This is a genomic window from Micromonospora sp. C28ISP2-4 (assembly GCF_030519385.1).
GTDB classification, from domain to species: Bacteria; Actinomycetota; Actinomycetes; order Mycobacteriales; family Micromonosporaceae; genus Micromonospora; species Micromonospora tulbaghiae.
Genome location: NZ_JAUMKG010000001.1, coordinates 513,301 through 1,408,404, shown reverse-complemented (window position 1 = coordinate 1,408,404; position 895,104 = coordinate 513,301). Strand labels below are relative to the sequence as shown.

The window sequence follows — 895,104 nt, the reverse complement described above, 5'->3', positions numbered from 1 at the left end:
CGCCTGGTAGGAGGCGAGCATCAGGCCGGAGCAGTCGAACCGGTCCGGGCCCTCGGCGGCCCACAGGTAGGGGTCACCGAGCTGGGCGAGGGCGTAGCGCACGGCGGCGAGCGCCCGCGGGTCCGCCACCAGGCCGTCGATGCCCTGGTCGACCACGTACGAGGTGCCGAGCCGCTGCTCGGCGGCGTCCGCCAGGCGCTCGACCTCCAGGAGCTTGGCCGCGTTCTCCTTGCGCAGTGCGATGAGCGCGGTCTCCTGCTTGCGCAGGTCGGTCTCGGCACGGGTGAACGCGGCGGCCTTCTCGGTCGCCCGCCGCTGGGCCGATTCGTGCGCCTCCCGCGCGATCTGCTCGGCGCTCGTGGCACGGAGGAGTTCGCCGGTCACCGACGTGGTGGCGCCCTCGGCCTTGTCGCCCCGGGTGATGCGTTGGAGGTTGGCGAACTCACGCAGGCTCGCGCCGAACTCGCCCGGGGGCAGCGCGGCGTCGGCCTTGACCGCGTCGGCGGCGGCGCTCTTGGCGTTGTCCTGGGCGCGGCGGAGCGCGTCCTGGGCCTCCTTGAGCCGGGCGGCGGACTGGGTCAGCTCGGTCTGGGCGGCGTCCCGCTCGGTCTTGATCCGGAGCAGTTCCTCGCCCAGCAGGGTGACCCGGGCGTCGAGCTGGTTGATCTGGGCGATCAGCGGGCCGTCGGCCGGATTGGTCACGCCGGTGGTGGCACCCGCGCCGGGGAGACCCGGGACGGTGACGCCGGGCACGCCCGGAACGGTGCCGGGTACGCCGGGAACGGTGCCCGGCACGCCGGGAACGGTGCCGGGTACGCCGCGCACGCCGCCGGACGAGCCGGGCAGTTGCAGGGGCCCGGTGGCCTGGGGCCGGGAGCCGGTGTCGGGCACGACGTCGGGCAGCGGGTCGGCCCATGCGGGTGTGGCGAGCGCCGCGGCCGCGACCGCCCCCAGGAGGGCGGACCAGAGCGCCGGGCGCAGGATCGGTGAGATCACCGGCTGCCGTCCTCGTCGCCGTCGGGCCTTGGTGCTGTGAGCCATACCGCTCCCCGTCCGGTCTGGGGTCCGTCACGCGTGCTTGGGGCGTGTCGGGACAGGACGGCCCTGGTGTGTGTTCCGCCCCACCCTGTCTTACCTCACGGTTGCGACAATGTCGATGTGCGGAGCGTGACGAACGGTGAACCGGCGCGACCACGTCGGCGGCCGGTCGGGCCCGCGACGTACGCTCGATCGGGAACCCAGGTGGAAGGACGTGGCTTTCGGATGGACGCCGGACTCAAGCGCGAACTCGAGGCGAAGGTGTACGCGGGGGAGCGGCTGACCCGCGAGGACGGCATCGCCCTCTACGCCAGCGACGACCTGACCTGGCTGGGCCGGCTGGCCCACCACAGGCGTACCGAGCTCAACGGCGACCGGGTGATGTTCAACGTCAACCGGCACCTGAACCTGACGAACGTCTGCTCGGCGTCATGCGCGTACTGCTCGTTCCAGCGCAAGCCGGGCGAGAAGGACGCCTACACGATGCGCATCGACGAGGCGGTCCGCAAGGCCAAGGAGATGGAGGACGAGCAGCTCACCGAGCTGCACATCGTCAACGGCCTGCACCCGACGCTGCCCTGGCGCTACTACCCGAAGGTGCTGCGCGAGCTGAAGGCCGCGCTGCCGAACGTCAACCTCAAGGCGTTCACCGCCACCGAGGTGCAGTGGTTCGAGAAGATCAGCGGGCTCAGCGCCGACGCGATCCTCGACGAGCTGATGGACGCCGGCCTGGAGTCGCTCACCGGCGGTGGCGCGGAGATCTTCGACTGGGAGGTCCGGCAGCACATCGTCGACCACAACTGCCACTGGGAGGACTGGTCGCGCATCCACCGGCTGGCCCACTCGAAGGGCATGAAGACGCCGTCGACCATGCTCTACGGCCACATCGAGGAGCCCCGGCACCGGGTCGACCACGTGCTGCGGCTGCGTGAGCTGCAGGACGAGACCGGCGGCTTCCAGGTCTTCATCCCGCTGCGCTACCAGCACGACTTCGTCGACTCGGCGGACGGCAAGATCCGTAACCGGATCCAGGCCCGGACCACGATGGCCTCGCCGGCCGAGTCGCTGAAGACGTTCGCGGTCTCCCGGCTGCTGTTCGACAACGTGCCGCACGTGAAGTGCTTCTGGGTCATGCACGGGCTGTCGGTCGCGCAGCTCTCGCTGAACTTCGGCGTCGACGACCTGGACGGCTCGGTCGTGGAATACAAGATCACTCACGACGCCGATTCGTACGGCACGCCGAACACCATGCACCGCGACGACCTGCTGCACATGATCTGGGACGCCGGCTTCCGTCCGGTCGAGCGGAACACCCGCTACGAGATCGTCCGCGAGTACGACGGGCCGCCGTCGCTGGCGGAGCGCCGGTCCGAGCCGCAGCAGGTCTGGGCCTGACCTGGCGATGAGCGACGAGGAACAGCAGCGCGGCTTCCCCCGGCGCGACGCCGAGGGGCGCATCCTCACCCTCGGTGACCTGCTCGGGGTGAGCCTCGCCGGCCTGGTCATCGGGGTGCTGGCGCTGCTGGTCTTCGAGTGGGCGTTCGCCACCGTCGGCGACAGCGGTTTCGGGGGCACGAACGGCTGGCTCGCGGTGATCCTGCCGCTCTGGCTGTTCTGGGACGAGTTCCGGGCCTGGGAGTTCGGCGCCGCCCGGGTGGTGGCCGCGCTGGTCGGGCTCGGGCTCGGCGTCGTCGCCGGCCTGCTGGTCGCGGGCCTGGCCTCCGGGCTGCCCGCGCTGTTCACCGGCGCGCTGGCCGCGGCGGTGTTCACAGTGGTCTACGCCGTCATCTGGTTTCATGGCGTGCACTGGCTGGCCCGGCGTACGGGCTGAGGCACGGAGAGAGTGGGAATGCGGGAATGAGCGCGGCGGTCAAGTACACGCTGGGCCGGATCGGGCTGTTCGTCGCCGTGCTGGCAGCCCTCTGGTTCGTCGAGATGAACATGTTCCTGCGGCTGATGGTGGCGTTGATCTCCTCCGCCGCACTGTCGTTCTTCCTGCTGCGCAGCTGGCGGGACGAGATGGCCGGGGAGATGGCGGAGGCGGCCGAGCGCCGTCGCGCCGAGAAGGACCGGCTGCGCTCCGCGCTCGCCGGTGAGGACGAGCCGGATACCGAGCGCCGCGACGGCTGAGCGGACGTACGAGGGGCCCGGCGCCGGGTGTGGCGCCGGGCCCTTCGTCTTCACCGGTCAGCCGAGCCGTTCACCGGTCGGTCGAGCCGTTCACCAGTTGGTCGAGCCCGGGACGACCGGCCACGGCCGGTCGGCCGGCTTGATCAGGTACGCGATGCCGCCGGATCCGGAGGCCACGGTGCCGTTGGCCCGGTAGCGCTTGGTGCGCAGCCAGATCTGCTCGAACTGCTCCCGCTTGTAGACGTTGCGGACCGCGTCGTTCGACGAGGACGCGGGGTCGTTGACGATCACGTCGCCGTCGGCGGTGAAGCCGACGATCACGAACAGGTGCCCGGAGGTGCCGTAGTTGGCCCCGTCCAGCTCGCTGGCGAGGAACGACTGCGAGGTCACCACCGGGATGCCCGCCTTGATGAAGCGTTCCGCCTCGTCCAGCGAGTGCAGCCGGGTGACCCGCGCCTCCAGGCCGGGGAAGCTCGACGCGTACGCGGTGTTGAACGGCCAGTTGCCGGCGCCGGAGTACTCGTAGTCGTAGGTCATCCGGGCGGCGTGGTCGACTGTCGGGTCGGGGTAGGAGGGGTCGACCCAGGAGATGTCCTCGGCCGAGGGCTTGCGGCCCCAGTACTCGACCACCATCTCCGTCGAGGTGGGGGAGCACCACGCCTCACCGCCGCCGTCGTACTCGGGGTACTCGCCGATGTGGATGTTCTGCGAGTAGCGCGGCACGGCCAGCTCGGTGCCCCAGGCGATGCCGCCCCGGCTCGGGGTGACGGTGAACCGGTCCGGCACGTTCGACGCCATCGCGCCGAGCATCCGGACCTGCGGCGCGGCGGCCTGACCGGGCGCGCGGTAGAGCGTCAGCCGCAACTGGTACGAGCGCAGCAGCACACCGGCGCCGGCGTCGTCGATCGAGAACGTGTCGGTCCAGATGCTCGACCACGGGTCACCCTGGCCGTCCAGGGTGGACCGCTTGATGTCCTGGTCGCCGGAGGCCCAGCGGCCCATGACGTACCACGGGGTCTGTGCCCCGGTGTTGTACGTGCCGTGCAGCTCGACCTGGATCCAGGTGCCGGCCGGGGTGGCGGCGTTCCACGACGCGACCATCTCGGTGGCGTCGAAGCCGATCCGCCGCTCCGGCGAGGTCCAGGTGGCGTACTCCCAGGTGCGGGTCGTGCCGGTGTGCTCGTCGGTGAACTCGGTGGTGCCCGCCGGGCGGTCGATGGTCAGCGCCGGGTGGCGGCCCGGTACGGCGCGGGTGCCCTGGTGGGAGCCGGTACGCCAGTCGGGGAAGCGGGAGAACTCCTGAAAGGTGATCTGTTCGTCGTGCGTGACGCCCGGTCGCGCGGCTTGTGCCTGGACCGGTGCGCTCGTGGCGAGGAGGGTGAGCGCGGTGAGGCCGGCGAGGGCGGCCGCGCGCATGGGTCTTCCGAACATGGCAGCTCCACAGGGAGACGGCATCGTTGCCGTTCACTGTCCCGCTTGGCGGGAAGTTTCGCCAGATGTTCAGGCATAGAAAATCATTGCCGAAGTGACGATCAGGCCGGGATGGCTAAAGAGAGAGACAGATATTGATATGACCATGTGTCTCCTGGTGGAGTGTGTGGACAACGGGATCTCCCGTACCCCCAGGAGGTTGTCCATGGCCTTCCGCACCTCTCCGCTCCGCCGCCGGCTGGCGCTCGCCGCCGCCGTCGGCCTGACCATCGTCCTCACCGCGGCCGCCGCGCCCGCCGTCGCCCGGCCCGCGCCGGAAAACTCCGGCGAGCCGGCCACCGTCGCCTACCGGGTGCTCGGCCCGCGTACGGCGGCCGACCGCACCGCCGTCGCCTCCACCGGCGCCGCGATCGACTACTCCGAGCACGGCGTGCTGCACGTCACGGCGACCAAGGCCGAGGCGAACGCGATCACCCGGCTCGGATTCCGGCTCGAGAAGGACGTCGTGCCGGAGCACGACCACGCCGACGGGGGCATGACCGCCAACGCGTTCCCGTCCGCCGACTCGAACTACCACGACTACGCCGAGCTGACCGCCGTGGTGAACAAGGTGGTGGCCGACCACCCGACGATCGCCCGCAAGCTGAGCATCGGCACCTCGTACCAGGGCCGGGACCTGATGGCGGTGAAGATCTCCGACAACGTCGCCACCGACGAGGCCGAGCCGGAGATCCTGTTCAACGCCCAGCAGCACGCCCGTGAGCACCTGACCGTGGAGATGGCGATCTACCTGCTCAACCTCTTCACCGACAACTACGGCAGCGACTCCCGGATCACCGGCATCGTCAACTCCCGGGAGATCTGGATCGTCCCCACCGTCAACCCGGACGGCAGCGAGTACGACATCGCCACCGGCTCGTACCGCTCATGGCGCAAGAACCGGCAGCCCAACAGCGGTTCGACAGCCGTCGGCACCGACCTGAACCGCAACTGGGGCTACCAGTGGGGCTGCTGCGGCGGCTCGTCCGGCACCAAGTCGTCGGACACCTACCGGGGCCCGTCCGCCTTCTCCGCCCCGGAGACCGCGGCGCTGCGCAACTTCGTCAACAGCCGGGTCGTCGGCGGGGTGCAGCAGATCAAGGCGAACATCGACTTCCACACCTACTCGCAACTGGTGCTCTGGCCGTACGGGTACACGTACAACAACACCGCCACCGGGATGAACGCCGACCAGTACAACACCTTCGCCACCATCGGGCGGCAGATGGCGGCGACGAACAACTACACCCCGGAGCAGTCGAGCGACCTCTACATCGCCGACGGCACGAGCATCGACTGGATGTGGGGCGCCCACAAGATCTGGGCGTACACCTTCGAGATGTACCCCGGCTCGGCCTCCGGCGGCGGCTTCTACCCGCCGGACGAGGTGATCCCGGCGCAGACCTCACGCAACCGGGAGGCCGTGCTGATCCTGTCCGAGTACGCCGACTGCCCGTACCGGGCGATCGGGAAGCAGAGCCAGTACTGCTGACCTCACCACCGGGCGGGAACCCCGGTTCCACCCCCGCCGGGGTTCCCGCCCACCCCCTCCCGTCCGGACGATCTCCGCTGGTCGTGCGCTACCGTGGCACCGACCGTGCGACAGCGAAGCCGGTGCGAAACCGGCGCTGTCCCGCAACTGTGATGCCCCGTACGCGCGGCTCCGGCCTTCCGCCGGCGCCGACGGACGTGGGACGAGCCAGGTCGCCTGTGGCCCGGTCGCGACACGCGCTCTCGAGGAAGGGCGCCTCGCGGGCGGGCCTTTCCCCTGTCGGCGAAGCACCACACTCCTCGACCGACAGGAGGTCCCCATGTCCAGACGTACCCCCCGGATCTTCGCCGCCGCCCTCGCGGCCGGCGTGCTGCTTCTCGGCGGCTGCGCCGAGAAGACCTCGACCGACACCCCCGCCGCGGGCGGCTCCGGCGGCGCGTTCCCGGCCACCGTCGGCAAGCTGACGCTGGAGAAGCGGCCCGAGAAGATCGTCTCGCTCTCGCCGACCTCCACCGAGATGCTCTTCGCCATCGGCGCCGGCAAGCAGGTCACCGCCGCCGACGACCAGTCGAACTACCCGCCCGAGGCGCCCCGCAGCGACCTGTCCGGCTACCAGCCGAACGCCGAGGCGATCGCGGCCAAGAACCCCGACCTGGTGGTGATCTCGGACAACCTCAACAAGATCGCCGACCAGCTCGTCGCGCTGAAGATCCCGGTCCTCCAGATCCCGGCTGCGGCCACGCTCGACGACACGTACCGGCAGCTCACCGACCTGGGCACGCTCACCGGCCACCGGTCCGAGGCGGACGCCGTGGTGCAGAAGATGAAGGACGACATCACCGCGCTGACCAAGGACCTCCCGAAGCGTACGGAGAAGCCGACCTACTACCACGAGCTGGGCCCGGAGCTGTACACGGCGACCAGCAAGACGTTCATCGGCACCATCTACGCGCTCGCCGGCCTGGAGAACATCGCCGACCCGTCGGACGCCGACGGGAAGAACGGCGGCTACCCGCAGCTCTCCCAGGAGGTCATCGTCAAGGCGAACCCCGACTTCGTCTTCCTCTCCGACACCAAGTGCTGCAAGCAGAGCGCCGACACGGTGAAGGCGCGCAGCGGCTGGGCCGGCATCACCGCCGTGAAGAACAACCAGATCGTGGAGCTGGACGACGACATCGCCTCCCGCTGGGGCCCGCGCGTGGTCGACCTGCTCAAGGTGATCGTCGACGCCACCGCCAAGGTCCCGGCCTGACCGTGGCCGTACGACAGGCGGACTCCGCCCCTCACCCGGCCGGGACGCCCGACGCGCCCCGGCCGGGTGCCCGGCTGCCCCGGCCCCTGCGGCGCGGCGCGCGCGACGCGGCCGGCGTCCCGATCCGGCCCGCCGGACTGCGTAAGCGCTGGCTGCTCGCCGGTGTCGTGGCGGTGCTCGTCGCGCTGGTGGCGGGCGTCTCCCTCGGCCCGGTCAGCCTGCCGCCCGGCAGCGTCGCGGCCGAACTGCTCAACCTGCTGCCCGGCGTGCACCTGGACAGCGGGCTCACCGAGCGGGAAGTCGCGATCATCACCGAGCTGCGGCTGCCCCGGGTCGTGCTCGGCCTGCTCGTCGGTGCGCTCCTCGCCCTGGCCGGCGGCTGCTACCAGGGCGTCTTCCGCAACCCGCTGGCCGACCCGTACCTGCTCGGCGTGGCCGCCGGAGCCGGGTTCGCGGTCACCGCGGCGATCGTCCTCGGCGCCGGTGCGGGTGGCGCGCTGACCGGGTTGCCGATCACCATTCCGCTCGCCGCGTTCGTCGGGTCGCTCGGCGCGGTCGTGCTGACGTACCTGCTCGGCGCGGCCGGCGGGCGGGACCGGTCCCCGGCCACGCTGATCCTGGCCGGGGTGGCGGTGTCCGCGTTCTTCGCCGCCGGGCAGACGTACCTGCTGCAACAGCACTCCGACAACATCCAGCAGGTCTACTCCTGGCTGCTCGGGCGGCTGGCCACCGCCGGCTGGCACGACGTGTGGCTGGTCCTGCCGTACTTCGTGCTCACCTCCGTGGTGGTGCTGCTGCACCGGCGCGAACTGGACGTGCTCTCCGTCGGCGACGACGAGGCCGCCGGTCTCGGCCTGCACCCGCAGCGCTCCCGCTACCTGCTGATCGCCGCCGCGTCGCTGGGCACCGCCGCCGCCGTCTCCGCGTCCGGGCTGATCGGCTTCGTCGGCATCATCGTGCCGCACACCATGCGGCTGCTCGCCGGTTCCAGCCATCGCGTGATCCTGCCGCTGTCGATGCTGTTCGGCGGCGCGTTCCTGGCCCTGACCGACGTGGTCGCCCGGACCGCCGCCGCACCCGCCGAGATCCCGATCGGCGTGGTCACCGCGCTGCTCGGCGGCCCGTTCTTCGTGCTGGTCCTGCGTACCGCCCGCCGGGTGGCGATGTGAACGCCCCCGCGGTGCGCGTCCACGACCTGCGGGTCTCGCTCGGCGGCACGCCGATCCTGGCCGGCGTCGACCTCACGGTCGCCGCCGGCGAGTGGGTCACAGTGATCGGACCCAACGGCGCCGGCAAGTCCACCCTGTTGCGCGCCGTCGGCGGCCTGCTCACCGGCCCGGGCGAGGTGGCCCTCTTCGGTACGCCGATCGGCGCGCTGCGCCGACGCGACCGCGCCCGTGTCGTGGCCACCGTGGCGCAGTCACCGGTCGTACCGATCGGCATGTCCGTGTTCGACTACGCGCTGCTCGGGCGCACCCCGTACATCCCGCCGCTGGGCCGCGAGTCCGCCGCCGACCTGGCCGCCGTGCACGAGGTGCTGGACCGGCTCGACCTGGGCCCGTTCGCCCACCGCGAGCTGGCCACGCTCTCCGGCGGTGAGCGGCAGCGCGTCTTCCTGGCCCGGGCGCTGGCCCAGGGCGCCACCCTGCTGCTGCTCGACGAGCCGACGAGCGCGCTGGACATCGGGCACCAGCAGGAGGTGCTGGAACTGGTCGACCAGCTCCGGCGCGCGCACGGCCTCACGGTGCTCGCCACCATGCACGACCTCTCCATCGCCGGCGAGTACGCCGACCGCCTGGTCCTGCTCGCCGACGGCCGGGTCGCCGCCGCCGGCCCACCCGAGGAGGTGCTCACCCAGGAGTTGCTGGCCCGCCACTACCGGGCCCACATCCGGTGATCCTCGGCGACCACGGTCCCTTGGTGGTCCCCGTCCGCCCTCATCTTACCCCTTACCCTGCCTTCCTCCGCCGCCCCACCTCCCGCCCCCTCCCCGTCGATCTTGCACTCTGGCCCAGGCAGAAGGTGTGAATGGGGCGTCGGGGGCCGCAACTGCAAGATCGGCGGCGGAACGGGGCCGGGCGCGCGGGGCGGGGGTGGGGGTGGGGGCGGGTCAGCGGAGGGTGGAGATGGAGAAGAGGGCGCCGGCCGGGTCGCGGAGGGCGGCGCTGCGACCGGCCGGGTTGTCGCGGGGCGGGACGAGGATGGTGCCGCCCAGTTCGGCGGCCCGGGCGGCGGTGGCGTCGGCGTCCTCCACCGCGAAGTAGACCGCCCAGTACGCGGGCAGGTCCGCCGGCAGCGGCTCGGCCCGCGGCAGCATGCCGGCGACGATCCGGGCGCCGCAGCGCCACCCGGTGTACGCGACCGGCCCGGCCGGGCGCTCCTCCGGATGCCAGCCGAAGACCAGCGCGTAGAAGTCCTTCGCACCGTCGGGGTCGGGGGTGACCAGCTCGTTCCAGCACATTGCACCGGGTGCGTTGTACAGCTCGGCCCCGCGCATCGCCATCGGCTGCCACACGCTGAACACCGCGCCGGCCGGGTCGGCGAGCACCGCCATCCGGCCCTGCTGGGCGACGTCGAACGGGGAGACGACGACCTGCCCGCCGGCGGCCTCCACCCGGGTCGCCACCAGGTCGGCGTCGTCGGTCGCCACGTACGTGGACCAGACCGGCACCTGGTCCGGCGTACCGGGTGGCCCGGCCCCGGCGACCGCCTTGCCGCCCTTGCGGAAGACGGTGTAGCCGCCTGCCTCCGGCTCGGGGGAGATCTGCCCGGTCCAGCCGAACAGCTCCGGGTAGAACCGGCGTGCGTCGTCCAGACCAGGCGTGGCCAGGTCGGTCCAGCAGGGCGTGCCGGGCTCGACGCCGTTCACGGTGACCCCTCTCGCCGGGGGCGGCTCCGCTCGCCCGCCCTGTCGGCATCGTGGCACCGCCGGGTCGGCCCCCGGGCCGGAACCGGACAAAAGGTCAGCTGAAGCGGCGGCCCTCGTCCCGCCGGTACGCCCAGCCGGCCGCCGCGGCGAGTACGAGCACCCAGACCACGAGCATCACCAGCGCCCGGGTGTCCGGCCGGAAGTCGGTGACCGCCGCCCAGAGCAGCTCCACCGCGCCCCGGGTCGGCAGGTAGGGGGCGATCGCCTTGATGAAGCCGGGCGCGTCTTCCGGCCCGGAGAGCAGGCCGCCGCCGAACGCGAGCGGGAAGAAGATCACCTGTGCCACCACGATCGCGGCCTTGCTCGGCAGCGAGTAGCCGATCGTGAGGCCGAGCAGCGTGAACGGGACCGAGATCACGGCGACCGCGCCGAGCCCGAGCAGGAACTGCACCGCGCCGACCCGCGCCTCGGTGGCGACCGCCGCGATCACCACCACCGGGATCATCGACACGTAGGTCAGCACCAGCCCGGCCAGGATCCGCCCGGCCAGCCGCGGCGCCGGTCCGGCCGGCAGGGTCCGGGTGTACGGGTTCCAGGGCTGGTCGCGGTCCTCGGCGACACCCACGCCGTACTGGAAGATGTTGGCGCTCATCACCGCGAACGTCACCATGGCGGCGGTGGCGTAGGTGGCGCCGGCCGGGTCGTCTCCGGCGAACGGCACCACGAAGAACAGCATCGCGGCGGCGGGGAAGAACGCGCTGCCGACCACCGCCACCGGGATCCGGATGATCTCCAGGAGCTGGTAGCGGGCGTGGACGAGGGCGAGCGGCACGTCGGTCTCCTAGGCAGCGGCGGGCGCGGGCCGGTCGTCGGCCGTGATGGCGAGGAACGCCTCCTCCAGCGAGGTGGGCCGGACCTCCAGGTCGCGGAACGCCACCCCGGCGGTCACCAGGTCGCGGACGAGCTGGTCGGCGTCGGTGGTGAGCAGGTGCACCCGCCCGTCGGCGCGTTCGGTGGCGACCACTCCCGGCAGCGCCGGCAGGTCGTCGGCGACCAGGCTGACCCGGCGTACGCCGACGATCCCGCGGATCGCCGCCACCGAGTCGTCGGCGAGCACCCGCCCGTGGCCGATCACCACCACCCGCTGCGCGAGCGCCTCCACCTCCTCCAGGTAGTGGCTGCTCAGCAGCACGGTGCCGCCGTCGGCGTGGAAGCCGCGGATCGCGTCCCAGAGCGCGTGCCGCGCCTCCACGTCGAGGCCGGTGGTCGGCTCGTCGAGCACCACCAGCCGGGGACGGCCGACGAACGCCAGCGCCACGGCGAGCCGGCGACGCTGCCCGCCGGAGAGACCACCGGTCTGCCGGCGTACCTGGTCGGCGAGGCCGAACCGGTCGAGCAGCTCACCGCGCGGCACCGGATCGGGGAAGTGCGCGGAGACGAAGTCGACCACCTCGCCGACCCGCAGCGTGCCGGGCAGGCCGGTCTCCTGCGGGGTGACGCCGAGCTGCCGCCGGCTCGCCGGGTCGCGCGGGTCGCCGCCGCACAGCTCGACCCGGCCGGCGGTGGGGCGACGCAGCCCGACGACCAGGTTGATCAGCGTGCTCTTGCCGGCGCCGTTCGGGCCGAGCAGGCCGACCAGTTCCCCGGCACGGACGGTCAGGTCGACCCGGTCCAGCGCCAACACCTCGCCGTAGCGGCGGCTGACCTGTTCGGCGCGGGCCAGGATCATCGCGATCTCCTCGGGCGGGGGTCGGTGCATCCCCTGTCTACAGTGCGTGCGCCGGCCGCGGTGTCCCCTGACCGGGTGCTCGTATCCCCTAGTCTGGTGGCGCCGTCGACGACGGTGGAAGTTCCAACCGGACACTGGGGAGGGTCCGTGACCAGTCCGAGCAGGAATCTCGACGTCCAGCCGGAGGCGTTGACGGCGTTCGCCGCCGCCTCCCGGGACCGGGCCGGCCGGTTCCGTGAGCTGCACCGGGCGTTCCGCGACGGGCACGTGGCCCGGCACTCCTTCGGCGTGATGCCCGCGTCGTTCAGCCTCGCCGCCGCGTACGAGCAGCAGTTCGAGGCGTGCCTGGAAGGGCTGGCGGACGGCGCCGAGGTGATGGCCGACATCGCCGAAGGGCTCGACGACACCGCTGACGCCTACACCGGTACGGACGTGGCGAACACCGACATGTTCAAGCCGGGCGTCTGAGGGGGGCGGGATGAGCACCGAGGCGCTGCAGCGCAACAAGACCTACTTCGAGCAGATCGTGTCGGGCACGCCCGACCCGTTCAAGCCGCTGTCGAACGCGGTGCTGTGGCCGTTCGAGCAGCTCCTGGAACTGGTCGCCGGTGAGCCGGACGACCTGATGCGGGCGGCCCAGCTCGCGCTGACCACGGGCGAGGCGGTCCGGCGGATCGCCGGGGACCAGATCGCCGACCGGGCCCGGCTGCGCGGCGCCTGGGACGGCGACGCGGCGGACAAGTTCCACGCCTCGATGGAGTCGGTCGAGGAGGCGATCGAGGAGCTGGCAAAAGGGCTGGACGGCACCAAGGAGGTGCTGGTCGACGCGGCGAACGCCGCTGTGGACGCCTTCAACCTGCTGGTCGAGCTGATTCTGGAGTTCCTGCTCTGGTTCCTGACCGAGGTCATCATCGCCGCGGTGGCGGCCGTGCTGAGCGCCGGCGTGACACTGGCGGCCACCGTGGTGCGCGTGCTGGCCCGGCTGGCCACCACCGTCGGCCGCATGGTCAAGATCGTGGCCCGGTTCGCGGAGATCCTCACCAAGCTGGTCGCCAAGCTGGAGAAGGTCGCCGAGCTGCTCATGCGCTACCGCCGGGTGGTGCTGGAGCTGCGGCAGGCCAAGAAGGCGTACCGGGCGTGGAACAAGTCCGGCTACACCAAGGAGGCGTTCGCGTTCAAGATCAAACGCGCCGCGATCCTCTTCCCCGGCAAGTTCGCCGTCAACCAGGCGTCCCCGGTGAACATCCCCGGTATCGGGGGCGCGCTGCTCGACACCGGGATGGGTCTGCACGACGTCTCCGACGGGCGCAAGGACCGCAACTACCTGGTGGACGGCACGTACCGCGAGGATCTGGGCCCGTACACGAAGGGCGTCCAGAACGTGTTCGACTCGATCGTGAACTGAGAGGCAGCAATGACGTTCCCGGCCCTGGACCGGATCGAGGCGCTGGCCCGCAACCTGGACGGGTGGCAGCGCGAACTCGGCGCGCGAATGGCCGAGCTGGAGCAGAGCAGCGCCGAGGGGGTGAGTGACTCCGGCCTGGTCACCGTCGTGGCCGCCGCCGACGGCAAGATCCTCTCTACGGACATCAACGCCCGCGCCATGCGCTTCGACTCGTACACGCTCGCCGAGGAGATCACCTCGGCGGCGAACCGGGCGCAGGAGGCCGCCGCCGCCCGCGTACGCGAGATCGTCGGCGAGGTGATGGGCAACGCTCCCGCCGCGGAGCGCCGCGCCGACGACGGCTACGGCCACGACCGATACTGAGCCGATGGACGAGACCAGATACCGCGACCCGATCGACCGGCTCGTCGAGCCGGGCGAGCGCGTGCTGGCCCACGCCAAGGCCGACGTCGGCCAGGGGCTCGCTCCGGCGCCGCCGCCCGAACCGGAGTCCACCGCCGAGCCGAGCCGGCGGACGGTCGGCTCGGTGCTGCTCAACGTCCTGCTGCCGCTGGCCACCTGGGACCGTGGTGACCGCCTGGTCGACGCGATCGGCTGGGGGATCGCCGGCCGTGGCGCCCCCGGATCGGCCGCCTCCCGCCTGCACCGCGCGCTCCGCCCGCCCCGGCCCGACCTGCAGGTCCGGGAGACGCTGCTCGCGGTCACCGACCGGCGGCTGCTGGTCTGCCGTACCGGCGGGGTCAAGCTGCTGGCCGGGCGCGAGGCCGAGGAGCGTGCGCTGGCCGAGACCTCGGTGGCGTGGTCGGCGGGGCGGGCGGAGATCGCCTCCGCTCGCGTGGGCTGGCACCGGCTCAACCCGAAGCGGCTGCGGATCGACTTCACCGACGGCTCCTGGCTGTCGTTCACAGTGCCGATCGCCGAGTCCGGCCGGCCGCTGCGCGAGGTCGCCGCCGCGCTGTCCGCCTGACCGGCCCGCCGACGAGCTTCAGCGCGGCCACCGGGCCGGCCCGCCCCGCCGATACCGCAGGCCGGCCCGCCCGCGTCAGGCCGTCAGCGGCGCGGGCAGCGGCTCGCGGTGCAGCACTGCCAGCCGGGAGACCGCCCGGGTGAGCACCACGTAGAGGCGGTGCAGACCACGCGGCTCGGCGGCCACGATCGCGGCCGGCTCGACGACCACCACGTGGTCGTACTCCAGGCCCTTGACCAGCGTCGCCGGGACCACTGTGACGCGCGCCGCGGCCTCGACGTCGTCGGCGGTCGCGGTCTCCACGCCCGCGTCGGCGAGCGCCGCGCGGAGCCGGTCGACCGCGTCGTCCGCGGCGATCACACCGACCGAGCCGTCGTGCGCGAGCGCCGCCCGCACCTCGGCCACCGTCGCGGCCGTCAGGTCCTCGGTGGTACGCACATCGAGCGCGCCGTCGTTGCGCAGCGATCGGGCCGGGGGTACGTCGACGGCGAGCGCCGGCAGCAGCCGGTTCGCGAACGCCACCACTGCGGCCGGCACCCGGAAGCCCACGCTCAGCGGCACCACCACTGCGTCCGGCTTGCCCAGGTGGGCCAGGGACTCCCGCCAGTCGGTCGCCGCCCAGGGCGCGGTGCCCTGGGCCAGGTCGCCGAGCAGCGTGATCGAGCCGTGCTCGCTGCGGCGGGCGATGGCACGGCACTGCATCGGGGAGAGGTCCTGCGCCTCGTCGACCACCACGTGCCCGAAGCCGGCGGGCCGTTCCAGCAGCCCGGCCACCTCGTCGATGAGCACCGCGTCGGCGGCGGTCCACCGGGTCGCCTTCGCGGTGCGGGCGGTCCTGCCGGACCGGAACAACTCCTGCTCCTCGGGCGCGAGCAGGCCGTCCGCGGCGGCGGCGAGCGCCTCGGCGTCGGTACGCAGGCGGTGCAGCAGCCCGTCCGGGGTGAGCGCCGGCCAGACCGCGTCGAGCAGGTCGGTGACCGGCTTGATCCGGCTCATCCGGCGCAGCCAGGCGTCGCTCGGTGACTCCGCCCGGCGCGCCTCGGCCTGGCGTTGCAGCAGCCCCACCACCCGTGCGCGGACCCGCTCCCGGCCGGTGGCGTAGGGCAGCCCCTCCTGGCGCGTCTCGGTGACCAGCCGGTGCAGCGGGTCGAGCCCGATCCGCCACCGGTACGAGCCGTCCGACACCATGATCGGCTCGGTCGGCGTACCGATGTGGGCGTCGACGGCCCGGCGCAGCACCTCGGCCATCCGGATGTCGTGCTTGAGCGCGGCGGCGGCCGGGTCGTCGACCGCACGGACCGGCACGCGTGCGACCAGGTCCTCCACAGTGGCCTGCTCGACCTCGACCTCGCCGAGCGCGGGCAGCACCGCCGCGATGTACGACAGGAACGCCCGGTTCGGCCCGACGATCAGCACACCGGAGCGGCGCAGCCGTTCCCGGTGCAGGTAGAGCAGGTACGCGGCGCGGTGCAGCCCGACCGCCGTCTTGCCGGTGCCGGGAGCGCCCTGTACGCAGATCGAGTCGGCCAGGTCGGCCCGGACCAGTTCGTCCTGCTCCGGCTGGATGGTGGCCACGATGTCGCGCATCGGGCCCACGCGAGGCCGCTCGATCTCGGCGGTGAGGATGCGGCTGGCGGTGCCGAGTTCCTCGCCCCGGTCCAGGTGCTCGTCCTCGAAGCTGGTCAGCGTCCCGGCGCTGAACCCGAACCGGCGGCGTACGGCGACACCCTGCGGGTCGCGCGCGCTGGCCCGGTAGAACGACCGGGAGACCGGCGCACGCCAGTCCAGCACCAGCGGCTCGCCCAGTTCGTCGGTGACGTGCCGCCGCCCGACGTGGTACTCGCGCCCGGCGTGGTCCGGGTCGTCGCCGCCGAAGTCCAGGCGGCCGAAGAACAGCGGCGTGGTCGGGTCGTCCGCCAGCTCCTTGACCCGCCGGGCCATGTGCCGGCCGAGCTGCTCGGCGGTGTACGAGTCACCGGCCACCTTGTCGCCGGTGGCGAAGAGCGCCTGGGCGCGTTCCCGCATCCGGGTCAGCGCGGCGCGGGAGGCGTCGAGGTGGGCTCGCTCGGCGGCCAGTTCGGCGTCGAGGCCGGGTGTAGCGTCAAGATCGGTTGCGGGCACGATGAACTCCGATGGCTCAACTGAGGCTCGCTCGCGTGTCCGGGGCGGTTGGCCTGCTCCCGGCGCGGGTGACGTCCGCTGCGGTGCATGCTCACCGCGGCCGTCGGGCGGCCCTCCACGCTACGGGAGCACCCGGCGCTCGCGCCAACCAATTTCCTCAGGTCGACCGTGGGGGGCGTGTCCGTCGGCCTGGCCTGGCGGCGATCATTGAGGCATGACCGAGGCGCTTCCCGGCAGGAGCCGGGTGACGATCAGTGATCCGCAGGTGATGCGGGCGCTCGCTCACCCGGCCCGCATGGCGATCATGGAACATCTCGGCACGCTGGAGGGCGGTGCGACGGCCACCGAGTGCGCCGAGATCGCCGGGCTGTCGCCGAGCGCGACCAGCTACCACCTGCGCGAGCTGGCGAGGTTCGGGCTGGTCCGGCAGGCGCCGGGCCGGGGCGACGCCCGGGAGCGGGTGTGGCAGGCGGTGAACCCGTCGTATCACGTCGAGGTGGGGCCGGACGCCGACCCGGAGGCGCGTGCCGCCGAGGCGGCCCTGGTCGAGGCGCACATGGTCCGTGACGCCCAGCGGGTCCGGGAGTGGTTGCGCCGCGCGCCGGACGAGTCGCCGGAGTGGTACGCGGCGACCTGGTTCAGCGACAGCGTGCTGCTCATGACGGCCGAGGAGCTGACCGAGCTGAACCAGGCGATCCAGGCGCTGATGGAGCCCTATCGGCGGCGGACCCGGACCGATCCGCCCGACGGGGCGCGTCCGGTGGCGGCGCAGTACCGGGCGATGCCTCTCGACTGACGGGGGTTGCGCGCGGCAGTTGTGAAGGATTACTTTCGAAGTATGTCCTTCACAACTGGCGGGTCGCGCTGGCCGGACGTCTGGCTCGCGGCCACCGCGCGCGGCATCTCCAGCTGCGGGAACTTCCTCGTCACCAGCGCCCTCACGCTCGCGCTCCAGTCCGCCGGAGCCGGGGGGCTCGCCGTCTCCGGGCTGCTGCTCGCCGCGACGCTGCCGCTGGTCGCGCTCGCCCCGCTGACCGGCCGCCTCGCCGACCGGGTGGACAGCCGGGTGCTGCTGATCGCCACCGGCGTCGGCCAGGCCGCGACATGTCTGGCGCTCGCCTACGCACAGGACCCGGTGCTGGTGATCGCGCTGGTGGCGCTGCTGGCCACCGGCCTCGCGATCTCCCAGCCGGTGATCTCCGCGCTGGTACCGGCCATGGTGCGGCCCGAGGACCTGCCCCGGGCCGGCGCGCTCAACCAGACCGCCGGCACGCTCGGCGCGCTCGCCGGTCCGGCGCTGGCCGGCCTGCTCGTCGGCCAGTTCGGCACCCGGGTGCCGCTGCTCCTCGGCGCGATCAGCTATCTCTCGCTGGTCGCGGCCGGGCTGCTCGTCCGTACCCGCAGGGGAGGGCGTCGGACGCCGGCCGGCGTCACCGCGGCGGTCGCGCCACCGTGGCGGCTGCGCCGCGACCCGCTGCTGACGGTGATGGTCGGCAGCGTGGCCGCTGTGGTCGGCGCGGTCGGCGCGGTGAACGTGATCGAGGTCTTCTTCATCCGGGAGACGCTCGGCAGCAGCGCCACCGTGTACGGCCTGGTCACCGGCTCCTGGACGCTCGGCATCGTGCTCGGGGCGTGGCTGTTCGCCCGGGTCGCCCGCCGCCTCGCCGACGACGGCGCGCTGCTCGGCGCCGGGCTGGTGCTGCTCGGCGGCTGCGGTCTGGCGGTGCTGGCCTCGGCGGCGGTGCCCTCGGCGTGGCTGCTCGTGCCCATCTGGCTGCTGGGTGGCGTGGGCAACGGCGGCGACAACGTCTTCAACAACCTGCTGCTGGCCCGGCGGGTACCGGAGGCGGCCCGGGGCCGGGCGTTCGCGTTCTTCGGGGCGGCCGCTCAGGGCGCGGCGATGGGCGGCTACCTGGTCGGGGGCCTGCTGCTGGAGGTGGCCGGCCCGCGCACGCTCGTCGCCGGATGCGGCGTGGCCGGTCTGCTGGTGGTGGTGGCGCTGGCCTGGCCGGTCCGCCGCGCGGTACGCGCCGAGCGCGCCGCCGCCGTCCGCGCGGCCACGCCTGCTGCCGTCGCCGTGACGGCGAAGCCCCGATGACCGCTGGTGTCAACAAGGGGCCCTTCCTCTACCGGAGGCGTTAACAAGGGGCCCTTCCTTACCGCCCGGTGCGGAGTTCACCACTCGATCGACGCCCCCGGCGGCGCGGCGGAAGCCGCGGCGATACGGTCGGGTCATGGCCGACCGCATCGCCCGCCCCCGCGTGGGGCACATCCAGTTCCTCAACTGCCTGCCCATCTACTGGGGGCTGATGCGGTCCGGCGCGCTGATCGACGTCGACCTGCACAAGGATTCGCCGGACCGGCTGAGCGCCGACCTGGTCGCCGGTGACCTGGACATCGGCCCGATCACGCTGGTGGAGTTCCTCAAGCACGCCAACGACCTGCTCCTCCTGCCCGACCTGGCGGTCGGCAGCGACGGGCCGGTGCTCTCGGTGAACGTGGTGTCCACCCGCCCGCTGGGCGAGCTGGACGGCGCCCGGGTGGCGCTCGGCTCCACCTCGCGTACCGGGGTGATGCTGGCCCAGCTGCTGCTCGCCGAGCGGCACGGGGTGCGCCCGGAGTACTTCCGCTGCCCGCCGGACCTGACCCAGATGCTGCTGGAGGCCGACGCCGGGGTGCTCATCGGCGACGTGGCGCTGCGCGCGCTCTACGAGGCGCCGGCCAAGGGCCTCGAAGTGACCGACCTGGGGCAGGCGTGGCACGACTGGACCGGCTTGCCGATGGTGTTCGCCGTCTGGGCGGTACGCCGCGAGTTCGCCGCCGCCCATCCGGGCCTGGTCAAGGAGGTGCACGAGGCGTTCCTGCGCTCGCGCGACCTGTGCCTGGCCGAGCTGGACCAGGTGGCGGAGGCGGCGGCCCGCTGGGAGACGTTCGACGCGGCGACACTCGCCACGTACTTCCGGGCGCTCGACTTCTCGCTGGGCGAGCGGCAGGTGGCCGGGCTGCGCGAGTTCGCCCGCCGGGCGGCCGCGTACGGGGAGGTGCCGGCGCTGCCGGCCGGCGGCCCGGAGTTCTTCCAGGGCTGACCGCGCCCCGCGTGGCTCAGGGTGCCGGGCGCAGCAGCGACTTGGTGATCCGTTCGCAGGCGTCCATGCCGTACTCCCAGCCGCCCTCGACGCCGAACGGCGTGCGCAGCATCACGCCCATCGTCCAGGTGTCGCCGATGGCCAGGCAGTTGACGTGGTACTCCTCTTCCTTGTCCCGGTCGATCCAGCCGTTCTTGATGGCGATGTTCTTCTGCTGGGCCGCCGGGAACGCCTTGCGGATGCCGAAGTCGCCGGGGGCGCGTACCAGGCGCATCTCGTTGAGCAGCCACTTGGTCCACTTCGGCCCGGCCGCGCGGCCGTCGTCGATGCAGAGACCGAGGCGGGCGGTGTCCCGGGGGGACAGCTCGGTGCGGCTCCAGCCACCGTCGGAGGCGACCTCGCTGTCGGTCAGCTTGCAGATCGAGATCAGCCGCTCGATCGAGTCCGAGCCGCCGACGCTCTCGTAGAACTGCTGCGCCCGGGTGTTGTCGCTGTCCCGGATGATCTTCGTGGCGTCGGCCAGCTTCGCGTCGCTCGGCGTCTTGCCGTCCTCGGCGCTCAGGCGCAGGTAGTCGGCCACCACCCAGGACTTGATCAGGGACGCGGTGGTGCTCGTCTCGCCCATGTTCGACGAGCCGATGATCTTCCCGGTGCGCTTGTCCAGCACGGACCAGCCGTACCAGCCCTTGATCTTGAGGCTGTCCAGGTTCTTCGCCTGGAACGGCAGTGGTTCGAGGGACCGTGAGGGGGCGACCCGTGGTTTCGCGTTGCGGTCGACCGTCTGCTGTGCCGACCGCTCGCTCGTCGGTCCGGGATGCGAGTTCGCGGTGGCCTCCAGCGGCGAGCCGGGGAGCACGCGCAGGGAGAGGCCGAGCAGGCCGACGAGGACCGCAGCGAGGGCGCTGAACGCGAGCGGGCGCCGATAGCTGCCGGGCCGACGCCGGGCACCGGCCATCAGAGCTTCCCGACCGGCTGTTGCGGCACCTTGAGCGCGGCGCCGGGCATCGGCGTCACGAGCTGGGTGGCGACGGCGGCGCACATCTTCGCACCGTACGGCAGGCCGGAACGGCCCGGGTACCGCATCATCACGGCGAGACTCCACTTGTCGGTGAACGCCAGGCAGCTGACGTGCCAGTTGCCGTCGTAGGCGAGCTGCGTCCAGCCGTTCTTCATGTGCACCGGACCCTGCGACTTGATCGTCGCCGGCAGGCCGTCGATGATGCCCCACCGGCCGCCGCCGGACCGCTCGCCCTGCTTGCTGACGCTGCCGGCCACCTTTGTCATCTCGCTGAGCAGCCACTCGGTCCACTTGGGGCCGGCGGCGCGGCCGTCGGCGATGCAGTCGCCGAGGCGGGCCGCGTCCCGGGGGGACATCTCGGTGAAGCTCCACCAGCCCTTGTAGTCGGGCACGTCGCCGGGCCGGGTGTCGGTCAGGCCGCAGATCCGGATCGCGCGCGCGATGACCGGGTCGGGCTTGCCGCCGGGCTGGGGCTTGTAGGAGCCGCCCGCCGCCCGGTACACCGCGTTCGCGCCGTCGTCGTTGCTGTCCCGGATCGCCAGGATCGCCGCCTTCTTGAGCCCGGCGCTCGGCTGCTTGTCCCCGAGCTGGCGAAGGTAGTCCGCGACGATCCAGGCCTTGAGCATCGACTCGGTGGAGCTGGTCTGGTTCATGTTCTGCGCGCCGGTGACAGTGCCGGTCTCGCGGTCCAGCAGGGCCCAGGAGAAGAACTCACCCTTGAAGTTCACCGACACCGGGGCGTCGGCGAGCGTCGGGGGCGCCGGCGCGGTCGGCGCCGGTGCCGGGACCTGCTCGCCGCCGCCGAGGCCGCCCGCGCCGTCTCCGTCGGAGAACTTCGCGTACGCGGCCGGCACCAGCATGACGCCGCCGATGAGGACCGCCACGATGGCGAGCACCAAGGTCACGCGAGGTCGCATGAGTGGTGAGCTCCAGATGTCTGGCCGGGGGGACCGGCGCTTCCGCATGGGTTCGGCCGGATCGCCACTAGGCCGGGGGACGATGGCCTGAATGGTGACGATCATGAAGCCGAACGGTTTGCCGGTCGGAAGTCTACTTCCGGACAGCTCTGATGCCAGGTCTCGACACCCGTGACTTTGCCGGGTGGGCGGGATATTGAGCCGCTTTGCCACCCTTGGGGGATTTCTTCTATTCGAAGTGATCGACATCACAACCACCAGGGCCGATGGCGGCACGCGCATGGCCGGTGACGCGAGGTGGCCCTCGAAACCTGTTACACCCTCTGGTGTCATTCGTGGCGAGCTGTAACACTGGCTGCATGTATGGCAATGACTTCGCCCCGCCGGAGGACGCTCCGGGCGGCGGCCTGCTCGGCGAGGTGGAGGCGGCGGAGGCCGCGCTGCGCGAGGCGGCGGCGCGGGCCCGGCGTGGCGGCGCTGCCCCGGACGAGGACGTCGAGGCGTACTTCGCCGACGTCATCAACGCGGACCAGAAGATCGAGCCCCGCGACTGGATGCCCGAGGCGTACCGCAGGACGCTGATCCGGCAGATCGCCCAGCACGCCCACTCCGAGATCATCGGCATGCAGCCGGAGGGCAACTGGATCAGCCGGGCGCCCTCGCTCAAGCGCAAGGCGATCCTGCTCGCGAAGGTGCAGGACGAGGCCGGTCACGGCCTCTACCTCTACGCGGCCGCCGAGACGCTCGGGATCAGCCGCGACGAGCTGGTGGACCTGCTGCTCGACGGGCGGCAGAAGTACAGCTCGATCTTCAACTACCCGACTCTGACCTGGGCCGACGTGGGCGCGATCGGCTGGCTGGTGGACGGCGCGGCGATCGTCAACCAGGTGCCGCTGTGCCGCTGCTCCTACGGCCCGTACGCCCGGGCGATGATCCGGGTCTGCAAGGAGGAGTCGTTCCACCAGCGGCAGGGCTACGAGATCCTGCACACGCTGGCGCACGGCACCCCGGCGCAGAAGGCGATGGCGCAGGACGCGGTGGACCGCTGGTGGTACCCGTCACTGGCGATGTTCGGCCCGCCGGACGGCGACTCGACGCACAGCGCCCAGTCGATGGCCTGGAAGATCAAGCGCTTCTCCAACGACGAGCTGCGTCAGCGCTTCGTCGACATGTGCGTCGGTCAGGCGGAGGTGCTCGGCCTCACCCTCCCCGACCCGGACCTGCGGTGGAACGACGAACGGCAGGCGTACGACTACACCCAGCCCGACTACGACGAGCTGATGCGGGTGATCAAGGGCAACGGGCCGTGCAACCGGGAGCGCATGGCGCACCGGCGCAAGGCGCACGCCGACGGCGCGTGGGTACGGGAGGCCGCCGCGGCGTACGCCGCGAAGCGGGCGGGAAGAAAGGCGGTAGCGGCATGAACAGCGCGTCCTCTCCCCTGTGGGAGGTCTTCGTGCGGGCCCGCCGTGGCCTGTCGCACACCCACGTCGGCAGCCTGCACGCCCCCGACGCCGAGCTGGCCCTGCGCAACGCCCGGGACCTCTACACCCGCCGCCAGGAGGGCGTCTCCATCTGGGTGGTGCCGGCGAGCGCGATCACCGCGTCCAGCCCGGACGAGAAGGACGCGTTCTTCGACCCGGCCGCCGACAAGGTCTACCGCCACCCGACGTTCTACGAGGTCCCCGAAGGGGCGGCCCACCTATGAGTCCGTTCGACTTCACGTTGGCGATCGGCGACGACGCGCTCATCGCCGCGCAGCGCCTCGGTGAGTGGACCTCCCGCGCGCCGGAGATGGAGGAGGACATCGCGCTCGCCAACATCGCCCTCGACCAGCTCGGCGCGGCGCGGCTGCTGCTCACGTACGCGGGCGAACTGGAGGGCGCGGGCCGGGACGAGGACGACCTGGCCTACCTGCGCGACGACCGCGAGTTCCGCAACTGCCTGCTGGTCGAGCTGCCCAACGGTGACTTCGGCGTGACCATGGCGAAGCTGTTCTTCCTGGCCGCGTACCAGTCGCCGCTCTACACGGCGCTGGCCGGCTGCGCGGACGAGCGGCTGGCGGCGGTCGGCGCGAAGGCGCGCAAGGAGTCGGCGTACCACCTGGACCACGCCTCGCTGTGGGTGAAGCGGCTCGGCGACGGCACTGAGGAGTCGCACCGGCGTATGCAGGACGCGGTCGACCAGGTCTGGCCGTACGTCCACGAACTGTTCGCCCCTGATCCGGCGGCGCCGGTCGACCCGTCCACCCTTCGGGCCGACTTCGACGCCACCGTGTCCGCGGTGCTGGACGAGGCCACGCTGACCCGGCCGGAGACCGGCTGGGCGCCCGGCGGCGGCCGGGACGGCCTGCACACCGAGCACCTCTCGTACCTGCTCGCCGAGATGCAGGTGCTGCACCGCGCCCACCCCGGAGCGAGCTGGTGAGCGCGAGGAGTGCAGCGGAGCGGAGCCCCGCAGTCGCGAACGGAGGGTGGCGCCGATGACCGACGCCAGGGCGGCCGCGGCGGCGGTGGTGGACCCGGAGATCCGGGTCGTCACCATCGACGAGCTGGGCATCCTGCGCGCGGTCGACGAGGAACCGGAGACCGGCCGGGTCGTCGTCACCATCACCCCCACCTACACCGGCTGCCCGGCGATGGACGTGATCCGGGAGGACATCCGCCGGGCGCTGGCCGCCGCCGGGCATCCGGACGCCGAGGTCCGCACCGTCTACCACCCGGCGTGGAGCACCGACTGGATCTCCGACAGCGGCCGGGCGAAGCTGCAAGCCGCCGGCATCGCCCCGCCCGCGCCGCGCGGCGACGACACGGTGGTGCCGTTGACCCTGGCCGTACGCTGTCCGCGCTGCGGGTCGCCGGAGACCACACAGATCAGCCGCTTCGGCTCCACCGCGTGCAAGGCGCTGTGGCGCTGCCGCTCCTGTTCCGAACCCTTCGACCACCTGAAGGCGCTGTGACTGTCACCATCACCCGGCCGGTGCGCCGCCGGCCGGTCTTCCACCCGCTGCCCGTCACCGCCGTGGACCGGCTCACCGACGACTCGGTGTCGATCACGTTCGCGGTACCGGAGGAGCTGCGCGAGACGTTTGCGTTCTCCGCCGGGCAGCACCTCACCGTCCGCCGCCCCGCCGGCGCCGACGGCGAGGAGGTGCGGCGGTCGTACTCGATCTGCTCCACCCCCGACGAGCTGGCCCGGCACGGCCGGTTGCGGATCGGGGTGCGTGAGGTGCCGGGCGGGGCGTTCTCCGCGTACGCCTGCGGCGCGCTGCGCGGCGGCGACACCGTCGACGTGCTGCCGCCGCTGGGTCACTTCACCTCCGCGTTCACCCCGGACCGGGTCCGCCGGTACGGCGCTGTGGTCGCCGGTTCCGGCATCACCCCGGTCCTCGGGCTGGCCGCGACCGCGCTGGCGACCGAGCCGCGCAGCACATTCACGCTCGTGTACGGCAACCGCACGGCGAACTCGGTGATGTTCGCCGAGGAGCTGGCCGACCTGAAGGACCGCTACCCGACCCGGCTGCACCTGGTGCACGTGCTGTCCCGGGAGATGGGCGAGTCGGCGCTGCTGTCCGGGCGGATCGACGCCGACCGGCTGACCCGGCTGCTCGACACACTCGTACCGGGTGACGAGATCGAGGAGTGGTTCCTCTGTGGCCCGTACGGCATGGTGGTGGACGCCAAGGCGGTGCTCGCGGGTCGTGGCGTGCCGGACGCGGCGGTGCACACCGAGCTGTTCCACGTCGACGCCCCGCCGGAGCCGGTCCGGCGCGAGACCGACCGGCCCGGAGCCGGCACCGAGGTGACGATCCTGCTGGACGGTCGCTCGTCCAGTTTCACGATGGGCCGGGACGAGCGGGTGCTCGACGCGGCGCTGCGGGTGCGCGGCGAGTTGCCGTACGCCTGCAAGGGCGGCGTGTGCTCGACCTGCCGGGCCAAGGTGACGTCCGGTGAGGTGACGATGGCGCGCAACTACGCGCTGGAGCCCGACGAGGTGGCCGCCGGTTACGTGTTGACCTGCCAGTCCAGCCCGGTCACCGACGAGCTGACTGTCGACTACGACGCGTAGGGACGGCGTCGGTCAGAGCAACACCGGCGGTGCCGTGGCGGCGCGGCCGCGGGCCCGGCTGACGTGGCCGCGCCACCCGCCGACCAGCGCGAACAGGGTCCATCCCGCCGCGCCGAGCACGAGCATGCCCCGCTTCCCGTCCGGGTCCACGTCCCGCGCGTCGGCCAGTTCCACCTCGCCCCGCGGGTCGACGACCACGGTCAGCCGCTGGCCGACCCGGTAGCCGGGGGAGCTGCCCCGGTAGACCAGCGGCTCGTCGAGCCGGCCGGTGTCGCCCTGGAGGACGAACTCGTGCCGCTTGCCGACGGTCTCCACGTCGGCGATGGTCACCTGCTGGGCGACGCCCCGTTCCCGGAGCACCGATTCCGGGGCGAGTTGCACGGCGCCCACCAGCACGAACAGGGCCGGCACCACCGACAGGAGGGTCAGCCACCAGCCCCGGTGCAGCAGGCGCAGGCCGACCGCGAAGGCGAGGCAGCCGGCCAGGCCGACGCTGATCGGCACCGCGATCGGCAGTCCCACGGTGAGGTGACCGACCACCGTGGTCACGGCGATCACGGCGAGCCCGAAGCCGACCAGCACGGCGGTCGCCGTGAGGGACCAGAGGGCGGAGCGGGCGCCGGCCACGCGCACGGGGATGGGCGAGGGCGATACGACTGACACGCCGAGAGCGTAGGCGGGCGACGCCAGCGTTCCGGTTCCCGCAGTGGCGTTTCGAGTCGACCACCATCCGTGACGTGTAGAACGTTGCGTACTACACTTGCCTCATGGAGCAGATCGCCGTCCGGGAGCTGAACCAGCACACCAGCCGGGTGCTGGCGCGGGTGCGCGCCGGTGAGACGGTCGAGGTGACCGATCGGGGTGAGCCGATCGCCCGCCTCGTCCCGGTGCTGGCCGGCGACGCGCTTCTCGGCCGGTTGGTGGCCGAGGGCCGGGCCACTGCCCCGACCACGACCGGCCCGGTCCCGATGCCGCCGGTGCTCGGTGATCCCGAGGTGGACGCGGCCGCCGCGCTGGTCGAGGCGCGCGACGAGGAACGCTGGTGATCTACCTCGACTCGGCGGCGGTCATCAAGATGCTGCGGCGGGAGGCGGAGACGCCGGATCTGCTCGGCTGGCTGAACGAGCGCGCCGGCACCGCCCTGGTGTCGTCGGCGCTCGTCGAGGTGGAGGTGCCGCGGGCGTTGCGTCGTGCCGCTCCACAGGCGCTGGTGGGTGTCCCCTCGGTGCTGGGACGTCTCTACCGGGTCGAGATCGACGCCACGGTCCGGGCAACCGCGGGCGCGTATCCGGAACCGATGCTGCGCAGCCTGGATGCCGTCCACCTCGCCACCGCCGAGGTCCTGGCCCGGCAGGCGGCCGCCGAGTTCGTCGCGTTCGTCACGTACGACAAGCGGCTGCTGGAGGCGGCCGAGGCGATCGGGCTGCCGGTTGCCAGTCCGGGCATGCCCTGACCGGGTGGGTCTCTCGTCACCGGGTGAGGAGTGGCGTTTCCCGCCGTCGGGCCCGCGACGTACGCTCGGGGATGTGACGGCGAACCGGGAGATCGACGACATCCTGCAACGCGGCGCGGACGGCGGGCGCATCACGCCCGAGGAGGCGCTGCTGCTCTACACCGACGCGCCCTTCCACGCGCTGGGCGAGGCGGCCGACGCGGTACGGCGGCGCCGCTACCCGGACAACATCGTCACGTACCTGATCGACCGCAACATCAACTACACGAACGTCTGCGTGACGGCGTGCAAGTTCTGCGCGTTCTACCGGGCCCCCAAGCACAAGGAGGGCTGGACCCACCCGACCGAGGAGATCCTGCGCCGCTGCGGCGAGGCGGTCGAGCTGGGCGCCACCCAGGTCATGCTCCAGGGCGGGCACCACCCGGACTACGGCGTCGAGTACTACGAGGAGCTGTTCTCCTCGGTCAAGAAGGCGTACCCGCAGCTCGCCATCCACTCGATCGGCCCGAGCGAGATCCTGCACATGGCCAAGGTCTCCGGCGTGAGCCTCGACGAGGCCATCGCCCGGATCAAGGCCGCGGGCCTGGACTCGATCGCCGGTGCCGGCGCCGAGATGCTGCCGGACCGTCCGCGCAAGGCGATCGCGCCGCTGAAGGAGTCCGGCGCCCGCTGGCTGGAGGTCATGGAGCTGGCGCACCGGCAGGGCCTGGAGTCGACCGCCACCATGATGATGGGCACCGGCGAGACCAACGCCGAGCGCATCGAGCACCTGCGGATGATCCGCGACGTGCAGGACCGCACCGGCGGCTTCCGGGCCTTCATCCCGTGGACGTACCAGCCGGAGAACAACCACCTCAAGGGCCGCACCCAGGCGACCACGCTGGAATACCTGCGGCTGGTCGCGGTGGCCCGCCTGTTCTTCGAGACGGTGCCGCACCTGCAGGCGTCCTGGCTGACCACCGGCAAGGACGTCGGGCAGCTCGCGTTGCACATGGGCGTGGACGACCTCGGCTCGATCATGCTGGAGGAGAACGTCATCTCCTCGGCCGGCGCCCGGCACCGGTCCAACCTGCACGAGCTGATCGGCATGATCCGGTCGGCGGACCGGATCCCGGCCCAGCGGGACACGCTCTACAACCGGCTCGCGGTGCACCACACGCCCGCCGACGACCCGAGCGACGACCGGGTGGTCTCGCACTTCTCGTCGATCGCGCTGCCCGGCGGCGGGGCCGGGAAGTCACTGCCGCTGGTCGAGGTCAACTGACCCGGTTCCGCCGTTCGGCCGGTCGGGGTTCGTCGTGCGGCCGGAGCTCCGCCCGTTTCCGGTGAAGCTTCGGCCAGGGGTCTTCACCTGCGTGATCACCGGCGGCTAGCCTGCCCGCGCGACACCACCGATCCGGGCCGCGAGCAGGCAGGTAACAGGTCGGCGGCGACCCGGTCGAGCACGGCCCGGTGAGCCGACGACGCCATTACGCTTGCGGCGTCCGTCGGACCGTCGTCCTCCATCGGCCCATGAGGGCCGTTCACATAACGCACCGCGGCAGGGGCGGGATGGGTGACCATCCCGCCCCTGCCGTCTGCCGGGACCGATGACAACAGCGCGGTGTGCAGGTCGCCCTGACCGCGTACCCGGGGACAGGCGGGGGCGGCGCGGCTGGCAGAGTGGAGGGGTGAGCCGTACCCCGCAGGGCCAGCGCGCCAGCCTGGACAAGCAGCCGCACGAGGTCGCCGCGATGTTCGACGGTGTCGCGGCCCGCTACGACCTGACGAACACCGTCCTGTCGTTCGGGCAGGACCGGTCGTGGCGGCGGGCCACCCGGGCGGCGCTCGGGCTGCGGCCGGGCGAGCGGGTGCTGGACGTGGGCGCCGGCACCGGTGTGTCGACCGAGGAACTGGCCCACTCCGGGGCGTACGCGGTCGGCGCGGACCTGTCGCTGGGCATGCTGCACGCCGGCAAGCGCACCCGTCCGTCGGTGCCGCTGCTGGCCGGGGACGCGCTGCGGCTGCCGTTCGCCGACGCCAGCTTCGACGCGGTGACCATCTCCTTCGCGCTGCGCAACGTCAACGACACCGACGCGGCACTGGCCGAGCTGGCCCGGGTGACCCGGCCGGGCGGGCGCCTGGTGGTGTGCGAGTTCAGCACGCCGGTGAACCCGGCGTTCCGGACCGTCTACCTGTCGTACCTGATGCGGTCGTTGCCGGCGGTGGCCCGCGCGGTGTCGAGCAACCCGGACGCCTACGTCTACCTGGCGGAGTCGATCCGGGCCTGGCCGGACCAGGCGGCGCTGGCCGCGCGGATCGGGGCGGCCGGCTGGGGCCGGGTCGCCTGGCGCAACCTCACCGGCGGCGTCGTGGCGCTGCACCGGGCCGTCCGAAACTGACCGTCCGGCCAGCGGAAGCTGGTCATTTCGTGAATATCCGATTCTGGTCTACTTTGTCCCGTAGGCTCGCCCCCATGACGGGACCAGACCAGGCCGCCACCGACGACGACGCCGCCGAGCTGATCGCGCAGCTCCGCGAGCTGGCCGGCGCGGATCCCGCCGACGTACGGCAGGTCGTCGCCGAGGTGCTGGCCGCGCTGGACCGGGCCGCCGGTGGCGCGTTGCGCGACCACCTGCCCGAGGCGATCCGCCTCGACGCCGGGCTCGGACCGGCCGCGCCGGCGCGCCCGTGACCGGTCTCGACGCTCTTACCGGCGCGTTTCCGCGAAGTTAGGCCCCCCTCAGCGCGTACTGGTGTAACGCCGGTCATAGACTCCAACCGGATCGGCTTGTGAAGCATTTCACGAGCATGCGGGAGGAGGCGCGGATGACCGCGGTGGAGAACGACGCCGACGTCATCGTCGTGGGCGCCGGTCCCGGAGGATCGGCCACGGCGTACCACCTGGCGCGGCACGGCGTACGCGTGCTGCTGCTGGAGAAGACGGAATTTCCCCGGGAGAAGGTCTGCGGCGACGGGCTCACGCCCCGCGCCGTGCGGCAGCTGATCCGGATGGGCGTGGACACCTCGCCCGAGGCGGGCTGGCTGCACAACAAGGGCCTGCGGGTGATCGGCGGCGGCATACGCCTGGAGCTGGACTGGCCCGACCTGGCCAGCTTCCCCAACTACGGCCTGGTGCGCACCCGGCTCGACTTCGACGACCTGCTCGCCCAGCGCGCGGTCGCCGCCGGGGCGAAGCTCCAGACCAGCGTCAACGTCCTCGGGCCGGTGCTCGGCGCCGACGACCGGGTCATCGGCGTGCAGGCCGAGGTCGGCCCGGACAAGGAACCCGCCACGTTCCACGCTCCGCTCGTGGTCGCCGCCGACGGTGTCTCCGGCCGCTTCCCGCTCGCCCTCGGGCTGGCCAAGCGGGAGGACCGCCCGATCGGCGTGGCGGTCCGCCGCTACTACCGTTCGCCCGCCAAGCACGACGACGACTACCTGGAGTCCTGGCTGGAGCTGCGGGCCAAGGGCAGCGACGCGCTGCTGCCCGGCTACGGCTGGATCTTCGGCCTCGGCGACGGCCGGGTGAACGTCGGCCTGGGTGTCCTCAACTCCTCCTCGGCGTTCGGCAAGACGAACTACCGCAAGCTGCTCACCGACTGGCTGGCGAACACCCCCGAGGACTGGGGGATGACCGACGAGTCCAACGCGGAGGGTCCGATCCTCGGTGCCGCGCTGCCGATGGGCTTCAACCGGGTCCCGCACTACACCCGCGGCGTGCTGCTCGTCGGCGACTCCGGCGGCATGGTCAACCCCTTCAACGGCGAGGGCATCGCGTACGCGATGGAGTCCGGCGAGATGGCCGCGGAGGTCCTCGTGCAGGCGCTCGCCCGCCCGGCCGGCGCGGAGCGGGAGCGGGCGCTGATGGCGTACCCGCAGGAGCTGAAGGCCCGCTTCGGCGGCTACTACCGGCTCGGCGGCGTCTTCGTGAAGCTCATCGGCCGCCCCGAGATCATGCGGATGGCGACCAAGCACGGCATGCCGCACCCGATGCTCATGCGCTTCGTGCTCAAGCTGCTGGCCAACCTGACCGACCCGCGCGGCGGGGACGCGATGGACCGGGTCATCAACGCGATGACGAAGGTGGCCCCGGCCGTGTAGGAGACGACCGGCCCGAGGCCCGACGCCCACGAGCCGGACAGAGATCGACCCCCGCCGACCGAGGTCGTGAGGGACGTGAATAGTGTGATTTTGGCCAACCACCGAGGTCAGGGAAGGACGAGCAGGGGACAACGATGACGCTCTCTCCTTACGCACCCATCATCGGGCTGTTCGCCCTCGCTGCGGCGTTCGCGCTGTTCTCCGTGGCCGCTGCCCGACTCGCCGGCCCGCGGCGTCTGAACAAGGCCAAGCTCGAGGCGTACGAGTGTGGCATCGAGCCGAGCCCGCAGCCGGTCGGCGGCGGCCGGTTCCCGATCAAGTTCTACCTGACGGCGATGCTCTTCATCGTCTTCGACATCGAGATCATCTTCCTCTACCCCTGGGCGGTCTCCTTCGACGCCCTGCCGATCTTCGGCTTCGTGGAGATGGTCCTGTTCATCGTCGCGGTCTTCGTCGCCTACGCCTACGTCTGGCGTCGCGGCGGCCTGGACTGGGACTGAGGAGGTAGCAGATGGGCATCGAGGAGAAGCTCCCCTCCGGCGTCCTGCTCACCAGCGTCGAGAAGCTGGTCAACTGGACGCGGAAGACCTCGGTCTGGGGCGCCACGTTCGGTCTGGCCTGCTGCGCCATCGAGATGATGGCGGCGGGTGGCCCGCACTACGACATGGGCCGCTGGGGCATGGAGGTCTTCCGGGCCTCGCCCCGTCAGGCGGACCTGATGATCGTGGCCGGCCGGGTGAGCCAGAAGATGGCTCCGGTCCTGCGCCAGATCTACGACCAGATGGCCGAGCCCCGCTGGGTCATCTCGATGGGCGTCTGCGCCAGCAGCGGCGGCATGTTCAACAACTACGCCATCGTGCAGGGCGTCGACCACGTCGTCCCGGTCGACATGTACCTCCCCGGCTGCCCGCCCCGGCCGGAGATGCTCATCGACGCGGTGCTCAAGCTGCGCGAGAAGATCATGCACGAGCCGCTGGGCCCGAACGGCCGCAAGATGGCGGAGGCCCGCCTGGCGCGCGGTGACGTGCCGGTGGTGCCGTACGGCTCGATGCCCTCGTCGTACCGCAGCGACAAGGCCCGGCGTGCCGAGTGGACGAAGGCGGTCCGCGAGGGGCGTGAGGAGCAGCTTCGGATCGAGAACTGGATGAAGGCGCAGAACCACCTTCAGGCGTCGCATAGGGGCCCGAAATGACCGCACCGAACGACAAGAACAACGACGGCGGGGTGCCGGTACCCACCACCCCGGCCGGTGCCAGCTCCACCGCCCCGGCGGAGTACCCGCCGGCCAGCCCCGCCGGCCGGGGCATGTTCGGCAACCAGGGGACCGGCGACGTCTCCGGCTACGGCGGCCTGGTCCGCCAGCGCAAGCCGATCGAGGAGGCGGCCCGGCCGTACGGGAGCTACTTCGACGAGGTGCGGGACGCGCTGGAGGAGGCGTACCCGGACTTCGGCGACGCGATCGAGAAGGTCGTGGTCGACCGGGGCGAGCTGACCCTGCACGTCCGCCCGGAGCGGATCGCGGAGGTCTGCCAGGTGATGCGCGACGACCTCGCGCTGCGCTTCGAGCTGTGCTCCTCGGTGTCCGGCGTGGACTACCTGGGCGCGCAGGAGCGCCGCCTGCACGTGGTCTACCACCTGACCTCGATGACCTACCGCCGCAGCGTCCGGCTGGAGGTGGCGGTCTCCGCCGAGGAGCCGCACGTCCCGAGCGTCACCGCCGTCTACCCGACCGCCGACTGGCAGGAGCGGGAGACGTACGACATGTTCGGCGTCGTCTTCGACGGCCACCCCGCCCTGACCCGGATCCTCATGCCGGACGACTGGGAGGGGCACCCGCAGCGCAAGGACTACCCGCTGGGCGGCGTCCCCGTCGAGTACAAGGGTGCGGAGATCCCCCCGCCGGACCGTAGGAGGTCGTACCAATGACCACGTCGAACTACGCGACCGAGCGCGAGACGACCGAGGGCAAGGTCTTCACCGTCACCGGCGGGGACTGGGACGAGGTCGTCTCCGGCACGGACCCGATCAACGACGAGCGGATCGTCGTCAACATGGGCCCGCAGCACCCGTCCACCCACGGCGTGCTCCGGCTGGTCCTGGAGCTGGAGGGCGAGACGGTCCGCGAGGCCCGCTCGGTCGTCGGCTACCTGCACACCGGCATCGAGAAGAACCTGGAGTACCGCAACTGGGTCCAGGGTTCGACGTTCGTGACCCGGATGGACTACCTCTCGCCGCTGTTCAACGAGACGGCGTACGCGCTCGCGGTGGAGAAGCTGCTCGGCATCACCGACGACATCACCGAGCGGGCCACCACCATCCGCGTGCTGATGATGGAGCTCAACCGCGTCTCGTCGCACCTGGTCTGGCTGGCGACCACCGCCATGGAGCTGGGCGCGATCAACATGATGCTGTACGGCTTCCGCGAGCGGGAGTACGTCCTCGACATCTTCGAGACCATCACCGGCCTGCGGATGAACCACGCGTACGTGCGGCCGGGCGGCGTGGCGCAGGACGTGCCGGACGACGCGATCCGCAAGATCCGCGACTTCCTCAAGCTGATGCCGAAGCGGCTCAAGGAGTACGAGAACCTGCTGTCCGGCCAGCCGATCTGGCTGGAGCGTACGCAGCACGTGGCGGTGCTCGACGTGACCGCCTGCATGGCGCTCGGCGTCACCGGCCCGGTGCTGCGTTCCGCGGGCCTCGCCTGGGACCTGCGCAAGACCATGCCGTACTGCGGTTACGAGACGTACGAGTTCGACGTGCCGACCCACACCGACGGTGACGTGTGGGGCCGCTACCTGGTGCGGGTGGCGGAGATCCGCGAGTCGCTGAAGCTGATCGAGCAGGCGGTGGACCGCCTGAAGCCCGGCCCGGTGATGGTGTCCGACAAGAAGATCGCCTGGCCGGCGCAGCTCGCCATCGGCGTGGACGGCATGGGCAACTCGCTGGAGCACGTCGCCAAGATCATGGGTCAGTCGATGGAGTCGCTGATCCACCACTTCAAGCTCGTCACCGAGGGCTTCCGGGTTCCGCCGGGCCAGGTGTACGTCGGCATCGAGTCGCCCCGCGGCGAGCTGGGCGTGCACGCGGTGTCCGACGGGGGCACCCGGCCCTACCGGGTGCACTACCGGGAGCCGAGCTTCGTCAACCTCCAGGCCCTCCCGGCGATGGCCGAGGGCGGCCTGATCGCCGACGTGATCGCCGGCGGCGCCTCGCTGGACCCCGTGATGGGTGGTTGTGACCGATGAGCTTTTCCGAAACGACTCGCGCCCGGGCGCGGGAGATCATCGCCCGGTACCCGGCGGACCGGTCCCGCTCGGCGCTGCTGCCGCTGCTGCACCTGGTCCAGTCCGAGGAGGGCTACGTCTCCCCGGCCGGTGTCGAGTTCTGCGCCGAGGTGCTCGGGCTCAACAAGGCCCAGGTCGGCGCCGTCGCCACCTTCTACACCATGTACAAGCGCAAGCCCACCGGTGACTACCTGGTGAGCGTCTGCACCAACACGATGTGCGACGTGCTCGGCGGGCAGAAGGTCTACGACGCCCTCGCCGAGCACCTCGGCGTCGGGCACGAGGAGACCACCGCCGACGGGAAGATCACCCTGGAGCACGCCGAGTGCCTGGCGGCGTGCGACTACGGCCCGGTCATGACTGTCAACTACGACTTCTTCGACAACGTGGAGCCGCAGGCCGCGCTCGACGTGGTCGAGGAGCTGCGCGCCGGCGGCCGGCCGATGCCGACCCGTGGCGCGCGGCTCTGCACGCTGAAGGAGATGGCGGTCCAGCTCGCCGGTTTCGCCGACGAGCGCGACGGCGCGGTCGCCGACGGCGGGCCGGGCGAGCCGAGCCTGCGCGGTCTGCGCCTGGCCGAGCAGCACGGCGTCTCGGTGCCGGGCTTCGACCCGAAGACGCCGATCCGCAGCAAGGCCGAGGCCGACCGGGCTGCCGCCGAGGAGAAGGCGAAGGCCGAGGCCGCGAAGCCGGCCCCCGCGCCCGCGCCGGCCAAGGCCGTCGAGCCGGCCAAGCCGGAGGCGGCCACCGGCAGCACCGCGCCGGACGTGAAGGCGCCGGACGCCAAGTCACCGCAGGTGCGTACCGCCGAGACCCGGCAGCCGGACGCGGGCACCGCGGTGCCGGACGCGCCCGGCACGAAGATGCCGGTGGACGGCCCGGCCCCGGCGCCCCGCGACGCGCGGGCGGCGGAGGCGGCCGGCGCGGCGGCGAACCCGCCGGCCGGCGACGGCAAGCCCGCCGGCGACGCGGCCGGCGCGCAGGAGCGCAACCTCAAGGAAGCGGAATCCGGTACGCGCGCGGACGGCGCCGACCCGGCGGACGCGAGCGGAACGGGGGTCCGGAAGTGACCACTCCTCGGCCGGAGACGCTGGCCAAGCTCACGCCGGTGCTCACCAAGCGCTGGCTCTCGCCGGACGCGTGGCGGCTCGGCACCTACGAGAAGCTGGACGGCTACGCCGCCCTGCGCAAGGCGCTCAAGGCGCACCCGGACGACCTGATCCAGCTGATCAAGGACTCCGGACTGCGCGGCCGGGGCGGCGCGGGCTTCCCGACCGGTCTCAAGTGGGGGTTCATCCCGCAGGGCGACGGCAAGCCGCACTACCTCGTGGTGAACGCCGACGAGGGCGAGCCGGGCACCTGCAAGGACCTGCCGCTGATGACCCACGACCCGCACTCGCTGGTCGAGGGCGTCATCATCGCCTCGTACGCGATCCGGGCCAACCGGGCGTACATCTACATCCGCGGTGAGGCGGTGCACGCCGCCCGGCGGCTGCGCAGCGCTGTCGACGAGGCGTACGCCAAGGGTTATCTCGGCCGGAACGTCCTCGGCTCGGGCTTCGACCTGGACCTGGTGGTGCACTCGGGCGCGGGGGCGTACATCTGCGGTGAGGAGACCGCGCTGCTGGACTCGCTGGAGGGCTTCCGCGGCCAGCCCCGGCTGCGCCCGCCGTTCCCGGCGACCCACGGCCTGTACGCCAGCCCGACCGTTGTCAACAACGTCGGCACCATCGCCAGCGTGCCGTACATCGTGCTCGGTGGCGCGGACTGGTGGAAGACGATGGGCACGGAGAAGTCGTCCGGCCCGATGATCTACTCGCTGTCCGGCCGGATCGCCAACCCCGGCCAGTACGAGTGCTCGATGGGCATCACGCTGCGCGAGCTGATCGAGCTGGCGGGCGGCATGAAGCCCGGGCACAACCTGAAGTTCTGGACCCCGGGTGGCTCGTCGACGCCGCTGCTGACCGCCGAGCACCTGGACGTGCCGCTGGACTTCGAGGGGGTGGCGGCGGCCGGCTCGATCCTGGGCACCACGGCCACGCAGATCTTCTCCGACCAGGACTGCCCGGTGTACGCGACCTACCGGTGGCTGGAGTTCTACCACCACGAGTCGTGCGGCAAGTGCACCCCGTGCCGTGAGGGCAACTACTGGATGGTCCGGGTCTACCGGCGCATCCTGGCGGGCCAGGGCACCCACGAGGACCTGGACACCCTGCTCGACACCTGCGACAACATCCTCGGCCGCTCGTTCTGCGGTCTGGGTGACGGCGCGACCAGCTCGGTGACCTCGTCGCTGAAGTACTTCAAGCAGGACTACCTCGACTACATCGAGGGACGTACCGCGCCGAAGCTCTCCGACAAGTCTCTGGTTGGAGCTCACTGATGACCGACGTAGCCAAGCAGACCGAGACCGTCACGCTGACCATCGACGGCGTCGAGGTCACCGCGCCCAAGGGTGCGCTGCTGATCCGCGTCGCCGAGCAGCTCGGCACCGAGATCCCGCGCTTCTGCGACCACCCGCTGCTGGCCCCGGCCGGCGCCTGCCGGCAGTGCCTGGTGGAGGTGGAGGGCCAGCGCAAGCCGGTCGCCTCCTGCACCCAGACCGTCGCCGACGGCATGGTGGTGCGCACGCAGCTCACCTCCCCGGTCGCCAAGAAGGCCCAGGAGGGGGTGATGGAGCTGCTGCTCCTCAACCACCCCCTGGACTGCCCGATGTGCGACAAGGGCGGCGAGTGCCCGCTGCAGAACCAGGCGATGTCCACCGGCCGGACGGACTCGCGGTTCCACGAGCACAAGCGGGAGTACCCGAAGCCGCTGCCGATCAGCACCCAGGTGCTGCTCGACCGCGAGCGCTGCGTGCTCTGCCAGCGGTGCACCCGGTTCTCCGAGGAGATCGCCGGGGACAAGTTCATCGACCTGATGGGACGCTCCTCGCACGAGGAGATCAACATCTACCGGGACGACGCGTACGGCGAGGAGGGCGACGAGGGCGACGTCCCGTTCAACTCGTACTTCTCCGGCAACACCGTGCAGATCTGCCCGGTGGGCGCGCTGACCGGCGCCCAGTACCGGTTCCGGGCCCGCCCGTTCGACCTGGTCTCCACGCCCAGCGTCTGCGAGCACTGCTCGGCCGGCTGCGCCCAGCGCACCGACTGGCGGCGCGGCAAGGTGCTGCGCCGGCTGGCCGGCGACGACCCGGCGGTGAACGAGGAGTGGAACTGCGACAAGGGCCGCTGGGGCTTCCAGTACACCCGCGCGTTCGACCGGATCAGCACGCCGATGGTGCGCGACGAGAAGACCGGTGAGCTGCGCGAGGCGTCCTGGAGCGAGGCGCTCACCCGGGCCGCCGAGGGGCTGCGCGCGGCCCGCGACGGCGCGACCGGCACGGCGGTGCTGACCGGCGGCCGGCTCACCGTCGAGGACGCCTACGCGTACGCGAAGTTCGCCCGGATCGCGCTGCACACGAACGACATCGACTTCCGGGCCCGCCCGGTCTCCCGCGAGGAGGCCGACTTCCTGGCCAGCAGCGTCGCCGGGGTCACCGACGTGACCTACACGGACGTGGAGAACGCGCCCGCCGTGGTGCTGGTCGGCCTGGAGCCGGAGGAGGAGTGCCCGATCCTCTTCCTGCGGCTGCGCAAGGCGTACCTGAAGAAGAAGCTCACCGTGTACGCGATCGCGCCGTTCGCGACCCGCGGCCTGGAGAAGCTCGGGGCGAAGCTCGCCCGGGTGGTGCCCGGCGAGGAAGCAGGCGTGCTGGCCGAGCACGCCACTGTGGCCGAGGCGCTGGGGCAGCCCGGGGCGATCCTGATCGTCGGCGAGCGCCTGGCCGAGGTGCCGGGCGGGCTGTCGGCGGCGGCGGACGTCGCCCGGCGTACCGGTGCCCGTCTGGTCTGGGTGCCGCGGCGCGCGGGTGACCGCGGTGCTGTCGACGCGGGCTGCCTGCCCAACCTGCTCCCCGGCGGCCGGGTCGTCACCGAGCCGGCCGCGCGCGCGGAGCTGGGCGAGGCGTGGGACATCCCGGCCGGGGTGATCCCCAGCCAGGCCGGCCGCGACACCGACGGCATCCTCACCGCCGCCGCGAACGGCCAGATCGGCGCCCTGGTGGTGGCCGGCGTCGACCCGGCCGACCTGGCCGACCCGCGCCTGGCCGAGTCCGCGCTGGACGCGGTGCCGTTCCTGGTCAGCCTGGAACTGCGGATGAGCGCGGTGTCCCGCCGCGCCGACGTGGTCCTGCCGGTCGCGCCGGTGGTCGAGAAGGCCGGCAGCTTCCTGGACTGGGAGGGCCGGCTGCGCACGTTCGAGAAGGTGCTGGACACCGGCGCGATGACCGACGCCCGGATCCTCGACGCGCTCGCCGCGCAGCTCGACGTGCGGCTGGGCACCGGGGACGTGCCGAGCATCCGGCGCGAGCTGGGCGCGCTGCCGCGCACCCGGGTCGAGCGACCGTCGGCGCCCTCGGTCGAGCCGGCCGCCGTGCGGCAGCCCGGACCGGGCGAGGCAGTGCTCGCCACCTGGCACCAGCTGATCGACCTGGGCAGCCTCACCGACGGCGACGAGCACCTCGCGGGCACCGCCCGCACGCCGGTGGTCCGGCTGGGCAAGGGCACCGCCGAGGCGCTGGGCGTCGCCGACGGTGACCCGGTCACTGTCGGCACCGACCGCGGCGCGATCACGCTGCCGGCGGCGATCACCGAGATGCCCGACGGCGTCGTCTGGCTGCCGACCAACTCACCCGGCTCCACCGTGCGGCGTGGCCTCGGCGCGACGTCCGGCGACGTGGTGAGCGTCTCCGCAGTCGGGAACGAAAGGTGGGTGCAGTGAACCCCGTCATCCTCGCGGCGCAGGACCCGACGCTTGCCGACTTCGGCAAGGACCCGTGGTGGCTGGTCCTCGGCAAGATCCTGTTCGCGTTCGTCGTCGCCGTGGCGGCCACGCTGCTCGGCGTCTGGTTCGAGCGCCGGGTAGTGGGCCGCATGGCGGTGCGGCCCGGCCCCAACCAGGCCGGCCCGTTCGGTCTGCTCCAGACGCTCGCCGACGGCGTGAAGCTGGCCTTCAAGGAGGACATCCTCCCGCGCAAGGCCGACAAGGTCGTCTACTTCTTCGCCCCGGTCATCTCGGTGGTCTGCGCGGTCACCGCGCTGTCGGTGATCCCGTTCGGTCCGATGGTGAGCATCTTCGGGCACCGGACGCCGCTGCAGGTCACCGACGTGTCGGTGGCGGTGCTTGTGGTGCTGGCCTTCTCCTCGCTCGCCGTGTACGGCATCGTGCTCGGCGGCTGGGCCAGCGGCTCCACGTACCCGCTGCTCGGCGGCCTGCGCTCGGCGGCCCAGCTGGTCTCGTACGAGGTCACGATGGGCCTGAGCGTGGTCGCGGTGTTCATGACCGCCGGCACCATGTCGACCAGCGGGATCGTCGCCGCGCAGGGTGACGGCACCCGGCTGAGCATCGGCGGCTTCGACCTCGCCGCGCCCGGCTGGTACGCGATCCTGCTGCTGCCCAGCTTCATCATGTTCTTCATCGCCATCGTCGGTGAGACGAACCGGGCGCCGTTCGACCTGCCCGAGGCGGAGTCGGAGCTGGTGGCCGGTTTCCAGACCGAGTACAGCTCGCTGAAGTTCGCGCTGTTCATGCTCAGCGAGTACGTCGCGATGGTGACCATGTCGGCGTTCACAGTGACGCTCTTCCTCGGCGGCTGGCACGCGCCGTGGCCGATCACGATCTGGTCGGGCGCCAACGAGGGCTGGTGGCCGATGCTGTGGTTCTTCGGCAAGGTCATCCTGCTGGTGTTCGTCTTCGTCTGGCTGCGCGGCACGCTGCCCCGGCTCCGGTACGACCAGTTCATGCGCTTCGGCTGGAAGGTGCTGCTGCCGCTGAACCTGGTCTGGATCATGGTGCTCGCCGGGCTGCGCTCGATCGAGGACTGGCAGACCAGGGACCGGCTGCTCGTCACCGCCGTCGGCGCGGGCGTGCTGCTGCTGGCCACGCTCTTCTGGCCGTCGCGGAAGAAGGAGCCGAAGCCGTCGCTCCAGGAGCAGGCGGACACCCGGCCGTACGGCAGCTTCCCGCTGCCGCCGATGGATCTTCAGGTTCCGCCGAGCCCGCGTACGAAGCGCGTGCTCGCCGAGCGGGAGCCGGCCAACGTGGTCGCCGGCCCGGACTCCAGGGAGGTGTGACGTGGGCGCGATCACCGGAACGTTCAAGGGCTTCGGTGTCACCTTCTCGCACATGTTCAAGAAGGTCGTCACCACCGACTACCCGTTCAAGCCGCCGGTCTCGGCGCCGCGCTACCACGGGCGGCACATCCTCAACCGGCACCCGGACGGGCTGGAGAAGTGCATCGGCTGCGAGCTGTGCGCCTGGGCCTGCCCGGCCGACGCGATCTACGTGGAGGGTGGCGACAACACCGAGGAGCAGCGCTTCTCCCCGGGTGAGCGGTACGCCAGCACCTACCAGATCAACTACGCCCGGTGCATCTTCTGCGGGCTCTGCATCGAGGCCTGCCCGACCCGTTCGCTCACCATGAGCAACGAGTACGAGCTGGCCCGGGACAACCGGCAGGACCTGATCTTCACCAAGGAGCAGCTGCTCGCGCCGCTGCTCGAAGGCATGGAGCAGCCGCCGCACCCGATGCGGCTGGGCGACAGCGAGAAGGACTACTACGTCGGCGCGCTCACCAACCCGGGCACCTCGGCCGGCGCCGAGCGCTCGCCGATGGGCCCCGGCCGGTACCAGGTGGAGGAGCACCCCGGTGTGACCTTCCCCGGCGCCGAGCAGGCCGAGCAGCGGTCCGCCGCCGCGGCGGGCAAGGGAGGCAAGGCATGACCTCGGCTACGGTGCTCGCCGCCGCCGGCCAGGTGTCCGGGGGTGAGGAGGTCACCTTCTGGATCCTCGCGCCGCTGGCCCTGCTCGGGGCGATCGGCATGGTGTGGGCCCGCAACGCGGTCCACTCCGCGCTCTGGCTGGTGCTGACCATGCTCTGCCTGGGCGTGTTCTACGTGCTCCAGGCCGGGCCGTTCATCGGCATGGTGCAGATCATCGTCTACACCGGCGCGATCATGATGCTGTTCCTGTTCGTGCTGATGCTGGTCGGCCGGGACGCGTCCGACTCGCTGATCGAGACGCTGCGCGGCCAGCGGGTCGCCGCAGTGGTCCTCGGGCTCGGCTTCGCCGGCCTGGTCGGCACCGGCCTCTACCGGGCGCTCGACGGCGTCCAGGCGGTCGGGCTCGACCAGGCCAACGGCGAGGGCAACGTCCAGGGCATCGCCCGGCTGCTGTTCACCAAGTACGTCTTCGCCTTCGAGCTGACCTCGGCGCTGCTGATCACCGCCGCCGTCGGCGCGATGGTGCTGGCGCACGTGGAGCGGCGCAAGGCGGACCGGATGGACCAGATCGCCACCATGAAGGCGCGGTTCCGCCCCGGCAACTACCCCGGACCGAAGCCCGGCCCGGGTGTCTACGCCACGTCCTCCTCGGTGGCCACCCCGGCCCGTCTGCCCGACGGCCGGCTGACCGACCGCAGCATCCCGGAGATCATGCCGGTGCGTGAGCTGACGGCCGAGGAGACCGCACCGAAGGGGACTGATCGGTGAGCGCGAGGAGTGCAGCGAAGCGGAGCCCCGCAGTCGCGAACGAAAGGCTGGCACGGTGACCCCGGACTACTACCTCATCCTCGCGGCGGTGCTGTTCACCATCGGCGCCGTGGGCGTGCTGGTCCGGCGCAACGCGATCGTGCTGTTCATGTGCATCGAGCTGATGCTCAACGCGGCCAACCTGACCCTGGTCACGTTCAGCCGGATCAACGGCGACCTGAACGGCCAGATCATGGCGTTCTTCGTGATGGTGGTGGCGGCGGCCGAGGTCGTGGTCGGGCTCGCGATCATCATGGCGATCTTCCGGACCCGGCGCTCGGCCAGCGTCGACGACGCCAACCTGCTGAAGTACTGAGGGGCTCGTGGTGGAACAGATTCTGACGATCGCCCAGTCTGAGCCAGCCGAAGCCGTCACCTTCGCCACGGCGGACGGGATGCTGGGCAGTGTCTGGCTGCTGGTGGCGATCCCGCTGGTCAGCGCGGCGATCCTGCTGCTGCTCGGCAAGCGGGCCGACCGCTGGGGCCACTGGCTGGGCGTGGGCGCCATCGGCGCCGCCTTCGTGCTCGGGCTCACCTACTTCTTCCAGCTCCGCGGCCTGGAGAACAAGCAGGTCGAGCTGAGCCTCTGGGACTTCATCGCGGTCGGTGGCCTGCGGGTGGACTTCGGTCTGCTCTTCGACCCGCTGGCCGCGGTCTTCGTCCTGCTGATCACCGGGGTGGGCTTCCTGATCCACCTCTACGCCGTGGAGTACATGGCGCACGACGCGGGCCGGCGGCTGTTCTTCGCGTACTTCAACCTGTTCGTCGCCGCCATGCTGCTGCTGGTGCTCGGCAACAACTACGTGATGCTCTACTTCGGCTGGGAGGGCGTCGGCCTGGCGTCGTACCTGCTGATCTCCTTCTGGTACGGCCGGCCCAGCGCGGCCACCGCCGGTAAGAAGGCGTTCCTGATGAACCGGGTCGGCGACGCCGGCCTGGCCATCGGCATCTTCATCATGTTCGCCATGCTCGGCACCACCCAGTACGACGAGGTGTTCAACGGCGTCGGCTCGCTGACCTCGACCACCGTGCTGGTGCTCGGCCTGCTGCTCCTGCTCGGCGCGGCCGGCAAGTCCGGCCAGTTCCCGCTCCAGGCGTGGTTGCCGGACGCGATGGAGGGCCCGACCCCGGTGTCGGCGCTCATCCACGCGGCCACCATGGTGACCGCGGGCGTCTACCTGATCGCCCGCTCCAACGCGATCTTCTCGGCCAACGAGACGCTCCAGCTCGTGGTGGTCAGCGTCGGCGCGCTCACGCTGCTGATGGGCTGCATCATCGGCGCGGCCAAGGACGACATCAAGCGGGTGCTGGCCTGGTCGACAGTGAGCCAGATCGGCTACATGTTCCTGGGCGTCGGTCTCGGCGGTGCCGCGTACGCGCTGGCCATCGTGCACCTGCTGGCGCACGGCTTCTTCAAGGCCAACATGTTCCTCGGCGCCGGCTCGGTCATGCACGGCATGAACGACCAGGTGGACATCCGCCGCTTCGGCGGGCTGTCGAAGTACATGAAGGTCACCTGGCTGACGTTCATGATGGGCTGGCTCGCCATCATCGGCATGTTCCCGTTCTCCGGCTACTTCTCCAAGGAGCCGATCATCGTGGCCGCGTTCGAGCGGGAGGGCTGGACGGCCTGGCTGTTCGGCATGGCCGCACTGCTCGGCGCCGGGCTCACCGCGTTCTACATGACGCGGCTGTTCGTGCTCACGTTCCACGGCCCGAAGCGCTGGACCGAGGACATCGAGCACCCGCACGAGTCGCCGAAGCTGATGACCGTCCCGCTGATCCTGCTGGCGATCGGCTCGGTCGGCGCGGGCTTCCTGCTCGCCACCTCCGTGCCGGACTGGCTCACCGCCACCAACGGGCTCGGCGCGGAGAGCGGGGAACACGCGCCGGTGCTGGCGCACTGGCTGCTCACCGCGCTGTCGCTGCTGGTCACCGTGCTGGGCGCCGGGCTGGCCTGGTTCCTGTTCCGGGGCGGCACGGCCACCGAGCCGCAGCCGGCCGGCGTGGTGGTCACCGCCGCGCGGCGGAACCTCTACACGGACGCCTTCAACGAGGCGGTCTTCGAGAAGCCGGGCATCTTCCTCACCCGGGCGCTGGTGTTCCTCGACAACCGGGGCGTCGACGGGCTGGTCAACGGCCTGGCCGCCGCCGTGGGCGGGGGCTCGGGCCGGCTCCGGCGGCTCCAGACCGGCTTCGTGCGGTCGTACGCGACCTCGATCCTGACCGGCGCGCTGCTCGTGGTGGCGGCGTTCCTGGCGGTGCAGGCGGGGTGGCTGGCGTGATCGACCTCAACGCGGCCGCCCCCGCCGGCGGGCCACGCAGTCACGACGGAGGTAAGGCCGAATAATGTCCAACTTCCCGTTCCTCTCGGTGCTGACCGTGGCGCCGCTGGTCGGCGCCCTGGTGGTGGCACTGCTGCCCCGCAGCCGCCCGGACCTCGCCAAGCTGGTGGCGTTCGGCTGGTCGCTGCTGGTGCTGGTGCTGTCGGTGGTGATGTGGTTCGCCTTCTCCGCCGGTGGTGACCGGTTCCAGTTCCGCGAGTCGTACCCGTGGATCCCGAACTGGGGCGTGAACTTCACCTTCGAGGTGGACGGCATCGCGCTGGTCATGCTGATGCTGATCGCGATCCTGGTGCCGCTGGTGATCCTGGCGTCCTGGCACGACGCCGAGGCGTCGAAGCGCTCGGTGCCCGCGTACTTCGCGCTGCTGCTCGTCCTCGAATGCACGATGATCGGCGTCTTCGCCGCCGCCGACGTCTTCCTGTTCTACGTGTTCTTCGAGGTCATGCTGGTGCCGATGTACTTCCTGATCGGCAGCTACGGCGGCCACCAGCGGCAGTACGCGGCGGTGAAGTTCTTCCTCTACTCGCTGGTCGGCGGTCTGTTCATGCTGGCCGCGGTCATCGGCCTCTGGGTGGTCGGCGGGAAGACCTTCGACTGGCAGGCGCTGAGCCAGGCGGAGTTCGCCACCGACACGGCCCGCTGGCTGTTCCTCGGCTTCTTCGTCGCCTTCGCGATCAAGGCGCCGTTCTTCCCGTTCCACACCTGGCTGCCGGACGCCGGTGGCGCGGCCCCGGCCGGTGCCGCCGCGCTTCTGGTCGGCGTGCTGGACAAGGTCGGCACGTTCGGCATCCTGCGCTACTGCCTCCCGCTGTTCCCGGAGGCGTCGCGGTGGTTCGCGCCGTGGGCGCTGGCGCTCGGCGTCATCGGCATCATCTACGCCGCGCTGCTGGCGGTCGGCCAGAACGACCTGAAGCGGCTGGTGTCGTACACCTCGATCGCGCACTTCGGGTTCATCGGCGTCGGCATCTTCGCGTTCACCACCCAGGCCGGCACCGGCGCGGTGCTCTACATGCTCAACCACGGCCTGGCCACCGGCCTGCTGTTCCTGGTGGTCGGCATGCTGATCGCCCGGCGCGGCTCGGCGCTGATCAGCGACTTCGGCGGCGCGGGCAAGCTGGTGCCGGTGCTGGCCGGCGTGCTCTTCTTCGCCGGTCTCGCCTCGCTGGCGCTGCCGGGCACCGCGCCGTTCGTCTCCGAGTTCCTGGTGCTGATCGGCACGTTCACCGTCAACAAGCCGGTCGCGGTGATCGCCACGCTCGGCATCATCCTGGCGGCCGCGTACGTGCTGTGGATGGTGCAGCGCACCACGCAGGGCACGCTGAACCCGGCGCTGACCGAGGTCGAGGGCATGCGCCGCGACCTCACCCTGCGCGAGAAGGTGGTCGTCGCGCCGCTGATCGCGCTGATCGTGCTGCTCGGCTTCTATCCCAAGCCGGTCACCGATGTCATCAACCCCGCCGTCCAGGCGACCATGCAGGACGTCGGCAAGTCCGATCCCGCCCCTGAGGTCGGCAGCGTCCAGGAGGCTGCGAAGTGAGTGAACTGAGGCTGCCGTCGATCGACTACGCGGCGCTCGCTCCCATCCTGATCATGCTGGGCGCGGCGCTGCTCGGGGTCCTGGTCGAGGCGTTCGTGCCGCGCCGCCTGCGCAACGCGGTGCAGCTCGGGCTGGCCCTGGTGGCGATGCTCGCCGCGATCGTCATGGTGATCCTGAACTCCGACGACCGGCTGATCACCATCGGCGGCGCCATCGCGATCGACGGCCCGACGCTGTTTCTCCAGGGCGCCATCCTGGTGCTCGCCGTGATGGCGCTGCTGCTCGTCGGCGAGCGCACCGTGGAGCGGGGCGGCGCCTTCGTGGCGCACGCCGCCGTCACCGCCGAGTCGGCGGAGGACCGCCGGCAGGCCGAGGGCGTCGGTGGCGCCACCGAGGTCTACCCGCTGATGTCGTTCGCGATCGGCGGCATGCTGATCTTCGTGGCGGCGAACGATCTGCTGACCATGTTCGTCGCGCTGGAGGTCTTCTCCCTGCCGCTCTACCTGCTCTGCGCGCTGGCCCGCCGCCGGCGTCTGCTGAGCCAGGAGGCGGCGCTGAAGTACTTCATGCTCGGCGCGTACGCCTCGGCGTTCTTCCTGTTCGGTGTCGCCCTGATCTACGGCTTCACCTCCGGGATCCCGGGCCGCGGGGCCGGCGTCGACTTCGCCACCGTGCACGCCGCGGTCACCGAGTCCCCGTCCAGCCCGGTGCTGCTGTTCGCCGGCATGGCGCTGCTCGCCATCGGCCTGCTGTTCAAGGCCGCCGCCGCGCCGTTCCACGTCTGGACGCCGGACGTCTACCAGGGAGCGCCGACCCCGGTCACCGGCTTCATGGCGGCCTGCACCAAGGTCGCCGCGTTCGGTGCGCTGCTGCGCGTCTTCCACGTCGCGTTCGCCGGGGCGTCCTGGGACTTCACCCCGGTGCTCGGCGCGATCGCGGTGCTGACCATGCTGGTCGGCGCGGTGCTGGCGGTCACCCAGACCGACATCAAGCGCCTGCTGGCGTACTCGTCGATCGCGAACGCCGGTTACCTGCTCGTCGGCGTGCTGGCGCCGAGCCGCGAAGGGCTCTCCGGCACCATGTTCTACCTGGCGGCGTACGGCTTCTCGGTGCTCGCCGCGTTCGCCGTGGTGACGCTCGTTCGCGACGCCGACGGGGAGGCCACCCACCTGTCCCGCTGGGCCGGGCTGGGCCGCCGATCGCCGTTCTTCGCGGCGATCTTCACGTTCATCCTGCTGGCCTTCGCCGGTATCCCGCTGACCAGCGGCTTCACCAGCAAGTTCGCGGTCTTCGGCCCGGCCCTGGAGGCGAACCAGGCGTGGCTGGTGATCGCCGGCGTGCTGACCAGCATGGTGCTGGCGTTCCCGTACCTGCGGGTCGTGGTGATGATGTGGCTGTCCGAGCCGGGCGAGTCCACCCCGACGGTGACCGTGCCGGGCGCGCTCACCTCGGCCGCGCTGGTCATCGGCGTGCTCGCCACGCTGGTCCTCGGCGTGGTGCCCGGCCCGCTGCTCGACCTGACCACCGGTGCCGCCGAATTCGTCAGATGACAGAGGTGATCCCACCGGGGGCCGGTACGCCGTGGCGTACCGGCCCCCGGCCCGTATCCCCGTCGACGAGCAGGTCGAACGGGTGTGGCATGGTTGAGGACGTGGCGAACCCGGCTGGCGAGCGTTCAGGTCAGTTCGGCGCGCTCGGCCTGCACCTCGCCGACCCGCGCGTCGAAGCCTCAGTGCTGGGCGTGCTCGACCGGGTCGAGGCGAGCCTGCGGGCGAGCGTGGCGAGCGCCGATCCGCTGGTGACCGAGGCGTCCCGGCACCTGGTCGAGGCCGGCGGCAAGCGGTTCCGTCCGCTGCTGGTGGCGCTCGGCGCCCAGTTCGGCGAGCCGGACGCCCCCCAGGTCGTCCCCGCCGCCGTGGTGATGGAGCTCACCCACCTGGCGACGCTCTACCACGACGACGTGATGGACGAGGCCGCAGTGCGGCGCGGCGCCCCGAGCGCCAACTCCCGCTGGACCAACTCGGTGGCCATCCTGGTCGGCGACTACCTGTTCGCCCGCGCCGCCGACATCGCCGCCGACCTGGGGCCCGAGGCGGTACGCCTCCAGGCGCGCACGTTCGCCCGGCTGGTGCACGGCCAGATCGCCGAGACGGTCGGCCCGCGCGACACCGACCCGGTCGCGCACTACCTGCACGTGATCGCCGAGAAGACCGGCTCGCTCATCGCCACGTCGGCCCGCTTCGGCGGCATGTTCGGCGGTGCGGCGCCCGAGCACGTCGAGGCCCTGGCCGCGTACGGCGAGATCATCGGCGTCGCGTTCCAGCTCTCCGACGACCTGCTGGACATCGCCAGCGAGTCGGTCCAGTCGGGCAAGACGCCCGGCACCGACCTGCGCGAGGGCGTACCGACCCTGCCGGTGCTCTACGCGATGGCCTCCGACGACGCGGACGCGGCGAGCGTGCGGCTGCGCGAGATCCTGGCCACCGGCCCGCTGGTGGACGACGCGCTGCACGCCGAGGCGCTGGGCCTGCTGCGGGAGTCCCCGGCGCTCAAGCGCGCCCGGGAGACGGTGCGCAGCTACGCGGAGGACGCACGGGCCCGGCTGGCTCCGCTCCCCGAAGGCCCGGCCCGCCGCGCGCTGGAGTCCCTCTGCGACTACATCGCCGACCGCACCAGCTGACCCACCCCTCACCGCCCGCTCGGGCCCTCACCGCCCCCTCGGGCCCTCACCGCCCGCTCGGGCCCTCGTCGATCATGAGGTTGACGGTCGCCCGCCCGGCGTGTCGCGCCGCTAACTTCATGATCGTCGCGATGGGGTGCGGAGCGGGCGGGGCGAGCGGGGGCGGGGTGGTCAGGGGAGGGCGGGGGTGGGGGGGCGGAGTAGGAGGCGGGCGCCCAGCAGCAGCAGGAGGGCGGCCAGGAGCATGGCGACGGCAGCCGTCAGCCACATCGCCGAATAGCCCGCCGCGCCGGCCAGCGCGCCCAGGCCGAGCGGCCCCAGGCAGCCGCCCGCGTACACGCCGGTCTGGGTGATCGAGGTCGCGGCGGCCGGTGCCTGCGGGTGCAGCCGGACCACGGCGAAGTTCATCAGCCCCGGCCAGGCCCAGCCGAGGCCGAAGCCGAGCACCACACCCGCGATCAGCGGCGCCGAGCCGGCCACCGCGAGCAGGATCAGGCCGATCGAGCCGGTCAGCAGCATCCCGGCGATCAGTCCGACGTGCCCGCTGGTGCGCCGGTCGGCCAGCCAGCCGAGGCCCACCCGGGCGAGCACGCACACCACGCTGCCCAGGGTCAGCGTCAGCCCGGCCAGGCCGGGGGAGAGCCCGCGCGCCGCCGACGAGTCGACCAGGAACGTGCCGAGGGCGTTCGCCGCCGCCGCCGCGAGCGTCGCGGCCAGCCCGATCACCACGAGCGGGCCGGTGCCTCCGTCACGGCGGCCGGAGGCGGTCCGGGCCCGCCGGTCCCGTCCGGCCCGGGGTACGGCCGGCAGCGCGGCGAGCGCGGCCACCGCGGCCGCCACGAAGGCCCAGCGCCAGCCGGCGGTGAGCGCGACTGTGGGGACCGCCAGACCGGCCAGCAGCGTGGCGGCCGGTACGGCGGCCTGCTTGACGCCGAACGAGAGGCCCTGCCGGTGGGCGGGTACGTGCTCGGCGAGCGCCGCGTTGCTGGCGAGCTGCCCGAGGGCGTTGGCGGCGGCGCTGAGGGCCAGCAGCGCCACCAGGACCGGGTACGACCGGGCCAGCCCGGCCACTGCCAGCAGCGAGGCGGCGGAGAGGAGGATGGCGGCCCGGGCGACCGGGGCCGGGCCGAAGCGCTCGACCAGGGCGCCGGAGGGCACCGAGGCGAGCGCGCTCACGCCGAAGTAGATCGAGACGGCCAGGCCCAGCCCGGCCGGGCTGAAGCGGAGTTCGTCCGCGAGCTGTACGGCGAGCCCGCCGACCAGGAAGACGGGCAGGACGCACACGATCGTGGTGAGGGTGGCGCCGGCGCCCACGGAGACGGCGTGTCGGGCCTTCGGCGGGTCGGTTCGCGAAACAAGTTCGGTCATCGCGAGCACACCTTACGCCGCAACGTTTTGGCTGCTCATCGTGTCCGTCGGCACACGGTCTGTGCCCGGTCTTCTGGCGTCCTCCATCCGAACAGGCATTTCGCACTCGGCCGGTTTTTCATATGGTGTAAGTCCCCGGCGGCGGAGGTGGTTGTGCGCGACCCCTTGGCGGAACCTTCGGACCTGATCCGTAGCGTGTCTCGCGCGCTTCGAGTGCTCGAGTCGGTCGGCCGTGCGCCGAGAGGGCTCACCGTGAAGCAGATCGCCCGGCGCTGCGAGCTGACCGTCGCCACGACCTACCACCTGGTGCGCACGCTCGCGTACGAGGGCTACGTGATCCGGCGCGAGGACGGGACGTACATCGTGGGGTTGGAGGTGGCCGACCGCTACCGCGAGCTGGTCACCGCGTTCCGGGGGCCGCCGGCGGTGGGCGAGGCGCTGCGCCGCGCGGCGACCGACACCGGCTGGAGCCACTACCTCGGCCGTTTCGTCGGCGGGCAGGTGGCGGTTACCGCGTCCGCGGAGGGGCCGCGCTCGCCCTACATGGAAGACCTGGTGCCGGGCTTCGACGAGGGCGCGCACGCCACAGCGCTCGGCAAGAGCCTGCTCGCCACGCTCACCACCGAACAGCGCTTCCGCTATCTGCGCGAGTACGGCATGCGCCCCTTCACCACCGCCACCCTCACCACGGTCGAGGCGTTCGAGGCGGACCTGGCCGCCGGTGACCGGCGCGGCATGCAGCTGGAGCTGGGGCAGTTCCGGCAGGGCGTGGCGTGTGCCGCGGTGCTCGTCAACCCGGACAAGGACATCGAGCGCCGGGTGGTGCTGGCCTGCGCGCTGCCGGCCGGCGAGATGATGACCTCGGCCCGGGTGGTCCGCGCCAAGCTGCTCACCGCCGCACGCGCCATCGCCGACGGCATCGCCTCGGAGAACTGACGAAGGGCCGCCGACCTGGTGGGCCGGCGGCCCCTCGCGGGGCGGTCCAGCGCCGGACCGCCCCCGGGGTGGGTCAGCTGCCGACCGGGCCGCCGTCGAGGCGCCAGGTGACCACCACGCCGGGCTTGGCGAAGTCGCCGTCCGGCCAGGTGGAGGCCGGGTTCTCCACCGACGCGCCGGTGACCTCGCCCGGGTGCTGCACCGCCACGAAGACCGACCGGTTGTCGCCGGTGATGAACGGGCCGCAGGTCTCCGCACCGAGCGGCACGGTGAGGAACTGCTTCAGGTGGCCCCGCTCCGGACCCTCGACGGCAGTGGCGAACAGGCCGTCGTTGCTGCCCAGCGCGTTGCCGTCGGTCGAGATCCACAGGTTGCCGGTGGCGTCGAAGGCGACGTTGTCCGGGCAGGAGATCGGGGAGACCTTGGTCTTGTCGTACCCGGCGAAGTAGGTGGAGGCGTCGGCCGGGTCGCCGCAGACGATCGGCAGCGACCAGGCGAAGGTCTCGGCGGTGTTGTCGCCGCGGTCCTCGACCAGCTCCAGGATCTGCCCGTGCTTGTTGCTGTTGCGCGGGTTCGCCTCGTCGGCAGGCGCCTTGCCGGCCTTGCCGCGGTCGCTGTTGTTCGTCAGCGCCACGTAGACCTTGCCGGTGAGCAGGCTCGGCTCGACGTCCTCCGGCCGGTCCATCTTGGTGGCGCCGACCTTGTCCCCGGCGAGCCGGGTGAACGTGAGCACGTCCGCGGCGGTCATGCCGTCGACGTACGAGCGGTTGCCGCTGACCAGCTTGATCCAGCGGCCGCGTCCGCCGAACCCGCCGTCGGCCGGGAGCTTGCCGGAACCGTCGATCTCGGCGGCCGGGCTGTCGCCCTCGATCTTCGCGACGTAGAGCGTGCCCGACTCCAGCAGTGTCAGGTTGTGCCGCCGCGCCACCGAGGACTTGCCCGGCATGAACTTCTTGTCGGAGACGAACTTGTAGAGGTAGTCGAAGCGCTCGTCGTCGCCCATGTACGCGACCACCCGGCCGTTGCGGGCCACGATGACGTTCGCGCCCTCGTGCTTGAACCGGCCCAGCGCGGTGTGCTTGCGCGGCTCGGCCTGCGGGTCGAACGGGTCGATCTCGACGACCCAGCCGAACCGGTTCGCCTCGTTGGGGTGCTTGGTCAGGTCGAACCGCTCGTCCGCCCGCTCCCACTTGCGGCTGCCGCTCGGGTGGCGCACGTCGGTCGGGATGCCGTACCGGGCCAGCTTCGGCTTCTGCTCCTCCGGTGCGCCGTCGCCGCCGACGAAGTACTGGTTGAAGTTCTCCTCGCCGGAGAGCACCGTGCCCCACGGGGTGACGCCACCGGCGCAGTTGTTGAGCGTGCCGATCACCGTCCGGCCCTTCGGGTCGGCGGCGGTACGCAGCCACGCCGAGCCGGCCGCCGGGCCGGTCAGCTCGAACTTCGTCGCCAGCGCCGTGACCCGGCGGTTGTACTCCCGCCGGCCACGCCGTACCGGCCGCCACTGCCCGGTGTTCTCCACCCGCTCCAGCTCCACCACTGACATGCCGTGCGCGGCCATCGCCACCCGCACCTGCTCGACCGTGAGCGCGTCCTGGCCGGTGAAGCCGGGGAACATCAGGTCCTCGTTGGTGTACTCGTGGTTCACCACGAGCAGCGCGCGCCGCCTGTCGATCGGGAGCACGCCGACGAAGTCGTTGTTGTAGCCGAACTGCTTCGACTGGGCGGCGGCGGTCTGCCGGCCCAGGTCGAACGCGGGTGCGCCGGGCACTACCTCGTCACCCCAGCGGATCACGACGGAGTGGTCGTACCCGTTCGGGACGACGAGGGTGTCGAGCTTGTTCGGCGGGATCGGCTTGAACGTCAGCGCGCCGCTGCCCGGGCGGCCCGCCCCGGCGGGGGGCACCTCGCCGCCGGGCACGGGCGGGGCGGCGGGCGCCGCGGCGGCCGGCGCGGCGCCGGCGAGCGCGCCCGCGGCGGCGCCGCCGAAGCCGAGCACCAGCGCGCCGACCGCGCCGGCCCGGACCACGCCGCGCCGGGAGATCTCGGTGCCGACCACGTCCCCGAAGTACGGGTTGTCGGTCGGGTTCGGCACCGGGTGGTCACACGCGTTACCGCACCGGTACAGACAGGTCATCGCGTCGCGGCTGCCGTGGCGGGTGCCACCCAGCAGTGGAAGCAGGCGAGGCCGGTCGCTCATGTGGTGGAGCCTCCTGATCTCAACGTCGGAAGGCGCGCGGGTGATCGGCTCGCGCGCTCACCCGCCGGACGCTGCCAGGGCACTGTGAGCGGGGATCGGCCCGGACCTGAACCGGACGTGAACAGCTCCGCGCTGAGCTGCGGATGAACCGTTTGGCGTCACGGCACGTATGGAAGGGCGAACGCATCGCCGGTTTCCCCGCCGCCGGAAGCGAGGTACCGCCATCAGTGACCACGACGCCCAACTGCTGCGCGCGCTGCACGACGAGCATGCCGACGCGCTGTACGCGCACGCCCTGCGGCTGGTCAACGGCGATCGGCCCCGGGCCGAGGACCTCGTGCAGGAGACGCTGCTGCGCGCCTGGCGGCACCCCGAGTCGCTGGACCCGCGACGCGGCTCGGTACGCGCCTGGCTGTTCACCACCGCGCGGAACCTCGCCATCGACGCCTGGCGGCGGCGCTCGGCCCGGGTCGGCGAGGTGTACACCGACGAACTGCCCGAGACCGCCGAGACGGTCGACGAGACCGAGCGCGCGGTGGAGGCGTGGACGGTCGCCGAGGCGCTCAACCGGCTCAGCCCGACCCACCGGGAAGTGCTGGTCGAGTGCTTCTACCAGGGGCGTTCGGTGGCGGAGGCGGCCGCGCGGCTGGGCGTACCACCGGGCACGGTGAAGTCGCGTACCCACTACGCGCTGCGCTCACTACGGTTGGCGCTGGCCGAGGTGGGGGTGACCGGGTGACACGCTGCGAGTTCGCGCACGACGACGGGGCGTACGTGCTCGGCGCCCTCGCCCCGGCGGACCGGGTCGCCTACGAGCGGCACCTGGCCGGGTGCGCGCATTGCCGGGAGGCGGTGGCCGAGATCGCCGTGCTCCCCGGCCTGCTGGGCCGGCTCGACCCGGCCGGGCTGGAGCAGTTCCTTGAGGTCGGGCCGGAGACGTCGCGGGTGCCCGCGCTGCTCGACGCCGCGCGCGAGCGCAAGCGCCGCGACCGGTCCCGCTCCCGCCGACGGTACGCGCTGACAGCACTCGCCGCCGCCGCGCTCGCCGTGCTGGCGGGCGTCGGGGTGGGGCTCGTGCAGTCGCCCGCCGAACCGTCCAAGCCGCCTGTGGCGCTGGCCTCCATGCGGCCGGTGGCCGGAACCGTGCCGGTGCACGCCGAGGTGGGGCTGACCGAGACGCCGTGGGGCACCGAGGTCACCATGCACTGCGGGTACGACAGGCGGGCCGGGCACCGGGAGGCGTACACGTTCCGGCTGGTGGCGCACGGTCCGGACGGCGCGACGGAGCAGATCGGCTCCTGGCTCGCCGCCCCCGGCGACGACCTGCGCTTCTCCGGTGTCACCCGCTTCACCAAGGGCGAACTGGTCCGCCTGGAGCTGCTCCGAGGCACAAACGCCCCCGTCCTGGCCTACGACCTACGCTGACCCCGCCCGCCCGCCCGCCCGCCCGCCCCGCCGCCCTCTCCGTCGATCGTGCAGTTTCGGCCCTCGGTTCGGGTCTTTCACCCCTTTCGCCGGGGCGGAAAGTGCAAGATCAGCGCGACGGGGTGGGGGCGGAGGTCGGGGTGGGGGTGCGGGCGGCCAGGCGGGTGCGGTGGGAGTGGCGCAGGGCGTCGGCGGTGAAGACGACCAGGGCGAGCCAGACCAGGGCGAAGCCGGCCAGCCGGGCCGGCGGCATCGGCTCGTGGAAGATCAGCACGCCGCAGCCGAGCTGGAGGATCGGCGCGAGGTACTGCAGCATGCCGACAGTGGACAGCGGCAGCCGGTTCGCCGCCCCGGCGAACAACAGCAGCGGGATCGCGGTGGCGGCGCCGGCGAGCACCAGCAGCGCGGTGTGCCCGGCCGAGACGTGCCCGAACGTCGAGTCGCCGCGCGCCGACAGCCACCCCAGGTACGCCAGCGCCGGCAGCGCCAGCACCGCCGACTCGACGAACAGCCCCTCCGTGGCGGGCAGCGCGAGCTGCTTCTTGACCAGGCCGTACCCGGCGAAGCTGAACGCCAGCGTGAGCGCCAGCCAGGGCAGGCGGCCGTAGTCGACGGTGAGCACCGCGACCGCGAGCGCGCCGACGCCGAGCGCCGCCCACTGTGCCCGGCGCAGCCGTTCCCGCAGCACCAGCACGCCGAACAGCACCGACACCAGCGGGTTGATGAAGTAGCCGAGCGCCGTCTCCACCACCCGGTCGGAGTTGACGCCGTAGATGTACGTGCCCCAGTTGACGGCGATCAGCGCGGCCGCGAGCCCGATACCGGCGAGCGCCCGGGGCCGCCGGGCCAGCTTGCGCAGGAAGCCGGCGTGCCGGGCGGCGGCCAGCAGCAACGCCACGAACGCCACCGACCAGAGGATCCGGTGCGCAAGGATCTCCACCGGCCCGGCCGGGCGCAGCAGCTTCAGGTAGATCGGGAAGAAACCCCAGATCAGGTACGCGCCGACGCCGTACAGGTAGCCGAGCCGGAGCTGGTTCACCGCTCCACCGTAAGTGGTGGCTCGCTCTCCTGGTCCTTATCGGTGACCGGCGTCACCCGCTGATCCAGCTCCATCCACCGATCCGGCGCGACCGGGCGGAAGCCGAGCTTCGCGTAGACGCCGTGCGCGTCGAGCGTCGCCAGCAGGATCCGGCGTACGCCCAGCTCGGCCAAGTGGTCGCGGACCGCGCCGGCCAGCCAGGTGCCCAGCCCGCGACCGCGCTCGGCCGGGTCCACGTAGACGTCGCAGAGCCAGGCGAACGTGGCCCCGTCGGTGACCACCCGGGCGACAGCGACCTGCCGCCCGTCCCCCGGCCGGTAGACGCCGAAGCCGATCGAGCCGGCGAAGGCGCGCGCCACAGTCTCCCGCTCCCGCCCCAGCGCCCAGTACGCGTCGGTGGAGAGCCAGACGTGCACCCGGTCCAGGTCGATCCGGTCCGGGTCGGTGCTGATCTCGTAGCGGTCCGCGCGGGTCAGAGTGAACACCCGCCGACGCTAGCGCCGTCACCCGGGCCGCTCGCCAGCCAATTCCCTACTGCTGGCCTGGTGGCCCCGGGCTGCTGGGGTGGTGACCCCGGCCGGTCGCCACGACGACCGGCCGGGACCCGGCGTCAGTCGCGGTCGAGGACGGCGCCGAGGATCCAGGTGACGATGCCGACGAAGAGCGCGCCCAGCACCGCCTCCGGCCAGAACCCGTCAACGTGGAAGGGCAGCCCGGCCTCACCGGCGATCCAGCTGGTGAGCAGGAAGAGCAGGCCGTTCACCACCAGCGCGATCAGGCCGAGGGTCAGCAGGTAGAAGCCGCACCCCACGGTCTTGATGATCGGCTGGAGCACCGCGTTCACCACGCCGAAGATGACCGCGACGAGCACGAGCGTGATCACCGTCTCGGTGGCCGAGTCGGAATCGAGCGAGATGCCGGGGATGAGCAGGGTGGCGAGCCAGAACGCCACCGCCGTCGAACCCACGCGAATCAGAAGACCCTTCAGGAAATCCATGGCCGGGATCGTGCCACGGGCGTACCACCAGGGGAAGTCGCGTGGCGGCGCGTTCCGTCAGTGCCGGGCCGGACGACCGACCAGTTGCGACTCGACGGGTGTGGGCGAGAGCAGCGCCCAGCGCAGGGCCCGCCGGTTGACCACCGCCACCATGTCGTCGCGGATCCGGGTCAGCCACTCCGCGGAGCCGCCCAGGCCCAGCGCCGCGCCCGCGAGCGCGGCCTCGGCCGGGTCGAGCGGCTGGAGGATCGCCAGGTCGGCGCGGGCCAGCGCGGGGGTGTCGGCCGGGGTCAGCTCGTCGCGGACCACCAGCACCGACTGCCAGGCGGCCGCCGGTCCGGCCTCCGGCGGCACCGGGCCGGCGTCCACCACCACCAGCAGCGGGTGCAGCGGCGAGCCGGGCGCCCCACCGACCGGACGACCCGGCGGAAGCAGCGGTACGCCGCCGCCGACCGTCCCGACACCGCGCACGAACGGTTCCCAGAAGCGGGGACGGCCGGTCTGCACCACCACGCGCGCGTCGAGCGCCAGCGCCCGCAGTACGAGCAGTTGCGCCGCGGGCACGCCGCCGACGAGCAGCACCCGGGTCGTGGCCGGCCGGAACAGGCGGACGGTGAGCGCGGCGCCGTGCCGGTTCGCGCCCACCATCAGGCCGGCGGCGGCGGGTGGCAGGTCCAGCGCGGGCGGGGGCGACCCGGCCGGGGACGCGGCCCCACCGGTCACCGCCAACGGCAGCGTGGCGGCCAACCCGGCCAGGTGCTCACCGTCGAGCCGGCGCAACTCGCCGCCGACGTCACCGGCGACCCGGCGCAACGTGCGTTCCGCGGTCGACAGCTCGGCCGCGCTCCCGGCCGCCACCCGTACCGCAAGCTCGGCCGGGACCGGCGCCGTGCCGGTGCGCGGACCGGCCGTGAGCGCGACCGTGGTGGCCGTGGCCGGCAGCGCGAGCAACCGGCCCACCAGCCCTCGCGCCGCCTCGCCGCGCGGATCCGGCCACCGGCGCAGCCGCCAGGTGGCCTGCGCCAGGCCACCCACGGTGAGCTGGGGCCAGGTCTCCCGCACCGGGGCGCCCGGCTCGTGGTGGGCCAGTTCGGCGATCACCCGCAGCGCCGCGTCGCCACCCAGCGGCCGGGCGGTGAGCGGGCCGAGCCGGCGGACGAGCCGCCGCAGGGTGCCGGACAGCGCCCGCAGCAGGTCCTCGTCCGGCCAGCCGTCGGCGCGCAGCACCTGGACGGCCAGCACCACGCGCGCCCGCCCGGCCACCCGCCCGTCCGTGAGCTGGCGGTACGACGTCCCGGCCGGACCGCCGGCGACAGCGGGCGCGGGTGCGGGCGAGGACGAGAGCACCAGTTGCAACCGGACCGCGGGGGCGTCCGGGCCGGCCGGCGGAAGCAGGTCGAACGGCGTGGGCAGCTCGTGCGTGTGGTCGCCGAGCAGGTCGTCCGGGTCGCCCAGCTCCAGCAGCGCGGTCAGTCCGGCGGCGTCGTGGAGCACGGCCGCCCCGCCGGACGCCTCGCTCGCGCCGACCACCGCGCCCGGCCGGAGCAGCTCCAGCAGCGCCGCCGGATCGGCCGCCGGTGGCAGGGCGCGCCGCCGGGTCAGGTACGCGGCGGCGGTGACGAGCCACTCGTGCAGCCAGCGGCCGCCCACCCGCACCCACGCTGCGGGCAGCAGCAGGGCCGCCGCCAGCAGCGCGACGGCCGTCGGCACGACACCCCGCCCGGCGGCCGCGATCAGCACTGCCGCCGCGACCTGGGTCGCCACTATCTGACCGGCGCGCAGCCGAGCCGCCGGGCGGCTCGTCCACTGTGGCGAACGGACCGGGACGGACACGGGCCGCTCGGACGTGCTCGCGGTCACCGCACCTCCTCGCCGGGCCCTCGCGTGACGCTGCCGTGGCTCATCGTAATGGCCGGGTTGTCCACAGGGGAGCCCGAAGGGGTAGCAGAACCGAAGTCGGACGGCTACCGTCAGCGACGAAATCGTCGAGTCGCGTGTCCGCCGCCGCCGGGCTTCCCCCTCCACCGGCCCCGGACTCCTGTCGACGAGTCCACGGTGGTCACACAATGGCCAGCCACGACCGAGGAGACGAGGTGACGTCCGGGATGTCCCAGACCCAGGCAGAAGCCGCGGTGATGCAGCAGACCGCCGCGAAGTTCGAGCAGGCCGACCAGTCGCTGCAGACCATGCTCAGCGGCCTGATGGCCGAACTGGAGGTGTTGCAGCAGGCCTGGCGGGGCGCCGGTGGGCGCTCGTTCGCGCAGGTCAAGCAGCAGTGGGCACAGGACCAGGCCGCCCTTCACCGAGCGCTGCGCGAGACCGCCAACGCGATCCGCACCGCCGGCCGGCAGTACGACGTCTCCGACACCGAGGCCGCCGGCCGGGTGGCGGGCACCAACCGCGGCATCCAGCTGCCGCTCTGACAACCGGAAGGATCGAATCCATGGAGCACGGTGTGCTGGTCGTCAACTTCGCCGCCCTGCAACAAGCGGGCGCCGACATCCAACGGGCGCTGTCCACGCTGGAGAGTCAGCTCGGTCAGCTCGAACGCGACGCCGCCCCGCTGGTGGCGAGCTGGAACGGCGAGGCCCGCGAGGCGTACGAGGTGCGGCAGTCCCGGTGGCGGGCCGCCTCCCAGGATCTCCAGGCGATGCTGCGTGACATCAAGCTCGCGGTGGAGGACTCCGCGACCGACTACCTCGACACCGAGAAGCGCAACGCCAACCTGTTCCAGTGAACCGACGCCGCGCGGCCCGGGCAGGTGACCCGGGCCGCGCGGCTTCGCGCGTGATCGGCGGTCATCTCGGAGCCGCCGGGCCGGCCGCGCGCCAGCTCCTGCGCGCGCCGCGCGGCAGCACCAGGGCGAGTGCCGCCACCAGCGCCACCGCCCCGCCCGCGACGGCGGCGGCCAGCAGCGCCCGGTCCCGGGCCGTGTCCCGGCGGGACTGGCGAGCCAGCGCGGCCGGATCCAGCCGGTCGGCGGGAAGCGCCGCGCCAGGCCGGGTATGCGGCTCCGTCGCGCCGGCCGACTCGGTCACCGCCCGGTACGGGTTCAGCACCCCCGCGCCGTAGCCCGCGTCCCGCCCCGACGCCGGGTCGGCGGCGGCCACGACCCGACCGGCCACCTCGTCCGCGCTCAGCCGGGGCCGGTACTGGCGCAGCAACGCCGCCGTACCGGCCACGAACGGAGTGGCGTAGCTGGTCCCCTCCGCCCGCTGGTGTCCCGACCGGGGCGCCGCCATCAGCACCTCGCTGCCCGGGGCGACCACGTCCACGTACGAGCCGGTCTGGGAGAACGCCGAGCGTGTCCCGTCCCGCCCGATCGCGCCGACGCCGAGCACCCCGTCGTACGCCGCCGGGTAGGGCCGGGGATCACCGTTGTCGTGCAGGTTCCCGGCAGCGGCCACCACGACCACGTCCCGCCGTACCGCGTAGGCGACGGCGGCGCGTACGGCCGGGTCGTCCGCGTACAGCACGACCGAGAGGTTCAGGACGTCGGCGTCGTGGTCCACGGCCCAGCGGATGGCCTGGGCGAACCCGGCCGCGTCGACAGTACGCCCCGACTCCCGGCCCTCGACCACCTGCTGCTCGCTCACCCGTACCGGCAGAATGCGCGCATCCGGCGCGAGGCCGCGGAACGCGACGCCGGGCTGCGGTGCGGCGGCGATGATGCTCGCCACCCCGGTGCCGTGGCCGGCGCAGTCCCTGGTGCCGTCCCCGCCCCGGTCGAGGAAGTCGGCGCCGTCGAGAACCCGGCCGGCCAGCTGCGGGTGGGACCTGTCCACTCCCGAGTCGACCACAGCGACCACGATCCCGGCGCCCGTCGCGAGCGGGGTGAGCCGATCCGGGGCGTACCGCTGCTGCGGCCACGGCTGGTCCGCCACCGGGCGGGCCGGCGCGGGCGGCGAGGCGCAGCCGGCGGGCGCGCGAGCCGCCGCCGGAGCGGCCGGAACCGCTGTGACGAGGAGCGTCGCCAGGGCGGCCACGGCGGGGTACGCGACTGGCCGAGACATCGACGACCTCCGTAACGTGTCGGCTCCGGAACGCGATGTTAGCGGCTCGCTGACGTCGGAGCCGACCGTCGATGGCCAGAAGTCCTGATCTTGCTGCCACCTTGTAGGTTGTAGGCGATGCCTGTGGCCTGTTCGCGGAAGGAGAGGTGGCCGTGACCGGATGGGAGCCGGCCACCGAGGCCGAGGTGGCGATGCGGGATGCGCTGCGCGCGCAGGACCAGCAGCAGTACTTCCGGGTGCTGACCCGCGTCGATCTCCTGCTGCCGGTCGCGAGCGGGCCGACCGCCGGATGGGGCACCTGGACCTCCGGGGGCCGCACCCACGTGCTGGCCTTCACCTCGATCGCCGCGCTGCGCGCCAGCCTGGGCGAGAAGGCGGGGCCCACCCGCCGCGTCCCCTACCCGGATCTGGCGGCCGGCTGGCCCAACCCCGAGTGGTGGCTGGCGGTCAATCCCGGCCTGCCGATCGAGGGCTACCTGCCGGCCTGGTACGTGGCTCAGCTCTCCCGGGGCGACGTCCGGCTGCCCGGCCGCACCATGGGCGCCCGCGCCCGGCTGGAACGGGTGGAAAACGCCACCCGGGGAGCCCGGAACACGGTGCCCGAGGCCGCGCCCCGCCCGCCGGCCGTGCCCGTACCGGCGGCCACTGTCACGCCTGCCCCGGTGCCTCCCGCCGCCGTCCCGCCGGCCGCTGTTCCGCCTCCCGTCGTGCCACCTCCCGCGGTGCCACCTCCGGCTGTTCCGCCTCCGGTCGTGCCGCCGGTTGTCGGCGCGCCCGCCCGGGACGAGCGGCTGAAGAAGACCGACGAGCCGCCCACCGTGCCGATGCGGGCCGCCTCGGTCCTGGGGCGGCGGCTGCCCACCGTGCCGCCCCGCCGCCGGGCGTCGGACAGCGACGCCCCGAGCCGGACCGCCCCCGGCGACGAGTCGGATACCGACGCCCTCGACGGCTGGCTCACCGATCTGCGCCGCCGCCCGGACGAGCCGGACCCGTTCGCCGCAGCCCCGGCGGCACCTGCCGACGAGCCACCGGCGGCACCCGTCCCGCCGCCGTCCCGCTCCTTCTTCGAACCCTCGTCCGGTGGCCGCTCGGCCCGGCGCCCGTCGCCGCTGGACCCGTCGCGCCGGGCCGGCGACCGGGCCACCCCGCCGACCCGGTTCGCCGGCGGGCAGCAGTTTCCGCGCCGACGGCCGCTGAACGAGCCGGTACGCGAGGGCCCGACCCACGCGTTCGCGTCGCGGCCGCACGAGCCGTCGCCAGTGCCCCGGTCGGACGAGGCGACCCAGGCGTTCCGGCCGACCCGCCCGCCCGAGGACGCCACCGAGGCGCTGCCCCGGCGGCAAGCCGGACCGGCCAACGCGGCGGACGCCGGATCCGCTACCGCCGCCGGGCCGGCCCCTGCCGCCGCGTGGGGAGCCACACCGGGCAGCACCGAGGGCGGGACCAGCCGGTGGGAGACGATCGACGAGCCGGTGGAGGAACTGCCTCCGTCGATCGCCGAACCGGTCTCCGCGCCGCCCGCCGCACGCCGCGACTTCACACCCATCGTCATCGAGGGCACCGTCATCGAGGCCCGCGACCTGACCGAGCCCGCGCCGCTCCGGCCGGCGCAGCAGACCGGTCCGGTGGACGCGGACGAGGGCGCGGCCACACCGTGGGCCGGCGCCGACCCGACCATGCCGCTCTCCGTGGACCCGCCGGTCGCCGACGACACGGTGAACCTCGCCGAGCCGACGCCGTCTCACACCCGGGCCGCCGGCGCGACGGACCGGAGTACGCCGCGCGACGAGCCGGCCGTGCCGCTCGCGTCGTCGTCCGAGCCCACGACGTCGCTGTTCGAGTCGCCGGCCCCGGCAGGCGAGGCGACCGCGCCGCTGTTCACGTCGTCGGCGTCGGCCGAGCCGGCTGCCTCGTTGTTCGACCGGGTGTCGACCGAGCCGACCGGGTCCCTCTCCGGCCCGGCCGAGGCCGAGCCGACGGTCTCGCTCTTCGATCCGGCGCCGGCTGAGCCGACGGTCTCGCTGTTTGACCCGGCGCCCGCTGAGCCGACGGTCTCGCTGTTTGACCCGGCGCCCGCTGAGCCGACGGTCTCGCTGTTTGACCCGGCGCCCGCTGAGCCGACGGTCTCGCTGTTTGACCCGGCGCCCGCTGAGCCGACCGTTTCGTTGTTCGATCCGGTGCCGCCCGAGTCGACGACGTCGCTGTCGAACTCCGCACCGGACGACCCGACCGCGCCGCTGACCGGTCCGGCACCGTCCGAGCCGGCCGCGCCGCTGCCCGACGCCGAACCGGTGGAGCAGCCGACCGTGTCCCTGTTCGCGCCGGCGACCGGCGACGAACCGGTCACCACGTCGCTGTTCGCGCCCGGCGAGCCGACCGTGGCGCTGTCCGCACCGGCACCGGAGACCGCGACCCCCGCCACGACAGCCGGTCCGCAGGCCGGTCGCGGATCGACCACCGCGAGCGCGACCGCCGAGTTCGTACCGGCGAACGACGTCGAGGAGGACCTGCTGGCCGCCGCTGGCAGCGGCAGCACCGACGGCTTCCTCACCACGCTGCTGCTGGCCCGGGTGCTGCTGCCGGTCGCGCCCGATTCGGCAGCCGGCAGCCGGCCGGGTGACAGCGGCTTCGTCTGGCACGCCGATCAGGTCGACGGCGAGAGGTGCGTCTCGGTCTACACCTCACCGGAACGCCTGGCCGAGCACACCGAGGGCCAGGTCGAGACGGTACGGGTAAAGTTCGTCCAGCTCATTCGCAGGTGGCCGGACGTGACGTGGTCGTTCCGGGTCAATCCGGGCAGCCCGGTCGGCGCGACGTACCCGGGGGAGCAGGTCCTCGCGCTCGCCAACTGGGCGGCCGAGGTGGGCCTCGGCGACGACCCGGAGCCGGCCGCCGCGCCGCAGCCGGCGGAACGACAGCGCCCGGAGACGCCCACGATCGCCGCGAACCGGCCGGTGACCATGCAGAAGGCGATCGCGGCGAGCCAGCTCGCGTACTACCTGGAGCGTGGCTACGACCGGGTCTCCGGCTTCGTGCACCGGGCCGGGGAACTGGCGCATCTGCGTACCCCGGCGGAGCTGTTCCGGGCGCTCGGCCTCGGCCACCCCGGTTCGCCGTTCTCCCCCGACGACGAGGAGATCTACCTGCTGCGCTGGCCCGCCTACCGGCCGAGCCTCTACCGGATCCCCTACGGCGGCCCGAACGAGGCGGCGATGCGGGCGATGGAGGGCTGGGTGATCGAGCGGCCCCCGTTCCGCGGCAACGGCTTCGCGCCGGGGGAGAGCAGCGACGTGATCGCCGAGTTCAAGGTGGACAGTGCCCGCCTGCCGCACGGCGCCGAGCTGTGGCGGGTCGGCGCGGACGGTGACAGCAAGCTGGTCGCGGTCCTGGACACCGACGAGCTGCTGTGGCGGAAGGCGGGCGAGGCGTGAGCCGCGACGGCTACGTGGCCCGCTGGCGGGGCCGGGAGTACCAGGCCAGCCCAGACGGGGACGACATCCGCCTCTACCAGCCCGGACCCGGCGAGGGTTTCACCGAGGTACGCCCCGGCCGGTACGTCCGGGTGGTGCCGGCCGGCGAGGTCGACGATCTGGCGTACGTGCGGACCACCTGCACCTGGCAGGGACAGCCGTTCATCGTGCTGGCCGAGCACGAGGGCTGGCTGCGGGTCGAGTACACCGGTGGGCGCTGGCCGGTGGCCGAGGCGATGGGGCTGGAGGCGTTCGACTTCGGCGTCTACCAGGGCTGGGCGCCCGCCGCCGAGGTGGCCGACCTGGGCGAGCAGCGGGTCTGAGTCAGGACTTCGCCCAGCGCAGGATCTCGCCGAGCACCACGTCCCGGGCCTCGACGTGCGGGAAGTGGCCCACGTCGTCGAGCAGCCGCCACTCGTACGGGGCGGTGACGTAGCGGCCGGAGCCCTGGGCGGTACGGGGGAGCGAGGCCCGGTCGAGCGCGCCGTGCAGTTGCAGAGTCGGCGTGACCAGTGGCTTCTGCATCAGCTTCACGAAGCGGTAGCCGTGCAGCCGCAGCACCGAGCGGAACGCCCAGCGGTAGCCCTCCATCGCGCAGAACGCCGCCTGCGGGATCTGCATCGCGACCCGGCAACAGTGGGCGTAGTCGGCGAAGTCGGGGCCGTTCACCCAGCGCGGGCCACCCCACCGGCGCAGGATCTCCTCCACCTCGCCGGCGCCGTCCCGGGTCAGGACGTGCTCGTAGCGGGGCAGCTGGAACTTCAGCGTCGCGGTGGCCGAGGCGAACTGGCCGCGCGGGTCGGCGAAGATGGCCGCCCGCAGCCGCAGCGGGTGCGGCGCGCCGAGCACCACGAGCCGGCGGACCAGGGTCGGGTGGAAGGAGGCGGCGGTCCAGCCGATCAGCCCGCCCGCGCCGGTGCCGACGACAGTGGCCGACCGCTCGCCCAGTGCGCGGATCAGACCGGCGACGTCGGCGGCGAGCGTGTAGCCGTCGTACCCCCGGGGTGGTTTGTCGCTCGCGCCGTAACCGCGCAGGTCGACGGCGACCGCCCGGAAGCCCGCGTCCGCGACGGCCGGGAGCATCTCGTGCCAGGCGTACCAGTATTCGGGGAAGCCGTGCAGGAAGAGCACCATCGGACCGGTGCCCGCCTCGACGACGTGGAACCGGCTGCCGTTGGCGCCGACGAACCGGTGCGTCCACGGCCCTTCGGGCAGGACGCAGGACTCGTCGACGGGTCCGCCGCGCTGGTCGGTCATGGGGCACAGCCTAGGGCCGCCGGTCACCCACCGGCCCCGCAGGTGACCAGGATCAGGGATTTCTCCGGGGCCGTGACGGGCGACGCGGGCCGGCGAGGGATCTCGCCGGCCCACGTGCCTGCCGTCAGCGTAGGTAGTTGCCGAACACCCGGTTCGCGACCGCGTCGCCGGTGGCGAGACCGGCGTCCGCGTCCCACCGGTAGTGCACGCCGAGCCAGAGCCGGCTGAGCGCGTTCTCGTTGGCGGCGGCGGAGAAGGAGGTGAAGGTGCGCTGCACTCCCACCGCCTTCGGGTCCTCGGTGGTGGCCGTGAAGGTGACCGCGTCGGTGCCGTAGTACCGCTTCATGATGCCCGCCCAGGCGCCGGCGAAGGTGGCGTGCCCGGAGATGTACGCCGGGAAGTTCGGCGAGAAGTGCGTTCCGTCGGCGGCGGTGGAGAGTGGCTCCCAGGCCGGCTGCGGAACGGTGTCGGGGTTGCCGTCGTTCTGCGGTTCCGCGATGGCGGTGTCCGGACGCCACAGGTCGATGTCGGTCTCGTACTTGGCGTCCCAGGCGGCGATCGAGGCGTCGGCCATGGCCATGGCGACCAGTGCGAAGAGCTTGCTCGTATTGGCCGTCCCCTTCGCCTTGGCGATGATCTGAGTGTGGGCGAAGAGCTGACCCGGGGGCTTGTACGTGCCGTCCAGGTCGTTGGCCCAGAAGAAGGCCGCCTGGGTCTGGTCGGCGGTGCGGGTGGACCCGGTCGCCGCGCCGAGCCGCCGGACGTCGTTGACCTGGGTTGCGTAGTCGGTGCTGGTGAGCATGGCGGTGATGTTCGGGAAGCCACCCGGCAGCGAGGGCCGGAACTGCGACGACGAGGTCAGCGCGAACGGCTTCACCCGACCCCAGTTCGGGCCGGCCGCGCTGGTGCCCGCCTCGGTCGGACGCCACTGCCCAGCGGCGTTGATCAGGGTGTACGGCGTGTTGACCGTCGAATTGTCGTTCGCCCGCGCGTTGATCATGTTCTGCGCGGTGCCCTCGCCGACGCTGGTGCTCCAGCCCTCGGGGCCGGGTTCGCCGATCGGCGGGTAGGTCCGCGCGCCCTGCCAGTCGGCGGTGAAGTCACGACCCGGGAAGACCGACTGCAGCACCTTGAAGGCGGCCATGTCGACGTTCATGTCGAGGTCGTAGCTCCAGTTGGGGAGTCGGGCCACCTTGCCCAGGTAGGGGGTGCCGACGCTGCCGGACAGCGACGCGGTGGCGTCGTACATGGCCAGGTGCATCATCGCCCCGGCCCGGGCCAGGACGGTCGGCGGGCCACCCACCGCGCGGTAGGTCTTGAGCAGGACGTTGTTCCAGTAGATCGTGTGGTCGAACCCGGCCGGCACCGCGGCGGCCGGGGCCTGGACGGCCACCAGCCCGCCGACGAGTGTGACGGCGCTGAGCGCGAGTGCGGCCAGCCGCCGCAGAGGTGTCCTTCGCAAGGTGATCCTTCCCCGATGGTCGATGGAAGTTCCATCGACATGCATCGATCATCGGGTTTCGGCGTGCTCCGGCGGCAGGGCAGAGCTGACCCTGTCCGCAAGCTGCAAGATCAGATCCAGCCACGCCGGACTGCCGCGATGCCGAGGGTCATCCGGTTCGTCGCGCCGAGCTGTTCCTCCAGCAACTCGAAGTGCCGCCGCACCCAACGGGTGCTCCGGCCCAGGCTCCGGGCGATCGAGTCGTCCTTGGCTCCGACCGCCGCCAGGCGCAGGATCTGAAGCTGGACTTCCTGCGGGCGGTCGTCGCCGGTGGGCTCCCGGACTGCCATCGGAAGGCCGGCCGCCCAGGCCGAGTCGAAGAACTGGGTCGCGAGTCGCACCAGCTCCGGATGGCGGAGCAGCAACCCCGACGGTCCGTCCGCTTGGGGCAGGGAGAGCAGGGCGACCTCGTCGGCGAGCTGTAGCGTGACGGTCAGGTGGGGCAGTACCCGGTGCTGGTGGGTCGAGCGCCCGATCTCCTCGATCGCCTCGCGGAAGGCCGGCTGCTCCAGCCGCGTACGGGCGAGCACGCTGCGGTGGGCGGTGTCGCCTGGCTGAGGCACAGGGTGCTCGTGCGCCGGCGAGGCTGTCGTCCCGCCGTGCAGGAGGCGGCAGCCCGTCCCGTCCCGGGCGCACAGCCGGGCCGAGAGCCGGTGGAACTCCGTGCCGTCCGGCACGGTCTCCACCGGGATGCCGGCATCGGCCTCCCGGACCAGCCGGCGGGTCCACCACTCCAGGTCGGCGTGGGCTTCGGTGAGCTGGCGCTGGGCCCGCCGCAGGTCCTGCTGGCTGGCCGCGATGGATCGGCGCAACTCGTCGAGAAGCGGGCGCGTGGTTGCGGCCTCAGCTTCCGAGGCACGCCCGTTCGTTGGATAGTCGGTGTCGTCGGCCAGCACTGTCGTGGACATCGTCGCCACCCCCGTGGACGGCGGGGGCGGACCGCCGGGCGCATGACGCGCGTCGGCCGTCTGTTACCCCCGTACCAGACATCCACGATGATGGTTGTCTGGCCAGAGGTGGTCAATCAGCCGTTCCGCCCTTGCCGCCCGGCTGCGCGTGTGCTCTTGGTACGCGTGCCGCTACCTCAGGTGACGCTCAGTCGGTGATCCGCATCGGCACGCCGGGTCCGCAGTCGACGGAGCGGTCCCGCGAGGTGAGCCGCAGCGTGACGAACTCGCCCTTGCGCAGCTCACCGGCACCGGGGCCGTACACGGCGTACTCCGTGCCGTTCTCGTCCATCAACCCGTAGCACGGCCCGGGCCCACCACGGGTGATCCACCCGCCGACGACGCCGTTGGGTCGATTGTCGGTCGGCTTCTTGGGCGGACCGACGGGACGCCGCAGCGTCGGCAGTTCGGTGGCGGACAGCGGCGTGGGACGGTCGGCCGGCGTGCCCGCGCCGCTCGCGGCCGGCACGTCGGCTCCCGGCGCCGGTGGTGTGGTGGGACCGGTTGGGACAGGCGGGATGGGCGGATGGCGGTCGTCGGGCACGGATCCTCCGTCTCCGGCGCAGCCCGCGGCGGCGAGCAGCGCCATGGCGAGCGCAGCCGGCAGTGCGGTACGGGGTCTCACTCGGATGGGACGCGGGCGCGAGCCCACAGGTTCCCGGATAGGGCGATGCCCGGGCGGTTCGACCGCCCGGGCATCGCTGTGGTGCGACGATCCGTGGATCAGGAGATGCGGATCTTCATCGAGGTGCCGTTCTGCTCCACCACGCGGATCTTCACCCCGTTGTTCGGGACCTTGACGCCGTGGTTCGGCAGCTCCGGGAACCAGTACTGCTTGCTGTCGTCGAACACCGGAGCGGCGGCCTGACCGCGGATGTACTGCGGCTGGCTGTTGATGTGCAGGGTGAACGAGTCCGCCTTCTTCAGGCTGAACGGCGCGTCGTAGACCTGGACGCGGGCCCGCCAGGGCTGGCCGGTCAGGTTGTAGATCGGCCGCGGGTGCGCGTCGATGTACAGGTTCCGGCCCTCACCCGGGTGACCACCCGGGTTGGCCTCGGAGGCCGGAGCGGTGTTGTTGTCCGCCCAGCGCAGGTTCCAGTACGAGATCAGCAGACCCTCCTGGTACGCGTAGTGGTCCACCCAGTCCGGGCGGGTGTTCGCGTAGCCGAAGAAGTACGGGCCGGTCTTGAGGTACTTGTCGTACGAGACGTACGACCGGTTGCCAGCGATGTAGTAGTTGTCGAACTTGCGGGTGTAGGTCTCCTCGGCGATGGTCCAGCCGTTGAGAGCCCAGCCGCTGGCGCCGGCCTCGGCACCGTCGGTGAGCACCGTCTGGCCGTCGGCGGTCACGGTGATCGCGTCACCGTAGAAGCCGCCGTCGGAGACACCGCCGTCCGTCTGGTAGCGGAGCCGGAACTGCACGACCTGGCCGGCGACCGCGTCCATCGGGATGTTGACGTCGACCCACTGGTCGTTGCTGGAGCCGTCCAGTGCGTAGCGCCCGGGGGAGATCTCCTTCAGCGGGTCACCGTTGGCCGTACCGGGAAGCGAGACCCAGGTCTGGCCGCCGTCGGTGGACGCCTCGAAGAACAGGTAGTCGTAGTCCGCCTCGATGTTGTAACGACCCTTCATCGACAGCGCGGCGCTGGTCTTCCCGGTGAGGTCGACGGTGCGCGTCATCGTGTTGTTCAGGTCGTCCGCGTTGCCCGAGAAGAACTGCTTCGTGCCCTCGAACGGCTTGCCGTTCTGGAACGTGTACTCCCGCTGCGGCAGCACGACCACGACGCCCTGGGGCTTCTTGGAGTTGTACTCCTGCGGGCCGATCTCCATGGTGCGCTTCTGGCCGGCGACGACCACCTCGTAGTCGAGCCAGCCGAGCTGGAGCTTGTTCCACGCGCCCAGGTCGCCACCGCGCTCACCGATGCCACCGTCGTTCTTCGCGCCGAGCCGGCTCTGGGCCATCAGGGTCCAGTGCTCGTTGTTGTTGTCGACGCTGGCGCCGGTGTTGTAGTCGTCCGGCAGACCGAGGTCGTGGCCGTACTCGTGGTAGAAGACGCTGCGGCCACCGTTCTCCGGCTGGATGGTGTAGTCACCGATCCAGACGCCGGTGTTGCCGATCTGGGTGCCGCCGGCCGGGAAGTTCTCCGGGCCGGTGTTGCCCTGGTCGCTGGCGAAGGCGTACCACCGGTGGCTCCAGATGGCGTCCTCACCCTGGTACGGGTCACCGTCGGCCTCGTCGCCGCCGGCGTGGACGATCTGGAAGTGGTCGATGTAGCCGTCCGGCTCGTTGAAGTCGCCGTCGCCGTCGAAGTCGTACCGGTCCCACTCGTCCATCGCCTTGACGTCCGCGGCGATCTCCGCGTCGGAGCGGCCCTGTGCCTTCTGGTCGGCAACCCACTGGTTGGCGGCGTCGCGAACCAGCGCCCAGGTGTTGTTGCAGACGTTGCTGTTGCAGACCGCCGGGTCGTCGCCGTTGGCGTCGTTGGGATCGTCGCCGGAACGGCCGTAGCGAGCCTCGTTGTACCGCACCTTCACCCAGTTGGTGACCTCGCCGTCGACGCTGTACCGACCCGAGGACTGGGCCTCGTAGTACTGCTTCAGCGACTCGTCACCGGGAGCGGTGCCGAAGTACAGCTTCCGGTAGTGGTCGGCGCTGTAGTCCGCCTGCCACACCGTGGAGTTGTCCACCGCCCGGTTGGGCTGGGGGATCTGGTTGCGGAGCGGACCGTCGAACCGGGCCGGGCCCGGGGTGTCCGGGTCGGTGTCCTGGTCCGGGTAGTTCGGGTGCCGCTCGTCGCCGAACTCCGCGAGGATGACGAAGATCTTGTCGGTCCGTTCGCGGGAGAGTTCGACGTACTGGTCCTTGGTCGGGCCCTTGCCGGCCTTGGTGCTCTTGGCTGCCTTGCCCGCCGCGGGACCGGCGACAGCCTGCTCGCCGACCTTGACGACCTTGCTGCCGTTGATCTTCTGGGCCTTCGCCCTGCCGGACAGGACCTCGCTGAGGCCCTCCTGGCGCAGCGCGCGCCGCTTCTCCTCGAGCGGGTTGGGCAGGTCGTGCTCAGCCTGCGCAGGCTCGGCCACCGACGGGGCGGCGGCCGGCAACTTCGGCGTCGGCGCGGCGCTGGCGGACGTGCCTGCCACCAGCCCCGTCGCGGTCAGCGAAAGCCCGAGCAGACCCACTGCGACTTTGCGCACGTGGTACCTCCGGTGTGAGGGAACCGGCCCAACTGGGGGTACGGGCCGGTGGATCGTCCCACTAGTGGGACCAAGGGTGAACATAGACACTGCTGCGACTGGTGGGAAGATGTGTGCGTCGATTTGTAGCAACTTTTTGTTGGGGATGCTTTTCGCCGTCACACGTCGGCCCACCACGGAGTCGTTGACCAGCAGCGATGCCTGGATCATGAAGTGCAGTGACAGGCATGGATCGATCGCCCACGCAGAAGGGCCGGGAGCGCTCGCGCTCCCGGCCCTTCCCTCATCGAGCCCGTTCAGCTCATTTTCCGGTCATTCCGGTTCCGGTTTGAACGTACGGTTCAGCTCCGCGGCGGGACCACGTACACCTGGGCGTACGAGTTGTCCTTGGCGGCGCGCTTGATGATGATCGAGACGCCGTACTGGACACCCGCGTCACCCGGGTTGCCGGTGCCGAGCACGATCGCCCCGCCACCCAGCGTCGAACCGTAGTACTCCGTCGCCGGGGTACCGTCCGGGTTCACCACACGGGTCGTGTACTGCTGGTTCCCCCGGGACGGGATGACCACCGAGGCGTCGTTGTCCCGCGCGTACGCGGCGCCGTCGCGGATCTCGATGCCCGGGTACCAGCCCTTGGCGTCGGTGAAGCCGCGCACCGGAGCCTGCGGGCCGAACTTCGTGCAGTACTCGCTGTACGGCTCGTCCGGAGCCTCCAGGCACTCCTTGAACGGGTACGTCGGCTTCAGGCCGAACGCGGCGTTGGAGGACTGCGGCCGGCTGGGCAGGTTCTTCAGCACCGACGGGTCCTTCTCGGCCGCGACGCCCTTGCGACGCAGCGGGTCGTTGTGCGAGTCGACGATCAGCAGACCGCCCTTGGCGCCGTAGCTGGGCAGCGCGGTCATCTGCGCGGTGACGTGGTTGACGTCGCCGAGCTGGGTGTCCCGGTACCAGACCAGCATGCCCGGCGCGTTGTACGCGATCCGGTCGACCTTCCACGCCTCGTGCGAGTAGACGGTGTCGTAGGTGTACTTCAGGCCCTTGTCGAAGCCGTCGAAGTTACGCCACTCGGCCAGGTAGTAGTGCGACTTCACTTGGGTGCCCGAGTCGATGTACCAACCCGCGCCGCTGGTGTCGGTGAAGGTGCCACCGGTCTGGGTCCAGCCCGCCGCGCCGCTCTCCACGTCGTCGCTCCACGTGGTGGCGCCGCCGCCGGTCACCGAGAAGTCGTCGGCGAACCAGCCCCGCTCCACGAACGCCTCGTCGGTGGCGTAACGCAGCCGCACCTGCACGGTCTGCCCGGCGTACGACGACAGGTCGACGTAGTCGTGGCGCCAGCCGTTCGTGCTGCCGGTCAGGCCGTACTTCTTGTTGCCGAAGTCGACCATGCGGCCGTTCGGGTCGGCGTAGCCGTCGTTCGTGGAGACCAGCGCGCCGCCCTCGGCGTACACCTTCTGCTCGCTCCAGGTGGCGCCACCGTCGGTGGAGACCTCGACGAAGCCGTAGTCCCAGTCCGCCTCGATGACGTAGTTGTTCCACATCCAGAACTTCGCGTCCGCGGCGTTCGGGACGGTCACGGTGCGGCTGAGCTTGACGTCGGCCCAGTTCTGGTCGGCGCCGGAGTACCACATGTTCGAGCCGCTGTGCGGCGTGGCCAGCGAGATCACCTTGTCCGGCAGGTCGATCTTGATGCCGTCCTCGGTGCCGACCGGCGTACGCGAGGTCTGCCCGAGCTTGACCAGCTTGGCCCGGTCACCCGGCCCGAACGTCTTCGGCTCGGCCCAGCCCAGCACCCACTTGTCCCAGAGGCCCATGTGGGTGGGCAGCGCCTGGAAGATCTCGCCGGAGTGCGAGCCGGACGCCATCAGGTCCCAGAAGTCCACGTCCGAGTCGGCGTTGCCGGAGGTGTCGTAGAGGTCCGGCAGGCCCAGGTCGTGCCCGAACTCGTGGGCGAAGACGCCGACGCCGGCGTCCTCCGGCTGCACGATGTAGTTCGACACCTTCAGGTTGGTGCCCGGGATCGTGTAGCCACCGGCCACCGTCGAGGAGTGCGCCCAGACCGAGTAGATGCCGACGTCGCCGCCGCCGCGGGACTTGCCCTGGTTGGCGTGCACCAGCACCAGGTGGTCGATCACGCCGTCCGGCTCGTGGTAGTTGCCGTCGCCGTCGCGGTCGCTCTGGTCCTCGATGTCGTAGTCGGCCCACGGGAAGTCCGGGTCGGTCGCGGCCAGCGCGTCGATCGCGTCGGTGGCGAGCCGGCCCGCGCCCTGCGGGTTGTCCGGGTGGCCGTTCATCGACTGCTCACGCCCGGCGACCCAGTTGCCGTTCTCGTCCTGGAAGCAGCGCGAGGCGGCGTACCAGCCCTCCGAGTGCGGCACCGTGATCCACGGGCTGGCCTGCCCGTCCACGGTGTACGCGCCCTTGGACATCTCCAGGTACATGTTGTGCATGGTCCGCCCGGCGAGGCTGATGCCCGGCTTGCCGTCCGGCCCCTTGAGGTCCTTGCGGACCCGCTCGGTGATGCCCTTCTTGCTGTACAGCATCTTGTCGTAGTGGGCCGGCGAGAAGTCCGGCACCCACATCGAGTTGTTGTCCTTGTGCGGCAGCGTGGCCGGGTTCGGGATCGTGTTGTGCCGCGGCCCGTTCTGCACGGTGCCGGGAACGCAGGTGCGGTCCTCGAACACCGTCTTCGGGACCATCACGTTCGTGAAGTCGTCGTTGGCCTTGTCGTTGAACTCGACGAGCAGCGTCAGCAGCTTGGCGGTCTGCGTGCTCTTGGCCTTCTTGATCTTCCGAGGGCTGTGGCCGGTCCGGATCGACTTGGCCTCCAGCTTGGCCAGCTCGCGAGCCGCGATCGGGTTGCCCCCGGCGTACTTGCGGTCGTAGGCGCGGGCCTCGTCCGCGGGCGAGGACAGGATTCCGTCCCGGCCCTTGACCTCCTTGCCGCCGGTGTCCGGCTGCACCTCGGGCTCGGCGTAGTTGATGTAGTGCTCGTCCGCCCCGATCGTGACCGGTGCGGACCGGGACGGCTGGGCCGCCGCGCTGCCCGTCACGGTCAGCGACGTGGCCGCGAGCGCGATGGCGGGCAGCGCGACGAGTAAGCGTCGCCGTGCCCTGTGCTGCGACATGGGGAGCATGCCACTCCGTTCGTAGGGAATGGTGGGGACCGGCCGTGAGACTGACACTCGTCGAAATTCGCCGGTGCGGCTGAACGTAACCGACAAGCAGCGACATCGACAGTGGTGGAAAGGCCCTCTGGCCGATCAGGTCAGACCGGGTCCACCGATCGACCGGCATGGACCCCGGATGCGACGAAGGGGCGGACCGCCGCGCGGCCCGCCCCTGGTCGGCTGTCGTCAGTCCTCGTCGGACTTGCCGCCGCCCATCCCCGACGAGATCAACTCCATCACCGAGGAGTCCTGGAGCGTGGTCACGTCACCGAGCGACCGGTTCTCCGCCACGTCCCGCAGCAGCCGGCGCATGATCTTCCCGGAGCGGGTCTTCGGCAGCTCCGGCACCAGCATGATCTGCCGCGGCTTGGCGATCGGGCCGAGCGTCTTCGCCACGTGGTTGCGCAGCTCGGCGATGAGCTGCTCGCCCGCGTCGCCGGAGATCTCCGCGCTGCCGCGTGGGATGGCGAACGCGACGATCGCCTGGCCGGTGGTCGGGTCGGTCGCGCCGACCACAGCCGCCTCCGCCACCGACGGGTGGCTCACCAGCGCCGACTCCACCTCGGTGGTGGAGATGTTGTGGCCGGACACCAGCATCACGTCGTCCACCCGGCCGAGCAGCCAGATGTGCCCGTCGTCGTCCTTCTTCGCGCCGTCACCGGCGAAGTAGACCCACTCGTCGCCGGTGTTCGCACCCGCGCCGAACCGGGACCAGTACGTCTCCAGGAACCGGTTGTCGTCGCCCCAGATGGTCCGCAGCATCGACGGCCACGGCTCCTTCAGCACCAGGTACCCGCCGCCCCCGTTGGGCACCGACTGACCCTGGTCGTCGACCACGTCGGCGACGATGCCGGGCAGCGGGCTCATGGCCGAGCCGGGCTTCGCCTCGGTCACGCCGGGCAGCGGCGAGATCATGATGGCGCCGGTCTCGGTCTGCCACCAGGTGTCCACCACCGGCAGCTCGCCGCGGCCGACGTGCTGCCGGTACCAGATCCACGCCTCCGGGTTGATCGGCTCACCGACGCTGCCGAGCAGGCGCAGCGACGACAGGTCGTACCCGGCCGGGATGTCCTCGCCCCACTTCATCATGGTGCGGATCAGCGTCGGCGCGGTGTACAGGATGGTCACCTTGTACTTGTCGACGACCTCCCAGAACCGGCCCTTGTGCGGGGTGTCCGGCGTGCCCTCGTACATGACCTGGGTGGCGCCGTTGGAGAGCGGGCCGTACACGATGTAGGAGTGCCCGGTCACCCAGCCGATGTCGGCGGTGCACCAGTAGACGTCCGTCTCCGGCTTCAGGTCGAACACCGCGTGCGTGGTGTACGACGTCTGGGTCAGGTAGCCGCCGGTGGTGTGCAGGATGCCCTTCGGCCGGGCGGTCGTGCCGCTGGTGTAGAGGATGAACAGCGGGTGCTCGGCGTCGAACGGCTGCGCCTCGTGCTCCGGCGACGCCGTCTCCACCTTCTCGTGCCACCAGTGGTCCTTGCCCGACCAGGCGACCTCCTCACCGGTACGCCGGACCACCAGCACGTGCTCCACCGACGGGCACTTCGCCACCGCCTCGTCCACAGTCGGCTTGAGCGCCGACGGCTTGCCCCGGCGGAAGCCACCGTCCGCGGTGATCACCACCTTGGCGCTGGCGTCCTGGATCCGGTTGGTCAGCGCGTCGGCGGAGAAGCCGCCGAACACCACGCTGTGCGTGGCGCCGATGCGGGCGCAGGCGAGCATCGCCACCGCCGCCTCCGGGATCATCGGCAGGTAGATCGCCACCCGGTCACCGGCGGTCACGCCCAGGTCGGTCAGCGCGTTCGCCGCCTGGCAGGTGAGCTTGTGCAGGTCGGCGTAGGTGACGGTACGGGTGTCGCCCGGCTCGCCCTCCCAGTGGATCGCCACCTTGTCGCCGTGACCCGCCTCGACGTGGCGGTCCAGGCAGTTGTACGCCACGTTGAGCTTGCCACCGGTGAACCACTTCGCGAACGGGGCGTTCGACCAGTCGAGCACCTGCTCCCACGGCTGGGCCCAGGCCAGCCGGCCGGCCTGGCGCTCCCAGAAGGCCAGCCGGTCACCGGCCGCCTCCTCGTACGCCTCGGCGGTCACGTTTGCGTTCGCGGCGAGTTCAGCCGGCGGCGGGAACTGGCGCGTCTCGTTCAGCAAGTTGGCCAATGCCTCGCTCATGCGGTGACTCCTTCGTCGCGTGACCTGCGTCTCCTACTCCGGGGAAGGTTAGTCCCGCCGTACCCCGGTCGCGACCGCCCGGCCCCTCATCGCGCGCCGAGCGGCCCCGTCCCCGCGCCGAGGTGTAAGGAAGGGCCCCCTGTTAACGCCTCCGGTAGAGGAAGGGCCCCTTATTAACAACCCCGGGCTTGGGAGGAGCCCGGCGGTCGCTAGCGTGACGGGGTGACCACCGATCCGCTCGCCCCGCTGCTCGCGCTCGCCGACGTCGCCCCCGCCGTCGAGCAGGCCCGCGAGCGGGTCGACCAGGCACACCGGCACCGGGCGCTGCGCCGCCAGGGCGGCCAGCTCGCCGCCGAGGTCAGCCTCCGCTCGGCAGTCGCCAGTGCCGCGCTGGAAGGCCGCGTCCACGACCGCGAGGAGGTACGCGCCGGCACCGTCACCGACCCGGTGCTCCAGGGCGCGCTGCGGGTCGCCGGGGCGCTGCCCGGACTGAGTGACCTCTGGCCCAAGGCCCCCCGGCAGGTGATGGCCCGGCTGCACGTGCTCGCCGCCCGCGACGTGGTGACCGAGGAGGAACTGGGTCGGCCGGTCGCCGACCCGGTCGTCGCGGCCCGCCTCGACGGTCTGGCCGCCCTGGTCGCCGGCGGCACCAAGGTGCCACCGCTGGTGCTGGCCGCCGTCGTACACGGCGAGCTGCTGAACCTGCGCCCGTTCCCGGGCCCTTCGGGGGTGGTGGCCCGGGCCGCCGCCCGGCTGGTCCTGATCTCCACCGGGTTCGACCCCCGCGGGCTGGTCGCGGTGGACGTCGGTCACCGCGAGCGCGAACCGGAGTACGTGGGCGCGGCCGGCGCGTTCGCCACCGGCACGCCTGACGGCCTGCGCTCCTGGCTGCGGCACTACATGAGCGCGGTGGAGGTCGGCGCCGACCAGATCACGCTGATCGGCGACGAGATCCTCGCTGCGTCCTGACGGGCGTGGGTCCCGTCAGGCGGTGGGTGCGGCGGTGCGGGTGCGCCGGTGCCGGCCGTACCAGGCGATGCCGATGGCCACGCCGACGCCCACACTGAGCGCCGCCGCCGCGACCGGCACCGCGGGCCGCTCGCGCAGCCGGCGGCCCAGCGGAATCGGGTGCCGGAACTCCAGCACCGGCCACGCGTTCTCCACCGCCAGCTTGCGCAGCGCCCGGTCCGGGTTGACCACCGTCGGATGCCCCACGCACTCCAGCAGCGGCCGATCGGAGTACGAGTCGGAGTACGCGTACGAGTCGGCCAGGTCGTAGTCCCGCTCGAGAGCCAGTTCGCTGACCGCCTCGACCTTGCTCGGACCGGCCGCGTAGAACTCGACCTCGCCGCTGTAGCGGCCGTCGACCACGCCCATCCGGGTGGCGATCACGTCGGTGATCCCGAGCAGCTCACCGATCGGCCGGACCATCTCGTCGCCGGATGCGGAGACCAGTACGACGTCCCGGCCGGCGGCCTGGTGCTCCTCGATCAGAGCGGCCGCCTCGGCGTACACATAGGGGTTGATCAGCTCGTGCAGCGTCTCCGCGACGATCTGGCGGACCTGTTCCACCGGCCAGCCCTTGCAGAGTGTGGCCAGGTAGTCCCGGGTGCGGGCCATGGTCTGCTCGTCGGTGCCGCCCAGCCGGAACATCAACTGCGCGTACGCCGACTTGACCACGTCACGCCGGGTGATCAGCCCGTCCCGGTAGAACGGCCGACCGAACGCCAGGGCGCTCGACTTGGCGATGACGGTCTTGTCGAGATCGAAGAAAGCGGCGCTGCGGCCCACGGCGCGAAAGTCTAGCCCGACGGGAGGCGCGGAGGCGTCCGCCCGGGTCGCGAAAGCCGATGAGCACCCGGTGGAGTGACGTCGGTCACAGGTATCTATCGACGAATTTAGCTTTGCGTGGAGTGAACAACACTCGACGTATAAGGGTCGACTGCGGCATGCTTGTCCTCGCGACGGGAGTTCGCATACCCGGCGTCGATGGGCCTCGGCGGTTGCACCCCCCGTAACCGCTGAGTCGGTTCGGCTCGACCCCCCCGGAGCCGAACCACAAGACGACCCCCGTCTCCCCCCGACGGGGGTCGTCCCTTTGCGCCGTGAGCACTCCGCCGCAGATCACAGGTCATCTCCGTCGCCGTCGAGCAGGCTCCCCGAGGGCGTTTCTCCGGTCGGAGGCAGCAGAGAGGCAGCAGAGCCGTTGAACGCCTCCAGGACGCGGGCGGCGTAGTCGTCCGGGGTGTGGGTGTAGCGGTTGAGCGTCGTCGACGCCTGTTCGTGGCCCATGACCCGCTGCACCAGATTGATCGGAACGCCGTCGGTGACCAGCCAGGTGGCGTAGGCGTGCCGCAGATCGTGGAAGCGCATCCCGCCGGAAGCCTTGGCCGCCACGCAGGCGACGGCCTCCCGCTCGGTGGTGAACTCGGCCGACCAGTCGATGCCCTCCCGGTCCGGCCAGGTCGCGCGGTACCGGTGCGGGCCGGTGTTGACGACCTGGCCGAGCAGTCCGGCGCGGACCAGCGACGGCAGCCACACCCGGCGCCGGAAGTTCGAGCGTCGGAGTGGCCGGCCGACCCGGTCGCGGAAGACCAGGGCTCGCGGGTCCGGATCGTCGGCGGCGGCGTGCAGCTCGCGGAGCGCGGCCAGGAGGAAGGACGGTAGCGGCACGGTCCGGACCCCGGCGCGACTCTTCGGGTACGGGCGCAGCACGATCCCGCCGTGCGTCTCCTCGGCCACCTGGACGACGCGCAGCGATGCCCGGTCGAGGTCCACCGACGACCACGTCAGCCCGGCGCACTCACCCCAGCGAAGACCGGCCCCAGCGGCAGCGGAGACGATCCCCCGATGCCGAGGCGGGACCGCCGGAAGCAGCCGACCAAAGAAGTCCTCCCGACTGATCGTCACCGGTCTGACGTCGCGGGACCGATCACGCGGCAGCTTCACCCCCTCGGCGGGGTTGGTGGCGATCAGCCGTGCCTGTACCGCCGTCTTGAGGACCATCGACAGCAGTTGGTAGCACTTGGCCACGGTGGCGGGCGCGAGATCCCGACCGAGACCGGTCACCCACTCCTGCACCGACATGAAGTCAACCTTTCCGAGCGGCCAGTCACCCCACTTCGGCAGGACGTGCGTGCGGAGCATGGAGACGGTCCGCTCAGTCGTACGCGCCTCGACTGCCCGGGTGGCGAGCCACTGCGAAGCGAAGTCACCGAAACGGGTACGACCGGCGTGCGGGTTCACATAGGTGCCCCGATTGAGGCTTCCCTCGATCTCGGCGAGGAAGGCATTGGCCTCCCGCTTCGTGCGGAAGCTCTTGGACTTCTGCCCACCGGCAGGATCACGCCAGCAGGCGCGGAAGGTGCCGGCCGGAGTCTTGCGGACGAAGCCCATCAGCGCCTCCGGCCATGCTCGGTGCCGGTGGCGGCGGGTTGCTCAGTGACGCCGTCGAGCCAGGCGTGGAACCGGGCACGCGGGATCAGCCAGCGACCCCCGAGGCGGGTCGCCGGGATGGTGCCGTCGCGGACGAGGGCGTAGGTGCTGCCCAGCGAGAGGCCGAGGAGCTTGGCGACCTCGCGGACGGTGTAGGTGACCGGCTCGACGACGACGGTCCCGGTACGAGGGACGAGTCGGACGACCGGATTGGGGCGGGCGGTGGTGCTCATGACGGGTGACCTCCTCGGTCTGTCGGGATCAAGCGGCGACCGGCGCGATACCGGCCGAGGTAGTGGCGAGTTCGTGGGCGAGTTCTTCGCGGCCGGTGGATCGTCGTTCGCGGGCGAGGGCAGCGGCGGTGTTGGCGAGCAGTGCGTCACCCGAGGTGTGCCAGCCGACTCCGGCGAAGGTGAGGGTGCCGACGGTGAGCGTGGTGTCCTCGTCGACGTGGTCGACGGGTGGGCCGCTGGCGGCGGGGTGTTCGTGGTCCTGGTGCTCGTGACGGCGGTAGGCGATGCGGGTGTCGCGTAGGAGCCGGAAGGTCACCGAGTAGCGGCGGGCTTTGGTGAGGAAGTGGCCGCCGTAGCCGAGCATGTGCGCCCATCGGCGCAGCCGGGCATAAGGGTTGGCCGTCGCTGGTTTCGTCGGTTCGGTGTCAAGGGCGGCTTGACACGCGGCGGTGCAGACGGGGCAGGCGGCGTATCGGGTGTGGGTGCCGCAGTCGGGGCATTCCCAGCGGTGGACGAAGCCGGGCCGTGGCCGGGGCTGGCGGGGTCGCTGGGACAGCGGTAGCGGGGCGCTAGTGGGTCGGCCGATGCGCCAGCAGGCGTCGATGAGGCGGGCGGTGTGGTCGCCGTCGGGGTCGGCGTAGTCCCCGATCGTGTCGGCGGTCAGGCGGGTGGAGGTATGCCCGGAGGCCTCGGTGCTCTTGGTGGCGTACTTGGCAAGGTAGCCCGCGACCATCCCATCGGTGACCTCCCCCGAGCCGTCGGTGGCGATCGGTTCCAGGTCGACCTGCTCGCCCCAGGCGATGGGCCATCCGTCGGGCCGGTCGGGGTGGGGCGGGGTGTGGAAGGCGATCTGCCGGGCGGCGTGGCGGAGCGCGTCGATGAGGTCGTCGACGGTGAACCCGGCTGGCGGGGGCACGACGTTGTCGGGATCGGTGGCGTCGACGCCGTCGAGGCGGGCGATGGCGTGGAAGTGCACCGCTCCCCGGGCTTGAAGCTCGGCGACCTTCCCGGGCGACAGCCGTACCGGGGCGACCTTGCGCGTTTTGCCGGAGGCGGTGACCACCTCGACGCGGGGGACGCCGCGGCGTTGGGCGAGTTTCGCGAGCCATCGTTCGGCGGCTTGTTTGGTGCGGTGCCAGAGTTCGCCGGAGAAGATGTTCCAAACGACCTGGTGGTCGTGGTCGTAGCAGTCCAGGCACAGCGGATGCCCGAGCGTGGTGTCGCCGGTTTCGTGGCGGGCCCAGCAGACGGCGGGTCGGCCGTGGGGGCACAGTCTGGTGTCGCGGCGGGCGTGGCAGGGTTCGGCGCGGCAGTCGCAGCGGCGTCGGTTGCGGCAGGTGTGCCGCTTCACCTTCCGGGCGTGGACGGTGCCGAACGACGGCGCGGTGAAGGTGGCGAACACCGCCGGATGCGACGCCACCGACTCCGGGACGCCCTTGCCGCCGACCAGGCCGGCGCGCAGGAGTTGGAAGGCGTCGCGTTGGTAGGTCTGGGCGCAGGCGGGGCAGACCGTGGCGCGTCGGTTGCCGCAGGCGGTGTAGATCGCGGCGTCGGGCATGGCGTCGGTGTGCCGCGTGTCCAGGATCCGGCCGGTGGAATGTTCGAGGGTGAGGATTTGTCCGGCGAGGCGGATGGGGCGGGTGCAGCCGGCGGCGGCGCGGACGTGTTCGAGCCAGCCGTAGTAGTCGGGTCGGGTGGCGCGTTCGAACGCGGCTCCGGCAGCCGTGTAGTCGTAGACGATGGTGTCGGCGTTCGAGCCCACCCCCCGGGCCGAAGCGCGGGGGGTGAGGTCCAGCGTCGAGGCCATCAACCGGCCACCCCAACGGTGGGGTGCAGGTTGGTGATGGTGCGTTCGATGACGATGACCCGGCAGGCGCCGCACTGGCGCTTGACCGGCTCGTGCCGACGGCACGCGATCTGCGTGACGATGTCGCCGCAGCGGATGGTGACCGGGTTACGGCAGGGTCCGCCGTCGATGACGTCGATGACGGTCCGGCGGATGTCGTAGGGGTGGGGCTCCGGCTCGGCCGGGCAGGTGTGCAGGAGCTGCACGACATCAACGGTGTGGATGCTCATCGGGCACCACCACCGAGGGCGGCCAGGAGTTGCCCGGCGACGGGTGGGGTGACGTCGAGGCGGTCGGCCAGCTCGACCGGGGTGATGGGCTGGCCGGTGGCCTGTTCATGCTGCACCGCTGCGAAACGCGCCATCGGCAGCAGGTGAGAAGGGGCAGGGACGTCGACCGGCTCGGCCGGTGCGGAGACGGGTTCCGGCTCGGCGGCCGGGGTGATGGCGGCCGGTGGTACCGGTTCGGTGGTGACCTGCTCGGCCACCTGGACCCGGATGGGTTCGGCCGGAGCAGCCGCCGGAGTGGTGGGTTGGTTCGGTGTGGGTGCCGGGGCGAGGACGAGTTTGACCAGGGCCATGAAGGCCAGGGCGGGGACGGCGGACAGGAGCCAGCCGGAGATGCCGGGTTTGGCGACCGCCAACTGTGCGGCGAGGGAGAGGCTGGCGGCGGCGATAAGTAGGAACAGCGGGTAGCCGATGGGTGCGGCGGTGCGGCGGCGTCGGCGGATGGTCAGCAGGCAGGCGATGGGGACGAGTTCGCTGATGACGGCGTTGGCCCAGCCGAACCACGCGCCGGTGCCGGTGGGGCTGTTGGCGAGGGTCCAGTCTTTGACGTGGGTGAAGGAGGCGGCGCCGGCGAATCCGGCGACGGCGATGAGGATGAGCACCAGGACCAGGCCCTCGATACGGGGGCCGGTGGTGCGGTCAGTGCTCGGCATCGGTGGTCACCTCCCCGGAGGTGACGGCACGTTGTTCGGCGAGCAGGCCGGTCATGCCGACGCGGATGCTGTTGCAGGTGGCGCAGTGGTCGCCGGGGCCGGTGGTGCATTCGGTGAGGTGGGCTTCCTGGATGAGGCGGATGGCTTCGGCGTAGTAGCCGGACAGGAACCGCTCGAAGCGCAGGGGGCCGTGGCCGGCGAAGAAGCCGGCGAGAGCGGTGACGGCGTAGTCGTCGTCCGGGGTCATCCGCTCCAGGGCGGCGAAATTGGTGGCGGTCGTGGTCATCAGTGGCCTCCGTGGCAGTCGAGGCAGCAGCCGTAGCGGCGGGGGATGTAGTAGGGCTTGACCTGGCCGCAGTCGCGGCAGGTGCGCCGAGCCCTGAGGGCTTTGGCGATGGCCTCCCGCTGGGCGGGGGTGGCAACGCGCTTCGGCGCGGCGAGGTCGAGGCGGTAGAGGTAGGCGACGCGCTTACCGCGACGCCAGAGGATTTGCGCGACCGCGTCATGTCCCCCAGGGCGGAGACCGGCGGCGCGGAGCTGTCGGCGGGTGGCCAGGCCGTCGGGGGCGAGCCGGTAGGGGTAGGTGGGGAATTCGCCGGCGGGGTTGGCCGGGTCGTAGGTGTAGGTGGTCATGGCCGGTCTCCCCAGCGCTGCTGGGCGGCCTGTCGGGAGATGCCGAGGCGCTGGCCGATCTCGGCCCAGGAGTAGCCGAACTGGCGCAGGCCGACGACGGCGTCGGTGATGGCGCGGTCGAGGTCGGCGGAGAGGGCGACGAGGTCGCGGAGGGCTTCGACGTCGCCGTCAGCGACGCGGCGGCCGTGGGCGCGGATGATGCGTCGGGCGAAGGCGGCGAAGGCGTCGTTCTCGACGACGTCCCGGCGACGCTGCCGGGGCAGATGCGGCGTCAAGGGCTTCTTGACGGTGTTCATCGCGTCTGGCCTCCCTGGGTGTGGAGGCGGTCCCATTCCTTTGCCGCGCCTTCGAGAGCGGCGATGACGTGCTCGGCGGTGCAGGCCGGGTCGTCGTTCCAGGAGTAGGGGGAGGTGTGCTCATCGAGCCAGTAGCCGTCGTCGTCGACGAGGTGGATGGGGTAGTGCTGGTCGAGGTAGTCGGTCAGGGCCGCGATCGCGTCGAGGTAGGTGGGCCGGTCATCGGTGCGCAGGTCGGAGAAGTGCTTGACCGGGTGTCCGGCGCAGGCCATGCCGATGGCCCCGACGGCGCAGGCCGGCGGGGTCGGGGTGTCGGTGGTGGGTGCGTAGTAGGTGCCCTGGTGCCAGCCGTGCCGGCGTAGGTAGAGGGCAGCCATCCGCAGCAGGTCAGCGGGTGTGACCGATGCTGCGGTGGTGGGGTTGTGGGTAGCCTTCATGGCAGCCACGTCCTTTCGGGGCTGTTGGTGGAGGTCGGCGGAACCGGACTGCTTTCCACGGCTGAGGCCGGTTCCGTCGGCCGATTTATCGGGTGCGCAGCCGCAGGTAGCGGCGCTGTCGGGTGTCGTCGCCGCCCACCGCGTGGGGCGGGCTGAGGTAGACGAGTCGGCCGCTGGCCGAGGCGACCTGGACCATCGAGGCGATCTCGCCGGGTTGGGCGACGATCCAGATCTCGACGTACTGGGCGGCCCTCTGCTGGTTGGCCTTGGCGTAGGTGTGCTGACGGGTGGTCATGCGGCCACCTCGAAATCCACCCGGGTCAGGTCCGGGATCAGGGCCGGTAACGGGCGGGGGCGGCGGATCCAGGCGGCGTAGTCGGCGATGCCCGCGATCTGGGTGTCGGTGAGGTAGGCGACTTTGATGCGTTGGGGGGTGCCGCCTTCGGCGATGAGGTAGGCGGCGCCCTGGTTGGTGGGGGCGATGTCGGTGGCCGTGTAGCCCTGCTCGGCCCAGCCGTGTCCGAGCACGATGTTGGAGGTGTTCGGTGTGGTGCAGCGGAACGCGGCCCGGTAGCCGAACAGGTCCCGCAGCGAGGTGGGGATGATGTCGAACGACGGCCGCTGCGTCGCGGCAACCACCGGGATACCGGCGGCACGGCCACGGGCGACCAGGTCGCGGAGCAGGGCGACGAACTCTTCCTGTTCCTGCTTCGAACCGACCGTCGCGCTGTAGTAGGCGATCTCGTCGACGAGGACGGTGATGACGGACAGGCCGTCGTCGGCGGTGAGCTTGCGGCGGCCGTGGGCGCGCAGCCAGGCGTAGCGGTTGTTCATCACCAGTTGCAGGCGGCGGAGGATGTCGAGGGCGGCGGTGATGTCGGGGCCGATGAACGCGTCGGCGCAGTCCTCCCACTGGCCGAGTTCGACGAGTTTGCCGTCCAGCAGCACCAGGCGGCTGTCGACGGACAGGGCGGCGTGGGCGGCGATCGTGTTGAGGAGGCCGGATTTGCCTCCGCCGGGTTCGCCTCCGGCGAGCAGGTTGCGGTAGGCGAGGGTGATGTAGACGGGGTGACCGAACTCGTCGATGCCGACGAAGATGGGGTCGAACATCGACAGGCCAGGCCCCACCGGGATCCCCGACGTCGGGGCGGGTGTGGTGGTCATGGGTGCCCTCCTTGGGCAGTTGCGGGCGCGGAGAGCCACACGAACGAACCCCGTAGGGCTCTCCGCGACCGGTTGGGTGAAGGTCAGATCCAGTCGGAGACGTCGTCGACGTCGCTGGTGGTGGAAGCCGCGGGCTTGCTGCCGTTGGCGGTGGTGGCCGGCTTCTTGGCGGCCGGTTTGCCCTGGGTGGGCAGGGTGACGGTCGGGGCGTCGATGTCGGGCAGGTCCAGGGCGGTGGGCACGGTGGCCGGGATCCGCTCGGTTGCCGGGGTGTCGGGGTCGATGACGTCGACGAGCGGGGAACCGACCTGAGCGGTCAGCACCTCGCGGCGTTTGATGTCGAACCGCAGGTAGGCGGCGTTACGGTCGGAGGCCCGCTCGATCAGGGCGGTGGAGGCGTGGCAGGCGACCGCGATGCGGTCGAGGCGGCCTTCCAGGTCAGCGAGGGAGAGGCCGGGGCGCAGGTAGACCCAGACCCGTTCGCCGACGGGGGTGGGCTTGGCCCAGAGGATGAGCGGCAGGCTGCCGGACTGGTTGGCGATGATGAACTGCGCGAAGCACACGCGCAGCCGGTGCCGCACCACGAGGCACCAGGTCCAGGCCACCAGGAACCGGCGGGACACCGGCACAGCGGCCGGGACACCCACGACCAGGGCGACCACCAGCAGGGTGACCAGGGTCGAGGTGTGATTGACCAGCTGCACCCAGGCGGCACCAAGGCCGGTGGTGATCCCGATTTCGGGGGTCCACCACCACAGCAGCCGCAGCACCGGCCAGATGCGCACGAGCAGCCAGGCCAGGCCACCGAGGGGAACCCCGATCAGAGCGCCGGTGAGCAGGGCGAGGATGGGGTGAATGGAGGAAGCGGCCACCACGGCCGACAGAAGGCCGACGATGACCGCCGTGAGGATGAACGCCAACCGGGCGTTGCGCGCCGAGGACCGGTGAACCCTGGCCTCGATCACGGTGATGGTGCCGCTGGACTTCCGTCCGAAGGAGCGGCGGGGGCTAGACTTGGACACGACGAATCCCTCCCAATCGCGAGTTGGGTCGGATGAGTTGGAGGGCACGGGGTCGGCAGGTTTGGACGCCGGTACCGACCCCGCGCCATTTCTCGCGGGATGTGACCACCGGTCGTGGTCACCAGGCCGAGAACGTTGGACGCCGGAGCCGTCCTCGGACTGCTTGTTCACTTGACTCGATCAGCGGACCTCAGGCCGCTGGAGGTCAGACACCACCAGGCTTCACACAGCACGCTGCGCGAAGGACTACTTGGCCGCCGAACCAGCCTTCGGCTTCAGCGAGATCGCACGGAACGCGACGCCGTTACGCCCGTTGGTCGCCCACGGAATGGCCTCCAACTGCTCGACCTCGATGAGCTGCCCCACCATCACACCCGGCTTCTCTCCCGCCGTCGTGATGCTGATGACCTCACCGCCGGTCTCGTCGAGCACGATGACCTGGGTCGCCCACATGAGCCGGCCCGTTCCCTTCTCCGACCGCTGGTTGCCGTTCTGGTCGTTCTTCGGCTCCGGGTCCTTCGACACCGTCACCTGCTTGCCCTTGGTGTCCACGTACAGCTTCAAGGCCGTCTCCTGTCTGCTGGGGCACCGCTCGTCGGTGCACTCCGTCATCTTCATGTCTTCATGAAGACGTGCAGACAACGTACGACCGGTCGTCTGATCGCGTCAAGACTTCATGAAGACCTAAACTGGAGCCAGGCGTGAAGGAGTGTGAAGAATGGCCAAGTGGGAGCGAATCGCCGCAGAGTGGCGCGAAAAGATTCATTCGGGTGAGGTCACGCCTGGAACGAAGCTGCCGAACGAGCAGCAGATGAAAGCCGACTACGAAGTGAGCTTGCCCGTCGTCCGACAGGCGCTCGACACGCTCGAAGCAGAAGGTCTGGTCGATCGACGTCACGGCCGAGGAACCTTCGTCCGCGCGCCTCGACAGCGAGTACGGCGATCCCCCGAGCGGTATCAGTGGGAGAAGGATCGAGCCCGACTGCCCGAGTCTCAGCGACGCCGCACAGGCGCAACCGAGCGAGACACCGGACTGACCATGCAAGACCTTGACTTCTCGGCTGAGTACCGGACGGTTCCGGCGAGCGCTGAACTGGCTCGGATCTTCGGAGTTCCGGTCGGCGCAAAGATGCTTGAGCGCGTCTACCGAACCAGTTCCCGTAAGGAGCGGGTGCCGCTCAGCCTGAACACGTCCTACATGGTCTATGACGTGGTCGCCGAGAATCCGGCGCTGCTCGACGACAACAACGAGCCCTGGCCGGGCGGTACTCAGAACCAGCTGTTCACCATCGGAATCGAGCTAGACCGGATCGTTGACGAGATCACGGCCCGGCCGCCCTCGGCAGACGAAGCCGAAGCCTTGAAGCTGCCCCCAGGCGTCTCAGTGCTCGTTCTTCGCAAGGTCTCCGTGGACACCAAGGACTGCGTCGTGGAGGTCTCGAACGTCGTACTCCCTGGCGACCGGACCGAGTTCGTTTACACAACGAAGCTTGCGCGGTGGTCGGAGTGAAGATCTCCCTGATCACGCCAGTCCACGCCCCGAGCATTCCCTATCTGGCAGACGCCTACGAGTCACTCCGCTCGCAAGAGTTGCCGGATGGGTGGGCGTGGGAGTGGTTGGTCCAGGAGGACGGACGGACCGGCAAAGTTGCTGCCGCCCTTCCCGATGACCCACGCATCCTCAGCGGAACAGGGAAGCCCGGTGGTCCTGGGACCGCCCGCAACATGGCTATGGCACGCAGCGGCGGAGATCTGCTGCGAGTCCTGGACGCAGACGACCAGCTCGCTCCCGGCGCCCTTGCGCGTGAGATCGACATACTCAGCAAAAGGCCTGACGTGGGCTGGACGACGTGCAGCGTGCTCGACCTGATGCCTGACGGATCGACGGTCGGCTGGCAACACGCCGACCCGCCGGGCGGCATCCTGCACCAGGGCGAGGTACTGAACTACTTCCGCAGTAAGGGATACCGGCTTCCGGTCCACCCAGCGACGCTGTGTATCCGGCGTGATCTCGCCCTCGCCCTTGGCGGCTGGATGGCACTGCCGGGTGGGGAAGACACAGGGTTGTTGATCGCCGCGTCAGTCGTAACCGACGGCTACTTCATTGCGGAGCCAGGGCTGTTGTACCGAAAGCACCCGGACCAGATCACGGCCCAGAGCGACTGGAGCGCGAACGAAGAGTGGCAGCTCCGCATGCAGCTCATCGAGTCCCGAGCCACCGCCTTGCAATCATCCTTCCCTACCGCTCGCGCCTGACCCCGAAAGCCGGGGCTGGCTGGGCGGTAAAGCAGGACGCCGGCTGCCGGCGAGTTGGTTCAAACTTTCTGTACGTCTTCAAGGCGGCCCTTGACGGGCCGCACGCGCCGCCGCCTGGGCACGCGTCCGTCGCTCCGCTGGCGCTCCGACTCCGGCCACGCAACACGCCCGGCGGCTGGCGCGGAAGCGGGAAGCCCAAGGGGCCGCCGCAGCACGACAGCTGGGTTGACCGGGTGAGGGTGGCCGGCAGCCGGCCGGGCCGCGCGGCCACGAGCCGCGCGGCGTAGGGGAGCGCACGCCGGCCGCGTCGGCGAGCTGGCGACGGTCGCGGGGTTACGGCTAGAGCGCCTCCGGCGGGGGCGCTCCGGCTCCAGGATGGCCGGGACGCCGCCGGCGCGTCGCGGTCCGCGGGTGGTTGCGGAAGGGGAGCCATCCCGTCTGCCATCGACCCGGGCAAGCCGAGCAGACCACCGCCCGACCCGCCAGCGTCCGAACGTGTGTCAAGGTCCGCTTGACGTGGCGGGCCGGACGGCGGCCCGCTCCCCGGAAGGGCGGGTCGACGGCAGACGGGAGGGCAAGTTGCCACGTGTTGTAAGCATTCGTCGGTAGTGCCTATGCACCAATCCACTTCTGGGGCAACGCGCCCTTCCCGACTTTGCTAGCCTTCACGATCTTCCGGCATAGACGAGGACGGTATAAGTGAAGAACGAGGTCGCGCGCGCCCTGGAGCAGGGTGTCACCAAGCGTCGGACCCTGCTACGGAGCCTCTCCCGGGGTCAACAGCAAAAACTTCTGGAGGACCTCTTCATCGATTTCTTCGCAAACCAGCACACGACCCTCCAGAAGTGGGCTGCCCTGACCGGCCAATCGGCACAGGTGGACACCGGATACATCGCTCAATTTGTTGCATCAATCGTGCTGAAAGAGCCCGGCCAAGGGTTTCGTGGAAAAGGCGATGATCTAGCGGATGGCAGCGAGGTCAAAAGCGCCGCCAACATCTCGGGAGTCGATCGCCCCCGATGGAACCACAACCTAGGCAAGCCCTCTGATGATGCGAAGAGGGCAGCCAAGGGCGAGCTGCCGGTATGGCAAGAGTACCTAAATGCGCCCGCCTTCTTTTACTTGCTTGTTGATCGAGTTGTGGGTAAAGAATTGCCTCGACCCATCCGAGTTCGAGCGTGGGCCCTTGATGCCCAGAAGGACCAAGCTTGGCGACAACTGGTCAAGACCTTCGTACAGCAGCGCATATCCGACCGGTACAACCTGCAGCTTCACCCACCTGTCGGCTACGACGACAGCATCGTCGTGAACACTCTCGGCAATCTCGATCTGGCTAACGTGCTAGTTTTCGACGCCCGAATCGTTGCGCAACCCGGTGGCAGGCACGCAGTCCGATGGGAAAAGCCACTGCCCGACGAAGTCCTCCCAGTGACGGGAAGAAGCCGGGCGGTTCCTTATGGGGGGCGGACTGCAAGGCCTAGCCGCCTGACCGATGCTGCTGATCTGGTCGCCGATATCGCAGTAATCCCCAACCTCTTCCCGGGCGTCTTCGACGAGAAGGAAGAATCTATTCTGGAAGAAGTCTCCCGGGAGGAGGCGGAGGCTTAAGAAAGGCTTCTATATACTCGAAAATTCTCCGTAGAGCGTCTGCCGACCCGTGGCGACCATCTCGATAGCGGCCTCCACTCGGCGTCCCAGCTTTAACAGGTCGTCCTCTTGAAGGTTTGGCACGATCAGGGACAGTACGTCCTCAGCATCGATCCGTCGACGTGAGCTTGACGTACCACGCCCCAACGGCTTCAGCTGATTCTTGACACGCTCGCTGTAAAGCAGCCCAAGTGCGGCATAGGGATTGCATGAGGCGCGGAAGATGCCGAACTCTGCCGAGACCTGAACCTCGCCGACGTCGGGAGGGATAACGCCCGCGCGCAGCTTCGATGGATTAAGAAGGGAAACGATAAGGTCGCCGCCAGTAGCCACAAAGCCGGGCGTTGTCGGCCGGTGGGTGTTCGCCTCGTGCCAGGCGATGTTTCCGAGGTCGTCGACATGCAACACGGATACGAACACTTCGTTCGTCTCCTTTGCCTTGCCGCGCCTGACCCGTTTGGCGGCCAGGAAGGCTCTCATCTCGACGCCGCCCTGCTGCAAAAGAGACCGGCGAGCATCCATCGCAACCGGGTCCAACCGCGATGGATCGTATGATTGGATCGCGTCAGCCTCGGCAAGCGCAACCAAGGGCTGCTCTCTCATAACAACCAGAGTTTCAGCGTCCGTCTTGGAGAATCCTTCGCGGATGAGCTTCGAAATCGTGGGGAGGTCGTTGCCCTCCGGATCCGCAGCAGCCTTACCCGCTTGACGGATGTAACCCACGTGATCCGCCCGAGCAATCGCAACCCTGCTAGGACGAGACTCTCGCCTGAGGAAGATGGCACTCGTCTTCGCTACGGTGCCACTAAGAGAGAAGGTGGCGGTAGGTAGGCTCACGTTTGCAGCTATCGCGATCTTGCCGCCCAGGTCACCGAAATCGTTGGCGAGCAGGTCCTCGAATGCACGCGACTCCGTTAGTCCGTCTGGGAGAACAATCCCAACTACACCGCCAGGCTGAAGCAGTCGGATGGACTTTACAAGTCCGGCCATCGCCGGATCAATGCGCGCCTTTCCTGCGAGTTTTGGAATCGCAGCACCTGTCGCCGCAATGCCGATCGGATCGTCGTACTTGCCCTCACCGAACGGGGGGTTCGTCAGAATGAGTGGGATTTGGCCATGAAGAGCGGCGAGGTCGCTGTCGGTCACTGAATCCTTTACCGTCCAAACCAGCGGCCGGTTGTCGCCGTACAGCAACATGTTGATACGGGCCTTGGCTACGGCAGACGGAGACTGATCGGCACCGAAGGCGCCCGCCGAGAGGAGCGACTTGGCAACGGAACGGTCAGAATCCCGTAGTGCTTCAATCGCTGCCACGAGGAACCGGCCAGTACCGCAATACGGGTCACCAAATCCCGGAGCTTGTTTCTCGGCTTCTGTGACATCTAGAAGTTCGATTGCTACTTCCGCCATCAGGCGAGCGACACTACTTGGAGTCAAGTAGGTTCCAAGCCCGCCGCTGTGATCGTATTTGCCGCTCAATAGAGCGTCAAACGCTGTGCCTAGTGGATCGGAGACCGAAGGTGTTCCCGTAGTAACGATTTCGTCAATCAAGTTCACCGCGGCCGCGAGTGCAGCCGGATCCTGAAGACGGAACGGCTCATCAAGGGGCCAGATCGGTTCCAGGCGGCCGCTTGGGCTGGCCGCAACCAAATCCGTCGAACTAAGGGCGGTTGTAAATGCCTGCTTGAAGAGTCCAACGAGATCATCACGCTGGTCTGGATTTGTAAACAGATCTGCCGCGCTGACGGAAGCGCCTACGTAAGAGTTCGGGCTTTTCAGACCCCACAGGCGTAGGAAGATGAGCTTGGCAACTTCCTCCACAGCTGCGTTGGTTGGACGCACTCCACCGCGCATGTACAGGAGCTGGTGGAGGTCGTCGAATCGGCGGGCGACTTCGATCTCGGTGGAGCCCCAGTGCCCGGCTACGCCGAGCAGCGGGGCTGATGCAGACTGTGGGGTGCTTGTCACGTCGTTCCTTCCGGCGGGTTCGAGGCAGAGCGTAACTAGAGGTACTGCGGGCACCTCACTTTGCCTGCCGGCGTGCCGGGCTAATCACAGCATGTCGACGCGGTGAGGCGCTACGCCTACCACTGGCTGAGTACAGGGCCCGAGGAGGTGCGCGATGGTAGGCAGCAGCAGCACTCGAAAGTCTCGATCCATGCACGCGCTCCTGCTGCTGGCTCGATCAAGCGAAGGACGCCAGAGCGTCCGAAATGGACTGACCGGAACTAGGCTGTAACCGACTTCGATGCAGGCCCTAGATCGCCGTCGCCTGCAGCAGTGAGGAGTCGAGGGTAAGTCGAGAGAGACTCGGCTGGCGACTTCAAGAGGGGGGCCAGCTTCTGGTCAAGGAGCAGGGTGTCGGGTGTCGGCAACGTCAGCAGTGGCCGCCGGAGGTAAAGGTTCCAGGCATCTGGTTTAGGGAAGGCTTTCATTTGATGAGCCAGAGGTGCTAGCTCGACGCCACCCGGAAATGGAACGACTCCCGAGATCTCGAGAGCGCAGCCGCTTGGGAAGATTTGGCTGCCGAAGTTTAAGGGCACATCCAGCGGGAGAACCCGACTCTTAACTATGGCATGCCCGATGATCCGCCCACGATCACGAGCTGGGTTACCCCAAGCTGTGCGAGTCGAGTAGATATAGAGCCCATCTCCCGGGGCCAGGGCGGCAACTTCCTTCCTGGGGGTTGGGGGGAAGGCCATTCTCTGCTCTCGTAGAACCCAAGCGATGGCATCACGATCTCCGAGTATGAGGAGAAAGGTCCGTCGCATAGGGCGAGGGTACCTCCAAGGGCAGACATCGTTCCCGGTTTTGGGACTCTGTTGCTCGTGCAGGCTGGGCGACCTGCACGGCAATCGCTAGCAGCCGGTTGACGCGGAGCGACGGATTCTGGGCTGGCTTACCTGTCCAGTCTGGGGCAGCGACGAGACAGCGACCTCCAGTCAGCGGAGCCTCCAGGGATGATGGCGGAGGCGAGCCGTTCGACCCGGTCGGCAAGTTCGACGTAGGCGGCTTCGAACGCTTCGTCGGTGTCCACACGGACCGGGTCCGGGACAGACCAGTGCAGTCGTGCGGGCATTGGTCCGGTCAGTTCCTCATGGGCGCTATCGCACACAGCAACGACAAGATCATCAGCGCGGACAACGTCGGCGACGCCGGCTGTACCGGTCGGGTCAAGGTCCAGGTGGTAGCGGTGAGCCACCGCCATCGCGCGGGGGTGGACCCGGGCCGCCGGCCTCGTGCCAGCCGACGCGACGGCGCCGTTGGTGCGGCGCTTCCACAGCGCAGCGGCCAGCTGTGAGCGGGCGGAGTTGTAGGTGCAGATGAATACCACCCGACCGACCTCGACGAGGCGCGGGGCGGCGAGGGTGGCAAGGGCTTCCGGACGGAGCCGGAGGTAGGTGCGGCGAGGGCTGCCCTCGGAGCGGCTCTTCGACACGAGGCCAGCATCAACGAGAACCTTGAGGTGGTAGGCGGCCAAATTTGCCGGCATGTCGAGGGCGCTGGCGATCTCCCCCACCGAAGCGTCGCCCAAGGCGAGCGCGTCAGCCATGGCCAGGCGGGCTGGCTCGCCAAGGGCGGCGTAGACCCGGGCCCGCTCGGCCAACGACGAGCGCCCAACGTTCATCGGCTTAACCTTCGCTGGGCCGTCGTGAAGTGTCAACCTCAAGCAAGATCGAGGCGAGCAGCCAGTTTCCTTGGACGCCTCTCTTGGAGGAGACCCTTGACATGACTCCTAGAAGGACTACCTTGGCTACATGACGAACCTCGATCTCCCCCGACTGATCCCAACGGGCACGTGCTGGTGTGGATGCGGCAACGAGACAGGGATCGGCTCGTTCTTCGCGCAGGGTCACGACAAGATTGCCGAAGCGGCCCTTGTGGCTGCCGAATATGGCGGCCAGGTGGCCCAACTCCTACACAAGCATGGCTATAGCCCCGGGCGGTCAGTCATCCACGAGGCCGTGAGCCGTAACAAGTGGGTGTCTTGCCCTAAGGCCGGCTGCTGGTACAAGGGCGCTGAGGCAAGCGTCAACGGCCACCGGCGAAAGTACTCCCACTAACCCGTCTCACGGCTTTCCGCGCAAACGATCGGGGAAGCTGATCTTCCGATCCGCTAAGTGACCAACAGCGTGGTCGTTGTGCAGCCCTAGCAGAGCAAGACCGACACCATCAGAGCTCCGACGGGCCGACCGGCCCTCTGACCCGGCCCACCAAGGCGGCCAGCAATCGCCTCGCCGGCAATCCATAGCTGGGCTCCAAGCTGTCCGCTCGGCGCAATGCCCCCGCGGCTTCGCCGGCAGTGAAGCTCTAGCCCCTAGCCTCTTACAACCCTCACCGTACGATGGGAAAACGATCATGGCGAAGGCATCCGAGAACGGCCGATACGTGGAACTCACGGTCCGGGTCTGGTACGACCTAGGCACAAAGCGCGTTCACCTCACGTCCAACGACCCCGACTTGCCCAAGGCTGGCATCCACACCAACCTCAAGCCGGAGTCGCAGGCGGACAAGAGCGCCCGGGCGCTATTGGCGAAATTCGGCAAGCTCCCGGAGGGTGTGGAGTAGGGCGTGACGCGAGAGCAGCCAAGCCGGAGAGCATTCGCGAACGATCACGGACGGGGACACCACGCTGGCCGCGAGGAGCACGCTGTGGACCAGCACTCGGGGATCGTGATGCGCAGGTCGGCGGTTGCACGCCGCGAGCTCCGCGTAGCGGCAGCCCACCCTTCAAAGTCCTCGAAGTAAGGTGCGTCTGTGCGCCAGTTCACCCCTGGATACGCCGCCGACCTTCGCTCTGAGCGGAAGCGCCTCCGAGACTGGTCGAGCTATGAAGGCGACTTCGAGGGCGCCGCCGCCCGAGTGGTAGCCCGGCTCACGGGTGAGTACGTGGTGCTTCAAGATGACGGCAGCGCCGACGGTATGCCGGATCTCCGGATCGAGTACCTGGACGGTCGGACCGCGTACGTTGAGATCACTCAGGACCTAGACGAGGCCTACGCCGCTCTCGGCAGCGAAGTGCTCAAGCGCCAGTTCCAGATGGCCGCCCCAACTCTGGGAAGGGTCTGGTGGGTCACTCTGGCAGCAACGGCGCGAGTCGGCAGGTTGGAGCGATCATTACCGCTGATCCTCGAAAAGCTCGATGCAAGCGGCGACACGTTCGAGATCGCCGTGTTCGACCAACGCCTCGAACAACACCACAGCGCCGATGTTCGCCTGCTCGCCGCGGCGGGGGTGGTACGGCTGGCGTCGAGGACGATTAGGGCAGCGGAGACGCCGGTGATCCACATTGCCGCCGAGGGGATCGGTGGTCCGGCGGAGTTGGACTGGGCCCTTTTTGGCGACTACCTTGCCTCGTTCGTCCGCGATGAGCGACGGCTCGATGTCCGGCGCAAGCTGGCGACTACGGGATCCGATGAGCGGCACGCCTTCATAGGCTTCTCGTTCAGCACGCCATGGCTCGCCTGGCATGCACTGGACAAGGACTACAGCGAGCTGCCGACGGAGCCTCCGCACCTACCGACAGAGATCACCCACCTTTGGGTGTGGGCCTACCCGCTCGGGCGATGCATCGCGTGGTTCCCCGACCTTGGATGGTTCGACCCACGCAGCCGCTGGGCTACAGGGTAATCGCGGCTGATTCCCCCAGCGGTGCTGACCGCGAGCGCCCCCACCAGATGGCAGCGACCGATAGTTCACGTCCGCACCCTGAACCGGCCTGGGGCGCTGACGGAACGGCTGCTGGCAGCAACGCCACCAGACTGACGAGCACTGGCACGGACAGAAATCCGAGAGAACAGCCGTTGCCGGACGTGTACGGACGCGATGCACAGAGCTTGTAAGCGAGGCGTCAGGCAGCGAGGCAGCGAGAAGGCAGCACGAGCGTCGGCAGGGGTCGACCCTGAACGCGAACCACCGGCGTCTTGCACCTGCTCGCCGACGCGGGCTGCCACCATCTGGCACCGGCCGACAGCTTGAGACCGCATCCCCCCGACGGGGGTCGTCCCTTTGCGCGGTGAGCGTTCCGCGTCCAGCTCAGGGCGCGTATCCGGGGTCGGCGACCGCCTTGGCGATCCGGGTGAGCCAGTGCAGATCATTGGCCCGGGACTCCGCACTGACCCCGGGACTGAGGATGCCGCCCAGAAACACGGCCACGTCGTCGAGGTGCCGCTCGCCGCGGTAGTAACTCAGCAGGACCGGATCCGGCTCCAGCGCCCCATAACCTTCCCGGAAGAGTTCGGCCCGGTGCGGGTTGATCGGGTGGTCGCCGAAGTCGGCGCTGTAGACGAACATCAGGTCCCGCTCGCGCGGCGCGAGGATCGGCGCGTCCCAGTCCACGACGTGCAGCGGACCGTCGCCGTCGGCGATCAGATTGCCCGGATGGATGTCGGCGTGGCAGATGACGTGCCGCCCTCGCGTCACGCGCGACGCCAGCTCGTCGACAGTCTCCGCCAATCGATTCAGCGCGGCGCCGTACCGGTCCCAGAAGGTGCCCAGAACCTCGCTCGTCGCGGCCTGCGAGCCGAGGGCCCGCAGCCGCTCGCCCGCGCTCGACCGGTACGTCTCAGCCGGCAGGGCGGCGGCGACCTCCGCGCTCGGCGTGAGCCGGTGCAGCCGGCCCAGGAACTCGCCGTACTCGATCCACTGGCGGTCGGTGAGGCCGCGGCCCCACAGGCTGCCGCCGTCGTGGAACGGGTAGAGCAGTAGTCGATAGTCCCGGAATCCGCGCCCGGTCCCGCCCTCGGGGAGGTCCAGCGGCGCGACCACCTGCCGAAGACCCTGCGCGCGCAGAAGAGAGGGCAACAGGACGGCGGCCGGGGTGAACTCGCCGCGACGCACCTTGAGGAAGTAGCGCCTGCCGTCGGACGTCTCCACCCGGTACGCCCATGCGTGCCCGTCGAGACCGACCGGCATGAACGCCAGCTCGGTGACGTCCACCGACCATGCGTCGGCGACCTCGGCTGCCAGCACCCGCTCGTCGATGTCCGGCTTGTCGATCACCGGACGGAGCGTCGCAGCCGCCGGTCGGGCGCGGCAAGGGAGTTACCGGATGACCGTGCGCAGCGTCTGCCGGGCCGGCTCGAAGCACACCAGCCCTCGACCCCCGTTCGTCGGTCACGACCCACGGATGACCGACGTACGTCTGCTGCCGGTAGGACTGCCCGGGCCGGAGCACCGCGTACTGCTGTCGCCGGCCCTCCGGCACATAGCAGATCAACCGGGTCACCGAGGTCTGTCCACAAGGCCCTCGGTTGTCCACAGGGCACCGGTCTCGCATCCCTCGGCCGGGCAGGCTCACCCCCGGCACGTCCGAGTCCGACCGATGGAGGCCGCCATGCCGCCCCGTACCCCGCTCCCGCCGTACCGTCGCCTGCCCCTGCTCGTCACCTCCGACGGCGACCTCCTCGACGAGCTGTTGCGACTCGCGGCGGCCGGCGGCACCGAGGTCGAGCTGGCGGCCGATCCGGCCGCCGCCCGGGCCCGCTGGGCGCCGGCGCCGCTGGTCCTCATCGGCGCCGACCAGGCGGCGGCCTGCCTGCGGGCACGCCTTCCCCGCCGCGCCCGCGCGGTCCTGGTCGCTCGCTCCGGAGAGCTCGACCCGGGTACGGAGTTGGCCGAACTCATCGGCGCGGAGCACGTCGCGACGTTGCCGGCGGCCGAGCCCTGGCTGGTCGACCGCTTCGCCGAGTGCGTGGCCGGTCCGGCCGGCCCGGGTCAGGGCCGGGTGGTGGCGGTGCTCGGCGGCCGGGGCGGTGCCGGAGCCAGTGTGCTGGCCGGTGGGCTCGCCGTCAGCGCGGCCCGGTCCCGGCTGCGGACGCTGCTGGTCGACGCGGACCCGCTCGGTGGCGGTCTCGACCTGGTGCTCGGGTGGGAGCAGCTCGACGGGTTGCGCTGGCCGGAACTGGCCGGCACGGACGGGCGCGTCGACCCGCCGTCGCTGATCCGTGCGCTGCCCAGCCGAGGCGACCTGGTGGTGCTCTCCTGGGACCGGGGCGACCTGCGGCACCTGCCGGCCGAGGCGATGGCCGCCACGGTGGACGCGGGGCGGCGAGGGCGGGACCTGGTCGTGCTCGATCTGCCCCGGCACCTCGACGACGCCGCGGTGGTCGCACTCCAGGCCGCCGACCGCGCGCTGCTCGTCGTACCGGCCGAGCTGAGGGCGGCAGCCGCGGCGGCCCGGGTCGCCGCCGTGGCCGCGCCGCACTGCGTCGACCTGTCGGTCGTCGTGCGCGGCCCGGCACCCGGTCGGCTGCGTGCGGCCGAGGTGTCCCGGGCACTGGGGCTTCCGCTCGCCGGCACGCTGCGACCCGAGCCGGGACTGTGCCGTGGGCTGGAGCGGGGCGAGGCGCCGGGCGCGAGCGGGAAGGGGCCGCTCGCCGCGCTGTGCCAGCGGATCGTGGACGAGCTGGTCGGGTCGTCCGCAGCGGGTGCGGCGTGACCGCGTCGGCCGACCCGGCAGAGCTGGCCGCCCGGGTCCGGCACCGGTTCGCCGCCGAGGCCACCCCGGTCACGCCCGCGGCGATCGTCTCCGCGGTACGCGCCGAACCGGCGACCGCGGTGCTCGGTGACACCACGCTGCTGCGGATCGCCGACCGGGTCCACGACGACCTGGTCGGCGCGGGTCCTCTGGCTCCGCTGCTCGCCGACCCGCAGGTCACCGACGTACTGGTGAACGGGGTGCGGGTCTGGGTCGACAGGGGACGGGGACTGCGTCAGGTCGCCGTGCCGCTGGGCACGCTCGACGACGTACGCCGGTTGGCGCAACGCCTCACCGCGGCCGCCGGTCGCCGGCTCGACGACGCCTCCCCGTACGCCGACGCGCGGTTGCCCGACGGCACCCGGCTGCACGCGGTGCTGCCTCCGGTGGCTACCGACGGGCCCTACCTGTCGCTGCGTACCTTCCGGCAGCGGCCCTTCACCCTCGACGAACTCGTCGACCGGGGCACAGTTCCCCGGCCGATCGCCCCGCTGCTCGCCGCTTTCGTGACAGCCCGCCTCGCGTATCTGGTCAGCGGCGGCACCGGCTCCGGCAAGACGACGCTGCTCAACACGCTGCTCGGGCTGGTGCCGGGCACCGAGCGGATCGTGCTGGTGGAGGACGCCGCCGAGCTGCGCCCGGTGCACCCGCACGTGATCGGCTTGCAGGCGCGGACGGCGAACGTCGAGGGCGCCGGTGCGGTCGGGCTCGGCGACCTGGTCCGGCAGGCGCTGCGGATGCGGCCGGACCGCCTGGTCGTGGGCGAGTGCCGGGGCGCCGAGGTGGTCGACCTGCTCGCCGCCTTGAACACCGGTCACGACGGTGGGGCGGGAACGCTGCACGCGAACGCCCCGGCCGACGTTCCGGCCCGGCTGGAGGCGCTCGGCATGCTCGGCGGCCTGCCCCGGCTCGCGCTGCACGCTCAGGTCGCCGCCGCGTTGCAGGTCGTCCTCCAACTCCGCCGCACCGGCGAGGGGCGCGTACTGGACTCCATCGGGCTGCTGCTGCCCGACGGACCCGACCGGGTGGTCACAGTGGTTCCGGCCTGGACGCGCGGCCGAGGGCTTGCCCCGGCGGCCCAGCTGCTCGCCGGCCTGCTGCGGGAGCGGGGAACGCCGGTGCCGCCGATCCTCCGGGCGACCTGGCCCAGCCCGGCGGAGCCGTCGTGACCGGCCACCTCTGGCCGGCGGTGCTGCTCCTGGCCGCCGCGGCGGTCGCCGTCGCCTGGCCGGTCCGGGCCGGTCGTGCCCGGCGGCTGGCGGTCCTGGGCACTGCGGGGACCTCGACCGAGCCGGCGAAGGGTGCCGGTTCCCCGGAACCGCCACGACGTCCGCTCGACTCCGGGCCAAGGGCGTCCGCCAGGCCGCCCGGCCGCGGCCGGGAAGGGAGCCGACCGGGTGCCGGGCATCCGACACGACGATGGAGACACCTCGTGCCGGTGACACCGTCTCCGGCGTCGGCTCCTGCGCCGGCGCTCTCCGCGGGGCGCGCGCTGCCGGTGGCGGCACTGGGTGGCGCCGTGACGGGGGCGCTGCTCGGTGGCCCGGTGGCCGCCTTGGTGCTTGCCATCTACGCCGTGCTCGCGGCCCGGGCGGTGCTGCGCCGGCGTACCCACCGGGTGGCCACCCTGGCGCACCGCGGCGATCTCGACCGCCTCGCCGCCGTCGCCGCCGACCTGCGGGCCGGGCTGCCCGCCGGCAACGGTGCCGACGACGGCCCGGGACGCGTCGCGCGGCTGGCCCGGGCTGCCGGAAGGCTGGCCGACCGGACGGGTGCGCCGCTGGCCGATCTGCTGGAACGGATCGAAGCCGACGCCCGCGCCGCCGACCGGGGACTCGCCGCTGCCGCCGCCCAGGCCGCCGGGGCGCGGGCGACCGCCTGGCTGCTCGCCGCGCTGCCGCTCGGCGGGATCGGACTCGGCTACAGCATCGGGGTGGACCCGGTGGCGGTGCTCCTGCACACGCCGGTGGGTGCCGGCAGCGCGGTGGCGGCAGTCGTGTTGCAGGTCGGCGGGTTGCTGTGGGCCGAGCGGCTCGGTGCCACGCCGGGGCGGGCCGCCTGATGTCACGGCAGGTGCTGGCCGCCGTCTGCCTCGGCGGCGCCGCGTCCCTCCTGGTCGTCGCCGGTCCGGTCGTCCGCCCGGCCCGGCGGCTGCGGCGGCTCGCCCCGGCGCCGCGGCCGGACCGCCCGGCGTGGTGGCCGGATCGGGTACGCCTCTGCGCGGCGCTGGCCGGGATCGCGGTGGCGGTGATCGTCAGCGGTGTGACGGGCGTGTTCCTCGGGCTGCTGTGCGGTGTCGCGGCCGACCGTCTGCTGCGCCGGATCGAGCCGCGCGCAGCCCGGGAACGGCGGCTGCGGGAGACCGCCGACCTGCCGCTGGCCGCAGATCTGCTGGCCGCCGCGCTGCGGGCGGGCGCGCCGGTCGACCGCTCGGTGCTCGCCGTCGCCGAGGCGCTCGGCGGGCCACTCGCGGACCGGCTCGGTCGGGTCGGCCGGACGCTACGGCTCGGCGGCGGCCCCGGCGAGGCGTGGGCGCACCTGGACGGCGTCACCGGGGCCGAACCCGTGGTCGCGGCGGCGGTCCGCTCGTCGAACAGCGGCGCCGCACTGGCTCGCGCGCTGACCCGGCTCGCCGACGATCTGCGTGCCGAACGGTCGACCGCTGCCGAGGCGGCGGCCCGCCGCGCGGGCGTGCTCATCGTGCTGCCGCTCGGGCTGTGCTTCCTGCCCGCCTTCATTCTCGCCGGTCTGGTGCCGGTGATCGTCGCCGTCCTCGGCGACGTGCTGTGAACAATCGAGAAGGGACGTACGAATGCGCAAGCTCCTCACCCGCCTGCGGGGTGACGCCGGCATGAACACCGCCGAGTACGCCGTTGGCACCCTCGCCGCTGTCGCCTTCGCCGGGATCCTGCTGAAGGTGCTCACCTCCGGCAACGTGCAGTCCGCGCTGACCGCCGTCATCGACCGGGCCCTGAAGTGATCGCGCGCCGGCGGGCCGGCCGTCGCGGTCGGTGGCTCCACGCACCAGCGGTCCCGCTCGGCGCGTCGACCGAGCCCGGTCTGATCCTGGGTGCGGCCGGCCTCCGGGCCGGCTCGGTGTGGCGCCGGTGGCGTTCGCGCGTCGCGTGCGAGCGGGGCTCCTTCACCGCCGAGTTGGCGGCCGGCCTGCCGGCGCTCATGCTGCTCCTCGTCGCCGGTCTGACCGCGGTGAACGCGGTGGGTACCCGGGTCGCGTGTGTCGACGCGGCCCGGGAGGCGGCTCTCGCCGCGGCCCGGGGCGAGCCCGGCACCGTCGCCGGAACCCGGTACGCCCCGGACGGCGCCGAGGTGGCTGTGACGGTGACAGGCGATCGGGTGACGGCGACGGTGCGGGCGCCGGTACGGACGTTCGGCACGCGGCTGCCTCGCCTGGTCGTGTCGGGGGAGGCGGTGGCCGCAGTGGAGCCGGGCGCGCCCGGCCCGGTGCCGTGAGAGCCGGCGTGCTCGTGGAGAGCCGGGAGCGCAGGACGTCAGCCGGCGGTACGCCTCAGGCCGACCGGGGCGGCGCGACCGTGTGCCTGCTCGCGATCGGGCTGGTATTCGTGCTGGTCGGAGTGTTCGGCGCCGCGCTCGGGGCCGCCCGGTGCGCGCGGCATCAGGCCCGAAACGCGGCGGACTTCGGGGCGCTTGCCGGTGCCGGACAGGTGCTCGACGGAGCCGACGCCGCCTGCGCTCGCGCCGCCGACCTGGTCTCCGCCAACGGCGGCCGGATGACCGGGTGCCGGGTCGACGGACTGGACCTGATCGTCACGGCGCGGGTACGTGTCGCACCGCTGCCGGGCCTGACCCGGGACGCCGCCGCGACGTCCCGGGCCGGCCCGGCCCGGTCCTGACGGGCGGAAGCCGGGCCGAGACCGGAAGCGGGCCGAGATCGGAAGCCGGGCCGGAACCCGAAGCCGAGCCGGGACCGGGAGCAGGGACCTAGTCAGGACGAGGCCGGAGCCCGGCTCAGCATTGCGAGCCGACGAGCAGGGTCAGCGGGACTGGAGAGCGTCCAGTCCGACCGCCATGGCGATCACCAGCCGACGGTCGATCTGCGGGTGATGGATCTCCACCGAGTACCGGTCCCGCAGGCCCCACTTCCGGTCGACCGAGAACACCGGCTGGCCGCCGGCCATGAAGTCGAAGTGGTACGGCAGCCAGGAGAGCGAGTCGACGAACCGGCGCAGCAGCGCGACCGGCAGGCTGCGCTCCTGCCCGGTGGCGGGCGGCAGACCGGGCTGCTCGACGTGCCAGGTCGAGCGCAGCAGCGACTGGGCGAAGTCCTTGCGGAACAGCCCGATGGGGTTGCCCGCGTGATCGGTCACGTCATAGGTGGCGCCGAGGTCGAGCCGCTGGCGGGCCTTGAAGCCGAGGAGGGGGTACTGCTTGGAGTCGTCGGTGTAGATGGTCACCTGCTCCTTGAAGGCGAGCCGCTTCTGCTGCGCGAACGCGAGCAGCCCACCTTCGGAGCCGTCGGGCGCCACCGAGTGCACCTCGTACTGGTTGACCATCATCCGGATCCGCTGACGGATGATGAACCGGTGCTGGGCCTGCAGGTTGTCGGGCGACATCTGATCTCCTTCGAGGGGTCGCCGGAGTCTTGCACAGCAGGCCGACCACCGCTCGCCCGCTCGCACCCGGACGCCGCTACGCCGGCACACCGGGCGAGGCGCAAGGTCAGCACGGTCAGCGGCCGCCGTCGACCGTGGCCTTCATCGCCCAGCTGTTCAGCACCTGATGGATGCCGCGCAGACGTTCGTTGATCTGTTCGAGCCGTTCCGCCTGGGCAAGCGTGGCCATTGCGGTGCCCAGCGCTATCTGCTGGTCGGGGGTGAGGTTTTCCTGGTCGATGGTGTAGAGCAGCTCGACGGTCTCGGCGATCGTGTCGGCCACGGCGGCACCTCCGGCGGGACGGGTCTCGGGTCACCTCTGCGCTACCGGAAATGATGCATGGAAGCGCTCCCATACATCAATGCCCCGACCACCCCACGCTCATGCACCCGTCCCACCAACCAGACACCCCTGGCACCGGAAAGGTCAGGAACCACCCGCGGCCGGGGCCGGGCGGGCCACCCGGTCGCCCTGCCGGGGCAGCGCCCCACCCCGCCCCGCCTCGGGTTCCTGGCCGGCGTCCGGGGACGGGACTCCGCCCGCGTACCCGGCCGTGGCGAGGTTGGTCAGCACCACGTCGAGGACCTTCACCGCCTCCGCCTTGGCCAGCGGGTTGTTGCCGTTGCCGCACTTCGGGGACTGGACGCAGGACGGGCACCCGGTCTCGCACCCGCACTCGGCGATCGCGTCCCGGGTGGCGCGCAGCCACGCGGCGGCGGTGCCGTACGCCCGCTCGGCGAAACCCGCGCCGCCGGGGTGGCCGTCGTAGACGAAGACGGTGGGCGCCTCGGTGTCCGGGTGCAGCGCGGTGGACAGCCCGCCGATGTCCCACCTGTCGCAGGTCGCCATCAGCGGCAGCAGGCCGATGGCGGCGTGCTCGGCGGCGTGCAGCGCGCCCGGTACGTCCGCCGCCTCGACACCGGCGGCGGTCAGCGACTCGGGGGAGAGCGTGAACCACACCGCGACGGTGCGCAGTTCCCGCGCCGGTAGGTTCAGCGGACGGGTGTCGATGACCTCACCGGTGGCGATGCGCCGCCGCTGGTACGACACCACCTGGCTGGTCACGTCCACCTCGCCGAGGAACAACCCGACCGGTCCGGCGTCCACGTACGAGCGGACCGACACCACCGACAGCGAGGTGACGTCGCGGGCGTGGGTGGACCAGTCCGGCTCCTCGGCGTGCACGAGCGCGCACCCGTCGGCCAGGTCGAGCGAGTCGACCACGTACGAGACGCCCTGGTGCAGGTAGACCGCGCCGGTGTGCAGCAGGAAGTGCGCCGACCCGCCGTCGACGGTGCCGAGCAGCCGGCCGGTGGACTCCTCCACCACGCACACCGGTGCGCCGCCCTCGCCGCGCAGGTCGACCTCGGGGCGTTCCCGGTGCCGCCAGTACCAGCCGGTGGGCCGCTGCCGCAGCGCCCCCGCCTCGACCAGCGAGTCCACCGCCTCCTTCGCGCCCTCCCCGAACAGGTCCAGGTCGGCCGGGGTGAGCGGGGACTCGTGGGCGGCGCAGGCGAGCTGCGGCGCGAGCACGTACGGGTTGGCCGGGTCGAGCACCGTCGCCTCGACCGGCCGCCCGAACAGCGCCTCCGGGTGGTGCACCAGGTAGGTGTCGAGCGGGTCGTCCCGGGCCACCAGCACGGCGAGCGCCTCGTCGCCGGAGCGCCCGGCCCGCCCGGCCTGCTGCCACAGCGACGCGCGGGTGCCGGGCCAGCCGCAGATCAGCACCGCGTCCAGCCCGACCAGGTCGACGCCGAGTTCGAGCGCGTTGGTGGAGGCGAGGCCGAGCAGGTCGCCGTGCAGCAGCGCCCGTTCCAGCTCGCGGCGTTCCTCGCGCAGGTAGCCGGCCCGGTAGGCGGCCACCCGGTCGCCCAGCCCGGGCACCGCCTCGTCCAGTGCCCGGCGGGCGTTCGCCGCCACCACCTCGGCGCCCCGGCGGGACCGCACGAACGCTAGCGTGCGTACCCCCTCGACGACGCTGTCGGCGAGCAGGTCGGCGGTCTCCCGCAGCGCGGAGCGCCGGACCTGGACGAGATCGGCGTCGACGGACGAGTCGGTGGAGGGCAGCAGCGGCGGCTCCCAGAGTGCGAACGTCACCCCGCCGCGCGGCGAGGTGTCCTCGGTGACGGCCGTGACGGGCAGGCCGGTGAGCCGCCCGGCCGCCGTCGCCGGGTCACCCGAGGTGGCGGACGCCAGTAGAAAGACGGGGGTACGCCCGAAGCGCGCGCACTGCCGCCGCAACCGCCGCAGCACGTGCGCGACGTGTGAGCCGAAGACGCCCCGGTAGGTGTGGCACTCGTCGACCACCACGTACGCGAGCCGGCGCAGGAACCCGGACCAGTGGGCGTGCCCGGGCAGGATGCCGTGGTGCAGCATGTCCGGGTTGGTCAGCACGAACCGGGAGTGCCGGCGGATCCACTCCCGCTCGGCGCGCGGTGTGTCTCCGTCGTAGGTGGCGGGGCGTACCCCGTCGAGTTCGAGACCGGCGACGGCGCGGAGCTGGTCGGCGGCGAGCGCCTTGGTCGGCGCCAGGTAGAGCACGGTGGCGCGCGGGTCGGCGAGCAGCGTGCTCAGCGCGGGAAGCTGGTACGCCAGGGACTTGCCGGACGCCGTGCCGGTGGCGACCACCACGTGCCGGCCCGCGTACGCCAGCTCGGCGGCCTCGGCCTGGTGCCGCCACGGGGCGACGACGCCGCGTCGCGCGAACGCCGCCCGCAGTTCCTCCGGCGCCCAGCCGGGCCACCCGACCGGCTCGCCGGCGCGGGCCGGGACGCGTTCGACGTGGGTGACCGGGTCGGTGGCGTGACGCAGCTGCAGCCGGCGCAGCAGCTCGCCCGGAGCACGTCGCGGGCCGGGGCTGTGGTCGGTCACGTCCTGCACTCTCGCACTGGTGTTCGGAATTGGGAACCGCAGGGTGGGGGTATGGGGAGGGCGTGGCCGGTGACCGAGGGGGCCGCACGGGGAGATGGTTAGATGCCCAGGAGAGTTTACCGAGGAGGGGCCGATGGAGCTGTCGCTGGCGACCCGCGCCGTGGGGGAGCACACGGTGCTCGAGGTCGGCGGTGAGGTGGATGTCTACACCGCCCCCCGCCTGCGGGAACGGCTCCTGGAGCTGATCGACGGCGGGGCCCGGCACGTGGTTGTCGACCTCGGCCGGGTGGACTTCCTCGACTCGACCGGTCTGGGTGTGCTGGTCGGCGCGCTCAAGCGGCTGCGCTCGGCCGGTGGTTCCTTCGCGCTGGTCTGCGACAAGGAGCCGCTGCTCAAGATCTTCCGGATCACCGCCCTGGACCAGGTCTTCCCGCTGCATCCGACGGTCGACGCGGCCATCGCCGCCGACTCCACCGGCGCGTGATGGCCACCGTCAAGCTGTCCTTCTCGCCGGCCCCGGTGCACGTGCGCACCGCCCGTCTGGTCGGTGTCGCGGTGGCCCGGCGGGCCGGCGTACGCGAGGACCTGCTGGACGAGGTGCGCCTGGCCATCGGTGAGGCGTGCACCCGGGCGGTCGCGCTGCACCGGCAGTACGGCCTGGCCGACCCGGTGTACGTGGAGATGTCCGACGGCGGCGGCTACACGGTCCGGGTGGTGGACCGGGCCCCGATCGAGGCGGGCCTCGGCCTGGCCGCGCTCGGCCCGGACGAGCTGGCCAAGGAGTCGCTCAGCGAGGACGCGCTCACCACCGGGGTGGGCTTCGCGCTGCTCGCCGGTTTCGTGGAGGATCTCCAGGTCCGCCCGGTCGACGAGGGCGTCGGAACCGAGGTGCGGATGTCCTGGCCGGCCGGCCGCGCCTGACCCGATTCGCACACGCAGGCCGCGTTCCCCGAAGGGGGAGCGCGGCCTCGTCGTATTGGCCGCGCCATATATCAGATTTCTTCGCATAACACAGTTACGAAGATCATCGAGACACGGTGCCCCCTCGGTGTGACCCTCGCCACGCCGGAGGGCTACAGTACCCGGGTTGTCAGCAAGTGATCCCATCCCGTAGCCAGCGGGAACGGGAGTTCATCGCTGGTCCGCCGGGGTGGGTTGGCGCGCGCTTGCGAGTCCGCATCCAGGCGTCGGCCCGTGCGTCTCCACGAGCCGGCGCGAGTTGTTCGGTACAGGAGGACATAGATGTCCGGGACCTTGGCCGCCGACGGCGGCGCACTGTCCCTTACCGGAGCCAACGTGACGTACGTCGTCATCGCCGCGGTCATCGCGCTGGTGGCGCTCGTCTTCGCGGCCGCCCTCACCAGGGCGGTCCTGGCGGCCGGTAAGGGAACCACCAACATGCAGGAGATCTCCGGCGCGGTGCAGGAGGGCGCGTCGGCGTACCTGCTGCGACAGTTCCGCACGCTGGCGATCTTCGTGGTGATCGCCGTCGTGCTGCTCTTCCTGCTGCCGGTGCACGACACCGACGGCAACGAAACGCTCGTGAAGGCCGGCCGCTCGGCGTTCTTCGTGGTGGGTGCGCTGTTCAGCGCGTTCATCGGCGGCGCCGGCATGTGGCTGGCCACCCGCGCCAACCTGCGGGTGGCGGCGGCCGCACGGGAGCGAGAAGGCGGCCGCGAGGGCGCCATGAAGATCGCCTTCCGTACGGGCGGCGTGGTCGGCTTCCTCACCGTCGGCCTCGGCCTGTTCGGTGCGGCGCTGGTCGTGCTGATCTTCCGGGGCGACGCCCCGACAGTGCTGGAGGGCTTCGGCTTCGGCGCCGCGCTGCTCGCCATGTTCATGCGGGTCGGCGGCGGCATCTTCACCAAGGCCGCCGACGTCGGCGCCGACCTGGTCGGCAAGGTCGAGCAGGGCATCCCGGAGGACGACCCGCGCAACGCCGCCACCATCGCCGACAACGTGGGCGACAACGTCGGCGACTGCGCCGGCATGGCCGCCGACCTGTTCGAGTCGTACGCGGTCACGCTGGTCGCGGCGCTGATCCTCGGCCGGGCCGCGTTCGGCGAGACCGGCCTGGTCTTCCCGCTGATCATCTCCACCATCGGCGTGCTGGTCGCGATCGTCGGCGTCTTCATCACCCGGCTGCGCGCCAGCGACCGCAACGGCCTGACCGCGATCAACCGGGCCTTCTACCTGTCCGCGCTGATCGCCGCCGTGCTCGTCGCGATCGCTGCGTTCGCGTACCTGCCAGCCACGTTCGCCGAGCTGGAGGGCGGACTGACCGACGTCGACCGCAACCCGCGGCTGGTGGCCATCGGCGCGGTGGTGATCGGTATCGTGCTGGCCGCCGCGATCCAGGCGCTGACCGGCTACTTCACCGAGACCAACAGGCGCCCGGTGCAGGACATCGGCAAGAGCTCGCAGACCGGCGCGGCCACCGTCATCCTCGCCGGCATCAGCGTCGGCCTGGAGTCGGCCGTCTACTCGGCGCTGCTGATCGGCGCCGGCGTCTTCGGCGCGTTCCTGCTCGGCGGCAGCTCGATCACGCTGTCGCTGTTCGCCGTCGCGCTGGCCGGCACCGGCCTGCTGACCACCGTCGGCGTCATCGTCGCGATGGACACGTTCGGCCCGATCTCCGACAACGCCCAGGGCGTGGCCGAGATGTCCGGCGACATCGACGAGCACGGCGCGCGGACGCTCACCGAGCTGGACGCCGTCGGCAACACCACCAAGGCGATCACCAAGGGCATCGCGATCGCCACGGCGGTGCTGGCCGCGACCGCGCTGTTCGGCTCGTACACCGACACGCTGCGGTCGGCGTACGAGGACGCGGGCGTGGGCGACGTCGGCACCGAGATCCTCAACTCGCTCAACGTGTCCAACCCCCGCAACCTGGTCGGCCTGATCATCGGCGCGGCTGTGGTCTTCCTCTTCTCCGGCCTGGCCATCAACGCGGTCTCCCGCTCGGCCGGCGCCGTGGTGATGGAGGTACGCCGCCAGTTCCGCGAGCTGCCCGGCATCATGGACCGCACCCAGCGGCCCGAGTACGGCAAGGTCGTGGACATCTGCACCCGGGACGCGCAGCGCGAGCTGATGACGCCCGGTCTGCTGGCCATCCTGGCCCCGATCGCTGTGGGCTTCGGCCTCGGCCCGGGCGCGCTCGCCGCGTACCTGGCCGGCGCGATCGGCGCGGGCACGCTGATGGCGGTGTTCCTGGCGAACTCCGGTGGTGCCTGGGACAACGCCAAGAAGCTGGTGGAGGACGGCGCGTACGGCGGCAAGGGCTCCGACGCGCACGCCGCCACAGTCATCGGTGACACAGTCGGCGACCCGTTCAAGGACACCGCCGGCCCGGCGATCAACCCGCTGATCAAGGTGATGAACCTGGTCTCGCTGCTGATCGCCCCGGCCGTGGTGGCCTGGAGCGTGGGCGACGACAAGAACCCGGCGCTGCGCATCACGATCGCCGTGGTGGCCGCGCTGATCATCGCGGGGGCCGTGGTGTTCAGCAAGCGCAAGGGTGTGGCGATGACCGACTCGGACAGCGGTGCCGGCACCCCGGACCAGCGTCCGGAGACGGTGAACGCCTGATCGCACGCGACGGTTCCCGGCCGGCCCCGGCCGGCCGGGATCCCCGTGCCCGGCAAACCTGACCGGTGGCGGTTCGGCCCGGAGGTCGTACGCTGCTTCGCATGCGTACGCGCCGGGCGGCAACCGCCGGAAAGCTCACGGTGGTCCTGGCCACGCTGGTCCTCGTGGTCACCGGGTGCGGCGGCGGTCCCAGCCCCCGGGTCTGGGCCGCGTCGGTGTGCCAGGCGCTGACCCCGTGGCGCGCGGAGATCTCGAAGCTGACCAGCAGCACCCAGCAGCAGATGACCGCGCAGACGACCCCACCGCAGGCCAAGGAGAACCTGGTCCGGCTCTTCGCCGGCGCCGAGCAGGCCAGCGAGACGGCCCGGCGCAAGGTCGAGGAGGCGGGCGTACCCGAGGCCGAGCGCGGCGAAGAGGTGTCCGCCGGGTTCCTGGGGTCGCTGAGCAAGATGCGCGACGCGTACGGCCGGGCCCGGGACACCGTCGACCGGCTCGACACCGCCCAGGCCGGTCCGTTCTACGACGGCGTGCGCGCCGCCGTGGACACGCTCAACAAGGAGTACGACGCGAGCGCGCTGGACACCAGCAAGCTCAACTCGACCGAGCTGAAAGAGGCCTTCGACGAGGTCCCGGAGTGTCGCTGACCCCTCCTGCCCCGAAACCGGCCCGCCAGCCCTCGCTGTTCTCCACCGAGGCGGCCGATCCCGCGCTGGCGGATCTCGCCGGCCTGCTCGCCGGGCCGGGTGAGGTGGGGCGGATGGGCGGCACGGCCCGGGTCTCCGTGGTGGTCGACGCCGCCTGGCGGGTGCACGTGCTGGTGGCCGAGCTGGGCGCCCGGGGCGTGCCGGCGAGCTGGGAGCCGACCGAGGACGGGCGGCACCGGGTGCGCACCGCGTACACGAGCATGCTGGCGCCGCTCGCGCGGGCCTGGCTGCGGGGCGGGGTGAAGCGGCCACCGGCCCGCTTCCACCTGGACGGGCGGCGGCTGCGGCTCTGGGCGGCGGCCGCCGGCACGGCCGAGCCGGCCGGGTTCCGGCTGCGCCTCGGACCGGCCGACGAGCCGTCCTGGCCGGTGGTCCGCGCGGCGCTGGCGGCGGTGGGCCTGCCGGCCGCGTTCGTCGAGCCGGACGAGGGTGGGCCCGCGTTCCGGATCGGCGGACGGCGGATGTCGCGGCTCGCGGAGCTGGTGGGCGAGCGGCCGGCGACGGCGCCGGTGGCGGACTGGCCGGGGCCTCGGAGCTGACCGCCGCTGTCCGAAGCCGGACACCCGGCGAGGGCTCCGCCGGGGGTACGCGATCGTCACAGTGACCCGCCTGCCGCCCTACCCACGGTGTACCGTGACGCCGTCCGGCAGGGTGCGGCCGGCGGTCGCCGGGGAGGGCGGCCCGTTTGCCGCCCACGAAACCCGGAACGCGGACGGCGCGTTACGTTGGACATCCGGACCGCCTGCGGTCCGGGTGGCGCAACACGGCCCGAAGCGGGCATGGCGTAGGAGTGAGGTCGGGGAGAGACGTGCCGAGCAACGCTGGAACCACCCGTCTGGTCATCGTCGAGTCACCGGCGAAGGCCAAGACGATCTCGGGCTACCTCGGCCCGGGGTACGTCGTGGAGGCCAGCTTCGGCCACGTCCGGGACCTGCCCCGCAACGCCGCCGACGTGCCGGCGAAGTACAAGGGTGAGCCGTGGGCGCGCCTCGGCGTCGATGTCGACAACGGCTTCCACGCGCTCTACGTGGTCTCGCCGGACCGGAAGCAGCAGATCAGCAAGCTGGTGAAGCTGGCCAAGGAGGTCGACGAGATCTTCCTGGCCACTGATGAGGACCGCGAGGGCGAGGCCATCGCCTGGCACCTGGTGGAGACGCTCAAGCCCAAGGTGCCGGTCAAGCGGATGGTCTTCCACGAGATCACCAAGCCGGCCATCCAGGCCGCGGTGGCGAACCCCCGGGAGATCGACCGCGACCTGGTCGACGCCCAGGAGGCGCGGCGCATCCTCGACCGTCTCTACGGCTACGAGGTCTCGCCGGTGCTGTGGAAGAAGGTCATGCCGAAGCTGTCGGCGGGCCGGGTGCAGTCGGTGGCGACGCGGATCGTGGTCGAGCGGGAGCGCCAGCGGATGGCGTTCCGCACCGCTGAATACTGGGACATCCTGGCCACGCTCGCGGTGGCGAAGCCGGGCGAGGGCCCGCGCACGTTCAACGCCACGCTCGTCGCGCTCAACGGTGACCGGATCGCCACCGGCAAGGACTTCGAGCCGACCACGGGTCGCGTTCGCGCCGGTGCGGGTGTCGTCCACCTGGACGAGGGCGGTGCCCGTGGGCTGGCCGCACGCCTGGCCGACCGGCCGTTCACAGTCACCCGGGTCGAGGAGAAGCCCTACCGCCGCCGCCCGTACGCGCCGTTCATCACCTCCACGCTCCAGCAGGAGGCGGCCCGCAAGCTGCGTTTCTCGTCGCAGCAGACGATGCGCACCGCGCAGCGCCTGTACGAGAACGGCTACATCACCTACATGCGTACCGACTCGGTGAACCTGTCCGAGACGGCCATCGCGGCCGCCCGCCGGCAGATCGTCGAGCTGTACGGCGAGCGCAGCGTGCCGCCGGAGCCGCGCCGCTACACCGGCAAGGTGAAGAACGCGCAGGAGGCGCACGAGGCGATCCGCCCCGCCGGCGACAACTTCCGTACCCCGGGCGAGGTGGCCAAGGAGCTGTCCGCCGAGGAGTTCAAGCTCTACGAGCTGATCTGGCGGCGCACCATCGCCTCGCAGATGACCGACGCGGTCGGCTCCAGCGTGTCGGTGCGCATCCGCGCCGTCTCCTCCGCCCAGGAGGAGGCCGACTTCGGCGCGACCGGCAAGACCATCACCGACCCGGGCTTCCTGCGCGCGTACGTCGAGTCCAGCGACGACGAGAACGCCGAGGCCGAAGACGCCGAGCGGCGGCTGCCCACGCTGGTCAAGGACCAGCCGCTCACCGCCGACGAGCTGGCCGCGCAGGGCCACCACACCCAGCCGCCCTCCCGCTACACGGAGGCGTCGCTGGTCAAGGCGCTGGAGGAGCTGGGCATCGGCCGGCCCTCCACGTACGCGTCGATCATGCAGACGATCCAGGACCGCGGGTACGTGGTGAAGCGCGGCCAGGCCATGATCCCGTCGTTCCTGGCGTTCGCGGTGATCGGCCTGATGGAGCGGCACTACCCGCGCCTGATCGACTACGACTTCACCGCCAGCATGGAGAACGAGCTGGACGAGATCGCCGGTGGTGACCACGCCGCCGTCGACTTCCTCACCTCCTTCTACTTCGGCAGCACCAACGGCACGGGCGACCAGGCCATCGCGCACGCTGGTGGCCTGAAGAAGCTGGTCACCGAGAACCTCAGCGAGATCGACGCGCGCAGCGTCAACTCCATCCCGCTGTTCACCGACGACGAGGGCCGCGAGGTCGTCGTCCGGGTCGGCCGGTACGGGCCGTACCTGCAGCGCGAACTGCCGGGCGGTGAGCAGGCCACGCCCTCCGGTGAGGGCGAGGAGGGCGGCTCGCAGGGTGACCGGGCGCCGATCCCGGAGGGCCTGGCGCCGGACGAACTGACCCCGGAGAAGGTGCACGAGCTGTTCCTCGGCGGCGGCGGTGAGCGCAAGCTCGGCGACGACCCGTCGACCGGCGAGCCGATCCTGCTCAAGTCCGGCCGGTTCGGCCCGTACGTGGCCAGCGGCGAGCGCAAGTCCTCGCTGCTGCGCTCGCAGTCGCCGGACAGCCTCACCCTGGAGCAGGCGTTGCAGCTGCTGCGCCTGCCCCGGCTGATCGGCGTGGCCCCGGACGGCGCCGAGGTGTTCGCCAACAACGGCCGCTACGGCCCGTACGTCAAGCGCGGTGACGAGTTCCGCTCGCTGGACTCGGAAGACAAGATGTTCACAGTCACGCTCGACGAGGCGCTGGCGTTGCTGGCCGCCCCGAAGACGCGTCAGCGCCGGGCCGCCGCGCCGCCGCTGCGGGAGATGGGCAACGACCCGCTCACCGAGAAGCCGCTGGTGATCAAGGACGGGCGCTTCGGACCGTACGTGACCGACGGCGAGTTCAACGCGTCGCTGCGGCGCGGGCAGACGCCGGAGGAGCTGACGCTGGAGCAGGCGTCGGAGATGCTGGCCGAGAAGCGCGCGAAGGGTCCGGCGCCGAAGAAGAAGGCCGCGAAGAAGGCCGCCCCGGCCAAGAAGACGGCGGCGAGGAAGACGACGGCAGCGGCGAAGAAGACGACGGCTGCCAAGGCCACGGCCGCGAAGAAGGCCCCCGCGAAGAAGGCCGCTCCCAAGAAGGCGACCTCAACCCCGAAGGAGTGATCTTGGTACGGGAGCGCCCCTGGAAGGGCGGATCCCTACCAAGATCTCAACCGGGCCAGCCCGCGTACCGCAGGGCGGTGCGTAACTGAGTGACCACGCGGGTGGGGTCGTTGCGGACGGCCCAGGCGGGAAAGCGCAGGACCCGGTCACCGGTGGCCCAGACGTCGTTCTGCCGCTGCATGTCCGCCCAGGCGGTCCTCGGGTCGAGGTGCTGCCCGCCGTCGATCTCGACGTGCACCCGCCACCGCTCGAACCAGACGTCCAGGTAGCGCCGCCGCCCGGTGGCGTCCCGGCGGACGACCTGAAGGGACGGTTCGGGTAGCCCGGCCCGCCGGACGAGATCGAGGAAGTCTAGTTCGGCGAGGGAATGGGCGCCGCCCGCCGCGTCCGAGGCGGTCGTCAGAATCAGGCGACGGCGACGCGCCCGGGGGAGCCGTTCCAGCACGCGGTGCAGGTCGTCGCCCCAGACCAGGCGTTGCTGGAAGCCTGCCGCGATGACGGCCCTCGCCTCCTCGTCGGTCGCCGCCCACTGTGCCGCGTCGACGAGCGAGCGGGCCGGCATGGTCCGGCGGGGTTGGCCGACGGTGAGCACATCCTCCGGCGGCAGCACCGTGGTGCGGTGGATCCGTACACCAGGTGGCAGGGTTCTCGTCTGATGCCGGGACGGCAGCAGCAGATGGATCAGAGGGCTCTCGTAGCGTCTGAGTCCCCAGCACTGGGCTGCGGTGAGCCCGCCCAGCATCGCCGCTGGCCCGGCCGCCAGCACCGCGACCCAGCGCCACTCCTTCGGGCCGACCGGGCCGTCGTGTGTGACATAGACCCTCTGGTGCACCTGCTGCCAGCGTCCCCTGGCGACCCGATGCCGGATCGTCTTCTCCGACAGGAACCGCCGAGCCTGCGCCGCCCCGAGCACCCGCCCCTGACGAAACAGCAACCAGCTCAGTTCGCCCGCGTCGTCCCCCGGCATCTCCACACCGGCAACCCCACCCGACAGCACCCGTCGTCGCTGTCCCTGTGGACAGCTGTCGAGATCTTGGTACGGAAACGCCCCTCCAAGGGCGCCCCCGTACCAAGATCTTCAGGCGCCTAGGACCTGGGTCAAGTAGGGGTTCTGGAAGAGGTTGTGGGGGTCGAGGCTGGCGCGGACGGACTGGAAGTCGGCGAATTTCGGGTAGGCCGTTGCCAGGGACTCCGCGTTGCGCCAGTGCAGCTTGCCCCAGTGCGGGCGGCCACCCAGCTCGGTCGCCACCTGCTCGAACGCGCGGAAGTACGGCTCGTACGGCATGCCCACGTACTGGTGCACGGCGATGTACGCCGAGTCGCGGCCGTACGAGTGGGACAGCCAGATGTCGTCGGCGGCGGTGAACCGCACCTCGACCGGGAACAGCACCTTGAACGGCAGCCGGTCCACGATCCGGCGCAGCTCGGCCAGCGCGGTGGGCAGCGCCTCGCGTGGCAGCCCGTACTCCATCTCCACGAAGCGGACCCGGCGCGGGGTGCAGAACACCCGGTCGGAGCGGCCGGTGTAGGTGCGTTCGGTGAGCGCGCGGGCGGAGACGGCGCTGATCGTGGGCGCGAGGGCTGGTACGGCGCGGCCGAGGCGGCAGGCGCCGGCGAAGACGGTGTTGGAGAGGAACTCGTCGTCGAGCCAGCCGCGCCAGCCGGGCAGTGGCTGGTCGTCGGCGGGTACCCGGTCGTTGGTCTTGACCTGCACCCGGTCGGTGTACGGGAACCAGTAGAACTCGGCGTGGTCGTGCGCCTCGTACAGGCCGGGCAGGTCGTCGAGCACCTCGGCGAGCGGGGCCGGGCGTTCGTGCGCGCGCAGCACGAAGGCGTCCACGCAGCGCAGCGTGACCTCGACCAGCACGCCCACCGCGCCGAGCCCGACCCGGGCGGCGTCGAAGACGTCGCGGTTCTCCTCGGCCGAGCAGCGCAGCACCTCGCCGCTGCCGGTGACCAGCGTCAGCCCGGCCACGAAGGTGGACAGGCAGCCCAGCTTGGCTCCGGTGCCGTGGGTGCCGGTGGAGAGCGCACCGGCGATGGTCTGGGCGTCGATGTCGCCGAGGTTCGGCATCGCGAGGCCGTGCCCGGCGAGCAGATCGTTGAGCGTGTGCAACGTCATCCCGGCCGGTACGGTGACCAAGCGGCGCGCCACGTCGACTGTGACGTCCGTCTCCAGCGCGGCGAGGTCGATCCGGTGCCCGTCGGCGACGGCGGTGGCGGTGAACGAGTGGCCGCTGCCGGTGGCCCGGACGGTCCGGCCCGCCGCGGCGGCCTGTCGGACCGCCTCGACGACGTCGGAGACGCTACGCGGGCGCACGGTGAGGAGCGCGGTGCTGTGCTGGTTGCCGGCCCAGTTGGACCAGGTGGCGGTGGTACCGGTCATCGCGGCCACTCCTCGACATGAATATGAACTGAATTCATATCAGGAACGTTGTGCCTGGTAAATACCGCAATCGAGCCCGGCTCGTTGTACCGGTAGTCACAGACTCGTGACGTGCAGATATGTTCATCCGTCGAAGGGGGGTGGCGCCGAGTGTCCACACCAGCCGCCACGACCGGGCCGCTGCGTCGAGTGCCGGTGCAGGGTCGAAGTGTCGCGCGGGTCCAGCGGATGCTGGACGCCTGCGCCGAGCTCGTCGACGAGGTGGGGTACGAAGGGCTGACCACGACCCTGCTCGCCGAGCGCGCCGAGGTGGCGATCGGGTCGGTCTACCAGTTCTTTCCGGACAAGCGGGCGATCGTGCAGGCACTGACCCTGCGCACCATGGAGTCCTACCTCCAGCGGCTCGACGAGCGGTTCTCCTCGGACGACCTGACCCACTGGTGGGACGGGGTCGACGCGGCGATCGACGAGTACATCTCGATGCACCGCACCGTTCCCGGCTTCCGTACCCTGCACTTCGGCGACGTGGTCGACCTGCACCTGCTGGACGACCAGCGGGACAACAACGGGGTGATCGCGGAGCAGCTCGCCCGCGTACTCACCGAGCGTTTCGGCCTGGCCGGCGTGCCCGACCTGCGGTTCCACCTGGAGGTCGCGGTGGAGGCCGCCGATGCCCTGATCAAGCTGGCCTTCCGCCGCCGCACCGACGGCGACGAGCGGGTCCTGGCCGAGGCGAAGGCGCTCATCCGGGAGTACCTGCACCGGCAGGTGAACGCCCCCACGGAGGCCGTCCACCAGCATTGAGCGGCACGTTGAACGGCGGGTTCCCGAGAGTGCGCGGGACCCGCCGTCGTCACGCCCGGGGGCAGAGCCGCCGGGCGGATCAGAGGAAGGCGTGCCCCTCGCCCCGGTAGGTCGGCACGGTGGCGACCACCGCGTCCCCCTCGACCAGGTGCACCTCGTTGACGTGCTCGCACAGCTCACCCGCCTTGGCGTGGCGGAACCACACCCGGTCGCCGACGCGCAGCGTGTCCGCGGCCTTCCCGGCCAGCGGGGTCTGCACCTCGCCCGCGCCCTCCGCGCCGAGCAGCTTCAGCCCTTCCGGCAGCCACGGCCGGGGCAGCCGGCTGTCTGCCGCCGGGCCGGAGGCGATCCAGCCGCCGCCGAGCACCGTCGCCAGCCCGGGCGCCGGGCGCCGGACCACCGCGCAGGCGAAGAACGCCGCCGGGGCCGGCTGCCAGGCACGGTACGCGTCGAACAGCGTCGGCCCGTACAGGCCGGAGCCCGCGGTGACCTCGGTGACCGCGGGGTCCGCGCTGGTGGCGGCCACGCTGCCGGTGCCGCCGCCGTTGACGAACTCCAGGTCGGCGTGTTCCCGGACCGCGCCGACCGCGGCCGAGCGGCGGGCCAGCAGTTCCCGGTACGACCCGCGCTGCGCGACCCGGATCGCCGAGCCGAGCACCGCCTGTCCGGGCGGCGCGTCGCCAAGGCCGGCGATCTGAGCCTCGTACGACATCAGGCCGACCAGCCGAAAGCCCGGCCGCCCGGCGACGGCGGCGGCGAGCGTGCCGGCCGCCGTGGCGCTGTGCACCGGGGAGCGGCGCACGCCGACGTGCACCCGGCCCCCCAGCGGGCGCCAGGAGGCGTCCAGGTCGAGGCAGATCCGCAGCGCGGGCCGGCGCGCGGGCGGGCACACCGCGTCGATCAGGTCGAGCTGCCCGGTGTCGTCGATCATCAGCGTCACCGCGTCGGCGAGCGCCGGATCGGCGGCCAGGTCGGCGAGGCCGCCCCGGTGGGCCGTGGGGTACGCCACGAGCACGTCGTCGCTGACCCCGGACCGGACCAGCCACAGCGCCTCGGGGAGGGTGAAGGCCATCACGCCGTGCCAGCCGGGACGCTTGAGTGCCCGGGTCAGCAGCTCGCGGACGCGTACCGACTTGCTCGCCACGCGCAGCGGCTTGCCGCCGGACCGGCCGGCGAGCGCCTCGGCGTTGGCGTCGAACGCGGTGAGGTCGACGACGGCGTACGGCGGGTCGAGGTGAGCGGTCGCCCGGTCGAGACGATCGCGAAGTTTGTCACGGTCGATGGCCACGTCTGCACGCTAACTGTCTGGACGGCAATGCGAAATACCCTCGCGTCTGTCCGGGCTGCGGGCGGTGGTCCCGGCGGCCTAGGCTCGGCGAGCAGGTGAATGTCGCGGGGGACGACCCTTCCTGCGCGACTAGAGTGTTCCACCGGGGATGCCCAGACCTGGGCCGGCACGTGGAGGTACGGCCATCGAAAGCCAGAACAACGGCGAGTCGCCCGGCGTGTCGTCGTCCGGGACAGCCGCCGACCACTCCGGTGTCGCCGCCATCCGGTCGGTGCTGCGCATCCGGCCGTTCCGCAGGCTGTGGATCGTGCTCAGCGCGGCCTCCTTCGGCGACTGGCTCGGCCTGCTCGCCACCGCGCTGTTCGCCGCCTCCCAGGTCTCGGGCAGCACCGCACAGGGCGCCGCGTTCGGTGGCGTGACCGCGATCCGGCTGCTCCCGGCGCTGGTGCTCGGCCCGGTGGCGGGTGTGTTCGCCGACCGGTTCGACCGCCGGTGGACGATGGTCATCTGCGACGTGCTGCGCTTCGTGCTGTTCGCCTCGATCCCGCTGTACGCGCTCACCGGCGCCGCGGGCGGGCTGGTGGTCGGCTGGGCGCTGATCGCCACGTTCCTGATCGAGTCGATCACCCTGCTGTGGATCCCGGCCAAGGAGGCGGCGGTCCCCAACCTCATCCCGCGTACCCGGCTGGAGGCGGCGAACCAGCTCACGCTGATCACCACGTACGGCCTCACGCCGGTCGCGGCGGCCATCGCCCTGGCCGTGCTGGACCGAGGCGTCCGCGGCGCGGTCGGCGGCGACCTGCCCGACTGGGCCGAGCCGGCCCAGCTCGCGCTCTGGTTCAACGCCTTCTCCCGGCTGGCCACCGCGCTCGTGGTGGCGTTCGGGATCAAGGAGATCAGCCACGCCCAGCGCGGCGAGGCCGAGCGCTCCGAGCAGAGCATGTTCCGGCAGTTCTCCGAGGGCTGGAAATACATCGGCCAGACCCCGCTGGTGCGCGGCCTGGTGCTGGGCATCTTCGGCGCGTTCGCGGGCGGCGGCATCGTGGTCGGCACGGCCAAGTTCTTCGCCAACTCGCTCGGCGCCGGTGACGCCGCGTTCTCGCTGCTGTTCGGCGCGATCTTCGTCGGCCTGGCGCTCGGCATCGGCCTCGGGCCGATGATCGTGCGGGACATGTCCCGCCGCCGCTGGTTCGGCATGAGCATCGTGCTCGCCAGCGCCTCGGTGCTGGTGCTCGCCTTCGCCATCCACCTGTCCATGGCCATCCTCGGCGCGATCCTGGTCGGCGCGGGCGCCGGCATGGCGTTCCTGGCCGGCACCACGCTGCTCGGCGGCGAGGTGGCCGACGAGGTGCGCGGCCGGGTGTTCGCGGTGGTGCAGATCGGCACCCGGCTGGTGCTGATCCTGGCCATCGCGCTCAGCAGCCTCCTGGTCGGCGTCGGCGGCTCCCGCCAGCTCACCATCGCCGACCTGGGCATCTCCATCTCCTCCACCCGGCTGCTGCTGCTCGCCGCCGGCGCGGCCGGCATCATCGCCGGGATCAGCGCGTTCGGCCAGATGGACGACAAGAAGGGCGTACCGGTCCTCGCCGACCTGTGGGGCTCGATCCGGGGCCGTCCGCTGATGCCGGCCGAGCCGTTCGTCTCCAGCGGCCTGTTCGTGGTCTTCGAGGGCGGCGAGGGCGCCGGCAAGTCCACCCAGCTCGCCGCGCTCGCCGAGCGGCTGCGCGCGCAGGGCCGCGACGTGGTGGTCACCCGCGAGCCGGGCGCCACGCCGGTCGGCGAGCGGATCCGCTCCCTGGTGCTCGGCACCGCCCCGGACGAGGCGCCGTCGCCGCGCGCCGAGGCGCTGCTCTACGCCGCCGACCGGGCGCACCACGTGGCCACGGTCGTCCGTCCGGCGCTGGTGCGCGGCGCGGTGGTGATCAGCGACCGGTACGTCGACTCGTCGCTCGCCTACCAGGGCGCCGGCCGGACGCTGCCGGTGGACGAGGTCTCCTGGCTCTCGTCCTGGGCCACCGGCGGCCTCAAGCCCGACCTGGTGGTGCTGCTCGACGTCGAGCCGCGTACCGGCCTGAGCCGGGTCGAGGACCGCGCCGAGGGCGCCGACCGGCTGGAGGCCGAGTCGCTGACGTTCCACGAGCGGGTCCGGTACGCCTTCCTCGACCTCGCCGCCGGTGACCCGAAGCGCTACCTGGTGCTCGACGCGTCCCGCCCGATCGACGAGACCGCCGACGCGGTCGCCCGCCGGGTGGGCGAGCTGCTCACCGATCCGGCCGGCATCGTGCACCCCCGTCCGGCGCAGGGTCCGGACACCTCGGTCCAGCCCGAGTTATCCGACGCGGAGCTGGTGACGATGGAGCAACCCCGACGATGACCGACGTCTTCGGCGATCTGGTCGGGCAGGACGAGGCGGTGGCCGTGCTGCGGCGGGCCGCCGCCTCGGCCGCCGCCCTGCTGCGCGCGCCGGTGGCGTCCCCCGTCGGCGGGTACGACGACAGCGACGCGCTCGCCGAGGAGCACGACGGCGACCCGGGTCGGGCAGCGGCCGATCCGGGCGCCGGCATGACCCACGCCTGGATCTTCACCGGCCCGCCCGGATCGGGCCGCTCGGTGGCCGCCCGCGCCTTCGCCGCCGCCCTGGAGTGCGTGCACGGCACCGGGTGCGGCACCTGCCCCGGCTGCCACACCACGCTCACCGGCACCCACGCGGACGTACGCCTCGTGGTGCCCGAGGGCCTGTCCATCGGCGTCAACGAGATGCGCGCGCTGGTGCTGCGGGCGGCCAGCGCGCCGTCGGGCGGCCGGTGGCAGGTCGTGATCATCGAGGACGCCGACCGGCTCACCGAGGCCGCCGGCAACGCGCTGCTCAAGGCGATCGAGGAGCCGCCGCCGCGTACCGTCTTCCTGCTCTGCGCCCCGTCCACCCACCCGGACGACATCTCCGTGACCATCCGGTCGCGGTGCCGGGTCGTACCGCTGCGGCAGCCGCCGCCGGCCGCGGTGGCCGAGGTGCTGGTTCGCCGCGACGGCATCGCGCCGGACGTGGCCGAGTGGGCCGCCGCTGCGGCGCAGGGGCACGTGGGCCGGGCCCGGCGGCTGGCCCGCGACCCGGAGGCCCGGCAGCGGCGCGACGCCGTGCTCGCCGTACCGCGCCGGCTGATCGGGGTGGGCGCGGCGTTCGACGCGGCCTCGGCGCTGATCGAGGCAGCCGAGGCGGAGGCCGCCGCCTCCGTCGCGGAGATCGACGAGGCGGAGCGTACGGCGTTGCAGACAGCACTCGGCGCGGGCGGCACCGGCCGGGGCGCGGCCGGCGCCATGCGCGGTGCGGCGGGCCAGCTCAAGGACCTGGAGAAGCGGCAGAAGTCGCGGGCCACCCGTGCCCAGCGGGACGCGCTGGACCGCGCCCTGGTCGACCTGGCCGGGTTCTACCGGGACGCGCTCATCATGGCGCTGCGGGCGCCGGTCGCCCCGGTGCACACCGACACCGCGTCGCTCGCCGCGGCGGGCGCGCAGAAGTGGGACGCCGAGGGCTCGCTGCGCCGCCTGGAGGCGGTGCTGGAGTGCCGCGCGGCGATCGAGGCCAACGTCAAGCCGCGGATCGCTGTGGAGGCGATGATGCTGGCCCTCTGGCGCGGCTGAGCGGGCCCTCTCCCGCACTGTCCACAGGGCATCGACACGCGCGATTGGCGTGCGGTACGGTCCGGTGATGCCGCGGTGACCGAGGCGGCACGCTCAGTGAGGGCCGGACCGGCCGGGAGGAGTCCGCCGATGCCGCGGGGCGAGATCGACGAGGCCTGGATCGAGGAGGCGGTGCGGCGCTACCGCCGGATCGAGAACCTGCAGGCCGAGTTCGACCAGGCGGTCGCGACGGTCGAGGTCACCGTCCGCTCACCCGACGGGCTCGTCGAGGTGGTGGTGACGGCCGGCGGGCGGATCACCGACGTGCGTTTCCTCGGCCCGCTGCACCACCGCAGCCCGCGCGACGTGGCCGGTTCGGTGCAGGCCGCGGTCACCGCCGCCGCCGACGCGGCACAGTGGGCGCGGGAGAAGCTGCACAACGAGACGTTCGCGGCCTACCGGCCGCTGGCGGGGGCCTGACATGGAGACGCTGCGTGCCCTGGCCGCCCGTCTCGACGAGGCGGGCGCGACCCTCGCCACGCTCGCCCGCACGGTGACCGCCACCGACCCGCCGCATCCCGCGTTCGGCGCGGACGCCACCGGCCGCCCCGGCGAGGTGGGCCGCGCGCTGCACCGCCAGTGGACGCTTGCCACCGCCGACCGGGCGCGCGAGGCGCAGGCCGCCGCCGTCCGTATGGCCCCCGCCGCGGCGGCGCAGCGCAGCGCCGCCGACCGCTACGCCGCCGCCGACGAGGCGGTCGCCCGGCGGCTGGCCCGGGAGGCCTGATGGACGCGCTCGACCGCCTCGCCGAGCCGGGGCTCGACCTGCTCGCCCGCGTCGACACGCTGCTGGCCGCCGGCGCGCCCGAGGGGCACCGGCTCTGGCCGCTGCTGCGCCGCATGCAGGTGCTTCCCGGCGCGGCCGTGCGTGAGTTCCTCGACCTGCATCCGGCGCCGCTGACCGGCGCCGGCCACGCCGTGCGCCGGCTCGTCCGGGGGTACGACGACACCTGCGCCCTGTTGGCCGACCAGGTCGCGTGGTCCGGCGCTGCCGCGTCGGCGTACGACGAGGCACGTGCCGCCCTGCTGCGGCACCTGGACGAGGGGCCGGACAGCCTGGTCGGGCGGCTGGAGTCGACGGCGGGCTACGCCGACGCGCTGGCCGGCTGGGTGGAGGGCAGCCGGGCCGCGCTTGCCCGGGCGCTGGCCGAGGTGCTGGGCTCGGCCGAGGCGGTCGCGGTGCACGCGGCGACCCGGCCCGGCGCCGAGACCGGACGGGCCGGGGCGGCGGCCGCGGCGGAGATCGCCACGAGGATCCTGGGTGTGCTCGGGGTGGCCTACGACGGCGCCGAGACGCTGCTGCGCCAGTGGGGGCCGAGCCTGGCCGAGACGCAGTGGCGGGATCGCGCCACCATCGCCCCGCGCTACGGCGGCACCACCCGGATCGGCTACTGACGGTCCACGGCGCCGCGCGCCGATCCGGCCGTGGCCGGGTGACGGCGCGCGGCGCCGTGGCCTTCCCCTGCACCCCCCGCAGGTATGCCTTCACTCAACGCGCCCGGGCGGTGTTTGTCAGGGGCCCCCGGGAGATTCAGCCGTCCGGGCGAGGCGATGGGGCCGGTTCGGCCGGGTCGACGACGATGATCGCTGCGGTGGGTGAGCGGGCGGCGACAGGTGCGCCGTGCGGCGGGCGTCGATCCGCGTAGGGTGGGGCGTATGGGCATGCTCTGCGCGGTCAGCTTCAACCGGTACGGGCGCCTCTACTACCTCGACCCGGGCGAGCTGCGCCCGCAGGTGGGCGACCGGGTGCTGGTGCCCACCGACGAGGGGCCCGAGGTGGCCGAGTGCGTGTGGGCCGCGCAGTGGGTCAGCGAGGACACCGACAGCTTCCCGAAACTCGCCGGGATCGCCGGTGACGACGACCTGCGCCGCGACGAGATGCTGCGCCGGCGCAAGGCCGAGGCGAAGGTGGCGGCCAAGCGGCTGATCCGCGAACACGGCCTGCCGATGAAGGTGGTGGCCGTCGACCACGTCCTCGCCACGCCGGAGAACGGCAGCGACCGCACCACCGTCTACTTCACCGCGCCGCACCGAGTCGACTTCCGTTCGCTGGTCCGCGACCTGGGTGCCACGCTGCACTGCCGGGTCGAGCTGCGGCAGCTCTCCGCCCGGGACTCCGCCCGCGTGCAGGGCGGCATCGGCTCCTGCGGGCGTGACCTGTGCTGCGCCACGTTCCTGACCGACTTCGAGCCGGTGACCATCCGGATGGCGAAGGACCAGGACCTGCCGCTCAACCCGCTGCGCATCTCCGGTGCGTGCGGGCGGCTGATGTGCTGCCTCAAGTACGAGCACCCGCTGTACCAGAAGTTCCAGGAGACGGCCCCGGCGGTCGGCAGCCGGGTGTCCACGCCGCAGGGCGAGGGCAAGGTGGTCGGCCACAGTGTCCCGCGCGACGCGGTCACGGTCCGGCTGGACGCCGACGGCTCCCGCTCGATGTGCTCCCGGGCGTCGGTCTGCGGCCCCAGGCAGGCCCACGACCAGACCTACCCCCAGCCCTGACCTCCTTCCTGCCCCCAGCGCGGGTCAGCGGATGACGATCGGGGGTTCGGCCAGGCGGGGCGTCAGTGGGGTCTTCGGGGTCAGCCAGGGGGCGGTGGGGGACTGGTCGGGGTTCAGCTGCCAGTCGTGCGACACCTTGTCCACCGCGATCGGGTAGATCGTCAGCGTGCCGTCCGGGTCGATCCGGAACCGCAGGAACGCCTTCGAGTCCTCGATGCCCTGCCCCGCGAACAACTCGTTCAGGTTCACCCCGAACGCGCCCGCCACCAGCAGATAGAGCGCCACGAGCTGGCTGGCGACCAGCCCGCTCACCGGCCCGTAGAGCACCACGGCGGCGACCGCCGGCAGTGGCCACGGCCAGTCATAGAACGGGAGCTGCAACCAGACCCACGTCCCCCCGGCGGCGAGCGCCACCTGGGCCAGCCCGTGCGCCACCCCGAGGATCCAGTGCCGCGCGTGCCGTTTCCCGCCCGCCGTGGGTGGCTTGGCGAAGAACACCGCCCCCGTCATCGCCACCACCAGCATGATCGCCAGCGGCACGCTGAACAGCCGCTGCTCGGTGGTGCCCACCCGCTGCACCGCCACCCCGGCCATGGCCAGCATCAGCAGCGTGTGCAGCGTGCCGAGCAGCGTGGTGAAGCCCGGATTGCGGAACGGCAGCCGGGCGAAGATCCCCCAGCCGTACCGGCGGGAGCGCGCCTTGTCCGGATAGCGCGCCGCCAGGTCGTACTCCCGGGTGTTGCTGGCCCGCCGGGTCAGCGTGTCACGCGGCGGCACCTCCAGCCTCTCCGGCAGCCGGTGCGTGGGGTACAGGTAGGCGCCGCCACCGCCGCACGTGATGAGCTGCCGGTCCGGCCCGGCGTAACGGGCGTAGTGGTGCAGGTCGCCGGAGACCAGCACCCGTACCTGCGCCCCGGTCGGTGCGACGAGGGTACGGATGAAGTAGTCGATCGAGTCGTACGCGTTGGGGTGGTCGACGGCCTTGACCCACGTCGGCGCCGGCACCGCCAGGATCACCTTGGATTCCGGGGTGAGCTTGCGGGCCACCTCGTCGAAGTAGGTGAGCTGCGGGTCGTCCAGGTACGACCCGGACTGGTCGTCGAGGCCGAGCAGCCACCACCCGGCCGGCAGTTCGACAGCGAAGTACGAGCGGGACTGGCCGGTGCCCCAGCCGGCGAAGTGCCGGTCCCGGGTGCGCACGAACAGGCGCAGGAACGCGGTCAGCCCGTCGTACCAGTCATGGTTACCAGGCACCGCGAACAGCGTCGGCCGCTCCGGCGGCGCGACCGGCAGCGCCGCCTGGTACGGCCCCTTGCACCGGTCCTCGTACGCCTCGTAGCCCGCCGCCGGGTAGACCTGGTCGCCGCCCATCACCAGCGTCTGCGCGCGGGGGAGCCGGTGCCCGTCCACTGTCAGCTCCGGTTGGGCGAGCAGGTACGCCACCGAGTATGTGGCGTCGAAGCCGTCACCCAGGTCGGCCACGTAGTCGAGCCAGAGCCCGCCGTCCGGCCCGACCTGCCGGAACGTGCCATCGTTGAACGCGTTCTGCAACTCGCGCTTGTCCAGGTACGCCCCGAACAGCATGGCCAGCAACGTACGCAGGCCGGTGCTGATCAGCAGCAGTGGCGCGAGCCAGGGCACGGGCCGGCGCGGCCTGAAACCCAGCTCCCGGGGGTCGATGCTGCGGGGGCGGCGGGTGGCCCGCTCGCCGGGATGCGCCTCGGGAGCCGGTGGTCGCGGCGGTTCGTCGGTCACCCGCCGCAGGGTAGTCCGGACCGGCCGCGAAGTCTCTCCCGTGGCGGGGCGGATGTGGCTCGGTGTCCGGGTTCGGGGGCGGGGGGATCCGGTTCGGCTTCCGGCGGGGCGTGCCGTACACTTGACGATCGTTGCCGCCTTAGCTCAGTCGGCTAGAGCGACGCACTCGTAATGCGTAGGTCGACGGTTCGATTCCGTCAGGCGGCTCGGTACAGAAGCCCAGGTCATCGACCTGGGCTTCGCCGTTTCCCGAGGTCCACGACACCGCCGCCGGCCGCGCCAGTCCGCAAATGGTCCGCATCCCGCGCGGCGACCGCCTCGTCCAGGCGGTTGGCGACCGCGTCCAGGTCGTCACCGAACGGGCCCGCGTACACGTCCAAGGTCATCGACGCCGAGGCGTGCCCGAGCATCCGCTGCACCGCCTTGACGTTGGCGCCGGTCTGTCCGGCACCACCTCCCGCTGCTCGCACGGCGTCGCCTGGTACGCCCGCCGGCTCGGGGGCGCGCTGCTCGCCGGCCTCGCTGACGACAGCGACCAGGAACTGCCCGCCATCCTCGCCGAGGCGATCAGGCAGACAGCCGCCATGCATAGGACACCTGCCACCTCGACGAGCCCGGCACGCCGTCCGCGACGGTCGTCATGCTCCGGCGCAACCGCGACCATTGGAGTACCTGGTGCTCGCGGACTCCGTACTCGTGCTCGACCAAGCCAACGACGCGCCGCTCGTCATCAGGGACGACCGCGAGGCACACATCGGGCAGCACTACCGCGCCGCGATGGAGAACCTGCCCAATGGCACACCCGAGCACGACCAGGCCCGCCGTGACTACGTTCAGGCCCTCCGAGCCCACCGCAACAAGCCCGGCGGATTCTGGGTCGCCGCCGCCGATCCACGCGCCGCCCACGAGGCGATTGTGGGAAGCCGACCGATCAAGGACGTGACAGCCGCAGCACTGCTCAGCGACGGAGCAAGCCGCCTTGCCGACCGCTTCGGATTCACCGACTGGACCGGCATCCTGGCGATCCTGCACGACCACGGCCCAGCCGAGCTGATCCGCCGCGTCCGTGACGCAGAAGACTCCGACCCGCAAGGCGACCGCTGGCCCCGTGGCAAGACCCACGACGACGCAACCGCCGCCTACTGCACTCAACTGCTCGACGCATAGCGTCGCGTCGCTGTCTAGTCCCACCACATGCTTGACAGATCCGTCCCAGCACATGCGCGACGGTCGGTCTTGGTTGCTCAGTTGCCCTGGTTACAGTCAGTGCCATCACGCGATAGTCGTGCACCTACGCTTCTGGCCAGTCAGCCACGATGACCAAAGGGACTGAGTCCGGCGACCGGTAGTCGTCACCAGGAAAGTACTCGATGTGCAGATGCCGGTGGACTGCGCGGTCATCGGCGGCCTCGGCTTGCTCAGCCACACCATCGAGCGCGTCCCAAATGATGCCGAGGTACTCACGCCCGCCGGAGAAATGCAGCGTGGTCCCGCCTTGCAGACCGACAAGCAGTGGGCCTGCGGTCGCCTCTTGACCGACGACTCCGTCGGTGACCGCCACCTCAATGGGCTCAGTTTGTTGGCGTAGCAGCCGGCTGAGGGCGCGGAGCGCAGTCGGCGGACCGGCAAGCTCCAGCTCGTCGTCGCTGACGGAGAGACGGCAGCGTCGGTGATCATCCACCGGCGCATTGTCCCTCACCGCGCGACCCCTTGCGTCGCCCAGCGTGAAGGCCTCCGCGAGCGCCTTGAGGATCATGTCGGGCATCAGGTGGGACGCCAGTGTCAAGCATGTCCCGAGACCGGACAATCGCTTCGCGTCGCAGATTGCCGAATTGCGCTCTATCAGATCAAGGCGGCCCGCAAAGCGGGCCGCGCCGGCCCGGCCCCGGCCTGCTGGCGACCTTCGGCCGGCATCGGCCGGGCCGGCCGGCCACGCTGACGGACGACAAGACCTTGAAGACCTCGGGGCTCTGCCCCGAACCCCGGCCCTCCTCAGAGATCAGCCGCGGATCCCCTCGCCGGGCACCACAAGGGCTACCAGCTTCTCGGCACGGGGCCAAGGTCGTTCGTCCGGTCGGGCGCTCCACCTTGTCCCCGTCCCGAGAGGCTGGACGGTATACGACTGCCCGACGAGGAGATCCGCCACAGGCGGCGACCAGCAGCAGCTGGAGTTGCACACCAGGTGGCAACCTCGGTACCCGAAGATCCTGCCGCCTTACGCCCCTCGTTTCACGGCCTTCCCAACAATGCGGATTCAAGCTCGTTCGAAGCCATCACCGCCGGCAGACCCCAAGGGCTCCTCGGAACAGTCAGCGCTGGGTCCACAAAGCAAGGATCAGGGGTCACAATAAGGGGAACCAGTTCCTGTGCGGCGGACAAGTCGTAGTTCCGACCCTTTGGTGTGGACCGCAATTCACTCACCTTGGCCACCCAGTCGGAGTAGTCCTCGCCGAGCACGTCGCGCACGTTTCTAACCTCTGATGCGGTCGCCCTACCCAGTGCGTCTAGGCGGTAATTCTTGCAGTTGATGATCAGTGCTACGCCTTCTCTAAACGCAATCGCATCAATATCGGTAATGGCCGACCGATCGGCTCGTTTAAGGACTCGGCCGACAAGCATCCGAAGCTTCGTCGGTGGAGCCCAGGGCGATGCATCTATCAGCCTTTGGGTCTCGGTTTCGAAGTGGCGCGCTCGTGCGTTCTGAACCTCGCCGGTTGCCGTCATATTGAGACCTTGCAGGAGGACCCTTGTTATTGCCCAGAAGTCGATCATGACTGCCTCGGACCCGGCAGATACGACCGCAGGACCCGGCGTAGCGCTTGCTATATCGGCCGGCTGTGTCAGTGCGCTCAAAATGCTTTCAGTCGTGAAGGAGTCGCGTTCACGGGGAAATTGGTCTAGGTAGACTTCAGCCAAGGGTGACTGGAGCGCTCTTTCCAGAAGAGTGACGACCTCCTTGCGAGGAAACGTGGCTGCTCCAAATTTCCGAACCCACAGGTCGGGCAGCACATCGCCTTGAAGTGATCCAAGGAAGGCCGTCGATGCAAAGGCTAGGCGTGGCAGAGTGGGGGGATACCAGTCCAAGCCGCGCATGAGGGCCGGGATCCGGCTCTGCATCTTGATGTACTGAAAGAACGCGAACCTCACTCCTCGTCCATTGCTCCGGTCTGTGTAGAGCTCCTTGTACAATTCGGAACCGGAAGGCGGCGCGTCCGCTCGTCCGACACCCACTGGACTGATCCCGGCCACCGCAAGATGCTCACCTTCCCACCATCGGGACGTGGGGGGAACCTTGGCCAGCAAGGATGTCCATCTCCCTTGCACGGCTGCCCGGCGATTGTCGAGTGCCTGGACCGCCGCCCACATGGGGTCAGACTTATCGATCGCCGGGAAACCGCCGCTCTTGAAGATGATCCCAACACCCTTTGCGGCACAGCGAGCAGACACGTGGACCGAGGCAAACGTATTCGTGATGGCTACGAATCGGAGCAGCTGAGGAATCTCTCGTTCGCGTAAGGTCAGCAACTGCGCCATGTCCATCGGTATCCAGCGAGCCGGAGGAGCGCAGTTTCCCGACGCAAGGAGCTCAGCAAGATCTCTTCTTTCAACGTAAGATCCGGGGTTGGTGAATCCCCAGGCCTCATAAATCCATGGGGGCAGGAGACGCAAGTTCTGCAGCAATCGGTGGTACGTATGCTTCCTGGTGTATTCGACGGCGTGACTCGCGAGAACCGTGGAAAGGTCTTCGAGGATCTTTAGAGCCTCCGGACCCGGGATTACAGCATCTCGTTCGACTCCCCAACCGGTGAGGGCATCATCAACCAGTTCTCGTGATCGATCCTCCTCAAGCACGTCGGCCCAGAGAGTTGTGGCATGTAGCGCCAAGTCCTCGCCCTGATGATCAATCACCGGAGGGCTGTCGCCTTTCCTGCCATGCGTCCCACGCTTGCTTGACCGCATCTTGCCCATAACGGCAGTCTATTTTGGTCGCTGGGCCGCCGACCAGCCACATTGGATGGCCTGGGGCGGATTGCCTGATAAGTCGGGGACGTCTCCATGCCTGTGGCGGGCGAGCGGCCTTGGCGAGTCCTCCACGGAAAGGAGTGGGTAGGAGTAGTGGATGTGCCAGAAGGTTCGGCGCTGGAGCCAACCAGCCTGAGAAGCGTGATGCGCTGACCCCAGCCTGACCCCAGCCTGACCCCAGCCTGACCCCAGCCTGACCCCAGCACGACGCCAGCAGCCGCCAACGAATGAACGTCGGCCACGAGCCGGCGGGGAGGCGAGGCGGGTGACGGCGTCTGCCGGATGCTTCTACGGATCAGGAGGTCGGGCGCGCGACCGGCGGCAGTCCTCATTTAGTCCTCAAGAGGTCGGACCGCGACCACCGACGCTGAGAGATGCCGAGAGGCATTTCCGCATGTCAGGCCAGTCAGGGCCAGGTAGGCACAGGTAGCCAACTTGATCTCGTAATGCGTAGGTCGACGGTTCGATTCCGTCAGGCGGCTCCATAGGAAGGCCCAGGTCACCGGCTTGATCGCCGATCATGACCTGGGCCTTTCGCTTACCCGTCGCAGGGCCGGGCAGCCAACATGTTCTCCCGGCCACGGCGTCCCCTCCAGCCGTGACGCGGCCTGCCCCGCGGCTTCGGGAGCCGCGTGGGCGTGGATGTTGGGGCCGGCACAAGACCATCACGGACAGGTCGTACGCCACCTCGATGGATCCAGCCCTGGGGTTCGATGCATAACAGTTATATGGATCAATATCGACGGCGGCTCCAACTCTCCTTAATGGACAGATGTTGCCTCTTGACGGGGGGCCTCTCTCGCAGTCTAATCTGGTGATCAATTAGGGGAGGCCCACTTGTGGGGGAGTTCCAGTTCGCCGTTCCGACGTGGCAGGGGTTCCTCCTGATAGCGACTGCTGCCGCAAGGGCGCGCGCACGGTGCCGGTTTGCAATTGCCGTTTCCGATGCCGGCTTACGCCGTTTCCCGATGTCGAAGTCGTCCTCGGCGCCGGCCGCAGTGGGGATCCCGAACAGAGTCATCGGAATTTGCCGCCCGGTAAAGGCGGGAGGACGGCACATCACTTTGCCTCGACCAAGTGGTGCGGACCCTTGCAGGACCCTGGGCGCACCCGGCCGCCCCGGCCCGTTGGAGATATCGACTCCCGGAAGGAATCGTAGATGACTATGAGGTTCGTGAGTCGGCGGCAGTTCCTGCGTCGCCTGGGAGGTGCCTTTGCCGCCGGAGCCGGCATCGCATTGTTTCCGGCCGGGTTCGCCTCGGCGTCACCGGCGTCCGCCCTTGGGCGTACGGGCGACGGGCCGACGTATCCGGGAGACCCCGGTTTTGTCGCCAGGACGCCAGGGGAACTGGATGCCGCCAAAGCCAGCTGGGAAACGCCGGAATATGGTTACTACACCGGCCGCAATCCTTCCAATCCTGGCACAGCGATCGATTCCCCATGGCAGCTCGTCGCGGTGAACGCGTCCACCGCCTACGCCCTTGGCTACCGCGGGCAGGGCGTCGCGCTGGGCATGATGGACTCGGGCTACCGGCCCACCCACGAAGGATTTCAGACCGGGCTGATCGTTCCGGTGAGAGCGGAGGGTTTCTACGGCACGTCCGGCTTCGGGTACCGGAACTCCGCAACCCCGGCGAACCCGTTCACCGCGGGCCAGCGGTTCACCGTGGCCGGTGATCAGGCGAGAACAAGCGACTACAGTCACGGGACCGGCATGCTCGGTGTCACCTCCGGCGTTCGCGACGGCAAAGAGCAGCACGGCATCGCCTTCGGCTCGACGATGTACGTCGCCATGACCGGCGGCTCCGACACCCAGTCCCACGGCCCTTTCCACGATTACGTGTACTGGCGTACAGCAAATAAGGCCCTGGTGGATGCGGGCGCCCGGGTCATCAACAGCAGTTGGGGCTCTTATGTCCAGACTCTTGACAGAAGCCGCTTCAACGGCCTGGGAAACGACCTCGGGGTCGGTGGCAACCTCGCCAACGCCTACCAACTGCGCGGCAAGGACAGCGCCAGCGCCACGGCGATGGCGACCATCATCCCCAACGAGTACCTGAAGGATCTGGAGTACCAGTTCTTCCTCTTCAAGAAGAGCTATTCGGAAGGCGGCATCCAGTACAATCCGGACTACCCCGGGCGCTCCTTCATGGATGCCATCTGGGACGCTATCAAGGATAGCGGCACCGTCAACGTGAGGTCGGCCGGCAACAACGACTGGAGCAACCCGTACTTCCGCCCGGCGTACCCCCTCTTCAATCCCGCGGCGGAAAAGCAGTGGGTGTGCGTCGGCGGCGTGCAGCCTCCCACCGCGACCAACCCCGAATATACGAAGCAGTTCGGGTACAACGAGGCGGGGCTCGCCAAATGGTGGACCGTCTCCACCCCGTCGAACAGTGTTCGGACCACTAACAGCGGTGGCGACACCAACTATTCGAACTCGAACGGAACGTCTCCGGCGACGCCCGTTGCGACAGCGGCGATGGGCGTTCTGCTCTCTCGCTATCCGAACATGGACGCCAAGCAGGTCCGCGATCTGATGTTCACCACGGCGAACAACAAGATGTCCGACGGTGTGCGATTCCTCGGCACCGGGCAGACCTCCCCCACCGGGGCATCCATCGCCTGGACCGCTCCCGACGGGGTTCCGGACGAGCGCTGGGGTTGGGGTATCCCAGACCTCGCCAAGGGCATGTACGGCCCCGGCCAGTTCCTGGGCCCCATGACCTACAACATGGACAAGGCGCCCTTGGACGTCTGGTCGAACGACATCAGCCAGATCGCGATCAAGGCACGGGAGAGGGAGGATCGGGAGTGGCTGGCGGCCTACAGGAAGCAGGGTATTGCCTTCGCGGGTGAATTCAGCCCCAACGTGCTGAGCCCGGACGGCAGGCTCAGCGAAAACGCCTTCATGCTTCAGGGCATTTTGGCTGATCCTTACGTCCAGGCCATCACCAACGGCCACCCGGAACTGTACGACAAGATCAGCTATGAGGATGCCGCCCAGTGGCGCAAGGAATGGATGGACGCGCGCGCGGCCCACATTCAGAACAACATCGACAACAACCTCTACACCGCGTCTCTGACCAAGCAGGGCTCGGGGATGCTGATCATGTCGGGCCGCGCCACCTACGAGGGCGGCACGACGGTTGAAGGCGGCAAGCTTTCGATCGCCGGATCGCACGCAAGCTCGGTCGCCGTCAAGGGGGGCACGCTCGGCGGCAGCGGTTACGTGGGAGGCAGCATCCACGTCGGCAGCGGCGTGTTGCAGCCCGGCCTCTCGGCCGCGGAAGCGGCGTCCGCAGTGTCCATCGCTCTCACCGACGTCGCGCAGGGCAACCTCTTGCGGGTCGGCGGCGGCGTGACCATCAGCCGAGCGGGTCGCCTCGCCATCACCATTTCCGGCGACCACGACTACACGAGCGTGCGGGCCGAGGGTGCCCTGGTGCTGGACGGCGAACTCACCCTGGACGTTCGTGCGCCCATCAGTCCGGGCACGGTACTGACGATCATGAGCGGAGCCTCGATCAAGGGCACCTTCCATTCGATGCCGGAACGGCGGGTCCTGAACGTGGGCCACCACATGTTCCGGGTGTCCTACCGGGGCGCCGAGATGACGCTGACCGCCCTGCGGACGCTGCCCGGGGCACGGTCCGGCAACGCCTAGCCACACATGGCCTGGCGCGTCGACGACCGCGTCGAGGTCGTCGCCGAAGAGGCGGGCTTACACGTCCAGTGTCATCGACGCCGAGGCGTGCCCGAGCATCCGCTGCACCGCCTCGCGGTCGGCGGCGATGTAACAGCGACGGGCGAGTCGATCTGTGCGCCGTATTCGGTCGGCCGCGAAGTCAGTGTCCGGCCAGACGAAAGGCGGGGAAGATGCGTCGATGGCTCCGTCGGCTGTGCTGAACCGCGTCCAGGACCTCTGGGTCGACCTCGCGGGTGTCGCCACCAGTTTCCCGGCACACGGCGTGCGGGTGGTTGTCGCTGCCGAGTCGCGGCTGTGCCCACCGGCGTGGGCCGGCATCGTGGTGTTGGGCAGCTCAGGCATCGCCAGTGCGCCGGACGTTGCTACCGCCCGGTTCTTGCGCGAATCGATCATCGGCAGGCCGCTCCGGTCGGCCGTCGAGGCCGGGCGGTGGAGCGCCGAGTACGGCGTCGTGGACGTGCTCGGTCCCGCCTCGTTGGCATACCTCGACGAGCAGGAGTTTCGGCCAGTGGCGGGCGTCGTTGACATGGCCCGGTTGCCGCCAGGACACCCAGAACTTGATCGGCTGGTCGCAGACGTCTCCGAGGACGACGTTGCGGAGAGCGGGATCGACGAGATCACGTCACCTGTGTTCGTCGTTCGGGACCGCGGGCGAGTGGCAGCGGCGGCGGGTTACCGCCATTGGCCCCACTCGGTCGCTCACCTCTGCGTGCTGACCGGCCCCCACTTCCGAGGTCGCGGACTGGCCCGTACGGTGGCTTCCGCTGCGGTGGCGGAGGCGCTTCAGAACCGACTACTGCCCCAATGGCGCGCACGCCCCGAGCCCTCACGACGGCTCGCCCGCCGGCTCGGCTTCCGTGAACTGGGAGACCAGTTGAGCATCAGGATCGCGACCCACGAAGTCGACAGCAACTGTGACAGCAACCGGCCGGATCGTGGGTGGCCGTAGGCGGCGGCCTGCGGACAGGTGCCCGAGGTCGGCACACGCGGACGGACACCACCGGACGAAGCGCTCCAGAGGCGTCGGCACTCCGCAGAGCCTTGCAGGCAATTGATCGCTTCACTTAAGATCTTCGCTATCATGAATTAGGCTCATCTATGCCCGAAGGAGCGCGTTGGAAGTCGGGCACTCGCCGCCGCCGCGTATCGACCGCCGCCACCTGCTCGGAGTGATCACGGCCGCGCTCGCCGGCGGCATCCTCCCGGAGGCATGGCTCGCGGAAGCGGCGTACGGCGCCACACCACGATGGAACCGACCGTTCGACAAGTGGGTTCCGATCACTTCCTCGTTCGGGTCGCGGACGGACCCGATCACCGGCCAGACCAAGTATCACGCCGGCACCGACTACAGCTATTCCGGCATTCTCGGCTATCCGGTCCGCTCGATCGCTGCTGGCACGGTCACGAGCGTCGGTTACAACGCGAGCGGTTACGGCAACTACGCCGTCGTCACCCATGCCGATGGCTGGGAGAGCCTCTACGGGCACATGGGCCGCACCTGCACCTTGAGGTATTCCGGCCCAACGGCGAACTGGTCGACCCGGAGTCGATCCTCGCGGGCGCACCCTACGCCGGGGCACCCGGACCTCCCCCAGAAGTTCTCACCAAGGACGGACTGATGTATCTCATCTGGAGCACCGGCGGCACCGGCTACCTGGTCACCCCCAACCGCGTCATCGGGTTCCGGACGGTGGCCCACTACAACCTGTTCAAGCGCATCATCAACTCCAACCAGGCCGCAGCCCAGCCGGACACCTTCAACCAGGCAGAGATCGACATCATCAACGCGTACCTGAACGGGACTGTGCCGGCCTGACCCTCGGCAGCGAATCAGGGACTGTGCCGGTGCGGCCCAGGCCCTGATCGGTTCCAGCCCGGCTTCGGGCCGGAGGATGACGCTTCCCGGCAGCGACGGCGGCGACGGCAGCGACGGCTGCGCCGTAACCGCCGCTGCCGCAAGGGCTGCTACCGCTGCTTCGCCCGCTGCCGGGCGGCCTCGTACAGCGCCACCGTCCCGGCCGCCGCCGCGTTCAGCGAACTCGCCGCCCCCACGATCGGGATGCGCACCATCCGGTCGCTCGCCTCCTGCCAGCCCTTGCTGAGCCCGTGCGTCTCGTTGCCGACGAGCAGGAGTGTGGGGCCGGTCAGGTCGTGCTCCGCGATGTCGACGTCGCCGTGCTCGTCCGTACCGATGATCTGGATCTGCGGAAGTCCGTCCGCATGCACCGCGGCGACCCAGTCGAGGACGTCGCGGTGGCCGGCGACGCGCACCACGGGTACGGCGAACAGCGACCCGGTGGTGGCCCGGACCGCCTTCGGGTCGTACGGGTCGGCGGCGTGGCCCGTGATGATCACGCCGGAGGCGCCGAAGGCGTCGGCGGAGCGGACCAGCGTGCCGATGTTCCCAGGGGTCTTGGGGCGGTCGAAGACCACCACGAGCATCGCCGGCCCGACCGGGATGCGGGCCAGGTCGTCATCGGGTTGCGCCACGACTGCGAGCAGCTCGGGTGACTCCTCCTCCTTGCCGCTCAGTTCCCGCATCAGCTCCGGCGCGAGCGCGACCCGCCGGGCGTCGGCGCGGTCGAGCAGGTCGCGGCACCAGCGGGACAGGGGCTGCCGGTCCGGGTAGAGGAGGGCGCGGATCTCCCAGCCCTGCTCCAGAGCCACCGTGATCGGGCGTACCCCCTGGACCAGGAACTCCCCGGAACGCTGCCGCTTGGTGCGGTTGGTCAGCAGCGCCTGCCACTGCTGGAAGCTCGCGTTGCGAGTGGTGATCGTCAGGGTCTTCGCCACCCGCCGATTCAACCCCATCGCCCGTCGGCGTCGCCTGCCGTATCCACCCGGCCCCCTACGCCGCCGGGCGACGGTCTAGGGTCGGAGCGCCTGCTCGTCGCACCGGAGCCCCCCGCCCGCCGCGGCACCCGCTCGACGAGGCGGTGCGGCGTGATTGTCCCGCACCTGACCAGCCGCTATCGTTCCCTCGCCCCCAGCCCGCAGAGTTTGAGGATCGCGATGACTTCCCCGCCGTTGACGAAAGTTGCCGATCGGGAAGGTTCACCCGTCGAGGAGCCGGCCGGTACGACGGCCGGACGCGAGCCGGGCAGGGAGGCGACGCCGAGCCGGTTCCGGGCCGACGTCGCCGGGCTCCGGGCCGTCGCCGTGGGGCTGGTGCTGCTCTACCACGCCGGGCTGCCGTTCATCCCCGGTGGCTTCGTCGGCGTCGACGTCTTCTTCGTGATCTCCGGCTTCCTCATCACCGGGCAGCTCATCTCCGAGATCGAGCGCAGCGGGCGCGTCTCGCTCACCGGTTTCTACGCGCGCCGGGCCAAGCGGATCCTGCCCGCGGCAACGGTGGTGCTGGCGGCCACCGCAGTGGCGGTGCGGCTGTTCGTACCCCGGGGTGAGTGGCAGGTCATCGGCGGCGACATCGCCGCGGCCGCGACCTACGTCGTCAACTGGCGGTTCGCCGACCGAGCGGTCGACTACCTGGCCGAGGACGTCGCGCCGTCGCCGGTGCAGCACTTCTGGTCGCTCGCCGTGGAGGAGCAGTTCTACCTGCTCTGGCCGCTGCTGATCGTGCTGGCCATCCTCGCCGCGCGAAAGCTCCGGCGGGCGAACGTACGGCCGGTCCTGTGGATCGGTCTCGCGGTGCTGGCGGTGCCGTCGTTCGTCTGGTCGATCGTCGAGACGGCGAACTCGCCGGAACGGGCGTTCTTCGTCTCCACCACGCGGCTGTGGGAGCTCGCGGTCGGCGCGGCGGTCGCGCTGCTGGCGGTCCGCGCCGCGCGGATGCCCCGATCGGTGGCGGTCGTCCTCGGGTGGCTCGGCCTCGCCGCGATCGTGGCGGCGGCGCTGCTGGTCAGCGGGAAGACCGCATGGCCGGGGTACGCGGCGGCGCTGCCGACGCTCGGCGCGGCGGCGGTGATCGCGGCCGGCGCCGCGGCCGGCTCCCGCGGGCCGGTGATGGTGCTCGGCCTGCGCCCGTTCCAGTGGATCGGTGACCTGTCGTACTCGCTGTACCTGTGGCACTGGCCGATGCTCGTGGTGGCCGCCGCGCACTTCGGCGACCTGTCGGTGACCGAGGGCCTGGTCGTGGCGCTCGCCTCGGTGGTCCCGGCCTGGCTCACGTTCCGGCTGGTCGAGAACCCGCTGCGCTACTCGCGGAAGATCTCCACGTCGCCGCGTCTGGCGTTGAGCCTGGGCGGCAACTTCACGCTCGCCGGCATCTGCGCCGGGCTGGTCCTGGTGCTGATGGGCGCGTGGGCCGCCGCCGCGACCACTACCAAGAGCCGGTACGCCCCGGGTGCCGCGCTGCTGTCCACAGCGCCCGGCACGGCGCCGATCGGTCCGGTCCCGGAGCGGTTCGACGCGATCACGCCGGACCCGCTGCAGATCCGGCAGGGCTTCATGGACGTGCCCGACACCAACCGGGACAAGTGCTTCCAGCAGGTCGAGGGTGCCGAGGTGCTGTCCTGCACGTACGGCGTCCCGAACGGGTCCACCACCGTCGCGCTCGTCGGCGACTCGAAGATGGACCAGTGGCTGCCCGCGTTCCAGGTGCTCGCCGCGCAGAACGACTGGAAGCTGCTGATCATGGCGAAGGCGGGATGCGCCTTCACCAGCGCGCAGGTGCTCAAGGGCGACGGGTCCGGCAAGCCGTACACCGACTGCATCGACTGGAACCGCGCGCTGCTGGACCGCCTGGTGCAGGAACGCCCCGACTACGTGGTCACCTCGCAGTCGGCGTCGACGGCCCTCGACAGCGGGGGCAAGCGCGCGACTGTCGCCGCGATGGTGTCCGGCGTACGGGCCTCGTGGAAGAAGCTCGACTCGGTGGGGACCAAGGTCGTCGTCCTCGCCAACAACCCGCACCCGGGCGCGGCGGTGGCCTGCGCGGACAAGAACCGCAAGCGCCTGTCCGCCTGCGCGTTCGACCGGGAACGGCACGACCAGGACCCGGCCTACCGGATGCAGCGGCAGGCGGTCGCGGGCGCGCCGAAGGTCAAGATGATCGACCTGTTCGACGCCGTCTGCCCGACCGACAGGTGCCCTGTGGTGTTCGGCAACGTGCTCATCTACCGGGGCGGCTCGCACATCGGCGCGGCGTACGTGAAGACGACCGCGCCGCACCTCGCCCGCGCACTGTCCGACGTGGGCGTACCCGCGCGTTTCACCCCGGCTAAGTAGCGGGGTCAGCGGTAGAGCGTCTCCAGGTACGCCGGGCCGTAGTGGCGCTCCAGGTCGGCCAGGCTCTCCGCCGGGGCCTCCACCTCCTTGATCAGCCGGGCCCGGGTCGGCAGCACGTCCGGCTGCCACGTCTCCGGCCGCCACAGCTCGGAGCGCAGGAACGCCTTCGCGCAGTGGTAGAAGATCTGCTCGATCGCGACCTCGACGGCGAGCAGCGGCCGGTGGCCCTTGACCTCCATGTCGGCGAACCACGGTGCGTCGGCGATCAGCCGGGCCCGGCCGTTGATCCGCAGCGTGTCGGTGCGGCCCGGGATCAGGAAGATCAACCCGACGTGCGGGTTGGCCAGGATGTTGCGGTAGCCGTCGGCCCGCCGGTTTCCGGGCCGCTCGGGAATCGCGATCGTGGTGTCGTCGAGCACCAGCGCGAAACCGGGCGGGTCACCCTTGGGGGAGACGTCGCAGGTGCCGTCCGCGCCGGCGGTGGCGATCAGGCAGAACGGCGAGGCGGCGAGCCACTCCCGGTCGCGTTCGTGCAGCGTACGGCGGTCCTTGGCGGCAGCCCTCGGCATCGGTGTGCCGATCAGTTCGCGTAGGTCGGCCTCGCTGGTGATCTCCCGGGTCGTCACGTCTTCCTCCCCCGTCCGTTGACCTTGACGGCGGTTCCGCCCCGCGACGGGCCGTGATCCGCCAAGGTCAGCCTAGAAGAGCGTGTCGAGCGCCGGGTTTGGCCCCGGAGGCGGCGGGTAGGGACCGGTTCGCAGCGTGCGTCCGGACGCGACGGATGGAGGCCGAGATGGAGAGCCGACTGAAGGTGCTCGGCCATCCCGTGCATCCGATGCTCGTGATGTTCCCGGTGGCGCTCTTCGTGACCGCGGTGATCTTCGATCTGGTGGACACCGTGGGCGGGCCCGGCTTCCTAGCCGAGGTCGCGTACTGGAACATCACTGTCGGTCTGATCGTCGGCCTGCTGGCCGCGGCGGCCGGGGCGTTCGACCTGCTCGCCCTGCCGGCCGGCACCCGCGCCAAGCGGGTCGGGCTCACCCACGCCGCCGCCAACGTGGCGGTCATCCTGCTGTTCGCCGCGGTCTGGGCGGTCCGGCTCAACGCCGACTCGCGGGCGGCCGGCGGCTCGCTCGTCGCCATCGAGGTGGTCGCCCTGGCGATCCTCGGCGTCAGCGCCTGGCTCGGCGGCGAACTGGTGGACCGGCTCGGTGTCGGCGTCGACCCGGATCACGATCTCAACGCGCCCAGCTCGCTGCGACCCCACTCGGCGACACAGCGGATCGGAGACGCACGATGACGGAACAGAGCGGCGGACGGGGCTGGCGTGGCCGTCAGCAGGGCTGGGATCCGATGGGTGAACTCCAGTCGCTGCGCTCCGAGTTGAGCCGGCTGGTCGGCGGACGCTCCGGCAGCCCGGACGTGGATCTGGCCGAGACGGACGACGGCTGGGAGGTGGTCGTCCGCCTCCCCGGCGTGGCACCCGAGGAGGTGGCCGTCGAGCTGGACGATCGGGAGCTGTGCGTACGCGCCCGGTCGGAGGCCGAGGTGAACGCCGACCACGGCATCCCGGGCGGGTTCACCACCCGGGGCTTCGAGTACCGCGTGGACCTGCCGTCCCGCGTGGACCCGGACCGGATCGACGCGGTGATGGACCACGGCCTGCTCCGGGTGCGCCTGCCCCGGGCGTCCCGGCCCGCGCCGCGCACCATCACCGTCGGCCGCACCGGCCCGCGGCCGGGCGCCGACCGTACGCCGATGCCCGCCGACCCGGCCGCGGACCGGGAGCTGCACCACCCGGACACCGCGCTCGACGAGATCGACAGGCCGTAGGGGCCGCGTGACAAGCACAGCGGTGCTCGGCCCGGTCGGCGAGCGCGTCCCGGACGTCGAACGGATCGCCGTGCTGCGTGCCAACGCGCTCGGTGACTTCATCTTCGTGCTGCCGGCGCTGGAGGCGCTGCGGTCCGCGTACCCGTCGGCCGAGATCGTGCTGCTCGGCGCGCCGTGGCACGCGGCGCTCTGGCGCGACCGGCCCGGCCCGGTGGACCGGGTGCTGGTGGTGCCGGCGGCGCCCGGCCTCCGCGACCCGGGGCCCGGCGAGTCGCCCGGTGACGTCCCGGAGTTCCTGGCCGCCGCCCGCGCCGAACGGTTCGACCTGGCGTTGCAGGTGCACGGCGGCGGCGCCAACTCGAACCCGTTCGTGGCCGGGCTGGGCGCCCGGGTCACCGCCGGCCTGCGGGCCGAGGGCGCGCCGCCGCTGGACCGGTGGCTGCGCTACGTCTACTACCAGCACGAGGTGATCCGCTACCTGGAGGTGGCCGCCCTGGTCGGGGCGCCCGCCACCACGATCACCCCGGCGCTCGCGGTCACCGCGGCCGACCGGGCGGAGGCCGCCGCCGTGCTCGGCGAACCCACCCGGCCCCGGGTCGCGTTGCACCCGGGCGCCACCGACACGCGGCGTCGCTGGCCGCCGGAACGCTTCGCCGAGGTCGCCCGCGAGCTGACCGGAGACGGGTACGAGGTGCTGGTCACCGGCACCCCCGCCGAGCAGGAGACGGTCGACGCGGTGGTGGCGGCGGCCGGGGTGCCGGTGAGCCCGCAGGTCGGCACGCTCAGCCTGGGCGCGCTCGCCGCCGCCTACGCGGACTGCGCGCTCGTGGTCTCCAACGACACCGGCCCGCTGCACCTGGCTGCCGCGGTGGGCGCGCCGACGGTCGGTGTCTTCTGGGTCGGCAACCTGATCAACGGGGCGTCGCCGCTGCGCGGGCGGCACCGCCCGATCGCCGCCTGGACCACCCACTGCCCGGTCTGCGGCGTCGACTGCACGCCCGGGATCTATCCGCACCGGCCGGGCGACGGCGAGTGCCCGCACCGGGTGTCGTTCGTGGCCGACGTGCCCGCCGCCGAGGTGGTCGAGGCGGCCCGCGAGCTGCTCACACCTCCGCGGGCGACTCGCTGAGCACCACTTCCCACGCCTCCACGTCGCGTTCGGTCACTGTGGTCGGCGACTCCAGGTGGTACGCCCCGCTGGGCAGGACACCCGCGCCGCCGTGGCGCTCCAGCACGGCGAGCTGCGCGGCGACGTCCTCGCCCTGGTGCCGCTCGGGCAGCCGCTCCCAGAAGTCGAAGCCGCCGGAGTCGACGAGCTTGGCCCGGTCGTAGAGCACGCACCCGCCGATCCAGGAGACCTTGTACGCCCGCCACTCGCCCGCCGCCAGGTTCAGCTTCTCGGTGACGTGCAGCAGGTTCGCCGCCGGGTGGATGGACGCCCGGTGCCATTCGGGCGTGCCGGGCTGGATGCGTTCCGGCACCGGCGGCCCGGTCCACTCCTCGTAGTGCTTGTGCGTCTCCGGGCGGACGTCGTCGGCGTAGGAGAGCCCGTGCACCGCGTTGCCGACGAACCCGCAGCCCAACTCGTCCAGCCCGGTGACCAGCCGGGACAGCGCGCCCGGCTCCAGCCACACGTCGTCGTCGAGGCAGAGCACGGCGTCGGCCGCCGACTGGGCCAGCAGGTAGGACCGGTGCTCGGCCAGGCCGCGCCGGGGCAGCCGCCGGGTCAGCAGCACCGGGTGCCCCCGGTGCCGCAGCGCCCGGACCATCGTGGCGGCCGCCGGGTGGGCGTACGCGGGCTCGCCGTCGGACTGGTCGCTGACCACCACCCCGAATCCGGGTACGTCCTCCTGGGCGGCCAGCCCGGACAGCGTGACAGCCAGTTCGGCGGGCCGGTTACGGGTCGGGATCAGCACGTCGAGGCGCCGGTTCTGCCGGAACCGTTCGGGCGTGCCCGGGTCGAGCGGACGGGTCACGCCGGCCTGCCCTCGCCGACCGGGTGGGCGCGGATCCGGTCGATGATCGCCGAGGTGGAGCGGTCCGGCACGTACCCGAGTGTGCGCACCTGCCCGCCCAGCCGCCGTACCAGCGGCGCCTCCGGCACCATCTCCGGCGGGTAGTCGCCGCCCTTGACGTAGACGTCGGGGCGCACCGCCTCGATCAGCCGGGCCGGGGAGTCCTCCTCGAAGACCACCACGTGGTCGACGCAGGCCAGCGCCGCCAGCAGGGCGATCCGGTCCTCGACCGGGTTGACCGGCCGGTCCGGGCCCTTGAGCCGCCGTACGCTGCCGTCCGAGTTGACCGCCACGATCAGCAGGTCGCCGAGCGCGCGGGCCTGGGTCAGGTAGCGGACGTGCCCCGGGTGCAGCACGTCGAAGCATCCGTTTGTGAACACCACCGACCGCCCTGCCTGCCGGTGCTCGTCCACCAGCGCGGCCAGTTCGTCGGCGCCGACCAGGGCCGGATGGCCGCCCTCGTCCGCACCGGTGCCGAGCGCGGCCAGCAGATCCTGGTGCCGGCACACGCAGGTGCCGGTGTCGGCGACAGTGATGGTGGCGGCGAGCTGGGCGAGCTGGGCGGCGGTGGGCAGGCCCGCGTCGGCGGCGAGCGCCAGCGTCATGGCCGCCAGGTACGCGTCCCCGGCGCCCACCGCGTGGCTGGCCGGGACCGGCGTGCTGTGGCTGCGCCGCGGCTCGCCCTCCGCACCGCCGACCACAGCGCCCTCGGTGTCCAGTGTCACCGCCACCACGTCGGCGCCGGTGTGCTCGCGCAGCTCGGGCAGGCGCGACTCGGCCAGCACCGCCCGGTCCACCCCGGTGCCGGCCGCCGCGCTCACCGTCACGCCGGTCCCGGTGACGCTCAGCCCGTCGCCGGTCAGTGCCACCCGCTCCTCGCCGGGCGTCGGCTCGCCGGTCGGGCCGGCGGGCGCCTCGGCGGCGGGCGTGCCGGAGGTCGGGTGCGGGCTGCCCGGTACGCGCTCACCGGACCCGCCGGGCGCGGCGCCCACCATCAGCTCCGACGGGCCGTCGGCCTCCGCCGGATGGTTCAGATGCAGGTCGTCGCCGGCGGGCACGGCACCCCGCTCGGCGTGCGCGAACCCGGCGGCGGCGCGGGCCAGCAGCCGGGTCGCCTCGGCGAAGCTCGGCGTCACCACAGTCGGGTTCAGTCCGCGCCAGTCGGCCAGGTCGTGCGCGTCGAGCGCCACAGTGCCGTACCGGTCGCGGTTGGCGACCAGCCAGGCGCGTACCGCCGAGGGCAGCGCGCCCAGGCCGTAGTCGCAGACCACGAGCGTGAGCGGCTGACCGGCGGCCACCGCCCGCAGCTCCTCGGTGGCGCAGTGCAGCGCGGTCAGCAGGCGGGCCACCCCGTCGGCGTCCAGCCCGTCCTCCGGGCCGCCGGAGTCCTCGCGGAGCAGGATCTGGTTGCCGGCGAGCATCCGCCGCTTGACCGGCGTGGGCCGGCCCGGCTGGCTCACCGTACGGTCCCAGACCGCCGCCCGGTCCAGGCAGTCGTGCAGTTCGTCGCCGGCCACGTCGGCGCCGACCGGGGCGACGAGCGCGGCCCGGCCCCCCAGCGCTGCGACGTTCACCGCCGTGTTGGCGGCGCCCCCGGCCGCGGAGATCCGCCGCCGCAGGGTGAGGACCGGCGCGGGCGCCTCGCGGCACAGCCGCTCCGACTCGGCGAACCGCCACTCGTCCAGCATGGCGTCCCCGACGACCAGCACGGGACGCTGCTGCCAGCTCGCCACGACGGTGGCCAGCCGGCGCTCTTCCGCTGCTGCTCCTGCCATGCCTCTGCGGATCCCCCCGGGCCGTCGGGCCAAACATGGTGCGACGCGGGCCACCCGATGCGTCCGGTTTCGCGGCATCGGGCGGGGGAACCGTGCAGACGTACCCCGGAGAGGAGAAGCAGCATGGCAGCGACACTTCAGGGCAAGCGCATCGCCTTCCTGGCCGCCGACGGCGTCGAGGAGGTCGAGTACACCAAGCCCCGGGAGGCGGTGGAGAACGCCGGCGCCCAGGTCGAGCTGGTCTCCATCGAGTCCGGCACGATCCAGGCCTTCAACCACCTCGACCACGGCAAGCAGTACCAGGTCGACGTCACCACCAAGGAGGCGGACGCCGGGGCGTACGACGGCCTGGTCCTGCCCGGTGGCGTGGCGAACCCCGACTTCCTGCGTACGGACCCCGAGGCGGTCCGGTTCGTCAAGGCGTTCTTCGACGCCGGCAAGCCGGTCGGCGTGATCTGCCACGGCCCGTGGACGCTCGTCGAGGCGGACGTGGTGCGGGGCCGCACCATCACCTCCTGGCCGAGCCTGCGCACCGACCTCACGAACGCCGGCGCGAACTGGGTCGACCAGGAGGTAGTCACCGACAACGGGCTGGTCAGCAGCCGCAAGCCGGACGACCTGCCGGCGTTCTGCGCCAAGATCGTCGAGGAGTTCGCCGAGGGGCGGCACACCGCTCGCTGAAAACTCACAGTCCCACCGGGGGCATGATCCGCCCCCGGTGGGATAGGAAGCGGGATGACCGCCCAGGCCGCCCGTCCCTCGTTGCCCGCCCGCCAGATCCGCCTGCTGATGTTCGGTCTGATGACCGGCATGCTGCTGGCGGCGCTGGACCAGACCATCGTCGGGACCGCGTTGCCGACCATCGTCGGCGAGCTGGGCGGCATCAACCACTACTCGTGGGTGGTCACCGCGTACCTGCTGGCCTCGACCGCCTCGACGCCGCTGTACGGCAAGATGGCCGACCTGTACGGACGCCGGCCGGTCTTCCTGTTCTCCATCGGGATGTTCCTGCTCGGCTCGCTGCTGGCCGGCCTGTCGCAGGACATGACCCAGCTGATCGTCACGCGGGGCGTGCAGGGCCTGGGCGCCGGTGGCCTGATGACGCTGGCGTTCACCATCATCTCGGACGTGGTGTCGCCCCGGGAACGTGGCCGCTACCAGGGGTTGTTCGGCGCGGTCTTCGGCGTCTCGTCGGTGGCCGGACCGCTCGTCGGCGGCTACTTCGCGGAGAACAACTGGCGGTGGATCTTCTACATCAACGTGCCGCTGGCGATCCTCGCCATCGTGGTCTGCTGGCACGTGATGCGGCTCGTGCCGTTCGAGCGCCGGGAGCACACAGTCGACTGGATCGGCGCGGCGCTGCTGGTCGCCGGCGTGAGCTGCCTGCTGCTGGCGCTGAGCTGGGGCGGCGCCGAGTACCCCTGGGGCTCCGGCGTGATCGTCGGGCTGTTCGCCGCGGGCGCGGTGCTGGGCGTGCTGTTCGTCGTCCAGGAGGCCCGGACCAAGGAGCCGATCCTGCCGCTGCGGCTGTTCCGCAGCGCCACGTTCGCGCTCGCCAACGGGGCGGGTTTCGTGCTCGGTCTGGTGATGTTCGGGTCGATCATCTTCATCCCGCTCTACCTCCAGATCGTCAAGGGCGCCTCGCCGACCCGCAGCGGTCTGCTGATGCTGCCGATGATGGCCGGCGTCATCGTCACCTCGGTGCTCACCGGCCGGGCGATGAGCCGGATCGGCAGGTACAAGTGGTTCCCGGTGGCCGGCGCGGCCGTGCTGGTGGTCGGCATGCTGCTGTTCCAGCAGCTCCAGGTGGCCACCTCGCTCTGGGCCGCGTTCGGCTACATGGTGGTGATCGGCGTCGGGCTGGGCCTGTGCATGCAGTCGCTGATCCTGGCCGTGCAGAACGCGGTGAGCGTCCGCGACCTGGGCGCGGGCACCTCGTCGGCGACGTTCTTCCGGTCGCTCGGCGGCTCGTTCGGCGTGGCCATCCTCGGCGCGGTGCTGTCGTCCCGGCTCACCGCCGAGATGTCCGCGCGGCTGCCGGGTGCGCTGGCGCAGCTGCCGCCCGAGCAGCGGGCCGCGGTGACGGCCGGCGGGGACTTCTCGATCAACGACCCGGCGGCGATCCTCGCGCTGCCCGCCCCGGTACGCGCCGCCGTCCAGGCCGCGTTCGTCGAGTCGCTGCACCTGGTCTTCCTGACCACCGGGCTGATCGCCGTGATCGCCGTGCTGGTCACGCTGGCCATGCCGAACCTTCAGTTGCGCGGCACCGGCCCGCAGGGCGCCACCGGAGGCGCCGACCCGCTCGGCGGGAAGGCGCCCGCGCCCGGCGGCAAGCCGCTGACCAAGGAGTCGAAGGACGAGGCCGCCGCCGACATGGAGGCGAAGTCGCAGACGATGCTGTGACAGGCGGCTACTTGAGGATCAGCCGGTTGGTCTGCTCGAACACGTCCAGGTCGGCGAGCGTCTCGTGCACGCTCGACGACAGCGGGTGCGGGAAGTCCGCCGGGCGGAAGAACCCGGCGTCCGTGGTCTCGTCGGTGAACCGGTCCAGCTCGCCGTCCCACTCGTCGACCCGGAACGCCGTGGTGAAGACCTGGTACGTGTGCCCGTACATGTTGGTCTGCGTGCGGTCCGGGCCGGTGTAGAGCGCGAACGCGCTGACCCGCAGCGCGCGCAGCCCGGTCTCCTCGCGGACCTCCCGGACCGCGCAGTCGGCGATCGACTCGCCGAGTTCCATGGCACCGGCCGGCAGGGCCCACTGGCCGTTGTCGGAACGCTGGATCAGCAGCACCCGGGCGGCGTTGTCGCGCACCACGGCCCGGGCGCCGACGAACATCAGGGTGCGGTCACCGGCAAGGGCGCGGAGTTGCCCCACGTACGAGTCGGCCCACGAGATACTCACCCGGACAATCTACGCATCATCCGTGATCACCTCGGCGAATCCGGGGGGTTCCGCAGATGTGACCGCCGCCACTACTTTGTTACCCATGCGTAGCACGATGATGGATGCCCCTCTCCAGGTCGCCCGGATCCTCGAACACGGCTCCACCGTGCACGGCGCGGCGGAGGTGGTCACCTGGACCGGTGCCGAACCCCGCCGGATGACGTACGCGGAGGTCGGCCGCACCGCGGCCCGGCTGGCCCACGCGCTGCGCGACGAGTGCGGGGTGACCGGCGACGAGCGGGTCGGCACGTTCATGTGGAACAACAACGAGCACCTGGTGGCGTACTTCGCCGTGCCGAGCATGGGCGCGGTGCTGCACACGCTCAACATCCGGCTCTTCCCCGACCAGGTCGCCTACATCGCCAACCACGCGCAGGACCGGGTGGTCCTCGTCGACACCACGCTCATCCCGCTGCTCGCCCGGGTGATCGGCGAGATGACAAGCGTGGCGCACGTGGTGGTGGTCGGCGGTGGCGACCCGGCCCCGCTGCTGGCCGCGGCCGGCGACCGGATCACCGTGCACCACTGGGACGCGCTGCTGGCCGACCGTCCGGACCACTTCGACTGGCCGGAGGTGGACGAGCGCGACGCCGCCGCCCTCTGCTACACCTCCGGGACCACCGGCAACCCCAAGGGCGTCGCCTACTCGCACCGTTCGATCTACCTGCACTCGCTCCAGGTCTGCATGCCGGAGGGCTTCGGGCTCGGCCCGAACGATCGCGAGCTGGCCATCGTGCCGATGTTCCACGCGATGTCGTGGGGCCTGCCGTACGCGGCGTTCCTCTCCGGCGCCTCGCTGATCATGCCGGACCGGTTCCTCCAGGCCGAGCCGATCGCCGCGATGATCGCCGCCGAGCGCCCCACGCTCGCCGGCGCGGTGCCGACCATCTGGACCGACCTGCTGGCCTACCTGGACGCGCACGAGGTGGACCTCTCCTCGCTGCGGGAGGTGATCGTCGGCGGGTCGGCCTGCCCGCCGGCGCTCATGCACGCGTTCCACGACCGCTACGGCATCGACGTCATCCACGCCTGGGGCATGACCGAGATGTCGCCGCTGGGCTCGGTCTCCCGGGCGCCGGCCGGTGCCACCGGCGACGACGCCTGGCGCTACCGCTACACGCAGGGCCGCGTACCGGCGGGCGTGACCGCGCGGATCGTCGGCCCCGCGGGCGAGCCGCTGCCCGCCGACGGGACGTCGGTGGGCGAGCTGGAGGTACGCGGGCCGTGGGTGACCGCCCGGTACATCGGCGACGACGCCCCGGAGGAGGAGAAGTTCCGGGACGGCTGGCTGCGTACCGGTGACGTCGGCACGCTCTCCCCGGACGGCTACATCACGCTCACCGACCGCGCCAAGGACGTGATCAAGTCGGGCGGGGAGTGGATCTCCTCGGTCGAGCTGGAGAACGCCCTGATGGCCCACCCGGCGGTGCTGGAGGCGTGCGTGGTGGGCGTACCGGACGAGCGCTGGGACGAGCGGCCGCTGGCCACTGTGGTGGTTCGCGAGGGCGCCTCGGTGACCGCCGAGGAGCTGCGCGACTTCCTCGCCGGCTCCGTGGCCCGCTGGCAGTTGCCGGAGCGCTGGGCGTTCATCGACGCGGTGCCGAAGACCAGCGTCGGCAAGTTCGACAAGAAGGTGGTGCGCTCGCGGTACGCCGACGGCGGGCTCGACGTGCGGGAACTGACCGCGTCGTAACGTTTCGCGGCGTACCGTCGCCTACACGGGCAGGAACACGTTTCCAACGGGCATTCCTCCCAGAGGGCGGCCCCGGCGTTCGCACCGCGCCGGGGCCGCCCGTCCGTTACGGGGTGACCCGCACCGTCATTGTTGCGAAAGTTGTTCGCGTCTGTCCGGCTGTCGGGGAAATCCGGTCGCCTACTCGTCGGCGGTGCTCACCAGCACCTTGCCCACCACGCTGTCCTGCACCGCCTGCTGCGCGGCGGCGGCCTCCGCCAGCGGATACCGGTGCAGCGGCAGGCCGGCCTCCGCACCGACCCGGATCGCGCCCTGCGCCACCGCCGCCGCGATGTCGGTGACCGCCTGCGCCTTCGCCACCTTCGGCGCGGTGTAGATCAGCACGAACTGCCAGCGCGCGTTCGGGCCCATCAGCGGCCGGATCGGCAACGTCACCTCGTCGCCGCCGTCGTCGGCGTACACACAGACCGCCCCGCCGGTGCGCAGCATCCGTACGTCGGCGGCGGCGTTGCGGGCGGCGGACACCTCGACGATCGTGTGCACCCCGTCGGGCGCGACCTTGCGGACCTCCTCGACCACGTCCTGCTCGCGATAGTTGATCACGAAGCTGGCCCCGGCCGCCGCCGCGAGCTGCGCCTTCTCCGGGCTGCTCACCGTGGTGATCACGCAGGCGTCGGCCCAGCGGGCGAGCTGGATCGCGGCGTTGCCCACCGCGCCCGCGCCGCCCTGCACCAGCACCACGTGGTCGCTCAACGCGCCCGCGTGCAGCTTGTCCGGCATGAACTCGCCGGCGGTCAGGCAGCGGTGCGCGGTCATGAACGGGATACCCAGCGCCGCACCCAGGTCGAACGACGCCGCACCGAGCGGCACCGCGTGCCGGACCGGGACCAGCGTGTACTCGGCGGCGGTGCCCCAGGGGCGTTGCCACGCCGCCTCCCACACCCAGACCCGCTCACCGATGAGCGTCCGGTCCACGCCCTCGCCGACCGCCTCGACCACCCCGGCGCCGTCCTGGTGCGGGATCTGCCAGCCGGCCGGCAGCGGCCACGCCTGGCGGGCCTTCCAGTCGGTCGGGTTCACCCCCGACACGGCCATCCGGACCAGCACCTCGCCCGGCCCGGGTTCCGGCACCGGCCGCTCGACCACCTGGAGCACCGAGGCGTCCCCGCTGCGCTCGTACACGATCGCCTTCATGCGTCCTCCCCTTCCCACCTGCGCTACCCCGCCGCCCGCTGATCATTCGAAGGAAGGGCCCCCTATTAACGCCTCAGGTAGCGGAAGGGCCCCTTCTTAACACCGCTCGACCACAGCGGGCGTGAGCGCGCCGATCGAGGGGAGCAACACGGCGGCGAGCGCCTCGGCGTCCGGATCGAGCGGGTACGACCCGTGCGGCACCGCCACCACACGGCACCCGGCGGCGGCCGCCGAGCGGACCCCGTTCGACGAGTCCTCCACCGCCACGCACCGGGCCGGATCGACGCCCAGCCGCTGCGCCACCGCGAGCCACACGTCGGGCGCGGGCTTGCCCCGGGCGGTCTCCTCGGTCGAGAGTGTCGCGCCGAACGCGCCGGCCAGGCCCGTCGCGTCGAGCGCCGCCGCGATCAGCCGGGTCGGCGAGGAACTGGCCAGCCCCAGCGGCCACCGCGCGGCCATGCGGCGCACGACCGCGTCGGCGCCGTCGATCAGCGGTACGCGCTGCGCGTACCGCCGGGCCATCTCGGTCACCACCTCGGTGGCGACCTGCTCGGCCGACCTGTCGACGCCCAGCTCACCGCTCAGGTACTCGGCCCACTCGCCAGTGCTCATGCCCATCAGCCGACGCTGGGTGTCCGGCTGCCAGGTGCCACCGTGCTCGGCCACGTACGCCCGCCGGACCTCCTCCCAGACCGGCTCGGAGTCCACGATCACGCCGTCCAGGTCGAAGAGCACCGCGTCCACCATGCCGTCATCCTGCCCCACGGAGGGCGCTGTTCAGTGCGGCTGTGCCGCCTTCGCCGAACGCTGCGCCGGAAGGCCGATCGGAGCCTTGGCCGGGATGATCGTGCGGCAGCGCGTAGCGATCGGTTCCAGCAGCTCCCGCAGCCGGGCGGTACGTTCCACGCCCAGCGCGCGCCACGGGCCCGACGCGGCCCGGTCGGTGGCCTCCTCGACCACGCGGAACGTCTCCGTGGCGTACGGCGTGGGGCTCAGGTCGGCGGTCAGCCAGCCCTTGTCCACCAGGCGCTGCTCGGCGGCGGTCCACTGCTCGTCGGTCCAGCCCCGGGCCGGCTGGTGGAACTCGCGGGACTGGTCGACCCGGCACCGCCAGGCCACCACCTCGACGGGTTCCAGCCCGGTCGTGACCAGTGCGGCCACGTGCCCGTCGCCGCGGTGCTCGCGCAGCGTGGTGGCGGCCTGCCAGAGCCGGGCCAGCGGGTACTCGCCCCGGGGCAGCGCGGCGTTCACCGCGCCGAGCACCCGGCCCGCGACATCCACCCGGCCGGCCGCCTCCACCAGCAGGTCGGCGGCCTCGACCAGGTGCGACTCGGGCAGCTCGTAGGTGAACTCGGCGAGCGCCTGCACGCCCCCGGTGAGCCGGGCCCGCAGCGCCTCCTCCGGGGTGGCCAGGCGCCACACCGACGGCAGCGCGCGGGCCACCATGGCTGGCGCGAAACTGAAGAAGGAGGCCGTGACCGCAGGCGCGTCGACCGGCCCGAGCGGCGCGGCCCGGCCGGCGAAGTAGCCGCGCCAGTAGCCGCGCAACCCGACCGCCTCGAACGCGGCCCGGGCACGGGGGTGGAAGTAGGTCACCGCGTGGACCGGCTCGTAGAGCGTCCACATCTGCCGGGTCACCCCGGCCTCGTCCAGCGCCGCCACGTGCACCTCCGCGTCGGTGGGCAGATCACCACGGGCGGACGTGCCGCCCGTGGTGACCATGAACCTACTGCCGCAGGGTGACCGGGCGGAAGCCCGGAGTGATCTACTGCGCAGCCAGCACGTCGACGACGAAGCGCAGCGGCCCGGCCGGACGACCGCCGGCGGCGTCGTTGCCGTACGCCAGGTCGGCCGGAAGGTCCAGCTGGACCCGGCTGCCCACCGGCACGCCGACCAGGCCCTGGTCCCAGCCCTTGATGACCTGGCCCACGCCGATCTGGAAGGTGGCCGGCTGGCCGGTGTCCCAGGACGCGTCGAACTGCTTGCCGTCCTTGTAGAACACGCCCACGTAGTTGGTGGTGATGTTCTGCCCGGCCTTCACCGCCGGGCCGGTGCCCTTCACCAGTGTGGTGACCGTGAGCTTCTTCAGCTCACCGGTGCCGGCCTGCACGGTCGGCTTGGTCTTCAGCGCCGGGTCCATGCCGGCGGGCAGCTCCGGAGCGGGCACCCCGGTGGGCTCGGCGGGCGCGGTGGGGCTGGCCGAGGAGCCGGCGGTGGACGCCTTGTCGTCGTCCCCGCTGTTCAGCCAGACCAGGCCGCCGACCAGGGCCACCACCGCCAGCACGCCCACCGCCGCGCCGAGGATCGACTGCCGGCGGCGACGTGCCTCGGCTGCCTTCTTCTCGGCCAGCTGGGCGGCCAGCCGCCGCTGTGCCTTGGTGGCCGGGGCCTGGCCCGCCGACCGGTTCTCCACACGCTCGCTCACGTCGACTCCCTGCAGGGTGGGTGGGTGCGCCCCCGGCGGGCCGCCGCCGAGGCCAGCGCACACGGTACCCGCCCGGAGCCCCAGCGTGCCCATACGGCAGCCACGATCCGGACACGAAGCCCGATACGAGGGCACCGCGCAGGGTACGTTTCCGACCATGGCGATCCTCAGCGAAGAAGACCTGGCCCTGCTCGGCGAGCCGCAGCTCGCGCACGTGGCGACGGTCGAGGCCGACGGCACCCCGCACGTCACCCCGGTCTGGGTGGACACCGACGGCGAGCACGTCGTGTTCAACACGGCCAAGGGCCGGCAGAAGTACCTGAACATGTCCCGCAACCCGGTTGTCGCGGTGTCGGTGGCGGACAAGGCCGACGACTACCGCACCCTGTGGATCAAGGGCACCGTCGAGTTCGTCACCGAAGGCGCCGACGAGCACATCGACCGGCTGGCGAAGAAATACCTGGGCCAGGACACCTACCCCTGGCGCCGCCCCGGCGAGGAGCGCGTCATCGTCCGCGTCACCCCGACCGAGAAGCTCGGCCGCGGCTGAGCGGCGCGGCCCCGCCCTCCACCGAGGGCGGGGCGCATGGCGTACGCGTCAGGCGCTCTTCTTCGCTGCCGTCTTCTTCGCCGGGGCCTTCTTCGCGGCGGTCTTCTTGGCCGGCTCGGCCTTCTTTTCCGCCGCCTTCTTCGCGGGCGTCTTCTTGGCCGCGGTCTTCTTCGCCGGTTCGGCCTTCTTCTCCGCCGCCTTCCTGGCCGGCGCCTTCTTCGCGGCCTTCTTCGCGGACCGTGCCGACGAGATCGGGGTCGGCTCGGCGCCGCCACCGGACGGCGCCTCGCCCCGGGCCGCCCGGGCCCGCTCGACCGACGCCTTCAGCGCCGCCATCAGGTCCACCGCGGCGGCCGGCGCTGCCTCTTCCTCCTCCGGCTGCACCACCTCGCGGCCCTCGACCTTCGCGTCGATGACCTCCTGCAACGCCGCCCGGTAGTCGTCGGTGAACGCGTCCGGCTCGAACTCACCGGCCATCGAGTCGATCAGCGAACTGGCCATCGCCAGCTCCGGCGGGCGTACCTTCAGGTCCTCGTCCAGGAAGCCGAAGTCCGGCCGGCGGATCTCGTCCGGCCACAGCATGGTGTTGAGCAGCAGCACGCCCTCGCGGACCCGCAGCGTGGCCAGCTGCTCGCGCTGGCGCAGCGCCACCTTGACGATCGCCACCCGCTCCGAGTCGGACAGCGCGTCGCGCAGCAGCACGTACGGCTTCGTCGCCGAGCCCTCCGGCTCCAGGAAGTACGCCTTGTTGTAGAGGATCGGATCGACCTGCTCGGCCGGTACGAACTCCAGCACGTCGATCGCGTGCGACGTGCTCAACGGCAGGTCGGCGAAGTCGGAGTCGGTGAGGATCACCATCTCGCCGCCGCCGATGTCGTACCCCTTGGCGATGTCGTCGTAGGTGACCTCCTCGCCGCAGACCGAGCAGGTGCGCTTGTAGCGGATCCGGCCGCCGTCCTCACGGTGCACCTGGTGGAAACGGATGTCCTTCTCCTCGGTGGCCGAGTAGACCTTCACCCCGATCGACACCAGGCCGAACGACACCGCTCCTTTCCAGATCGCCCGCATAGCCGCGCTCCTCTCCCCGGTTGACCACCAGAATCGCAAACGATCGAACGGGACGCACGCGCTTCCGTGCGCAACTACAGTCAGGAGGTGCCCGGCGCGCCGTTGAAGCCGATGCTCGCGACGACCGGGCAGCTCCCGGCCGGCGCCGCCTGGTCGTACGAGTTCAAGTGGGACGGCGTACGCGCGCTCGCCGACATCTCCCACGGCGACCGGCACTTCTACGCCCGCTCCGGCGTCGAGATCACCACCGCGTACCCGGAACTGCTCAACCTGGCCGAGCAGGTCGACGACGCGCTGCTCGACGGCGAGGTGGTCCTCTTCACCGACGGGCAGCCCTCGTTCACCGCGCTCGCCGAGCGGATGCACGTCCGCAACCCGGCCAAGGCGGCGCGGCTGGCGGCGACAGTACCCGTCACGTACATGATCTTCGACGTGTTGCGGCTCGACGGCGTCGACCTGACCGCCCGGCCGTGGCGCGAGCGGCGGGCGGCGCTGGAGTCACTCGGGCTCGGCGCCGCCCGGTGGGCGGTGCCGCCGGTCTTCGGCGACGGCCCGGCCACCTACGCGGCGGCCGGCGAGCACGGGCTGGAGGGGGTGATGGCCAAGCGGGTCGACTCGCTCTACCGGCCCGGCGTGCGCTCGCCGGACTGGGTGAAGGTCAAGCTGGAGGTCACCGCCGACTTCGTGGTCGGCGGCTGGCGGCCCGGCGCGCGACGCGTCGGCGGCCTGCTGGTCGGCGTGCCGGGCCCGGACGGACGGCTGATCTACCGGGGGCGGGTCGGCGGCGGGATCGGCGCGGCGATCGAACGGGAACTGCTGCGCGAGCTGGAACCGCTGCGCGCCGCCGACTCGCCGTTCGCCGCCGGGGTGCCGCGCGAGGATGCCCGGGGCGCGATCTGGGTAACTCCCCGGATCGTGGTGGAGGTCAAGTACGGCCAGCGCACGCCGGACGGCCGGCTGCGCTTCCCGCGCATCCTGCGCCTGCGCCCGGACAAGCCGCCCGAGGAGGTCGACGATGCCGTCTGACCGGTTCAAGGTCGAGGTCGAGGGGCGCTCGCTGGAGCTGTCCAACCTGGACAAGGTGCTGTTCCCGAAGGCCGGCTTCACCAAGGGCGAGGTGATCGACTACTACACCCGGATCGCCCCCGTACTGCTGCCGCACCTGCGCGACCGCGCGCTGACCCGGATCCGGTTCCCCAACGGCGTCGACGGCGGCTCGTTCTTCGAGAAGAACGCACCCGCCGCGACCCCCGGTTGGGTACGCACCGAGAACCTGCCCGCCCCCGGGTCGACGAAGGGGCGGGAGACCATCGACTACGTGGTCTGCGACGGACTGCCCACGCTCGTGTGGCTGGCCAACCTGGCCGCGCTGGAGCTGCACACTCCCCAGTGGAAGATCGGCGCGCACCCGGACATGATGGTCGTCGACCTGGACCCGGGCGCCCCGGCCGCGCTCAAGCAGTGCTGCCAGGTGGCGCTGCTGATGCGCGACCGGCTGGCCGACGACGGGATTTCCTCGTTCCCGAAGACGTCGGGCAAGAAGGGCATGCAGCTCTGCTGCCCGATCGCCGGTACGCAGGACGCCGAGATCGTCTCCGACTACGCCAAACGGATCGCGCAGGAGCTGGAGCAGGCACACCCGAAGCTGATCGTGTCGAAGATGGCGAAGAACCTGCGCCCCGGCAAGGTCTTCATCGACTGGAGTCAGAACAACGCGGCGAAGACGACTGTGGCGCCGTACTCGTTGCGGGCCCAGTCGGTGCCCTCGGTGTCCACGCCGCTGACCTGGGACGAGGTGGAAGCCGGGGCGGCGGGGAAGCGGCCGTCGACGCGGCCGTACACGGCGACCGAGGTGCTCAAGCGGGTGGAGAAGCAGGGTGACCTGCTGGCCCCGCTGCTCGACGGCGGTCCCGAACTGCCCGCGCGCTGACCGGAGCCGCTCGGCTGCTCCGGGCGGACGGCCCGGACGGTTAGGGTGAGCGGACCGGTAGACAGGAGTCCGCGCATGGCCCACCAGGCAACCGTCGCCGTCACGCCCGACGCGGTCGGATACCCGCTGCTCAGCTACCACGACGACGCGACCGGGGAACGCACCGATCTCACCGCCGCGCAGCTCGGCGAGTGGACCGCCCGCAGCGCCGGACTGCTGCGCGACGGGTGCGGACTGCGCCCCGGCGACCGGGTGGCGGTGCTGCTGCCGCCGCACTGGCGTACCGCCGCGGTGCTGCTCGGGGCCTGGTCGGTCGGGTTGACGGTCTCGTTCCGGCCTCGCGCGCTGGCCGGGCTGCCGGTGCTGGAACCCGGAGCGGACCGGCCGTACGACGCGGTCTTCGTGACCCCGGAACGCCTCGACGACTGGCTGGAGGACGTACCCGAGGGGACGCACCGCTACCTGGTGGGGACCGGGCCGGGCTCGCTCGACGAGGGGCCGCCGGGCTGGCTGGACTGGTCGGCCGAGGTGCTGCGGCACCCCGCCGACCCGCCGGACTACACAGCCGTCGACCCGTCCGGCCCGGCCACGCCGGACGGCACCAGCTTCGGTGCGTGGCGCCGCCTGGCCGCCGAGATCGCCACCCAGCTCGACCTGCACCCCGGCGATCGCCTGGTGATCGACCCGGCCGAGGACGAGCAGCCCCTGAAGTGGCTGCTGGCCCCCTTGTCCGCCGGAGCCACAGTCCTGATCCACGCCAACCCCACCCCCACCCCCTCGCCGTCTCGCTGATCTTGCAGTTGCGGCCCTCGCGGGTGCCGGATTTGCGGCTCTTGTCGGGGCGGCAACTGCAAGATCAACGGGATGGGGGGCGGGGTGTGGGGCGAGTTGCGGCGTTCAGGCGTGCCCCTGGGGTAGCCCCGTACCCGTTCGCCTGGCCGTCGTCGGCTGCATGTCCCGCCGATCGCAGGAGATCTTGGAGCCAAGCGGCCCTCATGGGGGCACTTTCCTTCCAGGATCTCCACGGGTCTCATGGGATGAAACGACCGTCTCGCGAGGTGAACCTCTTTGGAGCGGCGAGGCTGGGCCTCGCGGGGCTCTCGTCCGGGCTGCCCCCGCACCTCGTCGATCTTGGAGTTGTGGCACCTCCCTCAAGCCGCTGAGCGGGCATCTGAGGCGCCCTAACTCCAAGATCGACGAGGGCTGGGCGGGGCGGCAAGGTGGGGAATGTGGTTGACCGCGGGGAAAGGGGTGGGGCCTACTGCCTCGGGGAGCTGGACCGTGGGGTCGGGCTCGGTGGTGGCGGGAGTGGGCGTGAGCGGGATCGACGGGCTGGTCTGGCGGGAGTTCGGCGAGGACGACCTGGCCGCGTTGACCGGGCTGGCGCAGGCGTGCCTCGCCGCCGACGGCGGGTTGCCGCTGTTCGGGCGTACCCCGTTGGCGCGGGCGCGGCTGCTGCAGACGCGTACCCACGGCGCCTGGTCGGACGACGGCCTGGTCGCGGCCGTCGGGGTCGGCACCGGACGGACGCCGGCCACCGCTACCGGCCTGGTGCACCCGGCGTGGCGCGGGCGCGGGCTCGGCGGCGCGCTGCTGGACCGGGCGGAGAAGCAGGCGGGCGACGCGGGCCTGCTGGTCACCACGGAGACGTGGAGCCCCGGCGCAGAGGAGTTGTTCGCGGCACGCGGCTACACGCGGACGTTCCTGGAGTGGGTGCTGCGCCACCACCTCGACGCGCTGCCCGAGGTCGCCGCGCCGGCTGGGGTGACTGTGGAGCCGGCCACGCTGGGCCCGGAGCTGTTCGCCACGTACCGCGCCTCGTTCGCCGACCGGCCCGGCTTCGTGGAGCCGGAGGCCGACGAGTGGCTGGGTGACCTGCGTGACGACGAGGACTTCCGCCCGGAACTGACGCTGCTGGCGCGCGACCCGGACGGCGCGGCGGCCGGCTTCGTCACGGTGCTCGACGACTGGATCGACCAGGTCGGCGTGGTGCCCGGGTGGCGCGGGCGGAGGGTCGGCGCGTACCTGGTGGCGCGCGTGCTGCGCGGCCTCGCCGACGCGGGCGCGGACGCGGCGTGGCTCTGCGTCAACGACGACAACCCGGCCGCCGGACTGTACCGGCGGCTCGGCTTCCGCGACTTCGGCCGCCGCGCCCGCTACCTGCGTGGCTGATCCGACGCGCGAGGCGGTCCTGCGGGCCCTCGCCGAACTGTGGGCGAACGGCTGCCCGGTACCCGCCCCCGAACTCCGCGAACGGCTCGCCGATGTCGGCCTGCGTCGATGGCGCAGCGTCGCGCGCCGGCACCGGGGACGGCGGCTCAGTCCGGACCAGCGCGTCCAAGATCTGGTACGCGGCCTGGTCGCGGCGTTCGAGCCGGACCGCGCGCTGGTCGGGCGACTGGTACGCGACTACGAGTGCGTGGCACGCGCGATCGCCGACGTAGTGACATCGACCGAGGGGTGACTGACGCCTTCGGGGAGCCGGTCGGCGCCGACCGGTTTAATGGTACCGCTTGCGGTACCACGTGTTGTGCCCTCCATTGCCAGGATCGTCGAAGCGATGCGGAAGACCCAGCAGAACGTGGCGTATAACGATCTTTATCGGGTCTGTGAGCACTACTTCGGCAAGCCCAGGCAGTCGGGGACATCCCATGCGGTGTTCAAGACGCCCTGGGCCGGCGATCCGCGGGTCAACATCCAGGACGACAAGGGCAAAGCCAAGGCGTATCAGGTGCGGCAGGTGCTCAAGGCGATCGACAAGAAGGAGGCCATGTGATATCCGAGTTCCGTCCTGAGATCTCGCACTACACCTACCGCGTCACGTGGTCCGCCGACGATCAGGAGTTCGTCGCCACCTGCGCGGAGTTTCCGTCCCTGTCGTGGCTCGCGACCTCACAGATCGAGGCGCTGCAAGGGCTCCAAGAGATGCTGCGTGAGGTGATCGCCGACATGGCGGAACAGGGCGAGCAGATCCCCGAGCCGCTGTCCGAGCGCACTTACTCGGGCAAGTTCAACCTTCGGGTCGGCGAGAGCCTGCACCGCGAGCTGGCGATCCATGCCGCTGAGGAAGGCATGAGCCTCAACCAGTACGTGCTGCGGAAGCTCAGCGCCGCCTGACCTGTCCCAAGGCGGCGTCCCCCGCTGGGGACTGTTGCGGATCCCCGGTGACGTGTTCTTATGGCGGGACGACGACGTCATCGACCCGCAGCTTTGACAACCCCGCGTCGGTACTCCTTTCATGCCTCTCGAAAGGTGCAGCGATGCACAGGAAACCGACGATCCACCTGGCAGTGCTCGTCGCTGCCGCCGCCACCTTCCTGACCGCCGGAGGTCCGGTGGCGGCCACGGCCGCACCCGTGACCGCCGCCGCCGAGTGCGAGCCGGGCGCCGGCGACCACAGCGCCGCCCGGGTACGCGAGGGCGCCACGGCCAAGGAACCGGCGCTCTACTCGACGAACGAGGCCAAGGCGTACGGCGTCATCAAGGACGCGCCGCGCCTGGCGAACGGCAGCGTCACAGTGCCGACGATCTTCCACATGATCTCGGACCACGAGCTGAGCGCGGCCGAGAAGGCCCGCTGGAACACGCTCATCGCGGCGCAGATGACGGTGCTCAACGACTCGTTCGCGGGTCGTACCGCGGCCGACGCGTCGGACACGCCGTTCCGCTTCTCGCTCGTCGACACCACCTGGACCGTGAACAGTGCCTGGTACACGGTGGTGCCGGGCAAGAACGAGCGGGACATGAAGAAGGCGCTCTACACCGGCGACTCCCGCACGCTGAACGTCTACGCGGCGAACATCGGGGACGGGCTGCTCGGCTGGGCGTACTTCCCGAAGGGCTACAACAACGGCCGCGACTACATCGACGGCGTGGTGATGCTCGACGAGTCGATGCCGGGCGGCACGGCCGGCAAGTACGCGCTCGGCGACACGCTCACGCACGAGGTCGGGCACTGGCTGATGCTGGAGCACACGTTCGCCCACGGCTGCTCCGCGTCCGGCGATTTCGTGGCGGACACGCCGCGTGAGGCGGCACCGCAGTTCAACTGCCCGATCGGGGCGGACACCTGCACCGCGCCCGGGCTCGACCCGATCCACAACTTCATGGACTACACGCAGGACTCCTGCATGAACATGTTCACCCCGGGTCAGGCCGACCGGATGAGCGACGCCTGGGTGGCGTTCCGCGCCGGCGGCGCCGGGTAGCCCACTGGAAGTCGGTGCCGGCGGGTCGCTCTACGGCGACCCGCCGGCCCGTCTCGGTGAGCCCGCGCGGGTCGGCCCGACAATCCGTGCGCGGGCCAGCCGGCGAACGGCAGGTGGCATCCCGCTCCCGCACCGGTCACGCCACCACCGACCGGCACTCAGGGGCGGACTCGGTTGCTGGTGGTAGCCGCGCAGCGCCCTGTGCCGCTGGAAGACGTGCTTGAGTGCCCGGCCGCAGGCGGTGTGCACGCCGAGAAACCTGTCGGCCGTGACCGGCCCGTCGATGAAGCTGAACCTCGGGCTGTCGGCGTTGGCCGCGCGGCGCAGCTTGTCGAGAATCCGCTCCTACCGCCCGAGGTCCCGGATGCCGAGTTCGAGTCCGTAGTGGTCCGGCTTGTATGGAAGCGGAGCGATCAGGGCCGGGAGCATACCTTCGGAGCTACCGCTCCTACCTCGGCGTTTCCCGCCGGCCGAGCGTCAGCCGGTCGTACCGGATCGGATGGTCGTGCGCGCACGGTCGCCGCGCGTTCCGCCAAGCCGATCCGCCCGGGAAGCCCGGCACGGTCCCGGCCGGGCGCGGGTAGCCGGCGCAGCCGCGTGCTGACCTCACGGCACCGCGTGGTCGGGCGCCGGAGCGGCCGTGGTCGGCATACCGCCTGCGGACCGGCTGTCGGTTCTGGCGGCTCAAGGGGTGAGCAGGTCGGCAGCCGCCGGTTCGTACGCCGGCGGGGCGTCCAGGCCATCCTCGTCGACCAAGAACGGGGCCGCGGCCCTGCCGAGGGTCTGACGCAGCGTGCAGAAGCGATGCCCAGGTGGAGAAACCCTCTCGGGCGGTTCATACGTATTTGGGCTTAAAACTACGTTTGCCCGGTATTGGGTGCACTCGCCGATATTGTGACTCCTGCGCGTCCTGGGAAGGATCGCGATGCGCCGACCCGTTCCGGTGGAGGGGACATGAGGGAAAAAACGGAACGTAAGCCGCTGGCGAGTCTCAGGCACGTCAAGGCCGCGTCGGGCTTCAGCTCCGTGATGATCATTGCCGGGATGACCACCGGCGTCACCCCCGCTCAGGCGGCCGAGGCGGTTCACAAGGCCCGCGCCGAGCGCAGCTACCAGGGCACGCCCGGGCCGGTCGGACAGGCGCGGGTGTGGCAGCCCGGCGCCACCCTCGTGCGGGACGGCGGCCCCGACGGATGGTCCGATCCGCAGGGTTGGCAGTGGCAGGACCAGGAGCCGGGTCGGCGCCGCCATGATGGCAGCAAGGTGGGTCCGCAGGGTCCGCAAGGTCCGCAGGGCGCCCAGGGCGAACGCGGGCGGCGTGGCCCACGTGGCTTCCAGGGTGCTGCCGGCCCGCAGGGTTTCCAGGGTGAGCAGGGCCCGCAGGGTGTGACGGGCGCGCAGGGTCCGCAGGGTGTGGCCGGCTCGCCCGGTGCGCAGGGTTCACCGGGCCCGCAGGGTCCGCAGGGTTCGCCGGGTCCGCAGGGTTTTCAGGGTGAGCAGGGTCCACAGGGTGCGACCGGCGCGCCTGGTCCGCAGGGCGAGCAGGGGCCGCAGGGCGTGGCCGGCTCGCCGGGTCCGCAGGGTTCACCGGGTCCGCAGGGTTTTCAGGGTGAGCAGGGTCCACAGGGTGCGACCGGCGCGCCTGGTCCGCAGGGCGAGCAGGGGCCGCAGGGCGTGGCCGGCTCGCCCGGTGCGCAGGGCTCGCCGGGTGCGCAGGGCTCGCCGGGTGCGCAGGGCCCGCAGGGTGTGACGGGCGCGCAGGGTCCGCAAGGCTCGTCCGGTCCGCAGGGCCCGCAGGGTTTCCAGGGTGAGCAAGGCCCGCAGGGTGTGACCGGCGCGCCCGGTCCGCAGGGCGAGCAGGGGCCGCAGGGTGCGCAGGGTCCGCAGGGCTTTCAGGGTGACCAGGGCCCACAAGGGTTTCCAGGGTGAGCAAGGCCCGCAGGGGTGTGACCAACGCGCCCGGTCCGCAGGGCGAGCAGGGGCCGCAGGGTGCGCAGGGTGTGACGGGCGCGCCGGTCCGCAAGGCTCGTCCGGTCCGCAGGGCCCGCAGGGTTTCCAGGGTGAGCAAGGCCCGCAGGGTGTGACCGGCGCGCCCGGTCCGCAGGGCGCGACTGGCGCGCAGGGTCCGCAGGGCGCGACTGGCGCGCAGGGTCCGCAGGGTTTCCAGGGTGAGCAAGGCCCACAGGGTGTGACCGGCGCGCAGGGTGCGCAGGGTCCGCAGGGCTTTCAGGGTGACCAGGGCCCACAAGGTGTGACCGGCTCGCCTGGTTCGCAGGGTCCACAGGGTGTGGCCGGCGCGCAGGGTCCGCAGGGCTTTCAGGGTGAGCAGGGTCCGCAGGGTGTGACCGGCGCACAGGGTCCGCAGGGTCCGCAGGGTGCGCAGGGTCCCCAAGGTTTTCAGGGTGAGCAAGGGCCACAGGGTGTGACCGGCGCGCAGGGCCCGAGCGGCCCGCAGGGTGCACAGGGTGCACAGGGTGCACAGGGCGCCCAGGGTGCCCTGTCGGGCGTTCATGTCGTGTCTTCTGATGAGCCTGCCACCGGCTTCCAAACCGTCAGCTGCCCCACCGGCGAAGTGGCGACGGGCGGCGGCTACATCACCAACGGGGCCGTGAACGTGGATGCCCCGCTCGTAGTCGGAGATACGCCGGTCGGATGGCAGGCCCAGTTCCTGGCGCCAGAACCCGGCCTCGTCTACGTCGTCTGCGCGCCCGCCACATCGTGATCGGGGCAAGCACGCCCAGAATGATCGACAGGAAGAGGAAGACAGTGAGAATGCGACAGGTGTTCGGCACACTTGCCTGCGGCTCCGTGCTACTGGCCGGGGTGGGTGCGTGCAGTGACGACAAGACACCCGCAACGAAGGGATCCGGCGGGACCGTCGCTCCAGGGGCCGCCCAGGGGGACCCGAAGGCCCTGCTCCAGGAAGGTATCGAGCAGGGTCAGGCCGGCAAGTCCGACGAGGCGAAGGCAACCTTCGAGAAGGTGGTCGCGCTTCAGGGGGACAACAAGTTCGCCTGGTTCAACCTCGGCTACCTCGCCCAGTCGCGTGACGCAGCCGACGAAGCGGTGGCGGCCTACGACAAGGCGCTGCAGATCGACGGCTCCTACCGGCCCGCCCTCTACAACAAGGCGATCCTGCTGGAGGAGGCGAAGCCGGACGAGGCGGTCGCGCTGTATCGCAAGATCGTCGATGCGGATGAGGGTGCTTCCACGGCGTACCTCCGGCTGGGGTTGATGCTCGTCAGGCAGCACGATCGGACGGGCGCCCGGGAGGCGTTCGCGTCGGCGATCGATGCGGATCCGAAGCTGGCGCCGGCGGTCCCCGAGGAGTTCCGCCCGCAGAAGACAAAGAGGTGATCGCGTGGTGAAGGCGCCACACGTCACGGTCTTCACGGGTAGCAACCGAACCCGCTTCCTGGACGATTGCCTGCAGTCCCTGCTGGCGCAGACGTACGCGGACTGGGAATGGGTGGTCGTTCTCAACCAGGGCACCCGGTGGCGTCCCGAGGCGAACGATCCACGGATCCGCCTCCTGGTGCGGGACGGGCTGTCCGGTGTCGGTGCGGTGAAGCGACAGGCCTGCGCCGAGGCGTACGGGGACATCCTCGTCGAACTCGACGACGACGACCTGCTCAGCAGCGACTGCCTGGCGGAGGTCGTGGCCGCCTTCGACGCGAACCCCGGGGTGGGCTTCGTCTACAGCGACACGGCCCAGATCAGAGAGGACGGCGGCCGGGACGACTCGCGGTTCGCTGCGGCGCACGGGTGGCGCTACCGCGACGAGCGGGTCGACGGGCGTGAGGTGTCGGCCTGCTACTCGCTGGAGCCGACGCCGCACAACGTCAGCTACATCTGGTACGCCCCGAACCACGTCCGGGCGTTCCGACGGGATCTGTACGAGAAGGTGGGCGGCTACAACGAGGAACTCGACGTGGCCGACGACCTCGACCTGATGTGCCGGCTGTACCAGGCGGCCGAGTTCCACCAGATCCCCAAGTGCCTTTACCTGCAACGGATGCACACCCGGAACACCCAGCGCGACCCGGAGGTCAACGCGCGGATCCAGCGGCGGTCCGTGGAGATCTACGATCGCAACATCCAGTTCAACGCGTTGGCCTGGGCGAAACGGCGGGACCTGCTGGCCGTGGACATGGGAGCGGCACACAACAAGCCGGAGGGGTTCCTCGGGCTGGATCGCCGCGCCGGGGACGGCGTGGACATCGTCTGTGACGTCACCAAGGGGATCGACCTGCCGGACGACAGCGTCGGGGTGATCCGGGCGGTCGACTTCCTGGAGCACATCCCGGACAAGATCGGACTCTTCAACGAGTTGTACCGGGTCCTCGCCCCGAACGGGTTGCTGCTGTCCCTGACGCCCAGTACGGACGGACGGGGTGCGTACCAGGACCCGACGCACGTGGCGTTCTACAACGAGAACTCGTTCTGGTATTTCACAAACGACCAGTACGCACGCTTCGTGCCGGAGATCCGCTGCCGATTCCAGGTGTCTCGCCTGGGCACGTACTTCCCGAGCGAGTTCCACCAGGCGAACAACATCCCGTACGTCGTCGCGAACCTGATCGCGGTGAAGGACGAGACCCGCAACGGAGGTCTGCTGACGATCTGAGTCGACCAGGACCCGAGCGGCGCGGTCTCAGTCGACTGTCGGCAGCTTCGGGCCGAGGACGTCGTCGGCGTCGACGATCGTGTACGCGTACCCCTGCTCGGCCAGGAACCGCTGCCGGTGCGCGGCGTACTCGGTGTCGATGGTGTCCCGGGAGACCACCGTGTAGAAGTGCGCCTGCCGACCGTCGGCCTTCGGGCGCAGCACCCGGCCCAGCCGCTGCGCCTCCTCCTGCCGCGAGCCGAACGTGCCGGAGACCTGGATCGCCACCGCCGCCTCCGGCAGGTCGATGGAGAAGTTGCCCACCTTGGAGATGACCAGGGTGCGGATCTCGCCGGAGCGGAACGCGTCGAACAGCCGCTCGCGTTCCTTGTTCGTGGTGGAGCCCTGCACGATCGGCGCGTCCAGGTATTCGCCGAGCTGGTGCAGCTGGTCGAGGAACCCGCCGATGACGAGGACCTGCTCGGACGGGTGCCGGTCCACCAGAGCCCGCACCACGGGCAGCTTCGTGCGGGCGGTGGCCGCCATCCGGTAGCGCTCCTCGGCCTCCGCCGTCGCGTACGCCAGCCGCTCGGCGTCGGTCAGCGTGACCCGTACCTCGGTGCACTCCGCCGGGGCGATCCAGCCCTGCTGCTCGATGTCCTTCCACGGCGCGTCGTACCGCTTCGGGCCGATCAGGCTGAACACGTCGCCCTCGCGGCCGTCCTCGCGTACCAGAGTCGCGGTGAGGCCGAGCCGGCGGCGGGCCTGGAGGTCCGCCGTGAAGCGGAAGATCGGCGCGGGCAGCAGGTGCACCTCGTCGTAGACGACCAGGCCCCAGTCGCGGGCGCCGAACAGGTCCAGGTGGGTGAACGCGCCGCCGCGCCGCGCGGTGAGCACCTGGTACGTGGCGATGGTGACCGGGCGGATCTCCTTGCGCTCGCCCGAGTACTCGCCGATCTCCTCCTCGGTCAGCGACGTGCGGGCGATCAGCTCCCGCTTCCACTGCCGTCCCGCCACCGTGTTGGTGACCAGGATCAGCGTGGTCGCCTTCGCCTCGGCCATGGCCGCCGCGCCGACGAGCGTCTTGCCGGCGCCGCAGGGCAGCACTACCACGCCGGACCCGCCGGCCCAGAACGCCTCGACGGCTTCCCGCTGGTACGACCGCAGCGTCCACGGCTTTCCGCCGTCCTTGCCGGACTCGGCCAGCTCGATCGGGTGCGCCTCGCCGTCCACGTACCCGGCCAGGTCCTCGGCCGGCCAGCCCAGCTTGAGCAGCGCCTGCTTGAGTCGCCCCCGCTCGGACGGGTGCACGGCGATGGTGTCGTCGTCGAGCTTCGCGCCGAGCATGCCGGCGAGCTTCTTGCTCTTTGCGACCTCGATCAGCACCACCCGGTCCAGGGCGCGCAGCACCAGGCCGTGCACCGGGTCGTTGGCGAGCTGGAGGCGGCCGTACCGGTCCATCGTCTCGGCCACGTCGACGAGCAGCCCGTGCGGCACCGGGTAGCGCGAGTACTTGATCAATGAGTCGACCACGCCCTCGGCGTCGTGGCCGGCGGCCCGGGCGTTCCACAGGCCCAGCGGCGTGAGCCGGTAGGTGTGCACGTGCTCGGGGGAGCGTTCCAACTCGGCGAACGGCGCGATCGCCATCCGGCACGCCTGCGCGTCGGGGTGATCCACCTCCAGCAGCAGCGTCTTGTCCGACTGCACGATCAGTGGTCCACCGCTCACGCCAGCGTCCTCTCGCATCGCCCGGAACCCCGGAGCCTCGCGGCCCGGCACCCGTCGCCACCTCGGCTGATCTGCCGCGGGCCGACCATCCAGTGTTGCACGCCGGAGGGTGCCGCAAAAAAGTCTCGCTGGACAGGCAACGTCATACTCGTCCCACACGTCTAGCTAGCGGGACGACTGTCCAGGGAGGGCCCATGCAGCGTGTCCGGTTTCTCGCCCGGGCCACCGCCCTGGCGTTGGTCGTGCTGGTCGGTGTCGGCGCCTGTGCGCTCGATCCGCAGGCGGAAGGCGCCGGGGGGAGCACCCCCGGCCCGGTCGGGCTGACGGAGGGAGCATCGGGGGCGAGCGCGTCGCCCACGCCGGAACAGCCGGTCACGTCCCCGTCGGCGCAGCCGAGCCGGACGGCCTCGCCGAAACCCTCCCGGTCGCCCGAGGCGACCAGGACGACGAAGCCCAAGCCGAAGCCGAGCGCGTCCGCCGGTTGCCCGCAGGGGGAGCACCAGCGGGCCGTGGAGACCTACCTGACCCGGCTGGGCGGCTTCGGGACGCTGACCGTGGACGGCGAGCAGTCCGCCGCCGACTGCGCCGCGATCAAGAAGTTCCAGATCCGGTACGGGATCAGCCCGTCCTCCGGTCGCGCCGGCCCCACCACGTACGACGTGGCGAAGCGGCTCGCCGCCACCGACACCGCGCGCTGCAAGGCCGGTTCCCGGCTCACCTTCTGCGTCGACCTGACCCGGCAGACGGTCTGGGCGATGCGCGGCGGCAAGGTGGTGATGGGCCCGACGGTCACCCGTACCGGCATGTCCGGCTACGCCACCCCGGCCGGCACGTACTCGGTGGGCCGGAAGAACCCGCGCGAGTGGTCCAACCCGTACGAGGTGTGGCTGCCGTACTGGCAGCAGTTCAACGGCGGGATCGGCTTCCACGAGACCACCACCTACCTGCACAACGGCGCGATCGGTTCGCACGGCTGCGTCAACCTGCTGCACCGTGACGCGGTGCGCCTGTGGGAGCTGGGCTCGGTCGGCACCCGCGTGGTCGTGATCGGCCGCCGCCCCGGCACCTGAACCGGCCGGCACGGCAGCCGAGCCCGCCCCTACCCGTGACCGGACCGCCCGGATCAGGGTTTTATCCCCTGTCCGCGTGCTCCGGTTGGTGCAACCCTGGAAGCCGGGTCCATGCCGGGACGGGGAGGGACTGTCATGACCGTTGACCAGGACGTGCTTCCCGAGGACGAGCGGACGCGGCAGCAGGAGGTGCCCACGGCGGTCCTGCTCGCCTACGCGGCCGCCGCCGCGGGGGTGTTCGGCTGGTTCCTGTTCGGGCTGCTGGTGCAGCAGCAGGGCTTCGTCGACTCGGTGGGCGAGTCGGCCGGTGCCGCGTTCGCGTTGCTGCTGGCCGTGTCGGTGATCGGCACGCTGCGCCGCAACGGGGAGTAGCTCACTCCTCCAGCACCGCCGCCGTGATCCGGTGCAGCGCGAAGGTGTGCAGCATCTCCGTCCGGTCGTCCTCGGCGCGCAGGTAGCCGGCGCCGATGGACACCGGCCGGACCAGCCGCGACGCGGTCGCCCCGTGCGCGTCGACGTAGCCCACCCAGACCAGCGCCTTGTCCCGTACCGCCTGCTGGAGCACCGCCAGCGCGTCGCCGTGCCCCGACGCGGACGCGGGCGCGGGACCGGTGGCCGCCGCGCCGCGGACCACCGCCGGGGCGCGCCGTGCCGCCCGCGCCGCCGCCTCGCCCCGGCGGATCTGCTCCACCACGCCGAGCAGGCGGGGCATCGGCAGCTTCGGTGTGGCGAGCGGGTCCACCGCACGGCCGATCGCGGTACGGGCCGGCGCACGCCGGGTCTTCGGCCGTGCCAGCACCGTCGTTCCGCTGGCGTCCTCCGGCACCGGGGCGTACCCGGCGTCGCGCAGCGCGGCGAGCATCCGGTTGACCTGGTACGGGGTGACCAGCACCGTGGGCGCGAGCCGGCGGAACGCCAGCGGTTCCAGTCGCCGGTCCGCCTGCACCTCGGTGAGCAGCGCCTCGTCGTCGCTGCGCACGTACGCGCCGGCCGACCCGACGCGCAGGCCACCGTGCTTGCGGGCCACGTCGTCGACCAGATAGGTCAGGCCCTGCGGGACCGGGGTACGCGACCGGCGGCGGAACAGCGCGTGCAGGTCGTCCGCGGTGTACCCGGCGTCGAGCGCCCGCCGGATGCTCGCCGTGGTGACCCGGTGCACGCTGGCTCCGCCCGCCGACTCGTGCTCGGCCACCACGTCCAGCTCGGCGGCGAGCGCCGGGTCGGGCGGGCCGGGCACCACCACCGACAGGTCGGCCTGCACCAGCACGTGGTCGACCGGTGCGGGCAGCAGCCCGTCCAGCGCCCGTACGGTCGTCGACGCGTCGCCCGACTCGGCGTCGTCGGAGCGCAGCCCGAGCGGGTCGTCACCGCGCTCGTCGGCCTCGGTCAGCTCGGCGAGCAGCAGCCGCCCGTACGAGGTGAGCGCGCCGAGCCCGGTCACGCCCAGCGTGGCGGCCTCGGCCAGCACCTCCCGGTGTGCCGTCTCCCGCCCCCGGGCCCGCCGGGGCACGCGCCAGTCCAGCAGCTCCAGCACCTCGTCGATGGTCGGCGCGGTACCGGGCGGCAGGTCGGCCAGCACGGCCAGCACCGCACGCCGGGCGGCCGGCGCGCCGGCCCGTTCCGCCTCGGCGGAGAGCACCGAGATGGGCCGGTCCCGGTCGTCGCGCTGCCCGATCAGGCCGGCCTGGCGGGGCATCGACATCCAGGCGCGGGCGAGCTGCTCCCAGCGCTGGGCCAGCGACACCGCGCGCCACACCTCGTACCCGCCGGTGGGCAGGATCTGCTGGTCGCCGCCGTACCGGGTGGTGGCCGCGCCGGTCAGCTCCATCTCGCCGGTCAGCCCGGCCGCGTACGCCACCTCGAACAGCAGCGCTGTGGTCGGCTCGTCCAGCCCGAGGCCACGGGCGAGCCGCCGCAGGTCGCGTACGCCGACGCCGCCGGAGCGCAGGACCGGTGCCGGTTCCGCGGTCAGCGCCTCCAGCATCGCCTCGGTGTGCCGGACCACCTCCATGCTCTGCCCGGCCCCGGCCGAGTCGACGGACTTGACCTCGCGCGGCGGCCCGGACACCACCGGCGGGCTGGTGCGCAGCGGGCCGAGCGGACCGGCGTCGCGGCGCAGCACCAGCCCCACCTCCCGGGGCAGCTCGACCGTGCCGTTGCGGCCGCCGGACATCCGCACCAGCAGGCGGTGCTCGACCAGCCAGCGGATCGGGGAGCCGGTCGGCGCGCCGCCGTTCACCAGGTCGGGCGGGAGCACGTCCTCGGCGCCGGTGGCGGGGGCCTCCAGCGCACCGGGGGCCACGGTCCCGACCGGCGGTCCGGCGGCGAGCCGGTCCAGGACCGCCCGGGCCGAGGGCGGCGCGGACAGCAGCGTCCGCCGCAGCTTCGCCGGGTCCGCGCAGAGCGCCGCCGCGCGCGGGTCCAGCTCCGCCGCCGGCCGGCCGAGCCCCGCCGGGTACGGGGACACCTCGTCGATGCCGCCGGCCACGCACAGGTCGTGTTCGGGGCCGTACAGCAGGAACCGGGCCCGGAGCCGGTCGACGGCGGCGCGGACCGCTGTGGGTGCGGGCGGCTGGGGACCGGCGATGGCCATGGCCAGGATCTGGTCGATGGAGGTGGTGCCCTCGGGACCGCGGGTGAGCCGGGCGGCGTCGAGGATCTGGAGGGTGAACTGGTCCAGCCCGTCGAGCGCCCGGGCCACGGAGACCCGGGACTGGGCGCGCAGGGCGAGGGCGGACACGTCGGCCGGCACCGGCACGACGAGGTCCGGCCGCAGCTGGAGCAGGGCGGCAAGCGACTCGTCGGGGAGGGCCCGCAGGTGGTCGGCGAGTGAGGTGGTCATCGTCGTACCACGCTAGCCCGCTGGGTAGGTTCTCGGCATGTCTCCGCTGATGGTCGGCTTCGACCTCGACATGACCCTGGTCGACTCCCGCCCCGGGATCGCCGCCGCGTTCCGGGCGCTCACCGCGCGCACGGGCGTGCACGTGGACGGGGAATTGGCCGTCTCCCGGCTGGGCCCGCCGCTGCGTACCGAGCTGGCGCACTGGTTCCCGCCGGAGCGCCTGGAGGAGGCGGTGACGCTCTACCGGGAGCTGTATCCGGCGTACGCGATCACCCCGACGGTGCCGATGCCGGGTGCGGAGGCCGCGTTGCGCGCGGTGCATGCGCGCGGCGGCCGCACGATGGTGGTGACCGCGAAGATGGGCCGGCTGGCGAAGCTGCACCTGGACCACCTCGGGCTGCCGGTGGACGAGTTGGCCGGGGACGTGTTCGCCGAGCAGAAGGCGGTCGCGTTGCGCGAGCACGGCGCGACGCTGTACGTGGGCGACCACGTGGCCGACATGGCCGCCGCGCGGGCCGCGGGAATCCCGGGCGTGGCAGTGGCGACCGGCCCGTGTTCCGCCGCCGAACTGGCCGAGGCCGGTGCCCGTGTGGTGCTCGATGATCTCGTCGAATTCCCGAGGGCGCTGGACCGGATCATCGGGCTAGCCTTGGAGGGGTAGACGGTTCGAGTGGAGCGGGGTTCAACAGGTGCCGACGGGTCGAGTGAAGTGGTACGACGCCGCCAAGGGGTACGGGTTCGTCACCAGTGACGAGGGTGGCGACGTGTTCCTGCCGAAGGGCGCGCTACCGGCGGGTGTCGCCGACCTGAAGGGTGGCCAGCGGGTCGATTTCAGCGTGGTCGACAGCCGTCGGGGCGCCCAGGCGATGGGGGTCAAGCTGCTGGAGGCGCCGCCGTCCGTGGCGGAGCTGCGCCGCCGGCCGGCCGAGGAACTCCACGGCCTGGTCGAAGACATGATCAAGGTGCTGGAGGCGAAGGTCCAGCCGGACCTGCGCCGCGGTCGCTTCCCGGATCGGAAGACCGCCCAGAAGATCGCTCAGCTGGTCCACGCGGTGGCGCGCGAGCTGGAGGTCTGAGGGACGAGCCCGGCGTCGGCGGCCCGGCCCAGCAGCGCCTCCACGGCGGCGAAGCCGGCCTCTCCCAGGTCGGCGGTGAACTCGTTGACGTAGAGGCCGATGTGCCGGTCCACCACGTCGGGCTCCATCTCCTGCGCGTGCGCGAGGACGTACTCCCGGCTGGCCTCCGGGTCGGCCCACGCCTGGCGTACCGACTCGCGGATCCAGGCGGCGGCCTCGACCGGGTCGACTGCGCCCCGGCGGGCCAGGATCGCGCCGAGCGGGATCGGCAGCCCGGTGTCGCCCTCCCACCACTCGCCCAGGTCGACCAGGGCGGTCAGCCCGTGCCGCGGGTAGGTGAAGCGCGCCTCGTGGATGACCAGGCCCGCGTCGTACCGGCCGGCGGCCACACCCGGCATGATCTCGTGGAACGGCACCACCTCGATGCGCGCCGGGGCCTGGTCGGCCGCCCAGAGGCGGAACAGCAGGTACGCGGTGGTCCGCTCGCCGGGCACCGCCACCGTCGCGCCGGACAGGTCGGTCCGGTCTCCACGCGTCAGCACCAGCGGGCCGCAGCCCCGGCCGAGGGCACCGCCGCAGGGCAGCAGGTGGTAGTCGTCGAGCAGCCAGGGCAGCGCGGCGTAGCTGACCTTCACCAGGTCGAACGCCCCCCGCTCGGCTGCGGTGTTCGTGACGTCGACGTCCGCGTAGGTCACCTCGACCGGCGGCGCGCCCGGCACCCGGCCGTGCACCAGGGCGTCGAAGACGAACGTGTCGTTGGGGCAGGGGGAGATCGCCAGGGAGAGCGCCACGGTCCCACCGTAACCCCGGCGCCCGGGCGGCCCGTCACCCCGTCCGGTGTGACGTCCAGCCGTTCCGGTGCAGCCGCTCGATGCCGTCGAGCAGCAGGTCCAGCGCGAACTCGAACTCGAACTGGTCGTCGCAGCCGGGCCCGACGACGGAGTCGCCGTCGTGGGACGCCGCAGTGGCGATGGCCGCGAGGTGGGAAAACCGGGCGGCCGTCTCCGGCGGCAGGTCGGCCGGCGCCTCGGGCACCGTCGCGCCGGACCGGCCGGCCTGCCGGGAGGCGTCGAACAGTTCCTGGCTGAAGCCCAGCACGCGGCTGCCCAGCGCGTGCATGACGTGGTGGGCCAGGTCGGTGGAGAATCCGCTCGCCCGCAGGGCGCCCACGGTCGAGTCGAGGTACGCGAGGACGGCCGGCGTGGGCGTGGTCCGGGACTCGATCGCCAGCGAGGCCCAGGGGTGGCGGAGCAGCATCTGCCGCGCGGACAGGACGCGCCGGCGGATCGCCTGCTTCCAGTCGCCGGCGGCCGGCGGGTCGATCTCCGCGACGACCATGTCGATCATGCCGTCGAGCAGTTCGTCCTTGTTGGCGACGTGCTTGTAGAGGGCCATCGGCACGACGCCCAGCTCCTGGGCGAGGTTGCGCATGCTGAGCGACTCGATCCCGGTCCGGTCGGCGAGCGCGACGGCCGTACGCAGGACGCGGTCCCTGGTCAGGGGCGCCCGGCGCGCCGTCTCCACCTGCTCAGGCATGTCGTCCCCAGTCCTTCCGGCGGCCGTTGACACAGTAACCGCCTTGACCGGTGTACGGCGTACACCTAGCCTGTCCCCATCAAGGTGTACGCCGTACACCTGGGAGGGAGTGGGTCATGAAGGCGATCGTCCAGGACCGGTACGGCCCCCCGGAGACACTCACGCTCGCCGACGTCGGTACGCCCGAGCCCGGCCCCGGCGACGTCCTCGTGCGGGTCGAGGCCGCCGCAGTGAACGCGTACGACTGGCACGTCATGCGCGGCGACCCCCGGCTGTCGCGGCTGGCGCTCGGCCTCGGGCGGCCCCGGGCCCGCGTCCGTGGCCGCGACTTCGCCGGCCGGGTCGAGGCCGTCGGCTCCCGGGTGCGGCAGGTACGCCCCGGCGACGCCGTCTTCGGCGACCTCGGCGAGGCCGACGGCGCGTTCGCCGAGTACGTGCGCGTGCCCGAGCACCTGGTCGCGCCTCGGCCGGCGAACCTGAGCCCGGCGCAGGCGGCGGCACTGCCGCTCGCCGGTGTCACAGCGCTCCAGGGGCTGCGCGACGCCGGGCAGATCCGGCCCGGTCACCGCATCCTGATCAACGGTGCGTCGGGCGGCGTCGGCACGCTCGCCGTCCAGCTCGCGAAGGCGTTCGGCGCGACGGTGACCGGCGTGTGCAGCACCCGCAACGTCGCGCTGGTCCGCTCACTCGGCGCGGACGAGGTGGTCGACTACACCCGCGACGACTTCACCCGCGCGGGAGACCGCCACGACGTGGTGTTCGACCTGGTCGGCAACCGCTCCCTGGGCGCACTGCGGCGAGCGCTGACGCCTTCCGGGACGCTCGTGCTCTCCGGTGGCGGCGTCTACCGCGGTGGCAGCCTGCTCGGCCCGATCGGGCTGCTGGCGCGGGGACGGCTGACGGCGCCCTTTCTCCGGCAGCGCGTCGTCGTCCTCGCCACGTCACCCGGCCGGGCGCACCTCGACGCGCTCCGCGAGCACGCCGAGGCCGGTCGCCTCACGCCTGTGGTCGACCGCACCTATCCGCTCCACGAGGTGCCCGACGCCATCCGCTACCTCGAAGGCGAGCACGCGCGGGCGAAGGTCGTCATCACGATCTGAGACCGTCCGTCCCCAGGCCGGCGAGTTGTCCACAGGGTTGTCCACAAGTGGACAAGATCAGTGGAGGGCGGCAGCGGCGGCGGTGAGCGCGGCGAACGCCTCGCGCATGCGCCACGCGCTCCGGTCGCGCGGGCCGATCGGGTTGGAGACCGTCCGCAGCTCGGCGAAGGGCACACCGGCCTGCGCGGCGGCGACCCCCACGCCGTACCCCTCCATCGCCTCGGCCACCGCGTCCGGGTGCCGTTGCGCGAGGGCGGCCGTGCTGGCGGCGGTGCCGGTCACCGTGCTGACCGTGAGCACCGTGCCGACCGTGGCCCCCGGCAGCGCGGCGCGCAGACGGGCCAGCAGGCCCGGATCGGCGGGCACGGTCCGGCCGCCGCCCAGCAGCTCGGGAGGCATGCCCAGGTCCTCGACCGGGATGAAACCGGCCGGCGACTCGGCGCCGAGGTCGGCGGCGACGCTGCGGTCGGCGAGCACCGTGCCACCCACCGCGACCCGGCCGGCGAAACCTCCGGCGATGCCGGCGCTGACCACCGCCCGGTACGGCCGTCCGGCCGCCTCGGCCAGCGCCAGCAGCCGCGCCGTGGCGGCACCGGCGACGGCCGGACCGACGCCGACCGGCAGCACCGTGACGTCCGGCGACGCCGTGCCGTCCGGTGCGGCGGGTGCGGTGAGGCCGGCACGGATCGCCTCGGCCTCGGCGGGCACCGCCGTGACCACGAGCAGACCGGTCACGCCACCGGCCCCCGGGGGTCGCGCCGCTCGGTGTCCTCGACGCCGCCGGGACCGCCCACCGAGGAGGACGGCCGGTAGATGTGGAAGCCGGGCGGCGCCAGTCCGTCGTCGTCCGGCGGCCCGGAACGCTGGGGCGCCGGTGACGTGGGCGCCGGATCGTCGAACGAGGTGGCGGCCGGTTCCTCGGCCCGGGTGACCTGCTCCGCCGCCAGCTCCTCGTCGCCGAGCGGCCGGCCGAGCAGGTGCTCACCGCGCAGCTTGCCGGCCACGAGCACCCCGCGTACGGCCACCAGCGCGGCCACCGCGGCGGCGACCGTCACGCCGATCAGGCCGGTGAACGGCACCAGTCCGAGGCCGCCCCCGGCCACGAACGCCAGCATCAGCGCGGTCTCCGAGTGGGCGAACGAGCTGGCGCGCAGCCGCTCCGGGATGCGTTCCTGGATCGAGGCGTCCACCGCGAGCTTGGCGATCCCGCTCATCATCGCGGCCACCAGGCAGAGCAGCGCCACCATGGGCAGCGAGAACTTCAGCGCGGCGAGCACCGCCACACCGGCGACCACTATCGTGCCGCTGGACTGGAGCGCTGTCGGCCGGTGGATGCGCAGGCGGGTGCCGATCGCGGTGGCCAAGAACGTGCCGACCGCCAGCGCGCCGCCGACCAGGCCCAGCGCGCCCTGGGCGCCGAGGTCGCGGCCGAAGAAGTCGGTGGTCAGGTCACCGGCCTTGATCGCGAAGGCCAGGAACAGCAGCAGAAAGCCGTAGAGCCCGCGCAGCGCCGCCGCGCCGATCAGCGTGGCGATCACCAGCCGGCCGCTGGGACGGCCCCGGCCCAGCGGGCGTTCGCCGTCGCGGCGGCGCATCGCGCGCAGCGGGTGCGGCATCCGCTCCGGCGGCTCGGAGTCGGCCTTCGGCGGCAGCCGGAGCGAGATCACCATGCCGATCAGGAAGATCACCGAGGCGACCCGCAGCGGCCACTGCGGCCCGAACCAGAACGCGGCCAGCCCGATCGGCGCGACGAGCGCGCCGGCCACCGTGCCGTAGACGCTCGCGCGCGCCCCGACCTGGGACAGCCCCAACCCTTCGGGGAGCAGCCGGGGGACCGCCGCCGAGCGGGCCACCCCGTACGCCCGGGAGAGCGCGAGCACGCCGAACGCCGCCGGGTAGAGCCCGAAGCCGCCCATGTAGTCGGAGATCAGCCAGGCCAGGAACGCCCGGCCCAGCATGGTGGTGGCCAGCGCGTACCGCCGGCCGTGGCGGAAGTGGTCGAGCAGCGGGCCGACCACGGGGGCGAGCATGGCGAACGGGACCATGGTCACCAGCAGGTAGAGGGCCACCTTGTTGCGCGCCTCGCCCAGCGGCACGTCGAAGAAGATCGTCCCGGCCAGGCCGATCGCGATGAGCGTGTCACCGGCGCAGGAGAGCGCGTGCAGGTCGAACAGGCGGACCATGCCCACCTCGTTGCCGGCACTGCGGGCCCGGGCCGTGCCGGCGCGCCGGGTCATCCAGCGTCCGCCGTGCAGTGAGCCCCGCATCAGCAGCCGAGTGGCGCGGATGCCGGTGCCGACGGTCCGCCCCAGGAAGGAGCGGCCGGAGCGGGAGGACAGCGCCATGCGTCCCATCCTCGCCCATCCGCTCCGCGTGTGCCGCATCACCCGCAGAGAATGACTCCGGGGAGTGCCTGTCGCCCGTGGACGGGCATGGGGAACAATGGTCCGGTGACCAGGCCCGCCTCCGCCCGCGCTCCCCGGCTCGACCAGGTCTGCGCCGCCGCCGTCGAAGTGGCCCGCGACGCGATCACCGAGGTGGAGCCCACCGACATCGGCGATCATCTCCAGGCCGTCGCCGAGGGCGACCGGGTCGTCACCCACTACTTCGAATGCCGGATGGCCGGTTACCGAGGCTGGCGCTGGGCCGTCACGGTGACCCGGGTGCCGCGCAGCCGGCACGTCACCATCTGCGAGACGGTGCTGCTGCCCGGCCCGGACGCGCTGCTCGCCCCGGGCTGGCTGCCCTGGCAGGAGCGGCTCAAGCCGGGCGATCTGGGCCCGGGCGACCTGCTGCCCACCCCGGCCGACGACGAGCGGCTCGCCCCCGGCTACCTGCTCTCCGACGACCCGGCCGTGGAGGAGACCGCCTGGGAGCTGGGCCTGGGCCGGGCCCGGGTGCTGTCCCGGGAGGGCCGCGCCGAGGCCGCTCAGCGCTGGTACGACGGCGACCACGGGCCGGACGCTGCGATCTCGGTCGCCGCGCCGGCCGCCGCCCGCTGCGGCACCTGCGGCTTCTACCTGCCGCTGGCCGGCGCGCTGCGCCTGGCGTTCGGCGCCTGCGGCAACTTCTACGCCCCGGACGACGGCCGGGTGGTGAGCGCCGACCACGGGTGCGGCGCCCACTCGGAGACGATGATCGAAGCGGCCGAGACGTCCGTCGACGAGCTGCCCACCGTCTACGACGACAGCGCGGTCGAGGCGATGACTGTCAGCCGGGCACCGGGTTCGGTGGAGGCGGCCGAGCCGGCGGAGCCGTACGGCCACCCCTGACGGGTCAGCGCTGTCGCTGCGCGGCAGCCGCGCGCCGGCGACGCCGGTTGGCGTCGTGCCGCATCATCACCGCGAGGCCGGGAAAGCCCCACAGGAAACCGGCCAGGCAGGTCCAGAGCCAGTTCTGACGCCCGGATTCGGTGAGCCAGTCCCGGAAGAAGACCAGTAGCACCAGGCCGGCCACCCCCCAGGCGATCAGCCCGGCGACGGCGAACGGCACCATCGGCGGGTCGAGCGGCTCCGGCCGCGGCTGTTGCTCCTGTGACACCGGCCCAGCGTACGTGATCGTCCTTCCCTGCCTGCCAGGTGATCTGGGACGATGCGCGCGACAAAACCCGGCCGATGACCTAGATGAGGAACCGATGTCCATTGCTCCGCCGCCGGATCACGGCACGCCGCCCGATCCCGCGCATCCACGAAACGCCTTCGACCGCTTCTTCCTGATCTCGGCGCGCGGGTCGACGCTGAGCCGGGAGCTGCGCGGCGGCTTCGCCACGTTCTTCACGATGGCGTACATCGTGGTGTTGAACCCGCTGATCCTGGGCAGCGGGAAGGACGGCGACGGCCGTTCGCTGGCCATTCCGGCGCTCGCCGCGGCGACCGCGCTCGTCGCCGGCCTGATGACCATCCTGATGGGCGTGGTGGCCCGGTTCCCGATCGCGCTCGCGGCCGGCCTGGGCGTGAACGCGCTCGTCGCGTACGAGATCGCGCCGCAGATGACCTGGGCGGACGCGATGGGCCTGGTGGTCATCGAGGGTGTGCTGATCGGCATCCTGGTGCTCACCGGACTGCGTACCGCTGTGTTCCGCTCGGTGCCGACGCAGCTCAAGACCGCGATCGGCGTCGGCATCGGTCTGTTCCTGACCATCATCGGCCTGGTCGACGCCGGTTTCGTGCGGCGGATCCCGGACGCCGCGAACTCCACTGTGCCGGTCGGGCTGGGCATCAACGGCAAGATCGTCAGCTGGCCGATGCTCGTCTTCGTGGTGGGCCTGCTGATCACGCTGGTCCTGGTGGTACGCCGGGTCCGGGGCGCGATCCTGATCGGCATCCTGGCCTCCACCGTGCTTGCCATCGTGGTCGAGGCGGTCGCCAACGTCGGCCCGTCCTTCGTCGACGGCAAGCCGAACCCGAAGGGCTGGGCGCTGAACGTGCCCGAGCTGCCCAAACAGATCGTGGACCTGCCCGACCTGTCGTTGCTGGGCCAGTTCAACGTGCTGAACTCCTGGAGCCGGGTCGGCTGGCTGGTGCCGCTGATGTTCATCTTCACGCTGCTGATCACGGACTTCTTCGACACCATGGGCACGATGGTCGCGATCGGCCAGGAAGGGGACATGCTCGACGAGACGGGCACCCCGCCGAAGGCTAAGGAGATCCTGCTCGTCGACTCGATCGCCGCCGCCGCGGGCGGCGCCGCCTCGGTGTCCAGCAACACGTCGTACATCGAGAGCGCCGCAGGCGTCGCGGAGGGTGCCCGGACCGGCGTGGCCAACCTGGTCACCGGCGCGTTGTTCCTGCTCGCCATGTTCCTGGCGCCGCTGTCGCTGATCGTGCCGTTCGAGGCCGCCTCGACGGCGCTGGTGGTGGTCGGCTTCCTGATGATGACGGCGGTCCGCACGATCGACTGGACCGACTACGAGATCGCCATCCCGGCGTTCCTCACCATCGCGCTGATGCCGTTCACCTACTCGATCTCGAACGGCATCGGGGCCGGCGTGATCAGCTTCGTGCTGCTCAAGGTGGCGAAGGGTAAGGCCCGCGAGGTCCACCCGCTGCTGTACGGCGTCGCCGTGCTGTTCATCCTGTACTTCCTGCGCGGGCCGATCGAGTCCGTGTTGCTCTGACGCTGGTGAGCCTGGTCATAACGCATGTCGTTAGCCAGGCTCATTAGTTAAGCTAACTAGTGTGACGGAGCGGACGGTGACGGCGAAACGCGTGCCACCGGCGCAGCTGGCCCCTCAGCTGCGAAATGCGATCACCCGGCTCAACCGGCGGGTCCGACAGGCCCGGCCGGTCGGCGACCTCACGGTCACCCAGCTGTCGGCGCTCACCAGCCTCAATCTGGCGGGCGCCCTCACGCCGCGGGAACTGGCTGATGTCGAACGGGTGCAGCCGCCCACGATGACGAAGATCGTCGCGAAGTTGGAGGAACGCGGCCTCGTGCAGCGTACCCCCCACCCGACCGACGGACGGCAGGTCATCCTGGCGGCGACCGAAGGGGGAAGGGCCGTGCTCGAACAGTTCGATCAGGCCCGTGACGAGTGGCTGGCCACCCGGCTGGCCGCGCTGAGCGAGGACGAACGCGACACGCTACGGCGGGCCGCGGACATCCTCCAGGGCATCGCTCGCGCCTGACACCGCCGCCCGCGGTTCGCTTCGTCAGCTGTGGATGAAGCGTACCGACGCAAGGAGGCGCACCTAGAGTGCAGGCCAAGCTGAGCACGATGTTCCAGTCCCTACGAGTCCGAAACTATCGACTCTTCGCCACCGGACAGCTGATCAAACTGATCGGCGTCTGGATGATGTTCATCGCCCAGGACTGGCTCGTCCTCGAGCTCAGCGACAACTCCGCGACCGCGCTCGGCGTGGTCACCGCGTTGCAGTTCACCCCCGTCCTCCTGCTCACGCTGCTGTCCGGGCGGCTCGCCGACCGCTACGACAAGCGGATGCTGCTCTTCGTCGCCAACGCGTTCTGGACCGTGCTGGCGCTGGCCATGAGCGTCCTGGTCCTCACCGGCCTGGTGCAGCTCTGGCACGTCTTCACGTTCGCCGCCCTGCTCGGCGTGTCCAACGCGGTCGAGACGCCGGTCCGCCAGGCGTTCGTCTCCGAGCTGGTCGGCATGCCGCTGCTGCCGAACGCGCTCTCGCTCAACGCGGCAGTGTTCAACTCCGCCCGGATCGTCGGCCCGGCCGTCGCCGGCCTGGCCATCGCCGTCGTCGACGTCGGCCCGGTCTTCCTGGTCACCGCGCTCAGCTCGATCGCCCCGCTGGTGAACGTGGTCCGGATGCGTACCGACGAACTGCACCGCAAGGACCTGCTGCCGGCCGGCGAGCGGGACCAGGCCCGGGTGGTCGACGGCCTCCGGTACGTGGCGCGACGTCCCGACATCCTGCTGCCGATGGTCCTCATGTCGGTGATCGGGATGAGCCTGTTCAACTTCCAGCTCACCCTCGCCGCGCTCGCGAAGACCGTGTTCAACACCGGCGCCGCCTCGTTCGGCCTGTTCAGCACCGCGCTCGCCGTCGGCGCGCTGGTCGGCGCGCTGGCCGGCACCGGCCGACGCAGCCGTCCCTCGGTCTGGCTGGTGCTCGGCGCCGCGATCGGCTGCGCCGTCTTCGGCACGCTGGTCGGGCTCGCCCCGGCCTACTGGGCGGTGGTGGCGCTGCTGCTGCCCGCCGGGTTCTTCATGGTCTACTTCGCCCAGGCGGCCAACCAGCGGGTGCAGCTCGGTGTCGACGCGTCCTTCCGGGGACGGGTGATGGCCCTGTGGGTGCTGGTGTTCCTGGGCACCAACCCGGTCGGCGCGCCGCTGATCGGCTGGGTCGCCGAGACGTACGGCGCGGGCGCGAGCATCTGGGCCGGCGGCCTGATCTCGCTGACCGCCGCGCTGCTGGCGCTCACCTGGCAGCTGCGCCGCTCCGGCGCCCGGCTGCGGATGCGGGTGCTGCCGATGCCCCGCTTCTACGTGGTGTCGCCCGGCGCCAAGTAGCCCCGATGGCCGGTCGTACCGGCCCGATTACCCAAACGGGTGGCGGGCCGGTGCGGCAGGGCTTAGCGTCGATGTGTGGAAGTGGGGCAGGGACTGCTGCTGGCGCTGGCGATCCTCGCCGTCTGCTGCCTGCCTGCCCTGTTCGCGCTGCTGTTCTGCGCCGACGAGATCATCGACCGGGTCGCATGCGGATGGGCCGATTGGCGGGAGCAGCGCCGGGAACGCCGTACCATCGCGCGGCTCGACCGGGCCATCGAGGCCGAGGCGCTGACCCGCGACATCGACCTCACCGAGTTCGACAAGGACGGCCGCCGTCCGCTGGAACAACTTGCCACCGACCTGCGCCGGCTCGGCGGCCACCGGCTCGCCGCCGCCGACCGCAGCGTGGTGTGGCACGGCGCGGTCATCGAGGCGTACGACGAACGGCTGCGCGCCGCCTGCCACGCGCTCGGCATCGCCGAGCACCTGGCCGAGCTGGACGGCGTCGACCGGGAGATCGAACGGGTACGCGTCGAAGGGCTGCTGCACGCCGCCGGGCTGACCCTGCCGGCCGCCCGCGCCGCGCACCACCAGCGGCACCGCTGACCGGGTGCGTCTCTTCGCGGCGATCTACCCGCCTCCCGTGGCGGTCGCGGACCTGACCGCGCGGATCAAGGGCCTGCGGGTCGCGTCCGCCCGCCACGCCCGCCTCGCCGACCCGGCGAACCTGCACCTCACGCTCGCCTTCCTCGGCGAGGTGCCGGACGTCCGGCTGCCCGATGTGGAGTCCGCACTCGCCTCGGCCGCCCGGTCGGCTCGTTCCCCGCGGCTACGCCTCGCCGGCGGCGGCAGTTTCGGTCAGGGCCGGTCCACAGTGCTCTGGGTGGACGTGCGCGGCGAGGTCGAGGCGCTCGACGCGCTCGCCCGGTCGATCCGTGGCGGGCTGGGCGGGGCCGGGCTGCCCTGCGACGACAAGCCGTTCCGGGCGCACCTGACCATCGCCCGCCCCGGCGACCGGATGCCCGAGGCCGACCTCCGCTCGGACGTGCACACGCTGCACGACTACGCCGGGCCGCAGTGGGCGGCCGGCGAGTTGCTCCTGATCCGCAGTCACCTGGGCCGTACGCCGCGCTACACCCGCGTCGCCGGGTGGGCGCTCGCGGCTGGGGGTTGAGCGCGTGGGCGCTCGCAGCTGGGCGTTAAGAAGGGGCCCCTCCTCTACCTGAGGCGTTAAGAAGGGGCCCTTCCTTACACAGCTACCAGGCCCAGGCCTCGGGGCCGGGGCCGCCGTTGCCCACCGGCGGGAACAGCTCGTCGAGGCGAGTGAGGGTGGGCTCGTCGAGCTGGACGTCGAGGGCGCCCAGGTTGCGGTCGAGCTGGTCCATGGTGCGGGGGCCGACGATCGGGGCGGTCACGCCCGGCCGGGAGAGCAGCCACGCCAGCGCCACGTCGGCCGGGTCGTGGCCCAGGTCGGCGCAGAGCTTCTCGTACGCCTCGATGGTGTTGCGGTGCTCGGCCAGCGCGTCCGCCGAGCGCCCGGTGGTGCCACGCGCCGCGCTGCCCTCGGCCATCTTGCGGATGATGCCGGAGAGCAACCCGCCGTGCAGCGGCGACCAGGGGATGATGCCCAGCCCGTAGTGCTGCGCGGCCGGGACGACCTCCAGTTCGACGTACCGGGTCAGCAGGTTGTAGATGCACTGCTCGGAGACGAGGCCGAGGAAGTTGCGCTTGCCGGCCGCGGCCTGCGCCTGCGCGATGTGCCAGCCGGCGAAGTTGGACGAGCCGACGTAGAGCACCTTGCCCTGGGCGACGAGCGTCTCCATCGCCTGCCAGATCTCCTCCCACGGCGTGGTCCGGGAGATGTGGTGCATCTGGTAGAGGTCGATCGTGTCGGTCTGGAGCCGGCGCAACGAGTCCTCGCAGGCCCGGATGATGTGCCGGGCGCTCAGGCCCTGCTCGTTGGGCCACTCGCCCATCTTGCCGTACACCTTGGTGGCGAGGACGACCTTGTCGCGGCGCCCGCCGCCCTGCGCGAACCAGCGGCCCACGATCTGCTCGGTGACGCCCTCACCGAGCTTCCAGCCGTAGACGTTCGCGGTGTCGAAGAAGTTGATCCCGTGTTCGAGCGCCCGGTCCATGATGGCGAAGCTGTCCGGCTCGTCGGTCTGCGGACCGAAGTTCATCGTGCCGAGGCAGAGTCGGCTCACGGACAGACCGGTGCGTCCCAGGTTCGTGTACTCCATGCCTCCACCCTGGCACGCCGGCACTTCGAGTGCCTCGTCGACGAGCCAGGGTGGAGCGATGGATCAGGATGATTCGCGGGCCGCCGGGCCGGTGCCGAACAGCACGTCGTCCCAGCTCGGCAGCCGCTTGCGCGGCTTGCCGCCGGCGTCGGCGGCCTCGGCGGCCGCACCGCCGGTCGCCGCCGCGGGGCCGGTGCGGCGTGGCCGCAGCACGGCGAGCGAGGGTACGGCGGGGATCTCCTTCGGCGCGTCCGAGTCGTCGTCGAAGGCCGAACCCTGGCCACCACCGAGCAGCGCGGCGGCACCGCCGGCGACCGCCCGCTGACGGGGCGCCTCCTGCCCGGCCAGCGCGGCCGGGGAACGAGTGTCGAGCCCGCGCCCGGACGTGCCGCCGAGCGGCCGGTCCAGCGAGGCGAGCAGCGCGTCCCGGCCGGCACGGATCGGGTCACGCCCCGGACGGGCGTGCTCGGCCGCGGCCGGCAGCCCGTGCCCACCCCGGCTCGGCTCGCCGCGTGACGGGCCGGGCAGCGCGTGGCCGCCCCGCTCCGGCGCCGGCTCCTGACCGAGGATCGGCGTGGGCCGCTCGGCGCACAGGTATTGCGCCATGTCGTCGTGCGGGGCGACGTTCTGCCGGGTCTTGTCCAGATCCCACACCGCCTGCGCGGTGGCCTTGCCGGACGGCCAGGTCGCGATGATCCGCCAGGTGCCGTCGTCGCGGCGGTAGGCGTCCCACGAGATCTTCTCGGTGTCGATGCCGTGCTGGGCCAGCCGGCCGTTGACGACCTCGGCCAGCGGGGTCGGCTTCTCCGCGCCCTTGAGCCGGGTGCGGCGGGCGTGCTGGGCGAGCATGGCCCGCTCCTGGAGCACCGGGCCGGCGTAGCGCAGCACCCGGTCGACCGGCACACCGGCGATGCGGGCGACGTCCTCCGCGGACTCACCGGACCGGATGCGGGCCTGGATGTCGCGTGGGGACAGCGACGGCGTCGGGTCGGTGGCGCTCGGCACCACGGCGAGCGGCGGGGCGCCCGGCTCGGCGTGCAGCGCCGACGCGATCCGCTCGTCGATGGGCAGCGCCAGCAGGCGCCCCACCTCGTCGGCGAGCACCAGGGCCTGGCCGTCCTCGGAGAGGGCGACGAAGCGTACTGGGCGCATGGGCTTGCCTCCGTCCCGCTTCGCTGGCCGTCACGCCACGGGAGCCGGCCACCCGGGCGTCTCGCACCACCGTACGCTCATCTACCCGCCGATGGGGACTGCGACACCCCGGCATGTCGTGACTGAGCTGCGGTAATGATCACGGTGGGTGGCCGTCGGAGCCCCGACGGCCACGCACCGTGATCAAGTGATCAGAGTCGCTCGACCACGTAGTCGATGGACGCGGTGAGCGCCTCGACGTCGGCCGGCTCGACGGCCGGGAACAGCGCCACCCGCAGCTGGTTGCGGCCCAGCTTGCGGTACGGCTCGGTGTCGACGATGCCGTTTGCGCGCAGCGCCTTGGCGATCGCCGTGGCGTCCACCTCGTCGGCGAAGTCGATGGTGGCGACCACGTTGGACCGCAGCGCCGGGTCCGACACGAACGGCGTGGCGAACGACGAGCGCTCGGCCCAGCCGTACACGATGCCGGCGCTCTCGGCGGTGCGCTTGGCCGCCCAGGCCAGCCCGCCCTGGGAGTTCATCCAGTCGGTCTGCTCCGCGGCCAGGAAGATGGTCGCCAGCGCCGGGGTGTTGTACGTCTGCTCCAGCCGCGAGTTGTCGATCGCGGTGACCAGGTCGAGGAAGGCGGGGATGTAGCGGCCCGACTCCTTGACCTCGGTGGCCCGGGCCAGCGCGGCCGGCGACATCAGGGCCAGCCAGAGCCCGCCGTCGGAGCCGAAGCACTTCTGCGGGGCGAAGTAGTAGACGTCGGTCTGGGCGACGTCCACGTCCAGCCCGCCCGCGCCGGAGGTGGCGTCGACGAGCAGCAGCGAGCCCTCGTCGGCGCCCGCGACCCGGCTGATCGGCACCGCGACGCCGGTGGAGGTCTCGTTGTGCGGGGTGGCGTAGACGTCCACGCCGGCCTCGGCCACCAGCGTCGGGGCGCTGCCCGCGTCGGACTTGCGCACGGTCGGCTCGCCGAGGAACGGCGCGTCGGAGACCGACTTGGCGAACTTGGCGCCGAACTCGCCGAAGCTGGCGAACTGGGCCCGGTCGCGGATCAGGCCGAACGTGGCGACCTCCCAGAACGCGGTGGTGCCGCCGTTGCCGAGCACCACCTCGTACCCCTCGGGCAGGGAGAAGAACTCGGCCAGGCCGCGGCGCAGCCGGGCCACCTGGTCGCGGACCGTCTTCTGCCGGTGCGACGTGCCGAGGTAGCTGGTGGCGACGTCGGAGAGGGCGGAGACCGCGGCCGGACGGACCTTGGACGGGCCGCAGCCGAATCGTCCGTCGGCGGGCCTGATCTCGTCGGGAATCCGGATGGTCGGTGCGTCAGCCACGGTTTTCTTGATCCTTCCGCGTGGGCGAGGGCGGGCCCTTCGTGCGGGCGCGGACCGGAGGCCGGGCGTGCGCCGGGCGCACGAGGTGGCCGGGGTCCGAACCCGGCCGGCAGCGCTGCCGGCCTTCATCCTCCCACCCGGGCGGTCCGGACCGACGGCTGGTCCCACGGTCGGCGCTGAGTCGTGCGCCACAGCGGGCGCAGCGCCCAGCGGGCGCGGAGGTGGGCGTCAAGAAGGGGCCCCGCCTCTACCGGAGGCGTTGAGCGGGGCCCCTTCCTTACATCTCAGACGCCGTGCGGGATGGCGTCCCAGCCCTCGACCTGCTGCGGCTTGCGCGGGCCGTGGCCGACGTACGTGGCCGACGGCCGGACCAGCCGCTGGAGCTTCTTCTGCTCCAGGATGTGCGCCGACCAGCCGCCCATCCGGGCGCAGGTGAACATCGAGGTGAACATGTGCGCCGGCACCTCCGCGAAGTCCAGCACCACCGCCGACCAGAACTCGACGTTGGTGGCGAGGACGCGGTCCGGGCGGCGGGCCTGCAGTTCGGCCAGCGCGGCCTTCTCCAGCGCCTCGGCGACCTCGAAGCGCGGCGCGCCGAGCTCCTTGGCGGTACGCCGCAGCACGCGGGCGCGCGGGTCCTCGGCCCGGTAGACCCGGTGGCCGAAGCCCATCAGGCGCTCGCCCCGGTCCAGGACGCCCTTGACGTACCCGTCGGCGTCGCCGCTGCGCTCGACCGCCTCCAGCATGCTGAGCACCCGGGACGGGGCGCCGCCGTGCAGCGGGCCGGAGAGCGCGCCGATGCCGGAGGAGATGCAGGCCGCGGCGTCGGCGCCGGTGGAGGCGACGATCCGGGCGGTGAAGGTGGAGGCGTTCAGGCCGTGCTCGGCGGCCGAGATGAAGTACGCGTCGACTGCCTTGACGTGCCGCGGGTCGGGCTCACCCCGCCAGCGCTTCATGAACCGCTCGACGATGGTCTCCGCCTTGTCGATCTCCTTCTGCGGCACGGCCGGCAGGCCCAGGCCGCGCGCCGACTGGGCGACGAAGGACAGCGCGGTGACCGACACCCGGGCCAGGTCCTCGCGGGCCTGCTCGTCGGAGATGTCGAGAAGCTGGTTGAGCCCCCAGTACGGGGCCAGCATGGCGACCGCGGACTGCACGTCGACGCGGATGTCACCGGAGTGCACCGGCACCGGGAACGGCTCGGCCGGCGGCAGGCCCGGGCCGAAGCGGCCGTCCACCAGCAGCGCCCAGACGTTGCCGAACGAGACCTGGCCGATCAGGTCCTCGATGTCCACGCCCCGGTAGCGCAGTGATCCTCCCGCGCGGTCGGGCTCGGCGATCTCGGTCTCGAAGGCTACGACGCCCTCCAGGCCCGGTTTGAAATCGGACATGTCGTCTCCTGGCTTCGGCTCGGCGCGCCCGGGCGGGCTGATCGAGCCCCGCAGCTCAGGCGACCCTTCAGGGATGTGGTTCGGAACATCTTGCCCGGTGGGTAACAGGCTGCGCGACCCACAGCCACTGTGCGCCACACGACATCCCCGCCGCTGGCCGTCGGTGAGAGAAGGAGAAGACTGGGTACCGGGGCCTGGCCAGCGTCGGGGGACGCCGGCACGCCCGGGAGAGGGACGACCACAGTGACAGGCGACACACCCGCCCCGGCCGGTATGCGTAACGAGTACGCCGCCGACCTGGGCCTGACCGAGACGGACCTGGCACCGGACTGGCACACCCAGTTCGCCCGCTGGTTCGCCGACGCGGTGGCCCACCCGCTGCCAGAGCCGAACGCGATGGTGCTCGGCACGGCCGACGCCGCGGGCCGGCCCAGTGGGCGCACCGTGCTGCTCAAGGGGTACGACCCGGAGGGCTTCGTCTTCTACACCAACCACGGCTCGCGCAAGGGCACCGAGGTGACCGGGAACCCGTGGGCCAGCCTGGTGTTCCCCTGGTTCCCGATGCAGCGGCAGGTGACAGTGACCGGCCGGGTCGAGCAGGTGGACCGCGTCGAGACCGAGGCGTACTTCGCCGGCCGGCCGCGCGGCTCGCAGCTCGGGGCGTGGGCCAGCGCCCAGTCGACGGTGGTGCCGGACCGGACCGCGCTCGACGCGGCGTACCGGGCGGCTGCCGAGCGGTTCGCCGACGTGGACCCGATCCCCGCGCCGCCGTACTGGGGCGGGTTCCGGGTCCGTCCGGAGACTGTCGAGTTCTGGCAGGGCCGGGCCAGCCGGCTGCACGACCGGCTGCGCTTCCGGCGTACCGCAGACGGGGTCTTCGTCGTCGAGCGGCTCGCGCCGTGACCGACGTCACGTCGGCCCGGCGGCGGGGCGCGAGCCGCTGGGCGATCGACCTGCGCCCGCTGCGGGTGCCCGCGTACCGGCGGGTCTGGACCGGCAACGCGATCGCCATGTTCGGCTTCCAGTTCACCGCCGTGGCGGTGCCGGTGGAGATGTTCGACCTGACCGGCGGCTCGCTCTGGGTCGGCCTGCTCGGCATCGCCGGCTTCGTACCGCTGCTGGTCTTCGGGCTCTGGGGCGGCGCGGTCGCCGACGCCCGGGACCGCCGACGCGTGCTGCTCGCCGGCGGCTGCGTGCTCTGGGCCTCGACGCTCGGGCTGCTGGTGCAGTCGCTGGCCGGCGTCCGCAGCCCGCTGCTGCTCCTGCTGCTCGTCGCCCTCCAGTCGACCGCCTTCGCGATCACCTCGCCGGCCCGCAGCGCGATCCTGCCCCGGCTGGTGCCCGCCGAGCTGGTTCCGGCCGCCACCACGCTGAACTTCACCACGTTCACCGCCGCCGCCGTCTTCGGCCCGCTCGCCGCCGGGCTGATCTTCGCCGCCTGGCAGGTCGGGGTGGCGCTGCCCATCGCGTACGCGGCGGACGCGCTGCTGTTCACCGCGTCGCTCTGGGCCACGCTGCGGCTGCCCGCGATGCCGCCCGCGCCGGACCCGGACGGCGGCGTCCGCAAGGCCGGGTTCGCCAGCATCGTCGACGGCTTCCGCTACCTGGCCACCACACGGGTGCTGCTGCTCTCCTTCGCCATCGACCTGATCGCGATGATCCTGGCCATGCCGCGGGCGCTGTTCCCGGAGCTGGCGCAGGAACGCTTCGGCGGCGCCTCGGCGGTGGGCTGGCTCTACAGCTCCATCGCCATCGGCGCGATGCTCGGCGGCCTGACCTCGGGCTGGATCGGCCGGGTGCGCCGGCAGGGCCTCGCGCTCACCGTGGCGGTGGTCGGCTGGGGCGTGGCGATCGCGCTCGCCGGGCTGGCCGGCCAGCTGTGGGTCGCGGTGGTGCTGCTGGGCGTCGCCGGCGCCGCCGACCTGGTCAGCGCCACGCTGCGCCAGTCGATGCTGCTGGTCTACGCGCCGGACCGGATGCGTGGGCGTCTCCAGGGTGTGAACACCGTCGTGGTGGCCGGCGGTCCGCGCCTGGGCGACCTGCGCGCCGGTGCGATGGCCGCCGGTTTCGGCACCGGCTTCGCCATGGTCGGTGGCGGTCTGGCCGCCGCCGTACTCGCGGTGTTGCTGGTGGTGGCGTTCCCGGCGCTGCTGCGCTATCGCTCCACCACCCCCGCCGAGGAGCGCAGCTGACGGTAGGGTCGCCGACATGGGGATCGACGTGCAGCCACCGTCCGGTACACAGTGGACCATCGCGGCCGACGGCCACGAGGCCGTCGTGGTCGAGGTGGGCGGCGGGCTGCGGGCCTACCGCTACGACGGCGTGGACCACCTCGACGGGTACGCCGAGGACGAGGTCTGCCCCGGCTCGGCCGGGCAGGTGCTGGCGCCCTGGCCGAACCGCATCCGGGACGGCGTCTACACGGTCGGGGAGCGGTCGCTGCAGCTCGACCTCACCGAGCCGGAGCGGCACAACGCCCTGCACGGCCTGGTGAACTGGGTGCGGTGGCAGCCGATCGAGCAGTCGGCGGACAGCGTGACCATCGGCTACGACCTGCCGCCGAGCCCCGGCTACCCGTGGGCGCTGCGGCTGCGGGCCCGGTGGAGCGTCGGCCCGGACGGCCTGCGGGCCGAGCACGAGGCGACGAACCTCTCCGACGAGGCGGCGCCGTTCGGCTTCTCCGTGCACCCTTACCTGCAACTGCCGAAGGTCGGCGTGGACGAGCTTCGGCTGCATCTACCGGCCCGGCGCCGGGTGCTGGTGGACAGCCGCCTGCTGCCGGTCGCCGCCGCTGACGTGACCGGCTCCGAGTTCGACTTCACCAGCCCGCGCCCGATCGGCGACCTGGTGCTCGACACCGCGTTCGGTGACGTCGAGCGGGACGCCGACGGCGGCTCGGCGGTGGTGCTGAGCGCGCCGGACGGCTCGTCCGGGCTGCGGATCTGGGCGGACCGCGAGTTCGGCTGGTGGCAGGTGTTCACCGGCGACACCCTCGGCGGGGAACGCCACCGCCGGTCCGTGGCGGTGGAGCCGATGACCTGCCCGCCCGACGCGTTCCGTTCCGGCAAGGACCTGATCATGCTGGAGCCGGGGCAGACCTGGCGGGGCGCCTGGGGCGTCCGCCCGGAGGTCTGAGCGTGGAGTTCGCCGAGGTCGTCCGGCGTCGCCGGATGGTGCGCAACTACGACCCCGACCGGCCGGTGCCGCCGGATGTGGTGGACCGGCTGCTCGACCACGCCGTCCGGGCCCCGTCGGCCGGGTTCTCGCAGGGCTGGGGCTTCCTGGTGCTGGAGGAGCCCGAGGACCGGGAACGGTTCTGGGCCGCGACCACGCCCGGCGGCGGCGGCCGGGAGCGCTGGCTGGCCGGGATGCGCCGGGCTCCCCTGATCGTGGTGCCGCACGCCAACCGCGACGCCTACCTGGACCGTTACGCCGAGGCGGACAAGGGCTGGTCGGACCGCGCCGAGGATCGCTGGCCGGTGCCCTACTGGTACGTGGACACCGGTTTCGCGGCGCTGCTGATGCTGCTCACCGTCGTCGACGAAGGGCTGGGCGCCTGCTTCTTCGGCATTCCGCCGCAACGCATCGGGGCGTACCGGGAGGCGTTCGGGGTACCGCCGGAACTGCACCCGATCGGCGCGATCACAGTAGGTTACCGAGCCGTCGACCACCGGTCACCGTCGCTGCGCCGGGGGCGGCGTCCGGTGCAGGATGTGGTGCGGCGGGGACGGTGGACCTGAGCGGTTAGGCTGACATCCACATTGTCAGCCTGGCCTGGGGAGGAGAGCACGCCGTGATCTTCAGGGCGGTCCGGGACGGGCGTCCCTACCCGGAGCACAACCTCACGCTGAAGCAGTGGGCCGAGATTCCGCCGCGCCCGCTGCGGCTTGACCAGCTCATCACCACCAAGCGCGAACTCGCGCTGGACAAGCTGCTCGCTGAGGACTCCACCTTCTACGGCGACCTCTTTCCGCACGTCGTCCAGTGGAACGGCGGCCTCTACCTGGAGGACGGCCTGCACCGGGCGCTGCGCGCGGCGCTCCAGCAGCGCAACCAGATCCACGCGCGGGTGCTCGTGCTCGGTGACCAGGGCGAGTGACGCCTCTCTGAGTCTTGGTTAAGGTGACGCCATGACTCCTCTGGACCTGCTCGACATCGATGCGTCGCTCAGCGAGGAGGAGCGGCAGATCCGCGCCGTCGTGCGCCGGCTCGTGACGGACCGGGTACGCCCGCACGTCGCCGGCTGGTACGAGGACGGCCAGGTGCCGGCCCGCGAACTGGCTCGCGAGTTCGGCAAGCTCGGCCTGCTCGGGATGCACCTGACCGGGTACGGCTGCGCCGGCTCCTCGGCCGTCGCGTACGGGCTGGCCTGCCTGGAACTGGAGGCCGGCGACTCCGGCGTCCGGTCCCTGGTCTCGGTGCAGGGATCGCTGGCCATGTACGCCATCTGGCGCTACGGCAGCGAGGAGCAGAAGCAGCGCTGGCTGCCCGCGATGGCGGCGGGCGAGGCGATCGGCTGCTTCGGGCTCACCGAACCGGACCACGGCTCCGACCCGGGGTCGATGGCCACCCGGGCCCGCCGCGACGGCGACGACTGGATCCTCAACGGCAGCAAACTGTGGATCACCAACGCGCCGATCGCCGACGTGGGCGTGATCTGGGCGCGTACCGACGAAGGGGTGCGCGGCTTCGCCGTACCCATGGACACGCCGGGGGTGACGGCGCGCGAGATCCGGCACAAGATGTCGCTGCGCGCGTCCCTGACCGGCGAGATCGTGCTCGACGACGTCCGGCTGCCGGCTGACGCGCGACTGCCCGAGGCGATCGGCCTCAAGGCGCCGCTGGGGTGCCTGACCGAGGCCCGGCACGGCATCGTCTGGGGCGCGCTCGGCGCGGCCCGCGACTGCCTGGAGACGGCCCTGGAGTACGCGACCACGCGCACCCAGTTCGGCCGCCCGCTCGCCGGTTTCCAGCTCACCCAGGCCAAGCTCGCCGACATGGCGGTGGAGTGGAACAAGGGGATGCTGCTCGCGCTGCACCTGGGCCGCCTCGCCGACGCGGGCTCGCTGCGGCCCCACCAGGTGAGCGTGGGCAAGCTGAACAACGTCCGCGAGGCGCTCGCCATCGCCCGGCAGTGCCGCACGATCCTCGGCGCGAACGGCGTCTCGGGGGAGTACCCGGTGATGCGGCACGCCAACAACCTGGAGAGCGTGCTCACCTACGAGGGCACCTCCGAGATCCACCAGCTCGTCATCGGCCAGCGGCTGACCGGCGTGTCCGCGTTCGCCTGACCTGCGGTTTCACCCGATCGGGTCGCTCGGCGCGCGACTGTCGCACGGTGGCCGTACCGTCATTGTCAGTCGATGTTTCAGTCGATGTGTCGGACGAGGACGGTGAGGGCGATGGCCCGCGACGGTGACATCAACGAGCCCACCCGGGAGTTCCCGGACTACCCCACCAGCGAGTCCCTTCGCGACCGGGCGGAGGGCTCGCCCGGCCACGACCGCGAGTACGCCCCGGGCGCCCCGGCGTCCGGCGGGGGCCCGGTGCGGGGCCTGCTCTGGGTGCTCGGCGCGGCGGCGCTGGCGGTCGTGGTGCTGCTCGGCGTGCAGGCCACCGGTCTGCTGCCCGACTTCCGCAACCCGTTCGCCAAGGAGCAGACCGACCGCAGCCAGCCGCCGCTGCTCAAGTCGATCCGTGACCTGAGCCGCTACGTCGCCGCCGAGGGCAACTTCCAGGTGGTGGTCGACGTGCAGAACGACAGGCGCAACGTGCCCGACTTCCTGCTCAACGAGCGCACGCTGTTCGTCGGGGCGGGCCGGGTCGAGGCGTACGTCGACTTCGCGAAGATCGCCGACGGTGCCGTCGTGGTCTCCGAGGACGGCAAGTCCGCCGAGATCAAGCTGCCCGCGCCGCAGCTCGGCGAGACCGACCTGGACATGGACAAGAGCTACGTGTTCGCCGAGCAGCGCGGCCTGATCAACCGGCTCAACGACCTGGTGGCCGGCGATCCCAACCGGCAGCAGCAGATCTACAAGCTCGCCGAGGACCGGATCACCACCGCGGCCCGGGACAGCGGGCTCACCGCCCGGGCCCAGGAGAACACCCGCAAGATGCTCGAAGGGCTGCTGCGCTCCCTCGGGTACGAGAAGGTGACAGTCACCTACACCGCGCCCTGACCTTTCCTTACGCCGCGCGCCCGCCCCGATGGTCCGGGGCGGGCGCGTCGCGTGTGTGCCGGCGTCCCGGCTCGTGTCGCGTCAGCGGGTGGCGAGGTAGCGGTCCTCGTTCGGCATCAGGACCCACAGGATCAGGTAGACGATCACCTGCGTGCCGGGCAGGAGCAGCGACAGCAGGAACAGCAGCCGGACCATCCCGGCCGACATGCCGAACCGCTGTCCCAGGCCGGCGCAGACACCGGCGATCATGCGCCCCTGGCGGGGCCGGACCAGTTTGCGACTCATCGTCGTCTCCCACTTCTGCGGCGATCCGCCGCGCTGATTCCACGGTAGAAAGGGGTACGCGCCGCGCCCTCAGCCCGGAGGAGGATCGGCGACCCGGGCACCCGTAGGTGCTTACCCCGGACCCTCCCCACCAACGCCCCCGCCCCGCCCCGCTCATGCTCCCCGCGATCTTGCACTTGCGGCCCCCGTTACGCCCGATTCACGCAGTTGTTTAGCCGCAACTGCAAGATCGCCGGGAATGTTGGGCTGCGTGGGGCGGGAGTCCTGCTCGGCGGGGCTGCGCGTGGAGCGCCTCCCGTCTAGCGAGACAGGTGTTCCGTGCAGTGGGACTGGTAGAGATCTTGGTACCAAAGTGCCCCTATGAGGGCCGTTTGGTGCCAAGATCTCGCCGGGGCGCCGGGCGGGAGGGGGCGCCTGAGGCGGGCATGTGGCGGAGTGGGGGCGGGTATTCACGGGGCGAGGTAGGCTCGCCGGTCGGACGCCCCCACCCCGGGCGCCGGCCGTCTACCCGCCCGGCGGGCGCGGCACCCACGCACCGGCTCGGAACCGCACAACGGGGACGACGGCGAGGAAAGCAGCCAATGATCAGTGTTTTCGATCTTTTCAGCGTCGGTATCGGGCCGTCCAGCTCGCACACAGTCGGGCCGATGCGGGCCGCCCGTACGTTCGTGGCGGGTCTGAAGGCCGACGGGCAGCTCGCCGACGTGGCGCGGGTACGGGCGGAGCTGTTCGGCTCGCTCGGCGCGACCGGTCACGGGCACGGCAGTGACCGGGCGGTGCTGCTGGGGCTGGAGGGCGAGGTCCCGGAGACCGTCGACACCGACTCGGTCGGGCCACGCGTGGAGCGGATCCGCACGCAGCGGCGGCTCGACCTGTTCGGCAGCCAGGGGATCGACTTCGACCCGGACACCGATCTGGTGCTGCACCGCCGGCGCTCGCTGCCGTACCACCCGAACGGGATGACGTTCGCGGCGTACGACGCGGCGGGGAACGAGGTGCGGGCGCGCACGTACTACTCGGTCGGCGGCGGGTTCGTGGTGGACGAGGCGGCGGCCGGAGCGGACCGGATCAAGGCGGACAGCACCCGGGTACGGCATCCGTTTCTCACCGGCGCGGAACTGCTCACCGTCACCTCCGAGACCGGCCTGTCGATCAGCGAGGTCATGCTCGCCAACGAGCTGTCCTGGCGTAGCGAGGCGGACGTACGGGCGGGGCTGCTGGAGATCTGGCGGGTGATGCGTGAGTGCGTGGAGAACGGCTGCACCCGTGACGGCGTACTCCCGGGTGGGTTGAAGGTCCGGCGGCGCGCGGCCGAGATGCGGCGCAGCCTGGAGGCGGAGACCGGCAGCCAGGATCCGCTGCGCGCGATGGACTGGGTGACGCTGTTCGCGCTGGCGGTCAACGAGGAGAACGCGGCCGGCGGGCGGGTGGTCACCGCGCCGACGAACGGCGCCGCCGGCATCATCCCGGCCGTGCTGCACTACTACACCCGGTTCGTGCCCGGCGCCTCCGAGGAGGGCGTGGTGCGGTTCCTGCTCGCGGCCGGGGCGATCGGCGTGCTGTTCAAGGAGAACGCGTCGATCTCCGGGGCCGAGGTCGGCTGCCAGGGCGAGGTGGGTTCGGCGTGCTCGATGGCGGCGGCCGGGCTGGCCGAGGCGCTCGGCGGTACGCCGGAGCAGGTGGAGAACGCCGCCGAGATCGGCATGGAGCACAACCTGGGGCTGACCTGCGACCCGGTGGGTGGCCTGGTGCAGATCCCGTGCATCGAGCGCAACGCCGTGGCGAGCATCAAGGCGATCACCGCGGCCCGGCTGGCGTTGCGCGGCGACGGGGTGCACCACGTGTCGCTGGACAAGGTCATCAAGACCATGCGGGAGACCGGCGCGGACATGAAGGTCAAGTACAAGGAGACCGCGCGGGGCGGGCTCGCCGTCAACGTCATCGAGTGCTGACCCCGTTGGGGTGACCCGGCGCGTGCCCGGGCCGGGGCCGCGACGGACCGAGCGACGATGGCACCGTGACGTCAGGCGTCGCGGCGCTCTGGTCCGCCCGCACCTCGCTGCGCATCCTGGTCCGCCGGGATCTCGCGGTGAAGTACCAGCAGTCGGTGCTGGGCTACTTCTGGTCGCTGATCGAGCCGCTCGGCATGGGCCTGATCTACTGGTTCGTCTTCGGCGTGCTCTACTCCGGCGCGACCCGGCGGCACCTGGGCGAGGCGGCCGGCTCGTACCCGCTGTTCCTGATCACCGGGATCTTCGCCTGGATGTGGGCGAGTTCGGCGCTGACCGAGGCGGCGAACGCGCTCACCGGGCAGTCCCGGCTGATCACCACGATGAACCTGCCCCGGCCGATCTTCCCGATCGGGCGGGTCACCGGCCGGTTCGCCGAGTACCTGGCCGGGCTGCCGATCCTGGTCGCCGTCGCGGCGATCTACGCGAGCCAGGGGAAGATCCGTCCCGGCTGGAGCCTGCTCGCGCTGCCGCTCGCCGTCATGGTGCAGTTCGTGCTGCTTGTCGGCCTGGCGCTGCTGCTGTCGGCGGGCAACGTGCTGATGCGCGACATCGAGCGCACCATGCGGCTGGTCATCCGGCTGCTGTTCTACGCGACGCCGATCATCTACCCGCTCGACCTGGTCCGGGAGTCGGGCATGCCCGGCTGGCTGAAGATCGGGTACGAGCTGAACCCACTGGTCGGGATCTTCCAGCTTCACCACGCGGTCTGGTATCCGGACGAGTTCCCCGATGCCCGGCTGCTCACGATCACGGTGTCCGGCAGCGTGCTGGTGCTGGCGCTCGGCTGGTGGGCGTTCCACCGCCTCGAACCGGCAGTGCTGAAGGAACTCTGAATGGCACCGATCATCGAGGCGGACGGGCTCGGCATCCGGTTCGTCCGCAACCGGCGCCGTCAGCTGCGGCTGCGGGAGCTGATCGTGCACCGGGGCGCACGCGACCCGGACGCGGGCCGGTTCTGGCCGTTGCGCGACCTGTCGTTCCGGATCGAGCCGGGCGAGACGGTGGGCGTGGTGGGGCGTAACGGCACCGGCAAGAGCACGCTGCTGCGGCTGATCGCCGGTGTGCTCATCCCGGACGAGGGCTCGATCCGGGTGCACGGCCGGGTGGCGCCGCTGCTGGAACTGTCCGCCGGGTTCTCCGGCGACCTGACCGGCCGGGAGAACCTGTACCTGGTGGGCGGCCTGCACGGACTCTCGTCGGCGTACCTGCGGGAACACTTCGACGAGATCGTCTCGTTCGCCGGTGAGCAGGTGGAACGCGCCATCGACACGTCGGTGCGGCACTACTCGTCGGGGATGAAGGTGCGGCTGGGCTTCGCTGTGATCGCGCACCTGCCGCACCCGGTGCTGCTTGTGGACGAGGTGACAGCGGTCGGGGACGCGGAGTTCCGCGCGAAGTGCTATGCGACCATCGAGCGACTTCTCGCGGAAGGGCGCACGCTGGTGCTGGTGTCACACAACGACAAGGACCTCACCCGGTTCTGCCGTCGGGGGCTCTACCTCGACGCCGGACGGCTGATCGTCGACGGGACCATCGACGAGGCGCTGACCGCCTACGCCGACGCGGCGAAGCGGTGACGCTCGCGATCGTGCTCGCCGCCGACCCGGCGGCGGGCCACCTCACCGACCGGCTGGCCGGGCAGTGGCGCCGGGCCGGGGCGGACGACGTGCGCATCGCCGCCGGCCTGGCCGAGCTGGCCGACCTGGTGGCCGCCGCGACCGGCCCGGTGCTGGTGAGTGGCGCTGATCTGGTGGCGCACACGGCCGTACTCAAGCACCTCGCGACCAGCCCGGTGGGGCCGACGGTGGCGCTGGTGCTCACCGATCCGCCCGCTCCCGGGCAGGCCACTGTGCGCGAGGAGCGCGGGCAGGTGGTCGAGGTCGGCGCGGCCGACCCGAGCGGCGTGTTCGGCGGCGCGCTGCGGGTGGGCGCGGCCGACCTGCCCGCGCTGGTCGACGCCGCCCGCCGCGCCGCGGGCGGCGGGCCTCTGGGCGCGGTGGACCGGCTCGTGGCCGACCTCACCGCCCGCGGCACGCTGATCTTCGCCCATCGGGTACGTCTGCTCGTGGCGCACCGGGTCGGCGACGAGGCGCAGCGGGAGGCGGCCGAGGCGGCGGTGGCCGCCGTCGACGAGGACCGGGCCGAGCTGAAACTGTCGGTGAAGGAGCGGGACGACTTCTTCACCACGTTCTTCGTCAGCACCTGGTCGCCGTACGTCACGAAGGCGGCGGCCCGGATCGGGATCGGCCCGACCGGGGTCACCATGGTCTCGGTGGCGTTCGCGGTGGCCGCGGCGGTGCTGTTCGGGACCGGTGGGCGGCTCGCGCTGGTGGCCGGCGCGGTCCTGCTCTACCTGGGGTTCGTGCTGGACTGCGTGGACGGGCAGCTCGCCCGCTACACGCGGCACTTCAGCGCCTGGGGCGGCTGGCTGGACACGATGGCCGACCGGTTCAAGGAGTACGTGGTCTACGCCGGTCTCGGCTTCGGCGCCACGCACGCCGGGTTCCGGTACGGCTGGGCGCTGGCGCTCGCCGCGATGACGTTGCAGACCGTGCGGCACATGACCGACACCTGGTACGGCGCGCTGCACGACGAGGCGGCCCGGCGGCCGAAGGTGGTGAGCGCCGACGCGGGCGGAATCGGCGGGAAGCTGAACGCCGCGTCGACGCGGGTGCAGGCGGACACCGGCTCGGTGTCGTACTGGCTGAAGCGCACAGTGGTGTTCCCGATCGGTGAGCGGTGGGCGCTGATCGCGATCGCCGCCGCGCTGTTCGGGCCGCTGGTGGCGCTGGTCGCGGTGCTGGTCTGGGGGACGCTGGCGTTCGCGTACACCGGGGGGTTGCGGACCTTGCGGGCGCGGTGGATGCGGGTGCCGGTGCTGACCACCGTGGACGCGGGTCTGCACCGCGACGACGGCCTGCTGGTGCGGACGCTGCCGACCGCGCGACGGCCGCTGCTGCTGGCGATGCTGGGGGCGCTCGGCGCGGCGGGGACGCTGGTGTGGGCGCTGCTCGCGGTGCACGGCGGCGGCGACCTACCGGTCTTCGTGCCGGTGCTCGCGCTGGTGCTGCTGCTGGGGGCCGCCCAGGGCTCGCGGGCGCCGCACGACGGGTCGCTGGACTGGCTGGTGCCGGCCGCGTTGCGGGCCGCCGAGTACCTGTTCGCCATCGCGGTCGGGGTGGCGGGCCGCGCGCCGGCCTGGCTGATCTTCGGGTACGTCCTGGTGCTCACGCTGCTGCACTACGACCTGACCGCCCGGCTGGAGAAGCGGCAGTCGGCACCGCCGCTGCACGCCGCCACGCTGGGCTGGGTGGCGCGTTCGGTGCTGCTGGCAATCGGGCTGATCGCCGGGTATGCGAGTATCGCCCTGGCTACACTCGGTGCGTACCTTCTCGTGGTTTTTGTCGCGAGCGTGGTCCTCGCCTGGGTGGTCCTGCCGGCCCGCGCCCGTGGGGGTGTGCGCTCGCCGGGCTGACGGAGGGCGGGCCGGGGTGACCTTGATCAGCTTCGTCGTGCCGGCCTTCAAGGTGCAGGGCTACCTGCGGGAATGTCTCGACTCGATACTCGACCAGCCGGTGCGCGACATCGAGGTGATCGGTGTCGACGACGCCTCCCCGGACGGCAGCGGCGAGATCCTGGCCGAGTACGCGCTGCGCGACCCGCGGGTCCGCCCGGTGCGCCTCGCCGAGAACGTCGGGCTCGGTCCGGCCCGCAACATCGGGCTGGACCGGGCCGTCGGCGAGTACGTGTGGTTCGTCGACGGGGACGACTGGCTGGTGCCCGGCTGCCTGCCGCACGTCGCCGACCGGCTCCGCGACACCGCACCGGACGTGCTGATCGTGGACCACGTCCGGGCGCACTGGAACAACATCGGCACCCGCAGCGCGATGCGCGACGTGTTCCCCGTCCCGCCCGGTGCGGCGACGTTCGCGCTGCCGGACCGGCCGGAGACGCTGAAGCTGCTGCACACCGCGTGGAACCGGGTGGTACGCCGGGAGTTCCTGCTCGAACGAGGGCTGCGCTTCGAGCCGGGCTGGTACGAGGACGTCTCGTTCAGCTATCCGGCGCTGATGGCGGCCGGGCGGATCGGCGTACTCGACCGGATCTGCCTGAACTACCGGCAACGCCGCACCGGCGCGATCACGAAGACCCGGGGGGACCGGCACTTCGAGGTCTTCGCGCAGTGGCACCGCGTGTTCGGGCTGATGGACCGCTGGGGGCCGGAGGTGGCCGGGCTGCGGCCGGCGGTCTTCGAGCGGATGATCTGGCACTACCTCACGGTGCTCGGCAACGGCGACCGGATCGCGCCCGAGCTGCGGGCGCCGTTCTTCGCCCAGATGCACGCCGACTACGTGCGGTTCCTGCCGCCCGAGGGTTACCCGGTCCCGCCCGGACCGGAAGGGCTCAAGCACCGGCTGGTGGCGGCCGGCCGCTGGCGGACGTTCAGCGCGTTGCGCGAGGCGCACCAGGCGGGGGAGACGGCCCGCCGGACCGCGCGGCGGGCACGGCGGCGGGTGACGCCGGTGGTGCGGCGTACCGCCCGGCGGGCGCGTGACCTGGCGCTGGGCGAGTACTACCGGGCCGAGCTGCACCGGCCGATCGACCCGACGCTCGCCGTGTACGCGGCCTACTGGTACCGGGGCTACTCGTGCAACCCGGCGGCGATCTACGAAGCGGCCCGCAGGCTCGCGCCGCAGGTGCGCGGCGTGTGGATCGTCAGGCGGGACCGGGTGGCCGCGTTGCCGCCCGGTGTCGAGTACGTGGTGGCCGGCACCCGCGAGTACCACCGCGTGCTGGCCCGCGCCCGCTGGCTGGTCAACAACGTCAACTTCCCGGACTTCGTCCGCAAGCGGCCCGGCTCGGTGCACGTGCAGACCCACCACGGCACGCCGGTGAAGGTGATGGGCCTGGACCAGCAGCGCTACCCGGTGGGCGCGATGGGGATGAACTTCGCCGGCCTGCTGCGCCGGGTCGACCGCTGGGACTACAGCATCACCTCGAACAGCTTCTCCACGCAGATGTGGGAGCGGGCGTACCCGGCGGACTACACCACGCTGGAGGTCGGCTACCCGCGCAACGACCGGCTGGCGCTGGCCACCGCCGAGGACCGCGGCCAGGTCCGCGCCGCGCTGGGCATCGCACCCGACGAGTACGTGGTGCTGTACGCGCCGACGCACCGGGAGCATCTGCCCGGGTGGCGGCCACCGTTCGACCCGGACCGGATGCTCGACGTCCTCGGCCCCCGGGGCCGGCTGCTGATGCGCAGTCACTACTTCCACGACCGGGAGCGGCATCCCCGGGGACCGGCGGCGGACGGCGTGCTGGACGTGAGCGCGTACGACCGGGTGGAGGACCTCTACCTGGCGGCGGACGTGTTGATCAGCGACTATTCGTCGGCGATGTTCGACTACGCGGTGCTGGACCGGCCGATGGTGGTCTACGCGCCGGACTGGGACGCCTACCGGGTGGCCCGGGGCGTCTACTTCGACCTGCTGGCCGAGCCGCCCGGCGCGGTGGCGCGGGACTTCCCCGGGCTGCTCGACGTGTTCCGTTCCGGCGCTGTCGACGACGAGGTCGCCGAGCGGGCCCGGACGGCCTTCCGGTCGCGGTTCTGCGCGCTCGACGACGGGCACGCCGCCGAGCGCGTGGTGCGCCGCGTGTTCCTCGGCGAAACGCCGTAAAGCGGTTACTGGCTGGTCACTTAACCGTGGAGACCGGCGAATACCGCTTAATAGGACTGTCACGAGCCGAACATGGCACGTTTACCCGATGTGCGAATCGGATGATCCTGGTCACAGTCATTCCCGGGTTTGGGGCGAGGAACTGGGGAGGTGGCGGTGGCGACCGTCGCGCTCAAGGATGTCACCAAGGTGTTCCCGGACGGGACAGTTGCGGTCGACACCATCAATCTGGACGTCAACGACGGCGAGTTCATGGTGCTGCTCGGCCCGTCGGGCTGCGGCAAATCGACTGTGCTGCGCATGGTCGCGGGGCTGGAGGACCCGTCCTCCGGCGCGATCCTGCTCGGCGGTGAGCTGGCGAACGACCTGCCACCACGCGACCGGAAGATCGCCATGGTCTTCCAGGACTTCGCGCTCTATCCGCACATGACGGTCGGCGACAACATCGGCTTCCCGCTGCGCCTGAGCGGCGTCGAGCCCGTACCGCGCGGCGAGCGGATCCAGGACGTGGCGAGCGCGCTCGGCATCGGCGACGTGCTCGGGCGCAAGCCCAGCCAGCTCTCCGGCGGCCAGCGGCAGCGGGTCGCGATGGGGCGGGCGATAGTGCGCCGGCCCGGCCTGTTCCTGATGGACGAGCCACTGTCGAACCTGGACAGCGGGTTGCGCGCCGAGCTGCGGGCGGAGATCTCCGGCCTCACCCGCGAGCTGGGCGTCACCACCATCTACGTGACCCACGACCAGGCCGAGGCGCTGACCATGGCCGACCGGGTCGCCATCATGCGCAAGGGCGTGCTCCAGGACGTGGGCACCCCCACCCAGGTGTACGGCCGGCCCGCCACGCTCTACGTCGCCGCGTTCCTGGGCAGCCCGCGGATGAACCTGCTGGAGGCGTCGGTCTACGTCCACCTCGACCGGTACGTCGCGCTGAACCTCGGTGAGCAGGCGCTCTACCTACCCTGGGACGACATCCGCAGCCGGGCGGTGGCGCACTACCACGGTGAGCGGATCGTGGTCGGCATGCGCGCCGAGGCGCTCACCCCGGTCGCCCCGGACACCGCCGGTGACGTGCTGCACGGGCGCATCCGCTACCTGGAGCACCACGGCCACGAGTCCCTCGCGTTCCTCGACATCGGCGCCACCGCGATCGTCGTGGACGAGATGGGCACCCCGGTCGAGCAGGCGGCACCGGGTCAGCGCGGCCTGCGCCGGTTCAACCAGGTGATGCAGCGGCTCACCGGGCGCGCGACGGAGTCGTCGGCTCCGGCTCCGGAGGCGGGCGGGGGCGGTGGCAACCGTACGAGCGTGCTGCCCGACCCGGGCCGCCACCACCGTCGCCCGGCGGAACTGGCGGTGCGGCTCGCGCCGTACCCGCAGGTGTCGCCCGGGCACCCGCTCGCCGTGCAGGTGCGGATGGACGCGCTGCACTTCTTCGACGAGCGAGGCGACCGCATCGACGTCGGCTGGCGGTGAAAGGAAGGGCACCCTGTTAACGCCTCCGGTAGAGGAAGGGCCCCTTATTAACAACCGCCCGCCTGAACGGTGCCGGTCGGACGAGGATGGCGCAGTGAGTGATGTTCCGGATCTCGGTCCCCCACCACGGCGGATCACGGTCGACGTGGAACAGGTGAGTCGTCTCGTCGCCGACCAGTTCCCGCACCTCGCCGACCTGCCGATCGAGCCGGTAGCCGACGGCGGCTGGGACAACTGGACCTTCCACCTCGGTTCGGAGATGCTGGTGCGGCTGCCCAGCGCCGCCGAGTACGCCTTGGCTGTCGACAAGGAACACCTGTGGCTTCCGGCCCTCGCCGCTCAACTGCCGCTGCCCGTTCCCGCCCCGCTGGCGAAAGGCGGGCCGGCTACCGGCTACCCCTATCCGTGGTCGATCTACCGCTGGATCGACGGCGAGCCTGCCGCCGTGGACCGCATCGCCGACCCGGTGCGCTTCGCGCTCGACCTGGCTGAGTTCCTAGCGGCCCTGCAAGGCGTGGACACCGTCGGCGGCCCGCAGCCGGGCGTCCACAACTGGTTCCGCGGCGGCACTCTGCGCACGTACGACGAGAAGGTCGAGCGTGCGCTCGCGACGCTGGGCAGCCACGTCGATGCCGAGCTGGTCCGCGAGATCTGGGCGCGGGCACTCGGGTCCCGCTGGGACGGCACGGACCGCTGGTTCCACGGCGACATCGCTCCGGGAAACCTTCTGCTCGCTCATGGCCGGCTGGCGGCCGTCATCGATTTCGGGACCTGCGGCGTCGGTGACCCGGCCTGCGATCTGGCGGTCGCTTGGACGTTGCTGACCGCCGAGGGCCGGGAGGCGTTTCGTGAGCGGCTGTCGGTGGATGACGGGACGTGGGCGCGCGGACGTGGCTGGGCCCTCTGGAAGACCCTTTCCACCTACTCCCGCTCCTTTGACGACCCCGAGGACATGGAAGGGTCCGCGAACGCGCAACGCGTCCTCGGGGAGATCTTCTCCGAATACGCGGCCGGTGCCGTCGATGTGGCGAACGTCAGCAGGAGCTCATCCGGTCGATCGGAACCGTCAGGCTCGCGCTCAAGACCATCGTGAGCACGGAGGCCGCGAGCCACGGCCAGGGATTCCGGACCCGGCTCCACCGGCCTCCCCAGGCGAGGGCGATGGACAGGCCCGCCGTCAGCAGCATCACCACGCTCAGCAGGAAGAGGACCAGCCTCGCCTGTTGGAAGGAGTCGACCGTGTCGTTCGGACACGGCGCCGTGGGCGCGAGGAACGGCAGGCAACTGAGACAGCCGAGAACGGTGAGCAGCCCCGACAACACGGTGACCACGGTCGCCGCCGCCCTGGCCGCACTTGATCGCATCCTCAGGAGGGTAGGGATCGAAGGTCTCGCGGGCGACACGACCAGGCAACGGCGCCGGCGTCACCCGGCGCCGGCGGTCCGCTTCTCCGGCGCGAACGGCCACTCCTCGAACGACAGGCACCGGCCGTCCTCGGCGAAGCGCATGATCCAGAGGTCGCGCCACTCCTGGTGGACGGGGTCGCCGTACCGGACCTGCACCCGCGCCACAGCGGTGTCGCCGTCGACCGCGACGACCTCCGCTGTCATCTCGAAGACCTCGTCGGGTCCGTCGCGCTCGCTGTCCCACATGCGGGTGATGGCGGGCAGTCCGACGACCGGATCCCGGTACGGCCCCTGCCGGTAGGTCGCGTCGGGGGTGAACATCGTGCCGAGCGCCGCCGTTCCCGGTGTGCGCCACGCCTGCTCGTACGCCGCGATCCAGGCGGCCACCCGAGTCCTGTCCATGGTTCACAGCCTGCCATCCGCGCGTGCCCGGGTCTCCCAGATCGGCCGCGCGGGGTCGTCGTTGTGCACGACGACATGGGCGCGCTCGGCCGGGCGGGCCGTGGCGAAGTAGAGCCGCTGGGCGGGGAGGTAACGCTCCCGCCAGCGCCGTTCGACGTCCGCCCGGGACGACACCCGGCGTTCGCGGGCCACGGCACGATCCACGGTACGGTCCGGCGCGGTCGACACGAAGACGCGCAGCTCCCAGCGGTCGATCAGTTCGGGGCGCAGGAGGAAGACACCGTCGACGATCAGCACGGCGTCCGGCGGGGCGGCCGTGACCGGCGGAGACAGCACCGTATCCGTGGTGTGGTCGTAGACCGCCTGCTGGAAGCGTCGATCTCCGTCCGGGCCGAGCGGATCGAGCAGCACCCGCTTCAGCGACCCGTGGTCGTGGGTGTCGAGGTAGCAGCCCTCGGCCGAGTACTCGCCGCGCCGGTAGCGCCGCGCCCGGGGGAAGAGGAAGTCGTCGACAGTCGCCCGGATGACGCTGCGGCCCCGCGTACGCAAGAGGGAGGCCAGCTCGTCGGCGAGCGTGGTCTTGCCGGCGGCGGGCGGCCCGTCGACGGCGACCCGCGTCGGGTGCGGCACGGTGACGGACCCGACAGCCTCGGCCAGGTGGGCGAGCAACTGATCGCGGCGGGGATAAATGGATTGCCCCGGCGTCGGGCCGGAAGCTTGACTGCCGTCCATGCCGCCTCCCTCACCGGTCTTCGTCGCGGGCACGGGCCGTTCGGGCACGTCGCGGATCGCCGACATCATCGGCCAGCATCCGCTGATCCACCGGATCCCGATGGAGACCAAGTTCATCGTCGAACCCGGTGGCCTGCGGGATCTGGCCGACGCGCTCACCGGCCGGTACGACCCCGTCGTCGGCGAGGACGCCCTGCAGCGGCTGAGCGACTTCCTCACCGTACGCGTGCCCGGGCGGCGTGACGACCGTGGCAAGACCGTGCCCGAGCTGGTCGGCGAGCGGCGCTACCGGGACGCCGTACACCAGCTCTGGCCGCAGGTGATCGCGCACGCCTTCGAGGAGCCCGCGCCCGCGGAGGGGTTCGGCGACGGCGACCGGCCGGCCGGACCGTTCGGGCCGGCCAGTCGCCGGCGGGTCGTTCCGAGGTACTTCCGCGACCGGGGCGAACTGCTCGGCATCCTGCGGGGCCTGGTCGACACCCTGTTCGGCGGGGCGGCGGCCGACGCGGGCAAGCCCACCTGGTGCGAGAAGACGCCGTTCAACCTCTTCTCCATGGACTTCCTCTGGGAACTGGTTCCCGAGGCGACGATCGTGCACATCAAGCGTCACCCGGTCTCGGTGCTCGGCTCCCACATGGCCCAGCCGTGGGCGCCGTCCACTGTCGACGGGGTGCTGGCCTACCTGCTGCCCATCTACCAGCGATGGTTGGCCTGGAAGGACGCGGCCGACCTGACGAGCAGGCGATACGTCGAGGTGAGGGCGGAAGACCTGGCGGCCGACTGGGCCGGGCAGCGGCGCGCCCTGTTCGAACGGCTCGGCGTCGAGGACGCCGTCACTGCGTCGACGTTCCAGGCGGGCAAGCTGGCGCACCGCGACGACCAGTTCGACGCCGACACCCGCGCGTACGTCGAGGAAGCGCTCGGCGGGATCATCCCGGCCATGGGGTACGAGTGACGGCCGAGCGACGTCAGCAGGAGCCGACGCGATCGATCGGGACCATCAGGCCGGCGCTCACCGCGATTCCCAGTACGGCGACCGCCAACCACGGCCAGGGATTCCGGACGTGGGGCCGCGTGCCTACCCGGGCCACGACGACGGAGAGGACCGCCGTCGCCGTCATCGCCAGGACCAGCAGGGCGTACGCATCCCTCGCCGCCTGCGCCGAAGCGTAGGTGTCACCGTCGCACGGCGCCGAGGGCGCCAGGAGCGGGATGCAACTGAGGCAGCTCGCGACGACGAGCAGTGTGCCCAGCACGGTCGCCAGAGTCGCTGCCGCCTTCGCCGCACGGGATCGCAACGACTGGACAGTAGGGCCCGAAGATCTCAAAGGTGACACGGCCGGACAACCGCAGATCAGGTGTCACGCCTTGTGGCGCAGTTCGCGGAGCACGCCGTGGCGGCGGAGCGCCCACCCCAGCCGCCGTGCGCTGGGGTGCCTGATGAACAGCACCGCCGCCCGGCGGATCAGTCCGAACCGGTTGTCGCGCACTTGGTCGTCGACCGCCCGCCAGATCAGCTCGCGTACGCCGGCGCTGTCCAGCATCGCCCGTACCTCGTGGCGTACCCGGGGATCTTCGGCCGCGGACGTGACGGCGGTGACCAGGCCGGGGCGATCGGCGATCGGCTCCACCGCCGCGGCGACGAGCGGCTGGCGTACGGTGTCCCGCTCCAGCAGCAGCAACACCGCTTCCCGGACCTCGGTGCTGTCGAGCCCGGACCGCAGCAGGCCCAGCGCGCTCCGCTCGACCTCGCGGTCGCGGTCCGGAAGGGACAGCGCGGCCAGCAGCACCGTCACCTCGTCGAGGTCGACGAGCTGACGCAGCCCGTCGCGGAACTCCGGCAGCGCCCACGCCACCGTCAGCCCGCGCGCGAGATCGCGGTTCATGGGTCACCCGCTACCCGAAGTCAGCAGCCGTCGAAACGCCGCCGGGCTGATCAACCGGACCAGACAGCGCCGTGACATGGACCGTGGTTACAACCGCTCACCTGAGCCGGTCGAAGCGGCAGCCTCGGTCGCGAGAACGACGGGCATGGCCGGATAGGGGTCGCTGATCGGCTTGCGCTGAGCAAGGACCCGTTCCCGCACCGCCACCAGGGTGGGGCCCGCGACGTAATGCCTTCCCCGCCGCTCACCGCGCGCCTCCAGCAGACCCTGCTCGGCGAGGCTGGCCAGATCCCGGGAGGCGGTCCTGTCCTCGACGTCGGCGAGTTTGACGTACCCGGATCGGCGGATGCGATATCCGAGAACGGCCTCGTAGAGCAGATCGGTCACCCGTTCGGGGAGCCTTCTCTCAGCGATGATCGCGTCCAACTCGGACCAGATGCCGGACGCCTCTTCGAAGCGGCGAGCGACAGTCTGTGCCTGCATGTGATGGGCTCGCAGGTTGAACGACACCCATAGGTGTGCCGAGCCTTCAGGATTCCAGTGGCCACGACCGGTGACCGCCAGCACGCGGTAGTAGTCCTCGGTGTTGCTGCCCAGCCATTCCTCGATGCTGGAGAAGGCAGGCTCGACGATCGCGCGTCGCGAGAGCACCAACGTCTGAAGCGCGCGTGCCATCCGGCCGTTGCCGTCGCGGAACGGATGGATCATCACCAGATTCAGATGCGCCATGGCCGCCTTGACGAGCGGGGAGGCGGTGATGTCCGACCGTAGGTCTTCGGTCAGTTCCTCCATGAGGTGAGGAACGTGGTCGGCGTCCGCGCCCTCGTACACGCGCTTGTCGGTCCGCTCGTCGTGCACATAGATGGGGCCCTTGCGGTACTGTCCCGGACTCTTTCCCAGATCGTGCGAGAGCATCATGTAGTGCATGCTGCGGATCACCGAGGTGTCAGGGCGGAAATACGGATCTCCCGCCGTTTGAAGCACGTATCCCAGAGCCTGTCGGTAGCCTCGAATCTCGGCGAAGGTCCGGTTGTCGGCGCTCAGCGGCTCCTCGCCGTCGAGAGCGGCGGCTGCGTCGTCCTCGGCGACCACGTAGCCCTCGATGCTGTTGGAACCGAGAATCGCGCGCGCCAGCATCGTGCGCCGAAGGCCACCAGTCCATCGGCGAGGAGTGCGCAGGAAGTCGGCGAGGGTGCGGCGCATGTCATGGACGTCGGCCAGCACCGTTTCGTCATGATCGCTGAGTTCGGGCGTTGCATAGATCATCTGGTGTCCTAATGTCTCTTAATAAGAGCCAAAGCTAGCGTCCTGGTGCCTCGATGTCACTTATTTAGCGACATTGGGCCAGAGCCGCCGACCTCCTTGCCGCCTTGGTTACTGGCGAGTAGCGTTCGGGCATGACCATCGACTCTCGCCAGGTGGCGGCCGGTCTCCTCGACGCCGTGCCGTTCGCCCGCACGCTCGGGATCGAGTTCGTCGAGGTGGCGCCCGAGGCCGAGGGCGGGGTCCGCGTCGTGGCCCGGCTCCCCGACATCGCGGAGCACCACAACCACCTCGGCGGACCGCACGCCGGGGCCATGTTCACGCTGGGGGAGAGCGCCTCGGGCGCTGCCGTCCTGGCCGCCTTCGGGCAGGTGCTCGATCGATGCGTACCCCTGCCGGTGACCGCTTCCGTCCACTTCCGCAAGATCGCGATGGGGCCGGTGCTGGCGACCGCGCGGCTCGGCGGCGTCCCCGCCGAGGTGCTGGCCGAGCTGGACGCCGGGCGGCGGCCGGAGTTCCCGGTCGAGGTGGAGGTCCGCACCGAGGACGGCACGCTCACCTCCTCGCTCACCGTGATCTGGACGCTGCGCCCGAACCGCTGAGCCCGGAACGGTGTTTGCCCGGCGCGGGGTCTGGTTAGATTCAAGCGATGCTGGGCCTCCCCGCGCACGTGAGCGCTTGTCTCTTCGATCTGGACGGTGTGCTGACGCAGACCGCCAAGGTGCACAACGCCGCCTGGGCGGAGACGTTCGACGCGTACCTGCGGCGACGGTCCGCCGAAACCGGCGAGCCGTTCCAACCGTTCGACCCCGGACCGGACTACAACCGGTACGTGGACGGCAGACCGCGCGCCGACGGGGTGCGCACATTCCTGGCCTCGCGCGGCATCACGCTGCCCGAGGGATCGCCGGACGACCCGCCCGACGCGGACACCGTCAACGGCCTCGGCAACAGTAAGAACGTCGTCCTGCTCCAGCGGATCGAGCAGCACGGCGTCGAGGTGTACGAGGGTTCGGTGCGCTACCTGGAGGCAGCCACCACAGCCGGACTGCGCCGCGCTGTCGTCTCGGCCAGCGCCAACTGTGCCGCCGTGGTGCACGCCGCCGGGCTGGACCGCTGGCTGGAGGCGCGGGTGGACGGCGTGGTCGCCCGCGCGAGCGGGCTGCGCGGCAAACCGGCCCCGGACACGTTCCTGGAAGGCGCCCGGCTGCTCGGTGTGGAACCGGCGCGGGCCGCCGTCTTCGAGGACGCCCTCGCCGGGGTGGCCGCCGGGCGGGCCGGCGGATTCGGGTACGTGGTGGGCGTCGACCGGGTCGGCCAGGCCGACGAGCTGCTGGCGCACGGCGCCGACGTGGTGGTCACCGACCTCGCCGACCTGCTCGCCCCGGAGCCGGCCGCGTGATCCGGGAACGGGCGTACCCGGTCGAGCCCTGGCACGTCCGGGAGATGCAGCTCGACATGGACGTGCTGGCCCAGTCCGAGTCGGTGTTCGCGCTGTCGAACGGCCACATCGGGTTGCGTGGCAACCTCGACGAGGGTGAGCCGCACGGCCTGCCCGGCACCTACCTGAACTCGTTCTACGAGCTGCGCCCGCTGCCGTACGCGGAGGCCGGCTTCGGTTTCCCCGAGTCGGGGCAGACCGTCGTCAACGTCACGAACGGCAAGCTGATCCGGCTGCTCGTGGACGACGAGCCGCTGGACGTTCGCTACGGCGAGCTGCTCGCCCACGAGCGGGTCCTCGACATGCGCGCCGGCACGCTCCAGCGGGACCTGCACTGGCGTTCCCCGGCCGGCCGCGAGGTGAAGGTCCGCACCACCCGGCTGGTGTCGTTCACCCAGCGCTCGGTGGCCGCCATCCACTACGAGGTGGAGCCGGTCGACGGGCCGCTGCGCCTGATCCTCCAGTCCGAGCTGGTCGCCAACGAGTCGCTGCCGCCGCAGAGCCGCGACCCCCGGGTGGCCGCCGTGCTGGAGTCGCCGTTGCAGGCCGAGGAGGAGCTGACCACCGACGACGGTGGCCAGCTCATCCACCGGACCAAGGTCAGCGGCCTGCGGGTCGCCACCGCGATGGGCCACGACGTCGACGGGCCCGAACGCACCACGATCGAGAGCGAGGGGTACGAGGACTGGGTCCGCACCACCATCGGCTGCGTGCTCAAGCCCGGCCAGAAGCTCCGGGTGGTCAAGTACCTCACGTACGGCTGGTCCAGCCGGCGGTCGCTCCCGGCGCTGCGCGACCAGGTCGGCGCGGCGCTCGCAGCGGCCCGGCTCGACGGCTGGGACGGACTGCGCCGGGCCCAGCGCGAATACCTTGACGCGTTCTGGGACGCCGCGGACGTGCGCGTCGAGGGCGACCCCGAGGTGCAGCAGGCCGTCCGGTTCGGCCTCTTCCACGTCCTCCAGGCCGGCGCCCGCGCGGAACGGCGGCCGATCGCCGCCAAGGGCCTCACCGGCCCGGGGTACGACGGCCACGCGTTCTGGGACACCGAGATGTTCGTGCTGCCGGTGCTCACGTACACGCAGCCCGGAGCGGTACGGGACGCGTTGCAGTGGCGGTACGACACGCTGGCCCAGGCGCAGGAACGCGCCCGCACGCTGAACCTCGAAGGCGCCGCCTTCCCGTGGCGCACCATCGAAGGGCCGGAGTCGTCGGCGTACTGGCCGGCCGGGACCGCCGCGTTCCACATCGCCGCCGACGTCGCCGACGCGCTGCGCCGCTACGTGCTGGTCACCGGCGACGAGACGCTGGAACGGGAGATCGGCCTGGAACTGCTGGTCGAGACCGCCCGGTTGTGGCGTTCGCTCGGCCACCACGACCGGGCCGGACGGTTCCACATCGACGGCGTGACCGGCCCGGACGAGTACACGGCGGTGAAGAACGACAACGTCTACACCAACCTGATGGCCCAGCGGAACCTGCGTACCGCGGCGGACTGCGCGATGCGCTACCGGGACCAGGCGCTCGACCTCGGCGTCACCGAGGAGGAGGCCGCCGCGTGGCGGGACGCCGCGAACGACATGCACGTCCCGTACGACGCGGAGACCGAGGTGCACGAGCAGGTGGAGGGGTTCACCCGCTTCCAGGAGTGGGACTTCGAGCACACGCCGCCGGAGAAGTACCCGCTGCTGCTGCACTACCCGTACTTCGACCTCTACCGCAAGCAGGTCGTCAAGCAGTCCGACCTGGTGCTGGCCATGCACTGGCGGGGCGACGCGTTCAGCGCCGCCGAGAAGCTGCGCAACTTCGTCTACTACGAGCGGCGCACCGTACGCGACTCGTCGCTGAGCGCCTGCACCCAGGCGGTGCTGGCGGCCGAGGTGGGCTACCTCGAACTGGCCCACCGCTACCTGCGCGAGGCCGCGCTGATGGACCTGCACGACCTCAACGAGAACACCCGCGACGGCGTGCACATGGCGTCCCTGGCCGGCGCCTGGATCGCGCTCGTCGCCGGGTTCGGCGGGCTGCGGGACCACGACGGGACGCTCTCCTTCGCGCCCCGGCTCTCCAGCCGCCTCAGCCGCCTGGAGTTCTCGCTCCAGTGGCGCGGGATGCGGCTGCGGGTAGACGTGCGACCGCACCAGACGACGTACTCGCTGCGCAACGGCGGCCCGGACACGGTCGTGGAGCTGCGGCATCACGGTGAGCCGCTGCGGGTCACCTCCGCGCAGCCGGTCACCGTGGCGGTGCCACCGGCACACCCGAGCGGGGCGCAGCCGGAGCAACCGCAGGGCCGCGCGCCGCTTATGCACCTGCCGGAGCGGACGAACTGAACGGTCCCGCCACGAGGGGCGGGACCGCTCGGTACGCGTACCTCAGAACTGGCGGCCGTTGGACGGACGCCCGCCGGCGTCGCGCGGCGCCGCAGCCCGCGGGTCGTCGGCGGTACGCGCCGTGGCGGCGCGGTCGGCCCAGTCCGGCGAGTCCTTCAGCTCCTGCTTACGGCGTTCCTGGTCGGTCAGTTCCTGTTCCCGGGACCTGTCCTGTTTCGCCATGACGATCCTCGCGATCGGTCGGGGTCCGTGGTCACCCGGCGCGTTCCCGCCCGGCGGCGGCTCAACCGTCCACGTGCTGGGCGAAGCTGCGCCGCAGGTGGTCCTTCGGGCGGGAGCCGACGATCGAGCCGACCACCTCGCCGCCCCGGAACACCAGCATGGTCGGCGCGGACATGATCCGGTGGGCGCGCGCGGTGGCCGGGTTCTCGTCGGTGTTGAGTGTGACGAAGCGCAGCGCGTCGCCGAACTCCTCGGCCAGCTCGGCCAGGTGCTTCGACACCACCCGGCACGGCGGGCACCATTCGGCCCAGAAGTCCACCACCACCGGGCGGTCGGCGGCCAGCACCGTCGCCGCGAATGTGTCGTCGGTGACCGGGGTCAGCCGGTCGGTCCCCGTGTCCTGAGGCATGTTTCCTCCCGTTGGGCGATCGCGTGGGCGAGCTGGTCGTGCAGCCGGCGGCGGACGTCGCCGAGCCGGCCGAGGTAGTCGTCCACCTCGGCGAGCTTGCGCCGCAGCACCGCCACCGAATCGGGGCAGACGTCGCCGGAGTCGTTTCCGGCACGCAGGCAGGCGACGAACGGGCGGATGTCGTCCAGGCCGAAGCCGATCGCCAGCAGGGACCGGATCTCGCGGACGACGCGCAGTTCCGCCTCGTCGTAGACCCGGTATCCGTTTGCGGACCGGTTGGGCCGGACCAGCCCGTGGGCCTCGTAGTAGCGCAGAGTGCGGGTGCTCGTACCGGCCCGCTGCGCCAGCTCCCCGATCCGCATCCGCCGCCCTCCCCGTCCCTCTCTGCCGGTTGACGCTAAACCTTGCCGCCGACGTCAACGCAACCCCGCGTTTCCCCGTCGACCATGAAGTTGGCGGCGTTGTGGATCTCGGAAACTGCCGCCAACTTCATGATCGACGCGGTGGGGGCGTGGGTGAGGGGGTATGCGCGGGGGAGAGCGGGGGAGAGCCGGGAGCGGGAGGCGGTGAGGTGGATGCGTGAGGTCTCGGTGCCGGTGGTGGACGGCGGGCTCGTGGGGGACGTGGTGGTGCCTGCCGAGGCGCAGGGGGTGGTGCTGTTCGCGCACGGGAGCGGCAGCTCGCGGCACAGCCCGCGCAACATGGCGGTCGGCCGTGCGCTGAACGGGTGCGGGCTCGGCACGATGCTCGTCGACCTGCTGACGGCCGACGAGGAGGCCCGCGACGAGGTCACCGCCGAACTGCGCTTCGACATCGGCATGCTGGCCGAGCGCCTGGCCGCGATCGTCGACTGGATGGGCGCCGACCCGGAGCTGGGGCGGCTCCCGATCGGGCTGTTCGGCGCCAGCACCGGCGCCGCCGCCGCACTCGTGGCCGCCGCCGCGCGGCCGGACCAGGTGGGCGCTGTGGTCTCCCGAGGCGGCCGGCCCGATCTGGCCGGCAGCTCACTGACTGCGGTACGCGCACCGACGCTGTTGCTCGTCGGCGGCCTCGACGAGCAGGTGATCGTGCTCAACGAGCAGGCCCGGGACGCGCTGGGCGAGGTGGCGGAGCTGCGGATCGTGCCCGGCGCCACGCACCTGTTCGAGGAGCCCGGCACGCTGGAGCAGGTGGCCGACCAGGCAGGTACGTGGTTCACCACGCACCTGCGCCAGCCGCATCCCGCCTGAACGGCGGCGGAGTCAGCCCGCGGCCTCGGCGGCGCGGCCCGGGTCGGTGGTCGGCACGGGTACGTCGGTGCCGCTGCGGTCTGCCGCTCGGTGCCGCTGCACGGTGTCCAGCACCCGCCACAGCACCGCCGCGATCGGCACCGACACGAACGCCCCGGCGACGCCGGCGACCAGCGTGCCGGCGGTGACCACCACCAGGATGACCGCCGGGTGCAGCTGCACCTGCCTCCGCATCACGAGCGGTTCCAGCAGGTTGCCCTCGATCTGCTGGACGGCGATCACGGCGGCCAGGGTCAGCAGCGCTGTGGTGGGACCGTTCGCGGCCAGCGCGACGAGTACCGCCACCGCACCGGCCACCGTGGCGCCGATGATCGGCACGAACCCGCCGAGGAACGTGATCAGGGCGAGCGGCAGGGCCAGCGGGACACGCAGGACGACCAGGGCCAGCCCGATGCCGATGGCGTCGATGGCCGCGATGATCATCGTGCCCCGGCTGTACGCGCCGAGCGTCCGCCACCCCGCCCGTCCCGCCTCGGCGGTCAGCTCCCGGCGCGGGCCGGTCAGCCGGCGCAGCACCCAGCGCCACATCGAGCGGCCGTCCTTGAGCAGGAAGAACAGCAACACCAGGGCGAGCAGCAGGGCGCCCGCGACCTCGGCGACCTTGCGCGCTCCGGCGACCGGATCGGGCGCGCCGCTGCTCAGGCCCTGCCGGACCTGCTCCACGAGCCGGTCGAGCTGCTGGTCGGTGACCGGCAGGCTGGACGTGACGAAGTCGCGGGTACGCTGCAACCCCTCGTCGAGCTGCTGGCTCAGCTCCCCGAACTGGCTCGCGGTGAGGTTCCAGACCAGGACGCCGGCGCCGCCCAGGATGCCGAGCAGCAGCAGGATGCTCAGCAGCGCGGCGAGCCCGGCCGGCACCCGCAGCCGGCGCAGGCGTACCAGCACCGGGTCGAGCAGCGCGGCCAGGAAGAGTGTGCCGGCCAACGCCACCGCCAGCGGCGCGAGCAGCACGGCGATCTGCCCCAGCAGCCACAACCCGGCCGTCACCACCAGCAGGCAGGCGCTCCAGGTGACCGCCGTCCGTACCGGCCAGGGCAGTCCGGCCCAGGTCTGCCGCGGTCCGGCGGCCGGTGCGCGCCCGGGTATTCCAGCGTCGTCGTCCACGTCGCCCTCCTCGATCGTGGCCGTTGGTACCCGACGCGGGTCGATCCGACACCAGGGCAGAGATCGCCCACCCGGTGTTTGTGCCCCCGGCCCCAGGGAAGGCATTCAACGTATCGAAGGGAGATGCGACATGGGTGACTTCATGGACAAGGCCAAGGACTTCGCGGACAAGCACGACAAGCAGGTCGACCAGGGCATCGAGAAGGCGGGTGACGCGGCCGACAAGCGCACCGGCGGCAAGTACGACAACCAGATCGACAAGGGTGTCGACACAGCGCAGCAGCGCACCGGCGAAGGCGACACCGGGCGCTGACGTACACCCGCTCCGGCGCTGGACACGACGGCGGCCCCGCCTCCGGGGAGCGTGGCGCCGCGGCGTCGGGTCAGGACTTCTCGCGCAGCTCCTGCATCGTGGTGGGACGGCCGGAGAGCGCGTCGCGCATCCGGTCCACCAGCCCGGTGCCGGGGGCGAGCAGCCGGTTCGCCGGCGGGCGATCCGGCGCCGCCGGGTGCGGCCGGGTCGGCGCGGACTTCTTCGCCGCCTCCACCTTGCCGGCCAGCTCGACCAGCTCCTCCCGGGCGCAGGCCGCGCGCAGCCGAGGGAACAGGTCGTTCTCCTCATCCTGTACGTGGTGCCGGATGGTCGAGGTGAGGTGTGCCAGCAGTTCGTCGAAGCGCGCCTCCGACGGGTCGAGCGACTCCAGCTCCTTCATGGTCCGCTCGGCGTCGGCGTGCTCGGAGATCTCGTGCTCGGCGATCTGGTCACCGTCGGGCAGCGCCTTGCGGGCGGCCGGGTAGACGTACTGCTCCTCGGCGATGGCGTGGCGCACCAGCTCGGCGATCACCACGTCGGCCAGCTGCCGGCGGTGTTCCGGCGTGCCCTGCCGGCTCTCCAGCTCGACGAAGATCGCCTCGAACTCGTGGTGGTCGGCGGTCAGGACGTCTACCACGTCCTGCTTCACATCGGTCATGTCAGCCCCCAAGCGGTGGGTTGCGGAACGGCTTGTCTGCGCCACTACCCCAGCTCGGAGGGCCGAACCCACCGGACGACGACGGGCCGGTCTCCGCGAAGGAGACCGGCCCGTCGCTGTGGGTCAGGAGCTGTAACCGCGGCCCGCGATCCAGTTGGCCAGCTCGGTCACGTCCATCCAGTACGTCGGCTCGTCCGGCCGGGCCGGGTCGGCGATCAGCACCCGGTCGCCGTCGCCCTCGTACCGCACGACAGTCACGTAGTGGCCGGGGTAGCTGTGCTCCACCCCGTCGATGTCCCGCGCGCCGCCCAGGATGTTCGCCACCACCGGCCGGTCGTCGTCCACTGCGGCACGGATGTCCGCGCGCAGGCGTTCGACCTGCTCCCGGGTGGCCACGTCGTCGCGGATCTCGGTGGTCCGGTACTTGCCTCCGGTGTACTCGTTGAGCACCCGGGTGATGTCGATGGCCGAGTCGGTGCCGTTCTCGGTGGTGCCGAGCTTCGCGGCCAGCTCGTCCTGGCTCACGTCCTTGCCCTCGGCCGACAGCGCGATCCGGGTCGAGGCGGGACCGCAGTAGAAGAAGTTCGGCTGCGCCTGGTACTCGTAGTCGGCGGTGCGGTCACCCTTGCCCTTGACCGGGGCGGCGTGGGCGGCGGCGGCCGGACCGGCGACGGCACCGCCGGCCGCGGCCAGACCGGCGACGGACAGCACACACTTACGGATGATCGGGTTCATGGTCGAGGCTCCATTCGGGGGTCGACGGCTCCGTGCGGGAGACGCGGCACCAGGAGTGGCGCTCGGCGTACGGAGAGTTCAACCGCCCTGCCGCGGCAGCCCATTTCCGGGCGTGACCGGGGCCACCGTGGAACCGGACAGACGCCTCAGCCGGGCAGGCTTCCGAGGAGCCCGGTCACCGCGATCTCGATGACCACCCGCTCCGGATTCGGACGGGGCGTGCGATACCGCTCGGCGTACCGGCGCTCGGCCTCGGCCACCGACTCCGGGTCGCGGCGCAGCACCGCCCGGCCCTCCACGGTCAGCCACCAGCGGCCGTCGACCTGGCACACCGCCACCGGGACGCCGTCCGGCCCGGCCGCCGCCACGTGCCGGGCCTTTGCCGACCCGGCCGAGGTGATCACCCGGGCCAGCCGGGCCGCGGGGTCGAAGGTCACCCCCACGGGTACGACGTGCGGAGTGCCGTCGGCACGCGGTGTGGTGAGCGTGGCGAGGTGCCGGCCCGCGAAGAAACGGGCCACCCGCTCGTCGTGCGGATCCAACCGGTGCCGTGCCGCCATGCCGTCTCCTCGTTCCGTGCCGGTGACGCCTCAGCGGCGGGGTGCCCCGCCGGGCGGCAACGTCGCCACCGGGGACTCCCCGGCGGCCCGCTGTTCGGCGCGGTGCTTGGCGACCAGCCGGCCCAGGTAGAACAGCGCGCCGGCCAGCACGCCCATGTCGTCCAGGTAGATCGGGTCGGGCAGCAGGTCCACCGGCAGGATCGTGTAGATCAGCGCGCCGTAGAACGCGACCTTGCCGCCGGCGCCGAGCGCGCCGAGCATACGGCGGGTGCGCACCACCCGGACGGCGAGCAGCACCGCCCCGGCCAGCATGGCCGCCGCGAGGACGGCGGCGAGGACGACCAGCACCCAGGCTTCACGGGACACGCCACCACGCTAGCGGAGCCGGGCCCGGGCCGCCCGCAACAGTGGCCCCGCGCAGTCGCCGCGGAATTCAGGCCGCCACGGCCGCCCGGCCCCGGGCCACCGGGGTCAGCTCGCGAGTGGTCTCCACGCCCGCACCGGTCGGCAGTTCCCGGGTGGACTCGGGGCCGGCGAACCCGACGATGGACAGTTCCGTCTGCGGCTCGGCGACCGGGTGCAGTGCCGCGAACGCCTCGTCGCGCAGGCTCTGCGCCGCCGCCGCGGCCCGCTCGGCTGCCTGCCAGGCGGCCTGCTCCCGCTGCGTGGCGGCCCGGTGCCGTGCCGCCATGTTGTCCCGGACCAGCCGGCGCAGCAGCAGTTCCTGCTCCACCGGGTGCCGGCTCGGATCCCAGCCGTTGCCGCCGAGGATGTCGCTGAGCTGCCGCACCGTGATCTCGTCGCGCCACTGGGCGTCCATCGCGGCCCGGTGCAGCCAGCGCTCCCGGTCGGCGTACTCGGCCGGGGTCTTGGCGGTCCGGGGCAGCGGCAGCGCCGCGGCGGCGGTCAGGCGCCGGACGTCCTCCTCGGCCGCCTGATAGGCCTGCCAGGCGGCCTCGGCCTCCTCCTGGGCGGTCAGCCACTCGGCGCGGCTCCGCTCGGCGGTCGCCGTCGCCCGGGAGGCTGCCACGGCCACCTCGTCGGCGTAGCGGATCCGCTCCTGGTCCCGTACGCGCGCCCGCTCGGCGCGTTCGATGCTGCTCGGCCGGGCGGCGTCACTGATCCGGTCGACCAGTTCCGAACGGAACCGGGACGGGCGGACGATCAGCGCGGCGACCACTGTCGCGGCCACGGCGAGCAGGACCAGCCAGATCACGGCGGCCGCGGGCATGTCGGGCAGGACGGTGGAGAAGACGGTCTGCATCACCAGCACCTCGGGGTGGAACGAAGGACGATCAACGGTTGTGGCCCGGACATCCGGGCGGGTGCGCGTCGTGACTTCAGACGCGACGGGACGCGCGCGGGGCGCGAGGCGTGCGGCCCGTGGGACCGCGCCGGGGAGGGCGCCCGGTCAGGCGCGCGGCGGACCGCGACGGGCGATGTCCGCCCGGCCGGGGTCGGCGGCGGCGACGACCTCGACGCCGGGAACGCGCCCGGCGGAGTCGGCGGAAGGAGCTTCGGTGACGGCCGGGCCGGTGCCGGGACCGGTGGTCCGCAGCGCGGCGGCCGGGGCGTCGCCCGCCGTCAGTTCGGCGGAACGCGCGGCGCCGGTCGTGACCGTCTGCCGCGTCGCGGCGTGCTCGATCGCCGCGACGTGCTCGGTGGCGACGGCGTGCGAGGCGGTGGCGGCGTGCGGGGCCGCGTCGGCGTGGGCGGGCGCGGCGGCGATGCCCTGGAGACCGACGATCAGCACCAGGCCGGCCACGGCCGTGCGGGCGATCCGGCGCAGCGTCGCCGTCCAGGTGGACGGGGCGAACGCTACGGGCAGCACCGTTTCAACCTATCGGTCGGCGCAGGATCTCGCAGCTCAAGGATCTTGCGGTTTACGTGAGCCACCCCACGGGTCGGTGTGGACGGAGGCCCACGCAGGGCCCGACGCGAGACGGCGCGGCGCCCCAGCCGGGGTGCCGCGCCGTCTCGTGTGCGCCGGGGTCAGTTGCCGCCGAGCACCGGCGGCGGGGCGGCGTCTCCGTCGCCCCAGACCATCTCGTCCTCGGTGAGCCAGGTCAGCCGGCCGTCGGACTCGTCGTCGCCGTGGCCACCGCGCCCGCCCAGCACACCGCCGCGGCCGGCCATCGCGGGCCGCCCGGTGGCGCCGCCGGTGCGCTCGGCGGACTTGCTCCCGCCGTCGACCACGAGGCCACGACCGGAGGTGAGCCGGCCCGTGCCGGCCGCCGAGCGGGTGTCCGCGCCGGGCATGCCGCCGAGGCGGGCCGCCGACGCCGAGTTGGCGCCGGTGCCCGCGAGCGAGCCGGTGCTCAGCACGCCGGGGGCGCCGTAGAGGCTGCCACCGCCTCCGCCGGCACTCATCGTCGTCGGGCCGGAGCCGCCGGGACCGAAGCCCGGGCCGCCCCCGATCGTCGGACCGCCGGCGGTGCTGGTCAGCGGGGCGGCGCCGGCGAGCGAGGTGCCGGTCGGGTCGACGGTGCCGCCGGCCGGCACCGAACCCGGAGCACCGGCGCCCGGCTGGCCGCCCGGGGTGCCCGCACCCGGCGTGCCCTCGCCCGGCGTGCCGGCGGTCGGGGCCGTGTGGTGCACGCCGGACGTGGTGGCGGTGGCGCTCGCGCCCGGGCCGAAGCTGCCCAGGCTCGGGCCGGACGACGGCGTCTTCACCGACGGGCCGTTCTGCAGCGTCGGGTCACCGTTGCCGGTGTGGCCGGGCAGTTCGGTCTCCGGCGGGTCCGGTACGACGATCCGGCCGTACGCCGAGAAGTCGTAGCCCTCGGCGAGCTTCGCCACGACCTGCACCATCCGCTGGTGCGCCTTCTCCTGCTCGGCCTTGTCCTGCTGGTGGCCGACGATCCCGCCGATCACCGCGCCCGGGGCGCCGCCGATCAGGAAGCCCTTGCCGGCACCGGAGAGCAGCTTGTCGTTGTCGTCGGTCTTCTCCGGGCTCTCCGCCTTGGACTGGGCGGCCCGTAGCTCGCTGGACATCATGTCGAGGCCCTGTCGGATACCCGTCATGCCCTCGGCGAGGTTGCCGGAGTAGCGGACGACCATGTCCAGCCGGCGGTGGAACTCCCGTGCGGCGTCGCCGGTCCAGGTCTTCGCCAGCGCCTCCAGGTCGGCGGTCAGGTCGCGGCCGAGATCGTCGAGCGTGCCCTTCAGGGAGGTCCACTGGGCGCTGAGCGCCTCGATCTGCTTCGGGTCGCCGGCGTTGACGCCCTGGTAGAGCTCCTCGTGACTGACGTGTTCGTAGCGACGGGTGTACTCAGACACGCGGGTCCTCCTTCGGCTGCTTCATCGCCTCGTTCAGCCCGGAGAGGGCGGCGGCGATGTCGGCCGCGGCGGCGGCGTTGCGGGCCTCGGCGGTCTTGTAGTTCGTCATGATCTTCTGGGTCGCCTCGCGGGCGGCCAGGATCGCCCGGCGCAGCCGGTCGACGTGGTTGACGTAGCTCTGGTGGGTCTCGGAGTAGCGACGTGCGTTGTCGGTCGCGTCGGTGAACGTGCCGAGGGCCGGCGGGCGGCACTGCATCTGGGTGTTGAGCTTGCGCAACACCGACTCCGCCTCGTGCAGGCGACGCTCGAGCCGCTGGTGAAAGTCCTCCAAGGACAGTACGTCTACTGTCGTGCGCCCCGTCATGGCTGCATCCCCGTAGTCATCGTCGATACCCGTTCGCCGTACTCAGGTTAGTCGAAGCGAGCCACCCCGGGCGACCCGTGACGGAGATCCTCCACTTCGGATCGGCCGGGACCCGCTCAACCGCCCTGGACCTGCGCCGCCGCGCCACCGGCAGTGGGTGTCGCGGTGACCCCCGTGGGCGCCGACGCATCGAAGTAGGTCATCGCATCCTCGCGGGACAGCGTCGGGCCGGTCGGCACCAGCGCCAGCAGCGAGGCGGGTACGGCGAGCGGCGTCACGTCGCCGTACCCGAGCGCGCTCTTCGCGTCACCCCCGGCGGTGCCGAGCGGATGGCGGATGCCCTGGGCGGTGATCAGGTAGACGGTCGAACCGGCCGCCGCCTTGCCGCTCTCCCCGGCCGTGGCCTGCACCAGCACGCCCTTGCCGCCCGGTAGCAGCACGCTCTCGGCGGTGCGTACCGCGTCCCGGGCGCCCTGCCGCGTCGGCATCGCGGTCGCCGAGGTCAGCTCGGCCGGCGGGGAGTCGAAGACCTCAAGCGTGGTGGTCGGCGGCTGACCGGCCGGGCCCTGCCGGTAGGTGGCGCAGAGCACCGTCCGCCCCGGGCGGACCTCGTGCAACGTCGGCAGCCGGGCCGGCAGGCCGTCCGCGTCCAGGCGCTGGTCGGTGAGGAGCCGGCCCGCCTCGTCCGGAGTGATCTGCGTCACCTCGCCGCCGCCGCCGAGCAGCAGCAGCGCGGTGACCTCGCGGACGGTCGCCAGGCCCTGCCGGGTGAGCACGTAGTACTGGCCGGCGGCCTGGTAGACCTGCCCGATCCGGGCCGGCCGGTCGGCCACCGTGAGCCCGCTCGCGCTGCCGTCACCGGCGATCGTCGGCTTGCGCAGCACCGGCCCGACCGGCACCGCGTTCAGCAGTTGCTGCCCGACGGTCAGGTTCGTCGCGCCGGCCATCTTCAACGCCACCAGCGCCTGCTCGTCACCGGCGACCCGCAGCCGGGAACCGCCGGTGAGCAGGTAGCGGGCGTCGCTGGTCCGCACCACCACGGCCCGGTCGGTCAGTGGGGTGCCGCCGGGCAGCGCGCGGTCGATCACCAGGTGCGTGGTGGAGCGCTGCGGGTCGTTCGGATCCGGCACGTCGCACACCGACCAGGGGAGCCCGACCAGCGACTTGCGATCGGGCAGGTCGTCCGGGGCGCCCACGATGCCGACCAGCCGCCCGCGTGGACGGTCCTTGATCGACGCCTGGGACATGGTGCGCGGCTGTGCCGCGGCGTCGTTGACGATCAGCCGCGCCGAGGCGTAGTTGAGCGTCGGGCGCAGCACCCTGTCCTCGCCGAAGTAGTACGTCGCGCCGGTCTCCCGCTCGATCACCAGCGTGTTCGGCTCCAGCGGCGCGGAGTTGCTGGTGAGCTGCCCGTACGCGCCCACGCCGCCGAGCACCACGGCGGCCGCGATGACGCTGCCGAACACCGCCATGCCGAGGCGGCGCATCGGCAGGTCGTTCGTCTCCGGATCACCGGAGAGCAGCGCCGAGACGATGCGGCGGGTGACGAAGCGGTACGCCTGCACCTGATCGCGGCGGGTCCGCATGACTAACCTCCGGCGGGGGTGGGTCCACGGCGACAGGTCCGAACAGCGCCGCGGGCTTCCCTACGATAAGGGGCCGTCGGGGGTGCGCCGGACCCCGTCCGCCGCCCGAACGACCGCACCCGCCCGGCGGATGCCCAGGATGTCCAGAAGGGACGCACACCGATGACGCAGCTCCAGGCGCCACCCGGTCGTACCGCCACCGCTCCCGCCGTGCCGCCGGACCGGCCGGTCACCCCCGCCGACAAGCGCCGCCGGGGCCGGCTCGGCCCGGTCGTGGTCGGGCAGCTCGTGGTGGTGGAGTGCGCGGCGCTCGCGGTCTGGTTCGCCACCGCCGGACCGGCGTGGCTGCTCGGGGTGGTCGCCGTCCTGGCGCTGCTGGCGGTGGTCGCGGCGTTCGCGCGCCGGGGCGGCCGCTGGTGGTACGAGGATCTGATGCTCCGCCGCCGGCTGCGCCGGCGCCGCGACCGGGCCCGGGGCGCGGCGCCCGGTGGTGACCCGAGGCTGGCCGCGCTGGCCCCGGAGCTGACCGTGGTGGAGCTGACCGAGCGCGGCACCCGCCTCGGCATCGGGCAGGACGACCGGGGCTGGTTCGCCGCGCTGGCGCTGACCGGCCGTCCCGGCGCGCCCGCCGGCTCGATCGAGGCGGCGGTGGTGGACCGCGCACTCGCGGTGCTCGCCGACTTCTCCGGCCCGGTCACCCAGACCCAGGTCGTCTCGCACACCCTGGTCTGGTACCCGGCGCCCGGCGCGCCGCCGTCGGCGTACCGGACCGTGTGGGTGGCGCTGCGCCTGTCCGTGTCCGACGCGCGGGCCGAGGCGGTGAGCCGGGGCGGCGGCGTGCGCGGCGTGCACCGCACGGTGGCGGCCGGGGTGGGCCGGCTCGGCAAGGCGCTCAACGCCGCCGGCCTCGCCCACCGGGTGCTCGACCGCAACGAGCTGCACGCCGCGGTGGTGTCCGGAGCCGGGCTCGACCTGGCACCGGAGTCCCCGGTGGAGACGTGGACCAGCCTGCGCGGGGGCGGCTGGACGCAGCGCTGCCTGGCCCTGCGGGTACGCCCCAACGGCTCGCTCGGCGCGCTGGTGGACGCGGTCACCGCCACCTCCGCGCCCTCGCACACGGTCGCCGCGGTGGTGCTCCCCGGCGGCCGGCGGGTGCCGCCGCTGCTGCGGGTGGCAGCCATGGACGGGCACGCCGAGGCGCTGGTGAAGGCGGTCCGGGAGATGGCGCGGCGCGCGGGCGTGCCGGCCCGCCCGCTCGACGGCCAGCACGGCCCCGGCGTCTACGCCACCGCGCCGGTCGGCACCGCGATGGGGACCGTCACGGTCGAAGGTTGACGATCCAGCCGTACGCGCCGCACACCCAGACGGCCAGCGGCACCAGCGCGATGATCAGCAGGATCTCGACGATGTCCAGGGTCCGGCCCCAGACCGGGGAGATCCGCTTGCCGGCCACGGTCAGGCCGTAGACCAGGCTGATCACGGCCAGCACGGCCAGGCCGCCCAGGATCAGCCCGAGGCGTACCGCCAGCGAGCCGGCCGCGAACGTCGCGGCGGCGACCAGCCCCAGGCCGACGGTGCCGGACAGCAGCACCGGCGTGCGCTGGGCGCGGCTGAGGAACGGTCGTGCCCGCAGCAGCGACAGCAGCGCCAGCACCAGGCAGAGCAGGACCGCCGGGAGCCGGCCGTTCCCGGCCAGCACCACCTCGCCGCCGAGCACCAGCAGCGAGACCGTCCAGAGCAGACCGGTGAGGAACGCGTCGGCGCGCTCGCTGTTGCGCAGCACCGACGGCCCGTCCACCGACTCGGTGTCGGTCTTGAGGTCGTCCGGGCCGGTGGGGATGGACGGCACCGGCAGCCGGGCCAGGCGGTAGGCGAGCATCGGCAGCGCGGGCAGCGCGCCGAACGCGACAGTCGCGACCACCGCCGCCGACGCCGCCGCGCCGATGCCGAAGGCCAGGCTGAGCACCGCGCCGAGGCCGACCGCCACGCCCACGCCCACCGCGCCGAGGAACAGCGGCAGGCGGTCGCCGACGGCGAGCGCGGCGACCGCGCCGAAGACCACCACTGCGGTGCCGGCGAGCAGGACGTGCGGACTGGCCAGCTCGCCGAGCGTCCGGTCCCCGGCGAGCACCAGCAGGCCGCCGACGCCCGCGTACCCGATCCCCACCAGGGCCAGCACCGCGCCGGTGCGGCTGTCGCCCGCGGCGCGGGACAGCACCGCGGCGCCGACCAGCAGCGCCACCGCGACCACGAACGCGGCTGCCGCGCCGGGTAGCTGCGGCGGACCGGTGAGCAGCGTCGCCACCGCGCCCGCGGCGAGCGCCGAGGCGGCCAGCAGGACCGCGAACGTCCGCGTGGTGCCGACCTGCCAGGCGCCCGCCCGCTGGGTGGTGGAGGTGGCGACCGCGTCCACCACGTCGTCGAAGACGATCTCGGGGGCGGTCGCGGCACGCGGGTTGAAGTAGAGCACCTCGCCGTCGCGGACGCCGAGCTGCGCGGCGGTCCGGCCGCCGTCGAGCGGCTGACCGCCGAGCCGGGACAGGGCCCAGCCGCCGTGCCGCACGCCCTCGTCGGCCAGGTCCTCGCCCGCGTACCGCAGCAGCGTGGGGAGCAGGTCGGCGAGCGGCACGTCGGACGGCAGCGCCAGATCCATCCTGGTACGCGGCGCCACGATGGTGATCCGGCTCAGCCCACCGGTCGCCGTCTTCGTCGCCACAGTGGCCTCCTCGTGCTCGCATACGATCCGCTGGGCCGTCGGCGTCGCCCACACGGGTCCACGACGCCACCGGGAGATTACCTACGATGGCGGTCGCACAGGTTGCCCACCCGACGCTCACCGGCGGTGGCAGACCACGATCAGGGCCGCTTCTGGGGAGGGGAGAGCCGTGAGTACGGTGGTGTTCCGCCGACTTCCGCGTCAACCGGGGCCCGCGCTGCCGCGCGGCGAGGTGCTGCTGGAATCCCCGCCCGAGCTGCCGGAGCCGCAGGCCAAGGGCATGGGCCAGGTGCTGATGATCCTGCCGATGCTCTGCGGCGTCGGCGCGATGGCGTTCCTCTACGCCGGCCGGGGCGGCGGCATGATGACGTACGTCGCCGGTGGCCTGTTCGGCGTGTCCATGCTGGGCATGGCGATCGGCACGCTCGGCAACGGCGGCAAGGACAAGGCCGAGCTGAACGCCCAGCGGCGCGACTACATGCGTTATCTCGCGCAGATGCGCAAGCGCACCCGGCGCGCGGCCGAGCAGCAGCGCGCGGCGATGACCTGGCGGCACCCGGAGCCGGACGCGCTCTGGTCGATCGCCGCCTCGCGCCGGCTCTGGGAGCGGCGGATCACCGAGGACGACTTCGGCGAGGTGCGGATCGCGCTCGGCCCGCAGCGGCTGGCCGTGGAGATCGTGCCGCCGGAGACCAAGCCGGTGGAGGACCTGGAACCGATGAGCGCGATCGCCCTGCGCCGGTTCGTCCGGGCCCACTCCAGCGTGCCGGACCTGCCGACCGCGCTGTCGCTGCGCGCGTTCAGCCGGATCGCGTTGCGCGGCGACCGGGAGCCGGTGCTCGACCTGACCCGGGCCGCGCTGGGCCAGCTGGTCACGTTCCACGCCCCGGAGGACCTCCTGGTGGTCGTGGTGGCCGCGCCGGACCGGCAGGCGGCCTGGGACTGGGTGAAGTGGCTGCCGCACGCCCAGCACCCGGGGCGTACGGACGCGGCGGGCGCGCGCCGGATGGTGTTCGCCGCGCTGGACGAGGCGGAGACCGCACTGGCCCAGGACCTGGGCGGGCGGCCCCGGTTCGCGCCGGAGGCGAAGCCGCTGACCACCGCGCCGCACGTGGTGGTGGTGCTCGACGGCGGCGAGGTCTCGGCGACGTGTGCGCTGACCGGGCCGGGCCTGCTCGGCACGACCGTGTTCGACCTGTCCGGCGCGGTCCCGCGCGACGCCGGGCGCTGGCTGCTCTGCCTGGACACCGGGGACGGCACCGGGCTCGACCTGGTCCGCGGCACCGCCACCTCGCGGCTCGGCCGGCCGGACCGGCTGTCCCTGAGCGCGGCCGAGGGGCTGGCCCGGCAGATCGCCCCGTTCCGGCTCTCCCAGCAGCAGGGTGCCAGCACCGAGGAGCCGCTGGCCCGCAGCATGGAGCTGCCCGACCTGCTCGGCGTCGGCGACGCCGCCACCGTGGACACCCGGCAGACCTGGCGTCCGCGCAGCCACCGCGACCGGCTGCGCATCCCGCTCGGCCTGGGACCGGACGGCAACGTGGTGGAGCTGGACTTCAAGGAGTCCGCGCACGAGGGCATGGGCCCGCACGGCCTGGTGATCGGCGCGACCGGTTCCGGCAAGAGCGAGCTGCTGCGTACGGTCGTCGCGGCGCTCGCGGTGACGCACTCGTCGGAGGAGCTGAACTTCGTCCTCGTCGACTTCAAGGGCGGCGCCACCTTCGCCTCGCTGGACGCGTTGCCGCACACCAGCGCGGTGATCACCAACCTCTCCGACGAGCTGCCGCTGGTCGACCGCATGCGGGACGCGCTGGCCGGTGAGATGAACCGCCGGCAGGAGGTGCTGCGGGCGGCGGGCAACTACGTCTCCCGGTACGACTACGAGAAGGCGCGGGCCGCGGGTGAGCCGTTGGAGCCGATGCCCAGCCTGCTGATCATCTGTGACGAGTTCTCCGAGCTGCTGGCCGCCAAGCCGGACTTCATCGACCTGTTCGTGATGATCGGCCGGCTCGGCCGGTCGCTCGGCGTGCACCTGCTGCTCGCCTCGCAGCGGCTGGAGGAGGGCAAGCTGCGCGGCCTGGACACGCACCTGTCGTACCGGATCGGTCTGCGCACGTTCTCGGCGGTGGAGAGCCGGATCGTGCTTGGCGTGCCGGACGCGTACGAGCTGCCCAGCGCGCCCGGCCACGGCTACCTGAAGACCGACACGGCGACCATGCTGCGGTTCCGCGCCGCGTACGTGTCCGGCCCGTACCGGGCGCCGGGGCAGGTGCAGCGCTCCACCCGGGCGCAGGTGCAGCGCCGGATCGTCCCGTACGGCATCGACTACGTGCCGGTGCCGGTCCAGCCGAGCCCCGCCGAGGCCGCCCCGGAGCCGGAGCAGAGCGGCGACGGCAAGGCCGTGGCGATGCTCGACGTGCTGATCGACCAGCTCAAGGGCCGGGGACGGCCGGCGCACCAGGTGTGGCTGCCGCCGCTGGCCGAGCCGTCCGGGCTGGCCGAGCTGCTGCCGAAGCTGAGCGTGCATCCGACGTACGGCCTGACCACCGCCGACTGGCCGGGCCGCGGCCGGCTCGCGGTGCCGGTCGGCATCGTGGACCGCCCGTACGAGCAGCGTCGTGACCCGATGATGGTGGACCTGGCCGGGGCCGGCGGCAACGTGGTGATCGTCGGGGCGTCGCTGAGCGGCAAGAGCACCATGCTGCGTTCGATGCTGGCCTCGCTGGCGCTCACCCACACGCCGCGCGAGGTGCAGTTCTTCTGCCTGGACTTCGGCGGCGGCGCGCTGCGCAGCCTGGACGGGCTGCCGCACACCTCGGGTGTCGCGGGCCGGCGGGACGTCGAGGCGGTCCGGCGGACGGTGGCCGAGGTGGTCGCCGTGATCGACGAGCGGGAGAACCGGTTCACCCAGCACGGCATCGACTCGGTGGCGAGCTACCGGCGCCGCCGGGCGGCGGGTGAGTTCGCCGACGACCCGTTCGGTGACGTCTTCCTCGTGGTGGACGGCTGGAACACGCTGCGCCAGGAGTACGAGGAGCTGGAGCAGACGATCACGAACCTGGCGAACCGGGGCCTCGGCTTCGGCGTCCACGTGGTGATCACGGCGGTGCGCTGGGCGGAGATCCGGATCAACATGCGGGATCTGCTCGGCACCAAGCTGGAGCTGCGGCTGGGTGACCCGTCGGAGTCGGAGATCGACCGGCGGGCCGCGCAGAACGTGCCGGTGGGCGCGCCCGGTCGCGGCCTGACGCGGGACAAGCTGCACTTCCTGACCGCGATCTCGCGGATCGACGGCAAGCGCGACATCGAGGACCTGACCGAGGCGTCGGTGGCGCTCGCCGGTCACGTCGCGGCGAACTGGCCGGGGCAGCCGGCGCCGAAGGTCCGGCTGCTGCCGCGCAAGCTGGCGGTCACCGAGCTGGCGAAGGTGGTCGACCGGTCCGCACCGGGCATTCCGATCGGCGTGAACGAGTCGGCGCTGGCCCCGGTCTACCTGGACCTGGCCGGCGAGCCGCACCTGACCGTGTTCGGCGACGCCGAGTGCGGCAAGACCAACCTGCTGCGGCTGATCGCCCGGGGGATCGCCGAGCGGTACACCCCGGCCCAGGCGCGGCTGGTCATCGCCGACTACCGGCGTGGTCTGCTGGGCGCGGTCGAGGGGGATCACCTGCTCGACTACGCGCCGTCGAACCAGGTGTTCAGCCAGGGGCTCGGCTCGATCCGCAGCGCGTTGCAGAACCGGCTGCCCGGCCCGGACGTGACCACCGCTCAGCTGCGCGACCGGAGCTGGTGGAAGGGCCCGGACCTGTACATCCTGGTGGACGACTACGACCTGGTCGCCTCCGGTGGCAGCAACCCGCTGAGCGCGCTGCACGAGCTGCTGCCGCAGGCGCGGGACATCGGCCTGCACCTGATCATCACGCGGCGGGTCGGCGGTGTGGCCCGGGCGCTGTACGAGCCGGTGCTGCAACGCCTGCGCGAGCTGGACTCGCCGGGCCTGCTGATGTCCGGCAGCCGGGAGGAGGGCGCGGTCTTCGGCAACCTGCGGCCGACTCCGCAGCCGCCGGGCCGGGGCACGCTCGTCCGTCGCCGCGACGGCCAGCAGCTGATCCAGACCGCGTGGACGGAACCGGCCTGACGGGACGGACGCCGGGCCGCCGGTCCGGTAGCGTCGGCCCGATCGATCGTCGCGAGTGGAGAGGGGCGCGTCCGTGAGCAGCCCGTCGGGTTTCGGTGCGGCCATGGAGGGCCTGCTGCGGCAGGCGCAGGAACAGCAGCGCCGGCTGGCCGATCTCCAGCGGCAGCGCGCCGAGCTGCGGGTCGCCGGGGAGAGCCCGGACGGGCTGGTGCGGGTGACGGTGGACGGCGACATGAAGGTCGGCGACATCGAGCTGAACGCGCGGGCGATGCGGCTGGACAGCTTCTCGCTGGCCGAGGCGATGCAGGCGGCGATCGACGCGGCCTACGCGGCCTTCGAGGAGCGGCAGCGCGAGATGCTGAGCGAGATGCTCGGCGACTCCGAGATGGTCCGCCGGGCGCAGGACGGCACGCTGACCCCGGAGGACTGGTTCCGCCAGTTCGGGGTGGACCTGTCCGACCCGACCCGCAATCTGCGGCGCTGAGCGAGAGGAAGGCCGAGGATGCCGAACACGGTCGACGTCGACGCGATCCGGAAGGCGGGCCAGCGGCTCGACGCCCCGGACGGCCCGATCCAGTACCTCCGCAACGTCGAGACGTTGCTGGCCGAGGTCAAGCTGCCCGGGGGCGCGCTGAGCTGGTTCGGCACCGGCGCGGTGGAGCGGCACAACGCGGCGGTGGACGGGCACCTGGACAACGTCCGGACGGGCGTGGAGCATCTGCGCAGGGCGGCCGCGCAGCTCGAACAGAGCGCGAAGAACTGGGAGAAGTCGGATCAGCCCTGGGTGGTCAAGTGACCGGCCGGGTCCGTCACGGGAGGGGCGCCTGATGCCACCGGAGATCCTCATCGCCAACGCGTCCGGGACGGTGACCGGCTCGGTGTCGGTCGCGCAGACCACGGCGCCGGTCCGGTCGGCGGCGGCCATCGCCAAGGGCAACCTGGTCTGGATCGCCGCCTCGGCGGCGCTGATCGGCACGATCCTCTACCTGGAGTCGTTCGACAACCAGGAGGTCAACGAGTCGATCAAGAAGTGGGACGAGGCGGCCCGCCTGCTCGGCGCGGACCAGTTCGGCGCGGCCATGGCGGCGGTCCCGCCGGACGCGGCGGAGTGGGACTTCGACGACCGGGACGCGTTCGACCTGTTCCTGCGCAAGCTCGGGGCGGAGATCAACTCGCTGGCCGAGGCGTTCGCCGCCAACCGGGACACGCTCACCGCCGCCCGGGACGCGTACAACGACGCGGTCTCCGGCCTGGCCCAGGCGCTCATGCCGATCCTGGTGGCGGTGATCGCCTCGATCGCGCTCCAGTTCTTCCCCGCGACCACCGCGCTGGCCCAGGCCATCGGCATCGCCGGCCTGGCCGCCACCGCCGCCATCCTGGTCCTGGTCTTCGGCGAGATCAGCGCGTTGTTGCACGCGCTGCTGGCCGCCTTCCACACCGACAACCGGTTCACGTTCACCGCCGACTCCCGGCCCGGTTGGGCGCCGACCGGTTCCGACCCGGACATCAAGGACATCAAGATCGACTGGGTGCGGGACTCGAAGTTCTACGGCTGACGGGAGCGACCCGTGGACACCCTGCTCTTCTCGCTGCTGCTGTACGTCCTGCTGACGATCCCGGTCTTCGTGGTGTTGATGTTGTTCGCCGGGCTGACCCGGTCGGCGCGGCTGCGGCGGGCCGCCGAGGTGGTGTCGCTGAGCACCTGTGCGGCGCTGCTGGTGCTGGCGTTCCAGCGCGCGTTCGAGAAACCGGTGCTGTGGGTCGTGGTGGTGCTGCTGGTCGCGGTGCTGGCCTTCGGGGTGTCGACGATCGTCAAATCGTCACGCGAACGGTCCTGACCTCGGGTTCGACCGTCCAACCCGTACGGAGGGTGCGAGCGGCCGTCTGTCGACAGTGGGATGTCGGAATACGACGATGGCCCAGCAGGGCTGCGCGGGTTGGACATCGTCCGCTACGGTTCGGATGAAGTGTCCGTCGGTGGGGTGTGTACGCCTTGCCGCGGGGGAGGGCGCGGCGGAACCGCCGCCACAAGATGACGGAAGGGTGTGAAGCATGGCGTTCGAGGTCAGTGCAGCGACTCTGCACACCGCCGCGAGTGACGTGCGGTCCACGCGCAGCGACGTCGACGGCGAGCTCAAGAAGCTGTGGAACGTGGTCGACGACCTGGCGATGGCCTGGAAGGGCCAGGCGTCCACGGGCTTCCAGAGCCTGATGACTCGCTGGAACGAGGACACGAACAAGCTGCTGACCGCGATGGACAACATCGCGGACCTGCTCGACAAGTCGGGCACCACGCACCAGGTCAACGACGAAGAGCAGCAGCAGATGCTGGACAAGTTCCACGCTGCTCTCAACCCGTGATCCGCGAAGACAGGCAGAGGAGGAATCGATGAGCATCAAGGTTGATTACGCTGTTCTGGAGAGCAGCAACCAGCAGATGCAGGCCATCTCGCGGACCATCGACGAGAAGCTGGACACGCTGCGGGCGATGCTGACCAAGCTCGAGTGGGAGGGCCAGGACCGGGCCGCCTACCAGCAGCACCAGGCCCAGTGGGACGCCGCCGTGCGGGACATCAACAAGGTCCTGAACGAGATCGGCGGCGCCGTGGGCATCGCGCGCGAGAACTACATGACCACGGAGATGAGCAACTCCAAGGTCTGGGGCAACTGACCCCCGACCGGTCCACGACGGGGCGCAGCGTCAGCAGGACGCCGGCCAGCAGCGCGCCGACGACGGCGACCCAGATCGCGACGGTGCGCTGCCAGGCCAGCGGGTCGACGGGCGGCGCCGGTGGCGGCATAGCGCCCAGCGGCGGGTCCTCCCGGGTGCCCAGCAGGCTGGTGACCGCCCGGTACGGGTTGACCATCCCGAAGCCGACCTCGGCGTTGTGCCCGTCGGGCGGGTTGTCGGCGGTACGGGTCAGCCGGTAGGCGACCTCGTCGGCGCTGATGTCCGGGTGTGCGGCCCGCACCAGCGCGGCCACCCCGGAGACGTACGCGGTGGCGAAGCTCGTCCCGCCCTGCGGCTCGGCGCGGTATCCCGACCCCTGCGGCGCCGGCCCGACGATGTTCAGGCCGGGCCCGGCGATGTCCACATAGTCCCCGCTGACCGAGCTGCCGACGTGCCCGCCCTGCTCGTCGATCCCGGCGACGGCCACGACACCGTCGTACGCCGCCGGGTAGGCCGGCCGGTCCTCCCGGTTCTCCTGCCGGTTGCCGGCGGAGGCGACGACCACCACGTCCTTGCCGAGCGCGTACTGCACAGCGGACTTCAGCGCCGGGTCGTCGAGCGTGACCAGGGACAGGTTGACCACGTCGGCGTCGTGGTCGACCGCCCAGCGGATCGCCTTGCCGATCTCGGCCGGCACGTCCGGGTCGAAGTTCTCCTTGTTCTCGGCCAGCACCCGCAGCGGCAGGATCTTCGCCTCCGGCGCGATGCCGGTGTACGGCGAGCCGGTGCCCTCCCGGCCGGCGATGATGCCCGCGACCATGGTGCCGTGGCCGACCAGGTCGCACTGCCCCTTCAGGCGGACGAGCTGGTTGAAGTCCTCACCCGGCAGCACCCGCCCGCGCAGCAGGGGATGGGCCGGCGACACCCCGGAGTCGATCACCGCGACGGTGATCCCCGCGCCCTTGCCGATCCGCCACGCGGCGGCCGGGTCGAGGCGGCTCAGCGCCCACGGCATCTCCGTCGGCGCGGGACCGCCGGCCGGGCCGCACTTCGGGGCGGCCTGCGCGGGCGCGGGTACCGCCAGCGCGCCGCCGAGGAGGACGGTCGCCGCCGCTCCGGAGAGGACGGACCTGATCCGGTGTCCGGCCCGGACGCGTCCCGTGGTCGCGCCCGGCCGCAAGCTGTCGCGCACGCGGTGAGATTACCCGCCGCGCCCGCCCGCGCGGGCACACGCGGTGCCCGCCCGGTTCACCTGTCGGCGGTGGCGTCCCCGGCCGGCTCGGCGGCGAACAGGGCCAGCAGGGCGCCGACCTGCTGGTCGGCCTCGGCCGGGTGCCGGAAGCGGCCCTTCGGGTTGATCGTGTACTCGTTGCGCCGTCCCACCCGCGTACGCCGCAGGTAGCCCCCGGCCTCCAGGTCGGCGACGATGGCCTGGGCCGCCCGTTCGGTCACGCCCACCTCGTCGGCCACGTCGCGCAGCCGGGCGGTGGGGTTGCGCGCGATCGCGAGCAGTACGTGGCCGTGGTTGGTGAGGAAGGTCCAGTTACGGCGGCTCCCGTCCTCACCTGGTGTGGTCGCCATGGTGGTCATGCTAGGCCCCCTGCGCGGTAGCCCCGACCCGGCGCGGGCCGGCTCGGGAAAGTATGAAATGCGTATCACGAATCTTGACGGGCCCCGAGGTGCGTGTGACCGTGGGTCGCGAGGCCGTTCGGCCTGGTAGTTCCCAGGTAGACGAGGTGAGGGACATGACGCCGAGCACCCCGGAGCAGGCACTGATCGAACTGCGTGCCGGTAACCACCGGTTCGTCACCGGCGCCCCGCAGCATCCGAATCAGGACGCCGGGCACCGGGCGGCGGTCGCCGACGGCCAGCATCCCTTCGCGGTGATCGTCGGCTGTTCCGACTCGCGGCTCGCCGCCGAGATCATCTTCGATCGCGGTCTCGGCGACCTCTTCGTGGTGCGCACGGCCGGGCACACCGCCGGGCCGGAGGTGCTCGGCAGCGTCGAGTACGCCGTCACAGTGCTCGGCACCCCGCTCGTGGTGGTGCTCGGGCACGACTCGTGCGGCGCGGTCCAGGCCGCCCGGGAGGGGTTCCGGACCGGCGCCGCCCAGCTCGGGCACCTGGGCGCGGTGGTGGACGCGGTCTCGCCCAGCCTGCTGCGCGCCGCCCGCCAGGGCGTCGAGGACCTCGACGGCATCGTCGACGTGCACATCGCGCAGACCGTCGAGACGCTGCTGGCCCGGTCCGCCGTCCTGGCCGAGCGGGTGGCTGCGGGGCAGTGCACGGTGGTGGGCATGTCGTACCGGCTCGCCGGCGGCGAGGTGCGGACGGTGGCGCAGGCCCCGGCCCCGCTGCCCGCTCCGGCGGCGCCCGCCGACCCGGCGCTGGCCGGCTGACCCGCAGGGAAGACGGAAAAGGGGCCGCCCGAGGGCGGCCCCTTTCACTGTGTCCGGGTCAGAGCAGCGACATGTGGACGTGGTCGGTGTGGTTCGACGGTCCGCTGTACGAACTCCAGCCGGTGGCCGGGAACCAGATCTGCCGGTTCCAGATGACGTAGTAGATGCCCAGCCGGTCGGCGTTGCGGATGAGGAAGGCGGCGACCTCGTTGCCGTACCGGCGGGTGTCGTTGTTGTGCCAGGGCGCGAAGCCGCTGTTCTGCAACGACCAGTCGCACGCCTTGCCCTTGGGGTGCTCCCACGGCCCGCCGGGCCGGTAGCAGCCCACGAAGCGCTTGAAGCCCGCGCGGCGGACCTCCTTGTACGCGTGCAGCGTGCGCGGGGTGACGCAGCCCGAGGTGGTCGGGTCGTCCTCGCTGCACGACTCGGCCTTCCATCCGCCGTCGGCGGTGCGGCCGGGGGCGATCTTGGCGACCGGTGAGGTGGCGGAGACCAGGCCGCCGGTGAAGCCGAGACCGCCGACGAGCTTCAGCGCGCGCTCGGCCTGCACCTTCTCGCGCTCCATCGCGTTCTTCTGCTTCTCCTGCTCGCGCACCTCGGCGTCGAGCGCGATCTTGGCCTGCTCGGCGCGCGTCTTGACCGCGTTGATGGCGGCCAGGCGCTGCGCGTTGAGGAGGTTCAGCTCGTCCAGGGCGTTGACCCGGCGGACGAACGAGTCGGGCGAGTTGCTCTCCAGCAGCATCGCCATCGCGCCCATCCGGCCGGTCCGGTAGGACTGGGCGGCGAGCTGGTTGACCTGCGGGCTGAGCGCGTCGAGCTCGGCCTGTGCCGTCTTCACCTCGGCCGCCAGCCGCCGCTGGCGGTCCTGCGACTTGGCGAGCTTCGCCTTGGCCTGGAGGAAGTTCCGGTTGGCCGCGTCGATCGCCTCGGTGATCAGCGGCGGTTCGCCGTCCTCCTCGTGGCCCGAGGGGGTGCCGGGGGCCGCCGCGGTGGGTGCCGCGGTCGCCGGGGTCGGCCCGGCCAGCACTGCTAGCGAGGCCAGCACGGCCACCACGGGTGTCAGCCAGCGGCGCAGGGGTGCCGTCACAGTGTTCCCTTCCGTCGGCCGCCGACCGGGTTAGCTGACGGGTTCGGGACGGAAGTGGCCCCTACCGCTGTCGCGGATTCACCCCATGTACCTGGTTCCCCGGCTCGCCCGCGGGCGATTGGGCGGCGGCACCGCTGGCGCCGGTGCGCGCCTTCGGCGGTGACCGGCAGCGAGGTTACCCGACAGCACTCCTGAGGATCTACGTCCGGAAGCCGACCAATAGCGAGATTTCGCCGTGGCGCACCGTGACCAGCGTCGCGTTTGAAATCGATGGTCACGCTGCGGAGTGTCACCATGCGGCCTCCGTGCTCTTCCCGCCGCCGAGCGCCTCCAGCGCGTCGTCCCGTCCGGTCGGCGGCCGGGGCGCGGGCGGCGCCGGCTCCGCGCCGCGCGAGCGCCGTCCGGCGGTGGTCACGACCGCGGCCAGTCCGGTCGTCAGCGGTACGGCGGCGATCAGGCCGAGCGTGGCGACCGCGCTGCGGACGATCTCCTGGGCGAGGAACTCGCTCGTCAGGATCTCGCTCACCGGGCGGGAGTCGGCGACCAGCAGGAGCAGCAGCGGCAGCGAGGCGCCCGCGTACGCCAGCACGATCGTGTTGACGGTGGACGCGATGTGGGCCCGGCCCACCCGGGTCGCCGCCCGGTAGAGCTGCCGGCGGGACAGGCCGGGGTTGGCGTGCGCCAGCTCGGTGACGGTGGCCGCCTGGGTGACCGTGACGTCGTCCAGTACGCCCAGCGAGCCGATGATGATGCCGGCCAGCAGCAGCCCGTGCAGGTCCACGTCGCCCTGGAACATGGACAGCGTGGTGGCGTCCTCGCTGCCGAAGCCGGTCAGGTGGGTGGCGGACGTGGCGAGCAGGCCGAGCACGCCGGTGACCACCAGACTGCCGAGCGTGCCGAGCACCGCCACCGACGTCTGCGCGGTGATCCCGTGGGTCAGGTACAGCACCACGAACATGATCAACGCGGCGCCCACGATCGCCACCAGAAGCGGGGGCTGGCCGGCGCCGATGCCCGGCAGCACGAAGCCGAGCAGGATGGCGAAGCTGGCCACCAGGCCGCCGAGCGCGGCGAGCCCGCGCCAGCGGCCGAACGCCACGATCGCGGCGGCGAAGAGCACCATCAGCCAGATCAGCGGCGTACCGCGCTGGTGCTCGGCGATGTTGTAGGACTTCACCGCCGGGTCGGCCGGGTCGGTCAGTTCGACCAGGACGACCTCGTCGCCGACCGCGACCCGGGGCGCGCCCGGCCCGGCCGGGATCGGCGTCTCGACCTGCCGGCCCGCGTCCGGGCCCTGCTCGGCGGTCACCGTCACGGTGCCGCAGGGGCCACCGCCGCCGTCCGGGGCCTCCGGGGTGGGCGGGCAGGGCTCGGTGACCAGCCGGGTCACGGTGCCGTGGTAGCGGGGGACGTCCGCGCCGCCGACCGGTTCCCGGTCCTGCCGCGGCCAGAGCACCAGCGCCGCGATCACGGTGAGCGCGAACAGCGGCACCACCACGGCGACGAGCAGCCGTCGTACCCCCGGCGGCGCGGCGGGCGCGGGGTGGGTGTGGTCGGCACCCATGGCGTCTCTCCCAACGGTCGCGGCGACGCCTGGTCCGCCGGACCGGTCCGGTCACCGGGCCGGGGCGGACGTGTCGTCCACGTCCGGGGCGTCGCCCGGCCATGGTAGGCAGCCCGGCGGGGCGCTCCCGGACGCCGTGGCCGGTGACACGCGCGGCGCGGGTCAGACCGGCCCGGCCGGTGTCGCCGGTAGGCCGGAGGTCCCCGCTCAGCCGCGCTTCATCAGGCGGCCGACGGCGGCCATCATCTCGGTCGCCATCTCGTCGGCCCGGCCCTCGGCGGCGCCCTCGTGCATGCAGTGCCGGGCGTGCCCGTCGAGCAGGCCCAGCCCGACCTTGTCCAGCGCCGCCTGGATGGCCGAGATCTGCGTCAGCACGTCGATGCAGTAGCGGTCGTCCTCGACCATCTTCTCGATGCCACGGACCTGGCCCTCGATCCGGCGGAGCCGGGCGAGGAGTTGGTCCTTGCTGGCGGTGTAGCCCCGGGTCGGGCTGGACGGCGCGGTCATGAAACCGAGGATAGCGTACCCCTCGGGGGTATGCTAACGTTCCGAACGTACCCCTGGGGGGTATCAGATCGGAGGGCGAGATGGAGACCACCTACCAGGTGAGCGGCATGACCTGCGGGCACTGCGTCAACTCGGTGAGCACCGAGCTGAGCGCGCTGCCGGGCGTCACCGACGTCCAGGTCGACCTGGCCAGCGGCCGGGTCACAGTCACCAGTCAGAACCCGCTGGACGCGGACGCGGTCCGCGCGGCGGTCGACGAGGCCGGCTACGACCTCGTCGGTGCGTGACGGGTCCGACGGACCCGCGACAACCGAGGAGACACCATGAACACGGCGACGAAGCTCAGCGGCTTCGCCCTCGGCCTCGTGGCGGTGTTCGGCGCGGCGTACGGGATCGGCAACCTTGCCGATCCCGTCGCCCCGGCCGCCGAGACCCGCCACGACGACAGCGACAACGACCACGGGGCCGGCGACACCGGCCACGGTGACGAGAGCGGCGCCTCCGCGCACCTGCCCGGCGGGCTGCTCGTCTCCGAACGCGGCTACACCTTCCAGCCCGCCGCCGCCCCGGCCGGGCAGTTCGCCTTCCGGATCACCGGCCCGGACGGCGCACCGGTCACCCGGTTCGAGGTGGCCCACGACAAGCGAATGCACCTGATCGTCGCCCGCCGGGACCTGTCCGGGTTCCGGCACGTCCACCCGGAGATGACCGGCGACGGCACCTGGCGGGTCGCCTCGCCGCTCGGCGGCCCCGGCGTCTGGCGGGCCTTCGCCGACTTCACCCCGGAGGGCGGGGAACCGCTGACCCTCGGCCTGGACGTCACGGTCCCCGGCGACCTGACCGCCCGGCCGCTGCCGGCGCCGGTGACGAGCACCACGGTCGACGGCTACACGGTCACGCTGACCGGAACGCCGGAGCCGGGCCGCACCAGCCGGCTCACGCTCTCCGTCAGTCGCGACGGGCGGCCGGTCACCGACCTTCAGCCCTACCTCGGCGCGTACGGGCACCTGGTGGCGCTGCGGCAGGGCGACCTGGCGTACCTGCACGTGCACCCGGAGGGGACGCCCGGCGACGGCCGCACACCGGCCGGTCCGGCGATCACATTCGCGGCCGAGGTGCCCTCGGCCGGCGCGTACCGTCTCTACCTGGACTTCCGGCACGGCGACGCGGTGCACACCGCCGAGTTCACCGTCCTGGCCGGCGACCAGACCGCGCCGGCGCCCGCCGCGCCGGCATCCACCACCGCACCGACCCCGGACGCCGGACACGGCACCCCGGGGCACGGGCACAGTTGAGCGCCGGAGGTGCCGCGATGACTGCCACGGGAAAGGCGCTGCCCACCGCGCCGAACCTGATCGAACTGGCGATCGGCGGGATGACCTGCGCGTCCTGTGCCGCCCGGATCGAGAAGAAGCTGAACCGGATGGACGGCGTCGAGGCGACTGTGAACTACGCCACCGAGAAGGCCACCGTCCGGTACGCCGACGACATCGCGCCGGCCGACCTGATCGCCACCGTCGAGAAGACCGGCTACACCGCAGTGGTGCCGCCGCCGCCCGAGCAGGCGGAGGCCGCCACGGCCGGGCAGCCGGTGGACGAACTGCGCACCGCGCGTACCCGGCTCTGGGTCTCCGCCGTGCTGACCCTGCCGGTGATCGTGCTCGCCATGGTTCCGGCCTGGCAGTTCGACTACTGGCAGTGGGCCTCGCTCACGCTGGCCGCGCCGGTGGTGGTCTGGGGTGGGCTGCCGTTCCACCGCGCCGCGCTGATGAACCTTCGGCACGGCGCGGCGACGATGGACACGCTCGTCTCGCTCGGCACGCTCGCCGCGTTCGGCTGGTCGCTCTGGGCCCTGTTCCTCGGCGACGCCGGCATGCCCGGGATGAAGCACCCGTTCAGCTTCGACATCACCCGCGGCGACGGCGCCGGCAACATCTACCTGGAGGCAGCCGCCGGGGTGACCGTGTTCATCCTGGCCGGGCGGTACTTCGAGGCCCGGTCCAAGCGCACCGCCGGGTCGGCGCTGCGCGCCCTGCTCGAACTCGGCGCCAAGGACGTGGCGGTGCTGCGCGGCGGGCAGGAGATCCGGATCCCGGTCGGCCGGCTCGCGGTCGGCGACCGGTTCGTGGTCCGGCCCGGCGAGAAGGTCGCCACCGACGGCGTGGTCGAGGAGGGCACGTCGGCTGTCGACGCCAGCATGCTCACCGGCGAGTCGGTGCCGGTCGAGGTGGGGCCCGGCGACGCCGTGGTCGGCGCGACTGTGAACGCCGGCGGCCGGCTGGTGGTCCGTGCCACCCGGGTCGGCGGGGACACCCAGCTCGCCCAGATGGCGCGGCTGGTGGAGCAGGCGCAGACCGGCAAGGCGGCGGTACAGCGGCTCGCCGACCGGATCTCCGGCGTCTTCGTGCCGATCGTGATCGCGCTGGCCGCCGGCACGCTCGGCTGGTGGCTCGGCACCGGCTCCGGGCCGACCGCCGCGTTCACCGCGGCGGTGGCCGTACTGATCATCGCCTGCCCGTGCGCGCTCGGCCTGGCCACGCCGACCGCGCTGCTGGTCGGCACCGGGCGCGGCGCGCAGCTGGGTGTGCTGATCAAGGGACCGGAGGTGCTGGAGTCCACCCGCCGGGTCGACACAGTGGTGCTGGACAAGACCGGCACCGTCACCACCGGCCGGATGGCGCTGGCCGAGGTGCTGCCCGCCGACGGCGAGGACGCCACCGAACTGCTCCGGGTGGCCGGCGCGCTGGAGGCCGCGTCCGAGCACCCGATCGCGCGGGCCGTCGCCGAGGCCGCGGCCGAGGCCGGGACGCTGCCGCCGGTCGGCGAGTTCGCCAACGCCGAAGGGCTGGGCGTGACCGGCACCGTCGACGGCCGGACCGTGGTGGTCGGCCGGGCCCGGCTGCTGCGGGAGCGGGGTCTCGACGTACCCGAGGAGGTCGAGCGGGCGGCGACCGGCGCGGAGGCCGCCGGGCGGACGGCGATCCTGGCCGGCTGGGACGGGCGGGCGCGGGGCGTGCTCGCGGTGGCCGACGCGGTGAAGCCGACCAGCCGGGCGGCCGTCGCCCGGCTGCGTGAGCTGGGCCTCAAGCCGGTGCTGCTCACCGGCGACAACACCACAGTGGCGAAGGCGGTGGCGGCCGAGGTCGGCATCGACGAGGTGATCGCGGAGGTGCTGCCCGCCGACAAGGTCGACGTGGTCGAGCGGCTCCAGCGCGAGGGCCGGGTGGTCGCCATGGTCGGCGACGGGGTGAACGACGCCGCCGCGCTGGCCCGGGCCGACCTCGGGCTGGCCATGGGCACCGGCACCGACGCGGCCATCGAGGCCGCCGACCTGACGCTGGTCCGGGGCGACCTGATGGCCGCGGTGGACGCCATCCGGCTCTCCCGGCGCATGCTGGCGATCATCAAGGGCAACCTGTTCTGGGCGTTCGCCTACAACGTCGCGGCGCTGCCGCTGGCGGCGGCCGGGCTGCTCAACCCGATGCTCGCCGGGGCGGCGATGGCCTTCTCGTCGGTCTTCGTGGTGGGCAACAGCCTGCGGCTGCGGCGCTTCCGCCCGATCGGGTGAGGGGATTGAGCGGACGGCCGGCTGGGTAACCGGTTGTTGTCAGGCAACCGCATCAGTGGAGGTCATCATGGGTCTCGACGACAAGATCGACAACACGTCGCAGGACGCCGCGGGCAAGGTCAAGGAGGGCGTCGGCCGGGCCACGGACAACGAGCGCCTGGAGGCCGAGGGCCGCAACGACCAGGCCGGCGCCAAGCTCAAGCAGGCCGGCGAGAAGATCAAGGACGCCTTCAAGAGCTGAGTACGCGACGCACACACCCACCGGGTCGGCCTTCGGGCCGGCCCGGAGTGCTGTGTACGGACGGTGACGATCCCGAGTGGCGGATCCCACCGTCCACATGGATCCGACGGGACCACCGGGATCGGCGCCGGTACATAGGATGCGAGGCGACCTCGAATGCGGAGGGGCTCCTCGATGGCCGATCCTGCCGACCCGTCCGGCTTCGGCCGGGTGCTGTCCGAAACCAGAGGACTTCCGTTGGCGTTCATCAGTTTCTCCGTCGACGAGTACCGGCTCCCGCTGTTCAACGTGACCGATCAGCGCTACCGGGCTCTCGGCACGTGGCTGATCACAGACGTCTCCGTCTCCTACTCGGCATGCCTTGACGCCCTGCAGATGATCGACGACGTGGCGAACGGCCGTCCGCTCGACGAGGGGTGGGACAGCGACAAGTACGAGGTCGATTTCTCCCCCGCCGGCGTCGAGTTCGTCAACGAGTGGGTCGCGGACGAGCGGGGCCGCTACTCGCTGGACGAGACCCGGGAGGCGGTCGAGTCCTACTGGCGGTTCCTGGCCGGCCGCCCGGAGAACCGCGAACTGATCCGCGAGTACTGGCCCGACCTGCCGCGATGGCAGGCGGAACTGCTCCAGTGGGAGGAGCGGTGGGGCCGGCCGCACCCGTACCGGGGACGGTTGTTCTGACCCGAGGCGGCCCGCGCGGGACTCACCGATCTGCCAGGCGCGCCGCGCGTACCTCCAGGTAACGCCGTTCCGGCAGGCTCGTGGTGGCCCGCGCGGCGGCCAGGTACGCGGCCCGCGCCTCCGCACGGTCACCGGCCATGTCGAGCAGGTGCGCGCGGACGGCGACGAGCCGGTGGTGCCCAGCGGTTCGCTCGTCGGCGTCGAGCGTGGTCAGCAGCGCCAGCCCGGCCCGCGGGCCGTCCACCATGGCCACCGCGACGGCCTGGTTGAGCGTGACCATCGGGTTCGGCGCGACCCGCGCCAGCACCCGGTAGAGCGCGACGATCTGCCGCCAGTCGGTTTCCTCGGCGGTGGGTGCCTCCGCGTGCACAGCGGCGATCGCCGCCTGCACCTGGTACGGCCCCGGCGCCGACCAGGTGAGTGCCTCGGTCACCAGCGCCACCCCTTCGGCGACGGCGTCCCGGTCCCACCGGCTGCGGTCCTGCTCGGCCAGCGGCACCAGCTCGCCGTCCGGCCCGGTACGGGCGGCCCGGTGCGCGTCGGTGAGCAGCATCAGCGCCAGCAACCCGGCCACCTCGCCGTCGTCCGGAAGCAGCCGCCGCAGCTGCCGGGTCAGCCGGACCGCCTCCCCGGTCAGCTCGGCCCGGTGCAGCGCCTCGCCGCTGGACGCGGTGTAGCCCTCGTTGAAGATCAGATAGAGCACGCGCAGCACCGCGCCCAGCCGCTCGTCCCGGTCGGCCGGCGAGGGCAGCGTGAACCGCGCGCCGGCCGCTTCGATTCGCTGCTTCGCCCTGCGGATCCGCTGGCTCATCGTCGCCTCCGGCACCAGGTACGCGCGGGCGATCTCGGCCGTGCTCAACCCGCCCACGGCGCGCAGCGTGAGCGCCACCTGCCCGCTCACCGGCAACGCCGGATGGCAGCAGAGGAACAGCAGCTTCAACGTGTCGTCCCCGCTGGGCGGCTCCTCGTCGGCGGGCGGGGCGACCGCCGCGTACGCGGGCTGCCGGACCGCCACCGCCACCTCGCGTTCCCGGCGGGCGTGCTCGCTGCGCCACTCGTCGGTGAGCCGGCGCGTGGCGACGGTGACCAGCCAGGCGCGGGGGTGGTCGGGCAGGCCCTGTTCCGGCCACTGCACGGCGGCGGCGAGCAGTGCCTCCTGGACGGCGTCCTCGCAGGCGTAGAACTGGCCGTGGCGGCGGACCAGCACGCCGAGGACCTGCGGCGCGAGCGTGCGCAGCAGGTCCTCGACCACAGATGCGGTCACATCTCCGTCCCGGCCTGCTCCATCACCGCGCGCACCTCCAGCACGCCGAAACCGTGCCGTACGTCCGGCCAGCGCGCGGCGATCTCGGCGGCCCGCTCCGGGGTCTCGCAGTCGACAGTCAGGTAGCCGGCGAACTGCTCCTTGCTCTCCATGAACGGCCCGTCGGTGATCTCGACGCCGCCGGCCGCCGGACGGGCCGTGCGGGTCTGCGAGGGGTGGGCGAGCGCCTCGCCGCCGACCAGCTCGCCGGACTCGGTCAGCTCCTTCATGATCTCGTCGGCCTCGCCGAAGATCGCGTTGCGTTCCGCCTCGGACAGTTCCTCCACGAAGCCGGGGCGGTTCCAGATCAGCAGCATGTACTTCACGGTGCACTCCTCGGGTGCGGGCCACCGGCGGTGGCGCCTCGCAGACGGGTCGGAGCCGGTCCGCCCGATCCGACATCATCCCCCGGGAAGTTCAGCGACCACCGCGAAGCGGACGGCGTGCCGGGCGGCCCGGGTCGAGCGAGGCCCGGTCGGCCGCGCTGGTGCCGGAGACCCAGCCCTGCTCGTCGCGCACCTGTAGCCGGTGCCGGGTGGTGCCCGGAAAGAGCTGGTCGACGCGCTCCCGGACGGCGTCGGAGCGGGCCGCGAGCACCGGCAGCAGCCGGTCGTCGTCGAGTTCCTCGGCCGCCGCCGCGCTCGCCTCCCGCAGCCGGTCGCCGATGCGCAGCGCGAACGCGTTGAGGAACGACTCGTCGTAGCCCTTGGTGCGCCGCCCACCGGCCCTGCCTCGCTCACCCCGGCCGCGCAGCATCGCGGCGGTGGCCTGCACGAGCAGCGAGGTGTGCAACAGCTCGACCGCCGCCAGGTCGGCCGGGAAGCCGAGCACCGTGGCGAAACCCAGGTCGTCGGACCACACCGACTCGCACCGGTTCGCCGCCGCCACCTCCTGGATCAGCAGCGCCTTCGCGGCCGCGTACGGGGCGTCGACGCCGATCCGCACGCCGCCCGGGCCGCCCGAGCGTTCGGCTCCGGCGTCGAGCAGCGCCGCGTCGATGCTGTGCCGGGCCATCAGCTCCTGCGCCTTCGCGGTGAACGCCTCCGCCTCGGCCGGGTAGCCGGTCGACTCGGCCTTGGCGAGCAGCGCGCGTACCCGGTCGAGCATCCGGGAACCGCTCGGCGTCGCGGCGGCAAGTGCGGTGCCGGCCGAGCCGGGTGGCGGCCGGAGCGCCGCGATCGGCGGCAGCCCCGCCACCAGGACGACCGCGTCGACCGCGTCCCGCAGCGCGGTGATCCGGTCGCCGTCGGCGCGCCGGTCCAGCCAGCCCGCGTCGTCGTCCCAACGGGCGCCCGTCTCGGTGAGCTGCTCGTCGAACCAGGCGGGAACCGGCCCCGGCAGGGTGCCCCGCTGCGCGGCCATGACGTCGCGCAGCAGCCGGGCGCCGCGCGGGGTGAGCCGCCGGGTGGCGAGCCGGTCCAGGTCGGCGGGCTGCCAGCCACGCGGCCAGAGCCGGCCCACGTCCCGGGTCAGCCGGGCGAGCAGCGCCGCGTCCACGGCCGCGCCGTCGGCCACCACGAGCCCGTCGAGGGCTCGCTCGGCAGCGCGTACGTCGGTGCCGCGTGCGGTCGCGACGGCGGCGTCGAGCAGTCGCTCGGCTGGTGACACGGGTGGCTCTCCCTGGACTCCGACAGGCGGCAGGTCGCCCACCCCGGCACCGACGGTACCCGGCCCGCCCGTTCAACCGTCCGGGCCCGGCGTCCGTACTCCTGCCCGGAGCGGGGCGGGGCGACGGACGGAGATCGACGTGGGCGGGCATGACCGGGGGCTGCACCGGCGACGGCGGAGGTCGCGAACACCGCGGTTCCTGGCGGTGGTCCTGGTCGGCGCCGCGCTCGCCGCCGGCGGGTACGCCGCGCGCCATCCGGACCTGCTGGACCGCATCGAGGTCCGGCGGACCGTGCCGGCGGCGGCATCGAGCGCGCCCGCGCCGGGCGCCCGCCCCACGCCGACTGCCGCGCCGACGCCGGTCCCGGCGGCCGGCCGGGTGGCCCCCGGCATCCGCTACCCGGCCCGGGGCGCCGGCACCTTCCGGACCGCCGACACGGTCGGCGCGGTCGCCGGTAGCTCCGGTGAGCTGCTGCGCTACCGGGTCGCGGTGGAGGACGGCATCCGCAACGTGGACGTGGAACGCTTCGCCCGGGACGTGGCCGCCACTCTCGCCGACCGGCGCGGCTGGACCGGCGACGGCCGGTGGCGGCTGCAACGGGTGGGCCGCGACGACCGGGCCGACTTCACGGTGCTGCTCACCACGCCGGTGACGCGGGGACGGCTCTGCGGCGACCCGGGCGACCGCTACACGTCCTGCCGCAACGGCGACCGGGTCGTGATCAACGTGGCCCGCTGGGTGTACGGGGTGCCGCACGTCAGCGACCTCGACCGGTACCGGCAGTACCTGCTCAACCACGAGGTCGGCCACCGGCTGGGCCGCGGCCACGAGCGCTGCCCCCGCGCCGGCGGCCCGGCGCCGGTGATGGTGCAGCAGACGCTCGGGCTGCACGGCTGCACGCCGAACCCGTGGCCGCTCGTGGGCGGCGAACCGCTGGCCGGCCCGCCCGGCCAGTACGACGACCCGATCCCGGCCGGGGACCGCTGAGGCGGCCCGCCGGGCGGGCCGACGGGTGGCCCGGCCGGGCCGTCAGCGGGAGAAGGCGGACCAGATGTTCTTGGTCTCCTCGGTGGCGTACCAGCCGACGTCGAGCGAGACCGACTGGGCCAGGAACAGACCCCGCCCACCCGAGTCCGTGGGACTGATGTCGGTCAGCTCCGGCACCGAACTCACGTCGTGGTCGGCCACGTCGAGCAGGAACCGGTCGTCGGTGGCGAGCAGCGTGATGATGGTGGGCGGGCGGCCGTGCCGCAGCGCGTTGCTCGCCAGTTCGGTGGCGACCAGCACCACCAGGTGCGGCACCTCGTCGAGGTCCTCACCCTGCACCAGGCCGTGCCGGTTCAGCGCGTCGCGCAGCGAGGCGCGCAGACCGCGCAGATCCTCGGGACTGTCAAGCACCCACCGCTCCAGCTCCGAGGCCTGTGGCGGCGGCGGCGAGGTGCGCAACTGTCCCATGATCTGGCTTTACCCTGCGTAGCCGTTCGCTAAGCAGGTCAGCGCCGCAGCAGCGCGAAGACGCCCCACCCCAGGTACTCGCGCTGGAAGCGGACGAACCGCAGTGGATCCTCGGTGAGTTCCCGGCGCAGTTCCGGGGCCAGTTCGTCGTCCGGGTTGGCGTCCAGCCAGCGGCGCAGGTTCAGCCAGTGCGCCGCGGCGTACCGGTCCCAGCTGTCCTGGTCGGCGAGGACCATCTCGACCAGATCCCAGCCACAGTCGCCGAACGACTCGACCAGGCCGGGCAGATCCTTGAACTCGTCGCGGGACCGGGCGTGCGAGCCGGCGACGGCCTCGTCGTCCGGCGGGTCGCGCCGCCAGTAGGGTTCGCCGACGAGCGCCATGCCGCCCGGCCGCAACGCCCGGTCGAGCAGTTCCAGCGTGCCGGGCACGCCGCCGCCGATCCAGGTCGCGCCGACGCAGGCGGCCACGTCGACCGGCCGCTCCGGGGTGTACGCCGCGGCGTCGCCGTGCACGAACCGGACCCGGTCGGTGACGCCCAGTTCGGCGGCGCGCTCCCGGGCGGCGGCGGTGAAGACGGTGCTGATGTCGACTCCGGTGCCGGTGATCCCGTGGTCGCGGGCCCAGGTGCAGAGCAGTTCCCCCTTGCCGCTGCACAGGTCCAGCAGCTCGTCGTCGGGGCGCAACCGGATCGCGCGGCCCAGCGTGGCCAGCTTGGCCTCGTCGAACGCGTTGAGGATCCGCAGGTCGCCCTCGCGAATGGTGAAGCTGCGTGGCAGGTCCGGTGAGGTCATCCGGAGAGCGTGACGCCGGACGGCCGCCAGTGGCAACCAATTTGCGTCTGTGCTCCTCCGGGCCTGCTGAGGTACCGTCACGGCATGGTGGTCGAGGAACACTGGTGGAACGGCGTCAACAACCCCCGCGGACGGCGTGACGTCTACATCCGCACCGACGGGAGCCAGTGGCAGGTCCAGGCTCAGATCGGCGGGGCATCCGGCCGATCCAAGATCCAGCAGTGCCCGAGCCGCGGCTCGGCGAGCATCCTCGCCGGGGCGTGGCGCGCGAGTGGCTCCGGCTGGCGGGCGATGCCGCGCTGACCGCACGCTCAGTCACGAGGGCCGTGCACCGCGCGGTCGACGAGTGACTCGGCGACCTCGCGCAACTTGCGGTTGGAGTCCTGCGACACCCGGGCCAGGATGGCGAACGCCTCGTCGGCCGAGCAGCGCCGCTGCCCCATGATGATGCCCTTCGCCTGCTCGATCACGGCCCGGTTCTGCATCGCCTCGTGCATCTGCTGCGCCAGCGTGGCCGTGCTCTCGTAGAGGTGGACGTTGGCGAGGGCGATGGCCGCGTACCCGGCCAGTGTCTGCGCCAGCTCGACCTGCTGATCCAGGACGCCTGGTGCGGCGCCGTAGATGTTCAGCGCGCCGACCATCGCCTCCTGGATGGGCAGCCCGATCGACAGCGAACTGGCGGCACCCGCCTCGTGCGCCCGGGCCGCCCACTCCGGCCAGCGGCTCTCCGCCGCCATGTCCGGCACCAGCATGGCGGTGCCGGTGGTGGCCGCGTCCAGGCACGGGCCGCGGCCCTGCGCGTACTGCCACTCGTCGAGGGTCAGCGCCAGCTCACCGGTGTACGCGGCGGTGTACGCCTGCGCGCCCTGGACCAGGGTGACCGACACCTCGGCAGTGCCGGACAGGGTGTCCTTGGCGACCTGGGCGATGGTCGACAGCACCACGTCGAGGTCGACCTCGTCGTACTTGATCCGACCCAGTCTGATCAAGGCTGCGGCGAGATCGGGGTGGGCCTGCGGCATGAGTTGTGACGTCCTCGGGGAAGCGGCGCCGTCGCCCCGGAGGGGCGGACGGCTGGTGTCGGGGTCGGCCCGTGGTGAACGGACCAGCGTCCCGATCCGGACGGATCGGGGCCGGGCGCGCCGCTTCTTGACGCTCGTTCGTGACGCCCGGGACGGGGCGTCGACTACCGGGACAACTCTACGACCCGGCGTGGGTCGGCACGACGGGACGTGCCCAACCGTCGTCGACGGCCGGTGGCGCCGGAGAATCGACAACCTCGAACGCGGTGAGCGTGCCGGTGACGCCGAGGACGCGCCGGACCACCGGGGAGGGCCGGTGCAGGATCAACCGCCGGCCGTGCCGGGTGAGCATCCGCTGCGCCAGCACCAGCGCGTTCGTCCCGTACGCGCCGAAGAAACTGACCGCCGACAGCTCGATCACCACGAGCGGGGCGGACGCCGCGACGGCGGTCTCCACGAGTTCGGTGAGCAGGTGCGCGTTGCTCAGGTCCACCTCGCCGGCCACCGAGATCCGGGTCACGTCGATGCCCGTGTCGCAGCTCAACCACATGATCGGCTCGTCGGGCCGGAACGCGCCCGATGCCGTTGGAACGTGATGACAGCCGAAGACCGGCTGCATGTCGGACATGGCACCCCCACCTCACTGTCCGAGGAGGCTCCCGGCGGGACTCGCCGTGAGCAGGAGGGCACATGTCTTGACCCGTACCCGAAGATACGCCGACCGGGTGGACTTCGCGAGGCGGGACGCGTTCGGACCCGTCCGTCCCGGGTACCGTCATCGGAACGACCACTGCCGATGACCTATGCCAGGACAGGACAAGACAAGACATGGAAGCCCCCCGCATCGACCCCGGCGAAGCCCTCGCGGAGCTGAGCCGGATCCGGCTCGACGAGGTGGCGCTCGACGACGTCCTGGGACGCGTAGCCGAACTGGCGAACCGGGCGGTTCCGGGCAGCGTGGAGGTGTCGGTCTCCCTGGTGCAGGCGGGTGCCAACCGGGCCATCGCCTACACCAGTGACCGGGCGCGCAGGCTCGACGAGTGGCAGTACGAGCACGACGACGGCCCGTGCCTGGACGCCTCGGTCAGCGCGGTGAGCGTCTCGCTGCCCGACCTGAGCGACGAGCCGCGCTGGCCGGAATGGGCCGCGCAGGCCCGGGCGGCGGGCGTGGGGAGTTCCCTGTCGATCGGACTGCCGATCCAGGAGGCGGTGACCGGGGCCCTGAACGTCCACGGCGGCACGCCCCACGCCTTCGACAAGGCGTCCATCGACCTGGCGGAGGAGTTCGCCGCGTACGCCGCGGTGGCGCTCGCGAACGCGCACCTCTACGAGAGCACCGCCACGCTGGCCCGGCAGATGCGCGAGGCGATGCGCAGCCGGGCCGTGATCGAGCAGGCCAAGGGCATCATCATGGGGCAGCGGCGCTGCTCGGCCGACGAGGCGTTCACGCAGCTCGCCAAGCTCTCCCAGGACTCCAACCGCAAGCTGCGCGAGGTGGCCGAGGCGCTCGTCTCGAAGGCCGCCGCCCGCTGACCCGCCCACGTCGTCACGGGGCGTGAAACCGCCGTGAAACCGCGCTGATCCCACCGGCCGTCACGGTTGCGGGTATGACGACGACGAACTCTCCCGGCGCGATGGTCGAGGTGTCCGGGTTGCGCAAGGCGTACCGGAGACAGGTGGTGCTCGACGGTGTCGACCTGCGCGTACCCGAGGCCACTGTCTTCGCCCTGCTCGGCCCGAACGGCGCCGGCAAGACCACCACCGTGCAGATCCTCTCCACGCTGATCCGCCCCGACGCCGGCACCGTCCGGGTCGCCGGCCACGACCTGACCACCGAACCGGACCGGGTACGCGCCGCGATCGGCGTGACCGGTCAGTTCTCCGCCGTGGACGCGCTTCTCACCGGCGCGGAGAACCTGCGGCTGATGACCGACCTGCGGCACCTGGGCCGGGCCGAGGGACGGCGGGTGGTGGACGACCTGCTGGTCCGCTTCGACCTGACCGAGGCGGCGGGCAAGCCGGTGGCGGCGTACTCGGGCGGGATGAAACGGCGGTTGGACCTGGCGATGACGCTCGTCGGCCGCCCCCGGCTGATCTTCCTGGACGAGCCGACGGCCGGCCTGGACCCGCGCAGCCGCCGGGCCATGTGGCAGATCGTCCGGGAGCTGGTGGCCGAGGGCGCCACAGTCTTCCTCACCACGCAGTACCTGGAGGAGGCCGACCACCTGGCCGACCGGGTCGCGCTGCTCGACGGCGGTCGCCTCGTCGCCGAGGGCAGCCCGGCCGAGCTGAAGCGGCTGGTGCCCGGCGGCCACGTACGCCTGCACTTCACCGACGCGGCGCACCTGGCCGCGGCGGCCGGGCTGTTCCCGGCGGCCAGCCGGCACGACGACGACCTCACCCTGCGGGTGCCGGGCGACGGGAGCGTCAGCGGGGTACGGGCGCTGCTCGACCGGCTCGACGACGCCGGTGTCCCCGTCGATTCGCTGAGCCTGCACACCCCCGACCTGGACGACGTCTTCCTGGCCCTCACCGGCCACCCCACCGAGGAGAAGGTGACCGCATGAGCACGCTCGCCCACACCGTCGGGGACTCGGCGACCATGCTGCGCCGCAACCTGAAGCACGCGGTGCGCTACCCGTCGTTGACAGTCATGGTGATCGCCCTGCCGGTGATCTTCCTGCTGCTGTTCGTCTACGTCTTCGGCGGCACGCTCGGCAACGGACTCGGCGGTGTGGCCGGGGGCCGGTCCGCGTACGCCGACTACGTGACACCCGGCATCCTGCTGCTCGCCATGGCCGGTGCGGCACAGGGCACCGCGATCGCGGTGGCCATGGACATGACCGAGGGCATCGTGGCCCGGTTCCGCACCATGTCCATCGCCCGCGCGGCGGTGCTCACCGGCCACGTGGTCGGCGCGGTGGCACAGACGCTGCTGGGGCTGGCGGTGGTGGTCGCCGTGGCGCTGCTGGTCGGCTTCCGGCCGGACGCCGGCCCGGCGCAGTGGCTCGCCGCCACCGGGCTGCTGACCCTGACCGCGTTCGCGATCACCTGGCTGTCGGTCGCGCTGGGCATGGTGCCCAAGAGCGTGGAGAGCGCCAGCAACCTGCCCATGCCGCTGCTGCTGCTGCCGTTCCTGGGCAGCGGGTTCGTGCCGACCGACTCGATGCCCGCGTGGCTCGGCTGGTTCGCCGAGCACCAGCCGTTCACCCCGATCATGGAGACGCTGCGCGGACTGCTCCTGGCCGGCCCGGTCGACGGCGGTGACGCGGTCGCGGCGGTGGCCTGGTGCGCCGGGATCAGCCTGCTCGGCTACCTGTGGGCGCGCCGGCTGTACGACCGGGATCCGTCCCGCTGAGTTCCGCCACGGCGGCGAGCCGCAACTCGTCGTGGTCGAGGGCGGCATACGACGCGCGGGCCGCGTCGTACGCCGCCCCGTCCGCGTCGCGTGCCGCCCGGCGGGCCGCCGCCGAGGACATGGTGGGCTGGAAGTTCCGCAGGTAGCCGAAGCGTTCGGCGAGCGCGACCAGCCGGGCACCGGCGGCCTTGTCGCCGGTGCCGCCCGACCTGTCCAGCTCGACCAGGGCGAGGGCGAGCAGCAGTGCCCCGTGGATCGGCAGCTGCACGAGAAAGCCGGGCGGTTCGGCGATCGGGTCGGCAAGCAGCGTCACGCTGCGGCGGCGCAGCGAGTCGGCGAGCCCCGGCACCAGGTCCAGCCGGCCGTGCCGGGCGTGTGCCGCCAGCGCTGCCGCCCGGATCTCCAGATGCCACGGCGCGTCGCCGGGCGGGCCGGACCAGATGAGCGGGTTCGACGGTTGCCGCAACCCGTCCAGCGCCTCCCGCCAGCCGGCCAGTCCGGCCTCGACATCGCCCCGGGCCAGCGCGAACTCGGCCCGTATGCCGCGTTCGTACGCCCGCATGCCGTACTGGTCGTCCGGCACCGGCGGGGCGTCGTACCGGCTGTCGCAGGCGTCGGTGGTGGCCAGCCGCAGCCAGCGTTCCGCCTCGTCGACGTCGCCCAGCGCCAGGTTGACCAGCACCAGACTCCAGCGGATCTGGAGGCGGTCCCACCACGGGCCGGAGTCGGCCAGCAGGTCCAGCGCGGCGGTGAGGTTGTCCCGGGCCTCCGCCGAGCGCTCGGCCTGCATGCAGAGTTCGCCGACCCGGGAGTGGGCGAGCACCAGCAGCCACCGCAGCGGCCGGTGCGCCACCGCGTCGAGCATCCGCCGGGCCGCGTCGAGCGCGTCGTCAGGCCGCCCGGCCTGCTCCGACAGATAGCTGGCCAGGGCGTCCGCCATCGCGGCGACCAGCGGTTCGCGGTGCGCGCGCAGCGCGGTGAGCACGGCCGGGTCGGCGTCGATCTCGGGGAGCGCGCCCAGCACCACCGCCATCGCACCGGTGACGGTGTCCGGCGGGGGCGGCGGCAGGCGGCGCAGCACCAACAGCGAGCGGGTCGAGCGGCGTCCGGCGATCATCAGGGTGTGCGCCACGCCGAGCACGGCGACGGTACGGACCGGTGCCACGAACTCCGGCGCCGGACGGTAGTGGGAGAGCAGGAAGTCGGTGTCGGCGACCAGCGCGAGCATCCTGGTGTAGCTGGTGTCGAGCGTCCACACCGCCGCCAGCGCGGCGGCGACACCCGCCACTGTCGGCGCGTCGGACCGGGCCAGGGCCAGGCGCAGGGCGGCGACCAGGTTGTCCTGCTCGGCGCGGACCGTCGCGACGGCGGTGAACGGCTCGGCGCCGAGCAGCGCCTCGTGGTGCCCGAGGCCGAACTCGCGGGCCCAGGCGAGGAACGCCGCCAGGACCTGCTCGTCCTCGCCGGCCTCGGTGCGGCGGGCGGCGCCGAATTTCCGCACCGTCTCCAGCATCCGGAACCGGACCGCGTCCGGCGTCTCCTCCACCCGCAGCAGTGACTGGTCGACCAGGTGTTCCAGCACCGGCAGCGCGTCCTCGCCGAGCACCCGGTCCGCCGCCGCCGCGCTGAACCCGTCCGGGAACACCGACAGCGCCCGCAGCGCCGCCCGCCCCTCCGGCCGCAGCAGGTTCCAGCTCCAGTCGACCACCGCGTGCAGCGTGTGGTGGCGCGGCGGCGCGTCCCGGGGGCCGCCGCGCAGCAGCCCGAACCGGTCGCCGAGGCGGCGGGCCAGCTCGGGCACGCTCATCGCCCGCACCCGGGCGGCGGCCAGCTCGATCGCCAGGGGCATCCCGTCCAGGTGCCGGCACACCTCGGCCACCTGGTCGGCGGGCAGCACCACGCCCGGCCGGGCGGCGCGGGCCCGCTGCGTGAACAGCTGCACCGCCGTGTCCAGCGGCAGTTCGGGCAGCGCGTGCACCGCCTCCGAGGTCAACCCCAGCGGGGTACGGCTGGTGGTCAGCACCCGCAGCTCCCTGGTCGCCGCCAGCAGTGCCGCCACCAGCTCGGCGACGCCCCGGACCACCTGCTCGCAGTTGTCCAGCACCAGCAGCACCGGCCCCGTTCCGAGCGCCGCCACGATCGCGGCGACCGGGTCGGCGGGCACCGGTAGCGCGCCGACCGGCCCGGCGACCGGCTCCCCGACACCCAGCGCCGCCGCGACCGCCTCCGGCACGTCGCCGTCGGCGGTGACCGCGCCGAGTGCCACCAGGCGTACGCTGCGCTGCGGCGCGCGCCGGGCCACCGCGTACGCGAGCCGGGTCTTGCCCAGCCCGCCCGGGCCGACGACGGAGACCACACGGGAGCCGGCCAGCAGGGACTCCACCGAGGCCAGGTCGGCGTCGCGGCCCAGCAGCGGGTTCGGCTCGTACGGGATGCCGGGCCGGGCCAGCCGGCTCTCGCCGTCGAGCAGTTCCCGGTGCAGCTCGCGCAACGCCGCTCCCGGCTCGGCGCCCAGCTCGTCGCGGAGCGAGCGGCGGTAGTCCTCGTACCGGGTCAGCGCCGCCGACCGGCTCGTCACAGCTGCCTCGCAGCGGAGCAGTTCGGCCAGCAGCTCCTCGTCCTGCGGACCCCCGGCGGCCAGCGCGGCGAGACCGGGCAGCGCCTCCGCGGGCCGGCCGAGCCGGGACAACGCGAGCGCCCGCGCCCGGGACAGTTCCCGGTACGTGGCGGCCCGGTCCGCGCGCAACGCGGTGAGCGGATCGCCCTCGCCCGGGTCGTCGCCGGGCGGACCGGCCCAGTACGCGAGTCCCGACTCCGCCTCGGCCAGCGCGGCGGCGTGCTCACCCGCGCGGGCGTGCCGCGCCGCCGCCGCGGCACGTAGCAGCACCGCCGCCGCGTCCACCTGCGCGTCGGTGAGCGCCAGCCGGTAACCGGTGGCGGTCCGGACGATCAGGTCGGCACCCAGCTCGGCGCGGGCCCGGGACACCAGGATCTGCAACGCCTTCACCGGATGCCGGGGCGGATCGTCAGGCCAGAGCGCGTCGACGAGCGCGCCGGTGCCGCAGCCCGGCCCGAGCCGGCCGGCCAGGAGCGCCAGCAACCCGCGCAGCCGGGCGCCGCCCACCGGCACACCTCGGCAGACCACGTCCGACAGCAGGGTCAGTTCGGTGGTCACCGCGCCAGCGTAGGCGGCGGACCGGCCCGTCACGGTCCCCGCGCCGACGAGCCGGCGTCTGAGAAGCGGCGGTGCGTGGCGTGACCCGGATCACCGGCCACGGAGGCGGCGTGAAAAGCGCGTCAAGAAACCGCGGCCGCGCGTGATGGTCGCGTCAAAGCCCCTGTCGGCCCGCCGGATACGGCGCTGTGATTGCCCGGCGCGGCCGGGAGGCGGTCGCGAGGACATCTTCCGCTAGGAGAGATCAGCCGTGTCTGACGTGCTGTTCGTGTTGCTGACGGTGGGGCTGTTCGCGGCTCTCGCCCTCGTGGTGAGGGGCGTGGAGAAGCTGTGAGCGCCGTCAACGCCGTCGGCCTGGTGCTGGCGATCGGCCTGGGCGTGTTCCTTGTCGTCGCCCTGCTGTTCCCGGAGCGCTTCTGATGAGCATGACGACAGCCGGCGTGCTCTTCGTCCTGTCGCTGGTGGCGGCGCTCGTCGCCGTGCACCGGCCGTTCGGCGACCACATGTACCGGGTGGTCGCCGGAACCCGGTCGTCCCGGGTCGAGCGGGGGATCTACCGGCTGGTCGGGGTCAACCCGGCGGCCGAGCAGACCTGGGGCGTGTACGCCCGCTCGGTGCTGGCCTTCTCGGCCGTCTCCCTGCTGTTCCTGTACGCGTTCCAGCGCCTGCAGAACCACCTGTGGCTCTCGCTCGGGTTCGACCCGGTGGTGCCGCACGGCGCCTGGAACACCGCCGTGTCGTTCGTGACCAACACGAACTGGCAGTGGTACTCGGGTGAGTCGACGATGGGCCACCTGGTGCAGATGGCCGGCCTGGCGGTGCAGAACTTCGTCTCGGCGGCTGTCGGCATCGCCGTTGCGGTGGCGCTGGTCCGGGGCTTCGCCCGCAGCCGCACCGGCGAGCTGGGCAACTTCTGGGTCGACCTGACCCGGGTCACGCTGCGGATCCTGCTGCCGATCGCGGTGCTCGGCGCAACCGCGCTGATGCTCGGCGGCGTGGTGCAGAACCTCTCCGGCGGCACCGACGTGACCACGCTGACCGGCGGCACCCAGACGATCACCGGCGGGCCGGTGGCGAGCCAGGAGGTCATCAAGGAGCTGGGCACCAACGGTGGCGGCTTCTACAACGCCAACAGCGCCCACCCGTTCGAGAACCCGACCACGTGGACGAACTGGCTGGAGATCTTCCTGATCCTGGTGATCCCGTTCAGCCTGCCCCGGGTCTTCGGCCGGATGGTGGGGCAGAAGCGGCAGGGCTACGCGATCGTCGCCGTGATGGCGGTCCTGGCGCTGGCGAGCATCACCCTCACCAACGTCTTCGAGCTGGCCGGCAACGGCACGGTGCCGCAGGCGGTCGGCGCGGCGCTGGAGGGCAAGGAGGTGCGCTTCGACGTGTCGAACTCGGCCACGTTCGCGGCGGCCACCACGCTCACCTCGACCGGCGCCGTCAACTCGTTCCACGACTCGTACACAGCGCTGGGCGGCATGATGACGCTCGGCAACATGATGCTCGGCGAGGTCGCCCCCGGCGGTGTCGGCGCCGGCCTGTACGGGCTGCTGATCCTCGCGGTGATCACGGTGTTCGTGGCCGGCCTGATGGTCGGGCGCACCCCGGAGTACCTGGGCAAGAAGATCGGCTCGCGCGAGATCAAGTTCGCCTCGATGTACTTCCTGATCACCCCGGCGCTGGTGCTCACCGGCACCGCCGCCGCGTTCGCCACCGGCAACGACTCGACAGCGCTCAACGTCGGGCCGCACGGGCTGTCCGAAGTGCTCTACGCGTTCACCTCGGCCAGCAACAACAACGGCTCCGCGTTCGCCGGCATCACGGTGAGCACGCAGTGGTGGAACACCGCGCTCGGGCTCTGCATGCTGCTCGGCCGGTTCCTGCCGATCATCTTCGTGCTCGCGCTGGCCGGCTCACTGGCCCGCCAGCAACCCGCACCCGCCTCCGAGGGCACCCTGCCGACCCACCGGCCGCTGTTCGTCGGCATGGTCGTCGGCGTCACGGTGGTCCTCGTCGCGCTCACCTTCCTTCCCGCACTCGCGCTCGGCCCGCTGGCCGAAGGGCTGTGACCACCATGAGAGACAAGGACATGACAGCACCTGTGCAGACCGCCGAGGCGCCGGTCACCGGCGACACCGCGGCTCCCGGCACGCCCGACCGCCGGGACGACCGGGTCGGCGGCGGACTGCTCGACCCTCGCCAGCTGATCGCGTCGTTGCCGGACGCGCTGCGCAAGCTCGACCCGCGCACGCTGTGGCGCAACCCGGTGATGCTGATCGTGGAGATCGGCGCGCTGTTCACCACCGTGCTCGCGGTGGCCGACCCGTCGGTCTTCGCGATCGCGATCACCGTCTGGCTCTGGCTCACCGTGATCTTCGCGAACCTGGCCGAGGCGGTCGCCGAGGGGCGCGGCAAGGCACAGGCCGACACGCTGCGACGGGCCAAGCAGGACACCGTCGCCACCCGCCTGGTCGGCTGGACGCCGGGTGCCGCCGCGAACGCGTACCGGGACGAGGCGGTGCCCGCGCCGCAGCTGCGCCAGGGCGACGTCGTCCTGGTCGAGGCCGGGCAGGTCATCCCGGGCGACGGCGACGTGGTCGAGGGCATCGCCAGCGTCGACGAGTCGGCGATCACCGGCGAGTCGGCCCCGGTGATCCGGGAGTCCGGCGGCGACCGCAGCGCGGTCACCGGTGGCACCCGGGTGCTCTCCGACCGGATCGTCGTCCGGATCACGCAGAAGCCCGGCGAGAGCTTCATCGACCGGATGATCGCGCTGGTCGAAGGCGCCAACCGGCAGAAGACGCCGAACGAGATCGCCCTGAACATCCTGCTGGCCGCGCTGACGATCATCTTCCTGCTCGCGGTCGTCACGCTCCAGCCCATGGCGATCTTCGCCAAGGGCTACCAGGCTGCCGCGCCCGACACCGCGGCGATCACCGACTCCGGCGTCACCGGAGTCGTCCTGGTGTCCCTGCTGGTCTGCCTCATCCCGACCACCATCGGCGCGCTGCTGTCCGCGATCGGCATCGCCGGCATGGACCGGCTCGTGCAGCGCAACGTGCTGGCGATGAGCGGCCGGGCGGTCGAGGCGGCGGGCGACGTCAACACGCTGCTGCTGGACAAGACCGGCACGATCACGCTCGGCAACCGGCAGGCCGCCGAGTTCCTGCCGGTGACCGGCGTGGACGCGGCCACCCTCGCCGACGCGGCGCAACTGTCCAGCCTGGCCGACGAGACCCCGGAGGGCCGCTCGGTGGTGGTGCTCGCCAAGAACGAGTACGGGCTGCGCGAGCGCGAGCCCGGCCTCATCCCGCACGCCACGTTCGTACCGTTCACCGCGCAGACCCGGATGAGCGGCGTCGATCTGAACGCCGACGGCGGCGTCCGGCACGTCCGCAAGGGCGCCGCCGCCGCGGTGATGAAGTGGGTACGCGACAACGGCGGCCACCCGACCGAACAGGTCGGTGAACTGGTCGACGCGATCAGCGGCACCGGCGGTACGCCGCTCGTGGTGGCCGAGCACGTGGCCGGGGAACCGGCCCGGGCGCTCGGCGTCATCCACCTCAAGGACGTGGTGAAGGCCGGGATGCGGGAGCGCTTCGACGAGATGCGCCGGATGGGCATCCGCACCGTGATGATCACCGGTGACAACCCGCGTACCGCGAAGGCGATCGCCGACGAGGCGGGAGTGGACGACTTCCTCGCCGAGGCCACGCCGGAGGACAAGCTCGCGCTGATCAAGAAGGAGCAGGAGGGCGGCCGGCTCGTCGCGATGACCGGCGACGGCACCAACGACGCGCCCGCGCTGGCCCAGGCGGACGTGGGCGTCGCCATGAACACCGGCACGTCGGCCGCGAAGGAGGCCGGCAACATGGTCGACCTCGACTCCGACCCGACCAAGCTGATCGAGATCGTGGAGATCGGCAAGCAGCTGCTGATCACCCGTGGCGCGCTGACGACGTTCAGCATCGCCAACGACATCGCGAAGTACTTCGCGATCATCCCGGCCATGTTCGCCGGCATCTACCCGTCGCTGGACCGGCTCAACATCATGCGCCTGGCCAGTCCGGAGTCGGCGATCCTCTCCGCCGTCGTCTTCAACGCGATAGTCATCGTGGCGCTGATCCCGCTGGCCCTGAGCGGCGTGCGTTACCGCCCGGCCAGCGCCTCGACGCTGCTGCGCCGCAACCTGTGGCTCTACGGTCTCGGCGGCATCGTGGTGCCGTTCGCCGGCATCAAGCTCATCGACCTGCTCGTCCAGTTCGTCCCGGGGATCTCGTGATGCGCCTTCCCAGTTGGCTCTCCCAGCACCTGGCCGCCCTGCGCGCGGTGCTCGTCTTCACAGTGCTGCTCGGCCTGGTCTACCCGCTCGCCCTGGTCGCCGTGGGCCGGCTGCCCGGCCTCGACGGCAGGGCGGACGGCTCACTGCTCACCGTCGGCGGCCGTACCGTCGGCAGTTCGCTGATCGGCCAGGCGTTCACCGACGCGGACGGCAATCCCGTCCCGCGCTACTTCCAGTCCCGCCCGTCGGCCGCCGGGGACGGCTACGACCCGACCGCCACAGCGGCCGGCAACCTCGGCCCGGAGAGCGTGGTGGACACGCTCACCGGCGACGAGGAGACCTCGGCGCAGAGCCTGCTAACCCAGGTCTGCGCCCGCAGCAAGGCGGTCGGGGAACTGGACGGCGTGGACGGGCGGCGCCCGTACTGCACCCCGGACGGGGTGGGCGCGGTGCTCGCCGTGTTCCGCGCCTACGGGCTCACCGGTCCGATCACCCGCGTGGTGAGCGTCAACCAGGCCGCGCCTGCGACGCCGTTCGTCACCAGCTGGCAGGGCGTACCGGTGGAGGCGGCGCAGCCCGGCCACGACTACGTGGCCGAGGGCGGCATCGTCACCCCGGTACGCGGCGACGCCCCGGCGCGCCCCGCCGTGCCGGCCGACGCGGTCACCGCCAGCGGCAGCGGCCTCGACCCGCACATCTCCCCGGCGTACGCGGAGATTCAGGTGGCCCGGGTGGCGCGGGAGCGCGGCGCCGACCCGGCGGCGGTGCGGCGGCTGGTCGCCGAGCACACCACCGGCCGGGCGCTCGGCTTCCTGGGCGAGCCGGGCGTGAACGTGCTGGAACTCAACCTTGCGCTGGACGAGGCGTTTCCGGCGCGCTGACGGAAGTGTTAAGAAGGGCCCCCTGCACCTCGCGAGGCGTTAACAGGGGGCCCTTCCTTCCACTCGGAGAGGATGGGGGTTGTGGGCAGGGGTGAACTGCGGATCTATCTCGGGGCCGCCCCGGGCGTCGGGAAGACGTACGCGATGCTCGAGGAGGCCCGGCGCCGGGCCGAGCGCGGCACCGACGTGGTCATCGGCCTGGTCGAGACGCACGGCCGCCGGCACACCGCCGAGATGATCGGCGACCTGGAGGTGGTGCCGCGCCGGGCGATGACCTACCGGGGTGCCGAGTTCACCGAGATGGACCTGGACGCGGTGCTGGCCCGGCGGCCCGAGGTGGCAGTGGTGGACGAACTGGCCCACACGAACGTGCCCGGCTCCCGCCACGACAAGCGCTGGCAGGACGTGCAGGAGCTGCTCGACGCCGGGATCAGCGTGCTCTCCACCGTCAACGTGCAGCACCTGGAGTCGCTGAACGACGTGGTCGCGCAGATCACCGGCACCACCCAGCGGGAGACCGTGCCGGACCAGGTGGTCCGGGCCGCCGAGCAGGTCGAGCTGGTGGACATGACGCCGGAGGCGCTGCGCCGCCGGATGGCGCACGGCAACATCTACCGGCCCGACAAGATCGACGCCGCGCTCGGCAACTACTTCCGGGTCGGCAACCTCACCGCGCTGCGCGAACTGGCGCTGCTCTGGCTGGCCGGCAAGGTCGACGAGCAGCTCGACGCGTACCGCGCCCAGCAGGGCATCTCCGACACCTGGGAGGCGCGGGAACGGGTCGTCGTGGCGCTGACCGGCGGCCCGGAGGGCGAGACGCTGATCCGCCGGGCCGCCCGGATCGCCGCCCGCAGCAAGGGCGCCGACCTGCTCGCCGTGCACGTGGCCCGCAGCGACGGGCTGGCCGGCGCCGACCCGGCCCAGCTGGCGCGGCAGCGGGTGCTGGTGGAGAGCCTCGGCGGCACGTACCACCAGGTGCTCGGCACCGACATCCCGGCGTCGCTGCTCGACTTCGCCCGGGGCGTCAACGCCACCCAGCTCGTGCTCGGCGCGAGCCGCCGGGGCCGGTTCGCGCAGGTGTTCGCCCGCGGCGTCGGGGTGACCACCACCGCGCTGTCCGGCCCGATCGACGTGCACCTGGTCACCCACCCGGAGGCGGGGCGCGGGCGCCGGGCCACGGCGGTGCCCGCCGCGCTGTCCCGGCGGCGACGGCTGATCGGGTACGCGCTCGCGGTGCTCGGCATGCCGCTGCTCACGCTCGTGCTGCGGACGCTGCCCGACCTCACCCTGACCAACGACATCCTGCTGTTCCTCGCCGGTGTGGTGGGCGTGGCGCTGGTCGGGGGGCTGTGGCCGGCGCTGGTCGCCGCGCTCGGCGGCTCGCTGCTGCTCAACTGGTTCTTCACCCCGCCCTACCGGACGCTCACCATCGCCGAGGCGGACAACCTGCTCGCCCTGGGCGTGTTCGTCGGCGTCGCCATCGCGGTGAGCTGGGTGGTCGACGTGGCGGCCCGGCGTACCCGGGAGGCGGCCCGGGCCTCCGCGGACGCGCAGACCCTGGCCACCGTGGCGGGCAGCGTGCTGCGCGGCGAACGGCCGCTGCCCGCGCTGCTGGACCGGCTGCGGGAGACGTTCGGGCTGCGCGCGGTGAGCGTGCTGGAGCCGGCCGACGAGGCCGGCGGACGACCGGCCCGCGCCCGGGAGACGGATGCCTGGCGGGTGGCGGCGAGCGTCGGCGAGCGGCCTCCGGGCAGCCCGAGCGCCGGCGAGACCGTGGTACCGGTCGACGACCGGCTCAGCGTGGTGCTCGCCGGCCGGCGGCTGGAGGCGGCCGACCGCCGGGTCGTCGAGGCGTTCGCCGCGCAGGCCGCCGTCGCGCTGCGCCAGGAACGGCTGGCCGAGGAGGCCGCCACCGCCCGCCCGCTCGCCGCCGCCGACCGGATGCGGACCGCGCTGCTCGCGGCGGTCAGCCACGACCTGCGTACGCCGCTGGCGTCGGCCAAGGCGGCGGTGAGCAGCCTGCGCAGTCACGACGTCGAGTTCGACGCGGACGACCGGGAGGAGCTGCTCGCCACCGCCGACGAGTCGCTGGACCGGCTGGGCCGGCTGGTGGCGAACCTGCTCGACATGAGCCGGTTGCAGGCCGGCGCGCTGGGCGTGAGCACCGCCGCGATCGGGCTGGAGGACGCCGTACCCCGGGCCCTTGACGAACTTGGTGCGGTGGCGGCCGAGGTGACCACCGACATCCCGGCCGACCTGCCGGCGGCGCTGGCCGACCCGGGTCTGCTGGAGCGGGTGCTGGTCAACATCGTTGCGAACGCGCTGCGGCACAGCCCACCGGGCCGGCCGCCGACGATCACCGGCAGCGCGCACGCCGGGCAGGTCGAACTGCGGGTGATCGACACCGGGCCGGGCATCCCGGAGGACCAGTGGGAGCACGTCTTCCTGCCGTTCCAGCGCCTCGGCGACCGGGACAACCAGACCGGCGTCGGCCTGGGACTCGCGCTGTCCCGTGGGCTCGCCGAGGCGATGGGTGGCAGCATCACCCCGGAGACCACGCCCGGTGGCGGTCTCACCATGGTGCTGCGGCTGCCGGCCGCCACCGCGCCGGAGGGGCCGCAGGAATGACCCGGATCCTGGTCGTCGACGACGAGCCGCAGATCCTGCGCGCCCTGCGGATCAACCTGCGGGCGCGGGGCTACGACGTCGAGGTCGCCGACAGCGGCGCCGCCGCGCTCAAGGCCGCCGCCGGGCACCCGCCGGACCTGGTGGTGCTCGACCTCGGCCTGCCCGACCTGGACGGCACCGAGGTCATCCGGGGACTGCGCGGCTGGACCGCCGTGCCGATCATCGTGCTCTCCGGGCGGGCCGGCAGCGAGGACAAGGTCGCCGCGCTCGACGCGGGCGCCGACGACTACGTGACCAAGCCGTTCGGGGTGGACGAGCTGCTCGCCCGCATCCGGGCGGTGACCCGGCGGCTCGCCCCCGCCTCGCCCGCCGTGCCGGCGCTGCGGATCGGCCGCAACACCGTGGACCTGGCCGACCGGACCGTCACCCGGGACGACGGCGTCGAGGTCAAGCTCACCCCCACCCAGTGGGCCGTGCTGGAGAAGCTGCTGCGCAACCCCGGCAAGCTGGTCAGCCAGCGCCAGTTGCTGCACGACGTGTGGGGGCCGGAGTACCACCAGGAGACCAACTACCTGCGGCAGTACATGGCCCAGCTGCGGCGCAAACTGGAGGACGACCCGGCCCGGCCCCGGCACCTGATCACCGAGCCGGGAATGGGCTACCGCTACCGCCCCTGACGTTTGCGGCCGCGTCCGCGGGGGACTCGGCGAGCCGGTCGGGCAGCGGGGGAGGGGCATGGCTGACAACCGGTCCTCGGAGGGGTTCGGCCGGCGCCTGGACGAGCACGCCATCGACGCCGGCGCGGCCGAGCCGGAGCGACCCGACGGGCTGGTCGACAGCGGCGTCTACGTCGGCGGCGTACGCCGGGCGTCGCCGGTGAGCCTCGCCGACACGTACCGCTGCCTGCAACAGCTCGACGACGCGATGGCCTGGATCGGGCTGCGCCGGCCGGGACGCGAGCAGATCGCCTCGCTCGCCGCCGAGTTCCAGCTCCCCGACCTGGCCGTCGAGGACGCGATCAACGCCCACCAGCGCCCCAAGCTGGAGCGGTACGGCGACACCCTGTTCGTGGTGCTGCGCGCCGCCCGCTACCTGGACGAGCGGGACGCGGTCGAGTTCGCCGAGCTGCACCTGTTCCTCGGCCCCGGTTTCGTGATCACCGTCCGGCACGGCGGCACACCGGACCTGGCCGGGGTCCGGCGGCGGCTGGAGGCCGAACCCGAGGTGCTGGCGCTCGGCCCGGAAGCCGTGCTCTACGCCGTGCTCGACCGGGTGGTGGACGGCTACGCGCCGGTGGTCGCCGGGCTGGAGAACGACATCGACGAGATCGAAACCGAGGTGTTCGGCGGCGACCCGAACGCCAGCCGCCGCATCTACGAGCTGAGCCGTGAGGTGATCCAGTTCCAGCGGGCCGCCCGGCCGCTGCTGAAGGTGGTCGACGCGCTCACAGGCGGCTTCGACAGGTACGGAACGGACGAGGAACTGCGCCGCCGGCTGCGCGACGTGGCCGACCACCTGACCCAGGTGGTCGAGCGGGTGGACGGGTTCCGGCATCTGCTCCAGAACATCCTCACCGTCAACGCCACACTGGTCTCGCAGGCGCAGAACGAGGAGATGCGCAGCCTGACCGCAGCGAGCTTCGAGCAGAACGAGGAGATCAAACGGGTCTCCGCGTGGGCGGCGATCCTGTTCGCGCCGACCCTGATCGGCACCGTCTACGGGATGAACTTCAGCCACATGCCGGAGCTGGACTGGCGGTTCGGCTACCTGTTCGCGGTCGCGCTGATGCTGGCCGTCTGCGGCGCGCTCTACCTGCTGTTCAAGCGCCGCGGCTGGCTGTGAGCCGGGCCGGGCACGGCTCGGCCGGAACAGGTCGCCGTCGGTGATCCACTAGAGTGTCCGGGTGGCTACCCCCTGTCGTCCGCGCGTCGTCCGGCTCTCGCGTGCCGGAGGGGAACGCTGATCGGGGACACGGTTCCGGCACCGCGTGGCGGGCGCCGGACCGCCACCGGAAAGCGTGGGCTGGCCGGCCACTGTGCACGGCTCGTCGCGTCCCGGCCGTTCGAGGTGGCCATCGTGGTGCTCATCATGGCCAACGGGGTCGTGCTGGGCATCGAGACGTACCGGGACCTCGGCGCCGCCGGGCCGGTGCTGCGGTGGACGGAGTGGATGTTCCGGGCGGTCTTCGTCGTGGAGATCACCATCCGGGTGCTCGCGTACGGCCGCCGCCCGCAGGACTTCTTCCGGCACGGCTGGAACGTCTTCGACCTGCTGGTCACCGCCGCCATATTCATCCCGGGCCTGCACGGCGACTCCGCGGTGCTGCGGTTCATCCGGGTCGCCCGGGTGCTGCGCCTGGTCCGCTTCTCGCCCGGCCTGCGGACCATCGTCGCGGCGCTGTGGCGCAGCCTGCCCGGCGTCGCCGGTTTCCTCGCGCTCGCCGCCGTCACGCTCTACGTCTACGGCATGGCCGGCTGGCTGATCTTCGGCGACCGCTACCCCGAGCAGTACGGCGACATCGGCCGCTCGCTCGTCACGCTGTTCGTGCTGCTGTCCCTGGAGACGCTGCCGGATCTGCTGGAACAGGGCCTGGCCGTGTCGCCGTGGACGCTGCTCTACTACGTCAGCTTCGTGATGATCGCGGTCAACCTGCTGCTGAACATCCTCATCGCCGTCATCGTCAACTCCATGGAGGAGGCACGCCGGCTGGAGATGACCGAAGGGCTGGCCCCGGACTACGACTCCGACGGCGACGGGATACCGGACGAGGTGGACCGGATCGCGATCAGCCAGCGTCTGGACGACCTCCGCATGGTGATCGCCGAGCTGGAGCGGGAACTGCGCATCGACCGGGAGGAGGCGCCGGGCGGACCTCGCCGCCGCCAGCCCTCGGACCACTGATCAGGGACGGTCATGACAGTTCCATGACGAAAAAAGCTTTCGGGTTTGCCCGAGTGGTTGATCGGGGCAACCAGCGAGGCGTCAACACATCCGACGGAAGGGACGCCTCTCGTGGAGATCACGGGCTTCTTCACCGCGCTCATCATCGGCCTCGTCATCGGCGCGCTCGGGCGCCTGGTGGTGCCGGGCAAGCAGAACATCCCGATCTGGCTGACCCTGCTCATCGGTGTGGTCGCCGCGTTCGTCGGCACCCTGGTGGCCGGCGCGTTCGGCGTCGACGACACCCCCGGCATCGACTGGATCGAGCTGCTGCTCCAGGTCGGCTTCGCCGCTGTCGGTGTCGCCATCTTCGCCGGCGTCTACGGTCGCCGTCGCGTCTGAGACCGAAGGAAGGGCCCCTTCTTATCGCATTCTGCATAAGAAGGGGCCCTTCCTAACACGTGCGCTACTCCCGCCATCCGGTCAGCTCGACGCCCTTGGCCAGCTCCACCCGGAAGCCCAGCGCGATCTCGCCGCTCTCACCCGGCGCCAGCGACAGCCGCCAGGTCAGCTCGCCCAGCTCCGTACGCTCGGCCGGCGGCGGCGTCAGCGCGGTCTCGCGTACCACCACCGCCTCGTCCCGGGACACGGGCAGCTGGTCCCGCACCTCGACGGTGGCCGGTCGGGGCCTGTGGTTCGCCACAGTGATCCGGTACTCCACCTCCCGCCGCCGCGTCGACCCGAGCGTGGCCTTGCTCTCGGTGCGCCGGGACAGCTTCCGCTCCACCCGCACCCGGTCGTCGATCCCGAGCGCCAGCTCCGTCTCCTCGCCCGGCGCCCACGTCGTCAGCCGTGTCGCCGCCACGAAGTCCGCGCCGTGGAAGACCGACGCCGGTCCGGGCAGCAGTGTGTGGTCCGACGCGTTGCGAACCGTGGCCCGCAGGTGCGCCTCGGCGGCGCGCACCGGCACGCTCACGTGGTCGAGCCGGGCCGGCAGCTCCAGCACCGCGATGGTGACCCGGTGCGCGCTGCCGTCGGCCGGCACCGCCACCGGCCGGGCGGGCCGGTAGGTCGCCGCCGTCACGCCCTGCTCGACCTCGGCGACGCTCTCCCGCACCGCCGGCGCCGCGGACCGGGCCGCGCGGGGACGGCCCGCCGGCGCCGCGCCGGGCGCCGGCGGCGGCACCATGCCGCCGAACGACGCGGCCGAGACCGCCATCGGCGGCTCCGGCCGGAGCCGGTCGAGATACCAGGGCGACAATTCGGGTACGCCGCTCGCCGCCGCCGGGCGGGCGGTGGAGAGCTGGAGTTCGCACTCCGGCCAGTCCTCCCCGGTGCCCTGGCTGACCAGCCCGAACCAGGTGACGGTCATGGTGTCCTCGACCAGCCGCAGATCGTAGGAGGGCGTCCAGCGGGCACCGTCCACCAGGTACGTCAGCTCCAGCTCCACCTCGGCGTCGTCGGCGTCGACCGAGACGGACACCTCGGCGGCCAGCCGGTCCGGCTCCCGCTTGCCGCGCGCCGCGTCCAGCTCCCGGTCGACGGCGGCCAGCTCCTCGGCCAGCTCGGTGCGCCGCCGGGCCAGCCCGCGCCGCCGGGCCCGGGAATCGGCGAGCTGACCGGACACCGAATCGGTGAAGGCCGCGACGTCGGCCGGGGCCGCGTCGCCGGCGGCCAGCGCCCGGGCGTACGTGCCACCCGCGCGCTCGGCCAGCCGGGTGAGGAACTCGCCGCGCTGGTCCTCGATGGCGTCGGTGTCACCGACCTCGGCCAGCTCGTCGGCCAGTTCCCGGCGCCGCCGTTCCAGCTCGACCACCTGGGCGTCGGTGCTGCGGGCGTGCCGCCACGCGGCCACGTCCACCCCGAGCACCGTCACCGCGCCCCGGCCGCCCACCCGGATCGAGTCCCGGCGCAGGCCCAGCGGGAGCGGGGCGACGCGTACCCGGTGGTCGCCGGCGGCCAGCCGGACGCCGCCGCGGCGGGTCACCCGGGCGCGGTCCGGGTAGACGGTCACGCCGACGACAGGCGCGTCGATCTCCACTGTGTCCACGGCGGCGAGGGTAGTTCAGGCGCGCCCGCGGCGGGGCTACCGAAGGTGCAGCCGCTCGTCGACGGCGACAGTCGCCAGCTCGCGTGCGGTGAACGGTAGCGGTGACGCGGGCGCCTGCCTGTCGTACGCGCCCTGCGCCACGAAGACCACCACGCCGTCGGGGTGCCGGTAGGCGGCCCACTGGTCGAACCGGTCGTCGGCGCCGGGCCGGACCACCACACCCACAGTCGCTTCGCCGACTGTCATCGGCTGGCATTCGCCCCCCATGCCCCAGAACTCGCGTGCCAGGGCGCACGGTTCGGTCGGCAGCAGGTTCCCCGGTGTGTGCACCTCGGTGAGCAGGCGTCCCTTCCACGTTCCCTTCGCCACGTCGACCGAGGCCATGTAGCTCCACAGCTCGACGCCGTCTGCCCGTCCGCTGAAGTTCGCCTCGTGCGTCCCCAGCGTCTCCTTCCCGGTCTCGGTGGAGACGGTCTTCTCGGCGGTGTACCCGGCGGGCACCACTGTGACGAGCCGGTCGAGCAGCAGGGCGGCCTGGTCGTACCGGGTGCCCGCCCGGGCGGTGCGGTCCTCCTGCGGCTGGCCGTCGGGCCCGGTCGGCATCGGCTCGGCACTGCCGTCCGGCGACGGCGGCGGGGCGGCCTGCGGCAGCGCGGCGGGCGGGCGCCGGTCGCCGCCGTCCGGGGTGGCGAGGGCCACGACACCCACGACCGCGAGAACCGCAGTCGCCGATCCGGCGCACGCCCGGACGGCGCGGCGCTTGTTGCGTGCCCGCCGGGCCGAACGCAGCATGCCTTCGGTGCTGAGTTGCGCCGGCGCGGTGACGCCGAGCATCTCGTCGCGAAGCGCCTCGCGCAGCTGGTCTCCGTTCATCGTTGCCCCTTCTCGCTCGATGAGTGCATGGGTGACAGCAGGCCGCGCAACGTGTCCAGACCGCGGGCGGACTGGCTCTTCACCGTTCCCGGCGAGCAGTTCAGCAGTGCCGCCACCTCGTCGATCGGCAGGTCCTCCCAGTAGCGCAGGACCAGGACGGCCCGTTGCCGGGGCGGTACGGCGGCGAGTGCCTGGAGCACCACGAGTCGGTCCTCGGGCGGACTCGCCGGCACCGGTGAGTCGGTGTCGGGCGTGCCCACCCGCTCCCGCCGCCACCAGCCCCGCCGCCGTTCGTCGAGGAAGGACCGGACGATGATCTGGCGCAGGTAGGAGTCGAGCGCGTCGTGCCGGGCGACCCGGTTCCAGACCAGGTAGAGCTTGGTGAACCCGGTCTGGACCAGGTCCTCCGCCCGGTGCCAGTCACCGCAGAGCAGATACGCGGTGGCGCGCATGGCGTGGTGCCTCGCCGAGAAGTACTCCGCGAACGCCGTGTCGCGATCACTCATTCGGACCTCCGATCGGATACGGGATAGTCACGCCAGGTGTGGCTCCCGGGGTTGCTCGGAGGGGGACGTGAATTCGCGGCGCCGCCGGTCAGCCGCGGAAGCTGCGCGCGAGCAACCGGAGCCCCTCCGGTACGTCGGCGGTGGCGATGGCGCCGTAGCCGAGCACCAGGCCGGCCGGGCCGGCCGGGCCGGGCGGGCCGGCGTGGTAGCCGGCGATCTCGCGTACCGTGACGCCGGCTTCGGCCGCCCGCGCGACGACCGCCGGCAGGTCGACGCCGGCCTCCGGGCGCAGTCGTGCGCACAGGTGCAGGCCCGCCGTGGACGGCACCGGGTGGAGCCATTCGGCGAGGTCGGATCGGAACGCGGCGTCGATCAGCTCGCGTCGCTCGGCGTAGACCCGGGTCGCCTTGCGGATGTGCCGGGGCAGCTCGCCGGAGTCGATGAACCGGGCCAGCGCCGCCTGCGTGGTGTGGTCACCGTGCCAGTCGGTGAGCTGGCGGGCGGCCAGCAGCGCCGGGCGCAGCGACGCCGGGGCGACCAGGAACCCGAGGCGCAGCATGGGCAGCAGGGTCTTGGAGAACGTGCCGACGTAGACCACCTTCCCGGCCCGGTCCAGCGTCTGCAACGGGTCCAGCGGCCGTGCCGAGAAGCGGAACTCGGTGTCGTAGTCGTCCTCGACGACCACCGCGTCCCGAGCCGCCGCCCAGTCCAGCAGCGCCGCCCGGCGCGCCGGCGACATCCGGACGCCCAGCGGGAACTGGTGGGACGGGGTGACGTAGACCAGCCGCGCGTCGCCTGGTAGCGCGCCTACGTCGATGCCCTGGTCGTCGACGGGCACCGGCACGACCCGTGCGCCGTGAGCGGCGAACAGCCGCCGGGCGGGCGGATAGCCGGGATCCTCGACGGCCACCCGGTCGCCCGGTTCGAGCACGACCCGGGCGATCAGGTCCAGCGCCTGCTGCGCGCCCTGGGTGACGACGACGTCGTCGGGCGCGGCCCGTACCGCCCGGGCGAGTCCCACGTACCGGGCGACGGCGGTACGCAGGCCGGGGTGCCCGGCCGGGTCGGCGTAGCCGCTCCGGATCGTCGTGGTGCGCAGCTCACCGGCGACCAGCCGGCGCCAGGTGGCCAGCGGGAACAACCCGGTGTCGGGGGTACCGGCCCGGAAGTCGTGGCCCGGCCGGGGCGCGGCGGTGGGGGCCGGCGCGGCGGACGCCCAGAACGCGCGGGGGCGTACGCCACCGGCCGGTGCCGGACGGGGCCGGGCGCGGGCGACCGGCTCGTCGGCGACGAACGTTCCCGCGCCGACCCGGGCGGTCAGCAGGCCCTCGGCGGTCAGCCGCTCGTAGGCGACGGCAACCGTGTTGCGGGAGACGTCGAGCCGCCGGGCCAGTTCGCGGGTCGGTGGCAGCCGTTCGCCGGGCCGCAGCCGGCCGTCCAGGATCGCCTCCAGCAACTGCCTGTGGATCCGGGTGGCACGGTCGCCGGGCCCGGCCAGGCTGACGTGTACGTCCACGGCGCCGACCCTACATTGGCCCAATCAGATTGCCCGGAATCGGCGCTTCTCCACGCCAATCCCCAGGTCTTGGATGGAGGACGGAGCACGGCGAACGGGGGACGAGCAATGGCCGATGTCGACACCGGCCGCCGGGTCCGGGTGCTGGCCCTGGCCCAGCTCGCGAACTCGGTGGGCGACGGCGCCTTCTACGCCTGCTCGGCGCTGTTCTTCATCCGGGTGGTCGGGTTGTCCCCGGCGCAGGTCGGGATCGCCCTCACCGTGGGCTGGTCGACGGGCATCCTCGCCGGGGTGCCCGCCGGCCAGCTGGCCGACCGGTACGGCGCACGACGGATGACTGGCGTCTTCGCCGTCGCCACCGCCGCCGCGCTCAGCGGCTTCCTCGTGATCCGCTCCTTCCCGCTGTTCGTACTGCTCGCCTGTTGCTACGCCGCCTGCCAGGCCGGGCTCACCGCCAGCCGGCAGGCGCTGCTGGTCGGGCTGATCGGGCCCGCGCGGCGCACCGCCGTACGGGCGCGGTTGCAGTCGGTCTCGAACGCCGGCCTGGCCGCCGGGGCCGGCCTGGGCGCGCTCGTGCTCTGGGCGGACACCCGTCCGGCGTACCTGTCGGCCTTCGCGCTGGACGCGGCGAGCTTCCTGGTCGCCGCCCTGCTGGTGCGCCGGCTGCCCGAGGCGGCGGCGCCGGTTCCGTCCGGACCCGAGCCGGGACGGCTGACCGTGCTGCGCGACCGCCCGTACGCGCTGATCACGCTGCTGAACGCGGTCATGTGCCTGAACATGCCGCTACTCAGCCTGGCGCTGCCACTGTGGATCGCGGAGCGGACCGACGCCCCGGCGCCGATGGGCGCGGTGGTGCTCACCGTCAACATGCTGTGCGTGGTGCTGTGGCAGGTCCGGGTGGCCCGCCGGGTGACCGATCCGGGCACGGCGGCGCGGGCCAGCGGGCACGCCGGCTGGGTGCTGCTGGTCGCCTGCGGCGCGTACGCGGTGTCCGGGATGGTGGGCGGCGCTTGGGTGGCCTCGGCGGTGCTGCTGGGCGCGGCCCTGGTACAGGTGTTCGGCGAGATGGTGCAGGCGGCCAGCGGCTGGGAGGTCGGCTTCACCCTGGCCCGCCCCGACCGGCAGGGGCAGTACCAGGGCTTCTTCGGCATGGCGCCGCAGCTCGCCCGGATGCTCGGTCCGGCGCTGCTGACCTCGCTGCTGCTCGGCTGGGGCACGCCGGGCTGGCTGGTGCTCGGCGGGCTGTTCGTGGTCGCGGGGCTGGCCATGCGGCCGGCGGTACGCCTCGCCGAGCGCCGACGGGCCGCCGCCGAGGTGCGGATCCCCGCTCCGGTGCGGCGGACCGGCACCGAGACGACGGCGTGACCGGCCCGGCGTCAGTCCCCGGTCGAGGGCGCGGTGCCGGCGTCGGTTCCGGCGAGCCGGGACCAGAAGCTGGCGAGGGTGGCGGCGCCGGCGAGCAGCACGTCCACGGCGACGCTCTCGTCGCTGTCGTGCCAGTGGTCCTCGGGCAGCCCGGTGCCGAAGAAGAGCACCGGCGCGTCCAGCTTGCGGGTCAGCAGTTCGGCCGGGCCGCCGCCGGCGTTCGCCATCCGCCCGACGGGAGCGCCGAAGCCGTCGCTCATGGCCGCGTCGAGCACCGCGACGGCGGGATGGTCGGGTGGGGTGCGGTACGGCTCCTGGGCGGTCTCCTCCGAGACCGTCAGCTGGTAGTCGACCCGGTCGCTGATGGTGTCGGCGACCCACCGCCGCAGCTGTTCCGCGACGTCGGCGATGCGCTGGTCCGGCACGGTACGGATGCTCAGGCTGGCGGTGGCGACAGCGGGCACCGCCGCGCGGGAGGCTCCGGTGATGTCACCGGCGGCGACGGTGAGAACCTCGGCGGCGGGCCGGGTCCAGAGCCGTTCCAGCACCGTGTAGCCCTCCTCCCCGCCGATGCTGCGGGTCTCCGATCGGGCCAGCCAGTCCTCGTCGCGGTACGGCAGCGCGGCGAGTGCGGCCCGGAAGCTCTCCGGCGGGTCGACCACGTGGTCGTAGAAGCCGGGCAGGGTGATCCGCCCCTTGTCGTCGTGCAGGGCGGCGAGGAGCTTGCTCAGCTCGACCACGGGGTTCGGGGCCGGCCCGGAGACGGCGCCGCTGTGCACGTCGCGCAGCGGCCCGTACACCTCGATCTGGGCGCTGATCATGCCGCGCAGCCCCATGCAGAGCGCCGGATGCTCCCGGTGCCACAGCAGGGTGTCGGAGAACACCACCAGGTCGGCGGTCGGGCGGTGGGCGTCGAGCAGGTCCGACAGTCCTGCCGAGCCGGTCTCCTCCTCGCCCTCGACGAGCAGTTTGATGTTGACCGAGGGCGCGGTGCGCCCGGTGGCGGCCAGGTGCGCCCGCAGAGCCCACAGGTGCGCGAGAACCTGCCCCTTGGCGTCGGAGGTGCCCCGGCCGTAGACGCGCCCGTCGCGTTCCGCCGGCTCGAACGGCGGCGTCTCCTCCCACTGTTCGTCCTTGGCCGCCCGGACGTCGTGGTGGCTGTAGATCAGCACGGTGGGCGCGCCCGGCGCCTCGCACCATTCCGCGTAGACGGCGGGCGCGCTGTCGCGGTTCCAGACCTGCACCACCGGGAACCCCAGGTCGCGCAGCGTGCCCGCCAGCCAGTTCGCCGACCGCAGGACCTCGACCTCGCGCTCCGGTAGCCCGGCGACCGACCGGATCCGGACCCAGCCGATCAGCTCGGCGACCAGGTCGCGGCGGTGGGCGTCGAGGTAGGCATGAATGTCGGATGTCATCGATACCTCAGCTGGTGTCGTCATCGGGTCAGCCGGACACTGTGCGTTCGGCGAGTTCGTGCAGGAGCGCCGGCAGGCTCCCGGTGCGGCGCAGGGTGCGCCGTTGGCGGGTGGCACCGTTGCCGACCCGGCGCAGCCGGGACAGCTCGGCGCGTACGAAGCCGAGGTCGCCGTGCCGCCGGAGGGTGTCCTCGACTGTGGAGAAGAGGTCTCCGACGAGTTCCCAGGCCGGCCGCGTCGCGCCTCGCCGCAGGTCGGTCAGCGTGCCGTCGAGCCCGCTGTGGGCGGCGTGCCAGTGGGCCGCGGCCACCACGGAGTCCGGGGTCCGGGGGACCGGCACCCCGGCGTACGCCTCGGTGACGGCGGTCGCCACCAGCGCGCGGACCAGCGCGGCCACCAGGACGGTGTCGTCGACGTCGGTGCAGACGTCGCTGACCCGCACCTCGACAGTCGGGTATGTCGTCGAGGGACGGGCATACCAGTAGACCATCGCCTCGTCGAGCATCACCTGTGACCTGACCAGCGCGGCGACCGTCCGGTCGTAGTCGAGGCGCGAGTCGAAGTGGGGTGTCGGCCCGACGCCGGGCCAGCGTTGCAACTGCACCGACCGCCAGCTCGCCTGCCCGGTGTCCCGCCCCGCGTACACGGGCGAGTTGGCAGTCAGGGCCTGCACCACCGGTAGCCACACCCGCAGCCGGTTGCAGACCTCGATCGCCAGGTCCGGGTCCGGTACGCCGACGTGGATGTGGCAGCCGCACACACCGGCATCGGTGGCGACGGGACCGTAGTGTTCGGCCATCGCGTGGTAACGCTGCTGCTCCGGTACGGCCCGGTGCGGATCCCCGACCGGCGTGGCGCCGACCGCCACCAGCCGCGCCCCCGCCGCCGAGGCGGCCTCGCCGGCCGCTCGGCGGTGACGCAGCAGATGGGCGCGGAGCGTGGGCAGGTCGGTGCAGACCGGGGTGACCATCTCCATCATGCTGCGCCGCAGCTCATGCCGGGCCTGGCCGCGCAGCGCCGCCGGGAGCGCGCCGATCACCTCGTCGCCCACCGGCAGGTTGACGCCGTCGACCGGATCGACGAGGAGGAACTCCTCCTCCACGCCCAGTGTCAGGGGGAGATTGCCGGCGGACGTCACGGCGGCTTCACGGGCTAGCGGTGTGGTGACCATGTGGGCAACCCGTCCTCGTGGTGCGCGGCACCGGCGTGACCGGGTCGGTCAGCGATGGCTGGGAAGATCGCCAGGGCGCGGGCCGTGGCGGGGGTGCCGGTGACGCACGGCAGGGCGAGGTGACGGTCACCGGGACGTACCCGGCGTCGCTCCTGGTCCGACATGGCGCCTCCACGGCTCGTCGGCGGCTTGCCCGTGCCGGAAGGAACAGGGCAGCCACCGCGATGGCGGGCGCATGTCTTGACCCGTGAAAGGCCCTACCCCCAGAAACCCGTCGCACACCTGCCGCGGCGATGTGCTTCGGACGGTGACGGGAACAGCACCGATTGTCACCCCCCCCCCCGCCTCGCCGGAGCGACGGTGGCGTGGGCCCCTACGGGAGGCGGATTCGCCGGTGTTCTGGCACGGTGGTACGAGTGGTCCGATCGGTGCGCACGCGGGCCTGTATGCGGTTGAGGGGGAGTGGTGGAGTTCTCGGTGACGACCAGGCAGGGGCGGGTCGGCCCGGTGATCGAGGTCGCGGGTGATCTCGACATGGCCAGCGCACCGCAGTTGCGCGACCGGTTGCTCGAGATGGTGAATTCCGGTGCGGGGACGGTGGTGGTCGACCTGACCCAGGTCGGGTTCGTGGACTCCAGCGGGTTGGGCGCGCTCGTGTTCGCCTACAAGAGCCTGCGGGGGCGCGACGGCTGGATGGGCGTGGCCGGCGTCCGCCAGCCGGTACGCAACGTCTTCTCGATCACCTCGGTGGACCGCGTCATCCCGCTCTTCGACACGGTGCGGGACGCCGAGGACGGCTCGGAGGCGGCGGTGCGCTGAGCGCTACTCGTCGCTGCTGACGCGGCTGCGGTCCGCGCCGGCGGTGCTGTTCCGCGGCCCGTGACTGTTGTACCAGTCGATGACGAGCAAGGTGGCGTCGTCGTCCAGGACCGGCCCGGCGGCTGCCAGTACCGCGTCGGAGAGCGCTCGTACCGCCTCGCGGGGGTGCAGGTGGGCGAGGCGGAGCAGGGCCGCGGGCAGGTCGATGTCGGCGGCGTTGCGTTCCCGCATGCCGTCGGTGACCAGCACCAGCCGGTCGCCGGCCAGCAGGGGCAGTTCCCCGCTGCGGTAGCTCTCGCCGGGGAACATGCCGAGCGGGAAGTTGCCCGGCAACTCCACGGGTGCGACCCGGCCGTCCCGGACCAGCATCGGCGGGACGTGCCCGGCGTTGACCAGCTCGCAGCGTCCGGTGGTCAGGTCGATGCGGCCCAGCACGGCTGTGACGTACGCGCCACGTACGTTCGCGTGCTCCGCGACGGCCCGGTTGGACTCCTCGGCCTGGGCGACGAGGCTGGCGCCGCGCCGACGCGTGTTGCGCAGACTGCCCACTCCGAGGGTGGCGGTGAGCGCGCTCGCCACGCCGTGCCCCATGGCGTCGGTGATGCTGAAGTGCAGCACGTCTCGCGCCAGGCTGTAGTCGAAGGTGTCCCCGCCGACGTTGGCGGCCGGCTCCAGCCAGCCGGAGAGCGTGAAGGCGCCGGCCTCGCAGGTGAACGAGGCGGGCAGCAGCCGGCGTTGGATCTCGGCGGAGAGGCTGAACGGAGTGGTCCGCTGCCCCCACTCGAACAGGTCCGTGTGCCGGCGGTTGGCGATGACGATGAACGCCAGCGCGTGCGCCGTACGGGCGATCCGGGCCACCACGTCGTCGTCCGGCTCGTCGGGCAGATCTATCTCCAGCAGGCCGATCGCTTCTCCCCGCTCGGTGACCGGCGCGAGCACCGTCCATCGGTCGTCACCGGGGATCACCCGGGCGGTCTGCTGGCGTAGGGCCTGCTCGTAGGGCCCGCCGTCGAAGGGGAGGACCTCGGCGACCTCCTCGTCCTGCCGCCGGCCCGCCCCGTCGCCCGCCGGCTGATGGGTCAGCCGGACCAGCGCGCGGCCGCTGAGGTCGGCGATCAGCAGCGAGACGCCGAGCGCGTTCAGGGCAGTGGCGACGGCGCCGGTGACGGCCTCGACCGCCTCCACCGGGGCGCCGCGCTCGGCCGACTGCAGTATGCCCATCAGAGCGGCCCGCTCACTGTCCTTCACCGCCTGAGCATATTCGGCGCGCCCCCCGGCTGCCGCACGAGCGACCCCGGGGCCAGGACCGTCGATGCGCTCCTATTGCATATAGTTGGCAACTACAGAATAGTGGCGGCAATGGGCGGGCGCTCGGCACGCGATGATCAGTCCCAGCCGGAGCGCCCGTCCGGCCGCCACCGGAACGAGTGTTCGAGGAGTTGCCGGTGGCGATCAGGCCCAAGCCCGTACGCGTGGCCGCGGTGCTCGCCGCCGCCCTGCTCGCCGTCGCCGGGTGTTCGTCGCCCACGGCGTCGACCGGGGGCACGACCAACGCCGGCACGGTCGTGGTCGCCACCGCGGGCGAGCCGGACACGCTCAACCCGGTGCTCAACTACGGCGTCGACGGCGCGTCGCTGATCTTCGACGGGCTGGTCGCCCGGGACGCCCGCAACGAGCTGGTGCCCGCCCTGGCCCGCGAGTTGCCTGCCGTCTCGGCGGACGGCAGGACCGTCACGGCCAAGCTGCGCGAGGGCGTGCTGTTCCACGACGGCAGCCCGCTGACCGCGCAGGACGTGGTGTTCACCTACCAGGCGGTACTCGATCCGGCCGTCGACTCGACGCTGCGCTCCGATCTGGACATGCTCGTCTCCGTCACCGCGCCCGACCCCGCGACAGTGGTGTTCACCCTCAAGTACGCGTACCCGCCGTTCCTGCAACGGCTGGCGCTGGGGATCGTCCCGGCGCGGGCGTTCGCCGGGCAGGACGTCAACAAGGCCGGCTTCAACCGCAAGCCGGTCGGCACCGGCCCGTACCGGTTCACGTCCTGGACACCCGGTGACCGGCTCGTGCTCGCGGCGAACGAGACGTACTGGGGCGGCAAGCCGGCGAACCCGGGCGTGGTGGTGGCGTTCGTCGCGGACGACAACGTACGGGCCCAGCGGATGCGGGCCGGCGAGTTCGACGCGGCGGAGCTGGCGCCCAAGCTCGCGTCCGGCTTCGAGAGCCGGGACGGCTACCGGGTGCACAAGGTGCCGACCGCCGACTACCGGGGCGTCATGCTGCCGATGGGCAACCCGGTCACCGCCGACCCCGCGATCCGGAAGGCGCTGAACGTCGCGGTCGACCGGCAGGCCATGGTGACGGGCGTGCTCGGCGGCGCGGGCGAGCCCGCGTTCGGGCCGGTGCCGCCGACGTCGGAGTACGCCGAGCCGTCGATCGCCGGCAAGCCGGCCGCCGACGCCGCCGCGGCGACCGCCGTGCTGGACGCCGGCGGGTGGAAGCCCGGCCCGGACGGCATCCGGGTCAAGGACGGGCGTACGGCCGCGTTCGCGCTCCTGTACCCGGCCACGGACAGCCTGCGCAAGGAACTGGCCCTGGCCGTCGTCGCCGATGCGAAGAAGGTCGGCATCACTGTCACGCCGGAGGGTCTGACCTGGGACGCGATCACCCCGCGGATGGGCCGCGACGCGCTCGTGATGGGCTACGGCACGCCGTACGACCCGGACTTCGTCTCCTACAAGCTGTTCAACTCGGCCTTCGCCGGGCAGGGCTTCTTCAACCCCGGCTCGTACCGCTCGGCGGCCACCGACGCCGCGCTGCAGGCCGGCCGGGACAACGCCGACCCGGCCGCCCGCAAGGCCGCGTACGCCACGTTCCAGAAGCAGCTCGCCGCCGACGTGCCGTGGGTGTTCCTCACCTACCTCCAGCACACCTACGTGCTGAAGGACGCCGTGACCGGGGTGACGCCGCGGGTCGAGCCGCACGAGCACGACGTCGCCAACAGCATCTGGTGGAACGTGCACACGTGGACGAAGACGTCGTGACGGCGTCCGTGACCGGCCGGCGGCGGCTGGCCGGGGCGGGAATGGTGGTCCGGCGGCGGCTGCTGGTCGCCGTACCGGTGCTGGCCGCGACCAGCATGGGCATGTTCGCCCTCGGCGCCGCCTCACCGATCGATCCGGCCCAGCAGTACGCGGGCGCGGCGGCGTTCACCACCAGCGAGGAGAACCTCGCGCAGATCCGCGCCAACTGGGGCGTCGACGATCCGCTGCCGGTGCAGTACGCCCGCTGGATCGGCAACCTGCTGCGCGGCGACCTGGGCTGGTCGACGAGCCGGCACGAGCCGGTCACCTCGGTGCTCGCGGCCCGGGCCGGCTGGACGCTGCTGCTCGTCGGCACCGCGCTCGCCCTGGTGCTGGTGGCGAGCGTGCTGCTCGGCACGCTGGCCGCGTACCGCCGTGGTGGCTGGTTCGACAGGGCGCTGCGCGCCGTCGCGTACGCCGTGCAGTCCATGCCGGTCTTCTGGATCGGCCTCGCGGCGATCGCCGTGTTCGCCCTCAGCCTCGGCTGGCTGCCCGCCGGCGGGCTCACCGACATCACCGCCACCGGCACCGACCCGGGCGACGTGGCGCGGCACCTGGTGCTTCCGGTGACAGTGCTCGCGATCTCGCAGGCGCCGTGGTTCGTCCTGTTCGTCCGGGACGCGGTCGCCGAGAGCCTGCGCGACGACCACGTCCTGGCGGCCCGTGCCCGGGGGCTGCCCGGACGGGTCATCCTGTTCGGGCACGCGCTGCGTACCGCGCTGCTGCCGTTCCTCACCCTGGTCGGCACGCACCTGCCCGAACTCGTCGGCGGCGCGGTCCTGGTGGAGACCGTGTTCTCCCTGCCCGGCCTCGGCGCGGTCACCGTCGCGGCAGCGCTCGGCGCCGACTTCCCGCTGCTCGCGGCCACGACCCTGGCCACCACCGTCGTGGTGCTGACCGCGAACCTGCTCACCGACCTCGCCTACGCCGCCGCCGACCCCCGGGTACGCCTCGATGACTGACCTCGCCCTCCCCGCGCGCGTCCGGCGCCTGCGCCGTCCCAGCAGCGCCGGCACTGTCGCCGCCGTCGTCGTGCTCGCCGGTGTCGTCGCCGCCGCGCTGCTCGCCCCGGTCCTGTGGCCGCTGGACCAGAGCGCCGTCGACCTCTCCCGTACCCGGCTCGCGCCCTCGACCGACCACCTGGCCGGCACCGACGACCTCGGCCGCGACGTGGCCGTGCGCAGCCTCTACGCCCTGCGCGTCTCGCTGCTCGTCGGCGCGGTCGCCGCGCTCGTCGCGGCGGTCATCGGCGGGCTGGTGGGCGCCGTCGCCGGGAGCGTCGGCGGCTGGGTCGACCGGGCCCTCATGCGCGTCGTGGACACCGTCGCGGCGCTGCCGCACCTGCTGCTGGGCATCTTCATCGTGGCGATGCTGCGCCCCAGCCTGGGCGCGGTGATCGCCTCCATCGCGTTGACGCACTGGCTGTCCACCGCCCGGATCGTCCGCTCCGAGCTGCTCAGCCTGCGCAACCGGCCGTTCGTCGACGCCGCGGTCTCCGGCGGCGCCGGGCGCGTCCGGGTGCTCACCCGGCACCTGCTGCCGCACGTGCTGCCGCGCCTGGCGCTGGCGACCACGCTCATGGTGCCGCACGCCGTCTGGCACGAGACCGCGCTGTCGTTCCTCGGTCTCGGCCTGCCGCCGCACCTGGCCTCGATCGGCAACATGATCAACGACGGGCAGCGGTCCCTGCTGACCGGCGCCTGGTGGGCCAGCATCGTCCCCGGCCTCCTGCTCGTGGCGGCCACGCTGGCGCTCGCCGTGCTCACCGGCCGGTGGCGCGACCGCCTCGATCCCCGCGTACGAGCGGAGCTGCACCTGTGACCGCCCCGCCGCTGCTGACAGTCGACGGGCTGACCGTCCGCTTCCGGCTGCGTGACGCCGTCGTGCACGCCGTCACCGACCTGAGCCTCACGCTGCGGCCCGGCGAGCTGCTGGCGGTGGTCGGCGAGTCCGGGTGCGGCAAGTCGGTCCTCGCGCACGCCCTGCTCGGCCTGCTGCCGCGCAACGCCACAGTCACCGGGCGCGCCCGCCTGCACGCGCCGGGACGCGACGAGGCCGACCTGATCGGCGCGGGGGAGCGGCACCTGGCCCGGCACGTACGCGGCCGGGGCGTCGGCCTGGTTCCGCAGAGTCCCGCCACCGCGCTCACCCCGGTGCGTACCGGGCGGAAGCTGCTGGAGGAGACGCTGCGCGCCCACGGGCACAGCCGCCGCGACGCGCCGGCCGCCGCCGACCGGATCGCCGCCGACGTCGGCCTCGACCCGGCCGACCTGAACCGGTACCCGCACGAGTTGTCCGGCGGCATGGCCCAGCGGCTCGCCACAGCGCTCGCGCTCGCGCCCGACCCGCCGGTGCTGCTCGCCGACGAACCCACCACCGGCCTCGACCGGCCGCTCGTCGACCACACGCTGGACCTGCTGCGCCGCCGCTGCGACACCGGTGCCGGCGTCCTGCTCATCACGCACGACCTGGCCGCCGCGCGCCGCGTCGCGGACACCGTCGCCGTGATGTACGCCAGCCGCATCGTCGAGCACCGCCCGGCCGAGGCGCTGTTCGACGGCCCGGCCCACCCGTACACCGCCGGTCTGCTCGACGCGTTGCCCGACCGCGCCTTCGTTCCGGTACCGGGGCACCCGCCCACGCTCACCGACCTGCCCGGCGGCTGCGCCTTCGCCCCGCGCTGCGCCCGCGCCACAGACACCTGCGACACGCTGCCCCGCCTCGCCGCCGACGGAGCGGGCCGGGTCGCCTGCCACCACCCGCTGCGCGAGGAGGTACCGGCATGACGGTCACGGTTCCCGGTGCCACCGACGCCGCCGCCCCGGGCGACGCCCCGGCCGCCGGGCTCGCCGCGCACCAGGTCTGCGTCGCGTACGGCAGGCAGCGCGTCCTCGACCGGGTCGACCTGCACATCGCCCCCGGCGAGACGGTCGGGCTGCGTGGACCCTCGGGCAGCGGCAAGTCCACTCTCGCCCGCGTCCTCGCCCTGCTGCACGCCCCGGACAGCGGTCACGTTGCGATCGACGGGCGACCGCTCGGCGGCGTCCGCCACCGCCTGCCGGCGGAACTGCGCACCCGCGTCGCGATCCTGTTCCAGAGCCCGCGTGCCGCCACCGACCCGCGGCTCAGCCTCGCGGACATCATCGCCGAGCCGCTACGCGCCACCGGCACACCGCGAGAGCAGGCGGCGGCCCGTGCGGCGGAGCTGGCCGACCTGGCCGGACTGACCCCCGACCTGCTCACCCGCCGCCCGCACGCGGTGAGCGACGGGCAACTGCAACGCGCCTGCCTGGCCCGCGCCCTGGTCCACCGGCCCGACTACCTGCTCTGCGACGAGGCCACCGCGATGCTCGACGCCTCCACCCAGGCGCACGTCGCCACCGTCGTCAGCGACTACCAGCGCCGGCAGGGAGCCGGGGTCCTGGTCATCACCCACGACCCGGCGCTGATGGCCCGCTGGGCCACCCGGGTGGTGGACCTGCCGGCGCCGTGACGTCGCGTCACTCCGCGGCCGGACGGCGTACGGCGCCCAGCGCCCCGGCGACGACCGCCCCGAAGCCGACCGCCATGAGCGGCATCCCCATCTCGAACGGCAGCTCACCGACCCAGTTGATGCTGTCGCGCTCCGGCAGCGCGCCCAGGCTCACCGCGACCACCGCACTGGCGAGGAACATCCCGGCCACCGCGGCGCCGACCGCGAGCCTGGCGCACGCCACGCTCCGCCCGGCCCAGAGGCCGGCGAGGACGGCGACCACCAGGGACACCACGACCAGCCAGGTCCAGCCACCCTCGGTCTCCAGGTAGGCCCAGCCCGAGTACGACCACTGGTGCAGGCGGCTGGCGCGGAACCACGGGATCAGGTAACCGAGCAGCGCGGTGGCGCTGCCGACCGTGAGCAGCACGTCGGGGGCCGGGCGGTACCAGCGAGGGGAGTCGTTCATGCGTCCGGAAGCTAGCAGTCGCCGTCACTCGCGCGCACTTCGTGAGCCGGGGTCAGCACCAGCCGTTGATCGGCCCGTTGACGCCGGTGGAGAGGTAGGCGTCGGACACCCAGCTGCCGTCGCTGAGCCGGTCCCACAACGCTGTGGTGCCGTACCGGCCGGTGTGCGAGGTGCCGTTGGCGGAGCAGGAGACGGTGACAGTAGCGCCGTCCGCGACTGATCCGACGGCGCCGTACCCCGTGCCGGGGCCGGAGCGCCGGGTCAACGTGCCGCCGCCGTTGGCGTCGACGACTCCCTGGTTGAAGCCGAGCGCGCCGTAGTTGTAGACGGCGCCGCCCACGCCCGCGAAGGCGGATCCGTGCCGGGCGCCACCCTGGTACTCGCCGGCGCCGCTGACGAAGTCCCACTTGCCGATGCCGTGCCCGGCGATCGGGACGTAGGCGGAGTTCTGCCGCAGCCCGAAGTGGACGTGCCGGCCGGTGGCGGAGCCGCCGCAGGTGACGTCGGTGCCGGTGTAGCCCAGGTACGCGCCCTGGCCGACGGCGGCGCCGTTGACGGAGATGCTGCTCCACAGGTGGTAGTAGTCGGTCGAGTAACCCCGGTCGTGGATGACCCGGATCCATCCGGTGCACATCGTGTACGCCGTGCCGGCCCGCGCGGCCCGGACCACCTGGTCGCCGCCGGCGAGGTCGACGGAACTCCACGGCGCGCCGCCGCCCCAGCCGTGCGGCCCGCCGGTGAGGGTCCACGTCTGCCCGACCGCGAACGGCAGCGCCATGCCGGTGCGGAAGTCGCTCCCCGCGTACATCGGTGTGACGGGAGTGGTGAAGACGGCCTTCTCGTCCTGGTTCACCAGCGGTGACGTGGCTGCGAGGTCGGCGAACGACGCCTCGCCGTCGAAGGCGACGGTCCAGCCCTTGGCGTCGGCGCGGGCCAGGAAGACCGACCCGGTGGGATGCGCGTCCTCGGACCGGTCGGCCAGCAGCACCGCGGTGCCGAAGGCCCACCCGCCGTTGGACCGGGTGACGGTGACCCTGGTGCGTTCCGCGCCGCCGGCCCGCATGGTGGCGGCGTCGGCCTGGCTGAGGAGTTTCGCGGTCACCGCGTCGGTGACGGGTGCCGGTGCCGGGCGGGGTGCGGCCGAGGCGGGTGCCGGCACCACGGCCCAGACGCCGATCGCCGCCAACGTGAAGGAGAGCACGAGCCGTCGCATGGAGCCTCCTATCGACAAGCATCACTGAATGGCGAGGCTATCGAAGGGGATGAAAATTGTCTACGAGTTCTGCATCCTTCGGTGAAGGATCTGTGCGCCAGGGTCTTCCGGTGTCCCGGGTTTATTCGGCGCCGGACGGGTAGCTCACCTGGCATGCGAGTACCGACCCTGGTCAAGACCGCGGCAGCAGTCGCCGCGACCGCCGCCGCGGGCGCCGCCGCCACCTCCACCGGCACCTCGTCGCGCTGGTACCGCCGCCTGCGCAAGCCCACCTGGCAGCCACCGTCGGCCGCGTTCCCACTGGTCTGGACGCCGCTGTACGGGCTCATCGCGGTGGCCGGTGCCCGGGCGCTGGACCGCTCCGAGGGGGCCGAGCGCGCCGCCTTCGCGCGCGGCTACGCGCTCAATCTGGCGCTCAACGCCGGCTGGAGCGCCCTGTTCTTCGGCGCCCGCAAGCCCGGCGCCGCGCTGGCCGGGATCGCCGCGCTCAACGTGTCCAACCTCGTGCTGCTGGGCCGCGCGGCCCGCACCGACCGTCCCGCCGGGGCGGCACTCGCCCCGTATGTCGCGTGGACCCTCTTCGCCACCGCCCTCAACGGCACGATCGTCCGCCTCAACCGGGGACGGTGACCGGCGTCCGCCTGATCAGGCGGACGCCGGGCGGGTCGCCCGCCACGACGCCAGGAGTCGTAGCCGGTCCGCGTCCGGGCTGCCCGGCTCGGCGGTGAAGACGAGCACGACCGGGCCGGGACTGCCCGGCAGCGGATACGTGTCCCAGTCCAGGACGATGTCCCCCAGTCCGGGCACCCGGAACGTCTTGGTGCCGCTCACCGAGGCGCGGACGTCGTGCCGTGCCCACAGCCGCCGGAACTCCGCGCTGCGGATGCTCAGCTCGCCGACGATCGCCGTGGCGCGGGGATGCGCCGGGTCGTCGGCGACGGCGGCGCGCAGCATCCCGATGTAGTCAAGCGCCTGCCGCTCCCAGTCCGGGCAGCTCCGTCCCCCGGTCAGCGCGTCGTCGAACAGCAGCAGGAGCATGTTGAGCCGGCCGGGCGGATGGTCCGCCGGGTCACCGAGCAGCGCCTGCGCCATCGGATTCCAGTCGAGCAGGTCCAGATGCCGGCCGAGGACGACCGCCGGAGTGTCCATCACCCGCAGCAGTCGCCGGGTGCTGTCCGGCACCCGCTCCGGCCCGGGGTCGACGCGGACGGGCATCGGTCGCCGGGCGGCCCGGGCCAGCGTGAACAGGTGCCGGCGTTCGGTGTCGTCCAGGCCGAGGGCGCCGGCGATCGCGTCCAGGACGTCGTCGGAGGGGCGTACCTCCCGGCCCTGTTCCATCCGCTGGTAGTAGTCGGTGCTGAGCCCGGCCAGCAGCGCCAGTTCCTCCCGCCGCAGGCCGGTCACCTTGCGCCGGCCGCCCGGCTCAAGGCCGACGTCGCGCGGGCGCAACCGGCCGCGCCGGGCGCGCAGGAACGCGCCCAGCTCGCGTGCGTACGGATGAGGGCTGCTCATGCCGCCAGTCTGCCGCGACGCCGCCCGCCCAGGGTAGGTCCCGCGGACCTAGGCAACCGCGAACGACCGAGACCCGCCGGAGCGCTCCTAGCGTCAACGCTGAACGCGAAACCGCACCCGAGGAGCAGCAGATGACCGGATGGACCGCCGACCGCATCCCCGACCAGCGCGGCCGGGTCGTCGTCGTGACCGGCGCGAACTCGGGCCTCGGCCTGGTCACCGCCACCGAGCTGGCCCGCCACGGCGCACACGTGGTGCTGGCCGTGCGGAACACCGCCGCCGGCCGGGAGGCCGCCCGCCGCATGGGCGGCGACACCGAGGTACGCGAGCTGGACCTGGCCCGCCTCGATTCGGTACGCGCGTTCGCCGCGAAGCTGACCGCCGACCACCCGACGATCGACCTGCTGGTGAACAACGCCGGTGTGGTGCTGCTCGGCCCGCGCCGTACCTCCGCCGACGGCTTCGAGTTGCAGTTCGCCACGAACATGCTGGGCCCGTACGCGCTCACCGGCCTGCTGCTGGACGCCCTCGCCCGGGCACGTGCGGCGCGGGTGGTGAACCTCAGCTCCCTGACCCACCGCAACGCGCGGCTCGACTTCGGCGACCTGATGTCCGAGCGCGGCTACCGGGCCGCTGCGGCGTACGGCCGCTCGAAGCTCGCCACCACCGTCTTCGGCGTCGAACTGGACCGCCGCCTGCGCGCGGCCGGACTGCCGGTCGTCAGCGCGCTGGCGCATCCCGGTCTCACCCGCAGCAACCTCACGCCGCGTGCCTGGGAACACCGCGGCCGGCTCGGGCGGGTGATCGGGCGGCTCGGCCTGCTCGCCACCCAGCGGGTCGAGCAGGGCGCCCTGCCGCAGTTGCGGGCCGCGACCGACCCCGAGGTACGCGGCGGCCAGTTCTTCGGCCCCTCCCGGTTGTTCGAGACCTGGGGCCCGGTGACGGAGGCGCGGCTGAGCCGGCAGGCCGCCGACCCGGCCGTCGGGGATCGCCTCTGGGCTGCCGCGGCGGAGCTGACGGGGGTCAGATACCTCTGAGCCGGCGGCGCGCAACGCTGCCGCAGAGTGGGATTTTGCACTCCCAGTGCACTTGTCTGGAGTTTCGCGGCTGCCTAGCGTCAGGCCATGGCTGACTCGTGGACGTTCGCTGTGGCCCGTGACGACCTCGCTCGCACCACACTCGTCGACGGCGCCGCGCCCGGCCTCGCCGACGGGGAGGCGCTGCTGCGCGTGGACCGCGTCGGCCTGACCGCCAACAACGTCACCTACGCGGTGCTCGGCGACGCGATGCGCTACTGGGAGTTCTTCCCGCCGGAGCCCCGTGGGCTCGACGGTGGGTGGGGTCTCCCGCCACTGTGGGGATTCGCCGAGGTCGTGGCATCCACAGTGGCCGGCGTCGAGCCGGGGCAGCGGGTCTACGGTTACCTGCCGCCGGCCGGCCACCTGGTGGTACGCCCAAACCGGGTGGACGCCTCCGGCTTCCGCGACGCCAGCGCGCACCGGGTCGGCCTGCCCTCGCCGTACAACGCCTACCGGTCGACCGACGGTGATCCCGCCTACCGGGCGGAGCAGGAGGACCTGCTGATCCTGTTCCGGCCGCTGTTCTTCACCTCGTTCATGCTCGCCGACCAGGTCGTCGACGAGGACGGCTACGGGGCACGGTCGCTGGTGCTGTCGTCGGCGTCGAGCAAGACGGCGTACGCCGCCGCGTTCGAGCTGCACGGCCGGGGCCCGCGCCTGATCGGGCTCACCTCGCGGGGCAACCTCGCCTTCACCCGGTCGCTGGGCTGCTACGACGAGGTCCTCTCCTACGACGACATCGGCGCGCTCGACGCCGTTCCGACCGTCTACCTCGACCTGTCCGGCTCACCCGCGACCCGCGCCGCCCTGCGGGCGCACCTCGGCGACCTGCTCGTCCGGGACATCGCCGTCGGCCTGACCCAGCAGACACCCAATGCCGGCGCCGCCGGGGAGGTCTTCTTCGCACCGGTGCGCATCCGCAAGCGGAGCCAGGACTGGGGCCGGGCCGGTCTCGACGAACGGTTCGCCGACGCCTGGCAGCGGTTTTCCCAGGTGGTGAGCGGCTGGCTCGACGTGCGGGTCGGCACCGGCCCGGAGGCGCTGCGCGACGCGTGGCTCGACGTGCTCGCGGGCCGTACGCCGCCCCGGGTGGGCCACGTCGTGCAGCTCTGAGACGTCGCCGATTCCGGCCGCGACGCGCCCGCCCGGCCGATACGCGCTAGGCTGACGACGCGGGGTACCGATGACTGATCGCCACCCCCTGCTTCTCCCACGGTTTCCCAGCCGCGATGACTGAGTCGAGCGCTGCCGTGCAGATTTCCTTGGAGCACCACGTGCCCGACAACATGTTCGCCCTGAACCCCTTCCGCGTGGACGGGCTCGGGGCCACCGACGACGAGCGCAGTCCGATCGCGGACATCAGCGCCGAATCAATGACCCGCCTGCGGAGCCCGTTCACCGCGGCGCGCCCGGCTCGCGAGTCGGCCGGCGCGCCCGCCCGGCGCTAGGCCCGCAACCGGGCGTGCCCCGGTGGTCAGCGGTTGACGTAGGCGGCGAGGCCGCCGAGTTCCTCGTTGGCGATGAAGACCGAACGGACGTTGATGATCGCCTCCTCGACGTGGACCGGGCAGCCCCACGCCGAGTCGCCCCACGAGTCGGCGATCTTGATCTCGGCGGGTGCCGTGCAGCCGTCGCTGCCGCCGAGCTGACACCGCTCGGGGCGGGGAGTGGCGGCCTGCGCGGCGGCCGCGGTGCGCAGCCGGGCGGTGAGTTCCGCGGCGGCGGCGGCGCGCTGTTCCGCCTCGGCCCGCAGCTCCCGTTCCGCCCGCACCACCCGGGCCAGCTCGTCGTGGGCCGCTCGCGCGCGGGCGTCCGCGGCGGCCTTCTCCTCCTCGATGTGGTGGCGTTCGATGGCCAGGGCGGCGGTGCCGGTGAAGACCCGGGCGAGGGCCAGGTCGGTGTCGCGCGGGACGCGCGGGGTGCGGTGGTACATGGCGAAGGTGCCGAGCAGGCTGCCGTCACGGGCCAGGATCGGCGTGGACCAGCAGGCGGCTAGCCCCGCCCGCTCGGCCAGATCGCGGAAGTCGGCCCAGAACGGGTCGGTGGCGATGTCGGTGACGATCACCGGCTCCCGCCGGTGCGCGGCGGTGCCGCACGATCCGACACCTTCCCCGGTGGCGATCCCGTCGATGGCCTCGTTGTAGAAGTCGGGCAGGCTCGGCGCGGCGCCATGGCGCAGGTGCCGGCCGTCGGCGTCGGCGAGCAGGACGGAGACGAGCACCTCCTGCGGCGCGAGGTTCTCGATGCAGCGCGCCATCCCGTCGAGCACCTCGGCCAGGGGCGCCCGGCGGGCGATCTGCTCCAGCATCGCGCGGTGTTCGGCCATCAGCCGTTGCGCCTGCTTGACCTGTGTGGTCTCCACCCCGATCACCCGGATCCCGGTCACCGTGCCGGCGCCGTCGCGGCGTGCCTCGTAGGTGAAGTCGAAGAACGCCTCCCGCGCCTGCGATCCGGTGCCCAGCATGATCCGGGCGTCATGGCCGGTGTAGGGCTCGCCCGTGCGGTAGACCTCGTCCAGCAGGGCGATGAAGCCCTGGCCGTCCAGTTCCGGCATCAACTCGGCGAGCGGAACTCCGGTACGTGCGCGCTCCTCACCGATGGCGGCGAAGAACGCCGGGTTCGCCGCCTCCACCACGTGCGTCGGCCCGGCGAGCGCCGCGAAGACGGCGATGGACTGCCCGAACAGTGTCCGCAGGTCCTCGTCGGCAGCCCGCCCGGCCGCCGGCGAATCCACAGCGGTCGGACGCTGGCCTGGTAGCGCCGTCATTCCTGGTCTTCCTCCCACGCCGGCTCGTCGGTCGCCTGGCGGGCCTTCGCCCGGTGATCGCCCCAGATTACGGGGCAGTGGCCGGCGTTCACATCTTGGCATCGACGCCCGCCTCCGTTACCGTCGTGGGAACGCTCCCATGAACTTAGATACGTCTATGTGATCAGGAGGAAACACGACGTGGCTATCCTCTCGTCCCGCCGCAGTTCAGCGGCCATCAGCGTGGCCGCGGTCGCGGGGCTCGCCGCGGCCGGCGTCGGTCTCGCCGTCGGCGGCGCGTCCGCCGGCACCGTGTCCGGATCGCTCTACCGCGATCCGTCCTCGGCGGTCGTCCGCTGGGTCGCCGCCAACCCCGGCGACTCGCGTGCCGCAGTCATCCGCGACAAGATCGCGAGTCAGCCGCAGGCCCGCTGGTTCGCCAATTTCAACCCGTCGACCATCGAGTCCGAGGTCTCCGGGTTCATCAGCGCCGCCAACGCGGCACAGCAGATCCCGGTGTTGTCGGTGTACGAGATCACCAACCGGGACTGCGGCGGCGCCAGCGCCGGTGGGGCACCGGACCTCAACCAGTACCAGACCTGGGTGTCCAACTTCTCCAGAGGACTCGGCAACCAGACCGTCCTTATCATCCTGGAGACCGACTCGCTCGCGCTCCAGACGTGCCTGAGCACCAGCGAGCTCAACGCCCGCAACCAGGCGCTCACCACGGCGACCCAGACCATCAAGTCGGCCAACCCCAACGCCAAGGTGTACCTCGACGGCGGCCACTCGACCTGGAACAGCGCCAACGACACGGCCAACCGGCTCCGGGCGGCCGGCGTGCAGTACGCCGACGGCTTCTTCACCAACGTGTCGAACTTCAACCCCACCTCCAGCGAGGCGAACTTCGGCCGGGCGGTCATCTCCGCGCTCAACGGCATGGGCATCTCCGGCAAGCGCCAGGTCATCGACACCAGCCGCAACGGCGGAGCCGCCGGGGACTGGTGCGCCGACGACAACACCGACCGGCGCATCGGGCAGTACCCGACGACGAACACCGGCGACGCCAATATCGACGCGTACCTCTGGGTGAAGCCGCCGGGTGAGGCGGACGGCTGCCGCTACACGGCCGGTTCGTTCCAGCCGGACCTGGCCTTCAGCCTGGCCAACGGCGCGCCGAACCCGCCCACCACCGCGCCGCCGACGACCAACCCGCCGACGACCGCGCCGCCGACCACCGCGCCGCCGACGACCGCTCCGCCCACCACGGCGCCTCCGACCACGCCGCCGCCGACCGGTAACGGCTGCTCCGCGTCGGTCGCGATCAACCAGTGGAACGGCGGCTTCACCGCCAGCGTGAACGTCACCGCCGGCTCCGCGGCCATCAACGGCTGGACCGTGACCGTCGCGCTGCCCGGCGGCGCCGCGATCACCGGCACCTGGAACGCCCAGGCCAGCGGCACCAGCGGCACCGTCCGGTTCACGAACGTGGGCTACAACGGGCAGGTCGGCGCCGGCCAGACGACCAACTTCGGCTTCCAGGGCAGCGGCACCGGCCAGGGCGCGACCGCGACCTGCGCAGCCTGACCGGACCCGACGCCAGGGCCCGGCGCGGAGGATCGCTCTCCGCGCCGGGCCTCTCACTTCCCCGCTGCTGTCCGCGACGGAGTGACGAACCGCCGCGCCCTCCTCAGGTTGAGCGCCAGCTCCTCGCGGTTCTGGTGTGCGTGGCGGATCCACGCCGGCTGGCCCGGGCCGGTGCGCCAGGACTCGCTCAGCGGACTGTTGTCCACGGTGTCGAAGCCGAACCGGTCGTACAGCCGCGTGACCAGTTCGACCGCCTCCGGGTGGTCACTGGAGACGGACAGCGCCAGCCGGTCCGGCGCGCCGGCGGGCCGGGCCGAGGTGAGCAACCGGGGCGCCTGGATGTGGGTGAACGCCTTGGCGACCTTCGACGTGGGGAGCTGTTCCTGGCGCAGCTCGTGGACCGTCTTCTCACCCGAGTCGAGGACCGGGATGTTCCCGTCCCGCCAGACCATGTAGTTGTTCGTGTCCAGCACGACCTTGCCGGCCAGCTCCTCGACCGGCATGTCGTTCACGACCTTGAGCGGTACGGCGACGATCGCGAAGTCGCCCGCTGCCGCCGCCTCCGGCGCGTACGCCGCCCGCGCCGACGGCCTGAGTTCGGCCACCAGATCCGTCAGCGTGTGCGGCCCTCGCGAGTTGGCGATCACGACCGTGTACCCGGCCGCTACTGCCGCGCGGGCGAGCTGGCTGCCGACCTCACCCGCGCCGATGATGCCGATGGTGGTCATCGTCGGTGTCCCTCAGCGGGCGGCGGTGAGCTGCCGGAGCATCTCGGCCGAGTCGTGCAGGGCGGTCATCTGCACGAACCGCCCGTCGCTGACCTTGTAGATGGCGTACTCGACGATCTCGAACGAGGCGCCGGAGGGCGGTACGCCCAGCCACTCCTTGACGGGGGTGCCGTAGTTGATCGCACGTACGGCGATCCGGTCGCGGTCGAACAGCAGTTCCTCGACCTCCCAGCGGAGGTCCGGAACGGCGTCCACGTCGTGCTTCTGCACCGCGATGACGTCGTCCCGGGTGCCGGGCTCGCCGTTCAGCATCACCGTGTCGTTGATGAACTCGTCCATGCCGTCGAACTCGTGGGCGTTGAGCGCGGCGACGTAGCGCAGGTACCAGTCGCGAAGATCGTGCTGAGTCATGTCACTATTCCTCTGATGTGCGGATGAGGTGCGGACCCGGCCGGGTCCGCGGTCGGTGCGGGCGGCTACCAGCTCAGGAGCCCGGAGTCGTCCTGGAGGGTTCCGGTCGGGCCGTCGGGGGGAAGCGTCGCCAGGCGTACGACGGTCCGGGCGCTCTCCGCCGGGGTCCTGCCGCCGCCGATCGTGGCGGTCAGGTCGGTGGCGGTGTAGCCCGGCTCGACCGCGTTGAACCTGATCCCCGGCTGGGACTTGGCGTACTGGAGGGTGATCATCGTGGCGGCGGACTTCGACGCCGAGTAGAGCGGTGACGTCAGGTGGTACTCCGGCCGGTCGGGGTTGGTGACCGCCCAGAAGGAGCCGGCGCTGCTCGACACCGTGACCACGGTGGGGTTGGACGACCGGCGCAGCAACGGCAGTGCCGCCTCCGTGACGCGGACGATCCCGACCACGTTGGTGTCGAAGACGCGCAGGGCGGTCGGCCCGTCGACGACACCGTTCTCGGCGATCCCGGCGTTGTGGACGAGGACGTCCAGCCGCCCTTCGTCGGCGTCGATGGTCGCGAGCGCCTTGGTCACCGAGTCGTCGTCGGTTACGTCGAGCGGTACGAATCGTGCCCCCAGGGCCGAGGCGGCCTCCTCGCCTCGCCCGGTGTCGCGCGCTCCGACGTAGACGACGTGCCCCAGATCGAGAAGCTGTCTGGCGGTCGCGAAACCGATGCCCTTGTTCGCGCCGGTGATCAACGTGACGGTCATGCTCTTCCCTCGTGTTCCCAGTTTTGTACTGATCGGTTCACGGATCACCGTAGCAGCTTTCTGTACCGATCGGTTCGTGGCTTGGGTCACTTCTGTACCGAGCGGTATATTCGAGGTATGGGCACTGAGACTCCGACCCCGGGACGGCCGCGGGCCTTCGACGAGCAGACGGTCCTCGACCGGGCCGCCGAGGTCTTCTGGCAGCAGGGCTACGAGGGCGCGTCGCTGAGCTCACTCACCAGGGCGATGGGCATCAACCGTCCGAGCCTGTACGCCGCGTTCGGCAGCAAGGAGGAGCTGTTCAAGCGGGCCTTCGACCGCTACCAGGAAACCAACCTCGCGAACGTGCGCGCCGCCCTCGAACAACCGACCGCGTACACCGCGATCGAAGCCTTCCTGCGTGCCAGCGCCGACAACCTGACCGCGGGCGGCCACCCCGCCGGCTGCCTCTCCATCCAGGGCGGCCTGGCCTGCTCCCCGGAGAACGCCCGCATCTCCGAGATCCTCGCCGCCGGCCGAGGGGCCACCGAGGCCGCGCTCGAAGAGCGGCTGGCCCGCGCGGCGAAGGAGGGGGACCTCCCGGACGGCCTGGACAGCCGGGCGCTCGCGCGTTTCGTGATGGCGCTCAGCGAGGGTCACGCCGTCCACGCCGCGGCCGGCGCGAGCCGCGAGGAGCTGCAAGCCTCCGTCGACGTCGCCATGCGAGCCGTCGCGGCACTCCACCCCGGTTCCGGAGAGTAGCGTGCGGGCTTCACCAGCTGCTTCTCAGGCGGCGTTGGTGGCTTCCCCGCTCGATGGCTTCCATCATGGACGCCGTTGATCCCGTGGCGGCCGGGAGATCCCTCCGGATCGCCGGGCGTCGGCTCCGACCGGTGTGATTGGTTTCGGACGCTTCCGGGCAAGGGCTCGTCGGACCTGTGTCAGCGGCCCGCCGGGGCGCTGGCACACTGACCACCCAAACCGTGGCGTACGACGAGGGGAAACAGCCGATGGCGGCGGAGGGCAGCACCAAGGCCGTGGTGACGGCGCTGGTCGCGAACCTGGGTATCGCGGTGAGCAAGTTCGTGGCCGCCGGCATCACCGGTTCGGCGTCGATGCTCGCCGAGGGGGTGCACTCGGTAGCGGACTCCACGAACCAGGCCCTGCTGCTGGTCGGCGGCAAGCGCGCCCGCCGCGCCCCGACCGCGCTGCACCCCTTCGGGTACGCCCGCGAGCGCTACGTCTACTCGTTCATCGTCGCGATCATCCTGTTCACCCTCGGTGGTCTGTACGCCCTCTACGAGGGCTACCACAAGATCAGCGACCCGCACGAGCTGTCCTCACCGCTGATCGCCGTCGCCGTCCTGGTGATCGCGATCGCCCTGGAGGGCTTCGCCCTGCGGACCGCGGTGAAGGAGGCGAACAAGGTACGCGGCAAGCGGAGCTGGGTCTCCTTCGTCCGCCACGCCCGCGCCCCGGAACTGCCGGTGATCCTCCTGGAGGACGCCGGCGCCCTGCTCGGCCTGCTGTTCGCCCTGTCCGGCGTGGGCCTGAGCGTGCTCACCGGGAACGCCCTGTTCGACGGCATCGGCACCCTGTGCATCGGCGTCCTGCTGGTCGTCATCGCCGTCGTCCTCGCCGTCGAGACCAAGAGCCTGCTCATCGGCGAGGCCGCGCTGCCCGAAGAGGTCACCGCGATCCACACCGAACTGGTCTCCACCCCCGGCGTCGACCGGGTCATCCACCTGCGCACCCTGCACCTGGGGCCGGAGGAACTCCTGGTCGCGGCGAAGATCGCCATCAGCACGTCCGACCGGGGAGCCGACGTCGCCGCCACCATCGACGACGCCGAGGCGCGGATCCGCCGAGCGCTGCCCATCGCCACGGCGATCTACCTCGAACCAGACATCGACCGGCAGCCCGCCCGCACCAGCGCCACCTGACCCGGAGGTTCGGGCCCGTGCCGCGGGCCGCCGACGTCCGTGTAGCGGCGGGGACTGCACTGCCTTTGCGCGCTGACGGCGGAGCGGGTCAGTCGGCCCGGGCCGGCGTGTCCGGCGTGGACCCGGGGCGGCGCTTGCGTGGTGCGGCCGAGCGGGGCGGCAGCGCGCGCATGTGGTCGCGTACCCGGGTCATGATGTCGCCGAGGTGGCGCACGTCGTCGTCGGAGAGCGGGTTGAACAGCAGCAGCCGCGACACCTCGATGTGGCCGGGCAGGATCCGGCGGAACAGGGCGGCGCCCGCGTCGGTCAGGGCGACGAGGGTGGCTCGTTCGTCGCCGGGAGAGCTGCTGCGAGTGATCAGGCCGGCCTTCTCCAGCAGGCCGGCCTGATATGTCAGCCCGCTGCGGCTGTAGACGACGCCGTCGGCGAGCTGGGTCATGGTCAGCGGCGTCTCGGACCGCGCGAGGTTGGCCAGCAGTTGGAACTGCACGTAGCTGATGCCGCCCTCGATGCGTAGCTGCTGCTCGACGTGGTGTTGCAGCAGGCTGACGGCCTCCAGGAGCGCGAAGTAGGTCTGCAGCTGTTCGGGGTGCAGCGGCGGCACCCCGTCGTCGCTGCCGTCCCCCGCCGTGCGGGTGGATGTCATGTGCGCACCTTACCTGCTTCGAACTCGCAGCATTGTGAGTGGTGTCACGCCTCGTTCGGCTTTGCTTCGAACTCGAAGCGACCTAAGGTCGAGTCATGCTTCGAGTTCGAAGCGATCACCCGAGGAGGACATCATGAAGGCAGTGCGCTACCACTCCCACGGCGGCAGCGACGTGCTCACCTACGAGGACGCCGAACGGCCGGTGGCGGGAGCCGGAGAGGTGGTCGTCCAGGTGGCCGGCACCTCGTTCAACCCGGTGGACGTGGCGATCCGCGCCGGCTACCTGCGGGACGTCTTCCCGCTGACCTTCCCCCACACGCCGAACTTCGACGTCGCCGGAACCATCACCGAGGTAGGCGAGGGCGCCGGCAACTGGAACGTCGGTGACGCGGTCCTGGCGTTTCTGCCGATGGCCGCTCCGGGAGCGGCCGCCGAGTACGCGGTCGTCCCCGCCGATGCGCTTGCCGCCGCGCCGCGTACCGGCGAACTGGCCGACGCCGCGGCCCTGCCCTCCGCCGGCCTGACGGCCTGGCAGTCGCTGTTCGAGCACGCCGGCCTGACCAGCGGGCAGCGCATCGTCGTCAACGGTGCGGGTGGCGCGGTCGGCGGATACGCCGTCCAGTTGGCCAAGCAGGCCGGTGCCGAGGTGACCGCAACCGCCAGCGCGCGCAGCCGCGACCGGCTGCTCTCCTACCGTGCCGACCGGATCGTCGACCACACCACCACCGCGCTCACCGACGTCGTGGCGGGCGAACGGTTCGACGTGGTGCTGAACCTGGCGCCCATCACTCCCGAACAGTGCGTCGAGCTCGTCAACCTGGTCGCCGACGGCGGCACCTTCGTGAGCACCACCGCTCCGGGCCCGGAGCAGCCCGGACGCGGCATCCGCACGGTACGGGTGTTCGTCCGCAGCGACGCCGCCCAACTCGCCCAGCTGGTGGCCCGCGTCGATGCCGGTGACCTGCACATCGACGTCGGCCAGCGGCGGGCCCTGCGCGAGTTGGCCGCCGTGCACGACGAGTCCGAGGCCGGTCGGCTGGCCGGCAAGACCGTCCTCATTCCCTGAGTCACCCGCCCCTTCGCGGGGCGTCTGCCACAACCCACCCCCGCACGGAGGACAGATCACGATGACGACCGCATTCGAACCCGTCAGCCTCGCCGGCACCGAGCTGAGCAACCGGATCGCGATGGCGCCGATGACCCGCAGCCGCGCCTACGGCCCGGGCGCCACGCCGACCGCCGGCACCGCCACCTACTACGCCCAGCGCGCCTCCGCCGGTCTGATCATCACCGAGGGCATCCAGCCCTCGGTGATCGGCCAGGGCTACCCGAGTACGCCAGGCCTGCACAGTGCCGAACAGGTCGCGGCGTGGCGTCAGGTCACCGGTGCCGTCCACGCCCAGGGCGGGGTCATCTTCGCCCAGCTCATGCACACCGGCCGGATCGGTCACCCCAGCCTGCTGCCCGAGGGCCTCGTCCCGGTCGGTGCGTCACCGGTCGCCGCCGCCGGAAAGGTGTTCACCGCGCAGGGTCCACAGGACTTCGTCACCCCTCGCGAGCTGACCGACGCGGAGATCCTCACGACCATCGGCGATTTCGCCGCCGCTGCCCGCAACGCCGTTGCCGCCGGGTTCGACGGCGTGGAGGTGCACGGCGCCAACGGCTACCTGCTGCACCAGTTCCTCTCCACCAACGCCAACCAGCGCAGCGACCGCTGGGGCGGCACGGCCACCGGCCGAATGCGGCTGACCGTCGAAGTCGTCCGCGCGGTCGCCGACGCGATCGGCGCCCACCGGACCGCACTGAGGATCTCTCCCGCCAACCCGTTCAACGACATCATCGAGGACGAACACCAGCACACCTACACCGCGCTGGCCGACACTCTCAACCCGCTCGGCCTGGCCTACCTGCACATCGCCGAGGCCGACGACCGCGACCTCACCCGTGAGCTGCGCCGCCGGTGGGACGGCATGCTGATCCTCAATCCGTTCACGCCCGGAACGGTCACCGGCCCCGAGCAGCTCGCGCTGATCGAGGACGGCGCCGCCGACCTGATCAGCTTCGGCGGCCTGTTCCTCGCCAACCCCGACCTGCCCGCGCGGCTCGCCGCCGGCGGGCCCTACAACACACCCGATCCGGCCACCTTCTACGGCGGCGACACCCGCGGCTACATCGACTATCCCACGCTCGACGGCAGCCCGAGCGCGGTGAGCTGACCACCGCCGCCCGCAAGGCCTGCCCCGCCGGACGATGCGGGCAGGCCTTGCCCGCAGCGACATCGGCCGGCTACCGCACCAGCGGACCGACCTGCTGTGCGGTGAACCGAACGAAGCCCTCGAGGTCGGGTTCGTCAGCGGTGGGCTGCAGGATCACGGCGTCGGCTCCGGCGTCCCGATAGCGGTTCACGACAGCGGCAATGGCGGCTGCGTCGCCGGTCGCTGTGGCGTCCCAGCCGTCCGACTCGTCCCAGGACTCCAGCTCGCGTGCCATGCGTGCCTCAGCGTCGGGGCCGGTCGCCGCATGGACGTACACGGTGACGGCCCTGGCCGTCGACCTGACGGCGGCCACCTCCTGCGGAGGCGTGCCGGCGGTCAGCAGGATCCCGTCGGCGACCTCGCAGGCGAGAGCACGCGTCTTCGGCCCGGTCGCGCCGGCGTAGATCCGGGCCGGGCCCACCGGCGGATAGTCCAGCTTGACCTTGTCGAGCTTGACGTACCGACCGGACGTCGTGACCGTCTCGCCGGCCAACAGGGCCTTCAACGCCTCCACGTGCTCGCGCAGCAGCGTCAGCGGCGAACCCACCCGGGCGCCGACCTGCTCCATCCAGTCCTGGACGCCGTGGCCCACGGTGAGCAGCACCCGGTCGGGGAAGAGCCGGTGCAGCGTGGCGGCCTCCATGGCGAGTGCCGCGACGTTGCGGAACGGCACCGGCAGCAGCCCGATGCCCACCGCCAGCCGGTCGGTCCAGGCCAGGGCCGCGGCGGCGGTGGCGATGCCGCTTTCGAGGAAACAGTCCTCCCAGAGCCACAACTGGTCGAGGCCGGCTTCGTCGGCGGCGCGTGCGACGGAGCGGAGGCGTTCGGGTGGATTCTGGGGCCGGAACACCACACCGAGAGTCGTCATGACAGCCAAGCCTAGCCGCGGAGTGGCCCCGCCACCGATGCTCTGTCCGTCCGGGCGACCCGCTCAGCGTGGGCCGCCCGGCCCGACCAGGCCCGTTTCGTAGGCGACGATGACAAGTTGAGCCCGGTCACGTACCGCCAGCTTGGTCAGCAACCGCCCGACGTGCGTCTTCACGGTAGCCAGGCTGAGACCGAGGTGCCCGGCCAACTCCACATTGGACAGGCCCCGGCCGATCAGCGTGAGCACTTCCCGTTCCCGCTCGGTCACCCCGTCCAGCCGTCGCGGCAGCGGCCGGGCCGGCTCGGGCCGACGTGCGAACTCGTCGATCAGCCGGCGGGTCACCGTCGGCGCGAGCAGCCCTTCGCCCGCGGCCACCACCCGGATGCCGGCCAGCAGGTCCGCCGGCGGGGTGTCCTTGAGCAGGAACCCGCTGGCTCCGGCGCGCAGCGCCCCGTAGACGTACTCGTCCAGGTCGAACGTGGTCAGGATGACGACCCGGGTGCCGGCGGTGGCGGGGTCGCCGCAGATCCGCCGGGTCGCCTCGATGCCGTCCATCTCCGGCATCCGCACGTCCATCAGCACCACGTCCGGCCGGTGCTCGGCGGTCAGCGCCACAGCCTCCACGCCGGTGCCCGCCTCACCGACAGTGGTGAAGTCCGGGGTCGAATCGACCAACAGCCGGAAGCTGCCACGCAGCAGCGCCTGGTCGTCGGCGATCAGCACCCGGATCACGCGGCCCCCCGGTAGGGCAGCGTGGCCGTCACCATGTAGCCGCCGCCGGAGCGCGGCCCGGCGTGGAACTCGCCCCCGTGCAACGTCACCCGTTCCCGCATGCCGATCAGCCCGTGCCCCGTCCCGTTGCTCAGGACCGGCCGGCGGCCGTCGTCGGTCACTTCGACCCTGACCTCGCAAGGCGTGACGGTCACCGTCGCCCGGCACGCGGCCGGCCCCGCGTGTTTCACCACGTTGGTCACCGCCTCCTGCACGATCCGGTAAACCGTCAGTCCCACCGACTCCGGCACCGCGCCGGACGGTTCCTCCCGCCGTACGTCGAGCCGTACGTCGACCCCGCCGATCGCCGCCTGCCGGGCGAGCGCGGGCAGTTCGTCGAGCCCGGGCGCCGGGGCGTACGGGGCGTCCTCGCGCAGTGCGCCGAGCACCCGGCGTACGTCGGTCAGCGCGTTGCGGCCGGTCTCCTCGATCATCCGCAACGCGGCCCCCGCCTCGCGGGGGTCGGTCTCGGCGACGTGGTTGGCGACGGCCGCCTTCACCACGATGAGGCTCAGGGTGTGGGCGACCACGTCGTGCAGCTCTCGCGTCACCCGCAACCGCTCCTCGGCGGCGGCTTGACGGACCAGGTGCTCGCCCTGCCGGGCGGCGAGGGCGCGTCGCTCGCGGACCAGCCAGCCGATCGCCCAGGCGGGCGCGATCATGACGGCGCCGTAGACGACGGCACCCGTCCGCGACCACAGGTCACCCCCGGTCAGCGCCAGCGCGACGCTCACCAGAGCGAGACAACCGGCGGCACTGGGCAGCGACCGGCGGGTGGTCGTCGACACGGCCACCGTGTAGAAGGACAGACCGACGGCGAGTCCCGGCGCGGCGGCGGCGTAGTTGGGGATCACGCCGGTGATCAGGGCGACTGTGGCGACGGAGCTGATCACGGCGGCGACGGTGATCGGCCACCGGCGCCGGACGGCCAGCGGCAGCCCGAGGGCGAACCCGACCAGCACCGACACCCAGAGCGGCTCGCGTACGCCACCGTGCAGCGGCGACTCCAGCGCCGCATACGGGCCGAGCAGCCCGCCGACCGCCACGGCGAGCACGGCGTCCACGATGTACAGCTCCACCGGCCGCAGTCGCCGGGTCAGCAGGGGAGCGGTCACCTGCACGACGGTATCGGCTGGCCGGGCCGGACGCGTCCACCCGCGGGTCGTCATCCCGGAGGACGACGTACCGGCGATCACGGGCCTTCGCCTCCGACCGGGGAAGGGCCGGAAAGTGTCCGCGCCGGCACGACGCGCGGCACCCCCCACGCCGGGCACCGTGGCAGTCATGACCACACAGACGGTGACTCTGACGGGGCTGCGCGCGGTGTACGGCACCGGGACCCGGCGGGTGACGGCGCTCGACGGCGTGACGACCGGCTTCGCGAGCGGCACGTTCACTGCGGTGATGGGTCCTTCGGGCTCGGGCAAGTCCACCCTGCTGCACTGCGCGGCGGGACTGGACCGCCCGACCGAGGGGACCGTCACGATCGACGGCACCCGCCTCGACGACCTGGGTGAGGACGAACTGACCCGGCTGCGTCGGGATCGGATCGGGTTCGTGTTCCAGGCGTTCAACCTGGTGTCCACGCTGACCGCGGCGCAGAACGTCGAGTTGCCGCTGCGGCTGGCCGACCGCCGCCCACCGGCTCGGGACGTCGCCGCCGCGCTCGACGCGGTGGGGTTGGCCGACCGGGCCGAGCACCGGCCGAGTGAGCTGTCCGGTGGCGAGCAGCAGCGCGTCGCCGTCGCCCGAGCGTTGATCACCCGCCCGGCGGTGGTCTTCGCCGACGAGCCGACCGGCGCGCTGGACAGCGCGGCCTCCCGGCAGGTGCTCCGACTGCTGCGCGCACTCGTCGACGACCACGGGCAGACCGTCGTGCTGGTGACCCACGATCCCGCCGCCGCCGCGTACGCCGATCGGGTCCTGCTGCTCGCCGACGGCCGCGTCGTCGACGAGTTCGACGGCGGGATCACCGCAGCGGTGGTCGCCGCCCGGATCGCCGAGCGCGAGGCCGTCCCGTCCCAGCACGCGGTGACGCCTGCGGGGCCGTCGTGCTGAGCATCCGGCGGTCGCTGAGCGCGTTCGTGGCCGTGGCCATCGGGGTCACGCTGGTAGCGGCGGCCACGCTGCTTCTCGCCTCCGGGCGCCCCCAGGTGCCGGATCGGCTCGCGCGGGCGGCGGTCGTGGTGCAGAGCCCAGAAGCGGGCGCTTCGGCCGACTCGTTCGTGCCGACGCGGCCCTGGTCCGCGACCACGACGGCGGAGCTCGTCCGCCGCCTGGCCGCCCTGCCCGGTGTCGCGGCGGCCGTGCCGGACCGGACCTTCTACGCGCAGCCGCTCGTCGACGGCCGCCCCGCGGGCACCGATGGCCGGCGGGAGGACGCCCACCAGGGGCACGGCTGGTCCAGCGCCCGGCTCGGTGGACTGCGCCTCACCGACGGCGAGTCGCCCCGCAGGCCCGGCGAGGTGGTCGTGGACCGTGCACTCGGGCTGCGCGCCGGCGTGCCGGTGACCCTGCTGACGGCGGCCGGCCCGCAGCCGTACACCGTCACCGGTCTGGTCGACGGGCCTGGCGTCCATGTCGCCGACGACGTGGCCGCCACCCTCGCGCCCGGCGTCCGGGCCATCGGGCTGCTGCTCGCGACGGGCGCCCACCCCGAGCAGGTCGCCACGGCGGCTCGCGGAATCGTCGGCGCGGACGGATCGGTTCTGACCGGCGACGCGCGTGGCGCGCTGGAGCCCCGCAACGACGCCCGCACCCGCTGGATCGGCATGCAGGTGCTCACCGCCACGGCGGCCCTCGCCGGCTTCGTCACGGTGTTCGTCGTGGCCTCCACCTTCGCGTTCACCGTCGCGCAGCGCCGCCGTGAGCTGGGCCTGCTGCGCGCCGTCGGCGCCACCGGCCGCCAGGTCCGCCGCATGGTGTACGGCGAGGCGCTCGTCGTCGGCACCGCGGGCGGGATCGCCGGCCTCCTGGTGGGCGGAGGACTCGCGCCGCTGCTGGGCCGGCTTCTCGTCGACGCCGGATTCGAACCGTCGACCTTCCGGGTCGGGTACGAACACTGGCCGGTCGCGCTCTCGCTCGTCGCCGGCCCGGTGATCTCGCTGCTGGCCGTCTGGTCGGCCTCGCGCCGGGCGGCACGGATCCGACCGTTGGAGGCGTTACGCGAAGCGGCGGTCGAGCAGCGACCGATCGGACGGCTGCGCATCGCCACCGGTGCGCTGCTCGTCGCGGTGGGGGTCGCGCTCAGCGTCGGGACGGCGACCGCCGACGAGGCCCGCGTCGCGGCGCAGTACGCCCTGTACGCGGTGATGGCGCTGGTGGCCGGTGCCACAGTGCTGGCCCCTGCGGCCGTCGGCCCGCTGGTGCGGATGCTGCGGTGGCCGGTGCGTCGGCCGGGTGGCGCGATCGGGATGCTGGTCCGGGCCGGAGCGTCGACCGCGACCCGGCGGACGGCTTCGATCGCCGCCCCGGTGCTGCTCACTGTCGCGTTCGCGGTGCTGGTCGCCGGAATGGTGCGCACCACCACGGCTGCCTACGCGGCGGGCCGGGCCGACAACGTCAACGCCGGCTGGATCGTCGTGCCCGACCGCGCACCGGGCCTGTCGGACCAGGCCGTCGCGGCGACCGGGGGAACGGCCCTCCTCCCGACGACGGTCTTCGAGAACGACCCGAACTCGTCGCCGGCGAACCGGCCACTGACCGCGCTCGGCGTGGACCCGGCGGGCTTCGCCGCCGCGAACCGGGCGCTCACCGTCGTCGCCGGCTCACTGGACGACCTGAGCGGCGATGACACGGTGGTCCTTCCCGCCTCGGCGAACCGGCGGCCGACCGAGCCGTACGCGCTGGTCTTCGCCGACGGGGAGGTGGTGTCCCTGCGCGTCGTCGCGGTCGTCACCGACGACTCGATCCCCGGCGACCTGCTCCTACCCCGATCCGTGGTGCGGGCGCACGACCCCTCGGCGCTCACCTCCGCGGTGTACGTCCAGGACCGGATCGACCCCCCGCTCGGCGGGAGGATCGTCGACGTGGCCGGGTGGGCGGCCGAGGCGGACCGTGCCGAGGATCGCCTCGTCTGGCTCTTCACGCTGCTACTGATCGGTGTCTCGGCCGGCTACGGGGCTGTCGCGGTGGCGAACACGTTGCTGATGGCCGCCGCCGGCCGGGTGGCCGACCTGCGGCTGATCCGGTTGGCCGGTGCCACCCGGAGGCAGGTCGTCTGGCTGGTCACGGCCGAGTCCGCCCTGGTGGTGCTGATCGGCGCGCTGCTCGGCGGAGCTGTCGCCTTCGTCGGTCTGCTGAGCATCCGCGCCGGCCTCGCCGAGCAGGCCGGCGTACCGGTCGACCTGGTGGTGCCGTGGTGGGTGGTCGGCGGGGTGGTGGGGCTCTGCCTGCTGCTGGCGGTGCCGGCGAGCGTGCTGCCGACCTGGCGGGCGCTGCGCCACGGCACAGCGCGGTCTGCCGGCCCGGGGTGAACCCGTACCGCCCCCGGGCGGCCAACTGGGCCGGCCGCCCGGGGTTCGACGGCGACGACGCCCCACCTGCTGCGGACGCGGGATCCGCGCAGCGACACGCGACGGTGGCGCGGGACGTCACCAGGGCGCACGCCAGCAACCGGTGGGCCGTGCCGACGTCGCCGGCGTCGACGATCCAAGCCCGGACATCGCGCCCGGATACCGACTGTCGTTGATCGCCGGGATCCGGGGGCGCGCCGGGAAGTCTGGTCGGCAGTCGTGCGGACCCCCGTCGGGAGGGGCACCCGTGCTGCTGTGGCGCGGATGTCGTCCCGGATCGGGCGGGACGTCGCCGCAGCCCATGGTGACGATTACGTCGGAGGACTCGGCGGCGTACGCGAGGATCAGATCTCGGCCGAGAGGTTGATTGAGGCGGCAGCGGTGCTCAGCCTGCAGGGCGGTGGTCGAGTTTGTTCCGTAGCGTGGCGGCGAAGCCCTCGGCCGTCGCGAGTTGGTCACGGAGGGCGGTGACGCGAGTGGTGGCGGCGGCATGGAACATGCCGAGCCGGTCGAGCAATTCGGCGCGGTCGGCGCCGGTGGCGGTGTCGAGTGCGTCGAGGACGGCCAGCAGGTCGCGCATCTCGTCGAGGGTGAACCCGAGGGGTTTCATGCGTTTGACGACGGCGAGGCGGTCGAGGTCGGGCCCGGTGTAGAGGCGGAACCCGCCCTCGCTGCGCGCGGACGGGACGATCAGGCCGGCTTCCTCGTAGTGGCGGATGGTGCGAATGCTGAGACCGACCCGTTCGGCGGCTTCGCCGATCTGCATGAGACGGCCGGTGGCCGGGCCGCAGCCGTGTTGCTCCGGCCCGGCGTCCCGGCTGGTGGCGGCCATCAGTGGCCGACGCCGAGCCGGCCGGCGAGCGTGTCGTGGATGCGGGCGCTTGGCTTGTTCAGCTCGATGATCTCGACGGTCTTGCCGCGGGCGGCGTACTTGGTGGTGACGGCGTCGAGGGCGGCGACGGAGGAGGCGTCCCAGACGTGGGCGTGGGTCATGTCGATGACCACCGTGTCGGGGTCGCGCGCGTAGTCGAACTGGCCGACGAGGTCGTTGCTGGAGGCGAAGAACAGCTCACCGTGCACGGAGTAGATCCGGGTGGTGCTGTCCGGGTCGAGCACGCTGGTGACCTCGACCAGGTGGGCCACCCGGCGCGCGAAGATCACCATGGCGGTGAGCACACCGACGACGACGCCGATGGCCAGGTTGTGGGTGGCCAGGGTGGTCGCGACGGTGGCCAGCATGACGATCGTCTCGCCGTACGGCATCCGCTTGAGGGTGGCCGGGGCGATGGAGTGCCAGTCGAACGTCGACACCGCGACGATGATCATCACGGCGACCAGGGCAGCCATCGGGATCACCGCGACCACGTCACCGAGCGTCACGACCAGGACCAGCAGGAACACACCGGCCAGGAACGTCGAGAGCCGGGTACGGGCGCCGGACGCCTTCACGTTGATCATCGTCTGGCCGATCATGGCGCAGCCGCCCATCCCGCCGAAGAACCCGGTGACGATGTTGGCCACGCCCTGGCCCCAGGATTCGCGGGTCTTGCTGGAGGGGGTGTCGGTGATGTCGTCGACCAGCTTGGCGGTCATCAGCGACTCCATCAGCCCGACCAGCGCGATCCCCAGGGCGTACGGGGCGATCAGGGTGAGGGTGTCCGTCGTCCAGGGGATCTGTGGCAGGCCGAGGGTGGGCAGGCTGTCCGGCAGGGCGCCTTGGTCGCCGACGGTCGGTACCCCCACGCCGGCGAGGACGGTGACCAGGGTCAGCATCACGATCGCCACCAGCGGCGCCGGGACGGCGCGGGTGAGCCGGGGCAGCCCGACCATGATCGCCAGAGCGACGGCGACGAGGGGGTAGACCAGCCACGGCACCCCGAGCAGGTGCGGCACCTGCGCGGCGAAGATGAGAATCGCCAGGGCGTTGACGAAGCCGACCATGACGCTGCGCGGGATGAACCGCATCAGCTTCGCCACCCCGAGCACCGCGAGCAGCACCTGGATCGCGCCACCGAGGATCACCGCCGCGATCAGGTAGTCGAGCCCGTGCTCCTACGCCAGTGGCGCCACCACGAGGGCGATCGCTCCGGTGGCGGCGGAGATCATGGCCGGCCGGCCCCCGCAGATCGCGATCGTGACCGCCATCGTGAACGAGGCGAACAAGCCCACCCGGGGGTCGACTCCGGCCAGGATCGAGAACGAGATCGCCTCCGGGATCAACGCCAGGGCGACGACCAGGCCGGCGAGGACCTCGGTGCGGAACACCTTCGGGGACAGCCAGGACGGACGGGACAGGCGGGGCCGGACGACTGCGGACAGCTCAGAAGGCATGTATTCATTTCCACTCAGGCGTCCCGTGGACGCGCACAGTTTCCGGCGCCGAATCAGAGGCGCAGCCTCGACGGCAGCCACCGAACCTACTCTCTCGTCAGAGGAGGGTTGGTCGGACGTGGTGATCATCACCGCGCTGCTTCGGGTTCCGCTCCCCGGGGCGCGGTGAGGTCGACGCGGGCGGCGTCAGGCGTGTCAGGTGGTGGGGCGTAGCTCGGTGAGGAGCTTCTCCACCCGGGTACGGATCTCGTCGCGGATCGGGCGGACGGCGTCGACGCCCTTGCCGGCGGGGTCGTCGAGCTTCCAGTCCTCGTAGCGCTTACCCGGGAAGACGGGGCACGCGTCACCGCAGCCCATGGTGACGATCACGTCGGACGACTCTGCCGTCTCGTACTCGAGGAGCTTGGGGGTCTGGTCGGTGATGTCGATGCCGACCTCGCGCATGGCCTCGACGGCGGCGGGGTTGACGGTCCCGGCGGGCGCGGAGCCGGCGGAGCGAACCTCCACCGTGTCGCCGGCGAGGTGGCGCAGCCAGCCGGCGGCCATCTGGGAACGGCCGGCGTTGTGCACGCAGACGAAGAGGACGCTGGGCTTGTCGCTCACGATGGTCTCCAGGATTCAGATGGTTGCCGCGCGGTCGCGCCGCAGTCGAGGCACCTCATGCTCTTGACGCCGGGATGGGGAACAGTCGGCGGCGGGCCCACAGCGAGACATAGACCAGGCCGACGAGGACGGGCACCTCGATCAGGGGGCCGACGACTCCCGCGAGGGCCTGGCCGGAGGTGACGCCGAACGTGCCGATCGCGACCGCGATGGCCAACTCGAAGTTGTTGCCCGCCGCGGTGAAGGCCAGAGTGGTGGTGCGTTCGTAGTTCAGGCCGATGGCCCGGCCCAGCAGGTAGGACCCGGCCCACATGAGGGCGAAGTAGGCCAGCAGCGGCAGGGCGATGCGGGCGACGTCCACCGGCCGGTCGGTGATGGCTTCGCCCTGCAGGGCGAAGAGGACGACGATGGTGAACAGCAGCCCGTACAGGGCGACCGGTCCGACCTTGGGCAGGAACCGCTGCTCGTACCAGTCGCGGCCCTTGGTCCGCTCGCCGAGGCGGCGGGAGAGATAGCCGGCGAGCAGGGGGATGCCGAGGAAGACGAGTACGTTGCCGGCGATGGCCCAGCCGGACACCTGCAGCGCGGCGCCGTCGAGTCCCAGCCAGCCGGGCAGCACCGACAGGTAGAACCAGCCGAGCAGGCCGAAGGCCACTACCTGGAACACGGAGTTGAGGGCGACGAGGACTGCGGCGGCCTCCCGGTCGCCGCAGGCGAGGTCGTTCCAGATGATCACCATGGCGATGCAGCGGGCCAGGCCGACGATGATCAGGCCGGTGCGGTACTCCGGCTGGTCGGCCAGGAACGTCCAGGCCAGGGCGAACATGAGGGCGGGGCCGAGGATCCAGTTGAGGATCAGCGACGAGATCAGTAGGCGCCGGTCGCCGGTGACGGTGTCGAGGCGGTCGTAGCGGACCTTGGCCAGCACCGGATACATCATGATCAGTAGGCCGAGGGCGATGGGGAGGGAGATGCCGCCGATCTTGACGGCGTCGAGGGCGGCGTCCAGCCCGGGAACGATCCGGCCGAGCAGCAGGCCGGCGGCCATGGCCAGGCCGATCCAGACCGGCAGGAAGCGGTCGAGGCGTGACAGGCGTGCCCCCACCGGCGCGGCGTGATCGGCCCTGGTGGCGGTGCTCATGGACATTCTCGTGGGTTGTCGGTGCTGGCCTGTGCGCGCCGAGCGAGGTCGCTCAGGTGGTGGGCGGCTTCGTCGAGCGCTCGCGGATCGAGGCGGTAGTAGGTGTAGCGGCCGCGAGGCTCGGCGGTGACCAGCCCGGCTTCCCGCAGGGCGCGCAGGTGGTTGGAGATGTTGGACTGGCGGGCCCCCGTGTCCTCGACCAGGTGACAGGTGCAGGCGGGCCCGTCCGCGAGCAGATCGACGATGCGGGCCCGGAGCGGATCGGCCAGCAACCTGATCACATCAGTTGCGCGTGATATCAGCACACGATGATGTTAATCCATGACGGGGCTGCGACCGCCGCCTGTGTGCCGGGATGCCTCGTCGGCCCAGAGCGTCCTCGCCGCCGTTGTTGCTACGGCGCGGTGGGGTCGACGGCGAGCAGGGACGCCAGTTGGCGAAGAATCCCCGGCCGGGCGCGGTAGTAGACCCAGGTGCCCCGCCGCTCGGCGTCCACCAGGCCGGCCTCGCGCAAAGTCCGGAGATGGTGGGAGATCGTCGGGCCGGTCAGCTCGAACGCCGGCGTGAGGTCGCAGACGCAGATCTCGCCGCCCTCGGCGGAGGCGATCATCGACATCAGCTGCAGGCGGACCGGGTCTCCGAGCGCCTTGAACGCCGCCGCGAAGGCCCCGGCCGCCTGCGCGGGCACCGGCCGCTGGGTCAACGGCGTGCAGCAGGGGGTCGCCGCGTTCAGGTCGATGGTGACGAGCGGCGCCGACTGCTTAGACATGCCTCTAGGTTGACATCCTTCTAATCACCGTGCAACTCTCTGATTTGATGGACGTCGAGACAGGTGTGGCGGGGGTGGAGGATCACGTGTCCCGCCTGAGCCCGCCGTCACCTGGCCCCTCTCGGTCTCGCTCGCCGAGGCCCTCGCCCGCCCACCTGATTCGACAGTTGTCAATGCATAGGAGTTGCCTGATGAGCGCCCTGGACGCCCTTCCGGTCGTGGTGATCGGCGCCGGCCCAGTCGGCCTGGCCGCCGCCGCCCACCTGCACGAGCGCGCCCTGCCGTTCCTCGTCCTCGAGGCCGGCGACACCGCGGGCGCGGCGGTGCGCCAATGGGGCCACGTGCGGGTGTTCTCCCCGTGGCGCTACAACATCGACCCCGCCGCGCGGCGGCTGCTCGACGACGCCGGCTGGGTCACCCCCGACCCCGACGCCCTGCCCACCGGCGCCGAACTGGCCGCCGACTACCTTCAACCCCTCGCCGAACTGCCGGCGCTCAAGCCGCACCTGCGCTACGGCGCCCGGGTTGAGGCGATCGGCCGGCTGGGCCTGGACCGGCTCCGCACCGCCGGCCGCGACACCACCCCCTTCCTGGTCCGCCTCGCCGATGGTCAGGAGGTGCTCGCCCGCGCGGTGATCGACGCGTCCGGCACCTGGCGCACCCCGAACGTCCTCGGCGCCTCCGGTTTGCCCGCCCTCGGCGAGGCCGACGTCACCGCGTACATCGAGCACGCGCTGCCCGACGTGCTCGGCGCCGACCGCGACCGCTTCGCCGGCCGCCACACCCTCGTCGTCGGCGCCGGCCACTCCGCCGCCAACACCCTGCTCTCCCTGGCCGACCTCGCCGCCCAGGCGCCGGGCACAGAAGTCACCTGGGCGATCCGCACCACCTCACCGGCGCGCACCTACGGCGGCGGCGACGCCGACGCCCTGCCCGCCCGCGGGGCGCTGGGCTCCCGGCTGCGCGCCCACGTCGACGCCGGCCGGATCCGGCTGCTCACCGGCTTCTCCGTGCACGCCCTCGCCGCGACCGGTGACGACCGGGTGAGCGTCGTGGTGCGGCACGGCAACGGCACCGACGAATCCATCACCGTCGACCGCATCGTCGCCGCCACCGGCTTCCGGCCCGACCACAGCATCGCCGCCGAACTGCGCCTGGACCTCGACCCGGTCATGGGCGCCACCCGCGCCCTCGCCCCGCTCATCGACCCCAACGAGCACTCCTGCGGCACCGTCCCCCCGCACGGCGTCGACGAACTCGCCCACCCCGAGGTCGGCTACTACGCCGTCGGCATGAAGAGCTACGGCCGCGCCCCGACGTTCCTCATGGCCACCGGCTACGAGCAGGTCCGCTCCGTTGTCGCCGCCCTCGCCGGTGACTGGACCGCCGCCCGCGACGTCCAGCTCGACCTCCCGGAGACCGGGGTGTGCAACAGCAACCCCGCCGACTCCGCAGCCGCCGACACCTGCTGCGGCCCCGCACCGGTAACCGAACCGGCGGGACGCGGGCTGGCCACGGGCGTCACCGGTGGACTGCTCGCCGCGCCGCTGACCCTCGTCACGCTCGACGCCGCAACCACCGACAGCCAGGTTGGCGGCTGCTGCGGCAGCTGATGCCCAGCGCCACGACAGTGCCCGCCGACCCCGCCGTCGGCGGGCACTGCCGTCGGCACATCGTCGCGCCGTCACGACAGCCGGTGACGACGTCGCCGTCCGCGCCTCCGCCTTCTGCCGGCCGCACCGTACGCGCACCGGACCGGATGGAGTCGGACGCCGACGCGAAACGCCACCCGGGCCGGTTGCGTGGTGACCGGGTGGCGGCGTGGTTCGAAAGATCAGCCGTGGCGCGCGGCGCGACTTCGGCCTCGGCCGGGCCGCGATCACCGGGTGACCGATGGCGAGCACGACCACATGGGGCCAGGCGGGCGTGCCTGGGACCAGGTCCGTGCGCTGGGCAGGTCTACAGTGCGTCCTTGCTGTGGCGGGCTTCGTCGCTGAGGTGCCGAGCAGCTTGGCTGCCCTGGTCGCGTACTTCGGCCACGCCGCTGGTGGCGGTGTTCTTGATGGCGTCGGTGGCCTGGTGCGCGGGCCCGCGCAGGTTGTCCTGCGCCTGGTGGGCGATGTCCGCAGCCTGTTCCTTGATTGGCCCGGAGTGTGCTTGGGCTTGTTGTTTGAGGCGTCCGGCTACCTGCTGTTCGGTGTTGCTGGACGGTAGTAGGGACGAGGCGAGCAGTCCCGCTCCGAAGGCGATCAGGCCGGCGGCGAGAGGGTTGCCTTGGGTGTGTTGCCTCGATGTCTGGGGCAGGGCCCGGGCGTGTTGTCCGGCGGCGGACAGCGCGTCGGCGGTGTGGTGAGCCGCTTCCGAGGCCTGTTGGGTGCCCGTTTCGCGGGCGTGCCGTGTGGTTCCCATGATGGTGTCGAGGGCGCGGCCCAGGCGTCCGCGGGCCTTGCTCATCGGCGCGGTCACCGCCCTCTTCGGGTTGGCCTTGTGGGCCAGGGCGTCGACGTTGCTGCTCAAGTCACCTCTGGTGGCATCGATCTCGGCGCGGATCTGGTCGGGATCGCTGGTCATGCCGGTCCACCTCCTGCTTTCTCAGCGGCCCCGCAGGGCGTCAGGAATCTCGTGGGCGGTCTGCTTCGTCTTCGGCAGGGTGCGAATCGCGCTGAGCTGCTTGCGCGCCCGGAGGGCGAGAAAGATGCCGACGGCGGCCCACAGCACGGCGACGATCAGTGCCGCCCAGCCCTGGTCCATGACGTTGGACAGGCCCCACCACAGAGCGTGGGACAGGAACAGCAAGGTCAGTAGCGCAGCGACTGCGGCGGCGAGGGCCATGCCCCCGACGGTGCCCGCGGTTCGGGCCTCCTGCCGTAGCTCGGCCTTGGCCAGCTGCACCTCTTGGCGTAGGAGGCTGGACAGATCCCGGCTGGCGTCGGCGAGAAGTTGGCCGATGGAGTGCTGGGTCTTGTCGTCGCCGTCACCCCGGGGCGGCGGTGGTGTGGTCATGGTCCCACCTCATGGCCCGTCGGCCCTTGCCGGACGTAGGGCCTTGCGCCGGCAGAAGGTGGAGCGTGCAGTGCGTCGTCGGGATGCTCCTGCGGTGGGCCGGGCTGCTGGCTGGAGGAACCGTTCTGCCCGCCGGAGAGCGCGCGGGTCAAGCGGCCAGCGAGCAGTCCGGCGACTGCGGCGCCGGCGAGGAAGGTTCCTGGATGGCTGCGGCCGTAGTTGCGAATCTCGTCGAGCAGGTCGCCGGGCTGGCGGTTGTCGAGCCATCCGGCCGCCTGCTGGGCGGCGTCGGCGCCGCGGCGAACCAGGTCGGCCGCGATGCCCTCCTGGTGACCGTCGTCGGCCATCGACCGCAACTGCCCGCCGAGGGCCCGGAGACCGTCGGCCGCCCGGCGCTGCTGTTGTTCGGCCTGCTGCCGGGCCTGAGCGGCGGCTTCCTCGACGAGGTTGCGCGCCTGCCGGCTGGTTTCGGCAACCACCTCACGGCCCTGGTCCAGCGCCTGGTGCGACAGTTGGGCACCGGCTTGCTTCGCGTCGCGGCCGACGCCGACGGCAGCATCGCGGGCCTGCCCGGCCTTGTCGCCCGGTGGATGTGATGATCCGCTGGTCATCCGGTCCCCCTCGTCGATCGGGCGCCATGAACTCTGTGAGGGCGTCTACCCGGGTCAACCGGCCTCACACCTCGCCCGCCCTGTTCCTGTCCCTGCAGGCCAGCAGCTCGTTACGGTCACTGATCAGCAGGTGCGTTTGCTGTACGGCCAGGAGGTCCAGGACCGGTCGGGTGCCACGTCGGGCGGGTCGGCCAGGTGTGGATCGACAACGATGCAGACCGCCACCCGACCGGCCGCCCCTCATCTCCCTCAGGGCGAGACGGCCACGGCGTCGGACGACCACGCCGACGCCTCGTGCCGACTGTCAGCCGTGCGTGGCCGCCGCCATACTTGACGACGAGCCCGAAGGGGCGTTGATTTTCCCGCCGAGGGGCGGGGCAACGGCCTCGCCCAGCGGCCCGACGACATGCTCCCGGAAGGGGCCGCGAACGTCCTCCTCGAACGTGCCCGCGTCGCCGCCGCGGCGGCGCAGGGTCAGCATGCTCACCGCGCCGGTCACCGCCCCTGCCGAGAAGGCAAGGGCCAGCGCCCGCCGACCGACGGAGCTTCTCTTGCGTGCCATGGTGACTCCCTGAATCCGACCTGTCTTCATAGCCCTGATTGTCGGACTCAAACAGCGCATGTCGTATCTAAATCGGCGGAAATCACCGGAGCAAGCGTTCGATCCGGAGGCGCTCGGCGCCTCGTCTGCGGAGGCTGGCGTGGCGGAGTCCGTTCGTGGTTCGCGGGATCCGACGTCGTGCAGATGGCGTAGCGCCTCCGCCCAGGAGCCGCCCAGGCTGGGTGCGTGATAGTCGAGTCGTGCTCGGCGCAGAACCGCCGGATCAGCGGTCGGGCGCGGCGCAGGTTGGGGCGCCCTGCCTCGCCGCCTTCAATCTGACCCGACCGCTGGGCCGGCCGAGGCCGAACGCGGCGATTGCGTGCCGGTGCGACCGAGGCACGCTCGACGGGGGATGGAACCCCCATGGGGCATTCGCGCCGGCCACTTCTTCCGCGTCGACCGTGCCTGGCTCTACCTCACACGAGGATGGGTCCGACTGGTCTATTCCCGCCGCGTCGCCAACGACGAAGCCACCCTGCTTGCAGTCATGGCCGAGGTGGCGACACTCGGCCGTCCGGTCTGCCGGGCGGTCGACGTCGCCACCGGCCTGTCCGCCCTGCTGCTATCCCTGCTCTGGCGGCGGCAGGTCGAGGTCCACTACGTCTCCGGCACCGTCTCGTTCCACGCCGAAGGAGAGAACCATCGCCAAGCCATACTCGCCCTCGCCCGACGACGCACCCGGAGTCACATGGAGACTCCGGGTGTGGTCCTGCGCTGGGACAACGGCGGTTCGGGGAACGTGGCTGAGGGTGAGCCAGTCCCTGCCACCCCAGGTGAACCCCCGGTCGCTAGACTGGGCCCTCGCGCCCTCGTAGCTCAGGGGATAGAGCATCGGTTTCCTAAACCGTGTGTCGCAGGTTCGAATCCTGCCGGGGGCACCTCGATACGCAGCAGAAACGCTATCTGAGCTGGCAATACACACGCCGCTCAATTAGAACAGGTGTGCAGCCGTAGGTCACCGGAAGTCGCCGTTTGTCGTAGGTCGCGGAACAGACGCGGAATGACCTTGAAGTCATCTACCCAGGTCAGCCGACACGATCGGGGCAAGATCCGGAACGGCGACCATCATACGGGCCATGCCACCCCGGTCAGAGCCTCAGAGATCCGGTCGTTGACGGTGGCCTCCGCGCCGTCGATGCACTTGGCGTAGACCTTCAGCAATACGTCAACGGAGTGTCCGGCCCGGTCGGCTACCTCGGTCGCCGGCACACCGGCGTTGAGCCACAGCGACACGGCGGCGTGCCGCAGGTCGTACGGGCGACCAGCCAGCGGAGAGTCAACCTGGCGCGGCGCCAACGCCAGTCGACGCGCCTCATCCCAGATGCGCGAGTACGTCGAGGCCGCTACGACGTTGCCCCGCTCGCTCTGGAACAGCCGGCCGTCCTTGGCGACCCCGAACCGCTCGATGTGTGCGCGCAGGATCGCCACGAGCGCGGGCGGGATCGGCACGCTGCGCGGCTCATCCTCGGCTCGATGCTTCAGCCCTCGATCGTCGTGAACCTCGCCGCTGTCGGTCCACCGCTTGCCCGCCTGGGGTCGACTCTTGGCCAGCGTCAGCCGCCCCCATCCCTTCTCGGGTAGGTCGCAGTCCTGCTCACGTAGCGCCAACGCCTCTGCCGGACGGAGCGCGGCGAAGTACAGGCAGGCGAAGAACGCGACCAGGCGCTCACCACGCTTGGCCCTCCGACCTCGCTGGCCGACGTAGGTGACAGCGATCAGCAGTTCCAACGCCTGCCGCTGGTTGACGACCACCCGGCGATCGACGACCTCGGCAATCTTCTTCCGCTGCGACCGCACCCGAAGCTTGTCGATCGGGTTGAACTCCAACTCTTCCAGCTCGACCGCGTACTGAAGCGCGTTGTAGAACACCGACCGCTTTCGACGCGCGGTGGTCGCGGCGGCCGGCTTGCCGTCGAGCTTCACCACCAGGACGTCGAGAGCACTCCGAACGATCCCCGCCTCCCGGAGATCAGGCAGCGGCAGGGAAGCGTGGCGTAGCCAGCGCACCGCGTCGGCGATGTCCGGCGGCATGTCCAGGCCACGAACTGGCGGCGGCAGCACGTGATTGCGCAGCGCTTGGCGAAGCAGCTCGACCGGCGGCCGGCCGGCGGCGTCCTTGACGAGTGCCGCTGTGACGGCGGCGAGCGCTTCGGTCATGCTGTCGCGGGACTTGGCCGCCGCGCCCGCCCACTTCATGTCGACGTACTTCTTGGCGAAGTCCAGCCAGGTCGTAGCCGCCGGGGTTTCCGTCAGCGAGTCCGGTAGTCCGGTGTCCGTGTCGAAGCCCTCGCCCTGGTTGGCCGCCTGCATCAGGTCCGAGCGGAAACTGTCGGCCAGGGCCCGGGTGACGAACGTGCGGGACTTCTCGCGGCCAGCCACCACCCACCGGACGGTGTATGACCGCTTGGCCTTCTTCGACCCACCAGGCGCGGCAGTGTTGGCTTTGATCGCCCAGATACGGACGCGATGGGACTTCACGCCGCCACCTCGCGCCGCTGCTCCAGCCAGATCCGGAGGTCTTTCCTCGAAATCCGAAGCTCTCCGTTGGGAAGCCGGATGCAGGCCGGGGCGATGCCGAGTTCACGCCACCGGTAGAACGTCCGGCGGGACACGTTGTTGAGCGCGGCGAGCACCTCCGGAACGGTCATCAGGTCGTCATCCACGGTCGGGGTCCTTCCTCCTGTCGAGTCAAGCGGCGACCGGCGTGGAGCCGGCCGGGGTGGTGCCGAGTTCGTGGGCGATTTCCTCGCGGCCGGTGGCGTGCCGCTCGCGGGCAAGAGCGGCGGCGGTGTTGGCGAGCAGGGCGTCACCGGTGGTGTGCCAGCCGACGCCGGCGAAGGTGAGGGTGCCGACGATGAGGGTGGTGTCGTCGAGGTGTTCGACGGCCTGGATGGGTTTGCCGGCGCCCTGGTCGTGGTCCTCGCTGCGGCGGTAGGTGACGCGGGTGTCGCGCAGGAGTTGGAAGGTCACCGAGTAGCGGCGGGCTTTGGTGAGGAAGTGGCCGCCGAAGCCGAGCATGTGCGCCCACCGCCGTAGGCGGGTGTACGGGTTGCCGCTGGCCGGTTTCGACGGTTCGGCGTCAAGGGCGGCTTGACGGTCGGCGACGCAAACAGGACAGGCCGAGTAGCGGCTGTGGGTGCCGCAATCGGGGCACTCCCAGGGGTCGACAAAGCCGGGGCGTGGCCGTGGGTCGCGGGGCCGCTCGGACATGGGCACGGGGGTGCCGGTGGGACGGCCGATGCGCCAACAGGCGTCGATGAGGCGGGCAATGTGGTCGCCGTCGGGGTCGGCGTAGTCGCCGATGGTGTCGACGGTCAGACGGGTGGAGCGGTGCCCGGTGGCCTCGGTGCTCTTGGTGGCGTACTTGGCAAGGTAGCCGGCGACCATGCTGTCAGTGACTTCACCACGTCCGCTCAGCGTGATGGCGCGAATGTCGAGCTGGGTGCCCCAGACGATGCGCCAGCCGGCAGGCCGATCGGGATGCTCAGGGGTGGTGTAGTCGACGCGGGTTGCGGCGTGGCGAATCGCGTCGTCAAGGTCGACGGTAGTGAACCCGGCCGGTGGCGGCACGACGGCGGTGAGGTCGTGCGGGTCGACGCCGTCCAGGCGCACGAGGGCGTGAAAGTGGACCGCGCCGCGTGCTTGGAACTCAGCGGCTTTGCCGTGCGACAACCGGACCGGCGGGACCTTGCGGACCTTCCCCGAGGGAGTGACCACCTCCACCAGAGGGACGCCGCGGCGTCGGGCGAGTTGGGCAAGGTAGCGCTCCGCGGCTTGCTTGGTGCGGTGCCACAGCTTCCCGGCGAACAGATTCCACACGACCTGGTGGTCATGGTCGTAGCAGTCCAGGCAGAGCGGTTGACCGAGGGCGGTGTCGTCGGGTTCGTGGCGTGCCCAGCAGACGGCAGGCCGGCCGTGGGCGCAGACGCCGACGTCGCGGCGAGCATGGCAAGGGTCGGGCCGGCAGTCGCAGCGTTTGCGGTTGGCGCAGGTGTGTCTCTTGACCGACCGGTTGTGCACGGGGCCGAAGGACGGCGCGGTGAAGGTCGGAAACACGGCCGGGTGCCGCGACACCGTCTCGGGTACGCCTTTGCCGCCGACGAGGCCGGCGCGCAGGAGTTGGAAGGCGTCGCGCTGGTAGGTCTGGGCGCAGGCGGGGCAGACGGTGGCACGGCGGTTGCCGCACGCCTTGTAGATGGCGGCGTCGGGCATGGCGTCGGTGTGCCGGGAGTCGAGGATCCGGCCGGTGGCGGGTTCGACGGTGTAGAGGCTGCCCGCGAGCCGGATGGGGCGGGTGCAGCCGGCGGCGGCGCGGACGTGTTCGATCCAGCCGAAGTAGTCCGGCTGGGTCGCGCGTTGGAAGGCGGAGCCGGCGGCGGTGTAGCCGTAGATGGTGGCGGTGGGGTCGGCGTTCGAGCCCACCCCCCGGGCCGAAGCGCGGGGGGTGAGGTCCAGCGTCGACGCCATCAGGCGGCGTCCTTGCGGGGACGAGTGTTGTCGGGGCCGTAGTGGCCCATGAAGACCTCGGTGATGCGTCGGGTGGTGACGATGAGCCGGCAGGCGCCGCACTGGCGGTCGGCCGGCTCGTGTCGGTGGCACGCAATGGTGGTGGTCACCTGGCCGCAGCGGATGGTGACCGGGGTCCGGCAGGGTCCGCCGGGGGTGATGTCGACGATGGTGCGTCGGGTGTCGTAGGGATGCGGCTCGTCCGGCCAGGCCGGGCAGGTGTGAGTGAAGTGCTGGATGTCGACGACGTAGATGGTCATCGGGCACCACCGGCGACGGGGGTGCCGTTCACGGCCGTGTTGTGGCCGTTGATGGAGTGCAGCAGTTCCCGGGCGATACCGGGGGTGACGGTGAGCAGGGCGGCGAGTTCGTCGGCGGTGATGGGTCGGCCGTTGGTCTGCTCGTGCTGGCGGATGGCGAAGCGGGCGGTGGGCACCAGGTGCGCGGGGATCTCCGGCCGGGCGGCCGGGATCGGGGTGAGCGCGGGTGCCTCGATGACGGCCGGCGGGGTGTCGACGACGGCGGTGGTGTCGACGGCCGGCGCGGTGGTGTCCGGCGGTTCGGTTGGCTGCTCGGGGGTGGCCGTCAGGTTGCGGGCGGCGGTGAGCAGGGCGGCGGCTTCGGCTTCGATGGCGGCGAAGTCGGGGCGGATGCGTCCGGCGACGAGTTCCACACCGATGACGAGGACGACGACCAGGGCGAAGACCAGGCGTAGGCCGAGGCTGCCGGGGGAAGCGAAGTTGATGGTTGCCGACAGCAGCGCGGCGCAGGCGAACACGACGAGTGCTCCGCGCTTGGCGTCCTTGGCGATGCCGGAGGTGCGGACGACGGTCAGCATCGACACCATGGCGGCGTCGAAGATCAGCGGGACGAGGTAGGCGAAGTAGCCGGCGTTCTGGGTCCAGAGGTAGTGGGCTTGGTGCAGGTAGCTGGTCAGCAGTGCACCGAGCAGAACGAAGCGGTTGTAGCGCTTGATGGAGCCGATCGCCTTGAGCATGGCGGGTACGGCGTTGCGGGCGTACTCGGCGGCGAACTCCTGGGTGAAGGTGTTCGGGTCAGTGCTCGACATGGGGAGTCACCTCCGGTGCCGGGATGCTGTCGAGGGGGATGAGGTCGACCACGCCGGAGCAGTGGGCGCACATGATCGGGGCCAGGCCCTGGGCGGCGAGCTGCTGCCGGAAGCAGGGCAGGCAGGTGAAGTCGGCGGGGAACAGTCCGTCGCCCTCGCACAGGGCGCAGACCCCGAGGCAGACGGGGCAGGGCTTGTAGGCCGGGCCGAGGATGTCGTGGATGCCGGCGGGGCTGCTGCCCTCGATGCACCACAGGCACGGGTCAGAAAGCTGGAAACTCATCGCACGCCTCCCATGTAGGCCATGGCGATGCCGATGAGCAGGACGACGGCGAACGTGATCAGGACAGCCATCAGTGGCCTCCGGTGCAGTCGAGGCAGGAGCCGGTACGGCGGGGGATGTAGTAGGGCTGCACGACGCCGCAGTGACGGCAGGTGCGACGGGCGCGAAGCGCCTTGGCGATAGCGGTTCGCTGGGCGGGGGTGGCGGTGCGCTTGGGCGCGGCCAGGTCGAGGCGGTAGAGGTAGGCGACCCGGCGCTGTTTGCGGTGCCGCCAGTAGATCTGCGCGATCGGGTTCTGCCCGTTGGGGCGAAGGCCGGCGGCGCGGAGCTGCCGCACGGTGGCCAGGCCGTCCGGGGCGGCGTGGTAAGGGAAGGTGGGGAACCCGTAGCGGGTGCCGTCCGGGTCGTAGAACTCGACCCGGATGCCAGTGCGCTCGGCCAGGGCGTCGAGGTCGCTGCTGCGCACGTCGGTCACGGCTTCTCACCGCCCCATCGCTGTTGGGCGGCTTGCTTGGAGATGCCGAGCCGGGTGCCGATCTCGGACCAGGAGTAGCCGAAGGCGCGAAGGCCGACCACGGCCTCTCCGATGGCTTCGTCGATGTTGGCCGACAGGGCGGCCAGGTCGCGGAGTGCTTCGACGTCGCCGGCGGCGACGCGGCGGCCGTGGGCGCGGATGATGCGCCGGGCGAACGCGGCGAACTCGTCGTTCTCGACGACGTCCCGGCGACGCTGCGACGGGATGCGCGGCGTCAAGGGCTTCTTGACGGTGGTCATCGGTTCCCGCCTTCCTGGGTGTGGAGGCGGTCCCACTCGTCGGCAGCCGCGTTGAGGGCGGTGATGACCTGCTCGGCGGTGCGGGCCGGGTCGTCGTTCCAGGAGTAGGGGGAGGTGTGTTCGTCGAGGAGGTAGCCGTCTTCGTCGATGTGGAAGACCGGCGCGAAGTTGTCGAGGTAGTCGACGAACGTGGCCATGGCGGCGAGGTAGTCGGCGAGGGTGTCGGGGTCGAGCTGGGAGAAGTGCTCGACGCGGTGGCCGGCGCTGGCGATGCCGATGGCCCCGGCGGCGCAGGCCGGCGGGGTGAGGAAGTCGGCGGGGAACAGGTTGTTGTAGTAGGTGCCCTGGTGCCAGCCGTGCCGGCGCAGGTAGAGGGCAGCCATCCGGAGCAGGTCAGCGGGTGTGACCTGGACTCCGGTGGTCGGGTGTTGGGTAGCCTTCATGGCAGCCACGTCCTTTCAGATGGGCTTGGTGGGTGGCCGGCAGGACCGGTGTGCTTGCGAGGCCGATCCGGTCCTGTCGGCCGATTCAGGTGGTGCGCAGCCGCAGGTAGCGGCGCTGGCGGGTGTCGTCGCCGCCCATCGAGCGCGGGGCGGACAGGTAGACGAGTCGGCCGCTGGCCGAGGCGACCTGGACCATGGCGGCGATGTCCTCGGGACGCCCGACGATCCACAGTTCGGTGAACTGGGCGGCCCGCTGGTTGTTGGCACGCGCGTAGGCGTGCTCGCGGGTGGTCACGCCGCCTCCCTCAGGTCGACCCGGCTCAGGTCGGGGATCACGGTGGGAAGGGGCTGCCGGCGGCGGGTCCAGGCGGCGTAGTCGGCGATGTTGTAGATGTCGGTGTCGGTGAGGTAGGCCGCCTTGATGCGGCGGGGAACGCCGCCCTCGGCCAGGAGGTAGGCCGCGCCCTGGTTGGTGGGGGCGATGTCGGAGGCGGTGTAGCCCTGCTCGGCCCAGCCCTGGCCGAGGATGATGTTCGAGCTGTTCAGCGAGGTGCACCGGAACGCGGCCCGGTAGCCGAACAGGTCCCGCAGGCTGGCGGGGATGATGTCCCACGACGGTCGCTGCGTCGCGGCGACCACCGGCATGCCGCAGGCGCGGCCCAACGAGACGAGGCCGCGCAGCAGGGTGGAGAACTCTTCCTGCTGGGCTTTGGTGCCGAGCACCGTGGAGAACATGGCGAGTTCGTCGATGACGGTGAGGATGACCGACATGCCGTCGCCCTCGGCGAGCTTGCGGCGCCGGTTGGCGAGCAGCCAGGTGTAGCGGTTGGTGGCCACGACCAGCAGGCGGCGCAGCACGTCGATGCCCTGATCGATGTCGGGACCGATGAACGCGTCGGCCAGGTCGCGCCAGGGGCCGAGTTCGACGAGCTTGGCGTCGAACAGCACGAGGCGGGTGTTGTCGCACAGGACGCCGTGGCCGCAGATGTTGTTGACCAGGCCGGACTTCCCGCCGCCGGGCTCACCGGCAGCAAGGAGGTTGTGATAGACGACGTCGAGGTAGACGGGCTGACCGAACTCGTCGATCCCGATGAACACCGGGTCGAACATCGACAGGCCAGCACCCACCGGCACCGCAGCAGCGGGAGCGGGGGTCGAGGTGGTCATGAGAGTGCCCTCCCGGGGCGATGTGGGCGCGGGAAGCCACACGAGCGAGCCGGTAATGGCTCCCCGCGTCCGAGGTGGGTTGGAGTCAGATCCAGTCGGCGGTGTCGTCGTCCGGCAGGGACGACGCGGAGGAAGCCGCGGGCTTGCTGCCGTTGGCGGTCGTGGCCGGCTTGCGCGCCGGCTTGCCCTGGGTCGGAAGGGTGATCGTCGGGGTGTCGACGTCCGGCAGGTCCAGGGCGGTGGGCACCGTCAGCGGCGACGCCGACACGGGCGCGTTGCGGTCGATGGCGTCGACCAGCGGGGAGCCCACCCGGGCGTTGAGCACCTCGCGGCGCTTGATGTCGAACCGCAGGTACGCGGCGTTGCTCTCCCCGGCCCGCTCGATGAGCACGGTGGAGGCGTGGCAGGTCACGGCGATCTTGTCGAGCCGCGATTCCAGGTCCTTGGCCGACAGGCCCGGGCGCAGGTACACCCAGACCCGCTCACCGACCGGCGTGGGACGAGCCCACAGGATCAGCGGCAGCGAGCCGGACTGGTTGGCGATGATGAACTGCGCGAAGCACACGCGCAGCCGGTGGCGCACCACCAGGCACCATCCCCACGCCTTGACCTGGCGGCGGACCGGGCCGATGGCGGCCGGAACGCCGACGACCAGGGCGACCACGATCAGGGTCACCACGGTCGAGGTGTGGTTGGCCAGCTGCACCCAGCCGGTCAGCAGCCCGGCACTCAGCAGGGTTTCCGGGGTCCACCACCACAGCAGCCGGATCACCGGCCACACCCGCACGAGCAGCCACACGAGGCCGCCGGCCGGAACGCCGATCAGGGCACCGACGAACAGGGCCACGATCGGGTGCCAGTAGGCGGCGGCCACCACGGCCGACAGGACGCCGACGATGACGGCGGTGAGGATGAACGCCATGCGGGCGTTACGCGCGGAGGAACGGTGAACCTTGGCCTCGATGACCGTCACCGTTCCGGTTGACTTGCCGCCAAAGCGGCGAGGGCTAGACTTGGACACGACGAGTCCTCCCAATGCCAGTTGGGTCGGATGAGTGGCGGCACCGGGGTCGGCAGATGTAGGAGTCAGTACCGACCCCGGGCCATTTCCTTGGGGTTGTCACCACTGCCAGGTGGTGACCGGACCGGGAATGTAGGAGTCAGGAACACTCCCGGAACCGTCTTCGAGATGGGTTCAGCGGACCATCAGGCCGCTTGCGCGGTGGCCACGGACACCAGTGGCACACACAGCACGTCGTGCGAAGTGACCTACTTGGCCGCGGAACCGTTCTTCGGCTTCAGGGACACCGCCCGGAACGCGACGCCGTTACGCCCGTTGGTCGCCCACGGGATGGCCTCCAACTGCTCGACCGCCAGGAAGTCGCCCACCTTCACGTTCGGCTTCTCACCCGCCGTGGTGATGGTGATGACCTCCCCGCCCGTCTCGTCGAGCACGAAGACCTGGGTGGACCACATCAGCCGGCCCGTGTTCTTCTCGGACTTCTGGTTGCCGTTCTGGTCGTTCTTCGGCTCCGGGTCCTTCGACGCCGTCACCTGCTTGCTCGTGGTGTCCACGTACAGCTTCACAACAGACCTCCTGTAGTTGAGCGCGTCCCCAGTGGACGACTGCTCTTGTGCGGCTTTGCTCGCACCTCAAGGAGACATCGAAGGAGGTGACGTCGGAACGGCTTTACGGGGACGCTTGGGACGTTTACAGTGATAGAAACGTCCCCGCCGTGAGGAGCGACGATGGCAAACGAGCGATTGCGAGACGCTCTTGAGCGCTCCCGGATATCTCTCGCCGAGCTGGCACTGTTCACAGAGTGCGACGTCAAAACCGTCAGTCGCTGGCTCGGCGGCAGAGTCCCGCACCCTCGTACTCGCTTCAAAATCGCGAAGCGGCTGAAGGAAGACGAAGAGTTCCTGTGGCCAGGAGCCCGAAGAGCCGCTGACGACACATCGAACTCGGCGGGGATGGTGCAGTTCTACCCGACTCGCGGAGCGGTCCCCCCCAACCTCTGGGACAGACTCTTGGATGAGGCAACGGAGGACGTCGGCATTCTTGTTTACGTCGGGATGTTCCTCACGGAGAAGCCTGATCTGTTGGACCGCCTTCGTGGGAAGGCAAACGCCGGCGCAAGGATCCGAATCCTGCTAGGTGACCGAGACAGTAGCGCCGTAAAACAACGAAGCATCGAGGAGGGAATCGGACGCGAGACGATCTCGGCGAAGATCGACCACGCCAACGCCTTCTTCCGACCGCTGCGCGGCGTGGCAGGGGTCGAGGTGAGAAGGCACTCAACTGTCCTCTACAACTCGATCTACCGTTTCGATAGGGAAATGATCGTCAACCCGCATGTCTACGGCAAGACAGCGCCCATGGCGCCGGCGATGCACCTACGGAAGACTGCAACCTACGGCCTCTTCGATACCTACGCCGCTAGCTTCGAGGCAGTCTGGGAGTCGTCGATGCCACCAGAAGGCGGGCTCTAGCAAATGCCAAAGACCGACTACCTCAACGATCCGCGAGCGCCGCGAGCCAACTCACTGGTGGTAGCTGTGACTGTCTTCGTACAAGATGACGTCGGCCGCGTACTCCTCATCCGGCGCTCTGACAACCGCCTCTGGGCTCTGCCAGGAGGAGCGCAAGATCTGGGAGAGTCGACGGCACAAGCAGCCAGACGAGAAGTCGAGGAAGAAACAGGGCTGCGCGTCGAGCTAACCGGCGTTTCCGGTATCTACTCCGACCCGGGGCATGTCATCGCATACGACAACGGCGAGGTGCGGCAGGAGTTTGCGATCTGCTTTCGTGCCCGGCCAATCGGCGGCGCGCTACGAACCAGTGACGAATCGCCAGAGGTGAAGTGGGTCGAGCCGGAGGCCATCGAGATGCTTCCTATCCACCCGTCCATGCTCCTTCGAATCCGACACGGCTTGAAGGACGCCGCGCCGTACCTTGGCTAGCCGGCCACGGCTTGGAGCCGGCTGCTTGTTCTTGATATCGCGTCGGCTAGGTCCTGCTGGGCGCTGTCGATGAAGGCCGTAACCAGGTCGCCGGGACCATACCGCTTCTTAATCTCGGCAACTCTGCTCGCAAAGTCCGTAGGCTCTCCGTCGGGGGTCGTGGTGAGGTCGCACATCCAAAGCGCATCTCTCACCGGACCTTCTTCGTCGTGGAAGGCAGCTAGCTCTCTGTCAAGCCCACGTAGACGAGCCTCCCTAACAGCACAGGAGTGATGCGCTACCAGGTGGACCAGGCGATCGGGTGCGTCCAAGTCTCGAAGATAGATCGCACCATCCAGCGGATGAAAGCCTGTCGTAGCTAGGTGAGGCGCGTAGCCGACATCGTGAAGAATCGCGGCTGCCTCCAACAAAGGTCCGTCGTCACCGACAGCCGCAGTAAGAGTCCGGGCCTTTAGGGCAACACCCTGAACGTGAGCCCACCGGCGAGGCAGCGTGCCTGAAAGGTTCTGGCGAGAGACCTCGTAGGCCCACGAGACGAGCGACATGTACAGACGATAGCGCCGGCCACGGCTCACCAAAACCGCCTGTCCGGCCAGCTGCCGGCGATGTGGTGCAAAGTTTCTGTACGTCTTCAAGGCGGCCCGACAAGCGGGCCGCACGCGCCGCCGCCAGGGCGCGTGGCCCGGCCCCTCTGCGTTGCGCCAGGGCCGGACCACGCCGAACGCCCGGCGGCTGACGCGGAAAGCGGGAAGCCCGAGCGGGCCGCAGCGGAACGACAGACCGTTGACCGGTGAGGGGTGGGCCGGCAGCCGGCCGGGCCGCGCGGCCACAAGCCCGCCCGGCGTAGGGGAGCGCACGCCGGCCGCGTCGGCGAGCTGACGGCGGTCGCGGGGTTGCGGTTACTGCGCCTCCGGCGGGGGCACTCCGGCTCCAGGATGGCCGGGCTCCGCCGGCGTGTCACTGTCCGTGGGGGTGGCGGTAGGCCATCCCGCCTGCCATCGACCCGGGCGAGCCAAGCAGGCCACCGCCCGACCCGCCAACGTCCGAACCTGTGTCAATGTCCGCTTTACATGGCGGGCCGGGCGGCGGCCCGCTCCCCAGGAGGGCGGGTCGACGGCAGACGGGATGGTGGGACCGGAGTCCCAGTGAGCTAATTACCTACGCGTATTCCCGGGGGAAGCTTGTGGGACGGGAGCAATCCTGTGAGCCATCATCGCGGACGGCGCAGACGGTGACTCGTACCCGCATCACTGCCTTCAACCCGTCTGGGTCGCCGATGCTGAAGTTGTAGTCAAGCCGCGCACTGTTGTTCTGGCCGGACGCGGTCCGGGTAGTCGAGGTCATCTTGACGCTCTTTCCGTCATAGACCTCGAAGTACACCGTAGTGTGGTTGACATTGTCGTCGGGAATCAGAGTCGATGTCTGGACATATCCCTGGATGCCAACGGATCGGTTATACCAGGTGACGGTGCCGCCGGCGTCATCTTGGTAGGCGGTGGGGGCGAGAACGTAGTAGGGGGTAGTGGGGTAGGCCGCCTGGGCTGGCGCTGCGAAGGTTAGGGAAGCCGCTGCGGCCGCTAGAGCTGAAGCACCAACCTTCGCCAACTTGCTGTGGCGAAGTATCGTCATGGTCACGTGGTTCCTCCCGTTGATCGTTGTCGCTATAGCCCGCGCCCAATCCAAGGGATCGAGTACCGCTACTAGCTTCCGGGGAGAGTCTACTTGACCTTGTACGCACCCACTGCCTCTCGGTCGAGACTGGACTCAGCGGCTAGGGCTGAGTGCAGAACGGGAAGTTCTATACCAAACCCGGCTTGCCGGGCCGGACCCGATGGCCCCGAAGGCCTCTGGTACGGAGTGGAAGAACCAGACGCTGGACCGGTTCCTCGACGCGCTGTCCGCGTGGATCGCCGCCGCGCCAGGCTGGTACCGCAACTTCGGGCAGGAGCTTCCTGCCCAGGGTGACTGAGTGTTCCTTGCCCAGGCGCTCGCGGCGGCGGTCGTGTACGAATAAGACACAGACGGCAAGATCCGGAACATGCGCGGAATGATCAACCGTAAGGCCGGGGAGCAGCGTGTGTCTGCCCTGCTAGGAAGCCCGAGCGCCCGGCAGGCGCAATTGCCTTCCTAAACCGTGTGTCGCAGGTTCGAATCCTGCCGGGGGCACCTCGAAGATCAGCCAAAACGTCATCTGAGCAGCGGATACGCTCCCGCGTCGATCGGTCGACCTGTGCAGTCGAATGCCACCCGGAGCCGCCGTTTGCAGCCCTCCGTACAAGATTCGTGCAATGATCTTGGACGCTTGAGCGGCCTTGTTTCCCCAGCTCAGGATCGCTACAACGCGGAGGGGCCGCAGCGTCGCCACGGCCCCTCGCATCCCAGCGGTGATCATCATCGGCTCAACGCCGCCTCGATCCGCTCGTTCATCCTGCTGCTGTCCCCGTCGAGGCACTTCGCGTACACCTTGAGCAGCACGTCGACCGAGTGCCCGGCCCGCTGTGCGACCTCGGGCGCCGGCAGCCCGGCGTTCAGCCAGAGCGACACCCCGGCGTGCCGCAGGTGGTAGGGACGCCCGGCCAGGGGAGACGCGACCCGGTCCGGGGCCAGGCTCAGCGTCCGCGCCTCTTCCCAGACGCGGGAGTGCGTCGACGACGACACCACGTTGCCCCGCTCGCTGCGGAACAGGCGCCCGTCGGCGCCGACGCCGAAGCGGTCGATGTGCGCCCGAAGGATCGCCACCAGTTCCGGCGGGATCGGCACCTCCCGCGCCTCCGTGTCGCCCCGGTGCCAATCGACGAGGACTTCCGGCCTCTCGGTGACTGAAGACTGCTGTAGCTGCTGTAGCTGCACGATTGCCGAAACCCTCTCTTGTAAATCAAGGCGCCGCGCAAGCGCGGCGCACCGCAGCCAGCCGCGCCCGCCTGCTGGCGGCCTCCGGCCGGCATCGGCCGGCGGGGCTGGCTGCGGCACGGGTCGATCTCGGGGCTCGACTACTCCTAGATGCAGGCAGCCCGAAGGATGTCTGCTACCAGCGACCAGGTGGGCTGCTCAGGCAGCTCTCGGCCCTGGTTGCGTGCCCAGCCATCCATGCTGCCGATCCAGCGGGACGCGGCTTCGAGGTACCGGGGCAGGTCGAGGTTCTCCCAGTAGTCCGGAGGCGTAGCCGACTCCTCGGCGAGCGCCCGAACGTAGGCCGCCAGATCCTCGCGGCTCTTCACCGCGCCGGTGTCGTTGAGATCCATCAGCGGATGATTGCTTACCTGTCAAAAGGCCCGCAGTGGCCCTCCGAGGCACTCTCGCAAGGCTGTGACGATCGCGGGATCCCCGAGCACCGCCGAGGGCGGAGCGGTGATCCGTATGCCGCCGGACGACCGCCCGCCAATGCGCAGCCGTGCCAGCTGCATGCCAGCAGCCGGCGTCCCAGACGATCTGCCGAAAGACGACTGCATACATGTCAACCCGTCAGCGGCCCGGGAGAGAATCGTCCGGTGACGATCGTCGAGCCGCCGCAGGTAGTTACAGAGCAGGCCGTCTTGCAGCTCCTGCACCTGGCCTTCCTGGAGATCCGGTTCTACACGGCTCCGGTAGACGACGACCAGTCGCTGGAGACCGTGCTGAAGCGGCGTAAGCAGATCAACGAACTCGCCGACTTGTGCCATGGGTTACCCGGTTGTGTCGCTCCGGAGCGGCGGCATTTGGTGAGCGACAGCTTGAGGTACCTGTGGCGTACCTCCTCTGCCCGGAAGCAGGGCTGGATGCGTTCTCGCTGGGATCACCTCGGCTACGACCATCGCTGGCTTACGGACCCGAGTACGGCAGGTCGGGCGGACGCAGCAGTCGAAGACGCCGGTTCGGGGGCCGTGCAGAGTACGTGCAATGATCTTGATTCGTCCGGCACGTGACCGAAGCGGACGTCCAGGTCAAGGGCACACACGAGCCTGCCTCAGTTGCCTTCCTAAACCGTGTGTCGCAGGTTCGAATCCTGCCGGGGGCACCAGATCCCGCCTACGGGCTGACCGTTCCCGACATGTTGCTGACCCGGCCCATCGGGTCGAAGTCGACGCGCAGCACCGAGCCGCCCCGATCCTGCGCGGTCACCGACATCGGCGCCCGATCCAACCGCCATCCCTGCTGGTGCAGGAACGCTTCGACGGCGACGCGGTGTTCCACCGGGAAGGACTGAAGCACCTGCGTCAGGACGGTGAGCGCCCGCTCGGGCTGGACCGGCGCGGTGATCTGCGGCGGTGCGTCGTCGAGGTGGAAGAAGACGGCACCGCCGTCGTACGGCCCGCGGTAGTAGCAGCGGCCGGTCAGACCGGATGCGAGCAGGGCGAGGCGGTGGCCGTCGGCGCGCTGGAGCGGGAACGTGGGCTCGGTGAGTTCGGCGACCCCTTGGCGGTGCCCGTATTCGCGCAGCCAGCCGGCCAGGTGCAGCACCGCCGGTGGCAGGTTGCTGGCCGCGTTGGCCCATGCCCACAGCCAGGTGCCGTCGTCGTGGCTCTCGGTGCCGAGGAGCTGGACGCGGTACCGCAGGTCGGTTCCGAACGTCACGATGCCGTCGCGCACGTCGAGCTGCCAGTCCCGTTCGCCGAGCAGGTCGGCCAGCGCCAGCTGACGGGCCAGGGCGGTGCCGACATGTTCGGCGAAAAGTCGATCAAACGTCGGCATCGCCGCAGTGTGCCAGACCTTTCCGGACGGGACGGCCCCGCGTCCGGCCGGAGCCGGAGCGCGGGGCCGGCGGGTCAGCGGACCAGCGCTGCCACCAGCGTCCCGATGCAGGCGACGACGGCGGCGATGATCGGACTGAGCGTCTTGATGTACGCCAGGATGAGCCGGTGCCGGTCGGTCGGCTCGGCAACGGTTTCGTCCTCGTCCTCTGGTGTCTCGAAGTCTGACCCGTGAGGGATTACAGTCAACGTGACTCCTTCCGTTGCAGCGGTGGAGTCGAATGCGGCGTCCGGTGGCAGCCGGGCGCCGCCCTCTGTGTGAGGCGACGCAGTGCCGTTCGACGGTTCGAGCATCCTCCCGGCGGACAGCTAGCACAAGAGTGGGCAATTCACTGTCGGGTACCTGACAAGCAGATGCATCGCATCGAGAAAATTTCGGTGCCATCTCTTGCCAAATGCAATTTTCCGTGAAGCAGTTCAACCGAGCGTGACCACCCAAGAGCACATGGTGAGCAGGCGTGTGGTCAGGCCCGGTGGAGCCGGCGGACTACGAGACGAGGAAGCCGGTGGACGGGCGGGTCAGGACGCCGGTCATCGGAAAGCGGCTGGAGCCGTTCCACCAGTGCCACACCACGCGCTCGCTGCCGTCGGCGGTGGCGAAGACGTCCATCCCGCCGGGGCCCTGGTGGTTGCCGGGCAGGCCGCTGATCGGGTTGAGTCCGGCGCTGCCGGTGTAGCCGAAGAAGGGGCGCGACACGCCTTCGCGAATGGGGGTGCAGCGGGAGCCGGGCAGGGGACTGGCGCCGCAGCGGGCGATGCCGGTGGCGTAGCGCGCGCTGTCCCAGTTGTTGCCCGAGTACATGAGATACCAGTCCCCGTCGGCGGCCTTCCACATCGACGGGTTCTCGACCACGTGCGTACCGCCGCTGGTCTTGGCGGTGTCCCAGGTGATGTCGGTGCTCTTGAGCATGTCCCGGCGGGTGTCCCAGATCGCGCGGCCCTCGGCGTCGGTGCGGACGGTGGAGATGCCGGTCTCGGCGCCGGAGGCGATGGCGTCGTCCCGGTAGGTCACGTACAGGTTCCCGCCCGCCACGAAGGGGTTGGCGTCTAGCGCCCACCGGCCGGCGTCCGGGCAGGCCCATTCGCCCTGGTTCTGGAAGGGGCCGCGGGCGCTGTCGGAGACGGCGCGTCCGATGCACTTCTGGCCGGTGCCCTTGCGGGAGGCGGTGTAGAACATGAAGAACCGGCTGCCGAAGCGGGCGACGCCCGGTGCCCAGACCGCGCCGCCGGGCTCGGCCCAGGCGCCCGGACCGGACGGCAGGGCGTCGTGCGAGGCGCAGTTCGCCATGCCCACGCTGTTGCCGGAGCCGTGGACGAGCACCGGTACGTACAGCCTGCCGGTCGCGCCGCAGCGCGCGCCGGTCCCGGCGCCGACCGTGGTGCCGTATGTGACGTAGGAGCCGTCCTTCGCCAGCAGGGTGTCCGGGTCGGCCAGCGGGAAGGTCGACGAGCTCGCCAGCGCGGAAATGTCCTCGGCGGGCTCGGCGGCGGCGGGCGCCGACGCTGCCGTGGTGGCTACCAGGGCGGTCGCGACGAGGGTGACGAGCCCTCCGCGCGTTCGAAGGAATCTCACCGGCACTCCTCCATTGATGAAAGTAATTATCGGCCGAACGCTATCGACGGTCGGCGATCCCGTCAACGGGGGAGCGCTGACGCCGCGAGCGGGAAGCGGGGCCGCCCGGAGGCCTGGCCGCGTTACCCTCCGTCGAGGGGGCGTGTCACCCGCCGGGCCCTCAGGCCGGTGCCAGGACCCGTCGGTACCCTGGCAGATCCTGGCCTGTCCGCGACGACATGAGGTATTCGTGAACGATCTTCGAGTGGTGGCGTTCGATCTCGACGACACCCTGGCGATTTCCAAGTCCCAGATCGATCGTCGGATGGCGGAGTTGCTCGGCCACCTGCTCACCGAGGTGGACGTACTGGTCATCTCCGGTGGCCGGTTCGAGCAGTTCCAGTCGCAGGTGCTCGCCCACCTCGACCTCACCGAGGAGCAGCGCGACCGGCTGCACCTGATGCCGACCTGCGGCACCCGCTACTACCGCTGGTCCGACGGGGACTGGCGGCAGGTCTACGCGGAGGACCTGAGCGAGGCCGACAAGGCCCGCGTCGTCACCGCGCTCACCGAGTCGGCGCAGGCGCTGGGCCTCTGGGAGGCGAAGACCTGGGGCGACATCATCGAGGACCGGGGCAGTCAGATCACGTTCTCCGCGCTGGGCCAGTCCGCCCCGCCGGCCGAGAAGTACGGCTGGGATCCGGACGGCGACAAGAAACGGCGGCTGCGGGACGCGGTCGCGGCGAAGCTGCCCGACCTGGAGGTCCGCGGCGGCGGCTCGACCTCGATCGACGTGACCCGCAAGGGCGTGGACAAGGCGTACGGCATGCGGAAGCTGCTGGAACACCTGGACCTCAAGATCGACAACGTGCTCTTCGTGGGTGACCGCCTGGACGTGGGCGGCAACGACTACCCGGTCAAGGCGATGGGCATCCGCTGCGTCGCGGTCACCCGCTGGGAGGAGACCGCCGACTACGTCGAGAAGCTCGTCGACGACCTGGTGAAGCAGCGCGCCGAGCGCGCCTGAGCAGAGCCCGACCCAGAGCCCGCCGGTTCCGGAACCGGCGGGCTCTGGCGGTATCGACGGTGATGAGGTAGGAACAGCCGAGAGAGCGCTCTCCCGTCCCATCACCGAACAGGCAGGCAGATGCGATCACCCGACCCCTCCCGCCGCCGTTTCCTCACGCTCACCGCCTCCGCGGCCTCGCTCACCGCCCTCGGTCTCCCGGCCGGCGCAGCAGCCGCGTCCCCGGCCGCGCGCCCCGCCCGCGAGCCCGACTTCGGCCCCAACGTCTTCGTGTACGACCCCAGCACGCCGGTCGAGGAGATCCAGTCCACGCTGGACCGGCTGTTCACCGCCCAGGAACGCAACGAGATGGGCTTCGACAGGTACGCCGTGCTGTTCAAGCCCGGCCGCTACGAGGTGGACGCCCGGCTCGGCTACTACACGACAGTCGCCGGTCTCGGCGCGCACCCGGACGACGTGGAGATCCACGGCGCGGTACGGGTGGTCGGGCAGCCGGACCCGAACTCGCCCGCCGGCATCTCCGCGCTCACCAACTTCTGGCGCTCGGCGGAGAACCTCGCGATCACCCCGACCGACTGGTCGAACCAATGGGCCGTCTCCCAGGCGTCACCGATGCGGCGCGTGCACGTCAAGGGCGTGCTGTGGCTGGAACCCGGCAACGGCGGCTACTCCAGCGGCGGCTACATCGCCGACTCCAAGGTGGACGGCATCACCATCAACGGCTCCCAGCAGCAGTGGCTCACCCGGGACAGCGAACTCGGCGGCGAGTGGACAAACGGCGTGTGGAACCAGGTCTTCTCCGGCGTGATCGGCGCACCCGCGCAGGGCTTCCCCGACCCGCCGTACACCACGCTGCCCACCAGCCCGGTGACCCGGGAGAAGCCGTACCTGTTCGTCGACGCCCGGGGCGCCTGGCGGGTGGCGGTACCGCGCCTGCGTCGCGACACCGCCGGCACCACCTGGGCCACCGGCGGCGCGCCGGTGCCGTCGCTGCCGCTGTCCGCGTTCTACCTCGCCCGGCCCACCGACTCGGCCAAGCGGATCAACGCCGAACTGGCCCGGGGCCGGCACCTGCTGCTCACCCCCGGCGTCTACCACCTCGACCGGGCCCTGCGGGTACGCCGTCCGGACACCGTCGTGCTCGGTCTCGGCATGCCGAGCCTGGTGCCGGACCGCGGGGACGCGGCGCTGCGGATCGAGGACGTGGACGGGGTCCGCATCGCCGGGGTGCTCGTGGACGCCGGGCCGGTCGAGTCGCCGGTGCTGGTCGAGGTCGGTACGCGGCACTGCCACCGGTCGCACGCCACGAACCCGATCTCGCTCCAGGACGTCTTCTTCCGCATCGGCGGCCCGTACGCCGGGCGGGCGGTGACCAGCCTGGTGGTCAACAGCCGGCACACGCTCATCGACAACATCTGGGCCTGGCGCGGCGACCACGGCCGGGCCGGCACGATCGGCTGGACCGTGAACACGGCCGCCACCGGCGTGGTCGTCAACGGCGACGACGTGACCGCGTACGGGCTGTTCGTCGAGCACTACCAGCGCTGGCAGACGATCTGGAACGGCGATCGCGGCCGGACCGTGTTCTACCAGAGCGAGCTGCCCTACGACCCGCCGAGCCAGGCGGCCTGGCGCAGCCCGACCGGCAACGGCTGGGCCTCGTACAAGGTGGCCGACCACGTCCGCACGCACGAGGCGTGGGGACTGGGCGTGTACTCGTACTTCAACCAGGGCGTGGACATCCGCTGCGACCGGGGGATCGAGGCGCCGCGCCGGGCCGGGGTGCGGTTCCACGACGCGATCACCGTGTTCCTGGACGGCAGCGGCGGTATCGAGCGCACGATCAACGAGATTGGCACGCCTGTCGTCGGGTCGTACGGCACCAGCACGGTGATCAGCTACCCCTGACGCGAGGGCGGCCCGGCCGGTGCGGGACCGGCCGGGCCGCGCCCGCTCACGCCGCGAGCTGGTCGACGCGGGTGAGCACCTGGTCGACGAGGCCGTACTCGCGGGCCTGCTCGGCGGTGAACCAGCGGTCGCGGTCCCAGTCGCGCTGGATCTCCTCCAGCGTCCGCCCGCTGTGCCGGGCGATCAGCTCCTGCATGGTGCGCTTCACGTGCAGCATGTTCTCGGCCTGGATGGTGATGTCCGCTGCGGTGCCGCCCATCCCGCCGGACGGCTGGTGCATCATGATCCGCGAGTGCGGCAACGCGAACCGCTTGCCGGCCGCGCCGGCGCAGAGCAGGAACTGCCCCATCGACCCGGCCATCCCGAGCGCCAGCGTCGCCACGTCGTTCTTGACGTACCGCATGGTGTCGTAGACGGCCATGCCGGCGCTGACCGAGCCGCCGGGCGAGTTGATGTAGAGGAAGATGTCGCGCTCGGCGTCCTCGGCCGCGAGGAGCAGGATCTGCGCGCAGATCTGGTTTGCCGACGCGTCGGTGACCTCGGTGCCGAGGAAGATGATCCGTTCCTTCAGCAGCCGTTCGAAGACCCGGTCGCCGAACGCCGGCTGCCCCTCGTCGAGCATCCAGATGCCACTCATCGCCGCCCACCTCCGTGCCGCCGGTGGGCGGGGGACCGCCCGGGAACCCGGCGGTCTCCAGCGTCCGCCGGGGGCACCCGCGCGGCCCAGGCTTTCTGCCCGGGGCAGATTCGCCCTGGGCAGAAGCTACGCGGCGACCGCCCGCCGCCGGCCGGTGCGGGCCCGCCGCCGGGCGACGGTGACTGAGGTACGCGGACGGGGGCGGGCGGCCGGGGCGGAGGGGGTCGGCCAGATCCGGATGCCGCCGGCGAACCCGATCGGCGTGGCGGCGTCGAGGGCCGGCCCGAGCGGCGCGGGTCCGAGGTCCACGGGCCGCAGCACGCCGCCCAGTAGCGGCATGGCGGTGACCGGGCGACGGGCGACATGCGGCCGGAGCGAGACGGCGGGCCGGCGGGTCACCGGCGGCCGGGGTGACACGGCCGGGCGGCGCGTGACGGACAGCCGGGGCGGGCCGACCCGCAGGTGTGGCCCGGTGCGGGCGGACGGGACCCGCTCGAACCGGGCCGCCGAGATGCCGGGGCCGACCGGGGTCGGGCGCTCCCGGCGCAGCTCGTCGCGGGCCTCTTCGAGCAGGTCGGCGAGGTGGATCCCGAGCGCGCGGCAGATCGCGGCCAGCACCTCGGAGGAGGCCTCCTTGCGCCCGCGTTCGACCTCGGAGAGGTAGGGCAGGGACACGCCGGCGGCCTGGGCCACCTCGCGCAGCGTGCGGCCCTGGCGCAGGCGGATGCGCCGGAGCACCCCGCCGATCACGCGTCGCAGCAACGACATGCCGGCCTCCTCGCGGTCGCCGTCCCGACGTCCCCATCATGCCCTGTCCACGTCGCCGGCAGCGGCCCCGGCGGGTTCCGATCGTCACCCGGCGGGCCGGATCCCGGCGTACCCGTTATCTTGTGGGCGTGCAGGTGGCGGAGCAGGACCGACGGTGATCCATTTTCCCGCGCAACGGCGGGGGCCGCTGAGCGCGCTGAGTCTGCGCCTGCTCGCCGCCCTCGGCCTGGTCTTCGCCACCGTGGCGGTGGTCTGGCTGGACCGCGACGGCTACCGCGACGTGGACGAGAGCGGCCTGACCCTGCTCGACTGCTTCTACTACGTGGTGGTCTCGCTCTCCACCACCGGGTACGGCGACATCACCCCGGTCAGTTCGTCGGCGCGCCTGGCGAACGTCCTGTTCATCACCCCCGCCCGGGTGCTGTTCCTGATCATCCTGGTCGGCACCACCCTGGAAGTCCTGACCGAGCAGTACCGCACCGGCCGTCGCCTGTCGCGGTGGAGGAGAACCGTGAAGGACCACGTCATCATCTGCGGCTACGGCACCAAGGGCCGCAGTGCGGTCTCCGCCCTGCTGGAGAACGGCACGGACAAGTCCAAGATCGTGGTGGTCGAGCGGAGCGGGCCGGCGCTGCGGCAGGCCACGTCCAACGGGCTGGTGACGATCGAGGGGTCGGCGACCCGCTCGTCGGTGCTGGAGCAGGCGCACGTGCGTACCGCCAAGGCGGTCATCATCGCGACCGACAGCGACGACGCCTCGGTGCTGGTGGCGCTCACGGTCCGGCAGCTCACCGCCGGTCAGGTACGCATCATCGCGGCGGTCCGGGAGGCGGAGAACGCGCCGCTGCTCAAGCAGAGCGGGGCGCACCACGTGATCGTCTCGTCGGCCACGGCCGGGCGGCTGCTCGGCCTGTCCACCTCGGCCCCGCCCCTGATCGACGTGGTGGAGGACCTGCTCACCCCGGGCCAGGGCATGGCGCTGGCCATGCGGTCGGCCGAGCGCGACGAGGTGGGCCGCTCGCCGCGTGAGCTGGAGTCGCTCGTCATCGCGCTGGTCCGCCGGGGCAAGGTGGTCACGCTCAACGACCGTGCGGGCGCGGTGATCGAGACCGGCGACATGCTCGTCCACGTGCGGGACGACCGGCCGCAGGCCACCACAGCGATCTGACCCGGCCCGGCCGGGCCGCACGCGGTCAGCAGGCGTCCGGGTCGCCCTCGGCGATCACTTCGCCGCAGGTCGACGACCGGCCCTGGGTGGCCCGTCGCAGCAGGTCGTAGAGCAGGTCCCGCTCGCCCGGCGCCAGCGCGCCGAGGACCTCCTCCTCCGCGCCGGCGAGCGCGCACTCGGCCTCGCGCAGGCGCTTCGTGCCCGCCTCGGTGAGGCGTACCTCGTGCCGGCGGCGGTCCTCCGGGGAGCGGCGGCGCTCGGCCAGGCCGTCCGCCTCCAGGTCGTTCAGCAGCCCGACCACGTTCGTGCTGTCGATCTGGAGCGTGCCGGCCAGCGCCTGCTGGCTGATACCGCCGGCGTCGCGCAGCACTGTGAGCGCCACCAGGTGGCGGGGGCGCAGCCCCAGCGGGGCCAGCACGGACTCCGAGCGCAGCCGCATCCGCCGGGCCAGGTGGTCGAGCAGGGGCCCGGAGCGGCGCTCGGACTCCTCGACCGGGGTGGCGGACATGTGACCCAGTTTACGCGCTCCGAGGAACATCGACCTGCTATAAATAGTTGGTTCTACACGAACGATCATCGGAGGAGGAATTACCAATGGCACACCTACTGCACATCGACTCCAGCATCACCGGGGAGCGGTCGATCAGCCGGCGGCTCACCGCCCGCGCCGCCGCCGCCTGGCGCGCCGCCCACCCGGACGGCACCGTCACCTACCGCGACCTGGGTCAGAACCCGCTGCCGCACCTGAACACCGCGAGCGGCCTCGCGCGCATGGTGCCGCCGGATCAGCACACCCCCGAGCAGCAGGCGTCATGGCAGCTGACCCAGGAGGTGGTGGCCGAGGTGAAGCAGGCCGACACGGTCCTGCTCGGGCTCCCGCTCTACAACTACGGCCCGCCCAGCAGCGTGAAGTCCTGGGTCGACCACCTGATCGCCCCCGGCGTCGCGTACGACCCGGTCACGAACGCCGGGCTGCTCGGTGACCGCCAGTTCGTCGTCCTGGTCAGCCGCGGCGGCGGGTACGGCCCGGGCACCCCGCGGGAGGGCTGGGACCACGCCGAGCCGTGGCTGCCGCACGGCCTCTCCCTGACCGGGCTGGAGCCGCGGTTCATCTGTGCCGAGCTGACCCTGGCCCCGGTCAACCCGGCGATGGCCGAGCTGATCCCGCTGTTCGAGCAGAGCCTCGCCGCGGCCGAGCGAGCCGTCGACGAGCTGTGGGTGCCCGCCCCGGCGGCCGCCTGACCGGGCCGGATCACACGCGAAGGGCGGGCCGTTCCGCGGGGGAACGGCCCGCCCTTCGGCGTACGGGTCAGCGGCGGATCAGAGGATCGTCCAGGTGTCGCCGCTGCCGAGCAGCGCCGCGAGCTGCTGCTCCGGGGTCTGGTCGACAGTGGCCCGGGCCGCCGCGACCTGCTCCTGCACCACGCTGTCGTACGAGGGGCGGTCCACCGACCGGAACACCCCGATCGGGGTGTTGCTCAGGTCCAGCCCGGGCAGCCGGGACAGCGCGAACGCGTACGCCGGGTCGGCCACGCCCGCGTCGTGCACGACGATCTCCTCGGCCGGCGTGTTCGCGGTCTCCCGAACCTCCAGCCCGAAGCCACCAGGCGGGTGGACGACGCAGAACTGCCCGTCCTTGCCGAACGTGATCGGCTGCCCGTGCTCCAGCCGGATCAGGAAGTCGTCCCGGGTGGCCGGCTCCTTCAGCGGGTCGAACGCGCCGTCGTTGAAGATGTTGCAGTTCTGGTAGATCTCCACGAACGCGGAACCCTCGTGCTGGGCGGCGGCCCGCAGCACCGACTGGAGGTGCTTGCGGTCCGAGTCGATCGTCCGGGCCACGAACGTGGCCTCGGCGCCGAGCGCCAGCGACAGCGGGTTGAAGGGGGCGTCCGCCGAGCCGACCGGAGTCGACTTGGTGATCTTGCCGACCTCGGAGGTCGGCGAGTACTGGCCCTTGGTCAGCCCGTAGATCCGGTTGTTGAACAGCAGGATCTTCAGGTTCACGTTGCGGCGCAGCGCGTGGATCAGGTGGTTGCCGCCGATGGAGAGCGCGTCGCCGTCACCGGTGACCACCCAGACCGACAGGTCCGGCCGGGACACCGACAGGCCGGTGGCGATCGCCGGGGCGCGGCCGTGGATCGAGTGCATGCCGTACGTGTTCATGTAGTACGGGAAGCGCGACGAGCAGCCGATGCCCGAGACGAAGACGATGTTCTCCCGGGGGATGTTCAGCTCCGGCATGAAGCCCTGCACGGCCGCCAGGATGGCGTAGTCGCCGCAACCGGGGCACCAGCGCACCTCCTGGTCGGACTTGAAGTCCTTGGCGGTGAGCTTGAGGGCGACGGGCTCAGACATTCTTCAGGACCTCTTCCAGCATCGTCTCCAGCTCCGCGGCGGTGAACGGCAGGCCGCGGACCTGGTTGTAGCCGATCGCGTCGACCAGGTACTTCGCCCGGATCACGTGGGCGAGCTGGCCGAGGTTCATCTCCGGCACGACCACCTTGTCGTAGCGGCCCAGCACCTCGCCGAGGTTCGCCGGCATCGGGGCCAGGTGCCGCAGGTGCGCCTGGGCCACCGAGAGCCCGCGCTGGCGCAGGCCACGGCAGGCAGCCCCGATCGGCCCGTACGTCGAGCCCCAGCCGAGCACCAGCACCCGGGCGTCGCCGTCCGGGTCCTCCACCTCGACGGCCGGCACCGGGATGGTCTCGATGCGGGCCGCCCGGGTCCGCACCATGAAGTCGTGGTTGGCCGGGTCGTACGAGATGTCGCCCGTCTTGTCGGCCTTCTCCAGGCCGCCGATCCGGTGCTCCAGGCCCGGCGTGCCGGGCACCGCCCACGGGCGGGCCAGCGTCTGCGGATCCCGCAGGTACGGCAGGAACGTGGTGCCGTCCTCGCCGTTGGGCTGCGTGGCGAACTCGACCCGCAGGTCGGGCAGCGACTCCACGTCCGGCAGCAGCCACGGCTCGGAGCCGTTGGCGACGTAGTTGTCCGACAGCAGGATCACCGGAGTGCGGTAGGTGAGCGCGATCCGGGCCGCCTCCAGCGCCGCGTGGAAGCAGTCCGACGGCGACTTCGGTGCGATCACCGCGACCGGCGCCTCGCCGTGCCGGCCGTACAGCGCCATGTTCAGGTCGGCCTGCTCGGTCTTGGTGGGCATACCTGTCGAGGGCCCGGCCCGCTGCACGTCGACGATGACCAGCGGCAGCTCCAGCGCCACCGCCAGGGAGATCGTCTCGCTCTTGAGCGCCACGCCCGGGCCGCTGGTGGTGGTGATGCCGAGCGCGCCGCCGTACGAGGCGCCCAGCGCCGCGCCGACCGCGGCGATCTCGTCCTCGGCCTGCATGGTGACCACGCCGAACTTCTTGTGCTTGCTCAGCTCGTGCAGGATGTCCGAGGCCGGCGTGATCGGATACGCGCCGAGGAACACCGGCAGCCCGGAACGCACCCCGGCGGCCACCAGGCCCAGCGACAGCGCCGCGTTGCCGGTGATGTTCCGGTAGGTGCCTGGCAGCATCTTGGCGGGCTTGACCTCGTACCGGACGGAGAAGTCCTCGGTGGTCTCGCCGAAGTTCCAGCCGGCCCGGAACGCGGCCACGTTCGCCGCCACCAGCTCGGGACGGGCCGCGAACTTGCGCTCCAGGAAGCGCAGCGTGGACTCGTAGGGGCGGGAGTACATCCAGCTCAGCAGCCCGAGCGCGAACATGTTCTTGGCCCGCTCGGCGTCCTTCTTGGACACGTCGAGCTCGGCCAGCGCGCCGATGGTCATCGAGGTGAGCGCCACCGGGTGCACCGCGTACCCGGCGAGCGAGTCGTCGTCGAGCGGGCTGGCCGCGTAGCCGACCTTGGCCAGGTTGCGCCGGGTGAACTCGTCGGTGTTGACGATGATGTCCGCCCCACGCGGCAGGTCGGCAAGGTTGGCCTTCAGCGCGGCCGGGTTCATCGCCACCAGCACGTTCGGCGCGTCACCCGGCGTCAGGATGTCGTAGTCGGCGAAGTGCACCTGGAAGCTCGACACGCCGGGCAGGGTGCCGGCGGGAGCGCGGATCTCGGCGGGGAAGTTGGGCAACGTCGAGATGTCGTTGCCCAGTTGCGCCGTCTCCGAGGTGAACCGGTCGCCGGTGAGCTGCATGCCGTCGCCGGAGTCACCGGCGAACCGGATGACCACCCGGTCCAGCTGACGGATCTGCTTGGTCACGCCCGCACCTCGCTTAACTGAGCGCCGTCGCCCTCGCCGGCCCGGCCCGCTCCGATTCTCACGTCAGAGCCTACGTCGCCACGTTAGGGCTGCCTTGGTCGAGGTCCGACGTATGGGACTGGATCGGGCCGCTGTATGCCCTGCTTTGCAGCGTTTAGTACCTGCGCCCGTAACCCAGATCACCACATATCCATGATCACCGGTCGGTGATCGGGCGCTCCGGCACCGTGATGTCGCTGCGGCGGCGCAGCGAACGGGTGGCCAGCGTCAGCGCGAGAACGACCAGGAGACCGGACACGGCGATCAACGCGATGGCCGTCCCCCGGACCGAGGTGCCGTCGCTGTCCCGTTCGCCGGCGGCCACGAGCACGCCCTGCGAGCCGGTCGGGGCCGGCGCCCCGCCGGGCGGGACGGTGTCCGCCGCCGCCGCGCTGATCCGGAAGCTCATCTGCACCTGCCGGTCCCGCCCGCTACGCGGATCCAGCCGGCCGATCACCGCGCCGGACAGGGGCGCCCGCCGCTGGGCCTCCGCCGAGGCGGCGAGCGTCAGCCGTACGGTCGCGGTCCGCCCGGCCGCCAGCGTGCCCAGTTCGCAGCGGGTCCGGTCGGGGGAGGCCGGGGCGCAGCCGCTCTCGGTGCCGGCCACGGTCACCCCTTCGGGCAGGAGCACCTCGATCCGGCCCGCGGCGTCGACCTTGCCGGTGTTGCCGAGCCGGACGGTGAGCGTGCTGGGCGCGCCGCTGATGTCGAACAGCACCTCGTCCGCGCGCAGCGAGATGCCGGGGACCGGCGGCCCGGGCGGGAACAGCACCGCGAAGCCCTCGTCGTCGTACGCCGCGCCCGTCACACCGGGCGCGACGGCGGTGACCTGGACCGATCCGGCCAGCGGCATGGTCCGCCAGGCGTCGCCGTCGACCCGGACCCGGATGGTCGCGCTGAACCGGGCGCCCGGCTCCGCGTCCCACCCGACGCAGCTGTGGTTGCCGCCGCCGGCCGGCTCGCAGCCCGGGGTGCCCGCGTCGGTCAGCCCGGGCGGCAGCGTGTAGCCCAGGCTGATCCGCTCCGCCCGCCCGCCGGTGTTCGTCACAGTCACCCGCAGCGTGGCCACCGTGGCGTCGGCGTTCCAGTAGGCCGGCGTGAGGACCACGTCCTCGGTGTTGACGCGTACCCCCAGGGGCCCGCCGGCCGGCTGCGCCGGCGGTGGCGGCGGGGTCTTGACCGGCGGCACGACCGGCGGGGGCGCCGGTGCCGTGGTGGCCGGCGCGGCGGTGGTCGGCGCGGGTTCGGCGGGCGCGCTCGTGGGCGGCGGGGCCGGCGGGGTGGTGACCGGTGCCGGGGGTTCGGTCGGGGGCGGCGGCGGCTCGGTGGGCGGCGGGGCCGTCGCCGTGGTCGTGGGCTCGCCGGTGGGCGCGGGCTCGGTCGGCTCGCCGCCGGGGTCGCCGCCCGGCTCCACCGGCTCGATCACCCGGAGTGCGGCGGCCGGCCCCGGGTGTGCGACGGCCCCGGCCGGCGCCACCGCCACCAGCGCCGCGACGAGCGCGGGCGCCAGCAGCGCGAGGGTACGGCGGAGCGCGACCCGCCGAACGGGCGCAACGCGGGGGCGGGCCATCTGTCCTCCGGACGATCAACGAGATCCCATTATTCGGTGATACTTGCCATCAAGCACTAGTCCTGCGAGGAAACAAATTCGTAACGTGTCCGGGACGTCTGGACGGGACCGGTACGCTCCGGTCGTGACCGGATATCTCGGCTCGTACGCCACGCTCGGTCTGCTGCTTCTCGCCGCCGTGCTCTTCTTCGTGACGGCGTTCTCCGCGAACCGGGTGTTACGTCCGAGTCGGCCGGCCGAGCCGTGGGGCAAGCGGGCCACCTACGAGTGCGGTCTCGACCCGGTCGGCGGCGACTGGGCCCAGATGCAGATCCGTTACTACGTCTACGCGTATCTCTACGTGCTCTTCGCGGTCGAGGCGGTCTTCCTGTTCCCCTGGGCGCTGGTCTTCGACCGGCCCGGCTTCGGCGCCACCACAGTCGTGGAGATGGGCGTCTTCGTGGCGATCGTCGCGCTCGGCATCCTCTACGCCTGGCGGCGCGGCGTCCTGCGCTGGACCTGACCGGCGGCCCGGCCGCTCGGGCCTCGGCCCGCTAGGCCAGCCCGCGCCGGGTCGCCGCGGGCGGCCGGTCGCCCCGGATCGACGCCACCATGTCCAGTACCCGTCGGGTCTCGCGGACCTGGTGGGCGCGGAACACCCGGGCGCCCAGCCAGGCCGAGACCGCTGTGGCGGCGAGCGTCCCCTCCAGGCGCTCGGGCACCGGCAGGTCGAGCGTCTCGCCGATGAAGTCCTTGTTCGACAGCGCCACCAGCAGCGGCCAGCCGGTGCCGGTCAGCTCCGCCAGCCGCCGGGTGATCTCCAGCGAGTGCCGGGTGTTCTTGCCGAAGTCGTGCGCCGGGTCGATCAGGATGCCGTCCCGGCGCACACCCAGCTCGACCGCGCGTTCGGCCAGCCCGGTGACGGTGCCGAGCACGTCGGCCACCACGTCGTCGAAGGCGGCCCGGTGCGGCCGGGTACGCGGGGCGAGCCCGCCCGCGTGCGAGCAGACCAGCCCGGCGCCGGTCGCCGCGGCGACCCGGGCCAGCGCCGGGTCCGCCCCCGACCAGGTGTCGTTGAGCAGGTCCGCGCCGGCCGCGACCGCTTCCACGGCCACCTCGGCACGCCAGGTGTCGATGGAGACCACCACGTCGGGGAAGGCGGACCGGACCGCCGCGATGGTGTCCACCGTCCGCCGGATCTCCTCGGCCACGTCCACCTCGTCGCCCGGCCCGGCCTTCACCCCGCCGATGTCGATGATCTCGGCGCCCTCGTTCACCGCGCGTTCCACCGCGCGCAACGCGCTGTCCTGGGCGAAGGTGGCGCCCCGGTCGAAGAACGAATCCGGCGTGCGGTTCACGATGGCCATCACCACCAGCTCACCGGGGCCGAACGTCCGTCCGCCCAGCCGCAACGCCCCGGTCATGCCCGCCTCCTCGCCGCCGGACCGCACCGGCCGGTCCGACGCTATCCGGTCCCGCCCGCGCCGCCCGTGCCGGTCCCGTGCGCCGGACGCATTTACCGACCGGACGTCGTGGAGGGCTCGCCCGATCCCGGCCCGCATGCCACGATCTGTGCATGGGTGAGGTTCTGCTCCTCTTGGTCGTCGCGCTGACCGTCGCGGCTGTGGTGTTCGGCGTGACGGTGCTCGTCTCCGGCAAGGATCCGGGCCTCACGCCGGCCGAGCCGGACGGACGGGCCGTGCCGCTGCCCGGCAGCCGTCCGCTCGACGAGTCGGACGTGTCCGACGTCCGCTTCGACACGGCACTGCGCGGCTACCGGATGAGCCAGGTCGACGCGGCGCTGCGCCGGGCGGCGTACGACATCGGCTACAAGACCGAGCTGATCGGCGTCCTGGAGGCGGAGAACGCGGCCCTGCGGGACGGGCGTACCGAGGACGCCGACGCGCTGCGCCGGGCGCGCGAGGAGGCCGCCGCGACCCGCCCCGAGACCGAGCAGGCGTCCGAGCCGTCCGCCCCGGAGCCGGCAGTGATCGACCTGTCCGCGCCGGAGCAGCCGGCCCGGACCGACAGCGACCGGCAGCCGGCCCGGACCGACAGCGACCGGCAGCCGGCCCGGACCGACAGCGACCGGCAGCCGGGGCGCGCGCCGGCCGAGGCGGGCGTGGCGGAGGCCCCCGCCGCCGCGGCGACCGAGGACACCGTCGACCCGGCGAACGGGATCGCGGCCGGGCCGGCCGACGACGACCGCGAGCGCGGTTCGGTGGTCCGCTCGGAGTCGGCGTGACCGGCGCCGACCGGCCGGCCGACGACTTCACCGAGGCGTCCCGGCGCGGCGCCGCCGAGGTCACCGCCACGGTGATCGTCGAGGCCCCGGCCGACCGGGTGTTCGCCGCGCTCACCGCGTGGGAGCGGCAGTCGGACTGGATCCCGCTGACCCGGGTCCGGGTGGTCGAGGGCGACGGCGGCGAGGGCAGCCTGGTCGAGGCGGTCACCGCGCTCGGTCCGGCCGTGCTCCGCGACGAGATGCGTGTGGTCCGGGTCGACGCGCCGTACGAGGTCGGCGTGGTGCACTGCGGCAAGCTGCTGCGCGGCCCCGGCGTGCTGCGCTGCACCCCGATGGACCGCGACCGCACGCAGGTGGTCTGGCACGAGTGGTTCCACCTGCCGGGCGGAAAGGCCGGCCGGGTGGCCTGGCCGGTCCTCTGGCCCGGCTCGAAGTTCAGCCTCACCCAGGCGTTGAAGAAGTTCGCCCGGCTGGTCGAGCAGGGCCGCCTGCCCTGACCGGGGTTGTCGGTGGGTCGGCCTACCGTGGACACCGTGACTGACCTGGTGACCGGCGCCGACGGGCTGCCGCGCTGCGCGTGGGGAGCGAGCACCCCCGACTATGCCGTCTACCACGACGAGGAGTGGGGCCGGCCGCTGCGCGGCGACGACGCGCTCTACGAGCGGCTGACGCTGGAGGCGTTCCAGTCCGGCCTGTCCTGGCTGACCATCCTGCGCAAGCGGCAGGCGTTCCGGGACGCCTTCGCCGGCTTCCGGATCGACGCGGTGTCCCGCTACGGCGAGGCCGACGTGACCCGGCTGATGGCCGACGCCGGGATCGTCCGCAACCGGGCCAAGATCGAGGCGGCGATCGCGAACGCCCGGGCCGCGTCGGAGCTGCCCGAGGGCCTCTCCGCGCTGCTCTGGTCCTTCGCGCCGCCGCCCCGGGCCGCGCGTCCCCGGTCCTTCGCCGAGGTGCCGGCCACCAGCCCGGAGTCGGTGGCGATGGCCAAGGCGCTCAAGAAGCGGGGCTTCCGGTTCGTCGGCCCCACGACCGCCTACGCCCTGATGCAGGCCACCGGCATGGTCGACGACCACCTCGCGGACTGCCACGTGAGCGGTGACCGGGCCGGGGTGTGACGGAGCGCTCCACCTCCGGCGTGATGGGATTGGGGCATGACCGACACCGAGCCGCGCACGAGCGGGACGACAGACGGTGCGACCACGACCGGAGCCTGGGCGGTGCTGCTGCCCGCCGAGCGCTTCGAGGCCGAGCGGCTGGTGCACCACGACGCGCTGGATCTGACCGGGCTGCCCGAGGCGGTCCGCCCCCGGCCCGGTGACCGGGTGGCAGTGCTCGTCGACGAGCCGCTGCGCCTGGTCGCCCTGGGCCGGGTCGCGCTCGCGTCGTCCGAGACCCGGGAGGACCCGGACGATCCGCAGTCCGACGCGGTGGCGGGGTCGCTCGTGGTCGCGTACACCCGGCGGGTGCTCGACGAGCCGGTGCCGGTCGACGGCCCGGCGCCGGACGGCCCGGTCGTGGCGCTCGACCCGGCCCGCTGGCGGTCGCTGGCCGACCGGCTCGGCCCGCCGCCCGCCCGCAGCACCTGGCTGGTCAGCCTGGACCTGCCGATCGAGGCCGCGTCGCGCGCCGAGGCGGTACGGATCTTCTGGTCCTACGTGCAGGAGCTGGGCCCGCGGGAGCTGCCTGCGTTCGTCTCGCCCTACGGCGACGAGCTGGCCATGCAGGCGTTCGTGCTCGGCGTCGAGGCCAACCAGGATCCGGAAGAGGACGACTGACCGGGGCGGTCAGCGGCCCTCGAAGACCGGCTTCTGCTTGTCGACGAACGCCTTCGTGGCGGCCCGGTGGTCGGCGGTGGCGCCGCAGATAGCCTGGGCCTGCGCCTCGGCGGCCAGCGCGTCGGCGAGCGTGCCCGCGTCGGCGATGGAGAGCTGGCGCTTGATCGCCCCGTACGCGACGGTCGGGCCGGCGGCGAGCCGGGCGGCCAGTTCCTGCGCGGTGGGGAGCACCTGCTCGTCGTCGTCCACCAGCCTGGTCAGCAGGCCCAGCCGGCAGGCCTCCTCGGCGCCGACCGGCTCGGCGAGCATCAGCAGCTCGACGGCCTTGGCGTGACCGACCAGCCGGGGCAGCGTCCAGGAGGCGCCGGTGTCAGCGGCGAGGCCCACCCCGGCGAACGCCATCAGGAACCGGGTCTTCGGGCCGCCGATGCGGAAGTCGGCCAGGAACGCCAGCGAGGCGCCCGCCCCGGCGGCCATCCCGCGCACCGCGGCGACCACCGGCTTGGGCAGGTTGGCCAGCCGGGCGGCGATCGGGTTGTAGTGCGCCCGCACCGTGCCCAGCGGGTCGGCGTCCGAGGTCTCCAGCGTCCGCACGTGCTCGCGCAGGTCCTGCCCGGCGCTGAACGAGCCGCCCGCGCCCGCGAGCACGACCGCCCGGCAGGACCGGTCGGTCTCCAGCTCGGCCAGCGTGTCCCGGAGCGCCTCCTTGAGCGCCACGTCGAGCGAGTTCATCGCCGTCGGGCGGTTCAGCGTCAGGGTGACGACGGCGTCGGTGCGGTCGACGAGCAGCGGCTCGGTCACGTTCTAACGACCCTTCTGTCGGGCGAGGCGGTTGCCGGCGTCGAGGCACTGCTCGACGTACCGGTCGGCGGCCGGACGGAGCCGGGCCGCGTGCCGGTCGAAGAAACTGGCCGCGCTGGTGCCCGGCCAGCGCTCGGGCAGCAGCGCCGGGGGCAGTTGCGGATCCCGGAACAGGAACGTACGCCATGCGTGCACGAGCCGGAACCGGGCCGCGTACGCGTCCTCGTCGCTGCTGCGCACCGTGACGCCGGAGAGCAGTGGCTTCTGCTCGGCGACGAAACGCTCGTACGCCCGGCCGATCTCGGCCAGGTCCCAGGCGCGGCGGACCACACCCATCGCACCGGGGGTGCCGGCCGCGTGCGCCGCGGTGAACCGCTCGTAGCGCACGCCCGCCTCGTCGAGCAGCAGGTCGACGTCCTCACCCGGGCGGGTGGCCACCCAGGTGCAGTCGTCGAGCGTGCCGTAGCCGAGGAAGGCGAGGTTCGCGGCGAGCCGCTGCCGGTCCCGGCGGGAGGAGGGCGCGGTGAGCACCAGGAGATCGAACCGCCCGTCCCAGCTGTGCCGCCCGGTCCGGTAGATCCGGGACGCCGCCTCGTCGAGTCGACGGGCCGCCTTCGGGGTGATCGAATATCCCGGTCCGGACGCGAGCCGGAGTGGTTCCAGCCAGCCCTGGCGGACCATCCGGGAGACCGCGGTGCGTACCGCCGGAGGGGCGATCCCGAGCGGGGCGAGCAGCTTGACCAGGGCGGCGACCGGTGCGCGGCCACCCCGGGCCCGGAGGTGGTCGCCGTACAGGTCGAAGAGTGCCGACCGTGCCTGCATGACCGCACATTGTGACAGGCCTATCCAAGATAAGCTAGATGCTGTTACATCAATGCTGCTTCGGTTTGGGTCCGGCGGTGTTCATCAGGGAAAATCGTTGGTCGAGCCTTCCGCGACGGTTGCGGATGGCGATGGCGAAGTGGCTGTGGGGCAACTCACCGACCCTGGTGTAGGTCTGAGGGGAGACAACATGGCGGCGATGAAGCCGCGGACGGGCGACGGTCCGCTGGAAGTCACCAAGGAGGGCCGGGGCATCGTCATGCGAGTCCCGCTGGAGGGTGGTGGCCGGCTCGTCGTCGAGATGACTCCCGACGAGGCCACCGCGCTCGGTGACGCGCTGAAGGCGGCCGCGGGCTGATTCGAGGAGTGTCCCGCGCGGCGTCCGCCGCGCGGGCGGTTCGTCCTACCCTGAGCCACCGGGATCCCCGGTGGCTCAGGGTCTTTCCTCGACGGCCGAGTCGGGAAATGTGCCCGTTCAACCCATTTCGGAGGTACGGTCCAGCGTGCTGGTCATTCGCCTGGTGAGTGGGCCCACGGGGCCCGACGCTCTCGTCCTGCCCGTCCGTCCCGGAGGACCGGACTCACCGGACTTCCTGGCGTCGCCGGACTCCTCGGCTTCCACGGGCTCCTCGGCCGAACTGGTCCCCACCGCCGTGCCGACCGGCGACGAAATCCGGGCCGAGGCTGCCGCCGTGCTGCCGGCCACCCGGCTCACCGGCGCGACCGGTGAGGTGCGCGAGCACCTGCGTCCCGGTGGAACCCCGGCGCGACTGTGGCTGCTGGGCGTCGGCGAGGGCGGCGAGCACGACTGGCGCTCCGCCGGAGCGGCGCTGGCGCGCGCGGCGAAGGATGAGACGCAGATCACCATCGCGCTTCCCGCCGAGGCGACGGCGGCGCTGCGTGGCCTCGCCGAGGGGCTGCTGCTCGGTTCGTACCGCTTCCGCCTCACCGAGGCCGGCAAGCGGTCCGCCCTGGCCGAGGTGGCGGTGCTCGTCGACGACCCGGACGCTCTCGCCGGCACGCTCGACGCCGCCCGGGCCACCGCCGAGGCGACCCGGCTCGCCCGGGACCTGACCAACATGCCCTCGTCCACCAAGAACCCGGAGTGGTTCGCCGCGCAGGTGGCGCAGGCCGCGTCCGGGCACCCCGACCTGCACCTGCGGGTACGCGGCCCGGAGGAGCTGACGGCCGAGGGCTTCGGCGGTCTGCTGGCCGTCGGCGGCGGCTCCGCGACCGGCCCCCGCCTGGTGGAGCTGGACTGGCGGCCGGAGGGCGCGCGCACCCACGTGGTGCTCGTCGGCAAGGGCATCACGTTCGACACCGGCGGCATCTCGATCAAGCCGGTGCCGGCCATGAAGCTGATGCGCAAGGACATGGGCGGTGCCGCCGCGGTGATCGCCGCGACGCTCGGCGCCGCCGAACTGCGCCTGCCGGTACGCGTCACCACGCTCGCGCCGCTCGCCGAGAACATGGTCAGCGGCTCGGCGTTCCGCCCCGGCGACGTGATCCGGCACTACGGCGGGCTGACGAGCGAGAGCACCAACTCCGACGCCGAGGGCCGGCTCGTGCTCGCCGACGCGCTGGCGTACGCGGCCCGCGAGCTGAAGCCCGACCTGCTGATCGACCTGGCGACGCTCACCGGCGCGAACGCCGTCGCCCTGGGCAAACGGCACGCCGCGCTCTACAGCGAGAACGACACGCTCGCGACCGGCCTGCTCGACGCGATCACCGCGGCCGGCGAGCGGGCCTGGCGGATGCCGCTCGCCGACGACTACGTCGAATACCTGGCCAGCGAGATCGCCGACCTGCACAGCTCCCCGGCGCAGGGCGCCGGCTCGGTGGTCGCCGCGCTGTTCCTGCGGGAGTTCACCGGCGACCTGCGGGGCCGGTGGGCACACCTGGACATGTCCGCACCGTCGTGGTCCGACGACACCCACGGCGAGCTGGTCAAGGGCGCGACCGGCTGGGGTGTGCGCGGGCTGCTGCGCTGGCTGGCGACGCTGGGCTGATCTCAGGCGTGCAGCGGCACGCTGGGCTGACCTCAGGCCTTCACGGCGGCCAGCAGGCCGTGGCCGACCGGCAGCAGCGCGGGCACCCAGTGCTCCGACTCGCGGATCGCCTTGATCGTCTCCCGCACGGTGACCGTCTCGACGTCCCGCGCGGCCGGGTCACCGATCCGGCCGGCCGCCAGCGCGCCGTTGAGCGCGAGCACGCCGCCGGGGCGCAGCAGCCGAAGCGCCGCGTCCACGTACGCGGCGAAGCCGGTCGACACCGCGTCCACGAAGACCAGGTCGTAGGCGCCGTCCGCGAGCCTCGGCAGCACGTCGAGGGCCCGGCCGGTGATGATCCGGGTACGCCCCGACGGAAAGCCCGCCTCCTGGAACAGCCGCCGGGCGATGCGCTGGTATTCGACCTCGACGTCGATCGTGGTGAGCACACCGTCGGGGCGCATGCCGCGCAGCAGCCACACGCCGCTCACCCCGGTGCCGGTGCCGATCTCCACCACCGCCCGGGCGTTGCCTGCGGCGGCGAGCAGCCGCAGCGCGGCACCCGACCCGGGCGTGACCGCCTCCACCCCCACCTCGTGGGCGAGGGCGCGGGCCGTGCGCAGCACGAGATCCTCGGTGACGAAAGACTCGGCGAAGTGGAGCGCCTGGGCCGTCGAACTGCCGTGACCGGCGACCGTGGCGATGGGACACCTCCGAGGGGCGGACTGGTGCGAGGGGCGGTATGCACTGTGAGCGTAGAGGCGGGCCGGTACCGGCGCAGCCGCGAGTCCGCCGTCGAGTGCTCACGGAGGGCAACCCCTGACCCCGTTCGCGCCATCCGTGTAATCCTGGATGTGTCCCGCGCGTCACTGTCGTCCGGCTCCGCCGGCCGCCGGCGCGGGGCCAGCGGGACTAAGTGGGAGGCACCGACGTGACCGACGGCTGGGACTGGCGGCGGCCCGGCGGATCGCCGGCACCGGGTGGGCCGGCGTCCGGACGACCGCCGCAGGACGCCCCCGGTCAGGCGACGTCGCCGTGGTGGTCCGACGCTCTGGCCGACCCGTGGCGCGACCCGTACGCGCCCGCTGCCGTGGTGGTCCCGGCGGCGCCGGCACCGGGGGCGGGGGAGCCGGAGCCGGTCACCGACCCGGACCTGCCGACCCGGCCGGGGCTGCGCCAGGTGGTGCTGATCTCCCTGGTCACGGCGTTGCTGGCCGGTTCCCTGGGCAGTGCCCTGACGTACGCCTTCCTGCGCGGCGGTGACGTGCCGACGATCGGCGCGCAGACCGGTCAGGCCCCGGCGCTGGCCCAGCGCAAGCCCGAGTCGCTGGCCGGGGTGGCCGAGCGGGTCCTGCCCAGCGTGGTCACGATCCGGGTGGTCGGCCTCGGCGGCACCAGCGAGGGCTCCGGCTTCGTGGTGACCGGCGAGGGCCACATCGTCACCAACGACCACGTGGTCGCCGACGGCCCCGGCAAGGCCACTGTCGTGTTCAACGACGGCAGCACCGCCGCCGGCACCGTGGTGGGGCAGGACCCGGAGTCGGACCTCGCCGTGATCAAGGTCTCGCGCAGCGGACTGACCCCGGTGCAGTTCGGCGACTCCGACGCGCTCGCCGTCGGTGACCCGGTGCTCGCCATCGGGTCGCCGTTGTCGCTCGCCAACACGGTCACCGCCGGCATCGTGAGCGCGCTGGACCGGACCATGCAGGCCGGCGAGCCGGGCGGGCCGACCCGCTACTACGCGGCGATCCAGACCGACGCCGCCGTCAACCACGGCAACTCGGGCGGCCCGCTGGTGGACGGCGCCGGGCGGGTGGTCGGAGTGAACTCGACGATCAAGTCGCTGGTGGCCGACGGGCAGGAGGCCGGCAACATCGGCCTCGCGTTCGCCATCCCGATCAACCAGGCGAAGCGGATCACCGAGGACATCATCGGCACCGGCAAGGCCCGGCGTACGGTGATCGGCGCCCAGGTGGGCGGCACCGGCGCCACCGGCGGCGGGGTACGCCTCAACGCGGTCGAGCCGGCCGGCCCGGCGGCGGCGGCCGGACTGCGTACCGGGGACGTGGTGCTGCGGCTGGACGGCCGTCCGATGACCGATCCGACCGACCTGGTGGCCCTGGTGCGCAAGTACGCGCCCGGCTCGGTGGTGACGGTCGAGTACCGGCGCGGGTCGTCGCGGCAGAACGCGTCGGTGACGCTCGCCGCGGATGCGAAGTGAGGACCCGTCACCCCCTCCCCGACGGTCACCTGACGTGCGTAGTCTTGCCCTGACACGGACGAGGAGGCCGCGGTGTTCGAGAACCTGAACTGGTGGGAGATCGGCGTCCTGCTGCTCCTGGCGCTGTTGATCTTCGGCGATCGGCTGCCGAACGTGATCAGCGACGGCCTCCGGATGGTCCGCAACCTGCGCAACATGGCGCGCAACGCGACCGGCGACCTGAGTCGCGAGCTGGGCACAGACATCCAGCTGGAGGATCTGCACCCCAAGGCGTTCATCCGCAAGCACCTGCTGAGCGAGGACGACGAGCAGGCGATCCGCAAGCCGCTCCAGAGCATGTACGACAACCTGCGCTCGGACGTCACAGGCGTGCACGACGAGCTGAAGGACGTGGCCAAGGCCGCCGATCTGCGTACCCCGAGCGTCGCGACGAGCACCCCCACCCCCACGCCGCCGGCCCCCCGCCCGTCCTACGACGACGCCACCTGACGGCACGCCCTCTCCTGCGCCGACGCCTGGAAAGGAACCGCCCCCTCCTGCGCGCGGTGCGGCGGGAAGGGGCGGTGGGGAGCGGCGGGAGCGGGTGAGGGTCAGCGGCCTGCCGGCTTGAGGCCCAGGGGCTTGCCGAGGAGGGACTCGCGGCGGACCGCGAGGCGGTCGGCGACCTGGAACAGTGCCTTCGCGGCCGGGGCGTCCGGCTGCGCCAGCACGATCGGCTGACCGGCGTCGCCGCCCTCGCGTACCCGGGTGTCCAGCGGGATCTGCCCCAGCACCGGCACCTGCGCGCCGATCGTACGGGTCAGCGACTCGGCCACCGCCGCGCCGCCGCCGGCCCCGAAGACCTCCATCCGGGAGCCGTCCGGCATCTCCAGCCAGGACATGTTCTCGATCACGCCGACGACCCGCTGGTGGGTCTGCAGCGAGATCGCGCCGGCCCGCTCGGCCACCTCGGCGGCGGCCGCCTGCGGCGTGGTGACGACCAGGATCTCCGCGTTCGGCAGCAACTGGGCCACCGAGATCGCGATGTCGCCGGTGCCCGGCGGCAGGTCGAGCAGGAGGACGTCCAGGTCACCCCAGTAGACGTCGGCGAGGAACTGCTGAAGCGCCCGGTGCAGCATCGGCCCGCGCCAGACCACGGCGGCGTTGCCGGGGGTGAACATGCCGATCGAGATGACCTTCACGCCGTGCGACTGCGGCGGCATGATCATGTCCTCGACGCGGGTCGGCGCGCCGTCGGCGCCGAGCATCCGGGGCACCGAGTGGCCGTAGATGTCCGCGTCCACCACACCCACCGACAGACCACGGGACGCGAGCGCGGCGGCCAGGTTGACGGTGACGCTGGACTTGCCGACGCCGCCCTTGCCGCTGGCGACCGCGTAGACCCGGGTCCGCGAGCCCGGCTGGGCGAACGGGATCACCGGCTCGGCGGTGGCGCCGCCACCGCGCAGCTTCGACTGCAGCTCCTGGCGCTGCTCCGGGCTCATCACACCGAAGACGATCTCGACACCGCTCACGCCGGGTACCGCGCCCACGGCGGCGGTGATGTCACTGCGCAGCTTGTCCTTCAGCGGGCAGCCGGCCACGGTGAGCAGCAGCTCCACCCGGACCACGCCGTCCTCGCCGCGCTCGGCGGACTGGACCATGCCGAGTTCGGTGATCGGCCGGCGGATCTCCGGGTCGTTGACGGTGGCCAGGGCGGCCTGGATCGCGTCGGAGACGGTGCTGACGGGTGCTGACATGCCCGCAATGCTACGTCGCGGGTCATCGGCCACCGCCGCTGGCGGGGGCGGTGTGAGCGATTCGATGGCCGGGGTCAGCCCTCGTAGCGGCCGTCCCGCACGTAGTCGCCGTCCAGCTCGTCCCGGGGCTCGTCCAGCCGCTCTCCGCCGCCCGTCCGGCGGCCCTCGCGCTCCTGCTGCCGCCGCTCCAGCTTGCGCCGCCGCTCGGCCGCCTCGTCCAGCTCCTCACCCAGCCGGGTCAGCTCCGAGCGCAGGAAGTCCCGGGTCGCCACGTCGCCCATCGCGATCCGCAGCGCGGCGATCTCCCGCGCCAGGTACTCCGTGTCGGCCTTCTGGAGCGTGGCCCGCCGCCGGTCCTCGTCCAGCGCGATCCGGTCCCGGTCCGCCTGCCGGTTCTGCGCGAGCAGGATCAGCGGCGCCGCGTACGACGCCTGCAACGACAGGACCAAGGTCAAGAACGTGAAGGTGTACGGGTCGAAGCGCAGATTCGCCGGCGCCAGCGTGTTCCACAGGAACCAGGCCACCAGGATCAGCGTCATGTAGACGAGGAAGTTCGCCGTACCCATGCCCCGGGCGATGCCCTCGGCCCAGCGGCCGAACGTCTCCGCGTCGACCCGGCGCAGGCGCAGGCTCCGCGGGGTGCGTGGCTGGTCCAGCCGCTCGCCCCGTCGCTGATCACTCATCGTCGCCGTCCAGGATGCCGTCGTGGGTGGCGGACGAGGGGGATGCCGCGTCCCGGTCCCGCCAGTCCCGCGGCAGGGAGTGGTCGAGCACGTCGTCCACTGTCACCGCGCCGACCAGGCGGTTGTTCCGGTCCACCACCGGCATGCTGACCATGTCGTACGTCGCCATCCGGCGGGTGATCTCGGGCAGCGGCGTCGACGTGCGCAACGGGTCGATGTCGTTGACCACGATGCCGCCGAGCAGATCGGCCGGAGGTTCCCGGAGCAACCGCTGGAAGTGCACCATACCCAGGTAGCGGCCGGTGGGCGTGGTCAGTGGGGCACGGGTCACGAAGACCTGGGCGGCCACCGCGGGCGAGAGCTGCGGTTCCCGGATCCGGGCCAGCGCCTCGGCCACCGTGGCGTCCGGCGGCAGGATCACCGGCTCCGAGGTCATCACGCTGCCGGCGGTGCCGGAGGCGTAGCGCAGCAACTGGCGTACCGGGTCGGCCTCGTCCGGCTCCATCAGGTCGAGCAGCACGTCCTGCTCCGGCGGGGGCAGCTCGTTGAGCAGGTCGGCGGCGTCGTCCGGCTCCATCTCCTCCAGCACGTCGGCGGCCCGCTGGCGGTCCAGCGCGGCCAGGATCTCCACCTGGTCGTGCTCGGGCAACTCGCCGAGCACGTCGGCCAGGCGTTCGTCGTCGAGGGCGGCGGCCACCTCGTTGCGCCGGGCGTCGGGCAGGTCCTGGAGGGCGTTTGCGAGGTCGGCCGGGCGCATGTCCTCGAGGACGGCGAGCAGGTTCGCCGTACCCCTGTTGTCGCCGACCGCGCCGAGGCCCTGCACCCGGTCCCAGTCCACCTGGTGGAGGTGGCCGCGCCGGGTGAGCCGGCCGGTGTGCTCGCGGACGGCGACCCGGCCCAGCGTCCACTCGCCGCCGCGGCTGCACTCCATCGCCACGTCGACCACGGAGCCGGCCTGCCCGCCCTCGATCTGCACGCGGCGGTCGAGCAGCTCCTGGAGCACCAGCAGCTCGTTCGGGCGCTTCTCGAAGCGGCGCAGGTTGAGCGTGCCGCTGCCGAGCACCACCGCGTCCGGATCGATGGAGGTGATCCGGTTGATGGACAGGAAGATGCGCCGCCGCATCGGCATCTCGGCGACCAGGCCGACCACCTCCGGCGGCCGCTGGGTCGCGCGCATCCGGGCCACCGCGTCCCGGACGCGGCCGACCTGATCGCCGTTCGGGTCGAAAACGGCGACTCCGGCGAGTCGAGCGAGGTAGACCCGGTTCGGCGTGCTCACAGCCACCAGCCTAAGGGCCTACTCTCTAACAACATGTCGACCTTGGGCTACGAGATCGTGGACGTCTTCACCGACCGCCCGTTCGCCGGCAACCCGCTGGCCGTGGTGTTCGGCGCGGAAGGGCTGGCCACCGAGCAGATGCAGGCGCTCGCGCTGGAGTTCAACCTGTCCGAGACGGTCTTCGTGCTGCCGCCGACCCAGGTGGGCGCCACCTACCGGGCCCGGATCTTCACCCCGGCCGACGAGCTGCCCTTCGCCGGGCACCCGAGCGTCGGCGCCGCGGTGACCGCGAGCCGGCGCGGCGTCTTCGGCGCGGGCCGGGTCACCCAGGAGTGCGGCGCCGGCGTCCTGCCGATCGAGGTGACCGCCACCGGCGCGACGCTCACCGGCGGCACGCCCACGCTCGGCCCGGAACTCGACCCGGAGCCGCTGCTGGAGATGGTCGGCCTCACCGGCCCCGACCACGTCGGCCCGCCACCGCGGGTCGCCGGGTGCGGCCTCGAATTCCCCTATCTTCCGGTACGCCCGGACGCGGTGGCCCGGGCACGGTTGAACACGACGGCGGCGCAGCGGTACGGAGTGGAGCACGTCAGCCTCTTCTCCTGGGAGCCCGGTTCGCAAACCGCGCACGCCCGGGTCTTCGTGCCGGGACTCGGCGTACCGGAGGACCCGGCGACCGGCTCGGCCGCCCTGGGACTGGGCGTGTGGCTGGTCGCCAGCGGCCTGCTCCCCGGTGACGGACGCTCCACGTACACGGTCCGGCAGGGCATCGAGATCAACCGGCCGTCGACGCTCGACTGCACGGTGACCGCGTCCGGCGGCCTGGCGGTGGGCGCGACCGTGTCCGGCCAGGTCATGCCGGTGGCCCGGGGCGAGATCACCGTCCCCCCGTTCATCGGCTGACCCGGCCGGCCCTCGACGGCCTGGCGCGGGGTGGGGCGGGCCGGGGTGGGGATGGGGGAGGATGGCGGGGTGAGTGACGAGGTGGACGAGCGGGTGACGCCGCCCCTGGTGGACGAGGCGGTGAAGAAGGCCGCCGTGTGCTGGGTCAGCACCGGCGGCGGTCCGGCGTACGCGCTGTGGTGCCTGCCGCTGGAGGGCACCCTGCTCGTGGTCACCGGCCCCGGCGAGCAGACCGCACCCGGGCTGGCCGACAGCGACACGGCCGACGTGACGCTGCGCGGCGACCACGGCGGGCGGATCGTCACCTGGCCGGCGCGGGTGACCCGGCTGCGACCGGGCACCGAGGAGTGGGACACCGTCGCGCCGCTGGTAGCGGCGAAGCGGCTCAACGCCTCCGGCTCCGCGGGCGAGCTGGTGGAGCGGTGGGCGGCGCAGGGGTGCGCGCTCAACCGGCTCGCGCCCGGCGACGCCGCCGTGACCGGCGCCGACCTGCCGGACGGCTCGCTGAGCGAGCAGCCCCGGCCGGCCCCCGTGGTACGGGCCGTCCGCAAGCCGTTCCGCCTGCACCGCGTCCGCCGCCGCTGACTGCGAACCCGCCGACGGGCCGGGTCAGGCCACGGGGACCGGGTCGAGCAGGTCGAGCACGCCCGTCAACGAGGTGAGCGACGGCCCGTCGAAGCCGTGGTCGGCGTTGAGGACCATGTGGTCGGCCAGATCCGGCGCGGCCAGCCGGACCGCGCTCAGCCCCGCCCGCTCCGCGCCGGTGAGTTCCTGGCTGTCGCCGTCCCCGACGTAGAGGCAGTCGGCCGGTGCCTGGCCGAGCCGGTAGCACGCGGCCAGGTAGAGCGCCGGGTCCGGCTTGCAGCGGCCGAGGCGTATCGAGAAGACATGGGCGTCGAGCAGCGGCGCGACGGCGAGCTGCGGCAGGAACGCGGGTAGTTCGTGCGTGCAGTCGCTGACCAGCCCGGTGCGCACGCCCCGGTGGCGCAACGCGGCCATCACCGGCACCGCCTCGGCACGTAGGCGGATGTCGGCGCGTACGGCCCGGTGCCGGGTGGCGACGGCGGCGCGTACCGCCGCGTCGGACGGGTGGACGCCGAGCCGGGCGCACACCCAGCGCATCGTCGACTCGGCGTTGCCGAAGGTGCCGCTCGCCCGTTCGTAGAAGCTGCTGTTCAGCACCTCCACCAGCGCCTCGGCGGAACAGCCGAGCATGTCGGCGGTGGCGCGGTGGGCGGCGCCGCGCCGCACACAGTGGGTGAGGGTGCCGAAGAAGTCGAACAGCACCGCCTGGAACCTGGGCATGAGGGAACGCCTCCGGACGTCGAGGGGAGGATCGCCGGGACGCGCATGATCGTAACGGAGTGCTGACTTTCCGTGTCGATCGGGTGCCCGTGTGAGGATTACCGTTCGTGCCGACCGTTTCGCATCGCCCGCCGCTCGACGCGTTGACGGTGGGCGCGCTCGCCCTGGCCGTCGCCTCGGTCTCGTCCTCGGCGCCGCTCGTGGCGTTCGCCGCCGCGTCGGCGCTGGCGGTGGCGTTCTGGCGTACCGCGTTGTCGGTGGCGGTCCTCGGCCCGGTCGCGTTGACCAGGCGGCGCGCCGAACTCCGCGCGCTGACCGTCGGGCCCGGCCGGCGCGAGGGGCTCTACTGCGTACTCTCCGGTGTCGCCCTGGCCGCCCACTTCGCGACCTGGATGCCGAGCGCGCAGCTCACCTCGGTGGCGGCCGCGACCGCGCTGGGCGCGACGCAGCCGGTGTGGCAGGGGCTGATCGCCCGCGGGCAGGGACGGCGGCTGCCGGCGGCGGTGTGGGCCGGCATCGCGGTGGCGGTGGCCGGCGCGGTGCTCGCCACCGGCGCCGACTTCGGCGTCTCCGGCCGCGCGTTCGCCGGTGACCTCCTCGCGGTGGTCGGTGGCCTGTTCGCGGCCGTCTACACCGCGTTCGGCGAGCGGGCCCGGGCCAGCATCAGCACCACCACCTACACCACCGTCTGCTACGGCGTCTGCGCGGCGATCCTGCTCGTGGTGTGCCTGGTCGGCGGCGTACGCCTGCACGGCTTCGAAGGCGCGACCTGGCTGGCGATCCTCGGCCTGGTGGCGGGCGCCCAGCTGCTCGGCCACTCGATGTTCAACTACGCGCTGCACCGGGTCTCCGCGACCACCGTCAGCGTGCTGATCCTGCTGGAGGCGCCGGGCGCGGCGCTGATCGGCTGGGTGTGGCTGGGGCAGTTGCCCCGGCCGTTGGCGCTGCCGGGCCTGGCGCTGCTGCTGGCCGGCGTGGCAGTGGTGGTGCTCGGCGGGGCACGCGCCGGTCGTCGCGCCGCGCCGGTCGCGGCACCGGCCGACCCGACGCCGCTCGGCGACTGAACGGCGCGGCCCTCGCGTGTGAGCGCGGCCCTCGCGTGTGAGCGCGGCCGTCGAGCACGAGCGGGCCGCCGCGCCGGTCGGGGCGAAGTCGCGCCGTTCCGGCCACCGGGCCGTCCGGTTTGCACGAAAGTGCTCAGGGTGGGGTCGGACCGGGACGAAGCGGCGGAGGCGGGCACCGTCGTCACGCCCTCGGCCGAGTTCCCGCCGCTCGGCGACGAGGAACGGGCCGCGCTCGGCCGGATCGGTGAGCGCTGGCGCGGCCCGCGCCGCGCCGACGACCTGCCGGTCGACCCGACGCTCGGGCGGCGCGACCACCAACCGGCGCCCACCCGGTTCGGGCGGCTGGCGCCGATCGACATGTTCACAGTGGCGCAGCCGGACGAACTGGTCGCCACCGGTGCGGCAGACCTGCCCGCCGGCCGGGCCGGCCGGGCCGCCACCCGGCTGCGCCGGGCGCTGGTCGGGCCGCCGCTGTCCAGCGCGTCGATGCTGTACGAGCGGATGCGCAAGCTGGTCGCGCTGCCGGTGCTCTCCTCGGACCTGCTCAGTTCCGTGGCGTACGGGCCGGAGGCGATGCTCGTGGTGCTGGTGCTGGCCGGGAGCGCCGCGCTCGGGCTGGCCCTGCCGCTCGCCGCCGTGCTGGTGGTGTTGATGGTCGCGGTCGGCCTCTCCTACCGGCAGACCATCCCGGCCTACCCGCACGGCGCCGGCTCCTACATCGTCGCGGGGGACAACCTCGGGCGTACGCCGGGACTCGCCGCCGCGGCCGGGCTGATGCTCGACTACGTGCTGACCGTGTCCGTGTCGGTGGCGGCCGGGGTGCACGCGGTCACCTCGGCGCTGCCCGGGCTCAGCGCGTGGGCGGTGCCGCTCGGGGTGCTGGTGATCGTCGTGCTGCTCGCCGGAAACCTGCGCGGCGTACGCACCGCCGGGAACATCTTCGTGCTGCCCACGTACGCCTTCGTGGTGGTGCTGGTCGCGGTGCTGGTCGTCGGGTACGCGAAGGCCGCGGCGCGGGGTTTCGCGCCCGTGCCGCCGCCCTCGGTGCCCGCCGCCGAGGGCCTGGGCCTGCTGCTGGTGCTGCGGGCGTTCTCCTCCGGCGCGGTGTCGATGACCGGCATCGAGGCGGTCTCGAACGCGGTGCCCGCGTTCCGCCCGACCGAGTGGCGCAACGCCCGCACCACGCTCGGCTGGATGGTCGCCATGCTGGTGGCGCTGTTCACCGGCCTGGTCGGGCTGATCCACCTCGACGGTCTGGTGCCCCGGGCGGACGAGACGCTGCTGTCCCAGCTCGGCCGGGTGACGTTCCCGAGCGGGCCCTGGTACGCGATCCTGCAGGCCACCACCGCGCTGATCCTGCTGCTGGCCGCGAACACGGCGTTCAACGGCTTCCCCCGGCTGCTGTTCTTCATGGCCCGGGACGGGCACGCGCCGCGCCGGTTCCTGCACATGGGCGACCGGCTGGCGTTCAGCAACGGGCTGGTGGCGCTGGCGCTGACCGCCGCGGTGGTGTTCGTGGCGTTCGGCGGACACACCGAGCGGCTGATCCCGCTCTACGCGGTGGGTGTGTTCCTCGCCTTCACGCTGTCCCAGACCGGGATGGTGGTGCACTGGCGGCGCCGCCGGGGGCCGGGATGGCGTCGCCGGCTCGCCGTCAACGCGGTCGGTGCGGCGCTGTCCGGGCTGGTGCTGCTGACCGCGGCGGTCGCCAAGTTCACCGAGGGCGCCTGGGTGGTGGTGCTCGCCGTACCGCTGCTGGTGCTGCTGTTCCGCCGGATCCACAGCCACTACGACCGGCTGCACCGCGCGCTGGCGCTGCACCCGCCGCCACCCGCGCACCCGCCGCCGCCCGCCGAGGGCGACGAACTGCCCCAACAGGTACGCCACCTGGTGGTCGTGCCGGTGGCGCGGCTGAACCGGGCGTCGCTGCGTGCGCTGGCGTACGCGACGTCACTCGGCCGGCCGACGCTCGCCGTGCACCTCGCTCCCGAGGAGGCCGAGGCGGACCGGTTCCGGGACCAGTGGCGGGCCTGGGGCGACCACCTGCGGCTGGAGACGATCGTGTCGCCGTACCGGTCGGTGATCGGGCCGCTGGCGCACTACCTGGAGGCGCTGCACGCCGCGAGCCCGGACCTGACGCTCACCGTGATCGTGCCGGAGGTGGTGCTGCGCCGGCGGCGGTACCGGCTGCTGCACAGCCGCGCCGAGCAGCGGCTGCGGGCCGCGTTGCGCGCGCTGCCGGGCGTGGTGGTCACGAGCGTCCCGGTGCACGTGTCGTGACCTCAGACGTCGTGGACCTCCAGCACCCGGGTGGTCGGGGCGGCGTCACCCAGCCCTTCCCGCAGCGCGGCGCGCTCCGGGTCGGCGAGGAACGCGTCCAGCCCGGCGCGGGCGGCGAACCGGATCACGTGCACCTCGGTCTGCCCGTCGCCGGTCCGCAGCCGCCGTTGCAACTCGCCGCCGTGCCGGCCGAGCAGCGCGAGCACCGCGTCCTCGTACCGCCGCCCGGCGTCCGCGTCGGCGCTCAGGTCGACCAGCGCGACCAGCACGACCTCGTTCCCCGTCGTCATGGCGTCGAGTGTCCCAGCGGCCCGGCGATCGCGGTGACCCTCAGGCGTCGATGCCGACCGCCTTAGCGCTGGCCGTCCAGAGCCGGGCGGCCAGCGCCGGGTCGGCCGCCTTGGGGCGGGGCCGGTGCGGCTTGCGGTCGGCGTAGTAGCCGCCGTCGGTCAACCGGGACGGGTCCTGACAGGCGAGCCAGACCAGCGTCTCCGCGCCCTTCTCCGGGCTGCGGAACGGCAGCAGCCGCATGCCGAGCGCCACGATCCGGCTCTCGTTGCCGAAGCGGGTGCGCACCACGCCGGGGTGGAACGCGTGCGCCGGCACCTCCGGCCAGCGCCGCGCCGCCTCGGCGGTGAACAGGATGTTCGCCTGCTTGCTGGTGCCGTACGCGCGGAACGGCCGGTACGAGCGCAGCGCGGCGTTGAGGTCGTCCGGGTCGAGCACGCCGCTGCGGTGGGCGTCCGAGGCGGTGACCACCATCCGCCGGATCCGGTCGGCCAGCAGGTTGCTGAGCAGGAACGGGGCGAGGTGGTTGGCCTGCATGCTCAGCTCGAAACCGTCGACGGTGGTGATCGGTTCCAGCACGATCGCGCCCGCGTTGTTGGCGAGTACGTCGATCCGGTCGTACCGCTCGCGGAGCCGTTCGGCGAGCCCGCGTACGTCGTCGAGCACCGCGAAGTCGGCGCGGAACAGCTCCGGCTGCTCGCCGCAGCACTCGCGGATCCGCTCGCCCGCCGCGCGCAGCCGGGCCGGGTCGCGGCCGACCAGCACCACCTGGTCACCGCGGCGCGCCAGCTCCTCCGCGGCGGCCAGGCCGATGCCGGAGCTGGCGCCGGTCAGCACGACGATCCGACGCTCAGTGAGATCTTCCACAGGTCCATTCACCCCGGTCACGGGACGAGGTTACCGTGGCGTCACCACGGCCTTTGGGATCGTTAAGTTCTCGAAATCCACCGCTGCGCCGGCACCCGCGCCGGACGCTGGAAGGAGCGCATCCATGACCGCTGTCGGTCGTCCCCGCCGATCGTGCCTGGCGGTACCCGGCTCCAGCGTCAAAATGCTCGGCAAGGCCCAGGGCCTCCCCGCCGACCAGGTCTTCCTGGACCTGGAGGACGCGGTCGCGCCACTTGCCAAGCCGGACGCGCGCAAGAACATCGTGGCGACGCTGAACGAGGGCGACTGGGCCGGCAAGACCCGCGTGGTCCGGGTGAACGACCTGACCACGCCGTGGACCTACCGGGACGTCATCGAGGTGGTCGAGGGCGCCGGGGCGAACCTGGACTGCATCATGCTGCCGAAGGTGCAGAACGCCGAGCAGGTGCACTGGCTGGACCTGCTGCTCACCCAGATCGAGAAGACGCTCGGCCTGGAGGTCGGTCGGATCGGCATCGAGGCGCAGATCGAGAACGCGGCCGGGCTGGTGAACGTGGACGCCATCGCGGGCGCCTCGCCCCGGGTCGAGACGATCATCTTCGGCCCGGCCGACTTCATGGCCTCGATCAACATGAAGTCGCTAGTGGTCGGCGCGCTGATCCCGGACTACCCGGGCGACCCGTACCACTACATCCTGATGCGCATCCTGATGGCCGCGCGGATGCACGACAAGCAGGCCATCGACGGCCCGTTCCTGCAGATCCGGGACGTGGACGGGTTCCGCGAGGTGGCGAAGCGCTCGGCGGCGCTGGGCTTCGACGGCAAGTGGGTGCTGCACCCCGGCCAGATCGACGCCGCGAACGAGGTCTACTCGCCGGCGCAGGCCGACTACGACCACGCCGAGCTGATTCTCGACGCGTACGACTACTACACCTCTGAGGCGGGCGGGAAGCTCGGCGCGGTGATGCTCGGCGACGAGATGATCGACGAGGCGTCCCGCAAGATGGCGCTCGTGATCGCCGCGAAGGGCCGGGCCGCCGGCATGTCCCGTACCTCCTCGTTCACGCCGCCCTCGCAGTGACCGGCCCGGGCCGCCCCGAGTTCGCGGGGCGGCCCACTGGGTTCAGTAGGTGGTGCTGTCGTAGCCGGACGAGTCCTGGTTGGCCGCCCACACGATGAAGATCACGATGGCGGCGGTGGCCAGCACGGCCACAACGGTGGAGATCCAGCCGACGATGACGCCTGCGGTGGCGAAGCCCTCGCCGCCCTCGCCGCGTTCCCTGATCTGCTTACGGGACACGTGGCCGAGGATCGCGCCCACCACGCCGACGTAGCCGCCGAGGCCGTAAGCGCAGAGGCCGAGCGCGCCGATGATCGAAACGATCATCGCGGCGATGGCCAGGCCGTTCTGCTTCGGTGCGGCGGGATACCCGTATCCGGGATAACCAGCCGGAGGCGGGTACGCGCCCTGCTGCGGATAGGCGCCCGGCGGGTAACCGGCCGCCGCGTACGGGTCGGCGGACTTCATGCCGGCGTACGGGTCGGCGGACGCGTACGGGTCCGCCGATGTGGGCTGGGCCGGGATGGGACTGCCGGCGGCCGGCTGCATCGGGTCGGCCGGTGGGCTCGACTGCGGCCCGGCCGCGAAGGGGTCCTGCCAGCCACCGGACGGTGGGGGATAGGTCATCTGATCATCTCCAGGTACGTGGTCGCGCTCAGGGTAGCCATCTCGTGCGCGACACGTACGTCCCCTTTCCGGCCAGCGCGTTGCCCGTGCGGTCGGCACCGGGCAGGATCCTCGGCATGGCACTTGACGCGCGTGGGGGTCGGTCGCGACGGGACATGAGCCGGCCGGGGTCGGTGCGGCGCCCGCGCGGCGGCGAACCGGTGGGCGCCGCCGACTCCGAACGGCCGGCGCCGCTGCCGGAACCGGCCACCATGCGCCTGGACGGCCGGGTCGCGCTGGTGACCGGCGCGGGCAGTCCGGACGGCATCGGGTACGCGACCGCGCGCCGGCTGTCCGACCTGGGCGCCCGGGTGGCGATCGTATCCACCACCCGGCGCATCCACGACCGCGCGGGCGAGCTGGGTGTCACCGGTTTCGTCGCCGACCTCACCGACGAGTCGGAGGTGGGCGCGCTCGCCGACGCGGTGTCCGAGCAGCTCGGCGACGTCGAGGTGCTGGTGAACAACGCGGGCCTGGCCAGCCGCGCCAGCCCGGAGGTGCTGCGGCCGGTGGCGCAGCTGACGTACGACGAGTGGCGCGGCGAGATCGACCGCAACCTGACCACCGCGTTCCTGTGCAGCCGCGCGTTCATCGGCGGCATGGCCGAGCGGGGCTGGGGCCGGATCGTCAACCTGGCCGCCACCGCCGGGCCGGTCAACGCGCTGCCCACCGAGGCCGCCTACGCGGCGGCCAAGGCCGGCGTGGTGGGGCTGACCCGGGCGCTGGCGATGGAGATGATCGCCGACGGGGTCACCGTGAACGCGGTGGCGCCGGGCATCATCCACACCGCGGCGTCCACCATGGCCGAGATCAAGCAAGGGCTGGGTACGCCGGTCGGGCGGCCCGGCACGCCGGACGAGGTGGCGGCGGCGATCGCGTTCCTCTGTTCGCCCGCCGCGTCGTACATCACCGGGCAGATGCTCGTGGTCGACGGCGGCAACAGCGTCCGGGAGGCGCAGTTCCGCTGACCGTCAGTACGTGCTGTTGTCGGAGTTGGCCCAGATCGTCAGTCCGATCCAGCCGCAGCAGACCAGCACACCGACCGCGGTGAAGATGTAGCTGAGGATCAGCCCCCAGTTGGCGAGCTGGTCGCCGTCCTCGCCGGTCTGACGGATCTGCCGCTTGGCCAGGTGGCCGCAGACGATGCCGGCGGGCGGGAAGACGAACGCGAAGACGAGCGACAGGATGGCGAGCACGTTCGTGGCACGGGGGCCTGGTCCCTGGCCGGGTGGGCCGTACTGGCCGTAGGGCGGCTGCGGTGCGTACGGCGGCTGCTGGCCCCACTGGGGGTGCTGCTGGCCGTACTGCGGTTGCCCGTACGGCTGGCCGTGCGGCGGCGGCTCGTACGGCGACGGCGGCTGCTCGTCGGTCACGGACGCCCCTTCCCCCAGGTCAACGGCCCTCTCTCTTGCGGACGCTACCCGCAGCGGTGAACCTTTTCACAGCGGTTGTATGGACTGGTCACCTTGGCGCGGCCGGTCCCGGGACCGATACTGACCGAGCGTTCAGTTACCCATGAGTAAGGCGCCGACCCCGGAGGCTGAGATGGCCCGACTCGCCCAGACACCCGGACTGACCGACGTGCAGCGGTCGATCCTGGAAACCGTCCGGGAGTTCGCCGACAAGGAGATCATCCCGCACGCGCAGCGGCTGGAGCACGCCGACGAGTACCCGAGCGACATCCTCGACGGCATGCGCGAGATGGGGCTGTTCGGCCTCACCATCGACGAGGAGTACGGCGGCCTGGGCGAGTCCCTGCTGACCTACGCCCTGGTGGTCGAGGAGCTGTCCCGGGGCTGGATGTCGATCTCCGGCATCGTCAACACGCACTTCATCGTGGCGTACCTGATCTCGCAGCACGGTTCCGCCGACCAGAAGGCCCGGCTGCTGCCCCGGATGGCCACCGGCGAGGTGCGCGGCGCGTTCTCGATGTCGGAGCCGGAGTGCGGCTCGGACGTCTCGGCGATCAAGTCGAAGGCCGTCCGCGACGGCGACAACTACGTCCTCAACGGCCAGAAGATGTGGCTGACCAACGGGGCGTACTCCTCGGTGGTGGCCACCCTGGTCAAGACCGACACCGGGGCCGACTCGGTCTACGGCAACATGAGCACCTTCCTGCTGGAGAAGGAGCCCGGCTTCGGCGAGACCGCGCCCGGCCTCACCATCCCCGGCAAGATCGACAAGATGGGCTACAAGGGCGTCGAGACCACCGAGATGGTGCTCGACGGCGTCACAGTGCCCGCCTCCGCCGTCCTCGGCGGCGAGGAGAGGGTCGGCCGCGGCTTCTACCAGATGATGGACGGCATCGAGGTCGGCCGGGTCAACGTCGCCGCGCGCGCCTGCGGCATCTCGATCCGGGCGTTCGAGCTGGCCGTCGCGTACGCCCAGCAGCGCCACACCTTCGGCCAGCCGCTCGCCAAGCACCAGGCCGTCGCGTTCAAGCTCGCCGAGATGGGTACGAAGATCGAGGCGGCGCACGCGCTCATGGTCAACGCGGCCCGGCTCAAGGACGCCGGCCAGCGCAACGACGTCGAGGCGGGCATGGCGAAGCTGCTGGCGTCCGAGTACTGCGCCGAGGTGGTCCAGGAGGCGTTCCGGATCCACGGCGGCTACGGCTACTCCAAGGAGTACGAGATCGAGCGCCTGATGCGCGAGGCGCCGTTCCTGCTGATCGGCGAGGGCACCTCGGAGATCCAGAAGACGATCATCTCGCGTGGCCTGCTCAAGCAGTACAAGCAGTAAGGGCCCTGCTCACCGCTCGGGCCGGCGCGCGGCCTGCTCGGCGGCGGGCAGGTGCCGCCGCGCGTGCTCGACCAGCGCCGTCGGGTCGTCGGCATACAGCCGGATCTCCCGCACCGGCTCGCTCGGCCCCTTCGGCAGCCGCACCGACAACGGCTCGCGCAGCACCACGTCGACCGCCGTCTGGCTGCCGACGCCGAGGTTGAGCACCGCCGGGTCGTCCGCGTCGTACTGGACGGCCCGGCTGGACGGTAGCGACCGGTGGCGGACCGCCACCCGGGCGACCGTGTCCCACGGGACCATGACGTCGACCGAGGTGCCGTTGCGCACCCGCAGGCCGGCGTCGTCGACTACGTGCGGATGGATCCGGAGGCTGGCCAGCAGCCCGATCATCCATAGCACACCCCAGATCCCGAGCGCGATCGCCGTGTGCCGCACCGTCGGCTGGTCGACGGTGTGCCGCAGGATCACGTCGAGGACCGGGATCTCGATCGTGGACAGCGCGATGAAGGCCAGCAGGATCGGCTGCACGCCGCCGACATAGGCGTACGTCTCCGCGCCGGCGGCGACCGGATACGGGCGGCGCAGGATCCACCGGGTGAGGCTGCGCCACATGCCCCACTCGTATGCCACAGCACGCCGCGCCAGCCGGATGGCCCGTCCCATCGCGCACCCCCTTTTTCCAATACAACTGCAATGTAAAGTGCGCGCCGGCAACATGTCAATGCAGTCGTATTGTGAAACCATGGGGGCATGCCGAAGCGGGTCGACCACCGGGAGCGTCGCGCGCTGATCGCCGACGCGCTGATGCGGGTCGCGGCCGAGCAGGGGCTGGAGGCGGTCAGCCTGCGCCACGTGGCCGCGGCGGCCGAGGTCAGCCCCGGGATGGTGCAGCACTACTTCCGTACCCGGGACGAGATGATGGTCTTCGCGCTGGCCGTGGTGCGCGAGCGCAACGAGACCCGGGTCCGGAAGGCGATCGAGCCGCTCGGCGCGACGCCGGCGCCCCGCGCGCTGCTGCGGGCCATGCTGGCCGAGCTGCTGCCGCTGGACGAGGACCGGCAGGCGGACGGACGGGTGGCCCTGGCCTTCCTCGCGTACACCGCCGTCCGGCCGGCCGTGGCCGCCGCGCTGCACGACGAGACGGCCGCGCTGCTGGCGTTCGTGGCCGGGCAGATCGCCGCCGGCTCACCGCTGGTGGCGGACGGCCGGGTGGACCCGGAACGGGCGGCGGTCGGACTGCTCGCCGTGATGGAGGGTCTCGGCATCTACGTGCTCGGGGGCCACTATCCCCCGGAGACCGCGCTGGCGGCGCTCGACGCCCAGCTCGACCTGATCTTCGGGCCGGAACCGGTGCCCGGCGTGGTCAGCCGCGACGAGTCAGGCCGGCGGCGGCCCGCTCGACGATGAGGCACTTGTCCTCGACGTAGTCGAGGCCGGCCTCCTCGGCGATCCGGCGCGCCTCGTCCGAGAAGATCCCGAGCTGCAACCACACCGCCGGGGCGCCGATCGCCACCGCCTGCCGGACCACGTCGACCGCGTCGCGGGCCGGCCGGAACACGTCGACCAGGTCGACCGGGTGCGGGATGTCGGCGAGCGTCGGGTACGCCTTCTCGCCGAACAACTCGTCCACGGTCGGGTTGACCGGGATGATCCGCCAGCCGTGCCGCTGCATCTCCAGCGGTACGCGGTGCGCGGCCTTGCCCGGATCACGGGAGGCGCCCACGACGGCGATCACGGCGGAGTCGGCGAGGATCTGCTGAGCGGAACGCATCCCCCGAGACTAGCCCCGCCGGCGCGGGTTCCCGGTTCGCTAGAGCAGGGAGAGCTGTTCGGCGGCCGGGGCGGGCGGCGGGGTCTGCGGCAGCCGCCTGTTGTCGCCGGTCTCGCCGCGGTGCAGCCCGTGCCGGCGTGCCGCCATCCGAACCCGCGCGGTCACCTCCCGCTGGTACGCCTGCGGCGCGTACGAGCCGGCCTGGTAGAGCTGCCGGTAGCGGGGCACCAGGTGGGGGAACTCCCGGGCCAGCCAGCGGGCGTACCACTCACGGGCACCGGGCCGCAGGTGCAGCGGCAGCGGCGTCACGCTCGCCGCGCCGGAGGCGGCAATGGCCGCGACCGTGGCGTCTATCGACTCCTCGTCGTCGCTGAGGCCGGGCAGGATCGGCGCCATCAGGACGCCGACGGAGAAACCGGCGTCGGTGAGCCGGCGCACCGCGTCCAGTCGGCGGCGCGGGCTCGGCGTACCGGGCTCGGCCGCCCGCCAGAGCGCCTCGTCCACGAATCCCACCGAGTACGACAACCCGACCCGGGTCACCTCGGCGGCCTGCCGCAACAGGGGCAGGTCGCGCAGCAGCAGCGTGCCCTTGGTCAGGATGGAGAACGGGTTCGCGAAGTCGCGCAGCGCCTCGATGATCGGCGGCATCAGGCGGTAGCGGCCCTCGGCCCGCTGGTAACAGTCCACGTTGGTGCCCATGGCGACGTGCGCGCCGCGCCAGCGTGGGGCGGCCAGCTCGCGCCGGACCAGCTCGCCCGCGTTGACCTTGACGATCACCTTGCGGTCGAAGTCGGCGCCCGCGTCCAGGTCGAGGTAGGTGTGGGTGTTGCGGGCGAAGCAGTTGTGGCTGACCACGCCGTTGGCGATGAAGTCGCCCGTGCCGGTGGTGATGTCCCACAGTGGAAGCTCCAGCCCGAGGTCCTCGACGGCTGTCACCTGGAGTCGCGCCGCGCACTTGAGCGCCATGCCCTCGATCGAGCGCCGGGCGGTGACGGCCGGGTCGGTGAGGTGGAAGAAGCGCAGCCGCTCCGGCAGCCCGCCGGTCAGCCGGAGCTGACTCGCCGCACCCGGGGCGCCCGGCACGTCGAGCGCCCACCGGAAGTCGAAACGGTCCAGCGCGCCGGCCGCGCGGGCCCGGCTCCCGTCGTCGGCGACGCTGATCCGGAACACGCCCCGGTGACAGGTGCCGGCGGCGTCGAACATGCCGGCCAGGTAGCCCAGCGTCCAGTCGTCGGTCGTCTCGTCGGGTGGCTCGAACAGCCCGGTGACGGCCTCGGCCGGGCCGGCCGTGCGTACCACTGTGGTCGTCGTCCGGCGGCCGACCCGGGCGACTGTGGCCCGCTCGATGGTGACGCCCGCATCGGTCAGGTAGCGCTCGGCCCGGTCCAGCGCCTCGGCCTCGGCGGTGGCCAGCCGGAACCGGGTGCCGCGACGGTCGCCTGCGGGGCCGTCGTCGCGGAGCAGGGCGTGCAGGTAGCCACGGCGGTAGTCGGCCGAGCGCTTCGGCGCCACCGCGAACCGGCCGGTGCCCAGCAGGCGGTTGCGGGTGGTCAGGTGGGGACGGCGCCCGCCGCCGCGCATGGCCCCGGTGACGTGCTTCCAGCCGCGTTCGGTAAGGAACCGGTGGTCGCCGCTGGCGACGAGCGTGGTGCCGTCGGCCAGGGTGACCCGGTAGGCCCGCTTCACGGTGGACCACTTGTCGAGCACAGTGGTGACGACGTAGTGGCGGTAGGCGCCGCGCCGCCGGGTGCCGTAGATGCGGTCGCCGGGCTCCAGCTCGCTGATCGCCTTGGTGCGGCCGTCGGCCATCAGGATCGGTGTGTCGCCGCCCAGGCAGTAGACGCAGGCGTGCGAGCAGCCCCGGTAGGGGTTGATCGTCCACTCGAACGGCACACGCGACTGGCCGGGCACCCGGTTGATGATCGACTTGGCCTGGACCTCGTAGAAGGTCATGCCGGCGAAGTCCGGGGTGTCGAACGTGCGGGCGACGGCGCCGGGCAGCGCCAGCGGCAGGGGTGGAGCCGCCGGCGCCGCCCGATCGGGAGTCCCCTCGTCCGGGGGAGCGGAGAGGTTGTCCCAGCGCATGGAGTTCATTCGAACACGTGTACGAACAAAGCGCAAGTGAGCCGCGCCGGTACGGCAAACGCCGCCGGCCGGTGCCCCCTCGGGCACCGGCCGGCGGCGTGTGGAACGTCAGTGGTTGTGCTCGGCCAGCTTCTTGCGGACGTCGTCCATGTCCAGCGCCTGGACCTGCTCGATGAGGTTCTCCAGCGCCGACTCCGGCAGCGCGCCCGGCTGGGCGAAGACGATCACGCCGTCACGGATCGCCATGATCGTCGGAATGGAGCTGATGTTGAACTTCACCGCCAGCTCCTGCTGCGCCTCGGTGTCGACCTTGCCGAAGGCGATGTCCGGGTGCTTCTCCGAGGAGCGCTCGTAGACCGGGGCGAAGCGCTTGCACGGGCCGCACCAGTCCGCCCAGAAGTCGAGCAGGACGATCCCGTCGCGCCCGGTCACCTCGTCAAAGTTGGCCGTGGTCAGCTCAACCGTTGCCATTGCTCTCTCCGATCACCGCGGATTGTCGTACGTCCGGTGGAACCAGGGTCAGTCCGTCCGAATTCCCGCCGCGCGGGTGACGAAACGCTGAGCGCCCGGACGGTGACCCTGGGCACATCGAACACCATCTGTTCGGCCCGGTCGTGCTGAACGCAAATGCACGTCGCACTTGCGTGACGGCACGTGATGGGAGCGTTTCCAAGGAGATCACGCTCAGTTGCGGCTACGTATCGGTAACTTTGGGCTTGACGAGCATCTATCCGGCCTGCGGAGATCGCTTACCGACCGCCTGTCGGTTACTTTTAGTAGTGTTACGAAAAGATAAATGTGATCTCCGTCTCTGTTGGCGGCGGGTGTTCGTACGGCAGAATTCTTCGCATCAGAGCGTGGGCGGCGGGTGCCGGGGAGGGCCCCGCCGCTCATTGCGTCCGGACCTCGGTGGCCCCGGTGTGACATTTCCGCCGGCCGAGCGCCCCGCTCCTCGCCTTAACAAGCGGTAAGGCATGCTGTGCCGAACTCCATCGCCGCCCGTGAAGGGGACAAGGATGCAGTTCGGCCGCTACTACGAGGAGTTCGAGGTCGGCGCGGTCTACCGGCACTGGCCGGGCAAGACGGTCACCGAGTACGACGACCACCTCTTCTGCCTGCTCACCATGAACCACCACCCGCTGCACATGGACGCGCACTACGCCGAGTCCGCCTCGCAGTTCAAGCGCAACGTGGTGGTCGGCAACTACATCTACTCGCTGCTGCTGGGCATGTCCGTACCGGACGTCAGCGGCAAGGCGATCGCCAACCTGGAGATCGAGTCGCTGCGGCACGTCGCGCCGACGTTCCACGGCGACACCATCTACGGCGAGACGACGGTGCTGGACAAGCGGGAGTCGGCCTCGAAGCCCGACCGCGGCGTGGTCGCGGTCGAGACCCGCGGCTACAACCAGGACGGCACGCTCGTCTGCGTGTTCCGCCGCAAGGTCATGGTCCCCAAGAAGGAGTACGCGGCCGCCGCCGTCCCGGACGGCGTCGACCCGGAGCGTCCCAGCTTCCCCGAGCCGCGCTGACCTGAACATCTCGGGCCACCGGGCCTCGTTCTCCGTTCGGCGGGGACGGGGCCCGGACCTCGTCCGGGGGCATATGCTCGGGCTGGAGGTGCCCATGAGCCACTCCGTAGCCGGAGAGCCGCCTTCCGCCGGTCGCCGCGCCGCACCGCTCACCACCGCCGCCTACTCGGCGGCGGAGTGGGACCTGCTGACCGACCTGCCGGGCCGCGTCCTCGTCGCCGCGGCCTCACCCGGGCCCGGGCACCCGCCGCGCGGCGTCGCCGCCGGCCTGGCCGGCCTGGACGCGGTGGCCGCCGGCCGGGCCTTCGACAGCGATCTCGTCCGCGCCGTGGTGGCCGCGATCTACGCCCGCCACGACGGGGCCACCGAGCGGGACGAGCGCCTGACGGACCTGGTCGACCTGCTGGCGGCCGCCCGGGCCGCGGTACGGGTGCTGCACCGCCGGGCCGACCCGGCCGACTCGGCGGCGTACCGGCAGTGGGTGGAGTCGGTCGCCGCCCGGGTGTGCCGGGCCGGGCAGACCACGCCGAGCCCCGCCGACACGCGTTTCCTCGACCGGCTGGGCGGCGCGCTCGACCTGCGCTGACCGGGGACGCCGCCGGGCCGTACCCTCTGCAGACCGTGACCGACGACCAGTTCGACGTGGGTGTGGGGCCGTGGCCCGGTGACCCGCCGGACGACCCGCGCTACGACCCGGAGCTGCTCGCGACCGGGGACCGGCGCAACGTGGTGGACCGCTACCGCTACTGGCGGCGCGAGGCGGTGGTGGCCGACCTGGACCGGCGCCGGCACGACTTCCACGTGGCGATCGAGAACTGGCAGCACGACTTCAACATCGGCACCGTGGTCCGCAACGCCAACGCCTTCCTCGCCGCCGAGGTGCACATCGTCGGACGGCGGCGGTGGAACCGGCGGGGCGCCATGGTGACCGACCGCTACCAGCACGTCCGGCACCACCCGACGATCGAGGAGTTCGTCGCGTGGGCGCGCGACGAGCGGCTGCCGGTGGTCGGCATCGACAACCTGCCCGGCTCCCGGCCGATGGAGACGGCGGTGCTGCCGCGCCGCTGCGTGCTCCTGTTCGGCCAGGAGGGGCCGGGGCTGTCGGCGGTGGCCCGGTCGGCCTGCGACGCGTTGTTCTCCATCGCCCAGTACGGCTCGACCCGGTCCATCAACGCGGGTGTGGCCAGCGGCATCGCCATGCACGCCTGGATCCGGTCGTACGCCGGGCCGCCGCCGGACTGAAACGCCGCGTGGGTCCACCACCGGACGGAAATCCCACGCTCGTCCGCCCGCCCCGCTTGACGCCTCGCGGGTCCGGGGCGACGGTGAGAGTGTGACTGTCGCGGTGAGTTGTCCGAGATGTGCGGGCCCGGTACGCGAGCCGGACCTGATGCACGCCGAGCACCGGTGCGTACGCTGCGGCCCGGTCGCGCCGCTGCACGTGCCGGAGCACATCAGCGCCGAGATCATGGCCAGCGTGGTGGACCGGATGGCCGCCGACCCCGACCCGGCCGACCGGCTCCGGATGCCGTTGTGGTGCCCGTGGCCGCTCCCGCCGGGTTGGACGCTCACCGGCGTGGCGTGGGCGGGTGACGACCGCTCGGGCGTACGGGCCACGCTGGTCGCCTGCGCCGGACCGGCCCCCCTGGACGGTGGACCGGCCGACCTGATCTTCGTCGCCGAGGAACCCGGCGTCGGTCTCGGATCCCGCTTCGCGGGACTGCCCGGACCCGACCCCGGACCGCAGGTGGAGGAGGCGCTCACCGATCCCGGCCCTGGTCATCCCGAACGGCTGCCGCACGCGAAGATCCGGGTGGGCGGTCACCCGACTCCACTGTGGCTCGTCCGCTCCGAAACGGATCGAAGCGCGTACGCCGGCGAGGCTCGGGGAATGTGGCTCCATGCGATAGCCTGGCCGGCGAGTGCGGGTCACCTCCTCGCGGAAGAAGTCGTGCTGCACGACCTCACCGAGTGGACACCGCCCGAACTCGTGTACGGCGCACCATCTCCGTACCTGCACGGGCGGGCCTGACCGGCTCGCCACGGCGAGTCGGGGAGCGGACGCAGATATTCACGGTAAGACACCATGCTGATACTCTGGGTGCCGCTGCGGTAAACGGACCCGGCGCCGCGCGAGAGGATGGCCCGCTATGGTCAAGAAGGTCCTCACCTGGGCCGGCATCGCATTCTTGATCTTCTTCGTTGCGTACCGGCCCAACTCCGCCGCCGACGTCTTCAAGTCTCTCGGCGGCGGCATCATGGACATCGCGCAGGGCTTCGGCGACTTCTTCACCAACCTCGTCGCCTAGCCGCCCATGGGAAGCCCCTCCGGTCCACCCTTCGACCCGGACGACCCCGACCGGGCACGCCGGGAGCGCGACACCGAGCCGATCCCCCGGATCGACCCGGACGACCCGGCGGGTTATGGCCCCGGCCCGTACGCGGACGCGGACGACGCCGGCTACGGCGGCGCGTACGCCGGTGAGGGCCGGTCCGGCCGGGCCTGGGCGCGGGACCCGGACGGTTTCCCGGACCAGCCGATCTCCGAGGACGAACTGGCCGGGCTGCGGTCCGACGCCTCCGGCATGGCACCCCGCCGGGTGCTGCCGCTGGAGGACGAGCCCAGCTCGCTCGTGGCGCGCTACCTCTTCCCCACCGAGCGCTACCGGGGCGAGTGGAAGCGGCACTGGATCCACCTCACCACCCCGATCATCGTCGGCGTGGCGGCCACGTTCGTGCTCGGCTACCTCTCCGGCTTCCTCGCCGGGCGGGACGTCGGCGCGTTGACCACAGTCGCCGTGCTGCTCTGGTTCGCCGTGATGGGCTGGGTCGCCTGGAAGGTCGCCGACTGGTGGTACGACCGGTTCATCCTGACCAACAAGCGGGTGATGGTGGTCAACGGGATCATCACCCGGCAGGTCGCGATGATGCCGCTCACCCGGGTCACCGACATGAAGTACGAGCAGAGCCCGACCGGCCGCGCCCTCAACTACGGCACGTTCGTGCTGGAGTCCGCCGGCCAGGAACAGGCGCTCCGGGTGATCAAGAACCTGCCCAACCCGAACGAGCTCTACCTGCGTGTGGTCGAGGAGATGTACGAGCCGCAGGCGGTCGAGGCGCGGCTGGGCAAGGAGGCCGACGAGGCCAAGGCCGACGACGGAGCCTGAAACTTTTCGTCCGAACATCGGATGAACTGCACACCTTCCGCCATCGACCCGACCGGCCCGGCCGTGGCATTCTGCCAGGCAGGACGGGGGGAGATGAGCGTGGTGAGCAGAGATCCGCTGGAGGAGGAGTTCCGCGAATTCGTCGCGGCCCGGTCCGGCGCGCTGCTGCGCACCGCGTACCTGCTCGCCGGTGACTGGGCCACCGCCGAGGACCTGCTCCAGACCGCGCTGACGAAGACCTACCTCGCCTGGAAGCGGCTCGGCGGGATCGACGCCATCGAGCCGTACGCCCGCCGCGTCATGGTCAACACGTCCACCAGCTGGTGGCGGCGCCGCTGGCACGGCGAGCGCCCCACCGAGGTGCTGCCGGAGCGCGCCGGCGTCGACGAGATCGAGCAGCAACTCGACCGGGACGCGCTCTGGCGGCACCTCCAGGCGCTGCCGGCCCGGCAGCGGGCGGTGCTGGTGCTGCGCTTCTACGAGGACATGTCCGAGGCGCAGACCGCCGCGCTGCTGGAGATCTCCCCGGGCACGGTCAAGAGCCAGACCTCCCGGGCGCTGAACACGCTGCGCCGCCGGCTCGGCTCCGAGGCGGCCCTGAGCCTGCCCACGCTGGCCGACGCGCCCGCGGCGAACCCGTCCGCCCCGACCGCGCCCGCCGCGGGCGGCCGGTCCGTCCCGCCGGCCCGGGGCACCGAGCCGGCCCGTACCCCGGCGCGGCGGTCCGCCGCCCGGGTGCCGCGACCGGCCCCACCCGCGGCTCCGGTACGCCCCGCGGTCCCGATCCCGGCGAAGAGCCGATGAGCGGCACCCGGCAGCACGGTGACAACCGGACGGGCAGCCCGGAGCGTCCATTCCCCGTGAGCGACGACGAGCTGGAGCGGGCGCTGCGGGAGACGCTGACCCGCCGCGTCGCGACGTCCCGCCCGCTGCCCGCCGACCCGGCCGGGGAGATCCTGCGCCGGGCGCGGCGCACGGGCCGGCGGCGTACGCTCACCGGCCTGGCCCTGGCCGGGGTCGCCACCGTGTTCATCACGACCGGGGTGGCGCAGTTCAGCGCGTCGGGCGGCAACGGCGGCACGCCCACTGTGGTGCTCGGCGACCCGCCCGTCCTCTTTCCGTCCCCGGAGCCCTCCGGGCCGTCCTCGATCACCCGTTTCGGGCCGGTCCGCGCCGAGCTCGACCTGCTCGTCGGTGACCGGCTGGACACCAGCGGCGGCGAACGGCGGCGGCTGCCCGGTGTGAGCGGCGTCGAACGGGCGCAGCGGATCCACGACCAGGAGGGCTGGCTGCTCACCTCGGCGGCCACCGTCGCCGGCCGTACCCTCTGGTGGGTGCCGGTCGGTGGCACCGCGCCGCAGGTCATGCTCGCCGCCGCGGACGCGGTGGCGGTCTCCGCGGACGGCCGCCAGGTGGCCTGGCGGGACGGCACGGACGTGATTGCCGCCGGTGTGGTCGCCGGCCAGCTCATCGCGCCGGTCCGGACCACCGCGCCGGACGGTGCCGTGCCGGTCGGCTTCGCCGGTGACTCCGTGCTGATCCAGCAGCCCGCCGACGGCGGGATGCGCGTCTGGGACCGCGCGCTGGGCGGGCAGCCGGGCCCGGTGAACCCGGACGTACGCGCGGTCTACGGCACCCGGCCCGACGGCCGGGTGGTGGCCCTGGTCGCCGCCGGCCGGGATCAGCAGCGCTGTCTGGCCCTGCTCGACCCGGCCCGTGACCTCGCCCCGGTGCGTACCGGATGCGGCCTGAAGCTGGCCGCCGACGGACTCGGCGCCGTCTCCTCCGACGGCCGGTGGCTGCTCGCGAACGGCACCTCGCGCACCGCCCTCCTGGTGGACCTGGCCGACCCGGCCCGCCCGGTCACCCACCCGGCCGGCCCGGTGCTGGCCGCCGGCGTGGCCTGGACCCGGGGCGGCGTGGCGCTGCACGTGGACGCGAGCGGCGGGCTGGTCCGGGTCAAGCCCGAGCGGGTGCTGGCCGGTGACCGGCCCACGGCCTCGAAGGTCGAAGGGCTGGCGCCGGAGGACCACCCGGTGGTGGTGGCCGACGTCCCGACGGTGCCCGACGGGGCGTAGCGTCGGGCGGGTGAGCGTCCCCGCCCGCATCGACCTGCACACCCACTCCACCGCCAGCGACGGCACCCTGACCCCCGCCGAACTGGTCCGGGCCGCCGCCGACGCCGGGCTCGACGTGGTGGCACTCACCGACCACGACACCACGGCGGGCTGGGCGCCCGCCGTCGCCGCCCTGCCGCCCGGCCTCACCCTGATCCGCGGCGCGGAGATCTCCTGCCGCTGGTTCGGCGCCGAACCGGCGATCCCGCTGCACCTCCTCGCCTACCTGTTCGACCCGGCCGAGCCGCACCTGGCCGCGGAGCTGGCCCGGGTCCGGCAGGCCCGCGAGGTTCGCGGCGAGCGCATCGTCCGGCTGCTCCAGGCCGACGGCGTCCCGGTGAGCTGGACGGAGATCCTGGCCGGCGCGGGCGGCGGAACCGTCGGCCGCCCGCACATAGCGCAGGCGCTGATCCGGGCCGGTCTGGTCGCCACCACCACCGAGGCGTTCGGTCCGGACTGGCTCGGCGAGCGCTACCGGCTGCCGAAGGACGACATCGAGGTGTTCCAGGCGGTAGCGCTGGTGCGGGCGGCCGGCGGCGTGCCCGTCTTCGCCCACCCGAAGGCCAGCCGGCGCGGCCGGATCGTGCCGGACGAGCTGATCGCGGACCTGGCGGCGGCCGGCCTGGCCGGGCTGGAGGCCGACCACGAGGACCACGACCCGGCCGAGCGGGAGCACGTCCGCGGGCTCGCCGCCGACCTGGGACTGCTGGTCACCGGCTCGTCCGACTTCCACGGCACCCACAAGACCGTCCGGCTCGGCGCGCACACCACCGGACCCGAGGCGTACGAGCGGATCGTCGCGCTGGCCCGCGGGGTGACCCCTGTCGCTTCGAGCTGAAGCGATCCGACGGCACGGCTACCGTGTCCGCGTGGATCTCAAGCTCTTCGGCGAGGTCTTCGTGACCCTGCTGGTGATCGTCGACCCGCCCGGAATGATGCCCATCTTCCTCGCGCTGACCGGGCCGCTGCCCGCGCGCGACCGGAACCGGGCCGCCTGGCAGGCCGTGGCGCTGGCGCTCGGGGTCATCGTGATCTTCGCGGTGGCGGGGCAGACGATCCTGGCGTACCTGCACGTCGACCTGCCCGCGCTCCAGGCGGCGGGCGGCCTACTGCTGATCCTGGTCGCGCTGGAGCTGCTGACCGGCAAGTCGGACGACCCGAGCCAGCAGGTCACCTCCAACATCGCGTTGGTGCCGCTCGGCACCCCGCTGCTGGCCGGGCCGGGCGCCATCGTGGCGACCATGCTGTTCGTGCAGCAGGCCGGCGGCCCGGTCGACTACCTCGCCATCGGGCTCGCCATCATCGCGGTGATGGTCACCGTCTGGGTGGTGCTGCGGTTCTCCGGCGGGATCGTCAAGGTGCTGCGGCCCGGCGGCATCGAGGTGCTGACCCGGATCGCCGGCCTGCTGCTGGCCGCCATCGCCGTGCAGCTCATCGCCGACGCGATCGCCGCGTTCGTGACCCAGTACCTCAACAACGCCTGAGCGGGTTCGCCCGCTGTCGTACCGGGATGGCAGGATTCTCGGGGTGCGACGACCGTCAGCAGCCGGCCCCACCGGCTCCCGGGCTCCCCGACCCCGCACCGAGCAGTCCGAGCAGCTCGGCTTCGAGGGCATGCCGGAACGCCTGTTCGTCTGCACCCCCAGCAAGCTCGGCGCGTACGCGGACTGTCCCCGCCGCTACCGCTACGCCTACGTGGACCGGCCCGCGCCGCCGAAGGGCCCGCCGTGGGCGCACAACTCGCTGGGCGCGAGCGTCCACACCGCGCTGAAGAACTGGTACGCGCTGGCCGCCGACCGCCGCCGTCCCGAGGTGCTCGGCACGCTGCTCAAGGGCACCTGGGTCCGCGAGGGCTACCGCGACGACGAGCAGGAACGCGACGCCTTCCGGCGGGCACTGACCTGGCTGGAGAGCTACGTGGCGGGCCTCGACCCGGCCGACGAGCCGGTCGGTGTGGAACGGGTCGTCGCGGTGAAGACCGCTGTGCTCGCGTTCAACGGCCGCACCGACCGGATCGACTCGCGTCCCGGCCCGGACGGGCGGACCGAGCTGGTCATCGTCGACTACAAGACCGGCCGCACCGGGCTCGACGCCGACGACGCGCGCGGCTCCCAGGCGCTCGCGCTCTACGCGTACGCGGCCGAGCGGGTGTTCCGCAAGCCGTGCCGCCGGGTCGAGCTGCACCACCTGCCCACCGGCACCGTCGCCGCCCACGAGCACACGCCGGAGTCCCTGCACCGGCAGCTCACCCGCGCGGAGGACACCGCCCGCGACATCATGGCCGCCGAGCGCGCGGTGGCCGACGGCGCCGACCCCGACGCGGCGTTCCCCACCGAGCCGGGTCCGCGGTGCGGCTGGTGCGACTACCGGCGCACCTGCCCGACCGGCGCGCAGACCCCGGGCAAGGAGCCCTGGTCCGCGGTCGAGCGGTTCGCCGACCCGGAGTGAGTGCGCGGCGCCGTCAGGCCGCGGCCAGGCGGGCGGCGCGTTCCTTCGCGGCCTGCTGCAACGGGCCCTCCCGGTAGCGCCGGGGCACCGCCGCCAGCGCCAGTCGCAGCGCCCGCGCGCTCAGGTCCGCCGACAGGGCGGTGGTGGGCAGGCCCAGCCCGCCGTAGAGCCGCAACGCCCACGGCGGCAGCATCCCCAGCGCGGTGGCGGCGATCCCGAAGTACGCCCAGCGCGGCGGCCCCAGGTTCAGGCCGACCCGCGCCGGCAGGCTGACCTTCCACGGAATCGGCGGCGCGGTCAGGAACAACGCGGTCTCGGCCGCCTCCCGGGTCATCCGCAACTGCGGGCGTACGTCCCGGTAGTAGTCGGCCACCTCGGCGGCGGTCCCCGGTACGTCGTCCGGGTCCAGCCCGACCAGTGCCGCCGACCGGCGCTGCTCGGTGTAGTAGCCGTCCACCTCGTCGTCGGTGAGCGCCAGACCGGCCCGCCGGGCGGTGCTCACGAACGACTCCACCTCGGTGACGTGCACCCAGCGCAGCAGCTCCGGATCGTCGACGCGGAACTCCTCACCGGTGAACGGGTCGGTAGCGCGCATCCGGGCGTGCCGCGTACGCAGCCGTCGCCCGGCCGCCTCCGCCTCGGCCGTCGTGCCGTAGATCGTCGTCGCCACGTAGGTCGCCGTGCGGACCAGCCGCCCCCAGGCGTCGGTGCGGTAGTTGCTGTTCTGCGCGACGCCGGCCATCGCGCGCGGGTGCAGCGCCTGGAGGTAGAGCGAGCGCAGGCCGGCGACGATCAGGATCGGTTCCTCGTGCACCTTCCACGTGACCGATCCCGGACCGAAGAGGCCGAGATCCTCGGTGTCCACCGATCAAGAGTGCCACGCGCCGTCGCCGGGCGTCCCCGGTGCGGGACGTCAGTCGTCGGCGGAGCGGCGGGACTGGCAGGACGGGCAGAGGCCCCAGAAGGTCACTTCCGCCTCGTCCAGCTCGAAGCCGTGCGCCACGTTCGGGTCCAGGCAGGGGGCGCTGCCGACCGCGCAGTCCACGTCGGCGATCTCACCGCAGCCCCGGCACACCACGTGGTGGTGGTTGTCGCCGACCCGGGCCTCGTACCGCGCGGGACTGCCGGCCGGCTCGATCCGGCGGGACAGCCCGGCCCGGGACAGGGCGCCGAGCACGTCGTAGACGGCCTGGGTGGAGACCGAGTCGATCCGCTGGCGGACCCGCCGGGTGATCTCGTCGACCTCCAGGTGACCGCCGGCGGAGAGCACGTCCAGCACGGCGAGACGCGGCCGGGTGACCCGTAGGCCCCTCGACCGGAGCAGCTCCTCACCTGTGGACATGGATCCATGACAGCACGGGGCAGGCGGGTCGACAAGCGAGCGTTGTTCACCCGTGGCCGGGGCCACAGGTGAACCGGCGTCGCCGCGCTCGCGTGTATCGAGGCAGACGGCGCCACGCCGTACGCTGAGCGCGCCAAACCACCCACTCGCCGGAGGTGTCGGTGTTCAGGGAAATCAACGGTCTGCCGGTCCATGTGCTCGTCATCCACGCGGCGGTGGTGCTGGTGCCGCTGCTGGCACTGCTCGCCGTCGGGTACGGGGTGCTGCCCCGCTGGCGGCACCGCCTCGACTGGGCGGTCGCGGCGCTCGCCGTGGTCACCCCGATCGTCGCCTGGGTGGCGACCGAGTCCGGCGAGGAACTGGAGGAGGCCCTGCGCGCGAAGGGCTACCCGCCGGACCGGCTCCAGCAGATCAGCGAGCACGCCGAGTACGGCGACACGCTGTTCTGGTTCGCGCTCGGGCTCGGCGTCGCGGCCCTGCTGCTCGTGCTGTCGACGAGCCGTCTCGTCGCGGGCCGGAACCTGCCCCGCTGGCTTCCCGTGGTGCTCACCGTCGTGGTGGCGGTGCTCGCTGTCTTCGCGCTCGTGTACGTCTACTGGACCGGGGACAGCGGCGCCAAGATGGTCTGGGACGGCGTCGTCTGACTCAGAACAGCACCCGCGAGCACAGCAGGCAGGTGAGCAGCACCAGCACCACGGCGACGGCTGCCCCGATGCCGTAGGTGAGCCGCTGGGCGCGCTGCTCCGCCTGGTCCATCGCGGCCATGTCCTGCGGCGGGAGCCGGCGGGGCGGTGGCGGCTGCACGTGTACCGGTGGGCGCCATCCGGGCGGTGGAGGCGTGCTCGGCGGCGGTCCCGCGTACCCGGAGGGAGGCGGGCCACCGGGCGTGCCCGGCCACGCGCCGCCGGCCACCGTCCAGCCGCCCGCCGCCTCCGGCCGGGCCCACGGGCTCTCGGTGGCCGCCTCACGTGACCACGGGCTGGCGTCCCCGGCGGCCTCCGGCGTGTCCGGTCCTCCGGCGGTGCCGGGGGCTGCCCCGGCGGTGTCGATCCCGGCCGCGGCCGGGTCTGCTGCGGGGGTGCTCGGCTCGGGCTGCCCGGCGGTCCCGGCCGGTTCGTCGATGCGGTCCGGGTCGTCAGGCCCGTCCCCGGCTGTGGCCGGTTGCTCCGGGCGTCGCCAGGTCTCGTCGTCGGGGCTGCCACCGCTCGGCGTCGTCACGCCGTCCGACGCTACCAACGCACCGGCCGGTCGGCCGCCCGACGCGTCGATCACCGCCACCCCGGCCCGCACGCCCGGTGGGTGGCGTTCCGGCGGCTTCCGGACCGGTAGCGCCGGGCTCGGGCCGGTCCGGCCGGTCCCGCGGATCGAGCCGGCGGGCCGTTCGGCGGTATCGTTGCTGCTCGTGACCGACCCCGCCATCCGGGCACCGCGCGACGACGACCGCGTGGTCGACCTCAGCGACGACTTCGTGGTGCTGCCCGAACAGACCAGCGACGACACCGACCGCGGCTGGGGTGAGCGCCCCGGCGGCAACGACGACTGGCTGCTCGCCGAGCGGCCCCCGCACTGGGGCTGATCGGCGCGGCCCCGCGCCGATCCCGCCGCGCCGGGGCTGAGCCGGGCTCACGTCAGCCGCGTACCACCACGGCGAAGCGACTGCCCTCCGGCAACCCGACCGCCCGCCGGGCCTGCTCCGGCGGCAGCGCCAGGTAGAGCGCCGAGGAACCGTCGACAGCGCCGGTGGCGCCGACCACGTCGAGCACCAGCGCGCGCGGAGCCAGCAGCGTCGGGTCGGGCGAACCGCCGGCCGGCACGACGAGCAGGTCGACCCGGGCACCCGGGCGCAGCACCGCGAGGGCGGCCGGCTCGGCCAGCCGGATCGGCACGCCCACCGCACCGGCCGGCAGGGCGCGGATGCCGCCGGACGGCGACGTGGTCGCCGGGGCGGACGGCAACGCGCGAGGTGGTGGGCAGGACGGCGGCGTCTGGAGCACCGCCGCGGCCAGGCCCAGCAGCACCGCGACGAGCGTCACCCGCAGCAGCGTCCGGCGCCGGGGCAGCCCGCGCCAGCGGACCGGCCGCAACGTCGCCTCGCCATCCGTCATCGCTGCCTCCCGCCGCCGGCCGAGCATCCGACCCGCAGGCTAGGACCGGGTTCGCGGCTCCCGCCGCCCCACCGCTCGTCCCTGTGGATAACCCGCCGGCTTGTGGAAACCGCTCCCCGGGAGGCCCGTCGTCACCAGCGCGGAGGTCCGGTGCGGCCGGGACGCCAGCTCGGGGAGGTTGCTGCTTCGGGACCGGCTGATTCAGCAACCTCGCCGAGCCGGCGAGCATCCACCGCGAACGGAACGTGGCCGCCCCCGAACGGGGACGGCCACGTGACGCGCGAGAAGCGCGAGGCTGAATCAGGACGAGCTGGACGCCGCCGGTGCCTTGCTCGCCGTCGATCCCGACCCGGAACCGGACGAGGAGGACGATCCGGACGAGGAGGACGACGAGGACGAGGAGTCCGACGACGACGCGGACGACTCGGTCTTGGCCGGCTTGCTCGTGGTCGAGGCGGCGTTGTCCGAGCCGGACGAGCGGGAGTCCGTGCGGTAGAAGCCGGAGCCCTTGAACACGATGCCCACCGAGTTGAAGAGCTTTCGCAGCCGCCCCTCACACGCCGGGCACTCGGTCAGCGGGTCGTCCGAGAAGGACTGCACCGCCTCGAGCTGGTGGCCGCACGCGGTGCAGGCGTACTGGTACGTGGGCACGTTCTCCTCCGGATCTTCGGCACGGCCGGTTGGCACTCCTGGTCTTCGAGTGCCAATGGTGCGTCATGACCCCCGGGTTCGTCCAGCGGAAGCGCCCGGGCCCACACCCGGGACCGCCACCAGCCCGTCCGCCGGAGTGATCACGCAGTGCACCGGGCGGTCGTGCGGCAGGGCGGGCACCGCCTCGACCAGCTCGCCGTCGTGCAGCAGCGCCACTGTCGGTACCGTGGCGGGCACCCGGGCCAGCGCGCGGTCGTACGAGCCGCCGCCCCGGCCCAGCCGCACGCCCCGGCGGTCCACCGCGACCGCCGGCACCACGACCAGGGCGGCTCCGGCCACCGCGGCACGCCCCCGGGGCGGCGCTGTCGGCTCGCGCAGACCCCGGCCGGCGGCACGCAACGACTCCGGGCCGGTGTACGGGGCCCAGTCCAGGTCCAAGTCGTCCCGGAGCACCGGCAGCAGCAGTTCGGCGTCGGGCGGCAGCGCGGCGCGCAGCACGTCCGGCAGGTCGTCCCCACCGGGCTCGGAGGCGACCGGCATGTACGCGCTCATCCTGGCCGGCCGCAGCCGGCGTACCAACGTCACCAGCTCGGCCTGGACGGCGGCCGCAGCCACCGCGCGGTCGGCCGCGGACAGCGACCGGCGCGCGGCGAGTAGCGCGATGCGCATCTCCCGCTTCGCATCGTGCGCTTCATCCGAAAATTCCGGCACGCAACACTCCTGACGCAACGCTTGCCTAATGGTCGCTCTGTGTCAGCATCGCACCAAGGGAGCGGAACTTCCGGGGGGAAGATTGACGCTACGCGGGCGGTTGACGGCGGCTTTCCTCGCGGTGGTGCTCGGCCCCGTCCTGCTCGGTGCGTTCTTCGTCGGGGCCACCCTCAGCGCCGTCGACCACAGCCGCGCCACCGAGCGGCTGGGCCTGGCCGCAGCCGGTGTCCGTACCTCGATCGACGCGCTCTGCCAGCAACTACGCGCGGCGGCCGACGCGGTCGCGCTGGTCGGCGACCCGGCCGCCCGGTCGCGCGCGGCCGAGCAGGTGGTCACCCGGGGCCTGGCCGCCGCCGTGCGGATCGCCGACGCCGCCGGCCGCACCACCTACGCCACTGCGGGCGGGCCGGCCGGGCGCTGGCAGGACTGCGCCGGCGCGTCCGCCACCCCCGCCGGGGCGCTGTCCGCCCGGGTCGGGCTCCGCGACCCGGCCGGCACCGACCTGGGCGCGGTCGCCGCCGCCCAGCCCGTCGACAGGGCCTTCGTGGCGCGACTCGCCGCCGTGACGGGCGTCGGGGTCACCCTCCTCGACGACCCCGGCGGCATCACCCACACGACCGAGGACCAGGGGGTACGCGCAGCGGTGCTGGCCGCCGCCGGCAAGGCGGGCGGGAACCGGGTGACCGGCACCGGCGACGGCCGGTACGTGCGGCGCGTCGGTCCGTCTCCCGGTCAGCCGCTGCCGCTGGTGCTGTCGGTGCCGGGGGAACGCGCGCCCGGCCTGTACGGAGCGTTGATCGCCGCCGTCGCGCTCGCCGCCCTGCTGGCGGTGCTCGCGGCCTGGCGGCTGGCCCGGGTGACCACCCGGCCGCTCGGTGAACTGGCCGGCGCGGTGGACCGGGTGGCGCGCGGCGACCTGAGCGCCCGGGTGCCGGTACGCAGCCGCGACGAGATCGGGCGGCTGGCCAGCGCGTTCAACCGGATGACCCGGGAGACCGGCAGCTACGTGACGGCGCTGACCAGCAGCCGCGACCAGCTTCGCAACCACCTCGCGGTGCTCGGCGACACGCTCGCCAGCACGCACGACCTGCAACGCATCCTGCGGGTGATCCTGGACAGCGCGATCGCCGCCACCGGCGCCCGGGCCGGCGCGGTGCTGCTGGTCGACGGCGACGGCGTCCTCGTCGGCCGGTGCGTGGAGGGGCTGACCGGCCGCCGGCCGACGGGCGACCCGGCCGACCCGGCGACGCTGCGGGTGCCGGTCGGCGCCGGGGTGCTCGGCGCGGTGGCCGCCACCGGCGAACCGCTGCGCGGACGGTGGACGCCACCGGACACGCCGACCGGGGAGCCGTCCTGCGAGACGTACGTGGCGGTGCCGTTCGCCACCCCCGGTGCCGCCGAGCCGCGCGGCCCGGACCGGCCCGGCCACCCGCCCGCCGACGGCGACCCGCCCGGCTCGGCCTGCGCGGCGCTCGGCGTGCTCGTGCTCTACGACCGGCTCGGCGGGCACGAGTTCCACGACGACGACGTGGTCACGCTGCGGACGTTCGCCGGGCACGCGGCGGTCGCCGTGGAGAACGTCCGGGTGCACGAGGAGGCGCAGCGGCTCTCCCTGACCGACCCCCTGACCGGGCTGTGGAACTACCGCTACCTGCGCGAGTCGATCCGCCGCGAGGTGGAACGGGCGAACCGGTTCGGCCGGATGCTCAGCGTCCTCGCGCTCGACCTGGACCGGTTCAAGAACGTCAACGACACCTGGGGGCACGCCGCCGGGGACGCCGTGCTGGTCGAGTTCGCGCGCCGGGTACGCGGCGTGATCCGCGAGGTGGACCTGGCGTTCCGGCAGGGCGGCGAGGAGTTCGTGGTGCTGCTGCCGGAGACCGACGCCCGGGGCGCCACGATCGTCGCCGAGCGGCTCGGCGCGGTGGTACGCGACCAGCCGGTGGTGGTCGAGGGGAGCGGCGACGAGCCGGTCCGGGTGCCGGTGAGCGTCTCCATCGGCATCGCCGTCTACCCGGATCACGCCGCCGACGGCCAGCAGGTGCTCGACGCCGCCGACGACGCGTTGTACGCGGCGAAGGCCGCCGGACGCGACGGCTACCGGCTCGCCCCGGCGCCCGATCCGGTGCCCACCCAGGAGATCCCGGTGGTGGCCGCCGGTGTCAGCCCGCCGGACGGGCTGCCCCGGGCCGGCGCGGCGGACCCGGCGGGCACCGTCCAGGGCGGCGCGTCTTCCGGTCCTCACCCGCCGCGGCAGAGCCGTGGCCGATAGTCTCGCGACATGTCGGAGCACTCAGCGAACCCCTCAGCGGCCCCCGGTCGCTCCCGTGCGGTCAAGGCCGTGATCCCGGCCGCCGGCCTGGCCACCCGGTTCCTGCCGGCCACCAAGGCGGTTCCCAAGGAACTGCTGCCGGTCGTCGACCGGCCGGTGCTGCAGTACATCGTCGAGGAGGCCGCGCAGGCCGGCATCGACGACATCCTGCTGATCACCGGTCGCGGCAAGACCTCGATGGTGGACCACTTCGACCGCCGGCCGGACCTGGAGGAACGGCTCGCCAAGAAGCCGGAGCTGCTGGCCGAGGTCAAGCGCACCGAGGAGCTGGCCGCGATCTACACGGTCCGCCAGCCGGAACAGCTCGGCCTCGGCCATGCCGTCGGGTACGCCGAATCGCACGTCGGCGACGCGCCCTTCGCGGTGCTGCTCGGCGACGAGTTCGTCAAGCCGTCCGAGCCGCTGCTGCCGGCCATGCTGGAACTCCAGGCCCGCACCGGCGGCGTGGTGCTCGCGTTCTTCGAGGTCGACCCGGCCGAGACCAGCCGCTACGGCATCGCGTCGGTCGAGCCCGCCGAGTCGGAATACGCCGACATCGCCGAGGTCGTCAAGGTCACCGGCATGGTGGAGAAGCCCAGCCCCGAGGACGCCCCCAGCAACCTCGCCGTCCTCGGCCGGTACGTGCTTCCCGGGAAGATCTTCGACGCGATCCGGCGTACCGAGCCGGGCAGCGGCGGCGAGATCCAGCTGACCGACGCGATGGAGCTGCTGCGTACCGAGGGGGTGCCCGTGCACGCCATCGTCTACCGGGGCACCCGCTACGACACCGGCATGCCGCTGGGCTACCTCCAGACCGTGGTGCAGATCGCCGCCGAGCGGGAGGACCTGGGCGCCGAGTTCCGCAAGTGGCTGGCCGAGTTCGTCAACAACGGCGACGAGACGGTCACCGCCGCGGTCCTCAACGGCATCCGCGACGCGTCCGGCGGTGCCGATACATGACCGCGACGGCCGACGCCGAGGCGGCCGCGAACGAGTTGACGCCGCTCGCCGACTACCTGGGCAGTGTGCTGCGCAGGTTACGCGCGCTGCCTCCACTCGACCTCGACCTGACCCAGGCGTACGGCAACGTGCTCGCCGAGGACGTGGTCGCCCCGCACTCGTACCCCGCCTTCGACCAGGCGGCGGTGGACGGGTACGCCGCGCGCTGGGAGGACATCTCCGGTGGGAGTCGGGGGCCGGGCTACGTCCCGGCCCCCTCCGGTATGCCCGGCGGCCGCAGTATCCGCCTCAACGTGGTGGGTGACCTGGGCGCGGCGAGCTGGCGGCCGGTGCGGCTCACCCCCGGCGCCTGCTTCTCGGTGGCGGCGGGCGCGCCGCTGCCGATCGGCGCGGACGTGGTCGTCCCGGTGGAGTGGACCGACCAGGGCATGGCCGCCGTCGAGATCTTCCGCGCCCCCAAACGGGGGTACGGCCTGCGCCGCGCGGGGGAGGAACTCGTCGCGGGCACGCTGCTCGCCCGCGCCGGCGCGTACGTCTCACCGGCCCTGGTCGCGGTGTTCGCCGCCACCGGCATCGGGCACGTAGTGGTGCGGCCCAGCCCGCGCGTGGTCATCGTGGCCACCGGCGACGAGCTGGTGGACGTGGGCCGGGGCAGCCAGCCCGGTCAGGTGGTGGACACCAACTCGCACGCGCTGACCGCGGCGGCGGCCGAGGCGGGCGCGCTCGCGTACCGGGTGGGGATCTGCGACGACGACCCGGAGGCGCTGCGCGGCCTGCTGGAGGACCAGACCCTGCGCGCCGACCTGATCATCACCACCGGCGGCACCGGCACCGGCCCGGGTGACATGGTCCGCCGCATCCTGTCCCGCCGCGACGGCGGCCGGGCCGGGCCGGTCACCTTCACAGAGGTGGCCCTCTATCCCGGAACGGCCCTCGGGTTCGGTACGGTCGGCGCCGAGGAGGTGCCGGTGGTGTGTCTTCCCGGTGAGCCCGGCGCGGCGCTGATCGGCTTCGAGGTGCTGGCCCGCCCGGCCATCCAGCTGCTGGCCGGGGCCGAGCCGGTGTTCCGGCCGAGCGTCCGCGCGCACCTGCTGGAGACGGTCTCGTCCCCGGTGGGGCTGCGCGAGTTCCGGCCCGCGCACGTGGCCGAGCGGCGCGGTGGCGGGTACACGGTGCAGCCGCTGGCCGGTGGCCCGTACACGCTCTCCGGCCTGGCCGAGGCCAACGGCCTGCTGGTGCTCGGCGAGCGGGTCACCACCGCCGCTGCGGGGTCTACCGTGGACGTGTTGTTGCTGGACCGGCGCCGGTGAGCGCGAGGAGTGAGCTTGCGAGCCCCGCAGTCGCGAGCGAAAGGCTGACTCCGTGAGGTTCCGGCGGGCGCCGGGGTGGCCGGCGGTGCTGGTGGACGGTCCGGTGGTGCTGCGGCCGTACCGGCGTTCGGACGCCGTCGCCTGGTCGGAGATCCGGCGCGCCAACCGGGATTGGCTGGCGCCGTGGGAGTCCCATGTGCCCGGCGGCTGGTACGAGACGAACTCGCCCGCCGCGTTCCGCCTGGTGCACGCCGACCAGCGCAAGTCCGCGCGTACCGGTGAGGGCATGCCGTTCGCGGTCTGCCTGCGCGAGAACGGGCAGGAGCGGCTGGTCGGTCACGTCAACATCGGCAGCATCGTGCGGCGGGCGTTCTGTTCCGGGTACGTGGGCTACTGGGTGGACTCCAGGGTGGCCGGTCGCGGTGTGATCCCGACAGCTGTGGCGCTCGCCGTGGACCACGCGTTCGGGCCGGGCGGCCTGCACCGGATCGAGGTGAACATCCGGCCGGAGAACACGCCGTCCCGGCGGGTGGTGGAGAAGCTCGGCTTCCGCGAGGAGGCCTATCACGTGCGCTACATGCACATCGACGGCGCGTGGCGCGACCACATCGGATACGCGATGACCGGCGAGGAAGTAGTAGCCGAGGGCGGACTACTGGCGCGGTGGCACCGCGTACGTGACAACCGCCGCTGAGGCGGACGCCCGGCGCGGCGCACTGTGAACCGGGTCGGCGGCCCGTAACCTCAAGTAACTGCAAGCTGTGGCAAGCGCTGCCCGCCCGCACGAAGTGCGCCGTAAACGACGGTCGACGGAAGAAGTTGCGGCGGTGTGACGCTCGCCCCGAACTTTGGTGACGGGAGGGGTGAGGGTGCCCACGTCGGTGCTCCTCGCCGTCCTCGCCGCCGCCGGTCTGCTCGCCCTCGCTCCGGCGCTGGTCCGCCGGTACGACGCCACCGAGCGGCTGGTGGCGGAGCGGGCGCAGTCGACGGCGCGGGTGCTCCAGCGCCAGCGTCGGCGGCGCACCGTGCCCGGGCGGCGACCGCTGCACCCGCCGCGCTCCCTCGTCGTGACCCTCAGTGAAGACTCGGACACTGGCAGTCTCGCCCGCCCGGTCTCCGCGCCACCGCTGCGTCGTCGCTCCGGGCGGCTCCGGCCCGTCTCCGCGGTCCCGGCCCAGTCCCGCCGACGGCACCCGCCCCGGCGACGGCACACCCCGGCGATCTACCGCCGGCGTCGAGTGCTGGCCGCGCTGCTGCTGCTCAACCTGGTCGAGCTGGGCGGCGTGGTGCTCGTCGGGCCCGGGTTCTGGATCAGCGTCTCGGTCACCGGCGCACTGCTCGTGGCGTACGTCGTACACCTGCGGCAGCGCGCCCTGGCCGAGCGCCGGCGGCGGCGCGCGGACGCCCGCGAGGCGGCCTGGCTGGCCGCCCGCCAGGCCGAGGTGCGCCGCGAGCAGGCCCGGCGCGCGGCGGCCCGGCGGGAGGCGCAGCGCCGGCTGGCCGCCCAGCGCGAGGCGGTCCGGCGTACGGCGATGGGGCTGGACCGCCCGGCGGACCTGCCACCGGCGGCGAGCGGCGGCTCGGTGTCCTACCGGCGGGCCGGCGGCTTGCGCGGCCGCCCCTACCAGTCCGGCCGAGGCGCCTGAGGCTCCCGTTCCGTGCTCGCCGGGGCGCTTCCGCCCTTGTCCGCGTGATCCCACTCATGCGGTTCGCGTCGCCCGTGGGAGCGATCTTGGAAGAACTGGGCCCTCCAGGGGCGGCTTTCTTCCAAGATCTACGTGGGCGGTGGGGCGGTTCGCGTCGTGGGGGCGCGACCTGTTAGCCTTGTCGCCGGCCCACCCGGTGAAAGCTGGGTGGGACCGACGCTGGTTCGCCAGCGGAGGGGCTGTGGCGCAGACCGGTAGCGCACCTCGTTCGCATCGAGGGGGTCAGGGGTTCAAATCCCCTCAGCTCCACCCAGATCAAAGGCCGTCTCCCTTCGAGGGGGACGGCCTTTTTCGATCTTGTACAGCAGCTACAGGGACTGCTCGCGCAACCCGTCCGGCGTCAGTCGAAAAGCCGGTCCAGCGCTTCCTGTTCGAGGTCGCGCCAGCGCTGGGCGTCCTTCAGCGCCTTGGCGATCTCCTTTTCGTCGAGGTGGTGCGCACCCTCCTCGCGGATGCACGCGACGCTGAACGGCCCGCCGACCGACGGTGAGGTCCGCTCCAGCGCCTCCAGCACCCGTACCACGCCCACCACGCCGTACTCGACGGTCCGCGTGGTCATCCGGAAGTGGGACAGCAGCGCGCCGGCCTGCTGGGCCATGGGTGCGCCGGAGCCGATGGCGTGGAAGCCCACGTCCTCGTAGCGGCCGATGAGCCCGTTGGGGTTGATCTCCACGATCCACGGGCCGCCTTGGCTGTAACCGGCCGCGAGCAGGTACGCCGACACCCCGCCGCCGCTGCCCTCGCCGGGCACGTCCGGAATGTAGTTCTCGTAGTGCTTCTTGAAGACCGGCAGAACGCGCTCCTGCAACTCGTCGCCGATGTCCGGTGCTTCGAGGATGGCGGTGGCCGAGTCCTGGAGGAGGGGACGCAGGTCGTTGAGAACTCCCCGCGCGCCACTGCCGCCCCAAGCCGCGCAGTCCCCCAGCGGGTGCAGCTTCTGGGCGGGAAAGCTCAGACCGCGGTCGCTCTCGGTGATCTGGGAGTCCGCGCCGATCACCACCCCGTCGCTGCAGACAACGGCGAGTACGACAGTCATAGGGGCCTCCTGAGCAGGGGTAAGGGGTAGGGCGCGAGGTACCCGACCTGCCGCCTGCCTACACCCCGACACGTGCCAGCTCACTCACTGCCCGGACGGCCGTGTCACGAAGTGCAGTAAGGAGCGTGGGCTCGTCCGTGGAGTCGGTTCATTGTCTTCGAGGTATCGGGGCGGTACCGCACACGTACGTCGCCGACTCGAGAAGCTCTGGAGTCAGTCGGACCCCGGTGAGGTGCTCAGCAAGGGCAAACGCCGCCTCGGTGTTGACCGAGTAGTCGGCGTCGTCATCCTCGCTGAGGTCGAAACCGACCTGCCGCATCGCCTCCACCAGGCCGTCGGGGTCGCTGCCGTCCCGGTGCGCAGGGAACAGCGGCTCGAAATGCAGTCGAAGGACTCCGTCGTCGAGCCAGAAGAAGTGATCGACCGCGTTGACGTTGCGGAAGTGGGACACCAGGCGAGTGCCTCGGGAGAGCGGGACGATCACCTCGTCGAGGGTGCCGAGGTAGCCGTTGGGTTCGACGGCGAGTGCCCAGTCACCGACAGCGGTCACGCCGACGAACCCCCGCTCACCGTCGTGGTCGTCCCAGGCGTCGTACGCGGGGTCCAGCAGCTCTGTAGTGCCTCGCACACGGGACTCCTGCCGCGCGCCCAGTCTGTCCAGCAGCCCGTCCGGCGTCAGTCCCTCGACCAGCGTCAAGCAGTAGGCCTCCATCAGGCCCGGGAAGCGGTCAGTCAACCAGGCGTAGTCCGACGCGGTAGCGCTCACGTCCGAATCATCGCAGGCGCCACCGACACCCCCCGAGGACCGCGGCCCAGCGGGTTGGCCGGCGTCCGTCTCAGGTGACGGTGGCCGCGGTGAGGAAGAACGTGACCGCGTAGGTGAAGCGGCCCGCGTCGACGGCCTGGTCGAACTGGCCTTCGAACGCGCGAGCTTCGGCGGGTTCGAGTACGCCGCGCTGAGCCGCTGTGGCAGCCCAGCTGCGCAGGCCCAGAACGTTGTCGGCGGCGGCCGGGTCGCGAACCAGCAGCGTTCGGGTCTCGACGGTGACCTCGGCCAGGCCGAGCGTGGCCAGAATGCCGGCATGCTGGTGGGCCAGGGTGCCGTTGCGGAGGAGGACGTCCGCCCGGAACCGCAGCACACGTCGCGCCAGATCCTGGTCGGCGACGTCGAGCACCTGCGTGTCGTAGTCGGGGTCCGCGAGGACGATGCGGCCACCCGGCCGGACGACCCTGACGAGTTCCCCGATCGCGGCGTGGGGGTCGGCGAGGTGTTGCACGGTGCGGTCGGCCCAGGCGCCGTCGAAGGAGTCGTCGCCGAACGGCAGCCGATGGGCGTCGGCGACGGCGCACTCGGTCAAGCCACGCGCCCGCATGGCCGTAGCCATGGTCACGGCACGGTCCACTGTCACCACGCCGGCGTCGTGTTCGTCTCTGAGGCGGAGCGCGCTCGCCCCGGTGCCCGCACCGACCTCGACGTAGCGCCGGCCGGGCACCGGACGGAGCAGCTCGCGGACCCGATGCTGATACGCCTGGTAGAAGGGCTCGTCGATGAGGCGGTCGAGCACGCCGACCCACGAGGCCGGGTCTGACTGCCGGTCGACGTCGGTGAACCCGTGCACGATCCGGAGCCTAGTGCGCTGTCGCCGGCTGATCCGGCAACGGCGTGGGGTGCATCGTGAGGTGGATCAGCCCGTGCTCCTCATGCACCGTGCAGCTCAGTTCGTAGGGATCGGGGGCGCCGACGTGGAAGACGAGCGTGACTCGATCCCGTACGAATCTCTCCGTGTCGGTGGGCTCGCCGAAGACGCCGATGATGTCCTGTTGATCCAGCCCTGCCCGGAGGGGGAGTCCGAGCGCGTTGATCATTTTCTGAGCCGCCGGCTCCGGCAGGGCCGCTAGGTCGATCGCTACCGAACGCGTCACCCCGGGAGCCGACTCAAGACGAAGCCACTCGGTGAAGCCCGACGCCTCCCCGACCCAGCGACGCCCCAGGTACTCCCAGTCGCGGAGCTCCTCCAGGTCTTCCATCGCCAGGAAGTGGGCGAGGCGAAGCTCGCCGAAGGCGTCATGCGAGATCCTCAACTGGTCCACCCCGGCGCTCCGAACCGATCAAAGTTTCGTGAACAAGTGTGCCGAGGGCCGCCAAGACTCAGCGCTATCTGGCCTCGTCGAACAGGCCGGCGTAGCGGTCCAGGTACAGCGGCCAGCCCTGGTCGTTGCCGACGCCGTCACGCACCGACTCCCAGCCCGGACCGTGCCGGTCCAGGTTGCGGTGCTCCAACTCGACCCGGGTCCGCTGCGGTGTCTCGGCGACGAACCGGACCTCGACCTCGCTGGCGTTGTCCAGATCCTGTTCGAGCTGCCATGCCGGGCTGATGTCCCAGCTGAAGACGAGCCGGTCCGGCGGCTCGAAGACGAGGATTCGCGCCCAGGCGCACGCACTGCCGTCCTCGGCGCGGTCGTAGATGTGTCCGCCGACCTTCGGCTCGAACACCGTCTCCGCGATCGGCGACGACAGCAGGTTGTGCTCCTTCGGCTTGAAGTCGCCGAACCGCTCCGTGAACACCGCGAAGGCACGCTCGACCGGTGCGTCGACCACGATCTGCCGCCGCACCACCGCATCCGTTCCACTCATGATTCCTCCTCGTCAGGGTGCTCGGCGACGTCCTTGAAGCCGTCCAACGCGCGGCTCCAGTAGGTGTCGAGCTGATCTCGTAGGGCGGCCACGCCGGCGGGATTGAGCCGGTAGACACGCTTCGTACCCGCCGTGCGGTCCGTCACGAGGCCGGCGTCCTTCAGCACCCGCAGATGCTGCGACACCGCCGGCCGGCTGACCGGCAGCACCGCGGCCAGCTCGCCGACCGCCCGCGGCTGCTCCGCGAGACACGCGATGATCGCCCGCCGCGTCGGGTCGCCCAGGGCGTCCCACCCGTCCTCAGTTCGGTAAGTGCCCACGAACGGTAAGCTACGACTTACGATTGACGTTCGTCAAGCCCTGAAGAGCAGGTCACTGTTGCCACAGGACCGCCGCCGTCGAGCATGGCCGGCGGCGACGATCATCTCCCCCGACTCGCCGAAGCCGCGCTCCGCAGCTACCAGACGACCGGACCCTGAACGCCCTCGGGCGATCGGCGGCGGCTCACCGCGTCGCGCTACCGAACCACCTGAGCAGCGCATCCTCCAGTGTCTGCTGATCCTCGCCGACCCAGGCCACGTGCCCGTCCGGCCGCAACAGCACCGCCGGCACGTCCAGCTCGTCGCCGGTGCCGGCGACGAGCTCGACCCGGTCGGCCCAGCCGTCCACCGACAGCTTCCCGGTCCCGTCGAGCAACAACCCGCCGCCGGTACGCATCAGCTCGTACAGGCGTCCCTGCGGCAGTGGTACGTCGCGCAGCCGCCGCCCGAGCAGGGCGTGCCCCTCGCCGACGTCGTACCGGACGCCGATCGCGGTGACCTTCTCGATCAGGAAGCGGTTGACCTCGTCGAAGTCCATGAGTTGCGTCAGCACCTCCCGCACGGCCTGCGGGCCGGGGTCGTTGCTGGTCAGCAGCATCTGGGCGCGGGTGTTGGTCAGCACGTCGGCGGCGACCGGGCGCCGCTCGGACGCGTAGGTGTCCAGCAGCCCGTCCGGAGCCCACCCGTTGACGGCCGCCGCCAGCTTCCAGCCCAGGTTGAACGCGTCCTGGATGCCGAGGTTGAGTCCCTGCCCGCCCAGCGGCGGGTGGATGTGCGCGGCGTCGCCGGCCAGGAGCACCCGCCCGACCCGGTAGCGCTCGGCCAGCCGGGTCGCGTCGCCGAACCGGGACAGCCAGCGGGGGGAGTGCACGCCGAAGTCGGTGCCCGCGTACGCGGTCAGTTGCCGCTTGAAGTCGTCGAGCGTCGGCGGCACCGAAGTCACGTCAGCCGCCGGTACTACCACCCGGAACACACCGGGCCTGCCGGACGGGCCGAGCCCGAACCGCTTCTCGGTCCGGCGTACCTCGGTCATGATCGTGGTGATCTCGTCGGGGGAGGCGGTCACCTCCATCTCGCCCAGCAGCGTGTCGACCGTGGACGGCTCGCCGGGGAATCCGACGCCGAGCAGCTTGCGGACGGTGCTGCGCCCACCGTCGCAGCCGACCACGAACCGCGCCCGCAGCGGCGGCGCGCTCTCGTCGTCCAGGTGGACAGTCACGCCGTCGTCGTCCTGTTCCAGCCCGGTCACCGCACGGCCGCGCCGGATCTCGGCACCGACCTCGGCGGCGTGCTCGGCGAGCAGCCGGTCGGTGAGCGTCTGCGGGATGCCGAGGACGTACGGGTGTGCGGTGTCCAGGTCGGCGGGCGCGGGCTTGTCGATGCCGGCGAAGAATCCCCGGATCGGGTGCGTGCCACCGTGTTCCAGGAACCGCTCCAACAGCCCGCGCTGGTCCATCACCTCGATGCTGCGGACGTGCAGGCCGAGTGACCGCACGTACGGCGGCGGCTCGGCGTCCCGCTCCAGCACGAGCACGCCGACGCCGTGAAGGCGCAGTTCGCTCGCCAGCATCATCCCGGTCGGCCCGCCGCCGACGACGATCACGTCAAACACACATGCCCCCGTGCCTCAGGTCAGGTGATCGTCGACTTGTCCGGTACGACGCCCCCGGACAGCGACCGGATGCGCGCCACCAGCCCAGGGACGATCGGCCGTTGGTCGAACCGACCATATCCGCCGCCGTGACGGAAGGCCCGTGCCTCGAAGAACAGGCAGGCGCGCAACTCGTCGACGTCGTCGCCGAGTTCGCCGGTCCGCTCCCAGCGCTCGCGTACGGCCCGCGCGGTGGCGGCGAGCGCATCGAAGCTGCCCCGCAACTCGTAGCCGTTGTACGTGTGCGCGAAGCTGAAGAATTCGCTGCCGGCGCCGTCGTCCGGCACACGTACCTGCTCCGCCATGGTCTGCTCCGGTGGTCCGAGGGGCGAGTCGGAGGCCGAGGCTACAACCGCCGGGCAAGGTCAGGTCGCGCGGCGCCCGGCGAGCTTTGTCAGCAGTACGAGGGCGCCACCGCCGACGACGAGACCGACGACGGCGAAGGCGAGCGTTTGGAGCAGCCAGTGGGCACCACTGAGCAGCGACGTCGCCAGCCACACGCAGAGCAGGCCGGTCGGCATCGAGAGGGCCAGGGCCACCACGACGGCTGTCGTCCACTGCCCGGTCGTGGCCTCCGGGTAGGTGTTCCACCAGCGCTGCTTCGACCCCGTGCTCGGATCCATGGTGGACTTTCTACCCGGGCCGGTGCGCGGGCAATCGGGTCAGCCTCGGCGGAACGTCCGGCGGTAGGTGTCCGGGGGCACGCCCACTGTGCGTTGGAAGTGGCGGCGCAGCGTCGTCGCCGTACCCATGCCTGACGCCTCGGCGACGGCGTCGATGCTGTCGTCGGTGTTCTCCAGCAGTTCCTGCGCCCGGCGGATGCGCTGCGTGGCCAGCCACTGCGACGGCGTGGCGCCGGTCGCGGCGGTGAAGTGGCGGACCAGGTTGCGGGTGCTCATGTTCGCCTGGCGCGCGAGGCCGGCGACTGTGAGCGGGCGGTCCAGCCGCGCCATCGCCCAGGGGAGCAGCGCGGCGAGCGGGTGGTCCTCGCGGGCAGGGACCGGGGTGGTGACGTACTGGGCCTGGCCGCCCGCGCGGTGCGGCGGCACGACCAGGCGGCGGGCGACGGCGTTGGCGACTGTGGAGCCGTGGTCGCGGCGGATCAGGTGCAGGCACAGGTCGATCGCGGCGGCCTTGCCGGCGGAGGCGAGCACGTCGCCGTTGTCCACGTAGAGCACGTCCGGGTCGACCTGGACGCGCGGGTAGCGGGCGGCGAGCGCGTCGGTGTGCGCCCAGTGGGTGGTGGCGCGCAGCCCGTCGAGGATGCCGGCGGCGGCGAGCACGAACGCGCCGGTGCAGAACGAGACCATACGGGCGCCCGCCTCGTGCGCGGCGCGGACCGCGTCGACCAGATCGGGCGGCGGCTCGGCGTCGGTGTCCTCGATCGCCGGGACGATCACCGTGTCGGCGCGGGCGAGGTGGTCCAGCCCGTGGTCGGGCGTGACGGCGAAGCGGCCGACGCCGACCGGGCCGGGACCGCAGACCACCAGGTCGTACCAGGGGTCGGCCAGGCCGGTCGGGTCGCGGACGAAGATCTCGCAGGCCGCTGCCAGCTCGAAGTGCAGCATCCCGTCGGTGGCGGCGAGCGCGATCAGGGTCATGTCCGAAACTGTACGGGCGTTGGCGTTTGCGACACTGGCCCGGCCCCCGGATCCCGGCGAGGATCATTCCAGTCGATCTTCGAGGGGGAGCATCATGCAGGTGGCGGTGTTCGGGGCGTACGGGCACACCGGGCGGTTCGTGGTGGCGGAGCTGCGGGAGCGGGGTTACGAGCCGCTGCCGATCGGGCGCGACGCGGGCAAGCTGTCGGCCGCGTTCCCGGGGGCGGAGCACCGGGTGGCGTCGGTGGACGACCCGGCCTCGCTGGGTCGGGCGCTTGCCGGGGCGGCGGCGGTGGTCAACTGCGCCGGTCCGTTCGCCTCGACCGCCGGACCGCTGATCGAGGCGGCGTTGCGGGCCGGGATCCCCTACGTCGACGTGGCGGCCGAGATCGAGGCGAACCGGGACACGTTCGCCCACTACGCCGCGCGCGCCGAGGCCGCGGGTGTGGCGGTCGTGCCGGCCATGGCGTTCTTCGGCGGGCTCGGTGACCTGCTGGTCACCACCGCGATGGGGGACTGGACGGCGGCCGACGAGGCGCACGTGGCGTACGGGCTGAGCAGCTGGCACCCGACGGCCGGGACGGTCGCCTCCGGCGTCGTCTCGCGCGAGCGCCGCGACGGCCGGCGGGTCCGCTTCACCGACGGGCGTCTGGTGTACGCCGACGGCGACCTGCCCCGGCTGGACTGGGAGTTCCTGGCGCCGCTCGGTGTCCGGCCGGTGCTGGGCGAGTTCACCATGGCCGACGTGGTGACGGTGCCGAGCCACCTGGACATCCCCGAGGTGTGCACGTACATGACCGTGAACGCGGCAGGGGACCTGGCCGCGGGGGACGCCCCGGCGGCTGTGGACGAGCGCGGCCGGTCGGCGCAGACGTTCACGGTCGACGTGGTGGTGCGCGCGGGTGACGTGCGGCGGCGGGTGGTGGCCCACGGGCGGGACATCTACGCGATCAGCGCGCCGCTGGCGGTCGAGGCGGTGCACCGCCTGCTGACCGGGCGGACGCGGGCGACCGGTGTCGCCTCGGCCGGCCGGATCTTCGACGCGCCGGACTTCCTGCGCGCGTTGTCGGCGCACCTCACGGTCGAGCCGCTGCCGGCCGTCTGATGCGCCCGCCGACCTTCCACATCCACGACTGCCGATTGACAATGTTTGGAATCCAAACTTACTCTCGCGCTGGGCGGGTGCGCGCCCCGCCTTCCCCGTCCACGCGCCCCACCCACCACGAAGGAACCACCATGTTCCGCTCTCCCCGTACCGCCCGATTGCGGGTCGGCCTGGTCGCGGCGACCGCCGCCACGCTCGTGACCGGCACCGCCGTGATGGCGACGAACGCCCAGGCGGCGGCCGGCTGCCGCGTCACCTACACGACCGCGAGCCAGTGGCCCGGCGGTTTCACCGCGAACGTCGACGTGACCAACCTCGGTGACCCGATAAACGGCTGGAACCTGCGCTGGACGTTCCCGTCCGGCCAGCGGGTCACCCAGGCCTGGAGCGCCACGGTCACCTCCTCCGGCGCCGACGTCACCGCCACGAACGTCGGCTACAACGGCGCCATCGCCACGAACGGCACCGTCTCGTTCGGCTTCAACGGCTCCTGGACCGGCACCAACACCGCGCCCACGGCGTTCTCGCTGAACGGGGTCGCCTGCACCGGCGGTGTCGTCGGGACCACCGCGCCGGCCACCACGCCCCCGGTGACCACGCCGCCGCCCACGACTCCGCCGCCCACCACCCCGCCGCCCACGACCCCGCCGCCCGCAGGCAACGCCATGGCCGCTGTCGCCGCCATGCAGCCCGGCTGGAACCTGGGCAACTCCTTCGACGCGGTCGGCGCGGACGAGACCGCCTGGGGCAACCCGCGGGTCACCGAGGCACTGCTCGACAACGTCCGGGCGCAGGGCTTCAACAGCATCCGCATCCCGGTGACCTGGAGCAACCACCACGGCGCCGCGCCGAACTACACGATCGACGCGGCGTGGCTGAACCGGGTACGCGAGGTGGTCGGCTGGGCGCTCGCCGACGGCTTCTACGTGGTGCTCAACATCCACCACGACTCGTGGCAGTGGATCAACACGATGCCCACCGACCGCACAAACGTGCTGAACCGCTACAACGCGCTCTGGACGCAGATCGCCGCCGCGTTCAAGGACTCCTCGCCGAAGCTGACCTTCGAGAGCGTCAACGAGCCGCAGTTCACCGGCAGCTCCGGTGACGCGCAGAACGCCACGCTGCTCAACGAGCTGAACACCTCGTTCCACCGCATCGTCCGTCAGTCCGGCGGGAACAACGCCAGCCGGCTGCTCGTCCTGCCGACCCTGCACACCTCCGCCGAGCAGGCCCGGGTCGACGAGCTGGTCAGCACGTTCAACGCGCTCAACGACCCGAACCTGATCGCCACCGTGCACTTCTACGGGTACTGGCCGTTCAGCGTGAACGTCGCCGGGGGCACCCGGTTCGACGCGACCGTGCAGCAGGACCTGACCGACCAGTTCGACCGCGTCTACAACGCCTTCGTCACCCGCAACATCCCGGTGATCATCGGGGAGTACGGGCTGCTCGGCTTCGACCGCCACACCGGCACCATCGAGCAGGGCGAGAAGCTCAAGTTCTTCGAGTTCCTCGGGCACTACGCGCGCAGCCGCAAGCTGACCACCCAGCTCTGGGACAACGGCCAGCACTTCGACCGGACGTCCTTCGTCTGGAAGGACCCCGAGCTGTTCGCGCAGATCAAGTCGAGCTGGACCACCCGCTCCGGCACCGCGTCCAGCGACCAGGTGTACGTGCCGCGTACCGGCTCGATCACCGCCAAGAGCCTGACGCTCAACCTGAACGGCACCACGTTCCAGGGGCTGCGCCAGGGCACCACCGACCTCGTGAACGGCACCGACTACACGGTCTCCGGCAGCACCCTGACGCTCACCGCGTCGGCGCTGACCCGGCTGGTCGGCTCCCGCGCGTACGGGGTGAACGCCAACCTCCAGGCCCGCTTCTCCGCGGGCGTGCCGTGGCGGATCAGCATCATCACGTACGACCCGCCGGTGCTCTCCAACGCGACGGGCACCACCGCCGCGTTCACGCTCCCGGCGCAGTTCCGCGGCGACCAGCTCGCCACGATGGAGGCGAAGTACGCCGACGGCAGCAACGCCGGGCCGCACAACTGGACCTCGTACAAGGAGTTCGACGTGACGTTCGCGCCGGACTACACCGGCAACACGATCGCGTTGAAGCCGGAGTTCTTCGCCGAGGTCAACGACGGCCAGCGGGTCACGCTGACGTTCCACTTCTGGAGCGGCACGAAGCTGACCTACTACGTCACCAAGTCCGGCAGCACCGTCACCGGCACGGTGAGCTGACCGCGACGGCACGAGTTTCCGCCGGACCGATGATTTTCCCGGCCGGCGCCGGTCGACACAGGCATGAAGACGCTCACTCTCCAGACGCCCGAGGTCGACCTGGTCTACGACGTCCACGCCCCCACGGCGGCCGAGACCGGGCACCGCCCCTTGTTCATGATCGGCCAGCCCATGTGCGCCGACGGCTTCACCACGCTCGCGTCGTACTTCCCGGACCGCACTGTCATCACGTACGACCCGCGCGGGCTCGGCCGGAGCGTCCGCAAGGACGGCCGGAACGACTCGCTGCCCGAGGTCCAGGCCCGGGACGTACGCGACATCGTCGACGCCCTCGGCGTGGGCCCGGTCGACATGTTCGCCAGCAGCGGCGGCGCGGTGACAGCGCTCGCCCTGGTGGCCGCGTACCCGGACGTGGTGACCACGCTGGTGGCGCACGAGCCGCCACTGACCACGCTGCTCCCGGACGCCGAGGCGGCCGGCCGGGCCATGGCCGCCTGCCAGGAGGCGTACCGGAAGAACGGCTGGGGCGCCGGCATGGCGGCGTTCATCGTCATGACGTCGTGGCGGGGCGAGTTCACCGACGACTACTTCGCCCAGCCCGCGCCGGACCCGGCCGCGTTCGGGATGCCGGCCGAGGACGACGGCACCCGGGACGATCCGCTGCTCTCCGACCGGTCCGCGGCGGTCACCGTCTACCGGCCCGACGCCGACGCACTGCGCGCCGCGCAGACCCGCGTGGTGATCGGCGTGGGCGAGGAGTCGGCGGACACGCTCACCGCGCGCACGTCGGTGGCCACCGCCGAGCTGCTCGGCGGGCAGCCCGCGGTCTTCCCGAGCCACCACGGCGGCTTCCTCGGCGAGGAGATGGGCCACGCCGGGCAGCCGGAGGCTTTCGCCCGCCGGCTGCGGGAGATCCTCGACGCCTGACCGCAGCGGCGAGGCATGTCGCCGCTGCCCGCGACGGCTCAGGCGCGGCGCAGGTCGGTGACCATTGCGGGGTAGGGCCCGGCCGGGGTGCCGGGCCCGGCCTGGTCCGCGGGGACGACGTTCTCCATCCGCAGCCGCAGAAGGGCCGGGTCGGCGGTGTCGAGGACGATCCGCCACCCCCAGCCGCCGCCGTACTCGGCGCTGAGTTCGACAGCCGACGCCCCGCCCGCCGCACCGGTGAGCGTCATCGGGGTCGGCTGCTGGTGCCACGAATCGCCCCACCAGGCGACGAGCGAGCCCGGCCGGTCGCCCGCGGCGATCACGAGCAGGCCGTCCTGCGGGCCGTCGTCGGGGTGGTCCCACGAGTACGACACGGTGGTCAGGTGCCCGCCGGCCGCGGTGGCGACTGTGAGCGCGGCCGGCGACTCGGCGAGCGGGTCGGCGGGCATCAGCCGGAAGCCGTTGATGCCTACCCAGGACCCGGTGACGTCGGTGAGAACCATCGCCAAAGGATAGGAACCACCCCCGACAGTCACGCTCGCCGATCGTGCGGCCCGACCGGCCTCAGATCTCCGGCGGCACAGGGTCAGGCGGAGAAGTTGTCGTCGGCGTCGCGGGCGTCCGCCTGGATGTGCTCACCGGGGCGCTTGCCCCGGATTTCGTCCTGTTCGCGTACCCGGTCCGCTTCGGCGTGTTCGTCCTGGTTCAGGTCACCGAGCCGCGCCCGGGCCGGGCCGGCCAGGTCCTCCAGGTCGTTCTTCGCGCGCTCGACGCTCATGCCGCCTCCCCGGATCGTCGCGTGGCGGCCCTCGCCGCCTACCGCGCCGCGTCCCCGCTGACCCAGCCGGCAAACCGCCGCCACCGGCCCGGCTCCGCCGCGCGGCTACGCGGGCGGGATGCTCGCGGTCAGGTCTTCGGCGTGCCGCAGCGTGTCGGCCAGCGCATCGCGCGAACTGTCGTCCAGCGGGATCGAGCGGGCCCGCCGCACCAGTTCCCGCGCGGACTCCGGCTCGCCGAGTCGCAGCGCCAGTTCCGCCCGGTAGACCAGCGCCTCCACCTGGACGGCCGGGTCGTCGGCGGCCTCCGGGCGGGCCAGCGCGCCGTCGAGGATCCGCGCGGCCTGGGCGGGGTTGTCGCGCGAGTCGGCCTGCACCACCGCGTTGCCCAGCGTGCGGGCCAGGCCGCCCCGGTCGTCGGCCTCCGGCGGCTCGGCCCGGCCGACGAACCGGATCCAGTTGCCGCCGGGGTCGACGATGCTGAACCCGAAATGGCCCTCCTGGTTGCGGCGGGGCCGGGGCCGCGTCATCCGGGGCACGCCGGAGACGAGCACCCTGCCGTACGTGGCGCGCATGCCGTCGGCGAAGGCGCGGTGGATGGCGACCAGGTCGTCCACCACCACCAGGCAGGAGCCGTACGAGTCGGCGGGATCGAACTCCGGCATCCCGAAGAAGTGCAGATGCAGGTCCTCCCGCCGCAGCGTCAGGTACGGGTTCGGGCGCTCCTGCCGGTACGTGACCTCGAAGCCGAGGGCCTGGTAGAAGGGCGCCACGTCGTCCAGGGAGCGGCACGGAAGCAGCGGGATCGTGGTCTCGTTCGCCATGCTCCGAGCCTGGCGACCGGGGGCCGGCACGCGCACATGGAAATGCCCGATCGGCTGCCGGCGTCACCCGAACGGACACGGGGGCCGGTCCCCAGTGGACCGGCCCCCGTACGGGGTTCGCGTGGGTCAGGGCTTCCAGGACCCGGCGGAACGGAAGCGGTGCTTGTATTCGACGACGCCGTTCTGGTCCTTCACGTCGAAGATGAGCTGCCCGCTGCGCTTGGAACCCTCGGGCAGGTTGTTGCCCGAGGTCATCAGCTTGCCGCAACCGGAGAAGGCGCCGCCGATGCCGCTCTCCTCGGTGCCGTCCGCGGCCACCCAGGTGAAGTAGAACGGATTGATCGAGCCGGTGCCCTTGGTGATCTCGGCGGTCACGTCGGCGATCAGGAACATGCCGTTCTTGGGGCCGGGCATGATCTCGTTGCAGGCGTCGTTCCGGGTCCGGAAGTTGCCGACAGTGATCTCGATGGTGCCGCTGTCGTCGTTGATGACCAGCTTGTCGCCGGCCGGCATGTTGAACGTCTTGTCGTCGGTGTTGCCCGGCCGCGGCGTGCCGGTGGGAGCGCCCGTCGGGGTGTCACCTGTGGGCTGACCGTAGGTGACGCCCGGGGTGGGCAGCGAGTCGATCGCCTCCTGGGTCTTCTTCGCGCCGCTGTAGATGGCGAGGATGCCGCCACCGCAGCACAGCAGCAGCAGGACCACCGCGACGATGCCGACCGTGATCCAGACGTTCTTGTTCGACTTCTTCGCCGGCGGCCCGAACGGCGCTCCGGGCGGCGGCGGGTACGCGCCACCACCCGGCGGCGGGTAACCGCCCGGGGGCGGATAGGCGCCCGGCGGCTGGTACGCCCCACCCGCCTGCGGGTACTCGCCGCCCGGCGGCTGATACGCGGCACCCGGCGGCTGGTACTCCGACCCCGGCGGCTGGTACGCGGCACCCGGGGGCTGGTACTCGAACCCCGGCGGCTGGTACGCCCCGGCCGAGGGCTGGTATTCGCTGCCCGGCGGCGGATAGGGCGCGCCCGAGGTGGGCGGCGCCGGCGGGAACGCCGTGGTGGGAGCGGGCGCGGGCGGGTACTGCTCACCCGGATCCGGCTGCGGTGGGTAGGGCGCCCCGGAAGTCGGCGGCTGCGGCGGACCGGAGACGGGCGGCGCACCCGAGACGGGCGGCTGCGGCGCGTCCGAAGGCGGCGGGGAGGGCGCACCCGAGGTCGGAGCGGGCGGCGGCGCGTACGGGCTGCCCGGCGCCAGCGGCATCGGGGCGGTGGGGAACGCCTGCGTCGGCGGTTCCTGCGGCTGCTGGTTCGGGTCCGGTGACCCGGACGGAGGCTGAGGGTGGCTCACCGTACTCCTTGGGCGCCTTCGGGATTTTCAGTCGGAACGACGGTACAAGCCGGGCACAACCCGCCCGGCAGTGCCTCATCGACAGGGCAGGACGGCCGCGGTGCGGACCAGGTCGTCGTCCACCGCAAACCGTCCGGTCACCGCCGACGGTGGATCGGGCACCGGGGCGGCGGCGAGCCGGGCCGGCGCGATCTCCGCGTGGAAGGTGCCCGCCTCCGGGTCGAGCACGACGCGCGCGTCGGCGAAGCCCAGCCACGTTCCGACCAGCGGGTGCCAGACCTTGTAGACGGTCTCCTTCGCACTGAACAGCACTGTGGGCCAGGGCGCGCCGGCCGGCAGCCGGGCCAGGTCCGCCTCCTCGTCGGGGCGGCACACCTTTCGGCGTACCCCCGGGGACAGCGGCCGGTAGCGTTCGGCGTCGATGCCGACGGCGCGCACGTCGGTGGCGCGGGCGGCGGCTGCCGCGCAGTAGTCGCGGGTGTGGGTGATCGCGCCGACCACGCCGGGCGGCCAGATCGGGGCCCGGTCGGCGCCGGCCGGTACCGGCGTGGCGGGCAGGCCGAGCGCGCCGAGCGCCCGGCGGGCGCAGACGCGCCCGGCGGTGAAGTCGCGGCGACGGCCGGGCACCGCACGCTCATCGAGGGCGGCCAGTTCGGCCGGGAGCAGGTCACCGGCCCAGTCGGCCGGGCCGGCCACCGCCACGGCGACCTCGGCCGGAAGCAGATCACGCACGAGAGGTGGATGACGGGGACACGCGGTGAACGTACCGTAACGCTTGGGCGTGCCGTGGCGCTGAAGGATCGTTGCGGGGAGGCAAACCGGTGCATCACCACCCATTCCTGGCTCGGAAGGAGCGGCCGATGACGCCTGGCGCGGAGGTTTCCGGGAGCACCGGCGGCGAGCACGTGCCGGTGACCCCCCACTGGACCTGCGGCTCGTGCGGTGACGACTGGCCCTGCGCCACGAAACGTCATCACCTGCTGCACGAGTACCAGGTGGACCGGGCGTCGTTGAGCGTCTACCTCGGCTCCTGCCTCGCCGCGGCGACGCAGGATCTGCGCTCCGTGCCGGTCACCGCGCTCCAGGACCGGTTCATCGGCTGGGTGCCGCGCGGCCCGCGTACCGCCGAGGCTTGAGCGCGTCCGGTGGCCGCCGCGTCGGGTTCGCGGCGGCCACCGGCTGCGGTCCTCAGGGGCGGCGGGGCCGCCGGGTGAGCCCGAAGCCGACCACGCCGGCCACTGCGGCGAGCACGCCGCCCACTGTGGTCCACACCCAGCGCGATCCGGCCTCGGGGAGCCACCCGGTCAGGTCGACGTCCTCGTCGGCCACCGGCTCGGGCGTCGGCTCGGCGGTGAGCACCGTGCCGGCCCTGGTGTTAGGCACCAGCGGCGCGGCCAGTTCGCCGTCGTCGCCGGACGCGCCGCCCTCGTCGGTCGCGCCGACGAGCATCTCCACGTCGATCGGCAGACCGAGGTCGGGCTCGGGCAGGTCGGTGACGGAGAGCCGGATGTAGTAGGTGCCGGGCAGCGGGTCGCCCGACCAGGGCTCGGCCCACGGCCGTACCCGGCGCAGCGTGCAGCCCAGCGCGACGCTCGTCGCCGACGCGTCAGCGGTCGAGGTCTGCGCGCCCGCGGTGCACGCCTGCCGGCGGCGCAGCCCGTCGAAGACGTCGACGGTCCAGGTGGACGCGCCGCTGCGTGACTTCGGGAACGTGACGGTGGCGGTCACCTCGTGCACCTGCCCGGCGTCGGCGCGGAACGACCAGTACAGGTGGTCGCCGGTCGACGCGCCCACCTGCACCGGCTGACCGGCGGTGACCGTCGTGGCGGTGAGGAACGAGGTGCCGGCCTTGGTCACAGTGGTCGCGCCCGGTGACGGGCTGGGCGCGGCCAGGGCCGCCGCCGGGGTGAGGGAGATTCCGGCGGCGATCGTCGCCGCCGCGGCGCGGATCAGCGTACGCATGCTCAGTTCGTCCTCCACGTGTGCACCCACCAGCGGGTGAGCAGTCCGGCGAGCAGCCCGGTGAGCAGTCCGGCGAGCGTGAGCAGGAGCAGCAGCACCCAGCCGCGGCCGAGGTCCGGCCCGTCCGGGGCGGGGGAGGCGGCCACCACGTCGACGGTCAGCTCGACCGGCATGCCGGGACGGGCCTGGGTGCCGGGCTTGGCCGCGAACGAGTTGCTGACCACCAGGCAGACGGTCCGTACCGCCTGCTCGGCGCCCGGCGTCGGCTCGGCGCTCGGGCCGTCCTCCTCCTCGTCGGCCGCCGACCAGCGCAGCCCGGCGGAGACCACGTCGGTACGCCCGCTGCCGGCGTCGACGCCCCGGACCAGTTCCCGCCCGTCCGGCGCGGTGGCGCGCAGCAGCACGCCGTAGTCCGGGTTGACCGGCCGGTCCAGCGCGACGCTCACCGAGGCGCGCAGCTCCTGCCCGGGACGCACCGGCACCCGGTACCAGCGGTGCTCGGAGAACGCCTCGCGGTCGCTGTAGACGCCGGGGGCGAGCAGCGGCGCGCCCTCGCAGGCCGTGCCGCCGCCGACCACCGCGGGGGCGGCCGTGTACGTGTCCCGGGCGCGGTCGACCAGTTGCTTGATCCGGCCGGTCAGCTCATCGGCGCTCTGCGCTGCGGTGTAGGTGCCACCGGTCGCGCCCGCGATGCACAGCAACTGCTTGCGTACCTTCTCGTCCGGCGCCAGGCCGAGCGTGTCGACCACGAGCCGGGTGCCCTGGGCGGCCAGCTCGCGGGCCACCTCGCACGGGTCGGGCGGTGCGCAGGTGTCCTCACCGTCGGTGATCAGCACGATCCGGCGGGCGGTGCTGCCGGTGCCCAGATCCTGCGCGGCGGAGCGCAGCGCCAGCCCGACCGGTGTGAAACCGGTCGGGCGCAGCCCGGCGACGGCGGCCTTGGCCTGGGTGCGGTCCACCGGGCCGACCGGCACGATCTGCTGGGTGTCCAGGCAGCCCTGCTTCTTGTCCTTGCCCCGGTAGGTGGCCCCCAGCACCCGGATGCCGAGCTGTGTCTCGTCCGGCAGGGCGTCGACCACCTCGTTGAACGCCTGCTGGGCGACGGAGATCCGGCTGCGCCCGTCGATGTCGCGGGCCCGCATCGACCCGCTGACGTCGAGGACCAGCTCGACCTTCGGTGGTTCGGCGACGGGTTCGGTGGTCTCGTCGTCGGCCCCGGCGGGGCTCGGCCCGATCATCGCGGCCGCCGCCAGCAGTCCGATGAGGACGGCCGTCGATCGTCTCTTGTTGATCACCGGGCGAAGTGTAGTGAGATCCACTTTGGAAGATCATCCGGGTCGGAGGTGCCCGGCGGGGGATCTTTCCGGTGCCTGCCGGACCCGTCACGATCGCGCGCCGCGACCCACCGTCAGCTGCACCATGTAAACCTTTCGGCCGGTGGTGCACTCGTCGGAAATCTGACCGCCCCGCACCCGTTGTGCGGTTGCCGGAGTGTGGTTAAGCTCTGTCTTGCGCGCCCCAATCGCCCGCTTCCCCCGTGGCAGGCGATCGGGGCGCGCTTCTCTGTGCCCGGCGCCGCGCAGTGCCGGCGCCCGCCTCAGATCCAGCGGCCGTCCAGCCACATCCGCGCCGACCAGTCCGCGTACGGCAGCACCCGGCCCACGAAGATCGGGTAGAAGTACGCGAAACAGAGCGCCACGAGCAACACGTACGCCCCCGCGATGATCCCGCCCACCAGTCGGCGGTCGTGCACCTGTTGCGGGTCCGGTGGCGCGGCCGTGTTCGTCACCGGCGCCGGGGTGGCGATCGCGCCGAGCACGTAGACCACCGCGAGCACCAGGAACGGCACCGCCGGCGCGGCGTAGAAGGAGAACATCGTCCGGCCGTCGAGGGCGAACCAGAACCAGGGCAGCAGGCCGGCGGCGACACTGAGCAGGATCGCGCCCGCCCGCCAGTCACGCCGGGCCAGGCCGAGCCAGGCGGTCGCGACGATCGCCGGCAGGAACGACCACCACAGCAGCGGCGTGCCCAGCAGCAGCACCTCCGAGGCGCAGCTCGGCGCGCCGCAACTGCCGTCCCCGGACCAGTGGAACGCCACCGGGCGGCCGAGAAGCAGCCACTGCCAGGGCCAGGACTGGTACTTGTGCGGGTCGTCGAGCTGGGTGTGGAAGCCGTACGCGGCCTTGTGGTACTCCCACAGGTTGATCAGCGCCCCGACGAACGGGGTGTCGCTCAGCTCCGGGTTGTTCGGGTAGCGCTCCGCCAGGCGGTAGTAGCCGTCCTCCCCGAGCAGCCAGCCGGACCAGGTCGCGACGTAGGTCACGAGCATCAGCACACCGGCGGCGAGCAGCCACGGCAGCTCGTCGAGCACGGCGTCGCGCCACGGCCGGCGTACGCCCGACGAGCGGCGGACGCCCACCTCCCAGAGCAGCACCAGCAACGCGAACGCCGGCACGAAGTAGAGCGCGCTCCACTTCACCGAGCAGGCGCAGCCGAGCAGCACCCCGGCCGCCAGCCGCCACCACGGCCAGTCCCGCCAGCCCGACGACGGCCGCCCGGCCCTGCCTGGCTGGGTCGGGTCGAGCCCGCCCTCCAGCGCCCGGGCCCAGCGCCGCCGCCGGGCGTCCCGGTCGAGCACCAGCGCGCCGAACGCGGCGAGCACGAACAGCAGCAGGAAGATGTCGAGGATGGCCGTGCGGGACAGCACCAGGTGGTAGCCGTCGAGCGCGAGCAGCAGGCCCGCCGCGCAGCCGAGCACCGTGGAGCGGAACATCCGCCGCCCGATCCGGATCAGCAGCAGCACCGACAGCGTGCCGGCCACCGCCGCGCCGAACCGCCAGCCGAACTCCGGCGAGGTGGTCATCAGGTGGCCCGGCACCGAGACGCCGCTGTCCGCGTCCTGGTAGCCGAAGGCCCACTCGCCGATCCCGATCATCCACTTGCCCAGCGGTGGATGCACCACGTACGAGGGGCCGTTGTCCTTGTAGTTCCACTCGACGCCGCGGTCGATCAGCCCGTACGCGTCCTTGGCGTAGTAGGTCTCGTCGAAGATCTTCCCGGGCGGGAAACCGAGCCCGACGAAACGCAGGATGGCGGCGATGGCCACCACCACGGCTGTCGCCAGCCACGCCTGCCCCCGGCCGATGCGGTCGTCGACGGTGGCGAGCCGGCGCCGCACGGCGGCGGGCAGCCCGCCCCCGTCGCCGTCGCCCCGCTCGGCGGTGGAAGGGTCCGGGTTCGCGCTCTGTGCTGTCGACGCACTCGTCACCCGGCGATCGTAGGCTGCGAGGGTGCCCGGTGGCGTCCATCGTCTCCGAAATTGGTACGACCGTCGATGAAGGAGCGCACGCCGTGGGGGAAATGTCCGAGGTAGGACGGCTGGTGTTGCTCGGCGCGCCGCTGGGCAACCCGGCCGACGCGTCCGCCCGGTTCCGGGAGGTGCTGGCCGCCGCCGACGTGGTCGCCGCCGAGGACACCCGGCGGCTCACCCGGCTCGCCCGCGACCTGGACGTGACTGTGCCCGGCCGGATCGTCTCGTACTTCGAGGGCAACGAGGAGCGGCGCACCCCGGAACTGGCCGAGGTGCTCGTCGCCGGCTACACGGTCGCGCTGGTCACCGACGGCGGCATGCCGAGCGTCTCCGACCCCGGATACCGGCTGGTCCGGGCCGCGCTGGACGCCGGGGTGCCGGTCACCGCGGCCCCCGGGCCGAGCGCGGTCACCACCGCGCTGGCGCTGTCGGGGCTGCCCTGCGACAGGTTCTGCTTCGAGGGCTTCCTGCCCCGTACCCCCGGCGCCCGCCGCTCCCGGCTGCGCGCGCTCGCCGCCGAGGAGCGCACGCTGGTGTTCTTCGAGGCGCCGCACCGCATCGCCGGGGCACTGGCCGACCTGGCCGAGGCGTTCGGCCCGGAGCGGCCCGCCGCGCTCTGCCGCGAGCTGACCAAGACCTACGAGGAGGTCGTCCGCCGGCCGCTCGGCGAGCTGGCCGAGTGGGCCGCCGAGGGCGACCCCCGGGGCGAGATCACGCTCGTCGTGGCCGGCGCACCGGCCACGCCGGCGGTCCGGCCGGACGACGAGACGTTGCGCGCCGCGGTGGCCGAACGCGAGGCGGGCGGGCTGTCTCGCCGGGACGCGATCACCGAGGTCGCCACCGCGTACGGGCTGCGGCGGCGCGAGGTGTACGCGGTGGTGCACAGCTGAAAGGAAGGGCCCCCTCTTAACGCCTCCGGTAGAGGAAGGGCCCCCGCTTAACACCTCACCAGGCGGCGGCGAGGAAGCCGATCGTGATCAACGCCGGCCCGGCCAGCGCCAGGCCGACCGCCCAGCGCCGTTGCCGTTCGTCAGCGAGCCGGGTCGCCCCGGTCCACCTGGCGATCCCGGCGGCGCAGCCGACCACCAGGGCCAGCCCCAGCAGCCAGCGCAGGTGCCGTCCCGCGCCGGTGTCCGCGTAGGCGGTGGACCCGTCCGGCCCGGTCATCCGCGCGCGCAGCGAACTGCCGGTGTCGGTGCGTCCGGCTGGTACGCCGCTGACCCGTACCCCGTGGGCCTGGAACCGGTCGCCGTCGGCGGAGAAGATGCCCCGGCAGCGCTGGGTGAGCCCGGTGCCCGCGCACTCGGTGATCATCACGGTCCCGCCGGTCGAGTGTCCGACCGCCAGCCAGAACGGCCCGGCGCTCACCCAGGCGAAGAACGCGGCGAGCAGGCTCAGCGTCAGCAGCACGGCCAGCCCGGCGGGCGGACTCGGCGGCGCGACCGGGCGGGCACGTTCCCGCCGCGCCGGGGGCCGGCCGGGACCCGGGCGTGGCTCGTCGCGCAGCGGCGTGCCGTCCCAGTGCACCTCCTCGATCGGCGCCCAGCCGCCGGACGTGGCGGCCTCGCGCTGCCAGCGCGGCTGGCGTACCGGCACCCGGTTCGGCACCGCGTCCACCGGCGCGCCGGTGGTCGGCTCCACCTCCACCGGCGGGTCCGCCGGGTCGAGCCGGGGCTGCGGGGCGACTGGCCCGCCGGGCGGCGTGGGCCGCGCCGCCCGCCGGGTGGCGGCCGCCGACGGCTCGGGCGCCGCTGGTCTGCTGGTCACGATGTTCATTTCACACCGGTACGTCCGGCTTGTCGGGCAGCTCACGCCGCGTGTCGGCGACAAATCGGACGTACGGTCGGAGCGCGCACCCCATTGGTTCGCGGCCCACCCACGGCAATCACTAGGCTTGCTGCTCATGAGTCACGTTCTCGCCGCGGTCGCCTGGCCCTACGCCAACGGCCCGCGCCACATCGGCCACGTATCCGGATTCGGCGTTCCCTCCGACGTCTTCTCCCGGTACATGCGGATGGCCGGTCACGACGTGCTCATGGTCTCCGGCACCGACGAACACGGCACCCCGATCCAGGTGCAGGCCGACGCCGAGGGGGTCACCCCGCGCGAGCTGGCCGACCGCTACAACCGGGTGATCGCCGAGGACCTACGGGCGCTGGGCCTGTCGTACGACCTGTTCACCCGCACCACCACGCGCAACCACTACGCGGTGGTGCAGGAACTGTTCACCGGCCTGCACCGCAACGGCTACATCGTCCCCAAGGTCACCACCGGGGCGATCTCCCCGTCCACCGGCCGGACGCTGCCCGACCGCTACATCGAGGGCACCTGCCCGATCTGCGGCTACGACAGCGCGCGCGGCGACCAGTGCGACAACTGCGGCAACCAGCTCGACCCGATCGACCTGATCGACCCCAAGTCGAAGATCAACGGGGAGACGCCGGAGTTCGTCGAGACCGAGCACTTCTTCCTCGACCTGCCCGCCCTGGCCGACGCGCTGCGGCAGTGGCTGGACACCCGCGAGGGCTGGCGCCCCAACGTGCTGCGGTTCTCCCGCAACCTGCTCGACGACCTCCAGCCCCGGGCCATCACCCGCGACCTGGAGTGGGGCGTGCCGATCCCGCTCGACGACTGGCGTGACCGCCCGGACAAGCGGATCTACGTCTGGTTCGACGCGGTCATCGGCTACCTGTCCGCGTCCATCGAGTGGGCCCGCCGCACCGGGGACCCGGAGGCGTGGCGCAAGTGGTGGTCCGCCGACGCCGAAGGGAAGGACTCCCGCTCCTACTACTTCATGGGCAAGGACAACATCGTCTTCCACTCGGTGATCTGGCCGGCGCTGCTCGGCGGCTACTCCGGTGCGGGCGCCCGCGACGGCGAGCCGGGCGAGCTGGGCCGGCTCAACCTGCCCACCGAGGTCGTCTCCAGCGAATACCTGACCATGGAGGGGCGGAAGTTCTCCTCCTCCCGCAAGGTGGTCATCTACGTCCGGGACTTCCTGGAGCGCTACGACGCCGACGCGCTGCGCTACTTCATCGCGGTGGCCGGGCCGGAGAGCAACGACACCGACTTCACCTGGGCCGAGTTCCTGCGCCGCAACAACGACGAGCTGGTCGCCGGCTGGGGCAACCTGGTCAACCGGTCCGTGTCGATGGCGGCGAAGAACTTCGGCGCGATTCCGCCGGTCGACCCGGCCGGGCTCACCGAGGCCGACCAGGCGCTGCTGGACACCGCGAAGGCCGGCTTCGCCACCGTCGGCGACCTGATCGCCCGGCACCGGCAGAAGCAGGCCATCGGCGAGGCCATGAAGGTCGTCGCCGAGGCCAACAAGTACCTCTCCGAGCAGGCGCCGTGGAAGCTCAAGGGCGAGGACGACAAGCCCCGCATGGGCACCATCCTGCACGTCGCGCTCCAGGTGGTCAGCGACGCCAACACGCTGCTGACCCCGTTCCTGCCGCACTCCGCGCAGAAGATCCACGAGCTGCTCGGCGGCACCGGCGTGCACGCGCCCATGCCGGTGATCGAGGAGGTCGACGACCTCGACGGCGGGCCGTCGTACCCGGTGCTGACCGGTGACTACACGGTCGGGGCGCGCTGGGAGTCCGTACCCCTGGAGGTGGGCCGGCCGCTCGCGGCGCCGAAGCCGGTGTTCCGCAAGCTCGACCCGTCCGTCGTCGAGGAGGAGCTGGCCCGCCTGGCCGGCTGACCACGCACGCGTGACCGCGGCCCCGGGGATCTCCCCGGGGCCGCGGTCGTCCGCCAGGTCAGGCGGTCGCCATGCTCGGCTTGCCGATGAACTCCATGATGGCCTTGTTGACCTCGGTGGGATGGGTCCACGGCGTGCCGTGCGGCGGCCCTTCAGCGTGACCAGCTTGGCGTCGGACAGCATGTTCACCAGCCGCTGGCCCGTCACCGGGTACGGCAGCACGTTGTCCTTGTCGCCCTGGATGATCAGCACCGGCACGTCGATGTTCGGCAGGTCACCGCGGAAGTCGGTCTGCCAGGCGTCCACCGAGTCGTGGGTGCCCTTGGCCGACGCCTGCGCGCCGATCTGCCAGTGCGCGTGGTACGCCTCGTCGCTGACCAGCGTCCCCCGGTTCTCGCTGGCGTTGAAGAACGCGTCGCAGAACTGGGTCAGGTAGGCAAACCGGTCCTGGATGATCGCCTTCTGGAACCCCTCAAACATGCCCTTGTCGACGCCCTCCGGGTCGTCGGGCGCCTTCAGCAAGTACGGCGCCAACGGGGCCATCAGGACCGCCCGATCCACCCGGTCCGACCCGTACGCGCCCAGATAGCGGGTCACCTCACCAGTGCCCATGGAGTGCCCGACCAGGATCGCGTTGCGCAGGTCCAGCTCGGTCATCAGCACGTCCAGGTCCGCGGCGAACGTGTCGTAGTCGTAGCCGCTGGCCGGCTGCGCGGAGTTGCCGAACCCACGCCGGTCGTACGTGATCACCCGGTACCCGGCGTTCAGCAGCGGACCGCTCATCTTCTCCCAGGTCGCCCCGTTGAACGGGAAACCGTGGATCAGCACGATCGGCTGACCGGAACCGTGATCCTCGTAGTACAGGTCGATGGGTGCGGAGTTCTCCGTACCGACGGTGACGAAAGGCATGTCGGGATTCCCCCTCGCGCGGGCTTCTCGGACCCCCCACGCCTTCCCGACCTGCCCCCGTCTATTCGTGGCGGGCCGGGTAGGGCAGGTCCACCACCCGGTCGTCGGTCAGCTCGCCGCATGTGGGGCACGTGAACAGCCGGTGGCGGTCCGGGAACGCCGCACCGGGCCGGTGTGTGATGCTGGCCGACGATGACCGAGCAGACCGAGACCCGCAAGCAGCGCGCCGCCCGCCGGGCCGGGGAGTTCCCGCCCGCCCCCGAGCCGCTGCCCGTACCCGTGCTGGACAGCCACACCCACCTCGACATCACCGTCGGCGAGTTCGGCACGCCCGCGGGCGGCGCCCCCGGCGACGACCCGGTGGCCGCCGCCATCGACGTCGCCGCCCGGGCCGGCGTGGACCGGCTCGTCCAGGTCGGGGTGGACGTCGACTCGTCCCGGTGGGGCGCCGACGTCGCCGACCGGTACGCCCCGGTGCTCGCCACAGTCGCGCTGCACCCGAACGAGGCGCCCCGGCTGGCCGACCTGGACGAGGCGCTGCGCGAGATCGAGACGCTCGCCGGCCGGGACCGCGTCCGGGGCGTCGGCGAAACCGGCATGGACTTCTTCCGTACCGGCGACGAGGGGCGGGCCGCGCAGGAGGAGAGCTTCCGGGCGCACATCGCCATCGCCAAGCGGCACGGCAAGGCGCTCGTCATCCACGACCGGGACGCGCACGCCGACGTGCTGCGCATCGTCGACGACGAGGGCGCCCCGGAGACGGTGGTCATGCACTGCTTCTCCGGCGACGCCGACTTCGCCCGCGAGTGCGTCCGGCGCGGCTTCCTGCTCAGCTTCGCCGGCACCGTCACGTTCGGCAGCGCCGCCGCGTTGCGCGAGGCCGCCGCCGTCACCCCGCCCGCGCAGATGCTCGTCGAGACCGACGCGCCCTACCTCACCCCGATGCCGTACCGGGGACGGCCCAACGCGTCGTACCTGATCCCGCTGACGGTCCGCTTCCTCGCCGAGACCACCGGCACCGACCTGGACGCCCTCTGCGCCGCCATCTCCACGAACGGTGAGCGCGCGTTCGGGCCGTGGCGTTAGGAAGGGGCCCTTCCATATCGCGAGGCGTTAAGAAGGGGCCCTTCCTTCCCCTCGGGCGAGGGCGCTTACGCTACTGGGCGTGACCGGACTCCTCGGCCCGGCGGAGATCCGGGAACTCGCCGCGCGCCTCGGCGTCACGCCGACCAAGAAGCTCGGCCAGAACTTCGTGCACGACCCGAACACGGTGCGCCGGATCGTCACCACCGCCGGGCTCACCCCGGACGACGTGGCGCTGGAGGTCGGCCCCGGGCTCGGCTCGCTCACGCTCGCCCTGCTGCCGGTCGCCGCGCACGTGCACGCCGTGGAACTCGACCCGGCGCTCGCCGCAGCGCTGCCCGAGACCGCCGCCCGCTTCGCCGGGACGGCCGCCGAGCGGCTCACCGTCCACCCGGCCGACGCGCTGCGGATCACCGCCGCCGACCTGGCCGGCCCGGCGCCCACAGCGCTGGTGGCGAACCTGCCCTACAACGTCGCCGTGCCGGTCGTGCTGCACCTGCTCGCCGAACTGCCCACACTGCGCCACGGCCTGGTGATGGTGCAGAAGGAGGTCGCCGACCGGCTCGTCGCCGGTCCCGGCTCCAAGGTGTACGGCATCCCGTCGGTCAAACTCGCCTGGTACGCCCGCTCCCGCGCCGCCGGCAAGGTCCCGCCGAACGTGTTCTGGCCGGTGCCCAACGTCGACTCGGGGCTGGTCGCGTTCACCCGGCGCGAACCGCCCCGGCCGGACGTACCCCGGCGGGCCGTCTTCGCGGTCGTCGACGCCGCGTTCGCGCAGCGCCGCAAGACGCTGCGCGCCGCCCTGGCCGGCTGGGCCGGCGGTGCCGACCGGGCCGCCGCCGCGCTCACCGCCGCCGGCGTGGATCCGGGCGCGCGGGGCGAATCGCTCACCGTCGAGCAGTTCGCCGCCATCGCCGCGTCGGCCCCGGACGCCCCCGGCGGCGAGCAGTAGGCTGGCGCCGTTGCCCGACCCCTCGCCGAGGAGCTGACAGTGCCGAAGCCGCTCGACATCCGCCCACGTCCGGTGGAGTCCACCCGGTGACCGAGGCATGGCGACCGGGGGACGAGGACGGGCAGCGGCGCGGGTCCAGCGGCCCGGTCAAGGTGCGGGTGCCCGCCAAGGTCAACCTGCATCTCGGGGTCGGACCACTGCGGCGTGACGGCTACCACGAGCTGAACACCGTCTACCACGCGATCTCCATCTACGACGAGCTGACCGCCCGCCGCGGCGACACGCTGACCCTCACCATGGAGGGCGAGGGCGCCGGCGAGCTGGCGCTGGACGACACCAACCTGGCGCTGCGCGCCGCGCACGCGCTGGCCGGCTACGCGGGCGTCGCCCCGCACGCCCGGCTGCACCTGCGCAAGCAGATCCCGCTCGCCGGCGGGCTCGCCGGCGGCAGCGCCGACGCCGCCGCCGCGCTGGTCGCCTGCGACACGCTCTGGGGCACCGGGCTGTCCCGCGACGAACTCGCCGGCATCGCCGCCGACCTCGGCTCCGACGTGCCGTTCCTGATCCACGGCGGCACCGCGCTCGGCACCGGCCGGGGCGAGGCGGTCAGCCCGGTGCTGGCCCGTCCCACCTCCTGGCACTGGGTGGTGGCGATCGCCGACGGCGGCCTGTCCACCCCGGCCGCCTACCGGGAACTGGACCGGCTGCGCGACGCCGGAGCCGCCGGAACGCCGCTGGGCAGCACCGACGCGCTGCTCGCCGCGCTGCGCCAGCGCGACCCGCGGGTGCTCGCCGCCACACTCGGCAACGACCTCCAGGACGCCGCGCTGACCATGCGCCCCTCACTGGCCGAGACGCTCAAGGCGGGCGAGGCGGCCGGCGCGCTCGCCGGCATCGTCTCCGGCTCCGGACCAACCTGCGTCTTCCTCGCCGCAGGCGAGGCCGACGCGCTCCGGATCGCCGCCGAGATCACCGCCGCCGGGGTGTGCCGGGAGGCCCGCGTCGCGCACGGTCCGGTCGCCGGCGCCCGCGTCGTCTGACGCCCCGTACCCTTGACTCAGGCGTCCCGGGCCCCCGGGACGCCTGAGTCGTGAAGGGTGGGTCAGTGGCCAACATCGTCAACCTGGACCGGGTGTCCAAGGGGTACGGCGCCGCCGGGCCGCTGCTCACCGACGTCTCGCTCGGCCTCAACGACGCCGACCGGGTCGGTGTGGTCGGCCTCAACGGCGCCGGGAAGTCGACGCTGCTGCGGCTGCTCACCCGCACCGAGGAGCCCGACGACGGCCGCGTCACCCACCGCCGCGACCTGCGGGTGGCCTGGTTGCCGCAGCGCCTGGACCTGGCCCCCGAGCTGACCGTGCGGGACGTCGTGCTCGGCACCGCCTGGCTCGGCGAGAGCATGGGCGCCGAGCACGAGTGGGCCGGCGACGCGGGGGTGCGCGCCATCCTCGACGGCCTCGGCATGCCCCACCTCGGCCTGGACACGCCGATCGGCCCGATGTCCGGCGGGGAACGCCGCCGCGTCGCGCTCGCCGCGCTGCTGGTCCGCGACGTCGACCTGCTCGTCCTCGACGAGCCCACCAACCACCTCGACGTCGGCGGCGTCGACTGGCTCGCCCGGCACCTCGTCACCCGCAAGGGCGCGCTCGTCGTGGTCACCCACGACCGCTGGTTCCTGGACGCCGTCTGCACCACCACCTGGGAGGTCGCCGACCAGACCGTCCGGGCGTACGAGGGCGGCTTCGCCGCGTGGACGCTCGCCCGCGTCGAGCGGCAACGCGTCGCCGCCGCCACCGAGGCCCGCCGCCAGAACCTGCTCCGCAAGGAGATCGCCTGGCTGCGCCGGGGCGCACCGGCACGCACCTCCAAGCCCAAGTTCCGCATCGACGCGGCGAACGCGCTCATCGCCGACGTGCCGGAACCCCGCGACACCATGTCGCTGCAACGGCTCGCCACCGCCCGCCTCGGCAAGCAGGTGTACGACCTCGAACACGTCCGGCTGAACGCCGGCCCGAAGGAGATCCTGCACGACACCACCTGGCAGGTCGGCCCCGGCGACCGGGTCGCGATCCTCGGCCGCAACGGCGCCGGCAAGACCACCCTGCTGCGGATGCTCGCCGGGGTGACGAACCCCGACGGCGGGCGCTTCGCCGCCGGGCAGACCGTCCGGCCGGCGTTCCTGTCCCAGGAACTCGCCGAACTCCCCGGGCACCTGCGCGTGCTGGAAGCCGTCGAGGAGGTGGCCCGTCGGGTGCAGTTCGGCGACCGGGAGATCAGCGCCGCCCAGCTCGCCGAGATCTTCGGCTTCGACGACAAGCGGCTCTGGACCCCGGTGAGCGACCTGTCGGGTGGCGAGCGCCGCCGCCTGCAGATGCTGCGGCTGCTCGCCGGGGAGCCGAACGTGCTGCTCCTCGACGAGCCCACCAACGACCTGGACACCGATACGCTCGCCGCACTGGAGGACCTGCTCGACTCGTGGCCCGGCACGATCGTCGTGGCCAGCCACGACCGTTACCTGATCGAGCGGGTCACCGACGTCGCGTACGGCATGTTCGGTGACGGCCGGCTGGTGCACCTGCCCGGCGGCGTCGACGAGTACCTGGCGCGCGCCGCCGCGGCCGGCGGCCCGGCGCCCGCCGACCTCACCCCGGCCACGGCGGCGCCGCCGCGCGAGGGCATGTCAGCAGCAGAGGTACGCGTCGCGAAGAAGGAACTCAACCGGCTGGAACGGCAGATCGCCAAGCTCGAACAGAAGGAGGCGGGCCTGCACGAGCAACTCGCCGCGAACGCCACCGACTACGCCCGGGTCGCCGAGCTGGACGCCCAGCTCAAGGAGGTACGGGCCGAGCGGGACCGCACCGAGGAGACCTGGCTGGCTCTCGCCGAGGAGCTTCCGGCCGGCTGACCTGCCGCCGGGGTGGGGGGTGTGCGGCGTCACTGACCGGCGTACGGGACAATCACCGGTGGAACCCTCGTCCGAACGGTCTTTTGGAGACGCAGAGATGGCCCACACCCCCGTCAACCACCCCGCGCGGCCGATCTACCGGGCGATCGGCGGGCTCGTTGGTCTGTACTTCGTCGTCTTCGGCGGCCTCGGCATCATCGCCAGCGCCGGCAACGACTTCCTCGCCCAGGACGACACCAAGGTCCTCGGCCAGGGCACCAACATGGCGTTCTCGCTGCTGTCGGTGCTGTTCGGCGTCGTGATCCTGGTCGGCACCGCGATCGGCCGCAACCTGGACGTGGCGATCAACCAGTGGCTGGCGTACACGCTGATGGTGATCGGCCTGGCCGCGCTGGCGTTCCTCCAGACCGACGCCAACATCTTCAACTTCTCGATCATGACCGACGTCGTGGTCCTGACCCTGTCGCTGGTGCTCCTGATGGTCGGCATGTACGGCAAGGTCGGCTCCGACGACGAGCACGAGGCCTGGCAGAAGGCCCGCCTGGTGCTCTGATCCCGCCTGACACCGAAGGCCCGGCGCGCTGCGCCGGGCCTTCGGTGTTTTCCGGACGTGAGCGGACACCCCGCGCGACAATTGCCCCGAATCAGTCAGACGACTGGAGGGCATCATGGCGCACTTCCCGGTGAACCACCCCGCGCGGCCGCTCTACCGGGTGCTGTCCGGGCTGATCGGCCTCTACATCCTGGTCTTCGGCGTCTTCGGCGTCTTCCAGACCTGGGGCGAGGGACTGTTCGGCAGGGACAGCGACTGGGCGCTCGGCCTGCGCACCAACCTGGCCTTCTCGCTGGTCTCAGTGGTCTTCGGCGCGGTCCTGCTGGTCGGCGCGTCCCGCCGGGACAACCTCGGCCACTACATGAACCTCACCGCCGGGGTGGTCTTCCTGGTCACCGGCATCCTGATGATGTCGGTGCTCCAGACCTCGGCGAACTTCCTGAACTTCTCGATGTCGACAGTCATCGTGTCGCTGCTGTTCGGGCTGATCCTGCTCGCCACCGGCCTCTACGACACGGTCGGCACACCGGAGCGCGCCGAGGAGGAGCGGCAGCGCCGCTACCACCCGGTCTCCGACAACCACCGCTGACGGGTCAGCCCCGGGGGATCGGGCCCGGCTTCGACTCCAGGTGCGACAACCCGTTCCACGCCAGGTTCACCAGGTGCGCCGCCACCGTCTCCTTGCGCGGCTTGCGCACCTCCAGCCACCAGCGGCCGGTCAGCGCCACCATGCCCACCAGCGCCTGGGAGTAGAGCTCCGCCAGCTTCGGGTCGTACCCCCGGATGGAGAACTCGCCCGCCAGGATGTGCTCCACCTGGTGCGCGACGTCGTTCATCACGCTGCTGAAGTTGCCGGTCGCCGACATCAGCGGCGACTCGCGCACCAGCACCCGGAACCCGCTGGTCTCCTCCTCGATGTAGGTCAGCAGCGTCAGCGCGGCCTGCTCCAGCAGCTCCCGCGGATTGCCCGCGGTCAGCGCCGTGGTGATCCGGTCCAGCAGGGCGCGGACCTCCCGGTCCACCACCACCGCGTAGAGGCCCTCCTTGCCGCCAAAGTGCTCGTAGACCACCGGCTTGGAGACCTTGGCGCGCGCCGCCACCTCCTCGATCGAGGTCGCGTCGAAGCCGCGCTCGGCGAAGATCTGCCGGGCGATCGAGATCAGCTGCTCGCGCCGCTGGGTCGCGGACATCCGCACCCGGGAGGGCTTCGCCGCCGGCGCGGGCCGCCGACTGGCGCGTTCGCTGCCGGAAACGTCGGTCACCCGTCCATCCTGCCAGGCGCGACGCCCGCGGTCAGACCGGTCGCTGTCGTACGCAGGTTCTAATCTGCGCCGGTGACCGACCCCCTCGCCGCCGAGGCGCGGCGCCTGCGCGTGGACGAGCAGCTCTCCGTCGCCGCGATCCGGGCCCGCCTGGGCATCGGCCGCGACCGGGTGTACGCGCTGCTGCGCGGCATCCCGCCACCGGAGTGGACCCGCCGGCCACGTGCCCGGGACGACACCCGTGGCGAGGCCCTGCGGCTGCGGGCGGCGGGCCGGTCGGTCAACCAGATCGCGGCGCAGCTCGGGGTGGCGAAGTCGACCGCATACCAGTGGGTGCGGCACCTGCCGCTGGACCCGGACGACGCGACCGCGCAGCGGCGCCGCGAGCACTCGAAGGCGATGACAGAGGCGCGCTGGAGTGCGTACCGGGAGGCGCGGGACGCCGCCCGGGCCGCGGAGCAGGCCCGCGCCGCCGATGTGGTCGGCGGTCTCGGCGAGCGGGATCTGCTGATGCTGGGCGCGGCGATCTACTGGTGCGAGGGAGCCAAGTCCAAGCCCTGGCGTCGGGCGGTGACGATCCAGTTCGTCAACACCGATCCGGGGTTGCTGGCGGTGTTCCTCCGATTCCTGGAGGTCTGCGGCGTGGACCGGACGGTGCCGACCTATCGCGTGAGCATCCACGAGTCGGCGGACGCCGAGGCCGCGGCGCGCTGGTGGGTGCGGCGACTGCGATTGCCCGCGGAGAGGTTTCGCCGCACGGTGCTCAAGCGGCACAACCCGACGACGGTGCGGCGGAACACCGGCGACACCTATCACGGCTGCCTCGTGATCACCGTGCCCCGCAGCCGCGAGCTCTACTGGCGGATCGAAGGTATGATCGCCGAGCTGTTCCGGATCGCGGACGAGGCGCAGGAGAAAGATGTCAGTCCGTAGGTCTTGACATGGCGATGGGGTGTGGGGTAACGGCAACCCGCAGGCCTTTGGAGCCTTGAGCTCCTGGTTCGAATCCAGGCACCCCAGCTCATTCGTCGGATCGCTCGCGGGCGAACGGCGTTTGTGTGGCCGGATGCGAATTGTGGCGAGCCGCGTGGTTAGCATGACCGCGAGACTGTCGCCGTCCCGACGGGAGCCACGTCGTGTCCCAGCCCCACCTCCGCACCGTTGTCGTGCTCGCCGCCGGTGAGGGCAAGCGGATGAAGTCGTCCCTGCCCAAGGTGCTGCACCCGCTGCTCGGCCGTACCCTGCTCGGTCACGTCCTCGCCGCGGCCGGTCCGCTGGGCGCGGACCGCACGGTGGTCGTGGTCGGCCACGGTGCCGACCAGGTCCGGGAGCACCTGTCCGAGGTCGCCCCCGGTGCCACGCCGGTGCTCCAGGAGCGTCAGCTCGGCACCGGCCACGCGGTCCGCATCGCGCTGGACGCGGTGCCGGACGCGACCGGCACCGTCGTGGTGATCAACGGGGACGTGCCACTGCTGCGGCCGGAGACGGTCCAGGCGCTCGTCGAGGCGCACGAGGACGCCGCCGCGGCGGCGACCGTGCTGGCGGCCGAGGTGCCGGACCCGACCGGGCTGGGCCGGATCGTGCGGGACGTGCAGGGGCAGCTGGAGCAGATCGTCGAGGAGCGCGACGCCACCCCCCAGCAGCGCGCGCTGCGGGAGATCAACGCGGGCATCTACGCGTTCGACGCGGCCCGGCTGCGGGAGGCGCTGGGCAAGCTCTCCACCGACAACGACCAGGGCGAGGAGTACCTGACCGACGTCTTCGCGCTGCTGCGCGACGCCGGCGAGCCGGTGGCTGTGCACTGCGCCGCCGACCACGTGGAGACGCTCGGCTGCAACGACCGGGTCGAGCTGGCCGCACTGCGCCGGCTGCTGCGGGACCGGGTCAACGAGGGCTGGATGCGTACCGGGGTCAGCATCCTCGACCCCCACACCACCTGGATCGACGTGACGGTGACCGTCGAGCGGGACGCGGTGATCGACCAGAACACGCAGCTCCAGGGCGCCACGACGGTCGGCGAGGGCGCGCTCGTCGGCCCGGACACCACGCTCGTCGACACGGTGGTGGGCGCGGGCGCGAGCATCGTGCGCAGCCACGCGCTCGGCGCCGAGGTGGGCCCGCAGGCGAGTGTCGGCCCGTACGCGTACCTGCGGCCGGAGTCGCGGCTGGGCCGCAAGGCGAAGGTCGGCACGTTCGTGGAGACCAAGAAGGCGTCGATCGGTGACGGGTCGAAGGTGCCGCACCTGTCGTACGTGGGCGACGCGACGATCGGCGAGCACAGCAACATCGGCGCGGCGACCGTCTTCGTCAACTACGACGGGGTACGCAAGCACCACACGACCATCGGCAGTCACGCCCGTACCGGAGCGGACAACATGTTCGTGGCGCCGGTGCGGGTGGGCGACGGCGCGTACACCGCCGCGGGTTCGGTGATCACCGGGGACGTGCCGCCGGGCGCGATGGCGGTGGCGCGCGGTCAGCAGCGCAACGTGGAGGGCTGGGTGCTGCGCAAGCGGGCCGGCACGGACGCCGCGGAGGCGGCGCGGCGGGCCGGTGAGGGTGCGTCGGACACGGGCGGCGCCGCAAGCGAAGGTGACTGACTCCACGGCGATCGCCGGGCCGTGGGTGGATCGCTGAACCGGGGGCATACTGCAACCGAACAGTCCCCGGCCCACCGCCGCCGGGTACCACCGACATACGGGAGCAGACGGGCCCATGGGCAGCATCGTCGCCGAAAACCGCAAGAGCCTGATGCTCTTCTCCGGGAGGGGTTTTCCGGAGCTGGCCAAGGAGATCGGTGAGGTGCTCGGCGTCGCGCCGACGCCGGCCGACGCGTACGACTTCGCAAACGGCGAGATCTTCGTACGGTACAAGGATTCGGTCCGTGGTTCGGACGCCTTCGTGGTGCAGTCCGTGACGCACGGCGTGAACACCTGGGTCATGGAGACCCTGATCATGGTCGACGCGTTGAAGCGTGGCTCGGCCAAGCGGATCACAGTGGTGCTGCCGTTCTACCCGTACTCGCGGCAGGACAAGAAGCACCGCGGCCGGGAGCCGATCTCGGCGCGGCTGATCGCCGATCTGCTGAAGACCGCCGGTGCGAACCGGATCCTGACCGTGGACCTGCACACCGCGCAGATCCAGGGCTTCTTCGACGGCCCGGTGGACCACCTGTTCGCGATGGACGTGCTGGCCGAGTACGTGGAGCACAAGTACGCGGGCCGGCCGATGACAGTGGTCGCGCCGGACTCGGGCCGGGTGCGCGTGGCCGAGCGGTGGACCGACCGGCTGGGCGGCTGCCCGCTGGCCTTCATCCACAAGACCCGCGATCCGCTCAAGCCGAACCAGGTGGTGGCGAACCGGGTGGTCGGTGAGGTCGAGGGCCGGGTGTGCCTGATCGTGGACGACATGATCGACACCGGTGGCACGATCACCAAGGCGGCGGACATCCTCAAGGAACAGGGCGCGGCGGAGATCGTGGTCGCCTCGACCCACGCGCTGCTGTCCGACCCGGCGACGGAGCGTCTGAAGAACAGCCCGATCAGCGAGGTCGTGGTGACCAACACGCTGCCGCTGCCGTCGGAGAAGCAGCTGGACAAGCTGACCGTGCTGTCGATCGCCCCGCTGCTGGCCCGGGCGATCCGGGAGGTCTTCGACGACGGTTCGGTGACCACCCTGTTCGGTGGCCTGAGCTGAGCACGCCGGTCCGGTCGCCGGGGAGTCTCCGGCGACCGGGCCGATGCCCTGCGGAGCCGGCCGGGCGGTGATATGGGGGACTGCCGGAGAGCCGGGAATTCCCTCGGGTAGACTGGTGCGGTTGCCACGGCGAGGGTGCCCGGCGGGCTGCTGACAAGCACCGCACGGAGGCGCCGTCATCGACGCGGTGCTCCGGGCGGTCGTTCATGACCCTAGCCCCAGCGAGCCCCTCGCCCCAGCACCGCCAGACGACAAGCCGCCGCAGCGAAGCATCAGGAGTTTCCCCGTGTCCGAGGTAAAGATCAGCGCCGAGCCCCGTACCGAGTTCGGCAAGGGTGGTGCCCGTCGTACCCGCCGGGCCGGCAAGGTGCCCGCCGTGCTGTACGGCCACGGCGAGAAGCCCAAGCACATCGCGCTTCCGTCGCGGGAGTTCGCCGCCGCGATCCGCAAGGGTGGCGCGAACCAGCTGTTCGCGATCGAGGTCAGCGACGGCACCCAGGTGCTGGCGCTGCCGAAGGCGATCCAGCGTGACCCGATCAAGGACACCTTCGAGCACGTGGACCTGCTGCTGGTCCGCCGGGGCGAGAAGGTCACCGTCGAGGTGCCGATCCAGCTGACCGGCGAGGCCGCGAAGGACACCCTGATCGTGCACGACAACGACACGCTGTCGGTGACCGCGGACGCCACCAAGGTGCCGGACCACCTGGAGGCGTCGATCGAGGGCGCCGAGGCCGGCACCCAGATCACCGCCGCCGACGTCCAGCTGCCGGCCGGTGTCGAGCTGGCCGCGGACGCGGACATGCAGGTCGCCTCCGTGACCGCCGCTCCGACCGCCGAGGAGCTCGAGGCCACCCTCCCCGAGGTCGAGGAGGCCACCGAGGAGGCCGAGGCCGAGGCCGGCGAGGAGACCGCCGAGGGTGCCGAGGGCGCTCCGGCCGCCGAGGGCGAGGAGGCTCCGGCCGAGGCGAAGACCGAGGCCTGACCGGTCCGCAAGGCTGTGCGACAGGCGTCCCCGGTTCCCGGGGGCGCCTGTCGGCGTATCGGGACGGCTGGTCGGGCAGGCGAGCGGGAAGGGGCGTCGGGTGACGGACGAGGCGGGACCGTGGCTGGTGGTCGGCCTGGGCAACCCCGGCCGGGAGTACGCGAACAACCGGCACAACGTCGGGTTCATGGTGGCGGACCTGCTGGCGGCCCGGGTGGGCGCGAAGTTCGGGCGGCACAAGCGCGCCATTGCCGAGGCCGCCGAGGGGCGGCTGGGCTTCGGCGGTCCGAAGCTGGTGCTGTTGAAGCCGTTGACCTACATGAACCTCTCCGGTGGTCCGGTGGCGGGGCTGGCGCAGTTCCACAAGATTCCGCCGGCGCACGTGATCGCGGTGCACGACGAGCTGGACATCCCGTACGGGCAGGTGCGGGTGAAGTGCGGCGGCGGCGAGGGCGGGCACAACGGCCTGCGGTCGATGTCGAAGTCGCTCGGCACCAAGGACTACGTGCGGGTGCGGTTCGGCATCGGCCGGCCGCCGGGCCGGCAGGACCCGGCTGACTACGTACTCTCGGATTTCTCCTCGGCGGAGCGCAAGGAGCTGGAGTTCCTGGTGGACCGCGCGGCGGACGTGGTGGAGTCGGTGGTTCTCAAGGGCGTGGAGCCGACGCAGAACCTGTACCACGGGGGTTGACCGGCGGGGCGGAGCCCGGCCGGTAGCCTCGGGGCGGCGGGAGCGAAGGCGGGTGACGGGAGCATCATGGGCAGTCCTCCGATGATCGACGGCGGGTTCGCCCGGTGGCTGGCGTCGCGGGCCGGTCAGGCGCTGACGGCCCTGCGCGCGGAGATGGGCTTCGCCGACGCGGGCGCGCTCCGGTCGGCCGGCGACAAGGTCTCGCACGACCTGATCCGGACCGAGCTGGCGAAGTGGCGGCCGGCGGACGCGGTGCTGTCGGAGGAGGACGAGGGTTCGCGGCTGGGCTGGACGGCGGAGGTGACAGACGCGGCGCTGTCCCGCCTGACCGCGGACCGGGTCTGGATCGTCGACCCGCTCGACGGCACCCGGGAGTACGCGGAGGAGGGGCGCGCGGACTGGGCGGTGCACGTGGCGCTCTGGTCGCGTAACGCGTCGACGCCGCACGGTCTGGTGGCGGGCGCGGTGGCCCTGCCCGCCCAGCACCGGGTGCTCGGCACCGACCATCCGCCGGCGTACCCGCCGATGACTGTGGAGGCGGCCACCGGGGGCGGCGCGCGGGTCATCCGGTTGGCGGCCAGCCGTAGCCGTCCGCCGGTTTTCCTGACCGACCTGGCAGAGGACGTCGGCGCTCATCTGGTTCCGATGGGCTCGGCGGGCGCGAAGATCGCCGCCGTGGTCACCGGTGAGGTCGACGCGTACATCCACGCGGGCGGTCAGTACGAGTGGGATTCGGCCGCTCCGGTCGCTGTGGCGACGGCCACCGGTCTGCATGCTTCCCGGATCGACGGTTCTGCGCTGAAATACAACGGGGCCGACCCGCGTCTACCGGATCTGCTGGTCTGCCGCAAGGATCTCGCGAGTCGGTTGCTTGCAGCGTTGCAGCGGCATTCCGGGTAACCTGAGCGTTCTTCTTCACGAGTCCGACCTGAAAGGTCTGGAATCCGATGTACGGATCCGTGCGAATCGAGTTCGTGTCATGACGTCCCCCGCCGCGTACCAGGTGTCGCACCTCGACGCGCTCGAGGCGGAGAGCATCTTCGTGATGCGCGAGGTCGTCGCCGAGATGGAACGGCCGGTGCTGCTGTTCTCCGGCGGCAAGGACTCGATCGTGATGCTCCGGTTGGCCCAGAAGGCGTTCGCGCCGGCCAACATCCCCTTCCCGGTGATGCACGTGGACACCGGGCACAACTTCCCCGAGGTGCTCGACTACCGCGACCAGCGGGTGGCCGACCTGGGCCTGCAGCTCATCGTGGCGAGCGTGCCGGAGGCGCTGAACAAGGGCCTGGTCCGCGAGTCGGCCGACGGCATGCGCAACCGGATCCAGACCCCGGTGCTGCTGGAGGCGGTGGAGAAGCACCGCTTCGACGCGCTGTTCGGCGGCGCCCGGCGCGACGAGGAGAAGGCGCGGGCCAAGGAGCGGGTGTTCAGCTTCCGCGACGAGTTCGGCCAGTGGGATCCGAAGAACCAGCGTCCGGAGCTGTGGGCGCTCTACAACGGCCGGCACCACCCGGGCGAGTCGATCCGGGTGTTCCCGCTGTCGAACTGGACCGAGCTGGACGTCTGGCACTACATCGCGCGGGAGCAGATCCCGCTGCCGTCGATCTACTACGCGCACGAGCGTGAGGTGATCGAGCGCGACGGCATGCTCTACGCGGTGAACGAGTTCTTCCGGGCCCGCGCCGGTGAGCAGCCGTTCAAGGCCCAGGTGCGGTACCGGACCGTCGGTGACGCCTCCTGCACCGCGGCGGTCCGCTCGGACGCCGACACGGTGGAGAAGGTGATCGAGGAGGTGGCCGCCACGCGGATCACCGAGCGCGGCGCGACCCGCGGTGACGACCGGGTCAGCGAGGCCGCCATGGAGGACCGCAAGCGAGAGGGCTACTTCTGATGAGCGTCGAGACCCTGGCGCCGGCCGAGAGCGAGACCGCACGGCCGATGGACCTGCTGCGGTTCGCCACCGCGGGCAGCGTCGACGACGGCAAGTCGACGTTGATCGGCCGTCTGCTCTACGACACGAAGTCGCTGTTCAGCGACCAGCTCGCCGCCGTCGAGGCGGTCAGCGCCGCCCGGGGTGACGAGTACACGAACCTGGCGCTGCTCACCGACGGCCTGCGCGCCGAGCGGGAGCAGGGCATCACCATCGACGTGGCGTACCGCTACTTCGCCACGCCGCGGCGGAAGTTCATCATCGCCGACACCCCGGGGCACATCCAGTACACCCGGAACATGGTCACCGGCGCCTCCACCGCCGACCTGGCGCTGATCCTGGTGGACGCGCGCAAGGGCCTGGTGGAGCAGTCCCGCCGGCACGCGTTCCTCTGCTCGCTGCTGCGGGTGCCGCACCTGGTCCTGTGTGTGAACAAGATGGACCTGGTGGACTGGTCGCAGGAGGTCTACGAGCGGATCGCGGACGAGTTCACCGCGTTCGCCGCGAAGCTCGACGTGCCGGACCTGACAGTGGTGCCGGTCTCCGCGCTGCAGGGCGACAACATCGTCACCCGCTCGGAGAACATGCCCTGGTACGAAGGCCCGTCGCTGCTGCACCACCTGGAGCGGGTGCACATCGCGTCGGACCGCAACCTGGTCGACGTCCGGTTCCCGGTGCAGTACGTGATCCGGCCGCAGTCCACCACCGTCACCGACTACCGGGGGTACGCCGGTCAGGTGGCGTCGGGCGTGCTCAAGCCGGGCGACGAGGTGATGGTGCTGCCGTCGGGCTTCACCAGCCGGATCGCCGCGGTGGAGACCGCCGACGGCCCGGTGGACGAGGCGTTCCCGCCGATGTCGGTGACGGTCCGGCTGACCGACGAGCTGGACATCTCCCGCGGCGACATGATCTGCCGGCCGAACAACGCCCCGATGGCCGTGCAGGACATCGAGGCGATGGTCTGCTGGATGGACGAGACCAGCCCGTTGCGGGTCGGCGGCAAGTACGCGATCAAGCACACGACCCGTTCGGCGCGGGCGATCGTGCGCGGGCTGCACTACCGGCTGGACATCAACTCGCTGCACCGCGACGAGACGGCCGCCGAGCTGAAGCTCAACGAGATCGGCCGGGTCCGGCTGCGGACCACGGTTCCGCTGCTCGCCGACGAGTACCGCCGTAACCGCACCACCGGCGGTTTCGTGATCATCGACGAGTCGACGAACCGTACGGTCGGCGCCGGCATGATCGTCGAGGCCGGCTGACCCCTGCGTGTAAGGAAGGGCCCCTTGTTAACAGTGAGTTGTTAACAAGGGGCCCTTCCTCTACCGCAGGCGTTAATAAGGGGCCCTTCCTTACACCCTCACCCCAGGCGGGTGACGCCGCCGGCCGGGAGCACCGTGAGCGTGCCGGGGGCGGTGAGGCCGTCCCGGGCGTACGCCTCGGTGACGGCGTCGGCCACCGCGTCGGCGGCGCCGGCGTCGACCAGGGCGAGCACGCAGCCGCCGAAGCCGCCACCGGTCATCCGCGCGCCGTACGCCCCGGCGGACAGCGCCGCCTCCACCGCGGTGTCGATCTCCGGCACGGTGATCTCGAAGTCGTCGCGCATGGAGGCGTGCGAGGCGGTCAGCAGCGGGCCGGTGTCGCGGACCCGCCCGGCGCGCAGCAGCGCGACGGTGTCGAGCACCCGCTGGTTCTCGGTCACCACGTGCCGTACCCGGCGGCGGGTCTCGTCGTCGTCGAGGCGGGCCAGCGCGGCGTCCAGGTCGGCGACGTCGACGTCGCGCAGCGCGGTCACCCCGAGCGTCGCGGCGGCCCGCTCACAGCTGCGGCGGCGGGCTGCGTACTCGCCGTCCGCGTGCCGGTGCGGTGCCCGGCTGTCGATCACCAGCACGGCCAGCCCGGCGCCGTCGAGGTCGAACGGGATCTGCTCGACCTCCTCGGTGCGGCAGTCGAGGAACAGCGCGTGCCCGGCCCGGCCGCGGATGACCGCGGACTGGTCCATGATCCCGGTGGGCGCGCCGACGTAGTCGTTCTCGGCCCGCTGGGCGAGCCGCGGCCACCGTCCGGCGGGCAGGCCGAGGCCGCCGAGGTCGACCAGTGCGGCCAGCACCGCCGATTCGATGGCGGCCGACGAGGAGAGCCCGGAGCCGACGGGCACGTCGGAGGCGACGGCGAGCCGCGCGCCGGGGACGTCGTGGCCGTCGGCGCGCAGCGCCCACACCACCCCGGCCACGTAGGCGGCCCAGCCGTCGACCCGGCCGGGTTCGTCGGCCTCCGCCGGGCCGAACTCGACCGGCTCGTCGTCCAGCTCCGACCAGACGGTCCAGCGTCCGTCGGGGGCGGGCGCGGCGGCGACCACGGTACGCAGCGGCAGCGCGAAGGGCAGCACGAAGCCGTCGTTGTAGTCGGTGTGCTCGCCGATCAGGTTGACCCGGCCGGGAGCCGCCCAGCGGCCCGCGGGCTCGGCACCGTACCGCTGCCGGAAGCCGGCCGTGGCGCGGTCGGCGACGTTCATGAGTGCTGTCCCCCGGCGACGTGTTCGCGGTAGAACGCCCAGGCGTCGCCGACCATGTCGTGCAGGGTCGGCTTGGCCGGCGTCCAGCCCAGCTCGTCGCGGGCCAGCGCGGAGGACGCGACCAGCTCGGCCGGGTCGCCCTCGCGGCGGGCGGCCACCTCGACCGGCACCGGGTGCCCGGTGACCTCGCGGACCACGTCGACGACCTGCCGGTTGGTGAAGCCGTTGCCGTTGCCCAGGTTGTAGATCCGGTGCCGGCCGGGCGTGGCCGCGTCCAGCGCGAGCAGGTGGGCGCGGGCCAGGTCCTCGACGTGGATGTAGTCGCGGACGCAGGTGCCGTCGACGGTGGGGTAGTCGTCGCCGAAGAGCTGCAGCTTGTCCCGCCGCCCGGCGGCCACGTCGAGCGCGATCGGGATGAGGTGGGTCTCCGGGTCGTGCCGCTCGCCGATGGCCAGCCCGTCGCGCAGGTACGCCCCGGCGACGTTGAAGTAGCGCAGCGAGACGGCGGCCAGGTCGTGCGCGATCGCCTCGGAGGTGAGCACCATGTCGACGGCCAGCTTGGTGGCGCCGTAGGTGCTGGTGGGGGCCTTGACGGCGGTCTCCGGGATGGGCAGCTCGGTGGGGTTGCCGTAGACGGCGGCGGTGGAGGAGAAGACCATCCGCGGCACCCGGGCGGCGCGGACCGCGTCGATGAGCGCGATCGAGCCGACCGTGTTCGTGTGCCAGTACAGCTCGGGGCGGATCATCGACTCGCCGGCGGCGATCAGGGCGGCGAAGTGCAGCACACCGTCGAACCCGGCGTCGGGGGTGAGCACCCGGGCGGCCTCGTGCACGGGCAACTCGACGTGGGTGGCGTCGGGGGCGAGGGCTTCCCGGTGACCGGTGCGCAGGTCGTCCAGCACGGTCACCTGGTGGCCGTGGTCGAGCAGCATCCGGGTCACCACGCTGCCGATGTAGCCGGCGCCGCCGGTGACGAGCAGTTTCACGTCGGTCCTCCTGCCTGGGCCGCGTCCCGCGGCGGCCGTCCCGCGATCACCCTACGGCCGAGGGCCGGGTCGCGGCTGTCGAGTTGAGCCCGCCTCCATTCCATCATAATCCTTCACGATTGAACAGATCCGAACATCGGCCCGAGTGCGGGGTAGTCGCTGTCTACCATCGCCTCATGCGGGAGGGTGGTGGTCCCGGGCCCCGGCGGCGACCGTCGGGGCGGCCCCGACGCGAACCCGGCCCGCTGGCCCGCACCGTGGCCCGTCTCGTGGTGCGCGGCGCCGACGGCGCCACCCGCCTGGTCACCGCGCTGCTCGGGGCCAGCCCCACCGCCGGGCGGGAACGGATCAGCGAGGCCGAACTGCGTGACCTGGTCGCCGCGAACACGCTGCTCGACCCGGACGAACGGCGGATCATCGACGAGGTGCTGGTCGCCGGTGCCCGGCTCGTCCGCGAGGTGATGGTGCCCCGCACCGAGGTGGTCTTCCTCAGCGCGGCGCTCCCGCTGGCCAAGGCCCAGCGGCTGGTCCGGGCCGACCCGCACACCCGCTACCCCGTGGTCGACGGCACCCACGACGACGTGGTCGGCATGGTGCACCTGCGGGACGTGCTGCTGCGCCCGGAAGCGGACCGGCCGCTGCTCGTCGGCGACCTGATCCGGGAGGTGAAGCGCCTGCCGGACAGCAAACGCGTGCTGGCGGCGCTCACCGAGATGCGCCGGGAGGGCCACCACCTGGCCGTCGTCGTCGACGAGTACGGCGGCACCGCCGGCATCGTCACCTGCGAGGACCTGGTCGAGGAACTGGTCGGTGAGATCCGGGACGACGAGCACGGCCCGCTCGAACCGGAACCCGCCGGCCTGCCCGCAGTCGTCGACGGCCGGCTCAACCTGACCGACTTCGCCGAGCGCACCGGGGTGCCGCTGCCCGCCGGGCCGTACGAGACGGTGGGCGGGTTCGTGATGGCCGCCCTGGGCCGGCTGCCGGTGGCCGGCGACGAGGTGCCGGTGGCTGTCGACCCGGCCACCGGATCGGTCCCCGCCGATCCGGCCGGCTGGCTGCTGCGGGTGCTCACACTCGACGGCCGGCGGGTGTCCCGCCTGGCGGTCTCCGCGGCACGGCTGCCCGAGCCCCGACGTGAGGTGAACGGTCCGCTTCCGCCCGTACCCGCCCGATCCACCGGCCCGTCATGACGGACGCCGGGGCTTGCTGACAGAATTGCCGCCATGTCCGACGTACCCGCCCGCCCGCGCGTCTTCTCCGGCATCCAGCCGACGGCCGACTCGTTCCACCTCGGCAACTACCTGGGCGCGCTGCGGCACTGGGTGGCGTTGCAGGACAGCCATGACGCCTACTACTGCGTGGTCGACCTGCACGCGATCACCGCGGGGCACGACCCGAAGGTGCTCAAGCGCCGTAGCCGGGTGGCCGCCGCGCAGTTGTTCGCGCTCGGCCTGGACCCGGAGCGCAGCACGCTGTTCGTGCAGTCGCAGGTGCCCGAGCACTCGCAACTGGCATGGGTGCTCGGCTGCATCACCGGTTTCGGCGAGGCCGGCCGGATGACCCAGTTCAAGGACAAGTCGCAGAAGCAGGGCAGCGAGCGGGCCAGCGTCGGCCTGTTCACGTACCCGATCCTCCAGGCCGCCGACATCCTGCTCTACCAGGCGAACGCGGTGCCGGTCGGCGAGGACCAGCGGCAGCACCTCGAACTCTCCCGCGACCTCGCGCAGCGGTTCAACTCGCTGTTCGGCCGCACCTTCACCGTGCCCTCCCCGCACATCGTGAAGGACACCGCGAAGATCACCGACCTCCAGGATCCGACGGCCAAGATGTCGAAGTCGTCGTCCTCCCCGGCCGGCATCATCGACCTGCTGGAGGATCCCGCCCGCTCGGCCAAGAAGATCCGCTCGGCGGTCACCGACACCGGCCGCGAGATCGTCTTCGACGCCGAGGGCAAGCCGGGCATCACCAACCTGCTCACGATCTACTCCGCGCTCTCCGGCCGGAGCATCGACGACCTGGTCGCCGCGTACGACGGCAAGGGCTACGGCGACCTGAAGAAGGACCTCGCCGAGGTGGTGCGGGAGTTCGTCACGCCGATCCAGGAACGCACCAACGCCTACCTGAACGACCCGGCCCAGCTCGACAAGCTGCTCGTGCGGGGCGCCGAGAAGGCCCGGGCGGTGGCCGCCCGGACGCTGCGGGACGCGTACGAGCGGGTCGGCTTCTTCCCGCCGGTGCGGTTCGAGTAACGGCCCGGACGGGCGGGAACGGGTGACGCAGCCGGTGGCCGGAGGGATGGCGCGACGTGGCGGGCAGTGACACGGCGCCGGGCGGCGCGGACACGATCCAGATCGGGATCGCGGTCGACGTCCCCGAGCCCTGGGGCGGGATGCTCACCCGCCGCCGGGTCGAGGCCGGCGACCCGCTCGCCGTCCCCGCGCACGTCACCCTCCTCGGGCCCACCGAGATCCCGGTACGCGCGCTGCCCGCCGTCGAGGAGCACCTCGCCCGGGTCGCCGCCGCGCACCTGCCGTTCACGCTGCACCTGCGCGGCACCGGCACGTTCCGCCCGGTCACCCAGGTGGTGTTCGTGGCGGTGGCGGCCGGGATCAGCGAGTGCGAACTGCTGGCCGCCGCGATCAACTCGGCCCCCGAGCTGCGGCGCGAGCTCCGCTTCCCGTACCACCCGCACGTCACCGTGGCGCAGGACGTGCCGCCCGAGGTGCTCGACAAGGCGTACGAGGACCTGGCCGACTTCTCCGCGTTGTTCCAGGTGGAGGCGTTCACGCTGTTCTCGCACAGCGGGGCGACCCGGTGGCAGCCCCGCCGCGACTTCCGGCTCGGCGGCCGGAGCTGAACATCCGACCGGCCGGGCCACCTCCACCACGGGCGGAGATCGGCGAGGATGACGGGGTGAACGTCTTCGGCCGGATCGAGGCGGCGGTGGGGCGCCGCATCGACGCGGCCCGGGGCCGCTCGTCGGCCTTCGACCACGTATGGCTGGCCGGGACGCTCTACGCCGACCTGCTCGCCGGGCGGCTCGCCGCCGCCATCGCGTACTACGGCTTCTTCGCCGTGTTCGCGCTCGCGCTCGTCGCGTACTGGGTCTTCGGCGCGGTGCTGCGCGACAACGAGGAGGTCAGCCGCGCGGCGGCCGACTTCCTGGAGGAGAACCTGCCCTTCCTCGACCCGGCGCTGATCGCCGAGAGCAGTGGCACAGTCGGCGTGATCGGCCTGGTCATCCTGGTCTTCACCGGCATCGCCTGGGTGGAGGCGATCCGCTCCTCGCAACGGCTGATGTACGGCTTCAACCAGCAGCCGGGCAACCTGGTGGTGCGGCGCCTGGTCGACCTGGGCGTGCTGGTCGCGGTCTTCGTGCTGCTGTTCGTCTCGGTCGCCGCCGTGGACGCGCTGGAGTCGCTGCTGCGCTTCCTGCTGCGCAGCACCGGCTCGGTGGGCCTGACCACCGTCAGCGCGGTGCTGAGCGTGCTCGTCAACGCCGTGCTCGCCTCCGCGCTGCTGCTCGCAGTGCCGCGGCTGCGGATGAGCCGGCGCCGGCTGCGCCCGGCGGTGCTGACCGTCGCCGTCGGGATCACCCTGCTCAACACCGTCGGGCGCTACTACGTGGTACGCACCGAGCGGAACCCCGCGTACACGGTGGTCGCCACCGCCGTGGGCCTGCTGCTCTACCTCTACCTGCTCAACCAGCTGGTGCTCTTCGGCGCCGCGCTGGCCGCCACCAGCCGGTACGGCCGGGTGGTGGACCTGGCCGAGGGCGGTGCCCGGGAGGTGGACGTGGAGGCGGACGTGCTCGACGAGGAGACCGAACCGGGAACACCGGGGGGAGCGGGATGAACGCGCGGATCCGGATCGACGCGGAGTCGGCGGTGCCGCCGTACGAGCAGGTGCGGGCGCAGTTCGCCGCACGTATCGGTGACGGGCGGCTGCCGGTGGGCACCCGGCTTCCGGCGGTGCGGCAGCTCGCCGCCGACCTGGGGCTGGCGGTGAACACGGTGGCGCGGGCGTACCGGGAGCTGGAGGGCGCCGGGCTGGTGGAGACGCGCGGCCGGCACGGCACAGTGGTGGCCCCCGGCCGGGACGACGCCACCGACCGGCTGCAGCGGGCCGCGGCCGAGTACGCCGCCGAGGCGCGTCGCCTGGGCGTCCCGGCGGAGCGGGCGGTCGCGCTGGTCCGTGCGGCGCTGGACGCCGGTACGCGTGGCTGAGCGTGGTCCCCGAAGCGGGGAGAGTCCGATGTTTGCGTTCCCCGGGCCGGCGCGCGACGACAATGATGTGCCTGTGGGCGCACTCGTGACTCTGGACCTGCCGGACGACTCCCCGATCCGGGGCCTGCCGTGGATCATCACGTTCGGCCCGCTCGGCGCCGAGGACGACTGGGAGCCGGTGGTCTGCGGCCCGTACGAGCGACCGCACGCGCTGGCGCTGGCCGAAGCGGTGGTGGCCGACGAGCACCTGATGGCGGTGGTGGAGCCGCTGCTGCCGGCGCTCACGCCCGAGGAGATCCGCAGCGAGATCGCCGCCGCGCAGATCGCCGCCGAGGACGAGGCGGCGCAGGCCGACCAGGCGGATCTCTACGGCGACTTCGAGGACGTCATCGACGAGGAGCTGGAACTGGCCGCCGAGCGCGAGCCGGAGCCCGAGCCGGCGAAGGCGCCCGACCGGGAGGAGATCCGGGCCGGGTTCGCCCGGATCGCCGCGCTGCTCACCGCCAAGGGCGGCTGAGGACGCTCAGCGCGGCGGCCCGTCGAGCACGCAGAACTCGTTGTCCTCCGGGTCGACGAGCACCACGAAGCCCTCCGCGCCGGTCTGCCCGACGTCGGCGCGTCGCGCCCCGAGTCCGAGCAGCCGGTCGACCTCGGCGGCCTGGCCGCCGTCGGCGACCAGATCCAGGTGTAGCCGGTTCTTGCCGGGCTTCGGTGTGCCGCAGCCCTGCAACCAGACGGTCGGTCCGGGCCGGTCCGGCGGTGGATAGAGCTTCGCGTTGCCGTCGTCGCCCTGGGAGACGGTGTAGCCGAGGGCGGCCGACCAGAACCGCGCCATCAGGTCCAGGTCGGTGACGTCGAGGGTGTATTGCGCCACGTGTGCGGTCATCCCCCGGTGGTACCCCGTGCTCCCCGATGGACACCGGCCCCCCGGGAGCGCAGTCCCGAGGGGCCGGGGCACCTCACCCCCCACCACAAGGGGTCGGCAGCCCAGCCGCCCGTCGGCGCGGGGCACAACGGACGGCCAGGTCGTTGGCGGGTTACCCGGCTCAGCGCCGTTCGAACCACGCAGCCGCGTCCACCGGCAGGACGTACCCGTCGCCCCGCTCGGTGAGGTCGGCGCTGGCGACGAGCGGGCGGCCGTAGCCGCTCACCGTCACGTCGGCGCCGCTGATGTTCACCACGCAGGTCACCTGGGCGTCGCCGGCGGTGCGGCGGAACGCCAGGACGCCGGGCTCGGTCTCCAGCCAGGTGATGCCGTCCAGGCCGGCCAGCGCCGGGTGCTCGTGCCGGATGCGCAGCGCCGTCCGGTACAGCTCCAGCGTCGACCCGGCCGCACCGGTCTGGGCGGCCACCGACAACGACCGCCAGGTCGCCGGCGCCGGCAGCCAGCTCAGCTCGCTGCCGTCCGGCCCGAAGCCGTACGGGGGCAGCTCGCCGCCCCACGGGATCGGCACGCGGCAGCCGTCCCGGCTCTCCCCGGTACGCCGGAACGCGGGGTCCTGACGCAGCTCGTCGGGGAGGTCCAGCACCTCCGGCAGGCCCAGTTCCTCGCCCTGGTAGACGTACGCGCAGCCGGGCAGCGCGAACATCAGCAGCGCGGCGGCGCGGGCGCGGCGCAGACCGACCTCGCCGTCGCCGTACCGGGTGACGTGCCGCTGCCGGTCGTGGTTGGAGAGCACCCAGGTGGTCGGCGCGCCCACGATCGTGGACTCGGCCAGCGCGGTGTCGATCACCTTGCGGAACGAGTCGGCCGACCAGGTGGCGTCGAGGAAGTCGAAGCTGAACGCCTGGTGCAGCTCGTCCGGGCCGATGTAGCGGGCGAGCCGCTGCGGGGTCTCGGCCCACGCCTCGGCGACCGCCATCCGGCCACCGGGGTAGCTGTCCAGGATCGGCCGCCAGGCGCGGTAGATGTCGTGCACCTCGTCCTGGTCGAAGTACGGCAGCCGGCCCTTGCCCAGCAGCTCGGACTGGCGCTGGCCGGTGGTCATCGAGTTGAAGCCGACGTCCGGCAGGCCCTCGGCCTTGATCATCCCGTGCGCCACGTCGATCCGGAAGCCGTCCACGCCCCGGTCCAGCCAGAAGCGCAGCACGTCCTCGAACTCGGCCCGCACCTCCGGGTGGCGCCAGTTCAGGTCGGGCTGGGCCGGGTCGAACAGGTGCAGGTACCACTGGCCGTCGACCACGCGCGTCCATGCCGGGCCGCCGAAGATGCTCTCCCAGTCGTTCGGCGGCAGCTCGCCCTGCTCGCCCTTGCCGTCGGCGAACAGGTAGCGCTCACGCTCCGGCGAACCGGGTCCGGCGGCGAGCGCCGCGGTGAACCACGGGTGCGCGCTGGAGGTGTGGTTCGGCACCATGTCGACGATGATGCGCAGGCCGAGCGCGTGCGCGTCGGTGATCATCTCGTCGAAGTCGGTCAGGTTGCCGAACAGCGGGTCGACATCGCGGTAGTCAGCCACGTCGTAGCCGGCGTCGACCTGCGGCGAGGTGTAGAACGGCGTCAGCCAGAGCGCGTCCACGCCGAGGTCGCGCAGGTACGGCAGGCGCTGCCGGATGCCCTGGAGGTCACCCACACCGTCGGCGTTCGCGTCGGCGAAGCTGCGGACGTACACCTGGTAGACGACAGCGGACCGCCACCAGTCGTCGTCGGTGGTGCGTGGGGTGGTGCTGGGGGCGGAGGTCATCGCTGTCGATCCCGTTCTGTGGCGGCTTCTGGTGCGGCGCAGGGTGTCTGAGCAGAATGCCGCCCTTGCACTGCAAGAGTCAAGCATTCCTTGCGCAAGAAATGACAGCCATCACCCGCCGCCACCCGGCACTCTCCTCCCGAATCCCGGGAAACCCCACCCGCGCCGCGTCGAGGGCCGGCCTGACCCGGGGCGGTGATCAAGGGGTTTGTGTCCGGGAGGGAGATCGACTTGGACGCGAACTCCTTGATCAACCCGGGTAGGGGCCGGAGGGGGCCGGGAAGGGCCAGGGAGAAGGGAGGGCGCCGGGGGGTCAGGCGGGGATGGGGAGGGACGGGGTGGGGGTGGCGGGGCGCTGGCGGGTGGGGGGAGCCGCGGGCTTCGCCACCGCTGTCGAGCCGCGTACCACCAGCTCCGGGCGGAACAGGTACTCGGAGTTCGGGGAGGGGTGGCCGTTGATCTCGTCGACCAGGGCCCGGACCGCGGCCACGGCCATGGCGGCGACCGGCTGGCGCACCGTGGTCAGCGGCGGATCGGTGAACGCCATCAGCGGGGAGTCGTCGTACCCGACCACGGAGATGTCGCCGGGGACCGACAGCCCGCGTTGGCGGGCGGCCCGGATCGCGCCGAGCGCCATCAGGTCGGAGCCGCAGACCAGTCCGGTGACGCCACGCTCGATGAGCCGGCCGGCGGCGGCCTCGCCGCCCTCCACGCCGAACAGGGACAGCTCGGTCAGGTCGGCCAGCTCGGCGGAGGTGATGTCGGTCAGGCGCCCCATCGCCGCCTTGTATCCGGCGACCTTGCGCTGCACCGGCACGAACCGGTCCGGGCCGGTGATCAGGCCGATCCGGCGGTGTCCGAGCGCGACCAGGTGGGCGACCGCGAGTTCGGCGGACTCCCTGTCGTCGCAGGAGACGAACGGCGCGGGGATGCCGGGCGCGTACCCGTTGATCATGACGATCGGCAGCGGCCGGGCCAGCAGCGTGCGGTAGCGGTCGTGGTCCGCGGCGGTGTCGGCGTGCAGGCCGGAGACGAAGACGATGCCGGAGACCTGCCGGTCCAGCAGCATCTCCACGTACTCGTCCTCGCGTACGCCACCAGGGGTCTGCGTGCAGAGCACCGGTGTGTAGCCGGTGGGGGCGAGCGCGGACTCGATGATCTGGGCGAACGCCGGGAAGATCGGGTTGTCCAGCTCCGGCACGACCAGGCCGACCAGTCCGGCGCTGCGCTTGCGCAGCCGGGCGGGGCGCTCGTAGCCGAGCACATCGAGGGCGGTGAGGACGGCCTGGCGGGTTTCGGGGGCCACACCGGGGCGGTCGTTGAGCACCCGCGACACCGTGGCCTCGCTGACTTCAGCCTGTTGGGCGATGTCGGACAGTCGAGCGCGCATGTGCGGCACTTTAGCCCAACGGCAAAGTCTTGCGTACACTTCTGCAAGCCCTTCCATTCTCTGCAACCTCTTGCTAACGTCCCCGCAACATGCGAGAGCAGCGGCGCAGCATCTCGGCGCCGGTCAGCAAGAACTTTCAGAGGTTCCCACTGGCGGGCCGCCCTTCCCCCGGCGGGCCGCCATGACGACAGGAGTACCGATGCGCATCCGTACCGCGGGTGTGGTCGCCGTCCTCGGCCTGGCGCTCGCCGCCTCCGGCTGTGGTGACAGCGGCAGCGACAAGCCGGCCGCCGACGAGTCCGCCAAGGCGACCGGCGGCAAGCTGGTGATCTGGGCCGACGACAAGCGCACGGCCGCCCTCAAGCCGTTCGCCGAGGAGTTCGGCAAGGAGAACGGCGTGACCGTCGAGGTCCAGGCCGTCTCCAAGGACCTGCAGACCAACTTCGTCACCGCCTCGCAGCAGGGCAGCGGCCCGGACGTCGTGGTTGGCGCGCACGACTGGATCGGCAACCTGGTCCAGAACGGCGCCATCGACCCGGTGCAGCTCCCGGCCGAGCAGAAGGCCGGCTTCAACGAGACCGCCATCAAGGCCGTCACGTTCAACGGCCAGCTCTACGGCGTGCCCTACGCCACCGAGAACGTCGCGCTGATCCGCAACACCGAGCTGGCCCCCGAGGCGCCGAAGACGATCGAGGACCTGGTCGCCACCGGCAAGAAGCTCAAGGCCGAGAAGAAGGCCAGCGAGATCCTGTGCCTGCAGTCCGGCCAGAACGGCGACGCGTACCACATCTACCCGCTCTACACCTCCGGCGGCGGCTACCTGTTCGGCACCACTGCGAACGGCGACTACGACCCGAAGGACCTGGGCGTGGGCAAGCCGGAGTCGATCGCTGCCTTCCAGAAGATCGCCAAGCTGGGTGAGAAGGGCGAGGGTGCGCTGAAGCGCTCCATCACCGGCGAGAACTCGATCGCCACCTTCACCGGCAAGAAGTGCGCGTTCCTGGTCTCCGGCCCGTGGGCCGTGGCCGACGCCAAGAAGGCCAACATCTCCTACGACATCTCCCCGGTCCCCGGCTTCGCCGGCGGCCAGGAGGCCCAGCCGTTCGTGGGCGTCCAGGCGTTCTACGTGGCCGCCAAGGGCAAGAACAAGGCCCTGGCCCAGGAGTTCGTCACCAACTACGTGACCAAGCCCGAGCTGGCCGTCGCGCTGTACAAGGCCGAGCCGCGCCCGCCGGCGCTGACCGCCGCCTTCGACCAGGTCAAGGGCGAGGACGCGGACCTGGCCAAGTTCTCCGAGGCCGGCAAGAACGGCCAGGTGCTCCCGGCGATCCCGGCCATGGCCGCGATCTGGGACCCGTTCGGCAAGGCCGAGGCCGCCATCATCGGCGGCGCCGACCCGGCCAAGACGATCACGGCCGCCGGCAAGACCATCCAGGGTCAGATCAAGTAATGAGCGCGCCGCTGTCCGGCCCGGGGTCTGCACCGCAGGCCCCGGGCCGGGAGCCCGTACGCCGTGGGCTCCCGCGCACGTCCCGTACCGCGCGGCAACACGCGCCGATCACCGCGACCGGCCTCGTCGTCAAGGTGGTCCTGCTCGGCCTGGTGGCCGGGATCGCGATCTGGGCGGCCTTCCCGCTCATCGAGGCCGAACACTGGATCGCGCTGGGCGTCCTGGCGGTCACCACCGCCGGCCTGTTCTACCTCTACCTGAGCCGCCGGCACATCCCGGCCAAGTACCTGGTCCCCGGCACGCTCTTCCTGATCGCGTTCCAGGTCTTCCCGGTGCTCTACACCGCGAGCACCGCGTTCACGAACTTCGGCGACGGCCACCGTGGCAGCAAGGACGACGCGATCGTCGCCGTGCAGACCTCCTCGGTGAAGCAGGTGCCCGGCTCGACCGAGTACAACCTCACCATCGCCACCACCGGCGACCCGGCGACCGGCTCCCTGACCTTCCTGCTCAGCGACCCGAAGACCAAGGAGGTCTTCGCCGGGGACGCGGACGGGCTGCGCAAGCTCGACCCCGCCGACGTCACGGTCAGCAGCCTCAGCGGCAAGATCACCGACGCCGACGGCTACACAGTGCTGAACATCGGGCAGGCCAGCGGCAGAAGCGACGCGGTCACCGCGCTCATCGTGCCCACCGACGACGGCGCCATCCGCTCCAACGGCCTGACCCGCGCGTACGAGGGCAAGGCGATCCGGGCGTACGACGCGGGGTGCGACTGCGTCAAGGACAGCGAGACCGGCAAGACGTGGACCGCCGACGAGGAGTCCGGCTCCTTCGTCGCCGCCGACGGCGAGCGCCTCGCCCAGGGCTGGAAGGTAAACGTCGGGCTGAAGAACTTCGCCACGGTGCTCACCGACCCGAACATCTCCGGCCCGTTCTTCGGCACGCTGGCCTGGAACTTCGCGTTCGCGATCGGCTCCACCGGGCTGACGTTCCTGCTCGGCATGGCCATCGCGCTCGCGCTGCACTCACCCCGGATGCGCGGCACGAACCTCTACCGGGTGCTGCTGATCCTGCCGTACGCCATGCCGTCGTTCGCCATGCTGCTGATCTGGCGGGACATGTTCAACACCGACTTCGGCCTGCTCAACAACCTGTTCGGGCTGGACGTCGACTGGTTCGGGGGTAACTGGTCGGCCCGCATCGCGGTGATCCTGGTGCAGCTCTGGCTCGGCTACCCGTACATGTTCCTGGTCGCCACCGGCGCGTTGCAGGCCATCCCGCGGGAGCTGACCGAGGCCACCTCGGTCGACGGCGCGTCGCCCTGGCAGTCGTTCCGTGCGGTCACCCTGCCGCTGCTGCTGGTGGCGCTGTCGCCGCTGCTGATCGCGTCGTTCGCGTTCAACTTCAACAACGTCAACGCGATCCTGTTCACCACCGAGGGCGGCCCCTTCGCGCCGGACAACCCGACGAACGGTGCCACGGACCTGCTGATCACCTACACGTACCGGCTCGCGTTCGGCGCGCAGGGCGCCGAGTTCGGCCTGGCCGCCACCGTCTCGATCTTCATCTTCGCGATCGTGGCGACGGTGTCGGCGATCAGCTTCCGCCGGACCCGCAAGCAGGAGGAGGTGTACTCGTGACCACCCTCGCGGAGACGCCCACGCCCACGGCCACCCGCAAGCCGGCCCGCCGCTCGCGCGGCCGCTGGTTCGCGCAGGTGGGCTGGCGGCACGTGGTGGGAGTGCTGGCGGTGGCGTTCAGCCTCTTCCCGATCCTGTTCGTGATCTCGGCGGCGTTCAACCCGCTCGGCACGCTCTCCTCCACCGAGCTGCTGCCGACCGGGATGTCGCTGGAGAACTTCACCAACCTGTTCGACAAGACCGCGTTCGGCCACTGGTTCCTCAACTCGCTGCTGCTCGCCGGCGTGGCCAGCTTCGCGTCGATCTTCCTGTCGTCGCTGGCGGCGTACGCGTTCTCCCGGATGCGCTTCGCCGGACGCCGGGTCGGCCTGCTCGCGCTGCTACTGATCCAGATGTTCCCGCAGTTCCTGGCGATCGTGGCGATCTTCCTGATCTTCACCACGCTCACCGACCTCTACCCGGCGATCGGGTTCAACACCCCGTGGGGCCTGTTCCTGCTCTACATGGGTGGCGCGCTGGGCGCGAACACCTGGCTGATGAAGGGCTTCTTCGACACGCTGCCGAAGGAGCTGGACGAGTCGGCGACCATGGACGGCGCGTCGCACGTACAGGTCTTCTTCCGGATCATGTTGCCGCTGGTGGCGCCGATCCTGGCGGTGACCGGCCTGCTCGCGTTCATCGGGTCGATCAACGAGTTCATCATCGCCAACGTGTTCCTCACCGAACCCGAGGCGAAGACGCTCGCGGTCGGCATGTACGGCCTGGTAGCGGGCGAGCGCAACAACAACTTCGGGATGTTCGCGGCGGGCACGCTGCTCACCGCGATCCCGACGGTGCTGGTGTTCCAACTGCTCCAGCGCTACATCGTCTCCGGACTCACCTCCGGAGCGGTAAAGGGCTGAGCCTCCTCGGCTCACGCTGCGGCAAGGGCGTCGTGTCGGCGTACACCGGAGCGGTTTCCGGGCGGACCGCCGCGGTCGGGTGAACCGGCCGCGGCGGGTGCCCGCCCCCTCTCCCTGTCGGTACGACGCGAAAGGCAGCACCATGTCTCTTCAGCCGCACCACGACGGCTCCGCCACCTATGTCCCGGAGCAGGAGCCCGCGCTCGGGCAGACCGTCCCCGTCTTCGTCCGGGTGCCGGCCGGATCCGGCGTCTCCCAGGTGCACGTGCGCACCACCGGCGACGGCGAGCCGCGCTTCGCCGAGGCGCGGATCGACCGCACCGACGGCGGCGACGTGTGGTGGCGGGCCGACGTCGAGGTCCGCAACCCGGTCAGCAACTACCGCTTCCTGCTCGACGGCGAACGCGGCACCAGCTGGCTCAACGCGGCCGGGCTGTCCGGCCACGACGTGCCGGACAACGGCGACTTCAAGCTGGTCGGCTACGCCCCGCCGCCGGCCTGGGCGCGCGACGCCGTGATCTATCAGATCTTCCCGGACCGGTTCGCCCGCTCGGCCGCCGCGGACGGCCGGACCGCGCCGGACTGGGCGATCCCGTGCGACTGGGACACCCCGGTCATCGGGCGCGGCCCGGAGACGCCCCGCCAGTTCTACGGCGGCGACCTCGACGGCGTCACCGAGCGCCTGGACCACCTGGACCGGCTCGGCGTCAACACCGTCTACCTCACGCCGGTCTTCCCGGCGCGCTCCAACCACAGGTATGACGCGTCGAGCTTCGACACAGTCGATCCGCTGCTCGGCGGCGACGCGGCGCTGGCCCGGCTCGCCGACGCGGTGCACGCCCGCGGCTGGCGGCTGCTCGGCGACATCACCAGCAACCACACCGGCGACGCCCACCACTGGTTCACCGCCGCCGTCTCGGACGTGAACGCGCCGGAACGCGAGCTGTACTACTTCGACCTGCCCGGCTCGGACTACGAGTCGTGGAACGGGGTGAAGTCGCTGCCGAAGCTGAACTGGGGCAGCGCGGAGCTGCGCCGCCGGTTCGCCACCGCCGAGGACTCGCTGCTGCGCCGCTGGCTGCGCCCGCCGTACGGGCTGGACGGCTGGCGGGTCGACGTGGCGAACATGACCGGACGGCGCGGTGCGGACGCGTACACCCACGAGGTGGCGCGGCTGCTGCGCGAGGTGGTCGCCGAAACCCGCCCGGACGGGCTGCTGCTCGCCGAGCACGGCCACGACCACACCGGTGACCTGGACCGCGACGGCTGGCACGGGACGATGAACTACGTCGGCTTCACCGACCCGGTCTGGTCCTGGCTGCGTCACGGCGACGACCCGGTGCCGAACTTCCTCGGCACCCCGGGCGGGGTACGGCGGCGCGACGCGGCCGCGGTGCTCGCCACCATGAACGCGTACCGGTCGTTGGTGTCCTGGCGGTCGTACACGCACTCGTGGCAGCTGCTCGGCTCGCACGACTCGGCCCGGATCCGCACGGTGGTCGGCGACGCGGCCCGGCAGGAGGTGGCGGCCGGACTGCTCGCCACCATGCCCGGCACGCCGGTGGTCTTCGCCGGGGACGAGCTGGGCCTGACCGGTACGAACGGGGAGGGCTCGCGTACGCCGATGCCGTGGCACCGGCCGGAGAGCTGGGACCGGCGCACGTTCGACGCGTACCGGTCGTTGCTGACGTTGCGCCGCGACGAGCCCGCGTTGCGGCACGGCGGCCTGCGGTGGGTGCACGCGGACGCGGACACGCTGGTCTTCCTGCGCGAGGCGCCCACCTCGACGGTGCTGGTGCTGGCGCGACGCGCCCCCGGCTCCCCGGTCCGCCTGACCGGCGTGGGCGCCGGAGACAACGTCTACGGCGACGCCCCCGCCCTCCGCCCAGACGCCGACGGCACGGTCATCCTCCCCGCGGACGGCCCCACGTTCCAGGTCTGGCACCTGCGCTGACCTCGCCCTCCCCGCGATCTTGCGGTTCCGGCCCGTGTCGCGCGGCATTCGTCGCGGATGCCGGGGCGGTAACTGCAAGATCGCGGGGGAGGGGGCGGAAGGGCGGGTCACGGTATGACGGCAGGTCGGCGGGGTGACTACTACGTTGCGTCGTTGATGGGGGAGGATGGGGCGCGTGGAAGCTCTTCGACTGATCCTTCTCTACGTCCATCTGATCGGCTTCGCGCTGCTGCTCGGTGGTGCGATCGCCCAGTACGTCACCGGCCGGCTGCGGATCAACGCGGCCATGCTCTGGGGCGCGATCATCCAGATCCTCACCGGCATCGGGCTGTCCGCTCCGCTGCGGGACGGGGACGAGCCGGCCCCGGCGAAACTTGTTACCAAGTTGGTGCTCGCGCTGCTCATCTTCGTCATGGTCTTCTTCTCCCGGAAGCGGGAGACCGTCAACCGTGGCCACTTCCTCGCGATCGTCGGGTTGACGCTGGTCAACGCGGCCGTCGCGGTGTTCTGGCGTTAGTTCGCCGGAAGTCGGGGAAGCTCGGGAAAACGGACGTTCGCGACACTGCCGCGCACGCCTACCGGCCGGATAAGTGACGTGCCCCACGCAAGGGTTACACCGGGGTAACGGACGCTCAACAGTCGTGCACGATTGTCGGCCGGTGGGTGGGCGCGGGCGTACGCTCCCGTCCGTAACGTGGGACGCCGGCCGCACATCGCAGGCCGGCGAAGGGCTGCACGCCGCGCACGACGCGGTGTGCAAGGGGAAGGAGACGTCTTGCGCTCTGTGCGTGGGATGCGGATCGCCTCCGTCATTGCGGCGGGTGGACTCGTGCTGGGCGCTGCCGCATGTGGTGAGGCTCCGGACGATGACAACAACGCCGGCGGCGACGGCGGCAAGAAGTTCAGCGCCTGCATGGTGACCGACGTCGGCGGCGTCGACGACAAGTCCTTCAACGCCTCGGCCTGGAAGGGCCTGCAGGAGGCGAAGAAGGAGAACGACAAGATCGACATCAAGTACGTCCAGTCGAAGGCCGAGGCGGACTACGAGGTCAACCTGACCGGGTTCGTCAACCAGAAGTGCGACTTCATCCTGGCCGTCGGTGGCCTGATGTCGGACGCCACCAAGGCGGCGGCTGAGAAGAACCCGAACCAGCAGTTCGCCATCGTCGACGCCAACCCGGGTGTGTCGAACGTCTACCCGATGCAGTTCGACACCGCGCAGGCGGGGTTCCAGGCCGGCTACCTGGCCGCCGGGATGAGCAAGGCCGGCAAGGTCGGCACCTACGGCGGCCTGCCGATCCCGCCGGTCACCATCTTCATGGACGGCTTCGCCGACGGCGTGGCGTACTACAACAAGGCCAAGAGCAAGAACGTCCAGGTCCTGGGCTGGGACAAGGCCGCCCAGAAGGGCTCCTTCGCCAACTCGTTCGAGAAGCAGGACGAGGGCAAGAAGGTCTCCGACGCGCTCGTCGCGCAGGGCGCCGACATCGTGATGCCGGTCGCCGGTGGCGCCGGTCTCGGCACCACCTCCGCGGCCAAGGCCTCGGGTGGCAAGTACTCGGTCGTCTGGGTGGACATCGACGGCTGCGAGAGCACCCCGGACTGCTCGGCGATCCTGACCACCGTGGTCAAGAACATCCCGGACGCCGTCAAGGAGGCCGCGCTGAAGGCCGCCGGTGGCGAGAAGCTCGAGGCCACCCCGGGCTTCGTGGGCACGCTGGCCAACGACGGCGTCTCGATCGCCCCGTACCACGACTTCGACAGCAAGGTCCCGGCGGACCTGAAGGCCGAGGTCGACAAGATCAAGGCGGACATCGCCGCCGGCACCATCACCGTCACCTCGAAGGCCCAGCCGACCAAGTGACGGTTCCGCCGGCCGCCGCGGTGTCATCATCGGCAGCGGGGGCCGGCGGGCACCAGGTTTGACGATCCGGCCGTCCCGGCGCAACGGGGAAGGTACCCCCGGCGCCGGGGCGGCCGATCACCTTGAATCCCCCGAAACATCCCCACCCGGCGTGGTGGCGGCGCGGCAGGTCGCTACGCTGCACCATCGCTCGCACTCCAGGAGGTTGCGCTGAGACTCGAACTGCGCGGCATCACCAAACGGTTCGGTGATCTGGTCGCCAACGACCACATCGACCTGACGGTGGAGCCTGGAGAGATCCACGCCCTGCTCGGCGAGAACGGCGCCGGCAAGTCGACCCTGATGAACGTGCTCTACGGCCTCTACCAGCCGGACGAGGGCGAGATCCTGGTCGACGGCAAGCCGCTGAAGCTGAAGGGCCCGTCGGACGCGATCGCCGCCGGGATCGGGATGGTGCACCAGCACTTCATGCTGGTGCCGGTCTTCACCGTGGCCGAGAACGTGATGCTCGGCGCCGAGCAGGTCAAGGGGCCCTTCGCCGGCATCCTCGACCGGCGGCGTGCCCGGCGCGAGGTCGCGGAGGTCTCCGAGCGGTACAACCTGCGGGTCGACCCGGACGCGGTGATCGAGGACCTGCCGGTCGGCATCCAGCAGCGGGTGGAGATCGTCAAGGCCCTCACCCGCGACGTCGACCTGCTGATCCTCGACGAGCCCACGGCCGTGCTCACGCCGCAGGAGACCGAGGAACTACTCACCGTCATGCGGTCGCTCAAGGCCGCCGGCAAGTCGATCGTGTTCATCACCCACAAGCTGGGCGAGGTGAAGGCCATCGCCGACCGGATCACCGTGATCCGGCGTGGCCGGACGGTCGGCACCGCCGAGCCGAGCGCCAGCCGGGACGAGCTGGCCGCGCTGATGGTGGGTCGCAGCGTCCGGCTGACCGTGGACAAGAAGCCGGCCACCCCCGGCAAGCCGATCCTTGAGGTCTCCGGCCTGGTCGTGGACGACGACCGGCAGGTACGCGCGGTCGACGGCGTCGACCTGACCGTGCACGCCGGCGAGGTGCTCGGCGTGGCGGGCGTGCAGGGCAACGGCCAGACGGAGCTGATCGAGGCGATCATGGGCCTGCGCCCGGTGCTCGCCGGCACGATCAACCTCGACGGCGAGCCGACGCACGGCTGGTCGACCAAGAAGGTGCTCCGCGCCGGTGTCGGCTACGTGCCGGAGGACCGCAGCGTGGACGGCCTGGTCAAGGAGTTCTCCGTGGCGGAGAACCTGGTGCTGGACATCTACGACCGGCCGCCCTTCGGCAAGGGCCTGTCGCTCAAGCCCGACGCCATCGCCAAGTCGGCGCGGGAGCGGATCGAGCAGTTCGACGTCCGTACCTCCTCGGCCGACGCGGCGGTCGGCACGCTCTCCGGCGGCAACCAGCAGAAGGTGATCGTGGCCCGGGAGCTGTCCCGGCCGCTGAAGCTCTTCATCGCCGCCCAGCCCACCCGGGGTGTGGACGTCGGCTCGATCGAGTTCATCCACAGCCGGGTCATCCGCGAGCGGGACATCGGCACCGCGGTCATGGTGGTCTCCAGCGAACTGGACGAGGTGATCGGCCTGGCCGACCGGATCGCGGTCATGTACCGCGGCCGGATCATCGGCATCGTCGGCCCGGACACCCCGCGCGAGGAGATCGGCCTGCTGATGGCCGGCATCACCCCGGACGCCGCCACCCCGGACGCCGCCACCGCGACCGAGGACGGCCCTGGCAACGAGGACGAGGCATGACCAACCCGAACCCCGTCTCGGGCTCGCCGGACAAGGAGCCGGCGACCGAGGCGCAGGAGTCGCTGAGCGAGGCCCGGGAGACGCCGACGCAGCCGGCCGGTGACACCGAGCAGACGGTGCCAGCCACCGCGACCGCGAAGAAGCCGGCTCCGGGCACGGACAACCGCCCCGGCATGGGCCGGCTCTTCCTGGACAACCTCTGGGCGGCGAACACGTTCACCGTGACAGTGCTCGCGGTGCTGCTGGCGATGGTGGTCGGCGCGGTGCTGATCATCGTGTCCGACCCGGAGGTGCTCGCCACCTACGGCTACATCACCGCCCGGCCCGCCGACGCGCTGAACGCCAGCTGGACGGTGGTCAGCGAGGCGTACGCGAACCTGTTCAAGGGCGCGATCTTCGACCCGGACGCGGTCGGCTTCACCGCCGCCCTGAGCCCGATCTCGGAGACGCTCACCTACGCCGCGCCGCTCGTCTTCACCGGCCTGTCGGTGGCGCTCGCCTTCCGCGGTGGCCTGTTCAACATCGGCGCCCAGGGCCAGGCGACGATTGCCGTCATCCTGGCCGCCGTGGCCGGCTTCGCGCTGCCGCTGCCGCCCGTCGTGCACCTGCTGGTGGCGCTGATCGCCGGCGCGCTCGGCGGCGCGCTCTGGGGCTTCATCCCCGGCATCCTGAAGGCACGGGCCGGCGCGCACGAGGTGATCAACACGATCATGCTCAACTACGTGGCGGTCTACTTCCTGTCCTGGATCATCGTCCAGAACGGGGTGCAGAACCCGAACCGGTCGGACGCGATCAGCAAGCCGGTCGAGTCCTCCGCGCAGCTGCCCCGCCTGCTCGGCGACGACCTGCGGGTGCACGCCGGCATCCTGCTCGCGGTGGCGGCGACCTGGTTCATCGCCTGGCTGCTCAACCGCTCCACGCTCGGCTTCGAGCTGCGGGCCGTGGGCGCGAACCCGGACGCGGCCCGCACCGCCGGCATCAGCGTGACCAAGACCTACGTGCTGGTGATGGTGCTCGCGGGCATGCTGGCCGGCCTCGGCGGCTCGACCATGGTGCTCGGCACCACGGCGACCGCGCTGACCCCGCTGGTGATCGCGCAGATCGGCTTCGACGGCATCCTGGTCGCGCTGCTCGGCCGCGTGAAGCCGTGGGGCGTGCTGCTGGCCGCGCTGCTGTTCGGCGCGCTCCAAGCCGGCGGCAACCGGATGCAGTCGTACTCCGGCATCTCGCTGGAACTGGTCACCGTGCTCCAGGCGCTCATCGTCATCTTCATCGCCGCGCCTGCCCTGGTGAAGACGATCTTCCAGCTCCGGGCGGCCCGCGCCGCCCGGTTGCAGACGAGCCTCGCGAAGGGCTGGTGAGCATGTCCACCACCGCTGTCCCCGAGGTCGCCGTCACCGCGGTCGACGAGGGTTTCTGGACCCGTAACCGGAAGATCGGCGTGGTCCTGCTGGCGCTCGGCGTGCTCGCGGCGGTGCTGTTCGGCGCGCTCGCGACCGACCAGCACGCGCGGTTCACGCTCAGCGAGACCGAGGGCGGGGCCGCCCTGGAGATCAACGGCACGGTCGGCGCGATCCTGTTCGGGCTGATCACCGCCGCGGCCGGAGGCGCCCTGCTGGCCGGTGTGCCGAAGCGCTGGTTCACGCTGCTGCTCGGCGCCGGGCTGGTCGCCTTCGTGCTGAGCTTCCTGTGCTGGCAGGTCTCCGCCGCGCCCGAGGGCCGCAACTTCATGCCGCTGGTGAACGTCGTCCGCGGCACGTTCATCCTGGCCCTGCCGCTGATCTTCGGTGCGCTCGCCGGTGTGCTCTGCGAGCGTTCCGGCGTGGTGAACGTGGCGATCGAGGGCCAGCTCCTGATGGGCGCCTTCTCCGGCGCGCTGTTCGGCAGCATGTCCGGCAGCGTCTGGGTCGGCCTGGTGGCCGCCGCGATCGGCGGCGCGTTCATCTCGCTGCTGCTGGCCGTGTTCTCCATCCGCTACCTGGTCGACCAGGTGGTCATGGGCATCGTGCTCAACCTGCTCGCGGTCGGCATCACCGGCTTCCTCTACGAGCGGCTGATGCAGACCGATGCGGCGAAGTACAACAGCGCGCCCCGGTTCAGCAACTGGGAGATCCCGCTGCTGTCCGACATCCCGCTGATCGGCCCGGCGCTGTTCCGGGGCAACATCTTCCTCTACGTCGGCCTGCTGCTGGTGCTCGTCATCCACCTGGCGCTGTTCCGTACCCGGTGGGGCCTGCGGACCCGTTCGGTCGGCGAGCACCCGACCGCCGCGGACACGCTGGGCGTGAAGGTGCTGCGGCTGCGCTACCGCAACGTGATCCTGGCCGGTCTGGTGGCCGGTGTCGGCGGCGCCTCGTACACGCTGGCGCTCTACTCGTTCACCAAGAACATGATCGGCGGTAAGGGCTTCATCGCCCTGGCCGCGCTGATCTTCGGCCGGTGGAGCCCGACCGGCGCGCTGCTCGCGGCGCTGTTCTTCGGCTTCGCCGACCAGCTCGCCACCTACCTGGGCGCGATCGGCAGCAGCATCCCGAGCCAGTTCCTGGCGATGCTGCCGTACCTGGCGACGATCCTGGCCGTGGCCGGGCTGGTCGGCAAGGTCCGGGCGCCGGCCGCCGACGGCAAGCCGTACATCAAGGGCTGACCGCCCGCTGCGACACAGTGCCCGGCGGGGCGACCCGCCGGGCATCGTCGTCTCCGGCCGTGCCCGCGACCGATCGGCGTTAATTGGGCAGAATGGGAGTCGTGATGGAGATCGACTGGGAGCGGTTGCGTACCGCCGCCACCGAGGTCATGCGGCACGCCTACGTGCCGTACTCGAAGTTCCCGGTGGGTGCCGCCGCGCTCGTCGACGACGGCCGGGTCGTGGTCGGCTGCAACGTGGAGAACGCCGGCTACGGCGTCACGCTCTGCGCCGAGTGCGGCGTGGTCTCGCAGCTGCACGCGACCGGCGGCGGACGGATCGTGGCGCTGTCCTGCGTCGACGCCACAGGTGAGCCGCTGATGCCGTGCGGCCGCTGCCGGCAGCTGCTCTGGGAGCAGGGCGGGCCGGAGTGCCTGGTCGAGGCGAAGGGCGGGCCGCTGCGGATGGCCGAGCTGCTGCCGCACGCCTTCGACGTGGCCGACATCGAGGCGGTGACCGGCGAGCATCCGGTGCCTGTGGTGCCGGACCGGCTGGCCGCCTGGCGGGGCCGGGGCACCGTGTTCGTGCACCCCGACCTGTCCGCCGGGCAGCAGGTCTGGACGGCGTACTGGGAGCGGTCGTCCGGTCGGACCACCGATGCCGAGACCGGCGTGCTGGAGGAGGGCTCGACCTGGGACGACCCGGCCGAGGCGATCGAGTGGGGGCTGGCGCGGACGCCGCGCGTGGTCGTGGTGGACGCCTCGGGGACGATCTTCTGGGCTGGTGAGGGTGAGCCTCCGTCGGAGATTCCGGTTCGCTGGGGTTGAGTCGGTTGACGTGGGGTTGAGCTGGGGGAATCGGGCCGACCGTGCCCGGCTCCGGGCGGTCAGGCTTGATCCCTCCGCCGGTCACGGTCGGCCCGATTCCTCGACAGTCACCGTTCGCGGTCGGTGCGGCCACGCGCGATCAAATTGATTGGATCTTGAGAAGTGAGTGCTTTTACGGCGGTTGACGTCATCCGGGCCAAGCGGGACGGGGGTGTGCTGAGCGACGGGCAGATCGACTGGGTGGTCGACGCGTACACCAAGGGTGTGGTCGCCGACGAGCAGATGTCGGCGTTGGCCATGGCGATCCTGCTGCGCGGCATGACCGCGCCGGAGATCGCCCGGTGGACCGCCGCCATGATCGCCAGCGGCGAGCGGCTCGACCTGTCGCCGGTGTCCCGGCCGACTGTGGACAAGCACTCCACCGGCGGCGTCGGCGACAAGATCACCCTGCCGCTGACCCCGCTGGTGGCCGCGTGCGGCGCGGCCGTGCCGCAGTTGTCCGGCCGGGGTCTGGGCCACACCGGCGGCACGCTGGACAAGCTGGAGTCGATCCCGGGCTGGCGGGCCGCGCTCACCAACGACGAGTTCATCGCCCAGCTCCGCGACGTGGGCGCGGTGATCTGCGCGGCCGGCGACGGGCTCGCCCCGGCCGACCGCAAGCTGTACGCGCTGCGCGACGTCACCGGCACGGTCGAGGCGATCCCGCTGATCGCCAGCTCGATCATGAGTAAGAAGATCGCCGAGGGGACCGGCGCGCTGGTGCTCGACGTGAAGGTCGGCTCCGGCGCGTTCATGAAGAACGTCGACGACGCCCGCGAGCTGGCCCGCACCATGGTCGAGCTGGGCGGCGCGCACGGCGTACGGACGGTCGCCCTGCTCACCGACATGTCCACCCCGCTCGGCCTGGCGGTGGGCAACGCGGTCGAGGTGACCGAGTCGGTGGAGGTGCTCGCCGGTGGTGGTCCGGCCGACGTGGTGGAGCTGACGCTGGCGCTGGCCCGGGAGATGCTCGACGCGGCCGGCCTGCCGGACGCCGACCCGGCAGCGGCGCTGCGGGACGGCCGGGCGATGGACTCCTGGCGCACGATGATCCGGGCGCAGGGCGGTGACCCGGACGCCCCGATGCCGGTCGCGAACGAGGTCGAGGTGGTCACCGCGACCGAGGACGGCTGGGTCGCCGAGGTCGACGCGTACGCGATCGGGGTGGCCGCCTGGCGGCTGGGCGCGGGCCGGGCCCGCAAGGAGGACCCGGTGAGCATCCCGGCCGGCGTGGTGCTGCACCGGCGTCCGGGCGACCGGGTGCGCGCCGGTGACCCGCTGTTCGAGCTGCGCGCCGAGCACGCCGAGCGGATCCCGGCCGCGCTGGACGAGGCGCGCCGGGCGGTTCGGATCGCGCCGGACGCGCCGGACGCGACGCCGCTGGTCGTCGAGCGGATCGGCTGACCGGGACCGGCCATGGTGCCGGCCCGGCCGGAGCCGCTATCCTCCCAGGCCAGGGGGGATCGGCCGGCGACGAGCCGAGGTGAGCAGACAGGGGCTTGACCGTGCGCGTACCCGCTCCCGATCCCCGGGCCGTCCGGGAGGCGAGCCTGGACGAGTTGTCCCGGCTGGGTCTTCCGCTGCCGCCGCCGCAGTTCCCGCTGGTGTGGGAGCCGGGCGACGAGATCGAACTGCGTCCCACCCCGGAGATCGAGGCGCGGATCGCGGTGCTGCACGTGATCCTGGCCCGCTGCTTCGGGATGCCCGCGCAGGCGGCGATGGGCTGGCTGCTGGAGTCGCACCTGGTCGACTCGGTGACGCCGCCGGAGTGGCAGTTCGTGATGGGCGGCCGGGGCGACCACAGGTCGTTCGTGCTGCATCACGACGCGCTGTTCGCACTGGCCTGGGTGCTCGGACTCGCAAAGGAGCTGGACCCGACGGTGCCGGTGGACGAGCGGCTGGTCGAGCGGATGCCGAATCTGGTCGCGGGGGAGACGTTCGGTCAGTGGCGGGCCCGGATCCTGGCCGCGCCGCAACATCCCGGTGACGCCGCGGCCCTGCTCGACCTGCACTACTGCCTCGACTGGGCGTACCTGGAGACCGAGAAGGCCGGCCGCGCGCTGCCGGGGCTGGTGGACGCGAACGCGATCGGGCAGCGCCGGTGGGCGCTGGAGTGGGCGGTGGTGCTGCGCGGGCCGTACCACGACGAGCCGCCGGGCTGGGAAGAGGTCGACCTCTCCACCTGAGCCGGGTCAGCGCGGGCGGTGCACGCCGAGCCGGACCGAGAGCGTGACCGCGACCGGCTCGGGCAGCGCGGCGATGCGCGCGGCGAGCCGTTGCGGGTCGGCGTGCCAGGCGCTCGGTCCCATCCCGACGAGCGTGGTGACCTCGGCGCGGGTCAGCACGAGCCGGGCCCGGTGCCCGGTCGCGGACTCCTCGGTGAAGTGGGCGCCGAGGCTGCCGGCGACGCGGTCGGCCTTGTCCGGGTCCACCCGCAGCAGGTCCAGCGCGTCGACGAGTTCGGTGAGGTGGTCGGCGGCGGGGGTGACCACCAGCAGTGCGCCGCCCGGGTCGAGCACCCGGTGGAACTCCGGGCCGTTGCGCGGCGCGAACACGTTCAGCAGCACGGCGGTGGACCGGTCGGCCAGCGGCAGCCGCTGCCAGGTGTCGGCCAGCGCGGCGGCGGCCCGCGGGTGGGCCCGGGCCGCGCGGCGCAGCGCCGGCTTGGAGACGTCCAGGGCCAGGCCGGCGGCGTCCGGCAGCGCCGCCAGCACCGCCGCGAGGTAGTGCCCGGTCCCGGCGCCGGCATCGACCACCAGGGGGTACGGGCCGGAGCCCGCGACGCGTACCGCTGTGGTCGCCAGCGCGGCGGCGACGGCGTCGTAGTGGCCGGCGGCGAGGAAGCCGGCGCGGGCGGCGACCATCTCGGCGCTGTCCCCGGTGTGCGGGGCGCGGCCGGCGAGCAGGTTGACGTATCCCTGGCGGGCGATGTCGAAGCTGTGCCCGCGCGGGCAGCGCAGGGCGCGTGCGGTGCCGGCGGTGGTCTCGGCGAGCGGTTCGGCGCAGACCGGGCAGCGCAGCCGGGACAGGACGTGGTCGTCCACGGCTCAGCCCTCCGTTTCCGGGCGGCCGGTGGGGCGGCCGGTAAGGTGGCCGACCACCCGCTGGCTGAGCGTGCCGAGCACGGCCACCTCGGCCGGGGTGAGCAGGTCGATCAGGTGCCGGCGGACGGCCGCCACGTGGCCCGGCGCGGCGGCCTCGATGGCCTGGCGCCCGGCCGGGGTGAGGACGACGACCGAGCCGCGGCCGTCGGTGGCGCACTCCTCCCGGGTGACCAGGCCGCGTTGCTGCATCCGGGAGATGTGGTGGGACAGGCGGCTGCGGGACCAGAGCATCCGGTCGGCGAGTTCGCTGAGCCGTAGTCGTTGTTCAGGCGTCTCGGACAGGTCGCTCAGGACGTCGTAGTCGGGCTCGGACAGACCGGCGTCCTGCATCAGCTCCCGGGCCAGCTCCAGGTCGAGCAGGCGGCGCATGCGGCGGTAGCCGCGCCACGCGCGGTTCTCCTGCTCGTCCAGCCAGCGCGGTTCGTCCATGTGCCGATCCTACCGGTGTTGTTGACATGTCACCAAGTTGCGGCCTAGGTTGATGACATGTCAACCAAACTGCCGTCCCGGCTGGTGCGACTGTTCACCGGCCTGGCTCTCTTCGGCGTCAGCGTCGCGCTGATGGTCCGCGCCGACCTCGGGCTCGCGTCCTGGGACGTGCTGCACCAGGGCCTCGCCGACCGCACCGGCCTGCCGATGGGCCTGCTGGTCAACGGCGTGGCGCTGCTGGTGCTGCTGCTGTGGATCCCGCTGCGGCAGCGCCCGGGCGTCGGCACCGTGGCGAACGTCGCGCTCGTCGGCCTGGCCCTCGACGCGACGCTGGCAGTGCTGCCGCCAGTCGGTCCGCTCGCCGGCCGGATCGGCCTGCTGGTCGCGGGCGTCCTGCTCAACGGCCTCGCCACCGCGCTCTACCTCGGTGCCCGGCTCGGCCCCGGCCCGCGGGACGGGCTGATGACCGGTCTGGCCGCCCGCGGCCTGCCGCTCGGCCCCGCCCGCACCGGGATCGAGGTGACGGTGCTGGCGGCCGGCTGGCTGCTCGGCGGCGCCGTCGGCCCCGGCACCCTGCTCTACGCAATCGGCATCGGGCCGATCGTCGCCTGGTTCGTTCCCCGACTCACCACGCCGGCCCCGGCCGCCGCCCCGACAGGAGTGACCTCACCATGCCCCGCCTGAACGTCGTCGTCGCCAGCACCCGCCCCGGCCGGGTCGGCCGTCGCATCGGTGACTGGTTCACCGCGGCCGCCGTCCGGCACGCCGGCTTCGACGAGGTACGCCTCCTCGACCTGGCCGAGATCGGGTTGCCCTTCCACGACGAGCCGCACCACCCGTCCGAGCGGGTCTACCTGCACGAGCACACCCGCGCCTGGAGCGCCGAGATCGACGCCGCGGACGCCTTCGTCCTGGTGATGCCGGAGTACAACTACGGCTTCAGCGCGCCGCTGAAGAACGCGATCGACTACCTCTACCACGAGTGGCAGCACAAGCCGGTGGGCTTCGTCAGCTACGGCATGACCTCCGGCGGTCTGCGCGCCGTGCAGATGATCAAGCAGGTGGTCACCACGCTGAACATGACCCCGGTCAACGACCAGGTCGTGGTCTTCCTGCGGCAGGCGCTGGACGAGTCCGGCGAACTGCGACCCGACCCGGGCCGGGAGGAGGCCGCCGCGCTCATGCTGGATCAGCTCGCCCGGCTGGCCGCCGCGCTCGCGCCGCTGCGGGTGAACGCATGAACGCGCGGCTCTGGGAGCTGTTCGGCGAGCGCGGGCGCGGGGTGCTCGTCACGCTGCGCCGAGACGGCCGGCCCCAGCTGTCCAACCTCGACTACCTGGCCGAGCCGGGCCTGATCCGCTGCTCCACCACAGGTGACCGGGCCAAGGTGCGCAACCTGCGCCGCGACCCGCGGGCCAGCTTCCACGTGACCACCGCCGACGGCGGGGCGTACGCGGTCGCCGAGGGCACTGTGACGCTCACCCCACCGGCCGCCGCCACCGACGACGCGACCGTCGACGAGCTGGTCGAGGTGTACCGGCGGATCCGCGGCGAGCACCCGGACTGGGCCGCCTACCGGGCCGCCATGGTGGCCGACGGACGGGTGGTCCTGCGGCTCGCGGTGGAGCGGGTGTACGGCTGGCGGCCCTGACCGGCCCGGTCCACCGCCGCGGCCGTACCGGGGGTGACTAGGGTCTGAGCATGGTCGCAATCTCGTACGAGGACATCGTCAAGGTCCCGAAGGCGCTGCTGCACGATCACCTCGACGGCGGCCTGCGGCCCGCGACGATCGTCGAGCTGGCCGCCGAGATCGGCCACGAACTGCCCACCACCGATCCGGCGGCGCTCGGCGTCTGGTTCACCGAGGCGGCGAACTCCGGCTCGCTGGAGCGCTACCTGGAGACGTTCGCGCACACGGTGGCGGTCATGCAGACCGCCACCGCGTTGCGCCGGGTCGCCCGCGAGTGCGCGCTGGACCTGGCCGCCGACGGTGTGGTCTACGCCGAGGTGCGGTTCGCGCCGGAGCAGCACCTGGAGCAGAACCTGACCCTGGACCAGGTGGTCGACGCGGTGGTCACCGGGTTCCGGGAGGGCAGCGCGCTGGCCGCCGAGGCGGGCACCCCGATCCGGATCGGCACGCTGCTGACCGCGATGCGGCACGCGGCCCGCTCGCAGGAGATCGCCGAGCTGGCCGTACGGCACCGGGACACCGGGGTGGTCGGCTTCGACATCGCCGGCGCCGAGGCGGGCTTCCCGCCCACCCGGCACCTGGACGCGTTCGAGTACCTCCAGCGGGAGAACTTCCACTTCACCATCCACGCCGGTGAGGCGTTCGGCCTGCCGTCCATCTGGCAGGCGATCCAGTGGTGCGGCGCCGACCGGCTCGGCCACGGCGTACGCATCGTCGACGACATCACCCCGGGCAACCCGCCGGTGCTGGGCCGGCTGGCCGCGTACGTGCGGGACAAGCGCATCCCGCTGGAGCTGTGCCCGTCGTCGAACGTGCAGACCGGTGCGGCGGCCTCGATCGCCGACCACCCGATCGGGCTGCTGCGGGACCTGCGGTTCCGGGTGACGGTGAACACCGACAACCGGCTGATGAGCGGCACCTCGATGTCGCGGGAGATGGCGCTGCTGGTGGAGGCCTTCGGCTACGGCTGGAAGGAACTCCAGTGGTTCACCATCAACGCGATGAAGAGCGCGTTCATCCCGTTCGACGAGCGGCTGCGGATCATCGACGAGGTGATCAAGCCGGCGTACGCCGAGATGATCGGCTGATCACGACTGGCGGGGGTGGCCGGAGAGCAGCGCGGCCACCCCGCGCAGCACCTGCCCGGCGCGGGCCGCCTCGGCGCCCAGCCCGGTCTGCCGGCGCAGCACGGCCGGCTCGGCGCGCAGCAGCGCGACCCCGCGCCGGAGCAGCACCCGGGGCGCCTTGCGCTGCTCGGCGAGATCCCGGGCGAGGCGGCGCAGGAACGTCGCGCCGCGCGGGCGGCGCAGCGCGTACGCCCCGGCGAGCAGCCCGAGCCGCCGGCACTCGGCCACGATCTCGGCCGCGAAGATCCCCTCGGCTACGAAGATTGGCGATCCGTCGACATCGAATGGCCGGGTGGCTACCCGACGGTCTGCGCCGATCGCATAAACCGGCACTTCGGCCTTGCCCTCTCGGGCCAGTCGGGCGATTGTTTGCACCGCCGTGTCCGCATCCCAGGACAAGGGGGACTCCCAATCCACCTGTCCGTTTCGGCGCGGGCACGTAGGGTCATCGCCGTCCTTGTAGAAGTCGTCCAGGCAGAGCACCGGAAGTCCGGTTCGCTGGGCTATGTATGACTTTCCCGACCCGGAGGGGCCGGCGAGCAAGACGACGCGGTGCGGGTGTTCCATTACCTTCAGTGACTCCGGCCAGACGGATTGCTATCAAATTGCATCAACATCTCATCACACCTCCGGTGAGGGACAACCTGGTCTTTCTCTTTGCGGAGCGGCGTGATGGAATCTCGGAGGTCCGACCCGCCGGGTCGGACGCTCGGCGTTGCCCTCAGGGTGGCGCGGAGCGCGGTAATGCGAGGGCGGTGACGTGAGCAAACGGCCAACGACGGCGGGCTCCTTCCTGTCGCGGCTGCGCCGGCCGATGAGTCGGCTGCGCGACATGCCGATCTGGTCCAAGCTCGGTCTGATCATGATCGTGCCGACCATCGCCACGGTCGTGGTGGGCACCAGTGGTCTGGTCGACCACCTGGAGACGCTCAACAATGCCAACCGGGCGGGGGATCTGGCCAACCTGATCGGCTACTCGGGTGACCTGGTCGACACCGTGCAGGACGAGCGGGTCGGCGCCGTGCTCTTCCTCGGCGCGAAGGAGTTCCAGACCCGGGCGCAGTACCAGGAGGGCTACAACCGCGCCAACCAGCGGGTGGACCAGGCGAAGTCGCCCTACCTGCGGCAGCGTGGCGAGATCGACGACCTGCCCCGCAACTTCGTCGGGCTGCTGGACACGATCGACACCCAGCTCAAGGACCTGCCGGCGACCCGCAGCCAGGTGCTGAACGGCAAGCTCAAGATCAATGACGCCGACCAGGCGTACCGGCAGCTCATCGAGGACCTGCTCGCCATCCGCGACTCGGCCACCCAGCTCGCCGGCAACAACGACCTGAGCGACCGGATGCGCGCGGCGGCCGCCGTGGCCCGGCAGAAGGAATACCTGACCCAGCGCCGGGTCGTCGTCCACCAGGCGCTCACCCAGAACCAGTACACCGCCGCGCTGCGCGAGCAGTTCATCGCCAGTGGCACCGGGCAGTCGCAGTCGCTGGCGACCTTCCAGGCCGTCGCCACCGAGCCCGACAAGCTGTTCTACGAGCAGACCGTCTCCGGGCCCGACCTGCGCAAGGCCGACCGCTTCACCAGCTTCATCTCGGGCAACAACAACGGCTCGATGGAGAACGCCCCGTTCGGGTCGGACCAGTGGGACCAGACGATGGTCGCCAACGCCAAGCTGATCCGGACCGTGGAGGGCCGGCTCGACGGCAACGTGGTCCGGCAGGCCGACGCGCTGCGTTCGGACACCCAGCGCCAGGTGTTCCTGGAGACCGGTCTCCTGCTCACCATGCTGCTGCTGGCCATCCTGTTCGCGTACCTGGTGGCCCGCTCGATGGCCCGCTCGCTGCGCGACCTGCGCCAGGGCGCCCTGGCGGTGGCCCAGTACGGGCTGCCACAGGCGGTCGCCCGGCTGCGCGACCCGCAGGTGACCGGCCAGCTCTCCCCGGTGCAACTGGCGAACCAGATCGCCGAGCCGCTGCCGGTGCGCAGCAAGGACGAGTTCGGCCAGGTGACCGAGGCGTTCAACGCCGTCCACCTGGAGGCCGTCCGGACCGCCGCCGAGCAGGCCGCCCTGCGGGCGTCGGTCGCGACCATGTTCGTCAACCTGGCCCGCCGCTCGCAGATCCTGGTCGACCGGCTGATCGGCCACCTCGACCGGCTGGAGCGCGGCGAGGAGGACCCGGACCGCCTGGCCGAGCTGTTCCAGCTCGACCACCTGGCCACCCGGATGCGCCGCAACGACGAGAACCTGCTGGTCCTCGCCGGCGCGGACTCCACCCGTGTGCAGCGCGAGCCCGCCGCCCTGATCGACGTGCTCCGCGCCGCCCAGTCCGAGGTCGAGCACTACACCCGGATCGAGTTCGGCGTCATCGACCGGGACATCGAGGTCGCCGCCCACGCGGTCAACGACCTGGTGCACCTGGTCGCCGAGCTGTTCGACAACGCCACCGCCTTCTCCCCGCCGGACTCGCAGGTCATGGTGGAGGCCCGGCGGGTCGGCGACCGCGCCTCCCTCTACGTGGAGGACCGCGGCATCGGCATCAGCCCGGAGCAGCTCCGTGACCTCAACGAGCGGCTGGCCACGCCGCCGCAGGTGGACGTCGCTGTCTCCCGGATGATGGGCCTGGTCGTGGTCGCCCGGCTGGCCGCCCGGCACGGTGTCCGGGTCGAGCTGCGACCGGGCGCCGACCGGGGCACCGTCGCCGACGTGACGCTGCCGACCTCGGTCCTGGTCCCGCGTGCCCTGGCCGGCCGTGGTCCGGGCGCGCCGGCCCTGCCGCCCGCCGCCCCGCAGCAGAGCGGACCGACGCCCGCCTTCGGCGCCCTGGCGGCCTTCGGCAACAACAACCCGCCGGGCCTGCCGCCGGCGCCGCACCCGGGCTCCTCGGGCAACCAGGTCACGCTCGGCGGACGTGCCTTCGACCCGGCGCCGCGCAACGGCTCGGGCACCCCGGCGAACGCCGGTGGCGGCCGGGCCATGCCGGCCTGGTCCGACCTCACCGGCGCCAACCCGTCCGGTGGGGACGGCGGATTCGGCTCCCGGCCGTCGAACGGCCAGGGATTCGAGCCGCTGCCGCAGCGGCGCAACCCGGGCGAGGGTGACCCGGGCACCAGCGGCCAGCAGCCGGCGATCCCGCGCCAGCTGCCGAGCAGCCCGGAGGCGCGGCCCTACAGCCCGCCGCCGGTCTCCGCGCCACCGGTCCCGCCGGTGTCCGCGCCGCCGCTGCCCCCGGTCTCCGGCGCACCGGCCTCCGGCAACCCGCTGCCGTACCGCCCGGTCTCGGCCGCGCCGGTCTCCGGCGACCCGTTCTCGGGCCGTCCGGTCTCCGCTGCGCCGGTCTCCGGCGACCCGCTGCCGTACCGTCCGGTCTCGGCCGCGCCGGTCTCCGGGCACCCCGTGTCGGCCGCTCCGGTCTCCGGACAGCCCGCCGCCGGTCACCCGGCCTCCGCGCCGCCGGCGAACCAGCCGCAGGCGCGCCCGATGCCCGCTCCGGGTGTCAGCGCGCCGCCGGTCTGGCCTCCGGTCGCGCCGACGCCCGCCCCGGCGCCGGAACGGCCGGCGAGCGGCATGGACATGACCACCGAGCTGCCCCGGGTGCCGCGCACGGAAATGCCGGCCACCCCGCAGCCGACGGCCGGCCAGCCGTCCGCCGCCCCGGCCGCGAGCCGGCCGTCCGAGGCCCGGCCCGCCACCCCGGCGGCGCCGGTGTCGCGGCCGGCCACCCCGCAGCAGGCGGGCAACCGCCAGCGGTACGCGGACGAGACGATGGAGCTGCCGATCTTCCGGGAGCTGGAGTCGGCGTGGTTCCGCACCCGCCGGCCCGGGCCCAACGAGGAGTCGGCGGCACCGGCCGCGACGACGAACGGTGGTGCCGCCACCCAGCAGTTCGCCAAGGTGGACACGGCCGGCCGGCCCGTGCCGCAGACGACACCCGCAACGACAGGTAACACACCGATGGCACACACTCCGACGGCCGGCGGAGCACCGCGTGACAACGGCGCGGCGAACGGGAACACCCGTCCCGCGTACACCGGCGGGTTGCCCACCCGGCAGCCGGCCGCGTCGCCGCAGTCCTCCTCCCCGTGGCAGACGGCGGCCGACGACGGCTGGCGCGCCGCCTCGGCGGCCACCGAGGTCCCGGTTGCGGAGACCACCCGGAAGGGCCTGCCGAAGCGGACGCCGATGGCGCAGCTCGTGCCGGGCAGCATCGACAAGCCTTCTGCGTCGGTGCAGCGGCGTACACCGGAGGGGGTCCGGGGCCTGCTCTCGGCCTACCATCGGGGCGTGCAGCGCGGGCGTAACACCGACAGCAACACGACCGGCCCGGAGGGCACTCCGGGCGGGCAGCAGTCCTCGCAGTCTGACTCAGGCCCGGTGGCCGGGAGCGGGCAGAAGGAGCAACAAGGATGACTACTACGCAGGATCTCGGATGGCTGCTCGCCAACTTCGCCGACCGGGTGCCCGGTGTGGCGCACGCGGTCGCGGTCTCGGCCGACGGCCTGCTTCTCGCCTCGTCCCGTGACCTTCCGCGGGACCGCGCCGACCAGCTCGCCGCGATCGCGTCCGGTCTGGTCAGCCTCACCCAGGGCGCGGCCCGCTGCTTCGAGGGCGGAGCGGTGTTGCAGACAGTCGTCGAGATGGACAACGGCTTCCTGTTCCTGATGTCCATCTCGGACGGTTCGTCGTTCGCGGTGCTGGCGGCGCGGAGCTGCGACGTGGGTCAGGTCGGGTACGAGATGGCCCTGCTCGTGGACCGGGTGGGCGATGCCCTGACACCGCAGCCGCGCACGGCTGTGGGGATGATGGGCTGAATGACGCGCTGGCCGGTGGGTCAGGTGCGGGAACAACTACGACAGCGACGAATGTCACCGGGGCGAGCCGGTGCCGGGTACGAGGGAGGTGAGCGGCGACATGGTGGATCGTGACGAGCCGACCGGCGCGTTGGTCCGGCCGTACGCCGTCACCCGCGGTCGTACCCGTCCCCGGCTCGACATCGCCCTGGAGGCACTCGTCGAGACGACGGTGCGCGGCCGAGCGGTTGCCACTGGCAATGGTGGCCACGGTCGTGAACACCAGTACATCGCCGCGTTGTGTGACGGACGTGTGCAGTCGCTCGCCGAGATCGCGGCGCGGATGCAGCTTCCGCTCGGCGTGGCCCGGGTGCTCATCGCCGACATGGCGACGGACGGCCTGGTCGCGGTCCACGAGCCGACCATTTTGGACGACTCCGACGACGCGGTGGGCACTGAACTGCTGGAGAGGGTGCTGAGTGGACTTCGCAGGCTCTGACATGTCGCACCGGCCGCCGGCCCCGAGCGGCCGAGTGACGTCGGCGAAGATCGTTATCGCCGGTGGGTTCGGCGTCGGCAAGACGACGCTGGTCGGCTCGGTCTCCGAGATCACGCCGCTTACCACGGAGGCGATCATGACCTCCGCCGGTGTCGGCGTCGACGACACCCGGCAGGTGCCGGGTAAGACGACGACCACGGTGGCGATGGACTTCGGTCGTATTTCGATCGACCGGGATCTGATCCTGTACCTGTTCGGTACGCCGGGTCAGACGCGGTTCTGGTTCATGTGGGACGAGTTGGTCCGGGGTGCGATCGGCGCGGTGGTGCTCGTCGACACCCGGCGGCTCGCCGACTGCTTCGCCGCCATCGACTTCTTCGAGCACCGGCGGCTGCCGTACCTGGTGGCCATCAACTGCTTCGACGGCATGCAGTACCACGATCCGCAGGACGTCCGGGACGCGCTGGCGATCTCCCGCGACGTGCCGGTGGTGCCGTGCGACGCCCGTAACCGGGAGTCCACGAAGCACGTGCTGATCTCGCTGGTCGAGTACGTGCTCACCATGCGGCGCTCGCGGGCCGTCGCGCCCGCCTGACCGACGCGCGGAAGCGCCCGGCGGCCTCAGGGCCACCGGGCGCTTCCTGCCGTCCGGGGTCGGACACGGTACGCGACCACCCGGTGACCGTCCAGCGGGACGGTCACCGGGTGATGTTGGAAATCAGGCGTAGCGGGTCCAGGTGCCCCGGAACACCTGGTACACGGAGAGCGAGTCGGGTTCCATGCCGCCGTGCCGGTCGGCGCGGAACGCGTACCCGCCGGCGATGCCCTCGACCGTCTGCGCCTGGAGGAGGGCCCGCAGCCGGCCCCGGTCGAGGCTCGTCGCCATCCGCGCCGACGTGGCGACGAGCTGGAGCGCGTCCGAGGCGTACGGGGCGAAGTCCGGGCTGACGCCGTGCCGCTGCGTGTAGCGGTTGACGAAGTCCCGGCGGGCCAGCTGCGCCGTCGTGGTGGCGGTGGCCGCGGAGATGTCCAGGCAGGCCGGGTGGACCGCGTACGCGCCCTCCACGGCGGCGGCGTTCGCCCCCTGGACGGTGTCGTCGGCGACCGCGCCGGCGTCGAAGAAGATCGGGCCGCGGTGGCCGGCGGCGCGTAGCTCCCGCGCCGCCACACCGGAGTCGGGTGCGGTACCCCACACCACCACGCCGTCCCGCTGGCTACCGGCGACGCGCTCGGCGGCGGCACGGAAGCGGCGGCCGGTCGCCGGCAGGCGTACCGTGCGGTCCAGGTCGGTGGTGCTGTCGGCGAGTGCCTCCCGCATCGCCCGCACACCCGAGTCGCCGTGCAGGCCGTCGGCGGCGAGCACCGACACCCGCCGGATCCGCTTGGACTCGAACAGCTCCACCAGGCGGCTCGCCATGTCGACGGCGTCCGGGGTGAGCTTGTAGGTGAACGTGCGCTCGTCCAGCGGCAGCGCGATGCGGTCGCCGTAGCCGAGCGACAGGAAGGGCGTCTTGACCCGCTGGGCGGCCGCCGCGAGGGCCATCGAGGTCTCGCCGAGTACGCCGCCGATGAGCGCCTGCGCGCCGGCCCGGGTGAGGTCGGCGGCGTGGCGGGCGGCAACCGCGGGATTGCTGCCGTTGTCCAGGATCTGGAGCCGGACCGACCGGACCAGGTTCCCGACCGGTACGCCGGTGCGGTTCAGCGAGTCGGCGGTGAGCTGGAGGGCCTGCCGCTGGGCGACGCCGAGCAGCGACCCGGAGCCGGTCAGCTCCAGACTCGCGCCGACGATCAGATCCTGGTCGCTCGGCGCGCTGCTGGACGGGCCGTCGTCCGGCCGCTGGCCCTGCGGCGCGCAACCGGCGAGCAGCAGGCTCCCGGCAGCGGCGGCGAGGACGCCCCGCCGGGTGAGCACAGTGGAGTCGAACGCCGGTGTCGCCAATGGAATCGCCTTCCCACCCCGGCGAACAGGCGCCGCCGCTGGTCCGCCGGGTATGTTCCCGGCCGGTCCAGCCCAGCGTCAAATCGTCCCGGTGTGGGATGTAACACCCCGGGCGGGCCGGTCAGGAACGGTAGCCCGCCGAGCGGTACTCGTACTCCCGGTCGTCGTCGCGGTCACCGGTGTCGCGGGTGAAGTCCCAGCCGCCGGCCGCTTCACGGCCCGGACGGCCGCCCACGGCGAAGCCGCCGATCTCCTGGCCGCGCCGCCAGCCCCGGAAGTATCCGGTGGTGTTCTCGGCGAGGCTCGCCGCGTTCCGGACGATCCGCAGCGGACGCTCCTCGCGCAGCGGGGAGCCCGGCACCAGGTTGGCCTGCGGCACGCGCTTCGGCAGCCCGGCCTTGGTCTCCGCGCCGACGGCCGGGCGGGCCGCCTGCTCGGCCGCCTGCCAGCCGGTGTCGGCGGTGGTCGACCAGTCCAGGTCGGCCTCGTCGCCGTGCCCGACGAACCAGGCGGACTTGGCCTGCGCGAAGATCAGCAGGTCGCCGTCACCCTCGTCGGAGACCGGCGGCGGCCGGTGCTCCTTCGGGGCGGGACGCCGCTCGGGCGCGGCGGGCAGCGGGACGCGGCCAGGGTCGCCCTGGTCGACCAGACGCAGCGGGGGCGTCTCCAAGCCGGGGTCGGCCGGCCGGCCCATCTCGTCGCGCAGCGCGCGGTCGGCGAGCGGCGGCGGCTCCACCAGCCGCAGCATCGGCGGCTCCTGCGGCAGGTCGTCGGCGAGCCACGGCGGCGTGACCCGGCCGGGGTCACTCGGTGCGTCCACGCCCCGCCCGTACGAGTAGGTGGTGCCCTCCCGCTCCCGCGCGGTGTCGTCCTCGTTGTTCACCAGCGGCCAGTTCGCCCGGGAGCCCGGCGGCGCCTCCGGCGCGGGCGGACGCGGGGCCGGCACCGGGATGCTCAGGTCGGTGGCGCTGAACCCACCGGTCGGCGGTTCCGGGCTCTGGTTCGTCTTGGGCCGGGGCGGGATGACTGTGCGCTGGCGCTCGGCCCGCGCCTTGTTGATCGCCGCGGTGGTGAGCGTCGGGCGGAACGGCTCGCCGGCCTCGGCCGGCGGCACGGCGCCGCGCGGTGACGGGGCGATAGGCGTGATCCCGGGTGGCGGCGGGGGCGGCGCGGAGATCGGCCGGTTGGTGGGGCCGTCCACCCGCGACGGCAGCGGCGCGCCGGTCGGCTCGGGCCGCGCCGGGGGAGCCGAGGGCGGCCGGCCCAGTGCGGCCGCCGGGGCGACAGGCGTGACCGGGGCCGGGGCGACCGGCGGCGGCGTCACCGGCGGGGGTGCGACCGGTGGCGGGCCGAGCGGCCGGGGCGACGTCGTGGCGGCCGCACCGGACACCGGTTCCGGACGGCTGCGCCGCCCACCGGGGACCGGCTCGGGACGACCGCGACGGCCGGCCGGCTCGGGTGCGCCGGCCGGTTCGGGGCGTCCGCGGTGGGGCTCGGCGATCGGCTCCGGCTGGATCGAGCGCACCGGACGCAGGTCGGCCGCCGACGTCGAGGCCAGCTCGTCGACCTGCTCCCCCCGTCGGGCGGCGGCCCGGCGGCCGGTCGCGGGGGCGGGAGCGGTGCGTTCGGCGAGCGCGCCGACGAGCGCGTCGCAGCCGGCGTCGCAGGTCCGGACCGAGGCGACGGCCTGGCGTACGGTCTCGGCGACGGCCGCGGTGAGCGTGCGGTTGACTGTGGCCCGCCGGGGCGTCTCGGAGATGGCGACGCGCAGCGCGGTCACCGCGTCGGAGACGGCGTCGGCGTCGGCCACGCCCTCGCCGGCCAGTTGGGCGACGACCGCGTCGGCGGCCAGCGCGCCGTCCCGGCCACCACGGCCCGCGTGGCCGGTGAGCATCCCCGGCTCGGGCAGCGCGTCGAGGACGGCCAGGGCGACCCGGTCGGCAGGATCCGGGTAGGCCCGCAGCGCGGCCGGGTAGAGCTCGCGGAGCACCTCGCGCAGCGTCACCGCGGCGGAGTGCCGGCCGCTCGCCAGTGCCGCGTGCGCGGCCAGGACCTGCGTGTATCCGGCAAGTTCACGCGGCGCCGGGAGGGTCACCGCGGAGAGCGCGCCGGCCTGGAGCGCGCGGGCCAGCCCGACCGCGCGACGCTCGGCGGGCGGGGAGTTCATCTCCTCCAGGGAGTCGTCGTCGGCGAAGCGCTCGGCGAAGTCGTCCACCGAGTCGTCGTCCGCGATCGCCAGCGGCCGGCCGGCGGCGCTGAGCAGCGAGGTGACGATGTGGTCGTCGCTGTCCGCGGCGATGGCCGCGCCGCTCGGACCGCCGGACCGTTCCACCAGCAGCGCGACCAGCCGGGCGTAACCGGCGGGATCGTCACCGATCTCGCAGACGTGCAGCAGACGGCCTGCGTCGTCGACCACAGCGGACGTCAGCGTCGTTCCGGCCGAAGCCGTTCGGTCGGCCGGATCTGCCGAGGCCAGACCGCAGTACACGCGCACGAGCGCCACGGCGTCGTCCTCCTCCCGGGACACAGGTCTTGCTCTGCCAGAGACTGATGCTCCCCGCTCCGGGTCAGTCGCGCCAGTCCACAACCGCAGAGATCTTGCCGACAATGGTGCGCCAACCCAAACTTGCGGTTTGTGCCCCGATTTTCTTCAGCCGGCGCCGACCCAGGAAACCGCCGACGCCACCGTTTACCGAAGCGCGCAGCGCCTCGTCCAGGTCGTCCAGGCTGGAGCCGGCGGAGAGCATGTCCAGCACGGCGGGTAGCCGCAGGGCGTACGCCAGGTCACGGGCGATCTCGCCGGCTTCGATGAGCAGCTCGTGGTCCCACGCGTCGTGGCCGCCGCGCAGGTTCTCCACCACCAGGTCGAGCTCGTACGTGTCCTCGTCCAGCGGGGCGATGTCGGCCGGCTCCAGCCGTTCGGACAGTTCATTCCAACTGTCCAGCTGGGACAGGTCGTTGGGCGCACCGGAACGGATGAAAGTGACCAATGACTCCGGGGTCTTGAACAGCAGGAGCCGGCCCTTGTGGGTGAGGAAGACCGGCACCTCCTCGTCGCCCGCCTCGTCCTCGTCCTCGTCGTCCTCGGCCTCGTCGTCGGCCTCGGCCTCGGCCTTCTCGTCCTCCGAGGCGCCGGCCTTGCCCTTGCGGCGGGACTTGGCGTCCTTCTCCTCGTCCTCGTCGTCCTCCTCGGCGGAGAGGGCAGCGAACTCCTCGTCGAGGATCACCACCTCCTCGTCGTCCTCGGTCTCGACGACCTGGCGGCGGGCCAGGAACGGGTCGTCCTGGTCGCGCTCGGCGACGTCGGTCGGAGTCAGCTCGCGCGCCTGCCGGTACGCCCGCAGCGTGAAGCCGGTGCCGGCGGGCAGGGCGATCTCCACCGGGTCGATCCGCACCTCGTCCCAGAGCGCGCGGTCGGCCGGCGGGCGGTCCTCCTCGACCTCGTCGGCCGCGGCGGCGGCGTCGGTGTCGTCGAGCTCGGGCTCGTCGGCGTCGGGCCGTTGGGGCGACTGGCGGGCCACGCTGACCTCCGTGTGCGTTCGGGTTGCCCACCCGACGGCGTCGCGCCGCCGAGTGACTCTGCGCACATACCCTAGTGGGCGACGGTTCCGACCGGGAGTCGCACCCCTTGGCGTCGCGGTGACGCGACAAGTAGCGTTGCTACGCATGAAGGCGCAGGCGCTGCACGGACACCTGGACGCGCTGCTGCTCGCCGTGCTGGAACGGGGCGCGCTGCACGGCTACGCGATCATCGAGGCGTTGCGTGCCCGCAGCGGCGGCACGCTGGATCTGCCCACCGGCACCATCTATCCGGCGCTGCGCCGGCTGGAGCGGGCCGGGCTGGTGGCGAGCACCTGGAGCACTGTGAACGGCCGGGAGCGCCGCACCTACGAGCTGACCGATGCCGGCGGTCGCGCGCTCGCCGGGGAGCGGGCCGGCTGGCACGAGTTCAGCGCCACCGTCGGGCGGTTCCTCGGCGCGGACGAGCCACCCACCGCGCCGGCCTGACGGGCTCGCCTCGGCAGCCGAGGCGAGCCGCTCAGGCGGCCAGTCGGCGGTCGGCGAGCACCCAGCAGCGGGCCGCCCGGGCCAGGGCGAACCAGGCAGCCGAGACCACCACCATCCCGATGATCAGGGGAGGCCAGGTGAGCGCCGCGTCCCACAGCCCGATCGACCAGCCGAACAGCGCGCCCCCGGCGACCGCGCCGAGCAGCAGGCTGCCGGTCAGACCGAAACCGATCAGCCGCGCCGAGCGGACGAGCCGCGGTGATCTCCACCGGCCGGCGAGCGGGCCGACCAGCAGCGCGACCAGCGCCAACGCGGCGACCACGCCCCAGATGCCGTTCAGCGAGGCGGAGAGCAGCAGGTAGCTCTGCGGTGGCGGCGGACCGCCGCTCCAGCTCGAACCCTGCCAGGTCAGGTCACCGGCGGCGATGAGCACCACCGCCACCACGAGCGTGCGCAGCGCCAGCCCGCGCAGCGCGCCGACGGCCAGCTCGGCCTGGAAACCCGGCACGAGCTGGGCGTCGCTGCCGAACTCGGCGACCGCCCGCCGCTGCGCCTCCGCCCGCGGCAGGCCCCCTTCCCGGTACGCCTCGACGGCGTCCTCCAGCGCGTGCCGCGCCTCGGTCAGCAGGTCGGCCTTGAGCCGGTTCGGCCCGTGCAACCGCGCGGACAGTTCGTGCAGCCGGCGGTCGACCACTGCCTCCTCATGCACCAACATGCGGCCAAGCCTGCCACCGACGGGCGACACCCGCGTCAGGGAAAACCCCGATCGGCCGGGCCTCAGGGCGTGATCGCCAGGTAGCCGCGCTCGGCCGCCTCCTGGCGCAGCCACTGCTCCCGGTACCAGCCGGGGCGTGCGACCAGCTCGTCGTGCCGGCCGCGCTGCACGACCCGGCCGCCTTCGAGCACCACGATCTCGCCCAGCCCGGCGAGACCGCTGAGCCGGTGGCTGATCAGCAGCACCGAGTGCCCGGCCGGGGTGGCGGCGAGCGTCGAGTTCAGCACCGCGTCGGCGGCGGCCGGGTCGAGCCCTTCGGTCGGTTCGTCGAGCACCAGCACCGGCGGGGCGGCCAGCAGCGCGCGGGCCAGCGCGAGGCGCTGCCGTTGCCCGCCGGAGAGCTGCCCGCCCTGCTCGCCGACCACCGTGTCCCAGCCGTCGGGCTGCTCGCGCACCCAGTCGAGCAGGCCGGCCGCCCGGGTGGCGGCGACCAGGTCCGCCTCGGTGGCGTCCGGACGGCCGAGGAGCAGGTTCTCCTTGACCGTGGCGTGGAAGACGTACGCCTCGGCGAGCAGGCCGCCGACCACCCGGGGCAGGTGCTCGGCCGGGATCTCGGACACCGGCACGCCGCCGGCGCTGACCCGGCCGGTGTCGGGGCGTACCGCGCCGGTGAGCACCGCGGCGAGTGTGCTCTTGCCGGCGCCGCTCGGCCCCACCACCGCCACCCGGCGGCCGGCGGGCAGGTCGAGGTCGAAGCCGGCCAGGGCGGGGGCGGCACCGGCCCGGTAGCGGACCGTGACGTCGGCGAACCGGACGTCGTGGCCGTCGATCACGGGCTCCGGCGCGCCCGTCGGCGTCGCCGTGGCGGGCTCGGTGAGCACGTCGGCGACGCGGGCCAGCCCGGCCCGCAACTGGGTGCGCTGGCGGGCCGCCGCGACGAGTGCGAGCGCCACCTCCACGGCGGCGAGCGAGCCGACCGCGAGGACGCCGACCAGCACGCCGCCGACCTCGGCGCGCAACGCCACGACCACGACTGCGGCGGCGGTGAGGCCACCGACGAGGACGCCGAGCGCGTCCACCGCGAAGCCGGTCGCGGCGAGCCGGCGTTCCAGCCGGGCCAACCGTCCGGCCCGCTCGTCGGCGGCGGCGAGCGCGGTGCCGGTCGCCCCGAACGCGGCCAGGTCGGCGGCGCCGTGGGTGAGGTCGACCGCGTCCACGGCGAGCGCGCCCCGCAGCGGCGCCACCTCGTCGGCGGCGCGGCGGGTGATCCGGGTGGCGAGCGCTGGGAGCACCACGCCGGCCACGAGCAGGCCGATGGCGAGCACCCCGGCGGCCGGCGGTGAGATCAGCGCGGCGACGCCGACCGCGAGCACGCTGACCAGTGCCGCCGCCGCTCCCGGCACGAGGACGCGCAGGAGCAGGTCCTGCGCCGCCTCCACGTCGGAGACCAGGCGGCTCAGCGCGTCCCCGGTACGCCGGCCGGTCTCGCGCCGGGCGGCGAGCGTGGCGAAGACGCGGGCCCGCACGTCGGTGATCATGCGCAGCACGGCGTCGTGCCCGGCGAGCCGTTCGGTGTACCGGAACACGCCGCGGCTGACCGCCAGCGCCCGGACCGCGACGATCGCCACCGTCAGCCGGTCCAGCGGAGGCCGGCCGGCGGCGCTCATCAGCAGCCAGGTGGCGGTGGCCATCAGCGCGAGGCCGGCGAACTCGGTCGCGGCGGCGAGCAGTCCGGCGCCGAGCAGCCGGTTCAGGTACGGCCGGGCCAGGCGCAGCACCGCGCGTTCCGCACCGGGGCGGGCGGGCACGGGCGGCTCCGGTGAGCCGGAGGGCGTCACGGGAACCCCTGTGGGTCCGGCCGGTTCGCGGCCCACCGGCGTCACGCCGTCGGCGGCGGTCACCGGGCCACCACCGGGCAGGCGGGGGACACGGGGCTCATCGGGGCACTCCCGGTCCGGCGGCGGTGGGGTGCAGCTCGGTGACCCGGCCGTCCTCGACGCGCAGGATCCGGTCGGCGTCGGCGAGCAGTGCGGGCCGGTGCGCGACGAGCAGCGCGGTACGTCCGGCGACCAGCCGCCGGGTCGCGTCCAGCACCACCGCCTCGCTGGCGCTGTCCAGCCGCGCGGTCGGCTCGTCGAGGAGCACGATCGGGGCGTCCCGGAGGAACGCGCGAGCCAGCGCGACGCGCTGCCGCTGCCCGCTGGACAGGCCGTGGCCGCGCTCGCCGAGGCGGGTGTCCAGCCCGTCGGGCAGGGCGTCGATCACCTCGTCCAGCGCGGCGCCGGTGACCGCCGCGGCGAGCGCGGCATCCGGCGTGTCCGGTGCGCCGAGGCGGATGTTGTCGGCGAGCGACCCGGCGAACAGGTGCGCCCGCTGCGGCACCCAGGCCAGCTCGCGCCGCCACGCGTCGAGGTCGACCCCGGCCAGGTCCGCCCCGTCGACTGTGACCCGGCCGGAGGTCGGTGCGACGAAGCCGAGCAGCAGGTTGAGCAGCGTGCTCTTGCCCGCGCCGCTGGGCCCGATGATCGCCACGCGGTCGCCGGGCCGGATGGTCAGCGTGACGTCGCGCAGCGCCGTGGTCCGGTCGTACGCGACTGTGACGCCCTCGAAGCGGATCTCACCCCGGCCGCCCGGCGCCGGACGGCGGGGCCCGGCTGTCGTTGCGGACGCGTCGGGGGCGGAGAGCGTGAGCGCCTCGTCCAGCGCGGTGAGCCCTTCCATGCTGGCGTGGAACCGGCTGCCCGCGGCGCGCAGCGGCAGGTACGCCTCCGGGGTGAGCAGCAGCACCAGCAGCGCGGTGGAGAGCGTGAGGCCGCCGCCGAGCAGCCGGATGCCGACCGGCACCGCGACCAGCGCGACCGACAGCGTGGCGACCAGTTCCAGCACCAGCGCGGACAGGAACGCGATCCGCAGCGTCTTCATGGTGGCCTGGCGGTGGCCGTCGGCCATCCGGCGTACCACGTCGACCTGCCCCCGGGACCGGCCGAACGCGCGCAGCGTGGGCAGCCCGGCCACCATGTCGAGGAAGTGCCCGCCGAGCAGCGACAGCCGCCGCCACTGCCGTTCGGTGGCGGCCTGTGCCTGCCAGCCGAGCAGCGCGCCGAAGATCGGGATGAGCGGGATGGTGAGCGCGATGATCAGCGCCGAGCTCCAGTCGGCGAACACGATCCGGGCGAGCACCGCGACCGGCACGGTGACGCTGAGCACGAGCTGCGGCAGGTAGCCGGTGAAGTAGGGGTCCAGCGCGTCCAGGCCCCGCCCGGCCAGGGTGGCGAGCTGCCCGGCCCGCTGCCCGGCGACCCAGGTGGGGCCGTGCCGGCCGACCGCGCCGAGCAGGTCGGCGCGCAGCGCCGCCTTTACCGTCGCGGCGGCCCGCGCCGCGACGGTGCCCTGCGCCCAGCTCACCAGCGCCCGCCCGGCCACGGCGGCCACGAAACCGGCCAGCGCCGGGCGGTGCAGCCGCCCGTCGAACGCCGTGGCCAGCAGCGTCGCCAGCGCGGTGGCCTGGGCGATCACCAGCAGTGCGGTGAGCCCGCCCAGCACCGCGAGCACGGCGAGGTCGCGCCGGGCCGCGGGGACCCGACGCAGCAGACGCGGGTCGAACGGGCGGCGGTTCACCAGTACACCGGTGCCCTGCCGTCGATCCGTCCCCGGAAAACCCACCAGCACATCGCCTGAAAGCCTAGTAGGGCCGGCAGGAGCGGTAACGCGAGCCATCCCAACAGGGCCAGCGTCGGGCGGCTCGCGGCCGCCTCGGCCACCGTCAACGACGCCGCCGGGTCCGCCGTGGAGACCAGGATCCGGGGCCAGAGCGCGGCCCCGATCAGCGGCGCCGGAAGCGCCAGCGCCGTCGCGGTCGCCGCGAAGGCCACACCGGCCCGGCCCCGCCGCAGCGCCGCGCGGGCCGCCAGCAGCGCCGCCACGAGCGCCAACGGCAGGAGTACGGCCACCGCCGGGCGCGCCACCGCGGCGCGTACCCGATCGGAGAGCACGCCCAGGACGGTGGCCGCGGCGACGGCGACGAGCGCGGCGGGCACCAGGCCGCTCGCCAGCCGGGCGAGCGCCGGGGCCTCGGCGGCGGGCAGCCGGAGCGTGAGGAACGTCGCACCGTGCACGGCGACCAGCGCGAGCAGCGCCAGCCCGGCGGCGGCGACGAACGGGGTGGCGAGATGACCGACACCGACCACGTGGCCGTCCGCGCCGAGCGGCACGCCCTGGAGCAGCCCGGCGAGCAGCGCGCCCCAGCCCAGCGCGGCGAGCACGCAGCCGGTCACCACCACCCGGTCCCAGCGGGCGCGAGCGGTGGCGGCGGCCGGGCGGCTGCGCAACTGCACCCCGGCGGTCACCAGCACCACCCCGGCCAGCGCGGCGAGCACGGCCGGGTAGAAGCCGGAGAGCAGCTCGCCCTCCAGCCGGGGGAACGCGCCGAACAGGATGCCGACGGCGGCGACCAGCCAGACCTCGTTGCCGAGGAAGAACGGCCCGAGCGCGGTGAGCGTGGCCCGGCTGCCCGGTGCCGGGCCGCGCCGGGCCAGCAGCAGGCCGACACCGTAGTCGTAGCCGCCGAGCACGAGGTAGGTGGCGAAGAAGAGGCCGAGCAGGGCGTACCAGGCGAGTTCCACGGCGGCTCCCTCAGACGAACACGGGCTGGTGGTGGGCGTCGGTGTCGGGCGCTGGCGGACGGCCGAGCGCGGGGTCGTGCGCGCCCCGGGCGGCGTGCCGGGCCATCAGCGTCCAGTTGGTCACCGCGAGCGCGCCGAGCAGCAGGCTGAACCCGATCAGCGAGGTGAGCATCAGCCCGGGAGAGACCGGCGAGACGGCCTGCGCGGTGGGCAGCAGCCCGTACGCGGCCCAGGGCTGGCGGCCGACCTCGCGGGCGAGCCAGCCGAGCAGCATCGCCACGAAGGGCAGCGGCAGGCCGAGCAGGATCAGCCAGAGTGGCACCTTCAGCCGGATGATCCAGTCCCGCCAGAGCAGCGGCAGCAGGAGCCAGAGGGCGCCGAGCGTGAAGCCGATCAGGATCATGAAGCCGAGGCCCACGTCGGAGAGCACCGGTGGTTCCCAGTCGCCGGGGCCGAACCGCGCGGTCCAGTCGGCGACGAGCGCGTCGCGGTCGGGGCCGCCGCCGAACTTGGTGGGCTGCAGCTGGGCGACCGGGCCGAACTGGGCGAAGCCGAAACCCTGGAGCATGCTGACCGCTAGGGCCGCGGTGACCAGGCCGAGCCGCAGCGAGGTGCGGAAGAGCGCGTAGTCGCTGGTGCGCCGCAGCAGGTGCCAGGCGCTCACCGCGGCCATCAGCAGGCCGCCGGTGACCAGGCTCGCCGAGACGACGTGGCCGAACGCCATGCCGAACGTGGGATTGGTGAGCAGGGCGCCGAAGTCGGTGAGGTGGGCGACGCCGTCGCGGACCTCGTACCCGACCGGGTTCTGGAGCCAGGCGTTCGCCACCATGATCCAGAACGCCGAGGCGTACGCGGTGATCGCCACGCCCCAGAGCAGCGCCAGGTGCACGCCGCGCCGCAGCCGGTGCCACCCGAAGATCCACATGCCGAGGAACGTGGACTCCAGGAAGAACGCCACGAGCGTCTCGATGGCCAGCGGCGCGCCGAACACGTTTCCCACGTAGCGCGACAGACCGCTCCAGTTCAGCCCGAACTGGAACTCCATGACGATGCCGGTGGCGATGCCGAGCACGTAGTTGATCACGTAGAGCTGGCCCCAGAACCGGGTCAGCCGCTCGTACACCGGCTTGCCGGTCAGGTAGCCGGCCGTCTGCAACCCGACCAGCAGCGTGACCAGGCCGAGCGTGACCGCCACGAAGAGGAAGTGGATCGAGGTGGTGGTGGCGAACTGGAGGCGGGCGAGGAGCAGCGGGTCCACTGTCGTCCTCCCATGGGTTGGCTCTCTTGTCGTAGCCAACCTACACGTAGCCTCACTACCTATACGGGTGCGCGAACCCGGAGAAGTCCCGTAGGGGACGAGGTCAGCTCAGGAACAGGGCGAACGGCAGGGAGACGAGCGTGCCGGCGACGGCCAGCGCCATCGCGCCGAGCACCCGCGGCGGGCGGTCCGCGACGAGCAGCCGCTGCACGCGTACGTCGAGGTCGCGGTCGCCGAGTCCGAGCGTGCCGGCCGGCTGCACCCGGTGCTCGGCGGCGGCGAACCGGCGCAGCGCACCGGCCAGCGGCGCGTCCGCGTGCAACTCCCGGGCCTTGTCGTCGGCGCGCATCTCGACCAGCAGCGCCACCCGCGCGTGCGCGTCCCGCACCCACCGGAACCAGGGCAGCGCCCGGCACAACGCGGTGAACGGCAGCAGCACCAGGTCGTGCCGCTCCTGGGCGTGCGCGCGCTCGTGGGTGAGCACCGCCGCCAGTTCGGCCGGGTCGAGCAGGTCGAGCGTGCCGGCGCTCACCACCACGCGAGGACGCACGCCGGGCAGGCAGTACGCCGCGGCGCTCGGGTGGTCGAGCACCAGCGCTCCGGGCACCGTGGGGTCACGCCGGGCCACCAGGTGCAGCAGCTCCCGGTGCCGGCGCTGCGCCCGGACCGCGCCGTGCAGGCTGCGTACCGTCGTGGTGAGCAGCACCGCGCCGATGCCGAGACCGACCCCGACCAGGCTGAGGTGCACCGCGCCCAGCCCGGCGGGCAGCGTGCCGTGGGCCAGGTCGTCGGCCAGGGCCACCAGCGCGTGCCCCGTCGCCCGGTCGTACGCGTCGAGCCCCAGCGCCATCGGCAGCCCCATGGCGGACAGGCCGAGCGCCAGCCCGACCGCCTGCCAGCAGACGATCGCCACTCGGGGCGCCCGCCAGGTCCAGCGCGCGGCGGCGAGGACCTGCGCGGTCAGCCAGCAGGCCAGGATGATCGCGGCGAAGTGCAGGGCGTACGCCACGGCAGCCGCCCTACCGGTCCGTCGCCTCGTCGAGCGCCGGTCGGCCGGATCGGGGGTTCTCGACCCGGCCGGCCGGTCCGTCCTCGACCGTCGCCCCGGCCTCGGCGCCGAGCGCGGCGCGGAGCACGTCCGCCTCCGTGCCGGTCACCGAGCGGGCGAAGCGCACGAGTGCGGCGTCCCGGCTGCCGCCGAGATCGAGGGCTTCGAGCATGAGCTGGGCGATGTGCGCCTCGCGGGTGGCGGCCGGGCGGTAACGCCAGGCGCGCCCCTCCCGCTCGCGCTGCACCATGCCCTTGCCGGCGAGCCGGTCGAGCACTGTCATGACCGTGGTGTAGGCGAGTTCGCGGCCGTCCAGGGCGTCGGCGACCTCGCGCACAGTCACGCCACCCGACGAGGCGGGAGCCGCGTCCCACAGCACGTCCATCACGGCACGCTCAAGGTCCCCCAGCCGAGTCACCCGTCAATCCTACCCCCGGTAGTAGATCCCTTCCGACCCCCGGGGAGCCGCCGGGGTCAGACGCCCTTCGGGTGCCAGACCGTCTTGGTCTCCAGCAGCGTGGTCATCCGGGTGATGCCGGGATCGGCGTACCAGTCGTGGTCGGCCGGGGCCGGCCGCAGCACCCGCTTGAGGTTCTCCGCGGCCTTGATCTCCAGGTCCGCCGCCAGCTCGGCGTCGGCGACGCCGGTCAGGTCGATCGCGTTGACGTCCATGTGCGCGGCGAGCGTCGGCACGGTCTCGGTCAGCCGGCCGGTGAGGATGTTGACCACCCCGCCGGGCAGGTCGGAGGTCGCGAGCACCTCGGCCAGCGTCACCGCCGCCAGCGGCGCCGCCGGGGAGGCGGCCACCACCACCGTGTTGCCGGTGACGATCGCCGGGGCGATCACGCTCACCAGGCCGAGCAGCGCGGGCTCCTCGGGGGCCACCACCGCGACCACGCCCGTGGGCTCCGGCGCGGACAGGTTGAAGTACGGGCCGGCCACCGGGTTCGCGCCGCCGTACACCTGGGGCAGCTTGTCGGACCATCCGGCGTACCAGACCCAGCGGTCGATCGCCGCGTCCACCTCGTCGGCCGGGACGCCCAGGGCGACGAACTGCTCGCGCCGGCCCTCCAGCATCTCGGCGACCCGGTAGAGGATCTGACCCCTGTTGTACGCGGTCGCCCCGGCCCAGCCCTTCACCGCGGCGCGGGCGGCCACTACCGCGTCCCGCGCGTCCTTCCGGGAGGCAAGAGACACGTTCGCGGATTGCACGAGATACGACCGTCCCGACTCGCTGCGCGGGAACTTCCCGCCGATGAAGAGCTTGTACGTCTTGCGTACCGCGACCCGCTCAGACATTGAGGTACCCCTCCAGCCCGTGCCGGCCGCCCTCGCGACCGTAGCCCGACTCCTTGTAGCCGCCGAACGGCGAGGTCGGGTCGAACTTGTTGAACGTGTTGGCCCACACCACGCCCGCGCGCAGCCGGTCGGCCAGCCACAGGATCCGGGAACCCTTGTCGGTCCAGATCCCGGCCGACAGCCCGTACGGCGTGTTGTTGGCCTTCTCGACCGCCTCCGCCGGGGTGCGGAACGTCAGCACGGACAGCACCGGGCCGAAGATCTCCTCGCGGGCGATCCGATGAGCCTGGGTGACGCCGGTGAAGATGGTCGGCGCGAACCAGAAGCCGCGCTCGGGCAGCTCGCACGGCGGCGACCAGCGCTCCGCGCCCTCGGCGGACCCGGCGTCGGACAGCTCCCGGATGCGGGCCAGCTGCTCGGCCGAGTTGATCGCACCGATGTCGGTGTTCTTGTCCAGCGGGTCACCGACGCGGAGCTGGGCCATCCGGCGCTTGAGCGACTCCAGCACCCGGTCCGCCACCGACTCCTGGACCAGCAGCCGCGAGCCGGCGCAGCAGACGTGCCCCTGGTTGAAGAAGATGCCGTTGACGATGCCCTCGACGGCCTGGTCGATCGGGGCGTCGTCGAAGACGATGTTCGCGGCCTTGCCGCCCAGCTCCAGCGTCAGCTTCTTGCGGGTGCCCGCGACCGCGCGGGCGATGGCCCGGCCGACCTCGGTGGAGCCGGTGAACGCGACCTTGTCCACGCCCGGGTGCTCGACCAGCGCCCGGCCGGTGTCGCCCGCGCCGGTGACGATGTTCACCACGCCGGCCGGCAGGTCGGCCTGCTGGCAGATCTCGGCGAACAGCAGCGCGGTGAGGGGAGTGGTCTCGGCCGGCTTGAGCACCACAGTGTTGCCGGCCGCCAGCGCCGGGGCGATCTTCCACGCCAGCATGAGCAGCGGGAAGTTCCACGGGATGACCTGCGCGGCCACACCGAGCGGCTTCGGGTCGGGGCCGAAGCCCGCGTGGGGGAGCTTGTCCGCCCAGCCCGCGTAGTAGAAGAAGTGCGCGGCGACCAGCGGCAGGTCGACGTCGCGCGACTCCTTGATCGGCTTGCCGTTGTCCAGCGACTCCAGCACCGCCAGCTCGCGCGAGCGCTCCTGGATGAGCCGGGCGATCCGGAACAGGTACTTGGCCCGGTCCCGGCCCGGCATCGGACCCCAGACCTTCTCGTACGCGTTGCGGGCGGCGCGGACCGCACGGTCCACGTCGTCGGCGCCCGCCTCGGCGATCTCGGCCAGCACCTCCTCGGAGGCCGGGTTCACCGACTTGAAGCTGCCGCCGGAGGCCGGGTCGACGAACGCGCCGTCGACGAAGAGCCCGTACGAGGGCTTGATGCCCACCACCGAGCGGGACTCGGGGGCGGGAGCGTATTCGAACATCGCGTTCAGTCCAGGGTGAAGTAGTCGGGGCCGGCGTAGACGCCGGTCGTCAGCTTGGTGCGCTGCATGAGCAGGTCGTTGAGCAGGCTCGACGCGCCGAACCGGAACCAGTCCGGGCTCAGCCAGTCGGCGCCGACCGTCTCGTTGACCATGACCAGGTACTTGATCGCGTCCTTGGTGGTCTTGATGCCGCCGGCCGGCTTCACGCCGACCTGACGCCCGGTGGCGGCACGGAAGTCGCGCACCGCCTCCAGCATCACCAGAGTCACCGGCAGGGTGGCCGCGACCGGGACCTTGCCGGTGGAGGTCTTGATGAAGTCGCCGCCGGCCAGCATGGCGAGCCAGGACGCGCGGCGCACGTTGTCGTACGTGGCCAGCTCACCGGTCTCCAGGATCACCTTGAGGTGGGCGTCCCCGCACGCCTCCTTGGTGGCCACGATCTCGTCGTAGACCTCCTGGTAGCGCCCGGCCAGGAACGCACCCCGGTTGATCACCATGTCGATCTCGTCGGCGCCCGCCTCGACCGCCGCGCGCACGTCGGCGAGCTTGATCTCCAGCGGCGCCTGACCGGACGGGAACGCGGTCGCCACGCTGGCCAGGTGCACGCCGCTGCCGCGCAGCACCTCGGCCACGTACGGAACCATCGACGGGTAGACGCAGACGGCGCCGACGTGCGGGCAGCTCGGGTCGGCCGGGTCGGGGCGCAGCGCCTTGGCCGCCAGCGCCCGCACCTTGCCCGGCGTGTCCGCCCCTTCCAGGGTGGTCAGGTCGACCATCCGGATCGCCAGGTCGATCGCCTCGGCCTTCGCGGTGGTCTTGATGGAGCGGGTGCCGAGTTGTGCCGCCCGCTGCTCCGCGCCGACCTGGTCCACGCCGGGCAGGCCGTGCAGGAAGGTCCGCAGAGCGGTCTCGGATCGTCCCAGCTCGGTGAGGTCCGACCGGGCCGACGTCGTTGTCGCCGTCATGCCCCGAATAGTACGCACCCGCGAGTCGAGTGATCTTGCTCACGAACGACCGGTAGTGAGCGTCATACGTGAGCGGAGTCGCTGGTCGTACCGCACCCGCCCGGTGCCGCGCCGGCAAACGGTAGGTTGAGCGATCGTGGACGTACACGTCATTGACCATCCGCTCGCCCAGACGCGGCTGACCGCCATGCGGGACGCCCGGACCGACTCGTCGTCGTTCCGGGCGGCGCTGCGCGAACTCACCACCATGCTGGTGTACGAGGCCGCGCGCTCCTTCCCGGTCGAGAAGTACTCGATCCAGACCCCGGTCACCGCCACCGAGGGCAGCCGGCTGGCGAACCCGCCGCTGCTGGTGCCGGTGCTGCGGGCCGGTCTCGGCATGGCCGACGCCGCGCTCGGCCTGCTGCCCGAGTCGTCGATGGGCTTCGTCGGCCTGGCCCGCGACGAGGAGACGTACGAGCCCCGCGCGTACATGGAGTCGCTGCCGCGCGACCTCGCCGGCCTGCCGGTGCTGGTGCTCGACCCGATGCTCGCCACCGGCGGCTCGCTGGAGCACTGCTGCCGGCTGCTCGCCGACCGCGGGTGCACCGACATCACGGTGCTGTGCGTGCTGGCCGCCCCGGTCGGCATCGAGCGGCTGGAGCGCTCCGGCCTGCCGCTGCGCCTGGTCACCGCCTCGATCGACGAGGGACTGAACGACTCGAAGTTCATCGTCCCCGGCCTGGGTGACGCCGGCGACCGCCAGTTCGGCGGCATGCCCCGCTTCTGATCCGGCCGTCCGGGGGTGCCGGTTCCGACCCCGGCGACCCTTCGGCGATCCCGGCGATGCCGATGATCGGGGCGATCCGGCTATTCGGTGAAGAGGGCCCTTTCCCGCTGGGAAAGGGCCCTCTCGGTGTGAATCGGGCGGCCCCGGCGAGTCGATGCGCGGGGGTGCGGGGAGGCGCTAGCGTTCCGGGCCATGACTGGTGTTGCGCTCGCCGAGGAGCTGCTGCTCCTCGCGTATGACGACGAAACCGGCAAGGCCACCATGCCGCGGATCAGCCTGGACCTGGGCATGGCCGCCGCCGTACTGGTCGAGCTGGCCCTGGCCGGACGGGTCGCGTACGCGGACGGGAACCTGGCGGTGGTCGACCCGGCCCCGACCGGCGAGCCGATCGCGGACGCCGTACTCGCCAAGATCGCCGCGGACACCCCGCACACGCCGTCCTCGTGGGTGCAGCGACTGCGGCACGGGCTGCGCGACCGGATCCTCTCCGACCTCTGCGGCCGGGGCGTGGTGCGGGACGTGGACGAGACCGAGCTGGGCTTCATCCACGTGCACCGCTACCCGGTGGCCGACGCCTCGGTCGAGGCGGACATCCGGCGGCGGCTGGCGGACGCGCTGACCAGCGGGCAGATCCCGGACGAGCGGACCGCCGCGCTGGCCACGCTCGTCGCGGTGCTGCGGATGGAACCGGCGCTGGGGCTGACCGGCCCGGCCGCCGAGGACGCCGGCCGGCGCCTGGAGGAGATCGCCGCCGGGGCCGGGTTCTCCGGCACTGTCAGCCTGGACGACAGCGTGGTGCGCCCGTCGATCAGCCTGGTCATCGCCGCGCTGGGCCAGGCCGTCGACGCCGCCCTGGGCAAGCGGTAAGGAAGGGCCCCCTCTTAACGCCTCCGGTAGAGGAAGGGCCCCTTCTTAACGCCAGGCGTTAAGAAGGGGCCCTTCCTTACATCCATGGCTAGAGGCCGAGGGCGGCGGCGATCTCGTTGCGCAGCTCGGTGACCGCTGCACGCGCGCGCTGCCGGGCCGCCGGCACGTCGCCGCCGCTCACCGGCTCCACCACCTCCAGGTACGCCTTGAGCTTCGGCTCGGTGCCGGACGGCCGGATCACCACCCGGGCCGCGCCGGTACGCAGGATCACCACGTCCGCGTCGGGGAGCAGGTCGGACGCCTCGGTCACCGGCTGCCCGAGCAGCGTGGTCGGGGTGGCCGCCCGGATCCGCGCCATCGAGTCCGCGATCACCCGCAGGTCCTCCACCCGGACCGAGAGCTGCTCGGTGTGGTGCACGCCGAACTCGGCGGCCAGCTCGTCCAGCCGGTCCAGGAGCGTACGGCCCTCGGCCTTGAGACCGGCGGCCAGCTCGGCGACCGTCAGCGCGGCGGTGATGCCGTCCTTGTCGCGGACGTGACCCGGCGCGACGCAGTAGCCCAGCGCCTCCTCGTAGCCGTACACCAGCGGCTCCCGGCCGCCGCCGGCCCGGACGATCCACTTGAACCCGGTCAGCGTCTCGTCGTAGGGCAGGCCCCGGGCCGCCGCCATCGCCCGCAGCAGCGCCGACGACACGATCGTGGTGGCGTACAGGCCGGTCACCCCGCGCCGCATCAGGTGGTCGGCGAGCAGGGCGCCCACCTCGTCGCCGCGCAGCATCCGCCAGGACCCGGCGTCGCGTACCGCCACCGCGCAGCGGTCCGCGTCCGGGTCGTTGGCGATGGCGAGGTCCGCGCCGGTGCGGTCGGCGAGCGCGACCAGCAGGTCCACCGCGCCCGGCTCCTCCGGGTTGGGGAAGCTGACGGTCGGGAACGCCGGGTCCGGCTCGGCCTGTTCGGGCACCACGCCGGGAACGCCGAAACCGGCGCGCGCGAACGCGGCGGTCAGCACCGCGGCGCCCACCCCGTGCAGCGGCGTGTACGCCACCTTCAGGTCCCGTGGTCCGGCCGGGTCCACCACGGCGGCGGCCTGCTCGACGTACGCGGTCACCAGGTCGTCGCCGAGCACCTGACCGGCCGGGCCGAGCGGCACCGCCGCGAGCGGACCGACCGCCCGGATGGCCGCCTCGATGCCGGCGTCGGCGGGCGGCACGATCTGCGCGCCGGCGCCCAGCTCACCGCCGAGCTGCGCGCCCAGGTAGACCTTGTAGCCGTTGTCCTGCGGCGGGTTGTGACTGGCGGTGACCATCACCCCGGCGACCGCGCCGAGCTGCCGGACCGCGAACGCCAGCACGGGCGTGGGCAGCGGCCGGGGCAGCAGCAGCGCCGGGCGGCCCGCACCGGTGGCCACCTGCGCGGTGCGCTCGGCGAACGCACGGGAGCCGCGCCGGGCGTCGTACCCGATCACCAGCGGGCCCTCGCCGCCCTGGGCGGCGAGCCAGCCGACCAGCCCGGCGGCGGCCTGGGTGACCACGGCGAGGTTCATGCCGTTCGGCCCGGCCCGCAGCGGGCCGCGCAGCCCGGCGGTGCCGAAGGTCAGCGGACCGGCGAACCGGTCGGCCAGGTCGGCCGCCGTGCCGGGCAGCCCGTCGAGGACCGCGCGCAGCTCGACGCGGCCCTCCGGGTCCGGGTCGTCGGCGAGCCAGCGCTCGGCGCGTACGCGAAGGTCGTCAAGGTCAGTGGTATCCGCCGCCATTGCCTCATGAAAGCACGGCGGCGGATCACCACTGGCCGTCGGCCTCGACTCAGTTGGCCGCCGTGAGCTGGAACGAGTCGACCATCGCGTCGAAGATCGGCTTGCTCTCGGCGAATCGTGCGTCGGTCGTGGAGAGGTAGAACGAGTAGACCTTGCCGTCCTTGACCAGGCCCCGCCAGATGCCGTGCCGCATGGCCTCGCCCTCGCCGCAGGTGTATTCGAGCTGGCCCGCGGTCTGGCCGGCGAGTGGCTGCTCGGAGACTGACAACTCGGTGTAGGGGGCCGGGCAGGTCTTGCTGTTCGCGGTCTTGCTCTTCAGGTTCCGCGAGGCGAACTCGGCCCAGCTGATCGAGGTGCCGCCCCACTTCTCGGCGATGACCCGCACCTTGCGGCCCTCGTCGTTCGGGTCGACGTAGTCGACGAAGAGGCCGCCGGTCTGCCGTTGCCAGCCCTTCGGCACCTGGATGGTCACGCCCTTGACGGTCTGCTCCTGCATCTCCGGCGCGGCGGCGGCCGAGTTCGACGGCAGCGCGCCCACGATCGGCGGGGGAGCGTCGTCGCCGCCGCTGGTCAGCGCGATCACGCTCACCAGCAGCACCACGGCGAGGCCGCCGGCGGCAGCGAGCTGGACCTTGCGCGGCCACGCCTTCACCCGGCCGAGCAGGCCCTTGGCGCTGCCGAGCGCGCCGCCACCACCACCGGCGGCGGCCGGCGCGGTGGCCGGTGTGGTCCACGCCTGGCCGGTGCCGGGCACCGACCACTGGTTGCCGCCGCCGTACACCGGCTGCGTGGCGTCGGCGGTGCGGCCGTAAGCGGTGGGCACCGCCTGGGTCGCGTCCGCTCCGGCGCCCTGGCCGAGCCGGACCGTGGCGTCGGGCGAGATGCGCTGGGTGGCCTCCGGCGTGCCCGGCCCGGACATCGCGCCGGTCGGCGTGTGCAGCGGGCCGGCCAGCGCGTCGGCGCTGGTCTCGTCGAGCGCCGCGGCACCCGCAGCGGTCTTCTCGGCCTGGGGCCGCTCGCCGCGGCGCAGCGCGGCGAGCCGGTCGGTGAGCGACTCGTCCTTGCCGATCATCGCGCGACCGCCGATCTGCCCGCTCGGCTTCGGCTCCGCCACGATGGCCGGCGGCGTCGTCGGGCGCGGCACCGGCACCACCGCGTACGGGTCGGTGACCGAGTTGACGGCGGTGGCGGTGCTGGTCAGCGGACCGGCGAGCAGTTCGCGCAGGTTGGCCCGGGCCCGGTGCACGTCCATCCGGCGGGCCGGGTCCTTCTCCAGCAGCCCCATCAGCACGCCGGTCAGCGGGCCGCTGCGCTGCGGGGTGGCGGGCGGGTCCTCGACCACCGCGTGCATGGTCTCGATCGGGTCGCCCTTGTCGAACGGTGGCCGGCCCTCGACCGCGGTGTAGAGCGTCACGCCGAGCGAGAACAGGTCGCTCGGCGGCCCGAACTCCTGGCCCATGGCCCGCTCGGGCGAGATGAAGTGCGGCGAGCCGAGCACCATGCCGGGCGTGGTGAGCTGCACGTCGGTGGGCATCCGGGCGACGCCGAAGTCGGTCAGCACGCAGCGGCCGTCGGTGCAGATCAGCACGTTCGCCGGCTTGACGTCGCGGTGCAGCACGCCGATGGCGTGCGCCACCTCCAGCGCGCCGAGCAGCGCAATTCCGATCTTGGCGACGGCGCGCGGTGCGACCGGCCCGTCCTCGATCACCATGTCCGCGAGGCTGCGGGCGTCCAGCAGCTCCATCACGATCCACGGGCGACCACCCTCGGTGACCACGTCGTAGACCTGCACCACCGCCGGGTGCTGGATCGCGGCGGCGGCGCGGGCCTCCCGCAGCGTCCGTTCGTAGAGCGCATCCCGGTCGCTCGGGGCGAGCCCCGGCGGGAGGACGACCTCCTTGACCGCCACATCGCGGCGCAGCAACGTGTCTGTGGCCCGCCAGACCGTGCCCATGCCTCCGTTGCCCACCGGGGAGCGCAGCGAGTAGCGACCACCGATGGTGGTGCCGGGCGCCGCGCGTCCAGTGGGGGGACTGGCCGGTCCGCCGCTCCACGTCGGAATCTGAGTCACAGAAAAGCCACCGGGGGATATCGAGGGGGCTGGGACACAACCCCTCTATCTTGCTGGTTCCGACGCCCGATGCGAAACCCGACGCGGCGGGCGTTTACCTACTCGACGGTATGTGGTCGGCCGCTCACCTCCGGTGGGTCGCCGCCGTGAGGTGTGCGGTATCCCTCACCCACCTGGCGGTCTGCGCGTCCTACCATCCGGTAATGAGCGATGCGCGGTCAAGCGAGTCGGGTTTCCCGATCCAGGGCGTCTACACGGCGGCAGACCTTCCGGCGGACCTGGACGCCCGGCTGGGCGAGCCGGGCGAGTTCCCGTACACCCGCGGGGTCTACCCGACGATGTACACGTCCCGGCCCTGGACCATGCGACAGTACGCCGGGTTCGGCACGGCGACCGAGAGCAACGCGCGCTACCACCAGCTGCTGCGCGCCGGCACCATGGGCCTGTCCGTCGCGTTCGACCTGCCCACCCAGATGGGGTACGACTCGGACGACCCGATCGCGCACGGCGAGGTGGGCAAGGTCGGTGTCGCCATCGACTCCATCGAGGACATGCGCACGCTGTTCGGCGGCATCCCGCTGGACAAGGTCTCCACCTCGATGACCATCAATGCGCCCGGCTCGGTGCTGCTGCTGCTCTACCAGCTCGTGGCCGAGGAGAACGGCGTGCCCGGCGCGGCGCTCAACGGCACGATCCAGAACGACATCCTCAAGGAGTACATCGCCCGGGGGACGTACATCTTCCCGCCGAAGCCCTCGCTGCGGCTGGTCGCCGACACCTTCGCCTACTGCCGGGCCGAGGTGCCGAAGTGGAACACCATCTCCATCTCCGGCTACCACATGGCCGAGGCCGGCGCGTCGCCCGCGCAGGAGGTCGCGTTCACGCTCGCCAACGGCGTGGAGTACGTCCGCGCGGCGCTCGCCGCCGGGCTGGCCGTCGACGACTTCGCGCCCCGCCTGTCGTTCTTCTTCGTGGCCCGCACCACGCTGCTGGAGGAGGTCGCCAAGTTCCGGGCGGCCCGGCGGATCTGGGCCCGGCTGATGCGCGACGAGTTCGGCGCGAAGAACCCGAAGTCGATGATGCTGCGGTTCCACACCCAGACCGCGGGCGTGCAGCTCACCGCCCAGCAGCCGGAGGTGAACCTGGTCCGGGTCGCGGTGCAGGGTCTCGGCGCGGTGCTCGGCGGCACCCAGTCGCTGCACACCAACAGCTTCGACGAGGCCATCGCGCTGCCCACCGAGAAGGCGGCCCGGCTGGCGCTGCGGACCCAGCAGGTGCTGGCGTACGAGACGGACCTGACCGCCACCGTCGACCCGTTCGCCGGGTCGTACGTGGTGGAGGCGATGACCGCCGAGGTGGAGGCGGCCGCCACCGAGCTGATGGACCGGGTCTTCGACCACGGTTCGGCGGTGGACGCGATCGAGGCCGGGTTCCAGAAGCGGGAGATCGAGCAGTCCGCGTACCGGATCGCCCAGGAGATCGACTCGGGCGAGCGCGTGGTGGTCGGGCTCAACCGGTTCCAGATCGACGAGGAGGAGCCGTACGAGCCGCTGCGGGTGGACCCGGCGATCGAGGCGGCACAGGGGGAGCGGCTGGCCCGGCTGCGCGCCGAGCGGGACTCGGGCGCGGTCGAGCGGGCCCTGGCCGAGCTGCGTGCCGCCGCCGAGGGGGACGCCAACGTGCTCTACCCGATGAAGGAGGCGCTGCGCGCCCGCGCCACGGTCGGCGAGGTCTGCGGGACGCTGCGCGAGGTGTGGGGGATCTACCGGCCCAGCGACCGGTTCTGACCTGTCCGGAGGCGGCCCCGCCGTGCACCCTCGGTGTGCGGCGCGGGCCGCCTTCGCGTGTGCGATTCGGCGTTTCGGGTAACCCGATCGGGTGAACGGGACGGACAGCGTGTGCGGTCGGGGGTCGGGCGCCCGTGTCACCGTCGGGAGTCTTCCGGCAGCCGACAGTTGTCGTGCAATTGTCGGAGCGGCAGTTAATTGCCGCGACTAATGCGACAATTCGGAACGACGGGCCGGTATTTGTGGCCGTTGAAACGGTTACGCGTTGTAGGAGGTGGGAGGCGGATGACGGCGTTCGACCGCGATCTACCTGCTGTCCCGCAGATATTCGAGCCCTCTCACCAGGGCATTCGTGACGCTGCGCGGTCCGACCGCTACGCGAAAGATGTTGCGCAGCGTCACCGTCGGAGGTCTAGGCTGTCTGCTGTCCGCCCCGAAGATCCATCCACTTCTAGTGATCGAGAATTCGACGTGACGAGTGCGTTGACGCTGCCTTCCGGCGGCCTGCTGTCGTCGTCCCGGCCCGAGGCGCCGACCGGTTACCAGCCCCTGCCCTTCGAGCTCGACCATCTGCTCGCGCTGCGCGTACCCGGCCTCATCGCCACCCGCCGTCACATCCACTCCCACCCGGAGCTGTCCGGCGAGGAGTTCGAGACGGCCGCCCTGGTACACCGAGAGCTTTCCCTCGCCGGTCTCAAGCCGCGCCTGCTGCCGAAGGGCAACGGCGTCATCTGCGACATCGACGGCCGCCCGGACGGGCCGGTGATCGCGCTCCGCGCCGACATCGACGCGCTGCCGCTGAGCGACCCGAAGGACGTGCCGTACCGCTCGACGGTGGAGGGCGTCTGCCACGCCTGCGGCCACGACGTGCACACGTCGGTGATGCTCGGCGTCGGCATGCTGCTCGCCCAGCTCGCCGACACGGGCCGACTCGACGGCCGGGTCCGGCTGATCTTCCAGCCCGCCGAGGAGATCCTGCCCTGCGGCTCGCTGGAGGTCATCGAGGCCGGCGGCCTGGACGACGTGGTGCAGATCTTCGCGCTGCACTGCGACCCGAACCTGCCGGTGGGCAAGGTCGGCCTGCGGGTCGGCCCGATCACCGCCGCCGCCGACAACGTCACCGTCCGGCTCACCGGGCCGGGCGGGCACACCGCCCGCCCGCACCTGACCGTCGACCTGGTGGACGCGCTCGGCCGCCTGGTCACCGAGGTGCCGACGCTGATCAGCCGCCGGGTGCCGGCCAACAGCGGACTGCTGCTGGTGTTCGGCCACGCCTCGGCCGGCACCCGTTACAACGTCATCCCGTCCGAGGCGTGCGCGGCCGGCACGCTGCGGGTGATGGACCGCGACACCTGGGACCAGGCGCCCAAGATCGTGGCTCAGGTGGTACGGGACGTGCTCGCCCCCACCGGCGCCACGGTCGACCTGGAATACCTGCGTGGCCGGCCCCCGGTGACGAACGACGCCGGAGCCATCGGTGTGCTCACCGCGGCCACCGCAGCGGCGCTCGGCCCCGACGGCATCGCCGAGACGCCGCAGAGCATGGGCGGTGAGGACTTCTCCTGGTACCTGGAGCACGTGCCGGGCGCGCTCGCCCGCCTCGGCGTCGGCCGCAGCGGGCCCAACGTGGACCTGCACCGGGCGTCGTTCGACGTGGACGAGCGCGCCATCGAGGCCGGCGTACGCCTCATGGTCCAGACCGCGCTGCGGGCAGTGGCGGCGGCGCGCTGACCGGACCGCCGGCCGGTCCGGTCGGCATCGGCGCCGCCGGGTCCGGGTCGGGCGGCGGCGTCCGCCGGGCCCGCACCCGGCGTCGCCACAGGAGCAGCAACCACAGCGGTACGCCGATCACCACCGCGAACGGCAGCACCGCGCCGAGCACTGTGAGCAGGACCCGGGCCGACGCCAGGAACGCCGACCAGCCGCCACCCAGCCCGGCCAGGAAGCCGAGGTCGGCCTCCTCCTCGGCGGTGCTGGCGTCCTGACCGAGGAACGTCACGGTGATGGTGGAGAGCGAGGTGAGGTCCGCCAGCCGCCGCTTGCGGGCCTCCAGCGCGGCCAGGTCCGCCTGCCGGGTGCCCACCTCGTTCTCCAGCCGCACCAACTCGTCCACCGAGGTGGCCCGGGCGAGCAACTTGCGGGAACTCTCCACCCGCGCCCGCTGGGTGGCGATCCGGGCGTCCAGGTCGACCACCTGCTCGGTGACGTCCTCGGTGCGGATCTCCCGGCGCTCCTGCCGGCCGAGTCCGGCGAGCCGGTCGATCACCGCTGTGAACCGGTCCGCCGGCACGCGCAGCGTCAGCGCCGCCCGCGCCTCGGCGGCCCGGCTCGACCGGCGGTCCGCGCCGACGAATCCGCCGGCCGCTGTCACAGCCGTGGTCGCCTCCCGCGCGGCGGCCTCCACATCGTCCACCCGGACCTGCATGGTCCCGGTGTAGATGATGGACCTCTGGTCGACCCGCAGGTCCGCGCCGCCGGTGCCGCCGGGAGCGGCCTGCCCGCCGTCCGCGCCGCCCTCGGCGTCCTGGTCGCGTCCCGCGCCTCCGTCGGCCGCCGGCGCGGCCGAGTCGCTGCCGCCGTCACCGACCGCGCCACAGGCACCCACACTCAGCGCCGCTATCAGACTCACAGCCACCAGGGCCACGCCCCGGAATCGTCGTCCGCCCATTCCCCGTACTCCGATCGTCGACGGCCCCGCACCGGGACCGATACCTCGGACGTGACGCGTCATTGCGCCGGTTCCGGCAGACTGCGCTGAGGACATCACGATTCGGTATTCGAGGAGTCACGATGCAGGTGACCAAATACGCCCACTCCTGTCTCCGGCTGGAGCACGACGGTGCGGTGCTCGTCGTCGACCCGGGTGTCTTCAGCGATCCGGCGGCGCTCGACGGGGCGGACGCGGTGCTGATCACCCACGAACACCCGGACCATGTGGACGTCGGCACGCTGACCCGGGCGCTGGAGCGGCGGCCGGTGCCGGTGCACGGCCCCGCCTCGCTGGCCGGGGTGCTCGGCGACGCCGCCGAGGCGCTGGTGACCGTCGAGCCGGGACAGTCGTTCACAGTCGCCGGGGTGCCGGTGCGGGCGTACGGCGGGCAGCACGCGGTCATCCACCCGGACATCCCGGTGATCCAGAACATCGGCTACCTCTTCGCCGACGTGGTCTACCACCCGGGCGACGCGTTGTTCGTGCCCGACGACGTGCAGGTGGACACGCTGTTCGCCCCGATCCACGCGCCCTGGTCGAAGTTCTCCGAGGTGGTCGACTTCATCCGCGCGGTCGCACCGCGCCGGGCGTACGCGCTGCACGACGGGCTGCTGAACGACAACGGCCTCGGCGTGCTGAACCGGCAGTACACGGCGCTGTCCAAGACCGACTACCGCCGTCTGGAGCCGGGCACCCGGATCGACGCCTGAACATGGCCGAGGTGCCCGCGGAGGTGATCCGGCAGCTCTACGCCACGCCGCCGGACCGGTTCGTCGCGGCCCGGGACGCCGCCGTCGCGCAGGCACGGCAGTCCGGCGACCCGCGTACCGCCCGGGAGATCGGCAGGCTGCGCCGCCCCACAGTGGCGGCCTGGCTGGTCAACCTGCTGGCGATCCGTCGGCCCGAGCTGGTCGCCGACCTGACCCAGCTCGCCGAGTCGCTGCGCGCCGCACAGCGCGACCTGCGCGGTGGCAAGCTGCGGGAACTCTCCGCGCAGCGGCGCGCCGTCGTGAGCGCGCTGGTGGCGGAGGTACGCCGGCTCGCCGCCGCCGAACCCGCCGCGCCCCCGGCCGGGAAGCTGCCGCTGGGCGAGGTGGAGGCGACGCTCAACGCCGCGCTGTCCGACACCGAGGTGGCCGAGCAGGTACGCGCCGGACGCCTGCTGCGGGCCAGCCACTACGCGGGGTTCGGCGAGGTGCCCCGCCCCCAGCTGCGGCTCGTGACAGGGGGCGAGGAGAAGCCGGTCGTACCGGACCGGGCGGCCGAGCGGGCCGACGCGCGCCGGGCCCGCGACGAGCGGGCGGCGCGGGCCGAACGGGCCGGGCGGCGGCGGACCGCGACCCGGGAGCTGACCCGGGCCCGCGCGGACCTGGACCGGGCCGAGAAGGAGCTGGCGACCGCCGACGCGGCCGAGCGGGACGGCGCCGCGACGCTCGACCGGATCGAGACCGAACTGGCCGAGTTGGAGCGTCGCCGGGCCGTGGCCGAGCAGGACCTGAGCCGGGCCCGGCTGGCCCGCCGGGGCGCGGAACGGGCGGTCACCGCGGCCCGGCGTCGGGCCGGAGAGGTGGAGGCCGTGTTGGAGGCGCTCGACGCCGAAGAGGGGGATGCCGACACCGGTGACCACGCGGCAGACTGAGCGTGATGAATGGCTTCGGTGGAGTGACGGCGACGGGCGGCCGATGACTCCGGAACAGCTCGCCGCCGCCTGCAAACCGCTGGTGCTCGAACTCGGGGAGGCGTTCGCCCGCTGCCCGTCCACGCTGCGCCGGGCGCGGCTGCTGGGCATCTCCGGGTGGGCCTTCTACATCACCGGGCGGGCCGGTGCGCTCGGTGACGTCCGCGCCGAGACCGTGGCCGCGGCGCTCGGCTTCATCGCACCGGAGGCGGTCACCGACGGCTGGGACGCCGCCGCGCGGACCGTCCCGCCGCTGGAGGTGGCCGCCGCCAACCTGGCCGAGTGCTGCCGGTGGGGCACCGCCCGGCTGGGCGACGGCGCCGAGTCGTCACGGCTCGCCGCGCTGCTGGGCCGGGCGGTCGACGCGGCGGACGGCAGCGGCATGCCGCTGTTCGCCGCCTGGCGCGCCATGCCGGTGCCCGATCCGTCGCCCGGTGCACGGGCGGCTGTGGGCATGCTGCTGCTGCGTGAGCACTTCGCCGGGGCGTACCTGCTGGCGGTGCGCGCGGCCGGGCTGACGCCGCTGGAGGCGGTGCTGGCCGGGCCGGAGGGCGAGACGGGCGCGGCCGCGTGCGGCTGGGTGCCCCCGTACCCGCCGGTCGGGCCGCTCGTGCGGCGCCGGTTGTGGGCCGAGGCGGTGACCGACCGGCTGGCGTCGGCGGCGTTCCGCGCGTTGAGCACCGCCGAGGGCGCCGAGCTGCTGACTCTGCTCGGCGCCGCGCGGCAGCGCGCCCGCGGCGGATAAATGGGAGGCGAGGCGGCCGGTCCGGCTGCCACGATCTGGCCCGTGACGCTCCCCGCCGGCTGGTCGGCCCGCCGCCCGACCCTCGACGACGTGCCCGCGATCCTGGCGGTGGTGCATGCCTCCGACACGTTCGCCGTGGGCTACCCCGACTTCGACGAAGAGGACGTGCGGTCCGCGCTGACCGCGCCGTTCGTCGACCCGGCCCGGGACTCCTGGCTGGTCACCGACCCGGACGGCACGGCGGTGGCCTGGTCGATCCTGGCCAACCCGAGCGGTGTGGGCCGGGAGTGGGTGGACGTCCTCGTCGACCCCGACCGCGGCGCCGACCTGCGCGCGCCACTGCTGGCGCGGCTGCTGGAACGCGTCGCCGAACGGGCCGCCGAGCGCGGCCTGCCCGCGCTGACCGCCCGCACCGGCGTGTACGCGCCGGAGACCCGCTGGGCCGGTGAGCTGACCGAGGCCGGGTTCACCCGGGTCAAGCGCTACATCCGGATGAGCCGCTCGCTCGCCGACCTGCCCGCCGAGCCGCCGCCCCCGCCCGGGGTGACAGTCCGGCCCCTGCGCGCCGACGACGAGAGCGACCTGCGGCTGTTCCACCGGATCTACGACACCGCGTTCCGGGACACCCCCGACCACGACCCGCTCGACTTCGAGCGGTGGCGGGACCTGCTGCCGTCGTACGGCAAGGTCTGGGACGAGTGGTTCCTGGCCGAGGTCGACGGCGAGCCGGCCGGCGCGCTCCAGTCCTCCGACCAGGCACTCGACCAGGACCTGGGGTGGGTGCGGACGCTGTCGGTGCTGCCCGCGTACCGGCGTCGGGGGGTGGGTGCTGCGCTGCTGCGCCGGGCCTTCGCGGTCTACGCGGCGAAGGGCCGCGCCGGGGCCGGGCTGGGCGTCGACCTGGCCAACCCGACCGCGCCGGTCACGCTCTACCGCTCCGTCGGGCTGGTGGAGGAACGCTGGACCGACATGTACGAGCGGAGCGTGCCCGCCTCGCGGGTGTGACCCGGCACCCGCGGACCGGGGTCGCCGAGCGGCCGGACGGCTGTCCGGCGCACACTGTTCGCTGTGGGAGACGCGCTACGCGGACGCGGTGCCGGTGGGGCGGGACCGCAGCTCGGTGACGTAGTCGTCCGGCGCGCCCGCCTTCTCCGCGGCGTTCGCGATCTCCGAGAGGTACCAGGCTGTGGGCAGCCCGCCCTCGTACCCGTCGAACACGTAGACCCACGCGGTCACGTCGCCGTCGAGCGTCGAGACGCGGACGGTCAGCCTGCGGTACGTCTCGGCGGTCACGCCCTCGATCTCGTCGAGCTGCGCGGCGTCGTACGGGTGGATGTCGTAGAGCGCCACGAACACCCGGTCGCCGGGGGACTCGACGACGGTGCTGACCGAGCCCTCCCACCCGATGACGTCCTCGCCGGCGAAGGTGAGCCGCCACCCCTCAAGCCAGCCGGTGCCCACCATCGGCGAGTGCGGGCAGTAGGCGCGCATGCGGGCGGGGTCCAGGTTCGAGCCGTAAGCAGCGTAGAGACGCACGGCGACGACGATAGCCCGGCTGGCGGGTGGGGGAGAATACGACAGTGCGTGTCGAACCCGACGGGGAGAAGAAAGTCACTGTGAGCACAGACGAGGGGCAATTGCTGTGAGCGCGAGGAGTGCAGCGGAGCGGAGCCCCGCAGTCGCGAACGAAGGGACGGCTCTGTGAGCCAGATCGTGATCATCGGCGGCGGGCCGGCCGGGTACGAGGCGGCTCTGGTCGCCGCGCAGTTGGACGCCGATGTCACAGTGGTCGAGGCGGAGGGCGCCGGTGGCGCCTGCGTGCTCTCCGACTGCGTGCCCTCCAAGACGTTCATCGCCAGCTCCGAGGTGGTCACCGGCTACCGGGACACCGAGGAGTTCGGGGTGCACTCCGACGGCCTGGAGGCGGTCACCGTCGACGCCCCGGCGGTGCACGAGCGGGTCAAGCGGCTCGCGCTGGCCCAGTCCGCCGACATCCACACCAAGCTGGTGAAGGCCGGCGTCGAGTTCGTCGCCGGCACCGCCCGGCTGGGCGAGGACACGCTCGGCCACACCCACCGGGTGATCGTCACCCCGGCCGGCGGCGGCGAGGAGTACTCCATCGCCGCGTCGACCGTGCTCGTCGCGACCGGCGCGACCCCCCGCCAGTTGCCCACCGCCGTACCGGACGGCGAGCGCATCCTGACCTGGCGCCAGGTGTACGACCTGCCCGAGCTGCCCGAGCACCTGATCGTGGTCGGCTCCGGCGTCACCGGGGCCGAGTTCGCCAGCGCGTACCTGGCCATGGGCGTCAAGGTCACGCTCGTGTCCAGCCGCGACCGGGTCATGCCGCACGAGGACGCCGACGCCGCGATGGCGATCGAGCGGGTGTTCCGCAACCGGGGCATGAGCATCCTGAACAACTCCCGCGCCGAGGCGGTCCGCCGCGTCGGCGACGGCGTGGAGGTGGTGCTCTCCGACGGCCGGCAGGTCACCGGCTCGCACGCGCTGATCGCGGTCGGCTCGATCCCGAACACCGCCGACCTGGGCCTGGCCGAGTACGGCGTGGAACTGGCCCGGGGCGGTTACGTGACGGTGGACCGGGTCTCCCGTACCAATGTGCCGGGCATCTACGCGGCGGGTGACTGCACCGGCGTGCTGCCGCTCGCGAGCGTCGCGGCCATGCAGGGCCGGATCGCCATGTGGCACGCGCTGGGCGAGGCCGTCCGGCCGCTGCGGCTGCGTACCGTCGCGGCGAACGTCTTCACCGACCCGGAGCTGGCCACCGTCGGCGTCTCCCAGGACGAGGTGGACGCGGGCAAGACTCCGGCCCGCCAGGTGATGCTGCCGCTGTCCGGCAACGCGCGGGCGAAGATGGACGACCTGGCCGACGGCTTCGTCAAGCTGTTCTGCCGGCCGGCGAGCGGCCAGGTGATCGGCGGCGTGGTGGTGGCGCCGAAGGCGAGCGAGCTGATCCTGCCGATCACGATGGCGGTGGAGAACAACCTCACCGTGAACGAGCTGGCCCACACCATCACCATCTACCCGAGCCTGTCCGGCTCCATCACCGAGGCCGCCCGCCAGCTCATGCTCCACGAGCTGGAGTAACCCGGCCCCCCTTGTTCTGCTCGGGTCAGGGGGCGGAGGGTGAGGTGCAGTGCCAGGGTGGCCAGCAGGGCTGTCTCGGTGAGGATGAGCGCGCGTTCGATCAGGCCCAGCAGGGCTCGGTCGCCGGGGTAGGCGGACCAGATCATCGTGGCCGCCAGCACCAGGCTGGCCAGGGTCAGCCCGCGCAGCCAGGCGGCCGCGCCGGCGACCGGGTGACGGGCCAGCAGCCAGCCGGCCACCGGCAGGGCCAGGAACGACAGCACCGAGGCGTACCTGTGCACGTACGCGGCGGTGTCCATGGGCGTACCCGGCTCGTTCGTGGGCACCAAGGCCGCGGCCAGCAACCCGGCCGACCAGGCGGTCAGCAGCGCGAGCGGCACGCGGCCCGCACCTGCCCGGCGCAGCGCCGGCAGCAGCACCAGGCTGGCCGCCGCCAGCACCGCCATCGCGGTGTCGATGACGCCGCCCCGGTCGGAGACGGCGAAGTCGCTGACGGTCAGCGACCAGGGATCCAGGTCGTCGCTCACCTCGAGGTGACCGATCAGCGCGAGCACCGCCGCCAGGACGATCCCGCCGAGGGCCAGCAGGCCGCTTCTCCGCGTTCCAGGCATACGGCCAGCCTGTCGCCGGAACCGCCCCAGACGGATCGGGGACCACCACCCACTTCGCTACCCGGGTCGTCCCCTACCGGACCCCCGAGAACGCATCAGTTGCCGGCTGAGTCGGCGGTGGCCTTGGGGCGGGTCTGCCGGGTGCTGCTGATCCAGGTCATCGCCCAACCGGCCAGCGCGAACCCGGCCGCCGCCACCCCGCCGATCAACAGCAGCCGCCACGCCGAGTGGGTCAGCGCCGTACCGCCCAGGTGGCCGACGAGAGTGCCGTAGCCGGCCCAGGCGAGCGCCGCCGCCGCCTCGTAGGGCAGGAACAGGCGGTACGGGTAGCGGCTGCGCCCGGCCGAGAAGCAGGCCGCCATCCGGCCGCCTGGTACGAAACGGCAGAGCAGGATCACCAGCGGCCCCGGTTCGCGCAGCCCACGGGTGACCCGGGTGACCGCCCGGCGTGCCCGTCCGGGTGGCGTGGCGCGTGCCGCGCGGCGGGTCGGCGTGCTGCGTCCGATCAGGTAGCAGGCCAGGTCGCCGATGAACACACCGGCCGCGCCGACCGCGATGGTCAGCGGCAGGTTGAGCCCCCCGTACACGGTCAGCGCCCCGCTGGTGATCATGACGAGCTGGGTCGGCACCACCGGGACGAAGGCGTCGGCGATCAGCAGGATCAGCAGCAGCGCGTACGCCCACATGGGCGACGCGACGTCAGAGATGAGTTCGGCCACGACCGCCACCTCGCCGGGGTTCTCCGTTCGACCGGATCGAGCCTGACGCCGTGTCCGGCGTCACCACCACCGGCCCCACCGCGCGTTGACAGCCGACACCGGCAGGCCGTAGATGTGAAACGAGGCGGCCCGCCCGCGAGTGACGGGTCACCGGGGCACACGAGCCGGGGCGGGGCGGCGCTTCGTCGATTCCCGGCGTACCGTTGGTCGGACGCGGCACCGGAGTCGTCGGGTCCCCCGTTCCTGACGACCGGGCCGCCGCGGGTCGCCGGCAGGTCCCGTGCCGGCGACCCGCACCCGCTCTCCGAAACTCAGGTGCGCCGTCGATGTCCGCGCGCCTACCGTCAGGGCATGCGCAGCGCGGTAGTGACCACGACGCCGGGTGTTCCCGGCGCGCCGCACTGACGTTTCCGTCGACGAGGCCCCGGGGCGATCCGCTCCGGGGCCTCGCGGCATTCCGGGCCTGCTCGCCTCCGGGTCGTACCCGATCAAGGAGAGCGACATGATCGACCACCGCAGGCTCGGCCGGGACCTGGAGCTGTTCGTCTCCGACCCGCTCGCGGGCGCCGGGCTGCCGATCTGGCTGCCGGCCGGCGCCGCCGCCCGGCACACCGTCGAGGAGTACGTCCGGGAGCTGGAGCGCCGGGCCGGCTACCGGCACGTCTACTCCCCGCCGCTGGGGAAGCGGGAGCTGTTCGAGCTGTCCGGGCACCTGGGCTACTTCGCCGACGACATGTTCCCGCCGATGCGGCTGAGCGCCGACGACGAGTTCGTGCTGCGCCCGGCGCTCTGCCCGCACCACGCGCTGGTGTTCCGCGCCCGCGGCCGCTCCTACCGGGAGCTGCCGCTGCGGGTCGCCGAGCTGGGCGGGATGTACCGGGCGGAGCGTTCCGGGGTGCTCGGCGGGCTGTCCCGCGTGCGGGCCATCTCGCTCAACGACGCGCACAACTTCTGCGCGCTGGAGCAGGTCGGCGACGAGGTCCGCGAGATCCTGCGGCTGATCGGCGAGGCGCACGCCGCGCTCGGCGTCCGTCCCGCCGGGTTCCGGTTGTCGCTGCGCGGGGCGGGCCATCGGTACGTGGGCGACGACGCCGGCTGGGCGCGGGCCGAGGAACTGCTCCGCGCCGCGCTCGACGGGGTGGACGTCGTCGAGGCGCCGGGCGAGGCCGCGTTCTACGGACCGAAGATCGACATCCAGATCGTGGACGCGGCCGGCCGGGAGTCGACCATCTCCACCGTCCAGCTCGACTTCGACAAGCCGGAGCGGTTCGACCTGTCGTACACCGACTCGGACGGCCGCCGGAAACGGCCGGTGATGGTGCACCGCAGCCTGGTCGGCAGCATGGAGCGGCTGTTCGCGTACCTGATCGAGGTGCACGAGGGCGCGTTCCCCGCCTGGTACGCCCCGGTGCAGCTGCTGCTGCTCCCGGTGGACGCGGCGTCTGCCGACGCGGCCGTCGGGCTGGCCCGCCGGGCCGAGGCGGCCGGGCTGCGGGCCGAGGTGGACCACGCCGGTTCCCTGGGTGCCCGGATCCGGGACGCGTCCCGCCGCCGCGTCCCGTACACCGGGGTGGTCGGCCCCCGGGAGGCGGCCGACGGTTCGGTGTCGCTGCGCCTGCGCGACGGCCGGGTGCTCGACCCGATGCCCGCCGAGCAGGCGCTGGGCCTGGTCGGCGCGGTGGTCGCGAGCCGGTCGGCGGGGCTGCTCCCGCCTGCTTGACTCCGGCCCGTCCGGGTGCCGGGAAGGCACCCGGACGGGGGCCGGTGTCGGACCTGTGGCCGGGTCCATGTCAGTTCCCGACCGGCGTGCCGGTGCCGGCACGCATTCCCGGCGGACCGGCCGGGGCGGGCGCCGGCACCTCGTCGGAGATCACCGCGCCGCTGAACTGCGCCCGGTAGAGCCGGGCGTACGCGCCACCGGCGGCGACGAGCTGCTCGTGCGTGCCCTGCTCGACGATCCGGCCGCGCTCCATCATCAGGATCAGGTCGGCGTCGCGGATGGTGGAGAGCCGGTGCGCGATGACGAAGCTCGTCCGGTCCGAGCGCAGCGCCGCCATGGCGCGCTGGAGCAGCACCTCGGTCCGGGTGTCCACCGAGCTGGTCGCCTCGTCGAGGATCAGCAGCGACGGCTCGGCCAGGAACGCCCGGGCGATGGTGATGAGCTGCTTCTCCCCGGCGCTGACGTTGCTGCCCTCCTCGTCGATCACCGTGTCGTAGCCGTCCGGCAGGCTGCGGACGAACCGGTCCACGAACGTCGCCCGGGCCGCGGCGAGGATCTCCTCCTCGGTGGCGTCCGGCCGGCCGTAGGCGATGTTGTCGCGGATGGTGCCGCCGAACAGCCAGGTGTCCTGGAGCACCATGCCGATCCGGCCGCGCAGGTCGTCGCGGCGCATCGTGGAGATGTCCACCCCGTCCAGCGTGATCCGCCCGGCGTCCAGCTCGTAGAACCGCATGACCAGGTTGACCAGCGTGGTCTTGCCGGCGCCGGTGGGACCGACGATGGCGACCGTGTGACCCGGCTCGGCGACCAGCGACAGGTCGTCGATGAGCGGCTTCTCCGGGTCGTACCGGAAGGAGACGTGCTCGAACTCGACGCGCCCGTGCGGGTCGGCGACCCGGGCCGGCTCGGCCGGGTCGGGGCTCTGCTCGTCGGCGTCGAGCACGGCGAAGACACGCTCGGCCGAGGCCACCCCGGACTGCAGCAGGTTGGCCATCGACGCGACCTGGGTGAGCGGCTGGGTGAACTGCCGCGAGTACTGGATGAACGCCTGCACGTCACCGAGACTCATCGAGCCCGACGCCACCCGCAGGCCGCCGACCACGGCGATCGCGACGTAGCTGAGGTTCCCGATGAAGAACATCGCCGGCATGATCAGGCCGGAGACGAACTGCGCGCCGAAACCGGCCCGGAACAGTTCCTCGTTCTTGGCGTGGAAGGCGGCCTCGACCTCCTTCTGCCGGCCGAAGACCTTCACCAGCTCGTGCCCGGTGTACGCCTCCTCGATCTGGCCGTTCAGCTCGCCGGTGTGCTTCCACTGGGCGATGAACTTGCCCTGCGACCGCTTGGCGATCTGGCCGGTGACCACCACCGACAGCGGCACCGCGACGAGCGCGACGACAGCCAGCAGCGGCGAGATCCAGAACATCATCGCGAGTACGCCGACGACTGTGAGCAGCGACGTGAGCAACTGGCTCAGCGTCTGCTGGAGGGTCTGCGACACGTTGTCGATGTCGTTCGTGACCCGGCTCAGCAGCTCACCGCGCGGCTGCTTGTCGAAGTAGGGCAGCGGCAGCCGGTTGAGCTTGTCCTCCACGTCGGCGCGCAGCCTCAGCACTGTGCGCTGCACCACCCCGTTGAGCACCCAGCCCTGCGCCCACTGGAGCATGCTCGCGCCGACGTAGAGCACGACCGCGAACGCCAGCACCCGGCCCAGCGCGTCGAAGTCGATGCCGGCGCCCGGAATCACGTCCATCCGGGCCAGCATGTCGGCGAAGTTGCCGTTGCCCTCGGCGCGGGCCGCCTCCGCCGCCGCCTCGGTGGTGGTGCCGGGTGGGAGCTGCCGCCCGATCACACCGCTGAAGATGATGTCGGTGGCGTGGCCGAGCACCTTCGGCCCGATGACGCTGAGCCCGACGCTGGCCAGGGCCAGCGCGAGCACGCCGGTGAGCTGGAGCCGGTACGGCCGCAGCCGCCCCAGCAGCCGCCGTGCCGACGGCCCGAAGTTCATCGCCTTCTCGGCCGGCATGCCCATGCTCATGTGCGGCGGGCCACCGCCGGGACGCCGCCCGGCCGGAGGCAGCCGCGTCGGCTCGTTCTTCTGCTGCGGTACCGACGGCGTCCCGCCGTTCCTCTCGCTCACGCTGTGCCCCCGTTCGTTCGCGACTGCGGGGCTCGCAACCCCGGCTCACTCCTCGCGCTCACGCTGTGCCCCCGTTCGTTCGCGACTGCGGGGCTCGCAACCCCGGCTCACTCCTCGCGCTCACGCTGTGCCCCCGTTCGTTCGCGACTGCGGGGCTCGCAACCCCGGCTCACTCCTCGCGCTCACGCTGTGCCCCCGTTCGTTCGCGACTGCGGGGCTCGCAACCCCGGCTCACTCCTCGCGCTCACGCTGTGCCCCCGTTCGTTCGCGACTGCGGGGCTCGCAACCCCGGCTCACTCCTCGCGCTCACGCTGTGCCCCCGTTCGTTCGCGACTGCGGGGCTCGCAACCCCGGCTCACTCCTCGCGCTCACGCCGCAACCTCCGCCGTCTGCTGCGACGCGACGATCTCGGCGTACGTGGGGCAGCTCTCCAGCAGTTCCTCATGTCGTCCCATCCCGACGACACCCCCGTCCTCGAGCACGATGATCTGGTCGGCGTCGACGATCGTGGAGACCCGCTGGGCCACGATCACCACCGCCGCGTCCGCGGTGACCGGCTTGAGAGCGGCCCGCAGCCGGGCGTCCGTGCCGAGGTCGAGCGCGGAGAAGGAGTCGTCGAAGAGGTAGATCTCCGGTTTGCGGACGAGCGCGCGGGCGATGGCCAGGCGTTGCCGCTGGCCGCCGGAGACGTTCGTGCCGCCCTGCGCGATCGGCGCCTCCAGGCCGCCGGGCATCTCGGCGACGAAGTCGCGCGCCTGGGCGATCTCCAGCGCGGCCCACAGGTCGGCGTCGGTCGCGTCCGGGTTGCCGTAGCGCAGGTTGCTGGCGACGGTGCCGGTGAACAGGTACGGCCGCTGGGGCACCAGCCCGATCCGCCGCCACAGTTCGTCCGGGGCCAGGTCCCGTACGCCCACGCCGTCCACCAGGACCGCGCCGGCGGTCGGGTCGACCAGCCGGGGGATGAGCGTCAGCAGCGTGGTCTTGCCGGCGCCTGTGGAACCGATGATCGCCGTGGTCCGGCCCGGCTCGGCGCGGAACGAGATGTCGTGCAGCACCGGTGCGCTCGCGCCCGGGTACTGGAATCCGGCGCCGCGCAGTTCCAGCTCGCCCCGGCCGGTGACCTCGGTGACCGGGTCGGGCGACGGCACCACCGACGAGTCGGTGTCCAGCACCTCCTCGATGCGCTCGGCGCAGACGGCGGCCCGGGGCACCATCATCAGCATGAAGGTGGCCATCATGACCGCCATCAGGATCTGCATCAGGTACTGCAGGAACGCGGTGAGCGCGCCGACCTGGATCTGACCGGCGTCGACCCGCGCGGCGCCGAACCAGAGGACCGCGACGCTGGAGACGTTCAGCACCAGCATCACGATCGGGAAGATCAGCGCCTGGAGCCGCCCGATCCGCAGCGCGGTGGTGGTCAGGTCGGTGTTGGCGACCCGGAACCGGTCGGTCTCGTACGGCTCGCGGACGAACGCCCGGACCACCCGGATGCCGGTGATCTGCTCGCGCAGCACCCGGTTGACCGTGTCGATCCGGGTCTGCATGAGCCGGAAGCCCGGCACCATCCGGCGGATGATCAGGCCCAGCGCGACTGCGAGCACCGGTACGCAGACCAGCATCAGCCAGGAGAGCCCGACGTCCTCGCGCAGCGCCATCACCACGCCGCCGACGCTCATGATCGGCGCGGCCACCAGCATGGTGCAGCTCAGCAGCACCAGCATCTGCACCTGCTGGACGTCGTTGGTGTTACGGGTGATCAGGGACGGCGCCCCAAACCGGGCGACCTCGCGGGCGGAGAAGGTGTTGACGCGCCGGAAGATCGAGCCGCGTACGTCGCGGCCGAACGCCATCGCGGTCTTCGCACCGAAGTAGACCGCGGCGATCGAGCAGGCGATCTGGAGCAGGCTGACCACCAGCATCCATCCGCCCGTACGCAGGATCTGGTCGGTGTCGCCGACGGCGACGCCCCGGTCGATGATGTCGGCGTTGAGGCTCGGCAGGTAGAGCGAGGCGATGGTGCCGACGAACTGGAACGCCACCACGGCGGCCAGCCATCGTCGGTACGGGCGCAGATGGGTGCGGAGCAGGCGGATCAACACGGATGGCTCCCCGTTGGCGGCTCGGTGTCGGACTCGCTGTCCCGGTTCAACCGACGGAGGTCCCCGTCGGACATGCCGGTGATGATTTCGATCAGGAACTCGCGGATCACCGCCCGCTTGGCCGGGTCGGCGTCGACCGACGTCAACGGCCGGTCGCTGTGGATCATGTCGATGATGGCGCGGGCGTGCTCGCCGCCCTTGTCGGTCAGGGTGAGCCGGACCGTGCGCCGGTCCTCCGGGGCGCGACGGCGGCTGACGAAGCCGTCGCGTTCCAGCGTGTCGACGATGCCGGTGAGCGTGGCGGGCCGGACGAAGCACAGCTCCGCCATTTCCCGGTGGCTCACGTCGCCGGAGCGGAGGAGGATCATCAGGACCCGCATGCCCGCGGACGTGAGTCCGTGGTGTTCGGCGAGGTATCGCCCCCAGTGCTGCTCGACGACGTGACCGGCGATCGAGATCAGCCGGCCGAGTGGCGCGTGGTGCAACGCGTCGGGGAAGCGGACGAGCGGGCCCATGTTCACGAGCGTCAGATTAGCTCCCGAATCATCAGGGCCCAAACTATTTCTGAGAATCTCCTCAGCCGCGGTCGGCGCGTGCCCGGGACGGCTCGTCCGGGGCGGTGGCGACGTACTCCCGCATCACCTCGGTGACCTCGCGCAGGAACGCCGAGGTGGCCTCGGCCTGCTCGGGAGTGAGCCGGGCGACCGCCCGGTCGATGCCGACGAGCATCGGGCGCAGCGCCTCCAGCACCTCGCCGACGGCGCTCTCGGTCACCTGGAGGCTGAGCCGCCGCCTGTCGTACGGGTGCGGAGTCCGGGCGACGTGACCGGCCTGCACGAGCCGGTCCACGAGCGTGGTCGCCGAGGCGGACCGGATGCCGAGCCGGTTGCCCAGCTCGACCGGGCCCAGCGGCTCCGGGCTGGAGACGAGGTGGTCGATCGCCGCGGCGTCGGTCGCGTTCAGGCCCAGGCGGCGGGCCAGCGCGGCCCGGGTGTCGCCGGCGATCCGCAGCACGTCGCGCAGCGCACGGGCGGCCTCGCTGCTCGGCGGCGGCCCCGGCTCGGGCCCTCCGGTTGACGGCACCCCCTGCATGGGATAAAGCTAGCATCTCGGGTAGCTAGAAAATCTAGCTAAAGGGAGGACGCCATGCGCGGCGACGGGCGCGGACGCTGGTTCGGGCTGCTGGCCATCAGCCTCGGCGTAGCGATGATCATCGTGGACGCCACGATCGTGAACGTCGCGGTGCCGCAGATCATCCGGGACCTCGACATCACCTCCACCGACGCGCAGTGGGTGCAGGAGGCGTACACCCTGGTCTTCGCCGCGTTGCTGCTGGTCGCCGGCCGCTTCGCCGACCGGTCCGGGCGGCGGCGGATGTTCCTCGTCGGCGTCACCGTGTTCGTGGTCGCCAGCGTGCTCGCGGCGCTCGCCGGCTCCGGCGAGACGCTCATCGCCTCCCGGGTGCTCCAGGGCGTCGGCGGGGCGATGATGCTGCCCACCTCGCTCTCCCTGCTCAACGCCAACTTCACCGGCCGGGAGAAGGGCATCGCGTTCGCCGTCTGGGGCTCCACGATCGGCGGCGCGGCGGCGCTCGGGCCGCTGCTCGGCGGCTGGCTCACCACCACGTACTCCTGGCGGTGGGCCTTCGGCATCAACGTCCCGGTCAGCCTGGCCGTGATCGTGGCGACGCTCGTGCTCGTGGCCGAGTCCCGCGACGAGCGGGCCGAGCGCGGCCTGGACCTGCTCGGCGCGCTGCTCTCGGTGATCGGCATGACCGGCGTGGTCTTCGCGCTGATCGAGGGCCGCACGTACGGCTGGTGGGAGCGGGAGCGGCCGTTCAGCCTGTTCGGGCTGGACTGGACCGCGTCGATCTCGCCGGTGCCGGTGGCCGCCCTGGTCGGCCTCGTCGCGCTCGGGATCTTCCTGGCCCAGCAGGTACGCCGCAACCGGGCCGGCCGACCGGCGCTGCTCGACCTGTCGCTGTTCGGCATCGGCTCGTTCCGCAACGGCATCCTGGCCGCCGCGATCGTCAGCCTGGGCGAGTTCGGCCTGCTGTTCGCGCTGCCGCTGTGGTTCCAGAACGTGCTCGGCTACAGCGCGTTCCGGACCGGCCTTGCGCTGCTGCCGCTGGCCGTCGGCAGCTTCCTGGCCAGCGGCATCGGCGCGCCGCTCACCCAGCGCTGGGGCGCGGCCCGGGTGGTCCAGCTCGGCGTCGCGGCCGAACTGGTCGGCGTGGCCGGGCTCGGGTTCGTGGTCGCGCCGGACACCAGCTGGTGGGCGCCGCTGGGCTTCCTGTTCGTGTACGGCGTCGGCGTCGGGCTCGCCACCGCGCAGCTCACCGGCGTCTCGCTGTCGCAGGTGCCGGTACGCCGCAGCGGCCAGGGTTCGGGCCTGCAGAGCACCGCCCGGCAGGTCGGCTCCGCGCTCGGCATCGCGGTGCTCGGCACCGTGCTCTTCGCCGGCCTCGGCGGAATCCTCGCCGACCGGCTGGCCGACCAGCCCGGACTCACCCCCGCCCAGCGGGACCAGGTGGTGAGCGCGGTCAAGGAGAGCGCCGGCGCGGCGATCGGCGGGCTGGAGGCGGACCCGCGTACCGCACCGATCGCCGCGGAGGCGAAGGCGGCGTTCTCCGACGCCACCCGGTACGCGGCCTTCGCGGGCGCCGGGTTCCTGCTGATCGGCCTGGTCGCCTGCCTGCGCCTGCCGACGGTACGCGCCGACGAGACCGGCGACGGCCCGCCGGCCGAGGCGGAGCCGGCCCGCGCTTGAGCGGACGCCCGTCCCGGTCGGCCCGCCGGTCCTCGTTCCGGCGGACCGGGCCGGGCAGGCCCGCCGGGTCGGCCGCTCATCCGCCGAGGGCCACCGCCAGCGCCGCGCCCACGAAGACGACCTGGAGCGCCGTACGCACGCCGAGTGGCGTGACCGGGCGGCCGGCGAGCGTGAGGCGCCGCCGCGCGGCCGACACGTTCGCCGGAAACATGGCGAGCATCAGCAGCACCAGCCCGGCCGCCGCCCAGCGCGCGGTGGCCGGGAACAGCAGCGCGAGCGCGCCGGCCAGTTCCAGCACGCCGGTGACGGTGACCAGCAGGTCGGGCCGGGGCAGCGACGGCGGGACCATCGCGATCAGGTCGGCCCGGCGGGACGCGAAGTGGGCCATGCCGGTGAGCACGAACATCAGCGCCAGCCCGACCCGCAGCGCCGGGTGCCACCCGTCCAGGGCGTCCACGCCGAGCAGGCCGGCGATCCGGGCCAGCGCGGTCCCGGCGAGAAGTGCGATCAGGGGTGCCATGGTCAGTCCCTCCGACTCCAGTCATCTTGTCGATGACAAGATTGCGTCCACGGATGCCATCTTGTCAATGACAAGTTAGGGTGACGGCATGGCCTCGTATCACCACGGCGACCTCCGCCGCGTCCTGCTGAGCGCCGCGGCCGAGGCGATCGCTGAGTCCGGGCCGGCCGCGCTGAGCCTGCGTGAGCTGGCCCGGCGCGCCGGGGTATCGCACGCCGCGCCCGCGCACCACTTCGGCGACAAGGCCGGACTGCTCACCGCGCTCGCCACCCAGGGCTTCGACCTGCTCGCCGACGCCCTGCGGCAGGCCGGGGACGACCTGCTCGACTCCGGAGTGGCCTACGTCGGGTTCGCGGTGCGACACCGGGCGCACTTCGACGTCATGTTCCGGCCCGAGCTGTACCGGGCCGACGACCCGGAACTGGTCGCCGCCCGCGCGCGGTCGGGGGAACTGCTGCGCGGCGGCGTCGCCCGGCACACCGGGCGGGAACCGGACGTCGACGCGCTGGCCGCCTGGTCGATAGTGCACGGCTTCGCCACGCTCTGGCTCTCCGGCGCGCTGCCGCCCCGGGTGGGCGACGACCCGGAGGCCGCCGCCCGTACCGTGATCAAGCGGTTGTTCAACTGAGCCGGTGGCGCGTCACCAGCTGGTGGGCAGCGGCATCCCCTCGGTGTACCCGGCGGCGCTCTGCACGCCGACGAGCGCCCGCTCGTGGAACTCCTCCAGGCTGCGCGCCCCCGCGTACGTGAACGCGCTGCGCACCCCCGAGATGATCTCGTCGATCAGGTCCTCGACGCCGGGCCGGTTCGGGTCCAGATACATCCGGGCCGAGGAGATGCCCTCCTCGAAGATCGCCTTCCGGGCCCTGTCGAACGCGCTGTCCTCGGCCGTACGGGCGCTCACCGCGCGCGACGACGCCATGCCGAAGCTCTCCTTGTAGCGCCGCCCGTCGGCGTCGGTGTAGAGATCGCCGGGGGACTCGTAGGTACCGGCGAACCAGGAGCCGATCATCACGTTCGAGGCGCCCGCGGCCAGCGCCAGCGCCACGTCGCGCGGGTGGCGTACGCCGCCGTCGGCCCAGACGTGCCGCCCCAGCGAACGGGCCGCCGCGGCGCAGTCGAGCACCGCTGAGAACTGCGGGCGGCCCACGCCGGTCATCATCCGGGTGGTGCACATCGCGCCCGGACCGACGCCCACCTTCACGATGTCCGCGCCCGCGTCGACCAGGTCGCGTACACCCTCAGCCGTCACCACGTTCCCGGCCGCCACCGGGACCGGCGGGTCCAGCCGGCGGACCGCCCGCAGCGCCTGGAGCATCCGCTCCTGGTGCCCGTGCGCGGTGTCCACGACGAGCGTGTCCACCCCCGCCTCCAGCAGCGCGGCGGCCTTGCCGGTAACGTCGCCGTTGATGCCCACGGCGGCCGCGATCCGCAGCCGTCCCCGGTCGTCCACGGCCGGGCTGTAGAGCGTGGCGCGCAGCGCGCCCTGCCGGGTCAGCACCCCGACCAGGCGGCCTTCGCCGTCCACCACCGGCGCGAGCCGCCGCCGGCCCGCCGACAGCCGGTCGAATCCGGTACGCGGGTCCGCGTCCGCCGGAACGGTGTGCAGCTCGGTCGACATCACGTGCCGGAGCTGGGCGAAGCGGTCCACCCCGACGGTGTCCGCCTCGGTCACCACGCCCATCGGGCGCCCGTCCGCGTCGACCACGACCACCGCGCCGTGCGAACGCTTCGGCAGCAGGTGGATGGCGTCGCCGACGGTGTCGGTCGGGCCGAGCGTGATCGCCGTGTCGTGCACCAGGTGCCGCTGCTTGACCCAGCCGACCACGTTGGCGACGACCTCGATCGGGATGTCCTGCGGGATCACCGCCACCGCGCCGCGCCGGGCCACGGTCTCGGCCATCCGCCGGCCCGCGACCGCTGTCATGTTCGCCACCACAAGCGGGATCGTGGTGCCGGTCCCGTCGGTGGTGGACAGGTCGACGTCGAGCCGGGAGCCCACCTCGGAACGGTTGGGCGCCATGAAGACGTCGTTGTAGGTCAGGTCGTGCGCGGGGACCGCGCCGTGAAGGAACCGCACCCGGCCATCATTCCCGCCCGGCGGCGCCCTCGCCCCCGGTGGTGGCTCAGACCACCCGGCCCCGCGCTGTTAAGAAGGGGCCCCTTCTCTACCGCACGCGTTAACAAGGGGCCCTTCCTTACACCTCAGGCGATGGTGCAGATCGCGGCACCGGCGGTGATCACCGCGCCGACCTCGGCGGCGAGCCCGCTCACCTTGCCGGCCTTGTGCGCGTGCAGCGGCTGCTCCATCTTCATCGCCTCCAGCACCACGACCAGGTCGCCCTCGGCCACCTCGTCGCCGTCGGCGACGGCGATCTTCACGATCGTGCCCTGCATGGGGGAGGTGAGCGTGTCACCGCTGACCGCGGCGCCCGCCTTGCCGCCGCCACCCCGGCGGGCCGGCTTCTTCGCGGCGGGCGCGGCTGCCGCCGTACCCGCGCCGAGCCCGGCGGGGAGGACGACCTCCAGCCGCTTGCCGCCCACCTCGACCACGACGGTCTCGCGCTCGGCCGGCTCGTCAGCCGCGCCCGGGACGGCGGTGAAGGCCGGTACGGTGTTGTCCCACTCGGTCTCGATCCAGCGCGTGTGCACTGTGAACGGCTCGGCGGTGAACGCCTCGTCGCGGATCACCAGGCGGTGGAAGGGCAGCGCGGTGGCCATGCCGTCGACCACCATCTCGTCGAGCGCGCGGCGGGCCCGCTCCAGCGCCTCGGTACGCGTCTCGCCGACGATGATCACCTTGGCCAGCAGCGAGTCGAAGTTGCCGCCGATCACGTCGCCGGCCGAGATGCCGGTGTCCACCCGCACGCCCGGTCCGGAGGGCAGGCGCAGGGCGGTGACGGTGCCCGGTGCGGGCAGGAAGTTGCGGCCCGGGTCCTCGCCGTTGATCCGGAACTCGATGGCGTGCCCGCGCGGCGTCGGGTCCTCGGTGAAGCGCAGCTTCTCCCCGTCGGCGATGCGGAACTGCTCGCGCACCAGGTCGATGCCGGCGGTCTCCTCGGTCACCGGGTGCTCGACCTGGAGCCGGGTGTTGACCTCCAGGAACGAGATCGTGCCGTCCGCGCCGACCAGGTATTCGACGGTGCCGGCGCCGTGGTAGCCGGCCTCCCGGCAGATGGCCTTGGCGCTGTCGTGGATCTGGGCGCGCTGGGCGTCGGTGAGGAACGGCGCGGGCGCCTCCTCGACCAGCTTCTGGTGCCGGCGCTGCAACGAGCAGTCCCGGGTGCCCACCACGATCACGTTGCCGTGCTGGTCGGCCAGCACCTGCGCCTCGACGTGGCGCGGCTTGTCCAGGTAACGCTCGACGAAGCACTCGCCCCGGCCGAACGCGGCGACCGCCTCGCGGGTGGCCGACTCGAACAGGTGCGGGATCTCCTCCATGGTGCGGGCGACCTTGAGGCCGCGCCCGCCACCGCCGAAGGCGGCCTTGATGGCGACCGGCAGGCCGTGGTCGACGGCGAACGCCATCACCTCGTCCGCGTTGCCCACCGGGTCCGGGGTGCCGGGCACCAGCGGCGCGCCGGCGCGCTGCGCGATGTGCCGGGCGGTCACCTTGTCGCCGAGGTCGCGGATCGCCTGCGGGGTGGGGCCGACCCAGGTCAGCCCGGCGTCGATGACGGCCTGGGCGAAGTCGGCGTTCTCGGAGAGGAAGCCGTAGCCGGGGTGCACCGCGTCCGCGCCGGAGCGGGCCGCCACGTCGATCAGCTTGTCGATGCGCAGGTAGCTGTCGGCGGCGGTGTCGCCGCCGAGGGCGTACGCCTCGTCGGCGAGCGTGGCGTGCAGGGCGTCCCGGTCGGAGTCCGCGTAGACGGCGACGCTGGCCAGCCCGGCGTCGCGGCAGGCGCGGATGACGCGGACGGCGATCTCGCCGCGGTTGGCGATGAGAACCTTGCGCACCTTGTGGCTCCTCCCGGGAGGTCGTTGCCGGGAGTTTAGCGGCCGAGCTGCGGGGCCTAACGATCGCTCAGTGTGGGATGCCGCACTGTAGTCAAACTTGGTTATTACGCTTGTCCCGTGTCGGCAACGCGGATGATGATCCTTGGTCTGGTCAGGTGGATGCAGCCGGTGCACGGCTACGACGTGCGCCGTGAGCTGCTGAGCTGGAGTGCGGACAAGTGGGCCAACGTGCAGCCCGGTTCGATCTACCACGCGCTGCGCAAACTCACCGACGAGGGCCTGCTCCGGACCGTCTCGGTCGAGCAGGTGGGCGCCCGTCCGGCGCGCACCACGTACGAGGTGACAGCGAAGGGGGAGGACGAGTTCGAGACGTTGCTGCGGGCGCAGTGGTGGCAGCTCCACGAGCCGCCGGACCCCTTCGTGGCGGCGTTCTCGTTCCTGCCGGCGATGCCGCGCGAGGAGGCCGCCGCGGCGCTGCGCAACCGGGCGAACCTGCTCCGGGCCGGGGTCGAGTCGATGCGCGCCTCGCTGGACTCGGACTGGGTGCGCACCCGCAAGCCGGTGCACGTCGGGTGGATGTTCGAGCTGTGGCTGGCCCGCGCCGAGGCGGAGTCGGCCTGGTGCGAGCGGATCGCGGAGCGGATCGAGTCGGGAGTGTCGTACCTGCCCGATGGGATGGAGCGGGCCGAGGGCTGGTCGGGGTGGTCCGACGGATCGCGGTGACACGACATAATCAACGTTGACCAAAAGAGCTATATCGCGTTAGCCTCGACGGGAATCGCGGGGGATTCGTGCGTCCTCGCGGACGATCGGCGGCCGCTCAGGCCCGCCCGGACGACCAGGAGCAGAAATGATCGAGACCAGGGGGTTGCGGAAGTCGTACCGCTCCCGCGCGGGTCGCGAGACGAAGACAGTGGACGCGGTCCGCGGCGTCGACCTCGACGTCGCGGCGGGGGAGATCTTCGGCTTCCTCGGGCCCAACGGCGCCGGCAAGACCACCACGCTGCGGATGCTCGCCACGCTCATCGAGCCGGACGGCGGCGAGGCCACTGTGGCCGGCGCCGACCTGCGCAAGGATCCGGCCGAGGTGCGCCGCCGGATCGGGTACGTGGCCCAGGGCGGCAGCACCTGGGACGAGTCGAGCGCCCGCGAGGAGCTGGTGCTCCAGGCCCGCCTCTACGGCATCGGCAAGGCCGACGCGCACCGCCGTGCCGAGCGCGCGCTCGAAGCGTTCCAGCTCACCGAGTACGCCGACCGCAAGTGCAAGACCTACTCCGGCGGCCAGCGCCGGCGCGTCGAGATCGCGCTCGGCATCATCCACGAGCCGAAGATCGTCTTCCTGGACGAGCCGACCACCGGTCTCGACCCGCAGAGCCGCGCGCACATGTGGGACGAGATCCGCCGGCTGCGTACCGAGGGGATGACCGTCTTCATCACCACGCACTACCTGGACGAGGCGGACGCGCTCTGCGACCGCATCGCGATCATGGATCACGGCGAGGTGGTCGCCGAGGGCACACCGGCCGAACTGAAGCGGGAGATCTCCGGCGAGGTCGTGATCGTCGGCCTGGACGCCCCGACCACCCCGCGCGCCGCCGAGCTGCTCGACACCGAGGCCTACGTGAGCAAGCTGGAGACCGTCGACGAGGGCGGCCTGCGCCTCTACGTCGACGAGGGCGCCACAGCCATCCCGCAGGTGCTGCGCCGCCTCGACCACGCCGGGCTGGACCTGCGCTCGATCGAGCTGCACCGTCCCAGCCTCGACGACGTCTTCCTCACCAAGACCGGCCGCTCGCTGCGCGAGTCCTGACCCCCGGAGAAGCTGTCATGAAACTCGCCCGCGACACCTGGCTGATCTTCCAGCGCCAGACGCAACTGCTGCTGCGCAACCCGGTATGGATCTTCGTCGGCGTCTTCCAGCCGGTGATGTACCTGCTCCTGTTCGCCCCGCTGCTCAAGCCGGCGCTGAACGCGCCCACCCAGGCCGAGGCGTACAAGATCTTCGTGCCCGGCCTGCTCGTGCTGCTCGCCATCTTCGGCGGCCTGTTCCAGGGCTTCGGCCTGATCGCCGAGCTGCGCGCCGGCGTGATCGAGCGCTCCCGCGTCACCCCGGTCAGCCGGCTCGCACTGCTGCTCGGCCGTTCGCTGCGCGACGTGGTCTCGCTGATCGCGCAGGCGATCATCATCACGCTGCTGGCGCTCGCGTTCGACCTGCGCGTGTTCATCGGCAACCTGCTGCTGGCGTACCTGATGCTCGCCCTCATCGCACTGATGACCTCGGCCGTCTCCTACGGCATCGCGCTCAAGGTCAAGAGCGAGGACGCGCTCGCCCCGCTGATGAACACAGTCGCTCAGCCGGTGCTGCTGCTCTCCGGCATCCTGCTGCCGCTCACCTTCGCCCCCGGCTGGCTCCAGGGCGTGGCCAAGTGGAACCCGTTCTCCTGGGCGGTCGAGGGCACCCGCGCGCTGTTCAACGGCGACCTCGGCAACGACCGCGTCTGGCAGGGCCTCGGCATCATCGCGGTGCTCGCCGCCGCGGGCGTGTTCTGGGCCGCCCGCCAGTTCGCCCGGAGCGTGCGCTGAGCAGGGGAGACCTACCTCTCAGCAAGGGCGGGGCACCGGCCGCGCGCGCGTAGCGTAAGGCCGGTGCCCCGCCTCACCCGTGACCGGATCACCTGGCTGACCTACGCCCAGCTCGGCTTGTGGGGCTTCTTCCTCTACGGGTTCGGCCCGGTCGTACCCCTGCTCCGCGACGAACAGGGCACCAGCGCCGCAGTCGCCGGCCTGCACAGCACCGGCATCGCCGTGGGCGCGCTCGCCGGCGGCGCGTTGTTCGCCCCGGTCGCCCGCCGCCTCGGCCGCGGCCCGGCCATCTGGCTCGGCCTCGCCGGCGTCGCCGCCGGCGTCACCGCGCTCGGCCTGCTCCACCCGCTACCCGCCACGCTCGCCGCCGTAGCGGTCATCGCCACCTTCGGCATGATGGTCGTCAGCGGCGTCAGCGTGGTGCTGACCGCACGGCACGGACCCGCCGCCCCCGCCGCGCTCACCGAGGCGAACGCGGCCTGCGCCGGCATGGGCATCCTGGCGCCGTTGACCATCGGCGCCACAGTCGACGCCGGTCTCGGCTGGCGACCGCTGATGGCCGTCGAGGTCGGGCTGATCGCGCTGGTCGCGCTCGCCGCCCTGACTTTCCGGGTACGCGTGCCGCAACGCGCCCCCGCTGTCGCGGCTGCCGGCGCCCCGGTCCCCGTCGCCGCCCCCACCCGGGTGCCCGCCGTCCCCGCTTCCGGGGCGGCCGAGGCCGCTGTGTCCTCTTCGGCCGTCGCGGCATTGGCGGTCCCTGCCTCCGGGGCGTCCGAGGCCGCAGTGTCCGCACCCCCGGTCTCCGCTTCGGCGCTCCCTGCTTCGGGTGTCCCTGCTTCGGGTGGCTCCGCTTCGGGCATTTCCGCTTCGGGCGGCTCCGTCTCCGCCTCCGGTTCGGCGGGGCGGCTGCCGCGTGCGTACTGGATCGCCTGGGTCCCGATGTCCGTCACCGGGTCGATCGAGGTGTGCCTGTCGTTGTGGACCGCCGACGTGCTGCGGACCCACGCGGGGCTGAGCGCGGGCGGGGCGTCGGCCGCGGTGGCCGCGATCGTCTGCGGCATGTTCGCCGGCCGGCTCGCCGGTGGCCGGGCCGCGTTGCGCTGGGCGCCGGTGCCGCTGCTGCTCGGCGCGCTCACCGTCTCGCTGGCCGGGTTCGTGCTGTTCTGGGGCAGTACGGTCGGCTGGCTCGCGGTCACCGGGCTGGTCGTGCTCGGGCTCGGCAACGCGCTGCACTACCCGTTGGCGATCTCGATCGCGCTGGCCGTGGCCGGTCCGGCCGCGGACAAGGCGGCGGGCTGGTCCGCGTACTCGATGGGTGTGGGTTTCGGGATCGCGCCGGTGGCGCTCGGGTGGGTGGCCGACGGCGTCGGCCCGCACCCGGCGTTCCTGCTGCTGCCCGCGTTCATCGCGGTCGCGGTGCTGCTGACGGTGCGGCTGGGCCGCGCCCTGCCCGCGCCGGTCCGCGCGGCTTGATCGACTCCACTTCGGCGAGGTGGCGGCATCCGGCGCTCGGGCATACCGCCACCACGGCGAGGTTGTGTTCGGCCGGCTCAGAGCACCCGGGCGAGCGTGACCCCGTCGGCGATCGGCAGCATGACCGCCTCCACGCGGACATCCGCGATCACCGCGTCGTTGAACGCGGCGATGGCCCGGTCGTCGGCGTTGCGCGGGGCGAGCACGCGGCCGTCGCGCAGCGTGTTGTCGACGGCGATCACCGCGCCGGGACGCATGCGGGGCACCAGCTCGTCCCAGTAGATCGGGTAGCCGACCTTGTCCGCGTCGATGAACGCGAAGTCCAGGTAACGCTCGCGGGGCAGTTCGCGCAGCTTCTGGGCGGCCGGGCCGATGCGCAGCTCGATGCGGTCCTGCACACCGGCGCGCTGCCAGTAGCGCCGGGCCACGCCCGTGTACTCCTCGGAGATGTCGAAGCAGGTCAGCCGCCCGCCCTCGGCCAGCCCTCGGGCGATCGCCAGCGAGGAGAGACCGGTGAACGTGCCGACCTCGACCGCCTGCCGTACGCCGAGCAGCCGGGTGAGGAACGTCAGGAACGCGGCCTGTTCCGGCGCCACCTGCATGACCGCCTCGGAGGGCAGGGCCGCCCGGGTCTCCTCGGCCAGCTCCCGGACGATCTCGTCCGGGGCGGACCCGTGGGCCACCAGGTAGGCGTGCAGTTCCGGGGTGAGCGGCAGCGGCTTCGTGGTCATGTCCGGACGTTAGCCGAGATGTTCGATCTCCTGGCCCCCGGGCGCGACCTTCGTCCACAGGTCGACGATGCTCAGGTCCACCTCGGCGAGCAGCCGGCGCAGCAACGGCAGGGACAATCCCACCACTGTGCCCGGGTCGCCCTCGATCCCGGTCAGGAACGCACCGCCCAACCCGTCGATGGTGAAGGCGCCGGCCACGGCCAGCGGCTCGCCGGTCGCCACGTACGCGGCGATCTCGTCGTCGCTGATGTCGGCGAAGTGCACGGTGGTCGAGGCGACCGCTTCGGCCCGCGACTCGTGGGTCACGTCGATCAGGCAGTGCCCGGTGTGCAGGACGCCGCTGCGCCCACGCATCCGCTGCCACCGCCGGGTCGCGTCCGCCGCGTCGTCAGGCTTGCCGAGGATCTCGCCGTCGAAGGCGAGCACCGAGTCGCAGCCGAGCACCAGCGTGCGCTCGTCCGGCGACGGCCGCAGCCGATCGCGTACGGCCTGCGCCTTCAGCCGGGCCAGTTCCAGGCACAGATCCTCGGCCCGATCGGTCACCACCTGCGACTCGTCCACGCCACTGACCAGCACGTCGGGCTCGATCCCGGCGGCCTGGAGCAGCTTGCGGCGGGCGGGGGACTGCGAGGCGAGCACGAGGCGCACAGGTACGGAGGTCGACACCCCGCCGACGCTACCGGCTGATCCTCGGCGGCGGGTCGTCGGCACGTCGGCGGCGCCGCCAGAACAGGTACCCGCCACCCGCCGCCACCAGCACACCCAGGGTGGCGAGCCCGCGTACCGTGCCGGCGCTGTCACCCTTCTCGGGTGCTGCCTCGGCCGATGCCGGTGGCGTGACGTTGGAGGACTCGAAGCCGAGCGGGGGTACGTCGGCGGTGAGCGCGGCGACCAGATCGATGACCCCGTAGCCGTACTGGTCGTCGCGACCGGGTGGCCCCTTGTCGACGGCGGTGGCGGTCAGCCGGTGGGCGACTTCCTGGGCGGGGAGGTTGGGGTACTTGGAGCGGATGAGAGCAGCAGCCCCGGCAACGATCGCAGTCGCGCTGGAAGTCCCGGTGCCCTTCGAGTACTTGCCGTCGTAGCTGGTGCTGTAGATATCGACAGCAGGAGCAACCACATCGATCTCAGGACCAGTGGCTGAGATTGGGGCGTGGAGCCCGGACTTGTCAATGCCACCCACACCGATAACGCCGGGCTCAGACGCGGGGTAGCCGACAGTCGGATCCTCTGGTTGATTGCCGGCCGCAGCAACTACGACGATCTCCGCTTCTAGCGCTGATCGAATAGCGCCCTGCAGGCGGCTGGTTGCCCCTGCTGCTGCCGAGATGCTGATTACGTCAGCGTGGTTGGCAACCGCCCATTCCACGCTCGCCGCCAGATCATCTGGGCTTCCTCTGCCGTTGACGAGTCGGGTGCGGATTGGCAGCAGCTCAGCCCTTGGCGCCACGCCGAGGGCACCACTGTTGTCAGGCCGCCCGTGCGCCGCAATTAGACCAGCCATAGAGGTGCCGTGTCCGTCTTGGTCTTGCCGACCATCCCCTTCGTTCGAAAGGTCGGTACCGGCAAGCAGGTTTTCCCTCAAGTCCGGATGCGGGTCGATCCCCGTGTCCGGGACTGCAACGGTTACTCCCTCACCCTGATTAATTGCGTGAGCTGCCGCTGCATTGAGGAATTTAAGGTGCCACTGGTCCTGACGAACATTTGGAGCCGTTGCTGCCGTTGGTGCGGCCAAGACGGAGCTGGCTAGGCAGGCGGATGCTAAGCGAACTATCAGGGAACGGCTCATTATCGATCGAGGCCGATTGCGGGTCCTGGATCTGAGGGGCGGTCATCAGGTGGGCGCATGACAGGATCGACGCCCTCGGTGACTTGCCAAGGATTGTCGGGATCCCACGTCCTCTCATCATCGGTTGCGGCATGAGGTTTGGCCCTCGTCGTGGGCGTATTGAAGCTCGCCGGGCCAAAAGCTGCCGAACCAGGGCCTCCTCCCAGAGGCATGGCGCCCGGAGTGCCGGAAGACGGCAATCTCCCCGTGCCCGGTCGAGAACCGGCACCTCCAGTTGGGGCAGTTCCCGCCCCTCCTCCACCAATCACGCCACCCACCGGATTGACTCGTCGTCCACCCGTGCCGCCATTCGCAGGTGGAAGCCCAGCTGCTGCGCTTCCGCCGATGACGCCACCGATGGGCGCTGACTTGGGCGGAGGGGGTGGCGATCCACCCGAGACTCGTCCCGGCGGGATGCCCCCGGGTGTGGTGGGCGTTGGCGGTTTCAGGGTCGAACCGGTGATCGGAGCGATTGGCGGGGTGAAGGCTCCGCCGCCGGTAGGCCCAACGGAACTCGGGTGCGGCGGTAGGCCGGGTACGGCGCTAGGTGTTTGAGGGGCGACGCCGGTGCCGGTGCCGCCGAGGAGAGGTCCCCTGTTCCCTTCGGTTGAAATGGCTGTAGGACGAGTCGCGGGCTTGGTGCGGTGTTGAGGATTAACGGAGAAGGATGTCGGCACCGGAACTACAGGGGGAATTATTGGTGCCGGAGCAGCGTAAGTGTCTGGGTCCTCAGTCTGGCGCGGAAGCTTTGGCCTAGGTGGCGGCTGGCGCAGCATGACCTGGGCCTGCTGGAGTTCGCCGCTCAACCCCGTCATCAACCCGCGCGCCCGTACGTTCAACTGCTCCAGGTCGTCGTCGGTCACCGGGGGCCGGTCCGGCAACCGGCTGCCCGCCACCGCCTTCGGGTCGGCAATCGTCGCCTCGTACGCCTGCTTCTGCCGCAGCTTCTTCGCGTACTCCTCGTGCAACGGTTGCAGCTCGGCCCGCGCGCTGCCGATGGCGCGGGCGGCGGCTGCCAGCGCGTCGTAGTTCGCGGCGGCGGCGTCGTGCGTGCGCTGCACGCGGTCGATGAGCTGGTCGAGTTCGGCGATGTACGCCCGCGCGGCGGTGTTGGTCTCGGGTGGCCACGCCTCGGCCAGGCCGCGCCGGTATTCGCGCAGGCGGCTCATGTGGGCCAAGGCGAGGTCGCACACCTTGCGCCAGCCGGCGACCTGCTTCCACTGGCCGGCGGTGTCCTGGTCCTGCACGCACGCCCACATGCTGAGGACGTCCATCAGCCGCCAGTCGGTCAGCCCGGAGGTGCGTCCGCTGCCCCGTTCGATCACGGCAGGATCACCCGGCTCTGTTCGGGGGCGGTGGGGTCGGCCAGTGGCGGCATCGGGCGGGCGACTGTGGCGGAGGGGCCGGCGAGCGCCCGTTCGACGTCGGCCACTCGGGCGGAGGAGAACGCGTCGGCGTCGCCGTAGCGTGCGGCGATCCGCCCGGCGGCGTCGGCGAGGCGGCCGGTCGCCGGTGCCAGATCCCACACCGCGCTCACCGCCGCCGTCTGGGTGTCGTGGTGTGCCTGGAGGAACTGGACCAGCTCGATGAAGGCGTCGGCCGGGTTGGGCACCGGCGCCTTCATGTCGTCGGCGATGTAGGACAGGTGCGGCGCGTAGTTGCGCGTCACCTCGTCCTGGAGGCGGTCGGCGAACTCACGCATCTGCCGGATGTCGGCCTCGATGCCGCCGTAGCCGCGCAGCCAGCCGGCTGGCTGGTTGTCCTCCGGGATCATCGGAGCCTCCTGCCCGTCACCACACGGTTTCCCTGAGTGAGGTTAATGGCTCGACGTGGATCCCGGCAGCCCCGCCCGGCGGCGCGGGCGGGAGGAGACGTCAGCGGGGCAGGCCGGAGGCCCGCCACGCGCCGGGGCCGGCGATCGGCCCGACCGGGGCGGGACGCGCGCTGCGCGCCCACTGCGACACGGGGGCCGGCGCGGCGGCCTGGGCCGGGCGGGTGCGCACCATGATCGCGCCGACCAGAGCGGCCAGCTCCTCGGCGGTGGGCACGCCACGGACGATCCGGAACAGCGGCTCCTCGGCAGACATGACCCAAGGGTACGCGTCGCGAATTCGACCTTCGCCGTACAGTGGCGTGCCGACGGTGTGAGCGTCGCAGCGGCCGGGTACGGTTCTCTGCGATGTCGAACGCGCTCCCCCAACTCGTCGCCGACCGGTACCGGCTTCTCACGCCGCTCGGTCAAGGCGGCATGGGCCGCGTCTGGAAGGCGCGGGACGAGGTGCTGCACCGGGACGTGGCCATCAAGGAACTGGTCCCGCCCCCCGGCCTCACGCCGGAGGAGCGCCGCGAGATGCGCGAGCGCTCGCTGCGTGAGGCGCGGGCGATCGCCCGGCTCAACAACGTCAACGTGGTCCGCATCTTCGACGTGCTGCGCACCGACGGCGATCCGTGGATCGTCATGGAGTACGTGGCGTCGAAGTCGTTGCAGGACACCATCGCCGAGGACGGCCCGGTCTCCCCGGGCAAGGCGGTCGAGATCGGCCTCGGCGTGCTGAACGCGTTGAAGGCCGCGCACAAGGCCGGCATCATGCATCGCGACGTCAAGCCGGGCAACGTGCTGCTCGGCGAGGACGGCCGCGTGGTGCTCACCGACTTCGGCCTGGCCACCATCCCCGGCGACCCCAACGTGACGCGCACCGGCATGGTGCTGGGCTCGCCCGCGTACATCTCGCCGGAGCGCGCCCGCGACGGCACGGCCGGCCCGGAGGCGGACCTCTGGTCGCTCGGCGCCACGCTCTACGCGGCCGTCGAGGGCAAGTCGCCGTACGCGCGCCCGTCGGCGATCGCCACACTCGCCGCGCTCGCCACCGAGCCGATGCCGCCGCCGCGCAACGCCGGGCCGCTCAAGCCGGTGCTCCAGGGCCTGCTGCGCAAGGACCCGGACGAGCGGATCACCGCCGAGGTGGCGGAGCGCATGCTGCGCAAGGCCGCCGGCCGGCGGGCCAAGAGCATCTCGCTGCTGGACGGCGTACGACGGCCGGGGCCGAACGGTCCGCGCGTGCCGCGACCGCCGCTGGTGCCCGCGCCGCGCCCGGCCGACCAGGCCGAACGCGCCGCGAGCGCGGCGTCCGGGGTCGCCGCAACCGGGGGTACGGCGGCCGCCGCCGACCCGGCGGCGAAGGTGCCGGCGCCCACCTCGGACGCCGGTCCCACAGCGAAGGTGCCCCCGCCGCCCGCCGATCCGACGGCGAAGCTCGACCCGGCGCCCTCGGCCGACGAGACCCTTGTGGACGACGAGGCCCGGGTGGACGGCGTCGACCCGGCGCTGGACGAGACGCGGCTCGACGGCGAGCCCGTCACCGACACCCCGGCACCGGTCAGCCCGGCCGTGACCGGCTCCGCGCCGGTCAGCCCGGCTCCGGCGCAGGAGGCGCCGTCGACCGGCCGGGCCACGGTGCTGCCGGTCGAGAAGTCCGCGCCCAACCGGCGCAACCTGCTGATCGGCGCGCTGGTCCTGCTGCTGCTCGTCGGCCTGGTGGTGGCCGTGCCGCTGCTGAACAACGGTGACGAGGGCGACGGCGGTGAGCCGACAGCCGGCACCTCGGCGTCGGCGGCGCCGCCGCCCCCGCCGAGCGAGAGCACGTCGCCGAGTGCCCCGGCCACGAGTGCGTCGGCCAGCCCCACGCCGTCGGCCAGCCCGTCGGCCTCGGGGTTCACGCTGCCGGCCGGATGGCGTCTCTACACCGGCCCGAACGGCTTCAAGGTGCCGATCCCGGAGAACTTCCGGGCCCGGGTCGGCAAGGACGACGTCGTTCTCTACGAGGTCGGCGGCAGCCGGCGGGTGCTCTACGTCCAGTGGACGTCGGACCCGAAGGACGACGCGTACGCCGACTGGAAGGGCCAGGAGCCGTACCGCGCTTCCCGCGTCGGGAACTACAAGCTGGTCGGCATCACCAAGTGCGACCCCTACTTCCGCACCTGTGCCGACTGGGACTGGCTGGAGACGCGCGACGACGGCACCCGCTTCCACGTGCGTAACCGGGGTGTGGCGACGGCCAGCAACCGGGGCTTCGCGCTGCGCTGGGAGGTCCCGGCGAAGGACTGGGACGCCAACCTGGCGAACTGGGAGATCATCACCAAGGGCTTCGTGCCGGACCGTAAGAACTGAGCGGGAATCCCGCCGGTCACGAAACTCGCTCGCATGGCTTCCCGCCCTCGGGGGTATGAATCCCTTCGACGACGGAAGGAGGCGCGACATGGGTTACCGACGGAGGGACACCGGCCCGCGGCTGGCACTGTGGATGCTCGTTGCGCTCGGCGACGTCGTACTGCTCCTGATCAGCGCCGGCCTGTCCGCGCCGGTCGCGGTCCTCGGCGTGCTGACGCTCACGGTCCTGGGCGTCGCAGCGTGGCGGCTGACGCGCCGCACGCCGGTGCCCGTCCCGGCCACCGCGCGCCGCAGAGCCTGATTCCGGTACGACGACAGCGGGACCGCCTCGTGAGGAGGCGGTCCCACTCGTGTCACACGTACGTCAGGTGTTGTTCGCCAGCGCGATCAGCCGGCTGCGGTCACCGTTCCAGTAGTTGCGGTCGACGTTGCCGCTGATCCCGGAGACGGCGCCGGTGCTGGTGTACTGCCAGAAGCTCCAGAACGGAGCGCCGGCCGGCAGCGTGCCGGGCGCGCTGGCCCAGCGGGCGAGCCACAGCGGGTGGTTGGCCCACGGGCCGGTCCAGCTGCCCGTGCACTGGTTCCACCAGCTCGTGGTGGTGTAGATGACCGCGTACCGGCCGGTGCGGGAGCGGTAGGTGTTCAGGAAGTCCTGGATCCAGTTGCGCATGCCGGTCGTGCTCAGGCCGTAGCAGTAGCCGCCGCTGTACGGGTTGCCCTCGATGTCCAGCGCGGCGGGAAGCGTACGGCTGTCCGCCGACCAGGCGCCACCGTTGCTGGCCAGGTAGTTGGCCTGGGTGGAGCCGGCGGAGATGTTCGGCCGGGCGAAGTGGTACGCCCCGCGGATCACCCCGGCGTTGTACGCGTTGACGTAGTTCGCGTTGAAGTTCGGGTCCTTGTAGCTCGTACCCTCGGTGGCCTTGATGAAGGCGAACTGGATGCCCGCGTTGCGCACGCTCGTCCAGTTGATGCTGCCCTGGTAGCGGGAGACGTCGATCCCGGGCGTGGTCGCGGCGGCGGCCGGTCCGGCGGTCGCCACGAGGGCCGCGGCCGCGGTGGCGGCGGCGGCCAGGCCGGCGGCGAGAAGCCGGCGTACGGAGAGTCTGGTGCTGGGCATGGTTGCCTCCAGAGGGACGTCCGTTTATTGACGCCCATCTTTGGAGCTTAGTGCCCTAGATCGCAATAGGAAGAAAGGAAATTTTCATCGACGGCTGTCGTTCGCCCAGGTGGCGCGACACTTGCGGATCAGCGCAGGTCGCTCGGGTCCATCGCCCAGCGGAACGGCTCGGTGACGCTGAGCGTCTCACCCGCCTTGGCGATGGCATCCTCGACGTAGTGCGCGCCGTCGAGCCGGTGCAGCCGTAGCGAGTGGCTGTCACCGTCCTGCTCGACGAGCAGATACCACGGAATCCGGGCGATCGCGTAGAGCTGCATCTTGACCAGCCGGTCGGCAGCGGCATTGCCGGGCGAGACGATCTCGCCGACAAGCGCCACGCGATCGGCGTCGAGGATCACGCCGTCGTCGTCGGCGTCAGTGACGACGAGGTCCGGGATCACGATTCGGTCCACGCCCAGCCGCACATTGATGGCGTCGTAGACGAACAGGCCGGACGGCTCGGCCGCCAGCTCCACGGAGTTCGCCAGTCGTCGCGCCACCCGCTGGTGCCGTCGGCTCGGGGCAGGGCTCCCGATCAGGCTCCCGTCGAGCAGTTCGATGCGGTCGTGGCTGTCGCCCAACGCGAGGTAGTCGGCCTCGGTCCACGGACCGACGTGCGAGCTGTAGGGCTCCAAGGGAGCTGCGCTCACCGACCTCACCTCCGCTCCTGCACCTCGTCCGATCAGTCTCACACTCTATGAGACTCGGCCGGTCGAACGACACGGCTCGGGGCGGTAGGCTCCCCGCCCATGCCCCTGATCGACGGTCTCACCACGCTCTGGGACACGCTGACCAGCGCCCAGCCGGACCCGCCGCCGCTGCTCGTGGTGGTCACCGCCGTGGTCGCGCTCGCGGTGGTCGTGGCCCGGCTGCCCTGGCGGATCGCCCGTAACGCGGTGACCATCGCGCACGAGGGCGGCCACGCGCTCGTCGCGCTGCTCACCGGCCGGCGGCTGCACGGCATCCGGCTGCACTCGGACACCTCCGGGCTGACGCTGTCCGCCGGCCGTCCCACCGGGCCCGGCATGATCCTCACGCTGCTCGCCGGGTACGTCGCGCCGTCGCTGCTCGGCCTCGGCGGCGCGTGGCTGCTGGCCGGGAACCGGATCACGCTGCTGCTCTGGCTCGCGGTGGCGCTGCTGCTGGGCATGCTGGTGATGATCCGCAACCTGTTCGGCGTACTGTCGCTGCTGGTCACCGGCGGTGTGGTGCTCGCCGTCTCCTGGTACACCTCGCCGGAGGTGCAGGCCGCGTTCGCCTGGACGTCGGTGTGGTTCCTGCTGATCGGCGGCGTACGGCCGGTGTTCGAGCTGCACCGGCAACGCGCCCGGGGCCGGATGCCGCAGTCCGACGCCGACCAGCTCGCCCGGATCACGCCGTTCCCGGCACTGTTCTGGGTGGGCGTGTTCCTGCTGGTGTGCGTGGGCGCGCTGGCCGCCGGCGCGCTGCTGCTGGCCGGTCCGATCCTGGCCGACGCGGGGCTCACCGGCTGATCGCGCCGAGCCGCGCAGCCGCGCCGAGCCGGCCCGCAGCGCGCCGCATCGCGTCGCGGAGCGGGCCGCCTCGCGGCAGGGCAGAATCGGACCGTGCGATACGTGATCATCGGAGCGGGCGCGGTCGGCGGCACCATCGGCGTACTCCTGGCCGACGCGGGCCACGACGTGACGCTCGTGGCCCGTGGCGCGCACCTGGACGCGCTGCGGGAGCGGGGTCTGACGCTGCGCACGCCGGACCGCGACGTGACCGGCCGGCTCCCCGCCGTGGCCGGGCCGGACGGGCCGCCGCTGCCGGCGGACACCGTGCTGGTCCTCACCGTGAAGTCGCAGGACACCGTGGCGGCGCTCGACACCTGGGCGGACGCCCCGGTCGAGGGCGGCGGGACGGCGGGCGAACGGCTGCCGGTCGTGCTGGCCCAGAACGGCGTGGCGAACGAGCCGGCCGCGCTGCGCCGCTTCGCCCGCGTACACCCGGTGTGCGTGTGGCTGCCCGCCACCCACCTGGAGCCGGGCGTGGTGGTCGCCAACGGCCATCCGCATCCGGGCATGCTGCACATCGGCCGGTACCCGAGCGGCGCCGACGACACCAGCCGTGCGGTCGCCGCCGACCTGACCGCCGCCGGGTTCGTCGCGCCGGTCCGCGACGACGTGATGCGCTGGAAGTACGGCAAGCTGCTCGCCAACCTCGGCAACGGCCTTCAGGCACTGCTCGGCCGGGACGTGCCGGAGTCGCTGTCGAAGCGGGTACGCGCCGAGGGGGAGGCGGCGCTCGCGGCGGCCGGCATCGCCCACACCACAGTCGAGGAGGAGGCCGCCGAACGGGGTGACCTGGTGTCGCACCGGCCGGTCGGCGGCGAGGAGCGCTCCGGCGGCTCCACCTGGCAGAGCCTGGCCCGTGGTGCGGGCTCGGTCGAGACCGACCACCTCAACGGCGAGATCGTGCTGCTCGGGCGCCTGCACGGCGTGCCGACGCCGGCCAACGCGGCGGTGCAGACCGCGGTACGCCGGGCGGTCCGCGACCGGATCCCGGCCGGTGGCTTCCCGCTCGGCGAACTGGAGAAATTGATCGGCTGAGCGGGCAACCGCGCCGGGTACGCCAGGCGTCTCTCCTGCGACCGTCACTCGGGAGGTAGCAGGTGCCGGACGTCGACGGGTTCGACGAGTTCTACCGGGGCAGCCGACAGCGGCTGCTCGGCTTCGTCTTCGTGCTCACCGGTGACCTCGCCGAGGCTCAGGACGCCGTGCAGGAGGCGTACATCCGGGCCTGGCAGCGGTGGTCCACAGTGCGGGGGTACGACGATCCGGAGGCATGGGTGCGGGTGGTGGCCAGCCGGATCGCGGTGAGCCGCTGGCGCAGCCTGCGCAGCCGGGCCCGCGCCTACCTGCGACACGGCGCCGAGGAGAGCATGCCGGCGCCGAGCACCGACACGGTCGAGGTGGTGGCGGCGTTGCGGCGGCTGCCCGAGGAACAACGTGTCGCCCTCGCGCTGTACTACCTGCTCGGCATGCCGGTCGCCGAGGTCGCCCGGGAGACCGACGCGCCGGTCGGCACGGTCAAGGCACGGCTGTCCCGGGGCCGTGCCGCCCTGGCCGAACTGCTCGCGGTCGTGGATCTGGAGGAGCCCGCCGATGCGTGACGACGACCTGGCGTTCATCGACTCCATGCAGCGGGACCTGCGCAACGTCCGCTGGGCGGAACCGGCCGAGCTGCGGGCACGCGCCCGGCGACGCAGCCGCCGCACCGTGGCCGCCGCGGCGGTGGCGGTGCTCGCGCTCACCTCCGGCGCGTTCGTGGCGGCCGGCCGCGCCGCCTCACCGGCGCCGGTCGCCGCCAGCCCGTCGCCGACCGCGTGGAGCGCCACCGACGTGCCCGCCGAGGCGCTGCTGCAACCGTCGGACCTGCGGCCGGCCGTCACAGAGGCCTGGAACGACGCCGGGATCGACGAGACGATCGAGCTGGACCGGATGCTGGAGTACTGCCGACAGAATCAGGGCCTGCGGACGGAGTGGGTGAAGTCCCGCTATTCACGGTCGGTGACCCTCCTTCGGGAGCGGCCGGGTGCCCGCGACCAGTCGGACCAGCAGCCGGTGGTCCTGCAGGATCTGCACCGGCTCGCGCCGCAGGACGGCGAGCGGCTCTTCGACGAGATGCCCGCGCTGCTGGCACCCTGTCGCGCATGGCGGTCCACCGGCCCGATCGAGCTGCGGGGCAAGCGGATCCAGGCGGAGGTCGTCCACTCCTGGCAGACGGTCGACAGCGGCTTCGCCGGCGACGAGTCGGTCCTCGTGCGGCACACCGTCGGAAAGGCCCGACGCCTGGACACCGGAGCCCCGATCAGCGACGGGAGCGCGCCGGTGGACCAGGCGGTGGTACGGGTCGGGGACCTCGTCACGGTGCTGCGCGCAGGCCCCGGTGACGAGGTGGCACTGCGGGGTCTGGCCCGTGTCGCGGCCGAGCGGATGTGCCGCGCCGCGAACCCGGGCTGCTGACGCCGGTGCCCCCGCCGCTTCCCGGCGAGGGCACCCGACGCACTACAGCGGGATGTTGCCGTGCTTCTTCGGCGGCAGCGTCTCGCGCTTGGTCCGCAGCACCCGCAGCGCCCGCACGATCTGGGTACGCGTCTCGTGCGGCGGGATCACCCCGTCGACGTAGCCGCGCTCGGCAGCGATGTACGGGTTGGCGAGCGTGTCCTCGTACTCGGCGATCTTCTCGGCGCGGACGGCGGCCGGGTCCTCGGCGTTCGCCAGCTCCGAGCGGTAGAGGATGTTCACCGCGCCCTGCGCGCCCATCACCGCGATCTGCGCGGTCGGCCAGGCGAAGTTCAGGTCCGCGCCGAGGTGCTTGGAGCCCATCACGTCGTACGCGCCGCCGTACGCCTTGCGGGTGATGACCGTGACCTTCGGGACGGTGGCCTCGGCGTACGCGTAGATGAGCTTCGCACCACGGCGGATGATGCCGTCCCACTCCTGGCCGGTGCCGGGCAGGAAACCGGGCACGTCCACGAACGTGAGCACCGGGATGTTGAACGCGTCGCAGGTGCGCACGAACCGGGCCGCCTTCTCCGACGCGGCGATGTCGAGCGTGCCCGCGAACTGCATCGGCTGGTTCGCCACCACTCCGACCGGGCGTCCCTCGACGCGGCCGAAGCCGACCACCATGTTCTGCGCGTACAGCGGCTGCACCTCGAGGAACTCGCCGTCGTCGAGCACGTGCTCGATGACCCGGTGCATGTCGTACGGCTGGTTCGCCGAGTCCGGGATCAGCGTGTCCAGCTCCCGGTCCTCGTCGGTCACGTCGAGGATCGCGGGCGCGTCGAAGACCGGCGGCTCGTCCAGGTTGTTCGACGGCAGGTACGACAGCAGCGCCTTGACGTACTCGATCGCGTCCTCCTCGTCGGTGCCGAGGTAGTGCGCGTTGCCGCTGCGGGCGTTGTGGGTGCGGGCGCCGCCCAACTCCTCCATGCCGACGTCCTCGCCGGTGACCGTCTTGATCACGTCGGGACCGGTGATGAACATGTGCGAGGTCTGGTCGACCATGACGGTGAAGTCGGTGACCGCCGGCGAGTAGACCGCGCCGCCCGCGCACGGGCCCATGATGAGCGAGATCTGCGGGATGACGCCGCTGGCCCGTACGTTGCGGAAGAAGATCTCGCCGTAGAGGCCGAGGGACGCGACGCCCTCCTGGATCCGCGCGCCGCCGGAGTCGTTGATGCCGACGACCGGGCAGCCGATCTTCATGGCCAGGTCCATCAGCTTGACGATCTTCTCGCCGAAGACCTCCCCGAGGGAGCCGCCGAAGACTGTGAAGTCCTGCGCGAAGACGCAGATCTGCCGGCCGTCCACGGTGCCGTAGCCGGTCACCACGCCGTCGCCGTACGGGCGGGTCTTCTCCAGCCCGAAGTTGGTCGAGCGGTGCCGGGCGAACTCGTCCAGCTCGACGAACGAGCCCTCGTCGAGGAGCATCTCGATCCGCTCGCGGGCGGTCTTCTTGCCCCGTGCGTGCTGCTTCTCGACCGCGCGTGCCGACCCGGCGTGCACCGCCTCGTCGAGCCGTCGCTCCAGGTCCGCCAGCTTGCCGGCGGTCGTGTGGATGTTGAACCCGGTCTCGGTAGTCACCCGTGGAATATAACGATGGTTCAGGTGTCTGAGGCTGTGCAGTGCGCCTCACCGCTTCGCGGCGACCGGCGGGCCGGGTGGCCGTAGGCTGGCGGGATGCCCGGCTCGCCGTACACCGATCTGGACCGACCGCCGCTGTCGGCGGCCCGGCTGCGGCGCGCGCTGATCGCGCCGAACGGGCCCTGGCGCCGGTTGGAGCTGCTGGCCGAGACCGGCTCGACGAACGCGGACGCGGTGGCCGCGGCGCGGGCCGGCGAGCCGGAGGGCCTGGTGGTGGTGGCCGAGCGGCAGACCGCCGGCCGGGGGCGGCGGGGCCGGGTCTGGCAGTCGCCGCCGCGCGCCGGTCTCGCCACGAGCGTGCTGCTGCGACCCGGCGAGGCGGACGCCGAGCGCGGCTGGTCGCCCGTGCCGGTCACCGGGTACGGCTGGCTGCCGCTGCTCGCCGGTGTCGCGCTGGTCGAGGCGGTACGCCTGCTGGCCGAGCTGGACGCGCGGCTGAAATGGCCCAACGACCTGCTGGTGGACGGCGCGAAGTGCGCCGGGGTGCTGGCCGAGGCGGTGCCGGGGGAGACGGACCGGCCGCCCGCGATCGTGGTCGGCGTCGGGCTGAACGTGACGCTGCGCGCCGACGAGCTGCCGGAGAACCCGACCGGGCTGCCAGCCACCTCGCTCCAGCTCGCCGGTGCCACCGCCACCGACCGCGATCCGCTGTTGCGGGCGCTGCTGCGCTCGCTCGCCGACTGGTACGAGCGCTGGCGTGACGCCGGAGGCGACGCGGAGGCCAGTGGGTTGCGTGCGGCGTACCTGGCGGGGTGCGCCACCGTCGGCCGCCGGGTGCGGGTGCTGCTGCCCGACGGGCGCGAGGCGCAGGGCACCGCCACCGGCGTGGACGCCGACGGCCAGCTCCTGGTCGAGACGGACGCGCAGACGCTGCGGCTCGCGGCGGGCGACGTGCTGCACCTGCGGTGAAAGGAAGGGCCCCTTGTTAACGCCTCCGGTAGAGGAAGGGCCCCCTCTTAACAACCACAGCAGCCGCCCGCGCGGCCGATGCCGGGCGGACGCGCCGACCGGTTACGGTCAGCGCGTCCGGTTCTGCGAGGAGGTTCCGCCGTGGCGTTCCCCGAAGACGTGCTCACCGAGGACGAGCACGTCGTGTTGCACCTGCACCCGCACTGGAAGGCCCTGATCCGGCCGGTCCTGGTGCTCGTGCTCGCCGTCGCGGCTGTGGTCGCCGGCTGGCTCCTGCTGCCCGACGGCAGCGGCGGCACGATCGCGCTCTACGCGATTGCGGTGGTCGCGCTGGTGCTGGTGCTGTGGCTGGGTCTGTGGCCGTTTCTGGTCTGGCGCACCACGCACTACCTGTTCACGAACGAGCGGGTGCTGCTCCAGCAGGGGGTGCTGTCGCGCAACCGGCGGGACCTGCCGCTGACCCGGATCAACGACCACGCCATGCACCAGCGTTTCGTGGAGCGGTTGCTCGGCTGCGGCACGCTGACCATCGAGTCGGCGGGTGAGCGCGGCCAGTCGGTGTTGCACGACGTGCCGGGCGTGGACAGGGTGCAGACGAAGCTCTACGAGCTGGTCGAGGCGCACCACGACAAGCACAGCCTGGGTGACGGCGAGATGCGCGAGATCCTGGCCGACATGACCGAGGGCAAGTCCCTGCGCGACCAGCCCTGACCCGCCGACGGAGAAGGCCGGCACCCCGTGTCAGGGGTGCCGGCCTTCTCGTCGTTCAGCGGCGGGCGCGGCGGGGCTGGAGTTCCGCGGCGAGTTCGGCGTCCAGGTCGGCGTCGAGCGCGGCACCGAGTCCGGCGTCCGCCGACGCGGGGCGGCCCCGAGGTGGCGGGAAGTCGGCCGCCCGCCCGGCGCCCGGAGGCGGTTCCTCCTCCTCCAGCTCGCTGACCGATTCGGCCAGCTCGGCCACCGGGTCCATCTCGGCGACGTTGTCCCACTCGTCACGCGGCACCGAGTGCCAGGTCTCCTCGGCGTGCTTGGGGACGGGCTGGAAGACGAACGTCCGGTAGGACCAGAAGCGGAACAGCGTGGCCAGCAGGACACCGATGGTCTTGGCGACGTTCAGCGCCAGCAGGCCGTGTACGCCGAGGCCGTACTTGGCCAGGGCCAGGACGCCGAGTTCGATGACCAGCCCCGCGCCGTTGAAGAGGAAGAACAGGACGTATTCGCGCCGCAGTGCCGATTTCGGTCGATCGCGGTACGTCCAGTGACGATTCATCAGATACGACGTGATCGTGGCGACAATCGTCGCGATGACCGTCGCCTTCAGCTGGCCGTCACGGAAAACCGTGAGTGCCAGAGCATTGAACACCGCGTAATTGATGACGGTGTTGATGCCGCCGACGATGCCGAATTTGAGCGCCTCGTGGATGAACTTCTGCCAGCGCTCGGGCAGCAGACGGACTCCAGGCATGCGGAACACCTTAGGCAGTTGGCTGGGCCGGCTGGGCCCGGCGGGTCGGGATGGGCGGTTCGTCACGCCCCGGACTCTCGGTCGGGGCTCGTTGCCGCAACGGGAGGTGTTCCCGCCTCGACGAAGACGAACCGTCGGTACGACCAGAACCGGAAGAGCGTGCCCAGGCCGGTGCCGACGATGAAGCTCGCGATGTTGTCGGCCAGGGGGATCTGGAACACCGCGGGCCAGATCGCGCCCAGCCCGTAGTGGCTGATCGCCAGGCAGGCCACAGCGATGCCGAGGCCGACCGCGTTGAAGAAGAAGAACAGCGCGTACTCGCGGGCCGGGTTCGACCGCTGCCGGTGCCGCCATGTCCAGAACCGGTTGCCGAGGAAGGCGACGGTCGCGGCGATCACCGTGGAGATGGTCTTCGCGGCCAGCGGGGGCATGTCCCGGCCGCTGGACAGGTAGTTGAAGAGGACGAAGTCCACGATGAAGGCCAGGCCGCCGACGGTGGCGAACTTGCTCAGCTCGTGGATGAGGTGACCGAAACGGTCGAGCAGTGCTCCGATCGGACCCCGGCGGGTCTGCGGAGCCCCCGGTTGGTCTCCGGTCATCGTCGCGGCCACCCGCCGAGAGTACCGGTTGTGCGGTAACCGGGCGGACTGCAACGGCGAGTCGGCGACGACGGCTTCGTCGCGCCAGTCGCGCCCGGGCCGCAGAGGCGTCGCCCGTTCTCGATGTCCGTGAGCAGAGCGTAACGCGCTGTGCGAATCTGTGGAGCACATCACGGAATCGTCTTTCGCGACATGTTCGTACGCTTCCCCTCGATCGGGCGTCGCTGTCACTCCGGCGCCGGACCCGGCCGTCGAAGGTTCACCGCAGGATTTGCGTGAAACTGCGCGCGAAAGCGGGTATCAGATCGTGATGCCGCAGCGTGGCCGTACCTTGTGCAGTTCTTCACAACCAGTCCCACTGACTGACGAGGCAGTCCGGTTTACGCTGAGCCCAATCCCAGGTTTCCACGAGGCGGCGTACCAGCCCGCCGGAACTCGTGCACCCCATAGATCGGTCAGCGTCGACCACAAGGAGAAGTGACATGGTTGCTCCGGCTGCTGTTCGGGGTATCGATCAGGCCCCGACGTCCCACCCCAAGCTGCTCGCCTGGGTACGTGAGGTCGCGGAACTGACCACCCCGGACCGCGTGGTCTGGGTGGACGGGTCTGATGAGGAGTGGCGCCGCCTCACCGACGAACTCGTCTCCAACGGCACCCTGATCCGCCTGAATCCCGAGAAGAAGCCCAACTCGTTCTACGCGCGTACCGACCCCACGGACGTCGCCCGGGTGGAGGAGCGCACCTTCATCTGCTCCGTCGACGAGGCGGACGCCGGCCCCACCAACAACTGGATGGCGCCGGCCGAGATGAAGCGGACGATGACGGAGCTGTACCGCGGCAGCATGCGCGGGCGCACCATGTACGTCATCCCGTTCTGCATGGGCCCGGTCGAGGCCGAGAACCCCATGTTCGGCGTGGAGATCACCGACAGCCCGTACGTGGTCGCCTCGATGCGGATCATGACCCGGATGGGGTCGTCGATCCTGGAGGCGATGGGCGACGACGCCGACTTCGTGCACGCGCTGCACTCGATCGGCGCGCCGCTCGACCCGGGCCAGCAGGACGTGGCGTGGCCGTGCAACGAGACCAAGTACATCTCGCACTTCCCGGAGACCCGGGAGATCTGGTCCTACGGCTCCGGCTACGGCGGCAACTCGCTGCTCGGCAAGAAGTGCTACTCGCTGCGTATCGCGAGCGTGATGGGGCGCGACGAGGGCTGGCTGGCCGAGCACATGCTGATCCTCAAGATCACCTCGCCGGAGGGCAAGGTCTACCACATCGCCGGCGCCTTCCCGTCTGCGTGCGGCAAGACCAACCTCGCCATGCTGGAGCCGACCATCCCGGGCTGGAAGGTCGAGACCATCGGTGACGACATCGCCTGGATGCGGTTCGGCGCGGACGGCCGCCTCTACGCGATCAACCCCGAGTACGGCCTGTTCGGCGTCGCTCCCGGCACCGACTGGAAGACCAACGCCAACGCCATGCGGACGCTGGACCGGGGCAACTCCATCTTCACCAACGTGGCGCTCACCGACGACGGCGACATCTGGTGGGAGGGCATGGGTGAGCCGCCGGCGCACCTGATCGACTGGAAGGGCAACGACTGGACGCCGGAGAGCGAGAACCTCTCCTCGCACGCGAACAGCCGTTTCTGCACGCCGATCACGCAGTGCCCGATCCTGGCCGACGACTACTACGACCCGAACGGCGTGCCGATCGACGCGATCCTGTTCGGTGGCCGTCGCCGCGACACCATCCCGCTGGTCACCGAGGCCCGCGACTGGGTGCACGGCGTCTACATGGGCGCCACGCTCTCCTCGGAGACGACCGCCGCCGCCTCCGGCGCGGTCGGCGTGGTCCGCCGCGACCCGATGGCCATGCTGCCGTTCATCGGCTACAACGCCGGCGACTACTTCCGGCACTGGATCGAGATGGGCAAGGGCGCGGACGGCGACGAGTCCAAGCTGCCGAAGATCTACTACGTGAACTGGTTCCGCAAGGACGCCGAGGGCAACTTCCTCTGGCCGGGCTTCGGCGAGAACTCCCGCGTGCTCAAGTGGGTCATCGAGCGGCTGGAGGGCCGGGCCGAGGCCGTGGAGACGCCGATCGGCATGGTCCCGGCGCAGGACGCGCTCGACGTCGAGGGTCTGGACATGACCCCGGAGGACGTCCGGATCGCGCTGAAGGTCGACGCGGACGAGTGGCGCAACGAGCTGCCGCTGGTCACCGAGTGGTTCGAGAAGTTCGGGGACAAGCTCCCCGGCGTGCTCTGGGCCGAGCTGGACGCGCTGCGCGCCCGGCTGGACGCGGAGCCGCAGAAGTAACAGGTGTGCCCGTTGCCCCTGCCGGGCAACATCGGATGCCATGAGGACGGCCGCTGAACCTGTCGAGGTCCGGCGGCCGTCCGCCGTCCGGGCGCTCACCACGCTGCTCGCCGTGACCGCGGCGGCCACCGTCGTGGTCGAGCTGCTCAACTACTGGTACGCCCCGGAGCAGGAGTTCGGCCTGGCCGTACGCACCGGCTGGGCGATGCTCCGGTCGCTCGGCTTCCTGCTGCTGATCGGGCACGTGAACAAGGGCCGCGTGGGTGCCCGGCCGTTCGGGCTGATCCTGGCGGTGACCACGATCTTCGCGGTAGGGCGGCTGATCGTGCCCCGGCAGGGGGTGCCCGCGCTGCCCGGCCTGGTCGGGTTCGCCGTGCTCACCGCGCTCTGCGTCGCCGTGGTGGTGCTGCTCTACCGCTCCGAAGCGATCCGCGCGCACCTGGTCCGGCACCGTAAGGGCCTGGTCGTCGAGGGCGGGACGATCGCCTGGCGGGAGATGGCGCCGAAGCGCCCGCAGGCGAACGGCTGGCTGCTCACCGCCCGGGTCGCGGCGTTCACCTACAGCCCGCTGATGCTGGTGCCGGCGCTCGTCGCGACGGGTGCCGTGCTGGACGGGCGGCTGGCCGCCGTACCGGCAGTGATCCTCTGGTTCGGCGCGGGCATAGCGGCCAGCTACGCCGTGCTGTTCTGCACCGCGTTCCTGCTGCGCGACAAGGCGTGGGCGCGGAAGGCCCTGGTGGCCGTCACCCTCGGCGTACTCGCGATCGACCTGCCGCTGTGCTGGTGGCTGCTCGGCACCGACGGCCTGATCCGAGACGGCGCCCCCTTGGTCACCGCCGCCGCCCTGACTCTCTGGTCCCTGCACCGCGCCACCCGAACCCCCACCCTCACCCCACCTCGTCGATCATGAAGTTGGCGGCGATTTCGATCTCCGTTGATGCCGTCAAGCTCATGATCGTCGCCCGTGGCGGGGCGCGGCGGGGCAGGATGAGGGGGTGTGGGACGTCGTTGTGGTGGGGGCGGGGCCGGCCGGAGCGGCCGCCGCGCTCGGCGCGCGGCGTGCCGGGGCAGCGCGGGTGCTGCTGCTCGACCGCTCCGACTTCCCCCGCGACAAGGCGTGCGGGGACGGCATCGCCGCGCACGCGCTGGACGTGCTCGCCGAGCTGGGCGTGACCGGAGCCGTCGACGGCTATGCGCCGTTGCCCGCGCTGCGCCTGGTCGGCCCCGGCGGCGGCACCGTCGCGAGGACGCTGCCCCGGCCCGCGTACACGGTGCCCCGCGAGGTGTTCGACGCACGCCTGGTCGCGGCGGCGGTGGCCGCGGGCGCGGAGTTGCGGCGGCACACCGTACGCCGGGTGGAGATCGCCGCCGACCGGGTGCTGCTCGACGGAGAGCTGGCCGCGCGGGCGGTGGTCGGCGCGGACGGCGCCGGATCGGTGGTACGGCGTGCGCTCGGCCACCCGGTCAACCCGGACCGGCACCTGGCGCTGGCCATCCGGGGCTACGCGCCCGCGCCGGCCGGGCCGCCCGAACAACTCATCGTCACCTCGGCGGCGCGCTGGCCCGCGTACGCCTGGGCCTTCCCGATCGGTGACGGGCGCGCGAACGTCGGGTACGGGGAGGTGCTGCGCGGCGAACCGCTGACCCGCGCGCACCTGCTGGACCGGATGGCCGCGCTGCTCCCGGACGTCGACCCGGCGACTGTGACCGGCCTGCGGGCGCACCACCTGCCGCTGTCCACCCACCGCCCGGCACCCGGCCGGGGGAGGGTGCTGCTGGCCGGGGACGCGCTGTCGCTGATCAACCCGTTCACCGGCGAGGGCATCTTCTACGCGCTGCGCTCCGGCGCGCTGGCCGGCGCTGCGGCGGCCGGCTCTCCCGCCGAGGCAGCCCGGGCGTACGCCGCCGCGCTGCGCGCCCGGCTCGGCACCCACCTGCGGCACAGCTCGGTGGCGGCGTGGCTGGCCCGGCGGCGCCGGGTGGTCGACGCGGCAGTGGGCGCGGCCGGGCGGGACGAGCGTGTCTACCGCACAGTGGTGGAGCTGGGCCTCGGCGACGGCCGGCTGGACGCGCGCACCCTGATGGCGATCGGGGCGGACCTGCCGCGACCGCGCCGGACCGGTTCACCGTCAGGTGATATGCCACCGAGACACTGATCTCTCTCGCGGGTCGCTACCCTGCAAGGTGATGACTCTGCGGAAACTCCTCTACTCCGTGTACGAGCGCCGGCTGACGGCGAAGCTCGCGGGCAAGCCCGTACCCGCCCACGTCGGCGTGATGTGCGACGGCAACCGCAGATGGGCCCGGGAGATGGGCTTCGTCGACCCGAACGACGGCCACCGGATGGGCGCCGAACGGATCAAGGAGCTGCTCCGCTGGTGCGACGCGGCCGGCGTCGGGCACGTCACGCTCTGGCTGCTCTCCACCGACAACCTCTCCCGCCCGGCCGCCGAACTGGACCCGCTGCTCCAGATCATCGAGGACCTCACCACCGAGCTGGCCGAGGAGGGCAACCCCTGGCGGCTGCGGATGGTCGGCGCGCTCGACGTGCTGCCGGCGCAGCACGCCGCCGCGCTCAAGGCCGCCGAGGAACGCACCCGCGACCGCGACGGCGGGGCTCAGGTCAACATCGCGGTCGGGTACGGCGGGCGGCGCGAGATCGCCGACGCGGTTCGCTCGCTGCTGCTGGAGCACGCGGCCAACGGCGGCACGATCGAGGAACTGGCCACCTCGCTCGACGTCGACCACATCTCCGAGCACCTCTACACGAAGGGGCTGCCGGACCCGGATCTGATCATCCGGACCAGCGGCGAGCAGCGGCTCTCCGGCTTCATGCTCTGGCAGAGCGCGCACTCGGAGTTCTACTTCTGCGAGCTGAACTGGCCCGACTTCCGCAAGGTCGACTTCTTGCGGGCCCTGCGCTCCTACGCCACCCGCCAGCGCCGCTTCGGCACCTGACCGCCCGCCACCCCTGACCCCCGCCCCGCGATCTTGCAGTTTCGGCCCCTGCGGCGTGCCTTTTGCCGCTCTTGTCGGGGCAGTAAGTGCAAGATCGACGAGGAGGGCGCGGCGGCGGGCGCGGCGGGGAGGTCAGCGGAGGTGGGGGAGGGCGGCGGTGAGGAAGTCGGCCAGGGCCGCCGGGGAGTCCAGGGTCAGGTCGGCGGCGTCGGCTACCTCGTGACCGGTCTCCGGGTTGGCGACCGCGACGCAGACACCGAGGAAGTCGGGATCGGCGGCGGCGCGGGCGCGCAGCGCGGCGAACGCCTTGATGTCGGAGACGTCGTCGCCGAAGTACCAGGCGCCACCGGCGTCCCGGACCGTCTCGCCGATCACCATGCCCTTGTCCCGGTCGACGGGGGGCTTGAGTTCCAGCACCATCCGGCCCGGCTGGGCGCGCAGGCCAAGCCGCTGGGCCTGGGTACGACCCCACTCCTGCACCAGGTCGCCGAGTTGCGGGGCGGTACGCCAGTGCAGCGCGACGGAGAGCCGCTTGAACTCGACGAGCGCCCCGGGCGGCAACTCGGCGCGGGCCTGCTCGGCCAGCTCGGACATGGTCGGCACCCACGGCAGGGCGGCCGGCTCGGTGACCGTCTCGCCGCCGGAGTGGCTGTGCTCCAGGCCGTAGAGCCCGTACAGGTCGATGCCGGCGAGGCCGCCGAGGTGGTCGCGGAGGAAGTCCACCGGGCGGGCGGAGACGATGGCGATCCGGCGCACGTGCGGGGCGAGCGCCTCCAGCGCGCCGAGCACGTTTGGCGCCGGCCGTACGGCCGTGGGATCGTCGTCGACGGGCGCCAGGGTGCCGTCGAAGTCGAAGAAGAGGACGACGTCACCCGCGCGGGCGGCGGTCGCACGCCAGGCGTGCTCCGCGTTCAACGGGGTCTTCGGCTGCTGGTTGCCCAGATTCAACGGCGGCACGCGCGTCAGCGTACCCCGCGCCGGGCGGCGTATTCGTGGCCGAGATATGACGTCGGAACGACGTGGGATCAGCGTTCGGCGGCTCCTCGTCCCCGGCGACCGAACGGCACCACAGCGGCGTCCTGCCCGTGGCTGAGCAGGTAGCCCTCCACGAAGCCGGTGTTGCGGTCGCCGGTGTGCGCCTCGATCTCGTTGAGCCGCGCCACCAGGAACTCGGTGAGCGCGCTGACCCGGTCGTTGAGCCGATCGTGCAGCTCGGCGACGACGGCGAGGATCACCGCGGTGCCGGCTGTGGTGAGCGCGAAGAGGTTGACGACCAGGGGAAGCTGCCCGCCGTCCAGTACGCCGACCACCACGTTGCCGGTCACGCACGATGTCAGCGACACCACCGCGACCACGACTGCCAACCATTTCAGGGTCATGGACAGACCCCTCCTTCTGTCCCGCAGGGCTGGGTTCGGCTGTGTCCCGTCCCCCCGCCGATGACGAGCCCCTAGCAGTACAAACGTGGACGCTAGCGGGTCCGTTCCGTCCCCGCGGCGAAACGATCGGGTCCGACCTTCCGTTCTTTCGCCATCTGAGGAACTACCCGGCTTGTTTACCCCTATTTCGGACAGCACCCGGCAGAGTCGGGCGATATGCGAGGTACCGAATGGTTTCCCGAATGTGGAACTTCTCCGCGTCGGACACGTTCGGGTCGACCAGCCGGCGCAGCAGCGCCTCCACGTCCGGGTCCATCGGGGGCGGGGCCGGCGCGGTACGCGGCCCGGCGGTCCGGTCCCAGCCGAGCGCTGTGAACGCGGCGGCCGGATCGAGCCCCAGTCCTTCGCAGAAGGCGACCACCCGCTCCGCCTCCGGGTCGCTGGCCCAGTCGCCGCGTACCCATCGGTTGATGGTCTGGCGGGAGACGCCGGTGCGCCGGGAGACCTCGGTGCCGCTCCAGGCCCTTAGCGCGCGGGCGTCGTCGAGCGCGCGCCGGACGAAGGTGGCGAACGCGATCTTCCGTGCGTTGGTCGTCTCGGTCACCCCGTGACGGTACGGCCAGTCGGTCCCGAGGGGGCGGCTCGGCACGCTGCTGTCACGCCGACGTGACGACGATCGGGGATTTCCGGTAAACGATTCAGTGCTGCTCCTGAGGGGTGTCACCCGGGCAGAATAGATGGACGCCAGTACGGCGGCAAAGGGCTGAAAAGCTGATACTGTCACGCTCATGAGACAACTTACGGTGTGTCACGTGCTTGAGACGACGAGTGCTCACATGCGTCACTCCGCGGGTGCCGAGGGGGTCTCGTGACCGAGCTCGCGACCCGCGCCCAGGCCTTCGGGCTGATCGCGGACGGAGTGTCAGCCGGGCTGAGCGCCCCCTGGCGTCTCTATCTCGCCCGCGGGTGCCGGTACCTCTCACTCAGCGTCGGTGACCGGGGGGAGTGGGACGCCTGGCGGACCCACCTCGGCTGCCCCGAGCTGAGCGTGCGGGTCTACGACTCCGGTGGGGAGATCCGCCGGGCGTCGGTGGCCGAGGTGATCCTCGACGGATGCCGGATCAGCGTCGAGCTGGTCGAGGAGGTCAGCACCGACGACCTGGAGCGGCTGCTGGTCGTCGACCCGCTGCCCGGGACGGACGAGCGATGACCCCCTTTCTCGCCGTGGTGCTCGTCCTCGTGCTCGGCTCCACCTGCTACGCGGCCGGCCGCCTGCACGGCCAGCTCAGCTACCGCATCGGTTACCGGTTCGGTTACCGCCAGGGCTACTTCGACGGCGACCGGGGCGCCTGGAACCGCCGTCGGCGCGACGCCCAGGCGGCCATCGCCTCGGCGCTGTCCGGTCCCGGCCCGACTGTGGTGACCTCCGCCGGGCGCTCGACCGCACCGTTCGCCGGCACCTCGGTACCCGCGGCGGTCGCCGCCCGGCCCGGCTCGGCCCCGGCCGTACGCGTCACCGCCACCGCCCAGCTCGGCGCCGTCGGCCGGGTGGGCACCACGTACACCGGGTCGTCGTTCGGCGCGGCCGGCGCCGGACCGCGGGCCGGCACGCTGGTGCGCCGCCAGGGCTGAGGCCCGCGCCGCGTCGCGGCGCGCAGTGGACGACCGGCCGGGGTGCGCGCAGGGGGCATGCATCCCGGCCGGTTCCGGTCCGCCCGTCACCCGAACAGGTGTACGTCCCGCGAAGACCACGCGATGATCCACGCGCACCTCTAGCCCAGCGGCCCCGCGGCGATTAGCGTCTAGGCATGGCACGGGGTTTTCCCGGGCCAGCCGGACAGCCCGGACCTGCGTCCTCGCGCACGGGGCCCGCATCCGACCCCGTGTCCTCCGGGCACCGGAAGAGGCGGAACTCGGGTGGCCGGGTGCCCATCCGCGGAGCAGGCCTGTGACCACTCGCCGTACCCCCGCCGGAGCCGAGCAGACCCCGGCCTCGACCGCCCCGACCCGCCGGACCACCCGCAGCCGCCGCGCCGCCGCCGCGGAGGCCGAGGAGCCCCGACCAGCAGGCCCGGCCTTCGTCCTGGACACCTCGGTCCTGCTGTCCGACCCGGCGGCGTTCCACCGCTTCGCCGAGCACGAGGTCGTGCTGCCGCTGGTGGTGATCTCCGAGCTGGAGGGCAAGCGCCACCATCCCGAGCTGGGCTGGTTCGCCCGCCAGTCGCTGCGCATGCTGGACGAGCTGCGCGTGCGGCACGGCCGGCTGGATCGTCCGGTGCCCGCCAACGACCAGGGCGGCACGCTGCGGGTGGAGCTGAACCACACCGACGACGGGGTGCTGCCACCCGGCTTCCGCAACGAGTCGAACGACGCCCGCATCCTGTCCGTGGCGCTCAACCTGGCCGCCGAGGGGCGTGAGGTCACGCTCGTCAGCAAGGACATGCCGCTGCGGGTGAAGGCGGCCTCGGTGGGTCTGCGCGCCGACGAGTACCGGCACGGTCAGGCCAGCGACCCGACCTGGACCGGGATGGCCGAGCTGGACCTGGCCGAGGAGGAGATCGGCCGGCTGTACGCGGGCGAGACGCTCGACGTCGACGCCGCGGCGGGTCTGCCCTGCCACACCGGCCTGGTGCTGCACTCGGGGCGGGGCTCGGCGCTGGGCCGGGTGCTGCCGGACAAGACGGTCCGGCTGGTCCGGGGCGACCGGGAGGCGTTCGGCGTGCACGGGCGCTCGGCGGAGCAGCGGGTCGCGCTCGACCTGCTGCTGGACGAGTCCATCGGCATCGTGTCGCTGGGCGGGCGGGCCGGCACCGGCAAGTCCGCGCTGGCGCTCTGCGCCGGTCTGGAGGCGGTGATGGAGCGGCGCCGGCACAAGAAGGTGATCGTGTTCCGTCCCCTGTACGCGGTCGGCGGCCAGGAACTCGGCTACCTGCCCGGGTCGGAGTCGGAGAAGATGTCGCCCTGGGCGCAGGCCGTCTTCGACACGCTCGGCTCGGTGGTGCACGAGAACGTGCTGGAGGAGGTCACCTCGCGCGGGCTGCTGGAGGTACTGCCACTGACCCACATCCGCGGCCGGAGCCTGCACGACGCGTTCGTCATCGTGGACGAGGCGCAGTCGCTGGAGCGGGGCGTACTCCTCACCGTGCTGTCGCGCATCGGCCAGGGGTCGCGGGTGGTGCTCACCCACGACGTGGCCCAGCGGGACAATCTGCGGGTCGGCCGGCACGACGGGGTGACGGCGGTGATCGAGGCGCTGAAGGGGCATCCCCTCTTCGCGCACGTCACGCTCAGCCGATCGGAGCGATCTCCGATCGCCGCCATGGTCACCGATCTGCTGGAAGACATCCCCGGCTGACCGCGCCTTTCGTCCTACTTTGTCCGAATTTTCGGGGTGACGCAGATCACTTTTGGGCCCGGCCATTTCCCACCGGCCTCACTGTGCGCAATGGTGTCCATCGAGCGTCACCTACCACTCGGGAGCCGGACACGGCCCGGAGTCACACCGGTACCGGTGCGCTCACGGCACCGGCGTGACCCGACCCGGACATGCGCGTGCCGTGTCCCTGCCCCCGACGAAGGGAAACTTCGTGAGTCGGCTGTGGAGCCGGTTCGGCGCCCGTACGGCCGCTGTCGCGCTGCTCTCCGTGGGCGCCGCCGGCGGCTTCTATCTGGGTGAGGATCGACAGACCCAGCAGCAGGGCCTGACCGCGCAGGTCGGTCTGGAGGTCGACCAGGCGGAGCACGCGTACCAGCGCGACCGGCTGTCCGACCACCGCGTGGACTCGTCCCGGCAGCGTGCCGCCGAGTACCAGGCGAAGCTGCGTGCCGCCGCGGCGGCGAAGGAGGCCGCCGAGCGGGCCAAGAAGGCCGAGGCGGCCGCCGCCACCCGCAAGAAGGAGCGGGCCGCCGCCGAGGAGGCGGAGAAGGAGGCGAAGGTCAAGCCGTACGACGGCCCGATCCCGTCCTCCTGCGCCGAGTACAGCGGCAACCGGAAGATCGGTTGCGCCATCATGCTCGACGAGGGCTTCGGCATCGACCAGTTCCCGTGTCTGGACAAGCTCTGGACCAAGGAGAGCGGCTGGAACGCGAAGGCGGAGAACAAGTCCTCCGGGGCATACGGGATCCCGCAGGCCCTGCCCGGCAGCAAGATGGCCTCGGTCGCCGACGACTGGAAGACCAACCCGGCGACCCAGATCAAGTGGGGTCTCGGCTACATCGAGGGCCGGTACGACAACCCCTGCGGCGCGTGGCAGAAGTCGCAGAGTTCGGGCTGGTACTGACATCACCACGACGGCGGGACACGCGGACAGAGCCGGGTGTCCCGCCGCCGTCGTGCCGCCGCCCGACTGGCGGCCCGCCGCTTTTGCTGATAGCTCTTGGTAGGTGACCTGGCACGGCGGCCCCAGCGGCGACCCCTACCGGTTCGGCACCGACGCGTTCTACGCGGCGCTGGGCCGGGCCTTCGTCGCCATGTGTGCGGTCGTGCCGGTGCTGTTCCTCATCGAGGCGCTCGACGTCGGGCTGCGACTCGGGCTGGACTACACCGCCGGGATCATCCCGCAGCGGCTGCAGGGCCTGGACGGCGTCTTCTTCTCGCCGTTCCTGCACGCCGGCTGGAACCACCTCTACAGCAACAGCATCCCGCTGATCCTGCTCGGCACGTTCGTGCTCGCCGCGGGCACCCGCCGGTTCCTCTGGTCCACCGCCGTGATCATCCTGGTCAGCGGCCTGGGTGTCTGGTTCACCGGCTCACCCAACTCGGTCGTGGTCGGCGCCAGCGGCGTGATCTTCGGCTATCTCGGCATCCTGCTCACCCGGGGCGTGGTGGAGCGGAGCTGGTGGAACTTCGCCGTCGGCCTGCTGGTCGGGTTGCTCTACGGCTGGCAACTGCTCGGCATCCTGCCGACCGACGAGCGCATCTCCTGGCAGGGCCACCTGTTCGGGCTGCTCGGCGGCGTGATCGCGGCGATCCTGTTCCGCCGCCGCAACGACACCGGCGAGTCCGACCGCCTCGGCTCACCGAGGATGACGCTGCCCTGACGGCGCGTTGATCGAACCGCGGGACGTGCTTGCCCGCGACCACCCACCCGCCTACCGTTTCCGCATCAGCACGGGTTCATCCCGAAGCGGAAAGTGACGGTACGCCATGCGCGAGGTCGATGTCGCCGTGATCGGGGCCGGTCCCGCCGGGCTCTTCGCCGCCTACTACGCCGGTTTCCGTGGACTCTCCGTGTCGGTGATCGACGCGCTGCCCGAGCCGGGTGGCCAGGTCACCGCCATGTACCCGGAGAAGCTGATCCTCGACGTCGCCGGCTTCCCCGCGATCAAGGGCCGCGAGCTGGTCACGAACCTGGTCGCCCAGGCCGCGCCGTTCCACCCCGACTACCGGCTCGGCGTACGCGCGGAGAAGCTGTCCTACCTCGACGGCCGGCCGGTGCTCGGCCTCGCCGGCGGTGAGCAGCTCAGCTGCGGCGCGGTGCTGGTCACCGGCGGGCTCGGCAGCTTCACGCCCCGGCCGCTGCCGGTCGCGGAGAGCTTCACCGGCGGCGGGATCGTCTACTTCGTGCCGCAGCCGGCCGAGCTGACCGACCGGCACGTGCTCATCGTCGGCGGCGGCGACTCGGCGTTCGACTGGGCGGCCACGCTCGCGCCGCTGGCCCGGTCGGTGACGCTGGTGCACCGGCGGGACCGCTTCCGGGCGCACGCCGCCACCATCGAGCGCGTCCGCGCGCTGCCGGTGCGGATCGTGGTCAACGCCGAGGTGAGCCGGCTGTACGGCGAGGAGACGGTCACCGGCGCCGAGCTGACCGTACGCGGCGGCGAGGTGGAGACACTGCCGGTGGACACGGTGGTGGCCGCGCTCGGCTTCACCGCCGACCTCGGCCCGCTCGCCGAGTGGGGGCTGAACCTCGACCGGCGGCACATCCTGGTGGACAGCGCGATGGCCACCAACCTGCCCCGGGTGTTCGCGGCCGGGGACATCACCGAGTACCCGGGCAAGGTCCGCCTGATCGCCACCGGCTTCGGTGAGGCCGCCACCGCCGTCAACAACGCGGCTGTCGTCATCGACCCGACCGCGCACCTGTTCCCCGGTCACTCATCCGACGGCACCTGACGCCGATCGGCGTCAGGGCAGGCCGACCAGGTCCGCCATCAGGCCGATCTGGTGGTCGAAGTACTCGTCGCGGTGCGGCAGCGCCCGGTTGATCCGGCCGAACAGCTCGAAGCTGATCAGCCCGAACAGCTGGGTCCAGCCGGCCATGCCGCGCGCCAGCAGCGCGGGCGGCACGTCCATACCGAGCAGCCCGACCAGTTCGGCCACGTCGCCGCGCAGCGGCTCGGGCAACTCCTCGTCGGGTGGGGCGAGCCGGCCGGAGGCCAGCCCGTCGCGCAGGATGCCGACCAGGGTCACCGGGGGGCGCTGGGCCGGCGCGACCGTGTCGTCAGGTGCCGCGTACCCGGGCACCGGGCTGCCGTAGAGCAGCGCGTACTCGGCGGGGTGGGCCAGCGCCCACGTGCGCGCGGCCCGGCAGGCGGCGAGCCAGCGCCCGCGCAGGTCGGCCTGGTCGGCGGCGGCGTCGGCCGCCTCCACCGCGTCGCCGAGCGCGTCGTACGCCTCCAGGATCAGCGCGGTGAGCAGGTCGTCGCGGCTGGGGAAGTAGCGGTAGATCGCCGAGGAGACCATGCCGAGGTCCCGGGCCACCGCGCGCAGCGAGAGGTTCGCGCCGTCGGTGTCCAGGTGGCGGCGGGCGACCGTCTTGATCTCTTCGATCATCCCGGCGCGGACCCGGGCGCGGAGCGAGGGAGCGACCATGTCCCCACTCTGCCACGGATGAGAGCAGCAATCAAAAGAGAGAGCACTGCTCTTGACGCGGCCCACTAGCATGAGTCATGCTCCATTGCGAGAGCGCTGCTCTCGATTCGGACGACTGCTTCTGTGAAGGTGGACCTGTCATGGCACTGCACGTGATCGTCGGCGCCGGCCCCGTCGGCACCGCCACCGCCCGCCTCCTCGCCGAACGCGGCGAGCGGGTGCGGGTGGTCACCCGGCGTGGCACCGGCCCCGAGCACCAGGCGATCGAGCGGGTGGCCGCCGACGCCGCCGACGCGGACCGGCTCGCCGCCCTCAGCGAGGGTGCGGCCGCGCTCTACAACTGCGCCAACCCCGAGTACCACACCTGGCAGAGGGACTGGCCGCCGCTCGCAGCCGCCCTGCTCACCGCCGCCGAGCGCAGCGGCGCCGTGCTCGCCACGGTCGGCAACCTCTACGGGTACGGCCCGGTAGACGCCCCGATGACCGAGGCGACCCCGCTCGCCGCCACCGGCGTCAAGGGCCGGGTCCGCAACCGGATGTGGGCCGACGCCCTGGCCGCCCACCGCGCCGGCCGGGCCCGGATCACCGAGGTGCGCGGCTCCGACTACATCGGCCTCGGTGGCAAGTCGCTGCCCATGATGGTGCTGCCCAAGGTGCTCGCCGGGCAGCGGGTCTTCCTGCCGGTCGCCTGGGACGCGCCGCACACCTGGACGTACCTGGGAGACGTCGCCCGTACCCTCGCCGCCGCCGCCACCGATCCGCGGGCCTGGGGACGGGCCTGGCACGTGCCCAGCGCGCCCCCGGTGTCCATGCGGACGGTCGCCGAACGGGCGGCGGAGCGGGCCGGGGCGCCGACGCCCCGGCTGACCCGGATGCCCTACCCGGTGCTCTGGCTCGGTGGCCTGGCCGACCCGTTCGCCCGGGAGATGCGGGAGACCGCGCACCAGTTCGCCGGCCCGTTCGTGATGGACTCCTCCGCCGCGAGCGAGACGTTCGGGATCGAGGGGACGCCGCTGGACCGGGTCCTCGACGAGATGGTCACCGGCCTGCGCGCCGCCGCGCCCGCCGCCGCCCGTTAGGCGCGGCGGGTCGGGCCGAAGGCGGCGACGAGCACGGCAACCATGGTCAGCGCCGCTCCGAGCAGCGTGTCCAGCCCCGGATGCGAGGCGGCGGTCGGCAGCACCAGGTCCAGCAGCACCGCGCCGACGATCTGCCCGGCGATCGTGGCCAGGCCGAGCAGCAGCACCCCGGTGAACCGGACGAGGGCGGCGGCCAGCGCGATGAACACGATCCCGAGCGGGCCGCCGAGGTAGAGCCACGGCTCGTCCGGGAACGCCCCGGCCGGTCGCCCGCGTACCGCCAGGTCCGCCGCGAAGGTCACGAGCAGCGCCGCCGTGCCGACTGTGAAGTTCACGAGCGTGGCGGTCATGGCGCTGCCCGCCGCCGCCCGGACCCGCCCGTTGACCGCCTGCTGCCAGGCGATGCCCACCCCCGCCGCCAGCGGCAGCAGGGCCAGCGCCAGCGCCTGCGGGTCGCCGAGGCGGTCGCCCACCGCCAGCAGGACGGCGAGCACTGTGAGCACTGCGCCGATCAGCCGGTTCGGGGTGACCGGCTGCCGGCCGCTCGGGCCGATGCCGGCCCGGTCGACGAGCAGGCTGCTGCCGGACTGCCCGGCCACCACCGCGACGGTGAAGACCGCCACGCCGAGCGCGCCGATGGTCAGCCCCTGCGTCGCCACCAGGAACGCGCCGCACACGCCGCCCAGGCACTGCCACGGTCGCAGCGTGCCGGCGCGCAGCGCACCGCGCAGGGCGGCCAGTCCCCGCCGGCCACCGGGGGTGGCGGGGACCAGCACCAGCAGGATCAGCAGACCAACGCCGAACGAGACCACCGCGGCGGCGATCCCGTCGGCCAGGCGTACGCCCAGCTCCCCGTTGATCCGGGACTGGACGGCGACCATCACGCCCGAGGCGGTGGCCAACCCGACACCGGCGACACGTCGCCCGGTCGACAGCGTCGGCGGTGCCGGTGGTGCCGCCGTCCCGGCTCTGCTCACTCCTGCTCGGCCAGCGGACGACCGTCGAAGTCGACGGCCGAGTAGAGGGCGAGCTTCTCCAGCCGGTGGTACGAGTCGATCACCCGGATCGTGCCGCTCTTGGAACGCATCACGATCGACTGGGTGTACGCGCCGCCGGAGCGGTACCGCACGCCGCGCAGCAGGTCGCCGGAGGTGACGCCGGTGGCCACGAAGAAGCAGTTGTCGCCGGTGACCAGGTCGTCGGTGAAGAGCACCCGGTCCAGGTCGTGCCCGGCGTCCAGCGCCTTGCGGCGCTCGTCGGAGTCCTTCGGCCAGAGCTTGGCCTGCATCATGCCGCCCATGCACTTGAGCGCGCAGGCGGCGGTGATGCCCTCCGGGGTGCCGCCGATGCCCATCAGCACGTCCACGTCCGACTCGCCGCGAGCCGCCGCGATGGCGCCCGCGATGTCGCCGTCGGAGATGAACCGGATCCCGGCGCCGGTACGCCGGATCTGCTTGACCAGGTCGTCGTGGCGCGACCGGTCCAGCACGCACACCGTCACCTCGGCGGCGTCGGTGCCCTTGACCTTGGCGATCCGGTTGATGTTCTCGGCCACCCCGGCGTTGATGTCCACCACGTCGGCGTACATCGGGCCGACCGCCAGCTTCTCCATGTAGAAGACCGCGCTCGGGTCGAACATCGCGCCGCGCTCGGCCACCGCGAGCACCGCCAGCGCGTTCGGCATGCCCTTGCTCATCAGCGTGGTGCCGTCGATCGGGTCGACCGCCACGTCCACCTCGGGGCCGGTCCCGTCGCCGACCTCCTCGCCGTTGAACAGCATCGGGGCGTTGTCCTTCTCGCCCTCGCCGATCACCACGACACCGCGCATGGGGATCGAGTTGATCAGCTTTCGCATGGCGTCGACCGCTGCGCCGTCGCCGCCTTCCTTGTCGCCCCGGCCGACCCAGCGGCCGGCGGCCATCGCCGCGGCCTCGGTGACCCGGACCAGATCGAGGGCGAGGTTGCGGTCGAGATCCTGGGGCGTCCGCGTCCTGGTGGTTGTCATGGCGGCCTCCTCGCGACGTTGCGGGGTGGGACCGGCGGCCACCGCCGCCGGTTTTGTCGCTGATCCTCACACGATCTCAGGTTCGCCGTCCCGGCGGGGCGGAGGAGGCCAGGATCACGTCCCCCGGTGGGCTGCGACAATGGCCCTGTGGAAGCCGCACAGCCTGCCGACCGCACACCGACCGACGCCACCCCGCCGGAGGGCCAGCCGCCGGTCCGACCGGACGGCGGCCCGGCCCCGACCGAGGGTCAGCCCGCGCTCGTCGCGGACCGGGGTGAGCCGGCCGCCGTAGCGGACACCCCCGCGCCGCCCGCCGGCAAGGAGAAGGCCCGGTCCGAGCGGTCACCGAAGGACATGGCGCTGTCCCTGCTGATCCTGCTGGTCCCGATCGCGCTGCTGCTCGCCTTCTACCGCGGCTTCCTCGGCGGCGACTCGCCGGTCACCGTCGACCCGGCGCCCGCGCTGGAGCAGGCCCGCTCCGCGAACGTCTTCCCGGTCAGCGAGCCGACCGGGCTGGGCGACGACTGGCGTACGGTCAACGCCCGCTTCCGGACCGAGGCGGACGGCTCGACGCTGCGGATCGGGTACGTGACCCCGGAGGGCCGGGGCGCGCAGCTCGTGGAGAGCAACGTCCCGGCGGAGAAGCTGCTGCCGGCCGAGCTGACCGAGGGGCAGCCGCAGGGCGCTGCCGACCTGCCCGGCGGGCTGAGCTGGCAGCGCTACACCGCACGCGGCAACGAGCATGCGCTCGTCCTGCTGGAGCCGAACCGCACGGTGATCGTCGTGGGTGACGCGGGCGAGACGGAGCTGCGCAAGCTCGCCACGTCGCTGCGCTGACGTCCTCCCTCCGGGTGACGCGGGATTGCGGAACCCCGCTTCCGGGAACAGAAGGGACATCGAGCCCGGACGACCCACCTGGAGAGGTTGACGTGAAGATACGACGCTTCAGCGCCACCGCGTTCGCCGCGGCGCTGCTCATTCCCGGCCTGGCGGCCTGCAACGGCAACGGGACGACGTCCGACGCCTCCGCGACCCCGAGCGCCTCCGGCAGCGTCGCACCGAGCGCCACGGCGTCCAGCAGCGCTGCCAAGCAGGCTCTGCTCGACTCCACGAACGCGATCCGCGAGGGGAACTTCAAGTTCTCCATGACCGGCGCTGGCTCCACCGCCGAGGGGCAGGTGCACGAGCCGAGCCAGAGCGCCGACATGCGGATGACCATCGGCGACCCGTCGTCGGACCTGATGATGAAGCTGGACCTCATCCACGCCAAGCCGGACAGCTGGGTGAAGCTGGAACTCGGCGGCACCGCTGCGGCGCAGATCCCCGGCGTGAAGAACCTCAACACCGGCAAGTACCACCACCTCGACCAGAACCGGATCAAGGGCAACCGGGCGCTGGGCTTCGACTTCGAGAAGCTCGACCCGGCCGGCAGCGCCGTGCTCACCCAGGGCATCACCGAGGTACGGCAGACCGGCGAGGGTGCGTACGAGGGCACAGTCGACGTGTCGAAGGCCGCCGAGGCGGGTTCGCTCGACCCGGCCGTGATCACCGCGCTCGGGGCGCAGGCCCAGTCGGTGCCGTTCACCGCCAAGGTGGACACGCAGGGCCGGCTCAGCGAGATGGTGCTCAAGATCCCGGCCGCCGGCCAGAGCGCCGCCCAGGATCTGAAGATCACCTACACCGACTACGGCAACGCGTCGGCGGCCCAGAAGCCCCCGGCCGACCAGGTCGTCGAGGCCCCCGCCGAGCTGTACAACCTGTTCAACTGAGGTCTGCGGTGGGGTTCGGCGATCGCGCCGAACCCCACCGTCAGTCCTCGCTACGCTGCCGGGCGGCGTCGATGCGGGCGCGGGCACCGTCCAGCCAGCGCTGGCACACCCCGGCGAGCTGCTCGCCGCGCTCCCAGAGGGCCAGCGACTCCTCCAGCGAGGTGCCGCCCGCCTCCAGCTTCTCCACCACCGAGGCCAGCTCGGCGCGGGCCTGCTCGTAGCTGAGCTGTTCGTCCTGCTTCGTCCCGGTCATCGTCTCTCTTCCCTCAGCCGTCGACGGTGGCGGTCAGCTCGCCCTCGGCGAGGCGTACCCGCAGTGGATCGCCCTTTGCCACCTCGGAGGCCGCGCGGACGACGTGGCCGTCGCCGCGCTGCACGATCGCGTAGCCGCGCTCCAGCGTGGCCGCCGGGGACAGCGCGCGCAGCCGGGCCAGCGTGTGCCGCAGGTCGTCGGTGGCGCCGCGCAGCCGATGCTCCAGGGACCGGCCGGCGCGGTCGCGCAGCGCGGACACCTCCACGGACCGCTGCTCGACCATCACCTGCGGGCGGGCCAGCACCGGGCGGGAGCGCAGCAGGTCGATCCGGTGCTGCTCCCGGTCGACCAGGTGACGAACGGCCCGTTCGAGCCGGGACCGGGCCTGGCCGATCAGCCGGACCTCCTCGGTCAGGTCCGGCACGATGCGCTTCGCCGCGTCGGTCGGGGTCGAGGCGCGCACGTCGGCCACGTAGTCGAGCAGCGGCGCGTCCGTCTCGTGGCCGATCGCGCTGACCACAGGTGTGCGGCAGGCGAAGACCGCCCGGCACAGCGCCTCGTCGGAGAAGGGCAGCAGATCCTCGATGCCGCCGCCGCCCCGGGCGACGACGATCACGTCGACGGCCGGGTCGGCGTCGAGCACCTTGAGCGCGCCGACGAGGTCGGGCACCGCGCTCGGCCCCTGCACCGCCACGTTGATCGTGCGGAAGTCGACAGCGGGCCATCGGCGGCGGGCGTTGGTCAGCACGTCCCGCTCGGCCGCCGAGGCGCGGCCGGTGATCAGGCCGACCCGGCCCGGCAGGAACGGCAGCCGACGCTTGCGGGCCCTGTCGAACAGGCCCTCGGCGGCGAGCAGCTTCTTGAGCTTCTCCAGCCGGGCCAGCAGCTCACCGAGGCCGACCTGGCGGATCTCGTCGGCCCGCAGGCTGAGCGTGCCCCGCGCGGCGTAGAACTCGGGCTTGGCGTGCAGCACCACCCGGGCGCCCTCGCGCAACTCCGGCGCGCCCGCGTCCAGCACGTCGCGGTTGGTGGTGACGGTGAGGCTGAGGTCGGCCGACGGGTCGCGCAGCGTGAGGAAGACGGTGCTCGCGCCGGGCCGGCGGCTGATCTGCGCCACCTGGCCGTCGACCCAGACCCAGCCCAGGCGGGCGATCCAGGCGCCGACCTTCTGGCTGACCACCCGGACCGGCCACGGCTCGTCCGGCGTGCTCCGGCCGTCCGCCATGCTCTGCCCGTTCGGCCTGCTCTGCCCGTCCGGCCTGCTCTGCCCGTCCTCTCCCGCGCTCACCCGCCCACCCTACGGCCCGGGGCCGACAGCGCCCGCGTGCGCCTCGCGGCCGCTGCCGCTCGGGAGAGCGGCACGTACGATGGGCGGGTGACTGACGCTGAGACGACTCCCCGGACCGGCAAGCGCGTGCTCCTGGCCAACCCCCGCGGCTACTGCGCGGGCGTCGACCGGGCGGTGCAGACCGTCGAGGAGGCGCTGAAGCTCTACGGCGCGCCGATCTACGTGCGCAAGCAGATCGTGCACAACAAGCACGTGGTGCGCACGCTGGAGGCCCAGGGCGCGGTCTTCGTGGAGGAGAACGAGGAGGTGCCGGAGGGCGCCACGGTCATCTTCTCCGCCCACGGCGTCGCCCCCGAGGTCTACGAGCAGGCCAAGCAGCGTTCGCTGCGGGCGATCGACGCCACCTGCCCGCTGGTCACGAAGGTGCACCACGAGGCCCGGCGGTTCGCCGCGCAGGACTACGACATCCTGCTCATCGGCCACGAGGGGCACGAGGAGGTCATCGGCACCGCCGGTGAGGCGCCCGCCCACATCCAGCTCGTCGACGGCCCGGACGGCGTCGACAAGGTCACCGTGCGCGACCCGGAGAAGGTGGTCTGGCTGTCCCAGACCACGCTGTCGGTGGACGAGACGCTGGAGACGGTGGCCCGGCTCAAGAAGCGGCTGCCGCTGCTCCAGTCGCCGCCCAGCGACGACATCTGCTACGCCACCTCCAACCGCCAGCACGTGGTCAAGGAGATCGCCCCCGAGTGCGACGTGGTGATCGTGGTCGGCTCGCGCAACTCCTCGAACTCGGTCCGGCTGGTCGAGGTGGCGCTCGACGCCGGGGCCCGCGCCGGCTACCTGGTCGACTTCGCGCACGAGATCGAGGACGACTGGCTGACCGGGGCCCGGACCGTGGGTGTGACCTCCGGCGCGAGCGTGCCCGACGAACTGGTCCAGCAGGTGCTCGCGCACCTGGCCGAGCGCGGCTTCGGCGACGTCGAGGAGATCACCACAGCCGACGAGCGGCTGACGTTCTCGCTGCCGCAGGAACTCAAGCGCGACATGAAGGCCGCCGCCGCGGCCCGCGCCTGACCGGGAACGGATCCGCCGGCCGCCGCGTCCAACCGACCATGAAGACTCCTCGTACGGTGTTCGTCGCACTGCTCGCCGGCCTCGCGCTGACCGCCTGCGCCGCACCCGGCGACGGGTCCGCCGATTCCAGCCCGAGCCCGAGCCCGAGTACGACGGGAGCCGCCCCCGTGACCAGCCAGCCCGACCCCGGCACCAGCCCGAGCCGTCCGAACCCCTCCTGGAAGGGTGGCCCGTCGACCCCGCCGGGTGTCCGCGGCACCGTCATCAGCGGCACCGTGCAGGCCGGCGTCGAGCCGAACTGCCTCCTGCTCGACGGCCACCTGCTCGTCGGCGGCCCGCGTGACGTGCTCAAGGCCGGCGCCCGGGTCGAGGTCACCGGCCGCCCCGAGCCGGGCATGATGACCACCTGCCAGCAGGGCACCCCGTTCGTGGTCGAGTCCGCCCGCCCTGCCTGACGACACGAAGGAGCCCCGCCCCCTGCGAGAGGGGACGGGGCTCCGTCGTGTCAGCGGATCAGTTGACCGAGACGACCTCGACCGAACCGCGGCCGACGACCGCGCCCTCGGTGGTGGTCACGGCCAGGTCGCCGTACAGCTCCCGGCCGGCGGCCGGGGTGGACAGGGCGGTCACCGCACCGGTGAGGGTGGCGGTGGCGCCGTTGGCCAGGGACAGCGGCGTGGACGGCGCGGAGAGCGTGCCCAGCGCCGGGGACGCGAACGAGTCCCGGTAGTCGTACGCGGTGCTCGGGTCGCTCATCGAGTAACCGTCGACCACGACCCGGTAGGTGCCGGGCGCCGGGTTGGTCAGCGTGACCGCCTCCTCCGAGTCACCGTCGGCCGACTGCCCCACCTGGGTGGTGCCGCGGAAGACCGTCAGGTCCAGGTCGGCGCTCAGGTCGGACGGGTTGCCGATCCGGGCGGTGAACGAGGTGGCGCCCGCGGGCACCTCCACCACGTACTCCTGGCTGGCACCCTCGGTGATGCTCGGCCGCTCGGTCCGGACGCTGGCCAGCGGGCCGCCGACGCCGGTGACCTGGACCGGGCCGAACGTGTTGGTCAGGCTCCAGCTCACCGGGGCCGGGGTGCCCGCGGTGACCGACGGGAGCTGGACCACGGCCGGCTCCACCTTGACGCCCTGCACGCGGGCCTGGAGCCGGAACGGGTTGTCCAGCGCCGGCGAGGTGCGACGCGCCTCCACCTCGATCTCCCAGACGCCCGGCAGCGGGTTCTGGTAGTCCCGCTCCTGCGGCTTGCAGACCGCGGCGTCGGAGAAGTTGGTGTAGCAGGCGGTGCTGGCGGTGCTCTCGACCGGCACGCCGTACGGGTTGATGGCGATGAACCGGGTCTGCGAGCCGGTGGCGATGCCGGACAGGTTGACCTGGAGCGCGCCCGCACCCGGCGGCACCGTCACGAAGTACGACCGGAAGCCGTTGCGCTCCACCGAGCCGTCGGCCGAGAAGGAGTACGCCGGAGCGGCGACCGGGTTCGAGGCGATCACGACGGTGGCGACCTCGAAGTCGACGACGTTGGTGGCCGGGTCGTCGACGGTCATGATGGCGCCGTGCGCGCCGGCCGTCATCGGCTTGGCCTTCACCTTGACCGTGACGGTCTTGTTCAGCGGCAGCCACACCACCTTGGGGGCGCTGTAGGTGCCGTCGTTGCCGCGGAAGGCGACCTCGTGCTTGATGCCCTTGTTCGGGCCGCTGGTACGGGTCAGCTTCACCTCGTAGTGGCGGCTCTCCTTGACCTTCTGGCCACCACGGTCGGCGGCGCAGCGGTTGTAGAGGCCGGTGCCGACGTTCGGGTTCGGCACGAACGTGCCGGAGGCCCGGTCGTAGCGGGTCAGGTTCGGCGACAGCTCGGTGCAGACCGGCGCCTCGGAGGTGTAGGTGCGGGTCGGCACGCCCTTGGCGAGCAGGCTCCACGCGCCGGGGACGTCGAACATGCCGTAGCCCTGCGCGTACGTCGGGACGCCGGTGATCGGCTTGGCCGCGGTGTAGACGGCCCGGCGCAGCGCGGCCGGGGTGACGCCCTTGCCGGTCGCCTTGGCGGCCGACAGCAGCAGCGCGGCGGCGCCGGTGGCCTGCGGGGCGGCCATCGAGGTGCCGTTCAGCATCTGGTAGCCCGGGGGCAGCGGGTAGCCCGCCTCCGGCACCGGGTTGCCCGGCTGCCAGGTCGGCGCGGTGGAGATGGCCGAGCCGGGAGCGGTGATGTTCGGCTTGAAGCCGCCGTCCTCACGCGGGCCGCGCGAGGAGAAGTTGAACAGCGCGTTGTCCTTGCGGACCACCGAGCCGTAGTTGGCCAGCCAGGTGTCCTTGCTGATGCTCGCCGCGACGCTCACCACGTCGGTGGCGACCGACGGGTCGCCGACCGTGTTCACGCCCGGACCGGAGTTGCCGGCCGAGATGAACAGCTGCACGCCGTACGTGTTGATCAGGTCGTTGTAGAGGACCGCGCGGGCGTTCGAGCCGTCGTTGAGCGCGGGCAGGCCGCCGATCGACATGTTCACCACGTCGACCTTGCGGTTGATCACCAGGTCGGCCATGCCGGTGGTGAGCGCCGCCGCGGTGCAGCCGCCGCCCCACGAGCAGGCGCGGGCGGAGACCAGCTTGGCGCCCGGGGCGGCGCCGTCGAAGGCGCTGTTGCCCAGCATGTCGTTGGCGGCGGTGATGCCGGCGACGTGGGTGCCGTGGGTGCTCTCGATGATGCCGATGTTGACGTAGTCGACCAGGCCGGGGCCGCCGACCGGGGCGGTGTCCACGTTGCGCCGGTACTCGACCACGAACGGGATCTGCTCGCGTACGTCGGTGGCCGGGTTGTCAGTGCCGAAGTGGCCGACCTGGAACTTCTCCTTGTACGGCCGCATCACCTCGTCGTCGGTGAAGTCGTTGTTCTGGTTCGCGTCGACGCGGACGTCACCGGTGGTGGGGTTGTAGAGCACGCCCCAGAAGTCGGTGGTGTCGCCGTCGCGGTTGAGGTCACCCCGAGCGTCGCTGTTCGCGGTGATGTTCTCGCGGAAGACGTTGAACCGGTAGTTGCCGGCCGGAGCCGTCCAGGTGCCCAGCGAGGTGGTGAACGACGGACCGCTGACGTCGGTCAGCATCGGCCGCCAGGAGGCGTCCTCCAGCGGGTCGGTGGCGGTGACCCAGTCGACGATCTTGCGCTCGCCGGTGGTGGTCGTCTGGAGCGCCGGCTGGTCGAGGTCCACACCGGAGTCCATGATGCCGATGGTGACGCCGCGGCCGTCCCACTGCGGGTTCGCGGCCTTGAAGGCCTCCGCGCCGGTCTCGTTCGTCGGCATGTACGGGTTCACCGCGCCGGTGTCACCGCCCGGACCGGCCAGCGCCTGGGCCTGGGTGGCGGTCTTCGCGCCCTTCGGTGCCGCCTCGGGCGCCGGGTCGGGGAGCTTGATGGTCTCGTCCAGGTCGACGGCGGCGACACCGGGCAGGGTGGCGGCCTTGAGCGCCTTCGCGGTGGGGACCTTCGCCAGCACGTAGCCGATCTGGTCGTACCGCTGGCTGACGGTGGCGCCCAGGCCGGTCAGGCCGTCCACGACCTTCTTGGCCGAGCCCTTCTTCGCCGCGATGATCATCGTGACGGTGGGCGCGTTCTTCGCCTCGGCCTCGTCGAGCAGCTTGGCGTCGTGTGCGCCCAGTGCCTTCGCGGCGGTCGGCTGCGAGGGTGGGGTGGCGGGGGCGGCGCTCGCGGTGCCGGCGCCACCTCCGACGGTCAGGGCGCCGGCCGCGAGGACCGAGGCCAGAAGCGCGGCGGACGGTCGCCGGCTGCGCGTGCGGGGTTTACTCAACGTTCTCTTCCTCCAGAGAACAGGGCCCTCAAGGGGCAGGGCACGTGTGACGGTGATCCTGCGTGTCACGACGAGATGTGTCACTACCCGGCCCGGGTTTGTGATCAGTCCGTGACAAGAATCGGCCTACGTCATCACGTGCGGCGTGTTAGACGTCGACGTCCGTCGACCTCTCCGCCGATGTGGACGGCGCGCCCAGCAGCTCCGGTGCCTGCGGCTGCCTCGGCGCCAGCTCGACCTGCGCCGGCGCGGCCAGCTCGTCGTCGGAGACGCCCAGCTCGGCCAGCTTGCGGGCGCTCACGAGCACCCGCGCCTCCAGCGAGCCCACCGCCCGGTTGTACGCAGTCACCGCCCCGCTCAGCGAACTGCCGAGCTTGCCGACGTGATCGCCCAGCGTGGACAGGCGCCCGTACAGCTCGCGGGCCAGCGAGTGGACTGTCGCCGCGTTGCGCGCCAGCGCCTCCTGCCGCCACGAGTAGGCCACCGTGCGCAGCAGCGCCACCAGCGTGGCCGGCGTGGCGAGCACCACGTTGCGGGCGAACGCGTGCTCCAACAGAGACGGGTCGCGTTGCAACGCCACGTCGAGGAACGGGTCGGCCGGCACGAACAGCACCACGAACTCGGGCGTCTGGTCGAACGCCGACCAGTAGGACTTGGCGGCCAGGCCGTCCACGTGCGCGCGCAGGTGCCGGGCGTGCGCGTCCAGGTGGGTGTCGCGCCCCCGCTCGTCGCGCGCCTCCATCGCGGTCAGGTACGCGTCGAACGGGGCCTTCGCGTCCACCACCACCGTCCGGCCGCCGTGCAGGCGCACCACCAGGTCGGGGCGTACCCCCTGGTGGTCGGTCGCGGCCGTGACCTGCTCGCTGAAGTCGCAGTGCTCCAGCATGCCGGCGGCCTCGACGATCCGGCGGAGCTGGTGCTCGCCCCAGCGGCCGCGCACCTGCGGCGCGCGCAGCGCGGCGACCAGCTGCTTGGTCTCGGTGCGCAGCTCGCCCGAGACGGTGCTCATCGCGCGGACCTGCTCGCGCAGCTCGGCGTACGCGTCGACGCGGTCCCGCTCCAGCTCCGCCACCCGCTGCTCGTAGCGGCGCAGCGTGTCGTGCAGCGGCGCGACCGCGCGGGCCACCGCCTCCTGGGACTGCGCGGTGGCCTCGTAGCTGAGCGCCCGCATGGACTGCTCCAGCCGGCCCTCGCCGGCCTGGGTGGCGGCGAGCGTCGCCTCCAGGCGGGCGATGTCGGCCGCCGCGCGCGCCCGCGCGGCCAACCAGCCCACCGCGCCGCCCGCGGCGAGGCAGAGCACCACCACGGCCAGCGTCGCAAAGCTCATGGCCAAGAGCTTGCCAAACGGGTACGACTCGCGCCCGGTGGGTACGTTCGAGTCATGGAGTTCGCGTTGTGGCTGGTCCTGATCCTGCTGCTCGGAGGTGCGTTCGTGTTCTGGCGGTGGGGGAGCAGATCGCGTCGGTCCAACGAGCTGGCCGACGCCCGCGCCGAGGCACAGCGGTGGTACGAGCGGCTCGGCGGCCAGCTGATGAACCTGCACGGCGACGCCCCGGCGGTCCGGCAGGCGCTCGCCGACGCCGGTGAGCGGTACAACGCGGCCGGTTCACAGCTGGAACAGGCGACCACGCCGCGCCAGTTCGGGCTGGCCCGGGAGACCGCGCTGGAAGGGCTGGCGTACATCCGGGCGGCGCGGACCGCGATGGGCATCGACCCGGGTCCGGAGCTGCCGCCGCTCGCCGCCGCCCAGGGCGCCGGCGCGCTCACCAAGGAGCGCCAGGTCGACGTGCAGGGGCAGACGTTCCGCGCCGGCCCGCAGCCGGGCAACGCGACGCCCTATTACTACCCGGGTGGGCGGTTCCAGGGGCGGCCGGTGCCGGCCGGCTGGTACTCCACGCCGTGGTGGAAGACCGCCCTCGGCGCGGGCGTCGGTGTGGTCGGCGGTCTCCTGATCGCGGACGCGCTGTTCTCGCCCGCGTTCGCCGACCCCGGGTACGGCTACGACGCCGGCTACCAGGAGGGCTTCGGCGACGGCCAGGACTTCGGCGACCAGGGCGGCGACATGGGCGGCGACCAGGGTGGCGGCGACTACGCGGGCGGCGACTTCGGCGGCGGGGACTACGGCGGCGGCGACTTCGGTGGCTTCGGCGGCGGGGACTTCGGTGGTGACTTCGGCGGCGGCGACTGGTAGCCGGCGCCGCGCGTCGGGCGCCGCTCGCGGCGCGCCGGGCGCACGCGTTAAGAAGGGCCCCCTCTTATGCACGAGGCGTTAAGAGGGGGCCCTTCCTTACACCTCAGCCGGTGTTGCGCATGCCGGCGGCGATGCCGTTGACCGTGGTCAGCAGCGCCCGCTCCAGCGCCGTACCGTCGTTCGGGGCACGTCGCCCGCCCGGTGCGGTCGCCACCGCCCGCCCGGCCGCGCCGGATTCGCGGTACTGCCGCAGCAACGCCACCTGGAGATGGTGCAGCGGCTCCAGGTAGGTGTCCCGCACGGCGAGCGTGCGCTGGAGCACCGGGGAGTTCTCCAGCAGCGCCGGTGCGGCGGTGACCGCCAGCACCTCCTGCTTGGTCAGCTCGTACTCCTGCTCGATCTTGTCGAAGATCGGGTGCAGCTTCTTCGGCACCAGCGTCTCGACGTACCGCCGGGCGATTGTCAGGTCGGTCTTGGTCAGCATCATCTCGACGTTCGACAGGAACGTGCGGAAGAAGTGCCAGTTCCGGTTCATCTCGGCGAGCACGTCCGCCAGCCCGGCCGCCCGCGCGGCGGCCAGCCCGGAGCCGACGCCGAACCAGCCCGGCACGATCTGCCGGGTCTGCGTCCAGCCGAACACCCACGGGATGGCGCGCAGGCCGGACAGGCCGGCGCCGGTGTTCGGGCGCTTCGCCGGCCGGGAGCCGATGTTCAGCGCGCCGAGCAGCTCGGTCGGGGTGGAGGCCCAGAAGTACGCGGGCAGGTCCGGGTCCTCGACCAGCGACCGGTACGACCGGAACGCCGACTCCGACACCACGTCCATGGCCGCGTCCCAGCGCTCCAGCATCTCGGCCGGCTGCCGGGGCGCGGTGTGCAGCAGCGTGGCCTGGAGCACCGCCGCGACTGTCAGTTCCAGGTTCTCCCGGGCCAGCGCCGGCAGCGTGTACTTGTCGGAGATGACCTCACCCTGCTCGGTCACCTTGATCGCGCCGTCGAGCGTGCCGTACGGCTGGGCCAGGATCGCGTCGTGGGTGGGGCCGCCGCCGCGGCCGACGGTGCCGCCCCGGCCGTGGAACAACCGCAGGTGTACGCCGTGCCGCGCGGCCACGTCCCGCAGCGCGCGCTGCGCCCGGTGGATGGACCACTGGCTGGTGGTGATGCCCGCCTCCTTGTTGGAGTCGGAGTAGCCGAGCATCACCTCCTGCACGTCGCCCCGCGCCGCCACGAGCGCCCGGTACGCGGGCAGCGACAGCAGCTCGTCCAGCAGCTCACCACCGGCGTTCAGCTCGGCCGGCGTCTCCAGCAGGGGCACGATGCCGATGCGGGCACGCCCCGAGTGCACGTCCACCAGGCCGGCCTCGCGGGCCAGCACCACGGCGGCGAGCACGTCGTCCACGCCGAGCGTCATCGAGATGATGTACGACTCGATCACCTCGGGGCCGAACCGGTCCTGCGCCTCCCGGATGGCCGCGAACACGTCGAACGTCTTGTGGGCCGACTCGGTGAGCGGACTGTCCTGGGTGGAGAGCGGCCGGCGGCCGGTCAGCTCGTCGGCGAGCAGCTTGGTGCGCTCCAGCCGGGACAGCGCCGGGTAGTCGGACACCTCGCCGACCGCCTCGTAGAGCTGCGCCAGCACCTCGTGGTGCTTCTCCGCGTGCTCCCGGATGTCCATGGTGGCCAGGTGCAGGCCGAACGCGGACACCGTACGGATGGCCGAGGCCAGCCGCCCGACGGCGGTGAGCTGGCCGGAGTTGCGGGCCAGCGACGCGCGCAGCAGTTCCAGGTCGGCGATCAGCTCGGACGAACCCCGGTAGTCGCGTCCCGGCACGTGCGGGGTGCCGGCGCGCAGCCGCTCCCGGGTGTTGGCGAGCTTCGCCTTCACGCACCGCGCCTTGAGCCGGTACGGCTCCTCCGCGTTGACCCGCCGGAACCGGGGCGCCACCTCGGGCAGCGCGTCCAGGTCCTTGGCCAGGCTGGCGGACAGGTCGAGCGACACCGCGCGCAGCCGCCGGGACACGCTGACCTCGGTGATCAGCTCGTCCATCGCCTTCTCGGTGGCGGCGATGCCGTGCTCGTGCTGGATGCGCAGCACCTCGCGGGTGACCACCGGCGTGACGAACGGGTTGCCGTCGCGGTCGCCGCCGATCCAGGTGCCGAAGCTCAGCGGGCGGGACGTCGGCGACGTCTCCACGCCGAGCGTGCGCAGCGTGTCGGCGAGGTCGTCGAGGACCTGGGGCGCGGCCTCGGCGTACAGGTCCCGCAGGTAGTAGATGGCGTTGCGCGCCTCGTCGGTCGGGTCCGGCCGGTCCAGCCGCAGCTCGTCGGTCTGCCACATGAGATCGAGCAGCTCGGCGAGGCGGCGGTTCGCCGGGCCCTCGTCGCTGGCGCCGTAGAGGATCGCGTTGGCGGTCTCGGTGTCCAGCTCGTCGGCCACGGCGCGCAGCTTGGACAGGATGGACCGGCGCGCCGCCTCGGTGGGGTGGGCGGTGAAGACCGGGCGTACGGCCAGCCGGCGGGCCGCGGCGGCGATCTCCTCGGCCGGTACGCCCCGCTCGGCGATCATCTTGGCCGCCTGGTCCAGCCAGCCGCCGTGGGTGGCGCGGCGGCGGCGCAGGTCCCGGGCGCGGTGCACCTGCTCGGTGATGTTCGCCAGGTGGAAGTAGGTGGAGAAGGCGCGGGCCAGCTTCGTGCCGGTGGTGACGTCGAGCCCGGCGAGGCGCTGGGCGGCGGCCGGCGCGTCGGAGCGGACCTGGGCGCGGATCTCCTCGACCAGGTCGAGCAGCGGCCGGCCCTCCTGACGGGCCAGGGTCTGCCCGAGCAGCGTGCCGAGGCGGCGGATGTCGGCCCGGAGAGCGGCGTCGGGGCCGTCGTGGTCGTGCTGGTCGGTCACGGTTGCGCTCCTTACGCGAGGACGAAGGACAGCGCTGTCCGACTCCTCTGGATGGTATCCGCGCGGCCCCGGCGGGCAGGAGGGGGACGGCGTGATGATCTGCACTCTGGGACGGCCCGCGGGTCAGCCCCGCTCGCCGGCGTGCCGATCCGGCTCCGGTCGCCGGCGTGCGCGGAACATGGTCGCGGTGAGCAGACCGGCCAGGCCGGCGACCACCCAGACCAGCAGTCCGGTCAGCGCCCAGCCGCCGCCGCGCCGGTCGAAGTAGATCGCCGACTTGAACAGGTCGGTGGCGAGGCCGGGCACGTTCCAGCGGTGCATCCCGCGCAGGAACGGCGGCAGGAACTCGGGCGCGTAGATGCCGCCGGAGCCGGGGTTGCCGAGCACCACGAGCAGCAGGATCACGATGCCGGTGCCGAGCAGCCCGAGCCAGCCCTGCACGGCGGCGGCGACCATCCCGGCCGCGAACGCGGCGAGCGCGCCGACCACCGCCACCGTCGCCACGCGGTCTTCGAACACGCCGAGGACCGGTCCGACCAGGATCGCCCCGATGACGCCGAGCAGGATCGCGTGCACCGCGAGCGTGGCGATCCGCAGTCCGGCCCGGCGCAGGTCGCGCGGGCTGGTGCCGAGCGAGATGCCGAGCGCCGTGGACGCCAGGTAGCCGCCGAGCACCACGCCGACGGCCAGGTAGAACGGGACCAGGCCGCGCGGGTCGTCGGCGGAGACCGGCACGTCGTCGGTGACCTCCAGTGGCACACCGGCCTGCCGGGCCGCCTCGGTGAACACGTCGGTGACGAGTTCGGTGGCGGCGGGCGCGCCCGCGCTGGCGGTGGCGAGCGTCAGGCCGCCCTCCGGGGCGGAGCTGAGCACCGCGTACACCGAACGGTCGTTGAGGCCGTCGGAGGCGGCGCCGCGGCTGTCGTACCCGACGGGTTTGACGGTGTCGGTGCGGGCGCGGACGGCGGACATCACGGCCTGGGCCTGCTGGTCGCTCGTGACGACGGCGACCGGCACGTCGCGCGGGTCCGGCTTGTGCAGCGCGCCGACGTAGGCGGCGATGAACGCGCTGGCCAGCGCGAGGGTGCCGAGGATCAGCGCCGCCGTGCGGGGCAGCCAGTCCCGGGTACGCAGCTCCGGCTCGTCGTCCACGGCCTCAGCCTATTGCGGGCATACGCCCGGCTCGCGGGGTTTCGTCGGGCGAAAACCGCTGGTCCCGGCCGATAGCGTCGGACCATGACGGTGCCTGCCTATCCCGCCAAACCGCAGCCCGGCGACCGGGTCGCGGTCGTCTCACCCTCCGCCGGCCTGCCGGGTCTCTTCCCCCACGTGTACGAGCTGGGCCTGCGCCGGCTCCGCGACGAGCTGGGGCTGGAACCGGTGGAGTATCCGACCACCCGGGTCATGGGCGCCGACCCGCGCGACCGGGCACGTGACCTGACCGCCGCGTTCGCCGACCCGACGATCACCGCAGTGCTGGCCACGGTCGGCGGGGACGACCTGATCACCGTCACGCCGTACCTGGACGACGACGTGCTGCGGGCCAACCCGAAGCCGTACTTCGGCTACTCGGACAACACGAACGTGCTCAACCACCTGTACCGGCTGGGTGTCGTCGGCTACCACGGCGGCTCGGTGCTCGTGCACCTCGGGCGCTCCGGCAAACCGCACCCGCTCACGCTCGACTCGCTGCGCGCCGCGCTGTTCACCACCGGCTGGTACGAGCTGACCGCCGCGCCCGAGTGGGGCGACGAGCCGTGCGACTGGCGTGACCCGGCCGCGCTGGCCGAGGAGCCGCCGATGTACCCGTCCGAGGGCTGGCGCTGGCACGGCCCGGCCGAGGTGGTGCGGGGCCGGACGTGGGGCGGCTGTCTGGAGATCGTGCACTGGCTGATGGCGACCGACCGGGTTCCGTCGGCGGCCGAGCTGGCCGGGTCGGTGCTGGTGCTGGAGACGTCGAACGAGCTGCCGCCCGCGCAGGAGGTCTTCCGGATCGTGCGCGACATGGGCGAGCGGGGGCTGCTCGCCGCCGTACCGGCGATCGTGGTGGGCCGCGCCAAGGCGTGGGACTTCGACCGGCCGCACACGGTCGCGGAGCGGCTGGCCTGGGCCGCCGACCAGCGGGAGGCGATCCTGTCGGCACTCGCCCCCTACGCGGACGACCCGGTGGTGGTCTTCGACGTCGACCTGGGTCACACCGACCCGCAGGTGATCATCCCGTACGGCGGCGAGATCCGTGTCGACGCGGTGGAGCGCCGCATCGCCGTCCGCTACTGACCCCGCACGAAGTCACCTGCGCCGGAGGCGTCGAACTCGGCGCAGAGCTGGGTGCCGGAGGGCAGCTTCACGCCGGGCGGGTGCTCGCCGGATTCGATGCGCTCGGTCAACGTGTCGCGCCTCCAGCGCCTGCTCCACCGCCTCGACCCGGCAGCCTCCCTCCTGGCAGCCGCGCCGCTACTCACTCGCCGCTCCATCGGCTGGGTGGAACGTCATGGGTGTCTCCGGCCTGCTTTGGCGCCCATGACGTTCCACCCACCGCCGCTTCACCGGCTGAGTGGAACGTCGTGGGTGCCTCTGGCGTGGTGTGGCACCCGTGGCGTTCCACCCACCACCTTGGGCGGGCCGACACGCTGGCGAAGTGGGTGGGTGAGTGGGTGGGCGGGCGGCGTGCGCGAGACAGGCAAGATCCACTCCGCTTTGCCGGGGTGGCGGCATCGGCGGGCGCTGGACCCCGCCACTTCGGCGCACCGGAGGGATCTTGCGGGACGGGTGCGGGATCACACGACGGCGAAGGCGCGGACGGGGAACGTGCCCATGCCGGCGACCCGCGGCGGGGCGGCGGTGAACCGGAAGCCGGTCGGCGGCAGCGCGTCCAGGCCGGTCAGGTGCTCCACGATCGGCACACCGGCGGCCAGCAGACCGGTGTGGGCCGGGCGCTGACCCGCTGCCGCCGCTGTCATGTCGTCGATGTTGATCGAGTCGATGCCGACGAGCGCCGCGCCGGACTCGGCCAGCCACTGCGCGCCGTCGCCGGTCAGGTAGGGCGCTTCCGGTGCGGCGTACCCGTCGGTGCCGAAGTGCGCGTCCCAGCCGGTGTGCAGCAGCACCGCGCACCCGGCCACGTCGTACGGGGCGAGCATCAGCCGGTCCACCGCCCGCGTACCGGCCGGCACGCGTACCACCAGGCCGGGCAGGTCGGCGAGGCGGTCCAGCGGCATCCCGGTCAGGTCCGGGCCGTCGGCGAAGCGGTGCGACGGCGTGTCCACGTACGTGCCGGTGTTGGCGATCATGTCGATCCGCGCGACGTGGAACTCGACACCGGGCGCGTACCGCTCCCGGGACGCCTCCCGGGTCAGCCAGTCGGTGATCGCCGGGCCGGGCCAGCCGGGCAGCGTGACCATGCCGTCGGTGATCACGTGACTCAGCTCGACCAGGCGCCGCCCGCCGCCGGTGGCCGGGGCGGTCACCCCGCGCCCGCCCTTGTGCGGCTCCTCGACGACGCTCCGGTTGGTGATCCGCACCTCGCCGACCATGAGCAGCCCGAGGTGCCGGACCAGCAGCGCGGCCACCTCGTCGTCGGTGACGTCCGGGTGCGGCACGTCCAGCCGGAACCCGTCGGTGCGCAGACCGCCACCGTTGGAGAAAACCACCTCGGCGTCGAAGACCGTCCGATACTCGACCATCCGTCCACCGCACCATGCCCGGTCACGGCCGGTCAAGATCCAACATCGGGCGGCCTCGGATCGTCGGTGGAGGGGGATAGGCTCGAACGGTGCACCCCCCGTCCGGCTGGACGCGGGGTCCTCGTCGTGTGTCGATCCGCTGGAAGTGATCATTGATGCTCACCGGACTCTTCTCCGCCGCCCTGGCCGACCCGGGGCTGGCCCGGGCGCGTGACCTGGCGCGCTCCGGTGCCGCGCAGGTCGACGGGCTCGACCTGACCGCCCCCGCCGCGCTGCGTCCGTTCGCGGTGGCAGCGGTCGCCGCCGACGAGCCGGCCGGCGGCGCGGGCCGTCCCGTCCTCGCGGTCACCGCCACCACCCGTGAGGCCGACGACCTGGCCTCCGCGCTGGGCAGCCTGCTGCCGCCGGAGCAGGTGGCGGTCTTCCCCTCCTGGGAGACGCTGCCGCACGAGCGCCTGTCGCCCCGCTCCGACACGGTCGGGCGGCGCCTCGCCGTGCTGCGCCGGCTGGCCCACCCGGACGCCGCCGACGCGCACGGCCGCACCGGGCCGCTGCGGGTAGTCGTCGCGCCGGTCCGCTCGCTGCTCCAGCCGCAGCTCAAGGGCCTCGGCGACCTGGAGCCGGTGCAACTCGCCGCCGGTGACGAGGCCGACCTGGAGGAGGTCGCCCGCCGGCTCACCGACATGGCGTACGCCCGGGTCGACCTGGTCACCAAGCGCGGCGAGTTCGCGGTACGCGGCGGCATCCTCGACGTCTTCCCGCCCACCGACGAGCACCCGTCCCGTGTCGAGTTCTGGGGCGACGAGGTGGAGGAGATCCGCACCTTCGCGGTCGCCGACCAGCGCACCATCGAGGGCGTCGCGCAGATGTGGGCGCCGCCGTGCCGGGAGCTGCTGCTGACCCCGGACGTGCGGGAGCGGGCCGCCGCGCTCGCCGCCGAGCACCCCGAGCTGGCCGAGATCCTGGACAAGCTGGCCGAGGGCATCCCGGTCGAGGGCATGGAGTCGCTGGCGCCGGCCCTGATCGGCGCCGACGCGCTGGAACTGCTCGTCGACTGCATGCCGCCCGGCACCCACGTACTCCTCTGCGACCCCGAGCGCATCCGCACCCGCGCGCACGACCTGGTCCGTACCTCGGAGGAGTTCCTCCAGGCCAGCTGGGCCGCGGCCGCCGTCGGCGGCCAGGCCCCGGTCGACCTCGGCGCTGCCGCCTTCAAGACCCTGGCCGAGGTACGCACGGCGGCCCGCGCCCTGCGCCAGCCCTGGTGGACGCTCGCGCCGTTCGGCCTGGTCGAGGCGGACGCGGCGCCGGTCCGGCAGCCCTGGGAGGACGAGCCGGACGCTGTCGACGTCACCCCCGACGACGCCATCGCGGTGAGCCTCGCCGCCCAGCCGGCCCCGCTCTACCACGGCGAGACCGCCCGGGTGGTCGACGACCTCAAGCGTTGGGCCGGCGAGGGCTGGTCGATCGCGCTGGTCTTCGAGGGGCACGGCCCCGCCCAGCGGGCCGTCGAGGTGCTGCGCGACGCCGGTCTCGGCGCCCGACTCACCGAGGAGGTGCCCGCCGCGCCCGCGCCGGGCGAGCTGCTGGTGTCGTGCGGCTGCCTGACCGCCGGGTTCGTCGACGAGGCGTCGAAGTTCGTGCTGCTCACCGGCAACGACGTCACCGGCGGCCGGGGCAGCTCCACCCGCGACATGCGCAAGATGCCGAGCCGGCGGCGCAACACCATCGACCCGCTGGAGCTGAAGGCCGGCGACTTCGTGGTGCACGAGCAGCACGGCATCGGCCGGTACGTCGAGCTGGTGCAGCGCACCGTCAACGGCGCCAGCCGCGAATACCTGGTCATCGAGTACGCGCCGAGCAAGCGCGGCCAGCCCGGCGACCGCCTCTTCGTCCCGACCGACCAGCTCGACCAGCTCTCCCGCTACGTCGGCGGCGAGCAGCCCACGCTGCACAAGATGGGCGGCTCGGACTGGCAGAAGTCGAAGGCCCGGGCCCGCAAGGCGGTCCGCGAGATCGCCGCGCAGCTCATCCAGCTCTACGCCGCGCGCAAGGCGTCCAAGGGGCACAACTTCGGCCCCGACACCCCGTGGCAGCGGGAGCTGGAGGACGCGTTCCCCTGGCAGGAGACACCCGACCAGCTGGCCGCCATCGAGGAGGTCAAACGGGACATGGAGCAGACCGTCCCGATGGACCGGCTGATCTGCGGTGACGTCGGCTACGGCAAGACCGAGATCGCGGTACGGGCGGCGTTCAAGGCGGTGCAGGACGGCAAGCAGGTGGCGGTGCTGGTGCCGACCACGCTGCTGGTGCAGCAGCACTACAACACGTTCGCCGAGCGGATGAGCCAGTTCCCGGTGTCGATCCGGCAGCTGTCCCGGTTCCAGACGCCGAAGGAGACCGAGCAGACGCTGGAGATGGCCGCCGCCGGCACCGTCGACATCGTCATCGGCACCCACCGGCTGCTCCAGGCGTCCACCCGGTTCAAGTCCCTCGGGCTGGTGATCATCGACGAGGAGCAGCGGTTCGGCGTCGAGCACAAGGAGCACCTGAAGACGCTGCGCGCCTCGGTCGACGTGCTCGCCATGTCGGCCACCCCGATCCCGCGCACGCTGGAGATGGCGATCACCGGCATCCGGGAGATGTCCACCATCGCCACGCCGCCGGAGGAGCGGCACCCGGTGCTCACGTTCGTCGGCGCGTACGACGACCGGCAGGTGGCCGCGTCCATCCACCGCGAGCTGCTGCGCGACGGTCAGGTCTTCTACCTGCACAACCGGGTCGAGTCGATCGAGAAGACCGCCCGCAGGCTGCGGGAACTGGTCCCCGAGGCGCGGGTCGCGGTGGCGCACGGCCAGATGGGCGAGGAGGCGCTGGAGAAGGTGATGGTCGGCTTCTGGGAGAAGGAGTACGACGTCCTCGTCTGCACCACGATCGTCGAGTCCGGCATCGACATCCCGAACGCCAACACGCTCATCGTGGAGCGGGCCGACCTGCTCGGCCTGGCCCAGCTGCACCAGATCCGCGGCCGGGTCGGCCGGGGGCGGGAACGGGCGTACGCGTACTTCCTCTACCCGCCGGAGAAGCCGCTCACCGAGAACGCGCACGAGCGGCTCGCGACCATCGCCCAGCACACCGAACTCGGCGCGGGCATGTACGTGGCGATGAAGGACCTGGAGATCCGCGGCGCCGGAAACCTGCTCGGCGGCGAGCAGTCCGGCCACATCGAGGGCGTCGGCTTCGACCTGTACGTCCGGATGGTCGGCGAGGCGGTCTCCGCCTTCAAGGGCGAGAGCGCCGAGGAGGAGACGGAGGTCAAGGTCGACCTGCCGATCGACGCGCACCTGCCGCACGACTACGTGGCGGTGGAGCGGCTGCGCCTGGAGATGTACCGCAAGCTCGCCGAGGCCCGCGACGAGGAACGTCTGCGCGAGGTGGTCGCCGAGATGACCGACCGGTACGGCGAGCCGCCCGCGCCGGTGCAGAACCTGGTCGCGGTGGCGCGGTTCCGGCTGCTGGCCCGCCGCTACGGGCTCACCGACGTGTCGATGCAGGGCAAGCACATCCGGTTCGGCCCGTTGCCGCTGCCCGACTCGAAGCAGATGCGGCTCAAGCGCTACCACCCGGACTCGGTCTACAAGCAGGCGCTCGACCAGGTCAGCGTGCCCCGGCCGAGCACCCGGCGGATCGGTGGCGAGCCGTTGCGCGACCAGGCGCTGCTGGAGTGGTGCGGTCAACTCCTGGCCGACGTGCTGGGCAAGCCCGAGGAGTTCGCCGGTGTCGCCGGGTCCGCGGCGGGTGCGCGATGAGGTGGGCGGAGTCACAGGTCCGTACTCGGCGTGAGAGAGTGACCCACATGCGTGCTCGCCGTTCCCTCGTCGCCGTCAGCGTCGCGGCCCTCGCCGCGCTCTCTCTCGCCGCCTGTGGCCGCTCCGCCCCGGACGTCGCCGCGTACGTCGGGGACACCCGGTACTCAGTCGACCGGGTCGACGCGATCTACGAGGACGCGCAGCGGCAGTACGCGGACGCCGTCCGTAGCCAGGCGCCGCAGACGCCGTCGCCGGCGGAGCTGCGGTCCTCGGTGACCCGGCAGGACGTGCTGAACCTGCTGGTCGCGATCGACCTGGGCAAGCGCGTGGTGGCCGACAAGGGCCTCCAGGTCACCGACCAGATCTCCCCGGAGCAGATCCAGCAGGCGCTCCGCATGCCGGCGACCACGGAGTACACGAAGCTGTGGGGCGAGTGGGTCGACCTCTCCGGCACGCTCCAGCAGAGCCTGCCCCCGGCCGACCTCAGCGACGAGTCCCTGATGGCCGTCTACCACGCCATCGAGAAGACCGGGGCGATCCAGCCGGGCCTGAGCGTCGACCAGGTCCGGCAGGCGTTCGGCGAGGCCGGGTTCGTCCGCACCGCCACCGCACTCAGCAGCGCGCTGCAGGAGCAGGCCGAGAAGTCGGACGTCCGGGTCAACCCCCGGTTCGGCGTGACGGGCGTGCCGTCGCTGGTCAACACCGGCCAGTCGTTCGTCTTCTACTCCCTGCCGTACGTCGACCAGGACGGCCCGGTCACCGACATCTCCACGCCGGAGGCGCCGGCCTCCGGCTCGCCGGCTCCCGGAGCCGTATGACCGCCCGGATCGTCCTGCTCGTCACCTCGCCCCGGCTGCCCGCCGGCCTGCTGACCTCGGCCGCCTGGGACGCCGTACGCTCCGCGCCGGTCCTCGCCGGTGCGGAGAGCGAGCTGACCCGCGCGGTCCGGACAGCCGGCGCCGACGTGAGTGTGGTGACCGAGGGTGCGACCCAGGCGTTGCTGGACGCCGCCGCCGCGCGGGGCGGCGCGGTGTGGCTGGCCGGCCCGGCCGGCGACGAGACGCTGGCCCGTGAGCTGGGGCTGCGGCTGGCCCGCGAGCCCGGCCTGGCCGAACTGGAGCTGATGTACGGCTCGTGGGATCCGCCCGGCGCCCGGCTGCTCGACGCGGTCGAGGTGATGGACCGGCTGGCCTCCCCGGGTGGCGATCCGTGGAAGCGGGCGCAGACCCACCGCACCCTGGCCGGCTTCCTGCTGGAGGAGTGCTACGAGGCGTACGACGCGATCAGCGCCGACGACACCGACGCGCTCCGCGAGGAACTGGGCGACGTGCTGCTCCAGGTGCTGCTGCACGCCCGGCTGGCGGAGAATCTGCCGGAGGGCAAGAGCTGGACCGTCGACGACGTCGCGGGCACGCTGGTCGACAAGATGGTGCGGCGCAACCCGCACGTCTTCTCCGGTGAGCCGGCCGGCTCGATCGAGGAGATCGAGGCGAACTGGGAACGGATCAAGCGGGCCGAGAAGACCCGTGAGTCGGTGCTGGACGGCATCGCGCTGAGCCAGCCCGCGCTCTCCCTGGCCGCGAAGATCCTGGACCGGGCCGGCCGGGTCGGCCTCGCCGTACCGCCCCCGCTGGCCGAGTCGCAGGTGGACCCGGAGGCCCGGCTCGGCGCGACTCTGCTGGCCACCGTCGCCGCCGCCCGTCAGGCCGGCATCGACCCGGAGGCCGCGTTGCGGCGGGCCACCTTGGCGTACGCCGAAGCGGTCCGAGCCGCCGAACGCACCACCCCGACTGACCCCGCCTGACGCCCCGCCCCGCCCCGCCACCCCACCCTTCCCCACCCTCTCTCGGCGATCTTGCACTTCCGGCCCCAGTCGTGCCGCAATTGCCCCATCTGCCCGGGCACCAAGTGCAAGATCGCCGAGTCGGCAGGTGTGCAGGCCGGCCCTCCGAGGTGACCCGGGGCGGTGATCAAGGAGTTTGTGTCGGGATTGGACGGTCTCGGGGACACAAACTCCTTGATCAACGCGGGGAGGGGGGTGGGGCGCGGGGAGGAGGGAGGGGTAGGAACGGGACGCCGGTAGGGTCGGGGGATGGAGTCGTTCGGGCCGCTCGCGGAGCGGATCGTGGAGGCGTTGCTGGAGAGCCGGCCCGGGCTGGCCACCTCCGCCGGGGACCACCGGTACGACGACCGGCTGCCCGATCTCTCCGCCGACGCCCTCGCCGCCGACCAGGCGATGCTGAAAGACGCGGCCGACGCGCTCGCGGAGATCGACCCGGACGCTCTCGACCCGGCGGAGAACGTCGACCACGCGCTGCTCGCCAGCCTCGTCGACCGGGGTCTGTTCGAGGCCACCGAGATCCGCACCCACGAGTGGGATCCGCTGCGCCACAATCCCGGGCCGCTGCTGCACGCCCTGCTGGCCCGTCCGTTCGCCCCGGCCGAGGAGCGCCTGACCAGCCTGGCCGGACGTCTGTCGGCCGTACCCGATGCGCTGTCGACGGCGCGTGCGACGCTGCGGGACATGCCGCGGGTCCACGCGGAGACGGCGATCGGGCAGTTCACCGGTACGGCGGCGCTGATCCGCGACGAGGTGCCCGGGCTGCTCGCCGAGGCGCCGGCGCTGCGCGACCGGGTCGGTCCGGCGGCCACCGAGGCGATCGCCGCGCTGGAGGAGTTCGTGGCCTGGCTGCGGCAGGGCCTGGCCGCCGACGCCGGCCCGGGGCGTGACCCGCGGCTGGGCCGGCGGCGCTGGGAGGCGCGGCTGTGGCACACGCTCGACACCGAGCTGAGCGCCGCCGAGGTGCAGCGCCGCGCCTGGGCCAACCTGGACCGGGTCACCGAGGAGATCCGCGCGGCGTCGGTCGAGCTGGTCGGTGGCCCGGCCGACGACGAGACGGTACGCCGGGCGCTGGACCTGCTCGCCGCCGAGCACCCGGACGACGCCACCATCGTCGACCTCGCCTCGGTCACGCTGGACGAGGCGAGTGACTTCGTCCGCCACCACGACCTGGTCAGCATGGTCGGCGACCCGTGCGTCATCCAGGAGATGCCGGAGTTCGCGCGCGGTGTGGCGGTGGCGTACTGCGACTCCCCGGGCCCGCTGGAGACGGCCGACGTGCCGACGTTCTACTGCATCTCGCCCACCCCGGCGGACTGGCCGGCGCAGCGGGTCGAGTCGTTCTACCGCGAGTACAACGACCACATGATCCGCAACCTGACCGTGCACGAGGCGATGCCCGGGCACTTCCTCCAGCTCGCCCACGCCCGCCGCTACGAGGGCCCGACGCGGGTACGCGCGCTCACCGAGTCGGGCGTGTTCATCGAGGGCTGGGCGGTCTACGCGGAGGAGCTGATGGCCGGGCTCGGCTTCGGCGGTCTGCCGGTGCGGTTGCAGCAGCTCAAGATGCAGCTCCGGATGACCATCAACGCGCTGCTGGACCAGCTCGTGCACTGCGACGACCTGCCCGAGTCCGAGGCGATGGCGCTGATGACCGGGCGCGGCTTCCAGGAGGAGGGCGAGGCGGCCGGCAAGTGGCGGCGGGCGCTGCTCACCTCCACGCAGCTCTCCACGTACTTCGTCGGCTACAGCGAGATGGCCGACATCGCCGCCGCCCGGCCGGACGGCGTGCCGGTGCGCGACTGGCACGACGCGATGCTGGCGCACGACTGCCCGCCGCCGCGTCACCTGCGGACGCTGCTGGGGTTGTGAGGTTCACCGCCGGGCGGCGACCGCGTCGATCAGCCAGCGGGACAGGGAGTACGCGGGCGGCAGCTCGGCGGGCAGCGCGTCGGCCGGGAACCAGCGCGCCTCGGTCAGCTCGGTGCCGTCGACAAGCGGTTCGGCGGCCGGGTCGGTCACCTCGGCGGTGAAACCGGCGAGCAGTGTGCCGGGCCCGGACAGCGCCCACGGCTGGCTGTCCACGTACACCGGTCGCGCGAGCGTCAGGCCGACCTCCTCGGCGACCTCGCGGTGCACGGCCGCCTCCAGCGACTCGCCCGCCTCGACGAACCCGGCGACGAGCGCCCACAGCTGCGTCGGCCCGTGCGCGTGGCGGACCAGCAGCAGTTCGTCGGCGCCACCGGCCGGGCCGGGGCGGGTGATCGCGGTCAGCACCGCGACGGACAGCGGCAGGAACGCGGTGAGGTCGCAGTTCGGGCAGTGCCGCGCGGTCTCGCCCGGTACGTCGGCCAGCTCGGCCCGGCACGCCCCGCACCACCTGTGGGTACGCCGCCAGGTGACCACGGCGAGCGCCCGCCCGGCCAGGTCGGCGCGGGGTGCGGGCAGCTCGGCGGCGAGGCCGCGCCAGCTACGCCAGCGGCCGGGCAGCGACTCCGGATCGGTCACCTCGGCCGCCCAGGCCGGGATGCCGTCGAGCGTGCCGACCGGGGTCCAGGCGAGGTGACCGGGCAGCGCGCCGATCCGCAGCGGCTGCTCGTCCGGGCCGGTCAGCAGTTTCCGGCCGGCCACCGGCAACGCCAGGTCGTCCGGCTCCGGCGGCCGCCCGTGGTCGGCCGCGGGCCGAAAGCCGGCCGGGCGAGCGACGGCGGCCCGAGCGCCGGCGTCGGACGAGGCGCCGTCGGGCGGGGTCACGACGTGGACGGGCGGCGGTCCACCACGCCGGCGCCGTCCGGCACCGCGAACGCGGCGGCCTCGACGCTCTCGGTGTAGCGGCTCAGCGTCACCTCGGCGGGCTTGCCGTCGAGCGTGCCGGAGAAGCTTCCCAGCACGCCCTCGTTCGTCACGCAGGCGTTGAAGCGCTCCCCGTCGTGGGTGACGTCGACGCAGGTGGCGTGGCGGCCGGCGAGCGTGGTGTCGCTCTGCTCGATGACCGCCTCCGGCGCCAGCGCCGCGTCGGTGAGCAGCCGGATCACCGCGGGCGGCGTGACCAGGCCCTGCTTGCGCGCCTCGTCGTAGACGATCACCGACGGCTTCCCGGCGGTGAGCACTGGTGGCGAGACGGTGCAGGACGTGCGGGCGGCGGTGCTCGCGCACCGGGTCACCGACTCCTGGGTCACCGTGATCTTGCCGCCGGGCCAGGTGTACGTGGACCGCAGCGGCTTCTTGGTCTGCGCGATCGAGGCGGTCCGGCCGCCGTCGAGCTGGTAGTCGGCGGCCCAGGTCTGCTCCAGCGCCCGGTCCATCCGCGCGGCGAGGTCGTTGACCAGGTCGGCGCGACCGAGCGCGACGTTCGCGTCGTCCAGGGCCTGACAGCCGGTGACCGAGAGCGACGCGATGACCGAGGCGGCGAGCACGCGGAGAGTCGTCGAGGCGGCAGGCATGATGCCCAGCCTTGTCGATCGACGCAGCGTCTCGCAAACCGGTTGCCGGTTGACGACCGGTAATCCGGGAATGTCCGTCTCAGCAAGCGCCTCGGGGGCCGCCCCGAGCGGGGTGCGCCAGGGCGGGGACCGATACGCTGCGTTCAACACCTGCCTCAGCCGCACCGTCGCGGCCCATACCGGACCGGAACCACACAAACGAGGAGCGACTCAGTGGCAACCATCGAGGGAATCGTCGCCCGGGAGATCCTGGACTCGCGGGGCAACCCGACGGTCGAGGTCGAGGTCGGGCTCGACGACGGCACGATCGCCCGCGCCGCGGTGCCGTCCGGCGCCTCCACCGGCGCCTTCGAGGCGGTCGAGCTGCGCGACGGTGACAAGGATCGCTACCTGGGCAAGGGTGTCGAGAAGGCGGTCGCGAACATCGAGGACCGGATCGTCGACCAGCTCATCGGCTACGAGGCCAGCGAGCAGCGGCTGATCGACCAGAAGATGATCGACATCGACGGCTCGGACAACAAGGGCGAGCTGGGCGCGAACGCCATCCTCGGCGTCTCCCTGGCCGTGGCCAAGGCCGCCGCCGGCAGCGCCGAGCTGAGCCTGTTCCGCTACCTGGGCGGCCCGAACGCGCACCTGCTCCCGGTGCCGATGATGAACATCCTCAACGGTGGCGCGCACGCCGACTCGAACGTCGACATCCAGGAGTTCATGATCGCGCCGATCGGCGCGCCGACGTTCCGGGACGCGCTGCGCTCGGGCGCCGAGGTCTACCACGCGCTGAAGTCGGTGCTGAAGAAGAAGGACCTGTCGACCGGCCTGGGCGACGAGGGCGGCTTCGCCCCGAACCTGCCCACGAACGCCGCCGCGCTGGACCTGATCGCCGAGGCGGTGGAGAAGGCCGGCTACCGGCTCGGCACCGACATCGTCTTCGCGCTCGACGTGGCCGCCACCGAGTTCTTCGACAACGGCACCTACACGTTCGAGGGCAGCGCCAAGAGCGCCGAGGAGATGAGCAACTACTACACCAAGCTCGCCGGCGACTACCCGATCGTGTCGATCGAGGACCCGCTGGCCGAGGACGACTGGAGCGGCTGGGCCACCCTCACCGCCGCGCTCGGCGACCGCATCCAGATCGTCGGCGACGACCTGTTCGTGACCAACCCGCAGCGCATCGCCCGGGGCATCGCCGAGCAGGCCGCAAACGCGGTGCTCGTGAAGGTCAACCAGATCGGCTCGCTCACCGAGACGCTCGACGCCGTCGACCTGGCCCACCGGGCCGGTTTCAAGTGCATGATGAGCCACCGCTCCGGCGAGACCGAGGACACCACCATCGCCGACCTGGCCGTCGCCACCGGCTGCGGGCAGATCAAGACCGGCGCGCCGGCCCGCTCGGACCGGGTGGCCAAGTACAACCAGCTCCTGCGGATCGAGGAGGAGCTGGCCGACGCGGCGCGGTACGCCGGTGCCGGCGCGTTCCCGCGCTACCGTTCGGCCTGAGCGAGCGCTCCGGGGGAGGGGTGTGACGATGCAGCAGCGCCGCACACCGGGTGGCCAGCGGCCCGCCCGTCGGCCGGGTCAGCCCGGCCGGGCGGGCGGTGCCCGGGTCCGGTCCACGGCCCGCGACAACGGCGTCCGCGCGGAGGCGCGCGCCGCCGGCCGGTCACCCGGCGCGTCCCGTGCCACCGACGGCGTACGCTCCGCGAGCCGACCCGCCGCGGCCCGGCGTACCGCCGCCGGTGGTCCGGTCAAGCGGCTCACCGCACCCCAACCCCGGCGCTTCACCGGGCGCGCCACAGTGCTGTTCGCGGTGCTGATCGCGCTCGCCCTGGCGTACACCTATCCGGTCCGGGTCTACCTGGACCAGCAGGCCGACATCGAGCGGATGGAGGCCGCGCAGGCCGCCCAGCGGGCCGAGATCGAGCGGCTCACCGCCGAGGCGGCCAAGTGGAAGGACCCGGAGTACGTCAAGACGCAGGCCCGGGAGCGGTTCTTCATGGGCAAGCCGGGCGAGACGCTGCTCGTGGTGCTGTCCGACCCGGAGGGCGCCGCGAAGGACGCTGGCAAGGGCGCGAAGCCGGGGGCGCCGAAGCCGCCCGAGCCCTGGTACGACACCCTGTGGGGGAGCGTGCGGGCGGCCAACGCCGAGCGCCCCGACAAGTGAGCTTTGATCCGAGAGGCACTTCCTTGAGCGTCGTACCACCGCAGGAGCCGGCGGCGGACTCCGTACCCCCGCCGGAACGCCAGCCGGCCACCGAGGCCGACCTGGCCGCGGTGGCCGCGCAGCTCGGACGCCCGCCTCGCGGCACCCGCGCGGTGGCCCACAGGTGTCCCTGCGGCCTGCCCGACGTGGTGGAGACGACGCCGCGGCTGGCCGACGGGACGCCGTTCCCGACGCTGTTCTACCTGACCTGCCCGCGCGCCACGGCGGCGTGCAGCCGGCTGGAGTCGGCCGGGCTGATGAAGGAGATGGCCGAGCGGCTCGCCGAGGATCCGGAGCTGGCGGCGCGGTACCGGGCGGCGCACGAGGACTACCTGACCCGCCGGGAGGCGATCGGGGAGGTGCCGGAGATCGCCGGCATCTCGGCCGGTGGCATGCCGGGGCGGGTGAAGTGCCTGCACGTGCACCTCGGGCACGCGCTCGCCGCCGGGCCGGGAGTCAACCCGTTCGGCGACGAGACGCTGGCGCTTGTGGAGAAGTGGTGGGCGGCCGGCCCCTGCGTGGACGTGCCCCCGGTCCAGTGAGATGAGCACCGACGAGATCACTGTGCGCCGGGCCCGGACCACCGACGTGCGCGGCATCCGGCGGCTGGTGGACACCTACACCGACGACCGGCGGCTGCTCAGCAAGGCGACCGTGACGCTGTACGAGGACGTGCAGGAGTTCCGCGTCGCGGTGACGCCGGACGGCACAGTGGTCGGCTGCGGCGCGCTGCACGTCATGTGGGAGGACCTGGCCGAGATCCGGACGGTGGCGGTCGACCCGTCGTGCCGGGGCCACCGGATCGGGCATCGGATCGTCGGCGAGCTGATCGACTCGGCGCGGGAGCTGGGCATCGCCCGGATCTTCGTGCTCACGTTCGAGACCGGCTTCTTCGGCTCGTTCGGCTTCCGCGAGATCGACGGCGCCCCCGTTCCGCAGCCGGTGTACGAGCAGCTCCTGCGCTCGTACGACGAGGGCGTGGCCGAGTTCCTGGACCTGGAGCGGGTCAAGCCCAACACCCTGGGCAACACTCGAATGCTGCTGCGCCTCTGACCCCGCGCGGGCTGCCGTAGGGTGGGCGCCGTGAGTGCGCGTGTGGCCGCCATCGACTGCGGGACCAACTCGATCCGACTGCTGATCGCCGACCTGCCGGACCCGTCCGAGGGAGCGTCCGCGCCGCTGCGCGACGTCAGCCGGCGGATGGAGATCGTGCGGCTGGGGCAGGGCGTCGACCAGACCGGCATGCTCGCCCCGGAGGCGATCGAGCGGACCCGGGTGGCGCTCGCCGACTACGCGGCGGAGATCGAGAAGTCCGGCGCCGACCGGGTGCGCATGTGCGCCACCTCGGCCTCCCGCGACGCCTCCAACGCCGCCGACTTCCGCGCCATGGTCGAGCGCACGCTCGGCGTACCGCCCGAGGTGGTGACCGGCGACGAGGAGGCACGGCTGTCGTTCACCGGCGCGGTGCGCGGCCTGCCCGCCGACGCCGAACCGCCGTACCTGGTGGTCGACATCGGCGGCGGCTCGACCGAGTTCGTCGTCGGCACCCGCGCCGACGGTGTGCGCGGCGCCATCTCGGTGGACATCGGCTGCGTCCGGATGACCGAACGCCACCTGCACGGCGACCCGCCGACCCCGGCGCAGACCGCCGCCGCCGAAGCCGACATCGCCGCGGCCGTCGACCGCGCGCTCGCCGCCGTGCCCGGCCGCGAGGCCGCCACGCTGGTCGGGCTCGCCGGTTCGGTCACCACCGTGGTCGCCCTGGCCGAAGGGCTCCGGGAGTACGACCCCAGCCGCATCCACCACGCCCGCGTCTCGTACGAGCAGGTGGCCGAGGTGACCGCCGACCTGCTCGGCAAGAGCAGCGAGCAGCGGCTGGCGTACCCGGTGATGCACCCGGGACGGGCCGACGTGATCGGCGCGGGCGCGCTGGTGCTGCGAGTGATCATGGAGCGGGCCGGGATGCCCTCGGTGGTCGCCTCCGAGCACGACATCCTCGACGGCATCGCCTGGAGCCTCGCCTAGCCCTCCGGCCCTCGTCCCCGCCTCCTCAGGCGGTGATCAAGGAGTTTGTGTCCAATCGGGGTGCCTCCGAGGACGCCAACTCCTTGGTCAACGGCGAGGTCGGCGTCAGTCCGTCGCCAGATCGGGGCGGTGCTCCTTGATCCACTTTTCGACGTCCGACTTCCGCCAGATCTGGCCCATCCTGAGCACCTGATAAGGCGCGGGGAAGTCACGACGCGAGGCAACCACTGACGCGCGGGCACGCGAGACGCCACCGAGCATGTCTCGGATCTCAGCGATACCCACGAACTCGACCACCCCTTGACGGTAGGTAGCTGCGATTGTCTGTCGATCGTTAACAGCGATAGGGGTTGACGATCGCCAACCACGCGAGCACGATCGGGGGATGACCGCGAGGAACTGTTCTCCCGTACCCGAGCGCGACCGGCGGGCCGTGCTGCCGCACGTACCCATGCGGCCCCTGTGGTTGTGCCGGGCGTGCGCCGCTCCCTGGCCGTGCCAGCCGGCCCGCCTGTTGTTGCTGCTGGACTACCGGCGCGACCGCGTCGCCCTGTCGATCCACATGGCGGGCTGCCTGTTCGACGCCACCGGCGACCTGCTGCGCACCAACCCGAATCCGGCCGACCTGTTCGACCGTTTCATCGGGTGGACCGCCCGCCCGTAGGTGCTGTGTCGTTGACGGTAGTGCGTAATGCGCACTAGTGTGCTGAGCGTGGATACCACGCAGCTCCTCAAGGGCGTGCTCGACCTGGCGGTGCTCGCCGTGCTCAAGGACGAGGACGGATACGGCTACGACATCCTGCGGCGGCTACGCGAGGCCGGCCTCACCGAGGTCGGCGACGCCTCGGTCTACGGCACGCTGCGCCGGCTGTTCGCGGCCGGTCTGCTCACCACGTACGTGGTGCCCAGCGAGTCCGGGCCGCACCGCAAGTACTACTCGCTCAACGCCGCCGGGCGTGACCAGCTCACCCGCTCCGGCAAGACCTGGCGCTCGTTCGCCACCACCATGGACACGCTGCTCGACGATCGGGGGATGGCGGCATGACCGTCACTGGGCAGGAGATCACGGACTACGTCGACCGGGTACGCGCGGCGCTCGCCGACCTGCCGCCGGAAGTCCGCGACGAGCTGACCGAGGACCTGCCGGAACATCTCGCCGAGGTGGCCGCCGAGGGCGAGGGCACGCTGGTCGACCGGCTGGGCACCCCCGAGGCGTACGCCGCCGAGCTGCGCGCCGTCGCCGGTGCCCAGCCGGGCCGGCGGCCGGCGCGTTTCCACCGCCTCGCCGAGGCCCGGCGGGAGGCGGCAACCCAGCTGCGTCTGCTCGACCGCCAGCTCGGCCCGGTGCTCGGGCACGAGACGGTGAGCGACTTCCTGCGTCCACTGCGCCCGGCCTGGTGGCTGGTGCGCGGATGGCTGGCCGCGCTGATCGTGGCGTGGATCGTGGACGGCCGGTCCGGCCTGGTGCCCCGGCTGGACGGCAACAGCTCAATGGGGCTGTTGCTGCTCATCGGCGCGGTCGTCGCGTCGATGTGGTGGGGTCGCCGCTCCGCCGGGATCACCGGGTGGCGGCGGCAACTGCACCAGATCGGCACCGCCGCGCTGCTGCTGTTCTCCTTCGCCGTGCTGGCCCAGGTGGACGAGCGCGCCGACACCGACAGCTACAGCAGCTACGAGCAGACGTCGGTGGACCACCGGTACGACCGGATCGAGGACGTCTTCGTCTACGACCAGCAGGGGCGGCTGGTCCGCGACGCGCGGCTCTTCGACCAGAACGGCGTGCCGATCACGCTCGGCTGGCCGAGCTGCACGGCTGACACGGGCGCGGTGCCGGAGATGCGTAACACCTACCCGTACTGCCCGGAGCTGGCCCCGTTCGGTCCGCCGGTCTCGCCGTCGATCGCCCCGCCCGCACCCGCGCCCACCGGCAGCGCCACCCCGACCGCGCCCACCGCCAGCGCTTCCCCGGAACCCACGTCAACCCCCTGAGCGCGCTCGACCCCGCGAGATCTTGGAAGGAAACGGCCCCATGAGGGCCCTAATCTCCAAGATCTCGCGCGGAGCGCTGTCAGGCGATGGCGGCGATGTCGCCGTCGTCGAAATAGATCGCCTGATGGAGCCGGCCACCCAGGGCGGCGGCGAACCGGGCCACCACGTCCTGACCGGAGATCTTTCCCTGCTCGATCTGGGAGATCCGTCCCTTGGTGACGCCCATGCGGTCGGCCACCTGCTGTTGGGTCAACCCCCGTGCTCGGCGTACTTCCGCGAGCCGGTGACCGATGACCTCGGCGAGGAGTTCCTGCTTACCCGCATCGACCGCCTCTTCCCCGCCGGCCCGGGCGACGTGGTCGGCGCGGATGTCCTGCCACCGGGAGTAGTCGCTCATGCCTTTCCCTCCTCTCGTGCCCGGTCCTTGAGGTAGAGCTCGTAGCGGTGCTCGGCGACGGGAATGGCCTCCTGGTACCACGTCTTCCACCGGCCGGACTTGTCGCCGGCGACCAGGAGGATGCTCGAGCGCCACGGGTCGAACGCGAAAAGGATACGCACGGTGCCCGGCCGGAGTTCCTTCAAGTTCGCCATCGACGAACCGTGGATGGTGTCGACAAGGGGTCGTCCGAGTCCTGGTCCGTGCTCTGCCAGGAGGTCGATCGCCTGCACCACCCGCGCATGGGCGGACGCGTCGAGAGTGTCGAGCCACTGCCGCACCTCGTCGACCAGGTAGACGTCCCAGTCTCCAGCCACCACGCGGCTAGTTTAGCAATCGCTATACCCGGCGTGTGTGCCTGTCCGGCGGTTCAACAGGAGGTGAATGCCACTGTTGTTCCGTCTTCCCCGGGCCGGTGACCGCGTGGCACGCTACCGGCACGTAGCAGCCAACTGGGCGACCAGCCAATGATGACTGACCGCTAGGAGGACGGGCCCATGGGCGAGATGGTGAGCTTCACCGGCAACGGAGGGACGAGCGAGGGGTATCTCGCGATACCCTCCGGCGGTGCGGCCAGCCCGGCGGTCATCGTCATCCAGGACTGGTGGGGACTGGTGCCCCATGTCCGGGCCGTCGTCGACCGCTTCGCCGAGGCCGGCTTCGTCGCCCTCGCGCCCGACTTCCGGCACGGCGGGCCGGCCGTGAAGCCGACCGAGCCACGGCTGATGCTGAACAGCTCCCAGATGGACGAGGCGGCGAGCGACATCGCGGCCGCCGCGGAATACCTGGCGAGCCGGTCCGAGGTCGCCGGCAAGGTGGGCTGTGCCGGGTTCTGCGCGGGCGCCAGCCTGGCGCTGTGGTCCGGCACGTTCTCCGAGCGCATCGTGGCCACCGCCGGGTTCTACCCGCGCCTGCCCTGGGAGGGCATGGCCACCGACTGGGCCGACTACGCCGGGAAGGCGGCGCTCATCCACTGCTCCGAGGCCGACGGCCTGTCCGCCGCCGACGGGGTGCAGAGCGTACGCCGGTCCATCGAGTCCGCCGGTGGCACCTGCCAGACGTTCGACTACCCGGGCACCGCGCACGCGTTCTTCAACGAGGACCGGCCGGAGCACTTCGACCAGCGGGCCGCCGCCACCGCCTGGGCCCGCACGCTGGAACTGTTCCGGGCGAAGCTTGGCTGAGTCGCGTACCCCGCAGGACGTGGTCGCCCGCGCCGCGCGGGCGGCCGACCTGGCCGACCTCGACGGCGCGGTCAGCGATTGTTTCGCCTGCCCGCGCCTGGTGGCGTGGCGGGAGGAGGTCGCCCGGGTCAAGCGGGCGGCGTTCCGCGACCAGGACTACTGGGGACGGCCGGTGCCCGGCCTCGGACCGCAGGACGCGCGCATCGCGATCCTCGGCCTGGCGCCGGCGGCGCACGGCGGCAACCGCACCGGGCGGATCTTCACCGGGGACCGGTCCGGCGACGTGCTGTTCGCCGCGCTGCACCGCGCGGGGCTGGCCAACCAGCCGACGAGCGTCTCCGCCGACGACGGCCTGACGCTGCGCGACACCCGCATCTTCGCGGCCGTGCGGTGCGCGCCGCCGGACAACAAACCCACCCCGGCCGAGCGGGACACCTGCGCGCCGTGGCTGCACCGCGAGGTCGAGTTGATCCGGCCCACGCTGCGCGTCGTGGTCGCGCTCGGCGCGTTCGCGTGGGCCGCGTGGTGGCCGGTGCTAAGACAGGTGTACGGGCAGCGACCGCCCACACCGCGACCGGTGTTCGGTCATGGGGCACACTGGTCCGGCGAGTCGGTGCCGGCGTTGCTGGGCTGCTATCACGTCAGCCAGCAGAACACGTTCACCGGACGGCTCACACCGGCGATGCTGGACGACGTGTTCACCCGGGCGAAGGACCTGGCCGGGGTGGACTGAGGAACACCTGAGGCGGTGGGATGGATTTCGGCGTACTGCGCAGGTGGTGGCCGGTCGCCGCGGTGACGGTGCTGCTCGCGCTCGCCGCGTTCGCCGCCGGTCACTCCGCCATCGGGGCCAGCCGGATCCCGCCCGCCGCCGACACCATCCCGTACGTGCCGGAGTACCCGTCGCCCGAGGCGGTGCCCTCGTACCCGGTGGAACCCCGCGACGTGGGTGAGTCCACGTCGGGCGGTGTGCCCGACTGGCTGGCCACCGCCGCCGTGGCGTTGCTGTTCGCGGCGGTGCTGGGCGCCATCGGGTACGTCCTGTGGAACGTGCTCCGAGGCGCGCTGCGGCGGACGACTCGCGCGGTGCCGGTGCGGCGCACCAGGCGTACCGCCGAGGGGACCGCCCGCGAGGTGGTGGCCGCGCTCGACGCCGGACTCGTCGAACTGGACGACCGCTCCACCGATCCGCGGACCGCCGTGATCGCCTGCTGGGTACGCCTGGAGGAGGCCGCCGAGGACGCCGGTGTGCCCCGGCAGACCGGTGACACCCCGACCGACCTGGTCGCCCGGTTGCTGCGCGGCGACCCGGCGGCCGGCATCCCGGCGATCGCCAGCGCCGACGTGCTCGACGGTTTCGCCAACGTCTACCGGGAGGCCCGCTACGCCACGCACCCGGTCGACGAGCGCACCCGGGACCAGGCCCGCGCCGCGTTGCGGCGGCTGCGCGGCGAGCTGACCAGCCTGGCGGGGGAGGCGTCGTGAGCACCAGCAGCATCGACGACCTGCTCTCGTTCGGCGAGGAGCCCGCCGGGGAGGCCGGGCGTCCGTCCGGTGGCGGCCGGGCGCGCACTCTGCTGCGGACGGCGGCGGTCACCGCCGCCGTCGTGGTGGTGGTCGTGGTCGGGCTGCGCGCGGTCGGCCTGAAGGTGCCGATCTGGATCATCGTGGCGGGGGTGCTCGCCGTGCTCGCCGTACGCCGGGTCACCGCAGCGCTCTCGCCTCCGCCGCCGCCCCGCGCCGGTGCCCGGGCGCCCGCCGGTGAGGAGCCCGGCACCTGGAACTGGTCCTCCCGGGACGCGCTGCGTACCGCGATCAACGGCTGGGAGCGCCCGCTGGACTGGTGTGCCGGCAATCAGGAGCGGTTCACCGAGCGCATCCTGCCGCGCCTCGGCGAGCTGGCCGACGAACGGCTGCGCCAGCGCCACGGCGTCACCCGTGAGTCCGACCCGGCCCGCGCCCGGGCGGTGCTCGGCGAGCCACTGTGGACGTTCCTCGCCACCCCCGTCCGCCGCCCTCCGTCGCCGCGCGACCTCGCGGCGATCGTCGCCGAACTGGAGAAGATCTGATGAACGACGTGGACCGGAGCATGCCCCCCGCCGAGGTGGGCCGGCTCGCCCGGACCGTCCTGGACGCGGTCGGCACCGTCGTGGTCGGCAAGCGGGACGCGCTGGAGCTGGTGCTGGCCGGCATCCTCGCCGGTGGTCACGTGCTGCTGGAGGATCTGCCCGGCCTGGGCAAGACGCTCACCGCGCGCTCCTTCGCGCAGGCGCTCGGGCTGGACTTCCGGCGGCTCCAGTTCACGCCGGACCTGCTGCCCGCCGACGTGACCGGCTCGTTCCTCTACGACCAGAGCAGCGGCGACTTCGCCTTCCGGGCCGGGCCCGTGTTCACCAACCTGCTGCTCGCCGACGAGATCAACCGGACGCCGCCGAAGACGCAGTCGGCGCTGCTGGAGGCGATGCAGGAGAAGCAGGTGTCGGTGGAGGGCGTGACCTACCGGCTGGACGAGCCGTTCCACGTGCTCGCCACCGCCAACCCCATCGAGTACGAGGGCACGTACCCACTGCCGGAGGCGCAGCTCGACCGGTTCCTGCTGCGGGTGTCGTTCGGCTACCCCAGCCACGACGAGGAGTGGGACGTACTTCGCCGCCGGATCGCCCGCCGCCGCGAGGAGGCGGAGATCAAGCCGGTGGTGGACGCCGCCACGCTGCGCGCCATGCAGGCCGCGCTGGAGGACGTGGTGGTCGAGGACTCGATCGGCCGGTACATCGTGGCGCTCACCGCCGCCACCCGGGAGCACCCGTCGGTGCTGGTCGGCGCGTCCCCGCGCGGCTCGCTGGCGCTGCTGCTGCTGTCCCGGGTGCGGGCGGTGCTCGCCAACCGGGACTACGTGGTGCCGGAGGACGTCAAGGCGGTGGCGGCGCCCGCGCTGGCGCACCGGATCACGCTGCGGCCGGAGATGTGGCTGCGCCGCGTCGACCCCTCCTTCGTGGTCGGCGAGGTGCTGGAGTCGACGCCCGCCCCGGCCAGCGGCGCGCTGCCCAGCTACGCCGCCGGACGCTGATGGACCGGGCCGACGCGGCGACCGGCTGGGCGCCCACCTGGGCGCTCGGCCGGGCCGTGCTGCTCACCGGCGTGCTGCTCGTCGCCGCCGTCCTGCTCGGCCGCATCGACCTGGTGGTGCTCGCCACGCCGTTCGCGCTCGGGACCGCGTACGCGCTGCGCCGCCGCCCCGCCGCACTGCCCGAGCTGGAACTCGGCGTGGGGGACACCCACCTGGTCGAGGGCTCGCCGCTGGCCGCCACCGTCGCGGTGGCCAACCCCGATCTGATCGGGTACGACCTGGCGGTGGTCCGGACCCGGATGTCGCGCTGGCTGCGGGTGGAGCAGGTCGGCTTCGGCGGCGCCGGGCTGGACGTGAGCCGCTCCGGCGGAGCCGACCGCCCGTTCGTCACCTCCGTACCCCGGGGTAGCGCTGTCGACCTGGAGCTGACCGGCACGGCGCTGCGGTGGGGACGGCACCCGATCGGTCCGGCCGGGGTGCGGGTCGCCGCCGCCGACGGGCTGCTGGTCTCCCGCGCGGTGATCACCGAGCCGATCCGCGCCCGGGTCTATCCGCGTACCGAGCCGTTCGACGCGGTCGAGGCGATGCCCCGGGCCGCCGGACTGGTCGGCGCGCACCGGTCGCGGCGGCCGGGCGAGGGCGGTGAGCTGGCCGGGGTACGCGTCTTCGCGCCCGGCGATCGGCTGCGCCGGATCGACTGGCGGGTGTCGCTGCGGGCCCGCCAGCTGCACGTCGCGGCGACGCTCTCGGACCGGGACGCCGAGGTGGTGGTGCTGCTGGACGTGCTGGCCGAGGCGGGCCGCTCCGGTGGCGTGAACGGGACCGCGTCGGTGCTGGACACCACTGTGCGGGCCGCCGCCGCGATCGCCGAGCACTACCTGCACCGCGGCGACCGGGTCTCGATGCTGGAGTACGGACCGGCCGCGCGCCGGCTGCGTCCGGCCACCGGGCGACGGCAGTACCTGACGGTCCTGGAGTGGCTGCTCGACGTGCAGGCCGAGTCGTCCCCGCACGAACCGTACGACCAGGTCTTCGGCCCGCAGGTGCTCTCCTCCGACGCGCTCGTGGTGGTGCTCACCCCGCTGCTCGACGAGCGGTCCGCGCAGATGCTGGCCCGGCTGGCCCGTGGCGGGCGGTTCGTGGTCGCCGTGGACACGCTGCCGGCCGAGCTGCCGGTGCCGAAGGAACGGGGCTGGGCCGAGGTCGCGTACCGGCTGTGGCGGCTGGACCGGGACACGATGATCGGCCAGCTCCGCGAGCACGGGGTGCCGGTGGTGCGCTGGGCCGGCGCCGGCAGCCTGGACGAGGTGCTGCGCGACGTGGCCCGGCTGGCGACCGCCCCGAAGGCAGGGCTTCGGTGAGCGCGAGGAACGCAGCGAAGCGGAGTCCCGCAGTCGCGAACGAAAGGCCGGCCCAGTGACGGACGCTCTGGTCGAGCGGGTGCGGGCGCTGCGGTACGCCGCCGCCCGGGTCAGCCCGCTGCCGCTGCTCGTACGCGGCGGCATCTTCCTCGTCGTGCTGGCCGGCTTCCTGCTCGCGTACCCGGTGCAGGCCCTCACCGCGCGCTCGCTGCTGGCCCTGACGGTGGCCGCCGTGCTGCCGGCGGCCGGGCCGCGCCGGATCTGGCCGACGTTCACCGCGCTGGTGACCGTCGGCGGCTGGCTGCTGGCCACGCTCGGCTTCGACCGGCCGCCGGCGCTGTGGCGGCTGCTCGCCGTGGCGACGCTGCTCTACCTGGCGCACTCGCTCTGCGCACTCGCCGCGCTGCTGCCGTACGACGGGCTGATCGACCCGGACGTGGTGCTGCGGTGGCTGGGCCGCGCGGGCGGCGTGGTGCTGGCCAGTGCCGTGCTCGGCGTGGTGCTGGCGTGGCTCGGCGGAGTGGGCGGTACGGACGGCTCACAGGCCGCGACAGTGGTGGGACTGCTGGTGGCGGTGGGGCTGAGCGCGCTGCTGGGCTGGCTGCTCCGGCGCAGGTGACGCAGCCCTTCGACGACGTTGCGCAGGTCACACGGGTTGTGCTCCGTCACAGAAGGGGGTCTCGCGCGGGATTACCCGAAGCACCCGGGGAAAGATAGATGACGTGAACCCGAAGCGGATCCTTGTCGTGGGTGCCGGTCACGTCGGCCTGTACGCCGCTCTGCGCCTGTCCAAGAAGCTGAGCAGGCGTGAGGCGGAGGTCATCGTCGTCGACCCGCAGCCGCACATGACGTACCAGCCGTTCCTCCCGGAGGCATCGGCGGGCAACATCTCCCCTCGGCACGCCGTGGTGCCGCTGCGGCGGGAGTTGCGTAAGTGCACCGTGGTGGCGGGCACCGTCACCCGGATCGACCACGACCGCAGGACCGCCGTGGTGCAGCCGATCAGCGGCCCGGCCCGGGAGATCCAGTACGACCACGTGGTCGTCGCCCCCGGCTCGGTCTCCCGCACCCTGCCGATCCCCGGCCTGCACGAGAACGGCATCGGGTTCAAGACCATCGGCGAGGCCATCTTCCTGCGCAACCACGTGCTGGACCGGCTCGACGTGGCGGCCTCCACCACCGACCCGGCGGTCCGCAGCCGCGCGCTGACGTTCGTCTTCGTGGGCGGCGGCTACGCCGGCATCGAGGCGCTCGCCGAGATGGAGGACATGGCCCGGGACGCGCTGCGCTACTACCCGGAGCTGAAGCCGGAGGACATGCGCTGGGTGCTCGTCGAGGCGACCCAGCGGGTGCTGCCCGAGGTCGACCGGGACATGGGCGCCTACACGGTGCAGCAGCTGATGAAGCGGGACATGGACATCCGCCTGGACACCCGGCTGGAGTCCTGCGTCGACGGTGTGGTGAAGCTCTCCGACGGCGACAGCTTCCCGTCCGACACCATCGTCTGGACCGCCGGCGTGAAGCCGTCGCCGATGCTGGACGCGACGGACTTCCCGCGTGACGAGCGCCGCCGGGTCACCTGCCGGCCGACGCTGCAGATCGTGGACGGCGACCGGGTGGTCGAGGGCGCCTGGAGCGCCGGCGACTGCGCCGCCGTACCGGACCTGACCAAGGAGCCGGGCAACTTCTGCTCCCCGAGCGCCCAGCACGCGGTGCGGCAGGCGGCGCGGATGGCCGACAACATCGCGAACGTGATCCGTGGGCGCGAGCCGGTGGACTACAAGCACAAGCACGCCGGCAGCGTGGCGAGCCTCGGCCTGCACAAGGGCGTGGCGCAGGTCTACGGCATCAAGATGACCGGCTGGCCGGCCTGGTTCATGCACCGGACTTACCACATGTCGCGGATCCCCTCGTTCAACCGCAAGGTGCGCGTGGTGGTCGACTGGACGCTGGCGTTCTTCCTCAAGCGTGAGGTGGTGGCGCTGGGTCAGCTGCACGACCCGCGCGAGGAGTTCGCCGAGGCGTCCGCCCCGCCGGTCGCCGCGCGCGTCTGACGCTTGTCGCGAAAGGGCCCCTTCCGTACGGGAGGGGCCCTTCGCCGTGTCCGGGCTCGGAACCGCTGCCGCTTCTCAGAAGCGCCAGGTCCAGGCGTCGGCGAGCCGTACCCCCGGCCGCTCGTAGAGCTGCTCCAGGGTTCGGCGCAGCATCTCCGCGTGCGGTGTGTCGTCGGTCACCGCGACGCACGAGGCGTGCCAGAACTCGACGTCCCGGGCGGCCTGGCGGCGCTGCCGGTCACCCACCGCCGGTGCCACGCCGCGACGGGCCACGTCGGCGAGCAGGGCCGAGGTGGGGCGCTGCCAGGTGCCCATGGTGGCCGATCCGTCCGGGCCGTACGGGCCGATGAAGAAGCCCTCCGGCATGGCGAAGGCGACGCCCGTGGCGGTGGCCCAGCGCATCGGCCAGGGATCGTGCGGGGTGGCTGTGGGCACCGGCACCAGCACCCCGCCGGGGCGTACGCACTGCCGCCAGTGGCCACCGGTGACGAAGTCGGGCAGCGGCGGCCGGTCCATCGTGGGCAGCGGGGTGGGGAAGACGCTGAGCAGCGCCGCGCCGACCGCGAACGGGACGACGCGCCGGGCCCGGCCGGGTTCGCCGAGCGCCCGGTGCACGGCGAGTGTCAGCACGGTGCCGGCGAGCGGCAGCACCGCCAGCGCGAAACGGGTCGGCAGAGCGCCGTCCACCACCGGCAGCCCGGCCAGCAGCGCGTACGGGCCGGGGACCCCGGTCCGCTCGCCGCCGGCCACCACCTCCGGGCCGAGCGCGAGCGCGGCCATCGCCAGCGCGGCGGCCACGAGCGCCACCACCGGGGCGCGCCGGCCCAGCCAGATCGCGCAGCTCACGGCGACCACCAGCAGCGGCCAGCCCAGGAACGTGGTGAACTCGGCCGGGCCGGTGGTGAGCCGTACCGCCTCCGGGCTGCCGAACACCGTCAGCGCGGAGAGGCGGGTCCAGCCGACCAGGTCGGCGGAGAAGTAGGCGGGCGGGAACATGCCGTCGGCGACGCCCTGCGGGCCGGCGAACTGCACCCACAGCGGGTACGCCAGCACCGGCAGCGCCAGCCCGGCGGCGGCGAGCAGGCCACCGGCGAAGGCGGACCCGGCCCGGCGCAGCAGGTCCCGGTCGGCCAGCGCGTACGCGACAGCGGTCACCGCCAGGGTGAGCGCGGCGAGGAAGAGCACCTCCTCGCCGACGAAGACCTGCACGGTGACGACCGCGGCGAGTCCGACAGCGGAGGACGCCATCCGGCGGCGGTCCGGGCCGTCCGGACGGCCGGCCGGGTCGGCGGCGCGCAGCAGCCGGACCACGAGCCACACCAGCACCGGGACCAGCCACTGGGCGGTCATGTGCAGGTGGCCGTTGCTCTGCGAGACCATGCCCGGCCCGAAGCCGCAGAGCGCCGCACCCAGCCCGGCCGCGAGCCGGCGGGTCCGCAGGACGCGGGTGAACAGCAGGTACCAGGCGAGCGCGGTACCGGCCATGTTCGCGGCGACGAGCAGGGCGAACGTCACAGGCGCCCCGAACGCCAGCGTGACCGGGGCGAGGAGCACACCGAGCGCGACGACCGACGTGTTCGCCATCAGGTTCACCCCGTCCGCTGCGTTCAGCCGGCCGGTGACCAGGCTCAGCTCGCCGCGCAGGGCACGCGCGTCCAGCGCCAGGAACCACTCGTACAGCGTCTGGTCGGCCGGGTTGAGCGCGAGCGCCCGCGTGCCCGGCGCCGGCCAGAGGCCGTGGGTGAGCCAGCCGGCGAGCGCGACGAACGCCACCCCGGCGAGCAGGTCCGCCCGGTGCCGCCGGACGGCGGCCGTCACCCGCCGCGTCAGCGCCGCCGGGCGGGCCGCCCGGGCGTGGTCGGGCCCCCGGGTGGTGCGGGCGGCGCTGGTCACGGCCTCGACCATAACGGCCGCACCCGTCGGGGTACGCCGCGTCGCGGCCGAGCCGCTACGGTGAGATCTGCACCGCCGCGTGTCGGACGCGCCGGTGTCACCCGCCCGGGTGGTGGAACGGCAGACACGGCCGCCTTAAAAGCGGCTGCCGCAAGGCGTGCGGGTTCGACCCCCGCCCCGGGCACCCGAACTCTCAGCTTTCCCACAGCCAGCGGTCGCGCGCGCGTTTGCGTCCACGTCTACCCTGGAGTAGCACGTCTACGTGCGATCGACCCCCTGAGGGAGGCCTGAGAAGTGAAGACCTCGAACCCGGTGCTCGCCCGGCTCGGCCAGGCGGCAGAGCGTGAGCGGGCGGCCGGGTACGCCCAGCCCGGGCCGTACGGTCAGCCCGGATACCCCCAGCAGCAGTACCCCCAGCAGCCCTACGCCCAGCCCTACCCGGGCGGCTACGGCCAGCCGGTGGCCCCGCCCACCGTGACCCCGATGACCCTCGACGACGTGGTCGTCAAGACGGTCCTCATGCTCGCCATCCTCGGCGCCTCGGCCGCGGCGGCCTGGGTGCTCGTGCCGGACTCGCTGGTCGGCGTCGCCTGGATCGGCGCCGCTGTGGTCGGCCTGGTGCTCGGTCTGATCATCTCGTTCTCGCGGATGGCCAACCCGGCGCTCGTCGTGGCGTACTCGATCATCGAGGGCGTCTTCGTCGGCATGGTCAGCAAGGCGTTCGAATCGCTCTACGACGGCATCGTGCTCCAGGCGGTCGTGGCCACGTTCGGCGTCTTCTTCCTGATGGCGATGATCTACAAGGCGCGGATCATCCGGGCCACGCCGAAGTTCGCCCGGATCATGGTGGCGATCATGGCCGGCCTGTTCGGCGTGATGCTGGTCAACCTGGTGCTGGCGCTGTTCGGCGTCAACACGCACCTGCGTGACGGCAGCCCGCTCGCGATCGGCTTCAGCCTGGTCTGCATCGTGGTGGCGTCGCTGAGCTTCGTGCTCAACTTCGCCGACATCGAGGAGGGGGTCCGGATGGGCCTCCCGCAGCGCTACTCCTGGACCGCCGCCTTCGGCATCGTGGTCGGCCTGGTCTGGCTCTACATCGAGATCCTGCGGCTGCTCAGCTACTTCCAGGGCGACGACTGACATCACGCCCTCCCCGACGACGCCCGCCTGCCGCATCCGCGGCGGCGGGCGTCGCCGTTTCCCAGTCCCGGCCGCGCCGCCCGGGGGAGAGTGGGATCCGGGTACGTGGGCGGGAGGTGGTCACGGTGCGCAGTGCCAACCCGGTGCTGGACCGGCTGGACGACGTCGGCCGCACCGAGCGGCAGGTGCTCGGGGCCGGTACCGCCGACACGATGACGGTGGCCGACGTGGTCAGCCGGACCGTGGGGCTGCTGCTGGTCACCGGCGTCACGGCGGCGGTGTCCTGGGTGGTGGTGCCGCAGGCCGCGTGGATCTCCGCCGCGCTCGCCGGGAGCGCGCTTGCCAGCCTGGCCCTGGTGCTCGTCATCTCGCTGAAGCAGATCACCAGCCCGCCGGTCATCGTCGGGTACGCGGTGCTCCAGGGGCTTCTGCTCGGGGTGGCCAGCCGCGCCTTCGAGCTGGTCTATCCGGGCATCGTGGCGCAGGCGGTGGTCGGCACGTTCGGCGTCTTCCTCGGCATGGCGGTGCTCTACCGGGCACGGCTGGTACGCGCCACCCCGCGCCTGGCCCGGCTGGTCATCGGCACGCTCGTCGGGATCGTGGCGATCGGCCTGGTCAACCTGTTCGCGTACCTGTTCACCGGCCGGCAGGGGGTGGTCGTCTACAGCCTCAGCGACCGGGTGGGCTGGCTGCCGTACCTGTTCTCGGTGGTGGCGATCATCGCGGGCGCGCTCAGCTTCATCCTCGACTTCGACCTGGTCGAGCGGTCGGCCGCGAACCGGCTGCCCCGCCGCTACGCCTGGTACTGCGCCTTCGGTCTGCTGGTCGGGCTGATCTTCCTGTACTGGCAGATCCTGCGCCTGCTCAGCTACGTACGCCGCTGACGGCGGCTCCGGGTGCCTGTCGCGGCTGATGCCGGCTGAGCCCGCGTACGCCTGCTCGGGCCGCCTGCCGGCGTTGATGCCGGCTCCGGGCGCCTGTCGCCGCGTCGGGGCCCGGAGCCGCCGTAGACTCGGCGGCGATGAGCGCAGCGGAACTGGACCGGGCGGTGACCCTGCTGGTCCGACAGGTCGGGCACTGGCAGCAGCCGCGCTGGTCGGCGAAGGCCGACGGCGGCAACGTGTCCCGCGCCGACCTGGTGCACAAGCTCGTCCAGGAGATCGCCAACCTGGCCGCCGACGCGGCCGGCGAGCCGCGCCGCGAGGTGCCCCGCCTCCCCAGCGACCTGGCGCTCCCGGACCAGCTCCGCGTGGTAGCCGCCGACCTGACCCTCGCCGCACCCCCGGACCAGGTCCTGGCCGGCGCCGCCGAAGCCGTGACCCGAACCCGCGCCGCCCTCTAGCTCTCTCGGCCCGGCCCGGCCCGGCCGCGTTGATCATGAGGTTGGCGGCGACAAAACGGACGCGAATCCCGGTCAACTTCATGATCGACCGAGTGAGGGGGCGCGGGCCGAGGGACGGCGGGTCAGGGCTTGAGCCAGCGGCGTACCTTGCGGTGCCGTGACCGGTCGCGGGCCCGCAGGACGGCCGGGCGGTCGTGGCCGGCGACCTCGGCCTGCCTCGCGTGCAGCAAGCCGTAGGTGAACGTGTTCTCGCCGTCGGCGTACGCCTGGAGCGCCTGCCGCCGGAGCACCTCCCGGGTGACCACCGAGTCCTGGTGGGTGCCGAGCAGATCCTGGAGCGCCTTGAACCGCTTCACCAGGCGGGCGGCCCGCTTGCCGGCGGCCGGCTCGCGCACCTCCACCGCGTAGCGGGCGGCCTTGAGCTTCTTGCGTGCCTCGTGCAGCGCGGCGTCCCCGTCCGGCCCGGTGGTGGCGAGCGCCCGGTCCAGGCGGGAGTCGGCGCGGCGTACCGCCTTGACGATCCGGCGGCCGACCCACCGCCGGCCGACGTCGGCGGGCGGGCCGTCGGCCAGCCGGTCCAGGCGGGCCAGCAGCTCGGGGTAGCGGTCGGAGTCCAGCGCGGACCGCAGCGCGGTGGTCGCCTCGGCCCGCTCGGCCGCGAAGCGCTCGCCGATCCGCGCGGCCACCGGACCGAGCACCAGCTCGTCCGGCAGCGCGCGCACTGCCTCGGTGAGCCGGGCGGCCATCACCTGGGTGTCGCGGACCCGGCCCAGCTCCCCGCCGAGACGGCGCAGCTCGGCCCGGACCGCTTCGCTCTCCCGGCGGTCCCACAGGCCCCGGAAGGTACGCAGCGTCGCCCGCAACCGGCGGGTCGCGACGCGCATGTCGTGGACCGCGTCCTCGTCCCCCTGGTACGCGGCCGCGTGGTTGCCGACGATCGCGTCCCGCTGCGCCCGGACGTACCCGAGGACCGGTGCCGCCGGGCCGCCCGGTTCCCGGTCGTCGAAGCGCGCGAGCCGGCCGGCGACGGCCCGGTGCGACTTGCTGACCGCCACCTCGCGGGCGCCGGCCGCGCGCAGCCGCTCGCCCAGCGCGTCGAGCAGCACTTCGTCGCCCTCTACCAGCTCTATCTCGATCTCGTGCCAGGTCCGCGCGGTGCCGTCCACCAGATCCTCGGACCGGACGTCGTCCTCGGCCACCTCGGCCAGCACCCGGCCGTCCGCGTCCAGCAGCCGGTGTTCCCGGCGGCGGTTGACGACCCGGGCCGCCGGGGCCACCGGGCGACCCCGCGACGCGGCCCGGATCAGCGCGACCAGCTCGGGCGGCGGGCCGTCGTCGGACGCCCCGGCCGGGAACTGGTGCTCGACCCGGGCGCCACCGACAGCGCCGACCTTGAGATGCCAGCCCGCGTCGTGCCCGCCGGTACGCCGGCGCAGCGCGTGCCCGCTGCGCAGCAGGAGCAGGTCGTCGGTGTCCCAGTAGACGGCGTCCAGATCCGAGACGGTGGCGTCGGACATGGTCACGACGCCACCGCACCCGGTCAGGTCGGGCAGCCGGAAACCCTCGTCGCCGGAGTACTTGCGCTCACGTTCCACGACGGTCGCCATGCGGCCTCCCGTACCCGGCCCGTGCTCCGGCGAACCGGTCTCAGCTCAGTCGTTCGAGCACCATCGCCATGCCCTGGCCGCCGCCGACGCACATGGTCTCCAGACCGATGGTCTTGTCGTGCCACTCCAGCGCGTTGAGCAGCGTGCCGGTGATCCGGGCGCCGGTCATGCCGAACGGGTGGCCGACAGCGATCGCGCCACCGGCCACGTTCAGCTTCTCCTCCGGGATGCCGAGCTGCCGGTACGAGGGGATCACCTGGGCGGCGAACGCCTCGTTGATCTCGACCAGGTCGACGTCGTCGATGGTCATGCCGGCGCGCTTGAGCGCCTGCTTCGACGCCTCGACCGGGCCCAGGCCCATGATCTCGGGGGAGAGCGCGGTGACGCCGGTGGAGACGATCCGGGCCAGCGGGGTGAGCCCCAGCTCGGACGCGCGCTCGGCGCTCATGATCACCACGGCGGCGGCGCCGTCGTTGAGGGGGCAGCAGTTACCCGCGGTGATTCGGCCGTCCGGGCGGAACACCGGCTTCAGACCGGCCACCGCCTCCAGGGTCACGCCGGCACGCGGGCCGTCGTCGGTGCTGACGACCGTGCCGTCCGGCGTGGTGACCGGGGTGATCTCCCGGGCCCAGAAGCCGTCGGCGATCGCCTTCTCGGCGAGGTTCTGGCTGCGGACGCCGAACGCGTCCATGTCCTCGCGGGTCACGTCGTACACCTGGGCCAGGTTCTCCGCGGTCTGCCCCATGGCGAGGTAGATGTCGGGGAGCTGCCCGGCCTCGCGCGGGTCGGTCCACACCTCGGCGCCGCCCTGGGCACGAGCCGCGGAGCGCTCCCGCGCCTCGGCGAAGCGGGGGTTCTCCCAGCCGCCGCCGACGAGGGCCTGCGCCTCCGGCGGCAGGGTGTCCGAGTTGCCCCGGGCGTAGCGGGAGACCATCTCCACACCGGCGGAGATGAACACGTCCCCCTCGCCGGCCCGGATCGCGTGCATCGCCATCCGGGTGGTCTGGAGCGAGGACGCGCAGTAGCGGGTCAGCGTGGCGCCGGGCAGGCCGTCGAGGCCCATCAGGGTGGCGACCACCCGGGCCATGTTGAAGCCCTGCTCGCCGCCGGGCAGACCGCACCCGAGATAGAGATCGTCGATGGTGGTGGGATCGAGCGCCGGGACCTTGTCGAGGGCGGCCTGGACGATCGTGGCGGCGAGGTCGTCCGGGCGGACCTCGCGGAGGGAACCCTTGAACGCGCGGCCGATGGGGGACCGGGCGGTGGCGACGATGACGGCGTCGCGGGGCGACTCAATCGGCATGAACCAACGTTAACGCGCGAGTAACATGCCCGGGAAGCCACGAGGCAGGCGGGAAATGTCACCCCGTGGGCGGCCGCCGGTGGTGCCGGAACGCGACGGCAGCCGCGGCCTCGACCGCCGGGAGCAGGGCGTGCGCCCAGACCCGGTAGCCGTCGGCCGACGGGTGGAAGCCGTCGTGGCAGAGCGTGCCCGCGTCCGCGCGGAACACCGGGCCGGTCTCGGTGCCCAGGTCGACGACCGTGCCACCGGCGTCCAGCACGGCCGCCGTCTGGGCCCGCGCCATCCGCCGCCCGGCCCAGCCGAGCACCTGGCGCAGCGGTGCGGCGACCGCGCGTACCGCGCCGAGATCGGGGCACGTGCCCACCACCACCTCGACGTGCGCCTCCCGCAGCCGGCGCACCGCCGAGCCGAGATAGGCCGCCGCGTCACCCGGCCGGGCCATCGCGGTGGCGTCGTTCGCGCCGATCAGGACCACCGCCACGTCCGGCCGCTCGCCGAGCAGCGCCCGGGCCACCTGGGTGGCCAGGTCGGTGGCGCGCGAGCCGGAGACCCCGACGCTCGACAACTGCACCCGGCGGCCGGTCGGCCCCTCGGCGAGCAGGTTGGCGAGCTGACCGCCGATGGTGTCCTCGAACCGGTCGACGCCCACGCCGAGCGCCGACGAGTCGCCCAGCAGCACCAGTCGCAGCGGCGGCGCGTCCGCACGACCGACCGTCGCGCGCAGCACCAGACCCAGCTCGGGCTGGGCGTACTCGCGGCTGCGGGCGGCGATGGCCTGGCCGGCGAGGACCGCCGCGCCGCCCACCGTGCCGGCCAGCAGCGACAGGGCCGCGGCCCGGCCCCACCGGGCCACCTCGTTCCGCTCGCTCATGACAGCACTCCGCTTCGCTCCGTGCCGCCATGAGGCACCTTCGCGCTGAGCCGGCCGATTCGCTCGCTCATGCCGTTCCCTCCAGCGTTGCCGAGTCGGCGGCGCTGCCGGTCGGGGGCACCGCGCCGACACCGAAGAAGGCCCGCCGGCGAAGCTGCGCCCACCGCCCGCCCGGCCCGCGGTCGCGACCCCGGAGCTGGGCGCCGCTGACCTCCGTGCCGGCGTGCCGGGCCGCCTGGTGGGCGGCCTCCGGGAGCGACCGTACGCCTTCCACGCCGGGCAGGACAGGCCTGCGTTCCGGTACGGCGCCCAGCGCGGACAGCACGGTGGGCAGCAACGCCGCCGCGGCTATCGCGTACCCCTCGGCGGAGGGGTGGAACCGGTCCCAGGCGAACATCCGCCCGGGCTCGGCGGCGAACCGCGGCCCGAGCATGTCGCCGAGCGAGACGGTACGGCCGCCGGCCTCGACCACCGCCACCGTCTGCAAGGCGGCGAGCTGGCGGCTCCAGCGCCGGGCCAGCCAGCGCAGCGGCGGCTGGATCGGCCGGATCGTGCCCAGGTCAGGGCAGGTGCCGACGACCACCTCGCAGCCGGCCGCCCGCAGCGTGCGGACCGCGGCGACCAGGTAGCGCACCGCTACCGGGAACGGCGTGCGGTTGGTGACGTCGTTGCCGCCGACCAGGATCACCGCCACGTCCGGCTCGACCTCCAGCGCGGACTCGACCTGCGGCTTCAGCCCGGACGACAGCGCGCCGACCACGGCGAACCGGTGCAGCCGGACCGGCCGGTGCAGTCGGCGGGACAGCCCGGTGGCCAGCAGCGAACCCGGCGTCTCCCGGCGCCTGTGCACGCCGTACCCGGCCGCCGAGGAGTCACCCAGGATGACCATCGTGACCGGTGGGCCGGGCAGTCTCGCGCCGTAGACGCCGTCGCAGCGCGGCGGCGGTGCCTGGGCCATCGGGATGGTGCGGCGGGCCTGCCGGGCCTGGCCGAGCAGCACCCCGCCGGTGGCGGCGGTGGCCGCCACCGTGGCGCCCGTGCCGATCGCCGCGAGGCGGGCGATCTGCCGGGCGCGCTGCCGGCGGACCGGCGCGACGGAACCAGCGTCCCCCATGAACCGACAGTATCGCGCCGGTACGACCACTGCTGTCGGTGATCGGATGGCTGGGCGGTGCCCGGACTGGGTACCGATGGGGGAGCGGGCGCGGGCTTGCCACCGGGCCGCACCATGGTCGGGCGGAGAGGGGCGAAATCATGGGGAAGACGTTGAAGCGCAGCGCCGCGTTCGCCGCGCTGGCCCGGGCGCTGGCGGCGGGAACCCGGGGCGGGCCGTCGCTCGGGGCCCGGCTGGCGGCGCTGCCGCGGATGATCCGCGCGACCAGCCGGGGCGAGTACGACGGCGGCCTGCGCCTGGCGTTGATGGCCGGGGCGACGGCGTACATCGTCTCCCCGATCGACCTGCTGCCGGAGATCCCGCTGGCGATCTTCGGGCTGGCCGACGACGCGGTCATGGTCACCTGGCTGGCCGGCAGCGTGCTCGCCGAGACCGAGCGGTTCCTGGAGTGGGAGGCACGTCGCAGCTCCGTCATCCCCGGGCATGTGGTGCCCTGACGGCACGTACGCTGGTCGGCGAACTGAGGGCTGGCCGGCCGCCGGAGATGACGGCGGCGCGACGAAGGGCACAACGAGGTGCAGTACTACGACAACGTCGTCGAGCTGATCGGCAACACGCCGCTGGTACGCCTGCGCAACGTAACCGAGGGCATCCAGGCCACCGTGCTGGCGAAGGTGGAGTACGTCAACCCGGGCGGCTCGGTCAAGGACCGGATCGCGATGCGCATGGTCGAGGACGCCGAGAAGGCGGGCATCCTGCGTCCGGGCGGCACGATCGTGGAGCCCACCAGCGGCAACACGGGCGTCGGGCTGGCCCTGGTGGCCCAGCTCAAGGGCTACCGCTGCGTGTTCGTCTGCCCGGACAAGGTCAGCCAGGACAAGCAGGACGTGCTGCGTGCGTACGGCGCCGAGGTGGTGGTCTGCCCGACCGCCGTCGCGCCGGAGGACCCGCGCTCCTACTACAACGTCTCCGACCGGCTGGCGCGGGAGATCCCCGGCGCGTGGAAGCCCAACCAGTACAGCAACCCGGCCAACCCGCGCTCGCACTACGAGACCACCGGTCCGGAGCTGTGGCGGCAGACCGAGGGGAAGATCACCCACTTCGTCACGGGCGTCGGCACCGGCGGCACCATCTCCGGCATCGGCCGCTACCTCAAGGAGGCGTCCGAGGGCCGGGTCAAGGTGATCGGCGCGGACCCGGAGGGCTCGGTCTACTCGGGCGGCACCGGCCGGCCGTACCTCGTCGAGGGCGTCGGTGAGGACTTCTGGCCGGAGACGTACGACCGGTCGGTCGCCGACGAGATCGTCGAGGTGTCGGACAAGGAGTCGTTCGAGATGACCCGCCGGCTCGCCCGCGAGGAGGGGCTGCTGGTCGGCGGCTCCTGCGGCATGGCCGTGGTGGGCGCGCTGGAGGTGGCCCGCAAGGCCGGCCCGGACGACGTGATCGTGGTGCTGCTGCCGGACGGCGGCCGGGGCTACCTGTCGAAGATCTTCAACGACAAGTGGATGGCCCGGTACGGCTTCCTGGACGACTCGGGCACCGAGCCCACGGTCGCCGACGCGCTCGCCGGCAAGCCCGGCGGCCTGCCCGAGCTGGTGCACGTGCACCCGACCGAGACGGTCCGCGACGCGATCGACTACATGCGTGAGTACGGCGTCTCCCAGCTCCCGGTGCTCAAGGCCGAGCCGCCTGTGGTGACCGGCGAGGTGGCCGGCTCGATCGCCGAGAAGGACCTGCTCGACGCGCTGTTCACCGGCCAGGCCCACCTGCACGACACGATCGAGCGGCACATGGGCGAGCCGCTGCCGATGATCGGCGGCGGCCAGCCGGTGAGCGAGGCGGTCGGGCTGCTGGAGAAAGCGGACGCGGCGCTGGTGCTGGTCGACGGCAAGCCCAAGGGCGTGCTGACCCGGCAGGACCTGCTCGCCCACCTGGGCGCCCGCTGACCCTGCATGTAAGGAAGGGCCCCTTGTTAACACCGCGGTGTTAACAAGGGGCCCTTCCTCTACCGGAGGCGTTAACAGGGGGCCCTTCCTTACAAGCGCCGGGCGTAGCGGAGCTGGGGGACGAGCACCGCGCCGATGTGCTCGTCGCGCTGGAGGCCGGTGGCGGTCCAGCCGCCGCGCTCGTAGAACCGGCGCGCGGCGGCGTTGTCCCGCAGCACCCACAACGCGGCACGAGTCCACCCACGGGCCCGCATCGCATCGAGCGCGTCCACCATCAGCGCCCGCCCGGTGCCCCGGCCCCGCTCGGACGGCTCCAGGTGGATCGCGTTGAGCAGCCCGGTCGCCGGGTCGCCCTCGTCGTCCGGCCCGAGGTAGCTGAAGCCCACCAGCCGCCCGTCCCGCTCGGCCACAGTCATGCGGTGGTCGGCGCCCTCCCAGGTCAGCCGCTCCACCCAGTAACGGCCCATCGCCTCGGGCGTCGGGTCGGCGAGCGCCTCGGGCGGCAGGAACGACGAGTACGCCGCCACCCGTGAACGCTGGTGCAGGGCGCCGACCGCCATCAGGTCGGCCTCGGTCGCGGAACGTAGGGAGATCGTCACCCGGGCGACGGTACCCGCCGGGGCGGCACCTGCACCGTCTGGAGATCCTCGGCGATCACCAGATCACCTGCGAAGTGCTCCCGGGCCTCGTCGTGGAAGCGGCGCGGGTCGGCGTACCGCTGGGAGAAGTGGGTGAGCACGAGCGTGCGTACCCCCGACTCGGCCGCCACCCGCGCGGCCTGGCCGGCGGTGAGGTGCCCGACCTCGGCGGCGAGCGCCGCCTCCGACTCCAGGAACGTCGACTCGATCACCAGCAGGTCGGCGTGCTCGGCCAGCGCGTACACGCCGTCGCAGAGCCCGGTGTCCATCACGAACGCGAACCGCTGCCCCGGCCGGGTCATGCTCACCTCGTCCCGGGTGACGCGGCGTCCGTCGCGGTCCAGGTGGCCGTCGCGCAGCAGCCGCCCCACGTCCGGACCGGCGATGCCGTACGCGGCCAGCCGCTCCGGAAGCATCCGGCAGCCGTCCGGCTCGACCAGGCGGTAGCCGTACGTCTCGATCGGGTGCCGCAGCCGGCGGGCCTCCAGCGTGCCGACGCCAAGCGTGATCCGCTGCCCGTCGGTGTCGATCGGCTCGACGGCGAGTTCGGCGGTCTCGTAGAAGCTGGAGGCGTGGCGCAGCCGGGCGAAGTACTCGGCGCCGCCGGCCGGGAAGTGCACAGCCACCGGGCGCGGTACGCGGTCCAGCGAGAGGCGCTGGATCGTGCCGGGCAGGCCGAGGCAGTGATCGCCGTGGAAGTGGGTGACGCAGATCCGGGTCAGGTCGGTGGCGGTGATCCCGGTGTGCAGCATCTGCCGCTGGCTGCCCTCGCCGGGGTCGAAGAGGATCACCTCGTCGTCCCAGCGCAGCAGGTAGCCGTTGTGGTTGCGCTGCCGGGTCGGGGCCTGGCTGGCCGTACCGAGCACCACCAGCTCACGCATGGACACGGCACCCTCCCGAGCGCATAAAGCGACCCCCGGGGCTTCCGCGCTCGCGCGCGGGCCGGCTGGACTGGGCCGGCACCCCGGGGGTCGGGTGGCTGTCGTGGTTTCGCCGCACCGCTGCCACACGGTCTCGACGATCCTGCAGGTGCCCGCCTCGCGGCGGACGGGTTTTCACTGTCGAGGACAGCGGCTAGCGGACAGCCACCTCACGAGTCCGATTGCTATACAAGTCTGGACCACCTCCTTTCCCGTGTACCGCCACGCTATCCACTTCCCGGCGGCCGCGGCAACGGATTTCGATCACAGGCGTCAGTCCAGGCCGATCGGGCCCTCGCGCGGGCCCTCCTCGTTCGCCGGCTGCACCGCCAGCGACGGGAAGTCGGCCAGGTCGCCCTCCGGCTCGGCGTCCCACTCCGGGAAGACCAGCGGGCTCTGCAGGTAGAGGCAGAGCAGCTGGGTGAGCTGGTGCAGGCCGTCGAGGTGGGTGCGCTCGTGGCCGTGCGTGGCGTCCACGCCGAACCCGAGCAGCGCCACCCGGGCGTGCGCCCCGGCCTCGACCGCCGCGGCCACATCCGAGCGGTAGTAGTCGAACACGTCCCGGACCAGGTCGACGCCGTGCTCCTTGGCGATCGAGGCCAGGTTGCGGGTCAGGTGGTAGTCGAACGGGCCGACCCCGTCGCCCATCGCCAGCGTGGCGGCTGTCTCCCGGGACTGCTGGCCCGGCGCAACCACGGCCGCGTCCACCGAGACGATCTCCGCGACGTCCGGGTCCAGCCCGTGGCTGGCGCCGTGGCCGATCTCCTCGGTGACGGTGACCAGCAGGTGCGCGGTGACCGCCGGGGTGACCCCGGCGTCGACCATCGCCTTGAACGCGGTCAGCACCGCCGCCACGCCCGCCTTGTCGTCCAGGTGCCGGGACTTGACGTACCCGTTCGGGGTGATGGTCGGGTTGGGCAGGAACGCCACGAAGTCCCCGGCGTCGATGCCGAGCGCCCGCAGCCCGGCCTCGTCGTGCACCGGCTCGTCCACCCGCACCTCGACCAGCTCCCAGCCGACGCCCTGGAGGTCGACCGCCTCGTTGTAGCGGTGCCCGCTCGCCTTCAGCGGCAGCACCTGGCCGGTGACGACCCGCTCCAGGTCGTCGGTGAAGATCCGCACGTGGGCGCCCTCCGCGAAGCGGGCGCTGTGCGTGCCGATCGGGTTGACCTCCAGCCGGCCGTTCTCCTTGAGCCGCTTCACCATGCCGCCGATGGTGTCGGTGTGCACCACGATCGCCCGGTCGGCGCCGGTCGACCGGGGGCCGGGCAGACAGGCGCTCAGCGCCCCGCGACGGGTCAGCGTGGAGCTGATCCCGATCGCGGAGAGCCGCTCGCCCACGTACTGCTGGATGTGGTCGGTGCGCCCCGACGGGCTGGGGATCTCCAGCAGCTCCACCAGCACCTGGCGGAGGTAGTCGAGGTCGAGCTTGAGCGGTTGGGGTTTGCGTGCGGTCATGCCCCAGAGCCTGCCGCACCGGCCGGCGACCAGAGTCGCTGCGGTGCCCGGGTACCCGGGAAGAGCAGGTCGACGAAGCGCTCGGCGGTCGGCTGCGGCTCGTGGTTGGCAAGTCCGGGCCGCTCGTTCGCCTCGATGAACACGTGTTCCGGCTGGTCCGGGGCGGGGACCAGCAGGTCCAGCCCGGTGACCGGAATGTCCAGCGCCCGGCTCGCCGTGACGCACGCCTCGGCGATCGCCGGGTGCAGCTCGGCGGTCACGTCGTGGATCGTGCCGCCGGTGTGCAGATTGGCCGTGCGGCGCACCGCCAGCACCTCGCCCTCCGGGAGCACGTCGTGCATCCGGTACCCGGCCTCGGCCACCACCTCGCGGGTCATGTCGTCGACGGGGATGCGGGACTCGCCGCCGGTGGCGGCCGCCCGTCGCCGGCTCTGCCGCTCGATCAGCTCGGTGATGTCGTGCACCCCGTCGCCGGTGATCTGCGCCGGGCGGCGTACCGCGGCGGCGACCACCTCGTGGTCGATCACCACCACCCGCAGGTCCTCGCCCGCGCGCAGTTCCTCGATCAGCACGTCCGGGCAGAACCGGCGGGCCAGCTCGACGGCCGCGGTCAGCGCCTCCGGCGTACGCACGCCGACGGTGATGCCGTTGCCCTGCTCGCCGCGCGCCGGCTTGACCACCACCAGGCCCACGTCGTTCAGGAACGCCACGTCGTCGGGCTCGCCGGTGGCGGTACGCCCGCGCGGCACCGACAGCCCCGCCTCGGTGAGGATGCGCCGGGTCACCCGCTTGTCGTCGCAGCGGCTCATCGCCACCGCCGAGGTCAGCTCGGACAGCGACTCGCGGGTGTGGATGGTCCGGCCGCCGGTGGTCAGCTTCAGCTCACCCCAGTGCGGGTCGGTCACCTCCACCCGGATGCCGCGGCGCATCGCCTCGTCCGCGACGATCTTCGCGTACGGGTTCAGCTCGTCGTACCCCTCGGGCATGGCGGGCAGGAACAGGCGCTCGTTGATCGGGTTCTTCCGCTTCACGCAGAGCGTGCCGGTGCGGTGGAAGCCGAGGCGCTCGTACAGCCGGATCGCGCCCGAGTTCTCGGCCAGCACGGACAGGTCCACGAACGCCCGGCCGCGCCCGTCGAGCCGGTCGGCGAGCGCGGTGAGCAGCGCCTGGCCGGTGCCGGGCGGGGCGGTGTTGAAGTCCACTGTCAGGCACCACAGGCTGGCGCCGTTCTCCGGGTCGCCGAAGACCGCGACGTGGTCCACGCCGGTGATGGTGCCGACCACCTCACCTGTGGTGTCCTCGGCCACCAGGTGCAGGAACCGGTCCGTGCCGGCGTTGTCCACGAGCACCTCGACCGGGGCGGTGACCATGCCGTTGCGCGCGTAGATCCGGTTCACCGCCTCGGCGTCGGCGGCGTCACGCAGCGGCCGGACGGTCAGCCCGGGCACCTCGCCGCCCTCGGTGGCGGCGGGGCGCTTCTCACCCAGCGGCAGCCGGTAGGTCAGCGACGGGTCGATGAACAGCTCGTCCGGCAGCCGGGACACCAGCACGTGCGGGTCGCGCAGGTAGATGCAGATGTCCCGGGCGCCGACGGCCTCGGAGCGCAGCACGTCGGCCACGTGCACCTGGTCGTCGAACGTCTGCCCGAACACAAGCCGGCCCCAGCCGCAGTCGAGCACCACGCCCGAGGCGTCGGTGGACCCGGTCTCCGGCTGTCGCGGCTCCGGCGTACCCGGTGCGACCGGGTCACCGCCGGGGCCGATGCGTTCCCGGCGGCGCCCCAGCACCCGTTCCCGGTCGGTACGCGCCGTTCCGGTGGCGAGGGTGTCGGTCACGGTCAGTCGATTCCGTGGCTCTGGAGCCACATTTCCAGGAGTCCCAGTTGCCACAGCTTGTTTCCGTTCAACGGGGTCAGTTCGGCATTCGGGTCGGCGAGCAGCGCGTCGACGTAGTCGGCGCGGAACAGGTCACGACGGCGGGCCTCCGGCGAGGTGAGCGCGTCGCGTACCCGGTCCAGGAGCTTGCCCTCCAGGTGGGTGAGACCGGGCACCGGGAAGTAGCCCTTGGGCCGGTCGATGACCTCGTGCGGCAGGACCCGGCGGCCGATCTCCTTGAGCACGCCCTTGCCGCCCTGGGCCAGCTTCAGCTCCGGCGGGCAGCTCGCGGCCAGCTCGACGAACTCGTGGTCGAGGAACGGCACCCGGGCCTCCAGCCCGTGCGCCATGGTCATGTTGTCGACCCGCTTCACCGGGTCGTCGGTCAGCATGACCTGGGTGTCGATCCGCAGGCCCGCGTCGACGGCGGTCTGCGCCCCCGCGCGGCCCAGGTGCGCGGCCACGAACTCCCGCGCCGGGTCGCCGTCGGCCAGCCACGCCGGGTTGAGCACCCGGGCCAGTCCGGCCGCGTCGCGGTCGAAGAACGCCTTCGCGTACGTCTCGAGCGCCTGCTCCCGGTCCACCCCTGCGAGCGGCGGGTACCAGTGGTAGCCGCCCAGGATCTCGTCCGCGCCCTGGCCCGACTGCACCACCTTGACGTGCTTCGCGACCTCCTGGCTGAGCAGCCAGAACGCCACGCAGTCGTGGCTGACCATGGGCTCGCTCATGGCCGCGACGGCGGCCTCCAGCGGCGGCAGCAGGTCGCCGGTGGGCACCCGGATCTGGTGGTGGTCGGTGCCGAACGTCTTCGCGATCAGGTCGGAGTAGACGAACTCGTCGCCCTCCCGGCCACCCACCGCGTCGAAGCCGATGGAGAACGTGGCGAGGCCGGACTGCGCCTGCCCCTCGCCGGCGAGCAGCGCGACGACCAGGCTGGAGTCGAGGCCGCCGGAGAGCAGCACGCCCACCGGCACGTCGGCCACCATGCGGCGGCGTACGGCGGTGGTCAGCGAGCCGAGCAGCGCGTCCTGCCAGTCCCGCTCGGACCAGCCGGCCCGCTCGGCGGAGCGGCTGAACGCCGGATCCCAGTAGACCCGCTCGTGGGTGGAGCCGTCCGCCTCGTACACCCGGACCGTGGCCGGCGGCAGCTTGGTGACGCCGGCCAGGATGGTGCGCGGCGGCGGCACGATGCTGTGGAAGCTCAGGTAGTGGGCGAGCGCCACCCGGTCGATGGTGGTGTCGATGCCGCCACCGGCGAGCAGCGCCGGCAGGGTCGAGGCGAACCGCACCACGCCGGGGCTCTCGGCCAGGTAGAGCGGCTTGATGCCGAGGCGGTCCCGGGCCAGCACCAGGCGGCCGGTGTCGCGCTCGCTGATCGCGACCGCGAACATGCCGATCAGGTGGTCGACGAAGTCGAGCCCCCACTCGGCGTACGCCTTGATCACGACCTCGCTGTCGCCGGACGAGAAGAACCGGTGGCCCTTGGCCTGGAGTTCGGCGCGCAGTTCCCGGTAGTTGTAGATGCACCCGTTGAAGACACCGGTGAGCCCGGCGGCGGCGTCCACGATGGGTTGGCCGCTCGCCGCGGACAGGTCGATGATCTTCAGGCGCCGGTGTCCCAGCGCGGTCGGGCCCTGCGACCAGACGCCGCTGTCGTCGGGCCCTCGGTCACTCATCGTGGCCGCCATCCGCTCCACGGCCGAGACGTCGGCGCGTGAACCGTCACGGCGGAACTCTCCCGCAAGTCCGCACATACGAGCCAATGCTGCCAGAGCTTGTTGCAGTTCGCCTGTTGAGACGATGACGAACGTGTGACAGCTTGCTACGATGCGCCGTCACGCAGGGTGGTCGCCTGTCATGCCGTCGGTTCCTGCCTCACTCCACTCGATGTCGGGATTCGGCTCCCGCAAGGGTGTGAGGAATGCCGCAGCGCGCTACTTCTGAAGTAGTATTGATGTCATGTCGATGCCCTTGGAGTCGGTGCCGTTCTCCGAGCTGCTGCGCCAGCCGACGGAAACGGCGGAACGGCTGGCCCGTACCCGAGCTCTGCGGCTGCGTCGCCGCGACGCCGCCGACCTGGTGCTGATGTCCGCCGAACGGGCTGAGGCCGAGGGCGAGGTGGTCGACCTGACCGCGCGGCTGCTGGCCGGCCTGGCTCGGCGAGAGCCGGCCCTGGTCCGTGAGACGCTTCCGACCGTGCTGCCCTGGATGCGGTTCCTGCCTCAGGGAGACGCCGAGCAGATGACCGACGAGTTCATCGCCACAGCCGAGGCCGCAGCCGCTGTGGGCAGCACCGCGGCGGTGTCCCAGCTGCTCGCCGAATGGCGGCACACCGCTGAGGTTCACGCCGATCCCGACCTGCATCGGATCCTGGCCGCGCCCAGCGCCGACGACTTCGGGCCGGTCACGCGCCCGGCCGACGAGTGAGCGCGAAGCGCGGCGAACGCGCCGCCCCGCCACCCCGGCCCGGTGGATACACCCTGCGGTTCGCCACCAACGACGCGGCGAAGGGCTGGGAGGAACTGTGCCGGCAGGCCGCGGCCAACACGCGCGGCGCATTCGACGCGATCGAGGCGCACCCCTGCCCGTCCCCGCCGAACAGCCGCCAGCACCCCCTCAAGGGCTCCCTCGCCACAGCCGTGCACAACGGCCGGGCGCTGCCGCAGTGGCAGTACGAGGTCACCGCCGGCGGCCGCATCTGGTACCTGGTCGACGACCAGACCCGAACCTGCTGGATCAAGCACGCCGGAACCGGCCATCCCAGAGCCACCGATTGACCGCATGCGTTCGGGCCCTCGTCCCTGGAGGGCGAGGGCCCGAATGGGGCAGTGCTCGGGTCTGGCTACGCGGTGCGGGCCACGCCGACCGGGCAGCTCAGCCCGTTCGGTCCGTGGTTGCAGTAGCCGTTCGGGTTCTTCGTCGGAGCCAGGTACTGCTGGTGGTAGTCCTCGGCGAAGTAGTAGTCGCCGAGCGGCGCGATCTCGGTGGTGATCTCACCCTTGCCGGCCCGCGCCACGATCGGCGCGAACGCGTCCCGCGACGCCTTCGCGGCGGCGGCCTGCTCGTCGGTGGTGGTGTAGATCGCCGAGCGGTACTGGGTGCCCACGTCGTTGCCCTGGCGCATGCCCTGGGTCGGGTCGTGGTTCTCCCAGAAGACCTTGAGCAGGTCCTCGTAGGCGATCTTCGACGGGTCGTAGACCACCTGGACCACCTCGGCGTGCCCGGTCATGCCGGAGCAGACCTCTTCGTACGTCGGGTTGGTGGTGTACCCGCCCGCGTAGCCGGCGGACGTGGTGATCACGCCGGGGAGGGTCCAGAACAGCCGCTCGGCGCCCCAGAAGCAGCCCATGCCGAAGACGGCGACCTGCGCGCCCTCGGGGAACGGGCCCTTCAGCGAGGACGGAAGCACCTCGTGCCGGTCGGCGATCGGCATCGCGATCGGGCGGCCCGGCAGGGCCTGGTCAGGAGAGATCATCTCGGCCTTCATGCGGCGGAGGAACACGGTGGGACTCCTCTCTTGGCTTTCCCAGCGTGTGCAACAGCGTCGGCCCCCGGTTCCTTACCCGCCCACGCCGGCGTCAGGCCAGCGCCGCCGAGATCCGCCCGGCGAACTCCGTCGCCTCGGCGTCGTCGGCGTACCGGGTACGCGGCCAGAAGAAGCCGCGCAGCCCGTCGCCCTTGGTCCGGGGCACCACGTGGGTGTGCAGGTGCGGTACGGACTGGGACACCCGGTTGTTCATCGCCACGAACGTCCCACCGGAGCCCAGACCGGTCTCCACCGCCACGGCGATCCGCTGCACCAGCCGGAAGTAGCCGGGCAGCGCGTCGGCGGGCAGGTCGGACAGGGTGACCAGGTGGGTGCGGGGCACCACGAGCACGTGGCCCTTGAACACCGGCCGGGTGTCGAGGAACGCGACCCCGTCCGGCTCGTCGGTCACCCGGAACGCCGGTACCTCGCCCGCCACGATCCCGCAGAACACACACCCGCTCATCCGCCCACCCTAGGCCCGGCCCGGCCACCCCGCCTCCGGGCGAGCGTGATCATGAGGTTGGTGGCCCGACCAGGCGAGGCGCACGGGCAAGCTGACCCGCCCCGACCGCGTGCCGCTCAGGAGACCCAGCGAGGCCGGGGTCCGGTCGGCGACGCCGTGCAGGCGAGAGGGGAGCGCCCCGGTCGTACTCACCGGACCAGCATGGCCGACCGCCCCGACACCTTCGCGGTTGTGACTCGCGCCGGGTTGCCGGGAGCGGGACCGGCCGGGGGGCTAACGTCTGCGGCATGAGCCACGGCTTCGAGACACTCGCCATCCACGCCGGTCAGGACCCGGAGGCCCGCACCGGTGCGGTGATCCCGCCGATCTACCAGACCAGCACGTACGCCCAGGACGCCGTCGGCGCGCCCCGCGAGGGCTACGAGTACAGCCGCTCCGGCAACCCGACCCGGGACGCGCTCCAGGAGTGCCTGGCCGCGCTGGAGGGCGGCCCGGTGGCGCTCGCCTTCGCCAGCGGCCTGGCCGCCGAGGACACGCTGCTGCGGACCGTCTGCAAGCCGGGCGACCACGTGGTGATCCCGGACGACGCGTACGGCGGCACCTACCGGCTGTTCGCCAAGGTGGCCGAGCGCTGGGGCCTGGCGTACACCCCGGCGAAGGTCTCCGACCCGGACGCCGTGCGTGCCGCGATCCGTCCCGGCGCCACCCGGATCGTCTGGGTGGAGACGCCGACCAACCCGCTGCTCGGCATCGCCGACATCGCCGCGCTCGCAGCGGTGGCGCACGACGCCGGCGCGCTGCTGGTGGTCGACAACACGTTCGCCTCGCCGTACCTCCAGCAGCCGATCGCGTTCGGCGCGGACGTGGTGGTGCACTCCACCACCAAGTACGTCGGCGGACACTCCGACGTGGTCGGCGGCGCGCTCGTCGCGGCGGACCGGACGCTCGGCGAGGAGCTGCGCTACCACCAGAACGCGATGGGCGCGATCAACGGCCCGTTCGACGCCTGGCTGACCCTGCGCGGGATCAAGACCCTCGGGGTACGGATGGACCGGCACTGCGACAACGCCGAGCGGATCGCTGCCTACCTGGACGGGCACGCCAAGGTCGCCCAGGTCGTCTACCCGGGCCTGCCGTCGCACCCCGGCCACGAGGTGGCCGCCAAGCAGATGCGCCGGTTCGGCGGCATGATCTCGTTCCGCGCGGCGGGCGGCGAGGAGCACGCCGTCCAGATCTGCAACCGGGCCCGGCTGTTCGTGCTCGCCGAGTCGCTGGGCGGCGTGGAGTCCCTGATCGAGCACCCGGGCCGGATGACACACGCGAGCGCTGCGGGCTCGCCGCTTGAAGTTCCCGGCGATCTCGTGCGACTGTCTGTCGGCATCGAGACGGTCGACGACCTGCTCGCCGATCTGGAGCAGGCCCTGGGCTGACCGCTGGCTGGGGAGGGTGGCAGTGCCGGACATCTTGCCGACGACCTGGGTCGGGACGACCGCGAAACAGATCGCCCGGGCGGTACGCCGTGGCGACGTCTCCGCCACCCAGGTCGTCGCCGACCACCTGGATCACGTCGCCCGGGTCGACGCCGAGCTCGCCGCGTTCCGCACGGTACGCGGCGGCGAGGCGATCACCGAGGCGGAGAAGGTCGACGAGCAGGAGGAGCTGGCGAACCTGCCGCTGGCCGGCGTGCCGGTGGCGGTCAAGGAGAACACGCCGGTGGCCGGCCTGCCCACCTGGAACGGGTCGGCCGCCATGCGTACCGAGGTGGCGGAGGCCGACCACGAGGTGGTCCGGCGGCTGCGCGGCGCGGGCGCTGTCATCCTCGGCGTGACCCGGATGCCGGAGCTGGGCCTGTGGGCCCTCACCGACGACGACACGGCCGTCACCCGCAACCCGTGGGATCCGGCGCGTACCCCCGGCGGTTCGTCCGGCGGCGCGGCCGCCGCGGTGGCCGCCGGGCTGGTGCCGATGGCCCACGGCAACGACGGTCTCGGGTCGATCCGCATCCCGGCGGCCTGCTGCGGCCTGGTCGGGCTCAAGCCCGGCCGGGGCGTGGTGCCCTGCCAGCTCGGCGCGGACGACTGGTTCGGCCTCACCGAGCACGGCATGCTGACCAGCACGGTCGCCGACGCGGTGGTCGGCTTCTCGGTGCTGGCCGGCCGCCGGCCGGACAAGCTGGTCCCGCCGGAGCGGCTGCGGGTGGGCGTCTCGCTGCGCTCGCCGGTGCGCGGCGTCTCGCCGGACGCGCCGAACCGGGACGCGGTCGCCGCCGCCGGCCGGCTGCTGGCCGCCGCCGGTCACGACACGGTGCCCGCCGACCCGGTCTACCCGACCCGGCTCGGCCTCCAGGGCATCGCCACCTGGTTCGCGGCGGCCGCCGCCGACGTGCGGGCCGCCGGGGTGGCGCCGCGCCAGCTCCAGCGACGCAGCCGCCGGCACGTCACGCTCGGTGAGTGGGCGCAGCGCCGGGGGTACGTGCGGGAGGCCGACCGGGCCGCCTGGCGCGAACGGTCCGTGCACTTCTTCGCCGACAACTCGATCGACCTGCTGCTCACCCCGGCGCTGGCCGGGCCGCCGCCGGAGGCCGCCGGCTGGTCGGGTCGCTCCTGGCTCGCGAACATGTCGACGAACATCAGGTACGCCCCGTACGCGGCGCCGTGGAACATCGCCGGGCTGCCGTCGATCGTGGTGCCGGTCGGGCGCCGCCCGGACGGCCTGCCGGTGGGCGTGCAGTTCGTCGGCCCGCCCGGCTCCGAACTGCTGCTGCTCGGGGTGGCCGGCCAGTTCGAGATGCAGGCGCCCTGGGCGCGGCACGCCCCCGGCTATCCCCGCGTCGGAACGGGGTCGCCGGCCACCGCGTGATCGTCTAGCGTGTGCGCACCCTGTCGCGCACACCACCTCGGACGGTCCCCGATGCACTGCCAGACCTGCGGGGACCCCACGTCCCCTGCCCATGAGGAGTGCCGGCGCTGCGGCACCCGAGTCGGTCAGCCCGCCGTGAGCCCCGGCGTGCCGACGTACGGCGTGCGCGGCCTGGCCGTGGCCGGCGCGTTCGCGGTCGGTGCCGCCACCCTGTGCTACCTGCTCACCGCCCTGTTCCCGCTCGTGGGTGTGCGGATGGCCCGCTCGGCCGCCGAGCAGCTCGACCGGGACGTGCTGCTGGGCGCGGTGCTGGCCGAGGTGCTGTTCTCGCTGCCCTACCTGCTAGCCCTGCTGACCGCGGGGACGCTCGTGGTGATCTGGACCTGGCGGGCCCGCAAGAACCTGGACGCGTTCCCGGGCGCGGTGCCGAACCTGAGCCCGGCGTGGGCCATCGCCGGCTGGCTGGTGCCGTTCGCCAACTTCGTCGTACCGGCCCGGGTGCTCGCCGACCTGCTCCGCAACAGCGTGTGGCAGCGCCGCCAGTCGTGGCTGGTGGGGGTGTGGTGGGCGAGTTGGCTGGTGTTCCTGATCGGTGACCGGTTCGTCGCGCGGGCCGAACAGCAGCGCTACGACCGGCTGACCAAGCTGCCCCGCAACGACGCGGAGTTCGCCACGTACGTGCGCTTCTACGAGGACGCGCTCGCGCCGCGGCTGGTGCCGGCGGTGGCCTGCCTGGTCGCCGGGATCGCGTTCGTCGTGCTGATCCGCCGGATCTCCGCCGCCCAGCAGGACCGGCTGTCCCGGGCCGTGCCCGTCTGGCCCGGGCAGCCGGGCTGGCCCGGCCAGTCCGCCTGGCCCGGTCAACCGGGCCGGCCCGCGCCCGCCGCGCCGACGCCGGTCGCGCCGACGTCGCCGCAGGTTCCGCCCGCCCCGGGTGGCACGATCGGGGCATGACGGAACTGGTCGGTCTCGCCGACGTACAGGCCGCGCGGGAACTGCTCGCCGGTGTCACCCGTACCACCCCGCTGGAGCCGTCCCGGCCGCTCAGCGCCGCGCTCGACGGCCCGGTCTGGCTCAAGTGCGAGAACCTCCAGCGCGCCGGGTCGTACAAGGTGCGCGGCGCGTACGTGCGGATCTCCCGGCTCTCGGCGGAGGAGCGGGCACGCGGCGTGGTCGCGGCGAGCGCCGGCAACCACGCCCAGGGGGTGGCGCTCGCCGCCGGGCTGGTCGGCGCGCACGCCACAGTCTTCATGCCGGTGAACGCGCCGCTGCCGAAGGTCGCCGCGACGAAGGGGTACGGCGCGCAGATCGAGCTGGTCGGCAACACGGTGGACGAGTCACTCGTCGCGGCGCAGACCTTCGCCGAGCGGACCGGAGCGGTGTTCATCCACCCGTTCGACCACCCGGACGTGATCGCCGGGCAGGGCACCGTGGCGCTGGAGATCCTCGAACAGTGCCCGGAGGTGCGCACCATCGTGACCGGGGTGGGCGGCGGCGGGCTGGTCTCCGGCATGGCGGTGGCGGCCAAGGCGCTGCGCCCCGACGTACGCGTGATCGGGGTCCAGGCGGAGAGCGCCGCCGCCTTCCCGCCCTCGCTGCGGGCCGGCGAGCCGCTGCGGCTGCCCTCGTTCGCGACGATCGCCGACGGGATCGCCGTCGGCCGGCCGGGGGAGCTGACCTTCACCCACGTCCGCAAGCTCGTCGACGAGGTCGTCACGGTCTCCGAGGAGGACATCTCCCGGGCGCTGCTGATGCTGCTGGAACGCGGCAAGCAGGTCGTCGAGCCGGCCGGTGCGGTCGGCGTGGCGGCGCTGCTGGCCGGCGCGGTGGAGGTGACCGCGCCGGTCGTCGCGGTGCTCTCCGGCGGCAACATCGACCCGCTGCTCATGCTCCGGGTGATCGAGCACGGCCTGGCGGCGGCCGGCCGGTTCCTGCGGATCACCGTGCGCTGCACGGACCGGCCCGGCCAGCTCGCCTCCCTGCTCGGCGAGATCGCCGAGCACCGGGCCAACGTGGTGGACGTGGTGCACCAGCGCGCCAACCCGCACCTGCGCCTCGGCGAGGTGGAGGTGGCGCTGTCCGTGGAGACCCGCGGGGTGGAGCACTCGGACACGCTGATCAGCGCGTTGCGGGCCAGCGGCTACCAGGTGGTCTTCACCGGCGAGGGCTGAGCCCTCCGCGGAATCGCGACGCCCGAGCGGAACGGGAACGCCAGGACGGAACGCGAACGCCCCGGCCGGATGATCCGGTCGGGGCGTTCGGGGTGTGGCTCGGGTCCGAGGAGGGCCTGTCAGCCTCGGTCGGGTCCGGGACCCGAGCCATCCGGCGCGGGTCCGGAAGGGGTCAGCCGCTGTACGGCTCGAAGGAGACGATGGTCACCTTGATATCGGCGCCGCTCGGCGCGGTGTAGGTGCAGGTCTGCCCCGCCTTGCCACCGAGGATCGCCTTGCCGAGCGCGGACTCGGGGCTGTAGACCGTGAGGTCGGTGGTGGAGGCGATCTCCCGGGAGCCGAGCAGGAAGGTCTCGCTGTCGTCGGCGTCGTCGTCGAAGTAGATCTTCACAACCATGCCCGGCGACACCGCGTCAGCATCCGGCGCCTCACCGACCTTGGCGGTGCGCAGCAGCTCCTTGAGGTAGAGAATGCGGCCCTCGGCCTTGCCCTGCTCCTCACGGGCGGCGTGGTAGCCCCCGTTCTCCCGCAGGTCGCCCTCCTCGCGCCGGGCGTTGATCTCGGCGGCGATGACCGGCCGGTTGGCGATCAGCTCGTCGAGCTCGGCCTGCAGACGGTCGTAGGCGTCCTGGGACAGCCAGGTGGCGGGCGCCTCGTTTCCATTTGTGGACACAGGCGGTCTCCTCGATTGGTGCGGACTGGCTGACAGGTGAACTTGCAAGGCTACCAGTGCGGGTCGCGTCGAGGTGTGATCAATCACCCCGGGTGCCGGTGGCGGGCCGGGATGCGATGGCCGGCGACTCGCCGGCGGTCCGGCTCAGCCGGCGGGCCGGCAGCGCAGGACCTCGCCGATGAACGGCCGGGCGCTCGTGGGCACCTCCTGCCGGGTGCGGATGTGGCGCTGGCCGGGTTCCGCGGTCACGGTGGTCTCGGCGCTGCCCACCTGGGCCCCGTCGTGGGAGCGGGCCCGCAGCAGGCAGGTGGCGGAGCCGCCCGGCGGCACGGTGACCCGGAAGTCGACCACCACCCGGGAGTCGGTGATGTCGGTGTAGCTGATCATCTCGCCCTGGTACTGCGGGTCGCCGTACTGGTAGTAGAGCTTCGCCGCGCCCAGCCCGAGGACGGCGAGCAGGACCGTCACCGTGAGGGCGAGCAGGACCGGCCGGCGGCGTCCCGGCTCCCGGCGGCGGCCGTAGCGGCCCGGCGGGAAGACCGGTGCCTCGGCGGCGACTGTGGCGTGCGTCTCGCTCACCGGCGGGTATCTCCTGGCGTTGTTGTCGGCGGCATCGGCAAGAATGGCTAGGTCCATCTTCCCAGCCCGGCGCTGAGTCAAGGATGGCAGGTCGGCCTGGACCGACGGGCGTGGCCCTGGCCACTCCGGTGGCGGCCCCCGACCGGCCGTCACGGGGGCTTTCGCGGGCGCGGGGGGAGATTCCGGCAGGTCAGCCGGTCGGCCCGGGGTCGGTCGGCGGGCACAGACGAGGAGCGCCGAAGGTGGCAGAACAGCTGCGTCTCATGGCGGTGCACGCCCATCCCGACGACGAGTCGAGCAAGGGCGCCGCCACCATGGCGAAATACGTCGCCGAGGGGGTGGACGTCCTGGTCGTCACCGCCACCGGTGGCGAGCGGGGCAGTGTGCTCAACCCCAAGATGGACCGCCCCGACGTCTGGGCGAACATCGGTGACATCCGGCGGGCCGAGATGGACGCCGCCCGGGCCATCCTCGGCGTCGAGCAGGCGTGGCTCGGTTTCGTCGACTCCGGGCTGCCCGAGGGCGACCCGCTGCCGCCGCTGCCCGAGGGCTGCTTCGCCCTGCAGGACGTGGACGTCGCCGCCGCGCCGCTGGTGCGCCTGATGCGGCAGTTCCGCCCGCACGTCGTCACCACGTACGACGAGGAGGGCGGCTACCCGCACCCCGACCACATCATGACCCACAAGATCACCGTGGCGGCGTTCGACGCGGCCGGTGACCCGGAGCGCCACCCCGAGCTGGGCGAGCCGTGGCAGCCGCTGAAGCTCTACTACGACGTGGGCTTCTCCCGCGCCAAGATCATGAGCCTGCACGAGGCGGTGCTCGCCGCCGGCCTCGAGTCGCCGTACGGCGATTGGATGAAGCGCTGGGACGAGCGCCCCGACAAGGGCGCCCGGATCACCACCCGGGTCGAGTGCGCCGACTACTTCCCGGTCCGCGACGACGCGCTGCGCGCGCACGCCACCCAGATCGACCCGGACGGTTTCTGGTTCCAGGTGCCGATGGAGCTGCAGAAGCGCGCCTGGCCGACGGAGGACTTCCAACTCGCCCGCTCGCTGGTCGACAGCCCGCTGCCCGAGTCCGACCTGTTCGCGGGCGTACGTGAGGCGTGCCGTGCCCACTGACCCGGCCGGGGTCTACCCTGGTGCCCAGTCGCACATCGGAGGAACACCATGCTGACCGCCGTCGAGGTGCTCGCGCAGAACAACTTCGGTGACACCCGTACGGGTGGTCTGGCCGGTCCGATGGGCCTCTTCCTCATCGTCGCGCTGGCCACCGTCACCGTCCTGCTGATCCGCAACATGAACGCCCGGCTGCGCCGGCTGCCCGACCGCTTCCCGCAACAGGGCGCCGCGGGCCGGGTCGATTCCGCAGTCGCCGATCCGACAGACGGGCTCGTCGAGCAGGATTCACCGACGAACGCGCCCAACGGCTCCCAGCAGCACCGGAACAGCTGAACACCGCGTGAATCACGCCGAAGCCGGTGGTCGCCCCCTGTTGCGACCACCGGCTTTGGCTTAGCCTTCCGCCGGGGGGACCGTCAGGCCCCGGGCCCTGCGCGGAAGGGGGACGCCGATGTCGAAGACAGCACCGGCCCCCGACCATGCCCCGGTCCGACCCGTTGACGGGGCGGCCCCGTGACCACCGAGCCGGCCGACCGTTCCCCCGACCGGATCGGCCTGCGCGGGACACCGGTGGGCGTCCTCCTGTTCACCGTCGCGGTCGCGTTGACCGGTCTGCTCGCCGCCGCGCTCGGCCTCACCGTCCCGTCGCACCTGCCGGCCGACCACACGCTGCCCGGTGCGGCGCGCTTCGGCATCGCCGCCGCCGCGTTCGCGGTGGCCCAGCTCGCCCGGCTGCGGTTCCGCAGCGCATCGGGCATGGTGAGCATCACCTGGGGCGAGGCCGCGCTCGTGGTCTGCCTCTGGCTGGTGCCGGCCGGCTGGCTCCCGGCCGCCGCCCTGCTGGGCGTCGGCGCCGCCTGGACCGTGATGTCAGTGGTCTCCGACCGCCGTCCGGCACTGGAACTGGCCGGGATCGCCGGTACGCTCACCGCCGCCACCGCGCTCGCCGCGGCCGTCGCCACCGCTCTCGGCCCGCCGCTGCTCGCCGAGCCCACCCCGGAGCTGGCGCTCACGCTCACCGCCGCCGCGGTCGCGTACCTGCTGACCACCGCCTTCCTGGGCGCCGTCACGCTCGCCCTGCGGCACGGCATCGCGATCGGGCCGCCGCTGCTCGCCGCGCTACGCGGCAAGCTGCTCATGTTCGTCGGCAACGTGGCGGTCGGCCTGGTGGTCGTCGCGCTGCTCGAACTCGACGCGCGCTGGCTGCTGCTCCTGCCGCCACCGCTCTGGCTGCTCCAGCAGACCTACCGCCACCGGCTCCGCGCCGACCAGGAGCGGCGCACCTGGCGGGCGTTCGCCGAGGCCACCGCCGCGCTCAACCAGCTCGACGAGCGCGGTGTGGCGACCGCCGCGGTGACCGGTGCGCTCACCCTGTTCGGCGCCGAACTGGTCGAGGTCGACGTGGCCCGGGGTGAGGGCCGCTGGCGCCGCTACCGGGCCGACCGCGGCGGGCAGGTACGTGACCGGGAGGTGGAGCCGTCCGCCGGCGCCGACTCGGGGGAACACGAACTGGTGCGGCGCCTCGCGGTGGGATCGGCCGAGGTCGGTTACCTGCGGGTGCGGTTCGCCCGGTCCGCCCCGCCGAGCGCCCGGGAACGCGACGGCGTGGCGGCCTTCGGCGACGCCCTGGCCGCCGCCCTGCACGACGCCGCCACGCACCGGGAGCTTCGTCTGGTAACCGCCCGCTCGTCGTACGACGCGGTGCACGACCAGCTCACCGGACTGCTGAACCGGGCGGCGCTGCTGGCCAAGGGGGACCAGGCGCTGCGGCAGCGCGCGCACGACCACCCGGTGGCCCTGCTGCTGCTCGACGTGAACCAGTTCAAGGAGGTCAACGACACGCTCGGGCACTCGGCGGGCGACCAGTTGCTGCGGCTCACCTCCAACCGCCTCGCCGCGCTGACCCGGCCGGGTGACCTGCTCGGGCGCCTGGGCGGCGACGAGTTCGCCCTGCTGCTGACCTCGGTTCCGCTGGTCGAGGACCGCACGGCCCCGCTGGCGTACGCGCTGCGCCAGGCCCGGGAGGTCGCCGAGCGCCTCGCCGCACCGACCGAGGTGGCCGGGGTGCGGATGTCCGTCGAGGTGGCGGTGGGCGTGGTGGTCGCCGACGCGGGAGCGGCGGACCTGACCGAGCTGCTGCGGCGCGCCGACATCGCCATGTACCAGGCGAAGGAGGGCGGCGGCAGCGTCGCCGCGTACGACAGCTCCCGCGACGCGGCGAGCACCGACCACCTGGCGTTGCTCGCGGAGATGCGGGAGGCCCTGGCCGCCGACGACCAGCTGGTGCTGGCGTTGCAGCCGGCGGTGGACCTGGCGACGGGCGCGCCGACCGGGGTGGAGGCGCTGATCCGGTGGCGGCATCCGCGCCGGGGCTGGCTCGGCCCGGCCGACTTCATCCGCCCGGTGGAGAACAGCGAGCAGCTCGGCACCTTCACCCGCTACGTGCTGGACAAGGCGCTGGCGGTCGCCTCGGGATGGGCGCGGGACGGACTGGACGTGCCGATCTCGGTGAACCTGTCCGCGCGCAGCCTGCTCGACCCGCGGCTGCCCGCCGAGATCGAGGAGGCGCTGCGCCGCCACCAGGTGCTGCCGCACCGGCTGGTCCTGGAGATCACCGAGACGGTGGTGATGAGCGAGCTGGAGGTCATCGACGAGGTGCTGGCCACGCTTCGCGGCATGGGCGTGCAGCTCGCGGTGGACGACTTCGGCACCGGGTTCTCGTCGCTGACGTTCCTCACCCGGATCGCTGTCGACGAGTTGAAGGTGGACCGCTCGTTCGTGCTCCGGATGGCCGACTCACCGGAGGCCGCGGCGATCGTCCGCACCACCGTCGGGCTGGCCCACGAACTGGGCCTGCGGGTGGTGGCCGAGGGCGTCGAGACCGCCGAGCAGCGCACCGCGCTGGCCGAGCTGGGCTGCACCGCCGCCCAGGGCTACCACTTCTTCAAGCCGATGCCGGCCGACAAGATCGCCGCGGTGCTCGGGTCGCTGCGCGACGCCGCCCGGGGCAACGTCTTCCCGCTGCGCGCCGACGGCGCCTCCTGACCCCTGCCGCAACGGCGGCGGTGTCGGACGACTGTGGATAGGGTCGGGTGGTGAACCGACTCGCGAAGGCCACCTCGCCCTATCTGCTCCAGCACGCCGACAACCCGGTCGACTGGTGGCCCTGGTGCGAGGAGGCGTTCGCCGAGGCGAAGCGGCGCGACGTGCCGGTGCTGATCTCGGTCGGCTACGCGGCCTGCCACTGGTGCCACGTGATGGCCCACGAGTCGTTCGAGAACGAGGCAGTGGCCGGGCTGATGAACGACGACTTCGTCTGCGTGAAGGTCGACCGCGAGGAGCGCCCCGACGTCGACGCGGTCTACATGACCGCCACCCAGGCGATGACCGGGCAGGGCGGCTGGCCGATGACCGTGTTCGCCACGCCGGACGGCACCCCGTTCTTCTGCGGCACGTACTTCCCCCGCGCCAACTTCATCCGCCTGCTCGGCTCGGTCGCCACCGCCTGGCGCGACCAGCGCGAGGCGGTGCTGCAGCAGGGCGCCGCCGTGGTCGAGGCGATCGGCGGCGCGCAGGCAGTCGGCGGCGTCACCGCCCCGCTCACCGCCGACCTGCTCGACGCCGCCGCGAGCCAGCTCGCCAAGGAGTACGACGAGACGAACGGCGGTTTCGGCGGCGCGCCGAAGTTCCCGCCGCACATGAACCTGCTGTTCCTGCTCCGGCACCACCAGCGCACCGGCTCGGCGCGCAGCCTGGAGATCGTCCGGCACACCTGCGAGGCGATGGCTCGCGGCGGCCTCAACGACCAGCTCGCCGGCGGCTTCGCCCGCTATTCGGTGGACGGCCACTGGACCGTGCCGCACTTCGAGAAGATGCTCTACGACAACGCGCTGCTGCTGCGGGTCTACACCCAGCTCTGGCGGCTCACCGGCGACCGGCTGGCCCGCCGGGTGGCCCGGGACACCGCCCGGTTCCTCGCCGACGAGCTGCACCGCGCCGGTGAGGGCTTCGCCTCGGCGCTCGACGCGGACACCGAGGGCGTCGAGGGGCTCACCTACGTCTGGACGCCCGACCAGCTCGTCGAGGTGCTGGGTGAGGACGACGGCCGGTTCGCCGCGGACCTGTTCGAGGTCACCGCCGACGGCACGTTCGAGCACGGCACCAGCGTGCTGCGGCTGGCCCGGGACGTCGACGACGCCGATCCGGAGGTGCGGGCCCGCTGGCAGGACGTGGTGGGCCGGCTGCTGGCCGCCCGCGACACCCGCCCTCAGCCGGCCCGCGACGACAAGGTGGTGGCCGCCTGGAACGGGCTCGCCATCACCGCCATCGCGGAGTTCCAGCAGGTCGCCGCGCTCCTCGTGTCGCCCGACGACGAGGACGCGAACCTGATGGACGGCGTGCTGATCGTCTCCGACGGCGCGATGCGGGACGCCGCCGAGCACCTGGCCGCCGTGCATCTCGTGGACGGCCGGCTGCGCCGGGTGTCGCGGGACAAGATCGTGGGTGAGCCGGCCGGGGTGCTGGAGGACTACGGGTGCGTCGCCGAGGCGTTCTGCGCACTGCATCAGCTCACCGGCGAGGGGCGCTGGCTGACGCTGGCCGGTGAGCTGCTCGACGTGGCGCTGGCCCGGTTCGCCGGCCCGGACGGCGCCTTCTACGACACCGCCGACGACGCCGAACGCCTGGTCACCCGGCCCGCCGACCCGACCGACAACGCGACCCCGTCGGGCCGGTCGGCGATCGTCGCGGCGCTCGTGGCGTACGCGGCGCTGACCGGGGAGACCCGCTACCGGGAGGCGGCCGAGAAGACGCTGTCGACAGTCGCGCCGATCGTCGACCGGCACGCCAGGTTCACCGGGTACGCGGCCACGGTCGGCGAGGCGCTGCTGTCCGGGCCGTACGAGATCGCGGTGGCGACCGGTGACCCGGAGGGCGACCCGCTGGTGGCCGCCGCCCGGCGGCACGCCCCGCCCGGCGCCGTGGTGGTGGCCGGCGCCCCGGACCAGCCCGGCGTGCCGCTGCTGGCCGGGCGGCCGTTCGTGGACGGGCGGCCCGCCGCGTACGTCTGCCGGGGCTTCGTCTGCCAGCGGCCGGTGACCACCGTCGAGGAGCTGGTCGAGCAGCTCGGCTGAGCGGAGCGGGCCGGGCCGCCCTCACGATCCGGCCCCGCACCGGCCCTTATAGGCTGGCGGCGCTATGGACTCCCGTACCGGTCTCCCCGTCGTGGGCATGGTGGGTGGCGGCCAGCTCGCCCGGATGACCCACCAGGCCGCCATCGCTCTCGGCCAGTCGCTGCGCGTGCTGGCGCAAGCCCCGGACGACGGTGCCGCGCTGGTCGCCGCCGACGTCCAGTACGGCGACCACACCGACCTGGCCGCGCTGCGTACCTTCGCCAAGGGCTGCGACGTGGTCACCTTCGACCACGAGCACGTCCCCAACGAGCACATCCGCGCCCTGACCGACGAGGGCGTGAAGCTGTTCCCGCCGGCCGAGGCGCTGGTGCACGCGCAGGACAAGCGGGTGATGCGGGAACGGCTCGGCGAGCTGGGTGCGCCGAACCCGGCCTGGCGTCCGGTGGAGTCCCCGGCCGACCTGATCGCGTTCGGCGAGGAGATCGGCTGGCCGGTGGTGCTCAAGGCCGCCCGGGGCGGCTACGACGGGCGCGGCGTCTGGATGGTCGACGACGCCGGCCAGGCCGGCGAGCTGGCCGCCACGCTGCTCGCCGGCGGCACCCCGCTGCTGGTCGAGGAGCGGGTGGCGCTGCGCCGGGAGCTGGCCGTGCAGGTGGCCCGCTCGCCGTTCGGGCAGGTCGCCGCGTACCCGGTGGTGGAGACGGTGCAGCGCGACGGCATCTGCGTCGAGGTGCTCGCGCCCGCGCCCGACCTGCCGGAGGAGCAGGCCGTCGCCGCGCAGCAGCTCGCCATCGACCTGGCCACCGCGCTCGGTGTCGTCGGCCTGCTCGCGGTGGAGCTGTTCGACACGCCGTCCGGGCTCGTCGTCAACGAGCTGGCGATGCGGCCGCACAACTCCGGGCACTGGACCATCGAGGGGGCCCGGACCTCGCAGTTCGAGCAGCACCTGCGGGCGGTGCTCGACTACCCGATGGGTGACACCTCGCTGACCGCGCCGGTCGTGGTGATGGCGAACGTGCTGGGCGGCGAGCCGGGCGGCATGTCCATCGACGAGCGGCTGCACCACCTGTTCGCCGCCGAGCCCGGTGCCAAGGTCCACCTGTACGGCAAGCAGGTCCGTCCGGGCCGCAAGATCGGGCACGTCACGGTGCTCGGCAACGACCTCGACGACGTACGGGCCCGGGCCGCGCGTGCCGCCCGCTGGCTCCAGGAGGGGCAGTGATGAGCACCGTCGGGCTGATCATGGGCAGCGACTCGGACTGGCCGGTCATGAAGGCCGCCGCCGAGGCGCTCGACGAGTTCGGCGTGCCGTACGAGGTGGGGGTGGTCTCCGCACACCGCACCCCGGACAAGATGATCGAGTACGGCCGGGCCGCCGCCGGTCGTGGTGTCCAGGTGATCATCGCGGGCGCCGGCGGAGCGGCCCACCTGCCCGGCATGGTCGCCTCGGTGACCCCGCTGCCGGTGATCGGCGTGCCGGTGCCGCTGAAGTACCTGGACGGCATGGACTCGCTGCTGTCCATCGTGCAGATGCCGGCCGGCGTGCCGGTCGCCACCGTGTCGATCGGCAACGCCCGCAACGCGGGCCTGCTCGCGGTACGCATCCTGGGCGCCTCCGATCCGGTCCTGCGCGACAGGATGGCCGCCTACCAGGCGAGCCTGGAGGACCTGGTCGCCGAGAAGGAAGCCGCGCTGCGCGCCTCCCTGACCTGATCACCCGTCACGCTGTGTGCTCAACCCGGTCGGTTGCGCTGCGTGACCGACCTGGCGGACGGGTGTCTGTGCCCTCCGCCTCCTTTGCTCTGCAGCCATCGGCGCAGCACGGCTCCGACCTGCGGCGCGGCATTTCGACGCCAACGGCTCGGCGATGACGATCATCACGCCCGGTGACTGTCGCGTCGATGGGTGCAGAGCAAAGTCGGCAGAGGGAGCCACCCCTGCTGCGCCATGCCGACACTGAGAGTGACCGGGTCGGGGTGGTCGCGCAGGGTGCCGCGGACCTGGACGCGAGCCGGCTGGGCCGGCCAGTCACAGTCACGCGGTCGTGATCCGGGCCAGCCGCCGCCACGGGCAGGACGGCCTACCGCATGCCGCGCAGTGCGGTCTGGAGGCGCTCCTGGGCGCGACGGCGGCGTTCGTTGCTGGCACCGAGCACCAGCAGCACGATGCCGACCGGGATCAGCACCAGCCACGGGCCGAGGCTGAACAACGCGTGCACGGCCGCGATCGCGGTCACCGTGGCGCCGACGATCACCGGCGCCTGCTGCCGGCTGGTCGAGCCGAAGATCAGCACCGCGACGGCGCCGAGCAGCAGGAGCACCTGACGCAGCATGCTGGAGTCGGTGGCGATCACAATCGCCAGCGTGGGCAGGAACGCGGTGACCAGCGCCGGCCCGTACGCCACCCAGCTGGACAGGTCGGGCCGGTGCCGCAGTTGCAGGACGCCGACCAGCAGGGCGAGCGCGGCGAACGGCAGCGTGTACGCCTCCGGCAACGCCACGTCGGCCACCCGCATCAGGATCCACCAGGCGCTGATCTCGCAGACCACCACCGCCCAGAACAGCAGGTTGCGTTCCATCGGCCGGCGTCCCGGACGGCTGGCCGCCACCCCGAGGACCGCGCCCCAGGCGGCCAGCAGCGCGGCGATGTGCCGGGGCGAGTCGTACGCCAGCGCCAGCGCGATGAGCGCCGCCCCGTAGCCGCTCCACTCGACTGTGGCCGCCTCCCGGTACGCCTCGGGACGGCGCAGCCGGGGCAGCGTGGCGGCGAACACCTGCAACGCCGCGCCGACCGCGAGCACCCCGAACGCGGACCAGACGGCCGCCAGCCCGGACTTCAGGCCGATCGTGAGCACGAACAGCTGTGCCATCACCGAGCCGAACAACCAGCCCAGGATGCGCGCCCGCTGGGTGGTGCCGAACAGCGCGGCGACCGCGCCCACGCCGACCGCCCCGCCGAGCGTGAACACGGTCAGGTCGCTCGTGGCGAGGCTGCCGGCGAGCCCGGCGCCACCGGCGGCCAGCCCGAGCGCGAAGACCAGCACCCGGGCGACCCGGATCGACCGGCCCGGCTCGGCGATCGCCGGCGGCGGGGTGAGCGCCAGCCCGAGCATCGAGATGGTGAAGACCGCGAGCGCGGCCAGCGCGGTCACCGGCCAGCCCTTGCCGAGCGCTACCGGCGTGATCAGCAGCGTGATCGCCGCACCGGGCAGGATCACCGGCACCGCCCGGGACCGGCGCCCGCCGCTGAACCCGGTGGCGGCGAGCGCCGCGGTCACCGTCAGCAGCAGCGCGGTGAGCACGTGTGTGGGGTTCACCGCCTCCGGCGGCGGGGTCAGCAACTCCGGTGGCGGTCCCTGCCACACCCGGCTCAGCACCGCGAACGGCGAGAACAACGCCACCACGAGCGAGGGCGCCAGGGTGGCCAGGGCCAGCGCGGTGGGCAGCGCCGCAGCGGCGAGCGCACCGGCGGCCGGGCTGACCCGCCAGCGCAGCTCGGGATCGTCCGGGGCACGCCGTAGCGCGCCGTTGAGCAGCACGGTCCAGCGGCGTACCGGCCGGCCCGAACCGGCGGGCGGGACGGTGGCGGCCCGTACCAGTTCGGCGAGCACACCGAGCAGCGCGGCGGCGGCGGCGAACACGCCCGCCGGCAGGCCGACCGCGAGCGCCGCGGCGGCGGTGACGGTGGCCGCGCCGACCACGGCGACGCTTGCGTACGGAAGGTATTGCGGCACCTGCCGGCGTACCGCCGCGATCGCGGCCAGACCGATGCTGGCGGCGGCGAGCGCGGCGGTGAGCACCACCTGGGGCGGGCGGCCGTACTCGACTGCGAGCGCGGCCACCGCGCCGGGCAGCGCGAGCACCGCGGCTCCGGCACCGGCGCCGCCCACCTGCACCAGGTGCGGCGGCATGCCCTCGGTGCGGATGTCGTCGACGAGCGACGACGCGAGCGTGCGGGCCACGGCGGCCACCGTCGCGCCGATCAGCGCGATGCTGCCGAGCGCCAGCGCAGTGGTCCAGGGCCGCACCAGCCCGGCCCCGGCCGCGTGCAGCGCCACCACCCCGGCCACAGTGGCGCGGGACAGCGCGGCCCGGGGATCGACAGCCGCTGCGGCGGCCATGCCGTAGACGGTTGCCACCATGCAGCCCACCAGCACCGGGGACCACCAGGGCAGGTCGAACGCGGCCGGGGCGCCGACCGTGGCGAGCACGGCGGCCAGGCCGGACACGTCGTACTTCCACGGCGGCGGCAGCAGAATGGCCGCTGTCACCGCCAGCAACGCCAGCGCGACCGGGGCCTGCCAGGTCGACCCGCCGGTCGGCGCGGCCGGCCAGCCGGTCAGGTCACCGGCCCAGATCGGGCCGGGGGTGGCCAGGACGCCGAGCCCGCCGCGCAAGGCGCTCCAGGCGGCGATCAACCCGATCAGCGTGCCACCGGCGGCGATGCCGAGGATCGGGCCGCGCCGCCACTCCTCGGGCAGCGCCCGGGCGGCGACCGCGACCAGCAGCACCAGCGCCGAGGCCACCACGAGCTGGCCGCCGGGGGCGAGAATCGCGGCGATCCGGGCCAGCGTGGCGACGAGCGCCACTGTGGTGGCGGCCAGCGCCAGGTCGGACCCGTCGAGGGACATGTCGGCGCGACGCCCGGCGTCGATGCGCGGGGCGAGTGCCAGCAGCGCGGCGGCGACCAGGAGCAGACTCCCCACCCAGGCGTCGGCCGAGGTCGCGCCCGGCGCGCCGAACGCGGCGGCGGCGACCGCCACCGCGCCGAGCACCGTACCGAGCGCGTGCGGCATGCTCAGATGCCGCTGCGCCACCTGCACCAGGGCGGCGTAGCCGAGCGTGACGCAGACCGCGAGGAAGCTCGCGGCGAGGATCGGCACGGTGATCTCGCGCAGGTTCGCCGGCGTGGCGACCGGCGGCGTCGGCACCGTGGCCGCCACGAACGCGGCGACGGCGCCGGGCAGGGCGAACGCCGCGCCACCCGCGGCCCAGGCGCAGACCGTCTCCGTCGCGGCGGCGGCGAGCCGGACCCGTGGGGCGAGGGACACCAGCGCCCCGGCCAGGAACAGCACCGTCAGCGCGGCGGCGGTGAGCGCCGGGCGAGCGAGCGCCGCGCCCGCACCGATCAGGCCGAGCCCGGCCGCTGTCACCGCGTGCGCTGCAGCGGCCCGTTCCGTGCGTGCGGTCAGGCCGAGCACGCCGACCGCGACAGCGGTCAGCAGCATCGGCCAGCAGGCCGCCGCCCAGCCCAGACCGAGCGAGGCGGGTACGGCGAGCGCGGTGAGCGCCGCCCCGGCCACGGCGAACTCGCGCCGGATCTCGGCCGGCAGCGCGATCACGGCGGCGACGGTGAGCAGCAACGCGCTGGCCGCGAGCTGCCAGCCGGTCGGGCCGACCGCCCGGGCCAGCTCGGCGTGCCATCCGCTCAGGTCCGCCGACCACGCCGGCAGCGCGGCCCGGACCGGGGCCAGTCCGGCACGCAGCGCCCCACCGGCCACCACCAGGCCGCTCACAGTGAGCGCCACCGCGGAGGCGATCTGCGGACCGCGCCGGGCCGTCTCCGGTACGGCCCGGACGGCGAGCCCGGTCAGCGCGATGACGGCGGAGATGAGCAGCAGGGACCGGCCGGGCAGAGCCACCGAGGCGACCCGCCCGAGCGCGCCGATGACCGCCAGCGTGAGGATGCCCGCGCCCACGTCCGGCAGCGGCGGGCGGCGCAGCACGAGCGTCCCGGCCAGCGCGACCAGGGCGGCGAGCAGCAGCACCGTGCCCGCGGCGGCGGCCGGCGGCACTGTGGTGGCGCGCAGCAGCCCGGTGACCGCGTACGCCAGCGCGAACGCGACCGCCACGCCGTGCAGCAGCCAGGTCAGCTCGGGCAGCCAGGGCACCGGCCGGGCGGTGGCGGTGGCGGCCGGACCCGGCGGCGGCTCACCGCCCAGCACCTCGGCGGCCTCCTCCGGCGCCGACTCGGGCCGGTCGTCGTCGGCGCGCTGCCGCTGCGGGACGGGCGGGGGCGGCTCGGTGGCGGGCAGGTCACGCCGGACGGGGCGCTCGCGTACCACCGCCGAACGCGCGAGCGCCAGGTCGAGCACCGCCACCACGGTGAGCACCAGAGCCCAGCCGACCGGCCCGGTGATCCGCTCGTACGCGAGCAGGGGCAGCACCGGCTGGGCGGCCAGCACTGTGGCGAAGCGTGGCGCACGCAGACCGGTCCCGTACGCGTATCCGAGGGCGACGAGCGTGGTGACCAGGAAGATCGTCCCGGCGAACGCGGCGCCCGAGGAACCGCCGCCGATCCGGTCCACGGCCCAGAGCGCGTACCCGGCCAGCGGCACCAGCAGCAACCCGACAGCGGCGATGGTCTCGGCGGTGGAGGTCAGCCCGCGCCGGGCCAGGACCGGCGGGGCGAGCAGCATCAGCGCCGTCGCCACCAGCAGCACGCCGAGGCGGGCCAGCGCGTCCATCGAGCTGGTGGCGACCGCGGCGAAGACCACAGCGGCGACGCCGAGCAGGAGCGCACCCAGCCCGAGCGGGATGTTCTGCACCTCGCGCGAGGACGCCTCGGGCGGGTGCTCCGGGTCGTCCGCGTCGAGCCAGCGCGGGCGACCGCGCGGCGGCGACGGGGGCAGGTCCTCCGGTGGGCCGGGCGGCGGGGTGCCCTGGCGGGGCACCCGGGGCGGCGCGCCGGTCGCGGCGGTGGGCGGGCGGCGGCCGGGCCGGCGGCGCAGGACCCGTCGCGGCCGGGTGGCCTGCCGGATCCGTTCCTCACCCGCGTGCGCCAGTATGTCCCGCTGGAAGAGGGCGGCCTGCATCTTGGCGGCGATCTGCCGCTGCTCCCGGGCGATCTCGGCGTCGCGGGCCTTCATCTCGGCGATCGAGCGCTCGATGTCGGCCAGGTGCTCGGCCCACTGGGGCTGGTGCGCGCCGCAGTGCGGGCAGACGACGGCGGGCTTGATGTCCTGCCCGCACGAGGCGCACCTGAAGCTCTCCACGACAGTCTCCCGTCCGCCCGTGCCCCCGCACTGTGGACCTCCCAGAGGCAGCATGCCTTGAGTGGGCCGGGATTTCGACAGTTGCCGCCGCGTTCCGGACAACAAAAACGGACCGGCCGCCGGGGAGGCGTTCCCCGGCGGCCGGTCCGCACGGTCAGCGGGTCAGGGGCGGCCCATGCCGCGGTACTCCCAGCCGGCCTGCGTCCACAGTGTCGAGTCGAGGCAGTTGCGCCCGTCGACCACCTTGCGGCCGTTCGCCAGCTCGCCCAGGGCGACCGGGTCGGCGTTGCGGAACTCGGCCCACTCGGTGAGCACGCAGACCAGGTCGGCGCCGCGGACGGCGTCGTTCATGGTCTCCTCGTACGTCAGCTCGGGCACCGCCCGGCGCGCGTTCTCGATCCCCTGCGGGTCGAACACGTGCACGTCGGCGCCGGCCTTGCCGAGCAGCGAGGCGACCGCGAGTGCCGGCGCGTCGCGTACGTCATCGGTGTTGGGTTTGAACGTGGCGCCGAGCACCGCGACCCGGGTGCCGGACAGGTCCGGCCCGGCCGGGCCGGAGCGGCGGCCGAGCAGTTCGGCGGCGAGCTGCACCACGCGGCTGCGGCGGCGCTGGTTGATCAGGTCGACCTCGTGCAGGAAGCGCAGTGCCTCACCGGCGCCCAGCTCCTGCGCGCGCGCCTGGAAGGCGCGGATGTCCTTGGGCAGGCAGGCGCCGCCGAAGCCGAGCCCGGCCTGGAGGAAGCGGTTGCCGATGCGCGGGTCGTAGCCGATCGAGCGGGCGAGCTGGGTGACGTCGCCGCCGGCCGCCTCGCAGACCTCGGCCATCGCGTTGATGAAGGAGATCTTGGTGGCGAGGAACGCGTTCGCGGCGACCTTGACCAGCTCGGCGGTGGCGAAGTCGGTGACCACCAGCGGCACCTCGCGGTCCTCGGTGGCGGCGAGGTCGAAGACGCCTTTGTGGGCGGCGAAGAGCATGCCGTTGGCCCACTCGCTCTTGACGCCGACCACGATCCGGTTCGGACGCAGCACGTCGTCGACGGCGAAGCCCTCCTGGAGGAACTCGGGGCTCCACGCCACCTCGACGCCGAGGTCGGCCGGGGTGTGCTTGCCGACGAGCTGCTCCACCCACTCGGCGGTGCCCACCGGCACGGTGGACTTGCCGACGATCAGCGCCTTGCGGGTCAGGTGCTGGGCGAGGCTGGTCACGGACGCCTCGACGTACGACAGGTCGGCGCCCATCCCGTCGGCCCGCTGCGGGGTGCCGACGCAGATGAAGTGGACGTCGCCGAAGTCGGCGGTCTCCTGGATGTCGGTGCTGAACCGCAGCCGCCCGGCGGCCAGGTTGCGCCGCAGCAGCTCGTCGAGGCCCGGCTCGTGGATCGGCACCTCGCCCGCGTTCAGCTTGGCGATCTTGTCCGCGTCGACGTCGAAGCCGAGCACCTCGTAGCCCAGCTCCGCGTAGCAGATGGCGTAGGTCGCACCGAGGTAGCCGGTGCCGAGGAACGTCACCCGCGGGCGGGCGGCGCCGGACGGCGGGGTCACCGCGGCGATGGCGGGCATCGGCTGGGTGTTCGGGTACGGAATCGTCACGCCTGTCTTCTCCGCTCGCACTGGCGGCGCTTCCACGCGTCGCATTCTGCTGGGGCGCCGAGCCGGGCACCGAGGGAACTGGATGTCTGCTGTGAGGGTAATGGGGTCGGGCGGGCGAGGCTCGGGCGCGAGCCTACCCGCCGGTAAGGTTCGGCCGGGGCCGGTGGCTATCCTTCAGTTTGCGGCAGTCGTCGGCCTCCGGGCGGCACAGACTGCGCATGATAGCGGTGAAAGGGGAGGGCCGACATGGCCGCAGAGCAGTCGTTCGACGTCTACCGGTTGCCGGAGGAGCACGAGGCGATCCGGGAGGCGGTCCGTGAGGTCTGTGCGGCCAAGGTGGCTCCGCACGCCGCCGAGGCGGACGAGACAGGTGAGTTCCCCAAGGCGTCCTACGAGGCTCTGCGCGCGGCCGACTTCCACGCCCCGCACATCCCGGTCGAGTACGGCGGCGCCGGCGCTGATGCGCTGGCCACGGCCATCGTGATCGAGGAGGTGGCCCGGGCCTGCGCGTCGTCCTCGCTGATCCCGGCGGTGAACAAGCTGGGCACCATGCCGCTGCTGCTGGCCGGCTCCGAGGAACTGAAGCGCAAGTACCTCACCCCGGTCGCGGCCGGGGAGGGCATGTTCTCCTACTGCCTCTCCGAGCCGGAGGCGGGCAGCGACGCCGCCTCGATGACCACCAAGGCGGTACGTGACGGAGACCACTGGGTGCTCAACGGCGTCAAGCGGTGGATCACCAACGCGGGCGTGTCCGAGTACTACACCGTGTTCGCCGTGACCGATCCCACAGCCCGGTCGAAGGGCATCTCCGCGTTCGTGGTCGAGAAGTCCGACCCGGGCGTCAGCTTCGGCGCGCCGGAGAAGAAGCTCGGCATCAAGGGCTCGCCCACCCGCGAGGTCTACTTCGACAACGTCCGGATCCCGGCCGACCGCATGATCGGTGCCGAGGGAACCGGCTTCGCCACCGCGATGAAGACGCTGGACCACACCCGGGTCACCATCGCCGCGCAGGCGGTCGGCATCGCGCAGGGCGCGCTGGACTACGCCAAGGGCTACGTCCAGGAGCGCAAGCAGTTCGGCAAGCCGGTCGCCGACTTCCAGGGCATCCAGTTCATGCTCGCCGACATGGGCATGAAGCTGGAGGCGGCGCGGCAGCTCACGTACGCGGCCGCCGGCAAGTCCGAGCGCGGCGACGCGGACCTGACCTACTTCGGCGCGGCCGCGAAGTGCTTCGCGTCGGACGCCGCCATGGAGATCACCACGGACGCGGTCCAGCTGCTCGGCGGCTACGGCTACACCCGCGACTACCCGGTCGAGCGGATGATGCGGGACGCCAAGATCACCCAGATCTACGAGGGCACCAACCAGGTGCAGCGCATCGTCATGGCGCGTCAGCTGCTCAAGGGCTGACCGCAGGACGTTCGGGCGGGCGGGCCGGTCGCGTACCGGCCCGCCCGCGCTCGTCAACGGCTCTCGGTGCCCTCCGGCCGGCCGGCGCCGCGCGGAGGCGCGGACCACGGCGACTCGCCGCCGGTGCGGCGGGGCAGCGGTTCGGTGGGGGCCTCGGGGTACGCCAGCGTGAGCGGCGGCGTGTCCGGGTCCTTCGCCGGCGCCGGGGGCCAGTCGGTGAGCGTCGGCTTGTGCTCCACCTGTGTGACGGCCGGGGTCAGCTCCGCCTCGGCAGTCGGGGGCGTGGCGGGACGCCGCCAGCGGCTCGTGCTGAACACGGCCATCAGCAACAGCACGCCGATCAGGAACAGCGTGCCGTTGTCGAGCGGGTCGCGCAGCGGCAGCGGGTCACCGAGCAGCTTCAGGTCGTCCGGCACCCGGTCCCGCACGCTGAACGGCGCGACGAACAGCCCGAGGTACGGGACCGCGAGCAGCAGGCCGGCCGCCAGCGGGCCGAACGGCGAGAAGCGCAACGTGCCGAGCAGGCCGAGCAGGATGCCGGCGACGCCCAGATAGACGGCCGGCTCGATCAGGTTCGGCGTGCTGTACGTCCCGATCTCCACCCAGCGGTCGACGGTCCGCTCAGATCCGTCCTGACCGAGCGTGACGAGCACCCAGGTGACGGGCGCCACCGCCAACCCGGCGAGGAAGCTCCAGAGATGTCGCATCCGCGCACCGTACCGTTTTCGGCATGACAGATCATCCCGCGGTCCCGCCGGGTAAGCCGACCTCGTACTCCCGCGTCACGCTCAGTCGCATCATGACCGCGGTCGATGTCAATCTGTACGGGACCGTGCACGGTGGGGTACTCATGAAATTCGTGGACGACGTTGCCGGCGCGGCGGCTGCGCGGCACAGCGGCGGCACCGCGGTGACCGCCTCCATCGACGAGATCGTCTTCTCCGAGCCGGTCCGGGTGGGCGATCTCGTGCACGCCCACGCACAGATCAACTGGACCGGCCAGACCTCGATGGAGGTCGGAGTGAAGGTGGTCGCCGAGCGCTGGGACTCGGCCGAGGAGGAGCCGGTGCGGGTCGCCACCGCGTACCTGGTCTTCGTGGGCGTCGACGTGGGCGGCTCGCCCCGGCCGGTCCGCCCGGTGCTGCCCGAGACGCCGGAGGACGAGCGCCGTTTCCGGGAGGCCGAGATCCGTCGCGCGCACCGCCTGGCCCGCCGCCGCGCCATCCAGGCCCACCGCGCCGGCTGAGGTGTAAGGAAGGGCCCCCTGTTAACGCCTGCGGTAGAGGAAGGGCCCCCTATTAACACCCGAGCCCACGCCGTCGCCCGCCGCCAGCGGCGAGCCCCGCGGGGGGAGTGCGGTGTTAACAGGGGGCCCTTCCCATGCACGAGGCGTTAACAGGGGGCCCTTCCTTGCACGCGGGCCACATGGGGTGGGGGTGCGGGGTGTGGGCGGGGCACGCCCCGTACGCCGCACCCGGCGCGGACAATGGCGGCACGAGGTAGGGCAAGATGGCGCCACGGCTCCGGCACACCGGCGTGGCGGGCCCAGGGGAGGGTGGAACAGTGGCTGACGTGCTGTGGACGCCGCCGGCGGACGTGCGGGAGCGGTCCCGGATCGGTGACTACCTGCGCTGGCTGGCCGAACACCGCGGGCTCGAGTTCGCCGACTACGACGCGCTGTGGCAGTGGTCGGTGACCGACCTGGACGCGTTCTGGCGCTCGATCTGGGACTGGTTCGACGTCGTCGCGCACACCCCGCCGACCGCCACCCTCTCCGACCGGGCCATGCCGGGCACCCGCTGGTTCCCCGGCGCGACGCTCAACTACGCCGAGAACGTGCTGCGCATGCCGGGGCTGGGCGACGACGACCCGGCGGTGATCGCGCACGGTCAGACCCGCGCGCCGGAGACGCTCACCGCCGCCGAGCTGCGCGAGCGGGTCCGCCGGGTGGCCGCCGGGCTGCGGCGCCTCGGCGTGGGTCCGGGCGACCGGGTGGCCGCGTACGCGCCGAACATCCCCGAGACGTACGTCCTGCTGCTCGCCACCGCCAGCCTCGGCGCGATCTTCTCCTCCTGCGCGCCCGAGTTCGGCACCCGAAGCGTCACCGACCGCTGGCAGCAGATCGAGCCCACGGTGCTGGTCGCTGTGGACGGCTACCGGTACGGCGACAAGCCGGTCGACAGGCGCGCCGAGGTGGCCGCGATCCGGGCCGCGCTGCCGTCGCTGCGGCACACGGTCGCCATCGCGTACCTCGATCCGGACGGCCCGGCCCCCGACGGCGCGCTGCCGTGGGCGGAGCTGGCGGCGGTGACCGACGAGCCGCTGGCCTTCACCCCGGTCGCCTTCGACCACCCGCTGTACGTGCTCTACTCCTCCGGCACCACCGGCCTGCCCAAGCCGATCGTGCACGGCCACGGTGGCATCCTGCTGGAACACCTCAAGATGCTGGCGCTGCACCACGACCTGGGCCCGTCCGACCGGTTCCTCTGGTTCACCACGACCGGCTGGATGATGTGGAACTTCCTGGTCTCCGGCCCGGCGGTGGGCGCGGCGATCGTGCTGTTCGACGGAAACCCGGGCCACCCCGACCTGGGCGCGCTGTGGCGGCTGGCCGCCGACACCGGCACCACCTACTTCGGCACGTCCGCGCCGTTCCTGCTGGCCTGCCGCAAGGCCGGGCTGGTGCCGCGCGAGATCGCCGACCTGTCCGCGGTGCGCGGCCTCGGTTCGACCGGTGCGCCGCTGCCGGCCGAGGGCTTCACCTGGGTGTACGAGAACGTGAGCGACCGCCTCCAGCTCCAGTCGCTGTCCGGCGGCACTGACGTGTGCACCGGTTTCGTCGGCGGTGTGCCGCTGCTGCCGGTGTATGCCGGCGAGATCGCGTGCCGGGCGCTCGGCGCGAAGGTGGAGGCCCGGTCGGCCGAGGGCGACGCCGTGATCGGGCAGCTCGGCGAGCTGGTGATCACCGAGCCGATGCCGAGCATGCCGGTCGGGTTCTGGAACGATCCGGACGGCGCGCGCTACCGGGAGGCGTACTTCGAGGTCTATCCCGGGGTGTGGCGGCACGGCGACTGGATCACCGTGAACGAACGCGGCGGGTGCGTGATCACCGGCCGCTCCGACGCCACCCTGAACCGGGGCGGCGTACGCCTCGGCACGGCCGAGTTCTACTCCGTGGTCGAGGGGCTGGACGAGGTGGTCGACTCGGTGGTCGTGCACCTGGAGGACGACGAGGGCGGCGCGGGCGAGTTGCTGCTGTTCGTGGTGCTCGCCGAGGGCCTGGAGCTGGACGACGAGATGCGGCGCAAGATCTGCCGGGAGCTGCGTACCGCCCTGTCGCCGCGGCACGTGCCGGACGAGATCCACCAGGTCCGGGCCGTGCCCCGCACGCTGAGCGCGAAGAAGCTGGAGGTGCCGGTCAAGAAGATCCTGACGGGCACCCCGGTGGACAGCGCGGCGGCCAAGGGCGCCCTGGCCAACCCCGAGTCCCTGACGGCGTTCGCCGCCCTGGCCCAGCGCCGCGCCACCGCCGACAGCCCCGTCGCCCCTCGCTGATCAGCCCCGTCGCCCCTCGCTGATCTTGCACTTTCCGCCCCGGCGAAAGGGGTGAATCCCCCGTACCAGGGGCCGAAAGTGCAAGATCGACGGGGGAGAGGGGGGCGGGGGCGGGCTCAGGGCAGGGTGTGCGTGGTCTTCTCGGTTGTGGAGCGCGCCTCAAGGCGGGCCGGGTCGGGGTGGGCGCACGCGACCACGCTGGCTCCTGCGGTGAGCGGGGTGAGCAGCCAGTCGACCGGGTCGGGGTGGGCGGTCACGTCCACCAGGAGGCGGTCGCCCTGCGTCAGGCCCAGCTCCGTGGCGCGGGCCGCCGCGCGGGCCAGCAGCGTCGCGTCCGCCTCACCGCCTTGCGGGTACGGCGTGAAGTGGTCGCCGTGCCCGCGTACCGCCGTGACGAAGTCGGTGCAGCCCGCCGGCACCTGCCGCATCGGCAGCGCGAACGGGTCGAGCGCGAGCGCGTACCGCTCGCCGGCCGGCCACCCGGCCGCCTCGTCCACCCGGGCGACGGCCACGAACAGCGCCTCCACCGGGCCCGGCGCGTCGGCCACCGTCAGCTTCGCCGACCAGCAGCCGAGCAGCACCGCGGCGGTCTGCCAGTGCGGCGGCAGCAGCACCCCGGCCGCGTCGCCGGGCGCGGCGCCCACCTCGTCGGTGAGCAGGTTGGCGGTCTTCGCCACCCAGTTCGCGAGCGTTGCCCCGGACAGTTCGGTGCGCTCGCCGGTGGCGTCGTCGTACCAGGTCAGCAGCGGTCGGGTGGGGTCCGGCGCGATCGCGTCGGCGAACACCCGGGCAATGTTGTCGGCCATCGGCGCGAACGATACGCGCCCCGCGTGCGTACTCGATGACAACGACAAGTCGGCGTACCGTCGGGTCGCGGTCAGCGCCTTCCGCCGGGCCCGGCGTAGGCTTGCCGAGAGTGTTCTTCCCCACAACTGCGCCACCTGAGGAGTCGCCCCGTGACCGCCGGTCGCCCGCCCCGCGTTCTCATCGACGCCACGAGTGTCCCCGCCGACCGTGGCGGCGTCGGTAGATACGTCGACGGACTGCTCGGCGCGCTGGGCCGGGTCTGCGGCACCAGCGTCGACCTGGCTGTGGTCAGCCTCCGCACCGACCTGGAGCGCTACACCCGGATGCTGCCCGGCGCGGAGGTGATCCCCGCCCCGGCGGCGGTGGCGCACCGGCCGGCGCGGCTGGCCTGGGAGCAGACCGGCCTGCCGCTGCTGGCCCAGCAGGTCGGCGCCGAGGTGCTGCACTCGCCGTTCTACACCTGCCCGCTGCGGGCTGGTTGTCCGGTGACGGTCACCGTGCACGACGCGACGTTCTTCACCGAGCCGGAGCACTACGACAAGTCGCGCCGGACGTTCTTCCGCAGCGCGATCAAGACGTCGCTGCGCCGGGCCAGCCGGGTGATCGTGCCGAGCAAGGCGACCCGCGACGAGCTGATCCGGCTGCTGGACGCCGACCCGACCCGGATCGACGTCGCCTACCACGGCGTCGACCAGGACGCGTTCCACGCGCCGGGCGACGAGGAGAAGGCACGCGTCCGGGCCCGCCTGGGTCTCGGCGACAGCAGCTACATCGCGTTCCTCGGGGCCAAGGAGCCGCGCAAGAACGTACCCAACCTGATCCGCGGCTGGGCCCGGGCGGTGGCCGACCGGCCGAACCCGCCCGCGCTGGTGGTGGCCGGCGGCCAGGGGCACGACGACGACATCGACCGCGCGGTGGTCGAGGTCCCGTCGCACCTGCGGCTGCTGCGCCCGGGTTACCTGCGCTACGCCGACCTGCCCGGCTTCCTCGGCGGCGCGCTGGTGGCGGCCTACCCGTCCTACGGCGAGGGCTTCGGCCTGCCGATCCTGGAGGCGATGGCGTGCGCCGCCCCGGTGCTGACCACGCCGCGACTGTCGCTGCCCGAGGTGGGCGGCGACGCGGTGGCCTACACCAGCGAGGATCCGGACCAGATCGCCACCGACCTCGGCGCCCTGCTGGACGACGAGCAGCGGCGGCTGTCCCTGGCCAAGGCCGGCTTCGACCGGGCCAAGGAGTTCACCTGGGAGTCCAGCGCGGAGGTCCACATCGCGGCGTGGCGACGGGCGCGGTCCTGAGCGCCGGCTGCCGGCCCCGGGCGACCGACAGTGACGGCTCGCCCGCTTCGGGCATGATGTGCTGATGTTCTACGCCGTCATCCCGGCGGGCGGCAGCGGCACAAGGTTGTGGCCGTTGTCCCGTGCCGGCCACCCCAAATTCCTCCACCCGCTGACCGGCACCCCCGCCTCGCTGTTGCAGGCCACTGTCGACCGGTTGTCGCCGCTGACCACTCCGGAGCGCACGCTCGTGGTCACCGGGGCCGCGCACGCCGCGGCGGTGGCTCGGCAGCTGGCCGGTCTGCCGGAGGAGAACATCCTGGTCGAGCCGTCGCCACGGGACTCCTGCGCCGCGATCGCGCTGGCCGCCGCGGTGATCGCCGCCCGGACCCCGGACGCGGTGATGGGCTCGTTCGCCGCCGACCATCTGATCGGCGACCCGGCCCGGCTGGCCGAGGTGGTACGGCAGGCCATCCGGGGCGCCGAGCAGGGGCTGCTGATGACCGTGGGCATCACCCCGACGCGCCCGGAGACCGGCTACGGCTACCTGGAGACCGGCGAGCCGGTGGGGGACGGCCCGCTGCGCCCGGTACGCGAGTTCAAGGAGAAGCCGGCCGCCGAGGTGGCCGAGGTGTACGTCCGCTCCGGCCGGCACCTCTGGAACGCCAGCATGTTCGTCTGGCGGGTGGACGTCTTCCTGTCCGAGCTGGCCCGTCAGCAGCCGGAGCTGCACGCCGGGATCACCGCCATCGCGGCGGCCTGGGGCACGCCGGAGCAGGACGACGTGCTCGGCCGGATCTGGCCGACGCTGCCCCGGATCTCGGTCGACTACGCGGTGATGGAGGGCGCGGCGACGGCCGGCCGGGTGGGTACGGTGCCGGGCGACTTCGGCTGGAACGACGTGGGCGACTTCCACACCCTCGGCGAGGTGCTGCCCGCCGACGGCGCCGGCAACGTGGTGCTCGGCGGGGACGCCAAGCCGGGCGTGCTGCTGCACGACACCACCGGCACCGTGGTGGTGCCGCACTCCGGCCGGCTCGTGGCCACCGTCGGGGTGCACGACCTGATCGTCGTGGACACCCCGGACGCGCTGCTGGTCTGCCCGCGCGACCGCGCGCAGGACGTGAAGAAGATCGTGGACGAGCTGAAGGAGCGCGGCGAGGAGGGCCTGGTCTGATTCCGCCGATCGCGGAGTGAGGGCGCCCCGCTCAGCCGCCGGCGTGGCGGGCCAGCACCGCGAGCGCCGGCGGCACGAGCTGGGCGGTGGCGTGGGCGAGCGGTTCGGGCAGCCGGTCCGGCCGGAACCATCCGAGCGCCTCGGACTCCGCGCTGACCCGCTCGACCGCCCCGGCCGGGGCCAGGACGGCGTACCGGACGTCGTAGTGGAACGACCCGCCCTGGCAGGCGACCTGGTGGATGTCCACGTCGATCGGCTCCGGCTCGACGGTCAGGCCGGTGATGCCGGACTCCTCGGTGGCCTCGCGCAGCGCGGCGGCCACGAGCGTCCGGTCGCCGGGCTCGCAGTGCCCGCCGAGCTGCACCCACCTGCGGATCTTGCCGTGCAGGCAGAGCAGCACCCGGCCGTCCGGGTCGAGCACCAGCGCGCTCGCCGTGACGTGCCCGGCCCGGTGCGCCCGGCTCATCGCCACCGGCCCGTCGGCCAGCAGCGCCAGGGTCCGGTCCCGGGCGGCGCCGGCGGCGGGGCTGGTCGCCGTCCAGCGGCTCAGCGTCGCGACGGCGTCGGCGTGCAGTTCGGTGTACGAGGTGAGGTCGGGCATCCGGACACTCTACGAGCGCCGCCTCCGTACCCTGGCGCGGTGACCCTGCGACTCGTCGAGTTCCTGGTGGCCGGCAACGAGGCGAGTGACCTCCTGCCGGTGCGGTCGGCCGCGCTGCTGCGGGCGCACGGTGCGCGCCGCGGCTTCTGGACCGTGCTGGACGAGGGGCCGGTGGAGCAGTGCCTGGCGCTGCTGCTGGAACGCGACGACGGCCACTGGAAGGCGCATCACGTGGCCGCCGACGCCGGGCGGGAGAACGGCCGCACCGAGGACGGTGAGGCGCTGGCCCACCACGACGGCTGGGTGTACGTCTTCGGCTCGCACTTCGGCTCCAAGGGCGGCCCGCTGCGGCCCCGGCGGGCGTTCGTGGCCCGGTTCCGGGAGGACGACGCAGTGGCCGAGCCGCTGCCGGTGCACGTGGTGCGCAACCGTTTCCGGCTGCACCGGGCGGTGAACGACGCGCTCGCCGCCGCCCCGCTGACGCTGCTGCCGCCCGGCGACCGGGTCCGGGAGCGGTTCATCGTGGAGACGCTGGCCCGGGGCACCGCCCGCGCCAAGAGCTGGGTGAGCCGGCTCGCCGCGGACGACCTGCCGGTCAACGTCGAGGCGGCGGCGTTCACCCCGGCCGGTACGGCACTGCTCGGCCTGCGTTTCCCGGTGACCGCCGACGGGGAGCCGGTCTACGTCGAGCTGGCCGGCGTACCGGAGATGTTCGACGATCCGGAGCGGCCGGGTGACCTGCTGGGGCTCGGGGCGTACGCGCTGACCGGTGTGACGCCGCCCGGGGCGCTGGCGGGCTTCCGCGCGATCACCCCGACCGGCGACGGCGGCTACGCGGCGGTGACCGGGTCGATCGACGCGCTGGGCAAGGGTTCGGTGCTGCTGGACGACCACCCGCACGGCGGCGAGGTGACCTCCCGGCACGTGCGGTTCCGGCACGACGCGGGCGGGGGCCCGCTGGTGGCCGGGGAGGTGGTCGCGGAGCTGGCGCCGTTCCATCACGTGGAGGGGCTGGCCGAGCTGGCGGGACGCTGCTACTACGTCACCGACGAGGACCATCGGGTGGCACTCTGGATCGGATGAGCGAGGGCCGGGCGGCACCCCTGCGACTGCTGTCGCAGACCCTCGTGGTGCCACCCGGCCACGCCCGTCAGCCGGCGTCCGGGTCGACGTTGCGCCCCGGCGTCGGCGGGCAACAGAGAGTTTGCCGAACCGGCCCGTCCAGCGTCGAGGCTTTTCACCTGACGCTTAAAGATGGAGATTAGTACCGGCGGGTACAGTGCGAGGTGTGGCGGGCACCCCCGCCGTCCGCACGGGAGCAGCAACCCATGTTGAAGATCATTTTCTCGGGCGAGGACGTTCTGCGGACCCGGGTCGCCCCGGCCGCGGACCCGCTCTGGGAGCTGGTCCTCAGCCTGCACCTGCTTCAGGGGCGCAGCCGGGACCCGATGATGACCACGTGGCGGCGCACAGTGGCGCACGGCCTGCGGACCGACACCGACGCCGAGCAGTACCGTCTGCTGCTCGCGCTCAACCCGCCGCGTGGCTACTTCCCCGACTTCCTCACCCCGTCCGCCAGCCGGGAGGGCATCGAGGCCGGGCTGGACGCGGTCCGGGGCACCCCTGTGGACATGCTGCGCCGCGACCTGAGGCTGCTCGCCGGGGAGACCACGCTGCCGTCGTCGGCCACCTCACTCGCCCGTGGCGAGCCGGACACGCTGCACCACCTCACCGAGGCCATGGCCCGCTACCAGTCGCTGGCGGTCACGCCGTACTGGGCCCGGGTGCAGGCGGCGGTCGAGGCGGACCGGGCCCGGCGCGCCCGGGCCATGCTCGACGGCGGCGCCGAAGGGCTGCTGGCCAGCCTGCGGCCGAACATGCGCTGGGTCTCGGGTGTGCTGGAGGTGCTCGACTACCCGGACACCCGGGAACTGCACCTGGACGGCCGCGGGCTGCTGCTCGTGCCGTCGTTCTTCTGCTCGCGTACCCCGGTGGCGCTCGTGGACCCGACCCTGCCCCCGGTGCTGGTCTACCCGGTCGACCGGCTGGCCGGCCTGACGCCCGCGTCCGGCGCCGCCGCGTCACCGCAGGGCGAGGCGCTCGCCGCCCTGCTCGGCCGCACCCGCTCCCGGGTGCTCCAGGCCGCCGACGAGGGCTGCACGACCGGCGAGATGGCCCGCCGGTTGCGCATCTCCGCCGCCGCGGCCAGCCAGCACACCACTGTGCTGCGCAACGCTGGGCTGTTGGTCAGTCAGCGCGACCGCAACACCGTCCTGCACACGCTGACCCCGCTGGGCCGGGCCGTCCTCGACGCCTGAGCGTAGCCCGCCGGGTCAGAGCGCCAGCGTGGCGCTCGCGGCGCTGCCGGACGGGGGCGGAAGCAACGACGAGTCGATCCCCTCCGCGGCCAGCGCGGCACGCAGGCGTTGTACGTCCGCGCCGAACCGGACCAGGTCCGCCGGGTCGAGCGGAGTGGGCGCCGCACCGAGCAGCAGGCCGGTGGCGGAGGCGGGCCAGCCGGGCACCGTGGCGGCGAGTCCGGCGCGTACCTCGTCGTCGGTGACGTGGGTGAACACAGTGCCCGGGGCGACCACCTCGGCGACCGCGTCGATCGCCCGCCGCACCGCGGCCGGGTCGGCGGGCTCGGGGCCGACCCGGTCCGCCAGCGTCGCCGCCGCGCGCAGACCGGCGGTGTGCGCCTCGGCGGTACCGAGCGAGAACAGGTCCATCGAGGCGTCGCGGACGAGCGTGCGGGCGCCCTCGTCGTCGTCCCGGGTCGCGGCGAGGTAACCCCGGATCACCGCGACCGGCACCTGGTCGCACTTGCCCTTGATCAGCTCACCGGCGGCGGCGAGTTCGTCGACCACCGCCATCTGGGTGACGAACAGCTCGTTGCCGTACGGGTCGACCTCGCCCCGGTGGTCGCGGATCGCCGGCATGCCCGCGACCCCGAGCGCCACGTCGGTGAGCCCGTTGCGCCACGGGCGGCCCATGGTGTCGCTGACGATCACGGCCACGTCGAGGCCGTACCGCTCGCGCAACTCGGCGCGCAGGGCCCGGGCGGACGCGTCCGGGTCGACCGGCAGCAGCACCAGCCGGGTCTTGTCCACGTTCGAGGCGTCGATGCCCGCGGAGGCCATCACGAACCCGTGGTGGGTCTGCACGATCCGGGTCGCGCCCCGGGTGGCGACCACCCGGGCGGTCTCCCCGGCCAGGATGCGGTCCCGCTCGGCGAGCCGTTCCGGGCCGTCGGCCGGCACGTCGACCAGCCGGCCCTCCGCCTTCGACACGATCTTGCTGGTGACCACGAGCACGTCGTGGTCGCGCAGCCAGGGTGCCGCACCGGTGATCAGCGCCGCCAGGTCGTCGCCCTCGGTCACGTCGCCGATGCCGGGCACCGGCAGGATCTCCAGCCTCACATCAACTCCAGTGCGGCGCGCACCATCGCGGCGGTCGCCGCCTCGTCGGTCATTCGCAGCGGCGCCGCGCGGACCGTCACGTCCGGCACCACGGCGCCCTCGTCCTCCGGCGCGACCAGCCAGCCGTCGAGCAGCCCGCCCGCCGTCCGGGCGCCGTAGAGGCCGCCCACGCCGGCCGCGCTGCACTCCACGCCGAGCACCGCGAGGCAGCGGTCGGCCATGCCGCGTACCGGCGCGCCGCCGATGATCGGCGACACCCCGATCACCGGGGCCGGTCCGCCGGTCACCGCGTCGCGCAGCCCGGGCACCGCCAGCACCGGGGCGATGCTCACCACCGGGTTGCTGGGCGCGATCAGCACGACGTCCGCGGCGGCGATCGCCTCGACCACGCCGGGTGCGGGCTTCGCCGCGTCGGCGCCGACGAAGACGAACCGGTCGGTCGGTACGTCGGCCCGGTACCGCACCCACCACTCCTGGAAGTGGATCGCCCGGCGGCCCTGCTCGTCGGTGACGACGGCATGGGTCTCCAGGCGGTCGTCGGTGGCGGGCAGCAGCCGTACACCCGGCTGCCAGCGGGCCGCCAGCGCCTCGGTGACCTGGGACAGCGGGTAGCCTGCGTTGATCATCTGGGTGCGCACCAGGTGGGTGGCGACGTCCTTGTCGCCCAGTCCGAACCAGCTCGGCTCCGCGCCGTACGCGGCCAGCTCGTTCTTCACCGTCCACGTCTCGCCCGCCCGGCCCCAGCCGCGCTCCGGGTCGGCGCCGCCGCCGAGCGTGTAGAGCACGCTGTCCAGGTCGGGACAGACCTTCAGCCCGTGCAGCAGCAGATCGTCGCCGACGTTGACCACGGCGGTCACCTCGGCGCCCACATCGCGGGCGTACGCCCGCACGCCGAGCAGGAAACGGGCGCCCCCGATGCCGCCGGTCAGTACCACGATGCGCATGGCGTCCATCCTTCCGCACGCGCCGCCGTCGATCGTCCGGTGGCCGGAGAGACTACGCTCACTTCGGCAACTGTCCGCTTTCGTCCCCTGGGGGAGTCCGTGACCAGCCCCGCCGAGCCCGCGTCCGGCGACGCCACGCAGGCCAGCCAGTTGATCAAGCCGTTGCGCGAACTGGCCGCGCTCGTCCTTCTCGGCGCCAACGCCGTGCTGCTCTTCGTCGGCCTGTTGCGCCTGCTGGTGCAGGTCGACGACTACAGCACGTTCACCAGCCGGGCCGGGAGCACGTATTTCGCCTTCATCGGCCTGGAGTCGACGGTCCTGCCGGTGCTCGCCGTCCTGATCGCCACAGTGATCCTCCCGGTCGTGCCGAAGGCCAAGCTGATCACGCAGGTGGCGCTCGTCGAGTACGCCGTGTCCCTCGCGTTCGGCGCGCTGACGTTCCTGATCTGGCTGGTCGGCCGGCTCGCCGACGGTGAGGTGCTGGACGCGTTCCTCGGTCTGCTGACCCGCGTGGCGTGGCTGGCGATCTTCGGGGTCGCCGCGTTCGTGGTGTTCAAGATCTGGCGCACGCTCTACTACGTGCCGAAGCCCAAGGCGCAGCCGGGCGTGTACGGCCAGCCCCAGCCCGGATGGCCGCAGCAGCCGGGTCAGCCCGGCGGCTACCCCGGTCCGGGCGGCTACCCGCAGCAGCCCGGCCAGGGCTACCCGCAGGCCGGCTCGCCCCAGCCCGGCTGGCCGCAGCAGCCCGGCCCGTACGGCCAGCCGCAGTCGGCGCCGCCGTTCAACACGGCACCGCCGCACGCTCCGCAGTCCGGCCCGCCGTCCGCCGACCCGCAGTCCGGCGTCCCGTTCGCCGGGCCGCAGCAGGCGCCGCAGTACGGCTCGCCGCAGCCCGCGCCGCCGTTCGGCCAGCCGCCGTCGGCCGACCCGACGCAGGCGATCCCGCGCCAGTCCGCCGAGCCGGGCGCGCCGTCGCCCGCCGACGACGAGCGCACGCAGCGGTTCGACCGCGAGGACCCGAACCGGCCTCGCTGAGCCCCGCGCGGCGGGCGACGGAGAGCCGTCGCCCGCCGCCACCTCGGCCCGCCACAGTCGCCTGGCCACTGTGCGGCGGCTCACCCGGGCCGTCCCGTTGCCCGGACCGCGGCGGGGGCGGGCATCCGGCGCTCCGGCAGAGCTTAGGCTGGGCGGATGGTTGATCGCAGCGACCCCGAACCGACCGAGGCGAGCATCCGGCGGGCGCTGGGGCGGGCCGCCACCGGCCGGGCGCTCGACGCCGGCGAGGCGGGCGCGCTGCTCGCCGCTCGCGGGCCGATGCTCGACGACCTGCTCCGGATCGCCTCCGACATCCGCGACGCCGGGCTGCGCGACGCCGGGCGGCCGGGCGTGGTGACGTACTCGAAGAAGGTCTTCATCCCGCTGACCCGGCTCTGCCGGGACCGCTGCCACTACTGCACGTTCGCCACGGTGCCGCACCGGCTGCCCGCCGCCTACCTGGAACGCGACGAGGTGCTGGCGATCGCCCGTGAGGGCGCCGCGCAGGGCTGCAAGGAGGCGCTGTTCACGCTCGGCGACCGGCCCGAGGAGCGGTGGCCGGCGGCCCGCCGGTGGCTGGACGAGCGGGGGTACGACTCGACGCTGGACTACCTGCGCGCCTGCGCGGTGGCGGTGCTGGAGGAGACCGGCCTGCTGCCGCACCTCAACCCGGGCGTGCTCACCTGGTCGGAGTTGCAGCGGCTCAAGCCGGTCGCGCCGAGCATGGGCATGATGCTGGAGACCACCGCGACCCGGCTCTGGTCCGAGCCCGGCGGCCCGCACTACGGCTCGCCGGACAAGGAACCGGCGGTACGCCTGCGGGTGCTCGACGACGCCGGCCGGGTCGGGGTGCCGTTCACCACCGGCATCCTGATCGGCATCGGCGAGAACCGGGCCGAGCGGGTCGACGCGATCTTCGCGATCCGCCGGGCGATGCGGGAGTACGGCCACCTCCAGGAGGTGATCGTGCAGAACTTCCGCGCCAAGCCGGACACCGCGATGCGCGGCATGCCCGACGCGGAGCTGCACGACCTGGCCGCCACAGTGGCGGTGGCCCGGGTGCTGCTCGGCCCGAAGGCCCGCATCCAGGCCCCGCCGAACCTGATCGCGGGCGAGTACGACCTGCTGCTGCGCGCCGGCATCGACGACTGGGGCGGCGTCTCCCCGGTCACGCCCGACCACGTCAACCCCGAGCGGCCCTGGCCGCACCTGGACGAGCTGGTGGCGCGTACCGCGAGTGCCGGGTTCACGCTGCGCGAGCGGCTGACCGTCTACCCGGAGTACGTCCGGGCGGGCGATCCGTGGCTGGACCCGCGCCTGCTGCCGCACGTCACCGCGCTCGCCGACCCGGCCACCGGGCTCGCGGTCGAGGCGGCCCGCCCGGTGGGACGGCCCTGGCAGGAGCCGGAGGAGGTGTACGGCGGCCGCACCGACCTGCACGTCACCATCGACGTCACCGGCCGTACCGACGACCGGCGGGGCGACTTCGACAGCGTCTACGGCGACTGGGCCGAGGTGGCCGGCAAGGTGGCGCCGGAGGCGCGCGCGGGCGTACCCCTGGGTGGTGGCGCGGACGCCGACCTGCGCGCGGGCCTGCGGCTGGCCGCTGACGACCCGGCCGCGCTGCTGACGCCGACGCACGAGGCGAAGGCGCTGGCGCTGTTCGGCGCGGACGGCCCGGCGCTCGACGAGCTGTGCCGGCTCGCGGACGACGCGCGCCGCGACGCGGTCGGCGACGACGTGACATACGTGGTCAACCGCAACATCAATTTCACGAACGTCTGCTACGTGGGCTGCCGGTTCTGCGCCTTCGCGCAGCGGGAGAGCGACGCCGACGCGTTCCGGCTCTCCCTGGAGCAGGTCGCCGACCGGGCCGAGGAGGCGTGGACGGCCGGCGCGACCGAGGTGTGCCTCCAGGGCGGCATCGACCCGAAGATGCCGGTGACCGGGTACGCCGACATCGTCCGCGCGATCAAGGCGCGGGTGCCGGGCATGCACGTGCACGCGTTCTCCCCGATGGAGATCGTCACCGCCGCGGCGAAGGCCGGCGTGCCGGTGCGGGAGTGGCTGCTCCAGCTCCGCGAGGCCGGGCTGGACACCATCCCGGGCACCGCCGCCGAGATCCTCGACGACGACGTGCGCTGGGTGCTCACGAAGGGCAAACTGCCGGCCGCCGCCTGGGTCGACGTGGTGAGCACCGCCCACGAGCTGGGCATCCGCTCCAGCTCCACGATGATGTACGGCCACGTGGACCACCCGGGCCAGTGGCTCGCCCACTTCCGGGTGCTGGCTGGCGTGCAGGACCGTACCGGCGGGTTCACCGAGTTCGTGGCGCTGCCGTTCGTGCACACCAACGCGCCGATCTACCTGGCCGGCATCGCCCGTCCGGGGCCGACCTGGCGGGAGAACCGGGCGGTGCACGCGATGGCCCGGCTGCTGCTGCACGGCCGGATCGACAACATCCAGTGCTCCTGGGTGAAGCTCGGCGACGCCGGCACCGTCGAGATGCTGCGCGGCGGCTGCAACGACCTGGGCGGCACGTTGATGGAGGAGACGATCTCCCGGATGGCCGGCTCGGGCAACGGCTCGGCCCGTACCGAGGAGCAGTTGCGGGCCATCGCCACCGCCGCGGGGCGGCCGTTCCGCAAGCGGACGACCGCGTACGGTCACGCCCGCGCCTGAGGTCGAACCTTTCCCCGTCGCCCGCCGTACCTGTGGGTGCCGGCGGCGGTTTCGGCGAGGACCGCCGCCGGTGACCCGAACCGGGGCCCGGCGGTGTCCGGGCGCCCGGCCCGCTGCGGCGCTGCGGCGCCGGTCCGGAAAGGCTGCCGATGAGCACTGACGAGACCACCGACGCGCCGAAACGGCGGACCTGGCCGCGGTTGACCCGCCGGCAGACGCTCACCGCCGCGGCGAGCGCCACACTGGGCGCCGCCGCCCTCACCGTGCCGGGTCTGTCCGCCGCGCAGAACGCCCCCACGGCGAGCCGGCGCGACGAGCCGATAGTGGTCCACCTCCGCGACGCCGCGACCGGCGTCATGGACGTCTTCGTCGGCACCACCCGCGTCGAGGTACGCGACCGCGGCCTGGCCGACCGCCTGGTGCGCGCCGCCGGCCGGCGCTGATCCCACCCTCCGCCGGCGCGTGATCCCGGCGCCGGTTCCGCTTTCCGTTCCCCCGACGAAGGTGCGTCCGCCATGTCCTCTCACCGCGAGGCCCCGGAGATCGCCAAGGATCCGGTCGCCGACAGTTCCGACCTGTACGCGTTCGTCACGCCGACCCAGCCGGACACGGTCACGTTGATCGCCAACTACGTGCCGGTGCAGCTGCCCTCCGGCGGCCCGAACTTCTTCGAGTTCGGTGACGACGTCCGGTACGAGATTCACATCGACAACGACGGGGACGGTTATCCGGACGTCACCTATCGTTTCGAATTCACTACCGAGATCACGAACGAGAACAGTTTTCTCTACAACACCGGGCCGATCGAGTCGCTGGAGAGCAAGAACTGGAACCGGCGGCAGTTCTACCGGCTGACCCGGATCGCCGACGGCCGCGCCCGGGTGCTGGCGCACAAACTGCCCTGCCCGCCGTGCAACGTCGGGCCGCTGTCCACGCCGAACTACCAGAACCTGGTCCGGCAGGCGACGTTCAAGCTGTCCACCGGCGAGAAGGTGTTCGCGGGGCAGCGGGCGGACGGCTTCTTCGTCGACCTGGGCGCGGTGTTCGACCTGGGTACGCTGCGGCCGTTCCAGCAGCTGCACGTCGCCGGCAAGAAGCTGTTCCGGACCGAGGGGGAGCCGGTGAACGCGCTCGACCGGCTCAACGTGCACAGCCTCGCCGTGCAGGTGCCGCTGGCGCAGGTACGCCGCAAGGCGGCCCGCTACGGCTACGCCGACCGCGCCTCCACGATCGGGGTCTGGACCAGCGCGTCCCGCCAGCAGGTGCGGGTGCTCGGCGACCGGGTCGCCGCGGACACCGCCGCCGGGCCCTTCACCCAGGTGTCGCGGCTCGGTAACCCGTTGTTCAACGAGGTCGTCGTGCCCATGTCCAGGAAGGACGTCTGGAACACGCTGCCGCCGTCGGACGACAAGCGGTTCGCCGGGTTCGTCGAGCGGCCCGAGCTGGCCTCGCTGCTGCCGGCGCTCTACCCGGGCGTGTTCCCCAATCTGGACGCGCTCAACAAGTCGAAGAAGCCGCGCGCCGACCTGGTGGCGATCCTGCTCACCGGCGTCCCGGCCGGACTGATCGACGGCTTCGCCAACACCACCGGCGACGTCCAGGCGGACATGCTGCGCCTGAACACGGCGATCCCGCCCAGCCGCAAGCCGGACCGGTTCGGCGTGCTCGGCGGCGACCTGGCCGGCTTCCCCAACGGACGCCGCGTCGCCGACGACGTGGTGACGATCGCGCTGCGCGCCATCGCCGGGCTGACCGTGCCGCTGGTCGACAAGACGTTCCGGCCGGACGCCGCCGCCGCGGCGGTGACGCCCGGACTGAGCGCGGCCGACGTCACGGCACCGTTCCTTGCCGACTTCCCGTTCCTCGGCACGCCGTACGACGGGTTCGGCAACCCGCAGGCGAAGAAGTCCTGACGGGAGGCGGCCGATGTCACACCATCACGATCTCGGTCCGTCGGAGGTCGGCAGCGTCGTGCTCGACCTAGGCGGCGACCGGGGGGCACTGATCATCCACACCGGGCGGGACCTGCACGGCCGGGAGATCGAGATCAGCCGCGTGGACCTCGACGGCCCGCGGACCCACTCCGCCGTACGCGAGCGGCACGTCCGGGACGGCGTGTTCCACAGTGCCGTCTACCCGGATCTGGAGGCCGGCGTGTATACCGTCTGGTGGGACGAGAGTACGTCTGCCGGCGCGATCTCGGTCACCGGTGGGTCGGTCGCCGAATTCGTCTGGCCCACCAGCTCACCAGCCCGCTTGGACTGAGCCGTCAGTCGCGCCGGAACCCGCGCCCCGTCCACATGCTGGACGGGGCGCGGTCGGCGTTGGGTGGCTCGACGGGCGGTACCGCGGGAAGCGGGTTACCCTTTGCCCCACCAATTCTGATCTTGGTACGAGCGGTCGGCGGGGGCGTCCGGCCGGCCTGTCGGCGATGCGCCACGGCAGAAAACTTCCGGCAACTCGCCGGGGAGGGCGTTACTCGTCCGGGGTCTGAATCGATAGGGCAGGTTGCGAGGCTACGGGCGACCGCGGCGGTCGTCCCGGACGTGTCGGGAGGGCGACTCCATTATCAAGTTTGGCTTGACGGCGCACGCATTACACGCGTGTAATTTGAATGGGGTTGTTCGCACGGAACGCAACAAATGGTGACCGTACGGACAGGCACGCCTTTCGCGTGGGGGGTTGCAGCGGCGAATGACGCCGGTGCGCGACAAGGAGGCAATCGATGGACGGCCAGCTCGAGGTGGCCGACCTGCTCGGGAACGCGCCGGAGTGGCAGGAGCGAGCGCTCTGCTCGCAGACCGACCCGGAGGCGTTCTTTCCCGAGAAGGGCGGCTCGACCCGCGAGGCGAAGCGCATCTGCTCGCGGTGCGAAGTGAAGACGGAATGCCTGGAGTACGCGCTCGGCCACGACGAGCGGTTCGGAATCTGGGGTGGCCTCTCCGAGCGGGAGCGGCGCAAGCTCAAGCGGCGGGTCGCCGCCTGATCCACGTACGGGTCCACGGGCGGTGGGGGCCGCCCGGACCCGGGTCGCCGTCCGGCCGGAGGGGTCCGGCCGGGTGGCGGCGCTCTATCCGGTCAGGCCAGCTCGTCCGGGTCGACCCCGAGCAGGTTCGCCACCTGCTCGATGATCACGTCGTGCACCAGGTCGGCGAGGTCCTCGCGGTCCATCGCGCGGAACTCCAGCGGTCGCCGGTAGAGCACGATCCGCGGCGGCACCTCCTGGCGGCCGGGCCGCCCCGGCAGCAGCCGGGCGAGCGGCACCTCGCCGTCCTCCAGCACGTCCGAGTCGTAGACGTTCAGATCCGGCGGGACGTCCTCGACCGCGAACTCCACCCCGGCCAGCTCCTTGGCGAACCGGCGTTCGAGCGTCTCCACGGTGTCGAGCACCAGATCGTCGAAGACCTCGGCCTTCGTCCGGGCCAGCGGCACCGTGGCCGGCACCAGCCGCCCGCGCAGCCCGCGACCGTGCCGGTCACGGTGGGTGCGCCGGCCGGAGCCGGGGCGGCGGTTCTGCGGGCTCGTCATGACGGACAGGGTAGCCCGGGGCGGTGGCCCACCCGCCGTCGCGCGGCCGTCCGGCGTGCCGCTGCGCCGATCGGAGGAATTGTGATCACCATGACGGGCGTGTCGTAACGCGAAGCGGTGCGCCGGACCCGGTAATGGGGATACCCTGCCGCCGTGAGGTCACCACGGCGCTGCTCCCGTAACGGCTGCCCCCGGCAAGCGGTCGCCACATTGACCTATGTCTACAACGAGTCGACGGCGGTGGTGGGCCCGCTCGCGGCGTTCGCCGAACCGCACACGTACGACCTGTGTGAGCCGCATGCCCGCAACCTGACCGCCCCGCGCGGCTGGGACGTGGTGCGGCACGAGGGCGAGTTCGAGCCGCCGCCGCCCACCACCGACGACCTGGTGGCGCTGGCCGAGGCGGTACGCGAGGCCGCCCGCCCGGCCCCGCCCCGCCCTCCGGAGGACGAGCCCAGCGCCAAGCCCCAGACCCCCCAGCAGGGTCGCCGGGGCCACCTCCGGGTGATCCCACCCCACCACTGACCCCCACCGCAGGCCCGCGGCCCTTCCGTCGGTCGATCATGAAGTTGACGGCTCTTACTGCCGCCAACTTCATGATCAACGGGGCGGAAGGTCGGGTGGGCGCGGTCAGTGGCCCAGAAAGCGGTTGAAGAGATCAGCTCGGCGGGACGGGCGAGCGGTGCGGTGCTCGGTTCGGTCGGCTGACGACATCACCCGCAGGCCGGCGTTCACAGCCAGCCAGCGCAGTGGCTCCGGTTCCCAGCGGGGGGAGCGGTGGCCCACCCAGGGCAGCGCCGTCAGGTCGCTGTCCACGCCCCGGATCAGGTCGGCCAGCGTACGCCCGGCGAGGTTGCTCGTGCCGACGCCGTCGCCGACGTAGCCGCCGGCCCAGGCCAGCCCGGTGCGGCGGTCCAGCCCCACCGACGCGGACCAGTCCCGGGCCACGCCGAGCGGCCCGCCCCAGGCGTGCGTCACCGGCACGTCCGGTCCGAGCACCGGGAACAGCTCACCGAGCGCGCGGCGCAGCGCCGCGAACACCCGGGGCTCCCGGTCGAAGCCCGGCCGCACCCGGGAGGCGTAGTGGTAGGGCGCGCCCCGCCCGCCGAACGCGAGCCGGCCGTCGGCGGTGCGCTGGCCGTACACGATGACGTGCCGGTAGTCGGAGAACGTCTCCCGCTGCGCCAGCCCGATCCGCGCCCAGGTCTCCTCGGGCAGCGGCGGGGTGGCCACCATCAGCGAGTAGACCGGCGCCACCGTGCGCCGCTGGCCGGGCAACCCCGGGGTGTAGCCCTCGGTCGCGCGGACCACCACCGGCGCCCGGACCACGCCCGCCGCTGTCATCGCCGCGCCGGGCCGCAGCGCGGTCACCGCCGTGCGCTCGTGGATGCGTACACCCCGGCGCTCCACCGCCCGGGCCAGGCCCCGGACCAGCTTCGCCGGGTGCACGGCGGCGCAGTGCGGGGTGTACGTGCCGCCGCGTACCCCCTCGGCGTCGCACCGCGCGGCGGCCTCGCCGGCGTCGAGCAGCGTCAGGTCGTCGTCGGTCAGCCCGTGCGCGTGGGCCTGGGCGACCTCGGCCCGGGCCCGGCGGAGCTGCGCCTCGCCGCGCGCGAGCGTCACGGTTCCGCCGGCCCGCCAGTCGCAGTCGATGCCCTCGGCGGCGGCGACCCGGCCCACCTCGCCGACCGTGTCGTGCATGGCCCGCTGCATGACCAGTGCCCGGTCCCGGCCGTGCCGCCGGGCCAGCGCCGGCAGCGAGGTGGGGAACAGCGCAGAGCACCAGCCGCCGTTGCGCCCCGATGCGCCGTACCCGACGATCTCCCGCTCCAGTACGACGACGCGCAACGTGGGGTCGGCCTCGGCCAGGTAGTACGCCGTCCACAGCCCGGTGTACCCGGCGCCCACGATCGCCACGTCGGCGTCCGTGTCGCCGGGCAACCCGGGTCGCGGTGTCAGCGGTTCGTCCAGGCCGGACAGCCAGTACGACAGATGCCGGTAGTCGGTCATCGGCGTCAGAGCCGCGACCACGCCTCGGTCAGCACCGCGCGCAGGATCTGCTCGATCTCGTCGAAGTGCTGCTGGTCGGCGATCAGCGGCGGGGCGAGCTGCACCACCGGGTCACCCCGGTCGTCGGCCCGGCAGTAGAGCCCGGCGTCGAACAGCGCGGTGGACAGGAAGCCGCGCAGCAGCCGCTCGGACTCGGCCTCGTCGAACGTCTCCCGGGTGGTCTTGTCCTTGACCAGTTCGATGCCGTAGAAGTAGCCGTCGCCGCGCACGTCGCCGACGATCGGCAGGTCGTGCAGCTTCTCCAGGGTGGACCGGAACGCGCCCTCGTTGGCCCGGACGTGCCCGATCAGGTCCTCCCGGGCGAACACCTCCAGGTTGGCCAGCGCGACCGCGCAGGAGACCGGGTGGCCGCCGAACGTCACGCCGTGCGCGAACATGCCGGTCTCGGTGAGGAACGGCTCCATCAGCCGCTCGCTGGCGATCATCGCGCCGAGCGGGGCGTAGCCGGAGGTGATGCCCTTGGCGGTGGTGATGATGTCCGGCTGGTAGCCGTAGCGGACGGCGCCGAAGTACTCGCCGAGCCGGCCCCAGGAGCAGATCACCTCGTCGCTGACGAGCAGCACGTCGTACGCGTCGCAGATCTCGCGCACCCGCTCGAAGTAGCCGGGCGGCGGCGGGAAGCAGCCGCCGGAGTTCTGCACCGGCTCCAGGAAGACGGCGGCTACCGTCTCCGGCCCCTCCCGCTCGATCGCCCGGCCGATCTCCTCGGCGGCCCAGCGGCCGAACGCCTCGGCGTCGTCGCCGTGCTCGGGGGCCCGGTAGAAGTTGGTGTTCGGCACCTTGATGCCGCCCGGGACCAGCGGCTCGAAGTCGGTCTTGATGCCGGGCAGGCCGGTGATCGACAGCGCGCCCATCGAGGTGCCGTGATAGGCGATGTATCGGCTGACCACCTTGTGCTTGGTGGGCTTGCCGGTGCGCTTGAAGTAGGCCCGGGCCAGCTTCCACGCCGCCTCCACGGCCTCGGAGCCGCCGGTGGTGAAGAAGACCCGGTTCAGGTCGCCGGGCGTGAGCGTGGCGATCTTCTCGGCCAGCTCGACCGCCTTGGGGTGGGCGTACGACCAGAGCGGGAAGTACGCCAGCTCGCCGGCCTGCTTGGCGGCGGCCTCGGCCAGCTCCGTGCGGCCGTGGCCGGCGTTGACGACGAACAGTCCGGCCAACCCGTCCAGGTAGCGGCGGCCCTGCGCGTCCCAGACGTACGCGCCCTCGCCCCGCACGATTGTCGGAACCTCGCCGGCGGGGTAGCTCGCCATGCGGGTGAAGTGCATCCAGAGATGGTCGGTGGCGTTGGCCATGTCAGCCCCATCGGGTCTCGGGCCGGTCAGGGGTGACACCGGCCGCTCTGCCCACGGTTATCCCACAGGCGATGCCGATAAGGCAAGCGAACAAGCCTTAACGCGACGGATTCAGCGACGTATCACTTCGCGGCCAACGGAATCCGCATCAGGCGGTGCCCCAGCTGTAGGTCTGCTTGCGCAGCTTCAGGTAGACGAACGCCTCGGTGGAGAGCACCCCGGGGACGCCGCGCAGTTTCTGGAGGATCTCCAGCAGGTGCGCGTCGTTGCGGCAGACCACCTCGGCCAGCAGGTCGAACGAGCCAGCGGTGATCACCACGTAGTCGATCTCCTCGAACTCGGCCAGCCGGTCGGCGACCGGTTCCAGGTCGCCGTCGGTGCGCAGCCCGATCATGGCCTGGCGGGGGAAGCCGAGCTGGAGCGGATCGGTGACCGCGACGATCTGCATGACGCCGGCGTCGAGCAGCCGCTGCACCCGCTGGCGTACCGCCGCCTCGGAGAGGCCGACGGCCTTGCCGATGCTCGCGTACGGGCGGCGCCCGTCCTCCTGGAGCTGCTCGATGATCTGCTTGGCCACGTCGTCGAGCAGAGCGTGGTTGGCTCCTTCACGCACGGTGACCCGGCGGGCGCCGTTGGAGTTCTCCTGGTGCCGGTTGACCATCGACGCTCCTCGTGTCCGATTCTCCGTGTTGAGCGTAGTGCCCCGCGCAGTCTGGCGTATTTCGTGGCGACTGGCTATTCCGGCAACGGAATCCCTTGTGAGAGAGGTTTTCTCATGTCAGGATCAGTCGTCCATCGCCACTGACCCTCCCGCCGGCGCGCCGCCCCCGTCCCGCCGCCGACGATGCCCCCCCAAGGAGTCGTCACATGCGTAGTCCCCTCCGGACCCTCACCCGGCGTGGTCTGCTCACCGGGACCGTCGGCTCGGCCGCGCTGCTCGCCACCGCGGGCACCCTGGCCGGCTGCGGGACCAAGGGCGCCCAGCAGACCGAAGCCGGCTGCAAGAGCGAGGATCTGTCCGCCACCGAGAAGAAGGTCGCCTTCTCGAACTGGCCGCAGTACATGGACACCGACGAGAAGGACGAGTCCAAGCGCCCCACGCTCGACGCGTTCGTCGCCGCCTCCGGCATCCAGGTGACGTACACAGAGGACGTCAACGACAACAACGAGTTCTTCGGCAAGGTGCGCAACCAGCTCGCCGGGTGTCAGAGCACCGGCCGGGACATCATGGTGCTCACCGACTGGATGGCCGCCCGGATGATCCGGCTCGGCTGGGTGCAGAAGCTCGACAAGTCGAAGATGCCCAACGTCGAGGCGAACCTGCTGCCGTCGCTGCGCGGGCGCTCCTTCGACGCCGAGACCCAGCTCGCGGTCCCGTGGCAGTCCGGCCTGGCCGGGCTCGCGTACAACGCGAAGGTCACCAAGGAGATCCGCACCGTCGACGAGCTGCTCACCCGCCCCGATCTCAAGGGCAAGGTGACTGTGCTGTCGGAGATGCGCGACACCATCGGCCTGCTGCTCCAGTCGCTCGGCCACGATCCGGCCAAGTTCACACCGGCCCAGTTCGACGACGCGCTGAACAAGCTCAAGAAGGCCGTGGACAGCAAGCAGATCCGGCGGTTCACCGGCAACGACTACGCGCCCGACCTGGCCAAGGGTGACATCGCCGCATGCATCGGCTGGTCCGGCGACGTCGTCCAGCTCGGCTTCGAGGACGACAAGATCAAGTTCGTGGTGCCCGAGTCCGGCGTGATGCTCTGGTCGGACAACATGCTGGTGCCGAACAAGGCCACGCACAAGGCCAACGCCGAGGCGTTGATGAACCACTACTACGACCCGGCGGTGGCGGCGAAGCTGGCCGCGTACGTCAACTACATCTGCCCGGTGCAGCGCGCGCAGGCCGAGATGGAGAAGATCGACCCGGACCTGGCCACCAACCCGCTGATCTTCCCGGACGACGCGATGCTGTCCAAGGCCAAGGTCTTCATGGCGCTGGACGAAGCGCAGGAGAAGGAGTACGAGACCAAGTTCCAGCAGGTGATCGGCGCGTGAAGGGGCAGCAGACCCCGGCCGGCGATCTGCGACTGGTCGACCTGACCAAGCGGTTCGGCGTCTTCACCGCCGTCGACGACCTCACCCTGACCGTCCCGCAGGGCTCGTTCTTCGCCCTGCTCGGCGCGTCCGGCTGCGGCAAGACCACCACGCTGCGAATGATCGCCGGGCTGGAGCAGCCCACCAGCGGGCAGGTGCTGCTCGGCGAGCAGGACATCGCCGGGCTGCGGCCGTACAAGCGGCCGGTGAACACCGTCTTCCAGAGCTACGCCCTCTTCCCGCACCTGGACATCCACGAGAACGTGGCGTTCGGGCTGCGCCGCCGCGGCATCCGCAAGGTGGGCGACCAGGTCGAGCGGATGCTCGCGCTGGTCCAGCTCGAAGGGTACGGCCGGCGCCGCCCGGCCCAGCTCTCCGGCGGCCAGCAGCAGCGCGTCGCACTGGCCCGGGCGCTCATCAACCACCCGCAGGTGCTGCTGCTCGACGAGCCGCTCGGCGCGCTCGACTTGAAGCTGCGCCGGCAGATGCAGATCGAGCTGAAGCGGATCCAGACCGAGGTCGGCATCACGTTCGTGCACGTCACCCACGACCAGGAGGAGGCCATGACGATGGCCGACACGGTCGCGGTGATGAACGCCGGCCGGATCGAGCAACTCGGCGCGCCCGCCGACATCTACGAGTACCCGGCCACCGCGTTCGTGGCGAACTTCCTCGGCCAGTCCAACCTGCTCGCCGCCGAAGCCGGCGGTCGCGCCGCCGACGACGTGCTGGTCACGGCGCACGGCTCGCGCTTCTCGGTGCCCGCCGGCCGGGCCCGGCTCACCGACGGTCCGGCCTTCCTCGGCGTACGTCCGGAGAAGCTGCACCTGGCCGACGGCCCGGACCGGGTACCGGCCGGGCACCAGCACGTCGGCGGCGTCGTCACCGACACCTCCTACGTCGGGGTGAGCACGCAGTACCTGGTGCGCACCGCGTGGGGCAGCGAGTTGTCCGTGTTCGCCGCGAACAGCGGGCTGGGCGGCCGGCTCGCCGTCGGCACGGCGGTGACCGCGCACTGGGACCCGCGGCACGCGTTCCTGCTGCCCCGGGCCGCCGGTGAGGACGACCAGACCACGCCGCTGCTCGACGAGCCCCCGGTGGGTGCGCTGCCATGAGCGAGCGCAGCGAGCGAAGCGGAGTGGCGGCATGAGCGAGCGCAGCGAGCGAATCGGCCGGCTCAGCGCGAAGGTGCCTCATGACGGCGCGGAGCGAAGCGGAGTGGCGGCATGAGCGCGCTGGCCCACGTACCGACCTCCGCCGGGAAACCGGCGCCGCCGCCGGTGCGGCGCGGGCGCAGCCGCCTCCTGCCGTACCTGTTGCTGCTGCCCGGCGCGGTCTGGCTGCTCGTCTTCTTCGCGCTCCCGCTGGTGCAGCTCGCCTCCGCCAGCCTCTACGACCCGGCCGGGTCGCTCTCCACCGGGTACGCGATGACCTGGGCGTTCAGCAACTACCCGGACGCGTTGCAGGCGTACTGGCCGCAGTTCTCCCGGTCGTTCCTCTACTCGGCGATCGCGCTGGTGCTCGCGCTGCTGATGGGCTACCCGCTGGCGTACGCGATCGCGCAGAAGGCCGGCCGGTGGAAGAACCTGCTGCTGGTGGCCGTGGTCGCGCCGATGTTCACCAGCTTCCTGGTGCGCACGCTGGCCTGGAAGACCATTCTGTCGGACAACGGCGCGCTCGTCGGGCTGCTGCGCGACGTGCACCTGCTCGGCCCGGACGGCCGGCTGCTGGCCACCCCGATCGCCGTGGTGCTCGGCCTGACGTACAACTTCCTGCCGTTCCTGGTGCTGCCGCTGTACGCGAGCCTGGAGCGGCTCGACCCCCGGCTGCTGGAGGCGGCGAGCGACCTGTACGCGAGCCCGCTGCGCGCGTTCGCCAAGGTCACGCTGCCGCTGTCGATGCCCGGCCTGATCGCCGGCACGCTGCTGTTCTTCATCCCGGCCACCGGCGACTACATCAACGCCGAGCTGCTCGGTACACCGAACGAGTACATGATCGGCAACGTCATCGACTCTGCGTTCCTGGTCCGGCTGGACTACCCGCAGGGCGCGGCGCTGTCGTTCCTGCTGATGGCCGCGATCCTGGCGATCGTCTTCGTCTACCTGCGCAGGGCCGGCACGGAGGAGGTGCTGTGAGCAGACTGAGGCGCTGGCTCGCCGACCGGTGGGTGATGGGCGTGGCTCTGCTCGTCCTCGGCTACCTGACGCTGCCGATCATGGTGGTCGCCGGCCTGTCCTTCAACCGGCCCTCCAGCCGGCTCTCCTACGACTTCAACGAGTTCACGCTCGACAACTGGAAGCAGCCCTGCGCCACCTCGGACATGTGCGACGCGGTGGTGCGCAGCATGCAGATCGGGCTCATCGCCACAGTCGTCTCCACGCTCCTCGGCACGCTGATGGCGTTCGCGCTGGTCCGGCACAGCTTCCGCGGCCGGTCCGGGCTCAACGGGCTGATCTTCCTGCCGATGGCCACCCCGGAACTGGTGATGGGCACCTCGCTGCTCGCCCTCTTCGTCGCCGCCGGGGTGCCGCAGGGCTTCTGGACCATCGTCATCGCACACGTCATGTTCTGCGTGTCGTTCGTCGTGGTCACCGTGAAGGCCCGGCTCGCCGGCATGGACCGGCGGCTGGAGGAGGCCGCGATGGACCTGTACGCCAGCGAGTGGCAGACGTTCCGAAGGATCACGCTGCCGCTCGTGCTACCCGGCATCGTGGCCGCCGCGCTGCTGGCGTTCTCGCTCAGCTTCGACGACTTCATCATCACGAACTTCAACGCCGGCACCACTGTCACGTTCCCCATGTACGTCTGGGGCGCCTCCCAGCGGGGCATCCCGCCGCAGGTGAACGTGATCGGCACGGCCATGTTCGTGATCGCGTTGCTGCTGGTCGGGGCCACCTCACTGCGCGGGCGGCGGGCGCGACGGGCCGCCCTCGCGGTGGTCGCCACACCTGCGGGCAAGCCATGACGCTCCCGCATACCGGCCGGGCGCTGGCCGACGCCGCGCCCGTGTCGTACTGGCTGGACCGGCCGGAGCGCCCCGACCCGCTGCCGCCGCTGACCGGGGTGCACACCGCCGACCTGCTGGTGGTCGGCGGCGGTTACGCCGGTCTGTGGACCGCGCTGCTCGCAAAGGAGGCCGACCCGGACCGCGACGTGCTGCTCGTCGACGCCGGCACGTGCGGCTGGGCGGCGTCCGGGCGCAACGGCGGGTTCTGCGCGGCGTCGCTGACCCACGGGCTCGCCAACGGCGTCGAGCGGTTCCCCGGCGAGATCGGCGAGCTGGAACGGCTGGGCCGGGAGAACCTGGACGCCATCGCCGCCACAGTGGCGAAGTACGACATCGACTGCGACTTCGAACGCACCGGCGAGCTGGCGGTGGCGGTCGAGCCGTACCAGCTCGACGGGCTCGCCGCCGACGCCGAGCTGGCCCGCCGGTACGGCCACGACGTGCGGCTGCTCGACCGCGACGAGGTACGCGCCGAGGTGGCGTCGCCGACGTACCTGGGCGGGATGTGGGACGCCGACCGGGTGGCCCTGCTCGACCCGGCGAAGCTCGCCTGGGGACTGCGCCGGGCCGCGCTCGGCCTGGGCGTACGCGTGCACGAGCACACCCGCGTCACCGGCCTGGCCCGCGACGGCGCCGGGCTGAGCGCCGCCACTGCCGACGGCGCGGACGCGGCACCCGGCGCGGTGCGGGCGCGACAGGTCGTGCTCGCCACCAACGCGTTCCCGCCGCTGCTGCGCCGGCTGCGCTCCTGGATCGTGCCGGTCTACGACTACGCGCTGATGACCGAGCCGCTGACCGCCGCGCAGCGCGACGCGATCGGCTGGCGGCACCGGCAGGGGCTCGCCGACACCGGCAACCAGTTCCACTACTACCGGCTCACCGCCGACAACCGGATCCTGTTCGGCGGCTACGACGCGATCTACCACTACGGCAACCGGGTGGCGCCCGCGCTGGAGCGGCGCGAGGCCACCTTCACCACGCTGGCGTCGCACTTCTTCACCACGTTCCCGCAGCTCGCCGACGTGCGCTTCAGTCACCGCTGGGGTGGCGTCATCGACACCTGCACGCGGTTCTGCGCGTTCTTCGGCACCGCGTACGAAGGGCGCCTGGCGTACGCCGCCGGGTTCACCGGGCTCGGCGTCGGCGCGACCCGGTTCGGCGCCCGCGTGACGCTCGACCTGCTCTCCGGCACTGACACCCCGCTGACCCGGCTCGACCTGGTGCGCCGCAAGCCGCTGCCGTTCCCGCCGGAACCGGCCCGGTCCGTGGGCATCAACCTCACCCGCTGGTCGCTCGCCCGCGCCGACACGCGCGACGGTCGGCGCAACCTCTGGCTCCGTACTCTCGACCGTCTTGGACTGGGGTTCGACTCCTGATGCGTATCCTCCTCGTCGGCGCCGGTGGCGTCGGCTCCGCCGCCGTATCCATCGCCGCCCGCCGCTCCTTCTTCGAGACCATGGTGGTCGCCGACCACGACCCGGCGCGCGCGGCGCGGGCCGTCGCCGGGCACGGCGACCGGTTCGTCGCCGCCACTGTGGACGCCTCGTCCGCCGACGCGGTGGCCGCGCTGTGCCGGGACCACCGGATCACGCATGTGTTCAACGCGGTCGACCCGCGCTTCGTCATGCCGATCTTCGACGGCGCGTTCGCCGCCGGGGCCGACTACCTGGACATGGCGATGTCGCTGTCCCGGCCGCACCCCGAGCGCCCCTACGCCGAGACCGGGGTCAAGCTCGGCGACGAGCAGTTCGCCGTCGCCGAGCAGTGGGCCGCCGCCGGGCGGCTGGCGCTCTGCGGCATCGGCGTCGAACCGGGCCTGTCCGACGTCTTCGCCCGCTACGCCGCCGACGAACTCTTCGCCGAGATCGACGAGATCGGGGTACGCGACGGCGCGAACCTCACAGTCGCCGGCTACGAGTTCGCGCCGTCGTTCTCCATCTGGACCACCATCGAGGAGTGCCTCAACCCGCCGGTGATCTGGGAGGCCGGGCGCGGCTGGTTCACCACCGAACCGTTCAGCGAGCCGGAGGTGTTCGACTTCCCGGCCGGCATCGGCCCGGTCGAGTGCGTGAACGTCGAACACGAGGAGGTGCTGCTCATCCCGCGCTGGGTGCCGGCGAAGCGGGTCACCTTCAAGTACGGCCTCGGCGCCGAGTTCATCGAGGTGCTGCGCACTCTGCACAAGCTCGGGCTGGACTCGACCCAGCCGGTGCGCGTACGCGGGGTCGAGGTGTCGCCGCGCGACCTGGTGGCCGCCGCGCTGCCCGACCCGGCCACGCTCGGCGACCGGATGAGCGGCAAGACGTGTGCCGGCACGTACGTCACCGGCACCGGGCCGGACGGCCGCCCGCGCCGCGTCTACCTGTACCACGTGGTCGACAACGAGTGGTCGATGGCCGAGTACGGCCACCAGGCGGTGGTCTGGCAGACCGCCGTGAACCCGGTCGTCGCGCTGGAACTGCTCGCCACCGGTGCCTGGACCGGCGCGGGCGTGCTCGGCCCGGAGGCGTTCCCGCCGACCCCCTTCCTGGACCTGCTCACCGGCTACGGTTCGCCGTGGGGGATGGAGGAACGATGACCCGGTACGGCCCGATGTACGGTCCCGACATCACGTTCCTCGGCGTGCCGCCGTGCACCGTCGAGGAGCCGGTCACGTACGCCGACGCCGACGTGGTGGTCATCGGGGCGCCGTTCGACGGCGGCACCTCGCACCGGCCCGGCACCCGCTTCGGGCCGTCCGCCATCCGGCAGGCCTGCTACCTGCCGCACGACGGCTCCCGCCCGTCCCTGGCGCTGCGCGTGGACGCGCTGAAGGACCTGTGCGTCTACGACGCCGGGGACGTGGAGATGTTCGGCGGCGACATCGAGCGCTCGCTCGCCGCGCTGGAGACCGCCGTACACGCGGTCGCCGCCGCCGGGGCGATCCCAGTGGTGCTCGGCGGCGACCACTCCATCGCGCTGCCCGACGCGACAGGCGTGGCCCGGCACCACGGGCTCGGCCGGGTGTCACTGGTGCACTTCGACGCGCACGCCGACACCGGGGACGTCGAGTTCGGCTCGCTGCACGGCCACGGCCAGCCGATGCGCTGGCTGATCGAGTCCGGCGCGGTACGCGGCGACCGCTTCCTCCAGATCGGGCTGCGCGGCTACTGGCCCGGCCCGGACACGCTGGCCTGGATGGCGGAGCAGCGGATGCGCTCGTACGAGATGACCGAGATCGTGGCGCGCGGGCTGGACACCTGCCTGACCGAGGCGTTCGGCATCGCGACCGACGAGTGCGAGGGCGTCTTCCTCTCCGTCGACGTGGACGTGGTCGACCCCGGCATGGCGCCCGGCACCGGCACACCCGAGCCGGGCGGGTTCACCTCCCGGCAGCTGCTCGACGCGGTGCGCCGGGTCTGCTACGAGTTGCCCGTGGTCGGGCTGGACGTGGTCGAGGTCGCCCCGCCGTACGACCACGCGGACATCACCGCGTACCTGGGCAACCGGGTGGTGCTGGAGGCGCTGTCCGCGATAGCCCGCCGCCGCCACGACGCCGAAACCGGAACCCCCTGGAACCCCACCCAGCCCCTCCTGGACGACCGCTGACCCGCAGCGGGCATGTTTAGTTCAAGCTATAGTCGGAGCATGGGTGCGGATGGGAAGCGCTGGTCGGTCCGGGTCACCGGAGAGGTCCGGCACTGGCTGCGCGACCTGCGGGACCGCGATCCGGCGTCGTACGAGAGCGTCCGGGTGGCGGTGGACAAACTGGCAGAGGTCGGGCCAGGGCTGGGCCGCCCGCTCGTGGATACGCTGCGCGGAAGCAGCCTCCGTAATCTGAAGGAGTTGCGGCCCCGCTCCGGTCGGGACGTGGCGATCCGGGTGCTGTTCGTCTTCGATCCCTGGTCTCAGGCGGTCCTCCTGGTCGCCGGCAACAAGGCGGGTGACTGGAGTCGCTGGTACCGGCAGCACATTCCGGCGGCGGAGGTTGCCTACAAGGCTTGGCTCGACAGCGAGCGCGAGCGAAGGGGGGAGTCGTGACGGAGTTCTATCACTGGGACGAGGTCCGCGCCGAACTCGGCGGTGACGACGAGGCGTACGAGGCGGAGCGCGCCCGGACCGACGCGTGGGTGAGCGCGTTCCACCTGGCCGAGGAGCGCAAGCGGCTGGGGCTCACCCAGCGGCAGGTAGCCGAGATCATGGGGGTCACGCCCGGCCGGGTGAGCCAGATCGAGAACGGCGACCTCGACGTCAACGAGGTGGCCACGCTGAGCCGGTACGCCAACGCCCTCGGCGCCCGGCTGCGGATCATCTTCGACTACGGCGACGACCTCCGGCAGATCGCCTGACCGGGAGGCCGTCGCCGTCGAAGGCGGTCAGGGGCGGGGGCAGCGGGGGCGCAGGCGTACGCGTTCGGTGGTCTCGGTGAGGGAGTTGGGCTCGACCACCAGGCGCGCGATCGTGGTGGCCGGGCCGGGGCGGAATCTGCCCTCGTCGGCGGGGATCGTCGCGGTCCAGGTGCCGGCGGTGCGCTCGTCGGTGCACGCACCGATCACACCGAACCCGAAGCCGGTGACCGAGCCGCGCCGTACCCGCTGCTCCAGGTGCACCTCGATGTACGCGAGGCCGCGCTCGGCGCCGCAGTCGAACCGGCCGCCGACGGTGGCGGTGTGCGCCCGTACGTCGGCGGCGCCGAACCAGTTGACGGAGATGCGGGGTGAGGCCGCCGGGGCGGCGACGACGGCGCCCGGCGCGAGCCCGAGCGTGGCGGCGGTGGCCAGGGCGGTGAGGCCGGCGGCGAGCACTGGCTGTCGGACCGGGTTCATGCGCGGACTCCTGTCGGGCGGCGGTGGGACGCGCCCCGCCGGCGATCCGGACGGCGGTGGGACGCGGATTCCGAAGTGGACGGCGTCAGCATCCCACCGCCGCGATGCACGCGAGCTGCAAGATCTCGGACAGATCAGCGGTTCAGGTGCGACCGGATGAGGAAGCGGACGCCCTCGGGGGCCTCCAGGGAGAAGCCGCTGCCCCGGCCGGGCACCACGTCGACGGTGAGCCGGGTGTGCTGCCACAGCTCCCACTGGGCCTTCGACATCCAGAACTCCACCGGCTCGGGCACCCCGTCGACTGCGAGCGAGGCGAGCAGCACGTCCGAGCCGCCGGTGCGGAACTCACCGGCCGGGTAGCACATCGGGGCGCTGCCGTCGCAGCAGCCGCCCGACTGGTGGAACATCAGCGGGCCGTGCTGCCCCCGCAGCGACCGGATCAGGTCGGCCGCCGCGGGGGTCAGGGTCACGGTGTCACCCATCAGAAGAAGCCCAGCTTCTTCGGGGAGTAGCTGACCAGCAGGTTCTTGGTCTGCTGGTAGTGCTCCAGCATCATCTTGTGGTTCTCCCGGCCGATGCCGGACTGCTTGTAGCCACCGAACGCGGCGTGCGCGGGGTAGGCGTGGTAGCAGTTCGTCCAGACCCGGCCGGCCTGGATCGCCCGCCCGGCCCGGTACGCGGTGTTCAGGTCCCGGGTCCACACGCCCGCGCCGAGCCCGTACAGCGTGTCGTTGGCGATCTTCACGGCGTCGTCCAGGTCGGCGAAGGAGGTCACCGACACCACCGGTCCGAAGATCTCCTCCTGGAAGATCCGCATCGAGTTGTCGCCCTCGAAGATGGTCGGCTGGACGTAGTAGCCGCCGGACAGCTCGCCGCCCAGGTCGGCCCGCTCACCGCCGGTGAGCACCTTCGCGCCCTCCTGCCGCCCGATGTCCAGGTAGGACAGGATCTTCTCCAGCTGGTCGTTCGACGCCTGCGCGCCGACCATCGTGTCGGTGTCCAGCGGGTGCCCCTGCTTGATCTGCCCGGTCCGGTCCACGGCGGCGGCCAGGAAGTCGGAGTAGTGGCCCTGCTGGATGAGCGCCCGGGACGGGCAGGTGCACACCTCGCCCTGGTTGAGGGCGAACATGGTGAAGCCTTCGAGCGCCTTGTCCAGGAAGTCGTCGGACGCGGCGCTGACGTCGTCGAAGAAGATGTTCGGGCTCTTGCCGCCCAGCTCCAGCGTCACCGGCTTGATGTTCTCGCTGGCGTACTGCATGATCAGCCGCCCGGTGGTGGTCTCGCCGGTGAACGCCACCTTCGCCACCCGGGACGAGGAGGCCAGCGGCTTGCCCGCCTCGACGCCGAAGCCGTTGACCACGTTCACCACGCCCGGCGGCAGCAGGTCGCCGATCAGCGACAGCAGGTAGTGGATCGAGGCGGGCGTCTGCTCGGCCGGCTTGAGCACCACAGCGTTGCCGGCGGCGAGCGCCGGGGCGAGCTTCCACACCGCCATGAGGATCGGGAAGTTCCACGGGATGATCTGCCCGACCACGCCCAGCGGCTCGTGGAAGTGGTAGGCCACCGTGTCGTCGTCGAGTTCGCCGAGCGAGCCCTCCTGCGCCCGGATCGCCCCGGCGAAGTAGCGGAAGTGGTCGATCGCGAGCGGGATGTCGGCGGCGAGCGTCTCGCGTACCGGCTTGCCGTTCTCCCACGTCTCGGCGATCGCGAGGGACTCCAGGTTGTCCTGCATGCGGTCAGCGATCCGGTTGAGGACCAGCGAACGCTCGGCGACCGACGTGCGGCCCCACGCGTCGGCCGCGCCGTGCGCCGCGTCGAGCGCCTTCTCCACGTCCTCGGCGGTGCCGCGGGCCACCTCGCAGAAGGTCTGCCCGGTCACCGGCGTCGGGTTCTCGAAGTATTTGCCACCGTGCGGCTTCACGTACTCGCCGCCGATGTAGTGGTCGTAACGTGACTGCCAGTGGGTGGGGGCGTCGTAGCGCGTCATGGGTACCTCCGCCGTCCGTCTGGGGTGGATGGCGGGCAGGCTAGTTTCCGCGACGTTGCAGGAACGTTGCGCGCGGCAGCGCGTACTCCTCGGCGAGCTGGCGGGCCCGCGCGACAGCGAGCGGCCGGCGCGGTGCACCCGGCGGCAACGCCCGCGCCAGGGCCTGCCATGCGGCCAGGTCGTCGGCGCCGGCCGTCGTCGCGGTCCAGGCCGCGATGAGGCCCGGGTCGGCGCCGGCCAGCACCGCGGCGCGCAGCTGGCCGTCGACCAGGCGGCGCAGTCGCGCCACTCCCGGCGCGTCCGACAGGGGCAGCAGGGGCCCGGGGTACGCGCGCAGCGCCGCCGCCGGATCGCCACGTTCCAGCAGTTCGGTGACGGTACGGAAGTCGGCGCGCACGGCCGGGCGCAGCCGGTACGGGCGGGAGTCGAGCAGTTCCTCGCCGAGCACGCGGCGCAGCCGGGACAGCTCGGCGCGAAGTGTGACCGGGTGCCGCCTGTCGTCGCCGTAGAGGTCGAGGCCGAGCTGTTCCCCGGTGCGGCCCTCGGGATGGTCGACGAGCAGCACCAGCAGCTCGCTGTGTCGCCGGCCGAGCCGGATGCGCCGGCCGCCGACGCGCAGTTCCGCCTCGTCGCGCCCGAGTGCCGACACGTACGCCACGTCCGGCGCGGCGGGCGCGGCACCGGCCAGGAACGCCTCGGCGGCCCGGGCGGTGGCCCGGACCAGGGCGAGGCTCTGCGGGTTGGCCAGGTGGTCCCCGCCGGTGATGTCGACGGCGCCGAGGAGCGCGCCGGTGGCCGGGTCGTGGATCGGCGCGGCGGCGCAGGTCCAGCGTTGCACCGGCCGGACGAAGTGCTCGGTGGCGAAGATCTGTACGCCGTGGTCGACGGCGAGTGCGGTGCCGGGGGCGTTCGTGCCGGCGTGCGCCTCGTCCCAGCGGGCGCCGGGTACGAAGTTCATCCGCTCGGCGTGTCGCAGCACCCCGGGGTGGCCCTCCACCCAGAGCAGCCGCCCGGCGGCGTCGCAGACCGCCATCAGGTGCGCGCCGTCCTGCGCGATGCCGCCGAGCAGGTCGCGGAACAGCGGCATCACCCGGGCCAGCGGGTGCGCGGCGCGGTAGGTCTCCAGCGCGTCGTCGGTGAGGTCGACAGGTGCGGTGGCCTCCGGGTCGAGCAGCGCGGACCGCTCCCAGGAACGGGCCACCACGTCCCGGACCCCGCCGGTGGCGCCTCCGGTCAGGAACGCCTCGTGGGCGGCGCCGACCTGCGCGATCCGCTCCGCGGGATCCGCGCCGAACTCCAGGGCGAGCCACGGGTCAGCCACCAGCGCCTCCTTCCACCCATCGTGACCCACCTCACCCCCGAGCGCCAATGCGTGATCCGGGTCACTTGAGCGGTGCTCACGACGCCGGGGGACCGGACGAACGGCTCAGCCGGCCCTACGCCGGTTGTCACAGCCCGGCCCGCGTGGAGGATGGCTGCTGCGGACGCTTACGGAACCCTTAACTGCGGCCTGCGAAGGTGTGCCGGACGACGAGGGAAGACACGGGGGAGCGCAAGGGTGCGGGTGCTGGTAGCGGACGACGAGCGGCTCTTGGCGGACACGGTCGCCGAGGGGTTGCGGCGGTTCTCCATGGCTGTCGACGTCTGCTACGACGGCGACGGCGCGCTGGAACGGATCGGGGTCAACCGGTACGACGTGGCGGTGCTGGACCGGGACATGCCCGGCGCCACCGGCGACGAGGTGTGCCGGAGCCTGGCCGGGTCCGACGCCGGCACCCGCGTGCTGCTGCTCACCGCCGCCGCCGGCATCCGGGACCGGGTCGCCGGTCTCGGGCTGGGCGCCGACGACTACCTGACCAAGCCGTTCGCGTTCGCCGAGCTGGTGGCGCGGGTGCAGGCGCTGGGCCGCCGGTCCACCCCGGCGCTGCCACCGGTGCTGGAACGGCACGGCGTGGTGCTCGACGTGGCCCGGCACTCCGCGACCCGCGACGGCCGCCCGCTCGGGCTCAGCCCGAAGGAGTTCGCCGTCCTGCACGTGCTGATGCGGGCCGGTGGCCGGGTGGTCAGCGCCGAGGAGCTGCTGGAACAGGCGTGGGACGAGTTCGCCGACCCGTTCACCAACGCGGTCCGGGTGACTGTGATGACCTTGCGCAAGAAGCTCGGCCAGCCGTCGGTCATCCACACGGTGCCGAAGGCCGGCTACCGGATCGGCGAGCCGGAGTGAGCCCCCGCCGCCGCATCCTGCTGGTCGGGGTGCTCGCCCTGCTCGCCGGGTTCTTCCTGCCCGACCTGGTCAAGTCGCTGCTCGAACTGGTGTGGGGGCGGGCCCAGTGGTTCTGCGGCCTGGCCACGATCGGCGCGGTGTGCGAGCCGGGTCGCCCGTTCGTGCCACTGCTGCCGCTGGTGACCGAGCTGCTGGTGCTGGTGGCCGCCGGGTTCGCGGTGTGGGGCGCTGCTCGCTGGTGCCTGCGCCCGGTGCACGACCTGGCCGCCCCGATGGCGAACCTGGGGCCGCAGAACCTCGGCTACCGGATCCACCGTGGCGGCCGAGACGAGCTGGCCGGGCTCAGCCGCGCGATCGACGACATGCTGGACCGGGTCACCGCCGGGTACGAGGGGCAGCGGCGGTTCGCCGCGAACGCCTCGCACGAACTGCGTACGCCACTGGCGGTGCAGCGCACCCTGATCGAGGTGGGCATGGCCCAGTCGCTCACCGGCGAGCAACTGGAACTGCTGACCGCCCAACTGCTCGCCACCAACGAACGCAACGAGCGGCTGATCGAAGGGCTGCTGGCGCTCAGTGAGAGCGACCAGGGCCTGCGGTCCTCCACCCCGCAACGCCTCGAACAGATCGTCACCGGCGTGCTGGCCGCGTACGCCGACCGGGCCGCCGAGGCCGGCGTGACGGTGGAGTCCCGCCTGTCGCCCCGGATCGTGACCGGCGAGCGGGTGCTGCTGGAACGCCTGGTCACGAACCTGGTGGAGAACGGCATCAAGTACAACCGCGAGGGCGGCCGGCTCGTCGTCACCGTCGGCGGCGACCCCGCGCTGACTGTGACGAACAGCGGGCAGAGCGTCCCCGCCGAAGCGGTCGACGGGCTGTTCGAGCCGTTCCGGCGCCTCGCCCGGGACCGGACCAACCAGGGCGGCGGCGCCGGGCTCGGCCTGGCCATCGCCCGCTCCATCACCCAGGCGCACGGCGGCATCATCGCCGCCCGCCCGGGTGAGGACGGCGGCCTGCGGGTCGACGTCCACCTGCCCCCCGTGGGCTGACCACCCCACACGACCTCCGGGAGCCGCCGTCGCGGCGTCCCGCGATGACACCTGCCCGAGGACGGGACCGGCGGCGCTGCCGCCCCGGGAGACGACCTGCCGGCCCGCCGGCCGGAGAGGAGACCGCCATGCCGACCCGTACCGGGGGGAGCACAACGCTCGACGGCCGGGTGGTCTGGGCCGACGCGGCGAAGGGCACCTGCATCGTGCTCGTGGTGCTGTGGCACGTCGTCGTCAAGGACTACCTGCGCATCGACTGGCGGGCCGGCCTGCCGGTGCCGGGTGCGTGGGGGCTGCTCGGCGAGCAGTTGCTGCCGCTGCGGATGCCGTTGTTCTTCGCGATCTCCGGCGTCTTCGCGGCGAACGCCGTGGCCCGCCCGTGGCGGGTGTCCGGACGGCCCCGGATCGCCCGGAACCTCTACCTCTACGCGACCTGGCTGCTGATCCACACCGCGCTGCTGGCGCTCGCGCCCGGTTTCCCGACCGATCGGGCCACCGACCCGGGTGAGCTGCTGGCCCAGCTCACCGTGACGCCCTCGAACCTGTGGTACCTGTACGCGCTGGCGCTCTACTTCGTGATCGCGAAGGCACTGCGCCGGATTCACCCGGCGGTGCTGCTGACCGCCGCGGGCACGTTGTCCGCGGTGGCGGCCACCGGGCTGCTGGACAGTCCCGGCAACCGGGGGCAGGTCTACCAGAACCTGGTGTTCTTCCTGGCCGGCGTGCACCTGCGGCCGTACCTCACGCGGTGGGCGGACGGCGCGAGCACCCGGCGGCTCGCAGGCACCGGCGCCGCGTACGCGGTCGGGCTGGCCGCCATGGCGTTGGCCGGCGCGCAGAGCTGGCCCGGCGTGTACCTGCTCGTGTCGGTAGTCGCTGTGGCGTTCGGGCTGACCGCCGCCGCCCGGCTGGCCCGGCACCGCCTGGCCGGTCCGGCGCTGGCCCGGCTCGGCCGCCGCACGCTCCCCGTCTACGTGATCCACATGCCGGTGCTGGCGCTGCTCGACCGGCTGCTCGCCGCACCGGTGGCCGGGCTGCCCGGGCCGGGCCGGGCGCTGCTCGTGACCGTCTACCCGGTCCTGCTCACCGCGCTCGTGCTGGCACTGAGCCTCGCCGCGTACCGCTGCCTCACCGCACTCGGCGCGCACTGGCTGTTCGACCTGCCGCGCCGCCGCGCCCACTCGAATCCCGAAGGAGAGACCATGCCCCGAATCGACGTGCCGGTACTGCCGGACCGAACACATGTCGAGGAGGCCGCCCGCGCGCTGTCCGGCCGGGTGGTGCGTACCCCCGTGCTGCACAGCCCGGCGATCGACCGCCTGGCCGGCGCCCGGATCCTGCTCAAGGCGGAGAACCTCCAGGACGGCGGCTCGTACAAGATGCGCGGCGCGATGCTGGCGGTGGGCCGGCTCGCCGCCGCTGGGCACACCGGCGTCGTCGCGCAGAGCACCGGCAACCACGCCGTCGCGGTGGCGCTCGCCGCGCGCCGGCACGGGCTGGCCGCGACTGTCGTGCTGCCCGTGGACGCCGCGCCGGTCAAGGTGGACCGGGCGCGGGCCGCCGGAGCCCGGGTGATCCGGGCCGGCACCACAGTCGAGGAGCGCCTCGCAGTCGCCCGGCGGATCGCCGAGGTGGAGGGCCACCCGCTCGTCGACGCGTACGACCACCCGGACGTGGTGGCCGGTCAGGGCAGCGCCAGCCTGGAACTGATCGAGGAGGCGGCGCGGCGCGGCACACCGCTGGACGCGCTCGTGGTGCCGGTGGGCGGGGGCGGCGGCATCGCCGGGGCCTGCCTGGCCGCGACCGGAACCCCGATCCAGGTGTACGGCGTCGAGCCGGTCGGCTGCGACTCGCTGGCGCGCAGCCTGGCCGCCGGACGGCCCACACCTGTCGCCCCGGCGCCGAGCCTGGCCGACGGGCTGCGTCCCGGCTGCGTCGGCGACCTGCCGTTCGCGGTGGCCCGTCACCGCGTACGGGGGGTGGTCCGGGTCGACGACCAGGCGATCGTCGAGGCGTTCCGGCTGCTCCTGCTGGACCTGAAGGTGCTGGTCGAGCCGTCCGGCGCGGCCGGGCTGGCCGGCGCGCTGCGGCTGGGCGAGGTGGTTCGTTCCGGCGGCGTCGGCGGGGCGGCGTGGCCGCCTGGCGGCGGGCGGCAACTGACTGTCGGCGTGGTGCTGACCGGCGGAAACGTGGAAGCGGACCTGGTGGCCCGGCTGGCGGGCGCCCCGATGACTGTGGGAGTGGCGGCATGAGGTCGACAGTGCGGATCGGTGTCCTGTTCGGCGGCCCGTCGGCGGAACACGAGGTCTCCTGCGCCTCGGCGCTCGGCGTGGCCCGCGCCCTGGCCGAGCAGGGGCACCGGGTGGTGGCGCTCGGCATCACCCGTACCGGGGGATTCCGGCTGTTGCCGGAGCCGGTGCTCGCGCAGCACCTCGGGACGGTGGCGGCCGGACGGGCGATCGACGACCGGCTGCCGGTCACCGGCGCGGCGGTGGAACTGCGGCGCGGAACGGCAGCCGGCACTGTCGCGGTCACCGCGGCCGACGCCCCGGCGACCGTGCACGCCGAGCTGGACGTGGTGTTCCCGGTGCTGCACGGCCCGTACGGCGAGGACGGCGTGGTGCAGGGGCTGCTGGAGTCACTGGGCGTGCCGTACGTGGGGTGCGGCATCCTCGCCTCCGCCGTCGGCATGGACAAGGTGGCGATGAAGCGGGCGCTGCGCGCCGAGGACGTGCCGACCACGCCGTACGTCTGGTTCGACGAGCCGACCTGGCGGGCCGCGGCCGACCCGGAGAAGCTGGTGGTCGGGCTGCGCGGGCCGCTGTTCGTCAAGCCGGCCCGGATGGGCTCCTCGATCGGGATCTCCCGGGTGGCCGACGGCGACGACCTGGTGGCGGCGGTGGAGGAGGCGTTCCGGCACGACCACGTGGTGCTCGTCGAGCAGGGCGTGACCGGCCGGGAACTGGAGTGCGGCGTGCTCGGCGGCTGGCAGCCGGAGGCGTCGGCGGTCGGCGAGGTCCGGGTCGCGGGCGGCTGGTTCGACTACCGGCAGAAGTACTTCGGCGACGCCGACCCGATGATCGTCCCGGCGCCGCTGCCGGACGACGTCACCGAGCGGATCCGCGAGCTGTCCGTGCGGGCGTTCACCGCGATCGGCGGCTGGGGCCTGGCCCGTGTCGACTTCCTCTACGACGAGACCACCGGCGACCTGTTCGTCAACGAGCTGAACACGCTGCCCGGCTTCACCGCCCACTCGATGTACCCGAAGGTGTGGGCCGAATCCGGCGTCGCGTACCCCGAGGTGGTGGACCGGCTCGTCGCGCTCGCCTTCACCCGGCACACGGCCCGGCCGTCGCGCGAACACCCCGGGGGTACGCCGTGATCCTGCTCTCCGACCCCCGGGTCGCCGCGGTGTCCAGCCGGGACGACGGCGAACCCCTGGTGGACCTGCGCGAGGTGCCCGGGCTGCGGGTGGACGGGCGGGCCGCCGATCCCGCCGGGGCGTACGCCCGGGTGCGGCGCGGGGTCGCGGACCGGTTGCTGGCCGCGCAGCGCGCGCTGCCGGCCGGGCTGCGCCTGCTCGTGGTCGAGGGTTACCGGCCGTACCGGGCGCAGCTGGACATCTTCACCGGCTACCGGGAGGAGCTGCGGCGGCGTCACCCGGACTGGCCGGCGGACCGGCTGCACCGGGAGACGACCAAGTTCGTCTCGCCGGTCGAGGTGGCCCCGCACAGCACCGGCGGAGCAGTCGACCTCACCCTCTGCGATGCCGACGGGGTGGAGCTGGCCATGGGCACCGCGCTCGACGCCACCCCGGAGGAGAGCGCCGACGCCTGCTTCACCGCGGCCCGGCACATCCCGGTGAGTGCGTGGCGCAACCGGAACGTGCTGGTGGCGGCGTTGAGCGGCGCGGGGCTGGTGAACTACCCGACGGAGTGGTGGCACTGGTCCTACGGCGACAGGTACTGGGCGTTGATGACCGGAGCGCCACACACTCGCTACGGTCCGTTGTAGTCCCCGGCTCCGGATGAACGGTCCGGCCCTCCCGTCCGTACCACGCGTCGAACGACAGCGACGACGGGAGAGAACGTGAGGGTGCAGCGTAAGCACGTGCTGGCGGCAACCGTGGCGGTGACCGCCACGGTGGCGGTCTCGGTGGGGACCGGACTGGGTTTCGCGGACACCGCGCCGGCCGCGCGGTCGGTCTGCGCCGGGTCGGTGACCTTCTCGGCCGAGGGCGGGCCGCCGGCCGCCACCAGCGACCGGTTCCCGGTGGGCACCCGGCTGCGGGTGACGAACCTGGACAACCGCAAGGTGGCCACTGTGACAGTGACCGGGCCGTCCGGGAGTTGCGTGCTGCTGAACGCCGCCGCCATGGACCTGGTACGCGAGCCGGGCAAGAACGTCATCCGCCGCAACGTGGTGGAACGCCTCGACGGCGGCACCGCCCCGGCGCCGGGCGCGCAACCGGGTGAGACCCGGCCGGGCGCGGCGCAGCCGATCGGCGGCAGCGTCTGCTCCGGCGCGATCACGTTCTTCGCCGAGGGCGGGGCGCCGGCCGCCACCAGCGGCCAGTTCCCGCTCGGTACCCGGCTGCGGGTGACGAACCTGGACAACAACAAGGCGGTGACCGTGACCGTCACCGGGCCGTCGGGTAGCTGCGTGCTGCTCAACACCGCCGCCATGGACGCGATCCGGGAACCGGGCAAGAACCTGGTCCGGCGCAACACCGTCGAGCTGATCCGCTGATCTGCCGGGTGGAACACCATGGGCCGAGCCCGGGGGAGATCAGGCCCATGGTGTTCCACGTCCGGGGTCAGCCGAAGGCAGCCGCCAGGATGTCCAGGCCCCGGCCCAACTCGTCGTCGGAGATGACCAGCGGGGGCAGGAACCGCAGCACGTTGCCGTAGGTGCCGCAGGTCAGCGTGAGGAGACCGGCCGCGTGGCAGGCCGTTGAGATCGCCGCCGTGGCGGCCGGGTCCGGGGTCGGCGTGCCGGGCTGCACAATCTCCACCGCGAGCATCGCGCCCCGGCCGCGTACCTCGGCCACGCGCGGGTCACCGGCGGCGATCGCGCGCAGCCGCTCGCCCATCACCGCGCCGATCCGCCGCGCGGCGGCGGCCAGGTCCAGCTCCCGCATCGTCTCCATCGACGCGAGCGCCGCGGCGCAGGCGATCGGGTTGCCGCCGTACGTGCCGCCGAGACCCCCCACGTGCACCGCGTCCATCAGCTCCGCCCGGCCCGTGACGGCCGCCAGCGGCAGCCCGCCCGCGATGCCCTTGGCGAGCGTGACCAGATCCGGCTGCACGCCCTCGTGCTCGCAGGCGAACCAGTCGCCGGTGCGGCAGAAACCGGTCTGGATCTCGTCGGCGACGAACACCACCCCGGCCGCCGTCGCCCACTCGCGCAGCGCCGGGAGAAACCCTTCGGCGGGTACGACGAAACCGCCCTCGCCCTGGATCGGCTCGACCAGCAGCGCGGCCACGTTCTCCGCGCCCACCTGCTTCTCGATCATCTCGATGGACCGGGCCGCCGCGGTGGCGCCGTCCAGCCCGCCGTCGCGCAGCGGGTACGACATCGGCACCCGGTAGACCTCGCCGGCGAACGGCCCGAACCGGTGCTTGTACGGCATGTTCTTCGCGGTCAGTGCCATGGTCAGGTTGGTCCGGCCGTGGTACGCGTGGTCGAACACCACCACCGCGGGCCGCCCGGTCGCGTGCCGGGCGATCTTCACCGCGTTCTCCACCGCCTCGGCGCCGGAGTTGAACAGCGCCGAGCGCTTCTCGAACCCACCCGGGGTCAGGGCGTTGAGCTGCTCGCAGACCGCCACGTACGACTCGTACGGCGCGACCATGAAGCAGGTGTGGGTGAAGCGTTCGACCTGCGCGCGTACCGCCTCGACCACGCGCGGCGCGGAGTTGCCCACGTTGGTGACGGCGATGCCGGCCGCGAAGTCGATCCACTCCCGGCCGTCCACGTCGGTGATCGTGCCACCGCCCGCCCGGTCCACGTACGCGGGAATCGTGCTGCCCACGCCCCGCGCCACGGCCTCGACCCGGCGCTTGTGCAACTCCTCGCTGGTCGCCATCGCCGATCAGCTCTCGATGTTGTGCATGACGTGCTTGACCCGGGTGTAGTCCTCCAGGCTGTAGACCGACAGGTCCTTGCCGTGGCCGGAGTGCTTGAAGCCGCCGTGCGGCATCTCCGAGACGAACGGGATGTGCGTGTTCACCCAGACGCAGCCGAAGTCCAGCCGCCGGGTCATCCGCATGGCCCGGCCGTGGTCGCGCGTCCACACCGAGGCGGACAGGCCGTAGTCCACGCCGTTCGCCCAGCGCACCGCCTCGTCCTCGTCGGAGAAACGCTGCACGGTGATGACCGGCCCGAACACCTCGTCCTGGATGATCTCGTCGTTCTGCCGTACGCCGGAGACCACGGTCGGGGCGTAGAAGAAGCCGCGATCGCCGACCCGGGCACCGCCGGTGGTGACGTTCGCGTGGTCCGGCAGGCGGTCCACGAAGCCGCTCACCCGGGCGAGCTGGTTGGCGTTGTTCAGCGGGCCGTAGAGCACGTCGGCGTCGTCCGGCGCGCCGGTGCGGGTGTTGCGGGCCTGCTCGGTCAGCGCGGCCACGAAGTCCTCGTGGATGCCCGGCCCGGTGAGCACCCGGGTCGCCGCCGTGCAGTCCTGACCGGCGTTGAAGTAGCCGCCCATCGCGATCGCCTCGGCCGCCGCCGCCAGATCCGCGTCGTCGAAGATCACCACCGGGGCCTTGCCGCCCAGCTCCAGGTGCGTCCGCTTCAGGTCCGGCGCCGCCGCGGCGGCAACCTCCATGCCCGCACGGGTCGAGCCGGTGATCGACACGAGCTGCGGGGTCGGGTGGGAGACCAGCGTACGGCCGGTGTCGCGGTCGCCGCAGACCACGTTGAACACACCAGGGGGCAGGTGCTCGGCGGCGATCTCGGCCAGCAGCAGCGTCGACACCGGCGTGGTGTCCGACGGCTTCAGCACCACCGCGTTCCCCGCCGCCAGCGCCGGGGCGATCTTCCAGACCGCCATCATCAGCGGGTAGTTCCAGGGCGTCACCTGGGCGCAGACGCCGATCGGCTCCCGCCGTACGTACGACGTGTGTCCGGCCATGTACTCGCCGGCCGAGCGCCCCTCCAGCAGGCGGGCCGCCCCGGCGAAGAAGCGCAGCTCGTCCACGGCGGGCGGCAGTTCCTCGTCGGCGGTGAGCTGCCGGGGCTTGCCGGTGTTGCGGACCTCCGCGTCGACCAGCTCGGCGGCCCGCGACTCCACCGCGTCGGCGAACTTCAGCAGCGCCCGCTGCCGCTCGGCCGGCGTGGTGTCCCGCCAGGTCTCGAACGCGGCGGCGGCGGCCTTCATGGCCGCGTCCACGTCCGCCGCGCCGGAGACCGGGGCCTGGGCGAAGACCTCGCCGGTGCACGGGTCGATCAGGTCGGCGTAGCCGCCGTCCACCGGGTCGACGTACTCGCCGTTGACGAAGTTGCGCAGCTGCTGCTGGTCGCTCATCAGAAGTCTCCGAGAGGGTGGCCGGGGAGAGGGTCAGCGGAGGTTATCGCAATCTGACTGCCATCTTGGCTACTAAATCCGAGGCAGACAAGGGTTTGAGCAACTGTTTCCGCGTGGGCGACTGTGGTCTAGGCTGCCGGTCGTGGAGCCGAGAGCCTTCTACGTCGCCGGTCGCCCCGCCCACGGCGAGGACGAGCTGACAGTCACCCACCCGTACGACGGGCAGCCGGTGGGGCGTACCACGCTCGCCACGCCCGGCCAGGTCGAAGCCGCAGTCGCGGGCGCGGCCCGGGTGGCGGCGGAGGCCGCGGCCCTGCCCGCGCACGCCCGCGCGGCCGCCCTGGACCACGTCTCCCGCCGGCTCGCCGAGCGGGCCGACGAGGTCGCCGCGCTGATCACCGCTGAGAACGGCAAGCCGGTCAAGTGGGCGAAGGCCGAGGTGGGGCGCGCGATCTCCACGTTCCGCTGGGCGGCCGAGGAGGCCCGCCGCTTCTCCGGCGAACTGCAACGGCTCGACACCGACCCCGCCGCCACCGGGCGGATCGCCCTGGTCCGGCGCGTGCCGCGGGGACCGGTGCTCGGCATCACCCCGTTCAACTTCCCGCTCAACCTGGTCGCCCACAAGGTCGCCCCGGCGCTCGCCGTCGGCACCCCGATCGTGGTCAAGCCGGCCCCTGCCACACCGCTCACCGCGTTGCTGCTCGGCGAGATCCTGGCCGAGACCGACCTGCCCGAGGGCATGTTCTCGGTGCTGCCGCTGCCGAACGAGCGCGCCGCCGAACTCGTCACCGACCCGCGGTTGCCGGTGGTGTCGTTCACCGGCTCCGGGCCGGTCGGCGCGGCCATCCGCCGGGCCGCGCCGGACAAGCACGTCACGCTGGAACTCGGCGGCAACGCCGCGGCGGTCATCTGCGAGGACTGGGCGGCCGACGAGGACCTCACCTTCGCCGCGCACCGCATCGCCACGTTCTCCAACTACCAGGCCGGGCAGTCGTGCATCGCGGTGCAGCGGGTCTACGTGCACGAATGGCTCTACGACGGCTTCCTGCCCCGGCTCGTCGCGGCGGTGCAGGCACTGCGCACCGGCGACCCGCGATCCGAGCTGACCGACGTCGGCCCGCTGGTGTCGGTCGAGGCGGCGCAGCGCGTCGAGACCTGGGTGGACGAGGCGGTCGCCGCCGGTGCGGTCATCGAGACCGGTGGCCGGCGCGACGGCGCGACCTATCCGCCCACTGTGCTCAGCGGCGTGCCGGCCGACGCGAAGGTGTGCGCCGAGGAGGTCTTCGGGCCGGTGCTGGTGGTCGCCCCGGTCGCGAACGACAGGGCCGCGTTCGCCGCCGTCAACGACTCCGCGTACGGACTCCAGGCCGGCGTCTTCACCCACCGGCTGGACGTGGCGTTCGACGCCGCCCGCACGCTCGAAGTGGGCGGCGTGATCGTCGGGGACGTGCCGTCGTACCGGGCCGACCAGATGCCGTACGGCGGCATGAAGGGCTCCGGAGTCGGGCGGGAAGGGCTGCGCAGTGCCATGGACGACTACACCGAGCCTCGCGTCACGGTGCTGACCGGCGTGGCCCTCTGATCACTCGCTCTCTGCTCACTCGCCCGTCGCTCACCAGGTGCCGTCGTCGCGGACCCGGGCGGGGGCGCGGCCGAGCAGCAGGGTGGTGAGGGCGGCGTCGATGTCGGCGCCGAGGAACCACTCGCCGGCTTGGTCGAGGGCGAAGATCCGGCCGTGCTCGTCGACCGCGAGGATGCTCTCCTGACGTTCGCTGCCGAGCGGGAAGAGGCGGGCGCCCAGGACAGCGGCGAAGTCGGCGAGAGAGTCGGCGGTGTGCGCGGCTCGCAGCGGATTCGTGGTGAACCGGCTGATCCAGACCTGCTCCCCGGGCCCGCGCCGTCGGCTCAGGACGGCCGGGAACGCGGTGAGCGCGGCCTCGGCGGCGGGGAACGCCTCGTGCCGGTGATGCTGTCCCGCGATCGCCTTCGTCTCGGTCATCGCGCCCATCGCGAGTGCCTCGTTGAACATGCTGATCTGCCAGCCGCCGTCCATGAGGGCGTGGGCGACCTCGTCCGGGAAACGCCCAGGTTCGATGACCTCGCACGGCTCCGGTCGCCATTCCTCCACGAAGGCGAGGTCGGACCACGGCAGCACCGCGAACCGCACCAGGAACCGGACGCACGAGTCACAGGGAAGATCTGCTTGCCCGCCCTGAGGGTCGCCCGGTTCGCGACTGCGATAGACCTCGATCCGGCTGGTGTCGAGCAGGTCACGCGCGTCCTCGATGGGCAGCGGCGGCAGACCGTCGGCGGCGCGGCGGTGGTCGTGCTCGTACAGCGCGTCGGAGACGACGATCATCTCGGCGTGCCGCTCGCCGCCGCGTACCAGATGCCCGGCGGGTAGCTCGTCCAGGTAGGACTGCACGAGCGGGTGGTGACGCACCTCGACGTCGCCCTTCGCGCCCTGCGCGACGTGCTGCCGGCCGTCGAGCGTGAGGTGCGCCGCCGCGCCGGGCGTGGGCAGGCGGGTCAGCTCACGCAGCAACTGCGCGGCCGGATCGACGGTACGCGGCGCGCGTGGCTCCGCCGGACGCCGCTGCCGGTACATCTGCTCGACCGCTGCCGCCGGCACCCGGGGCCAGGTGGACACCTCGCCGGTCTCCTTGTCGATCACGGTGGTCGGCAGGTCGCCGGGTAGCGCCCGGGCCTCGGTGGAGACTGTGGACTGCACCACGTAGCCCAGATCGAACTCCTCGACCTCGGGAGTGCACGGAAAACCGAGGCGGTCGGAGTCCCTCCGGGCCCACACGGAGGCGATCTGCTCGGCCTGCTGTCGCTCGATCACCACCTGAAATTACCGGACCCCACGGATTTCGTGGCACCCGGTATGGTCGGCCCTACCCACGGTGACGGAAGGGGAGCGACGGTGGCCGAGAGTGCGGACCGGGATGCGAACCGTGCACTACGCGCGCGATTCGACGAGGTGTACGGCCAATACCAGCGCTTGCGGTCCGGTCTGGACGAACTCCAGACCAGGCTGGCCGAGCTGCGGGTCACCGAACGCTCCGACGACGGCCAGGTGACCGCCGTCGTGGGCGCACGAGGCGAGCTGATCAGTGTCGAGGTGAGCCCGGCGGCGTTCCACGACCGGGACGCCCGTGCGCTGAGCCGGAAGATCACCGAGACCGTGCTGCGCGCCTCCACCGCGGCGACCACCGCCACCCGGGAGCTGGTCTCCGGCTATCTGCCGCCGGGTTCGCCGTCGGTCGAGTTCCTGCGTACCCATGACTTCGGCGCGCTGCTCGGCCGGGCCGACTCCGTGCTGGCCCGCGGCGAGTGACGGGTGGCCGGGGGAGAGATCTGGCTGGACCCGGACCGGGCTCGGCGCGGTGGCGCCGACCTGGCGCTGTCGGGGCGGGCGGTGAGTGCGGCGCGGCGGCAGACGGGCGAGCCGATCGCCGCCGCGAGCGCCGAGCGGCCCTGGGGCCGGGACGACATCGGCGCCGCGTTCGACAAGCACTACCAGGGTTACGCCGAGACGCTGCTGCGCGCGTGGGAGCTTCTCGGCCGGTCGCTGGAGGTGCTCGGGTCGGACGTCGTCCGCTCGGTCACGGCCACTGTGGAGACGGACCTGAGCAACGCCCGTGACCTCGGGAAGATCCCGCAGCAAGGGCACAACCCCCATCGGCCCCGGCGCTGACCACCGGAGGACCTGCGCGTGAGCATGCTGCCCAGCCCGATCCCGCACCCGCTCGACTTCTGCCCGTGGGACCTGCCCGGCTGGATCTACGAGGCACTCGGCTGGGTGGTCGGTGTCGAGTGGCCGGAGGGCAACGAGCGCGCCGTCTGGGATCTGGCCGACCAGTGGTACGGCGTGGCAGGCGTCCTGACGCGTCCGCGCGACGACGCGATCACCGCCGCCGGTGAGGTGAAGAGCGGGTACGGGGGAGTCGGCCTGGTCGCCGGCGCCTTCGACACGGCCTGGCACAAGCTCGCCGAGGGTGAGGACGCCCCGCTGCACGTCCTGGTCGCGGCCACCGACGAGCTGGCGCGGCTGGTCGACTCCTGCGGCTGCGACATCGAGGGCGCGAAGCTGGAAGCCTGGATCGAGTTGGGCATCCTGGTCATCGAGTTGCTGTCCCTGGCGGTCGCCACGGTGCTCACCCTGGGTGCCGCCTCCCCGGCGGCGGCCGCCGCGATCACCGCCACGCGGGTCGTGGTGCAGCAGATCTTCAAGCGGCTGGTGGCCCAGCTCGCCCGTAAGGCGGTCAAGCAGGGCCTCAAGGAGGCGGGTGAACGGGCCGCGAAAGAGGTGGCCAAGTCCGGTGTCCGCACGCTGGCCCGGCGGGCCGCGATCGGCGGACTGCTGGAGGCCGGTCAGGAGGCGGGCACGAGCCTCGGCACGCAGGCGTACCAGAACTCCACCGGCCGGCGGGACGGCCTCGACCTGACCGACGTGAGCACCTCGGCGCTCGGCGGCTTCGCCGGCGGCGCAGTGGCGCCGCTGGCCGGGCTGGGCCGGCACGCCAACGGGCGGTTCGCGGAGATCGGCGAGCGGTTCGGGCGGGAGATGGCCGGGGAGACGCTCGCCGAGACCGCCGCGGGTCTGGCGACCGGCCAGGGCCCGTCGCTCGAAGGTCTGGCGCGCGCGGCTGCCTCCGGCGCGACCGGCTCCGCCACCAACCAGGCGGACTCGGCGCTGCAACGCCGCCTCGACGGACAGCTGAGCGGGTTGACTGTCTCGCCGGTCGGCCTGGACACGCCGGTCGCCGCCGATCCCGTCGGGTTGATCCCGGCCCAGCGGGCCGCCGAGCCGATCGTTCAGAGCAGCGGCGACGCGATGGCGGGCTCCGTTCCCGTGACACCCACGCATGTCACGCCCCAAGCTGTCGGCCCGCACCCGCTCGCCGTGGACCTGCCCCAACCGGTGCCGGAGTCCACGGCGACGCCGCCGCTCGGCGATGCCGGCCCGCACGAGGTAGCACGTCCGACGGTCGCCACCAGCCCCACGCTGTCCTCGGTGATCACGGACGCACCCCTCGCCGGGGCGTCCTCGGTAGCGCCCGGAGTCCACGGCGGCACGGGCCCTGTCGTGGCGCCGATCGACCACGCCTCGCCGCCCTCGACCAGCCCGGTTCAGACGGCGGCAGCACCGACGACACTGCCTGCGCCGCCTACCGACCACCCGCAAACCGCGGCGCCACCCGCGTCAGACCGGGCCGCTCCGATCAGCACCGGAGGTCAGGCAGGGTTGCCGGTTTCCCCGGTAGGCCCTCAGCCGGGAGCGCCGGCCGTCGGGCCCGAGCCCCGACCGGTGCCCAATCCCCGTTTCCCGTTGCTGGAATCTTTGGCTCCGCCTCGCCCTCCTATCGACTCCGCGGGACCGAACCCTGGCCCGCTCGATGTCCGGACGTGGCCTCGTGAGACCGCTCAACAGCGCGCCGCGCGGCTGAAAGCTGATCGGGAGGGCCTCGACCGGCGGCGCTACCAGGGCTATCTGCGATCTCAGCGTGCCTTGCACGAGGAGAACAGACGGCAGGCGCAGATCAAGGAGCTACGTGATCTCGCCGAACAGCATTACGAGGCGGCGCGCTGGCTCCTGACGCGGGCACACGAGCTGCGCCAGGCCGGCCGGCACGACCTCGCCAACAGTCACGTGCGGGAGGGCCGGCGGCGAGAACGCCTGCACTACCGGGCGGTCGACGAGGTGGAGGCCGTCCGTGCCGGCGAGCGTCTGCCGAAGCAGGTGATGGTCGACGACGACCTCGACTTCTACCGCATCAACGACGACGTGGCGGACCTGGCCGTCGGCGCGGTGGAGACGGCCGACCACTCCGCGCTCACCGGTAACGGCCACCCCGAGCCGATCGACAGGTCCCGGCCCTACGGCCGCCGGGGAGGGCTGCGGCCCCCGCTCGCGCTGCACCAGACCGACCTCGAACGGCAGATGCCCCGCAACCCGGACGGCAGCGTGACGCGTACCGCCGATCCCCGGCGCGGCGGGTGGTTCCGCCTCGCGAACGACGGCGGACCGGCGGCCGACGCCACCCGGGGGATCAACTGCCTCGACTGCACGCTGTCGCTGTTCGAGACCTGGGTCCACGGACGGCCGCGCGTCGCCGCGCCGCGCACGTTCGACGGTTACCTGAACGGCGACGTGAACCGGCCGGTGGGCGGGGAGGCGGACGGACCGCTGCGGGTCGAGCAGACGACCGGCGGCCGGTTCCAGAACCTCTGCCCGGCCGATCGGCCCGGAATCACGGGCCGGGACCGGCAGCTGTTGGTGGACGGCGGCTACCGCGACCTGTACACGCAGCTGGCATCGGGTGGCCACGGCAGCTACGCGTTCCTCATCACCAGCTTCGAAGGCGGCGGCTCGCACGCGTGGGTGGCGTTGAACCAGAACGGCACGATCCTCTTCCTCGACCCGCAGACGGGTCTGGTGGCGGACCGGCCGATCTACCACCACAGCGGCCGTCCGGATCGCAGCAACGTGGTCGGTGTCGACGCGCTTGTGCTCGGCCCCGACGGGCGGCCGATGCCGCTCCCCGGCCGCCCGCTCGGCACCTACAACGTCCTGCCCGAGCCGCTGCCCCGTCCAGCGCCGCCGCGGCCGCCGGCCCCGCCGCCGATCACCGACGGCCACGTCCCGGACTTCAACCACGTCCACCTGCTCGGCGAGTCCACCACCTTCCACCGCCAGGCCGACGGACCGATGCCGGGCAGTGCGCCGCCCGTCGAGCCGGAGCCGGCCCGGGTACGCGAGGAACACCGGCGGGCGCACGCCGATCGGATCGCCGCCGGGCTCTACGTGCGCGACGCGCTCGCGCAGAGCGGCAATCTCAACGCTGCCTTCGCCGCCGGGGTGACACCCGTCGAACTGGCGCAACACGCCGACGTGCCGACGCTACGGCGGCTCGTACCCGGGCTGGACGAGAGTGCCGCAACCGACCTCACCCGGTTGTTCGCCGACCCGCGCGTCCAGCGGATGCTCGACCAGAGCTGGGAGGCACCGCCACGGCGGGAGGAGCTGCTGGCCGAGACGTTGGTGCGGCAGCTCGCTGAGCGGCCCGACCTGGTCCGGATGATCCTGGCGACACCGGAACTCGCCAACTCGCTGACCGCCCGGCCGCTGACCCTGCACCACCTGGCGAGCCACCAGCAGGCCATCAACGTGTTGCAAGACGTGCTGGTTGAAATACGAGACCGCGGCTCCGAGGCTGTTGCCGCTGCACGCACACCTTCGATCGAGCCGACCCCGCTCAGTCCGCACCAGATACAGGTGAGCAGTCGCTTCGATGGCGAACGGTCGGCGGCTGTTCAGCCGAACTTTGACAAATCACGCTCCGGCGATCTCGCGTATCGCAAGCAGTATCTGGATCACCTATACCAAGAGGCCGTGACGGCTCAGCGCGAACTTGATTCGCTGGGGCGTGAACTGGCCGGTCTGTCAGCAAGCGGGGCAGAGTACAAGCCACGACCCGGACCGAAGGATCGCGTTCGAGCTGAGGACAAGATCGAGCGGAATGGTGGCAACGCTGCCCGCCTCCGCGACCTTGCTGCAGGGCGGGTCGCCTACCAGACGCTTGACGACCTGTATGCCGGGCTAGCCGAGTTGAGCAATAACCCTCATTTCCAGGTGGCGAAGTTCAGCGATCGCTTCCGGGAGCCCCAGGACAGCGGATACCGAGATATTCAGTTCTCGGTGCAGACCTCGACCGGGCACATCGGTGAGTTCCGTCTTCATCTGGCGGCGCTGGACCAGGTGGCGGAGTGGGAGCACTCGTTGTTCGAAGTCTGGCGTGACCTGGAGGCAGTCCCCAGGAGCGAGGCCCGTAGCCTGTCTGTCACGGAGGTAGCGATCCGGAAGGGCATCGTCCGCCGGCAGCGTGAGTACTTCTGGGCCGCGCTTCAAACGACCTTGAACGGTGAGCGGCAGTGACGGATGCAGTGGCTGGGCTCGGCCTCGCGGGCTACTACGACTACTACGACAATCCGGTGAAGTTCGTTTCGACCTCCGACGGCGGCCTCGCCGCGTGGCGGCTCGACCGCACCACAGGCGGTTGGCGGCCGGCGAACGACATCATCGATGAGATCATCTTCGCCAGGGAGCAGGAGATCTTCGTGCTCTCGCCTGAGCGGTTCGTGCAGCGGGTCGAAGAGGAGCGGGGCCTGAGCCTGAGCGGAGAGGGACCAATCTTCGCGCTCTACGAGACGGTCCGAGCGCTTGAGGCGCCCGCCATCGCGGAGAGGCGACCGTTCACGACGGAGGAGGCGGCTCTCATCAAGGGGATCCGGCGGCGGACCTTCGTGATGTTCGAGGAGCAGCTCCAGCAGGCAGGTGATCCCGCCGCCGACCCCACAATCGCCTCCACCGGATCCTGACAGCCGCCGGGAACGTCATGCCCTCCACGGAAGGCTCACCCGTGCCCTATGTGCCGCCCGCCGACGTGGCGGAGGCGGGACGCGTACAGGAGGAGTTGCGGTCCCGGGTGGGCCTGACCGGGCCCGGTCCTGCCGCGCCCGCGACGGTGGCCGGGCTGGACGTGGCGTACGCGCCCGACGGTGACCTGCTCGCCGCCGCCGTCACGGTCCTGGACGCGGCCACCCTCGACGTGGTGGACGAGGCGGTGTGCGTGGGGCGGCCCGCCTTCCCGTACGTGCCGGGGCTGTTCGCGTTCCGCGAGATGCCGGCGCTGCTGGCCGCGCTGGACCGGCTCACCACCCGTCCGGAGCTGCTGGTCTGTGACGGGCACGGGCTGGCGCACCCGCGCCGGTTCGGGCTGGCCTGTCACCTGGGCCTGGTGACCGGGCTGCCCACTATCGGGGTGGGCAAGACGCCGCTCGTCGGCTCGTGGACGGGTCCGGGCCCCGCGCGTGGTGACAGCGCCGACCTGTGTGACGAGGGCGAGGTGGTCGGGCGGGTGCTGCGGACTCAGGACGGTGTCCGGCCGGTCTTCGTGAGCGTCGGGCACCGGATGGGGTTGGACAACGCGGTGGACCGGGTACTGGCACTGACGCCCCGGTACCGGCTGCCGGAGACCACCCGTACGGCCGACCGGCTGTGCCGGCGGGCGCTCGCCGAGGCAGGCGCATCGGGCGGTGACCTGGGCGGGCGGTGAGCGCGTGGCGCGGCACACATGTGGCGTGCTCGATGAGCGGGTGCTCGGAGGGGCCGGTAGTACCCTGACCGGCGGATTCGGTCCGGACGCAACGGTGAGGTGGAGATGTCGGCAGGGCGGCACGCGGCGCGGTGGGCCATGGCCGGCGCGCTGCTGGGTGGCCTGATCGCCGTCCCGGCGTCACCGGCGTCGGCCCGCGACGACCGGGTGGGACTGCGTTCGGCGAACACCTTCACCGCCGGTGGCCCGCCGGGCACGGTGGCGGTCGAGGTGCGCAAGCGGACTGACGGCTGCGTGCAGTTGCGTACCGCGGTCGGGCTCCGGCTGGAGGGCCTGCGGGCGGATCAGGTCCGGGTGCAGGTGGCGTCCGGCGGCCGATGGGTGCCGGTGCAGGTCTCCGGGGACGGCGGCGCCGTCGCCACCGCCGCTGTCGCGCCGATCGACCGGCCGCTGTGCAAGGGCAAGGGCGTCACCGTTCGCTACCGGGTGTCCTTCCTGGCCGGGGCCGTCGGCGGGCGGCTGGAACTGGCCGCTGAGGCGAGCGCCGCGAACGGCGACGTGCTCGGCCGGGCCGGTGGGTCGGCCCGCCTGGTCGGTGCCCCGCGGACGCCGAGCCCCAGCCCGTCCCGCAAGCCCTCGCCGACGCCCAGCGCGAGCGAGACCACGCCGGCCGAGGTGACCGACACGTCGCCGGTGGCCGCCGCCGTCGCCCCGGCCACCGCCGCGGCCGACGACTCGTCGTTCGGAGGTTCCATGATCATGTGGTTCGGTATCGGTCTGGTGCTCGTCGGCGCCGCCCTCATCGTCCTGCTGCTGCGCCGCAACCGCGCCGACCGGACCGGCGGCGGGAACTCCGCCGACCTCCCGCCGGTCCCGCTGCCGCGCAGCACCACCACCTACCGCTCCGGCACGCCCGGACCGGCCCCCACGGTGTACGGGGGAGCGACCCCGCCCCGCCCGGCCGGCAACGTGTACGGCGCGCCCGCGCCCGCCCCGGCGCCGCCGGCTCCGGCGGAGGCGGAGGCGACGAGCGTCCCGCCCCCGCCCCCGCGCACGGCAGGAGCGGACGGGACGAGCGTCCCGCCCTCGCCCTCTGCGGGGGCGGACGCGACGAGCGTTCTGCCCCGCTTGCCGGACTGAGCCGGAACCCGACCGGCTCACGGGGTTACCGTGACGGTGGGTGGCCCCGCCGTGACCCGGTGACCGCCACCTGCCCGACCGGAGGACGGAACACCGGGGCCGAACGGGGCCCGGTGCCGGGGCCGCTCGGCCGATAAGATCGCGTGCGCCGACCGGCACCGCCGACCGGTGAGACCGCATACGTGGAAGGAGCCGCGCCGTGGCCCTGGACCCGCAGTTGCTCGACATCCTCGCCTGCCCGGACACGCACCACGCCCCGCTCGACTACGACGCACAGGCGCAGACGCTCACCTGCACCGAGTGCGGTCGCATCTTCGAGGTCCGGGACGACGTCCCGGTGCTCCTGCTGGACGAGGCGCGCGGTGGACCCGCCGCCGACGAGGCGCGGGGCGGGTCGTCGCGGTGATGGAGGGTACGGCCGGGGTCAGCGGCCACCGGCACGCCGACGAGGCCCTGCTCGACGACGCGGCGCAGCTCTCCGAGCGGGATCCGGGCGGCATGCTCCGGCACACCGCGTCCGCCGGCGCCCAGGTGCGCGAATCGGCGGCGCTGGCCGCCGAGGCGAACCTGTCCGTGCTCGCCGACGACGGACGGCCCCGCGCGGTGGTCATCGCCGGCATCGGCACCGCCGGACGCACCGGTGACGTGCTGGCCACCGTCGCCGGGCCGCGCTGCCCGGTGCCGGTCATCCCGCACCGCAGCGCCGGCGTGCCGGGCTGGGTGGGCGCGGCGGACGTGGTCATCGCGGTGAGCGCGTCCGGCCGCAGCCCGGAGGCGCTCGGCGCGGCCGAGGCGGCGCACCGGCGCGGTGCCCGGCTGGTCGCGGTCGGCGCACCCGACTCGCAGCTCCAGTCGGTGGCGGAGCGGGCCCGTGCGCCGTTCATCCCGGTGCCCCGGCGCGCGCCGGCCCGGGCCAGCCTCTGGGCGCTCACCGTGCCGGTTCTGCTGGCCGCCCGTACCCTCGGGCTCGTGAAGGTCAACGAGGCGGATCTGGCCGAGACGGCGGCCCGGCTGGACGCCGACGCCGATCGATGCCGGCCGACCGCCGAGTCCTTCGTCAACCCGGCGAAGTCGCTGGCACTCGGGCTGTCCGGTTCGATCCCGATCGTGTGGGGTTCGTCCCCGCTGGCCACCGTGGCCGCCCGGCGGTTCGGTGACACGCTGTCCGCGAACGCCCGCTACCCGGTGGTCGCCGGTGCGCTGGGCGAGGCGGGCCGGGGCCGCGTCGGCCTGCTCGACGGCGTGTTCGGTGGCCTGGCCGAAGGCGAGCGGGACATCTTCGCCGACCCGGGCGACGACGAGTCCGACGGCACCCGGCTGCGGCTGGTGCTGCTGCGCGACGGCGGGCTCAACGCCGACGACGACACCGACGAGCCGCTGGCGGTCGAGGAGCGCCGCGCGGACGCGGTGCAGACGCTCGCCGAGCGGCGCGGGGTGCGCTGCGACGTGGTGACCGCCGAGGGCGGCTCCGCGCTGGAGCGGCTCGCGTCGCTGGTCGCGGTCCCCGACTTCGCCTCGATCTACCTCGCCCTGGCACACGGGCTGGACCCGATGGCCGTACCGGCCATCACGGAGATGAAGGAGCTGGCGAACCAGTGAGCACACGGGGCATCGAGCGAGGCGGGGAATGAGCGCAAACGGGGGCACCAAGGCGATCGTCGCCGCCCTGGCGGCGAACCTGGGCATCGCCGTCACCAAGTTCATCGCGTTCGCCCTCACCGGCTCGTCGTCGATGCTGGCGGAGTCGATCCACTCGGTGGCCGACTCGGGCAACCAGGGCCTGCTGCTGATCGGCGGCCGGCGGGCCAAGCGGCAGGCCACGCCGCAGCACCCGTTCGGGTACGGCCGGGAGCGCTACATCTACGCGTTCATCGTGGCGATCGTGCTGTTCAGCATCGGTGGCCTGTTCGCGCTCTACGAGGCGTACCACAAGGCCTCCGACCCGCACCCGATCGACAGCTGGCAGTGGGTGCCGGTGGCGGTGCTGGTCGCGGCGATCGTGATGGAGAGCTTCTCCTTCCGTACCGCGATCAAGGAGTCCAACCTGGTCCGGGGCAACCAGAGCTGGGTGCGGTTCATCCGCCGGGCCAAGGCCCCGGAGCTGCCGGTCGTGCTGCTGGAGGACTTCGGCGCCCTGGTCGGCCTGGTCTTCGCGTTGTTCGGCGTCGGCATGACGCTGATCACCGGCAACGGCATGTGGGACGCGGCGGGCACCGCGATGATCGGCATCCTGCTCGTGATCATCGCGATCACGCTGGCGATCGAGACCAAGAGCCTGCTGCTCGGCGAGGGTGCCGAGGAGGGCGAGCTGAACAAGATCGAGCAGGCCGTGACGAACGGTCCCGAGGTCGAGCGGATCATCCACATGAAGACGCTCTACCTCGGCCCGGAGGAGCTGATGGTGGCCGCGAAGATCGCGGTGCCGGCCTGGGAGACCGCCCAGGACCTGGCGCGCGACATCAACGCGGTCGAGGCGCGGATCCGCCGCGAGGTGCCCACCGCCCGGGTGATCTACCTGGAGCCGGACATCTACTCGCCGGAAGCCGAGCGGGCCGGCACCGGGCAGGCGGCGGACACCGCCGTCCCGGAGGCGGTGACCACCGGTGGGACGCACGCGGCCGACGAGGTCGCCGGGCGGCCCGGGAGCTGACCGATGGAGTTGTTGCAGGGCCGGATCCGTGACTACGCCTGGGGCTCGCGCACCGCGATCGCCGAGTTGCAGGGGCGGCCGGTGCCGAGCAACGGGCCGGAGGCGGAACTGTGGCTGGGGGCGCACCCGGGCGCCCCGGCCACCGTGCAGCGCGACGGCCGGCCGGTCAGCCTGACCGACCTGCTGGTGGCCGAGCCGGGCCACTGGCTGGGTGAGCGGCTGGTCGGCCGGTTCGGTACCCGGCTGCCGTTCCTGCTGAAGGTGCTCGCCGCCGACTCACCGCTGAGTCTCCAGGCGCACCCGGACGCCGAGCAGGCCCGCGCCGGGCACGCCGCCGATGTGGGGCGGGTCAACTACGTCGACCCGTACCACAAGCCGGAACTGCTGGTGGCGCTCTCGGACTTCGACGCGCTGTGCGGCTTCCGTGACCCCGGGGAGTCGGCGGAGGCGATCGCCGCGTTCGGCGTACCCGCGCTGGAACCTGTGGTGGCGGCGTTGCGTGACGGGCCGGCGGGGCTGCGGGAGGCGGTACGCCTGCTGTTGAGCTGGCCGCAGGCGGAGCGCGCCGGGCTGGTGGCGGCCGTGCTGGCTGCGGCGGAGGCCGGGCCGGCCTCGGCGGACGCCGAACTGGTCCGCACGCTGGCGGCCGGCTATCCGGCCGACCCGGGCGTGGTGGTGGCGTTGCTGCTGCACCACGTCCGGCTGGCGCCCGGCGAGGGCATCTGGATGCCGGCCGGGAACCTGCACGCCTACCTGCGCGGTACCGGCGTGGAGATCATGGCGGCCAGCGACAACGTGCTGCGCGGCGGCTTCACCGCGAAGCGGGTCGACGTGGACGAGTTGCTGCGGGTGCTCCGGTTCGAGGTGCTGACCCGGCCGGTGCTGCGGCCGGAGCAGGTGGAGCCGGGCGTGTCGACCTGGCCGGTGCCGGTGGAGGACTTCGCCCTGCACCGGGTCGAGGTGGCCGCCGGGTCGCCGGGTGTGCGGCTGACGCTGCCCGGGCCGCGGGTGGTGCTCTGCCGGGCCGGGCAGCTGACTGTCGACGACGGCGTGGGGTCGGTGACGCTGGACGCGGGTCAGGCCGCGGTGGGTACGGCGGCCGGTGGCGCGCTGGCGGTGGGCGGGGCGGGCGAGGCGTTCGTCGCCACTTGCGGCATGCACTGACCCGCTCAAGTCCGACTTTTCCGAAATAGCTTGACGGGGATGCTGCGCGGTGTGACTCTATGGGTACGCAGCGTTGTCGCGACGAAGGTCCGGTGACGTGCAGGGGAACCAAACCGGGGGGATGCGCGGGGCGGCCGGGCCGTGAGTGGAAAGTCCGCTCACGACCGACCGCCCCGTGCGCTGTCCGCCGACCGGCCGATTGCGCGGTCGGCCAACCGGGCACGGGCCGAGTGGCCCGCGAGCGTAAGGTGGAAGGCTGCGCACCACCATCGTTCGACAGGAGCTTCCATGACCAGCACCCTCCCGGCGGCCTCCAGCGGCGCGTCGTCGCAGGCCCGGCCGAGCACCCTCGCCGAGGGCGACTACAAGGTGGCGGATCTGTCGCTCGCCGCGTTCGGGCGCAAGGAGATCCGGCTCGCCGAGCACGAGATGCCCGGCCTGATGGCGATCCGGCGTGAGTTCGCCGAGGCCCAGCCGCTGGCCGGCGCCCGCATCACCGGTTCGCTGCACATGACCGTCCAGACCGCCGTCCTGATCGAGACCCTGGTCGCGCTCGGCGCGCAGGTCCGCTGGGCGTCCTGCAACATCTTCTCCACCCAGGACCACGCCGCCGCGGCGATCGTGGTCGGCCCCGAGGGAACCCCGGAGGCCCCGGCCGGCGTGCCGGTCTACGCCTGGAAGGGCGAGACGCTGCCGGAGTACTGGTGGTGCACCGAGCAGGTGCTCAACTGGCCGGACGGGCAGGGCCCGAACATGATCCTGGACGACGGCGGCGACGCCACCCTGCTCGTCCACAAGGGCGCCGAGTTCGAGAAGGCCGGCGTCGTGCCGCCGGTCGAGTCCGCCGACTCCGAGGAGTACGCGGTCATCCTCGAACTGCTGCACCGCTCGCTGGCCGAGGACGGCCAGCGCTGGACCCGGATCGCCGCGGGCATCAAGGGCGTCACCGAGGAGACCACCACCGGTGTGCACCGGCTCTACGAGATGCACCGCGCCGGCACGCTGCTCTTCCCGGCCATCAACGTCAACGACTCGGTGACCAAGAGCAAGTTCGACAACAAGTACGGCTGCCGCCACTCGCTCATCGACGGCATCAACCGCGCCACCGACGTGCTCATCGGCGGCAAGATGGCAGTCGTCATGGGCTACGGCGACGTGGGCAAGGGCTGCGCCGAGTCGCTGCGCGGCCAGGGCGCCCGGGTCGTGGTGACCGAGGTCGACCCGATCTGCGCGCTCCAGGCGGCGATGGACGGCTACCAGGTCGCCACGCTCGACGACGTGGTGGAGCAGGCCGACATCTTCATCACCGCGACCGGCTGCTTCGACGTCATCACGAACGAGCACATGGCCCGGATGAAGCACCAGGCCATCGTGGGCAACATCGGTCACTTCGACAACGAGATCGACATGGCCGGCCTGGCCAAGCGCAGCGACGTGACCCGGGAGAACATCAAGCCGCAGGTCGACGTGTGGCGCTTCGACGACGGCCACGCGATCATCGTGCTCTCCGAGGGTCGCCTGCTGAACCTGGGCAACGCCACCGGCCACCCGAGCTTCGTGATGTCGAACTCGTTCGCCAACCAGACGATCGCCCAGATCGAGCTGTTCACCAAGACCGAGGAATACCCGATCGGCGTCTACGTGCTGCCCAAGCACCTGGACGAGAAGGTCGCCCGGCTGCACCTGGACGCGCTCGGCGCCAAGCTGACCACGCTCACCAAGGAGCAGGCCTCCTACCTGGGCGTCTCCCCGGAGGGCCCGTTCAAGCCGGACCACTACCGCTACTGAGTTCCACGCTCGGAGAAAGGGACCGGGTTCGGCCGCCGCGCGGCCGTCCCGGTCCCTTTTCGCGTACGGGGGGAGTCCGGCGGGTGGCGAACCGGGTGACATTACAGCGATCAGCTTGACGTTTGCTGTGAACAGGAGCAAGGTATGCCTGCCCTAACTCAGCAACGACGGAGCGCCTGATGTTCGCCACGTACCTGATCGGCCTGCGCGAGGGCCTGGAAGCGACGCTCGTGGTCAGCATCCTCGTCGCCTTCCTGGTCAAGTCGCAGCGCCGGGACCGGCTGCCGCAGGTGTGGGCCGGCGTCGGCCTGGCCGTGGCGCTCTCCGTCGGCTTCGGCTCGCTGATCCAGTACACCTCCACCTCGCTGCTGCGCACCTCCGAGTCGCGCGAGCTGTTCGAGGCGGTCACCTCGGTCGCCGCAGTGGTCTTCGTGACCTGGATGATCTTCTGGATGCGCCGGGCCGCCCGCACCATCGCCGGTGAGCTGCGGGGCAAACTCACCGACGCGCTCGCTGTCGGTTCCCTGGCCGTCGCCGGCATGGCGTTCCTCGCCGTGATCCGCGAGGGCCTGGAGACCGCGCTGATCTTCTACGCCGCGGCCGAGAGCGCGGCCGGCGGCACCGGTCCCGGCTCGCTGTTCGCCCTGGCCGGCGGCATCGCCACCGCCGTCGTGATCGGATTCCTGCTCTACCGCAGCGCGGTACGGATCAACCTGAGCCGGTTCTTCACCTGGACCGGCGCGCTGCTCATCCTGGTCGCCGCCGGCATCCTCAAGTACGGCGTGCACGACTTCCAGGAAGCCGGCGTGCTGCCCGGCCTCAACGACCTCGCGTTCGACATCTCGAACACGCTCGACCCGGGGTCCTGGTACGGCGCGCTGCTCGCCGGCATGTTCAACGTCACGGCCGCGCCGACTGTGCTGGAGCTGGTCGCCTGGGTCGCGTACGCGGTGCCGGTGCTCGTCCTCTTCCTGCGCAAGCCGACCCAGCCCGCCCAGCCCGCCGAGCCGGTTCAGCCCGCTCAGTCCACCGAGCCGGCCCAGGCTGACAAGCCGGCCGCCGCGCCGGCCGACGCCGCCGTTCCGTCCCCCCGCTCCTGACCCGCCCGCTTCCGAGGAGACCCCGCACGATGCGTACCACTCGACTCGTCGCGCCCGCCGCCGCCGGGCTGCTCGCCGTCGCCGGACTGGCCGGCTGCGGGGGCGGTGACGACGCCGGCGCCACGACCGGCGGACCGATCGCCGTCAAGGCCACCGACACCGTCTGCGAGGTCGGCGACACCGAGATCGACGCCGGTCAGGTGACCTTCAAGGTGACGAACACCGGCTCCAAGGTCAACGAGTTCTACGTCTACGCCGCCGGTGACCGGGTGATGGGCGAGGTGGAGAACATCGCCCCCGGGCTCAGCCGCGAGCTGCGGGTCGAGCTGACCGCCGGCACCTACGAGACGGCCTGCAAGCCGGGGATGAGCGGCCGGGGCATCCGGGGCGCGCTGAAGGTCTCCGGCACCGCCGCGACAGTCGCCCCCGACGCCGCGCTGACCCAGGCCGCCGAGAGCTACCAGCGGTACGTGCGCAGCCAGACCGCCGCGCTGCTGACGAAGACCGAGGAGTTCGTGGCCGCGGTCAAGGCGAACGACGTGGCGAAGGCCAAGGCGCTGTACCCGGTGGCCCGCACCTACTGGGAGCGGATCGAGCCGGTCGCGGAGAGCTTCGGCGACCTCGACCCGAAGATCGACGGCCGTGAGGAGGTGGTCGAGGAAGGCATGGAGTTCACCGGCTTCCACCGGATCGAGAAGGACCTCTGGACCACGGGGGACGTGAGCAGGGACGGCGCCATCGCCGACCGGCTCCTGGTCGACGTGAAGGCGATCGTCGCCAAGGCGGACGCCGAGAAGCTCACCCCGCTCCAGCTCGCCAACGGCGCCAAGGCGCTGCTCGACGAGGTCGCCAGCGGCAAGATCACCGGCGAGGAGGAGCGCTACTCGCACACCGACCTGTGGGACTTCAACGCCAACCTGGAGGGCTCGAAGGCGGCGATCGCCGCGCTTCGCCCGGCGCTGGAGCAGCGCGCGCCCGACCTGGTCAAGCAGCTCGACAGCGAGTTCGCGAACGTGGAGACCACACTCGGCAAGCACCGGGCCGGCGACGGCTGGAAGCTGCACACCCAGCTCGGCAAGGCCGAGCTGAAGGAGCTGTCGGACGCGGTGAACGCGCTGGCCGAGCCGGTCAGCAAGGTCGCGGCGGCAGTCGCGCGATGACCGGCCCGGCCGGCGGTGACGCGACGAGCGAGCCGGACAGCCGGCGGACCGGCCGCAGCCTGTCCCGACGCCGCGCCATGACCCTGGCCGGCGTCGGCGTGGCCGGCGTCGCCGGGGTGGCGGGCGGCGCGGGCGCGCTGCTCGCCGGCGGGAACGAGGCGTCAGCGACCGGATCGGCCGCCGGCTCCGTGCCGTTCCTCGGCGAGCACCAGGCCGGCATCACCACCCCCGCCCAGGACCGGCTGCACTTCGTCGCGTTCGACGTGGTCACGAAGGACCGGGACCGGCTGGTCGCGATGCTCCAGGAATGGACCGCCGCCGCCGCCCGGATGACCGCCGGCAAGGACGCCGGGGTGATCGGCGCGGTCGGCGGCATGCCGGAGGCCCCGCCGGACGACACCGGCGAGGCGCTCGGACTGCCCCCGTCGCAGCTCACCCTCACCGTGGGATTCGGGCCGACGCTGTTCCGCGACGCGCAGGGCCGGGACCGCTTCGGCATCGCCGCCCGGCGTCCGGCCGCACTCGCCGACCTGCCGCACTTCGCCGGGGACGCGCTGCGGCCGGAGCTGTCCGGCGGCGACCTCTGCGTCCAGGCCTGCGCCAACGACCCGCAGGTGGCGGTGCACGCCATCCGCAACCTGGCCCGGATCGGCATGGGCGTGGTGAGCGTCCGCTGGTCGCAGCTCGGCTTCGGGCGTACGTCGTCCACGTCGCGGGACCAGGCCACGCCGCGCAACCTGTTCGGCTTCAAGGACGGCACCGCCAACCTCAAGGCCGAGGACGCCGGCCTGCTCCGCGACCAGCTCTGGGTGCAGCCCGGCGACGGTCCGGACTGGATGACCGGCGGCTCCTACCTGGTCACCCGCAAGATCCGGATGCTGATCGAGACGTGGGACCGCAGCCCGCTGGCCGAGCAGGAGACGATCGTCGGCCGGACCAAGGGCAGCGGCGCGCCGCTGGGCCGCCGCGACGAGTTCGACGAGCCGGACTTCGGCGCGAAGGGCGACGACGGCGAGCCGCTCATCGCCGGCACCGCCCACGTGCGGTTGGCCCACCCCGACGCGAACAACGGCGCCCGCCTGCTGCGCCGCGGCTACAACTTCGTGGACGGCTCGGACGGGCTGGGCCGGCTCGACGCAGGCCTGTTCTTCATCGCCTACCAGCGGGATCCGCGCCGGCAGTTCGTGCCGATCCAGACCCGGCTGGCCCGCAACGACGCGATGAACGAGTATCTGCGGCACGTCTCCAGCGGCCTGTTCGCCTGTCCGCCCGGCGTACGGGACGCCGCCGACTGGTGGGGGCGGGCGCTGTTCGCCTGAGCCCGGCTCAGCGGCGTACCGGATCGGGGGCGGCCTCCGGCGCCGCGGACCGCAACCGGCCGATGGCCGGCGCGGCGGGACGCAGGGCGGCCGGCGCGACGGCGTGCGGCACCGCGGCCGGGGGCGGGACCAGCTCCGGCCAGAGCGTGGCGGTGACCGCCCGGGCGCGGCCCATCCGGAGCGCGGCCCGGCGCCCCCGCTCGGCCAGCACCGCGGACAGGTAGACCCAGTCCGGTGCGGACCACGGCGGGGGCGGCGAGATGACCGCAGCGACCTCCGCCCACAGCGCCCGGCCCAGCCGGAAACGGTCCGGCTCGGCGAGCTGGGGCAGCCGGTCCAGGTACTGCCGGGCGGCCAGCGCCAGCCCGTCGTCCAACCGGGTCAGGTCGAGCGTGGTCGCCCAGGCCAGCAGCGGCGGCGGAGCCGGCGGCAGCGGCCGCCACAGCGCGGCGCCCCGGCTGTGCACCACGAGCGTGCCGGCGACCAGGTCGCCCAGCCGCCGGCCGCGCGGGTCGGTGAGCATCACCGTGACGCTCGCGACCCAGCTCAGCAGCGGCAGCACCAGACCGGGCCACTCCACCGCGACGCCGACGAGCGCCCGGGTCAGCGACTGTCCCACCCCCACCGGGCCGCCGTCGGCCCGCACCACGCGCAACCCCACAGCCAGCTTGCCCACCGTCCGGCCACCGGCGAAGCGTTCCATCACCACCGGATAGCCGAGCAGGACCAGCACCAGCAGCAGGGTCTGGAGCGCGCCGGCCAGCGCCAGGTCGAGGGAGTCACCGAGCAGGGCGAGCGCCGCCATCGCCAGCACCGCGCCGAGCACCAGGAACAGCGCGAGCTGGATCACGGCATCGATCAGCAGGGCGAGCACCCGGGAGCCCAGCCGGGCCACCCGGACGTCCAGCTCCACCGCCTCGCCGCTGACCAGACCGGCGTCCGCCCAACGGGGCGGTGGGGGAGGTTGCGCACGCACCCCGACAGTGAACACCATGGACGCCGAACGGGGGAGGGTGAGTGGATCTCGACGCGTACGTGGCCGAGCACGGCGCCGAATGGCGGCGGCTGGAACACCTGACCGGCCGGCGTCGCCTCGACGCGGCCGAGGTCGACGAACTGGTGGCGCTCTACCAGCGCAGCGCCACGCACCTCTCCGCGCTGCGCGCCCGGGCGCCCGAGCCGGCGCTGGTGAACCGCCTGTCCCACCTGGTCCTCGCGGCTCGCGCCCGGGTCACCGGCCGTCCCCGGCCGTCCTGGGCGGCGGTGGGCCGGTTCCTGGCCGCCGACCTGCCCGCCGCCCTCTACCGGGCCTGGCCCTGGTGGTGCGGCGTGGCCACGGCGTTCAGCGCCCTCAGCGCCTTCCTCATCTGGTTCGTCGCGGGCAACCCGGACACCGCCGCCGCGTTCGTCGGCCCCGAGGCGGCGCGGCAGCTCGTGGACTCCGGTTTCGCCGGTTACTACACCGAGTTCGCCGCGCCCACGTTCGCGTTCCACCTGTGGACGCACAACGCCTGGCTGGCCGCCCAGTGCCTGGCCGCCGGCGTGCTCGTGATTCCGGTGCTCTGGCTGCTGTGGCAGAACGCGCTCAACATCGGCGTGGTCGGCGGCGTGATGATCTCCTACGGCCGGGCGGACGTCTTCTTCGGCATGATCACCCCGCACGGGCTGCTGGAGCTGACCGGCATCTTCGTCGCCGCCGGGGTCGGACTGCGGACCGCCTGGGCGTGGATCGCCCCGCCCGCGCACCTCGGGCGCGGCCGGGCGGTCGCCGAGGCGGGACGGCTCGCCGCCGTGGTCGCGGCCGGCCTGGTCGGCGTCTTCGCGGTCTCCGCGCTGATCGAGGCGTTCGTGACCCCGGCGCCGGTGCCGATCCCGCTGCGGGTGGCCGCCGGCGCCGCCGTGTGGCTGGCGTTCCTGGCGTACGCGCTGGTGCTCGGCCGGCGCGCGGTCAGAGCTGGCCGAGGGACTTGAGCCGCAGGTAGGTGTCGGCGACGGCCGGGGCCAGCCGGTGCCCCGGCACGTCCACCACGGTCACGCCGTAGCGCGACAGGGCGGCGCGTACGCGGTCCCGCTCGGCCAGCGCCCGCCACGCCGACGCGGCCGCGTACGGATCGTCCGGGCCGGCCGGCGTGGCGGTGGCGAGCCGGTTCAGCACCGGGTCACCGGCGGCGGCCAGCACCACCCGGTGCCGGGTCGCCAGCCGGGGCAGCACCGGCAGCAGCCCGTCGCCGATCGCGCCCGCCTCCAGCGCGGTGAACAGCACAACAAGGCTGCGCTGCCGCTCCCGGCGCAGCACCTCGGCGGCGATCAGCTCGAAGTCGGTCTCGGCCAGCGCGGGCTGCAACGGCGCCACCGCGTCCACCAGCCGGGCGAGCAGGGCCGGCCGGCCGCTGCCGGTCACCCGGGCCCGGATCTCGGTGTCCGCCGCCAGCAGGTCCACCCGGTCACCGGCCCGGGCGGCCAGCGCGGTGAGCAGCAGGGCCGCGTCGATGGCGGTGTCGAGCCGGGGCTCGTCGCCGAGGCGCACCGCCGAGGTGCGGCCGGTGTCCAGGACGCAGACCAGGCGCCGGTCCCGCTCCGGGCGCCAGGTGCGCACCAGCACGTCGGCGCGGCGGGCGCTGCCCCGCCAGTCGATCGAGCGGACGTCGTCGCCCACCGCGTACTCGCGGAGCGTGTCGAACTCGGTGCCGTGCCCACGCCCCCGGGTCACCTGCACACCGTCGATGACCCGCAGCCGGGCCAGCTTCTCCGGCAGATGCCGGCGGGAGTCGAAGCGGGGCAGCACCCGCAGCGTCCACTGTGGTGTGGCGGGCGCTCCGGCGCGCTGCCGGGCGCCCAGGCGCATCGGCCCGAGCGAGCGTACGGTCAGCGCCACCGCCGGCCGGTCGCCGCGCCGGGTCGGGGTGAGCCGGACCGGCAGCGTGGCGGTGCCACCGGGCGGCACGGTGAGCAGGCGGTCCGGCGGCACGTCGGGGCGCGCCCCGGCCGAGGGCACCCAGGCGTCGCGCACCTGGGCGTGGAGCGTGCGGTCGGTCGGGTTGGCCAGGTGCAGCGTGACAGTGGCGGTGCCGCCGAGGCGGACCGTCCGCTCGCCGGACCGGGTCACTGTGAGCGCGTCCGGCGGGACCGCCATCGCCCGGTCGAGCAGCACCAGCAGCAGCACCGCCGCGGTCAGCACGGCGACGCCGAGGAACGGCGCCGGCCAGGCCGGCAGGGTCAGCGCGCCCACGCCGAGCAGCAGACCCGCCCGCCAGGTCATCGCGGCGTCGGCACGGTGGCCAGCACCGAGTCCAGCACGGCGTCGACGGTCACGCCCTCCAGTTCCGCCTCCGGACGCGGGCGCAGCCGGTGCCGCAGCGTGGGCCGGGCGACCGCCTTCACGTCGTCCGGGGTGACGTGGTCGCGCCCGGCCAGCCAGGACCACGCCTTGGCGGTGTTGAGCAGCGCGGTGGCGCCCCGGGGGGACGCGCCCAGCTCCAGCGCCGGGGCGGACCGGGTGCCCCGGCACAGGTCCACGATGTAGCCGAGCACCGGCTCGGCCACGTGCACCGCCCGCACCTCGGCCCGGGCGGCGGCCAGGTCCGCCGCGTTCGCCACCGGTCGTACGCCCGCGGCACGCAGATCGCGCGGGTCGAAGCCTGCGTGGTGCGCCCGCAGCACGCCCAGTTCCTCCTCCCGCTCCGGCAGCGGCACCGTCAGCTTGAGCAGGAAACGGTCGAGCTGCGCCTCGGGCAGCGGGTAGGTGCCCTCGTACTCGACCGGGTTCTGAGTGGCCGCGACGATGAACGGGTCGGGCAGCGGGCGGCGCTCGCCCTCGACGGAGACCTGCCGCTCCTCCATCACCTCCAGCAGCGCCGACTGCGTCTTGGGCGGGGTGCGGTTGATCTCGTCGGCGAGGAGCAGGTTGGTGAAGACCGGCCCCTCCCGGAACGTGAACGCGGCGGTGCGCTGGTCGAAGATCAGCGAGCCGGTGACGTCGCCGGGCATCAGGTCGGGGGTGAACTGCACCCGCTTGGCGTCCAGGTCGAGCGCCGCGGCCAGCGTCCGCACCAGCAGCGTCTTGGCCACCCCCGGTACGCCCTCCAGCAGCACGTGCCCCCGGCACAGCAACGCGATCACCAGGCCGGTGACCACGGCGTCCTGCCCGACGACGGCCTTGGCGACCTCGGCGCGCAGCCGGTGCAGGGCGGCGCGGGCGCCGGACGGGGCGGTGGTCGTGACGGGTCCGGTCACCGGGGGTCTCCTTCGCTCGGATGCGGGGCCAGGGTACGGGTCAGGGCGTCCAGTTCGCGGGCCAGCTCCAGCAGCTCGCGGTCCTTCTCCGGGGCGGGGCCGTAGAGCAGGTCGGCCACCCGTTCCGGGTCGGCGCCGGCGTGCTCCGCAACCCGGGCGGCCACCTCGTCGTCGGGCGTGCCCGGGGGCAGGTTGAGCTGGGTCAGCAGCCGGTCCAGCGCGGCGGCGCGCAGCGTCCCGGCGACGGTGTCCCGGGCGCCCGCCCGGCGGTAGAGCCGCGCCCGGCCGCGTACCGTCTCGGCGGACCGGACGGTCACCGGCAGCGGCTCCGACACCGGCGGCCCGAGCCGGCGGGCCCGCCACAGCACCACGAGCAGGCCGGCCAGGGCGAGCTGCACCAGGAGCGCCCAGAACCACTGCGGGAAGGCGCCCCAGAGCGGGTTCTCCCGCGGCGGGTCGGCGCGCTCGGGCGGGTCGGGCCGTTCCGACCGGCCGCCGCCGCCCGAGGCGGGCTCCTCGGTGAACGGTTCCGGGGACCAGCTCGGGCGCGTCGGAGCCGGCACCGGCTCGGGCAGGTCGAGCCAGACCAGCGGACGGTCGCCACCGAGCAGGCCGGTGGCGAGGGCCTCGTTGCCCCACTCGCCGATCCGGTCGTTGCGGAACGGGTCGCTGGCGCCGGCCAGCACCACCTCGACCCGGCCGGGAACGCGCAGCAGCGCACCGCCGTAGCAGTGGTCCACCTCGGCCGGTCCGGCGTAACGCTGGAGGTCGATCGCGGCCGTGCCGGCCCGGACCGCCTCGGGCAGCGGGCACGGCCTGCCGCCGGCGTCCGGCGCCACCGCGCGGGCGGCCCAGCGTCCGCCGGCCGGCTCGACAGGGGTGTCCAGCTCGGCGAGCACCCGCCGGGAGGGCTCCACCAGCACCAGTCGGCTGCCGGGCGGCAGGATGGTCAGCCCGTCGAGCAGGTCCGGGTGCACCAGGGCGGGCGCGGGCACGAACAGCGTGGTCGGTTCGGCCCCGGCGGTACGCAGCGCCGCCGCCAGGTCCGTCTCCCGGCGCACCGCGACGCCCTGCGTCCGTAGCGCCTCGGCGAGCCGGCTGGCGCCGTCGGCGTCGGTGGCGACCGGGGACAGGAAGCCGGGCTCGTCGGCGTCGGGCCGGTCGACCGCGCGCAGCACGAGCGTGGTCACGATCAGCAGCACGGCCAGCCCGAGCGGGACGAGCAGCCGGTACGTACGCCGGCGCGGCGCGGACGTGTCCGCCGTCGTCGCGGTCTCCGGTACGGCTGTGGCGGTCACCGCGGCTCCTCCCCGGTCAGCTCGCGGCTCAGGTCGGTGGCGAGTTCACGCATCCGCCGGTCGTGCGCGGCGGTCGCGGGACGCTGGGCGTACCAGAGGTCGGAGAAGATCGCCCCGGCCGCGTGCAGCGTCGGCCGGACCTGCGGCCGGGTACGGGCCGCCGCCTCGGTCAGCTCGACGACCGTGAGCCCGGGGCGGGGCTCCACCACGTGCCGGACGACCAGCAGCCGGACCATCTCGCGCAGCCGTTCCCGGACCGCCTCGGCGTACCGGCCCTCGGCCGCCAGCCGGTCCGCCAGCCCGAGCCCGACGGCCGGCGCGGGTTGCGGGTCGCGGGGCGCGGGCAGGCGCACGGCCGGCGGGTCGGTGCGGGTTCGGCGGGCGCGCCGCCGGAACCGGGGCAGGCGGAGCCGGGGCAGCCGTGGGCGCCGCCACCGGGGGAGACTGAACCGGGGTAGCCGGCGGGGCACCCAGGACGGGAAGAAATACCAGCCCAGCGCCACCAGCAGCGCGACTCCCAGCAGGATCAGCGCGGCCAGCGGCAGCGGCACCACGTCACCGAGGGCCGCGACCGTCTCGGTCCACCACCGGCTCACCGGTACGCCGCCAGCAGGACCGGATCGGGTACGCCGGCCGGCGCGCGGGAGAGCCGGATGTCCAGCCCTTCGGTGCGGATCCGGGTCTCCAGGTGCAGCACCGCGTCGAGGCAGGCCAGCGCCGGGTACGCCAGCGCGTTCACCGCCGTGAAGGCGGCGATCGTCACCGGCAGCGCCCAGGCCGAGACGTCGAACAGGCCCAGCATGCCCAGGCCCTGGTAGAGGCCCAGCCCGATGCCGAGCCGGATCAGCCACCAGCCCAGGTAGCCCAGCAGCCGGATCGCGGCGGCCCGCGCGCTGACCCGGCCGGCCAGGCGTACCGCCCGCCAGGGCGCCAGGTGCGCGGGCACCCCGTCCAGCACCAGCACCGGCACCACCAGGCCGAGCAGCGCGTACGCCAGGAACCAGCCCGGCCCGGTCAGCCCGGCGGCGGTGACGGTCAGCCCGACCATGACGGCGGCCGGCAGTGCCACGCCGAGCCGGGCCCCGCGCAGCAGCTCCCACGGCCCGGGGCGGCGCCCCAGCAGCGCCCCGCCGGCGCCGCGCGCGGCCGGGGCGCCGAGCAGCGCGACGATCGCGGCTTCGGTCCCGGCGCCGGCCGCCAGCAGCAGCCAGTACCCGGGAAGGGAGTCGCCGAACTCCGCCGGCCACCAGTACGGCGGTTCGGTTCCGGCGAGCATCCGCAGCGGATGGAGCACCGCCTGTTCGGCGAAGGCCAGCAGGAGGGCGAGCGGGACGAGCACCCGGGCCTGGTCGCGCAGCAGCAGCACGGCCGCGTCGAGCAGTTCGCCGACGGTCAGCGGACGGCGCGGCAGCACCGCGGTCGGGCCGGCGTCGGGCACGCGTACTCCTGGGCGGGCGAGCGGAGGTGGCGGGCGGGGCGACGCCCGGGGGATCATGGTTGCACGGCGGGTCCGCATCCGGTGGACCCGTCCGGCCCGGCGCGCCACGCTGGGCGGCCATGCCGACTTGCTGTGGTGCACGGGGCCGCTCGGCGCTACGGTCTCGTGGAGACGCCGAACACTCCAGACGAACGGGGATGGAACGATAAACCCCATGAGAGCCCGGGTACTCGTGGTCGACGACGACCCCGCCCTCGCCGAGATGCTCGGCATCGTGCTGCGCAGCGAGGGCTTCGTGCCGTCCTTCGTCGCGGACGGCGAACGGGCGCTGGCCGCGTTCCGCGACAACCGACCCGACATCGTCCTGCTCGACCTGATGCTGCCGGGCATGAGCGGCATCGACGTGGCCCGCGCCATCCGGGGCGAGTCCGGCGTGCCGATCGTGATGCTGACCGCCAAGAGCGACACCGTCGACGTGGTGCTCGGGCTGGAGTCCGGCGCCGACGACTACGTGGTCAAGCCGTTCAAGCCCAAGGAGCTGGTGGCCCGGATGCGGGCCCGGCTGCGCCGGGGCGAGGACGTGGCGCCGGAGATGCTGACCATCGGCCCGCCCGGCAACCAGATCACCATCGACGTGCCGGCGCACACGGTCAGCCGCGACGGCGAGGAGGTGAAGCTGACGCCGCTGGAGTTCGACCTGCTGGTCGCGCTCGCCCGCAAGCCGCGTCAGGTCTTCACCCGCGAGGTGCTGCTGGAGCAGGTCTGGGGCTACCGCCACGCGGCGGACACCCGCCTGGTCAACGTGCACGTCCAGCGGCTGCGCGCCAAGATCGAGCCGGATCCGGAGCGACCCGAAATCATCCTGACCGTCCGGGGCGTGGGCTACAAGGCGGGCACCGGATAGCCTGGTCAGCACTGTGCTGACCCCGCTGCCCGAGTCGCCGCCCGCCGCGCCCCGCCGGCTCCACGCCGTGCGGGCGCTCTGGCTGGCTCTGACCGGCCGGGTCGCCCGGCTGGTGGCGGCGGTGCACCAGGCGTGGCGGCGGTCGCTCCAGGTCCGTGTGGTCACCATCACGCTGGTGGCGTCGAGTCTGCTGGTGGGCGGTTTCGCCTATCTGATCGCCGACAAGATCACGAGCATCCTGCTGGAGAACGCCGAGACCGACGTGCGGCTGCGGCTGAGCAACGGCAGCGAGTACGCGGCCAAGCAGTTCAACCTCTACAGCCAGCCGCAGGAGGCGCAGCTCCAGAACACCATCGACGGCACCGTGAACTACCTGGCCGGCGGAGACCCCACCCAGACCAGCGGCGTGGTGGTGGCGATAACCGCCGACAACTTCGCCGAGTTCATCGAGCCGCGTACCACGCCCGACGTGCCGGTGGGCGCGGTGATCGGCGACGAACTGCGGGCCACGGTCGCCTCCGGCAAGGTCGCCCACCAGATCCGCACCGGCTCGCTCGGCGGCGAGCGGACGAAATACCTGGTCTACGGCTCCCCGGTGCCCACCAAGTTCGGGCAGGTCGAGCTCTACTACCTCGTACCCCTGGCCCGGCAGGACGCGACGGCGGCCGACGCCCGGGCCACCGTGGTCGCGACCGGCGTCGCGCTGGTGCTGCTGCTCGGCCTGCTGGCCGCGCTGGTCACCCGCCTGGTGGTGACGCCGGTACGGGTGGCCGCGCGCACCGCGCAGCGGCTCTCCGCCGGCCTGCTCGACCAGCGCATGGTGGTCTCCGGCGAGGACGACCTGGCCCTGCTGGCGGCCTCGTTCAACCAGATGGCGACGAACCTGCAACGGCAGATCCTCCGGCTGGAGGAGATGTCCCGCCTGCAACGCCGGTTCACCTCCGACGTCTCGCACGAACTGCGGACACCGCTGACCACGGTACGGATGGCCGCCGACCTGATCTTCGCCGAGCGCGACGAGTTCGACCCCGCGGTGGCCCGCAGCGCCGAGCTGCTCCAGGCCGAGCTGGACCGGTTCGAGGAACTGCTCACCGACCTGCTGGAGATCAGCCGGTTCGACGCCGGTTTCGCGGTGCTGGACAGCGAGCCGACCGACCTGGTGCCGGTGGTGCACCGGGTGACCGAGCGGCTGGCCGGGCTGGCCGAGCGGGTCGGGGTGACCATCGAGCTGGACCTGCCGGACACTCCGGTGATCGCCGAGGTCGACCCGCGCCGCGTCGAGCGGGTGCTGCGCAACCTGGTCGGCAACGCGGTCGAGCACGGCGAGGCCAAGCCGGTACGGATCACCCTGGGCCAGGACCAGAGCGCGGTGGCGATCACCGTGCGGGACCACGGCGTGGGCCTCAAGCCGGGGGAGGAGAAGCTGGTGTTCAACCGCTTCTGGCGGGCCGACCCGTCGCGCGCCCGGCAGACCGGCGGCACCGGGCTGGGCCTGTCGATCAGCCTGGAGGACGCCCGCCTGCACGGCGGCTGGCTGGAGGCGTGGGGCGCGCCGGGCCAGGGGGCGCAGTTCCGGCTCACCCTGCCCGCCCGGGCCGGGGACCGGCTCACCACCTCCCCGTTGCGGCTGGTGCCGGCCGACGCCACCGTGCCGTTCGGCGGCCCCCGTGACGGCGGGCTGCCCGCCATCGGGCCGGGCGGTGGCGTCGCGGCGCTGACCGCCGGACCGGCCGGCGGCGACCACGCGGAGGCGCGGCAGTGAACCGCCGCGTCCTGGCCCTGCTGCTGACGGGCGCGCTGCTGCCGGCGGCGCTCGCCGGATGCGGCATCCCGCACCAGACCGACGTGCAGGTGGACGGCTCGGTGCCGGCCGCCGAGTCCGGGGCGCTCAACGGCAGCCCGGCCCGGCCGCCCGAACCGGCCGACAGCAGCGAGCCGGTGCCGTTCATCGAGAACTACCTGCGGGCCGCCGCCGCGGGGGAACGCGACCAGGCGTACGCCCGGGCCCGGAAGTTCCTCGCCGCGGAGGCCCGCGACCTGCTGCCGGGCAAGCCGCAGACCAGCGAGGTCGAGCTGACGGTGGTGCGGCTGCGGGAGAAGCCGGAGAGCACGCCGCCCAACAACCAGGGCACCAGCACCGTGACGCTCAAGGTGCAGCAGGTGGGCGTGCTGCGTGCCGACGGCACGCTCGGCCCGCCGGTGGCGAGCGAGACGCAGTACGTCTTCGAGCTGCGCCGGGCCGAACCGGCCGGTACCGGCCTGCTGATCACCGAGCTGCCGAACGTGCTGCTGGCCAGCGACTCGGCGATGCGTGAGTACTACCGTCCCCGCACCGTCTACTTCTGGAACACCGACCTGACCCGGCTGGTGCCGGACCAGCGTTACCTGCCCTCGTCGGCGCCGACCGAGCGCCGGATCACCGAGGTGATGAAGTGGCTGGCCGACCGCCCGTCGGACTGGCTGGCCCCCGGTGTGACAGGGCTGCCCGACGGCACCCAGCTGATCAACAACGCGACCGGCGCGGACGGCCACTGGGAGATCAACCTCAACATGCCGGGCGCCAACGAGCAGCGGCTGACCCGGCTCGGCACCCAGTTGGCGTGGTCCCTGTCGGACCTGGACGGCCAGGTCGACCTGAAGATCCAGAACCAGAAGCGGCTCACCGTCGACCTGCGGCGCGAGCGCGTCTCCACCGCCGCCTATCCACGCGGCGGCGATCCGATGCGGTTCGCCGTCTACGACGGCGCCGTCCGTCCTCTGGCGTTCGGCAACGAGTCGCGGGCCGCCGTGCCGCTGCCGCCCGCGGAGAACCGCAACGTGGTCTCCGCGTCGCTCGCCCGCGCCGACGACCAGGTGCTCGCCGCGCTCGTGGTGACCGGGTCGGACAACCGCAGGCGGCTCAAGGTGGGCACCGGTCCGGATCCGGTCACGACACTCAACCCCGGCGACCGTACGTTCCGGACGATGAGCCGTCCCACCTGGCTGCGGTCGCTGAACAAGGCCCGCCCGGCGGGTCTGGTGGCGGCGGACGGCAGGCTCTACCGGTTCGACGGCGCGGGCCGGACGAGCGAGATCCCGCTGTCCGTTCCCGGGCCGGTCACCGCCGTCGCCGGTTCCCTCGACGGGCACCGGATCGCGCTGGCCTCCGGCGGCGCGGTCTTCGTCGCGGCGGTGAGTGTCGACGGCGGCGTGGTCAGCCTCGGGCAGCCCCGCCGGGTGACCACGCTGCTCACCGGCGTGACTGTGGTGGACTGGGTGGCGGAGAACGAGCTGGCGCTGGCCGGCAACGAGGCGGACCGGCGCTCGGCGATCCACCAGCTCAGCGTCGACGGCGCGTGGGAGACCCCGCTGGCGGTGGAGATCGGTGCGGCGGTGACCCAGCTCGCCGGGTATCCGGGCGGCGGCGACCGCGGCCTGGCCGCGTTCTCGTTCATGTTCGAGACGGACGGCGCGGCCTGGCGGAACAACCCGTTCGACTACGTCAAGCGGGAGCAGGTGCTCGACGTTCCGTCGGGCAGCCGGGCGACCAACCCGACCGCACCGTTCTTCCTCTACTGAGCCACCGTGCGTGACCTGGGCGGGCTCTGGTCGGACCTGACCGACCTGGTGCTGCCCGCCGGGTGTGCGGGCTGCGGCACCGGGTCGGTACGGCTGCGGCAGGGCTTCTGCCCCGGATGCGTGCGGGAGCTGGAGTCGCTGCGTCCCGCCCCTGCCCGGCCCGATCCGGCCCCGCCCGGCCTGCCGCCCTGCGTCGCGCTCGGCCCGTACGGAGGCGCGTTGCGTGAGGGACTGCTGGCGTACAAGGAACGGGGCCGGCACGGGCTGGCCCGGCCGTTGGGTGCGCTGCTCGCCGAGGTGGTCGCCGCGGCGGCGGGGCCGCCCGGCCCGGTGACGCTGGTGGCGGTGCCGGACACCGCCCGCGCCGCCCGGGCCCGCTACGGCGACCACCTCGACCGGCTGGTCCGGCCGGCGGCGGCCCGGTTGCGCGCGGCCGGCTGGCCGGTACGCGTGCTGCACCCGCTCCGCGCGCTGCCCCGCACCGACTCGGTGGCGCTGGACAGCGCCGGGCGGGCCGCAGCGGCCGAGACCGCGTTCCGGTTGCGCCGCCCGCTCACCGGACACCGGCCGGGGGAGAGCGTCGTGCTGCTCGACGACATCGTCACCACCGGCGCCACGCTCGCGGCGGTGAGCCGGATGTTGCACCGCGCGGGAATGACGCCAAAGGCCGCGGCGGTGCTCGCCGCAACGCAAAAGCGGCACCGTCGGTGACGCTTCGTGTATCCGTTTCACCCCATGGTGTATGAGCTGTTAAATTTCGCGACCACCTTCGGCAACCAGGGGTGACGGGTGGCCGTACAGGAGTTAGCGTTTCGGTGTCGGGGGTAGTGAGGATCCAACCTTCCCCCGGCATTGGAAGGAGGCGTAGCCGAACAAACCGGTCGACGCCGAGCGGGGCCCTCCCGGGTGCGTCGACCGGATCTGATCCGGACCGAACGACCGTCCGAACAAGGGAGGTCACGTGGACATCGTGGTCAAGGGCCGTAACGTCGAAGTGCCGGACCATTACCGGGTGCACGTAGCCGAGAAGCTCGCGAAGATCGAACGCTACGACCAGAAGCTCATTCGCGTGGACGTCGAGTTGTTCCACGAGCGCAATCCACGCCAGGCGGACACCTGCCAGCGGGTGGAGATCACGTGCGTGACGCGCGGCCCGGTGATCCGGGCCGAGGCCTGCACGAACGACTTCTACAGCGCGCTCGACGCCGCAATCGCCAAGTTGGACACGCGATTCCGCCGCGCGGCGGACCGTCGCCGGGTGCACCGCGGGCGGCACGCGCCGATCTCCGTGGCCGCCGCGACAGCCGGCCTGCCGGTGGCCGATCTCGACGGCCCGGGGTTGGCGGCGCTCGACGGCCGCGGCACCGCCACGGCGGTGGCCGAACGCCCCGACGAGAGCGGCTACAGCGAACCCGACGACCAGCCGTGGCACATCGCCCGGGCGAAGGTCCACCCCGCCGAACCGATGACCGTCGATGACGCGCTGTTCCAGATGGAACTCGTCGGCCACGACTTCTACCTGTTCCAGGACAAGGAGTCCGGCCGCCCGAGCGTGGTCTACCGGCGGCACGCGTACGACTACGGGATCATCCAGCTCGACGCGTGACCCCTTGACCGGCGAGGACGGGCCCCGCGCAGGGGTCCGTCCTCAGTTCTCGTCGGTGGCCAGGCGGCCGTAGACCACCGAGTCGACGCGGACGCCGTCCGGGCCGGGCAGCCGGCCGCGCAACAACCCCTCCCGCCGGAAGCCGGCCCGCTCCAGCACCCGCTGCGAGGCGACGTTGTCCGGCCTGGTGCCGGCCCACAGCCGGGCCACCCCGATACCGAACGCCCATCCCGCGACCAGCCGGACCGTCCGGGCCGCCAACCCGCGTCCGCGCGCCTCGGGCAGCAGGCTGTAGCCGATCATGGCCTGCCCGGTGGCCGGCTCGTCGTAGAACAACGCGCAGCCGCCGACGACAGCGCCGGTGGCCGCGTCGAGGATCGCCAGGTCGGCGGCCTCGCCGGCCAGCCAGCGGCTCGCCGCCAGCCGGCAGCGGCGCGCCAGCGCCGCCCGCTGCGGCGTCACCGGCGGCACCCGGTTCGCCACCACCTCCGGCAACGAGTGCAGCCGGAACAACGCGTCCGTGTCCGCCGGCTCCACCGGGCGCAGCGTCACCACGCCGTCGGTGAGCCGGCCGTCCGGCAGGTCCGGCAGCAGGCGGGTGACCGGCCCGGGCGGGTCGTCGGCCAGCCGCACCCAGGCGATCAGATCCTGGCGTACGCCGTCGCCGTCCACGCCCGCCGCCCGGCGTACGCCCTCGTGCCGGTAACCGCAGGCCAGTGCGATGCGCTGGCTCGCCACGTTCTCGACGCGGGTGAGCAACTCCAGCCGGGCCGCCCCGGCGGCGAACGCCCGCTCGGTGAGCAGCCGGGTGGCGGCGCTCGCCACGCCCCGGCCGCGCGCCGCCGGTCCCACCCAGTAGCCGATCTCGTACGTGGCCCGCTCCGCGCTGAGCCGGGTCAGCCCGATGCTGCCGAGCAGCCGGTCGGTCGCCGGGTCGGCGATCGTGTACGCGGCGCCGCCCGCCGCCCGCACCGCGGGCGCGCCCTCGGTGATCCACCAGCGGGCGGCCTCGGAGTCGTACGGGTCGGGCAGCAGGGGCATGAACCGGCGGGTCTCCGGATCGGCGCACCCGGCCACCGTCTCGGGCACGTCCGCGAGGTGGCACGGCCGCAGCCGTACGCCGTACCCCTCGATCGTCTCCGGGGTCATGCCAGGTCGCCTGGCAGCAGGGCGCCGATCCACGCGTCCTGCCGCTCGCCGCGGTGCTGGACGCCGCCGCGCAGCGTGCCCTCGACGGTGAAGCCGGCCTTCTCGGCGGCCCGGCGGGAGGCGGTGTTGCCGACGTTCGCCCGCCACTCGATCCGGGCCAGGCCGAGCGTGGTGAACCCCCAGGCGCAGACAGCGGCGAGCGCGGCCGGCAGGTAACCCCGGCCGCGGGCGTGCGGCGCGGTCATGTAGCCCACGTCGGCCACCAGCGGATCGTTCGGCAGCAGGCGCAGGTCGATCGAGGCGACGTAGTTGTCGTCCGGGTCGGCGACGGCGAACGTCGCGGCCGTGCCCCGGGCCCAGGCCGGGCGCACCAGGTCGCGCAGGAAGCCCTCGGCGTGCTCCGGCCGGTACGGGTGCGGCACCGTGGTCCAGCGGACGGTCTGCTCGTCCTGGCAGGTGCGGGTCACCGCGGCCAGGTCGCGTTCCTCCAGCGCGCGCAGCCGCAGTTCGGTGTCCCCGGCGGTGGCGAACAGGACCGGCTGCGGGCGGCCGAAGACCGCCGCGCGGCGGGCCTGGAGCGTGTCCGGGCCGTACGGGACCGGGTCACCGGCGGCGGCGACCTCGCCGGGGAGCAGCGAACCGATCCAGCCCTCGGGCCGGCCGCCGGGGCTGGGGTGGGCCAGCCGCAGCTCACCGTCGATCCGGAAGCCGGCGCGCAGCGCGACCAGCCGGGAGGCGTGGTTGCCGATCTCGGCCTGCCAGATGAGCCGGCGCAGCTTGAGCGCGTCGAACGCCCAGCGGGCGAGCGCGCGGACGGCGCGTACCGCGACGCCCCGGCTCCGGGCCCACGGCGCGGTCCAGTAGCCCACCTCGGCCGAGTCCCGCGCGCTGTCGACGGAGACCAGCCCGATCGAGGCGAGCAGCTCGCCGGTGCCGGCGTCGCAGACCGCGAACTGCGCCGCGGTGCCCTCGGCCCAGGCGGTGGCGCTGATCGTGGTGACGAACTCGGTCGCGTGCTCCGGCAGGTACGGGCGAGGTACGGTGGTCCAGCGCTGGATGTCCGGATCCTGGCAGGCGCGGTACACCGCGTCGGCGTCCTCCGCGCGCCACGGGCGCAGCAGCAGGCCGTCCTCGATGATCTCCACAGGCTCCATTCGAGCCATCGTGCCGGATCGTTCGCGCACGGCGTAACCCGATTAGCGGCCGGTGGCGCACGGTCGCGGTGTTATGTCGGGTTCCGGAACCCGGACCGCCGCCACCAGTGACCATCGTCGCGTCGGAGCGCCTACGATGGTTCGAGACCGTCTAGGGGAGCGTTGATCCGTGTCGATTCTGGAAAAGTTCCTTCGCGCCGGCGAGGGCCGCATGGTGCGTCGGCTGAAGGCCATCGCTGCCGCCGTCAACTCGATCGAGGACGACTACGTCAACCTCAGCGACGACGAGCTGCGCGGCATGACCGACCAGTTCAAGGAGCGGCTCGAGGATGGCGAGACCCTCGACGACCTGCTGCCCGAGGCGTTCGCGGTGTGCCGGGAAGCCGCCTCGCGGGTGCTCGGCCAGCGCCCCTACGACGTCCAGGTGATGGGTGGCGCGGCGCTGCACTTCGGCAACATCGCCGAGATGAAGACCGGTGAGGGCAAGACGCTCACCTCGGTGATGCCGGTCTACCTGAACGCGCTCGCCGGCAAGGGCGTGCACGTGATCACCGTGAACGACTACCTGGCCGAGCGCGACGCCGCCTGGATGGGCCGCGTCCACGAGTTCCTCGGCCTGCGCGTCGGCGTGGTGCTGCCCAACCGGCCCGCCACCGAGCACCGCGCGGCCTACGAGTGCGACGTCACCTACGGCACCAACAACGAGTTCGGCTTCGACTACCTGCGCGACAACATGGCCTGGTCGAAGGACGAGCTGGTCCAGCGCGGGCACTTCTTCGCCGTGGTCGACGAGGTCGACTCGATCCTGATCGACGAGGCGCGTACCCCGCTGATCATCTCCGGTCCGGCCGAGCACTCCGCCCGGTGGTACCAGGAGTTCGCCACAGTGGTGGCCCGGCTCCAGCCCGGCACCGACGGCGAGGGCGACTACGAGGTCGACTACGCCAAGCGCACCATCGCGATCACCGAGCGCGGCGTCGCCAAGGTGGAGGACCGCCTGGGCATCGACAACCTCTACGAGTCGGTGAACACCCCGCTGGTCGGCTACCTGAACAACGCGATCAAGGCCAAGGAGCTCTACAAGCGCGACAAGGACTACATCGTCAACGACGGTGAGGTCCTGATCGTCGACGAGTTCACCGGCCGCATCCTGCACGGCCGCCGCTACAACGAGGGCATGCACCAGGCGATCGAGGCCAAGGAGGGGGTGGAGATCAAGCAGGAGAACCAGACGCTCGCCACCATCACCCTCCAGAACTACTTCCGCCTCTACGAGAAGCTCTCCGGCATGACCGGTACCGCCCAGACCGAGGCGGGCGAGTTCAACAAGGTCTACAAGGTCGGCGTCGTGACCATCCCGACGCACCGGCCGATGGTCCGGCTCGACCGGCCCGACGTCATCTACAAGACCGAGAAGGCCAAGTTCAACGCCGTCGTCGAGGACATCGCCGAGCGGCACGAGCAGGGCCAGCCGGTGCTGGTCGGCACCGTCTCGGTGGAGAACTCCGAGATCCTGTCGCACATGCTGCGCCGCCGCGGCATCCCGCACTCGGTGCTGAACGCGAAGTTCCACGCCAAGGAGGCGGAGATCGTCGCGCAGGCCGGGCGCAAAGGCGCGGTCACCGTCGCGACCAACATGGCCGGCCGGGGCACGGACATCCTGCTCGGCGGCAACCCCGAGTTCCTCGCCGCGAACGAGCTGCGCCAGCGTGGGCTCGACCCGGTCGAGCAGCCGGAGGAGTACGCCAAGGCGCTGGAGGAGATCCTTCCGACCTGGAAGCAGGCGTGCGACGTCGAGGCGGAGGAGGTGGCCGCCGCCGGTGGGCTCTACGTGCTGGGCACCGAGCGGCACGAGTCCCGCCGGATCGACAACCAGCTCCGCGGTCGCGCCGGCCGGCAGGGTGACCCGGGCGAGTCCCGCTTCTACCTGTCGCTGCAGGACGAGCTGATGAAGCGCTTCCGGGCCGGCGCGGTCGAGGCGGTGATGGACCGCTTCAACATTCCGGAGGACGTGCCCATCGAGTCGAAGATGGTCACCCGCCAGATCAGGAGCGCCCAGGCCCAGATCGAGGGCCAGAACGCCGAAATCCGCAAGAACGTCCTCAAGTACGACGAGGTGCTGAACAAGCAGCGCCAGGTGATCTACGCCGAGCGCCTCCGGGTGCTCAACGGTGAGGACCTGTCCGACCAGGTCCGCAACATGATCGACGACGTGGTGACCGCGTACGTGGTCGGCGCCACGAGCGACGGCTACGCCGAGGACTGGGACCTCGACCAGCTCTGGTCCAGCCTGAAGCAGCTCTACCCGGTCGGCATCACCGTCGAGGAGCTGGAGGAGGAGGTCGGTTCCCGCGCGGGCATCGACCAGGACTTCCTGCTCGCGCGCCTGAAGGAGGACGCGCACGCCGCGTACGACAGGCGTGAGGAGAACCTCGGCGAGGAGGCGGTGCGCCAGCTCGAGCGCATGGTCCTGCTCCAGGTGATCGACCGTAAGTGGCGCGAGCACCTCTACGAGATGGACTACCTCCAGGAGGGCATCAGCCTGCGGGCGTACGCCCAGCGCGACCCGGTCATCGAGTACCAGCGCGAGGGCTTCGACATGTTCGCCTCCATGATGGACGGCATCAAGGAGGAGACGGTCGGCTTCCTCTACAACCTGGAGGTGCAGGTCGAGGAGGCGGAGCCGGAGGCCGAGGAGGTGGCACTGCTGGAGAAGCCGGTGGAGATCCGGGCCAAGGGTCTCAACCGCGCGCCGCAGCAGCAGGGCCTGCAATACTCCGCACCGTCGGTGGACGGCGAGGCCGGCCGGGGCGCCCCGGTGATCGAGCGGCCCGAGCAGCAGGCCCCGGCGCTCGGCATCGGCCAGCAGTCCTCGGAGCGCCCGGCCGCCTCCACGCCGCGCCGCACCCCGGGTGCGGCGGCCGGGGCGAGCGGCCAGGCGGTCGCCGCGAGCACCGCCCGGCGGGCCGCGCCCGGCCAGGTCGACGGCGGCGAGGGCCCGTCCCGTAACGCGCCCTGCCCGTGTGGCTCGGGCCGCAAGTACAAGCGCTGCCACGGCTCGCCCAACGGCGGCAACTGACCCCGAACAAGCGCCCCGACGGGCCCCGGCCTCCCCGGCCGGGGCCCGTCGCCGTCCCGCCGTCCCCGCCCGCCCCCTCGCGCACCCTCCCCACTCTCGCGCACCCTCCCCCCTGCGCGATCTTGCAGTTGTGGCCCTCGTTGTGCCCGATTAATGCCGTTATCGGAGGGCTGAAAGTGCAAGATCCCGAGGATGGGGTGGGCCGGAGATGCTCGCTCGGTCGGTTCCTGCGGCGAGCCTCCCGTTAGGCGAGATTACGGTTCCACTTGGTGGGAGCAGTGGAGATCTTGGTAGGAGAGGGCCCCTATGGGGGCCGTTTGGTACCAAGATCTCGCCGAGGGCCGAGGGCCGAGGGCCGAGGGCCGAGGGCCGAGGGCCGGGGGCCGGGGAGCCGGGGAGCCGGCTGACTGCGCCCGCTCACACATCGGCGCGGGTGGCCGCGGCGCGTCGAGCCAGCTCGGGTGGCGGTGGCCGGGCTCAGAGGACGTCGAGCACGACGCACTGCCAGGTGCCTCGGCGGCGTTCCAGGCGTACCGCGACCGCCCAGCTCGCGCCGCCGGCGCCGGCGAACACGGCGGTGGCCTCGACCGCGCCGGCGCGGGGCTCGCAGACGCGCAGGCGCCGCAGCAGCAGCGCCGGCCGGGCGGTACGGCGGCGGACCGGCGTCACCCGGCGGGCCGCGCGGGTCAGTTCGGCCGCCACCGGGCCGGCCGACTCGGGCAGGCAGAGCGGTCGGATCTGTCCGGGTGGGCGGAAGCCGTTCACGATCTCCAGGAAGGTGCGCACGAACCGGTGCGCGGCCCGCGCTCCCTCCGGTGTGGCGGTGGCGAGGGTCGACGCCTGGGGGCCGGACCAGCGGGGCCAGGCGGGTGCCGGGTCCGGGGCGCGGCCGGCGGGGCGTACGGCGGCACGGCGACGCGGGTCGGCCAGGTCGAGCGTGAGCTGACCGGCGGGACTCCAGAGCGGTTCCTCGTCGGTGCACGGCGGGTCGAGCGGCGGGGCGGGCCGGAGACGGACCGGCGGACGGGGTGCGCGGGGACGGCGGGTGTCAACCATCTCGAATCCTTGCGTTTGCCTTCGTTTGCCTCCGACAGGCTCTCATTCTCCGGACTCGGACGACCGCCGTCAATGGCAGGGGGTCCCCGGGCGGTCACTCCTCGTCGCGCTCGCCGAGCGGGTTGCCGCGTACCCATTCGGCCGTCTCGGCGTACTTGCGCTCGATGTATTCCTCCAGCCGGGCACGCTCGACCCGCCACTGGCCCCGGCCGCCGATCTTGATCGCGGGCAGTTCGCCGCTGCGGACCATGTGGTAGACCTGCGAGTCCGAGACGTTCAGCTCGGCCGCGACGTCGGACAGCAGCAGGAACCTCGACTCCACGGTGTGACTCCCGGGGTTGGTTACGTTTGCTTCAGTTTGCCATCACCAGGGGACATCGCCGCGCGCCCGTTCGGGAGACACACCGGCGGGAGACTTCACCCGCGCGGGTGCCGGGTGTATGACGGTCTCGGCGTACGGCATGATCGGCGCCCGGAGCCGGCGTCCGCCGGCGATCGGCCTGAGTGTGGGAGTGACCGGTGACCGACGAGCTTGTCCGGGTGTACCTGCCGGCGACCGTTCCCATGCTCGCCCGGCTGCGCGAGGAGGGGCTGAGCGCCGAGACGGCGCACGCCGTGACCCCGGAGCTGCGCGAGTGGTACGCCGAGGGCGACGAGGAGGAGCTGGAGTACGTGGCCTTCACCCGGGCCGCCCAGGACGCGCTGCTCCTGCTGCGGCACGATCCCGCCGCGCCCCGGCGACGGGTGGTGGTCTCGGCCGACCTGCCGGCCCGTGCGGTCGGCCGGGTCGACGGCGAGCTGGGATCGAGCACGGTCCGGCCGGCCGGACCGGTGCCGGTGAAGTCGGTCGCCGCGCTGCACGTGGACGGCGCGGACGCGGTCGAGGACGTGGCGGCGGCCGTCGACGTGGTGGTGGAGGCCCAGGCCGGCGACCCGGACGCCCAGTTCACAGTCGACGGCGCCGAGGACCACGAGCTGGAGTGGTACGACGTGACCGAGCTGGACCTGCTGCTGCGCGAGGCGGGCTGACCCCGGTTCAGGCCGCCGGCTCGTCCTCGTCGTCGTCCACCGGGCGCGGGCCGAGCGTGCGCCCGAAGACGATGAGCGTGGTCAGCGCGCCCACGAAGAGCACCCAGATACCGTTGTCCACCCGTGAGGTGCCCAGCGCGGTCTGCGCCACCTCGTCGGCCTCGCTGAGCGCGGCGGCCAGGTCGAGCAGCCCGCGCCCGCCGATCCGGATGATCACCTCGGTGAGCAGCAGGAGCAGGCCCGCGCCGGCCCCGGCGACCAGGTACGCCGGCCAGCGCAGCGGCGACGCCACGCCGTCGCGGCGCTCCGCCGGGCGCCGGGACCAGGTGAGATAGAGGTACGCGGCCAGGCCGGCGAGCAGCCCGGCGAGCAACGACTCGGTACGCGAGACCCACTTCGCGGCGTCGAGCACCGACTGCTGGGTCTCGCCGGCGCCGAACAGCTCGGAGAGCGGATCGCGGGCGCGGCTGAACAGCACCACGAAGATCTGCGCGGTGAGCGTCGCGAGGGTGATCGCCCCCACCACCCGCGCCTGGCGCGCGCCGGCCATCGCCCCGCCGATGATCGCTGCCGCCGCCGCGGTGCCGGCGATGGTGTTAGTGGTGGCGTTGTCCGCGTACGTCAGGTTGATCGCCACCGCGGTGACGAGCCCGACCAGGAGGCCGGTGCCGACGGCGGCCAGGAAGCGAAGCGTGGCGCGGCCAAGCCGGTTGGTCGCGAGCAGGGCGACAGTGGCGCCGGTGACCAGCGCGGCGGTGATGACGCCGGGCAGCGCGTACGCGGAGAGGCTGATCGCGGTGACGCCTGCGGCGGTCGAGTGGATGGCCTCGCGGGTGGACCAGAGCATGGCGGCCAGCCACCCGATCGAGACCAGGGCGAGCACGAGCGCACCGGGGGCGAACTCCGGGCGCCCGGTAGCGACAGTGGCCTCGTCCGTGGCCGTGGCCCCGTCCGTGCTCGTCTCGCCGGCCGACGGCTCGACGGCCTCGGGCTCGTCCGTCTCCGCGGCCGTGGAGCTGCCGGGCTGGTTGCTCATCGTCTCCCCTTCGACGGTCGCCGGATCGCCCCGCGCCGGGCCGGGCAGGTCACCGGTCATCCAGCGTACGCGGCGTGCCGCCGCCGCCCGGGCGGGCGGGGCGCGGGCCGCCTTCGGATGGAGCGTGCCGAAGGATCAACGACTGGTCGCCCCGTACTCCGATGTTTCGTCGGTTGTGGGTGGGCTGTGGCCGAAGGTACGGAGACGGCAGGGACTGTCCGGTGTACCGGGGAGGCGCGGCCCGCGGGGGCGTCTCGTGACAGAATCGGGCCAGGTCCCGCCGCCGCTGACCCCGCGGTGTCCGGCGTCCGGCCGCCGGCCGGCGCTCGCGGGTCCGGTTTCGCCGTCGCCGTCGAGATCGCCAGGAGCCTGTGATGGACGCCGTGTTCTCCGTACCCGAGCCGATCAACGAGCCGGTACACACCTACGAGCCCGGCAGCGCCGACCGGGAACGGCTCCAGCGGCGGCTGGCCGAACTGGCCGCCGAGCAGATCGAGCTGCCGATGACGATCGCCGGTGAGCGGCGGATGGCCGGCGGCGCGTCGATCGACGTGGTGCAGCCGCACAAGCGCGCCCACGTCCTCGGTGTCACCGGGCACGCCACCCACGAAGACGCCCGTGCCGCCGTGCAGGCCGCCAAGGACGCCGCTCCGATGTGGCGGGCGCTGCCGTTCGAGGAGCGGGCCGCGATCTTCCTGCGCGCCGCCGACCTGCTCGCCGGTCCCTGGCGGGACACGCTCAACGCGGCCACCATGCTCGGTCAGTCCAAGACCGCCGTCCAGGCGGAGATCGACTCGGCCTGCGAGCTGATCGACTTCCTCCGGTTCAACGTGCACTTCGCGCGCCGGCTCCTGGCCGAGCAGCCGCTGTCCTCGCCCGGCGTCTGGAACCGCCTGGACCACCGGCCGCTGGAGGGGTTCGTCTACGCGATCACCCCGTTCAACTTCACCGCGATCGCCGGCAACCTGCCCTCCGCGCCGGCCATGCTCGGCAACACGGTGGTCTGGAAGCCGTCCCCGACGCAGCAGTTCGCGGCGCACTTCACCATGCGCCTGTTCGAGGCCGCCGGCCTGCCGCCCGGTGTGATCAACATGGTCACGGGGCGCGGTGAGGAGGTCTCCGAGGTGGTGCTGGCCGACCCGGACCTGGCCGGCATCCACTTCACCGGCTCGACGAAGGTGTTCCAGCACCTGTGGAAGACCGTCGGCGACAACATCGCCCGTTACCGGGGCTACCCCCGGCTGGTCGGCGAGACCGGCGGCAAGGACTTCGTGGTCGCGCACTCCAGCGCCGACGTGGACGCGCTGCACACCGCGCTGATCCGGGGCGCCTACGAGTACCAGGGCCAGAAGTGCTCCGCCGCCTCGCGGGCGTACGTCCCGCGGTCGATCTGGGAGGGTGGGCTGCGTGACCGGCTCGCCGCCACCGCCGACTCGCTGACCTACGGCGACGTGACCGACTTCAGCAACTTCGGCGGCGCGGTGATCGACGACAAGGCGTTCGCCCGGCACGCCACCGCGCTGGACCTGATCAAGGGCGACGACTCCTGCCGGATCCTGGCCGGCGGCACCGCCGATCTCTCGGTCGGCTACTTCGTGCGGCCGACGCTGTTCGAGTGCTCCGACGCCGCGCACGAGACGTTCACCACCGAGTACTTCGGGCCGATCCTCGGCGTGCACGTCTTCGACGACGCCCGTTTCGACGAGGTGGTCGCCCAAGCCGAGTCGATCGCGCCGTACGCGCTGACCGGGTCGATCTTCGCGACCGACCGCCGGGTGGTCGACCAGGTGGCGGAGAAGATGCGGTACGCCGCGGGCAACTTCTACATCAACGACAAGCCGACCGGTGCGGTGGTCGGGCAGCAGCCGTTCGGCGGCGCCCGGGCCAGCGGCACCAACGACAAGGCGGGTTCCTGGCACAACCTGGTCCGCTGGATGTCGCCCCGGACGATCAAGGAGACGTTCGTCCCGCCGACCGATCACGCCTACCCGCACATGGGCTGAGACGCTTCGAGAGGGCCCGTCCCGGCCGGGACGGGCCCTCTTCCTCATCCGACAGTGCACATCGGACCCGTCATCGGGTGCCGAAATGAGCAAATCCTGGACGCCAGAGCCGACAAAGTGGCAGCTTAGAGGGCATGGCGGAATCCGGAGTCAACCCGACGGCAGCAGCTCTGCTCGGCCTGCTGCACGACGGCCCGATGACTGGCGGCCAGTTGATGGCCGCCGCTGAGCGCCGGCTGGCGCCGTACTGGTCGATGACCCGCAGCCAGGTCTACCGGGAGCTGCCGGTCCTGGCGGAGAAGGGTCTGGTGCGACTCGGCAAGCCCGGGCCGCGGATGAGCCAGCCGTACGCGCTGACGGCGGCCGGGAAACGGACATTCTCCCGCTGGCTGGCGGAGAATCCCGGCAAGGACACCATCCGTAACCCGATAGCGCTACGGATCGCGTTCGGCAACCTGCACTCGTCGAGCCAGCTCAAGAACCTGTACGCCACGGCGAACGAGTACCACACCGAGGCGCTGGCGGCGGTGCGGGAGCAGGTCAAGAACGCCAAGAAGGAAGGCGACAGCTACGACGCCAGCGCGCTGGAGTTCGCCGTCGCCTACCACAAGGCGGCGCTGTCCTGGCTGAAGACCGCGCCGGTCGGCTGACCACCTGCAACAGGTTGACGGAACGACGCAGTAGTCTTGTCTGTCGTGACCGCTGCCGATTACGCCGAACAGCTCAAGGAACTCGACGCCACGCTGCGCAACATCGAGGCTGTGCTCGACCTCGACAAGCTGCGCGAGCAGAAGGCCCGGCTGGAGCAGGAGGCCTCCGCGCCCGACCTCTGGGACGACCAGGCCAAGGCGCAGCAGGTGACGTCGCAGCTGTCGTACGTCAACGGCGAGATCACCAAGCTCGGTGACCTGCGCTCCCGGCTCGACGACGCCGGGGTGCTGCTTGAGCTGGCCCAGGCGGAGGACGACCCGGGCGTGCTGACCGAGGTCGAGTCGGAGATCGCCGGGCTGACCAAGGCCATCCAGGAGATGGAGGTCCGCACGCTGCTCTCCGGTGAGTACGACTCCCGGGAGGCGCTGGTGGCGATCCGGGCCGGCGCCGGTGGCGTGGACGCCGCGGACTTCGCCGAGATGCTGCTGCGGATGTACCTGCGCTGGGCCGAGCGGCACGGCTACCCGACCGAGGTCTACGAGACCTCGTACGCCGAGGAGGCGGGCCTGAAGTCGGCCACCTTCACGGTGAAGGTGCCCTACGCCTACGGCACCCTCAGCGTGGAGTCCGGCACGCACCGGCTGGTGCGGATCAGCCCGTTCGACAACCAGGGCCGCCGGCAGACCAGCTTCGCCGGGGTCGAGGTGCTGCCGGTCACCGAGCAGACCGACCACATCGACATCCCGGAGAACGAGGTCCGGGTGGACGTCTACCGGTCGTCCGGCCCGGGTGGGCAGAGCGTCAACACGACCGACTCGGCGGTGCGGCTGACCCACATCCCCACCGGCATCGTGGTGACCTGCCAGAACGAGAAGTCCCAGCTGCAGAACAAGGCCTCCGCGATGCGGGTGCTCCAGGCCCGGCTGCTGGAGCGCAAGCGGCAGGAGGAGGAGGAGAAGCTGGCCGGCCTGAAGACCGGCGGCACCAGCTCCTGGGGCGACCAGATGCGCTCGTACGTCCTGCACCCGTATCAGATGGTGAAGGATCTGCGTACGGAACAGGAGACGGGCAATCCGTCCTCGGTCTTCGACGGTGACCTGGACAGCTTCATCGAGGCGGGAATCCGCTGGCGGAAGCAGCAGCAGCTCTCCGCTGACGGTGCGTGATCACGGTCGGACTGAGCGCGTCATCGATCTCGGTCTGACCGGGTAAATCGATGACGCGCACCGCTTCGGCGGGCCTGGGGGCTTGGCTCTGCGGTTACACCGCGTAGACTACCGACCCGTGATTCAGCTTGAGCAAGTGACGAAGACGTACCCGAAGGCGTCCCGGCCTTCGCTCGACAACGTGTCCGTCTCGATCGAGAAGGGCGAGTTCGTCTTCTTCATCGGTCCATCCGGCTCCGGCAAGTCCACCATCATCAAGTTGCTGCTGCACGAGGTCACGCCCAACAAGGGCCGGGTCGTCGTCAACGGCAAGGACGTCACGTCGATGCGTTCCTGGAAGCGACCCCACTTCCGGCGTTCCATCGGCTGCGTCTTCCAGGACTTCCGGTTGCTGCCGAACCGCACCGCGTACGAGAACGTGGCGTTCGCGCTGGAGGTGATCGGCAAGACGAAGGCGGTCGCCCGCCGGGTCGTGCCGGAGGTGCTGGAGCTGGTCGGTCTCGGCGGCAAGGAGCACCGCTACCCGCATGAGCTCTCCGGTGGTGAGCAGCAGCGTGTCGCGGTGGCCCGGGCGTTCGTCAACCGGCCGCTGATCCTGCTGGCCGACGAGCCGACCGGAAACCTGGACCCGGACACCTCGATCGAGATCATGCGCCTGCTGGACCGGATCAACCGCACCGGTACGACCGTCGTGATGGTCACGCACGACTCCAACATCGTGAACCAGATGCGGCGCCGGGTCATCGAGATCGAGAGCGGCCGCATCGTGCGCGACCAGGCCCGCGGCGTCTACGGCTGAGCCGGACTACGTCCGTAGACCCTGACGACGAAACCTCACGCCGGAGAGCCGGAGGAATATCCCGATGCGGATGAAGTACGTCCTGTCCGAAGTACTGGTCGGGCTGTGGCGCAACGTCACCATGACCATCGCCATGATCATCACAATGGCGGTGTCGCTGTTCATGCTGGGCGGCAGCGGCCTTCTCTACCAGAAGGTCGGCGACATGAAGGACCTCTACTACGAGAACGTCGAGGTCTCGATCTTCCTGAAGACCGATGCCACCAAGGAACAGGTCGACGCGCTGGGTCAGCAGCTCGGCCAGGACCCGCTGGTCAAGGACTCGACGTACGTCAACAAGGAGCAGGCGTACGAGCGCTTCCAGCAGATGTACGCCGACGCCCCGGACCTGGTGAGCGCCGTCAAGCCGGACCAGCTTCCCGAGTCGTACCGGGTCAAGCTGAACGACCCGGAGCAGTACAAGGCGATCTACGACAAGTACAAGGCCACCGAGGGCATCGACACGATCGTCGACCAGAGCAAGCTGCTCGACAAGGTCTTCGGCGTGCTGAGCGGCTTCCAGAACGGAGCGCTCGCGATCGCCACCGTGATGGCCATCGCCGCCCTGCTGCTCGTCGCCAACACCATCCAGGTCGCCGCGTACAGCAAGCGGCGTGAGGTGGCGGTCATGAAGCTGGTCGGCGCGTCGAACTGGTTCATCCAGGCGCCGTTCGTGCTGGAGGCGGTGGTGGCCGGTCTGTTCGGCTCCATCCTCGGCCTGCTCGCGTTGATCGGGGTGAAGGTGGTGGCGGCCGGCAGTTCGATGGCCGCCCTGGAGGGTCTGATCACCCCGATCTCCTGGTCCGAGATCTTCCTGACCTTCCCGCTGATGGCCGCCGTCGGTGGCGTGGTCAGCGCGGTCACCGCGTGGGTCACGCTCCGCTTCTACCTGCGGGTCTAGTCACCTCGTACGGCTCACCGAGGGCCCTTCCGCGCCGGAATAAACGGCGCGGGAGGGCCCTTGTGGTTCCGGTAGCATGATCTCCGCTCGCCGGCCGGTGGCCGGCGAGTCGATCAGGAAGGGGGTGGCGCCGATGCCACGGGAAAAGGGTCGCAAGGTGGTCGCCTCCAACAAGAAGGCACGCCACGACTACGCCATCCTCGACACGTACGAGGCGGGCATGGCGCTGACCGGCACCGAGGTCAAGTCGCTGCGGGCCGGGCGGGCGTCGCTCGTGGACGCGTTCGCCCAGGAGCGCGACGGCGAGATCTTCCTGCACGCCATGCACATCCCGGAGTACGCCCAGGGCACCTGGACCAACCACGAGCCCCGGCGTACCCGCAAGCTGCTGCTCAACCGGCTGGAGATCGACCGGCTGCTGGGCAAGCTCAAGGAGAGCGGCCTGACGCTGGTGCCGTTGCAGGTCTACTTCTCCGACGGCTGGGCCAAGGTGGAGATCGGCCTGGCCCGGGGTAAGAAGTCGTACGACAAGCGCCAGGACCTCGCCAAGCGGGACGCCGCCAAGGAGATCGCCCGGGCGGTGGGCCGGCGCGGCAAGGGCATGGCTGAGTGATACGTCCGGTTTCGTCCGGCTGCCCGCGTCGACCGGGCCTCGGGATGAATCCGGTTGCGCCAGGCGTTAGGCTTGGTGTGCTGCCGACAGGGGCAGCGCTACGAGGGGGTGACTGGTTTCGACTTCGTACGCAGCGACAGGGGAAGCGAGCCGAGGAAGCCGACGTCGTCTCGAGAATCGGTCGTCGGAAACCAATAAGCGCCAAGAACAATCGCGCTGACTTCGCTCTCGCCGCCTGAGGCGAGTAGCAAGTCTGTCGGCCTGGGAGCGCCTTCGACCCAGTTAGCCGGCATCAGCTAGAAGGCTGGCCAATCGGACCCGGTCGCGGGGTCCGTGCGGCGAGATCAATCAGCGACTGGGCCCGTCACACCAACTTGCTCGCGTGAGCGGTGGGGCCGAGTAGAGGCATAGCGAGCTGCGCTCGGAGAAGCCCTGACAAACCGGCGAAGGACCCGGGTTCGATTCCCGGCACCTCCACCACACGACCTGTGCGCCTCGGTCCACCCGGACCGGGGCGCACAGTCGTCTCTGGGGTTGTTGAGACCGGCTGGGGCGGCTGTTGCAGACGGGGCAGATGAGGCGGCGCCGACGGCTGGACAGGCCCTCGAACCGGGTCCACCATCGCCATACGGGTTCGCACCCAGCAGCGGGAGGTGTCCCATGGTCACCAGTCCGATCCAGCAGCCGACCGCCGTGCTCCCCAGCACCGTCGGTGACCTGCGCGCCCTGGGGCGGGCGCCGGCCACCGGGCCGCGCTGGCGGGAGCGACTTCTCACCGATCTGGACCCCGTCCGGCAGGGCTTCACCGAACACGTCCGCGTCACCGAGGGGGCCGGTGGGCACTACGCCGACCTGGTGCGCGCCGCGCCCCGGCTGGACCGGGGCGTACGCCTGCTGGTCGGCGAGCACGCCGCGATCAGCGCGGCGCTGGCGGCGCTCCAGCAGGCCGTACGCCGGCCCGGGGTGTCCGCCGCGGAGGTGCGGGCCCGCACCCGCGATCTGTTGCGCGCGCTCGACCGGCACCGGCGCCACGGAGCCGACCTGCTCTGGGAGGCGTACCAGGCCGACCTCGGCGGCGAGGACTGAGCTCGGGGGAACCGGCCGGGACGGGTCCGCGTCCAACTGGCATGCGTCGCGTGCTCGCCCTGCTCGGTATCCCGTTGCTGGCCCTCTCCGCCTGCGCCACGCCCGGCGCCGATCCGGGGGCGGCCCCGCCGGCCGGCCCGGACCAGCGGCCCGCGTTCACGGAACGGGCGCAGGAGGTGGCAGCGGGCTGGCGGCCCGGGCCGGGCTGGCGCGACGGTTACGTGCCGCTCCAGGACCCCACGGTGCTCACCGGCGACCCGGGCTTCACCGACGAGACGAAGACGGCCTTCGGCGCCGGCTGGTACCGGGACCAGATCCCGATCCCGGCCGCCGTACCGAAGGACGGCACGATCCGGTTCCCCGACGGCACGCTGCGGGTACCGCTGGTGAGCGCCGCCGACGCATACGCCCAACTCCGCCAGGGCGATCCGCCGCCCTGCGACGGGCGCCCTGTCGCACCGGACCCGGCACCGACCGGCCGGCCCGGCCCGGACGACCCGGTGTCGACATCGGCGCCGACCCCGTGCGTCGCGCTCACAGTGACCGAGGTGCGGCTGGGCACCGCGCCGGTGTGGACCAGCCGGGGCCGCGCCGAGGTGCCGGCCTGGCTGTTCACGGTCGACGAGCTGGCCGTACCCGTGGCGCGGATCGCTGTCGCGCCGCGGGTGACCGGCCGGGCCCCCGGCGGCGCGGTGCCCGGTGAGCCGCTGCCGGACGGTCTGGTGTCCGCGCAGCAGCTGCGCGCGGTCGAGGGCAACCGCATCGACTACCTGCTCGGCGTCGGCGCCTGCGACGGCCCGCCCACCCCGCTGGTGCTGGAACGGCCGGACGTGGTGGTGATCGGCGGCGCCGTGGTCACCTCCACCGGCACCTGCACCGCGCAGCTCGTGCTGAAGCCGGTGAGCGTCGCGCTCGACGCGCCGCTCGGCGGCCGGGCCGTGCTGGATGCCGCCAGCGGCGCCCCGCTGACCGTCCGGCCCGGCTGAGGCTCACAGGATCCGCGGCACGTCGGTGCTGATCGGCACCGGCAGTACGGTCGGCCGGTCCGCGGCGAGCGCGGTGGTCAGCGCCGCACCGAGCCCGTCCAGCGTGGTCACCTCACCGGCGCAGCCGTAGCCTTGCGCCACCGCCGTGACGTCCAGCCCGGGCAGGTCCAGCGCCGGCACACCAGGGGTGTGTTTCAGCTCGGCGAACGCCTTGAGGATCGCGTACTGCTGATTCACCGGGACCACGACGGCGAGCGGCAGCCGCAGCCGCGCCGCCGTCCACAACGCCTGGACGGAGTAGTGGAACGAGCCGTCGCCGACCACCGCGACCACCGGGCGGCCACGCCCGGTGTCGCGTTCCGCGAGCGCCATGCCGACCGCCGCCGGCAGCCCGAAGCCGAGACCGCCACTGGCCATCGTCAGGTACGAGCGCGGCCGCTCGATCGGCAGCCGCCGGCGCAGCGCGGCCAGGTTGGACGGCGACTCCTGCACCAGCACCCCGTCCGCCGGCCACGCCTCGGCGAGCGCGGCGAACAGCGCGTCGGCGCTCGGCGGGTCGGCCGGCTCGGGCGGGGCCGGCTGCGGGCGCGGTGACGGCGCCGCCCGGTCGGTCGCCGGCAGCAGCTCCCGCAGCGCGGCCATGGTCAGCCTGGCGTCGCCGAGCAGGCTCTCGCCGACCGGGGCGCGGGCCGCCTCGTCCGGGTCGTCGGTGACGTGCAGCAGCCGTGCGTCGCCGGGCAGGTAGTCGCCCGGCACGTGCGGGTAGTAGCGGAACACCGGCGCGCCCACCACCAGCACCACGTCGTGGCCGCGCAGCGCCTCCGACAGCGGCCCGATCGCGTACGGCAGCACGCCCCGGAAGTGCGGGTGCCGCTCGGGGAACACGGCCCGCTCCGGCGCCGGGGCGGCCCAGACCGGGGCGGCCAGGCGCTCGGCCAGCGCTACCGCGTCCGGCCAGGCGTCCGAGCGGTCCACCGCCGCGCCGAGCACCAGCGCCGGGGCGCGGGCGGCGGCCAGCGCTTCGGCGAAGCCGCGCAGCCGGTCCGGGTCCGGCGCGATCCGGGTGGCGACGGTACGCACCTGCGGCGGCGGGTCGGCCGGGCGGTCCCAGTCGTCCATCGGCAGGGAGAGGAACACCGGCCCGGCCGGGGGCTGCACCGCCGAGGCGTACGCGCGCATGAAGGCCGCCGGGATGTCCTGCGCGCGGGCCGGTTCGTGGGCCCACTTCACGTACGGCTGGGCCAGCTCGACCGCTCGCGGGCTGGCCAGGCGCGGCTCGATCAGCAGCATCTCGCGGGTCTGCTGGCCGGCGCTGACGATCAGCGAGGTCCGGTTGTGCCAGGCGGTGACCAGGTTGCCCATGCCGTTGCCGGTGCCCGGCGCGGTGTGCAGGTTGACGTGCGCGGGCCGGCCGGTGCCCTGGGCGTAGCCGTCGGCCATGGCGACCGCCGACGCCTCCTGGAGCGCGTGCACGTAGTGGAAGTCGTCCGGGAACTCCTGGAGGAACGGCTCCTCGGTCGAGCCGGGGTTGCCGAAGACCGTGGTCAGGCCGAGCGCGCGCAGCAGGTCGTAGGTCGCCTCCCGCACCGTCGCCATCGCCGGCTGCCTCCGTTCCGCACGCGGATGCCGGAGACGGCCCGGTGCCCTGTCCCCCGACCAGCCGAATCTATCGGGCCGAAGACGACTTTTCGGGCGCTTCCCGCGCTCAGGGCAGCGGGAAGGGCAGCTTGATCCCGTCCAACGCGCCCCCGCACTCGCACTCCCGCTCGCTGGGCAGCGCGGCGACGGCGTCCAGCAGCAGCCCGCGCAGCCGGTCGGTGTTCTCCGCGAAGACCCGGAACACCTCCTCGTGGGTGACCGACTCGCCCGCCTCGACGCCCGCGTCCAGGTCCGTGACCAGCGCGATGGACGTGTAGCAGAGCGCCAGCTCACGGGCCAGCACCGCCTCCGGGTGACCGGTCATGTTGACGATCGTGCCGCCCATCGAGGCGAACCAGCGCGACTCCGCCCGGGTCGAGAAGCGCGGACCCTCGACCACGACGACGGTCCCGCCGTCCACCGCCGGCACGCCGCGCCCGGCCGCCGTGTCCAGCAGCGTGCGCCGCCCGGCCGGGCAGTACGGGTCGGCGAACGACACGTGCACCGCGCCCCGGTCGTAGTAGGTCTGCGCGCGCCCGCTGGTGCGGTCGATCAACTGGTCCGGCACCACGAACGTCCCCGGTCCCAGCTCCGGTCGCAGGCCGCCGACCGCGCACGGCGCCAGCACCTGGCGTACGCCCAGCGACCGCAGCGCCCACAGGTTGGCCCGGTACGGGATCAGGTGCGGCGGATACCGGTGATCGCGCCCGTGGCGGGGCAGGAACGCCACCCGGCGACCGCCCACCTCGGCGACGGTGATCGGACCCGACGGCTCGCCGTACGGGGTGTCCACCACGTGCTCCGCCCCGTCGAGCAGGGCGTAGAGGCCCGACCCGCCGATCACCGCCAGTTCGGCCTGCGCCGCCATCCGGCCCTCCCTCGATCCGTCGTGATCACCCGCCCGTCAGACCTTAACCAGCGGGCCGGACGCAGGCTATGGTGCGTGACATGGCGTTGACAGGGTGGACGGTCGACGGCCTCGGGCCCGTACGGGCGCACGGCTGACGGGTGTCGGACATGCAGAGTGAGGGGCAGGCGATCGGTGGCCGAGCCATGGAGTCGATGACCGGACGACTGCTGGTCGCGACACCAGGGCTCAAGGATCCGAACTTCGACCGTACGGTCGTGCTGCTCGTCGCCCACGAACCCGGCGGCGCCCTCGGGGTGGTGCTGAACCGGGCCACCGAGGTCTCCGTGGCCGACGTGCTCGGCGACTGGAGCGACCTGGCCCGCGACCCGGCCGTGCTGTTCGAGGGCGGCCCGGTGCAGCCCGACTCGGCCATCTGCCTGGCCCGCATGCGGCACCCCGTCCGGCCGGTCAAGGGCTTCCACCGCGTCTCCGGCGCGGTCGGCACGATCGACCTCTCCGTCGACCCGGAGAAGCTGCGCGAGGCCGTTGGCGGGATCCGGGTCTTCGCCGGTTACTCCGGCTGGGGCGCCGGGCAGGTGGAGCGCGAGATCGAGGAGGGCTCCTGGTTCGTGTTCGACGCCCTGCCCGGTGACGCGTTCGTCGACCGGCCGGATGATCTCTGGCCGATGGTGCTGCGCCGGCAGGGCGGCATGATGGCCGCGGTGGCCCACTTCCCGCCGGATGTGGCGCTGAACTGACCCCCTCGGTGGGGGACCCCCGCGAGATGACCATGCCGGGGGGCGTGTGTATAGTTCTCTCCGTGCCCGGGCGACCGGGTGCGACCGCAAGGGGCCGTGGCGCAGCTGGTAGCGCACCACACTGGCAGTGTGGGGGTCAGGGGTTCGAGTCCCCTCGGCTCCACCTTGTTTTGCTGCAGGGCAAAGCGGCATTTCTCGTCGAGGAATGCCGCTTTTTGGCCCTTTGATCACAAATCTGTTCAGCGCTCAGGGCCCGGCTATTGCGACCGGTGCAGCCGTCTAGGCGCGTCTTTGACAGGACGAGCAACACGCCGACATCTGAATTCTCCGTAACGCCGCAGCTACAGCATGACGGGGACGGTGAGGTTGTTGCAGCTACGAAGGTGACGGCGGCTCTGCGTCTGCTTCGGTCACCTCTGGTGAGATCGATGACGGCATCTGTCCAGTTGTGGGCGCGGACTGGGATTCCCGTCTCCAGTTGGTGTCCCTGCCAGCGTGCGCCCTGACGTCGCCTGAGGTGGAGGCGTGTCGCCAGGCGCAGCCGCTGTCCACGGTCAATGACTACCGGGCGGGGGTGGTGCGTGCCGAGGTGGAGGTGACGCCGGACCTGCCGGCTTTGTCGGAGAAGGAAGCTGCCGCGGCCGGATTGGACCGCCCCGCTGCGGTTGGTGCTTCGGAGCAGACGGTTGTGGCGTTAAGTTCGGCGGGATCGTCGTCGGACACCGGTGATTATTCGAAGACGGATTTGAGCGCGTCGTCGCAGTGGGTGGCTGGCGGGTCGTCGGCGGATTTCTCGTGGAGCTACGACATCTCTGGGCCGCCGGTACCGGGGGAGCTTGAGCCTGAGGTGTCGTTGGGCTACGGCTCGGGTTCGGTGGATGGTCGTACGGCGGGGGAGAACGTGCAGCCGTCGTGGCTCGGGGAGGGCTGGGACTACCAGCCGGGCTTCATCGAGCGGTCGTATCGGCCGTGCTGGGATGACCGGGAACCCGGCACCACGTACTGGACGGCTGCGAACGGGTTGCCGGATGCCTGTTGGCGGTTGAACAACGCCCGAATCGCCTGGCAGGGCCGTTCCACGGAAATCGTCCCGGGCGACGACGGAGTGTGGCGGTTGGCTGACGATGACGGCTCCAAGGTGGAGTTGCTGTCGGACAACGGCACTGACGTCACGTTGAACTGGAACAACGAGCGGTGGCGGATCACTACCGCTGACGGAACCCAGTACTACTTCGGTCAGTCCGTTCTTCCAGGGACGACGACGCGGACCAATTCCGTGCAGGGTCAGCGGGTGGTGTCGAACGACAGCGGCGAGCCGTGCTTCTCGACGGCGTCGTTGGCGGCGTCAGGTTGCGCGATGGCGTACCGGTGGAACCTTGACTACGTCGTCGACGCCCACGGCAACTCGATGGTGTACTACTACAACAAGGAGTACAACCGGCAGCGCGTGGTCGGCAGCACATCCATCGTCACCTACGACCGCGCTGCGCAACTGGACCGGATCGAGTACGGCCTGCGCGTGGGCAGCGAGGGCACGACGACGGCGCCAGCCAAGATTGTGTTCAACACCGCCGATCGGTGTCTAACCTCGTCGTGCGTCACCCACGACAAGACCAACTGGCCCGATACTCCGTGGGATCTGGCATGTTCGGCGAGTCCGTGTGGCCCGGCGTCGTTCTGGTCGACAAGGCGGCTGACCTCGATCGCGTCGCAGACGTGGACCGGAACCGGCACCACGTACAGCATGGTGGACCAGTGGGATCTGGCGCACCAGTTCCCCGCGACAGGCAACGGAACATCTCCGGTGCTGTGGTTGGCCTCGATCACTCGTACCGGTAAGGCCAACGGCGGCAGCATTGCGCTGCCGGCGGTCACCTTCAACGGGGTGCGGTTCGACCAGCGTGCCGACTACGACCCGAACGGCACGATGGCCAAGCCCCGCAAGTGGCGCATCGCGCAGATCGACACCGAGACCGGTGGCCGGATCGACGTGGCGTACGAGGCCACGGACCCGGGCTGCCAGTTCGGCACCGCCTTCCCTGACCCGGACAACAACACCAAGCGGTGCTTTCCGCAGTACTACTACCCTCAGCAGGCACCCGAAGGGTGGTCGTGGTGGCACAAGTACATCGTCAAGTCCGTCACGGAGAAGGACCTTGTCGGCGGCTCACCGGACGTCGTGACCAGCTACAGCTACTCCACAGCCGGCTCGTCGACGCCGGTGTTGTGGGGCCACGACAACGGCGCAGCCACCTGGGCGTCGTTCCTGCCGAAGCGGTCGTGGGCGGACTGGCGCGGATACTCCACCGTCACCGTGACTACCGGCCCGTCCGCCGGTCCGCAGACACAGACGAAGTACCTCTACTACCGCGGCCTGTGGCTCGACTCGACTGACACCGGCGAGAACCGGGCGTCGTCGATTACGAACTCCCTCAGCCAGGTGTCCAACGACGACTGGTCGCGTCGGGGCTTCCTCCACGAAAAGATCGAGTACGCCAGCCCGAACGGGCAGGCCCTGACCAAGACGATCTACACGCCGGTGTCGCACCAGACCGGGCAGCGGATTCTCACCGCCGAATGGGCGATCCCCACCAAACACACCTCGTATATCACCCGCACCGCCCAGGAATCGACCTACACCTGGCTGACGTCGACCAACACGTGGCGCTCGACCCGCGTCAACAACACCTGGAACTCTTCCACCGGTCTCCTCACCGAGGTCGACGACGTCGGTGACACGGACACCGCCGCGCCCGCCGACGAAACCTGCACCACCTACACCTACGCCAGCAACGCCACGCCGAACCTGCGACGCTTCAACGGCACCGGCCCGTCAGCGCTCAACCTGCTGCCCACCGTGGTGGCTGCCGACTGGTCCGGCTACGACGTGACCTTCCCAGCCGGGGACTTCAACGCCGACGGCAAAACAGATCTCATCGCTCGACGGCCCGCTGACGGCAGTCTGTGGCTCATTCCCGGCAACGGCAGCGGCGGCTACGGATCCGCGGTCAAGATCGGTAACAGTGGCTGGAACGCCTACCAAGACCTCTTCTCGCCAGGCGACTTCACCGGTGACGGCAAACCAGACGTCATCGGCTCCAGGCCCGACGGCACCCTGTGGCGGTGGAACAACGCCACCACCCTGTCCAACCCGACCCAGATCGGCACCACGAGCTGGCAGAACTACGACCTGTTCTCTCCCGGCGACTTCACCGGCGACGGCAAGGGCGACGTCCTCGGACGTAACACCAACGGTGCGCTGTACATCTGGCCCGGCACAGGCAGCGGCACCGTCGCCACCGGCACGCAGATCGGCACCTCCGGCTGGAACGCCTACAGCCAAGCCTTCGGCTGGGGAGACATCACCGGCGACGGCAAGACCGACATCATGGCCGCCGACCAAGCCGGAATCTGGCTCTACGCCGGCAACGGCACCGGCGGCTACGCCGCCCGCTTCCGCCTGGCCACCGGCCTCATCGGTCTGGACACCGACTGGTTCATCGCCACCGGCGACATCACCGGCGACGGCAAAGCCGACCTCCTCGCCCGCCAACAGCGCTACCTCACCTCCCCCCAAGCCAGCCAACACACCGAGGCAGTGTCCTGCCCAGCCACCCCAACCTTCCCCGCCGACGCCCTCGGAGACACCCGCTACTACTACGACCAACCCGGAGCAAGCAGCCCCAGCCTGTCGGCGCTGCCAGTCGTCGGCGATGTAACGCGCACCGAGGAAGCCGACAAGTACAACGGAACGACTCCCAACTGGATCGTCAGAGGTGAAGCGAACTGGGACCCGTGGGGACGGCCCAGCACCGTGAAGAACGCCCTCGGACGGACCACCACCACCACCTACACCCACGGTGCCAACGGCCTGTTGGAAAGCTTTAAGATCGCCAATCCGCTGCTGCAGGAAACGACGACGGTTCTCGACCCGGCGCGGGGACTGTCGAGGATCACTACGGACGCCAACGACAAGACGACCACCGCCACCTATGACGCCTTGGGACGGCTTGCCAAGGTATGGCTGCCGGGCCGTCCCACGAGCGACCCAGGCAACCGGGAATATGTTTACTCGATCACCAAGGCGGCGCCCAGCTACACCCAGTCAAAGATTCTTGGTCCGAACAACAACCAGATCAGCTCCTTCGAGATCTATGACGGGCTTGCGCGGCTGCGGCAAACGCAAACAACAGCTCCTGACGGTAAGCGATCTGTTGCTGACACGCAGTATGACGGCCGTGGTCTCGCGGCTAAGGCCTCCAATTTCTACAACGGCACCGCAGGACCTACCAGCACCTTGGTCGCGTTCGCAGACGCGAGCGTCGCCGCCCAGCAGCGGATGACCTACGACGGTGTAGGCCGGAGAACCGTTGAAGCACTCTGGTCGCTGGGGTGTGCTCAAGTGGCAGACCGTCACCAGCTACGGCGGGGATCGTGTCACCGTTGATCCACCGGGAGGTGCCACCCCCACCACCGCCGTCATTGACGCTCGGGGCCGCACGACCGCTCTTCGACAGTACAAGGGCTCATCACCCAGCGGTGACTACGACGAAACCAAATACTCCTTCGACGCCCTTGACCGGCTGACCACCATGACCGACGCCAACGGCAACCCCTGGAGCAGCGAATACGACCTGTTAGGCCGGCAGATCAAGCGCGTTGACCCAGATGCTGGCACCACTACCTCTGCCTACGACAATGCCGGTCAGCTCGTTACCACCAAAGATGGGCGAGGTGAGGTCTTGGCGCGCGTATACGACGACCTCGGTCGCCTCAAAGAACTCCATGACGACTCAATCACCGGACCGCTACGCGCCTCCTACCTCTACGACACCGTGGCCAAGGGCCAACTCACTTCATCCACCCGTCACGTTGGCGCCAACGCCTACACGACGACGGTCACCGGCTACACCGACCTCTATGCCCCAACCGGTACCACCATCACCGTCCCCGCCGCAGAAGGGGCCCTTGCCGGAACCTATGCCACCGGCATGACCTACAACCCGGACGGGTCAGTCGCCACCACAGTCGCGCCAGCTGCGGGCGGCCTTCCCTCCGAAACGATCACCTATGGCTACAACAATGTGGGTCTTCTCAGCACTATGTCCGGGGTGAACACCTATGTCAGCTCCACGGAATACAGTTGGGACAACAGCATTGCCCGCCGCCTGCTCGGTGCTGGTACCAAGAGAATCCGTCTAACGGATACTCGCGACGAGGCCACTAGCCGTCTGATCACCCGCCAGGTCGACACCGAAAACCAGGTAACACCTGACACCTTCGACGACAAAGCGACCAACGAATACGCCTACGACGAGGCGGGCAACCTCACGGCCATCGCGGGAAAAACTGGCGGCAGCCGCGACCAGGTCGAGTGTTTCCGGTACGACTATCTACGGCGGCTAACCGAGGCGTGGTCCGAGGTGAGCTCGGACTGCCAAAGTCCCCAACGAGGCGGGGCCGACCCCTACCGGTTGAGCTGGACCTACGACAGCATCGGCAACCGACGCAGCCAAACCAGCTTCGGTGCTACTGGTACCACCACGGCAACCTATCGCTACCCGGCTGCCGGAAGCCCTGCCCCTCACCAACTCGCTCAAGTCGATTACACCGGTGAAACCGTCCGTAGCGACACTTACGAGTACGACGCCGCCGGCAACACCACGAGCCGCATCGTTGATGGCAAGAGCCAAACTCTGACCTGGGATGCAGAAGGCCATCTCGCCACAAGCACCGAGAGCGACCAGAGCATCAGCTATGTCTATGACCCTGCCGGCAGAAGGCTGATTCGGCGTGACGCTGGGGGGACGACCCTTTACCTGGGTGACACGGAGTTGCGCCTTACCGCTGAGAATCAGGTTGCGGGCATCCGCCATTATCAGCATGGCGGTGCCATCATCGCCGCCCGGACTATCACCGGCCTGACATGGTTCGTCGCTGACCACCACAACACCAGCGAACTTGCTCTTGATCCCGCCAGCCTCACCGTCGCTCGACGGCGCACGCTGCCGTTCGGCGGATCCAGAGGCGCCCAGCCCGACGAGTGGCCCATTGAGAAGAGCTTCGTCGGCGGGACCCAAGACCCCACAGGGCTGGTGCATCTAGGGGCCAGAGAATACGATCCCGCTATCGGCCGGTTCCTGAGCGTCGACATGCTGATCGATGAAGCGGATCCGCAGCAGTGGAACGCCTATGCCTACGCAAGCAACAGCCCTGCGACATTGAGCGATCCCTCTGGCCTTATCCCCTCTGATTGTCTGGAGTTCGATTGCCGTGGGTACGATCCGCGACCCTTGAAGAAGGGGGACGGGCGCGGTGCCGGTGGTTGCCCGGGAGGTTGTGGAACCAAGAAGAACATCGACTGGGGGAACAAGCACAAGAAGAGCACCACGAAGCCGAAAAAGAGCACCCGCCCCACCTCCGCCACTAAAAAGGCCCCGAACGCTGTCAAGGCCGGCCCGACCATCAATGCCGAAGATGAGCCGAGTGGTGGCGGCGTCCCTGTCCGCCAAGCCGCATGGTGCGCTGACATGGGTGGATACAACTGTGCACTCGCTAACGCACTCTCAAATCAGGCAATCGAGCGCGCGGACGACCTGAAGGATCTTAAGGGTTGGGAGAATGGTGAGCGGAACGCATTTAGGCATGCGTACTGGATGGCGCTGATGACCGCTAACGGCTTCACGGTCGAAGACGCTCTTTATCTGGGTGAAGCGCACGAGCGGGATGGCGATAAGTCGGGGCAAATGTGGGGATCCGAAGACTCCAATGCCGATCTGCACAACAACGCCGTTGGGGCGCGCATAGGCGCGAAAGTCCGGTCCAAATGGAATTATGTCGCCCCTGTCGGCGCATCCGGCACCGCTGAGCAGAAGATCGAGGTGCGCTTGCTCGCCATGCTCGACGGGTATGATCCGAGTACAGGGCCTTATACTCGTACAACGCGCGACGGCAACCTGCGGATGGTTCCACCTAAGAAGTGAGCTGATGAGGAAATTATTTTCGACGCTGGCGATGTGCGCAACTCTCATGGCTGCGGGCGGTTGTGCGCCGTCGGTGTTGGAGCGATCGCGGGTCGGCAATGTGGCGTGGGTTTCGCAGGACAAGATCTATTTCCTCCGCGAGGTCGGCTCCGAGGACAGCGAGCTTTGGCTCCGCGATGCAGGACGAGACCGCAAGCTGGCATCAGACGTGGACGTTCCCGACCATTGTGGTTCGTTCGATTTCTTGTTCGCCGTTAAACCGCAGGTGCTGGGGCTGGGGATGAAGTGTGACGGCTTTGAAAGGTTGGTTTCCTACTCGGAAACCACTGGTGTGTTCGCTGCTCTCCTGGACGTGCCGAGTGCGGTCGACGTAACGTGGAGCGACGACGGCCGGAATGGTTACCTCAGTGTGGGTAAAGACGGTTGTTGGGAGATTCAACCACTGGGGGAACCTGCCGGAAGTCAGCTGGCAGACTGGGGAAGTTGGTCCTGCCGATCGGGAAAATCAGCCAAGTCGCCCTCGGTCGCTGCGGACGGAAGTATTATCTTCCTTGCCACCAACGAGCCGCAGCCGGATCAACTGGACGGTTACGAGCGGCGCGTCTGGCGGTTGATGACCATATCGGAAGGAAAGGGCGCGCTGGGCCAGATAGGCCCGGAGTTGCATGGGCTTCCTGATCTGGCTCTCGTGCCAGGGGGAACTAAGGCGATCGTTACAGTCTCCTTTAACGGTCCGGGGGAAGTCTTTGAAATCGACCTTCGCAGCGGCGATTCTCGGCGGCTTTACGAGGCGGAGGGTGCTGCGTTATCGCCCAGTGTTTCACCCGACGGTAAAGAGGTGGCCTTTGTCGGCGGGGGTCGGCGGCTGATTGTCCAGAAGCTTCCCTGAGCTAGTCCTCCCGGCTCAGGATGATCGCGTGGCGGGTGAGATCACCGGGGTGATCGTGGAGTTCTCCGCGCTCCACGACACCCCGAGATCTCGCCCGCCGATGTCCTGATGCCCCGATCCCCGCGTTGGGCCTGGAAGGTTGGCTCCGCCGGTTACGCTCGCCGGCCGCCAGACGCGCCATTGCCGGCGGTCGCCGAGACCAGGGCTCTGGGTTTGCTGCACTCCTGTGGGCGGTCCCGGGGCAGCTGCCTGCCGCTGATCGAAGACCGGCATCCATAGCGACGGGCCGGTCGGCTCGGGCCCGCCTGCCGGAGCCGCGGCGAGCCCGGCCAACCCGGCCGATGGAACGCCCTCAACCGGCTGGAAACCACTCAACCGACCACGCGGCGCGGCCGGTGAGCACCAACGCCCAGCACAGCGCGCCGAACCCGGCCGTGCTCGCCAGCGTCCGGACCACGTTCCAGGTGACCCAGGTGGATTCGAAGCGCTCCCGCGCCGCAGCGGGATCCGCCGTGCCGGCCGCGGCGAGCGCGTCGTTCAGTGGCACGTTCACCGCCATGGTGACGACGAACATCACCAGGTACAGCGCGAGTCCGGCGACGATCCACGGCAGCGCCGGCCGGGCCGGCCCGCGCCACGCCAGCACCGCGGCGAACGCGGCCAGCACCGGCGTACCCAGGAAGGCCAGCAGGAACCAGCCGTTGACGATTGTGACGTTGATGCGCTGCATGGCGTCCACGAACGTGCGGTCGTCCGCGCCGCGCAGCGCCGGCATCACGGCGTACGCGAACGCGGCGAACAGGCCCGCCATCAGCCCGGCCCCGACTGTGGCGCCGACCAGCGTCAGTTGTTGTACGAGTCGCATGTCCTCATCGAACCGCCGCGCGGTGAGACGGCCCATGGTCAGGACGCGCGATCCTGTGTTCAATCGTCTCCGTGGACGCCGTTTCCGGCCTGCTCGACGGCCCTCGGGCGCGGGGCGCCTTCCTGCTGCGCTCGATCCTCACCCCGCCCTGGTCGATGCTGATCCGGGACGAGGCGCCGCTCACGCTCGTCGCCGTGGTGCACGGCGACGGCTGGATCGTGCCGGAGGAGGGCGAGGCCGCGCGGCTGACCGGCGGTGACGTGGCGATCGTGCGCGGCCCGGCCCCGTACACGGTGGCGGACGACCCGGCCACGGCACCGCAGGTGGTGGTGCACCCGGGCCAGCGCTGCACCACACCGGACGGGCGCGAGCTGTTCGCGATGACGCGCTGGGGCGTACGCACCTGGGGCAACGGGCCGGACGGCCGGACCGTGCTGCTCACCGGCACGTACCCGGTGCGGGGGACTGTCGGGAAGCGTTTGCTGGACGCGCTGCCGCCGCTCGCTGTGGTGCGGCGCGAGTCCTGGGACACGCCGCTGGTGCCGCTGCTGGCCGCCGAGATCGTCAAGGACGACCCCGGCCAGGAGGCGGTGCTCGACCGCCTGCTCGACCTGCTGCTCATCGCCGCGCTGCGGGAGTGGTTCGCCCGGCCGGGTGCCGCCGCACCCGCCTGGTACCGGGCGTACGCCGATCCGGTGGTCGGCCGCGCGCTGCGGATGCTGCACCACGACCCGGCCCGGCCGTGGACTGTGGCGTCGCTCGCCGCCGAGGTGGGGATGTCCCGGGCGGCGCTGGCCCGACGCTTTACCGCGCTGGTCGGCGAGCCGCCCGTGGCGTACCTGACGGGCTGGCGGCTGGCGCTCGCGGCCGACCTGCTCCGCGAGCCCGGCGCCACAGTCGGCGCGGTGGCCCGCCGGGTCGGCTACGGCAGCTCGTTCGCCCTGAGCACGGCGTTCAAACGCCGGTACGGCGTGAGCCCGCGCGGGCACGTCGACCCGGATAGATTGGCCGGATGACTGTCGACCTGTTCGCCGGCGTCCCTGTCCGCGACCTCGCGGTGGCGACGGACTGGTACGAGCGGCTGTTCGGCGCCCCGCCGCAGTTCCGGCCGAACGACAGCGAGGCGGTGTGGGAGCTGGCCGAACATCGCTACCTCTACGTCGACGTGCGGCCCGAGCACGCCGGTCACGCCATGCAGACGGTCTTCGTCGACGACCTCGACACCCGCGTCGCGGCGATCGCCGCCCGTGGTCTGACACCGGCCGCGCGGGAGACCTACGACAACGGCGTCCGCAAAGTGATCTTCCACGACCCGGACGGCAACGAGATCGGCTTCGGCGGCGGCCCGGCCTGACGGTCCGGCCGGGCCGCGTGGATTCGCGGCCCGGCCGGTGGCGTCAGCGGGGACGCCGCGTCTTCGGCAGGTCGAACTGGTCGGCCCGGCGGCAGTCCTTCGGGCCACCGACCGCCTGGGGGCCGACCTCCTCCAGGGCCTTTCGGGCGCGCTGGCGGCCCAGGTTCCAGGCGTACCAGGGGTCGGGTTCGGCGAGGTCGTCGGCGATCCAGCTCAGCGTGCACCGGCGTACCGGGTCGGGGAGCTTGGCGAGCGCCGGGGTGGCGTCGGCGGACAGCGCCCGCAGGTACCACGCGTCGATCTTGCCGGTCTGCTCGTACCGCAGCGTGTTGCGGCGGGCGACGTAGTCCTCCGGGTTGAGCACGGCCAGGCCCAGCAGCATTGCCACCGCCAGCGCGAGCGTGGTGCCGGGAATCCACCGGCCCTTCCACCGGACACCGGCCGCGATGATCATCAGGAAGACCGTGCCGAGCAGCATCTCGAACGCCATCACGAAGATCCGCTCGCCGGTGAAGCTGTAGACCTTCTGGTACGTCCACATCCGGGACAGCGCCGACGCCACGATCACCACGCTCAGCGCGCTGATCAGCCCGAGCAGCACGCGTAGCAGGATCCGCTCGGCCGGCCGCTCCCGGCGGGCCCAGCGGCTCACCCCGCCGAGCACCGCCACCGTCAGCAGCGTGACGAACATCAGCTGCCAGAAGCCGCTGCGCGCGTACTCGGCGTAACTGAGCCCGGCGACCCGCTGCACGTGCCGCTGGCCGCCGAAGAGCGTGGTGAACTGCACCACCACGAACCCGGCGAACAGCAGCGCGAGCGCGCCGATGGCCGGCGCCCACTCCAGCAGGCCGAGGCGGCGCTCACCGGCGCGATCCACGGTGGACAGATCCGGCGGCGCGGCGAGCGTGTAGAGCGCGGCGACAGCGATCAGACCGCCCACCACGGCCAGGAACAACCAGCCGAACACCGTGCCGAGGTTGATCTCGGGGACGAGCTGGCCGAGCGCCTCGGAGAACGCCGCGTCGGCCGACGCGAGCAGGCTGCCGAAGACCACGAGCACCACGACCGTGGCGACCACCGAGACGGTCACCTTGCGCACCGTCGCCTCCTGCGGCGAGGCGGTGATGTGCCGGCGTACCCAGGGCAGGCCGCGCAACGCCGCGAACGGCGTGGCCACCAGGCCGAACAGGATCGAGCGCACCAGCCGCCCGCCGATGATCGCGAGGGTGGCGCAGCCGAGCGCGCCGAGCACGCAGAACGTCACGAGCCACCAGGCGTTGCGGAACGCCGGCACGGCGATCAGGGCCAGGGCGGCCGCCGCCCACCCGGCCCGGATGAGCTTGTCGGCGCGCGGCAGGTCCGCGGTCTTCGACCGGACCGCCAGCAGCACCGCGAGCGTGAGCGTCAGCCACCCCAGGAACCAGCCCACGCCGACGCGGCCGAGCGGCACGAACACCGCGCTGCCGACCGCGGCGGCCAGCACCGCGAGCGGTACGGCCCGCCCGGTCGCCGCCTTCGGGCCGGGCCACTTCGCGCCGAGGAACGAGGTCCGCGGCACCGGAGGTCGCGGCGCCCACGTCGGCGCCTGCGGGTGCCCACTCCACCCCGTTCCGGGGTACGGCGGCGCGGCCATCGGACCACCGCCGTGCGGAGGCGGCGTGCCCGGAGCGGGCTGCCCACCCGGTGCGGTCCACGACCCAAGGGCCGGCTGTGCACCCGGGGGAGCGGCAGGCGCCTGCGGGGCGCCGGACGGGGCGGAAGTCGCGGAGGTGGCCGTCCGGGGAGCGGCATCGCCGGGGCGCGGGGTCGCTTCGGCACCGGTCCCAGCGGAGCCGGTCGCGGCCGCACCCGCCGCGGCGGTGCCCGCGACGTCCAGCTCGGCGGGGGCGGAAGCCGCCGGGGCGGCATCCGGTGTGGACGGTGCCGCGTCGCCGGTGGGTGATGACGTTTCGCCCGCCTGCTCGCGGCGAGCCGCCGGAACGGCGTCCGGTGGAGCGGCGACGGGCTTCGCCGGACGACCGGCGGGCTCTCCACGATCGACCGTTGCCGTCGCACCGCCCTCGACCGGTCCGGACGGCGCGGCAGCGGTCGGGCCGCCCTCCACCGGGGAGCGCTCGGCGGCGGGCGCCGTCGCCTGGGTGGGCACCGCCGCAGGCTGGCCAGGCGCGGGGACCAGCGGGAGGAACAACGCGTACCCCTGGGTCCCGGGCGGCACCGTGACCGGAATGGCCCAGCCGGGCTGCCCCTCGGCACCCGGCCAGGGCAGCGGCGCGGGCGCGCCCTCCATGGTGGGCAGCACCAGCAGGTACGGCTGCGCGGGGGCGGGGACGCCGCCCGGCGCGGGCCCGGCCGCGGGGGCGGCGCGGGACGGCTCGGGGGACGGTTCCGGCTCGGGCAAGGGACGCTCCTCGATCACAGGGTTTGGTCACTCTAGGTCTCCCTGTACGCGTCCGCCGCCCCGGTTGTCCGTTCGGTCATGTCCCCTCGGCCGATCGGCGCGGATCGAACCTTTGCCGGCTCGCGGCCGTACCACTGGCGGGAGGTCGATCACATGGCCGCACGTCGCGCGCTCGCCGCGCTCGCCGCCGTCGCCGCGACGGTGCCGCTGGGCGCCGCGCCGGCCGTGGCACACGGTGCGCCGACCAGCCCGCTGAGCCGGTCCGCCGCGTGCGGACCCGAGGGTGGCCGGGCACAGACGCCCGCGTGCCGGGCCGCTATCGCCGCCGGAGCGGCGGTACGCGAGTGGGACAACATCCGGGCGGCCCGGATCGACGGGCGGGACCGGGACCGCATCCCGGACGGGGAACTGTGCAGCGGCGGGCTGTCCGCGTACCGGGGACTGGACCTGCCGCGCGCCGACTGGCCCGCCACCACGCTCACCGCCGGTGCCCGGCACACGTTCCGCTACCGCACCACCATCCCGCACCGGGGCACGTTCCGGTACTACGTCACCACCGGCTCGTACTCACCAAAGCGTGTGCTGACCTGGGCGGATCTGGAGGAGAAGCCGTTCCTTCAGGTGACCGACCCGCCGATCCGCGCGGGTGCGTACGAGATGCGGGGACGGCTGCCCGCCGGGCGTACCGGCCGGCACATCGTCTACGTCATCTGGCAGAACTCGGACACCCAGGACACGTACTACTCCTGCTCGGACGTGGTGTTCCGGGCGGCACGCGGTGCGCCGGACCCGCCGTCGGCAGCGCCGAAGGCGAGCGCCTCGCCTCCGCGTACCCTCGCCGGGGCGGCCACCGACGACGAGCCGGCCGTGCCGGTCGCGACGGTGACCGACGGCGGACCCTTCTCCCGGCCGTTGGTTCTCGGCGCGGCGGCGCTCGTCACCGCGCTGCTCGCGGCGACGGTGGTCGGACTGCGGCGGGCCGGCGGGCCGCCGCCCGGGCGGCCGTGCGGTGTCCGCAACCACCGCGCCGGACGGCGCCGGATCTGGTGACTCAGCCGAGCAGATCCTCGATCTCGGCCAGGTCGTTCCCGGCGAGGTCGAGGTTGTCCAACGCGGCCACGTTGCCCTCCAGCTGCGCAACGCTGCTCGCGCCGATGATGAGGCTTGTCATGCGCGGGTCGCGCAGCGCCCAGGCCAGGGCGAGCTGAGCAAGGGTCTGCCCGCGACGTTCGGCCACCGCGGCGAGCCCCCGCACCGTCGCCATCGTCTCGTCGTCGAGGTCGCTCTCGTTCAGGAAGACGCTCGTGCGCACCCGCGAGTCGGCCGGGATGCCCTTGAGGTAACGGTCGGTGAGCAGACCCTGGGCGAGCGGGCTGTACGCGATGCAGCCGGCGCCGACGCGCTCCAGCGTGTCCAGCAGCCCGTCGCTCTCGGTCCAGCGGTTCATCATCGAGTACGACGGCTGGTTGATCAGCAGCGGCGTGCCCAGGTCGCGGAGGATCTCGGCGGCCCGCTCGGTCTGCTCCGAGTCGTAGTTGGAGATGCCCACGTACAGCGCCTTGCCGGAGCGGACGATCGCGTCGAGCGCGCTCATCGTCTCCTCCAGCGGCGTCTCCGGGTCGAACCGGTGCGAGTAGAAGATGTCGACGTAGTCCAGCCCGAGGCGGCGCAGCGACTGGTCCAGCGACGAGATCAGGTACTTGCGCGAGCCCCACTCGCCGTACGGGCCGGGCCACATCAGATAACCGGCCTTGCTGGAGATCACCAGCTCGTCCCGGTACGGCTTCAGGTCGCCGGCGAGCAGCCGGCCGAAGTTCTCCTCCGCCGAACCGGGCGGCGGACCGTAGTTGTTAGCCAGGTCGAAGTGGGTGATGCCGAGGTCGAAGGCGCGGCGGACGATGTCGCGCTGCCGCTCGAAGGGCCGGTCCGGTCCGAAGTTGTGCCACAGTCCGAGGGAGATGACAGGCAGCTTCAGCCCGCTCCGGCCGGTGCGCCGGTAGATCATCTCGTGGTAACGGTCGTCGCTGGCGAGGTATGTCACCAGGCCATTCTGTCCGCACCGGAGCGCGTACGCAGCGGCGCGGGTACGTTCGGCCTCATGCGTTACGTGCGGCTCGACACCCCCAAACCCATTTCCAAGATCGGCCTCGGCACCTGGCAGTTCGGCTCCAAGGAGTGGGGCTACGGCCCCGAGTACGAGCGCCGGGCCGCCGAGATCGTCCGGCGGGCGCTCGACCTGGGTGTCACCCTGTTCGACACCGCCGAGCTGTACGGCTTCGGCCGCAGCGAACGCATCCTCGGCGCGGCGCTCGGCGACGACCGGGCCAAGGTCGTGGTCGCCAGCAAGATCTTCCCGCTGCTGCCGGTCGCCCCGGTGGTGCAGCAGCGCGCCGTCGCCTCCGCCGCCCGGCTCGGCGTCGGCGGCATCGACCTCTACCAGGTGCACCAGGCCAACCCGGTGGTCGCCGACACCACCACCATGCGCGGCATGCGCTCGTTGCAGGACGTCGGGCTGGTCGGCGAGGTCGGCGTCAGCAACTACGGCCTGCGCCGGTGGCGGTTCGCCGAGGCCGCGCTGGGCCGCCGGGTGCTGAGCAACCAGGTCCGCTACAGCATGATCGACCGCGGCCCCGAGGAAGACCTCATCCCGTACGCGGAGCAGGCCGGCCGCATCGTCATCGCGTACTCGCCCCTGGCGCAGGGTTTCCTCTCCGGCCGCTACGACGCCACGAACCCGCCCGCCGGTGCGGTACGCCGGGCCAACCCGTACTTCCTGCCGGAGAACCTGGAACGCGGCGCCCAGCTCATCGCCACGCTGCGCGAGGTGGCCGACGCCCACGACGCCACGCCGAGCCAGATCGCGCTCGCGTACGTGCTGCGGCACCCGAACGTGGTGGCCATCCCTGGTGCCTCCGGTGTCGAGCAGATGGAACGCAACGCGGCCGCCGCCGACATCGACCTCGCCGACGACGAGTACGCCGCACTCGTGACCGCCGCGCACGCGTTCCGTCCGGTCACCGGGCTGGCCGCCGTACCCCGGATGGTCCGCGCCCGCCTCGGGAAGTGAGCGGCGCTCCGGTGGCGTCCGCTGTCGCGGGAGCGACGACAGGCGCCGCCGGTCATCGGACCGCGCTAGCGTGGGTCGGGTGACCGCTCCCAACCAGGTTTCCCCGGTCCCGCCCGCCGACCTGCCGAGCACGCTCGGCGAGCTGCGCGCTACCGGCCACCAGTACCGCACGGTCAAACAGGAACTCCGAGACAACCTCCTCGCCCGGATGGGCTCCGGCGAGGACCGCTTCCCCGGCATCGTGGGCTACGAGGACACGGTGCTGCCCGAGGTCGAGCGCGCGCTGCTCGCCGGGCACGACATGGTGCTGCTCGGCGAGCGCGGGCAGGGCAAGACCCGGCTGATCCGCTCGCTCGGCGCGCTGCTGGACGAGTGGACCCCGGTGATCCCCGGCTCGGTGCTCAACGAGCACCCGATGCACCCGATCACCCCGGCCTCCCGGGCGCTGGTCGACTCGGCCGGCGACGACCTGGCGATCGGCTGGCTGCACCGCTCGATGCGGTACGGCGAGAAGCTCGCCACGCCGGACACCAGCGTCGGCGACCTGATCGGCGACGTCGACCCGATCCGCCTCGCCCAGGGACGCACGCTCGGCGACCCGGAGACCATCCACTTCGGGCTCGTGCCGCGCACCAACCGGGGCGTCTTCGCCGTCAACGAACTGCCCGACCTGGCCGAACGCATCCAGGTGGCGCTGCTCAACGTGCTGGAGGAACGCGACATCCAGGTCCGCGGCTACCAGTTGCGGCTGCCGCTGGACCTGCTGCTGGTGGCCAGCGCCAACCCGGAGGACTACACGAACCGGGGCCGGATCATCACACCGCTCAAGGACCGGTTCGGCGCGGAGATCCGTACCCACTACCCGCTCGACCTCGACCTGGAGCTGGCGCTGATCCGGCAGGAGGCCGACCTGGTCGCCGTGGTGCCGGAGCACGTGCTGGAGGTGCTCGCCCGGTTCGCCCGTGACGTGCGGGAGTCCCCGTCTGTCGACCCGCGCTCCGGTGTGTCCGCCCGGTTCGCCATCGCCGCCGCCGAGACGGTGGCCGCCGCCGCGTTGCGCCGTTCGGGGCTGCTTGCCGGTGCCGGCTCTTCGGGCGGCGGCGCTGCGTCAACGTCTCGTCCCGAGGCGCCGGTGGCCCGGATCGGGGACACCGTGTCGGTGACCTCCACGCTGCGCGGCAAGGTCGAGTTCGAGAGCGGCGAGGAAGGACGCGAGATCGAGGTGCTCGCGCACCTGCTGCGTACCGCCACCGCCGAGACGTTCCGCGCCCGCCTCGCCGGGCTCGACCTGTCCGGCTTCACCGCGATCGTCGCCGAGGGCGGCGCCGTCGAGACCGGCGAACTGGTCTCCTCGGCCGAGCTGCTGCGCCAGGTCGGCACCGTACCGGGGCTGGCCAAGGTGCTCGACCGGCTCGGGCTCGGCGACGCGCCCAGCCCGGAGGAGGCCGCCGCCGGCATCGAGTTCGTGCTGGAAGGGCTGCACCTGACCCGCCGGCTCGGAAAGGACGTCACCGACTCCGGGCGCACCGTCTACGGGGACCGGGACTGACGATGGCCGGCGGCAACCGCTTCCGGTACGGGCAGTGGCGCGGCGGACCCGACCCGCTCGCCCCGCCGTACGACGTGCGCGCCGCTGTGGACGCGGTCGGCTCGGACGTGCTGGCCGGCGGCAGCCTGCGCGAATCGCTGCGTGAGCTGCTGCGACGTGGTCCTCAGGGGCGCGGCGGGCTGGACGACCTGGCCGCCCGCGCCCGCCGCCTGCGCCGGGAGGCGCTGCGCCGGGGCGACCTGGACGGCGCGGTCACCCGGGCCCGGGCACTGCTCGACCAGGCGCTCGCCGCCGAACGCGACGAGCTGCGCGGCCGCGACGGCGACGACGCCCGGTTCGCCGAGGCCGTGCTCGACAACCTGCCCCGCTCCACCGCCCGCGCGGTGTCGGAGCTCTCCGGGTACGACTGGGTCAGCGCCGAGGCGCGGCAGACGTACCAGCGGATCCTCGACGGGCTGCGTGGCGACGTGCTGGAGCAGCGCTTCGCCGGGCTCCGCGACGCGGCACGGGCCACCGCCGACCCGGCTGTGCAGCGGCAGCTCGCCGAGATGATGCGCGACCTCAACGACCTGCTCGCCCGGCACGCCCGCTCCGAGGACACCACCGACGCGTTCGCCGAGTTCATGCGCCGCCACGGGGAGTTCTTCCCGGAGCGCCCCAGGGATGTCGACGAGCTGATCGACGTGCTGGCCCGGCGGGCGGCCGCCGGTGAGCGGCTCATGCGGTCGCTGTCGGACCGGCAGCGCGAGGAGTTGGCCGGGCTGATGCGCCAGTCGCTCGGCGACCGGCTCACAGGTGAGATGTCCCAGCTCGACGCCCACCTGCGGTCGCTGCGACCGGACCTGAACTGGCAGCGCGGCGAGCGGGTACGCGGCGACCAGCCGCTCGGCTACGGCGAGGCCACCGGCGCGCTCGACGAGATCGCCGAACTCGACGAGCTGCTGGACTCCCTCGACCAGGACCAGCCCGGCGCCACACTCGACGACGTCGACGTCGAGGCGGTCGCCCGGACGCTGGGCCGGGACGCCGCCGACGACGTACGCCGGTTGCAGGAGCTGGAACGCGAACTGCGCCGCCAGGGCTGGGTCACCCGGGACGCGGAAGGGCTGACGCTCAGCCCGAAGGCGCTGCGCCGCCTCGCCGGCACCGCGCTGCGGCGCGTCTTCGCCGACCTGACCGCCGGCCCACGCGGCCAGCACGACCTCCGCTCGGCCGGCGCGGCAGGCGAGGTGAGCGGTGCGTCACGCCCCTGGGAGTACGGCGACGAGCAACCGCTGGACGTGGTGCGCACACTCACCCGTGCGGTACGCCGGGCCGGCCCCGGAGTGCCGGTGCCGCTTGCGGTCGAGGACTTCGAGGTGATGGAGACCGAGCGGCGGGCGTCGGCGGCTGTGGTGCTCTGCGTCGACCTGTCGTATTCGATGATCTCGCAGGGGCGCTGGGGCCCGATGAAGCAGACCGCGCTGGCCCTGTCGCACCTGATGGCGACGCGGTTCCCGCAGGACGCGCTGCAGATCGTCGGCTTCGGCCGGGAGGCGATGCCGCTGACCCAGCAGGAGCTGGCGGCGGTCGAGCCGGACATGCAGCAGGGCACCAACCTCCAGCACGCGCTGCGGATCGCCGGCCGGCACCTGCGCCGCCACCCGGGCGCCGAGCCGGTGGTGCTGGTGGTCACCGACGGCGAGCCGACAGCGCACCTGGACCCGGAGGACGGCGAGGCTTACTTCCACTGGCCGCCGCTGCCGGAGACCATCTCGGCGACCATCCGGGAGGTGGACCGGCTGACCCGGTACGGTGCCACGCTCAACCTGTTCATGCTCGGCGACGACCCGGGGCTGCGCCGGTTCGTGGACGCGGTGGCGCGGCGCTCGGGTGGCCGCATGTTCACCCCGGACCTGGACGACCTGGGCGAGTACGTGGTCTCCGACTACCTGCGCTCCCGCCACGGCCGCCGCTGACCCCCCGCGCCCACGCCCTCCCGCCCCACGCGCGTTCTCGTCGATCTTGGAGTTGTGGCGCCCGCGATGCCCGCTCCGCACCCTTCGCGAGGCCCCACAACTCCAAGACCCGAAACGTTCCCTCCCGGCGCCCCGCGATCTTGCACTTAGGTACCCCGCAAACCACGCAAACGGATCATATCGAGGGCCCGAAATGCAAGATCGCGCGGGCGATCCCGTGGCGCGCAGCGCTCCCGGCCCGGGGTTGGGGCGCCCGGGTCGGGTCGATCATGAAGTTGGCGGTGTTCCGTGTCCGTTTTGTCGCCGCTAACTTCATGATCGACCAGGCGACGCTAGGCGTCTGTGGGGCGGTGTCCGGTTCGGGGGAGCCGTGAGGGGCGGCAACGCGTGAGACCCTGGCCTGTTTGGGTGGGCTGTCCGGGGGTGGTGGGCGGCACTCTGACGGTGGAATCGCCGGCGGGTGGGGGGCGTTGTAACCGGGTGAACGACCGAGCACCGGCCAGCCCCGCCAGTTGGGGCGCGGCCGCAGGGTCCGGGAATCATCCCGGGGCGGCGGTCGTTGCACACGGTTCCGACGACGTGACCCCCCCGCGCCGCCCTCCGGTGGCGTGCAGCGCCCGGGAATGATGCCGGGTGGTGGGTCGTTGGACATGCTTCCGGCGCCGCGACGAGGCACCCCCTTGCCCCGCGAGCGACCCGAACCCCCCTGAGACTTTTTGAGCGCCTGACGGTGCCCACGCATCCCGTCCCCCGGGTGCGTCGACCCCCGAATGGAGCAATTCTGATGAACACGATCCTGCGGAAGAGCATCCTCGGTATCGCTGGTCTGGCCTTCACCGGCGGCGTGTTCGCCGGCCCGGTCGCCGCTCACGCGGCGGACACCACCACCACCCACGCCAAGCCGGTGGCGGTGAGCGTGCAGGGCGACAAGCTGATCCCGCACGGCGTGCAGGGCGCCCAGTCCCACATCGACCTGAACGACGAGCAGGTCGCGAATGTGAAGGCGATCATCGCGGCGACGAAGAAGGCCGGCATGGACGAACGCGCCGCGGTCGTGTCGATCGCGACGGCGTTGCAGGAGTCGAAGCTGGAGAACCTCGGCCACCTCGGCGACCGCAACGACCACGACTCCCAGGGCCTGTTCCAGCAGCGCCCCTCCAGCGGCTGGGGCACCGTCGAGCAGATCACCGACCCCGAATACTCCACCACCGCGTTCCTCACCGGCCTCAAGCAGGTCGACGGCTGGCAGGACATGCCCCTGACCAAGGCCGCCCAGACCGTCCAGGTCTCCGCCTACCCCGACCACTACGCCCAGTGGGAACAGCAGGCCGCCGACCTCGTCGCCGAACACTGGAACAGCTAAGACGAACAAGCAAGACACACAGCGAAAGGCCGGCACCCCGAACCCGGGGTGCCGGCCTTCACGCGTCCGGGTGAACCGGGCGCGGTAGCACGGGTGGTCCCAGTCGCAGCGAGGGTTGGATGCGGGACATGGACGAGGTGGACGCCCCGGCACTGCGGCAGGCGTACGAGGAGTTGTTCGCGGAGATCGACGCGGGCGGGTTCGGGCCGCCGTCGGAAGGGCAGTTGAGCGCCGAGCAGATCGTCGCGCACCTCGCCGCCAACGACGAGTTGATGAGTGAGGCGACCGAGGCGGTGCTGGCCGGCTCGCCGTTCGCCTACTACGACCTGGAAACCATCCACCGTCCGCAACTGGACGCGCTGGTCTCCGAGTGCGGCGGGCTCGACGGCCTGGCCGCGTTGTTCCGCGCCACCAGCCAGAAGCTGTGCGCGTTGGCCGAGCGGCTCGGCCCGGCGGCGGAGACACCTGTGGACACGGTGCTACGCGAGGGCTTCGACCTGGACGTGGACGACTCCCTGCCCTGGGGCAGAGCGATGGACCTGCACATCCGCGTGCACCTGCCGCTGCACCTCGCGCAGCTCCGCGCCCTGCGCCGCCAGCCCCACCTCGCCTGACCGCCGGAGCGTCGATCATGCAGTTGTGGCAGTGGACGTCTCCGGCACGTCCGGCCTTGCAGGCGCCACAACCTCATGATCGACGGTAGTGAGCGCGGACGGGGCAGGGGACGAGCGGCGGAACGTGCGGCGGTAGGCGGTGGGGGATACTCCCACCCGCGCATGGAAGTGCTGGCGCAGTGCGGCGGTGGTGCCGAAACCCGCATCCCGGGCGATCCGGTCGACGCTCAGATCCGTCGTCTCCAGCAGTACCCGGGCGTGCTCGGTGCGCTGCTGGAGCAGCCACTGGGCCGGGCTGAGCCCGGTCTCGGAGCGGAAGTGCCGGGTGAACGTACGGACGCTCATCCGCGCGTGCGCCGCCATCTCGCGCAGCGCCACCGGCTCGTGCAGCCGCTGCCGTGCCCACTCGCGGGTGGCGGCGGTGCCGTTGTCCGCGTCGCGGGGTACCGGCCGCTCGATGTACTGGGCCTGCCCACCGTCGCGCCACGGCGGCACCACGCAGCGCCGGGCCGCCCGGTTGGCCACCGCGCTGCCGTGGTCGGTGCGGACGACGTGCAGGCACAGGTCGATGCCGGCGGCCACCCCGGCCGAGGTGAGCACGCGGCCGTCGTCGAGGAAGAGCACGTCGGGGTCGAGCGGTACGCCGGGGTGCAGGCGGCGGAAGCGCGACGCGTACGCCCAGTGGGTGGTGGCCGGGCGGCCGTCGAGCAGGCCGGCGGCGGCGAGCACGAACGCGCCGGTGCAGATGGACATGACGCGGGCGCCCCTGTCGTACGCGGCGCGCAGCGCGTCGGCCACCTCGGCGGCAACCGTGCCGTCGAGCAGCGGCGAACCGTTGTGTATGCCGGGGACGATCACGGTGTCGGCGGTATCGAGGAGTTCCAGGCCGTGGTCGGGGAGGACCTGGAAGCCGGCGCTGCTGCGTACCGGCTGCCCGCCGGGAGTGCAGGTCGCCACGGCGTACAGCGGGGTGCGGTCGTCGGCGCGGGCGGCGCCGAGGACCTGCGCCGGGGTGCCGAGGTCGAGCGCCACCACGCCGTCGAGGGCGAGGACGGCGACCCGGTGCGGTACGGACATGGCCCGATTATTGCGCACGATGGCTTTCCGGCCACTCGTCGGAGGAACCGGCCGGCCCGAGACTCGGTTGGTGACCCGATCCCGCCTGCATCCGGCCTGGCTCGTCGCCGCCGTCGCCTTCGTCGCGCTCGTCGGCGCGGCCGGTTTCCGGGCCACCCCCGGTGTGCTGCTGCACCCGCTGCACGCCGAGTTCGGCTGGCCGCTGGCGACCATCTCCGCCGCCGTCTCGGTCAACCTGCTGCTGTACGGCCTGACCGCGCCGTTCGCCGCAGCTCTGATGGACCGGTTCGGCATCCGCCGCGTGGTGGCCGGCGCGCTGGTGCTGGTGGCCGCCGGCAGCGGCCTGACCGTGGGGATGACGCAGAGCTGGCAGCTCATCCTGTGCTGGGGCGTCCTCGTCGGGCTGGGCACCGGCTCGATGGCCCTGGCGTTCGTGGCGACGGTGACCGGGCGCTGGTTCGTCGAGCGCCGCGGCCTGGTGACGGGTGTGCTCACCGCGGGCGGCGCGGCCGGGCAGCTCGTCTTCCTTCCGCTGCTCGCGGTGCTGGTGCGCGACCACGGCTGGCGCACGGCGGCACTCGTCGTCGCCGGGGCCGCGCTGGCGGTCGTACCCCTTGTGGTGTGGTTGTTGCGGGAGCACCCGGCGGACCTGGGGCGGCCCGCTTACGGCGCGACCGAGGTCGTGCCGCCGGCCCGGCCGGAGGGCGGCGCCGCGGCGCGGGCGGTCGGCGCGCTCGCCGCCGCCGCACGGACGCGGCCGTTCTGGCTGCTCGCCGGCGGTTTCGCGATCTGCGGTGCGACCACGAACGGCCTGGTCGGTACGCACTTCGTGCCGGCCGCGCACGACCACGGCATGCCGGAGACCACGGCCGCCGGCCTGCTCGCCGTGGTCGGGATCTTCGACATCGCCGGCTCGATCGCCTCCGGCTGGCTCACCGACCGGGTCGACGCCCGGCTGCTGCTCGGCGCCTACTACGCGTTGCGCGGCGCGTCGCTGTTGGTGCTGCCGAGCCTGTTCGCCGACTCGGCCCGGCCGAGCATGCTGGTCTTCATCGTCTTCTACGGCCTGGACTGGGTGGCGACGGTCCCGCCGACCGTGGCGCTGTGCCGGGAGTGGTTCGGCGCGTCCGGTGCCGTGGTGTTCGGCTGGGTGTTCGCCGCGCACCAGTTCGGCGCCGCGTTGGCGGCCACCGGCGCCGGTCTGGTCCGGGACCGGCTCGGTGACTACGCGCTCGCCTGGTACGTGGCAGGCGCGCTGTCGATCGGCGCGGCCGGGTTGTCGCTGCTGCTGCGCCGGCGTCCCGCCGGGGAACCCGCGTTCGCGCTGCCGGTCGCGGCGGGCCGGCGGGCCTGGAGCTACCGGGGCTGACCGGTCGGCGCCACCGGGGTCAGCCGGCCGCCCACTGCTGCTCGGGAGCGCCGCTGCACGGCGCCTGCTCCAGCTCGCGCCCGGGCTCGGTGCCCGCGTCGTCGACCTGCGCGCACTTGCCGCTGTGCACGGCGACCAGCAGCGCCGCGCCGTCACCGGCCTGCTGGAACCGCCACTGCTGGTTGGCCTGCCCGTTGCAGGACCACTGCTGCACGTCCGCGCCGTCGTCTGTGCTCGCCTCGTTGACGTCCAGGCACTTGCCGCTCGCCGCGTTCACGAGCAGGTACGTGTCGTTTGTGACCGGCGTGACCACCCACTGCTGCTCCGGGCCGCCGGTGCAGTCGGCGAGCGCGGCCTGCGCGCCCTCGGCCTCGTCGCCCGTCACGCCGAGGCAGCGCCCGGACGGCACGCCGCGCAACACCTTCGGCGTGGCCACCGGCGCGGCCGGTGTGGTCGGTGCCGCGCTCGGCGAGGGCGACGACGACGGCGTGGGCTCCGCCGTCGGTTCCGCGCTCGGCTCGCTCGGCGCCGCGGTGGGCACTGCCGCTGCCGGCACCACCGGCCGGTCGCTGCCGCCGCCGAGCACGCCGGTGGCGAAGAAGGCCCCGAGGAGTACGCCCGCCACGCCGACGCCCAGCGCGACCCGCATCAGCGGGTCCTGGGGCAGCCGGACGCCACGGGCGCGGCGCGCGCCGCGGGCGCCGTAGACGGTGCCGGACGGGTCGGAGTGCGGGTCGGCCATGGGGGCATAGTGACCCACCGGGGCCGCCGGGTGCCAGTCGCCCCGGCGGCACGGTGACTCAGTCGACGACCCGGACGTCCTTCCAGAACGCCACCCGGTCGCGGACCATCTCCGCCTCCGGCTTGGGGTCGGGGTAGTACCAGACGGCGTCCGGGCTGGTGGCGCCGCCGTGTTCGAGCGTGTAGTAGGAGGCCGTGCCCTTCCACGGGCAGACCGTGTGGGTGTCGGACTCCCGGATCAGGTCGTCGCGCAGCGCGGTACGAGGGAAGTAGTGGTTGCCCTCGACCACCACTGTGTCGTCGCTCTCGGCGACGACGAGGTCGTTCCAGACGGCTTTCGGCATGTCCTCCACGCTATGCCGGTGGTCGCGTGCCGACCACCGCTCAGCGCGTCGGCTCCTCGTCGGTCACGTCGGCCACCGTCGCGCCGAGCGCGGCCAGCGTGGTGTCCGCGTCGACCGCGACGGCCAAACCGTGCTCGCCCGCGCCGAGCGTGATCTCCCGGCCGCGCAGCCGCTCGTCGGCGATCACCGGCCAGGCGGTGGTGGAGCCGAACGGTGTGATGGTGCCGCGCGCGTACCCGGTGGCGGCCTTCGCCGCCTCCGCGTCGGGCATCGACAGCCGGCTCACCCCGAGCAGGGCGCGCAGCTTCGGCCAGGAGATCACCCGGCCGCCGGGGGTCAGCACGAACAGCAGGTCGCCCTCGCCGCGGCGGACCACGATCGTCTTGACCACGTCCGGCACCTCGACGCCGCGCGCCGCGGCCGCCTCGGTGAGGCTCGCGACCGGACCGTGGCGGATCACCCGGTACGGCAGGCCGGCGTCGTCGAGTGCGGTGAGCGCGGGATTCGGCATGGCGGTCACGGTAACGCGCGCGTCGTCGGCGAGTCGTGGAAAGGCCACCGTGGACATCCCACGAATTGTCGTACCCGCGCGTAAGGTGATCTCATGCACGCTGTCCGTGATCATGAACGGGCGGTGGACACGCTGCGGCGCTCCTACGCCGCGGTGCCCGCCGGGGAACCCGTACGGCTGGCCAAACAGACCTCGAACCTCTTCCGGCCGCGCTCCGCGCCGCGTACCCCCGGGCTGGACGTGAGCGGCCTGACCGGGGTGCTCACCGTGGACCCGGCGGCCCGCACCGCCGACGTGCAGGGCATGTGCACGTACGAGGATCTGGTCGACGCGACGCTGCCGCACGGCCTGATGCCGCTGGTCGTGCCGCAGTTGCGCACCATCACGCTGGGCGGCGCGGTGACCGGGCTGGGCATCGAGTCCACCTCCTTCCGCAACGGTCTGCCGCACGAGTCGGTGCTGGAGATGGACGTGCTCACCGGCGCGGGTGAGATCGTCACCACCCGGCCCCGGGGCGAGCACGCCGACCTTCATCGGGCCTTCCCGAACTCGCTCGGCAGCCTCGGCTACGCGACCCGGCTGCGCATCGAGCTGCAACCGATCCGCCGTCATGTGTCGCTGCGCAACATCCGGTTCACCCGGCTGGAGGAACTGGTCGACGCGATCGGCGAGGTGGTCGCCAAGGGTGCCTGGGGCGGTGAGCCGGTCGACGCCATGGACGGGGTGGTGTTCAGCCCCGGCGAGGCGTACCTGGTGCTCGGCACGTTCACCGACGAGGCCGACGAGCGTCCGTCCGACTACACCGGCCAGGAGATCTACTACCGCTCGCTGCGCCGGCGCACCCGGGACGCGCTCACCGCGTACGACTATCTCTGGCGCTGGGACACCGACTGGTTCTGGTGTTCGGCGGCGTTCGGGGTGCAGCACCCGGTGGTGCGGCGGCTGTGGCCGCGGCGCTACCGGCGCAGCGACGTCTACCACCGGATCGTGCGGCTGGAGCACAGGCACCAGGTGGCCGCCCGTGTCGACAGGTGGCGGGGCCGCCCGGCCCGGGAGCGGGTCGTGCAGGACGTGGAGGTCCCGCTCGACCGCACGCCCGAGTTCCTGCGCTGGTTCGCCGCGAACGTGGGCATGACGCCGGTGTGGCTGTGCCCGCTGCGGCTACGGGAGCCGTCCGGTCCCGGGTTGGCGAAGGCGTGGCCGCTATATCCGCTCCAACCGGGCGAAACGTATGTGAACATCGGCTTCTGGGGAAGCGTGCCCATCGCGGCCGGCGCCGCCGACGGCGACGTAAACCGCCAGATCGAGCGCATGGTGTCGGAGGTGGGCGGCCACAAGTCGCTCTACTCCGACGCGTACTACGACCGGGGCGAGTTCGACCGGCTCTACGGCGGGGACACCTGGCGTGCCGTGAAGGACCGCTACGACCCGGACCACCGACTCACCGGACTGTACGAGAAGGCGGTATCCCGAGCATGAGTCTGACCGACCGAACACCGGGGGCGGCGAGCGCCCCGGCCGGCCCGCCGGCGGGCGGGCGGCGTACCGGACCCACAGTCGCGGACGTGGTCCGCGCGGTCACCACCGGCGACCTGCCCGTCCGGGTCACCGGCTACGACGGCAGCGCGGTGGGCCCGGCCGACGCCGGGATCACCCTGGCGATCCGCACCGAGCGGGGCCTGTCCTATCTGCTCACCGCGCCGGGCGACCTGGGCATGGCACGGGCCTACGTCAGCGGCGACCTGGGGCTGGAGGGCGTGCACCCGGGTGACCCGTACGAGGCGCTGCGGGTCATCAAGGACGAGGTGCCGCTGCGGCTCCCGGCGATGAGCGAGGCGCTCGCGCTGGTCCGGGGGCTGGGCTGGGGGCGGCTGCGCCCGCCGCCGCCCCCGCCGCAGGAGGCGGCACCGCGCTGGCGGCGGCTGATGACCGGCCTGCGTCACTCGCGTACCCGCGACAGCAGCGCGATCTCCCACCACTACGACGTGTCGAACGCCTTCTACGAGAAGGTGCTCGGCCCGTCCATGACGTACACCTGCGCGGTCTTCCGCAGCCCCGGCGACACCCTTGAGGAGGCGCAGCGGAACAAGTACGACCTGGTCGCCGGCAAGCTGGCGCTCAAGCCCGGTATGCGGCTGCTGGACGTCGGCTGCGGCTGGGGCGGCATGGTCCGGCACGCGGCCCGGGAGTACGGCGTCAAGGCGCTCGGTGTGACGCTGTCGAAGGCGCAGGCCGACTGGGCGCGCGCAGCGATCGAGCGGGAGGGGTTGAGCGAGCTGGCCGAGGTGCGCCACCTGGACTACCGGGACGCGCCGCGCGAGCAGTTCGACGCGATCTCCTCGATCGGGCTGACCGAGCACATCGGGGTGCGCAACTACCCGGCCTACTTCGGTGCGCTGCGCTCCCGGCTCAAGCCCGGCGGGCGGCTGCTCAACCACTGCATCACCCGGGCCGACAACCGGGCGCCGCACCGCTCCGGCGCGTTCATCGACAGGTACGTCTTCCCGGACGGCGAGCTGGCCGGTCCGGGCCGGCTGATCAGCGAGATCCACGACGCCGGGTTCGAGGTGCACCACGAGGAGAACCTGCGCCAGCACTACGCGCTGACGCTCGCCGGCTGGTGCCGCAACCTGGTCGAGCACTGGGACTTCTGCGTCGGCGAGGTCGGGCCCGGCACCGCCAAGGTGTGGGGCCTCTACATGGCGGGCTCGCGGCTGGCGTTCGAGCGCAACGGCATCCAGTTGCACCACGTGCTCGCCACGCACAACGGCCCGGAAGGGGTGAACGGGTACCCGCTGCGTCCGGACTGGACGCCCTGACGCGACGTACCCACGAAAGGCCGCGCGGACCGCGCGGCCTTTCGTCGAAGCCATTGACAAAGAAGCTTTGTACGTACAAACTGATTTTGCCATGAGAGACGTCCTGTATCTGGAACAGCGCGAGCAGGCCGAAGCCCTGCTCAAGCCGCAGCGCATCGAGGTGCTGCGGCAACTGGCCGAGCCCCGCACGTGCACCGAGGTCGCGGCCCGGCTGGAGCAGACGCCGCAGCGCGTCTACTACCACGTCAAGCAGCTCGTCGCGGCCGGGCTGGCCGAGCAGGTCGCGCAGCGGCAGGTGCGCGGCATCACCGAGGGCATCTACCAGGCCGCCGCCCGGTCGTACTGGCTCTCACCCCGCCTCGTCGGCCGCATCGGCGGCACCCGCCGGGCCCGCGACGAGCTGAGCCTGGGCTACCTGCTCGACCTCATGGAGGAGGTCCAGGCCGACATCGCCGCACTGGACCGCACCGCCCCCGAACTGCCGTCCATCGGCGTCTCCGGTGAGATCCGGGTGCCCGCCGAGCGGCGGCAGGAGTTCCTGCACGACCTGCAGACGACCCTGCAGGACCTGTTCACGCGCTACGGCGGCGCCGAGGGAGACGCGTTCAAGCTCGCCGTGGCCTGCTACCCGAAAGGCGACACGCATGACTGAGCCGATGACCATCCGCGCCCGCCTCGCCGCGCCGGTCGAAACCGTCCGCCGGGCCCTGACCGACCCCGCCGAGCTGCGCGTCTGGCTGGCCGAGCACGCCGAGGTCGAGCTTCCCCGGCGGTACGAGTTCTGGGGCCGCTACACGCCCGAAGGCGACGCGCCGCACCAGCGACTGCTGCACGCCGACGACCGGACGCTGCGCTTCGCGTGGACGCTCGACGGGGTGGAGACCACCACCGAGATCGAGCTGGAGCCCGACGGTGACGGCACCATACTCACGCTGCGGCAGAGCCACTTCGACTACGAGGAGGCGATGAGCGGCAGCAGCATCCGCGGCGTGCTCCAGACCTACTGGTACCTGGCGCTCGCCAACCTCAACGACCACCTGGACGGCCGGCCGCTGCTGCCGCGTACCGACTTCACCTCCGCCGACCTGCGCGGTGAGCTGCTGATCGACGCGCCGATGGACAAGGTGTGGACGTCGCTCACCGACTCCGAGCAGGCGGGTGCCTGGTTCGGCTACCCGGTCGGCATCGAGCCCTGGGAGGGCGGCCGGTACGCCATGGGCGGCTTCGACGCCGGTCAGGCCGCGAAGGTGTTCGACGTGACGCCGGGACGGGGGCTCTCCATCGACTGGGGACCGACCGGGGTGACCTCCTGGGAGCTGGACGAGTCCGAGGGCCGGACGAAGCTGACGTTCGTGCAGTCCGGCTTCGACGAGGGCAACCCGCCGTACGGCGCCTGGACCGGCATCGTCTCCGGGTTCGCCGAGCTGCGGCGCTTCCACGAGGTGCCGGACTGGAAGCCCATCTGGGTGTAAGGAAGGGCCCCCTCTTAACGCCTCCGGTAGAGGAGGGGGCCCCTTTTAACACGGGCCTCGCGTGGGTAATGCCGGGCGATGTTCTTCATCTTCGGGCTGCGGACCAAGGTCGTCCGTTCCGGCGTCGTCACCGAGGTCTGCCGCAACTGCGGCAACCAGGCCGCCCAGGTGATCACCCGCCGCGTCACCAAGTTCAGCCTCTTCTTCATCCCGCTCATCCCGCTGCGCACCCGTTACACGCAGCAGTGCACCTTCTGCGGCGCCCAGTACGACATCTCGCGGTCCGAGGCCGAGCGCCTCCCGGTCGGCTGACCGGTGACCCGTTTCCTCTGCTGGCTGATCGGCCGGCAGCCGGCCACCCCGCCCGCCGTACCGGTGCACACCGCCGCCCGCCCGCCCTGCACGCCAGGCCGCCGGCACCGCCGTCGGCGCCGTCGGGTGGCGGGAGCGCAGTCCCCGCGCTCGCCCTGGAACCGCTCTGCCGACCGCTGACGGGTGCGGTCCGCCGCCGTGTCAACAAGGGGCCCTTCCTCTACCGGAGGCGTTAACAAGGGGCCCTTCCTTACACTTCATCGGGTGGAAGATCGGCTGGCACAGATCCGGGGTGGTGGGCCGCCCCGGCGCCACAACGCCCGCACCATCGCCGCGCTGACCGGCAATCCCGGCTGCACCCGGCGGGCTGTGCTGGACAGCGCCGGCGCGGACAAGCCGGCGCTCGCCGAGCAACTGGGCTTCCCGGCCCGGTTCGGCCAGTCCCGTTTCGCGATCACCCGGGGCAACGCCTTCGAGGCCCAGGTCAAGGCCGACGGCGGAAAGGAACTGCTGCGCCTGGTGGCGGAACGGCTCGGCGTACCGGTTCCGACTGATGCCACCTGGACCGATCTCGGCGCCGACGACGACCGGCCGGAGCGGTCCCGGGCGGCGCTGACCGCGAGCGGCGACGGTCCGGCGCTGTTCGACCACCCGCTGCTCGGCCTGGACGTGGCGGGCACCCGGGTGCACCTGGAACCGGACCTGGTGGCCGCCCGGCTCGGCGGCCGGTTCCACGTCGTGGAGATCAAGTCGTTCCCGGTGATCGACGGGCAGGCCGACCCGGGCAAGGTCGCCGCCGCCGCGATCCAGTCCGCCGTGTACGTGCTGGCGTTGCGCGAGCTGCTCGCCGCCGAGGGACGCGACCCGGAGCTGGTGTCGCACGAGGTGGTGCTGGTCTGCCCGCGTGACTTCGCCAACCAGCCGGTGGCCGGCCTGCTCGACGTGCGCCGGCAACTGCTGGTGCTGCGCCGTCAGCTGGCCCGGATGGCCCGGGTCGAGGAGCTGCTCGCCGCCGTACCGGCCGGGTTCACAGTCGACCCGGCGACCGATCCGGCGACGCTCGCCGCCGCGCTGCACCGGGTGCCGGCGCGCTACGCGCCGGACTGCCTGGCCGCCTGCGAGCTGGCGTACTTCTGCCGGCACGAGGCACGCGGCCAGACGGGCGCGCTGGGCCGGCCGGTGCGTGAGGCGCTGGGCGGCGTGGAAGATGTCGCCGACGTGCTGGCGCTCGCCGAGGGCGTGGCCGCGCCCGAGCCGGAGCAGGCGGAGGCGGCCGCGCTGCTGCGGGCCGCCGCGCGCCTGCGCGCCGACGCCCTCGCCGGACACCCCGCGTGAGTACGCTTCGCGCGCTCGCCCGGGCGCAGGCGGTCGCCTCCGGGCGGGCACAGCCGGTGGCCACCGTCCGCCACCTGCACCTGTCCGACCGGCCGCTGGTGCTGGTGCCGCTCGCGCTGGCCGGTGAGGCGAACGCCCCGCTGGCCGCGATGGTCGGTGCCGCGCCCGACGAGGCCCGGCTGCTGGTGGTGCCGCAGCCGCGCAACCGGGACCAGCGGTTCGCGTTCGCGGCCGAGCTGGCCGGAGTCGTGCTGCCGTACCTGGACGAGTTCCGCGACCTGACCGAGGCGGTGCCGGTGGACCGGGGCCGCGACGTCCGCCACCGGTATGTGGACGCGCCGCAACTGCTGGTGCCGAACCCGGCCGGGATCACGTTCCTGCGGCTGTTCGGCCGTTCCACCCGGTTCCGCCGCACCGACGGCGACTATCCGGTGCACCAGTCGGTGCCGCTGCTCGGCCGCTGGCTGACGTTCTTCGCCGAACGCGCCGAGCAACCCGGCTCGTCGGCCCTGCTGGCGCTCACCGACGCGCTGACGCTGCACTGGGCGACCGGTCAGAGCGTGGTGGAGGACCTGCATCTGCCGGCGGTGCTGGGCTGGCTGGACCCGCCGGCCGGGTTGACCGGCGCCGAGGCGGCGGCCCGCGCCGAGGACCCGGCACGCTGCCCGCCGGCCGGGCCGGCCACCGACCCGGACTTCGACAACCGCCGGCTCGCCCCGGCGATCGAGGCGTACACCCGGGCCGGGGACGACCCGGCCGCCCGCGCGGCCGCGTACGACGAGCTCGCCGGGTTGCTGCGCGACCAGCTCGCGCCCACCTGGGAGCTGATGTGGCGCGGCGTGGGGCTGCTGCGGACGCTGCCGGCCGGCGCGCGGGTGACCGGCCGGTGGGCCGGTGACCGGGACGCGTTCACCGCGCACGCCGAGCACGTCGACGCCGGGGGCGGCCCGCAGCCGCGCCGCGACGGCGCGGTGGCGGCGGCGCTGCGGTTGCAGCGGCTGGAACGGGCGTCGACCGCGTGGGCGGTGCAGCGCGCCTACGACGATCCGCTGGTGATGGCCGAGCACCGGCTGTCCGGGGAGGCGTTCGTCGGCGAGGTGACGCTCGCCGACCCGGCGCGGGTGGACGACTCCGGCAAGCGGCCGGTGCTGCGCCCGCGCATCCAGGTGGTCACCACCGAACCGGTGCCGATGCCGGTCGGCGCGACGCTGTACTCCCCGGCCCGCTCGGGCCAGAAGGCGAAGATCGTGTTCGTGACGCCCGGCGGCGACGGCAAGACCGAGGTGGTGCTGGAACTGTCCGGCGGGATGGGCCGGGGGCTGACCGCGCCGCCCGGCAGCGTCCCCGAGGTGGGCGAGCGGATCTGCCTGACCAGCCTTTCCGACGGCTTCCTGCCGGGCGGCGCGTTCCCGGCGCCCGAGGAGACGCCGTGGACGCACGGCGGGCCGCCCGGCACGGCCGCCGCACCGCAGGACCCGGCCCCGGCGGAGGACTGGTCCTGACCGGCGCGGCTCAGCCCAGGGCGGCGAGGGCCGTCCGCGCCTCGGTCGCCGTCGGCCGGTCCGGGTCCGCCGCCAGCAGCGCTTCCAGGCTCCGGCGGTACGCGACGTCGTGTGCCCGGTCGGCCGGGGTCTTCACGTCCGGGGCGACGCCGCAGCCCTCCCAGTTCGTGCCGCTCGCCGCGTGCACGGGCCGGGCCACCGGCACCGTCAGTTCCAGGTGCGGGTGCAGCCGGTGCCCGATGCGGGGGTGCGCGCCGCCCCTGGTCGTCTCGCCGACCACTGTGGCCCGGCCGAACTGCTGAAGGTCGTACGCCAGTTCCTCGCCGCCGGAGAACGTCGCCGGACCGGTGAGCACGTGGACCGGCTTGTCCGGCGCGTACCGGGGGACCGGCAGCCAGGCGGCGCTCCAGAACTGGCGGGTGGCGCCGGAGCGTTCGTGCATGGTGTGCAGGTGGGTCGGCTCGGCGAAGAACCAGCCGCAGAGCAGCGCCACCCCGTCCGGGCTGCCGCCCTCGGTGCCGCGCAGGTCGAGCAGGAGCGCGTCGGTGCCGGCGAGCAGCCGCAGCGCGGCGGTCAGCGCGTCGCCGGCCAGGTCGGGCGGGAACACGTACGGCTGGATCTCCAGCAGGCCGACGTTGCCCGGTAGCCGTTGCACCCGGGTGACGCCGCCCATGCCGAGCGCGGCGAGGCGCTCGAAGCGTTCGCCGGTCGGGTCGTCGGCCTTGTCGGACAGTGCCTGTTCGTGGTGCTTGAGCCGCAGGTGAAGGTCGCCGTTCGCCGACTGGAGGTCGGCGGTGACGAGCGCGCCGAGCGTGGCGGCGTCGCCCGCACCGGCGTACGCCCCGGCGCTCAGGCGCTCACGCAGGTGGCCGGCGATCCGGTCGGCCGTGTCGGGAAAGACGTACTCCTCCGTGACCAGGCCGGCGGCCCGCTCGACGATGCGCGTGATCTCGTTCGAATCCATCGGTTCCCCGTTCTCGTGGTGGAGGAGAAGTAGAGCAGCCGGTTGACAAAGCGTCAAGAGAATTAGACGCTTTGACGGTGACCGACGACCTGGAGATCCACAGCCCGGCACACTTCAAGGCGCTGGCCCACCCGTTCCGGCACCGGCTGCTCTTCGCGCTCGGGGCCGGTCCGGCCACGATCAGCCAGCTCGCCGCCCGCCTCGGCGCGGCGAAGGGCACAGTGGCCCACCACCTCGGGGTGCTGACCGAGGCCGGTATGGTCCGCCCGGCGCACAGCCGCCAGGTCCGGGGCGGCACCGAGCGCTACCACGAGCGCACGTTCCGCCGCCTCGGCGGCATCGACACGGACGGCGCTGCCACGGCCGCCCTGCTGGGCGCGTTCGCCGAGGAACTCGCCGGCGACCCCGACCCGTTCATGCACCTGCGGCACCTGCGGCTCACCCCGGCCCAGGCGCAGCGTCTTCGGTCCACGCTGGACGAACTGGTGGGCGAGGCCGAGGAGGCGCCACCGGGACAGGCGCGCTACGGCGTCCTGGTCTCCCTCTACCGGCACCCGCCCGCGGTCCGCTGACCGACAGTTGTCGACTCTGGCGGCCGTCCCCGGCGCTGACTAGGCTTGCGCCGTCCGTCGTCCGGTCCTCGTCGCCGAGGGTGCACGTCTGGAAGAGAGCCGGAGCGCATCGTTGTATCCCAGCACGACGTGAGCCTCGCCGCCGCGGCGCCGGCCCGTCATCCGCTCGTCGGCCGTGTCGGACTCGTCGCGGCCGCTGTCGTCGTACTCGGCGAGATGGCCTGGCTGGCCGCCCGGCTGCCCGGCGCGGCGCTGGTCAGCGACCTCGGCGCGATGGCGGTGTCGAGCTGGGCGGCGGTGCTCTGCGCCCGCGCGGCGCGCCGACAGCCGGCCGCGTTGCGCCGGTTCTGGGAACTGCTCGCCGCCACCATGGCCCTCGCCGCGCTCGGCCGTGCGGTGTGGACCGTGGAACGACTCGGTGGGCTCGGCCTGCCCCACACCCCACTGGTGGCGGGCCTGTTCGCCGCCGGCATCGTCACCGGCACCGCCGCGCTGCTCTGCTCCCGCACCGGCCCGCGCAGCGTGATCGGCCGGGCCCGCACCCTGCTCGACGGGGTGATCGTCGGGCTGGCCCTCATCCCGATCGGCTGGGTGGTGGTGTTCCACCGGATCACCGACGCCGAGCTGGCCGACCCCATGCGGACGTTCGGGCTGCTCTACCCGATGTTCGACCTGATGCAGCTCACCATCCTGGTGGCGGTCGCCGGTCCGGGCCGGCCGATGTGGCGGGCGCTCACCGTGATCGGTGCGGGCCTGGCGATCCGGTCCGGCGCGGACGCCGTCTACGTCTCCCTGGTCGCACGCGGCGACTACACGCCGGGTCACCCGGTCGACGTCTGCTGGCCGCTGAGCTACCTGCTCGTCGGCCTGGCGACCCGCTATCCGCCCCCGACCGACGGGGACGGCGAGGACGACCTGGTCGACTCGCCGCTGCCGCCGTGGTGGCGGGTCGCGCTGCCGTACCTGCCGGTGGGCGGCGCGATCGTCGCGGTCCTGCTGTCGCGGCAGCCCAGCGGGCAGACGCCGCAGGTGGTCTTCGTCGGCATGATGGGCCTGCTCGGGGTGCTGGCGCTGCGTCAGGGGCTCGCCGCGAACGAGAACCTACGGCTGGTCGGCCGGCTGCGCCGGCTCGCGTACTCCGACCAGCTCACCGGCCTGCCCAACCGGCTGACGTTCGTACGACGGCTGCGGCGCGCGTTGCGCGCGGGTGGGCCGGTCTCCGTGGTGCTGCTCGACCTGGACGGCTTCAAGCAGGTGAACGACAGGTTCGGGCACGCCGCCGGGGACCGGCTGCTCACCGCCACCGCCGAGCGCATGCGGAACGCGGTCGGCCCGGACGGGATGATCGCCCGGCTCGGCGGTGACGAGTTCGCGGTGCTCGTGGCCGGGGAACGCCAGGTGTCGCCCGAGGGGCTCGCGGTCCGGCTGCTCGCCGCCCTGGAACCGTTGCCCGGCGAGGAGGATCTCGGCGTCCACCCGTCGGCGAGCATCGGCATCGCCGAGTACGGGCCGCAGCACACCTCGCACACCGACCTGCTCCGCGACGCCGACATCGCCATGTACGCGGCGAAGGCGGCCGGCAAGGCCGCGTACCGCACGTGCACGCCGGAGCTGCGCGAGTCGGCGGTCAGCCGGGCCGAACTGATCGCCGACCTGCGGCGCGCGGTGGACGAGGGTCAGCTGCTGATGGAGTTCCAGCCCATCGTCGACCTGGACACCGGCACGGTACGCAGCGCCGAGGCGCTGGTGCGCTGGCGGCACCCCCGGCTGGGTGTGCTGACCCCGGCGCGGTTCCTGCCGCTGGCCGAGGAGACCGGGCTGATCGTGGCGATCGACAGGTGGGTCATCCACGAGGCGTGCCGGGCCGCTGCGACCTGGCGGGAGCACGCGCCGGACGTGACTGTCGCGGTGAACATCGCCGCCGCCCACCTGTGCCGGCCCGACCTGATCGCCACTGTCACCGGCGCGGTGGCCGCCGCCGGGCTGCCGCCCCGCGCGCTCACCCTGGAACTGACCGAGTCGGCGCTGATCGAGGGCAGCGAGTCGGTGCTCGACCGGCTGTCCCAGCTGCGCGACCTCGGCATCCGCATCGCCATCGACGACTTCGGGACCGGCTACTCCTCGCTGAGCTACCTGCACCGCATCCCGGCCACCGAGCTGAAGATCGACAGGTCGTTCGTGTCCCGGCTGGACGCCGGGGACGCCCGCGCGTACGCCACTGTCGAGATGGTGAACCGGCTGGCCGGCGCGTTCGACCTGGCCGTGGTCGCCGAGGGCGTGGAGACGGTCGCGCAGCACGCGGCGGTCACCGCGATCGGCTGCCGGCAGGGTCAGGGCTGGCGGTACGGCCGTCCGGCCGCCCTGCCGGACCTGCTTCCCGCGTTGTCCGGAGCGGGCACCGAGCGCTGACCGGCCCGGGTCCGGGGGGCCGAAGGTCCCGGACGGGACAGGGGATTCGACCCTGCTCACCGGCGGTCCGCCACGGCCATGATGGTTCTCGTCAACAAGACGAACACACCCTCCACATGGGAGCTCGATATGAAGCGACGGACGCTCGATCTGCTGTTCAGCATCGGTGGGCTGGGCCTGGCGGTCCTGCTGCTCGTCGTCGGCGTCGTCCTGACGACGAACGCCAACTTCGCCAACGACTACGTACGCGACCAGCTCGGCGCGCAGCACATCACCTTCACCCCGGCGGACAAGCTGTCCGACGAGGAGAAGAAGTCGGACTGCCTGCGCGAGTACGCCGGCCAGAAGATGACCACCGGCAAGCAGGCCGAGTGCTACGCCAACGAGTACATCGGCCTGCACCTGAAGAACATGGCCGGTGGCAAGACCTACGCCGACCTGGGCGAGCCGCAGACCGCGCTGCGTGAGCAGGTGGCCCAGGCCGAGCAGAGCAACGCCGCCAACCTGGCCGACCTGCAGAAGCAGCTCGCCGAGGTGACCGCCCAGCGGGAGACCGTGTTCAAGGGCGAGACGCTGCGCGGCCTGCTGCTCACGTCGTACGGCTTCAGCGAGTTCGGCCGCAAGGCCGAGCAGGGCGCCCTGGCCATGTACCTCGGCGCGGGCCTGCTCCTGCTGCTCTCGGCCGCCGGTCTGGTACACGCCTTCCGCACCCCGGCCAACGCGACCTTCGCCGCCCCGGAGAAGGAGAAGGTCACCAATTGACCGCACCGACGACGCCCCCGGCCGATCCTGGTCGGGGGCGTCGTCGTGTCCGGCTTGACCCTCACGCAGCGGGAGGCGGGAGTCTTGGTCGCGGAAGGGAGGGAACCATGGCGTACACGGTGGGTCAGGTGGCGCGGGCGGCCCGGGTGACGGTCCGGACGCTGCACCACTACGACGAGATCGGGCTGCTGCGGCCCAGCGGGCGCACGCCGGCGGGTTACCGCCGCTACGACGAGGCCGACCTGGACCGGTTGCAGCTCATCCGGTACTACCGCGAGCTGGGGTTCCCGCTGGAGGAGATCGCCGCGATCCTGGACGACCCGGACGCCGACCCGGTGGCGCACCTGCGCCGGCAGCACGAGTTGCTGTCCGGTCGGATCGGGAAGCTCCAGGAGATGGTCGCGGCGATCGAACACGCGATGGAGGCGAGGACGTTGGGGATCCAGTTGACGCCGGAGGAGCGGTTCGAGGTGTTCGGGGACTTCGACCCGGACGAGCACGCCGAGGAGGTCGAGCAGCGCTGGGGCGACACCGAGGCGTACCGGCAGTCGCAGGAGCGCGCGGGTCGCTACTCGAAGGAGGACTGGCTGCGCAACAAGGCGGAGAACGAGGACTGGGGGCGGCGGTTCGCCGCGCTCATGGACTCGGGCGCGCCCGCTGACAGCCCGGAGGCGATGGCGCTGGCCGAGGAGCACCGGCAGCTCATCACCAAGTGGTGGTACGACTGCCCGTACGAGATCCACACCGGCCTGGCCGACATGTACGTGGCGGACCCGCGGTTCACCGCGTACTTCGAGACGCTGCGGCCCGGGATGGCCGCCTACCTGAACGAGGCCATCCACGCCAACGCGATCACCCGCGCCTGACCCGGAGCCGGTGGCAGGATGGCCGGCATGCTCATCGTCGCCGGCACCCTCTACGTCGATCCGGCCCGGCGGGACGCCTACCTGGCGTCCTGCGAGGCCGCCGTCCGCGCGGCCCGCGCCGCGCCCGGCTGCGTGGACTTCGCGGTCAGCGCGGACCTGGTCGAGCCGGGCCGGATCAACGTCTACGAGCGGTGGGAGTCAGACGAGCAGTTGCTGGCGTTCCGGGGCTCCGGACCGGAGGCCGAGCAGGTGACGGAGATCCTCGGCGCCGAGGTGCACAAGTTCCGCATCTCCGGCGTCGAGGCTCCCTGACCCGTCGCTAGATGAAGACGTCGAGCAGCAGGACGCCGAGGAAACCGACCACCGAGATGATGGTCTCCATCACCGACCAGCTCTTGATGGTCTGCCCCACGGTCAGCCCGAAGTACTCCTTCACCAGCCAGAAGCCGGCGTCGTTGACGTGGGAGAAGAACAGCGACCCACAGCCGATGGCCAGCGCCAGCAACGCCACCTCGGGGCCGGCGAGCGTGGAGGCCAGCGGCGCGACGATGCCGGCGGCGGTGATGGTGGCGACGGTGGCCGAGCCGGTGGCGACCCGGATGCCGACCGCTACCAGCCAGCCGAGCAGCAGCGGGGAGAGGTTCGCGCCCTCGGCGGCGTCCGCGACCAGGTCGCCCACGCCGGCGTCGACGAGCACCTGCTTGAAGCCGCCACCGGCGGCGACGATCAGCAGGATGCCGGCGATGGGCGGCAGCGAGCCACCGAGGAAACCGGAGACCTGGGTACGGCTGAAGCCGGACCGGTAGCCCAGGAAGATCATGGCGAAGATGACGCCGGCCAGCAGGGCGATGATCGGGGTACCCACGATGTCCAGCGCCTTGCGGCCGGCGGTGTCCTCGTCGAGCGTCAGCTCGCCGATGGCCCGCAGCAGCATCAGCACCACCGGCAGCAGCACCGTGACCACTGCCGCCCACAGCGCGGGGGAGCGGCGGGAGCGCCGCCCGGCCGGCTCGTCGATCGCCCCGCCGGGCCGTCCGGTGCCCGGGTTGACCAGGTCGTCGTCGGTGACCAGGTCGCCGTCGGCGTCGAGCCGGCCGTCACCGGGCCGGGTCGGGCTGCGGTCGTCGGCGGCGTCGCGCCGGGTCGGCAGCAGCGCGGCCGGGGCGGTGGCCGGCACGTACCGGGCGATGAAGTTGCCGAAGACCGGGCCGGCGATGATCACCGTGGGGATGGCCACCAGGAGGCCGAGCGCCAGCGTCTGACCCAGGTTGGCGCCGAGCGCGTCGATCGCCACCAGCGGCCCGGGGTGCGGCGGCACGAGGCCGTGCAGCACCGACAGGCCGGCGAGCGCGGGAATGCCGATCTTGATCAGCGGGACGTTCACCCGCAGCGAGACGAGCAGCACGATCGGCACCAGCAGCACCACGCCGACCTCGAAGAACAGCGGCAGGCCGATGAGCGCGGCCACACCGGCCATCGCCCAGGGCAGCGCGGTTCCGGAGACCCGCCCGACCACCCGTTCCACGATCCCGTCCGCCCCGCCGGACTCGGCCAGCAGGCCGCCGATCATCGCGCCGAGCGCGATCAGCAGGCCCACGCCGCCCACCGTGGAGCCGACGCCGCCGCTGAACGAGGTGACGATCTTGTCGACGGGTACGGCGGCCACCACGCCGAGCACCGCGGCACCCAGGATCAGCGCCAGGAAGGGGTGCACCTTGCCCCAGGCGATGAGCACCACCACCGCGGCGATGCCCAGCAGGGCCGCGAGGACGAGCTGGGTGTCACCGGCGTTCGTCAGCGGTTCCGCGGGTGCGGCGAGCAGTGTGACCACGGCTATCACGCCCTTCGGTCGGTCAGCGGGGTGGTGCGGTGGGTGGTGGTTCCGGCGGCAGGCTCGGCGCCATCCGCCGCAGGGACGCGAACGTGGGTACGAGCGCGTCGTACAGCTCGGAGAAGAGGGGAAGAAGTGCCGCGTACGTGGCGGCGGAGGCGGGGTCCGGGCGGACCGTCTCCTCGATCCGGACCAGGTCGGCGGCGACCTCGATCGAGGAGATGAGGCCGAGTGCCTGCATGCCGAGCAGCGCGGCGCCGAAGCCGGACCCCTCGTGCCCGGCGGGGAACCGCACCGGCATGCCGAGCGCGTCGGCGAGGATCTGCCGCCACAGCGCGCTGCGGGCGAAGCCGCCGCTGGCGCGGATCTCGCGCACCTCGTTGCCGGCCGCCCGGACCGAGGCGAGGACCAGGGCGAGCTGTTGGCAGACACCCTCCAGCGCGGCCCGGACCAGGTGCGCCCGGCCGTGCCCGTGGGTCAGCCCCACATACGCGCCGCGGGGCAGCGCGCTCCAGTGCGGCGCCCGCTCGCTGAGCAGGTACGGCAGCATGATCAGCCCGCCGGAGCCGACCGGCGCCGTGGCGGCCAGGTCGAGCAGCTCCTCCTCGGCGTGCTCGCCCAGTTCGGGGGCGAGCGCGTCGTTCGCCCACTGGAGGACGATCCCGCCGTTGTTGATGGCGCCGCCGACCACCCAGCGGTCCTCGGTGAGGGCGTAGCAGAAGACGCCGCCGAGCGGGTCCACGCCGGGGCGTTCCACCATCACCCGCATCGCGCCGCTGGTGCCGATCGAGCAGGCCACCACGCCGGGGCGTACCGCGCCGAGCCCGAGGTTCGCCAGCGGCCCGTCGCCGGCGCCGACCACGAGCGGGGTGCCCGCCGGCAGGCCGGTGGCCCGCGCCGCCTCGGCGGTGAGCCCCGGCAGCACGTGGGTGGTGGGTACGAGCTGGGGAAGCTGCTCCTCGGTGATGCCGGCGACGCGGAGCGCCTCGGTGTCCCAGGCCAGCTTGTGGATGTCCATCAGGCCGGTGGCGGAGGCGACCGAGTGGTCGGTGACGAGCGCGTCGGCGAGCCGCCGCAGCACCAGATCCTTGATGCCGACCCAGTGCGCGACCCGCTCGTGCAGTTTCGGTTCCTGCTCGGCGAGCCAGACGAGCTTGGGCAGCGGCGCCATCGGGTGGACCGGGGTGCCGGTGCGCCGGTGCAGGGCGAGCCCGGACGGCGCGGCGCGCAGGCGCTCGGCCTGGACGCTGGCCCGTGAGTCGGCCCAGGTGATCGACGGGGTGAGCGGGGTGCCGTCGGCGTCCAGCCCGATCAGGCTGTGCATGGCGGTGCTGAACGACAGGCCGGCGATCGGCTGGTGCAGCTCGCCGACCACCGCCCGGATCGACCCGACCACCGCGTCGAAGATCCGTACCGGGTCCTGCTCGGCGTACCCGGGCTGCGGCTCCTCCAGGGGATAGCCGATCGAGTGGGTGGCGAGCTGCCGGCCGTCGGTGTCGTACGCGACCGCCTTCGTGCTGGTGGTGCCGATGTCCACCCCCACCACGACGGTCGGCTCCACCACCGGCCCACCTCCTCGGCGTCGACGGCGTACCCCGCCGCGGCTCACGTTACCGACGGGCTGATCCCGCCGCACGGCGAAGCGGAGAAGGCCCGCCATCGCCAGCGCTCGATTTGCAAGAAGCGTTCCGATGGCGGTGAACGTTACGCGACGGGTATGTGATTCTCCGCTCATCGGACCGTTCCCGCAGGCCCGTGTTATGCATCGAGATCAATAGATGAAACGGGGTGATGGGGCAGAGACACAGGACAATATCGTTCCCTCGATCGAGCTACGTCGAGACGGGGGTGTCGATGAGACTCAACACAGGAATCGGCCGGTGGCGTCTGCCCGCTCTGGCTGCGGCCACGGCGGTCACGCTGCTGACATCCGGGGTGCCGGCGATCGCTGCGGAAGACGACTACGTCACGCGGCCGTCGTCGGAGTTGCTCGGGCAGCATTCGGGCTACGGCTTCACCGGCCAGGGCGTGAACACGGCCACCGGGAACTTCACCTACGCCGCAGTCGACCTGGGTTTCTCCGCCGGGCTGCTGAGCTGGGCGCGGAGCTACAACTCGCAGAACCCGCACGACGGGCCGTTCGGCAAGGGCTGGACCACCACGCTGACCACCCACCTCGAGGTCGGTGACGATGGCGCGGTCGCGTTCCACGACGTCGACGGCCGGGTGCTGACCTTCGCGCCCGGCGACGCCGGCGGCTACCAGCGCCCGCAGGACATCGAAGCCGAGCTCACCCGTGCCGGCGACGGCACCTTCACCCTGCGGTACCGGGCCGGCGTAGCGATCACGTTCGACGCATCCGGTCGTGCGACCAGCTTCACCGGGGAGGGGGAACGGGTCAGCCTCAGCTACGACGCCGGCCGGCTGAGCCGCGCCACGCACTCGGCCGGCGCCGTTCTCACCTTCGGATACGACGCATCCGGCCGCATCACCCGTGCCGAGGCCGGCGACGGGCGGGTGGTCACCTACACGTACACCGATGGCGCACTGTCCGCGGTGACCGCGCCGGGCGGCGCCGTCACCCGTTACACGAGCACCAGTGGCGGCCTGCTGGCCACCATCGTGGACCCGGAGGGTCGCACCGTCCTCGAGAACACCTACGACTCCGACGGGCGGGTCGTGCGCCAGGCGCTCGCGTCGGGTGGCGCCGAGGATGTCGCCTACGACGACGTGACCGGGGTGACCACGGCCACCCTGCAGCCGAGCGGGGCCAAGGCGACCTACCGGCACGACCAGGCGGGCCGGTTGGTCGGCGCGACGGACCCGGCCGGTAAGTCGATCAGCCAGACGTTCGACTCCAACGGACGCCTCGTCGCGAACAGCGCCCGGGGCGGGGCCCGGACGACCTTCGCCTACGACGCCCGCGGCAACCTCACCAGCCGCTCGGTCGGCGCCGCCACCACCGCCTACGGATACGACGCGCAGGACCGCGTGACCAGCGTGACCGACGCCGCCGGCGGGGCCACCCGCTACGGCTACACCGGCGACAGCCGGGTCCCGTCAACGGTGACCGATGCCGCCGACCGGATCACCCGCCGCACCGTCGTCGACGGGCTGGTGACGGAGGTCGTCGACCCCGAGGGCGCGAAGACGGCCTACGGCTATGACGCGGGCCGACGGCTGGTCACCATCACCGACCCGACCAACCGGAAGCTGAGCTACGGCTACGACGCGGCGGGCCGGCGTACGTCGGTGACAAGCCCGTCCGGGAAGGTCCAGCAGTACGGCTACGACGACGCCGGTCGGCTGTCCAGCACCACCGACCCCGCCGGCGCGGTCACCCGCTACCGCTACACGGCCTCGGGCCGGCTACTGGCCACCGTCGCCCCGAACGGCGCGACGACGACCAACGGTTACGACAGCTCCGGCCGGCTGACCACGGTCACCGACCCTCTCGGCCGTGTCCTCACCTACGGCTACGGTGACGACGGACAGGTCAGCACGGTCACCGACGCGCTTGGCGGGGTCAGCCGCTACACCTACGACGGGCTCGGTCGGACCAGCACGATCACCGATCCCAACGGCACCGTGGTGCGCTACACCTACGACTCCGACGGGCGACCGACGGAGGTCGTCGACGGCGCCGGGTCCGAGGTCACCGGCTACGACGAGCGGGGCAACGTGACCAGCCTGACCGACGCGGCGGGCAACGTCACACGGTACGGCTACGACCTGCTGGACCGGCGCACCTCGACGGTGGACGCGGCCGAGGCGGAGACCAGCACCAGTTACGACCCCACCGGTCGCGTGGTCTCCACGAAGGACGCGATGGGGGCGGTCACCAGGTACGAGTACGACGGCGCCGGCCGGTTGGTCGCGGTCATCGACCCGCTCGGCAACGCCATCCGTTATGAGTACGACGCCGCCGGGCGGATGACGAAGAAGATCCTCCCCGCCGGCGGCGCCTTCGTGTACGCCTACGACTCCGACGGCCGCAAGACCTCCGAGACCACCCCGGCGGGCCTGGTCACCCACTACGAGTACGCCACCGGTAACCAGCCGATCCGGGTCATCGACCCGCGTGGCGGCATCACCCGGCACGAGTACGACGCGCAGGGCCGGGAGACGAAGCGGACCAGCCCCGGCGGTGGGGTACGCACCATGGAGTACGACGCCGCCGGGCAGCTCACGGCGGTCACCGACCCCAACGGCGGTGTCACCCGCTACACGTACGACAAGGCCGGCAACCTGGTCACCATGACCGACGCCAAGAAGGCGATCACCCGTTACTCGTACGACGCCGGCGGCCGGCAGACCGAGGTCACCGACCCGCTCGGGCGGGTCACGAAGCAGACCTGGGACGCGGCCGGCAACCGCACCTCGCTGACCGACCCCTCGGGACGCACGCTGCGCATGGAGTACGACAAGCGCGGCCGGTTGACCAAGCGGACCGCGGCGGACGGGGCGACGGTCACCTTCGGCTACGACGCCGTCGGCCGCCGGACCGCCATGACCGACAGCGCCGGCACCACCCGCTACGCCTATGACAAGGTGGGCCGCCTGCTCACCACAACCCGACCGGACGAATCGGTGGTGTCCGCCAAGTACGACGCGGCGGGACGGCGCACCGCCCTGACCTACCCGGACGGGCTGGCGGTCTCCTACAGCTACAACGCCAACGGCTGGTTGACCGGCCTGTCGGACCCGCGGGCCGGGAACGTGTCGTACCAGCTCGACGCTGACGGGCGGCCGGTAGCCGAGAAGCTGCCGGGCTCCTGGTCGCGTACCTACCGCTACGACGGCGGTCTGCTGGCCGGCTACACGGAGGTCCGTAACGGCGCACCGGCCTTCGACACCACGCTCAACCGCGACGCGGACGGCCGGGTCGTGCAGCACATCCAGCCCACGCCAGGCAAACGGGCCAACTACACCTACGACGCGGCGGGGCAACTGCTGTCGGCCACCGGCGAGCCGGGTGGCACGGTCTCGTCCACCTATGACGCGGTGGGCAACCGCACCAGCATCACCCGGGGCGGGGTGACGACCCAGCTCACCTACGACGCCGCCGACCAGCTCACCGCCGCCGACACCGGCGACAAGCACGTCGCGTACCGCTACGACAGGGCCGGGCGGCTGCTCGAGCGCGACGACCCGAACGACGTGCTGACCATCGCCTACGACTCGTTCGGCCTGCCGACGACGCTCACCGAGTCCGGTGGCGGCGTCACGCAGACCAACACGGTCGGCTACGACGGCGACGGCCTTCCGACGCAGGTGGCCACCACGCGCAAGCCGAAGGACAACCCGCCGCAGACCAGCACCGTCTCCTACCGGTGGAGCGGAGGCGACGGTCTGCTGCCGCAGCTGCTCACCCAGTCGGGCGAGGGTGCCGCGAACTTCGTGTACGGCTACGGCCGGGTGTTCGCCGACACCGCGAGCGGCTCGGCGACGTTCGCCCGGGACGCCTACGGGTCGACGATCCGGACCTCGGCGACCGACCAGTGGGCACAGGGGCAGAGCTACGACGTATTCGGCGCCCCGATCACCGCGGGACTGCCGAACCTGTCGAACCCCGCGTTCGGTTACCGGGGTGAGCTGGCCTACCGCGGTGAAACGGGCATCGGTTCCCTCGTGCACCTGCGGGCCCGGGTCTACGACGCCAGCACCGGCCGGTTCACGAGCCGGGACCCGCTGACCACCATGGTCGGTCAGACCGACACGACCAGCCCGTACGCCTACGCCAACAACGGCCCGCTGGACTTCGCCGACCCGAGCGGCCAGGTCTCCATCTGGGCCGGGTTCGGTGCCGTCTTCAACGCGGTGCTCCATGCGTTCGGGGAGAACTGCCCCCCGCCCAACGACTCGATCCAGGCCCACAACAAGTGCTTCCAGGGCCACATGCTCAGCACCCGGGGCAACATCGAGCAGGACTGCCTGGACGCCCGACAGCACTGCCTGAACATGCTGTGGAACAAGGAGCCCCGGGCCGAGCGGGAGAAGGCGGCGCAGGCATTCACCATCAACGAGCTGAACAAGCGTCGGGAGGGCTTCTTCCAGCGGTTGTGGGACGACCAGTTCGGCTTCGGCACGACGGTCAGTTACAACGTCGACTGGGAGGTCAAGCCGCCGCGGCTGAACGACGACTACCCGCCGCTGTTCGCTCCCTCGTTCGACGGTGACCGCCTGAAGGTCGACATCGTGACCGACGAGACCAACATCTTCGAGGTCAAGGACTACGCCCATCGTAGCCAGGTGGAGGGGCAGCTCGACGGCTACATCTTTGCGGCCATCTACCACTACCAGGTGGCCTTTGTGAAGGGCACCGAGTTGCAGGGCTGGGCGAACTCCTTCCTGGTCCAGGAGAGCTTCTGGGACGACATCTTCGGCGGCGACGAGGTCGTTGTCTGGGGGGACATGCCCGGGCACGTCTACTTCGCCAAGGAGGACAAGGCTCCCTCGGCCGCCCGGACACGGGCACAGCGCAACCGCGACATGGAGGACGAGGCCCACAACACCTGTACTCTCTGCATCCCGATCATCCCGATCATCCCGCGCGTGCCCGTGGTTCCGTGACCACCGGGTAAGCCACAAGACAGGGGAGCGTGATGGCCGTCGTCGTCCTACCCGAGGTGCACCAGGCATTGCGCGTGTCGCAGAGCCTGCTGCTCGAGGTGCGGTCCGGCGACGGCCGGCTCCCCGCCGCGATGGCCGCCGTGCGGGACGTGCTGCTGCGGCTGGAGGCGCCGGGGGCCGACGGCGGCGCGGAGCGGATCGCCTTCCTCCCCCCGGCGGTGCCCCTGCCGGGCCGGCACCTCCTCGCGGTGGACTTCGGTTCGCTGCCGGACGAGCAGGTGCTGGCCGTACCCGACCTGCTCGTCGCCGGACTGCGAGGCGCCGGGGTGGGTGACGCCGAGGTCGGCGTGGCCCACACCGGCGACCTGGACAACCGCCCAGGGCTGACCCCGGCCGTCCGGGCCTACCTGCGAGGGCCGGTGGCGGCACCGTTCGGTGACCTGCCGGCCGGGCCGCCGGTGGCGTTGCTCGACATCGCCGCCGGCTGGGTCGCCGGGCACAGCGTCGGGCAGCTCAGCCTGGTCGTGTTCGGGGTGGAGACCGCCCTGCCGGCCGAGACGGCGCCGGAGGCGGCCCGCAGCGCACTGGCCACCCCCGGCCGGACCACCACCGTGAGCCTGGTCGCCGACGGCGCTCCGGTCGCGGCGGCGACCGTCGGGGCGTCCATGCGTGACGCGGTGCCGGCGGCGGCGCTCACGCTGGCGCCGGCCACCCCGGAGACCATGCGTGAGCTGCGGGATGTGCTGAGGGCGCACGCCGGCACGGTCGTCTGGGCCGGGGTGGCGGCCGAGCCCGACGCCCGCCGGCTGCTCGACCACGGCTGGGCCCCTCGTGTGGAACCCGGCCAGGCGCCCTCACCCGACGTGGCGGCGCTCGCCGACCTGCTGGTGCCGGAGGCGATGTGGTTCCAGGTCCTCTCGGCAGGCCACCTGGAGCGCCTCGGCGGCCCGCCGCCCGGGGCGCTGCCGCTGCCCGGCGCTCGTTTCGAGCTGACCGTCGGTGAGCCGGAGCAGTGGCTGCCCGGGCATCCGGACGGCGCCGTGGTCCGCCGCCGGGCGCGCGACCTGCTCGCCGCGTGCCTGGTCGACCAGGGCCAGGCGGCCGGCATGATGGCGGCTCGGCTGCGCCGCTGAGCGGAGGATCGACGCCTCGCCGTCCGCCGTTGGTATGGGTCAATCACCCAATCGGCTGGATTTGCAACTTGCGCGTGTCTTGGCACCCCCGCGCCGCAGTTGACATGAATGACACCCCGATTGGTGGGCTCGCGCGGCGGAGGAGTCGGCGTGGCGAAGACTGATTCGACGGGTTCCACATGGCGGTACCGGTGGGCGCACCGGCAGAACGAGCGGCGGCAGCGGGCCTTCCGCGCGGCCGACGAGGCGTGGCGACGCCGCGACGAGGAGCTGCGCCGCCTGCGTACGCTCGCGGTGTCCTTCCACGGCTCGGCCCGGGCGGGCGTCGGCCTGCCGATGGAGCTGGCCCCCGGTGAGGTGGTCTTCTGGACGCTTCCCGCCGCGCAACTGGTGGAGGTGCGGCACACCGCCGTGCTGCCCGCCCCCGAACTGACGGTCGACCCCGACCCACCCGTGTTGCGCCCGCGCCGCCCCGAGGGCGTCAAGGTGGTCGACGCCGGGCTGGCCGTGCTCACCAACCGCCGTCTGGTGCTGCTCGGCGGACGCGGCAGGCGCGACTGGGCGTACGGCCGGATGACCGGCCTGTCCCACGACCCCGGCGCCCCGGTCACCCTGATCCAGGTGCTGGACCGGCGGCGTACCTCCGGGTTGCTGCTGCCCACCGGCGCGGCGGCCGACTTCCGGTTCACGCTCACGCTGGCGTTCGCCGACGCAATCGAGCAGCGCGCCGCGGTGGTGGCCGAGCTGGACGAGCTGATCGCGGAGCACACCGCCGCGCGGCCCGAACGCCCCGCGGTGCTCACCCCCGCCCAGGCCCGCGTCACCGCCCTGGTGCCGGGCGGCCGGCGCACGGTGGCGGTCGGCGCGGCGCTCGCGCTGATCGTGCCGGCGATGCTCATCGAGTCCAACCCGCCCACCCGGGCCGGCTCGGAGCGGGCCGCCGCCGCGACCCCGGCGGCCAGCGGCACCCCCGCCCCACCGCAGCACGTCGCGCCCGCCGTCCAGGTCCGGCCCAGCACGAGCCCGGAGCCGTCGCGCGCCCGTCCCGCACCGCCGCGCGGCACGCCGCAGCCACCGGTCGAGCGCCGCTGCGGCGCACCGGCGAACCCCTTCGGGTACGACTTCTGCGGCGGCCAGCGGATCCGCAGACCGGCCGCCGGGGTGTGCGAGTGGTTCGAGTGCGTACCCGGGTTCTGGTCCGACCGCGGCTGGCTGGTGCAGTGCCGCGACGGCTCGGTCAGCCGCACCGGCGGCCAGCGCGACGTGTGCGCCGGCCACAAGGGGTTCCGCCGTACCGTCTGGCGGTGACCGCGATCAGGCCACCGGGCGGGGTGTGACGCGCAGCGGCAGCAGCCCGGCCAGCACCAGCGCGGCGCCCACCGGCAGCAGGTTGAGGTTCACCGCGATCGCCAGGAACCCGGCCAGCACCAGCACCGGCGCCCACACCGGCAGCAGCCGTGCCGCCGCCGCCCGGTACAGCAGCACCAGCAGGCCCACCTCGAACAGCAGCGGTCCGCCGACCAACACCGGGCCGGGCGTGCGCACCGCTTCGGCGAAGCTCGGGAACAGGTCGCCGAGGATCACCCAGACGAAGGCGGCGGCGCCGACCAGGCCGGCCAGCGCGGCCACGTCGTCGAGCGTCCGCAACCGCGACGACCGGGTACGCAGCAAGCCGTGCAGCCCGACGATCAGCGCGGCGAAGCCGAGGACGCCGAGCAGGAACAGGGTGTGGCCGGTGTTCCACGCCCAGGCGCCCTTGTCGCTGTGCCCGTCCAGGCGGTCGATCAGGCGCAGCAGGCCGTAGCCGAGCAGCAGCACCGCCGACGACACGGCGACCGGGCGCAACCACTGGTACGCGGGACGTGTGCGGGAATCGAGAAGGCTCATCGCCTCAGCGTTCCGGGCGCCCGTGTTCGGGACATCGGGGAGCGGTCCCGAACCGGACCCGGATCAATCCGCTCGCCTCCCGTAGGGGTACCCGGATACCGTCCGGCCGTGTCCCGCACCGTCACGCTGGTCCTGCTCGACTCCGCCGGCCGCCCGCTCGGCGCGCTGCCGCCGTTCGGCGTACCGGAGCCGTGGTGGCAGGAGGCCGGCTCGATCGTCGCCGCCGTCCGGCAGCGCCACGGTCTGGAGGTCGCCGTGCTGCGGCTGCTCGACGCCGACCGCCCTGCGCCGCCCGGCGGGCATGTTCGCTACCTGGCGCAGGTCGTCGACGCGCTTGACGGCCCTCAGGAGTCGGCCGCCGACGCGCCTGGCGTACCCCTGGAACCGGCCGTGGACGCGCTTGGCGTACCCCTGGAACCGGCCGTGGACGCGCTTGGCGTACCCCTGGAACCGGTGACAGTGGACCTCGCGCCGCATCCGCTGCGCCAGCCGTGGGCGGAGGCCGGCGGCCCGGCCGACAGCGTCGTGTGGGCGACCGGTGAGCTGCGCCGGCTCGGCCGCCGGGTGACGGCGGTGGCGCAGCAGCGCACCTGGAACCTCTCCGCCATCTGGCGCCTGGACACCGACCAGGGCCCTACGTGGCTGAAGCAGCTCCCCCCTTTCTCCCGCCACGAGCCCACGGTCCTGGCCTTCCCCGATGATCAAGGAGTCGGTGCCGGTGTTGATCTCTCCGGTGACCCGAACTCCTTGATCAACGGGCCGGTGGTGCTCGCCGCCGACGGGGAGGGGCGGATGCTGCTGGCCGACGTGCCGGGGCAGGACCGGTACGGGGCCGGAGAGGGCGAGCGGGCCTCCATCGCGGCCGAGCATCATGCGGTGCAGTGGAGGGCGTGTGGGGTCGTCGGTGAGCTGGTCGCGGCCGGGGTGCCCGACCTGCGCGGGGTGAGGCTGGCGGGCTGGATCCGGGAACGGCTGGCCGGGCACGACGTGTCGGCCGCCGCTGGTCTGCTCGACGGGCTCGACCGGCGGTTGCGGCAGGTCGGCGAGTGCGGCCTGCCCGACGCGCTCGTGCACGGTGACCTGCACCCCGGCAACGTGCGCGGCGGCGACGGGCGCCGGACGGTGATCGACTGGGCGGACTCGTTCGTCGGCCACCCCGCGTTCGACATCCTGCGCCTCACCGAGGACGTCGACGCGGACGCCGCCGCCCGGCTGGTCGACGCGTGGGCGCGGCGGTGGCGGGCCGACGTGCCGGGCAGCGACCCGCACCGGGCCGTCGACCTGCTCCGGCCGGTCGCGCCGCTGCGGCTGGCCGCCGTGTACGCGATGTTCCTCGCCGCGATCGAGCCGAGCGAACACCCGTACCACGTGCACGACGTGCCGGCCGCGTTGGCGCGAGCGGCGGCGGTGGCGCGACCCTAGATGCGGCGGACCGGGATCCACAGCTCGGCGTCGGCGGTGCCGCCGCCCTCGGCGACCCGCACCCGCGAGATCTCCGGCCCCGGGCGGGCCTCGTACGGGTTGGACGGGAACCAAGACGTGAACACCGCCCGCCACAGGTGCTGCACCGCCACCGGGAACGCGCCGGAGCTGCGGAACACCGCCCAGTCGCCGGCCTCGACCGGCAGGCTGCGCAGATCGTCCGGCACGTCCGCGCCGGTCACCGCCGCGTACCAGTAGTCCAGCTCGGCGCCCTCGTCGCGGGAACCGGCCAGCTCGGCGCTGACGTTGACGATCCCGTACGGCTCCTGGTCGGACAGCGCCTCGATGCGGCGTACGGTGGCCGGGTTGATGCCCCTGACGAACGCCACGATGTGCGGGTTCATCCCCTCGTGCACGAGCGGCACCCGGGCCGTCAACCCGGCGAGCCGGAAGGCGTCCTTGGTCACGATGCGGTAGTCCATGCTGGTGTTCCCTTCGACGACGAGCCGGAAGGACATCCGGGGCTGGGACCGCAGCACCGCGCCGGCCTGCCGGGCCTGCGTCGGCCCGATGCCGTGCACGGCCCGGAACGCGCGGGCGAACGCCTCGTTCGAGCCGTACCCCCAGCGGATCGCCACGTCGAGCAGCGACTCCCGGCCGGCGAGCACGTCGGCGCCCGCCAGCGTCATCCGGCGGCGGCGCACGTACTCCGACAGCGGCATTCCGGCCAGCGCCGAGAACAGCCGGCCGAAATGGTGTTCCGACACGCCCGCGATCCGGGCCAGCGCGGCCACGTCGAGCGGCCGGTCGAGCCGCTCTTCGAGGTGGTCAAGCGCGGCGTTGAGCCGATCCAGCACCCGATGTTCCTTCCTGGTGACGCCCTCGACGCTAGGTTCCCGTCCGCCCGCCGACCCGATCACACCGGACCCGATCCGGTCGCCTCATCGACGCTGGCGACGGTGTCGCATCATGACGTGGTGATCTTCCGGAAGCGACACCACAAGAAGAAGCGGGACTGGTGCGACTGCGATGTGCCCACCTGTGACGGTCCGGGCTGCTGCGACCTCGGCCTCTTCTCGACGCTGCTCACCCTCGGCTCGGTGACCGCCGGCGTCGTCCGGCGGCCCGCCGTGGACCGCGCCGGCCGGGCCGCCATCCTCGGTTACCGGCGCTGGCTGTCACACCGCTGGCCGGGTACCTGCCGCTACACGCCCACGTGCAGCGCGTACGGGCTCGCCGCGGTCGAGCGGTACGGGCTGGCGGTGGGTGGTCGGATGGCCGCCGACCGGGTACGCCGATGCCGTCCCGACGTGCCGCACGGCACCCACGACCCGGTGCGCTGACGCTGCTCGCCTCCGCGCGCGCGGACGTGCCGGCGCCACCTCGGGGAAGTGGCGGTGTTCCGGTGTGCCGGATGCCGCCACTCCAGCGACCTGGCGTCGACCGACGTGGCGGTCACCCGACCGATGTGGGGCCGCCGAAGACGACAGGGACGCCGGGGGAGTAGAGCACGCTCGCCGGCGGCCCGTCCGGTGCGGGCAGCCCGGCGGCGGTGACCAGTTCGTCGTCCAGGTGCAGCAGCTCCGCGCGGTGCAGCGGCCACTGCGGATGCCAGTTCGGCAGGTGCCGGGTACGGCCGTACGCGCGGGTGTGCAGGCCCCACCGGGCGGTGAGGAAGTGTTCGAGCGGCGTCGGCTCGGGAATCGACGCGCCCACGCGGACCGTCATCCGGCTGGTCGCGCCCGCCGGACCGGGCCAGCGGCGGCGGCAGCGGTAGGTGAGCGTGTCACCGGACCGGTCCAGCCGCATAGCCGACCACTTGTACGGCAGGCGCAGGCTCAGCTGCGCCACCAGCACGGGCACCAGCCGGGACGCGTCGAGCGAGCGGAAGACCACAGCGCGCCGCCCCGAGCCGTCGACCGAGTAGAGCCGGACGTTCGTCTCCCAGAACGTGCCGAAGTAGGGCACGCCCGGGCCGCGGCCGAGCCCCAGCCCGACCATCCGGAACCCGATCAGCCCGACGTAGGTGAGCCCGTCGAACGTGTCCGGCCGGGTGCCGGCGGGTAGCAGCGGCGCCACCCGTTCCGGCGGGACCGCCCAGTGCAGAAAGGCGAGATCCTGCCAGCGCTGGGCCAGCCAGGCCCGGCGGATGGCGCGTACTGGAGCGTGCTCGACCGGCTCGATCTCCACCGCACTCACTCCGGCCGGTGGCAGACCGCCTCGACGTTGTTGCCGTCCGGGTCGCGGACGAACGCGCCGTAGTAGCCGGCGTGGTATTCCGGCCACTCCTTCGGCGCGTGCAGCACCTCCGCGCCGGCCGCGACAGCCGCGTCGTGGAACGCGCGCACCGTGGCGCGGTCGGCGGCGGTGAACGCGATGTGCACGGGCACCGGCGTGGCGCCGGAAGGCGCGGGCTCCACCCAGAAGTCGGGCGCGTCGACGCCGTAGCCGATCGGGCCGGGCTCCATCAGCCGCCGCCCGCCCAGCGGGGCGAGGACGGCGTCGTAAAAGGCGCCGCTGGCCGCCAGATCGCGCACCGCTACGGAGAAGTGGTCGAGCACGTCGCCTCCCTGCGATCGTCGATGACCGGCCCAGGCTACGAGAGCCCTACGACAATCCGCCGTGGTATTCGACGTACCAGCGAGACTGCTCGGCCACGTCGAACGCCGCCACGTCCTCGGGATCGACGGCCGACAGGTAGGCGAGAACCTCGGCCGCCTCCGCCGTGCCGAGCGTCCGTAGGTGAGCGAGCGTCTGCTCCCGCCCCGCCCCGCACAGCAACTGCCACTCCACCGAGCACGCGGCGTCGAAGCTGGAGTGCTTGGCCTGCCAGATCAGCAGTACGTCGGCCAGGTCACCGTGCAGGAACAACTGCTCGCAGCCCAGGTGGATGAGGGCGCTGTCGTTGTCGGCACCGAGGCGGATCTGCTCGCGCAGCATCGACCGCACCGGCTCGACGTCCGCCGGACGCAGTCCGTGCCGCTCGTACCATTCCTCGTCGTTCACGCGGTCGTCCTGCCGGACACCGCGACCATCGGACCGGCTCGCCGTCGCCGGGCGGTGTCCGCGACGATCAGCAGGCCGGGCACCGCGCCGAGCAGCCAGATCACGCCCACCGGCCAGTGGATCACCTCGCTCACCGCGCCCCGGATCTCCGGCACGTCACCGACCACGTAGGACGCGTCCGGCTCGCTCGTGCGGCAGTCGAGCGTCCACGAACCCGGCGACGGCACCCGCACGGTGGCCACCCAGGCAAAGCTGGCGTAGTCGCCGCCGTAGTCGCCCGGTGGGACGGAGACCAGCTCGGCCGCCCGGACCTCCGAGCCGCCGCCGGTGAGGCGGCAGTCCGGGTCCAGCGGGGCGGGACCCACCGCGAAGATCGCGTACGCCCCGGCGGCCGGTGCCGTGAACCGCCCCGTCGGCGTCGGGTAGGAACCGACTCCGCCGTACTCCCGGGAGAGTTCTTGGATCGTGCTGTCCTCGGCGCCGAGCCGTACCGCGGACTGCGTCAGCAGCGCGCCGAACACCACGGTGAGCCCGCCGATCAGATAGCCGCGCCGCGACGCCGGGCGGGCCCGGTGGGGCAGAAGCCCGCCCACGGCGTACCCGATCAGCGCGCCGACCACCGCGAGCGCCGCACCGCCCAGCAGCGCCCACCCCCAGCGGGCCTCGCCCGTCAGCGGCACGACCCACCGAAATAAGGCCAGCGACATCGCGAGAAACGCCGTGGTGACCAGCGTGGACACACCCACGGCCGCCGCGGCGCGCCGGGGTTGCCGGGCCGCCAGCACGGCGGCGAGCACCGGCGAGGCGAGCACGGGCCAGCACAGCGCGATGCAGAGCGGCTGGTCCTCCTCCCACCTGTGCGTCCACTCGTAGACGACCAGCGGCGTCGGCACTGTCGCGGCCAGCCAGGTGGTGAGGACTCCGGGACCGGGCAGCCGCAGGCTCATCAGCCAATCCTCGACCATCGGGATCATCGACGGAAGTCCGCGAGGCGTCCGAAAGGGATTGCTCACTGAGCGTAGGATCGCGTGCGACACAGTCGAACACACGGGGGAAACGATGTTCGAGCGCCTGGGCAGATTCGTCGTGGGCAAGGCCTGGTGGGTGATCGGCGGCTGGGTCGTCGCCGCGATCGCGATCATCGCCGCCAGTCCTTCGCTGAGCGACATCACCTCCGCGGACCAGGAGAGCTTCCTGCCGCGTTCCTACGAGTCGGTGCAGGCCACCGAGCTGGGCGCGAAGTCGTTCCCGCAGGCCGCCACCGCCACCGCCACGATCGTGGTCAAGCGCAGCGACGGCAAGCCGCTGACCCCGGCCGACGAGGCGCGCGTGGGGCAGCTCGCCGCCGCGCTCAAGGCCCGGAACATCCCGCAGACCTCCGGCTACCTGACCGGCCCGCAAGCGGTCGCGCCGGACAAGTCGGTGCAGGTGGTCACCGTCGGTCTCGACGCCGACAGCCCCGACGACCCGGGCCTGCTCGACGCGGTACGCGACCTGCGCGCCGCCCTCGGGCCGGACCTGGCCGGCAGCGGCCTGACCGCCGGGGTGGCCGGCGACGTGGCGAGCTTCGTCGACAACGAGGACACGTTCAACGAGGCGTTCGCCGTCGTCGGCGTCGCCACCATCGTCCTCATCATCGGGCTGATCCTGATCATCTTCCGCAGCCCGATCGCCGCGCTGCTGCCGGTGGTGGTCATCAGCGTCGTCATGTCCGTCACCACCGGGCTGGTCGCCGCCGCCGGCAAGGCGTTCGACCTCAACGTCAGCCAGGACCTGCAGACCATCCTGCTGATCGTGCTGTTCGGCATCGGCACCGACTACATCCTGTTCCTGCTGTTCCGCTACCGGGAGCGGCTGCGTGCCGGCGACGACAAGCGCACCGCGATGATCGTCTCGGTGCAGCGGGTCGGCGAGGTCATCACGTCCGCCGCCGGTGCGGTCATCGTGGCGTTCCTGGTGCTGCTGCTCGCCTCGCTCGGCTTCTTCGGCTCGCTCGGCCCGGCGCTCGCCATCGCCGTCGGCGTCATGCTCGTCACCTCGCTGACCCTGATCCCGGCGCTCGTGTCGCTGCTCGGCCGGTGGGTGTTCTGGCCGTCGAAGGCGTGGCAGCGTCCGCCCAAGGCGGCCCTGTCCCGGCGGCTCGGCGCCGTCGTGGGCCGCCGTCCCGCCGTCGTGGCCGCCGCCTCGGGCGCGCTGCTCGTGGCGCTCGCCGCCGGGGTGCTCGGCTACAAGGCCGACTACGACTTCAGCGCCGGTTTCCCGCAGGACACCGAGTCGGCGCGGGCCGCCCAGGATCTCCAGCGCGGGTTCGCCGCCGGTGCGCTCGCGCCCACCGAGGTCTACCTGACCACCGGCAACGGCACCCCGCTCACCGAGCAGCAGGTGAACGACTTCGCCGCCGCGGCGGCACGCGCTCCGGGCGTCGGGCAGGCGCAGCCGCCGGAGCGCAGCACCACCGACCCGAGCGTCGTCCGGATCAACCTGCTGCTGGACGAGAACCCGATGTCCAACGAGGCGATCACGCTCGTGCGCGACGACCTGAGGGACGCGGTGCACGAGGCGGCTCCGCCCGGCACCAGGGCGCTCGTGGGTGGTGCCACGGCGATCTTCGCGGACATCAACTCGGCGAACAACAGGGACCTGTCGGTGATCCTCCCGGTCGCCGCCCTCCTGATCGCGATCATTCTGGCGCTGCTGCTGCGCAGCCTCGTCGCGCCGGTGTACCTGGTGATCGCGGTGCTGCTCAACTTCGCCGCCACGCTCGGCGCCACCGTCTACGTGTTCCAGGGCCTCCAGGGCAACCCGGGTGTGACGTTTCAGTTGCCGATCATCCTCTACCTGTTCGTGGTGGCGATCGGCACCGACTACAACATCCTGATGATCGCCCGGCTGCGCGAGGAGGCGCGCGAGGGCCACGAACCGCACCAGGCCGCGGCGATCGGGGTGGAACACGCCGGCCCGACAGTCGCCGCGGCCGGGCTGATCCTGGCCGGCACGTTCGGGGTGCTGATGCTCGCGCCGATCTCGTTCCTCCAGCAGATGGGCTTCGCGGTGGCGATCGGGATCGTGCTGTCCGCGTTCGTCATGTCGATGTTCTTCGTACCGGCGCTGACCGGGCTGATCGGCCACAAGGCGTGGTGGCCGGGGCACGGCGACGAACGGCGCAACGGCGGCGGCCGGCACGCGGCGCCCGAGCCGGCGGACGCGGCGTCGGCCTGACCGTCACCCGCCCCGGCGCGGCTCAGCCCTCGCCGGGGCGGACCAGCCCGCTCTCGTACGCGATCACGACGAGCTGCGCCCGGTCGCGGGCGTTCAGCTTCTGGAGCAGCCGGCTCACGTAGGTGCGGGCGGTGTCCGGGCTCAGGAACAACGCCTGCCCGATCTCCGTGTTGGACCGTCCGGCGCCCACCTGGGCGAGCACGTCCCGTTCCCGGGCGGTCAGTCCGGCCAGCCGCGCCGGGTCGGCCACCGGTGAGCGGGCCGCCGCGGCCAGCACCCGGCGGGTCACGGCGGGGGAGAGCAGCGCGTCACCACCGGCCACCGTCCGGACCGCGTCCCGCAGCGCGTCGGGCGGGGTGTCCTTGAGCAGGAAACCCGCCGCGCCGGCGCGGATCGCCTCGAACAGGTACTCGTCGTCGTCGAACGTGGTCAGCATGACCACCTGCACGCCGTCCAGCGTCGGATCGGTCAGGATCCGCCGGGTCGCCTCCAGCCCGTCCCCGCCCGGCATCCGTACGTCCATCAGCACGATGTCGGGCCGCTGCTCCCGTACCACGGAGAGGCCGCTGCGGCCGTCGCCGGCCTCGCCCACCACCTCGATGTCCGGCGCCCGGTCGAGTAGCGCGCGCAGGCCGGTGCGGACCAGGTGCTGGTCGTCGACGAGGACGACGCGGATCGGGCTCACGCGGCGACTCCCGTCAGGGGCAGGCGGACCGATACGCGGAAGCCGCCGGTGCCGGTGCCGTCGGTTGCTCTGGTGTCGCCGGTTGCTCTCGTGCCGGCGGTTGCGGTGGTGCCGGTCTGGACGGTGCCGGTTTCGACGGTGCCGGTCTGGACGGTGCCGGTTTCGACGGTGCCGGTCTGGACGGTGCCGGTTTCGACGGTGCCGGTCTGGACGGTGCCGGTTTCGACGGTGCCGGTCTGGACGATGCCGGTTTCGACCGTGCCGGTTTCGACGGTGCCGCCCAGCAGGGCCACCCGCTCGGCCATGCCGCGCAGGCCCTGGCCCTTCCCGCTCGTCGGCCCGGCGGGCGGGACGCCGCGGCCGTCGTCCACCACCTCCAGGGCGAGCCGCCCTGGCGTGGCGCGGACCGTCACTGCGACCCGGGTGGCGTCGGCGTGGCGCAGCACGTTCGTCAGCGCCTCCTGCACGACCCGGTAGACGGTGCTGCCCACCACCGCCGGCAGCGTGTCCACCGGACCCTCGATCCGCAGGTCGACGGCCAGCCCACTCCGGCGTACGCCGTCCACGAGCGCCGGGAGCTGGTCGAAGCCGGGAACCGGTTCCCGCGGCCCGGGTTCGCGTCGCAGCGTGCCGAGCGTCGCCCGCAACTCCGCCATCGCACTGCCGCTCACCGACCGGATCGCGGCCAGGGCGTTCTCCGCCTGCACCGGATCGCTGTCGGCGAGCGCCTCCCTGGCGACTGCCGACTGCAACGTGATCACCGACATGGTGTGCCCGAGCGTGTCGTGCACCTCCCGGGCGATGCGCAGCCGTTCCGCCTCGACCTGACGGGCCGCCTCCCGATGGCGTTCCTCGTCGGCCGCGACCGCCTGCCGGACCAGCGCCGCCCGCAGCGACCTCCGGTTGCGTACCGCGTCACCGAGGGCGATTACGGCCAGCAGCAACGCCGCCTCGGAGCCGAGTTCCGTACCGACGACCACAGCGATGTCGTCGCCCTCGGCCAGCCGGGCCACCACCGACACGGCCAGCAGGCTCCCGGCGACCACGGCGGCCGGGACGACACGCCCGCGTTCGGACACCCGGTAGAGGACTGCTGCGGCCGGGGCGGCCACCCCGACGGGCGGCAGGTCCAGCGCGTAGTACCCGAGGATGACGACCGCCGTCGCCAGCAGCGCCGGCAGCGGCCACCGCCTGGCGCACAGCACCAGACCGCCGAGCACCGCGCCGACCACGACGGCGAGCGCCGCCCCGCCGGGCGCGGGCCGATCGGCCGCCACGGCCACCGCGACCAGGCCGAGCGTGGCCGCCGCGAGCAGGGCGTCGGCGCGGGTGGGCGAGGTGTCGGGCACGCCTTCGAGCCTAGGTCCGCGCGGACCCTCACCGCTGTCGTCCGCAGGCGTCGGGGTCGACCCCGAGGCGTACGCCGAGAAGCGACATCCGGTCGCGCGACCACGCGGACGACGGCCGAGGGCAGCCGACCTAGCGTCGATGGCGTCCCCGAAACGTGAGGAGAACCCTCGTGCTACGCACAAGACTGACCTGGCTCGCCCTTATTGTCATGGTGTGGGCGGCAATGATGTCGTTCGGCGGAGTAGCCGCCGAGACCGTCATGCTGTACCCGAACATCTTCAGCGACGCGCCCGCCTCGCTCGACCGGGCCCGCGAGTTCCTGGTTCACGGCGGCCCGCACGACTATTTCCCGCCGCTCGGCGCGTCGGTGATCCTGACCAGCGTCGCCGCCACGCTGCTTACCTGGCGCGACCGGCGGCTGCGCTGGTGGGTCGCCGGCGCCACGGCCGTGTTCGTCGTCTGCGAGTTCCTGTTCTCCGCCGTCTTCTTCTGGCCGCGCAACGAGATCATGTTCGTCGACCCGGTGGGGACGCACTCGCCGGAGTACCTGCGCCAGGTCGCGGCCGAGTTCGTCGCCGGCCACTGGGTGCGCTTCGCCGGAGGTGCGGTGACGGCCGGACTGGCGTTCGTCGCGCTGCTGAAGTTCGTGCGCTCGACCGCGCCGGTCTCGGTGTCGGCTCCCGCACCGGCTTCGACGCCTGGTTCTTCTTCGGCCCCTGGTTCGCCGTCTGCCCCTGGTTCGCCGTCTGCACCTGGTTCGGCCCCGGCGGCGGCGGAGGTGACGCGATGAGCACGGCTCGCCGTACCCTCGGATTCTCCTGGCCGGCGTTGGTTGCGCTCGCCGCGTTGGCCGCCCCGCGGGTTGCCCTGCACGACCTGGACGTGGTGCCGGAGGGCGCGGCGGTGGCCGCGCTGCTCGCGGTCGGACCGCCGCTGTGCTGGGTGGCCGCCGTGCTGTGGCGCCGCCCGGCGCGGCCGTTCCTGACTGTTGTGTCGATCGGGGCGCTGTACGGAGTGTTCCTGGCGGTCGGTCACCAGGTGTTCTGGGACTCGTCGCTGGGGATGGACGCGCCGGGGCTGGCCGGGCTGGAGCCCGGGGCGCGGGAGGCGTTGTTGCGAGGTGCGGCCGTGATGTCGAGCGTGGTCACCGGGACGATGGTCGGGGTGGTCGCGGGTGGGGTGGCGGCGCTGCTGGGCCGGGCGCTGCCGACGCCGGTCAGACGCTGACGCGGGCCCGACTTCCGCCGGCTGTAATGCCCGGGGAGGTCATTGACAGCGCAAGAAGGCCCATTCAGGTAGGACGATTAGCCGAGCACGAGGGGTCCCGCTGTCAGGACCCGTGCCGGTAGTGTCCCAGGAACACCTTGTGGGGAGGTGTTGTCGGCGTCTGCTGAGCTTGCAGCGTCGGCTGTGTGGAAGCGGAGTAGATCCTGATTGTCACTTCTCGGCTGCGGATTCGTCGTCGATCGCCCGTATCAGCCCGGGAGACCGTCGTTCAGGCCTCGAACGCCTCCTGCGCAATGTCATTGCGCGTTCGTGTACGGCGAGCTTCGGCGTGCGGCTGACTGTCTCCTGCCGCGAGGTAGGGCGACGCGGGCCGACATGTCCCTGACAACGCCGACGAGCCGGCTGGCGGCGCTCCCCGCCGGCTCGTGCTCCCAGATTCGTATGACGGTCCAGCCCGCCTGCTCGAGTCGCCGGCTCGTTTCACGATCCCGCTCACGGTTCTTCAGAATTTTCGCCTCCCACCATGCGGCGTTGGCCTTGGGCCAGGTCGCATGCTGGGGGCAGCCGTGCCAGAAGCATCCGTCGACGAACACGGCCAGTTTGATACGGGTGAAGGCGATGTCGATCGTCCGTCGAGGCGAACCGACAACCGGGAGACCGATCCGGTATCGCAGCCCCGCTCGATGCAGTTCACGGCGGAGGGCGAGCTCGGGCTCGGTGTCCTTCCGGCGTTGGCGTTGCATGCGACCACTGACGCCGGTCGAACTGGGCACGGGTCGTTCGGGCACAGCCCCACCCTAGAGGGCTGATCGACTCCGCCGTCTCAAGGGTGTTTGATCAGCTCTACCTCTGATGATTCCCGCGCAGATCACTGAAAGGGTGGTGGATCTTGGGCCTGTACACCGTCTTCGCAGACTGGGCCAGGCGAAACGGCATCGAGGCAGCGGTCCTCAGTTTTTCGGAGTCGTTGTCCGAAGATCTTGTCGAGAAGTTTCGAGTTCAGTTCGAGGCCGACAAGGCGAAGGTGCAGGCTGGTGGCCCGCCGATCATTACGGCGGGGTCGGACGACTGGTACAGCGGTCCCGGAGAATCCGACCGCTACTGGCTGGCGTTGAGGGACCGCTTCGAAGCCGAAGGATGGCCCACTGGACGTATCTCCTCCGTGGATCACTCGTCCAGTACGGTCGTGGCGCACACGCCGCGACCGGACCGGACCAAGTGGGACTCGAAGGGTCTCGTGGTCGGATACGTGCAGAGCGGGAAGACGACGAACTTCACGGCCGTCGTCGCCAAGATGGCCGACGTGCAGTATCGCCTGGTCATCGTCCTCTCCGGTATTCACAACGGGCTTCGCCGCCAGACGCAGGTGCGCCTGGACCAGTATCTGAAGGACCTCAACCCCGACCGTTGGGTGACGCTGACGGAGGCGTCGCGGGACTTCGTGAAGCCTTCGCACGACGCATCGGCGGCTCTCAGCCCGGAGAAGACCGTTCTGGCCGTCGTCAAGAAGAACGCCGCTGTCCTGACCAAGCTCATCAGGTGGTTCGACACACCCAACGGACGGAAGGCACTCGAGTCCGCGCCGGTGTTGATCGTCGATGACGAGGCCGACCAGGCGTCAGTGGCGACCGGTCGCATCAATCCGCTCATCCGGAGACTGCTGAGTCTCATGCCGAGGTGCACGTACGTCGGGTACACCGCGACACCCTTCGCCAACGTCTTCGTCGACCCCGCCCAGGACGACCTGTATCCGAAGTCGTTCATTCTCAACCTGCCGCGTCCTGACGGCTATTTCGGACCGGAAAAGATCTTCGGTCGGGATGCGGTCGAATGGGAGGCGGGCGACGAGCAGGGTCCGCCCGACGGCTACGACATGGTGCGTCTCGTTGCCGAGGAGGACGTCCCTCTGTTGCGTCCCGGCAGCAAGGAGCCTGCGGACGGGTTCGCCCCGACGATGATCGACGAACTGGTCAAGGCCGTTCACTGGTTCTGGCTGAGCACGGCCGCGCGTCGGGCCCGAGGGGACGACGGACACAGCACGATGCTCATCCACACGTCCGTCAAGATTGCCGTTCACGAAAGCTATCGAGCCCCCCTCGAGGCGCTTCGGAGGAAGGCCCGGGCGGGACTCGCCTCCGGTCGGCCTGAGGTGATCGACCGTTGGCGGAACTTGTGGGCGGCGGAGTCGGAACGCGTGCCCGCAGAAGACTTCGGCCGCGAGCAGAACTCGTTCGACGAGGTTCTGCCACATCTGGCCGACGTCATCGCCTCGACGCGGGTCGTCCTGGACAACTATCGGAGCCAGGATCGGCTCGACTACTCCGAGCCCTCGGTAGTGGCAATCGCAGTCGGAGGAAACACCCTCTCCCGTGGGCTGACCCTGGAAGGTCTCGTCGTCAGCTTCTTCGTGCGGGGGGCGACGGCGTACGACACGCTGCTTCAGATGGGTCGCTGGTTCGGGTACCGCACCGGGTTCGAGGATCTGCCGCGCATCTGGATGACGCCGAGCCTGGCAGCCGCGTTCCGACACCTGGCGACCGTCGAGCACGAGATGCGTGACGATATCGACCGCTATCAGCGGGAGAACCTGACGCCGACCCAGGTGGCAGTCAGGATTCGCACGCACCCGGCCCTCCGGATAACGGCCAAGATGGGTGCCGCGCAGGCGGCGTTCATCTCGTATGCAGGCCGTCGCCTACAGACGCGGTACTTCCGGCACCGGAACGCCGACTGGCTCGACAGCAATCTCCAGGCCGCTGAGAGTTTCGTCCAGGAGGCCATGCTGCACGGTCGGCTGGACGATGACGTCCGCGGCGCCCGGCTGATCCGAGACGTACCCGTGTCGTTCGTGAAGACCTTCCTGTCGCGTTATGAGGTGCATGAGGACTCGCCGGACCTCGATCCCGCCCTCATGATCAAGTATATCGACCGGCAGTTGACGAGTGACCGCCCGAGCCTGGCTACCTGGTCCGTCGCCGTGGTCATAGGTGAAGGGTCGGCGGCGAAGCTGGGAGGCCTGAACGTCAGGTACTCGGTCCGGTCTCGTCTCAACGACGGCCAGGGCGAACGAGCTGACATCAAGACGCTGATGAGCAAGCAGGACCGAGCGCTCGATCTCGGCCTGACGCTCGCCAAGGCGCGCGCACTGAGCGAGAGCGACCTGGTGAAGCTGCGTAACAGCGACCCGGTCTGTCGTGACCGAGGGCTGATCGTTCTCTATCTGATCGAGCCGCAGAGCGAGCCCGTGAACCCGCACCAGGGCAACCAGAAGACTTTGCCGCTACGTACCGCGCTCGGTGCGGTGGGACCAGTGGTCGGTATGGGCATCACCTTCCCGGGAGACGTCCGGACGAAGAGCATCCAGGCCAGCCATGTCGCCGTGGATCTCACCGACGTCGAGAGTGAAAACGTCGACGAGGCGCTCGACGTCGACACCGAGGAGATGGCATGACGGAGATCGAACCGACCATGCTCGAAAGAGCGTGGGCGGTACTGGTGCCGCCGCGCGTGAAGGAGCTCGCATCCTTTCCGCTCGATGTCCGGTCCGGGGTGCAACCCTGCCGGGTGGCGACGGACACCGTGGGCAACCGTCACCTTCTCGTTCCGGCCGACGGTGAGGCGGTCACAGCTGATCCCCGGCCGGCGGTGCTCGGGACGGCGATCCGCAAGCTCGCCTTCGACGGGCCTGCCGTGACCTACCTCGACATCTCGTGCGGGGAACCGGACCTCTTCTCGGAGTTCGACGAGGTCGTCATGGATGTGCTGGAAGCTGTCTCCGTCGCCCACCGGCCCGCTTCGGCGGCGATGAGGACCGTGACGCGATGGCGACGGCTTTTCCGGAGCCGCCTCCTCCGTGGCCTGTCCCGCCAGGCCAAGTTGGGGCTGTTCGCGGAGCTGAGCATGCTCTCCTCTCTCGTCCAAGCGGACCCCGGATTTCCTGTGGAGGCGTGGCGGGGACCGCTCCGCGAGCCGCACGACTTCGAGGCGGCTGCCCGATGCATCGAGGTGAAAGGTCTGAGCAACGGGAGCGACGGCATTGTCGTGCACGGGCTGGAGCAGCTGAACATCCACGACGACCGGCCACTGGACCTTGTCCTGCTAAGAGTGGCGGAAGATCCGGATGGTCGGAGTGTGAGCGATCTCGTCGAGCAGCTCCGGGAGGCCGTGGCATCCCGGGCTGATCTCGGGGCGCGCCTGTCGGCGGCAGGCTGGTCCCAACAGCCCGACAGGCCCGACCTCGACACGTTCGCGGTCGAGGAGGTACTCAGGCTCGCAGTAGGCCCCGGCATACCCCGGATCGTCCCGTCATCGTTCGTCGGCGGCGCCCTTCCGTACGGCGTCGGAGAGCTGAGTTATCAGGTCGACCTCGCCGCGTTGCTTCCGCTCAGCGCCGGCGCATCCCTGACCGAGATCGCCGAGGAGGCGGTTCGTTGAGCGGCCATTGGTGGTCACAGCCATTTGCGCCGGAAGGGTCGGCTGCCGCAGAGGGCATCGTCAAGCAACTGGGCAGGCCGGCACTCGACCCGCTCACCGTGCTGGTGAGAGAGGCCGCGCAGAACAGCTGGGACGCCCGGCTCCCGGACGGCCCTGTGGAATTCGGGATCGACGTTCGCGTGCTGGGAGACGACGTAGGAGCATGGAGAAGCCTGCTGCTGCCGGGACCGGTCGCGGAGTCAGCCCTCGACCTGGACGTAGCTCTGAGGGCCGACGCCGCGGTGCTGGTCGTCTCAGACCGGAACACGCGAGGTCTCGGCGGGCCCCTTCGTGCCGGGAAGCGAGCGAGCGACGGCACGATACCGGATTTCGTGCAGTTTCTTCGTAACGTCGGAGAACCGAGCGACCATCAGTTCGGCGGTGGCACGTACGGTTTCGGCAAGGGCATCTTCTACCGGCTCAGCCGAGTCGGAGCCATTCTCGTGGACACCAATACGGCAGCAGGCGGCCCGACCGGACGCCGATTGATGGGCGCCGCCCTCGGCCACAGCTGGTATCGCGAGGACCGACGCTTCACGGGCCGGCATTGGTGGGGCCAGGTGGCGACCGACGACGTGCCGGACCCCCTGTTGAACCGGGATGCCGACGCAGTAGCGGACGCTCTTGGACTACCAGGCTTCGCCGACGGCCGCACCGGGACCGACATCGTGATTCTCGTCGCCAACCTGGGTCTCGCCGGGCCGGAGCCGGATTCCCGTGAGAGGACACCGGCCGAAGCCGCGACCTTCATCACCTCGTCGGTCTTGTGGAACTTGTGGCCGAAGATGGTTCCGGATGAGCACCACAGTCGGATGCGCTTCGCCGTGGGTGTCGACGGCTCGTCAGTTCCAGTTCCGGCTCCTGACACGATCGATGACCTGGCACCCTTCGTCGAGGCGCTGCGAGATGTCCGGGCAGGAAGAGGAGTGGCCTACGCACGCACCGTTCCGCCGAAGCATGCGGGCTCCTTCGCGATGGCATTGGGGGCCGCCGACGGCGGAAGCCGCCGGTTGTCGGTGACAGCAGCGAGGCCGTTCGAAGGGCCGTCCCACCACGTCGCCCGGATGCGGGTCGCTGAACTGGTGGTGGACTACATGCCGGGTCCGTCGCACCCTGACTCGCGCCTCTCGTACGGCGCGGTGTTCAAGGCGTCCGAGGACGCCGATGAGCTGTTCGCGCAGTCTGAACCGCCCACACACGACGACTGGATATCCAAAGGACTCAGTGGCTCCGCTCGAGGTGTCGTGCTCGGGGCGCGCACCTTCGTGAACAAGCAACTGGACGAGAAGCTCGGTCTCGGACCGCAGGCCGGCGGCTCAGGCGGCCAAGGTCTCGGCGAACTCTCGGTCATGCTCGCCGGCATCGTGCCCGCCCGCCTAGACACCGCTCACAAGGCCGGAGGATCTGCGCGCGGCGGCCGTTCCGGCTCAGACGCGGGGCTGGGTTCCTCGTCGGGCGGCGGAACTTCCGGAGCTACCCGGTCGCAACGCGGTGGCAAGGCGCGGTTGACAGGTGCGCCGTCCCTGCGGATTCATCAGGGGTACCCGTACCTCGTGGCACAAGTCAAAGTACCCGCGGACTCGCAGACGAGGATTGTGACTGCGGACGTCGAGGTGGTCGTCGAGGGGGGAGGTCGGGAGAACGAACCGCCACTGGGTGCCGCCCTCCCGCAGGTCATGCAATGGCAGTCCGCCAACGGGGACGTCATTCAAGGGAGGAGTATTCAAGTGCCACCGGGTGAGGAGTCGGAGTGGTACGTGTACTCCACCTACCTGCCCGACGCCGTCGTGCGTTTCCGTGTGAGTCAGGTGGCCTCCAGTGCCGGCTGAAGTCCGCCCTTATCTCGTCCCTGAGGCCGGCACGGTGGTCTGGCAGCCATGGATGTTGCTCGACGGCCATGAGTGGGGTCCACTGCCGGACGAGTTGGAGGGTTGGGACCCAGGCACGGACCTTCGTGTGGCGCGGCGGGTCCAGGTCGATGCGGCAAGGTTCTTCCAGGAGACGGGAGTCGAGCTCCGGAATGTCGCCTTGGCCGTTTCCTGGACCAGTTCGACGACGAACATGACGGAGGCCGCTCCTCCGGCACGATTCGACGCGGCAGGCGGTGCGGTCGTGGACACGATCCTCGTGGGGGAGCGCGTTTCGGGTGTGCTGACACTGCGGACAACAGTCAGCCTTGTTAATCCACCGGCCGGTCGAGCGGTAGGAGTTGCCGTAGTCCCCGGATCCGTACTGGCCGAACAGGTCCAACGGGTTGTCCTGGAGAACGTCTCCTCCATGTTCCCCGTCAGCGAAATAGACTTCTCGCAGACTCGCCTGTCACCGACCGCGAGCTGGCACCTCGAGACCAGCACCGATCTGGTCGCCTCGTTCTACGGAACGTTCCGGGTGCTCATCAACAGACGCGACGGGGAACTGAGCGCCGCTGTCGCCCGCGGCGCCAGGGACAAGAGGCAACAGGCGTTGCTCGACGAGCTTCAGGCGGGGGTCGCCGGGTTGCTTGTCGAACTCGCGCTACATCTGCGCGACGACCTCGCCGATCGTGACGAATGGCCGCCCGACAGTGTCGGAGATGTCCTTTCCAGAATCCTCGCAGACGCGCCGCTGTCGATCACAGCTCCACCCTCGCCGGTGGATCTGGCGGAATTCAGGACACAGATCTCCGGGGCGGTCAGGCGTCTCGGGAAGGGGCGTGTGTTCCGGTGAGCGAACTCTGGCCACATCTACCGGCGGTCGTCAGCGCGGCGATGTACCTTCAGGTCAAAGAGGGAAACAATCTCGACCCTCGCTCGAGTCATCCGGACCAGATCTGGGCTCCTGTAGGCGGTCGCGTACCCTCCCGCCGCATTCGCGAACTCGGCGATGCGCTCTCGTCTCTCGGCGAGCGGTACGGCTTTCCCGAGTCGGCGGCGCCTGAGGCGCGAGTCGCCTTCGATCGGGATGCGGCCCCGATCGTGCGCGGCCATATGGATTTGTCGTGGGCTGAAGCCGGCAACCGGGATCTCTGGTCGTTCACCTCGTTGGTCGCTTTGCCGCACCTGACCAAATGGCGTTTCGGGACGGAAAACCGAGAACGATGGGTAGCGGTAGACCTGACCAGGCACACCTGGGCGAGGCTGTGGTGGCAGGCTGTCGTCTTTGCAGACCATGAGGAAATTCTTGCCGCCCTCAGCGAGAGCGACCTCAATCAGCTGCTCGAGCGTCGCAGCATCGGTGGCGACCCCCGCCTGGTGCTCGAGATCGCTCGCGCCGTGACCGGGTTCTCCGGAAACGCTCCCCGCCGAGCGGTCATTCGGGATGTCACGCTGAGGCTCATGCGATACCTGGCATTTGTCGATGTCAGGGCGTTGACCGATCAGCAGATTCGCGACCTGTGTTCCCTGCTGATGGCCGAAACCCTCAGGCGGTTACCGCATGACGGCCTCCCTCATCAGCGACGGGACAACGTGTCGGCAATGTGATCTGCCAGTGCCGTTGCCAGTTCGACGGGTACGGCGTTGCCGATCTGCCGGGCGATCTGAGTCTTGGAGCCACACCACTTGAAGTCGTCCTTGAAGCCTTGCAGCAGGGCTGCTTCGTGGTGGCTCAGAGCCCGGTGCTCCTCGGGGTGGAGGTAGCGCCCTTTCTCCGGCTTGAAGAACTCGGTCCTGATGGTCACCGAGGGGCTGTCCCACCGAAGCCGGCCGAAGACATCCATGCCTGCTGTCCGGTCCACCCAACAAGGAGGAAGAAGATGCCGGGGGATGCTTCTCCGGTCACCCTCTGGTGGGATGTGTGTCATCCGCTCGAGCGAGACGGCGGTGTACTTGCGTGCGAAGTCCAGGTCTGACGCCTTGAAGACGCCTGGCACCCTGGCGTCGAAGAACCGGTCCGTGTCGCCCGGGAGTTCCGTGTTCTCCGGGTTCACCGAGTTGCGCAGGCCCCAAATCGCGTCTCGCACCGTCCGCCAGTTCTCCCGGGGAACGTCCCCCGTGGGCACGTCGATGACAGGGTAATCCTTCAATGTGCCGATGACAATGAAACGCTTGCGGAGCTGCGCGGCGCCGAAATTAGTGGCTACAACTGACCTGTATCTCAATGAGTAGTTGCTGAGCAGCCCTCCGGGTTCGGTCATCTCTCGCAGGCTGTGGAATTGGCCCGACTTGCCGAACTGCGGCACGTTCTCGAGTAGGAATGCCTTGGGTTGGATCTTGGTCAGGGCCTCTACGTAGTGACGCCACATCGAGTTGCGCGGATCGCCGATGTCGCGTTTGCCCAGGTTCGAGAACCCCTGACAGGGCGGCCCGCCGATCACGACGTCGGCATCTGGTAGATCCTTCTTGACCCAGTCAGCAATGTCTCCGCGATATACGTTCTTTTCGCCGAAATTCGCAGCGTAAGTTGCTGCCGCGGCGAGATCGAACTCAACTGCGCCTACCGTGCGGTATCGGTCGGTCCCGTGGAAGCCGGACGTCAGGCCGCCGCAGCCGGCAAAGAGGTCGACGACTCGAAGCTTGTCCGACCCGCCCTGCAGATGGTTCGTCATTCGCTCCTCCTGCCGGAAGAATCTGCCCTGCAGAGGTGGCCAAGGGCTGCGGAGCAATGATATTGAGCTGATATGTCGCTGTCGCGAGGGCGCGCGGGCTGCCTGGTGGCGGGAGCGATGATCTCTTCCAACCAACTCTTCCTTCGTCGAACAGGACCTGCGCGTCGCGCCCACCGTACAGACCGCCGCCGACATGAGGCTCTCAGGCCGCTGCGGTCCCTCAGGCAGGGAGCACGTGTGGCCAAGCAGAGTAACCGAAGGCGACGCGCCGGGCCGAGGGGCGGCAAGCAAAGCTCCGCTTGGTGGTACCTCGGCTGGCAGGTTGCCTCAGGCAAGGAGTCCTGCCCGCGACGCCAGCGGGCGCAGACCCGGCGTCGCGGCTCGCTTGTCCTCCGCCACGAGGTCGAGCAGGAGTGTTCGAGCTTGCACGTTCGCATGCACCGCCTCCGCGGCAACCCGCTCGGCTTCGAGGAGATGCAGCACCGCCGTGGACCTGTCCGCCGAGGAGGTGAAGACGGCCGTCGCTAGATCGACGTGCACCTGAGCGCGTCGTCCGACAACGGCGGTGGGCAGGCGAGACGTGTCGATGCGCTCTCCGATCTCCAGCGCCTGAGCCGCATTCCTGGCGCGGACGGCGGCCGAGACGGAGTGGATGGCGACGTTGGTTCGGCCGAAGGCGGTCCACAGCCGATTCTGTTCCGTGTCCAGCTCTGTGGCCAGCTCTTCCGCCTGCGAGAGGTGCTGCGCAGAGTCCTTGATGTTTCCCTGCCCTGCGGCCAGGAGGGCGGCCAGGAGCAACAGCGCACCACGGGCGGAGATCAGGTCAGGATTGCTTCTGTGACCGTACGTAGCCAGCCGATCTATGCTCGCCTGTGTGATGCTCTCGGCCTCGGCGGCGCGGGCCGGCATTCGTATCAGGCCGCAGGCGGCCTGATACGCGGAAATCGCGACGAGAGCCTGATCGTCGCTGAGTCGTGCTGCGGTGGCGGCTCGGTCTGCACTCAAGAGGGCTGTCTCGCCGTCGCCGACCTTGGCCGCGAGCTTGGCGGCTGCGATGTACGCAACGGCAAGAAGTCGGAAGACGTCTCTTTGATGAGCGCCGGACGTTCGACCGGACAACTCGACCGCCTGACGCAGCACATCTGGCAGCAGGCGGGCGGCGGTCGAGTAGCTGGCTTGTTGATAAAGGGTGTGGACACGGCTCACGGACCGGCGGAGCTGGACGGCGGACTGAGCCGGTCGGGCCGGCAGAGCGAGGTAGTCGGTCAGAAAACCCCGAAGGCCGCTAAGAAGGTCTGACCGCGTGGCAGCTGCACCGCTGGCGTCGTAGTCCTGTGTCGCGTCTCCCATAGCCTGTCCTCGGCGCCTGACCACTGATACGTCGGCGAGCATGTCATCGACCTCGTCGAGCGTAACGCTCAACGCGAAGGCGATGCGGGTTCGATGCCACGGGTGCGGATCGGTCTCCGCGTTTTCCCACCTCACCACGGTGGACCGCTCCACACCCAGGATGTCGGCCAGGCGCTCCTGGCTGTACCCGAGAGCCTTTCGCCGCTGACAGAGCCGCTGCCGCTTGAGGGCCACGCCCGGCCTCCCTCCGTTCCGTCGTCAATGTAGTCACAATCCGTCAATCTTGCGGGGCGCTGAATGCCTCATTTCTGCGCCATACGGGCGTCTTCGACGCTGTGGCCTCTCGTTCTGCCTGGCGTGAGGCTGGACGCATGGCCCGGGGCGGGTGCTGGGCTCCAGCGGTACCGCGTCCCCCGATCGCGGCTCCCGCCGTCCCCGCCCGCTCCGGCGCCAATCCACCAGATCCAACCCGGAGGCGCCTGCCGATGTCCGTCGTACTCGCCGACTTCCCCGTCCTCACCCCGGTCACCGACGAGGACGTGCTCGTCGCCGCGCTGGCCGTGCGCGTACACGTGCCCGAGCACTGGCCGCAGGGACCGATGTGCCGCAGCGAGCGCGTCCCGTACCCCTGCCGGCTGGCCCGGTGGGGGAGGGCGACGCTCGCCGCGGCCGGGCTGCCCGACGAGGCCGTGGCGGCCGGGACGGCGGCGTCGTGATCTACGTGACCGGGGAGCGGGTGCAGGCGTACCAGGTGCGCAGTGCCTTCTTCGACACCCGCTGGCGTGGGCTGGACCCGGCGCAGGTGCACGACTATCTGTGCCGGGTCGCCGACGAGATGGATCGCCTGCACCGGGAGCTGACCACGGCGCGCACCGAGTCGGAGCGGGTCCGCCAGGCGCTGCGGCAGTGGCAGTCCCGCCACAACGGCTGCCGTCGACGCGGCCACGATGGCTGAGCCGCGCTGGATCGTCCATCTGCCGACCGCGCTGACCAGCCGGGACGCCGCCGTCGAGCTGGCCGCCGCGCTCGCCCGGTCGCTCGGGCACCTGGATGCCGTCGACTTCGGTGAGACGACGCTCAGCGAGGAGGACGCGCAGCACCTGCGGTACCGGGTCTGGTGCGACATGCGGCTGCCCGGCGGCGGGCGCTGTGGACTACAGGATGGCCACGGAGGGTCGTGCGGGGCGACGGAGCTGCGCTGACGCCGGTGATCTGCACCCGGCTGCGCCCGTAGCTCATCGGCAACCGCGACTCGTCGGTGCTGCACGACCATGTCGGCCGGCTTCTCGACACACCGGGCCGGGCCGCGACCCGAGACGACGGCCCTGGTCCTGTCGCTCCGACTGTCAGTTGCCCCGTTCGCGCCAGGCGCTGCGTCGCGCCGGACGCAACGCGTCGACCACCGCCGCCCAGCCGCTCGAGGTCATCTCGTCCGGATCCCGCAGCACATCTCCGTCGTGTATGACGACTCCCGCCTCGCGCAACCGCCGCAGGTTCGGCCCGTAGGCGGGGTGCGCGGCGAGCGTTGCCTTCACCCGGGGGAAGACATGCATCGGCACGCCGGTCCCGAGCAGCTCGTTGATGATTCCCAGCGCCAGCGTGTCGCTCGCCCCGGTCGCCCACTTGTTCAGCGTATTGAACGTGGCGGGCACGACTGCGGCGCAATCGGCCGGCGGGTGCGGCTCGGGATCGCCGGGCCGACGCCACTGTGCGCGTACCGGATAGCCGGTCTGTTCGGCGAGCACATCGCAGTCGAGCCAGATCGCGGCGATCGGGGTGGCGATCACGCAAGTCCGCCAGCCGTCGGCCATCAGCAGGTCGGCGAGTTCGCCGATCCGCTGGGCCGGTGGTGCGGCGCAGACGACGAGGTAGAGCACCGGCGCTTCACTCATGCCCGCAGTCTTACCTGGCGCGTCGTTGAGCAGGGCCTGCGCCACTGACGAATCCGTCAGGAAGGGGCCCGTGCCTTGAATCCGGTCCGGCGGCGGTCGGCGTGCTTCGGCGTGTCGATCGATGAAAGTCCTGGTGACGGACCGGTCCGCTGGGAGCGGTCCCAAACGGGGCGACCATCCACCCTGTACGGTCGCTACACTCCCCGAAACGCCCGGAAACGCCACACGGAGTCTGGAGACGCCTGTGACCCGCGACAAGGCCGCACCGCCCGGAATCGACGTCACCATTCCCAGCGTGGCCCGGGTCTACGACTACTTCCTGGGCGGCAAGGACAACTTCGAGGTCGACCGGAAGGTCGCCGAGCACGCCCTGCGGATCACGCCGGACGGGCCGGCCGCCGGTCAGGCGAACCGAGCCTTCCTGCGCCGAGTGATCCGCTACCTCGTCACCGAGGAGGGCATCGACCAGTTCCTCGACATCGGGTCGGGGCTGCCCACCCAGGGCAACGTGCACGAGGTCGCCGTCGAGCACAACCGGGCGGCCCGGGTGGTGTACGTGGACAACGACCCGATCGTCCTGGCGCACGGGCGCGCGCTGCTCGCGGCGGAGGGCACCGCGACGGTGATCCAGGCCGACATCCGGGAACCGGAGGAGATCCTCAACGATCCGGACGTACGCCGGTTCCTCGACTTCGACCGCCCGATCGGGCTGCTGCTGTTCGCGATCCTGCACCACATCGGCGACGACGAGGACCCGCGATCGGTGGCGGCGGCGCTGATCGACGCGCTGCCGTCCGGCAGTTACGTCGCGATCTCGCACTTCCGTGACCCGGGTGAGCGGGATCCGGAAGGCTCCCGCAAGGCCCGCGAGGTCGAGCGGGTGTTCAACGAGTCGCTCGGCACCGGCCGCTGGCGTACCGACGAGGAGATCCTCGCCTTCGCCGACGGGCTGACGGTGCTGGAGCCGGGCCTGGTGCCGCTGGCCGAGTGGCGTCCGGACCCGGACGCGCCCGCCCAGCAGCAGACCGACACCTACCACACCTTCGTCGGACTGCTCGCCCGCAAGCCGTAGGCTCGCGGAGGCTGCGAGCCCTCCGGGTATGGAAGGCCCGGCCGGCGGGTGCGGACACGTCAGCCGGACTCCTCTTCGCCCCCCTCGAACCGTGCCAACGCGCCGGACAGATCCTGCAGGAACGTGTCGACCTGGACGCGGTAGTAACCGTGCGCGACGAGCGGCAACTCGACCAGGGCGCGTTCGACCTGTGCCTTCGCCGCGAGGCGCAGCAGGAAGTCCTCCGACCGCAGTGCCTCCCGGCCCTTCTGCACGAGGGCGTCGACGGCAGCCTGGTCGTATCCGCGTGCTTCGATCGGGAAGTGGACTGAGTCGAAACGCTGCCGGACGAGCCGGCGGTGGTCGGTGAAACGACTGCCGCCGTACCGAGCGAGGGCGTCGGCCACCTGGTCCGTCTTCTCCCGGACGTCGTGCACTTCGAGCAGGACCATGCAGGGCCGGTCGTCCAACGGGCTGGAGTGGGTCAGCGGGAGGTCGAGGGTCGACGTGGCGGCGGGTACGAGCAGCAGCAACGGTGATGGCATCCTCTTGTCGGACAGAACCGGAGGTGGCTGGTACAGGATCAGGTGTTCGATCTCCGCCCAGGGCAGCAGCCGGTTCAGCTCGGCTGTCCGGACGGTCAAGCCTTCGAAGCTGATGTGGAACCGGAACGGCCGGGCCACCTCGACGATGCCCGCGACGCCTACGAGCATGACGAGCCCGCCGAAGATCAGCCCGCCGATCAGTCGAAGGGTGCTGCCGGCCAGCCCGGCCAGCACCATGCAGAAACCGAACGGCAGCAGGACGAAGCCGATGCCTATACCGGCGCGACTGCGGTGAAGGCCCATCGTCTCACCCGCGCTTCCCCGTCTTTCTGACTCAGAGCGTGACAGTCGGGTGCAAGTTGATCGATGAGGCAGACGGTGCGGCCTCCCTGGCGCCGGCGCGGTCCAGGCCGAGACGTGTTAAGAAGGGGCCCCGCCTCTACCGGAGACGTTAAAAGGGGGCCCTTCCTTGCACGAAGCCGAGCAGGTGATCCAGCGTGTGCTGCGGGATCTGCGCGACGGCACGCACCGTGGCGTCGTGGTGGACTCGCCTCCCGGTGCCGGGAAGTCGACCCTCGTGGTCCGCGCCGCGATCGAGACCGCCGCCACCGGCGATCCGCTGATGATCGTGGCGCAGACCAACGAGCAGGTGGACGACCTCATCGACCGGCTCGGCCGCAGGGCGCCGGAGCTGCGCGTCGGGCGGCTCTCCGCGACCGACTACCGGCCCACCGAGCGGGTCACCGCCCACCCGGCGGTCCGGGTCGCGGCGAAGGTCGCCGACCTGGGCGGGCCGGCGGTCACCATCGGTACGGCGGCCAAGTGGGCCACCGTCACCGAGGGGAGCTGGCCCTGGGCGATCGTGGACGAGGCGTACCAGATGCGCGCCGACGCGCTGCTGCGCGTGGCGGGGCGGTTCGAGCGGGCGCTGTTCGTCGGCGACCCCGGTCAGCTCGACCCGTTCAGCACCGTCGAGACGTTCCGCTGGACCGGCCTGACCTGGGATCCGATGCAGTCGGCGGTGGCCACGCTGCTGCGGCACAACCCGGAGCTGCCGGTGCACCGGTTGCCGGTGTCGTGGCGGCTGCCCGACTCGGCCGCCCCGGTGGTGTCCGCCGCGTTCTACCCGTTCACCGGGTTCCGCGCCGGGACCGGGCCGGCCGACCGGGCGCTGACGTTCACCGAGCCCGGCGCCGGTGACGCCTACGACGCCTCGGTGGAGGTGGCCGCCGCCACCGGCTGGGCGTTGCACGAGCTGCCGGCCCGGCACACGGTGCGTACCGATGGAGAAGCCGCCGCGGCCTGCGCGGAGCTGGCGTTGCGGGTGCTGCGGCGCGGCGCGGTAGCGGTCAGCGAGTCCGCGCCGGGCGGCGCGCCGGTCACCGCGGACCGGATCGCCGTCGGGGCCGCGCACCGCGACCAGGTCGCGGCCATCCGGTCCCGGCTGGGCGCGGCCGGGGCGGGCATCACCGTGGACACCGCCAACCGGCTCCAGGGCCGGGAGTACGACGTGACGATCGTGCTGCACCCGCTCTCCGGCCGGCGGGACGCGACCGCGTTCCACCTGGAGTCGGGGCGGCTGTGCGTGCTGGCGTCGCGGCACCGGCACGCCTGCGTGGTGGTGGCGCGGGCCGGGATCGGTGAGCTGCTCGACGCGTACCCGTCGACCGAGCGCGTGCACCTGGACGTGCCGGTGAAGTTCCCCGACGGCTGGGAGGCCAACCAGACGGTGCTCACCCACCTCGATGCCCACCGGGCATGACGAGGGGCCGTCGCGGCAGGATCGGTGGACCGTTCGGATCTTCCGGCGTTCGCGGCCGGTGGGCACGATGGCCGGATGCATCCTCACGATCCCTATCAGCAGGATCCGTACCAGCACCAGGCGTACCCGCAACAGCCGTACTATCCGTCGCCGGCGTACGTGGAGCAGCCGAGCGAGGGGATGAGCAGGTGGGCGATCGTCCTGTGGGTCACGGTGCCGGCGCTGCTGGTGATCCTGTGCTGTGCCGGATGCGTCGTCTCCGGGTTCGCGGGCGGGTTCATGGAGGGCTTCAACGAGGGCTACTCGTCGTCGTAGGCGGCGGACCGGCGCAGGCCACCGCCCTCGCCGCGCGGCGCTGGCGGCGGTGCGTTAGACAGAGATCATGACCGCGAGCGTGCTGCAGTGGCTGGGCGGGGGTGTGGTGGCGGTGGCCGCGGGTTTCCTCGCCGCGCTGCTGCCCCGGCGGCGGGCCCGGGCGGAGGGCCGGCGGGTCGCCTGGTCGTCGGCGCGGGCGGCGATCCACGACGCCACAGTCAGCCGGGACGCGTCTCCGGCGAGCGTTCCGGAGGCCGAGCGGCTGCTGGCCCACGCCGAGCTGCTCGCCGCCGGACGCGGCGGCGCCGACGCGGCCCGCGCGGCGGCCGAGCACGCCCGCCGCGCCGACGAGCTGTGGCGGGCCGGGCGATGACGAGGGTACGCCGGGAGCTGCTGCGCTGGTCGCTGCTGGCCGCCGCGGCGGCGGTGCTCGTGGTGTTCCTGGTGGCGCAGCGGCAGAGCGTGGAGGTCAGCTACGGGCGTTCCCCGTCGACAGCCGCGCTGCCGGAGGGCTCGGCCGGGGAGCTGAGCGACGCGAGCGTGCCCTCGGTCGAGGAGATGACGGCGCTGGTCGCGGCCGAACCGGTGGTGCGGCTGCCGGGGGCGGTCGCGCGCTGGGACGAGCAGCGGGTCCGGGCCGCCATCGGTGACCGGGGCACCCGCATCCTGGTCGCCCCGCCCGGTCTGGACGAGGCCGAACGCCGGCGGGTGAAGGACGTGGAGAGCGCCGAGATCCGGATCGTCGGCACCGAGGTCAGCGGCGGCATCTACGTGGCCTCGCCGGACGACCTGCCGGGCTGGCGGGCCCGGTTCGCCACCCGCGACGTGACCGGCCCGCTGCTCACGCTGCTGGCCACGCTGCACGACCAGCCCACCCCGCCGGACGGCGACGACCTGCGCTGGCGGGAACCGACCGGCCCCGAACTGGCCCCGGTGGTCGCCGCGCTGCGCGCCACCGGCCGGTACGTGGCCGCCGGTGCCACGATGCCCCGGCTGCCGGAGAAGGCGGCGGGCACCGCGTTCCCGGACGGCGCCTGGTTCGTGGTGCTGCCCGCACAGCCGTACGGGGAGCCGCTGCCCGCGTACGGGCCGGCGCTGCACCGGCTCGCCCCGGACCAGCCGCTGGTGGTGATGTACGGCGACTGGATCGAGTACCACGGTCCGGGTGCGGCGTCGTTCGCCGAGGTGGCCGGCGCGAGCTTCTACGCCCAGTTCGGCAGCCGGCTCGGCCGTTACGCCTATCCCCAGCAGAACGTGCTCGGCGCGTATCTGGCCCAGGTCACCGACGTGCGGTACGCGGGGCTGTTCGACCGCCCGCTGCCGTACCGGCCGTTCGACCCGCTGCGGGTGGCGTTGCCGGCGCTGCCCTGGATCTTCGCCGGGTGCGTGGCGGGTTTCGTGGTGCTGTCCATCCGTACCGTCCGGGGGTCCGGCCGCCGCCCGGCCGACGTCGGTCCCGGTGGCACGCCGGCGCGGCTGGCCGGGCTCTCGGCGCTGGCTGTGGAGTTGTCGCTGCTCACCGACGCGCGCAGCGACCCGGCGCTGGTCCGGGGCGTGGGCCGGTTGCGGGCGGCCCGGGACGCGTTCGACGAAGGGCTGCCCGACCGGCACGTACGCGAACTGCTCGCCGACGCGGCGGCCGAACTGGACGACGTGGCGCGGGACGTGCGGATGCCCGGCTACCGGCCGGACGTCTACCTGCGGGCGAGGCTGTCGTGAGCCGCGTCGCGACCCGTCCCGAGCGGTCGGCGGCCCGCCGAGGCGTGGCGACGGCCGGCCCGCGCGGGCTGCCCGGGCGCCTGGTCGGTACCGCGTTCGGCCGGGCCGCGCTCGCCTGCCTGGCGCTGGCCGGCTGGGCGCTGTGGACCGGCGGCATCCTGGACGGGCCGGCCGCCCGGCAGGTACGCGGCTCGTCGGTCTACGCGGCGCCCGGGGTGGACCTGGACCGGGCCGCCGCCGAACGGGTGATCGGCAACCGGCGGCTGGTGGTGCTGATCATGGAGCCGGGCGCCGACCTGCGGGAGGCGTGCGACGCCACCGAGCGCGCCACCCAGGGCACGCTGGTGCTGGCGATGAGCCGCGACGGCGAGGACTGGGACACGTACGGCTGCTCCCGTCTCGGCGGCGACGGCCCGCGTGACCTCGGGCGGGCCATGGTCGTCGAGACCACTATCAGCCGGGGCGCCGATGCGTTCGTGGACCGGCCGGTCGAGGCGCTGAAGGTGATCGTGCTCAACTACGACCGGCTGGTCCGGGCCGGTCTGGTGCCGGACGGCGCCCGTACCATCAGCCCGTCGTTGCCCCGTTACCTGCTGGCCGGCGGCGCGGTGGCCGGGGTGGTGGCCGGTGCGGCGGTGCTCTGGTTCGGCGGTCGCCGGGCCGGTCGGCTGGCCGACGCGCGGCGGGCCGGGCGGGACGCGCGCGCCGACGAACGGGCCGCACTGGGCGCCGCCACCGCTGTTCTCGCTCAGCAGATCATCGACCTGGACCGGTACGTCGGGCCGGTCGCCCCGGCGCACCGGCGGCTGGCCGCCGACTACGTCGGCCTGCTCGACGAGGTGTCCGGCGTGGGCGGTGACGCCGAGGCGTTGCGCCGGCTCCGGGAGCGGGTCGAGGAGCTGAGCCGCCGCGCGGCGGACCTCGCCGACGACGCCGCGTCCGGCCGGCGCCGGACGCGCGGACGGGGCCGGCGGTGAGCCGCCGACCCCGTCGTCAGTGCGTCGTCAGCGCTGGGCGCCCACCGTCGAGGCGGCCGGCCAGCTGCCGGTGAAGACCTGGGCGGGCGTCGCGCTGCGGGCGGCGAAGCCGAACAGCGAGTCGACCCGGGCGGCCTCGGTGGAGCTGGGGTACGGGTTGGTGCAGCTCGTGCCGGCGCTGCCACCGGACATGAGGATGGCGCAGTTGCCGTTGTAGTTGTCCGGCAGGCCGAGGATGTGGCCGATCTCGTGCGTCATGATGCGCAGCGCCGAGTACTGCTGGGCCTGGTTGTAGTCGATCACCACGCGGCCGTTGCCGAGGCTGGTGCGCTGGGCGTACGAGCCGCCGCCGTAGGTGTAGGTGATCCGCAGGTTGGACCCGCACTGAGCCATGTTGATGTTGTTCGTGTAGTTGTTCCAGATCGCCGCCGCCTGTACCGCCGTGTTGGCGAACGGGCCGGCCTGGCTGATGTTGTAGCAGACGTTGCGGACGGCGGCGGAGGCCGGAGCCGGGTTGACGGCTACCGCGCCGAGCGCTGCCAGCGTCGCGGCCGCGAGGGTGGCGAGGATCCGGGACAGCTTGGGCGTACGCATGGTTCACACTCCTTGGGATGGGGGGTGAGCGGAACGTCGCCAGCCTATAGATAGGTATCTATCAATATCAAGGGGTGGACGCATGCGGATCGGTCGCGTTCACGGTGGCGACGACCGCGTCGTACTCGCCGCGCGCCTCGGCGTGGCGGAGGAACTTCACCCGCTCGACCTGGATCTCCGTCGCGTCCGGCTGCGCCTCCAGCAGCGCCATCACCTCGCTCACGAACTCGTCCAGCGGCATGGCGACCTCGTTGCTCTCGTGGCCCGGCAGCAGCCCGGTGCGTACCGCGGGCGGCACCAGTTCCAGCACCCGTACGCCGGTGCCGGCCAGGTTCAGCCGGATCGACTCGCTGAGCATGTGCACCGCCGCCTTGGAGGCGTTGTAGCTCGGCGTGACCCGCAGCGGCACGAACGCCAGACCGGACGAGACGGTGACGATCGTGGCGTCGCCGCGCTGCCGCAGGTGCTCGACGAACGCGGCGATCAGCCGGATCGGGCCGAGCACGTTCGTGGTCACCACCTCCTCGGCCGAGGCGAGGAACGTGTCCGGCGAGCGCCAGTCCTCGATCCGCATCACGCCCGCCATCGTCACCAGGACGTTGAGATCGGGGTGCTTCGCCAGCACCCGGTCCGCGGCGGCGGCGATGCTCGCGGGGTCGGCGGTGTCGATCGTGACGGTGTCCAGGCCGGGGTCGGCGGCGGCGATCTCGTCGAGCAGCTCGGTACGCCGGCCCCCGATGATCACCGTGTTGCCCCGCTCCCGCAGGGCGAGCGCCAGGGCCAGGCCGATCCCGCTGGTGGCGCCGGGAATGAAGATCGTGTTTCCGGAGATGTCCATACGGCAAGCCTGCGGTGTCCGGTGGGGCGGGTGAAGAGATCGCTGATCGGGGGATCGCGGATCCCTGGCTCCCGGCGGAGCGCGGCGGATACTCGGATCATGGACCGCCAAGCCCTGGCCGAATTCCTGCGCCGCCGCCGCGAGGCCCTGCGCCCCGGCGACGTCGGACTGCCCGAGGGCGCCCGCCGCCGGGCGCCCGGCCTGCGGCGGGAGGAGGTCGCGTCGCTCGCCACCATGTCCACCGACTACTACACACGGCTGGAGCAGCGGCGCGGCCCGCAGCCGAGCACGTATCTGCTCGGCGAGCTGGCGCGGGCGCTGCGGCTCACCGCGCACGAACGCGCGTACCTGTTCCGGGTCGCCGGGCACAGCCCGCCCGAGACGGTCGCCACCGGCGGGCACGTCGCGCCGGCGCTGCTGCGGGTGCTGGACCGGCTGACCGACACCCCGGCGCTCATCCTGTCCGACCTCGGCGAGACGCTGGTGCAGAACCGGTTGGCGGCCGCGCTGTTCGGAGACCGCTCCGGCTACACCGGACTCGCCCGCAGCGAGGTGTACCGCTGGTTCACCGACCCGGCCGAACGGGAGCGCTACCCGGTGGAGGACCGTGACCGGCAGAGCCGGGCCCAGGTCGCCAACCTGCGTGCCGCGTACGGGTCGATGGGCCCCCGGTCCCGCGCGGGCGAGCTGGTGCGGGTGCTGCGCGCGGCCAGCACCGAGTTCGCCGAGCTGTGGGAGCGGCACGAGGTGGCGCAGCGCTTCGCCGACCACAAGACGCTGATCCACCCGGAAGTCGGGCCGATCGAGCTGGACTGCCAGGTGCTCTTCACCGAGGACCAGTCACAGGCGCTGCTGGTGCTCACCGCCGCGCCGCGCAGCGAGGCCGAGGAGAAACTGCGACTGCTCGCCGTACTCGGACACGAGCGGTTCCCTTCCGACGCGCCGTGACCCGGGCACAGCAACCGTCGTGCACACTGCCGAAGTGCGCGATCCGGCGTATTTGCCGGTGGTTCGCCGAACAGGGACCGGCCGCCTGCCCGGCGCGCGCGCACGTCGTCGCCGACGCGCGGCTCTGAGGGATCCTCCTTGTCGGACCCTTCGGCTAGCGTCGTGAGGTCATGGAGCCGCGGTTCGGCCAACACCTCATCGGGCGGGAGCATCCCGCTGCGCTGCTGCGCGCCGAGGTGGCCCGGCTGGTCGACAGCCACGGCGGTCTCGTCCTGGTCACGGGCGAGCCGGGCATCGGCAAGACCACGCTGGTCTCGGCCGCCGCCGACGAGGCCCGCCGCAGCGGGGCGCTGGTGCTCGGCGCCGCCTGCTGGGACTCCGACACCGCCCCCGACTACTGGCCGTGGGTGCAGGTGCTGCGCCGCCTGGCCCGATCCGCCGACGATCCGCGCGGGGTGCGGGAGGCGGCCGACGCGGGCCTGGCGGCGCTGCTGGGCGAGCGCGCGGCGGGCGACATGGCCGCGCCGGGTGATGGCGCCGAGCCAGGTGACGCCGGCCGGGCCGAGTTCGACAGGCACGACGCGGTGACCGCCGCCCTCGTCGCCGTCGCCCAGCACCGGCCGGTCGCCGTGATCCTCGACGACCTGCACTGGGCCGACCCGGCGTCGCTGCGGCTGCTCCAGTTCGTCACCCAGCACGCCTGGTTCGAACGGTTGCTGCTGATCGGCACCTACCGGGACGCCGAAGTCGAGTCCGGCGAGCACCCGCTGCGCCCGTTGCTGCTGCCGCTGACCGCCAAGGCCACCACTGTCACGCTCGCCGGGCTGGGCCGCGCCGAGGTGGCCGCGCTGATGGCCCGCACGGCCGGCCGGGAGCCCGACGGGAGCCTGGTCGACGAGGTGCACCGGCGCACCGGCGGTAACCCGTTCTTCGTGGAGCAGACCGCCCGGCTCTGGCACACCCACGGCCTCACCGACACCGTGGCCCCGGGCGTGCGGGAGGTGGTACGTCGCCGGCTCGACCAACTGCCCGCCCCGGTGGTCGAGGCGCTCACGGTGGCCGCGGTGCTCGGCCGCGAGTTCGACAGGGGGACGCTTGCCGCCTGCGTACCCGCCCCGGTCGCGCAGGTCGACCGGCTGCTCGGCCGCGCCGCGGCGGCCCGGCTGGTGCTGCCCCGCGACGGCGGCCGGTTCGTCTTCGTGCACGACCTGGTCCGCGAGACGCTCTACGACGGAATCGCCGAGGGCGAGCGGCGGGTCCGGCACGCGGCTGTGGTCCGGGCCGTCGACCGGTCGGACGCGCTCGCCGGCGGGCTCAGCCCGGCTCACCTGGCCCGGCACGCCTGGCTGGCCGGTGCCGAGCTGGAGCCGGAACGCGCCGGTGACCTGCTGCTGGCCGCCGCCCGCGACGCCGGGGGCCGGATCGCGATGGACGAGTCGGTCCGGCACTACCGGCGCGCGCTCGAACTGACCGGCGAGCCCGGCCGGCGGGTCCGGGTGCTGCTGGAACTGGCCGGGCTGCTGCACCACACCGGCCCGCCGGCCGAGGTCGAGCGGCTGCTGGCAGAGGCCGCCGCGCTGGCCCGGGAGCTGCCCGATCCCGGCGTGCTGACCCGGGTGGCGCTGATCGCGCACCGGCAGCGCTCCGCCACCCGCCGCCGGCTCGACGCCGCCGAACTGATCCGGGAGGCGTACCGGCGGTTGATCGCGGAACCTGAGCCGGAGCGGCCGGTACGCGCGCTGGTCACCGACCTGATCACCGCCACCGAGACGCTCGCCCGGCACGGCCGCGACGACGAGGCGCTCACCTTCAGCCTGTGGGCCCGCCACGACACCACCTGGGGGCTCGGCACCGCGCCGGAACGAGCAGTGGTCACCGCCGAGATCCGGGAGGTGGCCCGTCGCAGCGGCGACCGGGAGACCGAGCTGTGGGCCACGGCGCTGCGCTGGGTCGCGTTGCTGGAGCTGGGCGACCCGGGCTACCGGCACGAGCTGACCGCGTTCGTGACCGGCGCGCAACGCGCCGACGTCGCCCGGCAGCGGGTGGCGGCGATCGCGGACAGCGGGATCATCGCCGCCTTCCAGGGTGACCTCGCCACCGCCGAGGCGTGCTTCGCCGAGGCGGAGAGCTACCACGAGCCGGCGCACTCCGACCACGCCTTCATGACGCACCACATGCGCTGGTCGGTGCTGCTGCTGTACGGCCGCGTCACCGAGGCCGAGGCGGTGCTCGACCAGGTGGGCACCGGACACCCGCAGGCCGAGCTGCTCCGGGCGATCACCGCCGCCGAGCGCGGCGACGCGGCCACCGTGCTGCGGCTCACCGTCGCGATCGAGGCCGCGGGCACCGCGTACCCCCGGTCGGTGTCGCCGCTGTGGCTGCGCCTGCGGGCGCAGGCGGCGGCCCTGGACGGCGACCCGGCCCGCTGCGCGGAGGTACGGGCCGACCTGGCCCCGCACCGCGGGCAGTGGACGGCGGCGCTGTTCGGATGCGACATCGGCGGCCCGGTCGACCTGTGGCTGGCCATGGTGGACGCGGCCGACGGCCGGTGGGACGACGCGGTCGACGGTTACACAGCGGCCCGGGACGCGGCCGACCGGTTGGGCGCCCGGCCCTGGTCGGTCCTGGCCCGGGCCGGCCTGGCGAGCGCGCTCGCCGGGCGCGACCGGCCGGGCGACGCGGCCGAGGCGCGGCGGCTGTGTGCCGGGACGGTGGCCGAGGCGCGGGCGCTGGGCATGGCCCAGGTGGTGGAGCGGCTGGGCGCGGCCGGTCCGGTTCCGGCGGCGGCCGGCGCCCAGCCGACGGCGTCCGCCCTGGTCGCGCCCCCGGCCGCCCGGCTCGGCGCGGGCGCTCCGGCGCTGGTCGCCGCGTCGTCGCAGCCCGGCCGCCGGACCGCGTCGGGTCTGTCCCGGGCGGGTGTGGTCCACGGGCGGTCGCCCGACCCCGGCGCGGGCGGTGCGGACGTGATCCGGCCCGAGTTCCGGCCGGACGGGCCGGTGTGGCGCCTCGCGTACGACGGCGTCGTGGTGCACCTGCCCGACGCCAAAGGGCTGCACGATCTGCGCCTGCTGCTGAGCCGGCCCGGCGCGGACGTGCCCGCCGTCGAACTGCTCGACCCGGCGGCCGGTCCGGAACTCGTCGCCGCGCGCCGTCTCGGTGCCGATCCGGTGCTCGACGACGAGGCGAAGGCCCGCTACCGGCGGCACCTGCGGCGGCTCGACGACGAGATCGACCGCGCGGCGGCCCGCGACGACGGGCGGCGGCTGGCCGAGCTGGACGCCGAGCGCGCGGCGCTGCTCGACCAGTTGCGGGCCGCCGCCGGGCTGGCCGGGCGCACCAGGCGTCTCGGTGACCAGGCGGAACGGGCGCGCAAGGCGGTGACCGGGCGGATCCGGGACACCCTGCGCCGCATCGACGAGCGGCATCCGGCGCTCGCCGCCCACCTGCGCGAGTCGGTCACCACCGGCGGCGCCTGCCGGTACCGGCCGGCCGAGCCGGTGCCCTGGCGGCTCTGACCCGCGAGGTGGCGGGGCCGCGTGGACCCCGCCACCGGTGTCACGTCAGCGGCGGTTGTAGCGGTACATCGTCAGCGTGCCGAACACGACCACGAACAGGGCGCTCCAGAGCAGCATCCACATGGTGCTCGGGCCGTCCATCGAGCCGGCCATCGCCGCGCGGACCGAGGTGACGAGCTGGGTGATCGGGTTGACCTTGACGAACGCCTGCAGCCAGCCGGGCATGGTGGACGGGTCGACGAACACGTTGCTCAGGAACGTCAGCGGGAACAGCACCATCATGCTGGTCCCCATCACCGACTTCTCGCTGCGCAGCACCAGGCCGAAGAAGGTCCACACCCAGGAGAACGCGAACGAGAAGACCACCAGCAACCCGATCCCGGCCAGCACCCCGAGCAGCCCGCCGTCGGGACGGAAGCCGAGCACCACGCCCACGGTGAGGATGACCACGGCAGCCAGGACGTAGCGCAGCACGTCGCCGAAGATCATCCCGACGAGCGCCGCCGGCCGCCAGACCGGCAGCGTACGGATCCGGTCGAAGACGCCCTTCTCGATGTCGCTGTTCAACCCGACCCCGGTGTACATGGTGATCATCACGACGCTCGTGACCATGATGCCGGGCAGGAAGAACTGGAGGTACGCACGCGGGCTGTCGGCGAGCGCGCCACCGAACAGGTACGTGAACATCAGCACCATGATGATCGGGAACGCGGTCACGTCGAACAGCTGCTCCGGCACATGCTTGATCCTCAGCAGCGCGCGCCAGCCGAACGTCAGCGACGCCGACAGCGCGCTGGGCCGGGCCGGCCGCTCGGCCGGGGCGAGCACTGTGGCCAGCGCCTCGGCGGACGGCATGTAGACGGACGGCGTCCGCCCGGTGGTGATCGCGGTGTCGCTCATCGCGCCGCCTCCAGTTCGTCGTCCCGCTCGTCCGCCGGGACGGCCGGGTGGTCGGTCAGAGCCAGGAAGACCTCGTCCAGGCTGGGCTGGCCGAGGGAGAAGTCGTCCACCACGATGCCGGCGGCGGCCAGCTCGCCGAGCGCCCGCGCCGCCTGCGTACCGGCCTCCAGGTCGGTGCCGTGCTCGCCGACCCGGGCGGTCAGCGCCGCCGGATCCGCGGCGAGCTGCACCGGTACGCCGAGCGACGCCCGCAACAGCTGCTCGGCCTGCGGCCGCTGGCCCGGATCACGCAGCCGGATGTGTACGCTGCCCGCGCCGATCGACGCCTTCAGTTCGCCCGGGGTGCCCTCCGCGATCACCCGGCCGTGGTCGACCACAGCGATCCGGCCGGCGAGCTGGTCCGCCTCGTCCAGGTACTGCGTGGTCAGCAGCACAGTCGTGCCGTACGCCACCACCGCCCGCACGATCGCCCACACCTGGTTGCGGCTGCGCGGGTCCAGCCCGGTGGTCGGCTCGTCGAGGAACAGCAGATCCGGGGTGTTGAGGATGCTCGCGGCGATGTCGATGCGCCGCCGCATCCCGCCGGAGTACTTCTTCACCTGCCGTCCCGCCGCCTCGGTCAGCCCGAACGCGGCGAGCAACTGCTCGGCCCGCTCCCGGGCGCCCGCCCGGCCCAGCCCGAGCAGCCGGCCCAGCAGGACCAGGTTCTCCGCCCCGGTCAGGTCCTCGTCCAGCGATGCGTACTGGCCGGTCAGGCTCACCCGGGAGCGCACCGCGTCGGCGTCGCGCACCACGTCGTGCCCGAAGACCCGGGCCGTGCCGCCGTCCGGGCGTAACAGCGTCGCCAGCACCCGTACGGCTGTGGTCTTCCCGGCGCCGTTCGGGCCCAGCACGCCGTAGACGGTGCCGGCGGGAACCCGCAGGTCCAGCCCGTCGAGGGCCCGGGTCGAACCGAAGGACCGGACCAGGCCCTCGGCCTCGACGGCCAGGCCGGTGTTCCGGTTGCTCATGAATCGCTACCTCTCCTCGTCGGTGTCCTCGACAGGCGGCGTGCCGCCAGACCGATCGCCTGTTTCAACGAGGCCGGAAAGCCGTAGTCGTGCCGGCCTCGCCCGGAAGGCGCCAGACGGCCTGCCAGATCCGATCTGGCGGTGGCGATTCCCGGCCGGCAGCGGCCGGTACGGGAGGAAGGCGGGTCATGAGCGTCCCCGCTGCGGCCCGGGTGACGCGGACGCCTCTCTGGCATTGAAGCCGACAGCGGTCCGTCGTGTCCATCGTCCGAAGAGTGATCCCGGTTGATCGGCCCGGGCCGGGTGGCGTGTCGGCCACCCGGCCCGGCGCCGGTCAGCGTGCCGAATCCAGCCGGGTCCGCTGCTCGGCGGTCAGCTCCAGGTCGACAGCGGCCAGGCTCTCCTCCAGCTGCGCCACCGAGGAGAAACCGACCAACGGGATCGACGGCTGGTCCCCGCCCATCAGCCAGGCCAGCACCACCTGGTTCACCGTGGCTCCGGTCTCGGCGGCCACCGCCCGCAGCGCCGTCAGCCGGGCCGGGGTGGCGGGCAGCACGTACTCCTCGCCGAGCCGCTCCGGCCTGACGTACGCGCCCTTCAGCAGCGGCGAGTACGCGACCAGCGTGAGCTGCGGCTCCGTACGCAGGTAGCTGAGCAGGTCGGGGCCGACCCAGCCGACGTCGCCGTCCGGGTCCAGCTCGCTCGGCACGTCCAGGCGCCGGGGCAGGTAGCTGCGGTGGTACTGGAGCACCTCGTACCCGGGCAGGCCGGCCGCTGCGGCGAGCGCGCGGGCCCGCTCGACCCGCCAGGCGCGGTGGTTGCTGGCGCCCAGCAACCCGACGGTGCCCTCGGCGACCAGCTCGGCGAAGCCCTCCACGGTCTCCCGCATCGGGATCGTCCGGTCCTCGATGTGGGCGTAGAGCAGGTCGATCCGCTCGACGCCGAGCCGCTCCCGGCTGCGCTCGGCGGACTCGCGGATCACCTTGGCCGACAGCCCTTCCGGGTTGTCGACATAGCTGGTGCCCGGCGCGAGCGGCCGGGCACCCAGCTTCGTGGCGATGACCACCTCGCCGCCGATCCCGCGGCTGCGCCGCCAGCGGCCGAGCAGCTCCTCGCTCTCGCCACCCTGGCCCCCGTTGTGCCAGAAGGCGTAGTTGTCCGAGGTGTCGATGAAGGTGCCGCCCGCCTCGACGTACCGGTCGAGGATGGCGAACGAGGTGGCCTCGTCGGTGGCGGTGCCGAACAGCATCGCGCCCAGACTGAGCACACTGACCTCGCGGCGGGTGGCCGGGTCCGTGCCGATGGTGCGGTAGCGCATGTCTTCCTCCCCGTCGGAGCTTTGCCGGTCACCCTGCCTCTTCGAGTGCGCGCGAAGTCAACAAGCGGAAGGGCCCCGGGTCTCCCCGGGGCCCCTCCGACGTGTAACTGCTCAGCTCGGGATGCAGTCGAACTCGTCCGGGTTCGGTCCCGTCCGGCCGGCCTCACCCCGGTCCAGCGCGGTGAGCCGATCCATTGCGGCGTCGTCGAGCGTAAAGTCGAAGATCGCGAAGTTCTCCTCGATCCGCTTCGGCGTGGTCGACTTCGGGAAGACGATGTCGCCGCGCTGCACGTGCCAGCGCAGCACCACCTGGGCCGGGGTCCGGCCGGCCTGCTCGGCCACGTCGACGACTGTCGGGTCGTCGAGCACCTTGCCCTGCGCGATCGGCGACCACGCCTCGGTGAGGATGCCGTGCGCCTTGTCGTACGCGCGCACCTCCTCGTTGCCGAGGTAGGGGTGCGCCTCGATCTGGTTGACCGCCGGCACCACGTCCGTCTCGGCGGCCAGCCGCTCCAGGTGCGCGACCTGGAAGTTGGACACGCCGATCGACCGCACGGTGCCCTCGCGCTGCAGGTCTTCGAGCACCTTCCAGGTGGAGACGAAGTCGCCGTCGTACCGGGTGGGCAGCGGCCAGTGGATCAGGAACAGGTCGAGGTAGTCGAACTTCAGCTCCCGCAGCGTCTGCTCGAACGCCTTGCGCGCGTCGTCCGGGCGGTGGAAGCCGTTGTTCAGCTTGCTGGTGACGAAGACCTCGCCGCGGTCCAGCCCGGAGGCGCGCAGCGCCTGACCCACCTCGGCCTCGTTGCCGTACATCTGGGCGGTGTCGATGTGCCGGTAGCCGACCTCGAGCGCGGTGCCGACCGCGCGCACGGTGTCCTTCGGCTCGATCTGGAAGACGCCGAAGCCGAGCTGCGGAATGGTGTTGCCGTCATTGAGTGCGATGTCCGGAATGCCGTTCTGGGCCATGAGAGCCTCATCTCCGATCGTGCGGTGCCCGGGGGCGCGTCCGTGCCGACTGCCCCCGGCCGTGCCAACCGGATGTCTCTACCCGCTCGCCACGCTTCGGAACATCGGGGACGAGCGTCAACCCCAGATCGAGCGCGCCCACTCGGGGTGGTCGACGAACGGGTTGCGGTTGCCCTGCCAGCGCTCGTAGATGCGCTGGTTGCGGCGCTTCTCGAAGGTGTCCGGCGGATCCTGGTCGTTCCAGGCCAGCAGCTTCGACAGCCGCCCGAGCCGGGGCGCGGAGCCGTTCGACACCGAGTCGTCCGGTTCCAGGTCCGGCCAGCCGTCGTCGCCCTCGTACCGGATCGCCATGTAGAGGATCATGCGGGCCACGTCGCCCTTCACCGCGTCGCGTGGCTCGAACGAGTCGGAGTCGGTGTAGCAGCCGGGCGCCTCGGCCACCGCGCCGCCGCCCGCGTCGAAGTCCTTGTTTCCGCGCGACGAGTTGACCGAGACGTCCTCCGGCCGCAGGTGGTGCACGTCGGTGCCGGGGCCGGTGGCGGTGCCGAAGTCGCCGTGCGACTTGGCCCAGACGTGCTCCCGGTTCCAGTCGTTCCCGCCGCCGCCGTTGCTGGTCTTGCTCTGCGAGCGTCCGCTGTAGAGCAGGATCACGTTGGCCGGATTGGCCGGATCCTGGTCGGTGTCCTTGAGCGCGTCCCACACCTGGTCGTAGCTGAGTTTCGTCTGCACCCTGATGATGCCGTGCAGCGCGGTGCGCAGCGCCGGCCCGGTCCTGCCCGCCGCACCCGCGTAGTAGGCGTCGGGTGTGCCGGTCGGGGCAGGAGTCGGGGTGGGGCTGGGCGTGGCGCCCCCGCCGAGGCTCATCGCTGTCGGGTTCTTCAGCCCGCCGTGGCTGAAGTACGCGGTGAGGGCGCCGGTAACGGTCACCTGCCGCCCTCGCAGCGACGGGTTGGTGAGCAGCCCGAAGGTGCTCCGCCAGGCGGCCGTCACCTGCACGTAGAGCATCCGGCTCGTGCCGGTCTCGCCCGCCTGGTCGGCGAGGGCGATCGCGGTGTCAGCGGTGAAGCCGGAGGTGAGCACCGTGTTGGTGGCGGTGGGCTGGCCGATGACGTAACCGGTGACGGTGGCCGTCCGGCCGTCCTGGGCGGAGAGCGCCTGCGCTACGGTCAGGGGCGTCGCGGCCGACGCGGCGCCGGTCACGCCGAGCGGGATTCCGACCGCGACGGCGAGCACGACCGCCGCGATCAACCGCCCGGGTCGCGAGCGGATGACGCGCTTCATATTCATGATCAGCGATGCTAGTCGGATCGCGGTGAACTGCGGGAGGTCACCGGGCCGACTTTTCGTCCCGGCCGGCCTCGAACAGCACCGGCCACGGCCGGGCCGCCGGGGCGAGGAGCGCCGCCCCACCCGGTTCGTCGGGCGCGGCCAGCGTCTCGGTGGCGAGGTGGCCGAACATCGGCGCGGCCGGGTGCGCCGCCCGGATCGGCCAGGCCGCGGAGATCCGCCGGACCAGCGGCGTGCCGGTGATCGGCCGCCAGGCGATACGTGGTTCCCGGCGGGCCAGCGCGGCGGGCTCGACGGCGACCGCGCCGCCGGCGAGGAGCAGACCGAACAGGAACTCCGGGTTGCGTGCCGAACGGACCCGGGCCGGGACGAAACCGTGCTGCCGGCACACGGTCAGCAGATGCTCGTGCCAGCCGGGAGCGGTGGCCGGTGGCGCGGTGACCAGATCCATGCCGGCCAGATCGGCGAGCGCGATCTCCCGCGGCCGGGCCAGCGGCGAGGCCCGGGGCAGCAGCACACCCACCGGTACGTCCACCGGCTCGCCGAAGCGCAGCCCGGCCCCGTCGACCGGATGGTGCAGCAGGCCGACGTCCAGCCGCCCGTCGGCAAGCATCCGGTGCTGCTCGGCGCTCGTCAGTTCGTGCAGGTCGAGGGCGAGCCCGGGGGCGCGGGCCGCGAGCGCGTCGAGCAGCGCGCGCAACGTCACGGCCGGGGTCTCCGGGGGTACGCCGGCGCGCAGCACCCCGAGCGCGCCCCGGCGAACCCGCTCGGCGAGGTGACGCAGCCGGCGTTCACCGGCCAGCAGATCGTCGGCCTCGCCGAGCAGCAACTGGCCGGCGGTGGTGAGGCCGACCTGGCGCTGCGACCTGTCGAACAGGGTGACGCCCAGCTCCCGCTCCAACCGCTGGATCGACTGGCTCAGCGGTGGCTGCGCCATGCCCAGCGTCTCGGCGGCCCGGCCGAAGTGCAGTTCCCGGGCGACCACCACGAAATGCCGCAGGTGTCGCAGCAGATCCATCCGGGCACCCTAGCGTCGCCGCTGGTTACCGTGTCGGCGTGGATGTGGCGGAACGGGTCGGGGAGATCTTCGGGCGGGCCGGGTTGCGGGGTTGCCTGCACGTCGTGGACGTGGACGACCCGGTCGGCGGTGAGGTGGCGCTGCGCGCCGACGAGCAGATCGTCATCGCCTCCATCTTCAAGATCATGGTGGTGCTGGAGTTCGCCCGGCAGGCAGCCGCCGGCCAGCTCGACCCGACCGAACGGGTGCTTGTCGGCGCCGCCGACCGGCTCGGCGGCTGGGGTGTGGCCGGCTGCGCCGACGACGTCGAGATCTCCCTGCGTGACCTCGCGTACCTGGCCATGTCGGTGAGTGACAACACGGCGGCCGACCTGCTCCTGCGCCGGGTCGGCGCGGACGTGCTGCCGATGCTGGCCGCGGAGCTGGACCTGCCGCGCACCCGGATCGTCGGCGGCCCCCGGCAACTCGTCGAGACGATGCTCTCCGATGTGGGCGCGCGCACCGAGGCGGACTTCGCGCGGATCTTCCCCACCCTGTCGCCCGAACGGGTCCGCGCGATGCGGGTCTTCGACCCCGAGCACACCAGCTCAAGCACCGCCCGGGAGCTGACCCGGCTGCTCCGTCTGGTGTGGCGGGACGAGGCCGGCCCGGCGCCCGCGTGCGCCATGGTCCGGGAGCTGATGGCACGGCAGCTCTTCTGGACCCGGCTGGCCGCCGGCTTCCCACCCGGGGTCCGGGTCGCCGGGAAGACCGGCACCCTGCCGGGGCTGCACCTCGAAGCCGGCGTCGCGGAGTACCCCGACGGTCGCAGGTATGCGATCGCGGTGGCGGTACGAACCGAACGTCTGGCCGCCCGCCGGATCGACGTGGACCTGGCGATGGGGGAGGCGGCCCGGACGGCTGTCGAGTCACTGCGCTGATCCAGGCCGGACATCGTCCCTGGCCTGCGGTGATATCGATTCGGATATCGGTCGTTGCGCCCGTCGATCTTGGACATCGGCGGCCGTTGGGTGGTGGGCTGGGCCTATCGATCACCGATCCCGAACGGGGAGGACGACACATGCCCGAGAACCGGCCGTCCGGCTACGCCCGCCGTCGGCTTCTACGCGACGCCGCGGTCGGCGCCGCCGCCGTCTCCACCGCCGGACTCGTCGCCGCCGCCCCGGCCCGCGCCGCCGGCCCTGTCACCGCACCGAGCCGCGCCGTCGGCGGTACGCGACGTGGCGGCGCGGTGAGCTTCCGCTGGTGGGGGACCTCCGGCTGGCGGATCGACATCGGGGACCGGACGGTGCTCGTCGACCCGTACCTGAGCCGGTACGACACCGGGCTGTTCCGGAAGGCGTTCAACCCCGACACGCCTCTGACCGTGGCCGCCGACGTGGTGGACCGGCTCGCCGACCGGGCCGAGAACATCCTCGTCACCCACACCCACTGGGACCACTTCAACGACGTGCCGCACATCGCCGCCCGGACCGGCGCCCGGGTCTTCGGCACGCTCACCGCGTATCACCTCGGCCTGGCGTACGGGCTGCCCAGCGGTCAACTGGCCCCGGTCAAGGGCGGGGAGGTGCTCGACTTCGACGGGTACGCCGTGGAGGTGGTCGCCTCGCTGCACAGCCGGAACGCCACCTGGTCGATGGCCTTCCCCGGGGTACGGGTCGCCCGGCCGCCCCGTCCGGAGACGATCGCCGACCTGCCCGAGGGCGACACGCTGGCGTACCAGATCCGGATCGACGGCGGGCCGTCCGTGTTCTTCATGGGCGCCAGCGACTTCGACGAGCGCAACCTGAGCGGACTCGCCCCGGACGTCGCGATGGTGGCGTCCGCCTCCACCACGGCGACCGCCGACTACGTGCCCCGGCTGATGGCCGCGCTGGACCGTCCGAAGGTCGTGGTGCCGGTGCACTGGGACAACTTCGAGACGCCGCTCACCAACCCGCCGGCGGTCGCCGCGAACGACCGGGAACGCCTCGACGCCCTCGTCGCCGAGGTGCGCCGGGTCTCGCCGCGCAGCCGCGTGCTGGTGCCGGAGTACCACACCGCGTACCGGTTCTGACGGCGTCGCTCAGGAGGCCGCCAGCCGGGCGTAGACGTCGCCGGAGCGACCGGCCGGGCGGTACGTCTCCAGCAGGCGTACCAGCTCGGCCGCGTCCAGCCACCTGTCGCTCGCGAACCGCATGGTCTCCACCGGCGAGTAGTTGTAGCGGTAGCCGCCCGCCGTCGCGCCCAGCCGTTCCACCAGTTCCAACGCGGCCAGCGCGGCGTCGTGCGCGGGCGGCAGGTACTCGAAGGACAGCCCGCGTACCGGACGGCTGAGCCCGGCCAGCACGTCGACCTCGAAGCCCTCGACGTCGACCTTGCAGAACGCCGGTACGCCGTGCCGCTCGATCAGGTCGTCCAGCGTCACCACCGGCACCTCGACCGACCGGTCCCAGCGGACCCCGGCGAAGCTCGGATCGGCGGTGACCGACTCGATCCACGACGACGACATGGTGGACACCGTGGGCGTCGCCGACGACAGCTCCAGCCGCGCGCTCCCGGCCCGGGAACCGACGGCTGTCGGCTCGATGATCACGTCGGCGTCCCGCCCGAAGCCCAGGCGCAGCACGCGCAGGCAGTCCGGCTGCGGCTCCACAGCGACCACCCGCGCGCCCAGCCGCCGCCAGGTGCGTACCCGGCCGCCCACGTGGGCGCCGACGTCGAAGCCGAGGTCGCCGGGGGAGAGGAACTGCCCGTAGAGCTGCCGGGCGCGCCGGTGCTTGGCCGGCTGACCGTGGTAGACGGCCAGGGAACGGGTGATCCCCCAGGCCCGAGCGAGCATCGTCACGGCATCCCTAACTGTGAGTGGTGGACTTCGGTCCGAACGCGTTCAGGAACCGGTCGCGGAACGACTCCATCGGCCAGACCGGGGCCTGCGGGCCGGGGTTGAGACCGTCCTGCCAGCCCCACCCGGCGATGCGGTCGAGCACCGCCGGGTCCTTCGCGACGACTGTGATCGGCACGTCCTTGCCGGCGCCCTCGCCGGTGACCGCCCGGGCCGGCTGGTGGTCGCCGAGGAACACGAGCACCAGGTTCTCGTCGCCGTACCGTTGGACGTAGGAGATGAGCGTCCGCAGCGAGTACACGACGGCACGCCGGTACGCCTCCCGGGTGCCCTCCTGGGCGCGGTCGGCACGCGCGGTCCCCTTGTAGACCGAGCCGTCGCCGACGTCGTCCCAGTCGACGAGCGGCGGTACCGGCGTCCACGGCACGTGGCTGGACAGCAGCGGGATCTCGGCCATCACCGGGGCGTGCCCGGGTCCGCGCTCGCGGCGCTGGAACGTCGACAGCGTGTACTGGTCCGGCGGTGAGGAGAAGCTGAACAGCGGCCCCCGGTAGCCGAGTTCCTTCATGCCGTACACCTGGTCGGGGGAGAAGAAGTCGGCCTCCGGCCAGGCGCGGGTGAGCGCCGGCATGACCAGCGTGGTGCGCCATCCGGCGCGCTTGAACGCGCCGTTGAGGGTCAGGTGGTCGCTGCGGACCAGGTTGGTGTAGCGCAGCTGGTTGTCCGCCCGGATGCCGCTCATCAGCGTGGCGTGCGCGAGCCAGCTCCCGCCGCCGGTGGTGGACGAGGTGAGGAACGCGCTGCGGCTGCCGTATCCGGCCGCGCGCAACTGCCGGGTGCCCTCGTCCAGGACGGCGTCCACCTCGGGCGCCAGGTCCGGATCCTCCAGCGCGACCCGTCCGTAGCTCTCCACGAACGTGAACAGCACGTCCTTGCCGCGCAACGCGGTCAGCAACTGTTCGCCCGGCACGTCCTGGAACGGGTCGCCGGCGAGCTGCGTGTTCAGCGTCTCCTGGTCGTTGAGGCCCGCCCGCACCTGCCGGGCCCGGTCGTGGAGACCGGCCGCCACCGTGTCGGCGGCGACCGGGACGCCCGGCACGATCTGCGCGCCGAGCACGGCGCAGACCACCCAGGCGGCGGCGAACGCGGTGGTCGCGCGCGCGGTCACCCGCCGGTGGCCGGCCACGACCCGGGTCAGCCGCCGCACCGACAGCGCCACCAGCAGCGGTACGGCGAGGACCGCGACCACTGCCAGCGCCACCGCGCCCACCTCGGCGGCGCGACCGTACGACTCGGACAGGAACTCCGCGCCCGCGCCGAGGAACGTCCAGTCGGCGATCAGGTCGAAGGGGCGGTCCAGGACCAGCGAGAACCCGAGGTCGGTGACCTTGAGGACGAGGACCAGGCCGAGCAGCGCGCCGAGGACCGTGGCCACCACCCGGCGTGGACGTGCCGGCAGGACCAGCAGCAGGGCGACGGCGATCAGCCCTTCCACCGGGATGCGCAGGAACGCGCCCGGGCTGAACTCGTTGACGTCGCTCGGCGCGACGAGTGCCACCAGCACGAGCGCGGCGGCCAGCGCGGTGACCGTAGCGGCGAGCAACCGTCGGGTGCGCCGCCGCCCCGGCACCGGCGCGTCGTCGGTCGTGGTGCCGGTCTCGTTGTCGTCGGTCGTCGTGGCGTCCGGGGCGTCGTCGCCGTCCGCCCGGCGGGACTCGTCGGTCACCGGTGCCGACCGCCGACCTCGGCGGGCCGGCGCGCGATCCGCACGGCCGGCGTCCACTCGGTCCGGTGGCCGGCCGGCGCGGGGGAGACCGGCGCGGCCGGGAGCGCGCGCGGCGCCGTCCGTACGCGGTGCAGCCACAGCCAGCCGACGTCACGGCCGAACGACTCGACCAGCATCGCGAGCGCGCCGAGAAGCACCGCGACGGCGAGCGGCCGGGGCAGGACGCCCGCCGCCACCACCGCCAGCGCCATGCCCTGCGTGGCGGCGACCACCTTGCGCCAGTAGCGCGGCGGCAGCGAGCCGCGCATCCACGGCAGCACCCACCCGGCGGCGACGAAGACGTACCGCATCGCGCCGATCACCAGCACCCAGGCGCCCACCTGGTCGGCGACGTACCCGCAGAGGACCAGGACGAGGAAGGAGTCGACCTCCATGTCGAACCGGGCGCCCAGCGCGCTCACCGTGCCGGTACGGCGGGCCACCTGCCCGTCGACCCAGTCGAGTGACAGCGCCACCGCGCTCAGCGCGACAAGGACCGGCACCACGATCGGCTCGCGGAACGAGTCGACGGTCAACGCGGCCACGCCACCGGTGAGCGTCGCCCGGGTGAGCGTCACCCAGTCCGCCGGCCCGAGCCGGTCCGCACCCGAGCGGCGCAGCCCGTATCCGAGCGCCGCCACCGTCACCACCCCGAAGAGCAGACCGGCCAGCCAGCCGTACGCGCTCAGGCCGACCGTGCCGGCCAGGGCCGCGAGTACGCCGACCTGGAGAATCGCCCCCGCGAATGGATCAGTTCGAAGTGCGGACACCATGCCTCCGAGGTAGACGTCACGAACCACACCTGTGTACGGAGAACATGCCCGAACAGTTCGTTCTGATACCGGAAACGCACCAGCGATGTGGCTCGTCACGCCGGCCGGGGGCGTGGCCGGCGTGACAGCGGGCGGTCAGCGGGCCGGGCCGGCTGTGTCCTCGTCGCGCCGGGCCAGTGCGGAACGGCGGTAGCCGTACAACGCGTAGACGATCGCGCCGAGCAGGAACCAGGCGCCGAACCGCAGCCACGTCACCGGGTCGAGGAACGTGATCAGCCAGATCGAGAAGACCACGCCGATCGCCGGCACCACGGGCATGCCGGGCAGCCGGAACGTACGCGGCGCGTCCGGGCGGCGGTAGCGCAGCACGATCACCGCCACGCACACCACCACGAACGCCAGCAGGATGCCGATGTTGGTCAGCTCGGCGGCCTGCCGGATCGGCAGGAAACCGGCGATCAGCGCCGAGCCGACGCCGACGATCCAGGTGACCCGGGTGGGCACCCGGCGTACCGGGTGGACCTTGGCGAACCAGCCGGGCAGCAGTCCGTCCCGGCTCATCGAGAACCACACCCGGGTCACGCCGAGCATGAACGTGAACATCACGGTGAGGATGCCGATGATCGCCCCGACCGCGATCACACTGGCCAGCCCGGAGAGCCCGACCGAGGCGAACGCGGAGGAGAAGCCGCTCTCCGGGTCGATGTCCCGGTAGTTCTGCATGCCGGTGAGCACCAGCGTGGCCAGCACGTACAGCACCATCGAGACGACCAGCGACCAGATGATCGCCTTGGGCATGTGCCGCCGGGCGTCCCGGGACTCCTCGGCGGCGGTGCTCATCGCGTCGTACCCGAAGACCGCGAAGAAGACGGTGGCCGCACCGGTGATCGCGCCGCCGACGCCGAACGGGAAGAACGGCGAGTAGTTGGCGGTCTTCACGTGGAAGAAGCCGACCACGATCACCAGCAGCACGACCGCGACCTTGAGGCCCACCACGAACGTCTCGAACCGCGCGGCAGCCCTGATGCCCCGGGTCAGCAGGAACGCGATGAGCAGGCAGAGCACCACAGCGAACAGGTCCACGCGGTGCCCGTCGCCGGTGCCGGGCGCGCCGAGCATCCACGCCGGCAGGTCCGCGCCCAGCTCGTTGACGAGGAAGCCGAAGTAGCCGGAGATGCCGATCGCGACGACGGCGACGATCGCCGTGTACTCCAGCAGCAGGTCCCAGCCGATGAACCAGCCGACCGCCTCGCCCAGTACCGCGTACCCGTAGGTGTAGGCCGACCCGGCCTTCGGGATCATGCCGGCGAACTCCGCGTACGACAGCGCGGCGGCGGCGCTGGCCAGACCGGCGATCAGGAACGACACCAGCACGGCCGGGCCGGCGGTCTCGTTGGCCACCGCCCCGGCCAGCGCGAAGATGCCCGCGCCGATGATGCCGCCGACGCCGATTGCGGTGAGCTGCCACAACCCGAGTTCGCGGGAGAGGCCCTCGTCGGTCTCGTCGGCGATCTGCTCGACCGGCTTACGCCGGAAGATGCCCTGTCCCACAGCCATGCCGGCCCCTCCCCGTCGCCCGCGTCGTACCGCCCCGGGCCACCGCGTCCGACGAGCCGTGGCCCCGCCATGGACGAACGTAAATCCTCAACGCGAAGATCGCAGCACGGCGGCGGCGTTCACCCCGGGGGCGGGCCGGCGACCAGCCGCCAGTACTGCCGCTTGCCCTCGTCGCGGACCACGACGCCGAGCCGGGCCAGCTCCCCGTGCAGCTCCCGGGTCTCGGCGCCGTGGCCGCCGTCGAGCGCCCGCTGCCGGGCGCGCAGCAGGGCGTCCGCGCCGGGCGGCAGGCCGGGCAGGCCCTCCACCCACCGCCGGTACGCGTCGCGGTGCGGGTCCTGGCCGGTCCACGGCCAGCCCTGCCTGGTGAACGCCGCCCGCAACCGGTCGGTGTCCAGGTCGGACTTCTCCCGGGCCAGCTCGCCGCCGGCGGTGTCGAGCAGCACCAGCGCCTTGCCGTCGACGAACACCCCGGCCACGTCGGCGCGGGCCACGTCCCGGCCGTGCCCGTCGCGGTGCAGCCGCACCGACCGGTGGCCGACCGTGACGGTCAGCCGCTCGCGGACCGCCACCACCGCCAGGAGCAGGCCGCCGAGCACGCCCACTCCGATCCCGATCGGGTACGACCGCTCGTCCGGCCACCGGGCGAGCAACTCGAACAGGCCCTGGAACGGGAACCACGCCAGCCCGGCGATCCAGCCGGACAGCGCGGTCAGCCCGGCGGCCAGCCCCGCCCCGAACAGTGGGAATCCGGCCCAGAACAGCACCAGCTCGCCGCGTCCGCCGTCGACCACGACGTCCTCGCCGGGTTGCCAGGCGGCCACGGTCAGGACACCTCCCGGCGCATGGTGCGGGCCAGGCCGGCGGCCAGCGGCAGGAGCACCCAGACGGCCAGCGAGACGCCGAGCCGGCCCCACTGCCCGGCGGTCATCTCGGGGCCGAGCAGCGGCTCCATGGTGAGCGAGGTGTCCAGCCAGCGGGCCGGCTCACGCAGCGCCGAGATCATCGCTGACAGCAGGCTCCACACGGTGGGCAGCAGCAGGTAGGTGACGATCGCCAGCGGCGTGTTCAGCAGCAGCAGGCCGAAACCGGCCCCCATCAGCACGTTCACCACCTGGAACACGGCCGCGTGGGGAAGCAGCTGCCAGTCGAACGTCCAGGCGCCCGCCCCGCCGGTGGCACCTGCGGCGAGCGTGCCGGCGGCGGCGACGGCGAGGCTGACGAGCACCGAGGCGAGTGCGGCGAGCACCACCGCGGCGAGCTTGGCGACGATGATCCGCTCCCGGCGGGGCACCAGCGCGAACGTGGTGAGCGCGCTGCGCTGCGACCACTCGCTGGTGATGGAGAGGATGCCGAGCACCGGGAGCAGCAGCCCGACCGGCAGCAGCGACGGCAGGAAGAAGGCGGTGAACGTCTGCTCCGGCGCGTCGAGGACGAACAGTTGCACCACCACGATCACGGCCGCGATCAGGCCGATCGTGATGAGCAGCCAGCGTCCGGCCCGGGTGTCGGCGAGCTTGCGCAGCTCCACAGCGGTCAGCCGGGCCGGCGTCGGTCCGGCGACGGCGGCCACGGGTCGCGGCGGTGCGAGTGTGCGGGTGGCGGTGGTCATCGGACGGCCTCCTTGGTCGACGCGCCGGCGGTGAGGGTGAGGAAGAGCTGTTCCAGGCCACCGCTGCCGGCGGGGCGCAGCTCGGTGAGGACCAGTCCGGCGTCCGCCGCGGCCTGGCCGACCTCGCCCGGCTCGGCCCGGACGACGAAGCCGCCGTCGGTGCCGGCGGTGGACGGCAGCGCGGCCCGCTCCAGCGTCAGGCGCAGGGCGTGCGCGTCGCGCGCCCGGACGAGCGTGCCGGCACCTGCGAGCAGCTCGTCCTTGCCGCCCTGGGCGACCACCCGGCCGCCGCCGATCACCACCAGCCGGTCGGCCACCGCCTCCACCTCGCGCAGCAGGTGCGAGGAGAGCAGCACCGTGCCGCCCCGGTCGGCGAAGTCGCGCAGCAGGCCGCGCATCCAGAAGATCCCCTCCGGGTCGAGGCCGTTGGCCGGCTCGTCCAGGATCAGGACCCGGGGGTCGCCCAGCAGCGCCAGCGCCAGGCCGAGCCGCTGCCGCATGCCCAGGGAGTACGCGCCGACGCGGCGCCGGGCGGCGGTGTCGTTCAGCCCGACCTGGTCGAGTGCCGCCGCCACCCGCCCCCGGTCGACGCCCATGGTGCGGGCGGCGAGCGTGAGCGTCTCCCGCCCGGTGCGGCCGGAGTGCTGGGCCGAGGCGTCGAGCAGCACGCCGATCTCCCGTCCCGGATTGGGCAGGTGCCGGTAGGGGCGGCCGCCGACCGTGGCGCCGCCCGAGGTGGGCGGCGTCATCCCGCAGATCATCCGCATCGTGGTGGACTTCCCGGCGCCGTTCGGCCCGAGGAAACCGGTCACCGAGCCCGGTTCGCACCGGAACGTGACGTCCTCGACGGCGGTGTGCGGCCCGTACCGCTTGGTGAGCTGGTCGACTTCGATCATGCCGTCGAGCCTGCCGGGGCCACCCGGTCACGCGCTGCGGCCGGCGGTCGGCGCCGCCGTCGACCTCGGTTCACCGCAGGGGTCGACTTTGGTAGCTGGTAGCCGGTCCGGACGGCTTCCTAGCATGGACGGGTGACCAGCGCCGCCGTACCCGATCATCCCTGGCTCCTGCCGGGCTCCCTGGTGCCCGCCCGGGCCGCCCGGCGGACCCCGCGCGACTGGTTCGTCGACGGCCTGGTCTTCCTGGCCGCGTTGCTGTGGGTGCTGATCGCGCACGCCGACGTCACGAGCGCTACCCCGGAGTTCGGGCTGAACGCCGGGCCCGGCTGGCTGGAGGAGATCGACCTGCTGGTCGGTCTGCTGGCCAGCGGTGCGCTCTGGCTGCGCCGACGCTGGCCGGTCGGGCTGGCGGTGGCCACCGCGCCGCTGGCGCTCTTCTCGGTCACCGCCGGCATCGCGCTGCTGGTCATCGTGTTCACCGTGCTGGTGCACCGGCCGTTGCCGGTGGGCCTGGCCCTGGTGGCCTGGCAACTGCTGTGTCTCCCGCCCTACCTCGCCGTCCGGCCCGACCCGACGATGCCGTTCTGGGCCTCGGTGGTCTGGACCGCGTTGTTCATCGGCGCGGTGGTGGCGTGGGCGCTGTTCGTCCGGGCCCGCCGCCAACTGGTGCTGTCCCTGCGTGACCGCGCCGAACGGGCCGAGGCCGAGCAGCAACTCCGGCTCGACCAGGCCCGGCAGCTCGAACGCGGCCGGATCGCCCGGGAGATGCACGACGTGCTCGCCCACCGGATCTCCCTGCTCAGCCTGCACGCGGGCGCGCTGGAGTTCCGGCCGGACGCGCCGCCGGAGGAGGTGGCGCGGGCGGCCGGGGTGATCCGGGCCAGCGCGCACGCCGCGCTCCAGGACCTGCGCGAGGTGATCGGCGTGCTGCGGACCGAGGTCGGCTCCGAGGCCACGCCGGAACGGCCGCAGCCCACCCTCGCCGACGTGCCGGCGCTCGTCGCCGAGAGCCGCGACGCCGGGGTACGGGTCGGCGTGGTCGACGAGGTGGCCGAGCCGGAGGCGGTGCCCGCGGCGATCGGGCGCAGCGCGTACCGGATCGTGCAGGAGGGGCTGACCAACGCCCGCAAGCACGCACCGGGCGCGGTGGTGACCGTCCGGCTCGCCGGCGGCCCGGGGGACGGGCTGGCGGTGGAGATCCACAACCCGTGGCCGGTGGGCGCGTCGCCCACCGCGATCCCCGGCGCCGGCACCGGGCTGGTCGGGATCGCGGAGCGGGTCACGCTCGCCGGTGGCCGCCTCGAACACGGACGGGACGCCGACGGCGGGTTCCGGCTGACCGCCTGGCTGCCCTGGGCGGCGGCCCGGTGAGCGCACCGGTGCGGGTGCTGATCGTCGACGACGACCCGCTGGTCCGGGGCGCGCTGTCGATGATCCTCGGCGGCGTACCCGACCTGGTCGTGGTCGGCGAGGCCACCGACGGCGCCGAGGTGCCCGAGGCCGTCGCCGCGTACGCCCCGGACGTGGTGCTGATGGACATCCGCATGCCCCGGGTCGACGGGCTGGCCGCCACCGAGGCGCTGCGTGCCACGGCCGACCCGCCCGAGGTGCTGGTGCTCACCACCTTCGACGCCGACGAGCAGGTGCTGCGGGCACTGCGTGCCGGGGCGAGCGGTTTCCTGCTCAAGGACACCCCGCCGGCCGAGATCGTGGCCGCGGTACGCCGGGTCGCGGCGGGGGAGGCGACGCTGTCCCCGGCGGTGACCCGCAAGCTCATCGCGCACGTCACAGGCACCGCCCCGGTGGCCGGCGCGGACCCGAAGCGGGAGCGGGCGGTACGGCTGCTCGACGGGCTCTCCGAGCGGGAACGGGAGGTCGCGGTGCTGCTCGGCCGGGGCCGGACCAACGCGGAGATCTCCGCCGAGCTGTTCATGAGCGTGGCGACGGTGAAGGCGTACGTGTCGCGGCTGCTGACGAAGCTCGACGTGAACAACCGCGTGCAGGTGGCCCTGCTGGTCCAGGACGCCGGTCTGGTCTGACGCTCCGCGTGGCGGGATTGAACTGCTGCCGTCATCCGGCCGTACCAGTGGTCGAGGATGTGGTGCGGCCGTTCCGCCGTACCGCTGCCGAGCTGCGGGAGGCCTGCCGTGCGAGTTGGTGAGCAGTCGACGGATCCCATCGACCAGATCCTGGGCGAGGTGCCGGTACCGGCGCCGTTGACCCCCGAGGACGTCCGCCTCGCGGTCCGGGCGGTGGTGGTGCACGCCGCCGAGGAGTGGCCCGCGGGGCCGAAGTGCCGCAACGACGGGTCGTCGTTCCCCTGCCGGTTGCATCGCTGGGGCCGACGGGTGCTGGAGACACACGGTCTCAACGACCGTCAGATCGACGCGCTGATCCGGCACGGCAACCCGTTCGTGCACGTGCCCTTCCCGTTCGTGCTGACCGGCCCGTCCGGCGCCCGTCCGGCCGGGCAGGTCGCCCGTCCGGGCGGTCAGGTGGCGCGGCCGGGCGTACCCGGTCAGGCCGCCCGCCCCGCCGCCGCGGCCCAGGCGGCGCGCGGTCCGGTCCCGCGGGTCGTCGCGCCGCCGGTGCGGCCCGGCCTGCGTCCCGTCGCCGGGCGGCCGGCTCCCGCCGCCCGGCCCCGCTGGCCCCGGGCGAGCTGACTCCCGCCGCCCGGTTCCGGGCCGACGCCCCCGGGCCCGCCGGCCCGGGTGAGCTGACGTCCGGCGCCCGGTTCCGGTCGTGCCGACGCCCCGTCGCGGAGCGGCGTCGGTCGTGCCGGAGCATGCCGACGGCGGCCCGGCCGGGGAGCCCCCACCCCCGTGCCGGGCCGCCGTCACCGTGTCACTTGACCCCGCAGTCCGGCGCGGACCAGCCCTTCGTGTTCGGCGTCTTGTCCCTGTTGTTCTCCCGCCGCGAGTCCACGTGCGTGTGGTCGTCGTGGTCCGGGTAGCCGGGCCCGTAGATGCCGCTGAAGCCCTGGTCACGGGCGGATCGGGCGACCTCGCAGAGGCTGCGGTGCTTGGCGATCAGGTCGGCCGCGTTGCCGTAGAGGTGCTGGCTGTCCGCGGCGCCGCCGACCTGCCGGTTGCAGGCGATGCTGCGGAACCCGCTGGTCACGTAGAGCGGCTTGTCGCCGAGGCTGCGCCGCAGCGCCTCCAGCTTCCACATGGTGCGCAGCGCGTTCTCCCGGGTGGCCGACGAGGAGAGCGGACCCCCGGCCCACCCGCCCTTGCCGCAGCCGTTGTCCAGCTCGGCGTAGCTGAAGTGCTTCGGCGTGCAGTCGCTGTCCTTCTGCAGGTCGTAGATCTTGGCGAACGTCTGCGGTCCGGCCACGCCGTCGGCGCGCAGCCCGTACGCGGCCTGGAAGCGCTTGACCGCGGCGGCCGTCTCCGGGCCGTACACGCCGTCGACCCGGACGATGCCGCCGTACCCGGCCCAGCCGGCCACCCGGATCTGGAGCTGCCGGACCTCGGCGCCCGAGCTTCCCTGGGACAGCGTCCGCTTCCAGGTGTAGCAGCCGTCGGCGTGCGCCGGTGGCGCGGCCACGACTGTCGCCACGGCGGCCCCGGGCAGGGCCAGCGCGAACGCGACCGCCGCCCGCTTCAGGGTGTTGACGCGCACAGAGTCCTCCCGATGTCAGAGCGGAACTGGGATTGGACGGGCACATCGACCGGTACGTCCCGTCTCTCTCACCGTGACAGGTGAGAGGATTCTTCGTGGTGATTAGCCGAAATTGTTCTCACATCGGGCGGTTGCTGGATATCGGCTGTGAATAGTGCCTGTTTGCGTACGCACCGCCGGGTGTCGCCCGTCGGAGGTGAGCGGTAACGTCTGCTCCCGGACCCGGGCGGCGACCTCGACGGGCGGGGAGGTGGGCGTTGGCGCGTGGCGGCGTGTTCTGCGTCGAGGGGCAGTGGCACCGCGACCTCAACGAACGAGGATCCGTCCTGCCCACGCTCGACCTGCTCGAACGGCTCGGCCGGATCCGCTACATCCACAAGGACGCGGCCACCCGCGACGAGCTGTTCTACTTCGTCGACCGGTGGCTGCTCAAGCAGTACGCGGATCACCGGGTGGGCTTCTTCGCCATGCACGGCGAGCCGAGCCGGCTCTGCCTCACCGACTGGGACTCGGTCGAGCTGTCGGACGTGGCCGAGCGGATGGCCGGCCGCTGTGAGGGCCGCCGCCTCTACTTCGGCAGCTGCTCGGTGCTGCGCGCCTCCGACGCCACGCTGCGCGAGTTCCTCGACGTCACCGGCGCGGCGCTGATCTGCGGCTTCACCCGCGAGGTGGACTGGGTCGAGTCGGCCGCCTTCGAGACGGTGCTGCTCGACGTGCTCGCAAACGGTCAGCGGCACAACGCCGCCGAGGTGCGGATGCGCTCGGCGCACTGGGCGCCGCTCGCCGCGTACCTCGGTTTCCGGGTCATCTACGCCAACGGCCGTGCCTGGCGGCCCTCGGCCCGCCCGCGCGTGCCGGAGCAGGTCACCGCGCAGCGGGCCGCCGGGCGTCCCCGCTGAGATCGACCGGCCGGCCTGGTAGAACCGAGGGCATGGCACGCAGCATCGCGAAGAACACCCGGGTCGACCGGGACGCCCTGATCGAGTTCCTCCGCCCCCGCCACCACGTCGTGCTGATGACCACCCGCTCCGACGGGCGGCCGCAGTCCTCCCCGGTGTCCTGCGGCGTCGACGCCGAGGGCCGCCTGGTGATCTCCACCTATCCCGAACGCGCCAAGGTCGCCAACATCCGCCGCGACCCGCGCGTCTCCGCGTGCGTGCTCTCCGACGACTGGAACGGGCCGTGGGTGCAGGTCGACGGCGTGGCCGAGGTGCTCGACCTGCCGGAGGCGCTGGAGCCGCTCGTCGAGTACTTCCGCAGCATCTCCGGCGAGCACCCGGACTGGGACGAGTACCGGTCGGCGATGGTCGCGCAGGGCAAGTCGCTGATCCGCGTCACGATCGAGTCCTGGGGTCCGATCGCCACCGGCGGGTTCCCGGCACGGCTGGCCGGCTGAATCAGTACGCGACTGTGAAACGGGTGTTGCCGAACCGGGGATTCTCGATCTCGTCGACGATCGCCACCGCCAGGTCCTCGTAGGTGAGCACCGAACGGCCCTGCGCGTCGGTCACCGGATGGTCGGTGCCGGTGCGGTAGTGGCCGGTCCGCTCGCCCGGGTGGAACTCCAGCGGCGGCGGGGAGACATACGTCCAGGTCACCCCGTCGGCGCTGGTGCGGTAGAACTCCAGCGCGTCGGCCTGGCCGTGCGCCGAGTCCCGGTACTCCTCCGGGAAGTCCGGCTCGTCCAGGTAACGAGTGCCCTTCGGTGTGAGCAGCGTCGAGCCGCCGCCGACGTGGATCACGCGGGGCGGGTCCGGCAACTCACGCAGCGTGTCGACCAGCGTCCGCGCGGCGTCGCGCCACAGGTCCCGCTCGCCGCCGCCGATGGCCACCACCAGCACGTCCGCATCCTCGGCCAGTTCGCGTACGCTCCGCGCCGAGGTGGCGTCGCCGGTCACGGTGCGTACGCCGGTTGGGAGGTAGCCGACCGCCTCCGGACGCCGCACCGCCGCTGTCACCCGGTGCCCCCGCTCGACCGCCTCGGCCGCGATCCGCGAGCCCGCCGTCCCGCCGGCGCCGAACACGACGATGTCGCTCATGCCTCACAGGCTAGGCAGCCCACCGGCGGGCGGCGGGAAGTTCCGCCGAACCGGCTCAGTCGACGATCGCCGAGTAGACGAGCTGGCGCAGCTGGCCGCGCAGCGGGTACGTGCTCGACGGCATCAACTGGGTGAACAACAGCGCGGTGACCTCCTCCACCGGGTCCACCCAGAACGCGGTGCTGGCCAGACCGCCCCAGTAGAACTCGCCGACGCTGCTCGGCACGCGCGACGGCACCGGGTCCAGCACCACGGCGAAGCCCAGCCCGAAGCCGATCCCGTCGAGGATCGTCTCGGCGAAGCCCTCCGGCGAGAACGAGGCCAGGTCCCGGTCGCCGGGCAGGTGGTTGCGGGTCATGAAGCGCACCGTGCGGGGGCCGAGCAGGCGCACCCCGTCCAGCTCGCCGCCGCGCAGCAGGAACTGGGTGAAGCGGTGGTAGTCGGCCGCCGTGGAGACCAGACCGCCGCCGCCGGAGTGCCAGGTCGGCTCCGCCAGCGCGGCCCGGCCCACCCCGTCGGCGCGTACCGCCTGGCCGGTGGCCGGGTGCGGGGCGTACAGGGCGGCCAGGCGCTTCGCGTCCGCCGCGTCCACCCACCAGCGGGTGTCGGTCATCCCCAGCGGGCCGAGGATCCGCTCGGCGAAGAACGCGTCCAGCGACTGCCCGGAGATCACCTCGACCAGGCGGCCCAGCACGTCGGTGGAGACGCCGTAGTTCCAGCTCGTGCCGGGCTGGAACAGCAGCGGCAGCCGGGCCAGCCCGGCCGACGCCGCCGCCAGGTCCGCACCCGCCGGCACGCCGAGGTCGAACCCGGCCGCCCGGTACAGGCCGTCGACCACCGAGACCTGGGCGAAGCCGTACGTCAGGCCGGCGGTGTGGGTGAGCAGGTGCCAGATCCGGATCGGCTCGACCGCCGGCACCGTGTACGGCTTGAGCACCGAACCCCGGTCGTAGACGCGGACGTCGGCGAACTCCGGCAGCCAGCGGCTGACCGGGTCGTTCAGCTCGAACCGGCCCTCCTCCCAGAGCATCATCGCCGCGACCGAGGTGATCGGCTTGGTCATCGAGTAGATGCGCCAGAGCGTGTCCGGCTCGACCGGCGTACCGGCCTCCCGGTCGCGCAGCCCGTACGTCGAGGAGTGGGCGACCTCGCCCCGGCGGGTGACGACGATCTGCCAGCCGGCGAGCCGGCCGTCGTCGACGTACCGGGCGAAGTGCTCGTCGATCCGCGCCAGCCGGGCGGGGTCGAAGCCGACACGACCGGGATCGGTGCTCACGGTGACACTCACGACGCGAACCTACCCGCAGGTACCGCGGCCGGGAAGTGTCACTACTGTCGGTGGCATGCCTGAGCCGGTCGAGGACGTCACCTACCGCCAGGAGGACTGGTACGCCGAGGAGCTGGCCGACCGGCACTTCGTGCGATGCGAGTTCTTCCACGTCGACCTGACCGAGGCGGTCAGCCGCGGCGCGGTCTTCACCGACTGCGTGTTCGGCAACGTGGCGTTCAACTCCTCCCGGCACACCGACTCGGCGTTCACCAGGTGCTCGTTCAGCAAGTGCAACCTCTTCGAGGCCGAGTTCACCGGCTGCAAGCTGGTCGGCAGCACGTTCGACCGCTGCGACCTGCGCCCGCTGCGGGTCGACCGGGGCGACTGGTCCTTCGTCACGCTCGCCGGCGCCGACCTGCGCGGGGCGCGGATCACCGACGTACGCATGCGGGAGGTCGACCTGACCGGCGCCGACCTGACCGGCGCGACGCTGACCGGCGTGGACCTCTCCGGCGCCCAGTTGCACGCCGCCAAGCTGATCCGGGCCGACCTGCGCGGCAGCGACCTGTCCGCGCTCGACCCGACGGCGGTGCAGCGTGCCGACGCGCGGATCGACGCCGAGCAGGCGGTGGTGCTGGCCCAGGCGCTCGGTTTCCGGGTCGGCTGAGTCGCCAGGCCTGCCGGATCGCCCGGGCCTGCTGGTCGCCCGGCTCGGTTGGGCTGCCGAGTCGCCGGGTCGGTCGGGGTGCCTGATCGCCGGGTCGGCTCGGCCGGGAAAGATGCCGCGGGTTGTCAGGTTTTCCGGACACACTCGGACGCATGACATGGTGGTCCGACCTGGTGGCGGCCGAGCCCGAGTTCGCGGCGCGGGTGCGCGCCCGCTTCGCGGTCCGCAAACACGGCACGATGGCGACGGTGCGGCGGGACGGCTCGCCGCGGATCAGCGGCACCGAGTTCGACTTCGGCGACGACGGGCAACTGCGGCTGGGCAGCATGGCCGGCGCGGTCAAGGCGCTCGACCTGCGCCGCGATCCCCGGGTGGCGCTGCACAGCCCGACCGAGGACACCCCGGCGGACGACCCGTCCACCTGGGACGGGGACGCGAAGATCGCCGGCCGGGCGCACGAGGAGGCGCCCGCCGAGGACGGCTCGCACCGCTTCCGGATCGAGCTGACCGAGGTGGTGCTCACCCGGGTGGGCGACCCACCCGACCACCTCGTGATCGAGAGCTGGCACCCCACCCGAGGCCGGCAGCGCCGCACCCGCCACTGACCGCACCGCCCGCCTGACCGCCACCCCTTCGGCGGTCCCTCCCGTCCCGGCCCCGACGGCCCCCGAACCGGGTGGGCGCGTCCACCGCGCCGGGGCTGCGGGAGATCTTGGTAGGAAGTGGCCCCTATGGGGGCGCGTTTCTTCCAAGATCTCTGCCGCTGGGTGACCGATCCGGGTGAGTGGTGGCGATCCCGTCGTCCGGGAGGTCGCCCTTGCCGGGGGCGACCGCTTCTACCAGTACGTCGTCCGCTTCCGGGCGGCCCCGGGGGGCGGCTGCTGATCAGGTGGCACGCCCTGACGGCGACCGGCGGACAGAACGACGGGGTGGCGTTGCAGGCGATCACGGTAAGCTGAGCGGCCGGTCCGGCGAGCGGCCGTCAGGTAACGAACTGGAAACGCCCGTCACTCGACATATGGCGCAAAGAGCCGTCCGGTGACACCGTGAAGCCCGTCGCGCTCCGGTCGTCTTCCGGCGGTGTCGTGACCGAAGTGGAGGGTGTGGTGGGCCAGGAGGACCGTCCGCGTACCGGCCCCGGCTCGCACCGACACGGCCTTCCGCGTACCCGGTCCGCGCTGCGTCGACTGCGCCGCCGTCGTCGGCTGATGCTGGAAGGGCTGGCCGCGATCCTCTGTCTGGCGGCGCTGGCGGTCTACCTCGGCGTCGAACGGCACGACACGCCGCGCGAGGAGCACGCCGGCGTGCCGGTGGCGCCACCCGGCCGGGTCGGGCTGCCGAACGAGACCGACGACACGGTGGTCAACCCGGGGCTGCGTCCCCGGCAGCGGCCACCGTCACCGAGCCCGACGCCGTCCACGCCGTCGCCGTCGCCGACACCCGCGCTGCCACCGACCGTCACGGTGGCCCGCGCCGAGGTGCCCGCCACCGTCGACCTCACCGCCGCCGGCCCCGCCGACTGGGTCCACTGGGGCCTCACCGGCGCCGACCGGACGGTCCGCAAGCGGGGTGGCTCCGGCGAGATCCGCGACGAGGGTGGCCGTGGGCGGCGGGTGAGCTTCGACAACAACCCCGAGGCGTACGCCTGGCGCGACGGCAACCCGGTCGCTTCGTCGAGCGGCACCATGACCGGCGTCTACACCTGCCACCGGGGCAGCGGGTTCAACCTGGCGGTGGCCGCCGACGGGCACCAGCGCACGGTGCGTCTCTACGCCGGGCTCTGGATGGCCCGGGCTCGCCTCGACGTGCGCGTCTCCGGCGGCGGCCCGGTGACCACGCTCCGGATGGAGGACCCGCACACCGCGCTCACCGCCGAGTTCACGGTCAGGTTCCGCGCTCCGCGCGGCGCGAAGCTGCTGCTGAACTGGACCGTGGAGGAGTCGCTCGGCGACTGCGGCAACGTCAGCCTCCAGGCGGTGGCGCTGCGCTGAGCGGGGACAGTTTGTCCGTCGCGTACCGGGCCGGCCGTCGTACGTTTCGGTTGTCCCGTCCGACCATCCTCTGTGGAGGCCCGAGCGATGACCGGCCCTGCCCCCGTCGCCCCCGCCCGCCCGCGTGCCGACTGCGACGTGCTGCGCGAGATCCCGATGCCGCCGTACGTGACGGTCGAGGACGTCCAGTTCGCGGTGCGGGCGGTGGTGGTGCACGCGCCGCGGGCCTGGTCGGGCGGGACCATCTGCCGCAACGACGCCAGCCCGCACCCGTGCCGCCTGCACGTGTGGGGCCGCCGCGTGCTCACACTGCGCGGACTGCCGTCGGCCGAGATCGACGCGCTCGTCGAGCGCGGCGACCCGGCTGCCGACCCGCGTCCGTACCGCCCCGGCGCCTGAGCACCGGGGCGGCCGGGCCGGTCAGCAGAGCGCGGGCTTCACCCAGGAGCACTCCCGCCCCTCCGGTACGCGTGGCGACTCGGGTGCGGCGGGCACTGTGCGCCGGGCGGTCGCCGTCTCCTTCTCGGTGTACGAGGCCAGCGCGATCGCTATCTGGTCCTCCAGCCCCTTCACCGACGAGGTGAGGTAGTTGTTCAGCACTATCGAGAAGGCGAGCAGCCGCCCGTCGGCGTCGGTGACGTAGCCGGAGAGCGCCGACGCGCCGGTCAGGCTGCCGGTCTTCGCGTGCACGTTGTTCGCGGCGGCGGTGCCGCCCATCCGGCTGCGCAGCGTCCCGCCGACGAAGCGGTCCGGGTTGCCGGCCACCGGCAGCGCGGCGTACCAGGTGTCGAACCAGGGTTCGGCGCGGACCGCCGAGAGCAGCGTGACGAACTGGGCCGGCGGGACCAGGTTGCGCCGGGACAGGCCGGACCCGTCGCGCTGGCGCAGCGTGCCGGTGTCCACTCCGGCGTCGCCCACGTACCCGCTGATCGCTGACAGCCCGGCGGCCCAGGTGCCGGATCCGGACAGCTGCCGGCCCAGTTCCTTCGTCAGCACCTCGGCGTGACCGTTGTTGGAGAGCTTGAGGAACGGCACCATCAGGTCGGCCAGCGGCATCGAGTCGTGCCGGGCGAGCGGCTTGGCGGTGTCCGGGGTGGCGGTGCCGAGCACGGTCCGGCCGAGCACCCGTACGCCGTGCCGGCGCAGCGCGGAGCGGAACACGTCGGCGGCGTACCCGGTCGGTTCCCAGACCGTCACCCAGTCGCTCTCGGCGGCCTGGCCGACCGCGATCTGGCCGGTCACCACCACCGTGTTGCCGCCGTGCTCACGTTCGAAGGAGATGGTGGTCTCGCCGTCGGCGACCGTCTCGGCCCGGTTGTCGATCCGCAGCCAGCCGTTGTCGGGGGTCATGGTGATCTTCGGCCGGGCGCCGGCCCGGGCGCCCGGGGTGGCGTGCACGATCACGGTGCCGGCGTCGTAGTCGGTGTCCGGGGCCACTGTCAGCGCCGACACCTGGGCGGCGTAGTAGTAGGGCTCGTCGTCCCAGGTCCAGTCCGGACCGAGCCGGCCCTTGTCGTACCGGGTGTCGTCGGCGACCAGGTCGCCCGCGACCACGCGTACGCCCGCCGCGGCGACCTGCTGCGCGAGCCGGTCGTAGTCGGCGGCGAGGATCGTGGGGTCGCCGCCGCCGCGCAGGTAGAGGTCGCCGCGGAGCATCCCGGCGCGGCGCGGCCCGTCGGCACTGACCTCGGTGGCGAACCGGTGGCCGGGGCCGAGGAGTTCCATCGCCGCCGCGGAGGTGAGCAGCTTGGTGTTGGAGGCGGGGATGAGCCGCCGGGTGCCGTTGCGGTCGTAGAGCGTGCGGCCGGTGGCGGTGTCGACGACCACCACGCCCGCCTGCGCCCCGTCGAGCCGGCTGTCGGCGAGGACGGCGTCGATTGTGGCGTTCAGCCGGGTCTGCGCGGGGGTGGGCGCTTCAGCGGTGGCGGTGGTGGTGCCGGCGGCGGCCGCGGTGGCGACCAGCGCCAGCACCGCGAGCGCCCGGGGAAATAGGCGACGATGCATGGGAAAGATGCTGCCACGGAGATTTCCTGCGGAAAAGACTCCGGTGCGAAAGGTTATTTGCGGTGCCGGCGCGAGCGCCGCAAACCGTGGGTGTTCCCGCTTCGGGCCGGGGAAAACTCCTGCTCACCGAGGAGTGGCCGATCATCGGGTTCCGTTTGACGGATGACCGGGCAGCGGGCACGGTGGGGGTGAGGGCCGGGAACGGCCCTGCTTCCAGCGCGGCGAGATCGTGTCTCGCCCGCTTCCGGGTCGCGAGCCGACCGCGTGGGCCGTGTCGCCCGCGAAACCCGACACCCAGCCATGAGGAGTTCAGCCATGCTGACCATGACCGACAACGCCGTCCTGGTGATCCGTGACCTCGCCGCCCAGCAGGACGTCGCCGACGCCGGTGGCCTGCGCATCGCCGCCGACACCGACGCCGGTTCGCTCTCGATCGAGCTGGTGCCCCAGCCGGTGCAGGGCGACCAGGTGGTGGACACCGAGGGCGCGCGCATCTTCCTCGACTCGGACGCGGCCGAGCTGCTCAACGACACGTCGGTGGACGCGATGGTCGACGAGGAGGGCGTGGTCCAGTTCGGCTTCACCGAGAAGGAGTGAGCTCAGCCGGCGCGCTGGTCCGGTTCCGGCCGGACCAGCGCGGCCAGCACGTGCGCCAGATGGTGCGACGTGCTCCACGCGATCCAGTTGGCCGGTGAGCCCGCGCCGGCGCCCCGCCGGGCCCGCCGGACGATCTCGTGGTCGCCCCAGGAGAAGCCCGCCCCGGCCGGCGACCAGTGCGGCGCGGCAGTGAGCGTGCGGCACAGGTCCGCGAAGCGTTCGTCGCCCCGCCCGCCCCGCCGCGACCAGCGGTAGACCCACCACGCGTCGTCGGCGGCCCAGCGCAGCGTCGGTGTCCGGTCGCCCGGCTCGTCCGCGTCCCGCACCGCGCAGCCCACGCCGTAGTCGCCGTACCCGAGGCGCAGGTCGGCCAGACGTCGCCAGAGCGACCAGTCGTAGCGGTCAACGCGGACCGGTTCGTCCACCGGAAGCCGGGACAGGGCCGGCGGCATCCCACCGGCGGCCATCGTCACCGAACGCCAGGCGTGCCGCCGGGCCCACTGCGCCGCACGCCGGACCCGCGGCTCGGCCAGCCGGACGTCGGCCCGGCAGCACACGTCGCCGGCATCGAGCAGCAGGTCGCACTGCTCGGGCAGCAGACCCGTGACCCGCCACACCCGTTCCGCCGCCGCGGTGGCCGCGTCCGGCCCGGCCCGGTCCGGGCCGAGGCGCAACCGGACGACAGCGTGGTGCGCCCAGGCCCGGGCCGCCGCCCCGTGCGCGGCCAGCCGCCGGTCGCTGTCCGCGAGACCGATCACCGGCACCAGCGGTACGCCCCAGCGGACCGGGTCGTGTTCGGTGGCGTCGGGCAGGGCCGACACGTCGACGGCGGGCACCAGCCCGGCCGGCAGGCGCCTCAGGCCGTCCACGATGGACTGCGCGTCGGCCGGGACGTCGAGGATCGGTGCGAGCAGCGCGGCCGAGGCGCTGTCGAGCCGGGCCAGCGCCTCCAGTTCCCCGCGTCGTGCGGCCAGCACCGGGCGGTAGACCGTCGGTCGACCCCGGAGCGACTGCACCATACTTCAATGTAGCCAGATGATTGCGGTGCGTCATGGTTTCCGGTCGGCTCCGGTGTGACCAGTGGTGCCGGTGCGGCCGGGGGAGTCGGCGGCGAATCGATGATCCGATCCGCGTTTTCGCAGCTCAGAGCCGTCCACTGTCCTTGATCGGACAGCTCTTCCTGTGGTTGCCGGGCGGTTCGCCGACATAGCGTCGGAATCATCGAGGGTGATCGCCGACGATCGCCCGGAAGCGTTCGAACGCCTCCGGCCGGCGTACCGGCGGGAGAGAGGATCACCATGCCCAGCCGTAGAGCAAGGAGGGAGACCACCGGCCAGCCGATCCCGAGCATGCGGGATGCCGCGCGAGCCGACACCGAGATCAACCCGTGTTCGCCGGTCGGGCTGCCGGCCACCGCGCGGATGCTGTTCGCCGTGGTCGACGCCAACGGAAGGCTCGTCCGCGGCCTCGGCGCCACCTCGGCCACCCGGCTCGCCGCCGGGATGTACCAGGTCGCGTTCGACCAGGACGTGGCCGCAGCGGCGTACGTCGGGACGGTCGGCCCCGCGACGGCCGACGGGCTGGTCCCGCAGGGTGTCATCACTGTGGCGCCACGCTCGGGGATCGCCAACGCGGTGTTCGTCGAGACGCACGGCACGAGCGGGCACGCGGACCGCCCGTTCCACCTGGCCGTGCTGGCCTGACCGGACGCGCAGGCGAGCGCACGGCGCCGCACGACCTCCGGTCGTAACGTCGCCGCGCTCCGGCCGTCTCCCGCCACCGCAGCCGTGCAGGCGGTACGCCGGCGGGGACTTGGCTCGACCGGCCCAGCCCGCACCGGTCTTGTGGGCAAGCACATGCCCCTTCCGTGGGGATCCAAACCGGATCGGCGTGGGGAATTCCACCATCTGCGACTCCCGGCGTGGCGGGCGCGTGATCGGGGTATGAGCGGGCCATGGAGCATTTCACGATCGCGACAGTCGCCGAGAAGAGTCCCGACTTCCGCCGCGTGCTCTGGACCGGGGAGCACACCCAGCTGGTCATCATGACCATTCCGCCGGGCGGCGAGATCGGCGAGGAGGTCCACGAGGGCATCGACCAGATCCTCACGTTCGTCAGCGGCACCGGCGAGGCGCGGGTGGCCGGGGAGAAGAAGGAGGTCGTCTCCGGCGACCTGGTGGTCGTGCCGGCCGGCACGAAGCACAACTTCGTCAACACCGGGCCGAACCCGCTGGTGCTGTACACGGTCTACGGCCCGCCGGAGCACGCCGACGGCGCGGTGCACAAGACGAAGGAGGAGGCGGACGCCGCCGAGGAGGCGGGCGAGGACGAGCCGCCCACCTCCTGACCGCAGGTCTCCAGCGGGGCGCCGCGACCTCGCCTGTCACATGGGCGCCCCGCTGTGCACCAGGCCCGGATACTTGACGCCGGCGCCGGTGTTGAGTACCACCACGCGCTCACCGGGCCGGATCCACCCGCCCGCGCGCAGGTGCCGGGCGGCGGTCAGGCAGGCCGCGCCCTCCGGGCACAGCAACAGCCCCTCCCGGGCGGCGAAGTCGCGCAGGTCGGTGAGGATCTCGGCGTCGTCCACGGCGACCGCGGTGCCGGCGCTGTCCCGCAGCGCGGACAGGATCAACTCGTCGCCGAGCGGGGCGGGCACTGTGATGCCGAACGCGACGGTCCGAGCGTCCTCCCACGGAGTGGCGCGGTCCTCGCCCGCTGCGAACGCCCGCACGATCGGCGCGCACCCGGTGGACTGCACGGCGACCAGCCGGGGCAGCCGGTCCTCCACCCAGCCCAGCTCGCGCAGCTCGTGCAACGCCTTGTGGATGCCGATCAGCCCGACGCCCCCGCCGGTGGGATAGACGATCACGTCGGGCACCTGCCAGCCGAGCTGCTCGACGATCTCGTACCCCATGGTCTTCTTGCCCTCCAGGCGGTACGGCTCGCGCAGCGTGCCGGCGTCGAAGATCCCTCCGTCGGGCGCGGCGATCAGCTCGGCGATGTCCCGGCCCGCGTCGTTGATCAGGCCGTCGATCAGCCGCAGGTCGGCGCCGGCGGCCAGGCACTCCTCGCGGCAGATCGTCGGCGCGGCCAGCGGCATGGCGATCGTCGCGCCCATCCCGGCCCGCGCCGCGTACGTGGCCCAGGCCGCGCCGGCGTTGCCGTTCGTGGGCATGGCGATCCGCTTCACGCCCAGCTCCCGGGCCCGGCTCACGCCCACCGACGCCCCGCGCGCCTTGAACGACCCGGTCGGGGTCAGCCCCTCGTCCTTGACGATCAGGTCCGCGATGCCGATCTCGTGCCCGTACGCGGGCGCGCGCCACATCGGCGTCCAGCCCTCGCCCAGCGTGGTGACGAACCGGGGATCGGCCAGCGGCAGCAGCTCCCGGTAGCGCCACAGGTCGGCCGGGCGCAGCCCGAACTGCTCCGGGGCGACTGTGTCGGCCACCGCGGCGAGGTCGTAGCGGGCCAGCAGCGGGGAGCCGCAGCCGCACAGGTTCTGCAACACGTCGGCCGGGTGTTCACGGCCGCAGCGCGGGCACTCCAGGTGCGTCAGGTGCACGGTGGTCCTCAGCTCGCGTCGATGCTCAGCCAGTGCCGGCTGCGCCGGCCCGGCTCGTACGGGGAGTCGAGGCGTTTCGCCACCACTCCCGGGAGCCCCTGCTCACGGGCGGCCCGTAGGGCGTCCGCGCCGACTCCCGGGAACCACGGCGGAGTCTGCCAGTGCGGACCGGTGAGCGCCAGACCGTCGAGCAGGCCACGGCGTTGCGCGTACGGGACGTCGAGGCTGGACACGCCCTCCAGCCAGAGCAGGTCGACGGCGAGGAACTGACCGTCGCGCCGGGTCGGCGGGCGGACCCGACCGGCCGGGTCGATCCGTACCAGCACGCCGTCGAGCACCGCCTCGGCCGGGGCCAGCGCCTCGGCCATCGCCCGCGCCCACTGGTACTCCCCGGTGATCTCCGCGTCGTCGCCGTCGAGCAGCCGCAGCCGGCCGCCCGATACGTACGCCATCGCGCGCACGCCCGCCCAGCGCAGCTCGTACCCCCAGGCGGCGGCGTCGCGCGGCAGCCGCCCGCCCTCGGCCGGCCGCATCGGGCGGACCAGCTCGGGCATCGGAGTCCAGCCCTCCGGCGCCGGGTCGGTGCGCCTGATCATCCAGTCCCGGCCCCGGCCGCCGGTGGCGAACAGGACATACCGGCCCTTCGTGCGCTCGCCGTCGAGCACCACGATCACCTCGTCGTCGCGCCACTTCTCCGCCCGGTAGGTGCCGGTGTCGTGCACGATCATCCGCCCACCGCCGTACTCCCCGGCGGGGATCTCCCCGTGGAACGTCAGGTACTCCATCGGGTGGTCCTCGGTGTGCACGGCCAGGTGGTTGCGGCCCGGGTCGCGCGGCAGGCCGCGCGGCACCGCCCAGGAGGCCAGCACGCCGTCGTGCTCCAGCCGCAGGTCCCAGTGCAGGCTCCGGGCGTGGTGCTGCTGGATGACGAACCGGGGCGCGCGCCGCGCGGACCGCTTCCGCCCGGCAGCCCGCTCGGGCACCGGTTCCGGGGTACGCGCGGCGTCCCGCTTCCGCCGGTACTCCTCCAGCCGGTCCGCCATTCCCGCATCCTCCCCCAGACCCGCCGTGCGCGCCGGGATGCCGGTGTGTGTGCGACGAACCGGGGTAGAACGGGGAACATGGACAGCGACCAGCCCACCCTCCCGCTCACCGGCGACGTCCGGATCCCGCTGCTCGGCTTCGGCACGTGGCAGGCCACCGGCGAGGCCGGGTACCAGGCGGTGCTCGCCGCGCTCGACGCCGGCTACCGGCACATCGACACGGCCACCATGTACGGCAACGAGAAGGAGGTCGGGCGGGCGATCAAGGAGAGCGGGCTGCGCCGCGAGGACCTCTTCATCACCACCAAACTGCCGCCGGACCGGGTCGGCCGGGAGCGGGAGACCATCGAGGCCAGCCTGGCCGCCCTGGACACCGACTACGTCGACCTGTGGCTGGTGCACTGGCCGCCGTCCGCGCCCGGCGACAGCATCCCGGTGTGGCGGGAGATGCTCGCCGCGCGGGACGAGAACCTGGCGCGCGCGGTCGGGGTGAGCAACTACTCGATCAGTCAGATCGACGAGCTGATCCAGGCCACCGAGGAGACGCCCGCTCTCAACCAGATCCGCTGGAGCCCGTCGCTGTACGACAGGCAGACGTACGCCGCCCACCGGGACCGCGGCGTGGCGCTGGAGGGATACAGCCCGTTCAAGACCAGCGACCTGTCCGACCCGGTGCTGGTCCGGATCGCCCAGGCGCACGACGTGTCACCGGCCCAGGTGGTGCTGCGCTGGCACATCGACCACGAGACCGTGGTCATCCCGAAGTCGGTCACGCCGGAGCGGATCCGGGCCAACGCCGACGTGTTCGGGTTCTCGCTCACCGCCGAGGAGATGCGCGACATCGACGCCCTCGCCGGCTGAGGCGTACACGCGGAAGGGGCGCGGTCCGCTGCGGACCGCGCCCCTCGCCGTGTGCGGTGGTCAGCCCCGGGCGCAGGTGGAGCCGTTGAGCGTGAAGCTGCTCGGCGCGGAGTAGCTGCCGTTCAGCGTCGCCTGGTAGCCGAAGCTGGTCGACGCCCCGGGCGCCAGCGTGCCGTTGTAGCCGGCGTTGCGCGCGGTCACCGCCGAGCCGCTCTGGCTCACGGTGGCGTTCCACGCGTTGGTGACGGTCTGCCCGGAGGGCAGGTTGTAGTTGAGCGTCCAGCCGTTGATCGTGCCGGAGCCGGTGTTCTTGACCGTCACGTCGGCGGTGAAGCCGTTGTTCCACACGTTCGCCGCCGTGTAGGTGACGGTGCAGGACGCGCCGCCCGACGGCGGGGGCGTGGTCGGCGCCGACGTGGTCGGCGGGGCGCTCGTGGGCGGCGGGTTCGAGCCGGTGTTGACGCTCTGGGAGAACGAGTTCACCGCCAGCCCGACGCCGCCCTGCCACGGCTCGAAGCCGGCCTGGATGCTGGTCAGGTACCAGTCGTTCGTGATCGCGCCCCGGTTACGGGTGTCGTTGATGAACGCCAGCGCGTCGAAGCTGAAGCTGGGGATGGCCGACGGCGACAGGTACGAGATGACGTTGTTGGAGCCGTTGCTGCCGCGCCAGACCTCCCAGGTGCGGCCCGCGATGCTGGCGGTGCCGACCGGCGAGCCGATGGGCTGGATCGAGCCCTGCCGGTTGAGCCAGATCATGATCTCCATCTGGTTCACGCCGTCGCGCTTGGGCGACGGGTCGAGCCAGATGTCGTACGACGCGTTGAAGATCGCGCCGCTGACGTAGTTGTAGCTGATGCTGGACGGCGCGCTGCTGATGTTCTTCACCTGCACCGGCAGGTTCGTGCCGGGCGAGCAGTTGGTGTAGTGGCAGCCCACGAAGATCGACGGGTACGCGACCGGCGCCCCGTTGGTCGGCGCGGAGCCGTCCGCCCGGGTGATGGAGAAGCCGGTCGAGGTGACGTTGATGCACTGCTGGGCGGTGGTGCCCCAGCGGTTGTTCTGCACCACGTACTTGCCGCCGATCGTGGTCGAGCCGTACTGCTCGCAGATCTGGGTGTCGGCGGAGGCGGTGCCGCCGAGCGCGACGGCGACGAGGGTGCCGGCGGCGAGCAGTCCGGCCGCCGCGAGGGCCCTGAGTGGACGCTTCATGATGCTCCTTGGCTCCGGCGCGGGGACGGCGCCGGTTCGGTCGGTGATACGGGCGGGAGCGCTCCCACGATGCAAGGAACACATTTACATGTCTCGAATCATTGCGCAAATGCGCCGGGCTCGTTAACGCTCCGCGTCCGGCCGGTGGCGCGTGAGGGCGCCGCGAGCGCGCCCTTCCCCCAGATGGAGGCGGGATTCCTGCCGGTGGGACGGGGTGCGCCGCCGACCGGCGGCCCGCGCCGGGGCGCACGGGCACTTCCGCCGCCTGGTTGCGGCGAGTAATGTCTTGCCTCCAACGCGTTCCGATCCCCCTCCGGAGGCGTACCCCGTGATGGGTGGTTCCCCCCTGCGCATCCTCGTCGTCGGCGCGGGCATCGCCGGCCTCGCCGTAGCCCGGGCGCTGCGCCTGGCGGGGTTCCGGCCCGACGTCACCGAGCGGCTGCCACCCACCGAGTCGGTCGACTCGGGCCTCTACCTGCCCGGCAACGCCGCCCGCGCGATGCGCCGGCTCGACCTGGACGGGCCGCTGCGCCCGCTCGGCCAGGTCATCCACCGGCAGCGCTTCCTCGACGCCGCCGGAGCGCCCCTGTGCGAGGTCGACCTCGACGCGCTCTGGACCGGCGTGGGGGAGTGCCGGGCGCTGCCCCGGACCGAACTGCACCGGGTGCTGCTCACCGGCGCCGGCGGCGCGGTGCGCCACGGCGCCGAGGTGAGCACCGTCGACCCGCTGCCCGGCCGGGTCGCCGTCGGCTTCACCGACGGCACCAGCGGCGAGTACGACCTGGTCGTCGGTGCCGACGGGCCCCGCTCGGCGGTACGGACGCTCGCCGCGCTCGGCGGACCGCCACGCCCCGCCGGGCAGGTGGTCTACCGCGCACTGGTGCGCGGCGGCCCCCCGATCGCCGACTGGACCGCCCTGCTCGGCCAGCGGGCCGGGTTCCTGGTGGTGCCGCTCGGCGCCGGACGGCTCTACTGCTACGCCGACGAGGCCGGCACCGACCTCCCCGCCGACCCGCTCGCCCGCCTGCACGAACTGTTCGGCTCCTACGGCGGCCCGGTGCCCGAGGTGCTGGCCGCGCTGGAGACCGTGTCCGTGGAGCGCACCGAGGAGGTCGAGCTGGGGCGCTGGTTCCACGGCCGGGTGCTGCTCGTCGGTGATGCCGCTCACGCCACCGCGCCGACGCTGTCCCAGGGTGCGGCCATGGCGCTGGAGGACGCCGTCGTCCTCGCCGAGTCGCTGCGGGCCGCCGGCAGTGTCGACGCCGCGCTGATCGCGTACGAGAGTCGGCGCCGGCCGCGTACCCGCTGGGTGCGGGACCGGACCCGGGACCGCAACCGCACCCGCGACGTGCCGCCGGCGCTTCGCGACCCGTTGCTGCGCGGACGCGGCGGGCGGATCTTCCGGGAGCACTACCGGCTCCTGACCGGCCCGCTCTGACGGGCGGGAGATCGTAGCCGCCCACCCCACGCGGCGGGGCCACCTACCGGGGACTATCCTCCTTGCGGATGACGGCTGCGCCGATGACCAGCGCGCCGAGCGGGACAACCAGAACCGGAGGCCACTCGTGACCACCGTCGCACCCAAGCCGGTCGTGACCCGGCCCTGGCCGGTCCGCGAGCCGGTCAAGGGGTCGGCCATCGCGCGGCTGCTGCGCACCACGGACGCGAAGCAGATCGGGATCATGTACATGGTCACCGCGTTCGTGTTCTTCATGATCGGTGGCCTGATGGCCCTGATCATGCGCGCCGAACTCGCGCGACCGGGCCTGCAGTTCCTGTCGCCCGAGCAGTACAACCAGCTCTTCACGATGCACGGCACGATCATGCTGCTGTTCTTCGCGACGCCGATCGTGTTCGCCTTCGCGAACTACGTGGTGCCGCTGCAGATCGGCGCGCCGGACGTGTCGTTCCCCCGCCTCAACGCGTTCGCCTACTGGCTGTACCTGTTCGGCGGCACGCTCGCCACCGCGGGCTTCATCGCCCCGGGCGGCGCGGCCGACTTCGGCTGGACCGCGTACACGCCGCTGAGCACCGCCGACCACGCCCCCGGCGTCGGCGCCAACATGTGGGTCGTCGGCCTGGCCATCTCCGGCCTGGGCACGATCCTCGGCGCGGTCAACCTGATCACCACGATCCTGACCCTGCGCGCGCCCGGCATGACCATGTTCCGGATGCCGATCTTCACCTGGAACATGCTGGTCACCAGCCTGTTGGCCATCCTGGTCTTCCCGCTGCTGGCCGCCGCGCTGTTCGCGCTCGCCGCGGACCGCCTGATGGGCGCCCACGTGTACGACCCGGCGACCGGCGGGCCGATGCTGTGGCAGCACCTGTTCTGGTTCTTCGGCCACCCCGAGGTGTACATCATCGCGCTGCCGTTCTTCGGCATCATCAGCGAGATCATCCCGGTCTTCTCCCGGAAGCCGATCTTCGGCTACAAGGGCCTGGTGGCCGCCACCATCGCCATCGCCGCCCTGTCGATGAGCGTCTGGGCGCACCACATGTTCGCCACCGGCCAGGTGCTGCTGCCGTTCTTCAGCTTCCTGAGCTACCTGATCGCCGTGCCCACCGGTATGAAGTTCTTCAACTGGATCGGCACCATGTGGCGGGGCCAGATCACGTTCGAGACGCCGATGCTGTTCTCGATCGGCTTCCTGGTGACCTTCCTCTTCGGTGGTCTCACCGGTGTGCTGCTGGCCAGCCCGCCGCTCGACTTCCACCTGCACGACTCGTACTTCGTGGTGGCGCACTTCCACTACGTGCTCTTCGGCACCATCGTGTTCGCCGTGTTCGCCGGCATCTACTTCTGGTTCCCGAAGATGTTCGGCCGGATGCTCGACGAGCGGCTCGGCAAGATCCACTTCTGGCTGACCATGATCGGCTTCCACACGACGTTCCTGGTGCAGCACTGGCTGGGCAACGAGGGAATGCCGCGCCGGTACGCCGACTACCAGGCCGCCGACGGCTTCACCACGCTGAACACGATCTCCACGATCGGCGCGTTCATCACCGGTATCTCGACGCTGCCGTTCATCTGGAACTGCTGGAAGTCGTACAAGACCGGCCCGGTCGTCGAGGTCGACGACCCGTGGGGCCACGGCAACTCGCTCGAGTGGGCCACCAGCTCCCCGCCGCCGCTGCGCAACTTCGACCGCATGCCGCGCATCCGCTCCGAGCGGCCGGCGTTCGACGCGAAGTTCCCCGAGCTGGCCGCCGGGCAGAGCCTGGCCGGTCCGCCCGAGGGTGGCGCGAAGCCGCTGACCAGCGAGGTCAACGGTGGCGCCAGCTACCAGGAGGACACCGCAGGCAACCTCGACAAGCGCTAGCACCACCGCACCCCACGTCGAGACGGGCGCCGCACCCCTTACCGGGGCGCGGCGCCCGCCCCTTTCCGCCCCCTCTACCCCCTCCCGCCCGTGCTCCCTCTGCGTCGATCATGAAGTTAGCGGCGATCGGCGTCCGCTTTGTCCCCGCTAACTCCATGATCAACCGACCGGCCCGGGCCGGCCCGACCCGGGCCGGGCCAGACGTGCCGGGTGCGTCCAGCGCCGCGCGCTGCGGCCGGTGATCAAGGAGTTTGTGGCAGTTCACCGGGCCGGCGCGGACACAAACTCCTTGATCACCCTCGGAAGCCCCGCCTGTGCCCTGTGCGGCGGACGGTCATCACGACGCGGAGGGCGAGCGCGGAGGGCTACAAGGGGGCGGGGGTCAGGTCGGGCTCGGGGGTGGAGGTGGGGACCGGCGTGCGGCGGTGGCGCAGCTCGATCGGGAGCACCGCGAGCGCCACCAGCGCGCCGATCGCACCGGTGACCACGAAGCCCCACGCGGGCGCTGTCGCGTCGATCACCGCGCCGGCCAGCGGCGCCCCGAGCGCGATGCCCACCGTCACGGCGGAGCCGTGCAGTCCCATGGCCATGCCCCGGACCGAGGGCGGGGCCAGCCGGCTGACCGCGTCGGAGGTGGACGCGAGGGTGGGGGCGCAGAGCGCACCGGCCGGGATCAGCGCGAGGCAGAGCAGCCACCAGTGCGACCCGCCCAGCCCGACCGGGATGGTGGTGAGGCTCAGTACCGCCACCAGCGCCAGCGGGGAGAACGAGCGGCGTACCGCGCCGTACGCGAAGCCACCTGCCAGCGACGCGACCGCCCAGGCGGCCAGCACGGCGCCGGTCCAGCCGACCTCGCCACCGGACCGGAGCACGGCGACCACCGCGACGTCGGTGCCGCCGAGCACCAGCGTGGCGGCGAGACTGACCGCCAGCACGGCGAGCAGGCGCGGGGTGAGCCACTCGCGGCGGTGCACCGGGCGCGGCGGCCCGGCGGGCTCGTCGGCGGCCCGGATCGGCGGGTTGAGCAGCCAGAAGCAGATGCCGGAGGCGACGATCCCGGCGCCGACCGCCCAGAGGGTCAGGCGCGGCGTGACGGCGGTGGCCAGGGCGACGGCGAGCGCCGGGCCGACCATGAACGACAACTCCACCGCCATCGAGTCCAGCGCGTAGGCGGGGCGGCGCTTCTCCACCGGCACGAGCGCGGCGATCGACTGGCGGACCATCGAGAAGATCGGCAGGGCGAGCAGCCCGGCGAGGAACGCGGCGGGGAGCAGCACCGGGTACGGCAGCGTGGGCGCGGCGGACCAGAACAGCGCCTCGGCGACTGTGGTGAGCACCAGCACCGGCCGCAGCCCTCGGCGGTCGATGAGCCGCCCGAGCAGCGGGGCGCCGAGTGCCGCGCCGATCGTGGACGCGGCGCCGACCAGGCCGGCGGCACCGTAGCCGCGGCCCAGGTCGAGCACCACGTAGAAGGTGAGCGTCACCCCGGTGGCGGTCAGCGGCACACGGGCCAGCACCGACACCAGCAGCAACGATCGGAGACCGGGCAGCGCGAGCGCTTCCCGGTAAGGCTTCAGATTCACGACGGACCGTACCTCCGGCGCCATCCTGGGGCCGGGGTACGACACCCGCAACCGATTACCCGGTCAAGCGGTCCTGATCACAGGCTCGCCCACCATTGTCACCCCGGCGCCGTCGAGCGCCCGCAGCGCCACGTCGAGCGTGTCCGGCGCGACAGCGGCGGTCAGGTCGAGCAGCACTGTGGTCCGGAAGCCCTCCCGGGCGGCGTCCAGGGCGGTGGCGCGCACGCAGTGGTCGGTGGCGATGCCGACCACGTCGACCCGGTCCACGTCGTGCCGCCGCAGCCAGTCGGCCAGGCACTCGCCGTCGGGGGCGTGCCCCTCGAAACCGGAGTACGCGGCCGCGTGCTCGCCCTTGTGGAAGATCGTCTCCACCCGGTCGGTCGCCAGTTCGGGGTGGAACTCGGAACCGGAGGTGCCGACCACGCAGTGCCGGGGCCAGGAGTCGACGTAGTCCGGCGGGTCGCCGAAGTGCGCGCCCGGGTCGACGTGGTAGTCCTTCGTCGCGACCACGTGGTCCCACCGGTCCGGCTCGGCGGCGAGCAGCCGGGAGATGCCGGCGGCCACGCCGGCTCCGCCACCGACCGCGAGGGAGCCGCCCTCGCAGAAGTCGTTCTGCACGTCCACGATGATCAGGGCGTTCGCCATCTGACGGGTTCCTCCTCAGCTCGCGGGTACGACGGTGACCGGTACGGCCGGATCCCCGGCGGAGAGCTTGAGGCCCTCCCACGGGATGGAGATCAGGCACTGGCGCAGGTGGTCCCGGGACTCCTCCAGCGTGGGCAGCGTCTCCGGCTCGCCAGCCACCACGTACGAGTGCTGGAGCAGCCGGTCGTTGGGCTGCCGGTCCGGCACGCCCTGCGGCACGATGACCTCCTCGGTGGCGGTGCCGGTCGGCTTGTGCCGGCGGACCGCGACCTTCCGGCCGCCGATGGTGGCCTTGTGCTCGGAGCGCTTGACCACCGGCCGCCCCTCCACCTCGACCAGCTTGTAGACCAGGCCGGCGGTGGGCGCCCCGGAGCCGGTCACCACCGCGGTGCCGGCGCCGTACATGTCGACGGGTTCGGCGGCGAGCGCGGCGATGGCGTACTCGTCGAGGTCGCCGGATACGATGATCTTGGTCTCGGTGGCGCCGAGCGAATCGAGCAGTTCGCGGGACTGCTGGGCGATCACCGCGAGGTCGCCGGAGTCGATCCGGACCGCCCGCAGCTCCGGCCCGGCCACCGCGATGGCGTTGCGGATGCCCTGGGCGATGTCGTACGTGTCGACGAGCAGCGTGGTGTCCTTGCCCAGCGTGGCGACCTGGGAGGCGAACGCGGCCCGCTCGTCGTCGTGCAGCAGCGTGAAGGCGTGCGCGGCGGTGCCCGCGGTGGGGATGCCGTAGCGCTGCCCGGCGGCCAGGTTGGAGGTGAACCGGAACCCGGCCAGGTACGCGGCCCGCGCCGCCGCGACGGCGGCCTCCTCGTGTGCCCGGCGGGAGCCCATCTCGATCAGCGCCCGGCCCCGGGCCGCGGTGACCATCCGGGCCGCGGCGGCGGCGATCGCGCAGTCGTGGTTGAGCACTGACAGCACGAGCGTCTCCAGCACCACGCACTCGGCGAAGGTGCCGGACACGGTGAGGATCGGGGAGCCGGGGAAGAACAGCTCACCCTCGGCGTAGCCGTCGATGTCGCCGGTGAACCGGTAGTCGGCCAGCCACTGCGCGGCCCGGTCGTCCACCACTCCGGTACGGCGCAGGAAGTCGATCTCCGACGGGTCGAACCGGAAGTCTCTGATCATCTCGATCAGCCGGCCGGTCCCGGCGACCACGCCGTAGCGGCGCCCGGTCGGCAGCCGCCGGCTGAACACCTCGAAGACGCAGCGTCGGTCGGCCGTGCGGTCACGCAGGGCCGCGCTGACCATGGTCAGCTCGTAGTGGTCGGTCAGCAGCGCGGGGCGAAGGGTGCTCACCGCTCCAGCCTAGAGTTCAGCCCGGGTCCGTGCCGTCGTGCCCCGGCATGGACCGCAGTGCGGCCCGCAACTCGCCGCGCCCGGCGACGCCGAGCTTGCTGTAGACGCGCTGGAGGTGGTTCTCCACCGTGCGCGTGGACAGGAACAGCCGCTCGGCGATGGCGCGGCTGGTAACGCCGTCGGCGGCGAGGCGCGCGATCTCCCACTCCCGCTCGCTGAGCGTCGGGCGCAGCAGGCGCAGCGCCGGGGTGGAGATCTCGTCGCAGCGGCGCAGCAGGCCGGCCAGGCGTTCCCGGATCGGCCCGGTGGCGCCGGCCCGGACGTGTCGCGTCCGGTGCAGCGCCAGGGCGGTCGCCTCGACCGCGTACACGCTCAGTTCCCGGTCGGCGAAGCCGTCGGCGACGGCGAGCAGCGCGTCCGGCGAGCCGTCGACGGCGGCCCGGGCGAACCGGGCGACCAGCGGCGGCAGCACGCCGTCGACCTGCTCGGAGAGTTCGGCCAGGCGTTGCGCCACGGTGCGCCGGCCACCGTCGGTGCAGGTCGGGCCGACCGGCGCGGCGGCCTGGTCGAGCCGGACCAGATCGAGCAGGACGAGCAGTTCGTGCCCGGCCAGGCCGTCCTCGCGCAGCCGGTCGGCGAGCGCACACAGGTGCTTGGTGGCGGCCGGCAGATCGCCCGTCGCGGCCTGGACCGCGCCCCGGGCCTGTTCCAGCCACGGGTAGAGCACTGCCATCCCGGGCGCGTGCGTCCGATCCGCCTCGGCCATCGCCTCGGCCGCGTGCGTCGCGTCCCCGCGCAGCGCGGCGGCCTGGGCGCGCTCGGCGTGCGCGAGGCCCGCGTACACCCGGCTGGTGGCGAGCACCGCGCACGCCTCCAGGCTGGTCCGCAGCGCGTCGTCGCCGCGCCCGCGCAGCCGTGCCGCGTACGCCTGGAGGATGGCCAGGTAGCCGGTGCCGAGCCGGAAGTCGCCGGCCCCGGCCAGGTCGGCGAACTCGTCGGCGACGATCGCGTCGATGCCGGGCAGGTCGCCGGAGAGCGTCAGCCGGGTGCCCCGGGCCAGCTCCATGGCGAGCTGGAGATAGGGCATGTCGGCGCGCCAGCACGCCGCCTCGGCCTGCACCCGGGCGATCGCTGTGGCACTGAGCTGGTACTGCCCCTGCGCGGCCTGCAGGTGGGCGAGCGTGCAGCGGGCCAGCTCCCGGGCGGCCATCGGGGCGGCGGGCCGGTCCAGCACCTCCTGGGCCAGCCGGACCGCGACGTCGACGTCGAGCCGGTGCAGCCGCATGATGGCCTCGAACGCGCGTACGCGCGCCCGGTCGGCGGGGTCGCTCAGCTCCTCGCCGCGCGCGGCGATCTCATCCACCGTGGACTCGCGGTTGAGTCCCCAGTAGCTGACCATGCCCCGTACGGTCAGCCACCGGCTGCGCCGCCGGTCGTCGTGGATCTCACCGGCGACCTGGTCGAGCACGCCGAGCGCCTCGTCCGGCCGGTCGCCGAACATCAGGATCGTGGCGAGCAGCTCCGCCGCGTCCGTGCCGCCGCCGGCCTCCAGCGCGGCCCGGGCCAGGCGGGTGGCCAGTGGCACGTCGTACCGGCCGAACGCCTGCACAGCCGCTTCGAGCAGCAGGGCCACGTCCTGCGCCGTACCGGAGTCGAGCCGCCACACCGCGACGCGCAGCAGGTCCTCCCGGCGGCGCTTGCCCACCTGTTCCAGCAGCCCGGCGAGGGTGGCCTGGAGGCGGCGGGTGCGGCTGACCGGGCAGTGCCGGCGCATCACCTCGCCGTAGAGCGGGTGCGCCAGGCGGACGTTGAGCCGCCGGTCGTCGTGGACCAGCGTGATGAGTCCGCGTTCCTCGGCGGTCTCCACGTCGGCCGGGTCGACCGCGCGTTCCAGCAGTTGCAGGCCCAGCGGCTCGCCGAAGGCGACCAGCTCGACGACCGCCCGGACGCCGGGGGTGAGCTGGCCGATCCGGGTGTCGATCAGTTCGGTGAGGTTGGGCGCCAGCTCCAGCCGGCCGGTCCACGTCCAGATCCCGTACCTGCGGTTCAGCTCGTCGTCGGCGGCCAGCACCAGCTCCCGCAGCAGCAGCGGGTTGCCGGCGGAGAGCTGGAACAGCCGGTCGGAGGAGCCGGCGTCGACCGGGCCGCCCAGGATCGCGGCGAGCAGCCCGGTGGTCTCGCTGCGGCACAGCGGGCTCAGCTCGACCAGGTCGACCAGGTCGTCGGTCCAGAGTGCGCGGATCGGCAGCGGGACCTGTTCGCCGTTGCGCAGCGTCCCGATGACGTACGCGTTCTCCGAGCGGGCGACCAGGTGCACGAGCGCCGCCGAGGGCGGGTCGAGCAGATGCGCGTCGTCGACGGCCAGCACGACCGGCCGGCCGGCGGCCTGTTCCTGGAGCACGTCCATGGCCCAGCGCAGGATCCCGGCGGGGGAGAGACCCTGCGGCTGCGAGGCGGGCAGCACCTGGACCAGCCCGCCGAACGGCAACGCGGCGGTGGTCGCGCTGGCCGCGATGGACCAGATCGCGTACCGCTCGGGGGAGAGCGCGGCGACCCCCTCGCGCAGCAACCGGCTCTTGCCGACCCCGGCGTCGCCGCTGAAGAGCAACCCGCGCCCCTCCGGGCCGCCGACCGCCGACAACAGACGGTTGAGTTCATCAGTACGGCCGACGAACTCCCACCTGCTCATCGATGCAGCATATCGACCGTATTCCCTGCGCGTATGCGTCGTCACGCAGTGAAGTTGAGTAATCTGTTCATTACCCCTGAGTACCGGATGTGTTGGTTGTCGGATGGCCGACACCCGTACTCTTCCGGCAGTCCCTGCAACCAGGGAACATCCGCGACCGGCACCCCGGTCGCCCGACCGGGAGGCCCACCTGATGACGCCAGGTCCGCTCCCTTCGGTCGACGTGCCCGACCCGGGCCGGCAGGCCGAGCCTCCCGAATGCGCGCCGCTGCCGACCCGGCTCGGGGTGACCACGCCCGGGCCGGACGAGCCGATGGCGGTGGTCGTCGCCGGTCCGGCCGGCGCGAACCGGCGCGAGCTGATCGCCGGCCTGCTCGGGGTCGAGGCCGCCACGCTCGCCGTGCCGCCGGGAAGCAACCTCCTGGTCCAGCACGCCGCCACCGCGACCCGCGCCGCGTACGTGCCGGGCTACCGCCAGCCGCACGCCTACGGCGCCGACCCGCTCGCCGCCGGCCCGGCGCTGGCCCGGCCGCCGCGCCGGGTCGAACTGAGCCTGCCCGATCCGCTGCTGCGGCACTTCGCGGTCGTCGACACGCCGGACACCGGCACGCTCGGCGTCGCCGGCGGCCGGGTGCTGCGCGACGCCGTCGGCCGGGCCGGCGCGCTGCTCTTCGTGATCTCCGCCGACCAGGCGTTCAGCGCGGCCGAGCTGCACCTGCTGGCCGAGGTGGCGCGTACCCGGGTCGAGGTGTTCTTCGCCGTCACGCCCGGCGAGACCGGTCCGGCCGCGCCGGGCGACGGCGCGCGGGCCCAGGACCGGGCGGCGTCCGGCGGGAACGGGCCGGCCCGCCGGCTCGACCCGGTGTCGGTCTCCATCGAGGCGCACCGGGCGGCGCTGCTGGCCGCGGTGCCGGCACTCACCCCGGCCCGGTGGTTCCCGGCCCGCCGCGCCGAGCTGTCCCAGCTGCGCCGCGCGCTGGTGGGCTGGGCCGCCGACGAGGTGCTGCGACGCGGCAGCGCCCGCCCGCCGGTGCCGGCCGGCGCGCACGGCCGGGTGCCGGTGCTCGCCGGCGTCGAGCCGGGTGAGCTGGCCGACCGGATCGACCGTCAGGCCCGCGCCTGCGCCCGCAGGATCCGCCAGCACCTCGCCCTGGAGCTGGCCAACATCCACCTGCGGGTGGTGCAGGAGATCGTCTTCGGGGTCGGCTGCGCCGGCCTGCCGCCGATGCTCGACCGCGAGCTGGAGGCGCTGTCGCTGCTCGCCACCGCCCAGTGCGACGAGGCGGTGCGGAGCCTGGTCGACGAGGCCGCCGCCCGGGTCTTCGGCGCGCCGCTGGCCGAGGGCGTGCACCGGCGGATCACCCACGCGGTGCGCTGGGGCCTGGCCGACCACCCGGACGCCCCCGAGCTGGACCGGGTGCTCCTGGTTACCAGCACGGCCGGGGTCGCCGGGCTGACCGGCGCCGGCGCCCTGGACGCGCTGGCCGGGCTGCCCGGCGCGCAGCGCGACGAGGTGCTCCCGCCGGTCGGCGTCGCCCTCAACGGCGGCTGCTGGCAGCACTGGCGGGCACCCGGCAACAACGACCCGAACGCCGCTCGCTCCTGGGCGCAGCGCGCGCTGCGCGAGGTCGAACTCGAACTGTCCCGCGAGGTGTCCCGCCGCTTCGAGGTGATCCGTCTCTCGCTGGGCGCGGTGCTCGCCGATGCGGTCGACCACGGCATCCTGCTTGCCTGACCACGGCGCCGGCACACGGCGACCCGGGCTCGCGTACGCGGCCCGGGCGGGTGACGACGACCCGCGAGCAGTTCCGGTTCATCGGTTCCCCGGATCCGGTGGCACGATGGGGGGCATGGCGGCTCCACAGGTTGCGCCGGTCGAGACGCCGGACACCGAAGAGGTGCCGGTCTCCGACCGGCCATGGGTGACCATCGTCTGGGACGATCCGGTCAACCTGATGACGTATGTGACCTGGGTGTTCCAGAAGCTCTTCGGGTACAGCCGGGAGAAGGCGGAGCGGCTCATGCTGGACGTGCACCACAAGGGCAAGGCAGTGGTCTCCAGCGGCGCCCGGGAGCGGATGGAGCACGACGCGGCGCAGCTGCACGCGTACGGGCTGTGGGCGACGGTGGACCGGTCGTGAGCGCGAGGAGAGAGCCGGTGTTGCGAGCCCCGCAGTCGCGAGCAAAGGTGGCGCTGTGAGCATGTTCCGCCGCCGGGGCGACCACTACGTGGCCACGTTCGCGGTCGACGAGGTCCGGGTGCTGCGCAAGGTCGCCAACGAGGTGGTCGGCCTGCTGACCGACGGCTTCGACCACGGCGATCCGGTGGTCGGGCGGCTGTTCCCCGACGTCTACCCGGACGACGACGCCGGCACCGCCGAGTTCCGCCGCTACACCGAGGGCGACCTGAAGACCGGCAAGATCGACCAGGCGGGCGCCGTCCTCGCCGCGCTGCCGGACGGGGAGGCCGGCGGCGAGGTGCGACTGGACGCGGAGGCGGCCGAGGCGTGGCTGCGGGCGCTGAACGACGCCCGGCTGGCGATGGGCGTACGCCTGGAGATCAAGGACGGCACCGACCTGGGCGAGGAGCTCGACGACGCGGTGGCGGCGGACCCGGGTTCGTCCCGGGTGTTCCAACTGTCGGTCTACGCCTATCTCGGATATCTCCAGGAATCCCTGCTCAACGCGCTCATCGACTGAGTGGTGACGGTTGCCACCTCGCCGCCCGGGAGGACCAGGCGCTAGGCTTGGCGGCGTGCTGAGCATCGACCGGTCGATCATCGACGCGATCGTCGCCCACGCGCGTCGGGACCACCCGGACGAGGCGTGCGGCGTGGTCGCCGGTCCCGTCGGCAGCGACACCCCGACCCGGCACATCCCGATGGACAACGCCGCCCGCTCCATGACGTTCTACGAGTTCGACTCGATGGAGCAGCTGCGGGTGTGGCGCGAGATGGACGACCGTGACGAGGAACCGGTCGTCATCTACCACTCGCACACCGCGACGGAGGCATACCCGTCGCGTACGGACGTCTCCTTCGCCGGCGAGCCGGGCGCGCACTACCTGCTCGTCTCGACCCGCGAGCCCGACACCGAGGAGATCCGCTCCTTCCGGATCGTCGACGGCGTGGTCACCGAGGAGCCGGTGGAGATCGTGGATGCCGCCGTGGACCCGAACGCCGTCCAGTCCTACATGTTCGGGCAGAGCCCGGCGACGGTCGACTACGAGTGTTCCGACCGCTGACCTTCAGCGCCGGCACCTTCCTTTTCCCGTCACCTGGCACGATCCCGAACGAGGAGCACGAGACACCATGGCCATCGAGGTTCGCATCCCCACCATCCTGCGCAGCTACACCGGCGGCGCGAAGGTCGTCGAGGGCAGCGGCGACACGCTCGCCGACCTGATCGCCGACCTGGACTCCCGGCACGGCGGCCTGAAGGCCCGCCTGGTCACGGACGCGGGCGTGCTGCACCGGTTCGTCAACGTCTACGTGAACGACGAGGACGTCCGCTTCCTCGGCGCGCTCGACGCCAAGGTCAACGACGGCGACAGCGTGACCATCCTGCCGGCAGTCGCCGGTGGCGCGTTCGGCTTCGCGGCCGCCGCGGCGATCGCCTCGCACGCGGTCTCCACGCGCGCCGCCCGCTGAGGGGGCCCGCGATGGCGCGGTACGACAGCCTGCTCGACGCCTGCGGCGGCACGCCGCTGGTCGGGTTGCCCCGGCTCTCGCCGACGGTCCCGGCCGGGGCGCCGCCGGTGCGGCTCTGGGCGAAGCTGGAGGACCGGAACCCGACCGGCAGCATCAAGGACCGCGCGGCCCTGTTCATGGTCCGCGCGGCCGAGGAGTCCGGCCGGCTGCGTCCGGGTGACACCATCCTGGAGCCGACGAGCGGCAACACCGGCATCTCGCTGGCCATGGTGGCGAAGCTGCGCGGCTACCGGCTGGTCTGCGTGATGCCGGAGAACGTCTCCACCGAGCGGGTGCAACTGCTCCGGATGTACGGCGCGGAGATCATCTTCTCGCCGGCCGCGGGTGGTTCGAACCAGGCCGTCGCGACCGCGAAGCAGATCTCCGCCGAGCACCCGGACTGGGTGATGCTCTACCAGTACGGCAACGAGGCGAACGCCCGGGCGCACTACGAGACGACCGGGCCGGAGCTGCTGCAGGACCTGCCGGGCATCACCCACTTCGTGGCCGGGCTGGGCACCACCGGCACGCTCATGGGCACCGGGCGTTACCTGCGGGAGAAGGTCGAGGGCATCCAGATCGTGGCGGCCGAGCCGCGCTACGGCGAGCTGGTCTACGGTCTGCGCAACATCGACGAGGGCTACGTCCCCGAGCTGTACGACGCCGGGGTGCTGTCCCGCCGCTTCTCCGTGGGCACCCGGGACGCGGTGCTGCGTACCCGGCAGCTCGTCGAGGTGGAGGGCATCTTCGCCGGGTTCTCCACCGGCGCCATCCTGCACGCCGCGCTCGCTGTGGCGCACGAGGCGGTCCGCGACGGCCGCCGCGCGGACGTGGCGTTCGTGGTCTGCGACGGCGGCTGGAAATACCTGTCCACCGGCGCGTACGGCGGCACACTCGCCGACGCGGAGGAGGCCCTGGACGGTCAGCTCTGGGCCTGACCGACCGATGGCCGGTCCGGTCGGCGGCGTGCACGCCGGCCGGGCCGCCGGTCTCGTCCGGGGCGGACGTGTATGGGTGTCACGTTGATGACAACTTCCGGCAGATGATTCTTGCTCGACCGGGGCGACGCGTAGGCTGCGCAGCGTGGCGAGCGCGTCGGTAGTGATCATCGGCGGGGCCGCCGCCGGCGCATCGACTACTCATCGTGAGATCGAGGCCACCGGATGAGACTGACCGTCCTCGGCTGCGCGGGCAGCTTCCCGGGGCCCGAATCCCCCTGTTCGGCCTATCTCATGGAAGCCGAGGGCTTCCGGCTTCTGATCGACTTCGGGGCGGGGTCGCTCTCCACGCTCCAGCGCTACGTCGGGCTGCACGCCCCCGACGCCGTCCTCCTCACCCACCTGCACTGCGACCACATGTTCGACGCCGTGTCCTACGTGGTGGTACGCCGGTACGCGCCGGACGGCCCGTACCCGCCCCTGCCGATGTACGCCCCCTCCGGCGCGCCCGACCGGCTGGCCGCCGCGTACGGGCAGGAGGAGGGTTCGGTGGAGGACGTCTACCAGTTCTACGGCCTCCAGCCGGGCACGTTCCCGATCGGCCCGTTCTCGGTCACCGTCGACCGGATGAACCACCCGGTCGAGACGTACGGGGTGCGGCTGGAGCACGGCGGCCGGGTGTTCTGCTACTCCGCCGACACCGCGCCCTGCGAGGCGCTGCTGCGCCTGGCCCAGGACGCCGACGTGTTCCTCTGCGAGGCGAGCTACATGGACGGCGTGGAGAACCCGCCGGACCTGCACCTGACCGGCCGGGAGGCCGGCGAGGCGGCTACCAAGGCGGGAGTGGGACGGCTCCTGCTCACCCACCTCGTACCGGCCTGGGGCAGCGAGTCGCAGACCGTGGAGGCGGCGGCCGGGGCGTACGCCGGGCCGCTGGACGTGGTCCGGCCCGGCGCCTGCTACGACGTCTGAGCCCGGCGGCGGCCGGGTCGTGTCGGCGGGCACCCGCGGGCGGTGCGATCACCGCACCGCATAGGGTGCAGGCATGGCGCGACCTGACGGGCGGCGGCCCGACCAACTCCGACCGGTGACCCTGACCCGGGGCTGGAGCACCCACCCGGAGGGCTCGGTGCTCGTCGAGTTCGGCGCGACCCGGGTCCTCTGCACGGCGAGCGTCACCGAGGGCGTGCCCCGCTGGCGCAAGGGTTCCGGGCTGGGCTGGGTGACAGCCGAGTACGCGATGCTGCCCCGGGCCACCAACACCCGTTCCGACCGGGAGAGCGTGCGCGGCAAGGTCGGCGGGCGCACGCATGAGATCTCCCGGCTGATCGGCCGCAGCCTGCGCGCCTGCGTCGACCTCAAGGCGCTCGGCGAGAACTCGATCGTGCTCGACTGCGACGTGCTCCAGGCCGACGGCGGCACCCGTACCGCAGCGATCACCGGCGCGTACGTCGCGCTGCACGACGCGGTGACCTGGCTGGCCGAGCGCAAGGCGCTGGCCGGCAAGGTGGAGAAGGTGATGCACCGCTCGGTGGCCGCGGTGAGCGTCGGCGTGATCGGCGGCGAGCCGATGCTCGACCTCTGCTACGCCGAGGACGTCACCGCCGAGGTCGACATGAACGTGGTCTGCACCGGCACCGGCGACTTCGTCGAGGTGCAGGGTACGGGCGAGGCGGGTGTCTTCGCCCGCGACCAGCTCGACGCGCTGCTCGACCTGGGCGTGGCGGGCTGTCTGGAACTGGCCGACGCGCAGCGGAAGGCGCTCTCGTCATGAACAAGGTCCTGCTCGCCACCCGGAACCGGAAGAAGCTGGTCGAGCTCCAGCGGATCCTGGACGGCGCGCTCGGCGCGCACCGGATCGCCCTGCTCGGGCTCGACGACGTCGAGGAGTACCCGGAGCTGCCGGAGACCGGCCTCACGTTCGGTGAGAATGCGCTGATCAAGGCGCGGGAGGGCTGCCGGCGTACCGGCCTGCCGACCATCGCCGACGACTCCGGGCTGGCGGTGGACGCCCTCAACGGCATGCCGGGTGTGTTCAGCGCCCGCTGGTCCGGCCGGCACGGCGACGACCACGCCAACCTGCAGCTCGTGCTGGACCAGGTCGCCGACGTGCCGGACGAGCACCGGGGCGCCGCGTTCGTCTGCACCGTCGCGCTGGTGCTGCCCGGTGGCAAGGAGCACCTGGTCGACGGCCGCCAGTCCGGCCGGCTGCTGCGCGCGCCGCGCGGCGACGGCGGCTTCGGCTACGACCCGATCTTCCTGGGCGACGGGCAGGAGCGCACGAACGCGGAGCTGACGCCGGAGGAGAAGGACGCGGTCAGCCACCGCGGCAAGGCGCTGCGGGAGCTGGCCAAGCTGGTCGCGAAGGTGCTCCCGCCCGCCGCCTGAGATCAGCCGAGCGGGCCGATCTCCCGTTCGATCGCCGCGCGCAGCTCCGGGCCGCGTACCACCTCGCGCGCGGCCTCGATCAGCGGCGCGAGGAACGCGTCCGGTCCCGGCTCGCCGATGGTGCCGCCGAGCGCGTCGAGCGCTGCCCGTCCGGCCGGTGACGGGGTGAGCGGCGCGCGGAGCTGGAGCCCGCGTACGGCCGACAGCAGCTCCACCGCGAGCAGGCTGGTCAGGTTGTCCAACACGGTGCGCAGCTTCTTGGTGGCCGCCCAGCCCATCGAGACGTGGTCCTCCTGCATGCCGCTGGTCGGCAGCGAGTCGACCGAGGCGGGCGCGGCGAGCCGGCGGTTCTCCGCCACGATCCCGGCGGCTGTGTACTGGGCGATCATCAGGCCCGAGTTCACCCCGGCGTCGGGGGACAGGAACGCGGGCAGTTCCCGGGAGCGGGTGACGTCCAGCAGCCGGTCCACCCGGCGCTCGGCGATCGCGCCCACCTCGGCGGCGGCGATGGCCAGGTAGTCGGCGGCGAAGCCGAGCGGCGCGCCGTGGAAGTTGCCTGTCGACTCGACCCGCCCGTCCGGCAGCACCACCGGGTTGTCCACCACCGACAGCAGTTCCCGGCCGGCCACCACCTCGACGAAGTCGAGCGTGTCCCGGGCCGCGCCGGCCACCTGCGGGGCGCAGCGCATCGAGTACGCGTCCTGCACCGCGTGTGCCAGGTCGTCGCGGTGCGAGTCCATCACCGCCGAGCCCTGCAGCAGCCGGTGGATGTTCGCCGCCGACGCGGCCTGGCCGGGATGCGGGCGGATGGCGTGCAGCTCGGGCAGGAACGGCCGCTCGGAGCCGAGCATCGCCTCGATGGCCAGCGCCGCCGTCACGTCCGCCATGGCGAACAGGTGCCGGGCGTCGGAGACGGCGAGCAGCAGCATGCCGAGCATGCCGTCGGTGCCGTTGATCAGCGCCAGCCCCTCCTTGGCGGCCAGCGACACCGGCTTGAGACCGACGCGGCGCAGCGCGTCGGCGGCCGGGATGCGGTCGCCGGCCGGGCCGAGCACCCAGCCCTCGCCGAGCAGCACCAGCGCGCAGTGCGCCAGCGGCGCCAGGTCGCCGGACGCGCCGAGCGAGCCGTGCTCGGGCACCCACGGGGTGACCTCGTGGTTGAGCAGGTCCACGAGCGCCTCGGCGACCAGCGGGCGGACCCCGGAGCGGCCGAGCGCCAGCGAGCGGACCCGCAGCAGCATCATGGCGCGTACCACCTCGCGGGGCATCGGCGCGCCCACCCCGGCGGCGTGCGAGCGGATCAGCGCGTGCTGAAGCTCGGCCCGGCGCTCCGGGGCGACGAACGTGTTGGCGAGCGCGCCGAAGCCGGTGGAGACGCCGTACACCGGACGGCCGGCCGCCTCGATGCCGTCCACGATGGACCGCGAGGTGGCCATCGCCTCGGTGGCGGCCGGGTCGAGCACGACCTTGGCGGTGCCGCGGGCCACCGCGAGCACGTCGGCGGGGGTGACCCCGGTGGACAGGATGGTGACGGTGGTCATCGCGGCACTCCGTTGTGCAGAACCTGGCGGATCAGTGGCACACCCGGCCGGTAGGCCAGGTGCAGGTGGGACGGGGCGTCGAGGATCATGAGGTCGGCCCGCGCCCCGGGGGTCAGCCGGCCCACGTCGGTGCGGCGCAGCGCCGCCGCCCCACCGGCGGTCGCGGCCCACACCGCCTCCGCCGGGGTCATCCGCATCTCGCGTACGGCGAGCGCGACGCAGAACGGCATCGACGACGTGTACGACGAACCGGGGTTGCAGTCGGTGGCCAGCGCGACCGTGACGCCCGCGTCGAGCAGCCGGCGGGCGTCCGGGTACGGCGACCGGGTGGAGAACTCGGCGCCTGGCAGCAGCGTGGCGACAGTCTCCGAACCGGCCAGCGCGTCGACGTCCGCGTCGGTCAGGTGGGTGCAGTGGTCGACGCTGGCCGCGCCCAGCTCCACCCCGAGCCGTACGCCCGGCCCGGGACCGAGCTGGTTGGCGTGCAGCCGTACGCCGAGACCGGCGGCCTGCCCGCAGGCGAGGATCGCCCGCGCGTGGTCGGCGTCGAACGCGCCCCGCTCGCAGAACACGTCGATCCAGCGGGCGTACGGCGCGGCGGCGGCCAGCATCGGCCCGCACACCAGACCCACGTAGTCGTCCGGGCGGTCGGCGTACTCGGCGGGGACGACGTGCGCGCCGAGGAACGTGGTGTCGCCGGTGAACTCGGCGGCGATCCGCAGCGAGCGGGCCTCGTCGGCGACGTTGAGGCCGTACCCGCTCTTGATCTCGACGGTGGTGGTGCCCTGCCGCAGCATCTCCGCGCGCAGCCGGCCCACAGTGGCGCGAAGGTCGTCGTCGGAGGCGGCGCGGGTGGCGCCGACTGTGGTGCGGATGCCGCCGCCGGTGTACCGCTCGCCGGCCATCCGGGCGGCGAACTCGGCCGCCCGGTCCCCGGCGAAGACCAGGTGGGCGTGGCTGTCCACGAAGCCGGGCAGCACCGCGGCGCCACCGGCGTCGATGCGCCGGTCGGCGGCGGGCGCGTGCCGGGCCGGACCGGTCCAGGCCACCTCGCCGTCCTCGACGAGCAGGGCGGCGTCGCGGCGGACGCCCAGCGGGTCGCCGTCGCGGCCGTCGTTCGTGACCAGCTCGCCGATGTGGTCGACGAGCAGGCTGCCGCGCGTCACGAGTCCTCCTTCGCGGTCACCGCCGCGATGGCGTCCCGCAGCTCGGTGGGCACGTCCACGGTGAGGTGCCGGCCGCCGTCCACCACGGGCCGCCCGTCGACCACGACGCTTGTCACGTCCGCGGCGGTGGCGGCGAAGAACGCGCCGACCGGCGGGATCCCGGCGGTGCGGGCGCTGTCCAGCCGTACCGTGACCAGGTCCGCGCGCTGCCCGACGGCGAGGCGGCCGGCGTCGCCCCAGCCGAGCGCGGCGTGCCCGCCCACGGTGGCGGCGCCGACCAGCTCGACCGTCTTGAAGTGACCCCGCCTGCGGGTACGCAGCCGCTCGTCCATCTCGACCGCGCGGGCCTCCTCGAACAGGTCCACCACGGCGTGGCTGTCGCTGCCGAGGCTGAGCGGGCTGCCCGCGTCGGCCATCCGGCGCACCGGCCCGATCCCGTCGGCCAGGTCGCGTTCGGTGGTGGGGCAGAGGCAGACGCGGGTGCGGCTGTCGCCGAGAAGCGCCACGTCGGCGGCCGTCGGGTGGGTGGCGTGCACGGCCGTGGTGTGCGGGCCGAGCACGCCGTGGTCGGCCAGCAGCCGCGTCGGGGTGCACCCGTGCACGGCCCGGCAGGCGTCGTTCTCGGCCGGCTGCTCGGACAGGTGCACGTGCAGCGGCAGCCCGTTGCGGTCGGCCCAGCCGGCGACCGTGGCGAGCTGCTCGGCCGGGACCGCGCGTACCGAGTGGATGGCCGCGCCGAGCCGGACGTGCTCGTCGGCCGGGCGGAACGCGTCCACCCGCTGCGCCCAGCGCAGCGCGTCGCCGTCGCCGAACCGGCGTTGCGGCCCGGCCAGCGGCGCCCCGTCCACGCCCCCGGCCAGGTACGCGGTGTCCAGCAGCGTGAGCCGGATCCCGGCGTGCGCGGCGGCCTCCACGAGCGCGGCGGACATGGCGTTCGGGTCGTCGTACGGGGTGCCGCCGGGACCGTGGTGCAGGTAGTGGAACTCACCCACACAGGTGATCCCGGCCAGCGCCATCTCCGCGTACACGGCGCGGGCCAGCGCCAGGTAGGTGTCCGGGTCGAGCCGGATCGCGACGGCGTACATCAGGCTGCGCCAGGACCAGAAGTCGCCGCGCCCGTCGTGGGTGCGCCCGCGCAGCGCCCGGTGGAACGCGTGCGAGTGGGCGTTCGCGAGGCCGGGCAGCGTCAGCCCGGGCAGCCGGACCGCGTCGGCGAGCACCTCCACCCCGGCGGTCGGCGGACCGTCCACGGTCAGCGGGGTGACAGCGGTGAGCCGCCCGTCGGTCGCCTCGATCAGCACGTCCCGGGTGGGCTCGGCGCGGTCGGGCAGCCAGGCGTACTCGGCCAGCCAGCGGGTCAGCGGCATGCCAGCTCCTCCAGCACCCGGGCCAGGGCGGCCACCCCGGCGGCGCAGTCGGCGTCGGTGGCCGCCTCGGCGGGGGAGTGCGACACCCCGGTCGGGTTGCGCACGAACAGCATCGCGGTGGGCAGGTGCGCCGCCAGCACACCCGCGTCGTGCCCGGCGCCGGTGGGCAGCACCGGCGCGCCGAGCAGCGCGGCCAGCCGGTCAGCCAGCCCGCTGTCGAACGCGACGAGCGGGGTCGCCGACTCCTGCGTGCAGGTCAGCGCGGTCCCGTCGCGGCCGGCCCGGTCGGCGGCCTTGGTGCGTACCGCCTCGACCAGACCGTACAGCGTCTCCGCCTCGGCCGCCCGCGCGTCCAGCCAGCCGGTGACCCGGGACGGGATCGCGTTCGTGGCGTTCGGCTCGACCGACACCCGGCCCACAGTGGCGTGCGCGTCGCGCAGCCGGGCCTCCTTGTTCGCCGCCAGCACCGTGAACGCGTACGTGAGCATCGGGTCGCGGCGGTCGGCCATCCGTGTCGTACCCGCGTGGTTGCCCTCGCCGGTGAAGTCGAACCGCCACCGGCCGTGCGGCCAGATCGCGGACGCCACCGCGACCGGCGCGTCCAGGTCGACCAGCGCGCGGCCCTGCTCGACGTGCAGCTCCACGAAGGCCGCGAAGCGGCCGAGCAGCGCCGGGCCGGCGCCCGCCGGCCGCTCGCCCAGCGCCTGGGCGAAGGTCGTCCCGGCCTGGTCGCGCAGCCCGGCCGCGCGGTCGACGTCGATCTCGCCGGTGAGCAGCCGCGACCCCAGGCAGGGTACGCCGAACCGCGCGCCCTCCTCCTCCACGAACGCGGCCACCACCACCGGCCGGTCCGGGGTGACGCCCGCGGCCCGCAGCTCGTCGACGGCGAGGAACGCGCTGACGATGCCGAGCGGCCCGTCGTACGCGCCGCCGTGCGGCACCGAGTCGAAGTGGCTGCCGGTGAGCACCGCGCCGCCGGTCTCGGGGTCGCCCCACCAGGCGAACAGGTTGCCGTTGCCGTCCTCGGACACCGGCATGCCCCGCCGGTCGGCCTGCTCCCGGAACCAGCCGCGCAGCGTGCGCTCCGGTTCGGTGAGCGCGTAGCGCAGGTAGCCGCCGCTGCCGGCGTCCCGCCCGACCGGGGCGATCTCGTCCCACAGCTCGCGGAACCGGTTAGGAAGGGACCCTTCCCATGCAGAATGCGTTAACAAGGGGCCCTTCCTTACTCGGCCATCGGGACGCGGACGCCGGTGCGCCCGGCGACCTCGCGGGCGTCGTCGTAGCCGGCGTCGACGTGCCGGATCACGCCCATCGCCGGGTCGTTGGTGAGCACCCGCTCGATCTTCTGCCCGGCCAGCTCAGTGCCGTCGGCCACGCAGACCTGGCCGGCGTGGATGGACCGGCCGATCCCCACGCCGCCGCCGTGGTGGATGGACACCCAGGACGCGCCACTCGCGGTGTTGACGAGCGCGTTCAGCAGCGGCCAGTCGGCGATCGCGTCGGAGCCGTCGGCCATCGCCTCGGTCTCCCGGTAGGGGCTGGCCACGCTGCCGCAGTCCAGGTGGTCCCGGCCGATCACCACCGGCGCGCTCAGCTCACCGGAGGCCACCATCTCGTTGAACCGCACCCCGGCCCGGTCGCGCTCGCCGTAGCCGAGCCAGCAGATCCGCGCCGGCAGGCCCTGGAACGCGACCCGCTCACCGGCCATCCGGATCCACCGGGCGAGGGACTCGTTCTCGGGGAACAGGTCGAGGATGGCCCGGTCGGTGGCCGCGATGTCCTTCGGGTCGCCGGAGAGCGCGGCCCAGCGGAACGGGCCCTTGCCCTCGCAGAACAGCGGCCGGATGTACGCGGGCACGAACCCGGGGAAGTCGAACGCCCGCTCGTATCCGCCGAGCTTGGCCTCGCCCCGGATCGAGTTGCCGTAGTCGAAGACCTCCGCGCCGGCGTCCAGGAAGCCGACCATCGCCTCCACGTGCTTCGCCATCGACGCCCGCGCCCGGTCGGTGAACTCGGCCGGCTTGGCCGCCGCGTAGTCCCGCGCGTCGGCCGGGTCCACGCCCTCCGGCAGGTACGACAGCGGGTCGTGCGCGCTGGTCTGGTCGGTCACGATGTCGACGGCCACACCCCGGCGCAGCAGCTCCGGGAAGACGGTGGCCGCGTTGCCGACCACTCCGACGCTGAGCGCCCGCCGGTCCCGCTTCGCCGCCAGCGCCCGCTCCACCGCGTCGTCGAGCGAGTCGGCGATCTCGTCCAGGTAGCGGTCGTGCGCCCGCCGCTCCAGCCGGGACCGGTCCACGTCCACGATCAGGCAGGCGCCGCCGTTCATGGTGACCGCGAGCGGCTGCGCCCCACCCATCCCGCCGCACCCGGCGGTGAGCGTCAACGTGCCGGCGAGCGTGCCCTCGAAGCGCTTGGCGGCCACCGCGGCGAACGTCTCGTACGTGCCCTGGAGGATGCCCTGGGTGCCGATGTAGATCCAGGAACCGGCGGTCATCTGCCCGTACATGGTCAGGCCCAGTGACTCCAGCCGGCGGAACTCGGGCCAGGTGGCCCAGTCGCCGACCAGGTTGGAGTTGGCCAGCAGCACGCGCGGCGCCCACTCGTGGGTGCGCATCACCCCGACCGGGCGGCCGGACTGCACGAGCATCGTCTCGTCGTCGCGCAGGTCGGTCAGCGTGCGCACGAGCGCGTGGTACGACGGCCAGTCCCGGGCCGCCCTGCCGGTGCCCCCGTAGACCACCAGGTCCTCGGGGCGCTCGGCCACCTCGGGGTCGAGATTGTTCATCAGCATCCGCAGGGCGGCCTCCTGCGGCCACCCCTTCGCGGTGCGTGCGGTGCCGCGGGCGGCGCGGACGGGCTGGTGCATCTCGTACTCCTCTCAGCCGAGGAACAACTGGCGGCGGGCGGCGGACGACTCGAACGCCTCGAGCCGGTTCTGGGTCTCGGCCGGTGCGGCGTCGCAGATCGCCTGGAGCACCACCATGGCCAGCGTCATCGGGGCGGTGTGCAGGTCGAAGACCAGGTCGGCGCCGACGGCGGCGGGCAGCACCACCTCGGCGTGCTCGGCGGCCGGGCTCACCGGCGAGTCGGTGATCGCCACGACGGTCAGCCCGGCGTCCCGGGCCTCGCGCAGCGCGTCCAGGGTTTCCCTGGGGTAGCGGGGGAGCACGAACGCGAGCAGCGCCGTCGCGCCGGCCGCTGCCGCCTGGTCCAGGCGGTCGACCAGCATGCTGCCGCCGTCGTCGAGGACCCGCACGTCCGGGTGGACCTTCGCGGCGAAGTACGCGAAGTACGCGGCGAGCGGCGCGGCGGCGCGCAGCCCGAGCACCGGCAGCGGACGGCTGGCCGCGAGCAGCTTGCCCACCTCGGCGACCCGGCCGGCGTCGGCGAGCTGCGCGGCGAGCCGGTCGAGATTGTCCCGCTCGGCGTGCACCGCCCGTTGCAGGGCGTTGCCGACGGCCGACCCGGCCGACCCGGTGACCGTGAGTTCCCGCAGGCGGCGGCGCAGCGCGGGGTAGCCGTCGTGCCCGAGCGCCATGGCGAACCGGGTCACCGACGGCTGGCTGACGCCGGCCAGCTCGGCCACCTCGGCGGCGGACAGGTACGCCGCCGCGCCCGCGTGCCGCACCAGGCAGTGGGCGATGCGGCGCTGGGTCGGGGTGAGCCGTACGCCGTGGAACAGGTCGAGCAGGCGGTCAGGGGCGGCCGCACCGCTTTCATTCACGCCGCGACTCTATGCATGAAAACTTTCAGAGCGCAAGAGTGGCCCGACCGCAGGGAGATCCGATGAGCGTGCTCTCTGTACTATCCGCACGGCGGGTGAGCAGAGGAGTGGGGCATGCAGCCGGAAGGTCCGTACAGGTTCACCGAGGTGCTGGGCGAGTGCCAGGTCGGCAGGGCCTGGGCCGCGCTCGACGGGCAGGACCGCGCGCTGACCGTGGCGGTCCTCGACGGCGCCGCGGCCGGTGACCAGCGCTGGCGCGAGGCGTTCACGAACGCGGCGAACGTGCTGGCCCAGACGCCCGGCGGTCACCGCTACGTGAACTCCGACTTCGCCGCCGGCCAGCCCTGGGTGGCGTACCCGTCCGAAGAGGACGGCGCTGCCGAGCGGCTGTTCCGCAGCCTGGGCATGGACTACCAGCGCACCGCCACCGGCGAGATGCTCCCGCCGCCCCCGCCGGTGTCCGCGCCGCCGCAGCAGGTCTCCTCGCCGCCGCAGTTGCCGTGGAGCCCGCAGCCGTGGGCGATGACGCCGCAGCAGCCGGTCTCCGGCGCGCCCGTGTCCTCCGGAGCGCCCGTGTCACCGGGCATGCCGGTGTCGCCGGGGATGCCGGTGCCGGCGATCCCGGCCCAGGCCGCCGCCCCGGATCCGCTCGTGCCGACCGGCGGTCCCCGGATCACCCCGGTCGCCCGTCCGCCCAAGAGCCGTACCGGGTTGTGGATCGGGGGCCTGGTCATGGCGGCGGTGCTGGCCGGCGGCGCCGGGCTGCTGGCCGGCCGGTCACTCGCCGACGGCGGTGAACCGTCCACGCCGAAGGCGAGCGCCTCCCCGGCGCTCTACGAGGCCACCCAGCAGTCGCTGAACAAGGCGAAGTTCGACGCCACGCTCATGCCGATCGCCGAGCCGTGGCTCGACGGGGTCGGCGGCTGCGCGATCAACACCGAGAAGAGCGGTCCCGGGCTCGCCGCCGGGGAGAAGCAGCACGTCTTCTGCCGCTACCTGGGCGTGTCGGTGCACTTCGCCGAGTACGAGTCGGCGGAGAAGAAGGAGGCGGCGCGCGCCTTCCGCCAGCAGATGGGCATCATCGGCAGGGCGCTCGCGCCCGGCATGCGGGAGGCCGGCCCGGCCACCGGCGGCGTCAGCGGGGCGCAGGGCAGCTACGTCGAGTACGCCGGCAACGGCCAGGACGGCCGCCCGGTCTGCGGCATCTGGTGGGGCCGCGACGACAACACGAGCGCGATCTACATGGAGACCCCGTGCGGGGCGGGGCTCGGCGGCAACTGGGACGCCCTGCGCGACCTCTGGCAGCGCCACAGCTAACGGACGCGGGCGCCGTTCGGCGGCGGCACCAGGCAGATGTCGCTGCCCTTGGTGACGCCCGCGGCCAGGTCGAACCGGACCACGCGAGCGCCGCTGAACTGCCGCTCGGTGACCGCCACGCCGGTGCCACCGAGCCGGACGATGACATCCCGGTTCGCCCCGTCGGCCCAGTCGGTGGCCTGGAACAGCCAGACCCGGGACCGCCCGGGCAGCAGCGTCGACACGGTCTGTTTCGGACACCCGCCGGGGCCGGCGGCGACCACGTAGGCGTCCGCCGCCGGGCCGTACCAGGCCTGGGCGTTCCACGACACGGTGGTGGCAAGCACCAGGTCACCCGGGCGGCGCTTGTCCTCCAGGTAGCTCAGCGCGCCCCGGTAGTCGACGGCGTTGGCGCCGCCGCCCTGGGCGAAGGCCCGCGCCGGATGCACAGTCGCCACCACGGCGGTGGCCAGCTGCGGAACGGCGAGCGCCAGCAGCAGCACCACCCCGACCACCCACCTGACCCGGGCGGGCAGGCCGGCCCGCGACGGTGGCGGCGCGACCGCGAGCGCGGCGAGCAGCAGGCACGCCGGCACCGCGTAGAGCGCCAGCCGGCCGTTGAACGGGTAGACCGACACCGCCGCGCCGGCCAGCCCGGCCGCCAGCGGGGTGAGCAGGACCAGCACCGCCACAGTGGAGAGCCGGCGCAGCCCGGCGGCCGTGCCCAGCACCAGCAGCGGTACGACGACCCACGCCGACCAGGCCACGAACGGCACCGTGGCGAGACTCCGGTACGTCGCCGCGAGCCATTGCACAGTGGCGGCCAGGTCGGTGAGCGAGTGCGCCGGGTAGATCGACTTCGCCCGCCAGTACGCCGCGAGCTGCGGATCGGCCAGTCCCGGCGCCAGGAACAGCACGTACACCACGAGCGCCACCACACCCCAGGCCGGCGCCGGGGCGAGGAACCGGCCCAGATCCCGCCACCTGCTCGCCGGTGGGCGGTCCGGGCGGGACAGCGCGTACCCGGCCAGCAGCACGCCGAGCGCACCGGTGACCGGAATGGACAGGGTGCTGACGAACGCCGCCACCGCCGCGACCGACCAGAACACCGCCGACCCGGCCCAGGTCGGGCCGGTCCGGACGAGCAGCAGCGCCAGCCCGATCACGAGCGTGACGCCGAACGCCTCGGCGCTGTACTGCTTCAGCTCGTTGGAGTAGCCGATCAGGAACGGCGCGACGGCGACCAGCAGCAGCGCCGCCAGCGCGGCGAGCGGCGGCAGGAGTGCCCGGCCGAGCCACGCCACGAGCGGCAGCAGCGCCAGCCCGAACAGCAGCGGCACCAGCCGTAGCGCCCGCTCGCCGTCGCCGAACTGCTCGAACGCGAACCGTTCCAGCCACAGCCAGCCGGGCGGTGCCGACTGGCTGAACGCCAGCGGCTGCAGCAGGTCGAGGTAGCCGCGTTCCCGGATGTTGTGCGCGACGTACAGCTCGTCGCTCCAGAAGCTGCGCGCGTACGCCCACTGCCGGATCCGCAGCACGGCACCGAAGGCGACCAGCAGGCCCGCGACGGACCAGTACGGGGACCGGCTCAGCCGCTCCCACGCGAGCGCGACGAACGCCGCCGGCGTGCCCGGCCGTGACGGCACCGGCGTCGCCGACGCGGGCGCCATCGCGGGGGAGAAGGCCGGGCGTGTCACGGACACGGCGAGACGGTATCAAAGCGTCATTCACGTCAGCGGCCCCGCGACCGCCCTCGATCACTGCCCGTCCGGACCGGACACCGTGGACGGAACCGCCGTGCCGACCAGTCCGGCGGCCCGGCGGTGTCGACGCGCCGGTCGCGGCAGGCCGACCAGGAACTCCGGGAACATGCCGAAGAACGTCCGGGCGCTGCGCAGCTCCAGCGTGTGCGCCCGGGACCAGCGCACCGAGTTGGTGGCGCGGGCCCAGTGGTGGGTCCACCGCACGTCGCCCAGCACCGCCACCGGCAGCCCGTGCCGCCAAGCCCGCAGCCCCAGCTCGTGATCCTCGTAGTAGAGGAAGAACCGCTCGTTCCAGCCGCCCAGCTCGGTGACGTCGGCGGTGCGGCCGGCCACTGCCGCGCCCATGACCCAGGCGACGTGGCGCGTCTCGCCGGGCGCGGCCACCAGCCGGTACGACTCGTGCAGCCGGGACAGCGGCCACACCTTCCGGTTGCCGAGCTTCGCCGTGGCGTACGGGAAGCCACGCCCGTTGGCCTGCGGCGTGCCGTCGGTGCCCAGCAGTTGCGGCGCGACCAGGCCGCCGTGCGTGTCCAGGTGCCGGGCCAGCGCGTCCAGGCCGTCCGGGCGCACCTCCAGGTCCGGGTTGGCGAACAACACGTACCGGCCGGTCGCCTGGCGCAGCGCGACGTTGTTGGCGCGGGAGAAGCCGACGTTCTCCGGCAGCCGGATCACCCGCGCGCCCAGCTCCTCGGCGACCGCCGCCGAGTCGTCGGCCGAGGCGTTGTCGACCACCAGCCACTCGTACGGCTTCGGGCCGCGCCAGCAGCGGCGCAGCGTGTCCGCCGAGTGGTAGGTGACTGTCACCACTGTCCACGGCTGTGCCGTCATCACGCCCTCCGAGCGGTCAGGTAGCCGAGCAGGGACGCGAACCCGAACCGCGGCCCGGTCCAGCGGCGGCGGGCCGCCGGCCCTTCGGCCAGCCCGCGTCCGATGCCGCGCAGGAACGGCCGCAGCAGCCCCTGCCGGATCCGCCGGGCGGCCAGCGCGAGGTGCGCGAGTGCCAGCACCGGCACCGCGGTGAGCAGCAGCGGCCAGGTGAACGTGCGGGACGCGACCAGCAGCCGGTTGCGGGCCAGCAGGAACGCCCGGAAACCCTGCAACCGGTCGTCGCCGTCGACGCTGTGCCCGCCCGCGTGCGGCAGCACCACGTCCAGCCCGCGCGTGCGCAGCCCGGAGGCGTAGAGCCGGAACGCCAGGTCGGCGTCCTCGCCCCAGGCGAACAGGTGCTCGTCGAAGCCGCCGAACCGCCGGTACAGCGCGGCCGGGAAGACCGCCGCGCCGCCGGACGGACCGAGCGGGGCGCGGCCCGCGGTGGCTCGCCTGTCGATGAACAGCGACACCGGGTTCAGGTCGATGCCCACGTACTCGCCGCCGTGCATGGCCAGTCCGACAGCGATCGGGGCGTCCGGGTCGGCGGCGACGGCGGCGCAGATCCGGGCCAGCGCGTCGTCCGGCAACCACACGTCCGGGTTCAGCAGCAGCAGGTGACTCGTGCCCACCGTCGCCGCCGCCCGGTTGCAGCCGGCCGCGAAACCCGGGTTCGTGGCATCGGGCAGGTACGCGTACCGGTCGGCGGGCAGGTGCCCGGCGATCACCTCGGCGCACCCGTCGGACGGCCAGTTGTCCGCGAAGACGAACCGGACCGGCAGGTCACCGGCGCTGCGGACCCAGGTCGGCAGCGTCTCGGCCAGCATGCCGGCGGACCGGTAGAGGACGGTGACCACGGTGAGGCCGTCGAACGTCATGCCGCGCTCCTGCCCAGCCGGTGCAGCACCCAGAGGCCGGGCACCAGGCTCAGCCAGGTCGGATAGATCAGCGGATACAGCTCGTAGACGCCGAACAGCGCGAAGTAGACGACGAACGCCCGCGCCAGCTGCCCGGCCGGCGCGCGGGAGAACTCGAACCACCGTTCGGTCGCGCCCACCGCCAGCCCCAGCGCGGCGAGGAAGAACACCGCGCCCAGCGGGCCGTAGTCGAGCAACGGGATGGCCACGAACGTCGCGGTGTTCATCAGGTACGGCTGGCTGAGCTGGGACGTCAGCCCGTACAGGTCCGCCTTGCCGACGATCGGCTCGACGCGGGAGCCGAGGAACGTCAGCGAGTACGTGCCGTACCGCGGCTCCAGGTGCTCCCGCTGCGACCACACCCGCCCGAACGTCTCGGTGGACGAACTCAGCGACAGGTCCAGCGACCCGGCGCTGCTGGTCAGCGCGTTGCTGCCGTAGCGGGCCCGGAACTCGGTCTCGAACGCGCCGGTGCCGGCCATGGTGCGCTGGCCGCCGAGGAACACCGCCGCCCCGAGCGCCAGCGCGCCGATCAGCAGCACCACAGGCGTACGCGCGGCCAGGAACGACGCGGCCCGTCCCCGGGTACGCCGTACCGACAGCGCCGCGATCAGCGCGGGCGCGATGCCCACCAGCACCGAGTTCTTGCTCGCGCCGAGCGCCGCCCCGACGGTGAAGACAGCCGTCAGCGCGTAGTAGACCGGCAGCGCCCCGCCGCGCGCGGACAACGCGCGCAGCAGCGACACCGCCATGCCGAGCGTCCACGCCTCGGACAGCAGCCCGATGACCAGGTTCGACTGCTCGCGCAGCACCTGCCGGGCGGCGTCCGGGTTGTCGGCGAGCAGCGGCGGCACCGTCCCCCGGAACCGGATCGCCGCGGTCACCACCGCCACGCCGAGCAGCACGGACAGGTACGTCAGCAGGCGGCGCTCGGACGGCCAGGACAGCGCCGGACGGGACCGCTCGCCGTCGTCCCGCCTGTCGATCAGCCGCCGGCCCACCGCCCAGGCCAGCAGGAAGACCGTCACGTAACCGGCGAGCACCGGCAGCACGCCGCGACCGGCCCAGGAGTCGTACGGGCCGGGCAGCACCCGCACGGCCAGCAGTGCGGCGGTCCAGACGGCGGCGCAGGCGGCGAGCGCCCACATCCGCAGGCGCGCGGCGAGCAGCATGCCGACGGCCAGCGCGAGCGCGACAGCGATCCCGGCGTCGAGCGTGGCCAGCAGCAGGGCGACGCCGAGCGCGAACGGGATCCCGACCGACCAGAGGCGTCGCTCAGCGGGTGTCACGGGCGACCGTCCGGTACAGGTCGTGCCAGTTGTCCACGCATGCGTCGAACGAGTGCCGGTCCGCGTACTGCCGGGCCAGCTCGCGCCGCCGCTCGTCCCACGCGGCCGGGTCGGTGGCCGTCCGCACGGCGGCGGCCAGCGCCTGCGGCGTCAGTTCCGCCCGGTACGCGAGCACGCCGTCACCGGCGGCTGTCACCTCGGTCAGCCCGCCCGCGCCCGAGTGCACCACCGGCACACCCAGCGACATCGCCTCCAGCGCGCTGCGCCCGAACGCCTCCACCCGGGACGGCACCAGCAGGCAGTGCAGTCGCTGCAGGAACGGCGCGGCGTCGACGCGGCCGACCAGGTGCAGGTTCGGGCGCTCCTGGACGTCGACGGTGCCCGCGCCGGCGACCAGGAACTCCACGTCCGGCAGCGCGGCGGCGACGTCCGCCAGCAGGTCGGCGCCCTTCTCCCGCTCCAGCCGGCCGAGAAAGCCGACCCGCACCGGGCCGTCCGGCGCCAGGCCGCCGGTGTCGCCGACCTGCGGCCAGATGGCGGGCAGCGGGTTCGGGATCACCCGCACGTCGCGGATCCGCCCGCGTACCCGAAGCTCTCGGGCCTCGAAGTCGGAGACCGCGACCGTGGCGTGCGGCCGCAGCCGACGGAACATCAGGTCGGTGCTGATGTTCGCCTGCACCGCGGCCTTGGCGCGCAGCGTCTCCGCCGTGTCGCGGTACTGCCAGAGGCTGTTGTGCAGCGTCACCACGAGCGGCGTGCCACGCCCCCGCACGCCCAGTCCGGCGCGGGCGTGCATCGCGGCGGAGAGCAGGTGCGCGCTCACCACGTCCGGCCGCAGTTCCTCGACGAGCGCGCGGATGCCACGCGCGTACCCCAGGTCCACCCGCCTGGCCGCGCCCAGCGGACGCCACGGCACGCCCGCGTCCCGCAACGCCGCCGCCACCTCGTCGTCAGGCGTGGCGGCGACCACGTCGACGCCGCGGGACGCGAGCGCCGGCAGCATCTCGATCAGGAAGCGCTCGGCGCCGCCGAGCTGCCGCCGCCCCGACCCGCCGGTGGTGCAGACGAACAGCACCCTCATCGGACGCCCATGCCTTCCAGCGCGCCGCGGGCGATCGCCCGCCGCGCGGCCCCGCCGCCCACCGCCGCCCGGGCGAGCACCCCCACCGTGTACGCGGAGCAGGCCAGCGTGCCCCGCCACCCGGCCAGCTCACGGCTGGCCCGGATGAACTCGCGGGTCTGCCGGCGGGAGATCTCCTCAACCGCCCACCGGCGCTTCGCGCTCGCGTCGTCCTCGTGCGTGACGACGGCGTCCGGCAGGTACGCCAGGCGCAGCCCCAGCCGGCGCACCGCCCAGCACAGCCGCAGGTCCTCGGAGTAGAAGAACGACGACTCGTCCACGCCGCCGATCCGGTCCAGCGTCTCCCGCCGGATCGCCACGAACGGCCCGGAGAGCCAGTCGCCCCGCTCCGGCGGGGCCACGATCCGCAGCCTCGGGAACACCAGGCTGAGGCCGGTGGCGTGCGCGACGCCGGTGCCCACGGTCAGGAACCGGCCGGCTGCGGTCTGGTCCCGGCCGGTCGCGTCGAGCACCTTCGGGAACGCCGCGCCCACAGCCGGGTCGTCCAGCTCGGCGGCCAGCCGCTCGATCGCGCCCGGCCGCACCAGGATGTCGTTGTTGGACAGCACCACCCGGGACCGGGTGCTGTGCCGGACACCGAGGTTCATTCCCTTGGCGTAGCCGAGGTTCGTCTCCGAGCGCACGTACCGGGCGCCGGTCTCGGCGCACATGGCCCGCAGCCTGTCGCTGATCTCGGCGGCGCTGCCGTTGTCCACCACGACGGCTTCCACGCCGTCCGGCAGCGAGCGGACGCAGCCGTCGGTGCGCTCGAAGTCTTCCCAGGTCAACACGACGATTGAGACGTCCACCGCTAGGCCATCCGATTGACGAGGAGGTGCGTGGACCGCTGGAGTCGCTGCCGGGTGCGCAACGCGTAGACGCCGTAGGCGACAGACGACGCGACCGCGGCGCCGAGCGCGCCGGCCCACGGGATGAGCAGAACGTACAGCACCACCGACACCGACATGGTGACGAGGGCCACGGCGGTGGTGGCCTGCTCGCCGGCGCGCTTGAGCAGCGCCGCGCTCCACGTCTTGCCGGCCGACAACGCCAGCGTCCCCGGCAGCAGGAGCAGCCCGAAGATCCAGGCGTCGTGGTAGTCGGGCGCCAGCACGCCGAGCACCGCCAGGCCGATCACGGCGAGCGCGGCGATCGGCAGCGCCGACCTGACGACCTCGCGGCCGTGGTCGCCGATCGCGTCCGGGTCACGCTCGGCCAGGATCCGCTGCGCCCGTACCACCGCGCCGGACTGCGCGAACTCCAGCGCCGCCACCGCCAGCGCGAACACACCGAGCGCGCCCGCGCCGGCGAAGCGGGCCACCAGGACCTGACTCAGCCGGTACGTCAGCATCTGCGCGCACACCCCGACGTGCAGCCGGCCCACCGCGAGCAGGTCGGCGCGGTACTCCGTGCGCCCCGCCGTCGCCGCCGGCACCGGCCCGAACCGCCGCGCCCAGCTCAGCACCGCCACCCCGAGCACGGTGGCGGTGGCGACCTGCACGCCCAGCCAGAGCACGCTCCACAGGGCACCGTCGAGCCGGTGGCCCAGCCACAGCAGCCCGTACCCGGCGACCAGCACCGCGCCACCGAGCGCCCGCATGGTGTAGACGAACCAGAACCGCTTGAGGCGCAGGCCGAGCGACGCCGCCGTGTTGAACACGGTGAGCGCGCAGCCCGCACCGATGCCCACCGGGTGGCTGCCCAGCCCGGCCAGGGTGGTCAGCAGCGCGGCGGCCAGTGCGGTGAGGCCGAGCGACACGGTGAGGATGCCGGCGATCCATACCCGGCCACGAGACATGATCCAGCCGGCCGGGCGGGACAGCAGGAACGTGTCCACGGACAGGCCGCCGAGGGCCGCGCCCACAGTGGCGCTCACCATGTTGGCCGCGAGTTCGCCGCGTTCGGCAGCCGGCAGCGTCACCGACACCAGCGCGGCGAGCCCGGTCAGGCCCAGGGCGACCAGATAGAGACGCTCGGGGGAGACGATCCGCCGGACCCGGCCTAACACCCGGCGCCCAGGCGCCGGTGCCGGCCGCGAGCCGACCACGCGGAATCCACTCGTCTTCCCCCAAGATGCGCGGATGTGTGCGGGCCTGTTCTACCCGACATGAGCGCCGCCGCGCAATGGACCCGGCGGGCGGGTACGCCCACGGCGGCCGGACGCCGGTAGGGTGACGCGTCGTGGACCTCGCCCACTTCCGCGACACGATCGGCAGGCGGTGGCCGGTCGTGCTGGCGCTGACGCTGCTGTGCGGCGCGCTCACCGGGGTCCTCGCCGAACGCCGGCCCCCGGTCTACCGGGCCGAGACCCAGATGGTCGTCACGTTCGCCGCCGAGAAGTCGGCCGCGCCCCAGCCCCGCCCGCCGGCCGACGAGGCGGGCCGACTGATGCAGCGGCGGGTCAAGACGTACGCCACCATGATGAACACGCCCCGGCTGACCCGCCCGGTGATCGACTCGCTCGGGCTGCCGTACAGCACCGACGACCTGGCCGCCCGTGTCGTCGCCTCGTCCACCGTCGACTCCCTGGCGATCGACGTGGCGGTCGTCGACCGCTCCGCCGGCACCGCCGCGGCGATCGCCGCAGGCCTCGCCGCCGAACTGCAACGGATCGCCGAACGCGACCTGCCGCCCGCCGGGCTCGGGCTCAAGGCGCAGGTCGAGGTGGTCCGGGCCGCCGCGCCGCCGCCGCGTCCCGAGCCGGTGCGGTGGCAGTGGTACGCGGCCGGCGGCGCGCTCGGCGGCCTCGCCGTCGGGGTAGGGATCGCCCTGGTGCTCGGCTACCGCCGGGCCGGTACGCCGGTGAGCGCGGACGTGCGGACGCTCTGGGCGGCGACAGTGGCACGCCGCCGCCCGGCTGCTCCGGCCGATCCGGCCGATCCGGGGTCGCCGGGGACGGACGAGGCTGCCACCGAGCCGGACGCGGCCGGGCTGCCGGCCGTGGACGCGGAAGCGCCCGACGCGACGGCGCAGGATCCGGCCGCGGTGCCGGGTCAGAGCGACTGCCGGGTCGCCGACGCTTCCGTGAAGGAGCGGCAGGCGTCGTAGCAGGGCAGCAGCCCCGCGTCGCGCGCCTGCGCAAGGCGCGGTGCCGCCGCGTCCCGCTCGGACAGCAACGGCGCCCCCGCCGGCCAGTCGATCCCGAGGTCCGGATCCAGCGGATGCACCGTGTGCTCGGCCGCCGGGTTGTACGTGGTGGAACAGAGGTAGCTGAGCGTCGCGTCGTCGGTGAGCGCGCAGAACCCGTGCCCCAGCCCTTCGGCCAGGTAGACGGCCCGCCGGTCGGTGTCGTCGAGGCGTACCGCCTCCCACCGGCCGTACGTCGGCGAGCCGATTCGCACGTCCACCACCACGTCCAGCACCGCCCCCCGTACGCAGGTGACGTACTTGGCCTGGCCCGGCGGTACGTCGGCGAAGTGGATGCCGCGCACCACGTCCCGCGCGGAGACGGACAGGTTGGCCTGCGCGAGCCGCAGCGGATGGCCGACCGCCTCGGCGAGCCGGTCGAAGCGGTACCACTCCAGGAACAGGCCCCGCGGGTCGCCGTGCTGGCGCGGGGTCACCTCCCAGGCGCCCTCGATGCTCAGCGGACGGATCTTCACGACGCGCTCCCCGGACCGGACCGCTCGGCCAGCAGACCCAGCAGGTATTCACCGTAACCGCTGCGCGTCAGCGGGTGGGCCAGCATCCGCAACCGCTCGTCGTCGATCAGCCCGGACCGCCAGGCGACCTCCTCGACGCAGCCGATCTTCATGCCCTGGCGTTCCTCGATCACCCGCACGAACTCGGCGGCCTGCATCATCGACGTGAAGGTGCCGGTGTCCAGCCACGCGGTGCCTCGGTCCAGCACCGTCACTGTCAGCTCGCCCCACGCCCGGTACGTCTCGTTGATCGCGGTGATCTCCAGCTCGCCCCGGGCACTCGGGGTCAGCTTGCGGGCGATGTCGACCACCCGGTTGTCGTAGAAGTAGAGGCCCGGCACCGCGTACCGGGATCGGGGACGGACCGGCTTCTCCTCGATCGACAGCACCCGGCCGGCGTCGTCGAACTCCACCACGCCGTAGTCCTGCGGGTTGGCGACCGGGTACGCGAAGACCTGCCCGCCGGCCGGTTCGCCGTGCTGGGCGAGCTGCCGGCCCAGCCCGACGCCGTGGAAGATGTTGTCGCCGAGGATCAGCGCCACCGACTCCTCGCCGATGAAGTCGGCGCCGAGCAGGAACGCCTGCGCGATGCCCTCCGGGCGGGGCTGCTCGGCGTACGCCAGGCGCAGCCCCCACTGGCTGCCGTCGCCGAGCAGCCGCTCGAACTGGGCGCGGTCGTCCGGCGTGGTCACCACCAGGATCTCCCGTACCCCGGCCATCACCAGAGTGGAGAGCGGGTAGTAGACCATCGGCTTGTCGAACACCGGCATCAGTTGCTTGGAGACGGCCCGGGTGATCGGCCAGAGCCGGGATCCGGTGCCGCCGGCGAGAAGGATTCCACGCACCCGCGGAGACTACCCGCGGGGCCGCAGCCCTCGTGGCCCGTCGACGTCCCGCCCGGGCCGCCGGTACGGCGTAGACTCCACGACCCGTGAGGATCCTCGTCACCGGCGGCGCCGGCTTCATCGGGTCGGAGTACGTGCGGATGTTGCTGGGCGTGCCCGGCGGTGACGCGGCCGGGGTGCCGGTCGAGGGTCCGGCCGTGCTCACGGTGCTGGACAAGCTGACCTACTCCGGCAACCTGGCGAACCTCGCCCCGGTGCGCGATGATCCCCGGCTGCGCTTCGTCCGCGGCGACATCTGCGATCCGGCGCTGGTCGACGAGGTGGTGCCCGGGCACGACGTGATCGTCCACTTCGCCGCCGAGTCGCACGTGGACCGCTCGATCACCGGTGCCGCCCCGTTCGTCACCACGAACGTCCTCGGCACCCAGACGCTGCTGGACGCCGCGCTGCGGCACGGCGTCCGCCGGTTCGTGCACGTCTCCACCGACGAGGTGTACGGCTCGATCGACTCCGGCTCGTGGACGGAGAGCTGGCCGCTGGCGCCGAACTCGCCGTACTCCGCCTCGAAGGCCGGGTCGGACCTGCTGGCGCTCTCCTACCACCGCACCCACGGCCTGGACGTCGTGGTGACCCGCTGCTCCAACAACTACGGGCCTTACCAGTTCCCGGAGAAGGTCGTCCCACTGTTCGTGACCAACCTGCTCGACGGCGGCACCGTGCCGCTGTACGGCGACGGCGGCAACGTCCGCGACTGGCTGCACGTCCACGACCACTGCCGGGGCGTGGCGATGGTGCAGGCCGAGGGGCGGGCCGGCGAGGTCTACCACATCGGCGGCGGCACCGAGCTGACCAACCGGCAACTCACCGAGCGGCTCCTGGCGGCGTGCGGGGCCGGCTGGGACCGGGTCGTGCCGGTCACCGACCGCAAGGGCCACGACCGCCGCTACTCGCTGGACATCAGCAAGATCAGCAAAGAGCTGGGGTACGCGCCGAGCATCGACCTCGACCGGGGCCTGGCCGAGACGGTCCGCTGGTACCGGGACAACCGGGACTGGTGGGAGCCGCTGAAGCCCGCCGGCCACCGATGACCCGCGTTCTCCTCACCGGCGCGGGCGGGATGCTCGGGCGGGACCTGCTCGCCGTGCTGCGGACCCGGCCGGACCTGTCGGTCACCGCCCCCGCCCGCGCCGACCTCGACGTCACCGACGCCTGCGCGGTGCGGGACGCGGTCGGCGGGCACGACGTGGTGCTCAACGCGGCCGCGTGGACCGACGTGGACGGCGCCGAGACGCGCGAGCGGGACGCCACAGCTGTCAACGGCGACGCGGTGGCCGCCCTGGCCCACGCCTGTGCCGTGTCCGGCGCGCGCCTGGTACACGTCTCCACCGACTACGTGTTCGCAGGTGACGCCACCGAACCGTACCCGGAGGACGCCCCGACCGGCCCGGTCAACGCGTACGGGCGCAGCAAGCTCGCCGGAGAACTGGCGGTGGCCCGGCTGCTGCCCGAGACCGGGTACGTGGTGCGTACCGCCTGGCTCTACGCCACCCACGGGCGCAACTTCGTCACCACCATGCTGCGGCTGGCCGCCGAACGCGACCGGCTCGACGTGGTGGACGACCAGTACGGGCAGCCCACCTGGTCGTACCGGCTCGCGGAGCGTCTCGTGGCGCTCGCCGACGCGGCGCTCGCCGGCGACGCGGCGCCCGGGACGTACCACGGCACCGCCGCCGGCGAGACCACCTGGTACGGCCTGGCCCGCGCCGTCCTCGCCCTGCGCGGTCTCGACCCGGACCGGGTCCGGCCGACCACCAGCGACCGGTTCCCGCGGCCGGCGCCGCGCCCCCGCTACAGCGTGCTGGCGCACGGCCGGTGGGCGGCGGCGAAGCTGCCGCCGCCGGGGGACTGGTACGCGGACCTGGCCGAGGCGCTCAGCGTCCCCCGCCCCGGAACACCTCGGTGACGGTACGCAGCACGATCTTGATGTCGAGCCAGAGCGACCAGTTCTCGACGTAGTAGTTGTCGAACCGCGCCCGGTCCGAGATCGGCGTGTCCCCGCGCAGGCCGCTGACCTGCGCCAGCCCGGTGAGCCCGACCGGTACGCGGTGACGCATCGCATACCTCGGGTATTCCACGGAGAACTTCTCCACGAAGTACGGCCGCTCCGGCCGGGGCCCCACCACGCTCATCTCACCGCGCAGGATGTTCCACAGCTGCGGCAGCTCGTCCAGCGAGGTACGCCGCATGAACCGCCCGATCGGCCCGACCCGCTCGTCGTGCGCGATGGACCAGGTGGTCTGCGACTCGTGCTCGTCGGCCGGGCGCATGGACCGGAACTTGATCACGTGGAACGGTTTGCCGTACCGGCCGATGCGCTCCTGGCGGAAGAACACGCCCCGGCCGCCGTCGAGCAACGTGGCGACGGCGCAGAGCAGCAGCAGCGGGCTCAGCAGCACCAGGGCGGTCACCGCGAACACCACGTCGGAGGCGCGCTTGAGCCGCCACCGGGGACCGGTGAGCGTGGTGTCGCCGATCTTGATGATCGGGATGGCGCCGATGTGGTCGGGGTAGCCGCCCTGCGACCGCGACCCCCACAGGCGCGGCACCGCCCACAGGTCACAGCGCGAACTGGCCGGACGCAGCAGCGCCTCCATCAGGTCGGCCTCGGAGCAGTCCGGGTCCGCGATGACAAGGACCTCGCACTCCAGCATGTCGGCGAGCTTCTCCAGGTCGTCGATGGTGCCGATGAGCGGCAACGCACCGATCCGTGGCCGGGACGGTGCGTCGACGGCGCCGACGAACCGCAGCCCGTACTGCGGGTAGCGGCGCAACAGCCGGGCCAGTTCGCCGCCGATCGGCCCGCCGCCGATGACTATCGCGTTGTGCTCCACCCACCGCCGCTTGCGGGCCAGCAGGATGAGCCGGCTGTTCAGCGCCCGCCCGACGATCACCAGGCCGGCGGAGAGCGCGACGCCGCGCATGAACCCGCTGACGTGCAGCACCGAGTCGTGCCGCAGCGCCGCGATGATGGCACCCACCGCGCCGGAGGCCAGCAGCCGGCCGCCGAGGCTCGGCAACTCGTCCAGGATGCTGATGTGCCGGCGCGGCCGGTAGAGCCCACCCGCGGCGAACAGGCCCACTGTGAGGGCGGCGTTGAACAACGTGCCACGCCAGTAGTCCTGCGTCAGCAGCAGCGGCGCGAGCAGCGCCGCGACGTCGATGGGCGCGGTCACCATCCAGGCACGCAACCAGCGGGTACGCGTGGACGCCCGCGAGCCGGCGTACGGCAGCACTGTCGTCGTGTCCATGCCGCTGTCCATCGGCGTGTTCATGGCCACACCGGACGGTGGCGCGGACGGATGCTCGAACGCCGGCAGGCGTGGCATTGTCGATCCTTCCCCGTGACGCCCCCGGCCCGGATGCAGAGACCGACGGCGATCGCAGGATACGAGCGGCCCCGCCCCGCCGCCAGCACCGGCATGACAGATCGACGTCCTACTTTCCGCTGATGGCGAGGATCTCGGGGACCGAGTCGCGGCGTACGGCGTCGAACAGCGTCTTCGAGCGCGCCGGATCGGGGAACACGACGCTCTCGCTGCCGACCCGGCCGGTGCCCTTCACCGGGCAGGTGAAGAACGTGAGGTTGCCGCCGCGCAGGCCACGCATCTCCATCGCCAGATCCACAAGCGACAGCGACTTGTCGACAGCCACCGAGTCGGACGTGGCGCGGACGAACGAGTTCAGCTTCGCCGGGTTGGTCATCACACCGCCGGATGCGGCCTTGTCCAGAATGGCCTTGATCACCTGCTGCTGGTGCCGGATCCGCGCGAAGTCGCCGTCGGGGAAGGCGTGCCGCTCCCGCGCGTAGTCCAGCGCGGCGGCCCCGTCCATGGTCTGCCGGCCCTTCTCGAAGGTCCGCGTGCCGATCAGCGAGTACTTCGTGGTGAAGCCCTTCTCCACGTCGATCTCGACACCGCCGAGCGCGTCGATGATCTCCTTGAAGCCGGCGAAGTCGACCATCGCCACGTTGTCCACCCGTACGCCGCTGAACTTCTCCACCGTCTGCACCATCAGCGGCACGCCACCCCAGGCGTACGCGGCATTGATCTTGGCGTCGCGACCGCCGCGGCCGTCCTTCGACTTGGGAATGGCCGTCCAGGTGTCCCGGGGGATCGAGATGAGCTGGGCGCTCGACCGGTCCTTCGGCAGGTGGGCCAGGATGATCGTGTCGCTGCGCGAGCCGCCGGTGCTCTCCGGGTCGCGGGAGTCGCTGCCCAGGATCATGATGTTCATGGCGCCCTTGGCCTCGACCTGCGGCCGAGACTCCTCCGGCACGCCCTCGAAGGCGTCGACCCGCTCGATCGACTTGTCGACCGAGCGGTAGTAGAGGCCACCGGCCAGCGCGCCGCCGCCGGTGAGCAGCACCACCACCAGCAGCACGATCAGGGCGATCCGCCGGCCCCGGCGGCGCCGGGGCGCCTTCTCCTCCACGGACCCGCCCGGCTCCACATGGGAGCCCTGCGCGCGCGGGTCGGAATCGGCGAGCTGGTGGCGATCTGACATGCCGCGATGCTACTGATTCGCGTCGCACCGTGTGGACCCGCGCCCGGACGGTGACGCCCCGGCATGGCGCGGGACCGGCCGGTGTGGTCTCCTCCGCCCGCGCTGACCGGCGCTCGCGTCCCGGTTTAGCTTTCGCTTAGCTCGCTTGTCCGGCGGCACGCCGGTCCGGCAGCATCGACCGGCGTGACCGACGGCACCGCACCCCACCCGCCGGCCGCCGGCGCCACGCCCGGACCCGCCGGCCCGGACGGTCCGCGCCGCGCCGCCACACGCCGCCGCCTGGCCGCCGCCGGTCTGGTCACCGTCGCCGCCGCGGTCGCGGTGACCCTCGCGGTACGCGGCGGCGCCGCCCCCGCCTGCGCCGCCCCGCCGCCGCGCGCTGCCGTGCCGCCCGTGGCCGCTCTACCGCCCGTGGCCGCTCTCCCGCCCGTGGCCGCCGCGCTCCTGCCCGCCGCCGCACCGCCGGTGGCTGCCGCCCCGCCCGTCGGCGGCTCGACGCGCAGCGGCAAGGCGACCTTCTACGACTCCGAGGGTGCCGGCGGCAACTGCTCCCGGCCGGCCGCGCCCGCCGACCGGATGTACGTCGCGCTCGGCCCGGGTGAGTACGCCTCCGGCGCCTCCTGCGGCGGCTTCCTCGACGTCACCGGCCCGCGCGGCACCGTGCGGGTGCTGGTGATGGACCAGTGCCCGGAGTGCGCACCCGGTCACCTCGACCTCTCCGCCGAGGCGTTCGCCCGGATCGCCGATCCGGTGCAGGGGGTGGTGATGGTCAGCTACCGCGCCGTGGTGAACCCGAGGCTGCCCGGTCCGCTCACCTTCCGGATGAAGGAGGGCTCGTCGCAGTGGTGGTTCGCCGTCCTGGTCGGTGACCACGGCAACCCGCTGCGCTCGGTCGAGGTGCGGCGGAACGGCTCGTGGCGCGCGGCCCAGCGGCAGGACTACAACTACTGGCTGATCGAGTCAGGGGCCGGTACCGGTCCGTACGAGATCCGGGTCACCGACGTGTACGGCCACCGCGCGACCGCCACCGGCATCCGGATGCTCCCCGGCCAGGTGCAGCGCAGCAAGACCCGCATGTACGGCGCCAATCCTGCCACCCCGGACCCAACGGAGCAGCGCCGAGCCCCACACCCCCGGGAGCCCCACCCCCAGCCCTTCCACCCCCACCCCCACCCCGGCTCCTCACCGAGCCCGTGGTGCAGGCAGCCGCCGCCCCACCCACCCCGCCTGCTCCCGACCCCCGCCCCCCGCCCCGCCTCTGCAGCCTGCGCCGATCTGCCCTGCTGCCCCGGATGCCGTCCCCGTGGATGCGGCTCTGTCGGGGCCACAAGTGCAAGATCGGCGAGCGGAGCCGAGGCGGGAGGAGGGTCAAAATAAAAAAAAAAAAAAAAAAAAAAAAAGGGGGGGGGGGGTCCAGCCACATGAGGACCAGTCCCGGGGCGTCGGTGGGGGACAGGCGCACAGCGCGGCGGGGGGAGGGCGGCCGATCTCCCGCGGGTATCCGAGGCGCTCAGAAGCGGTCCAGCCCCAGGCCGTCGCGGACCGTCACGTGCAGCGCCACCAGGCCCAGCCCTCAAGGGATCCGCTCGGCCTCGCGCATCAGCGCCGCGCCGTACCCGCGACCCTGCGTCGGGGTGCACCAGCGACGCGCTTCGAGTACGCGCCAGTGCGCTCGAGTGTCCGGCTGTCGGCGACGACCAGGACGGGCGACCAGGCGTTCGCCCTCGTAGCCGGGTGAGGAGGCCGGTCCGGCCCGTCCGTGACCTCGTCGAGCGTCGAGGGCGAGCGGGCGTACCCGGTCCGCGGTCAGCTGGGGGGCGTGGTCGAAGCCGACGGCCCCCACGTTCGTCACGTCCACCTGTAGCGCGACGATCTGCTCCCGCGCAGCTCGGGGTCAGGTCGGGGTCGAGCGCTGAAGAACCACGACGCCATCCCGCGCGTGGCGACCCGGGCCGCCCGAACCCGCGTTCGTATGGGCGTGGACACAGCTGATGCAGGTGCGGGAGGGGGGTTTCGAACCCCCACGTCCTCTCGGACACAGGCTCCTAAGGCCTGCGCGTCTGCCGTTCCGCCACCCCGCCCGATCTGCTGAGTTGAGCGTCGTGCCGGCTGTGCACCCGGCCGCGATTATATGGAAGCGCTGGCCGCCACCAGTCGAGACCGAGGTCCCGCGCAGCTTGGCGACGTGACCGGTGGCCCGCACGCTGTGGAACGCCTGCTCGACTTCCTGCCGTCCTCGTCCACCACGAACGTCGAGCGGATCACACCGGTGACGGTGCGGCCGTGTACATCTGCTCTCGCCGAACGCGCCGTACGCGGTCAGCACCGCCTTGTCCTCGTCGGAGACCAGCGGGAACGTGATGGCGTCCCGGTCGCGGAACTTATGAGCTTCGCCGGCTTGTTCGGCGAGATGCCCACCACCTCGTAGCCGGCGGCCTGGAGGGGGAGGGCGAGCGAGCCCGGAAGTCACACGCCTGCTTCGTGCAGCCGGGGCGTCAGCGTATACCGCACGCGTAATAGACGACCTTGCGGCCGCGCAGGCCGGACAGGGACAGCGTGCTGCCGTCGTCGGTGGGGAGTGGGGTGAACTCCCGGGGCGGGGTCGCCGGGCTTGAGGCGGTCGGTCAGCGGTGGTGACGATACCGCCGGGGCCGGTGCGGCCGCGGACGGCGACGCGCGGGCGCGGTGACGGCCATCAAGTGAGGTTGCTGCCAGATATTGGCAACAGTGCCTTCCTGGAAATACGCTGAGCTCGTGGACACCTGGCGATGCACATCTCCAACGGATCATCACAACGGTCCGGGTCGCCGCGATCTTCGCGGCTCTCGCCCTGGCCGCGCTCGCCTTTCTGCGTGCTGGTGGGCCGCGCCGATCTCGACGACCGGCTGGCCCCGATGGCCGCCTGCGGCGGCGTTCATCTTCGCCGTGCAGATGTTCAACTCCGATCTTCACCGCCGGGGTCAGCGGTCACCCGCTCGCTGGCGGCGCGCCTGGCCGCGATGCCTCGTCGGTCTCGGGTCGGCGCGCTCTGCGTCGCCGTGGTGCCGATCGTGCAGGCGCTGGTCTTCGGGGGACGGCGGGGTGGCGATGCTCGGCCTCAACATCTCCAACATGGCGCTGCTCGGCACCGCCGCCGCGTACCTGCTGATCGCGCTGCGCCGCTGCGCGTGCTGCCGCGTACCCCGGCGGGGCCTGGCGTGTCACCGCGTTCGTCTCCGCGCTGGTCAGCGTGGTGGTCGCGTCCCAGGGCTTCGTCCTGCAGTACTGAAGCCGGGCGGCACCACCGACCTCGGCGGCACCCGCCGCCCGGGTCGGTACCGCTGCCTTCGCCCACCTGCTCATCGGGCATCGGCGAGGGCCTGATCACCGCGACCACAGTGGTCACCGTCGCGAAGGTCCGGCCCGATCTGCGTACGCGCTGCGCGCCAAGCCGCCACGCCGTCCCCCGCCGTCCTGGTCGCCGGAGGTGCCCGATGAGCAAGCGTCACTGGCCGTTCCTGCTCGGCGCGGCCCGCTGGTGGGCCCTGTGCTCGCGGCACAAAATCTCGCGCCTCCCCGCACCCGGACGGGCTGGACTCGTCAAGCGTCAAGGGCTGCACCGTCAACGCCGACGACGAGATCGTCGCGGCGGCAGCTGCCCGG

At 72.4% G+C, this 895,104-nt stretch carries 856 protein-coding genes, 7 tRNA genes, 1 other RNA gene, 8 pseudogenes and 2 riboswitches (1 of these 874 only partly in view); of the genes and pseudogenes, 493 read left to right on the top strand and 379 right to left on the bottom strand.

The window, feature by feature from the left end; genetic code table 11:
* A protein-coding gene (locus tag Q3W68_RS06765) for a C40 family peptidase (protein WP_302904600.1) crosses the window boundary here: on the bottom strand, positions 1 to 1,041 show its 5' portion. The gene continues 615 nt to the left of window position 1, outside the view; 1,041 of the gene's 1,656 nt are visible here — the first part of the coding sequence; its start codon is at positions 1,039 to 1,041; its stop codon lies off the left edge, out of view.
* Between the two features lie 222 nt (positions 1,042 to 1,263).
* Here Q3W68_RS06765 and mqnE point away from each other — a divergent pair, with 222 nt between their 5' ends.
* Genes mqnE through Q3W68_RS06750 form a run of 3 tightly spaced genes read left to right on the top strand, consistent with a single transcriptional unit; the run spans position 1,264 to position 3,168 of the window.
* A complete protein-coding gene (mqnE, locus tag Q3W68_RS06760; protein WP_302904599.1) occupies positions 1,264 to 2,433 on the top strand; it encodes an aminofutalosine synthase MqnE in 1,170 nt (389 codons plus the stop codon).
* A 7-nt stretch (positions 2,434 to 2,440) separates the two neighbouring features.
* The gene (locus tag Q3W68_RS06755; protein WP_302904598.1) at positions 2,441 to 2,869 is read left to right on the top strand and encodes a hypothetical protein; all 429 of its coding nucleotides are present in this window, start codon (positions 2,441 to 2,443) and stop codon (positions 2,867 to 2,869) included.
* Between the two features lie 26 nt (positions 2,870 to 2,895).
* A complete protein-coding gene (locus tag Q3W68_RS06750; protein WP_302904597.1) occupies positions 2,896 to 3,168 on the top strand; it encodes a DUF4229 domain-containing protein in 273 nt (90 codons plus the stop codon).
* Positions 3,169 to 3,258: 90 nt separating this feature from the next.
* On the opposite strand, the gene Q3W68_RS06745 is transcribed toward Q3W68_RS06750, so the two are convergent.
* On the bottom strand, positions 3,259 to 4,599 hold the full coding sequence (locus Q3W68_RS06745) for a C39 family peptidase (RefSeq protein ID WP_302904596.1): 1,341 nt from the start codon (positions 4,597 to 4,599) through the stop codon (positions 3,259 to 3,261).
* 205 nt (positions 4,600 to 4,804) lie between these two features.
* Between Q3W68_RS06745 and Q3W68_RS06740 the strand changes: the two are divergent.
* The 4 genes and pseudogenes from Q3W68_RS06740 to Q3W68_RS06725 form a co-directional block, all read left to right on the top strand.
* Positions 4,805 to 6,127: pseudogene (locus Q3W68_RS06740) on the top strand (M14 family metallopeptidase); the annotation flags it as partial.
* A gap of 121 nt (positions 6,128 to 6,248) precedes the next feature.
* A riboswitch (cobalamin riboswitch) is annotated at positions 6,249 to 6,342 on the top strand.
* Positions 6,343 to 6,449: 107 nt separating this feature from the next.
* Positions 6,450 to 7,382, top strand: coding sequence for an ABC transporter substrate-binding protein (locus Q3W68_RS06735; RefSeq protein ID WP_302904595.1), 933 nt, complete (start codon positions 6,450 to 6,452; stop codon positions 7,380 to 7,382).
* An 86-nt stretch (positions 7,383 to 7,468) separates the two neighbouring features.
* A complete protein-coding gene (locus Q3W68_RS06730) occupies positions 7,469 to 8,551 on the top strand; it encodes an iron ABC transporter permease (protein ID WP_302904974.1) in 1,083 nt (360 codons plus the stop codon).
* A pseudogene (locus tag Q3W68_RS06725) lies at positions 8,548 to 9,410 on the top strand (ABC transporter ATP-binding protein). Before Q3W68_RS06730 ends, Q3W68_RS06725 begins: the two are co-directional and overlap by 4 nt.
* An 82-nt stretch (positions 9,411 to 9,492) precedes the next feature.
* Here Q3W68_RS06725 and Q3W68_RS06720 read toward each other — a convergent pair.
* The 3 genes from Q3W68_RS06720 to Q3W68_RS06710 all read right to left on the bottom strand — a co-directional run bounded on the left by Q3W68_RS06720 (position 9,493) and on the right by Q3W68_RS06710 (position 11,980).
* On the bottom strand, positions 9,493 to 10,251 hold the full coding sequence (locus tag Q3W68_RS06720; protein ID WP_302904594.1) for a VOC family protein: 759 nt from the start codon (positions 10,249 to 10,251) through the stop codon (positions 9,493 to 9,495).
* 94 nt (positions 10,252 to 10,345) lie between these two features.
* Positions 10,346 to 11,083 (bottom strand): ABC transporter permease, encoded by a 738-nt coding sequence (locus Q3W68_RS06715; protein WP_302904593.1) that lies wholly within the window; start codon positions 11,081 to 11,083, stop codon positions 10,346 to 10,348.
* A gap of 9 nt (positions 11,084 to 11,092) precedes the next feature.
* Positions 11,093 to 11,980: an ABC transporter ATP-binding protein gene (locus Q3W68_RS06710; RefSeq protein ID WP_302904592.1), complete on the bottom strand. Its 888-nt coding sequence runs from the start codon at positions 11,978 to 11,980 to the stop codon at positions 11,093 to 11,095.
* Positions 11,981 to 12,127: 147 nt separating this feature from the next.
* On the opposite strand from Q3W68_RS06710, the gene Q3W68_RS06705 reads away from it, so the two are divergent.
* From Q3W68_RS06705 to Q3W68_RS06690, 4 genes are read left to right on the top strand one after another with little or no spacing between them, the layout of a single operon-like run.
* On the top strand, positions 12,128 to 12,448 hold the full coding sequence (locus Q3W68_RS06705) for a type VII secretion target (protein WP_120572101.1): 321 nt from the start codon (positions 12,128 to 12,130) through the stop codon (positions 12,446 to 12,448).
* A 10-nt stretch (positions 12,449 to 12,458) separates the two neighbouring features.
* Positions 12,459 to 13,385 carry a WXG100 family type VII secretion target gene (locus Q3W68_RS06700; RefSeq protein WP_302904591.1) on the top strand — a complete coding sequence of 309 codons (927 nt, stop codon included), beginning with the start codon at positions 12,459 to 12,461 and terminating at the stop codon, positions 13,383 to 13,385.
* 9 nt (positions 13,386 to 13,394) lie between these two features.
* Positions 13,395 to 13,748, top strand: coding sequence for a YbaB/EbfC family nucleoid-associated protein (locus tag Q3W68_RS06695; protein ID WP_128138092.1), 354 nt, complete (start codon positions 13,395 to 13,397; stop codon positions 13,746 to 13,748).
* 4 nt (positions 13,749 to 13,752) lie between these two features.
* Complete coding sequence (locus tag Q3W68_RS06690; RefSeq protein WP_302904590.1) at positions 13,753 to 14,352, top strand: hypothetical protein; 600 nt, start codon at positions 13,753 to 13,755, stop codon at positions 14,350 to 14,352.
* Between the two features lie 75 nt (positions 14,353 to 14,427).
* On the opposite strand, the gene Q3W68_RS06685 is transcribed toward Q3W68_RS06690, so the two are convergent.
* Entirely contained in the window at positions 14,428 to 16,473 is a 2,046-nt protein-coding gene (locus Q3W68_RS06685) for an AAA family ATPase (protein WP_302904589.1), read from the bottom strand.
* A gap of 214 nt (positions 16,474 to 16,687) precedes the next feature.
* Between Q3W68_RS06685 and Q3W68_RS06680 the strand changes: the two genes are divergently transcribed.
* The 3 genes from Q3W68_RS06680 to Q3W68_RS06670 all read left to right on the top strand — a co-directional run bounded on the left by Q3W68_RS06680 (position 16,688) and on the right by Q3W68_RS06670 (position 19,559).
* A complete protein-coding gene (locus Q3W68_RS06680; protein WP_302904588.1) occupies positions 16,688 to 17,269 on the top strand; it encodes a helix-turn-helix transcriptional regulator in 582 nt (193 codons plus the stop codon).
* A 42-nt stretch (positions 17,270 to 17,311) separates the two neighbouring features.
* Positions 17,312 to 18,571 carry an MFS transporter gene (locus Q3W68_RS06675; protein WP_302904587.1) on the top strand — a complete coding sequence of 420 codons (1,260 nt, stop codon included), beginning with the start codon at positions 17,312 to 17,314 and terminating at the stop codon, positions 18,569 to 18,571.
* A 136-nt stretch (positions 18,572 to 18,707) separates the two neighbouring features.
* On the top strand, positions 18,708 to 19,559 hold the full coding sequence (locus Q3W68_RS06670; protein WP_302904586.1) for a menaquinone biosynthetic enzyme MqnA/MqnD family protein: 852 nt from the start codon (positions 18,708 to 18,710) through the stop codon (positions 19,557 to 19,559).
* Between the two features lie 16 nt (positions 19,560 to 19,575).
* On the opposite strand, the gene Q3W68_RS06665 is transcribed toward Q3W68_RS06670, so the two are convergent.
* Both Q3W68_RS06665 and Q3W68_RS06660 read right to left on the bottom strand, forming a co-directional pair.
* The gene (locus Q3W68_RS06665; protein ID WP_302904585.1) at positions 19,576 to 20,514 is read right to left on the bottom strand and encodes a hypothetical protein; all 939 of its coding nucleotides are present in this window, start codon (positions 20,512 to 20,514) and stop codon (positions 19,576 to 19,578) included.
* Positions 20,514 to 21,494 carry a hypothetical protein gene (locus tag Q3W68_RS06660; protein WP_302904584.1) on the bottom strand — a complete coding sequence of 327 codons (981 nt, stop codon included), beginning with the start codon at positions 21,492 to 21,494 and terminating at the stop codon, positions 20,514 to 20,516. The genes Q3W68_RS06665 and Q3W68_RS06660 overlap by 1 nt, the downstream gene beginning before the upstream one ends.
* 359 nt (positions 21,495 to 21,853) lie before the next feature.
* On the opposite strand from Q3W68_RS06660, the gene paaA reads away from it, so the two are divergent.
* The 5 genes from paaA to paaE are packed head-to-tail and all read left to right on the top strand — an operon-like array spanning position 21,854 to position 25,562.
* Entirely contained in the window at positions 21,854 to 22,918 is a 1,065-nt protein-coding gene (paaA, locus tag Q3W68_RS06655; protein WP_302904583.1) for a 1,2-phenylacetyl-CoA epoxidase subunit PaaA, read from the top strand.
* Complete coding sequence (paaB, locus tag Q3W68_RS06650; protein WP_013283588.1) at positions 22,915 to 23,202, top strand: 1,2-phenylacetyl-CoA epoxidase subunit PaaB; 288 nt, start codon at positions 22,915 to 22,917, stop codon at positions 23,200 to 23,202. Before paaA ends, paaB begins: the two co-directional genes overlap by 4 nt.
* Entirely contained in the window at positions 23,199 to 23,921 is a 723-nt protein-coding gene (paaC, locus tag Q3W68_RS06645) for a 1,2-phenylacetyl-CoA epoxidase subunit PaaC (RefSeq protein WP_302904582.1), read from the top strand. The genes paaB and paaC overlap by 4 nt, the downstream gene beginning before the upstream one ends.
* Before the next feature lie 55 nt (positions 23,922 to 23,976).
* The gene (gene paaD / locus Q3W68_RS06640; RefSeq protein ID WP_302904581.1) at positions 23,977 to 24,453 is read left to right on the top strand and encodes a 1,2-phenylacetyl-CoA epoxidase subunit PaaD; all 477 of its coding nucleotides are present in this window, start codon (positions 23,977 to 23,979) and stop codon (positions 24,451 to 24,453) included.
* The gene (gene paaE / locus Q3W68_RS06635; RefSeq protein WP_302904580.1) at positions 24,450 to 25,562 is read left to right on the top strand and encodes a 1,2-phenylacetyl-CoA epoxidase subunit PaaE; all 1,113 of its coding nucleotides are present in this window, start codon (positions 24,450 to 24,452) and stop codon (positions 25,560 to 25,562) included. The genes paaD and paaE overlap by 4 nt, the downstream gene beginning before the upstream one ends.
* 12 nt (positions 25,563 to 25,574) lie before the next feature.
* Here the strand turns inward: paaE and Q3W68_RS06630 are convergent, their stop codons facing one another.
* Entirely contained in the window at positions 25,575 to 26,225 is a 651-nt protein-coding gene (locus Q3W68_RS06630) for a hypothetical protein (RefSeq protein WP_302904579.1), read from the bottom strand.
* Positions 26,226 to 26,329: 104 nt separating this feature from the next.
* Between Q3W68_RS06630 and Q3W68_RS06625 the strand changes: the two genes are divergently transcribed.
* The 21 genes from Q3W68_RS06625 to Q3W68_RS06525 all read left to right on the top strand — a co-directional run bounded on the left by Q3W68_RS06625 (position 26,330) and on the right by Q3W68_RS06525 (position 48,578).
* A complete protein-coding gene (locus tag Q3W68_RS06625) occupies positions 26,330 to 26,608 on the top strand; it encodes a type II toxin-antitoxin system Phd/YefM family antitoxin (RefSeq protein WP_302904578.1) in 279 nt (92 codons plus the stop codon).
* A complete protein-coding gene (locus tag Q3W68_RS06620; protein WP_302904577.1) occupies positions 26,605 to 27,015 on the top strand; it encodes a type II toxin-antitoxin system VapC family toxin in 411 nt (136 codons plus the stop codon). The genes Q3W68_RS06625 and Q3W68_RS06620 overlap by 4 nt, the downstream gene beginning before the upstream one ends.
* Positions 27,016 to 27,088: 73 nt before the next feature.
* Positions 27,089 to 28,279 carry a cyclic dehypoxanthinyl futalosine synthase gene (gene mqnC, locus Q3W68_RS06615; protein WP_030500766.1) on the top strand — a complete coding sequence of 397 codons (1,191 nt, stop codon included), beginning with the start codon at positions 27,089 to 27,091 and terminating at the stop codon, positions 28,277 to 28,279.
* Positions 28,280 to 28,685: 406 nt separating this feature from the next.
* Positions 28,686 to 29,396 (top strand): demethylmenaquinone methyltransferase, encoded by a 711-nt coding sequence (locus Q3W68_RS06610; protein WP_013283598.1) that lies wholly within the window; start codon positions 28,686 to 28,688, stop codon positions 29,394 to 29,396.
* A 74-nt stretch (positions 29,397 to 29,470) separates the two neighbouring features.
* Positions 29,471 to 29,689 (top strand): hypothetical protein, encoded by a 219-nt coding sequence (locus tag Q3W68_RS06605; protein WP_030500769.1) that lies wholly within the window; start codon positions 29,471 to 29,473, stop codon positions 29,687 to 29,689.
* A 134-nt stretch (positions 29,690 to 29,823) separates the two neighbouring features.
* Entirely contained in the window at positions 29,824 to 31,098 is a 1,275-nt protein-coding gene (locus Q3W68_RS06600) for a geranylgeranyl reductase family protein (protein WP_302904576.1), read from the top strand.
* A 134-nt stretch (positions 31,099 to 31,232) separates the two neighbouring features.
* Positions 31,233 to 31,598 carry an NADH-quinone oxidoreductase subunit A gene (locus Q3W68_RS06595; RefSeq protein ID WP_013283601.1) on the top strand — a complete coding sequence of 122 codons (366 nt, stop codon included), beginning with the start codon at positions 31,233 to 31,235 and terminating at the stop codon, positions 31,596 to 31,598.
* An 11-nt stretch (positions 31,599 to 31,609) separates the two neighbouring features.
* Complete coding sequence (locus Q3W68_RS06590) at positions 31,610 to 32,290, top strand: NADH-quinone oxidoreductase subunit B family protein (RefSeq protein ID WP_091414517.1); 681 nt, start codon at positions 31,610 to 31,612, stop codon at positions 32,288 to 32,290.
* A complete protein-coding gene (locus Q3W68_RS06585; protein WP_302904575.1) occupies positions 32,287 to 33,024 on the top strand; it encodes an NADH-quinone oxidoreductase subunit C in 738 nt (245 codons plus the stop codon). The genes Q3W68_RS06590 and Q3W68_RS06585 overlap by 4 nt, the downstream gene beginning before the upstream one ends.
* Positions 33,021 to 34,346 (top strand): NADH-quinone oxidoreductase subunit D, encoded by a 1,326-nt coding sequence (locus Q3W68_RS06580; protein ID WP_302904574.1) that lies wholly within the window; start codon positions 33,021 to 33,023, stop codon positions 34,344 to 34,346. Before Q3W68_RS06585 ends, Q3W68_RS06580 begins: the two co-directional genes overlap by 4 nt.
* A complete protein-coding gene (gene nuoE, locus Q3W68_RS06575) occupies positions 34,343 to 35,455 on the top strand; it encodes an NADH-quinone oxidoreductase subunit NuoE (RefSeq protein ID WP_302904573.1) in 1,113 nt (370 codons plus the stop codon). The genes Q3W68_RS06580 and nuoE overlap by 4 nt, the downstream gene beginning before the upstream one ends.
* Positions 35,452 to 36,768 carry an NADH-quinone oxidoreductase subunit NuoF gene (gene nuoF, locus Q3W68_RS06570; protein WP_030273593.1) on the top strand — a complete coding sequence of 439 codons (1,317 nt, stop codon included), beginning with the start codon at positions 35,452 to 35,454 and terminating at the stop codon, positions 36,766 to 36,768. The genes nuoE and nuoF overlap by 4 nt, the downstream gene beginning before the upstream one ends.
* A complete protein-coding gene (locus Q3W68_RS06565; RefSeq protein ID WP_302904572.1) occupies positions 36,768 to 39,209 on the top strand; it encodes an NADH-quinone oxidoreductase subunit G in 2,442 nt (813 codons plus the stop codon). Before nuoF ends, Q3W68_RS06565 begins: the two co-directional genes overlap by 1 nt.
* Entirely contained in the window at positions 39,206 to 40,561 is a 1,356-nt protein-coding gene (gene nuoH, locus Q3W68_RS06560; RefSeq protein WP_302904571.1) for an NADH-quinone oxidoreductase subunit NuoH, read from the top strand. Before Q3W68_RS06565 ends, nuoH begins: the two co-directional genes overlap by 4 nt.
* Before the next feature lies 1 nt (position 40,562).
* Positions 40,563 to 41,210, top strand: a complete 648-nt coding sequence (gene nuoI, locus Q3W68_RS06555) for an NADH-quinone oxidoreductase subunit NuoI (RefSeq protein WP_013283609.1) — start codon at positions 40,563 to 40,565, stop codon at positions 41,208 to 41,210.
* Positions 41,207 to 41,977 (top strand): NADH-quinone oxidoreductase subunit J, encoded by a 771-nt coding sequence (locus Q3W68_RS06550; protein WP_282312301.1) that lies wholly within the window; start codon positions 41,207 to 41,209, stop codon positions 41,975 to 41,977. The genes nuoI and Q3W68_RS06550 overlap by 4 nt, the downstream gene beginning before the upstream one ends.
* Positions 41,978 to 42,032: 55 nt before the next feature.
* Positions 42,033 to 42,332, top strand: a complete 300-nt coding sequence (gene nuoK, locus Q3W68_RS06545) for an NADH-quinone oxidoreductase subunit NuoK (protein WP_013283611.1) — start codon at positions 42,033 to 42,035, stop codon at positions 42,330 to 42,332.
* Positions 42,333 to 42,411: 79 nt separating this feature from the next.
* Positions 42,412 to 44,301 (top strand): NADH-quinone oxidoreductase subunit L, encoded by a 1,890-nt coding sequence (gene nuoL, locus Q3W68_RS06540; protein WP_302904973.1) that lies wholly within the window; start codon positions 42,412 to 42,414, stop codon positions 44,299 to 44,301.
* 64 nt (positions 44,302 to 44,365) lie between these two features.
* A complete protein-coding gene (locus Q3W68_RS06535; RefSeq protein ID WP_013473559.1) occupies positions 44,366 to 45,898 on the top strand; it encodes an NADH-quinone oxidoreductase subunit M in 1,533 nt (510 codons plus the stop codon).
* Positions 45,895 to 47,448: an NADH-quinone oxidoreductase subunit NuoN gene (gene nuoN, locus Q3W68_RS06530; protein WP_302904570.1), complete on the top strand. Its 1,554-nt coding sequence runs from the start codon at positions 45,895 to 45,897 to the stop codon at positions 47,446 to 47,448. The genes Q3W68_RS06535 and nuoN overlap by 4 nt, the downstream gene beginning before the upstream one ends.
* 89 nt (positions 47,449 to 47,537) lie before the next feature.
* Entirely contained in the window at positions 47,538 to 48,578 is a 1,041-nt protein-coding gene (locus tag Q3W68_RS06525) for a polyprenyl synthetase family protein (RefSeq protein ID WP_302904569.1), read from the top strand.
* A gap of 171 nt (positions 48,579 to 48,749) precedes the next feature.
* Here the strand turns inward: Q3W68_RS06525 and Q3W68_RS06520 are convergent, their stop codons facing one another.
* Entirely contained in the window at positions 48,750 to 49,946 is a 1,197-nt protein-coding gene (locus Q3W68_RS06520; protein ID WP_302904568.1) for an MFS transporter, read from the bottom strand.
* 153 nt (positions 49,947 to 50,099) lie between these two features.
* Here Q3W68_RS06520 and Q3W68_RS06515 point away from each other — a divergent pair, with 153 nt between their 5' ends.
* Positions 50,100 to 50,882 carry an IclR family transcriptional regulator gene (locus Q3W68_RS06515; RefSeq protein ID WP_302904567.1) on the top strand — a complete coding sequence of 261 codons (783 nt, stop codon included), beginning with the start codon at positions 50,100 to 50,102 and terminating at the stop codon, positions 50,880 to 50,882.
* 73 nt (positions 50,883 to 50,955) lie between these two features.
* Here the strand turns inward: Q3W68_RS06515 and Q3W68_RS06510 are convergent, their stop codons facing one another.
* Positions 50,956 to 53,079 (bottom strand): PhoX family phosphatase, encoded by a 2,124-nt coding sequence (locus Q3W68_RS06510; RefSeq protein WP_302904566.1) that lies wholly within the window; start codon positions 53,077 to 53,079, stop codon positions 50,956 to 50,958.
* A 169-nt stretch (positions 53,080 to 53,248) separates the two neighbouring features.
* On the opposite strand from Q3W68_RS06510, the gene Q3W68_RS06505 reads away from it, so the two are divergent.
* Positions 53,249 to 53,818 carry a sigma-70 family RNA polymerase sigma factor gene (locus Q3W68_RS06505; protein ID WP_302904565.1) on the top strand — a complete coding sequence of 190 codons (570 nt, stop codon included), beginning with the start codon at positions 53,249 to 53,251 and terminating at the stop codon, positions 53,816 to 53,818.
* Positions 53,815 to 54,504, top strand: a complete 690-nt coding sequence (locus tag Q3W68_RS06500) for an anti-sigma factor (protein WP_302904564.1) — start codon at positions 53,815 to 53,817, stop codon at positions 54,502 to 54,504. Before Q3W68_RS06505 ends, Q3W68_RS06500 begins: the two co-directional genes overlap by 4 nt.
* A 109-nt stretch (positions 54,505 to 54,613) precedes the next feature.
* On the opposite strand, the gene rarD is transcribed toward Q3W68_RS06500, so the two are convergent.
* The 4 genes from rarD to eccE form a co-directional block, all read right to left on the bottom strand.
* The gene (rarD, locus tag Q3W68_RS06495; RefSeq protein WP_302904563.1) at positions 54,614 to 55,543 is read right to left on the bottom strand and encodes an EamA family transporter RarD; all 930 of its coding nucleotides are present in this window, start codon (positions 55,541 to 55,543) and stop codon (positions 54,614 to 54,616) included.
* Positions 55,540 to 56,028, bottom strand: coding sequence for a GNAT family N-acetyltransferase (locus Q3W68_RS06490; RefSeq protein WP_302904561.1), 489 nt, complete (start codon positions 56,026 to 56,028; stop codon positions 55,540 to 55,542). The genes rarD and Q3W68_RS06490 overlap by 4 nt, the downstream gene beginning before the upstream one ends.
* 125 nt (positions 56,029 to 56,153) lie before the next feature.
* Positions 56,154 to 56,540: a phage holin family protein gene (locus Q3W68_RS06485; RefSeq protein ID WP_013283623.1), complete on the bottom strand. Its 387-nt coding sequence runs from the start codon at positions 56,538 to 56,540 to the stop codon at positions 56,154 to 56,156.
* 57 nt (positions 56,541 to 56,597) lie between these two features.
* On the bottom strand, positions 56,598 to 58,400 hold the full coding sequence (gene eccE, locus Q3W68_RS06480) for a type VII secretion protein EccE (protein ID WP_302904560.1): 1,803 nt from the start codon (positions 58,398 to 58,400) through the stop codon (positions 56,598 to 56,600).
* A gap of 245 nt (positions 58,401 to 58,645) precedes the next feature.
* Between eccE and Q3W68_RS06475 the strand changes: the two genes are divergently transcribed.
* Together Q3W68_RS06475 and Q3W68_RS06470 are read left to right on the top strand one after the other, a co-directional pair.
* Positions 58,646 to 58,963 (top strand): WXG100 family type VII secretion target, encoded by a 318-nt coding sequence (locus Q3W68_RS06475; RefSeq protein WP_302904972.1) that lies wholly within the window; start codon positions 58,646 to 58,648, stop codon positions 58,961 to 58,963.
* 20 nt (positions 58,964 to 58,983) lie between these two features.
* Positions 58,984 to 59,277, top strand: a complete 294-nt coding sequence (locus Q3W68_RS06470; protein ID WP_013473567.1) for a WXG100 family type VII secretion target — start codon at positions 58,984 to 58,986, stop codon at positions 59,275 to 59,277.
* Between the two features lie 61 nt (positions 59,278 to 59,338).
* Here Q3W68_RS06470 and mycP (Q3W68_RS06465) read toward each other — a convergent pair whose 3' ends face one another.
* Positions 59,339 to 60,553, bottom strand: a complete 1,215-nt coding sequence (gene mycP / locus Q3W68_RS06465; protein ID WP_302904558.1) for a type VII secretion-associated serine protease mycosin — start codon at positions 60,551 to 60,553, stop codon at positions 59,339 to 59,341.
* Between the two features lie 152 nt (positions 60,554 to 60,705).
* Here mycP (Q3W68_RS06465) and Q3W68_RS06460 point away from each other — a divergent pair, with 152 nt between their 5' ends.
* Entirely contained in the window at positions 60,706 to 63,984 is a 3,279-nt protein-coding gene (locus Q3W68_RS06460) for an SseB family protein (RefSeq protein ID WP_302904557.1), read from the top strand.
* Positions 63,981 to 64,346, top strand: a complete 366-nt coding sequence (locus tag Q3W68_RS06455) for a hypothetical protein (RefSeq protein ID WP_302904555.1) — start codon at positions 63,981 to 63,983, stop codon at positions 64,344 to 64,346. Before Q3W68_RS06460 ends, Q3W68_RS06455 begins: the two co-directional genes overlap by 4 nt.
* Before the next feature lies 1 nt (position 64,347).
* Here Q3W68_RS06455 and Q3W68_RS06450 read toward each other — a convergent pair whose 3' ends face one another.
* The 7 genes from Q3W68_RS06450 to acs form a co-directional block, all read right to left on the bottom strand.
* Positions 64,348 to 65,280 (bottom strand): alpha/beta fold hydrolase, encoded by a 933-nt coding sequence (locus Q3W68_RS06450; RefSeq protein WP_302904554.1) that lies wholly within the window; start codon positions 65,278 to 65,280, stop codon positions 64,348 to 64,350.
* 124 nt (positions 65,281 to 65,404) lie between these two features.
* Positions 65,405 to 66,742 (bottom strand): vanadium-dependent haloperoxidase, encoded by a 1,338-nt coding sequence (locus Q3W68_RS06445; RefSeq protein WP_302904553.1) that lies wholly within the window; start codon positions 66,740 to 66,742, stop codon positions 65,405 to 65,407.
* 110 nt (positions 66,743 to 66,852) lie between these two features.
* On the bottom strand, positions 66,853 to 67,689 hold the full coding sequence (locus tag Q3W68_RS06440; protein WP_302904552.1) for a hypothetical protein: 837 nt from the start codon (positions 67,687 to 67,689) through the stop codon (positions 66,853 to 66,855).
* A gap of 187 nt (positions 67,690 to 67,876) precedes the next feature.
* Positions 67,877 to 68,197: a hypothetical protein gene (locus Q3W68_RS06435; protein ID WP_302904551.1), complete on the bottom strand. Its 321-nt coding sequence runs from the start codon at positions 68,195 to 68,197 to the stop codon at positions 67,877 to 67,879.
* Between the two features lie 254 nt (positions 68,198 to 68,451).
* Positions 68,452 to 70,908, bottom strand: coding sequence for an immune inhibitor A domain-containing protein (locus Q3W68_RS06430; RefSeq protein ID WP_302904971.1), 2,457 nt, complete (start codon positions 70,906 to 70,908; stop codon positions 68,452 to 68,454).
* Positions 70,909 to 71,264: 356 nt separating this feature from the next.
* The gene (locus Q3W68_RS06425; protein WP_302904550.1) at positions 71,265 to 74,048 is read right to left on the bottom strand and encodes an immune inhibitor A domain-containing protein; all 2,784 of its coding nucleotides are present in this window, start codon (positions 74,046 to 74,048) and stop codon (positions 71,265 to 71,267) included.
* A 228-nt stretch (positions 74,049 to 74,276) separates the two neighbouring features.
* On the bottom strand, positions 74,277 to 76,265 hold the full coding sequence (gene acs, locus Q3W68_RS06420) for an acetate--CoA ligase (RefSeq protein ID WP_302904548.1): 1,989 nt from the start codon (positions 76,263 to 76,265) through the stop codon (positions 74,277 to 74,279).
* Positions 76,266 to 76,487: 222 nt separating this feature from the next.
* Between acs and Q3W68_RS06415 the strand changes: the two genes are divergently transcribed.
* Positions 76,488 to 77,234 carry an oxidoreductase gene (locus tag Q3W68_RS06415; RefSeq protein ID WP_302904547.1) on the top strand — a complete coding sequence of 249 codons (747 nt, stop codon included), beginning with the start codon at positions 76,488 to 76,490 and terminating at the stop codon, positions 77,232 to 77,234.
* A gap of 15 nt (positions 77,235 to 77,249) precedes the next feature.
* Here the strand turns inward: Q3W68_RS06415 and Q3W68_RS06410 are convergent, their stop codons facing one another.
* From Q3W68_RS06410 to Q3W68_RS06345, 14 genes are all read right to left on the bottom strand, one after another.
* Complete coding sequence (locus Q3W68_RS06410; protein ID WP_302904546.1) at positions 77,250 to 78,056, bottom strand: HAD family phosphatase; 807 nt, start codon at positions 78,054 to 78,056, stop codon at positions 77,250 to 77,252.
* Positions 78,057 to 78,389: 333 nt separating this feature from the next.
* Positions 78,390 to 79,661, bottom strand: a complete 1,272-nt coding sequence (locus Q3W68_RS06405) for a tyrosine-type recombinase/integrase (protein ID WP_302904545.1) — start codon at positions 79,659 to 79,661, stop codon at positions 78,390 to 78,392.
* Complete coding sequence (locus Q3W68_RS06400) at positions 79,661 to 79,933, bottom strand: helix-turn-helix domain-containing protein (protein ID WP_052166223.1); 273 nt, start codon at positions 79,931 to 79,933, stop codon at positions 79,661 to 79,663. Before Q3W68_RS06400 ends, Q3W68_RS06405 begins: the two co-directional genes overlap by 1 nt.
* Before the next feature lie 28 nt (positions 79,934 to 79,961).
* Complete coding sequence (locus tag Q3W68_RS06395) at positions 79,962 to 81,740, bottom strand: replication initiator (RefSeq protein WP_302904544.1); 1,779 nt, start codon at positions 81,738 to 81,740, stop codon at positions 79,962 to 79,964.
* Entirely contained in the window at positions 81,740 to 82,009 is a 270-nt protein-coding gene (locus tag Q3W68_RS06390; protein WP_302904542.1) for a hypothetical protein, read from the bottom strand. Before Q3W68_RS06390 ends, Q3W68_RS06395 begins: the two co-directional genes overlap by 1 nt.
* A complete protein-coding gene (locus Q3W68_RS06385) occupies positions 82,006 to 82,719 on the bottom strand; it encodes a hypothetical protein (protein ID WP_302904541.1) in 714 nt (237 codons plus the stop codon). The genes Q3W68_RS06390 and Q3W68_RS06385 overlap by 4 nt, the downstream gene beginning before the upstream one ends.
* On the bottom strand, positions 82,706 to 83,005 hold the full coding sequence (locus tag Q3W68_RS06380; protein WP_302904540.1) for a hypothetical protein: 300 nt from the start codon (positions 83,003 to 83,005) through the stop codon (positions 82,706 to 82,708). Before Q3W68_RS06380 ends, Q3W68_RS06385 begins: the two co-directional genes overlap by 14 nt.
* A complete protein-coding gene (locus Q3W68_RS06375) occupies positions 83,005 to 83,352 on the bottom strand; it encodes an RRQRL motif-containing zinc-binding protein (protein WP_302904539.1) in 348 nt (115 codons plus the stop codon). The genes Q3W68_RS06380 and Q3W68_RS06375 overlap by 1 nt, the downstream gene beginning before the upstream one ends.
* Complete coding sequence (locus tag Q3W68_RS06370) at positions 83,349 to 83,648, bottom strand: hypothetical protein (protein WP_302904537.1); 300 nt, start codon at positions 83,646 to 83,648, stop codon at positions 83,349 to 83,351. The genes Q3W68_RS06375 and Q3W68_RS06370 overlap by 4 nt, the downstream gene beginning before the upstream one ends.
* Positions 83,645 to 84,085 carry a hypothetical protein gene (locus tag Q3W68_RS06365; protein ID WP_302904536.1) on the bottom strand — a complete coding sequence of 147 codons (441 nt, stop codon included), beginning with the start codon at positions 84,083 to 84,085 and terminating at the stop codon, positions 83,645 to 83,647. Before Q3W68_RS06365 ends, Q3W68_RS06370 begins: the two co-directional genes overlap by 4 nt.
* Positions 84,086 to 84,170: 85 nt before the next feature.
* Complete coding sequence (locus tag Q3W68_RS06360; RefSeq protein ID WP_302904535.1) at positions 84,171 to 84,380, bottom strand: hypothetical protein; 210 nt, start codon at positions 84,378 to 84,380, stop codon at positions 84,171 to 84,173.
* Positions 84,377 to 85,249, bottom strand: a complete 873-nt coding sequence (locus tag Q3W68_RS06355) for an FtsK/SpoIIIE domain-containing protein (RefSeq protein ID WP_302904533.1) — start codon at positions 85,247 to 85,249, stop codon at positions 84,377 to 84,379. The genes Q3W68_RS06360 and Q3W68_RS06355 overlap by 4 nt, the downstream gene beginning before the upstream one ends.
* Before the next feature lie 83 nt (positions 85,250 to 85,332).
* Positions 85,333 to 86,271, bottom strand: a complete 939-nt coding sequence (locus Q3W68_RS06350) for a hypothetical protein (protein WP_302904532.1) — start codon at positions 86,269 to 86,271, stop codon at positions 85,333 to 85,335.
* 246 nt (positions 86,272 to 86,517) lie between these two features.
* Positions 86,518 to 86,835 (bottom strand): hypothetical protein, encoded by a 318-nt coding sequence (locus Q3W68_RS06345; protein ID WP_030274472.1) that lies wholly within the window; start codon positions 86,833 to 86,835, stop codon positions 86,518 to 86,520.
* 154 nt (positions 86,836 to 86,989) lie between these two features.
* Here Q3W68_RS06345 and Q3W68_RS06340 point away from each other — a divergent pair, with 154 nt between their 5' ends.
* From Q3W68_RS06340 to Q3W68_RS06330, 3 genes are all read left to right on the top strand, one after another.
* A complete protein-coding gene (locus tag Q3W68_RS06340; RefSeq protein ID WP_013288466.1) occupies positions 86,990 to 87,781 on the top strand; it encodes a GntR family transcriptional regulator in 792 nt (263 codons plus the stop codon).
* On the top strand, positions 87,778 to 88,527 hold the full coding sequence (locus Q3W68_RS06335; protein WP_302904531.1) for a glycosyltransferase: 750 nt from the start codon (positions 87,778 to 87,780) through the stop codon (positions 88,525 to 88,527). The genes Q3W68_RS06340 and Q3W68_RS06335 overlap by 4 nt, the downstream gene beginning before the upstream one ends.
* A gap of 699 nt (positions 88,528 to 89,226) precedes the next feature.
* Positions 89,227 to 90,135 carry a MamI family restriction endonuclease gene (locus tag Q3W68_RS06330; protein WP_302904530.1) on the top strand — a complete coding sequence of 303 codons (909 nt, stop codon included), beginning with the start codon at positions 89,227 to 89,229 and terminating at the stop codon, positions 90,133 to 90,135.
* A 9-nt stretch (positions 90,136 to 90,144) separates the two neighbouring features.
* On the opposite strand, the gene Q3W68_RS06325 is transcribed toward Q3W68_RS06330, so the two are convergent.
* Together Q3W68_RS06325 and Q3W68_RS06320 are read right to left on the bottom strand one after the other, a co-directional pair.
* The gene (locus tag Q3W68_RS06325) at positions 90,145 to 92,142 is read right to left on the bottom strand and encodes a class I SAM-dependent DNA methyltransferase (protein ID WP_302904529.1); all 1,998 of its coding nucleotides are present in this window, start codon (positions 92,140 to 92,142) and stop codon (positions 90,145 to 90,147) included.
* 931 nt (positions 92,143 to 93,073) lie between these two features.
* On the bottom strand, positions 93,074 to 93,802 hold the full coding sequence (locus Q3W68_RS06320) for a helix-turn-helix domain-containing protein (protein WP_302904528.1): 729 nt from the start codon (positions 93,800 to 93,802) through the stop codon (positions 93,074 to 93,076).
* Between the two features lie 731 nt (positions 93,803 to 94,533).
* Here Q3W68_RS06320 and Q3W68_RS06315 point away from each other — a divergent pair.
* The gene (locus tag Q3W68_RS06315) at positions 94,534 to 94,743 is read left to right on the top strand and encodes a hypothetical protein (RefSeq protein WP_302904527.1); all 210 of its coding nucleotides are present in this window, start codon (positions 94,534 to 94,536) and stop codon (positions 94,741 to 94,743) included.
* A gap of 189 nt (positions 94,744 to 94,932) precedes the next feature.
* The gene (locus Q3W68_RS06310) at positions 94,933 to 95,805 is read left to right on the top strand and encodes a hypothetical protein (protein ID WP_302904526.1); all 873 of its coding nucleotides are present in this window, start codon (positions 94,933 to 94,935) and stop codon (positions 95,803 to 95,805) included.
* Between the two features lie 405 nt (positions 95,806 to 96,210).
* Here the strand turns inward: Q3W68_RS06310 and Q3W68_RS06305 are convergent, their stop codons facing one another.
* Entirely contained in the window at positions 96,211 to 97,176 is a 966-nt protein-coding gene (locus tag Q3W68_RS06305) for a phosphotransferase enzyme family protein (RefSeq protein ID WP_302904525.1), read from the bottom strand.
* A 334-nt stretch (positions 97,177 to 97,510) separates the two neighbouring features.
* Here Q3W68_RS06305 and ssd point away from each other — a divergent pair, with 334 nt between their 5' ends.
* The 7 genes from ssd to Q3W68_RS06270 all read left to right on the top strand — a co-directional run bounded on the left by ssd (position 97,511) and on the right by Q3W68_RS06270 (position 102,525).
* Positions 97,511 to 98,614, top strand: coding sequence for a septum site-determining protein Ssd (ssd, locus tag Q3W68_RS06300; protein WP_302904524.1), 1,104 nt, complete (start codon positions 97,511 to 97,513; stop codon positions 98,612 to 98,614).
* Positions 98,611 to 99,822, top strand: a complete 1,212-nt coding sequence (locus Q3W68_RS06295; protein WP_302904523.1) for a TadA family conjugal transfer-associated ATPase — start codon at positions 98,611 to 98,613, stop codon at positions 99,820 to 99,822. The genes ssd and Q3W68_RS06295 overlap by 4 nt, the downstream gene beginning before the upstream one ends.
* Positions 99,819 to 100,715, top strand: a complete 897-nt coding sequence (locus tag Q3W68_RS06290; protein WP_302904522.1) for a type II secretion system F family protein — start codon at positions 99,819 to 99,821, stop codon at positions 100,713 to 100,715. Before Q3W68_RS06295 ends, Q3W68_RS06290 begins: the two co-directional genes overlap by 4 nt.
* On the top strand, positions 100,715 to 101,443 hold the full coding sequence (locus Q3W68_RS06285; protein WP_302904521.1) for a type II secretion system F family protein: 729 nt from the start codon (positions 100,715 to 100,717) through the stop codon (positions 101,441 to 101,443). Before Q3W68_RS06290 ends, Q3W68_RS06285 begins: the two co-directional genes overlap by 1 nt.
* Positions 101,444 to 101,465: 22 nt before the next feature.
* Complete coding sequence (locus Q3W68_RS06280; RefSeq protein ID WP_013283643.1) at positions 101,466 to 101,633, top strand: DUF4244 domain-containing protein; 168 nt, start codon at positions 101,466 to 101,468, stop codon at positions 101,631 to 101,633.
* Between the two features lie 116 nt (positions 101,634 to 101,749).
* Positions 101,750 to 102,124, top strand: a complete 375-nt coding sequence (locus tag Q3W68_RS06275) for a TadE family type IV pilus minor pilin (RefSeq protein ID WP_302904520.1) — start codon at positions 101,750 to 101,752, stop codon at positions 102,122 to 102,124.
* Between the two features lie 8 nt (positions 102,125 to 102,132).
* Positions 102,133 to 102,525: an Rv3654c family TadE-like protein gene (locus Q3W68_RS06270; RefSeq protein ID WP_302904519.1), complete on the top strand. Its 393-nt coding sequence runs from the start codon at positions 102,133 to 102,135 to the stop codon at positions 102,523 to 102,525.
* Between the two features lie 141 nt (positions 102,526 to 102,666).
* Here Q3W68_RS06270 and Q3W68_RS06265 read toward each other — a convergent pair whose 3' ends face one another.
* The 3 genes from Q3W68_RS06265 to Q3W68_RS06255 form a co-directional block, all read right to left on the bottom strand.
* Positions 102,667 to 103,245, bottom strand: coding sequence for a hypothetical protein (locus Q3W68_RS06265; RefSeq protein WP_302904518.1), 579 nt, complete (start codon positions 103,243 to 103,245; stop codon positions 102,667 to 102,669).
* Positions 103,246 to 103,360: 115 nt separating this feature from the next.
* Positions 103,361 to 103,567, bottom strand: coding sequence for a hypothetical protein (locus Q3W68_RS06260; protein ID WP_013283647.1), 207 nt, complete (start codon positions 103,565 to 103,567; stop codon positions 103,361 to 103,363).
* A gap of 144 nt (positions 103,568 to 103,711) precedes the next feature.
* Positions 103,712 to 106,156 carry a DEAD/DEAH box helicase gene (locus tag Q3W68_RS06255; RefSeq protein ID WP_302904517.1) on the bottom strand — a complete coding sequence of 815 codons (2,445 nt, stop codon included), beginning with the start codon at positions 106,154 to 106,156 and terminating at the stop codon, positions 103,712 to 103,714.
* Between the two features lie 133 nt (positions 106,157 to 106,289).
* On the opposite strand from Q3W68_RS06255, the gene Q3W68_RS06250 reads away from it, so the two are divergent.
* The 6 genes from Q3W68_RS06250 (at position 106,290) to topA (ending at position 114,076) form a co-directional block, all read left to right on the top strand.
* Entirely contained in the window at positions 106,290 to 106,640 is a 351-nt protein-coding gene (locus Q3W68_RS06250) for an STAS domain-containing protein (RefSeq protein ID WP_013283649.1), read from the top strand.
* Positions 106,640 to 107,077: an ATP-binding protein gene (locus Q3W68_RS06245; protein WP_128138513.1), complete on the top strand. Its 438-nt coding sequence runs from the start codon at positions 106,640 to 106,642 to the stop codon at positions 107,075 to 107,077. The genes Q3W68_RS06250 and Q3W68_RS06245 overlap by 1 nt, the downstream gene beginning before the upstream one ends.
* Positions 107,078 to 107,398: 321 nt before the next feature.
* The gene (locus Q3W68_RS06240) at positions 107,399 to 109,747 is read left to right on the top strand and encodes a sodium-translocating pyrophosphatase (RefSeq protein ID WP_302904514.1); all 2,349 of its coding nucleotides are present in this window, start codon (positions 107,399 to 107,401) and stop codon (positions 109,745 to 109,747) included.
* A gap of 101 nt (positions 109,748 to 109,848) precedes the next feature.
* Positions 109,849 to 110,391, top strand: a complete 543-nt coding sequence (locus Q3W68_RS06235) for a hypothetical protein (RefSeq protein ID WP_091414621.1) — start codon at positions 109,849 to 109,851, stop codon at positions 110,389 to 110,391.
* Entirely contained in the window at positions 110,382 to 110,990 is a 609-nt protein-coding gene (locus Q3W68_RS06230; RefSeq protein ID WP_302904513.1) for a hypothetical protein, read from the top strand. Before Q3W68_RS06235 ends, Q3W68_RS06230 begins: the two co-directional genes overlap by 10 nt.
* 269 nt (positions 110,991 to 111,259) lie before the next feature.
* Positions 111,260 to 114,076, top strand: coding sequence for a type I DNA topoisomerase (gene topA, locus Q3W68_RS06225; protein WP_302904512.1), 2,817 nt, complete (start codon positions 111,260 to 111,262; stop codon positions 114,074 to 114,076).
* Positions 114,077 to 114,122: 46 nt separating this feature from the next.
* Here the strand turns inward: topA and Q3W68_RS06220 are convergent, their stop codons facing one another.
* On the bottom strand, positions 114,123 to 115,043 hold the full coding sequence (locus Q3W68_RS06220) for a DUF559 domain-containing protein (RefSeq protein WP_302904970.1): 921 nt from the start codon (positions 115,041 to 115,043) through the stop codon (positions 114,123 to 114,125).
* Positions 115,044 to 115,154: 111 nt separating this feature from the next.
* Entirely contained in the window at positions 115,155 to 116,471 is a 1,317-nt protein-coding gene (locus tag Q3W68_RS06215) for a D-arabinono-1,4-lactone oxidase (protein WP_302904511.1), read from the bottom strand.
* 219 nt (positions 116,472 to 116,690) lie between these two features.
* Between Q3W68_RS06215 and Q3W68_RS06210 the strand changes: the two genes are divergently transcribed.
* On the top strand, positions 116,691 to 117,266 hold the full coding sequence (locus Q3W68_RS06210) for a TetR family transcriptional regulator (protein WP_302904969.1): 576 nt from the start codon (positions 116,691 to 116,693) through the stop codon (positions 117,264 to 117,266).
* 79 nt (positions 117,267 to 117,345) lie between these two features.
* On the opposite strand, the gene Q3W68_RS06205 is transcribed toward Q3W68_RS06210, so the two are convergent.
* A complete protein-coding gene (locus Q3W68_RS06205; protein WP_302904510.1) occupies positions 117,346 to 118,554 on the bottom strand; it encodes an amino acid deaminase/aldolase in 1,209 nt (402 codons plus the stop codon).
* Between the two features lie 217 nt (positions 118,555 to 118,771).
* Between Q3W68_RS06205 and tmk the strand changes: the two genes are divergently transcribed.
* The 6 genes from tmk to Q3W68_RS06175 all read left to right on the top strand — a co-directional run bounded on the left by tmk (position 118,772) and on the right by Q3W68_RS06175 (position 124,731).
* The gene (gene tmk, locus Q3W68_RS06200) at positions 118,772 to 120,928 is read left to right on the top strand and encodes a dTMP kinase (RefSeq protein WP_302904509.1); all 2,157 of its coding nucleotides are present in this window, start codon (positions 118,772 to 118,774) and stop codon (positions 120,926 to 120,928) included.
* Entirely contained in the window at positions 120,925 to 122,193 is a 1,269-nt protein-coding gene (locus Q3W68_RS06195; protein ID WP_302904508.1) for a DNA polymerase III subunit delta', read from the top strand. Before tmk ends, Q3W68_RS06195 begins: the two co-directional genes overlap by 4 nt.
* Before the next feature lie 129 nt (positions 122,194 to 122,322).
* Positions 122,323 to 122,652 (top strand): YbaB/EbfC family nucleoid-associated protein, encoded by a 330-nt coding sequence (locus tag Q3W68_RS06190; RefSeq protein ID WP_013473591.1) that lies wholly within the window; start codon positions 122,323 to 122,325, stop codon positions 122,650 to 122,652.
* A gap of 1 nt (position 122,653) precedes the next feature.
* Positions 122,654 to 122,959, top strand: a complete 306-nt coding sequence (locus tag Q3W68_RS06185) for a hypothetical protein (protein ID WP_302904507.1) — start codon at positions 122,654 to 122,656, stop codon at positions 122,957 to 122,959.
* Complete coding sequence (locus Q3W68_RS06180) at positions 122,959 to 123,627, top strand: hypothetical protein (RefSeq protein WP_302904506.1); 669 nt, start codon at positions 122,959 to 122,961, stop codon at positions 123,625 to 123,627. The genes Q3W68_RS06185 and Q3W68_RS06180 overlap by 1 nt, the downstream gene beginning before the upstream one ends.
* Positions 123,628 to 123,888: 261 nt before the next feature.
* Positions 123,889 to 124,731: a regulatory iron-sulfur-containing complex subunit RicT gene (locus Q3W68_RS06175; protein ID WP_302904505.1), complete on the top strand. Its 843-nt coding sequence runs from the start codon at positions 123,889 to 123,891 to the stop codon at positions 124,729 to 124,731.
* Between the two features lie 24 nt (positions 124,732 to 124,755).
* On the opposite strand, the gene Q3W68_RS06170 is transcribed toward Q3W68_RS06175, so the two are convergent.
* Positions 124,756 to 126,486 carry a metallophosphoesterase gene (locus Q3W68_RS06170; RefSeq protein WP_302904504.1) on the bottom strand — a complete coding sequence of 577 codons (1,731 nt, stop codon included), beginning with the start codon at positions 126,484 to 126,486 and terminating at the stop codon, positions 124,756 to 124,758.
* Between the two features lie 133 nt (positions 126,487 to 126,619).
* Here Q3W68_RS06170 and Q3W68_RS06165 point away from each other — a divergent pair.
* Positions 126,620 to 126,693: transfer RNA gene (locus Q3W68_RS06165), tRNA-Thr, on the top strand.
* A gap of 17 nt (positions 126,694 to 126,710) precedes the next feature.
* On the opposite strand, the gene Q3W68_RS06160 is transcribed toward Q3W68_RS06165, so the two are convergent.
* Positions 126,711 to 127,076 (bottom strand): hypothetical protein, encoded by a 366-nt coding sequence (locus Q3W68_RS06160; protein ID WP_302904503.1) that lies wholly within the window; start codon positions 127,074 to 127,076, stop codon positions 126,711 to 126,713.
* 85 nt (positions 127,077 to 127,161) lie between these two features.
* Here Q3W68_RS06160 and Q3W68_RS06155 point away from each other — a divergent pair, with 85 nt between their 5' ends.
* Positions 127,162 to 127,653 (top strand): hypothetical protein, encoded by a 492-nt coding sequence (locus Q3W68_RS06155; protein ID WP_302904502.1) that lies wholly within the window; start codon positions 127,162 to 127,164, stop codon positions 127,651 to 127,653.
* Between the two features lie 124 nt (positions 127,654 to 127,777).
* Here the strand turns inward: Q3W68_RS06155 and Q3W68_RS06150 are convergent, their stop codons facing one another.
* Positions 127,778 to 128,251 carry a hypothetical protein gene (locus Q3W68_RS06150; protein ID WP_302904501.1) on the bottom strand — a complete coding sequence of 158 codons (474 nt, stop codon included), beginning with the start codon at positions 128,249 to 128,251 and terminating at the stop codon, positions 127,778 to 127,780.
* A gap of 464 nt (positions 128,252 to 128,715) precedes the next feature.
* The gene (locus Q3W68_RS06145) at positions 128,716 to 130,455 is read right to left on the bottom strand and encodes a hypothetical protein (protein WP_302904500.1); all 1,740 of its coding nucleotides are present in this window, start codon (positions 130,453 to 130,455) and stop codon (positions 128,716 to 128,718) included.
* Positions 130,456 to 131,683: 1,228 nt separating this feature from the next.
* On the opposite strand from Q3W68_RS06145, the gene Q3W68_RS06140 reads away from it, so the two are divergent.
* The 4 genes from Q3W68_RS06140 (at position 131,684) to Q3W68_RS06125 (ending at position 136,034) form a co-directional block, all read left to right on the top strand.
* Positions 131,684 to 134,176: a S8 family peptidase gene (locus tag Q3W68_RS06140; protein WP_302904499.1), complete on the top strand. Its 2,493-nt coding sequence runs from the start codon at positions 131,684 to 131,686 to the stop codon at positions 134,174 to 134,176.
* Between the two features lie 220 nt (positions 134,177 to 134,396).
* Entirely contained in the window at positions 134,397 to 135,167 is a 771-nt protein-coding gene (locus tag Q3W68_RS06135) for a GNAT family N-acetyltransferase (protein WP_302904498.1), read from the top strand.
* A 166-nt stretch (positions 135,168 to 135,333) separates the two neighbouring features.
* The gene (locus tag Q3W68_RS06130) at positions 135,334 to 135,837 is read left to right on the top strand and encodes a M23 family metallopeptidase (protein ID WP_302904497.1); all 504 of its coding nucleotides are present in this window, start codon (positions 135,334 to 135,336) and stop codon (positions 135,835 to 135,837) included.
* Positions 135,837 to 136,034, top strand: a complete 198-nt coding sequence (locus tag Q3W68_RS06125) for a hypothetical protein (protein WP_302904496.1) — start codon at positions 135,837 to 135,839, stop codon at positions 136,032 to 136,034. The genes Q3W68_RS06130 and Q3W68_RS06125 overlap by 1 nt, the downstream gene beginning before the upstream one ends.
* Positions 136,035 to 136,183: 149 nt before the next feature.
* Here Q3W68_RS06125 and Q3W68_RS06120 read toward each other — a convergent pair whose 3' ends face one another.
* Positions 136,184 to 137,011: a TrmH family RNA methyltransferase gene (locus Q3W68_RS06120; protein ID WP_302904495.1), complete on the bottom strand. Its 828-nt coding sequence runs from the start codon at positions 137,009 to 137,011 to the stop codon at positions 136,184 to 136,186.
* Between the two features lie 219 nt (positions 137,012 to 137,230).
* Here Q3W68_RS06120 and Q3W68_RS06115 point away from each other — a divergent pair, with 219 nt between their 5' ends.
* Positions 137,231 to 139,405, top strand: a complete 2,175-nt coding sequence (locus Q3W68_RS06115) for an acyltransferase family protein (protein ID WP_302904494.1) — start codon at positions 137,231 to 137,233, stop codon at positions 139,403 to 139,405.
* A 5-nt stretch (positions 139,406 to 139,410) separates the two neighbouring features.
* On the opposite strand, the gene Q3W68_RS06110 is transcribed toward Q3W68_RS06115, so the two are convergent.
* Positions 139,411 to 140,031 (bottom strand): pyridoxamine 5'-phosphate oxidase family protein, encoded by a 621-nt coding sequence (locus tag Q3W68_RS06110; RefSeq protein ID WP_302904493.1) that lies wholly within the window; start codon positions 140,029 to 140,031, stop codon positions 139,411 to 139,413.
* A 167-nt stretch (positions 140,032 to 140,198) separates the two neighbouring features.
* Between Q3W68_RS06110 and Q3W68_RS06105 the strand changes: the two genes are divergently transcribed.
* The 3 genes from Q3W68_RS06105 to Q3W68_RS06095 are packed head-to-tail and all read left to right on the top strand — an operon-like array spanning position 140,199 to position 142,367.
* Positions 140,199 to 140,705 (top strand): DUF2231 domain-containing protein, encoded by a 507-nt coding sequence (locus tag Q3W68_RS06105; protein ID WP_302904492.1) that lies wholly within the window; start codon positions 140,199 to 140,201, stop codon positions 140,703 to 140,705.
* Positions 140,702 to 141,238, top strand: coding sequence for an Hsp20/alpha crystallin family protein (locus tag Q3W68_RS06100; protein ID WP_302904491.1), 537 nt, complete (start codon positions 140,702 to 140,704; stop codon positions 141,236 to 141,238). Before Q3W68_RS06105 ends, Q3W68_RS06100 begins: the two co-directional genes overlap by 4 nt.
* Before the next feature lie 7 nt (positions 141,239 to 141,245).
* Positions 141,246 to 142,367, top strand: a complete 1,122-nt coding sequence (locus Q3W68_RS06095) for a glycosyltransferase family 9 protein (RefSeq protein ID WP_302904490.1) — start codon at positions 141,246 to 141,248, stop codon at positions 142,365 to 142,367.
* On the opposite strand, the gene Q3W68_RS06090 is transcribed toward Q3W68_RS06095, so the two are convergent.
* On the bottom strand, positions 142,342 to 143,214 hold the full coding sequence (locus Q3W68_RS06090; RefSeq protein ID WP_302904489.1) for a glycosyltransferase family 2 protein: 873 nt from the start codon (positions 143,212 to 143,214) through the stop codon (positions 142,342 to 142,344). The two genes, Q3W68_RS06095 and Q3W68_RS06090, sit on opposite strands and share 26 nt — an antisense overlap.
* The gene (gene rfaE2, locus Q3W68_RS06085) at positions 143,211 to 145,028 is read right to left on the bottom strand and encodes a D-glycero-beta-D-manno-heptose 1-phosphate adenylyltransferase (protein WP_302904488.1); all 1,818 of its coding nucleotides are present in this window, start codon (positions 145,026 to 145,028) and stop codon (positions 143,211 to 143,213) included. Before rfaE2 ends, Q3W68_RS06090 begins: the two co-directional genes overlap by 4 nt.
* 123 nt (positions 145,029 to 145,151) lie before the next feature.
* Here rfaE2 and Q3W68_RS06080 point away from each other — a divergent pair, with 123 nt between their 5' ends.
* Both Q3W68_RS06080 and Q3W68_RS06075 read left to right on the top strand, forming a co-directional pair.
* On the top strand, positions 145,152 to 145,709 hold the full coding sequence (locus Q3W68_RS06080; RefSeq protein ID WP_121685807.1) for a type 1 glutamine amidotransferase domain-containing protein: 558 nt from the start codon (positions 145,152 to 145,154) through the stop codon (positions 145,707 to 145,709).
* Positions 145,710 to 145,763: 54 nt separating this feature from the next.
* A complete protein-coding gene (locus Q3W68_RS06075; protein WP_302904487.1) occupies positions 145,764 to 147,431 on the top strand; it encodes an MDR family MFS transporter in 1,668 nt (555 codons plus the stop codon).
* Between the two features lie 7 nt (positions 147,432 to 147,438).
* Here the strand turns inward: Q3W68_RS06075 and Q3W68_RS06070 are convergent, their stop codons facing one another.
* Positions 147,439 to 147,930 carry an NUDIX domain-containing protein gene (locus tag Q3W68_RS06070; protein WP_120572021.1) on the bottom strand — a complete coding sequence of 164 codons (492 nt, stop codon included), beginning with the start codon at positions 147,928 to 147,930 and terminating at the stop codon, positions 147,439 to 147,441.
* A 100-nt stretch (positions 147,931 to 148,030) separates the two neighbouring features.
* Between Q3W68_RS06070 and Q3W68_RS06065 the strand changes: the two genes are divergently transcribed.
* Positions 148,031 to 149,665, top strand: coding sequence for a fatty acid--CoA ligase (locus tag Q3W68_RS06065; protein ID WP_302904968.1), 1,635 nt, complete (start codon positions 148,031 to 148,033; stop codon positions 149,663 to 149,665).
* A gap of 180 nt (positions 149,666 to 149,845) precedes the next feature.
* Here the strand turns inward: Q3W68_RS06065 and Q3W68_RS06060 are convergent, their stop codons facing one another.
* The 4 genes from Q3W68_RS06060 to Q3W68_RS06045 form a co-directional block, all read right to left on the bottom strand.
* Positions 149,846 to 150,859 carry an NADPH:quinone reductase gene (locus tag Q3W68_RS06060; protein ID WP_302904486.1) on the bottom strand — a complete coding sequence of 338 codons (1,014 nt, stop codon included), beginning with the start codon at positions 150,857 to 150,859 and terminating at the stop codon, positions 149,846 to 149,848.
* Between the two features lie 96 nt (positions 150,860 to 150,955).
* Entirely contained in the window at positions 150,956 to 151,606 is a 651-nt protein-coding gene (locus Q3W68_RS06055) for an HAD family phosphatase (RefSeq protein ID WP_302904485.1), read from the bottom strand.
* 30 nt (positions 151,607 to 151,636) lie between these two features.
* Complete coding sequence (locus Q3W68_RS06050) at positions 151,637 to 152,485, bottom strand: hypothetical protein (protein ID WP_302904967.1); 849 nt, start codon at positions 152,483 to 152,485, stop codon at positions 151,637 to 151,639.
* Positions 152,486 to 152,624: 139 nt separating this feature from the next.
* Positions 152,625 to 153,377 carry an FKBP-type peptidyl-prolyl cis-trans isomerase gene (locus tag Q3W68_RS06045; protein WP_302904484.1) on the bottom strand — a complete coding sequence of 251 codons (753 nt, stop codon included), beginning with the start codon at positions 153,375 to 153,377 and terminating at the stop codon, positions 152,625 to 152,627.
* 64 nt (positions 153,378 to 153,441) lie between these two features.
* Between Q3W68_RS06045 and Q3W68_RS06040 the strand changes: the two genes are divergently transcribed.
* On the top strand, positions 153,442 to 153,834 hold the full coding sequence (locus tag Q3W68_RS06040; protein WP_302904483.1) for a PPOX class F420-dependent oxidoreductase: 393 nt from the start codon (positions 153,442 to 153,444) through the stop codon (positions 153,832 to 153,834).
* A gap of 48 nt (positions 153,835 to 153,882) precedes the next feature.
* Here Q3W68_RS06040 and Q3W68_RS06035 read toward each other — a convergent pair whose 3' ends face one another.
* Positions 153,883 to 154,902: a Ku protein gene (locus tag Q3W68_RS06035; protein WP_302904482.1), complete on the bottom strand. Its 1,020-nt coding sequence runs from the start codon at positions 154,900 to 154,902 to the stop codon at positions 153,883 to 153,885.
* An 87-nt stretch (positions 154,903 to 154,989) separates the two neighbouring features.
* Between Q3W68_RS06035 and ligD (Q3W68_RS06030) the strand changes: the two genes are divergently transcribed.
* From ligD (Q3W68_RS06030) to Q3W68_RS05975, 12 genes are all read left to right on the top strand, one after another.
* Positions 154,990 to 155,928 carry a non-homologous end-joining DNA ligase gene (ligD, locus tag Q3W68_RS06030; protein WP_302904966.1) on the top strand — a complete coding sequence of 313 codons (939 nt, stop codon included), beginning with the start codon at positions 154,990 to 154,992 and terminating at the stop codon, positions 155,926 to 155,928.
* The gene (gene ligD / locus Q3W68_RS06025) at positions 155,918 to 156,832 is read left to right on the top strand and encodes a non-homologous end-joining DNA ligase (RefSeq protein ID WP_302904481.1); all 915 of its coding nucleotides are present in this window, start codon (positions 155,918 to 155,920) and stop codon (positions 156,830 to 156,832) included. Before ligD (Q3W68_RS06030) ends, ligD (Q3W68_RS06025) begins: the two co-directional genes overlap by 11 nt.
* A 75-nt stretch (positions 156,833 to 156,907) precedes the next feature.
* A complete protein-coding gene (locus Q3W68_RS06020) occupies positions 156,908 to 157,624 on the top strand; it encodes a TIGR03089 family protein (protein ID WP_302904480.1) in 717 nt (238 codons plus the stop codon).
* 522 nt (positions 157,625 to 158,146) lie between these two features.
* Entirely contained in the window at positions 158,147 to 159,004 is an 858-nt protein-coding gene (locus Q3W68_RS06015; protein ID WP_302904479.1) for a GNAT family N-acetyltransferase, read from the top strand.
* On the top strand, positions 158,997 to 159,296 hold the full coding sequence (locus tag Q3W68_RS06010) for a hypothetical protein (RefSeq protein WP_302904478.1): 300 nt from the start codon (positions 158,997 to 158,999) through the stop codon (positions 159,294 to 159,296). Before Q3W68_RS06015 ends, Q3W68_RS06010 begins: the two co-directional genes overlap by 8 nt.
* A 96-nt stretch (positions 159,297 to 159,392) precedes the next feature.
* Positions 159,393 to 159,608: a toxin HicA gene (locus Q3W68_RS06005; RefSeq protein WP_302904477.1), complete on the top strand. Its 216-nt coding sequence runs from the start codon at positions 159,393 to 159,395 to the stop codon at positions 159,606 to 159,608.
* A complete protein-coding gene (locus tag Q3W68_RS06000; RefSeq protein WP_302904476.1) occupies positions 159,605 to 159,949 on the top strand; it encodes a type II toxin-antitoxin system HicB family antitoxin in 345 nt (114 codons plus the stop codon). The genes Q3W68_RS06005 and Q3W68_RS06000 overlap by 4 nt, the downstream gene beginning before the upstream one ends.
* A gap of 143 nt (positions 159,950 to 160,092) precedes the next feature.
* On the top strand, positions 160,093 to 161,040 hold the full coding sequence (locus tag Q3W68_RS05995; protein ID WP_302904475.1) for a zinc metalloprotease: 948 nt from the start codon (positions 160,093 to 160,095) through the stop codon (positions 161,038 to 161,040).
* A 954-nt stretch (positions 161,041 to 161,994) separates the two neighbouring features.
* Complete coding sequence (locus Q3W68_RS05990; protein WP_302904474.1) at positions 161,995 to 162,969, top strand: hypothetical protein; 975 nt, start codon at positions 161,995 to 161,997, stop codon at positions 162,967 to 162,969.
* Between the two features lie 493 nt (positions 162,970 to 163,462).
* Positions 163,463 to 163,762, top strand: coding sequence for a hypothetical protein (locus Q3W68_RS05985; RefSeq protein WP_302904473.1), 300 nt, complete (start codon positions 163,463 to 163,465; stop codon positions 163,760 to 163,762).
* Between the two features lie 59 nt (positions 163,763 to 163,821).
* Positions 163,822 to 164,397 (top strand): tetratricopeptide repeat protein, encoded by a 576-nt coding sequence (locus Q3W68_RS05980; protein ID WP_302904472.1) that lies wholly within the window; start codon positions 163,822 to 163,824, stop codon positions 164,395 to 164,397.
* Between the two features lie 4 nt (positions 164,398 to 164,401).
* Positions 164,402 to 165,667: a glycosyltransferase gene (locus Q3W68_RS05975; RefSeq protein WP_302904471.1), complete on the top strand. Its 1,266-nt coding sequence runs from the start codon at positions 164,402 to 164,404 to the stop codon at positions 165,665 to 165,667.
* 27 nt (positions 165,668 to 165,694) lie between these two features.
* Here Q3W68_RS05975 and Q3W68_RS05970 read toward each other — a convergent pair whose 3' ends face one another.
* Positions 165,695 to 167,374 carry a DNA repair helicase XPB gene (locus Q3W68_RS05970; RefSeq protein WP_302904469.1) on the bottom strand — a complete coding sequence of 560 codons (1,680 nt, stop codon included), beginning with the start codon at positions 167,372 to 167,374 and terminating at the stop codon, positions 165,695 to 165,697.
* Between the two features lie 194 nt (positions 167,375 to 167,568).
* Here Q3W68_RS05970 and Q3W68_RS05965 point away from each other — a divergent pair, with 194 nt between their 5' ends.
* A complete protein-coding gene (locus Q3W68_RS05965; protein WP_302904468.1) occupies positions 167,569 to 168,444 on the top strand; it encodes a L,D-transpeptidase family protein in 876 nt (291 codons plus the stop codon).
* A 135-nt stretch (positions 168,445 to 168,579) separates the two neighbouring features.
* Entirely contained in the window at positions 168,580 to 168,816 is a 237-nt protein-coding gene (locus tag Q3W68_RS05960) for a hypothetical protein (RefSeq protein WP_091414684.1), read from the top strand.
* Between the two features lies 1 nt (position 168,817).
* Here the strand turns inward: Q3W68_RS05960 and Q3W68_RS05955 are convergent, their stop codons facing one another.
* A complete protein-coding gene (locus tag Q3W68_RS05955) occupies positions 168,818 to 171,286 on the bottom strand; it encodes a helicase-associated domain-containing protein (protein WP_302904467.1) in 2,469 nt (822 codons plus the stop codon).
* Between the two features lie 37 nt (positions 171,287 to 171,323).
* Between Q3W68_RS05955 and Q3W68_RS05950 the strand changes: the two genes are divergently transcribed.
* Both Q3W68_RS05950 and Q3W68_RS05945 read left to right on the top strand, forming a co-directional pair.
* Positions 171,324 to 171,947, top strand: a complete 624-nt coding sequence (locus Q3W68_RS05950; RefSeq protein ID WP_302904466.1) for an HAD family hydrolase — start codon at positions 171,324 to 171,326, stop codon at positions 171,945 to 171,947.
* A gap of 28 nt (positions 171,948 to 171,975) precedes the next feature.
* On the top strand, positions 171,976 to 172,362 hold the full coding sequence (locus tag Q3W68_RS05945) for a cold-shock protein (RefSeq protein ID WP_026267952.1): 387 nt from the start codon (positions 171,976 to 171,978) through the stop codon (positions 172,360 to 172,362).
* On the opposite strand, the gene Q3W68_RS05940 is transcribed toward Q3W68_RS05945, so the two are convergent.
* Positions 172,323 to 173,153 carry a 1,4-dihydroxy-6-naphthoate synthase gene (locus Q3W68_RS05940; RefSeq protein ID WP_302904465.1) on the bottom strand — a complete coding sequence of 277 codons (831 nt, stop codon included), beginning with the start codon at positions 173,151 to 173,153 and terminating at the stop codon, positions 172,323 to 172,325. The two genes, Q3W68_RS05945 and Q3W68_RS05940, sit on opposite strands and share 40 nt — an antisense overlap.
* A gap of 34 nt (positions 173,154 to 173,187) precedes the next feature.
* Complete coding sequence (locus Q3W68_RS05935; RefSeq protein ID WP_302904464.1) at positions 173,188 to 173,898, bottom strand: TetR/AcrR family transcriptional regulator; 711 nt, start codon at positions 173,896 to 173,898, stop codon at positions 173,188 to 173,190.
* Between the two features lie 116 nt (positions 173,899 to 174,014).
* Between Q3W68_RS05935 and Q3W68_RS05930 the strand changes: the two genes are divergently transcribed.
* A complete protein-coding gene (locus Q3W68_RS05930; RefSeq protein ID WP_302904462.1) occupies positions 174,015 to 174,998 on the top strand; it encodes an NAD(P)-dependent alcohol dehydrogenase in 984 nt (327 codons plus the stop codon).
* A gap of 57 nt (positions 174,999 to 175,055) precedes the next feature.
* On the opposite strand, the gene Q3W68_RS05925 is transcribed toward Q3W68_RS05930, so the two are convergent.
* Complete coding sequence (locus Q3W68_RS05925) at positions 175,056 to 175,733, bottom strand: futalosine hydrolase (RefSeq protein WP_302904461.1); 678 nt, start codon at positions 175,731 to 175,733, stop codon at positions 175,056 to 175,058.
* Positions 175,730 to 177,343 carry an MFS transporter gene (locus tag Q3W68_RS05920; protein WP_302904460.1) on the bottom strand — a complete coding sequence of 538 codons (1,614 nt, stop codon included), beginning with the start codon at positions 177,341 to 177,343 and terminating at the stop codon, positions 175,730 to 175,732. Before Q3W68_RS05920 ends, Q3W68_RS05925 begins: the two co-directional genes overlap by 4 nt.
* 87 nt (positions 177,344 to 177,430) lie before the next feature.
* Here Q3W68_RS05920 and Q3W68_RS05915 point away from each other — a divergent pair, with 87 nt between their 5' ends.
* On the top strand, positions 177,431 to 178,270 hold the full coding sequence (locus Q3W68_RS05915) for a DUF3027 domain-containing protein (protein WP_302904459.1): 840 nt from the start codon (positions 177,431 to 177,433) through the stop codon (positions 178,268 to 178,270).
* Between the two features lie 4 nt (positions 178,271 to 178,274).
* Here Q3W68_RS05915 and Q3W68_RS05910 read toward each other — a convergent pair whose 3' ends face one another.
* Entirely contained in the window at positions 178,275 to 178,538 is a 264-nt protein-coding gene (locus Q3W68_RS05910; protein WP_302904458.1) for a DUF2530 domain-containing protein, read from the bottom strand.
* 94 nt (positions 178,539 to 178,632) lie between these two features.
* Between Q3W68_RS05910 and Q3W68_RS05905 the strand changes: the two genes are divergently transcribed.
* The 5 genes from Q3W68_RS05905 to thpR all read left to right on the top strand — a co-directional run bounded on the left by Q3W68_RS05905 (position 178,633) and on the right by thpR (position 183,133).
* Positions 178,633 to 180,114, top strand: a complete 1,482-nt coding sequence (locus Q3W68_RS05905; RefSeq protein ID WP_302904457.1) for an NCS2 family permease — start codon at positions 178,633 to 178,635, stop codon at positions 180,112 to 180,114.
* A 61-nt stretch (positions 180,115 to 180,175) separates the two neighbouring features.
* On the top strand, positions 180,176 to 180,625 hold the full coding sequence (locus tag Q3W68_RS05900; protein ID WP_302904456.1) for a MarR family winged helix-turn-helix transcriptional regulator: 450 nt from the start codon (positions 180,176 to 180,178) through the stop codon (positions 180,623 to 180,625).
* Positions 180,626 to 180,693: 68 nt separating this feature from the next.
* A complete protein-coding gene (locus Q3W68_RS05895; protein WP_302904455.1) occupies positions 180,694 to 181,980 on the top strand; it encodes an MFS transporter in 1,287 nt (428 codons plus the stop codon).
* Positions 181,981 to 182,055: 75 nt separating this feature from the next.
* Entirely contained in the window at positions 182,056 to 182,565 is a 510-nt protein-coding gene (locus Q3W68_RS05890) for a hypothetical protein (RefSeq protein ID WP_302904454.1), read from the top strand.
* Positions 182,566 to 182,569: 4 nt separating this feature from the next.
* Positions 182,570 to 183,133 carry an RNA 2',3'-cyclic phosphodiesterase gene (gene thpR / locus Q3W68_RS05885; RefSeq protein WP_302904453.1) on the top strand — a complete coding sequence of 188 codons (564 nt, stop codon included), beginning with the start codon at positions 182,570 to 182,572 and terminating at the stop codon, positions 183,131 to 183,133.
* Positions 183,134 to 183,215: 82 nt separating this feature from the next.
* On the opposite strand, the gene Q3W68_RS05880 is transcribed toward thpR, so the two are convergent.
* From Q3W68_RS05880 to Q3W68_RS05865, 4 genes are all read right to left on the bottom strand, one after another.
* Positions 183,216 to 184,202, bottom strand: coding sequence for an aldo/keto reductase (locus Q3W68_RS05880; RefSeq protein WP_302904452.1), 987 nt, complete (start codon positions 184,200 to 184,202; stop codon positions 183,216 to 183,218).
* Positions 184,203 to 184,265: 63 nt separating this feature from the next.
* Positions 184,266 to 185,354 (bottom strand): septation protein SepH, encoded by a 1,089-nt coding sequence (gene sepH, locus Q3W68_RS05875; protein WP_302904451.1) that lies wholly within the window; start codon positions 185,352 to 185,354, stop codon positions 184,266 to 184,268.
* A gap of 191 nt (positions 185,355 to 185,545) precedes the next feature.
* Positions 185,546 to 186,673 (bottom strand): phosphoserine transaminase, encoded by a 1,128-nt coding sequence (serC, locus tag Q3W68_RS05870; protein WP_302904450.1) that lies wholly within the window; start codon positions 186,671 to 186,673, stop codon positions 185,546 to 185,548.
* A 284-nt stretch (positions 186,674 to 186,957) separates the two neighbouring features.
* Positions 186,958 to 188,064 (bottom strand): citrate synthase 2, encoded by a 1,107-nt coding sequence (locus Q3W68_RS05865; RefSeq protein ID WP_013283721.1) that lies wholly within the window; start codon positions 188,062 to 188,064, stop codon positions 186,958 to 186,960.
* 273 nt (positions 188,065 to 188,337) lie between these two features.
* Here Q3W68_RS05865 and pdxH point away from each other — a divergent pair, with 273 nt between their 5' ends.
* The 7 genes from pdxH (at position 188,338) to Q3W68_RS05830 (ending at position 194,243) form a co-directional block, all read left to right on the top strand.
* On the top strand, positions 188,338 to 188,967 hold the full coding sequence (pdxH, locus tag Q3W68_RS05860; RefSeq protein ID WP_302904965.1) for a pyridoxamine 5'-phosphate oxidase: 630 nt from the start codon (positions 188,338 to 188,340) through the stop codon (positions 188,965 to 188,967).
* Positions 188,964 to 190,256, top strand: a complete 1,293-nt coding sequence (locus tag Q3W68_RS05855; protein ID WP_302904449.1) for an MFS transporter — start codon at positions 188,964 to 188,966, stop codon at positions 190,254 to 190,256. Before pdxH ends, Q3W68_RS05855 begins: the two co-directional genes overlap by 4 nt.
* Positions 190,257 to 190,272: 16 nt before the next feature.
* On the top strand, positions 190,273 to 191,199 hold the full coding sequence (locus Q3W68_RS05850; protein WP_302904448.1) for an aldose 1-epimerase family protein: 927 nt from the start codon (positions 190,273 to 190,275) through the stop codon (positions 191,197 to 191,199).
* 2 nt (positions 191,200 to 191,201) lie between these two features.
* Positions 191,202 to 191,804: a nitroreductase family protein gene (locus Q3W68_RS05845; protein ID WP_302904447.1), complete on the top strand. Its 603-nt coding sequence runs from the start codon at positions 191,202 to 191,204 to the stop codon at positions 191,802 to 191,804.
* A 53-nt stretch (positions 191,805 to 191,857) separates the two neighbouring features.
* Positions 191,858 to 192,163: a type II toxin-antitoxin system VapB family antitoxin gene (locus Q3W68_RS05840; RefSeq protein WP_013283726.1), complete on the top strand. Its 306-nt coding sequence runs from the start codon at positions 191,858 to 191,860 to the stop codon at positions 192,161 to 192,163.
* A 31-nt stretch (positions 192,164 to 192,194) separates the two neighbouring features.
* Entirely contained in the window at positions 192,195 to 193,355 is a 1,161-nt protein-coding gene (locus Q3W68_RS05835; protein ID WP_302904446.1) for an acyl-CoA dehydrogenase family protein, read from the top strand.
* Positions 193,356 to 193,466: 111 nt separating this feature from the next.
* Positions 193,467 to 194,243 (top strand): DUF4230 domain-containing protein, encoded by a 777-nt coding sequence (locus Q3W68_RS05830; RefSeq protein ID WP_302904444.1) that lies wholly within the window; start codon positions 193,467 to 193,469, stop codon positions 194,241 to 194,243.
* Between the two features lie 81 nt (positions 194,244 to 194,324).
* On the opposite strand, the gene Q3W68_RS05825 is transcribed toward Q3W68_RS05830, so the two are convergent.
* Entirely contained in the window at positions 194,325 to 194,528 is a 204-nt protein-coding gene (locus Q3W68_RS05825; protein WP_089154452.1) for a PspC domain-containing protein, read from the bottom strand.
* Between the two features lie 581 nt (positions 194,529 to 195,109).
* Here Q3W68_RS05825 and Q3W68_RS05820 point away from each other — a divergent pair.
* From Q3W68_RS05820 to Q3W68_RS05790, 7 genes are all read left to right on the top strand, one after another.
* Entirely contained in the window at positions 195,110 to 196,480 is a 1,371-nt protein-coding gene (locus Q3W68_RS05820) for an L-serine ammonia-lyase (RefSeq protein ID WP_302904443.1), read from the top strand.
* Between the two features lie 65 nt (positions 196,481 to 196,545).
* Positions 196,546 to 197,373, top strand: a complete 828-nt coding sequence (locus Q3W68_RS05815) for an ABC transporter permease (protein ID WP_302904442.1) — start codon at positions 196,546 to 196,548, stop codon at positions 197,371 to 197,373.
* Positions 197,374 to 198,117, top strand: coding sequence for an ABC transporter ATP-binding protein (locus Q3W68_RS05810; RefSeq protein WP_302904441.1), 744 nt, complete (start codon positions 197,374 to 197,376; stop codon positions 198,115 to 198,117). It abuts the gene before it with no gap.
* A complete protein-coding gene (locus tag Q3W68_RS05805; RefSeq protein ID WP_302904440.1) occupies positions 198,114 to 200,015 on the top strand; it encodes a DUF5941 domain-containing protein in 1,902 nt (633 codons plus the stop codon). The genes Q3W68_RS05810 and Q3W68_RS05805 overlap by 4 nt, the downstream gene beginning before the upstream one ends.
* A 16-nt stretch (positions 200,016 to 200,031) precedes the next feature.
* Entirely contained in the window at positions 200,032 to 202,221 is a 2,190-nt protein-coding gene (locus Q3W68_RS05800; RefSeq protein ID WP_302904439.1) for a bifunctional glycosyltransferase family 2 protein/CDP-glycerol:glycerophosphate glycerophosphotransferase, read from the top strand.
* A gap of 156 nt (positions 202,222 to 202,377) precedes the next feature.
* On the top strand, positions 202,378 to 203,691 hold the full coding sequence (locus tag Q3W68_RS05795) for an ABC transporter ATP-binding protein (RefSeq protein WP_302904964.1): 1,314 nt from the start codon (positions 202,378 to 202,380) through the stop codon (positions 203,689 to 203,691).
* Between the two features lie 94 nt (positions 203,692 to 203,785).
* A complete protein-coding gene (locus Q3W68_RS05790) occupies positions 203,786 to 204,784 on the top strand; it encodes an aminoglycoside phosphotransferase family protein (protein WP_302904438.1) in 999 nt (332 codons plus the stop codon).
* Here Q3W68_RS05790 and Q3W68_RS05785 read toward each other — a convergent pair.
* From Q3W68_RS05785 to Q3W68_RS05775, 3 genes are all read right to left on the bottom strand, one after another.
* Entirely contained in the window at positions 204,726 to 205,022 is a 297-nt protein-coding gene (locus Q3W68_RS05785; protein ID WP_302904437.1) for a hypothetical protein, read from the bottom strand. The two genes, Q3W68_RS05790 and Q3W68_RS05785, sit on opposite strands and share 59 nt — an antisense overlap.
* A gap of 93 nt (positions 205,023 to 205,115) precedes the next feature.
* Positions 205,116 to 205,499: a nuclear transport factor 2 family protein gene (locus Q3W68_RS05780; RefSeq protein WP_302904436.1), complete on the bottom strand. Its 384-nt coding sequence runs from the start codon at positions 205,497 to 205,499 to the stop codon at positions 205,116 to 205,118.
* Positions 205,500 to 205,502: 3 nt separating this feature from the next.
* The gene (locus tag Q3W68_RS05775; RefSeq protein ID WP_302904435.1) at positions 205,503 to 206,231 is read right to left on the bottom strand and encodes an AAA family ATPase; all 729 of its coding nucleotides are present in this window, start codon (positions 206,229 to 206,231) and stop codon (positions 205,503 to 205,505) included.
* Between Q3W68_RS05775 and Q3W68_RS05770 the strand changes: the two genes are divergently transcribed.
* Positions 206,230 to 207,186 carry a sulfotransferase gene (locus Q3W68_RS05770; protein WP_302904434.1) on the top strand — a complete coding sequence of 319 codons (957 nt, stop codon included), beginning with the start codon at positions 206,230 to 206,232 and terminating at the stop codon, positions 207,184 to 207,186. The two genes, Q3W68_RS05775 and Q3W68_RS05770, sit on opposite strands and share 2 nt — an antisense overlap.
* A 13-nt stretch (positions 207,187 to 207,199) precedes the next feature.
* On the opposite strand, the gene Q3W68_RS05765 is transcribed toward Q3W68_RS05770, so the two are convergent.
* From Q3W68_RS05765 to Q3W68_RS05755, 3 genes are all read right to left on the bottom strand, one after another.
* Positions 207,200 to 207,487 (bottom strand): hypothetical protein, encoded by a 288-nt coding sequence (locus tag Q3W68_RS05765; protein WP_302904433.1) that lies wholly within the window; start codon positions 207,485 to 207,487, stop codon positions 207,200 to 207,202.
* A 105-nt stretch (positions 207,488 to 207,592) separates the two neighbouring features.
* The gene (locus tag Q3W68_RS05760; RefSeq protein WP_302904431.1) at positions 207,593 to 208,117 is read right to left on the bottom strand and encodes a hypothetical protein; all 525 of its coding nucleotides are present in this window, start codon (positions 208,115 to 208,117) and stop codon (positions 207,593 to 207,595) included.
* Between the two features lie 87 nt (positions 208,118 to 208,204).
* Positions 208,205 to 209,383 carry a Fic family protein gene (locus tag Q3W68_RS05755; RefSeq protein ID WP_302904430.1) on the bottom strand — a complete coding sequence of 393 codons (1,179 nt, stop codon included), beginning with the start codon at positions 209,381 to 209,383 and terminating at the stop codon, positions 208,205 to 208,207.
* A 131-nt stretch (positions 209,384 to 209,514) separates the two neighbouring features.
* On the opposite strand from Q3W68_RS05755, the gene Q3W68_RS05750 reads away from it, so the two are divergent.
* The 3 genes from Q3W68_RS05750 to Q3W68_RS05740 are packed head-to-tail and all read left to right on the top strand — an operon-like array spanning position 209,515 to position 213,151.
* Positions 209,515 to 209,982: a DUF4442 domain-containing protein gene (locus Q3W68_RS05750; protein ID WP_302904429.1), complete on the top strand. Its 468-nt coding sequence runs from the start codon at positions 209,515 to 209,517 to the stop codon at positions 209,980 to 209,982.
* Between the two features lie 47 nt (positions 209,983 to 210,029).
* Complete coding sequence (locus tag Q3W68_RS05745) at positions 210,030 to 210,782, top strand: HAD family phosphatase (protein ID WP_302904428.1); 753 nt, start codon at positions 210,030 to 210,032, stop codon at positions 210,780 to 210,782.
* On the top strand, positions 210,779 to 213,151 hold the full coding sequence (locus Q3W68_RS05740; RefSeq protein WP_302904426.1) for a glycoside hydrolase family 65 protein: 2,373 nt from the start codon (positions 210,779 to 210,781) through the stop codon (positions 213,149 to 213,151). The genes Q3W68_RS05745 and Q3W68_RS05740 overlap by 4 nt, the downstream gene beginning before the upstream one ends.
* Before the next feature lie 42 nt (positions 213,152 to 213,193).
* Here Q3W68_RS05740 and Q3W68_RS05735 read toward each other — a convergent pair whose 3' ends face one another.
* The 3 genes from Q3W68_RS05735 to Q3W68_RS05725 form a co-directional block, all read right to left on the bottom strand.
* On the bottom strand, positions 213,194 to 213,373 hold the full coding sequence (locus Q3W68_RS05735) for a hypothetical protein (RefSeq protein WP_302904425.1): 180 nt from the start codon (positions 213,371 to 213,373) through the stop codon (positions 213,194 to 213,196).
* A gap of 61 nt (positions 213,374 to 213,434) precedes the next feature.
* Positions 213,435 to 213,782: a thioredoxin gene (gene trxA / locus Q3W68_RS05730; RefSeq protein ID WP_302904424.1), complete on the bottom strand. Its 348-nt coding sequence runs from the start codon at positions 213,780 to 213,782 to the stop codon at positions 213,435 to 213,437.
* The gene (locus tag Q3W68_RS05725) at positions 213,752 to 214,144 is read right to left on the bottom strand and encodes a MerR family transcriptional regulator (protein ID WP_302904422.1); all 393 of its coding nucleotides are present in this window, start codon (positions 214,142 to 214,144) and stop codon (positions 213,752 to 213,754) included. The genes trxA (Q3W68_RS05730) and Q3W68_RS05725 overlap by 31 nt, the downstream gene beginning before the upstream one ends.
* A gap of 213 nt (positions 214,145 to 214,357) precedes the next feature.
* On the opposite strand from Q3W68_RS05725, the gene Q3W68_RS05720 reads away from it, so the two are divergent.
* Complete coding sequence (locus tag Q3W68_RS05720; RefSeq protein ID WP_302904421.1) at positions 214,358 to 215,011, top strand: dienelactone hydrolase family protein; 654 nt, start codon at positions 214,358 to 214,360, stop codon at positions 215,009 to 215,011.
* A 12-nt stretch (positions 215,012 to 215,023) separates the two neighbouring features.
* Here the strand turns inward: Q3W68_RS05720 and Q3W68_RS05715 are convergent, their stop codons facing one another.
* The gene (locus tag Q3W68_RS05715) at positions 215,024 to 216,175 is read right to left on the bottom strand and encodes an AI-2E family transporter (protein ID WP_302904420.1); all 1,152 of its coding nucleotides are present in this window, start codon (positions 216,173 to 216,175) and stop codon (positions 215,024 to 215,026) included.
* 130 nt (positions 216,176 to 216,305) lie between these two features.
* Here Q3W68_RS05715 and Q3W68_RS05710 point away from each other — a divergent pair, with 130 nt between their 5' ends.
* Positions 216,306 to 216,488, top strand: coding sequence for an antitoxin (locus Q3W68_RS05710; RefSeq protein ID WP_091414789.1), 183 nt, complete (start codon positions 216,306 to 216,308; stop codon positions 216,486 to 216,488).
* A gap of 70 nt (positions 216,489 to 216,558) precedes the next feature.
* On the opposite strand, the gene Q3W68_RS05705 is transcribed toward Q3W68_RS05710, so the two are convergent.
* The 9 genes from Q3W68_RS05705 to eccB form a co-directional block, all read right to left on the bottom strand.
* The gene (locus Q3W68_RS05705; RefSeq protein ID WP_302904419.1) at positions 216,559 to 217,146 is read right to left on the bottom strand and encodes a hemerythrin domain-containing protein; all 588 of its coding nucleotides are present in this window, start codon (positions 217,144 to 217,146) and stop codon (positions 216,559 to 216,561) included.
* Between the two features lie 123 nt (positions 217,147 to 217,269).
* On the bottom strand, positions 217,270 to 217,881 hold the full coding sequence (locus tag Q3W68_RS05700; protein ID WP_302904418.1) for a C39 family peptidase: 612 nt from the start codon (positions 217,879 to 217,881) through the stop codon (positions 217,270 to 217,272).
* A gap of 146 nt (positions 217,882 to 218,027) precedes the next feature.
* The gene (locus Q3W68_RS05695) at positions 218,028 to 218,441 is read right to left on the bottom strand and encodes a pyridoxamine 5'-phosphate oxidase family protein (RefSeq protein WP_302904417.1); all 414 of its coding nucleotides are present in this window, start codon (positions 218,439 to 218,441) and stop codon (positions 218,028 to 218,030) included.
* A 30-nt stretch (positions 218,442 to 218,471) separates the two neighbouring features.
* A complete protein-coding gene (locus Q3W68_RS05690; RefSeq protein WP_302904416.1) occupies positions 218,472 to 218,807 on the bottom strand; it encodes a YkvA family protein in 336 nt (111 codons plus the stop codon).
* A 67-nt stretch (positions 218,808 to 218,874) separates the two neighbouring features.
* Positions 218,875 to 219,705, bottom strand: a complete 831-nt coding sequence (locus Q3W68_RS05685) for a hypothetical protein (RefSeq protein WP_302904415.1) — start codon at positions 219,703 to 219,705, stop codon at positions 218,875 to 218,877.
* Positions 219,706 to 219,852: 147 nt separating this feature from the next.
* On the bottom strand, positions 219,853 to 220,272 hold the full coding sequence (locus Q3W68_RS05680) for a hypothetical protein (protein ID WP_302904414.1): 420 nt from the start codon (positions 220,270 to 220,272) through the stop codon (positions 219,853 to 219,855).
* A 161-nt stretch (positions 220,273 to 220,433) separates the two neighbouring features.
* Positions 220,434 to 221,720 carry a WXG100 family type VII secretion target gene (locus Q3W68_RS05675; RefSeq protein ID WP_302904413.1) on the bottom strand — a complete coding sequence of 429 codons (1,287 nt, stop codon included), beginning with the start codon at positions 221,718 to 221,720 and terminating at the stop codon, positions 220,434 to 220,436.
* On the bottom strand, positions 221,713 to 222,084 hold the full coding sequence (locus Q3W68_RS05670) for a hypothetical protein (protein ID WP_174533452.1): 372 nt from the start codon (positions 222,082 to 222,084) through the stop codon (positions 221,713 to 221,715). The genes Q3W68_RS05675 and Q3W68_RS05670 overlap by 8 nt, the downstream gene beginning before the upstream one ends.
* Positions 222,085 to 222,200: 116 nt before the next feature.
* Entirely contained in the window at positions 222,201 to 223,670 is a 1,470-nt protein-coding gene (gene eccB / locus Q3W68_RS05665) for a type VII secretion protein EccB (protein ID WP_302904412.1), read from the bottom strand.
* 162 nt (positions 223,671 to 223,832) lie between these two features.
* On the opposite strand from eccB, the gene Q3W68_RS05660 reads away from it, so the two are divergent.
* The gene (locus Q3W68_RS05660) at positions 223,833 to 225,005 is read left to right on the top strand and encodes a type VII secretion protein EccE (protein WP_302904410.1); all 1,173 of its coding nucleotides are present in this window, start codon (positions 223,833 to 223,835) and stop codon (positions 225,003 to 225,005) included.
* Here the strand turns inward: Q3W68_RS05660 and eccD are convergent.
* Positions 224,989 to 226,386 carry a type VII secretion integral membrane protein EccD gene (gene eccD, locus Q3W68_RS05655; RefSeq protein ID WP_302904409.1) on the bottom strand — a complete coding sequence of 466 codons (1,398 nt, stop codon included), beginning with the start codon at positions 226,384 to 226,386 and terminating at the stop codon, positions 224,989 to 224,991. The two genes, Q3W68_RS05660 and eccD, sit on opposite strands and share 17 nt — an antisense overlap.
* 169 nt (positions 226,387 to 226,555) lie before the next feature.
* On the opposite strand from eccD, the gene eccCa reads away from it, so the two are divergent.
* From eccCa to Q3W68_RS05620, 7 genes are all read left to right on the top strand, one after another.
* Positions 226,556 to 230,521, top strand: coding sequence for a type VII secretion protein EccCa (gene eccCa / locus Q3W68_RS05650; RefSeq protein WP_302904408.1), 3,966 nt, complete (start codon positions 226,556 to 226,558; stop codon positions 230,519 to 230,521).
* 73 nt (positions 230,522 to 230,594) lie between these two features.
* On the top strand, positions 230,595 to 231,005 hold the full coding sequence (locus Q3W68_RS05645; RefSeq protein ID WP_302904407.1) for a YbaB/EbfC family nucleoid-associated protein: 411 nt from the start codon (positions 230,595 to 230,597) through the stop codon (positions 231,003 to 231,005).
* Positions 231,006 to 231,023: 18 nt separating this feature from the next.
* Positions 231,024 to 231,317 carry a hypothetical protein gene (locus Q3W68_RS05640; RefSeq protein WP_194798849.1) on the top strand — a complete coding sequence of 98 codons (294 nt, stop codon included), beginning with the start codon at positions 231,024 to 231,026 and terminating at the stop codon, positions 231,315 to 231,317.
* A 31-nt stretch (positions 231,318 to 231,348) separates the two neighbouring features.
* Entirely contained in the window at positions 231,349 to 232,077 is a 729-nt protein-coding gene (locus Q3W68_RS05635) for a hypothetical protein (protein ID WP_302904405.1), read from the top strand.
* 12 nt (positions 232,078 to 232,089) lie between these two features.
* The gene (locus tag Q3W68_RS05630) at positions 232,090 to 232,359 is read left to right on the top strand and encodes a hypothetical protein (RefSeq protein ID WP_302904404.1); all 270 of its coding nucleotides are present in this window, start codon (positions 232,090 to 232,092) and stop codon (positions 232,357 to 232,359) included.
* A gap of 214 nt (positions 232,360 to 232,573) precedes the next feature.
* On the top strand, positions 232,574 to 232,882 hold the full coding sequence (locus tag Q3W68_RS05625; protein ID WP_073839146.1) for a WXG100 family type VII secretion target: 309 nt from the start codon (positions 232,574 to 232,576) through the stop codon (positions 232,880 to 232,882).
* Positions 232,883 to 232,910: 28 nt separating this feature from the next.
* A complete protein-coding gene (locus tag Q3W68_RS05620; RefSeq protein ID WP_013283773.1) occupies positions 232,911 to 233,192 on the top strand; it encodes a WXG100 family type VII secretion target in 282 nt (93 codons plus the stop codon).
* On the opposite strand, the gene mycP (Q3W68_RS05615) is transcribed toward Q3W68_RS05620, so the two are convergent.
* Positions 233,095 to 234,384 carry a type VII secretion-associated serine protease mycosin gene (gene mycP / locus Q3W68_RS05615; protein WP_302904403.1) on the bottom strand — a complete coding sequence of 430 codons (1,290 nt, stop codon included), beginning with the start codon at positions 234,382 to 234,384 and terminating at the stop codon, positions 233,095 to 233,097. The genes Q3W68_RS05620 and mycP (Q3W68_RS05615) overlap by 98 nt on opposite strands.
* Positions 234,385 to 234,440: 56 nt before the next feature.
* Positions 234,441 to 234,782 (bottom strand): MarR family winged helix-turn-helix transcriptional regulator, encoded by a 342-nt coding sequence (locus tag Q3W68_RS05610; RefSeq protein WP_302904402.1) that lies wholly within the window; start codon positions 234,780 to 234,782, stop codon positions 234,441 to 234,443.
* 155 nt (positions 234,783 to 234,937) lie between these two features.
* On the opposite strand from Q3W68_RS05610, the gene Q3W68_RS05605 reads away from it, so the two are divergent.
* Positions 234,938 to 235,591 (top strand): carbonic anhydrase, encoded by a 654-nt coding sequence (locus Q3W68_RS05605; protein WP_302904401.1) that lies wholly within the window; start codon positions 234,938 to 234,940, stop codon positions 235,589 to 235,591.
* Positions 235,592 to 235,649: 58 nt separating this feature from the next.
* Here Q3W68_RS05605 and Q3W68_RS05600 read toward each other — a convergent pair whose 3' ends face one another.
* The 3 genes from Q3W68_RS05600 to Q3W68_RS05590 form a co-directional block, all read right to left on the bottom strand.
* Positions 235,650 to 236,678: a hypothetical protein gene (locus Q3W68_RS05600; RefSeq protein ID WP_216931787.1), complete on the bottom strand. Its 1,029-nt coding sequence runs from the start codon at positions 236,676 to 236,678 to the stop codon at positions 235,650 to 235,652.
* A 3-nt stretch (positions 236,679 to 236,681) separates the two neighbouring features.
* Positions 236,682 to 236,813, bottom strand: a riboswitch (cyclic di-AMP (ydaO/yuaA leader).
* A gap of 154 nt (positions 236,814 to 236,967) precedes the next feature.
* Entirely contained in the window at positions 236,968 to 238,242 is a 1,275-nt protein-coding gene (locus Q3W68_RS05595) for a YibE/F family protein (RefSeq protein WP_302904400.1), read from the bottom strand.
* Between the two features lie 207 nt (positions 238,243 to 238,449).
* Entirely contained in the window at positions 238,450 to 238,749 is a 300-nt protein-coding gene (locus Q3W68_RS05590; RefSeq protein WP_013283780.1) for a metal-sensitive transcriptional regulator, read from the bottom strand.
* Between the two features lie 80 nt (positions 238,750 to 238,829).
* Between Q3W68_RS05590 and Q3W68_RS05585 the strand changes: the two genes are divergently transcribed.
* The 5 genes from Q3W68_RS05585 to Q3W68_RS05565 all read left to right on the top strand — a co-directional run bounded on the left by Q3W68_RS05585 (position 238,830) and on the right by Q3W68_RS05565 (position 243,239).
* Positions 238,830 to 239,036, top strand: coding sequence for a heavy-metal-associated domain-containing protein (locus Q3W68_RS05585; protein WP_120571952.1), 207 nt, complete (start codon positions 238,830 to 238,832; stop codon positions 239,034 to 239,036).
* Between the two features lie 36 nt (positions 239,037 to 239,072).
* Positions 239,073 to 240,044: a hypothetical protein gene (locus Q3W68_RS05580; protein WP_302904399.1), complete on the top strand. Its 972-nt coding sequence runs from the start codon at positions 239,073 to 239,075 to the stop codon at positions 240,042 to 240,044.
* Between the two features lie 17 nt (positions 240,045 to 240,061).
* On the top strand, positions 240,062 to 242,317 hold the full coding sequence (locus tag Q3W68_RS05575) for a cation-translocating P-type ATPase (protein ID WP_302904398.1): 2,256 nt from the start codon (positions 240,062 to 240,064) through the stop codon (positions 242,315 to 242,317).
* 67 nt (positions 242,318 to 242,384) lie between these two features.
* On the top strand, positions 242,385 to 242,558 hold the full coding sequence (locus tag Q3W68_RS05570; RefSeq protein ID WP_116511121.1) for a CsbD family protein: 174 nt from the start codon (positions 242,385 to 242,387) through the stop codon (positions 242,556 to 242,558).
* A gap of 174 nt (positions 242,559 to 242,732) precedes the next feature.
* On the top strand, positions 242,733 to 243,239 hold the full coding sequence (locus tag Q3W68_RS05565; RefSeq protein WP_302904397.1) for a hypothetical protein: 507 nt from the start codon (positions 242,733 to 242,735) through the stop codon (positions 243,237 to 243,239).
* Between the two features lie 22 nt (positions 243,240 to 243,261).
* Here the strand turns inward: Q3W68_RS05565 and Q3W68_RS05560 are convergent, their stop codons facing one another.
* The 3 genes from Q3W68_RS05560 to Q3W68_RS05550 all read right to left on the bottom strand — a co-directional run bounded on the left by Q3W68_RS05560 (position 243,262) and on the right by Q3W68_RS05550 (position 246,150).
* The gene (locus Q3W68_RS05560; RefSeq protein WP_302904396.1) at positions 243,262 to 244,503 is read right to left on the bottom strand and encodes an RNA polymerase sigma factor; all 1,242 of its coding nucleotides are present in this window, start codon (positions 244,501 to 244,503) and stop codon (positions 243,262 to 243,264) included.
* Entirely contained in the window at positions 244,500 to 244,859 is a 360-nt protein-coding gene (locus Q3W68_RS05555) for a YciI family protein (RefSeq protein ID WP_302904963.1), read from the bottom strand. The genes Q3W68_RS05560 and Q3W68_RS05555 overlap by 4 nt, the downstream gene beginning before the upstream one ends.
* 100 nt (positions 244,860 to 244,959) lie before the next feature.
* Positions 244,960 to 246,150 (bottom strand): DUF2786 domain-containing protein, encoded by a 1,191-nt coding sequence (locus tag Q3W68_RS05550; protein ID WP_302904395.1) that lies wholly within the window; start codon positions 246,148 to 246,150, stop codon positions 244,960 to 244,962.
* Positions 246,151 to 246,355: 205 nt separating this feature from the next.
* Between Q3W68_RS05550 and Q3W68_RS05545 the strand changes: the two genes are divergently transcribed.
* A complete protein-coding gene (locus Q3W68_RS05545) occupies positions 246,356 to 247,138 on the top strand; it encodes a DUF3152 domain-containing protein (protein ID WP_302904394.1) in 783 nt (260 codons plus the stop codon).
* A gap of 42 nt (positions 247,139 to 247,180) precedes the next feature.
* Here Q3W68_RS05545 and Q3W68_RS05540 read toward each other — a convergent pair whose 3' ends face one another.
* Positions 247,181 to 247,606, bottom strand: coding sequence for an ATP-binding protein (locus tag Q3W68_RS05540; RefSeq protein WP_302904393.1), 426 nt, complete (start codon positions 247,604 to 247,606; stop codon positions 247,181 to 247,183).
* A 38-nt stretch (positions 247,607 to 247,644) separates the two neighbouring features.
* Positions 247,645 to 248,400, bottom strand: a complete 756-nt coding sequence (locus tag Q3W68_RS05535) for a cyclopropane-fatty-acyl-phospholipid synthase family protein (RefSeq protein WP_302904392.1) — start codon at positions 248,398 to 248,400, stop codon at positions 247,645 to 247,647.
* Positions 248,401 to 248,484: 84 nt separating this feature from the next.
* On the opposite strand from Q3W68_RS05535, the gene Q3W68_RS05530 reads away from it, so the two are divergent.
* Positions 248,485 to 248,703: a hypothetical protein gene (locus tag Q3W68_RS05530; RefSeq protein WP_302904391.1), complete on the top strand. Its 219-nt coding sequence runs from the start codon at positions 248,485 to 248,487 to the stop codon at positions 248,701 to 248,703.
* Positions 248,704 to 248,711: 8 nt separating this feature from the next.
* Here the strand turns inward: Q3W68_RS05530 and Q3W68_RS05525 are convergent, their stop codons facing one another.
* Entirely contained in the window at positions 248,712 to 249,422 is a 711-nt protein-coding gene (locus Q3W68_RS05525) for a GAF and ANTAR domain-containing protein (RefSeq protein ID WP_302904390.1), read from the bottom strand.
* 178 nt (positions 249,423 to 249,600) lie between these two features.
* On the bottom strand, positions 249,601 to 250,050 hold the full coding sequence (locus tag Q3W68_RS05520) for an STAS domain-containing protein (protein ID WP_302904389.1): 450 nt from the start codon (positions 250,048 to 250,050) through the stop codon (positions 249,601 to 249,603).
* 200 nt (positions 250,051 to 250,250) lie between these two features.
* Here Q3W68_RS05520 and Q3W68_RS05515 point away from each other — a divergent pair, with 200 nt between their 5' ends.
* The 3 genes from Q3W68_RS05515 to Q3W68_RS05505 all read left to right on the top strand — a co-directional run bounded on the left by Q3W68_RS05515 (position 250,251) and on the right by Q3W68_RS05505 (position 252,780).
* Complete coding sequence (locus Q3W68_RS05515; RefSeq protein ID WP_302904388.1) at positions 250,251 to 250,955, top strand: GAF and ANTAR domain-containing protein; 705 nt, start codon at positions 250,251 to 250,253, stop codon at positions 250,953 to 250,955.
* Between the two features lie 74 nt (positions 250,956 to 251,029).
* Complete coding sequence (locus tag Q3W68_RS05510) at positions 251,030 to 251,989, top strand: ATP-binding cassette domain-containing protein (RefSeq protein ID WP_302904387.1); 960 nt, start codon at positions 251,030 to 251,032, stop codon at positions 251,987 to 251,989.
* Positions 251,986 to 252,780, top strand: coding sequence for an ABC transporter permease (locus Q3W68_RS05505; RefSeq protein ID WP_302904386.1), 795 nt, complete (start codon positions 251,986 to 251,988; stop codon positions 252,778 to 252,780). Before Q3W68_RS05510 ends, Q3W68_RS05505 begins: the two co-directional genes overlap by 4 nt.
* Here Q3W68_RS05505 and Q3W68_RS05500 read toward each other — a convergent pair.
* On the bottom strand, positions 252,722 to 255,955 hold the full coding sequence (locus Q3W68_RS05500) for a BTAD domain-containing putative transcriptional regulator (RefSeq protein WP_302904385.1): 3,234 nt from the start codon (positions 255,953 to 255,955) through the stop codon (positions 252,722 to 252,724). The genes Q3W68_RS05505 and Q3W68_RS05500 overlap by 59 nt on opposite strands.
* Positions 255,956 to 256,285: 330 nt before the next feature.
* On the opposite strand from Q3W68_RS05500, the gene kdpF reads away from it, so the two are divergent.
* The 9 genes from kdpF (at position 256,286) to Q3W68_RS05455 (ending at position 267,034) form a co-directional block, all read left to right on the top strand.
* Positions 256,286 to 256,375, top strand: coding sequence for a K(+)-transporting ATPase subunit F (kdpF, locus tag Q3W68_RS05495; RefSeq protein WP_036343797.1), 90 nt, complete (start codon positions 256,286 to 256,288; stop codon positions 256,373 to 256,375).
* Entirely contained in the window at positions 256,375 to 258,030 is a 1,656-nt protein-coding gene (kdpA, locus tag Q3W68_RS05490; protein ID WP_302904384.1) for a potassium-transporting ATPase subunit KdpA, read from the top strand. Before kdpF ends, kdpA begins: the two co-directional genes overlap by 1 nt.
* 20 nt (positions 258,031 to 258,050) lie before the next feature.
* Entirely contained in the window at positions 258,051 to 260,243 is a 2,193-nt protein-coding gene (kdpB, locus tag Q3W68_RS05485; protein WP_302904383.1) for a potassium-transporting ATPase subunit KdpB, read from the top strand.
* Positions 260,243 to 261,124, top strand: a complete 882-nt coding sequence (locus Q3W68_RS05480) for a potassium-transporting ATPase subunit C (RefSeq protein ID WP_302904382.1) — start codon at positions 260,243 to 260,245, stop codon at positions 261,122 to 261,124. The genes kdpB and Q3W68_RS05480 overlap by 1 nt, the downstream gene beginning before the upstream one ends.
* Before the next feature lie 81 nt (positions 261,125 to 261,205).
* Positions 261,206 to 263,752 carry a DUF4118 domain-containing protein gene (locus Q3W68_RS05475; protein WP_302904381.1) on the top strand — a complete coding sequence of 849 codons (2,547 nt, stop codon included), beginning with the start codon at positions 261,206 to 261,208 and terminating at the stop codon, positions 263,750 to 263,752.
* The gene (locus Q3W68_RS05470; protein WP_302904380.1) at positions 263,749 to 264,429 is read left to right on the top strand and encodes a response regulator; all 681 of its coding nucleotides are present in this window, start codon (positions 263,749 to 263,751) and stop codon (positions 264,427 to 264,429) included. The genes Q3W68_RS05475 and Q3W68_RS05470 overlap by 4 nt, the downstream gene beginning before the upstream one ends.
* Positions 264,430 to 264,487: 58 nt before the next feature.
* Positions 264,488 to 265,594, top strand: coding sequence for a magnesium and cobalt transport protein CorA (locus Q3W68_RS05465; RefSeq protein ID WP_302904379.1), 1,107 nt, complete (start codon positions 264,488 to 264,490; stop codon positions 265,592 to 265,594).
* Between the two features lie 72 nt (positions 265,595 to 265,666).
* A complete protein-coding gene (locus Q3W68_RS05460; protein WP_302904962.1) occupies positions 265,667 to 266,653 on the top strand; it encodes an ion transporter in 987 nt (328 codons plus the stop codon).
* Between the two features lie 111 nt (positions 266,654 to 266,764).
* The gene (locus Q3W68_RS05455; RefSeq protein ID WP_302904378.1) at positions 266,765 to 267,034 is read left to right on the top strand and encodes a GlsB/YeaQ/YmgE family stress response membrane protein; all 270 of its coding nucleotides are present in this window, start codon (positions 266,765 to 266,767) and stop codon (positions 267,032 to 267,034) included.
* 64 nt (positions 267,035 to 267,098) lie between these two features.
* On the opposite strand, the gene Q3W68_RS05450 is transcribed toward Q3W68_RS05455, so the two are convergent.
* The 4 genes from Q3W68_RS05450 to Q3W68_RS05435 form a co-directional block, all read right to left on the bottom strand.
* The gene (locus Q3W68_RS05450; RefSeq protein ID WP_302904377.1) at positions 267,099 to 268,682 is read right to left on the bottom strand and encodes a DUF4139 domain-containing protein; all 1,584 of its coding nucleotides are present in this window, start codon (positions 268,680 to 268,682) and stop codon (positions 267,099 to 267,101) included.
* 36 nt (positions 268,683 to 268,718) lie between these two features.
* Entirely contained in the window at positions 268,719 to 269,555 is an 837-nt protein-coding gene (locus Q3W68_RS05445) for a hypothetical protein (RefSeq protein ID WP_302904376.1), read from the bottom strand.
* Positions 269,552 to 270,061 (bottom strand): SigE family RNA polymerase sigma factor, encoded by a 510-nt coding sequence (locus Q3W68_RS05440; protein WP_302904375.1) that lies wholly within the window; start codon positions 270,059 to 270,061, stop codon positions 269,552 to 269,554. The genes Q3W68_RS05445 and Q3W68_RS05440 overlap by 4 nt, the downstream gene beginning before the upstream one ends.
* Positions 270,062 to 270,149: 88 nt before the next feature.
* Positions 270,150 to 271,577, bottom strand: coding sequence for a PLP-dependent aminotransferase family protein (locus Q3W68_RS05435; protein WP_302904374.1), 1,428 nt, complete (start codon positions 271,575 to 271,577; stop codon positions 270,150 to 270,152).
* A gap of 108 nt (positions 271,578 to 271,685) precedes the next feature.
* Here Q3W68_RS05435 and Q3W68_RS05430 point away from each other — a divergent pair, with 108 nt between their 5' ends.
* Positions 271,686 to 272,942: an MFS transporter gene (locus Q3W68_RS05430; protein ID WP_302904373.1), complete on the top strand. Its 1,257-nt coding sequence runs from the start codon at positions 271,686 to 271,688 to the stop codon at positions 272,940 to 272,942.
* A gap of 11 nt (positions 272,943 to 272,953) precedes the next feature.
* On the opposite strand, the gene Q3W68_RS05425 is transcribed toward Q3W68_RS05430, so the two are convergent.
* Both Q3W68_RS05425 and Q3W68_RS05420 read right to left on the bottom strand, forming a co-directional pair.
* Entirely contained in the window at positions 272,954 to 274,357 is a 1,404-nt protein-coding gene (locus tag Q3W68_RS05425) for a M20/M25/M40 family metallo-hydrolase (RefSeq protein ID WP_302904372.1), read from the bottom strand.
* Between the two features lie 28 nt (positions 274,358 to 274,385).
* Positions 274,386 to 275,528: a glutamate--cysteine ligase gene (locus tag Q3W68_RS05420; protein WP_302904371.1), complete on the bottom strand. Its 1,143-nt coding sequence runs from the start codon at positions 275,526 to 275,528 to the stop codon at positions 274,386 to 274,388.
* A gap of 477 nt (positions 275,529 to 276,005) precedes the next feature.
* On the opposite strand from Q3W68_RS05420, the gene Q3W68_RS05415 reads away from it, so the two are divergent.
* Positions 276,006 to 276,347, top strand: coding sequence for an STAS domain-containing protein (locus Q3W68_RS05415; RefSeq protein WP_302904370.1), 342 nt, complete (start codon positions 276,006 to 276,008; stop codon positions 276,345 to 276,347).
* A 3-nt stretch (positions 276,348 to 276,350) separates the two neighbouring features.
* Here the strand turns inward: Q3W68_RS05415 and Q3W68_RS05410 are convergent, their stop codons facing one another.
* Positions 276,351 to 277,595 (bottom strand): PP2C family protein-serine/threonine phosphatase, encoded by a 1,245-nt coding sequence (locus tag Q3W68_RS05410; protein ID WP_302904369.1) that lies wholly within the window; start codon positions 277,593 to 277,595, stop codon positions 276,351 to 276,353.
* A gap of 197 nt (positions 277,596 to 277,792) precedes the next feature.
* Between Q3W68_RS05410 and Q3W68_RS05405 the strand changes: the two genes are divergently transcribed.
* The 5 genes from Q3W68_RS05405 to Q3W68_RS05385 are packed head-to-tail and all read left to right on the top strand — an operon-like array spanning position 277,793 to position 282,923.
* Complete coding sequence (locus tag Q3W68_RS05405) at positions 277,793 to 279,391, top strand: ABC transporter substrate-binding protein (protein ID WP_302904368.1); 1,599 nt, start codon at positions 277,793 to 277,795, stop codon at positions 279,389 to 279,391.
* A complete protein-coding gene (locus Q3W68_RS05400) occupies positions 279,388 to 280,392 on the top strand; it encodes an ABC transporter permease (protein ID WP_302904367.1) in 1,005 nt (334 codons plus the stop codon). Before Q3W68_RS05405 ends, Q3W68_RS05400 begins: the two co-directional genes overlap by 4 nt.
* Positions 280,385 to 281,251 (top strand): ABC transporter permease, encoded by an 867-nt coding sequence (locus Q3W68_RS05395; RefSeq protein WP_302904366.1) that lies wholly within the window; start codon positions 280,385 to 280,387, stop codon positions 281,249 to 281,251. The genes Q3W68_RS05400 and Q3W68_RS05395 overlap by 8 nt, the downstream gene beginning before the upstream one ends.
* Complete coding sequence (locus Q3W68_RS05390; RefSeq protein ID WP_302904365.1) at positions 281,248 to 282,216, top strand: ABC transporter ATP-binding protein; 969 nt, start codon at positions 281,248 to 281,250, stop codon at positions 282,214 to 282,216. The genes Q3W68_RS05395 and Q3W68_RS05390 overlap by 4 nt, the downstream gene beginning before the upstream one ends.
* Positions 282,213 to 282,923, top strand: coding sequence for an ABC transporter ATP-binding protein (locus Q3W68_RS05385; RefSeq protein ID WP_302904363.1), 711 nt, complete (start codon positions 282,213 to 282,215; stop codon positions 282,921 to 282,923). The genes Q3W68_RS05390 and Q3W68_RS05385 overlap by 4 nt, the downstream gene beginning before the upstream one ends.
* A gap of 7 nt (positions 282,924 to 282,930) precedes the next feature.
* On the opposite strand, the gene Q3W68_RS05380 is transcribed toward Q3W68_RS05385, so the two are convergent.
* On the bottom strand, positions 282,931 to 283,371 hold the full coding sequence (locus Q3W68_RS05380; RefSeq protein ID WP_302904362.1) for a hypothetical protein: 441 nt from the start codon (positions 283,369 to 283,371) through the stop codon (positions 282,931 to 282,933).
* 52 nt (positions 283,372 to 283,423) lie between these two features.
* On the bottom strand, positions 283,424 to 284,584 hold the full coding sequence (locus Q3W68_RS05375) for a peptidoglycan DD-metalloendopeptidase family protein (protein ID WP_302904361.1): 1,161 nt from the start codon (positions 284,582 to 284,584) through the stop codon (positions 283,424 to 283,426).
* 153 nt (positions 284,585 to 284,737) lie between these two features.
* Between Q3W68_RS05375 and Q3W68_RS05370 the strand changes: the two genes are divergently transcribed.
* Positions 284,738 to 285,214, top strand: coding sequence for a TspO/MBR family protein (locus tag Q3W68_RS05370; protein ID WP_302904360.1), 477 nt, complete (start codon positions 284,738 to 284,740; stop codon positions 285,212 to 285,214).
* Between the two features lie 15 nt (positions 285,215 to 285,229).
* On the opposite strand, the gene Q3W68_RS05365 is transcribed toward Q3W68_RS05370, so the two are convergent.
* A complete protein-coding gene (locus Q3W68_RS05365; RefSeq protein ID WP_302904359.1) occupies positions 285,230 to 286,096 on the bottom strand; it encodes a helix-turn-helix transcriptional regulator in 867 nt (288 codons plus the stop codon).
* A gap of 131 nt (positions 286,097 to 286,227) precedes the next feature.
* Between Q3W68_RS05365 and Q3W68_RS05360 the strand changes: the two genes are divergently transcribed.
* From Q3W68_RS05360 to Q3W68_RS05350, 3 genes are all read left to right on the top strand, one after another.
* Complete coding sequence (locus Q3W68_RS05360) at positions 286,228 to 287,133, top strand: oxidoreductase (RefSeq protein ID WP_302904358.1); 906 nt, start codon at positions 286,228 to 286,230, stop codon at positions 287,131 to 287,133.
* A gap of 87 nt (positions 287,134 to 287,220) precedes the next feature.
* Complete coding sequence (locus tag Q3W68_RS05355) at positions 287,221 to 288,288, top strand: DUF2855 family protein (RefSeq protein ID WP_302904357.1); 1,068 nt, start codon at positions 287,221 to 287,223, stop codon at positions 288,286 to 288,288.
* Between the two features lie 137 nt (positions 288,289 to 288,425).
* Positions 288,426 to 288,623 (top strand): hypothetical protein, encoded by a 198-nt coding sequence (locus Q3W68_RS05350; RefSeq protein WP_302904355.1) that lies wholly within the window; start codon positions 288,426 to 288,428, stop codon positions 288,621 to 288,623.
* Between the two features lie 26 nt (positions 288,624 to 288,649).
* On the opposite strand, the gene Q3W68_RS05345 is transcribed toward Q3W68_RS05350, so the two are convergent.
* Entirely contained in the window at positions 288,650 to 289,942 is a 1,293-nt protein-coding gene (locus Q3W68_RS05345; protein ID WP_302904354.1) for a GAF domain-containing protein, read from the bottom strand.
* A gap of 180 nt (positions 289,943 to 290,122) precedes the next feature.
* Between Q3W68_RS05345 and Q3W68_RS05340 the strand changes: the two genes are divergently transcribed.
* Positions 290,123 to 291,508, top strand: a complete 1,386-nt coding sequence (locus Q3W68_RS05340) for a glycoside hydrolase family 6 protein (protein WP_302904353.1) — start codon at positions 290,123 to 290,125, stop codon at positions 291,506 to 291,508.
* Between the two features lie 53 nt (positions 291,509 to 291,561).
* On the opposite strand, the gene Q3W68_RS05335 is transcribed toward Q3W68_RS05340, so the two are convergent.
* From Q3W68_RS05335 to Q3W68_RS05325, 3 genes are all read right to left on the bottom strand, one after another.
* Entirely contained in the window at positions 291,562 to 292,236 is a 675-nt protein-coding gene (locus Q3W68_RS05335) for an NADPH-dependent F420 reductase (protein WP_302904352.1), read from the bottom strand.
* 12 nt (positions 292,237 to 292,248) lie between these two features.
* On the bottom strand, positions 292,249 to 292,647 hold the full coding sequence (locus Q3W68_RS05330) for an ester cyclase (protein ID WP_302904351.1): 399 nt from the start codon (positions 292,645 to 292,647) through the stop codon (positions 292,249 to 292,251).
* A 65-nt stretch (positions 292,648 to 292,712) separates the two neighbouring features.
* The gene (locus Q3W68_RS05325) at positions 292,713 to 293,399 is read right to left on the bottom strand and encodes an SDR family NAD(P)-dependent oxidoreductase (RefSeq protein WP_302904350.1); all 687 of its coding nucleotides are present in this window, start codon (positions 293,397 to 293,399) and stop codon (positions 292,713 to 292,715) included.
* A 117-nt stretch (positions 293,400 to 293,516) separates the two neighbouring features.
* On the opposite strand from Q3W68_RS05325, the gene Q3W68_RS05320 reads away from it, so the two are divergent.
* Both Q3W68_RS05320 and Q3W68_RS05315 read left to right on the top strand, forming a co-directional pair.
* Positions 293,517 to 294,140: a TetR/AcrR family transcriptional regulator gene (locus Q3W68_RS05320; protein ID WP_302904349.1), complete on the top strand. Its 624-nt coding sequence runs from the start codon at positions 293,517 to 293,519 to the stop codon at positions 294,138 to 294,140.
* Positions 294,141 to 294,388: 248 nt separating this feature from the next.
* Positions 294,389 to 295,321, top strand: a complete 933-nt coding sequence (locus Q3W68_RS05315; RefSeq protein ID WP_302904961.1) for a cation diffusion facilitator family transporter — start codon at positions 294,389 to 294,391, stop codon at positions 295,319 to 295,321.
* An 88-nt stretch (positions 295,322 to 295,409) separates the two neighbouring features.
* On the opposite strand, the gene Q3W68_RS05310 is transcribed toward Q3W68_RS05315, so the two are convergent.
* On the bottom strand, positions 295,410 to 295,967 hold the full coding sequence (locus Q3W68_RS05310; protein WP_302904348.1) for a MarR family winged helix-turn-helix transcriptional regulator: 558 nt from the start codon (positions 295,965 to 295,967) through the stop codon (positions 295,410 to 295,412).
* A gap of 133 nt (positions 295,968 to 296,100) precedes the next feature.
* On the opposite strand from Q3W68_RS05310, the gene Q3W68_RS05305 reads away from it, so the two are divergent.
* A complete protein-coding gene (locus Q3W68_RS05305) occupies positions 296,101 to 297,033 on the top strand; it encodes an NADP-dependent oxidoreductase (protein ID WP_302904347.1) in 933 nt (310 codons plus the stop codon).
* Positions 297,034 to 297,094: 61 nt separating this feature from the next.
* Complete coding sequence (locus Q3W68_RS05300; RefSeq protein WP_302904346.1) at positions 297,095 to 298,183, top strand: alkene reductase; 1,089 nt, start codon at positions 297,095 to 297,097, stop codon at positions 298,181 to 298,183.
* A gap of 70 nt (positions 298,184 to 298,253) precedes the next feature.
* Here the strand turns inward: Q3W68_RS05300 and Q3W68_RS05295 are convergent, their stop codons facing one another.
* The 3 genes from Q3W68_RS05295 to Q3W68_RS05285 form a co-directional block, all read right to left on the bottom strand.
* Positions 298,254 to 299,090, bottom strand: coding sequence for an LLM class flavin-dependent oxidoreductase (locus tag Q3W68_RS05295; RefSeq protein ID WP_302904345.1), 837 nt, complete (start codon positions 299,088 to 299,090; stop codon positions 298,254 to 298,256).
* 63 nt (positions 299,091 to 299,153) lie between these two features.
* Positions 299,154 to 299,822 (bottom strand): response regulator transcription factor, encoded by a 669-nt coding sequence (locus tag Q3W68_RS05290; protein WP_302904344.1) that lies wholly within the window; start codon positions 299,820 to 299,822, stop codon positions 299,154 to 299,156.
* Positions 299,819 to 300,976 carry a sensor histidine kinase gene (locus tag Q3W68_RS05285; protein ID WP_302904343.1) on the bottom strand — a complete coding sequence of 386 codons (1,158 nt, stop codon included), beginning with the start codon at positions 300,974 to 300,976 and terminating at the stop codon, positions 299,819 to 299,821. The genes Q3W68_RS05290 and Q3W68_RS05285 overlap by 4 nt, the downstream gene beginning before the upstream one ends.
* A 169-nt stretch (positions 300,977 to 301,145) precedes the next feature.
* On the opposite strand from Q3W68_RS05285, the gene Q3W68_RS05280 reads away from it, so the two are divergent.
* Together Q3W68_RS05280 and Q3W68_RS05275 are read left to right on the top strand one after the other, a co-directional pair.
* Positions 301,146 to 301,919, top strand: a complete 774-nt coding sequence (locus Q3W68_RS05280) for an ABC transporter ATP-binding protein (RefSeq protein ID WP_302904342.1) — start codon at positions 301,146 to 301,148, stop codon at positions 301,917 to 301,919.
* The gene (locus Q3W68_RS05275; protein WP_302904341.1) at positions 301,913 to 304,336 is read left to right on the top strand and encodes an ABC transporter permease; all 2,424 of its coding nucleotides are present in this window, start codon (positions 301,913 to 301,915) and stop codon (positions 304,334 to 304,336) included. The genes Q3W68_RS05280 and Q3W68_RS05275 overlap by 7 nt, the downstream gene beginning before the upstream one ends.
* 424 nt (positions 304,337 to 304,760) lie before the next feature.
* Here the strand turns inward: Q3W68_RS05275 and Q3W68_RS05270 are convergent, their stop codons facing one another.
* The 6 genes and pseudogenes from Q3W68_RS05270 to Q3W68_RS05245 all read right to left on the bottom strand — a co-directional run bounded on the left by Q3W68_RS05270 (position 304,761) and on the right by Q3W68_RS05245 (position 309,219).
* Positions 304,761 to 305,141 carry a MerR family transcriptional regulator gene (locus tag Q3W68_RS05270; RefSeq protein WP_302904960.1) on the bottom strand — a complete coding sequence of 127 codons (381 nt, stop codon included), beginning with the start codon at positions 305,139 to 305,141 and terminating at the stop codon, positions 304,761 to 304,763.
* A gap of 65 nt (positions 305,142 to 305,206) precedes the next feature.
* Positions 305,207 to 306,706, bottom strand: a pseudogene (locus Q3W68_RS05265) (SulP family inorganic anion transporter).
* Positions 306,707 to 306,901: 195 nt separating this feature from the next.
* Positions 306,902 to 307,309: an arsenate reductase ArsC gene (locus Q3W68_RS05260; protein ID WP_302904340.1), complete on the bottom strand. Its 408-nt coding sequence runs from the start codon at positions 307,307 to 307,309 to the stop codon at positions 306,902 to 306,904.
* A 55-nt stretch (positions 307,310 to 307,364) separates the two neighbouring features.
* Complete coding sequence (gene arsB / locus Q3W68_RS05255; RefSeq protein ID WP_302904339.1) at positions 307,365 to 308,450, bottom strand: ACR3 family arsenite efflux transporter; 1,086 nt, start codon at positions 308,448 to 308,450, stop codon at positions 307,365 to 307,367.
* On the bottom strand, positions 308,447 to 308,755 hold the full coding sequence (locus Q3W68_RS05250) for a helix-turn-helix transcriptional regulator (protein WP_302904338.1): 309 nt from the start codon (positions 308,753 to 308,755) through the stop codon (positions 308,447 to 308,449). The genes arsB and Q3W68_RS05250 overlap by 4 nt, the downstream gene beginning before the upstream one ends.
* Before the next feature lie 89 nt (positions 308,756 to 308,844).
* On the bottom strand, positions 308,845 to 309,219 hold the full coding sequence (locus Q3W68_RS05245; RefSeq protein ID WP_302904337.1) for a metalloregulator ArsR/SmtB family transcription factor: 375 nt from the start codon (positions 309,217 to 309,219) through the stop codon (positions 308,845 to 308,847).
* A 191-nt stretch (positions 309,220 to 309,410) separates the two neighbouring features.
* Here Q3W68_RS05245 and Q3W68_RS05240 point away from each other — a divergent pair, with 191 nt between their 5' ends.
* Complete coding sequence (locus Q3W68_RS05240) at positions 309,411 to 310,832, top strand: FAD-dependent oxidoreductase (protein WP_302904336.1); 1,422 nt, start codon at positions 309,411 to 309,413, stop codon at positions 310,830 to 310,832.
* 346 nt (positions 310,833 to 311,178) lie between these two features.
* On the opposite strand, the gene Q3W68_RS05235 is transcribed toward Q3W68_RS05240, so the two are convergent.
* The 4 genes from Q3W68_RS05235 to Q3W68_RS05220 all read right to left on the bottom strand — a co-directional run bounded on the left by Q3W68_RS05235 (position 311,179) and on the right by Q3W68_RS05220 (position 313,395).
* The gene (locus Q3W68_RS05235) at positions 311,179 to 311,790 is read right to left on the bottom strand and encodes a DUF3618 domain-containing protein (RefSeq protein ID WP_302904335.1); all 612 of its coding nucleotides are present in this window, start codon (positions 311,788 to 311,790) and stop codon (positions 311,179 to 311,181) included.
* Positions 311,791 to 311,811: 21 nt separating this feature from the next.
* Positions 311,812 to 312,222 (bottom strand): phage holin family protein, encoded by a 411-nt coding sequence (locus Q3W68_RS05230; RefSeq protein WP_302904334.1) that lies wholly within the window; start codon positions 312,220 to 312,222, stop codon positions 311,812 to 311,814.
* Entirely contained in the window at positions 312,219 to 312,833 is a 615-nt protein-coding gene (locus Q3W68_RS05225; RefSeq protein ID WP_302904333.1) for a hypothetical protein, read from the bottom strand. The genes Q3W68_RS05230 and Q3W68_RS05225 overlap by 4 nt, the downstream gene beginning before the upstream one ends.
* A 304-nt stretch (positions 312,834 to 313,137) precedes the next feature.
* A complete protein-coding gene (locus Q3W68_RS05220; RefSeq protein WP_302904332.1) occupies positions 313,138 to 313,395 on the bottom strand; it encodes a hypothetical protein in 258 nt (85 codons plus the stop codon).
* 844 nt (positions 313,396 to 314,239) lie between these two features.
* On the opposite strand from Q3W68_RS05220, the gene Q3W68_RS05215 reads away from it, so the two are divergent.
* Positions 314,240 to 314,312, top strand: a tRNA-Arg gene (locus Q3W68_RS05215).
* Positions 314,313 to 314,499: 187 nt separating this feature from the next.
* On the opposite strand, the gene Q3W68_RS05210 is transcribed toward Q3W68_RS05215, so the two are convergent.
* From Q3W68_RS05210 to Q3W68_RS05150, 13 genes are all read right to left on the bottom strand, one after another.
* The gene (locus Q3W68_RS05210; RefSeq protein WP_302904331.1) at positions 314,500 to 315,912 is read right to left on the bottom strand and encodes a tyrosine-type recombinase/integrase; all 1,413 of its coding nucleotides are present in this window, start codon (positions 315,910 to 315,912) and stop codon (positions 314,500 to 314,502) included.
* Positions 315,909 to 316,097, bottom strand: a complete 189-nt coding sequence (locus tag Q3W68_RS05205; RefSeq protein ID WP_030504500.1) for an AlpA family transcriptional regulator — start codon at positions 316,095 to 316,097, stop codon at positions 315,909 to 315,911. The genes Q3W68_RS05210 and Q3W68_RS05205 overlap by 4 nt, the downstream gene beginning before the upstream one ends.
* A 25-nt stretch (positions 316,098 to 316,122) precedes the next feature.
* Positions 316,123 to 317,901 (bottom strand): replication initiator, encoded by a 1,779-nt coding sequence (locus Q3W68_RS05200; RefSeq protein WP_302904330.1) that lies wholly within the window; start codon positions 317,899 to 317,901, stop codon positions 316,123 to 316,125.
* Entirely contained in the window at positions 317,901 to 318,200 is a 300-nt protein-coding gene (locus Q3W68_RS05195) for a hypothetical protein (protein WP_302904329.1), read from the bottom strand. Before Q3W68_RS05195 ends, Q3W68_RS05200 begins: the two co-directional genes overlap by 1 nt.
* Positions 318,197 to 319,009: a DUF2637 domain-containing protein gene (locus Q3W68_RS05190; protein ID WP_302904328.1), complete on the bottom strand. Its 813-nt coding sequence runs from the start codon at positions 319,007 to 319,009 to the stop codon at positions 318,197 to 318,199. Before Q3W68_RS05190 ends, Q3W68_RS05195 begins: the two co-directional genes overlap by 4 nt.
* On the bottom strand, positions 318,996 to 319,292 hold the full coding sequence (locus Q3W68_RS05185) for a hypothetical protein (RefSeq protein ID WP_302904327.1): 297 nt from the start codon (positions 319,290 to 319,292) through the stop codon (positions 318,996 to 318,998). The genes Q3W68_RS05190 and Q3W68_RS05185 overlap by 14 nt, the downstream gene beginning before the upstream one ends.
* A 70-nt stretch (positions 319,293 to 319,362) precedes the next feature.
* Positions 319,363 to 319,758 (bottom strand): RRQRL motif-containing zinc-binding protein, encoded by a 396-nt coding sequence (locus Q3W68_RS05180; protein WP_302904959.1) that lies wholly within the window; start codon positions 319,756 to 319,758, stop codon positions 319,363 to 319,365.
* 5 nt (positions 319,759 to 319,763) lie between these two features.
* Positions 319,764 to 320,066 carry a hypothetical protein gene (locus Q3W68_RS05175; protein ID WP_302904326.1) on the bottom strand — a complete coding sequence of 101 codons (303 nt, stop codon included), beginning with the start codon at positions 320,064 to 320,066 and terminating at the stop codon, positions 319,764 to 319,766.
* The gene (locus Q3W68_RS05170; protein WP_302904325.1) at positions 320,063 to 320,509 is read right to left on the bottom strand and encodes a hypothetical protein; all 447 of its coding nucleotides are present in this window, start codon (positions 320,507 to 320,509) and stop codon (positions 320,063 to 320,065) included. The genes Q3W68_RS05175 and Q3W68_RS05170 overlap by 4 nt, the downstream gene beginning before the upstream one ends.
* Positions 320,510 to 320,594: 85 nt before the next feature.
* Positions 320,595 to 320,804, bottom strand: a complete 210-nt coding sequence (locus Q3W68_RS05165; RefSeq protein WP_151010795.1) for a hypothetical protein — start codon at positions 320,802 to 320,804, stop codon at positions 320,595 to 320,597.
* Positions 320,801 to 321,676 carry an FtsK/SpoIIIE domain-containing protein gene (locus Q3W68_RS05160; protein ID WP_302904324.1) on the bottom strand — a complete coding sequence of 292 codons (876 nt, stop codon included), beginning with the start codon at positions 321,674 to 321,676 and terminating at the stop codon, positions 320,801 to 320,803. The genes Q3W68_RS05165 and Q3W68_RS05160 overlap by 4 nt, the downstream gene beginning before the upstream one ends.
* A gap of 85 nt (positions 321,677 to 321,761) precedes the next feature.
* Positions 321,762 to 322,649 carry a hypothetical protein gene (locus Q3W68_RS05155; protein ID WP_302904323.1) on the bottom strand — a complete coding sequence of 296 codons (888 nt, stop codon included), beginning with the start codon at positions 322,647 to 322,649 and terminating at the stop codon, positions 321,762 to 321,764.
* Between the two features lie 296 nt (positions 322,650 to 322,945).
* Positions 322,946 to 323,263, bottom strand: a complete 318-nt coding sequence (locus Q3W68_RS05150; protein WP_151010791.1) for a hypothetical protein — start codon at positions 323,261 to 323,263, stop codon at positions 322,946 to 322,948.
* A 162-nt stretch (positions 323,264 to 323,425) separates the two neighbouring features.
* Here Q3W68_RS05150 and Q3W68_RS05145 point away from each other — a divergent pair, with 162 nt between their 5' ends.
* Together Q3W68_RS05145 and Q3W68_RS05140 are read left to right on the top strand one after the other, a co-directional pair.
* On the top strand, positions 323,426 to 324,169 hold the full coding sequence (locus Q3W68_RS05145) for a DUF5919 domain-containing protein (protein ID WP_302904322.1): 744 nt from the start codon (positions 323,426 to 323,428) through the stop codon (positions 324,167 to 324,169).
* A gap of 3 nt (positions 324,170 to 324,172) precedes the next feature.
* Positions 324,173 to 324,640, top strand: coding sequence for an NUDIX domain-containing protein (locus tag Q3W68_RS05140; RefSeq protein WP_302904321.1), 468 nt, complete (start codon positions 324,173 to 324,175; stop codon positions 324,638 to 324,640).
* Here the strand turns inward: Q3W68_RS05140 and Q3W68_RS05135 are convergent.
* A complete protein-coding gene (locus tag Q3W68_RS05135) occupies positions 324,637 to 325,185 on the bottom strand; it encodes an HD domain-containing protein (protein WP_302904320.1) in 549 nt (182 codons plus the stop codon). The genes Q3W68_RS05140 and Q3W68_RS05135 overlap by 4 nt on opposite strands.
* A 613-nt stretch (positions 325,186 to 325,798) precedes the next feature.
* The gene (locus Q3W68_RS05130) at positions 325,799 to 326,275 is read right to left on the bottom strand and encodes a hypothetical protein (RefSeq protein WP_302904319.1); all 477 of its coding nucleotides are present in this window, start codon (positions 326,273 to 326,275) and stop codon (positions 325,799 to 325,801) included.
* Positions 326,276 to 326,471: 196 nt separating this feature from the next.
* Between Q3W68_RS05130 and Q3W68_RS05125 the strand changes: the two genes are divergently transcribed.
* Entirely contained in the window at positions 326,472 to 326,609 is a 138-nt protein-coding gene (locus Q3W68_RS05125; RefSeq protein WP_302904318.1) for a hypothetical protein, read from the top strand.
* Between the two features lie 422 nt (positions 326,610 to 327,031).
* On the opposite strand, the gene Q3W68_RS05120 is transcribed toward Q3W68_RS05125, so the two are convergent.
* Positions 327,032 to 327,400, bottom strand: a complete 369-nt coding sequence (locus Q3W68_RS05120) for a hypothetical protein (RefSeq protein WP_302904317.1) — start codon at positions 327,398 to 327,400, stop codon at positions 327,032 to 327,034.
* Between the two features lie 236 nt (positions 327,401 to 327,636).
* Positions 327,637 to 327,882, bottom strand: a complete 246-nt coding sequence (locus tag Q3W68_RS05115; protein ID WP_302904316.1) for a hypothetical protein — start codon at positions 327,880 to 327,882, stop codon at positions 327,637 to 327,639.
* Between the two features lie 246 nt (positions 327,883 to 328,128).
* Here Q3W68_RS05115 and Q3W68_RS05110 point away from each other — a divergent pair, with 246 nt between their 5' ends.
* Positions 328,129 to 328,542, top strand: a complete 414-nt coding sequence (locus tag Q3W68_RS05110) for a hypothetical protein (protein WP_302904315.1) — start codon at positions 328,129 to 328,131, stop codon at positions 328,540 to 328,542.
* 103 nt (positions 328,543 to 328,645) lie between these two features.
* Here Q3W68_RS05110 and Q3W68_RS05105 read toward each other — a convergent pair whose 3' ends face one another.
* The 3 genes from Q3W68_RS05105 to Q3W68_RS05095 form a co-directional block, all read right to left on the bottom strand.
* Entirely contained in the window at positions 328,646 to 329,308 is a 663-nt protein-coding gene (locus Q3W68_RS05105) for a DUF6882 domain-containing protein (protein ID WP_302904314.1), read from the bottom strand.
* Between the two features lie 74 nt (positions 329,309 to 329,382).
* Complete coding sequence (locus Q3W68_RS05100; RefSeq protein WP_013283846.1) at positions 329,383 to 329,556, bottom strand: hypothetical protein; 174 nt, start codon at positions 329,554 to 329,556, stop codon at positions 329,383 to 329,385.
* Positions 329,557 to 329,854: 298 nt separating this feature from the next.
* A complete protein-coding gene (locus tag Q3W68_RS05095; RefSeq protein ID WP_302904313.1) occupies positions 329,855 to 330,940 on the bottom strand; it encodes a family 43 glycosylhydrolase in 1,086 nt (361 codons plus the stop codon).
* 229 nt (positions 330,941 to 331,169) lie between these two features.
* Here Q3W68_RS05095 and Q3W68_RS05090 point away from each other — a divergent pair, with 229 nt between their 5' ends.
* Complete coding sequence (locus Q3W68_RS05090) at positions 331,170 to 331,946, top strand: HAD-IIB family hydrolase (RefSeq protein WP_302904312.1); 777 nt, start codon at positions 331,170 to 331,172, stop codon at positions 331,944 to 331,946.
* A gap of 120 nt (positions 331,947 to 332,066) precedes the next feature.
* Positions 332,067 to 333,854, top strand: coding sequence for an adenylyl cyclase (locus tag Q3W68_RS05085; protein ID WP_302904311.1), 1,788 nt, complete (start codon positions 332,067 to 332,069; stop codon positions 333,852 to 333,854).
* A 46-nt stretch (positions 333,855 to 333,900) separates the two neighbouring features.
* On the opposite strand, the gene Q3W68_RS05080 is transcribed toward Q3W68_RS05085, so the two are convergent.
* Both Q3W68_RS05080 and Q3W68_RS05075 read right to left on the bottom strand, forming a co-directional pair.
* Positions 333,901 to 334,491 carry an ATP-dependent Clp protease proteolytic subunit gene (locus Q3W68_RS05080; RefSeq protein ID WP_194798752.1) on the bottom strand — a complete coding sequence of 197 codons (591 nt, stop codon included), beginning with the start codon at positions 334,489 to 334,491 and terminating at the stop codon, positions 333,901 to 333,903.
* 126 nt (positions 334,492 to 334,617) lie between these two features.
* Positions 334,618 to 335,259: a helix-turn-helix domain-containing protein gene (locus tag Q3W68_RS05075; RefSeq protein ID WP_302904309.1), complete on the bottom strand. Its 642-nt coding sequence runs from the start codon at positions 335,257 to 335,259 to the stop codon at positions 334,618 to 334,620.
* 154 nt (positions 335,260 to 335,413) lie between these two features.
* On the opposite strand from Q3W68_RS05075, the gene Q3W68_RS05070 reads away from it, so the two are divergent.
* Positions 335,414 to 336,427, top strand: coding sequence for a TrkA family potassium uptake protein (locus Q3W68_RS05070; RefSeq protein WP_302904308.1), 1,014 nt, complete (start codon positions 335,414 to 335,416; stop codon positions 336,425 to 336,427).
* Positions 336,428 to 336,452: 25 nt separating this feature from the next.
* Here Q3W68_RS05070 and Q3W68_RS05065 read toward each other — a convergent pair whose 3' ends face one another.
* The gene (locus Q3W68_RS05065) at positions 336,453 to 336,935 is read right to left on the bottom strand and encodes a MarR family winged helix-turn-helix transcriptional regulator (RefSeq protein WP_302904307.1); all 483 of its coding nucleotides are present in this window, start codon (positions 336,933 to 336,935) and stop codon (positions 336,453 to 336,455) included.
* An 86-nt stretch (positions 336,936 to 337,021) separates the two neighbouring features.
* On the opposite strand from Q3W68_RS05065, the gene Q3W68_RS05060 reads away from it, so the two are divergent.
* Positions 337,022 to 337,669 (top strand): FMN-dependent NADH-azoreductase, encoded by a 648-nt coding sequence (locus Q3W68_RS05060; RefSeq protein ID WP_302904306.1) that lies wholly within the window; start codon positions 337,022 to 337,024, stop codon positions 337,667 to 337,669.
* Positions 337,670 to 337,747: 78 nt separating this feature from the next.
* On the opposite strand, the gene Q3W68_RS05055 is transcribed toward Q3W68_RS05060, so the two are convergent.
* The 3 genes from Q3W68_RS05055 to Q3W68_RS05045 all read right to left on the bottom strand — a co-directional run bounded on the left by Q3W68_RS05055 (position 337,748) and on the right by Q3W68_RS05045 (position 342,231).
* On the bottom strand, positions 337,748 to 338,782 hold the full coding sequence (locus Q3W68_RS05055; RefSeq protein WP_302904305.1) for a 2-oxoacid:ferredoxin oxidoreductase subunit beta: 1,035 nt from the start codon (positions 338,780 to 338,782) through the stop codon (positions 337,748 to 337,750).
* Positions 338,775 to 340,622, bottom strand: a complete 1,848-nt coding sequence (locus Q3W68_RS05050) for a 2-oxoacid:acceptor oxidoreductase subunit alpha (RefSeq protein WP_302904304.1) — start codon at positions 340,620 to 340,622, stop codon at positions 338,775 to 338,777. Before Q3W68_RS05050 ends, Q3W68_RS05055 begins: the two co-directional genes overlap by 8 nt.
* 196 nt (positions 340,623 to 340,818) lie before the next feature.
* Positions 340,819 to 342,231: a hypothetical protein gene (locus Q3W68_RS05045; RefSeq protein WP_302904303.1), complete on the bottom strand. Its 1,413-nt coding sequence runs from the start codon at positions 342,229 to 342,231 to the stop codon at positions 340,819 to 340,821.
* 124 nt (positions 342,232 to 342,355) lie between these two features.
* Here Q3W68_RS05045 and Q3W68_RS05040 point away from each other — a divergent pair, with 124 nt between their 5' ends.
* Positions 342,356 to 342,733 carry an NADH-quinone oxidoreductase subunit A gene (locus Q3W68_RS05040; protein WP_013473888.1) on the top strand — a complete coding sequence of 126 codons (378 nt, stop codon included), beginning with the start codon at positions 342,356 to 342,358 and terminating at the stop codon, positions 342,731 to 342,733.
* Between the two features lie 31 nt (positions 342,734 to 342,764).
* Here Q3W68_RS05040 and folP read toward each other — a convergent pair whose 3' ends face one another.
* Complete coding sequence (folP, locus tag Q3W68_RS05035; RefSeq protein ID WP_302904302.1) at positions 342,765 to 343,634, bottom strand: dihydropteroate synthase; 870 nt, start codon at positions 343,632 to 343,634, stop codon at positions 342,765 to 342,767.
* 152 nt (positions 343,635 to 343,786) lie between these two features.
* Between folP and Q3W68_RS05030 the strand changes: the two genes are divergently transcribed.
* Genes Q3W68_RS05030 through Q3W68_RS05015 form a run of 4 tightly spaced genes read left to right on the top strand, consistent with a single transcriptional unit; the run spans position 343,787 to position 346,233 of the window.
* The gene (locus Q3W68_RS05030; RefSeq protein WP_302904301.1) at positions 343,787 to 344,455 is read left to right on the top strand and encodes a DivIVA domain-containing protein; all 669 of its coding nucleotides are present in this window, start codon (positions 343,787 to 343,789) and stop codon (positions 344,453 to 344,455) included.
* On the top strand, positions 344,452 to 344,952 hold the full coding sequence (locus Q3W68_RS05025; protein WP_302904300.1) for an SRPBCC family protein: 501 nt from the start codon (positions 344,452 to 344,454) through the stop codon (positions 344,950 to 344,952). The genes Q3W68_RS05030 and Q3W68_RS05025 overlap by 4 nt, the downstream gene beginning before the upstream one ends.
* Positions 344,953 to 344,988: 36 nt before the next feature.
* Positions 344,989 to 345,573: a DNA-3-methyladenine glycosylase I gene (locus Q3W68_RS05020; protein WP_302904299.1), complete on the top strand. Its 585-nt coding sequence runs from the start codon at positions 344,989 to 344,991 to the stop codon at positions 345,571 to 345,573.
* A gap of 36 nt (positions 345,574 to 345,609) precedes the next feature.
* Positions 345,610 to 346,233 (top strand): hypothetical protein, encoded by a 624-nt coding sequence (locus Q3W68_RS05015; RefSeq protein ID WP_302904298.1) that lies wholly within the window; start codon positions 345,610 to 345,612, stop codon positions 346,231 to 346,233.
* A 9-nt stretch (positions 346,234 to 346,242) separates the two neighbouring features.
* Here the strand turns inward: Q3W68_RS05015 and Q3W68_RS05010 are convergent, their stop codons facing one another.
* Together Q3W68_RS05010 and Q3W68_RS05005 are read right to left on the bottom strand one after the other, a co-directional pair.
* On the bottom strand, positions 346,243 to 347,034 hold the full coding sequence (locus Q3W68_RS05010; RefSeq protein WP_302904297.1) for an enoyl-CoA hydratase/isomerase family protein: 792 nt from the start codon (positions 347,032 to 347,034) through the stop codon (positions 346,243 to 346,245).
* 3 nt (positions 347,035 to 347,037) lie between these two features.
* Entirely contained in the window at positions 347,038 to 347,856 is an 819-nt protein-coding gene (locus tag Q3W68_RS05005) for a PaaX family transcriptional regulator C-terminal domain-containing protein (protein ID WP_018788949.1), read from the bottom strand.
* 190 nt (positions 347,857 to 348,046) lie between these two features.
* Between Q3W68_RS05005 and Q3W68_RS05000 the strand changes: the two genes are divergently transcribed.
* Positions 348,047 to 348,214, top strand: coding sequence for a DUF3117 domain-containing protein (locus Q3W68_RS05000; RefSeq protein ID WP_013283866.1), 168 nt, complete (start codon positions 348,047 to 348,049; stop codon positions 348,212 to 348,214).
* 145 nt (positions 348,215 to 348,359) lie between these two features.
* Positions 348,360 to 349,865, top strand: coding sequence for a M17 family metallopeptidase (locus Q3W68_RS04995; RefSeq protein ID WP_302904296.1), 1,506 nt, complete (start codon positions 348,360 to 348,362; stop codon positions 349,863 to 349,865).
* Positions 349,866 to 349,897: 32 nt separating this feature from the next.
* Here the strand turns inward: Q3W68_RS04995 and Q3W68_RS04990 are convergent, their stop codons facing one another.
* A complete protein-coding gene (locus Q3W68_RS04990; RefSeq protein ID WP_081636063.1) occupies positions 349,898 to 350,548 on the bottom strand; it encodes an O-methyltransferase in 651 nt (216 codons plus the stop codon).
* Between the two features lie 212 nt (positions 350,549 to 350,760).
* Here Q3W68_RS04990 and Q3W68_RS04985 point away from each other — a divergent pair, with 212 nt between their 5' ends.
* Together Q3W68_RS04985 and Q3W68_RS04980 are read left to right on the top strand one after the other, a co-directional pair.
* Positions 350,761 to 352,065: a S1C family serine protease gene (locus Q3W68_RS04985; protein WP_302904295.1), complete on the top strand. Its 1,305-nt coding sequence runs from the start codon at positions 350,761 to 350,763 to the stop codon at positions 352,063 to 352,065.
* A 72-nt stretch (positions 352,066 to 352,137) separates the two neighbouring features.
* A complete protein-coding gene (locus Q3W68_RS04980) occupies positions 352,138 to 352,554 on the top strand; it encodes a preprotein translocase subunit TatB (protein WP_252452359.1) in 417 nt (138 codons plus the stop codon).
* Between the two features lie 101 nt (positions 352,555 to 352,655).
* Here Q3W68_RS04980 and Q3W68_RS04975 read toward each other — a convergent pair whose 3' ends face one another.
* The 3 genes from Q3W68_RS04975 to Q3W68_RS04965 all read right to left on the bottom strand — a co-directional run bounded on the left by Q3W68_RS04975 (position 352,656) and on the right by Q3W68_RS04965 (position 355,766).
* Positions 352,656 to 353,804: an Mrp/NBP35 family ATP-binding protein gene (locus Q3W68_RS04975; protein ID WP_302904294.1), complete on the bottom strand. Its 1,149-nt coding sequence runs from the start codon at positions 353,802 to 353,804 to the stop codon at positions 352,656 to 352,658.
* A gap of 74 nt (positions 353,805 to 353,878) precedes the next feature.
* Positions 353,879 to 354,487 (bottom strand): DUF1003 domain-containing protein, encoded by a 609-nt coding sequence (locus Q3W68_RS04970; protein ID WP_302904293.1) that lies wholly within the window; start codon positions 354,485 to 354,487, stop codon positions 353,879 to 353,881.
* On the bottom strand, positions 354,480 to 355,766 hold the full coding sequence (locus Q3W68_RS04965) for a CBS domain-containing protein (RefSeq protein WP_302904292.1): 1,287 nt from the start codon (positions 355,764 to 355,766) through the stop codon (positions 354,480 to 354,482). The genes Q3W68_RS04970 and Q3W68_RS04965 overlap by 8 nt, the downstream gene beginning before the upstream one ends.
* A 33-nt stretch (positions 355,767 to 355,799) precedes the next feature.
* On the opposite strand from Q3W68_RS04965, the gene Q3W68_RS04960 reads away from it, so the two are divergent.
* Both Q3W68_RS04960 and Q3W68_RS04955 read left to right on the top strand, forming a co-directional pair.
* Positions 355,800 to 356,669: a PhzF family phenazine biosynthesis protein gene (locus tag Q3W68_RS04960; protein WP_128139028.1), complete on the top strand. Its 870-nt coding sequence runs from the start codon at positions 355,800 to 355,802 to the stop codon at positions 356,667 to 356,669.
* A gap of 51 nt (positions 356,670 to 356,720) precedes the next feature.
* Positions 356,721 to 357,254 (top strand): hypothetical protein, encoded by a 534-nt coding sequence (locus Q3W68_RS04955; protein WP_302904291.1) that lies wholly within the window; start codon positions 356,721 to 356,723, stop codon positions 357,252 to 357,254.
* A 24-nt stretch (positions 357,255 to 357,278) separates the two neighbouring features.
* On the opposite strand, the gene Q3W68_RS04950 is transcribed toward Q3W68_RS04955, so the two are convergent.
* A complete protein-coding gene (locus tag Q3W68_RS04950; RefSeq protein WP_302904290.1) occupies positions 357,279 to 357,974 on the bottom strand; it encodes an HAD family hydrolase in 696 nt (231 codons plus the stop codon).
* Positions 357,975 to 358,081: 107 nt separating this feature from the next.
* Between Q3W68_RS04950 and Q3W68_RS04945 the strand changes: the two genes are divergently transcribed.
* Entirely contained in the window at positions 358,082 to 359,038 is a 957-nt protein-coding gene (locus Q3W68_RS04945) for a DMT family transporter (RefSeq protein WP_302904289.1), read from the top strand.
* Between the two features lie 138 nt (positions 359,039 to 359,176).
* The gene (locus tag Q3W68_RS04940; protein ID WP_302904288.1) at positions 359,177 to 361,318 is read left to right on the top strand and encodes an APC family permease; all 2,142 of its coding nucleotides are present in this window, start codon (positions 359,177 to 359,179) and stop codon (positions 361,316 to 361,318) included.
* Positions 361,319 to 361,320: 2 nt separating this feature from the next.
* On the opposite strand, the gene Q3W68_RS04935 is transcribed toward Q3W68_RS04940, so the two are convergent.
* The gene (locus tag Q3W68_RS04935) at positions 361,321 to 361,608 is read right to left on the bottom strand and encodes a hypothetical protein (protein WP_302904287.1); all 288 of its coding nucleotides are present in this window, start codon (positions 361,606 to 361,608) and stop codon (positions 361,321 to 361,323) included.
* Positions 361,609 to 361,648: 40 nt separating this feature from the next.
* Entirely contained in the window at positions 361,649 to 362,473 is an 825-nt protein-coding gene (locus Q3W68_RS04930; RefSeq protein WP_302904286.1) for an SDR family NAD(P)-dependent oxidoreductase, read from the bottom strand.
* 124 nt (positions 362,474 to 362,597) lie between these two features.
* Here Q3W68_RS04930 and Q3W68_RS04925 point away from each other — a divergent pair, with 124 nt between their 5' ends.
* Positions 362,598 to 363,554, top strand: a complete 957-nt coding sequence (locus Q3W68_RS04925) for a CoA ester lyase (protein ID WP_302904285.1) — start codon at positions 362,598 to 362,600, stop codon at positions 363,552 to 363,554.
* Between the two features lie 42 nt (positions 363,555 to 363,596).
* Here Q3W68_RS04925 and Q3W68_RS04920 read toward each other — a convergent pair whose 3' ends face one another.
* Positions 363,597 to 364,160: a DUF4190 domain-containing protein gene (locus Q3W68_RS04920; protein WP_302904284.1), complete on the bottom strand. Its 564-nt coding sequence runs from the start codon at positions 364,158 to 364,160 to the stop codon at positions 363,597 to 363,599.
* Positions 364,161 to 364,315: 155 nt separating this feature from the next.
* On the opposite strand from Q3W68_RS04920, the gene Q3W68_RS04915 reads away from it, so the two are divergent.
* Positions 364,316 to 365,167, top strand: coding sequence for an SDR family NAD(P)-dependent oxidoreductase (locus Q3W68_RS04915; protein WP_302904283.1), 852 nt, complete (start codon positions 364,316 to 364,318; stop codon positions 365,165 to 365,167).
* Between the two features lie 3 nt (positions 365,168 to 365,170).
* On the opposite strand, the gene Q3W68_RS04910 is transcribed toward Q3W68_RS04915, so the two are convergent.
* The gene (locus Q3W68_RS04910; RefSeq protein WP_302904282.1) at positions 365,171 to 365,572 is read right to left on the bottom strand and encodes a DUF4190 domain-containing protein; all 402 of its coding nucleotides are present in this window, start codon (positions 365,570 to 365,572) and stop codon (positions 365,171 to 365,173) included.
* A gap of 172 nt (positions 365,573 to 365,744) precedes the next feature.
* Here Q3W68_RS04910 and Q3W68_RS04905 point away from each other — a divergent pair, with 172 nt between their 5' ends.
* The gene (locus tag Q3W68_RS04905; RefSeq protein WP_302904281.1) at positions 365,745 to 366,941 is read left to right on the top strand and encodes an acyl-CoA dehydrogenase family protein; all 1,197 of its coding nucleotides are present in this window, start codon (positions 365,745 to 365,747) and stop codon (positions 366,939 to 366,941) included.
* 9 nt (positions 366,942 to 366,950) lie between these two features.
* Here the strand turns inward: Q3W68_RS04905 and Q3W68_RS04900 are convergent, their stop codons facing one another.
* Complete coding sequence (locus Q3W68_RS04900) at positions 366,951 to 367,604, bottom strand: hypothetical protein (RefSeq protein ID WP_302904280.1); 654 nt, start codon at positions 367,602 to 367,604, stop codon at positions 366,951 to 366,953.
* Between the two features lie 87 nt (positions 367,605 to 367,691).
* On the opposite strand from Q3W68_RS04900, the gene Q3W68_RS04895 reads away from it, so the two are divergent.
* A complete protein-coding gene (locus Q3W68_RS04895) occupies positions 367,692 to 368,348 on the top strand; it encodes a TetR/AcrR family transcriptional regulator (RefSeq protein ID WP_302904279.1) in 657 nt (218 codons plus the stop codon).
* On the opposite strand, the gene Q3W68_RS04890 is transcribed toward Q3W68_RS04895, so the two are convergent.
* From Q3W68_RS04890 to trxA (Q3W68_RS04880), 3 genes are all read right to left on the bottom strand, one after another.
* The gene (locus Q3W68_RS04890) at positions 368,305 to 368,712 is read right to left on the bottom strand and encodes a CoA-binding protein (protein WP_091330265.1); all 408 of its coding nucleotides are present in this window, start codon (positions 368,710 to 368,712) and stop codon (positions 368,305 to 368,307) included. The genes Q3W68_RS04895 and Q3W68_RS04890 overlap by 44 nt on opposite strands.
* Before the next feature lie 39 nt (positions 368,713 to 368,751).
* Positions 368,752 to 370,797, bottom strand: coding sequence for an intein-containing Rv2578c family radical SAM protein (locus Q3W68_RS04885; protein WP_302904958.1), 2,046 nt, complete (start codon positions 370,795 to 370,797; stop codon positions 368,752 to 368,754).
* Between the two features lie 108 nt (positions 370,798 to 370,905).
* Entirely contained in the window at positions 370,906 to 371,268 is a 363-nt protein-coding gene (gene trxA / locus Q3W68_RS04880; protein WP_269702434.1) for a thioredoxin, read from the bottom strand.
* Positions 371,269 to 371,813: 545 nt separating this feature from the next.
* Here trxA (Q3W68_RS04880) and Q3W68_RS04875 point away from each other — a divergent pair.
* From Q3W68_RS04875 to Q3W68_RS04825, 11 genes are all read left to right on the top strand, one after another.
* Positions 371,814 to 372,329, top strand: coding sequence for a MaoC family dehydratase (locus Q3W68_RS04875; protein ID WP_013283894.1), 516 nt, complete (start codon positions 371,814 to 371,816; stop codon positions 372,327 to 372,329).
* A gap of 94 nt (positions 372,330 to 372,423) precedes the next feature.
* Positions 372,424 to 372,915 carry a hypothetical protein gene (locus Q3W68_RS04870; protein WP_302904278.1) on the top strand — a complete coding sequence of 164 codons (492 nt, stop codon included), beginning with the start codon at positions 372,424 to 372,426 and terminating at the stop codon, positions 372,913 to 372,915.
* Positions 372,916 to 372,950: 35 nt separating this feature from the next.
* Complete coding sequence (locus Q3W68_RS04865) at positions 372,951 to 373,574, top strand: RNA methyltransferase (protein ID WP_302904277.1); 624 nt, start codon at positions 372,951 to 372,953, stop codon at positions 373,572 to 373,574.
* 91 nt (positions 373,575 to 373,665) lie between these two features.
* Positions 373,666 to 374,364, top strand: coding sequence for a DUF6758 family protein (locus tag Q3W68_RS04860; RefSeq protein WP_368045722.1), 699 nt, complete (start codon positions 373,666 to 373,668; stop codon positions 374,362 to 374,364).
* A 118-nt stretch (positions 374,365 to 374,482) separates the two neighbouring features.
* The gene (locus tag Q3W68_RS04855) at positions 374,483 to 374,641 is read left to right on the top strand and encodes a hypothetical protein (RefSeq protein ID WP_013283898.1); all 159 of its coding nucleotides are present in this window, start codon (positions 374,483 to 374,485) and stop codon (positions 374,639 to 374,641) included.
* 6 nt (positions 374,642 to 374,647) lie between these two features.
* A complete protein-coding gene (locus Q3W68_RS04850; RefSeq protein ID WP_302904275.1) occupies positions 374,648 to 375,499 on the top strand; it encodes a PH domain-containing protein in 852 nt (283 codons plus the stop codon).
* A 93-nt stretch (positions 375,500 to 375,592) separates the two neighbouring features.
* Positions 375,593 to 376,303: a SigE family RNA polymerase sigma factor gene (locus Q3W68_RS04845; RefSeq protein ID WP_302904274.1), complete on the top strand. Its 711-nt coding sequence runs from the start codon at positions 375,593 to 375,595 to the stop codon at positions 376,301 to 376,303.
* A gap of 56 nt (positions 376,304 to 376,359) precedes the next feature.
* Positions 376,360 to 377,577, top strand: coding sequence for a hypothetical protein (locus Q3W68_RS04840; protein WP_302904273.1), 1,218 nt, complete (start codon positions 376,360 to 376,362; stop codon positions 377,575 to 377,577).
* A gap of 10 nt (positions 377,578 to 377,587) precedes the next feature.
* On the top strand, positions 377,588 to 378,454 hold the full coding sequence (locus Q3W68_RS04835; RefSeq protein ID WP_302904272.1) for a PHP domain-containing protein: 867 nt from the start codon (positions 377,588 to 377,590) through the stop codon (positions 378,452 to 378,454).
* Positions 378,455 to 378,485: 31 nt separating this feature from the next.
* Positions 378,486 to 379,100 carry a MarC family protein gene (locus Q3W68_RS04830; RefSeq protein ID WP_302904271.1) on the top strand — a complete coding sequence of 205 codons (615 nt, stop codon included), beginning with the start codon at positions 378,486 to 378,488 and terminating at the stop codon, positions 379,098 to 379,100.
* Between the two features lie 130 nt (positions 379,101 to 379,230).
* The gene (locus Q3W68_RS04825; protein ID WP_302904957.1) at positions 379,231 to 380,064 is read left to right on the top strand and encodes a PD-(D/E)XK nuclease family protein; all 834 of its coding nucleotides are present in this window, start codon (positions 379,231 to 379,233) and stop codon (positions 380,062 to 380,064) included.
* A 13-nt stretch (positions 380,065 to 380,077) separates the two neighbouring features.
* Here Q3W68_RS04825 and Q3W68_RS04820 read toward each other — a convergent pair whose 3' ends face one another.
* Both Q3W68_RS04820 and Q3W68_RS04815 read right to left on the bottom strand, forming a co-directional pair.
* Complete coding sequence (locus Q3W68_RS04820; RefSeq protein ID WP_302904270.1) at positions 380,078 to 380,929, bottom strand: oxygenase MpaB family protein; 852 nt, start codon at positions 380,927 to 380,929, stop codon at positions 380,078 to 380,080.
* 48 nt (positions 380,930 to 380,977) lie between these two features.
* The gene (locus Q3W68_RS04815) at positions 380,978 to 381,406 is read right to left on the bottom strand and encodes a Fur family transcriptional regulator (RefSeq protein WP_120571756.1); all 429 of its coding nucleotides are present in this window, start codon (positions 381,404 to 381,406) and stop codon (positions 380,978 to 380,980) included.
* 161 nt (positions 381,407 to 381,567) lie between these two features.
* Between Q3W68_RS04815 and Q3W68_RS04810 the strand changes: the two genes are divergently transcribed.
* Positions 381,568 to 382,050 (top strand): DUF2231 domain-containing protein, encoded by a 483-nt coding sequence (locus Q3W68_RS04810; protein WP_302904269.1) that lies wholly within the window; start codon positions 381,568 to 381,570, stop codon positions 382,048 to 382,050.
* Position 382,051: 1 nt separating this feature from the next.
* Here the strand turns inward: Q3W68_RS04810 and Q3W68_RS04805 are convergent.
* Positions 382,052 to 382,279, bottom strand: a pseudogene (locus Q3W68_RS04805) (hypothetical protein); the annotation flags it as partial.
* Positions 382,280 to 382,802: 523 nt separating this feature from the next.
* On the opposite strand from Q3W68_RS04805, the gene Q3W68_RS04800 reads away from it, so the two are divergent.
* Positions 382,803 to 382,982: a hypothetical protein gene (locus Q3W68_RS04800; protein WP_252452417.1), complete on the top strand. Its 180-nt coding sequence runs from the start codon at positions 382,803 to 382,805 to the stop codon at positions 382,980 to 382,982.
* Positions 382,983 to 383,034: 52 nt separating this feature from the next.
* On the opposite strand, the gene Q3W68_RS04795 is transcribed toward Q3W68_RS04800, so the two are convergent.
* From Q3W68_RS04795 to Q3W68_RS04785, 3 genes are all read right to left on the bottom strand, one after another.
* The gene (locus Q3W68_RS04795; protein ID WP_302904268.1) at positions 383,035 to 383,511 is read right to left on the bottom strand and encodes a flagellar biosynthesis protein FlgA; all 477 of its coding nucleotides are present in this window, start codon (positions 383,509 to 383,511) and stop codon (positions 383,035 to 383,037) included.
* Between the two features lie 300 nt (positions 383,512 to 383,811).
* Positions 383,812 to 384,162, bottom strand: a complete 351-nt coding sequence (locus Q3W68_RS04790; protein WP_302904267.1) for an FmdB family zinc ribbon protein — start codon at positions 384,160 to 384,162, stop codon at positions 383,812 to 383,814.
* A gap of 63 nt (positions 384,163 to 384,225) precedes the next feature.
* Entirely contained in the window at positions 384,226 to 384,831 is a 606-nt protein-coding gene (locus Q3W68_RS04785; RefSeq protein ID WP_302904266.1) for a 5-formyltetrahydrofolate cyclo-ligase, read from the bottom strand.
* Positions 384,832 to 384,955: 124 nt separating this feature from the next.
* Here Q3W68_RS04785 and Q3W68_RS04780 point away from each other — a divergent pair, with 124 nt between their 5' ends.
* From Q3W68_RS04780 to Q3W68_RS04755, 6 genes are all read left to right on the top strand, one after another.
* Positions 384,956 to 387,145, top strand: a complete 2,190-nt coding sequence (locus Q3W68_RS04780) for a diguanylate cyclase (protein WP_302904265.1) — start codon at positions 384,956 to 384,958, stop codon at positions 387,143 to 387,145.
* Positions 387,146 to 387,154: 9 nt separating this feature from the next.
* Positions 387,155 to 388,144, top strand: coding sequence for a UTP--glucose-1-phosphate uridylyltransferase (locus tag Q3W68_RS04775; protein ID WP_302904264.1), 990 nt, complete (start codon positions 387,155 to 387,157; stop codon positions 388,142 to 388,144).
* Positions 388,141 to 389,454, top strand: coding sequence for a gephyrin-like molybdotransferase Glp (gene glp / locus Q3W68_RS04770; protein ID WP_302904263.1), 1,314 nt, complete (start codon positions 388,141 to 388,143; stop codon positions 389,452 to 389,454). The genes Q3W68_RS04775 and glp overlap by 4 nt, the downstream gene beginning before the upstream one ends.
* Before the next feature lie 52 nt (positions 389,455 to 389,506).
* Entirely contained in the window at positions 389,507 to 390,148 is a 642-nt protein-coding gene (locus Q3W68_RS04765; RefSeq protein ID WP_302904262.1) for a GNAT family N-acetyltransferase, read from the top strand.
* A 169-nt stretch (positions 390,149 to 390,317) separates the two neighbouring features.
* On the top strand, positions 390,318 to 391,100 hold the full coding sequence (locus Q3W68_RS04760) for a hypothetical protein (RefSeq protein WP_175438611.1): 783 nt from the start codon (positions 390,318 to 390,320) through the stop codon (positions 391,098 to 391,100).
* Between the two features lie 235 nt (positions 391,101 to 391,335).
* Positions 391,336 to 391,409 (top strand) — tRNA-Ala (locus Q3W68_RS04755).
* 91 nt (positions 391,410 to 391,500) lie between these two features.
* Here Q3W68_RS04755 and Q3W68_RS04750 read toward each other — a convergent pair.
* The 10 genes from Q3W68_RS04750 to Q3W68_RS04705 form a co-directional block, all read right to left on the bottom strand.
* Positions 391,501 to 392,196: a proteasome protein gene (locus Q3W68_RS04750; RefSeq protein WP_302904261.1), complete on the bottom strand. Its 696-nt coding sequence runs from the start codon at positions 392,194 to 392,196 to the stop codon at positions 391,501 to 391,503.
* A 148-nt stretch (positions 392,197 to 392,344) separates the two neighbouring features.
* Positions 392,345 to 392,962 (bottom strand): DUF6461 domain-containing protein, encoded by a 618-nt coding sequence (locus Q3W68_RS04745; RefSeq protein ID WP_302904260.1) that lies wholly within the window; start codon positions 392,960 to 392,962, stop codon positions 392,345 to 392,347.
* Positions 392,963 to 393,032: 70 nt separating this feature from the next.
* Positions 393,033 to 393,815, bottom strand: a complete 783-nt coding sequence (locus Q3W68_RS04740) for a methyltransferase domain-containing protein (protein WP_302904259.1) — start codon at positions 393,813 to 393,815, stop codon at positions 393,033 to 393,035.
* A 10-nt stretch (positions 393,816 to 393,825) separates the two neighbouring features.
* Positions 393,826 to 394,287 carry a hypothetical protein gene (locus Q3W68_RS04735; RefSeq protein WP_302904258.1) on the bottom strand — a complete coding sequence of 154 codons (462 nt, stop codon included), beginning with the start codon at positions 394,285 to 394,287 and terminating at the stop codon, positions 393,826 to 393,828.
* A gap of 64 nt (positions 394,288 to 394,351) precedes the next feature.
* On the bottom strand, positions 394,352 to 394,831 hold the full coding sequence (locus Q3W68_RS04730; protein WP_302904257.1) for an SRPBCC family protein: 480 nt from the start codon (positions 394,829 to 394,831) through the stop codon (positions 394,352 to 394,354).
* Positions 394,828 to 395,175, bottom strand: coding sequence for an ArsR/SmtB family transcription factor (locus Q3W68_RS04725; RefSeq protein WP_368045728.1), 348 nt, complete (start codon positions 395,173 to 395,175; stop codon positions 394,828 to 394,830). Before Q3W68_RS04725 ends, Q3W68_RS04730 begins: the two co-directional genes overlap by 4 nt.
* A 160-nt stretch (positions 395,176 to 395,335) precedes the next feature.
* Positions 395,336 to 396,763 (bottom strand): rifampin monooxygenase, encoded by a 1,428-nt coding sequence (rox, locus tag Q3W68_RS04720; protein WP_302904255.1) that lies wholly within the window; start codon positions 396,761 to 396,763, stop codon positions 395,336 to 395,338.
* Between the two features lie 20 nt (positions 396,764 to 396,783).
* Positions 396,784 to 397,107, bottom strand: coding sequence for a hypothetical protein (locus Q3W68_RS04715; protein WP_302904254.1), 324 nt, complete (start codon positions 397,105 to 397,107; stop codon positions 396,784 to 396,786).
* 60 nt (positions 397,108 to 397,167) lie between these two features.
* Positions 397,168 to 397,425 carry a hypothetical protein gene (locus tag Q3W68_RS04710; protein WP_302904253.1) on the bottom strand — a complete coding sequence of 86 codons (258 nt, stop codon included), beginning with the start codon at positions 397,423 to 397,425 and terminating at the stop codon, positions 397,168 to 397,170.
* Between the two features lie 39 nt (positions 397,426 to 397,464).
* A complete protein-coding gene (locus tag Q3W68_RS04705) occupies positions 397,465 to 398,403 on the bottom strand; it encodes a helix-turn-helix domain-containing protein (RefSeq protein WP_302904252.1) in 939 nt (312 codons plus the stop codon).
* Between the two features lie 94 nt (positions 398,404 to 398,497).
* Here Q3W68_RS04705 and Q3W68_RS04700 point away from each other — a divergent pair, with 94 nt between their 5' ends.
* From Q3W68_RS04700 to Q3W68_RS04690, 3 genes are all read left to right on the top strand, one after another.
* Positions 398,498 to 399,508 (top strand): saccharopine dehydrogenase NADP-binding domain-containing protein, encoded by a 1,011-nt coding sequence (locus tag Q3W68_RS04700; RefSeq protein ID WP_302904251.1) that lies wholly within the window; start codon positions 398,498 to 398,500, stop codon positions 399,506 to 399,508.
* A gap of 131 nt (positions 399,509 to 399,639) precedes the next feature.
* The gene (locus Q3W68_RS04695) at positions 399,640 to 401,757 is read left to right on the top strand and encodes a cellulase family glycosylhydrolase (RefSeq protein WP_302904250.1); all 2,118 of its coding nucleotides are present in this window, start codon (positions 399,640 to 399,642) and stop codon (positions 401,755 to 401,757) included.
* A gap of 63 nt (positions 401,758 to 401,820) precedes the next feature.
* Positions 401,821 to 402,684: an alpha/beta fold hydrolase gene (locus tag Q3W68_RS04690; RefSeq protein ID WP_302904249.1), complete on the top strand. Its 864-nt coding sequence runs from the start codon at positions 401,821 to 401,823 to the stop codon at positions 402,682 to 402,684.
* 38 nt (positions 402,685 to 402,722) lie between these two features.
* Here Q3W68_RS04690 and Q3W68_RS04685 read toward each other — a convergent pair whose 3' ends face one another.
* The 5 genes from Q3W68_RS04685 to Q3W68_RS04665 all read right to left on the bottom strand — a co-directional run bounded on the left by Q3W68_RS04685 (position 402,723) and on the right by Q3W68_RS04665 (position 406,360).
* Positions 402,723 to 403,187, bottom strand: a complete 465-nt coding sequence (locus Q3W68_RS04685; protein ID WP_302904248.1) for a hypothetical protein — start codon at positions 403,185 to 403,187, stop codon at positions 402,723 to 402,725.
* Between the two features lie 83 nt (positions 403,188 to 403,270).
* On the bottom strand, positions 403,271 to 403,462 hold the full coding sequence (locus tag Q3W68_RS04680; protein WP_120571734.1) for a general stress protein CsbD: 192 nt from the start codon (positions 403,460 to 403,462) through the stop codon (positions 403,271 to 403,273).
* Between the two features lie 105 nt (positions 403,463 to 403,567).
* The gene (locus Q3W68_RS04675) at positions 403,568 to 404,284 is read right to left on the bottom strand and encodes a VOC family protein (RefSeq protein WP_302904247.1); all 717 of its coding nucleotides are present in this window, start codon (positions 404,282 to 404,284) and stop codon (positions 403,568 to 403,570) included.
* Positions 404,285 to 404,410: 126 nt separating this feature from the next.
* Entirely contained in the window at positions 404,411 to 405,628 is a 1,218-nt protein-coding gene (locus Q3W68_RS04670) for a hypothetical protein (RefSeq protein WP_302904246.1), read from the bottom strand.
* A 75-nt stretch (positions 405,629 to 405,703) separates the two neighbouring features.
* Positions 405,704 to 406,360: a 4'-phosphopantetheinyl transferase gene (locus Q3W68_RS04665; RefSeq protein WP_302904245.1), complete on the bottom strand. Its 657-nt coding sequence runs from the start codon at positions 406,358 to 406,360 to the stop codon at positions 405,704 to 405,706.
* A gap of 128 nt (positions 406,361 to 406,488) precedes the next feature.
* Between Q3W68_RS04665 and Q3W68_RS04660 the strand changes: the two genes are divergently transcribed.
* Complete coding sequence (locus Q3W68_RS04660) at positions 406,489 to 406,764, top strand: hypothetical protein (protein ID WP_302904244.1); 276 nt, start codon at positions 406,489 to 406,491, stop codon at positions 406,762 to 406,764.
* Between the two features lie 52 nt (positions 406,765 to 406,816).
* Here the strand turns inward: Q3W68_RS04660 and Q3W68_RS04655 are convergent, their stop codons facing one another.
* From Q3W68_RS04655 to Q3W68_RS04645, 3 genes are all read right to left on the bottom strand, one after another.
* Positions 406,817 to 407,590, bottom strand: coding sequence for a peptidase (locus Q3W68_RS04655; RefSeq protein ID WP_302904956.1), 774 nt, complete (start codon positions 407,588 to 407,590; stop codon positions 406,817 to 406,819).
* 2 nt (positions 407,591 to 407,592) lie between these two features.
* Positions 407,593 to 408,885, bottom strand: coding sequence for a VWA domain-containing protein (locus tag Q3W68_RS04650; RefSeq protein WP_302904243.1), 1,293 nt, complete (start codon positions 408,883 to 408,885; stop codon positions 407,593 to 407,595).
* A gap of 302 nt (positions 408,886 to 409,187) precedes the next feature.
* Positions 409,188 to 410,858: a dolichyl-phosphate-mannose--protein mannosyltransferase gene (locus Q3W68_RS04645; RefSeq protein ID WP_302904242.1), complete on the bottom strand. Its 1,671-nt coding sequence runs from the start codon at positions 410,856 to 410,858 to the stop codon at positions 409,188 to 409,190.
* 83 nt (positions 410,859 to 410,941) lie between these two features.
* On the opposite strand from Q3W68_RS04645, the gene rsmI reads away from it, so the two are divergent.
* Positions 410,942 to 411,790 (top strand): 16S rRNA (cytidine(1402)-2'-O)-methyltransferase, encoded by an 849-nt coding sequence (rsmI, locus tag Q3W68_RS04640; protein WP_302904241.1) that lies wholly within the window; start codon positions 410,942 to 410,944, stop codon positions 411,788 to 411,790.
* Positions 411,791 to 411,845: 55 nt separating this feature from the next.
* Here rsmI and Q3W68_RS04635 read toward each other — a convergent pair whose 3' ends face one another.
* On the bottom strand, positions 411,846 to 412,676 hold the full coding sequence (locus tag Q3W68_RS04635; protein ID WP_302904240.1) for a hypothetical protein: 831 nt from the start codon (positions 412,674 to 412,676) through the stop codon (positions 411,846 to 411,848).
* 127 nt (positions 412,677 to 412,803) lie between these two features.
* Between Q3W68_RS04635 and metG the strand changes: the two genes are divergently transcribed.
* Complete coding sequence (metG, locus tag Q3W68_RS04630; RefSeq protein WP_302904239.1) at positions 412,804 to 414,606, top strand: methionine--tRNA ligase; 1,803 nt, start codon at positions 412,804 to 412,806, stop codon at positions 414,604 to 414,606.
* A 58-nt stretch (positions 414,607 to 414,664) separates the two neighbouring features.
* Here the strand turns inward: metG and Q3W68_RS04625 are convergent.
* Positions 414,665 to 415,515, bottom strand: a pseudogene (locus Q3W68_RS04625) (alpha/beta fold hydrolase).
* 192 nt (positions 415,516 to 415,707) lie between these two features.
* Here Q3W68_RS04625 and Q3W68_RS04620 point away from each other — a divergent pair.
* The 6 genes from Q3W68_RS04620 (at position 415,708) to Q3W68_RS04595 (ending at position 421,597) form a co-directional block, all read left to right on the top strand.
* On the top strand, positions 415,708 to 416,601 hold the full coding sequence (locus tag Q3W68_RS04620) for a TatD family hydrolase (RefSeq protein ID WP_302904238.1): 894 nt from the start codon (positions 415,708 to 415,710) through the stop codon (positions 416,599 to 416,601).
* 79 nt (positions 416,602 to 416,680) lie between these two features.
* On the top strand, positions 416,681 to 417,550 hold the full coding sequence (rsmA, locus tag Q3W68_RS04615) for a 16S rRNA (adenine(1518)-N(6)/adenine(1519)-N(6))-dimethyltransferase RsmA (protein WP_302904237.1): 870 nt from the start codon (positions 416,681 to 416,683) through the stop codon (positions 417,548 to 417,550).
* Positions 417,551 to 417,636: 86 nt separating this feature from the next.
* Positions 417,637 to 418,590 (top strand): 4-(cytidine 5'-diphospho)-2-C-methyl-D-erythritol kinase, encoded by a 954-nt coding sequence (locus Q3W68_RS04610; protein ID WP_302904236.1) that lies wholly within the window; start codon positions 417,637 to 417,639, stop codon positions 418,588 to 418,590.
* A gap of 65 nt (positions 418,591 to 418,655) precedes the next feature.
* Positions 418,656 to 420,455 (top strand): ABC-F family ATP-binding cassette domain-containing protein, encoded by a 1,800-nt coding sequence (locus tag Q3W68_RS04605; RefSeq protein ID WP_302904235.1) that lies wholly within the window; start codon positions 418,656 to 418,658, stop codon positions 420,453 to 420,455.
* Between the two features lie 97 nt (positions 420,456 to 420,552).
* Complete coding sequence (locus tag Q3W68_RS04600) at positions 420,553 to 421,008, top strand: DUF4383 domain-containing protein (protein ID WP_269702345.1); 456 nt, start codon at positions 420,553 to 420,555, stop codon at positions 421,006 to 421,008.
* 115 nt (positions 421,009 to 421,123) lie between these two features.
* On the top strand, positions 421,124 to 421,597 hold the full coding sequence (locus Q3W68_RS04595; RefSeq protein ID WP_302904234.1) for a DUF4383 domain-containing protein: 474 nt from the start codon (positions 421,124 to 421,126) through the stop codon (positions 421,595 to 421,597).
* A 4-nt stretch (positions 421,598 to 421,601) separates the two neighbouring features.
* Here the strand turns inward: Q3W68_RS04595 and Q3W68_RS04590 are convergent, their stop codons facing one another.
* Positions 421,602 to 422,270 (bottom strand): TetR/AcrR family transcriptional regulator, encoded by a 669-nt coding sequence (locus Q3W68_RS04590; protein ID WP_302904233.1) that lies wholly within the window; start codon positions 422,268 to 422,270, stop codon positions 421,602 to 421,604.
* Between the two features lie 72 nt (positions 422,271 to 422,342).
* Here Q3W68_RS04590 and Q3W68_RS04585 point away from each other — a divergent pair, with 72 nt between their 5' ends.
* The 9 genes from Q3W68_RS04585 (at position 422,343) to Q3W68_RS04545 (ending at position 430,831) form a co-directional block, all read left to right on the top strand.
* Positions 422,343 to 423,203 (top strand): helix-turn-helix domain-containing protein, encoded by an 861-nt coding sequence (locus Q3W68_RS04585; protein ID WP_302904232.1) that lies wholly within the window; start codon positions 422,343 to 422,345, stop codon positions 423,201 to 423,203.
* 15 nt (positions 423,204 to 423,218) lie between these two features.
* Positions 423,219 to 423,290 (top strand) — tRNA-Gln (locus Q3W68_RS04580).
* A gap of 116 nt (positions 423,291 to 423,406) precedes the next feature.
* Positions 423,407 to 424,870: a bifunctional UDP-N-acetylglucosamine diphosphorylase/glucosamine-1-phosphate N-acetyltransferase GlmU gene (gene glmU, locus Q3W68_RS04575; protein ID WP_368045721.1), complete on the top strand. Its 1,464-nt coding sequence runs from the start codon at positions 423,407 to 423,409 to the stop codon at positions 424,868 to 424,870.
* 115 nt (positions 424,871 to 424,985) lie between these two features.
* Positions 424,986 to 425,966, top strand: coding sequence for a ribose-phosphate diphosphokinase (locus Q3W68_RS04570; RefSeq protein ID WP_013283956.1), 981 nt, complete (start codon positions 424,986 to 424,988; stop codon positions 425,964 to 425,966).
* 286 nt (positions 425,967 to 426,252) lie between these two features.
* Positions 426,253 to 426,948, top strand: a complete 696-nt coding sequence (locus Q3W68_RS04565; RefSeq protein ID WP_302904231.1) for a 50S ribosomal protein L25/general stress protein Ctc — start codon at positions 426,253 to 426,255, stop codon at positions 426,946 to 426,948.
* Between the two features lie 100 nt (positions 426,949 to 427,048).
* Positions 427,049 to 427,639 carry an aminoacyl-tRNA hydrolase gene (gene pth / locus Q3W68_RS04560; RefSeq protein ID WP_302904230.1) on the top strand — a complete coding sequence of 197 codons (591 nt, stop codon included), beginning with the start codon at positions 427,049 to 427,051 and terminating at the stop codon, positions 427,637 to 427,639.
* 66 nt (positions 427,640 to 427,705) lie between these two features.
* Positions 427,706 to 428,539 (top strand): inositol monophosphatase family protein, encoded by an 834-nt coding sequence (locus Q3W68_RS04555; protein ID WP_302904229.1) that lies wholly within the window; start codon positions 427,706 to 427,708, stop codon positions 428,537 to 428,539.
* Positions 428,540 to 428,618: 79 nt separating this feature from the next.
* Positions 428,619 to 429,530, top strand: a complete 912-nt coding sequence (gene cysD, locus Q3W68_RS04550) for a sulfate adenylyltransferase subunit CysD (RefSeq protein WP_302904228.1) — start codon at positions 428,619 to 428,621, stop codon at positions 429,528 to 429,530.
* Positions 429,530 to 430,831 (top strand): sulfate adenylyltransferase subunit 1, encoded by a 1,302-nt coding sequence (locus tag Q3W68_RS04545; protein ID WP_302904227.1) that lies wholly within the window; start codon positions 429,530 to 429,532, stop codon positions 430,829 to 430,831. The genes cysD and Q3W68_RS04545 overlap by 1 nt, the downstream gene beginning before the upstream one ends.
* A 98-nt stretch (positions 430,832 to 430,929) precedes the next feature.
* Here Q3W68_RS04545 and galK read toward each other — a convergent pair whose 3' ends face one another.
* The gene (galK, locus tag Q3W68_RS04540) at positions 430,930 to 432,084 is read right to left on the bottom strand and encodes a galactokinase (RefSeq protein WP_302904226.1); all 1,155 of its coding nucleotides are present in this window, start codon (positions 432,082 to 432,084) and stop codon (positions 430,930 to 430,932) included.
* Positions 432,081 to 433,070, bottom strand: coding sequence for a UDP-glucose 4-epimerase GalE (gene galE, locus Q3W68_RS04535; RefSeq protein ID WP_302904225.1), 990 nt, complete (start codon positions 433,068 to 433,070; stop codon positions 432,081 to 432,083). The genes galK and galE overlap by 4 nt, the downstream gene beginning before the upstream one ends.
* Positions 433,071 to 433,246: 176 nt before the next feature.
* On the opposite strand from galE, the gene Q3W68_RS04530 reads away from it, so the two are divergent.
* The 6 genes from Q3W68_RS04530 to Q3W68_RS04505 all read left to right on the top strand — a co-directional run bounded on the left by Q3W68_RS04530 (position 433,247) and on the right by Q3W68_RS04505 (position 437,816).
* On the top strand, positions 433,247 to 434,263 hold the full coding sequence (locus tag Q3W68_RS04530; protein ID WP_302904224.1) for a hemolysin family protein: 1,017 nt from the start codon (positions 433,247 to 433,249) through the stop codon (positions 434,261 to 434,263).
* A 33-nt stretch (positions 434,264 to 434,296) separates the two neighbouring features.
* Positions 434,297 to 435,322 (top strand): tryptophan--tRNA ligase, encoded by a 1,026-nt coding sequence (trpS, locus tag Q3W68_RS04525; protein ID WP_302904223.1) that lies wholly within the window; start codon positions 434,297 to 434,299, stop codon positions 435,320 to 435,322.
* Positions 435,323 to 435,378: 56 nt separating this feature from the next.
* Positions 435,379 to 435,930, top strand: coding sequence for a 2'-5' RNA ligase family protein (locus tag Q3W68_RS04520; protein WP_302904222.1), 552 nt, complete (start codon positions 435,379 to 435,381; stop codon positions 435,928 to 435,930).
* Between the two features lie 56 nt (positions 435,931 to 435,986).
* On the top strand, positions 435,987 to 436,928 hold the full coding sequence (locus Q3W68_RS04515) for a YihY/virulence factor BrkB family protein (protein WP_302904221.1): 942 nt from the start codon (positions 435,987 to 435,989) through the stop codon (positions 436,926 to 436,928).
* Positions 436,925 to 437,299, top strand: a complete 375-nt coding sequence (locus Q3W68_RS04510) for a GntR family transcriptional regulator (RefSeq protein ID WP_302904220.1) — start codon at positions 436,925 to 436,927, stop codon at positions 437,297 to 437,299. The genes Q3W68_RS04515 and Q3W68_RS04510 overlap by 4 nt, the downstream gene beginning before the upstream one ends.
* A 73-nt stretch (positions 437,300 to 437,372) precedes the next feature.
* Positions 437,373 to 437,816, top strand: a complete 444-nt coding sequence (locus Q3W68_RS04505) for a hypothetical protein (RefSeq protein ID WP_302904219.1) — start codon at positions 437,373 to 437,375, stop codon at positions 437,814 to 437,816.
* Positions 437,817 to 437,822: 6 nt separating this feature from the next.
* On the opposite strand, the gene Q3W68_RS04500 is transcribed toward Q3W68_RS04505, so the two are convergent.
* The 3 genes from Q3W68_RS04500 to Q3W68_RS04490 form a co-directional block, all read right to left on the bottom strand.
* Entirely contained in the window at positions 437,823 to 438,185 is a 363-nt protein-coding gene (locus Q3W68_RS04500) for a VOC family protein (protein WP_302904218.1), read from the bottom strand.
* A gap of 160 nt (positions 438,186 to 438,345) precedes the next feature.
* Positions 438,346 to 439,980: a glycoside hydrolase family 13 protein gene (locus Q3W68_RS04495; protein ID WP_302904217.1), complete on the bottom strand. Its 1,635-nt coding sequence runs from the start codon at positions 439,978 to 439,980 to the stop codon at positions 438,346 to 438,348.
* Positions 439,981 to 440,293: 313 nt separating this feature from the next.
* On the bottom strand, positions 440,294 to 441,370 hold the full coding sequence (locus Q3W68_RS04490; protein ID WP_302904216.1) for a LacI family DNA-binding transcriptional regulator: 1,077 nt from the start codon (positions 441,368 to 441,370) through the stop codon (positions 440,294 to 440,296).
* 199 nt (positions 441,371 to 441,569) lie between these two features.
* Between Q3W68_RS04490 and Q3W68_RS04485 the strand changes: the two genes are divergently transcribed.
* From Q3W68_RS04485 to Q3W68_RS04430, 12 genes are all read left to right on the top strand, one after another.
* Positions 441,570 to 442,820 carry a maltose ABC transporter substrate-binding protein gene (locus Q3W68_RS04485; protein ID WP_302904215.1) on the top strand — a complete coding sequence of 417 codons (1,251 nt, stop codon included), beginning with the start codon at positions 441,570 to 441,572 and terminating at the stop codon, positions 442,818 to 442,820.
* Positions 442,820 to 444,463: an ABC transporter permease subunit gene (locus Q3W68_RS04480; RefSeq protein WP_302904214.1), complete on the top strand. Its 1,644-nt coding sequence runs from the start codon at positions 442,820 to 442,822 to the stop codon at positions 444,461 to 444,463. Before Q3W68_RS04485 ends, Q3W68_RS04480 begins: the two co-directional genes overlap by 1 nt.
* Positions 444,460 to 445,365 carry a sugar ABC transporter permease gene (locus Q3W68_RS04475; RefSeq protein ID WP_302904213.1) on the top strand — a complete coding sequence of 302 codons (906 nt, stop codon included), beginning with the start codon at positions 444,460 to 444,462 and terminating at the stop codon, positions 445,363 to 445,365. Before Q3W68_RS04480 ends, Q3W68_RS04475 begins: the two co-directional genes overlap by 4 nt.
* Before the next feature lie 142 nt (positions 445,366 to 445,507).
* Positions 445,508 to 447,319 carry a glycoside hydrolase family 13 protein gene (locus Q3W68_RS04470; RefSeq protein ID WP_302904212.1) on the top strand — a complete coding sequence of 604 codons (1,812 nt, stop codon included), beginning with the start codon at positions 445,508 to 445,510 and terminating at the stop codon, positions 447,317 to 447,319.
* Between the two features lie 175 nt (positions 447,320 to 447,494).
* Complete coding sequence (locus tag Q3W68_RS04465; RefSeq protein ID WP_013283976.1) at positions 447,495 to 447,836, top strand: hypothetical protein; 342 nt, start codon at positions 447,495 to 447,497, stop codon at positions 447,834 to 447,836.
* Between the two features lie 276 nt (positions 447,837 to 448,112).
* On the top strand, positions 448,113 to 449,183 hold the full coding sequence (locus tag Q3W68_RS04460; RefSeq protein WP_302904954.1) for a BMP family protein: 1,071 nt from the start codon (positions 448,113 to 448,115) through the stop codon (positions 449,181 to 449,183).
* Positions 449,184 to 449,393: 210 nt separating this feature from the next.
* Positions 449,394 to 450,962 (top strand): ABC transporter ATP-binding protein, encoded by a 1,569-nt coding sequence (locus tag Q3W68_RS04455; RefSeq protein WP_368045727.1) that lies wholly within the window; start codon positions 449,394 to 449,396, stop codon positions 450,960 to 450,962.
* Positions 450,959 to 452,323 carry an ABC transporter permease gene (locus Q3W68_RS04450; RefSeq protein ID WP_302904211.1) on the top strand — a complete coding sequence of 455 codons (1,365 nt, stop codon included), beginning with the start codon at positions 450,959 to 450,961 and terminating at the stop codon, positions 452,321 to 452,323. Before Q3W68_RS04455 ends, Q3W68_RS04450 begins: the two co-directional genes overlap by 4 nt.
* Before the next feature lie 2 nt (positions 452,324 to 452,325).
* Positions 452,326 to 453,606, top strand: coding sequence for an ABC transporter permease (locus Q3W68_RS04445; protein ID WP_302904210.1), 1,281 nt, complete (start codon positions 452,326 to 452,328; stop codon positions 453,604 to 453,606).
* 104 nt (positions 453,607 to 453,710) lie between these two features.
* Positions 453,711 to 454,412, top strand: a complete 702-nt coding sequence (locus Q3W68_RS04440; protein WP_302904952.1) for a cytidine deaminase — start codon at positions 453,711 to 453,713, stop codon at positions 454,410 to 454,412.
* Positions 454,413 to 454,574: 162 nt separating this feature from the next.
* Positions 454,575 to 455,855 (top strand): thymidine phosphorylase, encoded by a 1,281-nt coding sequence (locus Q3W68_RS04435; RefSeq protein ID WP_302904209.1) that lies wholly within the window; start codon positions 454,575 to 454,577, stop codon positions 455,853 to 455,855.
* A 101-nt stretch (positions 455,856 to 455,956) separates the two neighbouring features.
* Positions 455,957 to 456,637, top strand: coding sequence for a DUF4272 domain-containing protein (locus Q3W68_RS04430; RefSeq protein WP_302904208.1), 681 nt, complete (start codon positions 455,957 to 455,959; stop codon positions 456,635 to 456,637).
* 6 nt (positions 456,638 to 456,643) lie between these two features.
* On the opposite strand, the gene Q3W68_RS04425 is transcribed toward Q3W68_RS04430, so the two are convergent.
* Together Q3W68_RS04425 and Q3W68_RS04420 are read right to left on the bottom strand one after the other, a co-directional pair.
* The gene (locus tag Q3W68_RS04425) at positions 456,644 to 457,495 is read right to left on the bottom strand and encodes a putative RNA methyltransferase (protein ID WP_302904207.1); all 852 of its coding nucleotides are present in this window, start codon (positions 457,493 to 457,495) and stop codon (positions 456,644 to 456,646) included.
* Positions 457,496 to 457,498: 3 nt separating this feature from the next.
* Complete coding sequence (locus tag Q3W68_RS04420) at positions 457,499 to 457,984, bottom strand: MarR family winged helix-turn-helix transcriptional regulator (RefSeq protein ID WP_302904206.1); 486 nt, start codon at positions 457,982 to 457,984, stop codon at positions 457,499 to 457,501.
* Between the two features lie 57 nt (positions 457,985 to 458,041).
* On the opposite strand from Q3W68_RS04420, the gene Q3W68_RS04415 reads away from it, so the two are divergent.
* From Q3W68_RS04415 to Q3W68_RS04400, 4 genes are read left to right on the top strand one after another with little or no spacing between them, the layout of a single operon-like run.
* A complete protein-coding gene (locus tag Q3W68_RS04415; protein ID WP_302904205.1) occupies positions 458,042 to 458,668 on the top strand; it encodes a YitT family protein in 627 nt (208 codons plus the stop codon).
* Positions 458,656 to 459,225 (top strand): NADPH-dependent FMN reductase, encoded by a 570-nt coding sequence (locus Q3W68_RS04410; RefSeq protein WP_302904204.1) that lies wholly within the window; start codon positions 458,656 to 458,658, stop codon positions 459,223 to 459,225. Before Q3W68_RS04415 ends, Q3W68_RS04410 begins: the two co-directional genes overlap by 13 nt.
* On the top strand, positions 459,222 to 459,635 hold the full coding sequence (locus Q3W68_RS04405) for a PPOX class F420-dependent oxidoreductase (RefSeq protein ID WP_302904203.1): 414 nt from the start codon (positions 459,222 to 459,224) through the stop codon (positions 459,633 to 459,635). The genes Q3W68_RS04410 and Q3W68_RS04405 overlap by 4 nt, the downstream gene beginning before the upstream one ends.
* A gap of 50 nt (positions 459,636 to 459,685) precedes the next feature.
* Positions 459,686 to 460,762 (top strand): adenosine deaminase, encoded by a 1,077-nt coding sequence (locus Q3W68_RS04400; RefSeq protein WP_302904202.1) that lies wholly within the window; start codon positions 459,686 to 459,688, stop codon positions 460,760 to 460,762.
* Here the strand turns inward: Q3W68_RS04400 and Q3W68_RS04395 are convergent, their stop codons facing one another.
* Positions 460,763 to 461,029, bottom strand: coding sequence for a hypothetical protein (locus Q3W68_RS04395; RefSeq protein WP_228531240.1), 267 nt, complete (start codon positions 461,027 to 461,029; stop codon positions 460,763 to 460,765). It lies immediately after the preceding gene.
* Between the two features lie 532 nt (positions 461,030 to 461,561).
* Here Q3W68_RS04395 and Q3W68_RS04390 point away from each other — a divergent pair.
* The 4 genes from Q3W68_RS04390 (at position 461,562) to Q3W68_RS04375 (ending at position 466,686) form a co-directional block, all read left to right on the top strand.
* Positions 461,562 to 465,212: a nitrate- and nitrite sensing domain-containing protein gene (locus Q3W68_RS04390; RefSeq protein ID WP_302904201.1), complete on the top strand. Its 3,651-nt coding sequence runs from the start codon at positions 461,562 to 461,564 to the stop codon at positions 465,210 to 465,212.
* The gene (locus Q3W68_RS04385) at positions 465,209 to 465,613 is read left to right on the top strand and encodes a roadblock/LC7 domain-containing protein (protein WP_013283992.1); all 405 of its coding nucleotides are present in this window, start codon (positions 465,209 to 465,211) and stop codon (positions 465,611 to 465,613) included. The genes Q3W68_RS04390 and Q3W68_RS04385 overlap by 4 nt, the downstream gene beginning before the upstream one ends.
* A 100-nt stretch (positions 465,614 to 465,713) precedes the next feature.
* Complete coding sequence (locus tag Q3W68_RS04380; protein WP_036345708.1) at positions 465,714 to 466,091, top strand: DUF742 domain-containing protein; 378 nt, start codon at positions 465,714 to 465,716, stop codon at positions 466,089 to 466,091.
* Position 466,092: 1 nt separating this feature from the next.
* Positions 466,093 to 466,686 carry an ATP/GTP-binding protein gene (locus Q3W68_RS04375; RefSeq protein ID WP_030501201.1) on the top strand — a complete coding sequence of 198 codons (594 nt, stop codon included), beginning with the start codon at positions 466,093 to 466,095 and terminating at the stop codon, positions 466,684 to 466,686.
* Between the two features lie 123 nt (positions 466,687 to 466,809).
* Here the strand turns inward: Q3W68_RS04375 and Q3W68_RS04370 are convergent, their stop codons facing one another.
* The 3 genes from Q3W68_RS04370 to Q3W68_RS04360 form a co-directional block, all read right to left on the bottom strand.
* Positions 466,810 to 468,030, bottom strand: a complete 1,221-nt coding sequence (locus tag Q3W68_RS04370; protein ID WP_302904200.1) for an ABC transporter substrate-binding protein — start codon at positions 468,028 to 468,030, stop codon at positions 466,810 to 466,812.
* A gap of 121 nt (positions 468,031 to 468,151) precedes the next feature.
* Positions 468,152 to 470,557, bottom strand: a complete 2,406-nt coding sequence (locus tag Q3W68_RS04365) for a transposase (protein ID WP_302904199.1) — start codon at positions 470,555 to 470,557, stop codon at positions 468,152 to 468,154.
* A 40-nt stretch (positions 470,558 to 470,597) separates the two neighbouring features.
* Positions 470,598 to 471,551: a DNA primase gene (locus Q3W68_RS04360; RefSeq protein ID WP_302904198.1), complete on the bottom strand. Its 954-nt coding sequence runs from the start codon at positions 471,549 to 471,551 to the stop codon at positions 470,598 to 470,600.
* A 145-nt stretch (positions 471,552 to 471,696) separates the two neighbouring features.
* Between Q3W68_RS04360 and Q3W68_RS04355 the strand changes: the two genes are divergently transcribed.
* Positions 471,697 to 472,038, top strand: coding sequence for a PadR family transcriptional regulator (locus Q3W68_RS04355; RefSeq protein ID WP_120571680.1), 342 nt, complete (start codon positions 471,697 to 471,699; stop codon positions 472,036 to 472,038).
* A gap of 31 nt (positions 472,039 to 472,069) precedes the next feature.
* Here the strand turns inward: Q3W68_RS04355 and Q3W68_RS04350 are convergent, their stop codons facing one another.
* The 10 genes from Q3W68_RS04350 to deoC all read right to left on the bottom strand — a co-directional run bounded on the left by Q3W68_RS04350 (position 472,070) and on the right by deoC (position 483,368).
* A complete protein-coding gene (locus Q3W68_RS04350; RefSeq protein WP_302904197.1) occupies positions 472,070 to 472,753 on the bottom strand; it encodes a permease prefix domain 1-containing protein in 684 nt (227 codons plus the stop codon).
* A gap of 62 nt (positions 472,754 to 472,815) precedes the next feature.
* The gene (gene cydC, locus Q3W68_RS04345) at positions 472,816 to 474,591 is read right to left on the bottom strand and encodes a thiol reductant ABC exporter subunit CydC (RefSeq protein ID WP_302904196.1); all 1,776 of its coding nucleotides are present in this window, start codon (positions 474,589 to 474,591) and stop codon (positions 472,816 to 472,818) included.
* Between the two features lie 97 nt (positions 474,592 to 474,688).
* On the bottom strand, positions 474,689 to 476,371 hold the full coding sequence (cydD, locus tag Q3W68_RS04340) for a thiol reductant ABC exporter subunit CydD (RefSeq protein WP_302904195.1): 1,683 nt from the start codon (positions 476,369 to 476,371) through the stop codon (positions 474,689 to 474,691).
* Positions 476,368 to 477,375, bottom strand: a complete 1,008-nt coding sequence (locus tag Q3W68_RS04335) for a cytochrome d ubiquinol oxidase subunit II (protein WP_302904194.1) — start codon at positions 477,373 to 477,375, stop codon at positions 476,368 to 476,370. The genes cydD and Q3W68_RS04335 overlap by 4 nt, the downstream gene beginning before the upstream one ends.
* A 10-nt stretch (positions 477,376 to 477,385) precedes the next feature.
* Positions 477,386 to 478,633 (bottom strand): cytochrome ubiquinol oxidase subunit I, encoded by a 1,248-nt coding sequence (locus tag Q3W68_RS04330; protein WP_302904193.1) that lies wholly within the window; start codon positions 478,631 to 478,633, stop codon positions 477,386 to 477,388.
* 103 nt (positions 478,634 to 478,736) lie between these two features.
* Positions 478,737 to 479,642, bottom strand: coding sequence for a M56 family metallopeptidase (locus Q3W68_RS04325; protein ID WP_302904192.1), 906 nt, complete (start codon positions 479,640 to 479,642; stop codon positions 478,737 to 478,739).
* A gap of 10 nt (positions 479,643 to 479,652) precedes the next feature.
* On the bottom strand, positions 479,653 to 480,099 hold the full coding sequence (locus tag Q3W68_RS04320) for a BlaI/MecI/CopY family transcriptional regulator (protein WP_194798631.1): 447 nt from the start codon (positions 480,097 to 480,099) through the stop codon (positions 479,653 to 479,655).
* 56 nt (positions 480,100 to 480,155) lie between these two features.
* Complete coding sequence (locus tag Q3W68_RS04315) at positions 480,156 to 480,980, bottom strand: aldehyde dehydrogenase family protein (RefSeq protein ID WP_302904191.1); 825 nt, start codon at positions 480,978 to 480,980, stop codon at positions 480,156 to 480,158.
* Positions 480,973 to 482,403, bottom strand: a complete 1,431-nt coding sequence (locus tag Q3W68_RS04310; protein WP_302904190.1) for an aldehyde dehydrogenase family protein — start codon at positions 482,401 to 482,403, stop codon at positions 480,973 to 480,975. The genes Q3W68_RS04315 and Q3W68_RS04310 overlap by 8 nt, the downstream gene beginning before the upstream one ends.
* A 5-nt stretch (positions 482,404 to 482,408) precedes the next feature.
* A complete protein-coding gene (gene deoC, locus Q3W68_RS04305; protein WP_302904189.1) occupies positions 482,409 to 483,368 on the bottom strand; it encodes a deoxyribose-phosphate aldolase in 960 nt (319 codons plus the stop codon).
* 136 nt (positions 483,369 to 483,504) lie between these two features.
* Here deoC and upp point away from each other — a divergent pair, with 136 nt between their 5' ends.
* Together upp and Q3W68_RS04295 are read left to right on the top strand one after the other, a co-directional pair.
* Positions 483,505 to 484,137: a uracil phosphoribosyltransferase gene (gene upp / locus Q3W68_RS04300; protein ID WP_302904188.1), complete on the top strand. Its 633-nt coding sequence runs from the start codon at positions 483,505 to 483,507 to the stop codon at positions 484,135 to 484,137.
* A gap of 192 nt (positions 484,138 to 484,329) precedes the next feature.
* Positions 484,330 to 485,004: a GPP34 family phosphoprotein gene (locus Q3W68_RS04295; protein WP_302904187.1), complete on the top strand. Its 675-nt coding sequence runs from the start codon at positions 484,330 to 484,332 to the stop codon at positions 485,002 to 485,004.
* Between the two features lie 88 nt (positions 485,005 to 485,092).
* On the opposite strand, the gene Q3W68_RS04290 is transcribed toward Q3W68_RS04295, so the two are convergent.
* Together Q3W68_RS04290 and Q3W68_RS04285 are read right to left on the bottom strand one after the other, a co-directional pair.
* Positions 485,093 to 486,757, bottom strand: coding sequence for a phospho-sugar mutase (locus Q3W68_RS04290; protein ID WP_302904186.1), 1,665 nt, complete (start codon positions 486,755 to 486,757; stop codon positions 485,093 to 485,095).
* A 49-nt stretch (positions 486,758 to 486,806) separates the two neighbouring features.
* On the bottom strand, positions 486,807 to 488,828 hold the full coding sequence (locus Q3W68_RS04285) for a serine/threonine-protein kinase (protein ID WP_302904185.1): 2,022 nt from the start codon (positions 488,826 to 488,828) through the stop codon (positions 486,807 to 486,809).
* Between the two features lie 203 nt (positions 488,829 to 489,031).
* On the opposite strand from Q3W68_RS04285, the gene Q3W68_RS04280 reads away from it, so the two are divergent.
* On the top strand, positions 489,032 to 490,615 hold the full coding sequence (locus tag Q3W68_RS04280; protein WP_174534108.1) for a methylmalonyl-CoA mutase: 1,584 nt from the start codon (positions 489,032 to 489,034) through the stop codon (positions 490,613 to 490,615).
* Positions 490,616 to 491,086: 471 nt separating this feature from the next.
* On the top strand, positions 491,087 to 492,346 hold the full coding sequence (locus Q3W68_RS04275) for an amidohydrolase (protein ID WP_302904184.1): 1,260 nt from the start codon (positions 491,087 to 491,089) through the stop codon (positions 492,344 to 492,346).
* Here Q3W68_RS04275 and Q3W68_RS04270 read toward each other — a convergent pair.
* Complete coding sequence (locus Q3W68_RS04270; protein ID WP_302904183.1) at positions 492,303 to 493,283, bottom strand: DUF4349 domain-containing protein; 981 nt, start codon at positions 493,281 to 493,283, stop codon at positions 492,303 to 492,305. The genes Q3W68_RS04275 and Q3W68_RS04270 overlap by 44 nt on opposite strands.
* A gap of 122 nt (positions 493,284 to 493,405) precedes the next feature.
* Between Q3W68_RS04270 and Q3W68_RS04265 the strand changes: the two genes are divergently transcribed.
* Genes Q3W68_RS04265 through Q3W68_RS04250 form a run of 4 tightly spaced genes read left to right on the top strand, consistent with a single transcriptional unit; the run spans position 493,406 to position 496,753 of the window.
* Complete coding sequence (locus tag Q3W68_RS04265) at positions 493,406 to 494,035, top strand: MBL fold metallo-hydrolase (protein ID WP_302904182.1); 630 nt, start codon at positions 493,406 to 493,408, stop codon at positions 494,033 to 494,035.
* A gap of 2 nt (positions 494,036 to 494,037) precedes the next feature.
* Positions 494,038 to 494,964: a hypothetical protein gene (locus Q3W68_RS04260; RefSeq protein ID WP_302904181.1), complete on the top strand. Its 927-nt coding sequence runs from the start codon at positions 494,038 to 494,040 to the stop codon at positions 494,962 to 494,964.
* Between the two features lie 43 nt (positions 494,965 to 495,007).
* Positions 495,008 to 495,748 carry a hypothetical protein gene (locus tag Q3W68_RS04255; protein ID WP_302904180.1) on the top strand — a complete coding sequence of 247 codons (741 nt, stop codon included), beginning with the start codon at positions 495,008 to 495,010 and terminating at the stop codon, positions 495,746 to 495,748.
* A gap of 42 nt (positions 495,749 to 495,790) precedes the next feature.
* Positions 495,791 to 496,753, top strand: a complete 963-nt coding sequence (locus Q3W68_RS04250; protein WP_302904179.1) for a GNAT family N-acetyltransferase — start codon at positions 495,791 to 495,793, stop codon at positions 496,751 to 496,753.
* 75 nt (positions 496,754 to 496,828) lie between these two features.
* Here the strand turns inward: Q3W68_RS04250 and Q3W68_RS04245 are convergent, their stop codons facing one another.
* The gene (locus Q3W68_RS04245) at positions 496,829 to 497,284 is read right to left on the bottom strand and encodes a gamma-glutamylcyclotransferase (RefSeq protein ID WP_013284020.1); all 456 of its coding nucleotides are present in this window, start codon (positions 497,282 to 497,284) and stop codon (positions 496,829 to 496,831) included.
* A 165-nt stretch (positions 497,285 to 497,449) separates the two neighbouring features.
* Here Q3W68_RS04245 and Q3W68_RS04240 point away from each other — a divergent pair, with 165 nt between their 5' ends.
* Positions 497,450 to 498,853, top strand: coding sequence for an NAD(P)H-quinone dehydrogenase (locus Q3W68_RS04240; protein ID WP_302904178.1), 1,404 nt, complete (start codon positions 497,450 to 497,452; stop codon positions 498,851 to 498,853).
* Here Q3W68_RS04240 and Q3W68_RS04235 read toward each other — a convergent pair.
* Positions 498,787 to 499,464: a DUF998 domain-containing protein gene (locus tag Q3W68_RS04235; protein ID WP_302904177.1), complete on the bottom strand. Its 678-nt coding sequence runs from the start codon at positions 499,462 to 499,464 to the stop codon at positions 498,787 to 498,789. The genes Q3W68_RS04240 and Q3W68_RS04235 overlap by 67 nt on opposite strands.
* A 95-nt stretch (positions 499,465 to 499,559) precedes the next feature.
* A complete protein-coding gene (locus Q3W68_RS04230; RefSeq protein WP_302904176.1) occupies positions 499,560 to 500,183 on the bottom strand; it encodes a DedA family protein in 624 nt (207 codons plus the stop codon).
* Positions 500,184 to 500,685: 502 nt separating this feature from the next.
* Between Q3W68_RS04230 and thrS the strand changes: the two genes are divergently transcribed.
* Positions 500,686 to 501,903, top strand: a complete 1,218-nt coding sequence (gene thrS / locus Q3W68_RS04225; protein ID WP_302904175.1) for a threonine--tRNA ligase — start codon at positions 500,686 to 500,688, stop codon at positions 501,901 to 501,903.
* Positions 501,904 to 501,973: 70 nt separating this feature from the next.
* Here the strand turns inward: thrS and Q3W68_RS04220 are convergent, their stop codons facing one another.
* The 4 genes from Q3W68_RS04220 to Q3W68_RS04205 all read right to left on the bottom strand — a co-directional run bounded on the left by Q3W68_RS04220 (position 501,974) and on the right by Q3W68_RS04205 (position 507,237).
* Positions 501,974 to 503,941 carry an ABC transporter ATP-binding protein gene (locus Q3W68_RS04220; protein WP_302904951.1) on the bottom strand — a complete coding sequence of 656 codons (1,968 nt, stop codon included), beginning with the start codon at positions 503,939 to 503,941 and terminating at the stop codon, positions 501,974 to 501,976.
* 470 nt (positions 503,942 to 504,411) lie between these two features.
* Positions 504,412 to 506,145, bottom strand: coding sequence for an ABC transporter ATP-binding protein (locus Q3W68_RS04215; protein ID WP_302904174.1), 1,734 nt, complete (start codon positions 506,143 to 506,145; stop codon positions 504,412 to 504,414).
* Positions 506,139 to 506,660, bottom strand: a complete 522-nt coding sequence (locus tag Q3W68_RS04210) for a MarR family winged helix-turn-helix transcriptional regulator (RefSeq protein ID WP_120573976.1) — start codon at positions 506,658 to 506,660, stop codon at positions 506,139 to 506,141. Before Q3W68_RS04210 ends, Q3W68_RS04215 begins: the two co-directional genes overlap by 7 nt.
* 61 nt (positions 506,661 to 506,721) lie before the next feature.
* Positions 506,722 to 507,237 carry a MarR family winged helix-turn-helix transcriptional regulator gene (locus Q3W68_RS04205; protein WP_302904173.1) on the bottom strand — a complete coding sequence of 172 codons (516 nt, stop codon included), beginning with the start codon at positions 507,235 to 507,237 and terminating at the stop codon, positions 506,722 to 506,724.
* A 54-nt stretch (positions 507,238 to 507,291) separates the two neighbouring features.
* Here Q3W68_RS04205 and Q3W68_RS04200 point away from each other — a divergent pair, with 54 nt between their 5' ends.
* A complete protein-coding gene (locus Q3W68_RS04200; protein WP_302904172.1) occupies positions 507,292 to 508,914 on the top strand; it encodes a DHA2 family efflux MFS transporter permease subunit in 1,623 nt (540 codons plus the stop codon).
* 76 nt (positions 508,915 to 508,990) lie between these two features.
* On the opposite strand, the gene Q3W68_RS04195 is transcribed toward Q3W68_RS04200, so the two are convergent.
* Positions 508,991 to 509,434 carry a DoxX family membrane protein gene (locus tag Q3W68_RS04195; protein WP_302904171.1) on the bottom strand — a complete coding sequence of 148 codons (444 nt, stop codon included), beginning with the start codon at positions 509,432 to 509,434 and terminating at the stop codon, positions 508,991 to 508,993.
* Positions 509,435 to 509,522: 88 nt separating this feature from the next.
* On the opposite strand from Q3W68_RS04195, the gene Q3W68_RS04190 reads away from it, so the two are divergent.
* Positions 509,523 to 510,062: a TetR/AcrR family transcriptional regulator gene (locus Q3W68_RS04190; RefSeq protein WP_302904170.1), complete on the top strand. Its 540-nt coding sequence runs from the start codon at positions 509,523 to 509,525 to the stop codon at positions 510,060 to 510,062.
* Positions 510,063 to 510,074: 12 nt separating this feature from the next.
* On the opposite strand, the gene Q3W68_RS04185 is transcribed toward Q3W68_RS04190, so the two are convergent.
* Positions 510,075 to 511,514 (bottom strand): GuaB1 family IMP dehydrogenase-related protein, encoded by a 1,440-nt coding sequence (locus Q3W68_RS04185; protein WP_302904169.1) that lies wholly within the window; start codon positions 511,512 to 511,514, stop codon positions 510,075 to 510,077.
* Between the two features lie 125 nt (positions 511,515 to 511,639).
* Positions 511,640 to 513,391: a biotin carboxylase N-terminal domain-containing protein gene (locus Q3W68_RS04180; protein ID WP_302904168.1), complete on the bottom strand. Its 1,752-nt coding sequence runs from the start codon at positions 513,389 to 513,391 to the stop codon at positions 511,640 to 511,642.
* Positions 513,392 to 513,523: 132 nt separating this feature from the next.
* Here Q3W68_RS04180 and Q3W68_RS04175 point away from each other — a divergent pair, with 132 nt between their 5' ends.
* The 4 genes from Q3W68_RS04175 (at position 513,524) to Q3W68_RS04160 (ending at position 517,447) form a co-directional block, all read left to right on the top strand.
* Entirely contained in the window at positions 513,524 to 514,114 is a 591-nt protein-coding gene (locus tag Q3W68_RS04175) for a PadR family transcriptional regulator (RefSeq protein ID WP_302904950.1), read from the top strand.
* A 127-nt stretch (positions 514,115 to 514,241) separates the two neighbouring features.
* Entirely contained in the window at positions 514,242 to 515,201 is a 960-nt protein-coding gene (locus Q3W68_RS04170; protein WP_302904167.1) for an ATP-binding cassette domain-containing protein, read from the top strand.
* 17 nt (positions 515,202 to 515,218) lie between these two features.
* Positions 515,219 to 515,974, top strand: a complete 756-nt coding sequence (locus tag Q3W68_RS04165) for an ABC transporter permease (protein WP_302904166.1) — start codon at positions 515,219 to 515,221, stop codon at positions 515,972 to 515,974.
* A 63-nt stretch (positions 515,975 to 516,037) separates the two neighbouring features.
* Entirely contained in the window at positions 516,038 to 517,447 is a 1,410-nt protein-coding gene (locus tag Q3W68_RS04160; RefSeq protein WP_302904165.1) for a sugar MFS transporter, read from the top strand.
* Between the two features lie 77 nt (positions 517,448 to 517,524).
* Here the strand turns inward: Q3W68_RS04160 and Q3W68_RS04155 are convergent, their stop codons facing one another.
* The 3 genes from Q3W68_RS04155 to mycP (Q3W68_RS04145) are packed head-to-tail and all read right to left on the bottom strand — an operon-like array spanning position 517,525 to position 519,913.
* Positions 517,525 to 518,178 (bottom strand): O-methyltransferase, encoded by a 654-nt coding sequence (locus tag Q3W68_RS04155; RefSeq protein WP_302904164.1) that lies wholly within the window; start codon positions 518,176 to 518,178, stop codon positions 517,525 to 517,527.
* A 9-nt stretch (positions 518,179 to 518,187) separates the two neighbouring features.
* Complete coding sequence (locus Q3W68_RS04150) at positions 518,188 to 518,844, bottom strand: nucleoside triphosphate pyrophosphatase (RefSeq protein WP_302904163.1); 657 nt, start codon at positions 518,842 to 518,844, stop codon at positions 518,188 to 518,190.
* Positions 518,845 to 518,854: 10 nt separating this feature from the next.
* The gene (gene mycP / locus Q3W68_RS04145; protein ID WP_302904162.1) at positions 518,855 to 519,913 is read right to left on the bottom strand and encodes a type VII secretion-associated serine protease mycosin; all 1,059 of its coding nucleotides are present in this window, start codon (positions 519,911 to 519,913) and stop codon (positions 518,855 to 518,857) included.
* An 867-nt stretch (positions 519,914 to 520,780) separates the two neighbouring features.
* Between mycP (Q3W68_RS04145) and Q3W68_RS28275 the strand changes: the two genes are divergently transcribed.
* Positions 520,781 to 521,035: a hypothetical protein gene (locus Q3W68_RS28275; RefSeq protein ID WP_368045720.1), complete on the top strand. Its 255-nt coding sequence runs from the start codon at positions 520,781 to 520,783 to the stop codon at positions 521,033 to 521,035.
* Between the two features lie 292 nt (positions 521,036 to 521,327).
* On the opposite strand, the gene Q3W68_RS04135 is transcribed toward Q3W68_RS28275, so the two are convergent.
* A complete protein-coding gene (locus Q3W68_RS04135; RefSeq protein WP_302904160.1) occupies positions 521,328 to 521,780 on the bottom strand; it encodes a hypothetical protein in 453 nt (150 codons plus the stop codon).
* 100 nt (positions 521,781 to 521,880) lie between these two features.
* Positions 521,881 to 522,093, bottom strand: coding sequence for an acyl-CoA carboxylase subunit epsilon (locus Q3W68_RS04130; protein ID WP_302904159.1), 213 nt, complete (start codon positions 522,091 to 522,093; stop codon positions 521,881 to 521,883).
* A gap of 92 nt (positions 522,094 to 522,185) precedes the next feature.
* Here Q3W68_RS04130 and Q3W68_RS04125 point away from each other — a divergent pair, with 92 nt between their 5' ends.
* Both Q3W68_RS04125 and Q3W68_RS04120 read left to right on the top strand, forming a co-directional pair.
* Positions 522,186 to 524,174: a serine/threonine-protein kinase gene (locus Q3W68_RS04125; protein WP_302904158.1), complete on the top strand. Its 1,989-nt coding sequence runs from the start codon at positions 522,186 to 522,188 to the stop codon at positions 524,172 to 524,174.
* 88 nt (positions 524,175 to 524,262) lie between these two features.
* Positions 524,263 to 524,475: a hypothetical protein gene (locus Q3W68_RS04120; RefSeq protein WP_302904157.1), complete on the top strand. Its 213-nt coding sequence runs from the start codon at positions 524,263 to 524,265 to the stop codon at positions 524,473 to 524,475.
* A 63-nt stretch (positions 524,476 to 524,538) separates the two neighbouring features.
* Here the strand turns inward: Q3W68_RS04120 and Q3W68_RS04115 are convergent, their stop codons facing one another.
* Both Q3W68_RS04115 and Q3W68_RS04110 read right to left on the bottom strand, forming a co-directional pair.
* On the bottom strand, positions 524,539 to 525,291 hold the full coding sequence (locus Q3W68_RS04115) for a GH25 family lysozyme (RefSeq protein ID WP_302904156.1): 753 nt from the start codon (positions 525,289 to 525,291) through the stop codon (positions 524,539 to 524,541).
* A 128-nt stretch (positions 525,292 to 525,419) separates the two neighbouring features.
* The gene (locus tag Q3W68_RS04110) at positions 525,420 to 525,980 is read right to left on the bottom strand and encodes a Uma2 family endonuclease (protein WP_302904155.1); all 561 of its coding nucleotides are present in this window, start codon (positions 525,978 to 525,980) and stop codon (positions 525,420 to 525,422) included.
* A 99-nt stretch (positions 525,981 to 526,079) separates the two neighbouring features.
* Here Q3W68_RS04110 and Q3W68_RS04105 point away from each other — a divergent pair, with 99 nt between their 5' ends.
* From Q3W68_RS04105 to Q3W68_RS04090, 4 genes are all read left to right on the top strand, one after another.
* A complete protein-coding gene (locus Q3W68_RS04105) occupies positions 526,080 to 526,823 on the top strand; it encodes a M50 family metallopeptidase (protein WP_302904154.1) in 744 nt (247 codons plus the stop codon).
* Between the two features lie 93 nt (positions 526,824 to 526,916).
* Positions 526,917 to 527,900: a ketopantoate reductase family protein gene (locus tag Q3W68_RS04100; protein WP_302904153.1), complete on the top strand. Its 984-nt coding sequence runs from the start codon at positions 526,917 to 526,919 to the stop codon at positions 527,898 to 527,900.
* 62 nt (positions 527,901 to 527,962) lie between these two features.
* On the top strand, positions 527,963 to 528,463 hold the full coding sequence (locus tag Q3W68_RS04095; RefSeq protein WP_302904152.1) for a SigE family RNA polymerase sigma factor: 501 nt from the start codon (positions 527,963 to 527,965) through the stop codon (positions 528,461 to 528,463).
* On the top strand, positions 528,456 to 529,316 hold the full coding sequence (locus Q3W68_RS04090) for a hypothetical protein (RefSeq protein ID WP_302904151.1): 861 nt from the start codon (positions 528,456 to 528,458) through the stop codon (positions 529,314 to 529,316). The genes Q3W68_RS04095 and Q3W68_RS04090 overlap by 8 nt, the downstream gene beginning before the upstream one ends.
* A gap of 42 nt (positions 529,317 to 529,358) precedes the next feature.
* Here Q3W68_RS04090 and Q3W68_RS04085 read toward each other — a convergent pair whose 3' ends face one another.
* Positions 529,359 to 530,942: an acyl-CoA carboxylase subunit beta gene (locus Q3W68_RS04085; RefSeq protein ID WP_302904150.1), complete on the bottom strand. Its 1,584-nt coding sequence runs from the start codon at positions 530,940 to 530,942 to the stop codon at positions 529,359 to 529,361.
* Between the two features lie 96 nt (positions 530,943 to 531,038).
* Between Q3W68_RS04085 and Q3W68_RS04080 the strand changes: the two genes are divergently transcribed.
* Both Q3W68_RS04080 and Q3W68_RS04075 read left to right on the top strand, forming a co-directional pair.
* A complete protein-coding gene (locus tag Q3W68_RS04080) occupies positions 531,039 to 531,911 on the top strand; it encodes a biotin--[acetyl-CoA-carboxylase] ligase (RefSeq protein WP_302904149.1) in 873 nt (290 codons plus the stop codon).
* Between the two features lie 141 nt (positions 531,912 to 532,052).
* Entirely contained in the window at positions 532,053 to 532,622 is a 570-nt protein-coding gene (locus Q3W68_RS04075) for a PH domain-containing protein (RefSeq protein ID WP_121685398.1), read from the top strand.
* 55 nt (positions 532,623 to 532,677) lie between these two features.
* Here Q3W68_RS04075 and Q3W68_RS04070 read toward each other — a convergent pair whose 3' ends face one another.
* The 3 genes and pseudogenes from Q3W68_RS04070 to Q3W68_RS28270 all read right to left on the bottom strand — a co-directional run.
* Positions 532,678 to 533,373: a GtrA family protein gene (locus tag Q3W68_RS04070; protein WP_302904148.1), complete on the bottom strand. Its 696-nt coding sequence runs from the start codon at positions 533,371 to 533,373 to the stop codon at positions 532,678 to 532,680.
* Between the two features lie 62 nt (positions 533,374 to 533,435).
* The gene (locus Q3W68_RS04065; RefSeq protein ID WP_368045726.1) at positions 533,436 to 533,972 is read right to left on the bottom strand and encodes a GtrA family protein; all 537 of its coding nucleotides are present in this window, start codon (positions 533,970 to 533,972) and stop codon (positions 533,436 to 533,438) included.
* A gap of 251 nt (positions 533,973 to 534,223) precedes the next feature.
* A pseudogene (locus Q3W68_RS28270) lies at positions 534,224 to 534,319 on the bottom strand (GtrA family protein); the annotation flags it as partial.
* Between the two features lie 135 nt (positions 534,320 to 534,454).
* On the opposite strand from Q3W68_RS28270, the gene Q3W68_RS04060 reads away from it, so the two are divergent.
* From Q3W68_RS04060 to Q3W68_RS04045, 4 genes are all read left to right on the top strand, one after another.
* Positions 534,455 to 536,296, top strand: coding sequence for a phosphoenolpyruvate carboxykinase (GTP) (locus Q3W68_RS04060; protein WP_302904146.1), 1,842 nt, complete (start codon positions 534,455 to 534,457; stop codon positions 536,294 to 536,296).
* 40 nt (positions 536,297 to 536,336) lie between these two features.
* Positions 536,337 to 537,206, top strand: coding sequence for a hypothetical protein (locus Q3W68_RS04055; protein ID WP_302904145.1), 870 nt, complete (start codon positions 536,337 to 536,339; stop codon positions 537,204 to 537,206).
* Between the two features lie 85 nt (positions 537,207 to 537,291).
* Positions 537,292 to 538,452, top strand: a complete 1,161-nt coding sequence (locus tag Q3W68_RS04050; protein WP_302904144.1) for a geranylgeranyl reductase family protein — start codon at positions 537,292 to 537,294, stop codon at positions 538,450 to 538,452.
* A gap of 31 nt (positions 538,453 to 538,483) precedes the next feature.
* Entirely contained in the window at positions 538,484 to 539,254 is a 771-nt protein-coding gene (locus Q3W68_RS04045) for an isoprenyl transferase (RefSeq protein WP_120571629.1), read from the top strand.
* Positions 539,255 to 539,386: 132 nt separating this feature from the next.
* On the opposite strand, the gene otsB is transcribed toward Q3W68_RS04045, so the two are convergent.
* From otsB to Q3W68_RS04030, 3 genes are all read right to left on the bottom strand, one after another.
* Positions 539,387 to 540,211 carry a trehalose-phosphatase gene (gene otsB, locus Q3W68_RS04040; protein ID WP_302904143.1) on the bottom strand — a complete coding sequence of 275 codons (825 nt, stop codon included), beginning with the start codon at positions 540,209 to 540,211 and terminating at the stop codon, positions 539,387 to 539,389.
* 68 nt (positions 540,212 to 540,279) lie between these two features.
* Positions 540,280 to 540,633, bottom strand: a complete 354-nt coding sequence (locus tag Q3W68_RS04035; protein ID WP_026268070.1) for a hypothetical protein — start codon at positions 540,631 to 540,633, stop codon at positions 540,280 to 540,282.
* 163 nt (positions 540,634 to 540,796) lie between these two features.
* On the bottom strand, positions 540,797 to 541,237 hold the full coding sequence (locus Q3W68_RS04030; protein ID WP_302904142.1) for a helix-turn-helix transcriptional regulator: 441 nt from the start codon (positions 541,235 to 541,237) through the stop codon (positions 540,797 to 540,799).
* Positions 541,238 to 541,501: 264 nt separating this feature from the next.
* Between Q3W68_RS04030 and Q3W68_RS04025 the strand changes: the two genes are divergently transcribed.
* From Q3W68_RS04025 to Q3W68_RS04000, 6 genes are all read left to right on the top strand, one after another.
* Positions 541,502 to 541,843, top strand: coding sequence for a hypothetical protein (locus tag Q3W68_RS04025; protein WP_064447658.1), 342 nt, complete (start codon positions 541,502 to 541,504; stop codon positions 541,841 to 541,843).
* On the top strand, positions 541,840 to 542,265 hold the full coding sequence (locus Q3W68_RS04020; RefSeq protein WP_302904141.1) for a hypothetical protein: 426 nt from the start codon (positions 541,840 to 541,842) through the stop codon (positions 542,263 to 542,265). Before Q3W68_RS04025 ends, Q3W68_RS04020 begins: the two co-directional genes overlap by 4 nt.
* Positions 542,266 to 542,581: 316 nt before the next feature.
* On the top strand, positions 542,582 to 543,988 hold the full coding sequence (locus Q3W68_RS04015; protein WP_302904140.1) for a PhoH family protein: 1,407 nt from the start codon (positions 542,582 to 542,584) through the stop codon (positions 543,986 to 543,988).
* Positions 543,989 to 544,220: 232 nt separating this feature from the next.
* Positions 544,221 to 544,913 (top strand): lytic transglycosylase domain-containing protein, encoded by a 693-nt coding sequence (locus Q3W68_RS04010; RefSeq protein WP_302904139.1) that lies wholly within the window; start codon positions 544,221 to 544,223, stop codon positions 544,911 to 544,913.
* Positions 544,914 to 545,016: 103 nt separating this feature from the next.
* A complete protein-coding gene (locus tag Q3W68_RS04005) occupies positions 545,017 to 545,673 on the top strand; it encodes a rhomboid family intramembrane serine protease (protein ID WP_302904138.1) in 657 nt (218 codons plus the stop codon).
* 106 nt (positions 545,674 to 545,779) lie between these two features.
* Positions 545,780 to 546,748: an NAD(P)/FAD-dependent oxidoreductase gene (locus tag Q3W68_RS04000; protein WP_302904137.1), complete on the top strand. Its 969-nt coding sequence runs from the start codon at positions 545,780 to 545,782 to the stop codon at positions 546,746 to 546,748.
* Positions 546,749 to 546,760: 12 nt separating this feature from the next.
* Here Q3W68_RS04000 and Q3W68_RS03995 read toward each other — a convergent pair whose 3' ends face one another.
* Positions 546,761 to 547,447 (bottom strand): TetR/AcrR family transcriptional regulator, encoded by a 687-nt coding sequence (locus tag Q3W68_RS03995; protein ID WP_135243339.1) that lies wholly within the window; start codon positions 547,445 to 547,447, stop codon positions 546,761 to 546,763.
* Positions 547,448 to 547,587: 140 nt separating this feature from the next.
* Between Q3W68_RS03995 and Q3W68_RS03990 the strand changes: the two genes are divergently transcribed.
* The gene (locus Q3W68_RS03990) at positions 547,588 to 548,526 is read left to right on the top strand and encodes an NAD-dependent epimerase/dehydratase family protein (RefSeq protein WP_302904136.1); all 939 of its coding nucleotides are present in this window, start codon (positions 547,588 to 547,590) and stop codon (positions 548,524 to 548,526) included.
* Here Q3W68_RS03990 and Q3W68_RS03985 read toward each other — a convergent pair.
* Both Q3W68_RS03985 and glpX read right to left on the bottom strand, forming a co-directional pair.
* Positions 548,523 to 549,461, bottom strand: a complete 939-nt coding sequence (locus Q3W68_RS03985) for a DMT family transporter (protein ID WP_302904949.1) — start codon at positions 549,459 to 549,461, stop codon at positions 548,523 to 548,525. The two genes, Q3W68_RS03990 and Q3W68_RS03985, sit on opposite strands and share 4 nt — an antisense overlap.
* Positions 549,462 to 549,499: 38 nt before the next feature.
* A complete protein-coding gene (gene glpX / locus Q3W68_RS03980) occupies positions 549,500 to 550,531 on the bottom strand; it encodes a class II fructose-bisphosphatase (protein WP_091415773.1) in 1,032 nt (343 codons plus the stop codon).
* Positions 550,532 to 550,678: 147 nt separating this feature from the next.
* Here glpX and Q3W68_RS03975 point away from each other — a divergent pair, with 147 nt between their 5' ends.
* The gene (locus Q3W68_RS03975) at positions 550,679 to 551,368 is read left to right on the top strand and encodes a DUF4245 domain-containing protein (RefSeq protein WP_302904135.1); all 690 of its coding nucleotides are present in this window, start codon (positions 550,679 to 550,681) and stop codon (positions 551,366 to 551,368) included.
* Positions 551,369 to 551,460: 92 nt separating this feature from the next.
* A complete protein-coding gene (locus tag Q3W68_RS03970) occupies positions 551,461 to 552,300 on the top strand; it encodes a hypothetical protein (protein WP_302904134.1) in 840 nt (279 codons plus the stop codon).
* A gap of 40 nt (positions 552,301 to 552,340) precedes the next feature.
* On the opposite strand, the gene Q3W68_RS03965 is transcribed toward Q3W68_RS03970, so the two are convergent.
* Positions 552,341 to 552,553, bottom strand: a complete 213-nt coding sequence (locus Q3W68_RS03965; RefSeq protein ID WP_018786156.1) for an exodeoxyribonuclease VII small subunit — start codon at positions 552,551 to 552,553, stop codon at positions 552,341 to 552,343.
* Positions 552,554 to 552,566: 13 nt separating this feature from the next.
* The gene (gene xseA, locus Q3W68_RS03960) at positions 552,567 to 553,778 is read right to left on the bottom strand and encodes an exodeoxyribonuclease VII large subunit (protein ID WP_302904948.1); all 1,212 of its coding nucleotides are present in this window, start codon (positions 553,776 to 553,778) and stop codon (positions 552,567 to 552,569) included.
* Positions 553,779 to 553,928: 150 nt separating this feature from the next.
* Here xseA and Q3W68_RS03955 point away from each other — a divergent pair, with 150 nt between their 5' ends.
* A complete protein-coding gene (locus tag Q3W68_RS03955; protein ID WP_302904133.1) occupies positions 553,929 to 554,918 on the top strand; it encodes a 4-hydroxy-3-methylbut-2-enyl diphosphate reductase in 990 nt (329 codons plus the stop codon).
* Positions 554,919 to 554,956: 38 nt separating this feature from the next.
* Positions 554,957 to 555,373 (top strand): hypothetical protein, encoded by a 417-nt coding sequence (locus Q3W68_RS03950; protein ID WP_302904132.1) that lies wholly within the window; start codon positions 554,957 to 554,959, stop codon positions 555,371 to 555,373.
* 58 nt (positions 555,374 to 555,431) lie between these two features.
* On the opposite strand, the gene Q3W68_RS03945 is transcribed toward Q3W68_RS03950, so the two are convergent.
* Positions 555,432 to 558,722: a S8 family serine peptidase gene (locus tag Q3W68_RS03945; RefSeq protein ID WP_302904131.1), complete on the bottom strand. Its 3,291-nt coding sequence runs from the start codon at positions 558,720 to 558,722 to the stop codon at positions 555,432 to 555,434.
* A 148-nt stretch (positions 558,723 to 558,870) separates the two neighbouring features.
* Complete coding sequence (locus Q3W68_RS03940) at positions 558,871 to 560,049, bottom strand: DNA recombination protein RmuC (RefSeq protein WP_302904130.1); 1,179 nt, start codon at positions 560,047 to 560,049, stop codon at positions 558,871 to 558,873.
* A 54-nt stretch (positions 560,050 to 560,103) separates the two neighbouring features.
* Here Q3W68_RS03940 and Q3W68_RS03935 point away from each other — a divergent pair, with 54 nt between their 5' ends.
* The gene (locus Q3W68_RS03935; protein WP_302904129.1) at positions 560,104 to 560,913 is read left to right on the top strand and encodes a hypothetical protein; all 810 of its coding nucleotides are present in this window, start codon (positions 560,104 to 560,106) and stop codon (positions 560,911 to 560,913) included.
* A gap of 103 nt (positions 560,914 to 561,016) precedes the next feature.
* Here Q3W68_RS03935 and ppc read toward each other — a convergent pair whose 3' ends face one another.
* Together ppc and Q3W68_RS03925 are read right to left on the bottom strand one after the other, a co-directional pair.
* The gene (gene ppc, locus Q3W68_RS03930) at positions 561,017 to 563,803 is read right to left on the bottom strand and encodes a phosphoenolpyruvate carboxylase (protein ID WP_302904128.1); all 2,787 of its coding nucleotides are present in this window, start codon (positions 563,801 to 563,803) and stop codon (positions 561,017 to 561,019) included.
* A gap of 123 nt (positions 563,804 to 563,926) precedes the next feature.
* Positions 563,927 to 564,955, bottom strand: coding sequence for a hypothetical protein (locus Q3W68_RS03925; protein WP_302904127.1), 1,029 nt, complete (start codon positions 564,953 to 564,955; stop codon positions 563,927 to 563,929).
* A gap of 84 nt (positions 564,956 to 565,039) precedes the next feature.
* On the opposite strand from Q3W68_RS03925, the gene Q3W68_RS03920 reads away from it, so the two are divergent.
* The gene (locus Q3W68_RS03920; RefSeq protein WP_302904126.1) at positions 565,040 to 566,080 is read left to right on the top strand and encodes a S66 peptidase family protein; all 1,041 of its coding nucleotides are present in this window, start codon (positions 565,040 to 565,042) and stop codon (positions 566,078 to 566,080) included.
* A 500-nt stretch (positions 566,081 to 566,580) separates the two neighbouring features.
* Here the strand turns inward: Q3W68_RS03920 and Q3W68_RS03915 are convergent, their stop codons facing one another.
* Entirely contained in the window at positions 566,581 to 567,486 is a 906-nt protein-coding gene (locus Q3W68_RS03915; RefSeq protein ID WP_302904125.1) for a cyclase family protein, read from the bottom strand.
* A gap of 155 nt (positions 567,487 to 567,641) precedes the next feature.
* Here Q3W68_RS03915 and mfd point away from each other — a divergent pair, with 155 nt between their 5' ends.
* From mfd to Q3W68_RS03895, 4 genes are all read left to right on the top strand, one after another.
* Positions 567,642 to 571,295 carry a transcription-repair coupling factor gene (gene mfd, locus Q3W68_RS03910; protein ID WP_302904124.1) on the top strand — a complete coding sequence of 1,218 codons (3,654 nt, stop codon included), beginning with the start codon at positions 567,642 to 567,644 and terminating at the stop codon, positions 571,293 to 571,295.
* Between the two features lie 47 nt (positions 571,296 to 571,342).
* Positions 571,343 to 572,113, top strand: coding sequence for a hypothetical protein (locus Q3W68_RS03905; protein WP_302904123.1), 771 nt, complete (start codon positions 571,343 to 571,345; stop codon positions 572,111 to 572,113).
* Positions 572,110 to 573,099 (top strand): nucleoside triphosphate pyrophosphohydrolase, encoded by a 990-nt coding sequence (locus Q3W68_RS03900; RefSeq protein WP_302904122.1) that lies wholly within the window; start codon positions 572,110 to 572,112, stop codon positions 573,097 to 573,099. The genes Q3W68_RS03905 and Q3W68_RS03900 overlap by 4 nt, the downstream gene beginning before the upstream one ends.
* Positions 573,100 to 573,387: 288 nt before the next feature.
* On the top strand, positions 573,388 to 575,007 hold the full coding sequence (locus tag Q3W68_RS03895; RefSeq protein WP_302904121.1) for a DUF885 domain-containing protein: 1,620 nt from the start codon (positions 573,388 to 573,390) through the stop codon (positions 575,005 to 575,007).
* Between the two features lie 3 nt (positions 575,008 to 575,010).
* On the opposite strand, the gene Q3W68_RS03890 is transcribed toward Q3W68_RS03895, so the two are convergent.
* Positions 575,011 to 575,889, bottom strand: a complete 879-nt coding sequence (locus Q3W68_RS03890; protein WP_302904120.1) for an NAD(+) diphosphatase — start codon at positions 575,887 to 575,889, stop codon at positions 575,011 to 575,013.
* The gene (locus tag Q3W68_RS03885; RefSeq protein WP_302904119.1) at positions 575,886 to 576,578 is read right to left on the bottom strand and encodes a hypothetical protein; all 693 of its coding nucleotides are present in this window, start codon (positions 576,576 to 576,578) and stop codon (positions 575,886 to 575,888) included. Before Q3W68_RS03885 ends, Q3W68_RS03890 begins: the two co-directional genes overlap by 4 nt.
* Before the next feature lie 213 nt (positions 576,579 to 576,791).
* Here Q3W68_RS03885 and eno point away from each other — a divergent pair, with 213 nt between their 5' ends.
* From eno to Q3W68_RS03860, 5 genes are read left to right on the top strand one after another with little or no spacing between them, the layout of a single operon-like run.
* Positions 576,792 to 578,075: a phosphopyruvate hydratase gene (gene eno / locus Q3W68_RS03880; RefSeq protein ID WP_013284093.1), complete on the top strand. Its 1,284-nt coding sequence runs from the start codon at positions 576,792 to 576,794 to the stop codon at positions 578,073 to 578,075.
* Positions 578,076 to 578,103: 28 nt separating this feature from the next.
* Entirely contained in the window at positions 578,104 to 578,739 is a 636-nt protein-coding gene (locus Q3W68_RS03875; protein ID WP_302904118.1) for a septum formation initiator family protein, read from the top strand.
* A gap of 23 nt (positions 578,740 to 578,762) precedes the next feature.
* Positions 578,763 to 579,320, top strand: coding sequence for a DUF501 domain-containing protein (locus Q3W68_RS03870; protein WP_194798556.1), 558 nt, complete (start codon positions 578,763 to 578,765; stop codon positions 579,318 to 579,320).
* A gap of 1 nt (position 579,321) precedes the next feature.
* Positions 579,322 to 579,831 (top strand): amino-acid N-acetyltransferase, encoded by a 510-nt coding sequence (locus Q3W68_RS03865; protein WP_302904117.1) that lies wholly within the window; start codon positions 579,322 to 579,324, stop codon positions 579,829 to 579,831.
* Positions 579,832 to 579,873: 42 nt separating this feature from the next.
* Positions 579,874 to 580,803, top strand: coding sequence for a Ppx/GppA phosphatase family protein (locus Q3W68_RS03860; protein WP_302904947.1), 930 nt, complete (start codon positions 579,874 to 579,876; stop codon positions 580,801 to 580,803).
* A 105-nt stretch (positions 580,804 to 580,908) separates the two neighbouring features.
* Here Q3W68_RS03860 and Q3W68_RS03855 read toward each other — a convergent pair whose 3' ends face one another.
* Positions 580,909 to 581,088 (bottom strand): hypothetical protein, encoded by a 180-nt coding sequence (locus Q3W68_RS03855; RefSeq protein WP_121686518.1) that lies wholly within the window; start codon positions 581,086 to 581,088, stop codon positions 580,909 to 580,911.
* A 100-nt stretch (positions 581,089 to 581,188) separates the two neighbouring features.
* On the opposite strand from Q3W68_RS03855, the gene Q3W68_RS03850 reads away from it, so the two are divergent.
* From Q3W68_RS03850 to Q3W68_RS03840, 3 genes are read left to right on the top strand one after another with little or no spacing between them, the layout of a single operon-like run.
* Complete coding sequence (locus Q3W68_RS03850) at positions 581,189 to 581,467, top strand: hypothetical protein (RefSeq protein ID WP_302904116.1); 279 nt, start codon at positions 581,189 to 581,191, stop codon at positions 581,465 to 581,467.
* 48 nt (positions 581,468 to 581,515) lie between these two features.
* On the top strand, positions 581,516 to 581,848 hold the full coding sequence (locus Q3W68_RS03845; protein ID WP_302904115.1) for a PadR family transcriptional regulator: 333 nt from the start codon (positions 581,516 to 581,518) through the stop codon (positions 581,846 to 581,848).
* On the top strand, positions 581,845 to 582,792 hold the full coding sequence (locus Q3W68_RS03840; RefSeq protein ID WP_302904114.1) for a hypothetical protein: 948 nt from the start codon (positions 581,845 to 581,847) through the stop codon (positions 582,790 to 582,792). The genes Q3W68_RS03845 and Q3W68_RS03840 overlap by 4 nt, the downstream gene beginning before the upstream one ends.
* 79 nt (positions 582,793 to 582,871) lie before the next feature.
* Here the strand turns inward: Q3W68_RS03840 and Q3W68_RS03835 are convergent, their stop codons facing one another.
* Together Q3W68_RS03835 and Q3W68_RS03830 are read right to left on the bottom strand one after the other, a co-directional pair.
* Positions 582,872 to 583,189, bottom strand: coding sequence for a helix-turn-helix domain-containing protein (locus tag Q3W68_RS03835; RefSeq protein WP_302904113.1), 318 nt, complete (start codon positions 583,187 to 583,189; stop codon positions 582,872 to 582,874).
* Positions 583,186 to 583,548, bottom strand: a complete 363-nt coding sequence (locus Q3W68_RS03830) for a type II toxin-antitoxin system RelE/ParE family toxin (RefSeq protein ID WP_013284103.1) — start codon at positions 583,546 to 583,548, stop codon at positions 583,186 to 583,188. Before Q3W68_RS03830 ends, Q3W68_RS03835 begins: the two co-directional genes overlap by 4 nt.
* 177 nt (positions 583,549 to 583,725) lie before the next feature.
* Here Q3W68_RS03830 and Q3W68_RS03825 point away from each other — a divergent pair, with 177 nt between their 5' ends.
* The 8 genes from Q3W68_RS03825 to Q3W68_RS03790 all read left to right on the top strand — a co-directional run bounded on the left by Q3W68_RS03825 (position 583,726) and on the right by Q3W68_RS03790 (position 590,894).
* A complete protein-coding gene (locus Q3W68_RS03825; RefSeq protein ID WP_120571597.1) occupies positions 583,726 to 584,412 on the top strand; it encodes a dienelactone hydrolase family protein in 687 nt (228 codons plus the stop codon).
* 19 nt (positions 584,413 to 584,431) lie between these two features.
* Complete coding sequence (locus tag Q3W68_RS03820) at positions 584,432 to 585,145, top strand: uracil-DNA glycosylase (protein ID WP_302904946.1); 714 nt, start codon at positions 584,432 to 584,434, stop codon at positions 585,143 to 585,145.
* Between the two features lie 20 nt (positions 585,146 to 585,165).
* Positions 585,166 to 585,897, top strand: a complete 732-nt coding sequence (locus Q3W68_RS03815) for a DUF4129 domain-containing protein (RefSeq protein ID WP_302904112.1) — start codon at positions 585,166 to 585,168, stop codon at positions 585,895 to 585,897.
* On the top strand, positions 585,894 to 586,481 hold the full coding sequence (locus Q3W68_RS03810; RefSeq protein WP_302904111.1) for a hypothetical protein: 588 nt from the start codon (positions 585,894 to 585,896) through the stop codon (positions 586,479 to 586,481). Before Q3W68_RS03815 ends, Q3W68_RS03810 begins: the two co-directional genes overlap by 4 nt.
* Positions 586,481 to 587,479 carry a MoxR family ATPase gene (locus Q3W68_RS03805; RefSeq protein WP_302904110.1) on the top strand — a complete coding sequence of 333 codons (999 nt, stop codon included), beginning with the start codon at positions 586,481 to 586,483 and terminating at the stop codon, positions 587,477 to 587,479. Before Q3W68_RS03810 ends, Q3W68_RS03805 begins: the two co-directional genes overlap by 1 nt.
* Positions 587,479 to 588,840: a DUF58 domain-containing protein gene (locus Q3W68_RS03800; protein ID WP_302904109.1), complete on the top strand. Its 1,362-nt coding sequence runs from the start codon at positions 587,479 to 587,481 to the stop codon at positions 588,838 to 588,840. The genes Q3W68_RS03805 and Q3W68_RS03800 overlap by 1 nt, the downstream gene beginning before the upstream one ends.
* Before the next feature lie 55 nt (positions 588,841 to 588,895).
* Positions 588,896 to 589,459, top strand: a complete 564-nt coding sequence (locus tag Q3W68_RS03795; RefSeq protein WP_302904108.1) for a hypothetical protein — start codon at positions 588,896 to 588,898, stop codon at positions 589,457 to 589,459.
* A gap of 103 nt (positions 589,460 to 589,562) precedes the next feature.
* Positions 589,563 to 590,894 (top strand): NAD(P)/FAD-dependent oxidoreductase, encoded by a 1,332-nt coding sequence (locus tag Q3W68_RS03790; RefSeq protein ID WP_302904107.1) that lies wholly within the window; start codon positions 589,563 to 589,565, stop codon positions 590,892 to 590,894.
* A gap of 75 nt (positions 590,895 to 590,969) precedes the next feature.
* Here Q3W68_RS03790 and Q3W68_RS03785 read toward each other — a convergent pair whose 3' ends face one another.
* Positions 590,970 to 592,799, bottom strand: coding sequence for a hypothetical protein (locus Q3W68_RS03785; RefSeq protein ID WP_368045718.1), 1,830 nt, complete (start codon positions 592,797 to 592,799; stop codon positions 590,970 to 590,972).
* Positions 592,800 to 592,890: 91 nt separating this feature from the next.
* On the opposite strand from Q3W68_RS03785, the gene Q3W68_RS03780 reads away from it, so the two are divergent.
* From Q3W68_RS03780 to Q3W68_RS03765, 4 genes are all read left to right on the top strand, one after another.
* Positions 592,891 to 592,971: transfer RNA gene (locus Q3W68_RS03780), tRNA-Leu, on the top strand.
* 110 nt (positions 592,972 to 593,081) lie between these two features.
* On the top strand, positions 593,082 to 593,927 hold the full coding sequence (locus Q3W68_RS03775; RefSeq protein ID WP_302904105.1) for a Bax inhibitor-1/YccA family protein: 846 nt from the start codon (positions 593,082 to 593,084) through the stop codon (positions 593,925 to 593,927).
* Positions 593,928 to 594,052: 125 nt separating this feature from the next.
* Entirely contained in the window at positions 594,053 to 594,811 is a 759-nt protein-coding gene (locus tag Q3W68_RS03770) for a Bax inhibitor-1/YccA family protein (RefSeq protein WP_302904104.1), read from the top strand.
* A gap of 137 nt (positions 594,812 to 594,948) precedes the next feature.
* The gene (locus tag Q3W68_RS03765) at positions 594,949 to 595,269 is read left to right on the top strand and encodes a hypothetical protein (RefSeq protein ID WP_302904103.1); all 321 of its coding nucleotides are present in this window, start codon (positions 594,949 to 594,951) and stop codon (positions 595,267 to 595,269) included.
* A gap of 122 nt (positions 595,270 to 595,391) precedes the next feature.
* Here Q3W68_RS03765 and Q3W68_RS03760 read toward each other — a convergent pair whose 3' ends face one another.
* From Q3W68_RS03760 to Q3W68_RS03745, 4 genes are all read right to left on the bottom strand, one after another.
* Positions 595,392 to 596,876: a CYTH and CHAD domain-containing protein gene (locus Q3W68_RS03760; protein ID WP_302904102.1), complete on the bottom strand. Its 1,485-nt coding sequence runs from the start codon at positions 596,874 to 596,876 to the stop codon at positions 595,392 to 595,394.
* A 40-nt stretch (positions 596,877 to 596,916) separates the two neighbouring features.
* Positions 596,917 to 598,179: an acetyl-CoA C-acetyltransferase gene (locus Q3W68_RS03755; protein ID WP_128138121.1), complete on the bottom strand. Its 1,263-nt coding sequence runs from the start codon at positions 598,177 to 598,179 to the stop codon at positions 596,917 to 596,919.
* Positions 598,180 to 598,237: 58 nt separating this feature from the next.
* Entirely contained in the window at positions 598,238 to 599,050 is an 813-nt protein-coding gene (locus tag Q3W68_RS03750; RefSeq protein ID WP_302904101.1) for an SGNH/GDSL hydrolase family protein, read from the bottom strand.
* Between the two features lie 67 nt (positions 599,051 to 599,117).
* On the bottom strand, positions 599,118 to 600,164 hold the full coding sequence (locus Q3W68_RS03745; RefSeq protein WP_302904100.1) for an SGNH/GDSL hydrolase family protein: 1,047 nt from the start codon (positions 600,162 to 600,164) through the stop codon (positions 599,118 to 599,120).
* Positions 600,165 to 600,304: 140 nt separating this feature from the next.
* Here Q3W68_RS03745 and Q3W68_RS03740 point away from each other — a divergent pair, with 140 nt between their 5' ends.
* Positions 600,305 to 600,661 carry a YkvA family protein gene (locus Q3W68_RS03740; protein WP_120571584.1) on the top strand — a complete coding sequence of 119 codons (357 nt, stop codon included), beginning with the start codon at positions 600,305 to 600,307 and terminating at the stop codon, positions 600,659 to 600,661.
* Between the two features lie 78 nt (positions 600,662 to 600,739).
* Complete coding sequence (locus Q3W68_RS03735) at positions 600,740 to 602,110, top strand: cystathionine beta-synthase (RefSeq protein ID WP_302904099.1); 1,371 nt, start codon at positions 600,740 to 600,742, stop codon at positions 602,108 to 602,110.
* Positions 602,111 to 602,199: 89 nt separating this feature from the next.
* Here the strand turns inward: Q3W68_RS03735 and Q3W68_RS03730 are convergent, their stop codons facing one another.
* The 5 genes from Q3W68_RS03730 to Q3W68_RS03710 form a co-directional block, all read right to left on the bottom strand.
* Complete coding sequence (locus Q3W68_RS03730; RefSeq protein WP_302904098.1) at positions 602,200 to 602,709, bottom strand: GNAT family N-acetyltransferase; 510 nt, start codon at positions 602,707 to 602,709, stop codon at positions 602,200 to 602,202.
* Positions 602,706 to 603,635 carry a ribonuclease Z gene (locus Q3W68_RS03725; RefSeq protein ID WP_302904097.1) on the bottom strand — a complete coding sequence of 310 codons (930 nt, stop codon included), beginning with the start codon at positions 603,633 to 603,635 and terminating at the stop codon, positions 602,706 to 602,708. The genes Q3W68_RS03730 and Q3W68_RS03725 overlap by 4 nt, the downstream gene beginning before the upstream one ends.
* 306 nt (positions 603,636 to 603,941) lie before the next feature.
* On the bottom strand, positions 603,942 to 605,126 hold the full coding sequence (locus Q3W68_RS03720) for an osmoprotectant NAGGN system M42 family peptidase (RefSeq protein WP_128138800.1): 1,185 nt from the start codon (positions 605,124 to 605,126) through the stop codon (positions 603,942 to 603,944).
* Complete coding sequence (gene ngg / locus Q3W68_RS03715; RefSeq protein WP_302904096.1) at positions 605,123 to 606,961, bottom strand: N-acetylglutaminylglutamine synthetase; 1,839 nt, start codon at positions 606,959 to 606,961, stop codon at positions 605,123 to 605,125. Before ngg ends, Q3W68_RS03720 begins: the two co-directional genes overlap by 4 nt.
* A gap of 2 nt (positions 606,962 to 606,963) precedes the next feature.
* Positions 606,964 to 608,754 (bottom strand): N-acetylglutaminylglutamine amidotransferase, encoded by a 1,791-nt coding sequence (locus Q3W68_RS03710; protein WP_302904095.1) that lies wholly within the window; start codon positions 608,752 to 608,754, stop codon positions 606,964 to 606,966.
* A 205-nt stretch (positions 608,755 to 608,959) separates the two neighbouring features.
* Here Q3W68_RS03710 and Q3W68_RS03705 point away from each other — a divergent pair, with 205 nt between their 5' ends.
* Positions 608,960 to 609,427 (top strand): hypothetical protein, encoded by a 468-nt coding sequence (locus Q3W68_RS03705; protein ID WP_302904094.1) that lies wholly within the window; start codon positions 608,960 to 608,962, stop codon positions 609,425 to 609,427.
* The gene (locus Q3W68_RS03700; RefSeq protein WP_302904093.1) at positions 609,424 to 609,777 is read left to right on the top strand and encodes a hypothetical protein; all 354 of its coding nucleotides are present in this window, start codon (positions 609,424 to 609,426) and stop codon (positions 609,775 to 609,777) included. Before Q3W68_RS03705 ends, Q3W68_RS03700 begins: the two co-directional genes overlap by 4 nt.
* 65 nt (positions 609,778 to 609,842) lie before the next feature.
* Here the strand turns inward: Q3W68_RS03700 and msrA are convergent, their stop codons facing one another.
* Together msrA and Q3W68_RS03690 are read right to left on the bottom strand one after the other, a co-directional pair.
* Positions 609,843 to 610,502, bottom strand: a complete 660-nt coding sequence (msrA, locus tag Q3W68_RS03695) for a peptide-methionine (S)-S-oxide reductase MsrA (RefSeq protein WP_302904092.1) — start codon at positions 610,500 to 610,502, stop codon at positions 609,843 to 609,845.
* Positions 610,503 to 610,578: 76 nt separating this feature from the next.
* The gene (locus Q3W68_RS03690) at positions 610,579 to 610,992 is read right to left on the bottom strand and encodes an HIT family protein (RefSeq protein WP_135243386.1); all 414 of its coding nucleotides are present in this window, start codon (positions 610,990 to 610,992) and stop codon (positions 610,579 to 610,581) included.
* A gap of 287 nt (positions 610,993 to 611,279) precedes the next feature.
* Between Q3W68_RS03690 and Q3W68_RS03685 the strand changes: the two genes are divergently transcribed.
* The 4 genes from Q3W68_RS03685 (at position 611,280) to ilvA (ending at position 616,022) form a co-directional block, all read left to right on the top strand.
* Positions 611,280 to 612,422, top strand: coding sequence for a cystathionine gamma-synthase (locus tag Q3W68_RS03685; protein ID WP_302904091.1), 1,143 nt, complete (start codon positions 611,280 to 611,282; stop codon positions 612,420 to 612,422).
* A 16-nt stretch (positions 612,423 to 612,438) separates the two neighbouring features.
* Positions 612,439 to 613,851, top strand: a complete 1,413-nt coding sequence (locus tag Q3W68_RS03680; protein WP_302904090.1) for an amidase — start codon at positions 612,439 to 612,441, stop codon at positions 613,849 to 613,851.
* Between the two features lie 147 nt (positions 613,852 to 613,998).
* Complete coding sequence (locus Q3W68_RS03675; RefSeq protein ID WP_302904089.1) at positions 613,999 to 614,805, top strand: DUF4328 domain-containing protein; 807 nt, start codon at positions 613,999 to 614,001, stop codon at positions 614,803 to 614,805.
* Entirely contained in the window at positions 614,802 to 616,022 is a 1,221-nt protein-coding gene (gene ilvA, locus Q3W68_RS03670) for a threonine ammonia-lyase (protein WP_302904088.1), read from the top strand. Before Q3W68_RS03675 ends, ilvA begins: the two co-directional genes overlap by 4 nt.
* A gap of 172 nt (positions 616,023 to 616,194) precedes the next feature.
* Here the strand turns inward: ilvA and greA are convergent, their stop codons facing one another.
* Positions 616,195 to 616,695: a transcription elongation factor GreA gene (gene greA / locus Q3W68_RS03665; RefSeq protein WP_018787521.1), complete on the bottom strand. Its 501-nt coding sequence runs from the start codon at positions 616,693 to 616,695 to the stop codon at positions 616,195 to 616,197.
* Positions 616,696 to 616,839: 144 nt separating this feature from the next.
* Complete coding sequence (locus Q3W68_RS03660; RefSeq protein WP_302904087.1) at positions 616,840 to 617,274, bottom strand: DUF4307 domain-containing protein; 435 nt, start codon at positions 617,272 to 617,274, stop codon at positions 616,840 to 616,842.
* Between the two features lie 242 nt (positions 617,275 to 617,516).
* Here Q3W68_RS03660 and mca point away from each other — a divergent pair, with 242 nt between their 5' ends.
* From mca to purE, 6 genes are all read left to right on the top strand, one after another.
* Positions 617,517 to 618,398 (top strand): mycothiol conjugate amidase Mca, encoded by an 882-nt coding sequence (gene mca, locus Q3W68_RS03655; protein WP_302904086.1) that lies wholly within the window; start codon positions 617,517 to 617,519, stop codon positions 618,396 to 618,398.
* A 48-nt stretch (positions 618,399 to 618,446) separates the two neighbouring features.
* A complete protein-coding gene (locus Q3W68_RS03650) occupies positions 618,447 to 618,731 on the top strand; it encodes a hypothetical protein (protein WP_302904085.1) in 285 nt (94 codons plus the stop codon).
* Between the two features lie 216 nt (positions 618,732 to 618,947).
* Positions 618,948 to 621,443 carry a bifunctional diguanylate cyclase/phosphodiesterase gene (locus Q3W68_RS03645; protein ID WP_302904945.1) on the top strand — a complete coding sequence of 832 codons (2,496 nt, stop codon included), beginning with the start codon at positions 618,948 to 618,950 and terminating at the stop codon, positions 621,441 to 621,443.
* Between the two features lie 50 nt (positions 621,444 to 621,493).
* Positions 621,494 to 623,530: a thioredoxin domain-containing protein gene (locus Q3W68_RS03640; RefSeq protein ID WP_302904084.1), complete on the top strand. Its 2,037-nt coding sequence runs from the start codon at positions 621,494 to 621,496 to the stop codon at positions 623,528 to 623,530.
* A 64-nt stretch (positions 623,531 to 623,594) separates the two neighbouring features.
* A complete protein-coding gene (locus Q3W68_RS03635) occupies positions 623,595 to 624,752 on the top strand; it encodes a 5-(carboxyamino)imidazole ribonucleotide synthase (RefSeq protein ID WP_302904083.1) in 1,158 nt (385 codons plus the stop codon).
* Positions 624,752 to 625,243, top strand: coding sequence for a 5-(carboxyamino)imidazole ribonucleotide mutase (gene purE, locus Q3W68_RS03630; RefSeq protein WP_302904082.1), 492 nt, complete (start codon positions 624,752 to 624,754; stop codon positions 625,241 to 625,243). The genes Q3W68_RS03635 and purE overlap by 1 nt, the downstream gene beginning before the upstream one ends.
* Before the next feature lie 367 nt (positions 625,244 to 625,610).
* Here purE and Q3W68_RS03625 read toward each other — a convergent pair whose 3' ends face one another.
* Together Q3W68_RS03625 and Q3W68_RS03620 are read right to left on the bottom strand one after the other, a co-directional pair.
* Positions 625,611 to 630,524: an SCO7613 C-terminal domain-containing membrane protein gene (locus tag Q3W68_RS03625; protein ID WP_302904081.1), complete on the bottom strand. Its 4,914-nt coding sequence runs from the start codon at positions 630,522 to 630,524 to the stop codon at positions 625,611 to 625,613.
* A 162-nt stretch (positions 630,525 to 630,686) separates the two neighbouring features.
* On the bottom strand, positions 630,687 to 632,114 hold the full coding sequence (locus tag Q3W68_RS03620) for a UDP-glucose/GDP-mannose dehydrogenase family protein (protein WP_120571563.1): 1,428 nt from the start codon (positions 632,112 to 632,114) through the stop codon (positions 630,687 to 630,689).
* A 246-nt stretch (positions 632,115 to 632,360) separates the two neighbouring features.
* Between Q3W68_RS03620 and Q3W68_RS03615 the strand changes: the two genes are divergently transcribed.
* Positions 632,361 to 633,524, top strand: a complete 1,164-nt coding sequence (locus Q3W68_RS03615; RefSeq protein ID WP_128138570.1) for an acyl-CoA dehydrogenase family protein — start codon at positions 632,361 to 632,363, stop codon at positions 633,522 to 633,524.
* 53 nt (positions 633,525 to 633,577) lie between these two features.
* Here the strand turns inward: Q3W68_RS03615 and Q3W68_RS03610 are convergent, their stop codons facing one another.
* Positions 633,578 to 634,231, bottom strand: a complete 654-nt coding sequence (locus Q3W68_RS03610) for a hypothetical protein (RefSeq protein WP_302904080.1) — start codon at positions 634,229 to 634,231, stop codon at positions 633,578 to 633,580.
* Between the two features lie 23 nt (positions 634,232 to 634,254).
* Here Q3W68_RS03610 and Q3W68_RS03605 point away from each other — a divergent pair, with 23 nt between their 5' ends.
* Together Q3W68_RS03605 and Q3W68_RS03600 are read left to right on the top strand one after the other, a co-directional pair.
* Positions 634,255 to 634,770: an acyl-CoA thioesterase gene (locus Q3W68_RS03605; RefSeq protein ID WP_302904079.1), complete on the top strand. Its 516-nt coding sequence runs from the start codon at positions 634,255 to 634,257 to the stop codon at positions 634,768 to 634,770.
* 317 nt (positions 634,771 to 635,087) lie between these two features.
* The gene (locus tag Q3W68_RS03600; RefSeq protein WP_302904078.1) at positions 635,088 to 637,079 is read left to right on the top strand and encodes an acetoacetate--CoA ligase; all 1,992 of its coding nucleotides are present in this window, start codon (positions 635,088 to 635,090) and stop codon (positions 637,077 to 637,079) included.
* 116 nt (positions 637,080 to 637,195) lie between these two features.
* On the opposite strand, the gene Q3W68_RS03595 is transcribed toward Q3W68_RS03600, so the two are convergent.
* Positions 637,196 to 637,885, bottom strand: coding sequence for a TIGR03089 family protein (locus Q3W68_RS03595; RefSeq protein ID WP_302904077.1), 690 nt, complete (start codon positions 637,883 to 637,885; stop codon positions 637,196 to 637,198).
* A gap of 150 nt (positions 637,886 to 638,035) precedes the next feature.
* On the opposite strand from Q3W68_RS03595, the gene Q3W68_RS03590 reads away from it, so the two are divergent.
* Together Q3W68_RS03590 and Q3W68_RS03585 are read left to right on the top strand one after the other, a co-directional pair.
* Positions 638,036 to 639,181, top strand: a complete 1,146-nt coding sequence (locus Q3W68_RS03590) for a glycosyltransferase family 1 protein (protein WP_302904076.1) — start codon at positions 638,036 to 638,038, stop codon at positions 639,179 to 639,181.
* A 64-nt stretch (positions 639,182 to 639,245) separates the two neighbouring features.
* Positions 639,246 to 640,337, top strand: coding sequence for a mannose-1-phosphate guanylyltransferase (locus Q3W68_RS03585; protein WP_302904075.1), 1,092 nt, complete (start codon positions 639,246 to 639,248; stop codon positions 640,335 to 640,337).
* A 31-nt stretch (positions 640,338 to 640,368) separates the two neighbouring features.
* On the opposite strand, the gene Q3W68_RS03580 is transcribed toward Q3W68_RS03585, so the two are convergent.
* Positions 640,369 to 640,938, bottom strand: a complete 570-nt coding sequence (locus Q3W68_RS03580) for an NUDIX hydrolase (protein ID WP_302904074.1) — start codon at positions 640,936 to 640,938, stop codon at positions 640,369 to 640,371.
* Positions 640,939 to 640,977: 39 nt separating this feature from the next.
* On the opposite strand from Q3W68_RS03580, the gene Q3W68_RS03575 reads away from it, so the two are divergent.
* Both Q3W68_RS03575 and Q3W68_RS03570 read left to right on the top strand, forming a co-directional pair.
* Entirely contained in the window at positions 640,978 to 642,021 is a 1,044-nt protein-coding gene (locus Q3W68_RS03575) for a hypothetical protein (RefSeq protein WP_302904073.1), read from the top strand.
* A gap of 245 nt (positions 642,022 to 642,266) precedes the next feature.
* Positions 642,267 to 643,256: a helix-turn-helix transcriptional regulator gene (locus tag Q3W68_RS03570; RefSeq protein WP_302904072.1), complete on the top strand. Its 990-nt coding sequence runs from the start codon at positions 642,267 to 642,269 to the stop codon at positions 643,254 to 643,256.
* 15 nt (positions 643,257 to 643,271) lie between these two features.
* Here the strand turns inward: Q3W68_RS03570 and Q3W68_RS03565 are convergent, their stop codons facing one another.
* Together Q3W68_RS03565 and cofD are read right to left on the bottom strand one after the other, a co-directional pair.
* Positions 643,272 to 644,357: a coenzyme F420-0:L-glutamate ligase gene (locus tag Q3W68_RS03565; RefSeq protein WP_302904071.1), complete on the bottom strand. Its 1,086-nt coding sequence runs from the start codon at positions 644,355 to 644,357 to the stop codon at positions 643,272 to 643,274.
* Entirely contained in the window at positions 644,354 to 645,301 is a 948-nt protein-coding gene (gene cofD, locus Q3W68_RS03560) for a 2-phospho-L-lactate transferase (protein ID WP_302904070.1), read from the bottom strand. Before cofD ends, Q3W68_RS03565 begins: the two co-directional genes overlap by 4 nt.
* Before the next feature lie 99 nt (positions 645,302 to 645,400).
* On the opposite strand from cofD, the gene Q3W68_RS03555 reads away from it, so the two are divergent.
* The 6 genes from Q3W68_RS03555 to Q3W68_RS03530 all read left to right on the top strand — a co-directional run bounded on the left by Q3W68_RS03555 (position 645,401) and on the right by Q3W68_RS03530 (position 652,004).
* Positions 645,401 to 646,336 carry a hypothetical protein gene (locus Q3W68_RS03555; RefSeq protein ID WP_302904069.1) on the top strand — a complete coding sequence of 312 codons (936 nt, stop codon included), beginning with the start codon at positions 645,401 to 645,403 and terminating at the stop codon, positions 646,334 to 646,336.
* Between the two features lie 156 nt (positions 646,337 to 646,492).
* Positions 646,493 to 649,018, top strand: coding sequence for a bifunctional FO biosynthesis protein CofGH (locus Q3W68_RS03550; RefSeq protein ID WP_302904068.1), 2,526 nt, complete (start codon positions 646,493 to 646,495; stop codon positions 649,016 to 649,018).
* Positions 649,019 to 649,167: 149 nt separating this feature from the next.
* Entirely contained in the window at positions 649,168 to 649,461 is a 294-nt protein-coding gene (locus tag Q3W68_RS03545) for a hypothetical protein (protein ID WP_071096699.1), read from the top strand.
* A 72-nt stretch (positions 649,462 to 649,533) separates the two neighbouring features.
* On the top strand, positions 649,534 to 650,931 hold the full coding sequence (locus tag Q3W68_RS03540; RefSeq protein WP_302904067.1) for a DUF4331 domain-containing protein: 1,398 nt from the start codon (positions 649,534 to 649,536) through the stop codon (positions 650,929 to 650,931).
* 13 nt (positions 650,932 to 650,944) lie between these two features.
* Entirely contained in the window at positions 650,945 to 651,283 is a 339-nt protein-coding gene (locus Q3W68_RS03535; RefSeq protein ID WP_121683624.1) for a phospholipase, read from the top strand.
* Positions 651,284 to 651,743: 460 nt separating this feature from the next.
* The gene (locus Q3W68_RS03530; protein WP_013284161.1) at positions 651,744 to 652,004 is read left to right on the top strand and encodes a WhiB family transcriptional regulator; all 261 of its coding nucleotides are present in this window, start codon (positions 651,744 to 651,746) and stop codon (positions 652,002 to 652,004) included.
* Positions 652,005 to 652,096: 92 nt separating this feature from the next.
* Here the strand turns inward: Q3W68_RS03530 and Q3W68_RS03525 are convergent, their stop codons facing one another.
* A complete protein-coding gene (locus Q3W68_RS03525; RefSeq protein WP_018787548.1) occupies positions 652,097 to 652,546 on the bottom strand; it encodes a metallopeptidase family protein in 450 nt (149 codons plus the stop codon).
* Positions 652,547 to 652,699: 153 nt separating this feature from the next.
* On the opposite strand from Q3W68_RS03525, the gene Q3W68_RS03520 reads away from it, so the two are divergent.
* Positions 652,700 to 653,071: a DUF3499 domain-containing protein gene (locus Q3W68_RS03520; protein WP_302904066.1), complete on the top strand. Its 372-nt coding sequence runs from the start codon at positions 652,700 to 652,702 to the stop codon at positions 653,069 to 653,071.
* A gap of 105 nt (positions 653,072 to 653,176) precedes the next feature.
* Here Q3W68_RS03520 and Q3W68_RS03515 read toward each other — a convergent pair whose 3' ends face one another.
* The 3 genes from Q3W68_RS03515 to Q3W68_RS03505 all read right to left on the bottom strand — a co-directional run bounded on the left by Q3W68_RS03515 (position 653,177) and on the right by Q3W68_RS03505 (position 656,569).
* Complete coding sequence (locus tag Q3W68_RS03515) at positions 653,177 to 654,556, bottom strand: FAD-binding oxidoreductase (RefSeq protein WP_302904944.1); 1,380 nt, start codon at positions 654,554 to 654,556, stop codon at positions 653,177 to 653,179.
* A 5-nt stretch (positions 654,557 to 654,561) separates the two neighbouring features.
* Positions 654,562 to 655,908: an aspartate aminotransferase family protein gene (locus Q3W68_RS03510; RefSeq protein WP_128137035.1), complete on the bottom strand. Its 1,347-nt coding sequence runs from the start codon at positions 655,906 to 655,908 to the stop codon at positions 654,562 to 654,564.
* 148 nt (positions 655,909 to 656,056) lie between these two features.
* The gene (locus Q3W68_RS03505) at positions 656,057 to 656,569 is read right to left on the bottom strand and encodes an Lrp/AsnC family transcriptional regulator (protein WP_013284166.1); all 513 of its coding nucleotides are present in this window, start codon (positions 656,567 to 656,569) and stop codon (positions 656,057 to 656,059) included.
* A 206-nt stretch (positions 656,570 to 656,775) separates the two neighbouring features.
* Here Q3W68_RS03505 and Q3W68_RS03500 point away from each other — a divergent pair, with 206 nt between their 5' ends.
* From Q3W68_RS03500 to Q3W68_RS03460, 9 genes are all read left to right on the top strand, one after another.
* Positions 656,776 to 657,960, top strand: a complete 1,185-nt coding sequence (locus Q3W68_RS03500; protein WP_302904065.1) for a spermidine/putrescine ABC transporter substrate-binding protein — start codon at positions 656,776 to 656,778, stop codon at positions 657,958 to 657,960.
* Positions 657,957 to 659,114, top strand: coding sequence for an ABC transporter ATP-binding protein (locus Q3W68_RS03495; RefSeq protein ID WP_302904064.1), 1,158 nt, complete (start codon positions 657,957 to 657,959; stop codon positions 659,112 to 659,114). The genes Q3W68_RS03500 and Q3W68_RS03495 overlap by 4 nt, the downstream gene beginning before the upstream one ends.
* A gap of 111 nt (positions 659,115 to 659,225) precedes the next feature.
* Entirely contained in the window at positions 659,226 to 660,134 is a 909-nt protein-coding gene (locus Q3W68_RS03490) for an ABC transporter permease (RefSeq protein WP_302904063.1), read from the top strand.
* Positions 660,131 to 660,964: an ABC transporter permease gene (locus Q3W68_RS03485; protein WP_302904062.1), complete on the top strand. Its 834-nt coding sequence runs from the start codon at positions 660,131 to 660,133 to the stop codon at positions 660,962 to 660,964. The genes Q3W68_RS03490 and Q3W68_RS03485 overlap by 4 nt, the downstream gene beginning before the upstream one ends.
* Positions 660,961 to 662,382 carry an FAD-binding oxidoreductase gene (locus tag Q3W68_RS03480; RefSeq protein ID WP_302904061.1) on the top strand — a complete coding sequence of 474 codons (1,422 nt, stop codon included), beginning with the start codon at positions 660,961 to 660,963 and terminating at the stop codon, positions 662,380 to 662,382. The genes Q3W68_RS03485 and Q3W68_RS03480 overlap by 4 nt, the downstream gene beginning before the upstream one ends.
* Positions 662,382 to 663,584 carry a saccharopine dehydrogenase family protein gene (locus Q3W68_RS03475; protein ID WP_302904060.1) on the top strand — a complete coding sequence of 401 codons (1,203 nt, stop codon included), beginning with the start codon at positions 662,382 to 662,384 and terminating at the stop codon, positions 663,582 to 663,584. Before Q3W68_RS03480 ends, Q3W68_RS03475 begins: the two co-directional genes overlap by 1 nt.
* Positions 663,581 to 664,594, top strand: a complete 1,014-nt coding sequence (gene speB, locus Q3W68_RS03470; RefSeq protein WP_302904059.1) for an agmatinase — start codon at positions 663,581 to 663,583, stop codon at positions 664,592 to 664,594. Before Q3W68_RS03475 ends, speB begins: the two co-directional genes overlap by 4 nt.
* 39 nt (positions 664,595 to 664,633) lie before the next feature.
* Positions 664,634 to 665,026 carry a type II toxin-antitoxin system RelE/ParE family toxin gene (locus tag Q3W68_RS03465; protein ID WP_302904058.1) on the top strand — a complete coding sequence of 131 codons (393 nt, stop codon included), beginning with the start codon at positions 664,634 to 664,636 and terminating at the stop codon, positions 665,024 to 665,026.
* A complete protein-coding gene (locus Q3W68_RS03460) occupies positions 665,023 to 665,334 on the top strand; it encodes a helix-turn-helix domain-containing protein (RefSeq protein ID WP_013284175.1) in 312 nt (103 codons plus the stop codon). Before Q3W68_RS03465 ends, Q3W68_RS03460 begins: the two co-directional genes overlap by 4 nt.
* A gap of 27 nt (positions 665,335 to 665,361) precedes the next feature.
* Here the strand turns inward: Q3W68_RS03460 and Q3W68_RS03455 are convergent, their stop codons facing one another.
* From Q3W68_RS03455 to Q3W68_RS03440, 4 genes are all read right to left on the bottom strand, one after another.
* Entirely contained in the window at positions 665,362 to 665,811 is a 450-nt protein-coding gene (locus Q3W68_RS03455; protein ID WP_302904057.1) for a hypothetical protein, read from the bottom strand.
* Positions 665,812 to 665,945: 134 nt separating this feature from the next.
* A complete protein-coding gene (locus Q3W68_RS03450; RefSeq protein ID WP_013474092.1) occupies positions 665,946 to 666,293 on the bottom strand; it encodes a DUF779 domain-containing protein in 348 nt (115 codons plus the stop codon).
* A complete protein-coding gene (gene adh, locus Q3W68_RS03445; RefSeq protein ID WP_302904056.1) occupies positions 666,293 to 667,798 on the bottom strand; it encodes an aldehyde dehydrogenase in 1,506 nt (501 codons plus the stop codon). The genes Q3W68_RS03450 and adh overlap by 1 nt, the downstream gene beginning before the upstream one ends.
* A 40-nt stretch (positions 667,799 to 667,838) precedes the next feature.
* A complete protein-coding gene (locus tag Q3W68_RS03440) occupies positions 667,839 to 669,119 on the bottom strand; it encodes a transcriptional regulator (RefSeq protein WP_302904055.1) in 1,281 nt (426 codons plus the stop codon).
* A gap of 237 nt (positions 669,120 to 669,356) precedes the next feature.
* On the opposite strand from Q3W68_RS03440, the gene Q3W68_RS03435 reads away from it, so the two are divergent.
* From Q3W68_RS03435 to Q3W68_RS03410, 6 genes are all read left to right on the top strand, one after another.
* Positions 669,357 to 670,022 carry a response regulator transcription factor gene (locus Q3W68_RS03435; RefSeq protein ID WP_302904054.1) on the top strand — a complete coding sequence of 222 codons (666 nt, stop codon included), beginning with the start codon at positions 669,357 to 669,359 and terminating at the stop codon, positions 670,020 to 670,022.
* The gene (locus tag Q3W68_RS03430; RefSeq protein WP_302904053.1) at positions 670,019 to 671,071 is read left to right on the top strand and encodes a HAMP domain-containing sensor histidine kinase; all 1,053 of its coding nucleotides are present in this window, start codon (positions 670,019 to 670,021) and stop codon (positions 671,069 to 671,071) included. The genes Q3W68_RS03435 and Q3W68_RS03430 overlap by 4 nt, the downstream gene beginning before the upstream one ends.
* A gap of 128 nt (positions 671,072 to 671,199) precedes the next feature.
* Positions 671,200 to 673,323 (top strand): pyridoxal-phosphate dependent enzyme, encoded by a 2,124-nt coding sequence (locus Q3W68_RS03425; protein ID WP_302904052.1) that lies wholly within the window; start codon positions 671,200 to 671,202, stop codon positions 673,321 to 673,323.
* The gene (locus Q3W68_RS03420; RefSeq protein ID WP_302904051.1) at positions 673,320 to 674,453 is read left to right on the top strand and encodes a D-alanine--D-alanine ligase family protein; all 1,134 of its coding nucleotides are present in this window, start codon (positions 673,320 to 673,322) and stop codon (positions 674,451 to 674,453) included. The genes Q3W68_RS03425 and Q3W68_RS03420 overlap by 4 nt, the downstream gene beginning before the upstream one ends.
* Positions 674,450 to 675,085, top strand: a complete 636-nt coding sequence (locus Q3W68_RS03415; RefSeq protein WP_302904050.1) for a M15 family metallopeptidase — start codon at positions 674,450 to 674,452, stop codon at positions 675,083 to 675,085. The genes Q3W68_RS03420 and Q3W68_RS03415 overlap by 4 nt, the downstream gene beginning before the upstream one ends.
* A 75-nt stretch (positions 675,086 to 675,160) precedes the next feature.
* Positions 675,161 to 675,820, top strand: coding sequence for a hypothetical protein (locus Q3W68_RS03410; protein WP_302904049.1), 660 nt, complete (start codon positions 675,161 to 675,163; stop codon positions 675,818 to 675,820).
* A 67-nt stretch (positions 675,821 to 675,887) separates the two neighbouring features.
* Here the strand turns inward: Q3W68_RS03410 and gabT are convergent, their stop codons facing one another.
* On the bottom strand, positions 675,888 to 677,159 hold the full coding sequence (gabT, locus tag Q3W68_RS03405; RefSeq protein ID WP_302904048.1) for a 4-aminobutyrate--2-oxoglutarate transaminase: 1,272 nt from the start codon (positions 677,157 to 677,159) through the stop codon (positions 675,888 to 675,890).
* Positions 677,160 to 677,165: 6 nt separating this feature from the next.
* Positions 677,166 to 678,602: a gamma-aminobutyraldehyde dehydrogenase gene (locus Q3W68_RS03400; protein ID WP_302904047.1), complete on the bottom strand. Its 1,437-nt coding sequence runs from the start codon at positions 678,600 to 678,602 to the stop codon at positions 677,166 to 677,168.
* 142 nt (positions 678,603 to 678,744) lie between these two features.
* On the opposite strand from Q3W68_RS03400, the gene Q3W68_RS03395 reads away from it, so the two are divergent.
* The gene (locus Q3W68_RS03395; RefSeq protein ID WP_302904046.1) at positions 678,745 to 680,184 is read left to right on the top strand and encodes an aldehyde dehydrogenase family protein; all 1,440 of its coding nucleotides are present in this window, start codon (positions 678,745 to 678,747) and stop codon (positions 680,182 to 680,184) included.
* Between the two features lie 30 nt (positions 680,185 to 680,214).
* Here Q3W68_RS03395 and Q3W68_RS03390 read toward each other — a convergent pair whose 3' ends face one another.
* Entirely contained in the window at positions 680,215 to 681,447 is a 1,233-nt protein-coding gene (locus tag Q3W68_RS03390; protein WP_302904045.1) for a YwqJ-related putative deaminase, read from the bottom strand.
* A gap of 81 nt (positions 681,448 to 681,528) precedes the next feature.
* Here Q3W68_RS03390 and Q3W68_RS03385 point away from each other — a divergent pair, with 81 nt between their 5' ends.
* The 14 genes from Q3W68_RS03385 to efeB all read left to right on the top strand — a co-directional run bounded on the left by Q3W68_RS03385 (position 681,529) and on the right by efeB (position 698,045).
* Positions 681,529 to 681,942 carry a YbaB/EbfC family nucleoid-associated protein gene (locus Q3W68_RS03385; RefSeq protein WP_302904044.1) on the top strand — a complete coding sequence of 138 codons (414 nt, stop codon included), beginning with the start codon at positions 681,529 to 681,531 and terminating at the stop codon, positions 681,940 to 681,942.
* 3 nt (positions 681,943 to 681,945) lie between these two features.
* Positions 681,946 to 682,302, top strand: a complete 357-nt coding sequence (locus Q3W68_RS03380; RefSeq protein ID WP_302904043.1) for a hypothetical protein — start codon at positions 681,946 to 681,948, stop codon at positions 682,300 to 682,302.
* A 24-nt stretch (positions 682,303 to 682,326) separates the two neighbouring features.
* Positions 682,327 to 686,544: a toxin glutamine deamidase domain-containing protein gene (locus tag Q3W68_RS03375; protein WP_302904943.1), complete on the top strand. Its 4,218-nt coding sequence runs from the start codon at positions 682,327 to 682,329 to the stop codon at positions 686,542 to 686,544.
* Positions 686,541 to 686,987 (top strand): hypothetical protein, encoded by a 447-nt coding sequence (locus Q3W68_RS03370; protein WP_302904042.1) that lies wholly within the window; start codon positions 686,541 to 686,543, stop codon positions 686,985 to 686,987. Before Q3W68_RS03375 ends, Q3W68_RS03370 begins: the two co-directional genes overlap by 4 nt.
* 17 nt (positions 686,988 to 687,004) lie before the next feature.
* Complete coding sequence (nfi, locus tag Q3W68_RS03365) at positions 687,005 to 687,724, top strand: deoxyribonuclease V (RefSeq protein ID WP_302904041.1); 720 nt, start codon at positions 687,005 to 687,007, stop codon at positions 687,722 to 687,724.
* Between the two features lie 105 nt (positions 687,725 to 687,829).
* Positions 687,830 to 688,864, top strand: a complete 1,035-nt coding sequence (locus Q3W68_RS03360) for a hypothetical protein (RefSeq protein WP_302904040.1) — start codon at positions 687,830 to 687,832, stop codon at positions 688,862 to 688,864.
* Between the two features lie 199 nt (positions 688,865 to 689,063).
* Positions 689,064 to 689,270, top strand: a complete 207-nt coding sequence (locus Q3W68_RS03355; protein ID WP_091418686.1) for a Trm112 family protein — start codon at positions 689,064 to 689,066, stop codon at positions 689,268 to 689,270.
* Entirely contained in the window at positions 689,267 to 690,463 is a 1,197-nt protein-coding gene (locus Q3W68_RS03350; RefSeq protein WP_302904039.1) for an SIS domain-containing protein, read from the top strand. Before Q3W68_RS03355 ends, Q3W68_RS03350 begins: the two co-directional genes overlap by 4 nt.
* 28 nt (positions 690,464 to 690,491) lie before the next feature.
* Complete coding sequence (locus Q3W68_RS03345) at positions 690,492 to 691,514, top strand: cation diffusion facilitator family transporter (RefSeq protein WP_302904038.1); 1,023 nt, start codon at positions 690,492 to 690,494, stop codon at positions 691,512 to 691,514.
* Positions 691,515 to 691,517: 3 nt separating this feature from the next.
* Positions 691,518 to 692,678 (top strand): mannose-6-phosphate isomerase, class I, encoded by a 1,161-nt coding sequence (manA, locus tag Q3W68_RS03340; RefSeq protein WP_302904037.1) that lies wholly within the window; start codon positions 691,518 to 691,520, stop codon positions 692,676 to 692,678.
* 288 nt (positions 692,679 to 692,966) lie between these two features.
* On the top strand, positions 692,967 to 694,466 hold the full coding sequence (ahcY, locus tag Q3W68_RS03335; protein WP_302904036.1) for an adenosylhomocysteinase: 1,500 nt from the start codon (positions 692,967 to 692,969) through the stop codon (positions 694,464 to 694,466).
* Positions 694,467 to 694,645: 179 nt separating this feature from the next.
* Entirely contained in the window at positions 694,646 to 695,566 is a 921-nt protein-coding gene (gene efeU / locus Q3W68_RS03330) for an iron uptake transporter permease EfeU (protein ID WP_302904035.1), read from the top strand.
* Between the two features lie 29 nt (positions 695,567 to 695,595).
* On the top strand, positions 695,596 to 696,726 hold the full coding sequence (gene efeO / locus Q3W68_RS03325) for an iron uptake system protein EfeO (protein ID WP_302904034.1): 1,131 nt from the start codon (positions 695,596 to 695,598) through the stop codon (positions 696,724 to 696,726).
* Entirely contained in the window at positions 696,723 to 698,045 is a 1,323-nt protein-coding gene (gene efeB, locus Q3W68_RS03320) for an iron uptake transporter deferrochelatase/peroxidase subunit (protein WP_302904033.1), read from the top strand. The genes efeO and efeB overlap by 4 nt, the downstream gene beginning before the upstream one ends.
* Before the next feature lie 7 nt (positions 698,046 to 698,052).
* Here the strand turns inward: efeB and Q3W68_RS03315 are convergent, their stop codons facing one another.
* A complete protein-coding gene (locus Q3W68_RS03315; protein WP_302904032.1) occupies positions 698,053 to 699,021 on the bottom strand; it encodes an RDD family protein in 969 nt (322 codons plus the stop codon).
* Between the two features lie 41 nt (positions 699,022 to 699,062).
* Here Q3W68_RS03315 and Q3W68_RS03310 point away from each other — a divergent pair, with 41 nt between their 5' ends.
* Positions 699,063 to 700,016, top strand: a complete 954-nt coding sequence (locus tag Q3W68_RS03310; RefSeq protein WP_120571515.1) for a stage II sporulation protein M — start codon at positions 699,063 to 699,065, stop codon at positions 700,014 to 700,016.
* On the opposite strand, the gene Q3W68_RS03305 is transcribed toward Q3W68_RS03310, so the two are convergent.
* The 5 genes from Q3W68_RS03305 to Q3W68_RS03285 are packed head-to-tail and all read right to left on the bottom strand — an operon-like array spanning position 699,994 to position 705,014.
* Positions 699,994 to 701,304, bottom strand: coding sequence for a DUF58 domain-containing protein (locus Q3W68_RS03305; RefSeq protein ID WP_302904031.1), 1,311 nt, complete (start codon positions 701,302 to 701,304; stop codon positions 699,994 to 699,996). The two genes, Q3W68_RS03310 and Q3W68_RS03305, sit on opposite strands and share 23 nt — an antisense overlap.
* Positions 701,301 to 702,278: a MoxR family ATPase gene (locus Q3W68_RS03300; protein ID WP_302904030.1), complete on the bottom strand. Its 978-nt coding sequence runs from the start codon at positions 702,276 to 702,278 to the stop codon at positions 701,301 to 701,303. Before Q3W68_RS03300 ends, Q3W68_RS03305 begins: the two co-directional genes overlap by 4 nt.
* Positions 702,275 to 703,576 carry a DUF4350 domain-containing protein gene (locus tag Q3W68_RS03295; RefSeq protein WP_302904029.1) on the bottom strand — a complete coding sequence of 434 codons (1,302 nt, stop codon included), beginning with the start codon at positions 703,574 to 703,576 and terminating at the stop codon, positions 702,275 to 702,277. The genes Q3W68_RS03300 and Q3W68_RS03295 overlap by 4 nt, the downstream gene beginning before the upstream one ends.
* Positions 703,573 to 704,172 (bottom strand): DUF4129 domain-containing protein, encoded by a 600-nt coding sequence (locus Q3W68_RS03290; RefSeq protein ID WP_302904028.1) that lies wholly within the window; start codon positions 704,170 to 704,172, stop codon positions 703,573 to 703,575. Before Q3W68_RS03290 ends, Q3W68_RS03295 begins: the two co-directional genes overlap by 4 nt.
* Complete coding sequence (locus tag Q3W68_RS03285) at positions 704,169 to 705,014, bottom strand: hypothetical protein (RefSeq protein ID WP_302904027.1); 846 nt, start codon at positions 705,012 to 705,014, stop codon at positions 704,169 to 704,171. The genes Q3W68_RS03290 and Q3W68_RS03285 overlap by 4 nt, the downstream gene beginning before the upstream one ends.
* Before the next feature lie 214 nt (positions 705,015 to 705,228).
* On the opposite strand from Q3W68_RS03285, the gene mtrA reads away from it, so the two are divergent.
* The 5 genes from mtrA to raiA all read left to right on the top strand — a co-directional run bounded on the left by mtrA (position 705,229) and on the right by raiA (position 711,082).
* Positions 705,229 to 705,918 (top strand): MtrAB system response regulator MtrA, encoded by a 690-nt coding sequence (gene mtrA, locus Q3W68_RS03280; protein WP_013284210.1) that lies wholly within the window; start codon positions 705,229 to 705,231, stop codon positions 705,916 to 705,918.
* Positions 705,919 to 705,931: 13 nt separating this feature from the next.
* Positions 705,932 to 707,680, top strand: coding sequence for an MtrAB system histidine kinase MtrB (gene mtrB, locus Q3W68_RS03275; RefSeq protein ID WP_302904026.1), 1,749 nt, complete (start codon positions 705,932 to 705,934; stop codon positions 707,678 to 707,680).
* On the top strand, positions 707,677 to 709,476 hold the full coding sequence (locus Q3W68_RS03270; RefSeq protein ID WP_302904025.1) for an LpqB family beta-propeller domain-containing protein: 1,800 nt from the start codon (positions 707,677 to 707,679) through the stop codon (positions 709,474 to 709,476). The genes mtrB and Q3W68_RS03270 overlap by 4 nt, the downstream gene beginning before the upstream one ends.
* Positions 709,477 to 709,482: 6 nt before the next feature.
* A complete protein-coding gene (locus tag Q3W68_RS03265) occupies positions 709,483 to 710,187 on the top strand; it encodes a ComF family protein (protein ID WP_302904024.1) in 705 nt (234 codons plus the stop codon).
* Positions 710,188 to 710,437: 250 nt separating this feature from the next.
* A complete protein-coding gene (gene raiA, locus Q3W68_RS03260; RefSeq protein ID WP_302904023.1) occupies positions 710,438 to 711,082 on the top strand; it encodes a ribosome-associated translation inhibitor RaiA in 645 nt (214 codons plus the stop codon).
* 42 nt (positions 711,083 to 711,124) lie between these two features.
* Here raiA and Q3W68_RS03255 read toward each other — a convergent pair whose 3' ends face one another.
* Both Q3W68_RS03255 and Q3W68_RS03250 read right to left on the bottom strand, forming a co-directional pair.
* The gene (locus tag Q3W68_RS03255) at positions 711,125 to 712,231 is read right to left on the bottom strand and encodes a GNAT family N-acetyltransferase (RefSeq protein WP_302904022.1); all 1,107 of its coding nucleotides are present in this window, start codon (positions 712,229 to 712,231) and stop codon (positions 711,125 to 711,127) included.
* Positions 712,228 to 713,385: a GNAT family N-acetyltransferase gene (locus Q3W68_RS03250; protein ID WP_302904021.1), complete on the bottom strand. Its 1,158-nt coding sequence runs from the start codon at positions 713,383 to 713,385 to the stop codon at positions 712,228 to 712,230. Before Q3W68_RS03250 ends, Q3W68_RS03255 begins: the two co-directional genes overlap by 4 nt.
* Before the next feature lie 169 nt (positions 713,386 to 713,554).
* Here Q3W68_RS03250 and secA point away from each other — a divergent pair, with 169 nt between their 5' ends.
* Positions 713,555 to 716,464, top strand: a complete 2,910-nt coding sequence (gene secA, locus Q3W68_RS03245; protein WP_302904020.1) for a preprotein translocase subunit SecA — start codon at positions 713,555 to 713,557, stop codon at positions 716,462 to 716,464.
* A gap of 477 nt (positions 716,465 to 716,941) precedes the next feature.
* Here the strand turns inward: secA and Q3W68_RS03240 are convergent, their stop codons facing one another.
* Both Q3W68_RS03240 and Q3W68_RS03235 read right to left on the bottom strand, forming a co-directional pair.
* On the bottom strand, positions 716,942 to 717,520 hold the full coding sequence (locus Q3W68_RS03240) for an Rv3235 family protein (protein ID WP_302904019.1): 579 nt from the start codon (positions 717,518 to 717,520) through the stop codon (positions 716,942 to 716,944).
* 94 nt (positions 717,521 to 717,614) lie between these two features.
* Entirely contained in the window at positions 717,615 to 717,842 is a 228-nt protein-coding gene (locus Q3W68_RS03235) for a helix-turn-helix domain-containing protein (RefSeq protein ID WP_013474124.1), read from the bottom strand.
* A gap of 197 nt (positions 717,843 to 718,039) precedes the next feature.
* Here Q3W68_RS03235 and Q3W68_RS03230 point away from each other — a divergent pair, with 197 nt between their 5' ends.
* A complete protein-coding gene (locus Q3W68_RS03230; protein WP_302904018.1) occupies positions 718,040 to 718,549 on the top strand; it encodes a hypothetical protein in 510 nt (169 codons plus the stop codon).
* Between the two features lie 7 nt (positions 718,550 to 718,556).
* Here the strand turns inward: Q3W68_RS03230 and Q3W68_RS03225 are convergent, their stop codons facing one another.
* Entirely contained in the window at positions 718,557 to 719,585 is a 1,029-nt protein-coding gene (locus tag Q3W68_RS03225) for a hypothetical protein (RefSeq protein ID WP_302904942.1), read from the bottom strand.
* Between the two features lie 374 nt (positions 719,586 to 719,959).
* On the opposite strand from Q3W68_RS03225, the gene pruA reads away from it, so the two are divergent.
* From pruA to Q3W68_RS03180, 9 genes are all read left to right on the top strand, one after another.
* On the top strand, positions 719,960 to 721,588 hold the full coding sequence (gene pruA / locus Q3W68_RS03220; RefSeq protein ID WP_302904017.1) for an L-glutamate gamma-semialdehyde dehydrogenase: 1,629 nt from the start codon (positions 719,960 to 719,962) through the stop codon (positions 721,586 to 721,588).
* A 134-nt stretch (positions 721,589 to 721,722) separates the two neighbouring features.
* Positions 721,723 to 722,238, top strand: a complete 516-nt coding sequence (locus Q3W68_RS03215; RefSeq protein ID WP_302904016.1) for a PadR family transcriptional regulator — start codon at positions 721,723 to 721,725, stop codon at positions 722,236 to 722,238.
* A gap of 45 nt (positions 722,239 to 722,283) precedes the next feature.
* Positions 722,284 to 723,405, top strand: a complete 1,122-nt coding sequence (gene prfB / locus Q3W68_RS03210) for a peptide chain release factor 2 (RefSeq protein ID WP_302904015.1) — start codon at positions 722,284 to 722,286, stop codon at positions 723,403 to 723,405.
* A gap of 118 nt (positions 723,406 to 723,523) precedes the next feature.
* A complete protein-coding gene (gene ftsE, locus Q3W68_RS03205) occupies positions 723,524 to 724,204 on the top strand; it encodes a cell division ATP-binding protein FtsE (RefSeq protein WP_013284225.1) in 681 nt (226 codons plus the stop codon).
* 64 nt (positions 724,205 to 724,268) lie between these two features.
* Positions 724,269 to 725,144, top strand: coding sequence for a permease-like cell division protein FtsX (gene ftsX, locus Q3W68_RS03200; protein ID WP_091418746.1), 876 nt, complete (start codon positions 724,269 to 724,271; stop codon positions 725,142 to 725,144).
* 133 nt (positions 725,145 to 725,277) lie between these two features.
* Positions 725,278 to 725,757, top strand: a complete 480-nt coding sequence (smpB, locus tag Q3W68_RS03195) for an SsrA-binding protein SmpB (protein WP_302904014.1) — start codon at positions 725,278 to 725,280, stop codon at positions 725,755 to 725,757.
* A gap of 104 nt (positions 725,758 to 725,861) precedes the next feature.
* Positions 725,862 to 726,237: a transfer-messenger RNA gene (gene ssrA, locus Q3W68_RS03190) on the top strand.
* Between the two features lie 180 nt (positions 726,238 to 726,417).
* Positions 726,418 to 726,843, top strand: coding sequence for a hypothetical protein (locus tag Q3W68_RS03185; protein ID WP_302904013.1), 426 nt, complete (start codon positions 726,418 to 726,420; stop codon positions 726,841 to 726,843).
* 41 nt (positions 726,844 to 726,884) lie between these two features.
* Positions 726,885 to 727,829 (top strand): hypothetical protein, encoded by a 945-nt coding sequence (locus Q3W68_RS03180; protein WP_302904012.1) that lies wholly within the window; start codon positions 726,885 to 726,887, stop codon positions 727,827 to 727,829.
* A 3-nt stretch (positions 727,830 to 727,832) separates the two neighbouring features.
* Here the strand turns inward: Q3W68_RS03180 and mdlC are convergent, their stop codons facing one another.
* Together mdlC and Q3W68_RS03170 are read right to left on the bottom strand one after the other, a co-directional pair.
* Positions 727,833 to 729,425: a benzoylformate decarboxylase gene (mdlC, locus tag Q3W68_RS03175; RefSeq protein ID WP_302904011.1), complete on the bottom strand. Its 1,593-nt coding sequence runs from the start codon at positions 729,423 to 729,425 to the stop codon at positions 727,833 to 727,835.
* A 109-nt stretch (positions 729,426 to 729,534) separates the two neighbouring features.
* Positions 729,535 to 730,335: an S-methyl-5'-thioadenosine phosphorylase gene (locus Q3W68_RS03170; protein WP_302904010.1), complete on the bottom strand. Its 801-nt coding sequence runs from the start codon at positions 730,333 to 730,335 to the stop codon at positions 729,535 to 729,537.
* A gap of 149 nt (positions 730,336 to 730,484) precedes the next feature.
* Between Q3W68_RS03170 and Q3W68_RS03165 the strand changes: the two genes are divergently transcribed.
* The 5 genes from Q3W68_RS03165 (at position 730,485) to Q3W68_RS03145 (ending at position 738,947) form a co-directional block, all read left to right on the top strand.
* Positions 730,485 to 731,075 (top strand): YqgE/AlgH family protein, encoded by a 591-nt coding sequence (locus Q3W68_RS03165; RefSeq protein WP_091418814.1) that lies wholly within the window; start codon positions 730,485 to 730,487, stop codon positions 731,073 to 731,075.
* Positions 731,076 to 731,165: 90 nt separating this feature from the next.
* Positions 731,166 to 731,238 (top strand) — tRNA-Ala (locus Q3W68_RS03160).
* A 318-nt stretch (positions 731,239 to 731,556) separates the two neighbouring features.
* On the top strand, positions 731,557 to 735,522 hold the full coding sequence (locus Q3W68_RS03155; RefSeq protein ID WP_302904941.1) for a VCBS repeat-containing protein: 3,966 nt from the start codon (positions 731,557 to 731,559) through the stop codon (positions 735,520 to 735,522).
* On the top strand, positions 735,470 to 738,058 hold the full coding sequence (locus tag Q3W68_RS03150) for an RHS repeat domain-containing protein (RefSeq protein ID WP_302904009.1): 2,589 nt from the start codon (positions 735,470 to 735,472) through the stop codon (positions 738,056 to 738,058). The genes Q3W68_RS03155 and Q3W68_RS03150 overlap by 53 nt, the downstream gene beginning before the upstream one ends.
* Positions 737,985 to 738,947 carry a hypothetical protein gene (locus tag Q3W68_RS03145; RefSeq protein ID WP_302904992.1) on the top strand — a complete coding sequence of 321 codons (963 nt, stop codon included), beginning with the start codon at positions 737,985 to 737,987 and terminating at the stop codon, positions 738,945 to 738,947. Before Q3W68_RS03150 ends, Q3W68_RS03145 begins: the two co-directional genes overlap by 74 nt.
* A gap of 352 nt (positions 738,948 to 739,299) precedes the next feature.
* Here the strand turns inward: Q3W68_RS03145 and Q3W68_RS03140 are convergent, their stop codons facing one another.
* A complete protein-coding gene (locus Q3W68_RS03140) occupies positions 739,300 to 739,812 on the bottom strand; it encodes a DUF1772 domain-containing protein (protein ID WP_302904008.1) in 513 nt (170 codons plus the stop codon).
* Between the two features lie 71 nt (positions 739,813 to 739,883).
* Here Q3W68_RS03140 and Q3W68_RS03135 point away from each other — a divergent pair, with 71 nt between their 5' ends.
* Positions 739,884 to 740,828, top strand: a complete 945-nt coding sequence (locus Q3W68_RS03135; RefSeq protein WP_302904007.1) for an AraC family transcriptional regulator — start codon at positions 739,884 to 739,886, stop codon at positions 740,826 to 740,828.
* Positions 740,825 to 741,166 (top strand): VOC family protein, encoded by a 342-nt coding sequence (locus Q3W68_RS03130; RefSeq protein WP_120571493.1) that lies wholly within the window; start codon positions 740,825 to 740,827, stop codon positions 741,164 to 741,166. Before Q3W68_RS03135 ends, Q3W68_RS03130 begins: the two co-directional genes overlap by 4 nt.
* 43 nt (positions 741,167 to 741,209) lie before the next feature.
* Here the strand turns inward: Q3W68_RS03130 and Q3W68_RS03125 are convergent, their stop codons facing one another.
* Positions 741,210 to 742,724 (bottom strand): DUF4153 domain-containing protein, encoded by a 1,515-nt coding sequence (locus tag Q3W68_RS03125; protein WP_302904006.1) that lies wholly within the window; start codon positions 742,722 to 742,724, stop codon positions 741,210 to 741,212.
* Between the two features lie 993 nt (positions 742,725 to 743,717).
* On the opposite strand from Q3W68_RS03125, the gene Q3W68_RS03120 reads away from it, so the two are divergent.
* Positions 743,718 to 744,614 (top strand): lytic polysaccharide monooxygenase, encoded by an 897-nt coding sequence (locus Q3W68_RS03120; protein ID WP_302904005.1) that lies wholly within the window; start codon positions 743,718 to 743,720, stop codon positions 744,612 to 744,614.
* Between the two features lies 1 nt (position 744,615).
* On the opposite strand, the gene mgrA is transcribed toward Q3W68_RS03120, so the two are convergent.
* Positions 744,616 to 745,605 carry an L-glyceraldehyde 3-phosphate reductase gene (gene mgrA / locus Q3W68_RS03115; protein WP_302904004.1) on the bottom strand — a complete coding sequence of 330 codons (990 nt, stop codon included), beginning with the start codon at positions 745,603 to 745,605 and terminating at the stop codon, positions 744,616 to 744,618.
* 57 nt (positions 745,606 to 745,662) lie between these two features.
* Between mgrA and Q3W68_RS03110 the strand changes: the two genes are divergently transcribed.
* The 5 genes from Q3W68_RS03110 (at position 745,663) to Q3W68_RS03090 (ending at position 752,115) form a co-directional block, all read left to right on the top strand.
* Entirely contained in the window at positions 745,663 to 746,631 is a 969-nt protein-coding gene (locus Q3W68_RS03110; protein ID WP_302904003.1) for an aldo/keto reductase, read from the top strand.
* A 70-nt stretch (positions 746,632 to 746,701) separates the two neighbouring features.
* Positions 746,702 to 748,180: a magnesium chelatase gene (locus tag Q3W68_RS03105; RefSeq protein ID WP_302904002.1), complete on the top strand. Its 1,479-nt coding sequence runs from the start codon at positions 746,702 to 746,704 to the stop codon at positions 748,178 to 748,180.
* A 2-nt stretch (positions 748,181 to 748,182) separates the two neighbouring features.
* The gene (locus Q3W68_RS03100; protein WP_302904001.1) at positions 748,183 to 750,138 is read left to right on the top strand and encodes a VWA domain-containing protein; all 1,956 of its coding nucleotides are present in this window, start codon (positions 748,183 to 748,185) and stop codon (positions 750,136 to 750,138) included.
* A 784-nt stretch (positions 750,139 to 750,922) separates the two neighbouring features.
* Positions 750,923 to 751,501: a hypothetical protein gene (locus tag Q3W68_RS03095; protein ID WP_302904000.1), complete on the top strand. Its 579-nt coding sequence runs from the start codon at positions 750,923 to 750,925 to the stop codon at positions 751,499 to 751,501.
* Between the two features lie 137 nt (positions 751,502 to 751,638).
* The gene (locus Q3W68_RS03090; protein WP_302904940.1) at positions 751,639 to 752,115 is read left to right on the top strand and encodes a hypothetical protein; all 477 of its coding nucleotides are present in this window, start codon (positions 751,639 to 751,641) and stop codon (positions 752,113 to 752,115) included.
* A gap of 15 nt (positions 752,116 to 752,130) precedes the next feature.
* Here Q3W68_RS03090 and Q3W68_RS03085 read toward each other — a convergent pair whose 3' ends face one another.
* Complete coding sequence (locus Q3W68_RS03085) at positions 752,131 to 753,192, bottom strand: GlxA family transcriptional regulator (RefSeq protein WP_302903999.1); 1,062 nt, start codon at positions 753,190 to 753,192, stop codon at positions 752,131 to 752,133.
* Positions 753,193 to 753,262: 70 nt separating this feature from the next.
* Here Q3W68_RS03085 and Q3W68_RS03080 point away from each other — a divergent pair, with 70 nt between their 5' ends.
* The gene (locus Q3W68_RS03080; RefSeq protein WP_302903998.1) at positions 753,263 to 754,561 is read left to right on the top strand and encodes an MFS transporter; all 1,299 of its coding nucleotides are present in this window, start codon (positions 753,263 to 753,265) and stop codon (positions 754,559 to 754,561) included.
* 19 nt (positions 754,562 to 754,580) lie between these two features.
* On the opposite strand, the gene Q3W68_RS03075 is transcribed toward Q3W68_RS03080, so the two are convergent.
* Genes Q3W68_RS03075 through Q3W68_RS03065 form a run of 3 tightly spaced genes read right to left on the bottom strand, consistent with a single transcriptional unit; the run spans position 754,581 to position 756,157 of the window.
* A complete protein-coding gene (locus Q3W68_RS03075; RefSeq protein ID WP_302903997.1) occupies positions 754,581 to 755,303 on the bottom strand; it encodes an RICIN domain-containing protein in 723 nt (240 codons plus the stop codon).
* Between the two features lie 58 nt (positions 755,304 to 755,361).
* Positions 755,362 to 755,646 (bottom strand): DUF427 domain-containing protein, encoded by a 285-nt coding sequence (locus Q3W68_RS03070; protein ID WP_120573956.1) that lies wholly within the window; start codon positions 755,644 to 755,646, stop codon positions 755,362 to 755,364.
* A 40-nt stretch (positions 755,647 to 755,686) separates the two neighbouring features.
* Entirely contained in the window at positions 755,687 to 756,157 is a 471-nt protein-coding gene (locus Q3W68_RS03065) for an aminoacyl-tRNA deacylase (RefSeq protein WP_302903996.1), read from the bottom strand.
* A gap of 93 nt (positions 756,158 to 756,250) precedes the next feature.
* Between Q3W68_RS03065 and Q3W68_RS03060 the strand changes: the two genes are divergently transcribed.
* The 7 genes from Q3W68_RS03060 to Q3W68_RS03030 all read left to right on the top strand — a co-directional run bounded on the left by Q3W68_RS03060 (position 756,251) and on the right by Q3W68_RS03030 (position 763,597).
* Positions 756,251 to 757,636: an FAD-binding oxidoreductase gene (locus Q3W68_RS03060; protein ID WP_302903995.1), complete on the top strand. Its 1,386-nt coding sequence runs from the start codon at positions 756,251 to 756,253 to the stop codon at positions 757,634 to 757,636.
* Positions 757,633 to 758,976: a class I SAM-dependent methyltransferase gene (locus Q3W68_RS03055; RefSeq protein ID WP_302903994.1), complete on the top strand. Its 1,344-nt coding sequence runs from the start codon at positions 757,633 to 757,635 to the stop codon at positions 758,974 to 758,976. The genes Q3W68_RS03060 and Q3W68_RS03055 overlap by 4 nt, the downstream gene beginning before the upstream one ends.
* A 91-nt stretch (positions 758,977 to 759,067) precedes the next feature.
* On the top strand, positions 759,068 to 759,628 hold the full coding sequence (locus Q3W68_RS03050) for a helix-turn-helix domain-containing protein (RefSeq protein ID WP_302903993.1): 561 nt from the start codon (positions 759,068 to 759,070) through the stop codon (positions 759,626 to 759,628).
* Positions 759,621 to 760,448: an SRPBCC family protein gene (locus Q3W68_RS03045; RefSeq protein ID WP_302903992.1), complete on the top strand. Its 828-nt coding sequence runs from the start codon at positions 759,621 to 759,623 to the stop codon at positions 760,446 to 760,448. The genes Q3W68_RS03050 and Q3W68_RS03045 overlap by 8 nt, the downstream gene beginning before the upstream one ends.
* Positions 760,449 to 760,526: 78 nt before the next feature.
* Positions 760,527 to 760,760 (top strand): zinc-ribbon domain-containing protein, encoded by a 234-nt coding sequence (locus Q3W68_RS03040; RefSeq protein ID WP_302903991.1) that lies wholly within the window; start codon positions 760,527 to 760,529, stop codon positions 760,758 to 760,760.
* Positions 760,761 to 761,024: 264 nt separating this feature from the next.
* Positions 761,025 to 762,095: a hypothetical protein gene (locus Q3W68_RS03035; RefSeq protein ID WP_302903990.1), complete on the top strand. Its 1,071-nt coding sequence runs from the start codon at positions 761,025 to 761,027 to the stop codon at positions 762,093 to 762,095.
* Positions 762,092 to 763,597 carry a hypothetical protein gene (locus tag Q3W68_RS03030; protein WP_302903989.1) on the top strand — a complete coding sequence of 502 codons (1,506 nt, stop codon included), beginning with the start codon at positions 762,092 to 762,094 and terminating at the stop codon, positions 763,595 to 763,597. The genes Q3W68_RS03035 and Q3W68_RS03030 overlap by 4 nt, the downstream gene beginning before the upstream one ends.
* A gap of 10 nt (positions 763,598 to 763,607) precedes the next feature.
* On the opposite strand, the gene Q3W68_RS03025 is transcribed toward Q3W68_RS03030, so the two are convergent.
* A complete protein-coding gene (locus Q3W68_RS03025) occupies positions 763,608 to 764,561 on the bottom strand; it encodes a S41 family peptidase (protein WP_302903988.1) in 954 nt (317 codons plus the stop codon).
* Between the two features lie 77 nt (positions 764,562 to 764,638).
* Between Q3W68_RS03025 and Q3W68_RS03020 the strand changes: the two genes are divergently transcribed.
* From Q3W68_RS03020 to Q3W68_RS03000, 5 genes are all read left to right on the top strand, one after another.
* Positions 764,639 to 765,133: a transcriptional regulator gene (locus tag Q3W68_RS03020; RefSeq protein ID WP_302903987.1), complete on the top strand. Its 495-nt coding sequence runs from the start codon at positions 764,639 to 764,641 to the stop codon at positions 765,131 to 765,133.
* A 129-nt stretch (positions 765,134 to 765,262) separates the two neighbouring features.
* Positions 765,263 to 767,542, top strand: a complete 2,280-nt coding sequence (locus Q3W68_RS03015; protein ID WP_302903986.1) for a bifunctional diguanylate cyclase/phosphodiesterase — start codon at positions 765,263 to 765,265, stop codon at positions 767,540 to 767,542.
* Between the two features lie 129 nt (positions 767,543 to 767,671).
* Positions 767,672 to 768,304: a hypothetical protein gene (locus Q3W68_RS03010; RefSeq protein WP_302903985.1), complete on the top strand. Its 633-nt coding sequence runs from the start codon at positions 767,672 to 767,674 to the stop codon at positions 768,302 to 768,304.
* A gap of 107 nt (positions 768,305 to 768,411) precedes the next feature.
* Positions 768,412 to 769,170, top strand: coding sequence for a MerR family transcriptional regulator (locus Q3W68_RS03005; RefSeq protein ID WP_302903984.1), 759 nt, complete (start codon positions 768,412 to 768,414; stop codon positions 769,168 to 769,170).
* 27 nt (positions 769,171 to 769,197) lie between these two features.
* Complete coding sequence (locus Q3W68_RS03000) at positions 769,198 to 769,482, top strand: putative quinol monooxygenase (RefSeq protein WP_091418876.1); 285 nt, start codon at positions 769,198 to 769,200, stop codon at positions 769,480 to 769,482.
* Positions 769,483 to 769,489: 7 nt separating this feature from the next.
* On the opposite strand, the gene Q3W68_RS02995 is transcribed toward Q3W68_RS03000, so the two are convergent.
* Entirely contained in the window at positions 769,490 to 771,001 is a 1,512-nt protein-coding gene (locus Q3W68_RS02995; RefSeq protein ID WP_302903983.1) for an SLC13 family permease, read from the bottom strand.
* 22 nt (positions 771,002 to 771,023) lie between these two features.
* Complete coding sequence (locus Q3W68_RS02990) at positions 771,024 to 772,565, bottom strand: gluconokinase (protein ID WP_302903982.1); 1,542 nt, start codon at positions 772,563 to 772,565, stop codon at positions 771,024 to 771,026.
* Positions 772,566 to 772,855: 290 nt separating this feature from the next.
* Between Q3W68_RS02990 and Q3W68_RS02985 the strand changes: the two genes are divergently transcribed.
* From Q3W68_RS02985 to Q3W68_RS02975, 3 genes are all read left to right on the top strand, one after another.
* On the top strand, positions 772,856 to 777,574 hold the full coding sequence (locus tag Q3W68_RS02985) for a DUF6531 domain-containing protein (RefSeq protein WP_302903981.1): 4,719 nt from the start codon (positions 772,856 to 772,858) through the stop codon (positions 777,572 to 777,574).
* 32 nt (positions 777,575 to 777,606) lie between these two features.
* Positions 777,607 to 778,707: a hypothetical protein gene (locus Q3W68_RS02980; RefSeq protein WP_302903980.1), complete on the top strand. Its 1,101-nt coding sequence runs from the start codon at positions 777,607 to 777,609 to the stop codon at positions 778,705 to 778,707.
* 150 nt (positions 778,708 to 778,857) lie between these two features.
* Entirely contained in the window at positions 778,858 to 780,015 is a 1,158-nt protein-coding gene (locus Q3W68_RS02975) for a hypothetical protein (protein WP_302903979.1), read from the top strand.
* Between the two features lie 6 nt (positions 780,016 to 780,021).
* On the opposite strand, the gene Q3W68_RS02970 is transcribed toward Q3W68_RS02975, so the two are convergent.
* Positions 780,022 to 780,594: a hypothetical protein gene (locus Q3W68_RS02970; protein ID WP_302903978.1), complete on the bottom strand. Its 573-nt coding sequence runs from the start codon at positions 780,592 to 780,594 to the stop codon at positions 780,022 to 780,024.
* A 108-nt stretch (positions 780,595 to 780,702) separates the two neighbouring features.
* Between Q3W68_RS02970 and Q3W68_RS02965 the strand changes: the two genes are divergently transcribed.
* Positions 780,703 to 782,016 (top strand): phosphotransferase family protein, encoded by a 1,314-nt coding sequence (locus Q3W68_RS02965; RefSeq protein ID WP_302903977.1) that lies wholly within the window; start codon positions 780,703 to 780,705, stop codon positions 782,014 to 782,016.
* Here the strand turns inward: Q3W68_RS02965 and Q3W68_RS02960 are convergent.
* Positions 782,013 to 782,873: an AraC family transcriptional regulator gene (locus Q3W68_RS02960; protein ID WP_302903976.1), complete on the bottom strand. Its 861-nt coding sequence runs from the start codon at positions 782,871 to 782,873 to the stop codon at positions 782,013 to 782,015. The genes Q3W68_RS02965 and Q3W68_RS02960 overlap by 4 nt on opposite strands.
* Before the next feature lie 102 nt (positions 782,874 to 782,975).
* On the opposite strand from Q3W68_RS02960, the gene yidD reads away from it, so the two are divergent.
* Positions 782,976 to 783,359 (top strand): membrane protein insertion efficiency factor YidD, encoded by a 384-nt coding sequence (yidD, locus tag Q3W68_RS02955; RefSeq protein ID WP_302903975.1) that lies wholly within the window; start codon positions 782,976 to 782,978, stop codon positions 783,357 to 783,359.
* A gap of 112 nt (positions 783,360 to 783,471) precedes the next feature.
* Here yidD and Q3W68_RS02950 read toward each other — a convergent pair whose 3' ends face one another.
* The 4 genes from Q3W68_RS02950 to Q3W68_RS02935 are packed head-to-tail and all read right to left on the bottom strand — an operon-like array spanning position 783,472 to position 785,969.
* On the bottom strand, positions 783,472 to 784,206 hold the full coding sequence (locus tag Q3W68_RS02950) for a YqjF family protein (protein WP_302903974.1): 735 nt from the start codon (positions 784,204 to 784,206) through the stop codon (positions 783,472 to 783,474).
* A gap of 5 nt (positions 784,207 to 784,211) precedes the next feature.
* Entirely contained in the window at positions 784,212 to 784,577 is a 366-nt protein-coding gene (locus Q3W68_RS02945) for a VOC family protein (RefSeq protein ID WP_091045928.1), read from the bottom strand.
* Positions 784,578 to 784,623: 46 nt separating this feature from the next.
* Positions 784,624 to 785,022: a hypothetical protein gene (locus Q3W68_RS02940; RefSeq protein WP_302903973.1), complete on the bottom strand. Its 399-nt coding sequence runs from the start codon at positions 785,020 to 785,022 to the stop codon at positions 784,624 to 784,626.
* A complete protein-coding gene (locus Q3W68_RS02935; RefSeq protein WP_302903972.1) occupies positions 785,019 to 785,969 on the bottom strand; it encodes a hypothetical protein in 951 nt (316 codons plus the stop codon). The genes Q3W68_RS02940 and Q3W68_RS02935 overlap by 4 nt, the downstream gene beginning before the upstream one ends.
* 112 nt (positions 785,970 to 786,081) lie before the next feature.
* Here Q3W68_RS02935 and Q3W68_RS02930 point away from each other — a divergent pair, with 112 nt between their 5' ends.
* A complete protein-coding gene (locus tag Q3W68_RS02930; RefSeq protein WP_302903971.1) occupies positions 786,082 to 788,241 on the top strand; it encodes an MMPL family transporter in 2,160 nt (719 codons plus the stop codon).
* A 22-nt stretch (positions 788,242 to 788,263) separates the two neighbouring features.
* Here Q3W68_RS02930 and Q3W68_RS02925 read toward each other — a convergent pair whose 3' ends face one another.
* Both Q3W68_RS02925 and Q3W68_RS02920 read right to left on the bottom strand, forming a co-directional pair.
* Complete coding sequence (locus Q3W68_RS02925; RefSeq protein WP_302903970.1) at positions 788,264 to 788,926, bottom strand: response regulator transcription factor; 663 nt, start codon at positions 788,924 to 788,926, stop codon at positions 788,264 to 788,266.
* Positions 788,923 to 790,275 carry a sensor histidine kinase gene (locus Q3W68_RS02920; RefSeq protein ID WP_302903969.1) on the bottom strand — a complete coding sequence of 451 codons (1,353 nt, stop codon included), beginning with the start codon at positions 790,273 to 790,275 and terminating at the stop codon, positions 788,923 to 788,925. Before Q3W68_RS02920 ends, Q3W68_RS02925 begins: the two co-directional genes overlap by 4 nt.
* Positions 790,276 to 790,445: 170 nt before the next feature.
* Between Q3W68_RS02920 and Q3W68_RS02915 the strand changes: the two genes are divergently transcribed.
* Together Q3W68_RS02915 and Q3W68_RS02910 are read left to right on the top strand one after the other, a co-directional pair.
* Positions 790,446 to 791,066 (top strand): DUF1772 domain-containing protein, encoded by a 621-nt coding sequence (locus Q3W68_RS02915; protein ID WP_302903968.1) that lies wholly within the window; start codon positions 790,446 to 790,448, stop codon positions 791,064 to 791,066.
* Positions 791,063 to 791,503: a hypothetical protein gene (locus Q3W68_RS02910; protein ID WP_302903967.1), complete on the top strand. Its 441-nt coding sequence runs from the start codon at positions 791,063 to 791,065 to the stop codon at positions 791,501 to 791,503. The genes Q3W68_RS02915 and Q3W68_RS02910 overlap by 4 nt, the downstream gene beginning before the upstream one ends.
* 296 nt (positions 791,504 to 791,799) lie before the next feature.
* On the opposite strand, the gene Q3W68_RS02905 is transcribed toward Q3W68_RS02910, so the two are convergent.
* A complete protein-coding gene (locus Q3W68_RS02905) occupies positions 791,800 to 792,291 on the bottom strand; it encodes a very short patch repair endonuclease (protein ID WP_302903966.1) in 492 nt (163 codons plus the stop codon).
* Positions 792,292 to 792,392: 101 nt separating this feature from the next.
* Between Q3W68_RS02905 and Q3W68_RS02900 the strand changes: the two genes are divergently transcribed.
* The 5 genes from Q3W68_RS02900 to Q3W68_RS02880 are packed head-to-tail and all read left to right on the top strand — an operon-like array spanning position 792,393 to position 799,437.
* Positions 792,393 to 794,954 carry a Z1 domain-containing protein gene (locus Q3W68_RS02900; RefSeq protein ID WP_302903965.1) on the top strand — a complete coding sequence of 854 codons (2,562 nt, stop codon included), beginning with the start codon at positions 792,393 to 792,395 and terminating at the stop codon, positions 794,952 to 794,954.
* Positions 794,951 to 795,937, top strand: coding sequence for a PD-(D/E)XK motif protein (locus tag Q3W68_RS02895; protein ID WP_302903964.1), 987 nt, complete (start codon positions 794,951 to 794,953; stop codon positions 795,935 to 795,937). Before Q3W68_RS02900 ends, Q3W68_RS02895 begins: the two co-directional genes overlap by 4 nt.
* A complete protein-coding gene (locus Q3W68_RS02890) occupies positions 795,934 to 797,805 on the top strand; it encodes a hypothetical protein (RefSeq protein ID WP_302903963.1) in 1,872 nt (623 codons plus the stop codon). Before Q3W68_RS02895 ends, Q3W68_RS02890 begins: the two co-directional genes overlap by 4 nt.
* Positions 797,806 to 797,857: 52 nt before the next feature.
* On the top strand, positions 797,858 to 798,682 hold the full coding sequence (locus Q3W68_RS02885; RefSeq protein WP_302903962.1) for a hypothetical protein: 825 nt from the start codon (positions 797,858 to 797,860) through the stop codon (positions 798,680 to 798,682).
* Positions 798,679 to 799,437: a hypothetical protein gene (locus Q3W68_RS02880; protein ID WP_302903961.1), complete on the top strand. Its 759-nt coding sequence runs from the start codon at positions 798,679 to 798,681 to the stop codon at positions 799,435 to 799,437. The genes Q3W68_RS02885 and Q3W68_RS02880 overlap by 4 nt, the downstream gene beginning before the upstream one ends.
* On the opposite strand, the gene Q3W68_RS02875 is transcribed toward Q3W68_RS02880, so the two are convergent.
* Complete coding sequence (locus tag Q3W68_RS02875) at positions 799,407 to 800,501, bottom strand: DNA cytosine methyltransferase (RefSeq protein WP_302903960.1); 1,095 nt, start codon at positions 800,499 to 800,501, stop codon at positions 799,407 to 799,409. The two genes, Q3W68_RS02880 and Q3W68_RS02875, sit on opposite strands and share 31 nt — an antisense overlap.
* A 327-nt stretch (positions 800,502 to 800,828) precedes the next feature.
* A complete protein-coding gene (locus Q3W68_RS02870) occupies positions 800,829 to 802,085 on the bottom strand; it encodes a helix-turn-helix transcriptional regulator (protein WP_302903959.1) in 1,257 nt (418 codons plus the stop codon).
* Positions 802,086 to 802,336: 251 nt separating this feature from the next.
* Here Q3W68_RS02870 and Q3W68_RS02865 point away from each other — a divergent pair, with 251 nt between their 5' ends.
* Genes Q3W68_RS02865 through Q3W68_RS02855 form a run of 3 tightly spaced genes read left to right on the top strand, consistent with a single transcriptional unit; the run spans position 802,337 to position 803,053 of the window.
* Entirely contained in the window at positions 802,337 to 802,567 is a 231-nt protein-coding gene (locus tag Q3W68_RS02865; protein WP_120571460.1) for a hypothetical protein, read from the top strand.
* Positions 802,564 to 802,806, top strand: a complete 243-nt coding sequence (locus Q3W68_RS02860; RefSeq protein ID WP_091418926.1) for a DivIVA domain-containing protein — start codon at positions 802,564 to 802,566, stop codon at positions 802,804 to 802,806. Before Q3W68_RS02865 ends, Q3W68_RS02860 begins: the two co-directional genes overlap by 4 nt.
* Positions 802,799 to 803,053: a hypothetical protein gene (locus Q3W68_RS02855; protein WP_302903958.1), complete on the top strand. Its 255-nt coding sequence runs from the start codon at positions 802,799 to 802,801 to the stop codon at positions 803,051 to 803,053. The genes Q3W68_RS02860 and Q3W68_RS02855 overlap by 8 nt, the downstream gene beginning before the upstream one ends.
* A gap of 144 nt (positions 803,054 to 803,197) precedes the next feature.
* Here Q3W68_RS02855 and Q3W68_RS02850 read toward each other — a convergent pair whose 3' ends face one another.
* Entirely contained in the window at positions 803,198 to 803,788 is a 591-nt protein-coding gene (locus Q3W68_RS02850; protein WP_302903957.1) for a flavoprotein, read from the bottom strand.
* A 199-nt stretch (positions 803,789 to 803,987) separates the two neighbouring features.
* On the opposite strand from Q3W68_RS02850, the gene Q3W68_RS02845 reads away from it, so the two are divergent.
* Complete coding sequence (locus Q3W68_RS02845) at positions 803,988 to 804,815, top strand: SAM-dependent methyltransferase (RefSeq protein WP_302903956.1); 828 nt, start codon at positions 803,988 to 803,990, stop codon at positions 804,813 to 804,815.
* A 59-nt stretch (positions 804,816 to 804,874) separates the two neighbouring features.
* Here Q3W68_RS02845 and Q3W68_RS02840 read toward each other — a convergent pair whose 3' ends face one another.
* Positions 804,875 to 805,642 (bottom strand): hypothetical protein, encoded by a 768-nt coding sequence (locus tag Q3W68_RS02840; protein WP_302903955.1) that lies wholly within the window; start codon positions 805,640 to 805,642, stop codon positions 804,875 to 804,877.
* Positions 805,643 to 805,808: 166 nt separating this feature from the next.
* On the opposite strand from Q3W68_RS02840, the gene Q3W68_RS02835 reads away from it, so the two are divergent.
* The 5 genes from Q3W68_RS02835 to Q3W68_RS02815 all read left to right on the top strand — a co-directional run bounded on the left by Q3W68_RS02835 (position 805,809) and on the right by Q3W68_RS02815 (position 810,112).
* Positions 805,809 to 807,101, top strand: coding sequence for an AAA family ATPase (locus tag Q3W68_RS02835; protein ID WP_302903954.1), 1,293 nt, complete (start codon positions 805,809 to 805,811; stop codon positions 807,099 to 807,101).
* A 75-nt stretch (positions 807,102 to 807,176) separates the two neighbouring features.
* Positions 807,177 to 807,416 carry a hypothetical protein gene (locus tag Q3W68_RS02830; protein WP_302903953.1) on the top strand — a complete coding sequence of 80 codons (240 nt, stop codon included), beginning with the start codon at positions 807,177 to 807,179 and terminating at the stop codon, positions 807,414 to 807,416.
* 67 nt (positions 807,417 to 807,483) lie between these two features.
* Positions 807,484 to 807,789: a DUF6403 family protein gene (locus Q3W68_RS02825; protein ID WP_302903952.1), complete on the top strand. Its 306-nt coding sequence runs from the start codon at positions 807,484 to 807,486 to the stop codon at positions 807,787 to 807,789.
* Positions 807,786 to 809,135, top strand: coding sequence for a hypothetical protein (locus Q3W68_RS02820; protein WP_302903951.1), 1,350 nt, complete (start codon positions 807,786 to 807,788; stop codon positions 809,133 to 809,135). Before Q3W68_RS02825 ends, Q3W68_RS02820 begins: the two co-directional genes overlap by 4 nt.
* Positions 809,132 to 810,112: a hypothetical protein gene (locus Q3W68_RS02815; RefSeq protein WP_302903950.1), complete on the top strand. Its 981-nt coding sequence runs from the start codon at positions 809,132 to 809,134 to the stop codon at positions 810,110 to 810,112. Before Q3W68_RS02820 ends, Q3W68_RS02815 begins: the two co-directional genes overlap by 4 nt.
* A gap of 27 nt (positions 810,113 to 810,139) precedes the next feature.
* Here the strand turns inward: Q3W68_RS02815 and Q3W68_RS02810 are convergent, their stop codons facing one another.
* Together Q3W68_RS02810 and Q3W68_RS02805 are read right to left on the bottom strand one after the other, a co-directional pair.
* Positions 810,140 to 810,706, bottom strand: coding sequence for a snapalysin family zinc-dependent metalloprotease (locus Q3W68_RS02810; protein ID WP_302903949.1), 567 nt, complete (start codon positions 810,704 to 810,706; stop codon positions 810,140 to 810,142).
* A 67-nt stretch (positions 810,707 to 810,773) separates the two neighbouring features.
* A complete protein-coding gene (locus tag Q3W68_RS02805) occupies positions 810,774 to 811,544 on the bottom strand; it encodes an SDR family oxidoreductase (protein WP_302903948.1) in 771 nt (256 codons plus the stop codon).
* 99 nt (positions 811,545 to 811,643) lie between these two features.
* Here Q3W68_RS02805 and Q3W68_RS02800 point away from each other — a divergent pair, with 99 nt between their 5' ends.
* On the top strand, positions 811,644 to 812,492 hold the full coding sequence (locus Q3W68_RS02800) for a helix-turn-helix transcriptional regulator (protein ID WP_302903947.1): 849 nt from the start codon (positions 811,644 to 811,646) through the stop codon (positions 812,490 to 812,492).
* A 170-nt stretch (positions 812,493 to 812,662) separates the two neighbouring features.
* Positions 812,663 to 816,007 (top strand): AAA family ATPase, encoded by a 3,345-nt coding sequence (locus Q3W68_RS02795; RefSeq protein ID WP_302903946.1) that lies wholly within the window; start codon positions 812,663 to 812,665, stop codon positions 816,005 to 816,007.
* A gap of 45 nt (positions 816,008 to 816,052) precedes the next feature.
* Here Q3W68_RS02795 and Q3W68_RS02790 read toward each other — a convergent pair whose 3' ends face one another.
* The 6 genes from Q3W68_RS02790 to Q3W68_RS02765 form a co-directional block, all read right to left on the bottom strand.
* Complete coding sequence (locus Q3W68_RS02790) at positions 816,053 to 816,907, bottom strand: ABC transporter permease (RefSeq protein WP_302903945.1); 855 nt, start codon at positions 816,905 to 816,907, stop codon at positions 816,053 to 816,055.
* Positions 816,904 to 817,917 (bottom strand): ATP-binding cassette domain-containing protein, encoded by a 1,014-nt coding sequence (locus Q3W68_RS02785; protein WP_302903944.1) that lies wholly within the window; start codon positions 817,915 to 817,917, stop codon positions 816,904 to 816,906. The genes Q3W68_RS02790 and Q3W68_RS02785 overlap by 4 nt, the downstream gene beginning before the upstream one ends.
* Positions 817,918 to 818,251: 334 nt before the next feature.
* Positions 818,252 to 819,235: an aldo/keto reductase gene (locus tag Q3W68_RS02780; RefSeq protein WP_302903943.1), complete on the bottom strand. Its 984-nt coding sequence runs from the start codon at positions 819,233 to 819,235 to the stop codon at positions 818,252 to 818,254.
* Between the two features lie 111 nt (positions 819,236 to 819,346).
* Positions 819,347 to 820,201, bottom strand: coding sequence for an aldo/keto reductase (locus Q3W68_RS02775; protein WP_302903942.1), 855 nt, complete (start codon positions 820,199 to 820,201; stop codon positions 819,347 to 819,349).
* 117 nt (positions 820,202 to 820,318) lie between these two features.
* Complete coding sequence (locus Q3W68_RS02770; RefSeq protein WP_302903941.1) at positions 820,319 to 821,488, bottom strand: endonuclease; 1,170 nt, start codon at positions 821,486 to 821,488, stop codon at positions 820,319 to 820,321.
* A 40-nt stretch (positions 821,489 to 821,528) separates the two neighbouring features.
* The gene (locus Q3W68_RS02765) at positions 821,529 to 822,506 is read right to left on the bottom strand and encodes a LysR substrate-binding domain-containing protein (RefSeq protein ID WP_302903940.1); all 978 of its coding nucleotides are present in this window, start codon (positions 822,504 to 822,506) and stop codon (positions 821,529 to 821,531) included.
* 38 nt (positions 822,507 to 822,544) lie between these two features.
* Here Q3W68_RS02765 and Q3W68_RS02760 point away from each other — a divergent pair, with 38 nt between their 5' ends.
* Both Q3W68_RS02760 and Q3W68_RS02755 read left to right on the top strand, forming a co-directional pair.
* A complete protein-coding gene (locus Q3W68_RS02760) occupies positions 822,545 to 823,426 on the top strand; it encodes a serine hydrolase (RefSeq protein WP_302903939.1) in 882 nt (293 codons plus the stop codon).
* A 140-nt stretch (positions 823,427 to 823,566) separates the two neighbouring features.
* On the top strand, positions 823,567 to 824,562 hold the full coding sequence (locus tag Q3W68_RS02755) for an MBL fold metallo-hydrolase (RefSeq protein ID WP_302903938.1): 996 nt from the start codon (positions 823,567 to 823,569) through the stop codon (positions 824,560 to 824,562).
* Positions 824,563 to 824,571: 9 nt separating this feature from the next.
* Here the strand turns inward: Q3W68_RS02755 and Q3W68_RS02750 are convergent, their stop codons facing one another.
* From Q3W68_RS02750 to Q3W68_RS02720, 7 genes are all read right to left on the bottom strand, one after another.
* Positions 824,572 to 825,327: an FkbM family methyltransferase gene (locus tag Q3W68_RS02750; RefSeq protein WP_302904939.1), complete on the bottom strand. Its 756-nt coding sequence runs from the start codon at positions 825,325 to 825,327 to the stop codon at positions 824,572 to 824,574.
* Positions 825,328 to 825,340: 13 nt separating this feature from the next.
* Positions 825,341 to 827,056, bottom strand: a complete 1,716-nt coding sequence (locus Q3W68_RS02745) for a sulfatase (protein WP_302903937.1) — start codon at positions 827,054 to 827,056, stop codon at positions 825,341 to 825,343.
* Positions 827,053 to 827,868, bottom strand: a complete 816-nt coding sequence (locus Q3W68_RS02740) for a CDP-alcohol phosphatidyltransferase family protein (protein ID WP_302903936.1) — start codon at positions 827,866 to 827,868, stop codon at positions 827,053 to 827,055. The genes Q3W68_RS02745 and Q3W68_RS02740 overlap by 4 nt, the downstream gene beginning before the upstream one ends.
* Positions 827,869 to 828,003: 135 nt before the next feature.
* Positions 828,004 to 829,425 carry an amino acid permease gene (locus Q3W68_RS02735; RefSeq protein ID WP_302903935.1) on the bottom strand — a complete coding sequence of 474 codons (1,422 nt, stop codon included), beginning with the start codon at positions 829,423 to 829,425 and terminating at the stop codon, positions 828,004 to 828,006.
* A gap of 119 nt (positions 829,426 to 829,544) precedes the next feature.
* The gene (locus tag Q3W68_RS02730; RefSeq protein ID WP_302903934.1) at positions 829,545 to 830,249 is read right to left on the bottom strand and encodes a hypothetical protein; all 705 of its coding nucleotides are present in this window, start codon (positions 830,247 to 830,249) and stop codon (positions 829,545 to 829,547) included.
* A gap of 2 nt (positions 830,250 to 830,251) precedes the next feature.
* Complete coding sequence (locus Q3W68_RS02725; protein WP_302903933.1) at positions 830,252 to 831,037, bottom strand: ABC transporter permease; 786 nt, start codon at positions 831,035 to 831,037, stop codon at positions 830,252 to 830,254.
* Positions 831,034 to 831,933 (bottom strand): ABC transporter ATP-binding protein, encoded by a 900-nt coding sequence (locus Q3W68_RS02720; RefSeq protein WP_302903932.1) that lies wholly within the window; start codon positions 831,931 to 831,933, stop codon positions 831,034 to 831,036. Before Q3W68_RS02720 ends, Q3W68_RS02725 begins: the two co-directional genes overlap by 4 nt.
* Before the next feature lie 132 nt (positions 831,934 to 832,065).
* Here Q3W68_RS02720 and Q3W68_RS02715 point away from each other — a divergent pair, with 132 nt between their 5' ends.
* The 3 genes from Q3W68_RS02715 (at position 832,066) to Q3W68_RS02705 (ending at position 834,596) form a co-directional block, all read left to right on the top strand.
* Positions 832,066 to 833,304, top strand: a complete 1,239-nt coding sequence (locus Q3W68_RS02715; RefSeq protein ID WP_302903931.1) for a sensor histidine kinase — start codon at positions 832,066 to 832,068, stop codon at positions 833,302 to 833,304.
* Positions 833,301 to 833,972 carry a response regulator transcription factor gene (locus Q3W68_RS02710; protein ID WP_302903930.1) on the top strand — a complete coding sequence of 224 codons (672 nt, stop codon included), beginning with the start codon at positions 833,301 to 833,303 and terminating at the stop codon, positions 833,970 to 833,972. Before Q3W68_RS02715 ends, Q3W68_RS02710 begins: the two co-directional genes overlap by 4 nt.
* Before the next feature lie 108 nt (positions 833,973 to 834,080).
* Positions 834,081 to 834,596: a hypothetical protein gene (locus Q3W68_RS02705; protein WP_302903929.1), complete on the top strand. Its 516-nt coding sequence runs from the start codon at positions 834,081 to 834,083 to the stop codon at positions 834,594 to 834,596.
* Positions 834,597 to 834,777: 181 nt separating this feature from the next.
* On the opposite strand, the gene Q3W68_RS02700 is transcribed toward Q3W68_RS02705, so the two are convergent.
* A complete protein-coding gene (locus Q3W68_RS02700; RefSeq protein WP_302903928.1) occupies positions 834,778 to 835,557 on the bottom strand; it encodes a D-Ala-D-Ala carboxypeptidase family metallohydrolase in 780 nt (259 codons plus the stop codon).
* A 257-nt stretch (positions 835,558 to 835,814) separates the two neighbouring features.
* Here Q3W68_RS02700 and Q3W68_RS02695 point away from each other — a divergent pair, with 257 nt between their 5' ends.
* Both Q3W68_RS02695 and Q3W68_RS02690 read left to right on the top strand, forming a co-directional pair.
* Positions 835,815 to 836,456, top strand: coding sequence for a hypothetical protein (locus tag Q3W68_RS02695; RefSeq protein ID WP_091419014.1), 642 nt, complete (start codon positions 835,815 to 835,817; stop codon positions 836,454 to 836,456).
* 32 nt (positions 836,457 to 836,488) lie between these two features.
* Positions 836,489 to 836,953 (top strand): PPOX class F420-dependent oxidoreductase, encoded by a 465-nt coding sequence (locus Q3W68_RS02690; RefSeq protein ID WP_302903927.1) that lies wholly within the window; start codon positions 836,489 to 836,491, stop codon positions 836,951 to 836,953.
* A 1-nt stretch (position 836,954) separates the two neighbouring features.
* Here the strand turns inward: Q3W68_RS02690 and Q3W68_RS02685 are convergent, their stop codons facing one another.
* Positions 836,955 to 837,596, bottom strand: a complete 642-nt coding sequence (locus Q3W68_RS02685; RefSeq protein ID WP_302903926.1) for an NAD(P)-dependent oxidoreductase — start codon at positions 837,594 to 837,596, stop codon at positions 836,955 to 836,957.
* Between the two features lie 55 nt (positions 837,597 to 837,651).
* Entirely contained in the window at positions 837,652 to 838,884 is a 1,233-nt protein-coding gene (locus Q3W68_RS02680; RefSeq protein WP_302903925.1) for a serine hydrolase, read from the bottom strand.
* 55 nt (positions 838,885 to 838,939) lie between these two features.
* Here Q3W68_RS02680 and Q3W68_RS02675 point away from each other — a divergent pair, with 55 nt between their 5' ends.
* The 4 genes from Q3W68_RS02675 to Q3W68_RS02660 all read left to right on the top strand — a co-directional run bounded on the left by Q3W68_RS02675 (position 838,940) and on the right by Q3W68_RS02660 (position 841,923).
* The gene (locus tag Q3W68_RS02675) at positions 838,940 to 839,533 is read left to right on the top strand and encodes a pentapeptide repeat-containing protein (protein WP_302903924.1); all 594 of its coding nucleotides are present in this window, start codon (positions 838,940 to 838,942) and stop codon (positions 839,531 to 839,533) included.
* A gap of 152 nt (positions 839,534 to 839,685) precedes the next feature.
* A complete protein-coding gene (locus tag Q3W68_RS02670) occupies positions 839,686 to 840,138 on the top strand; it encodes a pyridoxamine 5'-phosphate oxidase family protein (protein ID WP_302903923.1) in 453 nt (150 codons plus the stop codon).
* Between the two features lie 480 nt (positions 840,139 to 840,618).
* Positions 840,619 to 841,524: a hypothetical protein gene (locus Q3W68_RS02665; protein WP_302903922.1), complete on the top strand. Its 906-nt coding sequence runs from the start codon at positions 840,619 to 840,621 to the stop codon at positions 841,522 to 841,524.
* Between the two features lie 87 nt (positions 841,525 to 841,611).
* Positions 841,612 to 841,923, top strand: a complete 312-nt coding sequence (locus Q3W68_RS02660; protein WP_302903921.1) for a hypothetical protein — start codon at positions 841,612 to 841,614, stop codon at positions 841,921 to 841,923.
* A 21-nt stretch (positions 841,924 to 841,944) separates the two neighbouring features.
* On the opposite strand, the gene dacB is transcribed toward Q3W68_RS02660, so the two are convergent.
* On the bottom strand, positions 841,945 to 843,528 hold the full coding sequence (gene dacB / locus Q3W68_RS02655; protein ID WP_302903920.1) for a D-alanyl-D-alanine carboxypeptidase/D-alanyl-D-alanine-endopeptidase: 1,584 nt from the start codon (positions 843,526 to 843,528) through the stop codon (positions 841,945 to 841,947).
* Positions 843,529 to 843,843: 315 nt separating this feature from the next.
* On the opposite strand from dacB, the gene Q3W68_RS02650 reads away from it, so the two are divergent.
* Positions 843,844 to 844,125 carry an iron-sulfur cluster biosynthesis family protein gene (locus Q3W68_RS02650; protein WP_013284340.1) on the top strand — a complete coding sequence of 94 codons (282 nt, stop codon included), beginning with the start codon at positions 843,844 to 843,846 and terminating at the stop codon, positions 844,123 to 844,125.
* A 2-nt stretch (positions 844,126 to 844,127) separates the two neighbouring features.
* On the opposite strand, the gene Q3W68_RS02645 is transcribed toward Q3W68_RS02650, so the two are convergent.
* Positions 844,128 to 845,144 carry a hypothetical protein gene (locus tag Q3W68_RS02645; protein ID WP_302903919.1) on the bottom strand — a complete coding sequence of 339 codons (1,017 nt, stop codon included), beginning with the start codon at positions 845,142 to 845,144 and terminating at the stop codon, positions 844,128 to 844,130.
* A gap of 279 nt (positions 845,145 to 845,423) precedes the next feature.
* Here Q3W68_RS02645 and Q3W68_RS02640 point away from each other — a divergent pair, with 279 nt between their 5' ends.
* On the top strand, positions 845,424 to 845,828 hold the full coding sequence (locus Q3W68_RS02640; RefSeq protein ID WP_302903918.1) for a hypothetical protein: 405 nt from the start codon (positions 845,424 to 845,426) through the stop codon (positions 845,826 to 845,828).
* Between the two features lie 251 nt (positions 845,829 to 846,079).
* Complete coding sequence (locus Q3W68_RS02635; RefSeq protein ID WP_013284343.1) at positions 846,080 to 846,472, top strand: cupin domain-containing protein; 393 nt, start codon at positions 846,080 to 846,082, stop codon at positions 846,470 to 846,472.
* A 36-nt stretch (positions 846,473 to 846,508) separates the two neighbouring features.
* On the opposite strand, the gene Q3W68_RS02630 is transcribed toward Q3W68_RS02635, so the two are convergent.
* Complete coding sequence (locus Q3W68_RS02630) at positions 846,509 to 847,690, bottom strand: threonine synthase (protein WP_302903917.1); 1,182 nt, start codon at positions 847,688 to 847,690, stop codon at positions 846,509 to 846,511.
* Between the two features lie 8 nt (positions 847,691 to 847,698).
* Positions 847,699 to 848,733 carry a DNA polymerase ligase N-terminal domain-containing protein gene (locus tag Q3W68_RS02625; RefSeq protein WP_302903916.1) on the bottom strand — a complete coding sequence of 345 codons (1,035 nt, stop codon included), beginning with the start codon at positions 848,731 to 848,733 and terminating at the stop codon, positions 847,699 to 847,701.
* A gap of 78 nt (positions 848,734 to 848,811) precedes the next feature.
* Between Q3W68_RS02625 and Q3W68_RS02620 the strand changes: the two genes are divergently transcribed.
* Positions 848,812 to 849,594 carry an aldo/keto reductase gene (locus Q3W68_RS02620; RefSeq protein ID WP_302903915.1) on the top strand — a complete coding sequence of 261 codons (783 nt, stop codon included), beginning with the start codon at positions 848,812 to 848,814 and terminating at the stop codon, positions 849,592 to 849,594.
* A 60-nt stretch (positions 849,595 to 849,654) separates the two neighbouring features.
* Here the strand turns inward: Q3W68_RS02620 and Q3W68_RS02615 are convergent, their stop codons facing one another.
* Positions 849,655 to 850,803: a cellulose binding domain-containing protein gene (locus tag Q3W68_RS02615; RefSeq protein WP_302903914.1), complete on the bottom strand. Its 1,149-nt coding sequence runs from the start codon at positions 850,801 to 850,803 to the stop codon at positions 849,655 to 849,657.
* Between the two features lie 331 nt (positions 850,804 to 851,134).
* Here Q3W68_RS02615 and Q3W68_RS02610 point away from each other — a divergent pair, with 331 nt between their 5' ends.
* Together Q3W68_RS02610 and ctaD are read left to right on the top strand one after the other, a co-directional pair.
* Complete coding sequence (locus Q3W68_RS02610) at positions 851,135 to 852,241, top strand: FAD-dependent monooxygenase (RefSeq protein WP_302903913.1); 1,107 nt, start codon at positions 851,135 to 851,137, stop codon at positions 852,239 to 852,241.
* A 127-nt stretch (positions 852,242 to 852,368) separates the two neighbouring features.
* The gene (gene ctaD / locus Q3W68_RS02605) at positions 852,369 to 854,126 is read left to right on the top strand and encodes a cytochrome c oxidase subunit I (RefSeq protein WP_302903912.1); all 1,758 of its coding nucleotides are present in this window, start codon (positions 852,369 to 852,371) and stop codon (positions 854,124 to 854,126) included.
* Between the two features lie 365 nt (positions 854,127 to 854,491).
* On the opposite strand, the gene Q3W68_RS02600 is transcribed toward ctaD, so the two are convergent.
* The 4 genes from Q3W68_RS02600 to Q3W68_RS02585 are packed head-to-tail and all read right to left on the bottom strand — an operon-like array spanning position 854,492 to position 860,345.
* The gene (locus tag Q3W68_RS02600; protein ID WP_302903911.1) at positions 854,492 to 855,733 is read right to left on the bottom strand and encodes an MFS transporter; all 1,242 of its coding nucleotides are present in this window, start codon (positions 855,731 to 855,733) and stop codon (positions 854,492 to 854,494) included.
* 39 nt (positions 855,734 to 855,772) lie between these two features.
* Complete coding sequence (locus Q3W68_RS02595) at positions 855,773 to 856,354, bottom strand: isochorismatase family protein (protein ID WP_121683031.1); 582 nt, start codon at positions 856,352 to 856,354, stop codon at positions 855,773 to 855,775.
* 15 nt (positions 856,355 to 856,369) lie between these two features.
* Positions 856,370 to 857,656, bottom strand: coding sequence for a nicotinate phosphoribosyltransferase (locus Q3W68_RS02590; RefSeq protein WP_302903910.1), 1,287 nt, complete (start codon positions 857,654 to 857,656; stop codon positions 856,370 to 856,372).
* Between the two features lie 16 nt (positions 857,657 to 857,672).
* Positions 857,673 to 860,345 (bottom strand): LuxR family transcriptional regulator, encoded by a 2,673-nt coding sequence (locus tag Q3W68_RS02585; RefSeq protein WP_302903909.1) that lies wholly within the window; start codon positions 860,343 to 860,345, stop codon positions 857,673 to 857,675.
* A gap of 193 nt (positions 860,346 to 860,538) precedes the next feature.
* Here Q3W68_RS02585 and Q3W68_RS02580 point away from each other — a divergent pair, with 193 nt between their 5' ends.
* The 9 genes from Q3W68_RS02580 (at position 860,539) to rdgB (ending at position 867,360) form a co-directional block, all read left to right on the top strand.
* A complete protein-coding gene (locus Q3W68_RS02580) occupies positions 860,539 to 862,080 on the top strand; it encodes a hypothetical protein (RefSeq protein WP_302903908.1) in 1,542 nt (513 codons plus the stop codon).
* Between the two features lie 115 nt (positions 862,081 to 862,195).
* Positions 862,196 to 862,486 (top strand): ATP-dependent Clp protease adapter ClpS, encoded by a 291-nt coding sequence (gene clpS, locus Q3W68_RS02575; protein ID WP_018786685.1) that lies wholly within the window; start codon positions 862,196 to 862,198, stop codon positions 862,484 to 862,486.
* A 61-nt stretch (positions 862,487 to 862,547) separates the two neighbouring features.
* Entirely contained in the window at positions 862,548 to 863,045 is a 498-nt protein-coding gene (locus Q3W68_RS02570; RefSeq protein WP_302904938.1) for a DUF2017 domain-containing protein, read from the top strand.
* 55 nt (positions 863,046 to 863,100) lie between these two features.
* Positions 863,101 to 863,589 carry a Mov34/MPN/PAD-1 family protein gene (locus tag Q3W68_RS02565; RefSeq protein ID WP_013284357.1) on the top strand — a complete coding sequence of 163 codons (489 nt, stop codon included), beginning with the start codon at positions 863,101 to 863,103 and terminating at the stop codon, positions 863,587 to 863,589.
* Between the two features lie 67 nt (positions 863,590 to 863,656).
* On the top strand, positions 863,657 to 863,995 hold the full coding sequence (locus Q3W68_RS02560; protein WP_302903907.1) for a MoaD/ThiS family protein: 339 nt from the start codon (positions 863,657 to 863,659) through the stop codon (positions 863,993 to 863,995).
* A gap of 11 nt (positions 863,996 to 864,006) precedes the next feature.
* Positions 864,007 to 864,972: a PLP-dependent cysteine synthase family protein gene (locus Q3W68_RS02555; RefSeq protein ID WP_047892374.1), complete on the top strand. Its 966-nt coding sequence runs from the start codon at positions 864,007 to 864,009 to the stop codon at positions 864,970 to 864,972.
* A gap of 225 nt (positions 864,973 to 865,197) precedes the next feature.
* Complete coding sequence (locus tag Q3W68_RS02550) at positions 865,198 to 865,944, top strand: MBL fold metallo-hydrolase (protein WP_302903906.1); 747 nt, start codon at positions 865,198 to 865,200, stop codon at positions 865,942 to 865,944.
* Positions 865,945 to 866,017: 73 nt separating this feature from the next.
* Complete coding sequence (gene rph / locus Q3W68_RS02545; RefSeq protein WP_210893717.1) at positions 866,018 to 866,746, top strand: ribonuclease PH; 729 nt, start codon at positions 866,018 to 866,020, stop codon at positions 866,744 to 866,746.
* Positions 866,743 to 867,360 carry an RdgB/HAM1 family non-canonical purine NTP pyrophosphatase gene (rdgB, locus tag Q3W68_RS02540; RefSeq protein WP_120571409.1) on the top strand — a complete coding sequence of 206 codons (618 nt, stop codon included), beginning with the start codon at positions 866,743 to 866,745 and terminating at the stop codon, positions 867,358 to 867,360. The genes rph and rdgB overlap by 4 nt, the downstream gene beginning before the upstream one ends.
* A gap of 2 nt (positions 867,361 to 867,362) precedes the next feature.
* Here rdgB and hutH read toward each other — a convergent pair whose 3' ends face one another.
* Genes hutH through Q3W68_RS02510 form a run of 6 tightly spaced genes read right to left on the bottom strand, consistent with a single transcriptional unit; the run spans position 867,363 to position 875,161 of the window.
* A complete protein-coding gene (gene hutH / locus Q3W68_RS02535; RefSeq protein ID WP_302903905.1) occupies positions 867,363 to 868,901 on the bottom strand; it encodes a histidine ammonia-lyase in 1,539 nt (512 codons plus the stop codon).
* On the bottom strand, positions 868,898 to 870,067 hold the full coding sequence (hutI, locus tag Q3W68_RS02530) for an imidazolonepropionase (protein ID WP_302903904.1): 1,170 nt from the start codon (positions 870,065 to 870,067) through the stop codon (positions 868,898 to 868,900). The genes hutH and hutI overlap by 4 nt, the downstream gene beginning before the upstream one ends.
* Positions 870,064 to 871,428 carry a formimidoylglutamate deiminase gene (locus tag Q3W68_RS02525; RefSeq protein ID WP_302904937.1) on the bottom strand — a complete coding sequence of 455 codons (1,365 nt, stop codon included), beginning with the start codon at positions 871,426 to 871,428 and terminating at the stop codon, positions 870,064 to 870,066. Before Q3W68_RS02525 ends, hutI begins: the two co-directional genes overlap by 4 nt.
* On the bottom strand, positions 871,425 to 872,645 hold the full coding sequence (locus Q3W68_RS02520; protein WP_302903903.1) for an allantoate amidohydrolase: 1,221 nt from the start codon (positions 872,643 to 872,645) through the stop codon (positions 871,425 to 871,427). The genes Q3W68_RS02525 and Q3W68_RS02520 overlap by 4 nt, the downstream gene beginning before the upstream one ends.
* 11 nt (positions 872,646 to 872,656) lie before the next feature.
* On the bottom strand, positions 872,657 to 874,303 hold the full coding sequence (hutU, locus tag Q3W68_RS02515; RefSeq protein ID WP_302903902.1) for a urocanate hydratase: 1,647 nt from the start codon (positions 874,301 to 874,303) through the stop codon (positions 872,657 to 872,659).
* Between the two features lie 12 nt (positions 874,304 to 874,315).
* Entirely contained in the window at positions 874,316 to 875,161 is an 846-nt protein-coding gene (locus Q3W68_RS02510; protein WP_302903901.1) for a MurR/RpiR family transcriptional regulator, read from the bottom strand.
* 114 nt (positions 875,162 to 875,275) lie between these two features.
* On the opposite strand from Q3W68_RS02510, the gene Q3W68_RS02505 reads away from it, so the two are divergent.
* A complete protein-coding gene (locus tag Q3W68_RS02505) occupies positions 875,276 to 876,478 on the top strand; it encodes a hypothetical protein (protein WP_302903900.1) in 1,203 nt (400 codons plus the stop codon).
* Here Q3W68_RS02505 and Q3W68_RS02500 read toward each other — a convergent pair.
* Genes Q3W68_RS02500 through Q3W68_RS02470 form a run of 7 tightly spaced genes read right to left on the bottom strand, consistent with a single transcriptional unit; the run spans position 876,475 to position 884,421 of the window.
* Entirely contained in the window at positions 876,475 to 878,160 is a 1,686-nt protein-coding gene (locus Q3W68_RS02500) for a glycosyltransferase family 39 protein (RefSeq protein WP_302903899.1), read from the bottom strand. The two genes, Q3W68_RS02505 and Q3W68_RS02500, sit on opposite strands and share 4 nt — an antisense overlap.
* A 54-nt stretch (positions 878,161 to 878,214) precedes the next feature.
* Positions 878,215 to 879,048, bottom strand: a complete 834-nt coding sequence (locus Q3W68_RS02495) for a glycosyltransferase (RefSeq protein WP_302903898.1) — start codon at positions 879,046 to 879,048, stop codon at positions 878,215 to 878,217.
* Entirely contained in the window at positions 879,048 to 879,965 is a 918-nt protein-coding gene (locus Q3W68_RS02490) for a glycosyltransferase family 2 protein (protein WP_302903897.1), read from the bottom strand. The genes Q3W68_RS02495 and Q3W68_RS02490 overlap by 1 nt, the downstream gene beginning before the upstream one ends.
* Complete coding sequence (locus tag Q3W68_RS02485; RefSeq protein ID WP_302903896.1) at positions 879,962 to 881,293, bottom strand: hypothetical protein; 1,332 nt, start codon at positions 881,291 to 881,293, stop codon at positions 879,962 to 879,964. Before Q3W68_RS02485 ends, Q3W68_RS02490 begins: the two co-directional genes overlap by 4 nt.
* Positions 881,280 to 882,374 (bottom strand): glycosyltransferase family 4 protein, encoded by a 1,095-nt coding sequence (locus Q3W68_RS02480; RefSeq protein WP_302903895.1) that lies wholly within the window; start codon positions 882,372 to 882,374, stop codon positions 881,280 to 881,282. The genes Q3W68_RS02485 and Q3W68_RS02480 overlap by 14 nt, the downstream gene beginning before the upstream one ends.
* Positions 882,371 to 883,222: a glycosyltransferase gene (locus tag Q3W68_RS02475; RefSeq protein ID WP_302903894.1), complete on the bottom strand. Its 852-nt coding sequence runs from the start codon at positions 883,220 to 883,222 to the stop codon at positions 882,371 to 882,373. Before Q3W68_RS02475 ends, Q3W68_RS02480 begins: the two co-directional genes overlap by 4 nt.
* 2 nt (positions 883,223 to 883,224) lie before the next feature.
* Positions 883,225 to 884,421, bottom strand: a complete 1,197-nt coding sequence (locus tag Q3W68_RS02470) for a hypothetical protein (protein WP_302903893.1) — start codon at positions 884,419 to 884,421, stop codon at positions 883,225 to 883,227.
* A gap of 173 nt (positions 884,422 to 884,594) precedes the next feature.
* On the opposite strand from Q3W68_RS02470, the gene Q3W68_RS02465 reads away from it, so the two are divergent.
* Positions 884,595 to 885,461, top strand: a complete 867-nt coding sequence (locus tag Q3W68_RS02465; RefSeq protein WP_302903892.1) for a YveK family protein — start codon at positions 884,595 to 884,597, stop codon at positions 885,459 to 885,461.
* Here the strand turns inward: Q3W68_RS02465 and Q3W68_RS02460 are convergent.
* Entirely contained in the window at positions 885,407 to 886,015 is a 609-nt protein-coding gene (locus Q3W68_RS02460) for a dTDP-4-dehydrorhamnose 3,5-epimerase family protein (RefSeq protein ID WP_302903891.1), read from the bottom strand. The two genes, Q3W68_RS02465 and Q3W68_RS02460, sit on opposite strands and share 55 nt — an antisense overlap.
* Positions 886,012 to 886,899: a glucose-1-phosphate thymidylyltransferase RfbA gene (gene rfbA / locus Q3W68_RS02455; protein ID WP_302903890.1), complete on the bottom strand. Its 888-nt coding sequence runs from the start codon at positions 886,897 to 886,899 to the stop codon at positions 886,012 to 886,014. Before rfbA ends, Q3W68_RS02460 begins: the two co-directional genes overlap by 4 nt.
* 86 nt (positions 886,900 to 886,985) lie before the next feature.
* Between rfbA and rfbB the strand changes: the two genes are divergently transcribed.
* Positions 886,986 to 887,987, top strand: a complete 1,002-nt coding sequence (rfbB, locus tag Q3W68_RS02450; RefSeq protein WP_302903889.1) for a dTDP-glucose 4,6-dehydratase — start codon at positions 886,986 to 886,988, stop codon at positions 887,985 to 887,987.
* The gene (gene rfbD / locus Q3W68_RS02445; RefSeq protein ID WP_302903888.1) at positions 887,984 to 888,862 is read left to right on the top strand and encodes a dTDP-4-dehydrorhamnose reductase; all 879 of its coding nucleotides are present in this window, start codon (positions 887,984 to 887,986) and stop codon (positions 888,860 to 888,862) included. Before rfbB ends, rfbD begins: the two co-directional genes overlap by 4 nt.
* Here rfbD and Q3W68_RS02440 read toward each other — a convergent pair.
* Both Q3W68_RS02440 and Q3W68_RS02435 read right to left on the bottom strand, forming a co-directional pair.
* A complete protein-coding gene (locus tag Q3W68_RS02440) occupies positions 888,831 to 890,285 on the bottom strand; it encodes a sugar transferase (RefSeq protein WP_302903887.1) in 1,455 nt (484 codons plus the stop codon). The genes rfbD and Q3W68_RS02440 overlap by 32 nt on opposite strands.
* 109 nt (positions 890,286 to 890,394) lie before the next feature.
* A complete protein-coding gene (locus Q3W68_RS02435; RefSeq protein ID WP_302903886.1) occupies positions 890,395 to 891,462 on the bottom strand; it encodes an LCP family protein in 1,068 nt (355 codons plus the stop codon).
* A 183-nt stretch (positions 891,463 to 891,645) separates the two neighbouring features.
* Here Q3W68_RS02435 and Q3W68_RS02430 point away from each other — a divergent pair, with 183 nt between their 5' ends.
* Positions 891,646 to 892,839: an expansin EXLX1 family cellulose-binding protein gene (locus tag Q3W68_RS02430; protein ID WP_302903885.1), complete on the top strand. Its 1,194-nt coding sequence runs from the start codon at positions 891,646 to 891,648 to the stop codon at positions 892,837 to 892,839.
* Between the two features lie 621 nt (positions 892,840 to 893,460).
* On the opposite strand, the gene Q3W68_RS02425 is transcribed toward Q3W68_RS02430, so the two are convergent.
* Positions 893,461 to 893,542 (bottom strand) — tRNA-Leu (locus Q3W68_RS02425).
* Between the two features lie 73 nt (positions 893,543 to 893,615).
* Positions 893,616 to 894,090, bottom strand: a pseudogene (locus tag Q3W68_RS02420) (peroxiredoxin); the annotation flags it as partial.
* 140 nt (positions 894,091 to 894,230) lie between these two features.
* On the opposite strand from Q3W68_RS02420, the pseudogene Q3W68_RS02415 reads away from it, so the two are divergent.
* Positions 894,231 to 894,939, top strand: a pseudogene (locus Q3W68_RS02415) (energy-coupling factor ABC transporter permease).
* Positions 894,940 to 895,104 lie beyond the last annotated feature (165 nt).

What these genes read in the sequence shown, in the direction of transcription:
- Q3W68_RS04890 (WP_091330265.1), bottom strand. Translation starts at nt 368,712, where the DNA reads ATGCGTTCCGCTCAGCAGATCCTCGCCGACTCCGCCGTGATCGCCGTC.
- Q3W68_RS05525 (WP_302904390.1), bottom strand. Translation starts at nt 249,422, where the DNA reads ATGCCGCAGGCCCACCCCGATCTCGCCGCAGCCTTGATCAGACTGGGT.
- Q3W68_RS04205 (WP_302904173.1), bottom strand. Translation starts at nt 507,237, where the DNA reads ATGCAGGGGGTGCCGTCAACCGGAGGGCCCGAGCCGGGGCCGCCGCCG.
- Q3W68_RS04400 (WP_302904202.1), top strand. Translation starts at nt 459,686, where the DNA reads ATGGTCGCAATCTCGTACGAGGACATCGTCAAGGTCCCGAAGGCGCTG.
- Q3W68_RS03500 (WP_302904065.1), top strand. Translation starts at nt 656,776, where the DNA reads ATGCGTAGTCCCCTCCGGACCCTCACCCGGCGTGGTCTGCTCACCGGG.
- Q3W68_RS04445 (WP_302904210.1), top strand. Translation starts at nt 452,326, where the DNA reads ATGTCCACCACCGCTGTCCCCGAGGTCGCCGTCACCGCGGTCGACGAG.
- Q3W68_RS06390 (WP_302904542.1), bottom strand. Translation starts at nt 82,009, where the DNA reads ATGAGCATCCACACCGTTGATGTCGTGCAGCTCCTGCACACCTGCCCG.
- Q3W68_RS04450 (WP_302904211.1), top strand. Translation starts at nt 450,959, where the DNA reads ATGACCAACCCGAACCCCGTCTCGGGCTCGCCGGACAAGGAGCCGGCG.
- Q3W68_RS05005 (WP_018788949.1), bottom strand. Translation starts at nt 347,856, where the DNA reads ATGCAGGCACGGTCGGCACTCTTCGACCTGTACGGCGACCACCTCCGG.
- Q3W68_RS05325 (WP_302904350.1), bottom strand. Translation starts at nt 293,399, where the DNA reads ATGACCGTCACGTTGATCACCGGCGCGAACAAGGGCATCGGTTTCGCG.
- Q3W68_RS06370 (WP_302904537.1), bottom strand. Translation starts at nt 83,648, where the DNA reads ATGAACACCGTCAAGAAGCCCTTGACGCCGCATCTGCCCCGGCAGCGT.
- Q3W68_RS02640 (WP_302903918.1), top strand. Translation starts at nt 845,424, where the DNA reads ATGCCCAGCCGTAGAGCAAGGAGGGAGACCACCGGCCAGCCGATCCCG.
- Q3W68_RS02855 (WP_302903958.1), top strand. Translation starts at nt 802,799, where the DNA reads ATGGCTGAGCCGCGCTGGATCGTCCATCTGCCGACCGCGCTGACCAGC.
- Q3W68_RS03170 (WP_302904010.1), bottom strand. Translation starts at nt 730,335, where the DNA reads ATGGCGGCGCAGGCCGAACTGGCGGTGATCGGCGGGTCGGGCCTCTAC.
- Q3W68_RS03920 (WP_302904126.1), top strand. Translation starts at nt 565,040, where the DNA reads ATGACGGTGCCTGCCTATCCCGCCAAACCGCAGCCCGGCGACCGGGTC.
- acs (WP_302904548.1), bottom strand. Translation starts at nt 76,265, where the DNA reads ATGAGCGAGGCATTGGCCAACTTGCTGAACGAGACGCGCCAGTTCCCG.
- rfbD (WP_302903888.1), top strand. Translation starts at nt 887,984, where the DNA reads ATGACCCGCGTTCTCCTCACCGGCGCGGGCGGGATGCTCGGGCGGGAC.
- Q3W68_RS03935 (WP_302904129.1), top strand. Translation starts at nt 560,104, where the DNA reads ATGGAGTTCGCGTTGTGGCTGGTCCTGATCCTGCTGCTCGGAGGTGCG.
- Q3W68_RS06075 (WP_302904487.1), top strand. Translation starts at nt 145,764, where the DNA reads ATGACCGCCCAGGCCGCCCGTCCCTCGTTGCCCGCCCGCCAGATCCGC.
- Q3W68_RS03635 (WP_302904083.1), top strand. Translation starts at nt 623,595, where the DNA reads ATGGACTCCCGTACCGGTCTCCCCGTCGTGGGCATGGTGGGTGGCGGC.
- Q3W68_RS05075 (WP_302904309.1), bottom strand. Translation starts at nt 335,259, where the DNA reads ATGTCGTTGCTGCGACGCGTGATCGGCGGGGTGCTCCGGCGCATCCGC.
- Q3W68_RS05695 (WP_302904417.1), bottom strand. Translation starts at nt 218,441, where the DNA reads ATGGCGGCACGGCACCGGTTGGATCCGCACGACGAGCGGGTGGCCCGT.
- Q3W68_RS05045 (WP_302904303.1), bottom strand. Translation starts at nt 342,231, where the DNA reads ATGGCCCGCCCCCGCGTTGCGCCCGTTCGGCGGGTCGCGCTCCGCCGT.
- Q3W68_RS03095 (WP_302904000.1), top strand. Translation starts at nt 750,923, where the DNA reads ATGAACACGATCCTGCGGAAGAGCATCCTCGGTATCGCTGGTCTGGCC.
- Q3W68_RS02685 (WP_302903926.1), bottom strand. Translation starts at nt 837,596, where the DNA reads ATGAGCGACATCGTCGTGTTCGGCGCCGGCGGGACGGCGGGCTCGCGG.
- Q3W68_RS05635 (WP_302904405.1), top strand. Translation starts at nt 231,349, where the DNA reads ATGCCACCGGAGATCCTCATCGCCAACGCGTCCGGGACGGTGACCGGC.
- Q3W68_RS03360 (WP_302904040.1), top strand. Translation starts at nt 687,830, where the DNA reads ATGTCGGCAGGGCGGCACGCGGCGCGGTGGGCCATGGCCGGCGCGCTG.
- Q3W68_RS03740 (WP_120571584.1), top strand. Translation starts at nt 600,305, where the DNA reads ATGGGGAAGACGTTGAAGCGCAGCGCCGCGTTCGCCGCGCTGGCCCGG.
- Q3W68_RS06425 (WP_302904550.1), bottom strand. Translation starts at nt 74,048, where the DNA reads ATGTCGCAGCACAGGGCACGGCGACGCTTACTCGTCGCGCTGCCCGCC.
- Q3W68_RS06355 (WP_302904533.1), bottom strand. Translation starts at nt 85,249, where the DNA reads ATGACCACCACACCCGCCCCGACGTCGGGGATCCCGGTGGGGCCTGGC.
- Q3W68_RS05745 (WP_302904428.1), top strand. Translation starts at nt 210,030, where the DNA reads ATGCTGGGCCTCCCCGCGCACGTGAGCGCTTGTCTCTTCGATCTGGAC.
- Q3W68_RS05930 (WP_302904462.1), top strand. Translation starts at nt 174,015, where the DNA reads ATGAAGGCGATCGTCCAGGACCGGTACGGCCCCCCGGAGACACTCACG.
- Q3W68_RS05955 (WP_302904467.1), bottom strand. Translation starts at nt 171,286, where the DNA reads ATGACCACCTCACTCGCCGACCACCTGCGGGCCCTCCCCGACGAGTCG.
- Q3W68_RS06440 (WP_302904552.1), bottom strand. Translation starts at nt 67,689, where the DNA reads ATGTCCACGACAGTGCTGGCCGACGACACCGACTATCCAACGAACGGG.
- Q3W68_RS03815 (WP_302904112.1), top strand. Translation starts at nt 585,166, where the DNA reads ATGGATTTCGGCGTACTGCGCAGGTGGTGGCCGGTCGCCGCGGTGACG.
- Q3W68_RS06065 (WP_302904968.1), top strand. Translation starts at nt 148,031, where the DNA reads ATGGATGCCCCTCTCCAGGTCGCCCGGATCCTCGAACACGGCTCCACC.
- Q3W68_RS05580 (WP_302904399.1), top strand. Translation starts at nt 239,073, where the DNA reads ATGAACACGGCGACGAAGCTCAGCGGCTTCGCCCTCGGCCTCGTGGCG.
- Q3W68_RS04600 (WP_269702345.1), top strand. Translation starts at nt 420,553, where the DNA reads ATGGCCCACACCCCCGTCAACCACCCCGCGCGGCCGATCTACCGGGCG.
- Q3W68_RS04070 (WP_302904148.1), bottom strand. Translation starts at nt 533,373, where the DNA reads ATGCCTGGAGTCCGTCTGCTGCCCGAGCGCTGGCAGAAGTTCATCCAC.
- Q3W68_RS03075 (WP_302903997.1), bottom strand. Translation starts at nt 755,303, where the DNA reads ATGGCCGACCCGCACTCCGACCCGTCCGGCACCGTCTACGGCGCCCGC.
- Q3W68_RS05565 (WP_302904397.1), top strand. Translation starts at nt 242,733, where the DNA reads ATGGCCGATCCTGCCGACCCGTCCGGCTTCGGCCGGGTGCTGTCCGAA.
- Q3W68_RS02650 (WP_013284340.1), top strand. Translation starts at nt 843,844, where the DNA reads ATGCTGACCATGACCGACAACGCCGTCCTGGTGATCCGTGACCTCGCC.
- xseA (WP_302904948.1), bottom strand. Translation starts at nt 553,778, where the DNA reads ATGGCGGACGGCCGGAGCACGCCGGACGAGCCGTGGCCGGTCCGGGTG.
- Q3W68_RS03785 (WP_368045718.1), bottom strand. Translation starts at nt 592,799, where the DNA reads ATGGTCGAGGCCGTGACCAGCGCCGCCCGCACCACCCGGGGGCCCGAC.
- Q3W68_RS06520 (WP_302904568.1), bottom strand. Translation starts at nt 49,946, where the DNA reads ATGACCGAACTTGTTTCGCGAACCGACCCGCCGAAGGCCCGACACGCC.
- Q3W68_RS05965 (WP_302904468.1), top strand. Translation starts at nt 167,569, where the DNA reads ATGCAGCGTGTCCGGTTTCTCGCCCGGGCCACCGCCCTGGCGTTGGTC.
- Q3W68_RS03595 (WP_302904077.1), bottom strand. Translation starts at nt 637,885, where the DNA reads ATGGCCGACAACATTGCCCGGGTGTTCGCCGACGCGATCGCGCCGGAC.
- Q3W68_RS04620 (WP_302904238.1), top strand. Translation starts at nt 415,708, where the DNA reads ATGACCGAGCAGACCGAGACCCGCAAGCAGCGCGCCGCCCGCCGGGCC.
- Q3W68_RS05335 (WP_302904352.1), bottom strand. Translation starts at nt 292,236, where the DNA reads ATGACCACCATCGGCATCATCGGCGCGGGTGAGGTCGGCAGCCAGCTC.
- Q3W68_RS03010 (WP_302903985.1), top strand. Translation starts at nt 767,672, where the DNA reads ATGAAGCGACGGACGCTCGATCTGCTGTTCAGCATCGGTGGGCTGGGC.
- Q3W68_RS04270 (WP_302904183.1), bottom strand. Translation starts at nt 493,283, where the DNA reads ATGGGCGGACGACGATTCCGGGGCGTGGCCCTGGTGGCTGTGAGTCTG.
- efeU (WP_302904035.1), top strand. Translation starts at nt 694,646, where the DNA reads ATGTTCGCCACGTACCTGATCGGCCTGCGCGAGGGCCTGGAAGCGACG.
- Q3W68_RS04065 (WP_368045726.1), bottom strand. Translation starts at nt 533,972, where the DNA reads ATGACCGGAGACCAACCGGGGGCTCCGCAGACCCGCCGGGGTCCGATC.
- Q3W68_RS02810 (WP_302903949.1), bottom strand. Translation starts at nt 810,706, where the DNA reads ATGCGTACGCCCAAGCTGTCCCGGATCCTCGCCACCCTCGCGGCCGCG.
- Q3W68_RS06195 (WP_302904508.1), top strand. Translation starts at nt 120,925, where the DNA reads ATGACCGACGTCTTCGGCGATCTGGTCGGGCAGGACGAGGCGGTGGCC.
- Q3W68_RS05750 (WP_302904429.1), top strand. Translation starts at nt 209,515, where the DNA reads ATGACCATCGACTCTCGCCAGGTGGCGGCCGGTCTCCTCGACGCCGTG.
- Q3W68_RS06735 (WP_302904595.1), top strand. Translation starts at nt 6,450, where the DNA reads ATGTCCAGACGTACCCCCCGGATCTTCGCCGCCGCCCTCGCGGCCGGC.
- Q3W68_RS02675 (WP_302903924.1), top strand. Translation starts at nt 838,940, where the DNA reads ATGCCTGAGCCGGTCGAGGACGTCACCTACCGCCAGGAGGACTGGTAC.
- Q3W68_RS03865 (WP_302904117.1), top strand. Translation starts at nt 579,322, where the DNA reads ATGAGCACCGACGAGATCACTGTGCGCCGGGCCCGGACCACCGACGTG.
- Q3W68_RS04375 (WP_030501201.1), top strand. Translation starts at nt 466,093, where the DNA reads ATGTCGCACCGGCCGCCGGCCCCGAGCGGCCGAGTGACGTCGGCGAAG.
- Q3W68_RS02505 (WP_302903900.1), top strand. Translation starts at nt 875,276, where the DNA reads ATGCAGCCGGAAGGTCCGTACAGGTTCACCGAGGTGCTGGGCGAGTGC.
- Q3W68_RS03705 (WP_302904094.1), top strand. Translation starts at nt 608,960, where the DNA reads ATGTCGATGCCCTTGGAGTCGGTGCCGTTCTCCGAGCTGCTGCGCCAG.
- arsB (WP_302904339.1), bottom strand. Translation starts at nt 308,450, where the DNA reads ATGAGCACCGCCACCAGGGCCGATCACGCCGCGCCGGTGGGGGCACGC.
- Q3W68_RS05015 (WP_302904298.1), top strand. Translation starts at nt 345,610, where the DNA reads ATGACCGACACCGAGCCGCGCACGAGCGGGACGACAGACGGTGCGACC.
- metG (WP_302904239.1), top strand. Translation starts at nt 412,804, where the DNA reads ATGAGTCACGTTCTCGCCGCGGTCGCCTGGCCCTACGCCAACGGCCCG.
- manA (WP_302904037.1), top strand. Translation starts at nt 691,518, where the DNA reads ATGGAGTTGTTGCAGGGCCGGATCCGTGACTACGCCTGGGGCTCGCGC.
- Q3W68_RS05380 (WP_302904362.1), bottom strand. Translation starts at nt 283,371, where the DNA reads ATGAACGACTCCCCTCGCTGGTACCGCCCGGCCCCCGACGTGCTGCTC.
- Q3W68_RS05990 (WP_302904474.1), top strand. Translation starts at nt 161,995, where the DNA reads ATGAGGGAAAAAACGGAACGTAAGCCGCTGGCGAGTCTCAGGCACGTC.
- Q3W68_RS05140 (WP_302904321.1), top strand. Translation starts at nt 324,173, where the DNA reads ATGCCAAAGACCGACTACCTCAACGATCCGCGAGCGCCGCGAGCCAAC.
- Q3W68_RS06175 (WP_302904505.1), top strand. Translation starts at nt 123,889, where the DNA reads ATGGGCATGCTCTGCGCGGTCAGCTTCAACCGGTACGGGCGCCTCTAC.
- Q3W68_RS02495 (WP_302903898.1), bottom strand. Translation starts at nt 879,048, where the DNA reads ATGACGGCACAGCCGTGGACAGTGGTGACAGTCACCTACCACTCGGCG.
- Q3W68_RS03915 (WP_302904125.1), bottom strand. Translation starts at nt 567,486, where the DNA reads ATGGTCGAGTATCGGACGGTCTTCGACGCCGAGGTGGTTTTCTCCAAC.
- Q3W68_RS03180 (WP_302904012.1), top strand. Translation starts at nt 726,885, where the DNA reads ATGCGTCGCGTGCTCGCCCTGCTCGGTATCCCGTTGCTGGCCCTCTCC.
- Q3W68_RS03050 (WP_302903993.1), top strand. Translation starts at nt 759,068, where the DNA reads ATGAGAGACGTCCTGTATCTGGAACAGCGCGAGCAGGCCGAAGCCCTG.
- Q3W68_RS05820 (WP_302904443.1), top strand. Translation starts at nt 195,110, where the DNA reads ATGATCAGTGTTTTCGATCTTTTCAGCGTCGGTATCGGGCCGTCCAGC.
- Q3W68_RS06185 (WP_302904507.1), top strand. Translation starts at nt 122,654, where the DNA reads ATGGAGACGCTGCGTGCCCTGGCCGCCCGTCTCGACGAGGCGGGCGCG.
- Q3W68_RS05105 (WP_302904314.1), bottom strand. Translation starts at nt 329,308, where the DNA reads ATGCCGACGTTTGATCGACTTTTCGCCGAACATGTCGGCACCGCCCTG.
- Q3W68_RS03400 (WP_302904047.1), bottom strand. Translation starts at nt 678,602, where the DNA reads ATGAGCGACCAGCAGCAGCTGCGCAACTTCGTCAACGGCGAGTACGTC.
- dacB (WP_302903920.1), bottom strand. Translation starts at nt 843,528, where the DNA reads ATGCATCGTCGCCTATTTCCCCGGGCGCTCGCGGTGCTGGCGCTGGTC.
- Q3W68_RS03140 (WP_302904008.1), bottom strand. Translation starts at nt 739,812, where the DNA reads ATGCGACTCGTACAACAACTGACGCTGGTCGGCGCCACAGTCGGGGCC.
- Q3W68_RS05065 (WP_302904307.1), bottom strand. Translation starts at nt 336,935, where the DNA reads ATGTCCGCCACCCCGGTCGAGGAGTCCGAGCGCCGCTCCGGGCCCCTG.
- Q3W68_RS03100 (WP_302904001.1), top strand. Translation starts at nt 748,183, where the DNA reads ATGGCCGGCGGCAACCGCTTCCGGTACGGGCAGTGGCGCGGCGGACCC.
- Q3W68_RS05300 (WP_302904346.1), top strand. Translation starts at nt 297,095, where the DNA reads ATGACGACCGCATTCGAACCCGTCAGCCTCGCCGGCACCGAGCTGAGC.
- Q3W68_RS05515 (WP_302904388.1), top strand. Translation starts at nt 250,251, where the DNA reads ATGGAAGCCCCCCGCATCGACCCCGGCGAAGCCCTCGCGGAGCTGAGC.
- Q3W68_RS06675 (WP_302904587.1), top strand. Translation starts at nt 17,312, where the DNA reads ATGTCCTTCACAACTGGCGGGTCGCGCTGGCCGGACGTCTGGCTCGCG.
- thrS (WP_302904175.1), top strand. Translation starts at nt 500,686, where the DNA reads ATGATCGACCACCGCAGGCTCGGCCGGGACCTGGAGCTGTTCGTCTCC.
- Q3W68_RS03530 (WP_013284161.1), top strand. Translation starts at nt 651,744, where the DNA reads ATGGACGGCCAGCTCGAGGTGGCCGACCTGCTCGGGAACGCGCCGGAG.
- Q3W68_RS04660 (WP_302904244.1), top strand. Translation starts at nt 406,489, where the DNA reads ATGACGCCTGGCGCGGAGGTTTCCGGGAGCACCGGCGGCGAGCACGTG.
- Q3W68_RS03025 (WP_302903988.1), bottom strand. Translation starts at nt 764,561, where the DNA reads ATGGATTCGAACGAGATCACGCGCATCGTCGAGCGGGCCGCCGGCCTG.
- glp (WP_302904263.1), top strand. Translation starts at nt 388,141, where the DNA reads ATGACCGCGACGGCCGACGCCGAGGCGGCCGCGAACGAGTTGACGCCG.
- Q3W68_RS04410 (WP_302904204.1), top strand. Translation starts at nt 458,656, where the DNA reads ATGCCCCGCCTGAACGTCGTCGTCGCCAGCACCCGCCCCGGCCGGGTC.
- Q3W68_RS05755 (WP_302904430.1), bottom strand. Translation starts at nt 209,383, where the DNA reads ATGATCTATGCAACGCCCGAACTCAGCGATCATGACGAAACGGTGCTG.
- cofD (WP_302904070.1), bottom strand. Translation starts at nt 645,301, where the DNA reads ATGCGCATCGTGGTACTGACCGGCGGCATCGGGGGCGCCCGTTTCCTG.
- nfi (WP_302904041.1), top strand. Translation starts at nt 687,005, where the DNA reads ATGCCCTCCACGGAAGGCTCACCCGTGCCCTATGTGCCGCCCGCCGAC.
- Q3W68_RS05505 (WP_302904386.1), top strand. Translation starts at nt 251,986, where the DNA reads ATGAGCACGCTCGCCCACACCGTCGGGGACTCGGCGACCATGCTGCGC.
- Q3W68_RS03515 (WP_302904944.1), bottom strand. Translation starts at nt 654,556, where the DNA reads ATGACCGACTACCGGCATCTGTCGTACTGGCTGTCCGGCCTGGACGAA.
- Q3W68_RS03165 (WP_091418814.1), top strand. Translation starts at nt 730,485, where the DNA reads ATGCAGAGTGAGGGGCAGGCGATCGGTGGCCGAGCCATGGAGTCGATG.
- Q3W68_RS03490 (WP_302904063.1), top strand. Translation starts at nt 659,226, where the DNA reads ATGAGCGCGCTGGCCCACGTACCGACCTCCGCCGGGAAACCGGCGCCG.
- Q3W68_RS04380 (WP_036345708.1), top strand. Translation starts at nt 465,714, where the DNA reads ATGGTGGATCGTGACGAGCCGACCGGCGCGTTGGTCCGGCCGTACGCC.
- Q3W68_RS05625 (WP_073839146.1), top strand. Translation starts at nt 232,574, where the DNA reads ATGGCGTTCGAGGTCAGTGCAGCGACTCTGCACACCGCCGCGAGTGAC.
- Q3W68_RS05240 (WP_302904336.1), top strand. Translation starts at nt 309,411, where the DNA reads ATGAGCGCCCTGGACGCCCTTCCGGTCGTGGTGATCGGCGCCGGCCCA.
- Q3W68_RS02790 (WP_302903945.1), bottom strand. Translation starts at nt 816,907, where the DNA reads ATGAGCGACACCGCGATCACCACCGGGCGGACGCCGTCCGTCTACATG.
- Q3W68_RS03045 (WP_302903992.1), top strand. Translation starts at nt 759,621, where the DNA reads ATGACTGAGCCGATGACCATCCGCGCCCGCCTCGCCGCGCCGGTCGAA.
- Q3W68_RS05770 (WP_302904434.1), top strand. Translation starts at nt 206,230, where the DNA reads ATGCCGCCTCCCTCACCGGTCTTCGTCGCGGGCACGGGCCGTTCGGGC.
- Q3W68_RS02740 (WP_302903936.1), bottom strand. Translation starts at nt 827,868, where the DNA reads ATGGTGTCCGCACTTCGAACTGATCCATTCGCGGGGGCGATTCTCCAG.
- Q3W68_RS03505 (WP_013284166.1), bottom strand. Translation starts at nt 656,569, where the DNA reads ATGGTCAACCGGCACCAGGAGAACTCCAACGGCGCCCGCCGGGTCACC.
- Q3W68_RS05245 (WP_302904337.1), bottom strand. Translation starts at nt 309,219, where the DNA reads ATGTCTAAGCAGTCGGCGCCGCTCGTCACCATCGACCTGAACGCGGCG.
- Q3W68_RS05510 (WP_302904387.1), top strand. Translation starts at nt 251,030, where the DNA reads ATGACGACGACGAACTCTCCCGGCGCGATGGTCGAGGTGTCCGGGTTG.
- Q3W68_RS05225 (WP_302904333.1), bottom strand. Translation starts at nt 312,833, where the DNA reads ATGACCAGCGGATCATCACATCCACCGGGCGACAAGGCCGGGCAGGCC.
- Q3W68_RS02985 (WP_302903981.1), top strand. Translation starts at nt 772,856, where the DNA reads ATGAGACTCAACACAGGAATCGGCCGGTGGCGTCTGCCCGCTCTGGCT.
- Q3W68_RS03585 (WP_302904075.1), top strand. Translation starts at nt 639,246, where the DNA reads ATGTTCTACGCCGTCATCCCGGCGGGCGGCAGCGGCACAAGGTTGTGG.
- Q3W68_RS02970 (WP_302903978.1), bottom strand. Translation starts at nt 780,594, where the DNA reads ATGAGCCTTCTCGATTCCCGCACACGTCCCGCGTACCAGTGGTTGCGC.
- nuoL (WP_302904973.1), top strand. Translation starts at nt 42,412, where the DNA reads ATGCTGGGCAGTGTCTGGCTGCTGGTGGCGATCCCGCTGGTCAGCGCG.
- Q3W68_RS03305 (WP_302904031.1), bottom strand. Translation starts at nt 701,304, where the DNA reads ATGACCTGGCGGGCGGGTCTGCTGCTCGGCGTGGGCGCGCTGACCCTG.
- Q3W68_RS06060 (WP_302904486.1), bottom strand. Translation starts at nt 150,859, where the DNA reads ATGAAGGCGATCGTGTACGAGCGCAGCGGGGACGCCTCGGTGCTCCAG.
- Q3W68_RS04350 (WP_302904197.1), bottom strand. Translation starts at nt 472,753, where the DNA reads ATGTTGGTGCATGAGGAGGCAGTGGTCGACCGCCGGCTGCACGAACTG.
- Q3W68_RS06510 (WP_302904566.1), bottom strand. Translation starts at nt 53,079, where the DNA reads ATGAGCGACCGGCCTCGCCTGCTTCCACTGCTGGGTGGCACCCGCCAC.
- Q3W68_RS03510 (WP_128137035.1), bottom strand. Translation starts at nt 655,908, where the DNA reads ATGGCCAACGCCACCGACCATCTCTGGATGCACTTCACCCGCATGGCG.
- Q3W68_RS04155 (WP_302904164.1), bottom strand. Translation starts at nt 518,178, where the DNA reads ATGACCACGAAGCCGCTGCCGCTCACCCCGGAACTGCACGCCTACCTG.
- Q3W68_RS03650 (WP_302904085.1), top strand. Translation starts at nt 618,447, where the DNA reads ATGCTGACCGCCGTCGAGGTGCTCGCGCAGAACAACTTCGGTGACACC.
- Q3W68_RS02555 (WP_047892374.1), top strand. Translation starts at nt 864,007, where the DNA reads ATGGCGCGGTACGACAGCCTGCTCGACGCCTGCGGCGGCACGCCGCTG.
- Q3W68_RS05295 (WP_302904345.1), bottom strand. Translation starts at nt 299,090, where the DNA reads ATGACGACTCTCGGTGTGGTGTTCCGGCCCCAGAATCCACCCGAACGC.
- Q3W68_RS05440 (WP_302904375.1), bottom strand. Translation starts at nt 270,061, where the DNA reads ATGAGTGATCGCGACACGGCGTTCGCGGAGTACTTCTCGGCGAGGCAC.
- Q3W68_RS06210 (WP_302904969.1), top strand. Translation starts at nt 116,691, where the DNA reads ATGCTGGACGCCTGCGCCGAGCTCGTCGACGAGGTGGGGTACGAAGGG.
- Q3W68_RS03005 (WP_302903984.1), top strand. Translation starts at nt 768,412, where the DNA reads ATGGCGTACACGGTGGGTCAGGTGGCGCGGGCGGCCCGGGTGACGGTC.
- Q3W68_RS02885 (WP_302903962.1), top strand. Translation starts at nt 797,858, where the DNA reads ATGTTGCTCGACGGCCATGAGTGGGGTCCACTGCCGGACGAGTTGGAG.
- Q3W68_RS03940 (WP_302904130.1), bottom strand. Translation starts at nt 560,049, where the DNA reads ATGAGCTTTGCGACGCTGGCCGTGGTGGTGCTCTGCCTCGCCGCGGGC.
- Q3W68_RS04460 (WP_302904954.1), top strand. Translation starts at nt 448,113, where the DNA reads ATGCGGATCGCCTCCGTCATTGCGGCGGGTGGACTCGTGCTGGGCGCT.
- Q3W68_RS04690 (WP_302904249.1), top strand. Translation starts at nt 401,821, where the DNA reads ATGAAGACGCTCACTCTCCAGACGCCCGAGGTCGACCTGGTCTACGAC.
- Q3W68_RS04815 (WP_120571756.1), bottom strand. Translation starts at nt 381,406, where the DNA reads ATGTCCACAGGTGAGGAGCTGCTCCGGTCGAGGGGCCTACGGGTCACC.
- Q3W68_RS02795 (WP_302903946.1), top strand. Translation starts at nt 812,663, where the DNA reads ATGGAGCCGCGGTTCGGCCAACACCTCATCGGGCGGGAGCATCCCGCT.
- efeO (WP_302904034.1), top strand. Translation starts at nt 695,596, where the DNA reads ATGCGTACCACTCGACTCGTCGCGCCCGCCGCCGCCGGGCTGCTCGCC.
- Q3W68_RS05000 (WP_013283866.1), top strand. Translation starts at nt 348,047, where the DNA reads ATGGCGGCGATGAAGCCGCGGACGGGCGACGGTCCGCTGGAAGTCACC.
- Q3W68_RS05185 (WP_302904327.1), bottom strand. Translation starts at nt 319,292, where the DNA reads ATGAGTTTCCAGCTTTCTGACCCGTGCCTGTGGTGCATCGAGGGCAGC.
- trxA (WP_269702434.1), bottom strand. Translation starts at nt 371,268, where the DNA reads ATGGCAACGGTTGAGCTGACCACGGCCAACTTTGACGAGGTGACCGGG.
- Q3W68_RS03900 (WP_302904122.1), top strand. Translation starts at nt 572,110, where the DNA reads ATGACCGCCCGGATCGTCCTGCTCGTCACCTCGCCCCGGCTGCCCGCC.
- glpX (WP_091415773.1), bottom strand. Translation starts at nt 550,531, where the DNA reads ATGACAACCACCAGGACGCGGACGCCCCAGGATCTCGACCGCAACCTC.
- Q3W68_RS02660 (WP_302903921.1), top strand. Translation starts at nt 841,612, where the DNA reads ATGACCGGCCCTGCCCCCGTCGCCCCCGCCCGCCCGCGTGCCGACTGC.
- Q3W68_RS06565 (WP_302904572.1), top strand. Translation starts at nt 36,768, where the DNA reads ATGACCGACGTAGCCAAGCAGACCGAGACCGTCACGCTGACCATCGAC.
- Q3W68_RS04220 (WP_302904951.1), bottom strand. Translation starts at nt 503,941, where the DNA reads ATGAGCATGGGCATGCCGGCCGAGAAGGCGATGAACTTCGGGCCGTCG.
- Q3W68_RS02930 (WP_302903971.1), top strand. Translation starts at nt 786,082, where the DNA reads ATGTTCGAGCGCCTGGGCAGATTCGTCGTGGGCAAGGCCTGGTGGGTG.
- Q3W68_RS04775 (WP_302904264.1), top strand. Translation starts at nt 387,155, where the DNA reads ATGTCGGAGCACTCAGCGAACCCCTCAGCGGCCCCCGGTCGCTCCCGT.
- Q3W68_RS03130 (WP_120571493.1), top strand. Translation starts at nt 740,825, where the DNA reads ATGACTGTCGACCTGTTCGCCGGCGTCCCTGTCCGCGACCTCGCGGTG.
- Q3W68_RS02610 (WP_302903913.1), top strand. Translation starts at nt 851,135, where the DNA reads ATGGGTGGTTCCCCCCTGCGCATCCTCGTCGTCGGCGCGGGCATCGCC.
- Q3W68_RS02435 (WP_302903886.1), bottom strand. Translation starts at nt 891,462, where the DNA reads ATGTCAGATCGCCACCAGCTCGCCGATTCCGACCCGCGCGCGCAGGGC.
- Q3W68_RS04115 (WP_302904156.1), bottom strand. Translation starts at nt 525,291, where the DNA reads ATGCCCAGCACCAGACTCTCCGTACGCCGGCTTCTCGCCGCCGGCCTG.
- sepH (WP_302904451.1), bottom strand. Translation starts at nt 185,354, where the DNA reads ATGCGCCCAGTACGCTTCGTCGCCCTCTCCGAGGACGGCCAGGCCCTG.
- mtrA (WP_013284210.1), top strand. Translation starts at nt 705,229, where the DNA reads ATGAGAGCCCGGGTACTCGTGGTCGACGACGACCCCGCCCTCGCCGAG.
- Q3W68_RS05775 (WP_302904435.1), bottom strand. Translation starts at nt 206,231, where the DNA reads ATGGACGGCAGTCAAGCTTCCGGCCCGACGCCGGGGCAATCCATTTAT.
- Q3W68_RS05780 (WP_302904436.1), bottom strand. Translation starts at nt 205,499, where the DNA reads ATGGACAGGACTCGGGTGGCCGCCTGGATCGCGGCGTACGAGCAGGCG.
- Q3W68_RS05190 (WP_302904328.1), bottom strand. Translation starts at nt 319,009, where the DNA reads ATGTCGAGCACTGACCCGAACACCTTCACCCAGGAGTTCGCCGCCGAG.
- Q3W68_RS04315 (WP_302904191.1), bottom strand. Translation starts at nt 480,980, where the DNA reads ATGTCTGAGCGGGTCGCGGTACGCAAGACGTACAAGCTCTTCATCGGC.
- Q3W68_RS04420 (WP_302904206.1), bottom strand. Translation starts at nt 457,984, where the DNA reads ATGGACGAACCGCGCTGGCTGGACGAGCAGGAGAACCGCGCGTGGCGC.
- Q3W68_RS02670 (WP_302903923.1), top strand. Translation starts at nt 839,686, where the DNA reads ATGACATGGTGGTCCGACCTGGTGGCGGCCGAGCCCGAGTTCGCGGCG.
- Q3W68_RS04060 (WP_302904146.1), top strand. Translation starts at nt 534,455, where the DNA reads ATGGTTGCTCCGGCTGCTGTTCGGGGTATCGATCAGGCCCCGACGTCC.
- Q3W68_RS05370 (WP_302904360.1), top strand. Translation starts at nt 284,738, where the DNA reads ATGCGAGTACCGACCCTGGTCAAGACCGCGGCAGCAGTCGCCGCGACC.
- Q3W68_RS03800 (WP_302904109.1), top strand. Translation starts at nt 587,479, where the DNA reads ATGGACCGGGCCGACGCGGCGACCGGCTGGGCGCCCACCTGGGCGCTC.
- Q3W68_RS05640 (WP_194798849.1), top strand. Translation starts at nt 231,024, where the DNA reads ATGCCGAACACGGTCGACGTCGACGCGATCCGGAAGGCGGGCCAGCGG.
- Q3W68_RS02615 (WP_302903914.1), bottom strand. Translation starts at nt 850,803, where the DNA reads ATGAAGCGTCCACTCAGGGCCCTCGCGGCGGCCGGACTGCTCGCCGCC.
- Q3W68_RS02625 (WP_302903916.1), bottom strand. Translation starts at nt 848,733, where the DNA reads ATGGCGGACCGGCTGGAGGAGTACCGGCGGAAGCGGGACGCCGCGCGT.
- Q3W68_RS02620 (WP_302903915.1), top strand. Translation starts at nt 848,812, where the DNA reads ATGGACAGCGACCAGCCCACCCTCCCGCTCACCGGCGACGTCCGGATC.
- Q3W68_RS05310 (WP_302904348.1), bottom strand. Translation starts at nt 295,967, where the DNA reads ATGACATCCACCCGCACGGCGGGGGACGGCAGCGACGACGGGGTGCCG.
- ftsX (WP_091418746.1), top strand. Translation starts at nt 724,269, where the DNA reads ATGCGGATGAAGTACGTCCTGTCCGAAGTACTGGTCGGGCTGTGGCGC.
- Q3W68_RS04925 (WP_302904285.1), top strand. Translation starts at nt 362,598, where the DNA reads ATGACCGCTGTCGGTCGTCCCCGCCGATCGTGCCTGGCGGTACCCGGC.
- Q3W68_RS02595 (WP_121683031.1), bottom strand. Translation starts at nt 856,354, where the DNA reads ATGGCGAACGCCCTGATCATCGTGGACGTGCAGAACGACTTCTGCGAG.
- Q3W68_RS06625 (WP_302904578.1), top strand. Translation starts at nt 26,330, where the DNA reads ATGGAGCAGATCGCCGTCCGGGAGCTGAACCAGCACACCAGCCGGGTG.
- Q3W68_RS06055 (WP_302904485.1), bottom strand. Translation starts at nt 151,606, where the DNA reads ATGGTGGACGCGGTGCTCTTCGACCTGGACGGCGTGATCGTGGACTCC.
- Q3W68_RS04000 (WP_302904137.1), top strand. Translation starts at nt 545,780, where the DNA reads ATGCGCGAGGTCGATGTCGCCGTGATCGGGGCCGGTCCCGCCGGGCTC.
- Q3W68_RS04130 (WP_302904159.1), bottom strand. Translation starts at nt 522,093, where the DNA reads ATGTCTGCCGAGGAGCCGCTGTTCCGGATCGTCCGTGGCGTGCCCACC.
- Q3W68_RS05830 (WP_302904444.1), top strand. Translation starts at nt 193,467, where the DNA reads ATGGCCCGCGACGGTGACATCAACGAGCCCACCCGGGAGTTCCCGGAC.
- paaD (WP_302904581.1), top strand. Translation starts at nt 23,977, where the DNA reads ATGACCGACGCCAGGGCGGCCGCGGCGGCGGTGGTGGACCCGGAGATC.
- Q3W68_RS04480 (WP_302904214.1), top strand. Translation starts at nt 442,820, where the DNA reads ATGAGCGCGCCGCTGTCCGGCCCGGGGTCTGCACCGCAGGCCCCGGGC.
- Q3W68_RS06605 (WP_030500769.1), top strand. Translation starts at nt 29,471, where the DNA reads ATGACGGGACCAGACCAGGCCGCCACCGACGACGACGCCGCCGAGCTG.
- Q3W68_RS06045 (WP_302904484.1), bottom strand. Translation starts at nt 153,377, where the DNA reads ATGGGCACGCTGGGGCTCCGGGCGGGTACCGTGTGCGCTGGCCTCGGC.
- Q3W68_RS05030 (WP_302904301.1), top strand. Translation starts at nt 343,787, where the DNA reads ATGGGTGAGGTTCTGCTCCTCTTGGTCGTCGCGCTGACCGTCGCGGCT.
- Q3W68_RS02645 (WP_302903919.1), bottom strand. Translation starts at nt 845,144, where the DNA reads ATGGTGCAGTCGCTCCGGGGTCGACCGACGGTCTACCGCCCGGTGCTG.
- Q3W68_RS03805 (WP_302904110.1), top strand. Translation starts at nt 586,481, where the DNA reads ATGAACGACGTGGACCGGAGCATGCCCCCCGCCGAGGTGGGCCGGCTC.
- Q3W68_RS04470 (WP_302904212.1), top strand. Translation starts at nt 445,508, where the DNA reads ATGTCTCTTCAGCCGCACCACGACGGCTCCGCCACCTATGTCCCGGAG.
- Q3W68_RS02720 (WP_302903932.1), bottom strand. Translation starts at nt 831,933, where the DNA reads ATGATCGAAGTCGACCAGCTCACCAAGCGGTACGGGCCGCACACCGCC.
- rfaE2 (WP_302904488.1), bottom strand. Translation starts at nt 145,028, where the DNA reads ATGGCAGGAGCAGCAGCGGAAGAGCGCCGGCTGGCCACCGTCGTGGCG.
- nuoE (WP_302904573.1), top strand. Translation starts at nt 34,343, where the DNA reads ATGAGCTTTTCCGAAACGACTCGCGCCCGGGCGCGGGAGATCATCGCC.
- Q3W68_RS05145 (WP_302904322.1), top strand. Translation starts at nt 323,426, where the DNA reads ATGGCAAACGAGCGATTGCGAGACGCTCTTGAGCGCTCCCGGATATCT.
- Q3W68_RS03000 (WP_091418876.1), top strand. Translation starts at nt 769,198, where the DNA reads ATGCTCATCGTCGCCGGCACCCTCTACGTCGATCCGGCCCGGCGGGAC.
- Q3W68_RS02895 (WP_302903964.1), top strand. Translation starts at nt 794,951, where the DNA reads ATGACGGAGATCGAACCGACCATGCTCGAAAGAGCGTGGGCGGTACTG.
- Q3W68_RS02775 (WP_302903942.1), bottom strand. Translation starts at nt 820,201, where the DNA reads ATGGCCCAGAACGGCATTCCGGACATCGCACTCAATGACGGCAACACC.
- Q3W68_RS04200 (WP_302904172.1), top strand. Translation starts at nt 507,292, where the DNA reads ATGCGCGGCGACGGGCGCGGACGCTGGTTCGGGCTGCTGGCCATCAGC.
- Q3W68_RS06525 (WP_302904569.1), top strand. Translation starts at nt 47,538, where the DNA reads ATGGTTGAGGACGTGGCGAACCCGGCTGGCGAGCGTTCAGGTCAGTTC.
- Q3W68_RS04855 (WP_013283898.1), top strand. Translation starts at nt 374,483, where the DNA reads ATGGTCAAGAAGGTCCTCACCTGGGCCGGCATCGCATTCTTGATCTTC.
- Q3W68_RS04960 (WP_128139028.1), top strand. Translation starts at nt 355,800, where the DNA reads ATGTCGACCTTGGGCTACGAGATCGTGGACGTCTTCACCGACCGCCCG.
- Q3W68_RS02800 (WP_302903947.1), top strand. Translation starts at nt 811,644, where the DNA reads ATGGACCGCCAAGCCCTGGCCGAATTCCTGCGCCGCCGCCGCGAGGCC.
- kdpB (WP_302904383.1), top strand. Translation starts at nt 258,051, where the DNA reads ATGACAGCACCTGTGCAGACCGCCGAGGCGCCGGTCACCGGCGACACC.
- Q3W68_RS03185 (WP_302904013.1), top strand. Translation starts at nt 726,418, where the DNA reads ATGGTCACCAGTCCGATCCAGCAGCCGACCGCCGTGCTCCCCAGCACC.
- Q3W68_RS04500 (WP_302904218.1), bottom strand. Translation starts at nt 438,185, where the DNA reads ATGACCGCACACGTGGCGCAATACACCCTCGACGTCACCGACCTGGAC.
- Q3W68_RS05445 (WP_302904376.1), bottom strand. Translation starts at nt 269,555, where the DNA reads ATGAACGGAGACCAGCTGCGCGAGGCGCTTCGCGACGAGATGCTCGGC.
- Q3W68_RS04135 (WP_302904160.1), bottom strand. Translation starts at nt 521,780, where the DNA reads ATGATCCCGGAGGACAACCAGCCAGCCGGCTGGCTGCGCGGCTACGGC.
- Q3W68_RS04825 (WP_302904957.1), top strand. Translation starts at nt 379,231, where the DNA reads ATGCCGGAACGCCTGTTCGTCTGCACCCCCAGCAAGCTCGGCGCGTAC.
- Q3W68_RS03085 (WP_302903999.1), bottom strand. Translation starts at nt 753,192, where the DNA reads ATGTCCGTACCGCACCGGGTCGCCGTCCTCGCCCTCGACGGCGTGGTG.
- Q3W68_RS06005 (WP_302904477.1), top strand. Translation starts at nt 159,393, where the DNA reads ATGCGGAAGACCCAGCAGAACGTGGCGTATAACGATCTTTATCGGGTC.
- ssd (WP_302904524.1), top strand. Translation starts at nt 97,511, where the DNA reads ATGCCGCCCCGTACCCCGCTCCCGCCGTACCGTCGCCTGCCCCTGCTC.
- Q3W68_RS03570 (WP_302904072.1), top strand. Translation starts at nt 642,267, where the DNA reads ATGTTGAAGATCATTTTCTCGGGCGAGGACGTTCTGCGGACCCGGGTC.
- Q3W68_RS02490 (WP_302903897.1), bottom strand. Translation starts at nt 879,965, where the DNA reads ATGACGTTCGACGGCCTCACCGTGGTCACCGTCCTCTACCGGTCCGCC.
- Q3W68_RS04710 (WP_302904253.1), bottom strand. Translation starts at nt 397,425, where the DNA reads ATGGATCCGAGCACGGGGTCGAAGCAGCGCTGGTGGAACACCTACCCG.
- Q3W68_RS04440 (WP_302904952.1), top strand. Translation starts at nt 453,711, where the DNA reads ATGGAGATCGACTGGGAGCGGTTGCGTACCGCCGCCACCGAGGTCATG.
- Q3W68_RS04850 (WP_302904275.1), top strand. Translation starts at nt 374,648, where the DNA reads ATGGGAAGCCCCTCCGGTCCACCCTTCGACCCGGACGACCCCGACCGG.
- Q3W68_RS05530 (WP_302904391.1), top strand. Translation starts at nt 248,485, where the DNA reads ATGGTGGTCGAGGAACACTGGTGGAACGGCGTCAACAACCCCCGCGGA.
- Q3W68_RS02780 (WP_302903943.1), bottom strand. Translation starts at nt 819,235, where the DNA reads ATGCGCTACCGCACCATCGGCACGGACCCGGCCACCCGCCGCGAGGTC.
- Q3W68_RS05230 (WP_302904334.1), bottom strand. Translation starts at nt 312,222, where the DNA reads ATGACCACACCACCGCCGCCCCGGGGTGACGGCGACGACAAGACCCAG.
- Q3W68_RS05080 (WP_194798752.1), bottom strand. Translation starts at nt 334,491, where the DNA reads ATGAGTGGCATCTGGATGCTCGACGAGGGGCAGCCGGCGTTCGGCGAC.
- Q3W68_RS02440 (WP_302903887.1), bottom strand. Translation starts at nt 890,285, where the DNA reads ATGCCACGCCTGCCGGCGTTCGAGCATCCGTCCGCGCCACCGTCCGGT.
- trxA (WP_302904424.1), bottom strand. Translation starts at nt 213,782, where the DNA reads ATGCCTCAGGACACGGGGACCGACCGGCTGACCCCGGTCACCGACGAC.
- Q3W68_RS02935 (WP_302903972.1), bottom strand. Translation starts at nt 785,969, where the DNA reads ATGAGCCTGCGGCTGCCCGGTCCCGGAGTCCTCACCACCTGGCTGGCC.
- Q3W68_RS04885 (WP_302904958.1), bottom strand. Translation starts at nt 370,797, where the DNA reads ATGCGCTGGGACAACCTCTCCGCTCCCCCGGACGAGGGGACTCCCGAT.
- Q3W68_RS04905 (WP_302904281.1), top strand. Translation starts at nt 365,745, where the DNA reads ATGGCCCGACTCGCCCAGACACCCGGACTGACCGACGTGCAGCGGTCG.
- Q3W68_RS04895 (WP_302904279.1), top strand. Translation starts at nt 367,692, where the DNA reads ATGCCGAAGCGGGTCGACCACCGGGAGCGTCGCGCGCTGATCGCCGAC.
- Q3W68_RS03895 (WP_302904121.1), top strand. Translation starts at nt 573,388, where the DNA reads ATGGAGTCGTTCGGGCCGCTCGCGGAGCGGATCGTGGAGGCGTTGCTG.
- Q3W68_RS06405 (WP_302904545.1), bottom strand. Translation starts at nt 79,661, where the DNA reads ATGGGCTTCGTCCGCAAGACTCCGGCCGGCACCTTCCGCGCCTGCTGG.
- Q3W68_RS02770 (WP_302903941.1), bottom strand. Translation starts at nt 821,488, where the DNA reads ATGAATATGAAGCGCGTCATCCGCTCGCGACCCGGGCGGTTGATCGCG.
- Q3W68_RS04165 (WP_302904166.1), top strand. Translation starts at nt 515,219, where the DNA reads ATGAAACTCGCCCGCGACACCTGGCTGATCTTCCAGCGCCAGACGCAA.
- Q3W68_RS03215 (WP_302904016.1), top strand. Translation starts at nt 721,723, where the DNA reads ATGGCGGAATCCGGAGTCAACCCGACGGCAGCAGCTCTGCTCGGCCTG.
- Q3W68_RS03465 (WP_302904058.1), top strand. Translation starts at nt 664,634, where the DNA reads ATGGGTGCGGATGGGAAGCGCTGGTCGGTCCGGGTCACCGGAGAGGTC.
- Q3W68_RS05395 (WP_302904366.1), top strand. Translation starts at nt 280,385, where the DNA reads ATGACTGACCTCGCCCTCCCCGCGCGCGTCCGGCGCCTGCGCCGTCCC.
- Q3W68_RS03540 (WP_302904067.1), top strand. Translation starts at nt 649,534, where the DNA reads ATGTCCTCTCACCGCGAGGCCCCGGAGATCGCCAAGGATCCGGTCGCC.
- Q3W68_RS05620 (WP_013283773.1), top strand. Translation starts at nt 232,911, where the DNA reads ATGAGCATCAAGGTTGATTACGCTGTTCTGGAGAGCAGCAACCAGCAG.
- Q3W68_RS04090 (WP_302904151.1), top strand. Translation starts at nt 528,456, where the DNA reads ATGCGTGACGACGACCTGGCGTTCATCGACTCCATGCAGCGGGACCTG.
- Q3W68_RS04495 (WP_302904217.1), bottom strand. Translation starts at nt 439,980, where the DNA reads ATGACCTCCGCCCCCAGCACCACCCCACGCACCACCGACGACGACTGG.
- paaA (WP_302904583.1), top strand. Translation starts at nt 21,854, where the DNA reads ATGTATGGCAATGACTTCGCCCCGCCGGAGGACGCTCCGGGCGGCGGC.
- Q3W68_RS04310 (WP_302904190.1), bottom strand. Translation starts at nt 482,403, where the DNA reads ATGTTCGAATACGCTCCCGCCCCCGAGTCCCGCTCGGTGGTGGGCATC.
- Q3W68_RS04545 (WP_302904227.1), top strand. Translation starts at nt 429,530, where the DNA reads ATGAGCGTCGAGACCCTGGCGCCGGCCGAGAGCGAGACCGCACGGCCG.
- Q3W68_RS05195 (WP_302904329.1), bottom strand. Translation starts at nt 318,200, where the DNA reads ATGACCATCTACGTCGTCGACATCCAGCACTTCACTCACACCTGCCCG.
- Q3W68_RS04105 (WP_302904154.1), top strand. Translation starts at nt 526,080, where the DNA reads ATGCCCCTGATCGACGGTCTCACCACGCTCTGGGACACGCTGACCAGC.
- Q3W68_RS28275 (WP_368045720.1), top strand. Translation starts at nt 520,781, where the DNA reads ATGACCTGGGCCTGCTGGAGTTCGCCGCTCAACCCCGTCATCAACCCG.
- Q3W68_RS04845 (WP_302904274.1), top strand. Translation starts at nt 375,593, where the DNA reads ATGAGCGTGGTGAGCAGAGATCCGCTGGAGGAGGAGTTCCGCGAATTC.
- Q3W68_RS05540 (WP_302904393.1), bottom strand. Translation starts at nt 247,606, where the DNA reads ATGGGACAGTTGCGCACCTCGCCGCCGCCGCCACAGGCCTCGGAGCTG.
- Q3W68_RS03425 (WP_302904052.1), top strand. Translation starts at nt 671,200, where the DNA reads ATGCCGACCCGTACCGGGGGGAGCACAACGCTCGACGGCCGGGTGGTC.
- Q3W68_RS03535 (WP_121683624.1), top strand. Translation starts at nt 650,945, where the DNA reads ATGTCACACCATCACGATCTCGGTCCGTCGGAGGTCGGCAGCGTCGTG.
- mqnE (WP_302904599.1), top strand. Translation starts at nt 1,264, where the DNA reads ATGGACGCCGGACTCAAGCGCGAACTCGAGGCGAAGGTGTACGCGGGG.
- Q3W68_RS03710 (WP_302904095.1), bottom strand. Translation starts at nt 608,754, where the DNA reads ATGTGCGGACTTGCGGGAGAGTTCCGCCGTGACGGTTCACGCGCCGAC.
- Q3W68_RS03255 (WP_302904022.1), bottom strand. Translation starts at nt 712,231, where the DNA reads ATGACCCCGGAGACGATCGAGGGGTACGGCGTACGGCTGCGGCCGTGC.
- Q3W68_RS02580 (WP_302903908.1), top strand. Translation starts at nt 860,539, where the DNA reads ATGACGCCAGGTCCGCTCCCTTCGGTCGACGTGCCCGACCCGGGCCGG.
- Q3W68_RS02725 (WP_302903933.1), bottom strand. Translation starts at nt 831,037, where the DNA reads ATGACCACCGCCACCCGCACACTCGCACCGCCGCGACCCGTGGCCGCC.
- Q3W68_RS04750 (WP_302904261.1), bottom strand. Translation starts at nt 392,196, where the DNA reads ATGACTGTCGTACTCGCCGTTGTCTGCAGCGACGGGGTGGTGATCGGC.
- Q3W68_RS06660 (WP_302904584.1), bottom strand. Translation starts at nt 21,494, where the DNA reads ATGCGACCTCGCGTGACCTTGGTGCTCGCCATCGTGGCGGTCCTCATC.
- Q3W68_RS05420 (WP_302904371.1), bottom strand. Translation starts at nt 275,528, where the DNA reads ATGGTCACCACACCGCTAGCCCGTGAAGCCGCCGTGACGTCCGCCGGC.
- Q3W68_RS04280 (WP_174534108.1), top strand. Translation starts at nt 489,032, where the DNA reads ATGAGCGATGCGCGGTCAAGCGAGTCGGGTTTCCCGATCCAGGGCGTC.
- Q3W68_RS04900 (WP_302904280.1), bottom strand. Translation starts at nt 367,604, where the DNA reads ATGGGACGGGCCATCCGGCTGGCGCGGCGTGCTGTGGCATACGAGTGG.
- Q3W68_RS05355 (WP_302904357.1), top strand. Translation starts at nt 287,221, where the DNA reads ATGGCTGACTCGTGGACGTTCGCTGTGGCCCGTGACGACCTCGCTCGC.
- Q3W68_RS04975 (WP_302904294.1), bottom strand. Translation starts at nt 353,804, where the DNA reads ATGTCAGCACCCGTCAGCACCGTCTCCGACGCGATCCAGGCCGCCCTG.
- Q3W68_RS02820 (WP_302903951.1), top strand. Translation starts at nt 807,786, where the DNA reads ATGACGAGGGTACGCCGGGAGCTGCTGCGCTGGTCGCTGCTGGCCGCC.
- Q3W68_RS06150 (WP_302904501.1), bottom strand. Translation starts at nt 128,251, where the DNA reads ATGCCCGACATGATCCTCAAGGCGCTCGCGGAGGCCTTCACGCTGGGC.
- Q3W68_RS06755 (WP_302904598.1), top strand. Translation starts at nt 2,441, where the DNA reads ATGAGCGACGAGGAACAGCAGCGCGGCTTCCCCCGGCGCGACGCCGAG.
- Q3W68_RS04680 (WP_120571734.1), bottom strand. Translation starts at nt 403,462, where the DNA reads ATGAGCGTCGAGCGCGCGAAGAACGACCTGGAGGACCTGGCCGGCCCG.
- Q3W68_RS05950 (WP_302904466.1), top strand. Translation starts at nt 171,324, where the DNA reads ATGTCTCCGCTGATGGTCGGCTTCGACCTCGACATGACCCTGGTCGAC.
- Q3W68_RS05375 (WP_302904361.1), bottom strand. Translation starts at nt 284,584, where the DNA reads ATGCGACGGCTCGTGCTCTCCTTCACGTTGGCGGCGATCGGCGTCTGG.
- Q3W68_RS04190 (WP_302904170.1), top strand. Translation starts at nt 509,523, where the DNA reads ATGGCCTCGTATCACCACGGCGACCTCCGCCGCGTCCTGCTGAGCGCC.
- Q3W68_RS05610 (WP_302904402.1), bottom strand. Translation starts at nt 234,782, where the DNA reads ATGACCACCATGGCGACCACACCAGGTGAGGACGGGAGCCGCCGTAAC.
- Q3W68_RS06245 (WP_128138513.1), top strand. Translation starts at nt 106,640, where the DNA reads ATGGCCACCGTCAAGCTGTCCTTCTCGCCGGCCCCGGTGCACGTGCGC.
- Q3W68_RS06235 (WP_091414621.1), top strand. Translation starts at nt 109,849, where the DNA reads ATGCGTACGCGCCGGGCGGCAACCGCCGGAAAGCTCACGGTGGTCCTG.
- Q3W68_RS05835 (WP_302904446.1), top strand. Translation starts at nt 192,195, where the DNA reads ATGACTCCTCTGGACCTGCTCGACATCGATGCGTCGCTCAGCGAGGAG.
- Q3W68_RS05760 (WP_302904431.1), bottom strand. Translation starts at nt 208,117, where the DNA reads ATGAACCGCGATCTCGCGCGCGGGCTGACGGTGGCGTGGGCGCTGCCG.
- Q3W68_RS04570 (WP_013283956.1), top strand. Translation starts at nt 424,986, where the DNA reads ATGGGCAGCATCGTCGCCGAAAACCGCAAGAGCCTGATGCTCTTCTCC.
- ligD (WP_302904481.1), top strand. Translation starts at nt 155,918, where the DNA reads ATGCCGTCTGACCGGTTCAAGGTCGAGGTCGAGGGGCGCTCGCTGGAG.
- Q3W68_RS05160 (WP_302904324.1), bottom strand. Translation starts at nt 321,676, where the DNA reads ATGACCACCTCGACCCCCGCTCCCGCTGCTGCGGTGCCGGTGGGTGCT.
- Q3W68_RS04255 (WP_302904180.1), top strand. Translation starts at nt 495,008, where the DNA reads ATGACTCCGGAACAGCTCGCCGCCGCCTGCAAACCGCTGGTGCTCGAA.
- Q3W68_RS06595 (WP_013283601.1), top strand. Translation starts at nt 31,233, where the DNA reads ATGACGCTCTCTCCTTACGCACCCATCATCGGGCTGTTCGCCCTCGCT.
- Q3W68_RS03685 (WP_302904091.1), top strand. Translation starts at nt 611,280, where the DNA reads ATGAGCCACGGCTTCGAGACACTCGCCATCCACGCCGGTCAGGACCCG.
- folP (WP_302904302.1), bottom strand. Translation starts at nt 343,634, where the DNA reads ATGACCGGGGCGTTGCGGCTGGGCGGACGGACGTTCGGCCCCGGTGAG.
- Q3W68_RS04655 (WP_302904956.1), bottom strand. Translation starts at nt 407,590, where the DNA reads ATGCGTACGCTGATCCGCGCCGCGGCGGCGACGATCGCCGCCGGAATC.
- Q3W68_RS02840 (WP_302903955.1), bottom strand. Translation starts at nt 805,642, where the DNA reads ATGGGCCTTCACCGCAGTCGCGCCGGTATAGGCATCGGCTTCGTCCTG.
- Q3W68_RS06710 (WP_302904592.1), bottom strand. Translation starts at nt 11,980, where the DNA reads ATGATCCTGGCCCGCGCCGAACAGGTCAGCCGCCGCTACGGCGAGGTG.
- Q3W68_RS02825 (WP_302903952.1), top strand. Translation starts at nt 807,484, where the DNA reads ATGACCGCGAGCGTGCTGCAGTGGCTGGGCGGGGGTGTGGTGGCGGTG.
- Q3W68_RS06550 (WP_282312301.1), top strand. Translation starts at nt 41,207, where the DNA reads ATGACCTCGGCTACGGTGCTCGCCGCCGCCGGCCAGGTGTCCGGGGGT.
- Q3W68_RS03615 (WP_128138570.1), top strand. Translation starts at nt 632,361, where the DNA reads ATGGCCGCAGAGCAGTCGTTCGACGTCTACCGGTTGCCGGAGGAGCAC.
- Q3W68_RS05595 (WP_302904400.1), bottom strand. Translation starts at nt 238,242, where the DNA reads ATGGGTGCCGACCACACCCACCCCGCGCCCGCCGCGCCGCCGGGGGTA.
- Q3W68_RS05865 (WP_013283721.1), bottom strand. Translation starts at nt 188,064, where the DNA reads ATGTCCGATTTCAAACCGGGCCTGGAGGGCGTCGTAGCCTTCGAGACC.
- Q3W68_RS03060 (WP_302903995.1), top strand. Translation starts at nt 756,251, where the DNA reads ATGCACGCTGTCCGTGATCATGAACGGGCGGTGGACACGCTGCGGCGC.
- Q3W68_RS05660 (WP_302904410.1), top strand. Translation starts at nt 223,833, where the DNA reads ATGACGCAGCTCCAGGCGCCACCCGGTCGTACCGCCACCGCTCCCGCC.
- Q3W68_RS02600 (WP_302903911.1), bottom strand. Translation starts at nt 855,733, where the DNA reads ATGGCGCCGGAGGTACGGTCCGTCGTGAATCTGAAGCCTTACCGGGAA.
- Q3W68_RS05590 (WP_013283780.1), bottom strand. Translation starts at nt 238,749, where the DNA reads ATGACCGCGCCGTCCAGCCCGACCCGGGGCTACACCGCCAGCAAGGAC.
- Q3W68_RS02585 (WP_302903909.1), bottom strand. Translation starts at nt 860,345, where the DNA reads ATGAGCAGGTGGGAGTTCGTCGGCCGTACTGATGAACTCAACCGTCTG.
- Q3W68_RS04785 (WP_302904266.1), bottom strand. Translation starts at nt 384,831, where the DNA reads ATGCGCATCGCGCTACTCGCCGCGCGCCGGTCGCTGTCCGCGGCCGAC.
- Q3W68_RS02980 (WP_302903980.1), top strand. Translation starts at nt 777,607, where the DNA reads ATGGCCGTCGTCGTCCTACCCGAGGTGCACCAGGCATTGCGCGTGTCG.
- Q3W68_RS03040 (WP_302903991.1), top strand. Translation starts at nt 760,527, where the DNA reads ATGTTCTTCATCTTCGGGCTGCGGACCAAGGTCGTCCGTTCCGGCGTC.
- Q3W68_RS06050 (WP_302904967.1), bottom strand. Translation starts at nt 152,485, where the DNA reads ATGTGGACGCTCTACGAGCCGGTCCACGCGGTGACCTACTTCCACCCC.
- Q3W68_RS02635 (WP_013284343.1), top strand. Translation starts at nt 846,080, where the DNA reads ATGGAGCATTTCACGATCGCGACAGTCGCCGAGAAGAGTCCCGACTTC.
- Q3W68_RS03840 (WP_302904114.1), top strand. Translation starts at nt 581,845, where the DNA reads ATGACCGTCACTGGGCAGGAGATCACGGACTACGTCGACCGGGTACGC.
- Q3W68_RS05585 (WP_120571952.1), top strand. Translation starts at nt 238,830, where the DNA reads ATGGAGACCACCTACCAGGTGAGCGGCATGACCTGCGGGCACTGCGTC.
- Q3W68_RS04675 (WP_302904247.1), bottom strand. Translation starts at nt 404,284, where the DNA reads ATGGCGAACGAGACCACGATCCCGCTGCTTCCGTGCCGCTCCCTGGAC.
- Q3W68_RS03690 (WP_135243386.1), bottom strand. Translation starts at nt 610,992, where the DNA reads ATGAGCGGGTGTGTGTTCTGCGGGATCGTGGCGGGCGAGGTACCGGCG.
- Q3W68_RS04415 (WP_302904205.1), top strand. Translation starts at nt 458,042, where the DNA reads ATGTCAACCAAACTGCCGTCCCGGCTGGTGCGACTGTTCACCGGCCTG.
- galK (WP_302904226.1), bottom strand. Translation starts at nt 432,084, where the DNA reads ATGAACGTCGCCGACCGCGCCACGGCCGGCTTCCGGCAGCGGTACGGT.
- Q3W68_RS04795 (WP_302904268.1), bottom strand. Translation starts at nt 383,511, where the DNA reads ATGACGGATGGCGAGGCGACGTTGCGGCCGGTCCGCTGGCGCGGGCTG.
- Q3W68_RS05270 (WP_302904960.1), bottom strand. Translation starts at nt 305,141, where the DNA reads ATGCAGATCGGCGAAGCCGCCGAACGGGTCGGTCTCAGCATTCGCACC.
- purE (WP_302904082.1), top strand. Translation starts at nt 624,752, where the DNA reads ATGAGCACCGTCGGGCTGATCATGGGCAGCGACTCGGACTGGCCGGTC.
- Q3W68_RS06665 (WP_302904585.1), bottom strand. Translation starts at nt 20,514, where the DNA reads ATGGCCGGTGCCCGGCGTCGGCCCGGCAGCTATCGGCGCCCGCTCGCG.
- Q3W68_RS05570 (WP_116511121.1), top strand. Translation starts at nt 242,385, where the DNA reads ATGGGTCTCGACGACAAGATCGACAACACGTCGCAGGACGCCGCGGGC.
- Q3W68_RS06250 (WP_013283649.1), top strand. Translation starts at nt 106,290, where the DNA reads ATGGAGCTGTCGCTGGCGACCCGCGCCGTGGGGGAGCACACGGTGCTC.
- Q3W68_RS05700 (WP_302904418.1), bottom strand. Translation starts at nt 217,881, where the DNA reads ATGAACCCGATCATCCGTAAGTGTGTGCTGTCCGTCGCCGGTCTGGCC.
- Q3W68_RS03345 (WP_302904038.1), top strand. Translation starts at nt 690,492, where the DNA reads ATGAGCGCAAACGGGGGCACCAAGGCGATCGTCGCCGCCCTGGCGGCG.
- Q3W68_RS04685 (WP_302904248.1), bottom strand. Translation starts at nt 403,187, where the DNA reads ATGGTTCTCACCGACGTCACCGGGTCCTGGGTAGGCATCAACGGCTTC.
- Q3W68_RS05465 (WP_302904379.1), top strand. Translation starts at nt 264,488, where the DNA reads ATGGCTGACAACCGGTCCTCGGAGGGGTTCGGCCGGCGCCTGGACGAG.
- Q3W68_RS06485 (WP_013283623.1), bottom strand. Translation starts at nt 56,540, where the DNA reads ATGGATTTCCTGAAGGGTCTTCTGATTCGCGTGGGTTCGACGGCGGTG.
- Q3W68_RS02735 (WP_302903935.1), bottom strand. Translation starts at nt 829,425, where the DNA reads ATGGCTGTGGGACAGGGCATCTTCCGGCGTAAGCCGGTCGAGCAGATC.
- Q3W68_RS06385 (WP_302904541.1), bottom strand. Translation starts at nt 82,719, where the DNA reads ATGCCGAGCACTGACCGCACCACCGGCCCCCGTATCGAGGGCCTGGTC.
- Q3W68_RS04195 (WP_302904171.1), bottom strand. Translation starts at nt 509,434, where the DNA reads ATGGCACCCCTGATCGCACTTCTCGCCGGGACCGCGCTGGCCCGGATC.
- Q3W68_RS02480 (WP_302903895.1), bottom strand. Translation starts at nt 882,374, where the DNA reads ATGAGGGTGCTGTTCGTCTGCACCACCGGCGGGTCGGGGCGGCGGCAG.
- Q3W68_RS03990 (WP_302904136.1), top strand. Translation starts at nt 547,588, where the DNA reads ATGGCACTGCACGTGATCGTCGGCGCCGGCCCCGTCGGCACCGCCACC.
- Q3W68_RS03610 (WP_302904080.1), bottom strand. Translation starts at nt 634,231, where the DNA reads ATGCGACATCTCTGGAGCTTCCTCGCCGGGTTGGCGGTGGCGCCCGTC.
- Q3W68_RS05605 (WP_302904401.1), top strand. Translation starts at nt 234,938, where the DNA reads ATGACGCCGAGCACCCCGGAGCAGGCACTGATCGAACTGCGTGCCGGT.
- Q3W68_RS06590 (WP_091414517.1), top strand. Translation starts at nt 31,610, where the DNA reads ATGGGCATCGAGGAGAAGCTCCCCTCCGGCGTCCTGCTCACCAGCGTC.
- eccB (WP_302904412.1), bottom strand. Translation starts at nt 223,670, where the DNA reads ATGCGGACCCGCCGCGATCAGGTGCAGGCGTACCGCTTCGTCACCCGC.
- rph (WP_210893717.1), top strand. Translation starts at nt 866,018, where the DNA reads ATGGCGCGACCTGACGGGCGGCGGCCCGACCAACTCCGACCGGTGACC.
- Q3W68_RS06315 (WP_302904527.1), top strand. Translation starts at nt 94,534, where the DNA reads ATGGCGAAGGCATCCGAGAACGGCCGATACGTGGAACTCACGGTCCGG.
- Q3W68_RS06365 (WP_302904536.1), bottom strand. Translation starts at nt 84,085, where the DNA reads ATGAAGGCTACCCACAACCCCACCACCGCAGCATCGGTCACACCCGCT.
- Q3W68_RS06190 (WP_013473591.1), top strand. Translation starts at nt 122,323, where the DNA reads ATGCCGCGGGGCGAGATCGACGAGGCCTGGATCGAGGAGGCGGTGCGG.
- Q3W68_RS06690 (WP_302904590.1), top strand. Translation starts at nt 13,753, where the DNA reads ATGGACGAGACCAGATACCGCGACCCGATCGACCGGCTCGTCGAGCCG.
- Q3W68_RS06750 (WP_302904597.1), top strand. Translation starts at nt 2,896, where the DNA reads ATGAGCGCGGCGGTCAAGTACACGCTGGGCCGGATCGGGCTGTTCGTC.
- paaB (WP_013283588.1), top strand. Translation starts at nt 22,915, where the DNA reads ATGAACAGCGCGTCCTCTCCCCTGTGGGAGGTCTTCGTGCGGGCCCGC.
- Q3W68_RS03825 (WP_120571597.1), top strand. Translation starts at nt 583,726, where the DNA reads ATGGGCGAGATGGTGAGCTTCACCGGCAACGGAGGGACGAGCGAGGGG.
- Q3W68_RS04485 (WP_302904215.1), top strand. Translation starts at nt 441,570, where the DNA reads ATGCGCATCCGTACCGCGGGTGTGGTCGCCGTCCTCGGCCTGGCGCTC.
- Q3W68_RS03525 (WP_018787548.1), bottom strand. Translation starts at nt 652,546, where the DNA reads ATGACGAGCCCGCAGAACCGCCGCCCCGGCTCCGGCCGGCGCACCCAC.
- Q3W68_RS06505 (WP_302904565.1), top strand. Translation starts at nt 53,249, where the DNA reads ATGGAAGGGCGAACGCATCGCCGGTTTCCCCGCCGCCGGAAGCGAGGT.
- Q3W68_RS03580 (WP_302904074.1), bottom strand. Translation starts at nt 640,938, where the DNA reads ATGCCCGACCTCACCTCGTACACCGAACTGCACGCCGACGCCGTCGCG.
- kdpA (WP_302904384.1), top strand. Translation starts at nt 256,375, where the DNA reads ATGAGCATGACGACAGCCGGCGTGCTCTTCGTCCTGTCGCTGGTGGCG.
- Q3W68_RS04055 (WP_302904145.1), top strand. Translation starts at nt 536,337, where the DNA reads ATGAGGACGGCCGCTGAACCTGTCGAGGTCCGGCGGCCGTCCGCCGTC.
- Q3W68_RS05995 (WP_302904475.1), top strand. Translation starts at nt 160,093, where the DNA reads ATGCACAGGAAACCGACGATCCACCTGGCAGTGCTCGTCGCTGCCGCC.
- Q3W68_RS04210 (WP_120573976.1), bottom strand. Translation starts at nt 506,660, where the DNA reads ATGGGCCCGCTCGTCCGCTTCCCCGACGCGTTGCACCACGCGCCACTC.
- trpS (WP_302904223.1), top strand. Translation starts at nt 434,297, where the DNA reads ATGTCCGACGTACCCGCCCGCCCGCGCGTCTTCTCCGGCATCCAGCCG.
- gabT (WP_302904048.1), bottom strand. Translation starts at nt 677,159, where the DNA reads ATGGCGACCAGCGAGGAGTTGCACAAGCGCCGGGTCGAGGCCGTGGCG.
- Q3W68_RS03250 (WP_302904021.1), bottom strand. Translation starts at nt 713,385, where the DNA reads ATGGAGCCTGTGGAGATCATCGAGGACGGCCTGCTGCTGCGCCCGTGG.
- Q3W68_RS05685 (WP_302904415.1), bottom strand. Translation starts at nt 219,705, where the DNA reads ATGCAGACCGTCTTCTCCACCGTCCTGCCCGACATGCCCGCGGCCGCC.
- Q3W68_RS06100 (WP_302904491.1), top strand. Translation starts at nt 140,702, where the DNA reads ATGACGGAACAGAGCGGCGGACGGGGCTGGCGTGGCCGTCAGCAGGGC.
- Q3W68_RS04730 (WP_302904257.1), bottom strand. Translation starts at nt 394,831, where the DNA reads ATGAGTGGAACGGATGCGGTGGTGCGGCGGCAGATCGTGGTCGACGCA.
- Q3W68_RS05060 (WP_302904306.1), top strand. Translation starts at nt 337,022, where the DNA reads ATGGCACACCTACTGCACATCGACTCCAGCATCACCGGGGAGCGGTCG.
- Q3W68_RS05810 (WP_302904441.1), top strand. Translation starts at nt 197,374, where the DNA reads ATGGCACCGATCATCGAGGCGGACGGGCTCGGCATCCGGTTCGTCCGC.
- Q3W68_RS04385 (WP_013283992.1), top strand. Translation starts at nt 465,209, where the DNA reads ATGACTACTACGCAGGATCTCGGATGGCTGCTCGCCAACTTCGCCGAC.
- Q3W68_RS05305 (WP_302904347.1), top strand. Translation starts at nt 296,101, where the DNA reads ATGAAGGCAGTGCGCTACCACTCCCACGGCGGCAGCGACGTGCTCACC.
- Q3W68_RS06180 (WP_302904506.1), top strand. Translation starts at nt 122,959, where the DNA reads ATGGACGCGCTCGACCGCCTCGCCGAGCCGGGGCTCGACCTGCTCGCC.
- Q3W68_RS04875 (WP_013283894.1), top strand. Translation starts at nt 371,814, where the DNA reads ATGCAGTTCGGCCGCTACTACGAGGAGTTCGAGGTCGGCGCGGTCTAC.
- Q3W68_RS02875 (WP_302903960.1), bottom strand. Translation starts at nt 800,501, where the DNA reads ATGACGAACCATCTGCAGGGCGGGTCGGACAAGCTTCGAGTCGTCGAC.
- Q3W68_RS04405 (WP_302904203.1), top strand. Translation starts at nt 459,222, where the DNA reads ATGAACGCGCGGCTCTGGGAGCTGTTCGGCGAGCGCGGGCGCGGGGTG.
- Q3W68_RS03065 (WP_302903996.1), bottom strand. Translation starts at nt 756,157, where the DNA reads ATGCCGAATCCCGCGCTCACCGCACTCGACGACGCCGGCCTGCCGTAC.
- Q3W68_RS04970 (WP_302904293.1), bottom strand. Translation starts at nt 354,487, where the DNA reads ATGAGTGATCAGCGACGGGGCGAGCGGCTGGACCAGCCACGCACCCCG.
- Q3W68_RS06340 (WP_013288466.1), top strand. Translation starts at nt 86,990, where the DNA reads ATGGCCAAGTGGGAGCGAATCGCCGCAGAGTGGCGCGAAAAGATTCAT.
- Q3W68_RS05280 (WP_302904342.1), top strand. Translation starts at nt 301,146, where the DNA reads ATGACCACACAGACGGTGACTCTGACGGGGCTGCGCGCGGTGTACGGC.
- cysD (WP_302904228.1), top strand. Translation starts at nt 428,619, where the DNA reads ATGACGTCCCCCGCCGCGTACCAGGTGTCGCACCTCGACGCGCTCGAG.
- Q3W68_RS03240 (WP_302904019.1), bottom strand. Translation starts at nt 717,520, where the DNA reads ATGGTTGACACCCGCCGTCCCCGCGCACCCCGTCCGCCGGTCCGTCTC.
- Q3W68_RS03420 (WP_302904051.1), top strand. Translation starts at nt 673,320, where the DNA reads ATGAGGTCGACAGTGCGGATCGGTGTCCTGTTCGGCGGCCCGTCGGCG.
- Q3W68_RS06040 (WP_302904483.1), top strand. Translation starts at nt 153,442, where the DNA reads ATGGCGATCCTCAGCGAAGAAGACCTGGCCCTGCTCGGCGAGCCGCAG.
- Q3W68_RS04705 (WP_302904252.1), bottom strand. Translation starts at nt 398,403, where the DNA reads ATGACCCTGATCGCGCTCGCCGCCACCGACGGGATGCTGCACTTCGAG.
- Q3W68_RS06220 (WP_302904970.1), bottom strand. Translation starts at nt 115,043, where the DNA reads ATGCCGGGGGACGACGCGGGCGAACTGAGCTGGTTGCTGTTTCGTCAG.
- Q3W68_RS06395 (WP_302904544.1), bottom strand. Translation starts at nt 81,740, where the DNA reads ATGGCCTCGACGCTGGACCTCACCCCCCGCGCTTCGGCCCGGGGGGTG.
- Q3W68_RS02690 (WP_302903927.1), top strand. Translation starts at nt 836,489, where the DNA reads ATGGCACGCAGCATCGCGAAGAACACCCGGGTCGACCGGGACGCCCTG.
- Q3W68_RS03120 (WP_302904005.1), top strand. Translation starts at nt 743,718, where the DNA reads ATGGCCGCACGTCGCGCGCTCGCCGCGCTCGCCGCCGTCGCCGCGACG.
- Q3W68_RS03605 (WP_302904079.1), top strand. Translation starts at nt 634,255, where the DNA reads ATGACAGATCATCCCGCGGTCCCGCCGGGTAAGCCGACCTCGTACTCC.
- Q3W68_RS05920 (WP_302904460.1), bottom strand. Translation starts at nt 177,343, where the DNA reads ATGGCGCTGTCCTCCCGCTCCGGCCGCTCCTTCCTGGGGCGGACCGTC.
- paaC (WP_302904582.1), top strand. Translation starts at nt 23,199, where the DNA reads ATGAGTCCGTTCGACTTCACGTTGGCGATCGGCGACGACGCGCTCATC.
- Q3W68_RS06475 (WP_302904972.1), top strand. Translation starts at nt 58,646, where the DNA reads ATGTCCCAGACCCAGGCAGAAGCCGCGGTGATGCAGCAGACCGCCGCG.
- Q3W68_RS06125 (WP_302904496.1), top strand. Translation starts at nt 135,837, where the DNA reads ATGTATCTCATCTGGAGCACCGGCGGCACCGGCTACCTGGTCACCCCC.
- Q3W68_RS02750 (WP_302904939.1), bottom strand. Translation starts at nt 825,327, where the DNA reads ATGCTCGCTCGGGCCTGGGGGATCACCCGTTCCCTGGCCGTCTACCAC.
- Q3W68_RS03995 (WP_135243339.1), bottom strand. Translation starts at nt 547,447, where the DNA reads ATGGTCGCTCCCTCGCTCCGCGCCCGGGTCCGCGCCGGGATGATCGAA.
- Q3W68_RS06400 (WP_052166223.1), bottom strand. Translation starts at nt 79,933, where the DNA reads ATGAGCACCACCGCCCGCCCCAATCCGGTCGTCCGACTCGTCCCTCGT.
- Q3W68_RS05055 (WP_302904305.1), bottom strand. Translation starts at nt 338,782, where the DNA reads ATGTCTGAGCCCGTCGCCCTCAAGCTCACCGCCAAGGACTTCAAGTCC.
- Q3W68_RS05330 (WP_302904351.1), bottom strand. Translation starts at nt 292,647, where the DNA reads ATGACTCAGCACGATCTTCGCGACTGGTACCTGCGCTACGTCGCCGCG.
- Q3W68_RS06080 (WP_121685807.1), top strand. Translation starts at nt 145,152, where the DNA reads ATGGCAGCGACACTTCAGGGCAAGCGCATCGCCTTCCTGGCCGCCGAC.
- Q3W68_RS06285 (WP_302904521.1), top strand. Translation starts at nt 100,715, where the DNA reads ATGTCACGGCAGGTGCTGGCCGCCGTCTGCCTCGGCGGCGCCGCGTCC.
- Q3W68_RS06360 (WP_302904535.1), bottom strand. Translation starts at nt 84,380, where the DNA reads ATGACCACCCGTCAGCACACCTACGCCAAGGCCAACCAGCAGAGGGCC.
- Q3W68_RS05085 (WP_302904311.1), top strand. Translation starts at nt 332,067, where the DNA reads ATGCGATCACCCGACCCCTCCCGCCGCCGTTTCCTCACGCTCACCGCC.
- Q3W68_RS03145 (WP_302904992.1), top strand. Translation starts at nt 737,985, where the DNA reads ATGATCCGAGTACAGGGCCTTATACTCGTACAACGCGCGACGGCAACC.
- Q3W68_RS05470 (WP_302904380.1), top strand. Translation starts at nt 263,749, where the DNA reads ATGACCCGGATCCTGGTCGTCGACGACGAGCCGCAGATCCTGCGCGCC.
- Q3W68_RS05705 (WP_302904419.1), bottom strand. Translation starts at nt 217,146, where the DNA reads ATGACCGATGTGAAGCAGGACGTGGTAGACGTCCTGACCGCCGACCAC.
- Q3W68_RS06135 (WP_302904498.1), top strand. Translation starts at nt 134,397, where the DNA reads ATGGCTCCGTCGGCTGTGCTGAACCGCGTCCAGGACCTCTGGGTCGAC.
- Q3W68_RS06470 (WP_013473567.1), top strand. Translation starts at nt 58,984, where the DNA reads ATGGAGCACGGTGTGCTGGTCGTCAACTTCGCCGCCCTGCAACAAGCG.
- Q3W68_RS04915 (WP_302904283.1), top strand. Translation starts at nt 364,316, where the DNA reads ATGAGCCGGCCGGGGTCGGTGCGGCGCCCGCGCGGCGGCGAACCGGTG.
- Q3W68_RS05960 (WP_091414684.1), top strand. Translation starts at nt 168,580, where the DNA reads ATGACCGTTGACCAGGACGTGCTTCCCGAGGACGAGCGGACGCGGCAG.
- smpB (WP_302904014.1), top strand. Translation starts at nt 725,278, where the DNA reads ATGCCACGGGAAAAGGGTCGCAAGGTGGTCGCCTCCAACAAGAAGGCA.
- Q3W68_RS03850 (WP_302904116.1), top strand. Translation starts at nt 581,189, where the DNA reads ATGACCGCGAGGAACTGTTCTCCCGTACCCGAGCGCGACCGGCGGGCC.
- Q3W68_RS06020 (WP_302904480.1), top strand. Translation starts at nt 156,908, where the DNA reads ATGGCCCACCAGGCAACCGTCGCCGTCACGCCCGACGCGGTCGGATAC.
- Q3W68_RS05670 (WP_174533452.1), bottom strand. Translation starts at nt 222,084, where the DNA reads ATGACGGGGCGCACGACAGTAGACGTACTGTCCTTGGAGGACTTTCAC.
- Q3W68_RS06380 (WP_302904540.1), bottom strand. Translation starts at nt 83,005, where the DNA reads ATGACCACGACCGCCACCAATTTCGCCGCCCTGGAGCGGATGACCCCG.
- Q3W68_RS04490 (WP_302904216.1), bottom strand. Translation starts at nt 441,370, where the DNA reads ATGCGCGCTCGACTGTCCGACATCGCCCAACAGGCTGAAGTCAGCGAG.
- Q3W68_RS04265 (WP_302904182.1), top strand. Translation starts at nt 493,406, where the DNA reads ATGCAGGTGACCAAATACGCCCACTCCTGTCTCCGGCTGGAGCACGAC.
- Q3W68_RS06580 (WP_302904574.1), top strand. Translation starts at nt 33,021, where the DNA reads ATGACCACGTCGAACTACGCGACCGAGCGCGAGACGACCGAGGGCAAG.
- Q3W68_RS03885 (WP_302904119.1), bottom strand. Translation starts at nt 576,578, where the DNA reads ATGCCTGCCGCCTCGACGACTCTCCGCGTGCTCGCCGCCTCGGTCATC.
- adh (WP_302904056.1), bottom strand. Translation starts at nt 667,798, where the DNA reads ATGACGCGCTACGACGCCCCCACCCACTGGCAGTCACGTTACGACCAC.
- clpS (WP_018786685.1), top strand. Translation starts at nt 862,196, where the DNA reads ATGGCGGCTCCACAGGTTGCGCCGGTCGAGACGCCGGACACCGAAGAG.
- Q3W68_RS05555 (WP_302904963.1), bottom strand. Translation starts at nt 244,859, where the DNA reads ATGCTGCTGATCTGGAACCGCCCCGGCTTCGTGGAGGAACTGTCCGAG.
- Q3W68_RS05425 (WP_302904372.1), bottom strand. Translation starts at nt 274,357, where the DNA reads ATGACATCCGACATTCATGCCTACCTCGACGCCCACCGCCGCGACCTG.
- Q3W68_RS06670 (WP_302904586.1), top strand. Translation starts at nt 18,708, where the DNA reads ATGGCCGACCGCATCGCCCGCCCCCGCGTGGGGCACATCCAGTTCCTC.
- Q3W68_RS06600 (WP_302904576.1), top strand. Translation starts at nt 29,824, where the DNA reads ATGACCGCGGTGGAGAACGACGCCGACGTCATCGTCGTGGGCGCCGGT.
- Q3W68_RS04355 (WP_120571680.1), top strand. Translation starts at nt 471,697, where the DNA reads ATGAAGGCGCAGGCGCTGCACGGACACCTGGACGCGCTGCTGCTCGCC.
- Q3W68_RS04555 (WP_302904229.1), top strand. Translation starts at nt 427,706, where the DNA reads ATGGGCAGTCCTCCGATGATCGACGGCGGGTTCGCCCGGTGGCTGGCG.
- Q3W68_RS04035 (WP_026268070.1), bottom strand. Translation starts at nt 540,633, where the DNA reads ATGACCCTGAAATGGTTGGCAGTCGTGGTCGCGGTGGTGTCGCTGACA.
- Q3W68_RS06695 (WP_128138092.1), top strand. Translation starts at nt 13,395, where the DNA reads ATGACGTTCCCGGCCCTGGACCGGATCGAGGCGCTGGCCCGCAACCTG.
- Q3W68_RS03835 (WP_302904113.1), bottom strand. Translation starts at nt 583,189, where the DNA reads ATGAGCGACTACTCCCGGTGGCAGGACATCCGCGCCGACCACGTCGCC.
- Q3W68_RS02805 (WP_302903948.1), bottom strand. Translation starts at nt 811,544, where the DNA reads ATGGACATCTCCGGAAACACGATCTTCATTCCCGGCGCCACCAGCGGG.
- Q3W68_RS03225 (WP_302904942.1), bottom strand. Translation starts at nt 719,585, where the DNA reads ATGAGCAACCAGCCCGGCAGCTCCACGGCCGCGGAGACGGACGAGCCC.
- Q3W68_RS04120 (WP_302904157.1), top strand. Translation starts at nt 524,263, where the DNA reads ATGGGTTACCGACGGAGGGACACCGGCCCGCGGCTGGCACTGTGGATG.
- Q3W68_RS02910 (WP_302903967.1), top strand. Translation starts at nt 791,063, where the DNA reads ATGAGCACGGCTCGCCGTACCCTCGGATTCTCCTGGCCGGCGTTGGTT.
- Q3W68_RS05430 (WP_302904373.1), top strand. Translation starts at nt 271,686, where the DNA reads ATGGCCGATGTCGACACCGGCCGCCGGGTCCGGGTGCTGGCCCTGGCC.
- Q3W68_RS05385 (WP_302904363.1), top strand. Translation starts at nt 282,213, where the DNA reads ATGACGGTCACGGTTCCCGGTGCCACCGACGCCGCCGCCCCGGGCGAC.
- Q3W68_RS05135 (WP_302904320.1), bottom strand. Translation starts at nt 325,185, where the DNA reads ATGTCGCTCGTCTCGTGGGCCTACGAGGTCTCTCGCCAGAACCTTTCA.
- Q3W68_RS05480 (WP_302904382.1), top strand. Translation starts at nt 260,243, where the DNA reads ATGCGCCTTCCCAGTTGGCTCTCCCAGCACCTGGCCGCCCTGCGCGCG.
- Q3W68_RS03760 (WP_302904102.1), bottom strand. Translation starts at nt 596,876, where the DNA reads ATGGCGACCGTCGTGGAACGTGAGCGCAAGTACTCCGGCGACGAGGGT.
- Q3W68_RS03070 (WP_120573956.1), bottom strand. Translation starts at nt 755,646, where the DNA reads ATGCCGAAAGCCGTCTGGAACGACCTCGTCGTCGCCGAGAGCGACGAC.
- Q3W68_RS02765 (WP_302903940.1), bottom strand. Translation starts at nt 822,506, where the DNA reads ATGGATCTGCTGCGACACCTGCGGCATTTCGTGGTGGTCGCCCGGGAA.
- Q3W68_RS05710 (WP_091414789.1), top strand. Translation starts at nt 216,306, where the DNA reads ATGGGTGACTTCATGGACAAGGCCAAGGACTTCGCGGACAAGCACGAC.
- Q3W68_RS04595 (WP_302904234.1), top strand. Translation starts at nt 421,124, where the DNA reads ATGGCGCACTTCCCGGTGAACCACCCCGCGCGGCCGCTCTACCGGGTG.
- Q3W68_RS02755 (WP_302903938.1), top strand. Translation starts at nt 823,567, where the DNA reads ATGCCCGAGAACCGGCCGTCCGGCTACGCCCGCCGTCGGCTTCTACGC.
- Q3W68_RS04290 (WP_302904186.1), bottom strand. Translation starts at nt 486,757, where the DNA reads ATGGCGGCGGATACCACTGACCTTGACGACCTTCGCGTACGCGCCGAG.
- Q3W68_RS04260 (WP_302904181.1), top strand. Translation starts at nt 494,038, where the DNA reads ATGGCCGAGGTGCCCGCGGAGGTGATCCGGCAGCTCTACGCCACGCCG.
- Q3W68_RS04955 (WP_302904291.1), top strand. Translation starts at nt 356,721, where the DNA reads ATGGGGGAGGATGGCGGGGTGAGTGACGAGGTGGACGAGCGGGTGACG.
- Q3W68_RS06745 (WP_302904596.1), bottom strand. Translation starts at nt 4,599, where the DNA reads ATGTTCGGAAGACCCATGCGCGCGGCCGCCCTCGCCGGCCTCACCGCG.
- Q3W68_RS05170 (WP_302904325.1), bottom strand. Translation starts at nt 320,509, where the DNA reads ATGAAGGCTACCCAACACCCGACCACCGGAGTCCAGGTCACACCCGCT.
- Q3W68_RS05735 (WP_302904425.1), bottom strand. Translation starts at nt 213,373, where the DNA reads ATGGCGAAACAGGACAGGTCCCGGGAACAGGAACTGACCGACCAGGAA.
- Q3W68_RS05360 (WP_302904358.1), top strand. Translation starts at nt 286,228, where the DNA reads ATGACCGGATGGACCGCCGACCGCATCCCCGACCAGCGCGGCCGGGTC.
- ahcY (WP_302904036.1), top strand. Translation starts at nt 692,967, where the DNA reads ATGACCAGCACCCTCCCGGCGGCCTCCAGCGGCGCGTCGTCGCAGGCC.
- Q3W68_RS03755 (WP_128138121.1), bottom strand. Translation starts at nt 598,179, where the DNA reads ATGCCGATTGAGTCGCCCCGCGACGCCGTCATCGTCGCCACCGCCCGG.
- Q3W68_RS04920 (WP_302904284.1), bottom strand. Translation starts at nt 364,160, where the DNA reads ATGACCTATCCCCCACCGTCCGGTGGCTGGCAGGACCCCTTCGCGGCC.
- Q3W68_RS03450 (WP_013474092.1), bottom strand. Translation starts at nt 666,293, where the DNA reads ATGGGTGACACCGTGACCCTGACCCCCGCGGCGGCCGACCTGATCCGG.
- Q3W68_RS04950 (WP_302904290.1), bottom strand. Translation starts at nt 357,974, where the DNA reads ATGCCCAGGTTCCAGGCGGTGCTGTTCGACTTCTTCGGCACCCTCACC.
- Q3W68_RS06700 (WP_302904591.1), top strand. Translation starts at nt 12,459, where the DNA reads ATGAGCACCGAGGCGCTGCAGCGCAACAAGACCTACTTCGAGCAGATC.
- Q3W68_RS06115 (WP_302904494.1), top strand. Translation starts at nt 137,231, where the DNA reads ATGACTTCCCCGCCGTTGACGAAAGTTGCCGATCGGGAAGGTTCACCC.
- Q3W68_RS06035 (WP_302904482.1), bottom strand. Translation starts at nt 154,902, where the DNA reads ATGCGGGCGATCTGGAAAGGAGCGGTGTCGTTCGGCCTGGTGTCGATC.
- Q3W68_RS05880 (WP_302904452.1), bottom strand. Translation starts at nt 184,202, where the DNA reads ATGGAGTACACGAACCTGGGACGCACCGGTCTGTCCGTGAGCCGACTC.
- Q3W68_RS04510 (WP_302904220.1), top strand. Translation starts at nt 436,925, where the DNA reads ATGAACGCGCGGATCCGGATCGACGCGGAGTCGGCGGTGCCGCCGTAC.
- mfd (WP_302904124.1), top strand. Translation starts at nt 567,642, where the DNA reads ATGCTCACCGGACTCTTCTCCGCCGCCCTGGCCGACCCGGGGCTGGCC.
- Q3W68_RS03905 (WP_302904123.1), top strand. Translation starts at nt 571,343, where the DNA reads ATGCGTGCTCGCCGTTCCCTCGTCGCCGTCAGCGTCGCGGCCCTCGCC.
- Q3W68_RS05115 (WP_302904316.1), bottom strand. Translation starts at nt 327,882, where the DNA reads ATGGATCTCAACGACACCGGCGCGGTGAAGAGCCGCGAGGATCTGGCG.
- Q3W68_RS05200 (WP_302904330.1), bottom strand. Translation starts at nt 317,901, where the DNA reads ATGGCGTCGACGCTGGACCTCACCCCCCGCGCTTCGGCCCGGGGGGTG.
- Q3W68_RS06680 (WP_302904588.1), top strand. Translation starts at nt 16,688, where the DNA reads ATGACCGAGGCGCTTCCCGGCAGGAGCCGGGTGACGATCAGTGATCCG.
- speB (WP_302904059.1), top strand. Translation starts at nt 663,581, where the DNA reads ATGACCCGGTACGGCCCGATGTACGGTCCCGACATCACGTTCCTCGGC.
- Q3W68_RS03745 (WP_302904100.1), bottom strand. Translation starts at nt 600,164, where the DNA reads ATGGGGGACGCTGGTTCCGTCGCGCCGGTCCGCCGGCAGCGCGCCCGG.
- Q3W68_RS03950 (WP_302904132.1), top strand. Translation starts at nt 554,957, where the DNA reads ATGAAGACTCCTCGTACGGTGTTCGTCGCACTGCTCGCCGGCCTCGCG.
- Q3W68_RS05175 (WP_302904326.1), bottom strand. Translation starts at nt 320,066, where the DNA reads ATGACCACCGTCAAGAAGCCCTTGACGCCGCGCATCCCGTCGCAGCGT.
- Q3W68_RS05935 (WP_302904464.1), bottom strand. Translation starts at nt 173,898, where the DNA reads ATGCCTGAGCAGGTGGAGACGGCGCGCCGGGCGCCCCTGACCAGGGAC.
- Q3W68_RS06375 (WP_302904539.1), bottom strand. Translation starts at nt 83,352, where the DNA reads ATGACCACCTACACCTACGACCCGGCCAACCCCGCCGGCGAATTCCCC.
- Q3W68_RS05125 (WP_302904318.1), top strand. Translation starts at nt 326,472, where the DNA reads ATGGCCCCGAAGGCCTCTGGTACGGAGTGGAAGAACCAGACGCTGGAC.
- Q3W68_RS06160 (WP_302904503.1), bottom strand. Translation starts at nt 127,076, where the DNA reads ATGCATGGCGGCTGTCTGCCTGATCGCCTCGGCGAGGATGGCGGGCAG.
- Q3W68_RS03720 (WP_128138800.1), bottom strand. Translation starts at nt 605,126, where the DNA reads ATGACCGCACGCAAACCCCAACCGCTCAAGCTCGACCTCGACTACCTC.
- Q3W68_RS04695 (WP_302904250.1), top strand. Translation starts at nt 399,640, where the DNA reads ATGTTCCGCTCTCCCCGTACCGCCCGATTGCGGGTCGGCCTGGTCGCG.
- hutU (WP_302903902.1), bottom strand. Translation starts at nt 874,303, where the DNA reads ATGCACCAGCCCGTCCGCGCCGCCCGCGGCACCGCACGCACCGCGAAG.
- Q3W68_RS03550 (WP_302904068.1), top strand. Translation starts at nt 646,493, where the DNA reads ATGGTTGATCGCAGCGACCCCGAACCGACCGAGGCGAGCATCCGGCGG.
- Q3W68_RS02830 (WP_302903953.1), top strand. Translation starts at nt 807,177, where the DNA reads ATGCATCCTCACGATCCCTATCAGCAGGATCCGTACCAGCACCAGGCG.
- Q3W68_RS02560 (WP_302903907.1), top strand. Translation starts at nt 863,657, where the DNA reads ATGGCCATCGAGGTTCGCATCCCCACCATCCTGCGCAGCTACACCGGC.
- Q3W68_RS06105 (WP_302904492.1), top strand. Translation starts at nt 140,199, where the DNA reads ATGGAGAGCCGACTGAAGGTGCTCGGCCATCCCGTGCATCCGATGCTC.
- Q3W68_RS06240 (WP_302904514.1), top strand. Translation starts at nt 107,399, where the DNA reads ATGTCCGGGACCTTGGCCGCCGACGGCGGCGCACTGTCCCTTACCGGA.
- Q3W68_RS05315 (WP_302904961.1), top strand. Translation starts at nt 294,389, where the DNA reads ATGGCGGCGGAGGGCAGCACCAAGGCCGTGGTGACGGCGCTGGTCGCG.
- Q3W68_RS06320 (WP_302904528.1), bottom strand. Translation starts at nt 93,802, where the DNA reads ATGAACGTTGGGCGCTCGTCGTTGGCCGAGCGGGCCCGGGTCTACGCC.
- Q3W68_RS02570 (WP_302904938.1), top strand. Translation starts at nt 862,548, where the DNA reads ATGTTCCGCCGCCGGGGCGACCACTACGTGGCCACGTTCGCGGTCGAC.
- Q3W68_RS02785 (WP_302903944.1), bottom strand. Translation starts at nt 817,917, where the DNA reads ATGAGCAACCGGAACACCGGCCTGGCCGTCGAGGCCGAGGGCCTGGTC.
- Q3W68_RS05345 (WP_302904354.1), bottom strand. Translation starts at nt 289,942, where the DNA reads ATGACGGCGCTACCAGGCCAGCGTCCGACCGCTGTGGATTCGCCGGCG.
- Q3W68_RS04295 (WP_302904187.1), top strand. Translation starts at nt 484,330, where the DNA reads ATGACTGGTGTTGCGCTCGCCGAGGAGCTGCTGCTCCTCGCGTATGAC.
- Q3W68_RS04235 (WP_302904177.1), bottom strand. Translation starts at nt 499,464, where the DNA reads ATGCCTGGAACGCGGAGAAGCGGCCTGCTGGCCCTCGGCGGGATCGTC.
- Q3W68_RS06265 (WP_302904518.1), bottom strand. Translation starts at nt 103,245, where the DNA reads ATGTCGCCCGACAACCTGCAGGCCCAGCACCGGTTCATCATCCGTCAG.
- Q3W68_RS04530 (WP_302904224.1), top strand. Translation starts at nt 433,247, where the DNA reads ATGCGGGAGGGTGGTGGTCCCGGGCCCCGGCGGCGACCGTCGGGGCGG.
- mycP (WP_302904558.1), bottom strand. Translation starts at nt 60,553, where the DNA reads ATGTCTCGGCCAGTCGCGTACCCCGCCGTGGCCGCCCTGGCGACGCTC.
- Q3W68_RS05365 (WP_302904359.1), bottom strand. Translation starts at nt 286,096, where the DNA reads ATGAGCAGCCCTCATCCGTACGCACGCGAGCTGGGCGCGTTCCTGCGC.
- Q3W68_RS04870 (WP_302904278.1), top strand. Translation starts at nt 372,424, where the DNA reads ATGAGCCACTCCGTAGCCGGAGAGCCGCCTTCCGCCGGTCGCCGCGCC.
- Q3W68_RS05905 (WP_302904457.1), top strand. Translation starts at nt 178,633, where the DNA reads ATGTCCATTGCTCCGCCGCCGGATCACGGCACGCCGCCCGATCCCGCG.
- hutH (WP_302903905.1), bottom strand. Translation starts at nt 868,901, where the DNA reads ATGACCACCGTCACCATCCTGTCCACCGGGGTCACCCCCGCCGACGTG.
- Q3W68_RS03475 (WP_302904060.1), top strand. Translation starts at nt 662,382, where the DNA reads ATGCGTATCCTCCTCGTCGGCGCCGGTGGCGTCGGCTCCGCCGCCGTA.
- Q3W68_RS04715 (WP_302904254.1), bottom strand. Translation starts at nt 397,107, where the DNA reads ATGGCGGAGCAGGTACGTGTGCCGGACGACGGCGCCGGCAGCGAATTC.
- Q3W68_RS04020 (WP_302904141.1), top strand. Translation starts at nt 541,840, where the DNA reads ATGACCCCCTTTCTCGCCGTGGTGCTCGTCCTCGTGCTCGGCTCCACC.
- Q3W68_RS04635 (WP_302904240.1), bottom strand. Translation starts at nt 412,676, where the DNA reads ATGAACATCGTGACCAGCAGACCAGCGGCGCCCGAGCCGTCGGCGGCC.
- Q3W68_RS03375 (WP_302904943.1), top strand. Translation starts at nt 682,327, where the DNA reads ATGCTGCCCAGCCCGATCCCGCACCCGCTCGACTTCTGCCCGTGGGAC.
- Q3W68_RS04170 (WP_302904167.1), top strand. Translation starts at nt 514,242, where the DNA reads ATGATCGAGACCAGGGGGTTGCGGAAGTCGTACCGCTCCCGCGCGGGT.
- Q3W68_RS05520 (WP_302904389.1), bottom strand. Translation starts at nt 250,050, where the DNA reads ATGTCCGACATGCAGCCGGTCTTCGGCTGTCATCACGTTCCAACGGCA.
- Q3W68_RS04045 (WP_120571629.1), top strand. Translation starts at nt 538,484, where the DNA reads ATGACTCTGCGGAAACTCCTCTACTCCGTGTACGAGCGCCGGCTGACG.
- Q3W68_RS05220 (WP_302904332.1), bottom strand. Translation starts at nt 313,395, where the DNA reads ATGGCACGCAAGAGAAGCTCCGTCGGTCGGCGGGCGCTGGCCCTTGCC.
- Q3W68_RS03965 (WP_018786156.1), bottom strand. Translation starts at nt 552,553, where the DNA reads ATGACCGGGACGAAGCAGGACGAACAGCTCAGCTACGAGCAGGCCCGC.
- pruA (WP_302904017.1), top strand. Translation starts at nt 719,960, where the DNA reads ATGGACGCCGTGTTCTCCGTACCCGAGCCGATCAACGAGCCGGTACAC.
- Q3W68_RS06585 (WP_302904575.1), top strand. Translation starts at nt 32,287, where the DNA reads ATGACCGCACCGAACGACAAGAACAACGACGGCGGGGTGCCGGTACCC.
- rdgB (WP_120571409.1), top strand. Translation starts at nt 866,743, where the DNA reads ATGAACAAGGTCCTGCTCGCCACCCGGAACCGGAAGAAGCTGGTCGAG.
- Q3W68_RS03480 (WP_302904061.1), top strand. Translation starts at nt 660,961, where the DNA reads ATGACGCTCCCGCATACCGGCCGGGCGCTGGCCGACGCCGCGCCCGTG.
- efeB (WP_302904033.1), top strand. Translation starts at nt 696,723, where the DNA reads ATGACCGGCCCGGCCGGCGGTGACGCGACGAGCGAGCCGGACAGCCGG.
- Q3W68_RS05720 (WP_302904421.1), top strand. Translation starts at nt 214,358, where the DNA reads ATGCGTGAGGTCTCGGTGCCGGTGGTGGACGGCGGGCTCGTGGGGGAC.
- ilvA (WP_302904088.1), top strand. Translation starts at nt 614,802, where the DNA reads ATGACGGAACTGGTCGGTCTCGCCGACGTACAGGCCGCGCGGGAACTG.
- Q3W68_RS05320 (WP_302904349.1), top strand. Translation starts at nt 293,517, where the DNA reads ATGGGCACTGAGACTCCGACCCCGGGACGGCCGCGGGCCTTCGACGAG.
- Q3W68_RS05725 (WP_302904422.1), bottom strand. Translation starts at nt 214,144, where the DNA reads ATGCGGATCGGGGAGCTGGCGCAGCGGGCCGGTACGAGCACCCGCACT.
- Q3W68_RS05535 (WP_302904392.1), bottom strand. Translation starts at nt 248,400, where the DNA reads ATGACCTCACCGGACCTGCCACGCAGCTTCACCATTCGCGAGGGCGAC.
- Q3W68_RS03875 (WP_302904118.1), top strand. Translation starts at nt 578,104, where the DNA reads ATGCAGCAGCGCCGCACACCGGGTGGCCAGCGGCCCGCCCGTCGGCCG.
- deoC (WP_302904189.1), bottom strand. Translation starts at nt 483,368, where the DNA reads ATGACGGCGACAACGACGTCGGCCCGGTCGGACCTCACCGAGCTGGGA.
- Q3W68_RS03765 (WP_302904103.1), top strand. Translation starts at nt 594,949, where the DNA reads ATGAGCGCAGCGGAACTGGACCGGGCGGTGACCCTGCTGGTCCGACAG.
- Q3W68_RS05575 (WP_302904398.1), top strand. Translation starts at nt 240,062, where the DNA reads ATGACTGCCACGGGAAAGGCGCTGCCCACCGCGCCGAACCTGATCGAA.
- mdlC (WP_302904011.1), bottom strand. Translation starts at nt 729,425, where the DNA reads ATGGCGACGGTGCGGGAGGCGACCTACGACCTGCTGCGCGCGCTCGGC.
- Q3W68_RS04080 (WP_302904149.1), top strand. Translation starts at nt 531,039, where the DNA reads ATGCCCGGCTCGCCGTACACCGATCTGGACCGACCGCCGCTGTCGGCG.
- Q3W68_RS02550 (WP_302903906.1), top strand. Translation starts at nt 865,198, where the DNA reads ATGAGACTGACCGTCCTCGGCTGCGCGGGCAGCTTCCCGGGGCCCGAA.
- Q3W68_RS03455 (WP_302904057.1), bottom strand. Translation starts at nt 665,811, where the DNA reads ATGAACCCGGTCCGACAGCCAGTGCTCGCCGCCGGCCTCACCGCCCTG.
- Q3W68_RS04125 (WP_302904158.1), top strand. Translation starts at nt 522,186, where the DNA reads ATGTCGAACGCGCTCCCCCAACTCGTCGCCGACCGGTACCGGCTTCTC.
- Q3W68_RS05915 (WP_302904459.1), top strand. Translation starts at nt 177,431, where the DNA reads ATGGGGAACAATGGTCCGGTGACCAGGCCCGCCTCCGCCCGCGCTCCC.
- pdxH (WP_302904965.1), top strand. Translation starts at nt 188,338, where the DNA reads ATGCGTAACGAGTACGCCGCCGACCTGGGCCTGACCGAGACGGACCTG.
- Q3W68_RS06535 (WP_013473559.1), top strand. Translation starts at nt 44,366, where the DNA reads ATGTCCAACTTCCCGTTCCTCTCGGTGCTGACCGTGGCGCCGCTGGTC.
- Q3W68_RS05825 (WP_089154452.1), bottom strand. Translation starts at nt 194,528, where the DNA reads ATGAGTCGCAAACTGGTCCGGCCCCGCCAGGGGCGCATGATCGCCGGT.
- Q3W68_RS06280 (WP_013283643.1), top strand. Translation starts at nt 101,466, where the DNA reads ATGCGCAAGCTCCTCACCCGCCTGCGGGGTGACGCCGGCATGAACACC.
- Q3W68_RS03110 (WP_302904003.1), top strand. Translation starts at nt 745,663, where the DNA reads ATGCGTTACGTGCGGCTCGACACCCCCAAACCCATTTCCAAGATCGGC.
- Q3W68_RS04935 (WP_302904287.1), bottom strand. Translation starts at nt 361,608, where the DNA reads ATGACGACGGGGAACGAGGTCGTGCTGGTCGCGCTGGTCGACCTGAGC.
- Q3W68_RS05235 (WP_302904335.1), bottom strand. Translation starts at nt 311,790, where the DNA reads ATGACCAGCGATCCCGACCAGATCCGCGCCGAGATCGATGCCACCAGA.
- Q3W68_RS03055 (WP_302903994.1), top strand. Translation starts at nt 757,633, where the DNA reads ATGAGTCTGACCGACCGAACACCGGGGGCGGCGAGCGCCCCGGCCGGC.
- Q3W68_RS05850 (WP_302904448.1), top strand. Translation starts at nt 190,273, where the DNA reads ATGGGGATCGACGTGCAGCCACCGTCCGGTACACAGTGGACCATCGCG.
- Q3W68_RS03545 (WP_071096699.1), top strand. Translation starts at nt 649,168, where the DNA reads ATGAGCACTGACGAGACCACCGACGCGCCGAAACGGCGGACCTGGCCG.
- Q3W68_RS02865 (WP_120571460.1), top strand. Translation starts at nt 802,337, where the DNA reads ATGTCCGTCGTACTCGCCGACTTCCCCGTCCTCACCCCGGTCACCGAC.
- Q3W68_RS06145 (WP_302904500.1), bottom strand. Translation starts at nt 130,455, where the DNA reads ATGGGCAAGATGCGGTCAAGCAAGCGTGGGACGCATGGCAGGAAAGGC.
- Q3W68_RS03750 (WP_302904101.1), bottom strand. Translation starts at nt 599,050, where the DNA reads ATGAGCGAGCGGAACGAGGTGGCCCGGTGGGGCCGGGCCGCGGCCCTG.
- Q3W68_RS06450 (WP_302904554.1), bottom strand. Translation starts at nt 65,280, where the DNA reads ATGACCGACCAGCGCGGCGGACCCGTCGACGAGTCCTGCGTCCTGCCC.
- Q3W68_RS04700 (WP_302904251.1), top strand. Translation starts at nt 398,498, where the DNA reads ATGCAGGTGGCGGTGTTCGGGGCGTACGGGCACACCGGGCGGTTCGTG.
- Q3W68_RS04175 (WP_302904950.1), top strand. Translation starts at nt 513,524, where the DNA reads ATGATGATCCTTGGTCTGGTCAGGTGGATGCAGCCGGTGCACGGCTAC.